The sequence below is a fragment of the Ruminococcus sp. NATIVEDY161 genome, from assembly GCF_045819895.1.
Lineage (GTDB): Bacteria > Bacillota > Clostridia > Oscillospirales > Acutalibacteraceae > Ruminococcoides.
The window spans coordinates 1,152,799-2,075,544 of record NZ_CP162392.1 but is presented as its reverse complement, the minus strand read 5'-3'; the positions used below and the strand labels follow the sequence as shown (position 1 = coordinate 2,075,544).

833 protein-coding genes, 18 tRNA genes, 3 rRNA genes, 2 other RNA genes, 7 pseudogenes, 2 riboswitches and 1 other annotated feature (2 of these 866 cut by a window edge) are annotated in these 922,746 nt (G+C 47.8%); of the genes and pseudogenes, 397 read left to right on the top strand and 466 right to left on the bottom strand.

Going from position 1 to position 922,746, the window contains the following annotated elements; all coding sequences use genetic code 11:
* On the bottom strand, window positions 1-673 hold the beginning of the coding sequence (locus AB1I50_RS09930; RefSeq protein ID WP_407723866.1) for a fructose-1,6-bisphosphatase. It extends 1,205 nt beyond the left edge of the window; only the first 673 of its 1,878 coding nucleotides appear in the window; the start codon lies at window positions 671-673; its stop codon lies beyond the left edge, outside the window.
* A gap of 147 nt (window positions 674-820) precedes the next feature.
* Here AB1I50_RS09930 and AB1I50_RS09925 point away from each other — a divergent pair, with 147 nt between their 5' ends.
* The gene (locus AB1I50_RS09925) at window positions 821-2,743 is read left to right on the top strand and encodes a sensor histidine kinase (protein ID WP_407723865.1); all 1,923 of its coding nucleotides are present in this window, start codon (window positions 821-823) and stop codon (window positions 2,741-2,743) included.
* Complete coding sequence (locus tag AB1I50_RS09920) at window positions 2,740-3,528, top strand: response regulator (protein WP_407723864.1); 789 nt, start codon at window positions 2,740-2,742, stop codon at window positions 3,526-3,528. The genes AB1I50_RS09925 and AB1I50_RS09920 overlap by 4 nt, the downstream gene beginning before the upstream one ends.
* Before the next feature lie 41 nt (window positions 3,529-3,569).
* Here the strand turns inward: AB1I50_RS09920 and AB1I50_RS09915 are convergent, their stop codons facing one another.
* The 8 genes from AB1I50_RS09915 to AB1I50_RS09880 all read right to left on the bottom strand — a co-directional run bounded on the left by AB1I50_RS09915 (window position 3,570) and on the right by AB1I50_RS09880 (window position 9,515).
* Window positions 3,570-3,845 carry an acylphosphatase gene (locus AB1I50_RS09915; RefSeq protein WP_407723863.1) on the bottom strand — a complete coding sequence of 92 codons (276 nt, stop codon included), beginning with the start codon at window positions 3,843-3,845 and terminating at the stop codon, window positions 3,570-3,572.
* Between the two features lie 136 nt (window positions 3,846-3,981).
* The gene (locus AB1I50_RS09910) at window positions 3,982-5,091 is read right to left on the bottom strand and encodes an ABC transporter ATP-binding protein (RefSeq protein WP_407723862.1); all 1,110 of its coding nucleotides are present in this window, start codon (window positions 5,089-5,091) and stop codon (window positions 3,982-3,984) included.
* Between the two features lie 142 nt (window positions 5,092-5,233).
* Window positions 5,234-5,956: a pseudouridine synthase gene (locus tag AB1I50_RS09905; RefSeq protein WP_407723861.1), complete on the bottom strand. Its 723-nt coding sequence runs from the start codon at window positions 5,954-5,956 to the stop codon at window positions 5,234-5,236.
* A 5-nt stretch (window positions 5,957-5,961) separates the two neighbouring features.
* Window positions 5,962-6,435: a DUF4830 domain-containing protein gene (locus AB1I50_RS09900; protein WP_407723860.1), complete on the bottom strand. Its 474-nt coding sequence runs from the start codon at window positions 6,433-6,435 to the stop codon at window positions 5,962-5,964.
* A gap of 58 nt (window positions 6,436-6,493) precedes the next feature.
* Window positions 6,494-7,156, bottom strand: a complete 663-nt coding sequence (locus AB1I50_RS09895; RefSeq protein WP_407723859.1) for an HAD hydrolase-like protein — start codon at window positions 7,154-7,156, stop codon at window positions 6,494-6,496.
* Window positions 7,146-7,529, bottom strand: coding sequence for a thioesterase family protein (locus tag AB1I50_RS09890; RefSeq protein WP_407723858.1), 384 nt, complete (start codon window positions 7,527-7,529; stop codon window positions 7,146-7,148). Before AB1I50_RS09890 ends, AB1I50_RS09895 begins: the two co-directional genes overlap by 11 nt.
* Window positions 7,530-7,540: 11 nt before the next feature.
* On the bottom strand, window positions 7,541-7,765 hold the full coding sequence (locus AB1I50_RS09885; RefSeq protein WP_407723857.1) for a hypothetical protein: 225 nt from the start codon (window positions 7,763-7,765) through the stop codon (window positions 7,541-7,543).
* 16 nt (window positions 7,766-7,781) lie between these two features.
* Entirely contained in the window at window positions 7,782-9,515 is a 1,734-nt protein-coding gene (locus AB1I50_RS09880) for a glycoside hydrolase family 13 protein (protein WP_407723856.1), read from the bottom strand.
* A gap of 311 nt (window positions 9,516-9,826) precedes the next feature.
* Between AB1I50_RS09880 and AB1I50_RS09875 the strand changes: the two genes are divergently transcribed.
* On the top strand, window positions 9,827-11,593 hold the full coding sequence (locus AB1I50_RS09875; protein WP_407723855.1) for a glycerophosphodiester phosphodiesterase family protein: 1,767 nt from the start codon (window positions 9,827-9,829) through the stop codon (window positions 11,591-11,593).
* A gap of 41 nt (window positions 11,594-11,634) precedes the next feature.
* Here AB1I50_RS09875 and AB1I50_RS09870 read toward each other — a convergent pair whose 3' ends face one another.
* Genes AB1I50_RS09870 through AB1I50_RS09855 form a run of 4 tightly spaced genes read right to left on the bottom strand, consistent with a single transcriptional unit; the run spans window position 11,635 to window position 15,336 of the window.
* Window positions 11,635-12,294 carry an MmcQ/YjbR family DNA-binding protein gene (locus AB1I50_RS09870; RefSeq protein ID WP_407723854.1) on the bottom strand — a complete coding sequence of 220 codons (660 nt, stop codon included), beginning with the start codon at window positions 12,292-12,294 and terminating at the stop codon, window positions 11,635-11,637.
* Window positions 12,295-12,349: 55 nt separating this feature from the next.
* A complete protein-coding gene (locus AB1I50_RS09865) occupies window positions 12,350-13,750 on the bottom strand; it encodes a cyclophilin-like fold protein (RefSeq protein ID WP_407723853.1) in 1,401 nt (466 codons plus the stop codon).
* A 12-nt stretch (window positions 13,751-13,762) separates the two neighbouring features.
* The gene (locus tag AB1I50_RS09860; RefSeq protein WP_407725336.1) at window positions 13,763-14,755 is read right to left on the bottom strand and encodes an alpha/beta hydrolase; all 993 of its coding nucleotides are present in this window, start codon (window positions 14,753-14,755) and stop codon (window positions 13,763-13,765) included.
* Between the two features lie 5 nt (window positions 14,756-14,760).
* A complete protein-coding gene (locus AB1I50_RS09855) occupies window positions 14,761-15,336 on the bottom strand; it encodes a sugar O-acetyltransferase (RefSeq protein WP_407723852.1) in 576 nt (191 codons plus the stop codon).
* Between the two features lie 124 nt (window positions 15,337-15,460).
* Between AB1I50_RS09855 and AB1I50_RS09850 the strand changes: the two genes are divergently transcribed.
* From AB1I50_RS09850 to ychF, 4 genes are all read left to right on the top strand, one after another.
* On the top strand, window positions 15,461-16,315 hold the full coding sequence (locus tag AB1I50_RS09850; RefSeq protein WP_407723851.1) for a LysR family transcriptional regulator: 855 nt from the start codon (window positions 15,461-15,463) through the stop codon (window positions 16,313-16,315).
* Window positions 16,316-16,456: 141 nt separating this feature from the next.
* Entirely contained in the window at window positions 16,457-17,158 is a 702-nt protein-coding gene (gene pnuC / locus AB1I50_RS09845) for a nicotinamide riboside transporter PnuC (protein WP_407723850.1), read from the top strand.
* Window positions 17,159-17,236: 78 nt separating this feature from the next.
* A complete protein-coding gene (locus tag AB1I50_RS09840) occupies window positions 17,237-17,707 on the top strand; it encodes a hypothetical protein (RefSeq protein WP_407723849.1) in 471 nt (156 codons plus the stop codon).
* Between the two features lie 111 nt (window positions 17,708-17,818).
* Window positions 17,819-18,913, top strand: coding sequence for a redox-regulated ATPase YchF (gene ychF, locus AB1I50_RS09835; RefSeq protein ID WP_407723848.1), 1,095 nt, complete (start codon window positions 17,819-17,821; stop codon window positions 18,911-18,913).
* A gap of 89 nt (window positions 18,914-19,002) precedes the next feature.
* Here ychF and AB1I50_RS09830 read toward each other — a convergent pair whose 3' ends face one another.
* The 5 genes and pseudogenes from AB1I50_RS09830 to AB1I50_RS09810 all read right to left on the bottom strand — a co-directional run bounded on the left by AB1I50_RS09830 (window position 19,003) and on the right by AB1I50_RS09810 (window position 23,777).
* Entirely contained in the window at window positions 19,003-19,137 is a 135-nt protein-coding gene (locus AB1I50_RS09830; RefSeq protein WP_407723847.1) for a hypothetical protein, read from the bottom strand.
* Window positions 19,138-19,425: 288 nt separating this feature from the next.
* Window positions 19,426-20,745, bottom strand: coding sequence for a murein hydrolase activator EnvC family protein (locus AB1I50_RS09825; protein ID WP_407723845.1), 1,320 nt, complete (start codon window positions 20,743-20,745; stop codon window positions 19,426-19,428).
* Window positions 20,746-20,763: 18 nt separating this feature from the next.
* Window positions 20,764-21,669: a permease-like cell division protein FtsX gene (gene ftsX / locus AB1I50_RS09820; RefSeq protein WP_407723844.1), complete on the bottom strand. Its 906-nt coding sequence runs from the start codon at window positions 21,667-21,669 to the stop codon at window positions 20,764-20,766.
* A gap of 213 nt (window positions 21,670-21,882) precedes the next feature.
* Window positions 21,883-22,548, bottom strand: a pseudogene (ftsE, locus tag AB1I50_RS09815) (cell division ATP-binding protein FtsE); the annotation flags it as partial.
* Window positions 22,549-22,691: 143 nt separating this feature from the next.
* The gene (locus tag AB1I50_RS09810; protein ID WP_407723843.1) at window positions 22,692-23,777 is read right to left on the bottom strand and encodes a PucR family transcriptional regulator; all 1,086 of its coding nucleotides are present in this window, start codon (window positions 23,775-23,777) and stop codon (window positions 22,692-22,694) included.
* A gap of 336 nt (window positions 23,778-24,113) precedes the next feature.
* Here AB1I50_RS09810 and AB1I50_RS09805 point away from each other — a divergent pair, with 336 nt between their 5' ends.
* The 3 genes from AB1I50_RS09805 to AB1I50_RS09795 are packed head-to-tail and all read left to right on the top strand — an operon-like array spanning window position 24,114 to window position 27,374.
* Window positions 24,114-25,532, top strand: a complete 1,419-nt coding sequence (locus tag AB1I50_RS09805; protein WP_407723842.1) for an alanine/glycine:cation symporter family protein — start codon at window positions 24,114-24,116, stop codon at window positions 25,530-25,532.
* Between the two features lie 50 nt (window positions 25,533-25,582).
* Window positions 25,583-26,392 (top strand): metallophosphoesterase, encoded by an 810-nt coding sequence (locus AB1I50_RS09800; RefSeq protein ID WP_407723841.1) that lies wholly within the window; start codon window positions 25,583-25,585, stop codon window positions 26,390-26,392.
* Window position 26,393: 1 nt separating this feature from the next.
* Complete coding sequence (locus tag AB1I50_RS09795) at window positions 26,394-27,374, top strand: radical SAM protein (RefSeq protein WP_407723840.1); 981 nt, start codon at window positions 26,394-26,396, stop codon at window positions 27,372-27,374.
* A 3-nt stretch (window positions 27,375-27,377) separates the two neighbouring features.
* Here AB1I50_RS09795 and AB1I50_RS09790 read toward each other — a convergent pair whose 3' ends face one another.
* The 8 genes from AB1I50_RS09790 to AB1I50_RS09755 all read right to left on the bottom strand — a co-directional run bounded on the left by AB1I50_RS09790 (window position 27,378) and on the right by AB1I50_RS09755 (window position 34,623).
* Entirely contained in the window at window positions 27,378-28,784 is a 1,407-nt protein-coding gene (locus tag AB1I50_RS09790; protein WP_407725308.1) for an IS5 family transposase, read from the bottom strand.
* A 331-nt stretch (window positions 28,785-29,115) separates the two neighbouring features.
* Entirely contained in the window at window positions 29,116-29,571 is a 456-nt protein-coding gene (locus AB1I50_RS09785) for a DUF7832 domain-containing protein (RefSeq protein ID WP_407723839.1), read from the bottom strand.
* A 13-nt stretch (window positions 29,572-29,584) separates the two neighbouring features.
* Window positions 29,585-30,094: a suppressor of fused domain protein gene (locus AB1I50_RS09780; RefSeq protein ID WP_407723838.1), complete on the bottom strand. Its 510-nt coding sequence runs from the start codon at window positions 30,092-30,094 to the stop codon at window positions 29,585-29,587.
* Window positions 30,091-30,807 (bottom strand): flavodoxin family protein, encoded by a 717-nt coding sequence (locus tag AB1I50_RS09775; protein WP_407723837.1) that lies wholly within the window; start codon window positions 30,805-30,807, stop codon window positions 30,091-30,093. Before AB1I50_RS09775 ends, AB1I50_RS09780 begins: the two co-directional genes overlap by 4 nt.
* Window positions 30,808-30,962: 155 nt before the next feature.
* Window positions 30,963-31,160: a hypothetical protein gene (locus AB1I50_RS09770; RefSeq protein ID WP_407723836.1), complete on the bottom strand. Its 198-nt coding sequence runs from the start codon at window positions 31,158-31,160 to the stop codon at window positions 30,963-30,965.
* 109 nt (window positions 31,161-31,269) lie between these two features.
* The gene (locus AB1I50_RS09765; protein ID WP_407723835.1) at window positions 31,270-32,070 is read right to left on the bottom strand and encodes a hypothetical protein; all 801 of its coding nucleotides are present in this window, start codon (window positions 32,068-32,070) and stop codon (window positions 31,270-31,272) included.
* Between the two features lie 323 nt (window positions 32,071-32,393).
* Window positions 32,394-32,861, bottom strand: a complete 468-nt coding sequence (locus AB1I50_RS09760) for an SMI1/KNR4 family protein (protein WP_407723834.1) — start codon at window positions 32,859-32,861, stop codon at window positions 32,394-32,396.
* Between the two features lie 1,198 nt (window positions 32,862-34,059).
* Window positions 34,060-34,623 carry a sigma factor-like helix-turn-helix DNA-binding protein gene (locus tag AB1I50_RS09755; RefSeq protein WP_407723833.1) on the bottom strand — a complete coding sequence of 188 codons (564 nt, stop codon included), beginning with the start codon at window positions 34,621-34,623 and terminating at the stop codon, window positions 34,060-34,062.
* Between the two features lie 92 nt (window positions 34,624-34,715).
* Between AB1I50_RS09755 and AB1I50_RS09750 the strand changes: the two genes are divergently transcribed.
* Window positions 34,716-35,024: a hypothetical protein gene (locus AB1I50_RS09750; RefSeq protein ID WP_407723832.1), complete on the top strand. Its 309-nt coding sequence runs from the start codon at window positions 34,716-34,718 to the stop codon at window positions 35,022-35,024.
* Window positions 35,025-35,362: 338 nt separating this feature from the next.
* On the opposite strand, the gene AB1I50_RS09745 is transcribed toward AB1I50_RS09750, so the two are convergent.
* The 3 genes from AB1I50_RS09745 to AB1I50_RS09735 form a co-directional block, all read right to left on the bottom strand.
* Window positions 35,363-35,770 (bottom strand): Pr6Pr family membrane protein, encoded by a 408-nt coding sequence (locus AB1I50_RS09745; RefSeq protein WP_407723831.1) that lies wholly within the window; start codon window positions 35,768-35,770, stop codon window positions 35,363-35,365.
* A 59-nt stretch (window positions 35,771-35,829) separates the two neighbouring features.
* The gene (locus AB1I50_RS09740) at window positions 35,830-38,523 is read right to left on the bottom strand and encodes a response regulator (protein WP_407723830.1); all 2,694 of its coding nucleotides are present in this window, start codon (window positions 38,521-38,523) and stop codon (window positions 35,830-35,832) included.
* A gap of 233 nt (window positions 38,524-38,756) precedes the next feature.
* On the bottom strand, window positions 38,757-40,898 hold the full coding sequence (locus tag AB1I50_RS09735) for a right-handed parallel beta-helix repeat-containing protein (RefSeq protein WP_407723829.1): 2,142 nt from the start codon (window positions 40,896-40,898) through the stop codon (window positions 38,757-38,759).
* 321 nt (window positions 40,899-41,219) lie between these two features.
* Between AB1I50_RS09735 and AB1I50_RS09730 the strand changes: the two genes are divergently transcribed.
* Entirely contained in the window at window positions 41,220-42,266 is a 1,047-nt protein-coding gene (locus AB1I50_RS09730; RefSeq protein ID WP_407723828.1) for an IS30 family transposase, read from the top strand.
* Between the two features lie 473 nt (window positions 42,267-42,739).
* Here the strand turns inward: AB1I50_RS09730 and AB1I50_RS09725 are convergent, their stop codons facing one another.
* Window positions 42,740-43,528, bottom strand: a complete 789-nt coding sequence (locus AB1I50_RS09725; protein WP_407723827.1) for a response regulator — start codon at window positions 43,526-43,528, stop codon at window positions 42,740-42,742.
* Window positions 43,525-45,378 carry a sensor histidine kinase gene (locus AB1I50_RS09720; RefSeq protein ID WP_407723826.1) on the bottom strand — a complete coding sequence of 618 codons (1,854 nt, stop codon included), beginning with the start codon at window positions 45,376-45,378 and terminating at the stop codon, window positions 43,525-43,527. Before AB1I50_RS09720 ends, AB1I50_RS09725 begins: the two co-directional genes overlap by 4 nt.
* A 386-nt stretch (window positions 45,379-45,764) precedes the next feature.
* On the opposite strand from AB1I50_RS09720, the gene AB1I50_RS09715 reads away from it, so the two are divergent.
* The 7 genes from AB1I50_RS09715 to AB1I50_RS09685 all read left to right on the top strand — a co-directional run bounded on the left by AB1I50_RS09715 (window position 45,765) and on the right by AB1I50_RS09685 (window position 59,908).
* The gene (locus AB1I50_RS09715; RefSeq protein ID WP_407723825.1) at window positions 45,765-47,408 is read left to right on the top strand and encodes a hypothetical protein; all 1,644 of its coding nucleotides are present in this window, start codon (window positions 45,765-45,767) and stop codon (window positions 47,406-47,408) included.
* A gap of 996 nt (window positions 47,409-48,404) precedes the next feature.
* Window positions 48,405-54,770, top strand: coding sequence for an InlB B-repeat-containing protein (locus AB1I50_RS09710; protein WP_407723824.1), 6,366 nt, complete (start codon window positions 48,405-48,407; stop codon window positions 54,768-54,770).
* A 25-nt stretch (window positions 54,771-54,795) separates the two neighbouring features.
* A complete protein-coding gene (locus AB1I50_RS09705) occupies window positions 54,796-54,951 on the top strand; it encodes a hypothetical protein (RefSeq protein ID WP_407723823.1) in 156 nt (51 codons plus the stop codon).
* 9 nt (window positions 54,952-54,960) lie between these two features.
* On the top strand, window positions 54,961-55,788 hold the full coding sequence (locus AB1I50_RS09700) for a leucine-rich repeat protein (RefSeq protein ID WP_407723822.1): 828 nt from the start codon (window positions 54,961-54,963) through the stop codon (window positions 55,786-55,788).
* A 380-nt stretch (window positions 55,789-56,168) separates the two neighbouring features.
* Window positions 56,169-56,960 carry a hypothetical protein gene (locus AB1I50_RS09695; protein ID WP_407723821.1) on the top strand — a complete coding sequence of 264 codons (792 nt, stop codon included), beginning with the start codon at window positions 56,169-56,171 and terminating at the stop codon, window positions 56,958-56,960.
* Window positions 56,890-57,954: a glycerate kinase family protein gene (locus AB1I50_RS09690; protein ID WP_407723820.1), complete on the top strand. Its 1,065-nt coding sequence runs from the start codon at window positions 56,890-56,892 to the stop codon at window positions 57,952-57,954. Before AB1I50_RS09695 ends, AB1I50_RS09690 begins: the two co-directional genes overlap by 71 nt.
* 316 nt (window positions 57,955-58,270) lie before the next feature.
* Window positions 58,271-59,908: a hypothetical protein gene (locus AB1I50_RS09685; protein ID WP_407723819.1), complete on the top strand. Its 1,638-nt coding sequence runs from the start codon at window positions 58,271-58,273 to the stop codon at window positions 59,906-59,908.
* A 133-nt stretch (window positions 59,909-60,041) separates the two neighbouring features.
* Here AB1I50_RS09685 and AB1I50_RS09680 read toward each other — a convergent pair whose 3' ends face one another.
* Window positions 60,042-60,167, bottom strand: coding sequence for a hypothetical protein (locus tag AB1I50_RS09680; protein WP_407723818.1), 126 nt, complete (start codon window positions 60,165-60,167; stop codon window positions 60,042-60,044).
* Between the two features lie 15 nt (window positions 60,168-60,182).
* Window positions 60,183-65,894, bottom strand: coding sequence for an InlB B-repeat-containing protein (locus AB1I50_RS09675; protein WP_407723817.1), 5,712 nt, complete (start codon window positions 65,892-65,894; stop codon window positions 60,183-60,185).
* 857 nt (window positions 65,895-66,751) lie between these two features.
* On the opposite strand from AB1I50_RS09675, the gene AB1I50_RS09670 reads away from it, so the two are divergent.
* Window positions 66,752-66,901, top strand: a complete 150-nt coding sequence (locus tag AB1I50_RS09670) for a hypothetical protein (protein ID WP_405317391.1) — start codon at window positions 66,752-66,754, stop codon at window positions 66,899-66,901.
* 34 nt (window positions 66,902-66,935) lie between these two features.
* On the opposite strand, the gene AB1I50_RS09665 is transcribed toward AB1I50_RS09670, so the two are convergent.
* From AB1I50_RS09665 to AB1I50_RS09415, 51 genes are all read right to left on the bottom strand, one after another.
* The gene (locus AB1I50_RS09665) at window positions 66,936-67,196 is read right to left on the bottom strand and encodes a helix-turn-helix domain-containing protein (RefSeq protein ID WP_405317389.1); all 261 of its coding nucleotides are present in this window, start codon (window positions 67,194-67,196) and stop codon (window positions 66,936-66,938) included.
* Complete coding sequence (locus AB1I50_RS09660; protein ID WP_407723816.1) at window positions 67,183-69,123, bottom strand: type IV secretory system conjugative DNA transfer family protein; 1,941 nt, start codon at window positions 69,121-69,123, stop codon at window positions 67,183-67,185. The genes AB1I50_RS09665 and AB1I50_RS09660 overlap by 14 nt, the downstream gene beginning before the upstream one ends.
* The gene (locus tag AB1I50_RS09655; protein ID WP_407723815.1) at window positions 69,102-69,692 is read right to left on the bottom strand and encodes a DUF3991 and toprim domain-containing protein; all 591 of its coding nucleotides are present in this window, start codon (window positions 69,690-69,692) and stop codon (window positions 69,102-69,104) included. Before AB1I50_RS09655 ends, AB1I50_RS09660 begins: the two co-directional genes overlap by 22 nt.
* 357 nt (window positions 69,693-70,049) lie before the next feature.
* On the bottom strand, window positions 70,050-72,053 hold the full coding sequence (gene mobP3, locus AB1I50_RS09650) for a MobP3 family relaxase (protein ID WP_407723814.1): 2,004 nt from the start codon (window positions 72,051-72,053) through the stop codon (window positions 70,050-70,052).
* The gene (locus tag AB1I50_RS09645; RefSeq protein WP_407723813.1) at window positions 72,053-72,430 is read right to left on the bottom strand and encodes a hypothetical protein; all 378 of its coding nucleotides are present in this window, start codon (window positions 72,428-72,430) and stop codon (window positions 72,053-72,055) included. Before AB1I50_RS09645 ends, mobP3 begins: the two co-directional genes overlap by 1 nt.
* Before the next feature lie 27 nt (window positions 72,431-72,457).
* The gene (locus AB1I50_RS09640) at window positions 72,458-73,945 is read right to left on the bottom strand and encodes an IS5 family transposase (RefSeq protein WP_407723075.1); all 1,488 of its coding nucleotides are present in this window, start codon (window positions 73,943-73,945) and stop codon (window positions 72,458-72,460) included.
* A 582-nt stretch (window positions 73,946-74,527) separates the two neighbouring features.
* On the bottom strand, window positions 74,528-75,202 hold the full coding sequence (locus AB1I50_RS09635; protein ID WP_316620999.1) for a DUF6103 family protein: 675 nt from the start codon (window positions 75,200-75,202) through the stop codon (window positions 74,528-74,530).
* A complete protein-coding gene (locus AB1I50_RS09630) occupies window positions 75,195-75,410 on the bottom strand; it encodes a DUF6103 family protein (RefSeq protein WP_316621000.1) in 216 nt (71 codons plus the stop codon). Before AB1I50_RS09630 ends, AB1I50_RS09635 begins: the two co-directional genes overlap by 8 nt.
* 12 nt (window positions 75,411-75,422) lie before the next feature.
* Complete coding sequence (locus AB1I50_RS09625; protein ID WP_407723812.1) at window positions 75,423-75,689, bottom strand: hypothetical protein; 267 nt, start codon at window positions 75,687-75,689, stop codon at window positions 75,423-75,425.
* Window positions 75,689-76,522 carry a pentapeptide repeat-containing protein gene (locus tag AB1I50_RS09620; protein ID WP_407723811.1) on the bottom strand — a complete coding sequence of 278 codons (834 nt, stop codon included), beginning with the start codon at window positions 76,520-76,522 and terminating at the stop codon, window positions 75,689-75,691. Before AB1I50_RS09620 ends, AB1I50_RS09625 begins: the two co-directional genes overlap by 1 nt.
* 16 nt (window positions 76,523-76,538) lie before the next feature.
* Entirely contained in the window at window positions 76,539-77,474 is a 936-nt protein-coding gene (locus AB1I50_RS09615; protein ID WP_407723810.1) for a pentapeptide repeat-containing protein, read from the bottom strand.
* 78 nt (window positions 77,475-77,552) lie between these two features.
* On the bottom strand, window positions 77,553-78,920 hold the full coding sequence (locus tag AB1I50_RS09610) for a phage tail tip lysozyme (protein WP_407723809.1): 1,368 nt from the start codon (window positions 78,918-78,920) through the stop codon (window positions 77,553-77,555).
* A 46-nt stretch (window positions 78,921-78,966) separates the two neighbouring features.
* Window positions 78,967-79,557 carry a DUF6329 domain-containing protein gene (locus AB1I50_RS09605; RefSeq protein WP_407723808.1) on the bottom strand — a complete coding sequence of 197 codons (591 nt, stop codon included), beginning with the start codon at window positions 79,555-79,557 and terminating at the stop codon, window positions 78,967-78,969.
* Window positions 79,554-81,386 carry a VirB4 family type IV secretion system protein gene (locus AB1I50_RS09600; protein WP_407723807.1) on the bottom strand — a complete coding sequence of 611 codons (1,833 nt, stop codon included), beginning with the start codon at window positions 81,384-81,386 and terminating at the stop codon, window positions 79,554-79,556. Before AB1I50_RS09600 ends, AB1I50_RS09605 begins: the two co-directional genes overlap by 4 nt.
* A gap of 104 nt (window positions 81,387-81,490) precedes the next feature.
* Window positions 81,491-82,318 carry a class B sortase gene (locus AB1I50_RS09595; RefSeq protein ID WP_407723806.1) on the bottom strand — a complete coding sequence of 276 codons (828 nt, stop codon included), beginning with the start codon at window positions 82,316-82,318 and terminating at the stop codon, window positions 81,491-81,493.
* Window positions 82,308-82,901 (bottom strand): hypothetical protein, encoded by a 594-nt coding sequence (locus tag AB1I50_RS09590; RefSeq protein WP_407723805.1) that lies wholly within the window; start codon window positions 82,899-82,901, stop codon window positions 82,308-82,310. Before AB1I50_RS09590 ends, AB1I50_RS09595 begins: the two co-directional genes overlap by 11 nt.
* A 5-nt stretch (window positions 82,902-82,906) precedes the next feature.
* On the bottom strand, window positions 82,907-83,167 hold the full coding sequence (locus AB1I50_RS09585; RefSeq protein WP_407723804.1) for a hypothetical protein: 261 nt from the start codon (window positions 83,165-83,167) through the stop codon (window positions 82,907-82,909).
* Between the two features lie 68 nt (window positions 83,168-83,235).
* The gene (locus AB1I50_RS09580) at window positions 83,236-84,345 is read right to left on the bottom strand and encodes a HipA domain-containing protein (protein WP_407723803.1); all 1,110 of its coding nucleotides are present in this window, start codon (window positions 84,343-84,345) and stop codon (window positions 83,236-83,238) included.
* A 105-nt stretch (window positions 84,346-84,450) separates the two neighbouring features.
* A complete protein-coding gene (locus AB1I50_RS09575; RefSeq protein WP_407723802.1) occupies window positions 84,451-84,837 on the bottom strand; it encodes a hypothetical protein in 387 nt (128 codons plus the stop codon).
* Window positions 84,838-84,847: 10 nt separating this feature from the next.
* Window positions 84,848-85,726 (bottom strand): conjugal transfer protein TrbL family protein, encoded by an 879-nt coding sequence (locus tag AB1I50_RS09570; RefSeq protein ID WP_407725335.1) that lies wholly within the window; start codon window positions 85,724-85,726, stop codon window positions 84,848-84,850.
* Window positions 85,727-85,862: 136 nt separating this feature from the next.
* Window positions 85,863-86,150, bottom strand: coding sequence for a DUF6809 family protein (locus AB1I50_RS09565; RefSeq protein ID WP_407723801.1), 288 nt, complete (start codon window positions 86,148-86,150; stop codon window positions 85,863-85,865).
* Window positions 86,151-86,282: 132 nt separating this feature from the next.
* Complete coding sequence (locus tag AB1I50_RS09560) at window positions 86,283-86,804, bottom strand: SLOG family protein (RefSeq protein WP_407723800.1); 522 nt, start codon at window positions 86,802-86,804, stop codon at window positions 86,283-86,285.
* A gap of 148 nt (window positions 86,805-86,952) precedes the next feature.
* Window positions 86,953-87,282 carry a helix-turn-helix domain-containing protein gene (locus AB1I50_RS09555; RefSeq protein ID WP_316619340.1) on the bottom strand — a complete coding sequence of 110 codons (330 nt, stop codon included), beginning with the start codon at window positions 87,280-87,282 and terminating at the stop codon, window positions 86,953-86,955.
* A 116-nt stretch (window positions 87,283-87,398) separates the two neighbouring features.
* A complete protein-coding gene (locus tag AB1I50_RS09550; protein ID WP_316619339.1) occupies window positions 87,399-87,731 on the bottom strand; it encodes a DUF3852 domain-containing protein in 333 nt (110 codons plus the stop codon).
* Complete coding sequence (locus AB1I50_RS09545) at window positions 87,712-88,068, bottom strand: DUF7768 domain-containing protein (RefSeq protein WP_407723799.1); 357 nt, start codon at window positions 88,066-88,068, stop codon at window positions 87,712-87,714. Before AB1I50_RS09545 ends, AB1I50_RS09550 begins: the two co-directional genes overlap by 20 nt.
* Window positions 88,068-91,163 carry a SpaA isopeptide-forming pilin-related protein gene (locus tag AB1I50_RS09540; RefSeq protein ID WP_407723798.1) on the bottom strand — a complete coding sequence of 1,032 codons (3,096 nt, stop codon included), beginning with the start codon at window positions 91,161-91,163 and terminating at the stop codon, window positions 88,068-88,070. Before AB1I50_RS09540 ends, AB1I50_RS09545 begins: the two co-directional genes overlap by 1 nt.
* 120 nt (window positions 91,164-91,283) lie before the next feature.
* The gene (locus tag AB1I50_RS09535; RefSeq protein WP_407723797.1) at window positions 91,284-92,141 is read right to left on the bottom strand and encodes a hypothetical protein; all 858 of its coding nucleotides are present in this window, start codon (window positions 92,139-92,141) and stop codon (window positions 91,284-91,286) included.
* A gap of 94 nt (window positions 92,142-92,235) precedes the next feature.
* Window positions 92,236-92,595, bottom strand: a complete 360-nt coding sequence (gene crcB, locus AB1I50_RS09530) for a fluoride efflux transporter CrcB (RefSeq protein ID WP_407723796.1) — start codon at window positions 92,593-92,595, stop codon at window positions 92,236-92,238.
* Between the two features lie 75 nt (window positions 92,596-92,670).
* A complete protein-coding gene (locus AB1I50_RS09525) occupies window positions 92,671-93,015 on the bottom strand; it encodes a hypothetical protein (protein ID WP_407723795.1) in 345 nt (114 codons plus the stop codon).
* A gap of 100 nt (window positions 93,016-93,115) precedes the next feature.
* Window positions 93,116-94,270, bottom strand: coding sequence for a hypothetical protein (locus AB1I50_RS09520; protein ID WP_407723794.1), 1,155 nt, complete (start codon window positions 94,268-94,270; stop codon window positions 93,116-93,118).
* A 57-nt stretch (window positions 94,271-94,327) separates the two neighbouring features.
* On the bottom strand, window positions 94,328-95,077 hold the full coding sequence (locus AB1I50_RS09515; protein WP_407723793.1) for a hypothetical protein: 750 nt from the start codon (window positions 95,075-95,077) through the stop codon (window positions 94,328-94,330).
* 70 nt (window positions 95,078-95,147) lie between these two features.
* Complete coding sequence (locus tag AB1I50_RS09510) at window positions 95,148-95,582, bottom strand: septation protein SpoVG family protein (protein ID WP_407723792.1); 435 nt, start codon at window positions 95,580-95,582, stop codon at window positions 95,148-95,150.
* A 15-nt stretch (window positions 95,583-95,597) separates the two neighbouring features.
* Window positions 95,598-96,278 carry a DUF3846 domain-containing protein gene (locus AB1I50_RS09505; protein ID WP_407723791.1) on the bottom strand — a complete coding sequence of 227 codons (681 nt, stop codon included), beginning with the start codon at window positions 96,276-96,278 and terminating at the stop codon, window positions 95,598-95,600.
* Window positions 96,275-96,985 carry a DUF3849 domain-containing protein gene (locus AB1I50_RS09500; protein WP_407723790.1) on the bottom strand — a complete coding sequence of 237 codons (711 nt, stop codon included), beginning with the start codon at window positions 96,983-96,985 and terminating at the stop codon, window positions 96,275-96,277. The genes AB1I50_RS09505 and AB1I50_RS09500 overlap by 4 nt, the downstream gene beginning before the upstream one ends.
* The gene (locus AB1I50_RS09495) at window positions 96,972-97,280 is read right to left on the bottom strand and encodes an AbrB/MazE/SpoVT family DNA-binding domain-containing protein (RefSeq protein ID WP_407723789.1); all 309 of its coding nucleotides are present in this window, start codon (window positions 97,278-97,280) and stop codon (window positions 96,972-96,974) included. The genes AB1I50_RS09500 and AB1I50_RS09495 overlap by 14 nt, the downstream gene beginning before the upstream one ends.
* A 10-nt stretch (window positions 97,281-97,290) precedes the next feature.
* A complete protein-coding gene (locus AB1I50_RS09490; RefSeq protein WP_407723788.1) occupies window positions 97,291-97,512 on the bottom strand; it encodes an AbrB/MazE/SpoVT family DNA-binding domain-containing protein in 222 nt (73 codons plus the stop codon).
* Window positions 97,494-98,468 carry a DNA adenine methylase gene (locus AB1I50_RS09485; protein ID WP_407725334.1) on the bottom strand — a complete coding sequence of 325 codons (975 nt, stop codon included), beginning with the start codon at window positions 98,466-98,468 and terminating at the stop codon, window positions 97,494-97,496. Before AB1I50_RS09485 ends, AB1I50_RS09490 begins: the two co-directional genes overlap by 19 nt.
* Before the next feature lie 95 nt (window positions 98,469-98,563).
* On the bottom strand, window positions 98,564-98,713 hold the full coding sequence (locus AB1I50_RS09480) for a hypothetical protein (protein ID WP_316618993.1): 150 nt from the start codon (window positions 98,711-98,713) through the stop codon (window positions 98,564-98,566).
* Window positions 98,713-99,081, bottom strand: a complete 369-nt coding sequence (locus AB1I50_RS09475) for a hypothetical protein (protein ID WP_407723787.1) — start codon at window positions 99,079-99,081, stop codon at window positions 98,713-98,715. Before AB1I50_RS09475 ends, AB1I50_RS09480 begins: the two co-directional genes overlap by 1 nt.
* Window positions 99,082-99,109: 28 nt before the next feature.
* Window positions 99,110-99,451: a hypothetical protein gene (locus AB1I50_RS09470; protein WP_407723786.1), complete on the bottom strand. Its 342-nt coding sequence runs from the start codon at window positions 99,449-99,451 to the stop codon at window positions 99,110-99,112.
* The gene (locus AB1I50_RS09465) at window positions 99,448-100,017 is read right to left on the bottom strand and encodes a hypothetical protein (RefSeq protein ID WP_316618990.1); all 570 of its coding nucleotides are present in this window, start codon (window positions 100,015-100,017) and stop codon (window positions 99,448-99,450) included. Before AB1I50_RS09465 ends, AB1I50_RS09470 begins: the two co-directional genes overlap by 4 nt.
* Window positions 100,014-101,546, bottom strand: coding sequence for an LPD28 domain-containing protein (locus AB1I50_RS09460; RefSeq protein WP_407723785.1), 1,533 nt, complete (start codon window positions 101,544-101,546; stop codon window positions 100,014-100,016). Before AB1I50_RS09460 ends, AB1I50_RS09465 begins: the two co-directional genes overlap by 4 nt.
* 11 nt (window positions 101,547-101,557) lie before the next feature.
* Window positions 101,558-102,577, bottom strand: a complete 1,020-nt coding sequence (locus tag AB1I50_RS09455) for a hypothetical protein (RefSeq protein WP_407723784.1) — start codon at window positions 102,575-102,577, stop codon at window positions 101,558-101,560.
* A gap of 19 nt (window positions 102,578-102,596) precedes the next feature.
* A complete protein-coding gene (locus AB1I50_RS09450) occupies window positions 102,597-103,238 on the bottom strand; it encodes a DNA cytosine methyltransferase (RefSeq protein WP_407723783.1) in 642 nt (213 codons plus the stop codon).
* 6 nt (window positions 103,239-103,244) lie between these two features.
* A complete protein-coding gene (gene dcm / locus AB1I50_RS09445; protein WP_407723782.1) occupies window positions 103,245-104,366 on the bottom strand; it encodes a DNA (cytosine-5-)-methyltransferase in 1,122 nt (373 codons plus the stop codon).
* Between the two features lie 33 nt (window positions 104,367-104,399).
* The gene (locus tag AB1I50_RS09440; RefSeq protein WP_407723781.1) at window positions 104,400-104,972 is read right to left on the bottom strand and encodes a hypothetical protein; all 573 of its coding nucleotides are present in this window, start codon (window positions 104,970-104,972) and stop codon (window positions 104,400-104,402) included.
* Window positions 104,965-105,102, bottom strand: a complete 138-nt coding sequence (locus tag AB1I50_RS09435) for a CopG family transcriptional regulator (protein ID WP_407723780.1) — start codon at window positions 105,100-105,102, stop codon at window positions 104,965-104,967. Before AB1I50_RS09435 ends, AB1I50_RS09440 begins: the two co-directional genes overlap by 8 nt.
* Window positions 105,103-105,109: 7 nt before the next feature.
* The gene (locus AB1I50_RS09430) at window positions 105,110-105,400 is read right to left on the bottom strand and encodes a DUF4314 domain-containing protein (RefSeq protein WP_407723779.1); all 291 of its coding nucleotides are present in this window, start codon (window positions 105,398-105,400) and stop codon (window positions 105,110-105,112) included.
* Window positions 105,397-106,260 (bottom strand): class C sortase, encoded by an 864-nt coding sequence (locus tag AB1I50_RS09425; RefSeq protein ID WP_407723778.1) that lies wholly within the window; start codon window positions 106,258-106,260, stop codon window positions 105,397-105,399. Before AB1I50_RS09425 ends, AB1I50_RS09430 begins: the two co-directional genes overlap by 4 nt.
* Before the next feature lie 49 nt (window positions 106,261-106,309).
* Window positions 106,310-107,812, bottom strand: coding sequence for a SpaH/EbpB family LPXTG-anchored major pilin (locus AB1I50_RS09420; RefSeq protein ID WP_407723777.1), 1,503 nt, complete (start codon window positions 107,810-107,812; stop codon window positions 106,310-106,312).
* 105 nt (window positions 107,813-107,917) lie between these two features.
* Window positions 107,918-108,856: an MSCRAMM family protein gene (locus AB1I50_RS09415; RefSeq protein WP_407725333.1), complete on the bottom strand. Its 939-nt coding sequence runs from the start codon at window positions 108,854-108,856 to the stop codon at window positions 107,918-107,920.
* A gap of 11 nt (window positions 108,857-108,867) precedes the next feature.
* Between AB1I50_RS09415 and AB1I50_RS09410 the strand changes: the two genes are divergently transcribed.
* The 3 genes from AB1I50_RS09410 to AB1I50_RS09400 are packed head-to-tail and all read left to right on the top strand — an operon-like array spanning window position 108,868 to window position 111,024.
* Window positions 108,868-109,086, top strand: a complete 219-nt coding sequence (locus tag AB1I50_RS09410; protein ID WP_407723776.1) for a hypothetical protein — start codon at window positions 108,868-108,870, stop codon at window positions 109,084-109,086.
* Complete coding sequence (locus tag AB1I50_RS09405) at window positions 109,086-109,343, top strand: hypothetical protein (RefSeq protein ID WP_407723775.1); 258 nt, start codon at window positions 109,086-109,088, stop codon at window positions 109,341-109,343. Before AB1I50_RS09410 ends, AB1I50_RS09405 begins: the two co-directional genes overlap by 1 nt.
* On the top strand, window positions 109,318-111,024 hold the full coding sequence (locus AB1I50_RS09400; RefSeq protein ID WP_407723774.1) for a recombinase family protein: 1,707 nt from the start codon (window positions 109,318-109,320) through the stop codon (window positions 111,022-111,024). The genes AB1I50_RS09405 and AB1I50_RS09400 overlap by 26 nt, the downstream gene beginning before the upstream one ends.
* A 105-nt stretch (window positions 111,025-111,129) precedes the next feature.
* Here AB1I50_RS09400 and AB1I50_RS09395 read toward each other — a convergent pair.
* The 10 genes from AB1I50_RS09395 to AB1I50_RS09350 all read right to left on the bottom strand — a co-directional run bounded on the left by AB1I50_RS09395 (window position 111,130) and on the right by AB1I50_RS09350 (window position 122,422).
* Window positions 111,130-111,214 (bottom strand) — tRNA-Leu (locus AB1I50_RS09395).
* A 475-nt stretch (window positions 111,215-111,689) separates the two neighbouring features.
* Window positions 111,690-111,926, bottom strand: a complete 237-nt coding sequence (locus AB1I50_RS09390; RefSeq protein WP_407723773.1) for a four helix bundle protein — start codon at window positions 111,924-111,926, stop codon at window positions 111,690-111,692.
* A 161-nt stretch (window positions 111,927-112,087) separates the two neighbouring features.
* Window positions 112,088-112,909, bottom strand: coding sequence for a mechanosensitive ion channel family protein (locus tag AB1I50_RS09385; protein ID WP_407723772.1), 822 nt, complete (start codon window positions 112,907-112,909; stop codon window positions 112,088-112,090).
* A gap of 3 nt (window positions 112,910-112,912) precedes the next feature.
* Window positions 112,913-114,040, bottom strand: a complete 1,128-nt coding sequence (locus AB1I50_RS09380) for a low temperature requirement protein A (RefSeq protein WP_407723771.1) — start codon at window positions 114,038-114,040, stop codon at window positions 112,913-112,915.
* 112 nt (window positions 114,041-114,152) lie between these two features.
* Complete coding sequence (locus AB1I50_RS09375; protein WP_407723770.1) at window positions 114,153-115,829, bottom strand: carboxylesterase/lipase family protein; 1,677 nt, start codon at window positions 115,827-115,829, stop codon at window positions 114,153-114,155.
* The gene (locus AB1I50_RS09370; protein ID WP_407723769.1) at window positions 115,826-118,816 is read right to left on the bottom strand and encodes an AMP-binding protein; all 2,991 of its coding nucleotides are present in this window, start codon (window positions 118,814-118,816) and stop codon (window positions 115,826-115,828) included. Before AB1I50_RS09370 ends, AB1I50_RS09375 begins: the two co-directional genes overlap by 4 nt.
* 11 nt (window positions 118,817-118,827) lie before the next feature.
* The gene (locus AB1I50_RS09365; protein WP_407723768.1) at window positions 118,828-119,127 is read right to left on the bottom strand and encodes an STAS domain-containing protein; all 300 of its coding nucleotides are present in this window, start codon (window positions 119,125-119,127) and stop codon (window positions 118,828-118,830) included.
* Between the two features lie 145 nt (window positions 119,128-119,272).
* On the bottom strand, window positions 119,273-120,316 hold the full coding sequence (locus tag AB1I50_RS09360) for an IS30 family transposase (protein ID WP_407723232.1): 1,044 nt from the start codon (window positions 120,314-120,316) through the stop codon (window positions 119,273-119,275).
* A gap of 134 nt (window positions 120,317-120,450) precedes the next feature.
* Window positions 120,451-120,861, bottom strand: a complete 411-nt coding sequence (locus AB1I50_RS09355) for an ATP-binding protein (protein ID WP_407723767.1) — start codon at window positions 120,859-120,861, stop codon at window positions 120,451-120,453.
* Window positions 120,842-122,422 carry a PP2C family protein-serine/threonine phosphatase gene (locus AB1I50_RS09350; protein WP_407723766.1) on the bottom strand — a complete coding sequence of 527 codons (1,581 nt, stop codon included), beginning with the start codon at window positions 122,420-122,422 and terminating at the stop codon, window positions 120,842-120,844. Before AB1I50_RS09350 ends, AB1I50_RS09355 begins: the two co-directional genes overlap by 20 nt.
* Window positions 122,423-122,588: 166 nt before the next feature.
* Between AB1I50_RS09350 and AB1I50_RS09345 the strand changes: the two genes are divergently transcribed.
* On the top strand, window positions 122,589-123,242 hold the full coding sequence (locus tag AB1I50_RS09345) for a hypothetical protein (protein ID WP_407723765.1): 654 nt from the start codon (window positions 122,589-122,591) through the stop codon (window positions 123,240-123,242).
* A 195-nt stretch (window positions 123,243-123,437) separates the two neighbouring features.
* Window positions 123,438-124,643 (top strand): hypothetical protein, encoded by a 1,206-nt coding sequence (locus AB1I50_RS09340; RefSeq protein ID WP_407723764.1) that lies wholly within the window; start codon window positions 123,438-123,440, stop codon window positions 124,641-124,643.
* A gap of 40 nt (window positions 124,644-124,683) precedes the next feature.
* Here the strand turns inward: AB1I50_RS09340 and AB1I50_RS09335 are convergent, their stop codons facing one another.
* A complete protein-coding gene (locus AB1I50_RS09335; RefSeq protein WP_407725308.1) occupies window positions 124,684-126,090 on the bottom strand; it encodes an IS5 family transposase in 1,407 nt (468 codons plus the stop codon).
* A gap of 968 nt (window positions 126,091-127,058) precedes the next feature.
* On the opposite strand from AB1I50_RS09335, the gene AB1I50_RS09330 reads away from it, so the two are divergent.
* Window positions 127,059-127,406, top strand: a complete 348-nt coding sequence (locus AB1I50_RS09330) for a helix-turn-helix domain-containing protein (protein ID WP_407723763.1) — start codon at window positions 127,059-127,061, stop codon at window positions 127,404-127,406.
* Window positions 127,407-127,409: 3 nt separating this feature from the next.
* A complete protein-coding gene (locus AB1I50_RS09325) occupies window positions 127,410-128,696 on the top strand; it encodes a type II toxin-antitoxin system HipA family toxin (protein WP_407723762.1) in 1,287 nt (428 codons plus the stop codon).
* A 91-nt stretch (window positions 128,697-128,787) separates the two neighbouring features.
* Here AB1I50_RS09325 and tnpC read toward each other — a convergent pair whose 3' ends face one another.
* The 7 genes from tnpC to AB1I50_RS09290 all read right to left on the bottom strand — a co-directional run bounded on the left by tnpC (window position 128,788) and on the right by AB1I50_RS09290 (window position 135,601).
* Entirely contained in the window at window positions 128,788-130,362 is a 1,575-nt protein-coding gene (tnpC, locus tag AB1I50_RS09320; protein ID WP_407723761.1) for an IS66 family transposase, read from the bottom strand.
* 59 nt (window positions 130,363-130,421) lie between these two features.
* Window positions 130,422-130,775, bottom strand: coding sequence for an IS66 family insertion sequence element accessory protein TnpB (gene tnpB, locus AB1I50_RS09315; RefSeq protein ID WP_407723760.1), 354 nt, complete (start codon window positions 130,773-130,775; stop codon window positions 130,422-130,424).
* Window positions 130,769-131,098 (bottom strand): IS66 family insertion sequence element accessory protein TnpA, encoded by a 330-nt coding sequence (gene tnpA, locus AB1I50_RS09310; RefSeq protein WP_407723759.1) that lies wholly within the window; start codon window positions 131,096-131,098, stop codon window positions 130,769-130,771. The genes tnpB and tnpA overlap by 7 nt, the downstream gene beginning before the upstream one ends.
* 146 nt (window positions 131,099-131,244) lie before the next feature.
* Window positions 131,245-132,756, bottom strand: coding sequence for an ATP-dependent DNA helicase (locus tag AB1I50_RS09305; protein WP_407723758.1), 1,512 nt, complete (start codon window positions 132,754-132,756; stop codon window positions 131,245-131,247).
* Window positions 132,753-133,862: a tyrosine-type recombinase/integrase gene (locus AB1I50_RS09300; protein WP_407723757.1), complete on the bottom strand. Its 1,110-nt coding sequence runs from the start codon at window positions 133,860-133,862 to the stop codon at window positions 132,753-132,755. The genes AB1I50_RS09305 and AB1I50_RS09300 overlap by 4 nt, the downstream gene beginning before the upstream one ends.
* A gap of 14 nt (window positions 133,863-133,876) precedes the next feature.
* A complete protein-coding gene (locus AB1I50_RS09295) occupies window positions 133,877-134,113 on the bottom strand; it encodes a helix-turn-helix domain-containing protein (RefSeq protein ID WP_407723756.1) in 237 nt (78 codons plus the stop codon).
* Between the two features lie 444 nt (window positions 134,114-134,557).
* Window positions 134,558-135,601: an IS30 family transposase gene (locus AB1I50_RS09290; RefSeq protein ID WP_407723232.1), complete on the bottom strand. Its 1,044-nt coding sequence runs from the start codon at window positions 135,599-135,601 to the stop codon at window positions 134,558-134,560.
* Between the two features lie 155 nt (window positions 135,602-135,756).
* Between AB1I50_RS09290 and AB1I50_RS09285 the strand changes: the two genes are divergently transcribed.
* The 3 genes from AB1I50_RS09285 (at window position 135,757) to AB1I50_RS09275 (ending at window position 138,265) form a co-directional block, all read left to right on the top strand.
* Window positions 135,757-135,948, top strand: a complete 192-nt coding sequence (locus AB1I50_RS09285; protein WP_407723755.1) for an Arc family DNA-binding protein — start codon at window positions 135,757-135,759, stop codon at window positions 135,946-135,948.
* Between the two features lie 321 nt (window positions 135,949-136,269).
* Window positions 136,270-137,313, top strand: a complete 1,044-nt coding sequence (locus AB1I50_RS09280; RefSeq protein ID WP_407723754.1) for a leucine-rich repeat domain-containing protein — start codon at window positions 136,270-136,272, stop codon at window positions 137,311-137,313.
* A 163-nt stretch (window positions 137,314-137,476) separates the two neighbouring features.
* Window positions 137,477-138,265 carry an SPOR domain-containing protein gene (locus AB1I50_RS09275; protein WP_407723753.1) on the top strand — a complete coding sequence of 263 codons (789 nt, stop codon included), beginning with the start codon at window positions 137,477-137,479 and terminating at the stop codon, window positions 138,263-138,265.
* Window positions 138,266-138,628: 363 nt separating this feature from the next.
* On the opposite strand, the gene AB1I50_RS09270 is transcribed toward AB1I50_RS09275, so the two are convergent.
* Window positions 138,629-138,704: transfer RNA gene (locus tag AB1I50_RS09270), tRNA-Ala, on the bottom strand.
* A gap of 225 nt (window positions 138,705-138,929) precedes the next feature.
* On the opposite strand from AB1I50_RS09270, the gene AB1I50_RS09265 reads away from it, so the two are divergent.
* Window positions 138,930-139,610 carry a hypothetical protein gene (locus AB1I50_RS09265; RefSeq protein WP_407723752.1) on the top strand — a complete coding sequence of 227 codons (681 nt, stop codon included), beginning with the start codon at window positions 138,930-138,932 and terminating at the stop codon, window positions 139,608-139,610.
* A 219-nt stretch (window positions 139,611-139,829) separates the two neighbouring features.
* Here AB1I50_RS09265 and AB1I50_RS09260 read toward each other — a convergent pair whose 3' ends face one another.
* The gene (locus AB1I50_RS09260) at window positions 139,830-141,530 is read right to left on the bottom strand and encodes a MutS-related protein (RefSeq protein ID WP_407723751.1); all 1,701 of its coding nucleotides are present in this window, start codon (window positions 141,528-141,530) and stop codon (window positions 139,830-139,832) included.
* Between the two features lie 182 nt (window positions 141,531-141,712).
* On the opposite strand from AB1I50_RS09260, the gene AB1I50_RS09255 reads away from it, so the two are divergent.
* Window positions 141,713-142,477, top strand: a complete 765-nt coding sequence (locus tag AB1I50_RS09255) for a PDC sensor domain-containing protein (protein WP_407723750.1) — start codon at window positions 141,713-141,715, stop codon at window positions 142,475-142,477.
* Window positions 142,478-142,583: 106 nt separating this feature from the next.
* Here the strand turns inward: AB1I50_RS09255 and AB1I50_RS09250 are convergent, their stop codons facing one another.
* Both AB1I50_RS09250 and AB1I50_RS09245 read right to left on the bottom strand, forming a co-directional pair.
* The gene (locus AB1I50_RS09250) at window positions 142,584-143,021 is read right to left on the bottom strand and encodes a hypothetical protein (protein WP_407723749.1); all 438 of its coding nucleotides are present in this window, start codon (window positions 143,019-143,021) and stop codon (window positions 142,584-142,586) included.
* A 259-nt stretch (window positions 143,022-143,280) separates the two neighbouring features.
* Window positions 143,281-144,327, bottom strand: coding sequence for an IS30 family transposase (locus tag AB1I50_RS09245; RefSeq protein ID WP_407723748.1), 1,047 nt, complete (start codon window positions 144,325-144,327; stop codon window positions 143,281-143,283).
* A gap of 230 nt (window positions 144,328-144,557) precedes the next feature.
* Between AB1I50_RS09245 and AB1I50_RS09240 the strand changes: the two genes are divergently transcribed.
* A complete protein-coding gene (locus AB1I50_RS09240; protein ID WP_407723747.1) occupies window positions 144,558-145,943 on the top strand; it encodes an NCS2 family permease in 1,386 nt (461 codons plus the stop codon).
* 322 nt (window positions 145,944-146,265) lie between these two features.
* On the opposite strand, the gene AB1I50_RS09235 is transcribed toward AB1I50_RS09240, so the two are convergent.
* Window positions 146,266-146,342 (bottom strand) — tRNA-Arg (locus tag AB1I50_RS09235).
* A 121-nt stretch (window positions 146,343-146,463) separates the two neighbouring features.
* On the opposite strand from AB1I50_RS09235, the gene AB1I50_RS09230 reads away from it, so the two are divergent.
* The 4 genes from AB1I50_RS09230 (at window position 146,464) to AB1I50_RS09215 (ending at window position 149,111) form a co-directional block, all read left to right on the top strand.
* Window positions 146,464-146,552, top strand: a tRNA-Ser gene (locus AB1I50_RS09230).
* Window positions 146,553-146,581: 29 nt separating this feature from the next.
* A tRNA-Ser gene (locus AB1I50_RS09225) sits at window positions 146,582-146,671 on the top strand.
* Between the two features lie 331 nt (window positions 146,672-147,002).
* Window positions 147,003-148,139 (top strand): Mbeg1-like protein, encoded by a 1,137-nt coding sequence (locus AB1I50_RS09220; RefSeq protein WP_407723746.1) that lies wholly within the window; start codon window positions 147,003-147,005, stop codon window positions 148,137-148,139.
* Between the two features lie 108 nt (window positions 148,140-148,247).
* Entirely contained in the window at window positions 148,248-149,111 is an 864-nt protein-coding gene (locus tag AB1I50_RS09215) for a Bax inhibitor-1/YccA family membrane protein (RefSeq protein ID WP_407723745.1), read from the top strand.
* Between the two features lie 86 nt (window positions 149,112-149,197).
* On the opposite strand, the gene rd is transcribed toward AB1I50_RS09215, so the two are convergent.
* Genes rd through AB1I50_RS09195 form a run of 4 tightly spaced genes read right to left on the bottom strand, consistent with a single transcriptional unit; the run spans window position 149,198 to window position 152,721 of the window.
* On the bottom strand, window positions 149,198-149,362 hold the full coding sequence (gene rd / locus AB1I50_RS09210) for a rubredoxin (protein WP_334299539.1): 165 nt from the start codon (window positions 149,360-149,362) through the stop codon (window positions 149,198-149,200).
* Between the two features lie 47 nt (window positions 149,363-149,409).
* On the bottom strand, window positions 149,410-150,387 hold the full coding sequence (locus tag AB1I50_RS09205) for a diaminopimelate dehydrogenase (protein WP_407723744.1): 978 nt from the start codon (window positions 150,385-150,387) through the stop codon (window positions 149,410-149,412).
* A 31-nt stretch (window positions 150,388-150,418) separates the two neighbouring features.
* A complete protein-coding gene (gene nadC, locus AB1I50_RS09200; protein WP_407723743.1) occupies window positions 150,419-151,258 on the bottom strand; it encodes a carboxylating nicotinate-nucleotide diphosphorylase in 840 nt (279 codons plus the stop codon).
* Window positions 151,255-152,721 (bottom strand): L-aspartate oxidase, encoded by a 1,467-nt coding sequence (locus AB1I50_RS09195; RefSeq protein WP_407723742.1) that lies wholly within the window; start codon window positions 152,719-152,721, stop codon window positions 151,255-151,257. The genes nadC and AB1I50_RS09195 overlap by 4 nt, the downstream gene beginning before the upstream one ends.
* A 117-nt stretch (window positions 152,722-152,838) precedes the next feature.
* On the opposite strand from AB1I50_RS09195, the gene hflX reads away from it, so the two are divergent.
* The 12 genes from hflX (at window position 152,839) to AB1I50_RS09135 (ending at window position 168,604) form a co-directional block, all read left to right on the top strand.
* Window positions 152,839-154,095: a GTPase HflX gene (gene hflX / locus AB1I50_RS09190; protein ID WP_407723741.1), complete on the top strand. Its 1,257-nt coding sequence runs from the start codon at window positions 152,839-152,841 to the stop codon at window positions 154,093-154,095.
* Window positions 154,096-154,097: 2 nt separating this feature from the next.
* Window positions 154,098-154,670: a phosphatase PAP2 family protein gene (locus AB1I50_RS09185; RefSeq protein WP_407723740.1), complete on the top strand. Its 573-nt coding sequence runs from the start codon at window positions 154,098-154,100 to the stop codon at window positions 154,668-154,670.
* A 251-nt stretch (window positions 154,671-154,921) separates the two neighbouring features.
* Window positions 154,922-155,020: signal recognition particle sRNA small type (gene ffs, locus AB1I50_RS09180), an RNA gene on the top strand.
* Window positions 155,021-155,097: 77 nt separating this feature from the next.
* Window positions 155,098-156,825, top strand: a complete 1,728-nt coding sequence (gene dnaX, locus AB1I50_RS09175) for a DNA polymerase III subunit gamma/tau (RefSeq protein ID WP_407723739.1) — start codon at window positions 155,098-155,100, stop codon at window positions 156,823-156,825.
* Between the two features lie 19 nt (window positions 156,826-156,844).
* Complete coding sequence (locus AB1I50_RS09170) at window positions 156,845-157,195, top strand: YbaB/EbfC family nucleoid-associated protein (protein ID WP_407723738.1); 351 nt, start codon at window positions 156,845-156,847, stop codon at window positions 157,193-157,195.
* Window positions 157,196-157,197: 2 nt separating this feature from the next.
* Entirely contained in the window at window positions 157,198-157,800 is a 603-nt protein-coding gene (gene recR, locus AB1I50_RS09165) for a recombination mediator RecR (protein ID WP_407723737.1), read from the top strand.
* A complete protein-coding gene (gene smpB / locus AB1I50_RS09160) occupies window positions 157,800-158,258 on the top strand; it encodes an SsrA-binding protein SmpB (protein ID WP_407723736.1) in 459 nt (152 codons plus the stop codon). Before recR ends, smpB begins: the two co-directional genes overlap by 1 nt.
* Window positions 158,259-158,452: 194 nt before the next feature.
* Window positions 158,453-158,797: a transfer-messenger RNA gene (ssrA, locus tag AB1I50_RS09155) on the top strand.
* A 198-nt stretch (window positions 158,798-158,995) separates the two neighbouring features.
* Entirely contained in the window at window positions 158,996-159,175 is a 180-nt protein-coding gene (locus AB1I50_RS09150) for a hypothetical protein (protein ID WP_407723735.1), read from the top strand.
* Between the two features lie 3 nt (window positions 159,176-159,178).
* Entirely contained in the window at window positions 159,179-159,535 is a 357-nt protein-coding gene (locus tag AB1I50_RS09145; protein WP_407723734.1) for a TnpV protein, read from the top strand.
* Between the two features lie 149 nt (window positions 159,536-159,684).
* Window positions 159,685-163,341: an ATP-dependent DNA helicase gene (locus AB1I50_RS09140; protein ID WP_407723733.1), complete on the top strand. Its 3,657-nt coding sequence runs from the start codon at window positions 159,685-159,687 to the stop codon at window positions 163,339-163,341.
* Window positions 163,342-163,375: 34 nt separating this feature from the next.
* Window positions 163,376-168,604, top strand: coding sequence for a DEAD/DEAH box helicase (locus tag AB1I50_RS09135; RefSeq protein ID WP_407723732.1), 5,229 nt, complete (start codon window positions 163,376-163,378; stop codon window positions 168,602-168,604).
* Window positions 168,605-168,848: 244 nt separating this feature from the next.
* On the opposite strand, the gene AB1I50_RS09130 is transcribed toward AB1I50_RS09135, so the two are convergent.
* Window positions 168,849-171,017 carry a hypothetical protein gene (locus AB1I50_RS09130; protein WP_407723731.1) on the bottom strand — a complete coding sequence of 723 codons (2,169 nt, stop codon included), beginning with the start codon at window positions 171,015-171,017 and terminating at the stop codon, window positions 168,849-168,851.
* Window positions 171,018-171,280: 263 nt separating this feature from the next.
* On the opposite strand from AB1I50_RS09130, the gene AB1I50_RS09125 reads away from it, so the two are divergent.
* On the top strand, window positions 171,281-172,768 hold the full coding sequence (locus AB1I50_RS09125) for an IS5 family transposase (RefSeq protein WP_407723075.1): 1,488 nt from the start codon (window positions 171,281-171,283) through the stop codon (window positions 172,766-172,768).
* Here the strand turns inward: AB1I50_RS09125 and AB1I50_RS09120 are convergent.
* Complete coding sequence (locus AB1I50_RS09120; RefSeq protein WP_407723730.1) at window positions 172,718-174,724, bottom strand: NACHT domain-containing protein; 2,007 nt, start codon at window positions 174,722-174,724, stop codon at window positions 172,718-172,720. The two genes, AB1I50_RS09125 and AB1I50_RS09120, sit on opposite strands and share 51 nt — an antisense overlap.
* A gap of 200 nt (window positions 174,725-174,924) precedes the next feature.
* Between AB1I50_RS09120 and AB1I50_RS09115 the strand changes: the two are divergent.
* Window positions 174,925-175,305 (top strand): annotated as a pseudogene (locus tag AB1I50_RS09115) (TnpV protein).
* Between the two features lie 41 nt (window positions 175,306-175,346).
* Here the strand turns inward: AB1I50_RS09115 and AB1I50_RS09110 are convergent.
* The 5 genes from AB1I50_RS09110 to AB1I50_RS09090 are packed head-to-tail and all read right to left on the bottom strand — an operon-like array spanning window position 175,347 to window position 180,534.
* Window positions 175,347-175,739: an SMI1/KNR4 family protein gene (locus AB1I50_RS09110; RefSeq protein ID WP_407723729.1), complete on the bottom strand. Its 393-nt coding sequence runs from the start codon at window positions 175,737-175,739 to the stop codon at window positions 175,347-175,349.
* A gap of 5 nt (window positions 175,740-175,744) precedes the next feature.
* A complete protein-coding gene (locus AB1I50_RS09105; RefSeq protein WP_407723728.1) occupies window positions 175,745-176,977 on the bottom strand; it encodes an HNH/ENDO VII family nuclease in 1,233 nt (410 codons plus the stop codon).
* 1 nt (window position 176,978) lies between these two features.
* Window positions 176,979-178,262 (bottom strand): hypothetical protein, encoded by a 1,284-nt coding sequence (locus tag AB1I50_RS09100; RefSeq protein ID WP_407723727.1) that lies wholly within the window; start codon window positions 178,260-178,262, stop codon window positions 176,979-176,981.
* A 44-nt stretch (window positions 178,263-178,306) separates the two neighbouring features.
* A complete protein-coding gene (locus AB1I50_RS09095) occupies window positions 178,307-179,854 on the bottom strand; it encodes a hypothetical protein (protein WP_407723726.1) in 1,548 nt (515 codons plus the stop codon).
* The gene (locus AB1I50_RS09090) at window positions 179,854-180,534 is read right to left on the bottom strand and encodes a hypothetical protein (RefSeq protein WP_407723725.1); all 681 of its coding nucleotides are present in this window, start codon (window positions 180,532-180,534) and stop codon (window positions 179,854-179,856) included. Before AB1I50_RS09090 ends, AB1I50_RS09095 begins: the two co-directional genes overlap by 1 nt.
* Window positions 180,535-180,809: 275 nt before the next feature.
* Here AB1I50_RS09090 and AB1I50_RS09085 point away from each other — a divergent pair, with 275 nt between their 5' ends.
* The 11 genes from AB1I50_RS09085 to AB1I50_RS09035 all read left to right on the top strand — a co-directional run bounded on the left by AB1I50_RS09085 (window position 180,810) and on the right by AB1I50_RS09035 (window position 191,314).
* A complete protein-coding gene (locus tag AB1I50_RS09085; protein WP_407723724.1) occupies window positions 180,810-182,117 on the top strand; it encodes an IS30 family transposase in 1,308 nt (435 codons plus the stop codon).
* A 370-nt stretch (window positions 182,118-182,487) separates the two neighbouring features.
* A complete protein-coding gene (locus tag AB1I50_RS09080; RefSeq protein ID WP_407723723.1) occupies window positions 182,488-183,375 on the top strand; it encodes a sigma factor-like helix-turn-helix DNA-binding protein in 888 nt (295 codons plus the stop codon).
* Between the two features lie 116 nt (window positions 183,376-183,491).
* Window positions 183,492-184,427, top strand: a complete 936-nt coding sequence (locus AB1I50_RS09075; protein ID WP_407723722.1) for a ParM/StbA family protein — start codon at window positions 183,492-183,494, stop codon at window positions 184,425-184,427.
* A 1-nt stretch (window position 184,428) separates the two neighbouring features.
* Window positions 184,429-184,743 (top strand): hypothetical protein, encoded by a 315-nt coding sequence (locus tag AB1I50_RS09070; RefSeq protein ID WP_407723721.1) that lies wholly within the window; start codon window positions 184,429-184,431, stop codon window positions 184,741-184,743.
* A gap of 164 nt (window positions 184,744-184,907) precedes the next feature.
* Window positions 184,908-185,348, top strand: coding sequence for a plasmid mobilization protein (locus AB1I50_RS09065; RefSeq protein WP_407723720.1), 441 nt, complete (start codon window positions 184,908-184,910; stop codon window positions 185,346-185,348).
* Window positions 185,309-186,709 (top strand): relaxase/mobilization nuclease domain-containing protein, encoded by a 1,401-nt coding sequence (locus tag AB1I50_RS09060; protein WP_407723719.1) that lies wholly within the window; start codon window positions 185,309-185,311, stop codon window positions 186,707-186,709. Before AB1I50_RS09065 ends, AB1I50_RS09060 begins: the two co-directional genes overlap by 40 nt.
* Complete coding sequence (locus tag AB1I50_RS09055) at window positions 186,706-187,551, top strand: ParB/RepB/Spo0J family partition protein (RefSeq protein WP_407723718.1); 846 nt, start codon at window positions 186,706-186,708, stop codon at window positions 187,549-187,551. Before AB1I50_RS09060 ends, AB1I50_RS09055 begins: the two co-directional genes overlap by 4 nt.
* Window positions 187,552-187,561: 10 nt before the next feature.
* Window positions 187,562-187,732, top strand: coding sequence for a hypothetical protein (locus AB1I50_RS09050; protein ID WP_407723717.1), 171 nt, complete (start codon window positions 187,562-187,564; stop codon window positions 187,730-187,732).
* A gap of 87 nt (window positions 187,733-187,819) precedes the next feature.
* Window positions 187,820-189,370 carry a recombinase family protein gene (locus tag AB1I50_RS09045; protein WP_407723716.1) on the top strand — a complete coding sequence of 517 codons (1,551 nt, stop codon included), beginning with the start codon at window positions 187,820-187,822 and terminating at the stop codon, window positions 189,368-189,370.
* Window positions 189,371-189,593: 223 nt separating this feature from the next.
* Complete coding sequence (locus AB1I50_RS09040; protein ID WP_407723715.1) at window positions 189,594-190,160, top strand: GNAT family N-acetyltransferase; 567 nt, start codon at window positions 189,594-189,596, stop codon at window positions 190,158-190,160.
* A 179-nt stretch (window positions 190,161-190,339) separates the two neighbouring features.
* Window positions 190,340-191,314: a purine-nucleoside phosphorylase gene (locus AB1I50_RS09035; RefSeq protein ID WP_407723714.1), complete on the top strand. Its 975-nt coding sequence runs from the start codon at window positions 190,340-190,342 to the stop codon at window positions 191,312-191,314.
* 95 nt (window positions 191,315-191,409) lie between these two features.
* Here AB1I50_RS09035 and AB1I50_RS09030 read toward each other — a convergent pair whose 3' ends face one another.
* The 7 genes from AB1I50_RS09030 to AB1I50_RS09000 are packed head-to-tail and all read right to left on the bottom strand — an operon-like array spanning window position 191,410 to window position 197,408.
* Window positions 191,410-191,682: an Hpt domain-containing protein gene (locus AB1I50_RS09030; RefSeq protein ID WP_407723713.1), complete on the bottom strand. Its 273-nt coding sequence runs from the start codon at window positions 191,680-191,682 to the stop codon at window positions 191,410-191,412.
* A gap of 46 nt (window positions 191,683-191,728) precedes the next feature.
* Window positions 191,729-192,082: a response regulator gene (locus AB1I50_RS09025; RefSeq protein WP_407723712.1), complete on the bottom strand. Its 354-nt coding sequence runs from the start codon at window positions 192,080-192,082 to the stop codon at window positions 191,729-191,731.
* Entirely contained in the window at window positions 192,079-192,783 is a 705-nt protein-coding gene (locus AB1I50_RS09020; protein WP_407725332.1) for an amino acid permease, read from the bottom strand. Before AB1I50_RS09020 ends, AB1I50_RS09025 begins: the two co-directional genes overlap by 4 nt.
* A gap of 16 nt (window positions 192,784-192,799) precedes the next feature.
* The gene (locus tag AB1I50_RS09015; protein WP_407723075.1) at window positions 192,800-194,287 is read right to left on the bottom strand and encodes an IS5 family transposase; all 1,488 of its coding nucleotides are present in this window, start codon (window positions 194,285-194,287) and stop codon (window positions 192,800-192,802) included.
* Window positions 194,288-194,300: 13 nt separating this feature from the next.
* The gene (locus tag AB1I50_RS09010) at window positions 194,301-195,173 is read right to left on the bottom strand and encodes an APC family permease (RefSeq protein WP_407723711.1); all 873 of its coding nucleotides are present in this window, start codon (window positions 195,171-195,173) and stop codon (window positions 194,301-194,303) included.
* A gap of 26 nt (window positions 195,174-195,199) precedes the next feature.
* Window positions 195,200-196,753, bottom strand: coding sequence for an ATP-binding protein (locus tag AB1I50_RS09005; protein WP_407723710.1), 1,554 nt, complete (start codon window positions 196,751-196,753; stop codon window positions 195,200-195,202).
* A 19-nt stretch (window positions 196,754-196,772) separates the two neighbouring features.
* On the bottom strand, window positions 196,773-197,408 hold the full coding sequence (locus AB1I50_RS09000; protein ID WP_407723709.1) for a PAS domain-containing protein: 636 nt from the start codon (window positions 197,406-197,408) through the stop codon (window positions 196,773-196,775).
* Between the two features lie 197 nt (window positions 197,409-197,605).
* Between AB1I50_RS09000 and AB1I50_RS08995 the strand changes: the two genes are divergently transcribed.
* Window positions 197,606-197,682 (top strand) — tRNA-Arg (locus AB1I50_RS08995).
* A 686-nt stretch (window positions 197,683-198,368) separates the two neighbouring features.
* Window positions 198,369-199,100 (top strand): carbohydrate-binding protein, encoded by a 732-nt coding sequence (locus tag AB1I50_RS08990; RefSeq protein ID WP_407723708.1) that lies wholly within the window; start codon window positions 198,369-198,371, stop codon window positions 199,098-199,100.
* 56 nt (window positions 199,101-199,156) lie between these two features.
* Here the strand turns inward: AB1I50_RS08990 and AB1I50_RS08985 are convergent, their stop codons facing one another.
* The 4 genes from AB1I50_RS08985 to AB1I50_RS08970 form a co-directional block, all read right to left on the bottom strand.
* Window positions 199,157-199,522, bottom strand: coding sequence for an ACT domain-containing protein (locus AB1I50_RS08985; protein WP_407723707.1), 366 nt, complete (start codon window positions 199,520-199,522; stop codon window positions 199,157-199,159).
* 55 nt (window positions 199,523-199,577) lie between these two features.
* Complete coding sequence (locus AB1I50_RS08980; RefSeq protein WP_407723706.1) at window positions 199,578-199,877, bottom strand: hypothetical protein; 300 nt, start codon at window positions 199,875-199,877, stop codon at window positions 199,578-199,580.
* A gap of 139 nt (window positions 199,878-200,016) precedes the next feature.
* A complete protein-coding gene (locus AB1I50_RS08975) occupies window positions 200,017-201,915 on the bottom strand; it encodes an ABC-F family ATP-binding cassette domain-containing protein (RefSeq protein WP_407723705.1) in 1,899 nt (632 codons plus the stop codon).
* A 39-nt stretch (window positions 201,916-201,954) separates the two neighbouring features.
* Window positions 201,955-202,347: a DUF5658 family protein gene (locus AB1I50_RS08970; RefSeq protein WP_407723704.1), complete on the bottom strand. Its 393-nt coding sequence runs from the start codon at window positions 202,345-202,347 to the stop codon at window positions 201,955-201,957.
* A 158-nt stretch (window positions 202,348-202,505) separates the two neighbouring features.
* Here AB1I50_RS08970 and AB1I50_RS08965 point away from each other — a divergent pair.
* Window positions 202,506-202,581, top strand: a tRNA-Thr gene (locus AB1I50_RS08965).
* 35 nt (window positions 202,582-202,616) lie between these two features.
* Window positions 202,617-202,701 (top strand) — tRNA-Tyr (locus AB1I50_RS08960).
* A gap of 262 nt (window positions 202,702-202,963) precedes the next feature.
* On the opposite strand, the gene AB1I50_RS08955 is transcribed toward AB1I50_RS08960, so the two are convergent.
* From AB1I50_RS08955 to AB1I50_RS08940, 4 genes and pseudogenes are all read right to left on the bottom strand, one after another.
* Complete coding sequence (locus AB1I50_RS08955) at window positions 202,964-203,620, bottom strand: dockerin type I repeat-containing protein (RefSeq protein ID WP_407723703.1); 657 nt, start codon at window positions 203,618-203,620, stop codon at window positions 202,964-202,966.
* A 26-nt stretch (window positions 203,621-203,646) separates the two neighbouring features.
* Window positions 203,647-204,555, bottom strand: a complete 909-nt coding sequence (locus AB1I50_RS08950; RefSeq protein ID WP_407725350.1) for a hypothetical protein — start codon at window positions 204,553-204,555, stop codon at window positions 203,647-203,649.
* 42 nt (window positions 204,556-204,597) lie between these two features.
* Window positions 204,598-204,729, bottom strand: a pseudogene (locus AB1I50_RS08945) (hypothetical protein); the annotation flags it as partial.
* 112 nt (window positions 204,730-204,841) lie between these two features.
* Window positions 204,842-205,120, bottom strand: a pseudogene (locus AB1I50_RS08940) (RNA polymerase sigma factor); the annotation flags it as partial.
* A 180-nt stretch (window positions 205,121-205,300) separates the two neighbouring features.
* On the opposite strand from AB1I50_RS08940, the gene AB1I50_RS08935 reads away from it, so the two are divergent.
* The 7 genes from AB1I50_RS08935 to AB1I50_RS08905 all read left to right on the top strand — a co-directional run bounded on the left by AB1I50_RS08935 (window position 205,301) and on the right by AB1I50_RS08905 (window position 211,540).
* Entirely contained in the window at window positions 205,301-206,347 is a 1,047-nt protein-coding gene (locus AB1I50_RS08935) for an IS30 family transposase (RefSeq protein ID WP_407723623.1), read from the top strand.
* Between the two features lie 263 nt (window positions 206,348-206,610).
* Window positions 206,611-206,790 (top strand): DUF951 domain-containing protein, encoded by a 180-nt coding sequence (locus tag AB1I50_RS08930; protein WP_407723702.1) that lies wholly within the window; start codon window positions 206,611-206,613, stop codon window positions 206,788-206,790.
* Window positions 206,791-206,793: 3 nt separating this feature from the next.
* Window positions 206,794-207,870 carry a peptide chain release factor 1 gene (gene prfA / locus AB1I50_RS08925; protein ID WP_407723700.1) on the top strand — a complete coding sequence of 359 codons (1,077 nt, stop codon included), beginning with the start codon at window positions 206,794-206,796 and terminating at the stop codon, window positions 207,868-207,870.
* A gap of 1 nt (window position 207,871) precedes the next feature.
* Window positions 207,872-208,906 (top strand): L-threonylcarbamoyladenylate synthase, encoded by a 1,035-nt coding sequence (locus AB1I50_RS08920; RefSeq protein WP_407723699.1) that lies wholly within the window; start codon window positions 207,872-207,874, stop codon window positions 208,904-208,906.
* Window positions 208,893-209,483: a dephospho-CoA kinase gene (gene coaE, locus AB1I50_RS08915; protein ID WP_407723698.1), complete on the top strand. Its 591-nt coding sequence runs from the start codon at window positions 208,893-208,895 to the stop codon at window positions 209,481-209,483. The genes AB1I50_RS08920 and coaE overlap by 14 nt, the downstream gene beginning before the upstream one ends.
* 4 nt (window positions 209,484-209,487) lie before the next feature.
* Window positions 209,488-210,111, top strand: coding sequence for a lytic transglycosylase domain-containing protein (locus tag AB1I50_RS08910; protein WP_407723696.1), 624 nt, complete (start codon window positions 209,488-209,490; stop codon window positions 210,109-210,111).
* Between the two features lie 25 nt (window positions 210,112-210,136).
* Window positions 210,137-211,540 carry an aminopeptidase gene (locus AB1I50_RS08905; RefSeq protein WP_407723695.1) on the top strand — a complete coding sequence of 468 codons (1,404 nt, stop codon included), beginning with the start codon at window positions 210,137-210,139 and terminating at the stop codon, window positions 211,538-211,540.
* A gap of 103 nt (window positions 211,541-211,643) precedes the next feature.
* On the opposite strand, the gene rpe is transcribed toward AB1I50_RS08905, so the two are convergent.
* From rpe to AB1I50_RS08875, 6 genes are all read right to left on the bottom strand, one after another.
* Window positions 211,644-212,288 (bottom strand): ribulose-phosphate 3-epimerase, encoded by a 645-nt coding sequence (gene rpe, locus AB1I50_RS08900; protein WP_407723694.1) that lies wholly within the window; start codon window positions 212,286-212,288, stop codon window positions 211,644-211,646.
* 64 nt (window positions 212,289-212,352) lie between these two features.
* The gene (locus AB1I50_RS08895) at window positions 212,353-215,004 is read right to left on the bottom strand and encodes an HAD family hydrolase (protein WP_407723693.1); all 2,652 of its coding nucleotides are present in this window, start codon (window positions 215,002-215,004) and stop codon (window positions 212,353-212,355) included.
* Between the two features lie 24 nt (window positions 215,005-215,028).
* Window positions 215,029-215,778, bottom strand: coding sequence for a 23S rRNA (guanosine(2251)-2'-O)-methyltransferase RlmB (gene rlmB / locus AB1I50_RS08890; protein ID WP_407723692.1), 750 nt, complete (start codon window positions 215,776-215,778; stop codon window positions 215,029-215,031).
* An 81-nt stretch (window positions 215,779-215,859) separates the two neighbouring features.
* The gene (locus AB1I50_RS08885; RefSeq protein WP_407723691.1) at window positions 215,860-216,444 is read right to left on the bottom strand and encodes a DUF6512 family protein; all 585 of its coding nucleotides are present in this window, start codon (window positions 216,442-216,444) and stop codon (window positions 215,860-215,862) included.
* Window positions 216,445-216,786: 342 nt separating this feature from the next.
* Window positions 216,787-217,296: a nucleoside recognition domain-containing protein gene (locus AB1I50_RS08880; protein ID WP_407723690.1), complete on the bottom strand. Its 510-nt coding sequence runs from the start codon at window positions 217,294-217,296 to the stop codon at window positions 216,787-216,789.
* Between the two features lie 4 nt (window positions 217,297-217,300).
* Window positions 217,301-217,888 (bottom strand): nucleoside recognition domain-containing protein, encoded by a 588-nt coding sequence (locus AB1I50_RS08875; protein WP_407723689.1) that lies wholly within the window; start codon window positions 217,886-217,888, stop codon window positions 217,301-217,303.
* A gap of 182 nt (window positions 217,889-218,070) precedes the next feature.
* On the opposite strand from AB1I50_RS08875, the gene AB1I50_RS08870 reads away from it, so the two are divergent.
* Both AB1I50_RS08870 and AB1I50_RS08865 read left to right on the top strand, forming a co-directional pair.
* Window positions 218,071-218,307 (top strand): AbrB/MazE/SpoVT family DNA-binding domain-containing protein, encoded by a 237-nt coding sequence (locus AB1I50_RS08870; RefSeq protein WP_407723688.1) that lies wholly within the window; start codon window positions 218,071-218,073, stop codon window positions 218,305-218,307.
* Window positions 218,308-218,335: 28 nt separating this feature from the next.
* Window positions 218,336-218,926: a 4'-phosphopantetheinyl transferase family protein gene (locus AB1I50_RS08865; protein WP_407723687.1), complete on the top strand. Its 591-nt coding sequence runs from the start codon at window positions 218,336-218,338 to the stop codon at window positions 218,924-218,926.
* Between the two features lie 30 nt (window positions 218,927-218,956).
* Here the strand turns inward: AB1I50_RS08865 and AB1I50_RS08860 are convergent, their stop codons facing one another.
* Window positions 218,957-219,343, bottom strand: a complete 387-nt coding sequence (locus AB1I50_RS08860) for a cupin domain-containing protein (RefSeq protein ID WP_407723686.1) — start codon at window positions 219,341-219,343, stop codon at window positions 218,957-218,959.
* 96 nt (window positions 219,344-219,439) lie between these two features.
* Window positions 219,440-219,537, top strand: a riboswitch (SAM riboswitch).
* 60 nt (window positions 219,538-219,597) lie between these two features.
* On the opposite strand from AB1I50_RS08860, the gene metK reads away from it, so the two are divergent.
* The gene (metK, locus tag AB1I50_RS08855; RefSeq protein ID WP_407723685.1) at window positions 219,598-220,779 is read left to right on the top strand and encodes a methionine adenosyltransferase; all 1,182 of its coding nucleotides are present in this window, start codon (window positions 219,598-219,600) and stop codon (window positions 220,777-220,779) included.
* A 60-nt stretch (window positions 220,780-220,839) separates the two neighbouring features.
* Here metK and AB1I50_RS08850 read toward each other — a convergent pair whose 3' ends face one another.
* The 10 genes from AB1I50_RS08850 to AB1I50_RS08805 form a co-directional block, all read right to left on the bottom strand.
* The gene (locus tag AB1I50_RS08850; RefSeq protein ID WP_407723684.1) at window positions 220,840-221,214 is read right to left on the bottom strand and encodes a type II toxin-antitoxin system PemK/MazF family toxin; all 375 of its coding nucleotides are present in this window, start codon (window positions 221,212-221,214) and stop codon (window positions 220,840-220,842) included.
* A gap of 100 nt (window positions 221,215-221,314) precedes the next feature.
* Window positions 221,315-221,824: a hypothetical protein gene (locus AB1I50_RS08845; protein ID WP_407723683.1), complete on the bottom strand. Its 510-nt coding sequence runs from the start codon at window positions 221,822-221,824 to the stop codon at window positions 221,315-221,317.
* Between the two features lie 46 nt (window positions 221,825-221,870).
* Complete coding sequence (locus AB1I50_RS08840) at window positions 221,871-222,743, bottom strand: NAD(P)H-hydrate dehydratase (RefSeq protein WP_407723682.1); 873 nt, start codon at window positions 222,741-222,743, stop codon at window positions 221,871-221,873.
* Between the two features lie 3 nt (window positions 222,744-222,746).
* A complete protein-coding gene (locus AB1I50_RS08835; RefSeq protein WP_407723681.1) occupies window positions 222,747-223,289 on the bottom strand; it encodes a DUF6106 family protein in 543 nt (180 codons plus the stop codon).
* Between the two features lie 81 nt (window positions 223,290-223,370).
* A complete protein-coding gene (locus AB1I50_RS08830; RefSeq protein ID WP_407723680.1) occupies window positions 223,371-224,177 on the bottom strand; it encodes a prolipoprotein diacylglyceryl transferase in 807 nt (268 codons plus the stop codon).
* A 68-nt stretch (window positions 224,178-224,245) separates the two neighbouring features.
* Window positions 224,246-224,593, bottom strand: coding sequence for a hypothetical protein (locus AB1I50_RS08825; RefSeq protein WP_407723679.1), 348 nt, complete (start codon window positions 224,591-224,593; stop codon window positions 224,246-224,248).
* Between the two features lie 493 nt (window positions 224,594-225,086).
* Entirely contained in the window at window positions 225,087-229,142 is a 4,056-nt protein-coding gene (gene carB, locus AB1I50_RS08820; protein WP_407723678.1) for a carbamoyl-phosphate synthase large subunit, read from the bottom strand.
* Window positions 229,143-229,185: 43 nt separating this feature from the next.
* On the bottom strand, window positions 229,186-230,268 hold the full coding sequence (locus AB1I50_RS08815) for a carbamoyl phosphate synthase small subunit (RefSeq protein ID WP_407723677.1): 1,083 nt from the start codon (window positions 230,266-230,268) through the stop codon (window positions 229,186-229,188).
* Window positions 230,269-230,320: 52 nt separating this feature from the next.
* Complete coding sequence (locus AB1I50_RS08810) at window positions 230,321-230,896, bottom strand: ANTAR domain-containing response regulator (RefSeq protein WP_407723676.1); 576 nt, start codon at window positions 230,894-230,896, stop codon at window positions 230,321-230,323.
* A gap of 189 nt (window positions 230,897-231,085) precedes the next feature.
* Entirely contained in the window at window positions 231,086-233,179 is a 2,094-nt protein-coding gene (locus AB1I50_RS08805; RefSeq protein WP_407723675.1) for a glutamine synthetase III family protein, read from the bottom strand.
* Window positions 233,180-233,371: 192 nt separating this feature from the next.
* Here AB1I50_RS08805 and rlmD point away from each other — a divergent pair, with 192 nt between their 5' ends.
* The 3 genes from rlmD to AB1I50_RS08790 all read left to right on the top strand — a co-directional run bounded on the left by rlmD (window position 233,372) and on the right by AB1I50_RS08790 (window position 236,383).
* Window positions 233,372-234,592: a 23S rRNA (uracil(1939)-C(5))-methyltransferase RlmD gene (rlmD, locus tag AB1I50_RS08800; protein WP_407723674.1), complete on the top strand. Its 1,221-nt coding sequence runs from the start codon at window positions 233,372-233,374 to the stop codon at window positions 234,590-234,592.
* Window positions 234,593-234,617: 25 nt separating this feature from the next.
* The gene (locus AB1I50_RS08795; RefSeq protein WP_407723673.1) at window positions 234,618-235,472 is read left to right on the top strand and encodes a hypothetical protein; all 855 of its coding nucleotides are present in this window, start codon (window positions 234,618-234,620) and stop codon (window positions 235,470-235,472) included.
* 98 nt (window positions 235,473-235,570) lie between these two features.
* Window positions 235,571-236,383 carry an amidohydrolase family protein gene (locus AB1I50_RS08790; RefSeq protein ID WP_407723672.1) on the top strand — a complete coding sequence of 271 codons (813 nt, stop codon included), beginning with the start codon at window positions 235,571-235,573 and terminating at the stop codon, window positions 236,381-236,383.
* A gap of 49 nt (window positions 236,384-236,432) precedes the next feature.
* Here the strand turns inward: AB1I50_RS08790 and AB1I50_RS08785 are convergent, their stop codons facing one another.
* From AB1I50_RS08785 to AB1I50_RS08760, 6 genes are all read right to left on the bottom strand, one after another.
* Entirely contained in the window at window positions 236,433-237,926 is a 1,494-nt protein-coding gene (locus tag AB1I50_RS08785; RefSeq protein WP_407723671.1) for a CotH kinase family protein, read from the bottom strand.
* A gap of 92 nt (window positions 237,927-238,018) precedes the next feature.
* Window positions 238,019-238,453 (bottom strand): nucleoside 2-deoxyribosyltransferase, encoded by a 435-nt coding sequence (locus AB1I50_RS08780; RefSeq protein WP_407723670.1) that lies wholly within the window; start codon window positions 238,451-238,453, stop codon window positions 238,019-238,021.
* Window positions 238,454-238,600: 147 nt separating this feature from the next.
* Entirely contained in the window at window positions 238,601-239,641 is a 1,041-nt protein-coding gene (locus tag AB1I50_RS08775; protein ID WP_407723669.1) for a G5 domain-containing protein, read from the bottom strand.
* Window positions 239,642-239,646: 5 nt separating this feature from the next.
* Window positions 239,647-241,047: an alginate O-acetyltransferase AlgX-related protein gene (locus tag AB1I50_RS08770; RefSeq protein ID WP_407723668.1), complete on the bottom strand. Its 1,401-nt coding sequence runs from the start codon at window positions 241,045-241,047 to the stop codon at window positions 239,647-239,649.
* 12 nt (window positions 241,048-241,059) lie between these two features.
* Window positions 241,060-242,484, bottom strand: coding sequence for an MBOAT family O-acyltransferase (locus AB1I50_RS08765; RefSeq protein ID WP_407723667.1), 1,425 nt, complete (start codon window positions 242,482-242,484; stop codon window positions 241,060-241,062).
* Between the two features lie 15 nt (window positions 242,485-242,499).
* Window positions 242,500-244,968, bottom strand: a complete 2,469-nt coding sequence (locus AB1I50_RS08760) for a transglutaminase domain-containing protein (RefSeq protein ID WP_407723666.1) — start codon at window positions 244,966-244,968, stop codon at window positions 242,500-242,502.
* A 428-nt stretch (window positions 244,969-245,396) separates the two neighbouring features.
* Here AB1I50_RS08760 and AB1I50_RS08755 point away from each other — a divergent pair, with 428 nt between their 5' ends.
* Entirely contained in the window at window positions 245,397-246,878 is a 1,482-nt protein-coding gene (locus AB1I50_RS08755; RefSeq protein WP_407723665.1) for an RNA polymerase sigma factor, read from the top strand.
* Between the two features lie 13 nt (window positions 246,879-246,891).
* A complete protein-coding gene (locus tag AB1I50_RS08750) occupies window positions 246,892-248,292 on the top strand; it encodes a hypothetical protein (RefSeq protein ID WP_407723664.1) in 1,401 nt (466 codons plus the stop codon).
* Window positions 248,293-248,548: 256 nt separating this feature from the next.
* Here AB1I50_RS08750 and AB1I50_RS08745 read toward each other — a convergent pair.
* A tRNA-Cys gene (locus AB1I50_RS08745) sits at window positions 248,549-248,623 on the bottom strand.
* Window positions 248,624-248,711: 88 nt separating this feature from the next.
* On the opposite strand from AB1I50_RS08745, the gene AB1I50_RS08740 reads away from it, so the two are divergent.
* The gene (locus tag AB1I50_RS08740) at window positions 248,712-249,194 is read left to right on the top strand and encodes a SprT-like domain-containing protein (protein WP_407723663.1); all 483 of its coding nucleotides are present in this window, start codon (window positions 248,712-248,714) and stop codon (window positions 249,192-249,194) included.
* 64 nt (window positions 249,195-249,258) lie between these two features.
* Here AB1I50_RS08740 and AB1I50_RS08735 read toward each other — a convergent pair whose 3' ends face one another.
* Window positions 249,259-250,896 (bottom strand): VanW family protein, encoded by a 1,638-nt coding sequence (locus AB1I50_RS08735; RefSeq protein WP_407723662.1) that lies wholly within the window; start codon window positions 250,894-250,896, stop codon window positions 249,259-249,261.
* 347 nt (window positions 250,897-251,243) lie between these two features.
* Between AB1I50_RS08735 and AB1I50_RS08730 the strand changes: the two genes are divergently transcribed.
* Both AB1I50_RS08730 and AB1I50_RS08725 read left to right on the top strand, forming a co-directional pair.
* The gene (locus AB1I50_RS08730; RefSeq protein ID WP_407723661.1) at window positions 251,244-252,368 is read left to right on the top strand and encodes an MGDG synthase family glycosyltransferase; all 1,125 of its coding nucleotides are present in this window, start codon (window positions 251,244-251,246) and stop codon (window positions 252,366-252,368) included.
* Window positions 252,369-252,371: 3 nt separating this feature from the next.
* Window positions 252,372-253,694: a serpin family protein gene (locus AB1I50_RS08725; protein WP_407723660.1), complete on the top strand. Its 1,323-nt coding sequence runs from the start codon at window positions 252,372-252,374 to the stop codon at window positions 253,692-253,694.
* Between the two features lie 70 nt (window positions 253,695-253,764).
* On the opposite strand, the gene AB1I50_RS08720 is transcribed toward AB1I50_RS08725, so the two are convergent.
* Complete coding sequence (locus AB1I50_RS08720) at window positions 253,765-256,077, bottom strand: SpoIIE family protein phosphatase (RefSeq protein WP_407723659.1); 2,313 nt, start codon at window positions 256,075-256,077, stop codon at window positions 253,765-253,767.
* A gap of 172 nt (window positions 256,078-256,249) precedes the next feature.
* Here AB1I50_RS08720 and ruvX point away from each other — a divergent pair, with 172 nt between their 5' ends.
* Entirely contained in the window at window positions 256,250-256,672 is a 423-nt protein-coding gene (gene ruvX, locus AB1I50_RS08715) for a Holliday junction resolvase RuvX (protein ID WP_407723658.1), read from the top strand.
* 106 nt (window positions 256,673-256,778) lie between these two features.
* On the top strand, window positions 256,779-257,651 hold the full coding sequence (locus AB1I50_RS08710; protein WP_407723657.1) for a helix-turn-helix domain-containing protein: 873 nt from the start codon (window positions 256,779-256,781) through the stop codon (window positions 257,649-257,651).
* Between the two features lie 310 nt (window positions 257,652-257,961).
* Here the strand turns inward: AB1I50_RS08710 and AB1I50_RS08705 are convergent, their stop codons facing one another.
* From AB1I50_RS08705 to AB1I50_RS08655, 11 genes are all read right to left on the bottom strand, one after another.
* Complete coding sequence (locus AB1I50_RS08705; RefSeq protein ID WP_407723656.1) at window positions 257,962-259,389, bottom strand: glycogen synthase; 1,428 nt, start codon at window positions 259,387-259,389, stop codon at window positions 257,962-257,964.
* Window positions 259,390-259,433: 44 nt separating this feature from the next.
* The gene (glgD, locus tag AB1I50_RS08700; RefSeq protein WP_407723655.1) at window positions 259,434-260,543 is read right to left on the bottom strand and encodes a glucose-1-phosphate adenylyltransferase subunit GlgD; all 1,110 of its coding nucleotides are present in this window, start codon (window positions 260,541-260,543) and stop codon (window positions 259,434-259,436) included.
* A complete protein-coding gene (locus tag AB1I50_RS08695; RefSeq protein ID WP_407723654.1) occupies window positions 260,533-261,741 on the bottom strand; it encodes a glucose-1-phosphate adenylyltransferase in 1,209 nt (402 codons plus the stop codon). The genes glgD and AB1I50_RS08695 overlap by 11 nt, the downstream gene beginning before the upstream one ends.
* Before the next feature lie 68 nt (window positions 261,742-261,809).
* Window positions 261,810-263,702, bottom strand: a complete 1,893-nt coding sequence (gene glgB / locus AB1I50_RS08690; protein WP_407723653.1) for a 1,4-alpha-glucan branching protein GlgB — start codon at window positions 263,700-263,702, stop codon at window positions 261,810-261,812.
* 516 nt (window positions 263,703-264,218) lie between these two features.
* On the bottom strand, window positions 264,219-265,100 hold the full coding sequence (locus tag AB1I50_RS08685) for a hypothetical protein (RefSeq protein WP_407723652.1): 882 nt from the start codon (window positions 265,098-265,100) through the stop codon (window positions 264,219-264,221).
* 67 nt (window positions 265,101-265,167) lie between these two features.
* Window positions 265,168-266,397 (bottom strand): hypothetical protein, encoded by a 1,230-nt coding sequence (locus AB1I50_RS08680; RefSeq protein WP_407723651.1) that lies wholly within the window; start codon window positions 266,395-266,397, stop codon window positions 265,168-265,170.
* Between the two features lie 119 nt (window positions 266,398-266,516).
* Window positions 266,517-269,975: a transcription-repair coupling factor gene (gene mfd, locus AB1I50_RS08675; RefSeq protein ID WP_407723650.1), complete on the bottom strand. Its 3,459-nt coding sequence runs from the start codon at window positions 269,973-269,975 to the stop codon at window positions 266,517-266,519.
* A 23-nt stretch (window positions 269,976-269,998) separates the two neighbouring features.
* Window positions 269,999-270,751, bottom strand: a complete 753-nt coding sequence (locus AB1I50_RS08670) for a heparan-alpha-glucosaminide N-acetyltransferase (RefSeq protein WP_407723649.1) — start codon at window positions 270,749-270,751, stop codon at window positions 269,999-270,001.
* Window position 270,752: 1 nt separating this feature from the next.
* Window positions 270,753-271,346 (bottom strand): aminoacyl-tRNA hydrolase, encoded by a 594-nt coding sequence (pth, locus tag AB1I50_RS08665; protein ID WP_407723648.1) that lies wholly within the window; start codon window positions 271,344-271,346, stop codon window positions 270,753-270,755.
* A gap of 81 nt (window positions 271,347-271,427) precedes the next feature.
* Window positions 271,428-272,387 (bottom strand): ribose-phosphate diphosphokinase, encoded by a 960-nt coding sequence (locus tag AB1I50_RS08660; protein WP_407723647.1) that lies wholly within the window; start codon window positions 272,385-272,387, stop codon window positions 271,428-271,430.
* A gap of 49 nt (window positions 272,388-272,436) precedes the next feature.
* Window positions 272,437-273,189 carry a sugar phosphate nucleotidyltransferase gene (locus AB1I50_RS08655; RefSeq protein WP_407723646.1) on the bottom strand — a complete coding sequence of 251 codons (753 nt, stop codon included), beginning with the start codon at window positions 273,187-273,189 and terminating at the stop codon, window positions 272,437-272,439.
* A 319-nt stretch (window positions 273,190-273,508) separates the two neighbouring features.
* Between AB1I50_RS08655 and ppdK the strand changes: the two genes are divergently transcribed.
* On the top strand, window positions 273,509-276,136 hold the full coding sequence (gene ppdK / locus AB1I50_RS08650) for a pyruvate, phosphate dikinase (protein ID WP_407723645.1): 2,628 nt from the start codon (window positions 273,509-273,511) through the stop codon (window positions 276,134-276,136).
* 439 nt (window positions 276,137-276,575) lie between these two features.
* Here ppdK and AB1I50_RS08645 read toward each other — a convergent pair whose 3' ends face one another.
* From AB1I50_RS08645 to AB1I50_RS08545, 21 genes are all read right to left on the bottom strand, one after another.
* Entirely contained in the window at window positions 276,576-279,371 is a 2,796-nt protein-coding gene (locus AB1I50_RS08645) for a dockerin type I domain-containing protein (protein WP_407723644.1), read from the bottom strand.
* A 127-nt stretch (window positions 279,372-279,498) separates the two neighbouring features.
* A complete protein-coding gene (locus AB1I50_RS08640; protein WP_407723643.1) occupies window positions 279,499-281,094 on the bottom strand; it encodes a dockerin type I domain-containing protein in 1,596 nt (531 codons plus the stop codon).
* A 301-nt stretch (window positions 281,095-281,395) separates the two neighbouring features.
* Window positions 281,396-282,835, bottom strand: a complete 1,440-nt coding sequence (locus AB1I50_RS08635; RefSeq protein WP_407723642.1) for a hypothetical protein — start codon at window positions 282,833-282,835, stop codon at window positions 281,396-281,398.
* 255 nt (window positions 282,836-283,090) lie between these two features.
* Window positions 283,091-283,567, bottom strand: a complete 477-nt coding sequence (locus tag AB1I50_RS08630) for a putative phage tail protein (RefSeq protein WP_407723641.1) — start codon at window positions 283,565-283,567, stop codon at window positions 283,091-283,093.
* A 1-nt stretch (window position 283,568) separates the two neighbouring features.
* Complete coding sequence (locus AB1I50_RS08625) at window positions 283,569-284,624, bottom strand: baseplate J/gp47 family protein (protein ID WP_407723640.1); 1,056 nt, start codon at window positions 284,622-284,624, stop codon at window positions 283,569-283,571.
* A complete protein-coding gene (locus AB1I50_RS08620) occupies window positions 284,611-284,949 on the bottom strand; it encodes a hypothetical protein (RefSeq protein ID WP_407723639.1) in 339 nt (112 codons plus the stop codon). Before AB1I50_RS08620 ends, AB1I50_RS08625 begins: the two co-directional genes overlap by 14 nt.
* A 1-nt stretch (window position 284,950) precedes the next feature.
* Window positions 284,951-285,256 carry a hypothetical protein gene (locus AB1I50_RS08615; protein WP_407723638.1) on the bottom strand — a complete coding sequence of 102 codons (306 nt, stop codon included), beginning with the start codon at window positions 285,254-285,256 and terminating at the stop codon, window positions 284,951-284,953.
* A gap of 20 nt (window positions 285,257-285,276) precedes the next feature.
* The gene (locus tag AB1I50_RS08610) at window positions 285,277-286,215 is read right to left on the bottom strand and encodes a hypothetical protein (protein WP_407723637.1); all 939 of its coding nucleotides are present in this window, start codon (window positions 286,213-286,215) and stop codon (window positions 285,277-285,279) included.
* Window positions 286,209-286,724 (bottom strand): LysM peptidoglycan-binding domain-containing protein, encoded by a 516-nt coding sequence (locus tag AB1I50_RS08605; protein ID WP_407723636.1) that lies wholly within the window; start codon window positions 286,722-286,724, stop codon window positions 286,209-286,211. The genes AB1I50_RS08610 and AB1I50_RS08605 overlap by 7 nt, the downstream gene beginning before the upstream one ends.
* Window positions 286,721-286,855 carry a hypothetical protein gene (locus tag AB1I50_RS08600; protein ID WP_407723634.1) on the bottom strand — a complete coding sequence of 45 codons (135 nt, stop codon included), beginning with the start codon at window positions 286,853-286,855 and terminating at the stop codon, window positions 286,721-286,723. Before AB1I50_RS08600 ends, AB1I50_RS08605 begins: the two co-directional genes overlap by 4 nt.
* The gene (locus tag AB1I50_RS08595; protein ID WP_407723633.1) at window positions 286,848-287,216 is read right to left on the bottom strand and encodes a hypothetical protein; all 369 of its coding nucleotides are present in this window, start codon (window positions 287,214-287,216) and stop codon (window positions 286,848-286,850) included. The genes AB1I50_RS08600 and AB1I50_RS08595 overlap by 8 nt, the downstream gene beginning before the upstream one ends.
* On the bottom strand, window positions 287,209-287,649 hold the full coding sequence (locus AB1I50_RS08590) for a hypothetical protein (RefSeq protein ID WP_407723632.1): 441 nt from the start codon (window positions 287,647-287,649) through the stop codon (window positions 287,209-287,211). Before AB1I50_RS08590 ends, AB1I50_RS08595 begins: the two co-directional genes overlap by 8 nt.
* Window positions 287,612-287,992: a hypothetical protein gene (locus AB1I50_RS08585; RefSeq protein ID WP_407723631.1), complete on the bottom strand. Its 381-nt coding sequence runs from the start codon at window positions 287,990-287,992 to the stop codon at window positions 287,612-287,614. Before AB1I50_RS08585 ends, AB1I50_RS08590 begins: the two co-directional genes overlap by 38 nt.
* A 4-nt stretch (window positions 287,993-287,996) precedes the next feature.
* The gene (locus AB1I50_RS08580; RefSeq protein WP_407723630.1) at window positions 287,997-288,347 is read right to left on the bottom strand and encodes a hypothetical protein; all 351 of its coding nucleotides are present in this window, start codon (window positions 288,345-288,347) and stop codon (window positions 287,997-287,999) included.
* 13 nt (window positions 288,348-288,360) lie between these two features.
* Window positions 288,361-289,365, bottom strand: a complete 1,005-nt coding sequence (locus tag AB1I50_RS08575; protein ID WP_407723629.1) for a phage major capsid protein — start codon at window positions 289,363-289,365, stop codon at window positions 288,361-288,363.
* Between the two features lie 13 nt (window positions 289,366-289,378).
* Window positions 289,379-289,714, bottom strand: a complete 336-nt coding sequence (locus AB1I50_RS08570) for a hypothetical protein (RefSeq protein WP_407723627.1) — start codon at window positions 289,712-289,714, stop codon at window positions 289,379-289,381.
* Between the two features lie 12 nt (window positions 289,715-289,726).
* Window positions 289,727-290,707, bottom strand: a complete 981-nt coding sequence (locus AB1I50_RS08565) for a hypothetical protein (RefSeq protein ID WP_407723626.1) — start codon at window positions 290,705-290,707, stop codon at window positions 289,727-289,729.
* Complete coding sequence (locus AB1I50_RS08560; RefSeq protein WP_407723625.1) at window positions 290,700-291,842, bottom strand: serine/threonine protein phosphatase; 1,143 nt, start codon at window positions 291,840-291,842, stop codon at window positions 290,700-290,702. The genes AB1I50_RS08565 and AB1I50_RS08560 overlap by 8 nt, the downstream gene beginning before the upstream one ends.
* A 10-nt stretch (window positions 291,843-291,852) precedes the next feature.
* Window positions 291,853-293,097 (bottom strand): PBSX family phage terminase large subunit, encoded by a 1,245-nt coding sequence (locus AB1I50_RS08555; RefSeq protein WP_407725331.1) that lies wholly within the window; start codon window positions 293,095-293,097, stop codon window positions 291,853-291,855.
* Window positions 293,090-293,563 carry a terminase small subunit gene (locus AB1I50_RS08550; protein WP_407723624.1) on the bottom strand — a complete coding sequence of 158 codons (474 nt, stop codon included), beginning with the start codon at window positions 293,561-293,563 and terminating at the stop codon, window positions 293,090-293,092. The genes AB1I50_RS08555 and AB1I50_RS08550 overlap by 8 nt, the downstream gene beginning before the upstream one ends.
* 268 nt (window positions 293,564-293,831) lie before the next feature.
* On the bottom strand, window positions 293,832-294,878 hold the full coding sequence (locus AB1I50_RS08545) for an IS30 family transposase (RefSeq protein ID WP_407723623.1): 1,047 nt from the start codon (window positions 294,876-294,878) through the stop codon (window positions 293,832-293,834).
* Between the two features lie 615 nt (window positions 294,879-295,493).
* On the opposite strand from AB1I50_RS08545, the gene AB1I50_RS08540 reads away from it, so the two are divergent.
* On the top strand, window positions 295,494-296,384 hold the full coding sequence (locus tag AB1I50_RS08540) for a DUF6291 domain-containing protein (protein WP_407723622.1): 891 nt from the start codon (window positions 295,494-295,496) through the stop codon (window positions 296,382-296,384).
* A gap of 345 nt (window positions 296,385-296,729) precedes the next feature.
* Here the strand turns inward: AB1I50_RS08540 and rplQ are convergent, their stop codons facing one another.
* From rplQ to rpsJ, 32 genes are all read right to left on the bottom strand, one after another.
* Window positions 296,730-297,071 carry a 50S ribosomal protein L17 gene (gene rplQ, locus AB1I50_RS08535; protein ID WP_407723621.1) on the bottom strand — a complete coding sequence of 114 codons (342 nt, stop codon included), beginning with the start codon at window positions 297,069-297,071 and terminating at the stop codon, window positions 296,730-296,732.
* Window positions 297,072-297,110: 39 nt separating this feature from the next.
* Complete coding sequence (locus AB1I50_RS08530) at window positions 297,111-298,064, bottom strand: DNA-directed RNA polymerase subunit alpha (protein ID WP_407723620.1); 954 nt, start codon at window positions 298,062-298,064, stop codon at window positions 297,111-297,113.
* Between the two features lie 164 nt (window positions 298,065-298,228).
* Window positions 298,229-298,831: a 30S ribosomal protein S4 gene (gene rpsD / locus AB1I50_RS08525; RefSeq protein ID WP_407723619.1), complete on the bottom strand. Its 603-nt coding sequence runs from the start codon at window positions 298,829-298,831 to the stop codon at window positions 298,229-298,231.
* Window positions 298,832-298,855: 24 nt separating this feature from the next.
* On the bottom strand, window positions 298,856-299,254 hold the full coding sequence (gene rpsK, locus AB1I50_RS08520; protein ID WP_407723618.1) for a 30S ribosomal protein S11: 399 nt from the start codon (window positions 299,252-299,254) through the stop codon (window positions 298,856-298,858).
* Between the two features lie 14 nt (window positions 299,255-299,268).
* Complete coding sequence (gene rpsM / locus AB1I50_RS08515) at window positions 299,269-299,637, bottom strand: 30S ribosomal protein S13 (RefSeq protein ID WP_407723617.1); 369 nt, start codon at window positions 299,635-299,637, stop codon at window positions 299,269-299,271.
* A 70-nt stretch (window positions 299,638-299,707) separates the two neighbouring features.
* On the bottom strand, window positions 299,708-299,821 hold the full coding sequence (gene rpmJ, locus AB1I50_RS08510; protein ID WP_015523208.1) for a 50S ribosomal protein L36: 114 nt from the start codon (window positions 299,819-299,821) through the stop codon (window positions 299,708-299,710).
* 148 nt (window positions 299,822-299,969) lie between these two features.
* Window positions 299,970-300,188: a translation initiation factor IF-1 gene (infA, locus tag AB1I50_RS08505; RefSeq protein WP_407723616.1), complete on the bottom strand. Its 219-nt coding sequence runs from the start codon at window positions 300,186-300,188 to the stop codon at window positions 299,970-299,972.
* 4 nt (window positions 300,189-300,192) lie between these two features.
* Entirely contained in the window at window positions 300,193-300,435 is a 243-nt protein-coding gene (locus AB1I50_RS08500; protein ID WP_407723615.1) for a hypothetical protein, read from the bottom strand.
* Window positions 300,436-300,444: 9 nt separating this feature from the next.
* Window positions 300,445-301,197, bottom strand: a complete 753-nt coding sequence (map, locus tag AB1I50_RS08495; RefSeq protein ID WP_407723614.1) for a type I methionyl aminopeptidase — start codon at window positions 301,195-301,197, stop codon at window positions 300,445-300,447.
* A 2-nt stretch (window positions 301,198-301,199) separates the two neighbouring features.
* Window positions 301,200-301,832: an adenylate kinase gene (locus AB1I50_RS08490; protein WP_407723613.1), complete on the bottom strand. Its 633-nt coding sequence runs from the start codon at window positions 301,830-301,832 to the stop codon at window positions 301,200-301,202.
* A gap of 24 nt (window positions 301,833-301,856) precedes the next feature.
* Window positions 301,857-303,209 carry a preprotein translocase subunit SecY gene (gene secY, locus AB1I50_RS08485; RefSeq protein ID WP_407723612.1) on the bottom strand — a complete coding sequence of 451 codons (1,353 nt, stop codon included), beginning with the start codon at window positions 303,207-303,209 and terminating at the stop codon, window positions 301,857-301,859.
* Complete coding sequence (gene rplO / locus AB1I50_RS08480; RefSeq protein ID WP_407723611.1) at window positions 303,210-303,653, bottom strand: 50S ribosomal protein L15; 444 nt, start codon at window positions 303,651-303,653, stop codon at window positions 303,210-303,212.
* A gap of 18 nt (window positions 303,654-303,671) precedes the next feature.
* A complete protein-coding gene (rpmD, locus tag AB1I50_RS08475) occupies window positions 303,672-303,842 on the bottom strand; it encodes a 50S ribosomal protein L30 (protein ID WP_176789765.1) in 171 nt (56 codons plus the stop codon).
* A gap of 17 nt (window positions 303,843-303,859) precedes the next feature.
* Window positions 303,860-304,357 carry a 30S ribosomal protein S5 gene (gene rpsE, locus AB1I50_RS08470; protein WP_407723610.1) on the bottom strand — a complete coding sequence of 166 codons (498 nt, stop codon included), beginning with the start codon at window positions 304,355-304,357 and terminating at the stop codon, window positions 303,860-303,862.
* Window positions 304,358-304,375: 18 nt separating this feature from the next.
* Window positions 304,376-304,735 carry a 50S ribosomal protein L18 gene (gene rplR / locus AB1I50_RS08465; RefSeq protein WP_407723609.1) on the bottom strand — a complete coding sequence of 120 codons (360 nt, stop codon included), beginning with the start codon at window positions 304,733-304,735 and terminating at the stop codon, window positions 304,376-304,378.
* A gap of 17 nt (window positions 304,736-304,752) precedes the next feature.
* Entirely contained in the window at window positions 304,753-305,295 is a 543-nt protein-coding gene (rplF, locus tag AB1I50_RS08460; RefSeq protein ID WP_407723608.1) for a 50S ribosomal protein L6, read from the bottom strand.
* A gap of 14 nt (window positions 305,296-305,309) precedes the next feature.
* Window positions 305,310-305,708: a 30S ribosomal protein S8 gene (gene rpsH, locus AB1I50_RS08455; RefSeq protein WP_407723607.1), complete on the bottom strand. Its 399-nt coding sequence runs from the start codon at window positions 305,706-305,708 to the stop codon at window positions 305,310-305,312.
* 19 nt (window positions 305,709-305,727) lie between these two features.
* Complete coding sequence (locus tag AB1I50_RS08450; protein WP_092965909.1) at window positions 305,728-305,913, bottom strand: type Z 30S ribosomal protein S14; 186 nt, start codon at window positions 305,911-305,913, stop codon at window positions 305,728-305,730.
* A gap of 12 nt (window positions 305,914-305,925) precedes the next feature.
* Window positions 305,926-306,465: a 50S ribosomal protein L5 gene (gene rplE / locus AB1I50_RS08445; protein WP_407723606.1), complete on the bottom strand. Its 540-nt coding sequence runs from the start codon at window positions 306,463-306,465 to the stop codon at window positions 305,926-305,928.
* Window positions 306,466-306,479: 14 nt separating this feature from the next.
* Window positions 306,480-306,797, bottom strand: a complete 318-nt coding sequence (rplX, locus tag AB1I50_RS08440) for a 50S ribosomal protein L24 (protein WP_407723605.1) — start codon at window positions 306,795-306,797, stop codon at window positions 306,480-306,482.
* Window positions 306,798-306,810: 13 nt separating this feature from the next.
* Entirely contained in the window at window positions 306,811-307,179 is a 369-nt protein-coding gene (rplN, locus tag AB1I50_RS08435) for a 50S ribosomal protein L14 (RefSeq protein ID WP_407723604.1), read from the bottom strand.
* A 36-nt stretch (window positions 307,180-307,215) separates the two neighbouring features.
* A complete protein-coding gene (gene rpsQ / locus AB1I50_RS08430; RefSeq protein WP_407723603.1) occupies window positions 307,216-307,473 on the bottom strand; it encodes a 30S ribosomal protein S17 in 258 nt (85 codons plus the stop codon).
* 17 nt (window positions 307,474-307,490) lie between these two features.
* A complete protein-coding gene (gene rpmC / locus AB1I50_RS08425; protein WP_407723602.1) occupies window positions 307,491-307,691 on the bottom strand; it encodes a 50S ribosomal protein L29 in 201 nt (66 codons plus the stop codon).
* Entirely contained in the window at window positions 307,691-308,110 is a 420-nt protein-coding gene (gene rplP / locus AB1I50_RS08420; protein ID WP_407723601.1) for a 50S ribosomal protein L16, read from the bottom strand. The genes rpmC and rplP overlap by 1 nt, the downstream gene beginning before the upstream one ends.
* Window positions 308,110-308,790 (bottom strand): 30S ribosomal protein S3, encoded by a 681-nt coding sequence (rpsC, locus tag AB1I50_RS08415; protein ID WP_407723600.1) that lies wholly within the window; start codon window positions 308,788-308,790, stop codon window positions 308,110-308,112. The genes rplP and rpsC overlap by 1 nt, the downstream gene beginning before the upstream one ends.
* Before the next feature lie 14 nt (window positions 308,791-308,804).
* Window positions 308,805-309,143, bottom strand: coding sequence for a 50S ribosomal protein L22 (gene rplV, locus AB1I50_RS08410; protein ID WP_407723599.1), 339 nt, complete (start codon window positions 309,141-309,143; stop codon window positions 308,805-308,807).
* Between the two features lie 19 nt (window positions 309,144-309,162).
* Complete coding sequence (gene rpsS, locus AB1I50_RS08405) at window positions 309,163-309,435, bottom strand: 30S ribosomal protein S19 (protein ID WP_216558683.1); 273 nt, start codon at window positions 309,433-309,435, stop codon at window positions 309,163-309,165.
* Between the two features lie 20 nt (window positions 309,436-309,455).
* Complete coding sequence (gene rplB / locus AB1I50_RS08400) at window positions 309,456-310,289, bottom strand: 50S ribosomal protein L2 (RefSeq protein ID WP_407723598.1); 834 nt, start codon at window positions 310,287-310,289, stop codon at window positions 309,456-309,458.
* 290 nt (window positions 310,290-310,579) lie between these two features.
* Window positions 310,580-310,873 (bottom strand): 50S ribosomal protein L23, encoded by a 294-nt coding sequence (gene rplW / locus AB1I50_RS08395; RefSeq protein ID WP_407723596.1) that lies wholly within the window; start codon window positions 310,871-310,873, stop codon window positions 310,580-310,582.
* A complete protein-coding gene (gene rplD / locus AB1I50_RS08390; RefSeq protein WP_407723595.1) occupies window positions 310,870-311,493 on the bottom strand; it encodes a 50S ribosomal protein L4 in 624 nt (207 codons plus the stop codon). The genes rplW and rplD overlap by 4 nt, the downstream gene beginning before the upstream one ends.
* Before the next feature lie 17 nt (window positions 311,494-311,510).
* Entirely contained in the window at window positions 311,511-312,143 is a 633-nt protein-coding gene (gene rplC / locus AB1I50_RS08385) for a 50S ribosomal protein L3 (RefSeq protein ID WP_407723594.1), read from the bottom strand.
* Between the two features lie 95 nt (window positions 312,144-312,238).
* The gene (gene rpsJ, locus AB1I50_RS08380) at window positions 312,239-312,550 is read right to left on the bottom strand and encodes a 30S ribosomal protein S10 (RefSeq protein WP_178849690.1); all 312 of its coding nucleotides are present in this window, start codon (window positions 312,548-312,550) and stop codon (window positions 312,239-312,241) included.
* A 662-nt stretch (window positions 312,551-313,212) separates the two neighbouring features.
* Here rpsJ and AB1I50_RS08375 point away from each other — a divergent pair.
* The gene (locus AB1I50_RS08375; protein ID WP_407723593.1) at window positions 313,213-313,728 is read left to right on the top strand and encodes a cob(I)yrinic acid a,c-diamide adenosyltransferase; all 516 of its coding nucleotides are present in this window, start codon (window positions 313,213-313,215) and stop codon (window positions 313,726-313,728) included.
* Between the two features lie 383 nt (window positions 313,729-314,111).
* Here the strand turns inward: AB1I50_RS08375 and AB1I50_RS08370 are convergent, their stop codons facing one another.
* Genes AB1I50_RS08370 through AB1I50_RS08350 form a run of 5 tightly spaced genes read right to left on the bottom strand, consistent with a single transcriptional unit; the run spans window position 314,112 to window position 320,111 of the window.
* On the bottom strand, window positions 314,112-315,365 hold the full coding sequence (locus AB1I50_RS08370) for an aspartate aminotransferase family protein (protein ID WP_407723592.1): 1,254 nt from the start codon (window positions 315,363-315,365) through the stop codon (window positions 314,112-314,114).
* Window positions 315,366-315,403: 38 nt separating this feature from the next.
* A complete protein-coding gene (locus AB1I50_RS08365; RefSeq protein ID WP_407723591.1) occupies window positions 315,404-315,823 on the bottom strand; it encodes a hypothetical protein in 420 nt (139 codons plus the stop codon).
* A 10-nt stretch (window positions 315,824-315,833) separates the two neighbouring features.
* The gene (srtB, locus tag AB1I50_RS08360) at window positions 315,834-317,783 is read right to left on the bottom strand and encodes a class B sortase (RefSeq protein WP_407723590.1); all 1,950 of its coding nucleotides are present in this window, start codon (window positions 317,781-317,783) and stop codon (window positions 315,834-315,836) included.
* A 19-nt stretch (window positions 317,784-317,802) separates the two neighbouring features.
* Window positions 317,803-318,975, bottom strand: a complete 1,173-nt coding sequence (thiI, locus tag AB1I50_RS08355; protein ID WP_407723589.1) for a tRNA uracil 4-sulfurtransferase ThiI — start codon at window positions 318,973-318,975, stop codon at window positions 317,803-317,805.
* Between the two features lie 8 nt (window positions 318,976-318,983).
* Complete coding sequence (locus AB1I50_RS08350) at window positions 318,984-320,111, bottom strand: cysteine desulfurase family protein (RefSeq protein ID WP_407723588.1); 1,128 nt, start codon at window positions 320,109-320,111, stop codon at window positions 318,984-318,986.
* Between the two features lie 140 nt (window positions 320,112-320,251).
* Between AB1I50_RS08350 and spoVAC the strand changes: the two genes are divergently transcribed.
* Window positions 320,252-320,707, top strand: a complete 456-nt coding sequence (spoVAC, locus tag AB1I50_RS08345; protein WP_407723587.1) for a stage V sporulation protein AC — start codon at window positions 320,252-320,254, stop codon at window positions 320,705-320,707.
* A 473-nt stretch (window positions 320,708-321,180) separates the two neighbouring features.
* Here spoVAC and AB1I50_RS08340 read toward each other — a convergent pair whose 3' ends face one another.
* The 13 genes from AB1I50_RS08340 to metF form a co-directional block, all read right to left on the bottom strand.
* Complete coding sequence (locus tag AB1I50_RS08340; RefSeq protein ID WP_407723586.1) at window positions 321,181-322,320, bottom strand: 3-phosphoglycerate dehydrogenase family protein; 1,140 nt, start codon at window positions 322,318-322,320, stop codon at window positions 321,181-321,183.
* Window positions 322,321-322,344: 24 nt separating this feature from the next.
* The gene (serC, locus tag AB1I50_RS08335) at window positions 322,345-323,430 is read right to left on the bottom strand and encodes a 3-phosphoserine/phosphohydroxythreonine transaminase (protein ID WP_407723585.1); all 1,086 of its coding nucleotides are present in this window, start codon (window positions 323,428-323,430) and stop codon (window positions 322,345-322,347) included.
* Window positions 323,431-323,562: 132 nt separating this feature from the next.
* The gene (gene pyrF / locus AB1I50_RS08330; RefSeq protein WP_407723584.1) at window positions 323,563-324,495 is read right to left on the bottom strand and encodes an orotidine-5'-phosphate decarboxylase; all 933 of its coding nucleotides are present in this window, start codon (window positions 324,493-324,495) and stop codon (window positions 323,563-323,565) included.
* Between the two features lie 13 nt (window positions 324,496-324,508).
* Window positions 324,509-325,498 carry an aldolase catalytic domain-containing protein gene (locus AB1I50_RS08325; protein ID WP_407723583.1) on the bottom strand — a complete coding sequence of 330 codons (990 nt, stop codon included), beginning with the start codon at window positions 325,496-325,498 and terminating at the stop codon, window positions 324,509-324,511.
* Between the two features lie 149 nt (window positions 325,499-325,647).
* Window positions 325,648-326,919, bottom strand: a complete 1,272-nt coding sequence (locus AB1I50_RS08320) for a dihydroorotase (RefSeq protein WP_407723582.1) — start codon at window positions 326,917-326,919, stop codon at window positions 325,648-325,650.
* Window positions 326,920-326,929: 10 nt separating this feature from the next.
* Complete coding sequence (locus tag AB1I50_RS08315) at window positions 326,930-329,113, bottom strand: hypothetical protein (protein ID WP_407723581.1); 2,184 nt, start codon at window positions 329,111-329,113, stop codon at window positions 326,930-326,932.
* A gap of 508 nt (window positions 329,114-329,621) precedes the next feature.
* A complete protein-coding gene (gene glmM, locus AB1I50_RS08310; RefSeq protein ID WP_407723580.1) occupies window positions 329,622-330,968 on the bottom strand; it encodes a phosphoglucosamine mutase in 1,347 nt (448 codons plus the stop codon).
* A complete protein-coding gene (locus AB1I50_RS08305) occupies window positions 330,968-331,630 on the bottom strand; it encodes an acyltransferase (RefSeq protein WP_407723579.1) in 663 nt (220 codons plus the stop codon). Before AB1I50_RS08305 ends, glmM begins: the two co-directional genes overlap by 1 nt.
* Window positions 331,630-332,421, bottom strand: a complete 792-nt coding sequence (gene nagB, locus AB1I50_RS08300; protein ID WP_407723578.1) for a glucosamine-6-phosphate deaminase — start codon at window positions 332,419-332,421, stop codon at window positions 331,630-331,632. The genes AB1I50_RS08305 and nagB overlap by 1 nt, the downstream gene beginning before the upstream one ends.
* Before the next feature lie 424 nt (window positions 332,422-332,845).
* Complete coding sequence (locus tag AB1I50_RS08295) at window positions 332,846-334,741, bottom strand: polysaccharide biosynthesis protein (protein WP_407723577.1); 1,896 nt, start codon at window positions 334,739-334,741, stop codon at window positions 332,846-332,848.
* Between the two features lie 145 nt (window positions 334,742-334,886).
* Window positions 334,887-337,277, bottom strand: coding sequence for a homocysteine S-methyltransferase family protein (locus AB1I50_RS08290; RefSeq protein ID WP_407723576.1), 2,391 nt, complete (start codon window positions 337,275-337,277; stop codon window positions 334,887-334,889).
* Window positions 337,267-337,911, bottom strand: a complete 645-nt coding sequence (locus tag AB1I50_RS08285) for a methionine synthase (RefSeq protein WP_407723575.1) — start codon at window positions 337,909-337,911, stop codon at window positions 337,267-337,269. Before AB1I50_RS08285 ends, AB1I50_RS08290 begins: the two co-directional genes overlap by 11 nt.
* Entirely contained in the window at window positions 337,908-338,771 is an 864-nt protein-coding gene (gene metF, locus AB1I50_RS08280; protein WP_407723574.1) for a methylenetetrahydrofolate reductase [NAD(P)H], read from the bottom strand. Before metF ends, AB1I50_RS08285 begins: the two co-directional genes overlap by 4 nt.
* Before the next feature lie 139 nt (window positions 338,772-338,910).
* Between metF and AB1I50_RS08275 the strand changes: the two genes are divergently transcribed.
* The 6 genes from AB1I50_RS08275 to AB1I50_RS08250 all read left to right on the top strand — a co-directional run bounded on the left by AB1I50_RS08275 (window position 338,911) and on the right by AB1I50_RS08250 (window position 344,240).
* Entirely contained in the window at window positions 338,911-339,174 is a 264-nt protein-coding gene (locus AB1I50_RS08275; RefSeq protein ID WP_407723573.1) for a sporulation transcriptional regulator SpoIIID, read from the top strand.
* A gap of 202 nt (window positions 339,175-339,376) precedes the next feature.
* Complete coding sequence (locus AB1I50_RS08270) at window positions 339,377-340,582, top strand: DegT/DnrJ/EryC1/StrS family aminotransferase (protein WP_407723572.1); 1,206 nt, start codon at window positions 339,377-339,379, stop codon at window positions 340,580-340,582.
* 235 nt (window positions 340,583-340,817) lie between these two features.
* Window positions 340,818-340,934 (top strand): 5S ribosomal RNA (rrf, locus tag AB1I50_RS08265).
* Between the two features lie 53 nt (window positions 340,935-340,987).
* Window positions 340,988-342,049 (top strand): FkbM family methyltransferase, encoded by a 1,062-nt coding sequence (locus AB1I50_RS08260; RefSeq protein WP_407723571.1) that lies wholly within the window; start codon window positions 340,988-340,990, stop codon window positions 342,047-342,049.
* Between the two features lie 58 nt (window positions 342,050-342,107).
* Window positions 342,108-342,356, top strand: coding sequence for a hypothetical protein (locus AB1I50_RS08255; RefSeq protein ID WP_407723570.1), 249 nt, complete (start codon window positions 342,108-342,110; stop codon window positions 342,354-342,356).
* Window positions 342,357-342,623: 267 nt separating this feature from the next.
* Window positions 342,624-344,240 carry a right-handed parallel beta-helix repeat-containing protein gene (locus tag AB1I50_RS08250; RefSeq protein ID WP_407723569.1) on the top strand — a complete coding sequence of 539 codons (1,617 nt, stop codon included), beginning with the start codon at window positions 342,624-342,626 and terminating at the stop codon, window positions 344,238-344,240.
* Window positions 344,241-344,326: 86 nt separating this feature from the next.
* On the opposite strand, the gene AB1I50_RS08245 is transcribed toward AB1I50_RS08250, so the two are convergent.
* Window positions 344,327-344,989: a hypothetical protein gene (locus tag AB1I50_RS08245; protein ID WP_407723568.1), complete on the bottom strand. Its 663-nt coding sequence runs from the start codon at window positions 344,987-344,989 to the stop codon at window positions 344,327-344,329.
* 371 nt (window positions 344,990-345,360) lie between these two features.
* Between AB1I50_RS08245 and mgtE the strand changes: the two genes are divergently transcribed.
* Window positions 345,361-346,731: a magnesium transporter gene (gene mgtE / locus AB1I50_RS08240; protein WP_407723567.1), complete on the top strand. Its 1,371-nt coding sequence runs from the start codon at window positions 345,361-345,363 to the stop codon at window positions 346,729-346,731.
* Window positions 346,732-347,455: 724 nt separating this feature from the next.
* Here mgtE and AB1I50_RS08235 read toward each other — a convergent pair.
* Window positions 347,456-348,871, bottom strand: coding sequence for an IS30 family transposase (locus AB1I50_RS08235; protein WP_407723566.1), 1,416 nt, complete (start codon window positions 348,869-348,871; stop codon window positions 347,456-347,458).
* 374 nt (window positions 348,872-349,245) lie between these two features.
* Between AB1I50_RS08235 and bcp the strand changes: the two genes are divergently transcribed.
* Window positions 349,246-349,701, top strand: coding sequence for a thioredoxin-dependent thiol peroxidase (gene bcp / locus AB1I50_RS08230; RefSeq protein ID WP_407723565.1), 456 nt, complete (start codon window positions 349,246-349,248; stop codon window positions 349,699-349,701).
* 136 nt (window positions 349,702-349,837) lie between these two features.
* Here bcp and AB1I50_RS08225 read toward each other — a convergent pair whose 3' ends face one another.
* The 3 genes from AB1I50_RS08225 to AB1I50_RS08215 form a co-directional block, all read right to left on the bottom strand.
* Window positions 349,838-350,530, bottom strand: a complete 693-nt coding sequence (locus tag AB1I50_RS08225) for an SHOCT domain-containing protein (RefSeq protein ID WP_407723564.1) — start codon at window positions 350,528-350,530, stop codon at window positions 349,838-349,840.
* A gap of 560 nt (window positions 350,531-351,090) precedes the next feature.
* Window positions 351,091-351,690, bottom strand: coding sequence for a hypothetical protein (locus AB1I50_RS08220; protein WP_407723563.1), 600 nt, complete (start codon window positions 351,688-351,690; stop codon window positions 351,091-351,093).
* 4 nt (window positions 351,691-351,694) lie between these two features.
* Window positions 351,695-352,225 carry a glycosyl-4,4'-diaponeurosporenoate acyltransferase CrtO family protein gene (locus AB1I50_RS08215; protein ID WP_407723562.1) on the bottom strand — a complete coding sequence of 177 codons (531 nt, stop codon included), beginning with the start codon at window positions 352,223-352,225 and terminating at the stop codon, window positions 351,695-351,697.
* Between the two features lie 145 nt (window positions 352,226-352,370).
* Between AB1I50_RS08215 and AB1I50_RS08210 the strand changes: the two genes are divergently transcribed.
* Window positions 352,371-352,655 (top strand): hypothetical protein, encoded by a 285-nt coding sequence (locus tag AB1I50_RS08210; protein ID WP_407723561.1) that lies wholly within the window; start codon window positions 352,371-352,373, stop codon window positions 352,653-352,655.
* 482 nt (window positions 352,656-353,137) lie between these two features.
* On the opposite strand, the gene AB1I50_RS08205 is transcribed toward AB1I50_RS08210, so the two are convergent.
* Complete coding sequence (locus AB1I50_RS08205; protein ID WP_407723560.1) at window positions 353,138-353,854, bottom strand: MerR family transcriptional regulator; 717 nt, start codon at window positions 353,852-353,854, stop codon at window positions 353,138-353,140.
* A 122-nt stretch (window positions 353,855-353,976) separates the two neighbouring features.
* Window positions 353,977-354,062: riboswitch (SAM riboswitch) on the top strand.
* 197 nt (window positions 354,063-354,259) lie between these two features.
* Between AB1I50_RS08205 and AB1I50_RS08200 the strand changes: the two genes are divergently transcribed.
* The 6 genes from AB1I50_RS08200 to AB1I50_RS08175 all read left to right on the top strand — a co-directional run bounded on the left by AB1I50_RS08200 (window position 354,260) and on the right by AB1I50_RS08175 (window position 358,499).
* Window positions 354,260-354,532, top strand: coding sequence for a hypothetical protein (locus AB1I50_RS08200; RefSeq protein ID WP_407723559.1), 273 nt, complete (start codon window positions 354,260-354,262; stop codon window positions 354,530-354,532).
* A 317-nt stretch (window positions 354,533-354,849) separates the two neighbouring features.
* Window positions 354,850-355,044, top strand: coding sequence for a helix-turn-helix transcriptional regulator (locus AB1I50_RS08195; RefSeq protein ID WP_407723558.1), 195 nt, complete (start codon window positions 354,850-354,852; stop codon window positions 355,042-355,044).
* Window positions 355,031-355,444, top strand: coding sequence for a helix-turn-helix domain-containing protein (locus tag AB1I50_RS08190; protein ID WP_407723556.1), 414 nt, complete (start codon window positions 355,031-355,033; stop codon window positions 355,442-355,444). The genes AB1I50_RS08195 and AB1I50_RS08190 overlap by 14 nt, the downstream gene beginning before the upstream one ends.
* Window positions 355,445-355,707: 263 nt before the next feature.
* Complete coding sequence (locus tag AB1I50_RS08185) at window positions 355,708-355,872, top strand: hypothetical protein (RefSeq protein WP_407723555.1); 165 nt, start codon at window positions 355,708-355,710, stop codon at window positions 355,870-355,872.
* On the top strand, window positions 355,872-357,029 hold the full coding sequence (locus AB1I50_RS08180) for a tyrosine-type recombinase/integrase (RefSeq protein WP_407723554.1): 1,158 nt from the start codon (window positions 355,872-355,874) through the stop codon (window positions 357,027-357,029). The genes AB1I50_RS08185 and AB1I50_RS08180 overlap by 1 nt, the downstream gene beginning before the upstream one ends.
* Complete coding sequence (locus AB1I50_RS08175) at window positions 357,030-358,499, top strand: tyrosine-type recombinase/integrase (RefSeq protein ID WP_407723553.1); 1,470 nt, start codon at window positions 357,030-357,032, stop codon at window positions 358,497-358,499.
* Between the two features lie 595 nt (window positions 358,500-359,094).
* Here the strand turns inward: AB1I50_RS08175 and AB1I50_RS08170 are convergent.
* From AB1I50_RS08170 to AB1I50_RS08160, 3 genes are all read right to left on the bottom strand, one after another.
* Window positions 359,095-359,607, bottom strand: a complete 513-nt coding sequence (locus AB1I50_RS08170) for an ATPase (protein WP_407723552.1) — start codon at window positions 359,605-359,607, stop codon at window positions 359,095-359,097.
* 136 nt (window positions 359,608-359,743) lie between these two features.
* Window positions 359,744-360,220 (bottom strand): NUDIX hydrolase, encoded by a 477-nt coding sequence (locus tag AB1I50_RS08165; RefSeq protein ID WP_407723551.1) that lies wholly within the window; start codon window positions 360,218-360,220, stop codon window positions 359,744-359,746.
* Window positions 360,221-360,307: 87 nt separating this feature from the next.
* On the bottom strand, window positions 360,308-361,531 hold the full coding sequence (locus tag AB1I50_RS08160; RefSeq protein WP_407723550.1) for an ATP-binding protein: 1,224 nt from the start codon (window positions 361,529-361,531) through the stop codon (window positions 360,308-360,310).
* Window positions 361,532-361,830: 299 nt separating this feature from the next.
* On the opposite strand from AB1I50_RS08160, the gene AB1I50_RS08155 reads away from it, so the two are divergent.
* Complete coding sequence (locus tag AB1I50_RS08155) at window positions 361,831-362,127, top strand: barstar family protein (protein ID WP_407723548.1); 297 nt, start codon at window positions 361,831-361,833, stop codon at window positions 362,125-362,127.
* Between the two features lie 138 nt (window positions 362,128-362,265).
* Here the strand turns inward: AB1I50_RS08155 and AB1I50_RS08150 are convergent, their stop codons facing one another.
* From AB1I50_RS08150 to AB1I50_RS08130, 5 genes are all read right to left on the bottom strand, one after another.
* Window positions 362,266-364,428: a YhgE/Pip domain-containing protein gene (locus AB1I50_RS08150; protein WP_407723547.1), complete on the bottom strand. Its 2,163-nt coding sequence runs from the start codon at window positions 364,426-364,428 to the stop codon at window positions 362,266-362,268.
* A complete protein-coding gene (locus AB1I50_RS08145; RefSeq protein WP_407723546.1) occupies window positions 364,425-365,009 on the bottom strand; it encodes a hypothetical protein in 585 nt (194 codons plus the stop codon). Before AB1I50_RS08145 ends, AB1I50_RS08150 begins: the two co-directional genes overlap by 4 nt.
* Before the next feature lie 102 nt (window positions 365,010-365,111).
* Window positions 365,112-365,438 (bottom strand): hypothetical protein, encoded by a 327-nt coding sequence (locus tag AB1I50_RS08140; protein ID WP_407723545.1) that lies wholly within the window; start codon window positions 365,436-365,438, stop codon window positions 365,112-365,114.
* A gap of 285 nt (window positions 365,439-365,723) precedes the next feature.
* A complete protein-coding gene (locus tag AB1I50_RS08135) occupies window positions 365,724-366,623 on the bottom strand; it encodes a hypothetical protein (RefSeq protein ID WP_407723544.1) in 900 nt (299 codons plus the stop codon).
* Between the two features lie 259 nt (window positions 366,624-366,882).
* Entirely contained in the window at window positions 366,883-367,017 is a 135-nt protein-coding gene (locus AB1I50_RS08130) for a hypothetical protein (RefSeq protein ID WP_407723543.1), read from the bottom strand.
* 136 nt (window positions 367,018-367,153) lie between these two features.
* On the opposite strand from AB1I50_RS08130, the gene AB1I50_RS08125 reads away from it, so the two are divergent.
* The 4 genes from AB1I50_RS08125 (at window position 367,154) to AB1I50_RS08110 (ending at window position 371,223) form a co-directional block, all read left to right on the top strand.
* Window positions 367,154-367,450, top strand: coding sequence for a hypothetical protein (locus AB1I50_RS08125; RefSeq protein WP_407723542.1), 297 nt, complete (start codon window positions 367,154-367,156; stop codon window positions 367,448-367,450).
* A 9-nt stretch (window positions 367,451-367,459) separates the two neighbouring features.
* Window positions 367,460-368,341, top strand: a complete 882-nt coding sequence (locus AB1I50_RS08120; protein ID WP_407723541.1) for a PI-PLC domain-containing protein — start codon at window positions 367,460-367,462, stop codon at window positions 368,339-368,341.
* Window positions 368,317-370,797 (top strand): InlB B-repeat-containing protein, encoded by a 2,481-nt coding sequence (locus AB1I50_RS08115; RefSeq protein WP_407725330.1) that lies wholly within the window; start codon window positions 368,317-368,319, stop codon window positions 370,795-370,797. Before AB1I50_RS08120 ends, AB1I50_RS08115 begins: the two co-directional genes overlap by 25 nt.
* A 156-nt stretch (window positions 370,798-370,953) precedes the next feature.
* Complete coding sequence (locus tag AB1I50_RS08110; protein WP_407723540.1) at window positions 370,954-371,223, top strand: hypothetical protein; 270 nt, start codon at window positions 370,954-370,956, stop codon at window positions 371,221-371,223.
* Window positions 371,224-371,226: 3 nt separating this feature from the next.
* On the opposite strand, the gene AB1I50_RS08105 is transcribed toward AB1I50_RS08110, so the two are convergent.
* Entirely contained in the window at window positions 371,227-372,633 is a 1,407-nt protein-coding gene (locus tag AB1I50_RS08105; protein ID WP_407725308.1) for an IS5 family transposase, read from the bottom strand.
* A gap of 222 nt (window positions 372,634-372,855) precedes the next feature.
* Here AB1I50_RS08105 and AB1I50_RS08100 point away from each other — a divergent pair, with 222 nt between their 5' ends.
* Window positions 372,856-374,019, top strand: coding sequence for a hypothetical protein (locus AB1I50_RS08100; protein ID WP_407723539.1), 1,164 nt, complete (start codon window positions 372,856-372,858; stop codon window positions 374,017-374,019).
* A 62-nt stretch (window positions 374,020-374,081) separates the two neighbouring features.
* On the opposite strand, the gene AB1I50_RS08095 is transcribed toward AB1I50_RS08100, so the two are convergent.
* Window positions 374,082-374,402 (bottom strand): DUF3592 domain-containing protein, encoded by a 321-nt coding sequence (locus AB1I50_RS08095; RefSeq protein WP_407723538.1) that lies wholly within the window; start codon window positions 374,400-374,402, stop codon window positions 374,082-374,084.
* Between the two features lie 196 nt (window positions 374,403-374,598).
* On the opposite strand from AB1I50_RS08095, the gene AB1I50_RS08090 reads away from it, so the two are divergent.
* Window positions 374,599-375,276 (top strand): DUF4368 domain-containing protein, encoded by a 678-nt coding sequence (locus tag AB1I50_RS08090; RefSeq protein ID WP_407723537.1) that lies wholly within the window; start codon window positions 374,599-374,601, stop codon window positions 375,274-375,276.
* 266 nt (window positions 375,277-375,542) lie between these two features.
* Here the strand turns inward: AB1I50_RS08090 and AB1I50_RS08085 are convergent.
* Window positions 375,543-375,618 (bottom strand) — tRNA-Pro (locus AB1I50_RS08085).
* A 113-nt stretch (window positions 375,619-375,731) separates the two neighbouring features.
* Window positions 375,732-376,388, bottom strand: coding sequence for an HAD family hydrolase (locus AB1I50_RS08080; protein ID WP_407723536.1), 657 nt, complete (start codon window positions 376,386-376,388; stop codon window positions 375,732-375,734).
* 114 nt (window positions 376,389-376,502) lie between these two features.
* On the opposite strand from AB1I50_RS08080, the gene AB1I50_RS08075 reads away from it, so the two are divergent.
* Window positions 376,503-378,173, top strand: coding sequence for an O-antigen ligase family protein (locus AB1I50_RS08075; protein ID WP_407723535.1), 1,671 nt, complete (start codon window positions 376,503-376,505; stop codon window positions 378,171-378,173).
* Between the two features lie 156 nt (window positions 378,174-378,329).
* Here the strand turns inward: AB1I50_RS08075 and nrdG are convergent, their stop codons facing one another.
* The 6 genes from nrdG to AB1I50_RS08045 all read right to left on the bottom strand — a co-directional run bounded on the left by nrdG (window position 378,330) and on the right by AB1I50_RS08045 (window position 386,566).
* On the bottom strand, window positions 378,330-378,866 hold the full coding sequence (nrdG, locus tag AB1I50_RS08070) for an anaerobic ribonucleoside-triphosphate reductase activating protein (protein ID WP_407723534.1): 537 nt from the start codon (window positions 378,864-378,866) through the stop codon (window positions 378,330-378,332).
* Window positions 378,866-381,061, bottom strand: a complete 2,196-nt coding sequence (nrdD, locus tag AB1I50_RS08065; RefSeq protein ID WP_407723533.1) for an anaerobic ribonucleoside-triphosphate reductase — start codon at window positions 381,059-381,061, stop codon at window positions 378,866-378,868. Before nrdD ends, nrdG begins: the two co-directional genes overlap by 1 nt.
* A gap of 708 nt (window positions 381,062-381,769) precedes the next feature.
* Window positions 381,770-382,390 (bottom strand): epoxyqueuosine reductase QueH, encoded by a 621-nt coding sequence (locus AB1I50_RS08060; protein ID WP_407723532.1) that lies wholly within the window; start codon window positions 382,388-382,390, stop codon window positions 381,770-381,772.
* Window positions 382,387-383,043 (bottom strand): HAD family hydrolase, encoded by a 657-nt coding sequence (locus AB1I50_RS08055; protein WP_407723531.1) that lies wholly within the window; start codon window positions 383,041-383,043, stop codon window positions 382,387-382,389. Before AB1I50_RS08055 ends, AB1I50_RS08060 begins: the two co-directional genes overlap by 4 nt.
* A complete protein-coding gene (locus AB1I50_RS08050; RefSeq protein ID WP_407723530.1) occupies window positions 383,043-383,636 on the bottom strand; it encodes a cyclase family protein in 594 nt (197 codons plus the stop codon). Before AB1I50_RS08050 ends, AB1I50_RS08055 begins: the two co-directional genes overlap by 1 nt.
* Window positions 383,637-384,151: 515 nt before the next feature.
* Window positions 384,152-386,566, bottom strand: a complete 2,415-nt coding sequence (locus tag AB1I50_RS08045; RefSeq protein WP_407723529.1) for a pullulanase X25 domain-containing protein — start codon at window positions 386,564-386,566, stop codon at window positions 384,152-384,154.
* A gap of 316 nt (window positions 386,567-386,882) precedes the next feature.
* On the opposite strand from AB1I50_RS08045, the gene AB1I50_RS08040 reads away from it, so the two are divergent.
* Entirely contained in the window at window positions 386,883-388,259 is a 1,377-nt protein-coding gene (locus AB1I50_RS08040) for a glycine--tRNA ligase (protein WP_407723528.1), read from the top strand.
* Window positions 388,260-388,481: 222 nt separating this feature from the next.
* On the opposite strand, the gene AB1I50_RS08035 is transcribed toward AB1I50_RS08040, so the two are convergent.
* From AB1I50_RS08035 to AB1I50_RS08020, 4 genes are all read right to left on the bottom strand, one after another.
* On the bottom strand, window positions 388,482-389,366 hold the full coding sequence (locus AB1I50_RS08035) for a patatin-like phospholipase family protein (protein ID WP_407723527.1): 885 nt from the start codon (window positions 389,364-389,366) through the stop codon (window positions 388,482-388,484).
* Window positions 389,367-389,376: 10 nt separating this feature from the next.
* Window positions 389,377-391,092, bottom strand: a complete 1,716-nt coding sequence (locus AB1I50_RS08030; RefSeq protein ID WP_407723526.1) for a hypothetical protein — start codon at window positions 391,090-391,092, stop codon at window positions 389,377-389,379.
* Window positions 391,093-391,531: 439 nt separating this feature from the next.
* Entirely contained in the window at window positions 391,532-393,583 is a 2,052-nt protein-coding gene (glgB, locus tag AB1I50_RS08025) for a 1,4-alpha-glucan branching protein GlgB (protein ID WP_407723525.1), read from the bottom strand.
* A gap of 165 nt (window positions 393,584-393,748) precedes the next feature.
* Complete coding sequence (locus AB1I50_RS08020; protein ID WP_407723524.1) at window positions 393,749-394,897, bottom strand: tRNA(Met) cytidine acetate ligase; 1,149 nt, start codon at window positions 394,895-394,897, stop codon at window positions 393,749-393,751.
* Between the two features lie 169 nt (window positions 394,898-395,066).
* Between AB1I50_RS08020 and AB1I50_RS08015 the strand changes: the two genes are divergently transcribed.
* Window positions 395,067-396,275, top strand: coding sequence for an acetate/propionate family kinase (locus AB1I50_RS08015; RefSeq protein WP_407723523.1), 1,209 nt, complete (start codon window positions 395,067-395,069; stop codon window positions 396,273-396,275).
* 255 nt (window positions 396,276-396,530) lie between these two features.
* Here AB1I50_RS08015 and AB1I50_RS08010 read toward each other — a convergent pair whose 3' ends face one another.
* The 6 genes from AB1I50_RS08010 to rsxC are packed head-to-tail and all read right to left on the bottom strand — an operon-like array spanning window position 396,531 to window position 401,442.
* A complete protein-coding gene (locus AB1I50_RS08010; RefSeq protein WP_407723522.1) occupies window positions 396,531-397,367 on the bottom strand; it encodes an RnfABCDGE type electron transport complex subunit B in 837 nt (278 codons plus the stop codon).
* 14 nt (window positions 397,368-397,381) lie between these two features.
* Complete coding sequence (locus AB1I50_RS08005; RefSeq protein WP_407723521.1) at window positions 397,382-397,999, bottom strand: electron transport complex protein RnfA; 618 nt, start codon at window positions 397,997-397,999, stop codon at window positions 397,382-397,384.
* A complete protein-coding gene (gene rsxE, locus AB1I50_RS08000) occupies window positions 397,992-398,681 on the bottom strand; it encodes an electron transport complex subunit RsxE (protein WP_407723520.1) in 690 nt (229 codons plus the stop codon). The genes AB1I50_RS08005 and rsxE overlap by 8 nt, the downstream gene beginning before the upstream one ends.
* Window positions 398,682-399,203: an RnfABCDGE type electron transport complex subunit G gene (locus tag AB1I50_RS07995; protein ID WP_407723519.1), complete on the bottom strand. Its 522-nt coding sequence runs from the start codon at window positions 399,201-399,203 to the stop codon at window positions 398,682-398,684.
* Window positions 399,200-400,135, bottom strand: coding sequence for an RnfABCDGE type electron transport complex subunit D (locus AB1I50_RS07990; RefSeq protein WP_407723518.1), 936 nt, complete (start codon window positions 400,133-400,135; stop codon window positions 399,200-399,202). The genes AB1I50_RS07995 and AB1I50_RS07990 overlap by 4 nt, the downstream gene beginning before the upstream one ends.
* Window positions 400,135-401,442, bottom strand: a complete 1,308-nt coding sequence (gene rsxC, locus AB1I50_RS07985; RefSeq protein ID WP_407723517.1) for an electron transport complex subunit RsxC — start codon at window positions 401,440-401,442, stop codon at window positions 400,135-400,137. The genes AB1I50_RS07990 and rsxC overlap by 1 nt, the downstream gene beginning before the upstream one ends.
* Window positions 401,443-401,622: 180 nt before the next feature.
* On the opposite strand from rsxC, the gene AB1I50_RS07980 reads away from it, so the two are divergent.
* Genes AB1I50_RS07980 through AB1I50_RS07960 form a run of 5 tightly spaced genes read left to right on the top strand, consistent with a single transcriptional unit; the run spans window position 401,623 to window position 404,939 of the window.
* The gene (locus AB1I50_RS07980; protein WP_407723516.1) at window positions 401,623-402,324 is read left to right on the top strand and encodes a Crp/Fnr family transcriptional regulator; all 702 of its coding nucleotides are present in this window, start codon (window positions 401,623-401,625) and stop codon (window positions 402,322-402,324) included.
* A gap of 46 nt (window positions 402,325-402,370) precedes the next feature.
* Window positions 402,371-403,090 carry an AzlC family ABC transporter permease gene (locus AB1I50_RS07975; RefSeq protein WP_407723515.1) on the top strand — a complete coding sequence of 240 codons (720 nt, stop codon included), beginning with the start codon at window positions 402,371-402,373 and terminating at the stop codon, window positions 403,088-403,090.
* A complete protein-coding gene (locus tag AB1I50_RS07970) occupies window positions 403,083-403,412 on the top strand; it encodes a branched-chain amino acid transporter permease (protein WP_407723514.1) in 330 nt (109 codons plus the stop codon). Before AB1I50_RS07975 ends, AB1I50_RS07970 begins: the two co-directional genes overlap by 8 nt.
* A gap of 15 nt (window positions 403,413-403,427) precedes the next feature.
* Entirely contained in the window at window positions 403,428-403,991 is a 564-nt protein-coding gene (locus tag AB1I50_RS07965) for a manganese efflux pump MntP (RefSeq protein WP_407723513.1), read from the top strand.
* A 12-nt stretch (window positions 403,992-404,003) separates the two neighbouring features.
* A complete protein-coding gene (locus AB1I50_RS07960) occupies window positions 404,004-404,939 on the top strand; it encodes a CobW family GTP-binding protein (RefSeq protein ID WP_407723512.1) in 936 nt (311 codons plus the stop codon).
* Between the two features lie 365 nt (window positions 404,940-405,304).
* On the opposite strand, the gene AB1I50_RS07955 is transcribed toward AB1I50_RS07960, so the two are convergent.
* Complete coding sequence (locus AB1I50_RS07955; protein ID WP_407723511.1) at window positions 405,305-406,123, bottom strand: YARHG domain-containing protein; 819 nt, start codon at window positions 406,121-406,123, stop codon at window positions 405,305-405,307.
* A gap of 222 nt (window positions 406,124-406,345) precedes the next feature.
* Between AB1I50_RS07955 and AB1I50_RS07950 the strand changes: the two genes are divergently transcribed.
* The 3 genes from AB1I50_RS07950 to AB1I50_RS07940 are packed head-to-tail and all read left to right on the top strand — an operon-like array spanning window position 406,346 to window position 409,524.
* Window positions 406,346-407,998 (top strand): DAK2 domain-containing protein, encoded by a 1,653-nt coding sequence (locus AB1I50_RS07950; RefSeq protein ID WP_407723510.1) that lies wholly within the window; start codon window positions 406,346-406,348, stop codon window positions 407,996-407,998.
* A 12-nt stretch (window positions 407,999-408,010) separates the two neighbouring features.
* A complete protein-coding gene (locus tag AB1I50_RS07945) occupies window positions 408,011-408,898 on the top strand; it encodes a DegV family protein (protein ID WP_407723509.1) in 888 nt (295 codons plus the stop codon).
* Complete coding sequence (locus AB1I50_RS07940; protein WP_407723508.1) at window positions 408,895-409,524, top strand: glycerol-3-phosphate acyltransferase; 630 nt, start codon at window positions 408,895-408,897, stop codon at window positions 409,522-409,524. Before AB1I50_RS07945 ends, AB1I50_RS07940 begins: the two co-directional genes overlap by 4 nt.
* Window positions 409,525-409,561: 37 nt before the next feature.
* Here AB1I50_RS07940 and AB1I50_RS07935 read toward each other — a convergent pair whose 3' ends face one another.
* The 3 genes from AB1I50_RS07935 to AB1I50_RS07925 form a co-directional block, all read right to left on the bottom strand.
* Complete coding sequence (locus AB1I50_RS07935) at window positions 409,562-410,434, bottom strand: class C sortase (RefSeq protein WP_407723507.1); 873 nt, start codon at window positions 410,432-410,434, stop codon at window positions 409,562-409,564.
* 155 nt (window positions 410,435-410,589) lie between these two features.
* Window positions 410,590-411,420: a hypothetical protein gene (locus tag AB1I50_RS07930; RefSeq protein WP_407723506.1), complete on the bottom strand. Its 831-nt coding sequence runs from the start codon at window positions 411,418-411,420 to the stop codon at window positions 410,590-410,592.
* A 187-nt stretch (window positions 411,421-411,607) separates the two neighbouring features.
* Window positions 411,608-412,006 carry a hypothetical protein gene (locus AB1I50_RS07925; protein WP_407723505.1) on the bottom strand — a complete coding sequence of 133 codons (399 nt, stop codon included), beginning with the start codon at window positions 412,004-412,006 and terminating at the stop codon, window positions 411,608-411,610.
* Between the two features lie 298 nt (window positions 412,007-412,304).
* Here AB1I50_RS07925 and AB1I50_RS07920 point away from each other — a divergent pair, with 298 nt between their 5' ends.
* The 4 genes from AB1I50_RS07920 (at window position 412,305) to AB1I50_RS07905 (ending at window position 417,652) form a co-directional block, all read left to right on the top strand.
* Entirely contained in the window at window positions 412,305-414,035 is a 1,731-nt protein-coding gene (locus AB1I50_RS07920; RefSeq protein WP_407723504.1) for a phosphoenolpyruvate carboxykinase (ATP), read from the top strand.
* Window positions 414,036-414,123: 88 nt separating this feature from the next.
* On the top strand, window positions 414,124-415,485 hold the full coding sequence (locus AB1I50_RS07915; protein WP_407723503.1) for a helix-turn-helix transcriptional regulator: 1,362 nt from the start codon (window positions 414,124-414,126) through the stop codon (window positions 415,483-415,485).
* Between the two features lie 144 nt (window positions 415,486-415,629).
* On the top strand, window positions 415,630-416,559 hold the full coding sequence (locus AB1I50_RS07910) for a hypothetical protein (protein ID WP_407723502.1): 930 nt from the start codon (window positions 415,630-415,632) through the stop codon (window positions 416,557-416,559).
* Window positions 416,560-416,572: 13 nt separating this feature from the next.
* Window positions 416,573-417,652: a hypothetical protein gene (locus AB1I50_RS07905; protein ID WP_407723501.1), complete on the top strand. Its 1,080-nt coding sequence runs from the start codon at window positions 416,573-416,575 to the stop codon at window positions 417,650-417,652.
* Between the two features lie 62 nt (window positions 417,653-417,714).
* Here the strand turns inward: AB1I50_RS07905 and trpS are convergent, their stop codons facing one another.
* Both trpS and AB1I50_RS07895 read right to left on the bottom strand, forming a co-directional pair.
* Entirely contained in the window at window positions 417,715-418,824 is a 1,110-nt protein-coding gene (gene trpS, locus AB1I50_RS07900) for a tryptophan--tRNA ligase (protein WP_407723500.1), read from the bottom strand.
* A 22-nt stretch (window positions 418,825-418,846) separates the two neighbouring features.
* The gene (locus AB1I50_RS07895; RefSeq protein WP_407723499.1) at window positions 418,847-420,028 is read right to left on the bottom strand and encodes an aminotransferase-like domain-containing protein; all 1,182 of its coding nucleotides are present in this window, start codon (window positions 420,026-420,028) and stop codon (window positions 418,847-418,849) included.
* Between the two features lie 276 nt (window positions 420,029-420,304).
* On the opposite strand from AB1I50_RS07895, the gene AB1I50_RS07890 reads away from it, so the two are divergent.
* Window positions 420,305-421,978 (top strand): Na+/H+ antiporter NhaC family protein, encoded by a 1,674-nt coding sequence (locus AB1I50_RS07890; protein WP_407723498.1) that lies wholly within the window; start codon window positions 420,305-420,307, stop codon window positions 421,976-421,978.
* Between the two features lie 436 nt (window positions 421,979-422,414).
* Here AB1I50_RS07890 and AB1I50_RS07885 read toward each other — a convergent pair whose 3' ends face one another.
* The 3 genes from AB1I50_RS07885 to AB1I50_RS07875 form a co-directional block, all read right to left on the bottom strand.
* Window positions 422,415-423,620 (bottom strand): aspartate kinase, encoded by a 1,206-nt coding sequence (locus tag AB1I50_RS07885; protein ID WP_407723497.1) that lies wholly within the window; start codon window positions 423,618-423,620, stop codon window positions 422,415-422,417.
* Between the two features lie 74 nt (window positions 423,621-423,694).
* Window positions 423,695-424,918 (bottom strand): homoserine dehydrogenase, encoded by a 1,224-nt coding sequence (locus AB1I50_RS07880; protein ID WP_407723496.1) that lies wholly within the window; start codon window positions 424,916-424,918, stop codon window positions 423,695-423,697.
* Window positions 424,919-424,984: 66 nt separating this feature from the next.
* Entirely contained in the window at window positions 424,985-427,429 is a 2,445-nt protein-coding gene (locus tag AB1I50_RS07875; protein WP_407723495.1) for a transglycosylase domain-containing protein, read from the bottom strand.
* A 230-nt stretch (window positions 427,430-427,659) separates the two neighbouring features.
* Here AB1I50_RS07875 and AB1I50_RS07870 point away from each other — a divergent pair, with 230 nt between their 5' ends.
* The 12 genes from AB1I50_RS07870 (at window position 427,660) to AB1I50_RS07815 (ending at window position 438,834) form a co-directional block, all read left to right on the top strand.
* A complete protein-coding gene (locus AB1I50_RS07870) occupies window positions 427,660-427,983 on the top strand; it encodes a hypothetical protein (RefSeq protein WP_407723494.1) in 324 nt (107 codons plus the stop codon).
* A 243-nt stretch (window positions 427,984-428,226) separates the two neighbouring features.
* Window positions 428,227-429,177 (top strand): enoyl-[acyl-carrier-protein] reductase FabK, encoded by a 951-nt coding sequence (gene fabK / locus AB1I50_RS07865; RefSeq protein WP_407723493.1) that lies wholly within the window; start codon window positions 428,227-428,229, stop codon window positions 429,175-429,177.
* Window positions 429,165-430,067 carry an ACP S-malonyltransferase gene (gene fabD / locus AB1I50_RS07860; protein ID WP_407723492.1) on the top strand — a complete coding sequence of 301 codons (903 nt, stop codon included), beginning with the start codon at window positions 429,165-429,167 and terminating at the stop codon, window positions 430,065-430,067. The genes fabK and fabD overlap by 13 nt, the downstream gene beginning before the upstream one ends.
* A gap of 17 nt (window positions 430,068-430,084) precedes the next feature.
* Window positions 430,085-430,828, top strand: a complete 744-nt coding sequence (fabG, locus tag AB1I50_RS07855) for a 3-oxoacyl-[acyl-carrier-protein] reductase (protein WP_407723491.1) — start codon at window positions 430,085-430,087, stop codon at window positions 430,826-430,828.
* Between the two features lie 12 nt (window positions 430,829-430,840).
* Complete coding sequence (fabF, locus tag AB1I50_RS07850) at window positions 430,841-432,070, top strand: beta-ketoacyl-ACP synthase II (RefSeq protein ID WP_407723490.1); 1,230 nt, start codon at window positions 430,841-430,843, stop codon at window positions 432,068-432,070.
* Window positions 432,071-432,136: 66 nt separating this feature from the next.
* Window positions 432,137-432,571 carry an acetyl-CoA carboxylase biotin carboxyl carrier protein gene (gene accB / locus AB1I50_RS07845; protein WP_407723489.1) on the top strand — a complete coding sequence of 145 codons (435 nt, stop codon included), beginning with the start codon at window positions 432,137-432,139 and terminating at the stop codon, window positions 432,569-432,571.
* A gap of 251 nt (window positions 432,572-432,822) precedes the next feature.
* A complete protein-coding gene (locus tag AB1I50_RS07840) occupies window positions 432,823-433,245 on the top strand; it encodes a 3-hydroxyacyl-ACP dehydratase FabZ family protein (protein ID WP_407723488.1) in 423 nt (140 codons plus the stop codon).
* Between the two features lie 20 nt (window positions 433,246-433,265).
* Entirely contained in the window at window positions 433,266-434,621 is a 1,356-nt protein-coding gene (gene accC / locus AB1I50_RS07835; RefSeq protein ID WP_407723487.1) for an acetyl-CoA carboxylase biotin carboxylase subunit, read from the top strand.
* A 23-nt stretch (window positions 434,622-434,644) separates the two neighbouring features.
* The gene (gene accD / locus AB1I50_RS07830; protein WP_407723486.1) at window positions 434,645-435,502 is read left to right on the top strand and encodes an acetyl-CoA carboxylase, carboxyltransferase subunit beta; all 858 of its coding nucleotides are present in this window, start codon (window positions 434,645-434,647) and stop codon (window positions 435,500-435,502) included.
* Window positions 435,502-436,311, top strand: a complete 810-nt coding sequence (locus AB1I50_RS07825) for an acetyl-CoA carboxylase carboxyltransferase subunit alpha (protein ID WP_407723485.1) — start codon at window positions 435,502-435,504, stop codon at window positions 436,309-436,311. Before accD ends, AB1I50_RS07825 begins: the two co-directional genes overlap by 1 nt.
* A gap of 149 nt (window positions 436,312-436,460) precedes the next feature.
* Complete coding sequence (locus AB1I50_RS07820) at window positions 436,461-436,766, top strand: ArsR/SmtB family transcription factor (RefSeq protein ID WP_407723484.1); 306 nt, start codon at window positions 436,461-436,463, stop codon at window positions 436,764-436,766.
* A 4-nt stretch (window positions 436,767-436,770) separates the two neighbouring features.
* Window positions 436,771-438,834: a heavy metal translocating P-type ATPase gene (locus AB1I50_RS07815; protein WP_407723483.1), complete on the top strand. Its 2,064-nt coding sequence runs from the start codon at window positions 436,771-436,773 to the stop codon at window positions 438,832-438,834.
* 32 nt (window positions 438,835-438,866) lie between these two features.
* Here the strand turns inward: AB1I50_RS07815 and AB1I50_RS07810 are convergent, their stop codons facing one another.
* From AB1I50_RS07810 to AB1I50_RS07765, 10 genes are all read right to left on the bottom strand, one after another.
* Window positions 438,867-439,082 (bottom strand): DUF896 domain-containing protein, encoded by a 216-nt coding sequence (locus AB1I50_RS07810; RefSeq protein WP_407723482.1) that lies wholly within the window; start codon window positions 439,080-439,082, stop codon window positions 438,867-438,869.
* Between the two features lie 108 nt (window positions 439,083-439,190).
* Window positions 439,191-440,231 (bottom strand): ketol-acid reductoisomerase, encoded by a 1,041-nt coding sequence (ilvC, locus tag AB1I50_RS07805; protein ID WP_407723481.1) that lies wholly within the window; start codon window positions 440,229-440,231, stop codon window positions 439,191-439,193.
* Window positions 440,232-440,267: 36 nt separating this feature from the next.
* Complete coding sequence (ilvN, locus tag AB1I50_RS07800) at window positions 440,268-440,759, bottom strand: acetolactate synthase small subunit (protein ID WP_407723480.1); 492 nt, start codon at window positions 440,757-440,759, stop codon at window positions 440,268-440,270.
* A gap of 22 nt (window positions 440,760-440,781) precedes the next feature.
* Window positions 440,782-442,404, bottom strand: a complete 1,623-nt coding sequence (ilvB, locus tag AB1I50_RS07795) for a biosynthetic-type acetolactate synthase large subunit (protein ID WP_407723479.1) — start codon at window positions 442,402-442,404, stop codon at window positions 440,782-440,784.
* Window positions 442,405-442,657: 253 nt separating this feature from the next.
* On the bottom strand, window positions 442,658-443,371 hold the full coding sequence (locus AB1I50_RS07790; RefSeq protein ID WP_407723478.1) for a DUF4230 domain-containing protein: 714 nt from the start codon (window positions 443,369-443,371) through the stop codon (window positions 442,658-442,660).
* Window positions 443,372-443,531: 160 nt separating this feature from the next.
* Window positions 443,532-445,274: an Rqc2 family fibronectin-binding protein gene (locus AB1I50_RS07785; RefSeq protein WP_407723477.1), complete on the bottom strand. Its 1,743-nt coding sequence runs from the start codon at window positions 445,272-445,274 to the stop codon at window positions 443,532-443,534.
* 213 nt (window positions 445,275-445,487) lie between these two features.
* Window positions 445,488-445,973 (bottom strand): 23S rRNA (pseudouridine(1915)-N(3))-methyltransferase RlmH, encoded by a 486-nt coding sequence (gene rlmH / locus AB1I50_RS07780; RefSeq protein WP_407723476.1) that lies wholly within the window; start codon window positions 445,971-445,973, stop codon window positions 445,488-445,490.
* A complete protein-coding gene (locus tag AB1I50_RS07775; protein WP_407723475.1) occupies window positions 445,973-446,761 on the bottom strand; it encodes an MBL fold metallo-hydrolase in 789 nt (262 codons plus the stop codon). The genes rlmH and AB1I50_RS07775 overlap by 1 nt, the downstream gene beginning before the upstream one ends.
* A 133-nt stretch (window positions 446,762-446,894) precedes the next feature.
* A complete protein-coding gene (locus AB1I50_RS07770; protein ID WP_407723474.1) occupies window positions 446,895-448,193 on the bottom strand; it encodes a UDP-N-acetylglucosamine 1-carboxyvinyltransferase in 1,299 nt (432 codons plus the stop codon).
* 500 nt (window positions 448,194-448,693) lie between these two features.
* Window positions 448,694-450,457, bottom strand: a complete 1,764-nt coding sequence (locus tag AB1I50_RS07765; RefSeq protein ID WP_407723473.1) for a S1C family serine protease — start codon at window positions 450,455-450,457, stop codon at window positions 448,694-448,696.
* Between the two features lie 244 nt (window positions 450,458-450,701).
* Between AB1I50_RS07765 and fba the strand changes: the two genes are divergently transcribed.
* The 3 genes from fba (at window position 450,702) to AB1I50_RS07750 (ending at window position 453,438) form a co-directional block, all read left to right on the top strand.
* A complete protein-coding gene (gene fba / locus AB1I50_RS07760) occupies window positions 450,702-451,568 on the top strand; it encodes a class II fructose-1,6-bisphosphate aldolase (protein ID WP_407723472.1) in 867 nt (288 codons plus the stop codon).
* Between the two features lie 237 nt (window positions 451,569-451,805).
* On the top strand, window positions 451,806-453,122 hold the full coding sequence (locus AB1I50_RS07755) for a permease prefix domain 1-containing protein (RefSeq protein ID WP_407723471.1): 1,317 nt from the start codon (window positions 451,806-451,808) through the stop codon (window positions 453,120-453,122).
* Complete coding sequence (locus AB1I50_RS07750) at window positions 453,109-453,438, top strand: PadR family transcriptional regulator (RefSeq protein ID WP_407723470.1); 330 nt, start codon at window positions 453,109-453,111, stop codon at window positions 453,436-453,438. Before AB1I50_RS07755 ends, AB1I50_RS07750 begins: the two co-directional genes overlap by 14 nt.
* 191 nt (window positions 453,439-453,629) lie before the next feature.
* Here AB1I50_RS07750 and AB1I50_RS07745 read toward each other — a convergent pair whose 3' ends face one another.
* Window positions 453,630-454,022, bottom strand: coding sequence for an endonuclease domain-containing protein (locus tag AB1I50_RS07745; protein ID WP_407723469.1), 393 nt, complete (start codon window positions 454,020-454,022; stop codon window positions 453,630-453,632).
* Window positions 454,023-454,156: 134 nt separating this feature from the next.
* On the opposite strand from AB1I50_RS07745, the gene gltX reads away from it, so the two are divergent.
* From gltX to ymfI, 3 genes are read left to right on the top strand one after another with little or no spacing between them, the layout of a single operon-like run.
* Entirely contained in the window at window positions 454,157-455,620 is a 1,464-nt protein-coding gene (gene gltX, locus AB1I50_RS07740; protein WP_407723468.1) for a glutamate--tRNA ligase, read from the top strand.
* Between the two features lies 1 nt (window position 455,621).
* Window positions 455,622-457,307: a glutamine--tRNA ligase/YqeY domain fusion protein gene (locus tag AB1I50_RS07735; RefSeq protein ID WP_407723467.1), complete on the top strand. Its 1,686-nt coding sequence runs from the start codon at window positions 455,622-455,624 to the stop codon at window positions 457,305-457,307.
* Between the two features lie 3 nt (window positions 457,308-457,310).
* Window positions 457,311-458,048, top strand: a complete 738-nt coding sequence (ymfI, locus tag AB1I50_RS07730) for an elongation factor P 5-aminopentanone reductase (RefSeq protein ID WP_407723466.1) — start codon at window positions 457,311-457,313, stop codon at window positions 458,046-458,048.
* Window positions 458,049-458,149: 101 nt separating this feature from the next.
* Here the strand turns inward: ymfI and rplL are convergent, their stop codons facing one another.
* From rplL to AB1I50_RS07690, 8 genes are all read right to left on the bottom strand, one after another.
* Complete coding sequence (gene rplL / locus AB1I50_RS07725) at window positions 458,150-458,527, bottom strand: 50S ribosomal protein L7/L12 (protein WP_407723465.1); 378 nt, start codon at window positions 458,525-458,527, stop codon at window positions 458,150-458,152.
* 50 nt (window positions 458,528-458,577) lie between these two features.
* Window positions 458,578-459,201: a 50S ribosomal protein L10 gene (gene rplJ, locus AB1I50_RS07720; RefSeq protein WP_407725329.1), complete on the bottom strand. Its 624-nt coding sequence runs from the start codon at window positions 459,199-459,201 to the stop codon at window positions 458,578-458,580.
* 58 nt (window positions 459,202-459,259) lie between these two features.
* Window positions 459,260-459,393, bottom strand: a sequence feature (ribosomal protein L10 leader region).
* 24 nt (window positions 459,394-459,417) lie between these two features.
* Window positions 459,418-460,113 (bottom strand): 50S ribosomal protein L1, encoded by a 696-nt coding sequence (gene rplA, locus AB1I50_RS07715; RefSeq protein ID WP_407723464.1) that lies wholly within the window; start codon window positions 460,111-460,113, stop codon window positions 459,418-459,420.
* 55 nt (window positions 460,114-460,168) lie between these two features.
* Window positions 460,169-460,594: a 50S ribosomal protein L11 gene (gene rplK / locus AB1I50_RS07710; RefSeq protein WP_407723463.1), complete on the bottom strand. Its 426-nt coding sequence runs from the start codon at window positions 460,592-460,594 to the stop codon at window positions 460,169-460,171.
* A gap of 120 nt (window positions 460,595-460,714) precedes the next feature.
* Window positions 460,715-461,242, bottom strand: a complete 528-nt coding sequence (gene nusG / locus AB1I50_RS07705) for a transcription termination/antitermination protein NusG (protein WP_407723462.1) — start codon at window positions 461,240-461,242, stop codon at window positions 460,715-460,717.
* A gap of 40 nt (window positions 461,243-461,282) precedes the next feature.
* Entirely contained in the window at window positions 461,283-461,567 is a 285-nt protein-coding gene (secE, locus tag AB1I50_RS07700) for a preprotein translocase subunit SecE (RefSeq protein WP_407723461.1), read from the bottom strand.
* A gap of 11 nt (window positions 461,568-461,578) precedes the next feature.
* On the bottom strand, window positions 461,579-461,728 hold the full coding sequence (gene rpmG / locus AB1I50_RS07695) for a 50S ribosomal protein L33 (protein WP_407723460.1): 150 nt from the start codon (window positions 461,726-461,728) through the stop codon (window positions 461,579-461,581).
* Window positions 461,729-461,984: 256 nt separating this feature from the next.
* Complete coding sequence (locus AB1I50_RS07690; protein WP_407723459.1) at window positions 461,985-462,782, bottom strand: DUF7674 family protein; 798 nt, start codon at window positions 462,780-462,782, stop codon at window positions 461,985-461,987.
* A gap of 436 nt (window positions 462,783-463,218) precedes the next feature.
* On the opposite strand from AB1I50_RS07690, the gene murI reads away from it, so the two are divergent.
* The 4 genes from murI (at window position 463,219) to AB1I50_RS07670 (ending at window position 466,488) form a co-directional block, all read left to right on the top strand.
* Window positions 463,219-464,037: a glutamate racemase gene (murI, locus tag AB1I50_RS07685; protein WP_407723457.1), complete on the top strand. Its 819-nt coding sequence runs from the start codon at window positions 463,219-463,221 to the stop codon at window positions 464,035-464,037.
* A 7-nt stretch (window positions 464,038-464,044) separates the two neighbouring features.
* Window positions 464,045-464,485: a YwiB family protein gene (locus AB1I50_RS07680; RefSeq protein WP_407723456.1), complete on the top strand. Its 441-nt coding sequence runs from the start codon at window positions 464,045-464,047 to the stop codon at window positions 464,483-464,485.
* A gap of 2 nt (window positions 464,486-464,487) precedes the next feature.
* A complete protein-coding gene (gene argS, locus AB1I50_RS07675) occupies window positions 464,488-466,224 on the top strand; it encodes an arginine--tRNA ligase (RefSeq protein ID WP_407723455.1) in 1,737 nt (578 codons plus the stop codon).
* Between the two features lie 69 nt (window positions 466,225-466,293).
* Window positions 466,294-466,488 carry a hypothetical protein gene (locus AB1I50_RS07670; protein ID WP_407723454.1) on the top strand — a complete coding sequence of 65 codons (195 nt, stop codon included), beginning with the start codon at window positions 466,294-466,296 and terminating at the stop codon, window positions 466,486-466,488.
* Between the two features lie 45 nt (window positions 466,489-466,533).
* Here AB1I50_RS07670 and AB1I50_RS07665 read toward each other — a convergent pair whose 3' ends face one another.
* Window positions 466,534-467,316: a YdcF family protein gene (locus AB1I50_RS07665; RefSeq protein ID WP_407723453.1), complete on the bottom strand. Its 783-nt coding sequence runs from the start codon at window positions 467,314-467,316 to the stop codon at window positions 466,534-466,536.
* A gap of 139 nt (window positions 467,317-467,455) precedes the next feature.
* Here AB1I50_RS07665 and AB1I50_RS07660 point away from each other — a divergent pair, with 139 nt between their 5' ends.
* Window positions 467,456-468,367 carry a hypothetical protein gene (locus tag AB1I50_RS07660; protein WP_407723452.1) on the top strand — a complete coding sequence of 304 codons (912 nt, stop codon included), beginning with the start codon at window positions 467,456-467,458 and terminating at the stop codon, window positions 468,365-468,367.
* 49 nt (window positions 468,368-468,416) lie between these two features.
* On the opposite strand, the gene AB1I50_RS07655 is transcribed toward AB1I50_RS07660, so the two are convergent.
* From AB1I50_RS07655 to AB1I50_RS07630, 6 genes are all read right to left on the bottom strand, one after another.
* Entirely contained in the window at window positions 468,417-470,099 is a 1,683-nt protein-coding gene (locus tag AB1I50_RS07655) for a hypothetical protein (protein ID WP_407723451.1), read from the bottom strand.
* Window positions 470,100-470,218: 119 nt separating this feature from the next.
* A complete protein-coding gene (locus tag AB1I50_RS07650) occupies window positions 470,219-472,915 on the bottom strand; it encodes a valine--tRNA ligase (RefSeq protein ID WP_407723450.1) in 2,697 nt (898 codons plus the stop codon).
* A 119-nt stretch (window positions 472,916-473,034) separates the two neighbouring features.
* Window positions 473,035-474,987, bottom strand: coding sequence for a hypothetical protein (locus tag AB1I50_RS07645; protein WP_407723449.1), 1,953 nt, complete (start codon window positions 474,985-474,987; stop codon window positions 473,035-473,037).
* Window positions 474,965-475,864, bottom strand: a complete 900-nt coding sequence (locus tag AB1I50_RS07640; protein ID WP_407723448.1) for an ABC transporter ATP-binding protein — start codon at window positions 475,862-475,864, stop codon at window positions 474,965-474,967. The genes AB1I50_RS07645 and AB1I50_RS07640 overlap by 23 nt, the downstream gene beginning before the upstream one ends.
* Window positions 475,865-475,868: 4 nt before the next feature.
* Entirely contained in the window at window positions 475,869-476,234 is a 366-nt protein-coding gene (locus AB1I50_RS07635) for a GntR family transcriptional regulator (RefSeq protein WP_407723447.1), read from the bottom strand.
* A gap of 165 nt (window positions 476,235-476,399) precedes the next feature.
* Complete coding sequence (locus tag AB1I50_RS07630; RefSeq protein WP_407723446.1) at window positions 476,400-476,966, bottom strand: biotin transporter BioY; 567 nt, start codon at window positions 476,964-476,966, stop codon at window positions 476,400-476,402.
* Between the two features lie 172 nt (window positions 476,967-477,138).
* Between AB1I50_RS07630 and AB1I50_RS07625 the strand changes: the two genes are divergently transcribed.
* Entirely contained in the window at window positions 477,139-477,519 is a 381-nt protein-coding gene (locus tag AB1I50_RS07625) for a DUF2116 family Zn-ribbon domain-containing protein (protein WP_407723445.1), read from the top strand.
* Between the two features lie 72 nt (window positions 477,520-477,591).
* On the top strand, window positions 477,592-477,819 hold the full coding sequence (locus AB1I50_RS07620; protein ID WP_407723444.1) for a DUF378 domain-containing protein: 228 nt from the start codon (window positions 477,592-477,594) through the stop codon (window positions 477,817-477,819).
* Window positions 477,820-477,887: 68 nt separating this feature from the next.
* Here AB1I50_RS07620 and AB1I50_RS07615 read toward each other — a convergent pair whose 3' ends face one another.
* The 8 genes from AB1I50_RS07615 to AB1I50_RS07580 all read right to left on the bottom strand — a co-directional run bounded on the left by AB1I50_RS07615 (window position 477,888) and on the right by AB1I50_RS07580 (window position 481,527).
* On the bottom strand, window positions 477,888-478,325 hold the full coding sequence (locus AB1I50_RS07615; protein WP_407723443.1) for a MarR family winged helix-turn-helix transcriptional regulator: 438 nt from the start codon (window positions 478,323-478,325) through the stop codon (window positions 477,888-477,890).
* 8 nt (window positions 478,326-478,333) lie between these two features.
* Window positions 478,334-478,594, bottom strand: coding sequence for a TIGR03905 family TSCPD domain-containing protein (locus AB1I50_RS07610; protein WP_407723442.1), 261 nt, complete (start codon window positions 478,592-478,594; stop codon window positions 478,334-478,336).
* 28 nt (window positions 478,595-478,622) lie between these two features.
* Window positions 478,623-479,096 carry a glutathione peroxidase gene (locus AB1I50_RS07605; protein WP_407723441.1) on the bottom strand — a complete coding sequence of 158 codons (474 nt, stop codon included), beginning with the start codon at window positions 479,094-479,096 and terminating at the stop codon, window positions 478,623-478,625.
* Window positions 479,097-479,267: 171 nt separating this feature from the next.
* Window positions 479,268-479,975 carry an MIP/aquaporin family protein gene (locus AB1I50_RS07600; RefSeq protein WP_407723440.1) on the bottom strand — a complete coding sequence of 236 codons (708 nt, stop codon included), beginning with the start codon at window positions 479,973-479,975 and terminating at the stop codon, window positions 479,268-479,270.
* Between the two features lie 145 nt (window positions 479,976-480,120).
* A complete protein-coding gene (locus tag AB1I50_RS07595) occupies window positions 480,121-480,405 on the bottom strand; it encodes a hypothetical protein (RefSeq protein WP_407723439.1) in 285 nt (94 codons plus the stop codon).
* A gap of 54 nt (window positions 480,406-480,459) precedes the next feature.
* Entirely contained in the window at window positions 480,460-480,609 is a 150-nt protein-coding gene (locus tag AB1I50_RS07590) for a hypothetical protein (RefSeq protein WP_407723438.1), read from the bottom strand.
* 209 nt (window positions 480,610-480,818) lie between these two features.
* Window positions 480,819-481,079, bottom strand: a complete 261-nt coding sequence (rpsT, locus tag AB1I50_RS07585) for a 30S ribosomal protein S20 (protein WP_407723437.1) — start codon at window positions 481,077-481,079, stop codon at window positions 480,819-480,821.
* A gap of 157 nt (window positions 481,080-481,236) precedes the next feature.
* Window positions 481,237-481,527, bottom strand: a complete 291-nt coding sequence (locus AB1I50_RS07580; protein ID WP_407723436.1) for a hypothetical protein — start codon at window positions 481,525-481,527, stop codon at window positions 481,237-481,239.
* A gap of 219 nt (window positions 481,528-481,746) precedes the next feature.
* On the opposite strand from AB1I50_RS07580, the gene hrcA reads away from it, so the two are divergent.
* The 5 genes from hrcA (at window position 481,747) to prmA (ending at window position 487,673) form a co-directional block, all read left to right on the top strand.
* Window positions 481,747-482,784 carry a heat-inducible transcriptional repressor HrcA gene (gene hrcA / locus AB1I50_RS07575; RefSeq protein ID WP_407723435.1) on the top strand — a complete coding sequence of 346 codons (1,038 nt, stop codon included), beginning with the start codon at window positions 481,747-481,749 and terminating at the stop codon, window positions 482,782-482,784.
* Window positions 482,785-482,804: 20 nt separating this feature from the next.
* The gene (gene grpE, locus AB1I50_RS07570) at window positions 482,805-483,350 is read left to right on the top strand and encodes a nucleotide exchange factor GrpE (RefSeq protein ID WP_407723434.1); all 546 of its coding nucleotides are present in this window, start codon (window positions 482,805-482,807) and stop codon (window positions 483,348-483,350) included.
* Between the two features lie 56 nt (window positions 483,351-483,406).
* Window positions 483,407-485,272 (top strand): molecular chaperone DnaK, encoded by a 1,866-nt coding sequence (dnaK, locus tag AB1I50_RS07565; RefSeq protein WP_407723433.1) that lies wholly within the window; start codon window positions 483,407-483,409, stop codon window positions 485,270-485,272.
* Between the two features lie 329 nt (window positions 485,273-485,601).
* On the top strand, window positions 485,602-486,747 hold the full coding sequence (gene dnaJ, locus AB1I50_RS07560) for a molecular chaperone DnaJ (protein ID WP_407723432.1): 1,146 nt from the start codon (window positions 485,602-485,604) through the stop codon (window positions 486,745-486,747).
* Between the two features lie 2 nt (window positions 486,748-486,749).
* Window positions 486,750-487,673 (top strand): 50S ribosomal protein L11 methyltransferase, encoded by a 924-nt coding sequence (gene prmA / locus AB1I50_RS07555; protein ID WP_407723431.1) that lies wholly within the window; start codon window positions 486,750-486,752, stop codon window positions 487,671-487,673.
* Window positions 487,674-487,728: 55 nt separating this feature from the next.
* Here the strand turns inward: prmA and AB1I50_RS07550 are convergent, their stop codons facing one another.
* The gene (locus tag AB1I50_RS07550) at window positions 487,729-490,056 is read right to left on the bottom strand and encodes an extracellular solute-binding protein (protein WP_407723430.1); all 2,328 of its coding nucleotides are present in this window, start codon (window positions 490,054-490,056) and stop codon (window positions 487,729-487,731) included.
* Between the two features lie 141 nt (window positions 490,057-490,197).
* Between AB1I50_RS07550 and AB1I50_RS07545 the strand changes: the two genes are divergently transcribed.
* The 3 genes from AB1I50_RS07545 (at window position 490,198) to AB1I50_RS07535 (ending at window position 493,186) form a co-directional block, all read left to right on the top strand.
* The gene (locus tag AB1I50_RS07545) at window positions 490,198-491,244 is read left to right on the top strand and encodes an IS30 family transposase (protein ID WP_407723429.1); all 1,047 of its coding nucleotides are present in this window, start codon (window positions 490,198-490,200) and stop codon (window positions 491,242-491,244) included.
* Window positions 491,245-491,667: 423 nt separating this feature from the next.
* Entirely contained in the window at window positions 491,668-492,930 is a 1,263-nt protein-coding gene (locus AB1I50_RS07540; protein ID WP_407723105.1) for a transposase, read from the top strand.
* Window positions 492,931-492,973: 43 nt separating this feature from the next.
* Complete coding sequence (locus tag AB1I50_RS07535) at window positions 492,974-493,186, top strand: helix-turn-helix domain-containing protein (protein WP_407723428.1); 213 nt, start codon at window positions 492,974-492,976, stop codon at window positions 493,184-493,186.
* Between the two features lie 52 nt (window positions 493,187-493,238).
* On the opposite strand, the gene AB1I50_RS07530 is transcribed toward AB1I50_RS07535, so the two are convergent.
* The 11 genes from AB1I50_RS07530 to rimP all read right to left on the bottom strand — a co-directional run bounded on the left by AB1I50_RS07530 (window position 493,239) and on the right by rimP (window position 503,596).
* Entirely contained in the window at window positions 493,239-494,060 is an 822-nt protein-coding gene (locus AB1I50_RS07530; protein WP_407723426.1) for a P-loop NTPase, read from the bottom strand.
* 88 nt (window positions 494,061-494,148) lie between these two features.
* Window positions 494,149-494,766 (bottom strand): hypothetical protein, encoded by a 618-nt coding sequence (locus AB1I50_RS07525; RefSeq protein ID WP_407723425.1) that lies wholly within the window; start codon window positions 494,764-494,766, stop codon window positions 494,149-494,151.
* A gap of 167 nt (window positions 494,767-494,933) precedes the next feature.
* On the bottom strand, window positions 494,934-496,319 hold the full coding sequence (locus AB1I50_RS07520) for a dockerin type I domain-containing protein (protein ID WP_407723424.1): 1,386 nt from the start codon (window positions 496,317-496,319) through the stop codon (window positions 494,934-494,936).
* Window positions 496,320-496,557: 238 nt separating this feature from the next.
* Window positions 496,558-497,460, bottom strand: coding sequence for a tRNA pseudouridine(55) synthase TruB (truB, locus tag AB1I50_RS07515; protein ID WP_407723423.1), 903 nt, complete (start codon window positions 497,458-497,460; stop codon window positions 496,558-496,560).
* Entirely contained in the window at window positions 497,457-498,392 is a 936-nt protein-coding gene (locus AB1I50_RS07510) for a DHH family phosphoesterase (protein WP_407723421.1), read from the bottom strand. Before AB1I50_RS07510 ends, truB begins: the two co-directional genes overlap by 4 nt.
* Window positions 498,382-498,756: a 30S ribosome-binding factor RbfA gene (rbfA, locus tag AB1I50_RS07505; RefSeq protein ID WP_407723420.1), complete on the bottom strand. Its 375-nt coding sequence runs from the start codon at window positions 498,754-498,756 to the stop codon at window positions 498,382-498,384. Before rbfA ends, AB1I50_RS07510 begins: the two co-directional genes overlap by 11 nt.
* A gap of 160 nt (window positions 498,757-498,916) precedes the next feature.
* Window positions 498,917-501,253, bottom strand: coding sequence for a translation initiation factor IF-2 (infB, locus tag AB1I50_RS07500; protein WP_407723419.1), 2,337 nt, complete (start codon window positions 501,251-501,253; stop codon window positions 498,917-498,919).
* A 1-nt stretch (window position 501,254) separates the two neighbouring features.
* Entirely contained in the window at window positions 501,255-501,572 is a 318-nt protein-coding gene (locus AB1I50_RS07495) for a L7Ae/L30e/S12e/Gadd45 family ribosomal protein (RefSeq protein WP_407723418.1), read from the bottom strand.
* A gap of 14 nt (window positions 501,573-501,586) precedes the next feature.
* The gene (gene rnpM, locus AB1I50_RS07490) at window positions 501,587-501,898 is read right to left on the bottom strand and encodes an RNase P modulator RnpM (protein ID WP_407723417.1); all 312 of its coding nucleotides are present in this window, start codon (window positions 501,896-501,898) and stop codon (window positions 501,587-501,589) included.
* A 17-nt stretch (window positions 501,899-501,915) separates the two neighbouring features.
* Window positions 501,916-503,064 (bottom strand): transcription termination factor NusA, encoded by a 1,149-nt coding sequence (gene nusA, locus AB1I50_RS07485; RefSeq protein WP_407723416.1) that lies wholly within the window; start codon window positions 503,062-503,064, stop codon window positions 501,916-501,918.
* Between the two features lie 49 nt (window positions 503,065-503,113).
* Window positions 503,114-503,596, bottom strand: coding sequence for a ribosome maturation factor RimP (gene rimP / locus AB1I50_RS07480; protein ID WP_407723415.1), 483 nt, complete (start codon window positions 503,594-503,596; stop codon window positions 503,114-503,116).
* A gap of 251 nt (window positions 503,597-503,847) precedes the next feature.
* Here rimP and AB1I50_RS07475 point away from each other — a divergent pair.
* Window positions 503,848-503,923 (top strand) — tRNA-Thr (locus AB1I50_RS07475).
* Here the strand turns inward: AB1I50_RS07475 and AB1I50_RS07470 are convergent.
* Window positions 503,902-504,093, bottom strand: coding sequence for a hypothetical protein (locus AB1I50_RS07470; protein WP_407723414.1), 192 nt, complete (start codon window positions 504,091-504,093; stop codon window positions 503,902-503,904). The two genes, AB1I50_RS07475 and AB1I50_RS07470, sit on opposite strands and share 22 nt — an antisense overlap.
* 354 nt (window positions 504,094-504,447) lie before the next feature.
* On the opposite strand from AB1I50_RS07470, the gene AB1I50_RS07465 reads away from it, so the two are divergent.
* Both AB1I50_RS07465 and AB1I50_RS07460 read left to right on the top strand, forming a co-directional pair.
* On the top strand, window positions 504,448-505,146 hold the full coding sequence (locus AB1I50_RS07465; protein ID WP_407723413.1) for a PASTA domain-containing protein: 699 nt from the start codon (window positions 504,448-504,450) through the stop codon (window positions 505,144-505,146).
* Between the two features lie 56 nt (window positions 505,147-505,202).
* Window positions 505,203-505,430, top strand: a complete 228-nt coding sequence (locus AB1I50_RS07460) for a hypothetical protein (protein WP_407723412.1) — start codon at window positions 505,203-505,205, stop codon at window positions 505,428-505,430.
* A gap of 195 nt (window positions 505,431-505,625) precedes the next feature.
* On the opposite strand, the gene AB1I50_RS07455 is transcribed toward AB1I50_RS07460, so the two are convergent.
* A complete protein-coding gene (locus AB1I50_RS07455; protein WP_407723411.1) occupies window positions 505,626-505,868 on the bottom strand; it encodes a hypothetical protein in 243 nt (80 codons plus the stop codon).
* A 142-nt stretch (window positions 505,869-506,010) separates the two neighbouring features.
* On the opposite strand from AB1I50_RS07455, the gene tsaA reads away from it, so the two are divergent.
* Complete coding sequence (gene tsaA, locus AB1I50_RS07450; RefSeq protein ID WP_407723410.1) at window positions 506,011-506,700, top strand: tRNA (N6-threonylcarbamoyladenosine(37)-N6)-methyltransferase TrmO; 690 nt, start codon at window positions 506,011-506,013, stop codon at window positions 506,698-506,700.
* A 64-nt stretch (window positions 506,701-506,764) separates the two neighbouring features.
* On the opposite strand, the gene AB1I50_RS07445 is transcribed toward tsaA, so the two are convergent.
* Window positions 506,765-507,583, bottom strand: a complete 819-nt coding sequence (locus AB1I50_RS07445; RefSeq protein ID WP_407723409.1) for a C39 family peptidase — start codon at window positions 507,581-507,583, stop codon at window positions 506,765-506,767.
* Between the two features lie 28 nt (window positions 507,584-507,611).
* Entirely contained in the window at window positions 507,612-508,862 is a 1,251-nt protein-coding gene (locus AB1I50_RS07440) for a hypothetical protein (protein ID WP_407723408.1), read from the bottom strand.
* A gap of 193 nt (window positions 508,863-509,055) precedes the next feature.
* Here AB1I50_RS07440 and AB1I50_RS07435 point away from each other — a divergent pair, with 193 nt between their 5' ends.
* Entirely contained in the window at window positions 509,056-510,207 is a 1,152-nt protein-coding gene (locus AB1I50_RS07435; protein ID WP_407723407.1) for a haloacid dehalogenase-like hydrolase, read from the top strand.
* A 56-nt stretch (window positions 510,208-510,263) separates the two neighbouring features.
* Here AB1I50_RS07435 and AB1I50_RS07430 read toward each other — a convergent pair whose 3' ends face one another.
* Complete coding sequence (locus tag AB1I50_RS07430) at window positions 510,264-510,806, bottom strand: TIGR01440 family protein (protein WP_407723406.1); 543 nt, start codon at window positions 510,804-510,806, stop codon at window positions 510,264-510,266.
* 209 nt (window positions 510,807-511,015) lie between these two features.
* On the opposite strand from AB1I50_RS07430, the gene AB1I50_RS07425 reads away from it, so the two are divergent.
* The 4 genes from AB1I50_RS07425 (at window position 511,016) to AB1I50_RS07410 (ending at window position 513,130) form a co-directional block, all read left to right on the top strand.
* A complete protein-coding gene (locus tag AB1I50_RS07425; RefSeq protein WP_407723405.1) occupies window positions 511,016-511,222 on the top strand; it encodes a holin in 207 nt (68 codons plus the stop codon).
* Window positions 511,223-511,236: 14 nt separating this feature from the next.
* Window positions 511,237-512,163 carry a glycoside hydrolase family 25 protein gene (locus tag AB1I50_RS07420; protein WP_407723404.1) on the top strand — a complete coding sequence of 309 codons (927 nt, stop codon included), beginning with the start codon at window positions 511,237-511,239 and terminating at the stop codon, window positions 512,161-512,163.
* Between the two features lie 63 nt (window positions 512,164-512,226).
* Complete coding sequence (locus AB1I50_RS07415; protein WP_407723403.1) at window positions 512,227-512,697, top strand: pyridoxamine 5'-phosphate oxidase family protein; 471 nt, start codon at window positions 512,227-512,229, stop codon at window positions 512,695-512,697.
* Between the two features lie 10 nt (window positions 512,698-512,707).
* Entirely contained in the window at window positions 512,708-513,130 is a 423-nt protein-coding gene (locus AB1I50_RS07410) for a potassium channel family protein (protein WP_407723402.1), read from the top strand.
* A 54-nt stretch (window positions 513,131-513,184) separates the two neighbouring features.
* On the opposite strand, the gene AB1I50_RS07405 is transcribed toward AB1I50_RS07410, so the two are convergent.
* The 4 genes from AB1I50_RS07405 to AB1I50_RS07390 form a co-directional block, all read right to left on the bottom strand.
* A complete protein-coding gene (locus tag AB1I50_RS07405) occupies window positions 513,185-514,063 on the bottom strand; it encodes a diacylglycerol/lipid kinase family protein (protein WP_407723401.1) in 879 nt (292 codons plus the stop codon).
* A complete protein-coding gene (locus AB1I50_RS07400; protein WP_407723400.1) occupies window positions 514,063-514,806 on the bottom strand; it encodes a lysophospholipid acyltransferase family protein in 744 nt (247 codons plus the stop codon). The genes AB1I50_RS07405 and AB1I50_RS07400 overlap by 1 nt, the downstream gene beginning before the upstream one ends.
* Window positions 514,807-514,951: 145 nt before the next feature.
* On the bottom strand, window positions 514,952-515,902 hold the full coding sequence (locus tag AB1I50_RS07395; RefSeq protein ID WP_407723399.1) for a transketolase family protein: 951 nt from the start codon (window positions 515,900-515,902) through the stop codon (window positions 514,952-514,954).
* Window positions 515,902-516,750 carry a transketolase gene (locus AB1I50_RS07390; RefSeq protein ID WP_407723398.1) on the bottom strand — a complete coding sequence of 283 codons (849 nt, stop codon included), beginning with the start codon at window positions 516,748-516,750 and terminating at the stop codon, window positions 515,902-515,904. Before AB1I50_RS07390 ends, AB1I50_RS07395 begins: the two co-directional genes overlap by 1 nt.
* A gap of 269 nt (window positions 516,751-517,019) precedes the next feature.
* On the opposite strand from AB1I50_RS07390, the gene AB1I50_RS07385 reads away from it, so the two are divergent.
* The 3 genes from AB1I50_RS07385 to AB1I50_RS07375 all read left to right on the top strand — a co-directional run bounded on the left by AB1I50_RS07385 (window position 517,020) and on the right by AB1I50_RS07375 (window position 519,486).
* On the top strand, window positions 517,020-517,799 hold the full coding sequence (locus tag AB1I50_RS07385) for a type III pantothenate kinase (protein WP_407723397.1): 780 nt from the start codon (window positions 517,020-517,022) through the stop codon (window positions 517,797-517,799).
* Window positions 517,800-517,874: 75 nt separating this feature from the next.
* Window positions 517,875-518,480 (top strand): ECF transporter S component, encoded by a 606-nt coding sequence (locus AB1I50_RS07380; RefSeq protein ID WP_407723396.1) that lies wholly within the window; start codon window positions 517,875-517,877, stop codon window positions 518,478-518,480.
* 37 nt (window positions 518,481-518,517) lie between these two features.
* Window positions 518,518-519,486, top strand: coding sequence for a biotin--[acetyl-CoA-carboxylase] ligase (locus AB1I50_RS07375; RefSeq protein ID WP_407723395.1), 969 nt, complete (start codon window positions 518,518-518,520; stop codon window positions 519,484-519,486).
* Window positions 519,487-519,544: 58 nt separating this feature from the next.
* Here the strand turns inward: AB1I50_RS07375 and AB1I50_RS07370 are convergent, their stop codons facing one another.
* The 4 genes from AB1I50_RS07370 to AB1I50_RS07355 all read right to left on the bottom strand — a co-directional run bounded on the left by AB1I50_RS07370 (window position 519,545) and on the right by AB1I50_RS07355 (window position 527,910).
* On the bottom strand, window positions 519,545-521,578 hold the full coding sequence (locus tag AB1I50_RS07370; RefSeq protein WP_407723394.1) for a hypothetical protein: 2,034 nt from the start codon (window positions 521,576-521,578) through the stop codon (window positions 519,545-519,547).
* Window positions 521,579-521,799: 221 nt separating this feature from the next.
* On the bottom strand, window positions 521,800-524,670 hold the full coding sequence (gene secA, locus AB1I50_RS07365) for a preprotein translocase subunit SecA (protein ID WP_407725328.1): 2,871 nt from the start codon (window positions 524,668-524,670) through the stop codon (window positions 521,800-521,802).
* A gap of 45 nt (window positions 524,671-524,715) precedes the next feature.
* A complete protein-coding gene (locus AB1I50_RS07360) occupies window positions 524,716-526,110 on the bottom strand; it encodes a penicillin-binding transpeptidase domain-containing protein (protein WP_407723393.1) in 1,395 nt (464 codons plus the stop codon).
* A gap of 87 nt (window positions 526,111-526,197) precedes the next feature.
* On the bottom strand, window positions 526,198-527,910 hold the full coding sequence (locus AB1I50_RS07355; protein ID WP_407723392.1) for an FtsW/RodA/SpoVE family cell cycle protein: 1,713 nt from the start codon (window positions 527,908-527,910) through the stop codon (window positions 526,198-526,200).
* 157 nt (window positions 527,911-528,067) lie between these two features.
* On the opposite strand from AB1I50_RS07355, the gene AB1I50_RS07350 reads away from it, so the two are divergent.
* The 6 genes from AB1I50_RS07350 (at window position 528,068) to AB1I50_RS07325 (ending at window position 533,741) form a co-directional block, all read left to right on the top strand.
* The gene (locus AB1I50_RS07350) at window positions 528,068-528,337 is read left to right on the top strand and encodes an ACT domain-containing protein (RefSeq protein WP_407723391.1); all 270 of its coding nucleotides are present in this window, start codon (window positions 528,068-528,070) and stop codon (window positions 528,335-528,337) included.
* Between the two features lie 24 nt (window positions 528,338-528,361).
* A complete protein-coding gene (locus tag AB1I50_RS07345; RefSeq protein ID WP_407723390.1) occupies window positions 528,362-529,723 on the top strand; it encodes a PFL family protein in 1,362 nt (453 codons plus the stop codon).
* Between the two features lie 281 nt (window positions 529,724-530,004).
* A complete protein-coding gene (locus AB1I50_RS07340) occupies window positions 530,005-530,484 on the top strand; it encodes a hypothetical protein (protein WP_407723389.1) in 480 nt (159 codons plus the stop codon).
* Window positions 530,474-531,628 carry a DUF6765 family protein gene (locus AB1I50_RS07335; protein WP_407723388.1) on the top strand — a complete coding sequence of 385 codons (1,155 nt, stop codon included), beginning with the start codon at window positions 530,474-530,476 and terminating at the stop codon, window positions 531,626-531,628. Before AB1I50_RS07340 ends, AB1I50_RS07335 begins: the two co-directional genes overlap by 11 nt.
* Window positions 531,621-532,163: a DUF308 domain-containing protein gene (locus AB1I50_RS07330; RefSeq protein ID WP_407723387.1), complete on the top strand. Its 543-nt coding sequence runs from the start codon at window positions 531,621-531,623 to the stop codon at window positions 532,161-532,163. Before AB1I50_RS07335 ends, AB1I50_RS07330 begins: the two co-directional genes overlap by 8 nt.
* A gap of 303 nt (window positions 532,164-532,466) precedes the next feature.
* The gene (locus tag AB1I50_RS07325; RefSeq protein WP_407723386.1) at window positions 532,467-533,741 is read left to right on the top strand and encodes a dockerin type I repeat-containing protein; all 1,275 of its coding nucleotides are present in this window, start codon (window positions 532,467-532,469) and stop codon (window positions 533,739-533,741) included.
* A gap of 103 nt (window positions 533,742-533,844) precedes the next feature.
* On the opposite strand, the gene AB1I50_RS07320 is transcribed toward AB1I50_RS07325, so the two are convergent.
* The 6 genes from AB1I50_RS07320 to guaB all read right to left on the bottom strand — a co-directional run bounded on the left by AB1I50_RS07320 (window position 533,845) and on the right by guaB (window position 539,824).
* A complete protein-coding gene (locus tag AB1I50_RS07320) occupies window positions 533,845-534,036 on the bottom strand; it encodes a hypothetical protein (RefSeq protein ID WP_407723385.1) in 192 nt (63 codons plus the stop codon).
* Window positions 534,037-534,168: 132 nt separating this feature from the next.
* On the bottom strand, window positions 534,169-534,939 hold the full coding sequence (locus AB1I50_RS07315; protein ID WP_407723384.1) for an ABC transporter permease: 771 nt from the start codon (window positions 534,937-534,939) through the stop codon (window positions 534,169-534,171).
* Window positions 534,936-535,823, bottom strand: a complete 888-nt coding sequence (locus tag AB1I50_RS07310; protein WP_407723383.1) for an ATP-binding cassette domain-containing protein — start codon at window positions 535,821-535,823, stop codon at window positions 534,936-534,938. Before AB1I50_RS07310 ends, AB1I50_RS07315 begins: the two co-directional genes overlap by 4 nt.
* Before the next feature lie 142 nt (window positions 535,824-535,965).
* A complete protein-coding gene (locus tag AB1I50_RS07305) occupies window positions 535,966-537,120 on the bottom strand; it encodes a fibronectin type III domain-containing protein (RefSeq protein ID WP_407723382.1) in 1,155 nt (384 codons plus the stop codon).
* Between the two features lie 132 nt (window positions 537,121-537,252).
* A complete protein-coding gene (locus AB1I50_RS07300; protein ID WP_407723381.1) occupies window positions 537,253-538,203 on the bottom strand; it encodes an ROK family protein in 951 nt (316 codons plus the stop codon).
* Between the two features lie 139 nt (window positions 538,204-538,342).
* Window positions 538,343-539,824, bottom strand: a complete 1,482-nt coding sequence (guaB, locus tag AB1I50_RS07295; RefSeq protein ID WP_407723380.1) for an IMP dehydrogenase — start codon at window positions 539,822-539,824, stop codon at window positions 538,343-538,345.
* Window positions 539,825-540,050: 226 nt separating this feature from the next.
* Between guaB and AB1I50_RS07290 the strand changes: the two genes are divergently transcribed.
* Together AB1I50_RS07290 and AB1I50_RS07285 are read left to right on the top strand one after the other, a co-directional pair.
* Complete coding sequence (locus AB1I50_RS07290) at window positions 540,051-540,833, top strand: hypothetical protein (protein ID WP_407723379.1); 783 nt, start codon at window positions 540,051-540,053, stop codon at window positions 540,831-540,833.
* Between the two features lie 2 nt (window positions 540,834-540,835).
* Window positions 540,836-541,627: an alpha/beta fold hydrolase gene (locus AB1I50_RS07285; RefSeq protein WP_407723378.1), complete on the top strand. Its 792-nt coding sequence runs from the start codon at window positions 540,836-540,838 to the stop codon at window positions 541,625-541,627.
* Window positions 541,628-541,672: 45 nt separating this feature from the next.
* Here the strand turns inward: AB1I50_RS07285 and AB1I50_RS07280 are convergent, their stop codons facing one another.
* The 12 genes from AB1I50_RS07280 to AB1I50_RS07225 all read right to left on the bottom strand — a co-directional run bounded on the left by AB1I50_RS07280 (window position 541,673) and on the right by AB1I50_RS07225 (window position 554,206).
* Entirely contained in the window at window positions 541,673-542,383 is a 711-nt protein-coding gene (locus tag AB1I50_RS07280; RefSeq protein WP_407723377.1) for a hypothetical protein, read from the bottom strand.
* A 68-nt stretch (window positions 542,384-542,451) separates the two neighbouring features.
* Window positions 542,452-544,959 carry a DNA gyrase subunit A gene (gene gyrA, locus AB1I50_RS07275; protein WP_407723376.1) on the bottom strand — a complete coding sequence of 836 codons (2,508 nt, stop codon included), beginning with the start codon at window positions 544,957-544,959 and terminating at the stop codon, window positions 542,452-542,454.
* A gap of 37 nt (window positions 544,960-544,996) precedes the next feature.
* On the bottom strand, window positions 544,997-545,428 hold the full coding sequence (locus tag AB1I50_RS07270; protein ID WP_407723375.1) for an acyl-CoA thioesterase: 432 nt from the start codon (window positions 545,426-545,428) through the stop codon (window positions 544,997-544,999).
* 15 nt (window positions 545,429-545,443) lie between these two features.
* Window positions 545,444-547,417: a DNA topoisomerase (ATP-hydrolyzing) subunit B gene (gene gyrB, locus AB1I50_RS07265; RefSeq protein ID WP_407723374.1), complete on the bottom strand. Its 1,974-nt coding sequence runs from the start codon at window positions 547,415-547,417 to the stop codon at window positions 545,444-545,446.
* Window positions 547,418-547,440: 23 nt separating this feature from the next.
* Entirely contained in the window at window positions 547,441-547,752 is a 312-nt protein-coding gene (locus tag AB1I50_RS07260; RefSeq protein ID WP_407723373.1) for a hypothetical protein, read from the bottom strand.
* Window positions 547,753-547,757: 5 nt separating this feature from the next.
* Window positions 547,758-548,516 carry a hypothetical protein gene (locus AB1I50_RS07255; protein ID WP_407723372.1) on the bottom strand — a complete coding sequence of 253 codons (759 nt, stop codon included), beginning with the start codon at window positions 548,514-548,516 and terminating at the stop codon, window positions 547,758-547,760.
* 37 nt (window positions 548,517-548,553) lie between these two features.
* Window positions 548,554-548,805: an extracellular matrix regulator RemB gene (gene remB / locus AB1I50_RS07250; RefSeq protein ID WP_407723371.1), complete on the bottom strand. Its 252-nt coding sequence runs from the start codon at window positions 548,803-548,805 to the stop codon at window positions 548,554-548,556.
* A 3-nt stretch (window positions 548,806-548,808) separates the two neighbouring features.
* Window positions 548,809-549,918: a DNA replication/repair protein RecF gene (gene recF, locus AB1I50_RS07245; RefSeq protein WP_407723370.1), complete on the bottom strand. Its 1,110-nt coding sequence runs from the start codon at window positions 549,916-549,918 to the stop codon at window positions 548,809-548,811.
* On the bottom strand, window positions 549,919-550,131 hold the full coding sequence (locus AB1I50_RS07240; RefSeq protein WP_407723369.1) for an RNA-binding S4 domain-containing protein: 213 nt from the start codon (window positions 550,129-550,131) through the stop codon (window positions 549,919-549,921). It abuts the gene before it with no gap.
* Window positions 550,121-551,227: a DNA polymerase III subunit beta gene (gene dnaN / locus AB1I50_RS07235; protein ID WP_407723368.1), complete on the bottom strand. Its 1,107-nt coding sequence runs from the start codon at window positions 551,225-551,227 to the stop codon at window positions 550,121-550,123. Before dnaN ends, AB1I50_RS07240 begins: the two co-directional genes overlap by 11 nt.
* A 248-nt stretch (window positions 551,228-551,475) precedes the next feature.
* The gene (gene dnaA, locus AB1I50_RS07230; RefSeq protein ID WP_407723367.1) at window positions 551,476-552,798 is read right to left on the bottom strand and encodes a chromosomal replication initiator protein DnaA; all 1,323 of its coding nucleotides are present in this window, start codon (window positions 552,796-552,798) and stop codon (window positions 551,476-551,478) included.
* Window positions 552,799-553,162: 364 nt separating this feature from the next.
* Complete coding sequence (locus tag AB1I50_RS07225; RefSeq protein WP_407723232.1) at window positions 553,163-554,206, bottom strand: IS30 family transposase; 1,044 nt, start codon at window positions 554,204-554,206, stop codon at window positions 553,163-553,165.
* 364 nt (window positions 554,207-554,570) lie between these two features.
* Here AB1I50_RS07225 and rpmH point away from each other — a divergent pair, with 364 nt between their 5' ends.
* The 13 genes from rpmH to AB1I50_RS07160 all read left to right on the top strand — a co-directional run bounded on the left by rpmH (window position 554,571) and on the right by AB1I50_RS07160 (window position 565,946).
* Window positions 554,571-554,705: a 50S ribosomal protein L34 gene (gene rpmH, locus AB1I50_RS07220; protein ID WP_407723366.1), complete on the top strand. Its 135-nt coding sequence runs from the start codon at window positions 554,571-554,573 to the stop codon at window positions 554,703-554,705.
* Window positions 554,706-554,886: 181 nt separating this feature from the next.
* A complete protein-coding gene (rnpA, locus tag AB1I50_RS07215) occupies window positions 554,887-555,228 on the top strand; it encodes a ribonuclease P protein component (RefSeq protein ID WP_407723365.1) in 342 nt (113 codons plus the stop codon).
* Between the two features lie 28 nt (window positions 555,229-555,256).
* Window positions 555,257-555,481 carry a membrane protein insertion efficiency factor YidD gene (gene yidD / locus AB1I50_RS07210; RefSeq protein WP_407723364.1) on the top strand — a complete coding sequence of 75 codons (225 nt, stop codon included), beginning with the start codon at window positions 555,257-555,259 and terminating at the stop codon, window positions 555,479-555,481.
* A 15-nt stretch (window positions 555,482-555,496) separates the two neighbouring features.
* On the top strand, window positions 555,497-556,489 hold the full coding sequence (locus AB1I50_RS07205; RefSeq protein ID WP_407723363.1) for a YidC/Oxa1 family membrane protein insertase: 993 nt from the start codon (window positions 555,497-555,499) through the stop codon (window positions 556,487-556,489).
* A 39-nt stretch (window positions 556,490-556,528) separates the two neighbouring features.
* Window positions 556,529-557,320 (top strand): RNA-binding cell elongation regulator Jag/EloR, encoded by a 792-nt coding sequence (gene jag, locus AB1I50_RS07200; protein ID WP_407723362.1) that lies wholly within the window; start codon window positions 556,529-556,531, stop codon window positions 557,318-557,320.
* Window positions 557,321-557,396: 76 nt separating this feature from the next.
* Window positions 557,397-558,767, top strand: coding sequence for a tRNA uridine-5-carboxymethylaminomethyl(34) synthesis GTPase MnmE (mnmE, locus tag AB1I50_RS07195; protein WP_407723361.1), 1,371 nt, complete (start codon window positions 557,397-557,399; stop codon window positions 558,765-558,767).
* Between the two features lie 12 nt (window positions 558,768-558,779).
* On the top strand, window positions 558,780-560,654 hold the full coding sequence (gene mnmG / locus AB1I50_RS07190; protein WP_407723360.1) for a tRNA uridine-5-carboxymethylaminomethyl(34) synthesis enzyme MnmG: 1,875 nt from the start codon (window positions 558,780-558,782) through the stop codon (window positions 560,652-560,654).
* 2 nt (window positions 560,655-560,656) lie between these two features.
* Window positions 560,657-561,370: a 16S rRNA (guanine(527)-N(7))-methyltransferase RsmG gene (gene rsmG / locus AB1I50_RS07185; RefSeq protein WP_407723359.1), complete on the top strand. Its 714-nt coding sequence runs from the start codon at window positions 560,657-560,659 to the stop codon at window positions 561,368-561,370.
* 140 nt (window positions 561,371-561,510) lie between these two features.
* A complete protein-coding gene (locus tag AB1I50_RS07180; protein ID WP_407725327.1) occupies window positions 561,511-562,344 on the top strand; it encodes a ParB/RepB/Spo0J family partition protein in 834 nt (277 codons plus the stop codon).
* 237 nt (window positions 562,345-562,581) lie between these two features.
* Window positions 562,582-563,349, top strand: coding sequence for a ParA family protein (locus tag AB1I50_RS07175; RefSeq protein WP_407723358.1), 768 nt, complete (start codon window positions 562,582-562,584; stop codon window positions 563,347-563,349).
* Window positions 563,349-564,197 (top strand): ParB/RepB/Spo0J family partition protein, encoded by an 849-nt coding sequence (locus AB1I50_RS07170; RefSeq protein ID WP_407723357.1) that lies wholly within the window; start codon window positions 563,349-563,351, stop codon window positions 564,195-564,197. Before AB1I50_RS07175 ends, AB1I50_RS07170 begins: the two co-directional genes overlap by 1 nt.
* A gap of 12 nt (window positions 564,198-564,209) precedes the next feature.
* Entirely contained in the window at window positions 564,210-565,490 is a 1,281-nt protein-coding gene (gene serS, locus AB1I50_RS07165) for a serine--tRNA ligase (RefSeq protein ID WP_407723356.1), read from the top strand.
* Between the two features lie 12 nt (window positions 565,491-565,502).
* Window positions 565,503-565,946: a hypothetical protein gene (locus AB1I50_RS07160; protein ID WP_407723355.1), complete on the top strand. Its 444-nt coding sequence runs from the start codon at window positions 565,503-565,505 to the stop codon at window positions 565,944-565,946.
* A gap of 61 nt (window positions 565,947-566,007) precedes the next feature.
* Here AB1I50_RS07160 and AB1I50_RS07155 read toward each other — a convergent pair whose 3' ends face one another.
* Together AB1I50_RS07155 and AB1I50_RS07150 are read right to left on the bottom strand one after the other, a co-directional pair.
* Window positions 566,008-566,529 carry a GtrA family protein gene (locus tag AB1I50_RS07155; RefSeq protein ID WP_407723354.1) on the bottom strand — a complete coding sequence of 174 codons (522 nt, stop codon included), beginning with the start codon at window positions 566,527-566,529 and terminating at the stop codon, window positions 566,008-566,010.
* Entirely contained in the window at window positions 566,498-567,466 is a 969-nt protein-coding gene (locus AB1I50_RS07150; RefSeq protein ID WP_407723353.1) for a glycosyltransferase family 2 protein, read from the bottom strand. Before AB1I50_RS07150 ends, AB1I50_RS07155 begins: the two co-directional genes overlap by 32 nt.
* 208 nt (window positions 567,467-567,674) lie before the next feature.
* On the opposite strand from AB1I50_RS07150, the gene AB1I50_RS07145 reads away from it, so the two are divergent.
* On the top strand, window positions 567,675-570,431 hold the full coding sequence (locus AB1I50_RS07145; RefSeq protein WP_407723352.1) for a YfhO family protein: 2,757 nt from the start codon (window positions 567,675-567,677) through the stop codon (window positions 570,429-570,431).
* Between the two features lie 229 nt (window positions 570,432-570,660).
* Here the strand turns inward: AB1I50_RS07145 and AB1I50_RS07140 are convergent, their stop codons facing one another.
* Together AB1I50_RS07140 and AB1I50_RS07135 are read right to left on the bottom strand one after the other, a co-directional pair.
* The gene (locus tag AB1I50_RS07140) at window positions 570,661-571,767 is read right to left on the bottom strand and encodes a cation diffusion facilitator family transporter (protein ID WP_407723351.1); all 1,107 of its coding nucleotides are present in this window, start codon (window positions 571,765-571,767) and stop codon (window positions 570,661-570,663) included.
* A gap of 134 nt (window positions 571,768-571,901) precedes the next feature.
* Window positions 571,902-572,450, bottom strand: a complete 549-nt coding sequence (locus AB1I50_RS07135; RefSeq protein WP_407723350.1) for a QueT transporter family protein — start codon at window positions 572,448-572,450, stop codon at window positions 571,902-571,904.
* 182 nt (window positions 572,451-572,632) lie between these two features.
* Between AB1I50_RS07135 and AB1I50_RS07130 the strand changes: the two genes are divergently transcribed.
* From AB1I50_RS07130 to AB1I50_RS07080, 11 genes are all read left to right on the top strand, one after another.
* The gene (locus AB1I50_RS07130) at window positions 572,633-573,883 is read left to right on the top strand and encodes a transglutaminase domain-containing protein (protein ID WP_407723349.1); all 1,251 of its coding nucleotides are present in this window, start codon (window positions 572,633-572,635) and stop codon (window positions 573,881-573,883) included.
* Window positions 573,884-573,894: 11 nt separating this feature from the next.
* Window positions 573,895-574,647 (top strand): dihydroorotate dehydrogenase electron transfer subunit, encoded by a 753-nt coding sequence (locus tag AB1I50_RS07125; RefSeq protein ID WP_407723348.1) that lies wholly within the window; start codon window positions 573,895-573,897, stop codon window positions 574,645-574,647.
* Window positions 574,647-575,558, top strand: coding sequence for a dihydroorotate dehydrogenase (locus AB1I50_RS07120; RefSeq protein WP_407723347.1), 912 nt, complete (start codon window positions 574,647-574,649; stop codon window positions 575,556-575,558). Before AB1I50_RS07125 ends, AB1I50_RS07120 begins: the two co-directional genes overlap by 1 nt.
* 57 nt (window positions 575,559-575,615) lie before the next feature.
* On the top strand, window positions 575,616-576,476 hold the full coding sequence (locus AB1I50_RS07115; protein WP_407723346.1) for a helix-turn-helix domain-containing protein: 861 nt from the start codon (window positions 575,616-575,618) through the stop codon (window positions 576,474-576,476).
* A gap of 456 nt (window positions 576,477-576,932) precedes the next feature.
* Entirely contained in the window at window positions 576,933-578,060 is a 1,128-nt protein-coding gene (locus AB1I50_RS07110; protein ID WP_407723345.1) for a resuscitation-promoting factor, read from the top strand.
* Between the two features lie 149 nt (window positions 578,061-578,209).
* Window positions 578,210-578,755, top strand: coding sequence for a hypothetical protein (locus tag AB1I50_RS07105; RefSeq protein ID WP_407723344.1), 546 nt, complete (start codon window positions 578,210-578,212; stop codon window positions 578,753-578,755).
* A gap of 513 nt (window positions 578,756-579,268) precedes the next feature.
* Window positions 579,269-580,796: ribosomal RNA gene (locus tag AB1I50_RS07100) — 16S ribosomal RNA — on the top strand.
* A 110-nt stretch (window positions 580,797-580,906) separates the two neighbouring features.
* Window positions 580,907-580,982, top strand: a tRNA-Ala gene (locus tag AB1I50_RS07095).
* Between the two features lie 105 nt (window positions 580,983-581,087).
* Window positions 581,088-581,164 (top strand) — tRNA-Ile (locus AB1I50_RS07090).
* A 377-nt stretch (window positions 581,165-581,541) separates the two neighbouring features.
* A 23S ribosomal RNA gene (locus AB1I50_RS07085) occupies window positions 581,542-584,373 on the top strand.
* Together the 16S and 23S rRNA genes with 2 tRNA genes alongside form the textbook arrangement of a ribosomal RNA operon.
* Window positions 584,374-584,522: 149 nt before the next feature.
* Window positions 584,523-585,344 (top strand): HAD family hydrolase, encoded by an 822-nt coding sequence (locus tag AB1I50_RS07080; protein WP_407723343.1) that lies wholly within the window; start codon window positions 584,523-584,525, stop codon window positions 585,342-585,344.
* Between the two features lie 45 nt (window positions 585,345-585,389).
* On the opposite strand, the gene AB1I50_RS07075 is transcribed toward AB1I50_RS07080, so the two are convergent.
* A complete protein-coding gene (locus AB1I50_RS07075; protein WP_407723342.1) occupies window positions 585,390-586,097 on the bottom strand; it encodes a DUF6062 family protein in 708 nt (235 codons plus the stop codon).
* 90 nt (window positions 586,098-586,187) lie between these two features.
* Here AB1I50_RS07075 and AB1I50_RS07070 point away from each other — a divergent pair, with 90 nt between their 5' ends.
* Window positions 586,188-587,021: a DNA-3-methyladenine glycosylase family protein gene (locus tag AB1I50_RS07070; RefSeq protein WP_407723341.1), complete on the top strand. Its 834-nt coding sequence runs from the start codon at window positions 586,188-586,190 to the stop codon at window positions 587,019-587,021.
* A gap of 37 nt (window positions 587,022-587,058) precedes the next feature.
* Here the strand turns inward: AB1I50_RS07070 and AB1I50_RS07065 are convergent, their stop codons facing one another.
* Together AB1I50_RS07065 and metG are read right to left on the bottom strand one after the other, a co-directional pair.
* Entirely contained in the window at window positions 587,059-587,823 is a 765-nt protein-coding gene (locus tag AB1I50_RS07065; RefSeq protein WP_407723340.1) for a TatD family hydrolase, read from the bottom strand.
* A 1-nt stretch (window position 587,824) separates the two neighbouring features.
* A complete protein-coding gene (gene metG / locus AB1I50_RS07060; protein WP_407723339.1) occupies window positions 587,825-589,789 on the bottom strand; it encodes a methionine--tRNA ligase in 1,965 nt (654 codons plus the stop codon).
* A gap of 219 nt (window positions 589,790-590,008) precedes the next feature.
* On the opposite strand from metG, the gene AB1I50_RS07055 reads away from it, so the two are divergent.
* From AB1I50_RS07055 to AB1I50_RS07035, 5 genes are all read left to right on the top strand, one after another.
* Window positions 590,009-590,085: transfer RNA gene (locus AB1I50_RS07055), tRNA-Met, on the top strand.
* Between the two features lie 227 nt (window positions 590,086-590,312).
* Entirely contained in the window at window positions 590,313-590,672 is a 360-nt protein-coding gene (locus AB1I50_RS07050; RefSeq protein ID WP_407723338.1) for a TnpV protein, read from the top strand.
* A gap of 25 nt (window positions 590,673-590,697) precedes the next feature.
* A complete protein-coding gene (locus tag AB1I50_RS07045) occupies window positions 590,698-590,826 on the top strand; it encodes a hypothetical protein (protein WP_407723337.1) in 129 nt (42 codons plus the stop codon).
* A gap of 323 nt (window positions 590,827-591,149) precedes the next feature.
* A complete protein-coding gene (locus tag AB1I50_RS07040) occupies window positions 591,150-591,716 on the top strand; it encodes a hypothetical protein (protein WP_407723336.1) in 567 nt (188 codons plus the stop codon).
* 58 nt (window positions 591,717-591,774) lie between these two features.
* A complete protein-coding gene (locus tag AB1I50_RS07035) occupies window positions 591,775-594,192 on the top strand; it encodes a leucine-rich repeat protein (RefSeq protein ID WP_407723335.1) in 2,418 nt (805 codons plus the stop codon).
* Window positions 594,193-594,274: 82 nt separating this feature from the next.
* Here AB1I50_RS07035 and AB1I50_RS07030 read toward each other — a convergent pair whose 3' ends face one another.
* Together AB1I50_RS07030 and AB1I50_RS07025 are read right to left on the bottom strand one after the other, a co-directional pair.
* A complete protein-coding gene (locus AB1I50_RS07030) occupies window positions 594,275-595,570 on the bottom strand; it encodes an ATP-binding protein (RefSeq protein ID WP_407723334.1) in 1,296 nt (431 codons plus the stop codon).
* 146 nt (window positions 595,571-595,716) lie between these two features.
* Window positions 595,717-597,213 (bottom strand): DUF6076 domain-containing protein, encoded by a 1,497-nt coding sequence (locus AB1I50_RS07025; protein ID WP_407723333.1) that lies wholly within the window; start codon window positions 597,211-597,213, stop codon window positions 595,717-595,719.
* A 315-nt stretch (window positions 597,214-597,528) separates the two neighbouring features.
* Here AB1I50_RS07025 and AB1I50_RS07020 point away from each other — a divergent pair, with 315 nt between their 5' ends.
* The 19 genes from AB1I50_RS07020 to AB1I50_RS06930 all read left to right on the top strand — a co-directional run bounded on the left by AB1I50_RS07020 (window position 597,529) and on the right by AB1I50_RS06930 (window position 621,646).
* Complete coding sequence (locus AB1I50_RS07020; RefSeq protein ID WP_407723332.1) at window positions 597,529-598,452, top strand: ParM/StbA family protein; 924 nt, start codon at window positions 597,529-597,531, stop codon at window positions 598,450-598,452.
* Window positions 598,449-598,793, top strand: a complete 345-nt coding sequence (locus AB1I50_RS07015) for a hypothetical protein (protein WP_407723331.1) — start codon at window positions 598,449-598,451, stop codon at window positions 598,791-598,793. Before AB1I50_RS07020 ends, AB1I50_RS07015 begins: the two co-directional genes overlap by 4 nt.
* Window positions 598,794-599,017: 224 nt before the next feature.
* On the top strand, window positions 599,018-599,365 hold the full coding sequence (locus AB1I50_RS07010; RefSeq protein WP_407723330.1) for a plasmid mobilization protein: 348 nt from the start codon (window positions 599,018-599,020) through the stop codon (window positions 599,363-599,365).
* A 2-nt stretch (window positions 599,366-599,367) separates the two neighbouring features.
* A complete protein-coding gene (locus AB1I50_RS07005) occupies window positions 599,368-600,663 on the top strand; it encodes a relaxase/mobilization nuclease domain-containing protein (protein WP_407723329.1) in 1,296 nt (431 codons plus the stop codon).
* Between the two features lie 27 nt (window positions 600,664-600,690).
* A complete protein-coding gene (locus AB1I50_RS07000; protein WP_407723328.1) occupies window positions 600,691-601,491 on the top strand; it encodes a replication initiator protein A in 801 nt (266 codons plus the stop codon).
* A gap of 16 nt (window positions 601,492-601,507) precedes the next feature.
* A complete protein-coding gene (locus tag AB1I50_RS06995; RefSeq protein WP_022263674.1) occupies window positions 601,508-601,681 on the top strand; it encodes a helix-turn-helix domain-containing protein in 174 nt (57 codons plus the stop codon).
* Window positions 601,682-601,781: 100 nt separating this feature from the next.
* Window positions 601,782-602,978 carry a tyrosine-type recombinase/integrase gene (locus tag AB1I50_RS06990; RefSeq protein ID WP_407723327.1) on the top strand — a complete coding sequence of 399 codons (1,197 nt, stop codon included), beginning with the start codon at window positions 601,782-601,784 and terminating at the stop codon, window positions 602,976-602,978.
* 737 nt (window positions 602,979-603,715) lie between these two features.
* On the top strand, window positions 603,716-604,144 hold the full coding sequence (locus AB1I50_RS06985) for a helix-turn-helix domain-containing protein (RefSeq protein ID WP_407723326.1): 429 nt from the start codon (window positions 603,716-603,718) through the stop codon (window positions 604,142-604,144).
* A gap of 19 nt (window positions 604,145-604,163) precedes the next feature.
* The gene (locus AB1I50_RS06980) at window positions 604,164-604,895 is read left to right on the top strand and encodes a hypothetical protein (RefSeq protein ID WP_407723325.1); all 732 of its coding nucleotides are present in this window, start codon (window positions 604,164-604,166) and stop codon (window positions 604,893-604,895) included.
* A gap of 410 nt (window positions 604,896-605,305) precedes the next feature.
* Window positions 605,306-611,020, top strand: coding sequence for an Ig-like domain-containing protein (locus AB1I50_RS06975; RefSeq protein WP_407723324.1), 5,715 nt, complete (start codon window positions 605,306-605,308; stop codon window positions 611,018-611,020).
* A 584-nt stretch (window positions 611,021-611,604) separates the two neighbouring features.
* Entirely contained in the window at window positions 611,605-612,225 is a 621-nt protein-coding gene (locus AB1I50_RS06970; protein ID WP_407723323.1) for a SprT-like domain-containing protein, read from the top strand.
* Window positions 612,226-612,398: 173 nt separating this feature from the next.
* On the top strand, window positions 612,399-612,746 hold the full coding sequence (locus AB1I50_RS06965) for a hypothetical protein (protein WP_407723322.1): 348 nt from the start codon (window positions 612,399-612,401) through the stop codon (window positions 612,744-612,746).
* The gene (locus tag AB1I50_RS06960) at window positions 612,746-614,152 is read left to right on the top strand and encodes an FtsK/SpoIIIE domain-containing protein (RefSeq protein WP_407723321.1); all 1,407 of its coding nucleotides are present in this window, start codon (window positions 612,746-612,748) and stop codon (window positions 614,150-614,152) included. The genes AB1I50_RS06965 and AB1I50_RS06960 overlap by 1 nt, the downstream gene beginning before the upstream one ends.
* Before the next feature lie 96 nt (window positions 614,153-614,248).
* Window positions 614,249-614,911 carry a replication initiation factor domain-containing protein gene (locus AB1I50_RS06955; RefSeq protein WP_407723320.1) on the top strand — a complete coding sequence of 221 codons (663 nt, stop codon included), beginning with the start codon at window positions 614,249-614,251 and terminating at the stop codon, window positions 614,909-614,911.
* A gap of 165 nt (window positions 614,912-615,076) precedes the next feature.
* Window positions 615,077-615,409, top strand: a complete 333-nt coding sequence (locus AB1I50_RS06950; protein ID WP_407723319.1) for a hypothetical protein — start codon at window positions 615,077-615,079, stop codon at window positions 615,407-615,409.
* Window positions 615,410-615,438: 29 nt separating this feature from the next.
* The gene (locus AB1I50_RS06945; RefSeq protein ID WP_407723318.1) at window positions 615,439-615,633 is read left to right on the top strand and encodes a helix-turn-helix domain-containing protein; all 195 of its coding nucleotides are present in this window, start codon (window positions 615,439-615,441) and stop codon (window positions 615,631-615,633) included.
* A gap of 129 nt (window positions 615,634-615,762) precedes the next feature.
* Complete coding sequence (locus AB1I50_RS06940) at window positions 615,763-616,932, top strand: tyrosine-type recombinase/integrase (protein ID WP_407723317.1); 1,170 nt, start codon at window positions 615,763-615,765, stop codon at window positions 616,930-616,932.
* 418 nt (window positions 616,933-617,350) lie between these two features.
* Window positions 617,351-619,666 (top strand): phage tail protein, encoded by a 2,316-nt coding sequence (locus tag AB1I50_RS06935; RefSeq protein WP_407723316.1) that lies wholly within the window; start codon window positions 617,351-617,353, stop codon window positions 619,664-619,666.
* A 201-nt stretch (window positions 619,667-619,867) separates the two neighbouring features.
* Complete coding sequence (locus tag AB1I50_RS06930; RefSeq protein WP_407723315.1) at window positions 619,868-621,646, top strand: fibronectin type III domain-containing protein; 1,779 nt, start codon at window positions 619,868-619,870, stop codon at window positions 621,644-621,646.
* Between the two features lie 59 nt (window positions 621,647-621,705).
* Here AB1I50_RS06930 and AB1I50_RS06925 read toward each other — a convergent pair whose 3' ends face one another.
* Complete coding sequence (locus tag AB1I50_RS06925) at window positions 621,706-621,897, bottom strand: hypothetical protein (RefSeq protein ID WP_407723314.1); 192 nt, start codon at window positions 621,895-621,897, stop codon at window positions 621,706-621,708.
* Window positions 621,842-623,365, bottom strand: coding sequence for a hypothetical protein (locus AB1I50_RS06920; RefSeq protein ID WP_407723313.1), 1,524 nt, complete (start codon window positions 623,363-623,365; stop codon window positions 621,842-621,844). Before AB1I50_RS06920 ends, AB1I50_RS06925 begins: the two co-directional genes overlap by 56 nt.
* 202 nt (window positions 623,366-623,567) lie before the next feature.
* Here AB1I50_RS06920 and AB1I50_RS06915 point away from each other — a divergent pair, with 202 nt between their 5' ends.
* Window positions 623,568-626,297 carry an SNF2-related protein gene (locus tag AB1I50_RS06915; protein WP_407723312.1) on the top strand — a complete coding sequence of 910 codons (2,730 nt, stop codon included), beginning with the start codon at window positions 623,568-623,570 and terminating at the stop codon, window positions 626,295-626,297.
* Between the two features lie 54 nt (window positions 626,298-626,351).
* Here the strand turns inward: AB1I50_RS06915 and AB1I50_RS06910 are convergent, their stop codons facing one another.
* From AB1I50_RS06910 to AB1I50_RS06885, 6 genes are all read right to left on the bottom strand, one after another.
* Window positions 626,352-627,002, bottom strand: a complete 651-nt coding sequence (locus tag AB1I50_RS06910; protein WP_407723311.1) for a hypothetical protein — start codon at window positions 627,000-627,002, stop codon at window positions 626,352-626,354.
* A 543-nt stretch (window positions 627,003-627,545) separates the two neighbouring features.
* Window positions 627,546-627,633, bottom strand: a tRNA-Leu gene (locus AB1I50_RS06905).
* Window positions 627,634-627,678: 45 nt separating this feature from the next.
* A tRNA-Glu gene (locus tag AB1I50_RS06900) sits at window positions 627,679-627,753 on the bottom strand.
* Window positions 627,754-627,756: 3 nt separating this feature from the next.
* Window positions 627,757-627,833: transfer RNA gene (locus AB1I50_RS06895), tRNA-Met, on the bottom strand.
* 81 nt (window positions 627,834-627,914) lie between these two features.
* The gene (locus AB1I50_RS06890) at window positions 627,915-628,550 is read right to left on the bottom strand and encodes a type I phosphoribosyltransferase (RefSeq protein WP_407723310.1); all 636 of its coding nucleotides are present in this window, start codon (window positions 628,548-628,550) and stop codon (window positions 627,915-627,917) included.
* Window positions 628,551-628,661: 111 nt separating this feature from the next.
* Entirely contained in the window at window positions 628,662-628,862 is a 201-nt protein-coding gene (locus tag AB1I50_RS06885) for a helix-turn-helix domain-containing protein (protein WP_407723309.1), read from the bottom strand.
* Between the two features lie 842 nt (window positions 628,863-629,704).
* Between AB1I50_RS06885 and AB1I50_RS06880 the strand changes: the two genes are divergently transcribed.
* Window positions 629,705-630,460 (top strand): hypothetical protein, encoded by a 756-nt coding sequence (locus AB1I50_RS06880; protein WP_407723308.1) that lies wholly within the window; start codon window positions 629,705-629,707, stop codon window positions 630,458-630,460.
* A 223-nt stretch (window positions 630,461-630,683) separates the two neighbouring features.
* Here the strand turns inward: AB1I50_RS06880 and AB1I50_RS06875 are convergent, their stop codons facing one another.
* From AB1I50_RS06875 to AB1I50_RS06860, 4 genes are all read right to left on the bottom strand, one after another.
* Window positions 630,684-631,382: a bis(5'-nucleosyl)-tetraphosphatase gene (locus AB1I50_RS06875; protein ID WP_407723307.1), complete on the bottom strand. Its 699-nt coding sequence runs from the start codon at window positions 631,380-631,382 to the stop codon at window positions 630,684-630,686.
* Window positions 631,383-631,405: 23 nt separating this feature from the next.
* Window positions 631,406-632,710, bottom strand: coding sequence for a DHHW family protein (locus AB1I50_RS06870; RefSeq protein ID WP_407723306.1), 1,305 nt, complete (start codon window positions 632,708-632,710; stop codon window positions 631,406-631,408).
* A 140-nt stretch (window positions 632,711-632,850) separates the two neighbouring features.
* On the bottom strand, window positions 632,851-634,395 hold the full coding sequence (locus AB1I50_RS06865) for a sensor histidine kinase (protein ID WP_407723305.1): 1,545 nt from the start codon (window positions 634,393-634,395) through the stop codon (window positions 632,851-632,853).
* Window positions 634,382-635,059, bottom strand: a complete 678-nt coding sequence (locus AB1I50_RS06860; protein WP_407723304.1) for a response regulator transcription factor — start codon at window positions 635,057-635,059, stop codon at window positions 634,382-634,384. The genes AB1I50_RS06865 and AB1I50_RS06860 overlap by 14 nt, the downstream gene beginning before the upstream one ends.
* A gap of 158 nt (window positions 635,060-635,217) precedes the next feature.
* Between AB1I50_RS06860 and AB1I50_RS06855 the strand changes: the two genes are divergently transcribed.
* The 8 genes from AB1I50_RS06855 to AB1I50_RS06820 all read left to right on the top strand — a co-directional run bounded on the left by AB1I50_RS06855 (window position 635,218) and on the right by AB1I50_RS06820 (window position 642,075).
* Window positions 635,218-636,069 (top strand): fumarate hydratase, encoded by an 852-nt coding sequence (locus AB1I50_RS06855; RefSeq protein ID WP_407723303.1) that lies wholly within the window; start codon window positions 635,218-635,220, stop codon window positions 636,067-636,069.
* A 12-nt stretch (window positions 636,070-636,081) separates the two neighbouring features.
* Window positions 636,082-636,630, top strand: coding sequence for a Fe-S-containing hydro-lyase (locus AB1I50_RS06850; protein ID WP_407723302.1), 549 nt, complete (start codon window positions 636,082-636,084; stop codon window positions 636,628-636,630).
* 67 nt (window positions 636,631-636,697) lie between these two features.
* Complete coding sequence (locus AB1I50_RS06845) at window positions 636,698-637,042, top strand: phenylpyruvate tautomerase MIF-related protein (protein ID WP_407723301.1); 345 nt, start codon at window positions 636,698-636,700, stop codon at window positions 637,040-637,042.
* A 9-nt stretch (window positions 637,043-637,051) separates the two neighbouring features.
* Complete coding sequence (locus AB1I50_RS06840) at window positions 637,052-637,468, top strand: secondary thiamine-phosphate synthase enzyme YjbQ (protein ID WP_407723300.1); 417 nt, start codon at window positions 637,052-637,054, stop codon at window positions 637,466-637,468.
* Window positions 637,469-637,481: 13 nt separating this feature from the next.
* A complete protein-coding gene (locus AB1I50_RS06835; protein WP_407723299.1) occupies window positions 637,482-638,549 on the top strand; it encodes a D-alanine--D-alanine ligase family protein in 1,068 nt (355 codons plus the stop codon).
* Between the two features lie 4 nt (window positions 638,550-638,553).
* Complete coding sequence (murF, locus tag AB1I50_RS06830) at window positions 638,554-639,897, top strand: UDP-N-acetylmuramoyl-tripeptide--D-alanyl-D-alanine ligase (RefSeq protein ID WP_407723298.1); 1,344 nt, start codon at window positions 638,554-638,556, stop codon at window positions 639,895-639,897.
* 25 nt (window positions 639,898-639,922) lie between these two features.
* Window positions 639,923-640,549, top strand: coding sequence for a uracil phosphoribosyltransferase (gene upp, locus AB1I50_RS06825; protein ID WP_407723297.1), 627 nt, complete (start codon window positions 639,923-639,925; stop codon window positions 640,547-640,549).
* A 119-nt stretch (window positions 640,550-640,668) separates the two neighbouring features.
* Window positions 640,669-642,075: an IS5 family transposase gene (locus AB1I50_RS06820; protein ID WP_407725308.1), complete on the top strand. Its 1,407-nt coding sequence runs from the start codon at window positions 640,669-640,671 to the stop codon at window positions 642,073-642,075.
* Between the two features lie 82 nt (window positions 642,076-642,157).
* Here AB1I50_RS06820 and AB1I50_RS06815 read toward each other — a convergent pair whose 3' ends face one another.
* The 6 genes and pseudogenes from AB1I50_RS06815 to AB1I50_RS06790 all read right to left on the bottom strand — a co-directional run bounded on the left by AB1I50_RS06815 (window position 642,158) and on the right by AB1I50_RS06790 (window position 649,139).
* Window positions 642,158-642,580, bottom strand: a complete 423-nt coding sequence (locus AB1I50_RS06815; RefSeq protein WP_407723296.1) for a DUF3021 family protein — start codon at window positions 642,578-642,580, stop codon at window positions 642,158-642,160.
* Window positions 642,577-643,017 carry a LytTR family DNA-binding domain-containing protein gene (locus AB1I50_RS06810; protein WP_407723295.1) on the bottom strand — a complete coding sequence of 147 codons (441 nt, stop codon included), beginning with the start codon at window positions 643,015-643,017 and terminating at the stop codon, window positions 642,577-642,579. Before AB1I50_RS06810 ends, AB1I50_RS06815 begins: the two co-directional genes overlap by 4 nt.
* A gap of 177 nt (window positions 643,018-643,194) precedes the next feature.
* Window positions 643,195-643,926 carry an NAD-dependent protein deacylase gene (locus tag AB1I50_RS06805; RefSeq protein ID WP_407723294.1) on the bottom strand — a complete coding sequence of 244 codons (732 nt, stop codon included), beginning with the start codon at window positions 643,924-643,926 and terminating at the stop codon, window positions 643,195-643,197.
* Between the two features lie 15 nt (window positions 643,927-643,941).
* Window positions 643,942-644,517: pseudogene (locus AB1I50_RS06800) on the bottom strand (tryptophan synthase subunit alpha).
* 231 nt (window positions 644,518-644,748) lie between these two features.
* A complete protein-coding gene (lepA, locus tag AB1I50_RS06795; protein WP_407723293.1) occupies window positions 644,749-646,560 on the bottom strand; it encodes a translation elongation factor 4 in 1,812 nt (603 codons plus the stop codon).
* A 137-nt stretch (window positions 646,561-646,697) separates the two neighbouring features.
* On the bottom strand, window positions 646,698-649,139 hold the full coding sequence (locus AB1I50_RS06790; protein ID WP_407723292.1) for a dockerin type I repeat-containing protein: 2,442 nt from the start codon (window positions 649,137-649,139) through the stop codon (window positions 646,698-646,700).
* A gap of 149 nt (window positions 649,140-649,288) precedes the next feature.
* Here AB1I50_RS06790 and AB1I50_RS06785 point away from each other — a divergent pair, with 149 nt between their 5' ends.
* The 3 genes from AB1I50_RS06785 to AB1I50_RS06775 all read left to right on the top strand — a co-directional run bounded on the left by AB1I50_RS06785 (window position 649,289) and on the right by AB1I50_RS06775 (window position 651,509).
* Window positions 649,289-649,687 (top strand): C-GCAxxG-C-C family protein, encoded by a 399-nt coding sequence (locus AB1I50_RS06785; protein WP_407723291.1) that lies wholly within the window; start codon window positions 649,289-649,291, stop codon window positions 649,685-649,687.
* Window positions 649,688-649,818: 131 nt separating this feature from the next.
* Window positions 649,819-650,001: a hypothetical protein gene (locus AB1I50_RS06780; RefSeq protein WP_407723290.1), complete on the top strand. Its 183-nt coding sequence runs from the start codon at window positions 649,819-649,821 to the stop codon at window positions 649,999-650,001.
* Window positions 649,998-651,509, top strand: coding sequence for a helix-turn-helix domain-containing protein (locus tag AB1I50_RS06775; protein WP_407723289.1), 1,512 nt, complete (start codon window positions 649,998-650,000; stop codon window positions 651,507-651,509). The genes AB1I50_RS06780 and AB1I50_RS06775 overlap by 4 nt, the downstream gene beginning before the upstream one ends.
* A 180-nt stretch (window positions 651,510-651,689) precedes the next feature.
* On the opposite strand, the gene ilvB (AB1I50_RS06770) is transcribed toward AB1I50_RS06775, so the two are convergent.
* Together ilvB (AB1I50_RS06770) and AB1I50_RS06765 are read right to left on the bottom strand one after the other, a co-directional pair.
* A complete protein-coding gene (ilvB, locus tag AB1I50_RS06770) occupies window positions 651,690-653,357 on the bottom strand; it encodes a biosynthetic-type acetolactate synthase large subunit (RefSeq protein WP_407723288.1) in 1,668 nt (555 codons plus the stop codon).
* Between the two features lie 66 nt (window positions 653,358-653,423).
* On the bottom strand, window positions 653,424-654,152 hold the full coding sequence (locus AB1I50_RS06765; RefSeq protein ID WP_407723287.1) for a 16S rRNA (uracil(1498)-N(3))-methyltransferase: 729 nt from the start codon (window positions 654,150-654,152) through the stop codon (window positions 653,424-653,426).
* 101 nt (window positions 654,153-654,253) lie between these two features.
* Here AB1I50_RS06765 and AB1I50_RS06760 point away from each other — a divergent pair, with 101 nt between their 5' ends.
* The 5 genes from AB1I50_RS06760 (at window position 654,254) to AB1I50_RS06740 (ending at window position 661,446) form a co-directional block, all read left to right on the top strand.
* Window positions 654,254-654,811, top strand: a complete 558-nt coding sequence (locus AB1I50_RS06760; protein ID WP_407723286.1) for a CinA family protein — start codon at window positions 654,254-654,256, stop codon at window positions 654,809-654,811.
* Between the two features lie 30 nt (window positions 654,812-654,841).
* Window positions 654,842-656,473, top strand: a complete 1,632-nt coding sequence (locus AB1I50_RS06755) for a TFIIB-type zinc ribbon-containing protein (RefSeq protein WP_407723285.1) — start codon at window positions 654,842-654,844, stop codon at window positions 656,471-656,473.
* Window positions 656,460-657,272 (top strand): TPM domain-containing protein, encoded by an 813-nt coding sequence (locus AB1I50_RS06750; RefSeq protein ID WP_407723284.1) that lies wholly within the window; start codon window positions 656,460-656,462, stop codon window positions 657,270-657,272. The genes AB1I50_RS06755 and AB1I50_RS06750 overlap by 14 nt, the downstream gene beginning before the upstream one ends.
* 320 nt (window positions 657,273-657,592) lie before the next feature.
* The gene (malQ, locus tag AB1I50_RS06745; RefSeq protein ID WP_407723283.1) at window positions 657,593-659,077 is read left to right on the top strand and encodes a 4-alpha-glucanotransferase; all 1,485 of its coding nucleotides are present in this window, start codon (window positions 657,593-657,595) and stop codon (window positions 659,075-659,077) included.
* Window positions 659,078-659,082: 5 nt separating this feature from the next.
* Entirely contained in the window at window positions 659,083-661,446 is a 2,364-nt protein-coding gene (locus AB1I50_RS06740) for a glycogen/starch/alpha-glucan phosphorylase (protein WP_407723282.1), read from the top strand.
* A gap of 52 nt (window positions 661,447-661,498) precedes the next feature.
* On the opposite strand, the gene AB1I50_RS06735 is transcribed toward AB1I50_RS06740, so the two are convergent.
* Together AB1I50_RS06735 and AB1I50_RS06730 are read right to left on the bottom strand one after the other, a co-directional pair.
* Window positions 661,499-661,684, bottom strand: a complete 186-nt coding sequence (locus AB1I50_RS06735; protein ID WP_407723281.1) for a hypothetical protein — start codon at window positions 661,682-661,684, stop codon at window positions 661,499-661,501.
* 46 nt (window positions 661,685-661,730) lie between these two features.
* Entirely contained in the window at window positions 661,731-662,459 is a 729-nt protein-coding gene (locus AB1I50_RS06730) for an HAD family hydrolase (RefSeq protein WP_407723280.1), read from the bottom strand.
* A 96-nt stretch (window positions 662,460-662,555) separates the two neighbouring features.
* Here AB1I50_RS06730 and nth point away from each other — a divergent pair, with 96 nt between their 5' ends.
* The gene (gene nth, locus AB1I50_RS06725; RefSeq protein WP_407723279.1) at window positions 662,556-663,188 is read left to right on the top strand and encodes an endonuclease III; all 633 of its coding nucleotides are present in this window, start codon (window positions 662,556-662,558) and stop codon (window positions 663,186-663,188) included.
* Between the two features lie 203 nt (window positions 663,189-663,391).
* Here the strand turns inward: nth and spoVAE are convergent, their stop codons facing one another.
* Window positions 663,392-663,748 carry a stage V sporulation protein AE gene (gene spoVAE, locus AB1I50_RS06720; protein ID WP_407723278.1) on the bottom strand — a complete coding sequence of 119 codons (357 nt, stop codon included), beginning with the start codon at window positions 663,746-663,748 and terminating at the stop codon, window positions 663,392-663,394.
* 158 nt (window positions 663,749-663,906) lie between these two features.
* Here spoVAE and AB1I50_RS06715 point away from each other — a divergent pair, with 158 nt between their 5' ends.
* From AB1I50_RS06715 to AB1I50_RS06680, 8 genes are all read left to right on the top strand, one after another.
* Window positions 663,907-664,857 carry an ABC transporter ATP-binding protein gene (locus tag AB1I50_RS06715; protein ID WP_407723277.1) on the top strand — a complete coding sequence of 317 codons (951 nt, stop codon included), beginning with the start codon at window positions 663,907-663,909 and terminating at the stop codon, window positions 664,855-664,857.
* Complete coding sequence (locus AB1I50_RS06710; RefSeq protein ID WP_407723276.1) at window positions 664,857-665,561, top strand: ABC transporter permease; 705 nt, start codon at window positions 664,857-664,859, stop codon at window positions 665,559-665,561. Before AB1I50_RS06715 ends, AB1I50_RS06710 begins: the two co-directional genes overlap by 1 nt.
* Before the next feature lie 12 nt (window positions 665,562-665,573).
* Complete coding sequence (locus tag AB1I50_RS06705) at window positions 665,574-667,067, top strand: DUF7088 domain-containing protein (RefSeq protein WP_407723275.1); 1,494 nt, start codon at window positions 665,574-665,576, stop codon at window positions 667,065-667,067.
* Window positions 667,067-668,575: a DUF4340 domain-containing protein gene (locus tag AB1I50_RS06700; protein WP_407723274.1), complete on the top strand. Its 1,509-nt coding sequence runs from the start codon at window positions 667,067-667,069 to the stop codon at window positions 668,573-668,575. Before AB1I50_RS06705 ends, AB1I50_RS06700 begins: the two co-directional genes overlap by 1 nt.
* A 68-nt stretch (window positions 668,576-668,643) precedes the next feature.
* Window positions 668,644-669,909 (top strand): 3-isopropylmalate dehydratase large subunit, encoded by a 1,266-nt coding sequence (gene leuC / locus AB1I50_RS06695; RefSeq protein WP_407723273.1) that lies wholly within the window; start codon window positions 668,644-668,646, stop codon window positions 669,907-669,909.
* A gap of 21 nt (window positions 669,910-669,930) precedes the next feature.
* Window positions 669,931-670,413 carry a 3-isopropylmalate dehydratase small subunit gene (gene leuD, locus AB1I50_RS06690; protein ID WP_407723272.1) on the top strand — a complete coding sequence of 161 codons (483 nt, stop codon included), beginning with the start codon at window positions 669,931-669,933 and terminating at the stop codon, window positions 670,411-670,413.
* Between the two features lie 523 nt (window positions 670,414-670,936).
* Window positions 670,937-674,488 carry a pyruvate:ferredoxin (flavodoxin) oxidoreductase gene (gene nifJ / locus AB1I50_RS06685; RefSeq protein ID WP_407723271.1) on the top strand — a complete coding sequence of 1,184 codons (3,552 nt, stop codon included), beginning with the start codon at window positions 670,937-670,939 and terminating at the stop codon, window positions 674,486-674,488.
* A gap of 384 nt (window positions 674,489-674,872) precedes the next feature.
* Complete coding sequence (locus AB1I50_RS06680) at window positions 674,873-675,529, top strand: HAD family hydrolase (RefSeq protein WP_407723270.1); 657 nt, start codon at window positions 674,873-674,875, stop codon at window positions 675,527-675,529.
* Window positions 675,530-675,854: 325 nt separating this feature from the next.
* On the opposite strand, the gene AB1I50_RS06675 is transcribed toward AB1I50_RS06680, so the two are convergent.
* Window positions 675,855-676,271 (bottom strand): adenine nucleotide alpha hydrolase family protein, encoded by a 417-nt coding sequence (locus AB1I50_RS06675; RefSeq protein ID WP_407723269.1) that lies wholly within the window; start codon window positions 676,269-676,271, stop codon window positions 675,855-675,857.
* Window positions 676,272-676,517: 246 nt separating this feature from the next.
* On the opposite strand from AB1I50_RS06675, the gene rplM reads away from it, so the two are divergent.
* The 4 genes from rplM (at window position 676,518) to AB1I50_RS06655 (ending at window position 679,442) form a co-directional block, all read left to right on the top strand.
* The gene (gene rplM / locus AB1I50_RS06670; RefSeq protein WP_407723268.1) at window positions 676,518-676,946 is read left to right on the top strand and encodes a 50S ribosomal protein L13; all 429 of its coding nucleotides are present in this window, start codon (window positions 676,518-676,520) and stop codon (window positions 676,944-676,946) included.
* Window positions 676,947-676,963: 17 nt separating this feature from the next.
* Window positions 676,964-677,365: a 30S ribosomal protein S9 gene (rpsI, locus tag AB1I50_RS06665; protein WP_407723267.1), complete on the top strand. Its 402-nt coding sequence runs from the start codon at window positions 676,964-676,966 to the stop codon at window positions 677,363-677,365.
* A gap of 615 nt (window positions 677,366-677,980) precedes the next feature.
* Window positions 677,981-678,307, top strand: coding sequence for a hypothetical protein (locus AB1I50_RS06660; RefSeq protein WP_407723266.1), 327 nt, complete (start codon window positions 677,981-677,983; stop codon window positions 678,305-678,307).
* Between the two features lie 208 nt (window positions 678,308-678,515).
* Window positions 678,516-679,442, top strand: coding sequence for an Ig-like domain-containing protein (locus AB1I50_RS06655; protein ID WP_407723264.1), 927 nt, complete (start codon window positions 678,516-678,518; stop codon window positions 679,440-679,442).
* A 59-nt stretch (window positions 679,443-679,501) separates the two neighbouring features.
* On the opposite strand, the gene AB1I50_RS06650 is transcribed toward AB1I50_RS06655, so the two are convergent.
* Window positions 679,502-681,373: a glycoside hydrolase family 13 protein gene (locus AB1I50_RS06650; RefSeq protein WP_407723263.1), complete on the bottom strand. Its 1,872-nt coding sequence runs from the start codon at window positions 681,371-681,373 to the stop codon at window positions 679,502-679,504.
* A gap of 185 nt (window positions 681,374-681,558) precedes the next feature.
* On the opposite strand from AB1I50_RS06650, the gene AB1I50_RS06645 reads away from it, so the two are divergent.
* From AB1I50_RS06645 to hydF, 19 genes are all read left to right on the top strand, one after another.
* Window positions 681,559-682,101, top strand: coding sequence for a cell division protein ZapA (locus AB1I50_RS06645; protein WP_407723262.1), 543 nt, complete (start codon window positions 681,559-681,561; stop codon window positions 682,099-682,101).
* A 1-nt stretch (window position 682,102) separates the two neighbouring features.
* Window positions 682,103-684,166, top strand: coding sequence for a U32 family peptidase (locus tag AB1I50_RS06640; protein WP_407723261.1), 2,064 nt, complete (start codon window positions 682,103-682,105; stop codon window positions 684,164-684,166).
* Window positions 684,167-684,335: 169 nt separating this feature from the next.
* Window positions 684,336-684,776 (top strand): dUTP diphosphatase, encoded by a 441-nt coding sequence (gene dut, locus AB1I50_RS06635; protein WP_407723260.1) that lies wholly within the window; start codon window positions 684,336-684,338, stop codon window positions 684,774-684,776.
* 91 nt (window positions 684,777-684,867) lie between these two features.
* Window positions 684,868-685,878, top strand: a complete 1,011-nt coding sequence (locus AB1I50_RS06630) for a rod shape-determining protein (RefSeq protein ID WP_407723259.1) — start codon at window positions 684,868-684,870, stop codon at window positions 685,876-685,878.
* Entirely contained in the window at window positions 685,875-686,690 is an 816-nt protein-coding gene (gene mreC / locus AB1I50_RS06625) for a rod shape-determining protein MreC (protein ID WP_407723258.1), read from the top strand. The genes AB1I50_RS06630 and mreC overlap by 4 nt, the downstream gene beginning before the upstream one ends.
* Window positions 686,683-687,189: a rod shape-determining protein MreD gene (mreD, locus tag AB1I50_RS06620; protein WP_407723257.1), complete on the top strand. Its 507-nt coding sequence runs from the start codon at window positions 686,683-686,685 to the stop codon at window positions 687,187-687,189. The genes mreC and mreD overlap by 8 nt, the downstream gene beginning before the upstream one ends.
* Entirely contained in the window at window positions 687,186-688,961 is a 1,776-nt protein-coding gene (locus AB1I50_RS06615; RefSeq protein WP_407723255.1) for a penicillin-binding transpeptidase domain-containing protein, read from the top strand. The genes mreD and AB1I50_RS06615 overlap by 4 nt, the downstream gene beginning before the upstream one ends.
* Before the next feature lie 163 nt (window positions 688,962-689,124).
* Entirely contained in the window at window positions 689,125-689,871 is a 747-nt protein-coding gene (locus tag AB1I50_RS06610) for a septum site-determining protein MinD (protein WP_407723254.1), read from the top strand.
* 33 nt (window positions 689,872-689,904) lie between these two features.
* Window positions 689,905-690,300 (top strand): methylglyoxal synthase, encoded by a 396-nt coding sequence (gene mgsA, locus AB1I50_RS06605; protein WP_407723253.1) that lies wholly within the window; start codon window positions 689,905-689,907, stop codon window positions 690,298-690,300.
* Window positions 690,301-690,428: 128 nt separating this feature from the next.
* On the top strand, window positions 690,429-691,724 hold the full coding sequence (hisS, locus tag AB1I50_RS06600) for a histidine--tRNA ligase (RefSeq protein WP_407723252.1): 1,296 nt from the start codon (window positions 690,429-690,431) through the stop codon (window positions 691,722-691,724).
* Between the two features lie 105 nt (window positions 691,725-691,829).
* Entirely contained in the window at window positions 691,830-693,614 is a 1,785-nt protein-coding gene (gene aspS / locus AB1I50_RS06595; protein ID WP_407723251.1) for an aspartate--tRNA ligase, read from the top strand.
* A 1-nt stretch (window position 693,615) separates the two neighbouring features.
* Window positions 693,616-694,401 (top strand): TIM44-like domain-containing protein, encoded by a 786-nt coding sequence (locus AB1I50_RS06590; protein ID WP_407723250.1) that lies wholly within the window; start codon window positions 693,616-693,618, stop codon window positions 694,399-694,401.
* A gap of 121 nt (window positions 694,402-694,522) precedes the next feature.
* Window positions 694,523-695,785 carry an SPFH domain-containing protein gene (locus tag AB1I50_RS06585; RefSeq protein WP_407723249.1) on the top strand — a complete coding sequence of 421 codons (1,263 nt, stop codon included), beginning with the start codon at window positions 694,523-694,525 and terminating at the stop codon, window positions 695,783-695,785.
* A 181-nt stretch (window positions 695,786-695,966) separates the two neighbouring features.
* A complete protein-coding gene (locus AB1I50_RS06580) occupies window positions 695,967-697,106 on the top strand; it encodes a TFIIB-type zinc ribbon-containing protein (protein WP_407723248.1) in 1,140 nt (379 codons plus the stop codon).
* Window positions 697,103-697,924, top strand: coding sequence for a TPM domain-containing protein (locus AB1I50_RS06575; protein WP_407723247.1), 822 nt, complete (start codon window positions 697,103-697,105; stop codon window positions 697,922-697,924). The genes AB1I50_RS06580 and AB1I50_RS06575 overlap by 4 nt, the downstream gene beginning before the upstream one ends.
* Window positions 697,925-698,064: 140 nt before the next feature.
* Entirely contained in the window at window positions 698,065-698,322 is a 258-nt protein-coding gene (locus tag AB1I50_RS06570; RefSeq protein ID WP_407723246.1) for a TM1266 family iron-only hydrogenase system putative regulator, read from the top strand.
* A gap of 1 nt (window position 698,323) precedes the next feature.
* Window positions 698,324-699,364, top strand: a complete 1,041-nt coding sequence (gene hydE, locus AB1I50_RS06565) for a [FeFe] hydrogenase H-cluster radical SAM maturase HydE (RefSeq protein WP_407723245.1) — start codon at window positions 698,324-698,326, stop codon at window positions 699,362-699,364.
* A gap of 23 nt (window positions 699,365-699,387) precedes the next feature.
* The gene (gene hydG / locus AB1I50_RS06560; protein WP_407723244.1) at window positions 699,388-700,815 is read left to right on the top strand and encodes a [FeFe] hydrogenase H-cluster radical SAM maturase HydG; all 1,428 of its coding nucleotides are present in this window, start codon (window positions 699,388-699,390) and stop codon (window positions 700,813-700,815) included.
* A gap of 27 nt (window positions 700,816-700,842) precedes the next feature.
* The gene (hydF, locus tag AB1I50_RS06555; RefSeq protein ID WP_407723243.1) at window positions 700,843-702,030 is read left to right on the top strand and encodes a [FeFe] hydrogenase H-cluster maturation GTPase HydF; all 1,188 of its coding nucleotides are present in this window, start codon (window positions 700,843-700,845) and stop codon (window positions 702,028-702,030) included.
* A gap of 57 nt (window positions 702,031-702,087) precedes the next feature.
* Here hydF and AB1I50_RS06550 read toward each other — a convergent pair whose 3' ends face one another.
* On the bottom strand, window positions 702,088-705,000 hold the full coding sequence (locus AB1I50_RS06550) for an alpha-amylase family glycosyl hydrolase (RefSeq protein ID WP_407725326.1): 2,913 nt from the start codon (window positions 704,998-705,000) through the stop codon (window positions 702,088-702,090).
* A 319-nt stretch (window positions 705,001-705,319) separates the two neighbouring features.
* On the opposite strand from AB1I50_RS06550, the gene AB1I50_RS06545 reads away from it, so the two are divergent.
* The 11 genes from AB1I50_RS06545 to AB1I50_RS06495 all read left to right on the top strand — a co-directional run bounded on the left by AB1I50_RS06545 (window position 705,320) and on the right by AB1I50_RS06495 (window position 714,638).
* Window positions 705,320-706,243 carry a DMT family transporter gene (locus tag AB1I50_RS06545; RefSeq protein WP_407723242.1) on the top strand — a complete coding sequence of 308 codons (924 nt, stop codon included), beginning with the start codon at window positions 705,320-705,322 and terminating at the stop codon, window positions 706,241-706,243.
* The gene (locus AB1I50_RS06540) at window positions 706,236-706,886 is read left to right on the top strand and encodes an HAD family hydrolase (protein WP_407723241.1); all 651 of its coding nucleotides are present in this window, start codon (window positions 706,236-706,238) and stop codon (window positions 706,884-706,886) included. Before AB1I50_RS06545 ends, AB1I50_RS06540 begins: the two co-directional genes overlap by 8 nt.
* Before the next feature lie 557 nt (window positions 706,887-707,443).
* On the top strand, window positions 707,444-708,031 hold the full coding sequence (gene lexA, locus AB1I50_RS06535) for a transcriptional repressor LexA (RefSeq protein WP_407723240.1): 588 nt from the start codon (window positions 707,444-707,446) through the stop codon (window positions 708,029-708,031).
* Window positions 708,032-708,061: 30 nt separating this feature from the next.
* Window positions 708,062-708,628: an LOG family protein gene (locus AB1I50_RS06530; protein ID WP_407723239.1), complete on the top strand. Its 567-nt coding sequence runs from the start codon at window positions 708,062-708,064 to the stop codon at window positions 708,626-708,628.
* Window positions 708,629-708,637: 9 nt separating this feature from the next.
* Entirely contained in the window at window positions 708,638-708,811 is a 174-nt protein-coding gene (locus AB1I50_RS06525; protein WP_407723238.1) for a DUF6472 family protein, read from the top strand.
* Entirely contained in the window at window positions 708,811-709,125 is a 315-nt protein-coding gene (locus tag AB1I50_RS06520; RefSeq protein WP_407723237.1) for an MGMT family protein, read from the top strand. Before AB1I50_RS06525 ends, AB1I50_RS06520 begins: the two co-directional genes overlap by 1 nt.
* Window positions 709,126-709,217: 92 nt before the next feature.
* On the top strand, window positions 709,218-710,024 hold the full coding sequence (locus AB1I50_RS06515; protein ID WP_407723236.1) for a Cof-type HAD-IIB family hydrolase: 807 nt from the start codon (window positions 709,218-709,220) through the stop codon (window positions 710,022-710,024).
* A gap of 177 nt (window positions 710,025-710,201) precedes the next feature.
* Window positions 710,202-710,912, top strand: a complete 711-nt coding sequence (locus tag AB1I50_RS06510; RefSeq protein ID WP_407723235.1) for an alpha-amylase family glycosyl hydrolase — start codon at window positions 710,202-710,204, stop codon at window positions 710,910-710,912.
* A gap of 23 nt (window positions 710,913-710,935) precedes the next feature.
* Window positions 710,936-712,435: an alpha-amylase family glycosyl hydrolase gene (locus tag AB1I50_RS06505; protein ID WP_407723233.1), complete on the top strand. Its 1,500-nt coding sequence runs from the start codon at window positions 710,936-710,938 to the stop codon at window positions 712,433-712,435.
* A gap of 177 nt (window positions 712,436-712,612) precedes the next feature.
* A complete protein-coding gene (locus tag AB1I50_RS06500; protein ID WP_407723232.1) occupies window positions 712,613-713,656 on the top strand; it encodes an IS30 family transposase in 1,044 nt (347 codons plus the stop codon).
* Window positions 713,657-713,897: 241 nt separating this feature from the next.
* The gene (locus AB1I50_RS06495; RefSeq protein ID WP_407723231.1) at window positions 713,898-714,638 is read left to right on the top strand and encodes a hypothetical protein; all 741 of its coding nucleotides are present in this window, start codon (window positions 713,898-713,900) and stop codon (window positions 714,636-714,638) included.
* Between the two features lie 83 nt (window positions 714,639-714,721).
* Here AB1I50_RS06495 and AB1I50_RS06490 read toward each other — a convergent pair whose 3' ends face one another.
* The 4 genes from AB1I50_RS06490 to AB1I50_RS06475 all read right to left on the bottom strand — a co-directional run bounded on the left by AB1I50_RS06490 (window position 714,722) and on the right by AB1I50_RS06475 (window position 718,570).
* A complete protein-coding gene (locus AB1I50_RS06490; protein ID WP_407723230.1) occupies window positions 714,722-715,498 on the bottom strand; it encodes a hypothetical protein in 777 nt (258 codons plus the stop codon).
* Between the two features lie 129 nt (window positions 715,499-715,627).
* Complete coding sequence (locus AB1I50_RS06485) at window positions 715,628-716,470, bottom strand: helix-turn-helix domain-containing protein (protein WP_407723229.1); 843 nt, start codon at window positions 716,468-716,470, stop codon at window positions 715,628-715,630.
* A gap of 156 nt (window positions 716,471-716,626) precedes the next feature.
* The gene (locus AB1I50_RS06480; RefSeq protein WP_407723228.1) at window positions 716,627-717,607 is read right to left on the bottom strand and encodes a helix-turn-helix transcriptional regulator; all 981 of its coding nucleotides are present in this window, start codon (window positions 717,605-717,607) and stop codon (window positions 716,627-716,629) included.
* Between the two features lie 30 nt (window positions 717,608-717,637).
* Window positions 717,638-718,570 (bottom strand): AEC family transporter, encoded by a 933-nt coding sequence (locus AB1I50_RS06475; RefSeq protein WP_407723227.1) that lies wholly within the window; start codon window positions 718,568-718,570, stop codon window positions 717,638-717,640.
* A gap of 401 nt (window positions 718,571-718,971) precedes the next feature.
* On the opposite strand from AB1I50_RS06475, the gene AB1I50_RS06470 reads away from it, so the two are divergent.
* Complete coding sequence (locus tag AB1I50_RS06470) at window positions 718,972-719,382, top strand: DUF6465 family protein (RefSeq protein ID WP_407723226.1); 411 nt, start codon at window positions 718,972-718,974, stop codon at window positions 719,380-719,382.
* A gap of 141 nt (window positions 719,383-719,523) precedes the next feature.
* Here the strand turns inward: AB1I50_RS06470 and AB1I50_RS06465 are convergent, their stop codons facing one another.
* Window positions 719,524-720,174 carry a hypothetical protein gene (locus AB1I50_RS06465; RefSeq protein WP_407723225.1) on the bottom strand — a complete coding sequence of 217 codons (651 nt, stop codon included), beginning with the start codon at window positions 720,172-720,174 and terminating at the stop codon, window positions 719,524-719,526.
* A gap of 274 nt (window positions 720,175-720,448) precedes the next feature.
* Between AB1I50_RS06465 and AB1I50_RS06460 the strand changes: the two genes are divergently transcribed.
* Window positions 720,449-721,147 (top strand): CpXC domain-containing protein, encoded by a 699-nt coding sequence (locus tag AB1I50_RS06460; protein ID WP_407723224.1) that lies wholly within the window; start codon window positions 720,449-720,451, stop codon window positions 721,145-721,147.
* A 333-nt stretch (window positions 721,148-721,480) separates the two neighbouring features.
* Here the strand turns inward: AB1I50_RS06460 and AB1I50_RS06455 are convergent, their stop codons facing one another.
* The 3 genes from AB1I50_RS06455 to AB1I50_RS06445 form a co-directional block, all read right to left on the bottom strand.
* Window positions 721,481-722,143 carry a YoaK family protein gene (locus tag AB1I50_RS06455; protein ID WP_407723223.1) on the bottom strand — a complete coding sequence of 221 codons (663 nt, stop codon included), beginning with the start codon at window positions 722,141-722,143 and terminating at the stop codon, window positions 721,481-721,483.
* 240 nt (window positions 722,144-722,383) lie between these two features.
* The gene (locus AB1I50_RS06450) at window positions 722,384-723,754 is read right to left on the bottom strand and encodes a citrate/2-methylcitrate synthase (protein ID WP_407723222.1); all 1,371 of its coding nucleotides are present in this window, start codon (window positions 723,752-723,754) and stop codon (window positions 722,384-722,386) included.
* Window positions 723,755-723,843: 89 nt separating this feature from the next.
* The gene (locus AB1I50_RS06445) at window positions 723,844-724,353 is read right to left on the bottom strand and encodes a flavin reductase family protein (protein ID WP_407723220.1); all 510 of its coding nucleotides are present in this window, start codon (window positions 724,351-724,353) and stop codon (window positions 723,844-723,846) included.
* A gap of 379 nt (window positions 724,354-724,732) precedes the next feature.
* Between AB1I50_RS06445 and AB1I50_RS06440 the strand changes: the two genes are divergently transcribed.
* The 10 genes from AB1I50_RS06440 (at window position 724,733) to argF (ending at window position 734,025) form a co-directional block, all read left to right on the top strand.
* A complete protein-coding gene (locus tag AB1I50_RS06440) occupies window positions 724,733-725,956 on the top strand; it encodes an argininosuccinate synthase (RefSeq protein ID WP_407723218.1) in 1,224 nt (407 codons plus the stop codon).
* A 75-nt stretch (window positions 725,957-726,031) separates the two neighbouring features.
* The gene (locus AB1I50_RS06435) at window positions 726,032-726,301 is read left to right on the top strand and encodes a hypothetical protein (protein WP_407723216.1); all 270 of its coding nucleotides are present in this window, start codon (window positions 726,032-726,034) and stop codon (window positions 726,299-726,301) included.
* A 14-nt stretch (window positions 726,302-726,315) separates the two neighbouring features.
* Window positions 726,316-727,692, top strand: a complete 1,377-nt coding sequence (gene argH / locus AB1I50_RS06430; protein ID WP_407723214.1) for an argininosuccinate lyase — start codon at window positions 726,316-726,318, stop codon at window positions 727,690-727,692.
* Window positions 727,693-727,721: 29 nt separating this feature from the next.
* Window positions 727,722-728,210: a transposase gene (locus tag AB1I50_RS06425; RefSeq protein WP_407723212.1), complete on the top strand. Its 489-nt coding sequence runs from the start codon at window positions 727,722-727,724 to the stop codon at window positions 728,208-728,210.
* Between the two features lie 4 nt (window positions 728,211-728,214).
* The gene (gene argC, locus AB1I50_RS06420; protein ID WP_407723210.1) at window positions 728,215-729,252 is read left to right on the top strand and encodes an N-acetyl-gamma-glutamyl-phosphate reductase; all 1,038 of its coding nucleotides are present in this window, start codon (window positions 728,215-728,217) and stop codon (window positions 729,250-729,252) included.
* A gap of 10 nt (window positions 729,253-729,262) precedes the next feature.
* Window positions 729,263-730,534 (top strand): bifunctional glutamate N-acetyltransferase/amino-acid acetyltransferase ArgJ, encoded by a 1,272-nt coding sequence (gene argJ / locus AB1I50_RS06415; protein ID WP_407723208.1) that lies wholly within the window; start codon window positions 729,263-729,265, stop codon window positions 730,532-730,534.
* Window positions 730,535-730,602: 68 nt separating this feature from the next.
* Entirely contained in the window at window positions 730,603-731,460 is an 858-nt protein-coding gene (argB, locus tag AB1I50_RS06410) for an acetylglutamate kinase (protein WP_407723206.1), read from the top strand.
* Between the two features lie 33 nt (window positions 731,461-731,493).
* Entirely contained in the window at window positions 731,494-731,916 is a 423-nt protein-coding gene (locus AB1I50_RS06405) for a GNAT family N-acetyltransferase (protein WP_407723204.1), read from the top strand.
* Window positions 731,917-731,921: 5 nt separating this feature from the next.
* Window positions 731,922-733,091: an aspartate aminotransferase family protein gene (locus AB1I50_RS06400; protein WP_407723202.1), complete on the top strand. Its 1,170-nt coding sequence runs from the start codon at window positions 731,922-731,924 to the stop codon at window positions 733,089-733,091.
* A gap of 1 nt (window position 733,092) precedes the next feature.
* Complete coding sequence (gene argF / locus AB1I50_RS06395; RefSeq protein WP_407723200.1) at window positions 733,093-734,025, top strand: ornithine carbamoyltransferase; 933 nt, start codon at window positions 733,093-733,095, stop codon at window positions 734,023-734,025.
* 58 nt (window positions 734,026-734,083) lie between these two features.
* Here the strand turns inward: argF and AB1I50_RS06390 are convergent, their stop codons facing one another.
* Window positions 734,084-734,899 (bottom strand): alpha/beta fold hydrolase, encoded by an 816-nt coding sequence (locus AB1I50_RS06390; RefSeq protein WP_407723198.1) that lies wholly within the window; start codon window positions 734,897-734,899, stop codon window positions 734,084-734,086.
* A gap of 113 nt (window positions 734,900-735,012) precedes the next feature.
* Between AB1I50_RS06390 and AB1I50_RS06385 the strand changes: the two genes are divergently transcribed.
* Both AB1I50_RS06385 and nadE read left to right on the top strand, forming a co-directional pair.
* Complete coding sequence (locus tag AB1I50_RS06385) at window positions 735,013-735,537, top strand: cysteine hydrolase family protein (protein WP_407723196.1); 525 nt, start codon at window positions 735,013-735,015, stop codon at window positions 735,535-735,537.
* A gap of 11 nt (window positions 735,538-735,548) precedes the next feature.
* A complete protein-coding gene (gene nadE / locus AB1I50_RS06380) occupies window positions 735,549-736,280 on the top strand; it encodes an NAD(+) synthase (protein ID WP_407723194.1) in 732 nt (243 codons plus the stop codon).
* Between the two features lie 47 nt (window positions 736,281-736,327).
* Here nadE and AB1I50_RS06375 read toward each other — a convergent pair whose 3' ends face one another.
* A complete protein-coding gene (locus tag AB1I50_RS06375; protein WP_407723192.1) occupies window positions 736,328-737,101 on the bottom strand; it encodes an alpha/beta hydrolase in 774 nt (257 codons plus the stop codon).
* Window positions 737,102-737,229: 128 nt separating this feature from the next.
* Here AB1I50_RS06375 and AB1I50_RS06370 point away from each other — a divergent pair, with 128 nt between their 5' ends.
* Genes AB1I50_RS06370 through AB1I50_RS06360 form a run of 3 tightly spaced genes read left to right on the top strand, consistent with a single transcriptional unit; the run spans window position 737,230 to window position 739,794 of the window.
* Entirely contained in the window at window positions 737,230-737,826 is a 597-nt protein-coding gene (locus tag AB1I50_RS06370) for a GTP pyrophosphokinase (RefSeq protein WP_407723190.1), read from the top strand.
* Entirely contained in the window at window positions 737,826-738,488 is a 663-nt protein-coding gene (locus tag AB1I50_RS06365; RefSeq protein WP_407723188.1) for a response regulator transcription factor, read from the top strand. The genes AB1I50_RS06370 and AB1I50_RS06365 overlap by 1 nt, the downstream gene beginning before the upstream one ends.
* Window positions 738,489-738,498: 10 nt before the next feature.
* Complete coding sequence (locus AB1I50_RS06360) at window positions 738,499-739,794, top strand: sensor histidine kinase (RefSeq protein WP_407723186.1); 1,296 nt, start codon at window positions 738,499-738,501, stop codon at window positions 739,792-739,794.
* 38 nt (window positions 739,795-739,832) lie between these two features.
* Here the strand turns inward: AB1I50_RS06360 and AB1I50_RS06355 are convergent, their stop codons facing one another.
* Window positions 739,833-740,948, bottom strand: a complete 1,116-nt coding sequence (locus AB1I50_RS06355; protein ID WP_407723184.1) for a geranylgeranyl reductase family protein — start codon at window positions 740,946-740,948, stop codon at window positions 739,833-739,835.
* Window positions 740,949-741,073: 125 nt separating this feature from the next.
* Here AB1I50_RS06355 and AB1I50_RS06350 point away from each other — a divergent pair, with 125 nt between their 5' ends.
* The 3 genes from AB1I50_RS06350 to AB1I50_RS06340 all read left to right on the top strand — a co-directional run bounded on the left by AB1I50_RS06350 (window position 741,074) and on the right by AB1I50_RS06340 (window position 747,490).
* Entirely contained in the window at window positions 741,074-743,539 is a 2,466-nt protein-coding gene (locus AB1I50_RS06350; RefSeq protein WP_407723182.1) for an adenosine deaminase, read from the top strand.
* An 85-nt stretch (window positions 743,540-743,624) separates the two neighbouring features.
* Window positions 743,625-744,953 (top strand): carbohydrate-binding domain-containing protein, encoded by a 1,329-nt coding sequence (locus AB1I50_RS06345; RefSeq protein ID WP_407723180.1) that lies wholly within the window; start codon window positions 743,625-743,627, stop codon window positions 744,951-744,953.
* A gap of 206 nt (window positions 744,954-745,159) precedes the next feature.
* Window positions 745,160-747,490, top strand: a complete 2,331-nt coding sequence (locus AB1I50_RS06340; RefSeq protein WP_407723179.1) for a CHAP domain-containing protein — start codon at window positions 745,160-745,162, stop codon at window positions 747,488-747,490.
* A 450-nt stretch (window positions 747,491-747,940) separates the two neighbouring features.
* Here the strand turns inward: AB1I50_RS06340 and fliB are convergent, their stop codons facing one another.
* Complete coding sequence (gene fliB, locus AB1I50_RS06335) at window positions 747,941-748,975, bottom strand: flagellin lysine-N-methylase (RefSeq protein ID WP_407723177.1); 1,035 nt, start codon at window positions 748,973-748,975, stop codon at window positions 747,941-747,943.
* A 167-nt stretch (window positions 748,976-749,142) separates the two neighbouring features.
* Here fliB and AB1I50_RS06330 point away from each other — a divergent pair, with 167 nt between their 5' ends.
* The 3 genes from AB1I50_RS06330 (at window position 749,143) to AB1I50_RS06320 (ending at window position 752,305) form a co-directional block, all read left to right on the top strand.
* Window positions 749,143-749,913, top strand: a complete 771-nt coding sequence (locus AB1I50_RS06330) for an Ltp family lipoprotein (RefSeq protein WP_407723175.1) — start codon at window positions 749,143-749,145, stop codon at window positions 749,911-749,913.
* A 69-nt stretch (window positions 749,914-749,982) separates the two neighbouring features.
* Window positions 749,983-751,272 (top strand): DUF1015 domain-containing protein, encoded by a 1,290-nt coding sequence (locus AB1I50_RS06325; RefSeq protein ID WP_407723173.1) that lies wholly within the window; start codon window positions 749,983-749,985, stop codon window positions 751,270-751,272.
* 115 nt (window positions 751,273-751,387) lie between these two features.
* A complete protein-coding gene (locus tag AB1I50_RS06320) occupies window positions 751,388-752,305 on the top strand; it encodes an asparaginase domain-containing protein (RefSeq protein ID WP_407723171.1) in 918 nt (305 codons plus the stop codon).
* A 295-nt stretch (window positions 752,306-752,600) separates the two neighbouring features.
* On the opposite strand, the gene AB1I50_RS06315 is transcribed toward AB1I50_RS06320, so the two are convergent.
* Window positions 752,601-754,148 carry a C40 family peptidase gene (locus AB1I50_RS06315; RefSeq protein ID WP_407723169.1) on the bottom strand — a complete coding sequence of 516 codons (1,548 nt, stop codon included), beginning with the start codon at window positions 754,146-754,148 and terminating at the stop codon, window positions 752,601-752,603.
* A 469-nt stretch (window positions 754,149-754,617) separates the two neighbouring features.
* Between AB1I50_RS06315 and AB1I50_RS06310 the strand changes: the two genes are divergently transcribed.
* The 3 genes from AB1I50_RS06310 to AB1I50_RS06300 all read left to right on the top strand — a co-directional run bounded on the left by AB1I50_RS06310 (window position 754,618) and on the right by AB1I50_RS06300 (window position 758,856).
* On the top strand, window positions 754,618-755,358 hold the full coding sequence (locus AB1I50_RS06310) for a leucine-rich repeat domain-containing protein (protein ID WP_407723167.1): 741 nt from the start codon (window positions 754,618-754,620) through the stop codon (window positions 755,356-755,358).
* 108 nt (window positions 755,359-755,466) lie between these two features.
* Window positions 755,467-758,088: a bifunctional acetaldehyde-CoA/alcohol dehydrogenase gene (gene adhE, locus AB1I50_RS06305; protein ID WP_407723165.1), complete on the top strand. Its 2,622-nt coding sequence runs from the start codon at window positions 755,467-755,469 to the stop codon at window positions 758,086-758,088.
* Between the two features lie 18 nt (window positions 758,089-758,106).
* Entirely contained in the window at window positions 758,107-758,856 is a 750-nt protein-coding gene (locus tag AB1I50_RS06300) for a phosphotransferase family protein (protein ID WP_407723164.1), read from the top strand.
* 256 nt (window positions 758,857-759,112) lie between these two features.
* Here AB1I50_RS06300 and AB1I50_RS06295 read toward each other — a convergent pair whose 3' ends face one another.
* Both AB1I50_RS06295 and AB1I50_RS06290 read right to left on the bottom strand, forming a co-directional pair.
* Window positions 759,113-759,721, bottom strand: coding sequence for an HD domain-containing protein (locus AB1I50_RS06295; protein ID WP_407723162.1), 609 nt, complete (start codon window positions 759,719-759,721; stop codon window positions 759,113-759,115).
* Entirely contained in the window at window positions 759,718-760,197 is a 480-nt protein-coding gene (locus AB1I50_RS06290; RefSeq protein ID WP_407723160.1) for a deoxycytidylate deaminase, read from the bottom strand. Before AB1I50_RS06290 ends, AB1I50_RS06295 begins: the two co-directional genes overlap by 4 nt.
* A gap of 359 nt (window positions 760,198-760,556) precedes the next feature.
* On the opposite strand from AB1I50_RS06290, the gene trkA reads away from it, so the two are divergent.
* From trkA to AB1I50_RS06275, 3 genes are all read left to right on the top strand, one after another.
* Window positions 760,557-761,915, top strand: a complete 1,359-nt coding sequence (gene trkA / locus AB1I50_RS06285; protein ID WP_407723158.1) for a Trk system potassium transporter TrkA — start codon at window positions 760,557-760,559, stop codon at window positions 761,913-761,915.
* 3 nt (window positions 761,916-761,918) lie between these two features.
* On the top strand, window positions 761,919-763,367 hold the full coding sequence (locus AB1I50_RS06280) for a TrkH family potassium uptake protein (protein ID WP_407723156.1): 1,449 nt from the start codon (window positions 761,919-761,921) through the stop codon (window positions 763,365-763,367).
* 191 nt (window positions 763,368-763,558) lie between these two features.
* On the top strand, window positions 763,559-764,557 hold the full coding sequence (locus AB1I50_RS06275) for an FAD:protein FMN transferase (RefSeq protein WP_407723155.1): 999 nt from the start codon (window positions 763,559-763,561) through the stop codon (window positions 764,555-764,557).
* Between the two features lie 106 nt (window positions 764,558-764,663).
* On the opposite strand, the gene AB1I50_RS06270 is transcribed toward AB1I50_RS06275, so the two are convergent.
* Together AB1I50_RS06270 and AB1I50_RS06265 are read right to left on the bottom strand one after the other, a co-directional pair.
* Window positions 764,664-765,542 (bottom strand): radical SAM protein, encoded by an 879-nt coding sequence (locus AB1I50_RS06270; protein WP_407723153.1) that lies wholly within the window; start codon window positions 765,540-765,542, stop codon window positions 764,664-764,666.
* Between the two features lie 38 nt (window positions 765,543-765,580).
* Entirely contained in the window at window positions 765,581-765,826 is a 246-nt protein-coding gene (locus tag AB1I50_RS06265; RefSeq protein ID WP_407723151.1) for a hypothetical protein, read from the bottom strand.
* A gap of 351 nt (window positions 765,827-766,177) precedes the next feature.
* Here AB1I50_RS06265 and pulA point away from each other — a divergent pair, with 351 nt between their 5' ends.
* The 3 genes from pulA to AB1I50_RS06250 all read left to right on the top strand — a co-directional run bounded on the left by pulA (window position 766,178) and on the right by AB1I50_RS06250 (window position 773,045).
* A complete protein-coding gene (gene pulA / locus AB1I50_RS06260) occupies window positions 766,178-769,894 on the top strand; it encodes a type I pullulanase (RefSeq protein WP_407723149.1) in 3,717 nt (1,238 codons plus the stop codon).
* Window positions 769,895-770,343: 449 nt separating this feature from the next.
* Window positions 770,344-771,738: an MBOAT family O-acyltransferase gene (locus AB1I50_RS06255; RefSeq protein WP_407723147.1), complete on the top strand. Its 1,395-nt coding sequence runs from the start codon at window positions 770,344-770,346 to the stop codon at window positions 771,736-771,738.
* An 80-nt stretch (window positions 771,739-771,818) separates the two neighbouring features.
* Complete coding sequence (locus AB1I50_RS06250; RefSeq protein WP_407723145.1) at window positions 771,819-773,045, top strand: DHHW family protein; 1,227 nt, start codon at window positions 771,819-771,821, stop codon at window positions 773,043-773,045.
* 407 nt (window positions 773,046-773,452) lie between these two features.
* Here the strand turns inward: AB1I50_RS06250 and AB1I50_RS06245 are convergent, their stop codons facing one another.
* On the bottom strand, window positions 773,453-773,992 hold the full coding sequence (locus AB1I50_RS06245) for a hypothetical protein (RefSeq protein ID WP_407723143.1): 540 nt from the start codon (window positions 773,990-773,992) through the stop codon (window positions 773,453-773,455).
* Window positions 773,993-774,288: 296 nt separating this feature from the next.
* Between AB1I50_RS06245 and AB1I50_RS06240 the strand changes: the two genes are divergently transcribed.
* The gene (locus tag AB1I50_RS06240) at window positions 774,289-775,821 is read left to right on the top strand and encodes an alpha-amylase family glycosyl hydrolase (RefSeq protein WP_407723141.1); all 1,533 of its coding nucleotides are present in this window, start codon (window positions 774,289-774,291) and stop codon (window positions 775,819-775,821) included.
* 150 nt (window positions 775,822-775,971) lie between these two features.
* On the opposite strand, the gene AB1I50_RS06235 is transcribed toward AB1I50_RS06240, so the two are convergent.
* Complete coding sequence (locus AB1I50_RS06235) at window positions 775,972-776,988, bottom strand: IS30 family transposase (RefSeq protein WP_407723139.1); 1,017 nt, start codon at window positions 776,986-776,988, stop codon at window positions 775,972-775,974.
* A gap of 151 nt (window positions 776,989-777,139) precedes the next feature.
* Here AB1I50_RS06235 and AB1I50_RS06230 point away from each other — a divergent pair, with 151 nt between their 5' ends.
* Window positions 777,140-778,402 (top strand): transposase, encoded by a 1,263-nt coding sequence (locus AB1I50_RS06230; protein WP_407723105.1) that lies wholly within the window; start codon window positions 777,140-777,142, stop codon window positions 778,400-778,402.
* 268 nt (window positions 778,403-778,670) lie between these two features.
* Here AB1I50_RS06230 and AB1I50_RS06225 read toward each other — a convergent pair whose 3' ends face one another.
* Together AB1I50_RS06225 and pduL are read right to left on the bottom strand one after the other, a co-directional pair.
* Window positions 778,671-779,102: a hypothetical protein gene (locus AB1I50_RS06225; RefSeq protein ID WP_407723137.1), complete on the bottom strand. Its 432-nt coding sequence runs from the start codon at window positions 779,100-779,102 to the stop codon at window positions 778,671-778,673.
* 163 nt (window positions 779,103-779,265) lie between these two features.
* Window positions 779,266-779,835: a PduL/EutD family phosphate acyltransferase gene (gene pduL, locus AB1I50_RS06220; protein ID WP_407723135.1), complete on the bottom strand. Its 570-nt coding sequence runs from the start codon at window positions 779,833-779,835 to the stop codon at window positions 779,266-779,268.
* Window positions 779,836-779,940: 105 nt separating this feature from the next.
* Here pduL and AB1I50_RS06215 point away from each other — a divergent pair, with 105 nt between their 5' ends.
* From AB1I50_RS06215 to gatB, 5 genes are all read left to right on the top strand, one after another.
* Window positions 779,941-780,516 carry a uracil-DNA glycosylase gene (locus tag AB1I50_RS06215; RefSeq protein WP_407723133.1) on the top strand — a complete coding sequence of 192 codons (576 nt, stop codon included), beginning with the start codon at window positions 779,941-779,943 and terminating at the stop codon, window positions 780,514-780,516.
* Between the two features lie 432 nt (window positions 780,517-780,948).
* Window positions 780,949-782,694, top strand: coding sequence for an aspartate--tRNA ligase (gene aspS / locus AB1I50_RS06210; protein WP_407723132.1), 1,746 nt, complete (start codon window positions 780,949-780,951; stop codon window positions 782,692-782,694).
* Window positions 782,695-782,794: 100 nt separating this feature from the next.
* Window positions 782,795-783,073, top strand: coding sequence for an Asp-tRNA(Asn)/Glu-tRNA(Gln) amidotransferase subunit GatC (gatC, locus tag AB1I50_RS06205; RefSeq protein WP_407723130.1), 279 nt, complete (start codon window positions 782,795-782,797; stop codon window positions 783,071-783,073).
* Window positions 783,074-783,085: 12 nt separating this feature from the next.
* Complete coding sequence (gene gatA / locus AB1I50_RS06200) at window positions 783,086-784,540, top strand: Asp-tRNA(Asn)/Glu-tRNA(Gln) amidotransferase subunit GatA (protein ID WP_407723128.1); 1,455 nt, start codon at window positions 783,086-783,088, stop codon at window positions 784,538-784,540.
* Window positions 784,537-785,955: an Asp-tRNA(Asn)/Glu-tRNA(Gln) amidotransferase subunit GatB gene (gene gatB, locus AB1I50_RS06195; RefSeq protein WP_407723126.1), complete on the top strand. Its 1,419-nt coding sequence runs from the start codon at window positions 784,537-784,539 to the stop codon at window positions 785,953-785,955. The genes gatA and gatB overlap by 4 nt, the downstream gene beginning before the upstream one ends.
* A gap of 57 nt (window positions 785,956-786,012) precedes the next feature.
* On the opposite strand, the gene AB1I50_RS06190 is transcribed toward gatB, so the two are convergent.
* The 7 genes from AB1I50_RS06190 to aroE form a co-directional block, all read right to left on the bottom strand.
* A complete protein-coding gene (locus AB1I50_RS06190; RefSeq protein ID WP_407723124.1) occupies window positions 786,013-786,285 on the bottom strand; it encodes a chorismate mutase in 273 nt (90 codons plus the stop codon).
* A 305-nt stretch (window positions 786,286-786,590) separates the two neighbouring features.
* On the bottom strand, window positions 786,591-787,667 hold the full coding sequence (gene aroC / locus AB1I50_RS06185; protein ID WP_407723122.1) for a chorismate synthase: 1,077 nt from the start codon (window positions 787,665-787,667) through the stop codon (window positions 786,591-786,593).
* Between the two features lie 17 nt (window positions 787,668-787,684).
* Entirely contained in the window at window positions 787,685-788,947 is a 1,263-nt protein-coding gene (gene aroA, locus AB1I50_RS06180; RefSeq protein ID WP_407723121.1) for a 3-phosphoshikimate 1-carboxyvinyltransferase, read from the bottom strand.
* Window positions 788,948-789,139: 192 nt separating this feature from the next.
* A complete protein-coding gene (gene aroB, locus AB1I50_RS06175) occupies window positions 789,140-790,189 on the bottom strand; it encodes a 3-dehydroquinate synthase (RefSeq protein WP_407723119.1) in 1,050 nt (349 codons plus the stop codon).
* A gap of 99 nt (window positions 790,190-790,288) precedes the next feature.
* Complete coding sequence (locus AB1I50_RS06170; protein WP_407723117.1) at window positions 790,289-791,119, bottom strand: prephenate dehydrogenase; 831 nt, start codon at window positions 791,117-791,119, stop codon at window positions 790,289-790,291.
* Between the two features lie 78 nt (window positions 791,120-791,197).
* Window positions 791,198-791,710 carry a shikimate kinase gene (locus tag AB1I50_RS06165; RefSeq protein WP_407723116.1) on the bottom strand — a complete coding sequence of 171 codons (513 nt, stop codon included), beginning with the start codon at window positions 791,708-791,710 and terminating at the stop codon, window positions 791,198-791,200.
* Window positions 791,711-792,010: 300 nt separating this feature from the next.
* The gene (aroE, locus tag AB1I50_RS06160; RefSeq protein ID WP_407723114.1) at window positions 792,011-792,856 is read right to left on the bottom strand and encodes a shikimate dehydrogenase; all 846 of its coding nucleotides are present in this window, start codon (window positions 792,854-792,856) and stop codon (window positions 792,011-792,013) included.
* A gap of 256 nt (window positions 792,857-793,112) precedes the next feature.
* Here aroE and acpP point away from each other — a divergent pair, with 256 nt between their 5' ends.
* The 4 genes from acpP (at window position 793,113) to AB1I50_RS06140 (ending at window position 798,691) form a co-directional block, all read left to right on the top strand.
* The gene (gene acpP, locus AB1I50_RS06155) at window positions 793,113-793,340 is read left to right on the top strand and encodes an acyl carrier protein (protein WP_407723113.1); all 228 of its coding nucleotides are present in this window, start codon (window positions 793,113-793,115) and stop codon (window positions 793,338-793,340) included.
* Between the two features lie 116 nt (window positions 793,341-793,456).
* Window positions 793,457-794,017 (top strand): TetR/AcrR family transcriptional regulator, encoded by a 561-nt coding sequence (locus tag AB1I50_RS06150; RefSeq protein ID WP_407723111.1) that lies wholly within the window; start codon window positions 793,457-793,459, stop codon window positions 794,015-794,017.
* A 241-nt stretch (window positions 794,018-794,258) separates the two neighbouring features.
* Window positions 794,259-796,340 carry an efflux RND transporter permease subunit gene (locus AB1I50_RS06145; RefSeq protein WP_407723109.1) on the top strand — a complete coding sequence of 694 codons (2,082 nt, stop codon included), beginning with the start codon at window positions 794,259-794,261 and terminating at the stop codon, window positions 796,338-796,340.
* A gap of 14 nt (window positions 796,341-796,354) precedes the next feature.
* Complete coding sequence (locus tag AB1I50_RS06140; protein WP_407723107.1) at window positions 796,355-798,691, top strand: hypothetical protein; 2,337 nt, start codon at window positions 796,355-796,357, stop codon at window positions 798,689-798,691.
* 146 nt (window positions 798,692-798,837) lie between these two features.
* On the opposite strand, the gene AB1I50_RS06135 is transcribed toward AB1I50_RS06140, so the two are convergent.
* Window positions 798,838-800,100, bottom strand: a complete 1,263-nt coding sequence (locus AB1I50_RS06135; protein WP_407723105.1) for a transposase — start codon at window positions 800,098-800,100, stop codon at window positions 798,838-798,840.
* Window positions 800,101-800,346: 246 nt separating this feature from the next.
* On the opposite strand from AB1I50_RS06135, the gene proS reads away from it, so the two are divergent.
* From proS to AB1I50_RS06110, 5 genes are all read left to right on the top strand, one after another.
* Window positions 800,347-801,786 carry a proline--tRNA ligase gene (gene proS / locus AB1I50_RS06130; protein WP_407723103.1) on the top strand — a complete coding sequence of 480 codons (1,440 nt, stop codon included), beginning with the start codon at window positions 800,347-800,349 and terminating at the stop codon, window positions 801,784-801,786.
* Window positions 801,787-801,894: 108 nt separating this feature from the next.
* The gene (gene metA / locus AB1I50_RS06125; RefSeq protein ID WP_407723102.1) at window positions 801,895-802,845 is read left to right on the top strand and encodes a homoserine O-acetyltransferase MetA; all 951 of its coding nucleotides are present in this window, start codon (window positions 801,895-801,897) and stop codon (window positions 802,843-802,845) included.
* A 129-nt stretch (window positions 802,846-802,974) separates the two neighbouring features.
* Window positions 802,975-803,298 carry a DUF6291 domain-containing protein gene (locus tag AB1I50_RS06120; protein WP_407723100.1) on the top strand — a complete coding sequence of 108 codons (324 nt, stop codon included), beginning with the start codon at window positions 802,975-802,977 and terminating at the stop codon, window positions 803,296-803,298.
* Window positions 803,252-803,443, top strand: a complete 192-nt coding sequence (locus AB1I50_RS06115) for a hypothetical protein (protein ID WP_407723099.1) — start codon at window positions 803,252-803,254, stop codon at window positions 803,441-803,443. Before AB1I50_RS06120 ends, AB1I50_RS06115 begins: the two co-directional genes overlap by 47 nt.
* Before the next feature lie 182 nt (window positions 803,444-803,625).
* Window positions 803,626-805,068, top strand: a complete 1,443-nt coding sequence (locus AB1I50_RS06110) for a nicotinate phosphoribosyltransferase (RefSeq protein ID WP_407723097.1) — start codon at window positions 803,626-803,628, stop codon at window positions 805,066-805,068.
* Between the two features lie 312 nt (window positions 805,069-805,380).
* Here the strand turns inward: AB1I50_RS06110 and AB1I50_RS06105 are convergent, their stop codons facing one another.
* Window positions 805,381-807,279, bottom strand: a complete 1,899-nt coding sequence (locus AB1I50_RS06105) for a glycoside hydrolase family 31 protein (RefSeq protein ID WP_407723095.1) — start codon at window positions 807,277-807,279, stop codon at window positions 805,381-805,383.
* A 514-nt stretch (window positions 807,280-807,793) separates the two neighbouring features.
* Between AB1I50_RS06105 and asnB the strand changes: the two are divergent.
* From asnB to htpG, 4 genes and pseudogenes are all read left to right on the top strand, one after another.
* Window positions 807,794-809,617: pseudogene (gene asnB, locus AB1I50_RS06100) on the top strand (asparagine synthase (glutamine-hydrolyzing)); the annotation flags it as partial.
* An 883-nt stretch (window positions 809,618-810,500) separates the two neighbouring features.
* Complete coding sequence (locus AB1I50_RS06095) at window positions 810,501-811,046, top strand: NUDIX domain-containing protein (protein WP_407723094.1); 546 nt, start codon at window positions 810,501-810,503, stop codon at window positions 811,044-811,046.
* A gap of 38 nt (window positions 811,047-811,084) precedes the next feature.
* A complete protein-coding gene (gene ribF, locus AB1I50_RS06090; RefSeq protein ID WP_407723092.1) occupies window positions 811,085-811,987 on the top strand; it encodes a riboflavin biosynthesis protein RibF in 903 nt (300 codons plus the stop codon).
* A gap of 63 nt (window positions 811,988-812,050) precedes the next feature.
* Window positions 812,051-813,937, top strand: coding sequence for a molecular chaperone HtpG (gene htpG / locus AB1I50_RS06085; protein ID WP_407723091.1), 1,887 nt, complete (start codon window positions 812,051-812,053; stop codon window positions 813,935-813,937).
* A gap of 58 nt (window positions 813,938-813,995) precedes the next feature.
* Here htpG and AB1I50_RS06080 read toward each other — a convergent pair whose 3' ends face one another.
* The 3 genes from AB1I50_RS06080 to AB1I50_RS06070 form a co-directional block, all read right to left on the bottom strand.
* Entirely contained in the window at window positions 813,996-814,949 is a 954-nt protein-coding gene (locus tag AB1I50_RS06080; RefSeq protein ID WP_407723088.1) for a bile acid:sodium symporter family protein, read from the bottom strand.
* Between the two features lie 247 nt (window positions 814,950-815,196).
* Window positions 815,197-815,273 (bottom strand) — tRNA-Ile (locus AB1I50_RS06075).
* A gap of 144 nt (window positions 815,274-815,417) precedes the next feature.
* Entirely contained in the window at window positions 815,418-816,884 is a 1,467-nt protein-coding gene (locus AB1I50_RS06070) for a UDP-N-acetylmuramoyl-L-alanyl-D-glutamate--2,6-diaminopimelate ligase (protein WP_407723086.1), read from the bottom strand.
* Window positions 816,885-817,352: 468 nt separating this feature from the next.
* Here AB1I50_RS06070 and AB1I50_RS06065 point away from each other — a divergent pair, with 468 nt between their 5' ends.
* The 12 genes from AB1I50_RS06065 to AB1I50_RS06010 all read left to right on the top strand — a co-directional run bounded on the left by AB1I50_RS06065 (window position 817,353) and on the right by AB1I50_RS06010 (window position 836,287).
* Window positions 817,353-818,672 carry an extracellular solute-binding protein gene (locus tag AB1I50_RS06065; protein ID WP_407723085.1) on the top strand — a complete coding sequence of 440 codons (1,320 nt, stop codon included), beginning with the start codon at window positions 817,353-817,355 and terminating at the stop codon, window positions 818,670-818,672.
* A gap of 204 nt (window positions 818,673-818,876) precedes the next feature.
* Window positions 818,877-820,385 carry a carbohydrate ABC transporter permease gene (locus tag AB1I50_RS06060; protein ID WP_407723083.1) on the top strand — a complete coding sequence of 503 codons (1,509 nt, stop codon included), beginning with the start codon at window positions 818,877-818,879 and terminating at the stop codon, window positions 820,383-820,385.
* A complete protein-coding gene (locus tag AB1I50_RS06055) occupies window positions 820,382-821,248 on the top strand; it encodes a sugar ABC transporter permease (RefSeq protein ID WP_407723081.1) in 867 nt (288 codons plus the stop codon). Before AB1I50_RS06060 ends, AB1I50_RS06055 begins: the two co-directional genes overlap by 4 nt.
* An 84-nt stretch (window positions 821,249-821,332) precedes the next feature.
* Window positions 821,333-822,940: an alpha-amylase family glycosyl hydrolase gene (locus tag AB1I50_RS06050; RefSeq protein WP_407723079.1), complete on the top strand. Its 1,608-nt coding sequence runs from the start codon at window positions 821,333-821,335 to the stop codon at window positions 822,938-822,940.
* A gap of 585 nt (window positions 822,941-823,525) precedes the next feature.
* Complete coding sequence (locus tag AB1I50_RS06045) at window positions 823,526-826,429, top strand: acyl-CoA dehydratase activase (protein ID WP_407723078.1); 2,904 nt, start codon at window positions 823,526-823,528, stop codon at window positions 826,427-826,429.
* Window positions 826,430-826,763: 334 nt separating this feature from the next.
* Window positions 826,764-828,080 (top strand): 2-hydroxyglutaryl-CoA dehydratase, encoded by a 1,317-nt coding sequence (locus AB1I50_RS06040; protein ID WP_407723076.1) that lies wholly within the window; start codon window positions 826,764-826,766, stop codon window positions 828,078-828,080.
* Between the two features lie 219 nt (window positions 828,081-828,299).
* On the top strand, window positions 828,300-829,787 hold the full coding sequence (locus tag AB1I50_RS06035) for an IS5 family transposase (protein ID WP_407723075.1): 1,488 nt from the start codon (window positions 828,300-828,302) through the stop codon (window positions 829,785-829,787).
* Window positions 829,788-830,197: 410 nt separating this feature from the next.
* The gene (rpsL, locus tag AB1I50_RS06030; RefSeq protein WP_407723073.1) at window positions 830,198-830,614 is read left to right on the top strand and encodes a 30S ribosomal protein S12; all 417 of its coding nucleotides are present in this window, start codon (window positions 830,198-830,200) and stop codon (window positions 830,612-830,614) included.
* Between the two features lie 153 nt (window positions 830,615-830,767).
* Entirely contained in the window at window positions 830,768-831,238 is a 471-nt protein-coding gene (gene rpsG, locus AB1I50_RS06025; protein WP_407723072.1) for a 30S ribosomal protein S7, read from the top strand.
* 36 nt (window positions 831,239-831,274) lie between these two features.
* Window positions 831,275-833,374, top strand: a complete 2,100-nt coding sequence (fusA, locus tag AB1I50_RS06020) for an elongation factor G (RefSeq protein ID WP_407723070.1) — start codon at window positions 831,275-831,277, stop codon at window positions 833,372-833,374.
* A 114-nt stretch (window positions 833,375-833,488) separates the two neighbouring features.
* Window positions 833,489-834,691, top strand: coding sequence for an elongation factor Tu (tuf, locus tag AB1I50_RS06015; RefSeq protein WP_407723069.1), 1,203 nt, complete (start codon window positions 833,489-833,491; stop codon window positions 834,689-834,691).
* 141 nt (window positions 834,692-834,832) lie between these two features.
* Window positions 834,833-836,287 carry a uracil-xanthine permease family protein gene (locus tag AB1I50_RS06010; protein WP_407723068.1) on the top strand — a complete coding sequence of 485 codons (1,455 nt, stop codon included), beginning with the start codon at window positions 834,833-834,835 and terminating at the stop codon, window positions 836,285-836,287.
* 235 nt (window positions 836,288-836,522) lie between these two features.
* On the opposite strand, the gene AB1I50_RS06005 is transcribed toward AB1I50_RS06010, so the two are convergent.
* The 8 genes from AB1I50_RS06005 to AB1I50_RS05970 all read right to left on the bottom strand — a co-directional run bounded on the left by AB1I50_RS06005 (window position 836,523) and on the right by AB1I50_RS05970 (window position 844,771).
* Window positions 836,523-837,476: an L-lactate dehydrogenase gene (locus AB1I50_RS06005; RefSeq protein ID WP_407723067.1), complete on the bottom strand. Its 954-nt coding sequence runs from the start codon at window positions 837,474-837,476 to the stop codon at window positions 836,523-836,525.
* Between the two features lie 189 nt (window positions 837,477-837,665).
* Window positions 837,666-839,873 carry an FAD-dependent oxidoreductase gene (locus AB1I50_RS06000; protein ID WP_407725301.1) on the bottom strand — a complete coding sequence of 736 codons (2,208 nt, stop codon included), beginning with the start codon at window positions 839,871-839,873 and terminating at the stop codon, window positions 837,666-837,668.
* Between the two features lie 12 nt (window positions 839,874-839,885).
* A complete protein-coding gene (locus AB1I50_RS05995; RefSeq protein ID WP_407725300.1) occupies window positions 839,886-841,631 on the bottom strand; it encodes an NADH-ubiquinone oxidoreductase-F iron-sulfur binding region domain-containing protein in 1,746 nt (581 codons plus the stop codon).
* Window positions 841,628-842,107 (bottom strand): NADH-quinone oxidoreductase subunit NuoE, encoded by a 480-nt coding sequence (nuoE, locus tag AB1I50_RS05990; RefSeq protein ID WP_407725299.1) that lies wholly within the window; start codon window positions 842,105-842,107, stop codon window positions 841,628-841,630. Before nuoE ends, AB1I50_RS05995 begins: the two co-directional genes overlap by 4 nt.
* Before the next feature lie 254 nt (window positions 842,108-842,361).
* Window positions 842,362-842,655: a DUF1292 domain-containing protein gene (locus tag AB1I50_RS05985; protein ID WP_407725298.1), complete on the bottom strand. Its 294-nt coding sequence runs from the start codon at window positions 842,653-842,655 to the stop codon at window positions 842,362-842,364.
* A gap of 117 nt (window positions 842,656-842,772) precedes the next feature.
* Window positions 842,773-843,192, bottom strand: coding sequence for an MJ0042-type zinc finger domain-containing protein (locus AB1I50_RS05980; RefSeq protein ID WP_407725297.1), 420 nt, complete (start codon window positions 843,190-843,192; stop codon window positions 842,773-842,775).
* An 11-nt stretch (window positions 843,193-843,203) separates the two neighbouring features.
* Window positions 843,204-844,061 (bottom strand): NAD(P)H-hydrate epimerase, encoded by an 858-nt coding sequence (locus AB1I50_RS05975; RefSeq protein WP_407725296.1) that lies wholly within the window; start codon window positions 844,059-844,061, stop codon window positions 843,204-843,206.
* Window positions 844,058-844,771 carry a hypothetical protein gene (locus tag AB1I50_RS05970; protein WP_407725295.1) on the bottom strand — a complete coding sequence of 238 codons (714 nt, stop codon included), beginning with the start codon at window positions 844,769-844,771 and terminating at the stop codon, window positions 844,058-844,060. The genes AB1I50_RS05975 and AB1I50_RS05970 overlap by 4 nt, the downstream gene beginning before the upstream one ends.
* Before the next feature lie 836 nt (window positions 844,772-845,607).
* On the opposite strand from AB1I50_RS05970, the gene rpoB reads away from it, so the two are divergent.
* The 4 genes from rpoB (at window position 845,608) to AB1I50_RS05950 (ending at window position 855,641) form a co-directional block, all read left to right on the top strand.
* Entirely contained in the window at window positions 845,608-849,330 is a 3,723-nt protein-coding gene (gene rpoB, locus AB1I50_RS05965) for a DNA-directed RNA polymerase subunit beta (RefSeq protein WP_407725294.1), read from the top strand.
* A 15-nt stretch (window positions 849,331-849,345) separates the two neighbouring features.
* A complete protein-coding gene (gene rpoC / locus AB1I50_RS05960) occupies window positions 849,346-852,921 on the top strand; it encodes a DNA-directed RNA polymerase subunit beta' (RefSeq protein WP_407725293.1) in 3,576 nt (1,191 codons plus the stop codon).
* A gap of 114 nt (window positions 852,922-853,035) precedes the next feature.
* Window positions 853,036-854,271, top strand: a complete 1,236-nt coding sequence (locus tag AB1I50_RS05955) for an ATP-binding protein (protein WP_407725292.1) — start codon at window positions 853,036-853,038, stop codon at window positions 854,269-854,271.
* Window positions 854,272-854,303: 32 nt separating this feature from the next.
* Window positions 854,304-855,641, top strand: a complete 1,338-nt coding sequence (locus AB1I50_RS05950) for a peptidoglycan-binding protein (protein ID WP_407725291.1) — start codon at window positions 854,304-854,306, stop codon at window positions 855,639-855,641.
* Between the two features lie 310 nt (window positions 855,642-855,951).
* On the opposite strand, the gene AB1I50_RS05945 is transcribed toward AB1I50_RS05950, so the two are convergent.
* Entirely contained in the window at window positions 855,952-856,899 is a 948-nt protein-coding gene (locus AB1I50_RS05945; RefSeq protein WP_407725290.1) for a D-2-hydroxyacid dehydrogenase, read from the bottom strand.
* A gap of 95 nt (window positions 856,900-856,994) precedes the next feature.
* Here AB1I50_RS05945 and AB1I50_RS05940 point away from each other — a divergent pair, with 95 nt between their 5' ends.
* Both AB1I50_RS05940 and AB1I50_RS05935 read left to right on the top strand, forming a co-directional pair.
* Window positions 856,995-857,702 carry an HAD family hydrolase gene (locus AB1I50_RS05940; protein WP_407725289.1) on the top strand — a complete coding sequence of 236 codons (708 nt, stop codon included), beginning with the start codon at window positions 856,995-856,997 and terminating at the stop codon, window positions 857,700-857,702.
* A gap of 136 nt (window positions 857,703-857,838) precedes the next feature.
* Window positions 857,839-861,606 carry a phosphoribosylformylglycinamidine synthase gene (locus AB1I50_RS05935; RefSeq protein ID WP_407725288.1) on the top strand — a complete coding sequence of 1,256 codons (3,768 nt, stop codon included), beginning with the start codon at window positions 857,839-857,841 and terminating at the stop codon, window positions 861,604-861,606.
* 265 nt (window positions 861,607-861,871) lie between these two features.
* On the opposite strand, the gene AB1I50_RS05930 is transcribed toward AB1I50_RS05935, so the two are convergent.
* Window positions 861,872-862,729 (bottom strand): patatin-like phospholipase family protein, encoded by an 858-nt coding sequence (locus AB1I50_RS05930; protein ID WP_407725287.1) that lies wholly within the window; start codon window positions 862,727-862,729, stop codon window positions 861,872-861,874.
* A gap of 302 nt (window positions 862,730-863,031) precedes the next feature.
* Between AB1I50_RS05930 and AB1I50_RS05925 the strand changes: the two genes are divergently transcribed.
* Window positions 863,032-863,649, top strand: a complete 618-nt coding sequence (locus AB1I50_RS05925) for a zinc ribbon domain-containing protein (RefSeq protein ID WP_407725286.1) — start codon at window positions 863,032-863,034, stop codon at window positions 863,647-863,649.
* 40 nt (window positions 863,650-863,689) lie between these two features.
* Here AB1I50_RS05925 and AB1I50_RS05920 read toward each other — a convergent pair whose 3' ends face one another.
* Together AB1I50_RS05920 and AB1I50_RS05915 are read right to left on the bottom strand one after the other, a co-directional pair.
* Complete coding sequence (locus tag AB1I50_RS05920; RefSeq protein ID WP_407725285.1) at window positions 863,690-864,178, bottom strand: DNA-deoxyinosine glycosylase; 489 nt, start codon at window positions 864,176-864,178, stop codon at window positions 863,690-863,692.
* Window positions 864,178-864,741 (bottom strand): DUF5662 family protein, encoded by a 564-nt coding sequence (locus AB1I50_RS05915; protein ID WP_407725284.1) that lies wholly within the window; start codon window positions 864,739-864,741, stop codon window positions 864,178-864,180. The genes AB1I50_RS05920 and AB1I50_RS05915 overlap by 1 nt, the downstream gene beginning before the upstream one ends.
* 200 nt (window positions 864,742-864,941) lie before the next feature.
* Here AB1I50_RS05915 and AB1I50_RS05910 point away from each other — a divergent pair, with 200 nt between their 5' ends.
* The gene (locus AB1I50_RS05910; RefSeq protein ID WP_407725283.1) at window positions 864,942-866,156 is read left to right on the top strand and encodes a L,D-transpeptidase family protein; all 1,215 of its coding nucleotides are present in this window, start codon (window positions 864,942-864,944) and stop codon (window positions 866,154-866,156) included.
* A gap of 210 nt (window positions 866,157-866,366) precedes the next feature.
* On the opposite strand, the gene AB1I50_RS05905 is transcribed toward AB1I50_RS05910, so the two are convergent.
* On the bottom strand, window positions 866,367-866,633 hold the full coding sequence (locus AB1I50_RS05905) for a hypothetical protein (protein ID WP_407725282.1): 267 nt from the start codon (window positions 866,631-866,633) through the stop codon (window positions 866,367-866,369).
* A 496-nt stretch (window positions 866,634-867,129) separates the two neighbouring features.
* On the opposite strand from AB1I50_RS05905, the gene AB1I50_RS05900 reads away from it, so the two are divergent.
* Complete coding sequence (locus tag AB1I50_RS05900) at window positions 867,130-868,632, top strand: phosphohexomutase domain-containing protein (protein WP_407725281.1); 1,503 nt, start codon at window positions 867,130-867,132, stop codon at window positions 868,630-868,632.
* Window positions 868,633-868,709: 77 nt separating this feature from the next.
* Entirely contained in the window at window positions 868,710-869,900 is a 1,191-nt protein-coding gene (locus AB1I50_RS05895) for a cation:proton antiporter (RefSeq protein WP_407725280.1), read from the top strand.
* 42 nt (window positions 869,901-869,942) lie between these two features.
* Here the strand turns inward: AB1I50_RS05895 and AB1I50_RS05890 are convergent, their stop codons facing one another.
* Together AB1I50_RS05890 and AB1I50_RS05885 are read right to left on the bottom strand one after the other, a co-directional pair.
* Window positions 869,943-870,323, bottom strand: a complete 381-nt coding sequence (locus AB1I50_RS05890) for a hypothetical protein (RefSeq protein ID WP_407725279.1) — start codon at window positions 870,321-870,323, stop codon at window positions 869,943-869,945.
* Window positions 870,324-870,325: 2 nt separating this feature from the next.
* Window positions 870,326-870,934: an EndoU domain-containing protein gene (locus AB1I50_RS05885; protein WP_407725278.1), complete on the bottom strand. Its 609-nt coding sequence runs from the start codon at window positions 870,932-870,934 to the stop codon at window positions 870,326-870,328.
* Between the two features lie 140 nt (window positions 870,935-871,074).
* Here AB1I50_RS05885 and AB1I50_RS05880 point away from each other — a divergent pair, with 140 nt between their 5' ends.
* Window positions 871,075-871,977 carry an NAD(P)/FAD-dependent oxidoreductase gene (locus AB1I50_RS05880; RefSeq protein WP_407725277.1) on the top strand — a complete coding sequence of 301 codons (903 nt, stop codon included), beginning with the start codon at window positions 871,075-871,077 and terminating at the stop codon, window positions 871,975-871,977.
* 472 nt (window positions 871,978-872,449) lie between these two features.
* Window positions 872,450-873,493 (top strand): IS30 family transposase, encoded by a 1,044-nt coding sequence (locus AB1I50_RS05875; protein ID WP_407723232.1) that lies wholly within the window; start codon window positions 872,450-872,452, stop codon window positions 873,491-873,493.
* A gap of 76 nt (window positions 873,494-873,569) precedes the next feature.
* Here AB1I50_RS05875 and AB1I50_RS05870 read toward each other — a convergent pair whose 3' ends face one another.
* Together AB1I50_RS05870 and glpK are read right to left on the bottom strand one after the other, a co-directional pair.
* On the bottom strand, window positions 873,570-874,514 hold the full coding sequence (locus AB1I50_RS05870; RefSeq protein WP_407725276.1) for an alpha/beta fold hydrolase: 945 nt from the start codon (window positions 874,512-874,514) through the stop codon (window positions 873,570-873,572).
* Between the two features lie 11 nt (window positions 874,515-874,525).
* On the bottom strand, window positions 874,526-876,010 hold the full coding sequence (gene glpK, locus AB1I50_RS05865) for a glycerol kinase GlpK (protein WP_407725275.1): 1,485 nt from the start codon (window positions 876,008-876,010) through the stop codon (window positions 874,526-874,528).
* Window positions 876,011-876,183: 173 nt separating this feature from the next.
* Between glpK and AB1I50_RS05860 the strand changes: the two genes are divergently transcribed.
* Window positions 876,184-877,134, top strand: a complete 951-nt coding sequence (locus AB1I50_RS05860; protein WP_407725274.1) for an Ig-like domain-containing protein — start codon at window positions 876,184-876,186, stop codon at window positions 877,132-877,134.
* A gap of 129 nt (window positions 877,135-877,263) precedes the next feature.
* On the opposite strand, the gene AB1I50_RS05855 is transcribed toward AB1I50_RS05860, so the two are convergent.
* Window positions 877,264-877,992 (bottom strand): DUF2812 domain-containing protein, encoded by a 729-nt coding sequence (locus AB1I50_RS05855; RefSeq protein WP_407725273.1) that lies wholly within the window; start codon window positions 877,990-877,992, stop codon window positions 877,264-877,266.
* 230 nt (window positions 877,993-878,222) lie between these two features.
* Here AB1I50_RS05855 and AB1I50_RS05850 point away from each other — a divergent pair, with 230 nt between their 5' ends.
* The 11 genes from AB1I50_RS05850 (at window position 878,223) to AB1I50_RS05800 (ending at window position 889,280) form a co-directional block, all read left to right on the top strand.
* Window positions 878,223-880,160, top strand: a complete 1,938-nt coding sequence (locus AB1I50_RS05850) for an AMP-binding protein (RefSeq protein WP_407725272.1) — start codon at window positions 878,223-878,225, stop codon at window positions 880,158-880,160.
* Complete coding sequence (locus AB1I50_RS05845; RefSeq protein WP_407725271.1) at window positions 880,150-880,791, top strand: lysophospholipid acyltransferase family protein; 642 nt, start codon at window positions 880,150-880,152, stop codon at window positions 880,789-880,791. Before AB1I50_RS05850 ends, AB1I50_RS05845 begins: the two co-directional genes overlap by 11 nt.
* Complete coding sequence (locus tag AB1I50_RS05840) at window positions 880,769-881,416, top strand: lysophospholipid acyltransferase family protein (protein WP_407725270.1); 648 nt, start codon at window positions 880,769-880,771, stop codon at window positions 881,414-881,416. The genes AB1I50_RS05845 and AB1I50_RS05840 overlap by 23 nt, the downstream gene beginning before the upstream one ends.
* 10 nt (window positions 881,417-881,426) lie before the next feature.
* Window positions 881,427-882,941 (top strand): class I adenylate-forming enzyme family protein, encoded by a 1,515-nt coding sequence (locus AB1I50_RS05835; RefSeq protein WP_407725269.1) that lies wholly within the window; start codon window positions 881,427-881,429, stop codon window positions 882,939-882,941.
* Window positions 882,935-883,192 (top strand): acyl carrier protein, encoded by a 258-nt coding sequence (locus tag AB1I50_RS05830; protein WP_407725268.1) that lies wholly within the window; start codon window positions 882,935-882,937, stop codon window positions 883,190-883,192. The genes AB1I50_RS05835 and AB1I50_RS05830 overlap by 7 nt, the downstream gene beginning before the upstream one ends.
* Window positions 883,189-883,623 carry a lecithin retinol acyltransferase family protein gene (locus AB1I50_RS05825; protein ID WP_407725267.1) on the top strand — a complete coding sequence of 145 codons (435 nt, stop codon included), beginning with the start codon at window positions 883,189-883,191 and terminating at the stop codon, window positions 883,621-883,623. Before AB1I50_RS05830 ends, AB1I50_RS05825 begins: the two co-directional genes overlap by 4 nt.
* Window positions 883,624-883,634: 11 nt before the next feature.
* Complete coding sequence (locus AB1I50_RS05820; RefSeq protein WP_407725266.1) at window positions 883,635-884,564, top strand: alpha/beta hydrolase; 930 nt, start codon at window positions 883,635-883,637, stop codon at window positions 884,562-884,564.
* Between the two features lie 11 nt (window positions 884,565-884,575).
* The gene (locus AB1I50_RS05815; protein WP_407725265.1) at window positions 884,576-885,508 is read left to right on the top strand and encodes a DegV family protein; all 933 of its coding nucleotides are present in this window, start codon (window positions 884,576-884,578) and stop codon (window positions 885,506-885,508) included.
* Between the two features lie 22 nt (window positions 885,509-885,530).
* Window positions 885,531-887,192 carry a DAK2 domain-containing protein gene (locus AB1I50_RS05810; protein ID WP_407725264.1) on the top strand — a complete coding sequence of 554 codons (1,662 nt, stop codon included), beginning with the start codon at window positions 885,531-885,533 and terminating at the stop codon, window positions 887,190-887,192.
* A gap of 9 nt (window positions 887,193-887,201) precedes the next feature.
* Entirely contained in the window at window positions 887,202-888,146 is a 945-nt protein-coding gene (locus AB1I50_RS05805) for an alpha/beta hydrolase (protein ID WP_407725263.1), read from the top strand.
* A gap of 84 nt (window positions 888,147-888,230) precedes the next feature.
* Complete coding sequence (locus AB1I50_RS05800) at window positions 888,231-889,280, top strand: alpha/beta hydrolase (protein WP_407725262.1); 1,050 nt, start codon at window positions 888,231-888,233, stop codon at window positions 889,278-889,280.
* On the opposite strand, the gene AB1I50_RS05795 is transcribed toward AB1I50_RS05800, so the two are convergent.
* The 10 genes from AB1I50_RS05795 to AB1I50_RS05750 all read right to left on the bottom strand — a co-directional run bounded on the left by AB1I50_RS05795 (window position 889,277) and on the right by AB1I50_RS05750 (window position 896,167).
* Window positions 889,277-889,927, bottom strand: a complete 651-nt coding sequence (locus AB1I50_RS05795) for a sigma-70 family RNA polymerase sigma factor (RefSeq protein ID WP_407725261.1) — start codon at window positions 889,925-889,927, stop codon at window positions 889,277-889,279. The genes AB1I50_RS05800 and AB1I50_RS05795 overlap by 4 nt on opposite strands.
* A complete protein-coding gene (spoIIAB, locus tag AB1I50_RS05790; RefSeq protein ID WP_407725260.1) occupies window positions 889,920-890,354 on the bottom strand; it encodes an anti-sigma F factor in 435 nt (144 codons plus the stop codon). Before spoIIAB ends, AB1I50_RS05795 begins: the two co-directional genes overlap by 8 nt.
* Window positions 890,351-890,653 (bottom strand): anti-sigma factor antagonist, encoded by a 303-nt coding sequence (locus AB1I50_RS05785; RefSeq protein ID WP_407725259.1) that lies wholly within the window; start codon window positions 890,651-890,653, stop codon window positions 890,351-890,353. Before AB1I50_RS05785 ends, spoIIAB begins: the two co-directional genes overlap by 4 nt.
* Before the next feature lie 79 nt (window positions 890,654-890,732).
* On the bottom strand, window positions 890,733-892,019 hold the full coding sequence (locus AB1I50_RS05780; protein WP_407725258.1) for a bifunctional folylpolyglutamate synthase/dihydrofolate synthase: 1,287 nt from the start codon (window positions 892,017-892,019) through the stop codon (window positions 890,733-890,735).
* Window positions 892,019-892,843, bottom strand: a complete 825-nt coding sequence (gene rsmI, locus AB1I50_RS05775) for a 16S rRNA (cytidine(1402)-2'-O)-methyltransferase (protein WP_407725257.1) — start codon at window positions 892,841-892,843, stop codon at window positions 892,019-892,021. The genes AB1I50_RS05780 and rsmI overlap by 1 nt, the downstream gene beginning before the upstream one ends.
* Window positions 892,843-893,583: a tRNA1(Val) (adenine(37)-N6)-methyltransferase gene (locus AB1I50_RS05770; RefSeq protein ID WP_407725256.1), complete on the bottom strand. Its 741-nt coding sequence runs from the start codon at window positions 893,581-893,583 to the stop codon at window positions 892,843-892,845. Before AB1I50_RS05770 ends, rsmI begins: the two co-directional genes overlap by 1 nt.
* A gap of 128 nt (window positions 893,584-893,711) precedes the next feature.
* Window positions 893,712-893,882: a 4Fe-4S ferredoxin gene (locus AB1I50_RS05765; protein ID WP_407725255.1), complete on the bottom strand. Its 171-nt coding sequence runs from the start codon at window positions 893,880-893,882 to the stop codon at window positions 893,712-893,714.
* A 94-nt stretch (window positions 893,883-893,976) separates the two neighbouring features.
* The gene (locus AB1I50_RS05760) at window positions 893,977-894,843 is read right to left on the bottom strand and encodes a PSP1 domain-containing protein (RefSeq protein ID WP_407725254.1); all 867 of its coding nucleotides are present in this window, start codon (window positions 894,841-894,843) and stop codon (window positions 893,977-893,979) included.
* Window positions 894,831-895,694, bottom strand: coding sequence for a DNA polymerase III delta subunit-related protein (locus AB1I50_RS05755; protein WP_407725253.1), 864 nt, complete (start codon window positions 895,692-895,694; stop codon window positions 894,831-894,833). Before AB1I50_RS05755 ends, AB1I50_RS05760 begins: the two co-directional genes overlap by 13 nt.
* A 2-nt stretch (window positions 895,695-895,696) precedes the next feature.
* Window positions 895,697-896,167 carry a metallophosphoesterase family protein gene (locus tag AB1I50_RS05750; RefSeq protein ID WP_407725252.1) on the bottom strand — a complete coding sequence of 157 codons (471 nt, stop codon included), beginning with the start codon at window positions 896,165-896,167 and terminating at the stop codon, window positions 895,697-895,699.
* A gap of 56 nt (window positions 896,168-896,223) precedes the next feature.
* Here AB1I50_RS05750 and AB1I50_RS05745 point away from each other — a divergent pair, with 56 nt between their 5' ends.
* Genes AB1I50_RS05745 through AB1I50_RS05735 form a run of 3 tightly spaced genes read left to right on the top strand, consistent with a single transcriptional unit; the run spans window position 896,224 to window position 897,175 of the window.
* Complete coding sequence (locus AB1I50_RS05745; protein WP_407725251.1) at window positions 896,224-896,454, top strand: hypothetical protein; 231 nt, start codon at window positions 896,224-896,226, stop codon at window positions 896,452-896,454.
* 11 nt (window positions 896,455-896,465) lie between these two features.
* A complete protein-coding gene (locus AB1I50_RS05740; RefSeq protein ID WP_407725250.1) occupies window positions 896,466-896,828 on the top strand; it encodes a hypothetical protein in 363 nt (120 codons plus the stop codon).
* Between the two features lie 23 nt (window positions 896,829-896,851).
* Entirely contained in the window at window positions 896,852-897,175 is a 324-nt protein-coding gene (locus AB1I50_RS05735) for a hypothetical protein (protein ID WP_407725249.1), read from the top strand.
* On the opposite strand, the gene AB1I50_RS05730 is transcribed toward AB1I50_RS05735, so the two are convergent.
* The 4 genes from AB1I50_RS05730 to AB1I50_RS05715 all read right to left on the bottom strand — a co-directional run bounded on the left by AB1I50_RS05730 (window position 897,168) and on the right by AB1I50_RS05715 (window position 901,143).
* On the bottom strand, window positions 897,168-898,412 hold the full coding sequence (locus AB1I50_RS05730; RefSeq protein WP_407725248.1) for a glutamate-5-semialdehyde dehydrogenase: 1,245 nt from the start codon (window positions 898,410-898,412) through the stop codon (window positions 897,168-897,170). The two genes, AB1I50_RS05735 and AB1I50_RS05730, sit on opposite strands and share 8 nt — an antisense overlap.
* A gap of 169 nt (window positions 898,413-898,581) precedes the next feature.
* Window positions 898,582-899,370, bottom strand: a complete 789-nt coding sequence (gene proB, locus AB1I50_RS05725) for a glutamate 5-kinase (protein WP_407725247.1) — start codon at window positions 899,368-899,370, stop codon at window positions 898,582-898,584.
* 121 nt (window positions 899,371-899,491) lie between these two features.
* Window positions 899,492-900,043 (bottom strand): ECF transporter S component, encoded by a 552-nt coding sequence (locus AB1I50_RS05720; protein WP_407725246.1) that lies wholly within the window; start codon window positions 900,041-900,043, stop codon window positions 899,492-899,494.
* A gap of 218 nt (window positions 900,044-900,261) precedes the next feature.
* Complete coding sequence (locus tag AB1I50_RS05715; RefSeq protein WP_407725245.1) at window positions 900,262-901,143, bottom strand: hypothetical protein; 882 nt, start codon at window positions 901,141-901,143, stop codon at window positions 900,262-900,264.
* Window positions 901,144-901,350: 207 nt separating this feature from the next.
* Between AB1I50_RS05715 and AB1I50_RS05710 the strand changes: the two genes are divergently transcribed.
* The 5 genes from AB1I50_RS05710 (at window position 901,351) to AB1I50_RS05690 (ending at window position 908,400) form a co-directional block, all read left to right on the top strand.
* The gene (locus tag AB1I50_RS05710) at window positions 901,351-903,696 is read left to right on the top strand and encodes a CotH kinase family protein (protein ID WP_407725244.1); all 2,346 of its coding nucleotides are present in this window, start codon (window positions 901,351-901,353) and stop codon (window positions 903,694-903,696) included.
* 144 nt (window positions 903,697-903,840) lie between these two features.
* Window positions 903,841-905,286: a pyruvate kinase gene (gene pyk / locus AB1I50_RS05705; RefSeq protein ID WP_407725243.1), complete on the top strand. Its 1,446-nt coding sequence runs from the start codon at window positions 903,841-903,843 to the stop codon at window positions 905,284-905,286.
* Window position 905,287: 1 nt separating this feature from the next.
* A complete protein-coding gene (locus AB1I50_RS05700) occupies window positions 905,288-905,791 on the top strand; it encodes a shikimate kinase (RefSeq protein ID WP_407725242.1) in 504 nt (167 codons plus the stop codon).
* 323 nt (window positions 905,792-906,114) lie between these two features.
* Window positions 906,115-906,669: a helix-turn-helix domain-containing protein gene (locus AB1I50_RS05695; RefSeq protein WP_407725241.1), complete on the top strand. Its 555-nt coding sequence runs from the start codon at window positions 906,115-906,117 to the stop codon at window positions 906,667-906,669.
* 324 nt (window positions 906,670-906,993) lie between these two features.
* Window positions 906,994-908,400, top strand: coding sequence for an IS5 family transposase (locus AB1I50_RS05690; RefSeq protein ID WP_407725308.1), 1,407 nt, complete (start codon window positions 906,994-906,996; stop codon window positions 908,398-908,400).
* A 141-nt stretch (window positions 908,401-908,541) separates the two neighbouring features.
* Here the strand turns inward: AB1I50_RS05690 and mnmA are convergent, their stop codons facing one another.
* Together mnmA and nadA are read right to left on the bottom strand one after the other, a co-directional pair.
* Entirely contained in the window at window positions 908,542-909,612 is a 1,071-nt protein-coding gene (gene mnmA, locus AB1I50_RS05685; RefSeq protein WP_407725240.1) for a tRNA 2-thiouridine(34) synthase MnmA, read from the bottom strand.
* Window positions 909,613-909,631: 19 nt separating this feature from the next.
* Window positions 909,632-910,549: a quinolinate synthase NadA gene (gene nadA / locus AB1I50_RS05680; RefSeq protein ID WP_407725239.1), complete on the bottom strand. Its 918-nt coding sequence runs from the start codon at window positions 910,547-910,549 to the stop codon at window positions 909,632-909,634.
* Between the two features lie 271 nt (window positions 910,550-910,820).
* Between nadA and AB1I50_RS05675 the strand changes: the two genes are divergently transcribed.
* From AB1I50_RS05675 to AB1I50_RS05665, 3 genes are all read left to right on the top strand, one after another.
* The gene (locus tag AB1I50_RS05675; RefSeq protein WP_407725238.1) at window positions 910,821-911,087 is read left to right on the top strand and encodes an LPXTG cell wall anchor domain-containing protein; all 267 of its coding nucleotides are present in this window, start codon (window positions 910,821-910,823) and stop codon (window positions 911,085-911,087) included.
* An 87-nt stretch (window positions 911,088-911,174) separates the two neighbouring features.
* Window positions 911,175-911,984, top strand: a complete 810-nt coding sequence (srtB, locus tag AB1I50_RS05670) for a class B sortase (protein ID WP_407725237.1) — start codon at window positions 911,175-911,177, stop codon at window positions 911,982-911,984.
* The gene (locus tag AB1I50_RS05665; RefSeq protein WP_407725236.1) at window positions 911,968-913,185 is read left to right on the top strand and encodes an LCP family protein; all 1,218 of its coding nucleotides are present in this window, start codon (window positions 911,968-911,970) and stop codon (window positions 913,183-913,185) included. The genes srtB (AB1I50_RS05670) and AB1I50_RS05665 overlap by 17 nt, the downstream gene beginning before the upstream one ends.
* 115 nt (window positions 913,186-913,300) lie before the next feature.
* Here AB1I50_RS05665 and AB1I50_RS05660 read toward each other — a convergent pair.
* Window positions 913,301-913,645, bottom strand: a pseudogene (locus AB1I50_RS05660) (RNase III inhibitor); the annotation flags it as partial.
* Between the two features lie 407 nt (window positions 913,646-914,052).
* On the opposite strand from AB1I50_RS05660, the gene AB1I50_RS05655 reads away from it, so the two are divergent.
* Window positions 914,053-914,703: a vWA domain-containing protein gene (locus AB1I50_RS05655; RefSeq protein WP_407725235.1), complete on the top strand. Its 651-nt coding sequence runs from the start codon at window positions 914,053-914,055 to the stop codon at window positions 914,701-914,703.
* 53 nt (window positions 914,704-914,756) lie between these two features.
* On the opposite strand, the gene AB1I50_RS05650 is transcribed toward AB1I50_RS05655, so the two are convergent.
* Window positions 914,757-915,923 carry an LCP family protein gene (locus tag AB1I50_RS05650; RefSeq protein ID WP_407725234.1) on the bottom strand — a complete coding sequence of 389 codons (1,167 nt, stop codon included), beginning with the start codon at window positions 915,921-915,923 and terminating at the stop codon, window positions 914,757-914,759.
* A 213-nt stretch (window positions 915,924-916,136) separates the two neighbouring features.
* Complete coding sequence (gene yfbR / locus AB1I50_RS05645; RefSeq protein ID WP_407725233.1) at window positions 916,137-916,724, bottom strand: 5'-deoxynucleotidase; 588 nt, start codon at window positions 916,722-916,724, stop codon at window positions 916,137-916,139.
* 133 nt (window positions 916,725-916,857) lie between these two features.
* Here yfbR and AB1I50_RS05640 point away from each other — a divergent pair, with 133 nt between their 5' ends.
* The 5 genes in view from AB1I50_RS05640 to AB1I50_RS05620 are tightly spaced (at most 10 nt apart) and all read left to right on the top strand, a layout consistent with a single transcriptional unit that may run on beyond the window.
* Window positions 916,858-919,350, top strand: coding sequence for a YfhO family protein (locus AB1I50_RS05640; RefSeq protein ID WP_407725232.1), 2,493 nt, complete (start codon window positions 916,858-916,860; stop codon window positions 919,348-919,350).
* The gene (locus AB1I50_RS05635; protein WP_407725231.1) at window positions 919,347-920,705 is read left to right on the top strand and encodes a Sapep family Mn(2+)-dependent dipeptidase; all 1,359 of its coding nucleotides are present in this window, start codon (window positions 919,347-919,349) and stop codon (window positions 920,703-920,705) included. The genes AB1I50_RS05640 and AB1I50_RS05635 overlap by 4 nt, the downstream gene beginning before the upstream one ends.
* A 10-nt stretch (window positions 920,706-920,715) precedes the next feature.
* Window positions 920,716-921,501: a hypothetical protein gene (locus AB1I50_RS05630; protein WP_407725230.1), complete on the top strand. Its 786-nt coding sequence runs from the start codon at window positions 920,716-920,718 to the stop codon at window positions 921,499-921,501.
* A 7-nt stretch (window positions 921,502-921,508) separates the two neighbouring features.
* Window positions 921,509-922,585: a glycosyltransferase family 2 protein gene (locus AB1I50_RS05625; protein ID WP_407725229.1), complete on the top strand. Its 1,077-nt coding sequence runs from the start codon at window positions 921,509-921,511 to the stop codon at window positions 922,583-922,585.
* On the top strand, window positions 922,578-922,746 hold the 5' end (the start) of the coding sequence (locus tag AB1I50_RS05620) for a LicD family protein (RefSeq protein ID WP_407725228.1). 707 nt of this gene lie beyond the right edge of the window; only the first 169 of its 876 coding nucleotides appear in the window; the start codon lies at window positions 922,578-922,580; the stop codon falls past the right edge of the window. The genes AB1I50_RS05625 and AB1I50_RS05620 overlap by 8 nt, the downstream gene beginning before the upstream one ends.

Genomic DNA, 922,746 nt, shown 5'->3' with positions numbered 1-922,746 from the left:
TTCCCCACTCTATATCGAGCGAATGGTGCTCTGCGAGCAAATCAATAATCTTTTCGGCGCTTTTTCCGCGGTCGAAAATATCACCGACAATATGAAGCCTGTCAACCGCCAGCCGCTTGATAAGCCCTGCGAGTGAAATTATAAAATCGTCGGCGTTTATGCTGATAATCGTATCAATAATATTGTTGTGGTAGCGAACCTGATTATCGTCCTCGTCGCGCTGGGCATGAAGTAGCTCGTCGATGATATAGGCGTAGTCGTCGGGCATAGCCTTGCGCACCTTTGAGCGCGTGTATTTTGAGCTTAGCACCCTTGCGATTTCAATCATCTGTTCAAGCGTGGTTTCGTACCACTCGCGGTCGGTACCGCGGCTCTTTTTAATCAGGCTGAGCTTTTCGGAGGGATAGTAAATAAGCGTGCAAATCTCCTTAATCTGCTCGCGGCTGAGGGTTTCGGAATAGAGCTTTTCGACCTTCTCCCTGATTACGCCCGAGCAGTTGTTGAGGATATGGCAGAACGCCTCATACTCGCCGTGAATATCGCTCATAAAGTGCTCTGTGCCCTTCGGAAGATTTAAAATCGCCGTGAGGTTGATAATCTCGCGCGTCAGCGAGCGTACCGATGGATATTTTTCAGACAGCAGCTTGTAGTATTTTGATTTGTCGCTTTTCATTTTTACCGCCTCCCGTCCTGTTTATGCTTTAATATTATCATAAAAATATTTACTTGTAAATCTAAAGGTAATACTTTTATTTATTTTAAAAAACGCTTTTATTTTTCAAATAAATACGCTATAATTAATTATACGACAAACAAAGGGGTGAGCGCTATTACAAAAATACTTAACAGCAAGCGCCTTTCCGCTGTGGTTATGGCGGTTATAGTGCTAATGCTCGCGGGGCTTACCGTGCTTTCGCTGAATTTTTTTCTCAGCATAGACCACAGCATTGATATGCCGATGTTTTTGGACGGAGAGTACTCGGTTGACGGCGGTGAATTCAAGCCGTATTCGCAGACAGGTGAAATCACCGACAGCTTTAACGACAAGGTGGTTTTCAAGGGCAAGCTCAGCACATATACCTCATACTACCCCACCGTTACCATATCGAGCAAAAACGTATGGTATAACCTAAAAAACAGCAAGGGAGAGGTCGTGTACGGCTACAATTATAAAAGCGAGGCAGATATTTACGAGGAAATCTTCAGCAAAAAGTATGACGAAAAAAGCTTAACCAAGGACGAGCGTGAATTACTTGACATTCACAAAAAGATGAGCGGCTTGGCTATGCAAATGCCGAACACGCCGGGATATCAGATTGAGGATCTTTACTTTTTCGACGTTGCAACCTACAATATTGATTATGACGAGGTGCTCACCTTTGAAGTAATCAATCCTTATGACTCGCCGCAGTCGGATTTTTCGGATTGCCTTGACGTTGTGCTCAGCGAGTCTAACGGAAAATACACGCAGTTTATATCGCATACGCTTCCGTATCTTGTGCTGTTTATGCTGGTGTGCTTTTTCGGGTTGTTCTTCTTCCCTGTTGCCGGCTTTATTTTGGGCAGGGTGGACTACAAGTATCTTTCGTTCGGAGCGCTCTGCTTTTTCTGGGGACTGTTTATGATAATGCGCAGCTCCAGCAGCTTTCTTAATCTGTGGATAACAGACCCGACGGTTTGCCTGCTGATAAACGCGCTGACAAACTACTTCTTTATTTCGTCCTTAATTTTTTACTTTAAGACAAATCTCGAAAAACCGGTTTCACACTCAATCGCAATGGCGCTGTGGATAGCTTTTGTGCTGGGAATTATCACGGTAACGGTGCTGCACTTTACCGGAGTTTCCGACGTACACGTGACATTTAAGTATATGATGGCGCTGACGGCGGTCTGCGGCTTGGCAATGCCTATTCTGCTGTTTTACGAAACAAGGTACGGCAACAAGGCTCTGTATGTGCTTATCTCATGGATTCCGCTCGCGGTCTGTGTACTGGTTGACGCGATAAACCACTACAGCCACTTTACCGATTTTGATTTTTACGTAATCGGTCTGGCGCTCACAATGGTTTACCAAATTGTACGGCTGGTGTTTGATTTGAGACGGCAGTATAAGGAAGCCATTAAGTATCAAAAAATGCAGAAGGAGCTGTACGAGGCAAAGGTTTCGGTTATGGTCAGCCAGATTCAGCCGCACTTTATGTACAACGCGCTGTCGTCAATCGCTATGCTCTGCAAGATCAATCCCGACACCGCGTACAACGCGACGATTACCTTCTCGGATTATCTGAGGGGCAATATGGATTCGCTGAAACAAAAGGCGCCCGTTCCGTTTGAAAAGGAACTTGAGCATCTCAAAAAATATCTGTACATTGAACAGCTCAGGTTCGGCAAAAAGCTGAACATTGAGTACGACATTCAGACTACCGATTTTGTACTGCCTCAGCTTTCGATTCAGCCGCTTGTCGAGAACGCTGTTAAGCACGGCGTTGGAATGAAGAAAAAGGGCGGCACGGTAAAAATTGCCACCGAGGAAAACGAAGATTTTTATATGGTTATTATTTCCGACGACGGCGTGGGCTTTGACACTGAGCAAAAGAAAAACGACGGCCGTTCGCACGTCGGAATGGAGAACACACGCAGACGGCTTAAAGAGCTGTGCAACGCCGAGGTTATCATCACGAGCGTTGTAGGAGAAGGCACGGTTGCCACGGTGCTGCTGCCAAAGGAGGATCAGAAAAAATGAGAATACTATGTGTAGACGACGAACCGCTGATGCTGCAAATGCTCGAAATGGCGGTTAAGGAAGCCAAGCCCGACGCTGACATTACAGCGTTTGACGACCAGGATGAGCTGCTTGAGGACGCAAAAAGCGGCGGCTGCGACATCGCGTTCCTCGACATTCATATGAGGGGAATGAACGGCGTTGAGCTTGCAAAGGAGCTTAAGGCGGTCAACCCAAAGATGAACATAATTTTTGTCACCGGCTTCAGCGAGTACGCAGGCGACGCGATGAGCCTGCACGCGAGCGGCTATATTATGAAGCCGGTCACAGCCGAAAAGATTAGAAAGGAGCTTGAGGATTTGCGCTTCCCGATTGAGCCCAAGTCAAACGCTCTGCTAAAGGTTCAGTGCTTCGGCAACTTTGACGTTTTCACTCCCGACGGCAAGCCCGTTCACTTTGAACGCAGCCGTTCCAAGGAGATTTTCGCCTACCTTATTCACCGTCACGGCAGCTCATGCACAATCAAGGAGATCGCCGCGGCGCTGTTTGAGGACGAGCCGTACGACAAAAAGCAACAGAATTACATTCAGATTTTGATTTCGGCTATGATGAAAAGCCTTAAAAAAATCGGCGCCGAGGAAGTTATCAACAAAACCTACAACAGCCTGTCGGTTGACGTAAACCTAGTCGACTGCGACTACTACCGCTTTGCCGAGCTTGACGCCGGAGCGGTAAACGCTTATCAAAACGAGTATATGAGCCAGTACTACTGGGCTGACTTTATGTTTAACGACTTTGATTATTAACATTTAAACTCAAAAACGGACGTGGTTTTCACGTCCGTTTTTTAATATCTTACTCTAAAGCTTTTTTCGTCGGGGATGACCGCGGTGTTGCGGCTAAGCGTGCGGTCAATTTTAATATACCGCGCGTTACCGATTGCCTGAATTACCTTGTCGATTTCCTCTTCCCTGCCCTGGATTTCCATAGTCACAGAGCCGTCGTATTCATTTTTTACCCAGCCTGTAACTTTGCAGGCGTTTGCGGCGTACTGCGCCGTATAGCGGAAGCCCACGCCCTGAACCCAGCCGAAAAAATTGTAGTGTCTGCGAATAATATCCATTTTGACCGCCGTTTGTAAGTTATAATACTAAGTGCCATTAAAACACTTATTACAGATATTAGCGTTTTAATGGTGCTTAGTATAAAAGATACGGCGGCAGAGTTTTGCCCTGCCGCCTAAACAAGATTTTAATTTATCAGTTTGTAATAATCTGCTCTGTGTCCTTATCAAAGATGTGGAGCTTATCAAGGCTGAAGCAAATCTTGATTGTGTCGCCAACCTTAGCCTTTGAGGAGGGATCAACTCTTGCGGTGATAGACTGACCTGCAATGTTAACATAGAGGTAAATCTCTGCGCCCATAAGCTCGGTTACGTCAACGTTAGCTTCGAATGTCATATCAGCCTTTGCGATTTCCTCTGCCTCGTCGTGAACGTGCTCGGGACGGATACCGAAGATAACTTCCTTACCTACATAAGCGTCGAGCTTGCCGCCTGCGCTCTTGTCAGCGGGAACGGGAACCTTGTACTTGTCAAAGTTGAGTGTGTACTTGTCGCCTTCCTTGCCTACTGTAGCGTTGATGAAGTTCATCTGGGGTGAACCGATGAAGCCTGCAACGAACATATTGTCAGGAGAATCATAAAGGTGCTGAGGTGTATCAACCTGCTGAATAACGCCGTCCTTCATAACTACGATTCTTGTACCGAGAGTCATAGCCTCTGTCTGGTCGTGAGTTACGTAAATAAATGTTGTGCCGAGTCTCTGATAGAGCTTTGAAATCTCGGTACGCATCTGAGCACGGAGCTTTGCGTCGAGGTTTGAAAGAGGCTCGTCAAGAAGGAATACCTTAGGATCACGAACGATAGCACGACCCATAGCAACACGCTGTCTCTGACCACCGGAGAGAGCCTTCGGCTTTCTGTCGAGGTACTGCTCGATACCGAGGATACGGGCTGCTTCTTCTACTCTTCTCTTAATCTCCTCCTTGGGAGTTTTTCTGAGCTTAAGACCGAACGCCATGTTATCATATACTGTCATATGGGGATACAGAGCGTAGTTCTGGAATACCATCGCGATATCTCTGTCCTTAGGTGCTACGTCGTTAGCGAGCATGTCGCCAATGTAGAGCTCGCCCTTTGAGATATCCTCAAGACCAGCAATCATTCTCAGGGTTGTTGACTTACCGCAACCTGAAGGACCTACGAAAATGATAAATTCCTTATCAGCGATCTCAAGGTTGAAGTCCTTAACAGCGGTAACGCCGCCGTCGTAAATTTTGTATACGCCTCTCAGTGATACATTTGCCATAAAATAACCTCCGTTATATAATTTCTTAATTTAACATATATAATATACCACTTTGGACAAATTTTTACTATACCGATTTTGACTAAAGATTTGCCTCAGTTTTTATATAAAATAATTACCCTGTAAAAAAACAGGGCAATTTTTAGTGTATTTTGCCAACAAAAATAGAGCTTACATCCAATTTTGTCAATTTTTTAGCACTTCCTATGGGCAATTTGCTATCAAGATACAAATTTCCCACCGATATTCGTTGAAGGTGCACAACTTTTAAGCCGCATACGGCAAACATCTTTTTCACCTGGTGGAACTTGCCCTCGCAAATGGTGACAATTCCTGTAGAACTGCCGTATTTTTCATCGGTCTCAAGCTTTGCAGGCAGGCACTTTGTGCCGTCGGCAAAGACAATCCCCTGCTCGAACCTTTCAATGGTTTCGGCGGTGATTTCTCCGCCAAGCTTTGCGATGTATTTTTTATCGACATGCTTTTTCGGGGAGAGCATTTTATGCGCAAGTTCGCCGTCGTCGGTGATAATCAGCAGACCTTCCGTGTCCTTGTCGAGCCTTCCTGCAGGAAAAAGCCCCGGACGTTTCAAGTCGGGCGGAAGAATGTCAATTACGGTTTTATCGCGGTTGTCGCGCGTTGCCGACACAACACCTGCAGGCTTGTTGAGCATAATGTAAATATGCTCGTCCAAATCGACAGCCTGTCCGTTAAGCTCGACCGTGTCCGTCGCCGCGTCAACTTTCTGCTCGGGATTGCGGCAAATCCTGCCGTTTACCGCGACCTCGCCGTTTTTTATTTTATTTTTAGCGTCCTTGCGGCTCAAATCCGCGCGCGAGGACAACAGCTTGTCAAGTCGTTCCATTTTATTCACCCCGAGAGCGGTCTTACGCCCTCGCCGTATACCCTGTTTGTCAGATGACCTCCGATTAATCTGCCGCCGCTTACCAGTAAAACGGCGCAGGAGGCGTTTTCGGCTTCAACCGAATATGTAAACCTCTGAGCCTTTTGCCCCTTGTACGGAGTTAAATCGAGCCCTGTCTGCATTTGAATTTCATTGTATTTTTCTGTTACAGAATTAAAATCCTCGGGAATAGTAATTTCATCGCACTCTGTCAGCTTGGCATTTTCTATTCCGAACGAGTGCAAAATATCAATTCTCTGCTCCTCGGTCTCTGCCTTTAGCGAGTATTCACCGATTTCGTCGCAGGTCGCGGTGTCGGATTTTGAGCCCGAACAGCCTTTTAGACAGGCAAAAACAATCAAAATTACAATCAAAAAAATAATGAAGATATGCCGCAGCGCCTTTCCGCGGTTTTTCACTTTGAAATTCAGTACAAACATATTAACCTCCGCGCGTATCACTTACTAAAATGTACGCGCGAAGGTGCGATTATATTCTTTATCCGTTAACGATATATTTCAGAAGCTCCCCGGGAGAATCCGCGATTGCTACCGCGCCCTGCTCGTTCATCTCGTCAACCGAGCCGTAGCCGTAGCTTACACCGATAAAATCGACCTTGCACAGTCTTGCGCCTATGGCGTCAAAACGGCTGTCGCCCAGCATTAGGGTTTGCTCGCGGTCGCTTTCGATATTTCCGCCGAGCTTTGTAAGCGCGTACGGAATTAAATCCTTTTTATCCTTGATTGTGTTGTCGAGCGTTGAGCCGACAATTTCATCGAACCAGTCTGTTATTCCGAGAAGCTTTGCAACGCCGTCTGCGACAGGCTTTTGCTTTGAGGTGCAGATGGCGGTTTTAATGCCCATTTCACGCAGTGCGTCGACAACCTCTTTAATCCCCGGATAAACCTTGTTGCGGTACTTTCCCTCTTTGTCGTAGTAGGCGCGGTAAATTGCCGCTCCCTTCTCGGAGGTTTCCTCATCAAGTCCACAGAGGTTTCTAAAGGTGTCAATCAGCGGAGGTCCGATGTAGAGCGTGTAATCGTCAAGGTTCGGCTTGGGCACATCCAGGGTATCGAGCGCGTATTCAAGCGACATACGGATTCCCTCCGCGCTGGCGCTTACAGTACCGTCGAGGTCGAATAAAACATACTTATATTTCATCAAACTTACCGTCCGCCTTTTTCTGGAATTTTTCAGCCTTTACGCTGACTCTCGTATGAGTTCCCTTAGCGATTTCTCCTGCGTTGTCGCGCGCAGTCAGCTCAAAGAAGAACAGCCTGCCCTCAGTTTTTACAAGGCGTGCTTCCGCCTCTACCTCAGCGCCCAAGGGAGTTGGACTTGTGTGCTCAATGCTTATTGCCGTGCCGACCGTGGTCAGCTCGTCGTTGTCAAGCACGTTTTGAGCAAGCTCAGCCGCCGCGCCCTCCATAAGAGCCGCTACGGCAGGAGTTGCCAGCACGTCAAGACTTCCGCTGCCGACAACGCTCGCGAGATTTTCTTTTTTTACGGTTAATTTTTTTGTCAGTGTTTCCATAATTAATTTCCTTATGAATTGTGCTCTGTAATCATCTTTTTGAGCTGGTTAATTACGTCGTTTTCGGGGAAGTTGACCTTCTTGCTCACGTCTGCGATGTTCATATTTTTTATCATCATCTTGCCGACCGGGGTTTTGAGCACGCCGAGTCTTCCGTCGAGCTTAACAAGCTCATCGGGCAGCCACGGATATTCCTTTAAGATGTCTGTAAGCTTTGTATTGCTGTTGATTTCCATAATATTACCTTCCTTTTTACCGCTCGGCAATCAGTATTCCGTACGGTTTCAATTCGCCGTTTTCATATCCGTTTTGGAACAGGATTTTTCCTGACGGAGCGGTCTTGTACGAACGTTCCTGAGCGTTAATCAGTATATCCGCCTTGCCCGATTTAACATAGTGAATCAGGCGCGGATAGTCCTCTGTATAAATAAACTCAAATTCGTTGCTCTTAAAGTCCTTACGCGCGTTTCTAAGGTGAATAAGCGCGGAGATTTTGGACTTAATATCGTCATATTTTCCGCTGTCAACCTCGTTCCACGGCATTGTGGCGCGGTTGTAGGGAGAGTCAAAGCCCTTCATGGCAATCTCTGTTCCGTAGTAAATGCACGCCGAGCCGGGCAAGGTCATAATAACCGCGATTTTCTGCAAAAGCTCGTCGTTGTTCTTGCTAACCTCGGCAACACGCGGAGTGTCATGGGTATCGAGGAAGTTAAACAGTGCTCCTGTGACCTGCTCGGGGTAGAGCGTTCTGCAGTAGTTTAGCGCGTATTCAAAGTCCTTAAAGGTTTGGTTCGGATTTTTAAAGAAATCGGTCACGCATTCGGGAAGCGGATAGTTCATAACCGAGTCGTACTCTTTTCCGCCGAGCCACGGCAATGAATCCGTCCAAATTTCGCCGAGGAAATACACGTCGGGATTTACCTTTTTAACCGCCGAATTCAGGCTGTTTATAAAGGTGTGCGACACCTCGTCGCCCACGTCAAAGCGGATTCCGTCGATGTGCCAGTCCTTTGCCCAGTGAACGCACAATTTTGTAAAGTACTCGACAACCTCGGGGTTGTTGGTATTTAATTTCGGCATACCTGCCCAGAAGGAGAACGAGAAAAATCTGCCGTCCTCGGTGGAAAAGTTCCTGTCGGCAAAGTTTTCGGCGTTAATAAAGAACCAATCGTAATACCGCGAGCCCCTGCCCTTTTCGCAGACGTCCTTCCACGCGAAAAACTCTTGACCGCAGTGGTTAAACACAGCGTCGAGCATAACGCGGATACCCATTGTATGGGCGGTATCTACTAATTCTGTTAAATCTTCCTCGGTGCCGAAGTCGGGATCAATCTGCCAATAATCAAAGGTGTTGTATTTGTGGTTTGAGCCTGACTTAAAAATCGGCGTAAGGTAAATTCCGCTGATTCCCAAATCCTTAAGATAGCCGAGACGTTCGGTTATTCCGCGGATATTTCCGCCGTAAATGTCGTTCCACTGCGGATTTGAAAAATCTCCCCATTTTCTGAATTTTTTATCCTCGGGAGAATTAGATGAACGGCAAAAGCGGTCGGGCATAATCTGATACCAAACGGTGTGCTTTACCCAGTTAGGCGGAGTTATAATGTCGGAAACATTCAGCCATGCGTACTTGAAGTACTGCATTGAAGCCAGGCTGTTCTCCTCGACGGGGCAGATTTTATTTTCGCACACAACAAAGGTATTTCCCTCGCTTTCAAGCTCAAAGTAATACCTCAGACGCTTATACCTCGGCTGCAGCTTAACCGTCCATATAATATGGTATTTAAGCTCTGCAAGCTTATGCATTTCGGTTTTAACACCGCTCCAATGCGGCTGTCTGCGAAGCTCGTGTATAAACGGATCCTCGCTGATAATAAATGCGCGGTCAACGTCCTTTGCGGTTTTTATATTTACCGTAACGGTGTTTTCGTCAGACGCATAGCAAAACTCAATAGTCGATCTGTGAGAAACTGCAGAAATATTCATAATAGTCCTCCTTGATTGCACCGGTTATCTATATTTTAACATACAGATAAAAAATCGGCAAGTAATTTGTCAAATTATACTAATTCCTGATAGAAAGTAGACTTATATTTTGCGAGGATATTTTTCGCAAGACAAGGCGGAGGACGCGTCAAGGCTGTCGCCTTGCAAGGACGACAACGCAGTATTGTGGAAAATAGACCGCAAAGATTGGCTACTTTTTATTAGGTATTAGTATTAAACCTAATTTGTTATTGAAGCATAAACATTTTAGTGATATAATCAAATTATCAAAAAAATAAGGGGACATCAATATGAAACTAAAAGAACGAATAACGCCATACGTTCAGGCAGTGCCGAAGATTTTAGGCTTCAAGCTGTTAACCACAATTGTCTTGGCGATTATATCAAGCTTGCTTATGCTTTTGTCGAGGGCTTTGATGCGAAGCACGGGACGTGTGAGCGTAAGCAGCGGCGACTTTACGTTTTTGTTTACAACCTGGCAAGGCTATTTAATGATTGCGATAATGCTGGTTATCGTACTGCTTTATGTCGCGGTTGAGGTAAACGCGCTGATAATCTACATATCCAAAATTCTCCACGGCGAGAATCCGTCGGTGTTCAAGTGCATCGGCAAGGGTATTGCAGGGCTTAAAAAATACCTTAACTACCGCGGAATAATCATCATCCTTTACTGCACGCTTATTTCTCCGATGCTCGGACTCAGATTTTCAATCTCGCTTACGAGCACCTTCTACATTCCGAACTTTATCACCTCGGTAATCTTCAAAAACCCGTTTTACACCGCAGGCGTTATCGCGCTGGTAACGTTCCTTATCGTAGTAGGTATCATCTACTGCTTCATCCTGCACGGCGCTTTGATTGACGATATGAGCATTAAAGAGGCGAGTATTCAGTCAAGACAGTTCCTCAAAAAGAACTGGAAGAACTACATCTTTGAAATGCTCAGATTCCTGCTTATTTCTGCAATCGTAATAGCTGCAATGTACGCGCTGTTTATTCTCGTACCCAGCCTTATTATCGACGCGATTGCGACCGACGACAAGGCGGGAATGTTCGCAACAACACTGATTTCCACCTTTGCTCTTGCGCTGTTCTGCCTTTTCGAGGTGCTCTGGTCGGCTTACTTAATTATGAAGCTTACCGTGCTTTACCACAATTATAAGAGTGAGGGTGAGTGGAAATACACAAGACCTGCGAAAAAAGCTCATCCTGTGCTTATCATCTTCGCTGTTCTCGGCGTTTTGTTGATAGTAGGTATTTCAGCCGTATACACGTACTACTTTGATGATATTATACCGGCGTTCACACACGCTCAGTACGTAGGCCACCGCGCAGGCGGCGTTGAAGCTCCCGAGAACACCGTTAAGGGAATTGAAGTCGCGGCTGAGCTCAACGCTTTCGGCTGTGAAATTGACATTCAGCGCACCTCGGACGGCTACTATGTAGTTAACCACGACAACGACTTTAAGCGCGTTGCCGGAGTTGCCAAAAAGCCGTCGGAAATGACGCTTGCAGAGGTTAAACAGCTTAAGGTTGACGGCGAGCCCGTACCGACCTATGAGGAAATGCTCGACGCCAGCAAGGACAAGGTAACGCTCTTTGTTGAGCTAAAGGGCGAGACCGCCGACGAAAAGATGGCGGACGACGCCGTTAAGGCAATCAAGGAAAAGGGTATGGAGAAGCAGGCGGTATTAATCTCGCTCAAATACGATATTCTTGAATATATCGAGCAGAAATATCCCGAGATGGAAACAGGCTACCTTGCGTTCTTCTCATTCGGCGACATCGAGGAAATGCCGTTTGATTACCTCGCTTTAGAGGAAGAAATCTCCACCGACGACGCGATTGAGAATATCCACGCCAAAAACAAAAAGGTTATGGTTTGGACGGTTAACGATCCCGAAAACATCAAGACCTTCCTCAACAGCGAGGCAGACGCTATTATCACCGACGAGGTTAAGAAGTCAAAGGAAATTTCCGACGACCTCAAAAAGCGCACTCCGAGAGAGATTATCTACGACCTTTTCGGCACATGGACTGTTGATTTAGCAAAATAAATCACAAAACTCCGAGCCATGCGGTTCGGAGTTTTTTCTGCCTATTTTTTGTTTCCCTCAACAATCGCGTAGCTGTCGTCGAGCAGTTTTTCGATATGCGGAATATCCGCTTCCCTGTCGAGGAGAATTGAAATCCAGTATTTTTTATTCATATGGTACGACGGAAAGTAGTGGATGTTGTCGATAAGCTTCGGGATGTCGTCGGGCAAAACCTTTAGGTTAAGCACGTTGATTTTACCTTCCCTTTCAACGCCGAGATACCTGTACGGAATCAGCATAAAAAGCCCGTACCATTTGTGCTTTTTCGCGGTGTTCAGCGTGTGGTATTCCTTTAAATATCCCCACGGCGCTTCGGGAACAGTGCCGTGCTTTTCCTTGACATATTCAAGCAAAACTGCCTTTACGTCGGCAAGCTCAAAGGAAGTGCTTAAAATATCATCAAGTATATCCTCAACATTCGCGCGGATTTGACCGACAAATCCGCCGTCCGCGCTTGTGTTGAACGGAAGGTACAGCTCACCTTCAGGCTCTTCATAAACATTTACTTCAATATTTTCTCCGCTGATTTCAAACACGGCGTAAAAGCCGTTTTCGCTCAGCGGTTTTTTAATTGTATAGCCGTTTGCGGTTTTGTTAAAGCCGTTTTGCTCCGCCTTTGAGGGGCTGAAAATATATTTGTCAAAAACGCTGTTGTAATTCACTGCACCACTTTCTTTCCGCTATTATTATATGATATAGCATGTAGAAATGCAAGCGTTAATCGGCGGAGATTGTAAGCGTTGTGTCGCCCTTTCCGAGAAGGTCTTTAAGCTCGGTTTCGGACTTATCCTTAATCTTCCCGAGCCTTGTGTAATCCCATGTGTTCGAGCCGTAAAACACGGAAATTTGATTGCCCGAATACAGCACGATATCTCCTGCTTCTGTGGTGATTTTCTCGTCACTATTCGGCAGGGTTTTGCCGAGATTACCCACCTGCTCAAATCCGCCGTACATTGACATCTTAATTTCAAGCGGAGAAGTCTTTACAAGCTCCTTTAGCGCGTTTACCGCTTCATTATCCTGCCACTCTACCTCAACCGCGGTATCACCGATTTTTACGGTGAGATCATCGGATTTGCTCTCTGCCGTCGCCGTCTGTGTAGTAACCGCGGTTGCCGCTTGTTCGGCGGTTTTAGAGGGCGACGACCTGAAAATCTTATTTAGGTAGTTATAAAAGCACTGCTGCCAAAAGTCGCTGTCGTGCTCGTAGCCTTCGACCAAATCGGTCTGGTTTTTAACGCCCATTTTGTTCAGCACATCGCGGTAATACAGGGTGCAGTCGATGTTCCACGGATCCTTACTGCCGACGGACATATAAAGGTAATACGGAGTGTTAGCCTCGGTCGGCTTCGGGAACTCCTGCATATACGGCGTGTTCCAGAAAGTGCCCTTGTAGTACTCGGTCGGGATAACCCCCGTGTCGGGCGCAAAAGCCCCGATATAGCCGAACTTGTCGAGCCACTTAAAGCCTGTGCACAGCGACTTTGCGCCGCCCTCGGACATTCCTGCAACTGCGGTGTTCTCTCTGCCGGTAAGGACATTGTAGTTCTTCTCAATAAACGGCATAAGATCAACGGCAACGTCGTCAATCGCCTTGTCGTAGATATACCTCAACTGTTCGTCAGACTTGCTGTCCTTATCAGCCTGCTTGTCGGTGTACATATCCACGTTTACGGTGATTTGCGGAACAACAAGACCGTCGTGAAGCATATTTCCGTAGAGCAAAGTCAGGTATGAATCGTCGTCAATCTGATTGTCGTGACTTCCGCCGAATCCGTGGAAAACGTACATAACAGGAAATTTTTTGCTCTCATCATAACCTGCCGGAAGCAAAATATTGCACTGCTTGTCATCTCCTGCGGTGGACGAATAATAGGTCACATCCTTAAGCACCTTGCCGTAGTCTACATCCGAGCGCTTTTTGAACATATCCTCAGAAATATCATAGCGGTTTTCGGTCGCGTAGGGGTCAAAATTTTCGCTGCTTGCAGTCGTTGAAGCGGCTTCCGTTTTAGCTTCGGAAGAATCCGCTGACGAATTCTGCGAGGTCGAGCAAGCGCCGAAAATGAGCATACACGACAAAACCACTGCTGTCCCAACAATACCCTTTTTAATCATAAATTTTTCCTCTTAATTAATGTTATCGCGGATGAAGTCCTCGATTTTATCAAACGGAATAACGTCCAAATTATCGTACAAATCGGTGTGAACCGCGCCGGGGATAATCATAAGCTCCTTGTTATCGGTGTACTTGCTGTCCTCGGTCATCGCCTTGTAGGCGTCCTTTGAAAAGTAGCAGGAATGAGCCTTGTCGCCGTGAATCATCAGCACCGCCGAGCGGATTTCGTTTGAATATTTTAAAATCGGCTGGTTCATAAACGACAGACAGCCCAAGGTGTTCCAGCCCTCGTTTGAATTGAGCGACCTTTCGTGATATGCCCTGCCCTTGTAGTACTCGCTGTAGTCCTTTACAAAGAACGGCACGTCCTCGGGGACAGGCAACGGCAGACATCCGCCTGCACGCGAGTACTCGCCGTTTTTATATTCCTCAGTTCTGAGGTTATTGAGCGCGGTTTTTCTTTCAAAGCGCTTTTCCTCGCTGTCCTCACTGTCAAAATATCCGTTGGCGTTAACGCGAGTCATATCGTACATTGTGGAAACTATCGTCGCCTTAATTCTCGTGTCAAGCGCGGCGGTGTTAAGCGCCATTCCGCCCCAGCCGCAAATGCCGATAATGCTGATTTTATCCGCGTCTACATTGTCCTGAACCGACAGAAAATCAACCGCCGCCTGAAAGTCCTCGGTGTTGATGTCGGGAGAAGCCATATATCTCGGAATTCCTCCGCTCTCGCCTGTAAAGGACGGGTCGAACGCCATTGTGATAAATCCGCGCTCAGCCATAATCTGCGCGTACAAGCCCGAGCACTGCTCCTTAACCGCGCCGAACGGACCGCTTACCGCGATTGCCGGAAGCTTTCCTTCCGCGTTCTTAGGAACGTACATATCCGCCGCGAGGGTTATGCCGTAGCGGTTGACGAAGGTCACCTTGCAGTGGTCAACCTTATCGCTTTTTTCAAAGGTCTTATCCCAATTTTGAGTGAGCTTAAGCTCTGCTGTTTTCATCATAACTATTCCTCCAAATCTATATTCTTTATGAACCTCGCAGGAACTCCGCCTGCAATTGTATTTGCCTGTACATCCTTGCTAACTACCGCGCCTGCCGCGATAATCGCGCCGTCACCGATTGTCACGCCCGGCAGGATTGTGACGTTCGCGCCTATCCAAACGTTCTTTCCGATAGTTACGGGCTTAGGTATAAGGTTAGCGCGTTTCTTGGGATTTTGGTGGTGGTTGAGCGTGGTGATTACGGTCTTGGGGCCGATTAAGCTGCCGTCGCCTATAGTAATTCCGCCCTGATCCTGGAACTGACAGCCTGCGTTTATAAATACATTTTTGCCGAGCTTAATGTTCTTTCCGCAGTCGGTGTAAAACGGCGGAAACATATACGCGCCTTCGGGAAACTTCCTGCCCGTAAGCCTTGTCATCAGCTCTCCGATTTCCTCGGGAGTATGGTAGCTGTTGTTGAGCTCCGAGGTAATCTTCATCGCCTCGTTGCTCAGGTGCGTCATATGCAGATGAACCTCGCTTTTCGCGATTACCTCTGCGCCGCTGTCCATTATCCTGATAAATTCCTCTGTAGTCATACTTTTCCCTCATTTCTGATTTAATTATATACCTACGCGGCACAAATAGCAAATACTTATATTAAATAGATAATTATGCTTTACAAGCATAGCAAATTAATATATAATAAATTCGGGTGATAATATGGAATTTCGAGTTTTGCAGTACTTTTTGGCGGTTACGCGCGAGGGAAATATCTCTGCCGCGGCGCAGTCGCTGAACCTTTCTCAGCCGTCGCTGTCGCGCCAGCTTAAGGACTTGGAGGAAGAGCTCGGCGCAAAGCTGTTCATCAGGGGCAACAGGCGCATTGAGCTCACCGAGGAAGGCTTGATTTTGCGCAAACGCGCAGGCGAGATTATGCAGCTTGTGGAGCTGACGGAAAGCGAAATTTCCGAGGTAAAGAACAATATCTCGGGCACTCTGAGCATCGGCGCAGGTGAGTCGCTCTCTATGCACCGCATAACCGAGGTTTTCCGCCGTCTTAAGGAGAATTATCCCGACATCCGCCTTAACGTTGTCAGCGGCGACACCGAGGATTTGCAGGACAGGCTCGACCGCGGACTGCTCGACTTTGCGCTGATTTTTACCGACTTTGACCGCAACACCTACCACCACCTCACGCTTGAGGAAAAGGAGATTTTCGGCGTTATTATGCGCAGGGACGACGCACTTGCCGAGAAGGAATACATCACCGTGAAGGACTTGTACGACAAGCCGTTGATTGTATCGCGCGCGAACGGCTTGGATAATTTCAGCGGCTCGCAGGCTCGCAGACTTCAGGTTGCGGCAACTTATAACCTGCTCTACAACGCCTCGCTGATGGTCGAGGACGGCATCGGCGTCGCGATTTCATTTGACGGACTTGTTGACACCTCGGGAAATTCAAGCCTCTGTTTCCGTCCGCTGTACCCCGAAATTTCCGTCAGTCCGTCGTTGATTTGGAAGCGACACCAAAAGCTGTCGATTATCTCTCAGCTTTTTATAAAGCAGTTGAGTTAACCGTATTGCCAAACCAAAAAATTCGTGCTATAATACATTCATAATAAATCTGCCACCGGGTAGGAATTGCCATGAGCATTCGCTGCGCATCGTTAGGTCTTTGAAGATGTGCATCGGATGTTTATTTTTTTGGAGGACATTATGAAGCGGTTTTTAAATTACTTTACCACGTTTGAAAAGCTGTTGTGGTGCGCGTCGGTTTTGATGATAACGGTTTCGTTTATAATATTTGACAGGAGCAATTTTCTTACGCTCGCCGCCTCGATTATCGGCGTAACCTCGCTGATTTTTATCGCCAAGGGCAACCCAATCGGGCAGATAATGATGATTATTTTCAGCCTGTTTTACGGCTGGATTTCATTTTCCTACGCCTACTACGGAGAGATTTTTACCTACCTCGGTATGTCCTTGCCGATGGCGGCTATGACGCTTGTATCGTGGCTTAAGCATCCATATGAGGGTAAAAAGAGCGAGGTCGAGGTCAGCTCACTGAGCAAAGGCAAAAAGATAATTATGGTAATACTGACAGTCGTTGTCACGGCGGCGTTTTACTTCATCCTAAAATACTTCAACACCGCAAATTTAATTCCGAGTACAATCTCGGTGACGACGAGCTTTGTCGCGGCATACCTGACCTTTTGCCGAAGCCCATACTACGCCCTCGCCTACGCCTGCAACGACATTGTGCTGATTGTGCTCTGGGTAATGGCGAGCATAAACGAGCCAAAATACATCTCGGTTGTAGTCTGCTTTATCGCGTTTTTGTTCAACGACTTGTACGGCTTTTTCAACTGGAACAAGATGAAAAGACGGCAGACGGTGAATACAGAGATAAAAAAATAATTTTCCTTGAATTTGTCACTGTGTTGTCAGTGTCGGTGTGATAAAATAATCTCAAACAAAGTAAAGGGAGAGATTTTAATGAAAAAAATCACCATTAACCGCGAATTAACGCTGACATACACAGACGAATTCCATAGGATGTCCGCCGACGAGCTCATCAAGTTTTGCGGAACGAGCGAAAACCACAGCGGAATTTACGACGAAGAAAACCATATGCTCATCATAGTGTCCTGGACAAATCCGGGCTTTTTCAACTATATGACCGACGCAAAGTCGATTATCGGCGGAGCGGAAAGATGTATGAAGAAGAACCTTCTCAATTACCGCAGAGAGGACAGCTTCAAGTGCGAAATCGCCTCAAAAAAGGCGAACGGAATACGCTTTGCCTACACACCTACCGGAACGGATATAGTTCAGGTCGGAGAGATGTCGGTTTTCCGCGCTAAGCATAAGTTTTACGTAATTCAGTACATTTCCCGAAGTGAGTACAATGCGCAAAACCGTGTTGCATACGCTGACGCGCTGCACTCCCTAAAGCTCTCGGCATAATTATAACGCTTAACCGCCGCATAACCGCGGCGGTTTTTTATAATAGATATTGAGATTTGCATTGATTTGTGTTATAATAGATTGAAAAAATTGCAAATCAGGTGATTAGAAATGAAATTAGGTATAGTAGGACTGCCGAACGTCGGCAAGAGTACGCTTTTTAACGCAATTACTAACGCAGGAGCGCAGAGCGCTAACTATCCGTTCTGCACGATTGAGCCGAACGTCGGCGTTGTTTCGGTTCCCGACAAAAGGCTCGACAAGCTTGCCGAGATGTACGATCCCGACAAGTACACCCCTGCGACTATCGAGTTTGTCGATATTGCAGGCCTTGTAAAGGGCGCTTCAAAGGGCGAGGGCTTGGGCAACAAGTTCTTGTCGAACATCCGCGAATGCGACGCGGTTGTGCACGTTGTGCGCTGCTTTGAGAACGACGACATCATCCACGTTGAGGGCAGTATCGATCCTAAGAGGGATATCGAAACGATTAACCTTGAGCTGATTTTGTCGGATATGGAAATGCTCGAAAGGCGCATTGACAAGACAAAAAAGATGCTTAAGGGCGATAAAAAATATCAGCGCGACATCGACTTTTACCAGCGCGTGCTCGAAGCTCTCGAACAGGGCAAGCCTGCGAGAAGTGTTGAGTGCGACGACGAGGAAAAGGCACTGCTCAGCGAGGTTGCACTGCTGACCTCAAAGCCAGTTATTTACGCCGCGAATATGAGCGACGAGGATTTTTCAAACGGTATCGAGAGCAACCAGGGCTATCAGGAGGTCAAGAAAATCGCCGCTGCCGAGAACTCGGGAGTTCTGCCGATTTGCGCGCAGATTGAGGAAGAAATTGTCGAGATGGACGACGACGAAAAGGCTATGTTCCTTAACGACCTCGGTCTTGAGGAAAGCGGTCTTGACCGTCTTATCAAGGAGTGCTACGCTCTGCTCGGACTTATCTCATACCTCACCGCAGGCAAGCAGGAGGTAAGAGCGTGGACGATCAAAAACGGCACTAAAGCTCCCCAGGCGGCTGGTAAAATCCACTCCGACTTTGAGCGCGGATTTATCAGAGCCGAGGTTATCGCCTTCGACGATTTGATTGCAAACGGCAGTATGGCTGCCGCAAAAGAAAAAGGCCTTGTCCGCAGCGAGGGCAAGGAGTATGTTATGAAGGACGGCGACGTTGTGCTGTTCAGATTTAACGTGTAAAACCATATTAATGCAGAACGCGCCTTGGCACAATGCCAAGGCGCTTTTATACTTTATATTACAATGCAACGTCTATAGTTTAAGCTTCATTAGCAGCCGCAACCGCAGCCGTCGTTTCCGCAACCGTTGCCGCAGCCGTTATTGCCGCCGCAAGCGCTGCAGATGATGAGGATAAGAAGAATAATCCAGCAGCAACCGCCGTTGTTGTTTCCAAACAAGTTCATACCTCAACCTCCTTTCGTTTACATTACATACTATTGCGAAAAGAGAATTGTGTGACCGTTAGAAAAACAAAAATTGCAGGATTAACAGCGCCGCCCCCTCCGCCGCTTTAAAGCAGTACCTTTTTCTGGCGAAAACAGCAACCTTAGCACGTCGGCAACCCTTTTGGGCTTCGCCCATTTCCCCTAAAAGGGGAATCACCTTTTGTCGCTTCGCGACATTTCCCCTAACAGGGGAATCCCCCGTAACAAGTGACGGGGGAGACTGAAATAATGTTTTATATAATTTAATTAAAATTCGGTCATCGGGTTGTACTTGACTCCGTTGTAGCGGCACTCAAAGTGGAGGTGCGGACCGGTTGAGTAACCGGTTGTACCTACGTAGCCGACTACCTGACCGGCAGATACCGACTGTCCGGGAGATACCGCAACGCTGCTGAGGTGAGCGTAGATTGTCTCCTTGCCGTTGCCGTGGTCAATCCATACGTACTTGCCGTAACCGCCGCCGCAGCCGCAGCTGTAACTCTTACCATAGTCATGAGGACAATAGGTGTTGGTGTAGGCTACCGTACCGCTTGCCGCCGCAACAACCGTTGCTCCGTAAATACCGCCGCCGGCGATATCAATAGCACCGTGGTTGTAGGTGGTTCTGTCCTCGTTCCACTCCGATGACAGATAGTAGAAGCCCGGAGTAGGCCATACATATCCGCCCGAGGATGACGGTGTAACAGACGGAGTAGGTGTAGGCGTAGGAGTGTAATCGTCCTCATCATCCGAAGTGCTCGAAGAACTTGAGCTGCTCTGTGAAGAACTGCTTTGAAACTGCTGCTGTTGCTGTTGCTGCTGTTGCTGCTTAGCCTGAGCCGCAGCCTGCTCCGCAAAATACTTAGCGATTTCAGACTCAATCTGAGCTTTTTCGTCGCCTGAATTTTTAAGGAAGTCTTTAGCCTCGTCGGTCTTGGTGTACAAATCCTTAAGGACTTCCTTGTTGGCTTCAAGAGTAGTGTTGAGCTCGTTAAGGTCGGTTTTGAGCGAAGCCTCGTTCTGCAACAGCTCCGCCTTGTTCTTTTCAAGGGTTTCCTTTTCCTTGCCGATTACATCGAGCTTGCTGTTGACGTTATCAATAAGCTCCTGGTCGTACTTTGAAAGATTTTTAACCAAGGACATCTTGTCGATAAGGTCGGTAAAGTCCTTCGCTCCGAGGATAATCTCGAGGTCGCTGGCAGATCCTGCCATATAAATCGCCCTCAGTCTTTCGCACAGAGCGTCAAGCTGAGACTCAATCTCGCCGTTGCCCTGATTAATCTTCTTTTGAGACTCGCTGATTTCGGCGTTGAGCTTTTCGATTGACTCGCGCGTTACGCTTATTTTTTCATCGAGATTATCAATTTTATTTAAGAGAGCCTCGTTGTATTTTTCTTTTTCAGAAATATCATTTTGAGCGCTGTCGAGCACCTTCTGATATTCCTTGTTCTTTGAGTCGAGGTCCTGAAGTCTTTGCTGAAGCGACTCGACGCTCTCCGCGCTTGCAGAAGTAATACCCGCGGTGACGGGCACTGCGATTACGCAGACGCTGAGCAAAGCGCATAATATCTTTTTTGCCTTTGTCATAATTTCTCCTTTCCGCTGTTACCAGCCGAGAATTTCATTACCTTCCATTTTCAAATACTTGCGGATTGAGATAAATCCACCGCAGAAGCCTACAAACAGGCCGAATAATACGAACGCGGCGGCAACGTACGGCAGAACCTCGATAAACGGAATAAAGCGGAATACCGACTGTGCGTTCTCAATTACCATACCTATGCCCTGATATACCAGCGCGAGAACTCCGGTGGAGATTGCCGCCGAGATTAGTCCGAGCACCATACCCTCAACAAGGAACGGCATTCGCACAAACGCGTTGGTTGCGCCGACAGATTTCATAATACTGATTTCGAAACGGCGCGAGTACATTGTCGCGCGGATTGTGTTCGCGATAATAAACAGCGAGATTATAAGCAGTGCGGCTACAACCGCGATTGAAATAATATTTACAAGGTTGCTGATTCGTGTCATCTTATCCGCAAAGTCCTTGCGGTTGAGGATTGTATCCTTGTCAACACCCTTAATTTGCTGAATTTTAGCTACGGTTTCCTCATACTTTGAGAGGTCGTCCATAACTACGATAAACGAATCGGGCAGGGGGTTTCTGTCCTCGATTCTCGCGAAAAGGCTGTCGCCCAAAGTACTTCTGTACTGCTCAAACGCCTTTTCCTTTGAGTAAAACTCTGCTGACTGAACGTTGTCAACCTTTTCAATCTCTTTTCCGACATAAACGGCTTCAAGCTGGGAATAACCCTGCTGAATATAAACGATGGTTTCATTGCTCTCTCCAACCTCGTCGACAAGCTTGGAGACGTTTAGCGAAAAGAGCGCAGCCGCGCCTGTGAGCACAAGGCAGCTAACGAGCACGCATACAGACGCGATACTCATAATACGGTTACTCCATACGTTCTTGAAGCCCTCTTTTACAAGATAGCCAAAGCCTTTCATATACTAAATATCCTTTCGTCAGTCGGGCACGATTACAACGTTGTCGGGGTACTGCGGCAAATCGCCGTAGTCGTCCTCGTCGTCGTAAGTCACGCCGTCATTGTTATCGGTGATTTCGTCGTCGGTGAGATCAGTATCCTCCTCATACTCGCTGTACTCGAGGGTATAGTCGTCATCGTCGTCATCGTCGTCATCATCCGACGCGGAAACGCTTCCGCCCTTGGTATCGCCCACAACCCTTCCGCGGTCGATGGTGATTACCCTTTGGTGGAACTCGCGGACAAGCTCGTGCTCGTGAGTTACGACAAGCACGGTTGTGCCCATTCCGTTAATCTCGTTAAGAAGCTCGATAATCTCGTGCGAAAGCTCGGGGTCAACGTTACCCGTGGGCTCGTCCGCAACGATAATTTCGGGATTGTTAACGAGCGCTCTGGCAAGGCTTACACGCTGCTGCTCTCCGCCTGATAATTCGCTGGGCTTGTTTTTCATCTTGTCCTTAAGACCTACAAGGCTGAGGACGTAGGGAACTCTCTTTTTGATTGTTGCGGTGTTCTCTCCCACCGCGCGCATAGCGAACGCAACGTTGTCAAACACGTTCATTTTCTCAATCAGTCTGAAGTCCTGAAAAACGATACCCATATGGCGGCGCAGATACGGCACGTCGCGTCTTTTCATTTTAGACAGCTTGTTGCCGTTGATAATGATTTCGCCCGAGGTTGGTGTTTCCTCGTGCATAATCAGCTTCAAAAACGTACTTTTACCGGCGCCCGACGCACCTACGATAAACACGAACTCGCCCTTGTCAATGCTCAGGCTTACGTCGTGCAGGGCGTGAGTGCCGTTTGGATAAGTTTTTGATACATTTAAAAAATCAATCATAAATACACCTTGGTTTTCGAGCGGCCGTATAAACCGCCGTGATTAATACCCGCAAAAACGGGCGCAGATGTGCCCTTAACGCGGACTTCAGAAAATGCCAACGCCCTGAACACGCTTTTTTGGCGTGTTCAGGAGCGGTATTTTTAATACTTCGCGGGGCTCGCGTTCAGATACTTTTTAACCATGAGGGCTACCTTGAATACGATAGCGTCCTCAAACTCGCGCAAATCAAGTCCCGTCAGCTTTTTGATTTTTTCAAGTCTGTAAACAAGGGTGTTGCGGTGAACAAAAAGCTTTCTTGATGTTTCCGAAACGTTGAGGTTATTTTCGAAGAAGCGCTGGATTGTGAACAGAGTCTCCTGGTCGAGAGTCTCGATTGAACCGCGCTTGAAAACCTCCTTGAGGAACATCTTGCACAGGGTTGTGGGAAGCTGATAGATAAGACGGGCGATGCCGAGGTTATCATAGCTTACGATTGTGCGCTCGGTGTCAAATACCTTTGCTACCTCAAGAGCCGACTGGGCTTCCTTAAAGGAACGCGCCAAATCCTTAATGCCTGTAACGGTTGTGCCGATACCTACAACACAGTGGGTGTAGAACTCGCTTGACAGTGTGTCCGCGATTGAGCTTGCGAGCTTTTCAAGGTCGCGGCTCTCGGTGTCGGGCTTAACCTCTTTTACAAGAGCGATTTCCTCCTCGTTAATGTTGATAACAAAATCCTTTGACTTGTCGGGGAAAAGATTTTGAACAATATCATAAGCAGAAACATCGGTTTTGGAAATAATCTTGATGAGCAGGCATACTCGGGAAACCTCGCTGTTGAAGTGGAGCTCCCTTGCCTTGAGGTAAATATCGCCGGGAAGAATGTTGTCCAGGATTACGTTCTTGATGAAGTTTGAACGGTCGTACTTTTCGTCGTAGTACTGCTTAATGCTCGCAAACGATACCGCAAGCAGGTGAGCGTACTTTTGAGCGTATTCGTCCGTGCCCTGAACAAACACGGCGTAATCGTACTTTGCGCTGTTTCCGAATGATTTATAAGTATAGCCGCTGATAACAAACGGAGCTGTTGAACTGAGGGTTTCGGAATTGATACTCTCGTTAACCTCTCCGATTTTTCCAAGCTCCGAGCAGGCAATTACAACCGAAGTCTCGTCTATAACGCCGATTGTTCTGTCTACCGCATCCTTCATCTGATGCACTATACCCTGAAATAATCTGTTAGACATATCTCTTACCTCTTTTTCTGCAATATTTTTGAAATTGGGCGCAAACCGCGTTTTGGGCGCAAAAGTTTACAATACCCTTATATACATATTACACAAAATCAGAGAAAAAATCAACCTCTATCAACAAATTTTTCGGAAAAATTTTGGGGATTTTGCATTAACGCTCCTTAATTTACGGTTATCATACCATATCAATGTGATAGATATGTGACAATTTTGTAACAAATATAATTCCCACAAAACAATATACCCATATATATGTTAGGTTATAATTAGTTAAATACTTTAAAAAGCATATAGCAGATACCAAAAAACTATATTCACGGAGGGCAGAATATGTTTCAGGTAATCACTGATTTTTTCGGCAAAGTTGATGAAGTATTGTATTATCCTATTCTCATCATCGTTCTTGCCGCCGCGGGACTTTTCTTTACGTTCCGCACCAAGTTTGTACAGATAAGGCTGTTCGGCACGGCGTGTAAGCTGATTGTCGAAAAGCCGGCTTCCTCACAAAAGGTTTCATCGTTCCAGGCGCTGATGGTCTCAACCGCTTCGCGCGTGGGAACCGGCAACATCGTCGGCGTTTCAACCGCGATTTGCCTCGGCGGACCGGGCGCGTGCTTTTGGATGTGGCTGATGTGCATTATCGGCGCGGCTTCGGCGTTTATCGAGAGTACGCTCGCGCAGATTTTTAAGCAGAAGGACAAGGACGGCAACAGCTTCGGCGGACCTGCTTATTATATAGAAAAGGCGCTTCACCTGCCGGTTGTCGCGGCAATTTTCTGCGTTTTTCTCATCGCGACCTACGCCTTCGGCTTTAACCTGCTCTGCTCGTACAATTTGCAGTCATCGTTTGCGGCGTATGACTTCTACGACGAGCTCTGGACTCCTATCATTGTCGGCGGACTTTTGGCGGCAGGCGTGGCTTTCTGCGTAATCGGCGGCGGAAAGCGCATTATCAAGCTTACCGAGAAAATCGTTCCGTTTATGGGCATTGCTTACGTTTTGATCTCACTTATTATTATTTTCGCTCACATCCCCAATATTCCCGGCGCGTTCGCCTCAATTTTCCGCGACGCGTTTGACTTCAGGGCAATCCTCGGCGGACTGAGCGGCTCATGTATGGTTTACGGCATTAAAAGAGGTCTTTACTCGAATGAAGCCGGCGTAGGCTCAGCGCCTAACGCCTCAGCCTCGGCTGACGTTACCCACCCGGCTAAGCAGGGCTTGGTTCAGACCATTTCGGTTTATATCGACACAATGCTCCTCTGCACGGCAACAGCTCTTATGTGCCTGTGCTCGGGAGTTGAAAACTCCGCGGAAGCCGCAGGCGCTCCGTACGTTCAAAACGCGGTATCAACCGTATTCGGCGGCTTTGGACCTGTATTTATCACGGTGGCGATGGTGCTGTTCGCGTTCACAACGCTTATCGGCAACCTCTACTACGTTGACAACGCTCTCGCTTACCTCAACAAAAAGCGTCCGCCGTCAAAGAAGTTTATGAGATTTTTCTACATCGCCTGCGTTATCGTAATCTTTGTAGGCGCGCTTGCTCCTATGGATTTGGCTTGGAATATGGCGGATATAACGATGGGCGGAATGACGCTGATTAACATACCGTGCTGTGTTATTTTGTCGGGAGTTGCGATTAAGGCTCTGCGCGACTTTGAAAAGCAGAAAAAGAAACGCCTTAACCCGACGTTCAAGGCAAAGGATATCGGACTTGACGATTCCCGGCTGAGCTTCTGGAAATAGCATAAACAAAATTTTTCGGCATATCATATACCGAACGGAGCGATACCAGTATGAAACAAACCGCTGTGCTGACGGAATATGAAATAAAATCGAAAAAAATCAACAAGCCTCTCAAAATCGGGCTTATCAGCGATTTGCACGAGCGTAAGGCTGACGATATTTTTGAGCTTCTCAAAATCGCCGCGCCCGATATGATTGCAATTGCAGGCGATACGCTCGAACGGTTCGGTGAGGAGCATTACGAAAGAGTTAACGAACTTAATCCGATTAAGTCGGTTTTCTTTATTATCGCGATGTACGTTGACCACGCCGTAAGGGTTATTACCCGTAACAAAAACACCGCCGAGCCCGAAAACGCCTACCGGTTTTTGAAGGCTTCGGGCAAGCTTGCGCCGTCGTTTATGAGCCTCGGCAATCACGAGGACGAATTGACGGAAAACGACCGCTCTCTTTTATCGGAATGCGGCGTTACCCTGCTCGACAACAGCTCGGTTAAAGCGGAGATTAACGGTCAGGAGCTGTTAATCGGCGGATTGTCCTCGTTCTATGACGAGGAGTGGTTCAAGGGCTTTTCAGAAGAAAAAGGCTTTAAGATTTTGCTCTGCCACCACCCTGAGTACTACGACAGGTTTGTCAAGGAAACGGACATCGACCTCGTACTGTCGGGGCACAACCACGGCGGTCAGTTCAGACTGTTCGGCAAGGGTTTAATATCCTCGTCATCAGGGCTGTTCCCGAAATATGACAGGGGAATTTTTGAAAACCGCCTTGTGATTTCCGCAGGCTGCTCAAACACCGCGGCAGTTCCGAGACTTTGCAACCCCAGAGAGGTTGTAATTATAAAACTATCACCCGAATAAAATGGAAAACATAACATACAACGGATTTTTTACCCTACAATGGCACATCACTCACCGTTGCAATCTCAGGTGCAGTCACTGCTATCAGGACGACTACAGCGCGTTTTCTTCGAGAAAATCGCTTGAAGCTGTATTAAATCAGTATTCTCGCCTTTTGGAAGAATATGGCTTTAAGGGATATTTGAATATTACGGGCGGAGAGCCCCTCGCCCATCCCGATTTGTTTTGGCTGCTTGAAGAAGCCGGAAACCGCGGAATTACCACCGCCGTTCTGACGAACGGAACGTTAATAGGCAGGCGCGAGGCGGCAGAGCTGAAACGGCTCGACGTCGACTATGTTCAGGTAAGCCTTGACGGTCTGCGCGAAACTCACGATAAAATCCGCGGCGAGGGAAGCTTTGACCTCGCGATCCGCGGAATAAGGGAGCTTAAGGCTCAGGGGATTTACGTCACTGTCGCCTTTACCGCCCAGCGTGAGAATTACAAGGAGCTGAGCAGGCTCGCAGACTTCTGCAACAACCTCGGCGCGGACAAGCTCTGGTTTGACCGCGTTGTAATTCCGAAGGATGAGGACAAGAACAACCTGTCGCTCAGCTCAAAGGAATACTCGGCACTGTGCCGAAAGGCTTCAAGGCTGAACAGGCAGGGCAAAATCTCATGCGCGAGAGCTTTGCAGTTTATTCCCTGCAAAGAAAAAAACATCTACTCATGCAACGCAGGCAGCCGCCTGCTGGCGATTTTGGCAGACGGCACGGTTATGCCGTGCAGGAGGTTGCCGATAGAAGTCGGCAACGTCACGCTAAGCGAGCTTTTGACCATATACCGCAAAAGTCCTGAGTTAATCAAGCTCCGAAAATCGGAGATACCCGAAAAATGCAAACCGTGCAAGTACGCACAAAGCTGTCGCGGCGGTGCAAAGTGCATAGCCTGCGCAAAATCAGGCAGGTACGACATCCCCGACCCCGACTGCCCCTTAATTTAATATCTACTGAACAAACCCCAATTTCAAACTGCGGAAAAGCAACGCTAATATCTCCGCCCTCAACTTCTCGATCCTCCTCAGATTGAGAAGCAGAACGGACATAGCAATGCTGTGGCAAGTTGTCTCTTTCAGCCTTGTCACTATCATGTCCATGCCGCATTTGCGCTTGGCGAGGCTGAATTTGCGCTCAACCTCGACGCGCTCACACTCATCGATGTAATTCTGTTTTTTGTCGATTTCAGCGTCCTTTTTCGGTCTGCCGAGAGCCGGTCCCGAAAGCCTGATTTTGTGTTGCTTGCAGTATTTCAGGTTCTCGCGCGTGCGATAGATTTTATCGACAAGCACACGCTCGGGATAATGTCCCGTTCGTTCTTTGTACCGCTCAATCATATCTTTCAAGCCCGTGGATTCATTGTAAGCGTCAAAGCTGTGCCTTTCAAGACGCGTCCAGCCATTGCAAACGCTGATGTCGAGCTTCACACCGAACTCCGTCTTTGCCTTGACTTTTCCGCGCACAATAGGGCGGATCCACGGCTGGCTCAGACTGACAATCCTGTCCTTGACGCTTTGGGTGCGGTTGACGTACATTTCTTTCTGCTGCGCGTAGATTGTTTGGATTGTGGAAAACTTTTGCTCAAATTTAGCAGGTAATGCTTTCCCGCCGACAAGCATTTTCTCAATATGACCGATGTTCCTGTTGAGATAGCCAAGCTGCTTTTTGATTGCCTTACGACGTTGCTTTGCCTTTGGCTTACGGATGCGGGCGTAAGAAGTGTAGTCTTTATGCGCTTTCTTACGGTATGTACGGGGCTTTTGCTCGCCTTTGACATGCAGCTCATCAATGATTTTCTCGCTGCACTCGCGGGCTTTGTTGAGTAAGGATACATCCTGCGGATATGAGATCTGCGACGGAGCACAGGTCGCGTCAACGATCATGGTTCCGCTGTTCTTATCATCGTCATCGGATTCGTCTTTGCTCGATTTCTCCTTCTCCTTTTCAAGCTTTGCCTGCTCTGCGGAGATTATCATTTCGTTGATTTCTCCGATGATCTCAGGCGTCAGGCGTTTGCGGAAGTAGACCATCATCGACGGATCAAACGGGGGCTTGCTGTCATCAAAGGCTTTATAGCCGCAAAAGTATTGGAGATACGGATTCTCTTGGATTTGAAGCGGGGTCTCGGCGTCGGAGTAGCCGTACTCGGCTTGGATGATCCTCGCGCCGAGACCAAGGCGCAGTGACTTTGCCACATTGCCCTTCTTGTTAGAGAAAAGCTTCGCGTATTTTTTCTCGATCTCAAGCCACGGAATCGTCTGCGCACGCTTAACCCAACGGTTGCTGTTTTTCAGATTCATGCCTATCGGCTGTCCGAAATCTTCTAAACTTATCTGTCCGTTGTCGAATTTATACATCCCATCATCTCCAAATGCAAGCTTTTTGCGGCTTTTCAGCCGTTTTCCTTGCATTTATTATACCATATTTCGATGATTTTTGCACTGTTTATCGGATGATCGGGATTGTTCAGTTTACATTAAATAATAAATACAAAACACGCCGTACCAAAGCGTGAGGCTCTTAACGGAAAAATTAAAAATCGAATAGGAAAAAAACTAAACGCTACGATTGAAAATAAAATCGTAGCGTTTGTTTATGTTTTATGTTCTTTACTCTTTTTATCCTAAAGGTAACGTCACCTTGGTGAATTAATTCCTGTCGATAGAACTCAATCGCTTTACTGAATAGTTATTTTAATAAAAATGTACGATAGGCAGTATCTATCTTTTCACGCAGTTTTTCATAATCCGCTTTATCGCTTATGACTTCATAAAGCGGCTTTTCAGTTTCGTCAATACAGCAGTTGCAGTAATCGTTAAGATATGCGCCGTTAAAATATTCATTGACAAAGGGCAAAACATCCTCTCGGATATCATCGTCCCACAGCTTACCGTCACAATAGCGCATGAAGAATTCTGTTCCTGTCATCTGTCCGTTTCTGACCATGTCGCATTCTCCGGCATCCAGATTCTCACCCTCGAAGCCTCTGTCGATTATCCACCACAAAAACAAACCGATGTGATTTGCCGCTTTCAACCAAATTTCCCATTGCTGTTCGTCGGTCAGCGCACCGGAACAGTTGTTTTTCTCACGGTACTGCTTCTCCGCGCTGTCCCAATGCCAATCTGCTCTTTCAAGCGTCATTTGCATTCTCTCCCTATAAATACGATTTTGTTCGGTTCATATCCGTCGCTAAGTCCGGATTATCCTGCTTCATCAGCTCAATCAGATTATGTATGTTTTCCGAATCCTGCTGAATCGCCTGATATTCTTCCTCGGTGATACCTACAAGCTGAATAAAATCCACCTTGCCGTTGAGGGTATCCAGCGATTGCGCCGAGGTATCGGCAACGGTTATCAATGAGGTGATTTTGGAATCTGTTCCTTCGTGCAGAGGCGTACCGCCGTGAATACATTCAAACGGTTCAAACCAACGCTCCGAGGTGTAGGTGTAACGCGCAAGGTTAGACAGCATATCCAATGCCCACATACATTCTTCCGCCGAATCAGCCTTGAGCTTCAAGGTCATCTCATATCCCCAACGGCTGTATTCTCCGCCGAAGGCTTTTTCGTCGGCGTACAACTCTGTCATGCCATAGGTCACGATATGGTGGCTCCTAACCGACAGAGGTGTATAGTTGCAGGAATAGTTCGGCAGATAATTCATTTGTTTTTACTGTCATTTTTTCTCCTTTTCCACGGACGCGCCTTGTCTGTCCAGTCCTTCTCCTTCCAGTAGTGCGCATCTGCTTCGTTCCAACCTTTTTTCTGCAAAAGGCGCATTATATTAAAGAAGCCTTTGGTTTTCACTCCGGGCTTTACGCAGCCTTGACGGCGGCGTATTCTTTTAGCAATATTTTCTGTTTCTCTTTCGATTCTTTGCTTTTTCTTTTCGGACACTCTGTTCCAATCAATAGCGGCAACTCCGAGTCCGAATTTGTATATCTTAGCCACGCCCCAGAAAAACAAGCTGTCTGACATATCCTTATTGGTGGATTTCATACCGCCGCCGGCGGCTGTAGAAATACACACGCCCTGCTTTTCAAACATTCTTTCCTCAGGGCGGTGAACCATCCATCTGTAACCGTAATGATCTAAAAACGCCTTCATCGCTCCCGTCGCGTGATAGACGTAGACGGGACTCGCGAGGATTATAACGTCAGCCTCATCAATTGCCTGTGTGATTGCCGCGAGCTTGTCATAATGCGGACATTTCGTTTCACTTTCTTTAAAGCAGCGCGTACATCCGCAGCAGAATTCGCCAAAATCCTTTGGCAAAAAGTATTCAGTTGTTTCTGCGCCGATTTTGTTCGCGAGTATACGCGCAATATGGCAGGTAGAGCCCTTGTGACTCTGACCGTGAATGATAACTGTTTTCATCTTGATTTCTCCCTAATCCATTTATCTAAAAATATGAGTTGCTCTTTCGTATGAAACCAGCGCTCAACATTTTACATATCATTTTAACTTTTCATATATGTATCGCAAAAGTGGCGAAGGTGCTGTTCTATACTGAATACTACTGACCAATTTATTTACCTTTTCTTGTAGAGTATCAATTCGGGATTCTTGCCGTCCGATTCATAAGTGCTAATCAAAATAAAATCCATATTTGCCAAAACGCCGAAACAGCGATCTCCACCGAATACAGGCTCGAGCTGATTTCCGAGATAGGTGGTGTTGTCGTCAAGGAATTTTGCGCTGACACCGCCCGGCAAATGATTCAAATCCAAATAATTTCAGGCGTGTATATGTAATCCGTTTTCATTTAAAATTATTATAGTAATTCGTTACGCTAATGTCAAGATTTCAATAATTACTTTGTTTCGGTAACTTTTTCAGCTAAACCGATTCGGCAGCCGCTTTCTGCTCCAGCAAAGCGCGAAGCCAACCTTCATAGATGGTCATGCGGCTGTAATAGCATATCGCTGTATATTTGTTTATATCAACATCCTCGCTTGAAACGCACCAAAACCCTTCGTCACCGTTTTGAAACAGTGTGCCGTAGCGGCGGTTCATCATTCCGCAGGTCACATGCACCAAGCGGAGACTCTGTTCTTGCCGCAGCGAGCCGCATTTACGGTAAAAATTGTAGATGAACCGCAAGGTTTTGTCATCGGGAATAATACCGAAGTACACAAATGCCGGTGCTTGCTCAAAGAGCTCCAGTCCCTCGGGCCGTGTGAGTTCAAAAGTCTGACAGTACTTTTCCGCGTCGGGAATTTGATAGAATTTCTTTTTGACAATGTACCGGTGAAGTAAATACGGTACTGCCGCCAGATAAAACCCAAGCGGAAACAAAAAGAAAAGCCCTAACCGCGCAATCGCTATGGTCGCCGCGAAAAAAATGAAAATAACGAACAATACCGAGATAACTTCCTGCACCGGGTGCAGTTTGGAGTGGAGCTCTATGATACAGCGGTTGCGTTCCTGCTCCGCTTTGTCGCGCTTCCGCAGCCAAATTACAAGAGGAGATACAAAAATCGCGAAGGTGCCGAACATCGTTAAAAAGACAACCGACCCTAAAATATAATCATGGTTATAATCATTAAGATTGACAAGCAGCACGATAAATGCCGCTAGCACCAACCCCCAGCCAATCAGCTGCCAGATAAGATAGGTGTGTTTTTGATAAAAATTCATATTTGCACGCTTTCTTTAGTGTAATTTGAACTATTATGGATTTCTTCAATTACTGCTGTAGCAGCAAACTCTATATTACTCATTGTGTTTTTGATATCACCTGTCTTGCTTTTCAATAAAAACCGGTTTGCTTTATTAATCCTCGCGCGACATATACGCGTTGCCTGCGCACTGGTGCGCATCGGCATTTTTGCGGTCAATGTCAAGTGCCTGCTTGGCAAGCCGCAATGATCCCTAATACCTGCCCTGTAAGAAAGCAAGTCTGGAATCGGAAATGATAAGTTTTGCCGCTTGGCTCGCGTTTTCCATCATACAACTCCTAACTATCCTTCAAACGGACGCAACGAATCAACAAAGGCATCAAAACTATCAGCAATATTTGTTGTTACAAAAAAATCTGTCACTGGATTAAATAATTCATGATTTGCAAAATAGACTTTCCCATAATTTTCATCTTCAAATAAGCATAATAAAAATACATTACCGCTTGAATCATATGCAATTGGCAAGTAACAGTCCTCCCATGCAGGCTCTTCTTTGTTTGCCTCATATTCTTCAATTATTTCATCTATAGAATAAAATTTTTCTATATTTGACGACTGATAATATTTCTCATGTGATTCAGGATCGGTTTCTATAAACGTCGGAGTAACAAAAAAACCATCAACGTATCCACCATTATTTAAAAATAAAAAGTGCACATATTTTTCCGGTAATTTTGCGGATATTTTTTCTTCTAAATCAGTTATCTGTTTATTACTAACTGGATTTCCACTATCACTTAATTTCATGGTTAACCTCCAATATCTATCAATTGATTATTTCTCTATTTTCTACATCAAAAGTTAGAAAAGTTTAAAAAGTGCTTATGTTTCAGACTATAGACTTATTTTATCACACAACTGACAAATTGACAAGAACGGAGAATTGATGATAGTATAGGACTATCTCACAGCTTGCCACGTAACGATAATTCGAATGAAAGAATTTTTATAGCATAAAAAATCGCCCCAAAAGCCAGTGTTTATCAGGCTTTTGGGGATTTGTCAAGGATGAGCAAAAAAGATGTGTTTTGCAAAAAAATCTGTATAGAACTGAACTTGCACATTCTGATTGTTCCTTGGAAAAACTTCAGTATTGACCGCGATTCGATTTTACTATTTCTATTGTATATGAACCTCAATACAATGTCAAGTGAAACGTCGAAACATGTTTCGTTGTTTTCCGTATTTTACGGATTGCAATCTTCGATTTTTTTAAGATTGCAGACGTTTCAATTATTGCAAACTTGACGATTTTAAACGTGAGATGTAGTATGGAATAAAGAAAAAGAAGTAATTATAAAACAAAAATGCATACCCTTCCTATGAGGTATTCTTGCAACCTTAAATAATAGGCGTGGTTACTAAAACTACGCCTATCATTTAGGGTTATTTATTCATAAACTCTGTCACCATTTCAATCACTGTACCGGTTGATCAATCTCGGTTCCGTCGTTGAAAATTACCTTGATTCGATCCTTACTCTCGACCACTACGCATTGTACTAAGACGGCAGCTTATTGTATCAATCGTTTTTGATTTTGCTTGTATTTATCCTCGATATCCCCAAGCAAAGGAACATATCCTCCGGCTATGCATTTAGCCTCATTGGAATCTCACCACCGCCGGGATCTCCCGCGGGCGCCCTCCTTGGTTGTGACGGTTTTATCTCGCTCGACTTAGGACGGGGCGCAAGTATCATTATTTCTTCTGCCGGTTATCGCTCACCACGGATGCGCCGTGACTTCAAAGACTAACAGGCTGCGGCGAACTGACGTCCGCCGTAGCCCTGCTTTTGTAGCTCGTCGGTTACCCGACAACAGAAGGAAGGTAAAGGATATGCTGATATTCAATTTTCAAGGTTCTGGGTATTGTGTGTTTGATAGAGGCGCTTTTTACCCCTCTAATCCTCTATTCCACACTTTTTTGAAATTTTATGCGTATTTTTTTAATTTTTTTCAAAAAATTTTCTAATTTTTCTATAGGCGGCATTTTTCCGTCTACTAATCGTTGATTGATGAACGCCTAAACGATCAGCAAGCTGTGCTTCAGTCAATGGAGGTGAAGCGTAATGCAGGCTTGAAATAACCTCATACTCCTTCTCGTTGAGAGTTTTAAGGGATTTTCTCAAAGTGGAAACATCTAGATTCCTGATTGCAAGAGTGTCTACACTTTCATCAAGACTGGCAATCAGTTCTTCGCCCGTAATGCCATCGTCAGAGTCCATATCACCCAAATGGAGAATAGTGAATTCCTTGTTTTTCATGCAGTCGCTGACATACTGCTTTCTTCTTTCTTCTTTCCGAACTGCTCTGACTTTTTCGGGTGGAACTTCAATCAAAACCATATCCCCACCTGTTTCCTCAGTTTGTGTCCGGTAAAAGCGCTTTTCCTTGTTCTTTTCACTTCTCAAAAAGGCATAAACATCATCGCCGAAAACTACAGAAAAACACCTTTGTTTATCAGCAGAATAAATTGTGCCGTTTTTATCATTGAAATAAATGTAAATCAAATAAAGTCCTCCGTTCAATTTGAAATTCAAAATTTTCAAATTGAATCGGAGGAGCACGAATCCTGTCGATTCTGTAATCTTCCCCATAAACAATGGAAAAAAACGGACGAAAAAGGGAAAGAATTGTTGAAAAGAAAAGTGCTGCACGGTCGTTAGACCATACAGCACTTAAAAATGTACTATTTTGTTTTTTACTCTTGTTTTTCCTCTCAAAAACAAGTTTTTTCTTATCGGTATTTGCAGGATATTTCACTAATACCGATAATAACAGATTTTATCCCAATATTATGTCATTATCTGTCGATAAAAAATTAAATACTCAAAGCGTGTCGAAACTTCATAAACGCCAAAAGGCAGAAGAAAAATCGCATTTTCTTCCGCCTAAGCAAACTCAAATATGAAAACGTCACGTTAGAGGATATGACGTTATTTTGAATGAAACCGCTTTACGGTTTCGGTTAGTCTTATGTTATATATTTTTTTAATCTAATTTAATTCGGTACAAACGGTAGTTCTAATCGTCATACTCAAACGCAAGAGCGAATTCGGTTAATCTGCTTTGCGCCTATGAGGATGAATTGCCTTTTGTATTTTGCGTATGTGCGCCGGAATGAATAACGATATCTCCGGCGTTGATTTAAGAATCTCCGCCGATACTGCAGCCGTTGCCGTTGTTTTCGGAGGAAGCGTTTAAAGAGCCCTTGCCTCCACTTTGCAGCATATTTTAAATTGTTTTATTTCAATCGATTTTTCTTTTACACAGCAATTTATCGATACCGAAAAACAAGTATCCGATCACGATAAAGGCCGCTAAGAGGACACCAACCCACATCGCAATCCCACTGTAGCCGACCTTTTCGGGATTAAAGAAGAAATACGGATAAATCAGCGGTCCAATGCCGATGCTGTTGACAATAGACGTATCAAACCCGAGGATTGCCGCGTGAATCAAGACAAAACCGCTGTAGGCAAGCGGAAAGCTCGTCGAGATCAGCGGATATGTCCACTTTACTTTTGCCAATAAGTTTAAGAATAGCAATACCCTCTGTTTTACGCTGTTCGTATAATTAAAAATCAATACATTTTCGTCTTGACTGGGGTACCGGCTCGTTTTTACTTTTGAGCCGGCACCTTTTTGTTTTGGCACATAAAAAACGCCTGCTCACACAGTGTGAACAGGCGGATACTTAAATACTATGCTGATAATCAGAAATCATTGAACATAAAATCAGCCCAATAATACTGACTCATATATTCATTGGCGTAAGCGTTGACAGCGCCGGCGTCAAGCTCGGCAAAGCGGTAATAATCGCAGTCAAGCACGACGGGATTGACCGACAGCGCGTTGTAGCTTTTGTTGACAGCCTTTTGCGCGCCGACCTTTTTAAGGCTTTTCATCATAGCAGAGATCAGCGTTTGCACATAGCTCTGCTGATTATTATCATACGGTTCGTCCTCAAACAGCGCCGCAGCGATCTCTCTGGTGCTGCAAGAGCTGCCGTGGCGGTGTACCAGATACGCAAAGATCTCCTTCGATCTGCTGCGTTCAAAATGGACAGGCGTGCCGTCGGGCAAAAACACGTCAAAGTTGCCGAAGCACTGTACCTTTAGCAGCGCGTCGTTCTTCGGTATTATCGGGAACCGAAGTTCCTCAAGCTCACGCGCGACCTCTTCCTTGGTGACGGGCTTCATAATATATCCGCTCGCGCGCATATCCATCGCGTCCGCCTTGTACTCCGAAAATCCCGTGACAAAAATTATATTCATCTTGGGATTGCTTTGCTTGAGCCTTTTTGCCACCTCAACGCCGTTCATACCGCGCATATGGATATCCAAAAACGCAACGTCGCAGCCGTTCTTTTCTGCCTCCTCCAACAGATCATCCTGATCGTCAAAGGCTAAGACCTCAGCGTCGGGCTTAACTTTTTTTACGCACATTTCCAGCATCTGTAACGCCAGCTGCTCATCATCAAGACACAGTATCTTCATTTTTTGACCCTCCTTTGGGAGTATCACTGTCGCGACAGTTCCCTCTCCTGGTGTACTTTCTATTTTCATTTCGCCGCCGCACATATCTTTTAGACGGCGCTGTGTATTTTCCATACCGACGTGCGAACGTCCGTCATCCTTCTTCTGCGCGGTCGTATCAAAGCCGACTCCGTCATCCGATACGATGACTTCATAGGCGTTATCGGTCTCACGCGTCGCGATAGTGACCGTGCCGCCCTTTTTCTTCATTCCTACGCCGTGCTTAACGGCGTTTTCTACGATCGGCTGGATGCTCAGCTGCGGCAGCACAAAGTCCGTCGCCTGAATATCATACTCTATATTCAGCTTATTGCCGAACCTGAGCTTTTCGATGTACAGATACTTCTTCAAATGCTCAAGCTCCTGAGTAAACGGTACGGGATTTGTCTGCTTCAGCGAATCCATATTCCCACGCAGGTACTTGGCGAACGTCACCGTTGCCTCCTGCGCGGTTTCGGGATCTATACTGCACATCATCGCGATAGACGTCAAGGCGTTGTACATAAAGTGCGGTTGGATCTGAGATACCATAACGCCGACCTTTGCCTCGTACAGTTCCTTTTGCATCTGCTGGTAGCGGATGGATTCAAGGTACTGCTTTCTAAGGTCGTACACCAAGCGCACGATCTGATAGATCATAGTGATCGTAAGTCCGAAATAGTAAAAATGGATGTTTGTGAAAACCAAATAACGGTTCAACGCGTCTAATAAAATCGAAAGCGTAAGCGGCGTCCACGATATCAGGATCATAATAGCCTGCGAGTTGTGCCTTGTCTCAACAAACAGCAATGCCGTAATAACAAGCGTTCCGGCAGCCGCTAATAAATACATTATCGGCGAGGTCGCGTATAGATCACTGACATTAGTGAATTGCAGCACTATCACCGCTATCACTGCCAGAATATACACGGTTGCGACAACGTTTGCCACAGCGCGCGCCACATTGCCCGTGAGGTTGGATTTAAAATAGAACATTATCGATATGAACAGACAGTAACCGAGCAAAATCACTATCGTCATACAGGCTCCGGGGTCGATTATCCACATATTCATATAGACGCTAGCCCGCTGTCCGATCATAAACATTCCCCAGAAAAAGCAAAGCGCGCCAAAGGCAAAATATTGATAATTGATCTTGCCCAGAATAAATCCCGCTATCGGGAATAAAAATATTCCGAAAAAGCAAACCAGCAAAAATGCCAGCACCGGCGGCAAAACATCAAAGAAGAATTTAAGATAAACTCCGTTTGCTTCGCTGAACATAACCTTAAAGCAATCGTTAAAGCTCTGCTCCGCAAAGGGATATGGGTTGACGACCTCCAAAATAAATCCCTTCTCTCCGAGCTTGCCGTCAGCGTTCAGCGTTGCGCTGTAAGAAGTTATTGTTTTGTATCCGGGCGAATCCGGTAAGCTGACCTTTGACGCGTAGCCTTCGGAATACATCATATCAAAATTCTCGGGCTCGAACATCGGATCGTTCGGATTATCCGAGGATGATATATACAGCTGACGCAGATCCTCCTTGCCGAGGTAAGTTAGCTCAAACACAGGTTTGCCATCGGAAGTTTTCGTGGTGTACCACACATTCTGCGAGGAAATCGTGATATTTTCGGAAAACATCGTGGTAAAATCGGACATTTTTCCCTTAAAAGTGATTTTGTGAAATCGCTCGTTGATCGGATCGTAGCCGTCGGTCGGCTTCCATTCGCCGCCGTCTACGGAGTATTCTCCCTCGAGAAATACCGCCCTTGAAATAGTCGTATCAAGCTTTAAGTAATTTTGAGCGCCGTAAACGATCAACCCGATAAACAGCAAAATCACTATGCTGACGCCGACAAAAGTCCACTGCCTGCTTCTCAGCACCTTTATCATTCTTTCACCTCGCAAATATTTATATTTGACCGGATCTCTTTTTGCGGATCCGTCTGTAAAACTACTATTATTATAAAAAACAAATCGAATAAAGTCAATGCGGTTACGCGTAATATTCCTGTCTTTTTGCCGGACGCGCACCTGCCGTATAACAATCCCCCTGTCCGAAGAACAGGGGGATTTTTCTTTATATTGTGTATAAGCTTATTTATCAACTGTGCAATCAAATTTTTTTACTTGATTACGATGTACATACCGTCGCCGGTGTTGCCCCACTCCTTGGCGAGCTTGTCGCCGAGACCGTGACCGTACTGAACGAATACGTTTTTGCCTCTGCCGCTGTTGTTTGTGAACTTGCAGTTCTTGATAACGTTGTTTTTATCGATGTGGAACAAACGGATCGCGCCGCCTACGTGGTCAGCCTTGTTGCCTTCGAAGGTGCAGTTGGTGATGCTGTTGGTGAAGTAAGATTTGTCATAAGACATACCCGGTACGATGAAGATCGCGCCTGCCTGGTCGTTAGAGGAATTGTTCCTGAATGTTACGCCGTCTGCATTAAGGTTTGCGCATGCGATCGCTCCGCCGGCGCCCTTCTTCAGATCGTCCATCGTCGTATAGTATTTGTCATTGCTCATTTTGTAGCTGACGTTGCCTTCAAAGAGACCGCCTACAACCTTCAGCTTGCTGCCGGCAGCGGTGTGAGTTTCTGCAAAGATCGCTCCGCCATAGCCGTTGTTAGCCTTGTTGTTCTTAAAGGTGCAATCCTTGATGAACGGCTCGTTTTCGGATTCGGTATAGATCGCGCCGCCGTCTTTGGTGCTCTGGCAGTTTTCAAAGGTGCAGTTAGTCAAAATGATCTGTGAATCCTGCGGCAATACGCGCAGACCGGATTCATTCTTTGCGTTTCTGATCGTGCAGTTGTTCAGCTCGACCTTCATATCCTTGGTGTAATAGTTGCTGTTCCTGTTTAAGCCGATATAGATGCCTGCCCATGAGGTGTCGGTTATGGTAAGGTTATCTGCCTTGATATGTACATTTGTTCTGCCGTCGGTTCTGAGACCGTTATCGCCGCCCTTGATAGTGCCGTTTTTGATGTCGAAGAAGGTGTTGCTCATGAATCCGAAGGTCGGAAGAAGGGAGTATGCGGTGTTGTCGATCGTGTGTCCGCCGAGGTCAACAGTAACCTTGCGGCCGTCCTGTACATGGAAGTTTCCGCCGTCTGTAAAGCCGTACTTGTTCTTATCGAGATTGTCATAGTTAAAGCACTTGCCCTTTTCGGACTTGATGTTGTCGCGAAGAGTGATTGTGAAATCCTTCTTGACTGAGCAAGCCTGAGCCCACGCCTCTGTGAATGTACGGAAGCCCTTTACCTTGATGCCGTCAACGGGCTCTGCGAGTGTAACGATAGCCTGTACCATCTTGCCGTCTTTGTTGTTGGAGTCGATAGCTTTTTTGTAAGCCTCGTTGAACTTGCCCATTGCGTCTGAGAGGTCGGTTTCAAAGTTCTGGAAATAAGCGTAGGGCTTTTCTCCTTCGGCGGGCTTATATGTACCCTTCTGAACCTCGTACTCCTTGACCTTGTAAGCCATATTGTTGAGGAGGAGCATTGTGAGGTAGTCTATCTCGGCTTCGAAGTGGATGCTGCTGATCTCGCCGTTGATATCTTCCTTAACGATCTTAAGGAAGTCTGTGGAGTCCTTCCAGTTGTGAGTCTCTTTGTAATTTGCCATTACCTTTTTGTAGAGGTAATCGGTTGTGGTCTCATAAGCGTTCTTCTTGTCAGTGCTGTGACGCTCGCCGAGTACATATTCCTTCATCTTGTTAAAGTTCTTCTCTAAGCTCGAAATGTTGCAGGAGCTCGATGCGAGGATATCCTTGTACGCGCCGTAGGTTTTGTCGTCGATCGTGCCATCGCTTTTATAGCTGATGTTGTCGCTGTGCTGACGGATCTTTTTGAGAGCGTTTTTGTAGTCGTCGCGAATGCTGTCTGCTTCCATGCGGAAGTCCTTGGTGTCGATGTTGCTGTTGATGACCTTTAAGTTCTTCATTTCTTCTTCGTGGTTCGTATTGACAGCTTTTCTGAGATCTTCGATCTTATCGATTGCATCCTTGACTGTCGGCTCTTTTTCCTCATTGCCGTCGAACACCCAGTTGAGCAAGTAGCCTGTTCCCATCTTTAGGAGCGAACCGGCAATGCTGTTGGTTACGAACTTGTCGATCGTCTGGGTGAGTGCAAATGAGCTGACATCTTTTGCAACGCTCTTTACTGAGAGTGCGGAAGCGCTTGTCATTGCTACTGTGCCTACTGAAATTACTGTGATTGCGGAAAGTACGCCTGCGATGATTCTTGTTTTAATTTTCTTTGTGTTTTTCATTTTTCTTTCTCCTTTTTCTGAATTTTTGTTTGTGTTGTTATTATTGAGGGTTGAGAGTTTGTTCATCATTGTCATGGTGATTTCTCCTTTTCTTAAGATTTGATCGAGGGATTTTTGTTTTTGTTTTTGTTTGTTCCCTTGACTGTGACTATAGTATATCAGGTGCTCTACAACAGAATTACAACAAAAAACAACAGTTTTTAAAGTTTTTAAATTTTGGCGCATTGTAAAATGAGGTTGCAACAATAAAAAAATAGTCCATAGGGACGATTCTGTAGTAGAATTGAGTTTGCGCTCACCAATTCGAAAGGAATCATCACTATGGACAACCCTAATTGTAGCACGGAACACAAGAAATATCAACACCTGTCTTCTGAAGAACGACACATAATTGAAGTGCGCTTCAATGAGGACAAGTGGACGATCTACGCAATCGCCAAAAGTCTTGGCAGACCATACAACACAATCAAAAACGAGATCAACCGTGGTACGGTATATCTTTACAACGGAAAGATAGCCAGATATAAGGCTGACAAAGGCGAGGAAGCATATCGTGAACATCGCAAGAACAGCTGCCGCAATTACCGTTGCCTTGAAACAGCGAAATTTCTCAGATATGTTGAAAATCAGTTTTTCGATGAAGGATGGTCGTTGGACGCCGCAGTAGGTCACGCAAAAGCCAACGGACTGTTTTCCTCTAAAGAAATGGTGTGTACCAAAACGCTGTATAACTATGTTGATTCAGGTCTGCTTAGAATCAAGAACATCGATTTGCCTGAGAAACTGTCAAGAAAGACTAAAACCAAGAAAGATCGAGAAAACAAGCGAAAACTCGGCAATAGTATTGAGCAGCGTCCTGACATAGTGGATACCAGAGAAGAATTCGGACACTGGGAAATCGACAGCGTGATCGGCAGGAAAGCCGAAGGCGAATCTCAGGTGATGACAATAGTCGAGCGCAAACTCAGAGAGTCCATATGGATCAAGGTGAGAGATCACTCTGCCGAAGCGATAGATGAGGCTTTATCCGCTCTGATTGATCAGTTCGGAGATAAATACAATGAAGTATTCAAAAGCATTACCGGTGATAACGGATCCGAATTCGCTAATCTATCTCAGATTGAATCAAAAGGCATAGCCGTATATTTCACTCATCCGTATTCGTCCTACGAAAAAGGAACTAACGAGTGCCACAACAAAATGCTGCGCAGATTTATACCGAAGGGCAAAAGCATTGACGACTACAGCGCTGACGACATCCTCTACTTTGCGGATAAGATCAACAACCTGCCCAGAAAGATTCTGGGCTACAGAACCCCGGAAGAGCTGTTCGAGCAGGAACTCGACCGCATATATGCTGCCGCGTGAGTCGCGTCGCCGCGAGTTTTCCTCGCTCGTCGCTACGCTCCTCCCTCGAAAAACTCGCGGCGATCTACTACAGACTCAAAAACTGTTGCAACTTGCTATTGCAATTTGCGGTTTTTAAATTTTTTTCAAATTTTTTTAAAATCTTTATTACGATAAATGACAGGTAAAGTAGCATAATCTTTGTTGTTTTTCAATAGCATTTTTTCAGACTGGACTTCCTCCGGTCTTTTTGGCGTGCCTTCTTCATAAAAACACAGCCGAGATTTTTATCTCGACTGCATTTCTATCTGTTATTACTTTTTTATCTTAATGATATTGGGCCTGAGCTGGACTTTTTCGACAATCTGAGCCTCCGATTCAAGCGGATTTATAGGCTTTTCTATGTCTTAAGCAAGGTACTTGATAAATGAAGAATATAGTAAAGGCGCCACAGCGAATTGTGCGGTGGCGCCTTAAGATTATGGTTGAGATGTTTAATCCATGTAATCGTCATACAAAAAATCAGCCCAATAATACTGGCTCATATACTCGTTCTGGTACGCGTTGACTGCTCCCGCGTCCAGCTCCTTGAAACGGTAGTAGTCGCAGTCGAGTACATCGGGATTGACCGCGAGGGCGTTATAGCTGCGTACTACCGCGTCCTCTGCGCCGACAGCCTTCAGGCTCTTTATCATAGCATAGATATAGGTTTGAAGGAGATTTTGCAGCTTTTTTTCATATGGCTCGTCCTCAAAGATCGCGGCGAATATCTCCCGCGTAGTGCAGGAGCTGCCCTGCTTGTGGACAAGGTAGGCAAATACCTCCTTAGCCTTGCTGCGCTCAAAGCGGACGTGAGCGCCGTCGGGCGTGAACACGTCAAAGTTGCCGAAGCACTGTACACGCAAAAGCGCGTTGCTTTTCGGCGTGATCGGAAAGCGCAGATCTGCAAGCTCCCGTTCGACCTTTTCCTTGTTGACGGGCTTCATAATATACCCAGAAGCGTGCAGGCTCATGGCGTCGCCCGTGTAATCCGAAAAACCGGTCACAAAAATGATATTCATTTTCGGGTTGACCGCCTTTAGCTCCTTGGCGAGCTCCACGCCGTTCATCCCGCGCATATGGATATCGAGAAACGCTATGTCACAGCCGCTTTGCTTTGCCGCGTCCAGCAGCTCGCGCGGCTTACGGAAAGCGGAGACCTCCGCGTCGGGCTTGGCTTTTTTGACGGATGATTCAAGCATTTGCAGAGCCAGAGGCTCGTCGTCAACACACATTATTCTCATGGCTGTCCCTCCTTGGGCAAGATCACCCTTGCGGTTGTTCCTTCACCGACCGCGCTTGTGATCTCGACATGCGCTCCGCACATATCGCGCAGGCGTTTTTTAGTGTTTTCCATTCCGATATGAGTCTTTCCGTCGTCCGGCTTCGGCGCGTCGGGGTCAAAGCCTACGCCGTCGTCCGAAACGATGACTTCATAGGCGGTATCGGTTTCTTTGGTCGCTATGGTAACGGTCCCGCCGTCCTCTTTCATCCCGACGCCGTGTTTTACGGCGTTTTCCACCAAGGGCTGGATGCTCAGCAGCGGCAGCTGAAAGTCTACGGTTTGAATATCATATTCAATGTTCAGCAAATCGGCGAACCGCATTTTTTCAATATATAAATACTTTTTTAAATGATCGAGCTCCGTTGAAAACGGAACGGGATTTGTCTGACGGAGCGAGTCCATATTCCCTCGCAGATAATCCGCAAAGGTGACGGTCGCCTCCTGTGCCGTTCCCGGGTCGATCTCGCACATCATCGCTATCGACGTCAGCGCGTTGTAGATAAAGTGCGGACGTATCTGACTGACCATTACGCTGACCTTTGCCTCATAAAGCTCCTTCTGCATCTGTTGATGCCGTATCGCTTCTTTATACTGGAGCCGCAGATCGCCGATAAGCCGCACGATCTGCACGATCATAGTGATTGCCAAGCCGTAGTTAAAGTAGTGTGAACCCGGCAGGTGGATGAATTGATCGACGGCGTCTATTGCGACCGTCAGCAGCAACGGCACCCATGACAACAGGAAGAACAGCGCGTTGCGATTGATCCTCATTTCTACGCAGAGCAATACTATCATAATCACTATGCTGCCCGCAGTGGCGAAATTCATCGTCATTGATGAAGCGTTGAGATCCCTGATGTGGCAAAGGTGCAGAATAAATACGGTGAAAACGCAGCTTAGATAGACAGCCGACGCGATGTTGGCGGCAATGCGCGTTCCTCTGCTGCTCATATTGGCTTTGAAATAGAACAGCACCGCGGCTACAAAGCAGTACCCGGTGATTTTGTCCATCATCATACAGACAGTCGGGTCTACGATCCAAAGGTTCAGATAGCCGCTTATCTGTTGCATTATCATATACAATCCCCATAAAAAGCTGAGCAATCCGAAGGTTAGGTACTTATAATCGATCTTTCCGAGTATAAAGCTTGCCACCGGGAAAAAGAACAGTCCGAAGAAGCATATTAATACGAACAGCAATACGGGCGGTAACGCGTCATAGAAGAAACGCAGATACATTCCCTCGTTGTAATACGCTGTAACGTCAACACAGTCGTTATAACTGACAAGCGCGTAACCGTAGGGATATTCTACCTCAAAAATAAGCTCCGAGTCCTCCGTTATATTCTCGGTCTGCGTGAGATAGTCTGGATAAATAGATTTTACGCAGTAGCCGGGTGTATTCGGCATATCGAGCGCTAACGGTTTGTCGGTTTGAGTGTGCTCATAAGAGAGCTTTTCGTCTTCAAAGTTATAGCTCTGTATCACGGTACCGTCGGTCGTTTTCAAAGTATACCAAACATTTTTGGAAGAAATCGTCAGGCTTCCAAAATACATCAAGAGCTTTTTCGACATCTTACCTTTAAATACGATTTTGTTAAAGTGGTCGGTGATATAGCGGCCTTTTTCGATCGGATGCCATTCGCCGCCGTCTACTGAGTATTCGCCCTCCAAAAACATCGACGGCGTTTCATAGATATCCATACTGACATAATAGCGCATACCGATCCAAATCGCGCTCACGATCATCAGAAGCGTCAGCGCAACGCAGACCGCTGTCCATATCTTGCCTTCGATGATTTTCTTCATAACACCGCCTCCTTTTCGACTTCTCTTAATTACTTAATTATAACATAGGGATCGGGGAATGAAAAGTTAAAAAATCGTAAAAGTTTTAAAAAAACCGATATTTGCAAAGAAGTTGCAAAGGTCGGGCTGATATACTTTAGTCACAGTCAAGGGAACACAAAGCTTCCCGGGACGAATGAAAGAAAAAGTTAAGAAAAATTAAAACTTTTTCAAAAATCACAGATATTTGCAAAGAAGTTGCAAAGATCAACCTGATATACTAAAGTCACAATAAAAAAACAAAACCGAAAGGAGATACCAAAATGAAAACCACAAAAACCACAACCACCAACACACTAAACACAAACACAACAAATAATAAAACAAATTCAAAAGGAGTGAAAACAATGAAAAAAACAAGAAGATTCAAGACAAGATTGATCGCAGGCATTCTTTCCGCAATTACAGTATTTTCAGTAGGCACCATGGCTATCGGCTCCGCTTCCGCTTTTGCTATCCCCGGAATCGCTGAAACCGTACTCAGCACCACCTTCGGCTACGCGAAGGACGAAGTGATGAAGTTAGCCGGTCCCGAGCTCTCAAAGATGGGACTTTCTCCTATTTTGAACAAGGTTCTCGGACTCGAAGATGACGGACCCTCCAATCAGGACGTGCTCGACAAGATCGACAAGAGCACAGAAGAGATAAAAGCTGAAATAAACAAGGTTCTCGACGAAGTAAAAGAACTTTCAACCCAGACAGCTAACTACCACACCCTCCAGATGAACCAGCTCAAAGCTATCAACAGCAATATCGACACCAAGGATTTCAGAGTTCAGGCTGACACCGTAGCGGCAGATTTCGCACACGCTCTCAAGCGAATCGACGAAAACAAAGCGAACATCACCTGCGACGGCAACGACAAAATCAACAACACCACTTACAAGGCTTACAAAGAAATTTTGGCAGACCCCAAGTGCAACGTCAGCGCTATGCAGGCAAACTTTGACGAAATGCTCCGCTTCCTCAAGGGTCAGCGCACATCTAACAACAACGAAAACGGCTACCGCCAGCTCACCAACTACTTGATGGACAGAGTTGTCGCAGCTGACACCGGCAAGCACAGCTACAAAGAGACTCCCGACTACTACGGCGCAGTTGACTCCATCAACGCAGAGATCCGCGTTATGGAAGAGCAAGCTCTTATGGATTACGCTATCATCAATGCACTCAACGCTATGCAATTCCGCGTAAAGGAATACGAAATTGACAACGGCATCATCACTGTTAATGAAGATGAATCTCCCTATGCAAGATTTGAGAACACCGCTACAAACCTGCACAACAGCATGGTCGACATCGACAAGATCTTTAAGAACGTACTGAAAGAAAACGGCTCTATCCCGAGCAAGTATGTTGTCGCCGACCTGTATGTCTTAGACGGTAACAAGACCATCAAGAAGGGCTGCACATCCTTCATCGACGCTTGGTCGCAGGGCATTGACAGCGGCAAGAACTTCAACATCGTCGTTCTCAAGATGGGTCAGTATGTAAAGGCAGACGCAAAGAAGGGCTTCAAGCTCGATAACAACGTAAAGGGCTTAAACGCCAAGGGCGGCTTTGAGGTTCCCGCAGGCAGAGACGTATACATCGACATGGGCACAAGACACCTTGATAATGGCTTTGACTGCTCCGCAAAGAGTGACATGGATCTGTTCACCGTCCGTGACGGCGCCACCCTCGAACTCGTTCGTGTGAGGATTTACGGCGACAACCGCAAGATCGTAATCCCGGACAACGCGAACAACACCACTGTAACGACAAAATATGTAGATTTCGACGGTATCTCTGTTTACTACAACAAAGCTAATCCCTGCATCTCCATCTCCAAGAAAGCCAATAACACCAAGCTCAATATGTACTGGACTAACTTCAACGGCGAATGCACCAGCCGTATCCAGAACGACGGCAAAAACACCAAAATCTTCGAATGGTACGTAAAGCGCAGCTGGGAAAAAGAGGTTCGCGGCGACGAGTACTGGGGAACCTGATAGACACAAGATAATTAAAACCAAATGATGATCCTAATAAAAAAGCCAACATTGCAAAAACACACTGCCGAGTTTGGCAAAAAAATCAGACCATATCCTGTTGGATATGGTCTGCTTTATGCTTTATACGGAAACAACTTAAAAATACTGTAGGATACTTTATTTACACGTTATGGAATACGCAAGCGTTACCGCCTATCATATAGTTCCACCACTCCCGCTTCCAGCCGTTGATACCGCAGTCAAGGATCTGGATCTTCTGCTCGCCCGCGCCCTTGACTGTGACTATAGTATATCAGGGGCTCTACAACAGAATTACAACAAAAAACAACAGTTTTTAAATTTTTTAAAATTTTTTTCAAATTTTTACCTTATTTTTAAGGGCTCTCATTGCCCGCCCGCCGATAGAAAAAAGCGATCCGCGGTTTCCGTCGTTTCATTATATAATGCAGCTTTGCTGACAATCGGGAGCAGTGTCAGGCTGTTGTTTACATTGTACTTTTTCAAAGTCGTGAAATCCTACTCAAAAAAGCGCAAAATAAGTCAAGTTTGAGCAGAATGAAACGCGCGCGGACCGTAAAATATCATTGGCGATCTCAAAAAAGGCGCACCTTTTATGAAAAAGTAAAATTGATATCAAAGCCGTTTAATAAAGAAAACGCAACTCAATATTGTGTGTAAATTTTGCTTTCAGCACATATACCAGTGCACTTTGTACACAATACAATAAAACACAGTGCATATTTCGTCAATTTTGTTGATGGCATTTTTGGCAATAATATGGTATAATCATATTAAGCATAATGGGTTCTTGTTCTAAAAATAGCACAAGTGCACAAAAAACGAACATTTGGAAGCGTTTTGGAGATTTACGTTAGCAAAAACAGAAATCAACAATCAAAACGATCCTTGAAAAGCAGAATATTACAAAATAATATTACACAAATTACCATACCAACTTGCGCCGGTGATTTGAAACCGAAAGGAGAGGTGAAGATGAACGAGCGCAAAATATCAAAAGAAAACCGTGACAAGAGATTTAAAAAAATCGCACTTGTCACCATGATCGTACTCTTGATGGCAGCGATCGGTACGATCATAGGAAACGCCAACAGCTTCTACAATATCCGTATTGATTATGTTTTCAAGGACGGCACGCCTGCGCACGACGCGTACATCGCAACATACAGCGAGGGTGCCGAGGTCGACCTCACCGTAACTAACCCGAATATCAGCGGATTCACACCGATGACAGAGGCCGAAGGCGGAGTGTCTGCCGCTACGTCGACGTTTCAGATCGACAGCATCGACCACGACGTTAGCATAACGGTCTACTATGTCCCCGGTCTGACAAACTACAGCGTCGTTTACTACAAACAAAACATCTATGACGATTTGTACAAGCGTGACAATAACGTTCCCGAACAATACACCAACCGCTACGGTTACACAGGCACGAACCCCACTGAACTTGAAGAAGAGAATCTTTTTGAAGGCTTTACAAATCTTTTCCACGAGCCGGACGCTATCGCGGCGGACGGTTCAACGGAGTTCAGGATATACTACGACCGTAACTACTACACCATTCTCTTTAATCTTGGCGACGGCGGATACGGCGTTGACCCGATCTATGCAAAGTATCAGACGGTCTATCGTATTCCCGAACCGACCCGAATGGGCTATGTTTTCAAGGGATGGGCGCGGACGAGCGCAGATTCGACCAAGGGCGAGCTCGGCACAGACTGGAACTATATCGACGAGAACGGGAATACTATAACCGAAGAAGCCGCAATTGCAGGCGCGTTCAAGTTCACTCAGGGCGAGATACCCGCAAAAGACCAGTACTTTAAAGCGATCTGGGACGCCGGTACAACAAGCTACAGTATTGTTTACTGGATCGAGAATCCGGACGGCAGAGATCTTTCTTCTGAGGAACTGAACCAGTTAGGCTCTATAGAAAAAGCGAGGTCGATGATAAGCTCCAACTATTCAGTTGCTGCCGCATATGACGTCAAAAATGTTCTCTCAGGTACACAGATCAATCTGGATACAGAGATACAAAACAATGCCGGAGAATTGATGAAAATCAAATACTTCTTCGGTAAAAATGCCGGAGAAGGCGAACCTGAAGATGAAGATTATAACCTTGCTTATGCAGGATATAACCTGAACCCGCAGGACGTCAAAAACGGTGTTCCGCAGGTCGCCGCCGACGGCAGTCCGATCGATAAGGATGGTAATAAGATCGACTTTCCCACAATGAGCGACGCAGAGCGAGCAGAGTTGTCGGGCAAATCCAAATATTATGAGCTTAACTACGATATCTCTTCTCTCCAGTTTGGCGGCGCGTATGAAGATGATCAGCACAAGCCCCACCTCACCGTGGCCGGTGACGGCACAACGCGTATCAATGTTTACTTGAACCGAAAGAACTTTGTATTAAAGTTCTATTACGCGCGTGAAGAGAAAACAACAGGAAAGATCGCTTTGACTAATTCTACCAAAGATTTTTCCAAATACAATTATATCGGTAATAATAAGTCGCATTTAGAAGCTATTTCTAAGGGTCCGTGGTCTAACGGTATCACGGAAACCCGCCCGAAAATCGCACCGCAGTACAGGGGATTTTTGACCTCATCGCCGTCGGATGAGGACGCACAGTTTGATGAGTATGGAAATTATAAGTATTGGTATTATGAGATACATGCGCAGTACGGCGAACCGTTGGAGGGCAAGTGGCTGATCGACGCCATTACTCCTGTAAAGAAGGGTTTGGGCGCAGGCGATCTCGAATACTGTATTCCCGGCAGCTGGGGAGTAGAGTACGGAACAAAGTATTATAACGACCATACGACGATCAATAACTACTCCATTAAGGGCATTTACGAAACGCTCGGCGATGACTTGATGTTCGAAAATAACTACAATCCAAAATACGACGAGCTGCATTATCTGCTTTCATGGACAAATACAGGCAGTACCGCTAATGGATCTAACCACGGTTGGAATGATAACCACACAATGGTGCTTCACTTTACATATGAGAATTATGTTGAGCTGCTACTCAAAGATATCGAATACATGAACACGCACCAAACGACCGATGATCCTGACGGTGTTCAGGCGCTAAAGGATACAGACGCGTATGATGAGATCGTACAGCACAGCTATACGATGCAGGACGGCACGGTTGTTACCAAGTGGTATGGCTTGCCGCTTCAATATGTTGCGCTTAATTCGGTGGAGCTGGAGCAACTGCAAGCTGAAGGTCAACAGTCGTTGATCGAAGACGGTATCTGTAAGAAGATACGCTATGATGAAAGCACCGGTATCTATTACGGGCTAAAGTCTGTCAATAGAATCCATACGATCGACTCCGGAAGCCAATACAATAGTTCAAAAGAAAGCAATACCCGCAACGTTCGAACTAATCAAACTGCTGCGGAAATGACCGGCTTTGAAATCGAATATCCCCGTACAGTTCCCAGAGACAAGAATGTGTATTTCTGGGTTGATGGCGAATCCTCCGGGGAAGAGATCACCAAATATAAGCGTGATTATAAGGTCGGGCAGACCGTGCTGGACGACTGTAACACGAACGTTATTTGGGATTATGATGCTCCGGATAACCGCAAAGCGATCGTGCAGTTCTTTTACAGCCGAAAAGAATATAAGCTTAAGTACCGAAACGGCAACCGTTTGGACGAAAAGCATACTCGAACCGTCAAATACGGCGCACCGCTCAACGCAAAATACGCTGCCGGCGAGCACGCAGGCGAGTACCGTTATTACTATGAGCATCCCGAATACTTTGAGGAAAATCTCAAGGATCACTACAGCTTTGAGGGCTGGTACTACACACCGTATTATTACAGAGAGGTAGATATTAATACCGCGACGATGCCGGCCAAGGACACCACGTTCTACGCCAAGTGGATCCCTAAGGTCATCAACGTAAGCTTCTACGCTAACTACAATGATTTTTATCAGGGGTTGAACAGGATCGGAGACGAGATCCCGGTCAACTACGGCGACTTTGTTCCGATAGACAATATCCCTGCAGATACAGACGATCCCGATGCTTGGAGGCCAAAGCTTACTCCGCCTACCGAGGGCGCGATGTTTGCGGGCTGGTATTATTTGAGAGACAATGTTCCCGTGCGCTTTGAGCCCGAGGAGATCCCCGTTACCGCACTCAACAAACAGGCGGCAAACGAGGAAAACGCAAAGCTTGAACTGTTTGCGGAATGGGCTACGAACGACATCGCCAAATATTATATAACCTACGTTGAAAAGGATCATCCCGAGAACGAGGTGGCTCAGCCGTATCTGGGCAGATCGTTCCTGTGGAAAACCAGAACAGTTAACGCCAAAACCGGCGACGAGCTCAACGAAGCTCACAAATGGACGGCGGACGGTCAAAACTGGTGGCCGACGACCAACTCGCACTCGCTGATAGTCAAGGCGAACATCATCGGCGGAGAAAGTCCATACTCGCCTAACGTATACAGCTTTGAGTATATCCAAAAACGCGGTGTTTATTACAGGGTCGAGTATCGTGACAGTTCTAACAACGCAGAGTTAGCGCCTCCGAAGGACGAGGTTTACTCAACCCACGGTTCGGTCAAGGAGGACGCTAAGTTTATTCCCGGTTATGTGGTCGACCAAATGTCAAAGACACTGACGCTCACCGCGTCTACAGCCGGAACCGAGGCTGAACAAAAGGCAGAAGAACTGCAAAACAACGTCATCACTTTCTATTACAGTAAAAACGAAACCGAGTATGTTTATGAGGTAGAGTACTATAAGCAGAATTTAGATAACGATGACTATTTCTTGTATAGTACGGAAAACCGTGAGGTACTTATCGCCGAAGAAGGCGACACCATTGTAAATATGCAGGAGCTCTACCAAACGGATCACGCACGTATAATCAAGGAAGACGGCTTTGAAAGAGTTGCGGGAGTTTCCAAGGTCACGACTACCGATCAACAAGGAACAATTACGACCGCAGACATATCTGACAACGGCTCCGTTGTGATCACCGGAGATAAAAAAACCACGGTCAAAATTTACTTTGACCGCAAATCTTACCCGTATAAGTATCTATACATCGACGCTCAAGCCGAACGGAAATATCTTGATACTCCCGAAGATCAGCGCGACGGCAAGTGGAACGGCGTGATCGAAGCTCACAACAGCGACAGCGACGAAAAGGTTGATACCGTCGTAAATATCCCGGCTCCCCTGGATCTTGAATATAATGATATCCCTTATACCAGAATAGAAAATAAGGAGATCACTCTTACCATCGTGCCCGCGACCGAGGCGAACCCGGATATCAACACGGTCAAGATCTACTACAAAAAATTCATTGACCGCGAGCTGACGTATAAGCTTTCCTGCGAAAACGAGGGCGAAAGCGGCGTAAGAGTCGATTATGATCCGGTTACAAAACAACCGCTGTACGGCGGATTGTCAACAACCTTGCAGACGGTTGATTCTTACAACGGCATAAGCCCTGTAACGTTTTATAATTTCAATGAAGCGACTGTCGACAACAGCGGCAATGTTGAAAAATATTTGCATTACCACAAATACACGTTCCTTGGATGGTTCGATAATCCGGAAGGAACAGGCACACCATACACCACAAACGAAACGCTGACAAAAGAAGATCTGCAGTTGAATGAAACTCTCCCGGCGAGAGATACGACCTATTACGCAGTTGTTCACGAGGAAATGGTAACGACAAACTTCGAGCTGCGCTGTGTTGACGAGGAGCTTCCGGTCGGCAGCGATGACTCTGCGGACACTCCCGAGGATGGGCTGGCTGCGAATATAGTAAGTAACGGAATCACTGATCCCGACGGCAGTTTGACAGGCTGTTACATACATCTCACCTATCCGCTTGATTACGCCGTAGGCGCGCCTATCCCATGGAACAAGGTTGAGGGCTACAGCCTGAGTATCGAGCCGAAGGACAACAAGGTATATAAGTATGAATTCGCAGAATGGTGGGAAGAGGATCTCGAAACCCATAATCTGATTCGAAAGAAAGAGTGGAACAGCAGCGGCGATTGGAGCCCGACAGTGCTAACCTCTCAGCTTGACAGACAAAAGGACAGGCACGTTATCGCGGTATTCAAAAAACGCGCTCTCTCTGAGCTGGCTTACACAATCAACTATCATTATATTGACCGTCTCGGCGAGGAGCGAACCTACGTTAAAAAAGGACAGCTCTCGGGCAACGAGCTTAAAGAAGACTCAGCGGATTGCAAAATCACAGCAGACGGCGACTATCGCCTTACCGATGACGCGGTATTCATTAAAGCTCCGTTTGAGAGCAACCACGGTGAAACGCTGGTTTGGAGCAATTCCAAATTTGAAAAAACCTCTGTCAAGGGTGACAAGTCCGCCGGAACAGTCGACGAGATGATAACTGACGTTACCGCAGTTCAGAACAAAAAGAAAGTCACGGCATATTACCGCCTTGCTCCCGATGACGCCTTCACCCCGATCACAACGGATATCGGCTCAAACCGCATGACTGATCCTCAGCTTGCGGCTTTGGACGTTAGAGGAAAGACTTACAACGGCAAACGCTTCAGCTACTGGGAGATACGCAAATCAGATGAAGCTAACGCTCCGATCATCGCAAAGTGCTACGAACCTTATTTCACCTATGTTATCTGGGAGGATTACTTTATTACTCCGGTGTTTGACAGCGAAACCGAAAACAACGGTAACTTGGACGAGGACGCCAAGATAATCCTGACGGCGATTGACAACACTCGCAACCAGTGGACTGACGAAAACGGCAATATGCTTGATAACGCCTATTCAGATTATCTCTACTGTGATTTTGAGGTCGCGTTTGCTGACGGCAGCACAGAGATCTATAATAACTCCGACTATAAAGCAGGTCTTGTGTTTGAGATATGCAATCAGCTGACGGGCGATCAGACCTTTGATCCGGCAGGATGCAATTATGATACACACACCGATAACCTTAAAGAAGCAATAAAGAATATCCTGAACAACAATCCCGCAGGCGGTAACGGAAAATTTGTAAACACAAACGGTAAGAACCGGAGTATACAAGTCAACCCCATTTCTACTGAGGATCTAACAAACCGCAGCCGTATCGAATACGCAAAACCCTACCGTAATGTTTACAAGACCAATGACGGCGAAAAAATCTATACTAACGGAGCCTATATTTACAAGGTCAGCGCATATTTGATCGACAAAGACGGCAAAGTAACACTCAGCGATCCCGTTTACGCTTGCCTTTACGACGTCGCGAGACAAGATCTGGCAACATCGTTTAATTTAGAAACAGCAACGGAGCAAGACTAATTGACAAAATGAAGGAGGACGGGATATGACCCGCAAAAAGAAAAATGAATATTTCCCGCCCGAACTGGATTTGATCAGATTTGAGTTCAAGGATAATTTGCTTCTTACCGGAAGCGTTGAGAATCAATCGAGCATTATCGGCGGGAATGACGATAACGGTGAAGTTATTGAGTTCGGATAAGGTGATAAAATGAGATATTTTAAATCTGTTTTTATATGCGTTATTTCCGCTGCGGTATTCTGTCTATCCCTATTATCTGCCTATGCAGCCGATAATTATATGGAGATCGACGGCTTTGTGTTTGATATACAGCAGGGAAACGCGGTGATACACGGCTATAACGGCAACGCAGAGGATATCGTGATCCCGGATACGCTGCTTTATGCTCCGGTAACCGAAATCGACAACAGCGCGTTTTTCGGCTGCAAAAACATCAAGACAGTAAGCTTTTCAAAAGCTTCTCATCTTGTTAAGCTCGGCAACAGCGCCTTTTACGGGTGCAGCGGATTGCAGTCTGTTGATCTGCCCGGCAATATTACGCAGATCGGTTTTGGCGCATTTCAAAACTGCAGCGGACTTAAAAGGCTCGTTGTCGAGGACGGGATAATGGTGATCCCTTCGCAATGTTTCTATCAATGCACGTTGCTTTCGGAGGTTTATCTGCCCGCCACGGTGACTGAGATCCGTATCCGTGCCTTTGACGGCTGCGACAATCTCGTAATCTACACTACGTCAGACGGCTACGCGTTTCAATATGCGTTAGATAACAACATTCCGGTCATCCCGACAGACCTTGAATGTGTGCTCGGCGATTCAAACGGCGACGGTTACGTTACCATAGGCGATGTGACCGCAGTTCAGCGGCATATCGCGGGTATAGAATCCCTCAACGGCATTTTGTTCAAGGCGGCAGATGTTGACCGGAACAGGATCATCGACATCTATGACGCATCAGCGATCCAACACCATATAGCGAAGTTTTATACCGGATACGAGATCGGAGAAAAAATCATATAATGTACACCAACAGGCTGCCGCAAATACGGCAGCCTGAATTATTGTTAAAAGCAAAAATGTGAAAGTACCCCTTAAGCGCACTTCCCATTTTGGGCTAAGACTTTAACAATTAAAATAATTCTCCCCATTACACCGTTTATGGTGAAATAGACAGTATGCGATTTTTGTTTTTAAGTTAAGCATTTATCGGTATAAAAGCGCCTAAAACAAGCGGTTTTTGATGATTATTTTTATAAATCTGTTGCAAAAACAATATGGATATAATTTAATAGTATTAGGATAACGTGAGTCGAACCCCGATCGGTTCTCAGCGGCAAATTTTGCAAATATCAATGGCAAAATTCGATGAACGATTCCGAGAAAAAACAGGAGTATGAACTATGACATATTCAATCATCGGGCTATTGGCAGCTATTATTCTGATCATCACTAACCGCGATGTTTTTTGGACGCCGAAAGGGATATCCCTTTCAAAGACACAGCGCCTGTACCGGCTATTTCTGCTTTCTGTTTTGGTTTTCTATATTACAGACGGCTTGTGGGGCGTTTTGGATAACCTGCGCCCTATTGACGCTCTGTATGTTGAAACTATATTGTATTTTATCGCAAGGGCGGTCTCGCTGCTTTTTTGGACGATGTATGTTACCGCCTATCTTGAAACCCATAACGCATTCGGAACCATACTGCGCCTTAGCGGACGGATACTTTTTGCGTATGAGATCGTCGCGCTTACCATCAATATCTTTTATCCCGTAGTATTCTGGTTTGATGAAAACGGCAGTTATCAAACAGGAAGCCTGCGGTATGTTACGCTTTATCTCCAGATATTGATATTCTTTATGACGTCGGTTTATACGCTTTACATCACGGCAAAGTCAGAGGGAAAAGTCAGACGCAGGAATCTGACCATCGGTCTGTTCGGTATAGCTATGCTCGCGCTGATAATTTTACAGATAGAATTCCCGCTGTGGCCGTGTTATACGATAGGGTATATGTTCGGAACAAGTCTGCTGCACAGCTTTGTCGTTGAGGATGAAAAGTCAGAATACCGCAAAGAATTAGAAAGAACTCTGCAGCGAGAGAAGGCGCAAAAGCAGGAGCTTGCCGAAAGCCGCACGGGAAGTGTTCGGCACGTGCGAATGTATCGGCGTGCCGATAGCGGACGGCGGTGAAGGTACTGTTGACGCGGTGATCGATGCGCTGAAAGGCGAGAAAACCGATATACTTGTCCACGATCCCTTGATGGACCGCATACGGGCGAGTTATGGCATTGTCGGTGATAAGGCTGTCATCGAGATGGCAGAGGCGTCGGGGCTGACGCTTGTCCCTGAACCTCTGCGTGATCCGTTGGTCACTACCACCTACGGCACGGGCGAATTGATCCGTGACGCTCTCAGCCGCGGCTGTCGTGAGCTGTATATCGCGATCGGCGGTTCGGCGACAAACGACGGCGGTATGGGCTGTCTGCGCGCACTGGGCGCAAGATTTCTCGATCAGGACGGCAATGAACTAAGCGGCTGCGGAAAGGATCTGTCTGCGGTAACAAAAATCAATCTCGACCGATTGGACAGCCGATTATCGGACGCGTCCGTTACCGTGCTCTGCGATGTGAAAAATCCGTTATGCGGAAAGAACGGCGCAACCTACACCTTTGCCAAACAAAAAGGAGCAACTGCCGAAACGATGAAGTTGCTCGAAAACGGTATGCAAAACTACCGCAATGTGATAAAGCGCCGGTTCGGCATTGACTGCGACCTGATCGAAGGGACAGGAGCGGCAGGAGGACTCGGCGCGGCGCTGAGGGTCTTTCTGCACGCAGCCATGCAGTCGGGGATCGAGACGGTACTCGAGTTGATCGGCTTTGATGCTCTGCTCGACGGCGCTGACTTTATTGTGACAGGTGAAGGCAGAGCCGACGCGCAGTCTGTGTGCGGAAAGGTGATGCAGGGCGTCGCACTCCACGCAAAGGCGCGAGGAATCCCCGTATATGGCTTGTGCGGATCTCTCGGCGACGGCGCGGCACTGCTCTATGACTGCGGCATTGTCTCGCTGTATTCGCTTGTCGATGAAAATACGAGCGTTGAAGAAGCGATGACAAACGCCGAGGAAGTATACTATCGCGCGGCTGTTCAGATGTTCAGCCGAATCAAGATGGAACAACGATGAAATAATTTGAGAAAAAAATTTCAAGCTTTTTAAAAAAGACCGATCTTTGCAAAGAACTTGCAAAGGTCGGTTTGTTATACTCTAATCACAGTCAAGGCAAACACAAAATCTCTTGAAAAAATTTCAAAACTATTTTCAAAACCTTGAAAATCTGCAAAGAACTTGCAAAGATCACCCTGATATAATAAAACCAAAGAAAAACAAAACATTCCAGAAAGGAGTAACCACCATGAAAAAAACCAATCAAATCACAACAACCAATATAACCAATAACACTAACAACACCAATACAACTACCAACAAAGGAGTGAACAACATGAAAAAAACAAAAAGATTCAAGACCAGATTGATCGCAGGCATTCTTTCCGCAATTACAGTATTTTCAGTAGGCACCATGGCTATCGGCTCCGCTTCCGCTTTTGCTATCCCCGGAATCGCTGAAACCGTACTCAGCACCACCTTCGGCTACGCGAAGGACGAAGTGATGAAGTTAGCCGGTCCCGAGCTCTCAAAGATGGGACTTTCTCCTATTTTGAACAAGGTTCTCGGACTCGAAGATGACGGACCCTCCAATCAGGACATTCTCGACAAGATCGACAAGAGCACAGAAGAGATAAAAGCTGAAATAAACAAGGTTCTCGACGAAGTAAAAGAACTTTCAACCCAGACAGCTAACTACCACACCCTCCAGATGAACCAGCTCAAAGCTATCAACAGCAATATCGACACCAAGGATTTCAGAGTTCAGGCTGACACCGTAGCGGCAGATTTCGCACACGCTCTCAAGCGAATCGACGAAAACAAAGCGAACATCACCTGCGACGGCAATGACAAGATCAACAACACCACCTACAAGGCTTACAAAGAAATCCTCGCAGACCCCAAGTGCAACGTCAGCTCCATGCAGGCAAACTTCGACGAAATGCTCCGCTTCCTCAAAGGACAGCGCACCTCCAACAACAATGAAAACGGCTATCGTCAGCTCACCAATTATCTGATGGACAGAGTGGTTGCAGCAGACCTCGGCGAGCACAGCTACATCAAGACTCCTGACTACTACGGCGCAGTTGACAGCATCAACGCAGAAATTCGTATCATGGAAGAACAAGTCCTGATGGATTACGCCATCATCAACGCACTCAACTCCATGCAGTTCAGAGTGAAAGAATACGAGATCGACAACGGCATCATCACCGTCAACGAGGACGAATCCCCCTACGCAAAGTTTGAAAACACAGCCACCAACCTGCACCAGAGCATGGTTGACATCGACAAGATTTTTAAGGCAGTGCTCAAAGAAAACGCTTCCATCCCGAGCAAATACGTCACCACCGAGCTCTATGTCATCGACGGCAATACCTCCGTGAAGAAGGGCTGCACTTCCTTTATCGACGCTTGGTCACAGGGCATCGACAGCGGTAAGGACTTCAACATCAGAGTTCTCAAAAAAGGTCAGTACCTGGTCGCCGACGCCAAGAAGGGCTTCAAATTCGACGACAATGTAAAGGGCTTGAACGACAAGGGCGGCTTTGAGATCCCCGAAGGCAGAAAAGTATACATCAATATGTACTGCAAGAGCAACGGCTTCGACTGCTCCGCAAAGAAGGATCTGGATCTGTTCACCCTCCGCAACGGCGCAAGTCTTGAACTTCAGAGCGCGAAGCTTTGCGGCGACAACCGCAAGTTCGTGATACCGGACAACGCGAACAACACCACCCTGAAGACAAAATATGTGGAATTCAACGGCGCTTCCTACTACGGCACCGACGCCAATCCCTGTATCGAAATCTCCAAGAAAGCCAATAACACCAACATCAACCTTAACTGGACTGAATTCAACAGCGAATACTCCAGCCGTATCAAGAACGACGGCAAAAACACCAAAATCAGCGAATGGTACGTTACCCGCTCTTGGGAAAAAGAGGTTCGCGGCGACGAGTACTGGGGAACCTGATAGACACGATTTGATCAAAGCAAACGAAACACCACATCAAACCAAATGATGATTCTCCACAAAAACCGCCCTGCCAAACGGCAGGGCGGTCATCTGTTTTGAACCACTGCTGAAAGAACCTATTCAAATTGATTCAGGGTTTGTTAGGAGAAATCGGCAACTCGTCTTCTTCGTAGTTGATATTGCTTGTGCAGATAACGTCCTCTGTCCGGAACTTGATGACCTCAAGCTCGGTGGGGAGGTATTGTTCTTTTTCCATATCGTCCGACCTCCTTTAATCAGGGAAATAACTGTCAGCCGCTTTCGCGTACAGATACAGCGCCTTGCAGACGTTCTGCAATGCTTCGGACTGCGTGCCGTCGCTCAGAACATTACTGCAATAGGTCATCGGACTGTAAGTGATCGTGCCAATTATCTCTTCGCCATCCTTGACGGTCAGGGTGAAGGTCTTTTTCAGCTCCTTCGCCTTGATACCTCTGATACGCGCGATCTGATATTTGCCGCTTGTAACGGTTTCGACGTTTTTTCCTTCACACTCAAAGGTCAGCGTCTTTGCGCTTTCAAAATACAGCGAGAGCGTCGTCTCGGATTTGAGCGAGAGCGTTGCGCCCTCGAAACTCACGCCGTCAGGCAGGTCAATCGCGGATTCCGGCGCTGTGACCGTGACCTCGCCAAGCGCCTTTTCTTCCTCGGACAAGCTCGCATTGGCGAAATCGGCAGGATTTTTATCAAAATAGATTTGTGCGCGCGCGCCGTAGTTGAGCATTGCCTTGACGAGCGGAACGGCTTTTGCCAAGTCTTCCCTCTCGTCGGCGTGTTCCAACAGATAATCGGCATAATCCTTGACGGAGTAGGTGTACTCTGTACCGTGCATGCCTGCGTCGATGATCTGTGCCTTGATCTGTGAGGTCATTTCCTTTGCAGCGACTCTGCACTTGAATACATAGTAGTTTTTGCCGTTCCATTCCTTAATCAGCGCGTCCTTGACAAGCATCGTCTGTTCGGTAGCACCGTTGCCGTCAGGGACGGTAAAGTGCATATAGGCGGTATCCTTGTGGGCGATCACACTGTCGGAAAGCTCCATGTAGAAGTTGACCGCGATATCGCCGTCAAGCGAGATCGAATGGCCGGCAAGGCGAACGCCTATACCTCCGGACGGTCTCAGAGTCGTGCCCGCGAGAACGCTGTTGTCGTCGACGACGCCCGCCTCAAAAACATTTGTGCCATCGGTAAAGGGCTGTTCAAGCGTGACCGTGCCGTCGTAGCCGGTGGAGGTGATGCTAACGTCGTCGGTATAGGTCAGGGTGACGGTCGAACCGCTGCCGCCGATACCCACCGATGCAAAGTTGCCTTCCACCGCTTTCACGGTTCCTCCGCTGATGATGACGTCGGCGTAGCTTTGACGCCCTGAGCCGATACCCGCACCGCGTGAGTTACCTGTCGCGGTAACATTGCCGCCGTTGATGATGACCCTGCCCGCGTAACTGTTATCGGCGTTTCCACCGCCGATTCCCGCGCCGCTGTGACCGCCTTTCGCGTTGACGGTGCCGCCGTTGATCGTGATAACACCTTGGCTGTCCGGAGCGAATCCTCCTGCCCCGATACCCGCGGCGTTTTGAGCGCCGGTCACGTTGATAACGCCGCCGTTGATCGTGATGTTGCCGGAAGCGTTGATATATCCGCCGATGCCTGCGCAGGATGTGGGAGGTTCGGTGATGTTCCAGGTACCGGTACCTGCGCTCTGCCCCCATACGGTCAGCGAACGTGCTCCGTTGACCGACATACCCTCCGGATTCGTAAAGGTCGCGCCGTCGCAGAGGATGAGGTTGACGCCGCCATGGACCTTGCCGTTGTTGCTGATGCGGTTGTTGTTGGTCACGCTGTCGACAACGGCATACCATCCGCTTTCCAGATCGGTCTCGTCGCCGACGATCCGTGTGGCGGTGACGGTCTTCTCTATCCCTTTCAGGTCGATATAAGTCACCTCGACCTTGCGAGAGGTTTTCTCGAGCGTTTCTGTTATATCAGAGGTATATGTGACGCCGTTCATAGTGACCGAAGCGGTATAGACGCGCTCGCCTTCGGTAGTGTATGTCGGCTCTGTCGTTGTTTCATAGGTGATCGCGTCTCCCTGAGCCGTTAAGGAGCACTCAAAGTCGCAGAAGGAGCAACGAAAGTCTGCCGTCGCGGAGTCGTGGCCGTCCCATGTCCATGTGGGATCTTCAAAAGAGTGCGCTTCATACGCCGCGCTGATCGTCACATCTGACAGAGGCATCGTAAAAGAATGACTGTCACTGTAGTAGCTGACGTTGTGAGCCTCCGAATCCTTGACCGTGACGCCGACGAGATGCTTACCGTCAATGTCGTTGACGGTAACGGAGACCTTCTCTCCCGCGCGTGCTGACGCCGGAGCCTCTACCGCTCCTGCGGGTACGCCTTCATCTATGCTTATCTGATATTCGCCGCCTCGGAACACCGCGTTGATCGTCACGTTGTCGTCGGGCATAACAAAGCTGAAAGAATAATCGACTCCGATGATCTCGGTTTCCTCGCCGCCGTCGGTCGTAAAGCTGATGTATTCAAGGTCATAGCCAGATTCCTCATGGGGATATATCTTGACCGTTTGTCCCGCATATGCTTCAAAAGGCGCGTAGACATAGCCGCCGGCCATATCGGACATAGAGATTGTATGAAGCGGCTTTTGCGTCCACTTGGCGTACAGCGTAATATCTCCGGTCACGGGATCGTCAAAGTCGAACAAGGAGCCGTATTGATCGTCCGTATACCAGCCGTCGAAGGAATACCCGTCACGGACAGGTACCGGTTCGTCGACCGTCGTATTTTTTTCGACGACCGCCTTGACCTCGTCTGACTGACCGTCCATCGTACCGCCGTCCAGACGGTAGGTAATGACCGCGCCGCGTTCTATGACGATGTGCTTGGTGTAATCGTAGTAAAAGGTGCCGTCGGGGCGCAGCGCAATCTCGGGGCTGTATGCGGTCACGAGCAGCGAGGGATCGACAAAGATATCGCTATAATGAAACGTCTTCTGCTGCTCTGCGTCGGCAGTAATGCGCGTGATACCGTCGTAAAGATAAAGCCGTCTGCCGGCGTGGATGCCGTAGCTTTTCGCCTGCGCGGTGATCGCGCCTCCTTTTATAAGTATATCCTTCGTGGCGGTAAACGCGTTGTTCTGCGAACCGATGACGCTGAAATCTCCGTTGAGCGTCAGCGAGCCGAGATCGACATAAATGCCGTTCGAGAACATCTGTCCGGATGTCAGATCGCCGCTGCCGGTGACCGTCAGGTTCATCCTTCTGGCATAGATCATCGACCGCTGGTTGCTGTTGATACCGGGAAGCATCGTCACTCCGTCAAGGTTCAGAACACAGTTTTCGGGGTCGAAGCTGACCTTGCCGTCGCCGAGGACATTATTCATATTTTCGTCGGTCACCTGCCTGCCGCCTACCCACAGCTGATATGTTTCTCCGTATTCGGCGGTGAGCGTCACGCTTTCATTCAGCTTGAAGGTGACGCCGGGAACGAAAACATCTGTTGTCGAGCCGATCGTCCCTCTCCAACCGGAGAAATAATGGTTATCGGGAGGGGTAAAGGCGCTTGCGGGAAGGGTATAGGTCTCTCCCTTTGTCAGATATACATCGTCCATCGTACCGCTGCCATTGCCTGGGTCAAAGCTGACCTTGATCCGCTGATACCCGCACAGCGTACAGGTAAGACCTGACGCGTCATATTCGTGGGGGTTCAAGTCTTGATCCACAGCACAGTATTCACAGGTGTTTCTGTGATGATATTCGTCAACCATTTGGTAGTTCGGAAGCGAATAGATACACGGTCTGACCTCAACGACCTCGCTGTTGCGGCAGGCGCTGACACGGTTATCTTTTGTTTGAAGAACGAGGTTGACGTCATCGCTGCCGGAGCTGACCATCATATCATTTCCGAGATCAAGCGTTCCGCTGTTTGAGCCGCTCTTCCCCTTGCCGATCGCGTTGGCGGAGGAGAGGCCTCTCTTTGCGACGACGTCGCCGCCGAAGATATTCACCTCGCCGCCGGAGCCGCCGTGACCGCCGCCGATGCCCGCGCCGGACACTTCATTGCTTCCGCTGAGCAGATCGATCACACTGGCTACCCCTATCATCATCGCGTTAGCTGTGCGCTGATACTGGCTGCTCATTGGCGCATTTTCGAGACATCTTGTGACCGTTTCCAGCATTTCTCCGGAGCTTTCAAAGCTTGATGATGAAGCGACCACATAGCCGCCGGTAATGTTGACGATATGATTGCTGCCGTCCTTGCCGCCGCCGATACCCGCGCCGCCCGCGGCGGAAGTCGCGACCACAAGACCGCCGGAAATATCGATATAGCCTCCGCCTTTTCCCATTCCGCCGCCGATGCCGGCGCCTTTGTCGCTCTGTGAAATAATCGTACCGCCGCTGATATAAATGGGACCGCCCTGTTCCGCGTCCTGACCGGCGCCGATGCCTGCGCCTGTTTTCGTGCCGTATGCGACCACGTTGATCTCGCCGTCGTAAATATAGATCGGACCGTTTTCGCTGGCTCTGCCGCCGCCGATTGCCGCGCTGCTGTTATGGCAGCTCGCTGTGATGCTTCCGCCGTAGATCGCGATAGCGCCGGTCGATCGGTATGCTTCCGCGCCGCTGCCGATCGCGGCTCCCGATTGGAAGGTTTGGATATCAAAGGTGCCGCCGTAGATTGTGATACCTTCGCCGCTGCAGCGGCTCGCTTCGCCTTTGTAGCCGCCGCCGATACCGGTGCTGGAACCAAATCTCGCCTTGACAGTATAATTGCCGGCATAAAAAATCATGCGTCCGCCGGCGCGGAAGCCGCTGCCGCCGATGGCAGCTCCTCTGGTTTCTCTTTTTGTAGTCGCTTCAATATTACCGCCGTAGAAGTTCATGCTGCCGCCGTCGAGGCCTTTATCGCCTCCGATGGCGGCTTCATCCTGATCGTCGCGCTGGGCAAAGCGCTCACAGAAGGCGATCAGCTTGCCGGTACCTTGCTTCTGGTCATATACATTCAGGGTGTCCCCTTCACTGACCTCGAGACCTCTCCTGAAGTCCACCGTCGCGCCGTCGCCGAGGATGATATGCACCTCGCCGTCGGTGTGGACGCGCTTTTTGAAGGCAACATCGCTATTGACATAATACCAGCTGCCGCCCTGCAGGGTGCTGCCGTCGGCGACCGAGGACATGCTGATATACCCCTCGTCCGGCGTGCGGATGCGCTCTTTTGCGACGACCTTCTCACCGTCCCATGAGCGCTCTATATACGCCGCGACGGAATCGAAGAATTCTGCATATACCCTCACGTCGGAACCTGCCGGCATGACAAAGGAACTGTTGTTGATGATCTCAAGCTGCCTTGTGTCAGCGTCCCATTCGTATGTGGCGTACAGCTTATAACACGGCTTTGCGGAATTGGTCGGCGTTACCGTAACATTGACCGCGTCGCCCTTATACGCGCGAATGCGGTCGGCGGTAACGGTGCCGTCGGCGCTGCCGGAGACCTGAACGGAATGAAGCTCATCCACTTTGAAAGAAATACGCGCGTCCGACGGGGGCATGGTGAACACAGCCCTGACATTGCGGTAGGCGTCGAGTATTTCGAGTTCCGCTTCCGTGGTTTTCGTCTCGCCGTCCTGCAGATAGGTCATGGTCATGCCCGTCACATGATACGGATAGTCGTTGGATCCCAGGCGAGCCGTCACGCTGATCTGCGTACCCGACTGAACGGAATGACTTGTTCCCTCTGTGACGCTGCCGCCGATCTTGGTTTCGAGCGCAATATTTTCATCATAATCATTGGTCGGGCTCGGCTCAAAATTCTCGACCGTCAGCGTATACACGGCGCTCTCTGCGCCGACAGGAAACGGAACGATCGTGAACAGACTGACGATCATCAGCAATGACAGCAGTATGCTCATCGGTTTTTTCAACATTCGCATAATGTATACCTCCTAATACTTATTAATTCGTTATCGTTATTATAGCATATTTTAGGAAATAATTTAGCATTTTGCAAAAAACAAAATAATATTTGCCATTTTTTGTATGCTTATATAAAAAGCCAGCGCCGGATTCGTGCGTTTTGACCACACGAGGCGTTCGTTCATACTATTCTCTGTTAGAAAGCAGAAGGCTGCTTTTCATGAAGAAAGGTAAAAAACGTTGCACGACTGCCCATAACCGTTAAAAGTGGACAATAGAAAAACCGCCCTGCCGACAGGGCGATTGAATTTTTATCACGCAAAGACTCACTCCGACAATCTGCCGTAAAGGCGTATGTGAAGCGTGTTATCAGCAGATTTTTGTACTGCATAGGCTTTGTCAGTATCGCGGTCAACTTTATGCTGCCGCTTCAGAAGCTTGAAGATACTGATGATTTGATGAATCAGCCGCCGGAGGATGACTATTTGCTGTTTTCAACTTTCGAAAGCAACAAAAAAACCAAATTAAAACAAATAAGAACAAGCAAAAACGTCTGCCAAGTGACTATGACAATGATTTTGTATTATAGAGTATCAGCAAAAATACTCCCATATATTTGATTCATATACTCTACATTAATTTTAGATAGAATAATTTCTTGTCTTTCTTCTGCTGTAATATCTTTTAAGATGGGTATATTCCCTTTCTCCCTCCGTGATGACAGGTGGCACCTGCCACGATTTAGATGCAGTAACTCCTTGGCGGAAAAGTCGTTATTCAGACAATTAAATTTTTGTAATTTTTCAAAAAGAATATCAAAAAGATTTCTTCCGTGGTACAATAGCCCTTGTTTGATTGTACGGAGGTTTTGGAAATGGAAAACAAAAAGACCTGCGCTGACTGTATCAACCTCGGCAGAGAGGTGTACTGCATGAAGTGCAAGCGAATCAAAAACGGATATAAGGACTTATTTGTTGACGCGACGCCTGTTCAGGTAAAGCCGCCGATCACAAGAAAAAAGTAATCAGAAGCGGATGGCATGGTCATCCGCTTCTTTTCTATTTCCCTTTGAGCTTGTAGAGCAGACTGCTTTTGCCGCCCTTTTTACGGTAACGCTGCTCTGTTTCGATTAGCTTTGCCTTGCGTAAATCACGCAAAGCTCTGCGGACAGTTGACTGTGAGAGCTTCAGCTCCTTGGCAATAGTTGTGATGGACGGCCAGCATTCGCCGTCCTTGTTGGCTCTGTCATCAAGGTAGATATAGACGGAAACTGCCCTGTGCGGCAGGTCGGAACAGTACAGAAATTTAAGACGACTCACTTGGATTCACCTCTGCTTTTGGCGGATTCATTGTTTGTTCCTGAGTATGCGTTGCACCTCCACGCCTTCTTTTTCGTTCTTTGTCTTTAAGAGGTGGAGCATCATCAAAAATATTTTCCTGTTCAGTGCCATGAGGTTTAGAATCGCGATTTGCCTTTTCAGATATAGGTGGCGCATCAAATACAGATTCCGGATGGTACTTCTGCATAATACCGTTCTGAATTTCCTGTTTCTCTGCGTACTCAACCTTGCGGTTACCATTCTCGGGGACGGTGTACGGGTTGTCTTCATCGAATTCAATTCCCCACTTGAAGAACAATTTTAGATGAACCTTCATTGGATGAACACCTGTTTTCATGACGATAAAATCGCCTTTTTCCATTGACTTCAATTCATCAGGCGTCATTAAAGGTCGCTCAACCATCTGCAAAGACTGTGACGGATTATCTTTTCCCCGACTGATGGAACCGGACATAACTGTCCTCGAGCCGAGCGCTTTGGAGAGCGTTTCGGCTGATGAACTGTTAGGAGCGAAACCGCTAAACAGTGTAATCTGCGTGTTGTCAACAATGATTTCCGCACCCACTTTGCCGTAATTCTTATCGAGCTGCGAGAAAGATTGAATGATAGGAACTATCTGCAACCTCCGGGAACGAGCTGCGGAGAACATCATTTCGGCGGATTCTATCTTGGGAATCGTGCCGAACTCATCGGCGAAGAAAACACAGCGGTTTTTCAACTTACCGCCATGTTCATCGGCAACAGCAAGGATTTCTCGGTATAGCTGTTGGATAATCAGTGAAACCATGAAGAAGGTATTTGGGTTTTCCTCCGGCATAACGACAAAGAAAGCAGACTTTTCATTGCAGAACCGCTCTGCGTCAAGCTCCGTGTCGAAGCAAAGAATCTGCTCTAACTCTGAATCAAGAAAGCCGTTCAACCTTGAAAGTGCCGTGGACATGACCGATGCCATGCTTTGTTCTGCCGTGTTCAGAGCGGCACCGGCGAACCACTTTGCCTTGTGGTCATTTGGCAACAGCTCCATGAGCTGCTGAAACTGATTCTTGCCTTTTCTTCCCGGTGACGGTGCTAATAACTCCTGAATAATTTTAAAAACGGAGACGATATGCCGCTTTGACGGCTCACAAAACTCCGCAACAAGAAGAATCGTCGCCGTCAGCAATCCCTCTGCTGCGTCGTAAAAGTAAGCGTTCTGACCGAAGGATGAAGCGTCCATCCCAGCGAGAATAATCGTTTTGGAAATAATTTTGGCGTATTTTTCACATTTGGCTTTGTACACTAATTGGTCTGGATTCTCCAAGTATAAATCCATATATTTGTTGACAAGGTGAAGCAGATTGTTGCCGTTGGAGCGTGTCGGATTACGCAAATCAACAACGGACACATGATAACCGTACTCTTTAGCGATGTTTCCGTAGTTCCTCATAACATCACCTTTTGTGTCGACTGACAAGAATGACATCCCTGAAGCGCAGGCATATTCAATACAAGGATATAGCCAGAATGCCGTTTTGCCGACACCTGCCGCACCAATCATCAGCACATGGACGTCACCGGTATCTACCAATGCAGTGGTGTTTCCTTCACATCCAACGACAATTCCCTGTGGCAAGGCTTGTTCTTCAACAACTTTGCTTTTCTTTTTTCTGCGCTTCACAGCATGTGCAATAGTCGGCTGTAATCCGTTCTTTGCCTGTTCACGCCAGCGCTTTGGCGTGAATGGAATGTGTTTGTAGGTCTGCCTTATCTCTTTGCGTGTCGCCCAACGAGCTGTTCCGTGCTGACCGTCACCAACAGTTTTGCTCTTGATATTGTTGAGGTTATAGATGTGAGTGAGCAGCGTTACGCCGCCGAGAAATGCGAACATGGCAGCTCCGACCAAGATTAAGAGAGCGAGATTTGGCATGACTCTGTCACCTCACTTTCTTTTTCTTCCAATCTCATGGCTAATAAATCCTCGTTCCAATCCTTTCTGTTTGGGACGAGAATCGTACTTTTTATTCCTTTGAGGAATAATTTGTCGGAGATTCTTTTTGCAGCTTTCTCTCCGGCTTCGTCGTTATCAAGGCAGAGAAACACTTCTTTGAGGTTGGGGTTATCCTCCAACATCTGAAATAATACTCTATCGGAAACCGAACAGGCTGCGGCATAGCTGTGTTCTTTCCAGTGCTTCTTGTGCATGGAAATAAACGAAAGCATATCAATCGGTGCTTCAAATAAACAGACATAGGGACTTCTGCCATGCCAGTGAAAGCTGTATTCGGGGACACCACTCGGCGCGTTCCCTTTGTATGTACTCTCGCTGCCGGTGCCGCGCTTGTGAGCGTGACGGGGGATTCCGTTGGTATCATAGCCGACAAACACGGCGTTGTGATGTTTTTTCGACTCGTAAATCATCTTGTTGTGGGCAAAGGAGTAGAGCACATCACGGTCAATTCCTCGCTGAAATAGCAGATACGCGAAGACTCTCCGCATATTTCCGTTGGGCTTTGGGAGCACAAACGGCTGCTTTGGTTTCTTTTCCGCAGGCGGTGACTTGATTAATATACCTTGACATCCTCCAAGAAGATAGTCAACCGCTTCGGCATAGTCCTTGTTATAATACCGTCGGACGAAGTCAATGGCGTCGCCACCCTGCTGTTCGTATTGGTTGAACCACAGGTTTCCGCGTATGGTTATCTTTTGACCGCCGTCGTTCCATTCATATTCAGAGCCGGAGCGCTTCAGCGTTTCGCCCTGACTTCGGAGCAGTTCGACAAGGTCAATCTGACGAGCGGTGTCCTTCTGATCGTCAGTAAAATATTTGTATTTTGCTATAAATTGTCACTCTCCTTAACCATGCTTGAGACCATGCGCCTCACGCTTGGCGTCAATTATTCGTCGTAATTTTTTATCTGTCATGTTTTCTCTGCTCTTGCGTTCATCTTCAATACGGTTCTGAATAATACGGGCAAGGTGCTGCAGTAACCGAAACGCCGCCATCGCAACCGTCGGATTTTTACTGTGGCTGAGATTGTACAGAAGCTGCGGGGCATAGGGATTGCCGTGTTCGGCAGATAGATTCAGATACGAAAGAGCCAGGTCTGTGTCCTTTTCCACGCCGTTTCCGTAGAGATACATTTTGCCGAGCATGTACTCAGCGTAGCTGTTTCCATTTTCAGCAGCAGTTGTGAAGTGCTCAACAGCTCTGTGAGTATCGCGGTTTTCCGCATCTGTCAGCCGCAGTTTACCTGCGAGATACGCTGCATAAGGGTTGTTTTCCAAGGCGGCTCTTTCCAGATAAAGCAGAGCCATAAACACATCCTTCTCCACAACTGTTCCTTCCGCGTACAACTTTCCGAGAAGATATTGAGCGTACTCATAGCCGTCATCAGAGGCGGAATTGAGCCAACGGAGAGCTTCACCGGTATCTTGCGGAACATCTTCTCCAAGCAAAAACAGCTTGCCAAGACGGTATTTGGCAACGGAATTTCCGCGCTCGGATGATTTTTTTAGCCAGTCAACAGCAGATTCCGGGTCATAATTTTCACTGTCATTGTTGAGAAGCAGCTTGGCAAGGGCGTATTGAGAATACATATTTCCGGCTTTGGCTTTCCTTTTCAGGCGTTCAAATTCAGAGAAGCGAGGCTGTGAAGGTTCTTCTTCATCACTGTCATCGAGCGGTATATGGATTGATTCCGTTTCGCTCGCGACAACTTCATTCTCGTCCTCAACCGTGAATCTATCCTCGAAAATGTTGAGTGCCTCACGGATAACGGCGTTGCGAATGGGCTTAAACTCGTTGTTCTGCGAGAGTGGGACTCGCTCGGCAGGCTCGTCCGTGTAGGTGCTGCGGATAAAAACCTTGTCCTGATACCACAATTCATAGAGCTGACTGAGCCGTTCATCACCGGCAAGCTCGTCCACAATCTCGTCGACAAGCGCCTTGGTATCGGCGTTAAGGTAGCCGTAAACCTTCTTGCCGCCGGTCTCGGAAAGTTTTTTTGACAGCTCCAACAGCTTGGTTTCGAGCACTGGATTGTCATAATTTCCTTGGTTGATTTGAGCAATAATATTGGCAACAAGCTCTTTGCTTTCTGTTCTGAGTGAGTCACGGTGGGCGGTTTGTTCTTTATATTTGCATACCAAATCCTGTGCGAATATTTCTTTTCCGAGAGAGGAGCGAAGATTATTGACGTTGTTTTTTGATAGATAGCCTGCTGATGTATCTGTAGAATAGATTATCATATGGACGTGAGGATGGTAGCTTTCGTTATGAAACGCGGCAAACCAACGGAGATTCTCCATCGGAATGTGGAACTGTTCGGAGAATTCTTGGGTATGAGCACGAAGCATATCGCGCCAGCGCTCGCCCGAATCATACCCTAAACGTTCTGCGTCCTCGCGCCGAAGAGAAATAATTGCTGTCCAAACATTTCCTTCATGGAGGTTTAATTCGTGAGAAACTTTTCGAAGATTCACGGGCTTACCGTCATCACTGAAGAGTCCGTGAGCACCAAACCTCTGTGCTCTTGGTCGGGTTGCGATGTAGTCCGCATAGGTTTTTGAGTCGAGAATATCGTCGGCAACCTGTTCCATTGCTCTCGAAATTAGTTCGGAAGCGTTTTCAACCGTTGGCTTTAATGTGTAATCTTCGTACTCCAACAACTCTTTTACCTCTGGATAATCAACGGTAATTTTCGTAATAAACTGCTGTTGTTTCTCTGTTGCCGGTTCATTTTTTTGAGAATCATCTATCTTTTCTACACCTTCACGGGTAGCAATGTAGCGAGCGTAGCCACCCTTTTTCTTTTTGCCGGGTTTAAGATATTTGAATTTAGTGACAAGCTTTGCCATTATTTACGCCACGACTCCTGCCAGTCAACCGCATCCTCAAATTGCATCATACCGTTGATTCCTTTGACTTCCTCTATGCACTGACCGCGAAGTCGTTCCACTGAAAGCGGATCATATTTACTGAGGTTGGCAAGAATATTTTCAACCATAGCGATCTCAACCGCCAGCTTAAATAGCATTCTGTTGTTTCGATTGTCGCTCTCACGAACGATGCTTCTCATATTGGAAAGGAACATATTCGGCAGGAAATTAGCCTTGTTCTCCGCGGTCATATAACCCACATAGAACCGTACTGCCTGTTCAATAAAGTCGGATTTTCTTGGGCAGCCTGCCTCTTTATACAGTTCCTTCACCTTTTCCCATGTTTCCGGATACATCCAAATTGTATACTTAGTCTCTGCTCATTAACCGCACGAAACGGATATGAGGTTATTTTTCAGCTTCAGCAGCATTGATATTACGTCGTACAGGAATCCCAAAAATCGGCGCAAAGAACCTCTTGCTAATTTTTCGAGGTTCAATACCAGTAGGGAAAGCGCAATGGAACAACGGGTCGTTGTATCGAGCTTCGTTCTGATGAGTCCCAAGCCGCAGCATCTCTTTGCGAGGCTGAAGCCTCGCTCGACTTCGATACGATCCGTGTTATCACTGTATGCAGTTTTGCGTTCCTCCGGCGTCGGTTCTTTTTTTGGACGCCCCAAAGCCGGACCGGATATACGGATACCCTTGCTCTTGCAGAAAGCTCTGTTGTTCCGATTGCGGTATATCTGATCGACCAGCACCCTTTCGGGATAGCGTCCGGTTCGCTTGCGGTATCTCTCTATTGCCGAGATGAGCACATCCGCTTCATTGTAAGCGTCAAAGGATAATCTCTCTAACCGTGCGAATCCGTTTTCATCAATGCTCATATCCAGCTTTGCACCGAATTCTACCGGAGCTTTTGCTTTGCCGCGCACGATGGGTCGGATATACGGCTGAGAAATACTGACGATGCGGTCTTTGACGCTGTGAACATTGTTGTCATACATGTACTTTTGCTGTTCATACAGCTCTTTGATGACCGTTAACCGCTTGGCTTGCTTTTCGGTAAGAACTACTCCGTTGGCTAATACAAACATATCGATATAGCCGAGGTCTCGACGAATATACTGAAGCTGCTGCTTGATCGCCTTGCGGATCTTTTTCTTGGTACGCTTTTTGCATTTCGCCAAATTCAGATAATCTTTTCTCGCGTTTTTGCGATACATCCTTGGCTTGTAAAAATTGTAGGTATAGCAGATATCGTCTATGATGGATTCAAGATTTTCTCTTGCCTCGTTCAGCAGATTGATGTCCTGCGGGTAAGAGATGTTCTGAGGAGCACAGGTAGCGTCAAGAATCAATGTGCCTTTGTTGTCTGCTTCGGATTTCTCATTCTCTTTGCTTTCAGCATCCTCGCCGCCATCGGAGTGACTGTTGTTATCCGAATCATCGTCTTCATTGTTTTCAGGCAGATTGAATTGGATCATCATTTCGTTGATGTCTTCAAGGATGTCATCTGTCAGACGTTTGCGAAACTCTACCAAAAGTGACGGCGCAAAAGGCGCTTCATAAGAATATCCCGGAAGTCCGATAAAGTATTGGTAGTAGGCATTCTCCTTGATTTGCTCGACAAGCTCACGGTCGGAATAATCATATTTCTTCTGGATCATCAGCGACCCGAGAGCTGTTTGTAAAGGTTTTGCCGGCATACCGGTCTCGCTCGGAAACAGCGCGGCATATTTTATCTCGATGTCGTACCACGGTATACTCGCAGCCTTCTTTACCCAGCGGTTCTCAGGATCCATCTGCATCCCTGCGGGCTGATTGAAATCTGTAAAACTCATTTGTTGATTTCTATGGAACTTATACATACTGTCCTCTAACTTAAGTGCAAGCTTTTTTATTGCTCTTGATTATTTTCTTGCACTTATTATAGCACATTTCGATGAAAAATGCACTGTTTATCGAGAATTTTACTGATTGCTTGTTTTGAAGGCAGTGACTACTTATTTTTTTCTGTCGCCATTGTTCCTCCTTTCCGACAGCGTCGCAAATAACTGCGAATTCAAGCCGAAATACTCCATAAAAAGCTATAAGGTTCAACCTTTTTTCAAGTCTTTCAAAAAACGTTGAACGTAAGATTATTGCACAAAGATGCCCGAAAAATGGCTTGCGGTCGGCGTTGCCGTCCGCTGTGAACCGGTGCGGCGCAGTCAAACAGCGTCGCACCTTTCTCCTGCTTTGACGCCCGATTTATTCGGGCAAAGACTCTTTGTGCATAATACCCGGGTTAAACTCCGCCAAAAGCGGCTCGCTTACGACACGTGGTTTTCCGACTTGTTTGTGTGTTCGTGCGACACGCGCCCAAATCCGGCGTAGACGTCCTGTGCGGCTACTTTCCCGACCACTCGCAGAAAAGCCGTCACAGGGCGAAACACGGGCGAACAGGGCTGCTACATTTGTATTTGTGAGCCTGCGTCCTCAGACACGGCGTCTGTAGAGATTTCCAATTCTTTGCCCTCGAGCTGCTCCTCAAAGAGTGCTTTTCTCTCATAGTCGAACAAATCAGCCTGCGCTTCTGAAGCTCTAACGGCTGAGAGTACGTCGCTGAGACGATAGGTGTGCCAATCATCTGCACCCTTTTCAAGAACAGAAACATTTCCGCTCTCGAAATCAATATCCGCTATAACGCTAATGTTGTCTGAACTTCGAAAGGTATCGCACACCATGGAAAACAATTCATGGTCAAGGATTCTATGCTCTCCAAAATATCCAACGACAGAATCCACGGTGTATTGGTTGATGTCGAACTGCATATACTCACTGTAGAGCTTTGCGAATTTAAACAGTCCTCTGACATACCGCGACGAGAAATTGATATCGCCGTCCGTGTTGTGAAGATGGAAGACACCGACAGTATTCTGAGGACTCACACGAGCTACAGCTTCCTCTTGCTGAATGCGAGATTCAATTTTCGCCCGTTCCAAATGCGGTACGAATTTCCGGTAGAGAGAATCAAGCGTATTCTTTAAAGCTGTTTCGACCGAGCTGCCGTTTTCCTCCAACGCACTTTCCAAGGCGCGGAGCCGGTATTCGTTATACAGCAGAGTTACTTCCTTGTTAGCCATTGCTATTCACCTCCTGTCGCTTGGGTTTTAACGGCTCTTTTTTCATATCCAAAAACTCTTTGACTGCTGACGGTACATTTCGCGCGTAGAGCGTATCAATGGATTTTACCAATTCATCCTCAACGTCAATGCCCTTCCGCTCCGAATATCTTTTCAGCGCATCAAGTTTGTCTTCATCGTATGAAACGGTGACGGTTGCTTTTTTCAATTTCTCAGCCTCCTACATACCAAACGACTGCCCTGCGTCCACAAACGCAAGGCAGTCATCGTTCAGAATTGTATTGCCGTTGTTGTAGTCCTCCACCATCTTTTCGGCTTCGGTCATGGTGTGCGAGCGGTCATACCAGCGGGACTCCATCTCATCGATGGTTTTTTCAATGCTGTTCGGGTTGACATGACAGGAGTAGTACTCAGCCGCGTCGAGAAACGCTTCGCGTCCATGCTTTTTGTAGATACCGTAAACGGATTTCATTTTACCCTTTGCCATCATAACACCTGCGTTTCAAGATAGTTGCTGTCGCGCTCGGCTTCCCACTCGGTTTCACTTTCACGGCAGTCATCCAAATCAACTGCTTCGTCGTCCTCACCGAAATCTGCGTCCTCAATACAGCAGAACTGCAGGCGCGGCCAACCGTGTACTTCATTCAGTTTTGCGCCCTTGAAATTGCAGGTGTCAAACCGAGCATCGCGCAATGTAGATTCACAAAAATCGGAACCCGTAAAATCCGCACCTTCGGCTTTGACGTATGAAAGGTCACAGTCGACGAAATCGCAGTTTTCAAAAGTACAGTAGCTAAAATCCGCTTCGCTGAAATCAACATTGTTGAAACGGCAATTGTAAAATGAGAGGTTTGGAAAATCCCGGGCGATAAAACTTTGATTCGAGATTTCGCACCTTGAGAAGCATTGCTGTTCGCCTTCTCCGGCATACAGCCAGAGAATTTGACGGGCGAGCTTTGTTTCAACCTCATCATACGGCAACGGCTTGTACTTGGGTTCCTCATGTTCATCTGTTATGTTGCAGCCGAGCACAGACGAGAGCGCAAGAGCGCCCGCGATACCACCCTGACGGCACAGAGGGCAGTGCTCCATATGATAGGTCATCTCGATACAGTCCTCTGTCATCATTAAATCGTTGATTTCCTCTTGCTGATTCAGCATATCTGTAAGAAGCTGTACGTTGCCGTTGATGTCAGTTTTGTCAACGCCGAAGTGATGACTCAGTTCATCATAGCTGACGCTCCATTTTCCGTCGGTTGTATTCTGTGTTCCGCTCGTCACGCAATAACGGGCGATACGTTTCAAGTCTTCGTTTTTCATTGTTAATCACTCCCTTTCACAGTATCGGTGAAAGCCCTTCGGCTTCGTCATCCGAAAACACTTCAGGCTCTCCCTTGCAATCCAAGGAATACACCGCATCCAGATTACAGTCCTTGACCACTTCATTCGTCAGCATACATTCAACTGCTGTTGTGCCGGACAGATTGCAACCAGTAAGAGAAGCGTTTGTAAGATTGGCGCCTTTGGCATAGATATTATGCATATCACAATTCTCAAAACCAGTCCCAACCAACACGGCGTTACTGAAATCGGCTGACTGCAAATTGCAATCATCAAAAACAGTACGGTTACAGATACTATGCGACAAATCCCTTCCACAGAGGAAAAGTCCGCGCAGTACACAGTTTGACAAATCAGCCTGTTCGCCGCCCGCGTCATTGAGCCACAGGGAATGGTTTGCGCAAATAACATCTAACTCTCCTTGGCTTAAATGCCTGACTGCTGCGGCTTTGCGGAATTCTGGATTGATTTCAAGTATCAAATCGCCATTGTTTTCCTCTACATCGAAGAACTCACTGCACTCGGCAATCATCTCGGTGAACAATGTGCGGTCAAATAATTCGCAGTCACACGCACTGTCAACCTCATCCAAGTAAAGCGTATAGGTACCGTTTTCCTGCTTTTGAAGTGCCTGTGCCGTGAATCTCTCAACCATACGGCACATTCTGCCTGCGAATTCTTCAAGGCTGGGAGATTGCAGCTGCAGTATCTGTCTTGCGTTTGGAACGAAAGCAGAATACCTTGCATAGTCCGCACCATGCGGATTGACAAGAAAGCCGTCGTTGCCGTCCGCGTCCAACAGCAGAATACAGTGACGTTCATTCTTGGTGTCCTCCGGGAGCCTGTGGAGACTGTTGGTAATCGCGCCATAACGGGCTGTCGGATAATTTTGAAAAGTTTCAAACGATTCGTGCGGTATTTCTTCAACCACATCTATCACGCAATTGTCCAATCTGTAATCTTCAGGTTTCCTTTGAAGTTCAATATTAATGTTCATGTCTTTCACCTTCTATTTATGAAATTTGTTATAGGCAGCTTCGGCGTTGTCGGCTCTGCGGGAATCCTCAAATGCGTAATCGCCGCAGCGCTCATACACACGCTCAAACACTATCGCTGCCGTGCGCGTATCGGATTTCAAAAATTCGGTATAGGTTATACCGTTATAATTTCCTCCGTAAGTAGCAAACGCAGATTGAATGGTACTGTGCAGATAATCGCATTGTTGTTTGATGGAAGAACCCTTGAAGCCGGACGGCGTATATTCCAGACACCATTGACACAAGCCGTAGAATTCATCGCCGTTAAAATGTCCGACGATATCCCAATCCAAATCGAGCGTGTCTCCGCCGCACTCGCGCATCATATTGCCAATGATACCGGCGGCGACACTGTCTGAATATCCATAGCCCTTCAGGTAAGTCCATACCTGTGTTGCGGTGTCTCCCGAAACAGGTTTTTCGGGCTGTTTGAATTGACCGTAGCCTAAAATCTCCCTGTGGCCGACAGCGTATTGTTTTTGGCGAACCGCGTCTCCGCTGTTACCTTCAATGGTATAAACAATGCCGTTCTCCACCTTCTCAACAATACCGGTGTGGTCACCGTTACCATCCAAGCCGTCGTATTCCCAATCAAAGAAAATAATATTTCCCGGCTTCGGCGTCGCCGAACCGGGCAGCCATTGATTCTTTGATCTGAACCAATCTGCGCCGTCATCGACAACGGAATATTGAGGCACTAAACCCGAATCAAGATATCCGCATTGATTAGCGCACCAAGATACGAAAACGCAGCACCACTCTACTCTGGACGGGAAGCCGTACCACCGCCAATATTTTTCACCGCCGGCATTGCCTAATTCCTTTTTGGCAACCTTTACGATATCCGTGTCGCCGCCGGACAAACCAATGGAATAGTTGAAAGCGTCGTTTGTAAGGTTTGTTCCAAACTTTTTATTTATCGCCTTTATCAATTCCGCGTCAGATTGCTTTGCCTTGAAGCATGAAACAATATTATCCACGAACTTGGCGTCACCTGCCTTTTCGTATAAAGCACCCATGTACAGCATGTGCGCCTTTTGGATTTGTTCATCGGTAAATTTTTTTGCCTGCATCTTCGATGTGATTTGTCCGAGAATCTTGTCCATCTGTTCAATTTTTGCCCAATCCGCTTCGTTCATCTCAGCCTTAACCGCAGCCTTTAAGCCCTCGGTGTCAATCTTAATTTGTCCTGTGCCGAGAGAAATAATAACGGCAAACGGTATCATGATGATGATTAACGCACCCAGCACGATACCGCCTGCCCATTTTAAAACCTTTTTATCTGTTAATAATGAGACGGCAACCTTTTTCAAGGCCGCGCCTACAGAAAAACTCATCATATCACCTCCGGTTTAAAAAGAGGGTTTCTGTTGTATCGCCCGTCAATCACATTTCCATTCCCGACATTTCTTCTCCGCTGTCATTTGCAAGATACTCCCCGGAAATCACAGCATTTAACTCTCCATCCGTGTATTCCACACTCTCAAACTCGGGACGGGTGTTGAGCATATCTGCAAGCAAAAACTTATCCAATACATTCGGCTGAAAGTCAATTTCGATATCAGATAAATCGGAATGAAATTCGCCGTTCTCCTGACTGTTCACTGCAAGCTGCGTTACTTCCTCAACTACGTCCATCATATCTTGGACATACGCCTGCAAGCTCGGATGCTGTTCCATCGCGAGCATTTGCTTGGCGTTTGGAACGTAGGCAGAATATCGAGGATAGCTGTAGCCCTGCGGATCGATCAGGATGCCGTCGTCGCCTGCTTCGTCAAGTGCCAAAATGCAGTGGCGGGTATTGTCGTTGGTGACCGGTAGCTTATCGCGCAATTCTGCAATGAAATCAAAATCATCCGATGTACAGTTTTTCAAATATTCAAACTGCCAGTGTCCGAGGGTTACTACCTCATCTACCTGACACCTTTCTGTTTGCAAGTCTGTCGCCTTATACTGTAAGGGTGTTTCAATAATCATCTGCCGCCTGCCTTTCCGAACATAGCGGATTTATAATCGGGTGCGATTACCTGAAGGAGATACCGCTCGTTGCCGCAGCGGTAAAGACAGGAGCCGCGGTCGGGATACTTAATCAGTTCGAACTCGCTCGGCTCAACCATGAGCGCATCCATGTACTCCTTCGGGTTAATCTGACCGGCGTTGAACAGGAACTGATGCGTCGGGATAGAAAACAGCGGCTTTGTGAATTCACGGATGCTCGGAATCAGGAAATCCTCAATGTTCTGACTGGCGAGAATGATTGAGCTGTCCTTTTTGCGGACACGCTTCATCGCATTTCGAATATACTCAATCGCCGTCATATTCGTCAAAAACAGATACAGCTCGTCGATGGACGCCGCCGTACTGCCTTTTCCGAGAAGCTGATTGCTCATGTACGACAGAATGTTGAACAAGAGCGCATCCTTCAGCTTTTTGTTCGTGTCCATCAAGCCCTTAACGCCGAACACAAGGAACTCAGAGTCGTTGATGTTGGTGTAGCCATTGAAGTATTTTGATTCGGCGCCAATACACATAGAATTGAGTCCAAGGCAAACCTCGCGCAGAATGTCCTCTGAATAAAGAGGCTTGATGCTGCCGTCAAAGGTTTTGTATTCCTTTTCGCAAAGGTCGTAAAAATCGCTCATGGTGGGGTAATCGGTTGATTTCAGCAGGCTGTAGTCGGTCGTATCGGTGATACCGAAACGGTTGTAGAGCTTAATCAGCATCAGCTCAATCGTGTCGATGTGCGCGTCGCTGAAATCCTTGTAGCTGCGGAAGAAATCCTTGAGGAAAGCGATATGCTGACTCAGCCTTGTCACCTTCTTAAAGGCTTCGGGCGTATCAATATCAATTTCTCCCGAACCGTCTGTCCATGCTTTGGGTTCCAGTGGATTGATAATGCTGTCGCCGGACATGAAATCAATGTAGGTGCCGCCGAGCGCAGAACAGATTTCCTCATACTCCGCTTCGGGATCAAGGCAGATTATGGATTTGCCGGACTCGCGGATATTTGTCAGAATCAACTTGAGCAGATAGCTCTTTCCCTGACCGGAGTTACCGAGAATCAGGATATTGGACGTTGTCTTGTCCTCGGCTCGTCTGTCGAAGTCAACTAAGATATTCGTTCCAAACTTATCTCTGCCGATGTACAAACCCTTCGGGTCGGTCTTGCCCGAAAAGTTGAAGGGATAGAGATTGGCAACTGAGCTTGACGGCAAAACGCGCTCAAACTGCGCGCCGAACTGATTCGCGCCCACGGGCAGAACAGAGAGAAAACCTTCCTTTTGCCGCAGCGTCAGCTTATCCACGGAGAGCTTTGAACGTGTCAGTTCCATTGTGATGTCGCTCTGCAAATCGCGCAGTTTTTTCAACGTCTTTGCCTTCAACTCTATAAAAACACAGCAGTGAAGCAGTATTTCCTTGTTTTTGCGAAGGTTTGCCATAAGCTGAATAACATCCTGCAGGTTACCTTCCGCCTCGATGGTATCGTTCACGTCGGTACCGCCTGTTTTCAGTTTGTTTGCTCTGGTGGCGTTCTGCATAATCTTGCGCTGCTCAAAGGATTCGACCAGTCTGTGATAGATACGCAGCGTAACACCGTTCCGGTCGCCGAGCTGCGACAAAATCGCCTGTTCTTCCGTTGTCGGCGGATACTCCTTTAACGCCCATACAGAACGGAAACTGTCACCGATAATGTAATAGTCGGTATGAAATTTGATAGTACCCGGCAGAATACAGTCAAAGAAGTCCTTGGTTCGGATTTCCTCTTGCTGCTCCGGCGTGAGTACCTTCTCTTTTTTCTTTGCCATAATTCCTCCTTGCGCCGTTTTGCGAAGCAGAATGCGCAAGAAGTCATACAACAGAAATCAGCCGTTAAGCATTCGCAAAACGACTGATATAATGGTTTAGTTATTTATTTTTGCACGGCAACCACAATCAGACGGTTATCCTGGCCGTCGTTTGTACAGGTTGAAAGCGTAATGAGTTTTTGTCCGTACTTGAGCTGGTTACCGATGGTGTACAAGGCTCTCTGAGATATGTCCTTTATCTTTTGTTCAAAAAATGCTTTGTTAGGTGCATTTTTGAGATTATAGAACATATCATTGCTCTTGACTTTAGCAACAGCGTATACGCTGAACTTTTTTACACCCTGTTCTGTTTCAAGCTGAATCACCGAATGTTGCTGTGCAAAGCTTTTGCTTGTATAATTCAGCAACGGAGCAAACATGGTTCCGGCGTTCATATCATGGCCGTAAATAATCATGTTATCGCCGTTTAATTTACAGCCTGCGTCAAGAAACGGAACGCCTGAAACGCTGTAGTCGCCGTAAAAATTCAAATTGAGATATTTCTCGGGATTACTCGGCGTATGCATAACAGGGTAATCAATGGTGGTTCCGTATATGGAAAGCCATCCGATGCACTCGCTGTTGATTTCACGCAGTGATTTGAAATCATGGGCGTGGTTCCGGTAAGTTTCACCGGCAAGGTGTACAAAATCCTGTTCGTCAACCTTTGCCGCCGTATCTGCGTCAAACGTAGCGCTTTCAGTGGTATTGGGCAAAGCTGTTTCATCGGGAACAGCTTCATCATTTGTAGCTCTGGTCACTTCATCCAGCTGTTCAAAAGCGTTCTGATCGTTTTGTCGTTGCGCGTAATCGTTGTAAAGCATAAAACCCGAAACGCCAAGTGCTGTCAGACAGACAGCAAGACAGACACAGAGGATAATTTTAATCTTCACTGCCGCCATTCACCTCCAAGAATTGTTCGCCGTCGACATCGGGCATCTGCTCACCGTATAAGCTTGCGTCGAAGTAAATGGCGAGCATACGCTTGATGTCCGGCTTTTTCAGATGACGGAAGTCGAATCCTTCCTCGCGGAGCTTACGCTCAATGTCAGCCGAAGACTTCTGCTTATCAGACTTGCCGCCCTTGATTCGTGCTACAAGCATAAACTGACGCGCAGTGGAGATATCGGTCTGAATACTGTCGAGAAAATCCATGTCCTTCTTAATCAGCTTGCGGATATTGGGATTCGGCTCATCTTCAAGTCGTTCCTTCAGATAGAGCTTGTTGTCATCGAAGCATTCCGATGAATCGGTACAGCTAACCTCAATGTCCGGCATTGCCGAAAGCAGCACCATCATGTTTCGGATTTTCGCCTCAATATTCGTTGCGGAAAGTACCGAAATATTGGTCGGTGTGATTGCATAAAAAAGCAGCTCATCTTTGCCAACCCTGATTCCGTGTTTAGTGAAGGTCTTAATGCCGATGAGCTGCTGAACCGAGCGTCCTTTTTTCTTTTTCTGTTGTTTTTTTGCCAAGCAATTCACCTCCATTCAAAGTATTGCTGTGTGCTGATAAAAAACTTGACAGCATATCTCAGATAGTCGATGATGGTAGTATCATCTAAACGAATGCTGAGAAAGGCATAGAGCAAGGTCGCCGCCGCGGGAAGGAAAATGTGTGTCTGCACCAAAATCACAACCGATAGCAGTGCGGCAATGCCCATAATCAAAAAATCCCGCAGATTCCAAAGCCAAAGGTTTGCCTTTGCACGGAGATTCTGCGGATAAATATATTGTGTCATTGTATTCCTCCAAATAAAAAGACGCCGCATTTCAGCAGCGTCTTGATAAAAAATATTTTTTACTCTTTTTACAGCGTCAAATCAAAGGAATCCTGTTCCGTTTCATCCTCGGAAGGTTCTTCCGAAATAATTTCCCGAACAACGCATTGTCCGTTTAGAATAAATGCCTTTACGAAGTTGCGGTTTATCTCAATAGGGATTCCGGCAAAGCATTCATCTATCATTTCATCCGTAATTTCCGGCAGTAGCAAATCTTGCAGCATAGACTTTGCTGTGGGATTGCTTTGGACAAAATCGCGGAAAAAGCCGATGATTCCGTCGTGCTCACGGTTGGTGCTGTTTGGGTATCCGCGAGATATGAGCGCGATGTTATTGTCGTAGTTCGGCGCCATGGAGATAATCTCTCCTGTATGTGCGTCACGCAGGAATCCGAAATTTTCTGTGTGCCGATCCATGTTATAGCATATGCTGTCCAACCAGATGATTTTGAGATACTGTTCGGCAAGCTGCGGCGAAATTGCGTAGATTTCGTCAAAGCAAACGCTGTAATCATCGTTATCACCGACAAGCGCAGACATCGGTTCGAAGTTATATGACGTTCCGTCCGTGAAGTTTTTTGAACGGATATATCCGTCGTGAAGCTCATAATGAACCATGTCAAAGCCCAGCTTTTCACCGAGCCTGCAGATAAACAGCTCCGAAAAATATTCGTTTTGATTACCGCTCTTATACATCCACCAAGCTCCGTCAATCAGCCGCCAGCACTTTTCGTAGCTTCCGGTGTTGGTCAGCTCCGGCGTTCTGGACGGCTTGTGAGAAAAGCCGTTTGGATCTCCTCGCAGTGCAAGACTGTCAAAGTAATTCTCCTTGAAGCGAATATCCTCATAGGTTGCATTTGAACCCTCGGGTCGGAACCAATATCGATCCGTTATGGTTGCGGCATTCACGGCGAGCGCAATCTGCGCGTCATCAGCTGTATGCAAGCGAAGCGCTTTTTTCAGCAGTCTTGAGTTTGTTCTGTGAGTATCAATGGCGCGTGATGCAAGCCATCCCTCAAAATCCTTTGTCCTTTTTAAGTACAAAGGCAGGAGCGTATCATCACAATCGGTGATTTCGCCTTTTTTTACGGTGGCAATCACCTTATCCTCTGATAATAGTTCTCCCGTAATACTGATCATTTTCTCGCCGCCTTTCGTATGAGATAAGCATCCTTTCCGCAGTTTTTCCGTTGTTCACAGTATACCCTATATTTTTGAAACAGTCAATAGAGTATATAATCATCATTACTGCATTTCTCCGATTCCTATGCCATTGTCAAAGGCATCCTCACAGAACTCCTTGGGTGTCTGATGATAAGCCTCATGGATTTTTGCTGTGATAAGGTCTTTCATGAGCTGTGATTCCGCATTGGTTGGAATGTAATCGAAGTACGATGAGCCGTCATCGCGGTCTATCTCACATTCGACTGAAAGCGTATCCTCATACGGATTATACCTTCCATACATATTCAGCCATGTGTCCTCATCGTGAGATATGTTAATGTTGAATTTACTGTTTACATCAAACCAGCATTCAAAACTTACAAGGATTTCCTCCCCTATATAACAATCGACATCCATATCATGCTCAACATCGAGGTCTCCCTTAGTAAATTCTCCGTTTGTGTTCATGTGCCTCGCCTCACTTTACAGCCCGGGCAACCGAACGCGTCAGATTAACCGCTGTAGTTGTTGCGTGAACAACGCTCATCATATTAACCTTAACCGAACTATCCAAACCGAACTGCTGTGCAATACGCGGCACTTCATTTGCCGACAGCAGAATGCCCATGCCGAGCAGCATGTTGTCCGGGAATGTCAGTAAGCCGAGATATAGGATGCTTGTCTGTAAAAAAGCGGTCAAACAAATGGCCGCAACCTGCTTCATCCACTGCACAAATCCGTCTGTGTATCCTCTCGGTACGGAAAACATATACAATGAGCCAACCGCCATTTGTATCAGCAAGATACCACCGCGCTTGATATTCTGGAAGAATATTTTGACCACACAGTATGCAAATGCAATAAGGCACAGTAAATTAAACAAATTAAAGTTGGTTTGTGCCGACACCTTAAATGTTCCTTCTAAAACAGAGGTGCTTTCTCCGGCCAAATCTACCGATTTTCCCGCTACCATAAGCCCTGTTATTCCATGGGCGAAGGTGTTCTGTAGGGATATACAGAATTTGTATAATTCAACCGGGACTATACCAATAAGCGAACAGGCAAAGAAACCCTTCAGCACGTTGATTGAGGCAGTTTTAATATTGGCTCTGCCGTTTTGATACTCTATGGCAACATCAAAAATTGCCACTACGGTTCCGGCCGCAAACAATGCCCAGCCAAAGTAGGTAAACAAGGTAACGGTTGCCTGCACCCAACTCAGGTCAAACATTTCCGCACCCATTTTGCCCATTTCCGTAAAGAAATTGGCTACCGCGTTATAAATCATCTCATAAACCCATTTCAGAATGGCGTCAAAGATGGCGTTTGCGATTTGTGTGCCTAAAAAGCTCACCATTCCACCAATTGCATTGGAGATGGCTTCAACGATTTGTCCGATCCAATCGAACATCTATTTATCACTTCCTTTAAACAGATACAACCGCCGTGTGACGGTTGCCTGATTTGTTGATAAAAATACCGCCTATGTACAGCTACACAGACGGTTCGTTATTTGTTTTTGAGATTGCTCGTTTTAATTCAGCACCGCGAATGAATCCAATTTTAAAAGCGTGAAGCTCATGCAGCCCGATTAGTTTATCAAAACCATCTCGGTACTGCTTAACAAGCTGCTGAATATTTTCATCCTGATTTGTAAGTTGTGCCGCAACCTGAGAAAGATTCGACGATAACTCCTTGTACTTTGGGTCAGTTGCAATGTGAACAGCTATTTCTTCTTCAGGATAGATGTCTCCGTGATAAAGCTCACTGAAAAAATCCATTATTTCGCCTCCTTTCAGCCAACAAGAATACCACGTTTTTTACGCAAGTCCAGCTAAAAAGCCAAATTTTTGGAAAACCTTTTATACAGTCAAACAGCCGTCAAGACCTTTTTATCCTGACGGCTGTTTCCGTTATAAGATTTGTATTGATAAGGTTTCGGGATTAATTACAAAAATTGTTTTTCCCTTCTCCTGCGCGTAACGAACTGTATTCCCGGTGCCGCTGGGATTTCCGTTCCAGACAGCTATTACGATTTCAGACGAATCCACCATATACCGGTTTCTCTTTTGCATACAATCCTTATCGTAATGATGCTGAACCAAGGTTTCCTTATCGCACTGCTCCGCAATCCAAAAATAGCGGTCACGCTGTGATTCTGTCCATTTTACTGCCTGTTCCTCACAAGGGATGGCACATTCCAAAGTGACTTCGGGATGTTTGTCACGAAGAGCAATTACCATTTCGGCGCACATTTGGTCTATTCCAAGCGCCATGCCTGAAATAAAATGTGTTACGAGATTTTCTTTTATCAGTTTGTTCATCAGATTCCATATCACCATGCGAAGCTTAATACACTGCGGATCTTGCTCGTTATAGCCATACGAAAGCGACTGCGGTCTATGACCGGTGAAACAACACGTTAAATTCTCCATACTTTAACCACCTATCTGTATATTAGCGTTATATTATATATCGCTAATACATAGTATATCATAAAGCAGTGTAAAAGTCTGTCGAATTTTGAAATTTAATAATATAATAATATAAAAAAGCTGCATGAAAAATTCACACAGCCTTCGTTTATTTGCTTTTCGCCTGTTTCACCATAAGCTCTACCATGTCAAGGATTCTTTGTTGTTCCTCGTTTGGCAGACTGCTGATTTGCTCCGACAAGATACTCGCCTTAGCCTTCGTGGAGTGTGTCAGCACATCACAGAAAATGGCGTCAGCGGAGGTTTCCAAGCCATTGAGCAGAAGGATAAGTTTTTCGCACCTTGGAAAAGACGCGCCTCGCTCAATTGTAGAGATATAGTTTGTGGTTAAACCAAGCTTTTCGGAAAGAGCTTCTTGTGTTAAGCCGAGTTCTTCACGGCGCTGTTTGAATCGCCTGCCGATTCTTTTATCAATCATATATCACACCTAATTTCAATCTAATTTGCTTATACATAGTATAAATTGAAACGGCAGATTATAAAAGAAACGATAATACACAGTATCGTTATTAGCGTTGTAGTTTATATAGGTTTTTAAATAACCGACCAAATGTAAAGCGGCGCCGTGATGGTAAAAATCAGGCACGCGAACAAAATCGCCGGAGCCGTGAACTCAAACTGGCCGTGCTTTCGGTAGTCAAAATACGCTGAACCAATCTTGACAAAGAACAGGATTGCCAAAATCATATCCAACACGGGAAAGACAACATTGTTTACCACGTTTTGAATCTGTGATTTGGCGTCATTCCATGTGCTTTCAATCGCTGATGACACATCGCCTGCGGCGAATACGGTTGCACAAGAACAGGCAATCATAATGATAACAAGCAAAGCACTCAAAATCAAGTTAAGTCTTTTCATTTTCATAAAGCTTTCCTCCTAACTTTTTCCGAATCATATCTTCCGTGATATAGCGGATTCGGATATTCATAATCTTACAGAAGTCAATCTCCTTCTGCATTCCCTGAGAGATAACATCGCCGAACACCCACATTTCGTCGCAAAACCAAAGCAGGCTCTGACCTGCTTTCATACCGATGCTTCGTTCAACGGGATTATCGTCGTTGAGACAAAGCGCGTAAAAATGCGGCACAACCGGAGCTGTGCCGCACCTGAGCGCGTATTCGGTATATTTCTTGACGTTTTGCAGGTTTTCTCCGATGTTACCTGCGATCGGTGCGCAAATATAAACCTTTTTCAGCATTACTCATCGTCACCGTCATCCTTCTTCTTTTTCAAGAAAAGAATTGCACAGGCGACGATGCCGCCGAGAGCCAGCGCGCCAAGACCGATAAAGAATCCGGTCATATTGGAATCACCGGTCTGCGGTGTAGAAGGAGGTGTTTCTTTTTCGTTGGTCATCTCCGCCTTGACGATCTGACCGTTCTCGGTAATTTCAAATTCGTGAGGAGTGGTGTCGATAATGTATCCCTCGGGAGCGTCGAATTCCTCATAGGTGTACTTACCTGCGCGAAGCTTAAACTTGGCAACACCGTTTTCGTCGGTATAGCCCTCTGCGACTACCTTGCCGTCAGCGTCCTTGATGCGGAAGCCTGCTTTGGGAAGCGGCTTGCCGGTTGCAACATCCTTCTTGGTGATTTCAAGCTCACCGGTGGACGGCTTGTTGATAAAGCCGACACCTGCTTTATTTTCGACGGTCACAATATCATCATCCTCGACAATCTCAAAGTAATAGTAGTTATCATCCTTCTCAAAGCCCTTGGGTGCCTCCTTCTCGTAAAGGAAGTATCCGCCTGCAGGAAGATTGTTGAGGTAATAATCGCCTGCCTTAACAGGAGACTCGTTCATTTCACCGATAAGGGTATCCACTTCTGCGTTATACGTTTTGTCGCCGTCAACATCAGCGTAGATTTCAAACTTTGCACCCTGCAGCTTGTTGTCGGGATATTCCTCGTCAACCTTTGTGGTATAAACCGTACCGCGCTTCAATTCATTGACAAATTCCTTGTCGCCGGAGATATCGAAGTGCTGTACTTCCATATCACCGGTATAGGCAAATTCAAAGGGATATTTTTTGTTGTCAATGATGTAGTGCTTATCGGTGGCATACTCCTGTACATAGTATTTGCCGAACGGAATCTCTGTGTTGAACTGCACCTTGCCGTTTTCATCGCAGTTGATAATCTCAATAAGACCATTCTTCGGGATTACCTTGCCGTCGGCAGCTTTGATGTCCTCATCTGCGAACAGCGCAAATGCGACGTTTTTAATCTCTCCGTTGTCGCCGATACCGAGAAGGTCATATTTTTCAAGAGCCTTCTGTAATGTAATTTCAGCCTTCTGGCGAATGTTATTTACCTTGATATCGGTGTTGGTAATCTCTACATTCTGACCGCCGTAGGTGATTTCGACAGTAATGGATTTGCCGTTGGAAAGATAGCCATACGGACTCTTGCTTTCGGTTACGGTATACTTACCTGCATACAATTCCTTGGAAGTTGCCTTGCCGTTCTTTCCGGTGGTGACGGTATCAACAACTTCGCCCTTCTTATACTGCACCGTGCCGTCGGCTGTTTTAATATCCTCCGCGGCTGTAATGGTAAACTCAGCACCTTCAAGCGCGCTGCTCTTGTAGACAGGCTGATACTTGATAACCGGCTTCATTTCTTCTGCCGGAGCTGTCGGCTCGGTTGACTCAATGGGTTCGGTTGGAGCAGTCACGTCAACAGGTACTGTTGCTTCATCAACATTGACGGTGGTATTTTCAATCGGAACCGTCGTTTCTTCCACAGGTGCGGTGGTTTCTTCCACTGCTGCGGTCACAGGCTCGGTCACTTCTTCCTCGGTCACAGAGGAGAAAATATCGCCGGTCTTAAATATGGTGATAGTACCTTTCTTCAGCGTGTTGTGGAATGTAACTGTCGCGGTTTTGTTATTCTCTACGGTAACCATTTTAGGCTCCTGCGTAACATATCTGTCGGAAGGAGTTTCCGTTACCGTATAAGTACCGGGGCGGAGACCTGAAAGATGGATTTTACCACTTGCGTCGGTTTTTACAGTTTTCGTGTAGTTATCTCCGCTGATGGTAAACTCAATATCACTTACAACACCGTCTTCGGAGGTTTTGATAATGTCGCAGTCACCGGTATTAAGCGTGTTGTGGAACTTCACCTCTGCAGTCTTACCGTTTTCTACGGTAACTGTTTTTGCAGGCTGTTTCACATACTTATCCGAAGGAGCTTCGGTTACGGTGTATGTGCCGGGGACAAGGCCTGCGAGAATCAGCTCGCCCTTTTCATTGGTTTTCGCTGTCTGATTATAATTGTCACCTGTTACGGTAAATTCAACACCGCTGATATTACCGTCCTCGGCAGTCTTGACAATTTTCAGATGTCCTGCACTGGTTTTCAGCTTGAATACAGACGGAACCGGGTCGGGAGCTGCCAGACCGACGATGACATCCTGCTTATTCGCATCACCAAACGCGACAAGAACGGAATTGCCTGAAACAGTCGGCACATTCTTATTGATAGCCAATGTTTTTCCCTCGGTAATAGGCGAATTAGTCGCCAGCGTCATGGAATTACCCGAGATGCTGACAGCGATATTTCCGCTTGTCTTGTAGTTAAACTTGTTGAGTACACCGTTGTTATCGGTTAAGGTGACGGTATATTTTCCATTCTTATACTGCATGGTGTGAGTAGGCGCTTTCGACGCAAGGTTTGCCGCAAAGGAAGGAACGGTATGGTGGTTCGCCATTGCCCTCGCAATGGTATTGTACACAGCTTTCACACCGGGGTTATGGTCACCTGCTGTAAGCGCGTCAATGAACTTAGTGTTGGTACATTTGAAGCCTGCGCCTGTTTCACGACAGCCGCAAAGGAGCTCCCAAACAATCACCTGTGTAGCAATCCACTGTTGCCCTTCGGTATAGCCGAGATTTTTGGCGTTGCCGGGCTTACCATAGAGAAGCGCGATATTAACCGCCTTTTGCTTATCTTTACTCACGCCATCCCATACAGATGACTTGCCCTCAATCAGCGTATTGCCCGAGTAAAGGCTGTAGCCGGGCTGAATGCAGTATGCATCCTTGCCGTCGGCATAAATGCGGCAAAGCTCCTCGCCGGGTGTACCAACCGTAATGCCGTTGTGGGTAACGGTGCCGTAGTAGGTAATGATGTTGCCGCCGGTATCATAGGCGTAATCAAAGGTAATCGTTGCCGGATCGCCTGTCGCCGCATTTGCCGGAATGATAAAAATAGTTGATAAAAGCGTAATGACCGCGAGGATAATCGCGCCTGCGCGAGTCATCTTTGATTTTGAAATATTAGTTTTCATGAAAATCCTTTCCTTTCATTATTAGATAAAATAATAGCAGAGGTCGTCCTCTGCCGATTGTTCTTCTATTCTGTTTTCTGAATCATGTTTATCATCACATCCTTATTTTGATGTAGTATTTTACTGTGAAATGCCGCCGCCCTGCTGCTGTGCAAGGTAGTCGTTCATTTCATCCTCGTCGTACACGAAATAGTCAGCGCCGCCGTTCCACATAGAGACATAGAGGTCGCCGTCCTCGGTTTCTATCGGGCGCTGTTCAAGACTTTCTCCAAGTCCGTCTGCATTTTGACCGATGATCCACTCCCGCAATACTTCTTTTTCTTCTGCTGTAATCGGTTCTTTGAGCCGGATGTCCACCTTACCATAGAGGGTATCATTTCGGTCAACAATATCCCATTTACATGACACCATTTTCTTCTGCAAGTTGTCATCATCAAAAAAGAAGTCTTTCATGTCCGTTCCGTCTAAATCCTGCTCCTTTTGAAGCAGATCGCGGATATCCCATTCGTAGCACTGGAGCAGGCTGTTGTCAACCTCATACTGACCGTAGCCGTCATCTTCGTCCATGTTGCCGATAAGCGGAAAGTAAAAGTTTTCGGTAAACCTGCCCACTTCATCCGTCATGCGCTCAATATCGGCGATAAGCTCCGCGGGCGTGTCGTATTGGTCGTGAACAATGTTCATTTCCAAATCGTCGCGGATTTCTTCAATAGAGTTTTCTAAAATCTGCAGCGTCTTGTTAACATCAAAAATGGTGTCGTTTTCCGTAAAAATCAGGGACAAATGCTTTCCGATGTCGTTCTCGCCGAACAGCTTGACACTGAATTCGTTATCTTCATCGTCGGCAATCCGAAGCTTATCCCAAAACTTTTTTGTAATGCCGATGGAGTCGAGCTTTAAAGCCAAGTCGTAACGGTCGCGCGGCAGGTTAAGGATAAGGGTGCCCCTCGAATACTGTACTAAAGCGGTTAGTAACATTTGATTTCACCTCCAAAAAAGAAAAGCCACAAGGCTTTTGAAACCTCATGGCTTTGATTGTTTATTACTTTGTACTGATGAAATAAATCAGAATTTATAATTGAAGCAGAGACGAAAGTTTCTTGCCAAATAAAACTCCTACTAAACATAACCCTACACTGAGTACTACATACAAACCTCCAAGCACAAACATCTTCCTTTCAAATAAAGAAAAAGCTTCAAGTGAGAATGTGGAAAAAGTAGTAAAGCCTCCGCAAACTCCTGTTTTCCAAAACAAAAGTGTGTTGGGAGATTTATCATGTGCTATTCCGATAACAAAGCCTATAGCTAATGCGCCGATGAAATTTGTTATCAATGTCAGAAACGGGAAATCCGTTTTACAAGGTATCAAACTGATTGTATATCTTAATGCCGACCCCAGCGCACCGCCAAGCGCTACAAATAAAAAACTCATATCGTTCTCCTGATTCTTTTATAAGAATTATTCCATCGTTAAATTCCGATTTATCTTAGTAACATCATATCATATTTAACTCAACCTGTCCATCACATTTTGTAAGGACACAAAGGGCGGATAGATGGTAAATGACGACATACTCTGCAAGTGGACGTCGGGATGATGGAGAAACTTTTCGCCTCTGCCGGTGAAGGCTGCGACCTCATATTCATTGGCAGTAAAGACCTCACCATCGCCGTAGATGAATGTTTCAACCTCAGCTTTGACGGATTCACAACCGAGGTTATCCGACATAAATTTCTGATAGATAGTCCAATCTTCCAAATCGTAATTATCGTGCGGACAGCCGGAGCAGAGCAGCGAGGCAGTGTTGCCGTTATCAGCGGTCAGCGTCACCTTTGAAAACATCACGCTCATGCCATTTCCTCCATTGAGAGTTCTTCATCGTTTGACACATGCTCACACACCCAGCCCACAAGTTCGTTAAACAGTTCGTGTTGTCGGGAATTTGTCATCTTTACATTCCTCCCAAATGCATACCGCTGCTCTCATCTTCAAGCGCGTTTTCAATCTCACTCATGTAATTGGCACCGTCATAGTAGAGGAAGCCGCACGAGGTGAAATGTCCAGAATGTTCTTCGGCAATGTACTCACCGAATTTTTCAAAGTCGAAGAAGTCCAATAAATCCGGGGAAATTTCAAGGTCGGTGGATTGGTCAAGATAATAGCGTCCAACGCCGGCAAAATCGTATTTGTCGATATCTGTTATCAGTTCCAAATCGTCAAGATAGTTGATTAGTGTGATGATGTTCTTGGAGGAAGTCACGCCCGTCATTTCAATAGCCGCGTCGAGTTTCTCTGTATCCACACCGTAAGTGTAAAACTGATATGCAAGCGCGTTCAACCCACCAATGCCCTCGTTATCCAAGATATCCTCAAACTTTACAGCAAATCTTCCGTAGTTGGGATTCTCAAATTCGTATGTGCATTCACAATCCTCGATGGATGCTGCGCCGAGCCTGCGAACGGCTTTATCAATGGCGAGCATTGATTCGGGAAGGAACAGGCTCTCACACCTTCCTTTGTAGGTAAGGTCAACATTAACGATAAAATCCTTGTATGCGAAGCCGGGCAGCACCCGTCCGTCATAGACTGCATCCATCGGCTTGTTTTCGACAAACAGCAAGCCGTGTTCCGTGAATATTCCGCGCCCTGAGCCGAGAAGCTTTCTGCCGATTTCTGCATATTTTGCGTCATATCTTGAATCTGCAGGAACACTGCCTTCGGTGTTGAGCGTGTAAGCCCTGCCTACCTTTGCCATGTCGCTTACATCCTTGATAACGGTGAACTTGTCAAGGTTATAGGTTAGGTTTATCAACTCTTTCAGTGTTTTGAAATTCTCGTGTTCTGCCGCAACATAGAACTGCTCCAGCTCGTCATCCGTAAAGGAATTAAGCCGTTTGGCAAGGAAGTTCAGCTCATCCAGATTAATGTCTTTCGCGCTGAGCGTAGACAGCTCCGAAGGATAGTGGATATCCTCAACGAAGAATGGTAATGTTGTGTCCGTCGGCATTTTTGACTCTGTCAGAATGTCGTTGAGTAAATCATCACTGACAGGGAAATCAATTTCAGCGGATTTCCCGTCATAGCTTATATGTGCTGAAATATACATGTTATCATCTCCAATCTGAAATCCCCGAACCATTGCTGATTCGGGGATTGTGATTTATTATCCGTATACTACATAGATTTGTCCGCCGCTTGCAATTACATTGAACATAATATCGGACGGCGCTGTGCCCAAGCCTGCATAGTAGTACGGGACGTAATCAACGTCGCCGTAGCAGGCAGCGGTGGCAGCGGCGGTATCGGTGTAACTGCTGATATCTGTCGGCGGAAACCATCCGGCATTGCCGATACCGAGTGAACCGTTGTAAACCATGCCAAGCTGCTGACCGTATGCAATCAGGTTGCTGACAATCTGACTGTAATCGACTTCTTCCTTTTCTGTGGGAGGTTCTGTCGGCTTTGGAGTGGGCTTGGATTGTTCTTTCTCCGCCGGTGCTGTTGTTACTCTCTGCATTTGCTCACGGCTTTGCTTAGCGGTATTGCCTTGCGAGGGTGGTTTGCTTTGTTTAGAGGCAACCGATGAATAGGAATTGTTTCCTGATCTCACGCTTGTGGTATCAGGTTTACTGTTCTCTGAAACGCGGCTCTGTTGCGGCGACGTTGGGCTAACGTCTGCTTTTTTCGGCGTAGTCGGGTACGTTCCCGACTGTTCCTGAAAAGCCGACACAGCCGATTTCTCGGCGTTCTCCGTTTCAGTGTGGCTGTCGGATTCGGTGCGCCGTTCCGGTATTTCGGATGGCGTAGCTACGGATGGAATGGAAGTTGTTTCCGTGCTGTTTTCTGCCTGTGAACAGGCACTGAAGCTGCTTGCTGCCATTAAGATGGCTAAGATGACTGCTAACTTTTTCATACGTCATCCCCCTTTCAACGAGCAGTATACTGTCACTGTTTCGGAAAGTCCAGCGAGAATCGGAAAAATTTTACATTGAAGGCGCAAAACCCATACTGCCGTCCTCATCCTCGTCGAACGGTAAATCCTCATCGTCGTCCAAATCGGTGAAGCCATCGTTTTGACTTTCTTCCAACGCCTGATTGTAAGCGTCAAGCACCTGCTTATTGATGGCTTCGCGCACTTCTTTGGTGACCGCGTGGGCAATGTCGCTGTACTGTGTGTTGCCGTTGCTGTCCTTGTAGGAACGGTTCGGCATGGATACGAACAAACCCTTGCGCGAGTCCATCACGCGGATGCCATGAATGGCTACCGCACCTGCGACATTGATGCCGGCGTAAGCTCTGGTATTGCCGTCGCCGTCAACGAGACGGTCAATTTTCGCGCGGATAGCCGGAGCGTTCTGTTTCCGTGTCTGCTGATTCTGATTGTTTCTCTGATTGTTATTTCTGTATGTTTGTGCCATAATAATCTCTCCTTCTTAAAATCCATAAAAAATGAACCCGACGTCCGACTGGGTTTCGTCATCGGAAATGTTCTCGGGTTCAGCGTATTTTTCCATATACTTGTTGACTTCCTCGTCCGTTAATGAGCGAAAGTCTTCTCCTGTGTCACCGCAGATAAAAAACGGCCCGGCAATGATACCGCCGCCGTCAAGGTGACGGTTGCCCTGCATTCCTCTGAGCTTGCTTTCTTCGTTACCGACCAGCACACAGCCATCATCCATAAAAATCGGTTCAATGAGTCCGTTCCCGACGGCGCGCTGCATACTGCGAAGGTCATTGCCAATCTCCGCTTCATACGGTGCTTTGCTGGGTTCAACATAAAGCACACGCATGAGATTTTCGGGTTTTTGTGTCTGCGATTCATCAAATTCGATTTGTTTGAATCCAACTGAATCACAGAAGAACGCGCCTTTATCGGTCACGACCACGTCGGAAACCGACAAAGCATGCCCCCTGTGGAGCGGATGTTTTTCCGTGTTAAAACGAGTATAGATTTCCTCGAGATTGTCGGTATCAAGCTCCGCATTGAATACCTCATCATAAAGCGAATAGTCAACGGAATTAACACCCATAAATTTCTTCATGCTTTCTAATCCGAGAAACTTAATCAAGTGACGGTCGCGGTCAGTGTTCATCTGATAAATTTTTACTCTCATGACTGAGTCACCTCCGTTTCATCAATCGTCAGCTTTTCTCTGATGTCATTGAGCTTATCAAGCGCCCAATCGGGTAAAGCATCGTCATTTGCCACGCCGTAAAAATCATGGCGGCGGAAGGACGTGAATTCATCATCCTTCAAAAAGAATCCAAACACCCTTGCACCAACCTTTTTCGGATTGCAGCCGAAGCCGTCTGTGGCGTAGAAAAGCTGAAAATCGGATTTTCTGTATTCGTCAGCGAGAACCGTCGGCTTGAGAATCAGCAACTGGCCTTCGTAATCTGTTTCATCTGTTACGGCAGCTCTGTCAAACAGTCCCAGCTCGTTCCAAGCTGCTCTGAGCTGATTGGCGAAAATATCTACTAAACCCGGGTGAGCTGTCACACAGAAATGCCAGTTTTGGTCGCTGCTCAACACATCAAAACCTGCTGCCCACTTCTTGTTTTCATCGGAATACCTTCCATCCTGAATGCCCTCGCGGATGGTGTTGGCAATTACCCAATTGACGCGGTCAAAACCGTATTTTTCAATCATCGGCTGAACGCAATTGTCAAGGATGTTGTCGTGATAATGACTGTTAATGGCGTCGGTAATTTCGTTGGCGCATTTGCAGTTTTCGCGGTGACTCTCACGCCACTTCTCAACTTCATCAAACTCGATAGCATTCTGAAGCGTATAGCGGTATAGCGGTTTAAATATTGACATTCTCGTTGCTCCCCTGTTGATTGGCAACCTGCATGGAAAGATGAACGAGAGCGGCCGCCTTCTGTTCGGGAGACAGGCTGTTAAGGAAATCAAGTAGGGTTTCCTTTTTTTCCTTAATCGGCGTTCTCGGAATGCAGTTGCAGATGCTTTCACGTCTGATAATGATGCTGTCATCATCCAATTCCTCGAAGGACAGAATGTCACCGCGCTGAAGTTCAAGGCTGTCGCGGATTTTCTTGGGGATGGTCGTTTTGCCGTATTTACCCAAAAATCTGAAAATAATGTCGCCGGTCATAATTTTCTCCTTAACAATTCGTTTCGTCGCAGTCAATTTCGCGGAAAGGGCAAGTGTTGCAATCACCGTCGCAAAGGCATTTATCGTCGGGCTGTGCTTTCTGAATGATGATTTTCTCATCCTCAACACCGATTTCAAATGCGTCGCCGGGTTCAATGCCCGCATCAATAAGTGCCTCTACAGGCATAGAAATAAATACATTTGGGCTTGTGCTCAAGTTGATAATTTGCATGTAATAATACACTCCTTTAATATTTTCATATAGTCGAACTTCTCGGCGTCATCAAAAAGATTCATCTGCAACGGAAGATTCTTGACACGCTCGTAAAAGTCATAATTTGCGATAAGTAATTCTTTAAACTCTTTTCCCGCTTCATATCGTTGTGCCATTGAATGAGTACGGGTAAAATCAAAGATTTCAAAATCCTTGTACAATTCCCGAATCTCCGGACAATCGTTATATGACAATAGGAATTTGCCTTTGATGTTACCTAATAAATCTCGCAATCTCTTGTGGTCGTCCGTTCCGAATCCGCCGGGGTACATTCCCTCGGTGGCAAAATACGGTGGATCAAGATAAAAAAACGCATCTCCGCGGTCATAGTGCTGCACCAGCGTTTCAAAATCCTGATTTTCAACAACCACATTCGCCATACGGTTTTCAAGCTGCTGTATCAAATGAAACAGCTTACGAATATCAAATGGCTGAGATGCAAATGATTTACCGCTGCTTGAATAACTGTAACGCTGTAATTTCAAATACATCGCCGCTTTGCGAACATCGTAATCTTGCTCGATGCGAAGGCGTAACTCTTTGAGTTCTTTTGCCTGTGCGGGCGGCAACATGATTTCGGTCAGTTCCAATTCCTCAGCAAGATAATCATCGGTAAAGATTTCATGCTCAAAGAATTTTCTTAAAACATCAAAATCATCTCTGGAATTGAGATTGCAAAAACCAAGCTCGCGGATGACTGCCATTGGTCTGACTTTCATACATCGAAAGAGATTCACCAAATTGCGGTCAAAATCGTTATATACCTCAAAGGCGTCAATTGTCGGCTTGCCGAGCAACACACTGCCCGAACCGCCGAAAACATCTATAAATCTGCCGTAATGAAGCGGAAACAGATTATAGATTATATGTAGGATAGAAGTTTTATTTCCTACTCGTGATACCGGTGTTCTGATTTAGATCCCTCGTTTCCGAGAGTATCAATCCCCGCAACGACTAGGACGGTATCATTCGCCGCGGGGCTGCGATTGATACCCTGTATTATTTGCAGTTAGATTTTATTCAGTCTTTCGACCATGTTGCGGAGCCTGCGAATCTCCGCTTCATATTTGTTGATTCGATGAATGGACAGACAGCACATCAAAAATGTAGAGACGCAGCCGCCGACCATCATTCCGATAACAAACCAAAGGATTTCCATTATAATCTCATCCCTTCCGTTGCCGATTCGCTGTGGAGACCGGCGAACTTGATTTCCAAGTCCATCAAAGTATCTTCTGTTGACTTGTCCTGATAGCCGCACAACGCATTGGCGACAAGTTCTTCCAGTGTAAGCGTCTCGGCACGGGTAAGCGGAAGAACAATCATTTTTCCGGGTTCAGCGATGCTGAACGTATAGGGGTTCTGACGGTATTCTTCATACTTTTCACGGGAGAGCTTCTTGTAGAAATTCCCAAAGCCGACACCGTCCAATAGGCTGTTATTGTCCTTCGACAAAGCACACCACTGACGGCAGGCTTCATCGAGGAGACCGTATTTTTCCTGAAACTTTTTCAAACTGACAATCATATAGTCGTCATCCTCTCTGTTGATTTATTTACATTGTATAGGTGTAATTCTCTCCATCCTCCGGCAGAGAAGCGGTTAACCGTGCATCATCGCCAAGCGAGGAAAGGATCTGGTTGAATCTCTCAATATCAGGGCAATCCCTGATAACGTAATCGGCGCAGAGCTGTTCATATTTTGCAGCGACATCGCCGTCTGTGTTGACATTGTCGTTCAGCTGCAGCCAAGCCTTGCCCTTATCCCAATTCACACAAAGCGATGTTGGGAAACCGCCTGTTTGGTCACACTGAAAGTCGGGCGAGGTATAGATATCAATAGCATCGGTGTCCTCGTTAAGATTTTCAAGCTGATGCAGAAATTCGTCATAGGTCATAACGACATGCCCTGCCCTTCATCAAAATCTTCACTTTCCGAGCCGTCGGTGATATTGACATAATCGCCGATAACGCCAAGCGCTTCTTCATAACTGCCCGAACGCATGACCTTTTTAATCATCTCGTCCGCTTCGGTAGACATACCATTCTGCTTGAGGGTATGGGCTGCTTTTCCTGTCAAATGGAAGATGTTCCCATTCTCGCTGATTAATGCACAGTCAGGCTTGACTCTTTCGTTCTCAAAGCCACCGAGATTATTTTCGACAAAATCCGTGAGCCATGTGCCGCCAAACTGACTGTAAGTTCCCAAACGCCACATAGCGAGCTTGCCGGTGTCGAGCTGCACATCGCCTGAGAACGGAAACAGCAGGCAGGTCAACTCATCATGCTGAAACTGATACACATCGGAAAATCTCGTACCGTTCAGCAGAATTTTACTTTCCGTCAGCAGCTCGTTGATGCCGTCAACCCACTCCTGCGGATCGCCGCCGCAGCCCTGAAAAATGATACCCTCAGAGTCGTTCATTCTCCGAAGGTCATCGGTTGTGATATTCTTGATGCTCATAAACGCATCCCTCCTGTCTGATTAAAGTCCTCGCTATCGTACTCTGTGAAATCGGTTGACGCGAATTTTTCAGCGGTCATTTCCTCGCCTGTAAAATTCGGCGAAGAATCTTCATCCAACTGAATGTATCCGTCTGCACCGAGGTCAAGCGGCTGCTGAAGAAGAATGCTGCCGCCGTAATTGACATACACGTTTTTCTCGATAGCGCCGTCACAAAAGTCATCATCACCGACACGTAGGTCGTAACGGTGCAATCCATTCGGAACCTCTGTATCGGAGATACGACTGTCAGAAAACAAAGCGGGCTGACCGACAACCTCAATCAGCTCGAATTTTTCGGCTTCAAAATAGTCTGTCAAGGCAAACAAACTGCCGAATTGTTTGGATACGATGCCATACGGCGTCTGTGTTGCTCCCAAACGCTGAAGCAGCCTGTCCGCGTCAACCTCGGAGCGAATGCCGTCCAGCCAACGGTTATCAAAGTTCGTCGGAGCATGATAGGCAAGATATTTCTTGAAGAAGTCATCGGAATTCTCTGCTTCAAAGTCAAATTCATAGTTATCCATGCACTTGAAAGCAGCAATGGCACCGTCAAGCGTGGAGGTATATCCTCTTTCCATAACAGCTTTGAACATTGTCCGCTTTTCCGCCGTTAGCGACGAATAATCCTCCGCAAGTTTGTTGAGCTTTTCAATATCGCTCATACTGTGAATCATATACTTTTCAATCTGCGGAATACCGCTTTTGAAGTCATAAAAAACACAATCCTGAATCTTATCCGCACCGAGCTGCTCTGCTAATGCATCCATTTGTTCCACGCTTGCAGGTAAATGAAGCCACTGTGCCAAATCTAACACCTCATCGGGGTCGCTTTCGGGAGCGGGTGCGACTAACAGGCTGAACACGGCGCTTTGTTCGGGTGAAGGCGGCGGAAGATGTTCGCCGTCGTACACGTTCTGTGTTTCATAGTACCTTGTCGGAACATAGCACCTGCCGATAAACTCGCCGCCGTCCTGCTCACGGAATGATTTTCCGATTGCTCTGTAATCAAGGTATTCTAAGACCGAATCGGGGATGTTTTCAAAACGCTCGTCAAAGTCATTTTCTACTATGAACTTTCCGAGCTCATAATTATTGCTGACATTGGACGCAACCGGAACCGCATCCAGACCATAGGTCATGTTGATTGCAGAGCGTACCTGCATATATGCGTCACGCGGGAATTCTTCTGTTCTTGCCGCATAAACAGCCGCAAACTTAACGGCGTCCTCATCAGACAAACCGTCAAGACGACGGGCTAAGTAATTCAGCTCATGAAGACTGTCAGTACCGACTGCCAAATAGGATGCGTCAAACAGCTCTGATTCCTCAATTGCCAAGTATCTTCGCGCCGATTTGTTATGAAATCGTGCGCGCCGGACAGCGTCCTCAATCTCCATATCTGTCGCGGGCAAATCCAGCTGGGCGGTATAAAAACCGTTGTGCCTTGGTTTTTCGGTTGATAATTCAATTGTCATTTGAATACTCATAATCACTCACCTCACATACTCATAGTAAATCCTTCGTCATCGTCCTCGCATTCGACATCTTCGTAATTATCATCTTCGGGCGTTTCAGGCATAAAGGTACTGCTGTCATAAAGTGTTTTTCCGCGGTATGATATTTCAGAGATATCCTCTGGAACAAAGCTACTTCCTCTGCCATACGTTTCTTCAAAAACCTGTCTGTCCTTCGGCGACATTTCCCATGTACCGTAATCACTGCTGTTAAAGCGACAAAGCCGGTCAGCGCTGTACTTAAAGCTTAACTCCTCGCCGCCTTTTATGATGGTAACATTCACAGTTTTGGCGCCGCTTTCCCTGACGGCTTCGATGATGGCTCGTTGTTTATGCAGAGGATTATTTTTCTCTGCATAAATCCTGTTGAGCTTTTCTCTGAGGACTTCATTCTTCCGAAGTTCCAACAAAATATCGTCTTGATGATTCATCCAGTAATCTGTAGCTGTTTGTTCAACTGATGCCGTCGGATGACGAAGATACTTCAACATCAACGTGCTGTCCGTTGTATCTGTTGTGAAATCACATTCATAGTGCAAATCCTCCGAAGACTCCTTATCGAGGAACATAACCCGTGCCATGCCATCAGCGAAACACTTTTTGAAATCTTCCAAGTGAACAGTGAAGTGTTCATCCCCGAAAAATGGGCTGCGGAGATTGCCGATATCATCGCCAACAATTTCCTCAATAAATCTACGAACATCTTTATCGAAATCATCGAACAAATTCATCATAGATTTACCGGAGTCAATTTCCGGCAGCTTGCCTCTCAATGAGAACTGTGCGTCATAGATTTGACCGTCCAGTTTGTTGTAAATACCACAGTATTCCAAACGTGTAGGTGTAAGTGCCTGTCCGTTATAATTGTCCTGATGATAGATGTAATCGAAGTCGTCGTCATAAGGAAGACGAACAAACATATCGACCTTGTCACCGTTTTTAATGACGGCAGGCTTGATGATGTCTTTCAGAAACCAATCATATAATTCGCTGTAATCTTTCATTGCTTTTTACCTCCTTCCTTTACATGGATTCTTCGCAAATATCCACGATATGTTCACATAATTGTTCGGGAATTATTGACCGTTCAATGCTGCCCTTCAAGCCTTGTGTGCCGGTCTTTGAACCTCTCGGTGCAGGCGTATGGCACTTGTCGCCGTTGTGACAGCAAGGCTTAAACCTCGGATTGGGATGGTTTGTCCAAATGTCTGTCGGCTTCATCCGTGTGTCGCCGTACTGACAGTAGGTTACCGTGTACCGCGGCAAGCCCTGCATCCACTCCATTTTCCGCATGCCGCCTCTCGGATTTTCAATAAACCAGAAGCGCGGATGGAGCTGCTGAATCAGCTCTAAACAATGCTTGTCCACCTTGTCGCAGAATTTGGCGTAATCACTCACAGGTTCAAGGCTGCCTGTTTCGGGATTTTTTCTTCTGTGATGGCTGATGGCGGCTATGGAAAAGGTCGTGCAGTCGGGACTCATCCAGATAACATCGGGATAGCCGAAGCGGTCAATAATCTCCTGTGCGGTAAGCTCGCCGATATCCTTGTACAAATCAATGTGGTCAAAGCTTTTATTCCATTCCACACTGAACACCTGGTGTCCGCGCTTTTCAAAAGCCTTGCCGATTGAACGGGTACCGGCGAACAACTCCAATACCTTCATAAACACCTAACCACGCGAATCGGTGGTTGGGATTATGGCGTATTTTTCATTGACCGCCCTGATTTTCTCGCCAATAGCAGAAATGACAGGTACAGTCACACTGTTACCTGCCATTTTGTAAAGCCGGGCATCGGACAAGCCCATGTTCTGTGCCTTGTAGAACTGCTCATCGGTAAAGCCCTGCAACCGCCAGCATTCAATCGGCATCAAGGTGCGGACTCTGCCCTCATGCACCACGCCATGCCTGTCGGTGGCTGTGATAGTGAACATCGGCTCGTCCGGCTCTTTCACACGCCTGCCGTTCTGACGGACGGTTTCCTTCTGCGGTGAGATAATCGCTCTCGGCTTGTCCTCAATCAAAACGCCGGAATTAACGCCCTTGTGATTGGTAACGCCGGCGTTGTGTCTGGCAATAATCGTCCGCGAAATGTCTGTGATTTTCGGATCGGGATTCATATCAATGAAATACAGACCTGTTTTAGCTCCATTACCGCCTGCACCGGCACATTGTGTACAAGCTATGCCGTCGGGGTCATAGACGCGCTGTCCTTGGCTGCCGCCGATAATCTGCCTGAGATTTTTCGCATCGCGGCTTGCGAGAGGAAATATTTCTCCGGCACATCGTCCATCAAGATATCCGACAATGTACAGCCGTTTTCGCTGTTGTGGAACGTAATATCGGCTGTCAAGCACGCACCATTCAAAATGATACCCCACTTCAACAAGCGCGGAGAAGATGGTTTCAAGTGTCCTGCCCCCGTCATGCGATAACAGTCCGACGACGTTTTCCAAAAGAAAGAATGCAGGCCGTTTCGCTTTAAGCAATCGGGCAACCTCAAAGAAGAGAGTGCCTCGGGTATCCTCGAAGCCGAGCCGTTTTCCCGCAACGCTGAAGCTTTGACAAGGAAATCCCGCGCAGACAAGGTCGAAGTCGGGCATTTCGACGGGATTAATTTTTCTTGCATCATCACAGTAATATTCACCTCTCGTATCAAAAATTGCATTGTATGCCTTATTCGGGTAAGGGTCGATTTCGCAGTGACCGATGCACTCAAAACCTCCGACTGCTTCCAAGCCGCTGCGAAAACCGCCGATGCCCGCAAACATATCAAAGAATCGGATTGCCATAGGGCATCCGACCTGATTAAGAATAGTCCTCCTTTACATACTCATTTCGTATTCTTCGTCCTCGGATTCGTCGTCGATGTAGTCATCGTCCTCCGATTCTTCATCTTCGAATTCATCCTCGTCGCCGGAATCCTCATTAATTTCTTCCTCATCAGATTCTTCATCGTCGTATTCATCCTCGTCGGCTTCATCGTCGAAACCGTCCTCAAAATCGTCCTCTGTGCCGTTTTCTTCGAGGTCGGGTTCCTCGTCGTCCGGCTCGTTTTCGTCGTCAAAAACGGCGTTCTCGCCCTCACGAGTGCTCTGTTCGCGGTCAAGCTCGCGCTCGATGAGTCCGAGCAGGAACTGTTTCTGCGTCATATGGTTGCGGTTCAGATAGTCCTTGATGCGCTGAAACAGCTCCTCGGGCACCTGAAAAGCAACGGTTCTTGTGTTTGCCATGTTATCTCCTTCTTTCTCTGTAATTTTGGGGTGAAGCTCGTTGTCCAAGGCAGAAGCAACAAACTCTGACATTGTCATTCCGTGTTCACGGATAAAGGCACTCACTTCGGCGTGAAGCGCCGCATCTACCTTTACGGTAATGCCTTTCTTTGCGCCGTCAGGCATTTTTAATCATCCTTTCCAAATAGTTTTTAATAGCCGAATCTACAACTTCCTCAATCGAAAGCCCTGTTTCAGCTGCACTGCGAAGAAGCGGCTCAACATACTCCTGTGGGATTTCAATGTAATGCTCCATAAAAACCTCACATCTGCATTGTCGGAGCTTCGCTCTCGTCAGAACTCTGTTCTTCCGCCAATTCCTCTGCTGTCAGTGTGCGGAAGGTATCCTCGCCGGGTACTACGCCAAGGCTTCTGCCATTGTCGAAATCGCAATGCAGTGTGCCGATGTCATCAACAAATGCAACCGTACCCTTGGTGTTCGGCGCAACCGGGTTCGGATCGGCGCCCATGTGCAAAAGCATGATTCTCGTTCCGGCAGGATAGTTTTCTTTCATTCTCTGTGCCTGTCTGCTCAGGCGATCCCATTTTGTCATTCTGTTACCTCCATTGTGTTTTGAATCCTCTTTCTTTTTCTGCGCCAAAAGTGAATTTTCAAGACAATAACGACGATAACTGCAAGTCCGGAGATGACTATCTGTGCCTGATAATTTCGATTATCCACCTGCGGAATCTGTGAAACAATCGCTGGCGAGTCTGCCGTAGCCGGTTCAAACGGAATGCGTTCCGCGTGAACCAACAGGCGTTGGCTGTTGATGCCGTAAGGCGTGCAGGTAACAAGCGTCAGCATGTCCTTTCCTTTGATAATCTCCAACTTGCTCGAATCGTCCGGCTCAACTACGTCAGTGCCGGTTACGGCATATTTCAGCGTTCTGTTCAGAACATTGATTGTAATTTCATCGCCGTTTTTTAACTCGTCGATGTCATCAAAGAATTTTTGTGTCGGATAGCCGCAGTGTGCCGATATACAGGCGTGTGTATTCTCACCGCCGATTGGAAATGATGTATGCTCCAAATGCGCCGCGCCCTTTTCCAAGATGTCCTCGCTCTCACCGTGATAAATCGGGAGACGGACAGCAATAGAAGGGATTTCTACATATCCCATAACGCCGTCATCGAGATTTAAGATGTTTTCGTAATCAGAAAGCACCGAAACGTCGCTGTTTCCGTCGCTGACATCCTCGGCTAATGCTGTGTTGTACTTTTCTGCAACAGAAAAATAACGATTGATTTCATTCTGTGAGATGGCGTCCACATTATCGGTATACTCGTCAATCCTGCTCTCATTAAACTGTTCATTGACAATGTTGCTGACAGCCGGATAGAGAAAGCAAACCGCTCCGAACAGAATCAGCACAACGGTCAGAATCATAAAAAGAGATTTTCGTTTTTTCATGTTTCGTCACCCTTGGGGCGACCGCAGCCGCCCCTTCATTCATAAGTGATTATTTATTCTTCTTGCTTCTCTTGACGAGAACAAGCATCACGCTGCCGAGAAGAACAGAACCAGCACCGGCAATGTAGAGATACATGACGTAGCCGCCGGTCTGGGGAACGATGAGCTTGGTATCGGTAACGGTTACCGAAGCGGTGCCGTTCGCAGGTGCGCTCTGTACCCATGTGCCGTTGCTGATAGCAGTGCGGTAGGTAGCGTTGATGGTAACAGGGATTACTTTGCCGTAGACGTTGTAACCGGAGGGCGCCTCAGTTTCTGCGATATAGTAGGTGCCGCTTGCGAGCTTCAGCTCCTTGCCCTGCGCATTGAGGAAAAGAACTGCGCCGTTTGTATCGGATGTACCAGAACCAATCGCATTCTGCTTACTCTCCGCATTGGCACTGGTGGCATAAATACTGAACTTTGCACCGCTCAGTGCAGTGCCGTTCTCATTCTTCTTCATAACATTTACGCCATAGGTGTAGGCATATACGGTGTTGCCGGGGACACTTTCAACGGAAGAGTTGTTGCCGTAGGTCAGCTCAACGTCCTCGTTGGGGTTGCCTGCTGTGCCTTTGACGGCATAATCATTGAGTACAGCTGAGTAGGTGACAATGACATAGCTGACGTTGGAAGCATAGAAGTCGTTCTTAGCGAGATAGGTCTTGTTCAGCGCTACATTGAATTCGGTGTCTTTGCCTGTGCCTTCGCTTGTGACGTTCAGCTTGTAATCGGTGTCTTTGGTGAGGTCTGCAATCTTCGCCTTGCTGCTGTCGGCGAGGTATACCTTAACAGAATCCTTGTTGAAGGTGAGACCTTTGCTCATCTTATCCTTAACGGTGTACTGCTCGAGCTTGTTGGATGTGGAACCGGCAACGGTATTGTACAGGGCGTATTCAACGGTATCGCCGACAGAAACGTCAGTGTAGTTGACATTGTTCTTGGTTGAGTTGGTGATTTCCTTTTTGGTAGTGGCTGTGCCGTCAACGACCTTGTTGGCAAGGTTGATGGCGGAAAGCGTGTAAACCCATGAATTATTCTGGAAGTAAGGCAGTGAAAACACAGAGTTTGTCACAGACTTAACACCGGCGGGATACTTGGTACATTTCACATAATAAATGCCCTGTGCCAGATTGGAATAAGTCTTGGTGGTGCTTGTCGCGGATGTCGTGAAAGTGCCGCAGGAAACCGCACCGGTCGGCATGGCAGTATTGACAGGCGACAGTGTGTCGAGCTTTGACAAGAGATTTTTGTTGTTGCCCGCCTTGACTTCGCTTGCGATGCTGTCAAAAAGCGGCGTATACGCTGTTTCGTTGGCAGTGCCGGATGTAGTGGTGAGGTCGGCAACCCTGAACAGCTCAAAGCTGTAGCCGGGCTTGGTGCAGTTCATTGTGACGGAGACCTTCTTGGATTCATCGAGCAAGGTCGCTGCCGACGCGAAGGGAACCGCGGTGATAATGATGGTGAGAATGATAAAAAGAATAGATGTTGATTTGATAAAATACTTTTTCATTTGAAAAATCCTCCTTGTGCCGGTGGGCACTCTCTCCCGCCTTTGGAAAATATTGTTTTAAGGAAAACTTCTTCAACGGCGGGTATATTTGTTTATTTTTTGTGATTAGATAGGGAAAGCACCCTTATCGGGTGCGTGATTGATAGTTTTTCTTTTTTTGTAGTATGTGAACGCTGCTAACGCGGCGGTAAATGAAAAAAGCCCCACAGCATAGTATAAAACTCTGCCGTTGGAGCCGGTGTTGGGAATGATGATGTTGTTGTCCTTGACGGTAATGGTACGGTTCAGTGTTTCTGTACTGTCGGGCTTTATGCTGAACGGTATCTTTTTGCCGTTTGCCATTTTGCCGTTCGGCGCGGTTTCTTCAATGAGGTAATACTCACCCAAAGGCAAGTTCATAGCGGTTAGTGACGGTATACTTGAAGACAGCGTCAGATTGGAACCGCTCGAGGTGTAGGTGTACAGCCCCTCTGAAATTCGATAAAATCTGACAGCATTGCCGTTGGAATCATAAATAATCCACTGCGCTCCGACAAGAGTTTTGCCGTCGCCGTCGAGCTTTTGTATTACAACCTGTCCGGTTTTCTTGCGGTTAATCATCCTGACCGTCTGAACATCTGTTGTATCCTTGACGGTGAAGGACACATCTTTGCTGAGAGTATATTCCGTCAAGGTCTTTACTTCGTGCAGTTTATATGTCTTTCCGACTTCGAGCTTACCGGTTATTTCGTATGGTTTGCCGTCAGTTGTCCATGTCGGTATGATGATATTTCCCGAACTGTCGAGCACTTGAAGCTGAACACCTGCGAGGGGATTGCTCTTTTCGTCTACCTTGATAACCTGAATCCTCGTGGGCAGCTTTTTGTCGGTGACGGCTAACACATAAGCAATCTCGCCATCTTCTTTTGCCTCAATCGTAACGGGATAAACCGTATCGGACAGCTCATAAGACGCGGGCGTTTCAATCTCCTTATCTAACCGAAAATGAGCAACAAGATTTGTTTGAAGCTGTCGAGTTGGAGGACAAAACGCCTTCGCTCTCACAAGCAATCCAAATGAAGAAGCTCTCTCAGGCAGGTAAACTTGACAGCGAAACCATATCAAAAATCATATCCGAGGAAAAACCGAATCAGCGTGAGAAAATCAGCTTTCAGCTCGATGAACTGAGCAAGTATTTCCCGAAGAAATTCACGCCACAGGATATTTACAAGCGCTTACTCAAATTAGCGCAGGACGATCATAGGCGCAGGCAGCGCAACAGGGAGGAACGATAATGAGCATTATACAATCACTTTACGGCGAAGAACACGAATACAAAGTCAACGGCGCTACCTACATTGTGTCGGCGGCGTTCAAGCATACAGGACGGAAAGAGGACAACACCTCTTTTCCAACCTGTGTAAAAAGAATCTTCACAAGTAATTTCGCACATTTGATAGTCACCGAGGAAAATGATACTATGGCAGAAGAAAATGTGTGTTCGGCTGTCGGAAAGGAGGACAACATTGCAGTCGAAAAAGAAACAGGATAAGGCTGGCATCACCGCCTTGTACTGCCGCCTGTCCCGTGATGACGGCGTAGAAGGTGACAGTAACTCGGTCGCCAATCAAAAGAAGTTACTAAAACGCTTTGCAAAGGAAAACGGGCTTTCCAATACTCGATTCTACGTTGACGACGGCTATACAGGTACAAATTTTGAGCGTCCTGGCTTTCAAAAGATGATTGAGGACATTGATCTCGGATATATCTCTACGGTTATAGTTAAAGACCTTTCCCGTCTTGGCAGGCGGTATGATATGGTCGGATACTATATGGATACCTATTTCCCTGACAGAGATGTCAGGTTCATCGCCGTTAATGACAATATAGACAGCGATGAAGGCGAAAGTGAGATTGCACCGTTCAAGAATGTGTTGAACGAGTTTTACGCAAGGGACATCAGTAAGAAGTGCCGATCGTCCTATCGTATTCGTGGCAGCACAGGCGAGCCGTTAGCTCCGCCGCCATATGGATATATCAAATCTCCCGATAATCCTAAGAAGTGGGTTATTGATCCCGAAGCGACACAGGTCGTTCGTGACATCTTCAAAATGGCGCTTGAAGGCAAGAGCAATGAAACGATTGCCCGTATCTTGCAGGAGCGCAAGGTGCTGATTCCTATGGCGTATTGGCAAGAAAAGGGTATCCGAAAAGGCGGTAAGGTTACACAGCCTAACAAATACAAGTGGTGCAAAACAACTATCACCAAAATCCTTACCCAGCAAGAGTATTGCGGCGATATCATCAACTTCAAGACTTATTCCAAATCATACAAGAATAAGAAACGCTACGATAATCCTAAAGAAAACTGGGTGATTTTCAAGGACGTTCACGAGCCGATTATCAATCGTGATGATTTTGAGTTGGTGCAGGCACTTGTCGTAAAGACAAAGCGCCGTGCTCCGAAAAAGGAAAACGGCGAAAAGAATATGTTTTGTGATTTTCTCTACTGTGCCGATTGCGGCAGCAAGCTATGGTATCACACGAATACTACTAACAAGGAAATCCATTTCTTTAGCTGTTCAAACTACAAAAAGGATACCCGCGGCAATTGTGAAACACGGCACTATATCCGAGCTGATGCCATTGAGCAGGTAGTGATGTTAGAACTCCGTCGTTTAGCAAAGTATCTGGAATTTCACGAGGAAGAATTTGCAAAGCTCCTCGCTGAGAAAACCAACGCCGATATGTTGGCGGAGCAGAAAACCTTAGAAACCGAGCTGAACCGGGCAACTGCCCGAAACGAAATGCTCACTTCACTTTTCGCCAAAACCTACGAGGACAATGTTTCCGGCAAGCTAAGCGATGAGATGTATATGGAGCTTTCGCACAAATATGAGGTTGAACGCCTTGAACTGAAAACAAAGATTTTTGAGCACAAGGAACGCCTTGCCAAAATCAGCGAAATGGAGCAAAACAAGGACGATTTCCTTAAAGCTGTCAGAAAGTTTATGGAGATGGATTCTCTGACAGCACCAATGCTCCGTGAGCTTATCGACCACATTGATGTGTACGAAAAAGAAGGCGGCAAAAAGAACTACACTCAACGCATTGTGATCTATTATCGTTTTGTCGGCTACTTGGAGCTGCCGACAACAGAGGACGAAAACTACAAAGCCAACACCCGAAAAGGCGTAGACGTGGAGTATATCCCCACAGCTAAATCCGCATAAGAGAAAAGGTGAGCAGGCACAAAAACCTGCTCACCGCATACAAACCGGATGAAATTGAATAAAAAATGAGTGTCCATAACATAAATCCGTTATGAACACTCATACTGGTGCGGGTAACAGGACTTGAACCTGCACGGAGTATTCCGCAAGAACCTAAATCTTGTGCGTCTGCCAGTTCCGCCATACCCGCGAATCTATAAAAATCAGGTCGCAAAACCCGATATTTATCACATATTCAATTTTTCCACCGAGGTATCGTTACCTAAATCTGGCGTGTCTGCCAATTCCACCACAGGCGCGTTTTATAAAAATCAGGTCGCAAAACCCGATATTTATCTGTTATTTAATTGTTACACCGAGGTGACGTTACCTAAATCTAGCGTGTCTGCCAGTTCCACCACAGGCGCGTTTTATAAAAATCAGGTCGCAAAACCCGATATTTATCAGTTATTTAATTGTTACACCGAGGTGACGTTACCTAAATCTAGCGTGGTGTGTCCCGCTTGAAATATAGTCGTACCGCGTCGCGCTAAAGCGCTTCCTTGTACTCCTTATTTCAAACCTCGCTCTTGCTCGCTTTATCCGCCGCAGGCGGCGCTCGCAACGCGACCAGTTCCACCACAGGCGCTTATGTAAATTGAAAGTTGAAAATGGAAAATGGAAAATTATGTTTTACTTGACTTTAATATTGTGGTTAAGATTTTCTCAATTTCAACACAATCTGCTAAAATAATTTTTGTTTCAATGTCGGATAAATAATCAGTTGCGTTAAGTAATCTCAGCCAATACTTGGTTTCAGTTGTTTCCTTTAATGCGATAGAAATTTTAGAAATGAAATCAGCTTTACTTTGTGCCTGTTGCGTTTCGGCAACATTTGCACCAATACTTGTACCGGAACGCAAGAGTTGCTTTTAAAGCACAAATTCTTTTTGCTTATCACAAAGATACTTATTTCCATTATTTTTCCACCGAGGTGACGTTACCTAAATCCGGGGCGGTGCGCTCACCGCTCTGCAATTATTCAGCAAAGCTATTATATTCTAAAAACGTGAAAAAGTCAATATTATTTCTTATTATACGTGTGGACGTCGAGCTGGTTGTAGGGGATTTTTATTCCTGCCTCGTCAAGTCCCTTCTGGATTTCTCTCATAACCGCGCGCTTGGTGTCGGGGCGGTTAATCGGCTTGCAGAAAAACCTCACCCTGTACCTGATTGCCGAGTCGTCAAAGCCCTGAGTTCCCTTGAACACACTGTCCTCGACGGTGTCGATTTTCTTAATTCTCTCGCAAACCTCGGTAAGCGTTTCATAAATTTTCTTAACGTCCTCGTCGTAGGAGAGCGGAACATCGACGTCGTTCATATTCGAGAGCTTCGCGATTTGGGAAATGTTCCTGTTCGAAACCGATAAGATTGAGTTATCGTCGATAAGCTGGATTTTGGTTGTGCGCAGATTAAAATGTACAACAATACCGTCCTTATTTTCGTAGCAAACCGCGTCGCCTACCTTGAAGTAGTTGTCGAGCAGGATAATCATACCCATAAAAACGTCCTTGAGCGAATCCTGAAACGCAAAGCCGAGCACCGCGATAAGCAGTCCGAACAGCGTTGCGAAGGTTCCGACGTTCACGCCCAAAATCTGCAAAATGACAATCGCCGCGGCAAGCACAACGGCTATGCGGATGACGTTCACCACAAAATTGAGCAGTGAAAGCTTGTCGCCGTCGTTTTCGAGCGTGAGGTTCTTTCTGATTTTCCGTGTTGCGATTTTAATGCCGATAAACACCAGCACCGTCACGGCAATCACCACGCCGCAGACAATAAGCTTAGGCACGGTCATATATTTTATAATATCGTTGAGTACGTTTGTTCCTTTTGTCAAATCCATAAGTTAAGCCTCCATACGCTTTCCTCTGTAATACAACATAGCGAATACCCCGAAAACATACGTCGCGGAAATCGCTATATTCACGTACATATTCTCCCTGAATATCAGCATAAGCGCGGCAAAGCTAATCATCATTCCCGTCAGCACAAGGGCAAATTTGCGGTTAAAGCCGCAGCGCTTTTTCGCGTAAAATCCAAGCAGGAACATAAACGTGAAGCACAGCACAAACGAGCCTGTCAAAAACAGAGTTTTCGGGAAATTAGCGACCTCCTCATCGCGCATAAATTCAAGCGCTACCGAGATATTGTTCAGCGCAAAAATCAAGAATACGTGAATAAGCATATACAGCGTGCCGTTGGTGGTTTTATCGCGGTCGATAATTCTGTTGTACAGAACGCCGTAGCTGAGCAGCAGCCCTACCACTATGAGGAACGCCATCAGCGAAAAATACAGGCTGTTCGGGGTGATTTTTCCGTCGAAGTACGACGAAATAACAATTATCATCTCGCCAAAGGTAAACACGATATACAGCATAGCGCGTTCGCTGAGGTGTCCGAAATCCACCGGAACGAGCATATTTGTCCTGCCCGAAAGCGCCGTGGCGGCAATACCGAAAATTACCGGAATGTACGTAAGCGAAATGCCCGTAAAGGCGTAAAACACCGTAATCGCGACAACGAGGAGCGCTTCGATAAGGATTATTCCGCCGCGCCTGTAGATTTGCTTTAACTCCCACGGAGCGGCTTTATGATGCCGCGCCTCGATAAAATGCTGCACGGCGATGTTAATCAAAATCAGCGCCCAAGCTATACAAAACCGGTAGCTGTTCTCCGTCCAGTTCGTCGAAATACCCGTGGACATATGGTACAGCAGGTACATATTCGTGAACAAAAAGACGTAATCTCTTACGCTGTTTCTGCCGTAGAGGTTGATGTAAAACGTGCTGAACATCCAAATTTGGATAATCGCGAGCGTGCAGAAAACATACGCCGAAAACGAGCCCAAGGTTGTAAAGCCGTTTTCAAAATTGTGCATAAGCGCGTTGTTTCTGCCGACTATGTAAACAAAAATCAGGTCGTATACCAGCTCGAGGTACTCAACCTTTTTCTCCTCTTTTCCGAAAAGCGTCATTCTATCACCCAATCAACATATCGTTACAATTATAATACCAAAATTTGAGACTTTTGTCCATACGGCAAATTAAAGGATGACTATCCGCACAAACGGAAAGTCATCCTTATTTTTAATCTTTAAACAGCTTTGCGGTAAGAACCGCCGCGGCAGCTACTCCCGAAACAGCGAGCAGTCCGCCTGCAAGCAGCTTGCGCACATACGGAACGTTGTAATCAAGCCCCGCGTAGGAAGGATTTATCATCCGCTTAAGCAGCGGAGAAAGCATCTTGCGCTGCTTGTGCAAAACGTCATTTGACATATGCGGTTTATCGGAAATAACCAGCGAGGCGCGGTCATTTACGTCGTACGGCTTCCACTCGATTTCATCTGTGGAGGGATTGCCGATACGCGCAAAGTTCGTCCACATCTGCATAACCGCGTCGGAAATGTCCTCATCGGCGCGTTCGCCTGTGTAAATGGTTTCCTCGAGGTTGCCGAAAACATAGGCAAGCTCAACGGCGTGGCACGCCTTTCGGTCAGGGATAGCGGACGGCACTGTCCAGTAATACATATACGCCTTGCCGCCGTTTTTGGAGTGCTCCTGCGCCTGATAAATCGCAGGCAGGCGGAACATCATCTCGTTGTAAAACTCTGAAACACGCCAAATATTCGGGCCTTCCAGGCTGTCGATAAACTTCTTTACGCGCCTTTTTCCCACGTAGCTCAGCGATTTCAAGTCGTTTTCGAATTTTACGGAGCTCGTAAAGCGGTAAAGCATCATTCCGCCGATTTCACCGATCCAGTAATTCATTTCGTCCGAATTTGTGCCTATCATAATATCCACGCCGGCGGACTCGCCGTTTTCGTACGGAAGATATGGATCGAGCGGAATAAGCTTGCCGTCGCGCTGCGGAAAGTTGTTGATATCGTTAACCGACTCGTTGACAAGCTTAAGCTCGGCCTCGGTCAGCGCCATCAAATCCTGCATAGATTCGGCACCTGCCGTCTTAAGCAGTTTTTCGGTGACAGTTTGGCACTGTTCCTTTGAGAAGGTCAGGGCAACCGAGCCGCTCTCGGCAATTACGCGCTTGAACAAGCCCTTTGCCTGCGGAATAATTGGGAGCAGCGAAACGCTTCCGCCGCCTGCCGACTCACCGAAAACCGTCACGTTTTCGGTATTGCCGCCGAACGCCCCTATATTCTTTTGAACCCAGCGCAGCGCCTCAATCTGGTCGAGCAGACCGAGGTTGGGCGAATCGGGAAAGTCCTCCCCTCCCTTTACGATGCTGAAATCCACAAAGCCCATCATACCTACGCGGTAGCCGACAGTCACCAGAATAATATCGCTCTGCTTGCCGACAAAGTTCGCGCCGTCGTAAATCGGATCCGCCGTTCCTCCCCAGCCGTAGGAGCCGCCGTGGAAAAACACCATTACGGGCTTATCCGCGGTTTTATCGGTTTCGTTCAGCCAGATATTGAGGTAAAGGCAGTCCTCGCCCTGCGGATAATAGGAAGCCTGCTCACTCGGCCATTCGGTTTGAATAGGAGATTTTCCGTTGTAGTACGCCTCAAAAACTCCGTCGCAGTCATCGACCGGCTGCGGAGCCTTCCAGCGCAAATTGCCTACGGGCGGCTTGGCAAAAGGTATGCCCTTGTACACAAGAGCCTTGCCTGCTCTGCCGCCGATAAAAGTTCCGTTTTTACAGTGAACGGCGAGTGATTCGTCGTACTCTCCTTCTACGGGGCTGTTAACCCCGTAGCGGTGACGAATCACAAGCCTGTCCTCGTTTTTAATTCCTAAATTCATCTTTTCTTTCTGAATATAGCAAAAATAGTTTCAAAGAATCCCTTGTTGCTCTTGTACTTTTCGCGCAGCTCGCCGATTGTAACATCGTTCTGCGAGTTGTGGGTAACAAGTCCCTGTGACACTCTGATGAAGAGGTCTTTGAACTCGTTCATACTCTCCTCCTCGTACAGGCTTGAGGTATAGTCCATCATCATTTCAAGACCGTCGCCGCCGTCGAGGATTTCCATATCGAGGATTGTCTGAGAGGCTGCCTGGTTCTGGCGGATGTCGATTGTCTCGACATTCATACCGTCCATACCGCCCATATCGCGGATATCCTGCTGATAGAGCAGATATGCGGCTTCGCTGCCCGTACCTGCCTGGTTGTTAAGGTCAACATACGGATAGCAGCTGTGCTCAATGCCCCTCTGAACCTGCTCGTGAACGTCAGCGAACAAGTCGCGCAGGGTCATATCCTCCTTAAAGCGGATACCCACCGGAAGCTCGCGGAACAGCAGTCCTACGGAGTTCATCGCGGTCAAATCCTCTCTGCCGTTGTAAATCCAGCAGAGCTTGATGTCGTCTTTTTCGTTATAAATTGAAATCGCCAAAGCGAGAGCGGAGACAAAGAACTCGTTGCGGCTGATGCGGTAACGGCGCTCCATCGCCTTCATCTGAGGCTGCTCGATTCCGAGCGGAGCGAGCACCTCGCCCATCTCGTTCTCGCGCGACTCGTGGTCGGTTTCGGGATAGCTTGACCATTCAACGCCCTCAAAGCGGTTCTCAAAGTACTTCTTGCTCTCCTGATAGAACTCAGTCTCCTGCTCGTCCTCGCGGTTCTGGAGAATCAGGTAATACAGGTCGGGATCGGGCTGCATACCCATAAACGCCTTGCCGACGTTCTGCATAAACAGCTTAAGCGATGTGCCGTCAAACAATGTGTGGTGAACATCAAAGAAGATGTAGCCGTATTTTTCGGTCTCGAACACACGGCAGCGGTGCATACATCCGCCGATAATCTTAAACGGCTGAACAAGGTTATCCTTGATGTTATTAAACTCAAACTCGCTGAGCTTTTCTACGTGGATATCCTGCAGAACATCAGGCGTGTAGCGCTGAACAATGTCGCCGTCCTCGTTGAAATGGAAGGTTGTGAGCAGCGCGGGATGGTTGCGGATAGCGGTGTGCATAGCGTCAGCCATCTTCTGCATATCAAACGTATCCTTGTCCATTCTCATCATTGTAAAGAGGTTGTACATTGTGGACCTCGGAGTGTAGAGCTGATAGTCAACCATATAAAGCTGCTCAACGGTCAGCGGATGGTCGCGCTTCATTGAACGCGCGTTCTTTACCTCGGGAGCCTCGCCGTCGTCATTGGCGTGATTTGCCTCGTACAGCTCAGCGATTTTCTTAGGAGTTCTTCCGCGGAAGATTTCGCTTGAATTAAGTCCGGGCAGCTCGCTCTCGGTAATAAGGTTGATTGAGCCGAGCGAGTCGCCGCCGAGCTCATAGAAATCGTCGTTAATTCCGACCTGATCGAGCTTAAGAACCTTTGCCATAGCGTCGCATAGCTTCTGCTGCGTCTCGTTTTCAGGCGCTACGTAGTCGGTCTTAAAGTCGGAAGCGTCGGGCTTGGGCAGAGCCTTTCTGTCCATTTTTCCGTTCGGCTTGAGCGGAACCTTGTCTATCTTCATATAATAGGCAGGAATCATATAGTACGGCAGGCGCTTTGAAAGCTCCTCGCGCATTTTGTCGCCGTCAACCTCGATGTCGGCGGTGTAGTAGGCGCAAAGATAGCTCTTGCCGTTTTCCTCAAAGCCGCGCGCTGCAGCCCAGTCGATGCCGAGCACCTGCTTAACCGAAGCTTCAATCTCGGCAGGCTCAATGCGGTTGCCGTTAATTTTAATCATATCGCCCGAACGTCCGAGCAGAACATAGTTGCCGTTTTCGTCCATGCGCGCGAGGTCGCCTGTATGGTAAATTCCGTTTTGGAACGCCTTTTCGGTTTCCTCTGGAAGGTGCATATAGCCGCGAACATAGGGGTTTTCAAAGCAGAGCTCACCGATTTCGCCCTCAGCGGCTTCGTTGCCTTCCTCGTTAATCAGGGTAATCGGACATTCGATTTCGGGCTTACCGATAGGACAGGTCTCGTAGGACTTATCAATTTGGAATACGCCAACGGCGAAACCGCTCTCGGAAGCCGCGTAAATATTAATCAAATCAAGGTTCTTGTTGTAAACGTTGTTTGCAGGCTCACTGCCCACAAAGAGCATACGCAAAAACGGTCCTGTTGTGTTGCCGAGCATACGTACATATGACGGGGTAAGGAACGTAATGCTGATGCGCTTTTCAACAAAGAACAGCTTAAGCGCCATTGGGTTTTTGATTGTTGCGTAGCTTACAATAAAGGTCTTGCCGCCGCAAATGCTGAGCGCCTTAAGGATAACGATTACCGACGCTACAAAGTTCATAGGAGCGAGCAGCGCGATTCTGTCGTTGCCGTCGAAGGGATTTTTGCCGTCAACCGCGATTGAGTCAATAGCTCTCTGCAAATTGCCGTACTCGTGCAAAACGCCCTTGGGGTTGCCTGTGGTACCGGAGGTGTAAATTGCGTAAGCCGCGTCGTGCATATCAGGAGAAGCGTAGCCCTTCTTGGGCTCGACATTCATAATCTCCTCCCAGGTTTCGGCGTTAATCTCGAGCTTGCAGCCGCAGTCCTCGCGGATATAGGCGATACGGTCGGGAGCGTATGTGTCCTCAACCAACGCCCAAGCCGCGCCTGTTTTCCAAACGCCGATCATCGCGATAACCGGCATAATTCCGCGCGGCAGGTTGATAAGGACAAAGTCCTCCTTGCCGATGCCCTTGTCGGTCAAAAACGCATATACTCTGCCGCTGAAATCGTCGAGCTGAGCGTATGTGATACCCTTGGGCTGAGCCTCATCAAAGAGAATCGCGGTATTCGGATTTTCTTTGGTGTACTGTTCAAGTAATTCAATAATAGTCATGCGCTCACCTTTTATTCGTTATAATTCAAAATCTCGTCAAAGCCTGTTACTTCAAATACGTCGCATACCTCTTCGTTAACGTTAACAAGCTTCATTGAGCCCTTCTTCATCATAATTTTGTGAAGTGAAAGCAGTACGCGCAGACCTGCGGAAGAAACATAGTTTACCTCGGCAAAGTCGAGAACGAGGTCGTTAACGCCGTCGAGATACGGCTTTACGCCCTGCTCAAACTCAGGTGCTGTTGAGGTGTCAATTCTGCCGCTAACGGCAACTGTCATTGTTGTGCTGTCTGTTGTTCTTTTTAAATCCATTTTAAAAACTCCTTTAATATATTGTTTTTTATTTTCGCAAATTGCAATAGCAAGTTGAAACAAATTTAACGTTTGTAGTAGAATGTCGTGAGTTTCTTGAGAGAGGAGCGTAGCGACGAGTGAGAGAAACTCACGACGGCGCGGCTCAAGCTGCCCTGTATATCCTGTCGAGTTCCTGCTCAAAGAGTTCCTCCGGAGTATGATACCCGAGTATCTTTCTGGGCAGATTGTTGATTTTGTCAGCAAAAAAGAGGATATCATCAGCACTGTAGTCATCTATGCTCTTCCCTTTTGGAATAAATCTGCGAAGCATTTTGTTGTGACATTCATTTGTTCCTTTCTCATAGGAAGAATACGGATGAGTAAAGTACACTGAAATCCCTTTTGATTCAACCTGAGAAAGATTGGCAAACTCAGATCCGTTATCTCCGGTTATGCTCTTGAACACTTCGTTATATTTATCTCCGAATTGCTCAATTAACCCGGATAGAGCTTCGTCTATAGCTTCAGCAGAATGATCTCTTATTTTCAGCCATATTGATTCACGATGCTTACGCTCAACTATTGTCATTACCTGAGATTCACCCTCTGTTTTTCTGCCGATAACGCTGTCAATCTCCCAATGACCGAATTCTTCACGAGTATCAACATCATCAGGTCGCATTTCAATACTGTTGCCGAGATTTCGCTTGTTTTCTCGGATTCGGTTTCCTTTGGTGTTACGCTTTAGCTTTTCAGGTAAATCTATATTTTTGATATTTAGCAAACCTAAATCAACGTAGTTGTACAGCGTTTTCGTGCAAACCATTTGTTTATCAGTATACAGATGATTTGCTTTGGCGTAACCTACGCAAGCATCAAGCGACCAGCCTTCTTCACGGAATTTCTTTTCAACATACTGAAGAAAACCGACCACTTCAAGACAATTGATATTTCTGCGGCTGTTTTTGCGACGTTCAAGGTAAACTTCCTTACCCTTATCTGCTTTATATCTCGCAACCTTACCGTTATACAAATATACAGTACCTCGTTCAACTTCATTTCTGATGGTATTGTATGGTCTGCCAAGGTGTTTGGCGATAGCATAAATTGACCAACCGTCTTTAAGTCGAACCTCTATTTCGTGTCGTTCTTCTGATGTTATGTGTTGAAATTTCTTGTGCTCCGTGTTACAATTGGAATTGTCCATAGTGATGATTCCTTTCGAATTGGTGTGTGGTAACTCAATTCTACTACAGAATCGTCGCTGTGGACTCTTTTATTTTATTGTTTCAACTTCATTTTACAACGCGCGTGTTTTTTATTTTTGCTTATTTAAAAATATCATCCGATTTTTTTTTTGATTTTTAAGATGTTCTGTCCGTTTTTGTACTCGTATTCAACCAGATCCATTGATTTTTTTACAAGGAAGATTCCAAGACCGCCGATTGGTCTTTCCTCAGCGGAAAGGTGGGTATCGGGATTGGATTTTTCAAGCGGATTAAACGGAATTCCGTTGTCGATAAAGGTAATGGTGACCTCGAGCGGATCTTCCTCAACCGAAAAGCGCACCGTCGCCTTGCCGACATCGGGTGAGTAGGCGTAACGCGCGATATTACCGAACAGCTCGTCAATGGCGACGTCAATCTGCCGCCGTGCCTTAACGGGACAGTCGAGCTTTTCGAGCTCCTCGTTGACAAAATCGGTCACAACCTCGATGTTTTCAACAGCCGCGTCAACTGTCAGCTCCTTCATCGGTTTCCTCCTTTCTCTCTCCTGTATAATGCACGCAGAGCATTGTCAAATCGTCAAACTGAACGTGATCCTGAACAAACGCCTTTACGCTGTTCCTTGTGGCTTCAAGCAGTTCTTCGGGAGTACCGTCCTTTTTGCTGTTCAGCGCCTTGAGAAAACGCTCGTAGCCATACTGCTCCTCGTTCTGATTTTCAGCCTCGGGAACGCCGTCGGTGTACAAAAACAGCTTTGAGCCGGGTTCAAGCACCATCTCGCTCTCGCGGAACTTCATTCCCTCCATTCCGCCGATAACAAAGCTGTGCTTGCCCTTGATAAGCTCGAAATCTCCGTCGGGCGTTTTGAGCACCGGGTACTCGTGACCTGCGTTGGCGCTTACAAGCTTTCCGTCGCGCAAGTCCAAAATTCCAAGCCAGACCGTGACGAACATTTCCTCGCGGTTGTTCTCGCAAATCTGATTATTCACCGTGCGCAGAACAGCTCCGGGCGAGCCGCCTGACATAGTGTGGTTTTTGATTAAAATTTTTGACGACATCATAAACAGCGCCGCGGGAATTCCCTTGCCCGCAACGTCCGCCATAACAAGCGCAAGGTGGTCGTTGTCCACCATAAAGAAGTCGTAGAAATCGCCGCCGACCTCCTTGGCAGGGTTCATTGAAGCGTAGAGGTCAAACTCCCCTCTCTCAGGCAAAAACGGGAATTCATTGGGAAGCATATCCGCCTGTATCCGCTTGGCTACTCCAAGCTCGGTTTCGGTGGTGGAAATTTTCTTCTCTCTGTCTGCGAAAAGCACGCCGTATATAAGTACAATCGCCACAAGCATTGCGGCGTATTGTGTGGTAATTGAGGTTGTAAAGCTCGTTAAAAGCTGGTTGACAAGCGGAATAGCGATAAACGAAATCGCCACCATTCTGTCGCGCTTTGAAGCCTGCGACATCAAAAGCTCCAAAATTACAATCAGCAGCGCAAAGCACAGGTAAACCTGGCTTATGTACCATTTGTCGGTGCGCGAGCAAAAGCCGTTTTCGTCAATCGTAAAGTAAAGCGGATAGAAAAAGTTGACCGCGCATAAGAGCAGCGACGGAATAAGCAGCAAATTCAAAATACCGTCGGCGGTTTCCATCAGGCTGTTTTCCATTTTCAGAACGCGGCGGATGTACTGCCAGAAAAGGTACACAAGCACTACGCCGATTACATAGTGCAGGACATACACGACATGGTTTATACCTCTAAGCGGCGCTATTCCCTGAAAAAGCCACGTGGTTTCGTCAAGAAACAGCGAGAACGCGCTGACAGTCAGCAAAATAACGAAAACGCGCGTATGCTCGTTTCGGCTTTTGTAGTTGAGCACACAGCTAAACGACAGCATAACGCTTATTGCCAAGCAAAACAGGTCGGCGCCGATGCTGAAAATCCAGCCGTTTTCCATATTGCCGAAGCCCCTGAGCATAAGCATTACAATGCCTGCAGTCAACAGTGCGCAGGATATCCCGAAGCCTGTGGGAATCATCCAGCTGAAATCAAATGATTTTATTTTTTGTTGTACGCGGCTAACTATATTCACAAGCTCCTCCGTCACAATTCGTAGATATTCAATTTATATTATACCAAAATACACTATAAAATCAAGTACACAACAGAAATTTATGTAATAATTGCATTGACAAATGCCCTGTTATCCTTTAAACTTATAGTTGAATTAATTTAAAATCACGTTAAGGAGCAGTTATATGACCTATCCGAACACATATTACAGTATAAAAAAGTTGATGGCGGCGCAAATATTTATGCTTACAGGCGAGATTTTTACGATTTTGGTAACAATCCTAACCGCGTCAGTTTTCAATATGGACATCACCATAGACAAAGCAATTTCCCCTGCCGGATTAGCCTTGTACGGTATTACGCTGTTGTTTTTGGCGGTGAGAATCCTCGGTTATATTTTCTATATAATCGGTCTGCGCAAGGCAAACAAGGACGACGCGAACTTCAAAATAGCCTTCTACTCAATCATTATCACTTTGATTTTGGCAGTGGTCAGCGTGGTGTTTGTGTTTAACAAAGAGGTTTACAGTATTGGCGAGCTGCTGGTTATTCTGACGATTATGCTGTCCCGGATTTACATTCTCGAGGGAATACGAAGCCTGAGCAAACAGCTCGGTCATCCCGAAATGGATAAAACCGGCGCTGCAATTTACGCGATTATCGTCACGATTTTTGTTATAAGAACCTGCGTGAGCATTTTGATTTTGATACTCATCGACAACTCGTCAAGCGTTGAGACGTCGATATTTGAAGTAATCGACAGCGCTTTGAGTATCGGCGAAAGCGTACTGTTCCTTTTCTACTTCTCAAAGGCATTGAAGATTTTTTCAAAAGAATAGCGTTTAATGAATTTTAAGGGAGGATAAACAAATGGCAAGAAAAAAATAAAACAGAGAAAACCGATTGTCACATTTTTAGTCGCGCTCGGCGTAACACTGCTGGGCATCGGACTTCTCTTTGTTCCGGATGAAACCCTTGAATATTTACTGGTACTGATTATTTCCGTCAGCCTAATTTTGGGCGGAATATCGTTTATGATTCAGCGTTTCCAGATAAAAAAGTATTTGCAGGGAATTATAGGACTGGTGGTATTTTTGCTTGTCGCCGCCGTATTGCTTGTACTTCAGTACTATTTTTGGGTTCTGACAATCGCGCCTTGCGTGTTGATAGGCATAGTCGCGATACTGGTAGGTATTGTGCGTGCAGCAATTTGCGTAAACTGCTTCGTGAACGGCTACAGAGGCGGTATAATGAACGGCATATTTGCGCTCGTATTAATTGTGACAGGTCTGCTGCTCACCTTCTCTCCGCTCGAGCACATTTTTGCACTGCGCTATTTTATCTCTCTGTACCTGATAATCTACGCGATAACGATTTTCGGTGATTTTTACGCTGAGGTCACCCTCACCGAGCTCGAAGAGGACCGTATGCGCCGCCGTACCCATATCTCATTACCCAACCTTATTACGGCGTTTAAGATTAAGAATATGGTCACTGATATTTACAAAAAGATTGACGACAAAGAATTTGAAAAGAAAATCTATGTTGAGGACAAAGAAACAAGCAACTTCGACACCGTTAATCTCGAAATCAATCTCCACTTAACCGATCCCAAGGGCAACCAGTTCGGTCATATGGACATCGCCATAGGCGACACCGTGTATTCCTACGGCACCTACGACAAGAGCAAAAACAAGCTTGGAGGCTTTATCTCGCAGGGTACATACGCCGAAATTCCGAAGCTGCCCTACTATAAATACTGCGTCGAAAACTGCGGAGATAACGTAATCAGCTACGGCGCGTGCTTCTCCGAAAAACAGCTTGATTCGGTTAAGGAAAAACTCAAAATGTTTAAGCAGTACTGCGTACCGCTGGAGCTTAAAATCAGACATCCCGAGGTCACCGTACCCAAGCCCGGCAGACGTTACGGCGACGCAGGTGAATTTTTGGTGCAGTTCCTCAACGCGAAAATATACACGGTGGTCGACGGCTCGTTCAAGAGCTATTTCGGCGTTAACACCAACTGCGTAATGTTCGCGGACTGGCTGCTCTCAGATACGGGAATCGACGCGGTTTCCATGGGCGGACTCCGCACCCCCGGCGCGTTTTACTACATGCTTGAAAATATGTTCTACCGCCCGAACAACCGAATTATCCGCAAAATTTCCTATTTTTCAACCGACGGTATTGAAGAAAAAATCAAGCTCGGAAGTAACGTTGAGTTTGATATTACAAAATAAAAAACTTTTTTCGGGAATCAGAATACAGTTTAAATAATATCTACTGAACAAACCCCAATTTCAAACTGCGGAAAAGCAACGCTAATATCTCCGCCCTCAACTTCTCGATCCTCCTCAGATTGAGAAGCAGAACGGACATAGCAATGCTGTGGCAAGTTGTCTCTTTCAGCCTTGTCACTATCATGTCCATGCCGCATTTGCGCTTGGCGAGGCTGAATTTGCGCTCAACCTCGACGCGCTCACACTCATCGATGTAATTCTGTTTTTTGTCGATCTCAGCGTCCTTTTTCGGTCTGCCGAGAGCCGGTCCCGAAAGCCTGATTTTGTGTTGCTTGCAGTATTTCAGGTTCTCGCGCGTGCGATAGATTTTATCGACAAGCACACGCTCGGGATAATGTCCCGTTCGTTCTTTGTACCGCTCAATCATATCTTTCAAGCCCGTGGATTCATTGTAAGCGTCAAAGCTGTGCCTTTCAAGACGCGTCCAGCCATTGCAAACGCTGATGTCGAGCTTCACACCGAACTCCGTCTTTGCCTTGACTTTTCCGCGCACAATAGGGCGGATCCACGGCTGGCTCAGACTGACAATCCTGTCCTTGACGCTTTGGGTGCGGTTGACGTACATTTCTTTCTGCTGCGCGTAGATTGTTTGGATTGTGGAAAACTTTTGCTCAAATTTAGCAGGTAATGCTTTCCCGCCGACAAGCATTTTCTCAATATGACCGATGTTCCTGTTGAGATAGCCAAGCTGCTTTTTGATTGCCTTACGACGTTGCTTTGCCTTTGGCTTACGGATGCGGGCGTAAGAAGTGTAGTCTTTATGCGCTTTCTTACGGTATGTACGGGGCTTTTGCTCGCCTTTGACATGCAGCTCATCAATGATTTTCTCGCTGCACTCGCGGGCTTTGTTGAGTAAGGATACATCCTGCGGATATGAGATCTGCGACGGAGCACAGGTCGCGTCAACGATCATGGTTCCGCTGTTCTTATCATCGTCATCGGATTCGTCTTTGCTCGATTTCTCCTTCTCCTTTTCAAGCTTTGCCTGCTCTGCGGAGATTATCATTTCGTTGATTTCTCCGATGATCTCAGGCGTCAGGCGTTTGCGGAAGTAGACCATCATCGACGGATCAAACGGGGGCTTGCTGTCATCAAAGGCTTTATAGCCGCAAAAGTATTGGAGATACGGATTCTCTTGGATTTGAAGCGGGGTCTCGGCGTCGGAGTAGCCGTACTCGGCTTGGATGATCCTCGCGCCGAGACCAAGGCGCAGTGACTTTGCCACATTGCCCTTCTTGTTAGAGAAAAGCTTCGCGTATTTTTTCTCGATCTCAAGCCACGGAATCGTCTGCGCACGCTTAACCCAACGGTTGCTGTTTTTCAGATTCATGCCTATCGGCTGTCCGAAATCTTCTAAACTTATCTGTCCGTTGTCGAATTTATACATCCCATCATCTCCAAATGCAAGCTTTTTGCGGCTTTTCAGCCGTTTTCCTTGCATTTATTATACCATATTTCGATGATTTTTGCACTGTTTATCGGATGATCGGGATTGTTCAGTTTACATTAAATAATAAATACAAAACACGCCGTACCAAAGCGTGAGGCGTGTTTTTCTTCTCCTTATGGTCAATTTCGACGATTATATAATATCTGTGTCAGTTTATCCAATATCTTCCTGTTACAATAAGCTGCGGAGCACAGAAAAACACCGTTTCCTTTATATTCGCATTAAAAGGTGAGTTATTCGGAAACGGCATAAAAGGAAAAAGTCCCGATTGTATATACAAACGAGACTTTTGTGGTGGAGATAACGGGGCTCGAACCCGTGACCTCTTGACTGCCAGACTACCGCAGTTTTGGAAACAGAAAATATCGTGGATTTTTTGGATTATGTGTACAATAACTCGACTCCTGATTTGTGCAATAATTACATAAAAAGCAGATTATTTCGTCTCGGTTCGAATTTTTTTCTTTTTTATTCTACGCCAATTCCATCTGAAATTCTTCTCGAGGTATATGATTCTTGCGCAAAAAAATGAACGATTTTACTACTAAAATTTTTAAAATTTGCGCAAAACAGGCGTTTTTCTTTTGCGCGACACTATGTATTAAAAACTAATATGAATACTTATTGCTTACCTATTAAGAATATGCTCTAGCTGATAATAAGTATGGCTTATTCACCTTGCTTTGTGTACATAGCTATCCGACATCCTTGCTTTGATAATTAATGGATTACACAACTATTATACAACGAGTCGTGCGCTAAAAACAACCCATAATTTTGGATGAATTATCATTTATCGCGGTTATCAATCAAATTAACAGCGCCTAATATTTTATATTTGACATATTATTGCTTTTATGCTACTATAATATTGTATTTGTGATATATTACTATAAGGTGATAATATGAAAATAACCGGAAACGAAAATGAAAAGACTATTCTCAAGGAATTAGGGTCGCGAATCAAGCAGCAGCGTTTGTCGCTTGATCTGACTCAGGCTGAACTTGCCGATCGTTGCGGCATTTCACTCAGCACGGAAATCAGGATCGAAAACGGCGATGACTCAAAGATGACTAACTACATCAAAATACTCAGCGCGTTTAGTATGTCCGGTAACTTCGATATACTCATTCCCGAGGCTCAGCCTTACTATAAATCCCTTTTTGAAGAAAACCCAAAGCGCAAAAGGGCAAAATCAAAAAAAGCCAAGACAAGCTCAACTTGGACTTGGGGTGAGGATAAGGAGGAATAAAAGATGGCAGTACAAACTGTAAAAGTAACTCTTTGGGGATCCCCGATCGGTTATCTTCATAAGCAGGAAAACGGTTTAATTGGCTTTCAATATGATACAGATTTTATTGGCAGCGGAATCGAGGTATCTCCTATCAGGATGCCGCTTTCAAAAATGACATATACCTTCCCGGCTTTACCGGAAGAAACTTACAGCGGCTTGCCGGGAATGGTTGCTGATTCTCTGCCTGATAAGTTCGGTAACATCGTTATCAAGCGTTATCTGGATAGTATCGGCAGAAGCGACGATACTCTTACGCCGCTGGAAAAGCTGTGCTATACCGGTAAGCGAGGAATGGGCGCACTGGAATATGAGCCCGCTCGCGAACTTATCGATATAAATGAAAAGGTCGACATTGACGCGCTGACTAAGCTCGCCGCTGAAATCTTATCAAACAAAGAAAACCTGCATGTTTCTGATAACGATCATATGATCGCGCAGTTAATGCAATGCAGCTCCTCAGTCGGCGGCGCGAGAGCGAAAACTCTTATCGCTTGGAACAAAGAAAAAAACGATATCCGCTCGGGACAGATCAACGCTGGCGATGGTTATGAATACTGGCTGCTGAAGTTCGACGATATCGGCAACAACAAGGATAAGGACAACGAGCCCGACAGCGGCGAATACACCAAAATCGAGTACGCTTATTATCTTATGGCGCAGGCGTGCGGGATCGAAATGAGTGAATGCCGACTTTATCACGAGAAGGGCAGATCTCACTTCATCACAAAACGCTTTGACCGAATCGGAAACAAGGGTGAAAAGCAGCATATGCAAAGCCTGTGCGCTATGGCGCATATGGACTTCAACTCGCCGAGGATATACTCATACGAGGACGCTTTTCAGGTAATGCGACAATTAAAGCTGCCTCACGGAGATTTTGTCCAGCTATACAAGCGAATGCTGTTCAATGAATTTGCAAAGAACTACGATGACCACACAAAAAATATCGCCTTCCTAATGAACAAGAAAGGCGAATGGTCGCTGGCTCCGGCGTATGATATGACGTTTTCTTACCGCAAAGACAGCCCGTGGGTAAGCGCGCATCAAATGCTGATAAACGGCAAGGCGGAAGATATAACAATTGACGATCTGCTCTCTGTTGCAGAAAAAGCAGGGATCAAGCAAAGCAACGCCAAAAGCTGTATAGATCAGGTCAAGTCCGCTGTATCGGATTGGACTCGATTTGCCGAAGAAGCAGAAATCTCTGACAGCCAAATGCAGTTTGTAAAGAAGAATTTGATAGTATAACATAAGCCGACGTAAGCGTCAAATGAGGTAAAGAAACATCCGCCACAGATACCGGTTGGTACTGTGGCGGATGAGATTATTTTAGGGTATTTTATTCAGTTGAACATGCCGATTTAGAGCGGCAGTCATCCGGCGCGTTCCACGGCAGGAGGGTATCTATGGATTCATTTTTCTTCAGGTTGGGCGCTTTTGTGAATATGAACTTGAGATACTCGTAAGGATCCAATCTGTTTTCCTTCGCTGTTTCGATGATGCTGAAAACGGTAGCGCTTGCTTTGGCACCCGACGGTGTATTGGCGAACAGCCAGTTTTTTCTGCCGATAACAAACGGCTTGATGCTGCGCTCGGCGCGGTTGTTGTCGATTTCCAGCCTGCCGTCCTCGATGTAACGGCGCAGGTATGGCTCTTCCTCGATCAGATAATTAATCGCCTTGCCGAGCTTACTCTTCGGAGCAATGTTCCGAAGAGATTTTGCCCACGCAAAGAACGCGTCCAGAAGCGGTTTCGATTGCTCCTGTCGCTCTTTCAGCCTATCTTCCGGACTCTCGTCCTTCAATTTCTTTTCAATCGCATACAGCTTACCGCAGTAATCCAGACCGATAGCTGCCGTCGAACCCTTGCGTTGTGCTTCCGGCAGAACCTCCAGCGCCTCGCAGAATCTCCTTCTTGCATGTGCCCAACAGCCGACGATTGTAACATTTTCGATTCCGCGGTATGCTTTGTAGCCGTCTGTATGCAGATAACCTTTAAACTCTTTTAAGAAGCTCTCGGCATTCTCCGCCTTGCGGTTCGGTCGATAGTCATAGAGAACAATCGGCGTCTCACAACATCCGCTCGTCCGGTACAACCACATGTAGCTCTTTGTCGCTGTCGGCTTATCCTTTGTTTTGAGCACTTGTAAGGTAGTCTCGTCCGCATGGAGAACACTTTCTTTGAGGAGCAGCTCTTTCATTCTCTCATACAGCGGCTCCAGCCAGAGCTTTGAAGCGGTGATGAACCAGTTCGACATCGTCTGTCTCGACAGTTCAATGCCCTTCTGCTTTAATTCCTGTTCCTGGCGATATAGCGGAGAGTGCATCACAAACTTCTGTGTCATCAGATGAGCTATTGCTTCCGCAGAGGCAAAACTGCCTTTGATGACCGGATTTGGCTGAGGTGTTTCTACAACCGGTGTATCTGCTTCGTTCTCATGACACTTCCTGCACGCGTAGGTGAAGTATACATCCTCACGGATGACGGCTTTTGCCGGGATTATCTCAAGGTGCTTGGTGACCTTCTTACCGATGACTTCCATCTCTTCACCACATTCAGGACACTTGCGTTCTTCTTCGCTGAGCTCGTGTTCAACAGTGTAGGTTTCTATGTTCTCGGGAAGCTTGTCGAAGCAGCCGGTCTTTTTCTTTCGGGTATGCTCCTTGACTGTTGTCTCAGCAGTTTTATTCCCGATGTCCTCTATTAGCTCCGCTTCGTTAAAAAGCAGAGAGATACCTGCATAGAGATCTTCCATACGCTCTGAGCTTGAACCAAAGGTTTTCTTTTTATTGATCAAAAGCTGTTCTTTCAGCCAGTTCAATTCGGATTCGAGCTGAGCGCAGTGAGATTTCAGCGACTCATATTCAGCTTTAGAAATCGTTACAGTTTCACTGCTTTTTACTTCGTTTTTCATGATATTATTATACCACAAAAACGCTGAAAAGTCCAGTGCTTATGCGGATTTATGAGCGATTATCCGAACTTTATTTTCTCCATTTTCCGGTGTGCCTTCGGCTGCCGGATACTCAGTCCTTCCATCAGCCAGCGGTACTGCTGAGGAGTAATACCGAGCGCCTCATTCTCACTACGAGGCCATTGGAACTTACCCTTTTCAAGCCGCTTGTAGAGCAAAAGAAAGCCGTCTCCCTCCCAGTAGAGCGCTTTGATTCTGTCAGTCCGTCTGCCGCAAAACAGGAACAGTGCGTCGGAACACGGATCAAGTTTAAACTGCTGTTCAATGATAGTCGCCAGACCGTCGATACCACGGCGAAGATCCGTGTAGCCGCAGGCAAGGTAGACCTTTGCTCCGCTGAAATCGCTTAACATGATTTGAGTATGCGAAACAGTGCGGCGAGTGTAGCTTCATCTGCGCCGTTATGCACTTCAGCACAGATGCTTCCGATTTTTACCGACGCCGCGATGTTGTTATTATGGCTCTCATCGAAGGATAGCGGGACTTCGACAAACTGAGAACTATTTTGCAACGCTTTCCAAACCTTCTGCCGGCGATAGTGGAAGGTGCTGACAGCGATCTGATGCCGCTCGCACCATGAGCGCACACTCAGTCCGCTGTTGCGACACTCTTCAACCTGCCGTGACCATTCTGCAAGATTATTGTTTTCCTTGATAATTTGTATGCCTTTTGACATGATCCACCCCGTACAATTGTGTGCGATTGCATACGATTGTTTCCGTTCGAATACAGTTGACTACAACCGCACACTTCGTTTTTGCTTATATTTTCGCACATTCACCGGGCAGAGTTCAATACGGTGTTTTATTTGACGGTTACTGTTTATGCAACAGATGAACGTTTTTTCATAATTTGCATCGTTTTCTGTACCAGAGCTGAATTGCGTTTTCTGGGATAATTGCGAACAGCAAAGTCAAGCATCTCCGGACTTCCTACGAGGATAATCTGCTTCTTCGCTCTGGATATTGCTGTATACAGCAAGTTCCTTGTCAGCATATTTCTATTGTATTCACATAGAGGCAGAATAACAGAGTCATATTCTCCGCCTTGACTTTTATGAACCGTTATTGCATATCCCAATCTTAGATCGTTCAATTGGTCTATGGTGGGAATATAACAAGTCCTGCCGTCTTCAAAATCAATGGCAGCCAAGTTTATCGTGCTTTCTTCAGGATTCATGCGAATCTGACCTATATCTCCGTTACAATAACCGAGAGGATGATTGTTTTGTACTACAAGTATTCGATCCCCATTCCAAATCAAATCATTACCGTTATCAATAATATCTGATTTATCAGCACACGGATTAACTAAGGAATGCAGAGCGTTGTTTAGACTGCTTACAGATAGATTTCCGCTGCGATTAACCGGCGAAAGCAGCTGAAAACTTTCGTTATTCATATAACGCTTGGCTGCTTCTTCACAAATATACTTTTGCATACTGTATTCTGGTATATCGACAAGCATAAAGCTGTCGTCAAATTGAAAATCATCTATGCTGTTAAACCACGAATAGTTTTGAACATTTTTGGACAAGGCCGAAAAAATATCTTCCTGACGATGATTATTGAATAACTGTATGACCGGAAAGCCAAGCTCTATTAAGTCAAAAATAACATTTCCTGCACCTACAGATTGGAGCTGGTTTTCATCGCCTACCATTATTATTCTGCAATCATTACGGCAATGTTCAAGTATCCCGGATAGCATTTCAATCGTTAACATACTTGCTTCGTCGATAATAATCAGTCCGATAGAGCCCCAATCCACCCTGTCGTCAGTTGTTTCTATCCCGAGCCCAAGTAAGCTGTGTACCGTCATGCTTTGCGCACCGCTTTTAATGCGAAGATTTACTGCTGCTTTGCCCGTGGGAGCAACGGCAATATAACTGCCTTTTGATTGATCATATGCTTGGATTATGCCGCGTATCAGCGTTGATTTCCCTGTTCCGGCTCCACCGAGTATCAGCGATAAACGATGGGATAATGAGATTGAAATTGCTCGTCTCTGTTCGGCGCATAGCTCAATTTCGTTTACTTTGACAGATGTTAACAGAGCCGGTTTTTCGATTATATTGTTTTGCAAAATATCCGACAGGTGCTTTGCAGCTGTTAACTCACACGAAGCAATATGCGCAGAGCTAACCTTTCCACCATCTAAGGAAAGAATGCCAGTTGAACACAAATACATTAAATCCTCTTGTAAACTTGAGTTGTCGGAATATCTAACGCAATTGTTAAAAAGGATTTGTATATCTGTATAACTGTCTCCGGATAGGTGAATTTTCTTTATGGCATTGAGCATATAGTTTCCTTTGGTTGTATTATCACTCATGCCACATCACCTTCTTCCGCATCATTGAGTTTCTCAACGGCTTTTGCGAGAGTGTCGAGAGAAGTATGAAGGTATACGTCTGTTGTTTCGATTTTTCCATGACCGGCAAGTCTGGCAATCGTTTCCATAGGCACGCCCTTTGCCTGCAAACGAGTGATATATGTATGTCTGCAGCAGTGTGGGTTGAGTAAACGTACACCTTCTATTTTTGCGAGCACTCGCTTGTATTTGCGTCTGAAGGTCCCAACACCACACAAAGCACGTTTATATGACAACGTCCATAGGAACGGTTGAGAGCCGTGCTCGCGAACATACAGAGCATATGGGATATACTTGTCAGGCACAGGGATAATACGGTTGCTTCGCTTGTTTTTTGGAGGACCGAGCTTGGATATTCCGTTAACCGTCTTTACAGCTTTATTTATTCTTATTGTGGATCCGTCAGGTGCAATGTCATCCTTTGTAAGAGCCAACAGCTCTTGCGTTCTCATTCCTGTACCAAGCATAAGACGAATACTGTTCCCAAGCATATCCTCGGGCAACTCCTTCATCAGAATACTGAGTTCATTATCGTTGAAGGCGTCTTTTGTATTTTGGTTAAACTTAGAACCCTTTATTGACATTGAATGCCTCGCGGGATTTCTGCTTATCAGTCCGTTGTCATCAGCAAAGTCAAAAATCTGTATAAGCATTGTCCTAAACTTACGAATATATGATTCGGAGTAATCATCCATCATTTTGCGATAAAACTTGTTGATATCCAAAGGAATAATATCAACAAGTTTCATCTTGCCAAAGTATTCTTCAAGGATATTCAAAGTGTATCGATAACCGGAGTAAGTTGATTCTTCAACTTGACCTTTCATATCATCGTACCATTCTTCCGCCCAATCCTTGAAAAGAATTTTGCGGTCAATGTGGATATGATTTTCTTTTTCTATCCAGTATTGGCGAATTTGCTGCATGACCTCTGCTTTTGTAGGTGCAGAAAAACTAACCATATTTCGCTTGCCTTCATCGGTGTATCCGTCCATTAACAGGCCGCGCCACTGACCGGATTTTATCCTCTTAATAGATCCTTCGCCTTTTCCTCGCTTGTTAGCCATAAATCTGCACCTCCTTACGCACTTATATTCTCGGCGAGTGTAGCCGGAACATAAGTCTGCTTTTTGAGCCATACAAGGAAGAGAGATTCGGGAACTCGAATCGAGCCACCAATGAAACATACCGGAAAGTCCTTGCGACGTGTGAGTGCATAGGCGCCGGAGCGGCTGATTTTGAGGTAATGCATTACCTCGGAAACGGTAAGATAGTTTTCTTCCATTTCAAGTCTTTTTACGTTTGTGTTTTTTGTCATCAGAATGACCTCCTAAAATAGTATTAGGAAAAAGAATAACCGTGTAGGTGTCTCCTACACGGTGTCATATTTCCGATGACTAACGAATATATCGCTCCTTGAAAATTTAAACAATTTACCTATTGCTTTTTTGCTCGACAATATGTATACTATTATCAACGGTGCGGATTTATCCGTTGTGTAGGTGCTCGTTCCACCTGCGCAGGCATATGAGAGCGCCAACTCTTATATGCTGCCGTTATTTCTTTTTCTGATTCTATTATACTATATATGGGGGCATATGTCAAGAGTCTTTTTGAAATTTTTTGAATTTCTTGAAAAAATTTTTAAAAAGCGCAAATTGCAATAGCAAGTTGAAACAAATTTAACGTTTGTAGTAGAATGTCGTGAGTTTATTGAGGGAGGAGCGTAGCGACGAGTGAGAGAAACTCACGACGGCGCGGCTCAAGCTGCCCTGTATATCCTGTCGAGTTCCTGCTCAAAGAGTTCCTCCGGAGTATGATACCCGAGTATCTTTCTGGGCAGATTGTTGATTTTGTCAGCAAAAAAGAGGATATCATCAGCACTGTAGTCATCTATGCTCTTCCCTTTTGGAATAAATCTGCGAAGCATTTTGTTGTGACATTCATTTGTTCCTTTCTCATAGGAAGAATACGGATGAGTAAAGTACACTGAAATCCCTTTTGATTCAACCTGAGAAAGATTGGCAAACTCAGATCCGTTATCTCCGGTTATGCTCTTGAACACTTCGTTATATTTATCTCCGAATTGCTCAATTAACCCGGATAGAGCTTCGTCTATAGCTTCAGCAGAATGATCTCTTATTTTCAGCCATATTGATTCACGATGCTTACGCTCAACTATTGTCATTACCTGAGATTCACCCTCTGTTTTTCTGCCGATAACGCTGTCAATCTCCCAATGACCGAATTCTTCACGAGTATCAACATCATCAGGTCGCATTTCAATACTGTTGCCGAGATTTCGCTTGTTTTCTCGGATTCGGTTTCCTTTGGTGTTACGCTTTAGCTTTTCAGGTAAATCTATATTTTTGATATTTAGCAAACCTAAATCAACGTAGTTGTACAGCGTTTTCGTGCAAACCATTTGTTTATCAGTATACAGATGATTTGCTTTGGCGTAACCTACGCAAGCATCAAGCGACCAGCCTTCTTCACGGAATTTCTTTTCAACATACTGAAGAAAACCGACCACTTCAAGACAATTGATATTTCTGCGGCTGTTTTTGCGACGTTCAAGGTAAACTTCCTTACCCTTATCTGCTTTATATCTCGCAACCTTACCGTTATACAAATATACAGTACCTCGTTCAACTTCATTTCTGATGGTATTGTATGGTCTGCCAAGGTGTTTGGCGATAGCATAAATTGACCAACCGTCTTTAAGTCGAACCTCTATTTCGTGTCGTTCTTCTGATGTTATGTGTTGAAATTTCTTGTGCTCCGTGTTACAATTGGAATTGTCCATAGTGATGATTCCTTTCGAATTGGTGTGTGGTAACTCAATTCTACTACAGAATCGTCGCTGTGGACTCTTTTATTTTATTGTTTCAACTTCATTTTACAACGCGCGAATTTTTAAAAAGTAGTATTATATAGAAAATGAGATAAGGGGATGAAGAAGTGACCACAAAAGAATCTCAACGTAAAGCCAGCAAAAAATACATCGCCGAGAAATTAGATGAGGTTAAATTACGTGTCCCAAAAGGTGAACGTGAAATACTAAAAAAACACGCAGAAAAAATGGGTGAATCTGTAAATGCTTTCGTTTACAGAGCAATAAAAGAGACAATGGAAAGGGATAATAAAGAATAGATTTTTACACCGGAAACGCCACAAAGGTTTATTTCCGTTATTATTTATTCTTTATTCTATATTCTTTCTTCTTTGAGCCTCACGTCAGTGAGGCGTTTCTGGTAAATGTTATGAGAAACGATACTATTCAGAAGATCAGTCGGGGAGAAGTCAAAAATCATACTTGCGTTGCATTTAGATTTCTCAAAACGCAACCTTTTGTTTGCGTTCATTTACACAAAAAACGCTCATTCCTGCTCAGTATATATTGCAAATTCTGTAATAATATGTTATAATATTAAATAAATTGTTTAAATAATATATTCAACATGGAGTATAGTTATGAAAAAAATATTTTTGTTTTCTTTGTCTTGCTTTCTTCTTCTTAATGTCCTTTGCGGCTGCAACAAATCAACAGAAAAATCCAGCTCCGATGCAACACCCGATGAGTGCGCAACCGCTACCCCAAATGCAACATCCGATGAGTATGCATCTGCTACTTCAAATTTAAAATCCGATGAGTACGCACCTGCCACTACGACAAGCCACTGTACATGGTCGCTCGATGGCACGGTACTGACGTTCTCCGGTAACGGAGAGATGGACAGCATCGATGTTAGATATAACGAAGAGCCTAAATGGGGAAAGGATATCACCAAAGTTGTCATACAAAACGGCGTAACAAGTATTGGTAGTTATGCGTTTTCCGGGTGCAGCAGACTTACTAGTATTACGATCCCAAACAGCGTGACAAGTATCGGAAGCAATGCGTTTTCCGGGTGTAGCAGCCTTACGAATATCCCAATCCCCGACAGCGTGACAAGTATTGGCGAACAAGCGTTTACCGAGTGTAGCAGCCTTACAAGTATTGAGATTCCAGCCAACGCGAAAATTGTATGTGGTTTTTTATTTTCCGGATGCAGCAATCTTGCAAGCATCAAGGTTGATGAGAGGAACTCTTTTTATGATAGTAGAGATAATTGTAACGCGATTATTCATACAGAAAGAAACGCCCTGATCGCAGGGTGTAAGAATACAGAAATACCGGACAACGTGTCTACAATCGATGGGTATGCTTTTTCTGAATGCAATGGATTGACAAATATCACAATCCCAGGTAGCGTGACATCAATCGGAGTAAGTGCGTTTGATAATTGCAACGACTTGACGAGCGTTACAATTTCAGAAGGCGTGACATGCATCAGCATGTCGGCATTTGCTGATTGCAACAACTTAACGAGTGTTACGATTCCGGACAGCGTGACAAGCATCGAACCAAATGCGTTTGGTAAAAGTTCTAAAACCTTCACGATTCACGGCTCAAAGGGTAGTGAGGCACAGCGTTACGCTAATAAATTCGGCTTTACTTTTGTTGCTACAGATTAAACAGACGCGCTTACCATTATTGACTCCAACAATTAATCTAGCATTGTTCAAGTTACCAAATTATTATAAGAAATTTTTTGATTGTGTAAAAATCATTGATCTTGTTTTATAAGACAATATATAAATTGTTTTTATCATTTCTTAAAATCAAGGAGGAAAGAAAATGAAAAGGATTTTGGCATTGATTATAGCTGTTTTATCAGCTATTGTTTTTAGTTCATGCACTACTGTAAACAATTATTATAATAACGGGTCTGAGGCGAGCAGTGAAACTGCAGTGAACAGCGAGCCAACAGTTAATAGCGAATCTGCGACAGAAACTCAAACCATTAAGGAAGATACTGCAACTACGTCAGCGCCGGCAGCTGATGCTCCTCAGTCAACTCCAAAAACAAATGCTCCTGTTTTTAACTATAATACTCCGTTTTACGGAATTTGGGTATATGCCTCCAAAAGCAATGATGATGCATCAAGCTTTGCCAATGAGGTTTCTTCAAACGGATTTAACAGCTATATTGAGAACACGACAAATTGGAGCAACTTGAACAACGAGGAATGGTATGTCGTTACCGCCGGTAAGTATTCATCTGAGAATGAAGCGAAAAATCAGCTCAGCGCAGTCAAGGAAAAATACCCTGACGCATATGTAAAATATTCCGGAGAGTATAAAACATCATCCGACGCGGATTATTCATCGTTTTACGGAATTTGGGTACATGCCTCAAAAAGCTATGATGAAGCCTCAAAATTTGCAGGGGATGTTTCTTCAAATGGCTTTAAAGGCATGGTTATTACAACCACAGATTGGAGCAATCTGAACAGCGAGAAATGGTATGTAGTTACTGCCGGTCAGTATGGTACCGAGAAAGAAGCAAATAACAAATTGAATGAAGTTAAAAAGTATTATCCTGACGCTTATGTAAAATATTCAGGAGATCATATAAACAATTGATGTGTAAAATCATCCTGATGACCAACCTATTCTTCTCATCGACCGAAACGGCAAAAATCGAATAAAAAAATAAACGCTCTGCCCATCGGACAGTATAATAGTCCGGTAGACAGAGCTTTTTTTAAGTATTTATCTCCAACTGTTAATCAGCAGCGAGAAACAAGTTTGTATCGCAATCTTATCCTGAGTTTTTAGTGAATAAAGAAAAAAGAATAAAGAATAGTCGAAGTATTTGTCCAATAAAAAAACGTTTAAAATCCTATTCAACATTTATTCAACTATTATTCTATTATAGAAAAATAAACACAAAAGAAAAAGCGCATCAGATTGCCTGAAAATGGCTTTCTGATGCGCTTTTTGATGTGGTGGAGATAACGGGGCTCGAACCCGTGACCTCTTGACTGCCAGTCAAGCACTCTCCCAGCTGAGCTATACCCCCAAGTGTGTTTTTCATTTATACTGCGTTTTGAACATTTATATATTACCCTATGTTTTTTGATATGTCAAGCCTGTGCCGGAAGATTATTTTTCGAAAATTTCCGATATTTTTAAATTTTTTTGAAAAATAAAGATATTTGTAATTGTTTTGTCATAGTCAATGTGGTATACTTTAGTCACAGTCAACAACAACGTTGGCAAAGAACTAATATAAGGAGAAAGAAAAATGGCAGATTCAAGAGACAACAAAAACAACCCCAATTCATATAATGACAACTACGACGGAAGCAGAAAGGAAACCTCCGCTCCGCTTTCGAGAGAAGCAAGGCAGAAGAAAGTCGCTCAAATTCAGAAGGAGCGCAAGCAGAAGGCTAAAAAGCAGAGAGCTATCGCAATTGCGGTAGTCGCAGGAATTGCGGCGATAGCCGTGGCGAGCTTTATAATCTTCGGAATTGCTTCGAACAACAAGTCAAACTCTTCGGCTCAGACGGCGACAACTTCATCTGTTTCAAGCACAACGGCGACAACCGCCACAAAGAAGGCTGAGACCAAGGCGACAAGCAGCGTAAACTCAGGTCAGAGCACTCAGAACGAGGAGAGCAGCTACGTTCAGTCGAGCAATGTTGACAACAACGTATCGAGCTATGGCAACAACACAAACAACAACACAAACAACAACGCAAGCAGCAACTCAAGCTACGACAACAGCTCGAGCAGCAGCGAGGACGCAAACTACGTTCAGCCCTACCAGGATTCGAAGATTAAAAACGGCGACGGCAGACCTGCGGCAGGAGCCGACGGCGCCGGCAACGGAATTAACAACATCGACAACAACAAGCCTGCAAACAACCAGTCGCAGGCAGGCGACGGCGACGTAAACTACGTTCAGCCCTACAACGGAAACTAATTTTAGGCAATACCGCATAATTCAGGTGTGCGGATTGCGCAGCAAGATTTTTCGTCAGGTTGTACAAATAAATCAAGGTAAGGCTGACGCCTTGCCGAGATTTTTTGGGCAAGCTGACGGAATAATATTCAAGCAAGCCGCGCGCCTTGAATTGTGCGGTGTTGCCTTTAGACAACAGCAGAACCCGAGGCGCAACGCTTCGGGTTCTTTTTTCTCTGATTATGATGTTTTACTGTCAATATTCTCCTTAATTTGCTTAAACGAAACGCCGTATTTCAGCGCGATATCCTTTGCGTAGCTGATACCCTGCGGAGGAAGCAGGCTCACCTTAAAGCTTCGCTCACCGTCGTGAACGCCGGTGACAAGGCTCGCCGCCTTGCTCGTACCCTCAACCTCGCTGTTCATTTCATCACAGCTTCGCGCGAGGTCGTGCATATGGGTATTAAAAATCGCTCTCGCGCCGAGGTAGCGCATCGCCTTTACTACATCCTTTGCGATGAACAAGCCCTCGGTTACGCTGGTAGTCGCAAGGCTTTCGTTGAGCAGCATTATGCTGCGCGAGGTCGCGACGTCAAAAATCTCGGAAAGGCGCTTACTCTCCTCTCCGAGCCTGCCGAGGTCAACGGTGTCGTTCTCGTCGGCAGGAAAGTGGGTATAGATGTTATCGCACGGACTTATCGCGGCGTATGAGGCAGGAACGTAAATTCCGAGCTGACCGAGCAGCATAGCCAGTCCCCACGCCTGGGTAAAGATTGTCTTTCCACCCCTGTTCGGGCCTGTCAAAATGAAAATCCGCTGCTCGTCGTTGAACTCAATCTCGTTAGTGATGATATTAATATCCTCGCCGTTAACCTTATTGATGACGAGCTTTAGGTTGTATAATTCCCTAAAAGAACAATTCCTTTCGTCGGGTTCGAGGATAACAGGCTTGCACATAGGCATACCCGTCTCCTTAATTTTATCGACAAGCTCCGCCCACCTTACATAAAATAGAATCTCGGGCAACAGCTTTGTAAGCGTGTAGCCGCTTGTGTTTACATAGCGGCGCAGGGTTGATTTTATCTCATTCGTCGTGTGCTTCAAAATATCGGTCACAGGTTTTTTGATAGCCTCGGAGAGCGGATCGTCGCCTGTAGCCGGAGCCGCCTCCATATCCATTCCGAAGTACGCCGCCGGAGTTCTCTTGATATCGGCAAGAGTTTTTGTGCTTTTTCTTTCGTTTGCGGGGTGGAACTGCTTGATAGAGCTCACGTCGTTGCCGTGCGTAAGTCCGTCCTTTTGGTTGGCAAAGTTCATAAAGCGCTTCATCAGTCCCGAATCGGTAAACTTTGTGTCGTTCAGCGATATAACGCCTGCCACCCTCGGGCGCAGAAAAGCGTCGAGGTTAACGCCGATTGTAATTGACTTGAGCGCTCTTGCCTTCTCGAGCGTTTCGTCAATATCCTTTTTCAGCTCGTCAAAGCCGCTGTCGCGCTCAATGTCCGTCACCATCTTCTTCAAGGAAAGCAAGCCCTCGGAGTGAATATCCAAGCCTGAGAGCGTGTCCTTGATCATTCTGATACAGCTTACATAGTCGTCAATCTCTCGGATTCGATTAATGAGCGACCAGAGGTGCGACGCCTCCTGGTCTTTTTGAAAGCGCTCCAAATCGCGCAAATCGGCAAGCTTAAGCGTTAGCTCAATCATGGCGTCGCGGAGCTTTGGGAACCGCAAAAAGTCGTCAAAAACGTCGCAACGGTAGCGGATTACCTCAGGATCATCGGTAATCTTAATCATAGCGCTTTTGATAAGCTCCTGCTCGGTTTTTTGGTCGGTCAGCGCCCCGGTGATGAAGTCGATAGAAAGGTCGTTTACCGCTTCATCGGTTAAAAGCTTATAATTTCGGTCTGCCCCTTGGGGAAACATCAGGCTGTAGTCCATAGCGTTACCTCGCAAAACTAAAATACAGTTTAATTATATAGGATTGGGTATATTTTTACAAGAGTTTTTCGTTCTTTTTCATAAAAAAATCATCATAAATATAGTTATTATTAACGGTGATTTACAAATGAAAATATGCTAAAATATAGATGTATAATTATATTTAGGAAAGGAACGTGACTATGAAACACAAAAAACTTTTATCCGTAATATCCGCGTCGGCGGCGGCTTTGATGATTGCGGCTACAATGAGCGCTTGCTCAGCCTCAGGCTCGGGCAATTCTACGCTCAACGCAAACAAAGACTACGCGACAAAGGTTATTTCCGACTTCAACTCAAACTCAAAGGCGGCTGAATTTGAATTTTCGGATCAGGCATACGCCAAGGGCGGCACAGCGGCTATGCTGTTCAAGCCGGACATCTCCGCCGAGGATTTGCAGCAGGTTGCGAGAAACCTGTTCCTCACAAGCATTACCGTCACCAATGAAAAGGGCGACATCGTAGCTTGCTATCCCGAGGGAGCAGAGAGCGGAAAGATTAAGGACTCCAAGGACAAGGCTGTATTTAACAAGGTTGTTAAGGGAGTATCCGAAAAGTATATGACCGATCCGGTTTACAACGCAGAGGACGGCACATACGCGGTTCTCGCAGGCGTTAGACGCAAGGACGCCGACGGCGCTGTTGTAATCGGCTATAACACCAAGGACTACGCCGCAGTTACCGGCACAGACCTCGCTAAGCTCTGCGGAGCAAACGCTGTTGTAATTAAGGACGGCGCAGTGCTCAGCTCAACGCTCGAAGGCGTTAAGGCAGAGGGCAAGCTCGAGGATCTCGGAATTTCAGCCGACGACCTCAAAAAGGACAGCTTCACCGTTAAGGTAGGCGACAAGTCCTACAGCGCGGTAGCTTCTACCAAAGGCGATTTAACTGTTATTTGCGCAGGTTAAAAATTAACTTTTAAAACGAAAAGCGAGCAGGCCGGATATCCGGTCTGCTCTGCTTTTTGGGAAAGAAATATTTGAGAACATTCTTTTGAATGAGGGATTGGTTAAATTATCCGGAGTAACGATTGTTTGTGATGTACTCCTTACCGGTCTGAACGCCTGTAACGTTGAGGTTCTTGTCGGTTGTGTAACGGATGGGAACATTGTGCCACTTGCCGTCGATTGTCGCGTACTTAAGAACAGCGTTTGTTACTCCTGCGTACTGACCTACTGCCTTGAATGTATATTTATTTGTCTTAAAATCATATGTGCAGCTGATTTTTGCCGATGTGCCGCTTGCTCTGTAGTCCCAGTCGTAGCCGTAGCTTGTCTTGCCGAATGCTGTGTACAGGCAAACCTTCTTGCTTGCAGCCTGTGCCGAGATTGGTGCGCTGTTTACTACTGCCGCCGACGCGCCTACTGCCGAAAGTGCTCCGAGTGCCGATACCGAACAAATTGCTGCCATAATTCCTGCTATTACCTTTGTCTTTACGTTTGTCTTTTTCATTTTTCATTTCTCCTTAATATTAGTATTTGGTCAAGGCTTACTGTTTGCGACATCATGTTGCCTTGACTGTGGCTATATAATAACACACAGACTATGACAAAACCCTGACAAATTTAAGGAGATTTTTAAAAATTTTAAAAAAAATTTAACGCAAATTGCAATAGCAAGTTGCAACATTTTTTGAGTCTGTAGTAGATCGCCGCGAGTTTTTCGAGGGAGGAGCGTAGCGACGAGCGAGGAAAACTCGCGGCGACGCGGCTCACGCGGCAGCATATATGCGGTCGAGTTCCTGCTCGAACAGCTCTTCCGGGGTTCTGTAGCCCAGAATCTTTCTGGGCAGGTTGTTGATTTTATCCGCAAAGTAGATGATGTCATCAGCGCTGTAGTCGTCAATGCTTTTGCCCTTCGGTATAAATCTGCGCAGCATTTTGTTGTGGCACTCGTTAGTTCCCTTTTCGTAAGACGAATACGGATGAGTGAAATATACGGCTATGCCTTTTGATTCAATCTGAGAGAGGTTAGCGAATTCGGATCCGTTATCACCGGTAATGCTTTTGAATACTTCATTGTATTTATCTCCGAACTGATCAATCAGAGCGGATAGCGCCTCATCTATCGCTTCGGCAGAGTGATTTCTCACCTTGATCCATATGGACTTTCTAAGCTTGCGCTCGACTATTGTCATCACCTGAGATTCGCCTTCGACCTTCCTGCCGATTACACTATCGATTTCCCAGTGTCCGAACTCTTCTCTGGTATCTACAATATCGGGACGCTGCTCAATACTATTGCCGAGTTTTCGCTTGTTTTCTCGATCTTTCTTGGTTTTAGTCTTTCTCGACAGTTTCTCAGGCAAATCGATGTTCTTGATTTTAAGCAGACCTGAATCAACATAGTTATACAGCGTTTTGGTACACACCATTTCTTTAGAGGAAAACAGTCCGTTGGCTTTTGCATGACCTACTGCGGCGTCCAAAGACCATCCTTCATCGAAAAACTGATCTTCAACATATCTGAGAAACTTTGCAGTTTCAAGGCAACGGTAATTGCGGCAGCTGTTCTTGCGATGTTCACGATATGCTTCCTCGCCTTTGTCAGCCTTATATCTGGCTATCTTTCCGTTGTAGAGATATACCGTACCACGGTTGATCTCGTTTTTGATTGTGTTGTATGGTCTGCCAAGACTTTTGGCGATTGCGTAGATCGTCCACTTGTCCTCATTGAAGCGCACTTCAATTATGTGTCGTTCTTCAGAAGACAGGTGTTGATATTTCTTGTGTTCCGTGCTACAATTAGGGTTGTCCATAGTGATGATTCCTTTCGAATTGGTGAGCGCAAACTCAATTCTACTACAGAATCGTCACTGTGGACTATTTATTATATTGTTGCAACCTCATTTTACAATGCGCCAATTCTATTCTTTGAAAATTTCAACAAAAAGAATAATAATTCTAATAAATAAGAAAAAATTTTACATTTTCTAATATAATATACGATGAAAAGAAATTTTCAAATTTTATTGAGGAGGAACATCCATTGGAAAAACTTTTTCATCTGAAAGAGCACGGTACTAACATCAGAACCGAGATTATCGCCGGTCTTACCACATTTTTGACCATGGCGTACATCATCTTTCTGAACCCTACCGTAATCGGTCAGAGCAACCCTGCGTTTGCGGCAGCAGGCTATGAGGGTGCAATGGCTGACAGCGCTGTATTTACAGCAACCTGTATCGGCGCGGCAATCGGCACATGGCTAATCGGCTGGCTTTCTAACTACCCGATGGCGCAGGCTCCGGGACTCGGACTTAACGCGGTATTCGCGTACACCCTCTGCATTGGCTTCGGTCTTTCACCGAGCGCGGCTTTGGCGGCGGTATTTATCGGCGGCGTATTCTTTATTCTGCTCACCGTTACCGGCGCGAGAAAAGCTATTGTTGAAGCAATCCCCGTAAGCCTCAAAAAGGCAATTTCGGCAGGTATCGGCCTGTTTATCGCGCTTATCGGCTTCTCTAACGCAGGCATTGTTATCGGTCAGAACGACGGCGCGGCAACTGCGGTTGACCTTGCGGCGTTCACAAAACCCTCGACAATTTTGGCGCTTGCAGGCTTGATTATCATCACCATTCTGGTTATTCAGAAGGTTAGAGGCGCTATCTTTATCGGTATGATTTTGACAGCGGTTATCGGCAACGTTTGCCAGTTTGCTTTCGGCATTGAAATGGGAATTACACCTCCCACAAACTGGGTACCCCACGTTGATTTCTCAATGTTCGGTCAGTGCTTTGTAGGCTTTGGCGAGCTGTTCTCGGCTCCTATCGCTTCAATCACCGCCGTACTCATTACACTGTTGATGGTTGATATGTTCGACACAATCGGCACACTTATCGGCGCGGCTGACAAGGCAGGTTACCTTGACGAAAACGGCAACCTTCCCAAGATTGAGAGAGCAATGCTCGCAGACGCTCTTGCTACTTCCGCAGGCGCTGTTTTCGGTACATCAACCGTTACCACATACGTAGAGTCAACTTCAGGTATCGCGGCAGGCGGCAGAACAGGCCTTACATCAACCGTAACAGGTCTTTGCTTCGCGTTTGCGCTGGTACTTTCTCCGTTGCTCGGCTTTGTTCCCACAGCGGCGACCGCACCGGTACTTATCATTGTAGGTATTATGATGTGCTCATCGCTTAAGGACATCGACTGGCCTGACCTCGAGGTTGCTTTCCCCTGCTTCTTCACAGTAGTAGGTATGCCCTTCTTCTACTCGATTACAGACGGTATCGCATTCGGCTTTATCTCTTACGTTATCGTTAAGATTGCAAGAGCTAAGTTCAAGGAAGTTCACCCCTTGATGTATGTAATTTGCGGACTGTTCGTAATTATGTATGTTATCACGGGCTTGCAGAGCCTCGGAATTCTCTAAGGAAAAGTTCATCAATAAAAATATCCGCCGGCGTTTTTGCACCGGCGGAATTTTTATGCCAATTTAAATTTCATTATAACGGGGTTGTGGTCGCTGTACTTCTGAGACAAAAAGCAGGCACCTTACGGCACCTGCTTTTTTTTGCGTCCCAGAAGTATGTTTTTCAAATAGGATAGTTCTTGCTCGTTTGTTGCGGCGTGTGTGAAGTGATAAGTTGGTGTAGCTCTCTCGCGGAAAACAGTCCACCGGACTGTTTTCTTTTCGCTCGCCTTCGCCTCCCTTCTGAGACAAAAAGCAGGCACCTTACGGCACCTGCTTTTTTTGGCGTCCCAGAAGGGAGTCGAACCCCCGACCTTTCGCTTAGGAGGCGAACGCTCTATCCAACTGAGCTACTGAGACGTGTTTAGTCAGTATTATTAATTTTAGCGTAAAGAGTTTTGTTTGTCAAGTAAAATGGAAATAAAGTATTGACAAAATCAAGTCGATATGATAGAATAATTCTTGCTGATATGGCAAATGCGGAGAGATGTCCGAGTGGTTTAAGGAGCTAGTCTTGAAAACTAGTGATCCCGCAAGGGACCAAGGGTTCGAATCCCTTTCTCTCCGCCAATTTAATAAATTATTCAACTTAACTATATGGAGGATTACTCAAGTGGTTAAGAGGCTCCCCTGCTAAGGGAGTAGGTCGCTAACGCGGCGCGAGGGTTCAAATCCCTTGTCCTCCGCCAAAAATGCTATATAGGCTAAAGCCTATATAGCATTTTTCTTTTAATGCGGAGGACAAGGGATTTGAAGGCGAGCGTGCCGCCGTCAGGCGGCAAAAACAGTGCTGTGCACTGTTTTTAGCGAGAGAGCTATACCAACCTATAACATCACGCACTCCGCATAAAACGAGCAGGAACAATACCGACCGCCAAAAATGCGGAGAACAAGGGATTTGAAGGCGCCCAAAAACATTACCGCTCAATTTAAATCAAAATTCCTCGACAGACTTTCTATAGACAACCCAAAATTTGTCTGCTATAATATCCATATAAACTCTCATTAAGGAGAAGCATTATGAATATGCTTGACTATATAGACTGGCGCGGAGACCTCACGTTTGAGCAAGACGGCTTTAACGAGGTTGACAACCTGGTTTTTTCGGAGCTTGCTTATACTGATATGCGTGATATAGTGCCGGAGGACGGCAGCAGAGCGCTGACAGTAGCGCAGGTTTATGGTGAGTATAAGGCTGCCGGCATTGACCAGAGCCTTATGATGAACGACCCTTTGCCGGTTTTGGAAAAAGCCGCGCAATCACCGCGTTTTAAGGACATAACGGTAAAATGGTATGTTGACAAAATCGACACCGAGCAGCACCTTCAGTTTGCCGCAGTGACGTTCATTATCTCAGACAAGCTTGCATATGTAGCTTTTCGCGGAACCGATAACACGATTGTCGGCTGGCGCGAGGATTTTAACATCAGCTTTCTTTCCGAAACACCCGGTCAGACCGAGGCGGTTGCCTATGTAAACCGTATCGCAAAACTGACGGACTGCAAGTTGATTGTCGGCGGTCATTCCAAGGGCGGCAACTTCGCCGTGTACGCCTGCGCGTTCTGCGATAAAGATATAAGTGAGAAAAGGGTAATTAAAATATATACCAACGACGGCCCGGGATTTATGAACGAAGTTGCGGAGTCCGAAAACTACCTTTCTATTCTTTCAAAGACCATAAAAATCTCTCCCGACTCATCGCCTGTAGGGTTGTTTTTTCTCAGCAAGGCTGAACGCAAGGTTATCAAAAGCGACTCCAAGGGCTTTATGCAGCACAATCCTTATAAATGGCACGTGCTCGGAGCGGAATTTGAAAGTGCCGACGCGCGGACAGATCCTTTTATAAACATGACTATCAGCAGTTGGTTAAATACGATGACCGACAGCAACAAAAAGATTTTAGTCGACTATATTTTTGATTCGCTGGAGGCTTCCGGCGTGACATCCTTTAACGAGCTTGCGGATAACAAATGGAATTCGTTCAACTCGATTTTTAAGGCGCTGACAAAAATCGACCCGAATGACAAAACCGATATTGCGAGCTCGATAAAAAAGCTAATTGCGTCGGGCAAGGATGTTGTAATTTCCGAAAAACAGAAAAATGCCGAAATCAAAAAGGCAGAAAAAAACAAAGTCGATAACGAAAAGCAGGAATAAAAACCTCAAATTTGTAATTGTTTTGTCAGTGTCGGTGTGTTATAATTACATTACAAGCTTCAGAGAAGCAAAATTAAAGGCAATTTGCCGGGTATATAGGAGGACAATATGAGTGATTTAAGAAACAACTACTCAACAACTCAAACAAAACAAAAAAAGCCGTTCTTCCGGGCAAACCCCGTAATGAACCGCTTAAGCAAGGTTAACGACGTTGCAGGCACAAACGAAAAAGCTGCAGGCTATGGACGGATTGTTGCAAAAACAGCTTACTTTTTGCTTTTTGCAGTTGCAGGACTGCTGGTTTACCTCGTGATGAACAACACGGTTTTTGCAAATCAGCTGCAGACGATTCAGCTTAACTTCAAGGGCTTTTCGGTAAGCACCTCGGTTATGCAGCTCGGGTTCTTTGCAGGCGCAGGAATTTTGGCAATCATCACGCAGATTACCGCGGCTTTCGCGAGAAAAGCGATACCCGTTGTAGGCGCGATATTCGCGTTATGCGAGGGCTTTATAATCTCGTTTCTCGTTTTTACGGTGCTTAAGGGCTTTGAGTACCTCGGACTTTTGGCGCTGGCGATTACGATTGTAATTGTTATGACAATGGCAATTCTTTACGCGACGAGAATTATCAGGGTTAGCAAAAAGTTCCATATGGTAATGCTCACTCTCGTTGCAGGAATGATCGGCATTTCGATTTTCAGCTTTATCGGCTACCTCATTCCGCTTACAAGACCGTTTGTTGCTTTGATTATGGGCAACTTCTGGATTTCAATCGGCTTTACGGTTGTTTCAATCATCATCGCGACGCTGTTCTTAATCTCGGACTTCGCCATGATTGAGCACGTTGTTGAGAGTAAGATGCCTGCAAAGTATGAATGGATGGCGGCTTTCGGACTGGCGTTTACGGTACTTTGGATTTATATTAAGGTACTCGACCTTCTTATCCAGATTTTGGGCAACAGAAGAAGTTAACGTTACGGCAAGGTAAAAACACAAATTTTCCTATACAAAATAAGCCTGTTCCTTTTTCGGGAACAGGCTTATTTTTTTGCTGTTGATTAGTCCTCGTAGGGAACGAAGTCCTCTTTGCCTACGCCGCAAACAGGGCAGCACCAATCGTCCGGGATATCCTCGAACGCTGTGCCGGGAGCGATACCGCCGTCGGGATCGCCCTCTGCGGGATCATAGATGTAGCCGCAGGGCTCGCACATATATTTCATAATGCTTCTCCTTTCTTAATATTTATACAAATAAAATGCAGCCTAAGTTATTAAAGAGAATGTGCTCTGAGCTCCTCGCCCGACTTTGCGCTGAGATACGCGGGAGCGATGTCGAGCACCGTCTTTGCGCCGCTGATACCCTCGTTAAAAAGTCTGAACGCTGCGCGTGCGTACGCGATAAGCACCGAGCCTGTGAACTCGGGGTTAGAGTCGAGCTTTAAGCTGTACTCGATAACGTGGTTATTGCCGTCGCTCGATGTACCCGAATAGATAACCGAGCCGCCGTGAGGCAAGCCGCTGTGATCGCGCTTCATCTCCTCCTCGGAGATAAAGTTCACGGTGGTATCGTAATCTGAGAAGTAGTTGGGCATTGTCTTGATTTCGTTTTCAATTCTCGCGAGGTCTGCGCCTTCCTCGGCTACTACAAAACATTCTCTTGTGTGCTTTTCACGGGTGGTAAGCTCGGGATTTTCGCCGTTTCTTACCTTGTCGAGAGCCTCGGGAACGGGAACGGTATACTGGCGGCAGTCCTTAACGCCGTCAATTCTTCTAACCGCGTCGGAGTGTCCCTGGCTTACGCCCTTACCCCAGAATGTATATGCCTGGCCGTCGGGCATAACCGACTCGGCGTATACTCTGTTGAGCGAGAACATTCCGGGATCCCAGCCGCAGCTGATAATTCCGATTTTGCCTGCCTGCTTTGAAGCCTTGTCAACATTTTCAAAGTGCTCGGGAATTTTTGCGTGGGTGTCAAACGAATCAATTACATTGTACATAGCCGCGTACTTGGGAGTCATCTCCGGCAAATCCGTTGCGCTGCCGCCGCAGATTACGAGAACGTCGATATCCTCCTTGCCTGTGTCAAGGTCGGCTGTGCTTTTAACCGCAGCAGTGTCTGTATTGATTGTCAGCGACTTGGGATCGCGCCTTGTGTAAACTGCTACAAGCTCCATATCGCTGTTCTTTTTGATTGCGGCTTCAACGCCTCTGCCGAGGTTGCCGTAACCCAAAATTCCGATTTTAACCATTATTTATACCTCCATAAATTAATCACATATATTAATCACTTATTTTAAGCGAAATATCAAACGCCGTTACCGAGTGCGTAAGCGCGCCCATTGAGATTATATCAACGCCTGTCTCGGCAATTTCGCGAATTCTGTCGTCGGTGATTCCGCCGCTCGCTTCAAGCAACGCCCTGCCGTTTGTAATTGCGACGGCGTCGCGCATCATCTCGGTGCTCATATTGTCGAGCATAATTACGTCTACGCCTGCTTCAAGCGCCTGGCCGAGCTCGTCGAGGTTTCTGACCTCGAGCTCGATTTTTGTCATATGACCGAGCCTTGCTTTAAGCTTCGCGACCGCCGCGGCGATTCCTCCGCCTGCGTCAACGTGGTTGTCCTTAAGCATAGCTGCGTCCGACAGATTATAGCGGTGGTTTTTGCCGCCGCCGACCGTAACCGCGTACTTTTGAAGCGGACGAAGTCCGGGCAAGGTCTTGCGCGTGTCGGCAATTGAAGCGTTTGTGCCCTTGACGAGCTCCACCGCCTTTGCCGTCGCTGTTGCAACGCCGCTCATATGCTGAATAAGGTTTAGCGCAGTGCGCTCGCCCTTTAGAATCGCCTTTGTCTTGCCGTGAATTTCGGCTATGATGTCGCCCTTTTGCAAAACGTCGCCGTCGTTTTTATAAACCTCAGCGGTAAAGCCTTGGGGCTGTAAAATTTCAAACACCCTGAGAGCGATATTTATTCCGCAGAGCACTCCGTCGCTCTTTGCCAAGAACCGAGCGGTGTTTTCCTGCTCGTCGTCAATCAGGTAATCGGTGGCGCAGTCGAGGTAATTGATGTCCTCGAGCAGCGCGGTTTTAATAATATTGTCAACATAAATGCTGTTAATCATTGTCTGCCCTCCCTAACTTCGTCAAGAATAATTGCGGCGCAAACGGCAATGCTCTTTGCCTCTATCAAATCGGAGCTTATCTCGTAGCTCTCGCTGAAAAGCAGCTTGATAATTTCGGTGATCTCTCTGTAGCTCTCGGCGTATTTTTCGGGCTTTGGCAGCACAAAGTACGCATCCTGCATAATCTCGCGAATTCGCGAGCGGCAGCCCTTCGGCATGGGATTGCCGGTAATCGGGCGGTGTGCAGGCTCGAGACCGAGCGGCTTTCTGCCGTACTTTTTGAGCTTGCGCGTGATGTGCTCGGCAGCGCTGCGCGAAAATACCAGCGCCTCCAAAAGCGAGTTACTCGCAAGGCGGTTCATACCGTGAACGCCGGTGTGCGAGCATTCTCCTGCAGCGTAAAGTCCGGCGATTGAGGTCTGCGAGTTCAAATCGACGTCGATACCGCCCATCAGGTAGTGCTGACAGGGGAAAACCGGAATTCTGTCCTTGGTGATGTCGATTCCTTCCTCAAGACAGCGCGAGGAAATAAGCGGAAAACGGTCGCGCAAAAAGTCTGCCGGCTTGTGGGTAATGTCGAGATAAAATTTCTCGCTGCCGGTTCTGATAGCCTCTCTCGCGATTGCGTTTGATACAACGTCTCTCGGCGCTAACTCTCCGCGCTTGTCGTAGTTGTGAGCGAACCGCTCGCCGTCGCAGTTGAGCAGAACAGCACCCTCGCCGCGGACAGCCTCGCTGATTAAAAACCGTTCCCTGTCCTTCTCCGCGGCAAACGCCGTGGGATGGAACTGTACGCGCGACAAATGCCGAACCTTAGCTCCGAGCATATACGCAAAGGCGATACCGTCGCCCGTCGCGATAGCCGAGTTGGTGGTGTATTTATAAACTCTGCCGATACCGCCTGTGGCAAGTATGCAGAAGCTGCAGCCGAAGTAACGGCTCTTGCCGTCCTTAAGCACGCTCAGGTAAAATCCGCCGAGGGTTTTGTGCATTGAGTAGAGCAGGGCGTTGTCGAGAATATCGACGTTCTCCTTCTGCTTTACCGCCAAAATCAAAGCATCTACAATCGCCTTGCCGGTGGAGTCCTTGTGATGGACAATCCTGTGGCGGCTGTGTCCTGCCTCGAGCGTTTTGCACATTGTGCCGTCGGGGTTTAGGTCAAAGTCAACGCCGAGCTCCTTGATTTTGAGCACGTCGCCGGGACCTTCCTTTACGAGCTTTTCGACTGCTTTTAAATTATTTTTGTACTTGCCGGCGATTAGGGTATCGGTGATGTGCAGCTTGTAGTTATCGTGTGCCAAATCAAGCACACAGGCTACTCCGCCCTGCGCCAGCGAGCTGTTCGAAAGCTCGAGCTCGCGCTTTGAGATAAGCAGAACGCTCACGTCATCGGGAAAGTTCAGCGCGGCATACAGTCCTGCCGCTCCTGTGCCGACAATTATAACGTCATATTGTTTTTCCATAAACAACTCCAAAACAATTCTTTACATTCCTTCAATCATATATTATACTACTAATTAGGAAAATAGTAAACAGTTTTTTACAGTAAAAGTTTCAGCAATCCTTTTTCGGAGGTGTATATGGAACTGATTAGTAATGAAGAAATAATTCCGAGAGCGCTGCTTGTAAGCGTAGATACGGGCAATTTTGACACCGAGGCGTCAATGGACGAGCTCTTTGAGCTTGTAAAAAGCGCAGGGGCAGAGCCTGCGTTTTCGGTAATTCAAAAGCTGCAAAAGCCCGAATCCGCGACCTTTGTAGGCTCGGGCAAGCTCGAGGAGATAAAAAATGTCTGCGACAGCGAGGAGCTCGATTTGATTATCGCGGACAGTGAGCTCTCCCCCACGCAGATTAAAAACATCGAAAATTACACAGGCGTGCGCGTAATTGACCGCACAACGCTGATTCTTGACATTTTCGCGCTAAGGGCGCGTTCAAAGGAAGGCAAGCTGCAGGTTGAGCTCGCGCAGCTAAAGTATATGCTTCCGCGCCTTACGGGTAAGGGAATTGAGATGTCGCGTCTCGGCGGCGGTATCGGCACGAGAGGTCCGGGTGAAACAAAGCTCGAAACCGACAGGCGGCACATCCGCAGGCGGATTGAAACGCTTAAGGATGAGCTTGATGAGGTTGAAAAGCACAGACAAATGCTCAGGAACAGGCGCGAAAAGGACGGCATTATCACCTGCGCGATTGTCGGCTACACAAACGCCGGAAAGTCAACTCTGATGAACGCGCTGACCGACGCCGGAGTTCTGGCGCAGGACAAGCTTTTCGCAACGCTCGACCCAACGTCACGCGCGCTTAAACTGCCGAGCGGCGTGAGCATTATGCTGATTGACACGGTAGGACTTGTCCGCAGACTTCCCCATCACCTGGTTGAAGCGTTCCGCTCAACGCTGGAGGAAGCGGCACAGTCGGACATTATCATCAACCTTTGCGACGCTTCAAGCGACGAGGCGAGGGTTCACCTCAGCGTTACAAACGATTTGCTCGAATCCCTCGGCTGCGGCGACACGCCGATTATCACCGTGCTGAACAAGTGCGATTTACTCGACGATATCACGCTCGCGCAGGACTTTAACTCGTACATAAAAATTTCCGCCAAAAACGGCGACGGTATTGACAAGCTGCTCGAGGCTATCGACAGCAACCTGCCTGTCAGGATGAAGCGCGTAAGCCTGCTTGTGCCCTTCAAAAGCGCGGGAGTTATCAGCGATATCCGCGAAAAGGGCACGCTGATTTCAGAGGAATATATCTCCGAAGGCATCGCGGTGGAAGCGATTGTCGATAAAATTATATATGCAAGGGTAAAAGAATTTGAGATAAAGGAGAACTGATTATGGATTTTATTGTAAACATTGATTTTTCAATACTTAACTTTATTCAGGAGCATATCCGCAACTCGTTTTTAGATCCTGTAATGATGGTTTTGAGCTATATGGGCGAATACGGCGTGTTTTGGATTTTGCTTGCGATTATACTGCTGTTTTTCCGCAAAACAAGAGCCGCAGGCGTTTGCGTTTTGGCGGCTATGGCGCTGGGATTTTTGTGCGGAGATATTATCATCAAGCACATCGTCGCGCGTCCGAGACCGTTTTTGCTCAACCCGTCCGTTAATATGAACATCCCCGGCCCGACAAGCTACAGCTTTCCGTCAGGCCACAGCACCTCGGCGTTTGCCGCCGTTACAGCGCTGTTCGGTATGCTTAAGGAAAAAAGATGGATTGCCTACTCGGGCTTAGTCCTCGCGCTTTTGATTGTTTTCTCGAGAATGTACAACTACGTTCACTATCCGTCCGACATCTTAGGCGGAATTACACTCGGCATAATCACAGGTCTTTTCATGGTGTTCATCTTCAAAAAGACAAAGCTCGACAAAAGATTGTCGGGAGAATTGAAGAAGAACAACTGATTATATTTTCAGTCAAATTTAAAGGGGCATCCGGAAGGTTGCCCCTAAAAATATCAATATAAATCGGCACCATATTAATTCATTCGGGAACTAAACGCTTCGAACAAGCAAACCTGTCCGCCCGACCGAAATTTCCATTTTCCATTATCAATTATCAATTAAAAACTATGTGATAAATAACTATTGATTTATAAATATATTTGTGTTATAATAACAAAGATGCAAGCTGTCATTGCGTGCAAATAAGCGAGCGGCAGGCCCTGTGCGATTGGGGTCTGCGAACCATGTCAGGCGGGGAACCGAGCAGCATTAAGCAGTTCTTCCGATGCGATACAGTCAGTCTGTCGTTCACTTATTTGTACGGTTAGCCGAATGTCGGCGTGACCGCTTGCTTTTTTTCTAAGATTTTCAGGCGGAGGTGAGAGCTTTGTATCAGGCTTTGTACAGAAAATACCGTCCCCGTACCTTTGACGACGTCGCAGGTCAGGAACACATTACCACAACACTCAAAAACGAACTGAAAAACGGCAGAATCAGCCACGCCTATCTTTTTACGGGCTCTCGCGGAACAGGCAAAACCTCCTGCGCCAAAATCCTCGCCAAGGCGGTAAACTGCCTTAACCCTCAGGACGGCTCGCCGTGCGGAGAGTGCGAGATTTGCCGCGATATCGACAGCGGACGTTCGATTGACGTCTTTGAAATCGACGCCGCCTCTAACCGCAAAATCGACAGCATACGCGAGATCATCGACGAGGTTCAGACCGCGCCGCACCGGTGCAAATACCGTGTATATATAATCGACGAGGTTCATATGCTTACGGCGGAGGCGTTTAACGCCCTGCTGAAAATCCTTGAGGAGCCGCCCAAGCACGTTGTGTTTATTCTTGCGACAACCGAGGTTCACAAGATTTTGCTCACAATCCAGTCGCGCTGCCAGCGGTTTGACTTTCACCGTATCGCGCCGCGCGATATTGCCGACAGACTGCTCTACGTTGCCGATAAAGAGGACGCAGAACTTACAGACAGCGCTGCAATGCTTATCGCCTCGGTTTCCGACGGCGCAATGCGCGACGCGCTGTCGCTTATGGACAGGTGCCTCGCAATCAGCAGGAGCATTGACGACAATGTTGTGCGTTCCGCCGCAGGACTTGCGAACAAGGACTATCTGTTCGACCTCGCCGCCTGCGTTATCAACAAAAACACCGCCAAGGCGCTCGAGATTATCGACCGTCTGTACCGCGACGCCAAGGATATGCCAAAGCTCTGCGACGAGCTGACGGCGCATTTCAGGGCGCTTATGCTCATAAAGTCGGTCAGAAATCCGCGCGATATTGTCGTGTTCACCGACAGAGAATTTGAGATGTCACAAACCCAGGCGGACTATCTGTCGCTTGCGGATATTGTTTACTATATGGACGTTCTGTCGCGCTCATATCAGCGAATGGGCAAGGGCACGGGCGACCGCACCGAGCTCGAAATGGCGCTGGTCAAGCTCTGCTCACCCGAGCTCGACGTCACAAACGAGGCTTTTGCAGCGAGGATTACTGCGCTTGAACGCGCGGTTAAAAAGGGAATTTCGGTTCAGACGGCGGCTGTTGAAGCTCCTATGAGCGAGCCCAAAAAAGAGGAAGCTACTCCCGAAACAGCGGAAGAACCTGCCGAAGTAGTTCCCGAGGAAACGGAAGCTCCCGAAAAGGCAGAGGAAATACCTGTCGAACCCGAAAATAAGCCCGAAGAAAAGCCCAAAGAACAGCCCGAACCCCCAAAGCCTGCGCAAAGCAAGTCTCAAAACACTCAAAAGAACGTGGATATAATCAAGCTCAGCCGCGAGGCTGTGCCCTTCCCCCAGTGGATTGAGGTAGTTGAAGCGATTAAGTCCACCTCGCGTTCATTGGCGGCGGCTTTTTCAGGCTCAACCGCGTACGAAAACGGCGGATTTTTGCTTATCGACTGCGAAAATGTAATGGCGTTTGAGCTGTTGCGGCAGGGCGATATGCGCAGAAATATCCGCGATATTTTACAGCAGATTACGGGCAAGGCGTACAGGCTCGGCCCTTACAAAACAAAAACCGAACAGGAAGTTAAACAGGAAGATCCGCTGAGCGGCTTTAAGGAAAAGCTTGATAAGAGCGGCATTAAATACACAGAAGAATAAATCTGAAAGGAAGATAAATATGAAAGCAAGATTACCCAAGGGTTACGGCGGCGGAGGCTCAAACAACATTCAGCAGCTCGCGCGTCAGGCTCAAAAGCTTCAGGACGATATGGCAGCGGCTAACGAGGAGCTCGAAGCTAAGGAATACGAGGCAGCCGCAGGCGGCGGTGCTGTTAAGGTTAAGGTAACAGGCAAAATGGAGCTTGTTTCCGTTGAAATTCAGCCCGAGGTTGTTGATCCCGACGACGTTGAAATGCTCGGAGATTTGCTGATGGCAGCCGCAAACGAGGCGCTCAGAACCGCCGCAAAGGAAAAGGAAGAAAAGATGGAAGCCCTCTCGGGCGGACTTAACATTCCGGGAATGTTTTAATTATGGCTCAGTATAACGTTGCTCCGCTTGAAAGACTTGTGGAGCAGTTTGAGAGAATGCCCGGTATCGGACACAAAACCGCTCAGCGGCTTGCATATTATGTGCTCAATCTGTCAAAAACACAGGCAGACGAGCTTGCAAACGCCGTTGTTGAGGCTCACACAAAAATACATTACTGCTCAAGGTGCTGTAATTTGACCGACAGAGAGCTCTGCCCGGTCTGCGCGAATGAAGCGAGGGATCACAGCCAAATCTGCGTTGTCGAAACCCCCAGAGATGCCACGGCGGTCGAGAACACTCACGAGTACAAGGGCGTTTATCACGTTCTGCACGGCTCAATTTCTCCGCTTAACGGCGTAGGCCCCGATGATTTGACGATTAAACAGCTTATCGCAAGGCTCGGCGAGAATGAAGTTGCCGAGGTTATTATGGCGACTAACCCAACCGTTGAGGGTGACGCCACGGCGCTGTATATATCTAAGCTCCTAAAGCCTATGGGCGTTAAGGTTACGCGCCTTGCCTACGGAATTCCCGTCGGAGGCGACCTTGAGTATGCCGACGAGTACACGCTCGCAAGGGCGCTGGAAGGCAGGAACGAAATCTGATGAGTGAAACAAAAACCATTGCCCAAAACAAAAAAGCCAGACACGACTATTTTGTCGAGGAAAGCTTTGAAGCCGGAATTGAGCTTTGCGGAACCGAGGTAAAGTCTATCCGTCAGGGCAGGGTTAATCTAAAGGACAGCTGGTGCTCCGTTGACAAGGGCGAGCTTTTTGTTAACGGAATGCACATTTCGCCCTTTGAGCAGGGCAATATATTTAACCGCGACCCGATGCGCGTAAGAAAGCTGCTTATGCACAAAAAAGAGATTAACCGCCTGTTTGGAATAGTTAAGCAAACCGGCTACTCGCTGATACCGCTCAGCCTGTATTTTAAGGGCAGCCGCGTAAAGGTTCAGGTGGGCTTGTGCAAGGGCAAAAAGCTATACGACAAGCGCGAGGACATGGCAAAACGCGCCGCAAAGCGCGACATGGAACGCGCGATTAAGGAACAAAGCAGGTAGAGCTAAATTGTTTCCTGTGAAAACAGCTAAATTATTTCGCTGCGCTCAATAGCTAAATTTTTCGGTAAACCGAAAAGCTGAATTTACAGAAAAGCTTGCGGAGCAAATTTAGCTCGCGAAGCGAATTTAGCTTGCCGAAGGCAAATTTCACTCGCGTAAGCGAATTTAACTGCGAAGCAAAGCTTCGCACATATGGGGATGTAAAGGCTTCGACGGGGAGAACGACCCCGGATAAGCGAGCGGCGGTGCGGAACCGCCATAAAATCCGCAAACTTAAAATAACTGACAAAAATACAGTTGCTTTAGCTGCTTAATGCAGCTCGTTCCTGCGCGGAGTACCTCGGCCGCGTAAGGGGCGTCGATTAGAGGTAAATGTGAACAGAGAATTGCTCCGCTCCCTGTCACACATCAGGAGCTGCCAAACCGTTTAGCCTGTCGTTAGGCGACTCGGCAAGGGAGATTTAATATAGCGACTGCGCTCGGAGAAAGTCCCGGCGAATTCTTTTCGGACACGGGTTCGATTCCCGTCATCTCCACCAAACAAGTATTGGATGAACACCTACTTTTTCAGCGGCGGTTTTGCCGTTAAGGTAATGCTCTGATACGCATTACAAAAGCACCGTTTCGAGAAATCGAAACGGTGCTTTTGTTTTATGTTGGTTTTTAAATCGACACATTCGATTTATCGGTGTTCTCCGTATATAATGGAATCATCAAATTGAACGGAGGTAAACACGATGAAAAACCTGAAATATCACATTTATCTGACTGCTGATGAAAGGCGCACAGTCTTCAACAGCCTGATTGATTTGAGGAACGACCTTTTATCACAGGACAGGTACACCGACATTATTGACGAGCTGTTAATCAAGCTCACAAAAGCAAAAGTCAAGAAAATCAAGATTAAGGAGGTCTAAGGTATGGATACAAAGATTACATACACGCAGCAGGGTGATTATTTGCTCCCGAATCTGACACTTCCCGAACAGGATAACCGACCAATCGGATTGTGGGGACAACAACATCTTCGATATATCAAACAAAGCCGTCCGATTCTCTATACCAACCTACTCACGAAATGTAAGCTAAACGAATATCTTGCCGACATAAATGAGCAGGCAGAAAAGATGTATGAGCAGCTTGTAGTTGCCTTTGCAAAAGAAGAAGGCTGCACGGAGCAGCTGAAAGCGTCCAATCAAATGCTTTGGGTACGCAAGAGAAATAACGCCACTCAACGAGCGAGAGAAGTTGTTTCAAAAGAGATAATTCTCAAATAGCGAGCAAAAGATAATAGTGGAATTTTCGAACAAAAAGTGCTTCTCTGAAAGCACTTTTTTGGTTATAGATATTGAAAGACTACCTGAACTATAGTATGATAGTATATATTGCAACGAAAATGTAAAACAAAAGAATTTGGGAGGTTTTTATGGCAATTCATATGAGTATAAGATTAGCGTGGCATAGTGATGGATGGAACGGTCATATTTGTAAAAAGCCTTGTGAGAATACATTTTGTATTGGTCAACACTCATATCCGGGAAATTTAATTGCCGGGACTCGCAATTTAGAATATGAAACTGAACGCGCCGGTGAACCTTGTTCTAAAACTCAGTGTGGAGCAGCTTGCGGATTGAGTATCAATGCATTCGGCAAGGATACAATTTCCGTGAAGGTAGATCCTCCATCGTTCTGGAAAGCCGGAGATGCTGATCCTATTTATATTTCGCTACCTCCATCAACTGCTTGCACTTGGTGCTATGAAGCAATGTATAACGATGAGGTTGAAACAAAAGGCGAAAGTTCACAAAAATATAATTATGATAAAAGGAAAGCTGCTGCAGAGAAATATTTTGCACAGTTTGAACCGGGTAAATCTCTAATCATATACTACGCAGGATACAGCAACCCATTTAGTGAAAATGAAGAAAACAATTATGTCATTGTTGGTATTTCTCGATTAAAAAAGATTGACAATACCTATTACTATGACAATACAAGCGAAGAAATAAAAAGAAAGTATTCCGGTGGTTTTGTTTGGCAAAAACCGATTACTTCAAACTATCCAAATGAGGGATTCTGTATTCCTTATTGGAAATACATAGATGATGAAAGGATTATTGAGAAACTCGTTTTAAAACCGGCAAACAGGTCTCCGTTCAAATATGGAAGCAGAGAAGTAGGCAATGATGATGTTATCGAAGTAATCAATCAACTTGTTGCAGTTGTGGATACATTAATTGAAATTGGGGATGACACAGAAGATTGGCTAAAGAGAAAAAAGTGGTTAAACAGTGTTCTTAATGAGCTTTGGACCGCAAGAGGACCGTTCCCTGGTTTTCCTTCGGTTATGGAAAGCCTTGGATTAAATGACTTTGTATCAAAGTATATCGGTATTGCTGATGATTCTGAAATGAAGAAATTCCGAGATGAAGTAAAGGATTTTCTTGAAGGGGATTTAGATAATATAGCTGGTTTTGCGCCAACAAAAGAGTTTAGCAAGAGAATAAGACGTGAATATCAGTTGCTCGGAAAAGAAACCGCTGATTTTTTGTTTGATGTTTTAGCGAGATTTGATATAAATGCCAATCAAGTTAGGTCTATCATTTCCGATGATAGAGAAAACGTATCTATAACTGCTTCAATTGCTGAGATGATGCAAAACCCATATATAATATTTGAGCAGTATAGAGGTTACGACTCAGATGATACAATTCCGTTTTATAAGATCGACAACGGCGTTATTCCATCACCTGAGTATGGAATTATTGATTTATTGGATAATGGCTCCACAGAAAGGTTCCGAGCATTTTGCGTTGACGAACTCAATAGGATTCCCGCACACTCATTTGGTGAGGCTGAATCCATACTTCGTGTTGTAAATTCAAGGATATCTCGTTTACCTGAGTGGAAACAGTATTCATTCAAAATGCAGAATTATTCTGTTGAACAGGAAATACTTAACTGTGCACTTGTTCAGAAAAAGAATGAAAACGGAGTTTTATATTTATATCTTAAATCTACATATGATGATGAAAGAACAGTCGAGAATGCATTAAGGAATCTTGCTGAAAGATCAGATATTAAGCTCAAAATTGCTATTACTCCGGAAAAATTCAAACGGGGATTGAAGGTTGATAATTCGCCGCTTGTAACACGAGCGCCTGATGAATACGAGAAAATACTTGATCATCAGGCAGAAATCTGTATGCAGATTTTTACTAAACCTTTATGTGTCCTTTCCGGAGCTGCAGGAACGGGAAAAACAACGGTTATCAAAACCCTGCTTGAAAACATAGATAGAGTACACGGAGCAGGAACAAGCTATTTGCTGATGGCTCCTACAGGAAAAGCCGCAGAAAGAATAAAAACTCAGACCGGGAAAAGATCATCAACTATTCATTCTCATCTTGCTAAAAGCGGATGGATTAATGCAAATTTTTCATTTAAAAGAATAGGCGGCTCATTGAGCGAGGATATTAATACTATCATAATTGACGAATGTTCAATGATTGACCTTAACCTATTTGCAACTTTAATGAGATCAATTAATTGGAACAGCGTTCAAAGATTGATACTTATCGGAGACCCAAACCAACTTCCCCCTATCGGAAGAGGAAAAGCTTTTGCTGATACAATTGAATGGCTAAGTGAAGAGCATCCTAATAATGTAGGTGTTCTAACCGATAATATTCGTCAACTTGTAAATACTGTTGAGAATAAAGGACACGGCATTTTAGGCTTGGCTAATGTTTTTATTCAGGAGCACCAACAAGTTGAAGATGGATACTCGGCAGCAAAACATAAAGCTGAAAGAGAAGAATTGTTTGAACAGATTGTTGAAAATGGTAACGGTGATGTAGATAAAGACCTTGGAGTGTATTTTTGGAATGAACAGGAAGAACTAGAAAACCTTCTTTCTAATGTTATGATTCGTGATATGCAGGAATATACGGGCATAAATCCGGATTCTGACAGTATAGACAAGTTATGGTTTGAAATGATAAGAGATAAAAATGGAAACAGTAATCCGGAAGTAACCCAAGTCATTTCACCATATCGAGGAGAGTTTTACGGAACTGACTCTCTCAACGCACTTCTGCAGAAAACTCTTAATCCAAAATGGAGTAAAAAACAGTTGGATGGAATAGGATATTTTGATAAAGTTATTCAGTTCAGAAACCGTCCACAGTCCGATCTGGCATATGCTCAAACTTCATCAAATAAGAATATTAAAGCAGAGATTTATAACGGTGAAATAGGGCTTTCTGGTATTCACCGGTTAGATTTTTCGGCTCCAAAAGGTAAGCAGCCTAAGTATAAGAAGCAAGGGCGTGTTGATCGCCTACAGGTTACATTTTCCGGAAAAGCAAGACAAGGATTAAGATATAATTACGGAAAGAACCTTGGTCGAGATTCAGAAGGAAAATGGATTCCGGAGCAAAAAGTGTTAGATAATTTGGAGCTCGCTTATGCGATAAGCGTTCATAAATCACAGGGCTCTGAATTTGATTATGTGTACATTGTAATTCCGAATAAAGATAGCCATTTGATGTCAATGGAATTATTGTACACAGCTATAACTCGTGCACAGAAAAAAGTTACAATCTTTGTTCAACAGGATATCAGTACACTGACAAGGCTAAGCCATACCGAAAAATCAGCTGTAAGAAAAATAAATTCTTCCATTTTTAAGTTCGAGCCTTTACCTGAATTTGTTATATACTCAAATTCAAAATGGTATGAATCCGGCAAGAAGATAGCAACATTGTCCCAATTCTTTGTGCGCTCCAAATCAGAAGCAATAATTACAAACCTACTTGTTGATAGAGAAATCCCGTTTAAATACGAGGAACCTTTATATGCTCCGGACGGAACTATGTACTTGCCTGATTTTACTGTTATTTTTAGAGGAGAAAAGTATTATTGGGAGCACGTGGGACGGACAAACGATCCTAACTATATGGCACATTGGGCAAAAAAAGAAGCTTGGTACAATAAGCACTTTCCGGGGAAGCTATTAACTACATATGAAGGAAATACGCTTACAACGGATGCGGTTGCGTTGATTGATCAAAATAAGTAGATGGATATCTCACTGTTGAAAAGAGGTATGAAAAATGAACGAGCAGGAAAAACAATTCTTTAACGCATTACACAAGGATAGATCGGATAATGCCGATACTCTTGAAAAACCGTCTATGCGCGGAATAAAAAACAGTGTAGTCGAGAAGTATTCCGACCAAGCGCATTTTATTTATGAATTGCTTCAAAACGCTGACGATGCTTTTGCGACTAGTGCAAGGTTTGTTCTGGAAAAAGATCGGCTGATTTTTGCTCATAATGGTTCAAGACATTTTTCCGTAACTGATCCCGCAAATGAAGAGTCTGATTCTGAGAACAATACCCTGGGCGATATTAATGCGATCACCTCTATTGCTAACTCAAATAAAACTGAGGCGTCAATAGGAAAGTTCGGCGTAGGGTTTAAAGCCGTATTTCAGTATACACAAACACCCCATATCTATGATCCGAATTTTAAATTCAAGATTGAAAGATTTATTGTTCCTACTCTTCTGGACGAAGACTTTCCAATGAGAAGACCCGATGAAACGCTGTTTGTTTTTCCTTTTGATCATCAGGAAAGAGACGCAGATGAGGCATACAATGATATTTCGGATAAGTTGAAAAACCTATCATATCCGCTTTTGTTTTTAACAAATCTTAAGGATATCGAATTTGAATTCGGTGATGTTATTGGGTTATATGAAAAATGCATAAAAGAAACAATCAGGTTTGATGATACTGTTGCTGAACACTTGGTATTAACACAAAATGCGGGGGAAGAACTATATGATGAAAAACTATGGTTATTCTCTCGCTTGGATGAGCACAACCATAAATATTCGGCGGGCTTTTTTACAAACGAAGAAGGTTATCTGAGATCGATAGATGAACCGGCGTTTTGCTTTTTTCCGACTAAGGAAGTTACCAACCTGAACTTTATTATTCACGCACCGTTCTTGTTAACTGACAGCCGTGAAGGAATTCGTGCCGGTATTGCTCATAACGATAATATGATTAAGCTATTGTCGAAGTTATCTGCGGACTCTCTGGAATATTTGAGAGATATCGGCGTTAAGAATTCCAAGCGGTTGATAGATGACAGCATTATAGACATTATTCCTGTTGATGAAAATGCTTTTAGCGATCCTTCAAATAAACGAAAAGTTTCATTTCTTCCATTTTATGAATCGATTAAGGAGAAGTTCGAAAACACAAAGCTAATTCCAACAGAAAACGATTATGTAATTCCGAATAATGCATACTGGGCTGCTGTTCCGCAACTAACTCAGCTGTTTTCAAACAAGCAACTCAGTAAGATTGTAGAAAACGAAGAAGCACAATGGGCTTTTGTGTCTTTGGGACGTGATGAAGTTCAGAGAAATAACAAAGCTTTGTTTAGATATGTTGAAGAACTAACAAGAACCAATTTAAATGAGGATGCAATAATCACAGGAAGATCAAGAGGGTATTTTTATAATCGATATTTAGGTGATTATCAGTCGCTCGAAAGTGTAAAAGGAATTGATTCCGGTTTTATTGAAAACCAGAATATAGAATGGCTTCACAAATTCTATAAATGGCTTTCGGAAACTAAACACCGGACTGAGATCATAAAAGAATTACCAATCTTTTTAGATCAGAATCAAAAAGCCGCTGCTGCGTTCGATGATGAAGAACAATTGATTCTATTCCTTCCCGTAAAAGATGTGGAGGGATACAGAGTTGTTAATGAGGATTTGCTGGAAAACAAGGATACAAGGGAATTTATTACTTCGATTGGTGTTAAACAACCTTCTCTAAAAAATCAGATATATAATATTATTTTACCTCAGTACGAAAAAGGCGACGCTGAGATAGACACAGATCCTCATTTCAGTATGTTTTTTAATTATTATTGCAAATGCTCAACTGATGAAATTGAAGAATTTATTGATTTGATAAAGTCCTGCGAGTTTTTGATTTACTATCAAGATGAAATTGCGTATAGAGGTAAAGCATCTGATATGTACTTGCCAACGGATGATTTGGTTCGCTATTTTAAGTACAAGCCTACAATCAGATTCATTGACATTAATCATTATAAGTCAATGGTAGGAAATGAACGCGAAAAATATTTGTTTTCATTTCTCAGAGAGTTAGGTATAAAAACCTCACCGAATGAATATTCAAAAAACGAGCCGGGATATTTGCATCAAACAACAGAGAGATTTATTGATGGTTTGCAGGAAATCTTAGAAGAGGTCGAAAAAACAAAAGATGCAGAACTGTCGGTTTTCTTGTGGAGTCAGCTTTGCAAATTGGCTGAAGATAACAAACTTGGCTTTTATTTGCTCAATAAGACAGTAAAAACAAGACCTGACGGTCGTTACAATTTCAGAATACAGTATGAGGATTCATCTACCAAAGTTTGTTTGTTTAGCAAAAAATGGTTGGTGAATAATGAAGGGGATTTTGTATCGGTAAAGGAAATAACAAAAGGTGAATTATCGTCAATATATGACATAGAAAATGAACGCGCTGAAACCCTGCTGACGATTCTTGAAATAACAGACGTGCAGGAAACTGAGGACGAGAATGAAAGTAATCTTACCGAAGCACAACGTGAAAAAATTGAATTTGCAAATAAAATGAAGGCATTGGGAATCAACGAAGAAGATCTGGAAGAATTTAAAGAATTCAAGAAACAAAAAGAAGCCCGAAAGAGAGCCGCCGAGACGGATCGGAATTCTGCCGACCATTCTTCCCATCGCATTGAAACACATTATACCACAGAGGAAATTGATGATTATTTCCAGGAAGATGCCGAAAACGATTCAATTTCCGCTAAAGATAAAAAGAGAATCGATAAATCGACTGCTAAGGTAATTAAAGATATTGCAGTAAGGATTAAAGGCAAAGAAGCAGCAACATTTTCATCGGAAACCGAGGATAAACTTGATTATGATGAAGATGAATACACTCCTTCCCCTGTTGATTACAGCAAGAAAATCGAACGTGCAAAACAGAAAAGCGCGGCTGAAATTGATAGAATTACATACTTTGAAGAATTGCAAAACAAGGCGCTTTCGGCTCCAAAATATTCATATGGCTGGTTTAAAACATTGCTTGAGATGGAAAGCATTAACAGCGGCGAAGCTAATTCCCGCAGCAGAGAAGTATCAATAAGCTTTGCTAAAGCCGAAAGAGAACCTGGAACAAAACGAACATTGGTACTTAAACACCCGGATAAGTATATCCCGCAGTTTATGGAGGAATTAGCTGATATACCCCTAGTTCTGCATATGGGAGATCAGACTAAAAAAGTTGCCGTCGAAGTTGCAAATATTAAATCATATTCTCTCCGAGTAAAATTGAAAAGTGCCGAAGTTATCAATGATATTGATTTTAGCGCTGTAACATCTGCTACAATTGACGCAAAGAGTCCCGCATTTCTTTTGGAAGAGCTTCGAAAACAATTCGCTGAATTTGAATTCGAGGATGAATTCAACATGCAGGAAAACCTGTGTGAAAACATCGAGTTTGTATTCGGACCTCCGGGAACAGGAAAAACTACTCATCTGGCAAAAAACATCTTGCTTCCGATTATGAAAAACGTCAAAGAATGCAAAGTGCTTGTTCTTACTCCTACGAACAAGTCGGCAGATGTTCTTGTGAAAAGATTAATGGAAGTATCCGAAAGCGATGCTTCATATAATGACTGGTTGGTTAGATTCGGAGCAACCGGGGATGAGGAAATTGAACAAAGTCCGGTATTCAAAGATAAAACATTTGATATCAGGACGTTGTCAAAAAGCGTAACAGTAACAACTATTGCAAGATTTCCGTATGATTTCTTTATGCCGGAGGGCGCAAGAGTATTCTTGAACGGTATTAACTGGGATTACATTATTATTGATGAGGCATCTATGATTCCTCTTGCAAATATAGTTTACCCGTTATATAAGAAAACTCCTAAGAAGTTTATTATTGCAGGTGATCCGTTTCAGATTGAGCCTATTACGTCAATTGACCTTTGGAAAAATGAAAACATTTACACTATGGTGAATTTGGATTCGTTTGAAAAACCGGACACTACTCCCTATCAGTACAAGGTTGATCTATTAACAACACAATATCGTAGTATTCCCGATATAGGTAGGACTTTTAGTGAGTTTGCGTATGGAGGTATTTTAAATCACTATCGTAATTCCGATAGCCAAAGGGCGTTAAATCTCGGACAGGATTTGGAAATCAAAACCCTGAATATTATAAAGTTCCCTGTAAGTAAATATGAAAGTATTTATCGGTGTAAAAGGTTGCAGCACAGCAGTTCTTATCAGGTGTATTCCGCAATTTTCACATTTGAATATGTGAGTTATTTGTCTCGTGCAATAGCTGAAAACAACAAGGGCTCATTGTTCAAAATAGGTATCATTGCTCCTTATAGAGCACAAGCGGATATGATAGACAAGCTGTTATCGTCAGAACAGTTACCGGATGAAGTGGACGTGCAAGTCGGAACGATTCATGGTTTTCAGGGCGATGAATGCGATATTATATTTGCTGTGTTTAATACACCTCCTTCAATAACCGCTTCAAAAGAAATGTTCTTAAACAAAAAGAACATAATTAATGTTTCGATTAGCAGAGCAAGAGATTATCTGTTTGTAGTTATGCCGGATGATGAGACAGATAACATAAATAATCTTAATTTGGTAAAAAGAGTAGAAGGATTAATCAAAAGGTCCGATTCATGGAATGAGTTTGCTTCGCCGAATTTAGAAGAACTAATCTTTGGCGACTCAAAGTATCTTGAAAACAATACGTTTTCAACAGGACATCAAAGCGTTAACGTTTATGGCTTACCGGAAAAGAAATACGAGGTAAGAACCGAAGAAACTGCTGTTGATGTACAGATTCATTGGATGGCGGGACAATCTGTTTCTGAAGTTAAACCTTCGAACGTAATAAGAAAAGCGTTTCCAAGCAACAAATCAGACATACCAGATAAAACTCTAGTTCCTGAAGAATTAAGAAAAAATGCTATTACTATAATGGTTTCCGGTGCTATTAACGGTCTATGTTATTTAGTTCCATATTCCGGAAAGCTTAAGCGTTATACAGCAAAAAAAATAGTTGGTATGTTTGTTCCGCAAATAAGGAACAACAAAGAGAAGATGGTAAGTGTATCTGTTGTTGAAGAAGACAGGATTATATATGTATCTTTTGATACGCTTAAAGTATACGGACAAGGTTTTAAGAATTCTGAGGGAATAACACTTCGAAAAACTTTATTTATTTGAATAATCGATTGTCGTGGATTACCAATCCAAGTAACGAGCAAAGACCGGGTATTCTTTTAGGATTACCCGGTCTTTGTTGTTATGCGAAAAAGCATACTTTTCCTATGTTACACCAAACAAATATTGGACGAACACTTGTTTTTTCAGCGTCGGTTTTGTTGTCAGGTGTGATCTTTGTTGCTAATATGAAAGGAATCAATATAGTTTTATCTGTAGTGATTCCTTTTAAGTTTTTTACCGATTTTTAATCAGTTTGTATTCTAGAAGAACCTTCGATTGAACCTTTATCGCAATCAAAATAGTAAAAGCCACCCCAAGTGCTCCATTTTTGATTGTTACCACCTAGGAAAAACTGTTTTTCTCCGAACAATGTCCAAAAAAGCACAAGATGATTTTCTGACAGATATTTTTCAATGTAGTCTTTCCGAATTAATAAATATTCGTTTTTATCATCGATTTTATGTTCAAATGCTACCAACTCATTATTATCAGAATAATAACTACCATCAATGTCTTTCTGCTTTAAGTGTAACTTATAGACAATATCCATACAAGGATGATCAATTCTGGTGGATTCACTTTGAGAAGCATCATAAGTAGATTCCCAAGCGGTAGATGAATACGATACCATATATTTTGCGATTACTTTCTCAATGTGTTCGGTTCTCTCGGTAGGTATTTCTATATACTCAAGTATCCCTTCTTCCAGTTTTTCTTTATCAAGTTCTATTCCGATATCTTTTACAATTCTAGTCTCACCAGTATCAACAAGTAAATCAATTAAAGGATTGCCTTCCACTTCAACAAAAGACTTTGCCCAAGGATATTCTCTGTTGAAGATTTCAGTATGACAATTTGCATCTTGCAAACGGTAATCGTACAGATTACTAGACTCCAATTTCTTCTTTACATCCCAAAAATCATCTTTTTCGACCAAATATCCGGTGGCTATTGCCCAAATCCATTGATTACCCATGTCAGTTACAGAACCAAAGGTTTCGTAATGGTTTTGTTTTGATTCAAGCTTTTTATAAATATGTAGTGAAATCCACTCTATGTTATTATTATCTCGTATAAGGATATTGTTTGGAAAAGATTTAAATAGCTCGGAATCGTTATTGACCCATTCTTCAATATCTTCTTCTTTATTGCTAACAATAAATTGATTAGCATACTCTGGAACTATTATTTCAGATTTGTCAAAAGACAATAAAAAGTTTTGATTCAAAGTCGGATCAAAATCACGTACATATATATTCCAAGGCCCTGTATATGGTGAAGGAACCTCATCATAGTTTTTTAATAGGTGTGTATCGGAAACTCTCGCAAGAATATTCCAAAAAGTAATCCATTGATACTTTTTCCCAATTCTTTCCGTCTTTTTGTCATCATGCCTTGAATATAATCGACCATAAGGAAAAGGCACATCATTTTTAAAATAATCGTTCTTGTACTCTAAAGTGTCTCGTATATATTGCATAGCATAATGATAGAGATTCTCAATATCAACATTATCAAATTTTTCTAGACCCGATTGGAAAACATATCTGCCAAAATCGCCGTATGCTGCGGGAGCATTAGGAAGATTTGGGCGCATTGACAAATAGATTCTATTAAAGCCTGAATACGAGCTTCCTTCTTTATAATATTCTTCATGTTCAACCGTAGGAATAGTATCAGAGTTGTATGGTGGATTAATAATTGAAATATCAAAATTTAATTCATTAGGAAATTCGTATAGAAATCGTTCAATGATTAACCGAGCATAATCTCTCAACAGAATATCAGGAAATACTTTTTTCTGTTTGAATATTCGAGTATACACATAGTTAACAAGCTGTGTGTATTCACGTTTATGCTCCGATTCTCTTTTCACGCATGCGCCAAATACTACACCGAATAATCTTTGACTTACATATGGATCATTTACGGATTCAAATTTCCTTAGAATATATTCACAAAGTTCAAAATTGTTCTTCAGCAATTCAACCATAGCCTTTGAGGTTGTATCTCTCAAATATCTATTAGACGAAGTTAGAATCCAAGACAACAATATAAGCAACAGTTTCACACTTTCAGAATCCAATGGACCAAGCGAATGTCCGTTATCAAAATATTCGACAATTTGAACAAGTCGATCTTCATCACTCATATCGTTAACATATATTGTCCAAAGATAATCTCTATAGTTCAAAGGGTATTTTATCAAAAGTGAATGAAGAAATTCAGCATTAAGTTTATGATTTGGCTTGGTGCTGTTTTCAATCAGTAACCTCCATACTTTGTTAGGATCAAAATTATGATTATTTATAAAATCCTTAAATGATTTTTGATTTATAGTTATATTTTTACGCCAACTGAAAGACTCTAGATACTTCTCACATAGATAATCAACTTCATAGGGTTCATCCAATGTGCTAGTAATATCTTCAAAGAAGTCGTGTGAAAACTTTTCAGCACATAAAGAACAAACTGCAATAAAACTATCCTCATTAATGCGTTTGGTTATTTTACCATTTTCTATTTTTAGTAGATTGGTAATTAGTCACTGCCTTCAAAACAAGCAATCAGTAAAATTCTCGATAAACAGTGCATTTTTCATCGAAATGTGCTATAATAAGTGCAAGAAAATAATCAAGAGCAATAAAAAAGCTTGCACTTAAGTTAGAGGACAGTATGTATAAGTTCCATAGAAATCAACAAATGAGTTTTACAGATTTCAATCAGCCCGCAGGGATGCAGATGGATCCTGAGAACCGCTGGGTAAAGAAGGCTGCGAGTATACCGTGGTACGACATCGAGATAAAATATGCCGCGCTGTTTCCGAGCGAGACCGGTATGCCGGCAAAACCTTTACAAACAGCTCTCGGGTCGCTGATGATCCAGAAGAAATATGATTATTCCGACCGTGAGCTTGTCGAGCAAATCAAGGAGAATGCCTACTACCAATACTTTATCGGACTTCCGGGATATTCTTATGAAGCGCCTTTTGCGCCGTCACTTTTGGTAGAGTTTCGCAAACGTCTGACAGATGACATCCTTGAAGACATCAACGAAATGATGATCCAATTCAATCTGCCTGAAAACAATGAAGACGATGATTCGGATAACAACAGTCACTCCGATGGCGGCGAGGATGCTGAAAGCAAAGAGAATGAGAAATCCGAAGCAGACAACAAAGGCACATTGATTCTTGACGCTACCTGTGCTCCTCAGAACATCTCTTACCCGCAGGACATCAATCTGCTGAACGAGGCAAGAGAAAATCTTGAATCCATCATAGACGATATCTGCTATACCTACAATTTTTACAAGCCAAGGATGTATCGCAAAAACGCGAGAAAAGATTATCTGAATTTGGCGAAATGCAAAAAGCGTACCAAGAAAAAGATCCGCAAGGCGATCAAGCAGCAGCTTCAGTATATTCGTCGAGACCTCGGCTATATCGATATGTTTGTATTAGCCAACGGAGTAGTTCTTACCGAAAAGCAAGCCAAGCGGTTAACGGTCATCAAAGAGCTGTATGAACAGCAAAAGTACATGTATGACAACAATGTTCACAGCGTCAAAGACCGCATCGTCAGTATTTCTCAGCCGTATATCCGACCCATCGTGCGCGGCAAAGCAAAAGCTCCGGTAGAATTCGGTGCAAAGCTGGATATGAGCATTGATGAAAACGGATTCGCACGGTTAGAGAGATTATCCTTTGACGCTTACAATGAAGCGGATGTGCTCATCTCGGCAATAGAGAGATACCGCAAGCGAACCGGACGCTATCCCGAAAGGGTGCTGGTCGATCAGATATACCGCAATCGGAACAACAGAGCTTTCTGCAAGAGCAAGGGTATCCGTATATCCGGTCCGGCTTTGGGGCGTCCAAAAAAAGAACCGACGCCGGAGGAACGCAAAACTGCATACAGTGATAACACGGATCGTATCGAAGTCGAGCGAGGCTTCAGCCTCGCAAAGAGATGCTGCGGCTTGGGACTCATCAGAACGAAGCTCGATACAACGACCCGTTGTTCCATTGCGCTTTCCCTACTGGTATTGAACCTCGAAAAATTAGCAAGAGGTTCTTTGCGCCGATTTTTGGGATTCCTGTACGACGTAATATCAATGCTGCTGAAGCTGAAAAATAACCTCATATCCGTTTCGTGCGGTTAATGAGCAGAGACTAATTATATAGTTTACTAAATCATTACTATCAGAGAATTTCTGAATAATAAATCGAGCGTGTAGATAGTCTGTTAACAAATGATAACTTAACTGATAGTATTCTACATTATCATTTACGAAACTAACAAGAATACTTGCTCTTTCTAAAATCGTTAAACAAAGTAGTTTTAGAGATGTTATACCGTATGTTTGCCAGAATTCTAATCTAAGCAAATCGGTCCGTGTAATACTGGTTATATTATTATCGACTTGAAATTGTATAATTTCATAAATTAATTCATTCAGTATTATTATGGATGGATCAGCATTTAATGCTTTTGTTAATTCTGTATTTGCGTTAACTATTAATTTATCAAACAAATCAAAAACATTGAAATCCAGTCCAATATCTGCTGTTCTATATACCTTACAAAAAATATTTAAAAACAGGGGTTTTGTCATTTGATAATTTAGACATAAAGAAGGAAGAAATGGTATATTATAGAAATTTAGAAATTGCTTAATCGCATCAATAGAGTTTTCAGAAAAGCCTCCATGAACAAGCTGAACAATTGTTTTATTGTTCAGCATTTCTTTTATACTATCGTCAAGAACAAATGACTCGTATCCGGAACGTATAGATAAAGCCAACTTAACAAATGATTGCTTTTCAATCTTATTGATTATTTTATATAATCCGGCTTTCCAAATATCCCTATAACTACTTTCGTTAATGGCGTCAATAAAAATTACTATAGTTTTTTGTTGTATTTCACCTATACATTCAATTATGCTTAATAACTCATCAAAACTAAAATCTAAATCAAGATTGTTTATAATCTGATTATCCAGATACTCATCATTAATAAAGGTGTTTCCTAACATCAAAATTGAATAGTTGCCATTATCAATTGCCTGTGACGCTTTCCTTGCAAAAAGATGTGATTTTCCTACACCAGCATCTCCTTTAAGAATAACTGTTTTTTTACTAATTAACGATTTTTCTAAATTATTAAATAATAAGCAATTACTTATTTCAAGTAACAAACTAGATATAATATGTGTTTGTTTTTTTAAACGTCCTATTTCTTCTTTATCATTTGAGTCATCTAGTGATGTGATGATTTTTTGATTGTTTTCTTTTTGAGCTTGTAGCGTAAATATGTCAGATGAAAGGTTTTTGTTAATTATATTATTCCATTCTAAACAGCAAGAAAAGTCCGAGGTGTTTACATCCGGTAACGATTGAATCAATTCGTATAAACTATTTATAGTTTGACTATAATCACTATATCTCCACCGTGAATCTTTAATTTGTTTTATTGCTTCAGCTTTCCTATTATTAATTGTTTTTACTGCGTTATCACTAAGTGAAAACAATTCAATTTGGTTACTTATCGGTGTATTGACATCTAAGTCTTTATTATACTTTGCGCCTAACGATGATAGATTCTCGTTAACTTGTTCTTTGAACCATTCGTCACTAATACCATGGCTAAAAAAGAAATATGTGGCTACAACTTCGTTTTTCATTGCTTCATCCAAAATTGAATTATTCGAAATCAGTTCAAGTTCAATATTTGCAGTCTGAAGTAAAGAAACAATATCCTTATAAGGCTTACTTGTTGTCGTAAGATCTATATTACAATAAAGATATATTCGATCTAATTTGTTTCTGTAATATTTTATAGCATTTTCAGCAGAGTGGCGAATTTGAGTATAACAATCAGAATTTAAGCAATCAAAATACTTTGATTGAAAGCTAATCAGTTTTCTGCTGTTCTTATCCTTCACTGGTTCGATTTCAACACCCGGGTTGTTTGGATTAGAATGCGGAATTGTCTTACTATCTAAGAATTTATAACAAAACAGCAATCTACACATATTCTCAAATGCAGTCCTTTTATCTGCATTTGCTGCTTCAAAATTTGCCCAAGAAATTCTTTTTTTGTTAAAATACATCATATCTATACCGCCATTCTTTTTATTACATTAATTATATAACATAATGGTTATAATTTCCATAGTTAAGTGATTTAATAATAATAGAAACCATACTTGAAGAATTTATTGTTTAAAATTTGAGTCTATTAATAATCCACACATTCGATTTGTTTGATAATCTTGTGTATAATGAAACAACTAAATCAAAGGAGGATTCTCAAATGGAAAAGTACAAGTATGATAAAATGAATGGTCTGTGGTATGAACTTCAAGGAGATTACTATCTCCCTTGTCTTACCTTACCTCCTGGAACAAACGATAGACCGATCGGAGTATGGACGCAGGCTCACAAACGATATCTTCTCAACTAGCACAAAATCCGCTACACAAATTTGCTCACAAGCTGTAAGCTTACTGCTTATCTTGCCGATATTGATGAAGAAGCAAATGAAATGTTCAACAGGAGTGTGAATCAAATCGCCCAGCAGGAGGGTGTAACCGAACAGCTCAAAGCAGATAATCAAATGCTATGGGTACGGAAAATGAATAGCATAAGCAATCAGGCATCGGAGATTGTCAGCAACGAATTAATATATACATAAAAGTTATGGCGAAGATGATTTGTTTCATCTTCGCCCATTTTTTATATTGACTGTATATACTCCGATAGAGAATTAGCTATTTTTTCTGGATTTGAATTCGGGTATGTCTGATACACTTCACCATCGGAAGATTGCCAAATTACAATGCCATCGATATTTGTTTGTTCTATAACATACATATCAGTTGGAACATGCGGATTGTAATTTTTTTCTTCTTTAGTCACGTAAACAACATTTAGCCTTTGTGAGTTGCACAATCCCGTTAATTCATGATTATCATAGCTTATTAACCCATAGTGTAGTAAATACATCTTGTATTCTTTGTTAAAACACAAATTTAAATCTCTTTCTGCTGATTCTATCTCAACCTCTTTGACTCCTTTGCCAAAATACAGATTGGGTTTATTATTTATGATATCTGAAAATTTATTCATTTCCATTATCCTCCCACCAAATTCGCAAAGGCTTGCCAGAATAATTTTCTTTGCTCATCCCAATTGTTTCCAGCAGCATGAACATCTGAGCCAGTTCCAAATTCATGCCAAATTTTGCTATTCCCTGCTAAACGATGTTCTTCTCTTGTCAATATCGCAAGCGTTGAATCGACTTCTTGCCCGATATGATGTAGCTCATATGGAACACCTGTAGAATCAAGAGGAGCTAATCCTTGCTGCATTCTCACTAGATTAGTTCTTCCCATTTCATCAATGAAATTCAAATCAATATCACGCACTAAAGCAGTTTTGTAGTTGACTAAACGAGGAGTAATTCCTGCTTTTTTTAAAATATTGTACTGCTCCATCGTTTTTAATTCTTTTATAACATCAAGAGGAATTTTCGATTCCTTCTGAATTTGAGCAACCTGATTCATTGTTAATCCGCCTGATGTTGCTCCTTTAAGCGCCATGGCTTCACTTGCTCCACCGGTAAGTGCGCCTGTTATAGCTCCCCACTTTAAACCTTCACTTCCCGAAAGCATAGCTGCTTTCATAGATTCATCAAAATCTTCCGTTTCTATTCCGGTTATTACGCCTGCAGCAGTTCCCCCGATAAGTGCAGAAGAAGCAGCGGCAATCGCTCCTGATTTTGCTGACGCTGCAAAAATTGCAGCGGCTGCTGGAGCGCCTGCTCCTTCCGTAGCGACTGTTAAGACAACACAAACAAGTATAACTCCTGTTCCTATTGCAACATTCAATAGAATCTTATCATAAGTATCATCGTAAGGTTCAAACTTTTCTACCGTCGTTTTTCCATCGTCGCCGAGTGTGAATACATATTTTGTACCTGAAAACTGTTTATCAAGTTCATCCTTGGTATAACCAAAGTAAATATTGGACTTGCTGTTGTACGCAGCTTCTTCTAAATATTCTTTAGATATATATACTGCTTCAACGTTTTCCACAACATATTTTTTTGTATCTATATGGTCAATAACTTCAGCATATACAGCATCTTCCATATATTTTGCTAATCGCGGATCGCTTAAACCTTCAAACTCAGGGACGCTATCAGTATGGTTATTCTTCAAATCGGCTATAGTTGTTTCTGCTGTTGTTTCGCTTTCTTTTGATTCAACCTGCTCATTCTTTTGCGCAGAACAACCTTGCAATATCGAAAGCATAATAAGCAGAGATAGAATCAGCGCAATAGATTTTTTCATATAACGCATCATATTATTCTACCTCCTGATCCTCTGTGAATGCTTCAATATTAACATACTTAGGCTTTTTCCTCTTTTTCACCGCAACAACAATAATGATAACAACGATAATAACAATCAGCGCTGCGCCGCCAACAATAAACCACAAAAGATTGTCTGTAAAGAAATCGCCCTTTGCGGAATCTTGAGTAGCCATATTGGGCTGGATGTTTGCTTCATCAACCGGAATGGTCTCGTGGCTTGTAAGCATAATGCTTCCGTCGTTTTTGACTTTTGCTCCATTTGCAATGTAATCATTTACATCTTTGACCGATAATCCCGTTGCAGCAACCGCTTTTAGAACATCGTTTTTTCCGACATATATTCTTTTTGTAGTAAGCTGCCCTGTATAGCGATTGCTTGAAGTAATCGTATATATTCCTTCTTCGGTGTATTCTTCACCATCTTTAGCCGGACGATTAAAGCGTACATCTTCCGCAAGTCCGTTTGCGCCTTCATTCAGAACTTCTTTTTTTATATTTATATCCAAATAGCGGGAGTTAGCGAAATCGAGATAAAAACCATTTTCTGTTACCGATGTGTTGCTTAATTCTCCTTTTGTTTTTACATCAAACGGATAAACCATACTATTTCCGTTTCGGACAGAGAATTTGAAGAATATTTTATAGTTTGAATATGTAGGGATAATTGATACATCAAAAATCTTGCGTGGATCGTTCTTGATTTCATAGTCAAGTGCTACTTCATAATCGCCTTCCTCACATAATTCTACTTCTGTATCTGCGTTGGGAGACGCTTTTGCGGCAAGATAATCTTTGTATTCTATCGGATCGCTCTTTGCGTTGGTATAGTCTGTTTTTCGAATAATCAAAGCTCCACGCCCGAAATTTGTTTTTGGAACGCTGAAATATTCATCAAAGCCATTGCTATCCTCTGATATTGATAAGTTTTCATCATTATTCAGTTTATCAATATTTTGCTTCAAACTAAACCACAGCTGAACCTTATCGCCAACGTTTTTTAAGAATATAGGAGTGTTATCCTCCCCCTTAACGGTAGAGGTAAAACCATCAACATAGAATTCACCGATTTTCCAGTTGAAATGGACATCGCCTTCTGTGATTTTTTCATCGCCTTTATAACCGTTATCCCATCCGGTTTTTACTGACTCGCCTAAATAATATCGATTGCCTGATTGCTTTTCTGATTCTTCTGCCATTGCGCTAATTGTTGCAAGAAACAAAGCTATTGTTATTACAACAACCGATACTATCTTTGTTACCTTTCCCTTGTTCATAAAACATTCCCCAGTAAATAATTCAGTATTCATATAGACTAAACTCAATATTGATACCCGATTTTGCCAACGCCGATTACTCCACGACGAATAATAGTAATTCCGAATTTGTCATATTCAAACGCATCCGGAGTAAAGGCATCAAACTGAAAGCTATCATACTGAAAAGTTTCATAATCGAATTTTTCGTAATCGAAAACATCGATTCCGATTTCATCTAATATTTCTTGCGGCAACTCGTAATTTTGATCCACCAAGCCAAAGAAAGTACAGCCGGAATCAACGCAAAACGACATAAACAGACTGTGCCCTATATTGTAGGCGAATCCGCCAATTACACCGCCGATAAAGCTGCCGAGCATATATGCCGCCATTGCAAGTGGAGGTATTTCGACAAACCACACACTTGCTGCGATTCCTCCGCCCACAGAAAAGGCTGTTGTTATGTACAATCGAGACATTTCCTCGGCCATTTGTGCTTTATTGATTCTGCCTGTAGCAAGTCTTATTCCGCTTTCCAACGTTCCAATCATCAAAACAACAGCCGTAGAAATCATTGACGCATTTGCTCCCATCAACGTAGTTCCCAGCTTGCCGCTTTGACAACAAGCTACAAGTGCAGCTGTAATTGAACCGTTAATAAATCCCCTTGCAGCAGAGCTCAAGCCCTTATATCCCATCTCCGCAAACAGCTTAGGATCTATTTCACCTTCGGAAACGAGCATTGATATTCCGTCAATAATTGTGGGAGCTATTCCTATAACGAAAGAAATAACTGCTGCACTTAACCCGGCTGAAAAGGCTTCGCTCATTATGTCTTTTGCCGTCACTAACTGATTAATATCTAAACCGCATTCTTTTAATAATTCTTGATCGAGGTTTCCTTCTTTTGCTGCTCTTGTTAATCTTTGAGCGTCTTCTCTGCTGAGCGGAATTGATTTATTTCCTTTTTTATCAGACAGAATATCTGTTAATGTTGCTTGTACCTCTCTGTATCGAGCTACTTGATCCAGCTTTCCGTTTGCTTGCGCTACCGCTATTTTTTTATCTAACAGTTTTTGAGCATCTAACAATTGATTGGTGGGAATAAGCTTTGCTTGACCTTGATACATAGACTTATGCATATCTTCTTTCTTGATTTTCCTTTTTCCAAGGAATTCTTCAAGCGATTCATAGCTTTTTCCGGCTTTCTCTGCTTTAGCTTTAAGATGCATATATCGTTCATATGGTGTTTCTGATTGAGCAGCATATGAGCTTTTAGCATCTTTATAATACTTCAAACTGGCTCTGCTTCCACCAAATTCCACGTCTGCGGAAGCAAAAGTGTTTACATCGGGCGCTTTGGCTGTTGCGACAGAATGATGAACGGCGGAATCAGCGTTAAAAGTTCCCGAATGCCATATCTCAGCTACAAATCCTTGAAGCTTATCAGCCGGCAAATCAGTAGATTGAACTTTTGCCATAATATCATTTGAAATAGATTCAATCTGACTGTTTATTGTATCAATCCAAAGCTGTGACATTTGTCCGCCCAAAGCCGCACCCATATTATCGGAAACAAACTTTAGCCCTTGTTCAAAAGCAATACTCATTACTTAATCTCCATAAATCCAGCAAGTCCGTCTAAATAAAAGCTTAAGACGGCATATCTTAACATCTGGTCGGAAATCAATTTGCTTGATTCGATTTTAGTGCTGATTTTAAAGAAATCTGTTCCTTCATTTTTTGCTTTTTCTACAGGCGCACCTTTGATTTTTCCAAACAATCCTTTTACAGCTTTAGTACCCTTTCCAAACGCTTCTCCAATACCATCGGTGTGAGTAGCTTTTTTGATAGACTCAGTATCTGCTACGCTATCATCAAAGCATTTTGTTAAATCGATGTATTTCTCATAAAAATCATCATACAAATCTTTATTGCTAAAAAGTGTATTTGATTCAATATATAATACAGCCTTATTTCCTATTGAGCCGACATATACACCGTATTTAGTCATATCCTTGTCAAACCTAATACTCGGAATAACGGCTTCGGAAGATTTGTTCTTCCCTATGAAGATAAGCTTTGTATTTGAGCCAAGTTGAGCCTTATTATCATTATATATATCTTCGTTCCAGACAACTGCTTCTACACTTCCGTCTTTAATTCCTACAACGGTATTGTTTTCGACTTCATCATCCTTAAGTGTAATAAGCGACGATAACAATTCAGCATATACAGATTCCTTATCACCTGTAACGATTATCAGTTTTTTTACCATTCCGCCAATCATAATGATCCCTCCTGTGTGTTAAATGCTGAAAATATCTATTTCCTATATTATAACATACCCGGAAAAAATATCAATTATAAAGTCATAAAAAACGAGTATTCTAGAAGCAAAGTCCCATATATAGGACAGATGATTTGTTAAAATTATAATAAGAGACCTAAATTGAAAAAGTAAATGCAAGTTTTTGGAGTATTTTTGAGAAATAGTGTTGCAATTAGTTTTGCAACAAGGTAGTGTGATATTGAGTGATTACTGTCTGCGGAAAAGAGGTAATCATGAAACAAATAACACTAAGCGACAGGATAGTTATTGAAGCAGGAATCTGCACAGGAAAATCAATCAAAAAGATATCCGAGGATATCGGCAAAAATCCGTCAACTGTTTCCAGAGAAATCAGAACAAACAGAAGCTACATCCGTGGTTCATTTTATCTTAACAACGATTGTAAATATGCGCGGCATTGTGCACGAAAACACATTTGTACTGACGAATACTGCGAACGCCTTTGTGTGAAATGCAGGGATTACGAATGCAGAGATATGTGCGTCAGATACATTCCTCTTAAATGTTCCCGGATTGAAAAGCCACCGTATGTATGCAACAGATGTCCAACAAAGGATAAATGCAACAAGAATCGTTACATTTATTCAGCCAAGCTTGCGGACGCTGCCTCAAGCCGTCGACGTTCCGAAACACGCAGAGGAGTTAGATTAACTGAAGAACAACTAAAGTTTATCGATGAACTTGTAACAAAACAAATCAAAAAGGGTCAGCCGCTCACTCATATTTATTCCGAACACGAAGCGGAGTTGCCGATATCTTTGAGAAGCCTTTACAACTACATAGACAACGGCTGGCTCCATGTGCGTAACATTGACCTTAGACGAATGGTGACTTACAAGCCAAGGAAAAAGAGGAAGAAAAGCGAGAAAGCAGCTGACGGAGATCAGTTTTATTATCGTTATGAGCATACCTATGAGGATTACAAAAGGTATGTCGAGAATCACCCGAATTGCTCTGTGGTGCAGATGGATACTGTTGTAGGAACAAAATCAAGAGGTCAGAGAATACTAACAATGCTTTTTATGAAAACAGGAATCATGCTTATGATTTTGATACCTGACGGGAAAGCAAAGACAGTAGTTGACGTATTTGATTTTCTTTTAAATATTCTCGGAATGGAAGATTTCAGAAGTTTATTTGACGTTATCTTGACAGATAACGGTCCGGAGTTCAGATGGACTGATTATCTGGAATGGGCGCCGTATACAGGAGAACGCCGATGCAGGGTTTTCTATTGCGATCCAATGGCTTCGTGGCAAAAAGCTGAACTCAAAAAAAATCACGAATTTATTCGCTATGTTATTCCGAAAGGGAAAAGTTTCGATGGCTACAACCATAATGATATGACAGTATTGATGAATCATATCAACAGCACCAAAAGGCTGAGCCTGAACGGCAGATGTCCTTATGAAATGGTAGCCGAAGGTGATGAGAGTATGAAACTATTAATGGAATTAATGGGAATGGACACCATCCCTGCGGATGATGTCCACCTAAAACCGGATTTGTTAATTCGGTAACCATGAAACCATAATTTAATAAAACGCAGACAGTAAAACAGACTCGCTAATCATTAAAAATGATATCTCGGCGTATTGCGTTTACTTCTGCAACGGGTAACGCGGTATGTCTGCTTTGCTGTGCTATGATTTATTAAGAAATGGCTGTTTGCAGGTATATTATACCACAAACATACCTTTTTTCATACTTATTTTTTAATTATTTGAAACTTTTTTGCTTGTTAATGATTTACTATTAACACTTAGTTTTTCATTCAAGCTTATAATAGGAGAATTTTTTTGAAAAATTTTTAAGACTTTGGAACAATTCAGGGGTAGAAGCGTCTATATAATATAGAGGCACCTAACCTCGGAAAGGAGATGAATACAAATGCCAATCAAAATCAAGCGCAAAAACGGTAAGGTCACACGGTACAAGAACTCCGAATATATCCCGCTGTTTTACTTTCTGCCGAAGTCATTGCTCTACAAATGCGGCGAGCTTCCTTTTCAAATTTCACGCTATCCCTATGAGCTGTTCACGGATTGGAAGCAGATAGAACTGATAGAGAGCGACCAATTTGCTCTTTTGATGTATGACGCATTTCACTATCTTGTGTGGGAATATATGGGATTGAATGTAGGTCGGGAGATATATTCAGGTGATCATCCGGCTTGGAAGTTTTCTCACGCACCGTCATTCTGGATAAAGACTATGCAGGACGAGGGCGTGCTACCGCCAGTCGAGAACCTTGTAAATGATATCGAGCCGACTACGTTTTTGGGCTTTGTCAGCGACGAATATGTTGACGCTGTTTTGATGGATATCGTTCCGAAAACAATGGAGCGTTTCGGAATGAATGAGATCCTCGCAGTTGTCAAGGAATATCAGTGCTTTGAAGATTTCGATTATAGAAATAGTCAACAGAAGAATGACTTTAAGAACAGCTATTATCATAAGAAAACTAAGCACCCGATGATCTCGCTCGAGGCGTTTCAGGAAGATTGCAAGAAAAATCACGACGGAGCTGAGTGGGATAAGGCGGACGATAGTATCGACTTGGAAGGCGACACAGCCGCTAAGGTTGATGTTGAGCGGTTTATGGCAGCGCTGCCCGAAAAGGACAGACAGATATTGGAACTTCGTGTTGAAGGCTATACCTATCAGGAAATAGCGGATAAGGTCGGCTATAAAACGCATAGCGCCGTTAAGAAACGCATTGACAAAATCGGAAGAAAATTTCAAGAACACACAAACACAGACATCGGCTTTGAATAGCACCTACCGATTGTTTTCGGTAGGTGTTATTTTTATGCCAAAAACACACAATTCATTATTTGAAAACTGCCCCCACTTTTCAGGGCAGTTTTACTATTTCAGGAGGTTTTTTTATTATGAAAAGTTACAAAGACAAAATCATTATCGGTATCGACCACGGTTACGGCAATATCAAAACCGCAAACCATTGTTTCAAGACTGGTATAACCACCCACGACAGCGAACCGCTATTTACAAAGGATATGCTTATCTACAACGGCAAGTATTTCCTGATTGGCGAAGGTCACAAGGAGTTTCTGCCCGAAAAGCAGAATGATGAGGATTACTATATTCTCACTCTCGCCGCTATCGCAATCGAACTTGCAGACGAAGGACTGACCGATGCAGACGTGATTATCGCCGCCGGACTTCCGCTCACTTGGACAAGCGGACAGAAAGCGGATTTTGCCGCATATCTGTCAAAGAACAAGGAGGTAGGGTTCACTTTTCGGAATGTAGATTATCATATCCGAATCTGTGATGTGAAAATCTATCCGCAGGGTTATTCTGCTGTTGTACCAATCAAGTCAACGCTCAAAGGCCTGAGTATGGTAGCGGATATTGGCAACGGTACGATGAACACGCTCTACCTTGTCAACGGCAAACCGCAGAGCGGTAAGATGTTCACCGAGAAGTTCGGCACTTATCAATGCACTCTCGCTATTCGTGAGGGCTTTATGCGTAAGACACGCAGAGAGCTGAATGATTATATTATCGACGAGGTGTTGCAGACAGGCACGACAGATGTTCCAAAATCCGACTTGGAGATCATCATCGCTATTGCGGAGAAATATGTCGCGGAAATCTTCCGCCGTCTGCGTGAACACGGATATGACGAAAGTACGATGAATCTCTACGTCTGCGGTGGCGGCGGTTGCCTGATCAAGAATTTCTATCACGCTAATCTCGACCGTGTAAAGTTCATTGACGACATCTGCGCTGCCGCAAAAGGCTATGAATATCTTGCAGACGTTTACCTGAGAGCCGAGGCGAAGAATGAAGGACGTGTATAAAATGACGGTACGTTTTGATTTAACCGACGCCCGAGAGCGTGCTCTCGCAGAATATATGCAGACTCTTGACGTTAAGAAATACCATTCACGCAACAATTTTATCATTGAAGCACTTGCCGAATATGTGGAGTTACAGTCGATCACTCGTGAACAGCACGAGGAAGATATCCGAAATATCATTCGTGAGGAAATGCGGGCTTGCTTTGCAGAGGCAAACTTCGCTCCGCAACCTTTATCAACCACTCCGGCACTAACCGCAGAACAGCAAGAGGAAGCCGAACAGGATATTCTGGACGATCTGAAAATGTTCGATTGACGGCACGATGACGGCATTTTTTAAGAACGAATTTGAGTTTGACGGCAAAACGCCGTCACTCCAATTAACCATAATAGATGAATCTAAATCAACAGCACAAGGCACAGCAGAACGGTAAAAATCACACTCCGTGGCTGTGTCTTATACTGTAGCAAGCAGGGGATTTGTACGGCAAATTCCAAATACAACAGCCCAAAGCTGCTGTAAATCTAAGGGACACCCTTACACCCGAAGAAAGAAGGTATATTATTGAACGAAAAAATGCAAGAATCGAGCTGCGTGTTACGCAGTCCGAGAAAAACAAGATAGCCCGTCTTGCCGAGAGCTGTGGCTTATCACAATCCGAATATGTCAGACAAAGGACATTGGGGTACGCACCGAGAACGGTGCTGCCTGATGTCTTTTTTCATTTCTATCAAACACTCTGCCGCTTGTGTGACGAGGTTGCCGATAAGGTTTCGCCTGATATCGAGCGTAGATTGCTTGAAACAGTAGACGAAATTCAACAGCGCCTACTTTTGCCGGAGAAATCCACAACGGCACAGATTCACGAGGAGATGATGACGTGGCGACAACAGGCTTCTGGCCCGTCAAGGGACGGTTAAAGGATGTCATCAATTACGCTCAGAATCCCGATAAAACTATCGAGCGCAAATATCTTGATGATGACTTAGCCGCCACCCTCAATTACGTTGAGAACAGCGACAAGACAGATCAGACAATGTATGTCAGCGGAATCAACTGCCCGAAGAAACGAGCCTACGAACAGATGATAGCTACCAAGCGACGTTTCGGAAAACTCGGCGGTAATGTAGCGTATCACGGCTATCAGAGTTTTCAGGCAGGAGAAGTTACGCCCGAAGAAGCGCACCGTATCGGCATTGAAACCGCCAAGCGTATGTGGGGCGATGACTATGAGATAGTTGTTACGACACATCTGAATACGGCAAACCTACACAATCATATCGTCGTAAATAGTGTATCGTTCCGCACCGGACGGAACTTTGAAAATCATATTTCCGACCATTATAAGCTGCGTGAAATTTCCGACGCGGTCTGCCGTGAGCACGGAAAATCCGTGATCGAAAACTCTCCGTTCTACGGCGGCGACAAGGCATATTGGGTACGCAAAAGCGGACGAATACCACACAAAGATATGCTGCGTCACGATGTTGATGAAGCTTTAGCCTGTACGATCAAGCCGTTTGATTTTGAATTATATCTTCGCTCGCTCGGCTATCAGTTTGTGCGGAATTTCAAATATCAGCATCCGTCGGTGATTGCTCCCGACTGGCAAAAGCCTGTCAGGTTAAGCAGTCTCGGCAAGGATTATTCCAGAGAAGCGATACTCAGGCGGCTGCAATCTCAGCGTGAGGATAAATACTTTGTAGATTTCTATACCTATACGCCGAAATCGTATTATCAGCGCCAACCGCTGATTGTGAGAATCAGAGATTTTGAGAAAAGAACAGAGCCCGATGTTATCACGGCGCTGTTCGACCTGATTATCACGATCGCCAAACTCATCACAGGCAACAACGTCCAAAAGCGTGATTACCGTCCGGTTTCACCCGAACTGCGGGCAGAAATCAGAAATCTCGACCGAACGCTGGCGGAATACCATTTCCTCCGTGACCATAATGTGGAATGCGCAGAGGATTTTGTATCTTGCCGAAAGGAAATCACTGAGCAAATCAAGGCTTATGAAAGCGAGCGGCAGCATATTCGAAATCAAATACGAAGGGCGAAAACACCCGAAGAAGATAATTCTCTAAAAGAACAATGTAGAGAAATCACAAAGAAGCTAACACCCTTGCGCAAGCAGCTTATTATCTGCGGGCGCATTGAAAACAAAGTGCCTCGACTCCGTACTTTGATCGAACAGGAAAAGCAGTTGGAGCAAGGCAGATACAAGTACAAATATTATCACCAAAATAAATCAAAACAAAGGAGTTATGAACGATGACCAATATATCAATCAACAAACTACACGAATTCAGAGACCACCCGTATCAGGTGCTCGACAATGAAGAAATGAATAGCTTAATCGAGAGCGTTCAGCAGCAGGGCATTATGACGCCGCTGATCGTTCGACCGTTGGAAAATACGGCCGACGAATATGAAATCATATCCGGACATCGCCGTTTTCGTGCGGCGCAGAAGGCAGGGCTTACAGAAGTACCTGCCTTTATTCGTCCCGTCAGCCGTGACGAAGCTGCGATTATGGTAGTGGACAGCAACCTCCACCGAGAGCATTTGCTGCCATCGGAGAAAGCTTTTGCGTACAAACTGAAGTATGACGCGTTAAAAAGGCAGGGAAAGCGTACCGATTTAACTTCGTCCCAAGTTGGGACAAAGTTAAGGACGGATAGGATTATCGCCATTGAATGCGGTGAGAGCCGTAATCAAATACAGCGCTATATCCGCTTGACCAATCTCATCCCTGAATTGCTTGAATTGATGGACGAGGGAAAAATCGCCTTCTCCGTCGGTGTTGAACTCTCGTATCTAAGCGTCAATATGCAGTATTATCTGCTGGATATTATCGAGCGTGACGACTGCACGCCGTCCTATTCTCAGGCGTTTCGTATGCACAAGGCTGTCCGTGACGGACTGATTTCACCACGATTAATCGAAAGTATTATGTCAGAGGATAAAGCGAACCAGCGTGAAACGCTGAAAATCCCGATGGATAAGGTGAGAAAGTTTGCACCTAATGCAACTGACAATCAGCTTGAAGGTTTTATCCTCAAAGCCTGCGATTATTACCAACGCTATCTCAAGCGACAGCGAGACCGTGAAAGATGAGGTGAACCTATTGAGTATAGAATTACAAACTGCGGAATATTCGGAAGAAGCGTTAACGCTCCTCGCAAAAGCACTTGTTCCGGAAATTATTGATTTTTACAATAGCGAGTTTGGTAAAAAGTATTATGAAAAGTGGCTAAAGGCTCACCCCGAATATCAGGACGAGAAAATGATTGCATAAATTTGACACATTCGATTGTTTTCTGCAAATCCTGTAATATATAAATACAGCTCTCCGTCGTTTCGGCGGAGAGCAAAGGAGGTAAAAATGAATGTAGTAATCTACGCCCGCTTTTCGAGCCACAGCCAAACGGAGCAATCTATTGAAGGTCAGTTAAAGGTGTGCTACGAATATGCGGAGCAAAATCATTATACAATTATCGGAGAATACATAGATAGAGCTGTTAGCGGTAAATATGATAATCGAGCTGAATTTCAGCGTATGATTTCAGACAGTGAAAAGCACGCTTTTGAGGGAATTTTGGTTTATCAGCTTGACCGATTTGCCCGTAACCGCTACGACAGTGCAATCTACAAATCAAAGCTGAAAAAGAACGGCGTCAGGGTGTTGTCGGCAAGAGAAAACATCACTGACGACGCATCCGGTATTCTCGTCGAAGGCGTGTTAGAGAGTATGGCGGAGTATTTTTCCGCCGAGCTTTCTCAGAAGATTCACAGAGGGATGGAGATCAACGCACAAAAATGTTTGTCCAACGGCAGCAATCCCGGTCTTGGCTTCAAGGTTGATAAAGACAGACGATTCTATGTTGACGAGGAAGAAGCCAAAATCGTGCGTGAAATATTTGAGCGATACGCCAGCGGAGAAACAAAAGCTGAAATCGTCAAGGATTTGAAACGCCGAAAAATCAAAACCTCTTTAGGCAACGATTTTACCTACAACAGTCTCAGCCGAATGTTGAGCAATAAACGGTATATAGGAGTTTATATGTATAAGGGACAGGAAACGCAGGGCGGAATGCCGAGGATTTTAGACGACGATTTATTCTACAAGGTTCAGGATATACTGGATAAAAACAAGAAGGCTCCTGCCAGAACGCACGGTGAGGGTGAGTATCTGTTGACAACAAAGCTGTTTTGCGGTCACTGTAAAAATATGATGGTAGGTTACGGCGGTACAAGCAAAACCGGCAAGCAATATCACTATTATATCTGCAAGGAAGCCCGAAAGAAACGCTGTGATAAAACAATCGTCGGCAAAAAGAAAATTGAGGACAGAGTAATTGCAGAATGCTTGAAATTGCTTACCGATGAGAATATCAGATTTATCGCTCAAAAGGTAGCCGAGGAATGTAACAAAAGTCCCGATAACTTGACGGTCAAGCAGTTAAAGAAAGCTATCCGAGAAGCGGATATCGCCATAGAAAACCTGTGGAGAGGTATTGAGCAAGGACAATCTGTTCCAATGCTGACGGAACGCCTTAACAAACGTCAGGCTGAAAAAGATGCGCTTGAAGAACAGCTCGCCATTGAAGAGAACAAGCGGATATTCCTTTCGGAAGCACAGATACTCGCATTCCTCAATTTTGTCTGCGAAATGCCGCTTGATGATGTCAACAAACGCAGAGCTATCATCAATATCCTCGTACACTCCGTCTATCTTTACGACGACCACTTCACATTGATTATCAACGCCAGCAAGAAACCGATGAGTGTCGAGGACGTACCGTTAGAGGAAATCGAAGAAGCCTTTAACTCCAATAAAACCTGCACGGAGCAGTGTTCGACTATGACGTCGCCTGCTCCACCAAAAGAAAATGCACCCAAAAGGGTGCATTTTTCTTTTGGTGAATTGAGATGACGGGAATCGAAGGCGAGCGTGCCGACCACAGGGCGGCAAAAACAGTGCAGTGCACTGTTTTTAGCGAGAGCGCTCTACAAACTTATCCGACTTAACACGCCGCATAAAACGAGCTGGAACTTATCGAATGCTGAATCACACGTTATCTCCACAAAATCCTATTGCTTGCATTACGGTTTAGTGGTAGAATATAACACAAACTAAGATGTGAAGGACTGATAATATGAACCACCTCGGCACAATCACCCTTGAAACACAAAGGTTAATACTTAGAAAAACGCTTGAAGCCGATTATGAACCGATGTTCAAAAACTGGGCTAACGACGAGCGCGTTACGAGATATTTGACCTGGACGCCGTATGAAAGCGCAGAGCAGTTAAAGAATACATATCATAATTATCTGCTTGAAAGCCAGCAAAAGCCGGATTTTTACGATTGGAAGATTGTCCTTAAGGATATTAACGAGCCAATCGGCTCCATTGGAGCTGTCGGCATTAAAGAGGACATTAAGGAAGTTGAAATCGGATACTGCCTCGGCTATAATTGGTGGCACAAGGGCATTATGACCGAAGCGTTTAAGCGCGTCATTCAATTTTTATTTGAGGAAGTCGGCGTAAACCGCATTTCCGCTGAACACGACCCGAGGAACCCACACTCGGGCGATGTGATGAAAAAATGCGGACTTCAATATGAGGGGAAATCGCGTCAGGCAGGCAAAAACATGCAGGGAATTTGCGACTTATCACGTTACGCGATTTTGAAAGAGGACTACTTTAATAATACAAAATAACTGTTCATCGGATAAACTCAAAAACAGCACATCTTGTTGTTGACATTTCCGCAAAAACACTTATAATAAAATCAGGGCAACACCTCACAATTTATTTTGCAAATTGTACGGCGTTGCCTTTAATTTTTCTTGACAATAAATCGACGGAGGCGGCTATAAAAAAAGTTTTATCAATTTTAATGATTATCTCGCTCGTGTTTATTTTCGGCGGTTGCGCGGCAAATGGCGAGCAACCCTCGAACAGTGAACAATCCTCAAACATCGAGCAATCCTCGAGCAGCGAGCAATCCACGACCGATGGCGACCAATGGAAGAATGTTCAGGTTGAGTTTGACGCGGACGACTACTACTCGCGCTTGGAAAACTGCGTTAAGCAAATTCGCGAAAAGACAGATTTTGTGCCCGACATCGCGCTGGTATTGGGCAGCGGCTTGGGCGATTACGCCGACAAGCTCAAAGTCATTACCGAAATTCCATACAGCGAGATTAAGGGCTTTCCCGTATCGACCGTTGCTGGTCACGACGGCACGCTGATTTTCTGTGAGATTGAGGGCAAAAAGGTCGTAATAATGAACGGCAGGGTTCACTACTATGAGGGCTATGATATTCACGAGGTTGTTCTTCCCCTTCGCGTAATTCACCTGCTCGGCGCAAAGACGGCTGTTCTGACAAACGCAGTCGGCGCGATTAACGCCGATTACAGCGTGGGCGACTTTGTGCTGAACGAGGATTATATTTCGAGCTTTGTTCCTTCTCCGCTGGTCGGTGAGAATATCGACAAGCTTGGCGACCGTTTTGTTGATATGACAGACGCATTTGACAAGGATTTAAATACCATCGTCGAGAACATCGCAAATCAAAACAAAATCCCGATTCACAAGGGCGTAATGATTCAGGTTACAGGCCCTCAGTACGAATCCCCTACAGAAATTAAGATGTACCGCAGCCTCGGCGCTGACACGGTAGGAATGAGCACGGTGGTCGAGACAATCGCCGCAAGACATATGGGAATGCGCGTGTGCTCGATAAGCTGCATTACGAATATGGCGGCAGGTATGCAGGATAAAATCTCTCACGAGGAAGTGCAGAATTCCTCTAACAATTCCTCTAAAAACTTTGCGGTTCTGGTAAGCGGACTGCTCTCAAAAATGTAAATATCTATAACAAAAATGCACCCTGACACGGGTGCATTTCTTTTTGCTGTTTAATTGTCCCTGAGCGCCTTTAGCTCGTCGCGCATTGATAGCAGCTAGTCAACTAACGGAGCGTAGTCCGTCTCGGTTTTTGCTCTTAAAAGCTCGGTAAGCTCGGAGCATTTGTCAAACATTTTTGTGAGCGACAAATTGCCGAGCACACCCTTAAGAGCGTGGGCAGCCTCAAAGCCTGCCTGCAAATCGCCTGCCTCAGTCGCGGCTTTGAGCTTGTCAAAGCCCTGCTCGTCGGGAATCATATTTACAAGCTTGATATAGAACTGCTCGCTGCCCATACAGCGCGACAGTCCTTCGTCCGTGTTAACTCCCATTTTTTTAATCCGTCTATGGTAATCATACTATACCTCCGTACTTAATTTAATCAGCTTTGGTTAAACATTTAGCAATCACGGCGTACAAATCCTCGGGGTCGAACGGCTTTGCAACGTGCGCGTTCATTCCGGCGTTTTTAGCGTCAGCCTTGTCGGATTCAAAGGTGTTCGCCGTAAGCGCGATAATCGGGATTTGCGAACGCCTGCCGTCCATTGCGCGGATGTGCTGTGCCGCCTCGTAGCCGTTCATTACGGGCATTTGAATATCCATAAGAATTATGTCGTATTTATCCGGCTCGGCGGAAGAAATTATATCTACCGCGACCTGTCCGTCCTCGGCACAGTCAGCTTCAAGTCCGCCGCGCTTTAGAATTTCAAGCGCGATTTCGCGGTTAATCATAATATCAGCGGAACAATCTGGCTTTTGCCGTAGCTTCTGGTTTTGTCGCGCTTGATTACCGAGCGGAAAAGCAGAATTCCGAGTATGCTCCGGATAATCAGAATGAAGAACGAAGCCGCCGACAGCCTTCCCCTTGTGTTGATTTCGGGAAGCAGAAAGTAGCCGACAAATAATACCGAGATAACCGCGCCGATCAGTCCGAAAATCATTTCTACGGCTTTTTTATGCCTTTTTCCGAGCACGAAAGCGCAGATTGAAATATACGCGTAAACTATAACCGCTCCGACTGTGGTTACGTCGACAATCCAGCCGATTGCGGTTCTGCCCAAAAACGGAATAATAAGCGAAACAGCCGCAACCATCAAAATTGCAAACCACGGCACACCTTTTTTGTTGCGCTTTTTAAACGCCTTCGGCGGAATTTCATCGTCCGCCATCGAGCAAATCAGACGGCTGAGCGCTACGAAATTGCCGATTACGCCCGTGGCAATTCCGCAGAACGCGGCTATGCCGAGCATTGCAACGCCCGTATCGCCCATGGCTTCGCGCGCGGCGAAGAAGGTCGGGATTTGCTTAATTCCGTCAAGGCTTGCGAGAGCCTTGATGTAATCTCCCCAGCCGTTAAAGCCGTCGGGCACTGCCATAGACGCGCAGAGCGTCAGCATAATATATGTGAGTGAAATTGTAATTGTTGAAACTATAATTAGTCTCTGCTCATTAACCGCACGAAACGGATATGAGGTTATTTTTCAGCTTCAGCAGCATTGATATTACGTCGTACAGGAATCCCAAAAATCGGCGCAAAGAACCTCTTGCTAATTTTTCGAGGTTCAATACCAGTAGGGAAAGCGCAATGGAACAACGGGTCGTTGTATCGAGCTTCGTTCTGATGAGTCCCAAGCCGCAGCATCTCTTTGCGAGGCTGAAGCCTCGCTCGACTTCGATACGATCCGTGTTATCACTGTATGCAGTTTTGCGTTCCTCCGGCGTCGGTTCTTTTTTTGGACGCCCCAAAGCCGGACCGGATATACGGATACCCTTGCTCTTGCAGAAAGCTCTGTTGTTCCGATTGCGGTATATCTGATCGACCAGCACCCTTTCGGGATAGCGTCCGGTTCGCTTGCGGTATCTCTCTATTGCCGAGATGAGCACATCCGCTTCATTGTAAGCGTCAAAGGATAATCTCTCTAACCGTGCGAATCCGTTTTCATCAATGCTCATATCCAGCTTTGCACCGAATTCTACCGGAGCTTTTGCTTTGCCGCGCACGATGGGTCGGATATACGGCTGAGAAATACTGACGATGCGGTCTTTGACGCTGTGAACATTGTTGTCATACATGTACTTTTGCTGTTCATACAGCTCTTTGATGACCGTTAACCGCTTGGCTTGCTTTTCGGTAAGAACTACTCCGTTGGCTAATACAAACATATCGATATAGCCGAGGTCTCGACGAATATACTGAAGCTGCTGCTTGATCGCCTTGCGGATCTTTTTCTTGGTACGCTTTTTGCATTTCGCCAAATTCAGATAATCTTTTCTCGCGTTTTTGCGATACATCCTTGGCTTGTAAAAATTGTAGGTATAGCAGATATCGTCTATGATGGATTCAAGATTTTCTCTTGCCTCGTTCAGCAGATTGATGTCCTGCGGGTAAGAGATGTTCTGAGGAGCACAGGTAGCGTCAAGAATCAATGTGCCTTTGTTGTCTGCTTCGGATTTCTCATTCTCTTTGCTTTCAGCATCCTCGCCGCCATCGGAGTGACTGTTGTTATCCGAATCATCGTCTTCATTGTTTTCAGGCAGATTGAATTGGATCATCATTTCGTTGATGTCTTCAAGGATGTCATCTGTCAGACGTTTGCGAAACTCTACCAAAAGTGACGGCGCAAAAGGCGCTTCATAAGAATATCCCGGAAGTCCGATAAAGTATTGGTAGTAGGCATTCTCCTTGATTTGCTCGACAAGCTCACGGTCGGAATAATCATATTTCTTCTGGATCATCAGCGACCCGAGAGCTGTTTGTAAAGGTTTTGCCGGCATACCGGTCTCGCTCGGAAACAGCGCGGCATATTTTATCTCGATGTCGTACCACGGTATACTCGCAGCCTTCTTTACCCAGCGGTTCTCAGGATCCATCTGCATCCCTGCGGGCTGATTGAAATCTGTAAAACTCATTTGTTGATTTCTATGGAACTTATACATACTGTCCTCTAACTTAAGTGCAAGCTTTTTTATTGCTCTTGATTATTTTCTTGCACTTATTATAGCACATTTCGATGAAAAATGCACTGTTTATCGAGAATTTTACTGATTGCTTGTTTTGAAGGCAGTGACTAATTACAGGCAGAATTTTTTTGTTCGAAAGCCTGAATTCTCCCGACGAATGTGAGATTGATTCAAAGCCGATAAACGCCCACGGCCCTAAAATTGCAATTCCAAGCACCTGCATAACAGGCGATCTGTTCTGTGCAAACGCAGGCTCGATTCCCGAAATACCTCCGCGATGGAGCACAACAGCAGTGAAGCAGGCGCATACGAGCAAAAACAGCCCGAGCGCAAATATGAGCTGGAACCATTTTGCCACGCGCTTGCTGAAAATGCAGATAAGCGTCGCCGCGGATATCAGCCCGAACGAAAGCAAAACCTCACCCATATAGACGGTGTAGCCTGCAATCTCGTACGAAAAGCCGAAGCAGAAAACATCTCCGAACAGACACCGCACAATAAGCGACAGCGCCGTGGCGTTTGCCCAGGCGACAGCGATGTATGCGAGCAAAAGCATCCACGCGCAGATAAAGCCGTGGTCGTGGCCGAGAATCTTGTTGGCGTAGATGTACGAGCCTCCCGGACCTGGATATCTTCTCATCAGGCAGTAGTAGTTAACGCCGATGGCTGACATTATCAAAGTGCCGATTGCCAGTCCGATAACCGTTCCCCACGGTCCGGCGGCAGGCAAAAAGGTCGTTCCCGGCATTACAAAGGCTCCCCAGCCCACTGCACAGCCGAACGACAGTGCCCATACCGCAGGCATTGAAAGGTATTTTGTCATTCCGGGCTTTTCCCTGAATTTTCCGAAAATTTTAATCATTGGTTTCTCCCGACAGTAAGTTGCTGTTAATCAATCAGTTCTTCAAGTGTTGAATAAAGCCGGCTCGGCTCGACAGGCTTTGACAGATGAGCGTTCATTCCCACCTGGAGCGAACGCTTAACATCCTCGTCAAAGGCGTTTGCCGTAAGCGCGATAATCGGTATTTTACGCGCGTCAACGCGGTCAAGTCCGCGGATTGCCACGGTCGATTCGAGCCCGTTGCGGTCGGGCATTTTCCAGTCGACAAACACAAGGTTGTACGGCTCGTGCTTTGCGTGATTAATCTCCATAGCCTTTAGCGCTTCCGCTCCCGATGCAACTGTGTCGCAGGAAATTCCGATATTCTCCAAAACAAGGCTTGTGTTCTTAAGCGCGATTTCGTCATCGTCGATAACAAGCGCCTTTACAAGGTTGGGATCAAACTCCTTTTTGTTGCCCGGTCTGTCGCAATCCTTTAGCGTAACGGTTACCTTGAAGGTTGAGCCCACGCCCTTTTTGGAATCAACGGTAATACTGCCGTTCATCATCTCGACGATATTTTTGGTAATCGCCATTCCGAGGCCTGTGCTGCCGTAGCGGTTACTGCGGCTCGAATCCTCCTGAGTGAATGCGTCAAAAATGTTCGGCAGGAAGCTCTCGTCCATACCGATTCCCGTGTCCTTGATTGTAAACCTGATGGTTGATTGGCTGTCAAAGTACGCGACCTTTTCAACCATAAACGTCACCTTTCCGGGCGGATTGGTAAACTTTATCGCATTCGATAGGATGTTTATTATAATCTGTTTTAGCTTTGTGTCGTCGCCAAAGTACCATTCCTCGGTATCGCAGCTGTATATAAACTCAAACTCAAGCCCCTTGTCGCGGCACTGCGACTGCGTCATAATTTTAATCTGTTCGATTACCGAGCCGAAGAGGAACTCCTCCTTGCGCAGAGTCATTCTTCCCGACTCTATGCGGCTCATATCGAGAATATCATTGATAAGGTTGAGCAGGTGTCCGGCGCTTTCACCGATTTTTATGAGGTAATCTCTGGTCTGCTGCGACAAATCCTTGTCCCTGAGCGCAATGCTGTTAAGTCCGATGATGGCGTTCATCGGGGTTCTGATTTCGTGGCTCATATTCGAGAGGAACGAGGTCTTTGCGGCGTTCGCCTGCTCTGCGGATTTCAGCGCGTCGGCAAGGATTTCGTTTTGCTCGTGCTCATGGCGCAGAACGTCCGTGACGTCGGATTTGAGCAGAAGATAAAACTTTGTGTCCTTGTCAACGGCGTAGTATGTAAACCGCTTGTAGTAGATATCGCCGTCGATACGGCAGACTACGTTTACGGTGTAGGATTCGTTATTTTCGAGGTTCTTTTCAATCTCATCAACCGACAGCGCGGATTTCAGTTCGTCGATATCGTGAGCCTCGGTGTAGGCGGATTCAAGCACATAGTCGCGGATATAGTCGGTGTAAACGCCGTTGCGGCTCTTGGGGAAAATACTGCCCTTTCCGATTTTTTCGGCGTCGCCTATAACAACGCTGTAGTTGTTGTCGACGATATAGGCAACCATATCGTACTGCTGAACAAGCACCTGCACCTCAGACGCCTTTTCGTTGTTATACTCGTTTTCGAAAGCTGTTCAACCGCGAATTGTAAAAGCCGTCCTTGTCAGCGCCTACACGGTCTGAGCTGTAAAGGTCGATTCCCTTTACCTCCTCAATCACTCCCGAGGAGAGGTTGATTATGCAGGCGGAAAGGCTGTTATCCGCGGCGGAGGCGTAACGCTCCATTGTTGCGGTGTATACGTTTGAGCGGCGGTAATCCTCCTGCTGAGCGAGGTAATTTTCCGTAATATCTCCGATAAAAACGTAGAACACCTCGCCGTAACCCGGAAAGCCTGCAAAGTGGCCGTAATCCTCCACCCTTCTTATGCTTCCGTCGCGGCGGATAATTCGGTAGGTAACGTAATCGCGGTTTTCGCTGCTCTCGGATGAAATCTGATTGGTAATGGAGCGGTCGACCTCTTCATAATCGTCCGGGTGCACCATTCCCCTGAAGGTAAAGCCTGTAAGCCCCTTGAACTCATCGAGGTCGGCACAGCCGAAAATCTTGAATACAGCGCCGTTGGCGTACAAAATCTCGGTGCTCTCATCAGCGCGGTAGATAAAAAATCCGCCCGGGATCTGCTCGCCTATCCATTCTATTGAGGAAGAGAAATCTTTCCCTGTAAAAAATTGATTGTCATTTTTCATTTATATCACCGTATAAAACCCAAAAATTATACATTATTTATTATAATACATATTGACAAAAAGAGACAACACAAATCAGCAATTTAATATGAGGTAATCACAAAATGTCCGCGTAACCGAAATGAGTTTGTTAATTCGGAGTATTTGATATTGATATTTTTCCGGATTTATAGTAAAATAGAATTTAAGAGAAATATCCGCCCATGGCGCAGCTGGATAACGCAACGGATTCCGATTCCGGAGATCGGGGGTTCAAATCCCTTTGGGCGGGCCAAAAACAAATCAGAGTACCATTCGGTACTCTGATTTGTTTTGCCCAAAGGGATTTGAACGGGCGTTAAAAAAACAGTGCAGTGCACTGTTTTTAGCCCGACGAGCTACACCAACCTCTACTCCCCACACGCCGCAACAAACGAGCTGAAACGCTTCGCAAGCAGGAACGTACTTTGGGCGGGTTGCGTAAGCAACCAAAGGGATTTGAACGGGCGTTAAAAAAACAGTGCAGTGCACTGTTTTTAGCCCGACGAGCTACACCAACCTCTACTCCCCACACGCCGCAACAAACGAGCTGAAACGCTTCGCAAGCAGGAACGTACTTTGGGCGGGTTGCGTAAGCAACCAAAGGGATTTGAACGGGCGTTCCAACACGTGTCATATGCAGTCATAACAGCAGATTTATTTATGATTTCTTGTTTAAATACCACCTTTTTACTAACAGCACATTAAACAAATACTATTTTGACTTTTTGTGCACACTCTCTAAAATATGCGCATTTTAAACAAAAGCACAGCCTTTTATTAGTTAAACGTGAATAAATTTTAGAACATTATGATTTTGCTTGATTTTTAAATTCATTTCTGCTAATATATTTTTGCTCTAAGGCGGCAGCAAGAAAATACATATGATGTTTTCGGCATGCTGCCGCGGAACATGTTTATATTTTTGGGGAGGAATATTTTATGACAAAGACAAGTAAAGCTTCTAAAATTACAGCAATCGTTTTATCGCTCGTTATGTTTCTCGGAGCATTCGCTATTGCAGGTACGGCTACAGCAAGCGCTGCAACCGACAGAGTAAGCCTGTATTCTTCAAGCGTATCGTTCTCAAAGTACGGCGGCGCAACCTACGAGGTTTATGTTAAGACAAACGATAATGCAAATAACCAGACGGTAACTATCCACTACAACTACCTCGACACTATGGGTTGGCAGGATACAACTGCAGCTTATGTTACCTCGCTCAACGACGGTTCAAAGATTTGGAAGGCGAGCTTCTCGAGCTTCAACTGCAAGTATGCAATCAAGTACGAGGCTGACGGCCGGATTATCTGGGACAACAACAACGGCAAGGATTACACAGGCAGCGATGTTGTCGGCACAGCTCCCGTAGCTGTTGAAAGACTCGGTTACCAGTACAACACCGAGAATTATCAGATTAACGCGGTTCTCCAGAATTACGCTTACCACAAAAATGTATTCGTAAGATACACAACCGACGGTTGGAAGTCTTATCAGGACAAGGCGCTTAACTATGTTCAGACAAACGCTAACGGTTCTGAGACATGGAGCACAAAGGTAAACGCTAACGGTTCTGATTTCCAGTATGCAATTTGCTATCAGGTAAACGGCACTGAGTACTGGGCTAACAACTTCGGCGCAAACTACGACTTTTCTTACTGCATCCACCACTAATTTTAATCCATAATAAAACAGCCTTTTCGGTTAATTCCGAAAGGGCTGTTCTTGTTTTAAATGATTTCATATCCGCTGTCAGAGAGCGCCTTTTTCGCCTTGTTTACATTTTCACTCTTTACCAAAATGTAGTCGGTATTGTAGGTCGATACAGCGAAAATTCCGATTTTGTTTTCCGCCAAAACCGCCGACACCTTCGACAAAATTCCTGTCAGTGAAAAGTCGAGCACGCCCTCGATCCTAAAGGCGCGCCAGCCATCCTCACGCTCGAGCGTGTTTTCGGGAACGTTCTCTGTCTCGCATACAAGCGAGAACTCCTCATCGGTTTTGCCGATAAAATAAATTTCACCACCGGGCTTTAACTCGGCTCCATCGGTGAGCTTGCACAAGGTAAAATCATAATCAAAAAATTTAAGCTTCATAATAAATTCTCCGTTCGTTTTATACTATTATACAAAAACAACGGCGAAATGTAAACTACAGAGTTTTGACGGTCTTTTTGTATGCAGGCTTCATTAGCAAAACCGCAACCGCAGCGGTGATAAGCTCCGCAACCGGGAAGGTCAGCCAGATTAGCCATGCGTTGCTTAAATCGCCGTTTACAAAGCCCGAGAACAGCCACGCGACAGGCAGAACAAGCACAAGCTGGCGCAAGAGCGATATAATCAGCGAAGATAAGCCCTTGTCGAGCGCCTGGAGCATCATTGAAATTATAATCGGCAAGCCCATTTTGAGCATAAGCTTGCCGACGAGCATTACCGCCATTTTGTTATCCATAAAATACCTCCGTTTTAATCAAACGCAAAAAAGGCGTAAGCCCGGAAAATGCCGGACTTACGCCTTAGTGCTGCTCACATTGATTGGGATTATATCATATTTTTAAGTAAAAATCAAGCGGTCAGTGGCTTGGCACCGTTTAATCCGACAGCTCCTCCCAGATTTCGTACTGCTTTTCCTGCTCGGAATTCAGCTGTTCAAGCTCATTTGTCAGCTCAATCAGCCTTTCGTAATCGCTCGCGACCTCCTCGGTAGCGAGCAGAGCGGATACCCTCTCAATCTCGCCGTCAAGGCGTTCAATCTCTGCCTCGGTCTTTTTCAGCTTTGTCTGACGCTTGCGTTCCTCGCTCGCCCTTTGCTTGTTCAAAAAGTACTCGTTTTGAGGTTTTTGCTTAGGCTTTTGCTCGGTGGAAGTCTCTGCCTGATTTTCCGTCTTAACATGCTCAAAATAATAATCGTAGTTGCCGAGGTACTCCTTAACGCCGTTTTTGTCGAGCGCGAGTACACGGTCGGCAAGCTTGTTGATAAAGTAACGGTCGTGGCTGATAATCAGCAGGGTTCCGCCGTATTCGAGCAGGGTATTTTCGAGCTCCTCACGTGAGGCAGCGTCAAGGTGGTTTGTCGGCTCGTCAAGGAGCAGGAAGTTACTGCCCTGCAACATCAGCTTTAAGAGCGACACCCTCGCACGTTCGCCGCCGCTCATCTTTGAAAGCGGCTTGAACACATCGTCGCCCTTGAACAAGAACGCCGCCAACGCCGAGCGCACCTCGGTTTGCGTAAGGTTCGGGAACCTGTCCCACACCTCGTCAATCGCGGTTTTGCTGAGGTCGAGGTTCTGCTGCATTTGGTCGAAGTAGCCGGGCATTACGTTTGCGCCGTACTCAAACTCTCCCCTATCCTGCGGAATTTTTCCGGTCAGGATTTTAAAAAGAGTGGTTTTTCCGCAGCCGTTTTCTCCGAGGATGAACACGCGCTCACCCTTGCGGATATGTATGTTTACGTCGGTGAAAAGCTGTTTTTCGCCAAAGGCTTTTTCGATATTGCGGCAGATTAAAACGTCATTTCCGCTCTCGAACTTCGGCTCAAAGCGGATTCGCATTGTCTCAACCTCGCTGTCGGGAGCGACAAGCTGAGCCTTGATACGGTCGGCTTCCTTTTGACGGCTTGCGGCGGTGATGAAGTTTCGCTCTCTGCCCCAGCGCTTTTGCTGCTCGACAATCCCCTCGATTCGCTTAATCTCCTTGATGTCGTTTTCATATTTATTTTTCAGCGACTCGTTGTACGCCTGCTTTTTCTTAACAAATTCGGAGTATGCGCCCTTGTAGCACATCGCCTTTTGGTGCTCGAGCTCAACGGTTTTGTTGGTTACGTTGTCGAGGAAGTAACGGTCGTGGCTGATGATAATCATAGCGCCCTTGAAATCGCGCAGAAAGTCCTCGAGCCAGCCTACGGACTTGATGTCGAGGTGGTTTGTCGGCTCGTCAAGGAGCAGGAAATTGCTCTCGGAAAGCAACAGCTTTGCAAGGCAGAGCTTTGAGCGCTGTCCTCCGCTGAGACTGCCGACCTGCATATCAAAGTCCTTTTCCGAAAATCCAAGGCCGAGCAGCGCCGATCGCGTGCGGCTTTTGTAGGTAAGTCCGCCGCGGTTTTCGTACTCCTCAATCAGCGCGGTCTGCCGCTCAACGAGCGAGCTTAAATCGCCGCTTTTGTTCTCTATCGCGGCGGTGACCTCAGCGGTTTCGCGCTCGACGTCCATTAAGTAACCGAACACCGACACGAGCTCGTCAAAAACGCTGACCTCGGGATTTTTGCAGGAATGTTGTTCCATATATCCCACGCGCGTGTTTTTCTCAAACGCGACGGTTCCCGATGTGGGCGAAAGCTCTCCGCTCAGCACCCTGAACAGCGTGGTTTTTCCTACGCCGTTCGCACCGATAAAGCCCATTTTATCGCGCGCTTCAACGTCAAAGCTGACGCCCTTAAACAGCGTTCTGTCAACAAAGGTAACCTCTAAATTCCTGACAGATAACGACGGCATACACTCGCTCCTTTCAAAAGTTTACCCTGTTATTGTACCTTAAAAAACGAAAAAGAGCAATACAAAATTAAAAATATGCCAAAGGTTTACGAGCGCGTAGAGGGCAATTCCGATGTAAATAATGATGTCGGCGGCAAGGCTTTCTACTCCGCCTGACAGCCTGTAAATCACGCTGCAAATAAAAATCATACCGAGCGGCAGGACAGCCTTGATTATAAAAGCCGACCAAAAGCCCGTGATTAAGCCGCTCATAAGCGGATTCGCCTCATAAAATCTTCCGCTCAGCAGCAGAGCCTCGGTGCACAGCCAGTCGATTAAATTGAGAAGATACAAAAAAGCGAGCTTTTCGTAAAAGCTAAAGCCCCTTTTTGCGCTCGACGGTGAAATCTTGCCCGATAAATCCACAGGCAACACATTTTGTTTGATACCCACGGCATAACCTCCAAACTTTTTTATTAGTTTAGCCGCTAAAGCGCGATTAATTCATAGGCAAAACGCGAAAAGGATAAAAACGCGAATGAGGTTTTTTGAAAAAAGTGTTGACAACTCACGCAGTTTGTGATATATTAATTAGGCACTAAAATTTATTTGCTGGTGTAGCTCAGTTGGTAGAGCAGCTGATTTGTAATCAGCAGGTCGGGGGTTCAAGTCCGTCCACCAGCTCCAAGAAGCCTACTTGGTAAGAGGTAGGCTTTACATATGGGAGAATTCCCGAGTGGCCAAAGGGGGCAGACTGTAAATCTGTTGCGCTTCGCTTCGGTGGTTCGAATCCACCTTCTCCCACCAAAAAACAGAGTACGTATTACGTACTCTGTTTTTTCGTGAAAAAAAGAAGGTGGATTCGAAGGCGACTGTGCCGAGCACAGCGAGGCAAAAACGTCACAGTGTGACGTTTTTAAGGAGAGCGGTAAGCGCGCGGTTTCCCACTTAACACACCGCAAGTGGCGCGTAGGAAGTTTTGTAAAGCAGAAGCGCAACCTTCTCCCACCTATATTCATATAAAAAGGCGGACTAATCAAAGTCCGCCTAAATTAATATATTTTCAACTTTACTCCGCGGCGTACTTTTGAATTTCAGCCGCGTCGAGGATATCAACCGTGCCGTCGGCGTTTACGTCGGACACCGCAAGCTGCTCATCGTTGAGCTCAGTCCTGCCGGAAGTGTATTTTTGGATAACTGCCGCGTCGATAACGTCAACCTTGCCGTCGCTGTTTATGTCGCTGTATGCGGCGCGGTTCAGGGGTTCGCCTGCCCAGATATACTTAAATTCCGGAATATAGCTAAAGCTTTTCCACGTCAGAATGTTCGAGAAAACCGCGGTGTAGTCCTTTGCGCTGTCGTAGGAAGAAATTGTCAGCACCTCGGTTTGCGCCTTCCAGTCGGATGAAAATACAACGGTGTACTTGTGCTCGGGATTAAGCTCAATTTCGTGTTCGTCAAGGTCAAAGCGCCAAATATCCGAATCAATATCCTTTGTCATCGCACCATTTTTTGAACCCCATTTGGCGACTTCCGTCTCATCGGTCAAGTCGTAAATATAACAGAACATCTTATCAAAATCCCTGAATGTTTCGCTGTCGATTTCAATGCTTATATACTTATGTGCAGTCTCGGCAAAAGCTGTTGTAAAGCCTGCGCATATAATTGTGATTGCTACGGTGGCTGCAAGTGCCGCGCAGATATATTTTTTTATTGTCGATTTCATAAATAACATCCTTTCGTAAAATTTCATTATGTCCACTTGTAAACCGAATTTGTTGTTCCCGTAACCTCGTCGTAGGCTTTCTTACCCGTATAAACAGCGGTGTACGCCTTTGCGGTATCGAACGATTCTATCGTGAGCGGTTCTGTCGCCGTGCCGCAGTCGTCAATAAAGGTAATGCTGTACTTGCGTCCGGAATACATAACAACCTTCTGGATTTGTTCGTCAAAGCTAAATCTCCATGTATCCGAGCTGCCCGATTGTTTCAAAATACCGCGATTTATGACAACATATCCTCCTGTTTCGTCATAGATTTCGCAGAAGAATTTTTCGGCATTCTCATAAAAAGTCTGTTTATCTACCTTTATGTTGAATGTTGCCGTGATTTTCTCATCGGATTCTGTAGTCTCAGTCACGGCGGTTGCCGCCGGTTCCGTGTTTTGCACGGCAGAGCTTTGAGGTGTTGACTGCACCCTTGTGTATTCCTGATTTTGCGCAGGCTCTGTACCTTTGCTCCCGCTTTTGTTATCGGAGCCTCCGCGATTTTCCGCGGACGGCGCTGTATTGTAAGCGTTTGTCGGAGCTTCGGTTTTTGGCTGAGCGGTAGTTTGCTGGACGCTGTAAACTTTTTCCTTAGGCTTCGGCATTTGATTGGGATTATTGCCGCCGAAAGAACCTGACGCCGCAGCCGCTCCTGCCGCGCCGATTACAACAGCGCACGCCGCTCCGATTGCCGCCGCCTTAAGCGGAAAAGAGCCTGCCGCCTTGACCGGGTTAATCGAGGCAAGCTTTACCGCGCCTGACTGAGTAGCGTAGGGAATGAGAATATTTTTCTGCGTTTCCGCGCCCTCGATAAGGCTGAAAGATACCAGCGACATCGGCGGTACCGCGCACGAAGCGAGAGCCGCTCCGCCGTACTGCTCGAGGTGCTTTTTCATCGTCTTGCGCGCCGAGTGAAGTCGGCTTTTGACGGTGTTTTCGTTTAACTCCATGGTTTCGGCGATTTCCTTTACGCTCATTTGATTGAAGTAAAACATCATTACGCTCTCGCGTAAAAGCTGAGGCGCTCTCGCGTAAAAGCTGAGGCAAAGCCTTGACAGCTTTGCGGACATATCCGCAAACCTCGGAGGTTTCCGCAGACTTTGACGGACAGATTTGCTCGTTTTCGTCGGCAAAATCCCACGTGCCCTCGTCAAGACTTAAATTGTCCTTTGAGCGAGTCAGCTTTGTTTTGCAATAATTTGATGTGATTGTTTTTATCCAGCCCAAAAACGCCTTTGGATCGGCAAGCGAATCGAGCTTTTTCAGCATTGTTAGTAAAATATCCTGTACTGCGTCCTTCGATTTCTCCTCATCTCCCAACAGGGTAAGGCAGTAATAGTAAATATATCCGCTCACCATATTGACAACTTTGTCAAGTGCCTTTTGGTTTCCGCCCTGCGCCTTGGCAACAAGCCGGGTGAGCTTTGCGTTATCTATTTTGAATTTCGGCTGTTTGTTCATTTTATCCTCACTTCCCTCTTTTTTGCCCTGTTCATTAAAAAGGACTCGGGAGTTTAAAAAAGGTTTGCAGTTTTTTTGGCGCATTGTAAAATGAGGTTGCAACAATAAAAAAATAGTCCATAGGGACAATTCTGTAGTAGAATTGAGTTTACGCTCACCAATTCGAAAGGAATCATCACTATGGACAACCCTAATTGTAGCACGGAACACAAGAAATATCAACACCTGTCTTCTGAAGAACGACACATAATTGAAGTGCGCTTCAATGAGGACAAGTGGACGATCTACGCAATAGCCAAAAGTCTTGGCAGACCATACAACACGATCAAAAACGAGATCAACCGTGGTACGGTATATCTCTACAACGGAAAGATAGCCAGATATAAGGCTGACAAAGGCGAGGAAGCATATCGTGAACATCGCAAGAACAGCTGCCGCAATTACCGTTGCCTTGAAACTGCAAAGTTTCTCAGATATGTTGAAGATCAGTTTTTCGATGAAGGATGGTCGTTGGACGCCGCAGTAGGTCACGCAAAAGCCAACGGACTGTTTTCCTCTAAAGAAATGGTGTGTACCAAAACGCTGTATAACTATGTTGATTCAGGTCTGCTTAGAATCAAGAACATCGATTTGCCTGAGAAACTGTCGAGAAAGACTAAAACCAAGAAAGATCGAGAAAGCAAGCGAAAACTCGGCAATAGTATTGAGCAGCGTCCTGACATAGTGGATACCAGAGAAGAATTCGGACACTGGGAAATCGATAGTGTGATCGGCAGGAAGGTCGAAGGCGAATCTCAGGTGATGACAATAGTCGAGCGCAAGCTTAGAAAGTCCATATGGATCAAGGTGAGAAATCACTCTGCCGAAGCGATAGATGAGGCGCTATCCGCTCTGATTGATCAGTTCGGAGATAAATACAATGAAGTATTCAAAAGCATTACCGGTGATAACGGATCCGAATTCGCTAACCTCTCTCAGATTGAATCAAAAGGCATAGCCGTATATTTCACTCATCCGTATTCGTCCTACGAAAAAGGAACTAACGAGTGCCACAACAAAATGCTGCGCAGATTTATACCGAAGGGCAAAAGCATTGACGACTACAGCGCTGACGACATCCTCTACTTTGCGGATAAGATCAACAACCTGCCCAGAAAGATTCTGGGCTACAGAACCCCGGAAGAGCTGTTCGAGCAGGAACTCGACCGCATATATGCTGCCGCGTGAGCCGCGTCGCCGCGAGTTTTTCGAGGGAGGAGCGTAGCGACGAGCGAGGAAAACTCGCGGCGATCTACTACAGACTCAAAAAATGTTGCAACTTGCTATTGCAATTTGCGAAAAAATTTGCAATAATATTCTTTCGATTTTACGTTAGCACTTATAAAAATTTTATAAGAGTTATTACACCTGCCGTTATAAGAATTATTACACCTGCCGTCTGCTTGAAAAGTAGATTGATATGGTGTATAATAAAGGGTGAGGTGTTTTTCTTGAATATAAACGTCGGAGATAAACTTGAAATGAAAAAGCAACATCCGTGCGGCGGCAGGACCTTTACCGTTTTGCGCGTGGGGATGGATTTTAAAATCCGCTGTGACAACTGCGGACGCGAGGTTATGGTTCCGCGCAAAAAAGCAGAGAAGAACATCATGAATGTAATTACGGAGTAAGTTATGTTTGAAAGAATAGAGATTTTTGACAAGCGGTATTCCGAGCTTAACTCGCGGCTTTATGAGCCGTCGGTGGCGTCCGACCCCGAGGAATACCAGAAGATAATGAAGGAAATCAAGTCGATTGAGGAGCTTGTGCAGACCTACCGCGAGTATAAAAGCGCAGTGCAGTCCGAAAAGGAGAGCCTTGAAATTTTAGAGGATTCGTCGGATTCCGAGCTTAAAGAATTGGCGCAGGCTGAGCTTGACGAGGCTAAGGAGAATATTGAAAGGCTGTCCGAACAGCTCAAAATTTTGCTCCTGCCCAAGGACCCCAACGACGAGCGAAACGTAATTATCGAAATCCGCGGAGGCGCAGGCGGCGAGGAAAGCGCGCTGTTCTCGGCGGTATTGTTCAGAATGTACTCGATGTACGCCGAAAAGCGCGGCTACAGGGTTGAGGTTATCAATGCCAACGAGACCGAGCTGGGCGGCTACAAGGAAATTTCGTTTATGATAGAGGGCGAGGGCGCGTATTCGCGCTTTAAGTTTGAGAGCGGCGTTCACCGCGTTCAGCGAGTGCCGGAGACCGAGAGCCAAGGCAGAGTTCATACCTCGACAACCACCGTTGCGGTGCTCCCCGAGGCCGAGGATGTTGAGCTTGAAATCGACCCGAAGGATTTGAAGATTGACACCTTCCGTTCGAGCGGCGCAGGCGGTCAGCACATCAACAAAACAAGCTCCGCCATCCGCATTACCCACCTGCCGACCGGCACGGTTGTGGAATGTCAGGACGAACGAAGCCAGTATAAGAACAAGGACAAGGCGCTTAAGGTGCTCAAAAGCCGTCTGCTTAAGGAAAAGCAGGACAAACAGGCGAGCGAAATTGCCGAAAACCGCAAATTGCAGGTCGGCACAGGCGACAGAAGCGAGCGAATCCGCACCTACAACTATCCTCAGGGCAGGCTGACCGACCACAGAATCGGTCTCACGCTTTACAAGCTCGAGGACATCCTCAACGGCAACCTCGACGAGGTAATCGACGCGCTGATTACCGCCGACAGAGCCGAAAAGCTGAAAGAGAGTATGGAACAGAATTAAAATGAAAACGCAACTGTTTACCAATACACCCGAAAATATAATTAAAACCGCCGAAATTCTGAAAAAAGGCGGACTTGCCGCTATCCCTACCGAGACGGTCTACGGACTTGCCGCGGACGCGCTGAACGGCGAGGCGGTAGCGAAGATTTTTGCGGCAAAGGGCAGACCGATGGATAATCCGCTGATTGTCCACGTCGCGGAGTTTGAGGACATCGAGCGCTTCGCTCTTGTCCGCGAAATTCCCGAAGCCGCGAAAAAGCTCGCAAAGGTTTTTTGGCCCGGCCCGCTGACGATTATTATGAAAAAGGGCGGCGTTATTCCCGATGAAGTTTCCGCAGGGCTTGACACCGTGGCAATCCGCCTGCCGAGCCACCCCTCGGCAAGAGCGATAATCAAAGCCGCGGACACTCCGCTTGCCGCACCGTCGGCTAACCTTTCGGGCTCGCCCAGCCCGACCACGGCACAGCACGTGATGAACGATATGGACGGCAAAATTGACGCGGTGTTTGACGGCGGAGCGTGCGGCGTTGGCGTTGAGAGCACGGTAATCACGCTTGCAGAGGATACTCCGAGGCTTTTGCGCCCGGGCAAGGTAACACTTGAAGAACTCCGCGAGGTTTTAGGCGAGGTCGAGCTTGACAGCGCCGTGCTGAACAAGCTTAAAGACGGTCAAAAAGCCGCCAGCCCGGGAATGAAATACAAGCATTACGCGCCGAAGGCGAACGTTATCCTGCTCAAATGCACGGACGATGAATTTACTGACTACGTAAACCGCTGCGGCGGAAGCGGCGTTGCCGCCCTCTGCTGCGACGAGGACGTTGAAAAGCTGTGCGTAAAGTACATTTCGCTCGGCAAGCGTAACGACTATGAAGCTCACGCGCAAAGGCTGTTTGACAGCCTGCGGAGAATTGACGGCTACGGCAATATCGTGACGGTTTACACCCGTCTGCCGTCCACCGACGGCGTGGGACTCGCCGTTTACAACCGCCTTATCCGCGCGGCAGGCTTTGAGGTGATTGACCTTGAAAAGAGTTAAAATAATCGGCTTAACCGGTCAGAGCGGCGCAGGTAAAAGCACCGCGGCTCAGGTTTTTGAGCAAAACGGCTTTGCCGTGATAAACGCCGACAGCCTTGTAAAAAGGGTGTACGAGCAAAACGAATACTGCCTTGACGCGGTAGCCGCGCGCTTCGGCAGCGACATTATAAATCCTGACGGAACGCTGAACAGAAAGCTCCTTGCAAAAAGGGCGTTTAGCTCTGAGGAAAACACAAGGGCTCTCGGCGGAATTGTCCATCCCTTTGTGCTCAGCGAATTTCTTAATGAGCTTAAAGCCGTTAACGGCTATGCGGTTTTTGACGCGCCGCAGCTTTTTGAAAGCGGAATTGACGTTATTTGCGATACTATCGTGAGCGTTGTCGCTGAAGAAAGCACAAGGCTTGCGCGCATTATGAACCGTGACAGCATTACAGAGTGTGAAGCACGGCAGAGAATTAACGCGCAGTTCAGCGAGGAATTTTTCAGAGCAAATTCCGATTATATTATAGAGAACAACACTGACGGCGGCTTGGAGCAAAAAACGCTTGAGCTTATCGCCGTGATAAAATCGAGGTGATGTAATGGCGCAGAGAGCACGCCGTACAAGAAAACGCAACACGAAAAAAGGCGGAAAGGTTAAGGTCGTTATAATCTCCATTGTCGCGATAGCGCTTGCCGTGACAGCGGTGTTTGCGGCGACGCACTTTTATAAAACAACCGAGAACAACCTTGAAAAATCCGCTTATCCGCTTGAATACACCGACCTTGTAAACAAGGCGGCAAAGGAATATAACCTTCAACCCGCGCTCATTTACGGAGTTATACATACAGAGAGCCGCTTTAATCCCGATGCGGGTTCGTCAGTCGGCGCGGTAGGACTTATGCAGATTATGCCCGAGACCTTCGACTGGCTCCAGGAAAAGCGCGGCGAAGCAGGTAAATACACCACCGAGGATTTATACACGCCTTCGGTGAACATCGACTACGGAAGTTATCTGCTCAGATACTTTTTGGACTACTACGGCAACGAAAAATGCGCCGTTGCGGCGTACAACGCCGGTTTTGAGGTTTCAAACTGGCTGGAGGATCCCAACTGCAGTCCCGACGGAATGACGCTTGACGTTATTCCCTACCCCGAGACGAGCGAGTATGTGGTCAAGGTTGAAAACGCCAAGCAAAAGTATATTGAGCTGTATTTTTCATAAAATAAGAACGGAAAGGAAGATATAAATGGCAGAGGAAAAGACAAAAACGCAACTCCTGCGCGAGAGCGTTTTGATGGAGGAAAACAAGCAGAAAAAGCTGACAGCCGAGGTTATCGAAAAGGCTGACGGCTTTTGCGAGGGCTACAAAAAGTTTTTGAACAAGTCGCCCGTTGAGCGCGAGGCGGTGGAGTATTCGCTGGAGCTTGCAAAGGCTAACGGCTTTACCGAGTACAATCCCGAGGAAAGCTACAAGCCCGGCGACAAGGTATATTATGTGAACCGCGGCAAGGCAATTGCACTTGCGGTTATCGGCAAAAACGGCGTTAAAAACGGCGCTCGTTTGGCGATTGCCCACATCGACTCACCGAGGATTGACCTTAAGCCCAATCCGCTTTACGAGAGCAACAAGCTTGCGCTTTTCAAAACCCACTACTACGGCGGACTTAAAAAGTACCAGTGGACGGCAATTCCGCTGACGCTTCACGGCAGAGTTGTGAAGCTCGACGGCAGCACCGTTGACATCATCTGGGGCGATAACGAGGACGAGAGCTGCTTCTGCGTCACCGATCTTCTCCCCCACCTTGCTCAGGAGCAGGTAACTAAGCCGATGGCAAAGGCGTTTACCGGCGAGGATTTGAACGTTCTTGTTGGCTCACGCGCGCTTGACGAGGCTGAGGACGAAAAGGAGCTTGTAAAGCTCAATGTTATGAAGATTTTGAACGACAAGTACGGCATTACCGAGAACGACTTTTTGTCGGCTGAGCTGTGCCTTGTGCCGAGCTTTAAGGCGAAGGACATCGGCTTTGACAGAAGTATGATTGGCGGCTACGGCCACGACGACAAGGTCTGCGCTTATCCTGCGCTGATGGCGGCGCTCGACGCGGAGACTCCCGAGAGCACCTGCATTACCTACCTGACCGACAAAGAGGAAATCGGCAGCGACGGCAACACCGGTATGCAAAGCGACTTTTTGCGTTACTTTATCTACGATCTCGCGGCTCAGGACGGAATTCCCGGCTACCGCGCAATTTCAAAGAGCACCTGCCTTTCCGCCGACGTTAACGCGGCATTCGACCCGACCTACGCTTCGGCATTTGAGGCGAAGAACAGCTGCTACATCAACGACGGCGTGGTAATTTCAAAGTACACGGGCCACGGCGGAAAGTACGATACCTCGGACGCATCGGCGGAGTATATGGGACAAATCAGGTCGCTGCTCGAAAGCAATGACATCGTTTGGCAAATCGGTGAGCTCGGCAGAGTTGACCTCGGCGGCGGCGGTACAATCGCGAAGTACGTTGCCAATATGAACGTGGATGTAATCGACCTCGGCGTTCCGGTGCTTTCAATGCACGCGCCGTTCGAGATTGTATCAAAAACCGACGTGTATATGGCGTACAGAGCATTTTACGAGTTTTTTATGCAATAAAAATTTGATATAATAACATTAGGGGCGGTCAATGACCGCCCCATCATTTTTTATTTAGCTCGGCAACGCCGAATTTAGCTGCGGCGCAAGCCGCAATTTAGCTTTAATACGCTTGTAATTCCGAAATCGCCTTCGCCGCGTCGTCAGCCTTGAATACGGCTGTTCCTGCCACGCAAACGTCAACGCCTGCCTCGGCGCACTGCGCGATTGTGGCTGAGCCGATTCCGCCGTCTGCCTCGATAAGCATATCAATGTTTCTGCGCTTACATTCGTCCTTAATCGCCCTTACCTTCGGCATCATATCAGCCATAAAGCTCTGACCGCCGAAGCCCGGTTCAACCGTCATAACAAGCACCAAATCGAGCCTGTCGAGGTACTCAAAAACCGACTCCGCAGGGGTGTTGGGCTTGATTACAAGGCCTGCCTTTATTCCGCGCGATTTAATTTTTTCAATCGTCTTGCTTATATCGGAATCGCACTCTACGTGGAAGGTGATTATGTCCGCGCCGGCGTCGGCAAAATCGTCGATGTACTTTAGCGGATCGCTGATCATCAGATGAACGTCGAACGGCTTGTCCGTGAACTTTCTGACGCACTTTATTACCGGAGCGCCGAAGGTGATGTTCGGCACAAAATGGCCGTCCATAACGTCAAGGTGCATCCAGTCGGCGCCTGCCTTGTCCATTCTTTCGAGCTCGTATCCCATTTTTGAAAAATCGCATGATAAAAGCGACGGAGCTATCTTCATTTTATCCTCCAAATAATCTTACGGCGCATTCCGCACGACATAATTGTGCGGTGTTGCCTTTATACTAAGGTTTTTGAATTGCAGGGGCAAGTATTGCCGCGGCTGCCCAAAACAGCGAATAAATCAGCACCTCGAGCGTGCCCATAACCTCAACTCCGGCGTAGAGCGACAGCGTTGCGGCTATCAAAATTCCGATAATTATCGCGGCAAGCTGAATGATAATCGCAATCGAGATGTTGCCCTTAATGCGCACGCTTCCCGATACCGCCCTTGCGAGCGACGAAGCCTTGCCGTGGGTGATGAGGTACGAACGCGAGGTTTCCTCGGTCACGCCCTGAGCCTCTTTGAGCACGTTGCCGAGGCCTGTGGGCAGAACCTTAATGCTGCGGTAGAAAAGGTTGTAGAGCTTTGCGATAAGCTCGTCGGTGATGTTGTAATCGGTGGTTCTGATAAGGAAGCTTATGCCGTTTGCCTCTGCTCTCTGCATCTCGGTTTTAAGCTCGGGATCGGCGTGGTACTTGGTGACAATCATCGCGACAAGTCTGCCTGCGCGTGAAAGATAAGTTACCTGACTGCCTGCCGAGGTGTATTTTTCCTCGTACTCTTGAGTCGGAGCGTCAACCCTGTACTTCTCCATCAGGTTGCGCGAGCCCACCAAAATACGCTCGCCGTTTATCCAGCCGACAAGTCCGAGGTCGTCCTCGTAGAGCACGCTTTCAACCTCGGGAAGCTTTTCCTTAGTCTCGTTAATAACCGAATCAAAGGCGTTTGCAAGCGGATTTTGCGCCTCTTTCAAAATGGCGATTCCGCAGAGGAGCGACTCGTCAACATTGTAGTCCTCAAAGCTTTTGATTCCCTCGAGGTCGATTGACTCGGCAGGGAAAAGCTCGTTGGCGTCCATCATAATCGCGGTGCTGTCGCAGAACTGCTTAATTGACGGATAACCCGCAAGCATTGCGCCGTAGCCGTTGAGGTTCTTGCACAAAAGCTTAATCGGCAGATTGACCGCGATAAGCGTTGAAACGGGAATCGCGAGCGATGTAATCAGCGACAGGGTATTAACCGCGTCGGAGAATGAGAACTTTACAACGCCGTAGAGCAGGGCGATGATAATCGCGGCTAAAGAGGTAATCGGCGCGAGCTTTGACGCCAAGTCCTCGCTGGGGTCGGGCGCGTAAGAAATTTTTAGGAAGTTGGACGGAAAATCCGTCTTGTGCTGGTAAGCGATAAGGGTTTTGTCGGAAGGCGTGCCGCTGAGCATTTTGTTGGCGACAGCCTCGTTGTTGTAGATTTTCGCCGCGTACTTTTGTCCCTTGGCTGAGACAAAGCGGAAGTTTTCCTTAACCCTGAGCACCATAATCAGCTTGCCAAGGTTGTTTGCGAACAGCGCCAAAAGCACGACTACAATGTAGTAGTTGACCTTGAAGCCCGACATATCACCGAGGCAGAAGAATGAAACAAGCGTCTGCACAACGGCGCTTATACACGCGACGGAAACCGCCGTGTCGGAATTGCCCTTGAAGCGCACAAGCGGCGTTAAGCCGTTCATCAGCGCCACGCGGTTTGCGAAAATCGAAACTCCGATTAAAATTAAATTAAACACCGCGTACGCCGCAGGCGCAAAGGGAATTGCGCCGATAATGCCCTCGGGAAACACCCTTGTCAGCACTGTCAAGATTATTGAGATAAACGCGATTATGCCTGTGGTCAGGCTGCGCATAAAGAGCTTTTTGATATTGTGGTTGAGCTCGTATTTAATACTTTTTTCGTCGTCCTCGCCGGTGTAGTCCTCAATCGGCTCGGTCTTTTCCTGCGGAACGTCAACGTCGTCGGACTCGTCCTTTGAGAAAAATCCCACAACCGCCGACAGCACCTTTTCCTGCGCTGTGCGGTCATCCTCGGGCTTGTCGTCATCTTCCGGGGTACGCTTGGGCTCAGGTCTGATAACGTGGGCGATTACCGAGGGATTTTTTGAGCGGATGTACTCGCCGTACTCGCGCTCGACAACCTCGGAGAACCTGCCTGCCTTTACGTTGAGCGTATTTTTCGGCTCCTCGGGGCGGTAAACCGGAACCTTCGAGACCACCTTTTTAGGCGGCTTGCCGTCGGAGGTGTTCTTAATCTTGAACAATTCCTCGTACTTGCTTTTTTCCTCGGCTTCCTTTTGCTCCTGAGCCTTTTTATAATCCTCGCCGTCGACGTCAATGTCGATTGAGTCGAAGCTTTCAATCTCGTTATTTTCGCGGAAGGTGTCCACCTCACCGAGCACCTCACCCGAAAACTGCGTGTCCTCGTCGTACTCGGGCTTAAGGGTGACGATTTTTTCTTCCTCAGCCTTACGTGCCGCTTCCTCTGCCGCCTTTTTAGCCGCTTCCTCAGCCTCTTTTTCAAGCTGCTCGGGGGTTTTGATGTCCTCCTTGCTGCCGTCCATAATAAGCTCGGTCTGCATTGTCGCGGCGGTTTTGTCACCGACAATCGCGTTGCTGTCGTCGGGCTTTTCCTTGTCCATGTCGAGCGGATTGTCGTTTTTGAGCCTCGGCTTTTTGTCGGCGTTACTGTAGATGTCAGCCATCTTCGGCTTTGCGCGGTACTTGTCCGCGATTTTTTTCATCTTCTCGTCGTCGGCAAGCCTGTGCGTCTCGTCAAGTATGCTCTGAATTTCAAGCTCCTTTAGCAGGTCGTTTTTCTTTTCCTGCTCAATGTTTTGATCAGACAAGCTTTTCACATCCTTTCCTGTGTTTTACCTTCCCTTTGCCGCGTGGTACATCAAAATTCCAGCGGCTACTGAGGCGTTCAGCGAGTTGATTTTGCCCTTCATCGGAAGCGACACAATCACGTCGCATTTTTGGCGGACAAGCCGGGAAATCCCCTTGCCCTCGTTGCCTATAACAATGGCGCATGCGCCTGATAAATCGCATTTTGTGTAGTCCTCGCCGTTCATATCGGCGCCGTAAATCCAAACTCCGCGGTCTTTGAGCTCATCAAGCAAGCTCGCGATGTTCGTAACCCTCGCGACTCTCATATACTCAACCGCGCCTGCGGAAGCCTTGCCCACAACGTAGCTGAGTCCTGCGCTGCGACGCTTGGGGATAATTACGCCGTGAACTCCGGCACATTCGGCGGTTCTGATAATTGCGCCGAGGTTGTGTGGATCCTCAATCTCGTCGAGCACGACGATAAACGGAGATTCGTCCCTGCTCTCGGCATATTCAAATATTTCGTCAACGCTGCTGTAATCCTTGACGGCGGCAAACGCCGCAATTCCCTGGTGAACCGACGAGCCCGTGATATAATCGAGCTTGGCGCGGTCAACCTCTTTGACAGGAATCTGTCTGTCCCTCGCCTTTGCGAGAATTCCGACCACCGCTCCGCTTTTTTCGCCGCGTGCGACAAGAATTTTGTCAATCGGTCTGCCCGAGCGGATAGCCTCGCTGACAGGGTTCCTGCCGGATATAACGTCGGATTTTGCTTCGCTGTTGCTGTCTTTCATATTGTTTCACCTTATTAAACTATATTCCAATATATTATAGCACATATTTTATGATTTTAACAGACCTTTGCGCAAATAAAGTCAAGAAAAATAATACATCGCGTCCAGCGCCGCCGCGCCGAGGTCGATATGTGTCGGAATTATGCCGTAAAGCCCCGATTCAGAGTCTAAAAATACAGCGTTTTGCGGCGGAAACGGAGTGAAGCTGAAATACACCGCCCAAAATAAAAAGAGTAAAAATACCGAAGGAGCAAAAAGGTTTTGAACATTAAATTTTGAGCGGTAAAGAGCAAAAGAGAGTACAAATGCAAGCGCCGTGCATAACGCGGCGATAAAAATGCTCTGATTTTCCGCGCCGAAAATCAGGCTCAGTCCTATGTAGGACAATCCCAGAAAGTACAGAGAGATTGTCTTGCACGAGGTGAAGCGGCGCATATGCGGCGATACGCTCATCAGCTCGATAAGCGACCAGAACAGGTACGGCAAAAGCAGGATTTTGCAGTTTTCCCATATGCTTTTGTTGACGCTTCCGAACATTACACCGACGAGGTTTCCGCCGCACAGCGTGTACAATTTCGACATAAACAGGCGGCAAATCAAGACAAAAATTATGCCTGCCGCCTCGAGCAAAACGAATAGTATTTCTGCTTTTTTTATTGCCCTCACTCCCCGTAACCATTGTTACAAAAATGTATTATTTTTCAGCGGAATTAAAACCGCCAATTAAAATTCTTTGTCTGAAAATATACTTCTTGTATATTTCTTTTTATACAATAAAATGTTGAAAACTATGTTGAAAGTGTTAATCAGGCGCGTGATTTGCCCTCAGAATATCCTGATATTTACACATCAAAAACTATATGTGGGTTTTTTAATGTTTTCCACATAGATTTCCACATAAATTCAACTGTGTTTTCAAATACAAATAGTAATATTTGCTTGTCAACGGCAATTTTTCGACTTAATTATTACAAAAACAAAATAACAAACAATATTTCACCACTCTGCTCAGAAAAAGAACAGGTTTACGGTGACTACGCTCATTGCCGCAGCGGTCAAATCCGCCGCGATTGCGGCGAGCAGAGTGTGCCGGATATTCTTGATTTTTACACAGCCGTAGTACATAGCCGTGGCGTAAAAGGTTGTCTCGCTCGAGCCTGCCAACACGCTTGCAACCCTGCCCGGAAAGCTGTCGGGACCGTAGTCGCTGAACACCTGAACGAGCAGCGCTGTTGAGCCGCTGCCCGACACCGGACGGAGCAAAGCCATAGGCGCGAGCTCGGCAGGAAAGCCGAAGAAATCCGTGACGGGCTTGATGAAATTGCAAATCACCTCGACCGCTCCGCTCGATTTGAGAAGTCCTACGGCAAACACAAGCCCCAAAACCGACGGCGCGATTGCGTAAAGCGTTGCGAAGCCCTCCTTTGCGCCTGCGATGAATTCGTCGAAAACCGCCACCCTTTTAATCAGTCCGAACACGATTATCGCCGCGGCGAAAACCGGCATTACGAGTTCCAAAACATCACCTTATTCTCTTTGAAAATTTATTGCCCGACAGCGCAATTATCAGCGCGACGGCAAGCGCGCAGCCCGAGCTCAGCCACACGGGTACGATAATTTCAAACGGTGCATTACTTCCGTAGCTTTGGCGCAGAGAGCCGAGCATTGTCGGCAAAAGCTGCATTGAGGCGGTGTTCATCACCACAAAAATCACCATCTCGTCGCCGGCGGTATCGCTGCCGCCGTTCTGCTTTTGGAGCTCCGCCATCGCCTTTAGCCCAAGCGGGGTAGCGGTGTTGCCCAGCCCCAACAGATTTGCCGTGAGGTTCATCGTTATGTACTTAAACGCCTCGCCGTTCCTGTCAAGGCGGGGAAAGAGCGGTCTTAAAATCGGTGAAAAAATTTTGGCGAAAAGCTCGGTAAGTCCGCTTTTTGAAGCGATGCGCATTATCCCCGACCAAAGGCAGATTACGCCTGCGAGAGTGATAATCAACTCCACCGCCGAGGCGGCGCTGTCGATAAACGCGGATGACAATCCTGTGCTATTTCCCAGACAAATTGAGCAAATAATGCTCAATACGACAATAAAACTCCATACTATGTTTAACATAAGCACCTCATTTGTCGAAAAAAGTAAAATGTAGTCAAAAATAATAAAAAAATAAAATCTTTTCGTATATAATTGACAAATATGCAGAAATATGTTATTATAAAAAAAATAATAACTTGCGATATTTCCATTCTGTCAATCGCAAATATTTAAAATTATTATTTAACGGAAAGGGTGATTGTATGAGTTTTACTTATTACAGAGAAATCGACAGACTTGGACGCGTTGTAGTTCCGATGGACATCAGAAAAAGTCTATCCATCAACGCGGGAGACGTGCTGAAAATCAGCGCTGACGACAGCAAAATCATCCTTCAAAAGGCAGAGGACAAGTGCGTTTTCTGCAACGGCACGGACGATTTGCGCGAATTTGAGGGCAAGTTTGTATGCTCCGAATGTAGGGCAAAGCTGAGCCGTTAATTAATTATATAGAAAAACGGGTAAAAATATGAGGCTTTACATCGCTGATATTAACTGCGTTAAACCCGGTGACATCAATAAGATTTCGCCCGAACGCCGCAAAAAGGCGGAACGCTACCGCTTTGAGGACGACAAAAAGCGCTGTATTCTCGGCGGACTTTTGACGCGCCGTTTTTTGGGCGATACCGGGATTTACCTGAACAAAAGCGGCAAGCCGCTGGCTGAAAACGGCGTGTGCTTTAATATTTCGCATAGTGGCGGCTATGTTCTGTTTGCCGTGGATGACAAACCAATCGGCTGTGACATCGAAAAGCCGAAGGTTGTTCCGTACGAGAGAATGGGCAAGGTCGTCTTTTGCGAAAACGAGATGGACAAAATAAAAAACTCCCCCGACAAACAAGGAGAGTTTTTTGCGCTCTGGACAAAAAAAGAAGCCCTGCTAAAGTGCATGGGCGAGGGCTTTCACCGCCCGGCAAAGAGCGTTGACGTGAGCGGTGAGGAATTTTCCGAAAACGGTGTGACCTACAGGCTGAAAACCTATATTTTTTCGGACTATGTAATCTCGGTCTGCACCGAAGGAGAGGACTTTGCCGAGGAAATTGAATTTATTGAACCGTAAATTAATGCCCCGAGTTTTCGGGGCATTGTTTTATTGATTTGCAACCACGGCGAAAAACACCAAGTCACCGTCGCAGTCGTTTATCATACTGTGAGTATGCCCCTTTGGGCAGTAGTGGCACATTCCGGCTTCGACAGGCTGCTTTTCGCCGTCGTAGAGCATATATCCCCTGCCGCTTAGGAAGTAGATTATCTCGCTGTTAACATCGTGCGTATGCTCACCGATTGTCGCACCGGGCACAAGCGTGCCGTGAAGAATACGGTTAACGCCGTCAAAGTGCATTTTCGCGATAAGGTACTTCTCCCCTCCCTTAAAGTTCGGGAGAATTTCGGGCTTTTCGTTTTTCAAATCAAAAATCATCTTCGTCACCTCGCTGTACTTCACGTTTATTTTACCATATTCGACATCATCTTTCAAACAAAAATTGTAATTGCCTCTAAATCGAAAAAAACTCGGATTATCCACTTGTTTTTTCAGTATTTATCTATTATAATAAGGAACAGAGTTTAATATAACTTATCAAGAGCGGCTGAGGGACAGGCCCTTTGAAGCCCGGCAACCTGCATTATGCAAGGTGCTAAATCCTGCGGTAATTTACCGGAAGATGAGTATTTTGACGCGCCTTTCGGTTGAGGGCGCTTTTTATTTTGCAAATTTATGGAGTGATTTTTATGGCAAGAAGATTATTTACATCGGAGTCCGTAACCGAGGGACATCCCGACAAGGTTTGCGACTGCGTTTCAGACGCGGTGCTCGACAGCATTTTGGCACAGGACAAGAACGCTCACGTTGCGTGCGAGACCGCCGCTACAACAGGACTTGTTCATATTATGGGTGAAATTTCCGCCAACGCCGACGTTGACATTGAGGCGGTTGCGAGAAAGGTTATCAAAGATATTGGCTACGACAATCCCGAGGTGGGCTTTGACGGCAACACCTGCAAGGTTATTGTGTCGCTCGACAAGCAGTCGCCCGACATCGCGATGGGCGTTAACGAGAGCTTTGAGCACAAGGACGGCGAGACCGACGAGGACAACCTTATCGGCGCAGGCGACCAGGGTATGATGTTCGGCTTTGCAACCGACGAAACTCCCGAGCTTATGCCGCTTCCGATTTCGCTTGCCCACAAGCTTTCAAAAAGACTTACCGAGGTCAGAAAAAACGGCACTCTCACCTACCTCCGTCCCGACGGAAAAACCCAGGTTACCGTTGAGTACGACGGCGACAAGGCGGTTAGGATTGACACGGTTGTTGTTTCCACTCAGCACGACGAGGACGTTACACTTGAGCAAATCAGGGCTGACATTATCGAAAACGTTATCAAGCCCGTTATCCCCGAAAGTCTGCTTGACGATAATACAAAGATTTTTGTTAACCCCACAGGCAGGTTCGTTATCGGCGGCCCTGTCGGTGACGCAGGACTTACCGGCAGAAAGATTATCGTAGACACCTACGGCGGCTACGCGCGTCACGGCGGCGGAGCGTTCAGCGGCAAGGATCCGACAAAGGTTGACCGCAGCGCGGCTTACTATGCGAGATATATCGCGAAAAACATCGTTGCCGCAGGGCTTGCGAAAAAGGCTGAGGTTCAGCTTGCCTACGCCATCGGCGTTGCAAAGCCCGTGTCGATTATGGTTGACAGCTTCGGCACTTCAAAATACACCGACGAACAGCTCGAAAAGGCGGTTGAAAAGGTGTTTGACTGCCGCCCGAATTCAATCATCAGACAGCTTAAGCTGACCGAGACAAAGTACCTGCCCGTCGCGGCTTACGGTCATATCGGCCGAGAGGACTTAAACGTCCGCTGGGAGGACACCGATAAGACCGAGGAGCTGCTCAGAGCAATCAAATAAATTAATTTTTAAAACTATACAGGGTTTGGAAATCACAAAATTCCAAACCCTGTTCTTCATTTAGGAAGCCGAAATATTACTCGTCTGCTCCGCGCCGAGCCCGAATGAGATTGAAATCGCGTTGTCCACGGCGTTCATCGCGCTTTGGTCAATCGCGCCCATCTTCTCCTTTAATCTTCGCTTGTCGATTGTCCGCACCTGCTCGAGCAGCACCACGCTGTCCCTCGCAAGTCCGGAAGTTCCGCTGTTAATCGGTATATGAGTGGGCAGATTTGCCTTTGACTGGCGGCTGGTAATCGCCGCCGCAATCACGGTTGGGCTGAAGCGGTTGCCGACGTTGTTTTGCACGATAAGTACAGGACGGATTCCTCCCTGCTCCGAGCCCACCACCGGACTTAAATCTGCGTAGTAAATGTCACCACGGCGTATATTCAATGCTTTTCACGCTCCAAAAATTATTCTACTTATATTTTTGACCTTCCGCCAAAATATATTCAGCTTTATACATAATATTTTCGGGCGCGAAATTTGTTACTTAGCCGTTCTTTGTAATCTCTGTGAATTCTATTTCAAGCTCGTTTTCCGCGGTGATTTTGGTGATTAAGCCGTTTTCGTCGAGGAAAACCTCATAATTAACGCCGTCCTTTTCGAGCGCGTATTTGCCGTTTTGCGGAGCATATTCGCCTTCGCCGTTCACCTCGCTGTTGAGCGCCGAAAGCGCGTTTTTAATCATGCGCGGAAAGCTTTTTTCGGGAAGATATCCCTCGTCCGCGGTGCAGATTAAGTCCTCGCGCCTAAGCTCGGTTTCGCCGTTTTTATAAGAGATATTCACGCCGCCGAGGGTTTCGGGAGAATCAAGCGCAACGCTGAGCAGTCCGTGCCTGTCGGCTATTATTGTTCCGCTGAGGTTCATCTCGCGATACACCGCCGTAAAATCCGCGGAAAAATCCGTCACGGCGGTCTTGCCCGAGCCGCTGCCGCAGCCGCACAAAACCGCTGTAAAAATAAAAAAGACACATAACGCGCAAATAACCTTCCTTGCCATACGGCACCTCCGTTTTTGTACATTATATGTCTGAATTATTAAAATATTATAGTCCTGAGCTCTTAAACGCCTGCGCAATACAGTCAATAATATCGCTTGGCAGCATAGAGATTTTGCCGAGCTTTTCCGCTGCGAAATCGCCTGCCAAGCCGTGAAGATACACCGCAGCCGCGGCGCAGTCAAAGGCGCTTTTGCCCTGAGCGAGCAAGCCTGCCGTCATTCCTGCGAGGACATCTCCGCTGCCGCCTGTCGCCATTCCGCTGTTGCCGGTTGTGTTGAGCAGCGCCTGTCCGTTCGGAGAAGCGATAATCGTTCCCGAGCCCTTTAGCACGGTGATAACGCCGTATTTTTTCGCAAAACTCAAAGCAACGTCTACACGGTCGGCGTTTACCTCTTTTGCGGTAATTCCGCACAGTCTGCCCATCTCGCCGGGGTGGGGAGTTATGATAATATCCGATTTGCGCTTTTTGAGAATTCCGGGGTTATCCGCGATACAGTTAAGCGCGTCGGCGTCGAGTACCATCGGCGCTGTGCAGTTTTCGACAAAGCTTTTTACCAAAGCCTTAGTGTCGTCGCAGACAGACAGTCCGCAGCCGAGCAAAACGGCTGTGGATTTTTTCGCCTCAAGGAGCAAACTCGGAATATTAGTACGGCTGATTTTGCCGTCCGAGGTTTCGCTGAGCGGCAAAAATACGCTCTCCAAAATACTCCCTGCGGCTATTGGGTAAATGCTCTTTGGTATTGCGAGCTTTTCAAGCCCCACGCCGCAGCGCAGCGCGGATTTTCCTGCGAGGATTGCTGCGCCTGCCATACCAAAGCTTCCGCAAATGCTAAGCAAAGTGCCCATTGTGCCCTTGTTGGCGTTGTCGGGGCGGTTCGGCACAGCGCGTTTTACGATGTTTTTATCCGTTCTCTCCATAGCTTAAACCGTTTTGTTGTAGAAAACCTTGAGCATAAGGCTCTTTTCAAGCTTGGGCTTCATACCCTCCAAAATCTGCTCGTTGGGGTTGAAAACCAGCAGGCACTTTCCGTACGCAGGGTCATTGAACACCGCGTAGTAGTTTTCGCCGTGGGAGTTTTCGTCACGAGCCGCCATATAGGTCTTAAAAACCTTTACTTTGTTGATTTTTTCCTCGTCCTTTGTCAGCTCGGTAATCTCGTTGATCGGCACGCGGCACATCTTTTTCCTTTTGCGAAGCGCGATAACCTTTGAGATATCGAGGTCGTTGCCTGCGACCGAGTACTCAAACTCGACCTTTTGACAGCTGAATACGTACCAGACAACGTAAATTCCGCCGAGAAATACAAATCCGCCGACAATCATAATGTACTGGATTTTGGTGGCAATCGCCAGCGCGGCGGCGATAAACGGAACTGAAATTAAAATCAGCACGGCAATGATTTTGATTACCAGCTGCTTTGTTCCGTTCTTTCTTTTAACAACCTGTTCGTTAAAGCCTTCCATATGCAAGCTCCTTTGTTTACTTTAATCTCTTTACCATAATATCATAAGATTGCGCTTTTTTCAAGAGAAAACGCCGCCGTGTTAAGCGGCAGCGTTTGATTTAGACTTGTTTCGTTTTACAATGAGCATAATAACCGCGAAAACAAACAGAATTATGCTTATCCACTGCGATGTGGACAGTCCGAACAAAAATCCGCGGTAGGTGTCGCCCCTGAAAAATTCGTCGATGAAGCGCACAACGGGATAGATGAGCATATACACGTAAATCAGCTTATCGCGCATAATGTCCTTTTTGAAAAGGTAGAGAATGAACAGGAAAATCAGCAGATTTATTCCTGCCTCGACAAGCTGAATCGGAAAGCGGTTGACGTCGTTAATCGAGGGGTTCAGCGTGTTGCCGTGGACGGTAAAGCCAATTTCGGACTCAACTCCGAAGCAGCAGCCGCCGAGGAAACAGCCGATTCTGCCGAACACGTGGAAAAGCGGAGTGATAACCGCGTAGATATCAAGAAAATTGTCCTTGTTGAGCTTTTTATTGATAAAACGGCAGTATATTAAAATTCCTATCACGCCGCCGATAAAGCCGCCGTAAAAGACCATTCCGCCCAAGCTCTCGCCCAGCAGGGCAATGAGCTGTTCAAAGCTCAGCTTACCCAAATTCGTGAATATTATCGCGAGCTTGTCCAAATTTGTAATGCCGTAGACAATGTGCGCAAAAATGAACAGCGATATCGCGAGGACAATCATGACAAGAGCAAAGTCTTCCCACATAATTTTGAATTTTTTTATCAGATTAAGCCCGACAGCAACGCACAACGCCGCGCCGAGTACCGTCATTACGCCGTACATTCCGACTGTAAATCCGAAAATCTCAAATGAAGGGAACATAAAAATCCTCTCCTAAAACAATACAGCCAGCCATAGGGCTGACTGTAGATTGTTTGTTTTAAGTTCTCTTATTTAGCTGCTGAAGCAGCGCTGTTGAGAGCACTGCTGAGCTGGCTTGCAAGCTTAGGATCCTTAGCAACTTCGCTTGCCATGCAAGCGCCGCAAACTGTGCAGGTGAAGAAACCGATTGCAGCAAGTGCAAGACCGATGATTGAAAGTACCAGACCAACTGTGGGAACAGGTGATGTCTGACCTGCCTCTTTGAAGCTCTTCTTAGAAAGAATTGCAAGAACAAGACCTACGATACCGCAAATAAGTGAGAAAATGTTAAATACGGGAATGTAGAATGTTACGATAGCAATAGCACCGAGAACAATAGCAACAATGCCGAGAGCCTTATTACCCTGTTTTTCCATAATGAAAATCCTCCTGATAAATAATATTGTGATTGTATCCCATCACACGAATATTATAGAATAAAAAAATTTGCGTGTCAATAATTATTGAGCTTTTTGTGTAAATCATACATATATTAGTGATTTAGCACGCTAAAATGTACACTATTTTATCATTCCGCTTAAATAAAAAGTCGAAAAAAGCTGAGACCCTTAAAATTGTTACATAATTTTAACCATATTGTATCAGTTAATTAAATCTGTTTTTCCGCCGATAATTTCATCAGAAGCGGTACGGTCAAGACCGTACCCTACAACCTCAATGGATAGGTTGGCGACACGTTATATTTATATCGGAAAGCTCGTATTAATTCACACGCAGCCCCCTCAGTCAGCTAAAGCTGACAGCTCCCCCATTTTTGAACGGGGGAGGCTTTAAAGTTGATTTAAAATAAATCGGGCGGACACATGGGTCCGCCCCTACAATTAAACTCTAAACTCTAAACTCTAATGATTAAACCTCAACTTCGCCCTCAAATACCTTCTCGGCGTTACCGGTCATATAGACGGTTTCGTCGGTGTAGTTGATGATGAGGTCGCCGCCGATGAGCTTAACCTTGATGTCGTCGCCCTTCTTGCAGAAGCCGTTTTCGCAAGCCGCTACGGCAACCGCGCAGGCGCCTGTTCCACAAGCCCAGGTTTCGCCCGAGCCGCGTTCCCAAACTCTCATTTTGAGTGTTTTGTCGTTGAGCACGCCTACAAACTCGGTGTTAACCCTCTCGGGGAAGAGCTTGTTGTTCTCAAACTCAGGGCCGATTTTTTCAAGGTCGAGGTGGTCAATATCGCCGTCCATAAATACAACGCAGTGCGGATTACCCATTGAAACGCAGGTGATGTTGTACTCCTTACCGCCGATTGTTACGGCTCTGTTTACAACCTTGTCGCCGTCGAGAGCAACGGGGATGTCCTTGGGATTGAGCACAGCCTTGCCCATATCAACTCTGAGGCGTGTAACCTCGCCGTCCTGGGTGTAAGCCTTGAGCGACTTGATACCGCTGAGGGTTTCGATTGTGATTTCGTCCTTTTCCTTGATGTCAATCATACCGTGGTCGTAGAGGAACTTACCTACGCAGCGGATACCGTTGCCGCACATCTTTCCCTCGGAACCGTCGCGGTTGTACATCTTCATCTTTGCGTCGGCAACCTTTGAGGGAGCTACAAGAATAACTCCGTCAGCGCCGATGCTGAAATGACGGTCTGAAAGTCTAACCGCCAGAGCCTCGGGGTTGTTAATCCACTGCTCAAAGGTCGAGAAGTAGATGTAGTCGTTGCCGATGCCCTGCATTTTTGTAAATTTAAGCTTCTGCTTTGTCTCTCTCATATTGTTGATATCAACAAGCTCTGTGCTGTGCTGTGAAAAACGGCTCTTTAAGCAGTCCGCAAGCGCGTTTGCGGTGTCGAGCGAGGTAAGGCACGGAATGTTGCGCTCAACGGTTTTACGGCGGATTTTAACGGAATCTCTTGAGGGGATTCTGCCCTTTGCCGAGGTTGAGATTACGTAATTTACCTTGCCCGATTCAATCAGGGTGAGGGTGTTGTTAGCCTCGGACTCGTGAATCTTCTTAACGGCGATTGCGTCGATACCGTACTTTGTAAGCACCTTGGTTGTGCCCTCTGTGGCGTAAATCTTAAAGCCGAGGTCGGCGTACTTCTTGGCGATTTCACCGATTTCCGCCTTGTCGGAATCGCGGACGGTGATGAACACGCCGCCGTCCTTCTTCATCTTGTAGCCTGCGGCGATAAGTCCCTTGTAAAGCGCTTCCTCGAGCGAGCCTGCGATACCGAGAACCTCACCGGTCGACTTCATCTCAGGGCCGAGGTGGTTATCAACGTTGATAAGCTTTTCAAAGCTGAATACCGGAACCTTAACGGCGATGTACGGGCTCTTGCGGTAAAGACCTGTGCCGTAGCCCATATCGGCAAGCTTTTCACCGAACATTGCGCGCGTTGCCAGGTCAACCATCGGCACGCCCGTTACCTTGCTGATGTACGGAATTGTACGCGATGAACGCGGATTTACCTCGATTACGTACAGCTCGTCCTCATAAATGAGGTACTGGATATTTACAAGACCTTTTGTCTTAAGCTCAATAGCGAGGTTGCGCGAGCTTTCAACAATGATGTCTGTCATTTTGTCGGAAATATTCCAAGCCGGATAAACGGCGATTGAGTCGCCCGAGTGAACGCCTGCGCGCTCAACGTGCTCCATAATTCCCGGGATGAGGATGTCCTCGCCGTCGCAGATTGCGTCAACCTCAATCTCGGTACCCTGCAAATATTTGTCAATAAGAATCGGGTTTTCGATATTCTGCGCGAGGATAATCGCCATATACTCCTTAACGTCGGCGTCGTTGAAGGCGATAATCATATTCTGACCGCCGAGCACGTAGGACGGACGGAGAAGAACCGGATAGCCGATTTTGTCCGCAACGTCGAGCGCTTCCTCGGTTGTCATAACAGTAACACCTCTGGGACGCTTGATGTGGTACTTTTCAAGCAGCTCGTCAAAGCGCTCTCTGTCCTCTGCCATGTCGATAGCGTCATAGGATGTGCCGAGGATGTTAACGCCGTTGTCGCTCATAAACTTTGTCAGCTTAATCGCGGTCTGTCCGCCGAACGCTACAACTACGCCGTAGGGATTTTCGGTCTTGATAATTCCCATTACGTCCTCGTTGGTGAGGGGCTCAAAGTAAAGCCTGTCGGCGGTGTCAAAGTCGGTTGAAACCGTCTCGGGGTTGTTGTTGACGATAACAACATCGTAGCCTGCCTTTTTCAGCGCCCATACGCAGTGAACGGAAGCGTAGTCAAACTCGATACCCTGGCCGATTCTGATAGGACCTGAGCCGAATACGATAACGGTCTTTTTGCCGCTCTTGCGCTCCTCGATAAACTCCTCTGCCTCGTTCTCCTTGTCAAAGGTCGAGTAGAAGTATGGCGTTTCAGCCTCGAACTCAGCCGCGCAGGTGTCAACCATTTTATATACGGGAGTGAGCGGATTTTTGACAGTCTGTCCGCTGAACTCCTCAATTGTCTTGTCGAGGTAGCCGATTTTCTTTGCCTTGGCGTAGAGCTCGTCGGTGAGCTCCTTGGTCTTTAGCTCCTCGCCCATGTCGATGATGTTCTGGAGCTTGTATAAGAACCACTCGTCAATCATGGTGATTTCGTGGATTTTATCAACGCTTACGCCGCGCTTAAGCGCCTCATAAACGCAGAAGATACGTCTGTCGTCGCAAACGCTGAGCTGGTCAATAAGCGAAGCGTTTGAAAGCTTTGCGTACTCCTTGTCGTCGAGAGTGTTGTGCGAGATTTCTGCGCCTCTGACAGCCTTCATAATCGCCTGCTCAAAGGTCGGCGCGATAGCCATAACCTCGCCGGTAGCCTTCATCTGTGTTCCGAGTGTGCGCTTAGCGTAAACGAACTTGTCGAACGGCCACTTGGGGAACTTAACAACAACGTAGTCGATTGCAGGCTCGAAGCATGCGTAGGTTGTGCCTGTTACGGCGTTCTTAATCTCGTTGAGGGTGTAGCCGATTGCGATTTTCGCCGCAACCTTGGCGATGGGATAGCCTGTCGCCTTTGAAGCGAGCGCTGATGAACGCGATACACGCGGGTTAACCTCGATCACGGCGTACTCGAAGGTCTCGGGGTCAAGCGCGAACTGACAGTTACAGCCGCCCTCTACCTTCAGCTTAGAGATAATGCTCAGAGCCGCCGAGCGGAGCATTTGATACTCCTTGTCGGAGAGCGTAACGGTAGGCGCGATTACGATTGAGTCGCCGGTATGTACGCCGACGGGGTCGAAGTTTTCCATCGAGCAGATTGTGATTACGTTGCCCTCGCTGTCGCGCATAACCTCGAACTCGATTTCCTTCCAGCCCGAGATACACTTTTCTACAAGCACCTGGGTGATAGGTGAAAGCTCAAGTCCGTTTGAGGTGATTTCGCGGAGCTCCTCCTCGTTGTTAACGATACCGCCGCCTGTGCCGCCGAGGGTAAACGCCGGGCGGATGATAACGGGGTAGCCGATTTCGTCGGCAAACTTAACCGCGGCTTCAACGTCGTTTACGACCGTTGAGGGGATAACCGGCTGGTTGATTTCGAGCATAGCGTCCTTAAAGAGCTGTCTGTCCTCTGCCCGGTCGATAGTCTCGGGCTTTGCGCCGAGAAGCTTAACGCCGTATTTGTCGAGAAAGCCCTCCTTTGCAAGCTGCATTGAAAGGGTAAGACCGGTCTGTCCGCCGAGGGTTGACAGCAGGCTGTCGGGACGCTCCTTGCGGATAATTCTCTTGATAGTTGTAAGCGTGAGCGGCTCAATATAAACCTTGTCCGCCATCGCGTTGTCTGTCATAATTGTCGCGGGGTTGGAGTTGACGAGGATTACCTCTAAGCCCTCCTCCTTAAGCGCGCGGCACGCCTGAGTTCCGGCGTAGTCAAATTCGGCAGCCTGACCGATAACAATCGGGCCCGAGCCGATTACCATAACTCTTTTTATGTCTTTTTTAAGTGGCATATTATCAATCCTTACCTTTAAGATTTCGGTTATTTTCGGTTAATCAGTTTTTGTTTTCCTTCATCATATCAATGAAGCGGTCGAACAAAAACGCCGTGTCAAGCGGTCCGCCGCAAGCCTCGGGGTGGAACTGCACCGAGAAAGCAGGCATATCCAAGTAGTCAACGCCCTCGCAGGTGTTGTCGTTGCCGTTTGTAAAGCTTAGGACGGCGTTTTCGGGAAGGCTGTCGGAAACTACCGCGTAGCCGTGGTTCTGCGAGGTGATGTAAACTCTGCCGCTCTTGAGCTCCTTAACGGGCTGGTTAGCGCCGCGGTGGCCGTATTTGAGCTTTTCGGTCTCGCCGCCTTGTGAAAGCGCAAGGAGCTGATGACCGAGGCAAATACCGAACATCGGAATTTTGCTGTCGCAGAGCTTTTTAATCTCTGCGATAATCGCGGTGTTTTCGGCGGGGTCTCCCGGACCGTTTGAAAGCATTACGCCGTCGGGGTTCATCGCCAAAATTTCCTCGGCTGAGGTATGAGCCGGAACAACGGTCAAATCGCAGCCGCGCTTTAGCAGCTCGCGGTCGATGTTGTGCTTTGCGCCGAAGTCCATAAGCACTACCTTAAGCTCGGGATTTTCCGCGTCATAGTGCTCGGGCTTTTCAAGGGTTGTGCTCTCGACAGCCTTAACCACCTTGTAGTTTTTAAGCTCCTCGAGCTCCTCGGCTGTAACGCCCTGCGTGTATTTAATTTTGCAGTTCATAACGCCGTACTCGCGCACAATACGTGTGAGCGCTCTGGTGTCGATTCCGCAAACTCCGGGGATACCGGATTTTTTTAAAAAGGTGTCAAGATCGCCCTCACTGCGGAAGTTGGACGGAGCCTGACACCATTCTCTTACGATATAACCTTTCAAAGCGGGAGAATCGCTCTCAAAATCAGAGGGAATTACCCCGTAGTTGCCGATAAGCGGAAATGTCTGAATAATCACCTGACCGTAGTAGCTGGGGTCGGTGATTGTTTCAAGATAGCCTGTCATAGCTGTTGTAAAAACAAGCTCTCCTACCGTTTCCTTTTCAGCGCCAAATGACTCGCCCTCAAAAACAGTTCCGTTTTCAAGAACCAAGTACGCAGCTCGACTCATATTATCATCCTTTCGTTTTTATATAATGGAGAATTGAAATTGGATTAAAAATTTAATTTTCGTACGTTGATATTACCTGCTTTGCGACAGCGAGCTTGCTTGTGCGCATATCCATAGCCTGTTTTTCGAGGTACTTATGCGCCTGGCTCTCGCTCATATTAAGGCAGGTGACGAGCAGCAGCTTTGCGCGGTCGATTATTTTGATATCCTCAACCATGCTTTTTAACCGCTCGTTTTCGCGTTCTACGCTGAGAATTCGCGTGCGGAAGCAGTCCGTAAACTGCAAATAATGGTGAAACAAATGCTTGTTTATCGGCTTTGCGATTACGAGCACGCCGTGCTTTGTGAGCAAATCGTTTACCTCGTCGGCACTTTTTTGCGGAACGATTATCACGACGCTCGAACGCGACGACGCGGCAAGCTGACTTGACAGCTCAATTCCGTTTTCGTCGGGAAGCGGAGCGTTGATACAGATTAAATCAAACTCCTTTTCGCACTGCGAGGCCTCTTCCCTCGCGCCGTAAGCCGAAAACGACGTGGTGATTTTTACATAGCCTTCGTTCCTGAGAAGCTGGGCAAGCGGCTGTGCGCTTTGGTTTGAACCGGTTATCAGTAACGCACTTTTCACTCTCTCACCACCGCACATCTGTCTTCAACATATTATTTTACAAGATTTGAAGGTTTTATAATTTACTTTATGGAATTAAAGCAATATTTTTAGAGCTTTACTAAATCCGTTCGTTTGAGTTGAGGTTTTTGTTTAAATTATCCCTCGCAAAAAGAGCCGCCATTAGGCAGCTCTTTAAAATTATACATCTTATACGCCGAACAAGAGGTCGTAGTATGAGGGATAGGGCCAGTAATCCGCGGCGGTCTCGGTCTCCATGCTGTCGCCCACAGCTCTGAGCTCCTGCATTTTTGAGAATACGCTCTCGCGGAAATAGGTGGCGTAAGCCAAGCCGTCGTCCTTGTACTCGCCTGCGCCCATAACAGCTTCCTCAAGCTCTGCGGTCTTTTTAACAAAGCAAACGAGCTTGTTGGAAAGGCTTGTGATAAGCTCCTCCTCAACGCTTGTTGGGATAGCTTCGGACAGCGCTTTTTTGGCAAGGGCGGTCTCGGTGAGCTCGCGTACAAATTCGCTAACCGCAGGTGTGATGTTCTTTCTCGCCATATCAATCATGGTAAGAGCTTCAATGTTAATCTGCTTTGAGTAGCTTTCGAGCTCAATTTCATATCTTGCCCTGAACTCGGCCTCGGTGCAGATGTTGTTCTTGACAAAGAGGTCGATGTTCTTTTTGTCCATAAAGTGAGCGAACGCCTCGGGGAGCGATTTGAGGTTGAGAAGTCCTCTTCTCTCTGCCTCGCCTACCCATTCGTCGGCATAGTTGTCGCCGTTGAAGATAATTCTTCTGTGCTCGGTAAATACCCTCTTTACGAGCTTCCTTACGCCTGCCTCAACGTCAGCGGCTGTGCAGAGCTCCTTGTAAAACTGCGAGAGCTCCTCGGCAACCATTGTGTTGAGCATATAGTTGGGACAGCCGATATTGAGCGCCGAGCCGAGGGCACGGAACTCAAATTTATTGCCTGTGAACGCAAACGGCGAGGTGCGGTTGCGGTCTGAGGTATCCTTTTTGAAGTCAGCGAGAACGTCAACGCCGGTCTGCACCCTCTCCTTGCCCTGACTTACGTACTCTCCGCCCTCAATCATAGCGTCAACCATTGCGCCGAGGTCGTCACCGAGGTACATTGAAATAATCGCAGGCGGTGCTTCGTTAGCGCCGAGACGGTGGTCGTTGCCTGCGGAAGCTACGGTAATTCTGAGCAAATCCTGATACTCATCGACAGCCTTAACTACAGCCGCGAGGAAAAGCTGGAACTGAATATTATCCTCGGGATGCTTGCCGGGAGAAAGCAGGTTTTCGCCTGTATTTGTCGAGATTGACCAGTTGTTGTGCTTGCCCGAGCCGTTAACTCCGGCAAAGGGCTTTTCGTGGAGAAGGCAGACAAGGCCGTGCTTTTCGGCGGTCTTTTTCATAATCTCCATTGTCAGCTCGTTGTGGTCGTTCGCGATATTTGAGGTGGTGTAAATAGGAGCGAGCTCGTGCTGTGAGGGGGCAACCTCGTTGTGCTTTGTCTTTGCGAGCACGCCGAGGCTCCAGAGCTCCTCGTCGAGGTCCTTCATAAACGCCGCTACCCTTGTTTTGATAGCGCCGAAGTAGTGGTCGTCAAGCTCCTGTCCCTTGGGGGCTTTCGCGCCGAAAAGGGTTCTGCCTGTGAGCTTTAAGTCCTCGCGCTGATTGTACAGCTCGCGGTCGATAAGAAAATACTCCTGCTCGGGACCTACGGTAGTGATTACCCTTGTAACGTCGGTCTTGCCGAGAAGGTGAAGAAGCTTAACCGCCTCTGTGCTGAGCCTTTCCATTGAGCGGAGAAGCGGAGTTTTCTTGTCGAGAACCTCGCCTGTGTATGAGCAGAACGCTGTGGGAATGTACAGCGAGCCGTCCTTTACAAAAGCAGGAGACGTCGGGTCCCAGGTTGTGTAGCCCCTTGCCTCAAAGGTCGCGCGGATTCCGCCGCTGGGGAACGACGAAGCGTCGGGTTCGCCCTTGATGAGCTCCTTGCCCGAAAATTCCATAATTACCTGACCGTCGCCGTTGGGGGTGATAAAGCTGTCGTGCTTTTCGGCGGTAACGCCGGTCATCGGCTGGAACCAGTGGGTGTAGTGGGTACAGCCAAGCTCGATAGCCCAGTCCTTCATCGCGGCGGCAACAACGTTAGCCACGCTCAAATCGAGCGGCTCGCCGTCCTGAATTGTCTTTTTAAGCGCCTTGTAAGTTGATTTGGGAAGTCTTTCCTGCATTTTCTGGTCGTTAAAAACCTTGCAGCCGAACATCTCGGGAACCTTAGACATAACAACTCTCCTGTCTGCTAATTTAAAATAGAGGCACTGTAAGCCTATGCTTACAGCGCCTTTGCTGTTATTGTCAGTATATTCTCTTTTTATGATTTTGTCAAGATTTTTTTGAACGGTCTTTAGGTGTTTTGCCGCGTGATTTTTAGGTAATTTGCGGAAAAACATTTTTATTGATTTATTCTCCGCGTAATGATAGAATATATTTGTACAATCTCAGGAGGAAAGATTATGAGCAAGGCGGTTATCACAAACAAAAATATCTGCCCCGTTTACAAAAAGTGCGGCGGATGTCAGCTTCAAAATATGAGCTACCCCGAGCAGCTTAAATATAAGCAGAACAAGGCTGAGCGTTACCTGAAGCGCTTCGGCAAAATCCTGCCGATTATCGGTATGGACAACCCCTACCACTACCGCAACAAGGTTCAGGCGGCGTTTTACACAAGCCGCAACGGAAAGATAATCTCGGGCGTTTACCAGTCGGGCAGTCACAACGTCGTCGGAATTGACAGCTGCCAGATTGAGGACGAGCTTGCCGACAAAATTATCGTCGGCGTGCGAAAGCTGATGCCGTCCTTCAAAATGACGACCTACAACGAGGACACAAGGCGCGGATTTTTGCGGCATATTCTCGTAAAGCGCGGCTTTGCGACCAATCAGGTTATGCTCGTGCTCGTCACCGGCAAGCCGATGTTCCCCTCGAAGAACAACTTTGTTAAGGCTATCCGCGAGAAATTCCCCGAGATTACCACAATCGTGCAGAACATCAATCCCTATCAGACAAACCTTGTGCTCGGAGACCGTGAAAACGTGCTCTACGGCAAGGGATATATCGAGGATATTCTCTGCGGCTGCCGTTTCAGGATTTCGCCGAAAAGCTTTTACCAAATCAACCCTGTCCAGACCGAGGTTTTGTACTCCACCGCCATTAAATACGCGGATTTGAAGGGCGACGAAACCGTGCTCGATACCTACTGCGGAATCGGCACAATCGGAATTATCGCCGCCAAAAACGGCGCAGGCAAGGTTATCGGCGTTGAATTAAACGGCGACGCCGTCCGCGACGCGATTGTCAACGCCAAGGCGAACGGACTTAAAAATATCAGGTTCTATAAGGGCGACGCCGGCGATTTTATGCGCGCCGCCGCACAGGAAGACGAAAAGCCCGACGTTGTGTTTATGGATCCGCCGAGGGCAGGCAGCAGCGAGGTTTTCCTCGATTCGCTGATAAAGATGTCTCCGAAAACCGTGGTTTACGTCTCCTGCAACCCCGAGACATTGGCGCGTGATTTGCGTTATCTCGAGCAAAAGAGCAGGTACAGAGCGAGAAAAATCCAGCCGGTGGATATGTTCCCCCACACAAATCATGTGGAATCAGTAGTCTTGATGTCTCGAGTCGGGTCGAGGCAATAGAATTATTATTAATATGGAGGATTATATGGAACTTAATATTATGGAGTGGAATATTCATCAAAAGGGGCGACAGTATTCGAACGGAAGAAGTGCAGATAATCCAATTCCTGATTGGATTATTGACGAAGTTCCAAATGATATGAATATTGTAGTTTTTACAGAGTTTAACTCACATGCACGAAATATCTCGGATATTTATAGTAAATTGAAAGCCAAAGGGTTTAGCTATTATTCAACGAAATATGAATGTCCTTGGTCAAATGATATTCTTATTGCAATACGCGGCGAACAAATTGAAGTTAAATCTACTTCAGCAGTCGATGCGTACCCGAATTCTAGTATAACTGATCGTTTTGATGATATCCCAGAGAATATGAGAGTAGATATTTGTGTAAATGAAAAGGACATACACATATGGGGAATTAGAATTAAAGATTTAAAAAGCGACTATAAAAAGCGAAAACTTGAAATGGACAAGGTTATGGAATGGCTAAAAGCGACTGGTGGTATTAGCATTATAGTTGGTGATTTTAATAACTTGAGGGAGAATACATATGAAAATGAATGGAACTTAAAGGTTTTAGATAATCTGTTAGGTGATTCATTTAAACGAGAGACACCGTCAAATTGCTCTTGGGGAGTATCTTTGTCTAATGGGAAGTTTGATGGATATATTAAAAATGATCATCTGATTTGTTCGAAAGAGCTTGATGCAACAGTAAAACTATATGAATGGAGTTTTATCAAACAATGTAATTATAAACTTAATGAGCCTTATTATGGGCAGCAGAGTTTGATAATTCCTGATTGTGAACCGGATCATGGGATATTGATTGGTTCCGTAAAATTTAGGGATAGACTTGTTTTGTCAGAGCCCTGAAAACACGACAAGTTTAGTCGGAGCATTGACATTCAAGCCATTGTCTCAAGCCACATTGAGTGTGTTGCGCTGATTACAAAACAGAACGGAGAAAAATTATGATTATAGATTCTCACGCGCATATCGGGAAAATTTTGAAATTCAATATGAAAACCGAGGAGCTGCTTTACTCGATGGAGAAGTACGACGTTGATTTTTCGCTGTTCAGCAACATCGAGGGCGCGGAGTTCAGCCACAGCGGAATTAAGGTTCCGTTCTTTTTGACGAAGAAGCAGAACAAGCTGCTGAAAAATTCGATTGCCGAGGCGCGCAAGGCCCCCGACAAGCTCGGCGTTTTGGTTTGGTGCAAGCTCCACAGCGAAAGTCCCGACAATGAATTCAGGCAGCTTATAAAGGACAACCGCGATATTATTTACGGCTTAAAGTTTCATCCCTTCCACTCTCTGACAAGCCCCGACAGCGACAACGCGGAGCCGTTTTACGAGCTTGCCGAGGAGTTTAATCTTCCGGTTGTGTCGCACACCGGCGGATGTGAGCTTGCGATGTCCGAGCACCTTTACCGCGCCGCCGAAAAACATCCCGATATAAACTTTGTGATGGTTCATATGGACTTGGGCACGGACAACCGCGACGCGCTTGAATACCTCGGAATGTTGCCGAACCTCTACGGCGACACAACGTGGGTACCCATCAAGACCACGGTTGAGGCGATACGCCGCTACGGCAGTAAAAAAATGCTCTTCGGCACAGACAACCCGATTGACGGCAAGGACACTTTGCTTACGAACAAGACGGGCGACCGCTCGATTTATCAGGAGTATTTTAACGAGCTCAGGGATATGATAACGCCCGATGAATACGACGATTTGATGTACCGCAACGCCCAAAAATTATTCGGAATAAAAATGTAAAAAGCATAAAAGCTCTCCCAAATCAAAGCAGTTTGGGAGAGCTTATTGTTTATATAACCCTTTTGAATTTGCTAAGCATATCAGACGAGTATTTTTGGATTTCCGTCGCGTCGAGCGCGTCAACCGTGTTGTCGTTGTTAACGTCAGCGATTATCTTCTGCTCGCCTGTGAGCTCGGCATTTTCCACGATATATTTTTGAACCAGCGTCGCGTCAAAAACATCAATCGACTTGTCGCCGTTGACGTCTCCGATTTTATAATCCTCACCGAAGGGATTAAAATGAACCGTCATCCAGTCGTTGCGAACGTCAAGCCAGTCTTTGAGGTAGTCGTAATTTGCGACGTAGGTCGGCAGGGGCTTTTTGTAGTTGTTGAGCCACCACTTGGAGATATTCCAGCCTGCTTCCTTGTAGTTGCGCTCAAAAACATCTTTGTACTGAGCGTAGGTGGTGTCGAGGAAGCCGCCGTCGGCGGAGATGTTTTCGATAAACTCATAGTGGTCGCGGTAAACCTCGGACACCATCTCGTTGAACCAACCGTACTTCGCGAGGTAAATGTAGAGGTTTTTGTCCGCAAAAATTCCGTTATAGTCCGCGGCGTTCTTCGCACGGGCTGAAAAATCGGGATAGGCGTTGCCTGCGCATAGGTCATAGTCCCACGCAGGACCTGCGTAGAGCTTGCCGTCCTTGTAGTAAAAATAAACCGAGGTTCGCTCAAAATCAAAGGTCTTTAAATACTCGTTGAGCAGGTAATACTTTGCGAACGACGGCAAGTCGATTTTCTGCTCAATCTGCGCCTTATCGCCGGTTTTGATTGCGGCAACGATGTCGTCCATAATCTCCTGAACATAAGCCTGCTGTTCCTCGGTCGGCTCTTCCGGATCCTTGAAGGCGAACCTGAAACGCTTATCGGCAACAAGATAAGTCTTGTCGTCCTCCTCGGTCACAGCCTCGAACTCGAGCAAAAAGTCCTTTTTGCCGTCGTTCGACTCGATGTCGATATTAACCCTGTCCTTGCCCTCCTGAACAGGCTCGTACAGGGTGTAGCAGCCGCGGAAGCTGCCGTCAACCCATAGCTCGCAAATCTTCTGATTTGAGGTGTATTCAAGTCCGAGCTCGCGCGCGAGCTCAAAGGCGGTGTAGTTGCGCAAAAGCGTGGGGTCAAAGGCGTTTGCAAGCAAAAACCACTTTTTGCCGCTGCCCATTCCGAGCACGTTCTTTTTCTTGGCAAACTTAAATGTAAATGCTTTTTTCGTCACCCAGCTCAGGGCGGTTGTGTTGCCCCTCACCTTAAACTGAACGGCGTCGCTGAGCTCAGTACCGTCGGTGTCCTTAATCGTAATCTGAGCGTTAACGTAGTCGTCATCTTTTTGAAGCGTTGTGCCGTTGCCGTTTTCGGTGACAACCCTGATTTGCGGAACGTCAAGGTGCTCGCCGTCATAAACCTGAGCGGCAGATACCGACGGTGCAAAGCAAAGCGCGCTTACCGCGAGCGTTAGGCAGAGCATTACCGCCGAGGCTCTTTTTAATATTTTTATTTTCAAAGCGTTTCCTCCTATGCCGTTTTACAGCAATATTATAAAACTTTTCGCCCTTATATTATAAGTGATAAAGAAAAAAAGTCAATAAAAAAATGTTAAAACAATTTTCCTTTATATGCCGTTTTCGGCAAGGCTTCAAAATCATAGCTTTTAAGCTCATCAAGGCTGATGTTCGCATTACAGCTTTCGCTTATCATAATGTTTGAATCGGCGGCTTCGTCTATATGCACCACGATAACGGGAATACCCTTTCCGCAGGCGTAGCCGCATTCCCAAGCCGTTCCGCTGTCGCTGTATCCGCCGTGGTAGAGCATTACCATATAGTCGGCGCGGTCGATGTTGTCCCTGTCCATTTCAAAGGTCTTTTGAGCCCAGAGAGAAAGGTTTTCGTCCTTATTCTCGCGCACCTCGTGGAGTCTGGGGCTGAAAAGCTCAAACCCTCTGTCTGATAAAATTTTCTCGGCACGCTTTACACATTCAAGCTCGAATTCATTAAAAAACGGCGAGGCAAGGTAAATCAACTTTGGCATAACAATTCTCCTGAATAAATAATACAAATTATTATAGCTTAATATCAAAGCGCAGTCAACTTTATACTGCAAAACGCCCCTGACAGCGCAAGCTGTCAAGGGCATTTTTCATAAAACACACATCAATGTTTGAGGACTGTATTAAGCTTAAAAATCCTGACGTTCAACGCTGCCGTCGGAATATTTAATCTCGTAATAGCCGTGGCCTGAGCCGTCGCAGTCGTAAATTGGAGTTTTAGAAACAACGGTTTTTCCGCCCTGCTCCGCCTTGCTCTCGCTTTCGGCAGGCTTATTATCGGCGGAGTTGTTGTTTGACTGAGCGGCTTCGTTTGAGCCGTTATCTTGTGGAGCGTCGCTCTTTGTGCCGTAGGTTGTGATTTCATCTACGGGATTTTTGGTAGTCTTTTCAGACTTTTTCTCGCGCGATTCTTCCTTGCCGTCAACATACTTTACGGTGTAAACGACCTCTTTTTCGCCCTTTTCGCCCTGTTGAGTAACCTTGCTCTCGCCTTCGCTCAATGAGTCGCTGTACTCCTTTTTGCTCTCAAAGTCTATCGCTTCGGTCTTTTTTTCTTCCTTAAACTCAACGCGCTTAACGACAATTTTCATTCCGTTTTTAAGCGGAGTTTCCAATTTTTCGCTTACGGTGTCGTTCTTGCCGAGCTTAACCTTTTGCTCGGCAAGGAAGCTCTTAACGTCCTTTGCCGAGGTGCTTACCTCGGTGGTCTTACCGTCAACGGTCAAAGTGACCTTAAGCGCGGCTGTGATTTTGATTGTCATACCGTCCTTTAGGTATGCGCTTTTGTCCGCGTCAACCGCGTCGTTTTTGTCGAGGGTAAAGCCTGCCTTTTTAATTGCCTCCTCAACGGTTCCGCCGACGAGCTCAACTTCCTTTTTCTCAGTTCCCTTAACAACCGTAACCTTCGCGTAGCGCTTGATTGTGATTTCGGTTGTGTCCTCGGTGATTTTTTCGTCCTTTTCGGGAGTGGTCTCGTCCTTTTCGCCAAGCGAAAGTCCGCCCTTTTCAACGGCTTCGCTGACTGTCATTCCCGTTGTCGCCTCGACCTCGGTTTTTGTGCCGCTGTCGTTAATCGTGACGGTTACAGCCTTTGCCGAGCACGCCGCAAAAGAGAGCGCAAAGCAGCAAATCAGCACAAGGCAGGTTGCGATTTTTGCAATTTTTTTCATACTCATTATCCTCCTATTTCATAAAATCCATCGCCGTTTTTCGCGATGATTTTAACATCCGCATTTGTGCCGGCAGGTAATATCTCCGACGGCAAATAAAGCTTAAAGCCGTTTTCGTTTTCGTAAGTGCAAATACCGAAAGCTTCATACACTGCGGTTTTGCCGTTACCGTCCGTCAAAGAAACATAGAACACGGCGTCGTCATGCAGGCTTTCACAATCTACCTCTCCCGAGATTTCCGTGTATAAAGGTGAAAACTCACATTCGGCAATTTCGGTTTTAACGCTGCCGCCGAGCTTTCCGTCTGTCTTAAATAATGTGACCTCGGGAGCTGTGAAAATCGGCGGTCTTGTCACGAGCCAATCGAGGTTTCTCTCTACAAGCTCCATAACGAAGGTGTCGGGCTTCGCCTCATTAAAATCCTGCTCGAGCAGCATTGGGAAGCTCTTGGTAAACGCCGCCGTTTTGTACGCGGAAGCGAAGTAAGGCAACAGCGAATTTCCGAACGAATCGCGGTACATATAAAGCGAGCCCGTGCCGTCCGTACTCTCGGTTTTTATTGAAGCTTCCTCGACGGATTTTGTCTCGGTGACGTAACTATACCTGTCCTCAGCGCCGTAGTAGGTATTGAATTCAGGCTCAAAGCCCGAGGGAAAAATCATCTTGCCGAGGTCGCCGCTGAAGTCCTTTTTCCTTGTGCTCTGCGCGGTGCTGTAGTCGTCGTGCGCCTTGCCGAGCTGCGTGAGTATCGCGTTATAAGCCGTCAAAGCGCCCTTGTTGTTCCAGTGGGAGTCGCGCGCGAGGTAGAGCTCCTCACTGTTATCTTCAAACAGCGGATACAAATTGCAGTAATTTACGCCGCTGTCCTTAAGCGCGTTGCCCACCATTTCACGGTTTGATTTATCGCTGACCTTTTGACCGTAATAATACGGCATATGCTCAGGGTAAAGCGAGTTTTTGTTCGGCGCGACAGTGAATATAAAATCTGCTCCGTTCGACCTTGAAAAATCCTGAATCAGCTCAAGATTATGTACAAGCGCCTTGGCTTTTCTGTCCGAAAATACATTTTCGCCGAGGTAATTGTCGAGCGTTGAGCTGTAGAAAAGCCAGCCGTCCGTGCCTGTGACAACGCTCTCATTATTCGAGGTCATAAACAGCGAAGCCTGAATTTTCGCGTCGGCGGTAATCGCCAGCGGTCTGAACGCAAAATGCGTGCCGAAATAATCACCGAGCTGAGCAGGGTACGAGGTGTTGAGCTTGCCGTCGCTGTCGGTAAGCTTTGGAAGTTGTGTCTCCCTCTCGTTGCCTATCGGCTCGGTCGAAGGCGCAAAAATCATTCCGAGAGAAGGCAGCAGACACAGCGCGAAACACGCGGTGATGAAAACTGCCGCAAGTATCTTTTTCATTTTCCGCCTCCTCTAAAATCTAAAGTAAATAAACGGATTGTAGCCGCTCGGAGAGAGCCTGAGTATGCAGAAGAACAGCCCTGCAAAAGCCAGGCAGTACAGCGCAACGCTGACAATCCGCCAAGCGGTCGAAGCGCTGCCGTCAGCGTAAAGCTTTTGACGGATTTTGTCCGAGAGCGGTCTGATAGGCGCGCAGCCGATAACGGCGATGACAAAGATAAAGATAAACCACGGCGTGAGCTGCCTGAGCGCAAGGCTCATATCATAGCTGCCGGGACTGCCGAAGCTGAACATTCTGCCGATGTAGCCGAAGCCGTAACCGATCGTGTCGGCTCTGAACACGACAAAGCCGAGGAGCACTACAAGCATTGTGTAAATGTGCCCGAGCACCTTCGGGAGCTTTTTGAGGAAGGGCAGGTATTCTTCAAGCAGTAAGAACAGTCCGTGCCACAGTCCCCACAGCACAAACGTCCAGTTTGCGCCGTGCCAAAGTCCCGTGAAGAAAAATACTATTATGCGGTTGAGCGCGGTTCGCGCCTTGCCCTTGCGGTTTCCGCCGAGGGGAATGTAGAGATACTCCTTGAACCATGTTGAAAGCGAGATGTGCCATCTCCGCCAAAAGTCCTGAACGCTGCGCGCGCCGTATGGGTAGCGGAAGTTCTCCTTAAACGTAAACCCGAACATCTTGCCCAAGCCGATTGCCATATCGGAGTAGCCGCAAAAGTCGTAGTAAATTTGGAACAGGTATGCCGCCGCGCCAAGCCATGCCGACAAAAAGCCGAGCTCGGAGGTGCTCTGCGCAAAGATAATATCCGCCACCTGTCCCATGGTGTTCGCAATCAGCACCTTTTTGGCAAGTCCGCAGACAAACCGCCTTAAGCCCTGAGCGATTTGCTCCAAGCTCTGCGAGCGGTTGTCAATCTGCTCAGCGATATCGCGGTACTTTACAATCGGGCCGGCGATAAGCTGAGGGAAGAATGAAATATAAAGGAGAACCTTAAAATAATTCTTCTGAACGCCGACCTCTCCGCGGTACACGTCGATAACGTACGACAGCGCCTGAAAAGTGTAAAATGAAATGCCGATTGGCAGTACAATCTCGGGAACAGGGACGGAAAGATGCGTCACCGAGTTAAAAGCGGTGACGAACATTCCCGTGTACTTAAACAGCACGAGCGTTCCGAGGTTGAACACAATCGCGATAATTAGCGGCAGCTTTTTTTGCTTTTCAGACTTCCCTATCCAAAGCGCGCAGAGGTAATTTACAAGCGAGCTTAAAATCATCAAGAGGACGTAAACAGGCTCGCCGTAGGCGTAAAACACCAAGCTGAACGCGATTAAAAGTCCGTTTCTGACCTTGTGAACCGGGATAACCGTGTAGAGCAAAAATACCGCCGGAAGGAATATACATAAAAATTCTAATGAACTAAAAACCATAGTGCTTTTCTAAAATCAGTTCCAAACTGCCCTGCCGTTGCTGATTGTTACCTCTGATCTGAACGAGGTTTTGACGTTCCATGGATGATTCGCCATTTTGTACGCGTAATAATCAGGGAAACCGTAGTTCGGCAGCTGCATATCGGGATCGAAATAATACCATCTTCCGTCCATATACACCTCTGCCCAGCCGTGCGGACTGCCGTTGCCCGTGTTTCCGACCGCTATTCTTGAACGGTATCCGCACACCTTGGCTATACATGTGAAGCAGGCGGCGTAACGGAAGCAGTTTCCTTTTTTATTCCTGAACATATCAATGGCAAGAGCCGGAATATCTGCCTTTGATTTCGGATGATCGTATGTACGCTTGTAAGGGTAATTTCTCGCAAGGTACATAAATCCGGTTTTCATTTTTTCATTTAATGTATTGCCGGTTCCGCAATTCATAACAAACTCCGCGGCAAGGTGCATCTCTTCGCTGACGCAGCATACGCCGTTAGCGTCCGCAAGATAATAACCCTCGCTCTTTGAGCCTACGATTTGGTTTTTGAGCACTACGCCTTTCTTATAGTAATAACGGTAGCCGCCTATAATCTGATAGCCGTTCGGAACCTTGCCGTTAATCAGGTTGTGTACCGACGACCATTCTCCGTAATAAGCCTCGCCGTCTGCTTCCCTGATCGCTCTGAACTGGTAAGCGTAGGTGTTCTTTGTGCCGGCAACGTCTTTATCGAGGTAAGAATTGGTTGTGGATATAAAGTATTCGTAAGGATGATTTCCGCTCTGCTTTCTGGCAATTTGGTACTTTGTTGCACCCGGTACAGCGCTCCAGCTTATATTCAAGCCGCTGTTTGACATCGTCATAGCCTGAACATTCGGCATACCGATGAAGGTAATACCCTTCGGGCTTGAATAAGGACCGTAAACTCCGCCGCCTGCAGGACGAACCTGAACATAGTAATGAGTGCCCGAATGTGTGTTAAGAATGGGATAGTAGGTGTTGTTTGTAACCACTGACGACCATGATGAAGCGGCGGCGGTTTTGAAGTATACAACGTATCTTGCCGCGCCTGCTACTGCCTTCCACTCCGCGCGAATTCCGTTAGACTTGTTCGAGAGCGTTACGGCGGGCTGTGTCATTCTGAGAATCAGCTTTGACGGCGACCATGCTCCGTAGGCTGTGCCGTTAGTCTCGGTTTTGAACATCGCCCTTACCTGATAGTAGTAAACCGAACCGCCTGCGACGTCCTTGTCGGAATACGAGGTATCCTCGGTTTCGATGTAGCTGTAGGCGGAATTGCCCTTTTTAAGCTTTGCGATTTGGTAACCGTTAGCGCCCTCAACCTTTTTCCAGCTTACGACAGCGCTGTCAACGGTGTTTGAAAGCGTAACATCGGGAACGCCGATAAACGTCATACCCTTAACCTTTGAGTATGTTCCGCTGACGTTGCCGGCAACGGGGCGAACCTGAACAAAGTAAAGAGTGCCTGATTTTACGCCCAGAATGGGGTAATAGGTATTGTAGGTTGAGGTGACAGTCCACTTGCTGTCCTCAGCCGCCTTGTAGTAAACGGCGTATCTCTGAGCGCCCTTTACCGCTCCCCACGCTGCGCGGATTCCGTTTGACTTGTTGGCAAGCGAAACCGTTGCCTGTGCGAGGGTGACTACGGATTTTGTAGACGACCAAGCACCGTAAGCAGTGCCGTTTTTCTCGGTAGCGTACATCGCGCGAACCTGATAGTAATAGGCGTTGGCGGTTGTTACGTTCTTGTCGGTAAAGCTTGTCGACGTAGTTGTATAATAGGTATACGCCTTGTCGCCCTTTCTTATCTTGGCGATTTGATATTTATTAGCTCCGTCCACGCTGTTCCATGTGAGCGTGTTCGCGCTGCCGTTAAAGCTAAGCGAGGTAACATCCGCGCGCGGAATATATGTAAGGGATTTTACCGCTGAAAACTCGCCCCCTGTATTGTCCGCGTCCATCGCCTGAACCTTGGCGTAGTATAGCTTGCCGGGCTCGGGGTCTCCCCAAGTCGCGTGTGTTTCGGGTGTGCCGTACATGCCCCAAGTATCTTCATCTGCCGCTCTGGTGTAAACCACATAAACCATAGCGCCTTTAACCTGGCTCCACGCAAAATCCAAGCCGTTAACGCCGTTAGCCATGCTGAAAGCAGGAGCGGCAAGCTTTTCCTTAGGCTCGGAATTTTGCTTTTCGGTATTGTCCGCCGCAACTTCTGACTTTTCTTCGCTCACGGCGGCGAGCGGTACATCAGCCGAATCGGTTTTTGCCGCGGTAAACTCCGTTGCCGCCTGGGTTGACGGCGCCTGAGTAGTTGCCGGCTCGGTCGAAATGCTCTCGACCGCAGGCGAATCAATAACGTTTTCTTCCGTTCCTGTCTCAGCCGCCATAGCCGAACAAGGGACGGCAATCATACCGGCAATCAGCGTGATTACCAGCGTTTTTAAAATTAGTTTGTGTTTCATAAAAAAACCTCCTGTGATTGTGCAAAAAATTATATATTCGAGAATACAATAAACAGCAAGCCTATTATATTCATAATATATCACAAAATTGACAAAAAGTCAATAGATAATCCCTGTTTTTTTGGATGTAAGGATTCTGTGCTTAGCATAAAATGACCCTTTGTTTTGTCCGTTCAATAGCTAAAACGCAGACGAATTTGAAAAATATTTAAATTCCGAAAAATTTTTCAAAATTTTTACATTTTTCTCGCTTAAACCTATTAATATATGAAAAATTTTGAAAATTTTGAAAAAAATAAAATAATTTAAATATTTTTGCCGTTTTTTCACGTTTGGCTTAGTGAAAGAGAGAAAAGAGTAATATTGCCATTTAGTCAAATTTGTGATAAAATGGTAAAAGAGGAACTTTATAGATTTGGAGGGGCTCAATGGAAAAGGCAGAGTTACAGCAGCTCGCGGGACGCGCTTCAAAAGGAGAGAGCGCGGCATGGGAAGCGCTGTATGGCGAAATCGGTAAAATTTCCGCTTCTGTTTGCCGCAAAAACAATCTGTCCCCCGAGGACGCCGAGGATGTAACCCAGGAAGCCTCGCTTGCGTTATCGGGCAGGTTAAGAGAGCTTGCGGCTATGGACAACCCCGAGGGATATATTCGCCGCGTGATAAACAGCAAAAGTATAGATTTAATCCGCGCCGCGACAAAAACTCCGATGGAGAGTATGCACGAGGACGAGGACTATGTGCTTAGCTTGCCCGACGCCGCCGACACTCCCGAAAACGAGGTTGCCGGAACAAGCGCCGACCGGCTGATAAAGGATTTTATTGACGAGCTGCTCGACGACCAGCGCGAAGCGCTGATTATGCGCTACTACGACGGCTACACAAACGCGCAAATCGCGAAAAAACTAAACGTACCCCCGGGCACGGTTGCCTCAAGGGTACGCTACGGCAAGCAGGCGCTTGAAAAGCGGATTACAAAGTATGAAAAGGATAATAAAATCCGCCTTCACGCAAAAATCGCCATTCCGTTTTTGCCGTGGCGGATGTTTAAGGAGCAATCGCTTAAAACGGCTGAGATTATCGCGACCGACGGCGGTTCGTCAACCTCCGGCGGAACAAGGGCGTTAACAGGCTTTTTGGCAACTGTCGTGTTCGGCGGAGCTGTTATCGGCACCGGCATTGTGATGAAGAACAACAATAACCCGACGGATGAAATTGTACCAACCCAAGCGGTGACCGAACAGGTCGAACAAATCGACCCTACCGCCGCTACCGTATATAAGGATGTGTACGAAACTCAGGTTGCGACGGTTTACCAAAACGTAAACTCCGCGCAAAGCGACGGAGAACAGGCGGAGCAAACACAGCAGGGCTTGCCGGATGAATTCCGCTTTGCGGGCAACCGTTATGAGCCGTCCAAAAAAACACTGACGTCAAAAACTTATCACTCCGACACCATAGGAGGAACTTTAACATTTCCCGACAGTTGGGTTAATAATGTTAAAATCGAAGATGACGGATACCGTGTTCGTGTATTCGACAGCGGCGGTAGTGCCGGTGATAATAGTATAATGGATATTGATTCTGATTCTAACTTAAGCAAAGAGGAACTTCACGAAATATTGGAGCAACCTAATGGTGATATAATCCTTTTTAACATTTATAACTTTTATTTTGGATATTCACAGCTTCCCGGCAAAGACGCGTATATATTATACAATAGTTCTTTATCATGGAATAAATCCTTGCTATACAGGACAAATCTGGATTACAGCAAAATCAACAGCGAGATACTCTCTGCGCTCGAGAGTTTCCACCCGGACAATTCAAATTTTACAAGCCTTTTAACTCAAAAGCAAAAGGACAATGTGATGGAGTTCACAGGAAGCGATTACGTACAACAGGGTTGCTAAACGAGGTGTTATTATGATAAAAAAATATAACTTTGATAATTCAGCAAACAAAAAACTTATGGCGGAAATACTGAGCAAGCGCGACCGTCAGCCGCGCGCGGCATTTCTTTCATCGCTGGCGGCGGTAATGGTTGCGGCAATATCATTGACAATGGTATTCGGCAGCCTGTCAACAAGCGCAGTGCCGCTTGAAGAACCGGAACAGCAAACAGGTGTAAGCTACGCCGCTGACGGAGAAACGCTGCCGCCTGAGGAAGTGACACGCGTACATACCGAAACAAAGACAGAAACCGTAACCGTGTATAATGATACGCCTCAGCTTTCCGAAACCTTATTAGTATCAGATAATGTCAGCGAGGAACCCATCGCCGAGGGAAAATCACTGTTTAATCAAAAGAAACAAATCTTTCAGTGGCAGTATAAAGGTGAAGTTTTCACCTTTTTTGTAAAGGACAATACGGTATACCGCCGCAATGAAACAACAGGCAAAACTGTTGTTGTATTTAAAGGAGAAAAAAATGTCACTCTCTTCTGTCTGAACAACAGATATCTATTCTTTGGCGAGGAAACTATATTTAATGTCCTATATGATTATACCGCATATTCTGAAAATTTTTGTTACTGCTATAGGGTGGATTTACTAACCGGCGATATATTGCGCCTGTTTTCCTATTATTCGGAAGATGATATAGATTGTTACCCACTCAAATTCATCCGCTTTGACGGCAGTGATGTTGTTTTTTCTCAACAATGGGAACGTATTAAACGCTTTGTAGTGCATGAAGACGGCAGCTACGAGGTTTTTTACGATGATATTGTTTATCCTTATAATGATGATAATGAATACCCCCTCTATAATATGGGGTATGTTGATTTAGATCTGTATTTTGATTATGATAATACAATTACCGGAGAAAGTATTTACGGTATTATCTTTGATGTATTCAACATCAATGATATCGAGAGCTTTGGCTATGAATTTAATGATACTCCGGACGCTAAAGGTTTCATTTACAATAGTTATGATGATAGTCAGCATAATTCCGATTTTATTTTTATTTCCTTTGAAAAACGCCAAAGCGATACTGACAATTCTTTACTGATGTATTACGGAAAAAAGGCAAATAACGGTTACGACGCTTTAGATGGAGGTTTTATTCAAGTTACACTTCCGGATTCGTCGGAAATGATCTTAAAAAATCAGTTATTCCACGACTCATTATCAATATCTTATGGTTACAATGATGATCCGCTTGAGCTTTCAAAAATATCCATTCCGGTTAATTTTGATAAGCTGACCGCCGATACAATGAGCGAACCGGAGTATTACACGCTCGAAAACGGCGAAACCTTAACACTCACCTACTACCCCTGCAATTACCTGCACGCTGCTACGCCCGACAGCGCGGAATAATAAATATTATTTGCTTACCGTCCCCGTTCGACGGCTTATCCGCCGCGGGGATTATCCCTTCGGGGAATATAAAAATAAATGCTAACCCCTCTTGCAAAAGATGAAGAAACGCATTACTCTTCAGCGGTCTGACCGCAAAAGGATCCACCGGCACTGCCGATGGATTCTTTTTCTTTCTCATATATAATTTGCAATTTTTACTTTTGTGTGATAAAATGAAAAAAGCGCTCCCATCAAAAGATGAAAGCGCTTTACTTGGAGGCGACAGGCGGATTTGAACCGCCGCATCAGAGTTTTGCAGACTCGTGCCTTACCACTTGGCTATGTCGCCGTGTCAACGAGGAATATTATATCATTTATAGAGCCCGTTGTCAAGAAGATATTTGCACATTTTGATTTCAGAATTTTCGGTAACGACTATGAGAGACTTAATATCATATGCGCGTCAGTGCGAAAATTTGCTTGACCGCCTGAAAATTAAATACGCGCAAAACATCACCTACGCCGTAAACACCCGCGCTCAGTCGAGGCTTGGGCTTTGCAAAAAGCAAAACGACCGCTATACGGTGGAGATTTCCGCCATGCTGTTGGACGAGCGAACCGCCGAGCAGACGTTGATTGAGACCGTTTTGCACGAACAGCTCCACACCTGCTACGGCTGTATGAAGCACACAGGGCGGTGGAAAATGCTTGCCGAAAAGGTAAACGCCGCCTATGGTCTTAACGTAAAGCGCGCCGCCGATGACGAGAGTATTCCCGAAGATTTGCTCCCGAAACCGAAATACATTATAAAGTGCCGCGGCTGCGGCGCTGAGCTTCACCGTCAACGGCTCTCTCCCCTTGTAAAAAGACCGAACCGCTACCGCTGCGGAAAATGCGGCGGCAGGCTCTATTTAATTTAACCCAAACAAAAACTGTCACCCTAAACCAAAATTAAGGTGACAGTTATTTTTATACTATTATCGTCTATTCTCCCGAACCCTCAGAGCCGCCTGAGCTCTGCGACTGGCTCGACTGCTCGGATTGTCCGCCCGAATCAGCGGACTGCTGACTTTGCTCAGGCTGAGCAGACTCGGCGCTTTGTCCGGTATCCGATGAGCTTTCGTACGACTGCTCGTTTGAATCGTTGTCGTCGTTATTATTGTTGTTGCCAGAGTTGTCCGAGGACTCGGTCTTTTCGCCGTAGGTTGCGCCGCTGTCGTAATCTGCGGACCTGAACACTACGCCGTAATCCATATCGTAGGTCGACTTGTTGAGCTCCTCGCGGTCAATCTCCTTACCGTCCTTAAGGTAAACTCTCCAGGCTCTTACGCTGTAGCTGTCGCTACCTGTGTCGGAAACCTCGTTGTGGGTTTTAATCTCGTCATAGCTGCCGTACTTAACGCCCCAGAACGAAGCGTGAAGCGTGCTTCCGTCAACCTCACACTCGAGGAAAACCTGGGTTTTCTCAGGGTTTGAAATTTTCAAATCGAGGTTGGGATAGTCGATTGTCGCGTCAAGTCCCGTGGGAACGTAATCGGAAGCCCACTGGTGGCAGTAACGCTCCTCAAAGTTGAGGTTTGCGCGGATAGCCGCGTTATAAATCGTCGAGCTCGCCTGGCAGATACCGCCGCCTACGCCGTCGATAATCTTACCCTCGGAGATAACGTGGGCAGGCTTGTAGCCGTTGGACTCTTTGTTGGAGTCGCCTGTGCACTCGTTGAACGACCAAACATAGTCGCCCGGCTCAATAATACTGCCGTTGCAGGCGTCAAGCGCAACCGACATATTATTTGTGCCGTTCGCGGTGTTGTAAGAGGTAGTCTCGTAGGACGAGAGCTTAACGATGTTGTTCTTCAAAAAGTCCTTCGTAACTTCGGCAGGCAAAGCGGTGATTACCGCGTCGATTTTGCAGAAGTTTCCGCCGTTTGTAAACGCGCTTTTCAGCTTGGTTTTCAAATCCTTGCTGTCGATCTCGCGTCCGTCAACCGCGTCGGCGTACTCAAAGCGGTTCTCCGAGAACGGATGGAACTTTGTAACGTATGCGTCCTTGGGAGCTACGTCAATTTCCTTTTCGATTGCGGCAACGTTGGTGTCAATCGACTTTTCCTGAACGGTCGAGGTTACGGTGTACTTCCTGACCTCGTCCTTGCTTACCTTTTTTTCGGGATTCATCGCGTCGTTATACGCCTGCTGAACCACCTGCGGAATGTTGTAGGTGTAGGTAAAATTATCCTGAGTCAGCTTTTTGGTCTGACCGTCAAGGTTAATTGAAATTTCAAGAGGCTTGTTGAGCTTCTTAACATCCTTTTGAAGCGCCTGCTTCGCCTGGTCAAGCGTCATTCCCGTGACGTCAACGCCCGAAATAACGGTTTGGTCGGTAAAGGTAAAGGGCTTGTCCTCCTCAACTTCAGCCGGTTTGTTAAGGCTGTTGAACAGACAAAAGCCTGCCACGCCGAGAGCCGCTGTAACAGCTACGGCAATGCTGACAATGATTATAACTTTTTTCTTTTTTCCTGCGCCGTCTTTTTTGTAGCGCTTTGATGAACCTCCCCCCGGAACACCCGAGGAGATATCCACAAGTCCGTCAGAACCTGTCGGGTATTTTTCCTTATTGCTTTTCATGATACACCCCAAATAAGTGAAAAAATATATATAAAATTAAACGTATATATAAATTTAAATCTTCTAATCCTTATATCCTATTATTTATTATTCTACTATAAAAAATTCCAAAAATAAAGTGGTAAAACACAAAGATAATCGCGGTTTTTTAAGAATTTTTTGTATAACTTTTGTCAATCTTTTGTAACATTAACATTCCGAACGTGAACACAGAGTGAAAGTTACCGTAATTTTGGCAAATAAACTATAATAACTGTTGAAATTAATCCAAAACCAAAGTATAATATATAATTAGAACAAAGCCATCATTTTTGGGTATGAAAACTGCGTGGAAAGGCGTTGATTATATGAAAGTGCTGATTTTAACAGCATCTACCGGAGGCGGTCACAAGCGTGCCGCAGCCGCTATTAAGTCAAAAATTAATACCGTCAGCCCCGAAACCGAGGTCACTGTTATCGACGGTATGGAAGCCCTCGGAAGCTTTTACAACACCACGGTAACCAAGGGCTACCACATTATGGCGACAAAGGTTCCCGAATTTTACGGAACACTGTACAGGCTCACCGACGAGTACAAGCCTGTCGCAAAGGCGGTTATGAAGTCGAACGAGATGTACGCCGAAAAGCTTCTCGAGACCATAGAAGAGCAAAAGCCCGACATCATCATCATCTGCCATCCGTTCATCACAAATATGGTGTCTAAGCTAAAGGAAAAGGGTATGATTGACGTAAAGGCAATCAGCCTGATTACCGACTACGACTCGCACCGCACATATATGTCCGAGTACATCGACGCATTTGTTGTGGCTGAGCCGCAGATGGCGGATAAGCTTAAAACCGTCTATGAAATTCCCGAGGAAAAGATTTATCCGCTCGGAATTCCCACCTTTGACAGCTTTATTAAGCAACAGTCAAAGGAGGAGCTCCGCAAGCGCGAAAGGCTCAGTCCCGACGTTCCGACGGTTTTGCTTATGGCAGGCTCGTTCGGCGTTACCGGAGTGCTGAACTTTTATGAGCAGCTCGCAAAGAGGAGAGAAAAAATCCAGCTTATCGTCATAACCGGAAGAAACATCAAGCTTTTCGACAGCTTTGACAAGAAAATTCAAAAGCTGAGGTCGGGCAAAAGGACTAAGCTTTTGTACTTTGTCGACAACGTTGAGGACTATATGCACATGGCAGATTTGATTGTCACCAAGCCCGGCGGACTGACCGTCACCGAGAGTATCGCCTGCCACCTGCCGATGGCGATTTACAGCGCTTTCCCCGGTCAGGAGCAGGACAACGTTGATTTTCTGCTTGCGCAGAACGCCGCGATTTTGATTGATGAGGAACGCGGCGCGGAACAGATTATGGAGCTTTTGAAGTCTCCCGGAAGGCTGCAGGAGATGAAGGAAAACTGCAAGAGGCTCGCTTTCCCGAACGCGGCAGAGGATATTTTCAAGCTTGCTAAAAAGCTCAGCGGCAAAGAATAAGATATGAAAAAACAAATAATATCCGCGCTGATGTGCGCCGCCTTGCTTTCGACCGGACTGTGCGCCTGCTCAAGCTCCGACGGCTTTAACAAGGGCGAGGTTTTGTCGTCAAAATACACTCGCAGTAAGGACGCGGAAAAAACCTACAATTACCGCGACGGAGCGGCTGAGCCGCCCACCGCGTACAACTCTTACGCAAACTTAATAATGGGCTATGAGCTTAAGCTGTTCAGGAACTACGCCGCGCAAAGCGACGGCTCGTTCGTGTTATCGCCTGCTTCAAACGCCCTGTCGCTGTCGCTGATTGCGAACGGCGCAAAGGGCGATACACTGTCGGAAATCACCCTCGCGCTCGGCAACGATTTGTCGCTCGAAAACCTCAACACCTGCTCATCGTACTTCAAGAGCAGATTGGAAACCGTAGCCGAAGCCGAGAATAAAAAGACCGACGAATTAAGCGGCAAAAAAGCCGATACTTCGGCGTTTATGAGGTTTGACGACGCGCTGTTCATCAACAACAATACCGACGTCAAAACCGCGTTTTTGCAGGCAAACGCTGACTTCTACGCAGCTCAGGCGGTGAGGTTTGACTTTGCAGGCGACGCGAAATCGGAGCTTGACAAGCTGTTTAACTCGAACAAAGCCGCCGATGAAATTCCGCTCGACAAGGACGGCTCGCTCGTCTCGGCAGACAGCGTAAGCTTTTGCGACGGTTGGCTCGCTCAATACGGCGCGGACGATTTGTCGCAGGGCAAATTCGGCGGTAAGGACGCGGTGTTTATGAAGTCTACCGAAAGCTTCATTCACTCCGACGCGGCGCAGGGAATTATCAAATACACCGCCAAAAATCCGCTTAAGCTTGTCCTGATTATGCCGAACGAAAACGTCAAAATCGACGACTACATCAAGACCTTCGATACCGTTGAGTATATGAAGCTGCTCGAGAGCTTCAACGTGACCGCAAACGCGAACGCGAGCGTTCCGCAGTTTGATATTTCCGCGAAGGACAAGCCCGAAGCGATGGCTGAGGTTATGCAGAAAACAGGACTTTACACGCTGTTTTCCGATAAATCCGATTTCGGCAACCTCGCGCACACTAAGGGCGTAACGCTTGACGGAATGTACAGCCTGAACAACGGTTTCAGCCTGAGCAAAAACGGCGTTTCTACCGCCTCGGACAAGCCTGCAGACAGCGCCTTGGCGCAGGGCTCGGCGGTTAAGAACGGTGAAAAGAACGCCGAGCTTGTTTTCAACCGTCCGTTCATCTTTATGCTGATTGACAACGAGAGCAACATCCCGGTATACTCGGGCGTTTATATGAATTAAAAATCAAAACAATACAAAACATTGTAGGGGTCGCGTCTCGACCGACCCCTACTTTTTTATGCGAAAAAATTCAGTTTTCCGTAAGGCGGATTGCCACGGCTGTTATATCGTCGTCGCGGCTCTCTGCCCTGCGCTTGATTGCCTCCTCAACAACCGCCTGAGCAAGCTCCTGAGTGCTGCCCTTGTTCCACGTTTTTATCAGCTTTTCAAGCCACTTGTCATCGCCCGTAAGCGCTCCGTCCGAAACCATAACCACCATATCTCCGACCGTCAAATTTACCGCGTCCTCCGCGAATTTAATGTTGTTGAGTATTCCTGCCGGCAGCGAGGACATCTCCTTTTTGATTACCCTGCCGTTCTTTTTTATAAACGTCGCCGCTGCGCCTGCCTTTTTGAGCGTTACCGCGCCCGTGTAGAGGTCAATTCCTGCCAAATCTACCGTTGACAGGCTCTCGTCGTCGCTCTTAATCATCAGCGCCGAGTTGACGATTTGAAGCGAGCTGTCGGCGCTCAGTCCCGAGCGCAGCAGCCTGCCCATCACCGACGACGCCATATTTCCGTCTACCGCAGCTCTGCCGCCCGTGCCCATTCCGTCGCAGACAAGGGCGTAGGTGTTGCCGCGGCCGTCGTTGAAGTAGTCAATGCAGTCGCCGCAGAGCTTGCCGTTTCCGGCGATGTGCTGGTCTGTGCCGATTTCCACATCGTACTGCGGAAGCTCGCAGAGTGCGGCTAAAATCCTGCCGTTTTCCTCCGTGACCGAGGGCAAGTCGAACCTGCGCTGACAGCAGTGCGATACAATCCGCGAAAGCTGACCGCGCTTGAGGTTTTTGCCCTTCGCGCTCAAAATCAGCTCAACCCTCATTCTGCCGTTCTCGCCCTCAAGGCAGGAACATTCCAAAGGACAAGCGCCGAGGGTTGTGAGCTCGGCGATAATCCTCTCGGCGGCTTCGCTGTCGCTGTTCTTCACCGCCGAAAATTCCTTTGACAAATCGCTTAAAATATCGCTCACGCCTGCAAACTGCCCTGCCACAACTCCGCGGAGCTCTCCCACACGGCGCTCGGCTTCCTGCATTGACAGGAGCTTTTTGTAGTTCTCTGTCATACTATGCGCAATTTCGCTTTTCTTGCAGCAGTTTTTTATAAACGCTGTCTCGACCTCGTCCGCGGTCAGGCTGCCCTTGGAGCCGAGCAGCTCCTCAAGGCGGAAAAAGTCGTCCTTTGTAACTCCGCCGCGGTGCTCGTAGCAGTACATCCGCAGTCCGCAGCCCGAGCAGACCTCGGCGGCGGTATTCTCGCAAACCCACTCAAAGGTCGGTGAGTACATCTCCCCCATCTTTTTCGACACATTCTCAACGTCGTTTTTGACGTTGCGGATCGCGCTCGAGGTAAAGCCCAGCCGCGCGATTATATTTTTACGCAAGGCTTCACCGAGTGAAACGTCGCGTTCCTTGTTGAATATAGGGGCGATAAACCTGTCTACGCTCTTGGGCAAAAGAAGAAACACCGCCGCTCCGACAGCGCCCTCAATCAGCGTTGCGGAGCTCATTTTTTCTCCGCCGAAGGCAAGGCTCATCAGAAAATCCGCCGTGATAAATGACAGCGCCGTCGCGATTTTTCCGAGCGGCGAGAACAGTCCGGCAATCAGTCCGCCGAACGAATATCCGCCGCAGATAAAGCCCTGCTCAAACTGCGCGAGGCTGAACACCGCTCCCGTTGAAGCGCCGCTGACCGCTCCGCCGTTAACTCCGCCGTTTTTCGCGCAGAACATAACGGCGATGACCGCGATTATCCTGCCGAGCGATACGTTATCTATCGCGACCTGACCGAGCGACAAAATCAGCACGCAGGCGGTCATTACAACGCAGGCGGTCTCCTGCGCCGTGAACGCCGTCAGTCCGCGCCTGCCGTACGAAAGCCGGAAGGTGTACGAGATAAAGTACGCCGCAACCGCCGCCAACGCAGCTTCAATCAGGCTGCCCGTCAGTGTAGCCATAGTCCCTGCTCCGCCGAACGACAGGGCTATGCCCGTAGCCGCCGTTGGGATAAACGCGCAGAGCGGAGCGAAGAGCTTTGACGAGCTGATTTTTCCGATGTCGCTTAACAGCCACCTCGCGCAGCCGATTGCGATAATCACCGCGATGTAGCGAAAGCTGTCCGAGGGCTTTAGCAGAATGTACCCCAGCGCCGTGCCGAGCAGCGAGGGTATCAGCCTGCGCTTGGGCACCGAAGCGGCGTATGAGCTGCCGAACGGCGCCATATCGCCGAGCACCGCGCCGCGAGTAATGAGCGTTCCGCAGGCGAAGAACAGCACATTAAGCCCTGCGGTCTTGATAAAATCTGTCTGAGCGGCACGCGCGCGCCGCATTGTTTTTACATCCGTCATTTTGATACTTCCTTATGGGCAGCATTATGTGCCCTTGATTACTGTACCTCAATTATATTGCCTTTGCTGCGACGGATTTGTCGGTGTAAGGATGAAAATTTTTAGATTGTTTTATTGTAATATTGCGGCTTTTGGATTATAATGTACATAAAAAACCGAAAGGAATTTTATTATGATAATAATGTCGGTTGACTTGGGAAAAGCGAGAACAGGCGTGGCTGTGTGCGACAAAAGCGAGTTTTTGGCTTCTCCGCACACCGTTATTTTTGAAAAATCACCGAATAAGCTGTTGGAAAAAACCGCCCAAACCGCAAAGGAAGTGAATGCGGAGCTGATTGTCGTAGGACTTCCGAAGAATATGGACGGCAGCGAGGGTGAAAGCGCCCAAAACGCGAGAGCGTTCGCGGAAAAGCTCAGCGAGCTGACGGGAACCACAATCGTAATGCAGGACGAGCGCGGCACGACCGTGACCGCCCACAATTACCTCAACGCCACAAATACGCGCGGCAAAAAGCGCAAAAACGTGGTAGACGCCGTCGCTGCGGTAATTATTTTGCAGGATTTTTTGGACGGAAGGAAACGCGATAAAGCCTGATAAAACGCCTCGTCGCAACCAAAGGTTGCGCACATTGTAAAGCAAAATGTATGGCGCAATCGGAGCAGTTGCGTGTATAATGTGGTTAGAAAAAGGAGGTACAATTATGAATATTGAGACAGCAAACAGGCTTTTAAAATACAGAAAAGATAGCGGACTCAGTCAAGAGGAGCTTGCGGAGAAAATCGGCGTAAGCCGTCAGGCGGTATCTAAATGGGAGCGCTCCGAGGCGTCGCCCGATACCGATAACCTAATCCGCCTGGCTGAGCTTTACGGCATAAGCCTTGATGAACTTTTGACCGGCAAAAAGCCCGAAGCGGCGCAGGAAGAAAAACCTGAATCCGAGTCAGACGAGTCTGAACAGAAAGAAAGCCCCGATGACAGCAAAACGGAATTTGAACCCGATGAAAACACCACCTACTATAAATATGACAGGGTCTCATTTAAAAACGGAATCCACGTTGACGGCAAGGACGGCGACCGCGTTCACATCTCATTTAAGGACGGAGTTAACGTTTATGAAAAGCACGGCGATGAAGTACACGTCGGCTGGAACGGCGTGAACGTAAAGGAAAACGGAAAGCAGCGCGTTTATACCAACGAGAATGGCAACGTAATGGTTGACGAGGAGCTTAAAAACGCGCATCACTCAAACCCAACTCACAAAGCTCTTAATCTCTTTCCGTTCTGGGCAATCGCCCTAGCGGCGTTCCTTGCGTGGGGCTTCAGCGGACTTTACTTTGGCTGGGCACTTAGCTGGATTTGCTTCTTATCAATTCCGCTGTACTACTCGCTGGTTGACGCGATATTCAAGCGCAATCCCTCTCACTTCGCCTACCCAGTACTTGTCACTGCGGCATATGTTATTTTCGGTTATTTTAATATATGTGGCGGCTGGTCGGCAGGCTGGATTGTTTTCCTGACAATCCCTTTTTACTACATCATTTGCTCATTCATCAAAAAATTGAATACAGACTAAAGAAAACCACCCCAATTCACAGTTATGAATCGGGGTGAAATTATAAATCCTCATAGTGTCCCTTACAGGAAATAATCAGCACATTATGGTCGATGTCTATTCTGTATGATAACAGCGTTATAATCATCGCCTGTCGCGGACATTATGAATAGACAAGAAACACCCCGGCTCATTACGAACCGGGGTGTAATTTTGTGCAATTGATTATCAACAGACAGCGTTTGATTCAGCACAAGCTGTCCCGCGAAACGGCGGGTTCAGGCTGCGCGCAGAGCCAAAGTACGCGAACTGCCTGCCGGGGCAACCCGGCTCAGTTCCAGTTGAGGGTATCGCTGTAAACGTTGATATAATCCTGAGCCGAACGCTCCCAGCTGTTGTCGCTCATCATTGCGCGCCACATAAGCTGGTGCCAGCCTTGTTCGTCCTGAATTCCCCACAGAGCGCGGCGAACAGCGTGCTGCATATCCGCGGTGTAGTAATTCTTGAACGTAAAGCCGTTGCCGTAGTTGTCGGCAGAATCGAATACAGAGTCCTTAAGACCGCCAACCTCGCGAACTACGGGGATAGTGCCGTAGCGCAGAGCGATCATCTGAGCAAGACCGCAGGGCTCCTGAGCCGAAGGCATAAGGAAGATGTCGGCGCCTGAGTAAATCTTACGCGCAAGCTCGGGTACGAAGCCGTGACAGAAGATAAGTCTGCCGGGGTACTTAGCCTGCATATAGTTGAAGTAGTCCTCATACTCCTTGTCGCCCGAGCCGAGAATTACGAACTGCATATTCTCGGTGTTCATGAGCTCCTCAAGTCCCATGCGAACGAGGTCGAGACCCTTGTGAGATACAAGGCGTGTAACCATAGCAACAAGCGGAATACTCCAGTTAACCTCGAGGGTGAGTCTCTCCTGCAGAGCGCGTTTGCACTCGCCCTTGCCGCTCATATCCTCCTTGGTGTAGTTGCGGTAAATCTGGTAATCGGTCGCGGGATCGTAGCTTGCAAGGTCAATGCCGTTCTTGATACCGCAGAGCTTGTAGTGACGGAGATTGAGCTCGTCGTGAAGTCCCCAGCTGTACCACGGGTCTTTAATTTCAGCCGCGTAGCTCGGAGATACGGTCGAAACTCTTGTTGAGGTCTCGATAGCGCCCTTCATCATATTGAGCTTGCCGTTCATCTCGAGAATTTTAGTCTCGCTTGCAGGAATACCTACGCACTCGGTATTAACCTCCCAGCCGTACTCGCCCTGATACTGGATATTGTGGATTGTAAACAGGCTCTTGATGTTGTAGTACCACGGTCTGTGCGAATAGAACAGATAGTAGTATGTGGGAACAAGGGCAGTCTGCCAGTCGTTGGCGTGGATAATGTCGGGATGGAAGTCAATATAAGGCAGCATCTCAAGGATCGCGCGAGAGAAGAACGCAAATCTCTCGGCGTCGTCATAGTGACCGTAGAGCGTGCCGCGCTTAAAGTAATACTCGTTGTCGATAAAGTAGTAGGTGCAGTCGTTCCAGCGTGCCCAGAAAAGACCGCAGTACTGGTGACGCCAAGCAACGGGAACGGTAAAGTTTGTGATGAAGTTCATCTGGTTTTTGAGGTCCTGATTGATTGTGCCGTAAAGCGGAACAACAATTCTGCAATCCTGACCTTTTCTGCATAAGGTGTGCGGAAGGCTGCCCGCAACATCGGCAAGTCCGCCGCTGCCGCAGAATGGATTTGCCTCTGAAGCGCAGTATAATATTCTCATTTTATTTTCCTCCTAATCTCACTCTTGCAACGCTTGATTAAGCATTAAACAACAGATTTTTTGGCTATATAAATCGGGTACGAATCAAAGCCCATCAGCGAACGCTCGTCCTTAACGGTAACGTCCTTGTCGATGATAACATAGTTGAGCTTGGTGTCGTTGCCGATTTTTGTATCCTGCATAATAATGCAGTTTGAAAGCTTAGCACCCTTGCCTACATAAACGCCCTTGGAGATTACGCAGTTTTCAACCTCACCGTCGATAACGCAGCCCTGGGCGATAATTGAATTTTTAACCCTGCTGTCAAGACCGTAGCGCGACGGAGCGTCGTCCCTAACCTTAGTATAGATAGGACGCTTGGGGTTAAAGAGCGAATCGCGGACTTCCTTCTTCATCAAATCCATATTGAATTCGAAGTAAGAATTGATTGAGGAAATAACCGCGGTGTAGCCGGTGTTTTCAAAGGCGTAAACCTTGTATTTGTCAAGCACGCTCTGGATATGGCGCTTAGCGTCGAGCTGGTTAAGGCTCAGAGCGTTGCGAACCTCCTCCATAAGAACCGACTTTTTGATAAGCATTGAGCCGTAAACCTGGTTAACCTCCTGGTCACCGATTTCGGGAGTAATGCGAACCTGGGTAACCTTGCCGTCAGCGTCGGTCTCGACGGTGAGCGGACGAACGTACTCCTTGGGAACAACTCCGCGTCTGTAAACAAAGGTTACGTCGGCGTCGTGCTTTGAGTGGAAATCGAACAGAGCGTTGTAGTCGAAGTTCGAAACAACGTTGCCGGGTGAGAGCAGAACATACTCCTCGCGGCAGTGGTCGATATATCCGTGCATATTATATACTGTCTCAATTTCGTTGGAAAAATTCTTTCCGTCGTAGGGAGTGAGCAGGGTAAGATTGCTTCTTCTCTTAGAGAGGTCGTAAGCGCTGCCCGAGCCTACGTGGTCGGTGAGCGATAAAAAGTTGCTCTTTGCGATAATTCCGACGTTGTTGATACCGGAGTTTGACATATTCGATAGCACAAAGTCAATCAGTCTGTACTTTCCGCCGATGGGGATGCTGGCAACCGTACGGGAAGCCGAAAGCTCCGGAATTTTGTCGCTCATAGTGTCGGCAAAAACCAAACCAAGTACATCATTACTTCTCATTACCTGCAACCTCCTCGCTGTCAATCATTTCTTTTGCTTTAACAACCGCGCCTTCCGCGATTACGGTGTTCTCACCGATTACCGCGATGCCCCAGTTGTCACGGTCCTCGACCTCCTCAGGTCTCTGACCGATTTTTGCGTTTTTGCCGATAACGGTGTTCTCGGCAACAATCGCGAACTGAACGCTTGCTCCGTCCTCAATAACCGCGCCGGGCATAATGATTGAGGAATTAATGGTAGCGCCCTTGCCTACCGTAACGCCCGAGAAAAGAATAGAAAACTCGAGGTTACCCTCTACGTTACAGCCGTCAGCGATAAGTGAGTTCTGAATGTTCGCGTCGGGAGAAACATAGTGCGGCGGCATCATCGGATTGCGCGAATAAATGTCCTTAAGGTCAAGAGTTACCTTGGGATCGAGCAGGTCCATGTTAGCCTCCCAAAGGCTGTCGATGGTTCCTACGTCCTTCCAGTAGCCCTCAAACGGATAGGCGAACATCCTCTCGCCTGCGTTCAGCATAGCCGGAAGCACATCCTTGCCGAAGTCGTGGCTTGAAGTTTCAAGCTCTGCGTCCTCGGTAAGGTACTTTCTGAGCTCCTTCCAGCTGAAAATGTAAATACCCATAGAAGCGTTAGTGCTCTTGGGATGCTCGGGTTTTTCATCAAACTCATAGATTTCGCCGTCCTCATAGGTGTTGAGGATGCCGAAGCGCGAAGCCTCCTCCATCGGCACGTCGATAACCGCGATGGTGCAGGCAGCGTTCTTTTCCTTATGATACTCAAGCATTTTGTTGTAGTCCATCTTGTAGATGTGATCACCCGAGAGGATTACAACATAGTCGGGATCATAGCGCTCAATGTAGTTGATGTTCTGATAGATAGCGTTAGCAGTACCCGAATACCAGTCTGCGCCCTGAATTGCCTGATAAGGGCTGAGGCAGTTAACGCCCGAGTGCATTCCGTCCAGATCCCAAGGCTGGCCGTTACCAATGTACTCGTTAAGGATAAGCGGCTGGTACTGGGTAAGGATACCAACAGCTTCAATGCCCGAATTTACGCAGTTTGAAAGCGGAAAGTCGATAATACGGTACTTTCCTCCAAACGGAACAGCGGGCTTGGCAAGCTTCTTGGTCAGCACGCCCAGGCGCGAGCCTTGACCGCCGGCAAGCAGCATTGCGACTACTTCCTGTTTTGGGAACATTTGCATGCAAATACCTCCAATATTATAAATTTTTATTCTTTCTGTATTTATTCAGTGCCTTGTTGACCTTAAACCTGCCTGCATTTGAGGTAGATTACGCCCATTGGCGGCAAGGTCAGCGAAAGCCCCTGATTGCAGCCGTGAATTTTCATAAGAACAGGCTCAATACCCGTTCCGTTGCCAACTCCCGAACCGCCGAAATCGACGTCGTCGGAGTTGAAAACCTCGTCGTAAATGCCGAACCTCGGCACGCCGATAAAGTACTTTTCGTGCTTGACCGGTCTGAAATTGCACACCGCGATAATCTCGTTTCCGCTTTCGTCGGTGCGCTTAAACGCGATTACGCTGTTGGTGTAGTCGTCGTGGTGAATCCAGTCGAAGCCCTTCCAGATTGCGTCGCGCTCATAGAACGGCTTGTTGTCGACGTAAAACTTGTTGAGCGTTTTGAAGAACACCTGTAACTGGGCGTGGTTTTTGCTGTCGAGGAACTCCCAGTCGACAATTCCGTCAACATCCCACTCGTCGAGCTGACCGATTTCGGTGCCCATAAAGGTGAGCTTCTTGCCCGGGTGGGCGTACATATAGGTGATAAACGCCCTCAGCCCTGCAAGGCGGTCGCCGTCGTTGCCGGGCATTTTGCTTAAAATCGAGCCCTTGCCGGGAGAAACCTCGTCGTGAGATACCGGCAATACAAAGTGCTCGGAAAAAGCGTAGAAAAAGCTGAACGTGAGATTATCGTGATTGAACGGTCTCCACTGCGGATCGAGCGTCATATAGTTGAGCATATCGTTCATCCAGCCGCGGTTCCACTTGTAGTCAAAGCCGAGACCGCCGTCGACGATTTTATGCGTCAGCTTAGGCCACGAGGTGGTCTCCTCCGCGAACATCAAAGCGCCCTCACAGAACATATGAACCGCGGTGTTTAATCGCTTCACAAAGTCGATTGCCTCTAAGTTTTCCTTGCCGCCGAACTTGTTTGGCGACCACTCGCCCTTTTCCTTGCCGTAGTCGAGGTAGAGCATTGAGGACAACGCGCCGACGCGCAGACCGTCAATGTGGTAGGTCTTAATCCAAAATACCGCGCATGATACCAAAAAGCTGAGCACCTCGGGCTTGTTAAAGTCGAAAAGGCAGGTGTCCCACGACGGGCGTTCACCGAGCTTGGGATCCTCGCTCTCAAAGAGCGGAGTGCCGTCAAAGCGCTCCAGCGCGAAGCTGTCCTTGGGGAAGTTTGAGGGAACCCAGTCCATAATTACGCCGATATTCTCCTGATGGAGCCTGTCAATCAGGTACATCAAGTCCTCGGGAGTGCCGTAGCGCGAGGTCGCGGCGTAGTAGCCGGTCGTCTGAAAGCCCCAGCTCAAATCGTAGGGGTGCTCCATTAGCGGCATAAACTGAACGTGGGTGTAGTGCATTTCTTTCAGGTAGGCTGTGAGCTCATCCGCGAGCTGGCGGTAGGTGTAAAAGCTGCCGTCCTCGTTGCGCTTCCACGAGCCTGCGTGAACCTCATAAATGTTCATCGGGGCTTTGAGCGAGTCGGTAGTCCGCCTGTGCTCAAGCCACGCGCCGTCCTGCCATTCGTAGCCCGAAATGTCGTGAACGACAGACGCATTGTCGGGAAGCTTTTCCGCGTAAAAAGCGAAGGGATCGGACTTCATAATCTTTTCAAACCAAGGCGTTTCGATGCAGAACTTGTAGGACTCGCCCAAAAGCTCGCCCTCGATAAAGAGCTCCCAAACACCGTCGCCGGTTTTGCTCATATAGTCAGTGCCCTTGTTCCAGTTGTTAAAGCTGCCGACCACCGCAACACTCTGCGCGTTGGGCGCCCAAACCCTGAAAACAACGCCGTTTTTGCCGTCGCGGCTCTCAGTATGCGCTCCGAAATATTCATAAGCCGTAGCCGCGTCGCCGTCAAAGAAGCGTGCGGTCAGGCTGCGTTCATCATTGAAGCTGTAATTCATAAATCCAACTCCTATAGTAAAAATTGAATTTTACAAACAAATACATATATCTAATATATATCATACCAAAAAATTATGGTAATTTCAAGCAAATTCAAAAATTTTCAAACTAATTTTTAGTGTATTTTTTATAAAAAATAACCAAAAAAACAGTGCTATTATTTCATTTAGGAATAATAGTCCTGTGAACTCGCGTTATTTCGGTGAAAAAACCGTTTTTTCGACAGGAAAAAGCGGATTTAAATTGATAATAATTGTAGGGGCGAGCATCGCTCGCCCGCGGGCGGACACACGGGTGATTCCCCTATCAGGGGAAATGTCACGAAGTGACAAAAGGTAATTCCCTTTTTAAGGGAAATGTCGCGTAGCGACAAAAGGATTGCCGACGTGCTAAGGTTGCCGTTGTGCTAAGAACGCCCCTACGGTGTTAATAAAACGTTTCCGATAAGTTAATTAAGCTCTAAACTCTTAACTCTAAACTCTAAAAAAGGCGGTCACTGACCGCCTTTTTTGTTCTTATCTGTATCTTCTTCCGCCGCTGTGACGTGACGATGAGCTTCTCTTTTCTGCCTGCTTGGGCGCGGACTTTTTGTAGCCTGAGCCGCCTGAGCCGTAGCCGTCGTTGTAGTCGTCGTTTGAGCGGTACTGATTTGCGGATTTGCCGGGTGTTGAGCGGCTGATGTTGCCTGCCTTAATCTTTCTGCGCTTGATAATATTTGAAATTATCAGGTAGCCGAAGCCGACTACGCTGAGCGTAATGCAGGCGATACCCGCGATGATAATCCAGTGGCCGTTATCGGTCTTGCTGGTGTTTTTCTGAATGAACGCGAAGTCGTCCGCTCCGCCGCTGCTGTCGGTTTGGCCGCTGTTTTTGAGCAGCTTTGCGATATCTCCCCAGTCGTTTTTGGAGAGCTCCTTAACTTCGATTTTTTTATCGGTATCGTAAAGAGCCGCCGGAGGGGCTGTGCTCACGGGAGGCTGGTAGCTCTGACCGCCGCCGACATAAACATCGCTCTGGTTAGAGTAGCTGTTGCCGTCGCTGTCGTAGTAAACGCTGCTTCCGCTGTTTCCGTCGTTGTAGCTGCTCTCATACGAGGTCTGGCTGTCATATCCGCCGCCCTGACCGCCGTCGTCGTATGACGAAGCAGGGTCTTGCTCGGGAATATACGGAACGTCGGATGACTGCGACTCGCCGCCGCCCTGACCGGGATCCGGCTCAGGAACATAGGGAACATCGCTCTGGTCGCCGCCGCCCTGTGAACCCTGACTTTCGCTGCCCTGACCGGGATCGGCAGGCTGTGCGCCCGACTCGTTGTCAGCGTAAACGCTGAACATACAAACGCTTAGGCACATGAGCACTGAGCAAATTACCGCGATAATCTTTGAATATTTTTTCATACAAAATCACCTCTTAGCAAATGGCTTTGTTTTGAGTTTTGTATTGTTCTTCCCTGAAAATTTACTATTATTCCGCCTTGCTCTCGGCCGAGCTTTCCGAATTACTGCTCTCAGCCGCTGAGCTGTCGGAATCGCTGCTGCCGGCGTCAGCCGCTGTGGTGGGCTGTACCGCTACAAAGAACATCTTGGGATCGTACTTGTCAACCGCGGGGCTCTTCTCGTATTCGAGCTTTTCAACAAGCTGCTTGATATAAGCGTCAAAGTCGTCGGTCTTCATCTTGCTGAGAACGCTCGCGCGGTTGTCCGCAACCTGCTTTGCCGAGTCAGCCTTGATGTCCTTCTTATATACAACGTAAAGTGTAGCTGTTGTGTCCTGTCCGACGGTCACGAGCGAAGCCTTGCCTACTGCGAGCTTATCGTAAGCAGCCTTTACCTCGTCGCCTGCGGAGAAATCGTCCTTAAACTCAACGTTGTCCTTTGAGGGATTTTCGGTAACGTTGTTAGCCTTCATATACTCCTCAACAACATCAGCGTAACCCTTGCCGTCGTTGATCGAGTTAACGTAGCCTGTGAGCTCGTCGGTGATCTTCTTCTTTTCATCATCGGAGAGGGCTGTGCTTGAAGCCTGTCCGGTGGTGGTGTCGGTCGAGTCCGACTTATAGAGGGGTACGGAGAAGTATGAATAGTCAACGTAGTTGTCCTCAACAAACTTTGTGAGCTCGCTGTCGGAAACAGCCTGTGTGCCGCCCTCGGCATAGAGAGCCGCGAAGAGAGTGCTGTAATTTACCGAATAGTCGGCGGTAGCGTAAGCAAAGCTGTCGTATGATACGCCGTACTTTTCAAGCTCGTTCTTCATCGGAGAAATCTGACCGTACTGAGCGTAGGGACCTACCTCCCAGTAATTCTTTGACTTCTCTCTTGAAGAATCAAGCTGAGCCGAGTCGGGAGTAGCGCTTAAGTTTTTGAGCTCGTTTTCAACAGCGAGGTACTTAAGGCAGTTTTCCTCAGCCTCTTTCTTGATAAGGTCGCGCGCAACGCCCTTTTCGCCGTCATGAATTTCAATTTCCATATCAAGCCAGCTGTCCTTGGTGCTGTCGTAATCCTCAAGCTCCTTGGCTTTAGTCTCAGCCTCGCCGTAAGCAGCTCTGAGAGCGTAGATGTAAACGCCGATAGGAAGCTGTTTTTCACTTGTTTTGTAAGACCACTCGGGGCTGAAGCTGCAGCCTGCGGCAAAAATCGCGCTGAAGAGCATTACAACAGCCAAAAGCAGTGAACCTGTTTTGATTGCGGATCTCATATTTTTATACCATCCTTTAAGCCTAAATTCCCATTATCATATGGGTGCATACAATATGATTATACACAATTTTTTCGGCGATGTCTACATTTTATTAAAAATTTATCGAAAATCACCAATCATATTTTAAAAATCTTCTTCAAAACTCCGACCGGATCCGCTTCTTTGCCGCATTTTACCGACAAATACGGCTTTGTTCCGGCGCTGAGCATGGCTTTTCCGTTGAGCGCTATGAGCAAATCCGCTACGGCAGGCGACTTGATTTCCTTGACGTAGAGCAAAATTGCCGAGTCGTTTTGGCGGATTTCGTAAACGCCCATGGAGTACGCCTTGTTGCGGATAAGCGCGATGTCGATTAAGCCCTCGACCGACTCGGGCAGCTCTCCGAAGCGGTCTTTGAGCTCGGCGCGGACGTCAGATGCGTCGTCGGGATTGCGGATGTCCGCGATACGGCGGTAAACGTCGAGCCTGAGCGTAAGGCTCTCGACGTAATATTCGGGAATGTGCGCGTCAACCGAGATGTCGATAAGGCAATCGAGGTCCTTGGTCTTTTGCTCGTCGCCGCGCTCCTCGCCTACGGCTTCACCGAGGAGTTTTAAATACATATCGTAGCCGACGCTCTCCATATGACCGTGCTGCTGAGCGCCCATAATGTTGCCTGCGCCGCGCAGCTCGAGGTCGCGCATGGCGATTTTGAAGCCGCTGCCGAACTCGGTGAACTCCCTGATTGCGGCAAGGCGCTTTTGCTGAATGTCGGTGAGCACCTTGCTGCGCCTGAACGTAAAGTACGCATAGGCTCTGCGTGCGCTCCTGCCCACTCTGCCGCGCAGCTGATGGAGCTGTGAAAGTCCCATACAGTCAGCGTTTTCTATGATAAGCGTGTTCGCGTTGGGCAAGTCCACGCCTGTTTCGATGATTGTTGTGCAAACGAGAATGTCAATCTCCTGCTCAAGCATTTGCCGCCAGACCTCGGACAACTGCTGCTCGCTCATTTTTCCGTGGCCGATGGCGATTTTCGCCTCGGGAATTGCCTCGCGAATTCTCCGCGCGCAGCTCTCGATTGTCTCGACGTTGTTGTGAAGGTAGAACACCTGTCCTCCCCTTCTGAGCTCGCGCCTTACAGCTTCGTAAATAATCGCGTTGTCGTGCTCTAAAACGTAGGTCTGAACAGGCTGACGGTTGAGCGGCGCTTCCTCGATTACGCTCATATCGCGCAGTCCGCTCATAGCCATATTGAGCGTCCTCGGTATCGGGGTTGCCGAGAGCGTGAGCACATCGACGTTCTTTACAAGCTCCTTAAAGCGCTCCTTTTGTGCCACGCCGAACCGCTGTTCCTCGTCGATAATCGCGAGTCCCAAATCGCGGAAAACCACGTCCTTTTGCACAAGGCGGTGAGTGCCGATTACCATATCGACCTCGCCGCGCTTAAGCCGCTGTAAAATCTCCTTTTGCTGTTTGGGAGTGCGGAAGCGCGAGAGCAGCTCAACCCTTATAGGGTAGCCCTCAAAGCGCTTGGTGACTGTCTGGTAATGCTGCCACGCGAGAATTGTCGTCGGGCATAGCAGGGCGCACTGCTTGGAGTCGGAAACGCACTTGAACGCCGCACGCAGAGCGACCTCTGTCTTGCCGAAGCCCACGTCGCCGCAAAGGAGTCTGTCCATCGGCACACTGCGCTCCATATCGCGCTTGATCTCGTCAATGCAGATAATCTGATCGGGGGTTTCCTCGTACTCAAAGCCTGCCTCAAAGTCGCGCTGCCACTCGTTGTCGGAAGAAAAGGCATAACCCTTCGCCTTCATTCTCGCGGCATAAAGCGCGATTAGCTCCTTGGCGATGTCCTTGACCGAGGACTTTACCCTCGCCTTTGCCTTTTGCCACTCGGGAGAGCCGAGGCGGTTTAGCTTTACCCTCGAATTTTCGCGCGGTCCGATGTACTTTGCCACCATATCGAGCTGGGTTACGGGCACGTAAAGCACGTCGCCCTTGGCGTAGTCGATTTTGATGTAGTCCTTGGTAATTCCGTGGGTGTCGATTTTGCGGATTCCGCTGAAAATGCCTATTCCGTGGACGTTGTGAACGACGTAATCGCCCGGCGAAAGCTCTGAAAGGCTGTAAATTTCGTTGCCCTCTTTTTTGCGTTTTCTTCGCAGCTTTTCAGGGCGGTAGGCAGTTTGTCCGTAGCTTATGAGGAAGAATTTTTCGTTTGGAAGCTCAAAACCTGCACTTAAAGCTCCGCTCATAAGGTGAATTCTTTTGTCCGTTACGGTGCTGAGATTTTCCGAAAATTCAGCGTTATAGCCGTCGGTAATCAAGGTTTCGCACAGCTTTTTAGCCGCCTTTTCGGTGCCTGCCAAAACAACGCCCGAATAGCCCGAGGCGCAGAAGCCGTCGATGTCCTCACGGAGCTGTTTGTACGAGCCGTTCCACGCGCTGAGCTGCTTTGAGTTAAAGCTGACGACCTCGCCAAGCTTCAAATCTATACTGCCGTGGATGAAGTTTTCGAGCAAAATTACGCCGTGAGCCTCAAAAAGCTCCATACACTCGTTTAAGGTCAGCGTAAAGCGGTCAAAGCCGCGGCAGAGCACGCCGTCCTCAAAGCCCTGTTTTAGCGCTTCGGCGCTCTGAAAGTCCATCATCTTTCCGCGGTCGCGGACGTTTGAATACTCCGAAATAAAAATCAGCGAGTCGCGCTCGAAGTAATCGAACAGGCACTCGGGCTTGTCGTAGATTTGACCGATGAATTTGTCGGCGTTCGGAATAGCCGCGCCCGAGCGGATAAGCTCCGCCTCGGCGTACAGCTTTTCTCGCGCCTTTACTATATTTTTACCGCGCAAAAGGGACGCCTGATGTACAATCTTGTCCGCAAGCGCGTTTTTGTCCTCAATGATAATTTCCGCCGAGGGGGTAAGGCGGATTGTGCCTGCCTTTTCAAAACGGCGCTGGCTCTCGATGTCAAAGTAGCTTAAATCGGTGATTTCGTCGCCCCAAAATTCGGCGCGGACGGGGTACTTTGAGTCGGGCATAAAGAAGTCCAAAATTCCGCCCCTGAGCGAGAACTGGCCTTCGCCGTCAACCGCGTCAAAGCGCTCGTAGCCGAGCAGGGTTAAAGCCCTGACCGCCTTTTCGACAGAGATTTCCCTGCCCTGCTCAAACACCACCGAGGTGTCGAGCAAAACGCGCTTGGGCACGGTGAGCTGGGATGCTGCGTCAAGGCAGGCGATTACAACGTCGCACTCGCCCTCGCTGAGCCGCAAAAGCGCCTTTAAGCGCTGATGCTCGTACTCGCGCGAGCGGCTTTGCAGGTCGATGAAGTTGTAGTCGCGCACCGGATAGACAAGCGCCTTTAGCCCCATGCAGCAGAGGTCGTTGCACAGGGTTTGGGCTTCCTTTTCGTCGGAAGCTATGCACAGCGCCGGCGCTTGTTTTTGGCGGCACAGCGCGAATATTATGTTAGCCTTGTTGACGGCGGAAAGCCCTGCCGCACAGAGCGACCTGCCGTTTTTTATGCTCTTTTTCAGCGTGTCAAAAGGCGCGCTGCCCTTTAGCACGGAAGTCAAAAAATCCATTTTGTATGTCATAAATTACCTGATTATAAATATGATTAAAAATGTCCGAAAATGAGGAAGCAAATTCCCATCAGCAGCGGCTGGTGGAGCAGATAAATCAGCAGCGAATGTCTGCCCAAAAAGTCGAGGAAATACACCCTTTGCCTGAAAATATTTTCCTTGCCGTACTGCTTTATAATTCTCCAAAGGAAATATCCGAGGATGTAGACGAAAATCCACGTGATTACCGGAAAGTAGTCGGACGAGCGGAAACCGCTGTCGGGAAAGCCGATGAAGGCTACATATTTGAACTGATAGAAAAAGTCCGGCAAGTCGAACAGCTTGATATTAAAAAAGCCGATATACCTCTCCGGAACGCCGTAGAACACCGCAAAGCAGAGCAGTGAAAGCACTGAGCCGAGGAAGGGATTGATTTTATCGAACAAGCCCCTGAGCGCGGCGGTAATCAGCATTGACGTACCGATTAAATTGAGCACGCCGAACCAAACCGCCTGTTCGGGCATGGCGAAAAACGTGACTACGGTTATCAAAAATCCGCATAAATTTATAATAATTCCCCGCCTGTACGGGTGGTTTGAGAAATGCAGACAAACGCCCGAAATCAGGATGAAGGAGATGCAGATGAACCTCTCCCACGCGATTACGAGCGGAGCAGACGCCCATTTGGTATTTAAGCCGTAAATCATAAATATGTCGTAGCAAAAGTGGAACACAATCATATTTACGAGCGCAAATCCCCTGAGCGCGTCTATTAAGTTGTAGCGTTTTTCAAAATCAACCTTTTTCATATCAGTTGTACATATTCATAGCGCGGTCGATTTTACCGCTCACAATCAGCTCTACAGCGCTGTTCGCGTTTTCAAACATCTTGTCGAGCTGTTTTCGCTCGTCGGACGAAAACTTCGACAATACCCAGTCAGCCAAGTCCCAGTTGGGATTTGGCTTTGCGCCGATTCCGATTTTAATTCTCGGAAAAGTATCGCTGCCGCTGAGGTAGATAATGCTGCGCATACCCTTTTGACCGCCGTCGCTGCCCTTTGCACGAATTCGCATTTTGCCGACGTCGAGCGAGATATCGTCGAAAATCACGATTACATTTTCGGGCGGAATTTTGTAGAAATTCATCGCCTCAACAACCGCCTGACCGCTGTTGTTCATATAGGTGGTCGGCTTCATCAGCATAACCTTTTTTCCGCCGATCACGCACTCGCCCGTGTAGCTTTTATATTTTATGCGGTTGATGCGGCAGGAATTCTTCTCCGCGATGTAATCAAGCGCCAGCCAGCCGCAGTTGTGGCGTGTATTTTCGTACTTTCTGTCGGGGTTGCCCAAGCCGACAATCAAATACTCGACCGCGCCGCCTGTTTTTTTGAAACCAAACATAATTTTTGCCTGCCTTGCAAAACACACAAGGGCGGACTTGTATAAAGTCCGCCTGTATGTAAAGATTTTATTGTTTTTAATTTAGCTGAAAGCCGCTGTAAAGGGCTTGTCGTTGTAAATTCTCGCGATAGCCTCGGCAAAGATGGGCGCTGTGGGGAGCACGGTGAACTTGTCAATCATCTTTTCCTCGGGAAGCGGAATAGTGTCGAGCAGGATAACCTCTTTGATTGCGCTGTTCTGAATTCTCTCGATAGCCGGGCCTGAGAGTACGGCGTGAGTTGCGCAAGCGTAAACCTCGGTAGCGCCGCCCTTTTCAACAATCGCGTTAGCCGCGTTGCAGAGTGTGCCTGCGGTGTCAATCATATCGTCAACGAGGATAACCTTTTTGCCTCTTGCGTCACCGATGATGTTCATAACCTCGCAAACGTTAGCCTTAGGTCTGCGCTTGTCGATGATAGCGAGGCTTGTGCCGATTTTTGAAGCGAAGTTTCTTGAACGTGTAACCGAGCCGAGGTCGGGAGAAACTACGATATAGTCGTCGGAATTTCCGCCGATTTTCTCCTTCATATGGTTGGCGAGGATTCCCGCGCCGTGAAGGTGGTCAACAGGGATGTTGAAGAAGCCCTGAATTTGGTTTGCGTGAAGGTCCATGGTCAGCACGCGGTCAGCGCCTGCCGTGGTGATGATGTCGGCGCAGAGCTTTGCCGAAATCGGATCTCTCGCCTTGGCTTTTCTGTCCTGTCTGGCATAGCCGAAGTAGGGCATTACCGCTGTGATTCTCGCCGCCGAAGCGCGCTTCATGGCGTCAATCATAATCAGCATTTCCATGAGGTTGTCGTTAACGGGAGTGCAGGTTGACTGCACAATAAAGCAGTCGCTTCCTCTTACCGACTCGTGAAGCGAAACGGCGATTTCTCCGTCGGAGAAATGTGTGCAGTCGCTTTTGCCGAGCGGAAGTCCGAGACAACCGGCGATACCCTGGGCAACGTCTACGTTTGAATTACCCGCGAAAATTTTGATGTCCTTACCGTGAAAATTCATTGTAAAACTCCTTTGTTCCCTTTTTAAGTAGTTTTATATTTTTATTAAATTATTTGCACTCATAGCCCTTTTTAATGGCGATTTGGTTAAGCTCCTCAAGCTGAGCAGGGTCGTTCGCGCCGAGCACGGCGTCGCTGCATTCGGCGGTATAAGCTCCGACCTTTTGTCCATCCTTAAGCAAAAGCTCAATCGCGTCGGGCAGGTAATACTCGCCTGCGGCGTTGTCGGACTTGATTCTGTCGAGCACGCTTAAAAGCTTTTGGCAGTCAAACCAGTAGCCGCCCGAGTTAACCTCGTCGATTTTGAGAGTTTCCTCATCCGCGTCCTTGTGCTCTACAATCGCCTTAAGGCTTCCGTCTGTATCGCGGACAATTCTGCCGTAGCCGTGTGGGTCGTCCACCCTTGCGGAAATTACCGTAGCCGCGCAGCCCGATTTTGTATGCTGCTCGAGCGAATTTTTGATTGTTTCAGCCGTCATAAACGGAGCGTCTCCGTTGAGGATAACGACGTTGCCGTCGTGAGCTTTCAAAAAGTCCTTCGCCATCATTACGGCGTGACCTGTGCCGAGGCGTTCCGCCTGAAAAACGCTCTCAACGTTAAAATCGAGAGTGCTGAGGAATTCCTCTACATCCTCTTTCTTAAAGCCCTTTACAACGCAAAGGTCGTCGATACCTGCATTACGCACCGCCGAAATCACCCACAAAAGCATGGGCTTGCCGAGTACGGGCGACAGTGTTTTGGGCTTGTTTGACTTCATTCGTTTACCCTCGCCGCCTGCGAGGATAACAGCGCAGTTGCTCATAAGCCACCTACCTATTTATTTTCTGCGTGACATTTCGGCAATTTTCGAACGCACGCTTTATTACACGATACTATTATTACATAAAACATCCGCGTTTTAAGTCCAAATAAGAAAAAAAGCGCTAAAGACGGCAATTTTCACGTTTTATACAATATTAATAAAATTTAGAGGTGTTTTTTAGAAGAAAAAATTTCAAAAAAATGTAGCTATTTTCGGCAAAATTTGTTATAATATGGTTTAGGCTTATACATGCAGGCAAATATGGGTAAAAACACCCGTTTTGCGTGCAGCCGAAATAAAAAATAGGAGGACTGTCAAAATGGCAAAAAAATGGGTTTACCTTTTTTCAGAGGGTAACGCAAACATGCGTGAACTCCTCGGCGGTAAGGGCGCTAACCTTGCGGAAATGACAAGCATGGGTCTCCCCGTACCCCAGGGCTTCACCATCACAACAGAAGCTTGTACTCAGTATTATGAGGACGGCAGAAAGATCAATGACGAGATTCAGGGTCAGATCAACGAGTACATCGTAAAGATGGAAGAAATCACCGGCAAGAAGTTCGGTGACAAGGAGAATCCCCTTCTCGTATCGGTTCGTTCAGGCGCAAGAGCTTCTATGCCCGGTATGATGGATACTATCCTTAACCTCGGTCTTAACGAGACTGTTGTTAACACTATTGCAGAGATGTCCGGCAACCCCCGTTGGGCTTGGGACTGCTACAGAAGATTCATCCAAATGTATTCAGACGTAGTTATGGAAGTCGGCAAAAAGTACTTTGAGGAGCTCATCGACAAGATGAAGGCTAAGAAGGGCGTTACACAGGACGTTGAGCTTGACGCTGACGACCTTAAGGAGCTTGCTTCTCAGTTTAAGGCAGAATACAAGGCTAAAATCGGAGAGGACTTCCCCGACGATCCCAAGGAGCAGCTGATGGGCGCCGTTATGGCGGTATTCCGTTCTTGGGACAACCCGCGTGCGAACGTTTATCGCCGCGATAACGATATCCCCTATTCATGGGGTACAGCCGTTAACGTTCAGTCAATGGCGTTCGGTAACATGGGCGACGACTGCGGTACAGGCGTTGCATTTACTCGTGATCCCGCTACAGGCGAGAAGAAGCTCATGGGCGAGTTCCTTACAAACGCACAGGGTGAGGACGTTGTTGCAGGCGTTCGTACTCCTATGCCTATCGCTCAGATGGCAGAGAAATTCCCCGAGGCTTTCGAGCAGTTCACACAGGTTTGCGCTACTCTCGAAAACCACTACAGAGATATGCAGGATATGGAGTTCACCGTTGAGCACGGCAAGCTCTATATGCTCCAGACCAGAAACGGTAAGAGAACAGCTCAGGCTGCTCTTAAGATTGCATGCGACCTCGTTGACGAGGGTATGAGAACAGAGGAAGAGGCGGTTGCTATGATCGATCCCCGTAACCTCGACACACTTCTCCATCCCCAGTTCGACACTGCTGCTCTTAAGGCTGCTACTCCCATCGGTAAGGGCTTAGGCGCTTCTCCCGGTGCTGCTTGCGGTAAGATCGTATTCACAGCTGAGGACGCTGAGGAATGGAACGCAAGAGGCGAAAAGGTTGTTCTTGTACGTCTTGAGACTTCACCTGAGGACATCACAGGTATGAAGGCTTCACAGGGTATCCTCACAGTTCGCGGCGGTATGACATCACACGCTGCCGTTGTTGCTCGTGGTATGGGTACATGCTGCGTATCAGGCTGCGGCGACATCGCTATGGACGAGGAGAACAAGAAGTTTACTCTCGCAGGCAAAGAGTTCCACGAGGGTGACTACCTCTCAATCGACGGCTCAACAGGTAACATCTACGACGGTGCTATCGCTACTAAGGACGCTGAAATCGCTGGCGAGTTCGGCAGAATTATGGCTTGGGCTGACAAGTTCAGAACACTTAAGGTTAGAACAAACGCAGACACACCTGCTGACGCTAAGAAGGCAAGAGAGCTCGGCGCTGAGGGTATCGGTCTTTGCCGTACAGAGCATATGTTCTTTGAAGAGGACAGAATCGCTGCTTTCCGTGAGATGATCTGCGCAGATACAGTTGAGGAGAGAGAAGCTGCTCTCGATAAGATTCTTCCTTATCAGCAGAGCGACTTTAAGGCTCTTTACGAGGCTCTCGAGGGATGCCCCGTTACAATCCGTTTCCTCGATCCGCCGCTTCACGAGTTCGTTCCCACCGAGGAAGAGGACATCAAGAAGCTCGCTGACGCTCAGGGCAAGAGCGTAGAGGACATCAAGGCTCTTATCCAGTCGCTCCACGAGTTCAACCCGATGATGGGTCACCGCGGCTGCCGTCTGGCTGTAACATACCCCGAAATCGCAAAGATGCAGACAAAGGCTGTTATCCGCGCTGCTATCGAGGTTCAGAAGGAGCACGCAGACTGGAACGTTAAGCCCGAGATTATGATTCCTCTCGTATGCGAGGTTAAGGAGCTTAAGTTCGTTAAGAAGGTTGTTGTTGAGACCGCCGACGCTGAGATCGCCGCTGCCGGCGTAAATCTCGAGTATGAGGTTGGTACAATGATCGAGATCCCGAGAGCTGCTCTTACAGCTGACGAGATTGCTACTGAGGCTGACTTCTTCTGCTTCGGTACTAACGACCTTACACAGATGACCTTCGGCTTCTCAAGAGACGACGCAGGTAAGTTCCTCACAGCTTACTACGATACAAAGATCTTTGAGAACGATCCCTTCGCTAAGCTTGATCAGACAGGCGTTGGCAAGCTGATGGAAACAGCCATTAAGCTCGGCAAGCCCGTTAATCCCAAGCTCCACGTTGGTATCTGCGGCGAGCACGGCGGAGATCCTTCTTCCGTAGAGTTCTGCCACAAGATCGGTCTTGACTATGTATCATGCTCACCCTTCCGTGTGCCGATCGCAAGACTTGCTGCCGCTCAGGCTGCTGTAAACAGCAAGTAAGCAGCGTGAGCTATGCATGGGTGTTGTTTCCCAAAATAAATTTTGGACTACACCTCAACGCTGCACCCAATTCCGCCTTTGGAAACCATTGAATTTTATCTAAGGTTCTGCAACGGCGGTTCATAACGGTGCAATCAGTAAAGCTTTATAAATAAATACTCTCCGCTTATCCGTTTGGATAGGCGGAGTTTTTTTATTGATAATTGATAATGGATAATTGTAGGGGCGGACCCATGTGTCCGCCCGCAGGACAGGAAAACAACATATAATTTCAAAATGATTTTTGTGTGGTGAATATAATGTCCGTTTATCGCGATACAATCGGATTGTACGGTAAACACGGTTCACGTTCCCCGGGCGGACACATGGGTCCGCCCCTACGGTGTTAATCAAAAGTTTCCGATAAATATATTAAACTCTAAACTCTAAACTCTTAACTCTATATCTCAATGATTTCCGCGATATACTGCTGAATCATTGTAACGTCGCCTACCGTCAGGCTGCCGTCGCGGTTTACGTCGGCTATGGTCATTGTCTCCTCGTCGCTCTCGTCAAGGAGAGGATTTTCGCCGTCGGTGAACCTTGCGATGTGCTTTTGGAGCAGGAGCGCGTCGTCGGCGTCAACTATGCCGTTTCGGTCTACGTCGCCGGTTTTCGGCTCTGCGCTGTCCTCTACCTCAACTGCGCCGTTTGTGAAGGTGCACGATACAAAGTACAAACCGCTATTGTAAACCTCTGCCGTATTCGGGTTGACGGTTATATCGTACACGCCGGGTTCGGCGTTTTCTTTTACCTTAAACCTAAGAGTTACGAGCTTGCCTGTGGCGGAATAATTGCTGTTCGCGACGTCGTTTTGCCACGACAGGCGGTATGGAGATTGCATTTTGTCCGAATGTGCGGCAACCGCGCCTTCAAAAAGCTGATTGTCAACCACTTCGGTCAATTCGAGAACATTTGAGTTATATTCAACATCAAAGTCAGCGGTGGCTATGCCGGGATTTTTAGTCAGGTTAATTCCGATTTCGACCTCACCGAATTCATCCGTCTTGGCGGTATCGACCGAAATATCCGCACCGTTTGCCGTTGTACCTGCCGCGCCGTGCGGAAGGGCTGTGTAGCCGCTCATTCTGTCAACGTACCTTGTCAGGACAATTCTGTCGAGCGCGGTGATTTTTCCGTCGCCTGTCACGTCGGAATTCGCGGCGGTAATCTTATCGCTGTAAATACCCGAGGTGTAGTTGCCGAGCACAGCGCTGTCAGCTGAGGTAATTATGCCGTCGCCGTCAACGTCGCCTGCAAGCGCAGCCGGTTTTGCCGCGACCTTGACCGTGATAATCAGCGCCTTGCCGTTTGCGCTTTTGACGGTAATATTCGTCGTACCCGGGGCTTTCGCGGTGATACGTCCTGTGCTGTCTACAATCGCGGCGGAAGGATTTGAATTTGCGTAGCTAAAGGTTGTAATCGCGTTTACGGGGGTTACGGTCTTGCCGATTCGCCAGCACTCGCCCACGCTGAGGTTAACCGACTTTGAGTCGACCGCAAAGGTAGTGAGCGCGGCGTTGGCGGTGTAGTTTGTGCCGACGGTTACGAGGTGCATGCTCGACGCGTAGTCGATATTCGACTTGCAGTTGTAGGTCAGGTTCTTTTCAATCAGCTTAACCGAGGACTTCGATTCGATGTGAATTCCGGAGCCTGTGCCCGACACCCTGTTCTCTGAAATTTTGGTATTGACCTTTGAGGAATTCAGAATACTGATGCCCTCGGTCTTGGTGTTGCGGACGTCGTTGTTTGAAATCAAGCCAAGGGTTGAGGCGTAAGTGCCGATTCCGTACTTGCCTGTGCCGATAATCTCGTTGCCTGTGATGTAATTCACTAGGCAGGAGTCGATTTGAATTCCGTTTACCGCAGCGTTTTGAATGTAATTTTTTGTGATATTTGCCGGGTTAACGCCGTCCCTGAACACAACTCCGTAGTAGTTCGGCGGAGCTGTGGTCTGGGTGAGGAACATAACGTTGGAGTCAACGCTGATGTTCTTTGAATGTTCAACGCGCACGCCGCTGCCGCTCTTGGAATAGATTAGGTTATTTTTGACCGTAACGGTGTCGCAGGGGTACTCGCCGACAGGGAGTCCGCCGCTGCCGCCCGAATAGGTCGCGGAGCTTACAACCTTTGAGCCCATAACGGTGATTGCGGCTTTTTCGTAGGAAGCGTATCTGTCGTCGATTATTCCGCTGTTGGTAATCAGATTGTTCGCGACCAAAATATTGGACTTTACCGCCTTATATTCGTCGCTGAAATGCTGCTCGGTGTTGCCCTCCGCGGCGAACACACTCGGCAAAATTGTACCGTAGCCCTCGTTTACGATTGAGTAAACCGCAATTGCCCTGGGAGCGCTGTCGATGGTGTTGTTTGTAATCGAGCAGTTAGTCCAGCCGAGGGTCTGAACCGCAACGCTGCCGATGTTTTTAAAGGTGTTGTTCCTGATAATCAGGGTGTCGTGCGGATTGTTGTGAACGGCGGTGTGAGAGCCCACTCCGCGCGGAACATTGTCGAAAACGCAGTTTTCAACAAGGACGTTCTTCATACACAAGTCCTCGGAGCGGCAGCCGCTTATGTTGCCGTATTTTAGCACGTCAAGCTGGATAGCCTCGTAGCTGCCGTTGCTCGAGGTCATAACCTGATTATAAAAGCCGCAGCCCTCCGCGGTAAAGCCGTCAACCGCCGCAACCTCCATCATATGGGCGTTTTTGTTGTTTTTAACGGTGACGTTCTTCATCACGAAGTTTTTGGCGTGGACGATTTTGAGCATGGTGTTCTGAATGTCGAGCTTGCCGTCGAACGTGCCGCCCTCAATGGTGATGTTCTTGTAGTAATAGCCCGTAACGCCGTAGTTTGTGCCGTCATTTGCTCCGGTTCTCAGCATATTTTCGCACCAAGAACCGCGCGAAAGCGTTACGCCGTTAAGCTTAAGCCAAGTGTTGCCGTAGATAAACAGGGTGTAGTCGAGCGTGTATTCGCCCGGCTCAACGGTGACGCGGATGATGTTCGACTCGCTTCCCTGCTGTGCGGCGGTGGAAAGCGCGTCCTGAATTGCCGAAGCCGCGCCGTATTCGTTAATTTCATCGGCGCTGACGTAAATATCGGTTGTCCGCGCGGAAGCCGCGAACGGCACTGCCGAAAGAAGCACGGCGGCGCAGATGATAATTCCTAAAGCCTTAAATAATCTCTTTTTCACAAAATCCCCTCGATTTTATAATATATACACATTTTACCACAAATAATCATTAAATTCAACCACAAAAACGGCCGGCAAAAAAGCCGACCGTTTGTTGCTACAGCAATAGCTGATTATTTAGCTTTAATTACGCTTTTTTCTTGAACTCGAAAATTCTCTCTCCGGCGAACTTCTGAATTTGAACAGCGTCAAGAACATTTACTTCGCCGTCATCGTTTACATCGCCGATATAGAGCTGCTCGTCGTCAAGAGTTGCCTTGAAAGCAGAGTACTTTTGAACAAGTACCGCGTCAAGAACGTCAACGTTGCCGTCGCGGTTAACATCACCGATGAGGTGAGCAGGCTTGAGCTTCGGAATAACAACCTGAGGAACTACCCACTCGTTGCAGCGGTCGCAGAATATACCGTCTGTAAGACCTGCGGAAGTGTAGGTTGCAGCATATCCGGGAACCATTCTCTCCAGATGTCCGAGAGCCTTAACAACCTGCTGAGCAACGATTACCTCGTTACATACCGAGCATTGGCTGCCTGCGGTAAGTCCTGTCTCTGTGCAGGTTGCAGGAGCAGCAGGGTCGATAACAGTGGCGTGACCCTTTGCCGGGATAACCGACTGGGGAATGATAACCTCGTTACATACCGAGCAATGGCTGCCCTGGGTAAGTCCCGATTGCGTGCAGCTTGCGGCTACGGCATTATCAATAACCTCGGTGTGTCCCTTTGCCTTGATTGTAACGGTCTCGCGGCTTACTTCCGCGTTACAGGTTGTGCAGTAAACAACGCTGTCATATGAGCCGGGGTGTGTGCAGTCGGCGTCGTGGAAGTTCTCCTGAACCGCCTCGCCCGGGGTGTGCTCGTGAACAGAAGCAGGCGGAGTAACTGTGATTGTAAATACAGCGCCCTGCTTTGTTGTATAGTCAAAGTTTCTGAGGTCGAGCACAACTCTTACAATAGACTCGTCGTCCTCAACTTCGAAAATGCAGTTTTTGCCGTTATAGGAAGCGTCTATCCACTCGCCTACGGGATAAAGAGCCTCTTCCTCGGTACCCCAGTTGATACCCCACGGGTTGGAAACGGGGTTGCCGTCCTCGTCAATCGAGTTAGCGGCAAATTTAATCTGGTAGTTATCGAAGGCGTAAATGTCCTCCATGGTCATAACCCAAACGCCGGGCTCCATCTCGAACATCTCGTTTGAAGGATCACAGGGATCCCAGCCTGCGCCGTTGAGGTAGGTGTCCTCGCCGTTGCCGGCAGCGATAACGTGGTCAACCTGAAGTCCCTGGGGGACGGTTACGTAATCTCCGACTACGTTTACGAGCTCCTTAACGGGAACGAAGGTAACTGTAACGTCGCATTTCTGGTCGACATTAATCGTGTAGTTCCGGTCTGTACCGGGAGCGCCCCAAGAGAAGTCTTCATCGTGGTTTTTGAGAACCTTGAGCTGAAGCATCTTGGTGGGTTCAACGTCCTTAAATGTAATTTTGTAAAGTCCGTCGGATTCGTCTAAGGTCATCTCGGTCAAGGGATTTTCCTTAAACCAAACGCCGCCGAAAACCTCAGCGGATGAGCCAAATACGCTGTAGACGTCCTCTACTTCATCTTCCGCGCTCGCCGTAAACGCCGCAACGCCTGTAAAGCAGGAGAAAACAAGCATTACCGCGAGCAGTAAACTAATGAATTTTTTGTCTTTCTCACAAAAGAACCTCCTTTTTATAATTTTTTTCATTATTATTGCAACATATTTTGTTACCAAATATTTTATGATTATTTTGTATATATTGCATATAGATTTTAATTGATAGTTGATAATGGATAATTGAAAATTAAGGGTCGCTTCGCTCCGATTTAAAAATTTTAAATCCTCCCCCGAAAACAAAGTATCGGGGGAGGATTTTCGGGCGGACATTTCAGTCCGCCCCTACAGTTATAATTATAAATTCAATCTAAATTACGCACCATATTAATTCAATCGGGAACTAAACGTTTCGGAAATGCAAACCTATCTCCCCGACCAAAATTATCAATTATCAATTCTCTCCGGGTTTCGCCGGGGGATTGCCGCCGGGCTTTCCGTCGGGCTTTCCGTCGGGAGCGCCGTTACCACTGCCGCTTGATGATGAAGCCACGGTGGTCTCAATCGCCTGTCCGGTTGAAGCCGAGCCTGTGTACTTAACGCCGTTTACGTAAAGGCTGTGACCGTTGAGGTTAATTGCTCCTTCGGCGCAGGTCAGCGATGTGATGTAGGAATCCCCGGTGAGCGTCCAGGTAGAGCCGCTCTCTATTTCAACATATACTCCGCCCTGCTGACCGCTTGAATTAATCGCGCCGGTGTAAGAGGAATTTCCCTTAAGATAAAGGTTGAGGTTTGACACGCTGTCGACAATCATATCGCCGTTAATGGTCTGACCGTCGGCGTTTAATGTAACCTGACCACCGTTTGAGCCGTCCTTGCCCCAGCCTGCCGCGGCGGCTCTGAGGAACACGCCGTTTGAGTCGTTATTCGTAATCTGAGCGCCCTTTAGGTTGATCTCGGTCGCTGTGTTGGTGATGAAGAAAATATCGCCGTTTTTGTTCGTGAGCGTACCGCCGTTCATCGTGAAGCTTGACAGTCCGGTTGCGGCGTCGCCCGACATCGACTGGTAAATCATAACCGCCTGGTAGTAGTCGGAATGGCTGCCGTTCTTTTTGTTGTTGTCGGCGGTGAGGTTGGAATTGTTGAGCGTAACTGAGTTTTTACCCTCGACAACAACGCCCTGCGAGGTATTCGAAACAAGCTCCGCGTCGTTTACGGTGACGTCCGCGGTCGAGTAGATTACGGGAGAACCCACTCCGCTTGTGGTGTAGCTTCCGCCTGTGACGTTCATCGTTCCGCCGCCGCGGTCGGAGCGGATAGCCGCCGAGGAGTTGCCCGATGTGGTAATTGTAAGGTTACTTGCGTTTGTAGTTCCTCCGCCGGTGGTCATCAGTCCGCCCGAGCAGTTTCCGCTCGTTTCGATATAGCTGTCCGAGATGTTGACGGTCGTGCCCTCGCCGTAGGTGAACACCGCGTTTGCGTGGGTACCGTTCGTCTTGACTACCATATTCGACAAATCGAGCGTTCCGCCGTTTGTCGCGAATACCGCGGAGTTTTCGCCGTAGAAGTCCGCCTCGTCGCCGTCGGCTTCACCGGTTTTATTTACGAGAGTGTTTGAGTAGCTCTCGGTCTTGCCGTCAACGGTGATTGCGTGCTCGCCGTCGGCGGTATTTTCAATAGTGTTTTTAATTTCGATATCGCTCTCGCTTAGCTTTGCGGATTTTTGCGCGGCGGTTTCGGATTGTACGGTGGTTTCAACAGCAGAAGAATCCGCCGAATCAGCCGTTGCCGTACTGCTCTGTGATTGTCCGCAGCCCGCAAAGGACGCGACCATCGAAAGCACAACCAAAACCGATATTAAAAACATACATCTTTTACTTACTCTTGCTTTCATTATTAACGCCTCCTAAGCTATAATACTAAACCTCAATAAAACTCTTTATTATCTGTTGCGTAAAACTTCACATAACTACGTTGTCGTCCTCGGAAGGCGACAGCCTTCCTTCGTCCTCCGCCTTGTTCTGCGAATTTTTCCGTTAACATCTAATTAAAGTTTTTATTAAGGATTATTATTTATTGTAACCGTATTATAAATCACAATTATTAAAAAAAGCTTAAAGAGGCGTTGATTTATATAATTAATTTAAAATTATTCGGGATAGTGAAATTTGCAGGTCATATGCGCCGGTATTTCGGCTCGGATACGCTGTTCCAAAAGCGCCTTTTCGCCGTCGGTTTTTTCGTCGGCAATGGTGATGTTGAACTCGCCCTGCCTGAGGCGGACATCCAATGTGTAATCGGTTACGCCGATGTTCTCCAAAAACTCGGCAAAGTCATCGTCGTTGAGGGTGGTTTTGACGGTTTTTTCAAAGTAAATCAGCGCCTCTCTGCGCTGTGAAGCCGTCTGCTCAGGGTGTTCCCTGCTGATAATCTCCTCACGCCTGCTCAGTCCGTAGCTCTCGGCGGTGGCAATGTAATTTTCGCGAAACAGCTCGTCGATATACTCAAAGAGCAAATCGAGCCCCTCGGCGTAAGCCTTTAACTCGCAGAGCACCTCAGACTGACCTTCGAGGTCGTAAAGTCCGAGGGGCATAAGCTTTTGTTTCATAGAAGTTAAGCTGTCCATATTATATCACCGTAATCGAAATGTCGCCCGGGCGGAAGAACTGCGAACCGCTCGCGCCTTCGTTCTGCATACTCTGGTCAAAAATGTAGTACCTGACACAGCCCGTTGAGTAGATATAGTTGCCGAGGGTAGACAAGAGCATTGAACCGCCCACGGGGATTGTGCCGATGTAGTCGGTAAATGCGTCGGTCACCATGCGCTTTACCTCGCTCTCCTCGTAGCCTTCCTTCGCCTTTACCCTGATTTCCAAATCGACATCGAGGTGGCTCGCCCTTTGAACCGAAGCGACTGCGCCGAGGGGTTTGTTCTTATCGATAAGCTCCGTGACCTCGGCAAGAGCCTCGTCGGTTACGTCCCAGTCCTTTCTCGCGACGAACACTCCGACCGTGCCTGCGCCGCTGAACCTTTCAAGCGTGCCTGCCTTGTCGATACCGTCAACGCTTTCGGCAAGCTGTTTGTAAAACGCCGCGTTTGCAGGGTTGGGGCGGTTGAGGTAGGAGCCTATAACCCTCGACCTCAGGGTTTCGTCGCTCTCCTCGTTGTCTCCGCCGATAAACGTCGTGTTAGTCACGGCGTCGATACCTGCCGGCACGTTGACGGGAACCTCGGCAGTGCCCGAGGCGATGTTGCCGTTGTAGCCGGGGAGCTCCGCCTTTGCCGCAACCCTGACCGAATAAGTAGCCTGCGGAAGCACCGCCGACTGAGCGGTGTACACCCTGACCGGCGTTTCGCCATAGGTCGCGGCAACGGTTCCCTCAGGAATTTCTATGGGGTAATCGAGCGGCTCGTTCACGCTGAAAATCAGCTCGCCCTCAGCCTTTTTTGCAGGCTTGCGGACAATTCCGCGCTGCGCGGCGAGCTTGTCGAGGTTTTCGCCTGTCGCGGTGTCTGCGAACATCTGCCGCTTTAGCCAGTCAAGACTGCATCCGGCGTTGTAAATCTCGCCTGCGAGCACCCTTAGACGGATTGCGATATCGCTCGACGGGTCAATTTCAAAGCCGCTTTCCGCGGTGTATTTTTCGCTCATTCTTCTGTAAATTTCATCATACGTCTCCAATTAAACGCACCTCCTGTGTTCTGCTTTCGGAATTCACCGTGATTTTGAGGGTAACGCTCTGCCCGATGTCCTGCACCTCGGCCGAGGTTTTGTAAAACCTCGCGAACGCCTCGTTAATGCCGAGCGCGACCTTGCGGTTTGCAAATTCGTCATCGGGGTTAAAGGTGTAGTCACAGCCGAGAGTACGGTCGTAAATAAAGCTTCCCCTGCCGACCGAGGCGCTGATTACCGCCCTTTGAAACAGCGCGTCCGCGCCGTCGAGATAAACCATTCGCCCTGCGCTGTCGAGAGCAACGTCGTGATTTTCGATTTTAACGTCCGTCATCTCAGACCTCCCTGCCGTTTATCAGCACTCTGCCGTCGTTTTTCAGCACAATGCTCGCGCCGCCTGCGGAGCTTAGCTTTACCTCGCCCTCCTGCAGACCTTCGGTATCCGCCAAAACGCCGAGCGACACCTCGCCGTCGTCGAGCGGAAGCACCACCGCACATTCGTTTTTCGGCGGAATGCTCGCTACACCGTAGGGCAGGCAGGCGCGCAGGCTTCTGTGCTCGCCCGACGCGGCTACGGAAGTGCCGTTATCGTACACATTTCCCTTTGCCGCTTCGGGAGCTTCAAGTGAATTTTTTGTCATATAGCTTAACAGCCACATTGTCAACTCTCCTCTCTGTCGCCTAAGACGACCGTTGTGTATTCGCCGCTGCCGCTCAGCGAGTAGGTGATTTTGCTGACGGTAAGTCCGCTGATTTTGCCGAAAACGCCGTCGTCAAGCTCAGCCCTTGCGCCGAGGATATCCGTCACGCAGCCGCGGATGGTCAGGGTGATTTTGTGCCCTTCAATGTTACTGCGGCGGATGATGTTGTCGGCGGTTGTAAGGCTGTTGTTCTCGGCGGTGGTGTTGACGTACCGCGCGCGCTTGATGTGACTGCACTCGGGATTGGCGTTAATCATTTTTGAAAGGTAGCCGGCGGTGGTCTTGACCTTTAGGCGAACCTCTGAAATCAGCTTGTACCGGCTTTTATTTTCTTTTATAGAATAATATTTTACGCCGTCCGCGCCGAATTTAACGGTCTTGCCGTTACTATACCCCCTGAGGTACACCCTGCCTGCGCCCGAAACCCTGAGCTTTGAGCCGTAGCGCGTCTTGCAGAAAAGCTCGAGCGCCCGGTAGCAGGTCATACCCTTGTCAATCCTCATAAATCCGACAATCGGCGTTTCGTCAAGCTCAACGTCGTCAAGCCCGAACGGCTGAAGATACCTGCGGTACATCAGCACGGCGGTGGGATTGCGGTAGCTGAGCGGCTCGGCTTCGTTGTCGAGCAGAACCGCCGCGGCGCTCCTTGCACAAAGGCTGAGCAGTACTCCGCTGCCGCTGTGAATTCGCGAGAGCTCGTCGAGCTGTCCGTCAAAAATCAGCGTATCGCCGTCGTAGGCGGACAGCCTGTCGCCCTGATTAAAAATCTCGCCGTCGTAGGCGCAGTTAAGGCTGAGGCTGTCGGCAGGAACGTCGAGCTCGCTTTTCCACACGGCGGAGAAAACCTTGAAATCGTCCCTCACTTCGCCGTTTTTCAGTTTAATTTCATACCTCAACACAGGCGGATCACCTCGCCTTCTGCGACAATGTCGGGACGTTTAATCTGCGGATTTAGCCGCACGAGCTCGTCGATGACGATGTTATACTTGTAGGATATATCCCACAGATTTTCGCCGTCGCGTGCGGTGTGGAAGGTATTTTTGCCGCTCTCCTTTTCCTCCATAACCTCCCTGAAAACAAAGCCGTAGGTCAGCACGTTTTCCTTTGGAGCGCCGAGGATTTTCACGCTTTTAAACACGGCGAAAACAGGCTCGGTGTTCTCAATCGCGAGCACTCCTGCGCCGCCGCGCCTGAAAAGCTCAAAGAGCCTTTCGAACTGCTCCATACAATCCTCTCCGTAGAGCTCTCCCGTGCCCTTAATCACCATATTTTTCCGCCCTGTCTGCTGAATTTGCGAGACATCGTAAGGCACAAGGCGCTCGGTAACGGATTTTTCACATTCAAAGGTAATCTCGCGCGGATTATGGTGCCACTCATACCCCATAAACCTCATCGGTATCAGCTTCATCTCTGCCTCGCCTCATCTTCCTCGCTGAGGCGGCGGCTGTAGCGCAGGCTTTCGAGCTCGAGCTGTTCGCTGAGCTCCTCGGTATCCTGAACCGCGCCGCCGCGCGTTAAATCAAAATATTCCTCATACATATTCAACACTCCTGTCCGAAGCGCTTAAAACCGCGCTGTATTCCGTAAGTTTTCCCGGCAGCATACGCGCCGAGGTGCTCCCGACCGCACAGCCCGAGTAGGTGATTTTCCGTCCGCCGTATTCAAACGAAACGCTGCTTAGCCGCTCGCCGTCCGGCAAGTCGGACAAATCGTACCGCGACTTTATGACGAGCGTGTATTCGGGCGATTTTTCGGAATAAACAGGCTTGACGGTCAAAAACTCCTGAATTTTCATCAAATTATTTTTAACGCCGCATTCCGCCGAGAGTATTCCGCCGACTGCTCTGCCGTTGATTTTCACGCTCACGCCGTCGCCGTGAACAAACTTAAGCTTACTCATCCCCTGCCTCCTGCAAAACCGGCAGCTCAAGCTCAAAGCCTATCCTGCGGAAAACCGCGTTCAGATTTGCGTCAAACTCAATCTGCCCTGCGCTAAAGCCGCTAAGAGCGCAATTTGCCTTAACGTCCTTTAGCCTGTCAAGCAGTACCGCCGCGAGGTGCGACAGTCCGCTGCCGTTTTCGTTCCTCGGAGCGTAGAGCCTGATTTCAGCCTCGGCGCAATATATTCCGCCCTTGATATCCGCGTCGATATCGCCGCCGAGGTAGCTCTCCCTGAGCTTGGTTTCAAGCAAAATCACCGCCGCGGTAAAGCCGCTTACGGGGCTTTCAATCCGCTGATTTGTATAGCCCCTGACAAAGCAGATGCTTTCGAGCTCCGCGCAGCCTTTAAGGCTGTTAATAATCATATCCAAATGTCGATTTATCCGAATCATACTCATCCTCCATCCGCCCGTTGCTGCGAGCCAAAATTGCCCAGGCATATACAGGGGTATCGCTGACGCGGTAGAGCTCGGCTCTTTTGACGACGTAGCTCTCCCCTGCGCACTCCACAACGGTAGCTTCCTCGCCCAGCGCGACGGACGGCTTGCCGATGTAGAGGTACTTTTCGTTGTCGTATCCGCCTAGGGGGTGATACCTGCCGCCGATGTAAATTTTATTTTTGTACCTGAGCGGCTCGACAAACGCGCGCGTTTTAACATTTATTCCGCCGTTTTTTACGGTAACGCTGTTGCCGTAGCGGTCAATCATCGCGGTAACGCTGTTTAACATTCCCATCTGCTCACATCCTGCCAAATAAAAAGTTTTCAGCGCGTAAAATATCGGAGCACAGCTTTTTTTGCTCCTGCCAAAGCGCCTCTGCGCCGCCCTTACCGCCGGCGGACGACGTAATTTTTACGTCGCCCGCGGTAAAGGAAGTAACGTCTGAGCCGCGCATTTCGTACAGTCTGTAGGCGTAAACCGCGCTGAGGTTTTCAAGCCTTTTGATTTGCCGCTCATCGGGATTTTCCACGGCTGTAATCGAGTCAATATAATCGACTGCGCTCTCGATAAGCGCGCTTTGACTTAACAGCTCGTCGCCGGAAAGCCCCGTGTAAGCCGCAAACCCTGCCGTAACATTTGCGATGTTCAAACCTTTCCCTCCGTTAAGAAAGCGTCTTTGCCGCTTCCGTAAAGATTTTTGAGAAGCCTGCGGTGCAGGTTACGGCGGCACGCTCGAGCTGACGGTCAATCAGCTTGTCGTAGTCGGTGATAACTCCGCCTGCCTGCACCATCTCGAGAGCGCAGTTTTTGTCAAGACCGATAATCCTGCCGGACTGCATCTCGGGAGCGTGAAGAAGGTTAGCGCCGAGGGGAGTAATCATCTTACCTGTCGCCTGAAAATCGAGCCCTGCGTGAGAATCCTGCATCTGCGAAAGCGAGAGGATTTTCTCCATCTCGGCAGTGGGCGCGAGGATAGTGTTGAGCTCGTAGGGCGCGAGGTTCGACCAGAGCTTTACCAAGTCGCCGTAGGAGATTTCGCCCTGAGTTGCCGCGTTTACGTTGGCAGCCGCGTTGTTGTTGCCGTCGCCGTTAATGAGCACGCCGATTGCGTCCTTAAGCTGTGCTCTCGCGATGTAAGCGCCGATTTGGTTGAGGGTGACGGTGAACAAATCAAGGCGCTGGAACCTGAGCGCCTCATACGAAGCGACCAACATTCTGCCGCGCTTGTGGAGCTTGACGAGGTTCTCGCGTGTTCTGATGTTTGTCTGCGGAATGTACGCGCCCTCGTTTACGACCTTAAGCTCCTTGTCGTCATCGCCGGGTACGGACGCGATACTTCTGTAGTCCATACCCTCAATGTCGGTCACGGTTGCCACGATGTTCGGCAGAATGTCTGCGCGCTCCATACCCTGAGCAACCGCGCGGCTCACATACTCGGGAAAGAGCGCGGCGGAGTTTGAGGTCTGGAAGAACTTTTCAACGCAGTCGCTGCCGCTGCCGCTCACCCTGATGTCAAAGCGCTTGAGCTGTCTTGAAAAAGCGTCGAGCCCCTCAAGCGCAGTGCCGATGTAGTTTTCGGACGGGTCGAGCTTTTCGAGAGCGGCGGTCAAACCGCCCTTGGTCTGGTACATACCCTTTTCGATTGTGATATTTTCAAAATTTGCCATTAACTTTTCCTCCTTAAAGAATGATACCGGCTTCGGTTGCGCTCGAAATTACAACGAGCACCTCTCTGCCGTTTTCGTTTGCGGCAAGCTTGCCTGCGGAGTTCACCGCTACCTTCTGATAACCCACATTGAGCTTTGCGGCGGCAGGCACTACAACATAGCCCGAAAGCTGAACAGCCGCGTAGCCGTCGCGCAGATTAACGCAAATTCCGCAGAACTTATCGTTTGCGGAGCACTTGCCGACGGTGCTGTCCGCGGTCATCTTTACAGGCACGCCTGCCTCGGTAAGCGTGCTGTCGGCGTTGAATGTAACGACGTTTTCGCCGTATCCTTTAAAACTGATTCCCATAATTTTCCTCCCTTAAATGCTGAACTCGCGGTTGCTCTGCGAGTCCTTTTTTGATTTTGACGTGTAAAGCTGCGGCTTGGGCATTACGCTGTTGCCGAGCTTTTTTTCAAAGGCGCGTTTGAGCTCGTCAAGCTGCGCCACTGACAGTGACTTTGCGATACAGTCCATTGTCTCGCGTGAGACTTCGGGCTGAACCGCCGCGGAAAGTCTGAGCACCTCGGCGCTCAGGCTGTCGCGGTAATAAACGCCGTCCTTCGCGCTTGACTTAAGGTTTTTGATATAGGCGCAGAGCTTTTCGCGCTCGCCGTCGCTGAGGTTAAGACCTCCCTGTTTTTCAAGTCTTTTCATAATTTCTTCCATTGTGACTTCCTTTCTTTTTAAGGACTTTGTAACGCCTGCCTGCCTTTGCGACGGCACGGCAACAAAGCTCCATTCGTAGGCGTCGTACGGCTTTACGAGCTCGCCGCAGCAGAGCTTGCCGCCGTACTGTTCGCCCTTTTTGTGGGGGCACATTCCGATATCCTCGCCGCAGATACTGCAAACGGTTCTCTCGACCGCGCAGCCCACGCTGACTTCGCGGATAATTCCGCTGTCAATCGCGGAAATCACCGCGGCGGTGTCGGGATTTACGGGGATATACGCCCTCGCCATCAGGCAAAAATAATCGTCGCCGGTGACGGTCTTTTTTCCGCCGCCGCTCTCGACCGCGCAGGCAAAAATCCTCGCGGTCTGGTTCTTGGCGGACGGGTTGTGGTCAAAAATCCCCGTCTTGCCGACAAAGAGCTTTTCAAGCTCAAAGAGCGACTCCACGGTGAAGCGCTCGCCGTCGCGGTCAACGTCGTTGTCGCAGAGCACAACCGAGAATACATAAACCTCATCGGCGCTAAGCTCACGGCGCGTGTAGGCATTGATAAGCCCGAGCTCCTCGTCCGTCGGGCGGCTTGTGCTGCCGCCGATAACCGCGTCCTTGGTGACGGTCCCTCTGTTATTCATCCATTACCTCCAAACCAACTTCTCTCTCTGTTTTCAGGGCGTTTGCGTTGTTGAGCCTTGCCTGGGAAAGCTCCACCTCGTCCTGCAAATTGATGTTGTCCCATTCAACATCAAAGCCGCAGTTAAAGCCGCACAGACGCAGGTGCATTCCGGCGATTTTCCTGATCGCAGGCTCTACCGCCGAGCGGTAAAACTCGAGCTCGCTCGTCAGAATATCCGCCTGCTGAGCGCTCATACGCTCGGTGCTCGACCAGCTCAGACCGAGCAAAAACGGCGGTATACCGAGCTTTGCGACAATCTGCTCCAAAATCACCCTGACAGGCACTTCGCAGTCGGGAAGCTGATTGTCAGCCCCGATTGCCTTAATGCTCACATCTCCCAGCGCCACAAAATCGCATACGGTGTCGCTTCGCATAGCCTTTTTCCACTCGTCGGCAATCAGCCTTGCGTTTTCCTCGGTGAAAACTCCGTCAGCGCCGGGACTGCACGTCACGGCAAAGCGGACGTCACCGATTCGCTCCCAGTTTGTTTTGAGCGACTCCAAAATTCTGAGCATAATAGAGCTTACAAACGGAAGCCCTGCCAAAATCGAGGTGCCCCTCGGCTTGCCGGACTTCTGGTTAAGAATTCCGGCGACGACGAGTTGCGGATATTTAACGGGAGAGTTCTCGCCGCAGCCCTTCACGCTCACTCGTAGGTCGAGCGGATTTTCCCCGAAGCTCAGTTCAACGTCGTCAAGGCTTGCGTTGTACAGTGCGGATATTCCCCTGCCGTCAGGCGAGGGTATCATCTCCCCCACCGCTTCGCCAAAGGTCAGCAGACTGTCGAGGTAGGCGCTGACAAAGCCGCCGAGCCCCATTCCTGCGCTGTTGACCGCGACGTTCTTAACAAAGTCGTCGGCAAGCTTCTGAGCACGCTTGTCCTCGGTGACAACCCTGAAGCCGCCCGAAAGCCTTACAATCTTACCGATTGCCGCGTCGATAACCGGCACGGCTTCCCTGAGAGCGGAGTACAGACCGCGCTCCGCAGCAGTCAGCGCGTCGCTGTTCCAAAACTGCGGAAAGGCGCTTGAAGCAGGCTTTTTGGCGACCGTCTGCACACTCGCTTTACCGCTGTGCTTTTTTCTTCCAAACACAGGTTTCCTCCTATCTTTCGGCGGCAAACGCAACCGCGCCTGTTCCGCCGTCCATAATCGTTGTAACAAAATAACGGATATCGTCCATCGCGTGGTCGTTTTTCTTCACGGGGACGTCGTCGCGCTTGGCGGTGTCCCACTTGTAAAGCATAAACTCGCGACGTGACGCCGCGCACGTGTTACAAATCCTGATACTTCCGTCCTTCAGCGCCTGGGTAACACGCCGTATTCCGTTAACAACACTGTTCTGCGCGGGTTTTACGCTGAATTTTCCATGCCGCCTGACGACCTCAATAAAGCTCGCCGCCGACGGGTCAACCGCCACGGCTGAAATTTTGCGGTCGCCGCACAAGCGGCACAGAGCGTCGTAATGCTCCTCGTCGGTTCTCTGACAGCCCTCCTTGCGCGAGTCAAAATAGTACTCGTCAATTCTGTACCAAACGCCGTTCTGCCTGCCCCATAGCCCCATCGAGGCAGGGTTCACGGTACCGTAGTCAACCGACGCGGCATAGCGGTCAAAGCCGCCTGTAGGCACATCGCAGTACATTTTTTCATCGCTCATAAACGGGTAGACAGCGCCGTACACGGCAACCCACCTGCCCTTTACAAACCGCTCGTAGAACACGCCCGAGTACAAATTTTCATACCTGCGCTTAACGCGGTCTGAAAGCGACGGATTGTCGTCCATCGTAAAGTGCAGATAAAGCGCGTTTTTGCGCTCCGCCTTTTTAATCCATTCAAGGTAGAACCAGTGCTCGGGGTGTTCGGGGTTGCAGTTGAACCAAAACCGCGAGCCGTTAACCGAGCACCTCGCAAGCGCCTGCTCGACAAACGAGCGCGGCATAAGCGCCGCCTCGTCAAACAAAACGCCGCTGAGCGTCATACCCTGAATCAGCGAGGCGGACGATTCGTCCTTGCCGCCGAACAGGTAAAAGCGGTTGGTAACGCCGCCGTAGCTGACCGTTAGGATATTGCGGCTGAGCTTGTCCTCGCAGACAAAGCCGAGCGAGTTCAGCAGGGGTATAATCGGAGTAACCATATTTCTCCGAAGCGAACTGATCGTCTTGCCGCAAAGCGCAAAGTCCGAGCCGCCGTTCTCGTAAAAGCTCCAGATTATAAAGGAAAGCGACATACAAAACGTCTTTCCGCTCCGCACAGCGCCGTCGCAGATAATCGCGTCGCGGCTGTAGTGCGGCGAATTTTTGTGCCACCACCGTAAAACCTTAAGCTGTTTTTTTGAGAAGCGCTTAATCATCTTCCTCACCGCCCTGTCCGCCGATAGCGTCGAACAGGCTCTTGGCGCTCGTATCTGCACAGGCGTTTTCGAGCTTTTCAAGCGCCTTGATGCGGTCGAAGAACTTGACCTCCAGCGCGCCGTCCTTCGGCTTTTTAATCTCGGAAATCATATAGAAATCCATTCCGCTCAAATCCTGCTCCATCGCATTCTCGGAACAGATGAGCGACACGGCGTCGTTCACACCGCCGAACGCAAGCCTTCGATAGCCCAGCACCGCCAGCCGCTTGGCAAGCTTTTCCTTTGAAATCAGGAGATTTTCAATCTCCTCGCGGATATCGTCCCTCGATAAAAGCTTAATGCCCTTCGCGCGGCTGTTCAGGCGGTAGCCTGCAAGCCTTGCCGACAGCCTGACGTCGCCTGTCTCGGCGTAACACGCGCAAAACTGTTTTTCCCTGTCCTTTAATTTGCTGTCAATAAATTTCACCTCCGATTTTTGAAGGGAATATTTTGCTTGTGACTTTTGATTGAAATAATGATTGTCATTTAGTCGTTTGTAAAACCTCCCTCCACTTATAGGCCCAAAACTCAAAAAATTGCATACTTTTATGCAATTTTTAAAAAAATTCTTTAAAAAAATTTTTTCGCAAATTGCAATAGCAAGTTGCAACATTTTTTGAGTCTGTAGTAGATCGCCGCGAGTTTTCCTCGCTCGTCGCTACGCTCCTCCCTCGAAAAACTCGCGGCGACGCGGCTCACGCGGCAGCATATATGCGGTCGAGTTCCTGCTCGAACAGCTCTTCCGGGGTTCTGTAGCCCAGAATCTTTCTGGGCAGGTTGTTGATCTTATCCGCAAAGTAGAGGATGTCGTCAGCGCTGTAGTCGTCAATGCTTTTGCCCTTCGGTATAAATCTGCGCAGCATTTTGTTGTGGCACTCGTTAGTTCCTTTTTCGTAGGACGAATACGGATGAGTGAAATATACGGCTATGCCTTTTGATTCAATCTGAGAGAGGTTAGCGAATTCGGATCCGTTATCACCGGTAATGCTTTTGAATACTTCATTGTATTTATCTCCGAACTGATCAATCAGAGCGGATAGCGCCTCATCTATCGCTTCGGCAGAGTGATTTCTCACCTTGATCCATATGGACTTTCTAAGCTTGCGCTCGACTATTGTCATCACCTGAGATTCGCCTTCGACCTTCCTGCCGATCACACTATCGATTTCCCAGTGTCCGAATTCTTCTCTGGTATCCACTATGTCAGGACGCTGCTCAATACTATTGCCGAGTTTTCGCTTGCTTTCTCGATCTTTCTTGGTTTTAGTCTTTCTCGACAGTTTCTCAGGCAAATCGATGTTCTTGATTCTAAGCAGACCTGAATCAACATAGTTATACAGCGTTTTGGTACACACCATTTCTTTAGAGGAAAACAGTCCGTTGGCTTTTGCGTGACCTACTGCGGCGTCCAACGACCATCCTTCATCGAAAAACTGATCTTCAACATATCTGAGAAACTTTGCAGTTTCAAGGCAACGGTAATTGCGGCAGCTGTTCTTGCGATGTTCACGATATGCTTCCTCGCCTTTGTCAGCCTTATATCTGGCTATCTTTCCGTTGTAGAGATATACCGTACCACGGTTGATCTCGTTTTTGATCGTGTTGTATGGTCTGCCAAGACTTTTGGCTATTGCGTAGATCGTCCACTTGTCCTCATTGAAGCGCACTTCAATTATGTGTCGTTCTTCAGAAGACAGGTGTTGATATTTCTTGTGTTCCGTGCTACAATTAGGGTTGTCCATAGTGATGATTCCTTTCGAATTGGTGAGCGTAAACTCAATTCTACTACAGAATTGTCCCTATGGACTATTTTTTTATTGTTGCAACCTCATTTTACAATGCGCCAAAAAAATTTTTTAGTTGAAAGATGTAGGGGCGTTCTTAGCACAACGGCAACCCTTTTGTCACTTCGTGACATTTCCCCTGATAGGGGAATCACCCGTGTGTCCGCCCGGGAAACGTGAACCGCGTTTACCGAACGGTACGTTTTAATCGCGATAAACAGACGTGTTGATTACAATTCAAAACGGGGCGTTATTGGAAAAGCCGCCCCCTCCGTCACGCCGCATTGGCGGCGTGCCACCTCCCCCGTAACAAGTGACGGGGGAGGCTTTAAATTTTTAAACAAACATTTCCGCTAAATTATTAAACTCTAAACTCTCAACTCTCAACTCATAACTCTCAACTCTCAACTCTCAACTCATAACTCATAACTCTTAACTCTAAAATCTAAACTTTTTTTAACGTAAATTGCATAAAACACTGCAATTTTTCCGGATTTGGGCTTATAGGTGGAGGGGTATTTTAAAAATAAAAAATCCCCCAAACCGTAAAAACAATCCGGAGGTATATATAATATGAAAAAACCAAAGTTATTTTATCTGCACAACGACAACCGCAGCCTTGTCAACCGTTTGTCAGACGAACAGGCGGGAAAGGTACTTAAAGCAATCTATAATTTTGCCGACGGCGGCGAAATTGAGGAAACGGGCGACATAGCCGTTGACACCGTTGTTGACGTGTTTACAAACGTAATCGCGCGGCAGTACGAAGCATACAATGAAAAGTGCGAAAAAATGAGAGCAAACGCCCTTAAACGCTATAATAAAAAGGACGGCTCTGCAACCGCATGCAAAAGCAGGGAAGATAAAGATAAAGATGAAGATGAAAATAAAGAGAAATATGAAGATAAAGATAAAGAGAAAGATAAAGAGAAAGATGAAGATAAAAAAGAAAATGAGAATAAAGAGAAAGAGAAAAGAGAAATAGAGAATAAAAAAGAGAAAGAAGATAATTCTTCTCTCTCTGATTTCTCTTATCTCTCTAATTCTCCTTGTAATCAAGTTGATTATTCTTCTGTTTATAATTCATACAACAGCATATGCAGTGATATGGTGACTGCAACTGACAGTCTAAGCAGGCGGTGTGCTGTAGACAATGCTATGGAGCTGTTGGATGGAGTTACATTTGACGAGCTGTTTGAGCGCGTACAGCAATCTGACTTTCTGACAGGCAGGAACGGCAAGTGGTACGGCTGTAATTTTGACTGGATTATGCAGCCCGAACACCTGCAAAAGATAATGTCGGGCGCGTATGACAACCCCTTGCCGAAAAAGCCCTCACCTCCGCCTTACACTCCGCCGAGGAGGCAGACAAGCTATGATTTACGCGAGGTAATGAAGCTTGACACGCTGGACTTTGTTGACGAGGAAGGCTGGGAGAAGAAGAAGTTTGGGATTAATGGATAATTGAAAATGGAAAATTGATAATTTCGGTCGGGTATATAAGTTGATATTTCCGAAACGTTTTGCTCCCGAATGAATTAATATGGTGCGTAATTTTAATTTAACTCATAATTTTAACTGTAGGGGCGGACCTGTGTGTCCGCCCGGGAAACGTGAACCGTGTTTACCGGACAATCCGATTTTATAGCGATAAACGAACGTATAATTCAGCACACAAAACGTTTATATATCAAATGATATGTTCCTGTCCTGCGGGCGGACACATGGGTCCGCCCCTACAATCATTTAAAATAAAAAAATCGAGAGCTGAGAAAAACTCAGCTCCCGAATAAAGCTTTTTATCTTATTTTAGATAAGCTCGATAACAGCCATCTCGGCGCCGTCGCCGCGGCGGGGACCGATTTTGGTAACTCTTGTGTAGCCGCCCTTACGCTCGGCGTACTTGGGAGCAATCTCTGAAAAGAGCTTTGTAACAACGTCTTCCTTAGTAACAAAAGCCAAAACAAGGCGTCTGTTGTGAAGTGTGTTAGTCTTTGCGGTTGTTATCATTTTCTCCGCCATAGCCTGAACCTCTTTGGCGCGAGTGTTTGTTGTTTCAATTTTGCCGTTTTCGAGAAGGAAAGTAACCATAGCGCGGAGCATTGCTGTTCTCTGTGCTGTTGTCCTTCCCAGTTTTCTTGTACCTGGCATTGTATTCACTCCTTTACCGTTTTATAAAAGGACTTAGAATTATTCCTCTTCCTTTTGGAGACCGAAACCGAGAGAATTGAGCTTCTGTACAACCTCTTCGAGCGACTTTCTGCCCAGGTTGCGAACCTTCATCATATCCTCTTCGGACTTATTAATTAAATCTTCAACAGTGTTGATGCCTGCGCGCTTGAGGCAGTTGAACGAACGCACTGACAAATCGAGGTCTTCGATTGTCATTTCGAGGATTTTCTCCTTGCCCTTGTCGTCCTTCTCAACCATAACTTCCGCCGAGGAAGCCTTGTCTGAGAGGTTAACAAAGAGGTTGAGGTGCTCGGTGAGTACCTTTGCGGCAAGAGAAACCGCTTCCTCTGCGCTGATAACGCCGTTTGTCCAAACGTCAAGCGTTAGTTTATCATAGTCGGTAATCTGACCTACACGGGTGTTGTCAACTGTGTAGTTTACCTTTAATACGGGCGTATAGATTGAGTCGATGGGCAGAACGCCGATAACGTTGTTGCCTGCGAGCTGCTTGTTGCGCTCACCGGGAACATAGCCTCTGCCTCTGTCGAGGGTAATCTCCATATTGAGCTTTGCGCCCTCGCCGAGAGTGGCGATATGGAGCTCGGGATTGAGGATTTCAACCTCGTCGTCGCACTTTATGTTGGCGGCTGTTACCTCGCCTGCGCCCTCGGCGTCGATCTCGACAACCTTGGGGCAAACCTCGTGGAGCTTGGGAACAAGGCTCTTGAGGTTGAGTACGATCTCGGTTACGTCCTCTTTAACGCCCGGGATAGTTGAAAATTCGTGAAGAACGCCGTCAATCTTAACTGATGTGACAGCACAGCCCTCAAGTGAGGAAAGCAGCACTCTGCGAAGGCTGTTGCCGAGAGTGTTGCCGAAGCCGCGCTCAAGCGGTTCAACAATAAATCTGCCGTACTTTCCGTCCTCGGTTAATTCAGCTGTTTCAATTCTTGGCTTTTCTATTTCAATCATTCGCGAATCCTCCTTAATATGCCGTCAATGACGGCTTGTAATCTGTCGTATAAAATCATTCTTGAAAATCCGGCACGCGCCGGAGCAAACGCGGAGTACGCGCCTAAAGCCCTGCCGCCGCCGCAAAACGGCAGCATGCAGAGTATGTGCCAAAGGGCACCAGATTACTTGGAGTACAACTCAACGATGAGGTGTTCTTCAACAGGATAGTCGATATCGTCTCTCTGCGGAAGAGCTACAACCTTGCCGCCGAGGAGATTCTCGTCCTTTTCAAGCCACTTGGGAGTGAGGGATGATGCGTTCTCGCCCTCAGCGATAGCCTTAAATCTTGCAGTTGAACGGCTCTTTTCCTTTACTGTGATAACATCGCCAACCTTAACGATGTAAGAGGGGATGTTAACCTTTTTGCCGTTAACGGTAAAGTGAGCATGGTTAACAAGCTGTCTTGCCTCGCGTCTTGTAGCTGCAAGTCCGAGACGGAAAACAACGTTGTCAAGTCTGCGCTCTACGAGTGAAAGCAGAGCCTCACCGGTCTTGCCCTCAGCTTTTTCAGCCTTCTCATAGTAAGCGCGGAACTGCTTTTCGAGAATGCCGTAGATAAACTTAACCTTCTGCTTCTCGGTAAGCTGCATGCTGTACTCGCTCTTTTTTCTTCTCATTTTTCCGCCGGGATTTCTGTTAGAGGTCTTTTTGCTGTAACCCATAACGGCGGGCGAAATGCCAAGCGCTCTGCAACGCTTTGCGATTGGCTGCATATTCTTAGCCATTAATAATTTCCTCCTTTAATAATACTACACACGTCTTCTCTTGGGAGGACGGCATCCGTTGTGAGGAATTGGTGTAACGTCTTTGATCATTGTTACCTCAAGACCTGCTGTCTGAAGCGCTCTGATAGCTGCCTCTCTGCCCTGTCCGGGTCCCTTTACATAAACCTCGACGTATTTCATACCGTGCTCCATTGCAGCTTTAGCGGCTGTCTCGGCTGCTGACTGAGCCGCAAACGGAGTAGACTTCTTTGAACCTCTGAATCCGAGCTCGCCTGCGCTTGCCCAAGAAACAGCGTTACCCTGTGTATCGGAAATAGTAACAATAGTATTGTTAAATGTAGACTGGATATGAGCCGCGCCTTTCTCGATGTGCTTGCGCTCACGGCGGCGGCGGATAACCTTCTTGCCTTTTGGTGCTGCCATAGTCGTGAACCTCCTTACTTCTTCTTGTTCGCCATAGTCTTACGGGGACCTTTACGTGTACGGGCGTTTGTCTTTGAACGCTGGCCTCTTACGGGGAGTCCCTTTCTGTGACGAACACCGCGGTAACATCCGATATCAATAAGTCTTTTAATATCATAAGCGATGTCACGGCGAAGGTCACCTTCTACGCGGCAGTGGTGCTCAATATATTCTCTGAGCTTTGAAACATCTTCTTCTGTTAAATCCCTAACGCGAGTGTCGGGATTAACGCCTGTTGCAGCAATAATGTCTGTTGCAGTTTTACGACCGATACCGAAAATATAGGTTAAGCCGATCTCAACTCTTTTATCTCTCGGCAAGTCAACGCCTGCTATACGAGCCATTCAGTTGCACCTCCATATAGAATTTAAGTAAATTTTAATTTGATTTTGTGCGATTGTTTCTGTCGATTAATTAGCCCTGTCTTTGCTTATGCTTGGGGTTTTCGCAGATAACGAGAATTTTACCTTTTCTCTTAATTACCTTGCACTTATCGCACATTTTCTTTACTGAAGGTCTGACTTTCACTAATAATCATTCCTTTCTTTGTTTTTTAAGTCGTTACATAGGTTTTACTTTTGTTAAGCCTTCTGTTCTCGACTGAAAACTTCGGGCTTATTCTTACGTTTGGCAAGCTGTCTTTTAAGACTATTGCTTAAACAAACGTTTTTTTGAATTACTTGGATCTCCAGGTAATTCTGCCTCTGGTCAGGTCGTATGGAGACATCTCCACGGTAACCTTGTCGCCCGGCAAGATGCGGATGAAGTTCATCCTGAGCTTGCCTGAAATAACAGCTAATATCACGTGACCGTTTTGGAGCTCTACCTTAAACTGAGCGTTGGGCAGGGCTTCTTTTACGATACCTTCTACTTCAATAACGTCCTGTTTTGACATATCGTTAACCTCCGTTTTTGAAATTTCTTAAAATTGTTCTGATTTTCGGATTGGAGTCTGTCGAACCCTCATAAACCGTGTTTGTCGGGGCAAGGTGAATCAGCTTTTTGTTCTTGGGCTTTTGCACCTTACGCCGTTTGCCGTCCGCAATTTGCGCGTAAACGCCGTCGGTAGACAGCACAACAAAGAATTTGTCCTTATCGCGCCCTGCCGTTGCCCTTACAACGCTTCCCTTAACAATGTCCATATAATCACCTTATTCGCACAAGGTCAGAATTTTCGGACCGTCGGGGGTAATTGCAATTGTGTGTTCAAAATGAGCGGACAGCTTGCCGTCGAGCGTTTTAACTGTCCATTTGTCGCCCATAACGCGGACATAATGCGTGCCCTCGTTTATCATAGGTTCGATGGCGATAGTCATTCCCGGAATGAGCCTTGCGCCCCTGCCGGGTGTACCGAAGTTTGGTACGCTTGGGTCTTCGTGCAGTTTCGCACCTACGCCGTGGCCGACGTAATCTCGTACCACCGAGTAACTGCGAGTTTCAACATACCTTTGAACCGCGTTGCCGATATCGCCTATGCGGTTAAACGCGGCAGCCTGTTTAATTCCCTCATACAGGCTCTCCCTTGTGGCGTCGAGCAAAGCCTGCGCGTTCGCGCTGATTTTGCCGCACGGAAAGGTATAGGCGTTGTCGCCGTGATACCCCTTATAGTAAGCTCCAACATCAACGCTCACTATGTCGCCTTCCTCAAGGATTTTGTCCTTTGACGGTATGCCATGGATGACCACGTTGTTTACGGAAATACACGTGCTTGCAGGAAAGCCGCCGTAACCGAGAAACGAGGGAGAGGCTCCCTGTTTCTCGATAAAACTGCGGACAATAGTATCAATTTCAAGTGTCGATACGCCGGGCTTTACAGCCTCGCCTGCAACGCGCAACGCCTGCGCCGAGATACGGCAGGCGTCTCTCATTAATGAGAGCTCCCGCGCTGTTTTGACTGACACCATTCTTAAGCCTCGATTGCCTTAAGAACCGCCGCGGTTGTGTCCGCTACGGTGTTCTGACCCTCTACGTTAACAAGCTTGCCCTGCTTACGGTAGTAGTCTGCAAGAGGCTCGGTCTCTTTGTGGTAAACATCGAGACGTGCGAGCACGGTGTCGGGGTGGTCGTCCTTACGCTGAACAAGGGTGCCGCCGCAATCGTCGCAAACCCCGTCCTTTTGAGGCTTTAAGCTCTCAATGTGATAGGGTCTGCCGCAATTTTCGCAGACACGGCGTCCGGACATACGCTTGATAATGCTTTCATCAGCAACGTCGATGTTGATGACGTACTGAATATCAACGCCCATATTGTCCAGAGCCTCAGCCTGGGGAATGGTTCTCGGGAAGCCGTCAAGGATGAAGCCCTTCTTGCAGTCGTCCTCGGAAAGTCTTTCTTTGACGATACCGATTACAACCTCGTCGGGAACAAGCTTGCCGTCGTCCATGTAGGACTTAGCCTTGAGACCCATCTCAGTGCCGTTTTTCAGCGCTTCACGGATCATGTTTCCGGTTGAAATAGTGGGAATACCAAAGTGCTCGCAGAGTACAGCGGCCTGTGTGCCTTTACCTGCACCCGGAGCGCCTAACATGATAATGTTCATAATATTATACCTCATAAAATGTGATTAGTCAAGGAATCCTCTGTAATGACGCATCATCATCTGGCTTTCGAGCTGCTTAACAGTCTCAAGTGCAACGCCTACAACGATGATGATTGATGTACCGCCCATTGACAGTCTGCCAAGTCCTGTTGCCGCACCGAAAATCAGCGGAACAAGGGCGATGATTGAGAGGAACAGCGCGCCGATAAGAGTAACTCTTGAGAGAATGTTCTTAATGTATGCGGCTGTCGGAGCGCCCGGGCGGATACCCGGAACGGTACCGTTGTTTGATTTGAGGTTGTTGGCCATCTCAACGGGATTGTACTGGATGGTCGTGTAGAAGTACGCGAACATCAAAATAAGGATGAAGTACAATACGATGTACAGCCAGTTTGTTGAGTTAAACGCTGCGAAGAACGCGCCCCAGAAACCGTCTTTGATGTTGAGGAAGAGGTTGATTGTACTGGGGATTGAAAGAATTGAGCTTGCGAAGATGATCGGGAGTACGCCGCCGAGCGCAACCTTGATGGGAAGGTGGCTTGACTGACCGCCGTACATCTTTCTGCCTACAACGCGCTTTGCGTACTGGATGGGAATTCTTCTCTCACTATCCTGCATAAAGGTGATGAGCCAGATAATAGCGAGGAACATTACTACCCAGATGATTACGAAAGCGAAGTACCTTGGCTGAGCGCTGCCGGTTGTGCCGTCGCCCGAACCGAGCTTCCAGATTGAGATAAGGTCGTTGATGGTTGCGGGGAAGCGTGCCACGATGCCGGCAAACAAGAGGATTGAGATACCGTTTCCGATACCGTTCTTGTTGATCTGCTCACCGAGCCACATCATAAGCGCCGTACCGGCTGTGAATACCAGCACGATAACGATGCCCGCGAATACCATTGAGAAGCCCTCGTTGTAGATGGTGATATGCGCGCCGTCGGAGCTTGTGGTGTTCTTCAGATAGAAGAAGTACGCGGTACCCTGAATAAGTCCCAGGGCAACGGTGGTGTAACGGGTGATTGTACCGATTTTACGTCTGCCTGCCTCGCCCTCTTTTGAAAGTCTTTCAAGAGCAGGGATAGCAACGCAGAGAAGCTGGATAATAATCGAGCTGTTGATGTACGGTGTAATACCCATCGCAAACAGTGTGGCGTTTGAGAACGCGCCGCCCGAAAGTGTGTTCAGGTACGCGATCATATTTGAGCCTGCGTCGGTTACGTCGGTAGCCGGCGCCATTACCTGTGCGAGTACGTTTGAGTCCAGAAACGGAACGGGGATAACCGAACCGATTCTGAAAACGATGATGATTAAAAGTGTGAATAAGAGTTTTCTGCGCAGGTCGGGGATTGACCACGCATTTTTCATAATCTTAAACAATTAAACCACCTCTGCCTTTCCGCCTGCAGCCTCGATTGCCGCCTTGGCTGATTCGGAAAAAGCAGAAACCTTAACGGTGAGTTTTTTGTCGAGCTTGCCGTTGCCGAGCACCTTAACTGCGTCAAAGCTGCCCTTTACAACGCCTGCCTTAACAAGTGCATTGGCATCTACAGTATCGCCGTCGTTAAACTTTCTGTTCAACGCGCTGAGGTTAATAGCAACCACGTTCTTAGCAAAGATGTTGTTGAAACCTCTCTTGGGGACGCGGCGCTGAAGCGGCATCTGACCGCCTTCAAAGCCCGGACGGATGCTTCCGCCTGAACGGGATTTCTGACCCTTCTGTCCCTTGCCGGATGTCTTTCCCCATCCTGAGCCGTGACCTCTGCCGATTCTCTTTGCGCCCTTCTTAGAGCCGGGAGCCGGTGAAAGTTCATTTAACTTCATAAGTTCGCACCTCCTTGCTTACGCTTCACTAACCTCTACGAGGTGGATAATTTTTGCTACCTTGCCTTTTGTCTGGGGATTGTCGGGCTGAGTTGTTACGTCACCGATTTTCTTCAGACCAAGTGCGTGGGCGGTTGCAATCTGATCTTTTTTAGAGCCGATAAGGCTTTTTACTAACTTAATTGTCACTTTTGCAGCCTCCCTTATTAAAGAATTTCCTTAACGGATTTACCGCGGACAGCGGCAACTTCCTCTGCTGTTCTGAGAGCGCCGAGTCCCTGAAGGGTAGCTCTTACAACGTTGCAGGGGTTATTTGAGCGGAGAGCCTTTGTTCTGATGTCCTTGATGCCTACAGCCTCAACAACCGCACGAACGGGGCCGCCCGCGATTACGCCGGTACCGGGTGCGGCGGGCTTCATAAGAACTCTGCCTGCACCGAACTCACCGATAATCTCGTGAGGAATTGTAGTACCTCTGAGCGAAACCTTCATAAGGTTCTTCTTGGCGTCCTCAATACCCTTGCGGATAGCGTCGGGTACCTCGCCCGCCTTACCGATACCGAAACCAACGGTTCCGTTACCGTCGCCTACGACTACCAAAGCCGCAAACTTAAAGATACGGCCGCCCTTAACCGTCTTTGATACACGGTTAATGGTAACAACTCTTTCCTTTAATTCGCCTTGTGCTTCTACTTTATTAGCCAAAGTTATTCCTCCTGTTCCTTAGAAATTGAGGCCGCCCTCGCGAGCGCCTTCGGCCAATTCCTTAACACGGCCGTGATAAATGTTACCGCCTCTGTCGAATACAACGTCGACGATGTTCTTTTCCTTGGCACGCTCTGCGATGAGCTTGCCGACAGCCTTAGCTGCCTCTTTGTTTCCGCCGTTACCTGTGATGGACTTGTCAAGGCTTGAAGCCTGCGCAAGTGTAACACCGGCTACGTCATCAATAATCTGAGCGTAGATGTTATTGGTGGAGCGGAATACGCACAAACGCGGACATTCTGCGGTGCCGCTGATTTTTGAGCGGACTCTCTTATGGCGCTTTGCGCGTGCCTTTTTTGTATCAGGTCTGCTTACCATTATTTTTCACTCCTTAATTATTTACCCTTACCGGCCTTGCCTTCCTTGCGGCGGATATACTCGTCAACGTATCTGATACCCTTGCCCTTATACGGCTCGGGCGGACGTTTCTCTCTGACTTCGGCAGCAAACTGACCAACCTTTTGCTTATCAATGCCGATAATCTTGATTGTGTTGGGATCGGGAACCTCAATCTTGATGTCCTGTGTATCCTCAACGATAACCTGGTGTGAATAACCAAGGTTCATAACGCACTTGTTACCCTGCTTCTGAACACGGTAACCAACGCCGTTAACCTTAAGCTCCTTAACGTAGCCCTCTGTAACGCCTACAACCATATTGTTGATGAGCGTTCTTGTCAGGCCGTGGAGCGAGCGGTTTTCCTTTTTGTCATCAGGACGTGTAACCTCAACGGTGCCGTCCTTGATTTCTACTGTCATATTCTGGTTGTAAGCGAAATCGAGTGTTCCCTTAGGTCCCTTGACAGTGATTACGCCGTTCTCGACCTTAACGTCAACTCCGGCGGGAATATTTATAGGTTTTCTTCCAATTCGAGACATTATCGCACCTCCTCTTACCAAATGTAAGCGAGAACCTCGCCGCCGATGTGCTGCTTACGAGCCTCGCGGTCGGTCATAACACCCTTAGATGTTGAAATAACCGCAACGCCGAGACCCTTCATTACCTTCGGCATATCCTCTGCATTACTGTATATACGCAAACCGGGCTTTGACACTCTTCTGAGACCGGTGATAACAGGTCTTTTGCCCTCAAGGTACTTAAGAGTAACCTTGATGATACCCTGCTTGCCGTCCTCGATAACGGTGAAATTCTTGATGTAGCCCTCGTCAAGAAGAATCTGACAGATTGACTTCTTGAGATTTGAGGCGGGAATTTCAACAGAATCGTGCTTAGCTGCGTTCGCGTTACGAATTCTTGTAAGTAAATCAGCTATTGTATCTGTAATCTGCATTACCTTTTTTCCTCCTTGCTTACCAGCTTGCTTTCTTTACGCCCGGGATTTCGCCCTTGTAAGCGAGCTCACGGAAGCAAATACGACAAATACCATACTTGCGGAGGTAGGCGTGTGGTCTACCGCAGATGTTACATCTTGAGTATTCTCTTGTAGAGAACTTCTGCTTTCTCTGCTGCTTAACTTTCATTGCTGTCTTAGCCACAACAATCCCTCCTTACTTTGAAAACGGTGCGCCCATAAGCGTTAAGAGCTCACGAGCCTCTTCGTCTGTGTTCGCTGTAGTAACAAAGCAAATGTCCATACCGCGAACCTTGTCAATCTTGTCATAATCAATCTCAGGGAAAATGAGCTGCTCTCTGAGACCCATATTGTAGTTACCTCTGCCGTCGAAAGAGTTGGGGTTGATACCTCTGAAGTCTCTTACACGGGGGAGAGCTACGTTAAAGAATCTGTCGAGGAACTCGTACATTCTCTCGCCTCTGAGCGTAACCTTTACGCCGATGGGCATACCTTCTCTGAGCTTGAAGTTAGCAACTGATTTTCTTGCGTGGCAAACCATGGGCTTCTGACCTGTGATTTGCGCAAGGTCCTTACAGATTGCGTCGATAGCCTTTGAGTTTTCTCTTGCTTCACCTGCGCCGACGTTGACAACGATCTTGTCAAGCTTCGGGATCTGCATAGTGCTCTTGTAGGAGAACTTATTCATAAGAGCAGGTGCAACTTCTTTTACATAGTAATCCTTAAGTCTTGCCATTTCTTAAATCCTCCTTAAAGCGCTTCGCCGCACTTGGCGCATACTCTGCCCTTAGAGCCGTCGTCATAAATCTTATGAGCAACTCTTGTGGGTTTCTTGCAGCGGGGGCAAACAACCTGAACCTTGGAAGCGTACATAGCGCCCTCGGCCTTGATAATTCCGCCCTGCTCGCCCATTCTTCTGGGCTTAACGTGCTTGGATACCATATTAACTTTCTCTACGATAACCTTGCCTTCCTTGGGGCTTACGGCCATAACCTTGCCCTTTTTGCCCTTGTCTTTACCGCTGATAACGATAACGGTGTCGCCTGTTTTTACGTGAACTTTACTCATTGTGACACCTCCATTAAAGTACTTCCGGAGCAAGCGAGAGAATCTTCATATAATCCTTGTCACGAAGCTCTCTTGCAACCGGTCCGAAGATACGAGTACCACGGGGGTTCTTATCTTCCTTAATAATTACAGCTGCGTTTTCGTCGAAGCGGATGTATGTTCCGTCCTCGCGTCTAACGCCCTTAGCGGAACGAACAACTACAGCTCTTACAACGTCGCCCTTCTTAACAACGCCGCCGGGCGCTGCTTTTTTAACCGAAGCAACAATAACATCGCCAATGTTGGCGTATCTCCTGCGGGTACCGCCGAGAACACGAATGCACATAAGTTCCTTTGCGCCGGTGTTGTCGGCAACCTTGAGGATAGTTTGCTGTTGAATCATAACTGATTCCTCCTTTTCTCTCTCAAGTCGCTAAACTTATTTAGCTTTCTCTATAATCTCGACGAGTCTCCATCTCTTGTCCTTGGAAAGGGGACGGGTCTCCATAATTTTTACACGGTCGCCCACGCCGCACTCGTTGTTTTCGTCGTGCGCCTTAAAGCGAACTGTGCGCTTAACAATTTTGTTATAAAGCTTGTGCTTTACGCTGTCCTCAACAGCAACGACGATGGTCTTGTCCATCTTATCGCTTACTACTCTGCCGACAACAGTCTTTCTCATATTTCTGTCACTCACTGTTAAGTCCTCCTCTCTTAAGCTTCAATACCGAGCTCGCGCTGACGAAGGATTGTAGACACTCTTGCGATGTCCTTCTTAACGGCTCCGATTCTTGATGTGTTTTCGAGCTGGTTAACAGCAAGCTGGAAACGAAGATTGAAGAGCTCTTCCTTGAGTTCTGTGAGCTTTGTCTGAAGCTCTTCAACTGTGAGATCTCTGAGTTCTGATGCTTTCATTACTGCTCACCCTCCTCTTTCTTAACAAACTTGCACTTGATGGGGAGCTTGTTGGCTGCAAGGCGCATAGCCTCTCTAGCAATTGCCTCGTCAACGCCGCCGAGCTCAAACATAACTCTGCCGGGCTTAACTACAGCTACCCAATACTCTACGTTACCTTTACCTTTACCCATACGGGTTTCAGCCGGTCTTGCGGTTACAGGCTTGTCGGGGAAGATTTTGATCCAAACCTTACCGAAACGCTTGCAGTAACGTGTCATAGCAACACGGGCAGCCTCGATCTGGTTTGAAGTAATCCACGCCGGCTCAGTTGCCTGAAGGCCGTAATCACCGTAGGTTACCTTGTTACCGCGCATAGCCTTACCGGTCATACGTCCGCGGTGAACTCTTCTGTATTTTACTCTTTTAGGCATTAACATTATTTTCTGCCTCCTTCTCTGCGGGGTCTTCTGGCAGGCTTGGACTCGGCTACATTGAGAACCTCGCCCTTGTACAGCCAAACCTTAACGCCGACCTTACCGTAGGTTGTGTTAGCCTCGGCAAAACCGTAGTCGATATCCGCGCGAAGGGTCTGAAGCGGAATAGTACCCTCGTGGTACTGCTCAGAACGCGCGATTTCTGCGCCGCCGAGACGGCCTGAACACATAATCTTGATACCCTTTGCACCGCGGCGCATAGCGTTGCCGATTGACTGCTTCATTGCGCGGCGGAAGGAAATTCTCTTTTCGAGCTGAGCTGCGATGTTCTCAGCAACGAGCTGAGCGTCAAGCTCGGGAGCTTTAACCTCAACAATATTGATTGAAACGGGCTTATTAAGCTTCTTCTCGCACTGAGCCTTGAGCTTCTCGATCTCTGAGCCGCCCTTACCGATAACAAGACCGGGCTTTGCAGTGTGGATAGAAATTCTAACCTTTTTGCCGTCTCTCTCGATTTCGATTTTGGAAATTCCGAAGTTGTAAAGCTGAGCCTTCAGCTCGCGGCGGAGGTTATAGTCCTCAACAAGAGTTGTGCCGAAGTCCTTCTTGTTTGCAAACCAACGTGAATCCCAATCTTTGATTACACCAACACGAAGACCGTGCGGATTTACTTTCTGACCCATAATTTAACCTCCCCTTAGTCTTCTTTTTCCTTGAGTACGAGGGTGATGTGAGAAGTTCTCTTGTTGATTCTGAACGCTCTGCCCTGTGCTCTGGGACGAATTCTTTTAAGGATGGGGCCTGCTGTTGCATTGCACTGTGCAATGTAAAGCTTGGATACATCCATATCATGGTTGTTCTCAGCATTTGCCATAGCTGACTTGAGCAGCTTGATGAGCGGCTCGCAAGCGGCCTTGGGAGTGTGCTTAAGAACAGCTTCCGCATACTTGACGTCCTTGCCTCTGATAAGGTCGAGAACAACGCCAACCTTGCGGGGTGAAATACGAACAAACTTCGCTACTGCTTTAGCTTCCATTTAAGTACTCTCCTTCCGCTTATTTGCTGGTCTTTGAACCGGCATGTCCCTTAAAGGTTCTTGTGGGCGCAAACTCACCGAGCTTGTGGCCTACCATATCTTCAGTTACATATACCGGAACGTGCTTACGGCCGTCGTGAACGGCGAATGTATGTCCTACGAACTCAGGGAAGATTGTTGAGCTTCTTGACCAGGTCTTAAGAATTCTCTTTTCTCCCTTTTCGTTCATTTCTTGAACCCTTTTGAAAAGTACAGGCTGAACAAAAGGACCCTTTTTAGTACTTCTACTCATTATTAAGCTCCTTTCTGCCCTTACTTACCGTTTCTTCTGCGAACGATAAGCTTATCGCTCTGCTTGTTGTGCTTACGTGTCTTGTAACCGAGAGCGGGCTTACCCCACGGGGTTACAGGGCCGGGACGGCCTACAGGTGATTTACCCTCACCACCGCCGTGCGGGTGGTCATTCGGGTTCATAACAGAACCGCGGACTGTGGGACGCCATCCCATATTTCTCTTACGGCCGGCTTTACCGATTTTTACGTTGAAGTGGTCGGGGTTAGAAACCTGACCTACGGTAGCCATGCAGTTTTCGGGAACGTTTCTGAGCTCGTTTGAAGGAAGTCTCAGAAGCGCGTAGCCGTTTTCACGAGCCATAAGCTGAGCCATGTTGCCTGCCGAACGTGCGAGCTGACCGCCGCGTCCGGGATAGAGCTCGATGTTGTGTACGAAGGTACCTACGGGGATTGCGTACAGCGGAAGGGCGTTGCCCGGCCAGATGTCTGCGTTCTCGCCTGCGATTACCTTGTAGCCAACCTTAAGTCCCTCGGGGCAGAGGATGTATGACTTGTCGCCGTCCTCGTACTCTACCAGAGCGATGAACGCCGAGCGGTTGGGATCGTACTCGATTGTTTTAACAGTACCCTCTACGTCAAACTTGTTGCGCTTGAAGTCGATGATACGATATTTTCTTCTGTTGCCGCCGCCTCTGTGACGAACTGTAATTCTTCCGTAGCTGTTACGTCCTGCCTTCTTATTTAAAGGAGCGAGCAAGCTTTTTTCGGGGGCAACCTTTGAAAGACCTGAATAGTCAACAACCGACATATTTCTTCTTGAGTTGATAGTCGGCTTATAAACCTTAATTGCCATTGTGATTTCACTCTCCTCATGATGGTTTTGCGGGAAATGGCTTTTCCCATAACTACTTTGTATTTTGTACGTTCGTGACTTATCTGCACTCTTTCCGAACTTTGCGCGTTATCCGCTCTCTATCCGAACGTCGTGATATCACGTTTCGTTGTCCTCCGCTGTTCCTCAATTAACTTCCACTCGTCAAATCAATTAATAAATTCTATTATAGTTTTTATAAGGTTTGAATTTCTTAATTGCTTTGTCCTCGCCGGGCGTTAATTGAGGGCTCCGGACCTCAACGCACAAAATTACATCATGCCTTCAAAAAATTCGATAGGCTTGCTGTTAGCTGCAAGGGTGATGATTGCTTTCTTCCAGCTTCTGGTGTAGCCGCCGTTGTTTCTGCCCTGACGGCGGAACTGACCGCGAACGTTGAGGGTGTTAACCTTTGCAACCTTTACCTTGAAAACTTCCTCGCAAGCTTTTGCGATTTCAATCTTGTTAGCTGTTTTTGCTACCTCAAAGGTATACACTTTGTTTACCGCGCCTGCCATGCTCTTTTCTGTGATGATGGGGCGGATGATAATATCGTGAGCTATCATGCATATACCTCCTCAATCTTGCTTACCGCGTCCTTGACGATAACGAGCTTCTCAGCGTTGAGAATGTCGTAAACATTCAGGGTGTTAACCTGAGTTGTCTTTGCGCCGGGGATGTTGGCAGCTGATTTAATAACCTTCTGATCCGCTGTGTCAAGAACGATGAGGGGCTTCTTTTCAGCCTCTACAGCCTTGAGCATTGCGGCAATCTTCTTAGTCTTGAACTCGTCAAGAGCGATCTTGTCAACAACGATGATGTTGTTTTCCTGAGCCTTTACAGAGAAGGCTGACTTCATAGCGAGTCTTCTTACCTTCTTATTAACAGTGAATTTGTAGCTGCGGGGCTTGGGAGCGAACACTACGCCGCCGTGAGTCCACTGGGGAGCTCTTGTCGAACCCTGACGGGCGCGGCCTGTGCCCTTTTGTCTCCAGGGCTTTTTACCGCCGCCGGAAACCTCTGCTCTTGTAAGAGCGGACTGTGTGCCCTGACGCTGTGCGGCGAGGTAGTTAACTACCATCATGTGCATTACGTGAGCGTTGGGCTCAATACCGAATACGGACTCGGCAAGCTCTACTGTACCTACGTTCTTGCCTTCCATATCTACTACTGATAAACTTGGCATTTATAATCCCCCTTCCTTTAAGCCTTTACGGAATCTTTAAGAACTACGATTCCTTTGTTTGGACCGGGAACAGCGCCCTTTACAGCGATGAGGTTGTTTTCTGCGTCAACCTTAACAACTGTGAGGTTCTGAACTGTTACCTGCTCTGCGCCGAGGTGACCTGCCATTCTCTTGCCCTTCCAAACTCTTGAGGGCGAGGAGCAGGCGCCGATTGAACCGCCGTGGCGTACGCAGGGGCCTGTACCGTGGGTTTCCTTAAGACGGTGGAAGTTCCATCTCTTAATAACGCCCGCTGTACCCTTACCTTTGCTCTTGCCGGTAACGTCAATCTTGTCTCCGGGGGTGAATACGTCTGCCTTTACGAGATCGCCTACGCTGTAAGCGTCTGTGTCGGCAAAGCGGAACTCTTTGAGAGTTTTCTTGGGAGCTACGCCGGACTTATCGAAGAAACCCTTCATAGGCTTGTTAACCTTGTGGGGCTTTAAGTCGCCGTATCCGAGCTGAACGGATGCGTAGCCGTCGTTTTCAACTGTTTTCTTGGCGGTTACCACGCAGGGACCTGCCTCAACAACAGTTACGGGAACTACTCTTCCCTTTTCATCGAAAATCTGTGTCATGCCGATTTTCTTGCCGATGATTGCTTTTTGCATTGAATGTATCCTCCTTTTAGGTTATTGGTTGGCTGTGCCAACATGACCCTGTCTGCTTGTAGGTTGGTATCTTACTTTTAAGCCTTAAATGACAATTACAGCTTAATTTCGATGTCAACGCCGGCAGGGAGCTCTAAGCTCATAAGAGCCTCGACTGTCTTGTTTGACGGTCTTAAAATGTCGATAAGACGCTTGTGAGTCCTGATCTCGAACTGCTCACGGCTGTCCTTGTACTTATGAACAGCACGGAGAATTGTAACGATCTGCTTCTCTGTGGGGAGAGGTACGGGGCCCGAAACCCTTGCGCCTGTGCGCTTAGCTGTTGCCACGATTCTCTCTGCGCTCTGATCAACCAGCTGGTGATCATAGCCCTTTAATCTTATCCTGATTTTTTCCTTGACTGCCATTATCGTCGCCTCCTTAAAAATTTTCCGCGTTAAACGCGCTCTGTAGGCGGGCGTTTCGCTCTCAGTTCGCTCTGAAAGTTTTTGAAACTCTGCCGGGTGTTTCGTCACCCCGCATTAAAAAACCCGTTTAACCATTCAGTTAACCGGGAACGTCCTGAAAGCTTTTGAGCATACTTATGGCATAGCAACCCTTAAATGCCGCAGTTATACTCAGTGTTTCAATTTAATACCGAAAAATCGGTATTTTCGCCCGGTTTAAAATCGGACATACTCCACGGAAAAACCGGCTTAAAAGCCGCAACCTCCCGCTTCATCGCATATCTTGTGCAGTCACACAGATGTATTATAACTTATTAGGGGCTTTTTTTCAAGTTTTTAGGGGATTTTTAAAAATTTTTATATAGAGAAGTTTTACGAACATTTAATATGTTTTTTGTTTAAATTGCTATTTGCCAAATAGGACAGATTAAGTTATAATCATATTTGTAGGGGCGTTCTTAGCACAACGGCAACCCTTTTGTCACTTCGTGACATTTCCCCTGATAGGGGAATCACCCATGTGTCCGCCCGCTGACAACCGCAACGTTTGCCTTGAATCACGGGCGGACACACGGCTCCGCCCCTACAGTTATTATTAAATGTGTGTTTATGAGGGTGGTATTATGATTCATATCTATTACGGCGACGGAAAAGGCAAAACCACCGCGGCGGCAGGGCTTGCTGCACGTGCCGCAGGCAACAATATGCACGTGATGTTCGTGCAGTTTTTAAAGACCGAGGATTCGGGCGAAAGGCTGTCGCTCGAAAGGCTTGAAACCGTAACGCTAACGCCCTGTCCGCGCGAATTGAAGTTTACATTTGATATGGACGAGCACGAAAAGCAGCAGGCGGTCACGATGTTCCGCGGAATTTTTGAGCGGAGCGTGTCGGCGGCGCTGTCACAGCGGTACGATATGATAGTGCTCGACGAGATTTTTGACGCGGTGAACGAGGGTATGCTCAGCGAGAGCGAGGTGTTTGAGTTCATCACGAACGCCCCCGACGGAATTGAGATTGTAATGACAGGTCACAATCCGCCCGAACGGTTCATTGAAGCCGCGGATTACGTGACCGAGTTCAAAAAAGTAAAACACCCCTTCGACCGCGGTATCGGCGGAAGAAAGGGAGTTGAGTTTTAGAGTTTAATGTTTAGAGTTTAGAGTTTAATTATTTATAGGAAAAGTTTATTTGTTGACGTTTGTATGTTTTATTAGGAAACGTTTGTTGATAACTGTAGGGGCGGACCCGTGTGTCCGCCCCTACGATTGTAAAGGACAGGTTGGCGCTATAGGAAATGTCTGCCCCCTCCGTCATTTTGCAAGCAAAATGACACCTCCCCCGTAACAAGTGACGGGGGAGGCTTTAAACTGTAATTTAATGTTTTATTCAACACACAAAAAGTTTTTTCTTTATCAAATGTTGTGTGCCTGTTCCGCGGGCGTGCAATGCACGCCCCTACAATTTTCCATTTTCAATTATCAACTTTCAATTATAAAAAATGGCGGTCACTGACCGCCGTTTTTTATTTCAGCGCTTCCTTTGCAGCGTCTGCTAGTATATTCAAGCCCTTCATGAGCAGGGTGTCCTCGATTACGAGGGGCGGCATAATTTTGAGCACTGAGCCGTCTCTGCCTGCGCACTCGCAAATGAGCTTGTTCTCAAAGCACTTTTCGATTACAACCTCGGAGAGCTCGGGGTTGATTTTACCGAAGTCGATACCCCAGATAAGTCCCATTCCGCGGAGCTCAAGGCGGCTGTCAATCGGGAGGATTTCCCTTTCAATAAAGCTCTTTACGAGCTCGCCCTTACGGCGTGTTTCCTCCTCGACGTTGTTTTCGAGCAGCCAGTCGAACGAAGCCTTGCCTGCGATGAACGAGAGCTGGTTGCCTCTGAATGTGCCGTTGTGCTCGCCGGGCTTCCAAAGGTCGAGCTCGCCCTTTAGGAGAAGGATCGCGAGCGGCATTCCGAGACCGCCGATTGACTTTGACATTACGACCATATCGGGCTCGATACCTGCGCGCTCGAACGAGAAGAAGCTTCCGCAGCGGCAGCAGCCAACCTGGATATCGTCAACAATCATAAGGATGTCGTTTTTGTCGCAGAAATCGCGAACCTGACGGAGAAATTCGTCGCTGAACGGACGGATACCGCCCTCTGCCTGCAAGGTTTCCATAATAACCGCGGCAGGCTTTTCAACGCCTGAGTGGTCGTCGTCGATAAGCGTCTGCATATACTGAATAACGTCAAGTCCCTCGAACATATACGGAGCAGGGATGTGGGTAACGTCGTTAAGGCTTGCGCCTGCGCCGCCCCTCGCGTACATTTCGGAAGTGAGCGAAAGTGCGCCCAAGGTCATACCGTGGAAGCAGCCCATAAACGCAAACACGTTGCGTCTGCCCTTGTTCTTTCTGGCAAGCTTGATTGCGGCTTCAACGGCGTTTGTGCCGGTAGGACCGCAGAACTGGATTTTGTAGTTAAAGCCGCGCGGCTCGATAATCTTATGCTCCAAGGTCTCGATGAACTCGCGCTTGGGCACAGTGTACATATCGAGAGCGTGGATAATGCCGTCGGTGGAGAGGTACTCAACCATTTTCTGCTTGATGTACTCGTTGTTGTGGCCGTAGTTAACCGCGCCTGCGCCGCAGAAAAAGTCGATATAGTCTACGCCGTCCTCGTCAGTGATAACAGCGCCCTTGGCGTTGGTGAACACCTTGGGAAAGTGTCTGCAGTATGAACGAACCTCTGACTCGTAATTTTCAAATGTGCTTGTATTCATAAATTTCCCTTCCTGTACTTACAGGCTCATTTTGCCTTTTACCTGTTGTTCTTGTTAGCGAAGTATTTTAAATATCCCGATAAGCCGTTTTTGACAATTTCCTCGATTTGCACGGGGCTGTCGGGGAGCATTACGATCAGCTTATCGCCTGATTGTAACATATATCCGCCGCGTCCGTCAATACCCTTTAGCCTTTTTATCAGCTCAGGCTCGCTGTCGGCGGCGGCGTTTGAGATAATCTTGACCGCGCTGCGGCTGTCGTCAAAGTCGAGACCGCCGATTAAAAACGCGATATCGCTGTCCTTTACCGCTTCAATCAGCCACGCTCCGAGGTCGGCGCTGTTTGTCGCGAAAACCGAGCCCGAATGGTTGAGCTGATTTGCCGAAAGGCATTTTTTGAGCGTGCGCTCGCAGACGGAGGTTTTCTGCGCCGAGTAAAAAACAATTTTATAATCCATAGCGCCCCTCCTAATTCTGACTGTATTCGGGCTTTAACTGCGGCTCAAACTTAGGCGCGATTGTCATATCCGCGACAACGCAGCTAAAGTCGAGCCCCCAGCCCTTAAAGACGTAGTTGTAATAGGTGTTGCTCGGCTTTACGGGATTTGCAGGAGCGGTTGCCGGCTGACCGTCAAGCACCTGCTGGGTGGAGATTTCCGAGCCGTCGTAGTTGATAAACTTGACGGTGTGGTATACCACCAAATCCGTCGTGGGCGGCTCGTCCTTATCGTCACCGTCGTCATCGTCCGACTTTTCGGTGGTCGGCGCGGCGGTGGTCGCACCGCTTGCGGAAACCTTTTGCTCCTTAAAGTCGTAGGTTCCGTCGTACCAGTTTATCTTTTTGCCCTCGTAGGCGGTGCAGAAGTCCGTAACCTCGGGACGTTCTCCGCCTCGTGAGTTGTAGTAAACCTCAGGCCATACGGCGTTGTCGTTCTCGCTCGCCTTGCTCACGTCAACCTTGTCGCTCTCGCCTATTCTCACGCGCCTTGCAACGATAACGGTACGGAAGTTTGTGTACTCGTAGGAGCAGGTGGACAGCGTAATAAGCTCGTCGTCCTCGTTGACGTTGACGGGACAGTTGATAAGCGAACGGACGCGGACGTTGTAGACGTAGTTCATAAAGTCCTTCTCGTTTTGGAAGTTGCCTATCATATAGTTGAAGAACTTGCCCTGGCTGGACAGGGTGTTTGTCTTGAAAATCGAGATAATCTTGTACGTTCCGTTAGCCTGGGGAGTGTCAAAGCGGATTGTGGGCTGTTCCTTGTAGAAGTCGAGGTTGCCCGAGGTTCCGCCGTAGTTCATCAGCTCTCCGAACATTGAACCGTCGTTCATATGGTGGCCGTGCATAATGACGTTCTTGCTCTGTGTTCCCTGGGTACAGCGGTAGTCGAGGAAGATTGAGCCGTAGGAGTCGTAATCGCCTTTGTAGTTGTGGTTGAGGTAGTACTGACCGGACATATCGTCGTCCTTGTGCCAAAGCACGGGATAGTCGATTTGCGTATCGTTGATCTGTATCCAGCCGACGATCTCGTCGTTAATATCCTTGAGCTCGTCCCAGTCGATACCCTTTTCGGTATCGGGAGCGTGGGGATCGTCCTTTCGGTCGCCGTGGGCGATTGTCTGAATTTCGCCGTTGAGCTGGGCGTTGCGCATACTGAGGAAAACCATATTGTAGAACAGCAGTCCCAGTGCGGCTATGAACACCAAAAACGCGGCGATTACAAGGAGCTTTCTGCCGATTTCCTTTTTGGAGTCGCCCTTTTTGGGGATGTACTTGCTTACAAAGTCGGTTCTCGGCGGAACATACTTTTCTACCGAAAAGCCGTCGGGGTAATCGTTGGCGGAATTTTCAAAAACCTCGGTCGTTCTGACCGCCGCCAGCGCCGCGATTTGCGCGAAGTCCTCGCCTGCAAGCTCCGCCTGCGGAACCGCCGCAACGCGGATTCCCTTGTAGATAAAGCAATAGCCCTTGAAGCCGTTGCCGAAATCTCCGAGCGAGAAAACCTTTGCCTTTTTGCGCGTGAGCAGGTATTCCTCCTCCATCGCCTTAAGCTCTTCCTCGGTTTTGCCCTCAGCCTTAGCCTGCTTGAACGCCTTGTCGCGCTCCTTCCAGTAATTTTTCGGAACGGAGTCGGAAGCCGAGCGCTCGGCGGCGACGACCGTCTCTACAAAATACTTTTTGAAGGAATCGCTGTTCTTTGTGCGCAGTGCGTTGGCGATAATCACAACGTCGGGCTTGTCGTCGGCACGTGCCAGACTGTTGAGCGCCGAGTTGATGACAACCGGGTTCATCAGGGCTTTGGTGACGGACTTGAGCGAATAGCCGTATTTGTCAAGCTTTTCTCTCAGCTCGTTTTCGCGTTCGGTCAGAACGTCGGTTTCTTTCTTTTTATTTACGGAAATAATTTCTACAAACACGACGGTCACTCCTTTCGCGCTATGAAATGTAGGTAATTTTTAAGTTCTGCAGGGCTTCCTCGATAAGCGGTTCGAAGCCTGCGTTTTCCTGAGCCTGTTTAACGAATTTGAGCACCGGCTTTGTTCGCGGATGCTTGGGGGTGAACACCGTACAGCAGTCCTCGTAAGGCTCAATCGAGGTCTCAAAGGTGTCGATTTTATAAGAGATGTCGATAATTTCCTGCTTATCCATACCGATTAACGGTCTGAACACGACCATATCGGCGGCTTCGTCGGTACAGCCGAGAGCGCCGATTGTCTGGCTTGCAACCTGACCGAGGCTTTCGCCCGTGATGAGCGCCTGGCACTCGTTTTGCTCGGCTATTCTCTGCGAAATCTGCATCATCAGCCTGCGCATAATAATCGTGAACAGCTCCTCGGGACAGTCGTCGCGGAGCTTTTCCTGAAGCTTTGTAAACGGCACGGTGTACATCTTCATCGCGCCCGAATAGCGCGCTACCTTTTGAAGAAGTCTTACCACCTTGTCCTCGGCACGCCGGCTGGTGTACGGCGGACTTGCAAAGTGAACGGCGGTCAGCTTAATGCCGCGCTTCGCCATCATATACGCCGCAACGGGCGAGTCAATTCCTCCGCTTATGAGGATTACCGCCCTGCCGCCTGTGCCGACGGGGATTCCGCCTGCTCCGCGGATTGGATTTGCGTGGATATACGCGCCGTGGTCGCGGATTTCAACATACACCGTGACCTCGGGATTTTTTACGTCAACCTTAAGGTGGGGGAATTTTGCGAGTATCGCTCCGCCTGTCTCGCGGCAAATCTCGGGGGATTTGTACGGAAACTTTTTGTCGCTGCGCTTTGCCTCAACCTTAAAGGTCTTTGCCGTTCTGAGCTGCTTTGCGAGGTATTCGGGAGCGGTTTTGAGCACCGATTCAAGCGTTTTTTCGTCGCATAACGCGGCTCTCGAATAGCTGACAATTCCGAAAATCCTTCCGACTCTCTCGCACGCCTCGTCGAGGTCGATGTCGTCGCTCAGCGGCTTAACGCTGACGGTGGACTGCGCCGAGGTAATCTCGAACCTGCCCAGCGGCGAAAGTGTGTTTTTTATATTCTTTTTAAGTACGTCCTCAAACTGGCGGCGGTTAAGTCCCTTAAGGACAATCTCGCCGTCCTTGAGCAATAAAATCTCTTTCATATTCTTCCTTATCTGTGCGCGAGGACTTCAAGACCTTCGCGGATACCCTCGCACAGCGCGTCAATATCTTCCTTTGTGTTGTGCTTTGAAAAGCTGATTCTCAGCGCGGAATCGGCTCTTTTTTTATCAATGCCCATCGCGCTCAAAACGTGGCTGGGCTTGCCCTTTGCGCAGGCGCTGCCCGAGCTTACGTAAACCTCCCTTTCCTCGAGGAAGTGGAGCATTGTCTCGCTGCGAACCCTGCCCGCGGTGATGTTGAGCACGTAGGGCAGGGCGTTTTCGGGAGAATTGAACAGCACTCCGTCAATCTCCGAAAGCCTTTGTACAGCGTAATTTTTCAGCTCCTTGACGAGCCTGTAGTTTTCTTTAATATCGAACTCCGCGCAGGCCTCGCCGAACGCCGCGATAAGCGGAAGCGGCTCTGTGCCCGGACGAACCTTTTTCTCCTGCTCGCCGCCGAACTGCCGCGAAACAAGCCTTACTCCGCGTTTGATGTAGATTGCTCCCACGCCCTTGGGCGCGAAAACCTTGTGACCGCTGACGCTGATTAAATCCGCGCCGAGCTTTTTTGCCTTTATCTCGAGCTTGCCGAACGCCTGAACCGCGTCGGTGTGGCAGATGATATCGGGATTTTTGAGCCGCGCGAGCTCGAAAATTTCATCGACGGGGTTAATCGCTCCCGTCTCGTTGTTGACATACATTACCGAGACGAGCGTTGTGTTTTTGTCAACCTGCTCGGCAACGTCGTCGGGACTGATTGTGCCGTCGGCGCAGGGCGTGATGTACACGACGTCCCAGCCGTTTTGCTCCAAATGCTTTGCGGCTTCGAGCACGCTGCTGTGCTCCTCCGAGGAAACAACAATCCTCTTGCCCGAGCGCTTTTTTGCCTCAGCCGCGCCGAAAATTGCGAGGTTGTTCGCCTCGGTTCCGCCGCTCGTGAAAAAAATCTCCTCATGCTGAGCGCCGAGCCTTTCGGCAAGTGCCTTTCGCGCCTGCTCGAGCTCCTTTTCGGCTTCAATTCCCTTTGTGTGGAGCGACGAGGGATTGCCGTAGATTTCGGTCATTACCTTAAACGCCTTTTCTGCCGCGGACGGACTGACCACCGTGGTAGCGCTGTTGTCAAGATAGTGCTCCAAACCCTTCTCCCCCATTGTAATAGTAATATTTATTTTATTATACTACATACCGATAAAAAAATAAAGTGATAAATTTAACATAAATCAAAAATTTTCGCGAATAATAATGGCAAATTGTTGATGTAAAAGGCGGAGATATTATGGTTAGCCGAAAAGAGTATAATAAAATTGTTGAGCGCAACTCGCCCAAATCCAAGACCCTGCAAAACTGCGCGAGGGCGTTTGTGTTCGGCGGAGCATTTTGCGTGCTCGGTCAGGGGATAATGGAGATTATTTCGCTTTGGGGCGTTAAAGAGCAGGACGCGAGGACGCTTACCTCCGTCGCGCTGATATTTTTGGGAGTACTGCTCACACTGCTCGGCGTGTACGACAAAATCGCCAAGCACGCCGGCGCAGGCACACTCGTGCCGATTACGGGCTTTGCGAACGCCGTCAGCGCGCCGGCGATTGAGTTCAAGACCGAGGGCTTCATCACGGGAGTGGGCGCAAAAATGTTCATCATCGCAGGACCGGTGATAGTGTACGGCACGTCCGCCGCGATAATCTACGGCGCGGTGCTGTGGGTACTGCATATGTTCGGGATAACGCTGTTTTGAGTTAAATTGCCGCGTTGCGGCAGCTAAATTTGCCTTCGGCAAGCTAAATTGTTTCCTGCGGAAACAGCTAAATTACAGCTTGCGCTGTAGCTAAATTGCGCTTCGCGCAGCAGATTTAATCTAAACGTTTGTTGATATTCGTAGGGGCGGACCCGTGTGTCCGCCCGTGAGCTAACGCTTTTGTTACGTCCAAATATGTGGGTAAATTGGCAAGCTTAAATTGACCGTCCTCGGGCGCACACGCAGGTAATTCCCCTGTTAGGGGAAATGTCGCAAAGCGACAAAAGGGTTGCCGTTGTGCTAAGAACGCCCCTACAGTGTCAAGGAAAAATTGTGATATAGGAAACGTCTGCCCCCTCCGTCACGGCATAAATGCCGTGCCACCTCCCCCGTCGCGACGGTGGAGGCTTTAAAATTTTAAAACAAAAAGAGCTGAGAGCTATTAAACTCTCAACTCTTAACTCTAAACTCTATTAAAGGCTTCTTACTCTAACAACGCCGTCGAGCGCCTTAATGCCGTCAGCGTCAGCGCCGTTTGCGTCGATGATTGTATAAGCGTAGTCGCCGCGAGCCTTTGTTACCATAGCCGCAACGCTGCCTGCCTTGCCGAGGATCGCCTTTGAAAGCTCCCCGTCGTTCTTGTGGATAACGCAAATTCTCTGAGCGCCTGCTGTGCGCGGAAGCGATACCGCAGGAAGGTTGACCGAGTTGATGATGTTGCCGTTCTCGATGTACTCCTTAACCTGGTCGCACGCCATTACTGCGCAGTTGTCCTCGCTCTCGGGAGTTGAAGCGCCGAGGTGCGGAAGAACAATTACGTTTTCCTCGCAGAGAACCTTGTCGTTGCCGAAGTCGGTTACGTACTTTGCAACCTTGCCGCTCTTAAGCGCGTCGAGCACCGCGTCGGTGTTTACAAGGCCGTCACGGCTGTAGTTGAGAATACGAACGCCGTCCTTCATCTTTGCAATCATATCAGCGTCAACCAAATCCTTGGTGTCGGGAGTGAGCGGAACGTGGATTGTGAGGTAGTCGCAGGAAGTCATAACCTCCTCGTTGCTCTTAAGGAGCTTAACGTGGGGATTGAGCTTGAGCGCGTTGGGAACGGACATAAAGGGATCGAAGCCTACAACCTTCATACCCAGAGCGACAGCGGCGTTCGCAACGAGAATACCGATTGCGCCGAGGCCGATTACGCCGAGGGTTTTGCCTGTGATTTCGGGACCTACAAACTGGCTCTTGCCCTTTTCTACCATCTTGCCGACAGCGTCGCCGTTGCCCTTGAGCGTCTTAGCCCACTCGATACCCTCGACAACCTTTCTTGACGAGAGCAAAAGACCTGTGAGCACGAGCTCCTTAACGGCGTTAGCATTCGCGCCGGGAGTGTTGAAAACAACAATTCCCTGCTCGGTGCACTTGTCCTTGGGGATATTGTTTGTGCCGGCGCCTGCTCTTGCGATTGCAAGGAGGTTGTCGCCGAACTCCATGTCGTGCATAGCGGCGGATCTTACCAAAATCGCGTCGGGGTTCTGAACGTCGTCGCCGTAGCTGTAGCCTTCACCGAGACGGCTTGTGCCGACTGCGGCAATCTTATTAAGTGTAAGTACGTTGTACATAAAATCAGTCCTTTATCGAATTAATTACTTATTCTTAGCTTCAAAGTCCTTCATAAACTCAACGAGCTTTTCAACGCCCTCATAAGGCATAGCGTTGTAGATAGAAGCTCTCATACCGCCGACTGTGCGGTGACCTTTAAGGTTAACAAAGCCTGCCTCGGTTGACTCCTTAACAAACTTAGCGTCCAAATCAGCGTCGCCTGTTACAAAGGGAACGTTCATCAGCGAACGGTCCTCGGGTACAACCGTACCCTTGAACAGCTCTGAGCTGTCGAGGAAATCGTAAAGAAGCTTAGCCTTCTTTTCGTTGCGCTCCTTCATCTTGTCAAGTCCGCCAACCTCGTTCTTGATCCACTCGAGCACGAGCTTAGCAACGTAGATTGCGTAGCAGGGCGGTGTGTTGTAGAGCGAATCAGCGTCAGCGTGAGTCTTGTAGTTGAGCATTGTAGGAGTGATATCCATAGCGTTACCGATGAGGTCCTCGCGAACGATTACGATTGTAACGCCTGCGCCCGACATATTCTTCTGAGCGCCTGCAAAGAGAAGTCCGAACTTTGAAACGTCGAGGGGCTCGCTTACGATGCAGGAAGAAATATCAGCTACGAGCGGAATATCGCCTGTGTCGGGAAGCTCGTGGTAAACTGTGCCGTAGATAGTGTTGTTAAGGCAGATGTAAACATAGTCTGCGTCCTCGCGGAACATAGAACGGTCTGTCTTGGGGATGTAGGTGAAGGTCTTGTCAGCCGATGAAGCGACAGCTACGGCGTCGCCGTAACGCTGAGCCTCAGCGAGAGCCTTCTTTGCCCACTGACCTGTTACGATGTAGTCAGCCTTGTTGTTCTTATTCATAAGGTTGAGCGCTACCATAGCGAACTGGGTTGAACCGCCGCCCTGGAGGAACAGAACCTTGTAGTTGTCGGGGATGTTCATTACTTCTCTGAGAAGCGCCTCGGCGTCCTTGATGATTTTGTCATACGCCTTGCTGCGGTGGGACATCTCCATTACGCTCTGACCTGTACCCTGGTAGTCGAGCATTTCCTCCGCGGCTTTCTTAAGAACAGACTCCGGAAGCATTGACGGGCCTGCCGAAAAATTGTAAACTCTTGCCATTGTTATTACTCCCTTTTCTATAAATTATTTCAAATAATTTTAAAAATTACCGTTTTTGATTATACGCCTTTAAAAATGCTATGTCAATATTTTATAGGATATTTGTTAATTTTTTAACGCTTTTCAGCTTTATTACAATGAAATCTTGCCGATTGTTGAGAGAATATCGTCCTTCATCCTGAGCGCTTCATTACGCGCGGCTTTTGCAAAGTCATCCTCGGTAAGTCCCTGCTTTTTCCATGCGCACATTATGCCGCGGCTTGAATTGATAATCGCGCCGAGACCGTTTTTATCAAAGGCGTTCTTTGCGTCCTGCGCGCCGCCGCCCTGAGCGCCGTAGCCCGGAACGAGGAAGAAGGTGTGAGGCGCTTTCTGCCTCATTTCCAAAAGCTGGTCGGGGTATGTTGCGCCTACAACAGCGCCCACGCCCGAGTAGCCGTACTTGCCGGGAAGCTCCTCTCCCCAGCTCTCGCACATTCTGCCCATCTGCTCGTAAACCGTAGCGCCGTTTTCAAGCTTCATATCCTGGAGCTCGCCGGAGCTGGGATTTGAGGTCTTTACAAGGACAAAAATGCCCTTGTCACCCTTTTTGCAAATCTCGCAAAGCGGCTTGATACCGTCGGTGCCGAGGTAGCCGTTGACCGTCAGCGCGTCCGCGCCGAAGGCTGAGATTTCCTCGCCGTCAACCACGGTAGTGCCGAGGTGAGCCGCGGCGTAAGCTTCCATGGTAGTGCCGATGTCGTTGCGCTTGCCGTCGGTCATAACGAACATTCCCTTTGACTGCGCGTAGGCGATTGTGTCGGCAAGAGCCTTAACGCCCTGCCAGCCGTACATCTCGTAATAAGCCGCCTGGGGCTTGATTGCCGGCACGATGTCGTAAATTTCGTCGATAATAGCCTTGTTGAATTCGAGCAGGGCAGCCGCCGCGCCCTCAAGGGTTTTGCCGTACTTTTCAAAGCAGGCGGACTTGATGGACTGCGGAACGTAGTCGAGCTTGGGATCAAGACCTGCTACGGTGGGGTTTTGCTTTTCAACAATTTTTTCAATTAATCTGTCGAATGACATAGAACTCTCCTTATTATGAATTGATGATGTCGTACAGGTCGTTTGCGAACTTGTAATAATCGGTTCTGTCCTCGCTGACAAACTGAATTGCCGGACGCGGATGGGTATTGTACTGACCTGTGAGCATATAGGGAATGTCATATCCCCATTTTACGCCCTGCTCGCGCAGAGTGTTCATATGCTGCTGAATGAATTTGATAATCGGGTTGACCTTGTACTTCGGGTTTTTGAGGAAGCCGAGCAAAAGCTCCAGCGCGCAGTTGCCTGCGCCTCTGCCCATTCCGTCAACCGTGGCGTCAAGGTAGCTTGCGCCGTAAGCCATCGCGTCGATTGTGTTCGCGAAGGCGAGTTGCTGATTGTTGTGCGCGTGAATACCCGTGAGCTTGCCGTATTTCTCGGCAATTTCACCGTACATCTCGGCAAAGCGCCTTGCCTCCTCGGGGTAAAGCGAGCCGTAGCTGTCCACGATGTAGAAGCACGAAACCGGGGTTTGACCGAGAATTTCAAGCGCGGTTTTTAAATCTTCGGTACGTGCCTTTGAAATTGCCATAATATTTATGGTAGTCTCATAGCCCTGCTTTGCGCAATACTCAATCATCTCGACCGCGGCAGGAATTGTGTTGATGTAAGTAGCAATTCGAATGAGGTCGATAGGGCTTTCCGCCTTGGGGATAATGTCCTCCTCAAAGTCGGTTCTGCCGACGTCCGCCATAACCGCGATTTTCATTTTGGTGTTGTTCTCGCCGACGATTTTGCGGATGTCCTCGTCGTTGCAGAACTTCCATTTTCCGAAATCGTCCTCGTCAAAAATCTCCTTAGATGCCTTGTAGCCGAACTCCATATAGTCGACTCCTGCCTTGAGATTTGCCTTGTAGAGCGACTGTACAAATTCGTCGCTGAAGCGGAAGTCGTTGCAAAGTCCGCCGTCGCGGATTGTAGCGTCGACCACCCGTATGTCCTGTCTGACCGACAGGAGGTTACCTTTCTGTGCCAATATTACCACTCCTATATAGCTGAATTCGCCGCGTTGCAGCAATTCAAAATTAACAACTGTAGGGGCGGACCCATGTGTCCGCCCGCTGACAACCGCAACGTTTTCCTTGATTTCCGGGCGGACACATGGATCCGCCCCTACGGTTATCGTCCGGCGTTTTATTTATCGATAAACACTGTTTTTCCGCCCAAGATTGTCCTCTTGACCTTGCCGGTTAACGTCATTCCCTTGAACGGTGTGTTTTTGCTTTTGCCGTGGAGCTTGTCAACGTCCACCGTCCACTGCTCGTCAAGGTCGACAAGCGCGATATCGGCAGGCGCTCCCACGCTCAGCGTTCCTGCGTTAATTCCGAGGATTTTTGCCGGGTTAACGCTCATTTTTTCTATCAATTCCTCAAAGGTCAGCAAGCCTGTTTTAACAAGGTACGTAATGCCGACCGCCAGCGAGGTTTCCATGCCGATTGAGCCGTTCGGCGCTTTTTCGAAGTCCGATTTTTCCTCGGGCGTATGGGGCGCGTGGTCGGTCGCGATTGCGTCGAGCGTGCCGTCGCGCAAGCCCTCGATAATCGCCTTTACGTCCTCGGCGGTTCTCAGCGGTGGGTTCATTCTGTAATCCGCGTCGCGCTTCAAAAGCTCGTTTTCCGTGAGCGAAAAGTAATGCGGCGCGGTCTCGGCGGTCACCTGAACTCCGCGGTTTTTTGCGTCGCGGACAAGCGCAACGCTCGTCTTGGTGCTGACGTGGCAGATGTGAATCGGAACATTCTCCGCCGCGGCAAGGGCGATTTCACGCGCTGTTCCGCAGTCCTCTGCCGCCGCCGGAATTCCCTTTATTCCGAGCTTTTCTGAGATTTCTCCGTCGTTGAGCTTGCCGCCGCTTGCGATAAACAAGTCCTCGCAGTGGGCGACAACCCTCATGCCGAGCTCCGGCGCTTTTTTCATCGCCTCGCGCAGAAATTCGGTGTTTTCAACCGGTCTGCCGTCGTCGCTGAGCGCAACCGCGCCTGCGGCTCTGAGGGCTTCAATGTCGGTTTTTTCCTCGCTTTTGAGCCCCTTTGTAACGCTCGCGGCAACGTAAACGTGCGAATCAGCCGAGCTTGCTTTATCAATAATATACTTTACCGTTTCGGGGGAATCGGTTGTGGGACTGGTGTTCGGCATCGCGAGCAGGCTTGTAACTCCGCCTGCCGCCGCCGCGCGGCAGCCTGTGATTATATCTTCCTTTGCGGTCTGTCCCGGGTCGCGGAGATGCACGTGCATATCCACAAGTCCCGGTACGGCGCAAAGCCCTTCGGCGTTAATAACCTCGCCGTTTGACGTGAGGTTTTCGCCTGTTTCAGCGATTACGCCGTCGATTATTTTTATGTCGCAAACGCCGCAGAGGTTATCCGCAGGGGACACGACCTTGGCGTTTTTAATTAAAATTTCTGACATTTACTTCTCCCTATCTTCTGCGCGGAGGATTTCCTCTGCGGTTTTGAGAGCTTGACGGTCTGCGCCGACTGCTTGGACGCCGCTGTCCGCTGCTCGGTCTGCGCTGCGGAGGCTTGCGGTCGGTGCGCTTGTGAACCTGTACAAGTCCGCCGTTTTCTGCCTGCCGGCGCTGTCTTTCGGCGCGTTCACGCGCGCGGCGCTTGCGGTCCTCCTCGTACTGCTGACGTTTTTTGAGAGCCTTTTTGCGCTTAATCTCGCGCCTTACGTTGGTTATAAAGTATCCGCAGTGTACAAAGAAGCTCTTAATTCCGCCTGCGATTGACTTAACAACGCCCTTGAACTTTTCGCCCTTCTTGGGGGGTTCCTTTTCAAACTCGTCGGCGCGGCGCTCCATCTCTCCGATTACGTCGTACTCCTCGGCGTTTTGGATATCCTTGCTGCTGATTACGCCCATAACCCTCTTGGGCGCTTCGTCGAAGAAGTCGTTGCTGTCGGCAAACTTTGTGCGCTTTGCCTCAGCCCTCACGAGAACCTCGTCGTTGTTGTACTGCTCGTCCTCGTCCTCCTCGTCGGACTCAAACACCTTGATTGCGTTTTTAATCTCTTCCCTGAGAGAGTTTTTACGCTCATCCCTGCCGGGCTTTTCTCCGTAGATTTTCACGGTCTGCTCGGGAGCTCCGGTTTCTCCGGCTTCGTCAACAAACTCAGCCTCGGGGATTTCGCCGGTTTCGGGAGCTTCCTCTTTTTCGGGGATTTCCGCAGTTTCGGCTTCGGGTTCTTCGGAAGGTTCTTCCTGAATTTCCTCAGCGGCTTCCTCCTGAACCTCTTCTGCTTTTTCTTCCGTCACTTCCGCGGTTTCTTCCGCTTCGGGCTCAGCCAAAACGGGCTTAGCCTCGGTATTTTCGATTACCTCGGGAGAACTCTCGGTTTCTTCCTGAGCTTCTTCTCCGACGGTTTCCTCTGTATTTTGAGCCTCGTCAGCCGCGATAACCGCGCCTGCCGCTGCCGCCGCAAATCCGATTTTGCCCGGCTTATCGGGGAAGTCGAATTTTTTGGTCGAGGAAGTGTTTTCCTCTGGCTGTGCCGGCTCGTCCTCAAAGAACTCTGACACTTGGTCGGTTTTACTTAAAGTGTCGTCCTTTGCCCTTTCCTGCTCCTCCTCGGCTTCGGGAAGAGCCTGAGTAAAATTTGCCTTTTCACCGTTATCCTTCCTGTCGTCACCGAGCAGAGCGTCGATTTCGTCGTCGGAATAACGTCTGCCCTGCTTTTCGGGCTCGGGCTTTTTGCGCTCGGTGCGGTCGAAATTGTCGAGGTCGTAGGAATTGTCCGCGGTATCAGTCTGAACGGTAGTGTTGGCTGAGGTTTCATCAGCGGAATACCTTCCGCCGCGCTTGGGCTCGGGACGGTTAGAGGTGTACTTGCCTGCAAGCTCCTCTAAGATTTTATCATTCTTTGACTTTTTCTTACGGCGCTTTGATGTCCTGACGATGATTATGATAAACACGATAATCAGGATTAAAAGCACGCCTGCACCGATTAATATGTACGGCATCATCGGGTTGGAAAGGTTGAAAATCGCGAGCTTGCCGAACTCGGCGCTCTTAACGATTCCGCTGAAAATTTCGTAGTCCTGAGCGGTAACGTTACCGCCGTTGCGCTGGAGAGTGATGTTAACGCTCTTGCCCTCGTAGACGGTGTTCGCCTGGTACGCCTGAATCAGCGAGCCCGACTCGTTAACGCGGATATTGAACTCGAGCCAAACGACGTTTGAAACAGCCTGGTCTACGGTGCAGGCGGTGTACTCGGTCTGGCTGAGGAAGTTCCTCGCAACCTCGCTGAGCTTGTCGGATTCGAGCTGGTTGTAGTTTACGAGCTGAGTGCTCTGGTCGGTGGTCTGAACCGACACGGTGACGGTCAAATCCGCGCTGCTGTTCATACCCTGAAGGTAGATGTTCGACGCCTCAAAGCGCTGCATTGTGGAGTTGTAGTCAATGCCGAACAGCGAAAAATACTTGTCGTTAGCGTCTGCCGAGCGCGTTACCGCGGTCATATCCTCGGGCAGGGTAATCTGCATATTCGACGCCTCGGGAATTGAGTAGGTCTGCCCTGCGGCGAAAACATTGAGCACGCCTGCAAGGGTGATTAAAGCGCACAGCAGGACTGCCGAGGCTTTTTTCAGCGATTTAAATTTCATTTCCTTTTCCCCCCGGAAAATAAATTTTATAGTTTTATTTTACAGTTTTCACAATAAAACATACACTAAATTATTATACTAAATTTTCGCGCGAAAAACAAGCGTTTTTTATCAGGAAATATGCCGTTATTGCGGTGGATTGGGGCTTGTTTTTTGTGTTTTTTGATTTAAAACGTTTGAATCCAATTTAAACGAATAATTCATACCGTAGGGGCGGACCCGTGTGTCCGCCCGCAGGACAGGAACACAACATTTGTTTTATTATGATTATTTGTGTGATGAATTAAACGTATGTTAATCGCGATAAAAAACGGATTGTTTGGTAAACACGGTTCACGTTTCCCGGGCGGACACACGGGTCCGCCCCTACGGTGTTAATCAAAAGTTTCCGATAAATATATTTAACTCTAAACATTAAACTCTAAACTCATAACTCTAACAAAAAAAAGCTGCCGGCGTTTCCGTCAGCAGCTCTGTGTGATTTTGGGTATTAGTTATGTTTTTGCGCTTAAATAATATGACCTTTAGCGCGGATTACGTCGATTACCCGGTCAACGTACTTTTCGCAGGTTTCGTCACTGTCAGCCTCAACCATAACGCGGATAACAGGCTCTGTGCCTGATTCTCTGAGGAGAATACGTCCGCTGTCACCGAGAGCCTCGGTTACCTTCGCAACCTCAGCCTGTACGTCGGGATCGTTCTTTGCGTCGGGCTTTGACTTAACCTTAACGTTCTTGAGCACCTGGGGATACATAACCATCGGTGCAGCGAGCTCGCTCATGGGCTTCTCCTTGGCAAGCATAACCTCCATCAGCTTAAGCGATGTGAGGATACCGTCGCCTGTGGTAGCGTACTTTGAGAAGATGATATGTCCGGACTCCTCGCCGCCGATGCGGTTGCCGGTTTTAACCATATTCTCATAAACGTACTTGTCGCCTACAGCGGTTTTGTCGCACTCAATGCCGACCTTTTCAAGAGCCTTGAAAAGACCGTAGTTGCTCATAATTGTAGCAACGACCTTGTTGTTGAGGAGCTTGCCCCTCTCCTTCATATAAACGCCGTACATATAGATGATGTGGTCGCCTGTGATGACGTTGCCCTTTTCGTCAACCGCAAGGCAGCGGTCGGCGTCGCCGTCGTAAGCAAAGCCTACGTCGAGGCCGTTGTCAACAACAAACTTCTGCAAATGCTCGATGTGGGTTGAGCCGCAGTCGGTGTTGATGTTGTAGCCGTCGGGAGCGTCGTTGATAACGTAAGTTTTTGCACCTAAAGCGTTGAAAACGCCCTTTGCGATATTCCAAGCCGCGCCGTTTGCAACGTCAAGACCTACCTTTACGCCCTTGAAGCTGTACTTGCTCATTGAGATGAGGTAGCCGATGTAGCGGTTACGTCCCTCAACGTAGTCAACGGTACGTCCGATGTCCTCGCGGTGAGCGATCGGAATTTCAATCTTGTCGTCGATGTATTCCTCGACCTTTAAGAGGGTTTCCTCCTCCATCTTCTCGCCCTTGGAGTTGAGAAGCTTAATGCCGTTGTCATAGAACGGGTTGTGTGAAGCGGAAATCATAATACCGCAGTCAAAGTCGTCGGTACGGGTGATGTAAGCAACCGAGGGGGTTGTTGTTACGTGCATGATGTAAGCGTCAGCGCCGCTTGCCATAAGACCTGTGCAGAGCGCGTACTCAAACATATAGGAAGAACGTCTGGTGTCCTTACCGATTACGATTTTTGCCTTTTTGCCCATGTTCTCACCGAAATACCAGCCGAGGAAACGGCCGATTTTTACAGCGTGCTCAAAGGTCAGGTTTTTGTTGGCTTCGCCTCTGAAGCCGTCTGTGCCGAAATACTTGCCCATCAGTCAGTCTTCCTTTCTACAACAACGCCGGGGGTCTTGCAAATGCTGTTCTCGGGGATAACTCCGCGAACGCATGAGGTGGGATATACGTTTGAATGTCTGCCGATAACCGTGCCGGGGTTGAGAACCGCGTTACAGCCGACCTCAACATAGTCGCCTACCATAGCGCCGAACTTTTTAACGCCGGTCTCGAGGTGCTCGTCGCCGTTGTGAACTACAACGAGCTTTTTGTCGGACTTAACGTTTGATGTGATTGAACCCGCGCCCATGTGCGAGAAGTAACCCATGATTGAGTCGCCCACGTAGTTATAGTGCGGAGTCTGAACGTGGTCAAAGAGGATAACGTTCTTGAGCTCTACCGAGTTGCCTACCACGCAGTCTGCACCTACAAGCGCCGAGCCGCGGATAAACGCGCAGTGTCTTACCTCGGTATTCGGGCCGATAATACAGGGAGCTCCGAGATACGCCGAGGGGAATACGGTTGCGGTCTTGTGAACCCAAACGTTTTCGGAAACCTCCTCGTAGTCGTCACCGAGGGTTTTGCCAAGCTCAATAATAAAATCCTTAATGCCCTTTAAGGCTTCCCAAGGGTATGTGAACCGGGAAAGATAGTCCTTAGCGAGCGTGTGGTCGAGATCGTAAAGATCCTTGATTGTATACATTAAAGTCTCTCCTTACTTTCGATATCCAGGAAGTACTTGTAAGCGCCTACTGTGAGCTCGTCGCAGGCAGCCTCGTCGCAGGCGATGATAGCGCCGTTGTGCATCTGAAGCGCGGAGCAGGTCCACTTGTGGCTTACAGAGCCCTCAACAGTCTCGGCAAGAGCCTTAGCCTTGTTGTGGCCGTTGATGAGGATAAGAACCTCTTTTGAATCGGTAACTGTGCCTACGCCTACCGAAAGAGCCTGAGCCGGAACAGCCTCGGGATCGTTGCCGAAGAAACGTGAGTTTACGATTCTTGTGTCGGTGGTGAGGTTACGAACGCCTGTGCGTGAAGCAAGGCTTGTGAAGGGCTCGTTAAAGGCGATGTGGCCGTCAACGCCGATGCCGCCCATGAAGAGGTCGATTCCGCCGTAGGAAGCGATTTTCTCCTCGTATCTTGCGCACTCACCCTCGGGATCGTCAGTCATACCGTTGAGGATGTTGATGTTTTCTGGCTTCATATCAACGAGGTGATCGAAGAAATTGTCGTGCATAAAGTACCAGTAGCTCTGGTCGTGCTCGTGAGGAAGGCCGAGATATTCGTCCATGTTGAAGGTAACAACGTTAGCGAATGAAAGCTCGCCGTTCTGGTTCATTGTGTAGAGCTCCTTGTAAACGCCGATGGGCGATGAGCCTGTGGGAAGTCCGAGCACAAAGGGACGGTCCTCCTTGTGAGCCTTGATTTTCTGAGCGATGTAGTTTGCCGCCCACTTGCACATTTTATCGTAATTGTCCTGAATAACAACTCTCATGATTTTTATCTCCTTTTAAGCTAACATAATAATAAATTTCAAAGCGGCGGAAGAACCTCTGTTACAGTTTTAATTCTGCTTTTTACTTTCTTCCTGACGACACGCTGTTTGCCGTGGCGGCACCCGCCGAATCTTTCGATAACCGCCATTCCTCGTCAACCTTTTACGGTCCGGGCGCTAACAGTCCTTTACTCTCCTTTCACAAGTGGCTGTTTTACTAATATGCAGGACTAAGAAAAATCAGCCCGCATAATCATTAAAATTTTACCATATAAGGTGCTGAAAGTCAAGAAGAACGTCCGCCGTCAAGCACCATACAAGTACAATTTTGCAGGTTTGTACAGCTAATCCTGCAAAAGCAATCTGATAAACTGTAATATTACATAAAAAACGCAGGCAGCGTTATGCTGCCTGCATTAAAATTTTACTCTTTATGATTAAACGTCGGCACTAAATCGCTGAGGAGCTCAACGGTTTTTTCGCTGTCGTTCGAGTCGGCCGCAACGCGGATCCCCTCTAGCTTGTGCCTGAGAACCTCTGAATCGACATTGATTTGATTGCCGATAAAGATTTTCTTGTTCTCCGTGGATTTAAGACCTTCCTCGTCCATCAAAAGCTCCTCAAAAAGCTTTTCGCCCGGGCGAAGTCCGGTAAACACAATCGGAACATCCTTGTAGGGAACCTTGCCGTACATTCTGATAAGGTTCTCCGCGAGGGTTGTAATCTTGACCGGAGCGCCCATATCGAGGACGAAAATTTCGCCTCCCTTTGCCATCGCTCCTGCCTCGAGCACGAGCGACACCGCCTCGGGAATCGTCATAAAGTAGCGGATGATGTCGGGGTGGGTTACGGTGACCGCCGAGCCGCTCTCAATCTGGCGGCGGAACAGCGGAATTACCGAGCCGTTCGAGCCGAGCACGTTGCCGAAGCGCGTTGTCACGAACTCGGTATGCTTTGACTTTTGGGCTCTCGCCTGAATAATCATCTCGCAGGCGCGCTTTGTCGCTCCCATAACGTTTGTGGGGTTAACCGCCTTGTCGGTCGAAATCATAACGAACTTGTCAACGTTGTAAAGCTCGGACAAAGTTGCGACGTTGAACGTGCCGAAAATGTTGTTTTTAACGGCTTCCTCGGGCACGGTCTCCATAAGCGGAACGTGCTTGTGAGCCGCGGCGTGGAACACAATCTGGGGACGGTATTTTTTGAAAATGGTCTCCATTTTGTTGTAGTCGCGCACGGATGAAATTATGGTTTCGAGGTTAACCGCCGTGCCGTATTTGAGCAGAAGCTCCTGCTGGATATCGTAGGCGTTGTTCTCGTAAATATCGACAATTATAATCTGCTTGGGGCTGTAGGAAGCAATCTGACGGACGAGCTCCGAGCCGATAGAACCGCCGCCGCCCGTAACCATGCAGACCTTGTTTGCGATGAACGCGCTGATTTTTTCGCGGTCAAACTCAATCGGCTTTCTGCCGAGCAAATCCTCAATTTTAATCTCCTGAGCCTGGGTGATAAGCGGCTTGTCCTCGGTAAAGAGCAGCTCGCTGAGGTACGGAATAACCTTGATAGTGCACTCGGTGTTTGAGCAGTAGTCGAGAATTCTGCGCTTTTCGTCCTCCTCGCAGGATGGAACGGCTACGATGATATTTGTCACCCTTTGCTCAGCGCAAATCTTCGGAATTTCGCGGCAGGTGCCGAGCACCTCGACGCCCTTAAACGTCGTGTGCAGCTTGGTGATATCGTCGTCAACAAAGCCGACGGGTTCAAGGTTGTGCGAGGGATTGTTCTCGTCCTTTTGCGCGTTGAGAATCTCGGTGACAATCATTCTGCCTGCCATACCCGCGCCGACAACCAGCGTGCGATCGGTGTTTTCGGCGGCTTCGGATTCCGAAATCGTAAGAAACGCCCTCTTAAAAATAAACCTGAACAGCAGCACTCCCGCGGTCGCTGCAATAAAGTACAGCACATACAAAATCTTTCGCGCAGGAACATTGAGCAGTAGTAAAATTACGTAGCCTACCACAAAGCCCAAGGTCATCGCGAGTGCCGTCATCAGATAATCCTTTGAGTTGAAGTACCGCCACGCCCGTGAATACGAGCCGAACAGCATCATCATAAATACGCAGGTAATCTCGGTTATCAGAATATAAAACAAAAGTCCGCGGCTCGCCTCCGCGCCGTAGTAAAAATACGGCTTGAGCTCTCCGAAATTAATGGTGTTGAACAGCTCGAGCGCGTAGTTCAATACAATTCCGCTGACCGCGATTATAAATACATCCGCAAGCAGCAAAATCATCTTGCGGTAGTTGAACTTCCTCATTTCACTAATCCCCTCAGGTATAATTATAACACAACACAATCATAATAGTCCAAATTTTATTATATTATAAAAGCACGCGAATGTCAATCTGAAAAAACTGGACATTCGCGCGTTATTTTGTGCCGTTTCGGTGTTGAAATTTTGCTCAGCCAAAGACGATTTTCGCGGTATCCACACTCTCCTTTGCGTCGCGGCAATAGTAGTCCGCGCCGATTTTCATAGCGTAGTCCTTTGTGAGCACCGCTCCGCCGACAAAGACCGTAACCTTGCTTGTGCCGTCGGGATTTTGAAGCTCCTTTGTGCTCCTGATAAGCTTTATCGTGTCCTCCATGCTCTTGAGCGTGGTGGTCATCAGCGCCGAAAGTCCGACCATTGTGATGTTCTGCTTAACGGCGGTGTCTACAATCAGCTGAGGGTCAACGTCCTTGCCCAAATCGACCACGGTGTAGCCGTAGTTGTCGAGCAGAACCTTGACGATATTCTTGCCGATGTCGTGGATATCGCCCTTGACCGTCGCCATAATGATTTTGCCCTTGCTTACACTTTCCTCTCCGCTCTTGCTCAGGTGCTTTTTGATTACGTCAAAGCAAACCTGCGCGGTGTTCGCGCTCTGGATAAGCTGGGGCAGGAAGATTTTATTCTTCTCAAAATCCGCGCCGACTTTGTCGAGGGCAGGGATTAGCATTTCGTTTACAATTTTCATCGGGTCGTTATTTTCGAGGAGCTTTTCCGTCGCCGAAGCGCCCTCGTTTTTAAGTCCGCTGTAAACAGCCGAAAAGATGTCGGGCTCGGCCTTGCCGTCGTCACTCTGCTTGGACTTGGGAGCGGCGGCGTCGTTGTACTCCGCGATAAACTCTACGGAATTTTTATCAGCGCCCGAAAGCACCCTATACGCCCTGACAGCGCCGGTCATAGCCTCGGCGTTGGGGTTGATAATCGGCAAATCGAGCCCTTCCTCGAGAGCCATAGTCAGGAAGGTGCTGTTGACAAGCTCGCGGTTCGGCAGTCCGAAGGAGATGTTTGAAACTCCCAAACAGGTCTTGCAGCCGAGCTCGGTTTTTACCCTGTGAAGCGCCTTCAAGGTCTCGGCGCAGGCGTCCTGCTCGGCGGAAACCGTCAGTGTAAGGCAGTCGATGTAAACGTCCTTTTTGTCGATTCCGATTTGCTGTGCGCGGTCAACGATCCGCTTTGCAATTTCAAAACGTCCCTCGGCGGTCTTGGGGATTCCGCCCTCGTCGAGCGTTAGTCCGATGACCGAAGCGCCGTACTTTTTGACGAGCGGAAGCACGGAATTAAGGCTCTTTTCCTCGCCGTTTACGGAGTTTACAATCGGCTTGCCGTTGTAGCAGCGCAGACCTGCCTCGAGCACGTCGGGCTTGGTTGAATCTATCTGAAGCGGCGCGTCGCACACCGCCTGAATAGCCTTGATAACGCGCGTCATCATCTGCTTTTCGTCAATTTCAGGGTGGCCGACGTTGACGTCGAGAATTTGCGCGCCTGCGTTAACCTGACTTAAAGCCTGCGACAGAATATAGTCGATGTCGTTGTTGACAAGCGCCTGCTTAAAGAGCTTTTTGCCTGTCGGGTTAATGCGCTCTCCGATAATGCGCGGCATATTAATCTCAACCGCGGTGCTGGGGCTGCAAACCGAGGTGTCGCGCTTAACAGCACCCTTGGTGAAGGTCTTGCCGTCGAGCGAATTTTTAATTTCCTTTATATATTCGGGGGTAGTGCCGCAGCAGCCGCCCGCCACTTTTACGCCGTATTTGAGTAGTCCGCAGACGCACTCCGCAAACCTGTCGGGTAAAATATCATATTCGTTGCTGTTAGGGTCGGGAAGTCCTGCGTTAGCCTTGACAATAAGCGGCAAATTTGTGTACTCGCTCATCTCCGACACCACGCCCTCGAGCTCGTCGGGACCGAGAGAACAGTTGACGCCGAGCGCCGAAACGCCCAGTCCTGTCAGCGTAAGCGCCGCCGAGGCAGGCGAAACGCCTGTAAAGGTTCTTCCGCTGCGCTCAAAGGTCATCGTGGCGATTACGGGCTTGTCGGAATTTTCCTTAGCCGCGAGCACCGCCGCCTTTAATTCATAGAGGTCGGTCATCGTCTCAAAGACAATCAAATCCGCGTCCTTGCCTGCGACAATCTGCTCCTTAAAATATTCATAAGCCTGCTCAAAGCTCAGAGAACCCGCAGGCTCAAGCAGCATACCGATTGGCCCGATATCGAGCGCGACAAGGGCGTTTGTACCCTGAGCCGCCGCCTTGGCGTTATTTACACCTGCCTTTATAATCTCGTCAACGGAGTATCCGCTGCCCTCGAGCTTATAGGCGTTCGCGCCAAAGGTGTTGGCGTAGACAACGTCCGCGCCTGCCGCGATATACTCCTTGTGAAACGAGGTGATAAGCTCAGCTCTTGTTATATTCAAGGTCTCGGGAGAATGGTCGTACTGCGCGCCGCTCTTTTGTATAAGCGTGCCCATTGCTCCGTCGAGGATGATAAATTCTTTTGTATTCAGTAATGTGTTAAAATCCACAGTGTTCTCCGTTCCTTCTGTATTTACATCTGTCGCGCATATCGCACACGGCACAGCCGCGCTTTTTGCGCTCGATGGGGTTGTGTGACATCCCTGCAATCGCCGTGACCGACTTTGAGGGGATTAAAAGAAAATTTTCATTCGCGCTCAGCCCGATTTTCCTCGGCGCGTCGAGCAGGCTCAAAAACTCCTTTTGAAGCTCAATCGGGTAGTCGCCGTAGCCGGGACTGTAGCGAAAGGTAAAGTAGTATTCGGGGTATTTTTCAGCCAAAAGCGCGTCTACACTTTGGCAGAGCTGCTCCACCGCGACGCTCGAAAAGCTGTCGAGCACCACCGCGCGCGGCATATCCGAAATCTGGCTCACCCTTATCATACGGTCAACCTCCGCGCCTAAGGTGGCGCAGATTAATACCGCCTTGGTACAACCGTTTAAATGGCTTTTTATGTCCTCTCCTGCCGTTAATTTCTCGTTCGGCAGGTCTATAATTTTATATAAAAACTTCAGCTTGGCGGTAGACAAAACCTGCTTTTCACAGCTGTCGAAAAGCTCACTCATCCGCTCGTCAAGCTCAATTTTCGCTCCGCCGAGGTAGCGCTTGGCTTCGTTCCTGTTAAGGCTTGTCAGCTCAATCATAGCAGGCTCGACACCGCCTCGGTGATTTTCCGCGCGATGTAGGGGTTGTTCATCGTGTACAGATGAATTCCGTCAACGCCGTTCGCGATTAAATCGACAATCTGCTCGACCGCGTAGGCAATTCCGGCGTCGCGCAGGGCTTCGGGCTTGCTCTCGTACTTCTGCATAATCTTTGTAAATTTTACGGGCAGGCTCGCTCCGCACATCGACACCATGCGCTCAATTTGGCTCTTATTGGTGACGGGCATAATTCCTGCCTCAACAGGCACGTCTATTCCTGCGATTTTCGTGCGCTCCAAAAAGCGGTAGAACGCGCCGTTGTCAAAAAAGAGCTGGCTAATCAGGTGGTCGGCGCCCGAATCGACCTTCTTTTTGAGGTTGAGCACGTCCTCTACCTCGTCCTTTGCGTCGAGGTGAACCTCGGGATAGCACGCGCCTGCAACGTCAAAGTCGCCCTTCGACTTGATGTACGCGCACAAATCGCTCGCGTGGGCAAAGTCCTTTTGCGGTTCAACGCCGTCGACGTAATCTCCGCGCAGAGCGAGGATATTTTCAATATTATGCTCCTTAAAATCCTGCAAGGTTTCGTCAATCATCGCCCTTGTGCTGTTAACGCAGGTCAGGTGCGCCATCGACTCAACGCCGAGCCCATTTTTAATCTTCGAGGCAATTTCGCAGGTTCTGCTGTGACCGCCCGTACCGCCTGCGCCGTAGGTAACGCTGATAAAGTCGGGCTTTAACGCGCAAATTTCCTCGAGCTTGCCGTATACCGACTCAATCGGTGAGATTTTCTTGGGCGGAAAGACCTCAAAGGAAAGTATGGTTCTGTCTGAATTTTCAAAAAGCTCTCTGATTTTCATAGTTCATACCGCTTTCTTTATAAATTATATAAAGCATTATATCACAGATTTTCCGCAATTTCAATAAACCATATGCATTAAAGTATATCCGCGGACAGATACGCATATATTTTACCAGCTTATAATTTGGAGGAATTGTGTGGAAATTTCACTTGACGACCGCGCGGTAATGCTCGGTGAATACATAATCGAGAGCGGCTCAACCGTTAGGGAAGCCGCCAAAAAGTACGGAATAAGCAAGAGCACCGTGCACAAGGACGTTACCTTTCGCCTGCGCTCGGCAAATCCTGCCGTTTACCGCAGTGTGCGCGAAATACTCGACAAAAACAAGAGCGAACGGCACATCCGCGGAGGGCTGGCGACCAAGCATAAATACGAGATTATCGGTGAAAATCTTAAATAATAACCTAATAAGGGCGTTATAAAAATAAATAAGTTGTTTTATCCGCCAAACTTTTTTCAAATTCTTTACAATCGCGGTTTGTTGGTGTATAATTAGGCTGTTTTAGTGCGTTTTACGCAATTTTTAAATTTGATTATTTATGGAACGGTTAAAAGGCAGCGCCGAAAATCGCGGTGCACGCCTTGATTAAGGAGTTTTTAAGATGAGGAAGATTCCGTTTTCGCCGCCCGACATCTCTCAGGCGGAAATTGATGAGGTTGTAAAGGTAGTCAAATCTGGCTGGATTACAACCGGTCCCGAGACTAAGCTTTTTGAGAGCCAAATTGCAAAGTACTGCCACGTTGAACGCGCGGTTTGCCTTTCTTCGCAGACCTCCTGCGCGGAGCTTACGCTGAGAATTTTGGGCGTAGGACCGGGCGACGAGGTTATTGTTCCGGCGTACACCTACACCGCCTCTGCCTCAATAATTTACCATGTAGGCGCAAAGCCCGTTATGATTGACTGCAAAAGCGGCAGCTTCGAGATGGATTACGACAAAATGGAAGCCGCCATCAACCACAACACCAAGGCGGTTATGGCAGTCGATTTGGCAGGCATTATCTGCGATTACGACAGAATTTACGAGGCTGTTGAGCGCAAAAAGAGCATATTTGAGCCGAAGAATGAAATTCAGGAAAAGTTCGGCAGAGTTTTTGTTATGGCAGACGGCGCTCACTCTTTCGGCGCAATGCGCGGCGGAAAGATGTGCGGTGAGATTGCCGACTTTACGAATGTAAGCTTCCACGCCGTTAAAAATATGACCACTGCCGAGGGCGGCGCCGCTATGCACAGAAGCCATGACGGTATTGACGAGGATGAGATGTACAAAAAGTATATGCTCCTCTCGCTCCACGGCCAGACAAAGGACGCCTACGCAAAGAACAAGGTCGCCTCGTGGGAATACGACGTTGTTGACACGCAGTACAAATGTAATATGCCCGACGTGCTCGCGGCACTGGGCGTTGCGCAGCTTTCAAGATACGACAAAATCCTCGACAGACGTCACGAGCTTATCAGGATGTACAACGAGGAGCTAAAGGATTTGCCCATTCAGCTGCTCAACCACTGCGACGAAAATCACCGCAGCAGCGGCCACCTGTACTTTGTACGCTTTATCGGCAGGGACGACGAGTACCGCAACAAGTTCTACAATATGATGGCGGAAAACGGCGTTATGTGTAACGTTCACTACAAGCCCCTTCCCCTGCTTTCGGCATACAGCAAGCGCGGCTTTAAGATGACCGACTACCCAAACGCATATAATATGTATAAAAACGAGCTCACCCTGCCGCTCAACTCCACAATGAGCGACGACGACGCAAGGTATGTGCTCGACACCTTTAAGCAGTGCATTAAAAGCCTTGACTGATAAAAAATCCACGGCGGTTTGCGGAAAAACGCAGACCGCCTGATTTATTTTTTTAATGCTTTTTATATCGGAGAAGCGAACGGCTGATCCTCATACAACCGCGCAAATTTTCACGCCTTTTTGCGGTATAAAAGCACCAAAATACAGCTTTTTCGGTTAAAAAAATAAATTGAAAAAAAGTGTTGACAAAAGTGTTTTCGTGTAGTATAATAGCAAATGTTCTCAGAGAGAACGAGTTGGTGTTGATGACGCTGAGGGTCCACCTGTTCCCATACCGAACACAGAAGTTAAGCTCAGTGGTGCCGAAAATAGTGCTCTGGCGACGGAGTGTGAAAATAGGGAGATGCCAACACTTAAAAGTGTCCACCCAATAGGGTGGGCGTTTTTCTTTTTACGGAGTTTTTTATGATTACAGATTACTTAAAATCCCTGCCGGACGTTTGGCAGTCGCTCAAAAGCAGCGGCAAGCCCGTCGTGCTCTACGGAATGGGCGACGGCGCTGACAAGGTACTGTCCGCCTTTGAAAAGTTTAGTATAAACGCCTCGGCGGTTATGGCAAGCGATGAATTTGTCCGCGGTCAGAGCTTTCACGGCTTTAGGGTAAAAAAGCTTTCCGAGCTCGAATCGGAACACAGCGATTTTACCGTGGCACTCTGCTTTGCAAGCCAATTGCCCGACGTTATGCAGACAATTAAAAACGTCGCGGACAGGCACAAAACCCTTGTGCCGAGCGTGCCTGTATTCGGAGATATTTTATTTGACGGTGAATTTATTGACAGCTTTTCGGACGAAATCGAGCAGGCTTACAATCTGCTCGCGGACGAGCAGTCAAGGCGCGTTTACAAAAATGTTCTTGCCTTTTACCGCACGGGCGAGCTCAATTTGCTCGACGAAATCACCACGGACAAAAGCGAGGCTTTTAATAACATATTAAAGCTCGGCAAAAACGAGGTTTACGTTGACCTCGGCGCGTACAACGGCGACACAATCGACGAGTTTTTGAGCTTCACGGACGGCAGCTACCGCAAGATTGTCGCCTTTGAGCCGAACGGCAAGAATTTTGAAAAGCTTAAGGCGCACTGCGCTGATATGGAGAACGTCGAGCTCTGGCAGCTCGGCGCGTACAGCCGCAACACTGTGCTGACCTTCAACAACAAGGCAGGGCGCAACAGCGCGATTGCCGAAAGCGGAGTGCAAACTCAGGTCGCCGCGGTCGATACAATCCTCTGCGGAACGGCGGCAGGCTATATTAAAGCCGACGTCGAGGGCGCGGACTATCACACCCTGCTCGGTATGAAAAACACGCTGAAAAGCTTTAAGCCGAAGCTTAATTTTTCAGCGTACCACCGCTTTGAAGATATCTTCAAGCTTCCGCTGTTAATCAACGAGCTCAACCCGGAATACAAAATCTATCTCCGCCACCACCCCTACATTCCCGCGTGGGATACTAATATATATTGTATATAACAAAAGCATTGAATTAAATCGCCTTATGTGATAAACTAATATAAAGGTGGTGCTTAATATGATGTATCCATATATAACGCTTGACGACGAAACCGAGATTGTCCATTCAGAGCTGCTAAAGGATAACACCGTTAAGGTATATATAGAAAAGCCCGACGAAAACGACGGCTTTCACTGTGCGAGCTGTTATCTGCCGGGTTATGAGTGGAAGGATATTTCGGGTTTTTCTGAGGAAGAAATCAAAAAATACCAAACAATTATAGAAAACAACGCCCATTTGATTATAGAATTATCGCAAAATGGTTAGACTTTTTCGGTGAACTGACATACTATTGCTGATACAACTAAATAAACCGCTTTCTATATATATAGGAAAACTCAGCCGTATTTACCCCGAGGGATTAACAGTCCTTCGGGGTGTTTTTTTGCTTTAAAAAGCATTTTTAAAAAAAATCTAAAAAACTTTAAAAACCGTAAAATTCTGTCAGGGTTTTGTCACAGTCGGTCTGGTATACTTTAGTCACAGTCAAGGAGAGATACGCTCCCTGAGATAAATAAAAAGGAGAATCAAGCAATGAAAAACACAAACACAACTACAAACAAAAACAACGCATTTAATTCAATTAACAAAGGAGAGATTACAATGACAACCAAAAAGACAACCAAGACAAAAACAAGAATCATCGCTGCGGTCCTCGCAGTTATTTCAACAGTTTCGCTGACAGCTTTCGCGGCAACCTCAGTTTCCGCGGCTGAAACAGGAAAAACCGCAGCAACCGTGCAGCTCAGCGATGAAGAGCAGAAAAAAAAGGATTTTGAGGAGCTTAAAAAAGCCAAGGACGGCAAAGAGGCTATGGCGATTTACCAGAAAATCTACGACAGAATGGAACGCAAGATGAACGAGCCCAAGCCGGATCCCATCGACCACAAGGGCAAGACCACCGTTAAGACCGATGGCGGAGAAAAGGATTATGACACCTTCGACGAGGCGTTTGAACAGGCGGTCAAGGCAAAAAACGCTTTCATCAAGCTTCACTCGGAACAAAACAAACTGACAGGTAAGACAGTTCCCGCAGGCTGCGACATCGACATCGACATCAACGGCTTTTCAATGTATTCAAAAGGCGACACCTTCACCGTAGACAACGGCGGCGTACTCCACGTAAGCAACGGCTTTTTCTCAGGCGACTGCTCGGCAGTAAAAGCAAACGGTACCGTCTACCTCAACAAGCTTACAATAAGAGACGCAACCGACTCGGCTGTTAAAGTAGCTCAGGGAGTAAAGGCTATCATCACCAACTGCTTATTTGAAGAAAACAAAGGAGAACGCGGCGGCGCAATCTATATGCCCGGCCAGGTTTACGGCTCAGATATCAGGAACAATAAATTCATCGACAACCGCTCAACCAAGGAGGGCGGCGCTGTATACACAAGCACACCCATCACAGGCTGCCTGTTTAAGTACAACATGTCCGACAGCAACGGCGGAGCGGTTTACTACGGACACAGCGTTCAGGCTATCAAAAACTGCACCTTCCAGGGCAACTCTGCCGTGGGTCGCGGCGGCGCTCTGTATCTGTCCGCGTCAAACGAAATCATCGGCAACATCTTTAACGACAACCATTCCGACATTAGCGGCGGCGCGATTTATGTACCCGAGGATACCGACCAGAAAATCACTTATTCAACCTTCTATCGTAATACCGCAAACGGCAGCGGCGGCGGAATCTATGTAGGCGAGCACAGCAAGCTTGAAGCGATTGCACTTACCCTTACCGCCAACGAGGCAAACTACAGAGGCGGCGCAATCTACCTCGGCGCACTGACAAAATCAGACCACTATTTTGACGCTATGAAAATCACCGACAACAAAGCGTCTATAGGCGGCGGCGTTTACTGCGACGCGGGCTTTGCCAGAGCAGCGGACGTATATCTCAACCGTGATATCATTGTTAAGGACAACGCAAACGGCAACTTCTACCTTGTAAAGAATTACGAAAAAAAGGCTGTTCTCTATACAACAAGGAATTTCTTTACCGACCAGTCCTGCGTTTACGTAAACTCCTCCGAGAGCGGCGAGCGCGCGGTTGTAAGCCTTGAAGAAAAGTTCCACGAGAACGCTTTCCACGGCGACAACGGCAGACGCCTTGAGAGAGGAACACTCCACAACTACACCCTCTACATTCAGTAATTAAAGAAAGCTTTACCAAAACAAAGCAATACAAAACCGGACAGCTCACAGGTTGTCCGGTTTGTTTTTTATATATTTTAATCTTATCAGTCTAAATCCGTGTTGCCTCTGTCGGTTTCGTCGAGCATTCTGTCGATGTCCGACATATACTTGTCGTAATCAAAATCATCGTCAATATCCCTCGGCGACGAAGCGCGCTTTTCGGAAGCGCGGGGAGCTCTGTCGGCAGTGCGCGCCGCGTGAGCGCTGCGCGAGCCGTGTGATGAACGCTGCGCACGGGAGGCTTGCTCTCTGCGGCGCGGACGCTCGCTTTCCTCAGCCATTCTCTGCTTTTCGCGCTCGTCACGGCGCTTTGCCTGGAGCAAAAGCTCCTCGGCAGCCTGCTTTTCCTTTTTCTCCTGCTTTCTTCTGGCGTCACCAAAGGCGAGGTCGCCCAAAAACAGTCCGAAAATTCCTGCAATCAGGTAAACCACAAGCAAAATAATATTTGTCGGGTTCGAAAAGCCGCCTGCGTAAATCATCATTGTGAACAAAAACGCAATCGGCGCGATCAGCGTAAACAAAAAGTCAAGTCCGTGCTTTGCGCAGTAGACAGCCGAGCATACCACCTGTGTCATCAGCAGGATGAAGTAGTAGCCTACAGCCGAAAACTTCTGCATCGGTTCGCTTATAAAAATCAGCGGTACAAGCAAAAATACCGCGAAAATTATGATAGCGTACGGAAGATATTTTTTTATCATAGCGGTCATAATAACAGCTCCTTTTATCCGTTTTAATACGGTGTTATATTAAATTATACTATATATTTAAAAAAAATCAAGAACATAAAATCATTGTTGACATTATAGCGCAAAAGGGATAAAATATAAGGGTAGCCGTTAAATTTTTCGGCAATTTTTTATTGAGGGGTGAAACATTAATGGACGCAGACGGAAGTTTAGGCGTTGTTCCCGGGCGAAGTTGCAGCGGACGGCAGTTCTGCGTTCGTTGTGTCGCTTAAATTTAAAACCCTGCAATTATAAACCGCAAAACGCTTGAAAATTGCGTGGTTTTGAGTTTACGGACTGCGCCTTTTGAACACGTCTCTTTCCACGATGCAAAAAATGCAAAAGGAGGAGAGATGATGATTCAGGTTAACGTAACCATTACGGAGACCATCAAGAAGCTGCTCGAGGAGAAAAAATTCAACACTCTTCGGGACATTCTTGTAACAATGAAGCCGTACGATATTGCGGCTGTTTTTGAGGAGCTTCAGGACGAAAAAACCCCGATTCTCTTCAGAATTTTACCAAAGGAGCTTGCGGCGGAAACCTTTGTAGAGATGGACGAGGACACTCAGGAGTTCCTTATCCACGGCTTCAGCGACAGCGAGCTTAAAGAGATTGTAAACGAGCTGTTTGTCGACGACGCGGTTGATATTATCGAGGAAATGCCGGCAAACGTCGTAAAGCGAATTTTGCGGCAGGCTGACAAGGATATGAGACGCGAGATTAACGAGCTTCTCAAATATCCCGAGGACAGCGCAGGCTCGATTATGACGACCGAGTTTATTGTGCTCCGCCCTGATATGACCGCCGAAATGGCGATTAAGCGAATCAGGCGAACCGGTGTTGACAAGGAGACAATTTACACCTGCTACGTGACCGATGAAAACAACAGGCTTATCGGTATCACCACGGTCAAGGATTTGCTGTTGGCCGAGGACGACGACACCGTTAAGGATATGATGGAGGAAAACGTAATTTCCGTTCATACCCTCGACGACCAGGAGCAGGTTGCCCAGCTTTTCTCAAACTACGACTTTTTGGCGCTGCCCGTTGTCGATAACGAGCAAAGGCTCGTCGGAATCGTTACCATTGACGACGCTATCGACGTTATCCGCGAGGAGGCTACCGAGGACTTTGAAAAAATGGCTGCGGTACTTCCCTCCGACAAGCCGTATATGAAAACCAGCGTTTGGGGAATTTACAAAAAGCGTGTGCCGTGGCTGCTTATCCTTATGCTCTCGGCAACCTTTACAAGTACGATTATTTCGAGCTTTGACGGAATGCTTGCGAGCGTGATTATTCTGTCGAGCTTTATCCCGATGATTACGGGCTCGGGCGGTAACGCAGGCTCGCAGGCTTCGGTTTCGGTTATCCGCGCGCTGTCGCTCGGAGAGATTGAATTTAAAAGTATGTTCGTCGTGCTCTGGAAGGAGCTAAGGGTGGCGTTTTTCTGCGGACTGACGCTTGCGGTCGCGAACTTTGTAAAGCTGATGATTTTTGATTTGCGAGGTCACGACAACGCTCTGTTCATCGCGCTTGTGGTGTCGCTAACGCTCGTCGGCACGATTATTATGGCAAAGCTTGTCGGCGCCAGCCTTCCGCTTTTGTCGAGCAAAATCGGACTTGACCCTGCGGTTATGGCAAATCCGCTGATTACCACGGTCTGCGACTCGCTCTCGCTGCTGATTTACTTCGGCGTAGCAAGTATGGTTTTGCAGCTGTAAAAATTTAAAGCATTGTTATTTAAAGGCTCCCCTGACGTGCGAAAGCACTTTAGGGGAGCTGTCGCGTAAGCGACTGAGGGGTTGGCGTTGGTGATTATATTATTTTTACATAACAAACACAACTCGCGCTATCGGAAACGAAACCCCCTCCGTCAGCATAGCTGACACCTCCCCTAAAGCTAAAGCGTTAGGGGAGGCTTTAAAACGATTTAAAACAAGTAACCGCTGAGGTTTTTTCCTCAGCGGTCTTTTTGTTGTGCGGGCGTTCAGCTTAATAACCTTCGCCTTTCTGCGACGGACGGCTCTGCCGTGCGAATACGCGCGCTTTTTGCGCTTTGAGCCTAACAAAATCACCCTCGCGGAATTGCCCACGGCGTAAAAGATAAACACGAATACACAAAAATTGAAAATCAGATTAAACATAATACCTTCCTCACTTTTACCTTCCGAATTTGGGGTTCACTTTGTCAATTTAGGCCCTCATACTTTGCTTGAATGAAAAAGTGAAGCTAAGGTAAAAACACGTTAGCGGTCAATTTCGTCCAAGCTGATTGAAATTTGAGCCTGTTTCGACGTTCAAAACGCGGAAACGAAGCTGGTTTTACTTAATGTGGCAATCATCAGTGCATAGCAAAGCTGACAGACCGCCTCTCGATTTTGTCAAAGTGAAACCGACCTGCCTTTTCAAGCAATATAGCCGGTCACTGCCCGCAAAATCGTTAATTTACTTTGTTAATAATGTGGGATTGAGATTGACCTCATCGGAGGGAATCGCGTGTAACCCCAGCATTTTCAGAAGAAGCTTTACTTCCTTTCGATCTTCCGCTTCAAATGGAGATTTGCCCCCGAGCTTTTCCCGTCTGGTGCTGTTAATATGGTTCATCAAAAGCACCATATCGTCCTGTGTGTAAGGGTTGAAGCTTTTGCCTTTACGCAGAACATAGCGTATATATTCGTGGTTCTTTTCAAGCTGAGCCTTTTGCCAAGACGCCTGCGGATCACAGTAAAACAAACGTGTCCTCTGAACGCCCTGATCCGTCTTTTCAAGCTCCTGTGTGTACTTGAACTCACTGCCGTTGTCAGTCAGGATAACCGGGAAAATTTTGCGAAAATTTTCCACCCCGACAAGGCTTGTCAGGTAGTCAAACTGTTCCACAACCGTTGCCGCCTTGCCGTCCCTCATCAGCATAATCAGCATCAGATTCGTCTTGCGAAACAGCAGCGTCAGCATCCGTTTTCCCTGTTCCCGGCATCCTTTGACCGTGTCCATCTCAACAACGTTGATATCAGGGTGCTTCTCCATATATTTCACAAAATCAAGGTAGGTTCGCGTCTGTCTGAACTTCTGGTTTTGAAACGCCTCAGATTCTTCACGCTTCTTTTTTCTCTGCTTGTAAGAAACCTTCCTGCGCAAATCAAAGTTGTTGACCTTCAAACAACCCATGTCAATGTAACGGTACAAGGTGCGCGGTGAAACGCCGATTTCATCGCCGTGTTCCGCATAGATATGCGAAATCGGCTGTCCTTTGCGAATCAGTGGGGAAACAATTGAGTCAATGCGTTTCAGCTCATCCTCGTCTGCGTGGGTTTTCTTTCGCGCCTTGGAATAACGCTTTTTGGACATCGCGTCGGCTTGGTTCGCCATGTAGTAAAACCGGTCGCATTTGCAATTCCTGCGGCGGGAACAAACATTGCAAACATACGGCGGCTTTTGGAGAACAGAGCAGGGGGAGTTGTCGTACTTGTTGCAAAGCTCTCTGCAATTAAAGTCAAAGCACCAAACACATTTGCGTTTGCAGTCAAAGTTGCAGCAAAGATTCTTTTCCTCGCATTCGTTGGCAAACCGGCAGTCATTTCCGTGCGGCTTAGATCCTTTGGCAGGAGTTCGGTTCATCCGAATTTCTTTAGAAACCGATGCTCTCGATACGCCTATTCTACGGGCAATTTCGGTTAATGAAAGTCGTTGATAAATTCCACTTTCAATAATGATTCTTTGTGATAAATTGATTCTGCTCATAATTACCTGCTTTCCGCAGGCAGTAACCGAAATCATTCTACCACACCGACCGTCAACCTTGACTGAACGCTGAGAAAAATGCTGAAAAGTTTTTGAAGGCGACGGAAACTCGGAAATATCCAAACGTTTTCGCCTTCAAAATGACGAGTGTAGCATTTTTCTCACCAACCCGTCAAGGTCAAGCCGCCTTAGGGCGGTGACTGCGTTAAAAGGCTCCGAAAATCTGGAAATATCCAAATATATACCCTGCACTTTTGTCAAGGTGAGCTTTCGCTAACTCTCCAAATTTTCCCTTAAAACGTTAACTTCACTTTGTCAATTTAGGGCCCTCATACTTTAATTATAAACGATTGACTGTCCAATAAAACTCCCTATGCTCCGCAAATCCAAAACATTTGTTTGATGAAATTTTCGAATTTTCTGCCGAAAAAACGGTTGACAGCCGCAAAAATATCAATACAATTAAGATATACAATAAAAATTCGGAGGTATTTAATATGCTCGAAAACGGAACAAAAGCTCCCGACTTTACCCTGCCCGACCAAAACGGAGAGGAAAAATCACTCTCGGACTACAGAGGACAGAAGGTAATTTTATACTTTTACCCGAAGGATATGACCTCAGGCTGTACAAAGCAGGCTTGCGCGTTCGGAGAGCTGTATCCGCAGTTCCGCGAAAAGGGCGCGGTGGTGCTGGGCGTGAGCAAGGACAGCGTGGCTTCGCACAAAAAATTTGAGGAAAAGTACGGACTGCCGTTCACACTGCTTTCGGACGTCGAAAAGACCGTTATTCAGGCGTACGACGTGTGGAAGGAAAAGAAGCTCTACGGCAAGGTTAGCATGGGCGTTGTGCGCACAACCTACCTGATTGACGAGGACGGCGTAATCGTCAAGGCGTTCGGTAAGGTCAAGGCAGCGGACAACCCTGCGCAGATGCTCGGTGAGCTGAGTTGAGGATAATAATCGCCCCTGCAAAGCAAATGAAGGTCGAGACGGACGTGCCCGGCTGAAAACAAATATGTGCTTTTAAAATAATAAACTCTTACCCAAATAAAATCTTGGGTAAGAGTTTTGTTTTAGTTAAAAGGCTTTATAAGCCCATAATTTCTTTCTTTTTTGTATCAAATTCTTCTTGTGTCAATATTCCTTGGTCGAGCAATTCTTTTAATTTGGTTACTGCTTGAATTTGCTCATCAAAAGTTAATAAGGACTTGTCCTGTTCTGGCATATCATTTTCTGTCTGGTTATTTGCAATTATACCAATGACATCTTCTGCCATTTGAACCTTCTTTGATTTTGAACGTTTTTGACCTATTCCACCAAGAACCGTCCCTACAACTCCGTTTTGCAAAACACCTTTTACCGTATCAACGGTATTTAAACCAAGCGTTTCATCTACCAAACCTATTCCGCTTTTTACTTTATCAGCTCCGCGCCTGACAGAAGTTTTCCCACTGACAAGTTCGTTAATTTGTTTAACAAACTTTTTTGCTGCAAAAAAAGATTCAAAAGTTATTTTATGTACGCTGTCAACAAAGTACAATTCAACTTCATCAATATGTTGCTTAACTTGTGGTTTTTCATTGTAAATTTTCAGTGAATCTATGGGGGTTTTTTCAATATTTGTTTCATATTTTCTAAAACCAATTTTTGTTTTATAAATATAAACCAAGTAATAATTGGTAAGAATAACCGCCGTTTTCCCTTTTGGTATTAATGTGCAAGTAACATTTTCTTCTTTGAATAAAATAACTTCATTCTCCTGTAATACATAATTCTCCATCTCTTTCCTCCTTTTATTTTTGTAAACTAACAGCAAATTCGTTTTTATTATTATATCTTAAACTTTGAAAAATTACAACAATAAACTTATAAGTTTAGTTGTAGGGGCGTGCATTGCACGCCCGCATAAACTGCGCTGTCCTATCATACCAATTTGTTTTAAGAAAAGATTTACTTCCTATCAGCGGGCGCACACGCAGGTGCGCCCCTACAGTGTTAATTATATATATGCGTTTGGTTTATAACGTGGCGATAAAGGAAACGCCGCCCCCTCCGCCGCCTTAGGGCGGCACCTTTTTCTGGCGAAAACGGCAACCTTAGCACGTCGGCAACCCTTTTGGGCTTCGCCCATTTCCCCTACGAGGGGAATCACCTTTTGGGCTTCGCCCATTTCCCCTAACAGGGGAATTTCCCATAGCTTACGCGATGGGGGAGGCTTTAAACGTTTACTCACAATATATTAAACTCTAAACATTAAACTATAAACATTAAATCCTAAACAAAAACAGGCTCAGCGCGAAGCCGAACCTGAATAAATACCTGCATATATATTAGTATACATTAATCAATATTAAAAAGCACAAAGCCGCCGCGGCGCGGATAGCCTGTGTTCCAGAGGTCTTTAAGGCTGAGCCACTCATAGCCGCTGTAGGTGACCGCCTTGACGTAAAAGCCGTTTGTATCGTTGTAGCCGTTGATTAAAAACCAGTGCCATACGTAGTCCTCATACCGCTTGTCGCGGTGGTTAAGTATCAGCGTGGGGATTGGATATTCGCCGTCAATCTGCCTGATTACGGCGCTTTTTGCGCTGTCATACGGCTCGTCACCCGAAAACTCGGTCATACTCAGACTGTCCTCTCCCCTGTCGCGCAGATACTGTGAATAGCCGTCAACGAAAATATCGAGCCTGTCAATGCCCGTCATCCGCGGAGAGAGGTAGGGCTTCATCACATACGCGAAGTCAACATATTCATCCCTGCCGAGAGCTCTGTAATTTTCCGGCGCGATTTTTGAAAGTCCGCGGTGAAGCGCAAAATACATACTGCTGTCGCAGGCGGTCTCAGCGCCGCAGCCGCCGATTCGCATCATAAAGGTCGGAAACCAATCCTGATTTCCGCCGTAGGACGCGCCGATATTAAAATGCGGAAGTTCCTTTTTCATAAGCTCACCTATGCTTTATCAGCCTGATTATCCTCGGGCGGTTGTACCGCTGAATGATGACGAACATCAAATCAAACGCCGCGGCGCAGAGTGACGTGATTAAAAACACCCAAAACGCGCCGAATACCGCCGAAAACGCCACGGGCACAAAGCTCAAAATTACAATCGTCTCGTGCACAAGCTCCGCTTGGCACATAGCCTGAGCGATTTCGTCCCAGGTGTGAAGCTTTGGATTAAAAACATTCGGCTCAAAGGTCGGAAGCCTGTGCTTCCGGTTCTTAACACCGAGAAATTTGTACAGCTTTTTCTCCCACGGACGGCATTTGAACCAAGCGCTGTTGTAATCCGCGCGGTTTTTCATTGTAATGTCAAAGGCAAAGCCCACGCCGAGCCTCATCAAAAAGTGGTACGCGACAGTGCCGAAGGTAACCGCGAGCGAGTAAAACGCGTCTGTACGCGTATTTGCGAAAAGTACGGCAAATACAACAGTCAAGGCGACCGAGCCTGCGGTAATAATGTACATAGTTCTTTTCATATTGCAGTGAATTCCTTAAAATTGCTGACTCCATCATACTACATCAGCGCCGAAAAGTCCAGACAAAAACCGTGCGTATTGCAGAATTGTATTTTCATTATATATGGTAAAATAAATTTATTAAAACCTGAACGGGGGATTTTTTATGGCATTATTTCAAAAGGAAAACGCATACACCGAAACTGTTAATTATAAAAGTATGAGCAAGGAGCAGTTGATTATGCTGCTCAGCGCCCAAAAAAGCGATATTGACGTGCTCACGCGCAAGCTTGCCGACGCAGGCACTGCCGTTGACGAGAAGAACCGCCTTGCTCAGCAGGTGCAGGCTCTCATCGCCGAAAACGAGGCTCTTAAGGCAAAGAACGCCGAGCTTGAGCAAAAGACTTCCGTCGCAGAAACGGAGATTACCGAAATCGGCTCCAATCCCTAATTACAGGCTTGGTCGATCCTATGAGGATTTTAAGAAATATATGGAATCCCACCCTAATATGCCTGTCGTTCAGATGGATACGGTTGTGGGTTCAAGGAAAAAAGGTCAGCGTATTTTGACAATGTTGTTCCTCAAAACTTCAGTTATGCTAATGTTTCTTATCCCCGACGGTAAGGCGCAACTGCTCGTGTATTTCCATATACTCACGATTTCGACGTATTGCGTTTACTTTTGCATAAGCGTTCGTGATACGTCTGCTTTGCTATGCCTTGTTTCACTTGTTTTTGCTGAATTTAGGTGTATTTTACCATACTTTGCTACTGTTTTCTACCCCTATTTTCCTTTCTGATGTTGTTTTTCCGTTCTTAAGTGTATTTACCCTACTTTCTCTTTTTCATTCAAGCAATGAATTAAATTTATTAACAAGATATAATTAGAAAACGTGCAAACGAAACCGAAACTCCGTTTGCACGCTGTTTGAATTATTCACAGTAAGATTTGATACACGCCGAAACAAATTCTGCCGTACCCTCGCCGTGTTTGTCGATGTTGGTTTTAAAACGCTCGTCAACTACGTACATCTGACCGAGGCCTGCGAGGATCTCGTTTGTGCAGGTGTAGAAGTTGTCGGTAATGCACTGCTGTAATTTTTCAACCTGAACTTTCGCGGGTTCATCGTTTGGCAAAATACCGCTGCGGTTGAGTTCGGCAAATTCCTCAAATACCGCGTCGAGTAAAGCCGCCGACTTGCTGAAATCCGTGTTTCGCTTTTGGCTTTCTTTGTACGCGTCGGTATTGCCCCAACGTTGTTTTACTTCCTCGGCATATTGATTTTTCAGGGCTTCGTAGTCGTTATTCGTTTTCATAAAATCTTCTCCTTTCTCCACGCTGTCGATTGCCGCAATCAACTGCTCCAGCCGTTCTTTTTTCGATAGCAGCAGCTTCCTTTGACGTGACAGCGCCTGCTGTTTGTCGTATTCGGGTGAGGATAAAATCTCCGCAATCGTTTTCAGCGAGAAATCCAGCTCGCGGTAAAATAAAATTACCCGCATTCGCTCCAAGGATTTTTCGTCATAAAAACGGTATCCGTTTTGCGCGTCGACCTCGGATGGATTCAGCAAACCGATTTCGTCGTAATAGTGTAGCGTACGCACGCTCACGCCTGTCAGCTCCGCGAATTCTTTAATCTGCATTTTCATTTTCCTCACCTCGGGTTCTATGATAACCTATGACGCAACGTCAGAGTCAAGCGTTTTCTGAAAATATTTTATAACAATTCTTCGGTGTTGACAAGTGCCTCCGATTGCGTTATACTGAAACCAACCTATAAAGAGTGCGCGAGAGACAAGCTCGTTGACCGCACACCAACCTGCAATGTGTAAGGTGGTAATGCTTGAACGATGGGTAGCGTTGCGACCGCCGCCGGTGGCGGATGAAGGGAGCAAAAGCGCTGCGCAAAATAAGGAGTTGAAGGAGCAGTTTTAACTGCGACGCGCAACGACTATATTTTGCGAGGGTAATCCTTTGATTTACTACGCCTGTCAGTAACGATGGGCGTTTTTCTTATGTCCTCTTTATGGTAATAATTTTTTGGAGGATCAAAAATGAAAACAATCAAAAGTCTTATTAACCCCGACAAAAAAGTCTATGTAAAAATGAACAGTGCTGATGACTGCAAACGGTTTTTCTACCTTGCAGAAAAAGGAGGATTCTTATTCGGCGGCGGCGCGAAGCCAACCGAAAAACATCCATCGGATTTGATTGCAGTGCTCCCGGACAAGATGCTTTGCTATGTCGGTACCTACGGCAGAATCGCGGCACAATCAGGCGCGGAAAATATTATTGCATATGACTGCGAAAAACTATTAGCTGATTAAAAACTGCTACGACACCGCGCTGATTTATATCGGCGCGGTGGCTGTATTTATACCTCAACAAAAAACAATTTAAATATCCGAACAAATATTCTAATTTGCTATTGACACGGGTTTCCAAATGTGTTAAAATATAAAATAGAGAATTGAATATTATCTTTTTACATATCACATAGCTTGATAATTTATCTTCAAGCAATAATTTTTGAGTTTGACTCGCTTACTTTTTACATATCACAATCGCACCAAGGGAGAGGTGTGTGCGTTGTGACTTGACAAGTAACGGGTCTTTTTTGTTGCCCGAAAGAAGGACAGAAAAATTGGTTTACAAAACCTATGATGAACTTCCCTTGTTCATCGACGTGAAAACCGTCTCGAGCGTGCTCGGCATCTCGCGCTCGGGAGCGTATGAACTGATGCACGAAAAATTTTTTCCGACCTTGAAAATCGGCGCGCGAATGGTAGTGCCGAAGGAAAAATTTATTAAGTGGGTGAATGACAATGCCGGCAAGTGATATTGTCAAAACTCTCTGCAAATTCTTTATATACAAATCTCCGCCGCGAGTCGGAAATTACTTCCCTCTCCCCAACGAAATCTTCAATATGGATCTGTGCGCGGGAGAGATCGCGCTGTACTGTTATCTGATGCGGATGGAAGACCGCAAAACTTATTCTTGTTATCCCTCGTTCAAAACGATCGGCAAGGCGCTTCGTATGAGCCGAAACACTGTGATGAAATATGTTCACAGCCTTGAAGAAAAAGGTTTGATAACCACCGAGCATACGAGTGTGATAACAAGCGCGGGACTCAAACGCAACGGTAACTTGAAGTATCAAATTCTTCCGATCAAATACGCGGTGGATGAGTTCCACCAAAAGCAAATCCTTAACGGCGGTATTAAACACTCGGCTTAGGTAAAACAGGCGAAAAACACAAGGTCGAAAAGTAAGGAGAAAGCCCGACGCCTATTTGAGGCGCCGGACGGACCACTTCAGCCGGCAATGCCGACTGTTTAAGCCGTTTTTGCACATTAAAAATAGGCGTCAATGTGTGTGTCGGGTTTTACCCGTTGGTGCTGAATTAGGCGCATATTTCGAGGTGAAATCACGAGTTTCGGCAATTTTAAGCCGTTTTGAAGTGGGTTGATTTTGATTAACACGATTTTTTGGAGGTATTAATGGATTCTGAAAATATGAAGCGCGCCGGTCTTTACTTGGACAAAGATTTGGTAAAACGCGCGGCAAAGTTAGATTCGAAGAAATACTTGACGGTTATTATGATGATTAGGTCTGGATATGTTTCAAAACTTGTGGTATCCTGTGTTGCTGAGGAGGTGGTATAATGCCCGGAAAAAGACCTGACGGCGACGGACTTGTCCGCAAAAGATCTGACGGTCGCTGGGAAGGAAGAATCGTTATCGGTCACAAGGATGACAACTCTCCCATATACAAAAGTGTGTTTGCCAAAACACAAAAGGAGCTTATGCCAAAGCTCCGCCAAGCGATCGAAGATTATCAAGGAGCGGACTTTTCCGAGGAAAGCAACATCACGCTCAACGAATGGATGAAGAAATGGCTCGCGGAATACGCTGAGCCCGCTCTGCGCCAAAACACTGTGACGGGTTATAAACGCAATATAAAAAATCATATTGCCCCCGCGCTCGGCAGCAAACAGCTCCGGTTTATAACGTCGAGGGACGTGCAAAAATTTTATAACTCTCTGAGCCGAAAAGAGGTCAACAAGGTCGGCAATCACAAAACTCTCGCGGACTCAACCGTCAGAGCAATCCACATGCTCCTGCATGAAATTCTTGATTCTGCGGTCAAGGCAAATCTGATTTTCAAAAACCCGTCCGAGGGCGCAAGGATTCCGAAAAACAATTACGCGCCGAAAAAAATTCTCAACGAGGAACAGCTTGAAATATTTATAAAAGCGATTCTCGACGAACCGATGTGGCACGACTTCTTCTACACGGAAATCACAACAGGTCTGCGGTTGGGAGAAATCTGCGGACTGAAGTGGAGCGACCTCGACGAGAGCGCCGGAAAACTTAAAATCCAGCGTTCGGTTTCTCAGGCGGAAGGCGGAGAAGTTAATATCGGCGAGACAAAAACCGAAAAAGGAACACGGACGATCCTTCTGCCGAAAGGCACTCTCAAAATCCTGACAGAGCGGAAAAAGAACTCCGTAAGCGAGTGGATATTCCCGAGCCTGCTCGCTCCGGAAAAGCCGACCGCGCCGAGTTCGGCATACCACCGACTCAAAGTGATTCTGAAAGGTGCGGGACTTCCCGATATCCGCTTCCACGACCTGCGCCACACCTTCGCTACCCACGCGCTGACAAGCGGAGTAGACGCGAAAACACTGTCGGGGATCCTCGGTCACACAAACGCGAGCTTCACGCTCGACACCTACACTCACGTCACCACCGATATGCAGAAAAACGCTTCCGCTGTCGTCGGCGATTTCATAGATGAAATATTCGGAGGTGAATTGTAAATGGCAAAGCGAAGAAAAGCCGGACAAGGCACTCTGCGCCTCAGAAAAGACGGCCGCTGGGAAGGCAGGATCGTAGTTGATTATAAAGAAAACGGCACGCCTAAAACCAAAAGCGTGACCGCGAAAACCAAAGCCGAGTGTCAGAAAAAGCTCGAGGAGCTGAAGCAGAAATGCGGTATCGTCACCGGCAAGGCGAAACCCGATATGCCCTTTGGTGATTGGCTTGACCTCTGGTATAAAACCTATTCAAAGCCGACAATCCGCGTTACTACCCAGCTCTGTTATGAGGACAGAATTTATCTGCATATCATTCCCGCAATCGGCGATATACCGCTGAACAAGCTCCAACAGAGCGACCTGCAAAAGTTCTATGCCGACTTAAAAAAGAACGGGCGCAAAACGAAGGTTGAAATTTACGGAACGGGACTTTCGGACAGAATGGTTCGCTCCTGTCACGCAACGTGCCGTTCCGCTCTGCAAAAGGCGGTAGAAGAAAACCTGATAAAAATAAATCCCGCCGCCGGCTGTAAACTCCCGCCGAAAAAATCACAGGAGATGCAGGTGCTCACTCACGATGAGATGCGCAGGTTCCTGATTCAGGCAAAGCAGGACGACTTCTACGAGCTCGCCCTGCTCGAGCTCGCAACAGGTATGCGACGAGGCGAGATTTGCGCTTTGAAGTGGTCAGACCTCAATTTTGAAACCGGAGCGCTTCACATTCAACGCCAGGCTTACCACGTTAACCACGGCGTGATTATTTCAACGCCTAAAACCAAGCAGTCAAACCGATCGATAATCCTTCCGCAGTCCGTGCTGAACGTGCTGAGATCCCACCGTGAAAAGGTCGATTCGGAATGGATTTTCCCATCTCCGGTCAAGGAAGGAGAACCGATCGACCCTCAAAGCGTGTACCGCAAAATGGTAAAAACCTTGGACAGAGCGCAGTGCAAGCGCGTCCGCTTTCATGACCTGCGCCACACCTTCGCCACTACCGCGCTCGAGCACGGAATGGATATTAAAACGCTCTCGGCGATCATCGGTCACGTGTCGTCTGCGACCACGCTCGACATCTACAGCCACATTACAGATGAAATGCAGAAAAGCGCGGCTAACAAAATTGAAAAGCACTTCGCCAAAAACGAGCCGTTTGAGCACGGTGAGTACGACAACGGAGAAGTACCCGAAAAAGCCGTAAACGCGCCGTGTTCGGCGAATTTCGAGCCGTATAAAGGCAAAATCCGCAAGGCAGGCACCGGCGGGATTTATCAAATAAGCGACAACCTGTTTGAAGGACGGTATTCCCCGACCAACGCTCACGGCAAACGAGAGGTCCATACCGTCTACGCCAAAACGCGCGGGGAATGCGAAAAGCTCCTCGAAGAAATGATCCCCAAAGTCCGCGATGAGATCAAAGCGGAGAAAGACAGGCTGAAAGAAGAACAAAATCAGTTGACATGTCAAAATTTGTGACGCTGTAATCAAAAAAAAGCCCAAAAAATCAGGACTGTTGTTAAGTCGATTCAAGAATCATATTAGAATTATCTTAAATTTTCATTTATTTCAAGATATATTATAAAATTTGCTTTTTACATTCTGTTCTACTCCCTTCTCTCCTCCGTTCTCGATTAAAATAGTTCAGGGGAATATCCTAATAGTTGGTCGGAGTGAAGTTTGTTTTGCTTTTGCATACCATTCCGCTCGTTTTTTTCGGCGTGTGCAATTGGATAACTTAGCTGAGCTCGGCGGCTTAAAAACAGTCCACCGGACTGTTTTTACCTTCGCCATTCGCTTACGCTTATGGCTTGGCACAGCCTGTTCAAGTCCCTTCACTCCTCTACTTTGGCTAAATTAATAATCGGCTACCCTTTATGGGTAACCGATTATTAATATGGTCGGAGTGAAGGGACTTGAACCCCCGACATCCTGCTCCCAAAGAGATAAAATAGACTGGGAATAAATCCATACCACAACATATAGTGGTTTTCATTCCGGAAAAGTTGCTCTTTGGCGCTCTTTGCCGCACTGTTTCCGGGTGCCCCAAAGCGCGTTATGGTCGGGTATGTGGTCAGCAGACAATCTGCTCAACCTCCATAATCCAATCCGGTCGGTAACCGTTTGTATAATTGAAGGTATTGTTTTTGATTTCTGCCACTTTGACAAAACCGTTTTCGTTATCATAAAAAACAATCTCGTCACACAACGGCAAGACTTTTTTGAGCGATTCTATGCGGTTTTGGTATCTCAGCCTTACATACTCTTCGGGAATATCGTGACCGCCCTTGCGCACACGGTTGGCAATACGCAAAACGCTTTCTTCCGCGGAATTCAACCCGACATAGAACATCACAACATCATATCCCTGCTGACGAGCCTGACGGATTGTTTTCTCCACCCGGTGACCGGCAAGCGTAGTTTCCTGCGTAAAGGTCAGGTTGTTTTCGAGGCAGTAGGAGATTTTAGTTGAATTTTCATTTCTATCATCATATACATCATCAGAAATAAATTCAAATCCCTTTAGAACGCCAATCAAGCTTGTCTTTCCTACACCGTCTATTCCGGCGATTAAAATATATTTCATAATAAACCTGATTTCTTTGTCTTGCTTTTCAATTTCAATATAACATACCAAAACGCAAATAACAACCGTTTTGCAGGTCAAAATCTGAGCCGCATGAACAAAGAAAGCCGCTCTTTTATCACGCCGTATTCTCTTTTCACTCCCTCGAAAGGAAATGCTTCACTTCCCTATCGTTTTCAAAATCCATGGTGCGGTAAAAATCGGGATAAAGAGTAATGTTTTCCGAATGCTCCAAATCAATCCACTCTAAATATTCTCCACCGGGGCCGCCGTCGGTTCGGGTGCCGTCCTTGATTTGCAGAAGCTGTTCGTTCGGTTTGACGGTGAAGAAGCAGGAAATCTCATGGAAAAACACGCCGTCGTCATCGATAAAAAAGTTCTCGTGAATCGCCGCAAGGCGGTCAAGCTCGCAATCGATGCCTGTTTCCTCTTTCAGCTCGCGCGAGGCGGCTTCTTCCATACTCTCTCCGAAGCGGACGCGTCCGCCGACGGAGTAATAAAACGCGCGTTCTTCATTCGGATTGCGCGCCATCAAAACCTTTCTTCCGCTGTGGATGATCACGCCCACGCGGTAGTTGAATTTTCCTAGCTCTGTTTGAAATGTGCAGTCCATGCTATCCCTCCTCGTCCTGCTATTGTACCGCTGCCGGCAGATTTTTGCAGGTCAAAATCTGCGCCGCATGAAACAAAGAATACAGCGTTAAACTCGCTCCAAAAGCCAATCTATCACATTCTCAACAGTAATGCCATCATAATTGCCGGCAGTAAATCTGTCAAGAGTCAGAATTTTTTTCGGATGGTTATCCCTGATTGCTTTTAACGGAGCTATTTCCCGCTCAAAGGTTTTTTCATCTGTCATTGACGCGGTTACCTGTACATAAGTGACATTTCCGTTTTTTTCTGTCACAAAATCCACTTCCGTACTTCCTACCTTGCCGATATTGATTCTGTATCCCCTTCTTTTCAGTTCAAGATACACGACATTTTTCAAGGAGAATCCAAGGTCATAGTTTTTCTTTGTTACCATATACCGGCGTAATCCCAAATCGGAAATGTAATACTTTTGATTTTGCTTGAGCAGTTGTTTGCCTTCCACGTCATACCGCTCCACAGGATAAAAAATATACGGCTCTACAAGCGCAGATACATACTCACTGACCGTGTTTTGCGATACCTTTCGCCCCGACGAGGTTATATAATCCGCTATACTTTTTATAGAAACAGGATTTCCGACAGAAGACGCAAGAAAACGCGCTATGTTTTTCAGCAAAGCAATATCGTTAATGTTGCGTTTGCCGTCTCTGTCTTTTCTTTTCTGCCGTTCTTCAATATCCTTGATGATAATAGTATTGTATATTCCTTCAAGATAAGTGTCCGCCTTTTCATTTGCGTCATCAAGCATAACGATATACGGTAGTCCGCCCAAGCGAAGATAGTCCGCAAAGGCGGCGTCGTCAGAACCGTCTGTTTTGGCGCTGCGGTATTCGGAAAAGGACAAAGGAAGCATATTGATCTCAACATATCTGCCGGATAACAGTGTTGCAAGTTCTCCGGAAAGGAGATATGCGTTGGAGCCTGTAATATAAATGTCGATATTATCCCTGATAAAAAGACTGTCAACCGCTTTTTGATAATCATTAACCATTTGGATTTCATCAAGAAATACATAATTCTTTTTATCCGGCACTATCTTATCTACGATGTATGCATACAGCTTTTTATAATCCAAAAGCTCCTCAAATTCAAGAGCTTCAAAATTCACCGCAATAATCTGCTCACGGGATATACCGTTACTGACAAGCTCCGTTTGGAACTGCTCTAACAGCGTTGATTTACCACAGCGGCGTATTCCGGTAACGACCTTAATTACCTGTTCGTCTTTCCACTTATTCAGTTCGTTAAGATAATCCGTTCTTTTAATCACTCAGGGCACCTCCGTTCATCTGATTCCATTATAGAATAGCATTCCGAAAAAGTCAACAAATATTCCGAAACGGGAATATTTTTCTTGATTTCGTATAAGTTTTCCCATTTTGGAATATTTCATTCTTGCTTCGCGCGTAAGTTTATCGCCGATTTTTTCAGTCGTCGATAAATCCGCTCCGATCAACAGGTAACGTTTTTCAGCTCGTTATTGTCACCGAGGATCAGATTTCTGAAAAACTTTTTAAGAAAACTCCTGTCAGCGTACCATAAGCTGTTTTATTAGAAAATAGTATTAATATGAAAGAAATAAAGATAACATTAGACTTTACCAATATGGAATATCCTGCACAACTCCATAGGGAACTGAAAATAAAGTTTGAGCTTCCGGATTATTACGGTGAGAATTGGGATGCTCTATGGGACTGTTTAGATGGCTGGTATGAAGATGATGAGAATGTAACCGTTGAAATCAAAGGGTTAGAAACAGTGTCGGATGATATGCGACAATACGCGCAGACTATGCTCAAGGTGTTTGATGATGTACACAGCAATTTGCCCAATGTTATTTTTAAAATAATAATCACGGAAGAATAGCCGCTTGCTCGTTATGAACAAGCGGCTATTCTCGGGGCATATAGCTCTAAAACAAACCACCCGTAAAAACGGGTGGTCACGCTTCGAGTATCTACAGTTGATTAATACTCTGCTATGTTATGTTTTTTATCTTGCCGATTATATCACCAGATCGCTTTCCTCGATCTTTTCATTGAAGAAGGCGATGATCTTGATACACGGCTTTCTCAGCAGCAGACCGAGGATCAGTGCAGGAACGATGAAGATCAGCAGCATACCGAGGTTATGCCAGTAGCTGCCCCAATCCAAGCCCGCGACAGTCTCGCGCAGGGCGTTGATCCCGTATTTGAACGGTAAAAACGGCGCGATCGCCTTGAACGGCGCGGGAAGAACCTCGATCGGGAACGTACCGCCGGAGCCGGCTACCTGCAGGATCAGTATGATGACCGCGAGCGCTTTGCCGACTACGCTGAAGGTGATCGTCAGCGAATAGATGATCAGCGAATAGACGATGCTGGATATCATGCAGGTGGCAATAAACAGCAGAGGATTCTCGCATTGGATCTTGAGGAAATACAAGTCGCCCAGCGCGATGATCAGCCCCTGGATCAGGCTGATTGCGAGGAACATCATATATCTGCCGAAGAAGAGCTGTACAGAATTTGCCTTTCCGAGCTTTTTGCGGTCTTTTTGGGTAAGGTCGGTATTGAGTACCGCAACCAGCACAACGCCGCCTACCCAAAGAGCAAGCGAAGAATAGAAGGGCGTCATCGCAGAGCCGTAGTTTTCGATCGGATAGACTCTTGTGGTATCATAAGCGACGGGAGAGGATACAAAGCTGCCCAGCGCCTCGGGATTCTCGATGATCGGCGTGATGATGTTTTCGATCAGGTTGGAGCTTTCGACGTCCTTGACCTTTTCGATCAGCGTGTCGATCTTACCATCGACGTTTGTCAGAAAGCTTTTCAGGCTTTTAAGGGCTTTCTTGAGATTGGCGGTGGTATCCAGCGCGCTGTCAAACACCGTATCAAGCTGACCCGTACCGGAACTCACGGTCTGGAGGAAGCCGGTAATATCGTTAAGCGAAGAGAAAGAATCGGAAACGACCGCGTCGATATTCTGGCGGATCGCGCTGAATTCCGTCGCCGCGGAGGAAAGCTCCGTTTTGGCGTCGCCGATCAGCGTTTCAATTTCAGACTTTGCGTTTGCTGGCAGATTGCCTGTTTTTGTGATATTGTCGCGGATGCTGTCTATTTTATTGATGATAGCGTCCTGCTTCTCGTTCGCGCGGTTGAGAGCGCTCAGCGCCTTTGAAGAATCAACGCCTAAATTAGACTTGATTTTTTCCAGAATACCGATAACAACATTGTTGACAGATTTGATCTTCTGATTGATCGTCTCGATCTTTGCCAGCTTATTGGACACAGCCTCCGCGTCGTCGCTCAACGCGCCGAACACATCATCCATTTGATCCGATACGCTGTCCATGTAGGTGGAACCGGAGCCGATCAAGCCGTCAAGGGAGGTCGTGATCTGAGACGCGATGCCCTGCGTCGATGAAAGAGTCTCCGCTACGTCGGCAGTGAACACGCCCGCGCCCGCAAGGGTCGACTGGATCGTAGGCACTAATTCCTTGTTCGATTTAATCAGACCGTCAATGGAATCCAGCGTCGTGATCAGCACATCAACAGAGGAATCAAAGGTACTGATATCTGTTTTTGCGTCATTTAAGGCAGTGATTACTTTGTCTGCAAGATCGTTCTTGCTTTCGCTGTATTCGCTTTCGGAAAGATTCAGCACCTTAGCGATCGTCTCTGTCAGCGAGCTGACATAGGTCGAGCCGACGCTTGTTTCGATTGCTTCGATTCCCTTATCCGTGATCTTGGGAGAGATCGCGTTCCTTTTTTCATTGACGTAGTATTCGAGCTTTGCCTGCGTAAAATCACCGGTCGTGATCGAGAGCAGATTCTCGCTGAAATCCTCGGGAATGATCACGGCGGCGTAGTATTCGCCGTTTTTGACGCCATCCTTCGCTTGATCTGCGTCAACAAACTCCCACCCCATCTTGTCGTTCTGCTTGAGGCTGTCTATGATCTTATCGCCCGCGTTGATCGACAGGGTCTTGTAGCTGTAGCCCTTATCCTCGGAGCATACCGCGAACGCCAGATTTCCCGTATTGGAATACGGATCCCAGTTGGCGGCGATATTGAACCACGCGTAAAGCGCCGGTAAGATGGTGATACCGATCACGACGACAAATACAATCAGGTTCTTGGTCAGGCTTTTCAGATCTAATCGGAAAACAGAAAATATCTTTTTCATTCTTTCTCCTCCTGTTGGTTCTTTGATGACGCGGTCTTTGGCGCTTGCACCTCGGTCGATCCATTCGGCTGTGATTCTTCCGTTTCAGTCTCCGCGCTTACTTCTTCCGCGGTTTCTTCCTCTTTCAGACCGAGATATTTCCGGAACAGGTGATACTTGTATTCTGTACGGATCATCAAAGCGACGGTGTATAGAATCGTAATGACCCAAAAGATCAGAAACGTGATCTTGTTCTCGAGTGTGAACATCAAAGCAAGAAAGATGATACCCGAGACCAACACAAAGATCGGACCGATTTTCTTGTATTTCTCACGCTTGCGCTTGGCTTCCTCGTAAGCTCTCGCGACATTTTGGAATACCAGCTCCTTGTCGGGCTCTCCGATCTCTTCGATCGTATCGGGAGAAAGAGTGATCTCTTCCTCCATAGGCGCCGGATCCTCCGGTGCCTGTTCAACGGGTTCCATATCCGCCGCATCGACTTCCGCTTCTTTATTCTCAGGATCTACTTTTGTTTCATCTAACGGAGCGGATTTCTGAGCCTCCGGAACGGAAGGCTTTGCGCTTTTCCTTTTCTTCGCCATGTTCTCATCTCCTCAACAGAGCTATTGTACGATAATTATGCATGAAAATCAAGTGCGGAACAGCAAAAAACACCCTGTGCCGCGCGGCGCAGGGTATTCTCGTCAATGCCTTTTGTGTCCCATAGCCCTTTTTAACGATAGGTTGGTATTGATATATTGCTTTGTCGAAAGCCTCTGGCGCTCACGCTCAGCGGCGCGCGCACTTGCGGATCTGGCGCGGTATTCGTCGACCTCCTCCGCCTTGACGGCGGTGTCCGCGAACAGGCGCACATAGGTCGGCTTGACCTCGGCGAGACCTACGGCAGAATCCGGCTGACCGAAGTTCAGCGCGATTACAACGACTGGTGCCGCGACGTCAATGTTCGTCCGCTGGGCAAAAAAGCCTTTACCGAAGAACTGATAAAACACCGCGTCACCATACTGACGCATAACAAACAGTTTGTTATCTCAGCACGGTTCAGCAAAGAATAAAATCGGGAAAATAGGGAATTTCGAGGGGGGAAATGTAAAGTTTTCTATATTTTTCTAACGCGCGAGGGAGCCGGAAAATATTTTTATAGAATACTTTACAAACCACCCCCCGATTTTCCCTTTTTTCCCGTGAAGGAAACGGCGGCATGGGCGTGCTGACGACACAAAAAAACAGGGCGTGGGGGTCAAGTACCCGCACGCCCTGAATCTTATGATCGCCGGTCTTTTTATGAGAAGATCGTATTATACCGTGGTTTCAAAGGTGAATGCTTCACGCGTCAGCGAAGGCTTCGCGCTGACCAGCGACAGTTCAAGCGAAGCTTTGCCGCTGAAACGGACTTCTTCGCCGGAATCGGCAGCGAATGCCGCTACAAATAATACGCCCTTTGTCTTGGGAGCGTATCCGTCGTTTTGCTGCGTGTCTGACCGGTACGCTTTTCCGTCAACGCTTATCTTATTCGCAAACAGGGAAATGTCCCGGTCACTGTTATTCTCAACGCTGAACAGCATACAATCCACGGTACCGTTCTGTTCATATGCGTCTTTTCCGATATAGGTTATGCGAACGCCGTCTTTTTCATAGACGACCTTCTCGCCGGTTTTGAATTCCTGAGTGAAATCATCGCCAAGCGTCTTTGATGCCAGCTTCATATCGTGCAGGCTCTCAAACGGCGGATCTGAGAAAGAAGCCCCTTCCGTGTCCGCGCGCCAGTTCATCACCACGTTTTGAACTTTTTCAATTCCGGAAAACCGGAGAAAATGCTCCAACATCTGTATCTCCATATTCGCTTCGGCATGAGGTTCTATCCGGCAGGGCGAAGCATTGCTTTCTACCACCAAGCCGTTGACGATAAAACCGTTGTTTTCCGGGGCGACAGAAAGCGTTTGGTCGGACAGGTTTTCGATTTTGAATTGTATTCCCGGATTGATCGAAAGGACAGACAGCGCCGTAACACGGATGTTTTTCGATTCGTAAATCACCTGTTCGTCAAAATCAAAATCAAGCGTTTTATTCAAATCTTCCGTCTCATAGACGACCTCTGACGAGGAATTGCCTTCCGTGTGAGGCGCCTCCTGTTTTCCGCACGCGGCAAAACAGAACAGCATCGTTGTCATCAGCACAGCACAAATAATCTTTTTCATCAAATCACGCGGCTTGGTCAGATAGAAAAGCCGCACTCCTTTCGGTTAAAATAGTTTCAGCTTTTTGCAGCGGAGCAGCGCGCAGGGCTTGCGCCGTCAGGCGTTCCTGCCGCCGATGGTTATATGATAAACATTTTTTCGGACCGCACATATTATATATCCGTTTTCTTCGATTGTCAAGGAAACAGCATGTTTTTCGACAGTCGGAAAGGACAGCCGCACGGAAAATGCGGCTGTCCTTTTCGTTAAAATTGATCAATCAGCTCGGCGGCGCAGCCATCTGCAGAATACCCGTCAAGGTTTTTTCAGTCGTTCCTCGCAGCAAACGGCGTTGAAATTTTCCGCAAATATCTTCTTTAAGCGTTTTAATTGAAATTAGTATCAGATAATCCATCAGCATTTTCCTCGTCTCGATTTGTGCAAATATATACGGTATTTCGCCATTTTAGTAGTGACAAAAGCCGGATTTTAGATTATAATACATTATGTAAAAATATACTCGGTAGTTTTTGCCGGGAATGGAGGACAAAATGAGGATATTACGAAAATCGGTCAGTATACTCCTGTCAGTCGTGATGATCGTCAGTATATTTACCGTTATTCCGATTGTTGAGAAGGTCCAAGCGGCTCAAACACCGAGCAAACTGACAGCCTATCCCGGATATGATAATCTCAACTCGCATTGGGATAAGGAATGGATGAGTTATATTCCCGACGACGCAAAGCTCAACGAGCTGAGCATACCGGGTATCCATGACGCCTGCGCGGTCGATATGGATTATTCCACATGGCTGGATCATTTTGTCCGGACGCAGGATTATTATTAAATGGAGCAAATGGCTAACGGGGTTCGCTACTTTGATTTGCGAATCGGTAAGGATGACGGAAAGCTCACCCTGTGTCACGGCTCTATCTACCTCAACGGAGTGGGCGGCGAAAGGTTGAGACTGGACGAAGTGATTAGGGGTATGCTACGGTTTCTTTCGTTCCATGAAAGCGAAACGATGATAATCCAGATCAAATGCGATAAGGATAAATGTGATCAAGATATTTACAAGTATTTCCAAGATCTGCTTGCCGAGCAGCCCGACAAAATATACTGCGGCGATCATGCACCGACGCTCGGCGAGGCGCGCGGAAAGCTGGTTATCCTCAGTCGTCTGAAATTGACAGAATCCGAAGATGAGCTATATCAAAATGCAGTTTATCAGCCGAATTATCTGCTTGACGACGGCACATACTGGGCGCTCGACGTCAGCAGCTTTGAAGGCGGAGATGAATACAACAGAACAATGGCAAAAACAACTGACTTCGATACGGTTGAGGTTTGGACTGAGGACGTTTACAATATAAAACCAAGCGGAAAATGGAAATATATTGAAAGCTCGCTGATGAGCGATTATAATGCCGCTTTCAGAAAGAATGACGCAAGAAGCAAGGGCAAGGACGCTTGGTCTATTATATATACCAGTCTGAGCTACCAAGATTCAGACGTTCTTCTCGCAGGATTTCTCGCTGGTATCATCGGAGGAGCAGCGCTCGGGGGCTCGCCGGCGCGGATATCGTTTATCTTATCGAAGATAATCATGATATGGTCTGGCCTGACGACGGCGCTGCTAAGATCAATCCGTCGCTATGTAGACTTTTGCGCGAATATCCTGACTTGTATACCGGCTGTCTTGAAACCGATTTCATGGATTATGAACTCGCACGGCTGATATACAGTACGATTTTCAACCGCAGAAATCAGGATCCGTGGAACCGGACGTATCGTGTGACCTTCGACAGTACCGGCGGCTCCTCTGTCAAATCTCAGGACATCCTTCCCGGAGGCTATGTGTCAGCACCCGAGCCTCCCTTGCGCGAAGGATATAGCTTCTCGGGCTGGTACACAAAGCCGGAGGCTACCCGTTATGACTATTGGTATTTTGACTACGATCCCGTCTACAGCAATATGACGTTATATGCTAAATGGGATGAAAGCAGTATCCCTTATGTCGATGCAAACGGAAGCAGTATGCCTCCTGAGGAGGCTGAGGGAATCTTTGACGACAGCCTTGAGGGACTCTTTACGCTCAGCGAAAGCGGCGCTTCCGGCGGCTGGTATGCCGCTCAAAAGGATTTCGGCGGAGATCGAACCGGATTAGTAATAGACGGAGACGTCAACCTCATCCTCTGCGACGGAGTGACTCTAAGGCTACACGAGGGAATCAAGGTGCCGCAGGGCTCCTCGCTGACTATCTGGGCGCAGTCTACGGACGTCATGACAAGAGGCTCGCTCGAAGTCTTCAGAAACTATTCAGACGCCGCGATCGGCACATCGCTTTCCGAACCGGGCGGCTCTGTCATTATCAACGGCGGAACGGTCATGGTAACAGGAAACGCGGGCGCCGCGACGATCGGCGGCTTGGATACAAACATCACCATCAACGGCGGCTCCGTAAGGGCAAATAGCAGTAGTATGAGCAATCTTCACCTGCCCGTGATCGGCGGCTCGGGCGGATCTGTCACGATCACCGGCGGCGTTGTAACGGCGTACTCCGAAGAATATGCGCCCGCAATCGGCAGCGTAGGCGAGAACAGCACTAAGGTCGTCATCAGCGGCGGCAGAGTCAACGCTTACGGAGGCTTAAGAGAATCCCCGGCGATCGGCGCGGGCAGCACCGCCGCGGGTCAGCCGACAGTCGATGCTGACGTGACGATCACCGGTGGCAGAGTGAACGCAACGGCAAGAAGCTATTCCGATGAAAAAAGCGGATGGGCGATAGGCGGACAGAGCGGTACCGTTACCATAACGGGCGGCAATGTGATTGCCTCAGCCGACTACAGCGCTACTCCCTATGCAGGCATCGGCGGCGAGAATTGTACCGTTGACCTCTCATGGACGAACGCGGACGATTCCATCACCTCCTGCTCCTATGACGGAAACCTTGTTCTCCATGAGGATAAGCCGTTCCGCTATAAGGATGAAGCAGGCGCTGTTTCGGCGCAGGATATTATATCTTCTCAAAACAAAACCATCGTCCCGAAAACCGCCGTGGGCACGCTGACCAAAACAGACGAGCTTGCTCCGACCTGTATGTCTTACGGATACAAGGCATACTGGACAGACGAGGAAGGAAACCTGTTTGCGGATGAAAAAGGAACGCAAAAAATCGAAGAGCCGGAGATCATACCCGCGCTCGGACATGACTGGGGCGAGCCGGTATATACATGGGAGAACGACTGCGATATTCCGGACATAGAGACACATCATTATATGTGTTCGGCAATCAGAACCTGCAAAAGAGACGACGCGCATACAGAGTCCGAGTACGTTATCGCTGCCGAGACGATCGTGACGGAGGCAGGCTGTACAACGCCCGGAGTAAAGGAGCTGAAAGCTGACTTTGATAAAGACTGGGCTGAGGATCAAACGATACAGATCGAGCTTCCCGCCCTCGGTCACAACTGGGGCAAGTGGACGGTCACAAAGGAAGCGACCTTGACAGAAGAGGGCGAGGAAACCCGTGTATGCCGGAACGACGCCTCCCATATTGAGACGCGCTCGATCCCCAAGATAGATGAAAACGCGACCTTTACGATCACCTTTGCCGACGAGGACGGCACGATCCTGCAATCCTCTGAGCTAAGATACGACGACACGCCCGTCTTTTCGGGCGAGCTTCCTCTCAAGGACGGCTTTACCTTTGTCGGCTGGACAGACGGCGAGAATACCTATGCCGCCGATAAACTGCCCGCTGCCAAAAAGGCGGCGGCATATACCGCGGTGTTCCTACGGTATTCTGCGCTTGTTGAGCCGAGAATTGACGAAAACGGCGACTATATTCTCGGACAAGTCGCATACTATGAGGTGAACGACAAGAAATACGCCGTCAATGAGGACGGAGGCGTCGGCGAGGAGCTTGAGTCGGTCGAGCTGAGCTACTTTGATTTCAAGCTCATCAACAACGGCGCGGCGTATCAAATCAACTATTACACCGGTCCGACACAGGACCTCGAAGAGCTTGTGATCCCCAAGACGTTCAACGGCAAGCCGATCACCGTGCTCGGCAACGATGATATTACCGAAACGAACAACAGCAAGCTGTTCAGGAACGGAAACCGTGATCTGCACCCGTTTGTACTCCGGCTCAATGAGAACATCACCGAGATCAAGCCCTATACCTTCTGAGCAATATTTGTCACAAAGGTAACGGGCGATACCGATAATCTCGGTACGATCGGCAAATATGCTTTCTCATGGGCGAACAGCACCGGCGGCTATGCGCTCGATATTCAGCTCGATTATGAGGGAAAAATCAAATGCGGCGCGGGAATCTTCAACAATATGAACGTCACCGCCCGCATAAAGCACGCGACCGGCTTTGACAGATCGAGCTTTAGTCAGAAGAGTATGACATACTCCTTTACCGACGCTCATACCTACGGCGAGCCGAAATGGACATGGGCGGACGATCACAGATCGGCAACGGCGAAATTCACCTGCGCCGATTCCCGCTGCAAGCATGAGGAAATCATTAACGCGGCTGTCACAAGCAATACAAAGGACGGGATTATCAACTATACGGCGACCGCAGAGCTCGACGGTACTACTTAATATCTACTGAACAAACCCCAATTTCAAACTGCGGAAAAGCAACGCTAATATCTCCGCCCTCAACTTCTCGATCCTCCTCAGATTGAGAAGCAGAACGGACATAGCAATGCTGTGGCAAGTTGTCTCTTTCAGCCTTGTCACTATCATGTCCATGCCGCATTTGCGCTTGGCGAGGCTGAATTTGCGCTCAACCTCGACGCGCTCACACTCATCGATGTAATTCTGTTTTTTGTCGATCTCAGCGTCCTTTTTCGGTCTGCCGAGAGCCGGTCCCGAAAGCCTGATTTTGTGTTGCTTGCAGTATTTCAGGTTCTCGCGCGTGCGATAGATTTTATCGACAAGCACACGCTCGGGATAATGTCCCGTTCGTTCTTTGTACCGCTCAATCATATCTTTCAAGCCCGTGGATTCATTGTAAGCGTCAAAGCTGTGCCTTTCAAGACGCGTCCAGCCATTGCAAACGCTGATGTCGAGCTTCACACCGAACTCCGTCTTTGCCTTGACTTTTCCGCGCACAATAGGGCGGATCCACGGCTGGCTCAGACTGACAATCCTGTCCTTGACGCTTTGGGTGCGGTTGACGTACATTTCTTTCTGCTGCGCGTAGATTGTTTGGATTGTGGAAAACTTTTGCTCAAATTTAGCAGGTAATGCTTTCCCGCCGACAAGCATTTTCTCAATATGACCGATGTTCCTGTTGAGATAGCCAAGCTGCTTTTTGATTGCCTTACGACGTTGCTTTGCCTTTGGCTTACGGATGCGGGCGTAAGAAGTGTAGTCTTTATGCGCTTTCTTACGGTATGTACGGGGCTTTTGCTCGCCTTTGACATGCAGCTCATCAATGATTTTCTCGCTGCACTCGCGGGCTTTGTTGAGTAAGGATACATCCTGCGGATATGAGATCTGCGACGGAGCACAGGTCGCGTCAACGATCATGGTTCCGCTGTTCTTATCATCGTCATCGGATTCGTCTTTGCTCGATTTCTCCTTCTCCTTTTCAAGCTTTGCCTGCTCTGCGGAGATTATCATTTCGTTGATTTCTCCGATGATCTCAGGCGTCAGGCGTTTGCGGAAGTAGACCATCATCGACGGATCAAACGGGGGCTTGCTGTCATCAAAGGCTTTATAGCCGCAAAAGTATTGGAGATACGGATTCTCTTGGATTTGAAGCGGGGTCTCGGCGTCGGAGTAGCCGTACTCGGCTTGGATGATCCTCGCGCCGAGACCAAGGCGCAGTGACTTTGCCACATTGCCCTTCTTGTTAGAGAAAAGCTTCGCGTATTTTTTCTCGATCTCAAGCCACGGAATCGTCTGCGCACGCTTAACCCAACGGTTGCTGTTTTTCAGATTCATGCCTATCGGCTGTCCGAAATCTTCTAAACTTATCTGTCCGTTGTCGAATTTATACATCCCATCATCTCCAAATGCAAGCTTTTTGCGGCTTTTCAGCCGTTTTCCTTGCATTTATTATACCATATTTCGATGATTTTTGCACTGTTTATCGGATGATCGGGATTGTTCAGTTTACATTATTTAGTGCTTATGATAGAATTGATTATACAGAAAACAGTATCGGAGTCTTAAGCTATGTATCTGAAAAACGGTCTTATCAAATTTTTAAAAGTGAAAAATGTGATTTTATTAATTCTTGGTGTATTTCTTGTATCGAGCTCCGTGGCGATCATAACGCAGTTGATCGTCGGTTACTTTGGTGACTGGTTCACGATTCTTCACGCCCGGGCTTTCCCCGAATCGGTTTTCCTTATCATCATCGGGATCGTATTGATCGTTTGCTCCAGAATATCACGAAGACTGATCAACGACGCTGTCTTTTTCTCCGGATATTTTGAAGGCGACCTGAACGGATATGTCGATTTTGCGGAGCTTGCCGAGGTGACGGGAAAAACGACCGAGCAGATCAGAAGCCGCGTCGGACTCGTGCGTCCGCTATATATGAAAAATTTCAGGATAATCAAAACCGTCAACTATCGCTATCCCGAGATTATCGAGCTTTACAGCAAAACAATTACCTGCTCCTGCCGGAGCTGCGGCGGTTGGATGGAAAAGCGCGTGTATTTTGAAGGCAGGTGCCCGTATTGCGGAAGCTCTGACCTGACTGCGCAGGTCGTATCGGGACAGAGGCTTTACTTCATCAACGACAACACCAACCGCAAGCCGAACAACCCTGCCTATTATGAAGGCTCGCCCTTGCAGGAAAAGCGTATCGGTTACGCTGTCGGCTTTGGTATTGAGCTGTTCTTTTTCCTGATTTTTCTGATCGTGTTTTTGACGATGGTGAACAATTACAATAACGAGCCGTATTTCAGAGATATGTTGGGACGCGGCATCACTTCATACAGTTTGTTCCAGTCAGAGCTTCTCAACGCAATCATCCTTTTCGCGTTTGCGCTCGCCGCGATAGTTGTGACAGCTCCTATAACCGTTGTGCGAATGATAACTATCGAATCCTCACAGCGTTACGCAAGGGATTTTGCGCGCTTTCCAAGACCGTTTTTGACCTTGCAGGACCTTGACCGGATACAAAAGGCAAAGAATCCTGACAGCGGCGTTACTCCCGAAGCGCAGTACAAGCATATCGTCGGCGCCGTCAAGGAAGGCTATCTGCGCGGGTGTTCTCCCGAAAAGCACGGCGGCGTGCTGCGGATCGCCCTTGCAAAACAAATCGTAAAAGATCGCTGCCCCGGCTGCGGCGCGCCGATCGTCGGAGCAGTCACCGAAAGCTACTGCTGCCGTTACTGCGGAAGATGGATAACGGGCGTTATACGAAAAAAATGATAAATATGCAAAATGCAAAAGGTCGGCTCAAAATAATAGAACCGGCCTTTTATCATTAGATTTTATTTTGCTTTTAAATCGCCCGGGTCGGCTGAATTATACAGCACCTTGCAGGGCTTGTCCTTCATTTTTGCAACGTGACCGCTGTTGTATGAAACGCCTGTTTTAGCTCTGCGGTATGTCGTACCGTTTACCGTGTATTCATAGACGGGATAGCGCATATTTCCACCTGCGTGCGCCGTGTTAAAGCCGATATACGCCTCAACCTGAATGCCGTCAGTCGGAGCAGTACCGCCCGATTCATTAAAACGTCTGCCGTCGATCACACCCTCGCCGGTATATCTTCCCTGACATTCACTGTCATACTTTTTCCTGCCAAACATTTTTTACCTCCGTTGGGTTTTTCTAATTATATACTTTTGCGAGCGCTGTAAGCGTCTTTAATGAATTGCTCCACACGCTCGTTTTCATCATTGCCGAAGTGTTCGGCAATGAATCTTTTATTGTATTTTTTACTGTTTTTATCAAAGGTATAATGTAGACAGCGACGAAGAAGTAGTCAAGCAGGAATTGCGGCGGTTGGCGAAGTATCTGGAATACCACGAGGATGAGTTTGCCGAGCTATTGGCTGAGAAAACCAACGCTGACATGATCAGCGAGCAAAAGCATCTCGAGAGTGAGCTGAACAGGATGACTGTCAGAAGTCAGACGGTAGCCGATCTCTTCGTCAAAATCTATGAGGACAACGCTACCGGTAAGCTGACGGATGAGATGTTCATGCAGCTATCGCAGAAGTACGAGCTGGAGCGTATGGAGCTGAAGGACAAGATCTTTGAGTACAAGGAACGCATCGCCAAGCTGCACGAGATGGAGCAGAACAAAGATGATTTCATCAAGGCAATCCGCAAGTTCATGGAAATGCAGACCTTGACTGCGCCGATGCTCAGAGAACTGATCGACCACATCGACGTCTTTGAGAAAGAGGGCAGCAGCAAGCTTTACACCCAGCGGATCGCGATCTATTACCGTTTTGTCGGCTATATTGAGATCCCCACAGAGCCGGATTACAAAAACTATACCGCCGATACACGGCAAGGGGTAAAGGTCGAGTATATTCCAACAGAGATGTTCCCCACACAGCACGGAAAATCCGCCTGGTGGTGGAAAGCAAAAGAAATAGCACAAAGAGAGAAAAAGCAGGAGCAGACCGAAATCTGCTCCTGCATAGGAGATAAACACAAAGAAAATGAGTGTTGATAATTTAAGTCCGTTATCAACACTCATACTGGTCGGAGTGAAGTTGGTTTTTATTTTTACATACCTTTCTGCTCGCTTGCTGCGGCGTGTGCAATTGGATAATGCAGCGTGGCTCTCTCGCTAAAAACGTCACTCTGTGACGTTTTTGTCTGCGCCGTGCGCGCGGCTTACGGCTTGACACGCTCGCCTTCAAGTCCCTTCACTCCTCCGTTGCTTGATTAAAATAGTACAGGGAGATACCTTTTTGGTATCTCCCTGTACTATTATGGTCGGAGTGAAGGGACTTGAACCCCCGACATCCTGCTCCCAAAGCAGGCGCGCTACCAGCTGCGCTACACCCCGATTTTTATTATCCCGGCAGCACATTAAGAACTGCTGGGAATTATTATATATTATTCGCTGTTTTTTGTCAATAGAAACGCCCGAACAGGCGCGTTTTATACCTGAAATTCCGCTTACAGCTTCGAGAGCTTGGTGTAGATTTCCCCTGCGTTTTTCAGGCAGGCGCGGCAGTTTTGGTACTGCTTGGTCTCGTCCTCGCTCCTAAAGCCCAATCCGTAGAGCGCGGCGGCAAAGTCCATTCCGACCTCCTGAGCCGCGAGGGCGTCAACATAGCTGTCACCGACAAAAATACTGTCCTGCTCCATAATGCCGAGCTCGGCGCAAACCTTACGGAGCATATCGCTCTTTTCGAGCTCAATATCGACATCGGACGCACAGACTGTGTCAAAATGCTCACCGATATTCTTGTAAACGCCGAGAATATTGTGAATGAATTTTTGGTTTTTCTGGGTGACAATCGCGAGCGAGTAACCGTCGTCCTTGAGATTTTTGAGCGCCTCGTCAATTCCGTCGTAGAGCAAAATCATCTCCTCGCCCTTCATCGAGTAGAGCTTGCTGTAGTTGTTCATCGCGTACTCAATTTCATCGGGCTTCATTCCGTACAAATCCATAAAGCCCTGCTCGAGCGACACTCCGATTATATTGTGAAGCGCCTCGTTCGGAACGGGCGTGTAGCCCATCGCGATTGCGGTAGTGTTCATGCAGTAGAGAATTCCCGGAGAGGTGTCGGCAATCGTGCCGTCAAATCCGATAACAATTAACTTTTTCACAGTATCACCGCCTTTAATAACATTTTATCACAAATCATCCGCCTGCGCAATATATCAGAAAATTTTCCTTGATAATTTTGATTGACAACGGTGCGCGATAGGTATAAAATTTAGTTGTATTATTTACGAAAGGCATATGATATGGTTCACGAAAACTCAAATATATCCGCAAAAAACCGCCTGCCGCTCAGCGCGGTTTTCATTAATATCTACCTGTTCGTGATGTTCACGGTGTTTCCGCTGTACGTCGCGATGTACTTCGACGGCAAGCTTCCGTTTTTGCACATGGACAACGGCTTTGTCGGAATAAGGCACCAAAAATACTACTTCTTTTTGGTGATGACCGCGATTGCGGCGATTGCCGAGGTTTTGCTGCTTTTAACCCAGGCGAATTCCGCGGAAAAAAGCAAACCGAAAAATTCATTTTTCGACAACATAACCTTTACCGACTGGGCGGCGCTTGCACTTGTTTTATGCTGCGCGGTGTCAACGGTTCTGTCGCCGTACAGAGAGCTCGCGTTTTTCGGAGAAGCCACCATCGGCGGCTACTCTCAGGGGCGAAACAACGGCTTGATTTTGATTTTATTCTACGTGCTCGTGTACTTTTTAATCACGCGGCTGTACCGCTACGCCGAATTCGTTTTCATCGGACTTGCCTGCTCCGGCGGAATTGTGTATCTGCTGACGGTGCTCAACGGATTTTACATTGACCCTCTCAATATGTTCGCGAATTTCCAAACTCAGCAAAACGTGTTTATGGAATTTTTCGCGACAATTGGCAACAAAAATATGCTATCGGGCTTTATCTGCGTAACGCTTCCGGTTATTTTTACGATGTCGGTTGTGACCAAAAGACCGTTGTTCAGGGTGATTTACCTCGTATCGACAGCGCTCGGCACAATGGCGCTGATTATCGGTGACAGCGACTCGGGGCTGCTGGGAACAGCCGTATTTTTGGCGGTGTTCCTCGTGGTGTTCATCAGAAAGCCCGACAGACTGAAATTCTACTTTCTCGCGCTCACGGTTATGCTCGGCTCGGTCAAGCTGCTCAGGCTTTTCTCGCTGATTTTAGAGGACAGCTACAAAAAGCTCGGCAACCTGCCGTCGGCAATTTTGTTCTCAAAAGCGCTGTATTTTGCGATTGCCGCCTCGGCGGTGATAACCGTAATCTTGTTCATCGTCAGCTCAAAAAAGCCCGGCGTTACACTGCCGAAGGCTGTGCCTGTCGCGGCAGGCTGTCTGTTCGGACTGGCGTTTTTGGGCGCGGTCGGAGTGTTTGTTTACTTTAGCTTTATCGACACGACAACGCCGCTGGGCGATTACGAAAAGCTCCTGCGCTTCAGCCCGAAATGGGGCACGCACAGGGGAATTATGTGGATTCGCGCGTTTGATATTTTCGGCGGCGCAGACTTTGTTCACAAGCTGTTCGGCTTCGGTCCCGACACCTTCTACTGCGTGTACGAGCCGTATTTTAAGGAGCTGCAGCAGTACGGCAATTCCTCGACCGACGCGGCTCACAACGAGTACATCAACTACCTTGTGACAATCGGAATCGCCGGACTTTCGGCGTACCTCGCGTTTGCCGGTGGCGCGCTTGTCAGGGGCTTTAAGTCGGCAAAGAAAAATCCGATAGTCCTCGCTTTCGCGGCGGCGGTTGTAGCGTATATGGCTCAGGCTGTGGTAAATATCGCCGTACCGATTACCACGCCGCTGTTCATTATTTTCGTATCGCTGTGCGAGGCGATGGCGAGGAAAAGCAGGGAAAATAATAAAAAATTCCCTTAACAACTAACGATATCGGGCGCACATGTTAGTGCGCCCCTACGGTTAAATTTGTATGTTTCCGTTGTGATGACCCTTAATTTTCCATTTTCAATTTTCAATTATCCATTAGAAAAAAACATTATCAATTAAAAAAAGCTGACTTTTCGTCAGCTTTTTTTACATCCTTCCGCTCTTGGGCTTGTATTCAATTACCTTGCCCTCGGCGAGGGATTTTTTTACGTCTATGATTCTCTGGTTTGACGAGCCGCGGAACTGCAAAGTTATGCTGTACAGCTCCTGCACGAACTCGCCGTCTACCAAAACGTCGATATAGCTCAGCATTTCGTCGGTGTATTCGCACCTTGCCCTTGACGGGCTGAGCAGCTCCTTATCAAAAAGGTAGCCCGTATAGCACCAGATGTTTTTATCCGGGAGCTCGGCTTTTACGCGCCTTAACAACTCGATAAGCCCTTCCTGATTCGAGGGCTCAAACGGTTCTCCGCCGAGCAGGCTCAGTCCGCTGATGTAGTCCGGCGTGAGCTCCTTAATGATTTTATCCTCGGTTTCCTTTGTAAAGGGCTCGCCGTAGTCGAACGCCCACGTGTCCTTATTAAAGCAGTTTTTGCAGTGGTGGGTACATCCCGAAACAAACAGCGAGACGCGCACGCCCTCGCCGTTTGCAATATCGAAATTTTTAATTTCTCCGTAATTCATTACAGGTGGAGCACCCTCTCCTGAATCTCCTGGGTACGTCCCTGGTTCCAGAACTGCGTGCCGATGTAGCCGCAGGTTCTTCTTGCAACGTTCATCTTATCCTGGTCGCGGTTGCCGCAGTTGGGGCACTGCCAAATGAGCTTGCCCTCTTCCTCGACGATTGAAATTTCGCCGTCGTAGCCGCAAACCTGGCAGTAGTCGCTCTTGGTGTTGAGCTCGGCGTACATAATGTTGTCGTAGATAAAGCGCATAACCTGGAGTACAGCCGGGATGTTGTCCTGCATATTGGGAACCTCAACGTAGCTGATTGCGCCGCCGGGAGACAGAGCCTGGAACTCGCTTTCGAGCTTTAGCTTATCGAAGGCGTCGATGTCCTCGGTTACGTGAACGTGGTAGCTGTTTGTGATGTAGTTGCGGTCGGTAACGCCCTTGATGATGCCGAAGCGCTTTTGCAGGCACTTTGCGAACTTATATGTTGTGCTCTCGAGCGGTGTGCCGTAGATGCTGTAGTCGATGTTCTCCTCAGCCTTCCACTTTGCGCAGGCTTCGTTGAGCTTTTTCATAATTTCAAGACCGAGCTTTTTGCCTTCGGGCTCGGTGAGCTTTTTGCCGATAAGGCTGTAAACGCACTCCCAAAGTCCGGCGTAGCCGAGGGAGATTGTGGAGTAGCCGCCGTAAAGGAGCTTGTCGATTGTCTCGCCCTTTTCAAGACGTGCGAGAGCGCCGTACTGCCAAAGAATAGGAGCGGCGTCGGACAATGTGCCCTTAAGTCTTTCGTGGCGCGCCTGAAGTGCGCGGTGGCAAAGCTCCATTCTCTCGTCAAAAATGCTCCAGAACTTTGTCATATCGCGGTTGGCGGAAAGTCCGATGTCAACAAGGTTTACTGTTACAACGCCCTGGTTAAATCTTCCGTAGTACTTGTGCTGACCTTCAACATAGTTTTTGGCGTTGGCGATGTTGCCCACGCCGGCGTCGGTAAAGCGGTCGGGTGTGAGGAACGAACGACAGCCCATACAGGTGTAAACGTCGCCCTTGAGCTCGAGCATAACCTTCTCAGAGATATAGTCGGGAACCATACGCTTTGCGGTGCACTTGGCGGCGAGCTCTGTGAGATACCAGTACTTGCCGTCCTCGGTAACGTTGTCCTCTTCAAGCACATAAATCAGCTTGGGGAACGCCGGGGTAATCCACACGCCCTTTTCGTTCTTAACGCCCTGATAGCGCTGCTTTAAGGTCTCCTCAATAATCATGGCGAGGTCGGCTTTTTCCTGCTCGTCCTTAGCCTCATTGAGGTACATATATACGGTGACAAACGGAGCCTGGCCGTTTGTTGTCAGCAGTGTAACAACCTGATACTGAATTGTCTGAACGCCCTTGTTAACCTCGCTGCGGAGTCTTTGCTCGACAATTTCATTGAACTTTTCCTCAGAAACCTCTACGCCCATTTCCTCGATTTCTGCGCGGGTTTCGCGGCGGATTTTCTCCCTTGAAATCTGAACAAACGGAGCGAGGTGGGTAAGGCTGATGCTCTGGCCGCCGTACTGGTTGCTGGCAACCTGCGCAATAATCTGAGTTGCGATGTTGCAGGCAGTTGAAAAGCTGTGGGGCTTTTCAATCAGGGTATCGCTGATAACCGTGCCGTTTTGGAGCATATCCTCGAGGTTTACGAGGTCGCAGTTGTGCATATGCTGAGCAAAATAGTCGGAGTCGTGGAAGTGGATAATTCCCTGCTTGTCAGCCTCTACGATGTCGGGAGAAAGCAACATTCTCCTTGTGAGGTCGCGGCTTACCTCGCCTGCCATATAGTCGCGCTGAACGCTGTTAACGGTGGGGTTTTTGTTGGAGTTTTCCTGCTTAACCTCCTCGTTGTTGCACTCGATAAGCGAGAGAATACGGTTGTCGGTGGTGTTAGCCTTGCGGACGAGCGAGCGGTTGTAGCGGTATCTTACGTACCTTCTTGCAAGCTCAAACGCGCCCTTTGCCATAAGCTGATCCTCTACCATATCCTGAATTTCCTCTACGGATACGGCGCGCTTTATTTTGTTGCACTTGTACTCAACGTAGTCAGAGATGTCGAGGATCTGCTCCTCGGTCAAAAACGGGCTGTTGGATGAGTTGTTCGCCTTTCTGACGGCGTTAATAATTTTTTCAATGTTAAAATCTTCTTCTGAGCCGTTACGCTTAATGATTTTCATATTGTCCTTCCCTTTCGTTTATGTTAATTTCAATTTATCTCAGTAAATTCCGTGCGAGATATATTATACATCAACATATGGGAAAATGCAATAGTTATTTTGCACGAAAACACAATATATAGTATTCTCTAAAAGAATTAAACACATTATATTGTTATGTTGTAACTATTAGTTAAACTTTTAACACAACGCCGAAATATAGGAAAAATCAGGCTTTTCGCGGATTTATGCCGTCTATTTTGCTTTTTTGCAATATTATTTGTTACAAAAAGTTAATAGTCAAGTGACAATATTGGAATAAGAAAGACCAATTTATTGTATCTGACAATTTGGCAAGACACTATATGTTGTGGTTTTTTGCAGAGTTTAATTATTTATCCATATTTAAAGCCTCCCCCGTCACTTGTTATGGGGGAGGTGTCGCCGTTAGGCGACGGAGGGGGCGGCGTTTCCGTTAACTCCACGTTTTGAATTACAAAGAAAATCTCGCGCTAATTCACACCCGGCCCCCTCAGTCAGCTAACGCTGACAGCTCCCCCAAAGCTAAGCGTTGGGGGAGCCTTTAATAAATTTTTAGGTTTTATTGTAGTGACAGCTCTTGCAGCTGTCACCAAAGTTCGCACCATATTAAATCATTCGGGAACAAAGCGTTTCGGGAAAACTAACTTTTGTTCACGACCGAAATTATCCATTTTCCATTATCAATTATCAATTAACGAAAGTTTTTTTCGAGAATACACAGCCGCAGTAGTTTTGGCGGTAGAAGTCGTATTCGCGCGACAGTTCAATTGAGCGCTTGTAACCCTCGCGCTTTTTGAAGTCGCTGTAAAGCCAGCTTACGCCGTGCTTTTGCGCTTGTTCTGCGCCGATTGTGTTGAGTAAATCCGCATTTTTCAGCGGACTTATTGTCAGCGTGGTGGTGAAGTAGTCAAAGCCCAGCTTTGCGGCAAGCTCTGCCGATGAGCTCAGGCGGAGCTCAAAGCACTTTTCACAGCGCTTTCCGCCCTCGGGCTCGTGTTCAAGCCCTTTTACCGCTTCAAAAAACTCGGAAGGCTCGTACCTGCCCTCAATCACGTTGACCGGATTTTTGAACGGCATTTGCGACACAAGGCGTTTTTCCTCGTTCAGGCGGTGTTCGTATTCTTCTTTTATAGAAATATTCGGGTTGTAGTAGTAGACGGTAATTTCAAAATACTTCGACAAATATTCAAGGCAGTAGCTCGAGCACGGTGCGCAGCATACGTGTAACAGAAGTTTAGGCGTTTTGCCGTCACGCTGATTTTGCTCGATTACGCGGTCGAGTTCCTTTTGATAATTTCTCTTGTTCATAGGCTTAGAATGTACTTTGTGAGCTGTTCTGCAGTGTCCGCGACAAACGGCGCTCCTGCCGAGATAAGCTCGTCCTTTCCGCGGAAGCCCCATGACACGCCTGCCATTTTCACGTTCGAATTCTTCGCGGTGAAAACGTCAACGTCGCTGTCACCGATGTATACACATTCACCGGGCTTAATGCCGTGCAGAGCGAGCATTGCGTGGAGCGACTCTTTGTCGGGCTTGCACTTGTACTGCGGCTTTTGCCCCCAAGCCTCGGTAAAGCGGTGCTCAGGGTAGAGCTTTTGCAGAATTCTATCCACAAACTCGTCGGGCTTGTTAGAGAGCACGGCGGTTTTTATACCGTTATCATTCAGAGCGGCAAGCATTTGCGCACAACCGTCGTAGACGGAGGTGTTGTCGTTGCAGTGGATTTTGTACTCGCTGTCAAAGGTGTCGCGCACAAGCTCAAATTTATTTTCATCGTCCGCATGGTCGCCCATCGCGCGTTTAATCATACGCTCGCGGCCGTTGCCGACGAATTTTTTGTAATTTTCAATAGGCTGTTCGGGCAAGCCTGCCTTTTTCAGCCCCTTGTTGACGTTCAAAGCGAGGTCGGTAAGCGAATTTACCAGCGTGCCGTCGAGGTCAAAAACAGCAATTTTTATCATCAGTTCAGTCCTTTTTCCATTTCAAACAAAATCGCGCGGCATGGCGCTGCCTCAAGTCCGCCGAGCTTTATCGGGAAAGCGCAGAGCTCATATTCGCCGTCGCTGATTGCGGAGAGGTTGAGGTTTTCGATAACCGTTATGCCTGCGCGTGCAAGCTCGCGGTGAGGTCGCGCCTCGTCAAAGGGCGTCGCGATTGAGTCGGCGTCGGTACCGACGAGGATTACGCGGCTTTCGGCAAGGACAATCGCCGCGGAGTGCGAAAGGTAGGTCTTTCCGTTGCCCCTGAACAGAATTCTGCGCTTGCAGTAGGGCAGCAGGCGTTCCATATCCTCGCCCGTGAGAATTCCCTCGACGGAGATGACAGTGCATTTGCCGTAGAAGGTGTTGAGGCGGAGCTGGTCGACAGAGCTTCCGTCCTCGCAAAAATGGAGCGGCGCGTCGATGTGTGTTCCGCAGTGAGTTGTCATTTTGATGTAGCTTAGGTTGTACTGGTCGAGGTTGTCCATGCTTTTGAGGAACTCAACCTCGGTCTCGGGATCGTCCTTGTACACAGGTGTTGTAAGCGAATCGCGCGAGATATCGTGAATAATCATAACGCCCCTCCTTATTTTTCTTAAATTATATTTTAACATAAAGGCGGTTGTTTGGCAAGATTAGGGGGATAATTAACGGAAGTTTACGATTATGTTATTCTGTAGGGGCGTGCATTGCACGCCCGCGGAAGCGTAATCAATGTTTACCAGTTGTCTCGTTTTTATCGCGATAAACGGACGTGTAATTCAGCACACAAAAAACGTAAGAATCAAATGAATTGTTCCTGTTCTGCGGGCGTGCAATGCACGCCCCTACGGTGTAAAGGATAGGTTGGCGGTAATGGAAACGTCTGATTACGGGCGGACACACGGGTCCGCCCCTACGGTGTAAAGGATAGGTTTGTGGTAATGGAAATGTCCGCTGTCGTTAACCTTCGGGAATTCGCGTTATCCAATCCAACCGACTTATCCGTCCCGACTTGCGCCGTCGTCGCAACGACCGCAACGACCGCCACGGAAAAAGCCTCCCCGGGGTGGGGAGGCTTAGTGTTTAGGTTATGCAATACGGTTAGGAATTACTCCATAATCTGAGGATCGTCAGAAACGGGAGTGATGTCCTCGTAAGCAACGCCTGCGTTACCTGTCTTCTTTGTCATGCCTGCGGCATATCTCTGAACACAAGAAGCGTCAAGAACGTTGATTACGCCGTCGTTGTTAACGTCAGCGAGCTTGTTGCTGAAAATGCTGTTGGGAGTCTTGCCGATAGCAACCTGCTGAATGAGCATAGCGTCGATAGCGTCAACCTGTCCGTCCTTGTTAACATCACCGATGGTTCCCTCTGCCTGCGGCTCGGGAGCTGTAACTGTGATGGTCATCTTAGCGCCTGTCATGGTCGCGAAGTCGAAGTTTCTGAGGTCGAGCTGGAGCTTAACAGTTGATGCGTCTTCCTCTACCTCGAAGAGGCAGTTCTTGCCGTTATAGAAAGCGTCGAGCTCTGTGTTAACGGGATACTGTGTCTCTTCCTCTGTACCAAAGTTGTGCGCCCAGGGGTTAGAAGTGGGGTTACCCTCTTCGTCTACTGAGTTAACAGCAAACTTAACCTGGTAGTTTCCGAAGGCATAGATGTTTTCCATTGTCATTTCCCAAACGCCGTCTGCAACTTCTTTCATTGCGTTTGCGGGGTCGCAGGGATCCCAGTTTGCGCCGTTGAGGTATGTATCCTCACCGTTACCAACTGCGATTACGCTCTTAACAATAAGGTCTTCGTCAAATACTACGCCGTCGCCCTCAACCTTAACTTCGTTGGTTACAGGGTTGTAGGTAACTTTAACATCGCAAGCTGTGTCTACGTTGAACGAAACGTTCTGCTCGGGATAAGACTCATCCCAGCCGTGATCCTTAACAACCTTGAGCTGAACTGCCTTTGCGGGTTGTACATTAGGATATGTGATCTCGTAAAGACCTGTTGCCTCGTTAAAGGTCATGTCGTTAGCTTCGTTTGAAGCATCCCAAGCTGTGCCGTTGAAGATTGTAGCGTCTGAACCTGCTACTGTGTAGGTTGATGCAGCTACGGGCTCAGTTGTGGGCTCTTCTGTAGCAACGGGCTCTGTTGTAGGCTCTTCTGTTACTACGGGCTCTGTTGTGGGTTCTTCTGTTACTACGGGCTCAGTTGTGGGCTCTTCTGTTACTACGGGCTCTGTTGTGGGCTCTTCTGTTGTGGGAGCCTCGGGCATCTTGAAGAAGAAGTGAGCTGTGATAGTGCCGTCCTGATTAAATTCCTTATCCATGGAGTAAGGAGCAATTGAATCGTCACCGACTGCGAGGTTAACCTCTGTATCCTCTGTAAGTACATAGCCTTCGTTTGCCTCAACCATAAAGGTGAGCTTATACTCAGCGCCGTACTCAAAGTCTGTGCCGTAGTCTGAGAATGAAAGGTTGCTGATACCGTAGCCGGCGTCGGGATAGCTGAACTTCTGTGAACCGGGAACTTCGCTGCCAACGTTGATAGTAGCGTTAGCTGTAACAGTTACGGTAGAAACAGGCTCGTCGGGCTTAACTGTTGTGGGCTCCTCGGTAGTTGTGGGCTCCTCGTCTGTAATGCCGAGAACCTCTCTAACGTACTCGGGAGCAGCGAGCTTGCCCTCTACCAATTTCTCCTTATCGTTGATGTACATATAACGATAGAAGGGGCAGGGAACGGTTTTGTCGGTCTCGGGCTCGCCTGTGATGTTGTCCTTGTTATCTGCAAGATACTGGTCGTAAACTTCCTGGGGAGTAACCTTAAGAGCCTCGCAAAGCTTCATGTTATTCTCGTACTGGAAGTACGGGTTGTTTGTGGGGTTGGTAAGGAACTTCTTAAGAGCGTTTGAAATCTGCTGAGCCTTGGGCTGGTTCTTCGGGAAATAACCGGGCATAAGAGCGCCGCGTGAAGAAATAGTAGCCTTCGGTCCGTAAGGATCTGACATACCTTCCCAAGTAGCGTAGTGGTCTCTCTTCTTAGAGTCCTCAGCGTTCTCACGGTCAACCACGCCGTTGAACGGAGTAACAATTACCTTGTGACCGATGCATTCGGTTGTGAGGTTGAGGTCGCAGGTCTGGTTCTGTCCTGCGGCATCGGTTGAGAAGATGATACCGTAGTCAGCGCCGTCCTCGATGGGTCCCTTGTCTTCGATACTGTTAAGATCGAAGTAGTACAGGGTTGGGTCATCTTCGACAAAATAGCACTGTGTAGTTCTTGTCTTCCATCCTAACGCATAGGGCTTAGAGTTACCGTAGATAGCGTAAGCATAGCAATAAACGCCGCCTTTGCCGTTTCTGGCGTTATTCTTTAATCCCTTGTGCGTCCAGACACTTTCGTCAGGAAAACGGAAATAAACGCGTTGTTCGCCGCCTTCGCCGGCGCTAACGGGGAACACAGCGATTCCTGCAAATGTGGAAACTGTGAGCATTACCGCAAGCAACAAGCTTACGAACTTTGTTGACTTTTTCATTTCGAATAGTCCTCCTTTTCTTAAATAACTCATATTTTGAGTAATTACATTATATATCAAAAATTACAGCATTACAAGTCTTTTTTAGAAATATTGTAATGATTTTTTAGGAAAATAACGTTATTATTAACAAAAGTATTTCTTTCCGTTTTGTCATTTTGCCTCGGAGATATTGCCGGTAAATTATTAAAGCGACGGCAAACAGGGCGTTTACCGCATAAACACGGCGCTTTGGGCAAATAAGGCTTGACAACGGCGCGTTTTGAATGTAAAATTTCTATTGTATACTATTTAAATATAGAAACGAGGTACGTTTATGGAGAACTCCAAAAAGACAATGGAAAAAATCGTTGCGCTCTGCAAGGGCAGAGGCTTTGTATATCCCGGCTCTGAGATTTACGGCGGACTCGCCAATACCTGGGATTACGGTCCGCTCGGTATGGCGCTTAAAAACAACATCAAGCAGGCTTGGCTTAAAAAGTTTGTGCAGGAGAACAAGTACAACGTTGGTCTTGACTCCGCAATTCTTATGAACCCCCAGACCTGGATCGCCTCGGGACATCTGGGCGGATTTTCCGATCCGCTGATGGACTGCAAGGAGTGCAAAACCCGTCACCGCGCCGACAATCTTATCGAGGACTTTGACGGCACAAGCGTTGCAGGCTGGACAAATCAGCAGATGACCGACTATATTAATGAAAAGCAGATTCCCTGCCCCAACTGCGGAAAGCACAACTTTACCGATATCCGCCAGTTTAACCTGATGTTTAAGACCTTCCAGGGCGTTACCGAGGACACCAAAAACGAGCTGTACCTCCGCCCCGAGACCGCGCAGGGTATTTTTGTAAACTTCCAGAATATTCAGAGAACCACACGTAAAAAAGTTCCGTTCGGCGTTGCGCAGATCGGTAAATCGTTCAGAAACGAGATTACTCCCGGCAACTTCATCTTCCGTGTGCGCGAATTTGAGCAGATGGAGCTTGAGTTCTTCTGCAAGCCCGACACCGATTTGGAGTGGTTCGATTACTGGAGAAGCTTCTGCCGCGACTTCCTCTATTCGCTCGGAATTAAAGAGGAGAACCTCAGACTCCGCGACCACGAGAAGGAGGAGCTCAGCTTCTACTCCAAGGCGACTACCGACTTTGAGTACCTCTTCCCCTTCGGCTGGGGCGAGCTTTGGGGTATTGCCGACAGAACCGACTACGACCTCACCCAGCACAGCAAGACCTGCGGTAAGGACCTCGATTACTTTGACCCGACCACAAACGAGAGATATATCCCCTACGTTATCGAGCCTTCGCTCGGCGTAGAAAGACTTTTCCTCTCGATCGTTGTTGAGGCTTATGACGAGGAGCAGATTGACGAGAAGGATTCGCGCGTTGTTATGCGCTTCCACCCGGCTCTTGCTCCGTTTAAGGCAGCGGTGCTTCCGCTCTCTAAGAAGCTCAGCGACAAGGCTGCCGAGGTTCAGGAAATGCTCGCCAAGGACTTTATGGTTGACTTTGACGAGACAGGCTCAATCGGCAAGCGTTACCGCCGTCAGGATGAAATCGGCACGCCGTTCTGCGTTACCTACGACTTTGAGTCGGTTGACGACGGCTGCGTAACCGTCCGCGACCGAGACACAATGCAGCAGGAGCGCGTTAAGATTGAAGAACTCAGCGCGTATATTGCGGAGAAGGTAAAATATTAATTGAAAATTGATAATTGATAATGGAAAATTTCGGTCGGGAACATAAGCCGGTTTTATTTGATAAACCGATTCCCGAATGAATCAATATTGTGCGGAATTTTAATTTGCACGCCATTTTTAAGCCTCCCCCGAAACTCAATATTTGAGTGTCGGGGGAGGCTTTAAATGTACTTTAATAGTAATGCCTGCTTCATTCAAGCAGGCATTTTTCCTTATTACTTATTACTTAAACAACCTTACCAGCTCGTCCTTATGCTCCATAACGCAGTCGTAGCCTTCTTGGATTGTGAGGGAGAAGTTTTCCATTGAGAAAATCGCAGTGTTGCTGTTTTTTATCTGCACGCAGTAGTCCGCCAGCTTCATCGACTCGCGCGTTTTGTCGATTGAATAGAGGTCAAGCGCTCTCCACACGACCTTCATCAGTCCGTCAAGTCCGGTTTCGGGCGTATACGCCGATACATCAAAGCCGATGGCAAGCACCTTGCCCACGCCCATATCCTTTAGCACCTGAACCGGCAGGTTGTCCTTTGAGCCGCCGTCGATAAAGTTGTAGCCCTTATAATTGCAGGTGGTGTAAATTCCCGGGAAGGTCATACTCGCCCTGACCGCGAGCTCGAGCGGAGCGCCGTGGATATAGTGGATATGCTCACGATGGATGTCCTCTTTTTCGGTCGTGAAAATGCACTCGTCCATGGTGTAGGTGTCGTTTGTGCAAATTGAGAGGTTAACCGGCAGATTTTCAAAGCCGATTATGCCCTTTGAATCCATCGCCTCGCGGATTACGTTCGAGATTACCTCGCCGTCCTTAAGTCCGTCCTTGTCGGTCTTTTTGTTAAATTTAAGCGTGGCAAGCTGGGTGACAATCGGAATCGGGCTGAAGTCCGACAGAACCTCCCAGTAACGCTCGGCAAAGTCGGTCATCTCCCTCGCGTTACAGCCCATGGCAACAAGCGCCGCCATAGCAGAGCCCGAGCTTGTGCCAGAGACATACTGCGGAAACAGTCCGAGCTCGTGCAAAGCCCTGACCGCTCCGATATGGGCGATTCCTTGCAGGCCGCCTCCCGAAAAGGCAACGCCGAAGGCATTTTTTCTGTCAGATTTATCCATAACTTCCCCCTTATTTGTAGAACCTGTAAACGTTACAATAGGATTCTGTCTCTACAAAATAGTCGTACCAGTTATAAAATTCGTCAAAGCTGTAGTCAGCCTGAATCAGCTCAGCGTTTTTGAGCTGAGTGTTCTGCTTGATGTAGTCAATCACCTTTTGCTTGTCCGCAAGGCGCGAGATATATACCGTAACCTCGTCGAGCGATTTAAGCTCGGAATCCTTTGAAATCCGCGTAATGCTGTCGGCCTTTGTCTGGTCAAAGTTGCCGGTGTTCATATAAGCGTCGGCAAAGGCGGTGATTTTTCCGTTGGTAATTACTCCGCGCTTAGTTGCGAAGTCCTCAAGCTCCGCACCGAGAGTCGGAGACATATCCGAGGTCTGAACAATCATGGTGTCTTCATAGAGCATAAACTTGTCAATGCACTTGTTCCATTCGAGCATATCCGTGCCGACAAACAGGCAGTTTTTCGTCTGCGGATTGTAGAGGCTTGTCTTGCCGTAGAGGTAGTACGGAGTTACAAACACAAAGCCGAGAGCGCTTGCAAGCATCACGCTGACGGGGAGAATCGCCCTGACCTTGCTGTTGTTGAAAAGGCTGAAAATCCTGATGAACGCGAAGATGTACATCATCGAAATCAGCGGAAGCGCCGCCATAACGTAGCGGTCGCTGTTGAACGGCGAGAGCATTGCGATTATGAAGAAGTACGCCAGCCCCGGAACAACGACAAAGAGCGATTTGGGCGGAAGCTTGCGTTTCTTTACAAAGCGGAAGAAAATTCCGAAACCGATTGCCAAAAGCGTGCAAAGTCCGAGCAGCCAAGCCTGACCGAGGAACAAATCCTTTGCCAAAATCTGAATGTACGTGCCGAGCTTGTACGCAAAATACGTCACAATCGTGATAGCGTCAATCGAGATATTCAGCGAACCGAGTCCGCGGTTGCCGCCGAGCACGTTTTCTATTATAAACGGGTAGACAATCAGCGCGATTGCCGCGCCGATAAAGGCGGTTATTATATATAATATAAGCGACTTTGCGTTTTTGCGCTTGATTTGCAAAATCAGGAACACAAGTCCGGTTAGTCCGGCGCACATTATGAAGTAGTACTGCGTTAAAATTCCGAGGATTACGATCGGCAAAAGCGGTATGAATTCGAAGAATTTGACATACCTGCCGCGGTCGAAAAGCTTGATTGTCAGGTAGATAAACGCCAGCACAAACATTGTGAGGGTGGCGTACATTCTCAGGTAAATCGTCGTGGTAATGCACGCTATGCTGAACGCATACCCCCCTATCGCGATGAGCGCGTAGAGGTTGTTGTCCGTGACGCGCTTGCCGATATTGAACAGCAAAATCAGCGAAATCGTCATCATCACCAGGTTGACGGCGTAGGCGAGCCACTTGTTGAACATATTTGGGAACAACGAGCAGACCGTGTGCACCAGCGCGTAATAAAACGGCGGATGCGATGCATCGATAATCTGGTTTTGATAAACCTGCGCGTAATCAAAGAGGTGCGGCTCGGTCGCGGCGAGGTATTCGTTAAAGTCCTCGGGCGAGTTCCAGCCCTCGGTATTGAGCTGTTTTGAGGAGTTAGCGAGGTTGTAGGTCAACAGCTCGTCCTCGTGATAGCCCTGCTTTGTGAACATAAAAGCCGTGCTGATACCCAGGCTGATTATTATAATCAGCGCTAAAATAATGTTGGCAGTTTTGTTGCTTAGCTTCATAATATCTTCCTCTACCGCAGTGTATTGTACTGTTTTAAATATAGCAGTGCGCCGTCGCGATGTCAAGATTAATCGGTAAAAAAATGACTTCATTTGCTTTTTTTGCAGGGGCAAGTTTCCGTTAGGGCAATGTTGTCAACTTAGTTTTTTGTAGGGGCGGACTGAAATGTCCGCCCGCGAGAACCTTACGTTTGTTCACGCTGAAAAACTTGATAGGACATAAAACTTAAATTGAACGCTCTCGGGAGCACACATAGGTGCTCCCCTACAATGTCAAGGATAAGTATGCAATAATCTCTTAAGTTGACAATATTTCCCTAACAGGGGAATTCCCCGAAAACAAGCGTTGGGGGGAGGCTTTAAATCTGTGTTCTGCAAAAAAAGCAGCGGCAGCCGAAAGACTGCCACTACTGTTAATTGTTAATTATTAATCGTTAAATCAAGCCTCTGCTTTTGCTTCCTCGGCAGGTGCTTCCTCTACCTTGGCTTCTTCGGTCTTAACTTCCTCAGCCTTGGTTTCCTCAGCCTTTACTTCCTCTGCCTTGGGAGCGGTTTCGGCTTTCTTTTTTCTGCCGCGCTTTTTGGGAACGGGCATTTCCTTTACGAGCTTATAGTAGCAAACGCCGAGCGGCGGAAGTGTAAGCACAATGTGATAATCGAGCTCGTGATCCTTCTCGTTCTTAGCCTTGATGTCGCCGGGGTTGCCGATTCCTGTGCCGCCGAACTCCTCAGCCTCGGAGTTGAATACCTCCTGATATACGCCGTAAACCGGAACGCCTACGCGGTAGTTCTCACGGGTAACGGGCTGGAAGTTACATACGCAGAGGATTTCGCTGCCGTCCTCGGCAATACGTCTGAACGAGATAACGCTGTTCTGATAGTCGTCGAGAGCTACCCACTGGAAACCGTTCCAGTCATAGTCGTTCTCGTGCATAGCCGGTGTGTCGCGGTAGAACTTATTGGCAGCCTTGAAGAAGTCGTTAAGCTGACGGTGCTTGTCGTAGCTTAACAGATTCCACTGGAGCTGCTCGTTGGCGTTCCATTCGTCAAACTGGCCGATTTCGCTGCCCATAAACATCAGCTTCTTGCCGGGGTGAGCCATCATGTATGACACAAAGCCCCTTACACCCTGGAACTTCTGGTCGTAGTCGCCGGGCATTTTATTGATAAGAGAGCCCTTGCCGTAAACTACCTCGTCGTGCGAGATAGGCAGCATAAAGTTCTCGGAGAACGCATAAACCATGCTGAAGGTCAGCGTGTCGTGGTGGTAATTTCTCCACAGCGGATCAAGGCTGATGTAGCTGAGCATATCGTTCATCCAGCCCATGTTCCACTTATAGTCAAAGCCGAGTCCGAGGCCCTCGATCGGGTAGCGTGTAACGCTCGGCCAAGCTGTGCTTTCCTCAGCAATCATCATTACGTCGGGATGGAACATATGAACAACGTTGTTGAGCTTCTGGATAAAGTCAACGGCAACGAGGTTCTCACGTCCGCCGTAAGCGTTGGCAATCCACTCGCCGTCCTTACGGTTGTAGTCGAGGTAAAGCATTGAGGCAACGGCGTCAACGCGGATGCCGTCGATATGGTACTTCTCAATCCAGAACATAGCGGAAGAAACGAGGAAGCTTGTTACCTCGTAACGGCCGTAGTTGAAGATGTATGTGCCCCACTCCTTGTGCTCACCGATTCTCCAGTCCTCATACTCATAGCAGCCTGTGCCGTCAAAGCGGCCGAGACCGTGAGCGTCCTTGGGGAAGTGAGCAGGAACCCAGTCGAGGATAACGCCGATGCCCTCCTGGTGGCAGCGGTCGATAAGGTACATCAAGTCCTTGGGCTCGCCGTAACGCGAGGTAGCGGCAAAGTAGCCTGTAACCTGATAGCCCCAGCTTCCGTCAAACGGATACTCGGTAAGCGGCATAAACTCAATGTGGGTGTAGCCCATCTCTTTAACGTAGGGCACGAGCTCGTCAGCCAGCTTGCGGTAGCTGAACTGGTTGCCGTCCTCAAACTTGCGCCATGAGCCTGCGTTCATCTCATAAACGTTGATAGGCTGCTTATGGTGCGGATGCTCCTTTTTATAGTCATACCATTCGCTGTCGTTCCACTCGTAGCCGTCGATGTAGTAAACGCGCGAGGCGTTGTCGGGACGGGTCTCGCAGTGGAAGGCGTAGGGATCGGTCTTCATAAGGCGGTCGTTCCACGGTGTTTCTACACAGTATTTATAGCACGCAAACTCCCAAACTCCCTCAATAAACAGCTCCCATACTCCCGAGTCGGAAATACGGTACATATAGTTTGCGTCGGGGTTCCAGTCGTTAAAATCACCTACTACGGAAACCGACTTTGCGTTAGGCGCCCAAACTCTGAAAACAACGCCGCCGCGGTTGTCCCAGGTTACAAAGTGCGAACCTAAAAATTCATAAGCTCTTGTTGACTCTCCCTGCAGGAATTGTTCAAGGGGAGGTCTGGTGTCATTAAGTGAATATGCCATACTATACCTCTTTTCTTGTGTTATAGGTAAATCTCTCTATTTATTAAATAGTTTTCCAATTTACTATTAATATTATTATAATACATTTTAACAAATATACAAGAGGATTTTTGGAATTTCTGTAAATAATTTTGGGCAAAACAGGAAATTTAACTGATTTTTTCGTTATTTTGCACTATTTGACTTGATAATTTTTGTGAGGTAGTCAGCTCCGCAGGGCTTTACCTTTTCATAAGCAAGCGCGGCGGTGTCGGTTGCGCGAATGTCAGCCGCCAAAAGCTCTGCGGTATCCGAACCTAAATCCTCAGCCTTAGCCGCCGAGGTGATGACCTTTCCGATACAGGCTTTAAGCATTTTCCCGCCTTCGTCCGTAAAACCGAGCACGCGCGCATAGTCCGCGGTTTTTGTTTGAAGCTCCTCTGTAATGCCGAGCAGAGCGCAGGTCAGAATTCTGCAAATCCTTGAGCGCGTATAGCGCTTTGTCTTGACCTCGCCAATGACTTCCTCAGCCGTGCCGAACTTCCTCGCCGCTGACAAAATGCGGTTTTCAAGCCCCTCGCCCACCTCGGGAAGTGCCCTGAGCTGTTCGGCGTTCATATTCCTCAGCTTGTAAAGCAGCGCTCTGTCGAGCTTTTCGGGGTAGGTAATCTCACTCGGAACATAAGGCAAAAGCCCGTCCGCGCCTTCGCCGCTCCTGAGCAGCTTTCTGATATATGAAGCGCTGGCGTAGATACCGTCGGCGCCGTCGCTGTCGTGCTCCGCGCCTGCTCTTTTAATCGGCAAGGGCTTAATGTCAGTGCCCCTAAGCGCCCTGATGTACTCAACCGCGAGGATGTTGTTAGGCTTTGTCAGCACATCTGCAACCTCGCCGCCGCAAACCTGCCTGACTGCATATTCATACGCTTTAGGGTAGTAGCTGCCGCTGTTCATCTGCTCAGCGATTATCGCGTTTACCTCGGGATTTTCCCCTGCGAATGCGGCGGTTTTAAGCAAATCTATATCGTCGTCCTCACAGCCGAAGGCGAGGTAATTTACACAGCCGAACATTTTTGAAATATTCACTCCGCCGCGCGCGAACCTCTCCGCGCAGGAAACTGCGTATACGGCAGGCAGCTCGGCAACTAAATCAACGCCGCTTTTAAGCGCCGCCTCCGCACGCTCGAACTTTGAGCAGAGCGCAACCTCGCCGCGCTGGGTAAAGCTTCCGCTCATCACGGCGAGCACCGGTTCTCCCGTCAGCTCCTTTGCTTTGCCGAGCAAAAAACGGTGTCCGTTGTGAAAAGGATTGAATTCGCAAATGACCGCAACCGCCATAAAACAGCCCCTCCGACCTTAATTCTATGATAAAAAAGTGATAAAATTTGCATTTTCTTGCAAAAAACTCTTGAAAACACCGATATAATAATGTATCATAGTATAGTGTATTTGTAATAATTATACAATATGATTGTTCGTAAATCAACAAAATGAAGGGATGAATTAAATGAAAGTTTTAGTTATCAACGCCGGAAGCTCGTCGCTTAAGTATCAGCTTATTGATATGACAGACGAGAGCGTACTGGCTAAGGGCAACTGCGAAAGAATCGGCACGGACGGTGCGTTTATCGGCTTTAAGACCGACGACGGTCAGAAGATTGAACGCAAAACCGAGATGAAGAACCACACTCAGGCATTTGAGGCTGTTAAGAACGCTCTTATCGACCCCGAGTACGGCGCAATCAAGGATTTGAGCGAGGTTGCCGCAATCGGCCACCGCATAGTACAGGGCGGCGCTTACTTTGATCATTCCGTTCTTATCGACGCCGACGTTCTCGGCAAAATCGAGGAGCTCTCTCCCCTTGCACCCCTGCACAACCCTGCCCACATCCAGGGTATCAACGCCTGCACCGAGGTTTTCGGCAAGGACGTTCCGCAGGTAGCTGTTTTTGATACCGCGTTCCACCAGACAATGCCCGAAAAGGCATATATGTACGCCGTTCCCTATGAGTATTACGAGAAGCTCGGCGTTAGAAAATACGGCTTCCACGGCACATCGCACCGCTATGTAAGCGCAAAGATGGCTGAGATTATGGGCAAGCCGATTGAGGATTTAAAAATTATTACCTGCCACATCGGCAACGGTTCGTCAATCACCGCTATCGACGGCGGCAAGGTTATTGACACCACAATGGGACTTACTCCGCTGGGCGGCTTTATGATGGGCACACGCTCAGGCTCGCTCGACCCCTCGGTTGTTACCTTTATCGCTGAGAAAGAGGGCTTTACCGCGGCTGAGATGTCCGACCTGCTCAACAAAAAGTCAGGTCTTTTGGGTGTTTCGGGCATTTCGTCCGACGACCGCGACGTTACCGCGGCTGAAAAAGAGGGCAACCACAGAGCGGCTCTTGCTCACCAGATGCTCTACTACCAGATCGCGCAGTACATCGGCAGCTTTTACGTAGCTCTCGGCGGCTGCGACGCTATTGTATTCACCGCAGGCTTGGGCGAAAACCAGCCTTGCCTTAGAGAAGGCGTTTGCAACTACCTCGAGTGCCTCGGCGTTAAGCTTGACAAGGACGTTAACAACGCCACGATCCACGGCAGACAGGGCAAGCTGACCACCGACGATTCCAAAATCCGCGTTGAGCTTATCGCTACCGACGAGGAAATGGTTATCGCGAGAGATACAAAGGCTATTGTTGAGAGCCTGTAATTTAACATAATAAATCACCGCCTTGCTTTTTATCGGCAAGGCGGTCTTTTTTGCGCAAAAATCCCCGAAGCAGATGATTATTCCGCTTCGGGGATATTTTATTATTGCTTAAACTAATTCCTGATAGAAAGTAGACTTATATTTTGCGAAGATATTTTTCGCAAGACAAGGCGGAGGACGCCGCAAGGCTGGCGCCTTGCAAGGACAACAACGCAGTATTGCGGAAAATAGTCCGCAAAGATTGTCTACTTTTTATTAGGTATTAGTATTAAACCTGTGCATACCGTTCAAATCCGTCTGAACGATACAGCCTGTTGTGCAGACCCTTGCGCAGATACCGAAATCGGGGCAGTCGTTGCACTTTTCGTAGTCGATAACGGCAACATTGTGCTGAACAGTAATTGCGCCTAACGGACAGGCGCGCTCGCACTTTTTGCAGCCGATACAGCCACGCGAGCAGACCTTGCGCGTCTCGACGCCCTTGTCCTTATTGGAACATTCCACAACGACGCGCTCTACGTCGGCGACGAGCGAAATCAAATGGTTCGGGCAAGCCTTGGCGCAAACTCCGCAGCCGATACACTGGCGCGTATTGATCCGCGCGATTCCGTTTTCAATGCAAATCGCGCCGTGCGGACAAGCCCTTTGGCAGTCGCCCAAGCCCAGACAGCCGTAGGTGCAGCTGCCCTTTCCGCCGTACAAAAGCTTTGCGGCGGCGCAGGTTTCGATTCCCTGATACTCAACCTTATCCTGAGTATGTTCGCAGTCGCCCGAGCAGTGAACAACCGCCACCTGCTCAACAACGTCCTCAAACTCCACGCCCAAAACCTCGCTGAGCTGTTTTGCAACACCGTCGGCGCCGGGAATACAGAGGTTTGTCGGCACGCTGCCGTCCTCGCAGAGCGCCTTTGCGTAGCCGTCGCAGCCTGCATAGCCGCAGGCTCCGCAGTTGGCTCCGGGCAAACATTCCCTAACCTTCGGGAACCGCTCGTCCTCCTTGACCGCCATAATTTTTGAGGCGACAACGAGCACCGCGGCGCAGATTACGCCGATAATCACGACGGGGATTACCGCCGTTAAAATTTCAGTCATTTACCGCACCTCCCTTACGCAAACAGGTTCTCGATAACTCCGCCGAAGCCGAGAAACGAGAGAGAGGTGATTGCCGCCGCTACCAAAGTAACCGGCAGGCCTTTAAAGCTCTTGGGAACGTCGCTGCCCTCGATTACCGAGCGCACTCCCGAGAACATTACCATAGCGAGGAAAAATCCCAAGCCGCTGCCGAGCGAGTTAACCATCGACTGTGCAAAGCCCCACCAGAAGGTTGTCGTCTCGGTAACGGGGTAATCCTGAACGTTGAGGATTGTAACGCCGAGAACCGCGCAGTTTGTGGTGATAAGCGGCAAATACACGCCGAGGCTCTTGTGCAGCGACGGAATATAGCGCTTTAATATGATTTCCACAAGCTGAACCAGCGCGGCGATTACGAGGATAAATACGATTGTCTGCAAAAAGCCGAGGTTGTTGGGCTCGAGCAGATAGAACTGAATCGGGTAGGTAACAGCCGTCGAGAGCAGCATTACGAAGATCACCGCAAGGCTCATACCCGTTGCGGAGTCGAGCTTTTTTGAAACGCCCAAAAACGGACAAATCCCCAAAAACCGCGACAGCACATAGTTGTTGATGAATACCGCTGAGAGCAGTATGATGATAAGCTTAGTCATTAGCGGCAGCCTCCTTTGCAGGCGGGTTGCAGCTTACTTTTCCGCAGATTTCCGCCGAGGGACAGCCTGCGCAGCCGAATTCCTTTTTCTTGGGCTTATTTGCGGAGAACTTATTGACCGCCGCAATCAGCAGACCGAATACAAAGAAGCCTCCGGGCGCCATTGTAAGAATTGAAATGTGGTTGTCGCTGAGCACCGGAATTGACATTCCCATAAACGTGCCGTTGCCGAAAACCTCGCGGACTGTCGCCATCAGCACAAGCGCCAGCGTAAAGCCTGCGCCCATTCCGAGACCGTCAACGGCGGAATCGAACACCTTGTTTTTGTTCGCGAACATCTCGGCTCTGCCGAGGATAATGCAGTTTACAACGATGAGCGGCAGGTAAATTCCGAGCGATTTGTCGAGCGCCGGAGCAAACGCCTTTACGAGCATTTGAACCGCGGTTACGAAGCCTGCAATCAGCACGATGTAGCACGGAATACGAACCTTGTCGGGGATAATCTTGCGCAGAGCGGAGATTACGATGTTTGAGCAGAGCAGAACCACCGTTGCCGCCGCGCCCATTCCGAGTGCGTTAGTAACGCTCGTCGAGGTGGCGAGCGTAGGGCAGGTTCCCAGAACAAGCACCAGAACAGGGTTTTCCTTAATCAAACCCTTTGAAAAATTTTGCAGTGTGTTCAATTACTTCGCCTCCTTTGCAAGCTCATACGCCTCAAATGCGCCGTCAAGCGCCTTTTTGTATGCCTTTGATGAGATTGTCGCGCCCGTCACGGCGTCAACCTCCGAATAATTGTCAGCGGTTTTTCCGTAGAAGTTTTCGCGGTAGCCCGAGTTGTCCTCAACAACCTTCGAGCCGATTCCGCTCGTCTCCTTGTGCGAAAGCGTCGAAATTCCGGCAACGCTTCCGTCGGCGTTAACGCCGCAGATAAGCTTGATTTCTCCGCCGTAGCCCTTTGTGCTGAGCATAAACACATATCCGCCGTTGTCAGCGATATACGCCTCGGTCACGCCCTCGGGGAGCTCAATGCTTACGGCTTCAAAGCTTTTCGCCCCGGGCATAACCTCCATTTTTGCCTGCTCGGCAGCCGCTTCCTCAGCCGCGGAGATAATTGGCGAGGTTACGAGGTTGATGTAAGCGAGCACTGCGGTTACTACCAAACAGATTCCGGCGAGCACCGCAATCGGCTTGATTATATCCTTCACTGCTTACCACCCCCAATCAAGGGCTTTGAGCGCGTCAGCTTGGAGATATACGGCGTTAAAATATTCATAATCAAAATTGAGTAGCTTACGCCCTCGGGGTAGTTGCCCCAGAAGCGGATTAAAATTGTGATAAGTCCGCAGCCGATGCCGAAGATGATTTTGCCCCACTTTGTGGACGGCGTTGTCGCGTAGTCGGTCGCCATAAAGAACGCCGCGAGCATTAGTCCGCCCGAGAGAAGCTGACCGAGCACATCCTTGCCGCAGATAAGCGACATTACCGCGACGGTTCCGAGGAACGCCACGGGCGTGTGCCAGCTTATAACACGCTTAATCAGCAAATAAATTCCGCCGATGATAAGCGCCAAGGCGCAGGTTTCTCCGAGAGAGCCGCCGTGGTTGCCGAGGAACAAATCTAAGTACGACGGCATTGCCGCACCCTTTGCCTCAGCCGCCAAGGGCGTTGCCGAAGCAATCGCGTCAACGTCGGTGAAAAATCCCGACGGTGAAACCCATTTTGTCATTGTTCCGGAGAACGCCACAAGCATAATAATTCTCGCGGTGATGGCAGGGTTGGCGAAGTTCTGGCCGATTCCGCCGAAGAGCTGTTTTACGACGATAATCGCGGCAACGCTGCCGATTACCGCCTGCCAAACCGGTATGGTCACAGGCAGGTTGAACGCAAGTAAAATTCCCGTTACAACCGCCGAAAAGTCTGAAATTGTGTTTTCACGCTTGCAGAGCTTTTCAAAGAGATACTCCGAGAGCACGCAGGTGAGAACGCAAACGCCGATTACGAGCATTGAGCGCCAGCCGAAAATAATTACCGAGGCTATCGCCGCAGGGCAGAGCGCGATGATTACGTCGAGCATAATCCCTTGAGAGGTGCGCGGCGTGTGAAAATGCGGCGACACCGATGAAATCAACTTATTCATCACTTGCCCTCCTTTTTAGCCTGATTAACCCTTAACAGCGCCTTTGCAAGCTTGTTTGTCTGCACAAGCGGACGGTGAGCCGGACAGATGTACGAGCAGCAGCCGCACTCCATACACAGGTCAACGTGCAAGGTCTGCAAATCCTCGACAGAGCCGAGCTTGTAGGCGCGAGCAATCTCCCTCGGGTCAAGCCTTAACGGACAGTGGTTAAGGCACGCTCCGCAGCGTATGCAGGGCGTGGTCTTTGGGGGAGTTGCTTCCTTTATATCCATCGCGGTAATTGCGTTGGTGTTTTTTAAAATAGGTGAATCGAGCGACGGCACGGCAAGTCCCATCATCGGTCCGCCGTAGAGCGCCTTTGCTACCTCGCTTTTTGTTCCGCCCGATTGCTCGAGCACATCTGCAATCGACATACCGATCGGCGCGATAACATTCTTAGGCTCTTTTACCGCCGAGCCGTCAACGGTTACGCACTTGTTTACAAGCGGCATACCCGTTTTAAGGTAATTGCCGATAAACGCGAGCGTGGTTACGTTGATAACGATAACGCCTACGTCAAGCGGCAGTCCGCCCTTGGGGATGATTTTTCCGACGGTGTTGAAAACAAGCACCTTTTCGCCGCCCTGAGGGTAGGACGACGGCAGAACCTTCACCTCTACGCCTTCGCTCTGCGAGGCAAGCTCCTGCATTTTCTTAATCGCCCCGGGCTTGTTCTTCTCTATTCCGATAATAAAGCGGTTGGGATGTAAATATTTTTTTACCGCTTCGATTCCGCTCATAATGTCGCCGCTCTTATCGAGCATTGTGCGCGTGTCCGAGGTTATGTACGGCTCGCACTCCGCGGCGTTGATAACAACCGCGTCGAGCTTGCTCAAATCCTTTACGCTGAGCTTTACAAAGGTAGGAAAGCCCGCTCCGCCGAGTCCGACCGCGCCGCTCTGCCTTACCGCCTCGGTAAAGCTGTCCAAGTCATGAACCTCCGGCGGCTTTACGCCCTCAAAAACAGCCTGCTCGCCGTCGGTATCAATTACAACGCACTGACCTTTGGCGCCGTTTGAAAGCGTCATTTCCTCGATTTTCGCGACGGTTCCCGAAACGCTCGAGTGAACAGGGGCGGATATAAAACCGTCAGCCTCGCCTATGAGCTGGCCGACCTTTACCGTATCTCCGCGCTTAACCGCAACCTTTGCCGGCTTGCCGATGTGCATTGACATCGGAATTCGCACCGTTTCGGGCACGCTGAGCCTGACAGGAACGCAGTTTGCCGTATTCTTTTTATGAGGCACTTTAATTCCGTGTAGCTTCATTAATATTCCTCCATTTATAGATGACAGATAAAATGCCATATATAAAATATCATATCACATTTTTTGAGTTTTTCCAATAGGATTTATTAAATTCGTTTTGGTATTATATGTTGCAAATGCAAAGTTTTAGTGGTAGAATAGTATGGTATCTCTGATTATTGGATTTTAGGTAGATTTGATATGAAACGTTATCTTGAAAATATTAAGGCAAAGCATTTTTCCCAGCTCCACGACAAAATTTTGTTTTCGGGGCTTTCGGACAGCGAAATTTACACCTTTATACAGTGCGCAAAGCCGTACTATATCTCGCTCGAGGCAGGGCAGATTGTCACGCTCGACAAAAGCTACTCGTATATGATAAGCGTTGTGGTGTCGGGCGACGTGCTGATAAGCAGTACCGACATTGAGGGCAACAAAACGCTGATTAAGAGCATTACCGAGGGCGAGAGCAGCGGCTCGCTGTACTCTATCCTCGACTATCGCAACGCGCTTGTCGAGATTGAAGCGAGGGACGACAGCGAGGTTATACTGATTGACCCCGACTCGCTGTTTGTCACTGACGAAAAAATCGCCGTAATTCAGCAAAAAATGCTCGTAAACCTGATACACTCACAGCGCGGACTGTTTGACCATCTGTCAAAGCGGATGTACTGCCTTACCCAGCGCAGTATCAGGGACAAGATTATAAAGTACCTCGGCTTTTGCAGCGAGCAGGCACACAGCAATAGGTTTGATATTCCGCTGTCGCGCGAGGATTTGGCAGGCTACCTCGCGGTTGACCGCGCGTCGCTTTCACGCTCGCTCGGAGAGCTTAAAAGGGAAAAAGTCATTGACTTTAACAAAAATCACTTTATAATATTAGACGAAAATTATTTTAAGTAATCCGCCGTCACGGCAGGTTATATTGCAAAAATTCAGGCAGGTATTTATGATAAAGAGAACTTTTAAAAGAGCTTTCAAGGACAGCCTTCCGGTGCTGGCAGGCTATCTTGCGCTCGGAGTGGGCTTCGGCGTACTCTTGCAGAGCAAGGGCTACAGCTTTTGGTGGGCAATCCTTATGAGCTGTACAATGTTTGCAGGCTCGGGACAGTACGCAGGCGTTGACTTTTTGGCAAGCGGCGCTTCTATCGTCACGACCGCGGTAATGACGTTCATTATAAACGCAAGGCACTTTTTCTACGGCTTTTCGCTGCTCGACAAGTACAAGGGCACGGGATGGTTTAAGCCGTACTTAATCTTCGGGCTTACCGACGAAACATACTCTATCGTATGCTCGGCGGAGCTTGACGACAGCATTGACCGCAAAAAATACTATTTGTTTTTAACCGCGCTCGACCACTGCTACTGGATAACCGGCTGTACGCTCGGCGCAGTGCTCGGTGAGATTTTGCCGTTTTCAAACGAGGGCATCGGCTACTCGATGACCGCGCTGTTCATCGTAATTATGGTTGAGCAGTGGCTCAGCACAAAGGAGCATTTGCCGGTAATTCTCGGCGTTGTAACGACAATTGTATGCCTTGTGATTTTCGGCGCGGATTTGTTTATTATTCCGGCTATGGTGCTGATTGCGTTTGAGCTTGTAATATTCAGGAAGAAGCTCGACAAAACCGGCGCTTCCGGCGGAGAGGAGGCGCAGAGCGGTGATTGATACCAAATATTCGCTTATTTTGGTCGCGGTAATGGCGGCGGTCACGATGTTCGTGAGGTTTTTGCCGTTTTTGTGCTTTCCCGAGGGAAGAAAAAGACCTAAGGTTGTTACATATTTAGGCACTGTTCTGCCATATGCTGTTATCGGAATGCTTGTGGTTTACTGCTTTAAGGATGTGTCGTTCTTCAAGTACCCCTACTGTATTCCCGAGCTGCTCGCAGGCGCGCTTGTGGCAGGTCTGCACATCTGGCGCAGGAACACTTTGCTCAGCGTTTTTGCAGGCGTTGCGTTTTATATGGTGCTGGTGCAGCTTGTATTCTGATAAAAAGGTGATTTTGTGTCGGTTATTGAGTTAATTATACTTGCGGCAGGACTTGCGATGGATGCGTTTGCCGTGTCAATATGCAAGGGACTTTCGGTGAGGAAATACCGCAAAGGTCAGAGCGTTACCGCAGGGCTGTACTTCGGCGGATTTCAGGCGCTTATGCCGGTTATCGGCTGGCTGCTCGGCAGGCAGTTTGAGAGCCTTATAAAGAGCGTAGACCACTGGATTGCGTTTGCACTGCTTGCGCTTATCGGCGTGAATATGATTCGCGAGTCCTTCAAAAAGGACGATAACGACATAAACGATTCGTTCTCGCTTAAGGTTATGCTTCCGCTCGCTATTGCGACGAGCATTGACGCTCTCGCGGTGGGCGTGACGTTCGCGTTTTTGAACGTGAACATCGTTATCGCGGCGCTGACAATCGGCGTTATCACCTTCGGCTTTTCCGCCGCCGGGGTAAAAATCGGCAACGTTTTCGGCGCAAAGTACAAGTCAAAGGCAGAGCTTGCCGGCGGAATTGCGCTGATAGTGATTGGAACAAAAATTTTGATAGAACATCTTTTCTTTGGCGGTTGATTAAGGTGAAATATGATAAAAATAGATTTGATTACCGGCTTTTTGGGAAGCGGTAAAACGACCTTTATAAAAAAATACGCCCGTTACCTTATCGGCAAGGGGCAGAAAATCGGAATTTTGGTGAACGACTACGGCGCGGTAAACGTTGACACAATGCTGCTCTCTGAGCTTGAGGGAGATAACTGCGGAATTGAGTCCGTCGCAGGCGCGTGCGACAGGGACTGCCACCAAAGGCGGTTCAAAACAAAGCTGATTGCGCTTGCCATGAGCGGCTGCGACCGCGTGCTGATTGAGCCGTCGGGGGTTTTTGACGTGGACGAATTTTTCGATTCGCTGTACGAAGAACCGCTCGACAGGTGGTATCAAATCGGCAGCGTTATCGCCGTTGCGGACGTGAATTTAAGCACGGAGCTCTCAAAGAGCGCGGAGTATCTCTTGGCTTCTCAGGCGTGCGTTGCCGGCAGGCTGGTGCTGAGCAAAACCCAGCTTACAAATGAAGCTGCCGCACAAAAAACAACCGCGCTGATTAACGCGGTTTTGCAGAACTTTGGCAGCCGCCGCAGGTTTGACGAAAAAAGCGTCACGGCAAAGGACTGGGACAAGCTGGCTGACAGCGACTATGAGGAAATCGAAAACTGCGGTTACTCCTCCCCCGACTTTACAAAGCTCGAAACGACCGACGACTCAGGCTTTAAATCGCTGTATTTTATGGAGCTGTCTCTTTCTCCCGAACAGCTTGAACAGAGGGTTAAAGCGCTGTTTGAAACTGACGGGGCAGGCGGAATTTTCCGCGCGAAGGGCTTTGTAAGTGACAGCGGAAAATGGCTTGAGCTAAACGCCGTGCGCGGCAGCATAACCCTCAGTCCGATTGACAACGGACAGAACATCGTAATCGTCATCGGTGAGAATTTGAATAAGGATAAGATTACGGAGATTTTGTGTGGATAATGCGGATAATCCGTAATTATATATTTTTGTTATCAGCCGTTTGTATTTTGTGTGCTGAATTACACGTTTGTTTATCGCGATTAAAACGGATTGTGTGATTAACACGGTTCACGTTCCCCGGGCGGACACATGGGTCCGCCCCTACGGTGTTAAGGAAATGTTGACGCTATCGGAAACGTCTGCCCCCTCCGTCATTTTTGCAAGCAAAAATGCCACCTTTTTCTAGCGAAAACGGCAACCCTTTTGTCACTTCGTGACATTTCCCCTGACAGGGGAATTTCCCGTTTTTGAACGGGGGAGGCTTTAAATTGGGTGTGGGCGAAGCCCACCATTAACTTTCAACTTTCAATTTTCAACTTTCAACTCTACCTATATCCCTTCTCCTCCATAACCGAGAGGATTGTGTTTACGTTGGTGCGTTCTACCGCGCTGAGCACGTCCTCGTCAAAATCAGCCGCGGAGATTGTGCCCTTGTACCAGCTTTGCTTGTCAAAATACGCCTGAATACTCGGCGTATTGAACTTTCTGCCGTGCCTTGCGAAAATTTCATTTAGCGCGAGCGTCATTTCGTTGTTGTCAAGTCCCGTGACCTCGCTCCTTGAAATTATGCGTTTATCCGAGCCGTCGAGAATGTAAGTTCCGCCGGTTTTCTTTTTGTCCTCTTTTTCGCCGTCAGCCTTTGTCGGCTCGGTCGAGAGCGGCTCGGCAGGCGCTACCGTTGCGGCAGGCTGGTTGTCGTAGCCCTTTGAAACGTGCAGAATAACGCGCTCGTCCTGACGGATTGTCTCCCCTGCCTCGGGCTCCTGGCTGATTACGTAATCGAGATGAACCTCGTCGCTGTACTCGCGAACGATTGTGTAGCGCAGTCCGGCGTCGTTGAGCTTATAATATGCGTCCTTGACGTAGTAGCCGTGAACGTAGGGCACTTCGACAAACGCCACGGTCTCGGGCTCGGTAGTGACCTCGGCTGTTGTGGGCACGGCGGTGGTGACTTCCTCAACCGTAGTCGGCCGGGTTTCCTCCTGCGGAAGAAAGTCTTTTATTAAATCGCGGTTAAAAAACCATACCCACGCCGCAGCGGCTGCCGCGAGCACGAGCACGATTATAATGATAACCGCGGCTATCTTGCCCTTTTTTCCCTTTTTCTTTGATGAATATATGTCAACGCTGTTTTGCTTGCTCACAACACCACATCCTAACAGTTAAATTTTATACGTTAGCGCAAAAAAAGTCAATAGTTATCGAAAAACGAGGCTTTTGTGCTGACTGAGCGGAAAACGGCTCGCGGTTGAACATACGGAATTAATTGCATAGAAAAATTTTATCAAAAAATGTAGATTATTTCACTATGTTATGTTATAATGTCATTTGGTTGCGAATATAACTCTAAAGAACAGGAAGGTACTATGAGCACTAAATTAATGGACGGCGCGCTGTACGCAAATATGATTAAGAGCGGAGCGGCGGAATTAAGCGATAATATAAAGCTTGTCAACGACCTTAACGTCTTTCCGATTCCGGACGGCGACACGGGCGACAATATGTTTATGACAATCGACTCGGGCGCGGCTCATTTGACCGACGAGAGCGAAACTTCTATTTTTAAGATTGCCGACAGAGCCGCAGGCGGTATGCTGCTCGGCGCAAGGGGCAACTCCGGCGTTATTCTTTCGAGAATTTTCGCAGGTATCGCCAAGGGACTTAAGGACAAGGACAGCGTTAACGTTCCGATGTTTTCAAAGGCGATGGAAAGCGGAGTCAAAGAGGCTTACGGAGCGGTTTCCGTACCCGTTGAGGGCACAATCCTCACGGTTTACAAGGACGGCGTGCGCTACGCCAACAGCCGCGTTACAAACGGCAGCAGCTTTGACGACTACTTTAACGACCTGCTCTGGGAGCTCAAGCGCTCGCTCGACAGAACTCCCGACTTGCTTGCGGTGCTTAAAGAGGCAGGCGTTGTCGACAGCGGTGGCGCAGGCTTTATCTACATTGCAGAGGGTATGAAAAAGGCTATCGGCGGCGAAATTCTCAATGAGGGAGCACAGCCGCTTTCCGCGAGAAAGAACATCGACCTCAACGCCTTTACCGAGGACAGTGTGCTCGAATTCGGCTACTGCACCGAGTTTTTGCTCAGACTGCAAAAGGCGAAAATCGATATCGACTCCTTTGACATCGACGCGCTCATAAGCTGGCTCAACAGCGTGGGCGATTCGGTTGTCGCTTTCCGCGAGGGCACTATCGTGAAGGTTCACGTTCACACCAAAAAGCCCGGCGACGTGTTTAACTACGTTCAGCAGTTCGGTGAGTTCCTCACGATGAAGATTGAGAATATGACGCTTCAGCACAACGAAACTCACGCTCAAAAGCAGTTTGAGCCCAAGCCGAAAAAGCCGCATAAAAAGTACGGCATTGTCAGCGTTGCGACAGGCGACGGAATTAAGGACACCTTCCTCTCCCTCGGCTGCGACTGTGTTGTTGACGGCGGACAGAGTATGAACCCCTCGACAGAGGATTTGATTGAGGCGTTCGAGGAGGTTAACGCAGATATCATTTTTGTTTTCCCGAACAACGGCAACATTATTATGGCGGCAAATCAGGCTGCGGCGCTGTATAAGGACGCGGATGTTCACATTATTCCGAGCAAGACAATCGGTGAAGGTTACGCGGCGATTTCAATGCTCGACACAACCTCGAACGATATTGATACTATCATTGCCGAGCAAAAGGAGATTATCGCAGGCGTTGTCACCGGAATGGTGTCAAAGGCGGTTCGCGATACCGAGATGGACGGCGTGGAGATTAAAAAGGACGACTACGTAGGCTTTGTCGAGGATAAAATTTACATCGACGACCAAAACCGCAAGGCGGCAGCGTTCGGGCTGACCGAAAAGCTTGGCGCCAAGCGCTACGACATTATGCTCGTCATCGTAGGCGAGGACGTTCCCAAGGCTGAAGCCGACGAGATTTACAAGGAGCTCAGAAAAGCCTACCGCAGAACCGAAATTGTTATGATTGACGGCGGACAGCCGATTTACGATTATATAATTATTCTTGAATAAAGGAGATTTACGATGAGACCGATTAAAGTTGTAACAGACTCATGCTCAGACCTTACAAAAGAATTGCGCGAAAAGTACAATATTGATTATTTGCAGATGAACACCGTTAGGGACGGCGTTGAAACCCCTGCAAGCCTTGACTGGGAGTACTTTTCTCCGCAGGATTTATACGATACGATCCGCGACGGCAACCGCGTGACAACCACTCAGGTGCCCGCGCCTACCTTTGAAACCTTCTTCAAGCAGTGGCTTGACGAGGGCTTTGACATTGTGTACATCGCCTGCTCGGGCAAATGCTCCGGCTCGGTAAACACCGGAAAGGTTGTTGCCGAGGAGCTGTTGAAGGATTATCCCGACGCTAAAATCGCGAGCGTTGACTCGCTCAACGCCAGCATGGGCGAAGGCCAAGTCGCTATTAAGGCGGCTAAGCTCAGAGATGAAGGGCTCAGCTTTGAAGAGGTTGTCGCTCAGACCGAGGCCGCGCGAAACAAAGTTAACCAGTTTGTTACCGTTCACAACCTTAACGCGCTTAAGGCAGCAGGCAGAGTTACCGGCTCGTCGGCGTTTTTCGGCAATCTGCTTGGTGTAAAGCCGATTATTATTTCCGACAGCGTTGGCAACAACGTGCCTATTAAGAAGGTTAAGGGAAGATTTAACTCGCTCGAGGAGATTGTAAACCTCACCGCCGACGCGATTGAGGACGAGAATCAGGATATTCTCGTAGCTCACGCGGACTGCCTTGACGAGGCTGAGGAAGTTGTGCAGATGCTCAAGGAAAAGCTCCCCGAGGCAAACATTATTCTCGGCTACATCGGACCTATTATCGGCGCTTCAATCGGCGCTGACGCAATCGCAATCTTCTCATGGGGCAAGGACGTAAGCAGGTTTGATCAGGCATGATGGTATTAATTCTCTGTATTTCGGCAGTTGTTTCCTACCTTTTGGGCGGTCTCAACGGCGCGATAATACTTTCAAAGCTCGTTTACAAGCAGGACATCAGGGAATTCGGCAGTAACAACCCGGGCTTTACGAACTTTAAGCGCACCTACGGCAACGGTATTGTGACGTGGATGGTGTTGGTAATCGACATTCTTAAGACTGTTCTTCCTGTCTTTTTGACCGCGCTGATTATGCAGCAGATGTTCGGAATGTGGCAGTTCGGAGCTCAGTTTTCGGGCTTGTTCTGTATGATAGGCCACTGCTTCCCCGTATGGTATAAGTTCAAGGGCGGCAAGGCGTTCATCACGGGATTTGCGACGATTTGGTTTGTTGACTGGCGTATAACCTTGATGGCAATGGCGCTGTTCTTCATCATTTTGTTCACGACAAAATATATGTCGGTAGCCTCGTGCTCGGCGGCGGCATTCTGCCCGGTTGCGCTGGCGTTTTTAGGGCCTTCAAACATTTGGGTTGAGCTTATGGCGATTGCCGCGGCTCTGCTCATAATACTCAGGCACTACCCGAACTTTAAGAAGCTTGCGAAAGGCACGGAAAGTAAATTCAGTTTAAAAAGCAAAAAGAGCTGAGAAATCAGCTCTTTTTTTACGGGCGGATTACCGCCCTTTATTTTTTCTCACAAATTACTAAATATCTGTCAAATCCCTCGCCCTTGCTTTTAATGCAGGTTATGAGGGTTAGCATTTGTCTGCCGTCCTTGATAAAAATATCGTTGGGGTTGTCGGGAGCGACAACCTTGTAGTCGATTACCTTGTAGTTGATGGTCTCCCAGTAATTGTGAATCGTCACGGTGTCACCGATGTCGAGCTCACGGATATGGTCGAAGAAAATTCTGCCGATGTAGCCGGTGTGACCTGCAAGGGCAACGTTTGTGTCGTTCATATCAACCGGCAGCGAGGTTCCGGCGAGGTGAGCCGCGCCGCAGCTCATCATATCGTCGTTCGCGCCGAGGTAAACCGGAAGGTACATATCTATGCTCGGAATACTAAGGTAGCAGTAAAAATTTGACAGTCCGTAATCACTCATTTTGAGCGCTGCCTTGGTGTAGTCGCTGGTATCAACCGTGCCTTGGTGGTTAATCAGCCCCTTGTTATAAGCGACGCTGTCGCGGTGGAGGGCGTTCAAATCATACTCAAAAATCACCGGGGAATCCGAGGTGCGGTTGCCGTCGCCGTCAATAACATAGCCCTCGCTGTCAACCTCTCCGGAATCGGGCTGCTTGTTGGTAATGGTTTGTGTAGCACCCGTAGCGGTAAAGGACTTGCTGTCCGAAACATCTATACTGTTTGAATCAATAACGTTTTTCTTGATAACAGCGTTTGCTTTGTCGGGGGTATTTGTATAAGTGAGCTTTAACTTGGTCGGGTCGAATGTGCCCGTCTTGTTTGTCTTGAAAACAAACGATGAGTTAAGCGACTGAGTTGCCGTAGCAGCACTCTGTGCAACTACCGAGTTGTTGTCGTTAGTATCGACAACCACCCACGAGGTTTTGCCGTAGGTAAAGACGTTATCGCTCGGGAAGCTCTCGGCAACGTTTACTGTTGTACTGACAGTGAGCGTAAGTATAGCTCTTGCCGTTGAGCGCGTTGCTTGTAAAGTTGAACTGATCCGCGTTTTTAAGTGCGTAAACGTTCTTAATACCGTCGTTGAGCTGTCTTTGAGTTGAAGCTCGCGTTATTTGTAGGAGCAAACGATACCCAAGATGCATTATTGGCATTACCGGACCATGTATTATTGTCATAGTTATAGCCTTCGCCCCAGTCGGTAATCTTAATGCAGTTGGACTTGCTGCCTGCGGTCTTACTTCTCTGGTTATCCCACATATATTTGGATACGTTCCAAACCTTTGAAGCGCCCGGGTTTGTTCTGGCAATGCGAACATGGCTGATCTTATCGCTCGGGATACGGAACCTGTAAATATGATCCGCAAACTTGTCCGCTAAAATACCTTTTTGCAGAACATTAGAACCCGTAAACCAACCGTTGTTTGCAAAGTTTTCTTCAAACTCGTGACAGTAGTTTGCATCGTCGGAGTCGTTGTAGTATGTAAATACTCTTAACTCGGCGCTTGCATCATCCCAATGACCGCCGCCGCTTAAAGCCTGCGAAACGTCAATGTAGATACACTCATTGTCAACAAAGGCGGATTCATCCTTTGCCGAAGCTGTCGGAATACCCACAATTGAGATAGACAACATCATCAGCAGAGCCAGCAGCATCGACAAGGTTCTCAAAAACGAGCTTTTCCTTTTAGCCGTATGACGCTTGGTGAGTGAATGTTTGTTTATAATTACCATCTTCCTTTCATTAGATTTTTCCGCCCAAGCGCACGGTGTAAGCACACTGCACCGCTTTTTTACGCGCTTTGCGAAAATTGCGTTTCGAAGAATAGTCAATTTGGCAAAGTCAGCCATTTCGGCAAATAATGCCCAAGTGGCAGGGACTGCCGCAGGGGCAGAATTCACCAGAATGATTATTTTTCCTTATATCTCATAAATCTATGTTGCTTTTTTGTCAAGGAGAAACAAAGAAGAATTATATGAAAATTTTGTAATTTGTACATAATATTATGGCAAGTGCCTAAATTAGTGATAATTTTAGTTAAAAAAAGAGACAGGCAAAAAATCCTGTCCCTTGAAATATTGCTATAATTCAATTCGTCTCCGTCGCCTTGGTGAAAACAAAAGATGTGGTTTCGTTGTTGTAGTTGAAGTTCAGCGTTAACATTCCGTCGGAATATCTGAGCTTTTCGCTCTTTCCGCCGTACTCAACATCAACCGAGGTCTCGTTAAAGGTGTATGTGCCGCTGTTTTTTGTTCCGGCTATAGTGATTTCGCAGCTTCCGTTGGATTCAAACACAAATCCGAATTTGTCGCTGTCGGTGTTGAGCTCTCCAAACTGCACCGTCTCGCCGTTAATCGTCGCGGTAGCAGGTACCCACTTGCCGACAATTTCATTGTTTTGCGCGTTATCGCCGCAGCCCGAGAAAAGCATTAGTCCGAAAACAAGGCACAGCGTAAGTAATGCCGCCGAACAAGCTGTTTTTACCATAAACTTCACCTGATATCTAAAATTTGTTAATATTACACTATTTTACCATTTTCGCCAATATAAGTCAATAGAGTTAATGTCTTATACAAAAATGACGGAACGGCGGCGTTGTAATTCAAAATCTACGTTATATTTCCGTAAAAGAACAATAATTCAGCCATTCTGCAATTATTGTCTGAGAATACTGCAATATCACTTGCAAAAAGGTTTTTATAATGCTATAATAGGCTGTGCATAGGCAAAGCACATATAATAGTATAATAACAGGCGGTTTCCGCCTTAGCAAAGGAGTAATGATATGTCAACAAAAGCTAATTATCCGATTAGCGAAATCGGAAAGGGAAAGGTCGGTTTTTCTAAGACCAGATCAATCATCGAGGCTGCCTTTTACGGCAACAACGTTGTAAAGGTTAACACACTTAAAGAGGCTTATAACCTCGCTAAGAATTCACCCGGTACTATCGTTACCGATATGCCCGTTTACCGCGGCGAGGAGTTCGGTCTTGAGCCGGACGCCAAGGTTCTGCTTTTTAACGACGGCGCAATCACCGGCCGTTACGCTACCGCAAGACGTATTGCAGGCGAGCCCGGCGTTGACTGCGAGGCCCTTGACAAGGTTGTTATGGACGCGGTTTACAGCGCTCGCTGGAAAAAGCTCTACCACGCTACCTGCTACGCAGGACTTGACAAGGAGTTTATGGTTAAGGTTCACCTTCTTATTCCTGAGGGTGAGGAAAATATTATGTACAACTGGATGCTCAACTTCCAGTATATGTCCGACGAGTACGTTAAGATGTACAAGGAGTCTAAGCCCGTAGGCGATGGCAACGAGCCCGACATCTACATCTTCTCGGATCCCCAGTGGACTCCCGTTGAGAACCCCGGCGTAAGCTTTGACTGCCTGTCAGACCCGGCTAAGAAAACCCTCTGCTACTTCAACACAGAGACAAACTGCGCCTGCATCCTCGGTATGAGATACTTCGGCGAGCACAAGAAGGGCACTTTGACAATGGTTTGGGCTATCGCCAACCGCAACGGCTACGCTTCATGCCACGGCGGTCAGAAGGAGTACACTCTCGCTGACGGCAGCAAGTACGTTGCTTCGGTTTACGGTCTTTCGGGCTCGGGAAAATCAACTCTTACCCACGCTAAGCACGGCGGCAAGTATGAGATTAAGGTTCTCCACGACGACGCGTTCATCATCAACACCGACACCTGCGCTTCTATCGCGATTGAGCCGACATACTTTGACAAGACAGCCGACTATCCCACAGGCTGCCCCGACAACAAGTATCTGCTCACTCTCCAGAACTGCTCAGCTACTCTTGACGACGAGGGTAAAATTCAGGTTGTTACCGAGGATATCCGCAACGGCAACGGCAGAGCTATTAAGTCAAAGCTCTGGTCACCCAACCGCGTTGACAAAATCGACGCTCCCGTTAACGCTATCTTCTGGATTATGAAGGATCCTACACTTCCGCCTGTTGTTAAGCTCAAGGGCGCTTCGCTCGCTTCTGTAATGGGCGCAACACTCGCAACAAAGAGATCTTCGGCAGAGCGTCTTGCTCCCGGCGTTGACCCCAACAAGCTCGTTGTTGTTCCTTACGCTAACCCGTTCAGAACATATCCCCTCGCAAACGACTACGCTAAGTTTAAGAAGCTCGTTGAGGAGAAGAACGTTGACTGCTACATCGTAAACACCGGCGACTTTATGGGCAAGAAGGTTCAGCCCAAGGATACACTCGGAATTCTCGAAGCCATCGTTGAGGGCAAGGCAGAATTCAAGAAGTGGGGTCCCTTCTCCGACATCGAGATTATGGAGTGGGAAGGCTTTGTTCCCGATATGAAGGACGAGGATTATGTTGCTCAGCTTAAGGCACGTATGATCGACAGAGTAAACGAGATTAAGGCGTTCGGTTACGAAAAGGACGGCTACGACAAGCTTCCCGACGACGCTCTCAAAGCAATTGAAAAGGTTGTTGAGGAGCTCGGCACAAACTGGTTCGACCAGCTCAAGATGAGCCTGTAATTTCCAAAATTTAACAGCTTTATAACTGTACAAAACACCTTGGTTATGATAAAATGTAACCAAGGTGTTTTTTTTACAGGTTTATGCTATGGATAGAATTATTACGTTTTCTCAGAGAAAAAGAGCGGTTTCGCTCATACTGATATTCGCCGCATTTATGCTCATTCAGCTTGTAATTTTGCGGCTCGGCAATAAGGCAGGGCGCGGATTTATTATGCCCGAGCATCAGGAGCTTGTGTATTACGGTATGCAGCTGCCGGTAATACTCGGCTTTGTTCTGCGTTCCTTTGTTAATCACAGGGCTGTTAAGCTGACCGCTCTCGGCGTTTGCTTTGCAGGCTTTTGGTTAATGCTGATTTCAAATGAAGCTTCGCTTTTTTATCTGATTGTGACAGGCACGACGGTGCTTTGTCTCGGTTACACCGGCGGCTGCGTATACTATTATATGTCATGTTTTGCGGACGTTAAGCATTTCGGACTTTGCTTTGGACTGGGCTACGCCTTCGCAGTTGCGGTTCAGTATGTTTTTCAGCTAAGCTTTGATTTAAGACCCCTTATTGGAGTTTTTGTATTCTGCGCGTTTGCGCTCTTACTGATGTTTTTGTATACGGAAAAACGCGTTATAACATCAACTGAGGATAAGGGTTTTTCCTCTGTGCCGAAATTCAAGCTGATTTGCGCGGTGGTTATCACCGTCGCCATGCTGATGTTCACAAGCTACTACAACAACTACATTCACCACCTGCAGATAGCCTCAAACTACACGGAGTACAATGTTTACAGCTTTCCGAGGCTGCTGATGATACCCGGTGTAATTCTGTTCGGCTTTATCGGCGATATAAAGAAGGGAAAGCTGCTCCCTGTTTGCACGCTTTGTGTGACGGTAATCGCCCTGCTCAACGCGGTGCTTATCGGGCGCGAAACCTACACGCTCAATATGTGCCTGTTTTACCTTTCAATGTCGGCGGTTATCTCGTACTACAACCTGACCTTTACACGCCTTGCTCGGAAAACAAAAAAGCCCGCGTTTTGGGCTTCGGCAGGGCGGATTATCGACAGTGCCGCGGTTCTGCTGTCCTTTGCGCTGAAATTTTCAACACTCTCAGCCGTGAGCGTTTTGGTAATCGACATCGCCATGCTGTCCGTCGCGATTGTCTTTATGGCTCTCAACGGAGATTTGAATTTGAGCTCGATTGCAAATAAAGAAACGAAAAAATCAGAACCTAACGCGAAAATTACACCCGGGCAAATCCGTGAAAAATTCGGGCTCACCCCAAAGGAAGCTCAGGTTTTTAAGGAGCTGACCGAGACCGACGACAAGCAGGAGGCGATCGCGCTGAGGATGAATATGTCGGTCAACACCCTGCGCCACCACATCACCTCAATCTACAAAAAGACCGGCGCTCAAACCAGAGCGGCGCTCTGCAAGCTGAACATTACAGATGAATAACCACAATCCTCACCACGACGGTGAGGATTTTTGTTTTGCCAAAAACCGCATAGATAAGCCAAATAGCAGGAATATGCCATAGCGGGCAAAACGCATATATGCTATGATTAACATGAAAAATTATATACTCAGGAGGGTAAATAAATGAAAAAAATCTTAGCCGCATATATGTCCGCTTTGGCAATCCTTTCACTAACCGCCTGCTCGTCGGCAGGACAGAGCAGTGCCGATAGTCAGCAGTCCGCACAAGCTCAGCCGACCACCGCCGCGGTTGTCTCTCAGGACAAAGGCGTAAACCAAATGAGCTTCACCGCTCCCGAAGCCTACAAAACCGTCGAGCGTTATATTGAAAAATACTCCGACGGCAAGTTTGCGGAAAAGGACATCACCTACAATTTTGAGGACGAATCAAGCATATGCTACGCCTGTATGTTCGGCATTACGCTGGCTGATGAAATTCCGCTCGAAAAAACCACTGCCGCGGAATACAACGGCGTTTCATATCAAATGTACGAAACAGGCAAAAACGAATGCGCGTTTCTTCAAAAGGACGCCGACGCCTATGCGATTCGCTATAAATTCGCCGACAGCATTGACAAAGAAAAGTTTGACAAGGTAATGGCAAACGTTAAATTCACCGAAAACGCCGATTTGACGGATAACAATATTGAGTTCGACGGCATTCAGTACACCCTTGACAGCACGCTCAACGTTTACTGCACAACTTCAACGCTGAAAGAAACTCCCGACGGCACCGCCGTTGAAAAAAGGCTGAGCTGGAAGTTCGGCAAGGATAAGGACAACGAGGATTTTGCCTTTGTAATTGCGGAATATAAAAATACAACCGTGGAGCAGCAGCTTAAAAAGGATAAGAAATACGAGCAAAAGCAGGTCGGAAACATCACTTACACCGTACGCGCCGACAGCGACGGCAAACCCTATGAGTACTACACTCAGCACGGCAGCGACGTTTACCTGATCAGGAACAACGGCAAAAGCGGATTTGTAACCACCCGTTCGGATAAATCCGTCGAGGCTTTTGAAAAACTATTGAGCACAATCAGCTTTAAGTGATAAGAGGGATGTTATGAAAAAACTAATTTCAACCGCGCTGTGCCTGATTTTGGCGGCAATTCTTTCAGGCTGTTCGCTGTTTCCCTTTGCAAAGGTGCTGAACCCCGACCAAGCGCCCGAGGATATTCCCGGCACAACGGACGCAACATATGAGCTGCCCGACGACTACACCACCGCTCCGGTTACACAAGCTCCGGCTCCCACCGCCGCCGAGGTAAATATAAGGCCTGCCGAGTGGACAAGCGTTCAGTGGCAGCCGTACCAAAACCAATATTTCACCCTGCAAATCCCGGCAGGCTGGCAGGTGGAATTTAACGGCGACGCCAATCAGATGCAGTGGCAGGCGTATTCTCCCGATAAAACCGTGGGATTTGCGAACATCGACCACGCCTACGCCGCAAAGGACGCTTCAATGAAGGACGCGCTCGGCTTTGGCTTGTCAATGCAGGACGGAACGGTCAGGGAATTTTTTGAAGCGATGTTCAGCAGCTCGACCGAGTATTTCACCGTGCAAAATTCCTGCGTTCCCGACAACAAGGCTCAACTGCAGTCGATTCGCCCGAACACGCCGATTCACGATTATCAGTCGCTGTACGCTACATTTAAAGATGAAAATGTTGACGGCGAGGGCATATATTCGGCGGTTGTTATGGATTCAAGGGACGTTGTCTTTAACGGCAAAAACTACGGCGCTTGGGAGGTCAACTGCATTTTTACTCAGTGGGCGCCCAAGGATGAGCTTGTTAACTGGGCTCCGGTGCTGGCGCAGATAGCAAAATCGTTCAGCTACACCGACTACTACCTGCAGCAGTGGAAACAAATCGCGCAGGACGCAACCAATGTACCCTCAACCCTCAACGACCCCGATCCGGTTATGGAGGCGTTTGAGGAGAGGAGCAAGTCAGACACTATTATTCAGGAGAAGCGCTCGGATATGCTCGGGGAATACGAGCGCGTTTACGACAACAACACCGGCGAGATTTACCGCGCTTACAACGGCTTTTTGGACGATATGGGCGACCAAAACCGCTACACGCCGATAACCGATAACCAGTACACCGAGGGATATAAGGGCTGGATTGATAAGCCTTAGAGCATATAACGCAAAAAACCTGTTCACCGTATGATGAACAGGTTTTCTATATTTATAAGCTTTTATTTGTTTGCTTCCTTAAGGAGCTTTTCCCATTCCTTAATAATGGAACGGTCACCGAAGTAGTCAATTCTCATTGCCTTTTGAACGCGCGCGAGGGTTTCGTTTGTCGTCTCTCTCGCCTTCTTTGTTCCGGCTTCGAGGATATCGTAAACCGAGGCGATGTCCTTTTCCCATTTCGCGCGGCTTTCGCGGATTGGGCTCAGGGTTTCCTCGAGCACGTTGATGAGGAACTTCTTGCAGGTTCCGTCACCGAGACCTCCGCGGCGGTAATGCTCCTTCATCTCGTCGAGGTTCTTGTAGTCGGGCAGATACTCAGCAAAGTGGTCGTCGGTGCAGAAGGCGTCGAGGTAGGTGAACACCACGTTGCCCTCGGTGTGACCGGGATCCTCAATTCTCAGGTGAGTCGGATCGGTGAACATCTTGCCGTTGACCTGCTTTTTAACAGTCTTGGCGGTGTCGGAAAGATAAATGCAGTTGCCGAGCGACTTGCTCATCTTCGCCTTGCCGTCAACGCCGGGCAGACGGCGCTGGGTTTCGTTTTCGGGGATAATCGCCTTGGGCAGAACAAGGGTTTTGCCGTAGAGACGGTTGAACTTCTCGACAATCTCGCGCGTCTGCTCAATCATCGGGAGCTGATCCTCGCCTACGGGAACAACGTTCGCGTTGAACGCGGTGATGTCCGCCGCCTGCGATACGGGATAAGCGAAGAAGCCCACGGGAAGTCCCTCGTCGGCAAAGCCGCGCATCTGAATCTCGGACTTTACGGTTGGGTTACGCGCGAGACGGGCGGTTGTAACGAGGTTCATATAGTAGAAGGTGAGCGCGTGCAGTGCCGGAAGCGCTGACTGTACGCAGATTGTGGTCTTTTCGGGGTCAAGGCCTACCGAGAGGTAGTCGAGCACAACGTTGATAATGTTGTCGCGGATTTTCGCAGGGTTGTCGGCGTTGTCGGTCAACGCCTGGTCGTCGGCAATAAGGATGTTGATTTCGTCAAACTCGCCGGAGTTCTGGAGCTCAACACGCCTTTTGAGCGAGCCGACATAGTGACCGAGGTGAAGCCTGCCGGTGGGGCGGTCGCCGGTTAAAATAATCTGTTTCTGCTGTTCCATAAATATATCCTCCGTATTCGGTTTATGAGTTAGCTAATTTTCCGAGAATTTTAATTCCCTTTTCAAGCTGTTCGTCGGTCGGGGTCGAGAAGTTGATTCTAAAGCTGTGGCACTCGTCGTTTTCATCGGTCAAAAAGGCGTTGCCGGGAACTACGCAAACCTTGTTGAGTACCGCGGTCTTGCAGAACTGCGGCATATCAACGTCCTTCGGCAAGTCGCACCAGATGAAAAGTCCGCCGTCAATCTTGTTGTAGGTAATCGCCGGAGCGCAGTATTTGTCGAGCAAATCCATACAGAACTGCGCCTTTTTGGTGTAAATCTGTCTGAGCTTTTCGAGGTGCGCGTCAAAGTCGTACTTGGTGATGAACTCATCGCAAACGTACTGCGACCAGATATTTGTGTGAACGTCGTTGCCCTGCTTGCAGACAACGAGCTTTTGGAAAATCGGCTTGGGCGCGATTGTGTAGGCAACGCGGATACCGGGAGAAATTACCTTTGAGAACGAGCCGGCGTAGATTACGATTCCGTCGGTGTCGAAGGTCTTGATGTTCGGCAGGTACTCTCCGCTGTAGCGCAAATCGCCGTAGGGGTTGTCCTCGATAATCAGCACGCCGTACTGCTTTGCAAGCTCGTAAACTCTCTTGCGCTTTTCAAGGCTCATTGTTACGCCCGAGGGATTTTGGAAATTCGGAATTGTGTAAATCAGCTTTGCGTTGGGATTTTCCTTAAGCTTTTGCTCGAGCTCAACAGTGCTCATACCGTCGGGCTCAACGGTTACGCCGACAAGCTTTGCATTGTAGCTGCGGAATGTGTTGAGCGAGCCGATAAACGACGGAGCCTCGCAGATTACAACATCGCCCTCATTAACAAGCGCCTTTGAGCTCAAGTCCATAATCTGCTGAGCGCCGGTGGTGATGAGGATGTCGTCGTTGTCGGTGCCGGTGTTGTGCTTTTCCTTCATGTACTCCAGCATGTGCTGTCTTAGCGGAGCGTAGCCCTCGGTAACGCTGTACTGCAAAACCGAAATCGGATTTTCCGCCAAAACCTTTGCGGAAATCTCGGCAATCTCCTTTGCCGGAAAAGCGTCGGGCGACGGATTGCCGGCTGAAAGCGATACTACCGACGGGTCGGCGGCATATTTAAAAATCTCCCTTATCGCGCTGGGCTTTAGGGTTTGAACTCTGTCTGAAAACTTGTACTCCATATAATCATCTCCAAAAGATAAATTCTTAAATTTCAAATTTTATTATATCACGGTTTCGGTCTTTGTTCAAGTGTTGATTATCAGCGTAATTTTAGGGTTTACAAGCCGTTTCACCGTTGCTTTGAATAAAACTTTGTATGCTTATTTGTCTTAAGTGTACAAAAAATGCCGTTAAAACTAAAAATCGTTGCATTCAGCACTTTAATATGGTAAAATGATTGTGTTCTTTTGCCGAATTTTGTCAATTCGGAAAATATTAAATGAGGGAGATAGAAAATGAACAAAAAGACTTTGGTCAAAAACCTGATCTTTATCGGCTTGATTATTGCGTACATTGTTTTCTGCTTTGCGCAAACGCCGATTACTCAGGCTGTTGTCGTAACCGGAGAGGGCGAGGACGCCGTTGCAACCGGCTCGCTGTGGTCGCTCTTGCCTCCGATTATCGCTATCGGTCTGGCGCTTATCACCAAAGAGGTTTACTCCTCGCTTTTCATCGGTATTTTATCGGGCGCGATTATTCATGCAATCGCGTTGAACACCGGCTTTGTCGGTGTAATGAACACCATCGTCGGTGACGGCATTATCGCCAATATCGCTGACAGCTACAATGTCGGAATTTTAACATTCTTAGTTGTGCTCGGCGCAATCGTAGTGCTTATGAACCGCGCAGGCGGAAGCCGCGCTTACGGCGAATGGGCGGCTAAGCACATAAAATCAAGAGCAGGCGCGAGCTTTGCGACCTTCCTGCTCGGCGTACTTATCTTTGTTGACGACTACTTTAACTGTCTGACAGTAGGCTCGGTTATGCGCCCCGTTACGGACAAGCATAAAATCTCGCGTTCAAAGCTTGCCTACATTATCGACGCAACCGCCGCTCCGGTCTGCATTATCGCCCCGATTTCATCATGGGCGGCTGCGGTAAGCGGCACGGTTGAGGGCGTTAACGGAATTCAGCTTTTCATCAGCACAATTCCCTACAACCTCTACGCTATTCTTACGCTGATTATGGTAATCTTTATCTCGTTCTCGAACTCCGATTACGGCCCGATGAGAACTCACGAGATTAACGCTATAAACGGCGATTTGTTCACCACACGCAACAGCGTTTATGAGGAGGACGACGAACCCACACATTCAAGGGGCAAGGTTATTGACTTAATTCTTCCCGTTATTCTGCTCATCGGCTTCTGCGTTATCGGAATGCTCTACACCGGCGGACTTTTCGAGGGCGAAAGCATTATCAACGCATTCGCAAACTGCGACGCGTCCGTCGGACTTTCGCTCGGCTCAATCGGCGCTTTGATTGTAATTATGTTCTACTACATGGCGCGCAGAGTGCTCAAATTTACAGAGTGTATGAGCTCACTTGTCGCCGGCTTTAAGCAGATGGTTCCGGCTATTTTAATCCTTGTATTCGCTTGGACATTAAAGACAGTTACCACCGAGCTCGGCGCGGCTGAGTACGTAAGAGGCATTGTTGAGAACGCTCACGCTGTTCAGCTTCTGCTTCCGCTGCTGCTGTTCGTTGTCGCTCTGGGACTTTCATTCGCGACAGGTACATCTTGGGGAACCTTCGGTATTCTTATCCCGATTGTTACCGGCGTGTTCAGCTCACAGCTCGCAGGCGTTACCGACGGCAACATTCCGTCAATGGTTATCATCTGCATCTCGGCTTGCCTTGCAGGCGCGGTATGCGGTGACCACTGCTCGCCTATCTCGGATACGACGATTATGGCGTCGACCGGCGCACAGTGTGACCACGTTAACCACGTTTCAACCCAGCTGCCCTACGCGCTGACGGTTGCCGGCGTAGCCGCCGTGGGATACTTAATCTCCGGCTTTGTTCAAAACGTATTTGTAGTTCTCGGAATTTCAGTAGCGCTTATGTTCGCAGTACTCTTTGCGATCAGACTTATTGCCGGAAAAGACAGCGTGAAGAAAGCAAAATAAATCAATTCTAAAAGGCAGGGTTTTTCGCCCTGCCTTAGTTTTAATATATTGACTTTTTTTATGGTATAGTTTATAATAAAACTACAAGGAAAACCGTTCAAAGCGGTTAGCCTAACAAATTGAAACGAAAATAATCGTCCGTTGTCTGCTAAACTGTCGGGCGATTATTTTTTTATGTTTTTAATGACCTCTGCAAGTGCTATTAAAACAACGATTAATAAAACTGTTTCAGTCATACATATCACCCCCATTCATTTGGGAGTGCTAACCGCCTTAACTTCCTTGTAGCCCCAAACCATAAGTTTGGTAACACAGCGATTGCTATGCTGAAACAATCATATCATAAACACAATACAAAATCAATTCGTTTTTCAAAATATAAAACACCTCGGCAAATAAAAGCTGAGGTGTTTTGTAGTTATTAACTCACCGAGGATCAATCAAAAAATTTCTCATGAATAGCGGCAACTGCCTTGTCTGCATACTTTGCGTCGATAAGTACAGAAACCTTGATTTCGCTGGTGCTGATCATCTGAATGTTAATCTGTGCGTCGTAGAGCGCCTCGAACATCTTTGTAGCAACGCCTGCGTGGCTCTCCATGCCTGCGCCTACGATTGAAATTTTTGCTACGTTGTCATCGTAGAGAATTTCCTTTGCGCCGAGGTCGAGCATATAATCCTTAAGCGCGTCAACAGCCTCCTGGCCTCTTTCCTTGGCAACGGTAAAGCTGATATCCTTTTTGCCGTCGTGACCGATTGACTGGAGGATGATGTCGATGTTAATGCCCTTCTTTGAGAGCTTAGAGAACATTTTGAAAGCGAGACCGGGGTTGTTGGGAACGCCCATAACCGAAATTCTCGCAACTTCCGTATCCTTGGCAACGCCGCTGATTAACATTTTTTCCATTCTTGTCTTCTCCTTTACTATTGTACCCGGAGCTCTGGTAAGGCTTGAGAGAACCTCGAGCTCGATGTTGTATTTCTTAGCCATTTCAACCGAGCGGTTGTTGAGCACCTGCGCGCCCAGAGTAGCGAGCTCGAGCATCTCGTCGTATGAGATTTCCTTGAGCTTTGTGGCGTTCGGAACCTTTCGGGGGTCCGCTGTGAAAACGCCCTCTACGTCGGTGTAAATCTGGCACAAGTCCGCGTGCATTGCCGCGGCGATTGCTACAGCGCTGGTGTCTGAGCCGCCTCTGCCCAGGGTTGTGATGTCGCCAAAGCGTGAAAGTCCCTGGAAGCCGGCTACAATAACGATGTTTCTCTTGTCAAGAGCAGCCTTGATTCTGGAGGGGTCAACCCTTTTAATTCTCGCGCTGGTGTGAGCGGACGAGGTCTCGAAGCCTGCCTGCCAGCCGAGCAGAGATACCGCGTGGTAGCCGAGCTTTTCAATCGCCATCGCGAGCAGCGCGATAGAGATTTGCTCGCCTGCCGCGAGAAGCATATCCTTCTCTCTGCGCGAGGCGTTGGGGTTAATTTCCTCCTGCTTTGCAACGAGAACATCGGTAAAATCACCCTGAGCCGAAACAACAACTACAACGTCGTTGCCCTTGGCGTAGGTGTCTGTGACAATTTTCGCGACGTTCATTACGCGCTCGGCGTCACGGACAGATGTTCCGCCGAATTTTTGAACTATTAAACTCATTTGTTCTTACTCCCTTGCTTAGTTTGCTTGATTACCCAATATATAAATCACCTTTTGGTGTTTATTACATTAAATTAAAGGTCTCCCATACGGATTGTTGAGAGGATGTTTACTCCGCCGGCTGTCAGCTCGTCACACTTCTTATTAAACTCGGACATCGGCATAGCCTCGGTGATTACCGCGCCGCGCTTGCCGTCCTCGATAGCCTGAATCTTGCCGAACACCTTCTCAGCCTTAGCCGCAGCGTCCTCGCCGTTTAAGCGCAGGTACATTCCGAATACGCTGTCGTCCACGCTGATGATGTTGCTGCCGTCGCCGTCAGCCCAGAACAGGAAGCGACGCTTTTTGAGGTGCATACAGCAGTCCACAATATCCGCGCAAACCGCGCTGGCTGTGGGCAGCTTGCCTGCGCCCTTGCCGTAGAATACAACGTCGCCTGTGCAGTCGCCCCTTACCATAATGCCGTTGAACTCGTAGTCGATGTTCGCAAGCTGGCTCTTTTTGGGTACGAGCATAGGAGCTGTTACGATGTCAATCTTGCCGTTTTCGAGCTTTTTAACCCTGCCGATAAGCTTGATTACGCAGCCGAACTTTTCAGCGAACTTAACGTCCTCAAGGGTGATGTTTGTAATACCCTCGGTATGTACGGCTTCGGGATAAACATGCTTTCCGAACGCGAGAGAAGCGAGAATACAAATCTTGCGGCACGCATCGTGTCCCTCGATATCAGCCGCGGGATTACGCTCCGCAAAGCCGAGGTCCTGAGCGAGCTTGAGCGCATCCTCAAACTGCATACCGTCCTCTATCATTTTAGTCAGAATAAAGTTGGTTGTGCCGTTGAGAATACCTGCAATCTCGTCGACGTTATTTGCAACAAGGCACTGGTTCATCGGGCGGATAATGGGAATACCGCCGCCTACCGACGCCTCGAACAGGAAGTTTACGTTCTCCTGCCTTGCAAGCTCCAAAAGCTCTGCGCCGTGAGCCGCAACGAGCTCCTTGTTTGAGGTAACAACGCTCTTGCCTGCCTTGATACAGCGCTTAACGTAGTCGTAAGCCGGGTTAAGACCGCCCATAACCTCAACAACAACGCGGATTTCGAGGTCGTTGATAATATCGTCAAAGTTCTTTGTAAACCTGTCCGCGATGGGGCTGTCGGGGAACTCGCGCAAATCGAGCACCTTTTTTACATAAATCTCCTCACCGAGACGGGAAAAGAGCTTCTGCTTGTGGGTGAGCAAAATCTCAACGACGCCGGAGCCGACAACTCCGTGTCCCATTACTGCTACTGATACCATATTTTTACCTTACCTTTCGTTTATTGCTCATTTATCTTAAAATCAAGTTATCCTGCGAAAAGCGGATTAGTTCGGCTGAGCGCCGTCGCCGCCTGCGCCGCTTTCTCCGCCGCCTGAGCTCTGGGCTCCGCCGCCGCCCGAGGCCTCACCTCCGCCGGAAGCTTCGCCGCCTCCGCCTGAGGCTTCACCGCCTCCGCCTGAGCTTTCGCCGCCGGAAGCTTCACTGCCGCCGCCTGAGCTTTCGCCGCCGCCGGAAGCAGCGCTTTCGCTGCCCTGACCGCCGCCGCCTTCAACAGCCGAGCTGTCGCCGGAATAATCGCCGTAGCTGCTATTGTCGCCGTAGGAAGCGTCTCCCCAGTATGCCGCGCCGAACGCAGGCATATTGTCCTCGGTGTAGTAACCTATATATTTACCCGAAACGTCCTCGGTCGATACAACAAGTCCCGAAAGCGGATTGTAGGTCGCCGCGATAACGTTGGGGGACATCTGATATTTCTTCTGTTCCTTGTTCTTCAGATACTCGCCCATTACCGTAGCAAAGAACTTCGCTGAATGTGAGGTATCCGAGATTGTTGCCGGGTTATCAAAGCCCGTCCATGTAGCCATTACGCAGTAGGGTGAAAGTCCGCAGAACCAAGCGTCCTTGTCGTCGTTGGTAGTACCGGTTTTGCCGACGATATCCCAGCCCTGAACTCTTGCGTACATAGCGCGTGTATGCTGGCTGTTTTCCACGTTGTAGTGGAGAAGTCTGTTCATAATTGTAGCCGTCTCGCCTGAGTAAGCCTGCTTGGGAACAGCGTCGCGGTTATCAATGATAACGTTGTCCTCGGAGTCGGTTACATAGTAGTAGGTGTAGGGCTTGTAGTAAAGTCCGCCGTTGCCCATATATGCGTAAGCCGCAGCCATCTCTCTGACGGTTACGCCTCCGCGCATACCGCCGATTGACAGCGCACCGGTGAGGTTTGCGTCGGCTTCGTCGAGGTTGTCAAAGCCCATCTTCGTAATCGCCTGCTCATACGCTACGCTCGGGCCGCCGATAAGCTCCATAACCTGAACCGCCGTTGCGTTTGAGGAGTACTCAATCGCGTCGGGCAAAATCATATTGCCGAAGTACGAGCCATAGGCGTTTCTAGGACCTGAAACGTAGTTGCCGTTGGAGTCAACCTCGTACTTTTCGAGCGGTTCGTCGAGTACGGTTGACGAATAGTAAAGCTGCTTGGTGTCAATCGCTATGGGGTACACAAACAGCGGTTTAATTGCCGAACCGGGCTGCAATACAGAGCGGCTTGCTCTGTTCCACTCAAGGTCGCCGGTCTTTCTCTTTGAGCTGCCGACCATGGAGATTATCCTGCCGTCAAAGCCCATCATAACCGAGCCTATCTGAATATCGGGATCGGCGCTTTTGTCCATATTGAGAGCCGCCTGCTCGATATAGTTCTGCATGCCCTCGTCCATGGCGCTGTAAATTTTAAGACCTTCGGTGTAAATCTTCTCGGAAGCCGCGCCTTCGCTGATGTTATAGTATGCGGCGAGGTCGCGTCTGAGGTCGAAAACAATCTGGTCCTCATACCAGTTCTGGATGTTCTCGTCATCCTCATCCTCGTCCTCATCCTCGGGGCTCTTAAAGCCGACAAAGGTCATATTCTCGCTGTCCTGAATCGCCTTGTCGTACTCCGCCTTGGTAATAACATTCTGGTCGTACATCTCGTTGATGATGATGTTGCGGCGTTTTTTGTTATTATCGGGGTAAATGAGCGGATTGAACCGCGATGGGTTCTGGGTAATTCCGGCGATTGCCGCGCACTCAGCGAGCGAGCACTGCTTAATGCTCTTGCCGAAGTACAGCTGAGCCGCCGCCTCAACGCCCTGGCAGTTGTTGCCGAAGTTTACTACGTTTAAGTACGCCTCAAGGATTTGATCCTTGGTGTATTCCTTTTCAAGCTTAAGCGCCTTGCAAATTTCGCGGAGCTTACGGTTGATGGAAACCTCGTTGTCGTCGGTTATGTTCTTGATTAACTGCTGGGTGATCGTCGAGCCGCCGTAGGTGTCTGAGCCCGTTGCGAGGGTAGCGACAGCCGAGAGCGTACGAGTCCAGTCAACGCCGTTGTGCTCGTAAAATCTCTTGTCCTCAATGGCAACCTGAGCTTCCTTCATATAAGCCGGAATGTCCTGATTGCTCACCCAGATACGGTTCTCCGTGCTGAAGAGCTTGCGCTTCTCGACAAACTCGCCGGATTTTTCGTCCTTGACGAGAATTCGGCTTGTCTGGTTCATCGACTTAGCCTTAAGGTCGATACCCGTCGGCTCATTGGCGAGGGTAAAGATGTAAATCGAGAGCGAAATGCCCGTGATAATTCCCGCGATTAATAAAATTACGAAAACGGTCAAAAAGAACTTGCCTATCGCCTTAAAAAACCGCGCGGCTCCGCTTTCGCTCTTTTTCTTTTCGGGAACGAGCTCGGGGATTTTACCCGTGTAGTTGCTGATATCTGTTTCACGTTTGTTACGCATATTTTTTCCTCTGTTCGTAAAAAATACTTTATTGATTATGCCCCTGCACTGCCTGCAAGAGCGTATTTATAATTTATTATAGCACTTTTGCGCGAAAAAATAAATATATATTTTTAATTTTTCTTTAGAAAATATACGTTTGACCGTGTTTAATTTTATGAAAAAGGGTGAATAATCTGTTTGTTTTGTGAAAAAATAACCCTGAAAAGAACGCCGGGGAGGAAAAATTGATGAAAAAACTGACCTTAATTGTGATTACGGGAGCGATTTTGATAAGCTGTGTGCTGATAAGCGCGCTTTTTGGCGGTTCAGCCGCCGAAAATTCAGTGCCTGAGCCGAATATTCAGAGCGAAACCGAGGATGAAAACAAATATATTTTAGGCTCTCAAAACGGCAGGCTCGTTGTGTTTAAAGACGGTGAGGACGAGCCGTTTTTGGTGACTGACACCTTTGTAAGCTATCTGCCCAAAGCAGACAGAATTAACCTTGAAAACGGCGTAAGAGTTACCGGAGAAAGGGAGCTTAAAAAGGCGATTGAGGACTACTGCAGCTAATCCGCGGTACGCTCAGCAAAAATATTGCTCATAAACATAATAATAAAACAACTATATAAAGAACGTACCACTTGGCTCAAAATCATTGACTTTTAGTCCGTTTTGCGGTATGATAGATTTAATAATGCACTGATAGTTTTTTGAGCAGTAAAACCCGATTTTTACTTGCTTGACAGTGACAATATTTTGCGCGAAAAGTCTGAGCTTTTTCGACTTTTTTTGCGGGAAAAGGAGATTTTACATATGATATCCACGGTAATCGACCAAAGTCTCGGAATTGAGTATCCGATTTTTCAGGGCGGTATGGCTTGGGTAGCCGACGCTTCACTCGCCGCGGGAGTTTCAAACGCCGGCGGTCTCGGCTTAATCGCCGCTATGAACTCCAACGGAGAACAGCTCCGCGCGGAGATTAAAAAGTGCAGAGAGCTCACGGACAAGCCCTTCGGAGTTAACATTATGCTTATGAGCCCGTTTGCCGACGAGGTCGCGGACGTGGTTATTGAGGAGGGTGTTAAGGTTGTCACCACAGGCGCCGGAAACCCCGGAAAATACATGGAAAAATGGCTCGCGGCAGGAATTAAGGTAATCCCCGTTGTTCCCTCAACCGCACTCGCCAAGAGAATGGAAAAGTTAGGCGCCTTCGCGGTTATTGCCGAGGGCGGCGAGAGCGGCGGCCACGTGGGCGAGCTCACAACAATGGCGCTTGTTCCGCAGGTGGTTGACGCGGTGTCAATCCCCGTTATCGCGGCAGGCGGCATTGCAGACGGCAGACAGCTTGCGGCGGCGTTTATGCTCGGCGCGGTAGGCGTTCAGGTAGGCACAAGATTTTTGGTTGCCAAGGAGTGCACAATCGCTCAGGAGTACAAGGACAAGGTGCTCAAGGCTAAGGACATCGACTCGGTTGTTACCGGCAAGCGCCTCGGTCATCCCGTGCGCTCAATCAAAAACGCCTTTACAAGAGAGTATCAGAAGGCTGAGTACGACAGGTCGTCCGTCTCCGACGAGGAGCTCGAGAAGAAGGCTGTCGGCGTTCTGAGAATTGCCGCGAGAGAGGGCGACGTTAAGAACGGCTGCGTACTTGCAGGTCAGGTTGCAGGAATGATTGATAAAGAACAGACCTCGCGCGAGATTATCACAGAGATGTTCTCGCAGGCTGAGGAAGTATTAAACGGAGCGACAAAATGGGTAAAATAGCATTTGTTTTTTCGGGCCAGGGCGCTCAGTACAGCGGAATGGGCAAGGCGCTCTGCTCGTCATCAGCCGCGGCAAAAGCGGTGTACGATATGGCGGACGGCGTTCGCGAGGGCACTTCAAAGATGTGCTTTGAGGGCAGCGCCGAGGATTTGAACCGCACGGTAAACACTCAGCCCTGCGTTTTTACCGCCGATTTGGCGGCGGCAAGGGCGCTTGAGGAAAAGGAAATTAAACCCGACTGCGTTGCAGGCTTCTCGCTCGGTGAGATTGCGGCGCTGGCATTTTCGGGAATTCTGACCGACGAGGAAGCTTTCAAGCTCGTCTGCAAGCGCGGAGAGCTCATGGACAAGGCTGCGACGGAAAATCCCGGAGCGATGGCTGCGGTAATGAAGATCACTCCCGAACAGGTTGAGGAAATCTGCAAGGGCTTTGATAAGACCTACCCGGTAAACTACAACTCACCTGCGCAGACGGTTGTCGCTACGACAAGCGAAAACGCCGAGGCGTTCTGCGAGGCGGTTAAAGCCGCAGGCGGCAGAGCAAAGCTACTCGCGGTAAGCGGAGCGTTCCACTCGCCGTTTATGGCGCAGGCGGCTGACGGACTTGCGGAGTATATAAAGGATATCGACTTCAAAAAGCCTCAGCTTGAAATTTACTCCGACGTAACCGCTCTCCCCTACGAGGGAGATTACAAGGCTCTTGTAAAGGCGCAGGTCGAAAGCCCGGTGCGCTGGCAGAGCATTGTTGAAAATATGATAGATAACGGCGTCGACACCTTTATCGAGGTCGGCGTAGGCAAAACCCTGACAGGATTAATCAAGAGAATCAACGGCGACGTCAAGGCGTTCAAGGTTGAAACTCCCGAGGATATAGAGGCTTTAGAGCTGTAAAGAAACGAGGATTGACTATGAACTTTGAAAATAAAACCGCGGTAATCACAGGCGGTTCAAGAGGAATCGGACTTGCAATTGCAAAGAAGCTTGCCGAGGGCGGCGCAAATATCGCAGTGCTCTATGTGGGCGACGAGACCGAGGGCAAAGCCGCTAAGGCTGAGCTTGAGCAGTACGGCACAAAGGTTGAGCAGTATTTCTGCGACGTATCCGACTTTGAAAAGTCAAAGGCGGTCTGCGAGCAGGTAATCGAGGAATTCGGCAAGGTTGACATCCTTATCAACAACGCCGGAATCACACGCGACAAGCTTGTGCTCAATATGGACGAAAATGACTTTGACGCGGTAATTAACGTTAACCTTAAGGGCACGTTCAATATGATTAAGCACTTTTACAAGCACTTTATGAAGAACCGCGGCGGCAGAATTGTCAGCACATCTTCAATCGTAGGTCTTATCGGCAACGCAGGACAGGCTAACTATTCCGCCTCAAAGGCAGGCATTATCGGGCTTACAAAGTCAGTCGCTCGTGAGCTTGCCGGCAGAAACGTAACCGTTAACGCCGTTGCTCCGGGCTACATAGGAACCGATATGACAAACGTGCTCCCCGACAAGGTTAAGGAGACTATGAAGGCTCAAATTCCTGCAAAGAGAATCGGAACTCCCGAGGATGTTGCAAACGTAGTTGCCTTCCTCTGCTCCGACGAGGCGGCTTACGTAACAGGCGAGGTTATCCGCGTTGACGGCGGACTCGCGATTTAACAGGGGGTCAGTATGAGCAGACGAGTTGTTGTAACAGGAATCGGCGCGGTCAGCCCCGTGGGTAACGACGCGCAGACAATGTGGAAAAATATGCTTGACGGCGTGTGCGGAATCGAGGAAATCACAGCGTTTGACACCTCGGATTTAAAAGTACATATCGCAGGCACTGTAAAGGGCTTTGAGCCTGAAAAATATTTTGAAAAGAGAGAAGCCAAAAAGCTCGACATCTACTGCCAGTACGCCCTTGCGGCGGCTCAGCAGGCGGTTGACGACAGCGGTATTCTCGGAAAAATCGACGAAAACCGCTTCGGCGTTTACATCGGCGCGGGTATCGGCGGTCTTAACACCTTTGTAAACAACACACTGGGATTTGACCACGGCGGACCGCGCAAGGTTTCTCCGTTCTTTATCCCGATGATGATTGGCAACATCGCCACAGGCAACGCGGCTATCCGCTTTAACGCAAAGGGCGTAACGCTGTCGGTTGTGAGCGCTTGCGCAACAGGTACAAACTCAATCGGTGAGGCGTTCCATGCGATTAAGGACGGCTACGCCGACGCTATTATCGCAGGCGGCGCAGAGGCGGTTGTCGCTCCGCTGACAATCGCAGGCTTCCAGAATATGAAGGCGCTCTCCACCAACCCAGATCCCAAAAAGGCATCGCGTCCGTTTGACAAGGACCGCGACGGCTTTGTTATGGGCGAGGGCGCAGGAATCCTCATTCTCGAGGAATACGAGCACGCCAAGGCGAGAGGCGCTAAGATTTACGCAGAATTCGCAGGCTACGGCAACACCTGCGACGCTCACCACGTAACCGCTCCCGATCCCGAGGGCGCGGGACTTGCAAGAGCAATCAGAATCGCGTTTGACGAGGCAAATGTGCCCGACGACGCTCAGATTTACATAAACGCTCACGGAACGAGCACTCACCTCAACGATTTGACAGAAACTATGGCGTTCAAGTCAGCTCTTGGCTACAAGGCGTATGACGCGAGCATAAGCTCAACAAAGTCGATGACCGGACATATGCTCGGCGCTACAGGCGCGATTGAGGCTATCGCGGCGGTTAAGGCGATTGACGACGGTATGATTCCCCCGACAATCAACCTCGACGAGCCCGACGAGGGACTTGACCTCGACTACACTCCCAAAAAGGCTAAAAAACGCGACGTCAACGTTGCCGTCTCGACTAACCTCGGCTTCGGCGGTCACGACGCGTGCGTAGTTTTCAAAAAGATTTGACGAATTATTTTGCAGCGCAATCCGCGCCCGAGTTGTGCGGTATTGCCTTAACGGAGGACTTTTGTAATGATAGATATTTCCACACTTAAAGAATATATAAAGGTTTTGGAGGAGTGCTCGCTCGAAAAGCTCGAGATTTCCGACGGCACGGACACCATCAGCCTTGAAAAGGCTCATGCCGCCGCGGCTGCTCCGGCTGCCGTTACCGTCAACGCCGCTCCTGCTCCTGCCGCAGCTCCTGCGGTAAGCACTGCCGAGCCCGACAACGGCAAGACCATCAGCGCTCCGATTGTAGGCGTGTTCTACGCCGCTCCCTCGCCCGAGAGCGATCCTTACGTTCACGTGGGCAAAAGGGTTAAGAAGGGCGACGTTGTATGCATTATCGAGGCGATGAAGTGTATGAACGAAATCCAGGCTGAGGAGGACGGCGAAATCACCGCGGTTCTCGCGACAAACGGCGAGCTTGTTGAGTACAACCAGCCGCTCTTTGCAATAAAATAGATTTTATTAATGGATAATTAATGGCGGGCTCTCCGTAGCCGGACGGCAACCCTTTTGTCGCTTTGCGACATTTCCCCTGTCAGGGGAATTTCCCGCACCCGATTTAAAATAATACAGAGCGTTTGGTAAAGTTAATTTCGCTCCATATTAATTCAATCGGGAATCAAACGTATCGGAACAGCAAACTGATATTCCCGACCGAAATTATCCATTATCAATTTTCAACTTTCAATTTCTAAAACGAGGTCGTTATGAATCAGGAAGAGATTAAAAAGATTTTACCCCACCGCGACAATATGCTCCTTGTCGAGGAGTCCGAGGTCGTTGACGAAGTAACCGCCAAGGGCCGTTACACAATCAAGGGCGACGAGTTCTTTTTGCAGGGACATTTTCCGGGCAACCCCGTTGTGCCGGGCGTTATCCTGTGCGAAATGATGGGACAGGCAAGCTGCTGTCTGCTCGCAGACAAGGTCAGCAACTGCACGCCTTACTTTACCAAGATGAACAACGTTAAGTTCAAAAATCCCGTTAAACCCGGCGACACGCTTGAGAGCGTCTGCACACTGACCAAAAACAGAGGTCCGTTCTACTTTATCGACGCCAAGGGTTATGTTGACGGCAAGCTCTGCGTAAGCGCCGAGCTGTCGTTCGCGCTTATTGAAAACAAAGATTAACAGAGAACAGAGGTAAAAAAATGTTTTCTAAAATACTTATAGCAAACCGCGGCGAAATCGCGGTTCGCATTATCCGCGCCTGCCGCGAAATGGGCATCGCCACCGTTGCGATTTATTCCGAGGCAGACAAAAACGCCATGCACGTTCAGCTCGCTGACGAGAGCTACTGCGTTGGCGGCAACCGCGTTGCGGACAGTTACCTGAATATTCCGGCGATTTTGACCGTCGCGATTGAGAGCGGCGCTCAGGCGATTCACCCCGGCTACGGCCTGCTCAGCGAAAACGCAAAGTTTGTATCGCTGTGCGAGCAGTGCAACATCAACTTTATCGGCCCTACCTCGGGTATGATCGCCATGCTCGGTGACAAGGACAACGCGCGTAAAACAATGCGTTCCGCAGGCGTTCCCGTAACGCCGGGCTGCGACATTGTTGAAGATATCGAAACAGCTAAAAAAGAAGCTGAAAAAATCGGCTTCCCCCTGCTTATCAAGGCTCGCTCGGGCGGCGGCGGAAAGGGTATTCGCCGCGTGGACTTCCCCGAGCAGTTCGAGGACGCATTTCTCTCGGCTTCCGCCGAGGCTGAGGCGGCGTTCGGTGACGGCGCATGCTATCTTGAAAAATTCATCTTCCCTGTTAAGCACATCGAAATGCAGCTTCTCTGCGACAAGTACAACAACATTATTTGTCTCGGTGAACGCGAGTGCTCGGTTCAGCGAAAGAACCAGAAGATGATTGAGGAAAGCCCCAGCCCTGCGCTTGACGACAAAACCAGAAAACAGATGATGATTGCCGCCGTTAAAGCGGCTAAGGCTGTCAACTACATAAACGCAGGCACTGTGGAGTTTTTGCTCGACAAAAACAATAACTTCTACTTTATGGAGATGAACACACGTCTGCAGGTTGAGCACGGCGTTACCGAGATGGTAACAGGTCTCGACATCGTTCAGTGGCAAATCAGAATTGCCGCAGGCGCAAGGCTCACCAGAACTCAGGACAGCATTTTCACCCACGGCAACGTTATTGAGTGCCGTATCAACGCTGAAAATCCCGACAAAAACTACCGACCGAGCTGCGGCGTTATCAAGCGTCTGCACACTCCCGGTGGCTCGTTTGTACGCTTTGACACCGCGATTTATCAGGACTATATGGTGCCGCCGTACTACGACTCGATGATAGGCAAGTTGATTGTTCAGGCTCGTACCCGCGCCGAGGCAATCAGAAAGATGAAAATGGCTCTTTCGGAGCTGACAATCGACGGAATTGAAATCAACCGCGACGTACTCGCTGAAATCCTCTCGGATGAGCAGTTTGTGAGCGGAGAATACACCACCGACTTTATGGCAGGCTTTGAGGAAAGACGTAACAACAACAAGTAATTCACATATTGAAAGGACAAATTATGGATTTGTTTGCCTTTGTAAAACCAAAAAACGAGCTTGAAGCCTCGGCAGAAAAGCAGCAGAATGTGCCGTTTGTGCCCGAGGAAATGTGGATAAAGTGCCCCAACTGCAACACCATGCTCCTCACTACCGATATGGAGGAGAACCTGCACGTTTGCACGCACTGCGACCACCACTTCCGCGTAAGCGCAAGACAGAGAATTGCCCTGCTCGCTGACAAGCACACCTTTAAGGAGCAGGACGGAGAGCTCACAAGTAAAAATATTCTCGAATTCCCGGGCTACGATAAAAAGCTCGAGAAAGCAAAGAAAAAGTCAAATGAATCCGTGATTTGCGGCGAATGTAAAATAGGCGGAATCAAAACCGAGCTCTGCGTTATGGACGCCGAGTTTATGATGGGCAGTATGGGCACGGTCACGGGTGAAAAAATCACACGCGCGTTTGAGTACGCCACCGACAACAGACTGCCGATTGTAGTCTGCACCGTTTCGGGCGGAGCGCGTATGCAGGAGGGTATTTTGTCGCTTATGCAGATGGCAAAGACTTCAGGCGCGGTTAAACGCCACAGCGACGCAGGACTTTTGTACATCACCGTACTCACCGACCCCACCACGGGCGGCGTAACGGCGTCGTTTGCGATGGAAGGCGATATCATTATCGCTGAGCCGAACGCCCTTGTAGCGTTCGCGGGACCTCGCGTAATTGAGCAGACAATGCGCCAAAAGCTGCCCAGGGACTTCCAGACGTCCGAATTTGTAATGCAAAAGGGCTTTATCGACGCGGTTGTAACGCGCGGAAAGCTCAAAAAGACGATATCAAAGCTGCTTAAAATGCACGGCTATAAGGAGGCGGAATAATGGCTGAGAAAACCGCACAGACAAACACCGCCTACGAAAAGGTCATGGCCGCACGCGACGCCAACAAGCTGACGGCGGTTGACTATATTGCGAATATGTTTGGCGACAGCTTTATTGAGCTGCACGGCGACAGAAGATACTCCGACGACAAGGCGATTGTCGCAGGTCTCGGAATGCTCTACGACACTCCGGTGACCGTAATCGGAATTGAAAAGGGAAGAAACACCAAGGAGAGAATGGAGCGCAACTTCGGTCAGGCTCATCCCGAGGGCTACCGCAAGGCGCTCAGGCTGATGAAGCAGGCGGAAAAGTTCCGCCGTCCGGTGCTCTGCTTGGTTGACACAAGCGGCGCTTACCCGGGAATCGGCGCTGAGGAACGCGGTCAGGGACAGGCTATTGCCGAAAACCTGATGGAAATGATGGCGCTCAAAACCCCGATACTCACCATCTTGATCGGTGAGGGCGGCAGCGGCGGCGCGCTTGCGCTGGCGGTTGCCGACGAGGTTTGGATGCTCGAAAACTCGGTTTACTCGGTTATCTCGCCCGAGGGCTGCGCGTCAATCCTCTGGAAGGACAGCGCAAAGGCTCCCGAGGCGGCAGAGGCGCTCAAAATGACCGCGCAGGATTTGTTCGGCTTCGGAGTAATCGAGCGTATTATCCGTCAGCCCAAGGCTGAGGACAAGGCGATGTTCGAGAGCTTAAAGCTCCTTGTCAGCCGTACCTTTGAGAAAAATCTCGCGCTCAGCGACGAAGAGCTGACCGAGAAAAGATATCAGCGTTTCAGAAAAATCGGAAATCAGCAAAATTAATATATCACCTGTCACGGCACTGCCGCGGCAGGTTTTTGTTTTTAAATATTCTATTTATATTGACAAGCGAATATATATGTGGTATACTCAAATTAACATATGAGCATTTATTCATATGAACAGGTATAAAATTGATTAGGGTGATATAAATGGATAACAAAAATGCAAGCCTGCCTGACAATGAGGTTTTGTTTGACCTCGCTGATTTGTTCAAGGTTTTCGGAGACTCAACAAGGCTTAGGATAATGTACACGCTGTCCGAGGGTGAGGCGAATGTTCAAACAATTGCCGAAACGCTCGGAATGGAGCAGAGCACAATCTCGCACCAGCTGAGAATTCTCCGCGACAACAAGCTCGCGCGCGCAAGGCGCGACGGCAAGCAGATTTACTACTCGCTCGATGACGACCACGTTAAAAAGATAATCGAGATGGGACTCGACCACGTTTTGGAGTGATATTATGAAGTACAGCTACACTCTTGAAAATCTCAACTGCGCCCACTGCGCGCAAAAAATAGAAACTAAAATTGCCGAAACCGACGGCTTTGAAGGCGTAAGCTTTAACTTCGCGACCAAAAAGCTTAACTTTGAAAGCGAGAAGAAAAATCCGCTGCCCGAAATTCAGCAAATTTGCGACGATATCGAGGACGGCGTGACCGTTAAGGACAACAACGAAAAATCCGATGACGACACCCCGTCAAAAGTCGAAAAAATCCTGCTGATTATCGGCATTATCCTCGGAATCGCGGCGCTGATAACCGATTTGTTTTTCAAAACTCCGCTCACGAAATACATCATTCTCGGACTGAGCGCGGCGGCAACGCTGCTCGCAGGCTGGAAGGTCTTTGTAAAGGGCATTAAAAACCTGCTCAAATTCAGAATTGAGGAAACCGTTTTGATGATGGTTGCGGTTATCGCGGCGTTTATTCTCGGCGAGTACGTCGAAGGCGCGATGGTAACGCTGCTGTTCACCATCGGTGAGCTGATTGAGGACTACGCCGTTGACAAATCGCGCAAGAGCATTGAGCAGCTAAGCCAAATCCGTCCCGACACCGCAACGCTCTACCTCGACGGCGAGGAAAAAACCGTCCCTGCCGAGAGCGTAAAGGTCGGCTCTATCATAACCGTTAAGCCGCACGAAAGGATCCCGCTCGACGGCATAATCGTTGACGGAATTTCCACCGTTGACAACTCCGCTCTCACAGGCGAAAGCCTGCCCGAAAACGTCGCGGAATACTCCGAGGTGCTCAGCGGCGGCATAAACGGCGACGGACTTATTAAAATTGAAACCACCAAGGAGTTTTCGCAGAGCACCGCCGCGCGAATTCTCAGCCTTGTTGAGGACGCGGCGGCTAACAAGGGCAAGCAGGAAAAGTTTATTTCGCGCTTTGCCGCTGTATACACCCCCGTTGTAATCGGGCTTGCGCTGTTAATCGCGGTACTTCCGCCGCTGTTCGGAATGGGCAGCTTCAGTCAGTGGATATACAACGCCCTCGTTGTTCTCGTGGCGTCCTGCCCCTGCGCGATTGTAATTTCCGTTCCCCTCTCCTACTACTCGGGAATCGGCGCGGCTTCGGCAAATGGCGTGCTGATTAAGGGCGGCAACTACCTTGAAGCTCTCGCTAAGGCGGATGTTTTCGCCTTTGACAAAACGGGAACTCTCACCAAGGGCGAGCTAACCGTCAGCCGGGTTTACACCTACGGAAGCTACGGCGAGGACGAGGTTTTATCCCTCGCGGCAGCGTGCGAAAAATACTCTGTTCACCCGATTGCCGAGGCTATAAAGCAAAGCGCTCAAACCTCTGTACAGGGCTTGAGCGACTATAAGGAAATTGCAGGCCGCGGAACATTCGCAAAGTACAACGGCAAGGAGCTTGCCTGCGGCAACAAGCGGCTGTTGAGCGAATCCGTACCCGACGAGCTAAAGGACAGACCTGCGGTATATTTGGTATATGACGGCGAGCTTATCGGCGCGATTGAGCTCAGCGACACCGTCAGAGAGGAGTCAAAGAGCGTAATTTCCAAGCTCAAAAAGCTCGGTATTGCCAAGACGGTTATGCTGACGGGAGATAAAAAATCCGCCGCGCACAGCGTGGCTAAAAAGCTCGGAATCGACACCTACCACTCCGAGCTGCTACCCGACAAAAAGCTTGAAATTATAAACGATTTGAAGCGCGAAGGCCACACGGTCTGCTTTGTCGGCGACGGCATAAACGACGCGCCTGTGCTAAGCGCGAGCAACTGCGGAGCTGCGATGGGGCTCGGCAGCGAGGCGGCGATTGAATCGAGCGATATGGTTCTGTCCTCCGGCAACCTCACTCAGCTGCCTAAGGCGGTAAAAATCGCGCGTTCGGTAATGCGCACAATCAAGGGCAACATCCTCTTTGCACTCGCGGTAAAGGCGCTTGTAATAATCCTCGCCTGCCTTGGACTTGCGGCAATTTGGATGTCGGTAATCGCAGACACCGGCGTATGCGTAATCTGCGTTTTAATCTCGGCACGGCTGTTAAAAAAGAAATACTAATCTAACTAAAAAGAAGTGAGCAAAATAACTGCTCACTTCTTCTTTTTATACATTTCCTTAAACGGAACAACGGTGCCGTCCTTGTCCTTAACGCTTACATTGTCGAGCGTTTTGTCGAACTGGGTGCGGATTTCACCGAGGTAAATTTTATACAGCTTTTTCTGCTCTGCCAGCTCGTCGGCGGTCAGTCCGACGGTCTTTTTCTTTTTGGCGAGCTCGTTAATGCGCTGTAAAAGTTTATTTTCCATATTTTCACCATCAATTTGTAGGGGCGTGCATTGCACGCCCGCGAGATTTACACAACATTTGCTGTTACCCGGCGGGCGAGCACTGCTCGCCCCTACTAATAATTATAATTAGTTATTGATGAGCTTATCCTCGTCAGACCAGCTGTAGAGCTTTCTAACTTCCTCACCGATTTTCTCAGCAGGAGCCTCGGCAGCGTTCTTTCTCATAGCGCGGAAGTGAGCCTGACCGCCTGCGGGTGACATATCGAGCAGGAAGTCCTTAGCAAACGAACCGTCCTGAATGTCGTCGAGAATCTTTCTCATAGCCTTCTTGGTGTCCTCTGTGATGATCTTGGGGCCTGTGATGTAGTCGCCGTACTCAGCGGTGTTTGAAATTGAATATCTCATACCTGCAAAGCCCGACTGATAGATAAGGTCAACGATGAGCTTCATCTCGTGGATGCACTCAAAGTAAGCGTTTCTGGGATCGTAACCAGCCTCGCAGAGAGTCTCAAAGCCTGCCTGCATAAGTGCGCAAACGCCGCCGCAAAGAACAGCCTGCTCACCGAAAAGGTCGGTCTCAGTCTCGGTCTTGAATGTGGTCTCGAGAACGCCTGCTCTTGCGCCGCCGATACCGAGAGCGTAAGCCAAAGCCTTATCCTTAGCCTGACCTGTAGCGTCCTGATAAACAGCAACAAGACAGGGAACGCCCTTGCCAACCTGATACTCTGAACGAACAGTGTGTCCGGGTCCCTTAGGCGCAATCATTGTAACGTCAACGTCCGCGGGAGGAACGATCTGACCGAAGTGGATTGCGAAGCCGTGAGCGAACATAAGCATATTGCCTGCCTCGAGGTTGGGCTCGATGTCCTTCTTGTACATAGCAGCCTGCTTCTCGTCGTTAATGAGAATCATAATGATGTCAGCCTTCTTGGCTGCCTCGGCAGCTGTGTAAACCTCAAAACCCTGCTCCTCGGCTCTTGCCCAAGACTTACTGCCCTTGTACAGACCGATGATTACGTGACAGCCTGATTCCTTAAGGTTGAGCGCGTGAGCGTGACCCTGGCTGCCGTAGCCGATAATCGCGATTGTCTTGCCCTCTAAAAGCGCGAGGTTACAATCGGACTGATAATAAATTGGTGCCTTCATGTTTTCTCTGTAGTCTTTCATTTTTATTCCTCCAATAAAATGATTTATAAAAATATGTTAAACAGATACCGCCGTGTTGCCTTTGTCTATTGCGACTGTGCCTGTTCTTACAATCTCACGAATTCCGTAGGGCCTGAGCAAATCAATAAGCGTCTCTACCCTGCCCGCGGTCTCGCAGTACTCAACGGTAACGCAGCTCGGCGCAACGTCAACGATTTTCGCCTGCATAATCTCGGCGGTTTTGATAATTTCCGCACGCTTTGAAGCCGCGCAGTGAACCTTGATCAGGATAAGCTCGCGGCTGATAAAGTCGCCGTCGTTAAGCCTTTTTACCTTGATAACGGGAATCACCTTGTTAAGCTGTTTTTCAAGCTGTTCAATCACATACTCGTCGCCGTTTGCGACGATGGTTATTCTCGACACCCTCGGGTCGTTGGTCACGCCTACCGCCAAGGAGTCGATGTTGAAGCCTCTGCGCGAGAAAAGTCCCGAAATTTTCGAGAGCACGCCGGCTTGGTTTTCTACAAGAATTGACAAAGTATACTGCATTTTATCGCTCCTTTACATCAACTCATATCGACGGTGTGTCGGGATAAACGTTGCACACCAGAATAAACGGCTTGTCCGACTTTACAACGTCCTTCAAAATCTCCTCAGCCTCGGCGTTGGAGCTTACCTCGGCGTGGTCGATTCCGTAAGCCTCCGCGATTTTAAGAAAATCGGGATCGCCCTGGAGCACCGTTGCCGAATGACGGCAGTCGTAGTAGTTATCCTGAAGCTCGCGCACCATGCCGAGCCTGTGATTGCGCATAATGATAATCTTAATACCAAGGTCGTTGCCCCTGATTGTCGCGAGCTCGTTCATGCTCATCTGGAAGCTTCCGTCGCCGCACACAACAACAACGTCGCGGTTAGGTCTGGCAAATTTCGCGCCGACAGCCGCCGGGATTGAATAACCCATCGTGCCCATACCGCCTGTGGTTAAGAACCTGCCGTCGCGAATTCTGAAGTTATTTGCGCACCAAATCTGGTTTTGTCCGACGTCGGCAACAAGAATCGCTTTTGAGCGGAGCATTGAGCTCAGGTGGGCGATAAGCGTTCTCGGCTCAACAAAGCCGTCGAACACGGGCGGAACCCTGAGGAAGTCCTTTTTCCAGGTCTTGACAGTCTCCTGCCACTGGTTGGGAACAACGTAATCACCGATATTTTCAATCAGCATATTCATAACGTTCTTCATATCGCCTACAATCGGGATTTCGGTCTTAACGTTTTTGCCGATTTCAGCCGGGTCGATGTCGATATGAATCACAAGCGTGTTTTCGCTCATCTGGTGCGGAGAGGCAACCGCTCTGTCGCCGAGCCTTGCGCCGCAAACAATAACCAAGTCCGCGTCGTGAAGTGCGCGGTTTGCGACGGTCTTGCCGTGAGTTCCGAGCATACCGAGGTAAAGCTCGTGCTCGCTGGGCATTACGCCGATTCCCATCATCGTTGAAATTACGGGAATTGAGGTTTTCTCCGCGAATTTTCTGAATTTGGGCTTAACGCCCGAGAGCAGCACTCCTCCGCCCGAAACAATAACCGGGCGTTTGCTGTTCTTTATCGCCTCAACCGCGCGCCTTACCTGAATTGTATGACCTTTTGTGTTGGGCTTGTAGCCGATTATGTTTACGCTTTCGGGGTACTCAAAGGACTCGAGCTCGTTTATCTGAATATCCATCGGAATATCAATCAAAACAGGGCCCTTACGTCCGGTAGATGCGATGTAAAACGCCTCTTTAAATACCCTCGGCAAATCCTCGGTCTTTTTGACAATGTAACTGTGCTTTACAAACGGCTCGCACGCGCCGGTGATGTCCGCCTCCTGAAAAACGTCTCTGCCGAGCAAATCGCTGCGAACCTGTCCGGTAATCGCGATAAGCGGAATTGAGTCGGTATACGCCGTGGCGATACCCGTAATCAGGTTTGTAGCGCCCGGGCCCGAGGTTGCGACGCATACGCCGGGCTTGTTGCTGCACCTTGCGTAGCCGCTCGCCATATGAGCGGCGTTCTGCTCCTGACGAACCAAAATGTGCTTAATCTTCGAATCGTATATTTTATCGTAAAAGGGGCAAATAGTAGCGCCGGGATAGCCAAAGACGACCTCAACGCCCTCTGCTTCCAGACATTTTACCATTATTTCGGCACCGCTAATCATGCTGTTTGTCCCTCCTTGTGTTTTTTCTTCGTAAAAATGCTAATAACCCATATTCACGATTAAATTATATTATACAACAAACGGCATTAAATGTAAAGAGTTTTATTAGAGTTTTGAGTTTAGAGTTGAGAGTTAAGAGTTTAGAGTTTAATAAATTATGGAAAAACGTAGATGTAATGTGTTATTAATGATTTATCCCTGTCCAACCATTTAAAAACAAAAGGCAGACTTGAATCAAGCCTGCCTGATTTGTTTACTTTGTAGTTGTTTGCGTTGCTTCTGTTACTTCTGTAGTGCTTGTGCTTTCTGTTGTTAATTCGGCTTTTTTCTTATCATACTCTTCTTTAGAAGTATAACATTCTAACTTATAGTCTTTTACTACATTTTCAAGAATACCTTTTACCAATGTTTCTGACTGTTTATTAGCTAAATCCAGTATTCCTGTTTCAAGCGCATCGGCTTTTGATTGCTCTTCTGCCATTTGCATAGCCTTTGTTGTGTCCTCTTTTTCATCGGTATTAAATAGAGCAAATGAGCCGTTATAAAACTTCAAAGAATTGCTGTCTATTTTTACATCCAAAATTTGAGCCTTTGGTATGTAGATAATAACTCTCTTGTTGGTATTATCAACTTCGCATTTTACGTCACTCAAATTAATTCCTGCTCTTGCTGTAGCTGTATATAAAAAAGCAAAATTGCCCTGATTTAGTACAGGTACTCCCTCGTCTTTATATTCAGCAATATCCTTAAATTTAATTTTAGCTGTGGTTAATTCGCTCGAAGCTTTTAATTCTGAGTATATAATTGAATTAGTTAATTTAGCTTCCTCTTGTTTATTTACCGAACATTTATTGACAAAAACAATTATTGCACCTGCAACTACTGCTAAAATCAGTACATTAATTATTAGTCTAAGCCAAATCTTGCCCTTACCGCTTTTTGTTTTAACTTCTTTATTTTCTTCCACTTTTTCCACTCCTCAAATTAAAACATCCAGATAACCAATCCGCGAATTACGAAAAATAGAATTACCGCAATTAAGACTATAATTCCAAATTTGATTAAACCTTTCACATTCCCATCTCCTTTTTTTATTATTATACAGCGCTCCTTTACTTAAATCAATGTTATTTTTGCGAAAGGTTTTCCTTCGGCGTGACGTACACCGTGCGGTTGTTTACGTAGATTACCATGCCGGGCTTTGCGCCGTTTGGCTTGCTGACGTGCTTTACGAGCGTGAAGTCGACGGGGACTTTGCTGCTGTTTTGCGCCTTGCTGTGGTACGCTGCGAGCGACGCCGCCTGCATAATCGCCTCGTCGCTTATCTCCCTGCCGTCGGCGCGGATGATTACGTGCGAGCCGTGGATGTCCTTGGTGTGGAGCCACATATCGTTTTTAGCGGCGGTTTTAAGCGTGAGCTTATCATTTTGCAGGTTGTTCCTGCCCACAAGGATTTTAAAACCATCGGTTGATTCAAACTCCAAAAACGGAAGCGCCGACTGCTTCGGGCGTTTTCCGCTTGGCTTGCGCAGATATCCCTGCTGTTCGAGCTCCTCGCGGATTTGCGAAAGCTCGCGTTCGGTCTGCGCCCTGCTGACCTCGTCGATGACGGACTCGAAGTATTCAAGCTCCGCCGTGCCCTTTTCTATCTGCTCCGCCAAGTAAATTTCTGCGTTCTTTTCCTTTTGATATTCCTTGTAGTACTTCTGCGCGTTCGCGGCAGGCGACATTGCCGGATTCAGCGTAATGCGCAGGGTTTTGCCCTCGGGGTCGTAGTAATTTTCCACGTCGGCAAACTGTGCTCCGCGCTCAATGCGGTAAAGGTTTGCCTGTAGCAAATCGCCGCGTATTCTGAGCTGTTCGCGGTCGGCGCAGCGCGCAAGCTCGGTCTGCTGCTTTTGAAGCTTCCTTGCGGTGCGGTCGCGCAGGTTTACAAGGAGCTTGTTAAGGCTCTGGGTTTTTACCCTCATTCTGTCGCGCGTGTCGCGTTCGTCGTAAAAATAATCGACCGCGGCGTTGAAGCCTTCCTGCTGTTCAACGCGCAGGAAATTGCCGTACTGCTTTATTTCTAAAAAAGAAATATCCATCGGCTTTTTGTCCTCACGGTAGACGATGTTCGGCTTGCCGAGGCAGTTTTCCGTGATATTTTTAAGCTCCGCAAGCTCGTCAATCAGCTTGGCGTACAGCTCGCCGTCAAGGCGGTTTGTCGCGCCCTCGCATACGCGGTACTCAATTTCGCGGCTGATAACAGGAGAAATACCCTGAACCGAACTCAAAACCGCCCTGTTAAGCGGCATTTCCGCAGGCAGGTTTTTTATTCTCTGAGCGATTTCCTCGGGAGTATGCTCCAAAATATTGAGCTTATCCTGCGAATCGGGCAGCTCGTACTTGATATTCGGCAGTACAAAGCGCTTGCTGCTTACGGTCAAATCAACCCTTTTCAGCGCGTCGACAATCACGCCCGTGTCGCGGTTTACGAGGATGATGTTGCTGTACATTCCCATAATTTCGCAGACGATTGTGAGCCCTACGACGTCACCGAGCTCGTTTACGCACTCAAAGTCGAGGAACAAAATTCTGTCGCAGTCGAGCTGGCGCACCGCAGTGAGCTTTCCGCCGCCGAGGCGCTTGCGCATAAGCATACAGAACATAGGCGGCTGCGCAGGATTTTCGGGAGTTTTTTCGCAAAAATTCACCCTCGGAGAATTTGCCCTTGCCGAAAGCAGGAGCTTTTTTGCTCCGCCGTAGGTGCGCAGAACCAAAACAAGCTCGTCGCGGTTGGGCTGGTAAATTTGGTTAACCCTCGCGCCGAGCGATTCTTTCTCTATTTCATTTTTAATATGACGTAAATATATTCCATCTAAAGCCATTTATTTCACTTCGATTCATAAAGAGTTTAATGTTTAGAGTTTAGTTAAGGGTCGCTTCGCTCCGAATTTAAATAGTGCAGAGTGTTTGGATAAGTTTAGCTCTCTTTAATATAATAGCTGCTACCACAAACGTTATAGGCAAGGGCAAGCCTTGCCACTACAATATAACGAATAGATTTAAAAAATTAAACTCTAAACTCTCAACTCTTAACTCTACTTGTGGTATTTTCCGTTCGTCGAGATTTCGAACGCGCGGTAGATTTGCTCGCTTAAAATAACCCTCGCGAGTTGGTGGGGAAAGGTCATCTTACTCATTGACAGGCGCAAATCCGCACGTCTTTTTACCTCATCGCTCAGGCCGTAGCTGCCGCCGATTATAAAGTCAACAGTGCTTTTTCCGCTGAGAGCCGCCTTGTCGAGCGTTTCGGAGAGCTCCTCGCTCGAGAGCAGCTTGCCCTCAATGCACATTGCGGCTACGTAATCCGAGGCGCCGATTTTTTGCAGAATTCTCCTGCCCTCGGCTTCAATAACCTCGGCGATTTGCGCCTCATTCGGCGTGTTGCTCCTGATACGCTCCTCGTTAAGCTCGACAACCGAAAATTTACAGAACGCAGTCAGCCGTTTTGCGTACTCGCCTACAGCGTCGGTAAAGTATTTTTCCTTGATTTTTCCGATACAAATTATGTTGATTTTAAGCATTAAAAAATCACGCTCTTTAATGTTGCTTCCGCAGGCGCTACGTCAAGCGTGTAGTCGCTGTTGTACTTCAACCCTGCGCGTTCAAGCTCCGCCGCCGAGGTGCGGATTGCAATTCCCGGGGTATTGTTTTGCTCGCTGAGGTGTCCGAGCATAAGCCTGAGCGTTCCGCCCTTTACCAGCTCCGCAAGCTCCACGGCGCAGGCTTCGTTAGAGAGATGTCCCCTGTCGGACAAAATCCTGCGCTTTAAGGGATATGGATACGGCCCTGTCTTTAGCATTTCGATGTCGTGGTTTGACTCAATCACCGCAAAGTCGCTCATAGCCGCCGCGGCACGGACGCCGTCGGTCATATAGCCCATATCGGTTGCGATTAGCGCCGACTTTCCGTCGGGAGAAATCACTCTGTAACAGCAGCTTTCAGCCGCGTCGTGCGGTGTGTCAATACGGTTGACGAGAATATCTCCGACAACCGCTTCGCGCTCGATGATGTGAAGCTTTGTTTCGCTCTCGACCTTATGGCTGTTAATCAGCGCGTCCATCGTACCCTTGCTGGCATATACGTCGAGCTTGTACTTCTTTGCGAGAACCCTGAGCGCCGAGCAGTGATCGATATGCTCGTGGGTTACAAAAACGGCGTGGATACCGGCAATATCGACCGAATTGAGCGCAAGCGCCTGTTCAATCTGTTTGCACGACCTGCCGGCGTCGACCAAAACGCCCTCGTTACCCGAGCCTATGTAATAACAATTTCCCTTGCTTCCGCTGAAAAGCGGAACTACCTTTGCCATAAAATTACCCCTAAAGTATGTTCTAAATTTAATAATAGCATAAAAATGAAAAGTTGACAACAACTTTGCGGCGGAGGCTTTAATAAAACAAAAAGAGTTGAAAGTAATTAAACTCTCAACTCTTAACTCTTAATTATGCTCTTAATTCCTGTTCGTTGTCTCCGGTGTAGTAGACCTTTTTGATGTCCGCGCCGAGAGCCTTGAACTTTTCTACAACATCCTCGTAACCGCGCTCGATAAACTGAATGCTCGAAATTTCGGTTGTGCCGCTTACCTCAAGCGCCGCGATAATCATAGCCGCGCCTGCTCTGAGGTCGGTAGCCTTAACGGGAGCCGCTGTAAGCGGTGTGCCGCCCTCGATGATGGCAAGTCTGCCCTCTACCGAGATATGAGCGCCCATTCTGATAAGCTCGCTGATGTACTGATAGCGGTTATCCCAAACGTTCTCGTTAACAATGCTTGTGCCGGGCACGCTCATAAGCAAAGCGGTAAACTGCGGCTGACAGTCTGTCGGAAAGCCGGGGTGAGGCATTGTCTTGATGTTACAGCGCTTAAGCGGTTTAACGGTGGCGTCAATTGTGAGCGCCTCGTCGTACTCCGTAATCTTAACGCCCATCTCGCGGAATTTAGCCGAGATTGACTCAAGGTGCTTGGGAGTGATGTTTTTGATTGTAATGCGGCCGCGTGTTGCTGCGGCTGCGCACATATATGTTCCCGCCTCAATCTGGTCGGGAATGATTGAGTAAGAGATACCGTGCATATAGTTCACGCCTCTTACCTTGATAACGTCTGTACCTGCGCCTCTTACGTCAGCTCCCATGGAGTTGAGGAAGTTTGCGAGGTCAACAATATGCGGCTCCTTAGCGGCATTTTCAATAACCGTAAGTCCCTTTGCGCGGCTTGCCGCGAGCATAATGTTCATTGTTGCGCCTACAGACACAACGTCGAGGTAGATGTGCGTGCCCACAAGACCTTCCTCGTCGCATTTTGCCTCGATAATCGCGCCGTCAACAAGTCTTGTCTCTGCGCCGAGAGCCTCAAAGCCCTTTAAATGCTGGTCAATGGGGCGAACGCCGAAGTTACAGCCGCCGGGAAGGGCAACCTTTGCCTTGCCGTACTTGCCGAGCAAAGCGCCGAGAAGATAGTAAGAAGCTCTCATACCTCTTACATAATCGGTAACCGCCACGCTTGTCTGGATGTGGGTGGGGTCGATGTAGAGCGTACTCTTGTTGATTCTTCTGACCTTTGCGCCCATCTGCTGAAGAATTCTGCTGATAAGCGTAACGTCGCTGATGTTCGGTATATTTTCAATTTGACAAGGTTCGTCACATAAAATAACGGCGGGGATAATAGCAACGGCAGCGTTCTTTGCGCCGCTGATATTTACCTCACCAAAAAGCGGTTTACCGCCTGTAACAACAAATTTTTCCAATTGTTGACACTCCTAACACTGGTGATGGGTTTTCGCAACAACATACTATAGGTAAAGTAACATACTACCTGTTGTGGTTATAAGTCTATTATTCCGCAAAAACCACAAAATATGTTACATTTTTATTAAAGTACACTACAAATTGTGGTTACACATACGTAACGCCACAATTCTCCTGTAGAAAATCATACTACAAAATTGTAGTAAAGTCAACGCAATATTAAAATTGTAACCGTTTTTTGGCAAACTTGTACTCAAATTATTAAGGAATTGTCACTTTCTTTTTTAATATTAACAACGGCTGTAACGCATTGGGTGAATTTCTGCAAAAGAAATAAAAATCGCTTTATTTTTCCGTTCGAGAAATATTCGAGTTGTGACAAAATATTAATAAAATAAGCGGAACGCGCATACGCTCCGCCTTATTTTACGATAGAAATATCAAATATATTCCTTGTGTTGATGAATTTTTTGATTGTTTTACCAAAATTTATAGTTCTTTATTGTCCTTTGTCGGCAACGAGCTCAATCTCAGCTTCCTTTTCGGTCAGCTTTCCGGTTGAATTTGACTCTGCGCGGTAGTATTTAATCTTGATTTTATCGCCGTCACCGTGATTTTCGAGCACGTTGTAGATTTCCGAGAAGGATGAAATGCTCTTTCCGTCAGCCTCGTAGATGATATCGCCGGTTTCGAGAACCTTTCCGCACGGGCCGTTGGGATCGACGGTCTGAACCAAAATACCGCCCTTAACGCCGAGAGCAGAGGCTTCCTCTGTTGACAGCGCCGCTCCGCTGATACCGATTTTAACGCGGTTTTCAACGTAGCCGTTCTTCATAAGGCTGTCGACAATCGTCTTTACCGTCGCGGACGGAATACAGAAGCCCATTCCCTCGTAGCTTTCGTCTACGATTTTTGCGGTAGCCATACCGATAACCTGGCCGTAGAGGTTAACCGCAGGACCGCCGGAGTTGCCGGGGTTGATTGCGGCGTCGGTCTGGATATACTTAACAATGCTCTTTTTCGAGGCGTCGCGCTCCAAGGCGGAGACAATGCCCTTTGTCATCGAATTCTGGAACTCCATACCGCCGGGATTGCCGACTACCACGATATCGTCGCCCTGACCGAGCTTATCCGAATCGCCAAACACTGCCGGGGTAAGTCCCTTTGCGTCGTCGAGCTTGAGCAGAGCGATGTCGGTTCTGGAGTCAAAGCCCACAACGCCTGCGTTGTATTCCTTGCCGTCGTAGGTATACACCGAGAGAGTCATTGAGGTTTTGCTGTTTGCGATAACGTGGGCGTTTGTGATAACATAGCCGTCCTCGGAAATTACAATTCCGCTTCCCTCAGAATTTTTGATTGTCTTGTTGGAATCGGAAAAGCCTTTAATTCCCACAACCGAGGGAGAAGCCTTTTGGAAGGCGTACTCGGCGTTGTAGCTCTTGTTTGTCGCCGCGTCGGCAGGCTTTTGCTCTACCGTGAGGCCTTTGTAATCCTTATGGATTTTATCGCTGTAATCGCTGTCCTTAAAAACAGGCGCTTCGGTGGCAGGCTGAACCATTCCCGGATTTTCAAAATTCGGAATTTGGAAGTTATTGCTGTTGCCGTTCTGAGAAATCTCGCCTGAGGTATTTCCCTTTTGGTTTCTCATTACATATATAAATATGCCTGCAAAAGCCGCAACAAGCATTACCGCGAGAATGATAATCACCGCGATAAGTCCCTTGTTACCCTTGGGCTTTTGTTGATTGGGAACGTTGTAATAACCCTGTCCTGCAGGCATTTGCTGCTTTATGTATGGATTTTGGTTGTTCGGCTGAGGCGCTTCACCCTGCAGGGGAGAAACATACTGCGGCTGAGCAGGCGTATAAGGCTGCTGAACAGGCGGCTGCGGCGGTTGCTGCTGAGGTGGTCTGCCGTAGAACTGCTGATTGCCCTGATTATACGCATTATTATAGTATACGGGATTTGAATAGTCCGTTTTCTGAGCGTTAAACGGCGGCTGAACGCCGAAATTTTGCTGAGGATTATCCTGAACCTCAGGTTGAGTAGTCTGATTTATGGGATTAAACGCGCCGTCCTGATACACCGCGGTCTGGTTTATCGGGTTATATCCCTGCTCCGCGTTCTGCCCGGGCTGTTCCGGCTGCTGCATAAGCGGCTTTTCAGGGTTAAAATCAAACTGCTGAGGCGGCTGTTCGCCGGGTTTTTCGGTAAACGGGCGCTGAGGCTGTCCGCCGAAATTGTTATCAAAATTATTATCCATAGTTATCACCTTGGTTTTTATTTTTACAAACACATTATACAACGTAAAATTATCAAATGCAACCGAGGAATGTGACGGGAAACTGAAAATTTTCCGAATATTTCAAGATTTCTCCGTTTTTCTCAAAAAAAAGCAGGTTTTTTTCGCAAAGTGCTTTATATTTGGAGGAATATATGTTATAATTTGTATAACTCGGTAAGAGGAGACGTTCTCTCTCCGAAATTCAGTAAAAAGGAAGATGATTATGCCATTAGTAAACGCAAAAGAAATGCTTACAAAAGCAAAGGCAGGCCACTATGCAGTAGGCCAGTTCAACATCAACAACCTTGAGTGGACAAAAGCAATCCTTCTCACAGCTCAGGAGCTCAACTCTCCCGTTATTCTCGGCGTTTCCGAGGGTGCAGGCAAGTATATGTGCGGCTACAAGACCGTAGTCGGCATGGTTAACGGTATGCTCGAGGAGCTCAAAATCACAGTTCCCGTTGCTCTCCACCTTGACCACGGTTCATACGAAGGCGCTAAGGCTTGCATCGAGGCAGGCTTCAGCTCAATTATGTTCGACGGCTCGCATTATCCGATCGAGGAGAACGTTGCCAAGACAAAGGAACTCGTAGCTACTTGTAACGAGCTCGGTCTTTCAATCGAGGCTGAGGTTGGTTCAATCGGCGGCGAGGAAGACGGCGTTATCGGCGCAGGCGAATGTGCAGATCCCAAGGAGTGCAAGATGGTTGCAGACCTCGGCGTAACAATGCTCGCTGCAGGTATCGGCAACATCCACGGCAAATATCCCGAGAACTGGGCAGGTTTGAGCTTTGAGACTCTCGACGCTATCCAGCAGCTCACAGGCGAAATGCCCCTCGTACTCCACGGCGGTACAGGTATTCCGGCTGATATGATTAAGAAGGCTATCACCCTCGGCGTTTCTAAGATTAACGTTAACACCGAGTGCCAGCTCGCTTTTGCTGCTGCTACAAGAGAGTACATCGAGGCAGGCAAGGATCTCCAGGGCAAGGGCTTCGATCCCAGAAAGCTTCTCGCTCCCGGCTTTGAGGCTATCAAGGCTACAGTAAAAGAGAAGATGGAGCTCTTCGGCTCGGTAGGCAAGGCATGATTTGAGCTAAATTCGCCTTTCGGCGAGCTAAATTGTTTCCTTCGGAAACAGCTAAATTGCGCTTTGCGCAGCTAAATTTGCCTTCGGCAAGCTAACTTAAACTTTAACCGCGGATGGGTTTTTACCGTCCGCGGTTTTTATTTTAAAATATTTTAAAAATATATTGACTTTTTCTTTTCTGCGCTATATAATTCATACATAGATTGGCTATGTATATATTTTTGCGAGGTGTTAGATATGAAAAACGATTATCTTTCCGTCATAAGCAAGCGTATCAAGGACAAAAATACGCAAAAACAAATTTACAGCGAGCTTGAAGGGCATATCCAAGACAAGATTATGTACTACAAAGAGCTGGGGTATTCTGATGACGAAGCGGAAAAGCGCGCGGTCGAGGATATGGGCGAGCCGGACGATGCCGCGCTTCCGCTGAGAACGCTTCACAACGGAGCAGGCAGAAATCTTTTGATTATAATTAGCTTAATCTTCTTTGCGGCTGTCGCCGTTGTGCCGTTCTTTTTCCACAAGTTCAATTACGCCGACAGCTACTACCGCGCTGTATATCACCTTATCACGGTAGATTTTCTGTCCGTTGCGGTCGTCGCGGGTTATATCTTCTTTTTAATCAAGGCTTTCAAAATGAAAAGCAAGCTCATACCGCTTTTCGCGGCAGCGGCACTGCTCATTTCCAATTTCACGGGAATGGCAATCTTCCGTCCGGCGGCGTATTCCGCTGTAAAAATCGCGACCTCGGGCATAGGCGGATATTTCGACAGTATTTTCGGCTACGGTATTTTTCCCGAGAATATGAAAATACCGCTGGCGGTCGGCTCATATGTTATTTTCGCGATACTCCTGATTTGGTCTGTTGTTCAGTTTGTTACTGTTTTTATGCAGGAACGCCTGTACAACACTAAAAAGCTGAACGGCTTTATACGGATATTTAGGCGCGCGGTGAGCGTTTTGCTGTGCTTAAATCTGATTGTCGGGACGGCAGGCACGGTAATCGCGGCTGTTTATCTGCCCCAAAAGCGCGAGAGCCTGCACAAAGAACGGCTTGAAATGATAAACGAAGTTATCAACGCGCCGATAGAGGAATTATACGGCTCCGATACGATCCCGAACGGCAGTACCGCGTCAAACCCCTTCAAAGAAACTGTATCTTACGGTTCGGGCGGCAACAATACGCTGACAACGGTGAACGGCATAGGCGTCTACTATGCCCGAACGGATTTCGATTTGCCGTTTGACGCGCTGGAAAACTATAAAGTCGACAGCAACCTCCTTAAAAACAGAAAGTACGAAAATCTGCAAGAGTTCCTCAACGAGGGATGGTACAGCAAGGCGTTTAACGTCGCCGAAATCCCGATGAGGGCAAAGCACAGAATAGTGTTCAACGTTCATACAGATGAGAACAAGGTCGGATTAATAACCTTTGAATGTCCCGAGGAAACGGGAAGCAAAGATTTAAGCAAATATATTTTCGTCAGCAACAATGACGGTTATTTTGAAACAAACTATGAACAAGGGAGTGAATTAAATGAAAATCAGTAAGGAATTATTAAAGGGAAGCACTCCGATAATGGTAATGAGCGTTCTAAAGGGCAAGGATATGTACGGCTACATCATCATCAAGGAGCTGCAAAACAGGAGCGAGGACGTCTTTGTGCTCAAGGAAGGCACACTCTACCCCATCCTGCACGCGCTTGAAAAAGAGGGTTATCTTGAAAGCTACTGGGATGAATTTGACAACCGAAAGCGCAAATACTACCACCTCACGCGCAAGGGCGAAAAACAGCTTGACGCGAAAAAGGAAGAGTGGCAGGTGTACTCAAAATCTGTCGGCAAGGTTCTTAGCTTTGCAAATTAATTTAAAGCCTCCCCTGACGTGCGCAAGCACTTTAGGGGAGGTGTCAGCTTTGCTGACGGAGGGGTCCTCGCCGGAATAATTGATATTTTTCCGCGAAAGCAGAGGAAAACGCAACCCCTCAGTCGCTTACGCGACAGCTCCCCTAAAACGCTTCGCGTGTCAGGGGAGCCTTAATTGCAATTTAAAATATGTTAAAATCTGTTAAGAACGGAATCGTTAACAACGGTTCCGCTTTTTCTTTTAATAAACTCATTTATATACTCGCAAACCGCTTCGAACTTATCATTTATCTCTCTGTTTGTAAACCTTAAAACAGAGATACCGTATTTGTTAAGTGCAGCCGTCCTTTCCGTATCCTTTATTAAGCCTTCCTCATCATAATGCTGAGAGCCGTCGATTTCTATTGCAAGCTTTATCTTGGCGCAATAAAAATCAAGAATATAATTATCAATTATTCTCTGCCTTGTGAATTTATACTCATGGTTACGCAAAAAGTCATACCAAAGATGGTTTTCCTCCTTGGTCGCTTCTCTGCGGAGGGTTCTTGATTTATTTGTCAGTTTTTTGTTGTAAGTCTTTTTCACTGTTAACACCCCAAAATTATTATACATCAACACTATTCGCCAATCAACATTTAAGAGCGTCAAAATCATTGAAATATCCCGGCAACTATGCTATAATTATTTGGTATAGTATTTTTTATTAAAAGGGTGATTTTATGGCAGAAAAAACCGTCAGAACACGATACGCTCCGAGCCCTACGGGCTTTATGCACGTGGGAAACCTGAGAACCGCTTTGTACGAGTACCTCGTGGCAAAATCTCAGGGCGGAAAATTTGTTTTGAGAATTGAGGACACCGACCGCGAACGCCTTGTCGAGGGCGCGGTGGACTTTATATACAACACGCTCGAGCTCGCGGGGCTTAAGCACGACGAAGGTCCCGACATCGGCGGCGACTACGGCCCGTACGTTCAGAGCGAGCGCAAGGATATGTATCTTCCCTACGCCGAGCAATTGATTAAGGAAGGCAAGGCGTACCGCTGCTTCTGTTCAAAGGAAAGGCTCGAAAAAATCCAGAACGAGACCGTCGGCGGCGGATATGACCGCCACTGCCGCGATTTGCCGCAGGAGGAAATCGACAGGCTTCTCGCCGAGGGCGTGCCGTACGTAATCCGCCAGAAAATGCCGGTAGAGGGCAGCACGACCTTCACCGACGCTGTTTTCGGCGAGATTACCGTTGAGAATTCCGAGCTGCAAGACCAAATCTTAATCAAGACCGACGACTACCCCACCTACAACTTCGCGAACGTAATCGACGACCACACAATGGGCATTACCCACGTTGTAAGGGGCAGCGAGTACCTCAGCTCAACGCCGAAGTACAACCTGCTCTACGAGGCATTCGGCTGGGAGATTCCCACCTACATTCACCTGCCGCTGATTATGGGCAAGGACAAGGACGGCAACGTTTCCAAGCTCGCAAAGCGCCACGGCGCGACAGGCTTTTACGATTTGATTGAGGACGGATATCTTCCGCAGGCGATCATCAACTACATCGCCCTGCTCGGCTGGTGCCCGAAGGACAATCAGGAGATTTTCTCCCTTTCGGAGCTTGAGCAGGCGTTTGACATCGGCGGAATAAGCAAATCCCCTGCCGTTTTCGACTACGACAAGCTGAGCTGGTTTAACGGCGAATACATCAAGGCTATGAGCGCAGAGGAATTTACCGAGGTCGCTATGCCGTACTACAAAAAGGTTTTTGGCGACAAGGAAATGCCCTATAAAAAATTTGCCGAGATTTTGCAAAAGCGCGTAACACAGCTTACACAAATTCCCGAAATGCTCGACTTTTTCGCGGAGCTTCCCGAATACAGCAAGGATTTGTTCGTAAATAAAAAGAGCAAGACAAACCTCGAGAACGCGCCCGTTGTGCTCAGAGAGGCTTACGAGAGGTTAAAGGCTCTGCCCGAGTGGACAGCCGAGCCGATTCACGACTGCCTGATTAATATGGCAAAGGAAAAAGAGCTCAAAAACGGCACGGTAATGTGGCCGGTAAGAATCGCCGCGGCAGGCAAAACCGTAACCCCCGGCGGCGCGATTGAAATTCTCGACATTTTGGGCAGAGAAGAAACAATGAGAAGATTGGAAATCGGATTAGAAAAATTAGAAGAAGGTATATAATATGTCAGAAAACACAACCCCCGAGGTTATGACCGGTAACTTCATTCACGATTTTATTGACGAGGATATTGCCGAGGGCGGCAAATACGAGGGTAAAAAGGTTCACACCCGTTTTCCGCCCGAGCCGAACGGCTATCTTCACATCGGCCACGCAAAGGCGATTTGCGTTGACTTCGGCACGGCTGAAAAATATAACGGTCTGTGCAATCTGCGTATGGACGACACCAACCCGACCAAGGAGGACGTTGAGTACGTAGACGCGATCAAAGAGGACATAAAGTGGCTTGGCTTTGACTGGGACGACCGCTTTTACTACGCTTCCGACTACTTTGAGCAGATGTACGGTTACGCGGTTGAGCTAATCAAAAAAGGCCTTGCCTATGTATGCGAGCTCAACGCCGAGCAGATGCGCGAGTACCGCGGCGACACCCAGACTCCGGCAAAAAGCCCCTACCGCGACAGACCGGTTGAGGAAAGCCTTGATTTGTTTGAGCGTATGCGCAAAGGCGAGTTTGAGGACGGAAGCATGACGCTCCGCGCAAAAATCGACCTCGCCTCGGGCAACTTTAATATGCGCGATCCGGTAATTTACCGCATTAACCGCCTTAAGCACCACCGCACAGGCGACAACTGGTGCATTTACCCGATGTACGACTTTGCTCACCCGATCGAGGACGCGATTGAGGGAATTACCCACAGCCTTTGCACGCTGGAGTTTGAATCGCACCGTCCGCTCTACGACTGGGTAATCGAGAACATCTCCGCTCCGAGCAAGCCCAGACAGATTGAGTTTGCAAGGCTCGGAATCAACAACACCGTAATGTCAAAGCGTAAGCTCAGAGAGCTTGTTGAAAATAACCACGTAAACGGCTGGGATGATCCGAGAATGCCAACCCTCTGCGGACTTCGCAGACGCGGCTACACTCCCAAGTCCATCCGCTCGTTCATCGACCAAATCGGCGTGTCAAAGGTCAACTCCATTGTCGAGTACAGCTTTTTGGAGCACTGCCTGCGCGACGACCTCAACGAGAGCGCCGAGCGTACAATGTGCGTAATTCATCCCATCAAGCTCATCCTCACCAACTATCCCGAGGGCAAGACCGAGGAATTTGAGGTTGAAAACAACCCCAACCGTCCCGAGGACGGCACAAGAACCGTAACCTTCTCGCGCGAGTGCTGGATTGAAGCCGAGGACTTTATGGAGGAGCCAATCAAGAAATATCAGCGCCTTTACCCCGGCAACGAGGTAAGGCTCAAATCCACCTATATCGTAAAGTGCACAGGCTGTAAGAAGGACGAAAACGGCAACGTTGTTGAGGTTTACGCCGAGTACGATCCCGAAACTCGCGGCGGCAACACCCCCGACGGCAGAAAGGTGCGCGGCACAATCCACTGGGTTGACGCGAACAACTGCGCCGACGCCGAGGTAAGGCTTTACGACAACCTCTTTACCGTACCCGATCCCGACGCAGGCGAGGGCAGCTTCCTCGATTATCTCAACCCGAACTCCCTTGAAATTCTCAAAAACTGCAAGGCGGAGAAGAACCTCGAAACCGCTACAGCTCCTAAGAGCTTCCAGTTTATGCGCCTGGGATATTTCTGCGTTGACAACAAGGACAGCAAGCCCGGTCATTTGGTATTCAACCGCAGCGTGAGTCTTAAGGACGGATTTAAACCTAAGAAATAAAATATGGAAAATGTATTAGTAACAGGAGCGAGCGGCGGAATAGGCACAGCGCTTTGCGTTGCCTTTGCTCAGACGGGCAGGAACGTCGCCGTTCACTACCACAACAACAGACAACAGGCGGAAAACCTCGCGAGAGTTCTTTCCGACACCTACAGGGTTAAAACCGCCGCGGTTCAGGCGGATGTCGCCGACAGGCAGTCGGTTAACGCTATGCTCGACGCGGTTTCGGCTCAGCTCGGGGATACCGACATTCTCGTAAACAACGCAGGAATTGCACAGCAAAAGCTTTTTACCGACCTCAGCGTTGAGGACTGGCGCAATATGCTCGGCACAAACCTCGACGGAGTTTTTAACTGCACTCAGGAAGTGCTCAGGCGTTCTATGATTAAAAACCACCGCGGAGTTATCCTCAACATCAGCTCGATGTGGGGGCAGGTCGGCGCGTCGTGCGAGGCGCATTACAGCGCGGCAAAGGCAGGCGTAATCGGGCTTACAAAGGCTCTTGCAAAGGAGCTCGGGCTGTCGGGAATCCGCGTAAACTGCATCGCGCCCGGCGTTGTGATGACGGATATGATGAAGGGCTTTGACGAGCAGACAATCGCTGAGCTAAAGGAAGAAACTCCCCTAAACACCCTCGGAACACCGAAGGACATTGCCGATGCGGCAATTTTTCTCTGCTCCGACCGCGCGAAGTTCATAACCGGTCAGGTGCTCGGCGTAAACGGCGGATTTGTAATTTAATTAAATGCAAAACGGGCGGACAAATTGTCCGCCCTGAATGTTTTAAAAATCAAAAAGGACTGTTCACGAGGAACAGTCCTTTGATGTTTATTAAGCTATAATTACTTAAGCTCAACCTCTGCGCCTGCAGCTTCGAGCTTCTCCTTGATAGCGTCAGCGTCTTCCTTAGAAGCCTGCTCCTTAACGGTCTTGGGTGCGCCGTCAACGAGAGCCTTAGCTTCCTTAAGGCCGAGACCTGTGATCTCACGAACAGCCTTGATAACGTTGATCTTGCTTGAGCCTGCGCTCTTAAGGATTACGTCAAACTCTGTCTGCTCTGCAGCAGCAGCGCCTGCGTCTGCAGCAGGACCTGCAACAGCTACAGCAGCGGCAGCTGATACGCCAAACTCATCCTCTACAGCGTGAACAAGCTCTGAAAGCTCGAGAACTGTGAGGCCTTTTAATTCTTCAATAATAGCAGTAATTTTCTCTGATGCCATTGTAATTTACCTCCAATATAAATAAGTTGATTTTGAAATTAATTTGCAGATTACTCTGCGGCAGGAGCTTCCTCAGCGGGAGCCTCTGCAGGTGCTTCTGCGGGAGCTTCAGCAGCTTCCTCAGCAGGAGCAGCCTCCTCAGCGGGAGCCTTTTTTGCGAGACATTCCTCAAAGCCGCCCTCGTCAACTACAGCCTGCATAACGCGGGCAAATGCAGCGATAGGAGCCTGGAATGCACCGAGTACGTTTGCGAGAAGAACCTCTCTGGTGGGCAGCTTTGACAGGGATGTGATAGTATCCATATCAATTACAGCGCCGTCAAGATAACCTGACTTAACCTTGAAGTTGTCGTGATCCTTAGCGTAACCGCAGAGGATTCTCGCTGCGGCAGCGTATTCGCTGTCGCTTGTGGCAAGTGCCGTTGTGCCCTCCAAAACGGGCTTAAGATCTTCAAGACCTGCTTCATCACACGCACGTGAGAGAAGTGTGTTCTTAACTACGGTGTACTTAACGTCGTTTTCACGGAGCTCTTTTCTGAGCTTTGTGTCGTCCTCGGTGTTGATACCCTCGTAGCTTACAACAAGACCTGTAACAGAGTTCTTAAGTCTTTCGGTGAGCTCGGCAACAATAGCCTTTTTTTGCTCTAAAACACTTTGACTTGGCAAAAATTTCACCTCCGATAGTTTTATATCGCAGTTCGCGCCAAACGGCGCAGCCAAAAGTTACAGCTTACAATATAAAGTAAAACTGTCCGAGACATACCTCGGACAGTGACAATTACATAAATGTAAATGCAACTTCCTCGGCAGGCGGATAAATCCTTACGCTTTCGCACCTACTGTCTTTAGAACTGCAAGTATTTATCTGACTTAAAGCCAGGATAAATTAGATTATGCGCCGAACTTAGTCGGGTTCATTCTTACGCTCGGGCCCATTGTTGAAGTAACGGCAACTGAGCGAATGTACTGGCCCTTTGCAGCAGCAGGCTTAGCCTTAACGATAGCGTCCATAAGAGTACCGAGGTTCTCAGCGAGCTTCTCTGTACCGAACGATACCTTGCCGATGGGGCAGTGAATGATGTTTGTTTTGTCAAGACGGTACTCAATCTTACCTGCCTTAGCCTCTTTGATAGCTCTGGCAATGTCGGGAGTTACTGTACCTGCCTTGGGGTTAGGCATAAGACCACGGGGACCGAGGATTCTACCGAGACGGCCTACAAGGCCCATGCAGTCGGGTGTTGTAACGAGCACGTCGAAGTCCATCCAGTTTTCCTGCTGAATCTTCTGTGTCATATCCTCAGCGCCTACATAGTCAGCGCCTGCTTCCTTGGCAAGCTCCTCGTTAGCGCCCTTGCAGATTGCAAGAACTCTTACGTTTTTACCTGTACCGTTGGGAAGAACAACCGCGCCTCTAACCTGCTGGTCAGCGTGACGGCTGTCTACGCCGAGCTTTACGTGAAGCTCAACGGTTTCGTCAAACTTAGCGGTAGCTGTCTTAATAACAGTGTCAAGCGCCTCGTCTGTCTCATATAATTTGGTTTTGTCAACGAGCTTAGCAGCGTCAACATATTTCTTACCGTGTTTCATCAATTTTCCTCCATTGTTAGGTGGTCAAGCGGAAAAATCCTCCCACCCGGATTAATTAGTCAACTACTGTAATACCCATGCTTCTTGCAGTACCTGCAATCATGCTGATTGCGGCGTCAAGAGAGCCTGCGTTAAGGTCGGGCATTTTCTGCTCGGCAATCTTTGTGAGCTGCTCTTTGGTAATCTTGGCAACCTTAGTCTTGTTAGGTACGCCCGAACCGCTGTTGATGCCGCATGCCTTCTTAAGAAGAACCGCAGCAGGCGGAGTCTTTGTGATAAATGTGAACGAACGGTCTGCATATACTGTAATTACAACAGGAATGATAAGACCTCTGTCGTTCTTTGTACGCTCATTAAAATCCTTTGTGAACGCAACAATGTTTACGCCGTGCTGACCAAGTGCCGGTCCAACAGGCGGAGCCGGAGTAGCCTGTCCGGCAGGAATCTGCAGCTTAATTAAGCCTACAACCTTTTGAGCCATTGTGTTTGCACCTCCAAAATTCGTGGTAAATTGCGGAACGCCACTGTGTAGGGTCCCTCCCACAGGGAACGTAACGTTCCCAATAAAAAAGCCGAAATGGCGATTTTACCGTAAAATTAATTAGTCTTCCAAAGCTTCTGCCTGGCTTAGCTCAAGCTCGACAGGAGTTTCGCGTCCGAACATAGAAACAACTACGCGGACATAGTTTTTGTCGGTATCAAGCTCTTCTACAACACCGACGAAGTCCTCAAGCGGACCGTCAATAATTCTTACCGAATCACCAACGGCATAAGAAACCTTGACAACTTTTTGCTCAACGCCCATTCTGTAAACCTCGGCGTCTGTGAGCGGAACGGGTTTTGATCCCGGGCCGACAAATCCGGTGCAGCCGCGAATATTGCGCACGACATACCAGGTCTCGTCGGTATAGACCATCTTTACAAAAACATAGCCGGGATAGATTTTATGCTCGACCTCTTTGGTTTTTTCCCCAACGGTCTCGGTGACGATTTCGGTGGGAACCTTGACGTCGATAATCATATCCTTAAGATTGCGGTTCTCCGCCGTAGTCAGCAAATCGGTCGCAACCTTGTTTTCGTAACCCGAATAAGTATGAATTACATACCATTTTGCTTCATAATCAGCCATTATAACTCTCTTCCTTTCGTAAGATTAGCGATAAAAGCGATTACGTAGCAGAACCTGTACCCATAATCAAGCCGAGTATAGCATACAGACCTGAATCAAGGCCGAAAATGAACAAGCCCATAACAACAAGAACGGCGATAACGATACCGAAGTTCTTTGTAGTCTGTGCAGGCGTAGGCCATGTAATCTTCTTGATTTCACCCTTACAGGAAGAAAGGTACTTAAGCAGCCTTCTGAAAACATTAGGCTTTTTGTTCTTAGCGGCTTTTTTAGAATCTACCTTTTTAGAGGCAGTCTTCTTAATTTCAGCCTTTTTGTCAGCCATAATGTACCTCCTTATTTAGTTTCCTTGTGAAGAGTGTGTTTTCTACAGAAGCGGCAGTACTTGTTCATCTGGAGTCTGTCGGGACTGTTCTTCTTGTTCTTCATTGTGTTGTAGTTACGCTGTTTGCACTCTGTGCAGGCCAATGTGATTTTAACTCTCATAACGGCACCTCCCGGTTATTCGGAATATTTTTAGCCTCCCTCAACAGGGCACAAAAATAAAGCCCCTTTTAGAGGTGATAACATTTTAACACAGGATTTGCATTTAGTCAAGGGATTTTTAGTAAAAAATTTGCTTTTACTTTACTGTTTATCTATGTTGTGGCACATCCGCAACCCTGCCCACAACATATTGATTTTCCTCCAAATTATAAAAGCCTCCTGCCGCATGTAAACGCGGCAGAAAGCCTTGATGTTTTTATTTGCTCTGGTTGAGCAGAGTGCTGCCGATTGATTTTCTCGGCTTTTTGGGAACTTCGGGCTTAACCTCTTTTCCCTTGTACTTTCTGGCAGCCTTGGCAGCCTTTTCGAGGTCGTCGTTAAAGAACTCCGAAACCTTATAAAACTCCTCGTCCTCGAGCGAGTTGAGAATTACAATCGTGATAACCGCGCGTGTGTCGCGGTCGCCGTTGCCGTACTGAACGTTAAACACGTTCGCGAACTTCTCGGTCTCCTTATTATTTGCACGCTTGATGTAATCAGCTACCCTCGGGGCGATGTGCTCCTTTGCAAACGTTGCTCCGCGGAAGGGATAGTAGCAGTCCTCCTCGTTTTTAATCTCGTCCTTGAGCTCGGGGAAGTACGTTACAAAACGCTTTGCCAAAAACTTCGGGTCTGCCGAGCCGTCGTCCGACTTCTTCTTTTTCTTCTGAACCTGCTTTGCGCGCTTAATCGCAACCGTGCCCGAAACGCCCTCGATAAAATCATTCGCGATACTCTCGGCGTCCTTCTGGTCAGCCGTCTGCTCGTCATAAAGCCAGGTGGCGAGAGTTTTCCAGTCGTTATCGGGACCGTCGTCGGTCATAGCAGCCGAACGGAGAACCATCTGCTGCTTATCCAAAATATAAACAACCGAGTAGGCTACGTTTTCGCTCGTAAAGAGAGAAACCAAATCTCCGCCGTCCTCATTAGAAACCTTCTGTTTTGTGTAATTCTGCTTGGCGAGTTCTTCCTCGACCTTTTTTGAGATATATTCAAAAGCCTTTGTATATTCCAATTTAATCTTCCTTTCGGATAAAAAATTCGTCTTTGCCATATCATTATACTATTAATAAAAAAATAATGCAAGTATTTTAAATCGTTTCATAAGTTTATCTTAATTCATAACTTCTGTTCTCGACTTTAAACTTCGATTTATACTTACCTTGGTAATTGTAGGGGCGGACCCGTGTGTCCGCCCGCAGGACAGGAACACAACAATTGATTTATAATGTATTTTTGTGTGCTGTAATAAACGTTCGTTTATCGCGGTTAAAACGTATTGCACGATTAGCGCTGTTCACGTTTCCCGGGCGGACACATGGGTCCGCCCCTACGGTGTTAATCATTCCTTATTACTTAGTATTCATTCCTTATTCCTTAATTAAGGCTTGCAACCAACCCGATATTGTGGTATTATTTATTCTGTATAATAATGTAAAAGAGGTTTTTCTATGTCATCGCGCAACGCTATCGGCGTTTTTGACTCGGGACTCGGCGGACTGAGCGCCGTCAAGGAATTTATGCACGTCCTCCCGAACGAAAACATCATATATTTCGGCGATACCGGCAGAGTGCCCTACGGCACCCGAAGCCGCGACACCATCAACAAATACGCTTTTCAGGACGCTCATTTTCTGCTTGAGCACGACGTAAAGATGGTCGTAGCCGCGTGCGGAACCGTCAGCTCGGTATCCGGAGCAAGGCTCGAGGCTGAGCTTCCCGTGCCCTACACCGGAGTTGTAAACCCCACCGCCTACACCGCCGTGCGCAAGACCAAAAACGGCAAAATCGGCGTTATCGGAACTTCCGCGACGGTCAACAGCCACAGCTACAAAACTCGTCTGCAAAAGCTCAATCCCAATGTCGAGGTTTTTGAGCAGGCTTGTCCGCTGTTTGTGCCGCTGGTTGAAAACGGTATTATCCACCGCGACGACCAAATTACGCGCCTTGTTGTAAGGCGCTACCTAAGCGAGCTTAAGGAGCAGGGCGTTGACGCGCTTATTCTCGGCTGCACGCATTTTCCGCTGCTGCGCGAGGCTATCTCGGACTTTATGGGCGAGGGCGTTGAGCTGATTGACTCGGGGTATGAAACCGCGCTGTACGCGGCGAAGGTGCTCAAGGAGCAAAACCTTCTCAACGATGACCAAACCCCGAAAACTCCCGAATTTTACGTAAGCGACACCCCCGAGGGCTTCAAAAACGTCGCAGGGCTGTTTTTGGGCAGGGATATGGAGCACACCGTAACCCAGATTGACATTGAACAGTATTGAGGATTTTATGGATAATCAGGACAAATATATGATTTCAATTGTCGGTGAACAGTGCCTTGACGGCGAGACCGACAAAATCGAGGTAATGACCTCGGGCAAGTTTATGCGAAAGCGCGACCACTACTACATCGGCTACAAGGAGTACAGCGAGGATAACCCTGCCGAATATTACGACAACCTGATTAAGGTTGAGGAAAACACGGTGACCATCAGCCGCAAGGGGCAAATGCAAACGCGCCTTATCCTTGAAAAGGGCAGGCGCCACCAGTGCATTTACCAGACAATCGCGGGCGACTTCACCATCGGAGTATTCACCAAAACGCTGACCAACAACCTCACCGAAAAGGGCGGCACGCTCGAGGTGAGCTACACGCTCGACTTTGACACAAATTTAGTAAGCGAAAACAGATTTTACATAAAGGTAGAAGAAAAAACAAACGAGGAGTAATTATGGACACATATTCAATCGCAGTTTTACAGCTCAAAAACGCGGTTACCGCCGCGCTCAAAAAGGCTATTGAAAAAGAGGAGCTTCCGAACGCGGAAATTCCCGATTTTATTATAGAAACCCCTGCCGATTCTTCGCACGGAGATTTCGCGACCAACGCCGCCATGGCTGGCGCAAAGTCATTCAGAATGCCGCCGTTCAAAATCGCGCAGGCTATCACCGCCAACCTCGACCTTGACGGCACTATGTTCGACCGTTTTGAAACCGCAGGTCCTGGATTTATCAACTTCTTCTTAGGCGCTGATTTTTACACAGGCGTAATCGAGGAAATTACCTCAAATCCCGAGGGCTACGGTCAGTCCGATTACGGCAAGGGAGAGAAGGTAATGGTTGAGTTCGTTTCAGCCAACCCCACGGGTCCTATGCACATGGGCAACGCGCGCGGCGGAGCGCTCGGTGACTGCCTTGCGGCAGTGCTGAACAAGGCAGGCTATTCCGCCTACCGCGAATTCTACGTTAACGATGCCGGCAACCAGATTGAAAAGTTCGGCTGTTCGCTCGAGGCGCGTTACCTGCAAATTTTCAAGGGCGACGAAATCGAATTCCCCGAGGACGGCTATCAGGGCGCGGACATCACCGAGCTTGCAAAGGAGTACGCCGACATCAACGGCGACAGCCTTGTTGAAGCCGACAGTGATGAGCGCAAAAAAGCGCTTGTTGACTACGCCCTGCCCAAGAACATCAATAAAATGCAGGAGGATATGGCGGCTTACAAAATCGTCTACGACAAGTGGTTCTTCGAGAGCGAGCTCCACAACAGCGGCGAGGTCAAGGGCGTTGTTGATTTGCTGACCGAAAAAGGCCTTACCTACGAGCAGGACGGCGCGGTTTGGTACAAGAACAAAGAGGTTCTTACAAACAAGCTTCTCGCTGAGGGCAAGACGCAGCAGTACATCGACAACCTCGAATTAAAGGACGACGTGCTTATCCGCCAGAACGGCAACCCCACCTACTTTGCCGCTGACATCGCGTATCACAAAAATAAATTCGACCGCGGCTTTACCACCCTGATTGACGTTTGGGGAGCAGACCATCACGGCCACGTTATGAGAATGAAGGGCGCTATGGACGCCATCGGTTACGACGGCGACAAACTCAACGTCGTGCTTATGCAACTTGTTAAGCTCGTCAGGGGCGGCGAGCTCGTTAAGATGAGCAAGCGAACCGGCAAGGCTATTCAGCTCCGCGACTTGCTCGAGGAAGTTCCCGTTGACAGCGCGCGTTTCCTTTTCAACACCCGTGAAGCCAACACCCAGATGGACTTTGACCTCGACCTCGCGGTTACTCAGGACAACCAAAACCCCGTTTACTACGTTCAGTACGCCCACGCGAGAATTTGCAGTATTTTCAAGGCTCTCGCAAAGGACGGAATTACTCCGCGCGACTGCTCAAAGGACGAGCTCGCGCTGCTTACAGCTCCCGAGGAAAAGGAGCTTATCAGCCACCTCGCGCTGTACACTAACGAGATCATCAGCGCGGCGAAGGACTACGATCCGACAAAGATTACGCGCTATGTGACAAAGCTTGCGACGCTGTTCCACAAGTTCTACAACGCCTGCCGCGTTAAGGGCGAGGAGGAGTCGCTTATGCAGGCAAGGCTTGCGCTGTGCGGCTGCGTCCGCTCGGTAATCAAAAACGTGCTGACGATGTTCAACATCACCTGCCCCGAAAGTATGTAATCGCGGCGGCGTATGAATAATTAAAAAACAATTGCCCATACTATTACCAAAACGAAAGGCGGTAACAGTATGGGCAAAAATTCTAAGTCAAACAAAAACTATCCGCTGGAGTTTCCGCCGCGCGACAACCGCGCCGAGAATACTCCTGCGACCGACGAGGTGATTGAATACGAGGCGATGGGCGTAAATTCGCGCCATCACAGCGGAGTTCACATCGACAACATCACCGAGGTAATCACCACCGAAGCGGATATAAACAAGTAACGCAAAAACCGTCAACCCTTGCACATAAAGGGTTGACGGTAAACTTTATCTCTTAAAAATTTCATACGGAAGCGCGAACCATTCGCGGACAACATAGGTCGGCACATACTTAAACGGTGCGTCGGAGTTCACCGCACCGACGTTGCCCTTTATACCGAGCTGCATTGTGATTATCCTCGCCCTGAGCTGGTGAAAACGGTCGGTGGCAATCGCGATGTCGGAATTAAGCTTATTTTCCGCGATTATCTTTTCCGAAAATTCAAAGTTCTCGCGCGTAGTGGTGGACTTGTCCTCGACAAACAGCCTGTCCGGGCTGATACCCTCGGCGGTCATATTCTCGTACATACAGCCTGCCTCGCTCTTGACCTCGTCGCTGCCCTTGCCGCCCGAGAGCACCGCGCAGGATTTTTCATTTTGCACGAGGTAATCCTCAGCCGCGCTTATTCTTCCGCGCAAAATTGTTGACGGCTCTCCCGACGGACGAACCTGCGCTCCGAGCACAACAACGGTTGAGTTCTCCTTGGGCGCAATCAATGACGCGCCGACAATCACCGCCGTGGCAATCAAGCCGTAAACGAGCAGTACCGTGAACGATATGGTGACTATCCTGTGCAGAAGCCTTGTCAAAAAGAAAAACCTCAGGCTCCTTTTTATCGCCAGATGTATGGGCTTTATGCAGACCAAAATTACCCAAACACAAAGCGCTGCACCGACGATATTGCCGACATTTTTAATGCCGATTGCAAACGTCGAGATAAACGTTGTGAGCAAAACAAGCGCGCCTGCGATAAACAGCGCGCGGAAAAATACCGAAAAAAATTTTTTCATAATAACCTCCGTCAATGCTATTATACCGCAAAGTACGACATTATTCAACAAACAATATACTCAACAAATATTATTAATTGTATTGACTTTTTGTACTAAATGGATTAGTATATTAGTATAAATTCCGCGAGGTGATTTTATGAAATGTACAAACTGCGGCTTTGACGCCGAAAACAACACGGTTTGCCCTATTTGCGGACATCAGATATCTCCTGTCCAAAATCAGGAACCGCCCGTAAATCCTCAAAATATACCACCGCAGCCTCAGCCTGCTCAGCAAAATCCCTACACCGCACCCACCGCTCCGCAAAACCCCTACACCGCGCCGCCGCAGCAGTACCAAGCACCTGCAGGCGGTTACAATAATCAAAATCAACCGGCTCCTCAGTACAATCCTGCGCCGAACATTCCGCCGCTCCCTGCCGCAACGCCTAAAAAGGGCGTAAAGCCGGGTATCATCGTGTTAATCTGCATTGTGGCAACGGTGATTGCCGCCGGAATTGTTATCGCAATAATCTCTCAGTTCACCCCGAAAAGCGTTTTTGACGTTTTCAATTCTCAAACGCCGTATTACAACGACGTGTACGATTATCAATACGAAACCGCCGACCCGGCAACAATTGATATCTCCGGCATAAACGCTCATAAAATCGGGGATAGCTTCGAAGTTGACGGCTGCGGAACAGCAACGGTTACAAAGCTTGAAAAGCAAACCTCAAACAAGCCCGTAAATCCCGATTTTAACCGCTATGCAATGACGATAGAGTTTAAGAACTCACGGCCGACCGAGGGCTCCTTCCCCGACCTTTGCCCGTGTTTTTACGACGGACTGGGCAGAGAGCTGACCTACCTTCCCGAGCCCGAGCTCGAGTACCTTTACACCGACTACGGCGGAGAGCAGTACCAGCCGATTGAGAGCGGAAAAACCGCCACTCAGGTAGTTTACTTTGACGTTAAAAATACCGTCAACAAGCTTTATGTAAGGTTCGAAAACTACACCGTTGAATATCCCGAAAACAGCTCGGTATACTACGAGCTTGAATTAAAATAAGACAGACAAAAGGCACACAGCGTTGATTTGCTGTGTGCCGTATTTTTTATCAGTGCAGGTCGGGTAACTTTAGTTCATAAACAAACGAAACTACCGGGGAATAAGCGCCGGGATTTCCGTCGAAAATCGGCTGAACCTGAGCATAGTACTTTCCGTTTTCCAAGCCGGCGATTTGATAGTATGTCTGATAGGCAGTCATCGAGGACCATTTGCTGTCATTCTCGGATTTGAGATATAATCTGTACGCCGTCGCGTCCCTAAAAGCATTCCATTCAAAGAGGACGCCGCTGCCTTTTGGGGTAATTTTCAGCGTAGGCTTTATCGTTGTGATATGGATAATGTTCTTAGGCGCTGAGAACGGGCCGTTGACCGTGCTGCCGATTGGACGAACCTGAACATAATAATTTGTGCCCGATTTTACTCCGGTAATCGGGAGCGAGGTGTTTGTGGTAGTAGCGGTTTTCCAAGCGGACTCTTCGACAGACTTAAAGTAAACGATGTACTTTGTTGTGCCCCTGATTGCGTTCCACTTTACCATAACCGCGTTCGCCTGGTTTGAAAGCGTGACCGTAGGCGCTACGAGAGTGGCAACCGACTTTGCGGACGACCATGCGCCGTAGGCTGTTCCGCTGTTAGCGGTAGCGTACATAGCCCTGACCTGATAGGTATAAGCAACACCGCCTGTCGCGTATTCGCTGAATGAGGTGTTTGTTGTTGTAAAGTAGGTATACGCCTTGTCGCCGGATTTAAGCCTTGCAATTTGGTACTTGTTAGCTCCGCCGACAGCGTTCCACTTCAAGGTGTTGTTTCCGTTGTAGGTAAGGCTTGTGATATTAGCCTGCGGAATGTAAGTTAGCGATTTAACTTTTGAAAAACCGCCCTTGTCGCCGTTCGCCGCAACGGGCTGAACCTGAACATAGTAGAGCTTGCCGGGTGTAAGCCATGACAGCTGAGCGTAGTTGTTATATGAAGTAAAGGAATTCCAGCCGGATTCGCTTGCGCTCTTATAAAAAACAGTGTACTTTTCGGCGTTCGCAATCTTGTTCCAGCCTGCATAAACGCCCTGTGAATTGTTAGAAAGACTAACCGTGGGAACAGCCATCTGAACCCTGTAGTTATTTATAGCCGAAATAATCTGCGAGGTGGTGTGGTAGCAGTTGTTGTAGTTGAGCACGCCCGCCTTGCTTTGGTTAAACACTGAGTTTAACGCGCTTGTGTACTGAGAATACGTAGCCTGTTTTTTAGCGGAACCGTTAAGACTGTACTTATAGGTAAAATCATTCGGATTACTATAATTAAAATTATTTGACCTTGCAGTCCTGCTGCCGCTAAAGACAACGTTGGAAGTACCGCTTTGTCTGTAAACCGTATCGCCGTAATGCCCCTGTCTGCCGAACGAGAGTAAAAACATATTGTTTTGGACTAAAATTGTACCATATACAGCCGCAGTGATTGTATCCAAATTGCCATTATTGTATGTAATTACCTGTGCCGCGCCCATTGCCGCTGAATATGACAAAAATAGCTCAGGAATACCGTTGCCGTCAAGGTCTTTAATCCAGCCCCAGCCGTCGCCGTTATTAATACTTGTGCTCATCTTATTTACATAGTTTATATACTCTGTTTTCCACGCGGAAGTTGCCGCGCCTGCCGAAAACGGCGCAATCATAATTACTCCAAAGAGCATTACAACCGCGAGAACAACCGCTGTTATCCGTGAAAATTTCTTCATAAATAGCCCTCCTGTTTTTTTATTTAGTTTAATTAAATTATACGCTTCCCGAAAAGTAAAGTCAATTCAAAAAACGAAAAAAGGCACACAACATCACTGCTGTGTGCCTGTATTTTTTATCAATTGAGCGCATCGATTGCGGCTTTAATAAGCGCGATTTTCTCGCGTTCCTTTGCAGCCTGTCCCTTAACCTTTTCGATTACCGCGGCAGGCGCCTTTGATACAAAGCCCTGGTTGTTCAGCTTGCCCTCGCTCTGAGCAAGGCGCTTTTCAACTTGGGCAAGCTCCTTGCCGAGTCTTTCAAGCTCAGCCTTTTTATCAACAAGCTCGTCCATAGGGATGTAAATCTTGGCGTCGGCGGTGACTACGGTAACCGCACCGTCGATGTCAAAGTTATCGGCAACCTCTACTCCGCTTGCCGAGGCGAGCTTTTCGATAAACGCGCTGCCGTTTTTGAAGGTGTCGGCGAACTTGGTCGCGATGTAAACCTTCGCCTTTCTCGACGGCGGAACATTCATCTCGCTGCGGCGGTTACGGATTGCGCGGATTGCCTCCATAACGCGGCGCATCTCAGCCTCCTCCTCGGGGAAGTCAAGCTCGGGCTTGTAGGTGGGATATTCGCTGAGCATAACCGTCTCGCCCTCGTGGGGGATGGTCTGCCAGATTTCCTCGGTAACGTAGGGCATAAACGGATGAAGCAGTCTCAAAATCTGGTCGAGAACATAGAGCAGTACCTGCTCGGCGGCGATATAGGAATCGTCGGCGTCGTTGAACAGGCGAGCCTTTACAAGCTCAATGTACCAGTCGCAGTAGCAGTCCCAAATAAACTCGTAGACCTTCTGAACCGCGATTCCGAGCTCGAATTTTTCGAGGTTTTCGTTGACCTCTTTCGCCACGTTGTTGAGGGTTGAAAGAATCCACTTGTCCTCGGTGTGAAGCTCCTTGGGAAGCTCGTTTTTAACCTCGTGGTCGTCGATGTTCATATGAACAAAGCGCGCGGCGTTCCAGAGCTTGTTCGCAAAGTTCGAGCAAGCCTCAATTCGCTTTTCGGAGTAGCGGATGTCGTTTCCGGGTGAGTTGCCCGTCACGAGCAAAAACCTGAGCGCGTCGGCGCCGTACTTCTCGATAACCTCGAGCGGATCTACGCCGTTGCCGAGCGACTTGGACATCTTTCTGCCCTGCTCGTCGCGGACAATGCCGTGGATAAATACGGTGTCAAACGGAACCTTGTCTGTATATTCAAGTGCAGAGAAAATCATTCTCGAAACCCAGAAGAAGATGATGTCGTAGCCCGTAACGAGGGTGTTTGTCGGGTAGAAATACTCGAAATCCTCGGTTTTTTCGGGCCAACCGAGAGTTGAAAACGGCCAGAGCGCCGAGCTGAACCAGGTGTCGAGGGTGTCCTCGTCCCTGTGCATATGGGTACAGCCGCACTTCGGGCAAACCGTTACCTCGTCCTTGCTTACGGTAACCTCTCCGCATTCGTCGCAGTAGTAGGCAGGGATACGGTGTCCCCACCAGAGCTGACGTGAAATACACCAGTCCCTGATGTTTTCCATCCAGTTAAAATATACCTTTTCAAAACGCTCGGGAACAAACTTGGTTTTCTTTTCCCTAACCGCCTTGATAGCAGGCTTTGCGAGCGGCTCCATCCTTACGAACCACTGCTTTGAAACCATCGGCTCGATGGTTGTGTGACAGCGGTAGCAGGTTCCTACGTCGTGGGTATGGTCTTTAACCTCTTTGAGCTGACCGAGAGCCGTTAGGTCGTCGACAATCGCCTTTCTCGCCTCGGCGGTCGTCATACCTGCGTACTTGCCGCAGTCGAGAACCTCGGGCTCGTTTTCAGCAAGATTGCCCTTTGCCTTAAGCTCCTCGTAAGCCTCAACGTCCTCTGCGCCTGTCATATGGCCGTCGTAGGTGAACACGCGGACGATCGGCAGACTGCAGCGCCGGCCAACCTCGTAATCGTTCGGGTCGTGGGCAGGAGTGATTTTTACAACGCCCGTTCCCTTTTCCATATCGGCGTGCTCGTCGCAGACAATCGGAATTACCTTGTCGAGCAGCGGCAAAATTACGTGGCAGCCGTGCAGGTGCTTATATCTTTCGTCGTCCTTGTTGATTGCAACGGCGGTATCGCCGAGCATCGTCTCGGGACGGGTTGTCGCGATTTCAAGGAACTCGCCTGTCTCCTGAACCTTGTAGAGAATGTGCCAGAAGTGGCCGTGCTGTTCCTCATACTCAACCTCCGCGTCGGAAATTGAGGTATTGCAGTGCGGACACCAGTTAACCATACGGTTTCCGCGGTAGATTTTTCCCTCGTTGTAGAGCTTTACAAATACCTCGTTAACGGCTTCCGAGCAGCCCTCGTCCATTGTAAAGCGCTCGCGGCTCCAGTCGCAGCTAACGCCCAGTTTGCGGAGCTGTTTGGTAATTCTTCCGCCGTACTCGCGCTTCCATTCCCAAGCGCGCTCAAGGAATTTTTCGCGTCCCAAATCCTCCTTGGTAACGCCCTCCTTACGCATAGCCTCAACAATTTTTGCCTCGGTGGCGATTGAAGCGTGGTCTGTGCCGGGAACCCAAAGCGCGGAATAGCCCGACATTCTTTTCCAGCGAATCAGAATATCCTGCAAGGTTTCATCAAGCGCGTGTCCGATATGCAGCTGACCTGTGATGTTCGGCGGCGGCATAACGATTGTATAGGGCTTTTTGTCCTTGTCAACTTCAGCGTGAAAGTAGTTTCCTTTTATCCAGAAGTCGTAAATCTTGTCCTCAAAATCCGAGGGCTTGTAAGACTTTGCGAGCTCCTTTGCCATAAAATCACTCCTTAATAACTTGCTTTTGCGTATACCTTAATATTATCGCACCGAAAGCGGATTTTGTCAATATTTTTGCGCAAAAAGTAAGGGCAGCCGAAGCTGCCCTTGAAATTCATTTAATAATATATGTACGGATTGGTGTTCTTGCCGTAACCGCTTTTGTGGTTCATTGTGCCGTCGGCGTTAAGCACGCCGATTTCCTTAAGCGCGGCGACGGTGTTTTTATAGCTCTTATAAACCGGCGCGTAGTCGGCTTTTCCGTAGTCTGCGCTGAGCTGACCAATAAGCTTTTCGGTCAAAGAAGCGTTGGCGTAGCTGTCCGACGTATCGAAACGGATGACCATAGTCATATCAATATCCTTATCCTCAAACTCCGTGCCGTTTTCCTCAACGTCCTTGCGGTAGGCTTCAATAACCTTTTTCATATCCGCCTTTGCTTGCTTTGCGCTGACGTCCTCTCCCTCGGCAATGTAAATATTGTTGCCGGCGTAATTATTCGGATTACTTGCCTGCACTTCAATCGACTTAGCTTTATCTGCACGGTAGTTCATAACCGAGCTGTAGTTCATAAAATACTCGTCGGTGTCTGTGATTCTGCCTGCCGCGGCGGTGTCGTACTCCCTATACTCTCCGCCGAAAATACCGCTTGTGAGCATAGAGTCGTAATAGCGGAACACCAGCCTGCCGTCATTCAGCCTATAAGCAACGCAATAGCTGTCGTACATATACTCGGAGGGAATGTTGCTAACCAGCATGTTCGCCCAGATTGAAGCAAACTTTTCGTTTGACTGTCTGTCTCCGACCTTTACCGCAGAGCTGTGGAACCTCCTGACGTCCTTTATATATGTGCTGTCGTCGAAGTCGTCCGACGCCATTTGAGCAAGTCCGAAGGCGCCTTTTGTTTGGGCGCAGTAGCAATTGCCGAGGTCGACCAAGCCTGCGGTTTTGATTTCATCCTCGGCAGGAACGTAGTTGTTGTAGCCGAAAACATCGTAGTTGCAAACGCCCATAAGCGCGATTACCGTAAGCACCATAGCCCCGATGGGAATTGCCGATTTCCAGAGCTTTGCAAAGCCCTTGTACAAAATCAGGTGGGTGATGATAAACGCCGGAGCGCTTCCGACAAGAAAACCGAAGATAAATCCGAGGTAGCCGTATAGCATAACGTTGAGCGAGCCGAACAGCACGCCGACGAACATTCCGATGATAAACGCGACAAGCACCTCTACGATATAGCAGGGCAGGTGGTACGCGAACGAGGTCTGGGCACATTCGGCTCTCCTCTTTTTGACGAGCCAAATTCCGAGGAACAGGCAAACCGCCGTGAACACCAGCCAGTAGATAACATTTGTGCCGTCGTAAGCTGCCATCGGATTGAGCGCCTTCATAACAAAGCTTGTGCTGTACTGGTTTGTGGGCATTCCGTAAAAGAACGCCTTGATTGCGCCCTTGATAAACAAGGTAGAAACCGGATAAGCTGCATTTATCGCGATAAAGCTAAGCACTGCGTTGAGCGTTGTGCCCGAGCAAACCGCCAAAAGTCCGTAGAACGAAATGCAGGCGATTGCGCCGATGAGCAGCCTTACGTAGAGCATAGCGAAGTCAGTAACGACAGGCTGCCCCATTATCACGGTGATAATCGAGATTATTCCGAGGAAAAACAGCGCCGGAACTACCGACAGCAGATACGCCGAAACGGTTTTAGAAACAAAAAACGTGCGGCGGCTGACGGGCATTGAGCCGTACAAATCCGCCTTGCGCTTGTTGTGCAGGTACGAGTAAATGCGGATTGTGTAGACAATTGTAAACACGGCGGTCAAAACGAAAACCATATATCCGCTTATGTACTGGAACACGCTCAGAGCGTTTTGAATTTGACTGTAGTCAATTTCGCCGTCCTGAATCGCGTTTGTGTAGCCTACAACGAGCGAGAGCGTGAAAACAATCGTGATAAACGTGGCGGCGAGGATTGAAAAGACAATCAGCGTGCTTCTGCAGCTTTTGAGCTCCCACTTAAACAGGGCGAAGCCGTTTTTGAATTTTCCCTTAGACGATGTTGTTTGTGTCATATCCGGCAGCCCCCATTTCACTGATAAATATTTCCTCCAGCGTAAGCGGCATAGCCGAGATATACGCAGGGTTAAGCGCGTTTAGCTGAGGCATAAATTCCGCCTCTGTTCCGCGGATCGTAACGTTGAACACGTTGCCGTTGCGCCATACGTTCACCACATTGATTCCGGCGAACAAATCCGGCACATTCGGAACTTGGTTGAACGCGACCTGAACCTTTCTGAATTCAAGCCTGAGCGAGTCGATATCGCGCTCCATAAGCACCTTTCCGCGGTGCATAAGGCAAACTCTGTCGCACAAATCCTCGAGCTCGCGGAGGTTGTGCGAGGCGATAATTACCGTCATTCCGTGCTCGAGCACATGCTCAATCAAAATCTTTTTGAGCAGGTGGCGCACAACAGGATCAAGTCCGTCGAAAATCTCGTCCAAAAACAGATAGTCCGGACAGGTCGAAAGCGCCAAAATCAGCGCAGCCTGGCGCTGCATACCCTTTGACATATTGATAATTCTGCCGTTTCGGTCAATCGGGAACATCGAGCAGTATTTTTCATACTGAAATTCGCTCCAGTTCGGGTAAATATCGCGCAGCAGAGCCGCGGTGTTTTCTATAGTAGAGCTGTTGTAAAAGTACGGAAAATCCGGGATGAAGTAGCACTTTCCCTTTGCCGCGGGATTGTCAAAAAGACTTTCGCCGTCGAGCAAAATCTCGCCTTCGTCGGGCGCGAAAACTCCCGAGAGCATACGCAAAAGCGTTGATTTTCCGCTTCCGTTGCTGCCGACAAGCCCTAGCACCGTGCCCTGCTTGATGTCAAGGCAGAGGTTGTCTACCGCGACGACCTTGTCAAAGCGTTTGGTAAGGTTTTTAAATTCAATCAAAGCATTAACCTCCTTTGAACATTTTCTCCACAATCTCAATCAGCTTTTCCTTGTCCGCGCCGAAGTTCACCGCGTTTTTCGCCGCGGTCTTAAACTCGTTTATCACCATCGCCTTTTGCGCCGAATGCTTGTCAAGCTTGTCGGTGAGGTAGCTTCCCCTGCCGACGGACGAAAAGATATAGCCGTCCTGCTCGAGCTCACGGTACGCCTTTGCGGCGGTGTTTGGGTTGATACCGAGCTGAGCGGCAATCACCCTTACCGGCGGCAGCTTGTCGCCGGGCTTGATAACCCCGGCGGAAGCAAGCTTGATGACGTTGTAGTAAAGCTGCTCGTAGATTGGCATTCTCGATGAAAAATCAATCTGAAACATAATTTCCCCCTGCAATTCACCGCCGAGCGTCCCCTCAAACAGCACCGCGGTATTGTATTAATAAATATAGTACGATTAAATATTATCATATATATACGGCTCTGTCAAGAAAATAGTTAATTTAAGGCAGAAAAAATCGGGGCGGTTTGCACCGTCCCGAACAAATTATTTTATTTTATCGAGCGCCTTGTTAACAGGCACGGCAATCAGCGAAGCGATTACACACTTTGCAAGGTCAATCAGGATAAATACCGAGGTGAGCGTTACTATCGCGGTGAGTAAATCGGTCTTGACAAAAATCATATACATCGCTATTCCCGGGATATAAATGCAGGGAATTCCGACGATTACCGACGAGAGGATGTACCTTAAAACCGAATTTTTGATTTTGAGCTTTTCCTTTACAAGGCTTACAAAGAACGAAGCGATGATAAAGCCGATGATAAAGCCGCCCGTTGGCGAAAGGATTGTTCCGAAGCCGCTTTTTCCGCCCGAAAAAACCGGAAGTCCCACAATGCCGAGCACGGTGTAAATGAGCTGGGCGATAATCGCGTATGAGGGTTTTAAAATCAGCGCGATCATAATCACCACAAGCACCTGAAGCGTAAACGGCACGGGAATGGGCAGCGGAATTGCCAGCGGCGAAAGCACGCACAGCAGAGCCGCGCTGACGGCGATTTGCGCCATTGCGAGTGTGGTAAGCTTTAGCTTTGAATTGTTTTTCTTTTCCATAATGTCAACCTCTCTTAAATTTTCTGTTGACATTATAGCACAGCGCAATCCATTTGTCAACCAATTTGTTTTAGTGCGGTTGACAGTCTATTTTGAAATACTTATTGAAATAAGGCCTGCACTATGATAAAATATTACCGTAATAACGATTTTTATTTTGGAGATGCTATATATGAAAAAGTGCGAATACTGCGCCAAGGAAATTTCCTATCACGAGCAATACTGCAGTGACGAGTGCCACATCAACGCGAATAAATACTACGAAAAGGCGGAAAAATTCGCCAGACCGTTTTACATCATCAGCACAATCTGCGTTATCGCAATTCCCGTAGGACTGTTTTTATTCTCATTCATAAAGGGCCCGGGAGCGATTATAACAGCCGTAAGCTGCGCTCTGCTCGGAATTATGATTATCGCCGTGCCTATGCCCACCGAGGGTATGATTAAAAAGCGCAAAATCAAAAAAGCCGTATTTATGACGCGAATTTTCGGTATTTGCGTAATCGCGCTCGGATTTTTGGCGCTCGGCCTGATAACGGCATTCGGTCTTTAAAAATCAAAAAATACGAATAAAAGCAAAAATTCCGTCAACAATAATTACACTACCGTAAAAGGAGGTAATAAAATGATTGACAGAATAGCTTTAACACTGCTTATCATCGGAGGCTTGAACTGGGGCAGCATAGGCATTTTCCAGTTTGACCTTGTGGGCTTTATCGGCGGCGGACAGACGGGTGTAGTCAGCAGAATTATCTACATTCTCGTAGCTCTTGCCGCAATCTGGTGCGTAACTCTGCTTTTCAGGGATTCGCGCGACACCTTTATGGACGAGCCCGAGATGAGCACAACTTAAACTTTAAATTTAAAACAACAGCTGTCAACCTGCGCACAAACGCGGTTGACAGCCATTTTGTTTATTTATCAGGTTACGTTTCCTAAAACCTTATATAGCAAGGTGTAGAGTTGAATCGCTTCTTCGGGCGACAAGCCGATACACGCGCCTACCGACTGCGGTATGCCCTCAGCGCTCTTTTTGAGCTTTTCGCCGTCCTTTGTCAGCTCCACAAGCAAAACTCTCTCGTCGCTTTCGCTGCGGAAACGGCGGATAAAGCCCTTCTGCTCCAAGCTTTTGAGCACGGGAGTCAAGGTTCCCGAGTCGAGATACAGCTTTTGTCCAAGCTCCTTGACGCTGCACTGCTCTTGCTCCCACAGCACCATCAACGCGATGTACTGGGTGTAGGTCAGGTTGATTTTGTCGAGGTGCGGACGGTACAGCTTTACAACCTCGCGCGCCGCGGCATAAAGCGGAAAGCACATTTGATTTTCGAGCTTAAGCGGCTCAAAGTTATTTTCGCTCATAGTCCACCTCAGTTTGCGTGCTCTCTGTTGTAGGCTTCCCTAACCGCGAGTGCGAACTGATCCGCGCAGGAGGTAGCTCTCGGTCCGCAGGTGTTGCCCTTTAGCTTTTTTTCAATCTGCTCAACGGTCATTCCGTCGCAGAGCTTTGAAATAGCCTTCAGGTTGCCGTTGCAGCCGCCCAAAAAGCTGATGTCGCTTACAACGTCGCCGTCAAGGTTAAAGTCGATTTCTCTTGCGCAAACGCCTCTGGTTTTGTAACTGTATCTCATGATATTTGCCTCGCTTTAAATTTAGATTTTATAGAAGTGCCGCGATTTTTCCGTCGATTTTTTCGGGAGTAACCGTCGGCGCGAAGCGGTCAACAACGTTGCCGTCGCGGTCGATTAAGAACTTTGTGAAGTTCCACTTGATTTTGCTGCCCATAACGCCGCCCTTTTGGCTTTTGAGGTAGGTGTAAAGAGGAATTTCATTCTCGCCGTTTACCTCAATCTTTGAGAAGGTCTTAAAGCTTGTGTTGTACTTAAGCTGGCAGAACGAAACAATCTCCTCATCCGAACCCGGCGCCTGGTTGCCGAACTGGTTGCACGGGAAGTCGAGAATTTCAAAGCCCTGTTCTTTGTACTTTTTATACAGGTTCTCGAGTCCCTCGTACTGCGGAGTGAAGCCGCAGCCCGTAGCGGTATTGACAATCAGCAAAACCTTGCCCTTGTAGTCTGAAAGGTCTACCATATTGCCCTTTGCATCTTTAACTTTGTAATCATATACTGACATAATACTTCCCCCTAAAACAATTTGGTTGAGCTAAATTGATTGAGTTCAATTAAGTTATACTCAATGCTTAAACATTTGTCAAGGGTTATTTTAAATTTTTTTACATTAAATATTCATTCGCAAGCAAAAAGGGCGGACACGCCGTCCGCCCCGAATATTTTGCAATTAAAATTAAGCCTCTTTCTTTCCCTCGAGGAACTTGTAAACGAGAGCCGCAACAATCGCACCTGCAAACGGGCCAACGATGAATACCCAAAGTACGCCCATAGGAGCGGCGTTGCCCTGCATTAAAGCAACCAGAGCCGGACCGAAGCTGCGAGCCGGGTTAACCGATGTGCCGGTAAGACCGATGCCGAGGATGTGTACGAGTGTGAGTGTAAGGCCGATTACAAGACCGCCGAACGAACCGTGGCCGGCTTTCTTTGATGTAACGCCGAGGATTGTGAGTACGAATACGAATGTGAGGAAGCACTCAACAATAAGACCTGCTACAGCGCTCTCATTAACGCCTGCAAGGCCGTTTGTGCCGAGACCGCCTGTCTGGTCGGTAACTCCGCCGAGACCGAAAACAGCAGCGAGGATACCTGCGCCTGCGAATGCGCCGAGGCACTGGGAGATGATGTAACCAACAAAATCAGCTACGCTCATACCGCCCGAAATCAAAACGCCGAGAGAAACGGCAGGGTTGATGTGGCAGCCCGAGATATTGCCTACGCAGTAAGCCATTCCAACGATAACCAAACCGAACGCGAGCGCGGTAAGGATGTAGCCGCAGCCGTTTTTAGCGTCGCAGCCAACGAGCATTGCGGTTCCGCAGCCCAAAACTACAAGAACCATTGTGCCGATAAATTCGGCAATGTACTTTTTTACAGAACTCATTTTGTTCCTCCTTTTAAATTATAGGCATAGCCGCCTATGTTTTTCAACTTAAATATACCACAAACCGCAACTTATTGCAAGTAAATTTGCACAAATAAATTGTAATATCCAGTTACAATTAATTCATAAATACCATAAATTTTGACTATTTTCCGCACCAAATGAGTTCGGTAAAAAATTGCTCGTAGGTGTCGTCCCAGCCGTCAATCGGGTTTACACCTCCGCCGTTGACGCTTCGCAGCTTTGCGTCGCTGTTATTCTGTCCCGAGGCAAACAGCTCACCTGCCGTAATATTGTACCCCTTTTGCCTGCACAAAGCGCAAAAATCCTCGACGGGATTATCGCTTTCGCGCGTTTTAATCAGCTCAGCCTTTAAGCTTTCGTCAAGCCGCGCCGCCTTAAGCAGTTTTTCAAGCTCCTGTTCAACCATAATACCCTCCAAAATTCAAAAGACCGTTCAAAACGAACGGTCCTTAATATGCTGTTATTCAATAGAGTTGTCAAGATACTCCATAAGCTCTTCGTCATCCTTCTTCTGCTTCTCTTTCAGAACAAAGAAAGCGGTAAACGCAGCCGAGATAGCCGCAACTAAGGAAATAACGCCGATAATAAGCATAAATTTTCTTTTCTTCATATTGACGACCTCCAAAAAGATTTATTTCAAAAAATATCTATATATATTCTAAACAATTTTTTGTAAAAAGTCAACAGTAAAATTAAAAACAAGCGCTGATTTTGCGCTTGTTTTTTTTAGCCATCACTCGTGCGCACCTTGTGCGCAACTGAGCGGGCAACAAAAAAAGCAGAGAAAAGCTCTGCTTTAAATTTGTTCAGTTATTAAACTTATGCAGAAGCGTTCAGACGCTTTGCGAGCGAAGACTTGCTTCTTGCAGCGGTATTCTTATGAAGAATACCCTTGGCAACAGCCTGGTCAATTTTCTTGATAGCAAGACGAACTGCCTCCTGCTTGTTGTCAGCATTTGTGTCAACAGCATAGTAAGCCTTTTTAATTGATGTTCTGAGAGCTGACCTTGTCGCCTTGTTGCGGGCTGTTTTTGTAGCAATAACCTTAACGCGCTTTTTTGCAGATTTAATGTTGGGCATTGTCCCACCTCCTTGGAATTATCGTCATACAGGTGATATTTTATCATATACAGCGCCAAAAATCAAGTATTTTTTTTGAAAAATTTGAGTTTTTAAGAATTTTAAAAATCCGCGTCTATATATTGTGTCAAATTATAAATACTAATCAATATGCAGACTATTGCTCCCTGTTATCGTCGTTGTTCTCCGCCGCTGCCTTGCGCGATTTCCACCAGATAAAGACGATGACCGCCAAAAATACAACGAGCAGTCCTCTGAAAATATACCCCCACACGCCGTCAAACACCGGCAGGTTTCCGAACGCGCGGAGTCCGTACCACACCGTCATAAACACAAAGAAAACCGAAAGCAGGTAACCTACCAGCCCCTGTTTTCTGCCTATAAAAAACGTGAGCACCGCAAGTATCGCCCACAAAAAGACATATCCGTACTGCAAAAACTGAGTCATCTTTACTCTCCCCGACAATATACTATTTAAAATATATCCCTATTTTATCCTGCTCGGGCTCAAAAAGCAAGGGTAATGTGATAATAAAGTGAAACTTTTTAAAATCAGGAAATTATTTTGGCAAAAGTATTGACTTTTTCTGACTTTGGTATTATAGTAAGAATACAGTGATTAGCACTCCACCACTAAGAGTGCTAAAACGAAACAGAGGTGAACAAAATGGAGCCCGCCGCAAGAAGACAAAACATACTCGCGGCTATTGTAGAAAGCTATATCGCCACCGGAGAGCCCGTCGGCTCGAAGTCGCTTATATCCGAAACCGGTATGAACGTTTCGTCCGCGACCGTCCGCAACGATATGGTCGAGCTTACAAACCGGGGCTACATTGTTCAGCCGCACACCTCCGCCGGAAGGATCCCGACCGCGCAGGGCTACCGCTACTACGTTGACAACGTAATGCAGGTCAAGCCGATTTCGGGACAGGGCAGGCAGTACATCCTCGAGGAGCTCCAAAAAGACGGAGACTCCCCCGAGAGCATACTCAAAGGCGCAGCCGACTTGCTGAGCAAGCTCAGCGGTTACGCGGCAGTCGCCACAACCCCGGGCGGAGAGAACAGCAGAATCCGCCACCTGCGCTTCATTCAAACCGGAGCACATTCGGCAATGGCGGTTCTGATTGCCTCAAACGGCACAATCAAAACCAAGCTGTTCCGCTGTGAGTTTTTAATCAACCCCGAGCTAATGGGGATTTTTGACAAGGCGTTCAACGAGATTTTTACCGGAGTTAAGCTCAGCTCGGTAAACCGCCCGTTCATCCAGACCGCCGCCGTAAGGTTCGGTGAAATGTCGCTTTTAATGCCCTCGGCGCTGATGGCAGTGCAGGACGCGGCAGAGCAGGCGACGACGGTCAGCGTTTACCAGAGCGGCAGAGGAAAGCTCGCCTTTTCGGAGGATGCGGATTTCCGCTCGGCACGCAGGATAATCGAGTTTTTGAACAGTCCGCACGACCTCGCGGCAACGCTTGAAAAATCTCCGCAGCACACAGCCGCGTTAATCGGCAGGGAAAACAGCCGCGTTGAGCTTGCGAATTATTCGCTGTTATCGGCACGGTACAAAATCGACGGCAGTCCGTCGGGCGTAACGGCGCTGATAACGCCGCTTAGAACCGACTACGCGAGGAACTTTGCTCTCCTCGAATGTGTCGCGGACTGCGCCGGAGAGCTGATTGACGAGCTGACGGACATAAAACGTGAATAACCCCAAGAGGAGGATATACAATGGCTAAAAAAGATAAGACCAAAGACACCAAGGCAGCCGAGGTAAAGGCTGACGAGGCCGAGGAGGAAGAAACCGAAGCCGCCGAGGTTGTCGACGAAAAAGAAGCTAAAATCAAGGAGCTTGAGGAACAGCTCGCCGCGGAAAAGGATAAATATATGCGCCTTGCCGCCGAGTATGACAACTACCGCAAGCGCACCGCCAACGAAAAGCTCGGCATTTACGACGACGCTACCTCAAAGGCGGTAACCGAAATTCTGCCTGTCGCGGACAGCGTAAGAATGGCGATTGACAATTTGAAAGAGGCAGATCCCGAAATATTAAAGGGTATCGAGCTTATTTCAAACCAGCTCGGCAAGAGCTTTGAAAAGCTGAAAATCGAGCAGTACGGCAAGGTCGGTGACGAGTTCGATCCGAACCTTCACAACGCGGTTTCGATGGTCGACAGCGACGAGCTTAAGTCAAACCAGATAGCGCAGGTTTTCCAGACCGGCTACAAAATCGGTGACAAAATCGTTCGCCACGCCATGGTTCAGGTGGTTAACTAACAAAGTCAAGCACATAACTTAAAATATAAATCAAAACAAAATTGGAGGAATTAATTATGGCAAAGACAATAGGTATAGATTTAGGTACAACTAACTCATGCGTAGCAGTTATCGAGGGCGGCGAGCCCGTAGTTATCGCCAACGCCGAGGGTTCAAGAACAACCCCGTCGGTAGTAGCCTTCTCAAAGGACGGCGAGAGAATGGTAGGCCAGGTTGCTAAGCGCCAGGCTATCACAAACCCCGACAGAACCGTTGCATCGATCAAGAGAGAAATGGGCTCTAACTACAAGGTAACAATCGACAACAAGAGCTACACTCCCCAGGAGATTTCCGCAATGATTCTCCAGAAGCTTAAGGCTGACGCCGAGGCTTACCTCGGAGAAACCGTAACACAGGCTGTTATCACCGTTCCTGCATACTTCACCGACGCTCAGCGCCAGGCTACAAAGGACGCAGGTAAGATTGCAGGCCTCGACGTTAAAAGAATTATCAACGAGCCTACAGCCGCTGCACTTTCATACGGCGTAGACAAAGAAAACGACCAGAAGGTTATGGTATACGACCTCGGCGGCGGTACCTTCGACGTAAGTATCATCGAGATGGGCGACGGCGTTCAGGAGGTTCTCGCTACAGCAGGTAACAACCGTCTCGGCGGCGACGACTTCGACAAGAGAATTATCGACTGGATGGTTGCTTCATTCAAGACAGAAACAGGCATTGACCTTTCATCCGATAAAATGGCTATGCAGAGACTTAAGGAAGCCGCTGAAAAGGCTAAGATTGAGCTTTCGGGCGTAACAACCTCTTCAATCAACCTTCCCTTTATCACAGCAGACCAGACAGGTCCTAAACACCTTGACCTCACCCTCACAAGAGCTAAGTTCAACGAGCTCACCTCAGACCTCGTAGAGGCTACAATGGGCCCGGTTCGTTCGGCGCTTTCAGACTCAGGCCTGCAAATCGGTCAGATTGACAAGGTTCTCATGGTAGGCGGTTCTTCAAGAATTCCCGCTGTTCAGGAAGCTGTTCAGAAGCTTATCGGCAAGGAGCCGTTCAAGGGCATTAACCCCGACGAATGCGTTGCAATCGGCGCTTCAATCCAGGCAGGCGTTCTCGGCGGCGAGGTTGACGGACTTCTGCTTCTCGACGTAACTCCCCTTTCTCTCGGCGTTGAGACAATGGGCGGCGTTATGACAAAGATTATCGACAGAAACACAACCATCCCGACCAAAAAGAGCCAGATTTTCTCTACCGCTGCCGACAACCAAACTCAGGTAGAAATCAACGTTCTCCAGGGTGAACGTGAGTTCGCCCGCGACAACAAGTCGCTCGGTCTGTTCGCTCTCACAGGTATTGCTCCTGCAATGAGAGGTATTCCGCAGATTGAAGTAACCTTCGACATTGACGCAAACGGTATTGTTAACGTATCGGCTAAGGACCTCGGCACAGGCAAGGAGCAGAAGATTACAATCACTGCTTCGGGCAATATGAGCAAGGACGACATCGACAAGGCTGTTAAGGAAGCCGAGCAGTATGCGGCTGAGGATAAAAAGCGCCGCGAGGAGGTTGACGCCAAGAACGAGGCTGAGAACCTCGCTTATCAGGCAGAAAAGCTTGTAAACGAGAACGGCGACAAGCTCGCTGACGCTGACAAGACAACAATCAACACCAAGGTTTCGGCTGTAAGAGAGGCAATCTCAAAGAACGACGCAGCTCTTATCAACACAGCTAAGGACGACTTGCAGAAGGCTCTTTATGAGGTTTCTTCAAAGCTCTATCAGCAGGCTGCTCCCCAGGGCAACCCCGGTCAGGCAGGTCCTGATATGGGCGGTGCACAGCCCGGCGCTGACAACGGCAACGGCGGCAACAACGGCGGAGACCCCAACGTTTACGACGCTGACTTTACAGACGTTAACGAATAATTTATCAGTATAAAAGTAATCAAGCACAGCAAAGGGCGCACATTTTCCGTGCGCCCAAAAGCTGTACATAAGCTAAATTTCGTCTTGCGACGAAGTTAAATTGTTTCCTGCGGAAACAGCTAAATTATTTCGCTTCGCTCAATAGCTAAATTTTTCGGTAAACCGAAAAGCTATATTTACAGAAAAGCTTGCGGAGCAAATTTAGCTCGCGTAAGCGAATTTAGCTACAGCGATAGCTGTAATTTAGCTTGCCGAAGGCAAATTTAGCTGCCGCAACGCGGCAATTTAGCTGCGCCACGGGCGCAATCCAGCTGAAAGGTGTTTATCCAATGGCAGATAAAAGAGATTATTACGAGGTGCTCGGCCTTAACAAAGGCGCGAGCGACGATGAAATAAAAAAGGCGTACAGACAGAACGCCAAAAAATATCACCCCGACCTTCACCCCGGCGACAAGGCTGCAGAGGAAAAGTTTAAGGAGGTCAACGAGGCGTACGAGGTTCTGTCCGACAAGGAGAAAAAGGCGCGCTACGACCAGTTCGGCCACGCAGGAGTTGATCCCAACTACGGAGCAGGCGCAGGCGGCTACGGTGGCAATCCGTTCAACGGCGGAATTGATATCGACGATATTTTCTCGAGCTTTTTCGGCGGCTTCGGCGGAAACCGCGGACGTTCGGCTAACCGTCCTCAGCGCGGCAGCGACGTAAACGCCGCTGTGACTATCACATTTGAGGAAGCGGCAAAGGGCTGCAAAAAGACAATAAACTTCAACAGCGTAGACAACTGCGACTCCTGTCACGGCACAGGCGCAGAGCCCGGCACTCAGGCAAAGACCTGTTCTGCGTGCGGCGGCTCGGGCAGAGTTACCGTAAACCAGCGCACTCCGTTCGGCACGGTGCAGACTCAGCGCTCCTGCGACGCCTGTCACGGCACGGGCAAGGTGATTGAGCACCCCTGCCACAAGTGCAACGGCTCCGGCAGACACAGAAAGAACCACACGGTTGACGTTTCTATCCCGGCAGGCATTAAAGACCAGATGATGCTCAACGTCAGCGGTCACGGCAACGCCGGCTACAATGGCGGCCCCAAGGGTGACTTGCACGTTACCGTCAACGTTAAGAACCACAATCTTTTCGAGCGCCGCGGCGACGACGTCTGGTGCGATTTGACCATAACTCTCACCCAAGCGGTTTTGGGCTCTGAGGTTGTAGTGCCCACGCTCGACGGCAAGGTCAACTACTCAATCCACGAGGGAACCCAGCCTAACGATGTGTTCAGGCTTAAGGGAAGGGGAATTCCCCACCTCGGCGGACGCGGCAAGGGCGACCAGTACTGCAGGGTGGTTGTAGAAATTCCGAAGAACCTCAACAACAAGCAGAAGGAGCTTATACGCCAGTTTGAATCGACAACTACCGAGAAAAACTACGCAAAGCGCAAAAACTTCTTTGACAAGCTTAAAGACTTTTTTAACGAATAATTATGAATAACTGGACTGAAATAAAAATCGAAGTAAACTCCGCCGACATCGACAAGGCAGGAGATATCGCGAACGTCGTAGTGCCCTACGGAATTTACATAGAGGATTACACCAACCTCGAGCAGACCGTTGAGGACATCGCGCATATTGATTTGATTGACGAGGACTTGCTCAAAAAGGACAGGAACAAGGCGTATGTTCACATCTACCTTGAGCCGGACGTTTCGCCTGCCGAGGCGGTTGCGTTTTTGAGCGAGCGCTACGACAGCGAGGGCATTAAGCATAAAATCGAGCTGCTTAACTGCGCCGAGGAGGATTGGCGCAACAACTGGAAAAAGTACTTTTCTCCGCTCAACGTCGGCACAAAGCTGACAATCGTTCCGAGCTGGTACGAAAATTACGACACCCACGGCAGAACCGCGCTGAACATCGACCCCGGACTGGCGTTCGGCACGGGCGGCCACGAAACCACGCGCCTCTGCCTTGAAATGTGCGAGAAGTATATGAAATCCGGCGACACCGTACTCGACGTAGGCTGTGGAAGCGGAATTCTCGGAATTGCCGCTCTGCTGACAGGCGCTTCAAGGGCTGTCGGCGTTGACATCGACGAGGTTGCAGTGAGAACCGCAAAGGAAAACGCCGAGCTTAACGGCGTTGCGGACAAGTTCACCGCAATTCACGGCAGCTTTACCGACAAGGTCGAGGGCAAGTTTGACATAGTTTTGGCGAACATCGTAGCCGACGCGATTATCTTCCTCTCAAAGGGCGTTAGGGACTTTATGAAGGAAGGCTCCGTCTACATTATGAGCGGAATTATCGACACCCGAGCGGACGAGGTAAAGGCGGAAGTAAGCAAATACTTTGATATAATCGAAGAACACCTTGACGGCGGCTGGGTATGCCTGGCAGCCAAAGCAAAAGCATAAAATAATCCCCGAAGGACGAAATAATCCTTCGGGGAATTTGTTTTTTTAAAACGAATTATTCATCTCTGATGTTAGCAATCGTCTGATTAATCAAATTTATGAAATAGGTCTTGTTGCTCGGATTTGTATTTGACGCAATCAGCTTGCTTCCAAGGTTGCCCATAGGCGACCAGAACATGGGCGCTATGTTAGCCTGGGGAACACATACCATTGAATTCTCTTTCATAGCTATGAGCACGGGATTGTTTGTAACAACCGGATCTGTCTGAACTATTTTGTTTGTCGGACCCCATCCAAACTGCTGCGCTCTCTGTTTTTGGCATTTCTCGCCTGACAGGTAAAGCGCGAGGATCTGAGCGGAAGCCGGGAATTTCGATGCAGAGTTAACGCCGATATACTTGTATCCAACCATCGGAACCATCTGCTTATCCTTGCCGTTTACATTAATTGTCGGAAGCTTGGCAGCGCCAAAGTCGCTTCCAAGCGCACTCTTATCTGCTGATACATTCCATGTACCGTCAACGCCGGCGCCGATAGTGCCGGTGGAGAAGCCAGAAGAAATCTGAGCAACATCCGTAGATGTAAATGTACCGCTGTAATCGTGCATCAGCTTTGAGAACGCCTGCAGTGTAGCAACTGCTTCGTCCTCGTCAAACTGAGTGAACTTTTGAGTATAGCCGTCTCTTTCAAAGCCATTAATCTTGATACCGGCAGTAAACGCAAATGCACAAGTATAGAAACCGTTGCTGCAGTCAAAAACAAATTTTTTACGATAGTTTTTACAAGCCGCAAGAACCCCCTCAAGAGTCTTAGCCTGTTCAGTCGAAACTACCTGCTTATCATAAACGAGTAAATATCCATTGTCATTTGTCTCTGGATAAGCGTAAAGCTTGTTGTTTATTGTCGCGGCTTTTACTGTAGCTTCTTCATTCTCCTCCGATACAGTATCGGTAAAGCTGACAGGAGCGATATAATCGCCTTTTTGGAGTCTGCCGAGCATATCCGAAGAAAGACTCATTACATCGGCTGCTCTTCCGGGATCGTTCATCAGCATTATTCCTGCGTCTCCCTCGCCCTGACCGACTACTTCAATTTTCTTAAATGTCTTGCCCGGATAAGCGCGTTTAAAATCTTCAACCTGCTGCTTTGTAAGACTTACCGCTTTGTCGGGAACCCATACCTTCAGGGTGATGTTATTCTCGTTTCCGAATAGTGATTCGTCTACAATTTCATTGTTCACAGTCACAGAGCAAGTAGCTTGTTTTCCGGAACCGTCTGTTGCTTTCGCGTAAATCGTTGCTGTACCGTCACTTACCGCTGTAACTGTACCGCTCTGGTTAACAGTTGCTACCTTTGTATTTGAGCTTGTCCACTGCAAAGTTTTATTTTCAGCGTTCGAAGGAGAAACAGTTGCGGTAATGCTCTTTGTTTTACCAGGTTTTAAACTAACAGCTGTCGGGCTGACTGTAATCAAAGAAACCTTTATACCGTTAACAGTCACAGAGCAAGCAGCTTGTTTTCCCGAACCGTCTGATGCTTTTGCGTATATTGTTGCCGTTCCTGTACTTACAGAAGTAACTTTACCGCTCTGGTTAACAGTTGCTACCTTAGTATTTGAGCTTGACCACTGCAAAACCTTATTGTCTGCGTTTGAGGGCGTTACAGTTGCGCTGAGCGTTTTCGAGTTGCCCAAAGTCAAGCTAAGGGATGTTTGCGAAAGCTTAATTGAACTAACTTTGACCGGGACATATTCAATCGTAATAGATTTTACCAGCGACCACTGACCTGCAAGCGTGCCGTTCATCGGGCAAACTTGAATTGTGTATGTCGTACCCTTTGTCGGGTTGGAAATGTTAAAGTATGTGTTCTTTACATTGCGGTAGTTCCACGCCTTGTCTATTGTGCGCTTAAACGCGAGCTTGTAGTGCGAAACGCCGAGGATTTTGTTCCAGTTGATATTCAACAGATTGTTGTTGAGATAATTCAAGCTGGTAACAGTAGGTCTGTACAGAGTGGTAATCGACTTACTGTTGCTCCACGCGCCGTAAGTGATATTTTTACCGCTCTTGTAGAAAGCCCTTACCTGATAGTAGTAGATTGTGCCTGTGATAACTTTTTTGTCGTTGTAGGATGTGCCTGTCGAGGTTAAGTAAGTATAGCCCTTGTCGGTGATCCTTTTCTTGGCAATTTGGTAACCGTTCGCTCCGGAAGCCGCTGTCCAGCCGAGCGTTACCGTGGCGTTTGTGTTGTACGCTGTGCTCACAAGCGTTACCTTAGACGGCGTCGCGGCGTTTACGGTAATTGCCGAAGTGCCGACTATCAGTGTGCTCAGAGCAATAATCAGCGCAAGTGTGACTGATAGGAATTTTTTTGATTTTCTCATAAATTAACCTCCTTAATAATATAAGTTTTTATTTTATGGCGCATTGTAAAATGAGGTTGCAACAATAAAATAAATAGTCCACAGTGACGATTCTGTAGTAGAATTGAGTTTGCGCTCACCAATTCGAAAGGAATCATCACTATGGACAACCCTAATTGTAGCACGGAACACAAGAAATATCAACACCTGTCTTCTGAAGAACGACACATAATTGAAGTGCGCTTCAATGAGGACAAGTGGACGATCTACGCAATCGCCAAAAGTCTTGGCAGACCATACAACACAATCAAAAACGAGATCAACCGTGGTACGGTATATCTTTACAACGGAAAGATAGCCAGATATAAGGCTGACAAAGGCGAGGAAGCATATCGTGAACATCGCAAGAACAGCTGCCGCAATTACCGTTGCCTTGAAACAGCGAAATTTCTCAGATATGTTGAAGATCAGTTTTTCGATGAAGGATGGTCGTTGGACGCCGCAGTAGGTCACGCAAAAGCCAACGGACTGTTTTCCTCTAAAGAAATGGTGTGTACCAAAACGCTGTATAACTATGTTGATTCAGGTCTGCTTAGAATCAAGAACATCGATTTGCCTGAGAAACTGTCAAGAAAGACTAAAACCAAGAAAGATCGAGAAAACAAGCGAAAACTCGGCAATAGTATTGAGCAGCGTCCTGACATAGTGGATACCAGAGAAGAATTCGGACACTGGGAAATCGACAGCGTGATCGGCAGGAAAGCCGAAGGCGAATCTCAGGTGATGACAATAGTCGAGCGCAAACTCAGAGAGTCCATATGGATCAAGGTGAGAGATCACTCTGCCGAAGCGATAGATGAGGCTTTATCCGCTCTGATTGATCAGTTCGGAGATAAATACAATGAAGTATTCAAAAGCATTACCGGTGATAACGGATCCGAATTCGCTAATCTATCTCAGATTGAATCAAAAGGCATAGCCGTATATTTCACTCATCCGTATTCGTCCTACGAAAAAGGAACTAACGAGTGCCACAACAAAATGCTGCGCAGATTTATACCGAAGGGCAAAAGCATTGACGACTACAGCGCTGACGACATCCTCTACTTTGCGGATAAGATCAACAACCTGCCCAGAAAGATTCTGGGCTACAGAACCCCGGAAGAGCTGTTCGAGCAGGAACTCGACCGCATATATGCTGCCGCGTGAGCCGCGTCGCCGCGAGTTTTCCTCGCTCGTCGCTACGCTCCTCCCTCGAAAAACTCGCGGCGATCTACTACAGACTCAAAAAATGTTGCAACTTGCTATTGCAATTTGCGGTTTTTATTTTATCACAAAAACCGCAAATAACGGAGCGTTTTTGTGAAATAATACAATTGTATCTATCTTTTGATATTTTCGTTAAATTGTACATATTATTTACTATAGTATAACCTGTTTCAGGTTAAAAGTCAATAACCTGAAATTTTAAGTTTCCCCAAAACGCAATCGTGAATGTTGAAAAAATGGCGTGGTTAAGGGAAAACTCGGCAATAAAAAAATGAAAATCTGGTAAAAAAAGAAGTGCAATAGCGCTCGAAAAATGGTATAATTAAATTGGAACAAAACCATACCAAAGGAGCGTATTGCACTATGTTGAATTATAACACACTCAACGGTAATTTGAAAAGGGGTATTTTGAATTATTCTCAAAAAATTTCAAAAGGCTTGAACCGTCCTGATAAGAAATTCGTAACAGATATGTTGTACGGAACGCTTGCCTCGGGAAGCTGTATGCTGTCTGAAATCAGCCGCAGCCTGCATGAAAACATCAAGCTGATCAAAACAGTCAACAGATTGTCGAGAAATCTTGCGGATTTTGAAGCAGCAGACGCCGAAACCGTGCGTGAAAACTATCTCAAAGCAATCAAACGCCGGTATAATGATGACAGCTTGATAATTGTCGATGGTTCCGACATCACCAAGCCCGCCAGCAAACACCTTGAAAAGCTCTGCGAGGTACGCGACGGCAGCACAGGTGAGATCGGGATCGGTTACCATACTATCGGCGCAGCGGTTCTCTCAAGCGAAAACAAGCTGCCCTTCGGTATATACAGCCGTATCTACTCAACCAAGGATGAAGACTTTGTCAGCGAAATCGAGGAATATCTTGATTGCTTTGAATATATCAGCAGACACTTTTCCAAAGACAATGTCAGGACGATGGACAGAGGCTTTGACAACAACAAATACTACCGTTACTTTATCAGAAACAACGAAAAGTTCATTATCAGAGCCAAAAAGAACCGTAATGTTATCTATAATGGAAAAACCGAAAACATCATGTCTGTCGCCAATCGCTTCAAGGGTAAATACAGCCTGAGATTCAAGAACAAAAGCGGCAAACAAGTAGACGTCAAAATCAGTATTATTTCGATTCAACTGCCTAAATACAAAAATGTTGAATTACAATTAGTGGTTGTATACGGTTTCGGCGAGGGACCAATGCTGTTGATCACCAATCTGTCATCGGACGATAAACGAATCGGGATTTCGGTTTGCAAGGCGTATTTGATGCGCTGGAGAATCGAGGAATACTTCAAATTCAAAAAGCAAAAATTCGATTACGAGAATCTGAGGGTGCGTTCTCTGCAATCTATCCGTACTCTCGATTTGCTTCTGACGCTTGCCATCGGTTATATTTCCATGCTGTCCGACAAGCCGTTCTTTACCCGTATGCGCTTTGAGATCATCGAGGTTTCAAAGCGTCTGTTCGGAGCGCCTGATTTCGTCTATTACGCCATCGCAGACGGTATCTATGAAACCTTGAAGTACGTCAAGTCGGGGCTGAAGCGCCTGCTCGCTATTCCCACGCCTTCACCTCAGCTTTTGCTCGCAGGTTTTGGGGAAACTTAAACCTGAAATGGAATATTTTATACTTTTTCTCGTAGGCGATTTTATGTATAGAAGAATTCGCAACTTGAGAGAAGATAAAGATATGACTCAAACCGAGGTTGCCAAAATGCTGACGATGTCTCAAACAGGTTATTCAAAGTATGAGACAGGCGAAAATGATATTCCCACAAATATATTAATAAAGCTCGCGGATTTTTACGACGTGAGCGTTGATTATCTGCTCAACCGCACCGATAACCCAAAAACAAACAGATAAAACAATCCCCGAAGGACGAAATAATCCTTCGGGGATTTTAGTTTTGTGATACTTATTTATTTAGCATTTCCTCAAGCTGAGCGGCGGCTTCGTCGAAGTAATTGCCCTCGAACATCTCCGCCTTGCCCTCGTCTACCTTCTTTGCAAGCTCGGGATCGATCGGCAGCTTTGCAAGCACCGTTGTGCCGTGCTTTTCGGCAACCTCGTCAATGTGGCTGTCGCCAAACACCGAATGCTTTTTGCCGCAGTCGGGGCATACAAAGTAGCTCATATTTTCAACCAGACCGAGCAGAGGCACGTTCATCATCTCTGCCATTTTTACAGCCTTTTCGACAATCATCGAAACAAGCTCCTGCGGAGAAGCAACTACGATAATGCCGTCGAGCGGAAGGCTCTGGAACACCGTGAGCGGAATGTCACCGGTTCCGGGAGGCATATCGACAAACATATAGTCAACATCGCCCCAAACAACGTCCGTCCAGAACTGCTTAACGGTTCCGGTAATCATCGGCGCGCGCCAAACAACCGGGTCGGTGTCGTTCTTCAAAAGCAGATTGATTGACATAATCTCAATGCCTGTTTCGGTCTCCGCCGGAAGAATTCCGAACTCGCTGCCCATTGCCTTTTCGGTAATTCCGAACGCCTTGGGGATTGACGGGCCCGTGATATCGGCGTCGAGAATTGCAACGCTCTTGCCCATACGGTTAAAGGTGACCGCCATATTCGAGGTCACCATACTTTTTCCTACGCCGCCCTTGCCCGACACAACGCCGATAACGTGCTTAACGCTGCTGTGCGGATTGAGCTCCTCGTGCAAATCCTGCTTGCTGCCGCAGTTGCTGCTGCAGCTTGAACAATCGTGATTACATCCCATAATTTTCACCAATTTCCTTAATATTTTTCTTCTCAAAAGAATAGGGCAGCCTGAGCTGCCCTACTTTTTATTCAGGGTAATAATAATATTATTCCGCTGTATCCTCGGTTTTATCCTCGGCTTTTACGTCCTCGGCAGGAGCTTCCGCTGCTTCCTGAACTTCATCGGCAGCTTCCTGAACTGCTTCTTCGGTCTCAGCGGTTTCTTCCTTAGCGGCTTCGATAACGTCAGCCTCAATTCCGCCCTCAAGAACGGTAGTCTCCTCTGCCTCGGGCTCATCGTCGGGCTTGAGCTCAAATCCGCTGAAGAAGGTGTACGGGATTCCGTAACCGAGCGCAACGCTTGCCAAAGCCACGATAACGCTTACTGTGCCGTTGTTTGAAGCAAAAACGCTGTTGAGCGGCATAAACTTAGCCATTGAAGCGATGATGATGTACAGCGAGGGGAGTACAAGAATAACGAGTGTAAGCGGCGAAAAACGCTTAACCGCCTTGCCGTCACCAACTCTTGTAGCGTAGAACACCAAAAGTCCGAATACAACGTAGATAAGCGAGGTTACAAGCTGTCCTGCAACGCTGAGCTTTCCGTCAGCGCCTGTGAGGTTAGCCGCGAACTGCGAAAAGAACTGTGCGCATACGATAAATGCCAAAATCAAAAATGCCGAGAAAAACAGGTTTACGGTTTCTCTCTTATTCGGTTTCTTCAAAATTCATTACCTCCAATATAGTATGGGTTTTGCCCTTATATCACTTTATCACAAATGATAAAAAATTGCAAGTGCACAACGAAAAATACTCAGTTTTGCAAACAAAAGCGGAGCCCTTCGGCTCCGCTCCGTTTTTATTTATTCGGTTTTGTCTGAAAAGTCAGCGGTTAGGCTGTCCAGTAATCCCACGAATTTGATGGAACTGTATAAAGCTTTCCGTCGGTAATATCAAGGTTAGCCGACTGGTTCCACTTGTTATTCCAGTTGTTGGCTGTTGCCGAAGGATTCATACGGACAAAGATAACCTTATCCCATGTGCCTTCGGGAATTGTTACTGTATAAGTGCCGTCGCCAACTGCTGTCATATCAGCCCAAGCGTTTGTACCGGTGCTGTCGTTAAATACATAGATAGCAAAACGTGCGCCGTCGTTTGCCCAATTATTAGGCTGGAGCTTTACAGTTGTGCCTGTCGGCTCAGGATCGGGAGTAGGATCCTCAGTGGGCTGAGTTTCCTCGCCTACGAGAGTTACCTGGTAGTTGTTGCCTTCTTTTTCATCTACCGTGTACCACTGTGCACCGTCTGCGATATCTGTCTTGATATCTACAGTCTGGTTGCCGTTGCCGTTGAAGATGATTCCTTCTACGTCCGCGGGAATTTCTGCGATGTATACCTGCTGACCGAAGTCGTTAACCTCAGCTTTTTCCATAGCTGTTCCGGGCCATTCTGCGCCGTTGTTCCAGTAGTATACGTGTACGTCGCCCCAGCCGAGAGCGTCTGTAAACTTAACTGTGATTGTTCCGGCAGGTGCTGCTGTGCCGGGCTCTGTGGGCTCGGGAGCTACTGTTGTATCAGGCTCGGCTGTAGGAGCTTCCTTAGCCTCTAAATAGATTACGCCCTTGAACCAATCTTCGCCGCCCTGTCCGTCGGGACGGAAGTAAAGGTCATAAGTGCCGTCTGCCGTGATTTCGCCGTGCTGACCGTAGTTGTCGTTATATCCGTTGGGGAACCACATTCTGGGTTCTGCTCCTGCTACGGAATAAGCAACCTTGAATTTGTCTGTAGTTTTGAGTTTAAGTCCTGTGAACACAAACTCGCCGTCGGCTGCCTCGTTAGCAGTAAGCTTATAGTCATCGCTTACTGACCAGCCGTTCATTGTTCCCAAGATGTAATAATCGCCCTCGGGAGCTTCTGTGGGCTCTTCGATCGTTGTCGGCTCGGTAGGAACCTTATCCTCAACCGGGAATTTGCTGATTCTGTCAACAACAAACTTCTGAACAAGTGTTGCGTCGAGAATATCAACTTCTCCGTCGCCGTTAACGTCACCCAAAATCTTTTGTTCATTGTCAAGAGTAGCTTTGTCGACCGAATACTTCTGAACTAAAGTGGCGTCAATGATATCGATAACGCCGTCGCGGTTGACATCACCGAACTCATAAGATGAACCGGGTGCCTTGGATGAATGGTCAAATGCTGAAATCGGTAAAATCGAGAAGCTCGATAACGCGATAAGAACCGCTAACAACACGCTGACCAGCTTTGTTGTTCGTTTCATAATTGTTCATCCTTTATAAATTTGAACATACAAATGAACAGTATAATTATAACAAAATCGGCTAAAAAAGCAATAAATTTTATTATAAGCTTAATAAATACTGTCATAAAAATGTAATCTTGTTTAAACCGCTTAAACTTTAATATGCTAAATTGTGCAAAATGCCGCCGTATGAAAAAAAAAAAAAAAAAACAGCTTATTTCCAAGCTGTCATCTAAAGACAGGGGAAAAAGCTGTTTTATTTGAATAATTTATAAATTTTCAGAAGGTTTTTATCTTTGTCAACAATCCCGAGACCTATGAAATCTCCGCCGCTTTCGCCAACGCGGAACAGCTGTTTGTCAGATGGCTCTTTGGCTCTGAGGGCGGTTCGCGAGATGTCGAGCGCTCCGCCGTTTGAAAAGCGCTTTGCCTGCGCCGGAGAGATATTAAGCTTTGGGTATGTCACGAACAAATCCTCAACCGAGGTCAGCGCGTCGGTGATGTTGCCGTTTTCCTTCATCGCCTTTAGCTGTTCGAGCGTCAGGCAGTTGTCGAGCGTAAAGCCGCACGCCTCTGTACGGCGCAAATCCGTCATCACCGCGCCGACGCCGAGCTGCTTGCCGATATCGTCAATAATCGTGCGGACGTACGTGCCCTTTGAGCAGAAAATTTCGAGCCTTCCGCACTGAGCCGCGCGGTCAAAGCCGAGCAATTCGAGCGAATATACGGTCACCCTTCGCCTTTCGCGTTCAACCTCAATCCCTTTACGGGCGAGGTCGTAGAGCCTTTGACCGTTTTTCTGCACCGCCGAGAACATCGGCGGAAGCTGCCAAATCTCGCCGCGGAAGCTTTCAAGAGCGGATAAAACCTGTTCTTTGGAAACATCGGTCACTGTCTGCGAGAGCACCTTGCCCCAGATGTCGAGGGTGTCGGTGGTAGTGCCGAGCTTAAAATCGGCGGTATATTTTTTGTCGTGATTTGGGATCAAGTCCTGAGCCTTGGTGGCGTTGCCGAGCAGAACAGGCAAAACCCCCGTCGCGTTTGGATCAAGAGTGCCCGTATGACCTGCCTTGCGCTGACCGGTCACTCCGCGAACCACGGCGATTACGTCAAAGGAAGTGAACTCCTTGGGCTTGTCGATCAGCAATACTCCGTTCACAGCACACCTTCCGCAGCCTTTTTGAGCTGAGCCTTAGCCTCGTCGAGCGTACCCTTGACGGTGCAGCCTGCCGCCTCTGCGTGACCGCCGCCGCCGAACATCGCGCAATACTCCGCGGCGTTAACGCTCCTGTCGGTTCTGACGGAAACCTTGAAAACTCCGTCCTCTTTTTCGCGCATTGTAATGCCGATGAGCACGCCTTCGATCTGCCTCGGGATCGAGGCGAGGCCTTCGAGCTCGTCGTCGCCTACGCCGAGCCGCTTTTGCATTTCGCGCGTTACGGCGATAATCGCTCCGCGGTCATTTGCGAAGTAGTCGATCGTGCCGTAAATCTCCTGCTCGAGCCTGATTTTCAGCTTGGTTTTGGTGTCGAACATCACCTTGTTGATGAGCGCCGCGTCAATGCCCGTGTCGAGCAAATCCGCCGCAATCCGCATGGTGGTCGAGGTGGTGTTGCCGTACTTAAAACAGCCCGTGTCGGTTGAAACTCCGGTGTACAGGCAGTTTGCGATCTGCCTGGTGATCTCTACATTCATAACGCCGAACAAGCGGTAGAGAATTTCGCAGTTTGCCGCGGCTTCGGGCTCGACAAGCTTAATATCCGCCTCAACGCGGTTAATTCTGTGGTGGTCAACGCAGAGCTCAATTTTGCCGTGGTATTTTTCAAAATTTGAGCCGAGGAGCTTTTCGTCCGCAACGTCAACGGAGACGATCGTCTGAGCCTCAAAGCTCTGCTCCTTAACTCCCTCTGTTAAAAAAACAAAGTCCTTCGGGAGATTTGTGGTGATAACCCTCGCGTTTTTGCCGAGCTGCTGCAGCGCAAGGCAAAGACCGTAGCCGCTGCCGAGGGTGTCGCCGTCGGGATAGGCGTGGGTTAAAATTTCAAAATTATCGCGCGAGAGCAGAAAATCCGCAACCTGATTAATACTCATCGGTATCCTCCCCGTCGCGAGGGATGTCAAGGCTGCCCAGAATCCTGCTGATGTTTGCGCTGTATTCAATGCTGTCAGTCGCGTTAAAAATCAGCTCGGGAACGTGGCGGAGCTTAAGGCGGTGACCGAGCTCGCGGCGGATGTAACCGCTTGCCGATTTAAGACCTTTGACCGACTCCTTGGCGCGGTCGAGCCCCTCCATAGCGCTGACATAAACCGTGCAGTAGGACAGGTCGTTTGTGACCTCTACGCGCACAATTGACAAAAACGCCTGATTAACCCGCGGATCCTTGAGCTCGCGGAAAATCGCGGTGAGCTCGCGCCTGATGTCCTCGGATGCGCGTTCTATTTTATGACTTGCCATTTTGTCCTCCAATAAGAAATTGTTTCCTATCAGCGGGCGAGCAATGCTCGCCCCTACAATTAAAATTAACGTTAAATCTATTGCAATTCAACCTTCGGGAGTCGATTTATAAACAACAAACCGACTTTTCCGTCCCGAATTGCGCCGTCGCCGCCGCGACTCAGTCCCTGTATTCCTCGATGGTGTAAACCTCGAACATATCGCCTTCCTTGAGGTCGTTGAACTTTTCGAGTCCGATACCGCACTCATAGCCCTCGTTAACCTCTTTTACAGCGTCCTTAAAGCGCTGGAGAGAGCCGATAGCGTCGTCAGCGATAACAATACCGTCGCGGATAACGCGAACGCTCGCGCCGCGCTGGATTTTGCCGCTCTTAACGTAAGAGCCTGCGATTGTACCGACAGACTTGATCTTGATAACGTTGCGGCACTCTGCCATACCGAGTACAACCTCGCGTGTTTTGGGAGCGAGCATACCCTTCATAGCGGACTCAATCTCATTAATGCAGTCGTAAATTACGCTGTAGAGTCTCATATCCACTCCCGAACGCTCCGCGTGGTCTGCGGCAACTGAGTCGGGACGAACGTTAAAGCCGACGATAATTGCCGATGAAGCCTCAGCGAGCATAACGTCGCTCTCGTTGATAGCGCCTACCGCGCCGTGGATAACGTTTACTCTTACTTCCTCGTTCGAGAGCTTTTCAAGCGACTGCTTTACAGCCTCTACCGAGCCCTGAACGTCCGCCTTAACGATGATCTGAAGCTCCTTGACCTCGCCGAGCTTCATCTGGTCAAAGAGGTTGTCGAGCGTAACCTTGGTCTGGGCGTTGAAGATTTCTTCCTTCTTCTGCGACTTTCTCTGCTCAACAAGTGTGCGCGCAAGTCTTTCGTCCGAAACCGCGTCGAATACGTCGCCGCCGGTGGGAACCTCGTCAAGACCGGTAATCTCAACCGGAACAGAAGGACCTGCCTCCTGAACGCGCTCGCCCTTGTCGTTTGTCATAACTCTTACTCTGCCGACAGATGTGCCTGCGATGATGGTGTCGCCCTTGTGGAGAGTACCGTTCTGAACAAGAACCGTAGCAATGGGACCTCTGCCCTTATCAAGGCGGGCCTCGATAACCGTACCCTTAGCCGCACGGTCGGGGTTAGCCTTAAGCTCCTTCATCTCGGCAACAAGCGCTACCATCTCGAGCAAGTCGTCAAGACCTTCCTTTGTCTTTGCCGAAACGGGAATACAAGGTGTGTCGCCGCCCCATTCCTCGGGAACAAGCTCATACTCTGTAAGCTGCTGCTTAACCTGCTCGGGGTTAGCGCCGACCTTATCCATCTTATTAATAGCCACGATCACCGAAACTCCGGCAGCCTTGGCGTGGTTGATAGCCTCAACGGTCTGCGGCATAATACCGTCGTCCGCCGCAACTACGAGAATTGCGATATCCGTTACCTGAGCGCCTCTTGCGCGCATTGTGGTGAACGCCTCGTGTCCGGGGGTGTCGAGGAAGGTGATCGGTCTGCCGTTTACCGACACTCTGTACGCGCCGATGTGCTGGGTAATACCGCCTGCCTCGCCTGCGGTAACGTTTGCGTGGCGGATAGCGTCGAGGATTGAAGTTTTACCGTGGTCAACGTGTCCCATAACGACTACAACCGGCGCTCTGCCAACGAGATTAGCCTCGTCGTCCTCGCTGTCGTCGATAATCTGCTCCTCGATGGTAACGACCACCTCTTTTTCAACCTTTGCGTGGAACTCCATAGCGATAAGCGACGCGGTGTCAAAGTCGATGGTATCGGTCGCTGTAACCATTGTGCCCATCATAAACGCTTTCTTTACAACCTCGGCAACCGTCGCCTTAAGGCGCAGTGCAAGCTCCTGAACCGTGATTTCGTCGGGAATTTCAATAGTAATGGGCTTTTGCTTGCGCTCGAGGGCAATTCTCTTAAGTCTTTCAGCCTCGGTCTCGCGCTTGCCGTGACGTCTGTTCTTCTGCTTCTGCACACGGTTTGAGAACTTCTGCTTTTTAGTGGTGTGGTCTCTGTCGGTGCTGCGCGACTTTGATGTGCCCGAAGCGAGGTCGTCATACTTTGAGTTGTAGCGCTCAACGTCAACGTTTGTAGCGCGTGTGTCGATTACCCTGCGCTGACGCTTCTTTGTCTGCGGAGCAGGCTTATCCTCTTTATTCTCAGGCTTGTTATCCTCAGCCTTCGCGGGCTTGCCGTCCTGCTTTTTATCGTCGGTTTTCTCAGCCTTATCCTGCTTTTTCTCGGGCTCGGGTGCAGGGCCGTTCTCAATCTTCTCATTTCGCGAGGCAAAGTAAGCGTCAAGGCTCTCGACCTTGTTCTCCTGAGTGATGACGTCAAAAATTACGTCGAGCTCGCTGTCCTCAAGCGAGGTACCCGCCTTTTTATTTACGTTGCAGTACTTATCCAAAATTTCGGTAATCTTTTTATTTGCCACTCCCAAATCGGCGGCAACATCCTTAACCTTGTATTTTATCATATTATTCTCCTCCCTGTTCGTCTTTGATCATCTGCGAGAGCTTTGCTGCAAAGCCGCTGTCCTCAACCGAGATCACTCCGCACAGCCTGCCGAGCGATACGCTCAGCTCATCCTTGGAGCGGTTTATCATAAGCGCCTCAACGCCGTTTTTCTCCGCCGTTTCAAGCACCGGCTTTAGGCTGTTTGACGAAAAATCAAGCGCGTAGATAATCAGCTTTGATTTTTTGCTCTCTATCGACTCCGCCGCGGTCTGAGCGCCGATTTTAATTTTTCCGGCGCGGCGGCAAAGTCCCAAAAAAGACAGAAGTCTGTCGCTCATAAATTAAATATCCTTTACTCCATAGTCAGGCTGTCGAGCTCCTCTTTGAGCTGTTCAAAAACCCCGTCGGGGATTTTGCAGCTAAGCGAGCGTTCAAAGCGCCTTGCCTTTCTCGCGAGCTCAAAGCACTCGGGATTTTTGCAGACATACGCTCCGCGGCCGGGCTTTTTTCCGGTTAAGTCGAGCGAGATTTCTCCCGGAACGGTAATGCTTCCTCCGTCGTCCGAAACGTCCTTCGACTTTACAACCCTGATAAGCTCGCGCTTCGGCTTCATCTCGCCGCAGCCTGTGCACTTTCTTAACGGTATCTTTTTCTGCTGTTTCATACGATACCTGCCTTTTATTATTCAGCCGCTTCTTCGGTAACTTCCCCGGCGGTTTCCGGCTCTGTATTCTCGGTTACTGTTTCCTCTGCCTTGTCCTCGTCGTCCTCGTCCTCGCCGTAGAAGCCGCTCTCGGGACGAATGTCGATCTTCCAGCCCGTGAGCCTTGCGGCAAGGCGAGCGTTCTGTCCCTTGTTGCCGATCGCAAGCGAGAGCTGACCGTCGGGAACGGTAGCCTTGCAGCTCTTTTTGTCAGCGTCAACGATCTCTACCTTAACAACATCCGCCGGCGACAGCGCGGAGGAGATGTACTTCTCGGGTTCTTCGCTGTACTCGATGATGTCGATTTTCTCGCCGCCGAGCTCGTTTACAATACTGTTGACCCTTGCGCCCTTGGGACCGATACATGCGCCGATTGCGTCAACGTCGGGATTTGAGCTTACAACAGCCATCTTGGTACGTGAGCCTGCCTCGCGAGCTACGGACTTGATCTCAACAATTCCGTCGAAAATCTCGGGAACCTCCTGCTCAAACATACGCTTTACAAGTCCGGGGTGAGTTCTCGAAATAAATGCGTGAGGGCCTTTCTCGTTGTCCTTTACGTCAGAGATAAACACCTTAACGCGGTCGCCCTCGCGGAGATTTTCAAGACCGATTTGCTCGTTCTTGGGGAGCATAGCCTCGCTCTTGCCGATTTTGATCGTCGCGATACCGCTCTTGGGATCAATTCTCTCAACCGTGGCGGTTACGATCTCACCGAGCTTGCTCTGGAACTCGAGCAGCGCTCTGCCCTTTTCTCCTGTGGTAATGCCCTGACGGATCACGTTGCGCGCGGAGGATACCGCAATTCTGCCGAGCTTTTTGGGATCGAGCGGAACCTCAACCTCGTCACCGACAGCGAATTTCTTTCTCTTGTTAATCTGCTGAGCCTGTTCAAGAGTTACCTCGTAGTTGGGGTTTTCAACCTCGTCAACGATAGTCTTTACAAGCTTTACGTCAAAGGTGTTTTTCTCGGGATCAACCTTGAAAACAACGTTCTCGTTGCCCTCATAGTAGTTCTTGCAAGCGATTACAATCGCCTTTTCAATCTGCTGAAGCATATAGTCCATCGGAATGTCTTTTTCTTTTTCAAACATTCTCAGCGCTTCAAATAATTCCTTGTTAGTCATTTTCCTATCATCCTTTTCATTTTTAATAAGATTTCGGCGTTCTGCCTTTCTATACATTAAAATCATCCAGCTTAACCCAGACCATATCCTTCTTGGTAAAGCTCAGCTCATTTTCTCCCTCGTGATCCTCAACGGTAATCTCGCCGTCTGAGTACGATTTCAGCCTGCCGTCGAACTCCTTGCCAACGCCCTCGACCGGACGGCGCAGCTTTACGAGAACATCCGCTCCGATATACTGCTCAAAGTGCTCATCCCTGACAAGCTCGCGCTCAAGCCCCGGTGAACAAACCTCCAGGCAGTACGAACCGTCAATCGGGTCGAGCTCGTCGAGCGGCTCGTTGATCGCGCGCGACACCGCCTCGCAGTCGTTGATGTCAACGCCGCCGGGCTTGTCGATGTAAACTCTGAGGTACCACTCGGCACCCTCCTTGACGTAGCGCACATCCCAAAGTGACAGCCCGAGCTCGCCAACAATCGGCTCGCAAAGCTGCCAGACCTTAGAAACGGTAACTCCGCCTTTGCTCTTTGCCATATATCTCCCTCCGAATTCTGTTTTACCATAAAGTAAGGAGCGGGCCGTTTGCCCACTCCTTAGTTTCAGCATATTCAACATTATGAATTATAGCACTCTGATTTGTAAAATGCAAGTATTTTTCCTGAATTTAAGCCATTTTTTCGAAAATTTGTAAGATAAATCAAATATTTTTAAAAAACTTTTAAAAAACATTTGAAATTACCGCACAGTTGTGTTATAATAACGCTGTTGTCTAAAAGATAACACACGCTGATATAGCTCAGTAGGTAGAGTGCATCCTTGGTAAGGATGAGGTCACCGGTTCAAATCCGGTTATCAGCTCCAAAGAAAGAAGAGTAGTCACCAGACTGCTCTTCTTTCTTTTTACCGTAGCACAAGAGATGATAACCGGATTTGAAGGCAAGCGTGCCAAGGCGCAGGCGAAACGCCGAGCCGCAGGCAAAAACAGTCCTGAGGACTGTTTTTAGCGAGAGAGCTACGCGAACCTTTCCCATTCACCACGCCGCATAAAACGAGCTGAAACGCTTAGCGACAGCAAACGCAGGTTATCAGCTCCATAAACCTTACTAAAATTCAGAAAAAAGACAGGATTTTTTGTATAAGGGATTGAAAAATAAGCATTGTTATGATAAGATGAAGATACCACACAAAACCAAATAATTTTTACCATATCGTAGTGTGCGTTTTTTGTTTCTCGGCAAAAGCGCAGGCTTACTTTTCGTGCATTATGATATGGCGTAAAGGTTTTGTGTGGTAGCAAATGGAGCTATGCGTTTTTCGGTGTGTAGTTCCGTTTGGGGCTACACATTTTTTATTTTATATTAAAATTATTAAAGGAGGAGAACAAAATGAAAAAAGTATTAGCATTAGTTTTAGCACTTGTATTAGTGGTGTCCCTCGCTGCTTGCGGAGGTAATGACGGCGAAACGGTAGAAACTACAGATGATAATAGAGTAGCAATCCCTGATGTTTTGGATTCAGATGAAACAACCGCAAAAAACATTCTGTCATCTAATGGACTTATTCCAAAAATTGAATATGAATATAATGATTATGTTGAACAAGGAAATGTTATGGATGTTTCTCCTGGAATAGGTTCTAAGGTTGAAAAGAATAGTAAAGTAACAGTTTATGTTTCAAAAGGTAGTTCAATCATTTATTCTAAAGATTCAAGAATTAGTTGGAATAATATTTCTACAGGAGATGATAATTGGGAATTCATTTCACCGTATATAAAAAAGGAGACCCTATGTATAGAGTGTAAAAATGTTAGTTTCTCAGTTCCTATTAAATGGCTGGATAAATACAATGATGGTGATTTAATTGGTGAAGCTTCAATTAATGATACCTTTTCAAAAGTTGTTCCTGTTAAAGCAAAATATGAAAAACAATCTTGGAAAGCAAATGAAAAACAAAAATTTACGTTAAAAATCCCCTTAGGAGATTTGGATGTAAGTAAGCCAACAAATATGTATCTGCGCTTATTTACAGAAATGATGGACGGTAAAAGCTATACTGTCTTTGTTAGCTTTAGTATGACATGGTAAGGTAGATGTTTTATCTTACATATTATTATTTTATAAGAGAAAGGATGAAATAAACAATGGAGAATAACAATAATAACAACAAAGGTAATATTATTATCGCAGCAGTAATTATCCTCATTATATGTTGTGGTCTTTTTGGATGTTTAGGAAGCTGTGGAAGTTGCGGCTCATCTTCATCTGGTTCAAGCAAGAAGTGGTCTGAGCTTACAGAAAAAGAAAAGGACAATGCACGCTGGGCATATGACGCCAAGCAGGCAGCAGAAGACTATAAAAAGAATAAATAAAACTTCACATTCAATTATGAGCGCGGCGTAAGTCGCGCTCCTTTTCTACCCTTCCAACAGCCCAATATACTTATAAGCCGTCGTCCTGCTCAAATCGCATTGCCTTGCGAGCTGACTAATTCATTAAGAACAGGTTATCAACTCAAAAAGCCCTGCCGACAATTCGACAGGACTTTTTCGGTTAATTATCTCCCCCTACTCCTTTTCGCCTTCGAGGTCGCCAATTCGATGATTGGCGACCTTGATTTTTTCGTCGAGCAGGCTGATAGATTCCTCCGCCTTGAACATTCGCTCGATCAGGTTGTTGTGCTTATCGACCTTTTTTTCGAGCTGTTCAATGCGGTAGTTGCTGAGCTTGCTCGTCGCCAAAATTCCTCCCAGCGTTCCGCCGAGAGTTCCGATCAGGCTGAGCAAGGCTACGATTACGGTTTCTGACACATCACGCCTCCTTTGCGCGGAATTTCCCCCTATATTAATTGTAGAACATTTATTCGATTTTGGCAAGCACCTGCCGTATTTTTCTTGATTTATACTGCTCTTGATGATATACTTAACTCAGCAAACTTACGGAGTGAAAATTATGGAATTCAAGCCGATAGCGTTTTTGCACAACGATTTTCCGACGAAGTTCGGTCTGCCGAGGCAGAGCGGAATGGCGGACAGCCTTGTGTCGCGCGTGGTGATGGAAAAGGAATATCAAAATCCCGAGGCGTTCCGCGGAATTGAGGAATTTGAATATTTATGGCTGTTGGCGGTTTTTGAGCCTTTAGGGAACAGGAGCTGGTCACCGACGGTACGTCCGCCGAAGCTCGGCGGCAACAAGCGTATGGGCGTTTTTGCCACGCGCTCACCGAACCGCCCGAACCCGATTGCGCTGACGAAGGTCAGGCTTTTGTCGGTTGAGTGCGGCTGCGCCGAGGGAACTGTACTGACGGTTTCGGGAGCGGATTTGATGGACGGCACGGCGATACTCGACATCAAGCCGTACCTGCCGTTTGCCGACAGCGTTCCAAACGCCGCGACGGGCGCTTACGGAATTGACAAGCAGGCTCTGCTCGAGGTTGAAATCCCCGGCGATATCCAAGCTCTCTTTAACGACGGACAAATCGCCGCGCTTAAGGAAGCGCTTGCGTTTGACCCGCGCCCGGGCTACAAGGGAGATGACGAGCGGATTTTCGGCTTTTGCTACGGCGGATACGACATTAAATTTAAGGTAAATAACGGCTTGCTGACGGTGGTCGGCGCAGAGCCGCTGAAGGGCATTGAATAAATCACAATATATTTGTAGGGTTCGGTCACGACCGAACCCTACGTTTTTGCTTAATTAAATTGTGTTACTTTACAACTATCGCCTGCTTGAACATCTGCTCGTAGCGCTTCTTGACCAAATCCTTTTTGAAGCAGGAAATCGTGCCGGCGGTGGAGTCGCCAAAGTAATAATTTTCTTTGTCGTAGCCTGCGAGCACAAGGCAGTGCTCGTGCATATACCACGAGAATTTGTCACCGATTTTCGTCTTTGCGTTTTCGTCTACGTAGTTGACCGTCCAGGTGTGGTAGATGTAGGGCTCCTGCATATAGGTCGTCGCCCAAATCATAACGGGTACGCCCTTTGAAACGTACTGCTCAACCAAATCATCGAGCTCGACATTCTCCAGCGCGTACGCCTTTAGGTTTGATTTTTGGTCTTTCAAATACTCGTTCATACTCTTTGCCATTGACGGAGCGTACACGCCCCAACCGGCGTAAGCCGTGCCTGCGAACGCGCTGTACATATCGGGACCTTCGCCGTCCAAGCCGTCCTCGGTCAGGTAAACGTACTGACAGTTGAGGTAGCTGTCGGCAATTGTATGCTCGTCCAAATCAAAGCCGAGGGAGTTTAGCAGCATTGTGCAGGCGTAGGTTTCGCAGCCTGCCTTAAGGTCGTCCATCGCGATCGCCTTTACGGAGTTTATCATATAGCTTTCGGGGATAGTGTTCTCCTGCACGGCAGGCTCGGTCGGCTCGGGCTCGGCAGGTCGTGAATTTGCCGGAGAAATACAGGCGGCAATAATGCTGAGCACGATTATTAAGCCCGCGAGCACGGAGAGTACCGCAAGCTTTCTCTTTTTTATGCGCGTAAGCCTAAAATGTTTTAAGGACTTAATGTAATACATTATTTCCTGCAATTTCCGTTTAATCATTTTATCCCACTTTTGTCACGGTGTAATTTTCGTTTTCTGTATCCAAGCAAATCACGGCTTTAACAGCGTCTTCGGCGGTTTTTGATTTGCCGTTAAGCTCGCTGTAGCCGTAGAACACAAGTCTGCTGCCCGAGAAAAAGGCGTCGCGGCTGAGCTCGACGGTTCTGAAATATTTTTTGGTGTTGTTTGAGTAAACAACAACGAGCTTGTTGAAGGTTTCGTCTTTTTTATTGACCGAGAAATACACCGATGAAATCTCGGTTTTGTCGCCCTTGGCGACGTCGGGATCTATTGAAGAAGCGTTGCTCTCAAAGTAGCTCTTTACCGCGTCGAGGTTGTTCTTCGCGCTGTCGGCAGAGAGCGCCTCGGGCTGAACCACGGTATATTCAACGGGCTCGCCTGTCAGCAAAATCCCCTTTTGCTCGGCAGAGCGGTTGTCGGCGGCATAGCTGAGCTCTACGGTATCGCCCTCTTTGAGGTCGCCTGTCTTTGAAAACTCAAAGAAAATCGAGGTGAGGTAGCTGCCCTTTGAATCGTAAACGCGAACCGACGACTCGTAAAAGCTTCCGTTTTCAAGCGTATAATCACCGATTTTTGTCTTGAAGCTGTCCACTCCGGCGGTGATTTTTCCGTCGACCGGCACGCTGACGATCAGGTTGTTCTCCTTGATATAGTCGAGGGCGTTGACCTCGGCAGGCTTTTTGAGCTCGAGCTTTTGCTTTTCGACGTAATCGGCAAGCTTAAGCTCATAGGTCTTTTCGCTTTTGTCGATTATCATTCCGACGGTTTTTTCCTCACGCGCAATGGCGTTTTTAGCCTCGGGATCGTCAGGCCAGCTCAGCTTGACGTTCAGCACGTCGTCCTTTCCGAGACCGTCAAAGCGCACAAAGTTTGTGCCTGTGCCGCTGCCTGAGCCTTCCTTGACGGAATATTCAAGGTTTGCAAAGCTCAAGAGCCTGTCAACTGCTCCCGAGAGCACAACCTCGTCGGTATCTTCCTTTTCAAAATCCTTCATAAAGGCGGTGCGGTCGAGCGTTATCGAGCCCGTAAGGTTGCCGTTGTACTGGGTTTCGCCGTCGAAGGTTACGGTTAAGTATTTAACGACGTCGGTCTTGGGCGCTGCCGCAGGAACAATCACCGCAAACACCAGCACCAAAATCAGCGCAATAAGCAAAACTGCCGCCGCTGACGCGGTGATAATCACCTTTGTCTTTTTGGGAAGGTTTTTTATTCTTTCAATTATACCTCTCATATTATCTCCTCATTACCTATCTATCCACTGTATATTTTAATGATTTTAAAGAAAAAGTCAAGTGCTCCGCGCCTGCGGCAAGGCGCGTTGGATGTAATCGACAGTTTAAAAATATGCATATATTTCAATTTATATATTGTATTTTACCACCATAATAGTATATAATTGTATCATCAAACGAAGGAGACAACCAATGGAAGAAAAGAAAAAGAACCCAACCCTCCGCTGGAAGATCATTTCAGGCGTACTGGCGGTCGCGTTGATTACGGTATCATGTTTTTACGCCTTCGGTGTGGGCAAGCCTGCCTGCACAAACGCAACAAACGCTCAGTCGTCGGTGACTGAGACCGTTGCCGCGACAGACGCTGCCAAGACAAACGACGCGCTTTCGCTCTGGACGGACAGCGCTCCGCTCAAAAAGCAGCTTACCGACTTTATGAAGTCAATCACCGCCGAGGGCTCGAACGACTTTATCCCTGTTAAAGACCGTATCGCGGTGTTTGATATGGACGGAACGCTCTGCTGCGAGACCGACCCCGGCTACTTCGACCACAAGCTCCTCTACTACCGCGTCACCGAGGACCCCGATTACAAGGACAAGGCAAGCGCTGAGGAAAAGGCGGTTTGCGAGAAAATCAAGACCTACTTTGAAACGGGCGAGTACCCCAAGGGACTTGACGTTGAGCACGGCAAGGCTGTTGCTACGGCGTTTAAGGGAATGACTCCCGAGGAGTTTGACGCTTACGTTAAGAAGTACAAGGAGCAGCCGACAATCGGCTACAACAATATGAAGTACGGCGAGGCGTTCTACAAGCCCATGCTTCAGGTTGTTGACTATTTGCAGGCTAACGACTTTAAGGTTTATGTAGTCAGCGGAACCGACAGACTTATCACACGCGGACTCTGCGACGGTGTTCTCGACATTCCGCCGAGCCAGATGATAGGCTCAGACGAAAGCTTTGTCGCTACAAATCAGGGCGACAAGGACGGCCTCGACTACACCTTTAGCAAGGACGACAAGGTTATTACAGGCGGCGAGTTCATAATTAAGAACCTCAAGATGAACAAGGTTAGCGTTATCGAGCGCGAAATCGGCCAGCAGCCGGTGCTCTGCTTCGGCAACAGCTCAGGCGACGGCGCTATGGCAAACTTCACCATCACAAACAACAAGTATCAGAGCGGCGCTTATCTGCTCTGCTGCGACGACCTCGAGCGCGAGAACGGCAATCAGAAGAAGGCCGACTCTATGCGCGAGAGCTGTGAGAAAAACGGCTGGACGGCTGTTTCGATGAAGGACGACTGGAAAACGATCTACGGCGACAACGTTACAAGAAAAGCCGCGTAAAGCTTCATAAAAAAATTCAGGCTGACTCATAACGAGTCAGCCTTTTTCTTTGCCTTTTACAGTTTATCGTCGTAATGCGCGCGTTCGCCGCCGATGTATTTCGGTCTGGTTCTGGCGGCGAGCAAAATCGCGTTGCCGATATGGTCAATGCTCAGCCTTACCGGAACCGCCACCCTTTTGAGGTGCATACCGATAAGCGTTCCGCCGATGTCCATTCCGGCGTCGGCTTTAATCTCCTCAAGAGCGACGGGGTTTTTGAAGGTCTTGTACGCGGTCGTCGCGAACGAGCCGCCTGCCTTGGGCTGCGGCACAACGTTTACGATCTCGGCGTTCGGCACGGCGTCACGCTCAACAATAATCGCGCGGTTGAGGTGCTCGCAGCACTGGGCGGCGAGGTACACTCCGCAGTCGGTCAGCGCCTCGTAAATTCCCTTGAACACCGCCTCGGCGGTTTCTAAGCTTGAATTGTGTCCGATAACTCCGCCGGCAACCTCGCTCGACGAGCAGCCTATTACCATTATGTCTCCGGGCTTAAGATTTGCCTTTACGCAAAGCTCCGTCGCGGCGAGCCTTGCCTGGTCAAACAGTTCTCTGTTCATAAAATCATCTCCGATTTTTGTTATGTAAATAGTATAACACAAAAAGTTTTAAAAATAAATACCGGTTTATTGCATAAAACACTGCAATTTTTCCGTTTTTGGGCTTATAAGTGGAGGGAGGTGAATGTCATTATTCGGGTTTCGGCATAAAATGTATTAGCGCTGACAAGCGCAGATTTTAAAATTACGGCAAACCCGAATACGGTTTTATGAAAGAAAAGGCTATTAGATGGTTAAAGGCTGCGGGAATTCGTGCCCTTAAAACAGCCGCTCAGACCGCGGCGGCGATTATCGGCACGGCGGTGCTGTTTGACGAGGTCAACTGGGCGGCGGTAGGCTCTGCTTCACTTTTGGCTGCGGCGATGTCGCTTTTGACCTCGCTCGGCGGACTTCCCGAGCTTGAAAAGAAAGATTAAATCAAGGAGGTACTATGGGTTTATCAGGAAAAAAGGGCGTTGACATTTCCTCGCTGAACGGAAATGTCAGCATTGAAAAAATCAAAAACGCCGGTTATGACTTTGTTATGATTAGGTGCGGCTACGGCTCGGACTTGACTGTTCAGGACGACAACCAGTTTGAAAATAACGTCAAAAAATGCGAGGCGGCAGGCGTTCCGTGGGGAGCATACCTGTACTCCTACGCGCTGAATATTGAGGACGCCGTGAGCGAGGCAAGGCACGTTATCAGGCTGTTAAAGGGCAAAAAGCCCACAATGCCCGTCGCGTTTGATATAGAGGACGCCGACGGCTACAAGCGCCGCAACGGTATGCCGTCCGACAAAATGCTCGTTGACATCTGCAAGCGGTTTTTGGCGGAGCTTAAGCGCGTGGGATATTACCCGATGCTCTACGCATCGCTGAGCTGGCTCAACAATCAGCTAAACGACCCGGGCCTGCTTAACGCCTACGACGTATGGGTGGCGCAGTGGAACTCCACCTGCGACTACCGCGGCAATTACGGACTGTGGCAGTACGGCGGCGAGACGAACTTTTTGGAGAGCAACAGCATATCGGGCGTCGGCGTAATCGACAAGGACAAGTGCTACAAGGACTATCCGACGATTATCAAAAACGGCGGATACAACGGCTGGAAAAAGCAAAGCGGAAAGGTGCTTGACGAAACGGGCTATAAAATGCTCGACCGCGGCACGGGAGTTTTGGCGCTAAAGGAAATGCTCCTGCTTGCGCGTCAGCTCAAAATCACCAACCAGGGTATGGACGAGAACGGTGTGTTTGGCGACGGCACGCAGATCGCCGTTAATCAGGTGCTCAAAAAGGGCAGTTATGTTCAAAACGGTATCGCCGGCGACAACTTTATAAAATATCTCGCGAAGCTTATCAGAGAAAAAGCAAAGTAAATTCTTGCTAAGCCGCCCTGCGTATGGTAAAATGATACCATACACAGGGCGGAGGTTTTTATTATGTTTAGAAAAATGCGGAAATTTAAACAGCAAATCAGCGACGAAAAATGCGTTGAGATTTTAACAAACGAGCCGCGCGGAGTTCTTGCGCTTTACGGAGAGAACGGCTACCCCTATGCTCTGCCGCTCGACCATCTTTACGACGACGGCAAGCTGTACTTTCACTGCGCCGCCGAGGGGCATAAGATTGACGCGATCAAGGCAAATCCGCACGCCTCGTACTGCGTTATGGACGAGGGTTTCAAAAAAGAAAATGAATGGGCGCTGAACATTAACAGCGTGATTGTTTTCGGCAAAATTTCCTTTGTCACGGACACGGATGAAAAAGTGAGAATTCTCCGCCTGCTCGGGAACAAATACAATCCCGATCCGCAGGATGTTGAGCGCGAAATTGAAAAATTTCTGCAAAGGGTTTGCATACTCGAGCTGAGCATTGACCATATGACCGGCAAGCTCGTTAACGAATCGTGAGGGAATAATTATGTTAAATATCAGGCGCTTTTTTAACATTCTCAAACGCACAGGTCTGCTGCATATGTTCACCGGGTTTATAATTTGTTACTTCGCCGCGGCGCTGGTGCTACTTTTGGTTGAGCCGCAGGTGACAAGCTATGCGGACGGACTTTGGTTTTGCTTTGTAGCGTTTTCGACAATCGGCTTCGGCGACATCACCGCCGTCACGCTAGCAGGCAGGATTACCGTAATTTTAATCACAATTTACGCAATGGTGGTGCTCGCGATGATACCCGGCGTTGTGGTAAGCTACTATACGGAATATCTAAAGGCGAAGGAGAACGAGACAATCTCAACCTTCCTCGAAAAGCTCGAGCGGCTGCCGGAGCTTTCCAAAGAGGAGCTTGCGGAAATATCGGAAAAAGTTAAAAGGTTCAATAACAAAAGATAAAACAAACCGCTGTAATTAAGCGACAGGCTTAAATTACAGCGGTATTTTTGTATTTTACTTTTGCGCCTCGGCGGTTTCTACCGAGTATTCACTCACGTTCAAAACCGTCTCGCCGTCAATTTGCAGGGCAACCGGACGGTCGAATTTTACGGTCACGTTCTTGCCCTTGAAGATTTTTACGATCTTCTCCTTTTTAACGTGCTCGCCCTTGAAGATTGTCGGGAAGGCGATGAGCGTTCCGAGCTTGCCCTTGCCGAACATCACCATTGTGGTAACGGTGCGCTCGGGGTTCAGTCTGTCCTGACCGGGAGTCGCCATCATTCCGCCGCCGTAAAACCTGCCGTTCATCGTCGGCGCGAGCCAGACCTTTTCGAATTTATGGGTAACGCCGTCCACGGTAATTTCGGCGTTTGTGGGCTTGTAGTGGAACAGAAGTCCCTGAATAGCGATTGAGGTGTAGTTGATTTCCTTGGTTATGTCGCTCGAACGCTGACGGTCGCCTTCCTCGCAGCAGTAGCCGTCAATTCCGTAGCCTATGCCGTTGACAAAAAGTCTTTTCATACCGTTAACCTTAACCGTCGGAAGGTTGACAATATATTTATTAATCTCAACAGGGCCGTCCTCGGCGGTTTTTCCGAGGTCGTTAAAGAAGTCGTTGCCAGTGCCGGTGGGGTAAAAATAAACCTTTTTGCTGTTGTCAAAGCCTGCGTCATTTGCGTCGTTCACAAAGTGGTTGAGCGTGCCGTCGCCGCCGCAAATGCAGATTTCATCGTCGGGCTGCAGCTTGCTGAAAAGCTCCTTGTAGTCGTCAATCGAGAATACATCCACAAAAACAAGGTCTTTGTCCTTCCAGATATCCCCGACCTTTCGGGCTGTTCCGCCGCCCTTGCCGTTGTTCGATTTGTTGTTATAAAGCACGTAGGTTTTCATCATTACACCCCTTCTAACTCCTTAAGTCTTTTAGTCATCATCTCCGCCGCCACATCACCGAGCTCGTTTGTTTTGAACGACTTTACGGTTTCAACCGAAATAACTCCGGCCACGTCCATATTAACTACGCTTTTGTGAAGCGGAAAATTCTTTTGAATTTCAAACGTTCCCTTGACGGTCATAACCACCACGGGGACATTCGCCTTCTGCGCGATTTTGAACATCGCGTTGTGGAACGGCAAAAGCCCCTTGCCGTAGTTGCGCGTACCCTCGGGATAAACCGCAACGCTCGCGACGTCGTCGGTAATCAGCTTTGACGCGCGCTTAACGGTTTTAATCGCGTTGCGCGGATTTTCGCGGTCAATCGGCATAAAGCAGCAGCGGTGGATAATCCTGCCGTAGATGGGAACCTTGAAGTTCTCGGGCTTTGAGATAAACGACAGATTTTCCTTTGCGAAGATATGCCACGAAAGTATCGGATCGAACTTTGAGCGGTGGTTGCAGACGAGCAAAAACCTGCCCTTGGGCAAATTTTCTTTACCCGTGACCTTGATGTGAATTCTTATCAGCTTAACCGCAACCGCCGTTGAGCTGTTGAGCAGCCAGCGGAAATATTTGCTGTCGCGGTCATACTCCCTGTTCATATCTACAAAGAGCGAGCTGACGGCGATCAACAAAAAGTACGCCGCAAAAAGCGCGACAATACCCAGCAACACCCAGAGTATTATAATTAAAACTATCATCATATACACTCACTTTACAATTATACAGGCGACAAAACAAAAATATCACGCCTAAATTTTATTATAATCACATTTCGACAAAAAAGCAATATTTTTGCGAAAGAAAAACCCGGACGATTGTCCGGGCTGCTTTCGCGATTATTATATTTTACTTTTTCTCAGCGACAACATCGCGGATAACCTTTGCGATGTGGGGCTGGGTGAGTCCGAATTTATCGAGAAGCTCCCAAGCCGGGCCGCTGAATCCGAAGGTATCCTGAACGCCGATTTTTGTAACCTTAACGGGGCACTCCTCGGCAACGACCTGACATACCGCGTCGGCGAGGCCGCCTACAACGTTATGCTCCTCAACGGTGATAATTCTGCCGGTCTCCTTGGCCGCCTTGGTGATAATCTCGCGGTCAATCGGCTTGATGGTGTGGATATTGATAAGCCTTGCGTTAATGCCCTCTGCCTCGAGCTCCTTAACCGCCTTGAGCGCCTCGTTAACAACAAGGCCTGTCGCGATTACGGTAACGTCGCTGCCCTCGTGAAGGGTAATACCCTTGCCGAGCTCAAAGCTGTATGTCTCGGGATCGTTGAAGCTGTCGATTGCAAGTCTGCCGAGTCTGATGTAAACAGGGCCGTTGTACTCGATAGCCGCCTTTGTAGCCGCCTTCATCTCCCAGTGGTCGGCAGGGTTGAGAACTACCATACCCGGGATCGCGCGCATAATGCCCATATCCTCAACGCACTGGTGAGTCGCGCCGTCCTCGCCGGTAGAGATACCTGCGTGGCTGCCTGCAATTTTAACGTTGAGCTCGGGATAAGCAACCGAGTTGCGGATTTGCTCAAAGGCTCTGCCTGTTGCGAACATAGCGAACGAAGCCGCTACGGGGATCTTACCTGCCGCAGCCATACCTGCCGCAACGCCGATCATATTGCCCTCGGCGATACCGCAGTCAAAAAATCTGTCGGCGTATTCCTTTTGGAAAATGCTTGTCTTTGTGGCAGCCGCCAAGTCGGCGTCGAACACCACGATATCTTTATTATCCTTAGCGAGCTCGCAGAGCGCTTCACCGAAGCTCTCCCTTGTCGCCTTCTTAATTATCTCAGCCATCAGCACTCGCCCTCCAGTTCCTTAATCTGAGCCTCAAGCTCGGCGGTAGCCGCCTCATACTGCTCCTTGTTGGGAGCAACGCCGTGCCAGCCGACCTGATTTTCCATAAACGACACACCCTTGCCCTTTACGGTCTTTGCAAGGATTGCCGTGGGCTTGCCCTTGACGGTTCTCGCCTTGTCGAGAGCTGACTTAATCTGCTCAAAGTCGTGGCCGTCAATCTTGATTACCTCAAAGCCGAATGCTTCAAACTTTTTGTCGAGCGGTTCAATACCCGCTACATCCTCAACAGCGCCGTCAATCTGCAGGCCGTTCTGGTCTACAAAGAGCACAAGGTTGTCGAGCTTGTTGTGAGCGGCGAACATTGCCGCCTCCCAAACCTGGCCTTCCTCAACCTCGCCGTCGCCGAGGACTGTATATACGCGATAGTCTTTGTTGTCAAGCTTTCCTGCGAGCGCCATTCCGCAAGCCGCGGAAACGCCCTGTCCGAGCGAGCCGGAGCTCATATCAATGCCCGGAGTTCTCTTCATATCGGGGTGTCCCTGGAGCATTGCGCCAACGTGACGAAGCCTTGTGAGCTCGTCCCAGTCAAAGTAGCCCTTGAGCGCCAATACAGCGTAAAGGCTGGGGCAGCAGTGTCCCTTTGACAGAACAAAACGGTCTCTGTCCTCCCACTTCGGATTTTTCGGATCGACCTTCATCTCCTTATAATAGAGGTAGGTGAAGATGTCCGCCGCGGAGAGCGAGCCGCCCGGGTGACCTGATTTTGCGTGAAAAGTGCCGAGGATTGCTCCCTGTCTTGCTTTTGCGGCAAGAATTTTCAGCTGCTTGATTTCTGAACTATCCATAAAAAACCATCCTTTCCGCGCGCTTTTGAGCTCAGCGTTTATTCTCCCCTCAAACGCCGGCTGTTATTGCGACAAATTTCGCAACACAAAACGCACGTAGCTAAATATATTATACACCATATTGTTAAAAATTCAACAAATGTTTTGCGATTATTTGATGATAATCGAAAATTGTTGTAAAATACCTAATAACATCCTTGAAACATTTGAGATTTGTGGTATAATTTTTATATGATAACATTCAAAAAGCTAACTGCGGAGGTTGTTTTATGCTTCTTACAGCCGATGTCGGCAATACAAATATAAAGCTCGGTTTATTTGACGGCGAGGAACTCAGGCACAAGATGAGATTTTCGACCGATACACGAAAAACCAGCGACGAATTTGCCGTTGTTTTGCACTCGTTTTTTCAGGTTTACGGAATTGACGTAAACCTTATTAACGCATCCATAATCAGCTCGGTTGTACCCAAGGTAACCCAGCCTTTAAAAGACGCGATAAAAATTGTCACCGCAGTTAAAAGCTACGTTGTAGGCCCCGGACTTAAAACCGGAATGGATTTGAAAATCGACCGTCCCGAAACCCTCGGCGGCGACATCGTATGCGGCTGCGTAGGCGCTTTCAAAAAGTACGGCGGCCCGTTGATTATGATTTTTATGGGCACTGCGACGGTTATTGCGTATGTTGACGAAAGCTTTGCCTATCACGGCGGCGTTATTGCCCCGGGCGTTGGAATTTCGCTCGACGCCTTAACCCAAAACGGAGCACTGCTGCCGTCGGTTGATTTGCTCGCGCCGAAAAACGTGATTTGCACCAACACCGTAGACTGTATCCGCTCAGCGGTGACCTACGGCAACGCTTGTATGCTCGACGGACTGATTGACAAGTTCTGCGAAGAAAAGGGTAAGGAGTGCAAAATCATCGCTACAGGCGGACTTGCGGAAAAGATTATATGCAGCTGCCGCCACGACATTGTGTACGACGAGAACATCATCCTCGACGGAATGTACAACATATATCAAAAAAATAATAAAAACAGATACAAATAAGGCTTTGCCTTTTTGTAAATAAATTTGCGTTTCACCTGCGGAAAATGAGCAGGGAAACAGCAGGAGGTTTTTTTAATGACAAAAGCAAAAAACACACAGCAGAGCAAGACGTTTAAGCTTGTGGGACTGGCGATTCTGACAGCAATTATCGTTGTGCTGCAGGTAATTACGACCTACTTCCCCACAAAACCCTTCGCCATTACGCTGGCGTTAATTCCCATTGTAATCGGCGCGGCACTGTTCGGCAAAGGCGCAGGTGCTTACCTCGGCGCGGTATTCAGCGTGGTTGTAATCATTATGTGCGTTATCGGCGCTGACGCAGGCGGTGCGATGGTATGGAACGCAAATCCGTTTATGTGCGTTGTGCTCTGTATGTTAAAGGGCTCGCTTGCGGGCTTTGTGGCAGGTTTGGTTTACAATGCGCTGAGCAAAAAGAACCAGATCCTCGGAGCGGTCGCGGCTGCGTTCTGCGCTCCTATCGTTAACACAGGCATTTTCATCATCGGTCTGCTCCTCTTCTTCAGAGAGACCTTGCAGGCTTGGGCAGGCGATACCGATATTCTTTTCTTCGCGGTTATCGGACTTACCGGAATCAACTTCCTCGTTGAGCTCGGCGTTAATATGGTTTTGGCTCCCGTAATCGTAAGAATTATCAACGCAATCAGAAAATCTTCAAAGTAATTTATATAAACCATTTGGCTTCAAAGGCGGGTTGTTTATGAAAAACAAAATTCTCTCAATCCTGTTAAGTTCAAAGGACTATGTTTCGGGGCAGGCGCTTGCCGAGGAACTCGGAGTGTCGCGTCAGGCTGTCTGGAAGGGCGTTAACGCCCTAAAGGAGAGCGGCTATGAGATTGCCTCAACCCCGAACAAGGGCTACAAGCTTGTTTCTCCGCCGGAGTTTTTGAACGCCGAGGCGATTAAAAACGAGCTTAAAACCGAGCTTATCGGCAGAGAAATTATTGTGCTTGACTCGGTTGACTCAACAAACGACTACCTTAAGGAGCTTGGCAACAACGGCTGCCGCGAGGGCGTTGTTGTTACCACGAGAGAACAGAAAAAAGGCAAGGGCAGAATGGGCAGAGTTTGGCAGAGCAAGCGCGACGAAAACCTCGCGTTCTCCTTCCTGCTCCGTCCCAAGATGGCGCCCGGCGGCGTTGCGGCGGTAACGCCCTTGGCAGGGCTTGCGGTGTGCAGGGCTCTGCGCGAGACAACCGGACTTGACTGCCGCATTAAGTGGCCGAACGACATTATTGTCGGCAAGAAAAAGATTGTCGGAATACTCACCGAGATGGCGGCAGAGTTTGACGCGGTTGAGTACATAATCACCGGTATAGGCGTGAATATCGACCAGGCAGTTTTCCCCGAGGAAATTGAGTACAAGGCGACGTCGATTTTGCTCGAAACCGGCAGACATTACGACAAAAACCGCCTTCTCGCCAAGATTTTGACCTGTCTTGAAAAGGAGCTTTTGAGCAACAACCTGCGCCTGTCGCAGACCGCCTTAGAGGAGTACAGCGACCTTTGCGCGACCATCGGCAAGGGGATAACCTTTACCAGAGGTTCGCGGAAAATCAACGGTATGGCTGTAGGCGTTGCCGAAAACGGCGAGCTTAAGGTTATGCTGTCCGACGGCAGCATTTGCTCGGTTTATTCGGGCGAGGTCACCGTTCAGGGAATTTATTAAATTACTATTAAACTTAAAGGCTGTCACGCGTTAACGCGTGACAGCCTTGTTTTTATAATTAATCAAAGCTTGTAATTTTATCTGCGGCGAGCATTTGAATGAGAGTCGCGTCGATAATATCGACAACTCCGTCGCCGTTGGTGTCGCCCTTAACAACATCCATATAAAGGCTGTCGGCTCTGTGCAAAGCCTCAACCGCAGGCTTGAATTTGCTGAAATCTCCGTCGCAGCGGTAGAACAGAGCCTCCTCAACAGAGTAAAAATCCACGTCCAAAGCGCGTATTAACTCTTTGACCTTTTTAGGAGCGGTCATCTTATCATTTCCGCTGTAGCGCAGAAGGTAATCGGCGGCGTCCTTTACGTTTTGTTCAAACTGCTCGTCGTCTCCCGGCACTGTGGGCTGCGGTGTAGAGCCGTTCGGATTTTGCCAATCTACGAATTTGCCGGATTCGGCAATTGCCCTTTCAATATCATCGGCGCTTAACCCCAAAGCCTTTGCTAAGTCGTCCAAGGTTTCCTGAGCGGTTTTTCCGTTGTATTTCAACGCATTGTTCAGTCCATCCATGCCGTCGGACTTAATAAAGTTTACAAGCATATCGTACTTTGTGGTATCAGCCCAAACCGAATAGCCAACAACGTTTCCGAGAGAGGTAATACACAGAGCAGGCCCGTATTTTTCGGGATCGGCATTGTTCCACCACGCTATATAGGCTTTCCTGCTGTAATCAATACTATTTTCCGCTATCTTTCCATCGCAGAACGCAACGTCGCCGAGGCAGGACGCGTCCATTATAAGATCACAGGTCTGTACTCCCCAATCTGCTGTAAAAATAACGCCATACTGTTTGCCGCTGTCAATGGTAATACCCTTAGCGTTAAAATCAAACGACCATGTGTTGCCGTCCTCCTTAGTCATATTACCCTTTTTGCTGCCCCACGCTATTACTTCTTCGCCATTGTGATTGTAAAGATACATTGTAATATTTTTATAATTCTTCCAGAAATCGGGAGCCTCAAAATACACCTTGTTAGTTGTATATTCTACATTCGGGTTTGGTGTGATATGAGAGGGTTCAAATGTGGTCGAATCATCTGTAGGAATTGTCGGGCTGACCGGCTTGTTAATTTCTTTATTGTTCCAATATTCTCCGGTGATGTTGCCGAACACAACAAAATCTCTCTTTGTTGTTGTATCATAAGCGTCGGTATGCTCTCTCAGGATAAAGCCTGTTTTTTCATCAACGGTTTCGCCGTCTGTAATAACCTTTCCGCTTTCGTCAACGCTGAGACCTTCCTGCTTAACGCAGAGCTCCTTTGTCGGCCAGATACCGAACTCGCCGTTGCCGTAGTAGAAGTAGAACGCGCCGTCGTAGCCGCCCTTGCCGCTGACAATCGAAATCTGCATATTCATCTGGTTATAATCGACAACAAAAATCATATCGTCAATGTATTGATAAATGGCATCGTCATACTCATCAAAGAAGAAATTACCGGCGTAATCTCCGAAGTCTTTGATGCTATATTCGGAGTTTTCAAGGAAAGCGTCATAGTAATTATCATATAGATAGTCCCAGAATTCCTTTGGATAATAGTCTGAATCTCCCTGTCCGAAATACTCAATTTGAAGGTCTTTTGTATGCTGTGAAGCGTTATACTCAGGATAAGATGTATCCATTCCGCCGTCTACAAAATTAGAAAAGATAGCATTGGGCGCACTCTTTGACATAGCTGTTGAGTAAAGGTTTGGAATGTACGGATTCTTTTTCATTTTCCAGCCCGGCCAGCCGTGACCGTTCGCCGCGGGAGCTTCGTCGGGGTTGTCGTCTCCACCCCACCAGTATAATCCTGCAGTGCTGCCGTACTTTTCCCAAGTTTCTCTGTCAGCAGAGCCCTCTGAACCTGTCCAAAAACCGGGCATGGCGAACATTACGTTGCGGGTTTCCACACCTGCCGACGGCGTATACTCGGGCAAACGGTTAGGGTTCGGCGGAGCGTCCGCCGCGAACGAGCTTGATATTCCGGTAATCGCAACGGATATGATAATTACAACCACCAGTAAAATTGATATTAATTTTTTGGCTTTAAATTTCATAAATAAACCTCCTTGACACTGTTAACGAAAACAGCTTTCTATACATTGATTATATCATATTAACACCTGATTTTTTATTGTGATTTATATAGAAATAAATAGCGACGTTTTGTGCAATTTGATGACCTGCTGTCATTATAAACAAAAAAATAAGGGGTCGGCTCAAAACTCAATTTGTGAGTAGAGCCAATCCCTTGTTTTATATATTATAATTTGTTTAATTAAGCGTCGCGTCCGCAGCACTTTTTATATTTCTTTCCGCTTCCGCAGGGGCAAGGATCGTTACGTCCTACCTTTTTTCCCTTGCGGACGGTTTTGTTCGCGGTGTCTGTTCCGTCGCCCGAGGTCCGGGTGGGCTTTGCGACCTGCTCGCGCTTAAGAGCCGCCTGAACAGGGTTCTCCTTGGGCTTTTCCTCGCCGTTGCTGAGCATTACCTGATGAGCGGCGGCAGCCTGCTTTTCGGCAGCCTTGCGCGCGGCCTCGATTGCCTCCTGGCGCTTCTGAATTTCATATACGCGCTTGGGCATAATGAGCATCATCTTCATTGTGTCCTCGCGGATGTTCTCGATCATCTCGTCGAACATATCGAAGCCCTCAAGACGGTACTCTACAACAGGATCGTGCTGGCCGTATGAGCGCAGGCGGATACCTGATTTGAGCTGATCCATAGCGTCGATGTGATCCATCCAGTGAGTGTCAACCGCTTTGAGCAGGTATACGCGCTCCATCTCGCGGATCGTCTCGGCAGGAAGGAGCTCCTCGTTCGCCTTGAAGATGGCGAGCGCGTCGTCTACGATATGCTGACCGATTTCCTCAGCCTCCATACCCTCGAGCTCGTCGGTTGTGAGCTTGTACTTTTCCTCGTCGGTAATTACCCAGCCCCTGTAGTACTCGATAAGGCTCTGGTAGTTCCAGTTTTCGCGGGGACCTTCGGGCAGGTAGTGCTTGATTGAGGTGTCGATAGAATCGGTTACCATCTTGATAACGGTTTCGTGGAGATCCTCGCCGCTTAATACCTGGTCGCGCTGACCGTAGATAATCTCACGCTGGCGGTTGAGAACGTCGTCGTACTGGAGTACGTCTTTACGAATTCCGAAGTTGCGCAGCTCGACCTTCTCCTGCGAGCTTTCGATAATGCTCGAGAGCATTTTGTTCTCGATAGGCGCGTCCTCCTCGACGTTCATACGGTCCATCATAGCCTTCATTCTGTCGCCGCCGAACAAACGCATAAGGTCGTCCTCGGTCGACAGGAAGAAGCGGCTGACACCGGGATCGCCCTGACGTCCCGAACGTCCGCGGAGCTGGTTGTCAATACGGCGCGACTCGTGTCGCTCTGTGCCGATAATCATAAGTCCGCCGGCTTCGCGCACGCGGTCTGCCTCGTCCTTGATTTCATCCTTATATTTTTCGTTGAGCTCACGGAAGGTTTTACGCGCTTCCAAAATCTCCTCGTTATCTGTCTCGGCGTAGCCTGTTGCTTCCTCGATAAGCTCCTCGGGATATCCCTGCTTGCGCATTGACGCCTTCGCCATGTACTCGGCGTTACCGCCGAGGATAATATCCGTACCACGGCCTGCCATGTTGGTCGCAATCGTTACCGCGCCGAACTTACCTGCCTGGGCGATGATTTCTGCCTCTTTCTCGTGGTGCTTAGCGTTGAGCACGTTGTGAGCGATACCTCTGCGCTTGAGCATTTTTGAGAGAAGCTCTGATTTTTCGATTGAGATTGTGCCGACAAGCACCGGCTGTCCTTTCTCGTGAGCCTCGGCGATCTGGTCGATTACGGCGTTGAACTTTCCGCGTTCGGTCTTGAACACTGCGTCGGGCAAATCCTTACGGATTACGGGCTTGTTGGTGGGGATTTCTACAACGTCGAGCTTGTAGATTTCCTGGAATTCCTCGGATTCGGTCTCACCTGTACCGGTCATACCCGAGAGCTTTTTGTAAAGACGGAAGTAGTTCTGGAAGGTGATTGTCGCGAGGGTTTTGCTCTCGCTCTGAACCTTAACGCCCTCCTTTGCCTCAATCGCCTGGTGCAGACCTTCATTAAAGCGTCTGCCGTACATAAGACGGCCGGTAAATTCATCTACGATGATAACCTCGTCGTCCTTAACAACGTAGTCAACGTCGAGCTTCATAACGCCGTTCGCCTTAATCGCCTGATTGATGTGGTGCTGAAGCGTGAGGTTGTCGGGATCGGTGAGGTTTTCGATACCGAAGTATTCCTCTGCCTTTTTAACACCGTTCTGGGTGAGGGTAGCGGTCTTTTGCTTTTCGTCTACAACGTAATCAATTCCGTTCTCGGCGTAGTATTCCTCCATATCCTCCTTGGAGTCGAGCTCGGTAAAGCGCTGGAGCTTCAAGGTCTTTGCGAAGCCGTCAGCCTTTTCGTACAAGTCGGTAGATTTGTCGCCCTTACCGGAGATAATAAGCGGAGTTCTCGCCTCGTCTATGAGGATTGAGTCAACCTCGTCGACGATACCGAAGGCGTGTCCGCGCTGAACCTTTTGCTCCTTGTAAACAACCATGTTGTCACGCAGGTAGTCAAAGCCGAGCTCATTGTTTGTGCCGTAGGTGATGTCTGCGGCGTAGGCTTCTTTTCTGAGTGAATTTTCGAGGTCGTGGGTAATCAGACCGACGGAAAGTCCCATATATTTGTAGAGCTTGCCCATCCACTCGGAGTCACGGCGTGCAAGGTAGTCGTTGACGGTTACGATGTGTACGCCTTCGCCTGTGAGGGCGTTGAGGTACGCCGGAAGGGTAGCAACCAAGGTTTTACCTTCACCGGTTTTCATCTCGGCAATACGTCCCTGGTGCAGAACGATTCCGCCGATTACCTGTACAGGGAAGTGCTTCATTCCGAGCACACGCCAGCTCGCCTCGCGGCATGCGGCAAATGCGTCGGGAAGAATATCGTCGAGAGTCTCGCCGTTTGCAAGTCTTTCCTTGAGAAGAACGGTCTGGTTTTTAAGCTCGCTCTCGCTCATTTGAGCATACTTGTCCTCGAGCGCGAGCACCTTGTCGCAAATCGGCTGAACGCGCTTAACCTCGCGCTTGCTGTAGTTGCCGAACATTGCTTTTAAGAAATTCATCGCCATAGTAAAATATATCCTTTCTGTGCTGTGTTCTATATAAAGTTATTTTTTACCTCTTAACGCTTCCGCGGAAGCTTTCATAGCCGCCTGAGCGACAGGCCCTGCGTACTCAAAGCCGAAGCCTGCGTCCTCTACTACGCACGCAAATGCCAGCGGACAGTCCTGATCCTGAGAATAGCCGACCATCCAGGCGTTAGGCTTTTTGTCGTTGCCCACCTCGCCGGTACCGGTCTTTGCGCAAACCGAAAGGTTGCCGAACAGGTTGTCGCCGTAGTAATCGGTGATTGTGTAGCGCATAACCTCTCCGAGCTTTTGGGCGGTCGAGGCGTTGAAAAGCTCCTTACTCTCGCCTTTGTTAAGACCGATAAGCTTCATCAAGTCGCCCGTTCCGCTCTTGATGTAGGTCGGGTTTACGGACTTTCCGCCGTTCGCGATCGCTCCGCAGATAACCGCCATCTGCATGGGGTTTACGGCGTCGTTATACTGGCCTACGCCCGACCACGCGAGCTGGTTTTTATCCGCCTTTGACACGTCGTAGTGTCCCTTGGCGGTCTTGATATCGTCGAATTCAAAGCTTGCGTTGATCCCGATTTTCTCGGCAGCCGCGGTCATTTTTTCCGCGCCGAGCTCAACCGCGAGCTCAGCAAAAACTATGTTGCAGGAATGAGCCATAGCCTCCTGAAAATTAATTGTTCCGTGGTTTTCAACGCAGGTGATGTCGCTTCCGCCGATTTCCTCGCTGCCGTAGCACTCCCATGTGCGCTGGTACAAATCGGGAATATTCTCGATCGCCGCTGCGGCGGTTACAAGCTTAAAGATTGAACCGGGAATGTACGATGACGACACGACGTTGTCGAGATAAACGCCGTCGTACTCGCTCTCGTTCTCGGGAGTGATGTCGGGCGGATTTTGAGAATCATAGCCCGGTGTGCTGACCGAGCAGATAACCTCGCCGGTCTTGTAGTTATAAACCACGCACGCGCCCTTTTTGTCGTACGAAGCCAAAGCGTCATACGCCGCTGCGCAGGCGTTTGCGTCCACCGTCAGCGTAATGTCGTGCGAAGCCCTGAGCGACTGGGGCATATTCAGTCCCCAAATCAGGTTGTAGCCGGTAAGCTGAGAGCGGTATTTGCTCTGCACGGCTGTTGAAATATTCAGGCTGTTATCTCCAACGGTGTGGAGCAAAGCCTTTCTTATGCTTAAATTTTCATTGTAGTTTCTGTTGTTGTCTGCCGTTTGAGCAAGTGCAACGCCGTTACGGTCAAAGACCGCGCCTGCCTGTTCAAGGCCGCCGTTGCCCGAGATATGAGCGTTATACGGCTGGTTTGCCCAGTCGTCGGCGTTCATAACAAGCTCTACGGTAAAAAATCCGATTCCGCCGATAAAAGCAAGCGCGAGAATTAATATCAGCGTGCTCCGGCGAAGTATTCGCTTCAAAAACATTCACCCTTTCTGTTAGGGGATTTTGGGCGGCTGTTCCGCCCGAGAAAATTATCAATTTTCAATTATCAATTTCTAAAATGCTCAGCGTTTTAATGAGTAAGTGCGCTCGTCAGCCGCCTTGATGTAGGCGAGCAGTCCCCAGCATGACATTATGCTCGAGCCGCCGCAGCTGATAAACGGGAAGGTTACGCCGGTGAGGGGCAGGATGTCCGTCGCGCCGAAGATATTGAGCGAGAGCTGGACAACAAGAAGTCCTGCGGCGCAGCCTGCGGAGATTGAGTAGAAGGTGCTGCGGCTTCGCGTGGTGATTGCCCTTGCGTAAATTACCAAAAGCGCAACGGCAAGCGCGAGGGTGATGGCGACGATTACGCCCATCTCCTCGGCTACAACACCGAACACGAGGTCGCTTTCCGACGCGGCAACCTGTTTCAAAAATCCGTTGCCTATGCCTACGCCGAACAGTCCGCCGCTGGCGATAAAGGTCAGCACGTGAACCTGCTGATAGCCCTCAGCCTGAGCATACTGCCAAGCGTGACGCCAAGCCTTGAAGCGGTCGGCTACGTACGGCTTAAATCGCAGTACAATCGTTACGCCGAACACCGCCGCGGCAAGCGCCAGAATAATTGTTTTGAAATCGCCCGAACGCATAAACGCGATGAGCAGGAAGGTTACAAAGAATATGAGCGCCGTTCCGAAGTCGCCCATGAGCGCCAAAAGTCCTACACAGATTACCGAGAAGATGATGAACTCAATCAAGTTCCGCTTGGTCTGCAAGACATCGAGTGCGCTTGCGCCGATTGCTATGTAAATTACCTTTACAAGCTCGGACGGCTGCAGTGAGATAAAGCCGATGTAAATCCAGTTTGCCGCGCCCTTTGTCACCTTACCGAAAACTATGCTCGTCAAAAGCAGCAGCACGGCGATTATCATAAGCGGAAGTCTGAATTTGTTGATTTTATCGGGGTTTTCTATCAGCTTGATAATTATGCAGAATATTACCATTCCGACCACGGCGGCAATCAGCTGGACATACGCCGAGCGTTCGACCTGCCGCACAAGCAGTATGACGCCGATTCCCGTTAAGAACAGCGCGAGCGCTTCGAGCTCAAAGCTTGTTCGCCTTAAAATAAAGTACGAAACGGAGAAGAATCCCCATTCTACCGCGGCGAGAGCGCCGAACATTACGAGCGGAGAATACAGATTTGTACCGTCGTTCCAGAACATCGCCTCGATGCTCATAAACAGATGGAACAGCGTTACCATAAGCATTAGCTTCCACGCCTTGATGGCGGGCTTGCTGCTTACCTTCTTAAAAAACCAGCTTGAGCGCACCTCTTCCTCATATTCGTCGCCCCTGAGGAGCTGAAAGCGCGTGTTGCCCACGCTGATTACGTCGTCTACGAGTACCCTTGTTCTCTCGTCGGCAGGCTCGCCGTTTACGTAAGTGCCTGCGGTGGAGCCGACGTCGGTTACAAACCAGCCCTCGCTTCGCCTGAGCAAAACACAGTGGTTACGCGAGACGGTCGGATCGTTAACCGTAATGTCGTTCGCTTTACCGCGTCCGATTGAGTTTTCCCAGAGCACTACGGGAGTTTTTTCTCCCGTCACGGTGTTGAACAGGGTTACAAGCGGTTTTTCGGAACGTCTGCGGCGACGCATAGCGGCGTAGCACTGATACACAATAAATATCGCGTAAATCGGCATAAGTATTCTCAGTCCGACAACGCCTATATCAAATATAACGTCGAAATTGAACAAATCGCAGACCTCCTTTTCTTTATTATAGTTATACATATTAGATTGTACTCCAATTCGCCTGAAAAGTCAATAAATACCCGCCGACTTTGCCGCCGCGCAAAATTACTTCTTTACTTTAACGCGCAAAGATAGTATAATAATATGGATAAAGAATGGTTACTACGCGGTGTTCCGCGATTATACGGAGGTCGTAATGAAAGCTGTTATTACCGTAATAGGCAAGGATACTGTTGGTATTTTGGCAAAGGTTTCGGACGCTTGCGCTCAGGCGAGCGTTAACATTGTTGAGGTAACTCAGAGCGTTTTGCAGGATATGTTCGCGATGATTATGCTTGTTGAAATTGACAAGTCAACCGTCGGACTTGACGAGCTGCGCGACAATCTCGACAAGGTAGGCGAAGCTACCAACACCAAAATTCACGTGATGCACGAGGACATCTTTAACAGTATGCATAAGATTTAAATGGGATTTTAAGGGGATATATTTATGCTTGAAACCAAGGATATACTTGAAACCATAAATATGATCGACAACGAAAACCTTGACGTGAGGACAATCACGATGGGTATTTCGCTGCTCGACTGCCTTGACGAGGACATCGACAAGGCTTGTACAAAGGTTTATGACAAAATCTGCCGCAGTGCAGGCGATTTGGTAAAGACAGGCGAGGATATCGAGCACGAGTACGGTATTCCGATTATTCACAAGAGAATTTCGGTTACGCCGATAGGTATGGTTGCCGCTCCGTGCCAGAGCAAGAATGTTGTTAAGTTTGCCTACGCGCTCGACAAGGCGGCAAAGGAATTGGGCGTTAACTTTATCGGCGGATATTCCGCGCTTGTTCAAAAGGGCTTTGCAAGCGGCGACTACGCGCTTATCGAGAGTATTCCGCAGGCGCTCAGCGAAACCGACTTTGTCTGCTCGTCCGTAAATATCGGCTCAACCAAGGCAGGCATTAATATGGACGCCGTAAGAATGATGGGCAAGACCGTTAAGCGCGCCGCTGAGCTGACCGCAGACAGGAACTGCATAGGCGCGGCGAAGCTCGTTGTGTTCTGCAACGCTCCCGAGGACAATCCGTTTATGGCAGGCGCTTTTCACGGGGTTGGTGAAGCCGACACGGTAATCAACGTCGGCGTATCGGGCCCGGGCGTTGTAAGGGCGGCTCTCGCGAAAAACGGCGGCGGAAAAGACATCACCGAAATCGCGGATTTGGTAAAGCGCACCGCGTTTAAGATTACAAGAATGGGACAGCTCGTCGCAAAGGAAGCGAGCAAGAGGCTCTGCGTACCGTTTGGCATTGTCGATTTATCTCTCGCTCCTACTCCTGCCGTGGGCGACAGCGTAGCTTATATTCTCGAGGAAATGGGACTTGAAACCTGCGGCTGTCACGGCACAACCGCTGCTCTCGCGCTGCTCAACGACGCCGTTAAAAAGGGCGGCGTAATGGCGTCAAGCCACGTGGGCGGACTGAGCGGAGCGTTTATCCCCGTATCCGAGGACGCAGGAATGATTGCCGCGGCAAAGAGCGGCAGGCTCGACATTACAAAGCTTGAGTCGATGACCGCGGTATGCTCGGTAGGACTTGATATGATTGTTGTTCCCGGCGACATTTCCGCCGAGAAAATCTCAGCGATTATCGCTGACGAGGCGGCAATCGGTATGGTCAACACCAAGACAACCGCAGTTCGCCTTATTCCTGCAATCGGCAAAAAAGCAGGAGATATGCTCGAATTCGGCGGACTGCTCGGCGCAGGTCCGGTTATGCCGGTGAGGGAAGGCTCTCCCGACGTGTTCATCAACCGCGGCGGCAGAATTCCCGCACCCTTGCAGGCGCTAAAAAACTAAATTTCAAGGCTCTGTATTCAGCAACGGATGCAGAGCCTTTACATATTTAATATTGCGGATATTTCCGGCTTGTGATATACTTAATTATGGGCACCTCTAAAAATATAGGGTTGTTCAGAGGTGCGGATATTTTATAGCAAATTATTGTCAAAACGACGAAGTCATACTGACGTATAACGAGGAGTTTTGGCAAGAAGTTGCTGTGAAAGATGGGTGCATATGGGCAGCTTTATATTTTTAGAGGTGCCCTTATATGATTATCTCTGAAACAGGGGGTTGTTATGAGCGCGATAAAAAACAAAATTGAGATTAATTTAATAACCACCGGAACAGGACTGATGTTCTTCGGCTTGTGGACGTTTATAAAATTTTTTCTCACCACTGTATTTTTAGGTATTGAATACGACGACAACATAAACGAAGGAGTAAGGCTGCCGGTTACAATTATAGCGATTATAGCTGTCGCAATTATATCGGCATTGTTCTGTTATGTCGGTTTATCGGCGCGCGCCGAGGGCAAGGGAAAGAAAAAGTCCGTTGTGTACCTTATCGTCAACGGATTTCTTCTGTTTTTTCATATCCTGATAATAATTTTAGAGACGGTTTCGCTGCTTTTCGGCGAAAATATACTTACGATTATTATCACCATGATTATCGACGCGACATCGGCATTCTTTATGCTTGAGGTAATGATAAACTCGATAAAGCTGCGTAAAATCCGCAGGCATAAAAGGATTATGGAGGTGGGTTATGAACTCTGATTTTCACTACTACGCCACCTACTGCGCGGCAATACTCGCAGGCTATAATCACCGCGACAGCCTTGACATAGCCTACAGCAACTGCTTTGTGGATATGTGCACCAAAACAATGCTGTCGAGGATAAAGGCGCCGCTTGCCGCCGCGACAACCCAGCTCAACCTTGAGCTTATGGACGCTAACACCGACATTGTAGGATTGCAGGACATCACGAGGATTTGGGCGTCGTTCCATTTTCTGCCAAAGGATTTGTACGCCGAGCCTGCCGCAAAGCACTGCTCAAAGCGTTACAAAAACAAGTACCGCCTGATTTGCGGTACAAACAGCGAGCTGCTCGGACACACCGTAAGGCTTGCAAAAAACAAAAGCCTGCAGGCGATGGGAATAGCTATGCATGTGCTCTGCGACACCTGGGCGCACACATATTTTGCAGGCACGCCGTCGCTTGTAATCAACAGCCCGTACAACCGTTTTTATGAGATTATGCCCGACGGCACCGAACGTAAAATCACGTTCAGGCACAGCGCTTCACAGCCCGACAACCTCGACAATAGCATCTACACGAGCAGTCTGGGCACGTCGAGCGAAAACTCGATTATGAACCTCGGTCACGGCAGAGCAGGCCACCTGCCGGACTACAGCTTTATAAAGTACCGCTACCTGACCGCGTGGGGAAATTACGAGGAAACCGTAAAGGACAATCCGCACGATTACCGCTATGCGTTTTGTCAAATGCTCTACGCGCTTAAATACCTGCGCGGAGTGTATGATGAATTCGAGCTTAACCGCTACGAATTTGAGGCAATAGCGGATATCGAGGACGAGATTGACGCGATTATAAACAAGCGTCAGCTCAGCTCGGCAGAGGACTGGAGAGCTCTCGGAGAAAAGCTTTCGGGAGAAAAGGTCGAGGAATTTGACCGCGAAAAATATATCGCGGAATATTCAAACGCCGACGAAAAGCAGAAGGACGGCACCTTCCTCGGCAAATTTATTATCGGCGCTCTCGCCCAAAAGAGTATGGTCACCAATAAAATTTACAGCTCGGGCAACAAGCTTGCCGGATACTCCATTGACTACAAAAAGAAGGGCTTTCACGGCATAAGAGCATACAGAAAGCTTGTAAAGGAGGGTGAACATGAGTAAATTTAAGCGGATAAGGGATGTAATTCTCGGCGTGTTTATGATTTTACTCGCCCTGTTGATGATACTTCTTCCCGAGAACAGCCTCGGTATTGTAGTACTGATTTTGACCGTTTCGATGTTCGCCTACGGCTTCAGGCTTTTGTGGTTTTACTTTACTATGTCACGGCATATGGTCGGAGGAAAAGCCACGCTGTACCGGGCGATTATCGTGCTGGACTTAGCGCTGTTCTTGGTTTCAGCTGCTGCTTTATCGCGAATTATCGTTCTCATTTACCTTATATTTATCTTTATTTTTACGGGAATAATTGATATTCTCCGCTCGTTCGAGGCGAAAAGCAACGGCGCTGCAAACTGGCGCTTCAAGATGACAACCGGAGTTATTACGGTTTTGCTTGCAATCGGTTTGATTGTCGCAGGTCTGTTCTTCCAAAGAGAGGACATCTTGGTTTACGGCTACTGCATAAGCCTGATTTACTCGGCGGTTACGAGGATTGCAAATGCGTTCAGAAAAACCGCGATAGTTTACATACAGTAAAAATCACTCAGCTATTCCATTTGGTTTAGCTGAGTTTTTTATTATAATACTAATACCTAATAAAAAGTAGACAATCTTTGCGGTCTATTTTCCGCAATACTGCGTTGTTGTCCTTGCAAGGCGACAGCCTTGCCGCGTCCTCCGCCTTGTCTTGCGAAAAATATCCTCGCAAAATATAAGTCTACTTTCTATCAGGAATTAGTATAAAATATTGATATTTTTCTGAATGAAAATAATAATATTTGCGTTTATGATATAATCAAAATTAACCAAAAATCATCAAATTTCGACAGTGGAGATAATATGACTAAACGGTTTATTTGCATTATACTCATTCTTTTATGTCCGGCTTCATTTTTTATCGGCGCTGCATGGGCGGACAGCACCGCTTTGTTCAGCGAGCTCGGCAACTGTAAATATATTTACACTTACAGCGGCAGGAATAACGCCTATTTTTACGGATACACAAACACCACGCTATACTCTGCAAGGGCTGTTCCGACAGCAAATCTTCGTTATGTCAACACAGACGGTTGTATAAGGGCGGTCTGCCACGACGAGAGTAACGCTTATGCGCTTTTTGACGGCAACAACTGTTATAAAATTGTACGTATGAATATGGACAGCGGCGCGTGCGATTACGTTACAATTACCGGCTCGGAAAGTATCTCCAACCGTTCGTTTGCGGTATCGGGAAGCGAGATTTTTATTCTGCAAAAGAGCAATTCATATCCGTACGTGAAAAGCTATAATTTCAGCGGCAAGGCGCTTTATTCATATACTTTTTCCAAAGGAGTTGACCGCCTGTTCTTCAACGGCTCAAACGCCTATGCGCGTTCCGTTTCGGGCGAAATTTTCAGGCTTTCGGGCGGCAGCAAAACAAAATGCGCCGACCTTGAAGCGTACACGGATTTTTCCGACGCAGGCTGCGGTTATATTCTCACAAGCGGCGGCAGACTTGTTTCGCTCGGCAGCGGCGATGTCGAATATCCGCGCTGCGATTACGCTGTGAGGACCAGCCAAAATTCCTTTAAGCTGTGCGGAAACACCCTGAGCTTTACGGGCGGAGATGTAAGCGTAAGCTCGGCAAAGCTGATGTGCGCCGCAGGACAGACCGCGGCTGTGCTAGGAACCGACAACCGCTGCACAACGTTCAATGCAAGTCAAAATAAAAGCAATCCGCAAGCTTCCCAAAGCGGTTCAAAAAGCTCGAACCTCAAAATTTCCGACGGAGTTGCAGTGGGAATTGACGCGGAAATTACCGTTACTCAGGCAAAGGAGAAGTTTCCCGAAATCGCAGAGCTTTACGATTTTGACGGAAACAAAATCACCTCGGGCAAGCTGAAAACAGGATATTACGCGCTTATCGGCGGCACAAAATATCCGGTTGCGATACGGGGCGACGTCAACGGTACGGGTACGCTCAACCGCTCCGATTTGGTTGATTTGATGGACGCGATTATCGAAAAAATCACGCTTTCCCCTTGCCGGAGCAAGGCGGCGGATTTTAACCTTGACGGAAAGATTAACACGCAAGACCTTGTGCTCCTCGGGCTGAGGATAAAGGGCGAGATTTAATCAAACAACAAAACCGCGGCGGTAATCGTCGCGGCATTTGTTGTTCATTTTTCTCTATTATAATCCGGAAATCCCTCTGTCAAGGATAAAAAACTCAGTTTGATTATATAAACATATAATCAGCGTCATACTCCTTTGCAACCGGTTCGTCAAAAATCTGAACCTGCGAGGAAGTGTTCTGTTCGGGCAGCCCTGAGCTGTCCTTTTTCGGTTTAATGCTTTTTTCTGTAACTGCCTTTGCGGCTGAGGCGGCAACTGCCGCTGCTCCAATCGAGAGTATTAAAAGCTTAATCATTTTTATTCCTCCTTTGATTGAACTGTGTATATTTTAGCACACGCACTATGACAAAACCTTAACAAATTCCGTAACTTTTAAAAATAATTTTAAAAAATTATTGCGGCGTCGTCTGACGCCGCGTTTTGTTATTTATTTTACGTCACGCTTTTTGAAGGTGATATATGTCAAAATTACAAATACCGCGATGAACGCCGCGCCCACAACAATAGCGTTTACTACGAGCTCGTTGTTTACAACGCTTACGCTGTTCATAAGCGCGTCGGGCATAAAGCTGCCGAAATCAAAATCGTTTATCTTAAACACGTTTGCTACAAGTGTGTTGACGCCCAAATACGCAAGCGAAAGCGCGTTTAGTGAAAGCACAACGCCGATGATTGTCGCGAGGGTTTTGTTTCTGATGCCCACCGCGAAGAAAAGCAAAATCGAGCAGAGCGCCATTGACAAAAACCACTTAAGCAAAAGCGTGAGAATTCCGCTCATAACCGCCGCGTCAGCGGTAATCTGACCTGCGATTAAAGTGCCGAGAAGGCTTGAAATTACGCCTACGATAAAGAAAATCAGGTTGTGAATTCCTACGGCGATAAACTTTGCGATTACGATTTTTCCTCTGTCGCCAACCTGTCCGGCGATGTTCTTGATAAATCCGCCCGAGTAATCAAGCGACATAAAAGAAACCGCCGAAACAAAAACGATTATCATTAAAAGCGAAAGCCCGAACGGCTGAGCGAGCACAGACGACAGCGGTGTTGCCTCAACCGGCATATTTGGCACGAACAGCTTGGGAAGCATTTGCGCGCCAAGCGAAAAGAGTAAATTAGCCGCAAAAGCTACCGCGAGCAATATCATAAACAGCTTTGAAGTTCTGAGCTTGTAGCACTCCATTTTTATCAAATTCATCATTTTCTCTTTCCCCCTGTAAGGCTGAGGTAATAGTCCTCAAGCGAAATGTTTGTTTTATGAATTTCATTCACCTCAAATCCGCCGTTAACGAGCATTTTGTTAATCTCGGCGGTTTGGTCAAGACATTCGTTAATTCTGATTGTGTCGCCCTTGATATCGACGTCGCTGATACCCATCGACTTTATCATCTCAACCGCCTTGACGTTGTCGTTGGTGTGAACCGTAACGTACCTGCCGCAGCGCTGTTCAAGCTCCTCATTAGTAAACTCGTCAATAAGCTCGCCGTTGTTGATAATTCCGTAGGAATCCGCGAGCTTTCCGAGCTCGTCGAGAATATGGCTTGAAATCATAATTGTGATTTTCTTTTCGTCCCTGAGCTTTTCGAGGGTTTCCCTGACCTCGGCAATACCCTGTGGATCGAGGCCGTTAATCGGCTCGTCAAGTACGATGAACTTCGGGTTGCCCGTAAGCGCCAAGGCGATACCCAAGCGCTGGCGCATACCGAGCGAGAAAGAGCCTGCCGGCTTTTTGCCTGTATAGGAAAGTCCGACGATATCCAAAAGCTCGTTTACATATTCCTTTTTATAACAGCCCATCGCTATGCACTTGATTTTGATGTTGTCAAACGCCGAGCGGTTCGGGTAAATTCCGGGGCTTTCAATCAACACGCCGATTCCGTTATCGCTATTTCCGTTGTATTTGAAGCTGCCCTCTGTCGGGCTTGACAGACCGCTGAGCATTCTCATAATTGTTGTTTTGCCTGCTCCGTTTCTTCCGATAAGTCCGTAAATCTCTCCTTCGGGAATGTGAATATTGATGTTTCCCGCGGCAACCTTGTCGCCGTATTTCTTTGTGAGATTGTCGGTTGTTAAAATGTATCTCATAAATTTCTCTCCTTTTTCGTTTGATTGCAAGCACATTATAACATACAAACCCTAACAAAACACTTACAAATTTTGTAATTATCCAAATTTTTTCACAAATACAAAAAGCCAAGCGGTTTTTACTCGCTTGGCTTTTTGTATTTTAATCAATATAATGGCTTGCGGCGTCAGACCACGGCCCTGCTACACATCCGTTTACCGGACACACCTGCGTAATATACGTCGCTCCCTTTGTGGGGTTGACTACATTATAATAACGTGAGGTGGTTGTGCGGTAGTTCCACGCGCTGTCGGTTGTCCGCTTAAACGCCACCTTGTACGCCGTCGCGCCCTTAATGAAATTCCAGTTTATATTCAGGCGGCTTGCGTTGCTGTTCATATTTGTAACCGTCGGCTTGAACAGTGTGGTGACCTTTTTGGTATCGCTCCACTGACCGTACGCCGTGCTCTTTCCGACCGTATAATACGGACTGACCTGATAATAATAAACCGCTCCTGCCGCGACGTTTTTATCGTTGAAGCTTGTGGCTTTTGTGTAGTAGTAGGTGTAGTTTTTGTCGCCTGCTTTTTTCTTGGCTATTGCGTAGCCTTGAACATTTTCGGCTTCGAGCCAATTCAGCGTAACCGTACCGTTGGCGTTGTACTTGCAGGTGTGGTATGTCCTCGGGACAAAGGTATACGAGCTTACCCGTGAAAATCCTCCGGTAAAGTCGTTTAGCCCGAGCGATTGAACCTGAACATAATACATCTCGCCAGGTTCAAGATCCTCGATGTTCATATAATTATGATATGTCAAATCGTAAAGCCACTCGCTTGATTTTGTCTTGATGTATACTACATATCTCTGTGCGTTTGGGGCTTTATCCCAGTTTATATTAAAGCCCGTTTCGTAGTTGCGGATTCTGACGTTTGCAGGCGCCGAAGGCGCAGGAACAACCGTGATGAAGCAATCGGCTGTTCGTACATACGGAGCGGCGGAGGTATACGCCTTTACGGTAATGGTTACCTTTGTTGTGCCCTGCTTTTTGGCGTAGATATTCATACCGCCCTTTCCGTCGCCCTTCACATCGACAATATCGGGATTGGATGTGGTAATGTTCTCATAAAAAACGTTGGTGTATTTTAGCTCCATATACATGTACATCGACTGTCCGGTGTGCATTGTGTAGCTGTTTGACGCGCCGATTAAGCAATTATCCTCTCCGGTTTCTGCCGCCGAAGCAGGAAAAATCATAACGCTTGACAATATCAAAATCAGCGCCATTATAGCGGATGTAATTTTTATGCCTTTTTTCATAACAAAGCCTCCTTGTCTATAATTGATAGACTAATCTGCCACCTATAGTCTATCATCAATAGACAACAATGTCAAGGGGGTATTTAAAAAGAAAAGTCCGACACAAATATGCCGGACTTTAAGTTTAATTTATCAGTCGAGGAAAGCCGCGCCGATAATTCCTGCGTCGTTTGCGAGGGTGCAGGTGCAAAGCTTTGTCTGCTTGTCGTTGTGCTTGGTGTAGCGCTCCTCCTCGATAATCTTTCTGAGCGGACTGAGCAGGTTTTCGCCCTGATTTGAAATTCCGCCGCCGATGCACAGCACGTCGGGCTGGAAGATATTGATGATATTTACAAGGCCTGTCGCGAGGTAGCCGAAGTACTCGTCGAGAACCTCCTGAGCGTCGGGATCGCCTGCCGCCGCAGCGTCAAAGGCGGTTTTGCCGTTAACCTTGTTGATGTCGCCGTCGCACTGCTTTAGCATATAGCTGTAGTCGAGCTTACCGGAGAGAATTTTCTGCTTTGTCAGGTTGATAAGACCTGTCGCGGAAGCGTAAGCCTCCCAGCAGCCCTTTCTTCCGCAGCCGCACTCCTTGCCGTCCTTTACGATTACCATATGGCCGAGCTCCGCGCCTGCGTAGTTTGAGCCGCTGTAGATTTTGCCGTCAATGATAATTCCACCGCCTACGCCAGTGCCGAGGGTGATGGCAACGGCATTTTTAGCGCCCTTTGCGCTGCCTGCGAGGTATTCACCGAGAGCCGCGGCGTTAGCGTCGTTCTCTATAATAACCTTTGTGCCCAGCCTTTCCTCCATCATCTTAACAACTTCCCAGTTGTGGAAGAAAAGGTTTGCCGAATACTCGATTACGCCGGTTTTGGGGTTAACAGCGCCCGGTACGCCGATACCGATGCTCTCAACATCCTCCATTGTAATGCCTGCCTTTGCGACTGCCTTTTTGGCAACCTCAGCCATGCTGTCACAAATCTCGCTTTCGGGACGCGGAACGTTAGTCTTGCAGCTTGCTCTCGCCACAATCTTATAATCCTTGTTTACCAAGCCCGCAACGATGTTTGTACCGCCGAGGTCAATACCTAATCTATACATAACAACACTCCTTATGATTTTTTATTTATAATCATAATAACATAAAAATATGAGTAAATCAATAAAATATAAGTATATTTTGACAGTTTTTAAAATATAAAAGCAGGGGCAGTCTGCGACCGTCCCTGCAAAAGCTTTATTATGAGAAATTATATGAATAGTTGGGAGCTTCCTTGGTGATTTGAATGTCGTGCGGATGGCTCTCTCTGAGGCCAGCACCCGAGATGTGAACAAAGTGAGCCTTCTCGTGAAGCTCTGCGATTGTTGCGCATCCGGTGTAGCCCATACCTGCCTTTAAACCGCCCATAAGCTGATAAACCGTGTCTGAGAGAAGTCCCTTGTAAGGTACTCTGCCCTCAACGCCCTCGGGAACAAACTTACGGTTGCTCGCCTGGAAGTAACGGTCTGCGCTGCCCTTGCCCATAGCGCCGAGGCTGCCCATTCCGCGGTAAACCTTGAACTGTCTGCCCTGATAAATCTCTTTATCTCCGGGGCTTTCCTCACAGCCTGCAACGAGCGAGCCTACCATAACAACGCTTCCGCCTGCCGCGAGAGCCTTTACGATGTCGCCGCTGTACTTGATACCGCCATCGGCGATTACGGGAATTCCGTACTTTAAAGCCTCGCAAGCCGCGTCGTAAATTGCTGTAATCTGCGGTACGCCGATACCTGCTACAATTCTGGTTGTGCAGATTGAACCCGGGCCGATACCTACCTTAACAGCGTCCGCGCCGGCGTCGATAAGCGCCTTTGCGGCTTCGGCTGTCGCGATATTTCCGGCAACAAGAGGAAGATTCGGGTATGCCTGCTTAACTCTGGCAACCGAGTTAACAACGTTTGAGTTATGGCCGTGAGCCGAGTCGAGAACTACAACATCAACACCTGCCTCAATCAGAGCCGCTACTCTGTCGAGCACGTCGGCGGTTGCGCCGATAGCCGCGCCGCAGAGGAGTCTGCCCTTGTCATCACGCGCGGAGTTGGGGTACTGAACGCTCTTTTCGATATCCTTGATTGTGATTAAGCCCTTGAGCGAGCCGCTGTTGTCAACAATCGGGAGCTTTTCGATTTTGTGCTCGCGAAGAATTGACTGAGCCTGCAAAAGAGTTGTGCCGACGGGTGCGGTAACGAGGTTTTCCTTTGTCATAACCTTTGAAATCGGCTGAGAGAAATCCTCGGCTGTCATAAAGCGCATATCGCGGTTTGTAATAATGCCGATCAGCTTGCCGTCGGTGCAAATCGGAACGCCCGAAATTTTGTACTTGCCCATGAGCGCGTCGGCGTCACGGACGGTGTTTTCGGGAGATAGGAAAAACGGATTTACGATAACGCCGTTTTCGCTTCTCTTAACGCGGTCTACCATATCCGCCTGTCTTTCGATGGGCATATTCTTGTGGATAATGCCCACGCCGCCCTCACGCGCGATGGCAATTGCCATTTCGGTTTCGGTTACGGTGTCCATAGCCGCGGTCATAAGTGGAGTATTGAGCTTGATTGTCTTTGTCAGGTTTGTTGAAACAGATACGTTTTTCGGCTCGACGTTTGATTCGCCGGGGATAAGAAGGACGTCGTCAAAGGTAAGTCCCTCTTTGCCGAATTTGTCGTTGAAATTTGTGTTCAGCATACTTTCTTCCTCCATCCATTACATATATTTAAACTTAATTATATCAAAAAAATACTCTATTGGCAACACTATTTTTGCGTTATTTAAGTCTTTTTGAGTATTTGCGGCGAATTTTGTCAGAACTAATGCGGCAAAAGCGCTTTCCGACTTTTTTCATATTGACATTTTTTTCATATAATTATAAAATTAATATGACTTATTTTTAGATTAGAAAGGCTATGTTAATATGAAAACTCTGATTAAAATATTATGTGCTGTTTTGGTTTTGTCATCCGCCGCGGTTTTTGCAGGCTGCGGAGAAAACAACGACCTTGTGGCGTCTACCGTGGCTGTTGAGGAGACCACCGACGACAGCAAGATGAATATTTCTGAGCAGGCGGACATCAGCAAGCTTCACGCAATTAATTACGAAGGCGACGAATTTGCAGGCTACTGGCAGATTACCGATGGTGAAGGCTCGCAGTTCAAGAGCTTTGTTTACGCCTTTGACGGAAAAGGCAAGGCTTACCTTATTATCGGCACAACAGGATATATTGAAAACTACAAGGCTGAGACCAAGACCGACGACAGCGGAAGTTCGTATAAGGCGGTTACTGTTCAGCTTATGTTCGGAATAAACGGCGTTTATAAATACGAATTTTCCGAGGACAAATCCACCCTTACTCTCACAAACACTTCGGGCGGAAAAACCACTACGCTCAAAAAGATGGCTACGTTTTCATTTGTTCCTATCCCCGACCCCGAGCCTGTTATTGACGAAAAGCTGCTCGGCGCGTGGAAGGATGACAACGGCGAGTATTACTACTTTGACAAGAGCGGAATTATGTACAACACAATGAACGGCATAAACTTTACCTTTGCAAAGTACTCCGCGAAGGACGGCAAGGTCACCTCGGTTTTCACAACCAACAAAGAGGAAACCAACACCGTTGACTATTCGGTTGACGGCGATACGCTCACATACAACAAATTTAAGTTCAAGAAAATTGCGGTTGACGAGCTGGTATAATTATGGCTGTTAAAATTGAAACGGTAAACACCGCTGAATTTAAAATGAAATATTTTAAGTTCGGCTGCGGAGAGCAGACTGTGGTTGTCATTCCGGGGCTGAGCCTGAAAAGCGTAATCGAATCCGCAAACGGTATTGCAAATGTATTCAAGTTGATGGGTGATAAATACACCGTGTACTTTTTCGACCGCAGAACCGACTGCGGAGAAGATTACAATGTAGAGGATATGGCTGACGATACCGCCGAGGCTCTTGATATTCTCGGGATAAGCGGCGCTTATGTTTATGGTGTTTCGCAGGGCGGAATGATAGCCCAGCTTATCGCGCTCAAACGGCCCGACCTCGTAAAAAAACTCGCGCTCGCCTCGACCACCTCGAGATTTACCGGAGATAACAGCGCTGTTATTGAAAAATGGGCTGACCTTGCGGCGAAAAAGAAAATTTTAGAGCTGATCAACTGCTTTATCGAGGCGGTTTACTCAAAGGAATTTGCCGAAAAATTCGGAGAGTTAATCAGGCAGATGTTAATCGGCGTCAGCGCCGACGAGCTGCACCGCTTTGAAATTTACGCGAGAGCCTGTAACGGCTTTGACGTATACGATAAGCTCGATAAAATCGCCTGTCCTGTTTATGCGGCAGGAGCGACAGGCGACAAGGTTTTCGGCTGTGAGCCGATAGCAGAGCTTGCGGAAAAAACAAACGCAAGACTTTATATTTATGAAAATTACAGTCACGCGGTCTATGATGAAGCGCCTGACTTTATAGAAAGACTTGTTAAATTTTTCGATGAATAATGACATAATAAAACAGCGTTGTATCAAAAGATACAGCGCTGTTTTCTACTTTTTATACTCCGTAAGCTTCCATTCTTTTTTCAATTCCGTGCTGATTGGGAAAACCCTGAACAGCATAATTCCGTTTTTGCTGTCCTCTTTATTGTCCTTGGTGCTGAGCGTAAAGACAAAGCCCTCGTACCACAGTGAATCCTCAGAACCTGTTGCAAGCTGATAAAAAACATTCTGCAGGGTGTCGATTTTGTCTGTGCCGAAGCTGCCTGCCGCCTCTGCCGCAATTGCAGCCCTGCGAAGAATATTGTCGCTGTTATTCTCTCCGCTCTCCTGCGCCATAAAGTGGCTCATCGTTGTGCCAATGCCGATATTCATCAGCTTATTGCTCTCGGTCTCGACTGTGGCGGTGATGTTTACGTTTTCATCGTCGTAGTAGTAATACTGAATTTCAACGCCGTGGTTGTCGGTTTCGGGCGTTCCCATCTTGCTCCACTTGTTCATAGTAATCAGGTCTTTGTCGCCGATTAGTTTTTTTGTGGAGTTGTAGCGTTCGGTAAATTCGGCGAGGGTAAAGGCAAAACGTTTGCCGTTTACGTTCTCGCTCGGCTCAATCGCCGTTGTCACGGGCTCGGCGTCGTCATCGACAGCGGAAATGCTCTTTGGCTGCTCAATTTTGAGCTTTGCGCCGCCCGAACAAGCCGTCAGCCCGAAAATTATTACAGCCGACAGCAGCAATGCCGTTATTCTTTTTCCTATCTTCATATACCTTACCTAAAACTTTTAATTCTCCCCCAACGCCTTGCGCATTGGGGGAGATTGCAGTTTATTAATTATTCCTCTGCAGGGGCTTCTTCTGTAGCTTCGGAATTTTCAGGAGCTTCTTCCTGCTTTTCCTCAGCTTCCTCGTCCTCGTGAGGAGCTCTTGCGACGGTTACAACCCTGTCTCCCTCGCCTGTTTTCATCAGGGTTACGCCCTTTGACGGACGCGAGCAGACTCTGATTGACTCCGCGGCAATTCTGATGATAATGCCGTCCTGCGAAATCATAATAATATCGTCATCGAGGTCAACCACCTTGATTGCGGCAACGTCGCCGTACTTTTCAACATGGTAGTTTGTTAGTCCCTTACCGCCTCGTGACTGAATACGGTAATCCTCGGGCTTTGAAAGTCTGCCGTAGCCGGTCTCGCTGACGGTCAGCACAAGTCCGCCGTCGCGTACAACGCTCATTCCGACAACCTCGTCGCCTTCCTTAAGTGAGATTGCCTTTACGCCGCGCGCGAGTCTGCCCATCGGGCGGACGTCAGTTTCCTTAAAGCGGATTGAAACGCCCTTCTTTGTGGCAACAATCACATTTGCGTTGCCGTCGGTCATTCTTACCCATGCGAGCTCGTCGCCCTCGTTGAGCTCAAGCGCGATAAGACCGCCCTTGCGCGCTGTGTTGTAGGCGTTGAGTGCAATTCGTTTGATGATACCCCTGCGGGTTACCATAATCAGGTATTTTTCCTCGTCAAACTCGGGTACTCTAATCATCGAGGTTACCTTTTCATCGTTTGAAATCGGGAGCAGGTTGGCTATATTAATGCCCTTTGACTGTCTGCTGCCCTCGGGAACCTCGTAGCATTTCAGGCGGTATACTCTGCCCTTGTCGGTAAAGAACAGAACGTAGTCGTGGGAGTTGATGATGAACATCTCGGTTGCGACGTCCTCTTCACGGCGCGACATACCTGATACTCCCCTGCCGCCTCTGCGCTGAATTTTATATGTATCTACCGCAAGGCGCTTTACATAGCCGAAGTGAGTGAGGGTAAGCACGCACTCCTCCTGCGGAATAAGATCCTCAATATCAACCTCGCCGCTGATTGCGCAAATCTCTGTGCGGCGCGGGTCGGCATACTTGTTGCGGATAGCGATAAGCTCTTCCTTGACGATTTCGAGCTTTCTGGTCTCGCTGCCGAGAATTTCGAGATAATTTTTGATTTTTTCCTGCAGAGCTGCAATTTCGTCCTCAATCTTGTGACGCTCCATATTTGTGAGCTGTCCGAGTCTCATCTGCACAATTGCCTGTGCCTGAACCTCGTCAAGACCGAAGCGCTCCATCAGCGCTGCTCTTGCTGTGGGCAAATCCTTGCTCTTTCTGATAATCGCGATAACCTCGTCGATAAAGTCAATCGCAATCTTCAAGCCTTCCAAAATATGCTCTCTGTCCTGAGCTTTTTTGAGGTCATACTCGGTACGGCGGCGGATTACATCCTCCTGGAACTCCACATAGCAGCGGAGCATATCCTTAAGGGTTAAAATCTTAGGCTGGCCGTCGACAATTGCGAGCATAATCGCGCCGAAGGTAACCTGCAGCTGGGTGAATGAGAAAAGCTGGTTGAGCACAATCTGAGGCGAAGCGTCACGCTTGATGTCAATCTCGATGTGCATACCCTTACGGTCGGAGTGATCCTCAATATTCGAGATACCCTCAATCCTCTTGTCCTTAACAAGGTTCGCGATATTTTCAATAAGCCTTGCCTTGTTAACCTTGTAAGGCAGCTCGCTTACTATAATTTTAAATCTGCCGTTCTTTGCTTCGATAATCTCGGTCTTTGCGCGGACGGTGATTTTGCCCTTACCTGTGGCGTAGGCGGCTCTGATTCCGCTTCTGCCCATGATAATTCCGCCTGTCGGAAAGTCCGGACCGGGAATACAGTCCATAAGCTCGGGCAACTCAATGTCGGGATTGTCGATATACGCACAGGCGGCGTCGATAGTCTCACCGAGATTATGCGGCGGAATTTCGGTCGCCATACCAACGGCGATACCGCTTGAACCGTTTACAAGCAGGTTTGGAAAACGGCTCGGGAGCACAACCGGCTCTTTAAGTCTGTCGTCGTAGTTTGGTACAAAGTCAACGGTGTCCTTGTCGATATCGGTGAGCATTTCCATAGAAATTTTGCTCATCTTTGCCTCGGTATATCTGTAAGCCGCCGGCGGGTCGCCGTCGACAGAACCGAAGTTTCCGTGGCCGTCTACCAGCATATATCTCATTGAGAAGTCCTGAGCGAGACGAACCATTGCGTCATAAACCGAAGCGTCACCGTGGGGGTGGTACGCACCGAGCACCGAACCTACGGTATCGGCGCATTTATGGTAAGGCTTTGAGGGCTCAAGTCCTCTCTCGTACATTGTGTAGAGAATTCTTCTGTGAACGGGCTTTAGTCCGTCGCGCACGTCGGGCAGTGCTCTGGCTACGATTACGCTCATTGAGTAATCGAGGAAGCTCTGCCTCATCTCGTTTTGCAGGTCAACGTCAATTATTCTTTTGTCATTCACTTGCTGCTCGTTGTCCATCTTATTACCTCTTTATTTCAAATCATTCAATTATAATCTAAATCTCTTTAATATTCCCGTTCAGCTTTGCGTACAGCTCGGGCAAACGCTTTTTTGCGTTGCACGGTCTAAAGGTTTTTGAGTCGATAAAGCCGTGCTCGGTTGTGCCGTAGCAGAGCTCAACCTCCTTGCCGTCGCTCTCTTTTCTCCTTACGGAATAGGAAAATTCAATCCTCGCGGCTGTCATATGAATACACCAGGTGCGGACGATAAGCTCGTCCTCATAAAGCGCAGGCTGAATAAAGTGACAGGTCAGATTAACCAGCGGAAGCATAACTCCGGCGTTTTCCAAATCAGAATAGGTTGTCCCGAACATCTTGATAAAATCGGTTCTGCCTACCTCAAACCACACGGGGTAATTTGAATGGTGGGCAATTCCCATTCTATCGGTTTCGGCGTAACGCACTGTAATGTAACTTCTTGAATGCATAATATCCTCCGAAATTTATACGTCGAGGTTTTGTACGTACTTGGCGTTTTTCTCGATGAACTCACGTCTCGGCTCAACCTTGTCGCCCATCAGGATCGTAAAGGTTTCGTCCGCCGCCTCGGCGTCGCTGAGTTCTACCCTGAGCATAAGTCTTGAATCGGGGTTCATTGTGGTCTCCCAAAGCTGTTCGGAGTCCATCTCACCGAGACCTTTGTAACGCTGAATCTCGGTTTTACCCTCAATCTGAGCCAAAATCTGGTCGCGTTCAATGTCGGAATAAGCGTATTTATGCTCCTTGCCCTTTGTAATTCTGTAAAGCGGCGGCTGAGCGATATAAACGTGTCCGGCTTCGATAAGGGGCTTCATATATCTGAAGAAGAAGGTCAGCAAAAGTGTGCGGATATGCGAGCCGTCGACATCGGCATCCGCCATGATGATAACCTTATCGTATCTGAGTTTTTCAAGGTCAAATTCGTCGCCTATACCCGTGCCGAGCGCGGTGATTACCGGCATTAATTTGTCGTTGCCGTAAACGCGGTCGATTCTCGCCTTTTCAACATTGAGCATTTTACCCCAGAGAGGAAGAATTGCCTGAATTCTTCTGTCTCTGCCGCCCTTTGCAGAGCCGCCCGCCGAGTCTCCCTCGACGATGAAAATTTCGGTTTCGCTGCTGTCGCGCGACTGGCAGTCCGCAAGCTTACCGGGAAGCTGGGCGGATTCGAGAGCGGATTTTCTCCTGACGTTCTCTCTCGCCTTTCTCGCAGCTTCACGCGCCCTTGCCGAGGCGAGAGCCTTTTCAAAGATTGCCTTTGAAACCGCGGGATTTTCCTCGAGGTAGGTCATCAGCTTGTCGCGGACAAGCTTGTCTACCATTGTTCTTACCTCTGTATTACCGAGCTTTGCCTTGGTCTGTCCCTCAAACTGGGCTTCCTTTAGCTTAACGCTGATAATCGCCGTAATACCCTCGCGGACGTCCTCGCCGCTTAGGTTTTTATCGTTATCCTTTAACTTGCCGAACTTGCGCGCGTAGTCGTTCATCACGTAGGTCAGGGCACGCTTAAAGCCTTCCTCGTGAGTACCGCCGTCGGTTGTGTGGATATTATTGGCGAAGGTCAGCAGATTTTCGTTGTAGCTTTCGTTGTACTGCATAGCGATTTCTACCGCTACGGTGTCCTCCTCGTTCTTTGAGGAAAAGTAAATTACGTCGGGATGAATAACAGCCAGCGAGCGTTTTTTGTGGATGTACTCTACAAAGCTCTTTATTCCGCCCTCATAGTGGAAGTTGTTTTTGATGATTTCTTCGGGATTGCGCTCGTCCCTGAGTTCAATGTGAACGCCTGCGTTGAGGAACGCCTGCTCTCTTAAACGTCTTTCGAGCACCGAATAATCATAGATTGTGGTTTCCTTGAATATCTCGGGGTCAGCCTTGAAGCGAACCTCTGTGCCCTTGATGTCGGACTTGCCGATTTTTTCGAGCTCGTTGATAATTTTTCCGCGCTCATAACGCTGGAAATAAATATCCTCGCCGTCGCAAACCTTAACCTCGAGCCATTCGGAAAGCGCGTTAACAACCGACGCGCCTACGCCGTGGAGACCTCCGGATACCTTGTATCCGCCGCCGCCAAACTTACCGCCTGCGTGGAGCACGGTAAATACAACGGTAACCGCAGGAAGACCTGTCTTGCTGTTTACGCCGACGGGAATTCCTCTGCCGTTATCGGTAACTCTGATGATATCGCCGGGCTCGATTACAACGTCAATTTTTGAGCAGTAGCCTGCGAGCGCTTCGTCGATTGAGTTATCAACAATTTCATAAACCAGATGATGAAGTCCTCGGGGACCGGTTGAGCCGATATACATGCCCGGACGTTTTCTTACCGCTTCAAGTCCTTCGAGAACCTGAATTTCATCCGCGCCGTATTCCTGTTCAACCTTGGTTATCTCAATGTTTTCTTCGGTTTGTTCAATATTCTTTTCTACACTATCCATAAAATCCTCCGAATATTCATTATCTACTTCTTTTCAACAAACAAAATATAGTAAGGCACGAGCGTTAACGCCAATGCCGTTAATACAACGTTAATTATAAATAGAGTTATAAGATTTACTCCTGCAAAGCCGATTAGCAGTAAATTTACCGCGATTAAAATAATCAGGTATTCGATAAACATTACAATCAGCTTTTTCTTTGAAATTTTAAATCTCTTTTTGCAGTGGTAACATTCTTGTTCTTTCTTAAAGATTAATTTTCTGACGTCGCCGTACCTGTAAATTGTCTTGCAGTGCGGACAGACAGGCAGGGACGGTAAAAACAGATTAGCCATAATTATTAAAACCTTCTGTTGGCGGAATATCTGTTATTGTCGTTTTTTTCAGTCTTTTTAGGCTCGGGAGCTTCCTCATTGCCGAAAATCTCTTCCTCGGCAGAAACGGGCTCAGCCTCGGGAGTTTCAATATAATGACGGCTCCTGTTTATCCTTGTACCCTCGGAATGAAGCTTTTTTAGAGGAGAATCCTCAGTTCCTGCGTGGTTTTCCCTAACGTCGCTTATAACCTCAACATAGGGCTTTTCCTGAGAATTAAGCTCAGTTGAATTTGAAACCAAATCCTCATTTTCCGTCTGAGTTTTAGCCGCGTTGCGCTCTGCCTTTATTTTATTAAACACGTCGTTGTTAATCTGGAACTGGTTTGAACCCTCGGCGTAGCCGATTTCGTCGTCGAGCTCGGAGATTGAGAGATTGTCGGAGTACTCAATTCCTGCACGCTTTGCTTCCATAGACTTTTGATACTTTTTAAGCGGATCGAATTTTACGAAATTCGGAGAAACAAGTCCGAAGATGATCAGCGGAATTGCCACTGCCAAAATTCCGAGCGGATTGCTCACCATATTCAGCGCAATCCATGCGGTCAAAATCACCGCAGAGATAATTGCGCAGATGATAAACACCAAAATTACCTTTTTGTTAATAAATACATGGCTTTCCTTTCCGCATCGGGAACAGACGTATTCCGCCTTTCTCCTGTAAGAAAATCTTTCCCAGTATGTAATTCTTTTTCCGCAGTACGGACATCTGTTTTTCCTGTTCATAGCTCTCTCCGTAAAATTAATTTATATACCTTCAAATTTATAAGCTCAGTTTTCTTCTCGACAAGGTTTTGGTTGAAAGCTGAGAAATATAAACGCTTGTTTTGCCTTTATCATTACAAACTACAAACGACCTCGGCAGCTCGTAGGACACGTTTATAACCTCGCCGTTTTTTTGAGCCGCCGCCAAAAAATCACGTGTCTTTTTAGAAACCGTGCAGGCGTCGATGTCAAACATCGCGACGATTTTTTCGGTATTTATTACAACGTCGTTTCCCAAATGCAAATACATATATCAGTTTTCTTCCTCTGAAATTTTGCCGTTATTCACAAGGAAAACCTTTCCCTGTTTAAGCTGTTCTTTGTTTGATTTTTCACAGCAGGTTATAAAAACCTGACAGCCTTCAAGCTCGTTTAGCAGATAGTCCTGACGGCTGTTGTCAAGCTCGGACAGTACGTCGTCGAGCAAAATTACGGGCTCCTCGCCCATTTTTTCTCTGAGTACGGCGGCTTCCGCTAGCTTTAGCGACAATACAGCGCTCCGCTGCTGTCCCTGAGAGGCAAACGACTTTGCGTTTTTGCCGTTTATGATAACCTCAACGTCGTCGCGGTGAGGTCCTGCAAGCGTTACTCCGCAGGCAATTTCGTTTTGACGGTTTGTGCTGTACTTTGAGCGCATTTTTTCTTCAATTTCTTTCACGCTGTTGCTATACTCGGCGCCTACGCTTGAAATATATTTGAGCTCGAGTTCCTCTTTATTTTTTGAAATTCCGCTGTGATACACCGCCGCCTTTTGAGTTATCATATTTACAAACTCAAGTCGCTGTTTTAAGAGCCTTGCGCCCGACATAATAATCTGGTCGTCCCAGATATCGAGCGTTGATTCGAGCGCGGGATTTCTCAGCACGTCCTTAAGCAGGGCGTTTCTCTGAGCGATAAGGCGGTTGTATTTTGAAAGCATTACCGCGTTTTTCAGCTTTTCGCGGCAGATTGCGCTGTCTATAAAATTTCTTCTCTCCCCCGGACCTCTTTTGATAAGGCTGAGATTTTCGGGAGAAAAAACAACCGCGCAGAATTTTTCTATAAGCGCGGACGAGGAGCGCTTTTCAACACCGTTGATTTTTACGTTTTTTTTCGTCGCTGAAAAACCGAGAGAAGCGTTTTGCTCCCTCTCCTGACCGTAAAACTCACATTCGAGCCGGGAAAAGTCCGTTCCCCACTTTATCATTTCACGCGCGTTAGCAGTTCTGAACGAATGGCCTCCGCAGAACAGCCAAAGCGCTTCGATGATATTTGTTTTTCCCTGTGCGTTGTCGCCGTAAATTATATTTACACCGTCGCAGGGAAAAATTTCCGCGTCGTCTAAATTTCTGAAATTTTGAAATTTTAAGCTGTTAACCTTCATTTATTCAACATTAATCAGAGTTCCGTTATACTCGGCGGTATCGCCGGGTCTCAGCTTTTTTCCGCGCATGGTGCAGACCTCGCCGTTGACCTTGACCTCGCCGTTTTGAATAACGACCTTCGCCATTCCGCCGGTATACGCCTCTCCGCTGAGCTTCAGCAAGTCCTGAAGCTTAATGTATTCTGTGTTAATTTTGATATTCTCAGTTTTCATTAGCAAGCCTCATCGGCACAACGATGCTCAAAAAGCTGTCGCCCGAAACGGGTTTTACAATAATCGGAGAAACCGGACCGTTGAGCACGAGCTTAACCTCGTCGGTGTCGGTATTCTTGAGCGCGTCGAGCATATATTTGTTGTTAAAGCCGATTTCTACGCTCTCTCCTGCGATGTCAACGTCGATAACATCCTTTGCGCTTCCGACAGCCGAGGCGCAGGAAAGTCTGATTTCGTTTTCAAGGAACTTACACCTTACGGGGCTGGGAGTTCTCTCGTTATTGAGAAGCGACATTCTCTCGACCGACTCAATCAGCTTGCGTGTAGAGATTACGAGGACGGTTTTTTCTTCCGTTGAAACCGTAGCCTTGTAGTCGATGAAAGTACCCTCGATAAGTCTTGAAATTACCCTGTAGCTCTTAACCTTAAAGGTGATGTGCCTTTGACCGATAATAATATCAACCGGCTCGTCGTCCTCGGTAAGGAGCTTCAAAATTTCGAGCTGGGTCTTGCCGGGTACAACAAAAGAATTACTGCTCTCGGTATCGACGTTCTCTTTTCTGATAGCCATTCTGTAGCCGTCGATTGCAACTATAGTAAGGGTTGAATTGTCAATTTCAAATAATGAGCCTGTGTAAATCGGCTTCGCCATATTTTCGCTTACCGCGTAAACTGTTTGGCGAATCATATCTCTTAAAACCTTTGAGCTGAGAGTGATTGAATCTGTCTGTTCAAAGTTTGGCAGGTCGGGATATTCAACGGACGACATACCCATAATTTTATAATCCGCCTGTCCGCAGGTGATATAGGTTACCATTCTGTCGTCGGTCTCGATTGTAACGACCTCCTCAGGAAGTCTTCTTACGATATCGAGGAACAGCCTTGCGCCGATTACGATTTCTCCCTCTTTAATAATTGAGGCTTCGATATCGGTGGTAATTCCGATTTCGAGGTTGTAGCCCGAGATATTGAGCTTATCTCCGTATGCCTTTACAAGTACGCCCTCAAGAGCAGGAATTGAAGATTTTGAAGAAACTGCCCTTGATACGTTTGAAACGGCAGAAACCAAATCTGTTTTAGAACAGGTAATTTTCATTTCGTATATCTCCTCTGATGATATATTCTTTTAAATTTCAGTAGTAGTAGTAGGCAGTGTTAAAATATGGAAAAGTGCCTTAAGACGGCTTGTCTGTTCGGTTTTTTTATCAACACCGTGTTATTAAAAATTTAATGAATGATGTTTATAAAATTTTAACACACGTTAACATTGACTGACAAAGTTAAACATTATCAACGTTCTGACATAATTTTCTATATTGAAAGATGTTAGTTTATAGAATAAATTTATCTGTCCTGAATGTTCTTGATTGTGTCGTCAATAAGCTCTTTTACTTTTCTGTCCTTATTAATAAGGTTCTCTACCTTTTGAATTGAGTAAATTACCGTTGAGTAGTGACGGTGACCGAACTCCTCACCGATATTTACCATAGAGAGCGTTGTAATTTGCCTTGTGATGTAGATTGCTATATGACGCGCGTTGCTGATGTTAGCGCTCTTGTTTTTCTGAGAGCGGATTTCCTCGGGAGTTACGCCGTAGGTGCGCGCAACCTCGTCAATAATTCTCTCAACCGTTACCTCGGGCGGAACGTCGTTGTTGAGAACGTCCGCGATAACCTCCTGAACGGATGTGAGAGAGGGCTTTTCATTATTAAGAAGTGATTTTGCCTTTAGCTTTTTAACAGTGCCCTCAAGCTGGCGGATATTTGCCTTTAGCTTTTTGGCTATGTACTCGCAGATTTCGTTCGACAGCTCAATGTCGACAAGCTCAGCCTTGCGCTTAATGATTGCAATTCTCGTCTCCAAATCAGGCGGCTGAATGTCGGCAATTAAGTCCTGCTCAAAGCGCGAGCGCAGACGGTCGTCAAGGGTTCTGATTTCCTTCGGCGGACGGTCTGAGGTGAGTACAATCTGCTTTCTCGCCTCGTGAAGCGCGTTAAAGGTGTGGAAGAATTCCTCCTGGGTACTCTCCTTGCCGCCGATAAACTGAACGTCGTCCACCAACAGGACGTCGGCGTGTCTGTACTTATGTCTGAACTCGCTCATCTTTGCCTGACGCAGACTTTCGATAAGCTCGTTTGTAAAGTCGTCGCCCTTGATATAGCAGATAACCATATCGGGGTTGTTCTTTTTAATCTCGTTTCCGATAGCGTAAAGCAGGTGGGTTTTTCCAAGTCCCGAGTTGCCGTACAGGAAAAGAGGATTGTATGCCTTTGACGGATTTGTTGCAACCGCAAGGCAAGCCGCGTGAGCAAATTTATTTGACGAGCCTACGATAAAGGTATCGAAGGTGTACTCATAGTTTGCGTTTGTTTCCTCGCTGATAACCTCCGGAGCAGGCGTGCTGATATTAGCTTCATCCGGAGTTTTAAGCGCGATGTTGAATTTATTGTCAAAGATAGCCTCAAACGCTTCGTTTAACAGCGGAATGTAGCATCTTTTAATAGTCTGTCTGTGAAAATCGTTCGGAACGATAAGATAAGCCGTGTTGCTTTCAAAGTCAAGGTTGAGCGGTTTAATCCTGCTGATCCATGTATTGTAAGCCACGTCCGTAATTTTTGTTTTGCAGTAGGAGCATATCAGCTCCCAAGCGTCGTTAAATGAATCCATTTTCTCCTCCACATCCTCATAGGGCATTGTTTTGCGGGTTAAGGTGATTGTGCCCGTTTTACATATTTAAATAATCAAAAATTCCTGTAGTCGCAAATTAACCCACAATAATTCCATTCTAAATAATTATACTCCAACCGCGAATAAAATGCAAGCATTTTGACTTTATTAAGAATTACATTTTAAATGTATATATAGAGAATTTTAGTTTAAAATGTCAAAACTTTTTTGAAGTATTTTGATTTTGATTTTTCCGCAAATTGCAATAGCAAGTTGAAACAAATTTAACGTTTGTAGTAGAATGTCGTGAGTTTCTTGAGAGAGGAGCGTAGCGACGAGTGAGAGAAACTCACGACGGCGCGGCTCAAGCTGCCCTGTATATCCTGTCGAGTTCCTGCTCAAAGAGTTCCTCCGGAGTATGATACCCGAGTATCTTTCTGGGCAGATTGTTGATTTTGTCAGCAAAAAAGAGGATATCATCAGCACTGTAGTCATCTATGCTCTTCCCTTTTGGAATAAATCTGCGAAGCATTTTGTTGTGACATTCATTTGTTCCTTTCTCATAGGAAGAATACGGATGAGTAAAGTACACTGAAATCCCTTTTGATTCAACCTGAGAAAGATTGGCAAACTCAGATCCGTTATCTCCGGTTATGCTCTTGAACACTTCGTTATATTTATCTCCGAATTGCTCAATTAACCCGGATAGAGCTTCGTCTATAGCTTCAGCAGAATGATCTCTTATTTTCAGCCATATTGATTCACGATGCTTACGCTCAACTATTGTCATTACCTGAGATTCACCCTCTGTTTTTCTGCCGATAACGCTGTCAATCTCCCAATGACCGAATTCTTCACGAGTATCAACATCATCAGGTCGCATTTCAATACTGTTGCCGAGATTTCGCTTGTTTTCTCGGATTCGGTTTCCTTTGGTGTTACGCTTTAGCTTTTCAGGTAAATCTATATTTTTGATATTTAGCAAACCTAAATCAACGTAGTTGTACAGCGTTTTCGTGCAAACCATTTGTTTATCAGTATACAGATGATTTGCTTTGGCGTAACCTACGCAAGCATCAAGCGACCAGCCTTCTTCACGGAATTTCTTTTCAACATACTGAAGAAAACCGACCACTTCAAGACAATTGATATTTCTGCGGCTGTTTTTGCGACGTTCAAGGTAAACTTCCTTACCCTTATCTGCTTTATATCTCGCAACCTTACCGTTATACAAATATACAGTACCTCGTTCAACTTCATTTCTGATGGTATTGTATGGTCTGCCAAGGTGTTTGGCGATAGCATAAATTGACCAACCGTCTTTAAGTCGAACCTCTATTTCGTGTCGTTCTTCTGATGTTATGTGTTGAAATTTCTTGTGCTCCGTGTTACAATTGGAATTGTCCATAGTGATGATTCCTTTCGAATTGGTGTGTGGTAACTCAATTCTACTACAGAATCGTCGCTGTGGACTCTTTTATTTTATTGTTTCAACTTCATTTTACAACGCGCGATTTTGATTTTTCAAAAATTTCAACACACTATAAGTTGTTATCAAAGTTTCAAAAATAACTATATTTAGTGGTGAATTTTTAACGGCAAAAAAAACTTGACGGATTTGATAAAATAAGCTATAATGCTATATTGCAAGGATAGGGCAGTAGGTTTATTCCTCTGCTCCGAAACCTAAAAAAGGAAGTAAAAAGCATTACATTCCACTATATTCCGATATGCTTTTTAACCTTATAATTTCGAAGGGAGGGTTTTTGAGTATGTTGAGAACATATCAGCCTAAAAAGCTTCACAGAAAAAAAGAGCACGGCTTCAGAAAGAGAATGGCTACATCTAACGGCAGAAAAGTTTTGGCGAGAAGAAGAGCTAAGGGCAGAAAAAGGTTGTCTTACTAAGGCGTTTAGTGAATAACAAACTGTAAAAGCGGATGTTTTTCATAAGCCTTGCTTTTGAACTTTTCAAAACGCAACGACTTAAAACAGCCGCATTTTATTTATATGTTGTTTATTAAATAGTCTAAAGAACGACCACTTTTAATTGTGGTCTTTCTTTAATTATATCCGCCGAGGTATTGTTATGGGTAAGTATGTTACGGTCAAGGAAAACAGAGATTTTTCGAGAATTTATAAAAGAGGAAAATCCTTTGTAAGTCCCGTGCTTGTTACCTATGTAATAAAAAACCGGTCGGATAACGTAAGATACGGCATTACTACAGGTAAAAAAATTGGCAACGCAGTAAAACGCTCAAGAGCAAGAAGAGTTATAAGAGCCTCATATTATCAACTTTATTCCAAACTCAATTCCGGCTACGATATTATTTTTGTAGCGAGAGGAAAAACGCCGTTCGTAAAATCTCAGGTTGTGTTAAGCGCAATGCAAAAGCAGCTTGAACAGGCAGGCGTTATAAGTAAAAGCTAATCCTCACGGTTATTAACGGTAGATTATTATGAAAAAAGTTTTAATGGCTTTAATCAGATTTTATCAGTCCGCAATATCTCCTTATACTAAAGCCCGCTGCATATACACCCCTACGTGTTCGCAGTACGGACTGGAGGCTATAGAGCGTTTCGGAGCGTTAAAGGGCAGCGCTCTGACAATATGGCGTTTTTTACGCTGCAATCCGTTTGCCAAGGGCGGGTACGATCCCGTCCCGGAAAAAAAGAAAAAATAACGATGAGGTAAATTTATGCAAATTTTCGGTTTTCTCGGATACTTCCTCGGATATCTGCTTTGGGCATTATTCTACGTATTTCAGAATTTCGGTATTGCGATTATTGTATTTACAATCGTAATTAAACTTGTGCTGTTCCCGTTCTCTGTAAAGCAGCAAAAGTCAATGGCAGGCACTGCAAGACTGTCAAAAAAGCAGAAGGAGCTTCAGGAAAAGTACGGCAATAACCGCCAGCTCCTTCAGGAAGAGATGAACAAGCTCTATGAAAAAGAAGGCGTAAAGCCCATGGGCGGCTGCCTTACAATGATTGTTCCGATGCTTGTTCTATTCGGCGTGTTCTACGCCGTTGCGTATCCCCTTACAAATACTCTGCACATCAACGCCGACAGCGTTAACAAGGCTGTAGCTTATATTCAGCAGATTCCCGGATACGCTTCAAGCGCAAACCCTGCTTATCAGCAGATTGCGCTCTTAAGGGTATTCCCGAACATTGCGAATACCGAAGCTATTCAGGGACTTTTCAGCGCGGCTGACATCGACAAAATCCACTTATTTTCTAACGGATTTACAATTTTCGGCGGCGTTGATCTGCTTATGGTTCCCTCGGACTTCGGCTTCTGGTCATGGTATCTTCTGTTCCCAATCCTCTGCTTTGTTTCAAACGTAGGTTCACAGTTTGTAATGCAGAGAGTGAACAAAAATCAGATGAACCAGCAGCAGGGCTGTATGAAGGTTCTTATGTACGCGCTTCCGCTTTTCTCGGCTTATATCGCCTACAGCGTACCCGCGGCTATGTCCTTCTACTGGATTATTTCGGCATTACTCAGCTTGGTACAGTCGATTATTCTTGCAAAGGTTCTCGGACCCGTTCAGCTTAACGCGAAAAGTGAAGCAAGGCACGCAGCGCTCATGTTTGAAAACGAGGCTAAGGTGCCGTATGTTTACGCGCCGCAGGAAAAGGCGGTTGCTTCGGTAAACAATAAAAATAAGAATAAGAAGAAAAAGTAAATTGTTTTTTAACCGTAAAAAACAGGAGAAGAAAATATTATGTTAAAAGAAGTTATCGGCGTCGGAGATACCGAGCTTGAGGCTCTTAACGACGCAAAAAAACAGTTGGGACTTGACGAGACCGACGATGTTGAATTTGAGCTTATTCAGAGGGCTGAGAAAAAAATGTTCGGTCTTTTCGGCGGAGCTCCCGCTAAGGTTAGAATTATCATCAAGGACACTCCCGAGGAAAAGGCTGAGAAGTTCTTGAGGGAAGTACTTGATAAAATGCAGCTCTCCTCTGTTGAGGTTGAGAAGAAGAGCGAAGAAGGCGCTGTAGAGTTTAATCTCTCGGGCGAGGACGTTGGCTTTGTAATCGGCAGAAGGGGAGAGACTCTCGACGCTCTCCAATACCTTACAAGCCTTGTTGCAAATCACAGCGAGGATCCTTATATTAAGGTTACCGTAAACACAGGTAATTACCGCGAGAAAAGAGAGAAAACTCTTGAAAGTCTCGGCAGAAAGCTTGCTTTCAAGGCTATCAAGACAGGTAAAAAGACCTCGCTTGAGCCTATGAACCCCTACGAGAGAAGAATTATCCACACCTCTGTTCAGAAGGTTAACGGTGCAATCTCTTGGAGCGAGGGAGAGGGAGCGGCAAGACACGTTGTTATCGGTCCCGACCCAAAGGTTAAGGGTAACCGCAAGGGCGGATATAACAACAACCGCAGAGGCGGTTCAAGACGTTCCTACAATTCAAACAACCGCTCAAAAAGCGCGTCTGTAAATCCCGACAGAGTTCCGCTCAATGAAGGCGGCGAAACAGGACTTTACGGAAGACTTGATAAATAAGCTTTTCAAATTATAGGAAAGCAAAATAAAACTAAAGTTAGGGCGGAGATTTTTCCGCCCTTTTAATTTAACTGCTATGAATGATAACAAAACTATTGCCGCAATAAGTACAGCCCAGGGCGAGGGCGGAGTCGGAGTAATCAGAATTTCAGGCGAGGACTCCGCTGTTATCGCTGACAGAGTTTTTAAGAATATAAATTCAAAAAAGCTTGCCGAAATGAAGGGCTATACCGCGGCTTTCGGAAAAATTATATATAATAATGAGGAGCTTGACGAGGCGGTTGCGCTTGTTTTCAAAGCTCCGCACAGCTATACCGGCGAAAATGTTGTTGAGCTTTCCTGCCACGGCGGAGTTTACATAACAAAGCAGGTTTTACGCGCCGTGCTCGACGCAGGAGCTGTTCCTGCCGAGCCGGGAGAATTTACCAAGCGCGCGTTCTTAAACGGTAAAATTGATTTGACCGAGGCGGAAGCGGTAATTGATATTATTACCGCGAAGAGCAGAGGAGCCGCGCGCTCGGCTATGTGTGTAAAGAAAGGCGTGCTAAGACGGAAAATCAGCGCGGTTAAGGATGACTTGCTGTCGCTTACCGCCCATCTTTCCGCTTGGGCGGATTATCCCGAGGAGGATATTGCCGAGGTCGATGACGATATGATTTACTCGACCTGCGACAGCGCCGTTAATGAGCTTGAAAAAATGCTCTCGACCTACGACGCCGGACAGGCGGTAAAGCAGGGAATTGACACCGTTATCGCAGGACGTCCGAATGTCGGCAAAAGCACGCTTATGAACTTGCTTTCGGGCAGTGAAAAGAGCATTGTCACCGATATTCCAGGCACGACGAGGGATATTGTCGAGGACACCGTTGTTGTAGGCGACGTCATTTTAAGGCTTAGCGATACAGCAGGATTGAGAAACACCGACGACGCGGTTGAAAAAATCGGCGTTGACCGCGCAAAGAAGCGCCTTGAACAGTGCGGACTTCTGCTCGCGGTTTTTGACAACAGTCAAACACTCAGCGAGGATGATTATAACTTGATTGAAGCCTCACAGGGCGTGCCGACTATAGCGATAATTAATAAAACTGATTTGGAAAATAAGCTTGAAATAGACAAGATAAAATCTAAGATAAGCAATATAATATATATTTCTGCCGCAAACGGAGAGGGCAAAGAGGATATTATCACCGCGGTTGAGAAGATTGCAGGCACTGCAAGGCTCAACCCCAGCGAGGGAATTCTCTCGAATGAGCGCCAGCGTGCGAATGTAAGCAACGCGCTCAAATCCGTTAAAGAGGCAAAGCAGGCGCTTGAATTGGGACTTACCTATGACGCGGTTACGGTGTCCTTAGAGGACGCAATTTCCGAGTTGCTCGAAATGACCGGAGAAAAAACAAGCGACGAAGTGCTCGACAGAGTTTTTCACAACTTCTGTGTGGGAAAATAAAGGAAGATTTTTATGAATTATTTTGCAGGTGAATATGACGTTGCCGTAATCGGCGCGGGTCATGCCGGAATTGAGGCGGCGCTTGCCGCGGCAAGGCTCGGATGCAACACCGTTATCTTTACAATTAATATGGACGCTGTGGGCAACTGCCCGTGCAATCCGTCAATCGGCGGCACAGCGAAGGGACACCTTGTCCGTGAGCTCGACGCCCTCGGCGGAGAGATGGGTAAAACCGCCGACGAGTGTTTTTTGCAGTCGCGTATGCTCAACCGCGGCAAAGGTCCTGCGGTTCATTCACTACGCGCGCAGATTGACAGAAGAAAATACTCCGACACCATGAAGCATAAGCTCGAGCTTCAAGAAAATCTTGAGCTCAGGCAGGCGGAGATTACCAATATAAAAAAGACAGACGACGGCTACGAGCTAAAAACTCAAATGCTTGCGATTTTTAAATGCAAGACGGTTGTTATCGCAACCGGCACATACCTCGGTGGCAGGATTTATGTCGGGGAGGTTAGCTATGAGAGCGGCCCCGACGGAATTTTTCCTGCGACTAAGCTCGGAAAGAGCCTTAAGGAGCTCGGACTTCCGCTTAGAAGGTTCAAGACAGGAACTCCTGCCCGTGTGCTCAGACGTTCGATTGATTTTTCAGAGCTAGAGGTGCAAAAGGGCGATGAACCGCCGCAGCCGTTTTCTTATGAGACGGAAAGCCTCGGGGAAAACAAGGTAGATTGCCACATCAGCTGGACTAACGATAAAACCAAGCAGGTTATCCTTGAAAATATCCACCGCTCACCTTTATATGCAGGCATGATTGAGGGAGTAGGACCGCGTTATTGTCCGAGCTTTGAGGACAAAATTATGCGGTTCAAGGATAAGCCCAGACATCAACTGTTTATTGAGCCGTGCGGCGAGAGTACAGAGGAAATGTATCTGCAGGGTATGAGCAGTTCACTGCCCGAGGAGGTTCAGCTAAAGTTTTACCGCACTATCAAAGGACTTGAAAATTGCGTTATTATGCGACCTGCTTATGCAATTGAATACGACTGCGTTGACCCGACCGCGATGAACCCGACTCTTGAATTCAAGAGTTTCGAGGGATTGTTCGGTGCAGGTCAGTTTAACGGCAGTTCCGGTTATGAGGAAGCCGCCGCTCAGGGCTTTGTAGCAGGAGTAAACGCCGCTCACAAGGTTTTGGGCAGAGAGCAGTTTGTTCTGACAAGGGCGAATTCCTATATCGGCACATTAATTGACGACCTCGTAACAAAAGGCGCAAACGAGCCTTACAGAATGATGACCTCGCGAAGCGAGTACCGACTTGTGCTCCGTCAGGATAACGCCGACGAGAGATTAACTCCCACAGGCTATGAGCTCGGATTAATCAGCGAGGAACGCTATCAAAAGTTTCTTAAAAAGCAGCAGATAAAAAAGGACGAGATTAAAAGGCTCGAAAAAACCACGCTTTCTCCGAGCGATGAGTTAAATAAATTGCTTGTTTCACGTGAAACATCGCCTGTCACAACAGGAGTAAGGGAGATTAATTTGCTCCGTCGTCCGCAAATCGGTTATGACGTTATTAAGCAAATCGACCCCGGCTGTCCTGACTTGGACGCGAATATAATAGAGCAGATTGAAATTGAAATTAAATACGAAGGCTACATCCAAAAACAGCTAAAGCAGGTTGAGCAGGTAAAAAAACTCGAGAAAAAACAACTGCCGTCTGACTTTGACTACACAACGCTTGCAGGTCTGCGCCTTGAAGCTCAGGAAAAGCTCAACAAGATAAAGCCGCTCAATATCGGGCAGGCTTCCAGAATTTCGGGAGTATCTCCTGCGGACATTAGCGTGTTGCTAATTTGGATGGCAGCAAATAAAAATCAGGATTAATTATGAATATTAAAAACTTTGTTTTATTAGCCGTTAAGGATTATAAAATTGAATTGTCCGAAGAACAGCTTGATCAGCTTCAAAAATATTTTGAGCTTTTGGTGTCGTGGAATGAGAAGATAAACCTCACCGCAATTACCGAGCCGAACGAGGTTGCAGTAAAGCACTTTGCAGACAGCCTGTCTGTATTCAATTACGTTGACTTTCAGAAAGGTGCAAGCGTAATTGACGTCGGAACGGGAGCAGGCTTTCCGGGCTTGGTGCTCAAAATCGCTCGACCTGACATTAAGCTAACCTTGCTCGATAGCCTTAATAAAAGGCTTAAGTTTCTCGACGAGGTGTTAAACACCCTCGGACTTGAAGCGGAGCTTGTTCATGCAAGGGCAGAGGAAGGCGGTCAGATTATTGATTTAAGAGAATGTTATGACTTCGCCGTATCAAGAGCAGTAGCAAGGCTAAACGTGCTATGCGAATACTGTCTGCCGTACGTCCGCCTTTCAGGTAAGTTTATCGCATTCAAGGGCGGAGAGGCTGACGAGGAAATTAAGTCCGCTTCAAAGGCAATCCAAGCTCTCGGCGGAAAGAAAACAGATGTATTATACTTTGAACTTCCCGAAAACAGCGGCAGCAGAACGCTTGTTGTCATAGAAAAGGTTCAGCCTACACCCGATAAATACCCCAGACAAAACGGTAAAATCAAAGCAAAGCCTTTATAATTTCTTAAAATAATTACTCGACAAAATACAGCTTAATAAGCTAAAACAATCTAAAAATTTAACACAGAATTTGACATAAACCGCACACCCGTTGTGGTATTATAATAGCACAGGGACAACCCCTGATGCTGACAAGGGTGATGCGGTTGAATTTTTTGGTAAAAGGCGAAAATAAAATTTCAGAAATACCAATAATAAAGATTCGGCCAAACAAAGCCCAACCCCGTAAGGTTTTTAATGAGGACGAGCTTTCGGCGCTGTCGCGGTCAATCGCGGAAAACGGAATTCTGCAGCCGCTTACAGTCAGAAAAGCAAGCCAGTCCGAATTTGAACTGATTGCAGGAGAACGCCGCTTACGCGCGGCAATCCTCGCGGGGATGAAGCGTGTTCCGTGCATTATAGTAAAATGCACAGACAAGGAATCTGCCGTATATGCTCTTCTTGAAAATCTCCAGCGGGCTGACCTCGGAATTTTCGAGGAAGCCCGAGGGATTTCAAGGCTGATTAGGCGGTACGGGCTTACACAGGAACAGGCGGCGGACAAGCTCGGAAAAACCCAGTCCACAATTGCAAACAAGCTCAGGTTGTTAAAGCTGAGCGGCGAGGAGCAGGAGTGGATAGAAAACGCAGGGCTTACCGAACGACACGCGAGGGCGCTTTTGAGAATTGACGATGAAGACATAAGGCGTGAGGTTCTCTCAAAGATAATCTCGGACAACCTCAACGTAAGCCAGACCGAAGCGCTTGTCGGCATATACAAACACAATAACCCGAAAACCGAAAAAAATCGGGGCAGAAGCAAAGCGGTGATAAAAGACATAAGGATTTTTCTGAATTCCATCAACAGAGCAATAGATACAATGCGGCTGTCGGGAATAGACGCGCAATCTGTAAAAACAGACTCAGAAAATTTTATCGAATACACAATCCGTATTCCCAAGTCGCAGCTTAATAAAACAGAAAAATCCGCGTAGACACTTAACTAACTTTCCACTTTGGGCGCAAGCCCAATCCACTCATACCCATTTCCTTATCTAACCCCTTGCGAAAAGACGTGCAGAAATGTGCGTCTTTTTGCATTTTAAAATATTAATTGTTTCACGTGAAACACCAACAACATAAAAAATTAAAAAATTCTTTAAATCCTCTTCAAAATCTAACACGTATATGGTATAATCTTAAAAGAATTTATTAGTAAGGATTTGAAATCAGTGGCAAAAATTATCGCTATATCAAACCAAAAGGGCGGAGTGGGCAAGACCACGACCGCCGTTAACCTTGCTGCTTGTCTCGGTGCACTCGGCAAAAAGGTTCTTCTTGTCGACGCCGACCCTCAGGGTAACGCCACAAGCGGCGTTGCTATCGACAAAAGCAAGGTTAAGCTTTCCACCTACAACATCCTTGTAGACGGAACAAAGGCAGAGGAGTGCGTGCTGACAACTCCGTATCAGAATCTTCATATTCTGCCGTCGTCAATTGACCTTGCCGCGGCGGAGCTTGAAATCGCGGAAAAATCACACCGCGAGGCACTTCTTAAAAATTCAATTCTGCCGATAAAGCAGTACTACGACTACATCATTATCGACTGTCCGCCGTCACTTGGACTAATCACGGCGAACGCGCTTACGCTTGCGGACTCGTTTATCGTTCCGATTCAGTGCGAATATTACGCGCTCGAAGGACTGTCACAGCTTATGAGCACGGTTAGGCGCATAAAAAGGCAGTATAATTACTCAATTGAGCTTGAGGGAGTTCTGCTTACAATGTACGACGGCAGGCTCAACCTGACTCAGCAGGTTGTTGAGGAGGTCAAAAAATTCTTCCCGGGCAAGGTGTTCGGCACGGTTATCACCAGGGGAGTAAGGCTTTCCGAGGCGCCGAGCTTCGGTATGCCTGTAATTTACTACGACAAAAACTGCAAGGGCAGCTTGGCGTACACCGAGCTTGCCAAAGAGTTGATTGCAAAGGAGAAACGCTGATGGCAAAAAAACTCGGCGGACTCGGCAAGGGTCTTAACGCCATATTCATAGAAAATGACAACGAGGACAAAAGCGGAGGCGTTACTCTGAATATATCGGAGATTGAACCGAACCGCTCTCAGCCGCGTAAGGAGTTTGACGAAAACGCGCTCAGCGAGCTTGCGCAGAGCATCTCCGAGCACGGACTTTTACAGCCGCTTTTGGTACGTCCTCTGCCGCTCGGCGGATATGAAATTGTAGCAGGCGAGAGAAGATACCGCGCTTGTCGTATGGCAGGGCTGACGGAAATCCCCGTAATTATCCGCGAGCTCGACGAAACCCAGACAATGGAGCTTGCGCTTATCGAAAACCTCCAGCGAGAGGATTTAACGCCGCTCGAAGAAGCCGAGGGTTACAGCGTGCTTGTCGACGAGCATAATATGACTCAGGAGGAGGTCGCGCGTTCGGTCGGTAAATCCCGTCCGGCAATCGCAAACGCGCTCAGACTTCTAAAGCTCCCCGACAGCGTTAAGGAGTATCTAAAGGAAGGCAAAATCTCGGCAGGTCACGCAAGGGCTCTGTTGACGCTCGACAGCGAGGACGATATGCAGGAGCTTGCGGATTTGATAGTAAGCAAGGATTTGTCGGTAAGACAGACCGAAAAGCTCTGCAAAAAAGCTCCGAAAACAAAGAAAGAGCAAAAAGCGGAGAAAAAACCGTCGTTTTACAGCATGGTTGAGCTCGCGCTTAACGAGAGCTTGGGCAGAAAAATAAGCATTACAAAAAACAAGGGCAAGCAGGGAGGTGTACTCCAAATTGAGTTCTATACCGACGAGGAGCTCACCGAGCTTTCCAACAAGTTAAAATAAAGGAGCAGAAAAATGATTGACATTAAATTTTTGAGAGAAAACCCCGACGCGGTAAAGGAAAATATAAAGAAAAAGTTTCAGGACCACAAGCTTGAGCTTGTTGACAAGGTAATTGAGCTCGATAAGCTCAGCCGAGAGGCAAAGCAGAAGGCTGACGACTTGCGTTCAAACCGCAACAAAATTTCTAAGCAAATCGGCGCTTTAATGGCTCAGGGCAAGCGCGAAGAGGGTATGGCGCTTAAAGAGGAGGTAACAAAGAAGGCTCAGCAGCTTCAGGAGCTTGAAGCTCAGGAGAGCGAGCTCAGCGCTCAGGTTACTGACATTATGATGCAGATTCCCCAGATTATCGATCCGTCGGTACCCATCGGCAAGGACGATACCCAGAATGTTGAGATTGAGCGCTTCGGAGAGCCCGTTGTGCCCGACTTTGAAGTTCCTTATCATACAGATATCATGGAAAAGCTCAACGGCATTGACCTTGACTCGGCGCGTAAGGTAGCAGGCAACGGCTTCTATTACCTTATGGGCGACATCGCGAGACTCCACAGCGCGGTTATCGCTTATGCGCGTGACTTTATGATTGACCGCGGCTTTACCTACTGCGTACCGCCGTTTATGATCAGAAGTAACGTCGTTACCGGCGTTATGAGCTTTGCCGAGATGGACTCTATGATGTACAAAATTGAGGGCGAGGATCTTTACCTCATTGGCACAAGTGAGCACTCGATGATTGGTAAGTTTATCGACACAATCAACAAGGAAGAAAACCTGCCATACACACTGACGAGCTATTCGCCTTGCTTTAGAAAAGAAAAGGGCGCTCACGGAATTGAGGAGCGCGGCGTTTACCGTATTCACCAGTTTGAAAAGCAGGAGATGATTGTTGTCTGCAAGCCCGAGGACAGCAAAATGTGGTTCGACAAGCTCTGGCAGAACACCGTAGATTTATTCCGTTCACTTGATATCCCTGTTCGTACACTCGAATGTTGCTCAGGCGACCTTGCGGACTTAAAGGTTCGTTCGCTCGACGTAGAGGCTTGGTCGCCCAGACAGAAAAAATATTTTGAGGTCGGCTCATGCTCCAACCTCGGCGACGCTCAGGCTCGCAGACTTAAAATCAGAGTTTCGGGAGAAGGCGGCAAAAAGTACTTTGCCCACACCCTTAACAACACCGTTGTAGCTCCCCCGAGAATGTTAATCGCGTTTTTGGAGAACAACCTCAACGAGGATGGCACGGTTAATATTCCTGTTGCGCTCAGACCTTATATGGGCGGCAAGGAAATTATCGGATAAGGAGATAATAATATGATTTGCAGAAATTGCGGAGGCGAATACCCCGACTACAAGGACAATTGTCCAAACTGCGGAACAAGAAATCCGAACGTAAGCTACAACTCTCAGTATTCAGCACCCCAAAACAGCGGAAACCGTAACGGCGGACAGTATGGCTATCAGCAGCCTGTCAACACCGTTTATGTAAACGAGCCCGACGTTCACTACGACGAGCACGTGTCAATCGGCGGATGGATTGGAAGATGGCTTGTAATGTGCATCCCGATTGTAAACATCATTATGCTTTTTGTCTGGGCGTTCGGCGGTTCAAGAAAGTACTCGCTGAAAACCTGGGCACGTGCAAGACTTCTGCTGGCGTTGATTGTGATTATAGCTTTGCTTATTACGGTTATCGTATTGGCGGTGTCCGGAGTTAACGTTCAGGAAGTTTTTAAAAACGCAAAATATTATCGCTAATAAACAAAAAATAACACTGTCATTTCAGGCGCATAACCGAAATGACAGTGTTTATTTTTTATTATTTGTTTTCTTCTTTTTTCTCTTTGAAGGCGAAAAATCTTTGTCCGATGTAGTTTACCATTACGAACACAGCCGCGCCGACTGCCCAGCTAAGGTTTCCTGCAAAGGTGTCGACATCCATACCGAACAGCGTCCAGCCTGCGCCCTTGGAGATTGCGCTGACCGCCGTGGCGACCGCAACTCTAATCAGCATACAAAGCAGGATGTTGACGGTAAATCTAACCACGGGTTTCCAGCCCTTTTCCTTGTTTTTGAAGGTAAAGGATTTGTTGAGGAAGAAGCTCACGATGCTTCCCACAACAACGCCGATAAACGCCGCGGCACCGGGTCCCCATGAATACTGCTTCCAGCCGACAGGATTTGTCAATAGAAGTACAACGCCTTCGCCCACGACCGTGTTGATAATTCCGACCAAAATAAACTTCCAGAATTTTATGTCAAAGAATTTTTTAAGAAAGCCGGACACCTTGCCGTTTTTATTTTCCTGATTACTCATAGCTGCCGCTGTCAGCCTCCTCATTATTCTCATCCTCAAAGTTCGAGAACTTTGTTATATAAATCGGTCTTTCTTTTGTTTCCATATAAATTCTGCCGATGTACTCGCCCAAAATTCCAATTGACATTTCGGTAAGTCCGCCGAGGAACAAAATCGCGCACATTGTGGTGACGTAACCGGGTGTGATAACGCCGAGAAACAGCGTTTGAACCAGAGTAATAATGATGTAAATAAGCGAGATAAAGAAGATTATCGCGCCCATCACCGCGATAAAACGCAGGGGAGTGACCGAGAAGCAGGTAATTCCGTCAATCGCGTACCTAAGCAGCGAGGAAAATTTCCACGAGGTTGTGCCGAGCTGTCTGTCGACGGTCTTAAACGAAATCCATTTTGTATTGAAGCCAACCCACGAGAAAATTCCCTTTGAAAATCTCTGAACCTCGCTGAGCTCCAAAATCGAGTTCACCATCTGGCGCGTCATCATACGGTAGTCCATAGCTCCGTAGGGGTTTTTTACGCTTGTCATTTTGTTTGACAGCGTGAAAAAGAGCTTGGAGAAAAATCCTCTGAAAAAGCTTTCGCCTTCACGCTCGTCACGCTTTGTCGCGCAGCAGTCGTAGCCCTGCTCCATAGCCTCAATCATCTGAGGAAATACCGCAGGCGGATGCTGCAAATCGGCGTCCATAACAACCACATAGTCAGCGTCGCAGTGCTGCAAGCCTGCATACATAGCCGCTTCCTTGCCGAAATTACGCGAAAACGAGATATATTTAATGTTTGAAAAACGCGCGGCGAGCTTTTTCATAACAAGATAAGTCTTGTCCTTACTGCCGTCGTTGATAAGTATGTACCTAAAGCTGTAGTCGGGGATAGTGTCGATAACCTTGTTGGTCTCCAAAACAAAATGTTCGAGGCCTTCTTCCTCGTTATAGCAGGGTACAACCAAATCTATGGTTTTCATATTTTTAACTCCTTAAAGGGATAGAATATTGCTATACCAACTTTTATTATAACAAAGATAAGGGTAAAAGTCTATTTCTTTTAAAATTTTTTATAAAGTTTTCACATTTATATTTACCAAAGCAAAAAAACGTGTTAAAATAAAATGGTATAGGCGAATTTGCACATGGCAAATGACCAACAATTTTGCATTTCGGAGGTATATTTTAATGACCGACGCGACAACAATAAAGCAAAAAAGGAGCTTCGGCGAGTGGTTCAAGGATTTTGCAACGCGCAATATCTTCCTGTGGCTCGCATTCCTAATTCCTTTTTTGCTGATGGTTATAGCATACGGAGTGATGGACGTTTCTCCGTTCGGCGACAAACAAATTCTCGTTACCGACAACTGGCACCAGTATTTTCCGTTTCTTGCGGATTTACAACACAAGCTTCAAAACGGCGAGTCGCTGTTCTGGACATGGTCGGTCGGCGGAGGCGTAAACTATTTTTCGCTGATGTCGTACTACCTTGCAAGCCCGGTAAACTTCCTGACGATGTTTATCCCTGCCGGCGTGCTCAGAGAATTCTTGATGTTCTCGGTATGCTTAAAAATTGGTCTTGCAGGCTCATTCACGGCGCTGTTTTTGAGGAGCGTGTATAAGCGCAACGACCTGTCGCTTGTTATGTTCGGAACGAGCTTTTCGTTCTGCGCGTTTTTAATCGGCTACTACTGGAACACAATCTGGCTCGACACGGTTTGTATTTTTCCGCTCTGCGCGCTCGGAATTGTAAAGCTTCTGACCGAAAACAAATTCAGGCTTTTCACAATCACGCTTGCGCTCTGTATGCTGACAAACTACTACATCGGATTTTTCGTATGTATTTTTGTCCTTTTAATTTTCATCGCGTACAGCATTGTTCACTGGCACAGCTTTAAGAATTTCGCGGTTAACCTGATTAAAACAGGCGCGTTTTCGCTCCTCGCAATCGGAATAACGCTGTTCTTCCTTTTGCCTGCCTTCCTTGCTCTGCAAAACACCCACGCTTCGGGTAGCAACTTCCCCTCGACCTTTGCGATTAATATGGGCGGCAGCAACGACCTTTTCGGCGTGCTCAAGGCGCTCAAGAGCATTACGGGCAATATCGCGAATTTCACCAGCCCTGCGATTAAGGCTGCCGACGCTATTCCGAATATCTCCTGCGGAGCAGTTACAGTGTTCTTCGGTTTCCTGTACCTGACCTGCTCAAAGGTAAAGACAAAAGAAAAAATCGTGGCGATGTGCCTGATTCTCTTTATGTTCTTAAGCTGCATTATCCGTCAGCTCGACTACATCTGGCACGGCTTCCACTTTACAAATATGATTCCTTACCGCTTCACCTTCCTTATCAGCTTTGTGATGATAGCTATGGCGTTTAAGGCGTATAAATACCTCAGTTTGACCAACGTAATCTCCGCGATTATCGCAACGCTACTCAGCGTGTTTGTCCTCGTGATGGAGATTGACGATCCCGGAATTGAAAAGATGTTCACAACCGAACGTCTTAACTGGGTAACCCCGACGCTCATCGCGTTCGGAAGCATAATCGCGTTCACCGCGCTTGTGGTAATTCTGTACTCAAAGAGAATTATCCCAAAGAACGTAGTGACTATCGCTCTCACAATCGTTGTAATCGCTCAGAGCGCGGCGACGGGTATTTGCGGCGTTATCGTAACGACCGTTACGGGAACATATGACTATCCGCGCGGCGGAGAAAAAACCGCGTATCTCCTTGACTATATGAACAATCAGGAGGCGAACACTCCCGAGCTTTGGCGTTCCGAGATGACCTCAACCCAGACGCTCAACGACGGAGCGCTGAACCATTACAACGGACTTTCGATGTTCAACTCAATGGCGAACGAGAAGATTACCATTTTCTATGAGAATATGGGTATGATGGGCTGGAAGAGCGGCAACCGCTACACCTATGCCGAAGCTTCTCCGTTTGTAAATATGTTTATGAACCTCAAATACCTTGTCGCGCGTGACGGAAAAATCCATAACACCTACGATATGGCGGAGGTTTGCACCAAGGATAATGAAAAGCTTTTCCAGAATACTCACTATATCCCGATGGGCTTTGTGACAGACAAAAACCTGCTCAACTGGAAGGCTGACGAAAACGAAGGCAATTATAACCCGATTGAAAAGCAAAACGAGTTCTTCCGCAACGCTACCGGAATAGAGGATGAGCTCAACACCAGACTCGAGGTTGTTTCTCAGGGACATTCTGATTCAAGCAAGTTCACGGTAAACAAAACCGACTACGGCGTTTACTCGTTTAACTGCTCGGATTCGAGCCTTAAACCGCACGTTAAGTGGAACTACACCGCGCCCAAGGACGGTCTGTATGTTATGTACGCCGACATCAAGGACGGCGAGGATGTAACGGTTCTCCAAAATGATAAGGAGCAGCCCGGAAAATACGGTATGGCACGTCCGTATGTTTCGCCAATCGGTTACTTTAAGAAGGGCGACAAAATTTCCGTTTATGCCGAGTTAAAGGCTGGCAGCAGCGGAAAGGCGAGAGTTTATGTCGACTTGTTCAACGAGGATGTTTTCGAGCAGGGCTTTACAAAGCTTACTCAAAACGTTATGAATACAACCAAGCTGACCGCAAGCTCAATGGAGGGAACAATCGACGTTAAGCAGGACGGTTTATTCTACACCTCAATTCCGTACGAAAAGGGCTGGACAGCCGTTGTCGACGGACAAAAGGTTGATGTTAGCGCGGTGGGCGACGCAATGCTCGCGTTCCCAATTTCGCAGGGCGAACACACGATTAAGCTGTACTACTATCCCAACGGCTTCTGGCCGGGATTTGCGGTTACAATGGCTTGTATACTGATATTCGCGGCGCTGTGCTTCCTGATATATGTTAAGAAAAAGAAGCCGATTCCCGAACCCGCAAAGCTCGATATCCCCGAGCCCGACGAAGAATAAAAAATTAAGCCTGTTCCGTTTTTGCGGAACAGGCTTTTTTTGTGGATTGGATGCAACGTTATGTTGCCTTATACCAATCTTCATTAAAAAGTAGACTTTCTGCTTTTTAATAGCGCCGTAGGCGCGTCAAGATTGTATAAGACGGCAATTGCGCTTTTGCGCAATTGGAAAACGCGCCAAGCGTATTCTCTCTGATAGAAAGTTGTCTACTTTCTATCAGAGAATAGTATTAGTCGCTGAAATCTGTGTCGAGCGTAGCGCGTAATTTATAATCGGGATATTTGTTTTGAACCTCGCTGACAATCTGCTGATAAAGCGCGTTTCTGTCGGGAGCGGCAAAGTCTATAACAAGGTCAAAGCGAATTTCCTTTTCGTCCTCGTTAAACGAAAAGCCGTGAAGCTGTAAAACGTACTGATACTTCATTACCGTCTTGCGGATATCCGTTAAAATCTCCTCAGCCTTGCCGCCGTCGGTGCACGCCGAGTAAATTCCGATTCCTGCCAAAATAACCTTGTGGTCGCAGTAAACCGCGTCGGCAATATCTCTTTCAAGCCGGTCGAGCTGATTCATTGTGTAGGTGTCGGGCAATTCAATGTGAACCGAGCCGATGTACGAATCCGGACCGTAGTTGTGCAAAATCAAATCGTAAACGCCGCGAACATCCTCAAACTTAAGGATAGTCTCCTTGATTCCGTTTGTAAGCTCGCTGTCAACGCGTTCACCGACGATTGACGAAACGCCCTCACGGAGCATATCAATACCCGATTTAATGATGATTAGCGAGATAACCGCACCGAGCCACGCTTCAAGGCTGATTCCCCAAATCAGGTAAATTCCTGCGGCAACAAGGGTAGAGGCCGAGATTACCGAGTCGAGCAGCGCATCCTTTCCCGAGGCAACCAGCGAGTCGCTTTTTACCTTAACTCCGGTACGGCGCACGTAGGTACCGAGCACGATTTTTACAAGTACGGCGACCGCGACGATTATCAGCGCTACGGGGGTGTAGTCGGGAGCTTCGGGAGTGATGATTTTTTTGATTGACTCAACCAGCGCCGAAATACCTGCGTAAAGAACGATAACCGAAATCGTCACCGCGCTGAGGTATTCAATCCTTCCGTGACCGAACGGATGCTTTTTGTCGGGACGTCTGCCGGCAAGCTTAGTGCCGATAATCGTGATTACCGACGACAGCGCGTCGCTCAGGTTGTTAACCGCGTCGAGCGAGATTGCTATGGAGTTTGTGAAAAATCCCACAACCGCCTTGAACGCCGCCAAAAACACGTTTGCGAGTATTCCGATAATACTTGTTCTGATAATAATTTTGTTTCTGTTCATACAATCACCCGATTAAATTTACTGATAACATTATATCACCGCAAGCCGTAATTGTCTATGTATAAAAAGTGTTATATATAAAAACGGAACCTCCGTATTAACAGGAGATTCCGTTTAGATTTAACTATTGATTATCACTTGCCCTTTGGCGCGAACAGCTTTTTATCAAGGCCGTTAAGCTCGATAACCCTTGACAGCGGAAGTCCGAGTACAAAGAGTACTGCGAGCTCACCGAGAGCGACCAAACCGCCCTGAACAAGAAAGTCGGCAAAGTTAAAGCCCTGACCGTTGTTCATAACCACAATGTCAATTTCCGCGCCGATAATAATTCCGTTGAACAGCGCGGGCATAAGCGCTGCCAAAACCGGAAGCTTGAAAAGGCGGACGTTCCTGAGCAAATACATCGAGATTGCCGCAAGCAGCGTAGCGATTGATCCGAGAATCATATCGAGCGGACCGAGCTGAGCAACCGAGCTGATGTTTGCAATGACGCAGCCGATTGTAAGTCCGGGAATAGCCGCCGGGGTGTACAGCGCCAGAATTGTGAGAACCTCGGAAATTCTGAACTGAACCGCCATAGACGCCGAGCCGGGCAGCAGCACGTTTTGCAGAATTGTCATCGTCGCGTAAAGCGCGGCAATTACTGCGCCCTGAACAATGTAGAGCGTGGTTTTGTTTTTCATATTTAGTTCCTCCGTAGTATTTTTTTATGGTCTGGATTTTGCGAACAGACCGCTTGCCGTTTAGACAGCCTATATACTATAACATAAAAAAATTTAAAATGCAATTGACGTAAAGAGAAAAATAAAGTACAATTATATTGAATATGTATAGATATTGGATAGTTTTTTAACAAGGTGATTGTGTGAGACCTTTTAAATATATAAAAATCGCGGCGATAATCACTGCCGCGGCGGTTTTTGCTTCTGCGTTTTCGGGCTGTTCGCTGATGAAATTCTTCAACAGATACAACCCATCAAACGCCCCCACTGTCGCCCCTAAAAGCAGCAGCGGTTCGGCGGTTGCTCTCGGCGACAGAAAGCAGACAAACAGCGGCTACGGCTACAGCAGCCTCGGCACTGACGAGCTGCGCTCACTGTACGACACGATAGGGGAGTATATGAACAAATCCTACGAGGAGGAGTTCAACACAAACGCGAGCCTTTCGGATTTCGATTTTGCGCTCGGCGCGTACGAGGCGGATCATCCCGAGGAGTTTTGGCTCGATTTGAATTCGCGTTACAGCTACATAGATTACGGCTTCAGCTTTAGCTTCAAGCTCAACTTTGAGTTTGAGGGCGACAAGCTCAGCGCGGCTAAGGAGTCTTTTGAACAAAAACTCAGCGAGATTACCGGCTCTGCTCCGCAGGAAGCCTCCGACTATCAAATTGAAATTTTCGCAAACAATTATTTAATAGATAACTGCTCTTACGACAACGACAATTCAATGCGCCACAATGCCTACGGAGCGCTTATAGACGGCAAGGCTGTCTGCGACGGCTATTCAAAGGCTTTTCAGGTAATCTGCAACAGCCTCGGCGTGGAGTGTGTGGGTATTAACGGCTACTGCCCGGAGTTTAACCGTGAAAACGGCGAGAGCTCCGACACCGGACATATGTGGAACTGCGTTAAAATCGACGGCGACTGGTATCATATCGACGTAACCTGGAACGACGGCGACGCGCATATTCAGCGCTATCTTTACTTTAATATGACCACAGAAAAAATTAAGGAAAACCATGTAATCAGTCCGCTTTTTGCCGACAAAAAGGAGTCCGACGAGTTGTTCAACGTTTTTGTGCCCGAGTGCACGAGCGATAAATACAACTATATGAAGCGCGAGTTCGTCACGCTGTATAACCTTGACGAGGACAGCGAGCTGTTGGCGGAGTTTTTGGCGGCGGTTCAGAGCGGAGACCGTTATTTTGATTTTCTGGTCTCGGAGGATTTGGATTATCAGCAAACCACTCAGTCAATTTCCGATTATTACGGTTATAAATGGATAGAGGCGGTTAACGGATACAACAGCGGCGGAGCGCAGATTGACAGCGAAACGCAGTTTTATACCTATCAAAACATCAACGCAGTCACTTTTGACATACAATATATTAATTAAGGAATGGTAGAATGAAGTACGATGTAAGACAGCTTACGCTTATTTCAAATGACAAAATTGCCGACGGAATTTACGATATGCGCCTTGAGTACGCTCAGGACGATTTACCCGTATCCTGCGGCCAGTTCGCGCACGTTTATGTGCCCGGAAAATCCCTGCGCAGACCTATTTCGGTATGCGATTGCTCAGACGGCGTGCTCAGGCTTGTCTATCAGGTCAAGGGCGAAGGCACAAAAATTATGTCGGCTATGAAGCCCGGCGAGAAGGTTGATGTGCTCGTACCGCTCGGCAACGGCTTTGATATTCAAAAAGGCAAAAAGTATTGCCTTATCGGCGGAGGAATCGGTGTTCCGCCGATGCTCTACACTGCCAAGCAGTGCGACAGCCCCGTTGCGATAACAGGCTTCCGCGACGAATCGCTTGTGATTTTGCAGGACGATTTTAAGTCCGCGGGAGCCGAGACGGTGCTCGTTACCGACAACGGAAGCGCCGGAGCAAAGGGCTTTGTCACCGATATATTAAAGGAAAGAATAAACGAAATTGACGAGGTCTGCGCCTGCGGCCCTACGCCTATGCTAAAGGCGGTTGCCGAGGTGTGCAGAGAATACGGCAAGCCGTGCCAAATCTCGCTCGAAGAGAGAATGGCGTGCGGAATAGGCGCGTGCCTTGTCTGCGCTGTTAAGGTCAGAAAAAACGGCGAGGAAATCATGCAGCACGTCTGCAAAAACGGCCCTGTATTTAACGCTGAGGAGGTTGTATTTTAATGGCAGATTTATCCGTAAATGTAGCCGGTGTAAAGTTTAACAACCCTCTGATTGCAGCTTCCGGAACCTTCGGCTTCGGCAGAGAATACGGCGAGTTTTATCCACTCGAAAAATTAGGCGGAATTTCCTGCAAGGGCATTACCCTAAAGCGCCGCGACGGCAATCCGCCTCCGCGCATAGCCGAAACTCCCTCGGGAATTCTCAACGCCGTAGGACTTCAAAACCCCGGAGTTGACGCATTTATAAACGACGACCTTCCGTGGCTCAAACAACAGAACACGGTTGTTATAGCGAACATCGCAGGCAACACGGTCGAGGAATACTGCCAAATGGCGGAGAAGCTCTCGGATACCGACGTTGATATGATTGAGCTGAATATCTCCTGCCCCAACGTAAAGTCCGGCGGAGTTCAGTTCGGCACAAGCTGCGAATCTGTAGAAAACATTACAAGCGAAGTCAGAAAGCACTGCACAAAGCCGCTTGTTGTAAAGCTCAGCCCCAATGTTACGGACATCGCCTCAATCGCTCAGTCGGCAGAGGCAGGCGGAGCAGACGCGGTTTCGATGATTAACACCCTCACGGGTATGAAAATCGACATTAACTCGCGCCGTCCGATTATCCGAAACAACACAGGCGGACTGAGCGGAGCGGCGGTTTTCCCCGTGGCTGTCAGAATGGTATGGCAGGTTTCAAACGCAATTAAAATTCCGATTATCGGAATGGGCGGAATCACAACATGGGAGGACGCTGTTGAAATGCTGATTGCAGGCGCTTCCGCTCTGCAAATCGGAACAGTGCTGTTTTCGGATCCATATGCACCGATAAAAATTAACGAGGGAATTAACAAATTCCTCGACGACAACGGAATCAAGAGCGTTACGGAGCTCACAGGAACCGTAAAACCCTGGTAAATCCGTAATACCCGCAACGCAAATACCCTGTTTCCACGCAAAGAAAGGCAAATACCCATGGACTATAAATATGACATCATCAGCTTTGACAACAAAATACCCGCAACCTTAAAAGTTGAAAATATCGACTCAAAAACACGCAAAACCGAGCTTTTATGGCACAGAGAACCTGAGCTTGTGTACGTAATGTCAGGCAAGGCGGAGTGCGTTATTAACGGAGAGGAGCAAACGCTCGACAAGGGAGAGTTTGTTCTGCTCAACAGCGAGGATGTCCACCTAGCCCGACCGCTCGAAGATTCAAGCTGTTCTCTGCTTTTTGTGATATTCTCGCTCGAGTATATCAAGCAGTTCAAAAACGCCGTCGACGGATTGCTGTTCGACATTGACTCAGTCAGCGGAATAAGAGAGAGCGTCGGAAACCTTCTCGGCAAAATTTCCGACTCCTACGGCAACAACAGCGCGTACGTCTCGATGCTCCAAATCGCGTATGTAAACCAAATTTACTACCTTCTGCTCGAGCACTGCGTCTGCTATAGACGTCTGCCGAATTCCTCGGAAATTCCCAAAAGGGATTTTTCATACGCCAAAACCGCGATTTCCTATATTAATGAAAACTACAGCCGCGAAATTACGCTTGATGAGATTTCTTCAATTGTGAACCTTTCGCCGTCGTATTTTTCAAAATACTTTAAGAAGGTTACTCAAACCAGCTTTTCGGAATATCTCGCAAATCTTCGTCTTGAAAAAGCCATCAGGGATATGCTCGACAACAACACCTCGGTATCTGCCGCGGCGCTCAAAAACGGCTTTGCCAACGTAAAGTCATTCATAACCCAGTGCAAAAAGGTCTACAACTGCACTCCGGCGCAGTACAAAAAGAGAATTACCGAGAAAAACGTAAAGGTAAAAACCCACTAACCGTGATTTATATACATATATAACGCTTTCTCAGCGGCAGCTTTCGGGCTGCCGCTTTTCCTTTGTTATGCCGATTGTGTAATAATTGCCGTAAATACCACGTATAAATATTACAAGCTTGTAACCAAACGGTTACAAACGGTGGTTTTTTAAATTCTTGCAAATTGACCATAAAAATGCAGGATAATTTTAAAATGAAGCTTCAAAAATAATTCTAAAAAGAAAATATAGTTAATTTTGTTGTAAGAGTTGCACAAAAACCAAACTTGTTTTTAGGTTGACATTACCAAAGACCGAGGCTATAATGTCGAACAACGCGAACAGGTTTTGCGGAACAATCCTTCAAAACCGTCTGCGAAAAGGTATTTATGAAAAGATTTTTGTTACAACAAGGCATAAGGCGAAGCTGCTCACCTAAGCGGTGCGGTATTGCCTTAACAAAAAGGAGTAGTAATTATGACTGACAATGGTTTGAATTTCAATCATATAAAGTCAGCGGGCGCACTCTTGCTCGCGGCATTGATTGTACTCGGCTCGGTTCTCACAGTTGCGGCTGCGGCTGCAGTTCCTGCCGAAAAGGCAGAGATCGAGAACAACGTCGCAAACAGCATGGTTTATAACAACCTCACCGACGACGGCACATTCCACGTGCTCTCAGCGCACGAGGTAAGCGTAAAAAACAACGGAGTTATCAAAAAGATTGTCGTTTCGGGCGGCACGGTTGCCGACGCGTTAAATCAGGCAGGCGTTAAACTCGGAGAAAACCAGATTTCCGTTCCCTCGGCTTCAACCGAGATTAAATCCGATACAGACATCGTTATCTTAAACGCCAAGAAGGTTTCGCTCACAGCCGACGGCAAAACTCAAAATGTTCTGCTTCCTTACGGCAAGGTGGGCGAGAGTATCATCCTTGCCGGTATCAGACTTTCGCAGGACGATATTCTCAGCGTTGACTGCAACACCAAGGTTGACGACATCAGCGAGCTTTCAATCAAGCGCGTTATCTATAAGAACGTAAGCGTTACCGAGGCAGTTCCCTTTGAAAGTAAAAAGGAGAACTCGGACGAAATCGACCTCGGTGACTCAAAGCTCAAGACCAAGGGCGTTGACGGCGAAAAGCTTGTAACCAAAAGAGTTAAATATATCGACGGCGAAAAGGACGATGAAAAGGTTATCTCCGAAAAGATTACCAAAAAGCCCGTTGACGAGGTAACTCTCGTCGGAACAAAGGGCGCGGCTTCGGCAGGCGGCGCAGGAACCTTCACCGATGAAAACGGCGTTAAGGTTTCTTACAGCTATAAGCTGACCGGCTCGGGAACAGCATATACAGCTCCTGCAGGCGCACTTACCGCTTCGGGACACGAGGTTTACGAGGGCGGCGTTGCGGTTAACCCCGCGCTGATTCCCTACGGTTCAAAGCTCTACATCGAGACAACCGACGGCATCTTTTCCTACGGCTATGCTACAGCGATTGACACAGGCGGAGCGCTTATGGACGGTTCGGCAATCGTTGACCTGTTCTATTTCTCGCTCGACGACTGCTACAGCTTCGGCAGACGCGACGTAAATGTATATGTATTGTAATTGCCGCAAACACGGCGCTTACATAAATAAGTAATTTTGAATTGTGTGTTTTTTAGAAAATGATTGATTTATTCAAAATTATGATGTATAATGGGTGATGTCAATTTGGCGTCACCCATTATATTTCTTCGGAAAGGAACGTATATATTATGAAAAGGATTTTTGCCGCGCTTCTCTGCGCAGGTTTAATTATGGTATTCGCGTCAGGCTGTTTCGGCGGTCAGCAGACCAATCAGGCGGACGTTGCCACAGGCGACGAGGCGAGAAGCCTTGAAGCAGCAGATTATAATAACGACTTCGAGGGACTTTGCAATTACTTTGCAGCTCACGGATACATCAATCCCAAGGACGAGACAAAAGCTACCGAGATGGACTTGTCACTTGTCGGCGCAAAGGCAGGCAAGAAGTTCACGGCGGTTAGAATTGATGATAAGGATGTCAAGAACATCACAATCGAGCTCTATGAGTTTAATACCGGAGAGAACAAATCAACGGCGGATGAGATTATCGCTTCTGTAAAGAGCAACGGCACATTCTCAATTTTGAATTTGCCCGAGGTAAAAGCGTATCTGTCAGACAACGGAAAGTTTATGATGATTTATACCGATAAAGGACTTGACGAGAAGAAAACCGATTCCGATAACTACAAGTGGCGCGAAGAGGTGCTCGAAAAGTTCAAGGCTTTTCATAAATAATTCGACAGCTGTCACGCCCTCCGTTTGGAGGGCTTTTTTTGTTTAATCAAAAAGCCGCAAACTGTTAAAATCATTGATTTGTACATTATTGCGGTGAACGGTGAAATTTTTCATACTATATATTGTGGTGAAAAATGAGCTTTTCCTAAATCGACCACAAATTAAAAGAAATTCCAAATTTATTTAAAATATTTCAAAAAAACACTTGACTTTTCGGACTTAACGTACTATAATAGCATATGTTCGGTCAACGAAATCGGCTGATTTGAATGTTAAATATAAACAATCAAGAGTCGCTTTAGTTGTGTAAAGTGAACAAAGAACCTTGAAAATTGAACAATAAGGAAAACAAGAAACCCGTAATGACTTTGAGTGATTATACTCAAGAAATTACAGTGAGATGTACACTAAAATACATCGGTAAATTCACGAACGTGTCAGTATGATAAGTTCTGGATAAAGAGATTAAAACTCTGAAAAATGATTTGAACGCCGAAAGGCGTTGAAATACAAATTTTAGAGAGTTTGATCCTGGCTCAGGACGAACGCTGGCGGCGTGCCTAACACATGCAAGTCGAACGGAACTATTTTGACAGATTTCTTCGGAATGATGGATTTTTAGTTTAGTGGCGGACGGGTGAGTAACGCGTGAGTAACCTGCCTCTAAGAGGGGAATAACGTTCTGAAAAGATCGCTAATACCGCATAACATATTGAAGTCGCATGACTTTGATATCAAAGATTTATCGCTTAGAGATGGACTCGCGTCCGATTAGCTTGTTGGCGGGGTAACGGCCCACCAAGGCGACGATCGGTAGCCGGACTGAGAGGTTGAACGGCCACATTGGGACTGAGACACGGCCCAGACTCCTACGGGAGGCAGCAGTGGGGGATATTGCGCAATGGGGGCAACCCTGACGCAGCAACGCCGCGTGAAGGATGAAGGTTTTCGGATTGTAAACTTCTTTTGTTAGGGACGAAATTTGACGGTACCTAACGAATAAGCTCCGGCTAACTACGTGCCAGCAGCCGCGGTAATACGTAGGGAGCAAGCGTTGTCCGGATTTACTGGGTGTAAAGGGTGCGTAGGCGGCCGAGTAAGTCAGATGTGAAATCTATGGGCTCAACCCATAAACTGCATTTGAAACTACTTGGCTTGAGTGAAGTAGAGGCAGGCGGAATTCCCTGTGTAGCGGTGAAATGCGTAGAGATAGGGAGGAACACCAGTGGCGAAGGCGGCCTGCTGGGCTTTAACTGACGCTGAGGCACGAAAGCGTGGGTAGCAAACAGGATTAGATACCCTGGTAGTCCACGCTGTAAACGATGATTACTAGGTGTGGGGGGACTGACCCCTTCCGTGCCGGAGTTAACACAATAAGTAATCCACCTGGGGAGTACGGCCGCAAGGTTGAAACTCAAAGGAATTGACGGGGGCCCGCACAAGCAGTGGAGTATGTGGTTTAATTCGAAGCAACGCGAAGAACCTTACCAGGTCTTGACATCCAACTAACGAAGTAGAGATACATTAGGTGCCCTTCGGGGAAAGTTGAGACAGGTGGTGCATGGTTGTCGTCAGCTCGTGTCGTGAGATGTTGGGTTAAGTCCCGCAACGAGCGCAACCCTTGCTATTAGTTGCTACGCAAGAGCACTCTAATAGGACTGCCGTTGACAAAACGGAGGAAGGTGGGGACGACGTCAAATCATCATGCCCCTTATGACCTGGGCTACACACGTACTACAATGGCCGTCAACAGAGGGAAGCAAAACAGCGATGTGGAGCAAACCCCTAAAAACGGTCCCAGTTCAGATTGCAGGCTGCAACCCGCCTGCATGAAGTCGGAATTGCTAGTAATCGCGGATCAGCATGCCGCGGTGAATACGTTCCCGGGCCTTGTACACACCGCCCGTCACACCATGGGAGCCGGTAATACCCGAAGTCAGTAGCCTAACGCAAGAGGGCGCTGCCGAAGGTAGGATTGGCGACTGGGGTGAAGTCGTAACAAGGTAGCCGTATCGGAAGGTGCGGCTGGATCACCTCCTTTCTATGGAGACCTGACTGAATGAAATAAATCAGTCTAACATCCAAGGTCAGCATTATGGATTTTGGTAACCTTATTGTTCAATTTTGAAGGTTCTGCCTTCAAAAAGATATGGGGGTATAGCTCAGCTGGGAGAGCACCTGCTTTGCAAGCAGGGGGTCTGCGGTTCGATCCCGCATATCTCCACCAGAAGAAAAGAATAATGAATAAAGAATAAAGAATAGTTAAAAATCTTTATTTATTTAGGAGTTATCTTTTCAAATAAAGGCTTATGGAATTGAGCCAAACCAATATGGGCTTATAGCTCAGCCGGTTAGAGCGTCCGCCTGATAAGCGGGAGGTCGGTGGTTCGAGTCCACTTAAGCCCACCAGAAGGAAATAATAAAGAATAATGAATAGTGAATAATGAAAAATTCGCTGACATTAGACTTTATGGTTTCCAATCAGCAAAACCTGTGATAAGGAAAGTGCGCAGCGCAAAAACGTAAGACAAAGCAGTCAACGTAAAGACGCTGAATAAACGCTTGAATTAAATAAAAGGTATCTACGCTGATATTTAAAAGTACCTTGAAAACTGAATAAAGATAGCAGATAAAGCGAGAAAGTATGTTTATCAAGTAAGGTTTAGTCAAACAAACTCAAATTACGAAGGTAAAAATACTGCAATTTCTGTAAGGGTGAAAAAGATTGTTGTAAAACAGCCTATTTTCAAACTAAAACGAAGAACCAAAGATATCTCATAAGAAATGGTCAAGCTACAAAGAGCACAAGGGGAATGCCTTGGCACCGAGAGCCGATGAAGGACGTGACTAACTGCGAAAAGCCACGGGGAGCTGTAAGTGAGCGATATATCCGTGGATGTCCGAATGGAGCAATCCGGCAAGAGGAAAGTCTTGTCATCATATGCTGAATACATAGGCATATGAGGGGAACCGCCTGAACTGAAACATCTAAGTAGGGCGAGGAAGAGAAATCAACAGAGATTCCGCCAGTAGTGGCGAGCGAACGCGGAAGAGGCCAAACCGAGGGTAGAAATACCTTCGGGGTTCGGACAGTATAATGCATTGAAGCGACTTAGCTGAATGGTATGGGAAGGCCAATCGAAGAAGGTGAAAATCCTGTAAGCGAAAAGTCAATTCAGCAGACTGTATCCAGAGTACCGCCGGACACGTGAAACCCGGTGGGAATACGGGGGGACCATCCTCCAAGCCTAAATACTACTCGGTGACCGATAGAGAAGAAGTACTGTGAAGGAAAGGTGAAAAGTACCCCTGACGGGGAGTGAAACAGAACCTGAAACCTTGTGTTTACAAGCACTGAAAGTCATTCAACGGACGATCAGGTACCTTTTGTAGAATGGTCCGGCGAGTGAATGTATTTGGCAAGGTTAAGCACTTAAGGTGCGGAGCCGCAGCGAAAGCGAGTCTTAATAGGGCGTAAGAAGTCAAATGTATTCGACCCGAAACCGTGTGACCTACCCATGGCCAGGTTGAAGTAAAGGTAAAACTTTATGGAGGACCGAACCGACTGTCGTTGAAATGCCAGCGGATGAGCTGTGGGTAGCGGAGAAATTCCAATCGAACTCGGAGATAGCTGGTTCTCTCCGAAATAGCTTTAGGGCTAGCCTTGATATAGATTACCGGAGGTAAAGCACTGAATTGGCTAGGGGCCGAGAGGTTACTGAACCATATCAAACTAAGAATGCCGGATAATTGTTTATCAGGAGTCAGACAGTGGGAGATAAGTTTCATTGTCAAGAGGGAAAGAGCCCAGACCCACAGCTAAGGTCCCCAATCATAGTTAAGTGGAAAACGATGTGGAATTGCTTAGACAACCAGGATGTTGGCTTAGAAGCAGCCACTCATTAAAAGAGTGCGTAATAGCTCACTGGTCGAGTGATTCTGCGCGGAAAATTTAACGGGGCTAAACTATGAACCGAAGCTTGGGATACCTATTAGGTATGGTAGGAGAGCGTCGTATACGGGGTGAAGTCAGAGCGAAAGCGCTGGTGGACTGTATACGAGTGAGAATGCCGGAATAAGTAGCGAGAATTAAGTGAGAATCTTAATGGCCGAAAGTCTAAGGTTTTTGGAGGAAGGTTCGTCCGCTCCAAGTAAGTCGGGAGCTAAGGTCAGGCCGAAAGGCGTAGCCGATGCACATACGGTTGAAATTCCGTAACCATCTGCAATTTAAGCAAAGGGACACTTAAGAAGGGTGTGACCCGGGCGTTGGTAGACCCGGGCGTAAGGGACCGAAATTAGAGTAGGGAAGCACACTTGGATTAAGGCGAGAAAAGCTTTGTGAATAGAAGCAGATGCCCGTACCGCAAACCGACACAGGTGGACAGGAAGAGAATTCTAAGGCCAGCGGGAGAAGGGTAGTTAAGGAACTCGGCAAATTGACTCCGTAACTTCGGAATAAGGAGTGCTCGAAAGAGCCGCAGAGAATAGGCCCAGGCGACTGTTTAGCAAAAACACAGGTCTCTGCCAAATCGAAAGATGAAGTATAGGGGCTGACACCTGCCCGGTGCCGGAAGGTTAAGAGGAGATGTGAGAGCATTGAATTGAAGCCCCGGTAAACGGCGGCCGTAACTATAACGGTCCTAAGGTAGCGAAATTCCTTGTCGGGTAAGTTCCGACCCGCACGAATGGTGTAACGATCTGGGCACTGTCTCAACTACCCACCCGGCGAAATTGTAGTACCGGTGAAGATGCCGGTTACCTGCGGCAAGACGGAAAGACCCCATGGAGCTTTACTGTAACCTGATATTGGGTTTCGGTAATCTATGTACAGGATAGGCGGGAGACTGGGAAGCTTGGGCGTCAGCTCAGGTGGAGTCAATGTTGGGATACCGCCCTTAGGTTTCTGGAATTCTAACCTGCGGCCGTGAATCCGGTCGGGGGACATTGTCAGGCGGGCAGTTTGACTGGGGCGGTCGCCTCCGAAAGAGTAACGGAGGCGCTCAAAGGTTGGCTCAGCACGGACGGAAACCGTGCCTCTGAGTGTAAACGCAAAAGCCAGCCTAACTGCGAGCGTGACGGCGCGAGCAGTAACGAAAGTTGGAGTTAGTGATCCGGCGGTATGTGAATGGAAATGCCGTCGCTCAACGGATAAAAGCTACCCTGGGGATAACAGGCTGATCTCCCCCAAGAGTCCACATCGACGGGGAGGTTTGGCACCTCGATGTCGGCTCATCACATCCTGGGGCTGAATTCGGTCCCAAGGGTTCGGCTGTTCGCCGATTAAAGTGGTACGCGAGCTGGGTTCAGAACGTCGCGAGACAGTTCGGTCCCTATCTGTCGTGGGCGCAGGATATTTGAGGAGCTCTGTCCTTAGTACGAGAGGACCGGGATGGACGTACCTCTGGTGCACCAGTTGTCACGCCAGTGGCACAGCTGGGCAGCTATGTACGGAACGGATAAACGCTGAAAGCATCTAAGCGTGAAGCCGACTCCAAGATTAGATATCCCATCGCGTAAGCGAGTAAGACCCCTTGAAGACTACGAGGTTGATAGGCTGCGTGTGTAAGCATGGTGACATGTTCAGCTTGGCAGTACTAATAGGTCGAGGGCTTGACCACAATCAAGCAGCAAAAGAATACTTTGGTCTAATGTCAGTATTTACTTCTTTCCCTTTTATCTCTTCTTTGTTCAGTTTTCAGGGTATTTGCCCTTTAACAGAAGCACTATCGAAAGGTAGTGCTTTTATTATTTTTGGTGATGATATGATATGAATGATATTAAATTACTCGCGCTTGACCTTGACGGAACGGCATTAAAATCAAATAATTCACTTTCGACTGTTGTAAAAAAGGCAATTAAACGCGCTTCGGAAAATGGGATAACTGTGGTCGCGGCGAGCGGCAGACCTTACGGTTCTATGCCCGATTATATATTGAATATGAATGCGTTTAAGTATTTCATTACATCCAACGGCGCAGGAATTTATGATAACAAAAGAAATCGAATTAAATCGGTTCAGCTCAAAGAGAAATCTGTTTTGGAAATTCTTGAATTGACAAAAGATTATGATTTGATTTGGGAAGCTTTTCTCGAAGGAGAAACCTGTACCGACAAGCGTTATTATGACAACCCTCAAAAATATGGCTGTTCGGCGGCTTATGTCGATTATGTCCGCAACTCTCGCGGATATTCGGACGATATGCGCGGATATATTTATAAGAATAGGAACAGGCTTGACAGCATAGAGTTTGTCAGTACTGACGCTGAGCTCAGAAAGACCATTTGGAATATGATTGAAAAATCTGTTCCCGATGTTTATGTTACCTCGTCGTCAACTCACTTTGTCGAGATTATGGACGGACAAGCTACTAAAGCAAACGCTTTGAGGTTCATTTGCGATATGCTTAATGTTTCGCTTGAAAATACCGCCGCTGCCGGTAACGCGGATAATGATGTTGATATGATAGTCGAGGCAGGCTTGGGAGTTGCGGTAAAAAACGCCTGCGGCAACTGTAAAAATAATGCTGATTTAATTGTAAGCTCGAATGACGACGATGGAATTGCAGAATTAATTGATATAATTTTATAATTTTATAATAAACAGAGGCTGACATCAAAGTCAGCCTCTTTGTAGTTATTCATCATTGTTTTCCGTAAAATCCGCGCCTGTAAGGAAGTCAATGCTCCTTTCGACAGCGTCAACCGAAGTTCCCCAGTCGCCGCCGCGGTTTCGGTAGTCGTACATCGAGATGATGTGCGAAATATCGTTCTTTAGCGAAGCAAGATAATTCTTGGTCAGCTCCGCGGTGTCGGCGTGAAATTCCGCAAGATGCTTTGACGGAATACTGCCCTTTGCCATAGCCGCTTCCATTATGAATTTGTAGTGCTTAAGGCAGATGAACGGCTGATCCTTGTACAGCTTGCGGAACTCGCCGCCCTTAACCCACTCGATAAAAACCGTCGCCATCAGGTGGTACATATCGCTTTCAATCCTATCGCAAACGTAGCAGGAATTCAGCACATTTCCGATTGAAGCAAGCGCCTTTTTGTCGGGCTTTGAGTTTGGTTTTTTCGGCATATATTTGTCGGTAATCTCCTGAAGGTGGGTTTCCAAAATCAGCGCGTTCGGAAGCTTTTGTCCGGTCTGCGACATTTGTAGAAAATGACGGCGGCAAAAGCCTTTTTTGTTCGTTTCAATTCTGATATTCGGCTCCATCATAGCGTCGCCGGTTACAAATCCGACGTACTGCTTTTCGAGCATGTTCTCCATTCTGCACGCAGGACAGCCGCACTTAGGAGCAAAAAGGTCGTTAACCGGTATGGTAACAATGGTTTCCTTCATCGCGAAAACCTCCTAAAAATATACTTTAAAATTATTGTATCATATTTTGTCGAAATATGGTATACTGTTTTTTAGAAACGAGTGATTTTTATGAAAAACATTTCTTCGGAAAATTTTATTTTAATTCCAGATGTCCGTGACCTCGATTTGGAGCAAACGCTCGACTGCGGACAGAGCTTTAGATGGACTAAGCAGGATGACGGCTCGTTTTCGGGAGTGGCTTTCGGAAAATATGTAAACATTAGCCTTGACGGCACGGATATGGTAATCAAAAATGCCGCGCCTGAGGATGAAAAAATTTGGCGCGAATACTTTGATTTGGAACTCGATTACGGAAAAATCCGCGGTGATATCAGCAAGCTTCACCCGGTTTTAGAGGAAGCCGCGCGGTACGCTCCGGGTATAAGAATTCTCCGCCAAGAGCCTTATGAGGCGCTGTGCACGTTCATAATCTCGCAGAACAACAACATCAAGCGTATCAAAGGGATTGTCGCGAGATTGTGTGAGAGCTTCGGTGATGAGATTGATGAAGGTGTTTATACCTTCCCGAACGCCGAAAGGCTCGCAGAGCTTACGCCTGACGATTTAGCTCCGCTCAGGGCCGGATTTAGAAACAGATATATAATTGATTCGGCAAAAAAGGTCGCTTCGGGCGAGGTCGATTTGGAGCTCTGCAAAACCGCGGATTATGAAGCCGCGCGCGCCGAGTTGATGAAGATAACCGGCGTGGGCGTAAAGGTGGCCGACTGCACTTTGTTGTTCGGTATGCACAGGGTAGAGGCGTTTCCGGTTGACGTATGGATGAAGCGCGCGATGGAAAAGCTGTTCCCCGGAATGAGCGCGAACGACTTCGGTGAGTACGCCGGAATCGCCCAGCAGTACATTTTCCACTACAGCCGCATGCACCCGGAGTTGTTTGAATAAAAATAAGCTGTACATTTTTCGGTGTACAGCTTTTTGCTTATATATTATAAAATCTCTTTGCGTTTTCCGCGGTGATGTCGAGCAGCTCCTGAACGCCCATATTTCTGAGCGAAGCGATTTTTTTCGCGGCGAAAATTATCATTGAGCTGTCGCAGCGCTTGCCCCTGAACGGAACAGGCGCCATATACGGCGCATCGGTTTCGAGCAGAAGTCTGTCAATCGGAATTTCCGCCGCGACGTCAACGCTGTGCCGCGCGTTTTTGAAGGTAACAACTCCGCCGAGGCTAATATAACAGCCCAGCTTTACCGCCTCGCGCATTAGCTCGACGCTTCCCGAAAAGCAGTGTACAAGCGCGTTCGGCTTGTACTTTCTGAGAAAGTCAAATGTATCTCCGTGCGCTTCGCGGTCGTGAACAACGAGAGGCATTTTCAAATCGAGCGACAGCTTAATCTGCTCCTCGAAAACCTGCTTTTGTAAGTCCTTCGGAATATCCCAGTGATAGTCCAGTCCGGTTTCCCCGATTGCGACAACTTTTTCAAGCTTTGTCAGCTCGGCAATTTGGTCGAGGTAATCGTCGGGCATATCATCGAGGTTCTCGGGATGAAAACCCACCGCGGCGTAAAAGTAATCGTACTTATCGCAGAGCTTTAGAATTTCTTTTGCCGACTTTAAGTCCACCGCGTTGTTGACAACTCCGCAAACGCCCTTTTGCGGAAGCGATTTAAGAAGCTCGTCGCGGTCGTCGTCGAACCAACCGTCATCATAGTGGGCGTGAGCGTCAAAAATATTTCTGTAATTCATATCAGCAAATCTGCGAGCCGGCAGGCATACCCTCGATTGTCACAACCTGCAGCTTTTCGCCGTCGGCTGTCTCCTGCACGGCGGAGAGAATCATACCGTGGCTCTCAACTCCGCAGAGCTTAACGGGCTTGAGGTTTGAGACGAAGAGAATCTTTTTGCCGACAAGCTCATCGGGCTGATAGTGCATGGCGATTCCGCTTACGATTGTGCGCTCGCCTGTGCCGTCGAAGATTGTAAATTTGAGGAGCTTTTTGGACTTCTTGACCTTCTCGCACGCGATGACGTCGCCTACGCGGATATCGCACTTGTCGAAGTCGTCAATGCCGATTTTCGGAATACTTTCCAAATCGAGCTTCTCCTCAACTTCCTCGATGCTCTGCTCCTTTGCGGCGTTAGCCTGCTGCATTTTGGTCAGCTCTTCCTCAAACTGCTTTGCGTCAATTCTCGCGAACAGCGGAACTGCCTTGTCAAGCTGAGTTCCTGCTTTGTACGCGCCGAATTCCTTAAGGCTTTCGTAATCAGCGCAGTCGCAGTTGATTTGCTTGAGAATTGCCTTATTAGTGTCGGGCATAAATGGCTCAATAAGCACCGCGATATAGCGGATGCTCTCGAGCAGATTATACAGAACCGTGCCGAGGCGCGGCTTGTTTGCTTCATCCTTAGCAAGTGCCCACGGAGCGGTCTCGTCGATATATTTGTTGCAGCGCTTCGCGAGGTTGATAACCGCCTCTACCGCGTCGCTCATATGAAAAATATTGATCGCGTCGTCAACCTTTTTGACGGTGTCAAGGCAGAACTGCTTAAGCTCGTCGTCGAGCGGCTCTGCCGCTACAGGCTCTTGAACCGTTCCGCCGAAATACTTGTTGTTCATCGCAACCGTGCGGTTTACAAGGTTGCCGAGGGTGTTTGCAAGGTCAGAGTTAAAGCGCTCAATAATCGTATCGTAAGTGATGGAACCGTCGTTTGCGAACGGCATTTCGCTTAGCAGGTAGTAACGCACAGCGTCAACGCCGATAAGCTTAACGAGCTCGTCCGCGTAGATAACATTGCCGCGGCTCTTGCTCATCTTATCCTCACCGAACAGCAGCCACGGATGGCCGTAAACCTGCTTCGGAAGCGGCTCACCGAGCGCCATGAGCATAATCGGCCAGTAAATGGTGTGGAAGCGCACAATGTCCTTGCCGATAATGTGCGCGTCTGCAGGCCAGTACTTTTTGTACTGCTCCGAGCTTCCGTCGGGGTCGTAGCCGATACCGGTGATATAGTTCGAGAGCGCGTCAATCCAAACATACACAACGTGTTCGGGATCGAAGTCAACGGGAATTCCCCACTTAAAGCTCGTGCGCGATACGCAGAGATCCTGAAGTCCGGGCTTGATAAAGTTGTTGAGCATTTCCTTTTTGCGGCTCTCAGGGTAAATAAAGTCGGGATTTTCCTCGATGTATTCCTCGAGCTGTTTTTGATACTTTGAAAGCTTGAGGAAGTACGCTTCCTCCTTCATCGGCTTAACCTCTCTGCCGCAGTCGGGGCACTTGCCGTCTACAAGCTGGCTCTCTGTCCAAAAGCTCTCGCACGGAGTGCAGTATAAGCCCTCGTAGCTTCCCTTGTAAATATCGCCCTGCTCGTAGAGCTTTTTGAAAATCTTTTGAATTACACGCTCGTGATCCGGGTCGGTGGTGCGGATAAATTTGTCGTAGGAAGTGTTGAGGATGTCGCAAATCTCGCGGATTTCGCCGGCAACCTTGTCAACATATTCCTTCGGAGTACAGCCCTCAGCTTGGGCGTACATCTCTATCTTCTGACCGTGCTCGTCGGTTCCCGTCTGGAAGAACACGTCGTAGCCGAGCATTCGCTTGTAACGCGCGATAGCGTCGGTCAGAACAATCTCATAGCTGTTGCCTATGTGCGGCTTGCGCGAGGTATAGGCAATCGCTGTGGTGATGTAATACGGTTTTTTGTTACACATGAGTAAATCCTCCTTTTTTCAGCAAATGAGCTTACCTATTATTATATCAACTATGCAGACAAATTGCAACTGTCATAAATTTTGCGTGACGGTAATATTTTGCGGTAAATTCCGCATATAATACATTGAAAGCGTAAAGGGAGTGCAAAAAGCCAAAAACCCCTTGACAAAACGCCTGCGGCGTGGTATTATATATAAGCTGTAGACAACAGAATATATCGCGGGATAGAGCAGTTCGGTAGCTCGTCGGGCTCATAACCCGAAGGTCGTTGGTTCAAATCCGGCTCCCGCAACCAAACAAGACGGTTTTTCGAAACCGTCTTTTCTTTTTCCAATTTTTCCGAAAATGCCTGAAAACGGCTTATCTATGCGGTTTTCAAACGGCAACAGAATCAATTTGGGAAAAGTTGAGTCAGAATAAATACAGTTAAATCGCAGTCAAAATCGCAGTCAAATCGCAGTCACAAATAAAACCTGAGCCGCCGAGATCGTTTCCGACAAATATTTTTCGGAGGTTAAAGTTATGACAAACACAAAAATCACTTACACGCAGCAGGGCGACTATCTTCTTCCCAATTTGAAACTGCCTGAACAGCCGAAGGTGGAAATCGGAATTTTCGGAAAGCGGCGTCTCCGTTACTTGGAGCGTAACCGTAAGATACTCTACACAAATTTGTTGACCAAAGGCAAGCTGACCGCTTATCTCGCCGATATCGACGAGCAGGCGGAGAATATGTTTGATCGGTTGGTAAGGCAGCTTGCGGAACGTGAGGGTGTGACAGAACAGCTTAAAGCAGAAAACCAAATGCTGTGGGTAAAGAAAATGAATTCTATCCGCAACCGAGCGGAAGAAATCGTTAATCACGATCTAATTTACAGCTAAAATATGTTCAGGTGAGGTAAAAGGCGTGTCGGTAAAGACAGTTGAAGCGTGGGAAGCCGGCACCAACAAACCAATCGGAGCAGCAAGGTGTTTTCTCAGCGTGCTGAAAGCCGACCCGAAGCTGCTCGTCAAAAACAATATTATCAGCGCATAAGATGAATACGGCGCCCCTTGATAGGCAAATCGCTTATCAAGGGGCGTTTTGTGTGTTGTTGCATAATTATTTGCGAATTATTAAATTTATAGGTTGCTTTTGCCGAATTTAATATGGTATAATAATAGTGCCAAATAAAATTTAATAGTTTTGCTATTCTTGATAAAATATTTTTATTTCGGTAAATGTAGGCTCTATTTTGCATTCTAAAAATAACTAAGAATTTGCTTGGCAATAGATGAGTTGCGTTTTTCCGCGTGGTTCGTTTGGGTAAAGTTTTTTCCTGCACAATTCATTTTTGGGGTTTATTTCGAGACAAGTGGGTGATTAAAATTAAAAGCACAGAAAGCCTTAAAGTAAGAGAACAAATGGTAGATATGCATCAGTTTTTTATTGATAAGATTGATGAAGCTGTAGAGTCGCAACGATATATAGAAGCTTCTTGGCTAATCTATTCTTGCATTGAAAATCGTTTTTTCAGAATTTTGCAGAAATATAAAAAGCAGTGTAAATACTGTAAAGGAAAGAGTAAATGTAAGAAAAATCGCAACGAACTTGCAATAAGCACAAAAATTGCTTGTGTGGAAAGACTATGCGAAAACAACGTTGAGTGTTTATCAAAATCCTTTAAGAGTGAACAAATAAACGAGATTAAGCTGTGGGTTAAAGACCGAAACAAAATGATGCATGATCTTCTTAGTTTATCCACATATGAAAATATGGACGACAGATTTAAAGAATCTGCTATAAAGGGTCAATCTCTATTATCTGACTTGTATAAGTCCTGCACGAAATTCAGAAAAATATTTTATTCAGATAATTATGAATTTGTTTTTCCAGAAATCGCAATGGAAGGATGTCGTTGCAACAACAGAAATAACGAAAAATAACAACGGTATAGAAAGGATTTCTAAATCTGTATTTTCTAAAAGGTGAGGAGAATCATTTATGGGAAAACCTATTTCAGAGGATGGAAGGATTATTCAAGGAAAATATGAAGGGTATTTTGTGTATCTTTGGAAAACCAATGAGAGTCTTTCAATTCATAAAGAAAGAATATATGAGTCGGGATTGCTTACAGCCAGTAATAAACAGAGTAGCCAAGTATTTATAATAAATAAAGATTCAATTACCGATACTCAGGATATGGGAAGTGCAGTTCACAAGGCAAACACAGAAGCCGTATTGAAGGTCGGATTTTGGTTTGGTGCTGTTGCTGCGATAGCGGCTAATCAGATAGGAACAAGAGAAAGTTATACTGTGGCTATCGAGTATCCTGACGGAGAAAGAAGTCTTTTGCAGTTAAACTCATATGCTTATCAAACGTTTAAATCAATTGAATTTGCTTTAAATGAAGATAACCGCAAAAAGCAATTTGAATCCGAAAACACTACAGCTAGAACAACAAATTTATCAAATAATACAAATGAATCAAATGATCAGGTTGTTTCTAACCAAACGCAAGTGGTCAAAAGGCAAATACTCATTAATACAGAAAACATTCAAGCATCAGTAAAACGTGCTTTTCTGTTTTTAGAGGATGAGGAGTGGGAGACTGCTGAGGAATATTTTGATTCCATCCTTGATATTGATCCTGAAAATGCTGAAGCATATCTCGGAAAACTAATGGCACAAAAAAGAGTTTCTCAAAAAGATGAGATAGTCAATCAGGATAATTCTTTTTTTGAAGATAAGCTTTTCAAACGTGCGCTGAGATTCGCAGATGATACGATTAAGGACGAATTAGAATCATATCAATCAAAAAAAGCAGAAAATGAAAACAATGTGTTTTTTGAAAGAGCTTACAAAAGTATTGTTGAAGAAAAGAATTGTGCACAAACGCCTTATCAATATAATCTACTACAAAAGAAATTTATAGCTTTTAAGGGCTATAAAGATACGGCACTCCTAGCTGATCAATGTAGTACTAAAGCGAAAAAATTAACTGAAGCAAATTACAGTCGTGCACATGAATTAATGAACGAGAAAAAGTACTTGGAAGCAATACGATTTTTTATCTCTGTAATTGATTATAGAGATAGCAGAGCACAGAGCGAAAAATGTGCCAGAGAAATTGAGGGTGAAAGAAAAATATATAATAACGAGCTAAGCGATATTCAAGAAATAGACAAGAATCTTCAAATAGAGAAAGATCAACTAGAACATAGAATTGATGCAATAAAACAAAACATCCGTGATTATAATATTAGACAAAAAGAGATTGAACAGATGAATGAGGAATATGCACGGATTAAAAAAAGAATAGAAGGATTTGAAACAGAGTTATCCGAATTGGGACGATTCTCAATATCAAAGAAAAAGAAAATACAAAATGAAATCGATTTCTATAACGGTGAATTAGAGAGAACATTCATTAAAATTTCCGAAAAAGAGAATACTACTTACACAAATCAGAATTTACAGACAGATAGTCGAGAAATTGAAGAATCAGAAAAAAGAATAAATGAAATAAATCAAATTCATCAAAACAATGAAGCTCGTTTAGGAGAACTAAATAAACTGCAGAATTCTATGATCTGTTTTAGCCCGGAAACATTTCAGAACAAGAATGTTGATGTTTTTGGAGTTATATCTGAGTCGATGTTATACTTGTTTTGGACAAATAGTATGAAGACAAAAATTACAAATGATTATTTAAGTCAAAATAAGATTAATGAAGTTATTGTTATGCCGGGGATTACGACTATTCCTAGTTATGCTTTCAAAGACTGTAATTCTTTGAAAAGAGTTGCTATTTCTGATAGTGTAACTAGAATTGAAAATGGGGCATTTTTTGGCTGTAATGGTTTGGTTGAGATAACCATACCTTCGGGCGTGATATTTATTGGTGAATATGCTTTTTCTATGTGCAACAATCTTTCTGCTATAACATTTAGTAATAACAAATTAAAAACCATTGGAGAAGCTGCCTTTGGCTCCTGTAAGAACCTTACGAGTATTGATATTCCAGATAGTGTAACTTCTATCGATAGGGAGGCGTTTTATGGTTGCAAAAAACTAGAAATAATTAAGTTACCATCCAGACTCCATACTCTGGGCGCTGGTGCATTTGAAGACTGCGATAATTTAGCTAGTATATCTTTCAATACAAAGATTAAAAAAATAGAAGAACGCACCTTTGCAAGCTGCAAAAATCTTACGAAAGTTGCCATTCCGAATAGTGTAACTTTTATCGATAAAGAGGCATTTTGGGGGTGTAAGAATTTAACAACTGTTCATATGTCCGGTAGAGTGCAACACATTGGCGAGTCTGCATTTGCCTTTTGTTCAAAACTGCAAAGTATAACTTTGCCTCCAAATGTGGTTTTAGGGAAAGATGCGTTTTTATTTACTAAAATCGAATGATTGACAATGGGAAAAACACTAAAAAAGCATTTTGGGCGTGTGAGTTCTTGGCTCACACGCCCTAAACTTTTCCATTCACTTTTTAAATACAAAATGCGGCGTAAAGTGGAACCGTCTTTTTGTTATCCTCAAAGCCAAAGTTTTTAGCAGAGAGTTTGATGGCATAGGCAGGCTTGTAGGCATCCATATAGACCTTTAAGCTCTTGGCTTTGGTGTTGTCGGCGGATTTAACCTCGATTGGGATGATTTGTCCGTCGCGCTGAATGACAAAATCAATTTCAGCCGCACGGTCAGACTCCCAATAGTAGGTGTGATAGCCGTTGCAGGTGAGCTGCACATTGACATAGTTTTCCGCCATACCGCCTTTGAAATCGTTTAGTTCCTCAACCATATACAGAATATCGTTGGGAGCTAAATCCTTTTTAGCGCAAAGCAGTCCCAAATCCGATACATAAATCTTGAATGCGTCGATGTCCCGGTAGTTCTCAAGCGGCTTTTTGATTTGCTCAACCTTATAAACCTGCGATACGATACCGGACAGGCAAAGCCATTCGATCGCATTTTCAAATTCGGACGCACGTCCGCCTTTCTTGATCAGCTTATACTGAAAACGTGTATTCTTTTTCGAGAGCTGAACGGTGATATTATCATAAGCAAGCCGTGTTTTCTTAATCTCGTTCAGGTTGTTATACTTGCTCATATCATTGAGATAACTTGTGAGTATCGTGTCCTGCGTATGGCGGACAAGGATATAGTCCTTTGTTTGAGCGAATTGCATTACGCACTCCGGCATACCGCCGACAACAAGATACTGACGGTAGAGCTGCATTGCGGCGTCGTGTAAGGCTGACGGGAGCGGCGTATCGGTGTTGAAGCATTTTTGGATCCGCTCCACCAAATCGTCCTCGCCGAGAGCCAGCATAAATTCTTCCATATCCATCGGATAAAGCGTTTTCATATCGACCTTTCCGACGGGAAAAGAGAATTTTGCTCTGTTGACCGCAACGCCGAGCAAGCTGCCTGCGACAATGATATGATAATCCGGCGCGTCCTCACAAAAATATTTGAGAGAAGTCAGCGCTCTTTCGCATAGTTGCACCTCGTCGAAAACGATCAGCGTTTTTTCTCTTACGATCGTTTGACCGGCAATATGAGACAAAATCGGGATCAGATAATCGGGACTGATATTTTCTTCAAAGGTTTCATTCAACTTGGGATTTGTTTCAAAGTTAAAGTATGCGACATTCTCATAATGGGTGCGCCCAAACTCCAGAACAGAATAAGTCTTGCCCACCTGTCTTGCGCCCTGTAGAATAAGAGGCTTGCGGTGCTCGTTTTCCTTCCACGCCTGCAAGAAACTCGTTATCTTTCTATACATATTCACACCCCCAAAAAAGGTTCTGAATATAGTATAGCAGATATTCGTGCAGAAATCAATATGTAATGCTCAGAACATTGCATTAAAATACACGAATAATTCTGAAATTTTTTCAAAAAACAACATCAAACTACAAATGTATTTCTTTATATATTTTTCCTTTTCCGATTCGGGAAATACGCTTCCATCCAATCTATATATTCCTCCGGTGTGATTTTGCCGTCGTTGCATTCGTCACGCTTGGTGATTGCCTGATAGCGCCACTTGTTGAATTCGTCCTCTTTCAGTTGATGAACTCTTACTCTGGCAGCGTAGCGCTTGTAGTATTTGTTGTAGATAGGAACCGCCTTGTTATCGGCGATTTTTGCTTTGTAGTTCTCCAAAGCGGCAAACTGCTGGCAGGTTCGGGTTTCTCCCTCGGCTATGCGGTCGCAGTAGTGCGTGTCATAATTACCTTTCATAATAAAGTATTTGCCGCAGCGCTTGCATTTTCGGAAGCGGACGTTTTGCTCCAGCATTTTTGTCAGCTCCAGCTCCAGCATATCTTTAATAGAACAGCAAACATATCTTGCGCTGATAAACATATGGTGCTGTAAAGTGAATAAGAGCGTGTTGACTTTAATGCCGTACTTTTCCGCAAACTCCTTTTGCTCGTCGGTAGGTGAGGAATTCAAATTCTTTAAGGCATTAATGATTTTATCGCCGGTCGTACCGTAAGGCATTTTGTCGCCGTCCATAATGTTATGAGAAGTTCTGAATTCTTCTTTTCTTTCAAAGGATGTGGGCATATCGTGAGCGTGTCGGTATAGATGAAGCCGCTCACTTGGATATAAACCTCCAAGGACTTCAGGATAAAAATCCTCGTCATAGCAAAACTCGATCAGCTTTAAAAACTCCTTTTGAAGCGCAAGCAGATAATTTCCGTAGCGTGCAATGCTGTTAGTTAGATCTCCTTTTATAAACGGCGGAAAAATTGTTGAGTAGAGAGAAGAATAGGCTATACTTTCGATTAAAGGGAATGTGCCGGAAAATCTTTCATACGTTTGTAACACCCACTCATCTTCGGTTAACTTGGTTTTGCCTTCATCCTCTTTTTTATCGTATTTCTCAGAATCAATATTCTCCTCGCCCCATTGCTCCAATAAGTGAAATAAAGCATATGATTTTTTTACGGGAGTCAGAAAATCAGCATAAATAAAATCAAGGATACCCTCACCGTAATTGAGCGTTACATTTGAGCCGCTCATAATATTGATCATAGCGTTTTTTAGTTTACCTGTATCATCAGCGAAAGGTCCTGCTAAACCTGATGCTCGAAAGTTGTATTTGCCCTTAAATTTTTCAAAATATTCCTGACATTCTTCTAAATTATCTTTTTCATATTCTATTTCTTCCTCGGCAGACTCATACGATTTGTATGAACTGCCGAGATTTTTTGCGTGTTCTCTTTCGTCAGCTTCAATAAGCTCGTCTATATAATCGTCACGCTCCCAAGAGTCAACGACAATATTGATGGTCTTCTTTTCGGGATAAAACTTTACTCTGTTATGGTAAAAGTCAAGACGTACATTCTTTGAGTTGGAGCGCAATAGACGGTATTTATCGTATTCGGAGAGCTCCTTGTTCGGTTTGTTTTCTGCCATTTTATCACCTGCTTTTTAGAAAATATAAATCGCTCGAAAATTAGATAATAAACATCACTCTAATATATATCATACAAAACCATTGAACTTTTGTCAAGCTGTCGCTATAATGTGTTTAGATAATTCAAATATCTGTTTCGTAATTATCTAACAACAACTGAATGACCTTCTCATAGATACCTTTCCCGGTGAAGTAGGCGACGATATGAGCGTACCAAGGGTGAGAAAAAACGACACAGCGCCGAAAAGGGTTGCCTGTCAGAGTCTGCTGAGGCAGAAAGGCAAAACACAAAACTAAAAACAGGAGGAACCTAAATGAAGAAATTTAACAACACCATCATTATCGGCATAGATCACGGCTACGGAAATATGAAAACGGCAAACTGCTGTTTTTCAACAGGCTTGATCGCCTATGATAGCGAGCCATTATTCACTAAGGAGCTGCTTGTGTATAACGGCAGATATTACCTGATCGGTGAAGAACACAAGGAATATATCTCCGACAAGTCCTTGGACGAGGACTTTTATGTGCTTACGCTCGCCGCCATCGCAAAAGAACTGAGCACGGAAAGTATTACCGAAGCTAACATCTATATTGCCGCAGGCTTGCCTTTGACTTGGACAAGCGGTCAAAAGGCTGATTTTTCTGCATATCTTATGCGAAACAAGGAAGTAAGCTTTACATTCCATAAGCAGGATTATCACCTTCACATTGAAGGCGTGAGCATTTATCCGCAGGGTTATGCCGCTATCGCTCCCTACGCTTCCAAGCTGACGGGAGTAAACGTCATCGCAGACATCGGCAACGGTACAATGAACGTATTGTATATGGTCAACGGCAAGCCGCAGTCCGGCAAGATGTTTACCGAAAAATTCGGGACTTATCAATGCACACTCGCCGTCCGTGAAGCATTTATGCAACAAACCCAGCGTGAGCTGAACGACCATATCATCGAAGAAGTGCTGCGAACAGGCAAGGATGATATACCAAAATCTGACCTCGCTATTGTAAAAGCCGTCGCTGCGGAGTATGTCAACGGGATATTCCGCAGACTCAGAGAACACGGCTATGATGAAAACACAATGCGGCTTTGGGTAACCGGTGGCGGCGGTTGCCTGATCAAGAATTTCGGCAAGGTCAATTCAAAGAGGATCACCTTTGAAGAAGATATTTGCGCCGCTGCAAAAGGCTATGAATACCTTGCCAATGTTCAGCTTTCGGCAGGGATCGGATTATGAAGCCGTACACGCTGACGATTCGATTCAGGGAAACAGATGAATACGAAGCCGAGGTTGGCGCTTTTATGAGGGATTTGAGTAAGCACACAGATAAATCAAAAAACAAATTTGTGATAGACCTAATCGCCGAATATATGAAGCGTTCCGAGCAGGAACGTAGAGAGAACAACTTTATTGAAAGGCTGCGCAAGATGATTCGTGAAGAATTAGAAGCCTCTGCTATTAATATTCCCGATTCCGTTCAACAAGCTGAAATAACTTCTTTCATTTCGGAGATGTCCGAGGACGAAGAAGCCGCTAATGCTGCAAGCGTGCTCAACGATTTAGAATTGTTTTGCTGACAGCAAATCGCCCAAATTATGCTGTCACCGCTGTTTTCAATCAAAATGTGACAGCATTTTTGACAGCACGTCATTTGTTGATGATTCAAGGTGCTTTGGTGGTTGCAATACCCTAATGCACTATCTTATCGAGCAGACCGTCTGTACCCCCACAAAGGGCGGACGGTAGGCTCGTCAGGGGATTTGTTCCCCTGAAACCCTATTTTGAGAAGGAAGGTATATATATGACAGATACAAAAAAGCCAAACCGCAAACGCAAAATAGCGAAAAGGATTTGGCTGAATGAGATGGAAGAACGTGAGCTGAAAAGAAAAGCGAAAAAGGCCGGCGTTTCTCAATCGGGACTTATTCGCTCGCTCATACGGGGATACGAGCCGAAGGAAAAGCCCGGCAAGGAATTTTTTGAAGCGCTCCGTCAACTTTCCGCTATCGGTAACAACATTCATCAGCTTGCTACAAAAGCAAATGCGCTTGGCTTTATCGACGCGCCTATGCTGCATAAAGAGGTCAAGGAATGGAGAGTGTTTCGAGCGGATATCGTTCGCCGTTTCATTTCGCCGGACGGAGGGTGAATATGGCAGTCAGTAAATTGTGGTCGATAAACGAGGGCGGTATGAGCAGGGTGCTTCAATACGCAGCCAATCCGAAAAAGACTAATAATAAGCTCTACGTCAGCGGTATCAACTGCGAACCGGAAACAGCCTATGAGGAGTTTACCGCAGTCAAGCGCTCCTACGCCAAGACAGGCGGCATTGAAGCCTATCACGGATATCTCAGTTTTAAGGAACAGGACATTACGCCGGAGCTGTCGCTGAAAATCGGCACCGAATTTGCACAGGAGGTTTGGGGCAAACGGTTTCAAGTCTTGGTTACCGTTCACACCGACACCGAACATCCACATTGCCATTTTGTGATCAACTCTGTTTCCTTTGTTGACGGAAAAAGGCTTTGGGGAGAAGAAAAGGCGTGGTTCAAATTCAAAAAGGCAGCGGACAGATTATGCGAGAAATATGGCTTGTATTATAACCCGAAGCCGGTCAGAGGAAGAAGCTCGTCCTATCACTATGATCGTGAAAAGAAGGGCGAACTGACAAGATACTTACTCGCCCGTGAAGCGATGGAAAAAGCGCTGTCGCAATGCACCAACACGGCAGATTTAAGATATACGCTCGCTAAACTCGGTTATGAGCTTACTGTGAACGACAGGCGGAAATATTGGACGATCACGCCGAAGGGCTGCAAAAAGCCGATACGTCTTGTAAAGCTCAGTGTGGATTACACACCCGAAGGAATCCGCCGCAGATTGGTGAACAACCGCTACGATCGACCGCCACGCATTGATTATAGGCAGTACCGACCGAAGCAATACAAGCTGCCTACTTGCGGCGATAGGATATTGCAAAGGACAAGCGGAATTTATCGGGTGTATCTGTATTATGCGTTCAGGCTTGGTGTGATACACAGCTACCGCCGCCCGGATCCTGCAAAGCTGCATTGGATATTCAAAGAAGAGCTTGCCTACCTTGACCGGTTAAGCGAGGAAGTCAGGATGATGGGCAGGGAGAAGATTTCAACCGACGTTGAGTTGTTGGCGTACAAGCACACGCTTGAAGATAAAATTCAGACGCTTACCGATGAAAGAGCAGATTTACGAAAACACTCACGCCGAAAAATCAGCGCCGATGAGATAAATGAAACCAAAGATAAAATATCGCATATTACAATTAATTTGAGAAAGCTCCGTCACGAGCTGAAGCTGTGCGAGCATATCGCAGAGCGCTCTAAGGCGATGGAGCAAGGCTTGGAGACCGTCCTTAATGATGAGCGAAAGTCAAGGGCAAAAAACAAGAGCAGAGGATATGAAAGGTAAATCTAACAGGAAGGGAGATGGATTTTGATGGACGAAAAAGCGTTCCTAAAGCTGCCGAGAGTATTGATCTCAGAGCCCTTGCGTAGCAAGCTGTCTGATTCGGCAATCGTGCTGTATTCGTATTTGCTCAGCCTGTATGAATTGTCGGTCAAAAACGGAGAGAGATTTCGGGACAAAAACGGAAGGTATTATGTAGTGTGTCCCATCAGCACCGTTATGCGGCTGCTCAACTGCTGCAACAATAAAGCGGAAAGCGTGTATATGCAGCTTGAAAATCAAAATCTCATCTCCCGCAAACGGCAAGGACTCGGCAAGGCGAATTTGATATATGTGAATCCTATTGTGGAAAGTACAGTAACCTATGCGAAAAACGCACTCGACCAATGCGATAATATAGATTCTGAAAATGCGAAAATCACATCTGCTGAAATGGAGAAAACGCACACTATCAAGAATGATTATTATCAAAAAGATTTGAATAATATCTATCCATCTATCCGCTACGAGGATGTGATCGAGGATATCCGCAATCAAATCGAATATGACGTTTTATCTGAGCGTGATTACGGCGGCGTATTGGATGAAATCGTCAATCTGATTGCAGACACGGTAACATCGGACGCCCAAGCTGTAAGGATAAATCAGATCTACATTCCGATAGACAAGGTGCGGTGGCGGTTTGGTCAGTTGACTGCCGAACATATTGAATATGTTATCAGTTCACTTGAAAAGAACACAACCGAAATAAGAAATATGAGAGCCTATCTGCTGACGGCTCTCTACAACTCTATTGATACTTTGGATACTGCCGCATTGTACGGCGCTTGAAGGGAGGGTATACGCAATGGAAGAAATCAAATTTATGAATACAAAGCAAGTAGCACAGGCGCTGGGTTGCAGTATGCCTACGGCTCGTCAGATTATGATGCGTGCGGATTTTCCGCTTATCCGTGTAGGCAAAAACTACAAGGTCAGTGAGCAGGCTTTCGTTGAATGGAGTAAAAAAAGAAGAGTTTAACGATTTAAAGTAAAAAACTATTGATTCTGAATCGTTTCTGATGTATGATGTTTATATCGGAAACGATTCGGCGTCTTTAGGTTCTGAAAGGACGGATATTATGAACACTAAAGGCAAGAAGCCGAAAAGAAAAGTAAAAATGGATTACGGCGACGGCTCTATTTACTTTGTAAAAAGCCGAAACTGTTACGCCGGACAGGTTTATCTTGAAATCGACGGCGAAAAAATACGCAAGAGCGTTTACGGTAAGACCGAACGAATTGTAAAGGACAAAATTCGTGAGCTTCAAATTCAGGCTAAAGCCGGTGCGTTTAAGAAAGTTGATAAAACGACCTTTTATGAACTGGCTGAAAAAATGATCGAGGAGCAAATTGATCTGAACGAGATCAGACAATCCACCTACAAGCGCAAGCTGGAAACATTGAAAATGCTCGATCCTTTGTCCGATAAACAGCTTCGCAAAATCACAGAGGATGACATTGTCGCATACTTCAAGGATAACCTCGATTATGCGCAGTCAACGCTCAACAAGCTGTATCAGTTGCTTGGAGCTGTTTTCAAAAAGGCGATCAAAAAAGGGATCATCGACAAAAGTCCGCTTGAGGATTTGCGTGTCCCTAAATCCCGCAAGAAAACGGACAAGGTCAGAGCGCTAACGGTAGAGGAGCAGGCACGGCTGCTTGATGTGCTGAATAACAATGACATCAATTACTCCGAGATAATGCTGGTTTCTATGTTCACCGGAATGCGCGGCGGAGAAATCTGTGCGTTAACTATCGAGGACATTGATTTTCAAAACAGCTGTATCATCGTGAACAAGACCACGTCACGCGGCGGCGACAATGCAGTCATCGTCAACGAAACGAAAACAGAAGCCGGTATGCGAAGGGTTTTGATCAACAACGAGCTGGCAGCTTTTTTGAAGGAATGTATCGGCGAGAGAACCGGCGGCACATTGTTTGTTTCAAGCAACAACAAGCCGGTCACTACACAGCAGGTCAACTATTATTTTTGGAACACCTTGAAGCAATACGATATTCAAGACAAATCGCTGCAAGGAAAGCTGACCTTCCACTCGCTCCGTCATACCTTTGCCACGCGCTGCATCGAAAGCGGTGTACCGCCGAAGGTCTTGCAGAAAATACTCGGTCACAAGGACATCTCTGTTACGATGAACGTATATTGTGATGTTTTTGAAAAATTTGAAGCCGCGCATCTGAACGCTGTTGACGAGTATATGAAACTGAACAATATCGGATTGGGAAAACCCGAAGCAAAAACCGTAAAGGTTGCATAAACAGGGCAAATCGCATTCAAAATCGCAGTCAAGCCGCTGCAAGCCACTGTTTAAGCCATTTAAAATGACTCCCGCAACCAAACAAGGTGGTTTATCTAAACCACCTTTTCTTTTTGCTAACTTAACTTAAAATGCTCAAAAGTGGCTTAAACACAGGGCTTTCAAAGGGCAGCAGAGTTAAGTTGAGATAATTTAGCGAAAGGAAACTAAAGTGCGATAACCCAGCATATAACCCATTGCTGGGTTATAAACCCAACAGATAACCCAGCAGAATTACCAGCAAATTTTCCATATTACAGATAGAACAACAAAAATATATAATACCGCTGACACATTGGATTTTCTTATCAGCTCTCTGTTTAATTGCAGAGGGCTGTTTTTTATGTTCAAGGGTGGGGGGGGAGGTAGAGATACAGATTAAAGTGAGCAAACAACGGTTAAAATATTAGACATAAAATAACGCTACCGTATATAAAAGTAGCATTAAAGTAATAGTTAATGCTTTATAGATTAGAATCTAAATATCAAAAATAAAAGAATTGATGTACTATTCAACAAATCAATTTTGGATATTAGAAATCGTCGATTTATGAGTTCGAACAAAGATTTGGAAATGTGCTAAAAAAGGCTTGAAATTGGCAAAAATATAAGATATAATCGGACCATAGGAACTATGAACAATATAGAAAATTTTGTTATGAAAACTGCATTAACAATTTAAGAAAGAAGTTATTTTGATGCGTAAAATAAATGAAGAAACAAGAGAAACAATCGAAAAAAAACATACGTTTTTGAATAGTATTTCGGCGTACAGCTTTTCTGATGCATTTAAAAAGTATTTAGAGTATGAGAATTTGAGTGCTTTTACCGTTGCTTCGGAGGCTGAAATTTCTATAAAGACCGTCGAACGTTACTGCGATGGAGAGAGTAGACCGTCAATCAATACGCTGATGCGTATTTTTTTGGCGTTAGAGACCTCATATGAAATTTGCGAAGTGTTGTTTGCGAAAGCTAACATTTCAGTCAGCGACAATGTATTACAAAGTATTGTATATCGCACGCTACTTGAAAAAACCGAAAAGATCGAGATAGAGGACGCAAATAAAATAATCGATGAGTTTAACAAAAGAATAATTAAAAAAGCGGATAAAATTAAATATTTATAATTAGGAAGGAAAAACGATTATGAGCGAGGAATATTATAACCAGAGTCAACTTTTGAAAAAGGGTTTTTCAAAAGCTATGATAAGAAAGCTTCTTCCGAAGCCAAAACTTCAAAAGCACACGTATTATCAAAGTAGTCCGCCTATTAAAAAATGGGAAAAAACAGTTGTTGATAGTGTGATGGAAACCGTCGAGTACAAAGAAGAGTTAGAAAAATCTAAACAACGTAAGGAAGTTTCAAAAAAAGGAGCGGCTACCAGAAGGAACAGAGACGAGAAGGAGCTGCAAGATTTTCTTAAAACTTTCAGACTAAAAAGGGTACTGTCCATTGAAGAATTGAACAGCATACTTGACGAATCGGTTTTTGATGATAGCTTGGACTATACGTATGGAATCCCGTATGGTAGTTATGATTTTTTTAATGAATATAGTAACAATTATTATGATTCTGAAAAATATTTTTATTCGATGAAAGATGTTACTAAATATACTTTCCCGCATCCGAATAAGAACTCGGAAATTAACGAATGTGTTATTAACTATATTTATAACTATCTTATTGAATATGATGATAGTCTATTTGATATAGAATATAGGACTAACAGACTGGATTGGCAAATTAAAAAAGAGGAAACCACCTATAATTTAATTGCCAGTACATATCCCTCACTTGCAAACGAGTGTAACCAATTGTTGTCTTTTCTCATAGATAAAATAACTGAGGAACATGATAATCGGTACGTTTGGAAATAAAAAGAACTCGGCGAGACAACTCGAATTTTTCGGGTTGTTTTGTCGTTTTAAATGACAAGTGAAAAGTGGTTTTGTGCATTTTTTATTCTGTCATTTTATCAGTCAGCTGATATTAAAAGAGCGTATGTGCAAAATTGACAAAAACGGCAATGTAATTTTGGATTGCGTTAGGTAACAATATGTGGTATGATAATAAAAGAAGTACGGAATGGAGTTGGCAGTAATGGCAAAACGGACGATAATGCAGGCTGGTAATCAAATCAGGATAAGTCTGCCCTGTTGTCTGTCGATATTATTTTGATGTAAGCGCAGTGCGTTCGTTTGAATGTGCTGCGTTTTTTTATCTGTATGAGCCATAAATATCAGCTGTTCATCCGTAATCGGCAGAATTTTTCAGAGGAGGAAATACTATGCTAAAGAAAACTACATCGATTCTGTTATCACTGATAATGGCGTTAAGTGTGTTTGCTGTTGTACCTTTCTCGGCATCGGCAGCAGAAGATACAAACGCACAGACAGGCGACGGTGATATTACAGAAATCAAGACGGTCGAAGATCTATATATGGTAAATCTTGATCTCGCAGGCAGTTACAAGCTGATGAATGATATCGACCTGAGCGAGGCAACAGCACAAGGCGGCGATTGGGACTTTGACGGCAGAGGCTGGGAGCCAATTGGCAGCAACGGTATCTATAGCGGCAGCACACCGTTTACCGGTACATTTGACGGTAACGGATATGAGATTAAAGGTTTGCGGATAAATGTTAATAGTTTACCCAGCGGAACCGGCACTGCCTATGTAGGTTTGTTTGCGAATAACGCAGGCACTATCAAAAACCTGACTGTATCGGGCAGTGTATCTGCGAGCGCGAAAACTTATAATGTCGGTGCAGTTGCCGGATATAACAGCGGAGTGATAGAAAACTGTGCTAATGCAACGTCGGTTTCAGTTTCTAATGCAAGATACGCCGGAGGTATCACCGGATATACCGCAACAGAATCACAAATCACAAGATGTAAAAACACTTCTGATATTTATTGTGGTTACGGAAGTTATTATGAAAACATATATTCAGGTGGTATATCCGGTTGTTCCGAAGGTGCTGTATCGGAATGTTATAACAGTGGAATGATTTCATCTAAAGCATGTGGGGAATACTATTCTTCTGGATATAAGTATGCTTATGCGTACTCTTCGGGTATTACATTTGGCGGTTCAATTATCAATTGCTATAACACAGGAAATATCAGTGCAACTAATAACTCCGGATCGTACAGATATGTAGGCGGTATCAGTGCCCGCTCAGGAACGATAAGCAATTGCTATAATACAGGCACAGCAACAAAAGCCATATCCTACGGTGCAGTAACCAACTGCTACTTCCTTAGTGGTAGTGGAGCGGATTCAACAGGCGCAAAATTGCTGACTGCCAGTCAGATGAAACAGTTGGACGCATTCAAAGGCTTTGATTTTGAGAACACTTGGTTTATTGATTTGAACGCAGAATATAATTATCCGCAGTTGAGAAATAATAAACAAATCGCAGATTCTACGCCGAGCGAGGGATATCATCCCACAATTGTTGACGGTATAGTGGAGATAAGAACTGTCAAGGATTTGAATTACGTCAGCAACGATCTCGCCGGCAACTACAAGCTGATGAACGACATTGACCTGAGCGAAGCAACAGCAGAAGGCGGCGACTGGGATTTTGGCGGCAGAGGTTGGGAGCCAATCGGCAGCAATGGCATTTACAGTGGCAGCACACCGTTTACCGGTACATTTGACGGTAATGGTTATGAGATTAAAGGCTTGCAGATCAGAGTAAATAGCTTGCCCAGCGGAACCGGCACTGCCTATGTAGGTTTGTTTGCGAATAACGCAGGCACTATCAAAAACCTGACTGTATCGGGCAGTGTATCTGCGAGCGCGAAAACTTATAATGTCGGTGCAGTTGCCGGATATAACAGCGGAGTGATAGAAAACTGTGCTAATGCAACGTCGGTTTCAGTTTCTAATGCAAGATACGCCGGAGGTATCACCGGATATACCGCAACAGAATCACAAATCACAAGATGTAAAAACACTTCTGATATTTATTGTGGTTACGGAAGTTATTATGAAAACATATATTCAGGTGGTATATCCGGTTGTTCCGAAGGTGCTGTATCGGAATGTTATAACAGTGGAATGATTTCATCTAAAGCATGTGGGGAATACTATTCTTCTGGATATAAGTATGCTTATGCGTACTCTTCGGGTATTACATTTGGCGGTTCAATTATCAATTGCTATAACACAGGAAATATCAGTGCAACTAATAACTCCGGATCGTACAGATATGTAGGCGGTATCAGTGCCGGCACAGGAACGATAAGCAATTGCTATAATACCGGTACGGCAACAAAAGCCATATCCTACGGTGCAGTAACCAACTGCTACTTCCTTAGTGGTAGTGGAGCGGATTCAACAGGCGCAAAATTGCTGACTGCCAGTCAGATGAAACAGTTGGACGCATTCAAAGGCTTTGATTTTGAGAACACTTGGTTTATTGATTTGAACGCAGAATATAATTATCCGCAGTTGAGAAATAATAAACAAATCGCAGATTCTACGCCGAGCGAGGGATATCATCCCACAATTGTTGACGGTATAGTGGAGATAAGAACTGTCAAGGATTTGAATTACGTCAGCAACGATCTCGCCGGCAACTACAAGCTGATGAACGACATTGACCTGAGCGAAGCAACAGCAGAAGGCGGCGACTGGGATTTTGGCGGCAGAGGTTGGGAGCCAATCGGCAGCAATGGCATTTACAGTGGCAGCACACCGTTTACCGGTACATTTGACGGTAATGGTTATGAGATTAAAGGCTTGCAGATCAGAGTAAATAGCTTGCCCAGCGGAACCGGCACTGCCTATGTAGGTTTGTTTGCGAATAACGCAGGCACTATCAAAAACCTGACTGTATCGGGCAGTGTATCTGCGAGCGCGAAAACTTATAATGTCGGTGCAGTTGCCGGATATAACAGCGGAGTGATAGAAAACTGTGCTAATGCAACGTCGGTTTCAGTTTCTAATGCAAGATACGCCGGAGGTATCACCGGATATACCGCAACAGAATCACAAATCACAAGATGTAAAAACACTTCTGATATTTATTGTGGTTACGGAAGTTATTATGAAAACATATATTCAGGTGGTATATCCGGTTGTTCCGAAGGTGCTGTATCGGAATGTTATAACAGTGGAATGATTTCATCTAAAGCATGTGGGGAATACTATTCTTCTGGATATAAGTATGCTTATGCGTACTCTTCGGGTATTACATTTGGCGGTTCAATTATCAATTGCTATAACACAGGAAATATCAGTGCAACTAATAACTCCGGATCGTACAGATATGTAGGCGGTATCAGTGCCCGCTCAGGAACGATAAGCAATTGCTATAATACAGGCACAGCAACAAAAGCCATATCCTACGGTGCAGTAACCAACTGCTACTTCCTTAGTGGTAGTGGAGCGGATTCAACAGGCGCAAAATTGCTGACTGCCAGTCAGATGAAACAGTTGGACGCATTCAAAGGCTTTGATTTTGAGAACACTTGGTTTATTGATTTGAACGCAGAATATAATTATCCGCAGTTGAGAAATAATAAACAAATCGCAGATTCTACGCCGAGCGAGGGATATCATCCCACAATTGTTGACGGTATAGTGGAGATAAGAACTGTCAAGGATTTGAATTACGTCAGCAACGATCTCGCCGGCAACTACAAGCTGATGAACGACATTGACCTGAGCGAAGCAACAGCAGAAGGCGGCGACTGGGATTTTGGCGGCAGAGGTTGGGAGCCAATCGGCAGCAATGGCATTTACAGTGGCAGCACACCGTTTACCGGTACATTTGACGGTAATGGTTATGAGATTAAAGGCTTGCAGATCAGAGTAAATAGCTTGCCCAGCGGAACCGGCACTGCCTATGTAGGTTTGTTTGCGAATAACGCAGGCACTATCAAAAACCTGACTGTATCGGGCAGTGTATCTGCGAGCGCGAAAACTTATAATGTCGGTGCAGTTGCCGGATATAACAGCGGAGTGATAGAAAACTGTGCTAATGCAACGTCGGTTTCAGTTTCTAATGCAAGATACGCCGGAGGTATCACCGGATATACCGCAACAGAATCACAAATCACAAGATGTAAAAACACTTCTGATATTTATTGTGGTTACGGAAGTTATTATGAAAACATATATTCAGGTGGTATATCCGGTTGTTCCGAAGGTGCTGTATCGGAATGTTATAACAGTGGAATGATTTCATCTAAAGCATGTGGGGAATACTATTCTTCTGGATATAAGTATGCTTATGCGTACTCTTCGGGTATTACATTTGGCGGTTCAATTATCAATTGCTATAACACAGGAAATATCAGTGCAACTAATAACTCCGGATCGTACAGATATGTAGGCGGTATCAGTGCCGGCACAGGAACGATAAGCAATTGCTATAATACCGGTACGGCAACAAAAGCTATATCCTACGGTACAGTAACCAACTGCTATTTCCTTAGCGGAAGCGGTGCGGATACTACGGGAGCAAAGTCGCTGACTGCAGGTCAGATGAAACTGAAAGCATTGTATGGCGGGTTTGATTTTGAAAACATCTGGTTTATCGAACCGCAAGCGTCGTATCCCTATCCTCAGTTGATAAACAACAACGATGCCAAACATATAGAGCATATCACTATTGAAGATATGGAGATCAACAATGGCGCTACCGAAGCGATTGAAGTGACTTTTGATCCCGAAGACACGACCGACAGCAAAAAAATCACTTGGGTATCTTCCGACGAAACGATCGCGTCAATTGACAGTGACGGAAACATTACAGGTCATAAATGCGGTACTGTTACTGTTACTGCAACTACCGTCAACGGAATTCAGACGACATTTACCGTCAACGTAGTTGCTCCTATTACGGAGATCAGCTTTGTTCCTGACTCTGAAACAATCGCACGCGGTACAAAGAAAAAGCTGAATCTTGTTATCGTCCCGGAGGATACCTCTGATACTTATGAATGGTCGAGTTCTGATACTGAAGTGGCGACTGTTGATAAATACGGCACAGTAACCGCGAGAAAGATCGGCACTGCGGTAATTTCGGTAACAACTTCCAGAGGAATGACAGCTGAATGTAATGTAACGGTAAATTCTCCCGCGACTGCAATATCACTTTCTAAAAAGAATCTGTCACTGTTTGTTGACAAGGAGTATACATTGACAGCTGCTCTTGCTCCGTTTGACGTAACAGATAGCGTAACTTGGACAACGTCTGATCCTGCAGTTGCGACTGTTGATAACGGCAAGGTGGTTGCTGTCGGAGCCGGAAACGCTACCATTACCGCAACGGCAGACAGCGGAGTGTTTGATACTTGCGAGGTTACGGTTGAAAGTGACATAAGCAAGACGAATATCCAACTTGAATACGATGAAACTGAGTTCGATTATGAAATGAAAGAACCGTCTGTTGAGGTTTATTTCAATAACGAGTTGTTGATTCAAGATACGGATTATAGAATCGAATATGATAAGAACACTGACGCAGGCGAAGCGACAGTAACAGTTTATTCGCTTAAGAATGATACGGTTGCCGAGAAGCATTTCACCATTACTCCGGTCGATATCAATAAATGCGATATTCAGACTCTCGAAAGTGTAACCGCTGTTGGTAATGATTTTGAATACATTGACAAGATCACATATAAATCCGTACAGCTGTTTAGCGGAATAGATTATACTGTATCAAACGAGTATAATACAGCTACGGGAATAGTAACATTCACTGTAACAGGTATTAATAACTTTGCAGGAACAGCAACTTTAACTGCAAAATCTCCGTTTGATGATACAAGTTTAATTGGTGATGTAAATGATGACGGCGTGGTTGATGTTCTTGATGCGGCAGCTATTCAAAAATACGCTGTTGGCAAGTCCACTATGACACCGGAGCAACTTTATAATGCTGACGTAAACAACGACGGAAATGTTGATGTTCTTGACGCGGCTGAAATACAAAAATACTCCGTTGGTAAGATAACGGAATTTAAGAAAAAAGCATAAATATATTAAATTGTTCTAATTACTATAGAAGCTCGGGCGATTCGCCCGAGCTTTTTTATAGGGGTTAATATGTCTAATGCTTTTGGAAATAATCTGCAAGAGTTACGATTTTTAAAAGGATATTCCCAAATGTAATTAGCAAAGTCACACAATACAAATCGTTCAACAATTACCAAATATGAAACAGGAATAACAGAGTCTGACTTTGAAAGACTGAAATTGATTTGTGAAATTTTTATGATTGATTATAATATAATACTTCAAGAGTGAAGCTCGAGCGTTTAATACACGCTTGAGCTTTTTTAATATAAGACATCGGATGTCTCTTTTAGACACTTATTGTCTTTTTATTTATAGCAAATAAACAGCTAAAAACTACAAAATTCAAGGAACAAACACCAATAATAATTATATCGTGTAGAATTCGAATAAATAATTGTGGACACAAGGTGTCTGTACAGACACAGCTTGGACGCAAGAAATCTTTATAGGTGTTACAATGTTTACAGTTGACAAGGGCAATAAGAAATAAAAAAAGGAAACAAGATTTTTAACAAATATTTGTTAAAAAACGAGGTGTAAAAATGAAAGCAACTAACAGCATTAACAGTATTTCTGAACTGAGCATATTTTTTGAAAAAGTATTCGATTTACTTAACGAAGAAATCTTTGGCGGGGAGTTGCCAAAACCAATTATTACGCTTGCACCAACTAAACAGGCATATGGGCACTATACACCGTATGAGGCTTGGGATGTGCACGACGAACCTAAAAGGGAAATTAATATATCAACATACGATATTAATAGACCTATCGAGAAAGTAATAACAACAGAAGTACATGAGATGTGCCATTTATATAATGATTTAATCCTTGAAGTAAAAGATTGTTCAAACGACGGACGTTACCATAACGCAAAGTTTAAAAGAACAGCAGAAGAACATTGGCTAATTGTAGAAAAATCAGAAAACTATGGATGGTGCATAACTAAGCCAAGCGAAAAACTACTTAATTGGATAAATGCTCACCCTGAATTGAAAGATATAGAAATGTATAAGAAGAATTACGAAAAGCCAGAGAAAAAAGTGAAGAAAAAGCCAAACCGGTTTCAATTCAAATATAAGTGCCCCAACTGTGGCAGTGAATGCAAAGCCACAGCAAAGATTACAGTTTTCTGCACAAGGTGCAATCATCAAATGTATTGATGGTTGCAAATATAAAGATTTTCATACTACTGACTTCATCATCAGTGGTATGACAAAAGGATTACTATGGAAAGGTGTTGATGTTTATGGACTGAGATAATTCTTTGTTGGTCTTCCTTGTTGAGGGAAGTTAAAAACTACAAAATGTTATATTCTGAAAGAAGGGTTTTCAAATGAAAAATTTAGGTCAATTTATCTTTTTCAAGTTTAACGAGTTTGCGAAAGACAAAAAATTCATGGTGACAGAGGTGTCGCCGTGGCAGGACTATAACACCAAACAGGTTTTAGGCAGCGCGATTACCGTGGTAATTATCGAAGATAATACCGACTACGGTAAACAGGGGAATAATCTGTACGAGAAATATAAAATCAAGGTGCGCAAGCAGGTAAATCCTCCAGTAAACAGCTTGGTTATGCCTACCGGTGAGGTTGAAGCTACGGTTTACGGCGACTACCGTAACATGTTGTCTGTTACTTGTGACGATATACGCATTGTTGACAACAAGGAGAAAAAGAATTAATGCGTAGGTACAACAGCAAGTCGTGGCAAATTGAATTTGCCGCATTGCATGTCAAGCTTTTCTTGTTGGCAGCAGGATTATTAATTATAAATATTCTTGTTGTAAACTCATTGAATAGTGGTAATGACATACTGCCAAACTTTTATATGTTCAAATTGACTTTGTGCCTTGTTTTGACGGTTGTTATTCTAATTGCGTCTGTAATTGGCGTATTGATTCTGCTTTTTGACTATAAAAGGTGTCAATTGGAACATAAAATTAAAGTTGGGTTATTTTATCACGGCTACGGAAACCCATTGCATTTAAAAGACGGTGAATATCTACCGAAAATCAAGGTCAAACAACTTGAAAATGATGTGTACTTATTATCCGTTGATTGTTCATCTGTCTCAGCAGAAAATCTACAAAAAATGCCGTCAATTATTAGCTCAACTCTGAATGGTAAACAAGCGCAATATGCCGTTACAATAGTAAATACTGACATAGCATACAACTGTGTTCAATTCTATATTGAGAACGTGACAGTGGACAAATCGTTTACCTTCAAAAACGTTAACGAAATGAAACCGCCACACCCAACGAAAATTAAAATTCAGCGTGGAACGAATATCGACTTAACGACGAGTGGGTCAATGCTTGTCTGTGGCAAAACACGATCTGGTAAAACTACAGCTACTATCGCGATTCTGATTCAAGCTTTGATGTGGGGGCGTGACGACTACGGTTCTAACATTACTATCATTGATCCCAAGCGAGCGGAGTTGTCAATGTTACCTTACGTTGTTTCAGTTGACGTGGATGGCGAAGCAAGGTCAATTTTACAAGCCCTCAAAGATTTTGAGACGACGTTAAGAATGAGACAGGCGTATCTTAACCAAAAATCACTTGAGGTTGGCGACGCGGTTCATTGGTGGGAATTAGGAATGCACCCCTCGTTTTTATTTATAGACGAGTATGTTGCTTGCCGTTCATTGTTTCCGAAGAAAGCTGACAAGGGTTCAGACTACTACCTGACAAATTTTGATAACATTTTAAAAAGAGTTGTGACAATGGGTGCTTCAGCAGGCTGTTTTGTAATTATATCAATAGCTGAGGCTTCAGTCGAGGAAGGCGGTCTGCCATCAATGTTGCGTAACGCTATGACTACAAAAATCCTGTTCAAGCCAACACTTACTGAAGGGCGTTTGATGTGGGATTCTTCTAAGCTCGAGAACTTTCCTGAGCGTGTCTACTCAGCCGGGGATTGTTGGTTTTCATCAACAGACGGAGAACATGACGATGTTTCATACGCACATTTTCCGATTATGGATTTTCCGGTATATAAGGAACTGGGTAATCTGTTAAAAAATTACTATGGCGAAAGCGCCGACGGCGGGTCACCGCAAGACGGCGCTCGCCCTAAATAAAAGTAGTCTTTTTTATACGAATATAATCAAGAGCGTCTTAAGCATACCCCGGTTGGTGAATACGGGGTATACTTAATGATTTGGAGGTGAAAATATGTGATAGAAGCAGGAATTGACCAAGTAACGATCGTTTTGTTGGCTCACGACGATGTTTTGAATAACAAAAATCATCGTTGGAGAGACATTGCGAGTGAAATCATACTCGAGGTGGAAGAAAGCCTAAATCTAATCGACATTTTAGGTGAAAAAAGCCTGATGAAAAAAGCAATTTCCGGATATTCAATAGGATATACCTACGGTAATCATGATTTTTCTTTTGCGATTTATTATCATCATCAATATGCAAGAATGGGCGTTCTTGTTAAATTTTCTGCTCAAGCGCTTGCGTACTATCAAGGGCAGACCAATCTTTATGTTTATGAAGTATTGCAGAAAATGCAATCGCAAATATATGAAGTTCGTTGTTCTCGCATTGATATTGCTTTGGATTTTATAAACGAAGGTATAAATATAACCGAAATTCAAAATCAATATAACAATAAAGAATTGAAAATTATGGTTATGAGAGAGCGCAATAGAAAAATTGAACAGATTGCGAAGAGCCATTCGATTCACGGAATAACTGAAGGCTCTGAATTTCAAACAATTTATCTCGGTAAACGCGACAGTCCTTTGTATATGCGAATTTATGACAAGAAGCACGAGCAAATAAGCAATCAAAGGTCAAGACGTTCAGAAGTCAATGAATATAATGATTGAATCAGATTTGAATTAGAAATAAAAAAAGATTATGCACACGATTTAACAGAAGCACTATTGAATACTAATTGTCAAACAGAATTTAAAGAAATTATTTTAGGATTTTTCATTCAGAAGTTTTATTTTGTTACAGTTGAAAACGATAAGTATGTACCTACTCCTTTTATGCAGAAAATTATTGAAATGAAAAACGACAATTCTATTGTATTGTTTAAGAGCGTTAATACGAAAAATACAGAATTATCAAAGAGTTTTTTATATTTATTAAAATCATCAGGTGTTATTACTGCATTATACAAGATATTAACTATTTGGGGTAAAACCGGACTTAACGAAAGCATTAAAACGATAATAAATTATATGAAAAATGAATATAACCCTAATAGGGATTGCATAGAGTTTTTAAAAAATAATGGTAAAGAATATAGAGATAATTATACAAATTTCAACGACTTCTTTAAAGATGAAGTTAAGCCTGAATTAGAAGAAACAAAATAGTTTTCTTGTATTTCAGAGAAAGGAGCATTATGAGCGTGAATCATAATAAAGAAGATAGCTTGGAGTTTTTATCATCAAGTGATGTAGCTAATCTTCTTCATTGTTCAACAGTGACAGCTCGCAACACTATGAAGCGTGCTGATTTTCCACTTGTAAGGGTAGGCAAGAATATGCGTGTCTTAAAATCTGCATTTCTTGACTGGGCAAAAAAGCGCAGAGTTTAAGGAAAAGCTAAGACAAAAACATATTCAAAAATAAGTTTGAAAACACGTTGACACAGAGGATTTAGCCATGCTAAAATATTAGTAATAAGGAAATCCTCTGTGTTTGCAGTTAGAAAGGATTTAACATATATGGCAACTGCAAAATCACAGAAAAACAAAAAACGTCGTCCTAAAGGCAAAGGCACTTTATACTACGACAAAAATCGCAAGCGATATGTAGGCGAATTTATTGTTGATTTGGGGAACGGAAAAACCCAGCGCAAGACAGTTTCCGGAAGGACGAAAACTGAAGTATCCGATAAGCTCCGTGAGATTGAATACAAATCAATCCTTGGCGAGTACATAGAAAAAGAATGTGTTATTTTTCATGACTACGCCGTAGCGATGATTGATGAGCAGCTGGAGCTTAACGAGATTTCGGAATCTACCTATGACCGTAAGCTGGAAACTTTGAAAATGCTGTCCGAGATATCAGAAATGGAGATAAAGGACATCACGGAAAAGGTAATCAAGGATTTTTTCAAAAAGAAACTTCATTACGCACAATCCTGCATTGATAAGATTTATCAGCTTTTGAATTGGGTGTTGAAAAGAGCGGTTAAACAGAACGTTATTAGTGAAAATCCGCTTGCCGACTTCAAAATACCTAAGTCAAAACAGAAACGAGTTAAGGTGCGCGGATTGACGATTGATGAACAATCAAGATTGCTCGAAGTTCTCAAAAGCGGTAACATTCGTTATTCAGAAGTTATGATGATTTCAATGTTCACAGGAATGCGTGGCGGAGAAGTGTGTGCTCTTGATGTTGAGGATATCAATTTCAAGAGAAAGACAATCACTGTGTATAAGACCGTTTCAAGAAACAAGTTCAAAGAAGCTGTTATCAACGATAATACAAAAACAGAAGCAGGAACAAGAATTCTTCACATCAATGATGATCTATTGGCTTTCTTTAAGAAGATCATTGGGGACAGAACAAGCGGACGTTTGTTTAGTTCCGCTGTCGGAAAAATCTTGACTACACAACAAGTTAATTATCAGTTTTGGTCTTTGATGAAAAAGGGCGAAATTCTTGATAACTCTGTTTCGGGCAAGGTTAATCTTCACTCACTTCGTCATACATATGCAAGTAGGTGCATTGAGGGCGGAATGCCTGCTAAAGTGCTTCAAAAAATCCTCGGACATAGGGATATCACAACAACATTAAATGTTTATTGTGATTGCTTCGATAAGTACGAACAGGAACATTTAGACGTTGCTAATGAGTATATGAAAAAGAACAATTTGGCTATCGCGTAGGTAGTACCAGCAGATAAACCAGCAAATAGGCGGGAAGTCAGTGTTTAAGCCAAAAAACACCACTCCCGCAACCAAACAAAGTGGCTTAAACAGTACGTTTAAGCCACTTTTTTCTGTGTGTTTTATAACCCGCAATGATTATTTTTAAGATGAACGATTTTGCCCTCAGCATGAACGGTCAATTTTTAGAATTAACGATTTTGCCCTCAGTTTGAACGGTCAATTTTTAGGATTAACGATTTTACCCTCAACTTGAACGATAAAAACATAAAACTAATCGTGATATAATGCAGAAAAAGATATATTTGTGCAGGGCTGACAAAACCGTCAATAGATTTTTAGGCAGTATTATTTGTAAAATTATGGTATTATATAATAAACAAGTTTTATTTGCTTGCTATGGAGGTTAGAAGAAGAAATGAAAAGATTGTTTTGGATAGCGCCATTTGTTGTGTTGAGCGTGTTTTATATATTTCCGTTTTCGGCAGGCGCGTTGGAGGTTGCTTCGACAACCGAAGCGGAAAGCAAATTTACTATTGAAATTGAAACTACCGCGGCAAACGTTGCCGATAATGAAGCTCCGCTCGGAACAGATTCTTTTGAAAACACTGAGCCTCCCGAGGAACCCGGCGAAGCAGTTGAAAAGCCTGCCGCTCCGGCTCTCAGTCTTTTAAATTCCGCGAACGGATTAACGGCTTTATGGACAGATATAAATGAAGCGTCATATTATGTTGTCTATTATAAAAGCGCTTTCAATAACGGTTACTCAACCCTTGAAACCGGTGATACAACTTGTGTTATTCCCGAAACGGAATCGGGAACGCTTTATTTTGTAAAGGTTCAGGCTGTCAGTCGTTACGAAGTGAGCGGATATGAATCAGTGGAAAAAAGCTTGACGTATATTGCGCGCGCCGGGAACACGGAGATTAACTTTAACGGCAGCTCAAATGTTTGTGTGTGGAACAGCGTCGGGGGAGCCAATAAGTACCAGATAGCAAAAAAGAAAAGCGGAGATAAAGCTTTTACTTACTTCACAACGACCTCGAATACATTTACGGACAAAAACGTTGTAAAGGCAAATACATATTATTATCAGGTAAGGGCTGTGTACGCCACGGCGGACAACGGAACGGCTTACGGAGCCTGGTCGCCGGTTAGTTCGGTAGTCACATTGGCGCAGACAAACGCGTCGCTTGTGAACAAGTCAAACGGAATCCGCGCGCAGTGGAACGCTGTAAACGGAGCCGCAAGGTACGCTGTATACTACAGGTCGTCAGACGATACAAAATGGACAACGGCTTCAACAACGAATACGTTTTACCCGATACTCAACGCTAAATCGGGCAAGCTGTATTATGTTCAGGTTCGCCCGGTTAACGGAAAGGTCAGCGGCAAATATTCAAAGGTAAAGGCAATAACATTTTTAGGACGTCCTGCCGTAACGCTGTCAAATGCTTCTGACGGAGTTAACCTGAGCTGGAAAAGCGTTGACGGCGCAAATAAATATCAGATAGCAAAAAAGAAAAACGGCGCGTCCTCATACATCTATTACTATTCAACCGGCACAGCTTTTTTTGACCGCGATGTTTACGGAAACACGGCGTATTACTATCAGGTAAGAGCGGTATACGAAACGGAAAACAGCGGAACGGCATACGGCGAATGGTCGGCGGTTGGTACTATTCTCAGGCTTGTTCAGCCGTCGGTGTCGCTTTCTAACAAATCAAACGGAATGCGTGTTGAGTGGAGCAGGGTTGCAGGAGCTGTAAAATACGCGGTATATATAAAGGCGGCTTCCGCGTCAAAGTGGCAGTCGGCAACTACTGCAAATAACTATTACCCGATGTTTACCGTAAAATCCGGCGTTTTGTATTACGTTCAGGTTCGCGCGATTGGCAGCGGAGCCTACGGGCCGTTTTCAAAGCCGAAAAGTCTGACGTTTATCGGCCCTGCCAACTTAAATTTATCAATGCCGAACAGCAATCCGGTGCTGAGCTGGAACAAGGTCCCTGGCGCGAATAAATACCAAATTGTAAAAACGAAAAAAGGCGTTTCGGGTTATGAGTATATTTATACCACGGGAACATCTTACGTTGACAAAGCCGCTGCGGTTTCAAACGGATTTTATTCCTATCAGATAAGAGCGATGTACGCGACAGAGGACAAGGGCACCGCTTACGGCGCGTGGTCTGTCGCGGCAACCACTTTTCGCGGCACCATGATAAAGCAATTACAATCGCAAACAGGTAATTCGAACACCTCGTATGTAAAATATATTAACTCCAAATCAGGCATCGGCGTAACAGCAAGCTTTGAATGGTGCGCTGAATTCGCGTGGTGTATGATCGATCAATTCGCGGCTAAGGTAAAAATAAAAGATCCTATTAAGCCCTGTATTCACGTGAGTGAAATAGCAATGCAGGCGAAAGCAAAAGGCGCGTTAAAAAGCGCGTACAGCAGCGGATATATTCCAAAGCCCGGAGATTTGTTCACCACGTCATTCTATAAATATCCCGGCAGCGACGGACGGCTGCACATCGGTTTTGTAGAATCGGTAGAGACCAACGCAAACGGACAGGTTACAAAGGTTCATACAATCGAAGGCAATTTTAACTGGGAAAATCAAAGCAGTATCAACACACGCGTGTCGAGAAACACATGGGTGCCGGGGAAAGAAAACGCTTACTCCGCTATTTTGTGTGAATATATTGATTTGGAAAAATTGTTTTCTTAACCGTTCGATGAAAAACTCTAAGCATTAACGGTATTTCCTTTAAAATGTATTTATACAAATTTGACAAAATCGGTAAGAAAAGTTTGGATAACTGTATCGGCTGATTTGTGGTATTATATGTATTGGGAATTTTTAACTGACCGAGGGGGAATTAAAATAAATAAGCGCATTTCATTATTGCTTGTGACGGTCTCAGCCGTTTTGTGCCTGTTAGTTGTAGGGATGTTCAGCCCGTCAGCGGCTTCAAAGCTGCCGTCACCTGCTAATTTTACACTAAATACAGTTGACAACACTGTGGAGATATCTTGGGGTGAGGTCGATAACGCAAGCAGTTACGAGCTGTTCTTTCAAAAGGAAGGAACAACGTGGCAGAGTGTTGTTGTAGAGGGTGCTAAGCACACGTTTACAGATGTCAGTCCTTACGACACTTACTTTTTCCAAATCAGGGCGATTGACGCCGAAAAAAATTACGGCTATTTTTCGTCCGTAAAAACAAGGCAGGCAAAGGCTCTGCTCACTTCTCCGCGTAATTTCAAGGCAAACACAGTTGATGATACCGTCGAGATAACTTGGGATGAAGTTGACGACGCGGATAAATACGAGCTGTTCTATCAGCAAGCAGGAACAGGCTGGCACAGCGTAATTGTCGAGAGCACGGCGCATACCTTCACGGATGTAAGCCCGTACTACACATACTTTTTTCAGATAAGAGCGCTCGACAAAAACGGTTACCCGGGATATTATTCATCGGTTAACAAAAGAGCGGCAACACAAAAACTGCCGTCACCGAAGAACTTGTCTGCAAAGACTAATGACAGCACAGTTTCGCTGACTTGGGATGAAGTGAGCGAAGCGCGGAATTACGAGCTGTTTTATTTGCAGGCAGGCACAGGCTGGCACAGCGTTATTGTAAACGGAACGTCGCACACCTTAAAAAATATCAATCCGCAATCCACATACTATTTCCAAATCAGGGCGGTTGCCGACAAAGAAAACCCGGGATATTATTCTCCCGTAACCAAAAGACTGCCTACTCCGTCGGTCGGAGCGTTAAGGAATTTCAGTAACTTCATCAACATCAACTGGACAAGCGCTCCCGGGGCGAGAATGTATTACCTCTGGTATAAAACGTCTTTATCGGACAAGTGGGTATGCGCTCCTAAGCCGACCGCGAACACATACTGGAATATATCAAACCCGAAATCAGGCGTTGTATTTGACGTTGAGATACACGCGGTTTTCCCGAATAACGATTACACGGTGTCGAGCGTAAAAAGCGTTACAAGGCTTGAAGCTCCGACCTACGGCGTTAATTACAGCCAAAACGACAGGTTCAACATCCACTGGAACAAGGTTTCCGGAGCGGATAAATACGAACTGGTAAGGTTTTATAACAATAAAAGCCAGCGTATTTACACCGGCTCAAATACATATTTTGAGGATAACGGAATCTCTGCGATAGGACCGTATTATTATCAGGTCAGGGCGTTGAACGGCAATTCTCAGGGCGTATGGTCATCGTATGTTCCGGTGCATTACGTTCCCAAAAAACTGGCACAGCAAAAGATTGTCGAGCTGGCGCATATGCAGTACGGAAACAAAGGCGACAAATACTGGAAAGCCATGTGGAAGCCCGACCAGTGGTGCGCAATGTACGCAGGCTGGCTGTTGCGCGAGGCAAGGGTTGACCTCGGCAAGTACGGCTGGCACGTCAATGTCGGCGTTTGGGCTGATAACCTCAAGGCAAAAAAGCAGTGGCACGACAGAGGAAAATACACGCCGAAAGCCGGAGATATTATTATTTTCGGCAGACCTGATTTCAGAACGCACGTCGGAATTGTAACCGGCGTTAAGAACGGCATAGTCTACACCAGCGAAGGCAACGCGACAGGTGAGGAATACTTTAACTCGCGCGTGACGGAAAAATCATACAGCCTTAACAGCTCGTACATCGTAGGCTACGGCTCGGTAGCATATTAAAAAATAAAGCCCGGACAAAACGAATGTCCGGGCTTTTCGCGTATCGGTATTAAATTTTATTAAATCACCGTGTGCAAACGTTTTTCTCCGATGGGCGAGTCAACGTCAAAATTCGCGATATATTTTTGCAGGAGAGTAGCGTCGTTAACATCAAGCTCGCCGTCGATGATGTTTCCGCGTTCGGCGGCTTTATCATCAGCGTCCTTTGTTGCAATCGCCCAAGGTGTAGCTGTCGCGCATCTTAAAATCAAGGGTGTAGGTGTTGTTGTAGTAATACGCTTCCGTAACAGGATGATTTTCGTTGACCTTATAGGTGATTTTATAATCGCCGGCAGGCAGCTTTGCAAGCTCGCCGTAGTTTTTCTCCGTTATAGAAGCCATACTCAGCCAGAGTCTGGAGATCCTTACGCTGTCGCTTAGGAACTCCTGACCTTTTTCGTTGACAACGTTGAGTCTGACATTGACATCCGAGAAGTAGGTTTTATCGGAAGCGTTTTCAACTTCATAGCTAAAATAAACCTTCTTTCCGCTTTCGTACAAGGTCACCTGCTCTGAGTCGTATTTTTTTTCGGACAAAGTCATCTGACCAAAAGTAAGGTCGGGGTATTTTACCTTGTTGCGCTTGGTTGCCATATCCCACTCGCGCGGAATATCGCTCTTGTAGGGCAGCAGATATGTATAGTCCTCAAAAACCGCCGTGAGCGGTTCTTCGTACTCGTCATAGTCAAAGCAGAGCCTTCCTGTGCCGTCATCGTAAGCGGGTTTCATATGGATTTTATTATCAGCGAGCGTGCGGTCGGCTTTTTCAACCATATCGGAATCTGAATCGGAAATAAACACATGGCGGAAACGGTCGATATTATTTTTGTCGAGCGAGGTGTCGGTCACAAATCCCCAAAGCGTAATGGCGTGACTGCCTCTCAGTGTGCCGTTGAGATAGATCCCGATTCCCGGCGATACGCCGCAGCCGCTTTTTATCCGTTCCTCCATATTATTTAGCTGCTTGACCGAACGGATAAGCTCCCAGTTGCAGACCGTATCATAGGCGTATTGGCTGAAATATCCGCCTGAGTTGGGATAATTGTTAATTTTCGGAGCGGTAATACCGATGTTGTTGCCCAATGCTACCCCGTTAAAGAACCACGCCAGACCGTAGTACTGAAAGCCGCCGTTGTTGCTGAATGATTTGTTGTAAAGGTCAAAAACCTCATCCTCGTTCTTAAAGCCTGCCTTTTGCGCCCAGCCGGTGTAGGTGAGCATATTGGCGCAGGACGCCGCCCAGCAAAGGTAGGTGTCGCTTTGTTCGGGCTTGAGCTTTTCTGCGTCAATAAAATTTAAATCCTCAAAGTCGAACGGTTGATTGTCAATGTAGTTGGCAAGTATTGCCTGCTGAATATCATCAACATTCTCGGCGCAAAGTCCCGTAAGGTACACTTGTTTAGTAGTGCCGGGGAGCATAAACTCCACGTGAAAGCGTTTGTCTGAGCTGCCCGAGGCGCCTACGCTCAAAGCCTCCTTGCTGCCGACGTAAAGATTATATTCCTGCGATTCCTCAACGCGGTCAACGTCGGGAGCTCCGGCAATCTGTTCGCTGCCGTCCTTGTCAGTGATTACGGAATAAACTCCCAGCGCCTCGTCGGGGATTTCCGCCGCCGTAACAGGTGGTACAGCCAATACGGCTGCAATAATAAACGCCACTGCGGCAAAAAGCTTTTTCATTATAAACCCTCTTGAAAAGTTGTATATAAAAATATGGTAACACAAACGGCGACATAAAAGCAACTGCCGAAATGAATAAATATTTTTTCAATAACTGTGCAGTTTAACAACTTCGGGCAATATATGCAATTACCGTAACAAAACACTTGCCTTTTTAGCTCAAAATGAGGTATAGTATTAGTATAAAACCTGGAGGGATATTATGGCGAGAGATTTTACTTCCAACGACGCTAAACAACTGATTGTTCAGCTTAACGCTTTGCAGAATATGCAAAGGGAGATTGTTAATCTTCCCGAGCAGTACCGTCAGGACGCGCAGTCGCAGACGCGGCAGATGATAGGCTACCGCGCATTTGATAACTTTGTGCGCGACGAACTTAATCGCGGCACGGACGCTCCCGAAAGCCTGCGCGGAGCTGAGCGGATAATTAACGATATAAGTATGTGGATGAAGCTCAGTCCCATAGCACAGCAGATTAGCACCACGGCGCAGAAAAATGACAATATGATTAATTCCATGCGGCAGAGCCTTTCGGCAGGCAGCAGCGGACTGCGCTGGATGTTTTCTTCCTCAAAGACAAAGGAGGAGACGGTGCAAGCATACCGCGCGGCTGAGGGATTTCTGAGGAGCATAGAGGCGAAAAATATCTCGGCTCTGTACGCTCAGACTACTCAAATAAAAAACCTCCCTGCAAACGCGGCTTGGCAGGAGTTCCAAAACAACCGCACGGCGTTCGGAGAAGCGTTCGCGCACATGGCGCCCGAGCTTATGCAGGGCAATTTGGTTCACAAGTTATCGACGGCAATTGAAGGTCACCGCAGCCTGCTGCAGCCGTTCCTTTCGGCAGAACAGGCTATTGAGCAGAGCAAAGAAAATATCAGAAACGCCGCGAACCGCGTCGCCGCGCGAGACATTATGAGTATATTAAAGGGCGTTCCCGTTGAGGAGCTTAACCGCGGCAAGGGCGGAATCCGAGTAAAAACCCTTCGCGATTGCGGCTATGAGACCTTGGCGGATATCTACGCCGCCGCGCCCTCGAAGCTTGAGGCGGTTAAGGGTATCAGCGCCGAGGGCGCGCGTGAGATTAAAACCAAGCTCAACGAGTATCTATACGAGTCGGCAAACACGGTAAAAATAAAGCTGAGCGCTGACGATAAAAACCCCGACTCAACAGCGCTGGTGCAGGAGATTTCCGCGTATATTCTGCGCAAAGACAGCCTGCGCGATTACTATAAGCTGCAGGAAACCTTCAAGCCCAAAACCGACGCAGCAGAAAATTCGCTTATAAACGTCGGCAACGGAGTGCGCTGGCTGTTTTACAACTCTAACCAAAAAGCCGAGGTAACGCAGGCGTATCAGTATCTTGTGCGTTTGCAAAAGAGCGACTACGCCGCAAACCTAAAGCAGTTGTCGAATAATATCCGCGGCAATTTTCAGGTATCGACAAACGAGGCGTGGGCACGGTTTGAAAGCGACACAGTCCGCTTTTGGAACGTGCTTGAGGAAGTCTGCCCTGAGCGCGTCGGCAGCAGCGGCAGCGTTTACGGTCTGCCCGAGGATTTGGCGCACGAAATTCAGCAGCAGCCGCTCAACCTCGAAGGTCTGCGCTGCGAGTTGAGAAGATATCAGGAGTGGGGCGTTAAGTACGCAATTCACCAACAGCGGGTTTTGCTCGGTGACGAGATGGGCTTGGGAAAAACCGTTCAGGCCATCGCCGCGATGGTTTCGCTTCGCAACGAAGGTGCGACGCATTTTGTTGTTGTATGCCCTGCGAGCGTGCTCTCAAACTGGTGCAGAGAGATTAACAAGCACAGCGATTTGAGTGTGATTATGGTACACGGCAGCTCACGCAGTGCTTCTGTTTCAAAGTGGATTGAGGAAGGCGGAGTTGCGGTCACCACCTACGAAACCACGGGCGCGATTGAGCTTGACGATAATTTTAAATACAACTATATGGTCGTTGACGAGGCGCATTACATCAAAAACCGCGACGCGCAGCGCACGGTCAACGTCAGAAAGCTCTGCCAAAAGGCTGAGAAAATTCTGTTTATGACAGGTACGGCAATCGAGAACAAGGTTGACGAGATGATTTCGCTTATCGAGGTGTTAAACCCCGACGTCGCAACGCAGATAAAGCGCATGGCGTTTATGTCGTCCGCTCCGCAGTTCCGCGAGGCGGTAGCGCCCGTGTATTACCGCAGAAAGCGCGAGGACGTGCTTACCGAGCTTCCCGACAAAACCGAGACCGAGGAGTGGTGCACGCTCTCGGGCGAGGAGGTTCAGTGTTACGAGGATGCCGTGCTGTCCAAAAACTTTGCAGGCGCAAGGCGCGTAAGCTGGAATGTGGACGATGTGTCGCTGTCAAGCAAGGCAAACCGTATGAAGGAGCTTTTGGCGGAAGCCGAGGCAGAGGGAAGAAAGGTAATTGTCTTTTCGTTCTTCCTCGACACAATCGAAAAGGTGCGCGGAATGTTGGGCGACAAGTGCGTCGGCCCGATTAACGGCTCGGTACCACCGCAGCGCCGTCAGGAGATGGTCGACGAGTTCGACAAAGCACAGCCGGGCGCAGTGCTCGCCGCGCAAATTCAGTCGGGCGGCACAGGACTTAACATTCAGTCTGCAAGCGTGATTATCCTCTGCGAGCCGCAATTCAAGCCCTCGATTGAAAATCAGGCGATCTCGCGCGCTTATCGTATGGGACAGGCGCGCAATGTGCTTGTTTACCGCCTTTTGTGCGAGGACACTGTAGACGAAAAGATTATGGAAATGCTCGCCGAAAAGCAGGCGGTTTTCGACGCCTTCGCGGATAAATCTACCGTTGCCGAGGAAACTCTCGAGCTCGACGAAAAGAGCTTCGGTGATATTATGGAAAGCGAAATCAAGCGGATTCAGGAGTCACGCGCGGCAAATCAAAACGAAGAAAACAAGTAAAAATCAACCCCTAACACAGCGGCAAACGCTTGTCAGGGGTATTGTAATATAAATTTATTTGCCTGCCTTTTTGATCATCACAATCATCCAGACGTACATACAGGTTTTCGGGAGCATTAACATTCCGATCATTGGCATTGTCTGCGCGAAAAGCACAACCGGAATGTAGAACAAAAAGCTCAGCGTTACCGCAAGCCACATTAGCTTCAGCGGCTTGTCGTTTTTTGCGCTTCTAAGCCACAGCACTACCGTCAAAATTCCGAGCAGGGCAAAGGGGATATTGCGGAGAATTCCCCACAACAGCGACGGCTCAGCGCTTGTCCATCCGTTTTGCGGAAAACAGCAAAGCACTATTCGAATTATACCGAGTATCCAAACGCTTGCCAACACGCCTTTTTCGCCGGCGATTTTGTACCTGTCGCGGCGAGCGTATTCAATCAGAATATAAAACAGTGTCATTGTGATTGACGTGACCAGCTTGCCGATACCGAGCGCGGCGGTATAGTCGCCGTCAGTCCAGTAATTCAGCACTCTCGGCACTAAATGAAGCGCGTCGCCGCAGCCGAGCAGCAAGGTCATTATTCCGAAAATTCGGACGTACTTTCTGCCTTTTGAATTTTTAAGCAGCAGAACACCGCTGACAATCGCGAAAACAAGATAACAAATGTCAAAAATACTCTCGGGCAGAGCAGGCATAAGCTTCATATCAATTTCTCCTAAAAGTTAGATTAACCTAATCATAGCAGAAAAGTTTGTGTTTGTCTATAAATGATTTTTGCTGTTTTAAATCTTAACTGCCAAACAGTTTTGCGGATTGGAAGCCTTACATCTCGTTTTATGCGGCGTGTGTTTAGCTATAAGTTTGCGTAGCTCTCTCGCGGAAAACAGTCCACCGGACTGTTTTCTTTTCGCTCTCCGTTTGAAACATGGTCGTTCAGCGTTGCGGCTAAAGCCACTTCCTTGAACTCCCTGTTTCTGCGCTTCCTCGAACTCCCTTCATCCGCCCCCGGCGGCGGTCGTTCTCGTCACCTTCAAGTCCGGTCGCTGTGATGGGTGCCGGTGACCTATGTTTTGCGGCGGGGAAGTGTTACAGCTCGTTTTGTGCGGCGTGTGTTTAGCTATAAGTATGCGTGGCTCTCTCGCGGAAAACAGTCCACCGGACTGTTTTCTTTTCGCTCGTCTTCAAGTCCGGTCGCCTAATTGCTGGAAAAATAAAAACCAGATACCCTTTAGGGCATCTGGTTTTTATGGTGCCGGCGACCGGACTTGAACCGGTACGGAGTATTAGTCCGAGGGATTTTAAGTCCCTTGTGTCTGCCTATTCCACCACGCCGGCGGTTTTGAGTATTAACTAAGCCCCTCACAAAATGTAAGGGGCTGGTGGTGACCCGGACGAGAATCGAACTCGTGTTACCGCCGTGAAAGGGCGGTGTCTTAACCGCTTGACCACCGGGCCGAATGGTAGCGGAAATAGGACTTGAACCTACGACACTTCGGGTATGAACCGAATGCTCTAGCCAGCTGAGCTATTCCGCCATATTCGCTGAAATCAGCATTTGTTATTATATATTAAAAAATGGGGTTTGTCAATAGCAAACCCCAAATTTATTAATATTATCACAGTGCGGAGTATCCGTAGCTGTTAACAAGCGCCTCAATTTTCTCGCCTCTTTGGCAAATCGGGCACTGGTGGGGCTTAAAGCTCTGGTAATCTCCCAAATCGTGCGGATTAAAGATAGAGTGAACCGGGTGGCCGTCGCACTCGTTAACGGTTGCGAAAATCGACGAAATTCCAACGATATGTCCGCCGTAGTAGTTAATCGCGTCAATTGCCGCAAGCGCGCTTTTGCCGGTTGTCACCGAAGCCGCCAAAATCAGCACGTGCTTGTTTGCGAGCATCGGAACAAGATTGTCGCGGAAAATCATCTGACCTCCGCCGATAAACTCGGGCGAGATAACGTAAATCGTCTGGTGGGCGTTGAGGTTAATAAAGTCGTCCCTCGTAAGCTCCTCGGCAACGCAAGCGCCGATAACCTCGGTGCCGTCAAGGCAGAGGATTGTGTCAACAATCGTCCTCGCGCGGTAGGCGGATACCATCTCTTTGGCAACGGCGCTCGCCTCCGAAAGTCTTGTTTTTTGGGTTGTAACGTCGATGTAGTAGTTGATGTGGCTGTGCATTGTTGCAAAGTGTCCTTTTCTGACGCGCAGGAACACGTTTTTGTTTTTGGTTCTGATTTTATATTCCTTGGACATAGTATCCTCCTTAAAGCAAAAATTATTATATTCTAATTTTACAACATAAAGCAATTTATTGCAAGATAAATTTATAAAAGCAGAGCTATTCGCGGTTGAATATCTCTGCTTTCAGTCTTTTCTGTATTCAATTATGTCAAATAAATCGCAGTCCAAAATCTCGCAAAGCTGATTGAGCGTATATGTGCTTACGTTGCCGTTTTTTCGCAGACGGTCAAGCTGACCCGTGCTGATGTGATAGGTTTTAATAAGCTTATATTGAGATATGTTTTTTTCTTTGAGCGTTTGCCAAAGCTTGTCATATAAAATCATAAGAAAGTCCTTGAAAAGTTTACAATTATTATTTACTTTTCTTGTGATTTTAGTATAAATTATTGTTCGATTGTTGACAGTAGCCCGTATTCTGGCTATAATAGTTGTAATAAAATATATGTTCAAAAAAGGAGGAACATTTTATGAAAAAACAAGTCAAAAGAACACTATCAATTTTATTATCGGCAATTATTATTGCATCGTTGTTTGCAATTGTGCCGATTCAGGCAGGCGCGGCTGTACCGGCATGGAAAACGGCTTATATTAATTATATTAAAAACGATGAGATGATAAAAAAATATGGAGATGGTATTGATTTTAAGCTATATGACTTTGATCAAAATGGAATCCCTGAATTAATTGTTGATTCGCATTGGGGGTTTTATGGCGGTACATTACTGACGTTTGGATACGATGGATTTAATACCGGCAGGTTAGATTCATTGACAACATTTGGGGGTGATGGATGCAGAATGATATATGGAAATAAAATACTGGACAGCTCTGGCAGAATGGGAGCATATACAGACGTAGTTTATCAATTTAATGGAAATAATCTTCAACCTGGTAAAATTACTACATTGTTTTTTGGCTTACGTTACGTAGACACCTATAAAAAAACTTATAAGTATAAAACTTCCATGACTAACAACTGGCAAAAGAATTTGACAGCAGTTCAACAACAAGGATATGTTAGTCAACAACAGTATGAAAGTAAACTATCTTCTATATTTGACAAAAGCAAAGCGTTAATGCTAACAAGTAAAAATTGCAGTAATAAATCAAAAATCATTAGTGAAATAAATAACTATAATTCAGCTCCCGCCGCGCCAACAATCAGCGTGGCTAACGGAGTAAGCGGTCTTGATGTCGCTTGGGGCAAGGTTGCAAACGCTCAGTCATACGTTGTGTATTACAAAACCGCGTCAACAGGATGGTCGAGTTTTTCAACAACCTCAACCAGAGCCACCATCACAAATGTAGGCTCGGGTAAATACTATTACGTTCAGGTTCAGTCAATAGGTGCGAACGGCGTTAAGGGTAATTACTCAAAAGTAAAAACGATGACATATCTGTCAAGAGTTAATATAACTTCACTTGTATATAACGGCAACAATACCTTAAAATGGAATGCCGTTCCGGGGGCGAACAAGTATCAAATCGCGCGTCTTAAATCGGGCGACAAAGCGTACACTTATCTTTATACAACAACACCGTCGTTAATTGAGAAGAACGCGGTAGGCGGAATCGCCTATACTTATCAGGTTCGCGCTATGTATCAGACGACAAACAGCGGAACCGCTTACGGCGCGTGGTCGTCAACAAAATCCGTTCCCACTTTGGTTGCTCCTACAGTAACGCTGTCAAACAAATCAAACGGAATCCGCGTTACATGGAACTCAATCCGCGGCGCAATCAGATATATTGTATATTATAAAAAGTCAACAGATAAAGGCTGGTCGTCAGCTGTCACAACCAACCTGTATTATCCGATTTTGAATGCTCAGCGCGGAGCACTGTACTATGTTCAGGTTCGTCCTGTCGGGGCTACAGTCAGCCAGCCGTATTCAAGCGTAAAAAGCATAGTATTCAAATAATCAAAAACAAAAGGAAAAGCTATTTTAAAACTCAAATACATACACGCATATTCCTTAAATAAAAATGTAGGGTTTGGTCTTGACCAAACCGCAGATTGAACACTAAATGTTCAGTGCTTGACCGCGGTTCAGTCTCGACTGAACCCTACAATAAAATAATAAAAACGGAGTCGTCTCACACTCACATAAAGAGTATGCAGACGGCTCCTAAACTATTATAATTTTACGGCTTCATCAGGTGGATCGTAAGCTCTGCCTTTTCGATAATTCTCAAATCGTTGTCGTAGGTGCACATCTTACGCGCCTGCTGAAGGTCAACCCAGATGTAGCTGTCGATTTCCTCCTCCTGAATAACAACGTTGTCTGTGAACGCTCTGGCGAGGAAGAACACCACCCTCTTGCGGATTTTGCCGAACGGGCAGTACTCGCTGATTTCGCGGAAGCCCGGGGTGATTGTAACGTCGAGACCGGTCTCCTCCTTAATCTCGCGGATGGCGGTTTCCTGTTCGGTTTCGCCTTCCTCGATATGTCCCTTCGGAAAGCTCCAGTACCTGCCGTTGTTGTTCTTAACAAGCAGGATTTTTGTGTTCTGCTTGGTCTTGTAGAAAATAATCGCTCCGCAGGATTTTTCGTAAAGACAGCGGATTGATTTCAGCTTTATATTTTTTAATTTTGAAAGTATCCGTCTGAGCTCAGGCTCGTAGTAAATATCGCCGTAACGCGCGACAATCATACGCTCCCCGGTAAGCCCTTCAAATTCAGCGACAGCCACAACGATTCCGTCAAAATATTCGTCAGCGCCCTTGCGCGTAACAAAGTATGCGCTTTTTGTCGAAGCCGAACCGTCCGTGCTCACGCGAGCCGAATACAGGTTGTCGCTGATATTTCCGAAAATAGAAATCTTAACATTTTCCGCAATCATTTCTGCCGCCTCCTTTCTGAAAATTAAATGGCTGATAACGAGCCGATTTGCGTTTGTGAACCGGCGCTCTTGACGTCGTTGATAACAAGTACGTCCGTAATTCCGTTTTGCGAGCAGTAGTCAGAGAATTTCATTCCCATACTGTCAAAATAACGGTAGTCGATAACATGAACCTCGCCGTAGTTGTAGCTGAGGTAGGGTGCAATAGCGTCGCCGTAGTCCTCCTTGACAACCAAAAGCTTTTTGTCCTTTTGAGCCGCCGGAGAGCTTGAACGGATTACGCACAGCGGATTGTCGCCCACGAGGAATACACCGTAGGTGAATGAGCCCGAGGTTGCCGCCTCGTAATATGGGCTCGGGTTTGTATACGACACGCCGTTTTGGTCTGTTACGTCCATCGGAGCCTCATACGGAAGAACTCGGTAATGAACCGTATCCTCGCCGGGAACGGCGGTGTAGAGTGAGTAGCTTCCGTAGAAGCCCTCAATCGTCTTGTCCTCGCAGTTTGCAAGGTCAAGCGGAGTTTGTCCGGTTGCCTTGGCAAACGCGTCGTAGCCGTAGTATGCGCCGAGGTCTGTCCAGTTGTCGTCCGATTTATAGTATATGTAATCGTTGTTGTGGTCAACCAAAGAATCGTAAGCGTTGACAGATTTTACTTTATCGCTAAGCGCATTGTTAACCGAGGTGATAAACTCAGCCTGAGATGATGTTGTGAAGTCGCCTGTTTTAAGCCTGTCGGGCAGACACAGCTCGGTGCTGCTCGGAACAACCATATTGTAGAAGTTAACCGACGGAGCTTGCTCGGCAAGGCTGTTGACAGCCGAGGCGTAAGCCTCTGCGCTTCCCTGGTCGGGCACAAATCTCAAAAATCCGGTGCTGTTCCAAACGCAGCACTCGCCGTAAACCTCGGCAGGACTGTTGTCGTCGGTGATATTCGGGGTTTTAAATGAGGACGCGCTCTTTTTGCTCTCGCCGCCTGAGCTTGAACCGCCGTTCGGCGTTGCCTCCGACGGGGTGGCTTTCCGCGCTTCCTGCTTGAACTTTGTCTCGGTTGAAACGTTCACGACTTTGCTCGGCGAGTTTCCGCAGCCCTTGAACATCACGGTGAACAAAACCACGAGCAGAGCGAGAATTACCACGCCTGCGATAATCAGAACCGCACGGTTTCTGAGCAGGCGCATCCGTTTTTCACGGGCTTTTGTGCGTGTGCTTTTCGGCACGCGTTTTTTGCTTTTGCCCTTAGCTTTTTCGGCACGGTTTTGACTGCTGTATATGTCGTCACCGAACATATCGACGTCTTGTAAACCGTTCTTTCCGCGACCGCGCATAAGCCTGCTCCTCCATTTTAGTACATATATATACTAATTATACATCATATGAGAAGTAAAAACAACACTATTCGACAAGAAATTTTAAAAATATAAAACAAAAACTGCCATTCCGCGGTTTCACGAAACGGCAGTTAATTTTATTCGTCCTTTTTGATTTTCTTAACGGATTCAACCTCGGTTTCAAACCAGAACGTACTTCCCTTACCGGGGGTACTGCGCACGCCGTAGTGTGCGTTGTGAGCGTCCAAAATGCTCTTGACGATCGAAAGTCCGAGTCCCGAGCCGATAACTCCGCGTTTGTGCTCCTTGTCGACCTTGTAATATCTGTCCCAGATATACTCGAGCTTGTCAGCAGGAATACCCTCGCCGTGGTCGGTAACTTCAACCCGAACCTTGCCCGATTTAACGGTTTGGCTGACAATAACGGTCTTGTCCTCGCCTACATGGTTAACGGCGTTGTTGACAAGGTTGTAAATTACCTGTGAAATCCTCAGCTCGTCGGCGTTGATGTAAACGTTTTCCTTCGGCTCAAAGATAATGTTGTAGCCGTCCTGCTCGACAAGCTTTGAATATCTCGCGAAAATCGCGCTAATGCTGTCGGTCAGGCAGAAGGTCTTTTTCTCAGCCTGTAACGCTCCCGACTGGAGCTTTGACAGGTCGAGCAAATCGTTTACAAGGGTGGAGAGCCTCGTCGCCTCGTCGATGATAATCTGTATATTTTCAGGCGTATTTTCGCCCGGCAAGTCGCGCATAACCTCGCCGTAGCCGGTAATCATCGTCAGCGGAGTTCTCAGGTCGTGAGAGATATTCGCGATAAGCTCGCGCTGGAGCTTTTCGGTAGCGGCGAGCTCGGTCTTGGCGTAGTTAAGCGTCTCGTTAAGCTCCTCAACCTCAAGATAACCGCGTGCGTTAAAGTCAACCTCGTAGTTCTTTTTCGCGAGCTCCTTAGCCGCGCTGTTTGTCTTTGAAATCGGCTTTGCAATTCTATGGCTCGCGTAGAGCGAGAAGATAATCGACAGAACAACAAACACAAATGTAACCCATGTGAGCTGACCGCGCATAATGTCGATCGTATTACTCAGCGGAGTAATCGACGACGTAATCAGCAAAAACCGCTCGCTGCCGTCGTCGCGCGTTATTACGTTAGCGCATACAAGGCTTTCGGACGAAGCCTCGGTTTGCGCGCGGTAGTGAACGTCCGCGTTTGCGCTGTCCCCTGTTGCACCTGAGAACGCCTGCCTGAGCATATCGAGCTTGCGCCTGGCGATATCCGACACGCTGTTTGTATCGACCGAAATATATGAACCGCCGTTGTTTTTGGCGTTGCGGTAATAGGAGTAAATCTCGTGCTCCTCAATGAGCAGCTCGTTTGCAGGTACATCATAGGTGCACTGGTACAGACTTTTTAACAGCCCTGCGCCCGAGTCGTAAACATAAACCGAGAGCGAATTGCTGCTCGCTACGTTGTCAATTGTCGTCCAGACGTTTTTGTTCTGTTCAATGGACTGCGAAATCCGCGTTGCGCTCTGCTCAACGTTTCGCGTTTTTGAGGCGGTGTAGTAGGGCTTGAGCAAAAACGTCTGGAAAACCCACAGTACAACCAAAATGATTGCGCCGAACAGTAAAAAGTAACCAAGCAGCTTTATGTGCAGCGGCCAATACTTTCTGTTATATTTCCTCAAACCTGTAACCCACCCCTCGCAAGGTAACTATACATTTGCTGTAATCACCGAGGCTTTTCCTCAGCAGCTTGATGTGAGTGTCAAGGGTTCTTTCATCTCCGAAAAAGTCGTAGCCCCAAACCTCACTGATAAGGCTTTCTCTTGTCAGGGCAAGGCCTTTGTTGCGAACCATATAGAACAGCAGTTCATATTCCTTCGGCGTCATCTCTACGCGCTGACCGTCAACGGTGACAATTCTCGCGGAGAAGTCAATTACAAGTCCCTTGTAGGTGTAAACGTCGCGTTCCTTTTCGGCAGTGCCTGCGCTCGAGCGCTTAATAACCGCCGCAACGCGCATCATAAGCTCCTTTGGCGAAAACGGCTTTACAACGTAGTCGTCCGAGCCAAGCTCAAAGCCGTGGATTTTGTCGTACTCCTCGCCGCGTGCCGAGAGCATAATAATCGGAGTTTTGCAGAACTTTCTGATTTCTCTGCAGGCGGAAAAACCGTCGAGCTCGGGCATCATAACATCCATGATAATCAGGTCGTAGGTGTTCTTGCGGCACACCTCAATCGCCTGCATACCGTCGACAGCCTCGTCAACCTCGTAGCCCTCAAACTCGGCGTATTTGCGTATAATCTGTCTTATTCTGAATTCGTCGTCAACAACTAAAATTTTAGGCATACATATCCCTCCTATTGTAACCATACACCCCAAATGTGACGAATATATGTGCTTTCGGTGTTTTTTATAGTATATCATAAATTATTTGATATTGAAATACCATTAAAAAAGTTTTATAATAGAACGGTATGATAATTTAAATTAAAAGGGAGTATAATATGGAAGCGAGAAAAGTAACCTGTAGCGAGATTATCTCGGCGGTTAAAAAGCTGTTTATGGACTGCAATTATTTCATCGGTGACGATATTTTATCAGCGCTTAAAACCGCAAAGGAAAATGAGCAGTCGCCTGTCGGCAAAAGCGTGCTCGACCAGATTATAGAGAATGATATTTTGGCGGCAAAGGAGGAAATTCCGCTTTGTCAGGATACCGGAATGGCGGTGCTTTTTGTCGAGTACGGCGACAAGGTTTTTGTCGAGGACGGAAGCTTTGACGAGGCGGTTAACGAGGGCGTCCGTCAGGCGTACCGCGACGGCTACCTGCGCAAAAGCGTGGTAAGCGATCCGGTCTTTGACCGCGTTAATACAAAGGACAATACCCCTGCGATTATCCACACAAAAATCGTCAGCGGAGATAAAATAAAAATCACCGCAGGCGGTAAGGGCTTCGGTAGTGAAAATATGTCCGCGATAAAAATGCTCACTCCGTCGTACGGCGTAGAGGGCGTAAAGCAGTTTATCCTCGACACCGTGAGAGCGGCAGGCCCTAACCCCTGTCCTCCGATTGTTGTCGGCGTGGGAATCGGCGGAACTTTTGAACGCGCGGCTCAGCTTGCGAAAAAGGCGACCTTCCGCCCGATAAATACCGAAAATACAGATGAGCGCTACGCCGAAATGGAGCGCGAGCTTCTCGCTGAGATTAACAAAATGGGCTTCGGTCCTGCAGGCTTGGGCGGAAATACAACCGCAATCGGCGTAAATATCGAGACCTCGCCCACGCACATCGCAGGAATGCCCGTAGCGGTTAACATTTGCTGTCACGCGGCGCGTCACGCGAGCGCTGAAATTTAAGGGGGTAAAGCTGTGACTAAAAAAATTAATCTTCCTATTACGGACGAGGATATAAAGAACCTTAACGCAGGCGACAGCGTTCTGCTGACAGGCACAATTATTACAGGCAGAGATGCCGCCCACAAAAGGCTTTTTGAGCTGATTGAAAAGGGCGAGGAGCTGCCCGTTGACATCAAGGGAGAGCTAATCTATTACGTAGGTCCTGCGCCTGCAAAGCCCGGCTTTGCCGTAGGTCCCGCAGGCCCGACATCGAGCTACCGTATGGACAAATACGCTCCTGCCCTTCTCGACTTGGGGCTTAAAGGAATGATAGGCAAGGGAGCGCGTAATCAGGCGGTAATCGACTCAATTGTCAAGAACAACTGCGTTTACTTCGCGGCTATCGGCGGAGCGGCGGCGCTTATTGCCAAGAGCATAAAAAGCGAGGAGCTTTTGTGCTACGAGGATTTGGGGACCGAGGCAATCAGGCGCTACACGGTAGAGGATTTTCCATGCATTGTGGCGATTGACAGCAGAGGCAACAATGTTTATGAGACCGAGCCTAAAAAATACGCCAAATAGCTTGCAAACACACCGCAAAAATATTATAATAAAAGTTAAATGTTAATATAGATTAAGAGGTGTACATATGCCGTTTATCAACGTAAAGACAAACAAGAGCGTTTCTGCTCAGAAAAAGCAGGAAATTGAAAATAAGCTCAGCGACGCAATCAGCCTTATCCCGGGCAAAAGCGACCGTTACCTTATGCTCGCACTTGAGGATGAAATCTCAATGATGTTCCACCGCGATACCGACTGCGGAATTGCTATGGTAGAGGTCAAAATCTTCGGAAAATCCGATAAGGACAGTTACACAAAGCTGACTCAGCGGATTTGCGAAATCCTTGATGAAGAAGCAGGCGTTTCGCCCGACTGTTGTTACGTAAAGTTTGAGGAAGTCGCTCTCTGGGGCTACAACGGATTTGTGTTTTAGAGGTAAATTATGAAAAGCTATCGCAAGGAATTGTGGTTTAATATTCCGGCAAGGCGCAAAATCGTGCGCATTACCGAGGATGTTCAAAAGGCGATTGACGAAAGCGGAATCAAGGAAGGTCTTGTGCTGGTTAACGCAATGAACATCACCGCGTCGGTTTTTATCAACGACGACGAGAGCGGACTTCACAGCGACTACGAGCGCTGGCTTGAAAAGCTCGCTCCCGAAAAGCCCTACAGCCAGTACGCTCACAACGGCTTTGAGGACAACGCCGACGCTCACCTCAAGCGCACCGTAATGGGCAGAGAGGTTGTGTGCGCCGTGACAAACGGCAAGCTTGACTTCGGCACTTGGGAACAGATTTTTTATTATGAGCTTGACGGCAAACGCAGCAAGCACGTGCTGATTAAAATTATCGGTGAATAAGGAGAGGATATTTATGAGAATAGTTGTTCTTGCAGGAGGACTGAGCACCGAACGCGACGTTTCAATTTCGTCGGGACTTTTGGTTGCCTCCGCACTCAGAGAAAAAGGCCATCAGGTCGTTTTGCTCGACGTATTCACAGGCTATGAAAAGGACATTTTGGATGTTGACGAGCTGTTTGAGCAAAACTACAGCTTTACCGACGGAATTAAGGTTGGCGAGACAATCTCCGATATTGACGAGATTAAGGAGAATCGCCGCGATAAATCCGACCGCTATTTGGGCGAAAATGTTGTTGACATTTGCAGCTTTGCCGACATCACCTTCCTCGCGCTCCACGGCGGCGAGGGAGAAAACGGACAAATTCAGGCGGCGTTTGATTTGCTCGGTATCAGGTACACGGGCTCGGGCTATCTCGGTTCGGCACTTGCCATGAACAAGGGACTTACCAAAAGCGTACTTATTCAAAACAAGGTTCTTACCCCCAGAGGAGAGATTTTCAATTCTCCCGAGGAAGCCATGAAATGGAATATTTTTCCCTGCGTTGTAAAGCCCTGCTCGGGCGGTTCAAGCGTGGGAATTACCATTGTACATACTCCGTCCGATTACGCTCAGTCGGTTAAGGACGCTTTCTGCTACGGCGAAACAGAGATTGTCGTTGAGCAGTACGTTGTCGGCAGAGAATTCTCCGTCGGACTTTTGGGCGGCAGAGCCCTTCCGCCGATTGAGATTATCCCCGAGGGCGGCTTTTACGACTACAGAACAAAGTATCAGGCAGGCGCGGCAAAAGAGGTTTGCCCTGCCGACATCACAGAGGCTGAGGACAAGGCGATGCGCGACGCGGCGGTTGCAACCTACGACGCACTACACCTGAGCAGCTACGCGCGCGTGGACTTTATCCTCGATAAATTCGGCAATCCCTACTGCCTTGAAGCGAATACCCTGCCAGGTATGACTCCGACAAGCCTGCTGCCGCAGGAGGCTCTTGCCGAGGGTATGAGCTACGCCGATTTGTGCGAGAAGATTATCGAAATCTCGCTTGAAAGATACGCAAAAAAGACTGATAACTCCATTGGAGAGTAACACTATGAAAAAATTTACACTTGCGGAAATCGCCGCTTCCTGCGGCGGAAAATACGTGGGCGAAGAAGCCCTGAAAAACACCTCGATAACCTCCGTTGAGCGTGACAGCCGCGCGGTTAAGGACGGCTCGCTGTTCCTCGCGATTAAGGGTGAACGCGTTGACGGACACGATTTTATCGAAAAATGCTACGACAGCGGAGCGGTCTGCGCAATCTGCGAAAAAGCTCCCGAAAACCCGAAAAAGCCGTACATCCTGGTTGACTCAACCCTGAACGCGGTCAAGGACATCGCCAAGGCTTACCGCGAAAAGTTCGATATTCCGGTTGTCGGAGTTTCGGGCAGTGTGGGCAAGACCTCTACAAAGGAAATGCTCTACGCGGTTTTATCGCAGAGGTTCAAAACCCACAAAACACAGGGTAACCTCAACAATGAGCTCGGCGTACCGCTCACAATCCTCTCAATGCCCGAGGATACCGAGGCGGCGGTTATTGAGATGGGAATTTCGGACTTCGGCGAGATGACAAGGCTCGCGCGCGTGGCTCAGCCCACAATCTGCGTTCTGACGATTATCGGCTGCTGCCACCTTGAAAATCTCGGTGACCGCGACGGCGTTATGAAGGCAAAAACCGAAATGTTCAAATACGCTCGCGACGGCGCTGAATTTATCCTAAACGGCGACGATGATAAGCTGTCGACAATTACGGACGTCAGTGGCAAAAAGCCGGTTTTCTTCGGAATTGACAGCAAAAACGATTACTACGCCGAGAATATCGAGAACAACGGCGAGGGCGGCGTAAGCTGTAAGCTTTGCTTCGGAGATACAAAGCTTGACGTTATAATTCCGGCAATCGGTACATATATGGTGTCAAACGCTCTTGCGGCGGCTGCCGCAGGCAAGCTGCTCGGCTTAAGCGATAAGCAGATTAAAAACGGCGTTGAGGCTTACAAAACCGTTGGCAGCAGAGCAAATGTGATTAACAACGGCAAAATCAGAATTATCGACGACTGCTACAACGCCAACCCAACTTCGGTTAAGGCGTCGCTTGAAACGCTCAAAAACTTTAGGGGCAGAACCGTCGCGGTTCTGGGCGATATGAAGGAGCTCGGCACAGACGAGCTGCAACTCCATTTTGACACAGGCGCTTACGCAAAGCAAATCGGTATCGACGTTGTGCTCGCAGCAGGACCGCTCGCAAAGTCGCTTGCGGACGGCGCTGACGGCAAATGGTACGAAACAAAGGAAGAGCTCATAAAAGCCCTTCCCGAAATTATAAAAGAAGGCGACACCGTGCTTGTAAAGGCGTCGCACTCAATGCAGTTTGAAAAAATAGTAGAATTTTTAAAATAACAAGGAAACAGAAAGGAAATTCAAAATGTCAGTATCATATATGACTCATCCGCTTATTAAGCATAAAATTTCAATTCTCCGCAAAAAAAGCACCGGAACAAACGAGTTTCGCCGTGTTGTTGAGGAAATTGCAATCCTTATGGGCTACGAGGCTCTGTCAGATCTCCAGACTACCGAAATCAGCATTTCAACACCGATCGAGGACACAATGTCGCCTGTAATCAACGGTAAGAACTTGGCTGTTGTGCCTGTTCTCAGAGCAGGTCTCGGAATGGTTAACGGAATTTTGGCGCTTGTACCCCCTGCGAAAATCGGCCACATCGGTCTTTACCGCGATCCCGAAACCCACAAGCCCGTTGAGTATTACTGCAAGCTTCCCGAGAACATCGACCAGCGTACAATCGTCGTTGTAGATCCTATGCTCGCGACAGGCGGCTCGGCTATCGACGCGGTAAGCCTTATTAAGGAGCGCGGCGGCAGAAAGATTAAGTTTATGTCAATCATCGCCGCTCCCGAGGGTGTTGAAGCGCTGATGAAGGCTCACCCCGACATTCAGCTTTACGTCGGCAACCTCGACCGCGAGCTCAACGAAAACGCCTACATCTGCCCGGGTCTGGGCGACGCCGGCGACAGAATTTTCGGCACTATTTAATGTAAACTGAACAATCCCGATCATCCGATAAACAGTGCAAAAATCATCGAAATATGGTATAATAAATGCAAGGAAAACGGCTGAAAAGCCGCAAAAAGCTTGCATTTGGAGATGATGGGATGTATAAATTCGACAACGGACAGATAAGTTTAGAAGATTTCGGACAGCCGATAGGCATGAATCTGAAAAACAGCAACCGTTGGGTTAAGCGTGCGCAGACGATTCCGTGGCTTGAGATCGAGAAAAAATACGCGAAGCTTTTCTCTAACAAGAAGGGCAATGTGGCAAAGTCACTGCGCCTTGGTCTCGGCGCGAGGATCATCCAAGCCGAGTACGGCTACTCCGACGCCGAGACCCCGCTTCAAATCCAAGAGAATCCGTATCTCCAATACTTTTGCGGCTATAAAGCCTTTGATGACAGCAAGCCCCCGTTTGATCCGTCGATGATGGTCTACTTCCGCAAACGCCTGACGCCTGAGATCATCGGAGAAATCAACGAAATGATAATCTCCGCAGAGCAGGCAAAGCTTGAAAAGGAGAAGGAGAAATCGAGCAAAGACGAATCCGATGACGATGATAAGAACAGCGGAACCATGATCGTTGACGCGACCTGTGCTCCGTCGCAGATCTCATATCCGCAGGATGTATCCTTACTCAACAAAGCCCGCGAGTGCAGCGAGAAAATCATTGATGAGCTGCATGTCAAAGGCGAGCAAAAGCCCCGTACATACCGTAAGAAAGCGCATAAAGACTACACTTCTTACGCCCGCATCCGTAAGCCAAAGGCAAAGCAACGTCGTAAGGCAATCAAAAAGCAGCTTGGCTATCTCAACAGGAACATCGGTCATATTGAGAAAATGCTTGTCGGCGGGAAAGCATTACCTGCTAAATTTGAGCAAAAGTTTTCCACAATCCAAACAATCTACGCGCAGCAGAAAGAAATGTACGTCAACCGCACCCAAAGCGTCAAGGACAGGATTGTCAGTCTGAGCCAGCCGTGGATCCGCCCTATTGTGCGCGGAAAAGTCAAGGCAAAGACGGAGTTCGGTGTGAAGCTCGACATCAGCGTTTGCAATGGCTGGACGCGTCTTGAAAGGCACAGCTTTGACGCTTACAATGAATCCACGGGCTTGAAAGATATGATTGAGCGGTACAAAGAACGAACGGGACATTATCCCGAGCGTGTGCTTGTCGATAAAATCTATCGCACGCGCGAGAACCTGAAATACTGCAAGCAACACAAAATCAGGCTTTCGGGACCGGCTCTCGGCAGACCGAAAAAGGACGCTGAGATCGACAAAAAACAGAATTACATCGATGAGTGTGAGCGCGTCGAGGTTGAGCGCAAATTCAGCCTCGCCAAGCGCAAATGCGGCATGGACATGATAGTGACAAGGCTGAAAGAGACAACTTGCCACAGCATTGCTATGTCCGTTCTGCTTCTCAATCTGAGGAGGATCGAGAAGTTGAGGGCGGAGATATTAGCGTTGCTTTTCCGCAGTTTGAAATTGGGGTTTGTTCAGTAGATATTATTTAATTTGAAAAATCAACTTAATAAAATAAATGCAGGGTTCGGTCTTGACCGAACCCTCATTTTTACGCTGATTTTTAATTATTAATTATCTCTTTATTTAACCGTGAAATCTGCCTTTGGGTAACCTTGTAAATGATAAACCAAATCGCCGCGAACACCGCTATGAAAATAACGATAAAAAGTACGATTATTTGCGGTTCGGGTTTAAGCCAGCCGTTGAGCAGGTAAATCAGTAGATAATCGAGCAGCAGTACCGAGCCTTGAATAAGCCCTGCAACCGGAAGCGCGAGTCTGTCAACGGTATAAACCGCGGAAATTCCGGCGGCGATAAACGCCATCAGTGTTGATGTGAAAATCTCGCGGATTAATGTGCTGACGGCGACGGTTTCTACCACGCCGGACGCGGACAAAAAGATGTAAACAATAGCCATAATCACCGGACCGAGTCCGCAGAACAGCGCGCCTCTGTTTAAAAATACTTTTATAAATTGTTTCATTTTCTCAACTCCTTTTTTATTTCGGCAAAGCAACGCCGTGAAACATAGTCGGTATAGCCGCTCTTAAAAATCACGTTTACCGAGCCGTTGAACGCCGCCGAAAAACGTTCAATTCTTTTCTTGTTGGCGATGGTCGATTTGTTGATTTTTATAAACGACGAGGGTAAAAGCTCAGCCGCCTCATACAGCCTGTACCGGATTTTATATTGCTTGCCGTGGAGGTCTATAGCGTATGTTTTGCCGTCAATCACGGTAACACACTCGAGCTCGCTAGAGCTTAATACTTTTATTTCGCCGTCGGCGTAGGCGGTAATGCTGTCGTCACCGTTATACTCCATAACAAGCTGTTCAAGCCTTTCGGTAAAATCCGAACGCCTGTGAACATCGGCGCGTACCGCTTCGTCTATATCAGGATTTACATTAAGTTCAAATTTCAAGTAAATCACCTCCGATGGTTACAGTATATCACCGCTAAAAATAAAGTCCAGCGATTTGCGCCGAACGGTAATTTTTTTAACGCAAGCGGTATTTTAAAACTATAAAAGCTGCCATTCATTCAGATGACAGCTTTTCCTTTAGTGCTGCGAAAGCAGCATTTAGCTCGCGAAGCGAATTTAGCGTGCCGAAGGCACATTTATCTTATCCAGTAACTCGCCAACCTTGTCGTGGAAAACCAAGTCCGCCTGAGAGTCGAACGGAGTTGAGTCGCGGTTTATCAGCACGATTTTGTCTCCGCGGAAGTAGCGGATAAACCCAGCCGCAGGGTAAACCGTCAGGCTTGTTCCTGCGATAATCAGCAAATCAGCCTGCATAATCGCGTTGAGCGCGCCTGATACCACGCTGTCGTCGAGACCTTCCTCGTACAGCACAACGTCGGGCTTAATCACGCCGCCGCATTCGCACTTGGGTACGCCTTCGGATTTTTTAATATATTCTGCGGTGTAAAATTTGCGGCACTTACGGCAGTAGTTGCGCAGCACGCTTCCGTGCAGCTCGTAAACTCTTTTACTGCCTGCCGCCTGGTGCAGACCGTCGATGTTCTGGGTGACAACCGCGCTGAGCTTGCCTGCTTTTTCAAGCTCTGCAAGCTTAAGGTGAGCCTTGTTCGGCTTTTTGTCAAGGCAGAGCATTTTGTCGCGGTAAAAGCGGTAAAATTCCTCGGTGTTCCTCTCAAAAAACGTGTGGCTCAAAATCTCCTCGGGCGGATAATCATACTTTTGGTTGTACAGCCCGTCAACGCTTCGAAAGTCGGGGATACCGCTCTCGGTGCTCACGCCTGCTCCGCCGAAGAAAACTATTTTGTTGCTGTTGTCAATCAACCTTTGAAGCTCTGCAATTTCGCTCATAGTAACTTCCTCAAATTATTTAACCGCGTCTTTAATGTTTTTGATGTAGTCTATAACAGGCTCAATGCTGTCCTTGCCGTATTTTGCAACAATGCTTACGACCTGCGCGCCGATAATTACGCCGTCGGAAGCCTTAGCCGCCTCGGCGGCTTCCTCTACGCTCGGATTGCCGATTCCGATTGCACACGGGGTGTCGCAGACCTCCCTAACAACGCGCATGGTTTCTTCCAAGCCTGCGATAATCTCGCCCTTAATTCCGGTAACGCCGGTCTCGGCGATTACCCTTGTCTTGCCCATCTTTTTTGCAAGCAGGCACTGACCGAGGCAGTTGTTGAGCTTGTGCGAGCCCGTGTGGTTTAAATCCTCGCGCTTGAGGTAAATCTTCGCACCGCCGAGGTCCTTGGTCATTTTCTCGGCATAGTAAAGGCGCGACGGTCTGCCGGCGTACTAGCGCATAAGAAAGTCAAGCTCCGCGACAAACTCAGGGTCGTCCTTGTACTTGAAGTAAGCCTCTTCAAATTCGTTTACGGCATTCATCAGCGCTTCGGGAACAAACTGTCCGCCGTGAATACCGAATCTACCTTTTGACATTTTTATCATTCCTTATTGTATATTCGCTTTAATGATTGTATTAAAGAAACGTTTGATTTAAACGTTAATTATTTATACTCCGTTCAGACCCGCCGTTAATAAAACTTATGAATAAATTTACGTTTTAAGAAGGCGGAATTGCCTGCGAGGCAACTCGCACCGCCGTTAATAAAACCTTTATATTAAATCACGTTTTAAAAAGGCGGAATTGACCGCAGGGGCACCCTGCCGCTAATCGGTGTCTAATTTAAGCACAGCCATAAACGCTTCCTGCGGAACCTCTACGGTGCCGAGCTGGCGCATACGCTTTTTGCCTTCCTTCTGCTTTTCAAGCAGCTTTTTCTTTCGGCTGATGTCGCCGCCGTAGCACTTGGCAAGTACGTCCTTGCGCATAGCCTTTACGGTCTCACGGGCGATGATTTTGCCGCCGATACAAGCTTGAATCGGCACTTCAAAGAGCTGTCTGGGGATTTTCTCCTTTAGCTTTTCCGCCATTTTCCTCGCGCGCGGATAAGCCTTGTCCTTGTGGATGATAAACGACAGCGCGTCAACAACCTCGCCGTTGAGCATGATGTCGAGCTTGACAAGCTCGCTGGGAACATACTCCTTAAGCTCGTAGTCAAACGAAGCGTAGCCGCGTGTGCGCGACTTGAGCGTGTCAAAGAAGTCGTAAATAATCTCCGCGAGGGGGAGAATGTAATGCAAATCAACGCGGTCGGCGTCGATGTACTGCATATCAATAAACGTTCCGCGCCTGTCCTGACAGAGCTCCATGATGTTGCCGACATACTCCTTCGGAGTGTAAATGTGCGCGTCGGTAACGGGCTCCTCAGCCATCTGAATAAGCGACGGATCGGGGTAGTTGGTCGGGTTGTCAATCTGCTCAACCGTGCCGTCGGTCTTGGTAATTCGGTAGATTACGCTCGGCGCGGTGGTGATGAGGTCGAGCATATATTCGCGTTCAAGGCGCTCCTGAATAATCTCCATGTGCAGAAGTCCGAGGAAGCCGCAGCGGAAGCCGAAGCCTAACGCAACCGAGGTCTCGGGGTCAAATGAGAGCGCCGCGTCGTTGAGCTGGAGCTTTTCGAGCGCGTCTTTAAGGTCGCCGTACTTTGCGCCGTCAACAGGGTAAATTCCGCAGAATACCATCGGCTGAGCCTCGCGGTAGCCGGGCAGCGGTTCTGCCGCAGGGTTATTGGCAAGCGTTACCGTATCGCCCACCTTTGCGTCGGCAAGGGTTTTGATTGAACCGCAGATGTAGCCAACCTCGCCTGCATAAAGACCGTCGGTCTTTTCAAATTGGGTAGCGTGCATAAGTCCGCACTCAACAACGTTGAACACACTGCCTGTCGCCATCAGCTTAAATTCGTCGCCCGGGTGAATTTGACCTTCCTTGAGCCTTACGTAGATGATAACGCCCTTGTAGCTGTCGTAGTAGCTGTCAAAAATCAGCGCGCGCAGCGGAGCGTTAATATCGCCCGTGGGCGCCGGAATATCGGTGACGATTTTTTCGAGCACGGCGTGGATGTTGATACCTGCCTTTGCCGAAATTTGCGGAGCGTCCTCGGCAGGGATTCCGATAATGTCCTCAATCTCGGTGATAACCCTCTCGGGGTCGGCGCTGGGCAAATCAATTTTGTTGATTACCGGTACGATTTCAAGTCCGCTGTCAACCGCGAGATATGTGTTGGCAAGCGTCTGCGCCTCAATACCCTGAGAAGCGTCAACAACGAGTATCGCGCCCTCGCATGCCGCGAGCGAACGCGAGACCTCATAGTTAAAGTCGACGTGACCTGGGGTGTCGATTAGGTTAAAAAGATATTTTTCGCCGTCGTCGGCGTTGTAAACAACGCTTACGGCGCGTGCCTTTATTGTAATGCCGCGTTCGCGCTCAAGCTCCATATCGTCGAGCAGCTGAGCTTCCATATCGCGAGCGGATACGGAATTTGTCTGCTCCAACATTCTGTCGGCAAGTGTGCTCTTGCCGTGGTCGATGTGGGCTATAATGCTGAAATTGCGGATTTTATCCTGCGGAAAAGACAATTTTCATCACCTTTTTCTTATTAATTATTACTAACATATAATTTTACCATAAAAATGTGTATTGTACAAGCATAAAATTACGTTGATATTCAAAAAGGCTCTCCCAAAAACGGGAGAGCCTGAACGGTTAATTTGTGTTATTCCTTTTCAATCGGGAATTTGTCGATTTTTCCTGCGGCGTATTTCTGAATAAGAGCCGAGTCGAGAATATCAACAACGCCGTCGCCGTTTACGTCAGCGGCAAGCGCCTGATCCTCGGTGAGGGTAATTCTTTCGTTAGCAGCCTGCTGAATAGCAGCCGCGTCGAGAATGTCAACATTGCCGTCGCCGTTTGCGTCGCCGTAAAGAACGTCGCCGCTCTTATCCTCGTGAACCGAAAGGGTGTACTGAACCTCGGTGGGGATAGTATATCCTACGTCGGGCTTGGGCAGCGAAAGGGTAACGGTAGCGTTTTCAACGTTCTCTGCAGCGCCGTTGAATACATCATTGGCAACAGCTGTGTAAACGTCATATTCCTTTACGCCTGCCGAAATCGAACCGCTGTAGTTTTTGAATACAACCGAGTAATCCATATCCATCGGAATACGCAGGAAGCCACCGTCATCGGTGGTGGTAAAGCCTACCCACTTGTCGGTGGTCTCAACAAGAGCACCGTCATCGATAACGCCTACGGTCTGACCTTTGCTGTTGAGGATTGTACCGTCGAGAGCTTCGGGGTTCTGAGCGTCAAAGTAAACTCTGCGGTAGCCATTAGTCTGGTCGGGGGTTAGAGCATTATAATCGGCAAAAATGCTGTCGTCAAGTCTGAGCCATGACATATACACCTCATTGGTGTGGTCGTACATTAGCTTTGTAATGTTGCTGACAAGAGTAGCCGCGTTTTTCATCTGCTCGTTGTTGATAAGCAGAGGTCTTACCTCGCTGCTCTGCCAGATGTTGCCGAATACAAGGTGAGACAGGGTGAAGGTAAGCGAGTAAGCCGCCTTGGGGTTGGCGATTTTGTCAACAAGATACTGAGAAGCGTTTGCGGCGGTCATACCGTCGTAGACCGCGTCGCAGAGGTAGTTCGCGGCAATAGGTCTGATGTCGTCAGCGTCCATAAGCAGGTACTTGCCAAGCTTTATCGCGAGACCGGCAATCTGTCCGGCGTCAATTCCGACTTCCTCACTGCCGTCTTTGCTTTCGGTTTCCGCAAGGGCGCTTTTTGTGACCACAGCAAGCTCCTGAGCTTTTGCTGTGAGCGCCTCGTTGGTGGCGTTAATCTCGGTTTTATACTTTTGTTTCATAAAGTAAGCGTACATCGCGACTACCGCGTCAATCGCGCTGTCGCTGCCCATAAGTCCCGAGCCGAACGCGGAAGTCTCGTCGCCGTCAAGCGAACGGACGTAGCCGATAAAGTCAGAGAACGCCTCCTCGTATTTTTCGGCATAGCTTGCTCTGCCGCCCGTAATTTTGGTAAGATAAGCGCCGAGGCCTGAAAGGTAAGTTGACGCGTCCGAGGGAATATAAGAGTCGGGGTCGTCAACCATGCCGATTGAACCGTCAGTGAAGCCGAGCTTTTTGGGCATAAAGTGCTCTGATGATGTTGTTGTGATAAATTCCTCGTAAATTCCGGGGTTGCAGGTGCTGAGGTTGGCAAGCATATCATCGTACTTGTCCATATCCTTAATCATGGTGCTTGTGCCGTAGCGGTCAAAGCCCATCCTGGCAGGAGCCATCATAGAAGCGAGCTCGCTTGTCTGGTAAATGTTAAAGATTCCGGCGTACTTCTCGTTGTGGGGATCCTGAGCCGTGTCGGCTGCATAAGGAGTACCGAAGGTGTAGGCGTAAAGGTTTTCGGGAGCAAGCTCAATGCTTTCTCCCAAATGTTCCTTGGGATTGTCAATAAGCTTTTTGGCGTTCAGGTTTGTAATAGCTGCGCCTCGGCTGTAGCCGGCTGCCCAAACCTTGATGTCGCCTGAAATGTTGTTTTCCTCAACGTAGTTTTTGGCAAATTCAAGGCACTTGTCCGACGAACGGTCAAAGCCCTTTGCGTCGCCCTCTGCGCCGAGAACAAAGTTGTCGCCCCATTCCATTTCGTAGCCTGCGCTGCGCGGAACGATTGTGAGCATGGTGTATTCCTTGCCGTCCTGAACAATCTTTTTGTGGGCGCATGCAACGCCGATTGTGTCCTTGGTGGGCTTGATTGTGTAGTCGTGGTTTATAGCGATGTCAGAGAAGCCGATGTCCTCCAAAAACGCGATAACGTCGCGGTTTTTCTTTGCATAGCCCTCGGGGGTGAACGGCTCGCGCGTACTGCTTACCGAAGCCTCGGCAAGCGACATGCTCAGCGTTGCAAGGTGAGAGTCATACTCCTTGCTGCTCTTTGTGAAATAGTCGTCTGAATATGCATAGTAGTCAACGCTGTCTGACAAACCATAAATTTCACCCTCGCCCGGACGGTAGTAGAACGAACCGAGGTAATAGTTAGGTTCACCGGATTTGTCTGTGGTTTCTGCAAAAGCGGCTGCGGTTCCTGCCGGCAGAACAATAGCAGCAGCTAAAAATGCGGCAACTGCTTTTGTAAACAGCTTTTTCATAGATATCCTCCTTTTTTGTTTGTTCCGTATTGTCAAATACTTGGTGCCATTATACAATTAAATTGCTGTTTTTGTCAACAAAAAACAACAAAATTGTATAGGAAAATTTTGTTGACCGCCGCTTTTGCAAATGGTATAATTTTAGAAAAATGAAAAGGACTGATAACGTGACAAAGGGAGATATAGCGAAAAACAATTTTCAGAACGGCTGCAACTGTGCTCAGGCGGTGCTTTTGGCGTTTTGCGAGGACTACGGAATGGACAGAGAAACCGCGATGATGATTGCCGCGTCTTTCGGCGCCGGAATGGGCGGACTCAGGGAGACCTGCGGAACCGTGACAGGCGCGAATATGGTAATAGGGCTCGCCAAGGGCAAAAACAAAGCTGCGGCCAACGGTGCGTTCAGGCAGTTTGCCGAGAGGTTCAGGGAGAAAAACGGCTCGCTCGTATGCCGCGAGTTGCTCGGAATAAGGATAAAAACAAGGCTTACCTGCGCCGATTTGTGCAAGGATGCAGGCGATATGCTCGAGGAAATTTTGGCACAGTGATAAAAAATCCATATGGAAAAACAATTTTATAATGCCGTTTTGTCCGATAAATACTGATGTAAAGCGATACTTTCTTTACTTTTTCGGTAAGGTATTATATACTTGGCTCAACAAACACGGGAGGTGAGTTTATGGGCTGGCTTTTAATTCCGCTCATCATCATTGTAATCATTTTGGGCATAGGGATTGTACGCTCAATGAACACAAGCTACCGCTTTGGCGAGGGTATGTTCAAGAGCAGCGAGTACAATTTGGAAGAAAAGGACGACCTTTCCGATAAGGAGTATTACGACGAAGAGGGGCTGTTTAAATGACGTTCGGCAAAAAGCTGCAGAGCTTAAGAAAAGAAAAAGGCTTGTCGCAGGACGCGCTCGCAAATCAGCTTTATGTAACGCGCCAGAGCGTTAGCCAGTGGGAAAACGACAGAACAATGCCGTCGGTTGACCTGCTTATAAAAATCAGCGAGATATTCGACACAACCGTGGACGCGCTTTTGGGCAAGCCCGAGACCGAGAGTATTCCCCAGCCGATGGCTCAGGCGAAAACGCTGACGGATAAAAAGTCGATAAAAACCGCTATGCGTTATGAGTATTCAACGGCGGTAATCGTGCTTGTCTCAATGGCGTTGCTGTTTTTGGGAATGTACGCGGTAATGATGTTTTTTGAGAACAATATGTTCTCGTTCACGCCCGAGGTCCTCGCAAGATTTTCGGACAGCATATTTAATGTGTGGGAGATTATATTGCCGGCTGTTTTGTGCGCCGCGGCAGGCGGAGTGCTGACAATTATCAGCTTTGTCCACACGCGCAAGGCGGTGGAGTTCGGCAAAAAACACGCCTGTACGCTTAACTTTTTCTACGATCACCTTGTAATCGCTGAGGAGGGCGCGGAACCGCTCAGTCTGTTTTATACCAATATAAAGGAGCTTGTGGAAACCGACGGATATTTTATCTTTAAAATGCAGAACAAGGCGAGGTTCTGCGTTGATAAAAGTGAGCTTGAAAATCCGGAGGAGCTCTCAAAGCTGTTGAAATCCGCAAAGAATTACCTTGACAGAAGGCTGTCAAAAACACCGACCGGAATGGGTAAAGTAAAGCGCTGTGCGGTTAGGGTTTCCAGAGATTTTTTCTTTACCGCATCGTTTTTTACGCCGTTCTATATAACGCTTATATTCGGGCTTGTCACAACGATATTGACCGAAAATCAGTTTGTAAGATTTACCGTGTTTATAATTCCGTTTTTGGTAGTGCTCGCAGCGACCGTATTGGGTGTTGTGTTTACGGTTCGCAAAATCAAGGCGAAGCGAATGATAATCGCCGGAGGAGCAGCCATAGTTATTTTTGTGGTTATGAATTTTGCGATTTATAACGCCTCGGTTATCTATAATTTCCAGCACGACAGGGTAACGCCCGAGCAGTTTGTGACCTATATGGAGGAGCACGGACTGACGGTTGAGGATACAATCAAGGGCAGGGAAGAGCTGTACATCTCCAAATGCTATACAGCTAAGCCGAAGGATAATTCGTTTGAGATTACTTACCTTGAATTTGACGAGTATTCACAAAACTACGGCTTGTTCTCCGCAAGAGAGACCGCCGGAAGATTCTTAAACGAGATCCGTTCTCAGCCAAGGCTGACAACGCGCTACACGTCGCAGGATTTAGCTTTTAATATGTTCTATACCGAGACTACAAATAACCACTACGCCTATGTTTCGCTCAACGAGTACAGCGTAATCTACATCAACGCGTCACCGGAAGCCGAGCCCGAAATTAAGAATGTTTTAAAGGATTTTGAGCTCAGTAAGCCGTATGTGTTTTAATTAACAAAATAAAAACTGTCATTTTGAGAACAAACTCAGAATGACAGTTTTGTTTTATTGGTTGTTTTAGCTGTTGATTTAAAAAGTTAAGTATATCGCGTACTTTTGAACCCGCCGTTAATCAAACCTAAAGAAAAATCAAACCTTTAAAAAGGCGGAATTGGATGCAACGTCACGTTGCTACATTGAGGTTACTATGTCGTCAACGGTTTTTCCGGGCGGAATCATCGGGAGTACGTTTTCATCGGGGCTGATTTGCACATCAATTACAACCGGAGCGTTCAGCGCGATTGCTTTTTCAAGCGTGGGCATAATCTCCTCGTCGCGTGTAATGCGCATACCCTCAACACCAAATGCGTTCGCAAGCTTAACAAAATCCGTAGCTCTGTGCGGATCGGTCTGCGAAAAACGGCTGCCGTAGAACAGCTTTTGCCACTGCCTTACCATGCCGAGCACGCGGTTGTTCATAACAAGAACAATCACCGGCAGGTTGTACGACTTCATCGTGACAAGCTCGTTAAGGTTCATATGGAAGCTGCCGTCGCCCGTGAACAGGAACACGCGCCTTTCGGGGTGAGCAACCTGCGCGCCGATAGCCGCGCCCATACCGAAGCCCATTGTGCCCATACCGCCTGATGTCAGCAGGGTTCTTTCGCGCTCGATTTTAGCGTACTGCGCAACCCACATCTGATGCTGGCCAACGTCGGTAGCGATGATGTCCTCGGGCTTTTTAAGGTCGTTAACCGCGTAAATAACATCGTGCGCCTGGGGGAACTCGTCCTCGTAGGGCTTTACGTCGTCAAATTTATGCTTCCAAACCTCAATCTGGCTGAGCCAGTCGGGATGGCTTTGCTGTTCAAGTCCGATAACAAGCGCAGAAAGGCTCGCCTTTACGTCACCGAGAATATACTCGTCAACCTTGACGTTCTTGTTAATCTCCTTGTCGTCAATTTCAAGCTGAACAATCTTTGCCTGATTGCCGAACTTCTCTCTGTCGCCGGCAACTCTGTCCGAAAAACGCGCCGCGCAGGAAATCATCAAATCGCACTCGGCGGTGATCATACCCGTTTCGTATCCGCCGTGCATACCGATGTTGCCGATACAGAGCGGATCGCTTGCGGGGATTGTGCCGAGTCCCATCAGCGAGCAGCAAACGGGTGCGTCAATCAGCCTTGCAAATTCCTGAAGCTCCTTGCAGGCGTTCGCGCTGATAATTCCGCCGCCGGCGTAAATCATCGGGCGCTTGGCATTTCTGATAAGCTCCTGAACTCTGCGGATACTGCCGGGGTTTTGAATTTCAATCAGCTCCCTGTGAGCCTTGGGCTCGGGAGTGTATTCTGTTACCTGAGCGGTGATGTCCTTGGGGACGTCAATCAGCACCGGACCTTTTCTGCCGCTTTTTGCGAGAGCGAAAGCCCTGCGGATTGATGGAGCTAAATCCTCGATTGTCTCGACAAGCCAGCTGTCCTTTGTGATTGGCTTAACAATGTCTACAATGTCAACCTCCTGAAAGCTGTCTCTGCCCAGCTGGTCGGTGGTAACGTTAGCGGTAATCGCCACGATAGGGATTGAGTCGATGTTCGCGGTCGCGATTCCGGTTACAATGTTTGTCGCGCCGGGGCCTGAGGTGGTAAGCACCACGCCGGTTTTTCCGGTTGAACGCGCGTAACCGTCAGCCGCGTGGGACGCGCCCTGCTCGTGAGCGGTAAGAATGTGTGTGATTTTGTCGCTGTACTTATACAGAGCGTCGTATGTATTAAGAGCCGCACCGCCCGGATAACCGAAAACGGTGTCTACCCCCTGCTCCAAAAGACATTCGCAAATAATTTCTGCACCTGTAAGCTTCATTTTTATTCCCCTTAAAAATAGTCTAACTATCATTTTAGCGCATTAAAGCGATGTTGTCAATAGCTGTCAGCTAAAGTTGCCGGTCTGATACATAATAATAGATAACGCCGCCAGCGGCGCGGTCTCGGCGCGGAGTATTCTTTTGCCGAGCGTCGCGGCTGTCGCGCCGTGGGATAATACAAGCTCCGCCTCAGCTTCCTCAAAGCCGCCCTCGCTGCCGATAAACATACCGATTGTCTTTGGTTTTTCTGTCAGGATATTCTTTACGGACTCTCCGCCGAGCTCGTAGAAAAATATATTTTTGTTGTTTTCAGCGGACTGCTCTGCCGCCTGCTTTAGGCTAATACACCGGCAAACCTCGGGGATAATTCCGCGCCTGCTCTGCTGAGCCGCCTGCAAGGCGATTTTCTGCCAGCGCGCGATTTTCTTTTTCAAGGATTTTTCGTCGGGACGTGACACGCACCGCGCGGTCATAACGGGAACGATACGGCTTACCCCAAGCTCAACGCACTTTTGTACGATAAAATCCATCTTGTCACCCTTCGGCAGCGCCTGATACAGAGTTACAAAAACGTCAGGCTCGTTTTGGCAAGGCATACTCTCTTTAATGTCAACCTCTACAAGGTTTTGGTTAACGCTTTCGATAACACAATTACGCTGAACTCCGCACGGCGTTACAAGCGTGAGCTCCTCACCGCTTTTCATCCGCAAAACTCGGATATGCTTTGCGTTCTCGCCGGTGATAATGTATTTTGAAGTTTCAATTTCTTCTTCCGTAAAAAACCAAGCCGCCATAACAGCACCTCATCAAAAAGTATTATAAAATAGTATAATACAAATTAAAAAGAATTGCAATAAACGGCGGTTAGTGGTAAAATAAAAATGAGGTGATAATTTTGGTAACATTGACAGATGTAGATATAATTCAGCTTTTGCGCAAAAACAACCTTAATCAGGACACGTTCCATATCGATGTCGTTCAAAAGCTGAGAGAAAAAAACATAAAGGTAGCCACAGCGGAAAGCTGTACAGGCGGACTTGTCAGCGAACGCATAACGCGCGTGAGCGGCTCAAGCGAGGTGTTTGAGTGCGGAATTTGCAGTTACTCAAACGGCATTAAGGAAAAAGTCCTCGGCGTAAGCGCGGAGACCTTGGCGGTACTCGGCGCGGTGTCTGCCGAAACCGCGATCCAAATGGCAGAGGGTGTTAAAAAGCTCTCGGGCGCGGATATCGCCGTAAGCCTTACGGGAATTGCCGGACCTACCGGCGGCACTGCCGAAAAGCCCGTAGGACTTGTGTTTATGGGCGTTTGCACAGCGGAAAACGCCTACGCAGTAAAGCTTATGCTCGGCGGCACAAATAATATTGTAAATTCACGCGACTACATCAGAAAGCTCGCGAGCGACGCGGCGCTGTTTCAGGTGTTGTCGGAGTGTTATTCTGTAAAAAAGTAAATCTGTAGAAAATAAATAGGAGGTTAGGCTATGATACCCTGTCCAACCTGCGGAGCAGGCTTAAGGTTTGAAATCGAAAGCCAGCAAATGGCATGCGATTACTGCCATAACCGCTTTGATCCCAAGCAAATCACGGACAACAGCACGCGCGACGACGCAAAAACCCAGCCGTACTTTGACAGCTTTGTTTACAGCTGTCCGTCGTGCGGAGCGGAGCTTGTCACCACCGACAAAAACGACGCGATAGGTTTTTGCCAGTACTGCGGAGGAGCGTCGATGATTTTTGACAAAATCCGCAAGGAGTGGAAGCCCGACACGGTTGTGCCCTTTAAAATTACCAAGGAGCAGTGCCGTGAGCTGTACAAAAAGCAGGTGCGTAAAAATCCGTTTATCGGCGGAAAGTACCGCAATCCCGACGCGGAGGGCTTCAGGGGAATTTATATGCCCTACTGGAACTACCGCGCAAAGGTTAACGGTCCGTTCAGCATAAGGGGCGTTTCCCCAAGAGAGCACTACAAGGGCAATACATATCACATTTATCACTACGATATCCGCAGCAATACCGACTATGCGCTCGACGGCTTTTCGCACGACGCGTCAGCGACCTTTGACGACGATTTGAGCGAGAGCCTCGCGCCGTTCAAGCCAGAAGGTGCGGTTGAATTCGCTCCGGCGTACCTCAGCGGATTTTACGCCGAGACCGGCAACGTCGATCCCCACGAGTACGACAACGAGATTAAAAAGGAGATTATGACTGACGCTGAGACCGTGTACACAAAATCTCCGGCGATTGATATGACGTTGAGGAAAAACAAGCTCACAATGTCATCTGCGAAGAACAAAATCCCTGCCGAAATCAGCTCGGTTTCAAGGACAATGAACCCCGTGTGGTTTATGAGCAACCGCAACGGCGACAGCATAACCTACGCCGCCGTTAACGGACAGACCGGCAAAGTGTCGGCGGATTTGCCGCTCAGTCCGCTCAGAATTTTAATCGCGGCGCTGGGAATTTCGGCAATCGTTTTCGGACTGATATTCGCGGCTATGACGGTTCTGCCGTCGATTAAAGCGAATATGACTTTAGCACTCTGCGCGCTCCTCGCGTTAACCGGAATGTACTTTATGCAGAGGTCGTTTAACTTTACCGTAGACAAAAACCTGACCGTAATCGGTGAGGCAAAGGGCTCGGCAATCCAGAGGTCGCTTCATAAAATCGCAACGATAGTCGCGTTTATTTCTATTATTATGATAGCCTCCGACGGCTCGTACGACGGAGATATGCGGTTCTTCGGAATAGCGGGCTTAGTCGGCTCACTTTTTTTCATATTGCTTGCCAATTTTTCACAATACGCGACCTCGAGCAAGATAAAGAAGATGAAGGTTGATAACGTTTCTCAGCTCAGGCAGAGGGTTACGCAGGAGGCAAAGTGGTTTTTGAACCGCGTAATCTGGCTTAAGGTCGTAATGCTCGTGAGCATAGCTTTGTCGGCGCTTATCGTGTATATTGACCCTGCCTATAATATTATCTCATACGCCGCGTGCGTTGTACTGGCACTCGAGCTTTTCGGACTTGCGCTGTACCACATCGCCTTTCAAACCAAGGTGGCAAAAAGACCGCTGCCGCAGTTTAAAAAGAAAGGAGCGCGCTATGACTCTAACTAAGTTTAAAAAAGCTTTTGCTTTCCTTCTTACCGCGGCGGTACTGCTCGGCGCTTCGGTTCTTTGCGCAAACGCGGCAAGCGCTCAAAAAAGCGTAGCGTCCGCGCAGTACACCAATCCCGACACGGGCTATCAGGTGCTTATTATGGACGACGTAAATCTGCTTACAGCTGAGGAAAAACTTGAGCTTGTCGAAGAAATGGCTCCGATTACCGAGTATGGACATATAATTTTCTGGTCAACAGACGTTTACACAGGCGACGGACTTGACCAGGCGAGAAAAAAGCGCCTTGAATGTTACGGCTACGACAGCGCGAGCATTCTCGCGATAAATATGAGAATCAGAAAGATTAATATACAGTCCTACGGCGATATGTATAAGATGATAACCGACTCAAAGGCGCGCTCGATTACCGATAACGCAAGCAAATACGCTACCGCGAAGGATTACGATAAATTCGCTGAGGAAGCGTATTCGCAGATGTACGCGACCGCAAGGGGAGAGGCAATCTCAGAGCCGATGAAGTACGTAAGCTTTGCCGTAATTTCGCTTATGGTAGGCGTGATTTTGGCGCTCAGCATTGCGTTCTCAAAGCGCTTTAATCCGCTCAGAAAGTCGGTTGAAGCTCCCGAGACCGTCGGTCACGGCACGCTTATGACAACCCCTGCTCAGCTTGTTTTGGTGAGAACCGAAACCGTTGTTGTAGAAACCCACGTCAGCAGCGGCGGAGGCGGCTGCGGCGGCGGAGGTTGCGGAGGCGGCGGAGGCGGCTGCGGCGGAGGCGGCGGCTCATCCTTCTGATATAAACCTGTGCACAATAAAATATAAGCCAAAACCGGCGTTTTCTGATTGTCAGGGAACGCCGGAGTTTTTTGCCGAAAAGGAAACACCTGCGTTTTAATCGTGTCGTTACAGAAATATTGCTTTACGTTCTCGCCTTTCAAAGTCGAGCGAGAGTGCCCGCAGGCACTTTTTGTAAAATATTGACCATAGAAATGAAGAAAAATACTTGAAAAATCAGCAGATTTGTGGTAAGATTAATTTGATACTATGGGTAATTGGTGCTATTTTGCACAATGCTTATGGAAAAACTAAATATCCGTCAGATTGGAGTTGATTTTATGGCAAGGAGCGCAGGAATACTTTTATCTATAACTTCGCTTCCGTCACCCTACGGCATCGGCACCATCGGCAAAGAAGCTCGCCGGTTCGCGGACTTTTTGAAAGCGTCCGGACAGAAGGTTTGGCAGATTCTTCCCGTTGGCCCGACAAGCTACGGCGATTCGCCGTATCAGTCATTTTCAACTTACGCCGGAAACCCCTACTTAATCGACCTTGATACCCTCGCTGACGAGGGCTTGGTTACCAAAAAGCAGATTGAGAGCTTTGATTGGGGCGACAACGACGCTGAAGTTGATTATGAGAAGATTTACAACAGCAGATTTGAGGTTTTGAAAATCGCTTTTGACAATTTCAAAACCCGCGATCAAAGGGCGTTCCGTTCCTTTAAGCGCAAAAACAGCAAGTGGCTTAAAAACTACGCACTTTACATGGCTGTTAAAAAGAGCTTTGATATGGTATCCTGGACCGAGTGGCCCGAGGACATCAAAATGCGCGACGAAAGGGCAATCCGCCGTTACGAGCGCAAGCTCAGAGAAGACATTAACTTCTGGAAATTTGTTCAGTTTAAGTTCTACGAGCAGTGGGACAGCTTCCGCGCTTATGTAAACGGCTTGGGTATCAAGATTTTGGGCGATATGCCGATTTACGTTGCAATGGACAGCGCCGACACCTGGGCAAATCCCGAAATTTTCCAGCTCTATGACGACGGCGATCCCATCGCGGTAGCAGGCTGTCCGCCCGATTATTTCTCAGCGACAGGCCAGCTTTGGGGCAATCCGCTCTACGACTGGGATTATCTTGAGCAGACCGACTACGAGTGGTGGTTCGAGCGCATAAAGGCGGCTTCAAAGCTTTACGACATCACAAGAATCGACCACTTCCGCGCGTTTGCAAGCTACTACTCAATCCCCTACCCCGCAGAGAACGCCATCAACGGCGAGTGGGTTGTAGGACCGAGGATTAAGTTCTTTAAAATGATGGAAGAGGCGTGCGGCGAATTTGAAATCGTCGCAGAGGATTTGGGAACTCTTACACCCGACGTTACCGAGCTCATGGAGCAGACAGGCTACCCGGGCATGAAGGTTCTTGAATTTGCCTTTGACAGCGGCGAGGAAAATGACTACCTGCCGCATAAATACACAAACAACTGTGTTGTTTACACAGGCACCCACGACAACGACACCGTTATGGGCTGGCTCGAAACCGCTAAACCGAGCGACATAGCCTACGCAAGAGAATACTGCAAAATGCCCGACGACGAGCCGTTTAACTGGGGACTTATCCGCACCGCTTACGAGAGCAAGGCCGACATGGCTGTTGTTCCGATGCAGGATATCTTAGGTCTCGGCAAGGAAGCCAGAATGAACACACCGTCAACCCTCGGCGGCAACTGGACATGGAGACTCGATAAGACCGTATTAACAGACGAGCTTGCGGAAAAATTAAAAACACTGTCTGAAAGAACAGGACGAATGGAGGACTAAAAACAATGGGTAACATTATGGAAAAGCTTGAAATTACCGCTCAGGAAGCCTACTGTAAAAAGGTAGAGGAGCTTACTCCTTCCGAGCTTCATCTGGCTCTCGGTAAGGTTGTAATGGGAGAAATCGCTCCCAACTGGGCAAAGAGCAAGGCTAAGCACAACAGCGAGAGAAGAGCTTACTACTTCTCCGCAGAGTTCCTCATGGGCAGAATGATGTACAACAACCTCTACTGCCTCGGTATTCTTGACGAGGTTACAAAGCTTCTCAAGAAAAAGGGAATCGACATCAATGTGTTCGAGGAAATCGACGACGCCGCATTGGGTAACGGCGGACTCGGACGTCTCGCTGCCTGCTATCTTGATTCTGCGGCTACTCAGGAGGTTCCCCTTGACGGCTACGGAATCCGCTATAAGTACGGCCTCTTTAAGCAGCTTATCAAGGACGGCTATCAGGTAGAGATTGCCGACAATTGGCAGCGCTTTAAAGACCCTTGGTGCGTTCGCAGAGAGGACGAGGCTGTAACCGTTTCGTTTAAAGACCAGACAGTTAAGGCTGTTCCCTACGATATGGCTGTAATCGGCTGCAAGACCGACAACATCAACACTCTCCGCCTTTGGCAGGCAGAGGCTGTTAACGAGTTTGACTTTACAGCGTTCAACAACACAGAGTATGACAGAGCTGTTAAGGAGAAGAACGATGCCGAGAATATCTCTAAGGTTCTTTATCCTAACGATAACAAGTATGAGGGCAAGGTATTAAGACTTAAGCAGCAGTATTTCTTCTGCTCGGCTTCTCTTCAGGACATCATGCGCCGCTACAAGGCAAAGCACGGCACAGACTTCAGCCACTTTGCCGAGGAGAACGCTATTCAGCTTAACGATACCCATCCCGTATCATGCGTACCCGAGCTCGTAAGACTTCTTCAGCTCGAGGGTATGGGCTTTGATGAGGCGTTTGAGATTGCCCGCAAGACCTGCTCATACACAAACCACACCGTACTTTCAGAGGCTCTCGAGAAGTGGAGCGCAGACTTGATGACTCAGGTTATCCCCGAGATTTATGACATCATCTGCCTTATCGCCAACAAGTGCCAGGAAGAGCTTATCGCAAAGGGAATTAACAACGAGATGCGCGCAAAGATGCGCATTATCGACGGTAACGCAGTTCATATGGCAAGACTTGCAACATATGCAGGCACATATGTAAACGGCGTTGCTCAGCTTCACACCGAGATTCTTAAGGCTGACCTGCTCAAGGAGTGGTATCAGGTATATCCCGAGAGATTCCTCAACAAGACAAACGGTATTACACAGCGTCGTTGGCTCGGCCTTTGCAACCCCGAGCTTTCAGAGCTTATTACCGACAAGGTAGGCTCCGACGATTGGCTTATCGACCTTTCAAAGCTTTCTGTTCTTAACGATTGCCTCGACGCGAGAACAATCAACAAGTTCAATAAGATTAAGGCTAAGAAGAAGGTTCAGCTCGCAGAGTACATCAAGAAGATGGACGGCTTCGACGTTAACCCCGACACTATCTTTGACGTTCAGGTTAAGAGACTCCACGAGTACAAGAGACAGCTTATCAACGCTTTCTCAATTATGGCTATTTACTTCCGCATTAAGGAAGGCAAGCTTCCCAACTGGACTCCCACAACCTTTATCTTCGGCGCAAAGGCTGCTCCCGGTTACGCAAGAGCTAAGGCTATCATCAAATACATCACCGAGATTGCAAATCTCGTTAACAACGATCCCGATACAAAGGATAAGCTCCAGGTTTACTTCATCTCGAACTACAACGTATCTTACGCTGAGAAGATTGTTGTTGCAGCTGATATCTCTGAGCAGACATCAACAGCAGGTTTAGAAGCTTCCGGTACAGGTAACATGAAGTTTATGCTCAACGGTGCGGTTACCCTCGGTACATGGGACGGCGCTAACATCGAGATTGCAGAGTGCGCAGGCGTAGAGAACGAGTACATCTTCGGCGCAAGAGTTGAGGATATCGACAGACTTAAGAAGGAAGGCTACAACCCCGCAGGTCTGCTCGAGCAGAATCCCGAGCTTAAGAGAGTTATCAACACCCTTATCGACGGCACATTTGACGACGACGGCGCTCAGGGTGAGGGCAGCTTCCGTGAGCTTCACCACGCTCTTACAAAGGGTACTCACTGGCACGATCCCGACCACTACTTCCTTATTCAGGATCTTCCCGATTACATCGAGACCAAGATTCGCGCGAATGCAGATTATGCTGACCGCAAGGAATTCGGCAAGAAGTGCCTCCTCAACGTTGCAAACGCAGGAAAGTTCTCCTCAGACAGAGCTATCCTCGAGTACGCAAACGAAATCTGGCACGTTAGCCATAAGTAATTTTACGCAAAGCTTCGGCGCTCCCGTTTTGGGAGCGCCTTTTGCTTTTAAATTATTCCACGTTGTTTTGCGGGAACCCCTGCGGCATAATTTCCTCGTAGTTTTCTTCGCTGTAAAAGTCCGGATTTGCCGGAATCAACCCTGTAAAATCCATGGCGGAAACCGCGTTTAGTTCTTCTACAATATCCGAAGAATCGGTTGCTCTATGGCGTTTTGAATTTTTAGTCTGCTTTTTCATTTTCAAAAAAATCACCCCGGAAATATTATTCCCGGGGTGAAGCTTATTATTTAACCGTCAATTTTTTAATCTTAAAAACATCGCCGTCCATAACGGTGTAGGTGCTCCGCAGCTTGCCCTCGATCACAGGCGAAATGCTCTGGTGAATGTACAGGCTGTCAATGCCGAAGTCCGCCGCGCCGCCGATGTCCGACTGCCAGTCGTTGCCAATCATAATCGACTCGTGTTTTTTAAGTCCGTAGCGGTCAAACAGAATTTGATAGTAATTTCTGTCGGGCTTTGAACATTCCTCGTCCGAGCTTATGCAAATTCCGTCAAAATACTCTGTCAGCCCGAGCATATTAAGCTCGTTTTCGGTGAAACAACGCTGGGCGTTTGATAGCAGATAAATCTTTTTGCCGTTAGCTTTCAGCGTGTCGAGCAAATCAATAACGCCGTCGTACAGCTTGATATATTTTGTCGAGAAACAGCGGAAAGCCGAAGCGATAAATTGAATATCGTTCTTACTCGGCTTTACTCCTTTTTGAGTGTAAAGCGCGCGGAAAACCTTGTCGAGCTTAATGTCGATAACCTTGTATTCGGGATGACGGCGGTGCACCGCCTTTTTCTCCTTGTCAATCAGCCTGCCATACTCCCTTTGGAGCTCGCGGTAGGTGTAGTGCGCTCCCTTGTAGCCGTAAAGGATAGTAGTTTTTTTCCAAAGCTGAGCGCTCCACTCGTCGGTGTTTATATCAATTAAAGTTCCGTATAAATCGAAAATGTAATTCTTGTACATACAATCTCCCACTTCCTTTTACTTATTCTAACAATTTTTTTAAGTAATTGCAATAGCCTTCGGAATATGTTAAACTATTTGCAAAGGGGCGATATTATGACGAAAAAAGAGATTGCGCTGAACGCGGTTGAGGCTCTCAAGGCGGAGTACCCCTACGCGATATGCTCGCTTACATATAAAAAACCGCACGAATTGTTAATTGCAACGCGTCTGTCGGCTCAGTGTACCGACGCGAGGGTCAATATGGTAACTCCGGCGCTGTTTGAGCGTTACCAAACCATCGATGAACTCGCTGAAGCCGAGGTTTCGGACGTTGCGGAATACATCAAAAGCTGCGGACTTTACAAGACAAAGTCAAAGGATATTGTGAATATGTGCATAATGCTCCGTGATAATTTCGGCGGAGAAGTGCCCGATAATATCGACGACCTCACAAAGCTCCCGGGCGTGGGCAGAAAAACCGCGAACCTAATCTGCGGCGACGTCTACGGCAAGCCTGCCGTGGTGGTTGACACCCACTGTATCCGCATTACGACAAGGCTCGGGCTTCACAAGCTGACCGACCAGAAAAAGATAGAGATGGAATTAAAAAAGCTTCTTCCCCCGGAGGAGAGCAACGATTTTTGCCACCGCCTTGTGCTCCACGGGAGAGCCGTCTGCCAAGCGCGAACGCCTAAGTGCGAAGGCTGTTGTATGAACGGCTTTTGCAGAAAAACAGGAGTAAAATAAAAGCGAAAAATTACGCCGTAACAGGATTTTGTTACGGCGTGTTTTTATACTAATTCCTGATAGAAAGAAGACTTATATTTGCGAGGATATTTTTCGCAAGACAAGGCGAAGGACGCGGCAAGGCTGACGCCTTGCAAGGACGACAACGCAGTATTGCGGAAAATAGACCGCAAAGATTGTCTGCTTTTTATTGGGTATTAGTATTAGTTTTTATCCTTAGATTTTCCCACAAACGCCGCAATCAGGCTGAAAAATATCGCCGCGCCGATACCTGCCGCGGAGCTTTTCAAAGCACCTGTCAAAATTCCGAGAGCGCCGTCATCTTTAATCGCGTCCCTCATTCCGCCTGCCATCAGGTTGCCGAAGCCGCTTATCGGCACAGCCGCGCCTTCTCCGGCAAAGTCGATTAGCGGCTGGTACAGCCCAAGCGCTCCGAGAACAACTCCGGCGACCACAAACGCGGTCAGAATCCTCGCAGGAGTAAGGTTTGTTTTGTCAATCAAAATCTGACCTATTACGCAAATCAGACCGCCGATTAAAAACGCCCAAACAAATTGCATTTAATCACCCCGTTTTTTTATTTTAATCTGCCCGACAAGGGAATAATTATCCGCTTTTGTGATAAAAAAATGAAAAATTACAAAATTCACTATCCAAAAATATAATTTTGTGATAATATTAATATGGTTTAAAATTGGATTTTTAAGGAGTGAAGCACATGATTGAGGTCAAAAACCTTACAAAGCGGTACGGCGACCTAAAGGCGGTCGACGATATCAGCTTCAGCGTTGATTCCGGAGAGGTCTTGGGCTTTCTCGGCCCGAACGGCGCCGGAAAATCGACAACCATGAATATAATCACCGGCTATATTTCCTCAACCTCGGGAACCGTCACGGTCGACGGAAGCGAGATTTTGGAGGAGCCGAAAAAGACAAAGGCAAAAATCGGCTACCTGCCCGAAATTCCGCCGCTCTACCCCGATATGACGGTGAGAAAATACCTTGAGTTTATGTTTGACTTAAAAAAGGTAAAGCTCCCCAAAAAGGAGCACGTCGACGAGGTTATGCGCCTTGTAGGTCTGTCGGACATGGGCGGAAGAATTATCAAAAATCTGTCAAAGGGCTACCGCCAGCGCGTAGGCTTTGCGCAGGCGCTTATCGGCAATCCGCCGGTGCTTATTCTGGACGAGCCCACCGTAGGTCTCGATCCCAAGCAGATTATTGAGTTCAGAAAGTTAATCAGAAGTCTCGGCAAAAAGCACACAGTTATTTTTTCATCCCACGTGCTTTCCGAGGTTTCGGCTACCTGCGACAGGGTAATTGTAATTTCTAACGGCAAAATTGTCGCTGACGGCAAGACCGACGAGCTTTCGCAGTCGCTCTCAGGCAAGAAAAAGCTTATGATTACCGTTGCGAGCGAATCGTCGGCAGTTGTGGACGAGCTTAAGAAAATCCCCGGCGTTACCAAGATTGAAAAGGTACGGAGCTTTGCCGGCGGACTTGTAAAGTACAGCGTGTCCTACTCCAAGGACGAGGACATCCGCAAGGATGTTTTCAGCGCGATGGTACGCCTCGACGCTCCGATTATGGAGATGCAGTCGGGCGACGAAACGCTCGAGGATATGTTCCTTAAGCTTACACAGGATTCTGACAGAGGAGGTAACGCGTAATGGGTGCAATATTAAAGCGCGAGCTCGGCGCGTATTTCAGCTCGGCAACCGCGTATGTTGTAATGGCGGTTTACTTCTTCTTCTCAGGCTTGTTCTTCAACTTTTACTGCATTTCGGCAAACTCGTCAAGTCTGTCGTATGTATACGGAAATATGTTCTACATAATTCTGTTCTTAATCCCGATTATCACAATGAAAACCTTTGCGGAGGAGAAAAAGCAAAAGTCCGACCAGGCTCTGCTGACCGCTCCTACAAGCCTGACAGAGATTGTGCTCGGCAAGTTTTTAGGCGCGTTTTGCCTTTACGCAATCTGCTGCTGCATTTTCCTTGTGTACGCGGTTGTAATCTCATTCTTCGCGTCACCCGAATGGTCGGTAATTCTCTGCACCTTTATCGGAATTCTGCTTTTGGGCGGCTCGCTGATTGCGATAAACGTGTTTATCTCAGTTATGACCGAGAGTATGGTAGTTGCCGCGGTAATCGGCATGGGCGTAGGCCTTGTTATCAGTATGACAAACTACCTTATCAGCCTTATTCAGGTTGACTGGATTAAAAGTATTCTTAACAAAATCAACTTCCTGAGCTACTACGAAAACTTTACCTACGGCATACTCAGCATAGTTGACGTTGTGTTCTTTTTGAGCGTTACCGCGCTGTTCTTGTTCTTTACGGTGCGCGTGCTTGAAAAAAGACGCTGGAGCTAAGGAGGTCGCGAAATGGATAAAAATACTAAATCAACCGAAAAACGCGGCCTTAAGGCATTCCTTAAATCGCGCAAGGCGCGCTACGGCGCGGTTGCGACGGGCATTGTGCTCGGTACGGTCGCGATTGTAATTGTAATTAACATCATCGTAGGCTTGCTCGTCGAGCGCTTCCCTGAGCTAAAGCTCGACTTAACCGCAAACAACGCCTACGCGCTTAACGAGGATACCGTCGACTATATGTCGCACCTCGACAAGGATGTTACCGTTTACATCCTCTCAACCGAGGATTTGTTCGTTCAAAAGGGCGAGTACTTTGTTCAGGCGAAAAACCTGCTCGAAAAAATCGAGAGCAGTTCAAACGGCAAGTTGAAGGTGGAGTATGTCGACACCGCCTCTAACCCGTCGTTCACTCAAAAATATACAAATGTTGACTGGACGTCAAGCAAGAATATCGCGCTCGTTGTGTGCGGCGAACAGTACAAGGCGCTTACGCTTGAAGACTGTTTTGAGTATGACGAGCAATCATACTCAACCTACGGCTACTACAACTTTACCGGAACAAAGGTAGAGCAGGCGGTTATTACCGCGGTGCTCAACGTAACGACCGAAAACAAAACTGTCGTTGACATTCTAAAGGGCAACCAGGAGGCGGACTACTCCGCAATCACAACCCTGCTCAACAACAACGCTTATCAGGTTAACGAGATTACTCTTTTGACTGCGGACATCGACAAGGACGCGCAGTTTGTTGTACTTTACGCTCCGTCGGTCGACCTCGACGACACGGCGATTAAAAAGCTATCCGACTGGCTTGAAAACGGCGGAAAGTACGGCAAAAACCTGCTCTACGTTCCGAGCTCGCAGAACACAAACACCCCGAACCTCAACGCTTTCTTAGAGGAGTGGAAGCTCCAGCTCAGCGACGGCTATGTGTTTGAAACCAGCCAGGATCATCTGCTCAACGGCGTGTCGGAGTTCGCGTTTATCACCGACTACACCGAATATTACAAGGATAAGCTCAAAAACCCCGACGTTCCGGTTGTTACCCTGCAGTCGCGCGGAATTACCGTGACAGACGAAGCCACGGCTCATTCGCTGCTCAATACCACCGACAAGGCAGGCATTATGCCGTACAATCCGCCCGAGGACTGGAAGTATAACGACGCTGTCACAGGCAAGACGATTTCGGTAGCCGCGGAGAGCGTTAAGAGCGGCAACGACGCCGAGTCAAGGGTAATAGTTTTCGGCTCGGATAAAATATTCAGCCAGCAGTTCCTTTCAATCAACAGCTTCAACAACTCCGCGTTCCTCGTAAATATCTTCAACACCGTCGGCAAGAAGAGCGACGACAGCGTAACAATCGAGAGCAAGTCGCTTAACAACACCGAGCTCGGCGTTACCGACGCCGGAACAGCGGCGGTTATGTTCGTGGTGTTCGTTATTGTAATTCCCGTTGTAATCCTCGTAATCGGTCTTGTAACCTGGCTGCGCAGGAGGAATAAATAATGAAAAACAAAAAGGTTCTTTTCGCTGTAATTGCCGCGGCGGTTGTGCTTGTCGGAATAATGCTTCTGCTGATTTTTCTGCCAAAGGGCGAAAAAAAGGACGAGGAAGCCGCAAGCGTTGACGAGGCTCAAATTTCGGTATCGACCGACTCAAAGGGTTATCACCAGGCAGCCGTTCAAAGAAACAGCAGCGGCGAGGTCGAGCAAAACGGCAGTGGAAAGCTCATTGAATACTACCCTGCCCAGATAAGCCAAATCCACCTCGAAAATAAAAAGGGCACGGTTGACGTTTTGTCAAATACCCCCGAAGGTCAGGCGACGGTCTACACCGTTAAGGGTTACGAAAAGTTTAATCTTCAGGGCGGAATTCCCGACCAAATCGCCTCTGCAGCGGCTGCGGTATCGTTCTCGCAGGTTGCAGGCAAGGACGACGGCAAAAACTCAGCCGACTACGGCTTTGATGCTCCCAGAGCGGTTGCGACCGTAACCTATATCGACAATACCAAGGCGGTAATCACCGTCGGCAACAACGCTCCGCAGGAGGCAGGAACTTACGTGAAATTCGGTGACGGCGAGGACATTTACCTTGCGGACGAGGAAACAATGGCGGCGTTTGATTTCGGACTGACCGACCTTATCAGCCTTACCATCAACGACGCGGCTTCCGACACCGAAACCAGCCAGCCCAAGTCGGTTGAAATTAACGGAGCAAACTTCTCCGAGACAATCGAGCTTGTTCCGAACAATTCCGAAAAGGTCAGCGCTTCATATAAGATGACCGCTCCAATCGAGTGCTATGCAAACGAAAAGGAATCGAGCCTTATCACCGGTGGAATCCGCGGACTTTTCGCAGACAGCGTTGTGTATGTTAACCCCTCGGAATCCCAGCTTTCATCCGCGGGACTTTCCGAGCCCTACGCGCACGTAAAGGCGGCGTATTCCGACGCGACGGTTGAGCTGCTCGCTTCAAAGCCCAACGGTGAAGGAACGGTTAATCTTATGGTCAGTGGCGGAAACGTTGTGTACACAATCAAGGCGGAAAAGGTCGCTTGGGTTAATACCTCGTACGAAAAGCTTATCAGCGAGTATGCGCTCAACCCGAAAATGACCGCGCTTTCGAATATGACAGTAACCTACGGCGGCAAGGAATACAGCTTTGATTTGAGCTCAAAAACCGTCCTTACAACCGACGACCAGGGCTCTGAAACCGAGTCCACAACCACCGTCGTTTACTACAACGGAAACGAAATTCAGACCGAGAAATTCTCACCCCTCTATGACGACGCAGGACTAATCGAGCTTGCCGACGCAAAGACCGAGACTCCCTCGGGAAGCCCCGAAATGAAAATCACCTACACCTATTCCGACGACAACTCCACCGATACTTTGGAGTTCTATCCCTCGGCGGACAGCAGGTATCTCGCGGTGCTCAACGGCAGGGCAGAGGGACACTCGCGCAAGTCTGACATTACCAGGGTTGTAGGCGCGTTAAACGACATTCTCAATTAGACTTGAATATATAAAAATTATATAGTATACTGAAAGACGTACAATTTATAAAACAGGAGTGATAGACTATGGGTATGACTATGTCTCAGAAAATCCTCGCGGCTCACGCAGGACTTGACGAGGTAAAGGCAGGTCAGCTTATCAACGCCAAGCTGGATATGGTGCTCGGTAACGACGTAACCTCTCCGGTGGCAATCAATGTGTTTGAGGAAAACGGCGCAACAGCGGTTTTTGACAACACAAAAATCGCGATGATTATGGACCACTTTACGCCGAACAAGGATATAAAGGCGGCTACGCTTGTTAAGCAGACAAGGAACTTTGCGAACAAGTACGATATTAAAAACTTTATGGATGTGGGAATGATGGGCATTGAGCACGCGCTCCTTCCCGAAAAAGGCCTTGTAGGTCCCGGATGCCTGTGCATCGGCGCGGATTCCCATACCTGCACCTACGGCGCATTGGGCGCGTTCTCAACCGGCGTTGGCTCAACCGATATGGCTGCAGGAATGATCAGCGGCAAGGCGTGGTTCAAGGTTCCCTCGGCAATCAAGTTTAACCTCGTAGGCAAGCCTCAGGGCTGCGTAAGCGGCAAGGATGTTATCCTGCACATCATCGGAATGATCGGCGTTGACGGCGCGCTTTACAAGTCGATGGAATTTTGCGGCGAGGGCGTTAAGCACCTCAACATCGACGACCGTCTCTGCATCGCGAATATGGCGATTGAAGCCGGCGCTAAAAACGGAATTTTCCCGGTTGACGAAATCACACGCGAGTACTGCGACGGCAGATACCAGGGCACTCCCGTTGAGTATACAGCCGACGAGGACGCGGAGTACGACGAGGAATACACCATTGATTTGAGCGAAATCAGACCGACGGTAGCCTTCCCCCACCTTCCCGAAAACACTAAGACCGTTGACGAAATCGGTGAGACCGAGGTTAAAATCGACCAGTGCGTAATCGGCTCCTGCACAAACGGCAGAATTTCCGACCTCAGAGCTGCCGCGGAAATCTTCAAGGGCAAAAAGGTAGCCAAGGGCGTTCGCTGCATAATTATCCCCGGAACTCAGAAAATCTGGCTCCAGGCTATGCACGAGGGCTTGTTCGATATATTTGTAGAGGCAGGCGCGGTTGTTTCAACCCCCACCTGCGGTCCGTGCCTCGGCGGTCATATGGGAATTCTCGCGGCAGGCGAAAAGGCAATCTCTACCACAAACCGCAACTTTGTAGGCAGAATGGGACACGTTGACAGCGAGGTTTACCTCGCAAGCCCTGCAACCGCGGCGGCAAGCGCCGTAAAGGGCTACATCACCGATCCCGAAAAGGTTTAAGGTTAAGGAGGGCTATTAATTATGAACGCAAAAGGCACAGTACATAAATTCGGCGACAACGTAGACACCGACGTTATCATCCCGGCAAGATACCTCAACACCGCTTCGCACAAGGAGCTGGCTTCACACTGCATGGAGGATATCGACGCCCAGTTTGTCAATAAAGTAAAAGAGGGCGACATCATGGTAGCCGAAAAGAACTTCGGCTGCGGTTCGTCCCGTGAGCACGCTCCCATCGCTATCAAGGCGAGCGGAATATCCTGCGTAATCGCGTCTACCTTCGCGCGTATCTTCTACCGCAACTCAATCAACATCGGACTTCCGATTCTCGAGTGCGACGAGGCGGCGCGTGAGATTAAGGAAGGCGACACCGTTTCGGTGGACTTCAACACCGGCGTTATCACCGACGAAACCACAGGCAAGACCTACCAGGCTGAGCCCTTCCCCGAGTTCATCCAGAACATCATTCAAAAGGGCGGACTCATCAACTCTATTATCGGATAAAATTTTATAAATTACATCGGGCTGCTGACGGAAACGTTGCAGCCCTTTTTTAGAGTTTAGAGTTGAGAGTTTAGAGTTTAATTGTAGGGGCGACCCTTGCGGTCGCCCGATTTAAAGTAGGGTACGGTCTTGACCGTACCGCGAGTGATACGCCAAACTCAAAATATTCAACCTGCGGGTCGGTCAGCTGTGCATGGGTGAAATGAACCAAATTAAAATTTGAATTCCACCTCAAAGACCGACCCCTACATTAGCAAGGAATTTATTTATTAAACATCAGCGAAAAAACATAAAAACTTGCTTTTTATGCTATTCGCTTGTCATTGTTAATCATATTTAGGCATAGGAGCGAAAATTTATTCCCTAAAAACAGAAAATAGTTACAGAAATGTTTAAAAACGCGCTTAAAGCCCTTTACAAATTCGGTAAAAAGTGATAATATTTAAGATAACAAAGTGTGTATATCCATACACATTGCGGTGTGTTTCCTATGCCGCGTGATTTTAAAGGAGGATGTATTCCAATGGCAAGAAAAATGAAAACCATGGATGGTAACAGCGCTGTCGCTCACGTTTCCTACGCGTTTACAGATGTTGCTGCTATCTATCCGATCACCCCTTCTTCCGTAATGGCTGACCTCACCGACAAGTTCTCGGCAGCAGGCCAAAAAAACCTTTTCGGAAGAGAAGTTCAGGTAACTGAAATGCAGTCAGAGGGCGGCGCGGCAGGCGCTGTTCACGGCTCACTTGCAGCAGGCGCGCTCACAACTACTTACACAGCGTCACAGGGCCTGCTCCTTATGATTCCTAACATGTACAAAATGGCAGGCGAGCTGCTCCCGAGCGTAATTCACGTTTCGGCTCGTGCACTCACCAGCCACGCGCTTTCTATTTTCGGCGATCACTCAGACATTTATGCCTGCCGTCAGACAGGTTACGCAATGCTCTGCTCAAACAACCCTCAGGAGTGTATGGACCTCGGTGCTGTTGCTCACCTTACAGCTATCAAGGGCAGAGTTCCCTTCCTTCACTTCTTTGACGGCTTCCGTACCTCTCACGAGGTTCAGAAGATCGAGGAGTGGGATTACGCAGACCTCGCAGATATGCTCGATTGGGACGCTGTTGAGGAGTTCCGCCGCCGTTCACTTAACCCTGAGCACCCCGTAACAAGAGGTACAGCTCAGAACGACGATATCTTCTTCCAGGCAAGAGAAGCTTGTAACTGCTACTACGACGCTGTTCCCGAGGTTGTTGTAGAGTATATGAACAAGGTTAACGAGAAGATCGGCACAGACTACAAGCCCTTCAACTACTACGGCGCAGCTGACGCTGAACACGTAATCGTTGCTATGGGTTCTGTATGCGACTGCGCAGAGGAAGTTGTAGATTACCTCAACGCCGCAGGCGAGAAGGTAGGTCTCTTAAAGGTTAGACTTTACCGTCCGTTCGTTGGCTCATACATGACTTCAGAGCTTCCCAAGACCGTTAAGACTGTTTCTGTTCTCGACAGAACAAAAGAGCCCGGTTCAATCGGTGAGCCTTTGTTCCTCGACGTTCTCGCTGCTCTTAACGATTCAGAGTTTGCAGGCGTAAAGGTATTCGCAGGCAGATACGGCCTCGGTTCTAAGGATACAACACCTGGCGACATCATCGCTGTTTACAGAAACGCTGAGAGCGACGCTCCCAAGAAGCGCTTCACAATCGGCATTGTTGACGACCTCACAAACCTCTCGCTCCCCGTAGTTGAGAATCCCGACACCACTCCCGCAGGCACACACAGCTGTAAGTTCTGGGGACTCGGTGCTGACGGTACTGTAGGCGCTAACAAGAACTCAATCAAAATCATCGGTGACCACACCGATATGTACGCTCAGGGCTACTTCGCTTACGACTCAAAGAAGTCAGGCGGTCTTACAGTTTCCCACCTGCGTTTCGGTAACACACCGATTAAGTCAACCTACTACATCTCAAAGGCTGACTTCGTTGCATGCCACAACCCCTCATACGTTGACAAGTACGAAATCGTTGAGGACCTCAAAGAGGGCGGTTCGTTCCTGCTCAACTGCGCTTGGGACGTTGACGAGCTTACAAAGCGTCTCCCCGGCCAGATGAAGAGAATCCTCGCTGAGAGAAAGATTAACTTCTACACAATCGACGCTATCAAGATCGGTAAGGAAATCGGTCTCGGCGGCCGTGTTAACACAGTATTGCAGTCAGCATTCTTCAAGATTGCCGACATTATCCCTGCTGAGGAAGCTAAGCAGTATATGAAGGACGCCGCTAAGAAGTCCTATATGAAGAAGGGCCAGGCTATCGTAGATATGAACTACGCAGCTATCGACCGCGGTATGGAGGACGTTAAGAAGGTAGAGATTCCTGCTGACTGGGCTAACGCTGCTGACGAAAACCTCCTCGACACAGTAGACGGCACAGGCGCTCTCGTAGAGTACGTAAACGGCATTCTTAAGCCCGTTAACGCTTACAAGGGTAACAAGCTTCCCGTTTCCGCATTTAAGGATCACATTGACGGTACATGCCCGAACGGTTCTTCCGCATTCGAGAAGAGAGGTATCGCGGTAGACGTTCCCGAGTGGCAGCCTCAGAACTGTATTCAGTGTAACCGCTGCGCTATCGTATGTCCGCACGCTGTAATCCGTCCCGTTCCCATGACAGACGCAGAAGTTGCTGCTGCTCCCGAGGGAACAGACGCTATCCCGATGATCGGTCTTAAGGAACTCAAGTTCGCTATGACCGTTTCTACCCTCGACTGCACAGGCTGCGGCGCTTGCGCTCAGGTATGCCCGGGCAAGAAGGGCGAGAAGGCTCTCGTTATGAAGCCCATCGATTCTCAGAGACCTAAGCAGGCTATCTTCGATTACGCTCTCACAATTGATGAGAAGCCCGAAGTTGCAGATAAGTTTAAGTTCACAACCGTTAAGGGCAGCCAGTTCAAGCAGCCCCTCCTCGAGTTCTCAGGCGCATGCGCAGGCTGCGGCGAGACTCCTTACGCTAAGCTTGTAACCCAGCTCTTCGGTGACAGAATGTTCATCGCTAACGCAACAGGTTGTTCTTCAATCTGGGGTGCGTCAGCTCCTGCCACACCTTACACCACCAACAAGAAGGGCTACGGTCCTGCTTGGCAGAACTCACTGTTCGAGGACAACGCTGAGTTCGGTCTCGGTATGGCACTCGGTCAGAACGCAATCCGCGAAAGACTCGCAGGTTACGTAACAGAGATTAAGGATACAACAGACAACGAGGCTCTTAAGGCTGCGGCTCAGGAGTATCTCGATACAATCACAGATTCCACAGCTTCCCGCGCTGCTACCGACGCTCTTATCGCTGAGCTCGAGAAGAACGTTGACGACGCTAAGGTTGGCGAGCTTGCTAAGAAGACACTCGTTGACAAGGACGAGCTTGCTAAGAAGTCAATGTGGATCTTCGGCGGCGACGGCTGGGCTTATGATATCGGCTTCGGCGGTCTCGACCACGTAATCGCTTCCGGCGAGAACGTAAACATCCTCGTATTCGATACAGAGGTTTACTCAAACACAGGCGGTCAGTCCTCTAAGGCTACACCTATCGGCTCAGTTGCTCAGTTCGCAGCTGCAGGTAAGGCTGTTAAGAAGAAGGACCTCGCCGCTATCGCAATGAGCTACGGTTATGTATACACAGCTCAGGTTGCTATGGGCGCTGACAACAACCAGGTTCTCAAGGCTATGGTTGAGGCTGAAAGCTACAACGGTCCGTCAATCGTAATCTGCTACGCTCCCTGCATCAACCACGGTATCAAGGGCGGCATGGGCATCGCACAGCTCGAGGAAAAGAAGGCTGTTGAGGCAGGCTACTGGAACCTTTTCCGTTACGATCCCAGACTCGCTGACGAGGGCAAGAATCCCTTCCAGCTCGACAGCAAGGCTCCTACAGCTTCTTACCGCGACTTCATCATGGGCGAGGTTCGTTACAACGCACTTACACGTTCCTTCCCCGAAAGAGCAGAGAAGCTCTTTGCCGAGGCTGAGGCAGGCGCTGAGAAGAAGTACGCTCACCTCAAGCAGCTCTCAGAGCTTGACTAATCGCAAGATAAGTTAATAAACTGAATTTAAAAGCTCCTCCAACGCGAAAGCTTTGGGGGAGCTGTCATTTTGCTTGCAAAAAACAGACAACGGGTGTATAATAATTCCCGAAAACAGGCAATGTCGTCAACTTAATAGATTATTGCATACTTATCCTTGACATTGTAGGGGCGACCTTAGCACGTCGGCAACCCTTTTGTCGCTTTGCGACATTTCCCCTAACAGGGGAATCGCCTATGTGTGCTCCCGAGAGCGTTCAATTTAAGTTTTATGTCCTATCAAGTTTTTTCAGCGTGAACAAACGTACGGTTCTCGCGGGCGGACATTTCAGTCCGCCCCTACAAAAAACAAAGTTAACAACATTACGATAAACAGGGTGATATTATGATAACCGCAGCGGTATTTGATATGGACGGGCTGATGTTCGACACCGAGCGTCTGGTCTACGAAAACTGGCAAAAGCTAATGGACGAGCGCGGCTATAACTACAATCTTGACTTTTTCAAGCAGACCGTCGGCAAGCGCAAGCTGGAGGTTCAGCGGATTTACTTTGACCGCTTCGGCGACGACTTTCCGTACTGGGAGTACGCCGATAAGTGCCGCAATATGTACATTGAGCGCGTAAAGGCAGAGGGAATCCCCGTGAAAAAAGGCTTAACCCAGCTGCTTGAATTTTTGAAGGAGAGGGATATAAAAATCGCTCTGGCGACCTCGACCTCGCACGAAACCGCCCGGTTCAATCTCGAAATTTCAAACACCTTAAAATATTTCGATACCCTCGTCTGCGGCAACGACGTTAAAAACGGCAAGCCTCATCCCGAGGTTTTCCTCACGGCGGCAAAGCGTCTCGGCGCAAAGCCCGAAAATTGCCTTGCGTATGAGGACAGCATAAACGGAATAAAGTCAGCCTATGCCGCAGGAATGGTCACGGTCATGGTGCCCGACTACATCCCCCCGACAGAGGAGATTAAGCCGATGATAACCTTCCTCTGCGGCGACTTGGCTCAGAGCATAGAGAAAATCAAACCATTAATCAAATAAATATACCCCGGTTTAAGTCACAGCGTGATTTAAGCCGGGGTTGTTTTGTCTAATATAGCCAAATATCGGCAGTGATTTTTGGATTGCGTAATTATTAAACAGAAATGTTTGATTTGTAATCGAAGGGGAGAAATTCAAGAAGAAAGTTTAAAGGTGAAGAAAGTTCATATTTAAAATCACATTACAATTATATCAACACAAAACAAACCCCGAAGCTCATCGCTTCGGGGTTGTTTTTAGAGAGATTATTTATAAAAAAGAGAAAATGAACAACTAAAAGTAATTGGTTATTTAAGTTAAAATCTATGTAAATATACCTTCCGGTTTAACGTACCGCTGCTTTGCATACGTCCATGCTGTACGCCGTATTATCTTTAGCTACCATGGTGATTGATACCATCGGAGTGAATCTGTTAAACATCACAAGAAAACTCTCATTTCCGCCGTCGTGCATACCTGTTACAATTCTCTGTACGTTGTTTTTGTTTACAAAATCAGCGCAGGCGTACGGTGCGTTGTCGTGGAACAGAACGGTCATATCCGCTCCGGATTCTCTTGCGACCTTGTAAAGATATTCAATTTCACCGCCGATTTCACTGTAATCGGATGTCGGCTGCAGCACGCTCAATACCCTGAGCTCGCATTCTTCCTCATTTGCGATATGCTCTGCCGTCTTAATTATTCTGTCGCATTCAAACTGGCTTGTAACACACGCCAATACACACGGCTTTTTTCTTACCATCGGAGCACCTCCTTCCTTTGTTGTGGTTTTATAATACAACCCTAATATGTCAGTTTTATATCGCTTGTGTGAATTTATCGTGAAAATTCTTAAAAATCGCTTGTGAGTATATGTGAGTAAAAACGAGTAAATCAAAGAATACAAGAGATTGCACGGAGCTAAATTAAAAATTTTCGAAAAAGTGTTGACTTTGCCGCCGGTTTATACTATAATCATAAAGCACGAAAAATGTTAGGAGGAAAAATTATGTCAACATATTTAGCTAAGAAAAGCGAAGTTGAGCGCAGCTGGTATGTAATTGACGCGGCTGGCAAGCCCCTCGGTAGAGTAGCAACTCAGGCTGCAACTCTCCTCAGAGGTAAGCATAAGCCCACATTTACACCCAACGTAGACTGCGGCGATCATGTAATCATCATCAACTGCAAGGACGCTGTTCTCACAGGCAATAAGCTCACTCAGAAGAAGTGGCAGCGCCACACAGGCTATATCGGCCATCTTAAAGAAACACGTTACGATACTCTTATGGCAACCAGACCTACAAAGGCTATGGAGCTTGCCGTTAAGGGTATGCTTCCCAAAAACACTCTCGGCAGAAACGCTCTCCTCAGACTCAGACTCTTTGAGGGTGCGGAACACAACCATCAGGCTCAGAAGCCCGAGATGTTAGATGCTTAAGAAGGAGGCGGAAATTAATGTACGATAAGGCACCTTATTTTTACGGTACAGGCAGAAGAAAAAGCTCTGTTGCCCGTGTAAGACTGTACCAGGGCACAGGTAAAATCACAATCAACGACCGCGATATCGACGATTATTTCGGTCTTGAAACCCTCAAACTCATCGTTAGACAGCCTCTCGCGCTTACAGAGACTGACGAGAAGTTTGACGTAGTATGCCGTGTTTCAGGCGGCGGCGTAACAGGTCAGGCTGGCGCAATCCGTCACGGTATCTCAAGAGCACTCCTTCAGTATGACAGCGACGCACTCCGTCCTGCTCTTAAGAAGGCTGGCTTCCTCACTCGTGACCCGAGAATGAAAGAGCGTAAGAAATACGGTCTCAAGGGAGCACGTAGAGCGCCTCAGTTCTCAAAAAGATAATAGCTTTTCAGTTTATCTTACAATCATCAACCCCAAGGCTTGTATTAGTCTCGGGGTTGTTTTTTGTCTTTTTGAGAACTTCGGGTCCTCGTCGGCACAGCCGACTGCGGCGGAGCTGAAAACAGTGCACTGCACTGTTTTCTTAACGCTCCTACAGTTCAGTAAGAGATAATTATTACGTATGTATCTTTTCCAAGGCTTTCCGTTATGGGAAGCCTTGTTTCTTTTTGCCCACTGAGGCTTCCTCGGCAGCATAGCTGCCTGCGGCGGAGCTAAAAACAGTGCACAGCACTGTTTTCTTAACGCTCCTACAGTTCTCAAAAAGATAATCATATACTTTGGTTATTTATCAGACCTTTCGAGAAATTGGGAGGTCTGTTTCTTTTTGACCACTGCGGCTGTCATTGGAGCGTTCTCAAAAAGATAATTTTATGTTATCGACTTTATCAAGGATTTTCGTATGGAGAGACTTGTTTTTTCCCGGCTTCAAACGCGGGAATTGTTTTTGCGGTTCAAAACAAAGATCAGTTGCGCGAATTGGATACAACGTCACGTTGCTTTATATTGAAATATCTTTTTGTTTGTGGTAGAATGTTTTTATAAGGAGGCTTTAAAATGGCATTTAAACGAGCGCTTTGGCACAGCGGATTAACTTATCAGCAAACTTGTTACCATTGCAGAGCATTGGTAAGATACACCGACTATCAGCTTGATTTCAGACCTTGGTACCCCGATGGATTTGTATATTGTCCGAGATGCAAGGGTCCTCTGCGTCACAACGAGCTTTACGCTATCAATCCCGACGGCTCGCCCGTTTATGAGCAGCCTGTTGCTCAGCCCGCGCCGAAACCGGCTCCGAAACTGAGTCCGTGTCCGAACTGCGGAAAGCCCGTTGCTTTGGGAGTTGACAACTTCTGCTCCGGCTGCGGTCAAAAACTTTAATGAAATTCTCCGAAATAAAATTGCTTCTCAAACCTTCCGATCATTCGGAGGGTTTGTTTCTTTTTCCGGTATTACGTTCTGTTGTAGGCAAATTCGACTAAAAACAACAAAGAACTATTGAAAAGTTTGTTGTTTTATGTTATAATTATGGAACTATAAGCGCGTTTTGCCGCGCTTTGTTGTAATTTATAACAAACGAGGGGATTTTATGAAAAAAACACTTTCTTTAATAATCATCGCTTCAATGCTTATAGCTGTTTTTTCGGGTTGTGGATTTTTCCAGCAGCAGGGCTTTGAGATGAACAGCAAGGAGCTCACTCTTACCGTTGGCGATTCAAAGGTGATCTCCGTTGTGCCCGAGAGCGCGAACAAAAAGCTCACATGGTCGAGCAGCGACGAAAACATTGTTACAGTTGAAGCAGGCACGGTCAAGGCAAAGGCGGCTGGCTCGGCGGTTGTAACAGCCGCAAGCGAATCCGGAAATTCTGCGACCTGCAACGTGACCGTAAACGCCAAAGAGGTCAAGGACATCACCCTCAACAACCAGGCGGTTTCGGTTGAAGCCGGCAAAACCGTACAGCTAAAGGCAACGGTTACCCCTGCCGACGCCACCAACACAAAGCTCAGTTGGTCAGCGGAAAACGGCGCGATAGCCGTTGTTAACGACAACGGTCTTGTTACCGGTGCGAGCGAGGGCGTTACAAATATTATCTGCAAGGCGGATAACGGTGTTGAGGCAAAGTGCACTGTTACCGTAACCGGCGGCAAGAAAAAGACTGAGAGCAGTAACGAATCGTCAGGCGGTCAGGCCTACACATACGTTTACGGCCACCTCAATCCGAATTATGTTTACAGGTCGTCGGATTTCGTATTCCCCGAATCCTCGTCAAGACAGCTTAGCCGCGCCGAGATTCAGAACACACTCAGCGGAATGGTGGGCAGCCCGGTTTCAAGCAGCTTTGCGCAGGACGCTATCAATGAAATATACGCGAGAAACGGATATGTATTTAAAGACTCGTCACTTAAGAGCTACTATATGTCAAAGGCGTGGTACTATCCCGATTCCTCATTTACCACAAGCGATTTTAGCTCGATAGAATCCTACAATATCAAGCTTCTTGAAGATTACAGTTAATACATACTAATACCCAAAACAAAACACGGAGTTGTCAGCCGACAGCTCCGTGTTATTTTTTATTTCAGGTCAACAAGTAAGAATTCGCAGCTCAAAGGCTTAACGTAAAGCTTCTGATTTTCGTATCTCGAACCGAACAGTACACGGGCGTTTGTGTAGCCCGGCGGCGGATCGATTACAACCTCTTCGTCATACATATTAAACGCGCAGTAAAGCGCGGTTTCCTTGTCGTGGCGAATGTACGCGAGCCTTTTGCCGTACGCGTAGGCGTCAATAAATTCGCCGTCCCAAAGCGCCGAACAGCTCTCTCTGAGCTTGCCGAGCTTTGAGTGCCACTCAACAAGCTCCTTATCCTCTCTGCCCCAAGGGTAGCAGGCGCGGTTAAACGGATCGCGGTAGCCTTCAAGTCCTGCCTCGTCGCCGTAATAAACGCAGGGGAAGCCGGGCAGGGTGTACTGCATAGCGGCGGCAATCTTCAAGAGCTTAACGCCGCGTTCTCTCTGCTCACGGCTGAGGTGGGTGTTAGCCTGCCAGCATCTGTCTCTGCCGTTGAGCGGCTCGCCTGCAATAACCGTCAGTGCGCGTTCGGTGTCGTGGGTAGAAAGCGAGTTCATCAGAACTCTGAGCACCGGACGCGGATAGTTTTCGATTACGCTCATAATCGCCGCCATGGTGTAACGCGCTTCCTGACCGCGGCAGAAGTCGAGGATTGCTCCTCTGAACACGTAGTTCATTACCGAGTCAAGCTGTTCGCCGAGCAAAAATTTCCTTCTTGCTCCGTAGCTTTCCTTATTGCTCGCATCCTCCCAAACCTCACCGATGATAATCGCCTCGGGATTTTCCGCCTTGACGGATTTTCTGAGGTTCTCCATAAATTCATCGGGAAGCTCGTCGGCAACGTCAAGCCTCCAGCCCGAGTTGCCAAGGCGCATATATTTGCGGATAATGCCGTTTTCGCCGTTTATGTATTCGTTGAACGCCGGCGAGGTTTCGATAACCTCGGGCAGGGTGTAAAAGCCCCACCAGCTGTTGTAGTTGTCCGGCCATTCGTTAAACTTGTACCAGCTGTAGTAAGGCGAGTTTTTATCGCGGTAAGCGCCGCCGTCGCCGTATCTGCCGGAGCGGTTAAAGTAAACGCTGTCCGAGCCGGTGTGCGAGAAAACGCCGTCGTTGATAACGTGGATTCCGCGTTTTTTAGCCTCAGCGCACAGCTCCTTAAAGTCGTCCTCAGTGCCGAGTATCGGGTCGATTTTTGAGTAATCGCCCGTGTCGTAACGGTGGTTTGAGTAAGCCTCACCGATTGGGTTGAGGTAAATACAGCTTACGCCCAAATGCTCAAGGTAGTCGAGCTTTTGGGTGATACCCTTTAGGTCGCCCATAAAGAAGTCCGAGTTTGTAATCTCGCCGTGCTCGTTGGGCTGCCAAACAGGAGTAGCATACCAGTCGTTGTTGCGCGTAAAGTCGGTGCGTTCAAGTTTCTTTTCCTCGCCGCTGAAATTGAAGCGGTCGGGGAAAATCTGATACATTACGCCGCCGACAGGCCACTTGGGCGTATCAAAGCCCTTTTTGTAGCAGGTGAGCTGCCAGCTGCGCTCGGGGTGATCCTGAATTTTGCTCTTTTCAAACGGATCGCTCGGAACGAGGTAGCGGTTTCCGTTGGGAGTAGAAAGCCTGAAGCAATACCAATACAATCCCATTCTGTCGGGGGCAAAGTCGCCCTCCCAAATCTCGGTGGCGTCGTCAAATTTGCCGCACCAAATCAGCTTGATATATTCCCAGTTGTAGTCAAAATCATACTTAACGCAGAGCTCAATAATTTTTGAATGCTCCTGCTTGGGTACAAGGATTCTGAAATGAACCGAAGTACCCTGTTCAACCGCGCCGAACGGCGTGCGGTAGAAAACTTTTTGAGAATCAAAGGAAATAGGCATAATTTCACTCCGTAAATCATCAATAGTTATCTCATTTTACCACAAATCGTCACTTTTTTCAACCGTTTGCAAAATGGTTATATAATTGTAATAATATACGCGCCGAATATTAAAAAGGTGTTATTGAGGTTTAACTAAAAATATGATAAAATAAAGATGAATTTTGAAATAACAGAGGTGCGGTTATGGAAAAAAAGAGAATCAGCGTACTGCTTGAGGGCAGAAGCTATGTGGTTATCACCACCGAAAGCGAGGAATATGTCAAAAAGGTTGCAAACGACGTGTCAGCCGCGATATTGAACGCCTCGCGTTCGGCACAGCAGCTTGACGTCCGCGACTGCGCGATTTTGGCGGCGATGGACTTTTGCGACGACAAAAACAAGGCGGTTAAGCGCAACAAGGATTTGGTTCAAAAGGCGGATCAGTTCATCAAGAAGAATAACGATTTGAACCGTCAGGTTGTGGAGTACCGCGAAAAGCTGACCGACGCTATCAACGAGAACACCGCCCTGGTTAAGCGCGTAAAGGCGCTCGAGGATCAGCTTGCATCTCTCACCAAGGAGAACGACAGGCTCAAAAGGAGCGGCGAATCCAAAAAGTCCGACAAAAAATATGAGAATGAAAAGAAGTTTGAAAAAGCAGTCAACGAGAAAAAGAACGAGAAAATAATGGGCTATGTTCCCATGCGCCAGGGCTCGCTTTTTGACGACGACAAAAACAAAAAATAAAATGGAAAAAATAGAAATCTTAGCTCCGGCGGGCGGTTACGATAGCGTAATTGCAGCCGTTCGTTCGGGTGCAGACGCCGTTTATGCGGGCGGAAAAAGCTTTTCGGCGCGTGCCTCAGCTCAAAATTTTGATTTTGAACAGCTCTGCAGCGCCGTGGAATACTGCCACATTCACGGCGTTAAATTTTATCTTACAATAAATACTATAGTTTTCGACGACGAGTTCAAGCAGCTTAAACAGGCAATTACCGAAGCCGCAAAGGCGGACGTCGACGCACTTATCGTGCAAAATATGGGCGTTGCAAGGCTTGCCCAAAGGATAGCGCCGGACTTGGCGCTTCACGCTTCAACCCAGATGAGTGTTCACACCGCGTCGGGTGTAAAGGCGCTGTATGAGCAGGGCTTCAAGCGCGTTGTATTGGCGCGCGAGATGAGCCGTGACGAGATAAAAAAGGCGGCGGAAATCCCCGTTGAGCTCGAGGTTTTTGTCCACGGAGCATTGTGTATGTGCGTGAGCGGTCAATGCTATTTTTCCGCGATGCTCGGTTCGCGGAGCGGAAACCGCGGAGCCTGCGCCCAGACCTGCCGTCTGCCGTTTACGGTGTCGGGCGGCAAGGGCAAATACGCGCTCAGCCTTAAGGACAACAGCATTATTCCGTACCTAAACGAGCTTGAGGAAATCGGCGTTGCCTCGGCAAAAATCGAGGGCAGAATGAAGCGCCCCGAGTATGTAAGCGCCGCCGTTACGGCATGCAGGGAACAGCGCGATTTGGGCTTTGTCACCGATGAAACCGCCGAGCTTTTGCGTGCGGTATTTTCGCGCACAGGCTTTACCGACGGCTATTATACAGGCAAAATCGGCAGGGGAATGTTCGGCACGCGCACCAAGGATGACGTTGTTTCCGCCGACGAAAAGCTGCTTTCAAAAATCCGCGCCAAGTACAAAAACGAGGCGCAGAATATCGCCGTCACCGCGGAGTTTACCGCGCATTTGGGAGAACGTCCCGTTTTGAAAATGACTGAAGGAATTCATACCGCTGAGAGCGCCGCGGACGTAATCTGCGAGCAGGCTAAAAACGTCGCTTTGAGTGCCGAAAAATGTTTTACCCAGCTTAAAAAGACAGGCTCGACAGCGTACTCGGTCGGGGATATTAAGCTAACGCTTGACGATAACATTTCGCTCCCGGTATCTGCCTTGAACGCTATGCGCAGGGAGTGCACCGACGAGCTCGACAGGCTCAGAAAAACCGTCCATAATTATAAAATTAATGATGTGGATATAAACGGCGACTTTGCGCCGTACAATAAGAGCGAAAATTTTACAAGGGCGTCCGTTCGGGGTACGAAAATCAGCCCTGCATTTAAGGATTGCGAGCTTGTTTTTGTTCCGCTTTTCTCCGATATCAGGGAAACCCAACGCCTCAAAAACGAGGGGTATAATGTCGCGGTCGAAGTCCCGAGGGGAATGTTCGACAGGGAAAAGCAGATTGAAGCCCAGCTCCAAAGGGTTAAGGAAATCGGCGTGACCGACGCGCTTTGCCACAATATCGGCGCGCTCCACACCGCGAAAAACCTCGGCTTTACTCTACACGGCGGCTATGGACTTAACCTTGTGAATACCTACGACCTGCTTTGGGCTGAGGAGTACGGAATAAAGGATGTCGAGCTTAGCTTTGAGCTGACCTTTATCAGAATAAACCGCCTCGGCGGCAATATCAAAAGGGGAATTATCACCTACGGCCACCTGCCGCTTATGCTCTGCCGCAGCTGTCCTGTCAAGGGCGACGGCATAAGCTGTAAATCCTGCAAAAATCAGTCAAAAATGACGGACAGAAAAGGCAAAAGTTTTTATCTGAAATGTGACGGAAACTGCACCGAGGTGCTTAACTGCGTGCCGCTTTATATTGCTCCGCAGGAATTTAGAACGCTGTCCACAAATTTTAACATTCTCCGTTTTACTGTGGAAAACTATGTGGAAAACGTGGAAAGAATACCAGATTTTAACCGCATTTCGATGTTAAACGATAAATTCACCCGCGGTTTGTACAAACGCGGTGTGGAATGATATGTGCAACATGTCAATAATACTTTTAATTTTTTAGAAGAAAATTCCAATTTTCTTATTTTGAAATTTGACGGAGTTTTATTTTCTAAAAGATAATTTCAGTTTGGAATAATAAAAATCAAAATGAAGCGATTATGCAAAAAATTGCAAGAAATGAAGGAAGATGAATATGGAACTCAAAATTAAAAAGCTCAAAGAAAACGCCAAAATCCCCCAAAGAGCGACAAACGGCTCGGCGGGAATGGACCTTTACGCCTGTATTGCCGAGAGCGTAACCCTCGCTCCCGGTCAGCTCACCGTAATTCCGACAGGAATCGCGATTGAACTGCCCGACAACACCTGCGCGGCGTTTCTGTACGCCAGAAGCGGACTCGGCGTTAAGCACGGAATTTGCCTGTCAAACGGCGTCGGCGTAATCGACAGCGACTACCGCGGCGAGGTTTGTGTAGGTCTTTGCAATGTTTCCGACAAGCCGTATGTAATCGAGCCGTTCGAGCGCGTAGCGCAGATGGTAATCGCACCTGTGCTCACTCCCGACATCACGGAGGTTGACGAGCTTTCCGACACCGCTCGCGGCGAAGGCGGCTTTGGTTCAAGCGGAAGAAAATAATATACAGGTTTCGACAAATTTAATAATTTCGATGTAGTATGATATATTCACACAAATATGATATACACATAACAATGAAAGGAAGTTAAAAATGCTTTCGTTTTCAAAGGACATCGGAATTGACCTCGGAACAGCCAACACCCTTGTCTGCTTAAAAGGCAAGGGTATTATTTTGCGCGAACCGTCCGTTGTGGCGGTCGATACCCGCACCGACGAGGTGCTTGCGGTCGGCAGTCGAGCAAAGGAAATGATAGGCAGAACGCCCGGCTCAATAGTCGCGGTCAGACCGCTCAAGGACGGCGTAATCGCAGACTATATGATAACCGCCAAAATGATACGCCACTTTATAAAAAGCTCCGTGAGACCGGGATTTTTCAGCCGCCAAAGGGTGGTGATTTGCCTGCCGACCGGAGTGACGGAGGTTGAGCGCAAGGCGGTTGAGGACGCAGCGTATCAGGCAGGCGCAAAGCCGCCCGTCAGCCTGATTGAAGAACCAATGGCGGCGGCAATCGGCGCTGATTTGCCTGTGGACGAGCCCTCGGGAAGTCTGGTTGCGGACATCGGCGGCGGTACAAGCGAGGTCGCGGTAATCTCCCTCGGTGACATCGTTACAGCCTGCTCGGTCAGGGTAGCAGGCGACAAGCTTGACGAAGCGATACAGAGCCACATAAAGAATAAATATAACCTGCTAATAGGCGAGCGAACCGCCGAAGAAATTAAAATAAAAATCGGCTCGGCTTTCCCCTGCGAGGTGGAGGAATCAATGGCGGTTAAGGGGCGCAACCTCGTCGACGGTCTGCCCAAGGACATCACCGTAACCGCCGAGGAAATCCGCACGGCTTTGAGCGAGCCGCTTTCGGTAATCGTCGGCGCGGTCAGAACAACGCTCGAAAAAACTCCGCCCGAGCTCTCGGCGGACATCATCGACCGCGGAATAATGCTCACAGGCGGCGGAGCGCTGCTGCGCGGAATCGACCTGCTGATAATGCAGCAGACGGGAATGCCTGTGAATATCGCGCAAAATCCGCTAGACTGCGTTGTAAACGGCGCAGGAAAACGCCTTTTAAAATCCTCAAGGCGCAAGAGGTTACGCGCCGTATGAGGGGCAAAGGCAACAGCTTAAAATTTTTGATTATCACACTCATCACCGTGACGGTGACGGGTGTTTTTGCGCAGGGAAAAACCGGCTTTATTTCGGGAGCGTTTAACCTTGTGCCGCTCGGAATTTCAAGCCTTACGGCTTCTGCGAAATCCACGCCTGATTCAGCGGAAAACGACGAGCTTACGCGGCTTAAAAAGGAGAATGAGGAGCTCAGAGCCGAGCTTATTGATTATCTCGATTTACAGCGCGAAAACGAAAGACTCTTGAAGTATTTTAATATATCAAAGCAAAAGCCCGATTTAACATTAAAGCCTGCCGAGGTAATCGCGCGCGACGCGGATGATGATTTTTATTCCTTCACAATCGGCGCAGGAACTGCCGACGGCGTGAGTGAGGGCAATCCTGTGATAACCGAAAATGGATTAATCGGTCAGGTTTCAAGGGCGGAGCAGTACAGCGCCGTTGTCACAACGATACTTTCGCCTAAGCTTAAAATCGGCGCTTATGACAGCCGCACTGCCGACGGCGGAGTTGTCAGCGGAACGGCAGAGCTCAGCCTTAAAAACCGCACGGCGCTGACAATGCTGACCGAGGACAACAGCATTAATGAGGGCGATATAATCACCACTCAGGGCTCAGGTGGAATTTATCCGAAGGGCTTAGCCGTCGGCAAGGTCAAAAGCGTGGAGTACAGCGGCTTTGACGCGACGCCGTATGCGGTGGTCGAGCCGTATGAGGATATTTCAAAGGTTACAAGCGCCATGGTGGTAACTGACTTTTCGGGCAGGGGAGAGGTGACTTTGCGTGACTAAAACCAAGGGTGCGGTGCCGCGGAGGATCCTGCTTGCGATTGAGCTTTTATTAATCGCGGCATTATATAATTACGCCGGACTGATGCCCGAAACTTTCGGAGGCAGACCGCTTTTGCTCGCAGCGGCGGCGTTGTCGGTTTCCGCCTGCGCGGACACCCCGACCTCGGTGATTTGCGGCGCGTTGTGCGGGGTGTTGGCTGATATTTTTTCATGCGGCGGAATCGGTTTTTACGCAATCGCACTTTCGCTTTGCGGATACGCGATTCCCGAGCTTTTGAGCAAAAAACTTAACCCGAATTTTTACTCCGCACTGATACTGATTTTCAGCGCGTCCGTTATCACGATAACCGCGAGGTATGCGGTAAACGCCTTTACATACGGCTTTGCGGACAGCGCGGTTTTGTATTTGTACCACGGACTTTCAAAAATTGTGCTCACCTTTACCGCCGCCGTACCGCTTTACTTTTTGAACCGTTTGATACTCGGAGGCGGACGATGAAAAAGCACATAAATGTATATACATTCTGCGTGATAATCACCCTGATAATCTTCGCGGCGTTTACGGCAAGGCTCGTTGACTGGCAGCTTATTAATTCGGAAAACTACCGCGGACAGGCATATGCTGACGGCGCTGAGGAGATTAAGTCCGAGCCTGTCCGAGGAAAGATTTTTGATAAGGACGGAAAAGGCTTGATTGTCAACCAAACTCGCTACAGGGTTGCCGTTCGAGGAACGGAACTTGACGGAGAGGAAAAGTCGGTTTTTCCAACCCTAATCAGCATTTTTGACAAGCTGAAATTAGCGTATCACAGCGACATTCCCGACGCTGTTCCCGACGGAGAAACATACATTTTCGCTGACAATATCAAGAGCGAATCGGCAGGCGCGGTTGCCGAGAATTTGCAGAAAATAAACGGCGCAAGCGTTGAGCCGTACCTTGTAAGAACCGCCGAAAGCCCGAACCTTGCACCGCATATTTTAGGTGCGCTTGGCGCGGTCACGGCGGACGAGTACGAAAGCGGAGATTACGCGCTGAACGATAAGACAGGCAAGTTCGGAATTGAAGCGAAATTCGAAACCGAGCTCCGCGGAAAAAGCGGAGAAAAGCTCGTGCTTTTTGACGGCGGAAGCGCGGTCTCCGAGGAGCTTATACAGTCTGCGGAAAGGGGAAGTAATATTTGGCTCACGCTCGACAGCAAGCTTCAAAAAATCGCGGCGGAAAGCCTTGCGGAAAACGTTCTGGCGGCAAAGGCTGAGGGGAAAGCGGAGTCGGAGATTTACTCCGAAAAAGGCCACGGAGAGGAATGCTCCGCAGGCGCTGCCGTTATGCTGTCGGTCAAGGATTTTTCCGTGCTCGCGGCGGCGAGTTACCCGACCTACGATTTGAACAAATACAGCCTGTACGGTGATTATTATTCGAGCCTTGCAAACGATGAAAATTCGCCCATGTTCAACCGCACGTTTGACGGAGAATTTGCCTGCGGTTCGGTGTTCAAGCCCTGCGTTGCCCTCGCGGCTTTGGAGAGCGGAGCAATTGACGAAAGCACTCAGCTTTACTGCGACAAATTCTACGACTATTACCCCTCTAACATTGTCGAGTGTATGCACTACCACGGCATGCAGGACATCTATTCCGCGACGGCACATTCCTGCAACTGGTTCTACGCGGAGGCAGGCCGCAGAGTAGGGATTAAGAACATCTGCGCCTGCGCTGAAAAGCTCGGTCTCGGCGTAAAAACCGGGCTCGAAACCGGCGAATCAGGCGGAGTTTTGGCCGGCCGGAATGACGACGACTGGCAGCCGGGCAACACTCCGCGAGCCGCAATCGGGCAGTCCGACAACGCCTTTACTCCGCTCCAGCTTGCTACCTATACCGCAACGCTTGCAAATAACGGCACGCGGCTAAAAACACACTTAGTCGGCAAAATTACAAGCGCCGACAACTCAAAAATAAATAAGGATTATACAAAGCCCGAAACCGCCCTAAATTCATCCTTTTCAAAGAAAAATCTTAAAATCGTGCAAAAAGCTATGCGCGAGGTAGCAAGCACCCCCGAGGGCACGGCTTACTCGGTTTTCGGTGACTATAAAACCGCCGTCGCCGCAAAAACCGGCACTGCGGAAAATTCAGGCTCCGACCACGCGGTGTTTATCTGCTACGCGCCGTTTGAAAAGCCCGAGGTCGCCGTTGCTGTTGTAATCGAAAACGGCGTTAAGGGAAAGTATGCCATGCAGGTTGCAAAAGACCTGCTCGACGGCTATTTTAAGTAAAATTTTTAAAAGATTTTGTAAAAAAAGTCGAAAACATACAATTTTAACTCAAAAATTATACACTATGCCTAAAATAATAACGTAAATTTTGTTTGATAAAATCAAACAGATTTGTTGCCCTTTCAAGTAATTTGTGATAAAATAGACAAGAGGTATTGTAATTATGAATAATGTAATCGTTGTTGCTTCGGGCAAAGGCGGTACCGGAAAGTCTACGGTGTGCATATGCTTATCCGTCGCTTTGGTAAAACAGGGCAAAAAGGTTCTGCTTATCGACTGCGACTGCGGAATGCGCGGACTTGACATTATGCTCGATATCGAGCAGGAAATTTTGTTTGACGCTTCCGACGCGGTCTGCGGTAACTGCTCATTTGGCGAGGCTGTATATAAAAGCAAACACAACGAAAATCTGTATCTTATGGCGGCGCCGTTCGACGCTGAAAACGAGCTGAGCCCGTCGGTATTTACCCAGCTTGTCGACGCCGTAAAGGATAATTTTGATTATGTAATAATAGATTCGCCCGCCGGAATCGGCTCGGGCTTTGTAACCGCCGCCGCTCCTGCGGACAGAGCGCTGGTTGTCGCCAACGCCGAGCCCACTAGCGTAAGGGGTGCGGTCAAGGTTAGGAACAAGCTCGACGCTCTCGGGGTAACGCAAAGCCGTCTGGTTATCAACCGCTTTGACAAAAAGCTGTTCAAAAAGCTCGGCTTTTATCCCGACCTTGACGCGGTAATCGACGCGGCGCAAACCCAGCTTATCGCTGTTGTTCCGTTCGATCTCAACATTTCGGTTGTAATGCAGCGCGGCGCGGCAGGTATAGATTTCGGCTATCATTTTTCGGCGTTTGACCGTCTTTCAAGCAGGCTTCAGGGAAGCTTGGTTCCGCTTGAACTAAAGGGTATGATTTAGAAGTTAATTTTAACGATTTGGAGGAATTTGGATATGAATATAGCGCTAATAGCACATGATGAGAAAAAGGAACTTATGGTGCAGTTCTGCATCGCTTACTGCGGCGTGCTCAGCCGCAACAACCTGTGCGCTACCGGCACTACCGGCAAGATGGTGTCTGAGGCAACAGGCCTGACAATCCAAAAATTCCTTGCAGGCTCGCAGGGCGGCAGCCAGCAGATTGCGGCTCGCATCTCCTGCAACGAGATTGATATGCTCCTGTTTTTCAGAGATCCGCTCAGCCCCAAGCCCAACGAGCCGAACGATATGAATATGCTCAGGCTCTGCGATATGCACAACATCCCCGTTGCTACCAATATCGCGACTGCCGAGGTTCTTATCCACGGTCTTGAGCGCGGCGATCTCGACTGGAGAAATATTCTTAAATAATCCCTTTTGGCAGGGTTTATTTGCTATGCTTAATTTTGTTTAATATCGGGTGGCGTAACGCTGCCCGATTATTGTGTATATAAGCTGTTTTTATGGAGTAAATTGAGTAAAACAACACGGAGGAATATATGGCACTGATAACGAAAAAAATCAAGGGCACAGAGGATGTTTTGCCGAAGCAAAGCTACCGCTGGCAGTTTATAGAAAAAATAATGCGCGAGGAATCCAAGGCGTATGGCTTTAAGGAAATACGCACACCGGTGTTTGAGCACACCGAGCTTTTCGCGCGCGGAGTGGGACAGACAACCGACGTTGTTCAAAAGGAGATGTACACCTTCACCACCAAGGGCGGCGAGAGCGTAACGCTCCGTCCTGAGGGTACGGCAGGCGCGGCAAGGGCGGTGCTTGAGCACGCGCTTGACAACGAAGGCCTGCCCATTAAGGCGAGCTATTTTGTCTCCTGCTACCGCTACGAAAAACCGCAGGCAGGCAGACTTAGGGAGTTCCACCAGTTCGGACTTGAGGAGTACGGCACTCAGTCACCTGCGGCAGACGCCGAATTGATCTGCGCGGCACAGTCGGTGCTCGACAGGCTCGGGCTCGACCAAATTCATTTGGAGCTCAATTCAATCGGCTGCCCCGAGTGCAGGGCAAAGTACAATCAGGCTTTAAGGGAGTATTTCGGTCAGTTTAAGGACAGGCTGTGCGACACCTGCCTTTCGCGCCTTGAAAAGAACCCCATGCGCCTGCTCGACTGCAAAAGCCCTCAGGATCAGGAGCTTGCAAAGGACGCGCCGAAGATTACCGACTACCTCTGCGAGGAGTGCGAAAACCACTTTTCCGAGGTTAAAAGATACCTCGACAGCGCAGGCGTCGAGTACACCGTAAATCCCAAAATCGTCCGCGGACTCGACTACTACACCAAGACCGTTTTTGAGTTTGTCACCGACTGCATCGGCGCTCAGGGCACTGTCTGCGGCGGCGGACGTTACGACGGACTGATCGAGGAGCTCGGCGGAAAGCATATGCCGTCCTTGGGCTTCGCGATGGGACTCGAACGACTTTTGATGGTTATGGACGCTCAGGGAATTGCCATTCCCGACGACGATAAATGCGCGCTGTACATTGCCACAATGGGCGACGACGCCAAGGTCAAGGCGTTCGAGCTGTTAAGGCGCGTGCGCGAGTGCGGACTGATTGCCGAGACTGACGTTGTTGGCAGAGGTCTGCGCGCTCAGATGAAGTACGCCGACAAAATCGGCGCGAAGTATTCGCTCGTTTTGGGCGACAACGAGCTCAGTGACAACAAGGCTAAGGTAAAGAATATGGAGACAGGTGAGCAGACCGAGCTTGCGCTTGACGAAAGCTTTGCCGAGAAGTTCTCGGTGCTCAACCTCACCGACAACAGCTCGTTCAGTATTTAAGTTTTTTGTGTTTTATGTATTTGTCTGTAGGGTTTGGTTTTGACCGAACCCTGCGGTAAATATGCTTTTGCATATTACAGAAGTGTTTTTTGGAGGAATCAGGAAATGGCAGAATATATGACAGGCTTAAAGCGTACAAATTATTGCGGAGACCTCAGAATTTCCGACGTCGGAAAAGAGGTTACCGTATGCGGCTGGGTTCAGCGCTGCCGCGATTTGGGACAGCTTATTTTTATTGATTTGCGCGACCGCACAGGCATTGTACAGCTCGCGTTCAACGACGAAACTGACAAGGAGGTTTTCGACAAGGCTTTTGCCTGCCGCAGCGAGTTCGTGCTCGCCGCAAAGGGCAAGGTTTGTGAGAGAAGCTCTAAAAATATGGAAATCCCCACTGGAGAGATTGAGATTGCGGTAGACGACCTCCGCGTACTCTCAAAGGCGCAGACCCCTCCGTTTGAGATTGTCGACAACACAAACACCAACGAGGAACTCAGGCTCAAGTACCGTTACCTCGACTTGCGCCGCAGACCGCTGCTCAACAACCTTATTACACGCAGTAAAATCTCAAAAACCGCGCGCGATTACTTTGCCGAGAACGGCTTTGTCGAGATTGAAACCCCGATGATGATTAAGTCAACCCCCGAAGGAGCCCGCGACTACCTTGTGCCGTCGCGTATTCATAACGGCAAGTTCTACGCGCTTCCGCAGTCGCCGCAAATTTACAAGCAGCTGCTTATGGTTTCGGGCTTTGACCGCTACATTCAGCTTGCGCGCTGCTTCCGCGACGAGGACTTGCGCGCCGACCGTCAGCCCGAATTTACACAGATAGATATGGAGCTTTCGTTTGTTGATGTAGAGGATATCCTCGAAATCAACGAAGGCCTGTTCAAAAGACTTTTTAAGGAAGTTTTAGGTCAGGAGCTCAAAATTCCCTTTGAGCGTATGACATACAAAGAAGCCGTTGAAAACTACGGCTCAGACAAGCCGGATATCCGCTTTGATATGAAAATTCAGGATATCTCGGATTTGGTTAAGGACTGCGGCTTCGGCGTGTTCACCTCAGCGATTGAAAACGGCGGTTCGGTACGCGCGATTGTCGCCAAAAACGCCGCCTCGGTCTACACCAGAAAAGAGATTGACAAGCTCACCGAGTACGTCAGAGGAATCGGTGCGAAGGGACTTGCGTATGTGCGCTGGGTAGACGAGCCGAACGCTTCGTTTAAGAAGTTTATGACCGAGGACGAGCTCGGCGCGATTTATGAGCGCCTCGGCGCTGAAAAAGGCGACGTAATTTTGATTGTCGCCGATAAAAACAGCACGGTGCTCTCAACCCTCGGCGCGCTCAGACTTAAAATCGCCAAAAGGCTCGAAATTATTCCCGATGAGTTTAAATTCCTCTGGATTGTTGACTTCCCGTTCTTTGAAAAGGACGAGGAAACAGGCGAGTGGATTGCGATGCACCACCCCTTTACAATGCCCAAGGAGGAGTGTATTCAGTACCTCGACACCGATCCGTCGAAGGTTATCGCCAAGGCGTTCGACCTCACGCTCAACGGCGTAGAGCTCTCGAGCGGTTCAATGCGTATCACAGACTACGAGCTTCAGCAAAAGATGTTCCGTGCGCTCACGCTCACCGACGAGGAGATTGAAGCAAAGTTCGGCTTCCTCGTAGAAGCCTACAAATACGGCGCTCCGCCGCACGGCGGAATGGGAATCGGCCTTGACCGAATTACAATGCTCATGTGTGGGGCTGATAACCTCCGCGATGTAACCGCCTTCCCCAAGGTTCAAAACGCAAGCGAGCTCATGTCGGCTTGTCCGTCGCCTGTAGACCAGGAGAGCCTCGATGTTCTCGGAATCTCAGTGAACGAGACCGAACAAGGAGAATAATATGTCATCCGCACTTTATTCGTTCATAGTACCGCTCGCGATTATCGCGATTTTGGCGGTCGTTATACTCGTCATATTTTTGTATATCCGCGGCAAGGTGCGCCGCTTTTCACGGGAAGCCTTCGGCACGAGCGACATCGTAAAGGCGGCAAAGGAGATTGAAAAATCTTCCGAGTCCGCGCGCGCAATCCACGGAATGACGGATATTTACCTGCCGCAAATTCAAAAGGATTTTCCCGAATTTGACTACGAGGTTTTCGTCGGCAGGGTAGAGGGCGTGCTCAAAAGCTACTTCGCGGCGATTACCGCGAGGGATGTTTCAAAGCTTACCTCCGACTGCTCCGATTCGATGAAGAACACAACGCTCGGCATTATCAGAAATCTTGAAGCAAATCAACTGACGCGCAAAATCAGCGACGTCACAATCCACCAGACCGAAATCGCAAGATACGAAAAGGACGGCAAGACCGTCACTATCCTCTTTAATACCTCGGTAGGTCATTATGATGTTACGCGGAACGAGCAGGGCAAGATTGTCTCGGGCTCTGAGGAGAAAAAACGCCAGACGGTTTATGACGTTGCGCTTGTTTACGCTCAGGATGTTGCGAAGATGTCAAGCTACAACGCCACCGCTCTCGGCATAAACTGCCCCAACTGCGGCGCTCCCATAACAAACCTCGGTAACAAGTTCTGCGAGTACTGCGGAACGGGTATCCGCGAAATCAACGTCCGTTCGTGGAGCTTTGAGTACGTCAAAGAGGAAAAGGTAACAAGCAAACCGTATTGATTTTAACGGTATACAAAATTTGTAAAAATCATTGCAATTTTACTTGCAATATATTATTATAATATTGTAAATAATAGAGGGGAAGCATAACCCTCAAATAACCAATAAAGGAGTTTTTATTATGGGTATTATTAAGGCTGCGATAAACGCGGTAACAGGCGCTCTTGCCGATACATGGCTTGAAGTCATCGAATCCGCCCCGATGGGCAATAACGACGTTATTGTTCCCGGCCAGGCGGTTGACCAAAAGGGCAGAAGCCAGAACAAAAAGGGCGGCGAAAACCTCGTTTCAAACGGTTCAATCATTCATGTTCTCGACAACCAGTTTATGATTTTGGTTGACGGCGGCAAAATTGTTGACTACACCGCAACAGCCGGTTACTACAAGGTTGACAACAGCGCGCTTCCCTCACTCTTTAACGGCCAGTTTGGCGACTCCATCAAGGAGAGCTTCAGCCGTATCAAGTACGGCGGAATTTCCTCAACCTCGCAGAGAGTTTTCTTCCTCAACCTGCAGGAAATCAGAGGAATTAAGTTTGGCACACAGAACCCCGTTCAGTATTTCGACAACTTCTACGAGTCAGAGCTGTTTATGCGTCTGCACGGTACATACTCAATCAAAATCACCGACCCGTTCAAGTTCTATATGGAGGTAATCCCGAGAGAGGTTATCACCAACAACCAAAAATTTACCTTCGCAATGCCTGCTATCCAGCAGTTTAATGACGAGTTCGTGTCAGAGCTCGGCACTGCGTTTAACCAGTATTCGGCAGACGGCTTCCGCGTAAGTCACATCGCTTCAAAGACAAAGGAAATGGGCAAGTACATGGCTGACGCCCTTGACGAGGACTGGAACCAGCTCAGAGGCTTCCAGGTTACCTCTGTAGGTATGCAGCCCCCGGCTTACGACGAAGAAAGCCAGAAGATTGTTACCGAGCGCAGCAAGATGGCTTCTCAGGTCAGCTACCTCAAGGACGCCGCAAACCAGCAGGCATACATGGCAAAGAGCGTCGGAGAAGGTATCAGCGGCGCTGGCAACAACCCCGGCGGCGCGGCTATCGGCTTTATGGGTATGAACATGGCTCAGAACATGGGCGCAGGCGTAATGGGCAACTATATGCAAAATCCCCAGTACGGCAACCAGCAGCAGTACGCTCAGCCTCAGCAGCAACAGCCCCAACCTCAGCAGCAGGCTCCTCAGCAGGCGGCTCCTGCACAGGGCGGCTGGACATGCGAATGTGGTGCTGTTAATCAGGGCAAGTTCTGCTCAGAGTGCGGCAAGGCTAAGCCCGAAGCTCCCAAAAAGCGCTTCTGCACAAACTGCGGCGCGGAGCTTTCACCCACAACAAAATTCTGCCCTGAGTGCGGAACAAAAGCAGAGTAATTGAGCTAATGAGCTAAATTGCCGCGTTGCGGCAGCTAAATTGTTTCCTTGCGGAAACAGCTAAATTATTTCACTTCGCTCAATAGCTGGTTTATATAATAGCTTGCGGAGCAAATTTAGCTACGGCGAGAGCTGTAATTTAGCTCGCGACAGCGAATTTAGCTCTCCAACGGAGAATATTATGGCTACATTAAATTATAAATGTCCAAAATGCGGCGGACCGCTGCAGTTTAATCCCGAAAAACAGATGTTCAGCTGCGAGTACTGCTTCTCTGACTTTACCGAGCAGGAGGTTCAGCAGCGTTACTCCGAGCGTGAACAGCAGACTACCAAGGACGAGCGCGACGTAGAGTACGCCGCCAAGCAAAAGGCAGAGGCCGAGAAGCAGGGCTTTGAGGGCGACGATTATCCGGTGTCCTACTCCTGCCCCAGCTGCGGTGCCGAGATTATCACCACAGCCTCAACAGCGGCTACCCACTGCGTATACTGTCAAAACCCGGTTGTTTTGGGCGGCAGACTTTCGGGTGAGTTCAAGCCCGACACCGTTATCCCCTTTGCAATCGACAAAAAGAAGGCAACCGACGTCTTTTTGAATATGTGCAAAAAGAAGTGGTTTTTGCCGAAGGGCTTTACGTCGTCCAAACAGTTTGAAAAAATGCAGGGCGTTTACTTCCCCTATTGGTACGTTGACGAGCAAATGCGCTCAAGCGTAACCGCCACCGGCCAGACCGAGAGAACATGGACGTCCGGCAACCGCAGATATACCGAGACCAGCACCTACCGCCTTTACAGAACCGGCGATATTTTAATTCAGAATGTTGCCGAAAACGCCCTCAAAATTACCGAGGAAAACAGCGTTAAGGCGGACATCAAGGTGTCGCAAAAGACAAAGCAGGAAATGCTCTCCTGCGTTCACCCCTTTGATTTAAGCAAGCAAAGACCGTTTGCAATGAGCTACCTTTCGGGCTTTCAGGCTGAGAAAAGGGATATTGAAAAGCAGGATTTGACCGCCGTTATCGCTCAGCGAATGGACGAGTACGCGACAACTTTGCTAAAAAACACAATGAACGGCTACTCGGGCATTTCGATAGAAGATTATAACGACGAGACCTTTAAGCAGGATTGGCGCTACACCCTTTTGCCCGTATGGATTGTCACCTACAAGTTTAACGGACAGCTTTTGCCCTTCGCCATCAACGGCCAGACAGGCAAAACCTACGGCAAGCTTCCTATCGCTCTTGGCAAGGTAATCGGTATCGCGGCGGTTATCGCTGTGATAATATTTGCATTAGCTACGTTGGGAGGTATGTTGTTCTTATGATTAAACAGCTTTCCAAACGGTTTTCGGCGGTTATCTGCGTTGTGATGATTCTGACAATATCGGTTATGCCGGTATTCGCTCAGAACAGCTATTCAATTAATTACGCCGTTACCGACGACTCAAACATTTTTACATCCGAACAGTTTGCAGACCTCTGCACCTCGGCCGAAGCCGCAGGCAAGCAGGCAGGCTTTCAGGTGGCCGTCCACACCGACGACAAGAACATTGATTCGTCGGAGATGGATACCTATTATAATAAGTATCACGATTCCGACTCTAAATATCAGCCTGACGGCGTAATGCTCGTGTTTGACACCAAGTCAAATAACAGGGTGATTCTCACCTACGGCAAGGCGGAAAAGTACTTTGACGACGCGCGTATGGACGCGCTTAAGTCTACGCTTAAGCCCGCCCTTAACTCAGGCGATAACTACCAGGCGGCAAAGCTTTATGTCGCCAAGGTTCAGGAGTATGTAACCGCAGGCGTTTCGGGCAACGGCACATATAACAACGTCGTTCAAACTCCAACCGAAAAGAGCAACGAGCCGAAAATCCTTCAGTCGCTCAAAAAGTTCGGCTGGATCGGCGGAATCGCGGGCGTTATTATCGCGATTATCTTTGTCGCTGTCAATGTCGGAAGATATAAGTACAACGGCAAGAGCGGCACATACGACCTCAACAAAAACAGTCAGATAACTTTGCTTGACAGTCAGGACGTGTTTGTGAGCAAGCACACTACCTACACTACCATCCAATCTTCATCTAACAATTCATCCTCGGGCGGAAGCTCCTCTCACGGCAGTAGCGGCTCGTTCTAAATTAAATAATCTGTTCCTGACGAGGAAACTCATTTGACTTGACTCCGAAGATAACATCAAAAAGGGCTAATGCCCTTACTGTGTTTATTTTGCGGCGTCATTTTGGCGCCGCTTTTACTTTTAAAATAGGAAAGATAACTATGGAAAACACAACCGAAAACCGCGTTGCGGTAATCAGCATAATCGTTGAACAACCTCAGTGCGTAAACGAAATAAACGAAATTCTCCACTCCGCGTCCGAATACATCATCGGCAGAATGGGCATACCCTACAGAGAGAAGAATATCAACATCATCAGCGTTGTAATCGACGCTCCCGTAAACATTATAAACAACGTCTCAGGCAAGCTTGGCAGGCTTGAAGGCGCAACCGCCAAAACGGCGTATTCAAAAGTGTAATATGGAAGTAACAGGCATAATAGAAAAAATCGAAAAGCAAAAAACCGCCTCAAAAGAGGAGCTCACGTTTTTGCTCGAAAATATAACCGACGACGAGCTTGAAGTTCTGCGCAAAAAGGCGCAGAAAACCGCGCTTCAAAGCTTTGGCAAGAGCATATATATCCGCGGACTTATCGAGCTGTCAAGTTACTGCAAAAACGACTGCTATTACTGCGGAATCCGCCGCTCAAACAAAAACGCCGTGCGTTACCGCCTGAGCGAGGAACAAATTTTGGACTGCTGCAAGACAGGCTATGCCCTCGGGTTCAGAACCTTTGTTTTGCAGGGCGGCGACGACCCGTACTACACCGACGAGCGGATGTGCAAAATCGTCAGAGAGATAAAGAAAAATTACCCCGACTGCGCGGTAACACTCTCCCTCGGTGAACGCGGAAAAGAGAGCTTTAAAAAACTTTTTGAAGCAGGCGCGGACAGATACCTTCTGCGGCACGAAACCGCAAATCCCGGACACTATAAAAAGCTTCATCCGCCCGAAATGAGCTACGAAAACCGCATTAAATCGCTCTATGAGTTAAAGGAAATAGGCTTTCAGACCGGCGCCGGCTTTATGGTCGGCTCACCGTTCCAGACGTATGAGGATTTGGCAAACGACCTGCTGTTTATAGGCGAGCTTAAACCGCAAATGTGTGGAATAGGGCCGTTTGTTCCGCACCACGACACACAGTTTGCCGACAAGCCTCAGGGCAGCTTGCGATTAACGCTGACCTTGCTCTCACTCATTCGGCTTATGAACCCAAAAATTTTGCTGCCGGCGACAACCGCCCTCGGCACAATCGCCCACAACGGCAGAGAGCTCGGAATTTTGCACGGCGCAAACGTCGTAATGCCGAACCTCTCGCCCTCGGAGCACAGGGCGGACTACTCGCTCTACGACAACAAAATCTGCACCGGAGACGAGGCGGCGGAGTGTATTCGCTGTCTGTCACTGAGAATGAAATCAATCGGCTATAACATCGTCACCGACCGCGGCGACTATAAATAATCAAGCATATAAGGAGAATAAAAATGGCAATCTACAATCCAAAATCACTAAAGGCAGAGGAATTTATTAACGACGGCGAAATCCTCGACTCATTAAAATACGCCGACGAAAACAAGGATAACCTCGCCCTTATTGATGAAATTATCGAAAAGGCAAAGCTCAGAAAGGGCATTACCCACCGCGAGGCAAGCGTGCTGCTCGCCTGCGAAAACGAGGAAAAAATCAAGGAAATTTACGCCCTTGCCGAGCAGATTAAAAAGGACTTTTACGGCGACCGTATTGTAATGTTCGCGCCTCTCTACCTCTCAAACTACTGCGTAAACGGCTGCGTTTACTGCCCCTACCACCTTAAGAACAAGCACATCTGCCGCAAAAAGCTGACTCAGGAGGAGGTTAAGGCTGAGGTTATCGCGCTTCAGGATATGGGACATAAGCGCCTTGCGATTGAGGCAGGCGAGGATCCGGTCAACAATCCGATTGAGTACATCCTCGAGTGCATTGACACCATCTACTCAATCAAGCATAAAAACGGCGCAATCCGCCGCGTTAACGTAAACATCGCCGCCACCACCGTCGAGAACTACAAAAAGCTCCACGACGCAGGAATCGGCACATACATCCTCTTCCAGGAGACCTACAACAAAAAGAGCTACGAGGAGCTTCACCCCACAGGCCCGAAGCACAACTACGATTACCACACCGAGGCGATGGATCGCGCTATGGAGGGCGGCATTGACGACGTAGGCTTGGGCGTACTCTTCGGACTTGAGCTTTACCGCTACGAGCTCGCAGGACTTCTCATGCACGCAGAGCACCTCGAGGCGGTTCACGGCGTAGGCCCTCACACAATCAGCGTGCCGAGAATCAAGGCGGCTGACGACATTGACCCCGACGAGTTTGACAACGGAATTGACGATGAAACCTTCGCTAAAATCATCGCGATTATCCGCATCGCCGTGCCGTACACGGGTATGATTATCTCCACCAGAGAGTCCAAGAGCGTCCGCGAAAAGGCTCTCCGCCTCGGAATTTCGCAAATCAGCGGCGGCTCGCGCACCAGCGTGGGCGGCTATGTTGAGGAGGAGGACGAGGAAGAAAACTCCGCCCAGTTCGACGTCTCCGACCGCCGTACCCTCGACGAGGTAGTAAGGTGGCTTATGGAGCTCGGCTATATTCCGTCGTTCTGCACCGCCTGCTACCGTGAGGGCAGAACAGGCGACCGCTTCATGGCGCTGTGCAAGAGCGGACAAATCCAAAACTGCTGCCACCCCAACGCGCTTATGACTCTCGAGGAGTACCTCATGGACTACGCAAGCCCCGAAACGCGCGAAATCGGCGAGAAGATTATAGAAAAAGAACTCCTCAACATTCCCAAGGAGAAGGTTCGAAACATCGCAAAGAACTACATTGAGGAGATTAAAAAGGACGGCAAGCGAGACTTCCGTTTCTGATATATATGTATATTTGTGGAGTTTAATATGAGCCTTAACTCAACGCCGGTATCCGAGCGGATACACATCGGCTTTTTCGGCAGGCGCAACGCCGGCAAATCGAGCGTTGTAAACGCCGTGACAAACCAGCAAATCTCGGTTGTGTCCGACGTAAAGGGCACAACCACCGACCCCGTGACAAAGACAATGGAGCTCCTTCCCATGGGCCCTGTCGTGATAATCGACACGCCCGGCTTTGACGACGAAGGAGCACTCGGTGAACAGCGCGTTAAGCGCACAAAGCAGGTGCTAAACCGCGTTGACGTCGCGGTTTTGATAGTTGACGGCACAGTCGGCAAAACCGCCGCAGACGATGAGCTTATCAACCTGTTTAAGTCAAAGCAAATCCCCTTTGTCATCGCCTACAACAAGTGCGATTTGACGGACAAAACCTATGCCGACGGAATTTCTGTCAGCGCGGTCGAAAATATTAATATAAACCTTTTAAAAGAGACAATCGCGCGCCTCGGAAAAACCGAGAACACGCGCGTGATTTGCTCAGACTTGGTAAACGAAGGCGACCTTACGGTTTTGGTAATTCCAATCGACACCGCCGCTCCAAAGGGCAGGCTTATCTTGCCGCAGCAGCAGACGATCCGCGACCTGCTCGACACAGGCGCAACAGCCTTAATGGTGCGCGATACCGAGCTCGAAGCAACTCTCAAAAGTCTCGGAACAAAGCCGTCGCTTGTGATAACCGACAGCCAGGTGTTCCATAAGGTAAAGGATATCGTTCCCGACGACATCCGCCTGACCTCGTTTTCAATTTTAATGGCGCGGTACAAGGGCTTTCTCGAAACCGCGGTAAAAGGCGCGGCGGCGATTGACCGCCTGCAGGACGGCGACAAGGTATTAATCGCCGAGGGCTGCACCCACCACCGCCAGTGCGACGACATCGGCACGGTAAAAATTCCTCGCTGGCTCAAGCAGCGCACGCAAAAGGACATTATAATAGAAACCGCGTCGGGCAAGGGCTTCCCCGAGGATTTGTCGCCCTACAAGCTGATAATCCACTGCGGCGGCTGTATGCTAAACGAAAAAGAGGTTCAGTACCGCCGCAAATTCGCAGAGGACAGCGCCGTGCCGTTCACAAACTACGGCATAACCATCGCCCATATGCAGGGGATTTTAAAACGCACACTAAGCGTTTTCCCTGACCTCGAAAAGTTAATTTAAATAAGACAAAGGCTAACCTCTGATTAAAAGGTTAGCCTTAAGCTTATGCTATTAAGTTTAAGCGTTTACGTATGTGCCTGTGAGCTTTAAGTCCTCGTTGAACTCAGCGGCGTATTTCTGAATCAGCGTAGCGTCGGCTACGGAGATAATTTTGTCGCCGTTGCAGTCGCCTGCAAGTTTTTCCTTTGCGTTAAAGGTAGTCAGCTCGGCTGCGCATCTCTGAACTACGGTAGCGTCAGCTACGGAAACAATGCCGTCAAAGTTAACGTCGCCTACAAGAACCTTGTCCTTATCGTCGCTTGTTGAGGGCTGAGTCGGAGTAACCTCAGCGTCGGAGTATTTTTCCCAAGCGCCGTTGCGGTAGATGTAATCCGCGCCGGGAATGGTTTGGTTAAATGTCTGGTTGCCGCCGTTATCGCTGAAGATACACATATCGTGATCGGTGGGGATGGTGGCCATGTAAACATTGTCCTTGTATTTCTTCATCGGAATACCCGGCCATGTGTCCTCACCGTTATCGGTCTTTGAACGCCAATAATAGATGTAGGGATTGGAGAAGTTGTTACTGCTGTTGTCAAAGTAAACGTTGTAGGTGTCAGCCGGCGGATCTGTCTGGTCGGGATCGGCTGTTTCTCCGTTGTAATCCGTCCATTTTTCTCCGTAAGAGAAGAGCTTGTTTGTCTCCTGAATCTCAAGACCTTTTTGCTGTGCGCCGGGGTATTGATTGTTGCCGTTGCTGCTGAAGATTACCAGTCCGTTTTCGAGATTGTCGGGCAGTTCATATACATAAAAGCCTGTGCTCTTGTCGTAATCCATATTTACGCCCGGCCAGTCAGCGTTGCTGACAACATTGCCGGATGAATCCTCGGTGTAAACATACGCCGTAACGGGGCTCCATTTGTACTTTGTGTTGTCAAAGTAAATTTTTACTACCGCATTGGGGTCTTTTCTCTTGAAGTTAAACGGTTTTGTGATTGTTTCGGTTGAGTTTGTCGCGGTCATAGTTACCGTAAATACCTCGCCGAGGTCAATTCCGTCGCCGATAGAGAATTTCTGTCCGTCAACAACCCTGAACGCCGTTCCGCCGTTTACGGAAACCATAGCGTAGTCAGCGCCGCGGAGAGAAACGGTAACTTCCTCTGAATCGTAGAAGGAGTAGTCGCCCTTAAGGCTCATGCTGATTGTGAGCATAGGACCTTCAATAAGGATTGTGCCGTTAGCTCCTGAATTAAAGGTAGCCTTGCCGTTAGTTACAACAGCCGTTGTGCCGTCGTAAGCGTTTGTAACGGTCTTGCCGTTCTGCCAGATTGATGAAACGTCAACGGCAATAGACTTGTTAGCCGGAGCGCCGATTGTGCAGATAACGCCGTCCGAGGTCATACCGTCGTCGTAGCTTCTCGAGAATGTATATCCGGTTGAGGAGTTGTAGGCGGTAATCTGCTGATGGTCGCCTGCGCCTACCGCAACGTGGTTGCTTCTGAACTTGCCGACCTTTTGCCAGTGGGCAAGTGTTTTTGAGTCGAGCGATCTCCAGTTCATATCACTTCTCAGCGAATGACCGCTGCCGCCGTTGCCGTCAAAGTTCATACCAGGAACAAGCGGACGGTTGCTCTCATCGCCGTAGAAAATCTGAATCGCGCCGGGCATAAGCTGGAACGCCGAGCCCTGATAAATCAGGTTGCTTCTCGCGAGGTTAGAGTCGTGCGAGGAGATGTATGTAAGAGCGTTAAAGCCCTTCTGATTGTTGATTGTTGACGCGTAGTTCTGGTAAATTCCGTTTATGCCCTCAACTCCGTTAACACCCGAGCCTGAGAACGAGAAGTTAATCATAGAGTCAAAGCCGCCGTCGCTGTAGTAGTGGCTGTAGCCTAGGCCGTGTCCCCATGCCTCTCCGGTCATCCAGAAGTCCTCGTCCCAGTTAGCTCCCGGGCTGTTGGGATTGTTCTGACGCCAGGTCTTAAGAGCCGATACGCAGCTTGTCTTAAGCTTCTTCCAAGAAGCGTCTTCAACGTGCTTTGCAGTGTCGCAGCGGAAGCCGTCAACGCCGTAGGTTGAAACCCACTCGGAAAGCCACTTTACAAGGTAGTTAGATACGGTGTCGGAGCTGCCGTATTTGCTGAGCTTTGTTTTGTAAGTGCCCTCGCCCTGCCACTTGGTTTTGAGGAAGGTGGGAATCGAAACAGGGCTTGTGGACTCCGTCTTAAAGTCGGGAAGTCCGGCAAGGCACATCTCGATGTCTCCGCCGCCGCCCGTTGAATATCCGGGAAGGCCGCTTCTAACCCAGCCTGAGCCCCACCATCTGCCCCAGTCGGAGGCGGATTCATCGTAGTTGATATAGTCGTGCAGGCCGTTAACACCGGTAATCTTGTAAAGATATGACTGAGCCGCGGATTTGTCCTTAAAGGTACCGAAGTTGTACTGGAGCATATCCTTGATTGTGTTGTAGCCGGCGTGGTTCATAACGATATCCATAACAACGCGGATGCCGTGCTGATGCGCGGTGTCTACCATTGTCTTGAACTCAGCCTTTGTACCGAAGTTGGCGTCGGTCTCGGTGTAGTCAAGAACATAGTAGCCGTGGTATGAATAGTGGGCAAAATCCTGTCCTTCGCCTGGGGTAACGTAGCCGTGAATCTGCTCGTAAGGAGCGGAAATCCAGATGGCGCTTACGCCGAGGTTGTCAAAGTAACCCTCGTTAATCTTCTTTGTAATTCCGGCAAAGTCGCCGCCGTGGAACGTACCGGGGTTGGTGTTCCAGCCGGAAATTGCCTTACCGCTCGAGTCGGTAGCTCTGCCGTAGGAATGGTCGTTTGAAGTGTTTCCGTTGTAGAAACGGTCGGTGAGTAGGAAATACACGGAAGCGTTGTCCCATGTAAAGTCGTCAGCGCCGTCAAGCGGCGAGGTTCTGTTGTACCCTGCGGCTTCGCCCTCATCGGCAGCGGCGTTTGCGGGAATTGTAAACGCTGTCATCGTAGCCAAAAGAGCAATGCACAGGAGTACAGAGATAAATCTCTTTTTTATTTCAAAACTTCCTTTCTAAATTATTTGCGTAAAAATGCCGCAAATTCATTCATTATAATTATAACATTTTGGTAAATTATTTCAAGTATGTAACCGGATTTTTGTGTGCGTGGCCGTGACGATTTATTTATATAAAAATTCGGTTTTCTTCGTGCATTATGTAGATTTGACAATTTTATAACAAAGTTTTCGGAGAATAAAATTATATTGAAATGTGTTTGCGGTTTGTGTTATTATATGTATAAGTTGTAATTAGAGAAGGATTTTTATGATAGAAAAGCTGCTGAAAAACAGAATATTTGCCTATGTTGCCGCGGTGTTCTGTACATTGCTGTGGGGCACGGCTTTTCCGTTTATAAAGCTCGGCTACGCCGAGTTTGAGGTGGCGGACGGCGACATCGGAACAAAGCTCGTCTTTGCCGGAGCACGGTTTTTGATAGCCGGAATAATGGTGTATATTTTCTGCTGCTTCAAAGAACGCAGGATGACGCTTATCAAAAAGGACGAGCTGTTGCCGGTCATAAAACTGGGGCTTGTCCAGACAGCGGCGCAGTATCTATTTACATATATAGGTATCGGTTTCACCAGCGGCACGTCGACCTCGATAATCACCGCCTGCGCGTCGTTTATAACTGTAGGCTTAGCGGCGCTGTTCTTTAAGGAGAAGATTACGGTTGTAAAAATTTTGGGCTGTGCGCTCGGCTTTGCAGGAGTTTTGGCAATCAATAACTTCGGCTTCGGCGGGGGAGGAACGCTTTTCGGTGACGTGATGATTTTCTGCTCGACCGTCTGCGCGGCGTTTGGAAATATCATTGCGAAAAAATCCGCAGGAAAAGTTGACCCCGTAAGGCTCACGGCGTTTCAGCTTATCGCAGGGTCGCTCGTTTTGCTCGCCGCAGGACTGATAATGGGCGGCGGACTGAACCTTGCGAAAGGAAACGGAGTTCTGATTTTGCTCTGGCTCGCGTTTGTCTCGGCGGCGGCGTTCACGATTTGGACAGCGCTGTTGAAGTATCATCCGGCAGGCAAAATCTCGGTTTTCAATTTGCTCGTTCCGGTGTTCGGTACGGTTTTGTCGGGAGTAGTTCTCCGCGAGGACATTTTGAGGATAGAAACATTTTTGGCTTTAGCGCTGATTTCACTTGGAATTTTTCTCGTTAATTATAATAAAAGGAGCAGGGAAGATGATTAAAGGTGTAATTTCAGATATGGACGGCGTAATTCTCGACAGCGAAAAGCTGTATGTGCGCTTTTGGTGCGAGGCAGGCAATTTTTACGGCTATCCCATGCAAAAGTTTCACGCGCTGAGTATCCGCTCAATGGCAAGACCGTATGCGATTAAACGCTTGCAGGGATTTTTCGGAGAAGATTTCGACTATGACAAGGTTCGTAATAAGCGCGTCGAGCTGATGGACAGCTTTGTCGAGAAAAACGGAATTGAAGCTAAGTCCGGAGCGGAAACGCTTTTGCGCTATTTAAAGGAAAAAGGCATAAAAACAGCCCTGGCAACCGCTACTCCGGTCGACAGAGCAAAGAAATACCTTGATATGGTGGGATTGTTAGAGTGTTTTGACGAGGTTTGCAGTGCGAGGATGGTAGAGCACGGCAAGCCTGCGCCCGATATATATTTGTATGCCGCGGAAAAGCTGAAGCTTGCGCCGAAGGACTGCATAGCGCTCGAGGATTCGCCAAACGGAATTCGCTCGGCAAACGCGGCAGGTTGTAAAACGGTGATGGTTCCCGACCTCGACCAACCGACAGAGGAGATTAAGCCCCTGCTGTTCGACATAGCGAACGGTTTGGAGGATGTTATTAGGATAGCGGAGACTTGCTGAAAATTATAAGTCGAGAACAGTTTGAATAACATCAAACGTATAAAGAAGAATTTGCCAACGTAAGATTTCACCGAAACTATAAGTCGAGACAAGATTGAATAACAGCAAACATTTAAATAGGAATTTGCCAACGTAAGTTATAACTGAAACTTATAAGTCGAGAACAAAAGTTAAGTCACCAACAAACCTATGAAACGATTTAAAATAAAGGAAAACGCCCGATGAGGTTCGGGCGTTTTCTATCTGTAAAAAATGAGGGGTACAATCACGGGTTTTGAACTCACCCGTGTTGAGGAGGGTAGAACAATACTCTACGGTTGCGGTTCCGTCTTTTGAGTACAGTTATATTAAACAACATAAATATGAAAACTGTGTGAAATTAAACTGAACATATACTGAAATAAATTTTCCTAAATTTTTTTGAAAAAAGTTGTAAAAACCGTGAACAAATGTTTGATTTTTTCGAAGCTATGTGGTACAATACTATTGAAAAGGTTTAAACTAAGGCGTGCACCGTAAACTGCGCGGTGTTGCCTTGATATGAGGGGTGTGCCGATATGAAACAGCTCAGCAAAAGCCAGATTAAGATTTTTGAATACCTAAAGGAGTGCTCCGAAAACGGAAGAGTTCCCTCGGTTCGCGAGATTTGCGAAAACACGGGACTAAGCTCCACGTCAACCGTCCACTACCACCTAAAGCACCTTGAGGACAAGGGCTATATCGTGCGTGAGCACGGCGTTAACAGGTGCATACAGATTACAGGCGAGGAAAAAAGCGTCAGCGTTCCGGTTCTCGGAAAGGTTGCCGCAGGCAATCCTATTGTGGCGATTGAGGACATAGAATGTTATGTGCCCGTTCCCGAAAAGCTAAAGCGCGGAAAAGAGCTTTTCGCGCTCAGAATTCAGGGCGAAAGTATGATAAATGCCGGAATTCTGAACGACGATATCGTAATTGTCCACCGTACTCCCGTCGCGGAGAACGGCGAGATTGTCGTTGCCCTCGTGGAGGACAGCGCGACGGTCAAGCGCTTTTATAAAGAGGACGGTCATTACAGATTACAGCCTGAAAACGACGATTACGAACCGATTATCGTTGACGAGGTGATTTTGCTCGGCAAGGTAATCTCGCTTATCAGAAATTACTGATAATTACGGCAGACAGTTTGGAGGATATTTATGCAGACAATTTGTGTGTTCGGCTCTTCAAGCGAGAGCATAGACAGGGAATTCCTTGATTCGGCTGAACACCTCGGACAGACGCTTGCCGAAAAAGGCAAGACGGTTTTGTTCGGAGCAGGCCGCTACGGAGTAATGGGCGCGGTTTCGCGCGGAGCAAAGGCGGCAGGCGGCAGGATTATCGGCATCAGTCCGTTGTTTTTTAAGGAAATGGACGTTTTGGCTGACTACGCCGACGAAATAATTTTTACAGAAACTATGCGCGAGCGCAAGGGCATTATGGAGGACGAATCCGACGCGTTCATAATCTGTGCCGGCGGAATCGGCACATTTGAGGAATTCTTCGAGGTGCTTACCCTCAAACAGCTCGGCAGGCATTCAAAGCCGATTATAATTTATAATTACAAGGGATATTACGACGAGCTTTTGGCGATGATGAAAGCCTCGGTCGAAAAGAATTTTATGTCGGATGAGGTCAACAAAATCTACACCGTCGCCAATACCGAGGAGGAGGTTATCGAACAGCTCGATAACTACAAGGCGTTTATGTATAATAAGTATAACTGAGGTGGACATATGGCGGATATGTGCGAGATGTGCGCTCACTTTGTCGCGGACGAGGAGCTCGGCGATTACTGCTCCGTTAGCCTCGACGAGGACGAGATGGCAAGGTTTCTTACGCAAAGCGTCAAGGGCTGCAGCTATTTTCAGCTCTACGACGAGTATAAAATAGTACAAAAACAAAATTGATGGATACTGTAAGCTTTACCCAAAGGGTGTATGCCGCGGTCAAGCGGATTCCGCGCGGAAAGGTCGCAACCTACGGGCAGGTCGCCGCGGCGGCAGGCAACGGCGGCGCGGCGAGGGCTGTCGGCAACGCGCTGCATAAAAATCCTGCGTTCGGTGAAATCCCCTGCCACAGGGTTGTAAATTCCAAGGGCAGGCTCGCTGATGCCTTCGTTTTTGGCGGTGTTAACGTTCAAAAGGACTTGCTCGAACAGGAAGGGATAGAGGTGCTCGAAAACCACGTTGACCTCAAAAAATATCAGGCAAGGCAACTATAATACAAAATTTGCATTTTTCACAAGGTTGTGTTATACTATATATAGCGTGAAATGCGCTGTTGATTGTGTGAATAACGATAATTGGTGATTTTATGGATTACAAATTAATCGCGGTTGACCTTGACGGTACACTCACAAACTCTAAAAAGGAAGTTTCTCCGCGCAACCGTTACGCCCTGCTTGAGGCTCAAAAAAAGGGAAAAAAGGTAATTATTACCTCGGGACGGCACCCCATCGGAGTTTATCCGATTGCGGAGGATTTAATGCTCGCTCATTACGGCGGCTACATAATGTCCTTTAACGGCGGCAAGATTATCGAATGTGCCACCGGCAGGACGATAGTCAGCAGGAACTTTCCGCTTGAATATTTAAGCGATATCGTGAACGTTCTTTCCGACTACAACGTAACCGTAATGTCCTGGGACGACAAAAAAATCTTCGCCAACAATAAGGTGAACGACTACACCTATATCGAGCGCGATGTGCTCAAGACCGATATGGTTGTGGTTGACGATTTTGTGTCGGCAATAAAGTTTGACATCAACAAAATTCTCGTCGCAGGCGAGCCCGACGTGCTCGACGCCTGCCAGGTTCTTCTTAAAAAGCGCTACGACGGCCTGCTCGATATCTACAAGAGCGCTCCGTATTTTCTGGAGATTATGCCGTTCGGAGTTTCCAAGGGCGCAATGCTCGCTCAGCTTTTGCCGCAAATCGGTATTCAGCGCGAGGAGCTAATCGCCTTCGGAGACCACTACAACGATATGACGATGATCGGTTACGCCGGAATGGGCGTGGCTATGGAAAACGGCGAGGACGAGGTCAAAAAAATCGCCGCGTATATCTGCGAGTCGAATGATGACGACGGCGTTGCCAAAACAATAGAAAAATATGTTTTATAATTTTAACGCGGACTGCTTTGTCCGCGTTTTTCTTTTTTGCGCTTCCTTTAGTTAAATTGCCTAATTTAAAGGGTAAATCTTTGGCAGGGGAGAAAAAATATAATTCTCAAAAAAATAAACAAAGATTGCGCTTCATTTATAATATTATTGTATAGTCTTTTATAAGGAGGAGTATCTATGTCGAAATTCAAAAAAATACTTGCTCTTGTTTTGACTTTGTGCGTAATTTGTACAATAGGCGTAATCTCGGTAAATTCTGCCGAAGTTGCCCCCGACGCTGACAGTGAGGTTTCCGCAGGCGGAATCACCCTTCACTACTACTGCGAAAGCGGCACGCCTACAATCTACTACTGGAACGCGCTGCCTCAGAACAAAGTGACTAATTACCCCGGTCCCGCGATGACCTCCGAGGGCAATAAGTACTACAAGTACACTTTTTCTGACGTTACAAAGATTAACTTTTTGTTTGTAACTAACGGAGTTCAGTCCGACGAGCTCACAAGAACCACCGGCGAATGGTGGTACAAGGACAAACGCTGGTATAACCACGACCCCTCTCAGGTTGATCCGATTAACAGAACCGACCTGCGCGGCGATTCGATTTACTTTGTAATTACAACCCGTTTTTATGACGGCGACACCGGCAACAACGTGCATTGCTGGGAGGATAAAAAGGCAAATAACCCCGACTCCGACCCTGCTTGGAGAGGCGACTTTAAAGGCCTTATCGACAAGCTTGATTACATCAAGGCGCTCGGATTTTCGGCAATTTGGGTTACTCCCGTTGTAGAGAACGCCTCCGGCTATGACTATCACGGCTACCACGCCTTTGACTTCTCAAAGGTTGACCCCGTTACGAGAGCAGCGGAGCGGATTTTCAGGCGCTGATTGACGCCGTTCACGCAAAGGGTATGAAGATTATCCAGGACGTTGTATGGAACCACACCGGCAACTTCGGCGAGAACACTCTCAGCCATATGTTTGACAAGCAGTACGATTCTATTCAGGACCTCGGCAGCCTTGACTGTATGAAGGTCAATCCCGACGGACCGCTTGCAAAGAGCACTCCGAATTACAGCACACTTAACAATCCCGACGCTGAGTACGCTGCAAGGCTCAACTGCATGAAGACCGATAAACTGGACACCGCGTTTAACTATCACCACTCTGCCGGAATGGATTGGGAGCAGCCCAGTGAGCAGACCGGTCAGATTGCCGGTGACTGCGTTGACGTTAACACCGAAAACCAGAAGGTTGTGGATTATCTGAACTCGTGCTATATGCAGTATGTCGATATGGGCGTTGACGCGTTCCGTCTCGATACAGAAAAGCACATCAACCGCTGGACGCTCAATAACGCCTATTTCCCTGTGTACAAGGGCATTGATAACTTCTTTATCTTCGGCGAGGTTTGCGCGCGCGTCCGCGACACATGGAACCACGGTATTCAGTCCGACTCCCCTGCATTCTACGGCTGGGCGGAGACCGAAAGCGCGTGGAAAAACAACTGGTCAACCACCAACTGGCAGGCTAACCTCACCAATTCCGTAAAGCACTTTGAGGCTCACAATAACGAACAGGGCGCTCCGACTTCCTCAAACGCTTTCCTCGGCAGCGGAAACACATATCATACTCCCGATTATTCCAAGTCAAACGGCACAGGCGTTATCGACTTTAAGATGCACTGGAGCTTTGAGAACGCGTCTACGGCATATGCCGCGGCACTTGACGAGGACAGATTCGTTAACGATTCAACCTACAACGTAATGTATGTCGATTCCCACGACTACGGCCCTGACGGTCAGGAAAAATACCGCTATAAGGGCGGCGAGCAGGCTTGGGCGGAGAATATGAACCTTATGTTTACCTTCCGCGGAATCCCCTGCATCTTCTACGGCTCAGAGATTCAGTTCAAGAACGATGTTGAAATCGACGTTGGCCCCGGCAAGCCCCTCGAGCAGACCGGACGCGCTTACTTCGGCGATAACATCACCGGTAACGTAACAGCTACCGATTTCGGAAAATACACAGGCGCGAGCGGCAACGTGGCGACTACGCTTAACAAGCCCCTTGCAAAGCACCTGCAGCAGCTCAACCAGATCAGACGCGCCGTGCCGGCTCTCCAGATGGGTCAGTACGCGTCGGTAGGCAATATGGCGTATGTTCGCCGCTACACCAAGGGCGGTGTTGACAGCCTTGCCTGCGTCGCAATTTCGGGCGGAGCTACATTCAAGAATATCCCGAACGGCAAGTACATCGACGCTGTAACAGGCGACGTTAAGACCGTAACAAACGGCACGCTCACCTCACCGTCAGTCGGCAAGGGCAATATGAGGGTTTACGTCTGCTGCGCTTCAGGCTTTAAGGGCATTAGCGGAAAAATCGGCACAAACGGTACTTACCTCAAATAATCATAAACTAATAAAGACGGCTTCTTCGGACGCCGTCTTTTTTGTTTTAAATTTTTTTAAAAAGTTTAAAATCGCGCGTTGTAAAATGAAGTTGAAACAATAAAATAAAAGAGTCCACAGCGACGATTCTGTAGTAGAATTGAGTTACCACACACCAATTCGAAAGGAATCATCACTATGGACAATTCCAATTGTAACACGGAGCACAAGAAATTTCAACACATAACATCAGAAGAACGACACGAAATAGAGGTTCGACTTAAAGACGGTTGGTCAATTTATGCTATCGCCAAACACCTTGGCAGACCATACAATACCATCAGAAATGAAGTTGAACGAGGTACTGTATATTTGTATAACGGTAAGGTTGCGAGATATAAAGCAGATAAGGGTAAGGAAGTTTACCTTGAACGTCGCAAAAACAGCCGCAGAAATATCAATTGTCTTGAAGTGGTCGGTTTTCTTCAGTATGTTGAAAAGAAATTCCGTGAAGAAGGCTGGTCGCTTGATGCTTGCGTAGGTTACGCCAAAGCAAATCATCTGTATACTGATAAACAAATGGTTTGCACGAAAACGCTGTACAACTACGTTGATTTAGGTTTGCTAAATATCAAAAATATAGATTTACCTGAAAAGCTAAAGCGTAACACCAAAGGAAACCGAATCCGAGAAAACAAGCGAAATCTCGGCAACAGTATTGAAATGCGACCTGATGATGTTGATACTCGTGAAGAATTCGGTCATTGGGAGATTGACAGCGTTATCGGCAGAAAAACAGAGGGTGAATCTCAGGTAATGACAATAGTTGAGCGTAAGCATCGTGAATCAATATGGCTGAAAATAAGAGATCATTCTGCTGAAGCTATAGACGAAGCTCTATCCGGGTTAATTGAGCAATTCGGAGATAAATATAACGAAGTGTTCAAGAGCATAACCGGAGATAACGGATCTGAGTTTGCCAATCTTTCTCAGGTTGAATCAAAAGGGATTTCAGTGTACTTTACTCATCCGTATTCTTCCTATGAGAAAGGAACAAATGAATGTCACAACAAAATGCTTCGCAGATTTATTCCAAAAGGGAAGAGCATAGATGACTACAGTGCTGATGATATCCTCTTTTTTGCTGACAAAATCAACAATCTGCCCAGAAAGATACTCGGGTATCATACTCCGGAGGAACTCTTTGAGCAGGAACTCGACAGGATATACAGGGCAGCTTGAGCCGCGCCGTCGTGAGTTTCTCTCACTCGTCGCTACGCTCCTCTCTCAAGAAACTCACGACATTCTAATACAAACGTTAAATTTGTTTCAACTTGCTATTGCAATTTGCGAAAAGTTTAAAATACCCTGTTTTTTGTCAGAGTTTTGTCATAGTCGGTATGTTATTATATAGCCACAGTCAAGGGAAACAAAAAAATAAAAACAAGCCTTGACATATTTCTAAAAAAAGGAGAAAATGACAATGACAAATCACAACTACAACAACAACGACGGCAGACACTTTGCAAATACCGGCAACACACCAAATTACGACGACCTCGGCAAGACAAGAACATTTGTTAACCTAAGCAGCACCACAGGCTACGAGAGAAACGCAGGCATTATCAAGGCTCGGGATGAAAACGCCTACAATGATAACTACACCGAGTTCCACACTCAGCCTCAGCCCATTAAGCCCCCTGTAAAAAAGAAGAGCGCAAAGGCTAAGGTAGTCGCAATTGTAATGGCGAGTATCGCGGCGGCTTCGGCAATCACGGCTGGCTTCGTTGTATTCAACTCAATCGGCAACGTAAACAAGGCAAAGACAGCGGCTTCCGACACATTAAAGACAGCCGCGGCTGCAAAGCTCCAGGCTGACAAGGCTATCGAGTCAGCCAAGCAGTTAAAGCTTGAAAAGGAAACGGCAGAGAAAAAGCTTGCCGAGCAGAAAAAAGCCGAGGAGGCTAAGAAGGCTGAGGAGCTGAAGAAGGCGGAAGAGGCTAAAAAGGCAGAGGCTGCAAAGAAAGCCGAAGAAGCAAAGAAGGCAGATGAAGCCGAGAAGAAGGCATTTGAAGCAAAAAAAGCTGAGCTTGCAAAGCAGCAAAAGCAGCTCGAAGAGCAGAAGAAAAAGCTTGAGCAGGAGAAGAAGGACGCTGAAAAGAAGGCTGATGAAGCAGCAACAGACCCTGCACAGACACTCCTCAACACAAGTGCAGAGCAGTAATCAGTACAAACTGTTGACATAATTAAAACCTCAAAGGTAATCGCCTTTGAGGTTTTCTTGATTTTAGTGAATATTAGTATTGGTTATCTGTCAAAAAATCTTACGCCCTGATAGCTGAGAATAAACCGCTGGCTCTCGTGGAAAGAGCTTGTACACAAATATGGATTGTACATATACAGCAGCCTGTGTTGAACCGCGTCGTGATTGTCGTCAAAAATATACCTGACAGCCTGCCTGCACGCTTCGTTAGTGCCGACGTCGGTTCTGCCGTCGTAGTGATAATACTTGATAACGTCGGCGACGCTCGTGTAGCCGTCAAAGCACATCGCGTCCTTAACCGACTGGGCAATCAGCGCCGCGCCGATAAAGCCGCCGCTTCCGAACTCGCCCATGCAGAGCCTTTCGAGCAAATCTCTGTCCGCGTCGGTCAGGGTAACGGTAGTGGTCACGTAAGATGTGTCGGGGTTGTCAATCGCCAACAGATACCCTGCGTCCCATTGTGCCTGATAATCCGCAGGCTCAGCTGGAACTGCCGCCGTCGCAAACGGAACGGGCGGTTCCATCGTCGTCGCCTGAGTATTCGGTTTTTTAGTCGCAGGAGCGGTAGTCGCCGCCTGAGTAGCAGCCGCCGTAGTAGCCGCGGCTGTCGTGCTTACAGGGGTAGTGCCCGTAGCCTGCTCTATGCTCTCGGCACTGGGGTTGATGTTCGATTCTGTAATCTCGCCGTCGTTTGACGGAGCGCCGAACCGGAAAACCGACAGCACCGATATCGCAATGACAACCAGCACAACTCCGCCAATCATAAAGGCTTTTTTGTGCTTGGTTACAAAACCTAACGCTTTGATTAGTATATCCTTCAAATTTAATTCACCTTTATAGTAATAATTTGCGTAAAAATAATTATATCACAAAATAAATAATCAATCAAGTGCAACGACAAATTATACACAAAAAAGAGCCGCTCATCGAGCGGCTCTGCGTTTGAAAAGTTACGCCTTTCTGTAGGCGGACGGCGTTTTGCCGAAGTGCATTTTGAATGCGCGGTTAAAGTTTGAAAGGTTGTTAAAGCCCGAAATTGACGCAATCTCAATGATAGGTCTGTCGGTTGTAACAAGGAGCATAGCCGCGCGGTTAAGTCTGAGCTCGTTAACATAACCGACAAAGGTTGTGTTCATAAGCTCCTTAAACAGGTGCGATACATAGTAACGGCTGATACCTGTCTGTCCTGCAACCTCGTCAAGGGAAATACCCTCGGCGTAATGCTCGTCAATGTAGTTGGTAACTCTTACCAAAGCACGGTACTTTTTGCTTTTGTTCTCTACGTCGATAATCTTCACATACTTTTGTGAGAAAAGCATAAAGAACACATCGTACATATCCGAGTAAACCTTAAGCTGGAAATACTCGAACTTTTCGTTTTCGGCATACTTTATATCGCGGATACGCTCGACCATCTTGGGATAAATCTCAGATTCAGGCTGAACAATCGCGAAAGGAGTGCAGTTGCCGTTAATCAGCGCACGGATGATGCTTTGAGGCATATAATCCTGTGTAACAGCCGCGGGATTGGCAAAGTTAAGTGTAACAACCTCGATAGATGCGTTGCCGTAATCGCTGAAACTGTACTTTACATTTGGTGCCACAAAATAAACATCGCCCTTGCGCAGGGTGTAGGTGCTGTCTGCAACTTGAACAACGGCAGTACCCGACTTCAGGGTACCGAACAGAGCCTCGTGATGAGAAACAATGCTGCTGTCGAGCATCATTTCTCCGCACACCACTCTGAACGCTGAATTGGAGACAGAGGTTGCGTGTGAAATCTTAATACTCATAGAAATCCCCCGATATTATATTGTTATTCTGAGTTAGAAAATGCGCACACTCAGCTTTATTTGTACATATATATTTTATCATAAACGTGCTATTTTGTCAATGATTTATTGTCTATAGCGTGATATTTTGTCGGAAAGATTGAAGTAGACAATAATTTATAAATTTAATTGCAATATTTTATCCTTAAACTCTAAAATTGCCCTCTCCGGAGCCAAAATACGCACTCCGCCGCCCAGTCCGAACACCCATGCGTAAAACTGCGGACTAAGCATAACATTCACGCTTACGGTGAAACTGTGTTCGTCGTGCTTGACAATAAACAAGTCTGAACCGAACCTGTCCACAATAACACCGATGAAATTGTTGTCGACAAGTAACTTAACCTCGCACTCCTCGCCGCCGAACATTGAGAACACGCTTTTGGCGTAACGCGCAGGATTAAAGTCATTGTAAAGCTCGCTTCCGTCGCGCTCGTCCTTAAGCAGGCGGATGCGCTCCATCTTGTCAACGCGGTAGTGCTTGATAATTTCCGCCTCGCTGTCATAGGCGATAAGGTAGTAGTTCTCGTCGTCCCAGCACAGCGCCCACGGCGATACGCGGTATGCTTCGCCGTTTTTACGCGCGGTCTTTACAATCTTATTGCCGTTTGTCGTGTCGAGCTCCCACTTGAAATACTGAAAGCTGATTTTCTTATTTTCGGAAATCGCGTTGTGAATTTTGTCGACGTTGTAGTAGATGTGCTCGTTGACGGTCTTAACGCGGTTGGTAACGTAAACCTCGCGCCTGAGCTGGCTTCCGTCGTTCTCACTTACAAGGTGGCCGAGCTTTTCAATCAGCTCAAGGCTCTTTTTGCGTGTGATGAACTTTGAGCTCTGAATTGCGTCAACCAAAAGCTTAAGCTCGGGAATTTGAAAGTCGCGGTTGCCGATGTAGTATTTAACTGTATTTGTGCGGACAGTGCAGATGTCCAGCCCGAAGCTCTGCAAAATCTCGATATCGTCGTACAGGCTTTTTCGCTCAGCCTTAATGCCGTAGCTCTCGAGCTCGTCCTTAATCTCATTGATAGTCAGTCCGTGGTTTTCATCGGTTTTTTCAAGCATTATTTTTTGGAGATAAAGCAGTTTTTGCTTTTGCATAGAGCTTCGCGCCATACTTTTAACCCCCTGTTAAAAAATAACCGTCCACGCCAGCGACACAATCAGCGGCATGGTGATAATTGACAGAATTGTTGACGACGCCACAACCCCGACCGAAAGCTCAACATCACGGTTAAACTTTGCGGCGAACATAGTGGTAGTCGCGGCAGTCGGCGCGGAGCAGGCGATTACAAAGGCGATAATCATCGTCTTGTCAAGTCCGAGCGCCGCCATAGCAAAGGTAACGGCAAGAGGAATTGCAATCAGCCTTAGCGCAAGCGCAAGGTAAGAGCCCTTGTCGGTAAAAGCGTCCTTGAACTTTGCGTTGGAAAGGTAATAGCCGATAATCAGCATCGGCACGGGAGTGTTGAGGTTTGCGAGGTGCGTGACCGGCTGCGAGATAATGTCGGGCAGTGTAATCCTGCACACAAACAAAATTATCGCGACAACCGCGCCCATAATACCCGGGTTAAAAACAAGCTTTTTTATCGAAAGCTGTTTTTTGTCGCCGCTCATATCGAACAGACCGTACGTCCATACGAAGATGTTGAACACGGCAACGAAAATCGAGCCGTAAAACCAGCCTTGCTCTCCCAAAAGCTCCTTTTGAAGCGGAAGCGACATAAAGCCGCAGTTTGAAAATATAACCGAAAACTGCAAAACCTTTTTACGGCTTATGTCCTTGTCGCGGATAATCAGCCTTGCGATTACGGTTGAAAGCACAAGGATAATCAGCGCCGCAGCCGCGGCAATCAGCACGCTTATCAGCGTGTCGGCGGAGAATTCCTTCTGAAACGCCGAAATCATTACGCACGGCGTAACGACGTAGAGCACGATGTCCGTCATCTTTTTGGCGGCGTTGTCGTTGATGATTCCTTTTTTGCCGCACAAAAAGCCGATTGATATTAAAATAAAAAGAACGAGCACCTGTTGTCCGATTGATAAAAAATTTGTTAAAAACAAAGCTTCAACCCCGTACTATTCCATCGTAAAATGTCGAATTATGACCATTGTTATAATTTTAACATACATTCGTTTTATAATCAACACCGTAATGACAAAAAGTGTAATTAATTATGAATTTTATCTTGTCCTAAGGGCAAATTAATATTATAATTAATTTTGGGAAACCGAGGTAAAATCAACGGTTTTGCGATGTCAAGGCGGTATTATCTACAAAATAAGCAAAAATATATTGTGAAAATTAACCAACTGAAATTTTAATTTTGTGAAAATATGTACTAACCGACAAAAATAATTTGTGTTTATTGACAATTATTTTAGGTGTATGTATAATAATACCAATGGCAAAAATACAACCAAATCAAAAATAACATAACAAACATATGAAAGAAGGATTTTTGATGGCAACTACAAAAAAGGCAGCTGCTAAAACAGCTGAAAAAGAAACAACAAAGAAGACAGCGGCTGCTGAGAAGGAAACTAAGACAGCTGCAAAGACAACAAAGAAGACAGCTGCTAAGACAACTAAGGCTGCTGAGGCTAAGGAAGAGAAGAAAGCTACTGCTAAGAAGGCTCCCGCTAAGAAGGCTGCTCCCAAAAAGACAGCTCCCAAGAAGCCCGTTGAAGCTAAGGTTGAATTCTTTGTAGAGTATGCTGGCGCACAGGTTGCTGTTGCTGACGTTATCAACAACGTTAAGGCTACTTACGGCAAGGACGCTAAGAAAATCGCTGTTTACCTCAAGCCCGAAGAGGGCAAGGCTTACTTCGTAGCTGACGACGAACCAATGGAAATGGACGTATTCTTCTGCTGATTTCCGAGCACACAAATTTTGCCTACAAGGCTGCCGCATTGCGGCGGCCTTATTTTTTTTTTGCCGAATAAACGGCGAACAAAAAAGGGCGGTCATTGACCGCCCTAAAATAATTTGTATTGTCCGCTCAGTTGTGCGTTTTTAGAACAACTCGTCCTCGGGGAACTCCTCGTCAACAGCGTCCTTAACCGCCTTGCGGGCACGCTTTTTGGTTGACTTTGCCTTCTTTACAACCTCATCCTTTTTCTCGGCAGCGGCTTCCTTGATGTCCTCGACCTTTTCGGAAACGCCCTCTTTAACCTCGTCGAGCTTATCCTCAGCCTGCTCCTTAACCTCGGCAACGGTTTCCTTTACCTCTTCCTTTGCCTGTGAGAAGGGGCTCGAGTTGTAGTCGCTCTCGTTTGAGCACGCTACGGTGATGTCGATAACATCCTCGCTCTTAACCTCTTTTTTGTCCGCAGGAGAAGCAAAAATAAATTCGTTCTCGCTCTCGAGGATTTCTCTGTAGCAGTTTCTCGCCTTGGCAATCTTTGCCTTGCTTCTGTCGATGACCTCAAGCAGATTTGCCTGCTTTTCGGTAGGAGCGGCGTCGCCCTTTTTGAGGATTTCGTAGTACTCCTTGCCCAAAGCGATGTACGCGCGGTTCATAAGCTCGCTCTCGTTTTTCATAACCATTCTGAGACGGTTAAGCTTCGCCTTTGTTCTGTTTCTCTCAACAAAGGTCTGAGCAACTGTTGATAAAGAATCTACCGCGGTGTCAAGCGTGGTTTTTAATGTATCTAATACTGTCATAGTTATCTCTCCTTAAATACAGTAAAATTTATGAGTTCCATTTCAACACCGCCGTTGCGCAACTTAAAAAATTTATGCAAACGCTATGATAGGCGGATTGGATGCAACGTTGAGGTGTTGTCCAAAATTTATTTTGGGAAACAAAACCCATGCATAGCTCACGTTGCCGTTGCTATTATTATGACAGAAATTCCGAATAAAATCAATATTTTTTTGAAATTTACTTGTTAAAATCCTGACTAATTGATATAATTGATATGAAAGAGGTGTTAATATGCCCGAAGGAAAGGTAAATAAAGCCGTTGTCTGCCCGATGTGCGGCGAGATGAGCAAGGCTGAAATATACACAAGCGTTAACGTGACGGTTAACAAGGACTTCCGTTCAAAGGTGCTCGACGGCGAGCTCTTCGCGTGGAGCTGTCCGTCATGCGGCTACAGCGCAAGACTTACGTACCCAATCCTTTACAATGATATGAAAAACCGCTTTATGGTATATCTCATTCCGAAAATTGAGCGCTTCCAGCTCTGCGACAAGGAGCTCGAGGCAAAGTACAATAACCTGAGAAATATCAGCAAGCGCGTGACCTCGGACTTCAATTCCTTCAAGGAGAAGATTTTTATTTTTGAGTCGCGCCTTGACGATATGGCGGTTGAGCTTACAAAGGTGGCAATCAGCCAAACCGTGTCAAAAAAGCTCGGCGGTGTTACCGTTGACGAAGGATATCTCTCAATGTACGACCGCGAGAGCAACACGATGGGCTTTACGTATTTTACAGGCGAGGACAGAACGCCGTATGTTCAGACCGCAAGGCTCGAAATCTACGGCAAGTCAAAGGAGATTGTAGACCGCTTTGCGATTAAGGATAAAAAGCTGAAGGGCTTTATCAAAATCGACCGCGAGTGGGCGGATAATATCCTCTACCGCTACAAACGCGCAAAGCAGATTGAAAAGTTAAATAAGCTCAAGGAGTAGAGTTAAGAGTTTAGAGTTAAGAGTTTAATTAATTTACCGGAAACGTTTGTTTAACAGTTTAAAGCCTCCCCCGACACTTGTTTTCGGGGGAGGTGCCGCCTTAAGGCGGCGGAGGGGGCGGACGTTTCTGATACCGCCAACATTTCCTTTGCAGTTGTAGGGGCGGACCCGTGTGTCCGCCCGGGAGACGTGTACTGTGTTTACCGTACGATGCGGTTAATTCGCGATAAACGAACGTTTGATACAGCACACAAAAATACATTTGATATTATATGTCGTGTTCCTGTACCGCGGGCGTGCAATGCACGCCCCTACATTATTGAAAATCAAACTCTATTTAAACGCATTAATTTTCGCTTCCTCATAGCGGTAGTAGAACACCACCGCAATTCCCAGCGGCACAAAGCAGAACCATATGCTCTGCGCTCCTAAGGCAAGGCTCAGCAGACAGCTCGCCGCAACGCCGATATGGAAAAACATCAGGGTAGCCCAGTAAAAACGCGCGTTTCTCAGCGACTTTTTATCCTTGTTCATAAAGTGCTGAGTAAGCTGAATAACCGCCTGACGGACGTTGTTTGACGAGAATATTGTCGAGCTCGAGTTCCCGCCTGCCGTTTTAAAGGCGTTCCACTGAACCGGCGCGGCGAAGAAAATCGGCATAACCGCGAGAAAGCTGTTATTCGTAAAGTTCAAAACTCCTACCATTACAATAGCCAAGGCGGATACAATAAAGCTGACAATCTTCATACTCACGCCCAGCTTCTGCCGAGCGACGGCGTAAAACGCATTGCCCAAAATGTACAGCCCAAAGTACGACAGCATATACAAAACCGCGTCAAGCTGAAAACTGCATACGCTCAGCACAAGCTTAATCAGGTTGCCCGTCTGCGCGTTCGCAAAAATATCCAGATGGTTAAAAATCGTGTATCCGCCCCAAAATCCGCCGATAACGCTGACGGCGTGGTGGAGCTGAATTTGCCGTTTAACAATAATCATTTTAATTTCCTTATCAATTTTAAAGCCTCCTCCGCAAGCGGTGGAGGCTTTGATGTAGGGGCGACCATTGGTCGCCCGCATAAGCCGAACTGTCCTTTCATACCGATTTGTTATAGGAAATAAATGCTTCCTATCAGCGGGCGTGCAATGCACGCCCCTACAGTTGTAAAGGAATAATTTGCTAAATTTGACAGCTCCCCCATAACAAGTGATGGGGGAGCCTTGAATGTTTTATGTGTTTTATCTTTCCGAAATGCTCTTGTATTTCTTCTCGTGAGAAATGCTCATATACGCAGGTCGGATAATTTTGCCTGAGTTTACAAGCTCCTCAAGCCTGTGAGCGCTCCAGCCGGCAATACGCGCGGTGGCGAAAAGCGGAGTGTACAGCTCGCACGGAATATCGAGCATGCTGTAGAGCAAGCCGCTGTAGAAGTCTACGTTTGAGGCAACGCCCTTGTAAATCTTTCTCTTTCTGCCGATAACCTCGGGAGCGAGCTTTTCAACGCGCTCATAAAGCTTGAATTCCTCGGTAAAGCCCTCAACATCGGCAAGCTTCTGAACCGCGCCCTTCAAAATCTTCTGTCTGGGGTCGGAGATTGTGTAAACCGCGTGTCCCATACCGTAGATAAGTCCCTTGCGGTCAAACGCCTGCTTGTCGAGCAGCTTTTCAAGGTATCTTTCAATCTGTTCGTTATCGCTCCAGTCGGTGAGGTTCTCTTTCATATCCTCAAACATCTCGTAAACCTTAACGTTAGCGCCGCCGTGCTTGGGACCTTTCAGCGACGAAAGCGCTGCCGCGATAGCGGAGTAGGTGTCCGTACCCGACGAAGTAACAACGTGGGTTGTAAAGGTCGAGTTGTTACCGCCGCCGTGCTCCATATGAAGAATAAGCGCCATATCAAGCACCTTTGCCTCTAAATCGGTGTACTTTCTGTCAGGTCTAAGAAGCGACAGAATGACCTCAGCGGTCGACATCGAGGGCTCGGGCAGGTGGATGTAAAGGCTCTTGTCGCGCAGATAGTGGTTAAACGCGTGATAGCCGTAAACCGTCAACATCGGGAATACCGAAATAAGCTGAATTGACTGCCTCAGAACATTGTTAAGCGAGGTGTCGTTCGGGTTTTTATCGTAGCAAAACAGGGTGAGAACGCTTCGCGCTATGGAGTTCATCATATCTTCGCTCGGAGCTTTCAAAATTACGTCGCGTACAAAGTGTTGGGGAAGGGTTCTGTACTGAACAAGCAACGACCTAAAGTTCTTAAGCTCGTCGACAGTCGGCATCTCACCGAACAAAAGCAGGTACACAACCTCCTCAAAGCCGAAACGGTTGTCAACTGTAATTCCGTGAACAATGTCCTTTACATTGTAGCCTCTGTAATAAAGCTCTCCGTCACACGGTACAAGCTTGCCGTCAACCAGCTTGTTCTGCTTGATTGTAGAAATGTCGGTAAGTCCGGTCAAAACGCCCTTTCCGTCAATGTCGCGCAGACCGCGCTTTACGTTGTACTTGCTGTATAAGTCGGTGTCAATAACGGAATGTTCCTCCATTTTGTGGGTAAGACCGTCAATAACAGGTGTGTTATCGGAGTAGTTCCAAGTGTTGTTATCCATAACTTCACTTCCTTTCGCGATGCTTTGATTTACTCTGAAATTATATTATATCATAAAGTTGAAAATAAATCAACTTTTATGATATCGCGTTATTTTTGCAAAACGCCGATAATCTCGCTGACGTACATTCTGTGCCAGTCGTCGGTTCCGTAAAAGCCCTTTACCGCGCCGCGCTCAGTGACAAATTCATCGCCCAAATCCTGAGCGTAAAGCTTTTTGCACACAAGCACAAGCCTTGCCTGCTCAAAGTAGGGAGCGCCTTCCTCGGTAAACGCCGGGGTAAGTCCGGTTTCGGCAGGCTTGTTGATGTCGCGGCCGCTCTTGCTTCCGCAAAGGCTCAGCGCCTTGCGGTAGCTTTCGTCGTAAAAGCTGATTGTAAAAATATCGTCCTTTTCCAAAAACTCGTAGGTGTATCTCTGTGGACGGATAAACGTAAACGCAACGGGCTTGTTCCACATAACGCCTATGCCGCCCCAACTGATTGTCATTGTGTTAAAGCCGTCCTTTGTGCCGCCTGTGACAAGTCCCCAGTCCTTGCCGATAAGCTTAAACGGATTGTCATTAATTTCCTCGGGTGAAATTCTCTTAAATTCAGACATAAACAAAACTCCTTTAAACATTTATGTGTTGTAAATTATATCAGAAATTCGAAAAATATTCAATATCAGCCGCCGAATATTCAAAATAATGTATATTTAAACGCATAAATGAATAATTGTTTTCGCGCCTCAAAATAAAATCAACTTGAAAAAGCAGCGAAATCGCCTGTAATCACGCCTTTAATTATGCGTAATAAGCTAATTTAAGGCGAATATCGGGCAAAATTTGTGCAACTGCTCAAATTTGCATAAATATTCAAAAAGGACTTGATTTTTTCAAAACAAGTAGTATAATGTAATAGAACCAAAGAAACCCCCAAGGCTCGGAGCCGTCGAGGGCAGACAATAAAACAGATTACATTTTACGGAGGAAATCAAAATGGCTGACAATAAAATCAAAAAGGTAGTTTTAGCATATTCGGGCGGTCTTGACACGTCCATCATCATCCCCTGGCTTAAGGAAAATTACGACAACTGCGAGGTTATCGCGGTGTCCGGCAACGTAGGTCAGGGCACAGAGCTTGACGGCCTCGAGGAAAAGGCTATCAAAACAGGCGCTTCAAAGCTCTACATCGAGGATTTGAACAAAGAATTTGTTGAGGAATACATTTTCCCGACAGTTAAGGCTGGCGCGGTTTACGAGGGCAAGTACCTTCTCGGTACATCCTTCGCGCGTCCGATTATCGCAAAAAGGCTTGTGGAAATCGCCAAGGCTGAGGGCGCTGACGCTATCTGCCACGGTTGCACAGGTAAGGGTAACGACCAGGTTCGTTTTGAGCTCGCAATCAAGGCTTACGCTCCCGATATGAAGATCATCGCTCCTTGGAGGACATGGGAATTCAAGTCGCGTGAGGAAGAAATCGCTTACGCCGAGGCTAAGAACATTCCGCTCAAAATCAACCGCGAGACAAACTACTCAAAGGATAAAAACCTCTGGCACCTCAGCCACGAGGGACTTGACCTTGAAGATCCGGCAAACGAGCCGATGTATAACAAAGAGGGCTTCCTCGAGATGGGCGTATCCCCCGAGCAGGCTCCCGATAAGCCCGAGTATGTAACACTGAGCTTTGAAAAGGGTATTCCCGTAAAGCTCAACGGCGAGGCAGTAGGCTCGGTAGAGCTGATTGAAAAGCTCAACGAAATCGGCGGACGTAACGGCGTTGGTATCACCGACATCGTAGAAAACCGCCTTGTAGGTATGAAGGCGCGCGGTGTTTACGAGACCCCCGGCGGAACAATCCTCTACGCCGCTCACGATAAGCTCGAGGAAATCTGCCTTGACAAGGACACCCTTCACTACAAAAAGAACCTTGCCAACACCTTTGCCGATTTGGTATACGACGGCAAGTGGTATACACCTCTGCGCGAGGCTATGTCGGCATTTGTTGACAGCACTCAGGAGTATGTAACCGGCGAGGTTAAGCTAAAGCTCTACAAGGGCAACATCATCGACGCAGGCGTTACAAGCCCCTATTCGCTCTATGATGAAGAAATTGCGACCTTCGACGAGGACGAGGTTTACGATCAGAACGACAGCGCAGGCTTCATCAACCTCTTCGGACTTCCCATCAAGGTCCGCGCGAAAAAAGGACTTATTAAATAAGAGTTTGATAATCATTTTCGGGCAGGGTGAAATACCCCTGCCCATAAAGTGTTTTTATAAGGATGTGTGTTTATTGTGGCAACTGAGAAAAATAGCTGCAATTTATTAAAAAAATTCATAATTGCTCTTATTGTTATTTTTTGTCTAACGTTAACTGTAACAATAATACTAATGTGGATGTTTTTCAATGGAAATCTCATGACACGCTTGACTTCCTTAAATATAGAAAATCAAATTTTAACTTTATTAATATTTATACTTGTTACTGTTGCTGAATTTATTGCGTTGATTGTATTGCTGGGGATTTTGGGCATAAAACAAGACAAAAATAATGAAAATAAATAATTTGAGGTAGAAAAATGCAGCTTTGGAAAGGCAGATTTAAAAAGGAATTATCAAAAACAACAAACGACTTCAACAGTTCAATTCCGTTTGACAGCCGTATGTACCGCGAGGATATTGAGGGCAGCATCGCCCACGCGACAATGCTCGGCAAGTGCGGAATCATCAGCGAGGAAAGCGCCGAGGATATCATAAAAGGCCTTAACGGAATCCTTGCCGATATCGACAGCGGAAAGCTGAAAATTGATATGGAAGCCGAGGACATCCACACCTTTATCGAGGGCGAGCTGACTAAGCGTATCGGCGACAACGGCAAGAGACTCCACACTTCAAGAAGCCGTAACGACCAGGTTGCTGTGGACGTAAAGCTCTACCTCAAAAAAGAGGTTGTCAACGTTAAGAACCTCGTGGTTGACCTCATCAAGGTTATCGCGGATAAGGCTGAAAAATACAGCGACACCGTAATGCCCGGCTACACCCATTTGCAGAGGGCGCAGCCCATCACCTTCGGCCATCATCTTCTCGCTTACGGCGAAATGCTGTTAAGGGACGTTTCTCGACTTGAGGACTGCCTTAAAAGAATGGACGAAATGCCGCTCGGCTCGTGCGCTCTCGCAGGCACAACCTACCCCATTGACAGAACAATCACAGCCGGTCTCCTCGGCTTTGACAGAATAACAAACAACTCGCTCGACGGAGTTTCCGACCGCGACTACTGCATTGAGTTTGCTTCCGTGCTCTCGATAATTATGGTGCACCTCAGCCGTTTTTCAGAGGAAATTATTATGTGGTGCAGCTGGGAGTTTAAGTTTGTCGAGCTCGACGACGCATTCTCAACCGGCTCGTCGATTATGCCGCAGAAAAAGAACCCCGATATCGCTGAGCTCGTCCGCGGAAAAAGCGGCCGCGTGTTCGGAGATACAATGACGCTCTTGACAGTGATGAAGGGCATAGCGTTGGCGTACAACAAGGATATGCAGGAGGACAAAGAGGCGATTTTTGACGCGGTCGATACCGTAAAAATGTGCCTGACAGCCTTCACCCCGATGCTCGATACAATGCGCGTAATTCCGCAGAATATGCGCAGGGCGGCGGCAGGCGGCTTTATCAACGCCACCGACTGCGCCGACTGGCTGACCAAAAACGGCGTGCCGTTCCGCGACGCCTACAAGGCGACCGGTGAGCTCGTCGCAAGGTGCATTGAGCTCGGCACGGATTTAGAGAGTCTCCCAATTGAGGAGTACAAGGCGGTCTGCAACGTCTTTACCGAGGACGTATACAAGGCAATCTCGCTTGAATACTGCGTTTCACAGCGCACCGCCTTCGGCGGCCCCGCCCCCGAATTGGTAAAAGCCCAGGCACAGCGCATAAAGGAAATCGCGGAAAAGCTGTGACAAGTTCGCGGCAATCTAAACGCAAATTAATGCGTTTGCAAAATTACGATTATTCTCAAAACGGAATGTACTTTGTGACGGTTTGCACCCAAAATAGAGCAAACCTGCTCGCTGACGTTGAAACCGTAGGGGCGGACCCGTGTGTCCGCCCGAATACAGCAGGACTTATGGTAGAGCGCGTGCTTAACAAACTATGCAGCAAATATCAGAACATAAAAATAGACTGTTACTGCATAATGCCGAATCATATTCAATTTATTCTGTTTATTCACACGGACGCTTCAACGGGCGGACACATGGGTCCGCCCCTACCGGAAATGGTGCAGTGGCTGAAAACACAAACAACCAATGAATATATAAAGCTGGTAAAAAGCGGAGTGTTAAAACCGTTTGACAAGCACGTATGGCAAAGGTCGTTTTACGAGCACGTTATCAGGAATGAGAATGATTTGTACGAAACAAGAAGATACATAGAAGGTAATCCTGTTAACTGGATTAAAGATAAATATTACGGGTGATATTATGACAATAAAAGCAGGAATCGTAGGTGCTACGGGTTATGCAGGCGCGGAGCTTGTAAGGCTTCTTTACGCTCACCCCAAGGCTGAAATCGCGGCTATCAGTTCGGTTTCGTTCGAGGGACAAAAATTAAGCGACGTTTACCCGTCCTACAAATTCTTAAACGATATGGTGTGCGAAAATCAGGACGCTGTGGTTGAAAAGAGCGACGTAATCTTTGCCGCTCTGCCGCACGGACTTTCCCAGGAGCTCGCTGAAAAATGTATGAAGGCAGGCAAGGCGTTTATCGACCTCGGAGCGGACTTCCGTCTCGAGAGCGAGGACGAGTACACCGAATGGTACGGCGGAACCTTTCTTGATAAAGAGCTCCACAAGCAGAGCGTTTACGGTCTGCCTGAGTTTTTCAGAAAGCAGATTAAGGGCAAAAAGCTAATCGCCAACCCCGGCTGTTACACAACCTGCTCGCCCCTGGCAATCGCTCCTGCAATCGTGAACGGCTTAATCAGCACAAAGGGAATTATCTGCGACTGCAAGAGCGGCGTAACAGGTGCCGGAAGAAAGCCTACTCAGGGCAATCATTTTCCCGAGCTTAACGAGGGCTTCCACGCCTACAAGGTTGCTTCTCACCGCCACACTCCCGAGATTGAGCAGACCTTATCGCGTCTCAGCGGCGAGGACGTTACAATCACCTTTGTACCGCACCTTCTGCCCGTCAACAGGGGAATTTTGGCGACGGTTTACGCCGACATTAAGGAAGGCGTGACCTTTGAGCAAATCAGAAAAGCCTACGAGGACTACTACAAGGATGAGTTCTTTGTAAGACTTCTCGACGACGGCAAGTGCGCCGATATTCACAACGTGCGCTATTCAAACTTCTGTGATATTTCAATTCACCACGACGAGCGCGCGAACAAGCTTGTAGCCTGCGCGGCGATTGACAATATGGTCAAGGGCGCGGCAGGCCAGGCGATTCAGAATATGAACATCATTTTCGGAATTGATGAAAAAACAGGGCTGGTAATTATGCCGCCTGCCTTCTAGGGATAAAGCTATGGAAAACTATTTTTTTATTGACGGCAATGTAACCTCACCGCTCGGCTTCACCGCCAACGGAGTTTCAGCAGGAGTTAAGGCGTACACCAACGCCGCGGCAGGTATTGCCGACGAGCCCATTGAGGGCGTTAAAAGCGGCAAGCGCGACCTTGCGATGATTTACTGCGAAAAGCAGTGCAGCGCCGCCGCAATCTTCACAAAAAATCTGGTTAAATCAGACACAATATACGTTACCCAAAAGCACCTGCAAAACGGCAGGGCGCAGGCGGTGATTGTCAATTCGGGCAACGCCAACGCCTGCAATCCCGACGGCTATGATAAGGCAGAGGCTATGTGCAAGCTTGCTGCCGTTGCTCTCGGAGTTGCCGAGGACGACGTTATCGTCGCTTCAACGGGAGTTATCGGTCAGGCTCTGCCGATAGAACCGATACAAAAGGGCGTTGACGAGCTGAAAAATATTCTCAGCCGCGACGGCGGAACAAACGCCGCCGAGGCGATTATGACCACCGACACCGTCAAAAAGCAGTGGGCGGTTCAGCTCACCCTCGACGGCAAAACCGTTACAATCGGCGGAATCGCCAAGGGCAGCGGAATGATTCACATCAATATGGGCACAACCCTGTCGTTTGTCACCACCGACGCGGCAATTTCGGCGGAAATGTTAAAATCCGCACTTGTCGAAGCTGCCGATGTGAGCTATAATATGGTAAGCGTGGACGGAGACACCTCGACCAACGACACCCTCGCGGTAATGGCGTCCGGTCTTGCCGGAAACACCGAAATCACCGAAAAAAACGACGATTATTATAAATTCACCGAGGCTCTCACCGCAGGCTTTAAGAAGGTAGCGAAAATGCTTGCCGCCGACGGCGAGGGAGCGACAAAGCTCGTAATCTGCAAGGTTGACGGCGCGAAGGATGAAGCTGCCGCAAAAACAATCGCCAAAAGCGTAATCTGTTCAAGCCTTGTAAAGGCTGCTATGTTCGGCGCGGACGCAAACTGCGGAAGAATTCTCTGCGCCATAGGCTACAGCGGAGCCGAGGTTAACCCCAAGAAAATCGACGTATCATACAAATCCGCCAAGGGCGAGATTTTAGTCTGCAAGGACGGCTTTGGATTGTCATTTGACGAGGACAAGGCAAAGGAAATCCTCCTCGAAAGCGAAATCGACATCATAATCAACCTCGCCGACGGAGCAGGAACAGCCGAAGCCTATGGCTGCGATTTAACTTACGATTATGTAAAAATAAATGGGGACTACAGGACGTAATAGTTGAAAATTGAAAGTGGAAAGTTGAAAATTGTATGACACAAAACTTATGAATAGAGGACTAACAAATGGATAATGCCAATCGTGCAAAAGTTTTAATACAGGCAATGCCTTACATAAAAAAATTCGTCGGTGAGACAATCGTCGTTAAGTACGGCGGCAACGCCATGCTCAACGAGGAGCTAAAGTCTGCCGTAATGAGCGACCTTGTGCTTATGCAGCTTGTCGGAATCAGCGTTGTGCTGGTTCACGGCGGCGGACCGGAGATTAACTCAATGCTCGACGCTGTCGGCAAGGAGAGCGTTTTCAAGGACGGAATGAGAGTTACCGACGACGAGACAATCGACATCGTGCAGATGGTTCTGGCAGGCAAGGTCAACAAAAGCCTTGTTCAGCACCTTGAGCACCACGGCGGAAAGGCGCTGGGAATGTGCGGACTTGACGGCAGACTTTTAATGGCTGACAAGCTCGCCTCGGCTCACGACTTGGGATATGTAGGCGAAATTCGCGAGGTCAACCCCGAGCCGCTCAGAATGGCGATGAAGGACGGCTATATCCCGATTGTCGCGACTGTTGCAGGCGGCTATGACGGCAAGGTTTACAACATCAACGCCGACCTCGCCGCGGCTCAGATTGCCGCAAAGCTCCGTGCGAAAAAGCTGATTTTAATGACCGACATCCGCGGACTTCTCAGGGATGTTGACGACGAAAATTCGCTCATCCCCGTGGTAAACGTAAGCGAGGTTTCCATGCTCAAGCGCGACGGCATTATTAAGGGCGGTATGATTCCCAAAATCGACTGCTGTGTAGAGGCTGTCCGCAACGGCGTTAACCGCGCCCATATCATCGACGGCAGAATCGAGCACTCAATCCTGCTCGAGCTGTTCAGCGACGAGGGTATCGGCACAATGTTCTATCAACTCTAAAATCAAAGGGATAAGGTATAAGGGAAAAGGTATATGGAAATTCGTCCAATGACAATTGCCGATTACGACGAGGTTTTCGCGATGTGGCAGATAACCTCAAAACGCGCGTTGTCGCAGGCAGATGAAAAAAGTCAAATCGAGCGCTATTTAAGCCGCAACAGCGGTATGAGCCAAGTCGCGGTAATTGACGGAAAAATCGTCGGCACAGTCCTCGCAGGGCACGACGGCAGACGCGGATTTATCCACCATATGGCGGTTCTGCCCGAGTACCGCAGAAGGCATATCGGGCATAAGCTTGCCGAAAAGGCGGTAGAAAAAATCGCCGCCGACGGTATCGACAAAACCCATATTTTCTGCTATCAAACAAACGAGGCAGGGCAAAAGTTTTGGAGCGATTTCGGCTTTGAAAAGCGTGACGATGTTTTTGTATTTTCATTTAACAATAAGGAAAAGTGACCACTATGAACACCAAGGAAAAAGACTTAAAATATATAATGCACACCTACGGCAGGTACGACGTCGCGCTGAAAAGCGGCAAGGGCGCTGTTGCGTTTGACGAAAACGGCAAGCGTTATATCGACGTAAGCTCGGGTATCGGCGTAAACAGCCTCGGCTATTGCGACGAAGGCTGGGTAAAGGCGGTGTCCGCCCAGGCAGGAACAATCCAGCATATGTCAAACTACTTTTACAGCGAGCAGGCTTCAAACCTCGCTGAAAAGCTCTGCAAATTCACAGGGATGTCAAAGGTCTGCTTCGGAAACAGCGGAGCGGAGGCTAATGAAATCGCTATCAAAATCGCGAGAAAGTACAGCTTTGACAAGTATGGCGCAGACCGCAACGAGATTATCACCCTGCGCGATTCCTTCCACGGCAGAACCGTGACAACCCTCTCTGCCACAGGACAGGACGTGTTCCACAACTTTTTCTTTCCGTTTACGGACGGCTTTAAGTTTGTGACAGCGAACGATATTGACGCGCTCAAGGACGCCGTATCAGACAAAACCTGCGCGGTTATGTTTGAGGTTATTCAGGGCGAGGGCGGAGTAAATATCCTCGATAAAGACTACGTAAAACAGCTTGCTGAATTCTGCGCCGAGCGCGATATTCTTATGATTTGCGACGAGGTTCAGACGGGAATCGGCAGAACAGGCAAGTTCTACGCCTTCCAAAATTTCGAAATTTTACCCGACTTGGTTACTTCCGCAAAAGGGCTCGGCGGCGGACTTCCGATAGGCGTTTGCCTTTGCGCGGATAAGCTAGGGGACGTTATGGGAATTTCAAGCCACGGCAGTACCTTCGGCGCGAATCCAGTAGTCTGCGCAGGCGCAAATTACGTTGTCGACACCGTAGCCGACGAAAAGTTTTTGAGCTCGGTAGAGGAAAAGGGCGAGTACCTTGAAGCCAAGCTCAGACAGATTAAAGAAGTAAAAAATGTCCGCAGAATGGGACTTATGGTCGGCATTGAAATTGAAGCCGACGCCCATGACGCAGCCGCAAAATGCGTTGAAAACGGACTTTTGATAATAACCGCCAAAAAACTGCTCAGAATGTTGCCTCCGCTCACAATCACGCAGGCAGAGCTTGACGAGGCGGTACAGATACTTAAAAAAACATTGAAGGAGATAGACTGATATGAAGCATTTACTAAAGCTCGAGGACTGGACGACCGAGGAGATTATGCACTGCCTTAACCTCGCCGACCAGCTCAAATACGAGCAAAAGCACGGCATTGAGCACAAGCACTTAAAGGGTAAAACCCTCGGAATGATTTTTGAAAAATCGAGCACACGTACACGCGTTTCCTTTGAGGTGGGTATGACTCAGCTCGGCGGTTATCCGCTGTTCCTGTCGTCAAACGATCTGCAAATCGGCAGGGGAGAGCCTGTTCAGGACACCGCGCGCGTTCTGTCGCGCTTTATCGACGCGATTATGATCCGCACCTTTGAGCAGAGCGAGGTTGAAGCTCTCGCCGAGTACGGTTCAATCCCGATTATCAACGGCCTTACCGACTACTGCCATCCCTGCCAGGTTCTCGCAGACCTTATGACAATCCGCGAGTTCAAGGGCAAGCTCGAGGGCTTAAAGATGTGCTTTATTGGCGACGGAAACAATATGATGAATTCGCTCATCGTCGGTGCACTGCGCACAGGTATGAGCTTTTCAGCGGCTTGTCCCGAGGGCTATATGCCGCCCGAGCATATCCTCGAGTTCGGCAAGAGCTTTGGCGATAAGTTCGAAATCGTAACTGACCCCAAGGAAGCGGCAAAGAACGCCGACGTTGTTCTCACCGACGTTTGGGCGTCCATGGGACAGGAAGAAGAAAAGAAAATCCGCGAGGCTGCCTTTGAGGGCTATCAGGTAAACGAGGAGCTTATGACCGTAACAAACGAGGGTTGTATGGTGCTCCACTGCCTGCCTGCGCACCGCGGAGAGGAAATCACAGCGGATGTATTCGAGGCTCACGCAGATGAAATCTTCGAGGAAGCCGAGAACCGTCTCCACGCTCAAAAGGCAGTTCTTGTTGAGTGTCTGCTCGACAAAAAGGAAGAGGAAATCACTCCCTGATATTTTTAAATTAAAACGCGCTGTACGGTCAAACGACTGTACAGCGCATTTTTACAAGTTATTTGATTGTTTCCGCGAATTTTATTACAGCGTCCGCGGCCTGCTTTTGCTGTTCCTCGCTCGAAGTCGCTGCCTTTCCGTCGCCCGACTGTTCGCCGTAGTTGCCGTACTGGGCGTGGTTTCCTCCCTCGATAACGACCTCGGTAAAGTCCTTGGGGAAAAGCTCAGCGGCTTTTTTGTATGCCTCACTGTCGAGCACCTTGTCACAAGTTCCGTAGACTGACAAAACCGTTTTGCCGTCGGGGATTTTCTTAATCGGGTACGCCGCAAGGAGCGCCGCGCCGTCAACATTTTCATGTTCAGCGCAGTAGCTTGCCGCAATCATACCGCCCATCGAGTGTCCCGACAAAATCCACTTGTCGTAGTTGTAATTTTCAATGATTTTGTCCGCGGCTTTTGAGTTCAAAATCGCAATCCGCATAGGCATTTTCAGAAGAAAGCAGTCAACTCCGCCGTCCGCGATTTTTTCCATCAGCGGCATATACGCTTCGCTGTCAACCTTCGCTCCGGGGTAAAAAATCAGCGCGGTTTTATCTCCCTTTCCGTCGATAAAATATCCGCCGTCAATCTCCGTAACCTTCGTGCTGCCCTGAGTTGAAAAGGCTTCAACCGCCCTTTCCTCGGCAGAATAGTGGATGTTTAGGAACATAAATCCGCCTGCAAGCATAACCGCAAATGAGATTAAAACGCAGATAATTACGTGCACCGCCATGCGCGGTTTTTTCTTTAATTTCCGCCTTATTAAGCCTGCAATTAAAAAGCTAAGCCCGAAAACCACGGCAAGCGCGGCTATGGACAAAAACATATATTTCATACATATCACCTCACCAAGTATATCACCCATCTGCGCAAAAATCAACCGCCGAAAACTCTTGACTTGTCGCCCACAATATATTATTATCAAATAAAAAAGAAAGCGTGATTAATATGAAACGGTTTTTAGTTGCGGTCGATTTGCAAAAGGACTTTGTCGACGGAGCTCTCGGCACAAATGAAGCGCAGGCGATTGTCCCGAATGCTGTAAAAAAGATAAAAAGCTTTGACGGAAAAATCTTCGTCACCTTCGACACCCACTCTGAAAATTATCTGAGCACAGCCGAGGGCAAAAAGCTGCCCGTAACGCACTGTGTAAAGGGCACAGACGGCTGGCAGTTGAACGCGAATATTCAAAAGGCGCTCGACGGCAAGGATTATATATCGGTAGAAAAGCCCACCTTCGGCTTGGTCGATTTGCCGGGGCTCATTGAAAAGGAAGCAAACGGCGAGGAATTCGAAATTGAGCTAATCGGACTATGCACAGACATTTGCGTTGTCAGCAACGCCCTGCTCTTAAAGGCGAACTTCCCCGAAGCGCCGATTGCGGTTGATTCAAGCTGCTGCGCAGGCGTAACGCCGCAGGCTCACAAATCAGCGCTCGACACGATGAAAAGCTGTCAGATAGACATTTTGTAAAGGAGAAAACTATGTACAATTTTAACGCGGAAAAGGTAAAAAACGATTGCGTGCAGTGGATTCGCGACTTTTTTGAAAAGAGCGGAAAGGGCTGCAACGCGGTTGTCGGAATTTCAGGTGGAAAGGACAGCTCGATTGTCGCGGCGCTGTGCGTTGAAGCGCTCGGCAAAGACCGCGTAATCGGCGTGCTTATGCCGTGCGGCGAGCAGAGCGATATCGACATGGCAAAGCTGCTTGTAGACACGCTTCAAATCAAGCATTACATCATCAACATCAAGGACGCGGTTGACGGCTTAACCGCGGCAATCCCTTTTGAGCTCTCGGAGCAGAGCCGTGTTAATCTCCAGCCGAGAATCAGGATGTCAACGCTCTACGCAGTGTCGCAGAGCAACAACGGCAGAGTTGCCAACACCTGCAATCTCTCCGAGGATTGGGTAGGTTACTCAACGCGCTACGGCGATTCCGTAGGCGATTTCAGTCCCTGCTCGGGCATTACCGTTGCCGAGATGAAGCAAATCGGCAGACTGCTCGGACTTCCCGACGCGCTTATTGACAAGGCGCCGTCCGACGGACTTTGCGGAAAGACCGACGAGGACAACCTCGGCTTTACCTACGCTGAGCTCGACCGTTACATCCGCGAGGGCGTAATCGAAAATCAGGAGCACAAGGCGCTGATTGACCGCAAGCACGAGCTGAATTTGTTTAAGCTCGAGGTTATGCCGTCGTTCAAGCCCGAAATTTAACACAAAAACACCGTCAACCCGAGCAAGTCTAAGGTTGACGGTTTCTTTTATCTATTCAAAAATGTATGCAAAAAATCTCTGAAAATCGGCTCCCACGCGCTTTCGTGGTGCTTTTCTTCGGGCAGAACAATCTCGGTCATCATATCGGGCGGATAGCACTCGCTCAAAATATCGTAGGTCTGCTCCACGCTCTCAAAAATATCCTGCTCCAGTTCGTCTCCGGCGCCCGTATAAATATAAAGGTACGGCATTTCGGGCTTTAGGCTCTCGTAAATCCAGCGGCGCATATCGTCTGCGGAATACAGCAAAAACGCAGGGGAGAATACGCCTGCATAGCTAAACTTATTGCAGTGGCTGACCGCAGTAAAAAACGATTGCAAGCCTCCCGAGGAGCTTCCGCAAAACGCGGTGTTTTTTCTGCCTTTCTTAACCGGGAACTGCGCTTCAACGGCAGGCATAACGGTGTTAATTACAAAGCCGTCGAAAATCTCGCCCTCCGGCGCGGTAAAGTCCGGCATCTCTTCGGGAGAAGCCTCGCCGATAGATTTCGGCGTAAGCTCATTATCGCGCCATTTATTGTCGTTGTGAATTCCCACGATAATCGCGGCTTTTCCGCTCAGCTCACGCTCTGCTCTTACCGCCTCTCGCGTATGCCAGCAGCCCCATGTCGCGGTCTTTTCATCAAACAAATTCTGACCGTCGGTCATATATATCACAGGCAGCTTTTCGCTGTCCTTATGCGCCGGAACATACACGCGAACGCGCCTGTCATCCTTATCGGGGTAGGGCAAATAAAGCTCAAAAATTTTTTCCTCAATCATTTTCCAACACTCCTTATACTTAATAATACACTACGTCTGCGCTTATTTCAATAATAATAAAAATTTTACTTGTCTAATTGTGCGTTTTTTGGTAAGATATCATTAGATTATTTTATGACGGTGATAATATGGAAAACAATGTTAGTATTTACGGCGAACACAAGCCTGAGCTTGAAAAGCTACTCAACAGTATTTTGCTGCAGGTGTCGGAAATCCGCGAGGAGATGAAGTCTCAGCTCGGTATTGACCCCGTGGAGCACTGTCTCGGCAGAATCAAGTCAGAGGACAGTATGCGCGAAAAGTGCGTGAGAAAGAATCTGCCCGTAACCACCGAATCCGCGCTTGAAAAAATATATGACGCGGTGGGTGTAAGAATTGTCTGCGCCTTTGTCGACGACGTGTTCACCATCCGCGACTACATTGTAAATTCAGGCAGGTACGAGGTCATCAACGAAAAGGACTACATCAATACCGCCAAGCCGAACGGCTACCGCAGCTATCATATGATTTTGCGCGTCGGCGGCAAGTATCACGCTGAAATTCAGCTCCGTACAATTTCAATGGACACTTGGGCGGCGCTGGAGCACCATTTGAAATATAAAAAGAAAATAGGCGCAAGGCAAAAGCTGATTGAAGAGGAGCTTAAGCGCTGCGCGGACGAGCTCGCCTCAACCGACCTTTCAATGCAGACCATCCGCGATATGATTTTAGAAGGAGATAACTGATGAAAATACTTCTCGCAGAGGACACCAAGGATTTAAATAAAGTTCTGTGCGCCGTTTTGGAGCACGAGGGCTATGACGTTGACGCCGCGTTTGACGGCGAAGAAGCGCTGGAGTTTGTAAATAACGACAGCTACGACTGCCTTATATTCGACATAATGATGCCCAAAAAGGACGGTATCGAGGCGCTTAAAGAGGTCAGAGAAAAAAAGATTGTAACGCCTGTGCTCATGCTCACCGCAAAGGCTGAGGTTGACGACCGCGTAGCCGGACTTGACGCAGGGGCTGACGACTACCTGACAAAGCCGTTCGCAATGAAGGAGCTGCTCGCAAGAGTACGCGCCCTTACGCGCCGCAAAAACGAGTATGAGGAAGGCGACGTCACCTATAACGACGTAACATTAAAGGCGCAGACCTTTGAGCTCTCCGCAAAAAACAGCGTGAGGCTCTCGGTCAAGGAGTTCGAGCTTATGCAGCTTTTAATGCGCAACACAGGCAGGAGCTTGACGGCTGAATTTATTCTCAGTAACGTTTGGAGCCGCGAGCCCGACGCCGACCCCGACACCGCGTGGCTTTATGTTTCGTACCTAAAGCGCAAGCTAAAGGCGGTTGCCGCGAATGTTGAGATTACCGGTGATTTGGAAACTGGATTTACTCTAAAGTAGGAGTGCTTTTATGAATGAGAGAGCGATAAAAAAACTCAGGCACAAATTCGTCTGGACGGCAACGGTGTCGTTTGTCGGCGTAATGGTGGTTATGTTCCTGATTATCTATTCGGTGAACGTTGTGACAACAATGCGCCAGGTTTCATACACCTTCGAGTACCTCTATGAGCACGACGGCGAAATAACCGTTGACGACAACATAAACGAAGAGGAATTGATGAAGGAAATCCGTCCCGAGGACAGGAGCTTTTTTTATCAGACGGTTCAGGATTTGTTCAACACAGGCTTCAGCTCGACCGAGTTTATCTACTCAATCCGATACTTTTCCGTGACATACAATTCCGACAACCAGCCTGTTAAGGTTGTATCAAAGCATATGGCGATGGTCGACGATATCCAGGCGGTCAAGATTGCCGACAAGGCGCTTAAAAGCAGTGATGACAGCGGCTATTACGACGGAATGATGTATCAGAAAAAGAAGGTCGGCAACAACACGCTGGTAATTTTTGTCGACGTCAGCGGACAGATAGCCAACGTCCGCAGAATCGGCAGCATTCTCGTGGCGATTACGCTGCTCGGTTCAATCCTCGCGCTGATTGTGTTCAGGCTTATTTCGGGAAGGGTTATCAGACCTGAAATCGAAGCCGCCGAACAGCAAAAGCGGTTTATTACAAACGCAGGTCACGAGCTGAAAACACCGCTCGCGGTAATCCGCGCCAACACCGAGCTGGAGATGATGATGCACGGCGAGGACGAGTGGAACCGGTCGACAATGAACCAGGTTGACCGTATGACCGGGCTTATCAGAGATCTTGTGCTCGTCGCAAAAGCCGAGGAGCAGGAGGACAAAAAGGAGCTCTCTGTAATCGACGCTTCCGAAACCGTCAAAAAGGCGGTTGATGATTTTTCGTCGGTCGCCGAGAAAAACGGCATTAAGCTTGCGCAGGAAATCGCTGACGGCGTGTCGCTTAAGATGAACCCCGACCTGCTCACCCAGCTCGCCGTAATACTCACAGACAACGCGGTTAAATACTGCGACGAAAACGGCACAGTGACCGTTAAGCTCGTTCAAAAGGGCAAGGGAATCCGCCTTGCTGTGTCGAACAACTACGCCGAGGGCGGCGGAGTTGACTACAGCAAATTTTTCGACCGTTTCTACCGTAAGGACGAAAGCCATAACATCGACAAGGGCGGCTACGGAATCGGACTGTCCATCGCTGAGGGTATTGTTTCAAAGTACAACGGAAGCATAAACGCCTCGTGGAAGGACGGCGTAATTACCTTCGAATGTAAAATTAAAGGATAATAAAATGACCGTTTGCAAATTATGCAGACGGTCATTGTTTACTTATTGCTCTTGTAATCTTTATACAGCCTGAAAAGCTGACGGTATTCGTAGTTGTATTCCTCAACGGCGTTGTCAAAGTAAAAGCTGACAAATTTCTGCTTACCCTTTGCTTTGTTCAGCATTTTACTGAATATCGGCTTGGAGTAAAACAGCTTTTGCGCCTTCTTGCCGTCGGTCACGGCGCGTTTTAATGACTTAACGCTGTCAAGATAAACGCATTTCGGGCTCTTACTTTGCATAGCCTGCGCCGCGGGAATTCCCGACTGCAACGCCATATACAGCCCTTCGCTCGAGATTGGGTCGGCAAAGCCTGCCGAATCACCTGCAAGCATAACGTTTTCGGGCAGCTTGTTTTGATTTACAACCTCGCCGTAAGGCAAGAACGCTCCTACGTACTTTACTTCATCGGGATTAACGTCCATATCGAGCAGAAAATCCGCGAGAATTTCTTTATAGTCAACCTCTTTTTTATACTGGTTGACCGCTCCTGCGCAGACGGTATCGCCGTGCGGAAATACCCAGATATATCCGCCGTCAATGTACTCAAAGTAAATGTCAATGCTTTCGGTATTTAGCTTTTCCTTTGGGATGTACGCCTCAATTCCAAACGCGAGCTTATCCTTTTTAACCCCAAGCTTTTTGCGGCTCATACTCAGCGCGCCGTCGGCAAAAACAAGGTATTTGTATTCAACCGTCTTTCCGCTTTTTAGGTGAATTTTATTTGCGATGCAGTCAATTCTCCTGACCGTTTCGCCCTCAAAAATCGCACCGCCGAGGCTTTTGTACCGCTGAACCAAAGCGTTGTCAAAGTCAAACCGCTTGACAAGGCGCACGGTATTTTTAAGCGGAGCGCTTACAAGCTCGTCATTACCTCTTAAAAGCCTGATTTGCGAAGCGCTGTCGCAGAACAGACTGTCGGTATCTTCCTCACCGAACAGCTTGTTAATCAGGCGGAAGGTCTTGCCGGTGACAAGCCCTGCGCAGGTTTTTCTGCGCGGAAAAACCGCCTTGTCTATTATGCAGTTGCTTATGCCGCGCCGCTGCAGGGTTATTCCGCAAGCCGAGCCGCACGGTCCTGCACCGATAATCACGGTGTTGTATTTAACATACATCTCTATCCTCTTTCATAACAATATAATTTAATTATAGCATCAGCGGACTTTTTGTCAACAAAGCGTATTGCAAAAACCGCGCCGATGTTGTATCATAAATTAAATAATAAAAACAGGGTGAGAAAATGGCGTATTTCGGAAAATTTTATCTCGATAAGGAAAAGGACATAATAGTTGAGCTGAGTATGGAACAAAGCGGACTTTTTTACGTTCTGCGCACTCCAAACCATGCTAAGGGAAACTTAATAACAAACCTTGCGAACCTCTGCAATTTAAAGCTCAGCACAGGCGACGACGGTTTAAAGATAATCAGGGGAGAAGTGCCCTGCTATATTGATGAGCGCAACCGCGAGGTATATGTTTTCCGCCTTGCCGATACCAAGGTTGCAAACATCTATCCCGACGGCGAAATTGAGCGAAAGGCGTATATCCCTGCGATTTCCAAAACCCTGATGAGCCAGACAAAGGACTACCGCCTTGACCACAAAAAAACGCTCGTAAAAACCTACATCCGCCGCGAGTGCAAATTCCGAACCGACCTTCACACCCATATGAACGCAAACCTCGACGCCGATTTGCTGATTGCCCTCGGAATTTACCACCAGATAAAATATCCGCTCTACTATATAAAAAAGCTAAAGCTCAGGTGCACCGACATCCAGAACAAGAAGCTTCGGGAGCAGAGGAAGGCTGTCGCGGAAAAGTACGCGGACAGTCCGCTTAAGGGCAAGTACCACACGCGCAAAATCGACGACAACACCTTTATAAACTTCGCGGATTTAATCTTAAATAACCTCGAAAACGCCGCGTATAATATCCCGAAAATCCGCGCGTCGCTCACCATTCTAAAGGACGGACAGGCTGTGTTTACAAACCTCGAAAAGGTCTATCTGTACCGCTATGTGTTCACAAAGGGCACGCCGTCCGAAAATCAAATTCCGCTTAAAATGTTCAGGAACATCCCCGATTCCGACATAGCCTCGGCGGTCGGCAGAATGATTGCCGACGGAAAAAGCCCCGACTACCGCGGTTTTGGGCTGTTTGAAAATAAACTGTTATGGATTGCGCGCAGCAGTAAAAGCCGCGGCGTAAAGTATCTCGAAATCTCTGACACTACCCTCGTCAAGCATGAAGCCGCCGCAAAAATGCTTTCAAGCGTTCACCGCGTAATGCCCTTAATCACGCGCGAAACAGGCGTTGTTATCCGCTTCCTCGCTTCAATCCGCCGTATTCCGCTCACAATTGTCAGGGACAGTGCAAAGCTTTTTGAGGACGTTCAGCGCCAGCTTCGGGTTATCAGGGCAATCGCCCCTGACCCGTACGTTGCAGGCAGCGACATCATCGGAGAGGAGATTAACGACATCCGCGAGCTGCAGCCCGTACTGCGTGAGCTTGTCTCGGTCGCGGCTGAAAACGACGGCTTTGTAATCAGAATTCACGCAGGAGAAAACGACAGCCTGCGCGACAACGTCGCAAACAGCCTTGCCTGCGTTAAGGAGTCGCTTTCAGAAGGACAAAAAATGCCGTATCTGCGAATCGGTCACGGACTTTACACCGCGAACCTCAACTCGCCCAAGGGCAAGCAGCTTATTGAGGATTTGCGCGAGAGCCGCGCCGTGCTCGAATTCCAGCTAACCTCAAACGTCCGCCTTAACAACCTAACCGCCCTTGCAAACCACCCGTTAAAGCAGTACCTCAGGGGTGGAGTAAGCTGCGTTCAGGGCACTGACGGCGGCGCAATCTATGGCACGGACTCAATCGACGAACAGCTCGCGCTCGAAAGGCTACTCGATTTAAGCTATGACGATATGCTTAAAATGCGCGAGAGCGAAAACCGCGTGTTAACCAAAAGCCTTGACGTGTTTAATAAAAAAGCTGAGAGCTTCAACGCGCTGTTAAACGGAGAAGATATAGAAGAATTCCTAAATAAAAGGATTGAGCAGACTGCGCAGGACGAGAGCGAAATCATAATTTCACCCCAAAAGCTCGACAGCGAAGCCGCCCTTAAGGAGCAGATTCGCGAAATTCCGACGGACAAGGTTCCGGTCATCCTGCTCGGCGGAAGCTTCAACAGCCGCAGCCGCTCAACGCGGACTAAGCCCAAGCTTAAGGAGCTTGTAAGGCTGCTGACCGAAAGGCTTGACCCCGACAAGGTTTGCTTTGTAATCGGCAACCGCCTTACGGTCTATGAGCGTGAGCTTGCGGAGCTTGCAGGCGAAAGGTTTGAAATTTACGCCATTGTTCCCACGCGAATCACCCCTGCCGAGGCTTCAAGGCTTAAACGCGCAAACGTGGGTATTCGCGTTTCGATAGAGCCAACGGGAATGGGACTTTACAAAAGCTTTGCATACGAAATTTTCAAGCGCAGACCATCGGTGGTAGTCGCCCTCGACGGCAACTCCGCAGGCGCGAATACAATTCAGGAAGCCAAAAACGGCAAGCGCGAGGCGCGTATTTTCGTCTACCGCGGCGCAAAGGTGCTCTACTCAAAGGCTCAGGCAATTCAGGGCTACGTCAGCACCTTTGACGGTGCGGAGGTAATCGACAGCATTATCGCCTCGGTAGATAAGGTCTACAAAAAGATGAAATAAAAAAATTAAAATATTTAAGATTTTTAAGGTTCGTTTAAGTTTGCCTCCTTATAATCGGCACATAAACTTAAAGGAGGTTACTGTTATGTTAAAAAAATCTTTGGTAATTATTATTTCGGCACTCATCATTTCTTCCTTCGCGGCATGTACCGGCAACGCAGGTCAGAGCTCGTCAAGCTCATCAAGCGCGTCAAGCGTAACTTCCGGTTCTGCTGTATCGGCAGATTCATCAAGCTCAGGCAACTCGTCAAGCTCAGACAGCGGGGAAGTCACCTTCTCGGGATATGAAAAGGGAATAATCGACACAACAAATATATTCACAAAACGCGACCTTACCCAGACCGCCGACACTTCCTCGGCAAAAACCCTCGAGGTTTCCGACGGTCAGACCTTGAAAATAACTGAGGAAGGCGTTTATGTAATCAAAGGCATAGCCAAAAACTGCACAATCAGGGTTGAGGCTGACGACACAGCAAAGGTTCAGCTCGTGCTCGACGGCGTTAGCATTACTAACGACAGCACTCCGGCAATTTACGTTGTATCTGCCGACAAGTGCTTTGTCACCACCGGCGCCGACAGCACACTTTCCGTAACAGGCGCGTTCACAGCGGACAGCGACACCAATACCGACGCGGTTATCTTCTCAAAGGACGACCTCGTACTCAACGGCACAGCCGCCCTCACAATCAACTCAGCGCAGGGCAACGGCGTAACCGGCAAGGACGACGTTAAGGTTACAGGCGGAACATATAACATCACTTCCGCACTCGACAGCATTGAGGCTAACGACTCAATCGCCATTTACGACGGCACTCTCACAATCAACTCCTCAAAGGACGGCCTTCACAGCGAGAACAGCGACGACGACACCAAGGGATATGTTTATATCCACGGCGGCACTTTCACAATCAACGCCAAGAGCGACGCGGTTCAGGCGACTACCTATCTGCAAATTGACGGCGGCACATTCAAGCTCACCGCGGCAGAGGGCTTTGAGGGAACCTCGATTCAGATTAACGACGGCACAATTGATATTTCCGCTTCCGACGACGGCATCAACGGCGCTCAAAAGAGCAAGTCAATCGGCACTCCGAGCATTGAGATTAACGGCGGCAAGCTCACAATCGTTATGGGTCAGGGTGACACCGACGCGATTGACTGCAACGGAAACATCACCGTAAACGGCGGCACAATCGACATCACAGCCCAGATGTCATCGTTTGACTACGACGGCACAGCAACCTATAACGGCGGCACAATCATCATCAACGGTCAGGAGGTCAACTCAATTCCGCAGTCCATGATGGGCGGCGGCGGAATGGGCGGCAGAGGCGGCATGGGCGGTCAGATGGGCGGTCAGGCTCCCGACGCACAGAACGGCAACGGTTTCGGCGGCAACGGATTCGCAAGATAATTTGTAATAAAAAGCATAACTCGAAAGCGGCAGTCAAAACGGCTGCCGCTTTTTTGGTTGTCCAATGAAAAATACCACAAAACGCCCTTGATTTTACCCCATAATAACCCAAAATATGACAAAAAGGTTTCAAAACACTTGACTAAACACCCCTTTTTGAGGTATTATATTACAAAAAGGTAACAAATTCCCAAAGGAGTAATATAATGCAACATAAAAAGCGTAAAGGAATATTCGGCGCGGCAACAGCCGTTTTGTGCTCGCTGCTGATTCTTTCGTCATCTGCACTGCCCGTTTTCGCGGCTCAGGCGGACGAAGCTGCCGAGGTACAGCCTTCCGCGGTGACAACGGCGGTTCAGGCTGAAACTGAGGAAACAACAGCGGAAGCAACCGCTCCCGTTACAGAGGAAACACAGCCTGTTACAGAAACGGCGGAAGAAACAGAGCCTTCCGAAGCTCTGCCCGAAAAGGACGGCGAAGCTCTCGGCGCGGTAAGCGCCCCCGACGTAAGGCTTTCAAACACCGCCGACGGAATCAAGCTCGAATGGGCTGAGCCCGACAACGCCAAGGAGTATTTGGTCTGCGGAACTGAGGCAGGCAAGAATAATTGGCAAAGATACACCACCGATAAAAACGAGTATGTTTTCGGCGGAATTGACTCCGGCAAGCAGTATTATTTTCAGGTTCAGATAACGTTTAAGGACGGCACAAAATCGGCTTTTTCAAGCCCCAGGGGAATGACATTTATCTCTGTTCCCAAGCTTAACGGCGTTTCAAACACATTTGAAACCGACAAAACCTTAAAGCTCAATTGGAGCGCGGTAAAGGGCGCTAACCGCTACCGTATCGCGAAGATGAAAACCGGCGCTTCCGACTACGAATACATCGACATTCAGACAAACTCGTTTGTTGATAAGGACGTACAGGACGGCAACACCTACCGCTATCAAATCCGCGCGATGTACGCAACCCAAAGCAGCGGAACAGCCTACGGCTGGTGGTCAACAAGCAGCTCGGCAAAAATTTCCGTCTGGCCGGCAATCACGCTCTCAAACGCTTCAAACGGAATCAAGGTAAGCTGGGACGCGGTCAAGAACACCGCAAGGTACTTTGTTTACTGCAAAAAGCCCTCGGACAGCACATGGACAAGGGTTGTGACAAACAATCTCAGCTACACCTTCACAGGGCTCGAAGCAGGACAGCTTTACTACTTCCAGCTCTACAGCGACAGCATCAGCGGCAAGGACGGCAAGTTCTCCAAGGCGAAAAGCCTTGTCTATATCGAGCCGCCCAAGATGAACGCCGCGGTTTATAACTCCGCTTCAAACTCCGTAACGGTCAGCTGGAACAGCGTTAACGGTGCGGCGAAGTACCAAATCGCGCGCAGACCTTCAAACGCTTCGAGCTATGAATATATCTTTGTAAACGGCACAAGCTACACCGATAAAAGCATCCCTCAGGGCAAGTTCTGCTCCTATCAGGTAAGGGCGATTTCCGCCGCCGACGTTTACGGCTTTTGGTCGAATACCGCGGTGGGCGAAACCTTCACAAAGCCCGAGCCCACAATGAGCAACACACCCTCGGGAATTTTGGCGCAGTGGGATAAAATCGACAATGCAGCATCATACACGCTCTATTACAAGGAAGCCTCCGACAGCAGATGGTCGTCGGCAAACACAAGCGCAAATACTTACCTTGTGAACAGCCCCAACCCCGGCAAGCTGTACTTTTTACAGCTCCGCTACACCGGCAGAAGCGGCGGACAAAGTCCGTTCTCGGATGTAAAGAGCATAACCTTTACGCCGCAAACCGCGCTCGTTTCGGTAAGAACCTCCGGCAAGGCGGTTTACCTCAGGTGGACAGCCGCGGCAGGCGCCGACTATTACGTAATTGAAAAAATCAACGAGACCACCGGCAAAAAGGGCTATATCGCCCTTGGCAATCAGACCGAGTACACCGACACCGGAGCGGTTTATGAGCACACCTCGTGCTACCGCGTGTGCGGAGTTCACAGGGAAACCGAGTGGCACAAGGTTTACGATAACGCCGCAGGTGCGTATTCAAACCAAATCATAATCAACCCCAGAGCCTTCAACTGCGTAAACATCGGTCTCGGTGAGCAGGGACAAAAGGGATATAAGTACTGCAACGAGATCAACAAAGGCAAGCTCGACGAATGGTGCGCGATCTTCTCGGGCTGGGTTCTAAAGCAGGGCGGATATATCCTCAGCGAAATCGGCTATTCCGCGAATGTCGGCGTATGGTGTGATAACCTCACCGGTATGGGCAAATTCTCGGTCAAGGAAAATTACACCCCCGTCATGGGCGATTTGATAATCTTCGGCAGGGCGAACTTCCGCTCACACATCGGAATTGTCGTCGGCGTTGAGGACGGCTACGTCACCACAATCGAGGGCAACGCCGCCGTGCCGAGCAGTTATTCGGGCGAATGGATGGCAAATTCCTACGTCACAAAATACGAGTACGCGCTCGACAATTCATACATCTACGGCTACGGAAAGCTGACAAGTAAATAAAAAAAGGCTGACTTGATGAAAAAAGTCAGCCTTTTTTATAGCCTCCCCCGACACTTTGTTTCGGGAAATTCCCCTGTCAGGGGAAATGGGCGAAGCCCAAAAGGGTTGCCGTTTTCGCCAGAAAAAGGTGGCATTTCGCTCTGCGAAATGACGGAGGGGGCAGACGTTTCCTATAGCGCCAACCTTTCAAATATAATTGTAGGGGCGGACCTATGTGTCCGCCCGTGAGAACATTACGTTTTGTTCACGTAGAGAGACTTGATAGGATACAAATTTTGAATGAACGCCCTCGGGCGCACACGCAGGTGATTCCCCTGTTAGGGGAAATGTCGCAAAGCGACAAAAGGGTTGCCGTTGTGCTAAGAACGCCCCTACAACGTCAAGGAAAAGTATGCAGTCATTTCTTAAGTTTACGATATTGCTTGTCTGGAGAAGAGGGCAATCCCTGTATTACCTAACCTCATTTTCCAGCAGAGCAATCAAATTCTCCGCCTCAAAGCGCCTGTCCTTGTCAAATTCCGCGCCCAATGCCTCGGTGTTGTCGTAGGAGTGCTCAACCTCCTTTGAGTACCTCTGCAAAACCCTCATACGGCTGAGCGGATAGCCCTGTTCGGCAAACAGCGCGTCCATTTTACCTGTTACAAAGTACGCGCAGACAATCCGCTTTACCGAATACATAACGTCGTTCGAGTTTACGGCTTCAAGGTAGTAGCGGTAAATGTAGTACAGCGCGAACTTCTCAAAATCACGCTCAAAATCTCCGCTGATTTTCAGCTCATCCGCACGCTCTGCGGTGTCGTCAAGCGCCTGCTTCCAAGTATCGCTCATAATCTCAAAGCGTTTGTGCATATCGAAGATAAACGCCGTTGTGCCGTCGGCATTTCCGTCGGCAAGGGGAGAGGGCTCTTTTTCGTCGAGCAGGCTCTGCACCTGAGCGTTAAATTCAAGGCAGTCCGCCAAGCGGTAGGCAAACGGCTCGTCAGCGTTCGTCAAAAGCCCTACCGAGCGGTTTCTCGCCTTTAGCAAAAAGCTCATATTGTCCTCGTCGTATTCGCTGCTTTCAAGCTCGTAATCTCCGCCGAAATCAGCGTATGAAGTCCTATCGCTTTTCAGCATAAACCTCGCCGCCTCGGGGCAGGCAAAGGACAAAATATTCTCCCTGAAATCACCGAAATCAATCTTAACGCGCGGAAAATTCGCACAGGTGCGGCTGAGGTGCTCCTCGCCCAAGCCAATGTAAATATCGCAGAGCATATCGTCGTTCCAAAACGGACACCTGCCGTTATTTGACTTAAAAACCCTCTCGCCGTATTCATCGGTGTAGGTAAGGCTGCGGATTTTATCGCCCAGCGGATTGTTCACCGTGTTGTAAAACTTCTCGGTCTCGCTGTCAACGTCAATGTCCCAGTCCTTGCAGCAGCTGTCCTCGCAGCGGTTTGCAATGCACTTAAATTCCCTGTAAAAATCGGGGTAAATATCTCTCATATTCTCACTCTTTCAAAAATTTCATTGTAATTATAGCACAATAAAAAAATATTTGCCACCTGAACGCATAAATATTCGGAAAAATATTGATTTTTACTGCCGAAATTTAGTATAATAAAGGTCAAGGCGGCGTATCGTCTTAAATAAGAAGTAAAGGAGTTTTTGATATGAAAAAGCTTGTACTTATATCTCTATGCGCAATGCTCTGCGTTGTTTTCTGCGCCTGCAAGGGTGAAGAAAGCAGCTCGACCGAGAGCACAACAGCTCAGGTAACAACAGCAGCGGCAACTCAGCCGACGACTAAAAATCAGACCGAAACCGCAGCCGCGACAACGGCTGACAGCAATTCGTCCTACGCTTCCGCAAAGGAGGCGGCGGTAGCCGACGCCAAGAAGTTCCTCGAAAAGGCAAACTATTCTTACCAGGGACTTTACAATGATTTGGTGTATATGGGCTATGCCGACGAGGACGCCAAGTACGGCGCCGATAACTGCGGAGCGGATTGGAGCGAGCAGGCGGTAAAGCGTGCAAAGGCTCTCGCCGCAAACGGCATTACAAATTACGACAACCTCGTTGAAAAGCTCGAGTCCGAGGGCTTTACAGGCGAGCAGGCGGCGGTCGGCGCACAGGCGGCAGCTCAGTCGCAGGAGTCCGGACAGAATGATGACGTAATAGCCGCGGCAAAAAGATATGTTGACACAGGCAACTACACCTACACCTCGCTTATCGACAAGCTTCAGCAGGACGGCTTCTCCACAGGCGACGCCAAATATGCCGCAAATAACTGCGGAGCTGACTGGAACGGTATGGCGGCAAATGAAGCCAAAAAGCTGATTGACGGCGGAGTCACGACCAAGGAAGAAATTGTCGACCAGCTCATCTTCAAGGGCTACACCTACCAGCAGGCTGTTCACGGAGCAGAGGCAAACGGACTATAATATAATAAACGGACGGCGGAAAAGCCTTAGGAAAGCTTAAAAACCGCCTGAACAAAAAGGGGTAATCTTATGGCAGAAATCAAACCGTTTAAGGGTATGAGATACAACACCTTTCTCGCGGGTAAAATCGGAGAGCTTTGCTGTCCTCCGTACGACATCATCAGCGAGGAGGAGCGCCTCGGCTATATCGCTGAGAACGAGTACAACGTAATAAGGCTAGAGCTTCCCAAGGAGGGCGGGGACGTCTACAAAACCGCAGGCGAGGTGCTCGATATGTGGAGGAACACCGGCGTGCTCGTTCACGAGATTAAGCCGGCTGTGTATATCTACGAGGAGGAGTTCAACGCCTATAACAAGCGTTCAAGCGTAAAGGGAATAATCGTCCGCGTAAAGGTCGAGGAGTTTTCAAAGGGCGTTATTTTGCCGCACGAGTTCACGCTCTCAAAGGCAAAGGCAGACCGCTTCAATCTTATGAAGGCAACAAACTGCAATTTCAGCCAGATTTACGCGCTTTATATGGACGAGGAGCACACCACTCTCAAGACAATCGACCGCCTGTCCGACCGCAAGCCCGACCAAAAATTTACCGATAGCGACCACGTAACCCACAAGCTGTGGATAATCACCGACGAAAAGGTAATCGAAAAGCTCGTTAACGACTTTGCCGACCGCAAGCTCTACATTGCCGACGGTCATCACCGCTACGAAACCGCGCTAAATTACCGCAACTACTGCCGCGAAAACGGCATTTCAAAAGAGGGCGATCCGCAGGATTACCAGATGATGTACCTTGTGGATATGCAGCACCCGGGACTGGTTGTTTTCCCGACTCACCGCATGGTGCGCGACCTTGAAAGCTTCGACAAGGACGAGGTTCTTAAGGGCTGCGAGGAGTATTTTGACATCAAAAAATTCACCAGCGTCGGCAATATCAATTCCGAGCTTTCAAAGCAGTATAAGCAGGGCAAAAAGGTGTTCGGCTTTTACTGCGGCAAGGGCGAGTGGTATCTGCTCGTGCTCAAGGATATCGAGGTTATGGCAAAGGTTCTGCCGGATTTGAGCGAGGCTTCGCAGCAGCTCGACGTAAGCGTGCTCCACTCGCTAATCCTCGAAAAAACAATGGGTATCGACAAGGAGAACATGGCGAATCAGATAAACCTGACCTACACCAAGTTCTTTGAAGAGGCGATTATGAAGGTCGATAAGGGCGAGTTTCAGTGCTCGTTTATCCTCAACCCGACCAGGGTTACGGAAATCCGCGACGTTGCCGCCGCAGGCGAAAAAATGCCGCAGAAATCGACCTATTTCTATCCCAAAATGATTACCGGAATGGTTATGAATGACCTTAACGAGAGTTAAGAGTTTGATTTTAGAGTTTAGAGTTGAGAGTTTAGAGTTTAATGTAACCTGACTCTCAACTTTTGTTTATTTTTCAAAACCCGGGCTATAATATTTTTATGTTAAAGGTGTTTATATGAAAAATTTAACGCTGTTCACAGGCGGCACAATCGCGTGTTCAAGCAAAGGCGGCGTGCTTTCACCCGATAAAGACAACGGCTTTTTGCTGCTCGATATGTACAGGGAAACCGACGGCACGGTGGATTTTACCGCCGAAATGCCGTACAGTATTCTGAGTGAAAACCTCTGCGCCGAAAATCTTAATACTCTATGGAGCTGCGTTTCAGCGCACGACCTTTCAAAATATGACGGCGTAATCGTCTGCCACGGCACTGACACTTTGCAGTATACAGGCGCGTTTTTGTCGCTCAAACTCGGTCTTTGCGAAACGCCCGTCGTGCTCGTCTCGGCAAATTATCCGCTTAATCACCGCCGCTCAAACGGTTTTGAAAACTTCTGCGCCGCCGTAAGCTTCATCAAGTCGGGGCAGGGCAGGGGAGTGTTCATTTCCTACAAAAACGACGGCGAAATATTCGCGAATATCCACCGCGCAAGCCGCGCACTGCCGCACCTGCCGTACTCGGATGATTTGTTCAGCCTGAAAAATCAGCCCTATGGCTATGTAAAAAACGGCGTGTTCGTCAAAAATCCTGCTTACTCCGAGACCGCGGACGAGTTCGCGGTAATGCCCGATAAGCCGCTCAATAAAACCGTGCTGTATATCCGCCCCTACCCGGGAATGAAATATCCGCCGCTGACGGACGATTGCAAGGCTGTCCTGCTCGACAGCTACCACTCCGGCACAATCCGCACCGACGGCGGCGGTATTGAGGTTTTTTGCAGGGAAGCCGCAAGCAAAAAAATCCCCGTCTGCCTGACGGGTTCAGAGGACGGCTTTAACTACGAGAGCAAGCAGAGGTACAGCGAGCTCGGCATAAAGGTTCTGCCCGTATCCTCGCCAATCCTCGCGTATGTTAAGCTCTGGCTTATTTAGAGTTTAATGTTTAGAGTTTAGAGTTTAATTGTAGGGGCGACCCTCGCGGTCGCCCGGGGTCGTTCAATATAAGTTTGCAAATCAAATCAAACCGTTAGACGAGAACAAACGTCTGCTTTGATGACAGCCGCAAGGGGCTGTCACTACAATGAACCCTATAAGTTAGCTATTTAAATCCTCCCCCTACAATTCACAAGGAAAGAAGGTGCGGACAATTTGTCCGCCTGAAAAAAACAGGGCTCGGAAAAAATCCGAACCCTGTAATAGTTTATCCATATTTAATTGGCAATCCGGCTTACCACTTTGTGTTAAGCTGAGCCCTCATGGAAGTCTTTTTCTTCTTGGCTACGTACTTCTGATAGCGAGTCTGCTTTTTGTCGCGCTTGAGCATGAAGAATGCTACCGCGCCGAGAATAACCGCTACGAGCACGAACCAAATCCAGATGTTGGCTGTTCTCTTAACCTGAGCCGCAAAAGAGGGGATAACAGATGCCGAGCTTGCAAGAGCCTGCTCAGTTACCTTGTTAGTCTTTTCGGCAACGTTAGAAGCTGTGTTAGCGTAGGTCTGGTTTGTCTCGTTAGAAACAATAAGGCTTGTGGGTGTGAGCGAACCTGATGTAATCTGGTTCGGGCCTGAGCCTGCGCTTACCGCAACCTCCTGCTGCTCGTCAACATTAACAACGGGTGTGGGGTTAGCCGCAGCCTTGTCGCTGAAGAGCAGAGCGTATGTAGCGTCGTCGAGAATACCTGTAGCCTCAAGACCGTTCTGTGTCTGGAATGCCTTGATTGCTTCCTCTGTGATATCTCCGTAGAAGCCTGTGGGCTGCATTCCGAAGTATCCGAGGTCGAGCAGCTTCTGCTGAATGTTGATAACTTCCTCGCTGAAATCACCGTTCTGGGCGATGATTACGGGAGCTTTTTCCTCAGGCTCAGTGGGCTGAGTTGCTTCCTCTGTGGGCTGAGTTGCTTCCTCAGCCTTCTTGGCGTGGGGAGCGTCGTCCGAATAAAGAACGTCTCTGTCTGAGCCTGCGATACCGTCAACGGTTACGCCTGCCGCCTCCTGAAAGGCACGGTAAGCCTGCTCGGTAGCGTTACCGAACTCGCCGTCGATAGGACCGTCGTAGAAGCCGAGCTCCTTAAGACGTGACTGAATCTTCTCTACCTCTTCACCGGAAGATCCGTTGCTCCAGGTTGAGGGAGTCTCGGACTTTGATGATGAAGAATCAGATGACGGAGTATCCGAAGCTGTGGAGTCCATATTTGCAGGAGTTGTGCTCGAATGTCCGTTAGAATCGAAGTAGTATGTAGTACCGTCGATTGTTCTTGATGTGTTTACAATATACTGGCCGTCCTCATAGTAGTAGTAGTTACCGTTGAACTTCTCCCAACCGTATGTAGGATAGCTAACCGCCGCAAGCTTGAACCAATATGTCCAAGAGTTCCAGCCGCCGATTTCGTCGTAGCATACGCCCCACTCATCGCCTCTGGCGTCAACTTCCATATTGTTCTCAATGTAAACGCCTACGTGACCGGGTCTCCAAAGACCGAGACCGTGGATTCTGGGGATACCTGCGTCAACCGAACCCTGCTCTGTGCAGGTTTCAATCATGGCGATACGCTCGCCGCCGCAATATGAGTAGATAAGTCCCGAGCAGTCAACCGCTCCGGGGGAAGTACCGCCCCATGAATATGCCCAGCCTTCGTTGTACGCGTTTAGCGCATACTCGGCAAGACCTGCGCCTGTGCCGCTCGCTCCCGCGGTTACGCTGCTGCCGAATACGCATACGCTCGTAATTACAAGAATACATAAGGTGACAGCAACCAGTTTCTTTAACCTGTGCATTTTTATTACCTCCAAAAGTAACAAGCATATTGTACGGAACGCGGCTAAAAGTTACAGCCGGCGAACCACTTGTTAACAAATTTGTAATAATTATATCACCATTGTTTCAAAAAATCAACCCTTTGAACCCTTGTTTTTTCATTTTGAGGGAAATTCAGGCACGTTGACCAACATTTATTTCTGTAATCGAACTATTTTGAATGAATTGGTTACAGAATTCGGCGAATTGTAATATTTTTCCTGTAAAATTGTAATTTTCAGGAAACGAAAAATAAATTTTTCTGCAAAAATCCACCGAAGTTCACGGAAAAATCCTATATATAATGTATACGCGCACGCGCGTACATAAATAATAATACAGAAAATTATAAAAACTCATTGCAATTATTCCGTTAAAATGTTAGAATAGGAGTAATCAACATGTATAATCGATTTGATTTAGTAAAAAGGAAAAGGAAGGATGCTTAAAATGAAGAAAATTATATGTGCGCTTCTCGCGTGCTTAATGTGCGTTACAGCGGCAATCACATTTGGTGGATGCGGCTGCAATAAGGACAAGTCAAGCAACCAGACCAGCAAGAGCAGCGGCCCCGGCTACGTTGTTCCCACAACCGAACCCGACCTCAAGGACGACACCTTCGGTTATTATATCATCAACTCCAAGGAGCTTATGCTCACAAGATATTACGGCAAGGGCGGCAAGGTTGAAATTCCTGCCGAGTTCCAGGGCTATAAGATTTCAATCATCGGCCACAGCGTATTCAACGCAAGAGACGTTGAAGAGGTTGTAATTCCCGACTCAGTAACCGAAATTCAGGACTATGCTTTCTCGGGCAACAAAAAGTTAAAGAGCGCAACGCTCTCCAAGAACCTCAAGGTTCTCGGCATCAACGCTTTCTTTAACTGCCAGGCTCTGCAGAGCATTGAGCTTCCCGCGACTCTTAAAGAGATCGGCTCATACGCATTCTGTGCAACAGGCCTTACAAAAGTTACAATCCCCGAGAGCAACACACTCTCAGAGCTTCCCCAGTTCTGCTTCTTCCAGTGCGCTTCTCTTAAAGAGGTAACAATCCCCGTAACCATCACCAAAATCCCCAAGGACTGCTTCAAGGAGTGCCCCCAGGATATGGTAATCAAGGCTTACAGCGGTTCATATGCTCTCAGCTACGCTCAGAAGTACAGCATCAAGGCTGAGGAACTCAAAAGATAAGTAAATTTAACACAGCTTAGTAAATAATCACCGGACAGCCTTTATTACCGAGCTGTCCGGCGATTTTGCTTTATTATTGTCAGCACAAATCAAGAAAGGGAGATTTTTATGAGCGACAAAAAGTACCCTGTCGTACAGAGCGCAAGGAGCTTTGAAAAGGCGCTTAGCCGCGTTAGAGAGGCTCAAAAGAGGTTCGCGCTGTATACTCAGGAGCAGGTAGACAAAATTTTCCTCGCCGCGGCAACAGCAGCCAATCAGGCAAGAATTCCGCTTGCCAAGATGGCGGTTGAGGAAACCGGCATGGGCGTTGTCGAGGACAAGGTAATCAAAAACCACTTCGCCTCGGAGTATATCTACAATACCTACAGAAACACCAAAACCTGCGGAGTAATTGAGGAGGACAGGGTTTACGGCACAATGAAGATTGCCGAGCCTATCGGCGTTATCGCCGCGGTTATCCCCACAACCAACCCAACCTCAACCGCGATTTTTAAAACCTTAATCAGCTTAAAGACCAGAAACGGTATCATCATCAGCCCCCATCCCCGTGCTAAAAAGAGCACAATCGAGGCGGCTAAAATCGTTCTTGATGCGGCTGTAGCGGCAGGCGCTCCCGAGGACATCATCAGCTGGATTGACGTTCCGTCGCTCGAGCTCACAAATATGCTCATGCAGGAGGCTGACATTATCCTCGCGACAGGCGGCCCGGGCATGGTAAAGGCGGCTTATTCAAGCGGCAAGCCTGCTCTCGGCGTAGGCGCCGGAAATACCCCGGCAATTATCGACGACTCTGCGGACATCCTGCTCGCGGTTAACTCGATTATCCACTCCAAGACCTTCGACAACGGTATGATCTGCGCTTCCGAGCAGAGCGTTATCGCGACAAGAAAGGTCTACGCCAAGGTTAAAAAGGAGTTCAAGGCGAGAGGCTGTTACTTCCTCAACCCCGAGGAGACCGAAAAGGTCAGAAAGACCATCATCATCAACGGCGCTCTCAACGCGAGAATAGTAGGTCAGAAGCCTGTTAGAATCGCGGCTCTCGCAGGCGTTGAGGTTCCCGAAAACACAAAAATCCTCATCGGTGAGGTTGAATCTGTCGATATCAGCGAGGAATTCGCTCACGAAAAGCTCTCGCCCGTACTCGCTATGTACATGGCAAAGGATTTTGACGAGGCTATTGAGAAGGCTGAACAGCTTATCGCGGACGGCGGCTACGGCCACACCTCGTCGCTCTATATAGACGCGGTTAACGAGAGAGAAAAGATTGACAAATTCGCGGCGCGTATGAAAACCTGCCGTATTCTCGTAAACACTCCGTCATCACAGGGCGGAATCGGCGACCTTTACAACTTCAGACTTCTTCCGTCGCTCACACTGGGCTGCGGCTCTTGGGGCGGCAACTCGGTAAGCGAGAACGTGGGAGTTAAGCACCTGTTGAACATCAAGACCGTTGCCGAGAGGAGAGAGAATATGCTTTGGTTCAGAGCGCCCGAAAAGGTATATATCAAAAAGGGCTGTATGCCGGTTGCCCTTCAGGAGCTCGGTGACGTTATGGGCAAAAAACGCGCCTTCGTCGTAACCGACAGCTTCCTTTATAAAAACGGCTACACCAAGCCCATCACCGACAAGCTCGACGAAATGGGCATTACTTACACGGTATTTTCCGACGTTGAGCCCGATCCGTCGCTCAAATCAGCACAGAGCGGCGCCGAGGCTATGACAAAGTTTGAGCCCGACGTTATCATCGCGCTCGGCGGCGGTTCGGCAATGGACGCCGCAAAGATTATGTGGGTACTCTACGAGCATCCCGAGGCGGACTTCATAGATATGGCAATGCGCTTTGTGGATATCCGCAAGAGAATTTACACCTTCCCCAAGATGGGCGAAAAGGCTTATTTCGTAGCTATCCCGACATCCTCGGGCACAGGCTCCGAGGTTACTCCCTTTGCGGTTATCACCGACCAGGATACAGGCATCAAGTATCCGCTCGCGGATTACGAGCTTATGCCGAATATGGCTATCGTTGACGCTGACAATATGATGAGCGGCCCCAAGGGACTTACAGCCGCTTCGGGTATCGACGCGGTATCACATGCGCTCGAGGCTTACGCTTCGGTAATGGCTACCGACTTCACCGACGGTCTTGCTCTCAAGGCGTTAAAGGTTATCTTTGAGTACCTGCCTGCATGCTACGACAACGGTCAAAACGAGTCCTTCGCGCGTGAAAAGGTTGCTCACGCCGCAACAATGGCAGGTATGGCGTTTGCCAACGCCTTCCTCGGCGTATGCCACTCAATGGCTCACAAGCTCGGCGCGTTCCACCACATCGCCCACGGCATTGCGAACGCCCTTATGCTCGAGCAGGTTATCCGCTTCAACTCGTCCGAGGTTCCCACCAAGATGGGCACATTCTCGCAGTACGACCATCCCCACACCCTCGCGCGTTACGCTGAGGTCGCTCAGTTCCTCGGCTTTGCCGGCAAGAACGACAAGGAGAGCGTAGAGAACCTTATCAAGGGTATCAACGAGCTCAAGGCAAGGGTCGGAATTAAGGAGACAATCGCAGACTACGGCGTTGACGAGGAATACTTCCTCAAAACTCTCGACGATATGACCGAGCAGGCGTTTGACGACCAGTGCACAGGCGCTAACCCGAGATATCCGCTTATGAGCGAAATCAAGCAGATGTACCTCAACGCTTACTACGGCAACAACAAAGACGCCGTTTGATAATAAGGGGGTTTTAAAATGAAATTTGACAATATTCTCGCGGAGAGAAAAAATAAAGTAATTTACAGGGACGGCAACCTCGCGGTTAAGGTTTTCGACGAGTCCTTCCCCAAGTCTGACATCCTCAACGAGGCGCTCAACCAGGCGAGAGTTGAAGAAACCGGCCTTAACATCCCCAAGATTGAGGAGGTTAAGAAAATCGACGGCAAGTGGGCTATCGTTTCAGACTACATCGAGGGCAAAACCCTTGAACAGCTTATGAATGAAAACCCCGATAAGATTGACGAGTACCTCAATCAGTTCGTTGACATTCAGGTTGAAATCCTCGGCAAAAAATGTCCGCTCCTTAAGAGAATCAAGGACAAAATGCAGGATAAAATCAGCCAGACCGATCTTGATGCGACCACGCGTTACGAGCTTCACACAAGGCTCGCCTCGATGAAGGATCACAACAAGGTCTGCCACGGCGACTTTACTCCGTCCAACATCATCATCGCGGAGGACGGCACACCGTATATCCTCGACTGGGCTCACGCTACCCAGGGCAACGGCGCTGCCGACGCCGCGAGAACCTACCTCACCTTTGTTCTGAAGGACAAAAGGGAGCTCGGCGAAAAGTACCTAAAGCTCTTCTGCGAAAAGACCGACACAGCGCGCCAGTACGTAGACCGCTGGATGCCGATTGTAGCGGCTTCACAGTCCGTAAAGGGCAAGCCCGAGGAAAGAGAGCTCCTGCTCTCATGGGCAAGCGTTTGCGAGTACGAATAATGCCGGGTTGCCCCGGCAGGCAGTTCGCGTACTTCGGCTCGGCGCGCAGCCGTAACCCGCTGTTTCGCGGGATAGCTTGCGCTGAACAAACGCTGTCTGTTGATAATTAATTACACAAAAAACACCCCGATTCGCAATGAGTCGGGGTGTTATTGTTTTTTAAAGCCTCCACCGCTTGCGGGGGAGGTGGCACGGCATTTATGCCGTGACGGAGGGGGCAGCGTTTCCAATTACGCCACGTTTTGAATTGCAAACATTAATCTTTATCATCAATTATTTTTTTGCCCTCAACATTGGGCATAATAAAATTATTCAGCGAATAATCCCACAGTTTTTCCGAGCCCTCGGGGGTGATTTCGTTTCGCTTCAGAATTTGGCTGAGCCTGATTTCATTCTCAGCCCAGACCTTGCCGCCTGTCGAATTATTGAGCATTGCAGGCTGAATATTGTCCATTGTATGGGCAAACTTAGATTCGGGAGTTTCTCCGGCTTCAAACTCGTCCCACAGCGCCCTGAACTTTTTTGCTTGGTCATCGGGCAGAATATTAAAAATCCTGTTCGCAGCCTTCAACTCACGCTCACGCTGGCTGAGCTTTGCGTTGTCGTCGTAGGCGTAGGTGTCGCCTGCGTCAATCTCGACGATATCGTGAATCAAAAGCATGGTGACGGTTTTCAGAACGTCGATTTTTTCGTTCGCGTATTCGCTCAAAAGCACGCACATGAGCGCGGCGTGCCATGCGTGCTCCGCGTCATTTTCCGCGGTTTTGCCGTCGCTGAGCAGTGTGCGGCGCTTAATCCGCTTTTCCTTGTCCGCTTCAAGGCAGAACTCAAACTGCCGTTTTAATCTATTGTCCGTTTCGCTCATCTTTCAAAGTCCAGCGTAATTTCTTTTTTATCGGTCTTGAAAACCGTCAGCTTAACGCCTGCCGATTGCAGCATTTTCTTTGAGGCGACAGTTGCAGGAGTGTCTGCGTACTTGTCGTAAAGGTACACAATCTCCGCAATACCCGACTGGATAATCGCCTTGGCGCACTCGTTGCAGGGGAACAAATCAACATACAGCTTTGCGCCTTTAAGGTTTTTCCCTCTCGCGTTCAAAATCGCGTTGAGCTCGGCGTGAACAACGTAGTTGTACTTTGTGTCGTCGCCCTCGCGCTCCCACGAAAAAACATCGTCGGAACAGCCGTACGGAAAGCCGTTGTAGCCTGTCGAGAGAATAATATTGTTGCCGTCGACAATGCAAGCGCCGACCTGAGTGTTGGGATCCTTACTGCGCTTTGCGGCGAGCAGCGCCACGCCCATAAAATATTCATCCCAGTTTATGTAGTCCATGCGTTTCATAAAAACAACTCCTTTTGTTTTAGAGTTTAGTGTTTAGAGTTTAGAGTTTAGTGAATGGTCGCTTCGCTCCGATTTATAATATTGCAGAGCTTTAGGAAAAGTTAATTTCACACCATATTAATTCATTCGGGCACAAAACGTTTCGGGAAAGCCGACCTGTCCACTCGACCGAAATTTTCCATTCTCAATTTTCCTTTTTCAATTTTATTCTACCATATTATTTTGCTTTATGAAAGTACAAAAGGTGGTTTTTATCAAAAAAATTTCGTTATTTATTGATTTTTAGTGACAAAAGGTGTATTATGACGTTACGTTAAAATGGAAACTATGTTTAATCCGTAAATATAAGAGGGTTTAGTATGAAGATAATTATTGTCGGTTGCGGAAAAGTCGGCACATCCATCGCTACCGAGCTTAATTCCGAGGGACACCAAATCAGAGTGGTCGATACTAACAAATTTGCCGTAAGAAGGCTTGCGGATTCCATTGACGCAATGGGAATCGAGGGCAACGGCGCAATTTACGAGACCTTGGCAGAGGCCGAGGTATCTTCGGCGGATTTGGTAATCGCCGCTACGGCGCGCGACGAGGTTAACCTGTACACCTGCCTTTTGGCGAAAAACTCAGGCGCTAAAAACACAATCGCCAGAGTAAGAAACCCCGAGTACACCAACGACCTTTTCAGGGTTAAGGAAGCTTTGGGACTTTCAATGTCGATTAACCCCGAACTCACCGCGGCTATCGAAATCAGCAGACTGCTCAGGTATTCGGGAGCTCTCGAAATCGACAGCTTTTCAAAGGGCGCGGCTGACTTAATCAAGGTTTACGTTCCCGAGACCTCGCCGATTGCAGGCAAGGCTGTCAGCAAAATCGACATTCAAAAGGGCAAGGTTCGAATTTGCACCGTCGAGCGCGGCAAGGAAGTATTTATCCCGAACGGCGATTTTATCATTCAGGCAGGCGACAAGGTTAGCGTGGTCGCAAAGCCCGACATCGCGACTAAATTCTTTAAAAAAGCCAACATCTCAATCGGCAAATGCCGCGACGTAGTAATCTTGGGTGGCGGCAGAATTTCTTACTACCTCGCTCAAAAGCTGCTAAAGGGCGGCGCGAGCGTCAAGATTATTGAGAAAAAACCCGAACGCTGCGAGGAGCTCGCCTATTCGCTCCACGACGCCACAATCATCAACGGCGACTGTATGGATCAGGATTTGCTTATGAGCGAAGGCATTGAGCACGCTGACGGCGTAGTAGCCCTGATGGACTACGACGAGGAAAATATCCTCGCCTCAATGTACATCAACAGCGTTTCAAAGGCAAAGGTAATCACCAAGGTGAACAACACCTCGTTCAACAGCATTGTTGAGCGAATGGATCTTCAGTATGTTATCAACCCCAAGAGAATAGCCGGCGAATATATCGCGCGGTACATCAGGGCAATGCAAAACTCAATGGGCAGCAACGTAGAAACCCTCTACAGGCTCAGCGAGGACAGGGTAGAGGCGCTTGAGTTCAAGGCGAAATCGTCTACAAAGGTGGCGGCTATTCCGCTTGCCCAGCTCAACCTAAAGGACGATTTGCAGATTATCTGCATCGGCAGAAGGGGCAAGATTATCCTGCCTGCCGGCACGGACTGCATTATGCCCGACGACAGGGTGGTTGTTGTAACAAAGCACAAGGGTTTAAGCGACCTTGACGATATTTTGAGCAGGCGTTAATTTATGAATAAACGAATTATTGTATATATCCTCGGCTGGGTTTTGATTGTCGAGGGCGTAGCGATGCAGGTCTGCACGCTCACGTCCTTTATCTACCGCGAGCACGAGGGACTGTACTTTTTGATTACCGGAGCGGTAAGCGCCGCGGTCGGCGTTTTTTGCGTAAAATTCAAAAAGCAAAAGAATATGGTTTTGTACCAAAAGGCAGGCTTTTCCGCCACGGCTCTGAGCTGGATTTTGCTCTCGCTCGTAGGCTGTCTGCCGTTTTGGCTCAGCGGAGAAATCCCTGTTTTTACCGACGCTCTCTTTGAGACCGTATCGGGCTTTACCACCACCGGTGCGACAATTTTGACCGAGGTTGAAAAGCTCAGCCATGGTATGCTGATGTGGCGAAGCCTTATGAACTGGCTGGGAGGCATGGGCGTAATCGTCTTTTTGCTCGCGCTTATCCCCAAGCTCGGCGGTCAGCAGAACATCTTTTTGATGAAGGCTGAAAGCCCCGGCCCGATTATTGGCAAGGCTGTGCCGCATATGCGCACCTACGCCGCGCTGCTCTACGGAATTTACTTCGGACTTACCGCGCTCGAGTGCACACTTCTGCTCTGCGGCGGAATGGAGTTTTTCGACGCTATCAACACCAGCTTTGCCACCGCCGGCACAGGCGGCTTCGGCGTAAGAAATACAAATATGGCGGCGTATCACGGCTATTATCTGCAGACGGTTATCGCCGTGTTTATGATGCTTTTCGGCGTTAACTTTTCATTCTACATCCTGCTTATCGCGCGCAAGTTCAAGCAGGCGTTCAAAATCACCGAGTTGTGGTTTTACCTCGGAATTATCGTTCTTTCGACGATAATTATCGGAATTAATATCATTCCGCGTTATCACGACGTTCGCGAGGCGTTCCACCAAAGCTTTTTCTACGTCTCGTCAATCATCACCACCACCGGCTTCGGTATCGGTGACGTAAACGACTGGCCGATGCTCTCAAAGGCGATTATTCTGATTATCACCTTCATCGGAGCGATGGCAGGCAGTACGGGCGGCGGCTTCAAGGTTTCGCGAATCGTTCTGCTCGCAAAGGAAGTAAAAAAGGAGGTCAAGCTCCTTATTCATCCGCGCAACGTCCGGGCTGTAAAGATGGACGGCAAGGCGGTAGACCACAACATTATGCGCACCACCTCGGTGTTCCTCGTGCTCTACCTGATGATTTTTATCGGAAGCTTTCTGCTTGTGTCGATTGAGGGCAAGGACTTTGTCACAAGCTTCACCTCAATCGCCGCGACTCTCAACAACACAGGCCCGGGTATGTCGCTGGTAGGTCCCGTGGGCAACTACGCGACGTTTACTCACTTCTCAAAGTTTGTTATGATGTTCGATATGCTCGCCGGAAGGCTCGAGATTTTCCCGATTATCATCCTCTTTGCACCGTCAATTTGGAAAAAAGTATAAGAATTTACGTTTGATTTAAAACCGAACATTGAATAATGCGGTAAACGCTGTTTTATCACAAAAGTAGGGTTCGGTCTTGACCGAACCGCGGCTTGGGTACATTAGTTGTTTTCCGGGATTGCGGGTCGGTCAAGACCGACCCCTACAGCTTTTTAGCGGATTTTTATCATTCTTATATAATTAAGGAATTTATGAAAAAACTCACCCTGATTTTTACGGCTATAATAATTTTAATATTGTCCGCCTGCGCTCCGTCTCAGAATAAGGAAGGCGAGAGCTTTTTTGCCATGGACACCTATATGCAGGCGGAGGTTTACGGAGACCGCCAAACCGTTAACGATATCAAGGCTGAGATTGAAAGACTCGACAAAAAACTGTCGTCCGTAAACCCCGAAAGCGAAATTTATAAATTAAATAAAAGCGGCAGTCTCGAGCTTGACGGTGAATCGGCAGAGCTTATCAAAAGGTCGGTCGAGCTGTGCGGTTTTACCGACGGCAACCTCGACATCACCGTTTATCCTGTCGTGGAAAAGTGGGGCTTTATCGACAAAAATTATAAAATCCCGACTCAAAGCGAGCTCGACAGCCTGCTTAAAAACGTCGATTACAAAAAAATTACCGTAAACGGCGATACTGCCGTAGTTCCAAACGGTATGAAGCTCGATTTGGGAGCTGTCGCCAAGGGCTACGCCGCCGATAAGTCAAGGGGAATTCTGAGCAAATCTGGCGTGAAATCGGCTATTTTGAACCTCGGCGGAACCGTCCTTGCCTACGGAAAAAAGCCGAACGGCGAAAACTGGAAGGTCGGCATTACCGATCCCGAAAACAATGAAAATTATATGGGAGTTTTGGAGTGCGCCGACAAAACCGTGGTGACCTCGGGCAATTATGAGCGGTACTTTGAGAGTGGCGGCAAGCGTTACTGTCATATTATAAACCCGAAAACAGGCTGTCCTGCCGACAACGGCGTGACCTCGGTGACGGTAATCTCGCCCGACGGCACAAAAAACGACGCGCTCTCAACCGCCCTGTTCGTAATGGGCGCTCAAAACGCGTCGGAGTTTATTAAAAATAAGTGCGGCGATATGGACTTCATAATCCTCACCGCCGACAAAAAGGCGTACATAACAAAGGGGATAGAGGACAGCTTTAGTTTGAAGAATAGTGAGTATGAAATAACGGTTGTTTAGAGTTTAATGTTTAGAGTTTAGAGTTTAATTCTAAAGCCTCCCCCATAGCTTGCGCGATGGGGGAGCCTTTAAATTGGGTGCAAGCTTCATTAAACTCTAAACTCTACTATCCAAGCTCCCAATCCGGAATATATTCCTCTGTCGCGGAGGACAAATCTTGGGTAAAGCCGTCGAGTTCAAGGTCGAACAGCACGCGCTTTACCTTTTCATATTCCCTCTTTGTAATCTTCCGCCCGAGCTTCGGATCGTTTTTGACCTCGCCCCACGGAACGTATTGGCACATCAGGCTGACAAGGATTTGGCTGTCAAACTCGCGCTTTAGTATGTTCAGCACCTCAATGCTGTTCCTCGTGTGGGCAGGGAGGATTAGCTGCCTCACGATAACTCCGCTTTTCATAATCCCGTCGTCGTCAAATTCCGGTTCACCGACCTGGAAAATCATTTCCTTAATCGCGGCGAGGGCGGTGTTGACATAATTCGGAGCGGACGACAGCTTTACCGCGAGCCTGTCGTCGCTGTATTTAAAATCGGGCAGGTAAATGTCCACCAGTCCCGACAGCATATCGAGAATTTTAGGCGAGGTGTAGCCGCTGCAGTTATAAACCACGGGTACGCTCGGCTTGTATATTTTCAGACTTTCCGCAACGGCAGGTGCAAAGTGGTCGGCTGTCACCAGATTTATGTTGTGAACACCGAGCTTTTCAAGCTCCTCGTAGCACTTCGCAAGCTGATTTACGGTGAGGGTAACGCCCTTTTGCGTCGAGGAAATCTCATAGTTCTGGCAAAATTTGCACCGCATTGTACAGCCCGAAAAAAACACCGTACCGCTGCCCTTTGTACCGCTAATGCACGGCTCCTCGCCGTAGTGGGGGGCAACCCTTGCCACAACCGGAAGTGTTCCGAGCTTGCAAAAGCCTTCGCCGTTATTCTCGGTACGCACCGCGCCGCATTTTCGCGGACATAAATTACAAATCAATTTTATCACCGCGTATATTTTATCACAATTTAATGCGGTAATAAAGCCTAAACGTCAAAAAATGTCAGATAATCCTCGATTATGTAGTCAAGCTGTGACGGCTCGGGCTGCAGCTCGTTGAGTAAATCAACCAGCTTGCCGAGATTTTCGCCGTCGCCGCCCATATCAGGGATTTTTCTGACGATTTTTTTATTGTCTGAAATTTCGATGTCATAGAAATTTTGATATTTGCCTTGGCTTTTACTTAGCCTGTATTCCAAATCAATCACGCTCTTTGTGAAAAAACTGCACATACAATAATATCACCATATTTCTTTTATGTCAATATAAAATTTAAAAAACGTTATTTTACGCAAAACAAAAAAAGTATCAGCCTTTGCAAATCCAAGCCCCAAACATTAAACAATTATTAACAATAATCCGCGCCTGAAAATTCAAAAATCCAAAACTATACACATTAACCAAAAACAAGGTGCAAAGTTTGTATTATAGGCATTCAACATAATTCTAAATTAGAAATATAATCTTGTGATAGTTTGATAAAATATAATTATCATACTGGGCAATTTATATGAAATTTTTGCTAATTTTATTAGGAACGCTTTATTTAATGAAATTGGTAAGATATAGGAGTTGATGAAAAAGTGAAATTCAAAAAGACACTTTCGTTGGTACTCTCAGCCCTTATGGTTATGAGCTCGGCTGTAGTTGCCGCCTCGGCAGCTTCGGACGGTTCAGAGGAGGTCGGTGCGTACAGCAACCAGAACTACCTCGAAACCCAGGCTAATAACGCGTACAACGAAGCAAACCTCGGAGCTACCTATACCTCGGAGGCAACCACGTTCAAAACATGGTCTCCCGACGCTACCTCGGTAAAGGTTAAGCTCTACAAAACCGGCTCTGACAACGAGTCCGGAGCAGGCGTAATCGGCGAGTACGCCATGACCAAAAACAACACCACCGGCGTTTGGTCTGCAACCCTCACCGGCGACCACAAAAACCAGTACTACACCTACATTGTTACTGTAAAAGGTGAAACAAACGAAACACAGGACGTATATTCAAAGGCAACCGGCGTTAACGGTAAGCGTTCAATGGTAGTTGACCTTGATTCTACAGATCCCGACGACTGGAACAACGATAACCACGTGTTCTTCAACGCCGCTCAGGAGGCAGTTGTTTGGGAGGTACACGTTCGTGACTTCTCAATCGCGCAGAACGCAGGCGTAAGCGAGGACAATATGGGTAAATACCTCGCGTTTGCCGAGGGCGGAACAAAGCTTAACGGCGACCCGAACGGCATCTCAACCTGCGTTGACTACCTTGTTGAGCAGGGTATCAACTGCGTTCAGCTGCAGCCTGTTTACGACTTTGAGTCGGTAGACGAGGACGCAGGCGCTTCCTCAACAAACCGCAACTGGGGCTACGATCCTCAGAACTACAACGTTCCCGAGGGTTCGTATTCTTCCAACCCATACGACGGTAACGTAAGAATTAAAGAGTTCAAGCAGATGATTCAGGCTCTGCACGACAGAGGCATCTCGGTTGTAATGGACGTTGTTTACAACCATACCTATTCAACTGCTTCCAGCTTTAACAAGACCGCTCCCGGATACTACTACAGAATGAGCTCCTCAACCGCTTATTCAAACGGTTCGGGCTGCGGCAACGAGACAGCTTCCGATAAGCTGATGTACAGAAAGTTTATGGTTGAATCCTGCCGTTACTGGGTAGACGAGTATCATATCGACGGTTTCCGTTTTGACCTTATGGGTCTTCACGACGTAACAACAATGAACGCTATCCGTACAAACCTCGACCAGGTAAGCCAGAAGATTCTTATGTACGGTGAGCCTTGGACAGGCGGCACATCACCCTGCCCGACTCCCGCAACTCAGGCAAGGGCTTCGTCTCTCAATGCGAGAGTAGGTATGTTTAACGACACCTACCGCGACGCTATCAAGGGCGATACCGACGGTACAGGCAAGGGCTTTGTACAGGGTACTACCGAAGCAAACGCTTCTAAAATCGTAAACGGCGTTAAGGGCAAGAGCTTCTCTGCTCAGGCTCCGTCACAGACAATCGCATACGCCGACGCTCACGATAACCTGATTCTCTGGGATAAGATTCTCAGGAGTAACGGTTCTTCAAGCTACACCGTGACAAGCGAAAGCTCAACAGAAAAATACCGTACTCAGGTGCGTGAGGTTATGGCTCTGCTTATGACCTCGCAGGGTATTCCGTTTATGACGGCGGGCTCTGAGTTCGGACGTACAAAGAAGGGCGACAAGAACAGCTACAAATCCGCCGACTCGGTTAACCAGATTGACTGGAGCCGTGTAAGCACCTTCAGCAACCTCGCCCGGTACTATAAGGGACTTCTCCAAATCCGTAAGAACTACGCTCCGTTAAAGGGCGCAAACTTCTCAACCCCGACCTTCCCGTCATCATCGGGTAACGTTGTGGCATATACATACTCCAACAATACCTCAGGTCAGTGGGGCAAGATGTGCGTTCTCGTAAACGGCGGCACAGCAGCTTACACAATCTCTAACCTCGGCGCAAGCAGCTGGGTAATCGTTGCCAAGGATAAGCAGGCAGGTCTTACCAGCCTCGGCACTGTTAACTCCAGCAGCTATTCAATCCCTGCAAAGTCAGCGGCTATCCTTGTTGAGTCTTCAACCTTCAACAACCTCAAGGTTACCGAGCAGTTCGGTACGCTCACAATCAACCACGTTGACGATAAGGGCAACACCCTCAAGACAAGCACAGCTAAGTACAGAGCAGGTAGCAAGTACCACACTCTGCCCGACTCAACACTTCTGTTCGACTATAACCTCATCGGTTCAGAGGGCAACACCTCAGGCACAATCGCTGCCAACACCAACACAACCGTAACCTATAAGTACAGCAACGCCGGTATCATCTCAGGCTACCTCAATGTTAACTTTGTTGACGAGAACGGCACTTCTATCAAGGATTCTACCAAGAAGAAGCTCCGCGGCGGAAATACCTACGACGTAGCTATTCCCACGATCCAGGGTTACGAGCTCGACACAACCAAGTTCCCCGCAAACATCAAGGGAACCTTCACAGGCGATGACATCAACATCACCTTTACATTTAAGAAGTTCGGTTCAACCACAAAGGTTCACTACTACAATTCAAACAACTGGTCAGACGTAAGGCTTTACGCTTACTGCGACGACGGCACTGCTCCCAACGGCGAGTGGAACGTAGCTCCCAAGATGACATCTGAGGGCAGTGGCTGGTTCGTAGGAACAGTTAACGCTCCGGCGGCTTACGTAATGTTCCACCCGACCAGCACCACAGGCGCGGTTACTCAGGAGCCCGGAAAGGGCGAGCCCGGCTACTACGCTGCAGGCGAGGTTTGGATTCAGAACAAGGCGTCAACCTTTAACTCAAAGATGATTGTCAGCCACATCGACCTCAAAACAGGTCAGAAGCTTGCTGACGACGTTGTTACCGAAAAGACAAAGACAACAAGCACAACCTCTTACACAACAACTCCGATTTCGGGCAGAACAGACGTTATCGCTCCGATGAACGCAAGCGGCAACTATCAGCCCGGAACCTTCAACGTAGTATATCTCTACGGCAAAATCGGCGGCGACGATCCCGATCCTCAGCCGACAACCGAGCCTATCCCGACCGATCCTCAGCCCACAACCGAGCCCAAGCCCACAGATCCCCAGCCCACAACAGAGCCGAATCCCACAGGCAAGATCTTGGTTGGCGACGTTAACTTTGACGGCATCATATCTGTAGCGGACGCTACTCTGGTACAGCAGAACGCTGCCGAGATGATCGACTTCAACGCCAAGGAGAAGATTGCGGCAGACTGCAACGGCGACGGTAGTGTAACTGTATTCGACGCAACTCTGATTCAGAAATATGCTGCTGAGTTTGACGAGGAGTTCTACCGCACAGGCACATATGTAGGCGAGGACGATCCTACTCCCGTTCCTACAGTTAAGCCCACCACTCCTGCTCCTACCGATCCTGAGCCTACAGATCCCGAACCCACCGATCCCGACGAGGAGCAGACCTTCCTCCTCACCGATAACTTCGGTTGGGGCAAGGCGTATGTTTACGCTTGGGACGATGACGGAAATGAGCTTAACGGCGCATGGCCCGGAGCTGCCCAGGCAGAGACACAGACAAACGATTACGGCGAGACTCAGTTCATCTGCCACGTACCCGCAGGCGCAACAGGCGTTATCCTCAGTAACGGCAGCGGCGCTCAGACAGAGGACATCACAGACTTCTCTGTAGCAGGCTACTGGATGGACGGCACAAAGAATGACCTCGGTCATTATGTTGTAACCGCTTGGCAATAATTTCAGACAGTAAAAATCAATAATTAACACAGAGTCTGTTTCAGGCAACCGCTTGAAACAGGCTCTTTTTTAGAGTTAAGAGTTAAGAGTTAAGAGTTTAGAGTTTAAATAGTTTTGCGGAAGCGTTTGATTGTATTTTAAAGCCTCCCCCATCACTTGTTATGGGGGAGGTGGCATTTCGCTATGCGAAATGACGGAGGGGGCAGACGCTTCCGTTAGCGCGAGTTTTCCGTTGCAACCGTAGGGGCGTTCTTAGCACAACGGCAACCCTTTTGTCGCTTTGCGACATTTCCCCTAACAGGGGAATCACCCATGTGTCCACCCATATAATTAAACTCTAAACTCTAAACTCTCAACTCTTATATCTACCCCCTTGACTTAACCTGTTTATTAAGTTAAAATAATTCTGTATGCAACTTTGATGTAAAAAATATTCGGGAGGGTATGACTTGGTTTTTTCGAGCCTCGTATTTTTATTTGCCTATCTGGTAATAACGCTTTTAATATACTACATAACTCCGCGCAAATTCCGCAACCTGTTTTTGTTCGCAATCAACCTTGTCTTTTACGGCTGGGGAGAGCCAACGCTCGTTCTGCTGATGGTGTTCAACATCTTCTTCAACTACCTCGGCGGATTTTTGGTCGACAAATTCAGGCAGGATAAGCGAAAAAAGAAGCTGTTTTTAATCCTCACAATCGTGCTCGACATCGGCATTTTGGCGGTGTTTAAGTACACGGGAATGATTTCGGAAACGCTCAATATGCTGCCGTTCCTCAATATTCCCGACCTGCAAATCAGCCTGCCGATCGGCATCAGCTTCTACACCTTCCAGACAATGAGCTACGTAATCGACATCTACCGCGACGACGCTCCGGTGTCAAAGAGCTTTATCAACTTCGGAACCTACGTTGCGCTGTTCCCTCAGCTAATCGCAGGCCCGATTGTCCGCTACCGCGACGTCGCCTATCAGCTTGAGCACCGCCGTGAAACGCTCGACCGCTTCACAAAGGGCGTTAAGCTGTTCGCAATCGGCTTGGGTAAAAAGGTGCTTATCGCAAATCAGATGGGCGCACTCACTACGGAAATGTTCGCGCATACCGACAAAAACGGCGTGCTCGGCACGTGGGTGGGAATTTTAGGCTATGCGTTCCAGATTTACTTTGACTTCTCGGGATACTCCGATATGGCGTGCGGCTTGGGCAATATGTTCGGCTTTGAGTTTCTCAAAAACTTCAATTACCCCTACATTTCAACCTCAATCACCGACTTTTGGCGCAGATGGCATATATCATTGTCAACTTGGTTCAAAGAATACGTTTACATTCCGCTCGGCGGTAACCGCAAGGGCGTGCCGAGACAAATTGTCAACCTCCTGATTGTCTGGGGACTGACAGGTCTGTGGCACGGCGCTTCGTACAACTTCATATTCTGGGGCTTGTACTACGGCATTTTGCTGATAATCGAAAAATTCCTGCTAAAGCGCTTTTTGGACAAGCTTCCGTCCTTTGTACAGCACCTCTACACCATAATAATCGTGCTTATCGGCTGGGGATTGTTCTACTTCACCGACGTTAACCAGCTCTTTTCCTTTATGGGCGATTTGTTCAACGTCTCGAACGGCGCGTTCAGCGAGAGCTCATTAAACCTCACGCTCAGTTACCTTCCGCTCCTCGTCGCGGCAGGAATTGCCAGCACTCCGCTCGCAGCGAGGCTCTACGCCAAGGTTGCGAATAAAAAGTATATCTGGATTGCGGAGACGCTCTTTGTAGCGGTAGTCCTCGTAATCAGCACGGCAAGCCTTGTAGACCAGAGCTACAATCCCTTCCTTTATTTTAGATTTTAATCTGTAGGGGCGACTATTGGTCGCCCGCGGGCGTGCAATGCACGCCCCTACAATAAATACATAATCACTAAGGTGAGAGCATGGATACATCAACTAAAATATATAAAAATCCGATGGATTCGTCGGAAAAGCTTTACCTCGATTCCGAGCCTAAGCCGAACCTTAAAAGCGGAAAGCTCCGCTTTGCTCCGGCGGTGCTCTTTATCGCATTCATTTTCGGACTTGCGATTTGGTTTGTGGTGAACCCCAAGGCGGACTACAGCTCATCGGAAAAACGATACCTTCAGCAGTTCCCCGAAACAAGCGTCGATACCGTCCTCAGCGGAGAGTTCAGTGAAAAATTCGAGACCTACTTTGCCGACCATTTTCCGCAGAGAAATATGTGGGTAGGTCTGAATTCTTACTACAACCTCGGAATTGGACTCAACGGCAGGAACGGCGTATACAACAGCGCCGACGGCTACCTGATTAACGTCCCTGTCGATAAGGAAAACTATGTCAGAAAGAACATCCGCGTCCTTGCAGAGTTCAAGGAGAAAATCGGAGATGTGCCGATGACGGTTATGCTCGCTCCGTCAACCGGCTACATCGCGGCCGACAAGCTTCCGCTCATTCACGATAGCTACAACGACGATATCTATTTTGCCGAAACCGCGAAAACTCTCGGTGAAAGCGGCGTAAACTTCGTCGATTTGCGCGAGACGTTTAAGCAGAAGTATGCCGAGGGCGTACAGCTCTACTACCGCACCGACCACCACTGGACGACCGACGGCGCTTATGAGGGCTATGTAAAGCTCTGCGAAAAGCTCGGCGTTCAGCCTGCGGACAAGGACAGCTTCGCAAAGACTGCCTACGGCGGATTTTACGGCACAACCTACTCCACAAGCGGTTACTGGCTGACAAAGCCCGACAGCATTACAGTGTACGACAATCAGGAAAACACGGACAAAAACATAACCGTGAAAATTTCCGAGGACGGCAAGGACAACCACTACGGCTCGATGTTTTTCTACAACCACATCGGCGAGGACGACAAGTATCCTGTTTTCCTCGACGGCAACCACGCCCTAACGGAAATTCAGAACAAAAACGCGAAGAACGGCACAATCGTCGTAATCAAGGACAGCTTCAGCCACAGCTTGGCGCCGTTTTTGGCGGAGAATTACAGCAAGGTAGTGCTGGTCGATTTGCGTTACTACAAGCAGAGCGTGTCGGATTTGATTAAAAAAGAAAATCCCGAACAGGTCGTTGCCCTGTACGGAATTGACAATCTCGCAACCGATACGGATATTGTTTGGCTGCAATAATGAGAGTTTAGAGTTAAGAGTTTAGAGTTTAGAGTTTAATAAAATAAGCGGATACGTTTGTTTAAAAATTTAAAGCCTCCCCCGTCGCGTAAGCTACGGGAAATTCCCCTGTTAGGGGAAATGGGCGAAGCCCAAAAGGTGATTCCCCTCGTAGGGGAAATGGGCGAAGCCCAAAAGGGTTGCCGACGTGCTAAGGTTGCCGTTTTCGCCAGAAAAAGGTGCCGCCTTAAGGCGGCGGAGGGGGCAGACACTTCCATTACCACAAACCTATCCTTTACACCGTAGGGGCGGACCCGTGTGTCCGCCCGTGATCAGACGCTTCCATTACCGCCAACCTATCCGTTACAGTCGCAGGGACGGATAAATTTAAAGTGATGGGGGAGGCTTTAAATCACAAAACCCTATACCTATACAAGTCTTCTCCCTATAATCTCCACCGCGTTGCGCTCGCAGATTGGCTCGGCAAATTCCTTAACCCTCGCGGCGGAAAATTTTCCGCTCTGCCACTGCCCGAACTCCGACAAAAGCAGCTTGAGCTTTTTCGGAACGGACGGATAATCGAATATCAAAAAGTAAGCTCCGTCTTTTTTGTAGGCGGAGTTTTTTCCGCACCTGATGTTTAACCTGTAAAGGTGCTCCACGGCGCTCAAAAACGCAGAGCTGTCCTCGATTTTACAGCACAGCCCCGAGCCTGCCCTTTTAACCCTGTAGCGCTTTCGCGAATCGACGGTCACGAGCAGATAACAGCTCTTTTCAAGCGGCAGAGCCTCAATGTTCACACGCTTTCCTCCTGTCTCAATCCCCGAGCTTCTGCACGCCCTTCGCGTAAGCCCGATTACACGCGAGCGCGACGCTCCGTCGTCAAAATCAATCCCGTTAATATCCTCAATATCCTGCTCGCACAGCACAATCAGCACGCGGTTATTACTAAGCTTGTTAACAGTCAAAGCGTTCCCCTCCGAAAATAATATATCCAATTCCATAGTATGCCGAAAAATACAATTTCGCAAGTGATTTTTATTGGGAATTATATTGCCAAAAACAGTTAAAAATGATATAGTAAGTTTAGAGTTGAGAGTTAAGAGTTTAGAGTTTAATGAATTAATATAAAGCTTTAATTTTCATAATCAAAACTATATTAATTCAGTCGGGAATAAAACATTTCGGAAAATAAAACTTCTATACCCGACCGAAATTAAACTCTAAACACTAAACTCTAAAATCTATTTGAAAGGGTGATTTTATGCCGAACTGGCTTAACGACGCAGTATTTTATGAGATTTATCCCCAGAGCTTTTACGACAGCAACGGCGACGGTATCGGAGATTTGCAGGGTATTATTCAAAAGCTCGACTATGTAAAGAACCTCGGTTGTAACGCGATTTGGCTCAATCCTGTCTACGATTCTCCGTTTATGGACGCCGGCTACGACGTCCGCGATTACAAGCGCGTAGCTCCGCGCTACGGCACAAACGAGGATTTGGTTGAGCTCTTCGAGCAGGCTCACGCGCGCGGAATCAAAATTTTGCTCGACCTCGTGCCCGGTCATACGTCCGACACCAACGAGTGGTTTTTGCAGGCGAAAAAGGCTGAGAAAAACGAGTATTCAAACCGCTATATTTTCACAAACAACGTCTGGGACGCTCCGCCCGAATACCGTATGATGTGCGGAATCTGCGAGCGCAACGGCAACTATATGGTAAATTATTTCAGCTCACAGCCTGCGCTCAACTACGGCTTTAACCACATCACCCATCCCGAATGGCAGCTGCCCTGCGACCATCCCGACTGCCTTAAAACCGCCGAGGCGATTAAGGACATTATGCGCTTTTGGCTCGACAAGGGAGCCGACGGTTTCCGCGTAGATATGGCGGATTCACTGGTAAAAAATGACGACGAAAAAACCGCCACAGCCAAAATCTGGCGCGGCGTAAGAGCAATGCTTGATAAAGAGTACCCCGAGGCGGCTATGGTGGCCGAGTGGTGCTGGCCGCAGCGCGCGATAAACGACGGCGGCTTTCATATGGACTTCTACCTCGACCACGTCGGCAACGGCTACTGCAGGCTGTTCCGCGCAGGCAACTGGGGCGATGAAGCGGTGTTCAACAAAAACGGCAGGGGCAACCTCAAGGCGTTTTTGGACGAGTACCTTCCGCGCTATAACCAGACGAAGGACAACGGCTACATCAGCTTTATGACGAACAACCACGATATGCCGCGCGTCACCGCTTACCTTGACAAGCAGGCAATCAAGCTGGTTAATGCCTTTATATTCACAATGCCCGGCGTGCCGTTTTTGTACTACGGCGACGAGCTGGGAATGAGGTATCAGGCGGACTTAGTCAGCAAGGAGGGCGGATTCTCGCGCACGGGCTCGCGTACCCCGATGCAGTGGAACAGCGGCAAAAACCTCGGTTTTTCCATTAGCGACGAAACGTACCTGCCCGTCGATAAAAGCGCCGACGCGCCGACGGTTGAAAACCAAAAGGACGACCCCGACAGCATTTACAAGGTCGTCACGGATATGATAGCACTTCGCCATAAGTACGAGGATTTGCGCGGCAACGGTGAGCTCGAGTTTATGTACGAGGAGGGCAAAATCCCCTTTGCCTACCGCCGCGGCAAACTGGTTATGTACTTCAATCCGCTCGACGTAGACTTTGAAATCGACACGCGCTACGACGGCGACGTAATCTATAAGCTCGGCAACGCCGAAATCAAGGACGGCAGAATCAAAATGCAGCCGCAGAGCTTTTTGATGATAGAAACAGCGTAGATTAGAGTTAAGAGATTAGAGTTAAGAGTTAAATTATTTTCGCAAATTGCAATAGCAAGTTGCAACAATTTTTGAGTCTGTAGTAGATCGCCGCGAGTTTTTCGAGGGAGGAGCGTAGCGACGAGCGAGGAAAACTCGCGGCGACGCGGCTCACGCGGCAACATATATGCGGTCGAGTTCCTGCTCGAACAGCTCTTCCGGGGTTCTGTAGCCCAGAATCTTTCTGGGCAGGTTGTTGATTTTATCCGCAAAGTAGATGATGTCATCAGCGCTGTAGTCGTCAATGCTTTTGCCCTTCGGTATAAATCTGCGCAGCATTTTGTTGTGGCACTCGTTAGTTCCCTTTTCGTAAGACGAATACGGATGAGTGAAATATACGGCTATGCCTTTTGATTCAATCTGAGAGAGGTTAGCGAATTCGGATCCGTTATCACCGGTAATGCTTTTGAATACTTCATTGTATTTATCTCCGAACTGATCAATCAGAGCGGATAGCGCCTCATCTATCGCTTCGGCAGAGTGATTTCTCACCTTGATCCATATGGACTTTCTAAGCTTGCGCTCGACTATTGTCATCACCTGAGATTCGCCTTCGACCTTCCTGCCGATTACACTATCGATTTCCCAGTGTCCGAACTCTTCTCTGGTATCTACAATATCGGGACGCTGCTCAATACTATTGCCGAGTTTTCGCTTGTTTTCTCGATCTTTCTTGGTTTTAGTCTTTCTCGACAGTTTCTCAGGCAAATCGATGTTCTTGATTTTAAGCAGACCTGAATCAACATAGTTATACAGCGTTTTGGTACACACCATTTCTTTAGAGGAAAACAGTCCGTTGGCTTTTGCATGACCTACTGCGGCGTCCAAAGACCATCCTTCATCGAAAAACTGATCTTCAACATATCTGAGAAACTTTGCAGTTTCAAGGCAACGGTAATTGCGGCAGCTGTTCTTGCGATGTTCACGATATGCTTCCTCGCCTTTGTCAGCCTTATATCTGGCTATCTTTCCGTTGTAGAGATATACCGTACCACGGTTGATCTCGTTTTTGATCGTGTTGTATGGTCTGCCAAGACTTTTGGCGATTGCGTAGATCGTCCACTTGTCCTCATTGAAGCGCACTTCAATTATGTGTCGTTCTTCAGAAGACAGTTTAAGTTTCCCCAAAACGCAATCGTGAATGTTGAAAAAATGGCGTGGTTAAGGGAAAACTCGGCAATAAAAAAATGAAAATCTGGTAAAAAAAGAAGTGCAATAGCGCTCGAAAAATGGTATAATTAAATTGGAACAAAACCATACCAAAGGAGCGTATTGCACTATGTTGAATTATAACACACTCAACGGTAATTTGAAAAGGGGTATTTTGAATTATTCTCAAAAAATTTCAAAAGGCTTGAACCGTCCTGATAAGAAATTCGTAACAGATATGTTGTACGGAACGCTTGCCTCGGGAAGCTGTATGCTGTCTGAAATCAGCCGCAGCCTGCATGAAAACATCAAGCTGATCAAAACAGTCAACAGATTGTCGAGAAATCTTGCGGATTTTGAAGCAGCAGACGCCGAAACCGTGCGTGAAAACTATCTCAAAGCAATCAAACGCCGGTATAATGATGACAGCTTGATAATTGTCGATGGTTCCGACATCACCAAGCCCGCCAGCAAACACCTTGAAAAGCTCTGCGAGGTACGCGACGGCAGCACAGGTGAGATCGGGATCGGTTACCATACTATCGGCGCAGCGGTTCTCTCAAGCGAAAACAAGCTGCCCTTCGGTATATACAGCCGTATCTACTCAACCAAGGATGAAGACTTTGTCAGCGAAATCGAGGAATATCTTGATTGCTTTGAATATATCAGCAGACACTTTTCCAAAGACAATGTCAGGACGATGGACAGAGGCTTTGACAACAACAAATACTACCGTTACTTTATCAGAAACAACGAAAAGTTCATTATCAGAGCCAAAAAGAACCGTAATGTTATCTATAATGGAAAAACCGAAAACATCATGTCTGTCGCCAATCGCTTCAAGGGTAAATACAGCCTGAGATTCAAGAACAAAAGCGGCAAACAAGTAGACGTCAAAATCAGTATTATTTCGATTCAACTGCCTAAATACAAAAATGTTGAATTACAATTAGTGGTTGTATACGGTTTCGGCGAGGGACCAATGCTGTTGATCACCAATCTGTCATCGGACGATAAACGAATCGGGATTTCGGTTTGCAAGGCGTATTTGATGCGCTGGAGAATCGAGGAATACTTCAAATTCAAAAAGCAAAAATTCGATTACGAGAATCTGAGGGTGCGTTCTCTGCAATCTATCCGTACTCTCGATTTGCTTCTGACGCTTGCCATCGGTTATATTTCCATGCTGTCCGACAAGCCGTTCTTTACCCGTATGCGCTTTGAGATCATCGAGGTTTCAAAGCGTCTGTTCGGAGCGCCTGATTTCGTCTATTACGCCATCGCAGACGGTATCTATGAAACCTTGAAGTACGTCAAGTCGGGGCTGAAGCGCCTGCTCGCTATTCCCACGCCTTCACCTCAGCTTTTGCTCGCAGGTTTTGGGGAAACTTAAATCAGAAGACAGGTGTTGATATTTCTTGTGTTCCGTGCTACAATTAGGGTTGTCCATAGTGATGATTCCTTTCGAATTGGTGAGCGTAAACTCAATTCTACTACAGAATCGTCCCTATGGACTATTTTTTTATTGTTGCAACCTCATTTTACAATGCGCCGTTAAATTATTTTAACGGATAAGTTTGTATAAAAATTAAAGCCTTCCCTAAAGCTAAAGCACCGGGGAAGGCTTTAAAAATTAAACTCTAAACATTAAACTCTAAACTCTACAAAAAAGCCCTCATTTCCTTAATATGCTCCTCCTCGGTGTCGAGCATTTTTTTGGCGAGAAGCGTAACGTTTCGGTCGCCCCTGTCGTAATCGCGCAGGTGCTGAACCATCTTGTTAACGCCCATTGTGTTGCCTTTAATCATCATTTCGGCGGCGTGCGAGGGGGACGAGTCGCGCTTCAAATCCCTCTGAGCCGCAATTTTCGTCATAGTTTTAGCCATCGGGCTGATGTGCTTTGCCTCAGCACCGCGGCTTTTAAGCATGGTATTCGCGACATGATATATTTTTCCGTACCGCACAAGCTGGTCGCAGAGTACGCTGTCAACCGCAAGGCTGTTTTTAACGCCCTTGCGGACATTTTTTATGCCCTGACAGCCCATCTCCGCGTTTTGAAGAATGTAATTGAGCATTTCTACATCATTAATCATAAAATCACCTCTGAATATAGCTTTGGCAAAATTTCCGCCGTTATTCAGTTGAAATCGAATGATTAAGTGTGATATAATCTTTTTAAATAAATCCAAACATTAAAAGTCTCCCCCGCAGCATAACGCAACGGGGGAGGCTGAAAAGATTTAATTAAATTGAAAATTAAACAATAATCTCGCCGTCAACAGTGCCTGCAAGACCGGCGGCGTTGCTCTCGTCGGTATCAACGTGCATAGCCGGAGCGTATTTGGGGCTGACTCTCACAACAACGTCTCCGAAAACAGTCTCTCTGCCTGTGCCTACGCCGACCTTTGTCGAAACAATCTGCTTGTCCTTAAGACCGAATTCCTCGGCAGTCGCAGGATCAAGGTGAATGTGTCTTTTAGCGGCGATAACGCCCTGTGTAATCTCAACCTCGCCCTTAGGGCCAACGAGCTTACAGCCGGGAGTACCGTCGAGCACACCTGACTCCCTAACAGGAGCGGTAATGCCGAGCTTTCTCGCGTCGGTGAGAGAAATTTCAACCTGATCGTCAGGTCTTTCGGGACCGAGGATTGACATTGTCATCTCGCCTCTCGGGCCGACAACGGTAACCTTCTCAAAGCAGGCAAACTGTCCGGGCTGAGAAAGATCCTTTTTGTTAGTGAGCTGATAACCCTCGCCAAAGAGAGTGTCGAGTGTTGCTCTGCAAACGTGAACGTGATGCGCAGAGGTTTCTACCATAACTTTCATAAAAAATACCACCATTCATTATTTTTGCCGTAACGGCTTATCATATCTATTTTACTACTATTTAAGACAGATTTCAACTGTTATTTTTGTTAAGGAGCGTTAATTATGTATAAAACTTGGGAAGAACTTAAATCAGTCTGCCTCGGCTGTGAAAAATGCGAGCTCTGCAGGACGAGAACAAACGTTGTTGTCGGCGTGGGTAACCCCGAGGCGGAGGTAATGTTCATCGGAGAAGGCCCCGGAGAGAACGAGGATTTGCAGGGTGAGCCGTTTGTCGGCAGGGGAGGAAAGCTCCTCGACAAAATGCTGACAGCCGTTGACCTCGACCGCAAAAAGAACATCTACATCGCGAATATCGTAAAATGCCGTCCGCCCAAAAACCGCGACCCAAAGCCCGAGGAACAGGAGCAGTGCATTGAATGGCTGCGCGATCAGGTGCGCCTTATCAGACCGAAGATTATCGTCTGTCTCGGCAGAATCGCCGCCGGAAGGATAATTAAGTCCGACATCAAAATCACAAAGGAGCACGGCGTGTGGTTTGAAAAGAACGGAATTTTGATGATGGCTATGCTCCACCCCGCGGCAATCCTGCGCGATCCGCGCCGCAAGCCCGACGCGTTCGACGATTTCCTAAAGCTCCGCGACAAAATCAACGAGGTCTGCGAGCACACGTATGATTAGAGTTTAGAGTTAAGAGTTGAGAGTTTAATTAGCGGAAACTTTTGTCGATAATCGTAGGGGCGGACCTATGTGTCCGCCCAAAAAGCCTCCCCCAACGCGAAAGCTTTGGGGGAGGTGTCATTTTGATTGCAAAATGACGGAGGGGGCAGATGCTTCCAAAACGCCCCATTATGAATTGCAACGCAAAACTCGCGCTGAAACACACGCAGCCCCCTCAGTCACCGTCAACAAGTTGCCGGTGCCAGCTCCCCCGAAAACAAGTGTCGGGGGAGCCTTTAAACTACATACAAACGTTTTCCGCTTAATATATTAAACTCTCAACTCTCAACTCTAAACTCTGCTTCAAACTCTCAACTTAACTCTTGTATTCTTCCCTCATTTGTGCTATAATACTTTAGAATGGGTAAAATATCTTTGAAAGGATAGTTTTTGATGATAAAAGCTAACATTTACCGCACCGTAAGCTGCGGAGAATTAAGAGAAGAAAACATCGGCCAGCAGGTTAAGGTAGCCGGCTGGGTAGAGAATATTCGTGACCACGGCGGCGTTATGTTCCTCGACATCCGCGACGAGTACGGAGTTCTGCAGGTTGTCGTTCACGACGACGAGCTTCTTAAAAATATCAACAAGGAGTGCACCGTTACGCTCAGCGGCGAGGTCGTAAAGCGTGACGAGGACACCATCAATAAAAAAATCGCCACCGGATTTGTAGAGGTTCACACCGACGACATCAAGGTGCTCGGCAGGTGCAAAAACGCGCTTCCGTTCGAGGTCGCAACCTCAACAAACACCTCTGAGGACGTTAGGCTTAAGTACCGCTACCTCGATTTGCGTAACCCCAAGGTTCACAATAACATTTTGCTGCGCTCAAAGGTAATCTCCTTTTTGCGCTCAAAGATGGAGAGCCTCGGCTTTACCGAGATTAACACCCCGATTCTCTCGACCTCATCACCCGAGGGAGCTCGCGACTACCTGATTCCGAGCCGTAAGCACAAGGGCAAGTTCTACGCTCTGCCGCAGGCTCCGCAGATTTTCAAGCAGCTCTTGATGGTATCAGGCTTTGACAAATACTTCCAGATTGCGCCCTGTTTCCGTGACGAGGACGCGCGTGCCGACCGTTCGCCCGGCGAGTTCTACCAGCTCGACTTCGAAATGGCTTTCGCCACTCAGGAGGACGTGTTCGACGTTGCCGAGGAGGTTTTGTATGAGACCTTCTCGAAGTTTACAGATAAAGAGGTCAGCAAGCCGCCGTTTGCGCGTATTCCCTTTGCCGAGGCAATGGTAAAGTACGGCACGGATAAGCCCGACCTCAGAAATCCGCTCATCATCAAGGAAATCAGCGATATATTCGTCGAGACCGACTTTGCTCCCTTCCGCAAAAAGTGCGTTCGCTCAATCAACGTTCCCGGCGCGGCGGCTCAGAGCAAAAAGTGGTTTAAGAGAATGGAAGAATTCGCCCTTTCAATCGGTATGAAGGGACTCGGCTATGTTAAGGTTAACGAGGATTTGACCTTTGACGGACCGATTGACAAGTTCTTAAAGCCAGGCGACCGCGAGGAGCTTATCGAGCGCAACGGCTCAAAGGCAGGCGACGTAATCTACTTCATCGCTGACACCGCCCAGGAAGCGCCCAAGCTTGCCGGACAAATCCGCACTGAGGTCGCCAACCGCCTTAACCTGATTGACACAAGCAAGTTTGAGATGTGCTTCATCGTGGACTTCCCGATGTACGAGCGCGACGACGACGGCAAGGTAATCTTCACCCACAATCCGTTCTCAATGCCGCAGGGCGGACTTGACAGCCTGCTGAGCAAGGATCCCGAGGAAATTTTGGCGTATCAGTACGACATCGTGTGCAACGGCGTAGAGCTTTCCTCAGGCGCGGTAAGAAACCACGACATTGAAATAATGAAAAAGGCGTTTGAAATCGCCGGATATTCCGAGGACGACCTCAAGGCGAAGTTCTCGGCACTGTACAATGCGTTCCAGTACGGCGCACCGCCCCACGCGGGAATGGCGCCCGGCGTTGACCGTATGATTATGCTCCTCACCGACGAGGAAAATATCCGCGAGGTAATCGCCTTCCCGATGAACTCCAACGCTCAGGACGTGCTCCTCGGCTCACCCGGAGAGGTAAGCGAGCAGCAGCTCCGCGAGGTTCATGTAAAGTTAAGATAATAAGTTGATAGTTGAATGTTTTGAATTAAAGACTTCTTTTGGTAAAAGAGTAATTAAACTCTTAACTCTTAACTCTCAACTCTAAAAAAGGATGATAACTATGGTAACAAGAGAAGACGTAGAAAATATCGCTCTGCTCTCTAAGCTTTTTGTTCCCGAGGAGGAGCTTGACGGGCTCACAAAGTCAATGCAGGAGATCGTGGACTTTGCCGATACAATCAACAACGCTCCGGCAAGCGATGAGGGCTTTGACAACATCAACAACCTCTCAAACGTGTTCCGCGAGGACGAGGTTGTGCCGTCGTTCCCCAGTACGGAAATCCTCAAAAACGCTCCCGAGCAGGCAGAGGATCACTTCCTCGTGCGCAACAGAGAGTAAGGCGGTGTAATTATGGGTTCTATTGCTAAAATTCACGAAATGCTCGTAGGCAAGCAGCTTTCCTGCGCCGAGCTTACAAAGAGCTATCTTGATGAAATTGATAAATCAAATTCCGAGCTTAACGCTTACGTTAACGTAACTCCCGATGAAGCGATGAAAACCGCTGAGGCTGTCGATAAAAAAATCGCGGCAGGGGAGGAAATCGGTATGCTCGAGGGCGTTCCGATGACCTTGAAGGACAATATCTCGACCAAGGGAATTGAGACCACCTGCTGTTCAAAGATTTTGACAGGCTACAAGCCGATTTATGACGCTACCGTTTGGGAGCTTCTGCAAAATCAAAACGCCGTTATGCTCGGCAAGGCAAATATGGACGAGTTCGCGATGGGTTCATCGTGCGAGACCTCATACTTCGGCGGAGCGGCTAACCCCTTCAACACCAACCACGTCGCCGGAGGCAGCTCGGGCGGAGTTGCCGGCGCTGTCGGCGGAAATATCGCGGCTTACGGCTTGGGCTCTGACACCGGCGGATCTATCCGCCAGCCTGCGTCGTTCTGCGGAGTTGTCGGCTTAAAGCCCACCTACGGCGCGGTTTCGCGTTACGGACTTATCGCATATGCAAGCTCGCTCGACCAAATCGGACCGATTACCAAGAGCGTAGAGGACGCCGCTGCTGTATTTGACGCGATTTCAAAGCAGGACAAGCGCGATTCGACCTCAAAGGGCAGCGCAAAAGCTACCTTTGACACGCTTAATAACGATATTAAGGGAATGAAAATCGGCATCGCGCGCGAGTACCTCGACGGTGTTCGCGACGACGTAAAAGAGGCTGTGCTCGAGGCGGCAAAGGTTTATGAGTCGCTCGGAGCCGAGATTGTCTACTTCGATTTGCCGATACTCAAATTCGCCCTTCCCGTATACTACATCATCGCCTGCGCCGAGGCTTCATCAAACCTCGGACGTTACGACGGTATCCGCTACGGCTACAAAACCGAGCACTACAACGGCACTCACGATATGATTTGCCGCACGCGTTCGGAGGGCTTTGGCGAGGAAGTCAAGCGCAGAATTCTGCTCGGAACATACGTGCTCTCGGCAGGCTACTACGACGCCTACTACAAAAAGGCTCAGAACCTCAGGGGTACAATCATCAGCGCGTTCAACAAGGCGTTTGAAAGCTGCGACGTTATTCTTGCTCCTACAGTGCCGATGACCGCGTTCGAAAAGGGCAACGCCATCAGCGACCCGATTGAGACCTACCTTACAGACATCTGTACCGTTCCGGTGAATATCGCCGGACTTCCGGGCGTATCAATCCCCTGCGGATTTAACAAAAACGGAATGCCCATCGGTATGCAGCTTATCGGCAAGAGCTTCGGTGAGGCTGAAATCCTCAACGCCGCTTATAAATACCAGCAGGCTCAGCCTGACAAATTTATGGATACAAAGTGGGGTGTTAAGCTGTGAAATATGAGTTAGTTTCGGGTTTTGAAACCCACATTGAGCTTTCTACCAAGACCAAAATTTTCTGCGGCTGCACCACTCAGTTCGGCGGCGAGCCGAATACCCACTGCTGCCCGGTGTGCATCGGACTTCCCGGTACGCTTCCCGTGCTCAACCGCGAGGTTGTGCGCTTTGCGATTAAGGCAGGCCTTGCCGTTCACGGCGAAATCGCCGAGGTCGCGAAAATGGACAGAAAAAATTACTGCTATCCCGACCTTTCAAAGGCGTACCAGATCAGCCAGCTTTACGCTCCGCTGATTATCGGCGGCTACGTTGAGCTAAGTAACGGCAGAAAAATCAGGCTTCACCACATTCACATCGAGGAGGATGCAGGCAAGCTGATTCACCAGCACGGCGACACCTACGTTGACTACAACCGCGGCGGCGTTCCGCTGATTGAGATTGTCTCCGAGCCCGATATCCGCTCGATTGACGAGGCGAAGGAGTATGTAGAAAAACTCCAGCAGGTTATGCGCGCAATCGGCGTTTCCGACTGCAAAATGCAGGAGGGCTCAATGCGCTGCGACGTTAATATCTCTGTCCGTCCCGAGGGCACCGAGGAATTCGGCACACGTACCGAGATTAAAAATATGAACTCAATCAACAACATAGCCAAGGCTATGGAGTACGAGTACGACAGACAGGTTGACCTTATCGAAAGCGGCGGCAAGGTGGTTCAGGAAACCCTGCGCTACGACGACGCCACAGGCACAACCTCGTCGATGAGAAGCAAGGAGGACGCTCACGATTACCGCTACTTCCGCGATCCCGATTTGGTTACAATCAATATCTCCCGCGAGGAGGTAGAGCAGCTCAGAGCCGAGCTTCCGGAGCTTCCTGCCGACAGATATAAAAGGTACGTCGAGGAAATCGGGCTTCCCGAAAAGGACGCCGCTCTGCTCACCAAGTACAGACGTATCAGCGAGTATTTTGACGAGGCTTCAAAGGGCGTTAAGAACCCCAAAACCGTGTCAAACTTCATTATCGGTCAGATTTTCCGCAGAACCGAGACCGAGGCGGACAAGGAAATTTTCGACGTTCCCGTAACGCCTGCAAGGCTCAACGAGCTTGTTAAGCTGCTCGACGGCGGAAAAATCCGCAACAACCTCGCAAAATCCACGCTTGAAAAAATGCTCGACACCGGCAAAGGCGCGCTCGACTTTATCAGCGAAAGCGATATGGCAGGCCTTGACGAAAACGCACTGCTCGAGCTCTGCAAGAACGCGGTTCAGGGCAACCCGAAGGCGGTTGAGGACTTCAAAAACGGCAAGGAAAAGGCAATTAAAGCCCTTGTCGGCAACGTTATGAAGAACAGCCGCGGCAAGGCGGACGCCGTTGCGGCAGAGGCGAAGATTAAAGAAATTATCAATAACGGATAAAAAAAGACTGTCACCCTCGGCAAAAGCCGGGAGTGACAGTTTTAATATACTTATTACCTATTGCTTATTACTTATTACTTCCCCTTGCAGATCTCTCGAAAGCTCCATAATCTTTTTGTAGAGCTCACGCGCGTATTCGCCGTATTTTCCGCCCTTTTGCTCGACGGAATTTAAAATTTCATCCTCGCGGTCTGTGTTGAGAATAGGAATATTATTCGCCTTTTTATACTCGGCTACCGCCCTTGAACAGTCCATCCTGCGCATAAAAAGCGCAATCAACTCTTTGTCAATGCTGTCAATCTCAGCCCTGATTTCATCTAAACTTTTCATAAAACCATTCCTTTTGGAGTATATCTTTTTAAAGCCTCCCCCGACACTTGTTTCGGGAAATTCCCCTGTCAGGGGAAATGTCGCGTAGCGACAAAAGGGTTGCCGTTTTCGCCAGAAAAAGGTGGCATTTTGCTTTGCAAAATGACGGAGGGGGCAGACGTTTCCGATTAATGCCATGCTATGAATTGCAACGGAAAACCCCTGCTGACTCACACGAAGCCCCCTCAGTCACCGTCAATTTGTTGACGGTGACAGCTCCCCCATGACAAGTAATGGGGGAGCCTTTAAATGGGCGAGCAACGTAATCAATTATCAATTAAATTAACCACCGCAATCGCCGCCGCGGCTTCGATTACCGGCACGGCGCGCGGAACAATGCACGGATCGTGCCTGCCCTTAATTTCGAGCTCGGCGTTCTCGCCCTTTTGCAAATCGACCGTGTTCTGTTTTTGCGCGATGGACGGAGTAGGCTTAATCGCCGCCCTGAAAATAATCGGCATACCGTCGGTGATACCGCCCAAAATTCCGCCGCAGTTGTTCGTCTCGGTCACTACCTCGCCGTCAACATAGCGGAACGGATCGTTGTTCTGAGAGCCTCGCATTTTAGCGGCTTCAAAGCCTGCGCCGAACTCAACGCCCTTGACCGCCGGAATTCCGAAAACCGCCTTGGCGATAACGCCTTCAACGCCGTCGAACATCGGCTCTCCAAAGCCGGCCTTAACCCCGGTCACGGCGCACTCAATCACTCCGCCTACGCTGTCAAGCGCAAGCCTTGCGCTCTCAACCTCATCGCGCATAGCCTGCTCGACGTCAGGATTAATCAGCGAAAACGAAGAATTACTGAGTCTGTCAACCAAATCGTCATCCACGTTGACAGAACCAAATTTATCATCACAAACGCCGCCTATGCTCTGAATATGGGCGGCAATTTTTATGCCCTTTTTCTCCAAAATCTGCCTGCAAACCGCGCCTGCAAAAACAATCGGAGCGGTCAGCCTGCCCGAAAAATGTCCTCCGCCGCGGATGTCGTTATTTCCGCCGTACTTCACAAACGCCGCGTAGTCGCTGTGACCGGGGCGCGGAGTTGTCAGCAGGTTGCCGTAGTCGGATGAGCGCGTGTTGGTGTTCTCAATCACCGCACAGAGCGGCGCGCCTGTCAGCGTATCACCGAGCATACCCGAAATAATCTTCGGCAGGTCGCTCTCCTTTCGCGGAGTGGCGGTCTTGTCCCTGCCGGGAGCACGCCTCGCCATTTGAGCGTTCACGCGCTGTAAATCTATCTTTTCGCCTGCCGGCAAGCCGTCAATCACAACGCCGATACCGCCGCCGTGACTCTCTCCGAACACGGAAATTTTTATTTTATCGCCAAAGGTTGAACTCATAATTTTGTCCTTTTCTTCTATATAATTTCTGCCTTGCCGCCCACTGAATTGTAGTCCTCAAAAAACTGCGGATAGCTCTTGTTAACGCTGAGCGCGTCGGTGCAGATAATTGGGTTCTGCGAGCCTGCCGCGCAAACCGCCGCCGACATCACAATCCTGTGGTCGTTAAAGCCCTTCGCCGTGCCGCCGATAAGACTTTTTGTGCCTGTAATTTCAAGTCCGTCGGGCAGCTCGACCGCCTCGCCGCCGAGCGAATTAATCAGCGCCGCGGTGGATTTGAGCCTGTCGCTCTCCTTAATTCTGAGCCGTTCGGCGTTCGTAATTTTAGTTGTGCCCTCGGCAAACGCCGCGCATACCGCGAGCGCCGGAACGAGGTCGGGAATTTGCGAGGCGTTAATCTCAATCGCCTTCATACTGCTCTTTTTGACGGTTACGCTGTCGGCTTCCTGAATGACCTCAGCGCCGAATTCGCGCAAAAGCTCGGCAATTTTGCGGTCGCCCTGCTTTGAGTCGGTGTTAAGATTTTTTACGGTGATCTCGCCGTTAACCGCGCCCGAAACAAGGTAAAAAGCCGCCTGCGACCAGTCGCCGTCGGTGCGGTAATCTGACGGAATATAGTGCTGGCTTCCGCGGACGTGCCAGCCGGTGTCGGTCACGTCAACCTCAATTCCGAACTTCTCCATCGTGCGGATCGTCATATTGATGTACCCCGCGCTTTGAATGGGCGAGGTCAGCACGATGTCGCTGTCGCCGCGGAGCAGGGGAAGGGCGAACAGCAGTCCCGAGATAAACTGAGAGCTGATGTCGCCGGGAACTCTGTAAATTCCGCTTTTGAGCTGTCCGCTGATTTTAAGCGGCAAGCCGCCGCCGCTTTCGAGCGTAACGCCCTTTTGCGGCAAAATCTCGGAATATAAGCCGATTGGGCGTGTGACAAGGCTGCCGCTGCCGCGAAATTCCGCTTCAACGCCGCCTGCCGCCGCAATCGGGATTAAAAATCTTAATGTGCTGCCGCTCTCGGTGCAGTCGAGCACGGCGGATTTGTTCTTAAAAATATCAGTGCCGTCAACGGAAAGAACATCATTTACAATTTCTGTTTTCGCGCCGAGCGCTTCGACGCAGCCGATAGTCGCCTTGATGTCGTTCGACAGTGCGACGGGGGAAATTGTGCACCTTCCGCCTGACAGCGCCGCGCAGATTATCGCGCGGTGAACGTCGCTTTTTGACGGCGGAGCGGTAACGCTTCCGCACGGTGTATAAGGTAAAAATTTAACATTTGGCATAATGTACCCCTTTGGGAGAGTTTAGAGTTGAGAGTTGAGAGTTTAGTGATAGGTCGCTACGCTCCGAATTTATAATATTGCAGAGCGTTTGTTAAAGATATGTCAGCACCATATTAATTCAGTCGGGAACAAAACGTTTCGGTAAAATAAACCTGTCCACACGACCAAAATTAAACTCTAAACTCTTAACTCTTAACTCTGAATAAATTCTTCAAGCTTATCGAACTCTATCTTTCTTGTAAAGCTTTCACCGATTTTTTTGAGCAGGACGAGGTTCACCGAACCGCCTGCGGATTTTTTGTCGCTCCTTGCGGCTTCGACAATTTCGTGAACGCCAAGCGAGGTCTCGACAGGCAGGTTGTATTTTTTGCAAAGGCGGACAATCCGCTCATAAGCGCCTGCTTCGGTAATTCCGTTTTTCTCGCCTGCCTTTGCAATCATCGCCATACCGATTGCCACCGCCATACCGTGGGTAATCTCGCCGTAGCCTGTCAGCTTTTCAATCGCGTGGCCGAGGGTATGGCCGAAGTTTAAGAGCATACGCTCGCCCTTCTCGCGTTCATCGCGGCTCACGACGTCGCGCTTTATTTTAACACAGGTTTCAATCACGCTCTCAATGTTTTCGAGCGCGTTTTCGTTCTCCAAAAATTCAAAAAATTCCGCGTCCTTAATGCAGCCGTACTTAATCACCTCGCCCATGCCGTCGGTGATGAATTCTTCCGGCAGGGTTTTAAGCATATCGGGGTCGATAAGTACCGCTATCGGCTGGTGAAAAGCGCCTACAAGGTTCTTGCCCTGGGGCAAATCAACGCCTGTTTTGCCGCCGACGGACGAATCAACCTGGCTCAAAAGCGAGGTCGGAATTTGAATAAAGTCAATTCCTCTCAGGTAGCTTGCCGCCGCAAAGCCTGCCATATCTCCGCAAACTCCGCCGCCCAGCGCGATGATGATGTCCTTGCGCGTCATCTTAAAATCGGCAAGCGAGTTGTAAATCTCGGCAATCGTACCGAGGTGCTTGCTCTTTTCGCCTGCCTCGTATACAAATGAATTAACCTCAAAGCCTGCGTTTTCAAGCGGATTTTTGAGCGCTTCAAGGTAGAGCGGAGCAACGTTAGTATCGCTTACAATCGTAATTTTTTCAGCGGATGAAAGGCTCTTTGCGTATTGCGCGGCAGAGCCTAAAATCCCTCTCTCAATAAAAATATCATACGGTTTTCCCGTGCTTACGTGTACGGTTTTCATAATGCTCTCCTGTTGAATTAATGCCGGGTTTTCGGTCGGGATACCCGGTTAACTAATACACCTGACATAAGTTCTCGAATTGACAGCGGAGGCACTCCGCTATTCTCCAAGTGCCTGCTTGATTTTATGCCCCTGCTCGAGCAAGTCCGCAAGCGTTTCTCTGTCGTTATCCTTAATCGCGTCCTTAATGCGCGTTATGTTGTCAATCAAAATATCGAGCTCGGTAATCAGCGGCTCGCGGTTCTCCAAAAACAGCTCGCTCCACAGCTTTGAATTGATGTTCGCAACGCGCGAGACGTCGCGGTAGCTGCCGGCTGAAAAGCCGTTGTGGTTCGGACAGCACGGACTGAGCACGTACGAACACGCCAAAACGTGCGGCAGCTGAGATGTAAACGCAATCATCCTGTCGTGTTCCTCGGGCGTGGTGATTTTAACCTGCCCGAAGCCGATTGAAAGCGCCAAATCCGCGAGTGTATTAACATATTTTTCATCAGCACCGCAGGGCGTAATAATAAAGCTTGCGCCGTTGTAGAGCTCCGCCTCGGACACGCCGTAGCCGTTTTTCTCCTTGCCTGCCATCGGGTGGCTTCCGACAAAGACAAAGCCGAATTCCTGCGACAGCTCATAAAGCTGAGGGCAAATCGCGCTTTTAATTCCCGAGGAATCGGTGACGAGCGCGCCTTTTTTGATGAATTTTCCGTTTTCCTTTATAAAGTCAACGCACGCCTGCGGATACATACAAAGAAAAATTATGTCGGCTTCACCAAGACTTTCGACCGTGCCGATAACGTCAATCGAGCCGTCGTTTTTTGCCTGCTCTGCGACAGAATGCGTGCGGTTAATTCCGATAACCGTGTGGGCGGTGTGCTTTTTAATCGCCTTGCAAAAGCTTCCGCCGATAATTCCCAAACCAATAACAGCAATTTTCATATATACGCCCCTAAAACTTGATAAGTATATTTTAGCACTTTAAATTGCTATAATCAATAGTTAAAAACGTGCAATCGTTCACTTGCTGTAAAGTCGCACCGCGTCCATTACCGCAAAAGCGGTTCCGAGGGGCGTTTCCTCGCCCTTAACGGTGACGTCAGCCGCCGCTTGGTACAGCGGCAGGCGCTTTTCGTAGAGCTCAGCCATCGCCTCGTCCTTGTCGGGACGCTGCAAAAGCGGTCGCTTTGTGTCGTTTCTCAGGCGGTATTTGATTGTGTCGAGCGGTACGTCGAGCAAAACGATGACGTCATTTTGCTTAAAGACCTCGACATTCCTTGCAAAGGTCAGCGCGCCGCCGCCCGAGGCTATAATCAGATTTTTCTCAAGGCTTAACTCCCTGCACGCCTCGTGCTCCATATCGCGAAAGCCGCTCTCGCCGTATTTTTCGAAGATTTCGGACACGCGCATACCTGCCTTTTCCTCAATATAGCTGTCCATATCGACAAATTTCTTGCCCGATTTGCGTGCGATATTCTTGCCGACGGTAGATTTTCCGCAGCCCATAAAGCCGCATAATACAATGTTGTTCAATTTATTTCCTCCGGAATAAATTAATTGAAAATTTGAGGTGTTGTCCAAATCTTTGATTTGGGTAACAACACCCATGCGTTAGCTGATAGTTGATAATTGATAATTTCGGTCGGGGAGATAGGTTTGCGTTCTCGAAACGTTTAATTCTCGATTGAATTAATATGGAGCGAATTTAACTTTTCCAACTGCTCTGCAATATTACCAATCGGGTGCGGGAAATTCCCCTGACAGGGGAAATGTCGCAAAGCGACAAAAGGGTTGCCGTCCGGCTACGGAGAGCCCGCCATTAATTATCCATTATCAATTTTCCATTTTCAATTTATTCGCCGCACTAACGCACAGCTTGTCAATATCTTTCTTATCAAAGCTCTTGCCGTGCCAAATTTCCTGAGCGACCGCCGCCTGCCAAACGAGCATTGACATTCCGCCGACTGCCTTTGAGCCGTTCGCCTTTGCGCGCTTAACGAGCACGGTTTCGAGCGGATTGTAAACCGCGTCAAAAACCGCGCCGCATCTGCCGATTGCGCAGTTATGTATCGGCTGTTCATCGGCGTTGGGGTACATTCCGACGGGAGTGGCGTTAATCAGCACGTCAACAGTGCCGATAATCTGCGTCATAAGCCCGAAGCTGACCTTAGCGTCGGGGATTTTGCGCGTGATGTCAAGGCACAAAAGCCCTGCCTTTCCCACGTCCTGCGGACGAACCGCAAACTCAAATTCAAGTCCTTTTTTGGCAATCTCATACGCCATTGTGCGCGCAACTCCGCCGCAGCCGAGTATCATAATTCTGCCGTCAAGCTCAATTCCTGCGGCTTCAAGCGCCTTTAAAAAGCCGTCCGGATCTGTTGTGTAGCCCTTTGACTTTCCGTCCTTAACCGAAACAGTGTTCACGCTGCCATACATCTCAGCCTTTTTGTCAATTTCGTCGAGGTACTGAATGATGTTCTGCTTGTGCGGAATTGTCACGTTAAAGCCGTCGAGCTTTGACAGGGTGTTCTTAAATTCCTCGCCAAGGCTCTCGGGAGCGACGTCGATTTTTGTATAGTCCGCGTCAACTCCTGCAATTTCGAATAATCTTTTGTGAATAAACGGCGACATCGTGTGACCGATAGGGTGGCCGATGACCGCATAATGTTGTGTGCTCATAGCAATCCCTCCATATATACTGATACTTTTTTGAAAGCATATTACACAAAAACAGCTATTCATTTTTGGTAATAACGACATTAATTTATGCAATTTCAAAAAACTTTAAATTAATTTCCGAATATGTATTGACAAAGGGCGGAAATATAAATAATATTTAAGTAGCAAATAAATTTTGCCAACACCATTGTAGCATAAAAAGCGTGCTCTTGTCTATAATTTATTGAGGGCGCAATCAATTTAGGGAGGAATTATAATGGTATTAGAAAAAGTTAAGGCTATCCTTGCGGAGCAGTTTGACGTAGAACAGGATAAGATTACAGTTGACACAGATCTTCAGGAAGATCTCGGCGCAGATTCACTCGACGTAGTTGACCTTCTTATGTCAATCGAGGACGAGTTCGAGGTTGAGGTTCCCGACGAGGAAATCGAGAACATCAAGACCGTAGGCGCACTTGTTTCTTACATCGAGGCTCACTCATAATTAACGCTTGACAAAGCATGGGACGGGTAACCGTCCCTTTTTTAATTGTTTGTATCGCTTGAAAACGCAGTAAAAATATGATACAATATTAAGAGATTGAAATTGTGAGGTGGGGTATGACAACGCTTACAAAGGACGCGATTAAACAGTCGTTTATGAAGCTCCTCAATCAAAAATCGCTCAGCAAAATTACCGTTAAGGAAATTGTCGAGGACTGCGGAATTAACCGCAACTCTTTTTACTATCATTACGACGACATCCCGTCGCTTGTTGAGGAAATCCTAAACGAGCAGGTCGATGAGATTGTCTCGCTCGGCACCGATGCGTCGATTTTCGACCAAATCATTATCGGAATTGACTTTGCTCTCAAAAACAAAAAGGCGGCTATGCACATCTACAACTCCGTCAACAAGGAGATGTTCGAGCTGTATATCAACCGCGTGTCTCAGCGCACAATCGACGGCTATATGGAGCTTGCCGCCAAGAAGTACAACATTTGCGACCGCGACCGCGAGGTTATTACGATGTACTACAAATCGCTGATTATCGGCTTTATGTTCAACTGGCTCAACAACGGGATGAACAACAACCTGACAGACGATTTGAAGCGCATTTGCGAGCTGTTCGAGGGCAACACCGAGCTTGTGCTCGGCAGGTGCGATAAAAAAGAAGAATAGGGCAACACCGCACACCTGAAATGTGCGGTAACCATAACCGAGCCGGCTTTGCTTCGGCTCTTTACTTGACAGTTGAGTTAGCTTGTGCTAACCTATAAGTATAACCGCAATTTCCGTTTAGACAAATCTTGAAATCTGCCTAAAAAACGGTCACGTTTCCGCATTTGTCCGTTTAATTAATTTCGTTAAAGGAATAAAATATACTATTGGAAATTAATAATTTGGAAGGAGTGCGCTTATAGTGAAATTCGGAAAAGCGGTTGTAAAATCGCGAATCGCTATTCTAATTATTTCAGCGGTACTGCTTGTTCCCTCACTTTTGGGAATGATAAACACAAGGGTAAATTACGATATGCTCAACTACCTGCCCGACAGCCTCGACACGGTAAAGGGACAGGAGTATATGCTCGAGGACTTCGGAAAAGGAGCTTTTTCGTTTTTGATTTTTGAGAACGTAAACGAGAAGGACATCGTAAAAACCGAGGAAAAAATAAAGAAAATCGACCACGTAGCCACGGTTTTGTGGTTTGATGACGTGGCTGACAGCAAAATCCCCATGCAGGCATTGCCCGACGAGGTATACGACGCTTTCAACAAGGGCGACAGCACGCTGATGGCTGTGTTCTTTGACAGCTCGAGCTCATCGGACGAGACGATGAACGCAATCAGCGAGATCCGCAAGGTGGCAGGCGAACAGTGCCTTGTGTCGGGTATCTCGGCAATGGTAACCGACCTTAGGGAGCTTTGCGAAAGGGAGGAGACGCTCTACGTCGCAATCGCCGTAGTTTTGGCGGTAATCGCGATGATAGTGTTCCTCGACAACTGGATAATTCCGTTCGTGTTCCTCGCGAGTATCGGCGTGGCAATTTTGTTCAACCTCGGCTCAAACATCTTTTTGGGCGAGATATCGTACATAACAAAGGCGCTTTCGGCGGTATTACAGCTCGCGGTAACGATGGACTACTCAATTTTCCTTTGGCACAGCTACGGCGAGCAAAAGCAGAAATGCTCCGACAATAAAGAGGCTATGGCAGTCGCGATTAAAGAGACGGTCTCCTCGGTGCTCGGAAGCTCAATCACAACGGTTGCAGGTTTTATCGCGCTCTGCTTTATGACCTTCACCCTCGGCAGGGATTTGGGAATTGTCATGGCAAAGGGCGTTTTGCTCGGAGTTCTGAGCTGTGTAACGGTTCTGCCTTCGATGATTTTGGCGCTCGACAAACCGCTTAACAAAACAATGCACCGCTCGCTCATTCCCTCAACAAAAAAGCTTGCAAAGGGAATTGTAAAGATTTTCCCCGTATTTTTAATAATATTCGCGCTTATCGCGGTTCCGTCGTACTATGGCTATTCGCAGACAAACAAAGAGGTTTACTATGATTTGTCGCGCAGTCTGCCCGAGGATATGTCGAACGTAATCGCCAACACAAAGCTTAAAGAGGAGTTCGGAATGGGCAACACCCATATGGTGCTTGTAAATTCCAAGCTCGACTCCAAGGACATCCGCAAGATGAACGACGAGTTCAAGAAGGTCGATGGAATAAAAATGGCGCTCGGACTTGAGAGCGTGGTCGGCCCGATGATACCCGAGGAAATGCTCCCCGAATCCGTCAGCACGGTATTTAAAAGCGACCGCTGGGAGATGATAATTCTCAGCTCAGAGTACAAAACCGCGACCGACGAGATGGGCACGCAGATTACAAAGCTCAACGAGATTATCAAAAAGTACGATCCCGACGGCCTGCTTGTAGGCGAGGCGGCTTGTACAAACGATTTGATTAATATTACCTCAGTCGATTTCGCGACGGTTAACGCAATTTCAATCATCGCGATATTTATTATCATAATGATTGTCGAAAAGAGCATTTCGCTCCCTGTTATTTTGGTGGCGGTAATCGAGCTTGCAATCTTCATCAACCTCGGACTTCCGCACTATCTTGGCGAAAGCCTGCCGTTTATCGCGCCGATTTGCATAAGTACAATCCAGCTCGGCGCAACCGTCGACTACGCGATACTTATGACGACGCGCTACAAAAAGGAACGCTCGCTCGGTAACGACAAGCGCACGGCGGTCTGCACCGCGCTCGAAACGTCAATTCCGTCAATCATTGTCAGCGCGATGGGACTATTCGCCGCGACGGTCGGCGTAGCGATATATTCCGACGTCGATATGATTGCCTCGCTCTGCGCGTTAATGGCGAGAGGAGCGCTAATCAGTATGCTCTGCGTAATCCTGATTTTACCTGCGATGTTTATGTTGTTCGACAAGGTAATCGGCGTTACGACAATCGGCTTCAGACCTAAAAAAGATAAAAAAGCATAACGGGAGGTTCAGTTATGAAAAATACAAATAAGATTATTTCAAGAACGCTCGCCGCGGTAATGAGCCTTACGGTTCTGTGCAGCGGTATCGCAGTTGCTTCGTATTCGGCAGGCGCCGAGAGCACAGGCGCTGTTGCCGCCGCTCAAAAAACCGAGCAAAAGGCTGACAGCAAAACCGCTCAAAAGGCGAACGGACTGAGCAAGACCGAGACCGTTTACGTAATTGCAAAGGCAAACGGCGAGCCCAAAAAGGTAATCGTCAGCAACTGGATTAAAAATCCCGGCAAGGCTCAGAAGATTACCGACCAGACAAACCTCAAAAATATCGAGAATGTCAAGGGCGACGAAACCTACACCATCAACGAGAAAAAGGCTTATGAGTGGAACGCTCAGGGCAACGACATCTACTATCAGGGCGAGGGCACAACCGAGCTGCCCGTCGGCGTAAGCGTAAGCTACAAGCTCGACGGCAAGGCGGTAACTCCCGACCGGCTCGCAGGCAAAAGCGGCAAGGTGACCTTGCGCTTTGACTACACAAACCGCAAGTTTGAGAACGTAAAAATCAACGGCAAGGACGAAAAAATCTACGTTCCGTTCGTTATGCTCACGGGTATGATGCTCGACAACGAGAAGTTCACAAACGTTGAGGTGACAAACGGAAAGGTTATAAACGATGGCACACGCACCTACGTCGCAGGCTTTGCAATGCCCGGAATGCAGGACAGCCTCGGCATTGACAAAAAGGACTTTGAGCTGCCCTCATTTGTTGAGGTGACTGCCGACACGACCGACTTTGAGCTTATGACAACCCTCACCGTCGCGACAAACGACATCTTCGGTGACGTCGACTCAAAGAAGGCTGAGGATAAGGTTAATGAGCTTGAAAAGTCAATTAATCAGCTTACCGACGCTGCCGAAAAGCTCAGCGACGGCACATCACAGCTCTACACGGGAATCGGCACTCTGCTCGAAAAATCAGGAGATTTAGTCTCAGGCGTTAACCGCCTTTACGACGGCGCAGAGCAGCTTGCAAACGGCACAAACGACCTCAAAAACGGCGCAGCACAGCTCACAGGCGGCGCGGTTCAGCTCGACAGCGGACTCGGCAAGGTTGACGGCGGCGCAGGCGACCTCAAAAACGGCGCAGGTCAGCTCTCCGACGGCGCCTATACGCTTGATAACGGCGTAGAACAGCTCCAGGGCTATATCGCACAGCTCACAGGCGGATTGGGCACAATCTCCGCGAACAGCGCACAGCTCAACGCAGGCGCAAAGCAGGTGTTCGACACACTCCTTAACGCCGCCAATACCCAGATTGCGGCGGCAGGAATTTCCGCTCCTGCGCTCACAATCGACAACTTTGACGCGGTGCTTCAAAACCTGATTGATTCCCTCAACTCCGAAAACGCTGAAAAGCTTGCTTACGACACCGCATACAAGACAGTTTCGGCAACCGTTAACAGCCAGCGCGAGGTAATCGCACAGGCGGTTGAGGCGGCTGTCAGAAAGCAGGTAACCGAGGGCGTGCTCGCAGGCGCAGGACTTTCAATATCTGCCGAGGAGTACGACGCGGCAGTTGCCGCAGGCTCAATTCCCGACGAGACCGCGGCGCAAATCAGCGCGGCAATCGGCGCTCAGATGAGCGGAATGCAGGGCGTAATAGAGAGCAATACCGAGGCGAAAATCACGGAGCTTATCGAGCAGAATATGAACAGCGACGAGGTTCAGGCGCAAATCGCTGAGGGCGTTAAAAAGGCTCAGGCAGGCAGAGAGTCGCTCATCGCCCTTAAACAGCAGCTCGACAGCTACAATCAGTTCTATCAGGGTATTCTCAGCTATACCGCAGGCGTTGACCAGGCAAACTCAGGCGCTCAGCAGATTTTGGGCGGAACATACGACCTCAAGAGCGGCACAAGTGACCTCGCTAACGGCGCGTATGCACTCAAAAACGGCACGTCAGAGCTTAAGGACGGCACAGCGCAGTTAAAGAACGGTTCATCACAGCTCAAAAACGGCGCTTCCGAGCTCACAAACGGCGCAGGTGCTCTCAACTCGGGCGCGGCTCAGCTCTTCGACGGTATCGGTCAGCTTAAAAACGCAACTCCGGCTTTGATAGACGGTATTAAACAGCTTAACGACGGCTCAATGCAGCTCGACGAGGGTATGAAGAAATTCAAGGCGGAAGGCGTTGACAAAATCAAGAAAGCAGTCAACGACGACCTAAAGCCCGTAGCGCAAAGACTTAAGGAAATCAAGCGCGTTTCAGACAATTACAAAACCTACAGCGGCGCGGCAGAGGGAATGGACAGCAAGGTAAGCTTCATCTTCAAAACCGACGGCGTTGAGAAATAGAGTTTAATAAATTAATCGGAAACGTTTGATTAAGGTTTAAAGCCTCCCCCGACACTTTGTTTCGGGGGAGGTGTCATTTTGCCCTGCAAAATGACGGAGGGGGCAGACGTTTCCGATACCGCTAACCTATCCCCTACATTCAAACTTTAAGTTTCCCCAAAACCTGCGAGCAAAAGCTGAGGTGAAGGCGTGGGAATAGCGAGCAGGCGCTTCAGCCCCGACTTGACGTACTTCAAGGTTTCATAGATACCGTCTGCGATGGCGTAATAGACGAAATCAGGCGCTCCGAACAGACGCTTTGAAACCTCGATGATCTCAAAGCGCATACGGGTAAAGAACGGCTTGTCGGACAGCATGGAAATATAACCGATGGCAAGCGTCAGAAGCAAATCGAGAGTACGGATAGATTGCAGAGAACGCACCCTCAGATTCTCGTAATCGAATTTTTGCTTTTTGAATTTGAAGTATTCCTCGATTCTCCAGCGCATCAAATACGCCTTGCAAACCGAAATCCCGATTCGTTTATCGTCCGATGACAGATTGGTGATCAACAGCATTGGTCCCTCGCCGAAACCGTATACAACCACTAATTGTAATTCAACATTTTTGTATTTAGGCAGTTGAATCGAAATAATACTGATTTTGACGTCTACTTGTTTGCCGCTTTTGTTCTTGAATCTCAGGCTGTATTTACCCTTGAAGCGATTGGCGACAGACATGATGTTTTCGGTTTTTCCATTATAGATAACATTACGGTTCTTTTTGGCTCTGATAATGAACTTTTCGTTGTTTCTGATAAAGTAACGGTAGTATTTGTTGTTGTCAAAGCCTCTGTCCATCGTCCTGACATTGTCTTTGGAAAAGTGTCTGCTGATATATTCAAAGCAATCAAGATATTCCTCGATTTCGCTGACAAAGTCTTCATCCTTGGTTGAGTAGATACGGCTGTATATACCGAAGGGCAGCTTGTTTTCGCTTGAGAGAACCGCTGCGCCGATAGTATGGTAACCGATCCCGATCTCACCTGTGCTGCCGTCGCGTACCTCGCAGAGCTTTTCAAGGTGTTTGCTGGCGGGCTTGGTGATGTCGGAACCATCGACAATTATCAAGCTGTCATCATTATACCGGCGTTTGATTGCTTTGAGATAGTTTTCACGCACGGTTTCGGCGTCTGCTGCTTCAAAATCCGCAAGATTTCTCGACAATCTGTTGACTGTTTTGATCAGCTTGATGTTTTCATGCAGGCTGCGGCTGATTTCAGACAGCATACAGCTTCCCGAGGCAAGCGTTCCGTACAACATATCTGTTACGAATTTCTTATCAGGACGGTTCAAGCCTTTTGAAATTTTTTGAGAATAATTCAAAATACCCCTTTTCAAATTACCGTTGAGTGTGTTATAATTCAACATAGTGCAATACGCTCCTTTGGTATGGTTTTGTTCCAATTTAATTATACCATTTTTCGAGCGCTATTGCACTTCTTTTTTTACCAGATTTTCATTTTTTTATTGCCGAGTTTTCCCTTAACCACGCCATTTTTTCAACATTCACGATTGCGTTTTGGGGAAACTTAAAACATTCAAACTCATTGACAAAATCTTTATTTATAGTATAATAGAAATGTTACGATAAAAAACCTTTTTGGAGGAGTATATATGGCTGACAACAAAAAAATGGTCGAGGCTATCACCAGCCGCGACGAGGACTTTGCAAAATGGTACACCGATATAGTAAAAAAGGCTGAGCTCGTTGATTATTCGGGCGTAAAGGGCTGCATGGTAATCCGCCCTTACGGCTATGCAATCTGGGAGCTTATGCAGGCGGATATGGACAGGCGCTTTAAGGAGACAGGCCACGAGAATGTCTATATGCCTATGTTTATCCCCGAAAGCCTTCTCCAAAAGGAAAAGGATCACGTCGAGGGTTTCGCTCCCGAATGTGCGTGGGTAACAATCGGCGGTCAGGAAAAGCTCACCGAGCGCCTCGCCGTCCGTCCCACCTCGGAGACGCTTTTCTGCGAGCATTATAAAAAGGTAATAGGCACCTACCGCGACCTGCCCAAGCTCTACAACCAGTGGTGTTCGGTGGTTAGATGGGAAAAGACAACCCGTCCGTTCCTTCGCACCTCGGAATTCCTCTGGCAGGAAGGCCACACAATGCACGCCACCGCTGAGGAAGCCAAGGAAGAAACCCTCAAAATGCTCAAGGTTTACAGCGATTTCTACACCGAGACAATGGCTATCCCTGCGGTAATCGGTCAAAAAACCGAGAAGGAAAAGTTCGCAGGCGCAGAGGCTACCTATACAATCGAGCCGATGATGCACAACGGCGTTGCATTACAGGGCGGTACATCCCACTACTTCGGTGACGGCTTTGCCAAGAGCTTCGGCATCACCTACGCCGGCAAGGACAACAAGCTGCATTATCCGCACCAGACCTCATGGGGCACTTCAACCCGTATGATAGGCGCGCTGATTATGGTTCACAGCGACGACGACGGACTTGTTCTGCCGCCTAAAATCGCGCCCATTCAGGTTGCGATTATCCCAATCGCCCAGCACAAGGAAGGCGTGCTCGACAAGGCTTACGCCCTTAAGGATGAGCTTAAAAAGAGCTTTAGAGTAAAGCTTGACGACAGTGATCACGCTCCCGGCTGGAAGTTCTCGGAGTACGAGATGAAGGGCGTGCCCGTAAGAGTAGAAATCGGCCCGAAGGATATCGAAAAGAACCAGTGCGTAGTTGTCCGCCGCGATACTCGCGAAAAGGCGTTTGTACCCCTCGACGGACTTAGTGAATACATTGAAAAGCTGCTCGTTACTATCCATAAGGATATGTACGACCGCGCCCTTAAGAATACTCAGGAAAAGACCTTCACAGCCACAAGCTATGAGGAGTTTATCGACACCGCCAAGAACAAGCCCGGCTTTATCAAGGCTATGTGGTGCGGTGACAGCGAGTGCGAGGACAAGCTTAAGGACGTAACCGGCGGCGTAAAGAGCCGTTGTATCCCCTTTGAGGAGGAGCACCTCGCCGACACCTGCGTATGCTGCGGCAAGCCTGCCAAGCATATGGTTTACTGGGGAAAGCAGTATTAATGAATAATGAATAGTGAATAATGAATAGTGAATAATGTAGGGGCGAGCAATGCTCGCCCGCGGGCGGTCAATGACCGCCCCTACAATTAACAGAAAGGAGAGAAAAGTATGCCGATTAAGGTTCAGAGCCATTTGCCGGCAATTAAGGTTCTTGAAAGCGAGAATATCTTTGTCATGCCCGACGAAGTAGCGCTTAAGCAGGACATCCGTCCGCTCAAAATTTTGATACTCAACCTTATGCCCACAAAAATCACAACCGAAACCCAGCTTTTGCGCCTGCTCGGCAACAGCCCTCTGCAGGTTGACATCGAGCTTTTGCAGATGGCTACGCACACCTCAAAAAACACCTCTCCGCACCATCTGACAACCTTCTACAAGACCTTTGACGAGATTAAGGACGAAACCTTTGACGGTATGATTATCACCGGCGCTCCCGTCGAACAGCTTGACTTTGAGCAGGTCGACTATTGGGACGAGCTCTGCGAGATTATGGAGTGGTCAAAGCACAACGTCTACTCAACCTTCCACATCTGCTGGGGGGCTCAGGCGGCGCTTTACTACCACTACGGAATCCCGAAGGTTCCGCTTGAAGAAAAGCTCAGCGGAATTTACGCCCATAAGGTGTTAAATCCGCTCCATCCGCTTATGCGCGGCTTTGACGACGAGTTTTTAATTCCCCATTCGCGCTACACAACCGTAAGGCTCGAGGACATCAAAAAACAGCCCGGGCTGGAGCTTTTGGCGGTCAGCGAAATGGCAGGCCCCTCGGTCATCAGCAACAAAACCGGCAGGCAGGTGTTTGTCACAGGTCACGCCGAGTACGACCGCGAAACCCTCGCTAACGAATACTACCGCGACCAAAACAAGGGTATTAACCCGGCAGTTCCCTACAACTATTTTCCGAACGACGACGCGTCGCTCACGCCGCCCATGGTGTGGCGAAGCAACGCAACGCTTCTGTATACAAACTGGCTCAACTACTTTGTATATCAGGCAACGCCGTACGACCTTAAGGAGCTGTTCGTAAAATATCCGCGCAGAAACAAACCGAATAATTAAAAAATTGCCGTGAAGTCAAAAGATTTCACGGCTTTTTATTTTAAATTGCATAAAACACTGCAATTTTTCCCGATTTGGAAGTATAAGTGAAAGGACTTCTTTCAAAATTTCAAAAAGGGAGAGTTTATTATGAAAAAACCAACAAAACCAAAGGCATTTAACATCTATTTCGACACCTTTCAGCACGTTGAAATGCTTACTATGGAACAGCGCGGAGAGCTGTTTACAGCGCTATATGAGTACGCCGTAAACGAAAGGATAACCGAGTTTAACAACGGTATGGTAAAAATGGCGTTCTCGTTTTTCAAGGCTCAAATCAAAAGGGATTTTGAAAAATATTATGAAAAGTGTGAAAAGCTTAGACAAAATGCTTTAAAGCGTTATGAAAAGGATAATGATACCGCAAATGCGTGCAATTGCAGTCAAGAAGAAAAAGAAGAAGAGAAAGAATAAGAGAAATAAAAAGATAAAAAAGAAGAGAAAGATAAAGAGAAATAAGAAAAAGAAGATAAAGAGAAAAAAGAGAGAGAAGATAAAGAGAAAAGAGAGAGAAGATAAAAAAGAGAGAGAAGATAAAGAGAAAAGAGAGAGAAGATAAAAAAGAAAAAGAGAAAATAAAAGAGAAAGAAAAGTAATTTTTATCTTTTTTTCTCTCTTTCTCTCTGTTATTATCTTCATATTTCTTTCTTATTTTTTACTCACAATATCCCTTCTTATTGACAAAAACTCCGCGGATTGATACAATAAAACAAAACTGATTATAATTCACGGAGGCGTGTTATGAGAAAAGAAAATATGGCTATGCTGTGCGACTTTTACGAGTTTACAATGTCGAACGGCTATTTTAAGAACGGCTTTTACAGGCGCACGGTTTACTTTGACGTTTTCTTCCGCAAGGTTCCCGACAACGGCGGTTTTGCAATAGCCGCAGGGCTTGAGCAGGTTATCGAATATATCAAGGAGCTCCACTTTGACGAGGAAGATATCGCGTATCTTCGCTCAAAGGGAATTTTTGACGAGGGCTTTTTGGCATATCTGCGCGATTTTAAGTTCAGCGGAGACATCTACGCCGTGCCCGAGGGTACTCCCGTGTTCCCCAACGAGCCTGTAATGACCGTCAAGGCGCCTGCCATTGAGGCGCAGATTATCGAGACCTTTGTACTGCTCACCCTAAACCACCAAACCCTGATTGCCACCAAGGCAAACCGCATTGTGCGTGCGGCTCAGGGCAGGGCAGTGCTGGAGTTCGGCTCACGCCGCGCACAGGGAGCGAGCGGCGCGATTATGGGCGCGAGGGCGGCTTATATCGGCGGCTGCAAGGGCACAGCCTGCACCATTACCGACGAGCTTTACGGCGTGCCTGCAGGCGGTACAATGGCTCATTCGTGGGTTCAGATGTTCGACAGCGAGTACGACGCATTTAAGACCTACTGCGAGCTCTACCCCGACAATCCCACGCTTTTGGTAGATACCTACAACACGCTCAAAAGCGGTATTCCAAACGCGATTAAGGTGTTCAAAGAGGTTCTTTTGCCGATGGGCAAGACAAAGTGCGCCATCCGCCTTGACTCCGGCGACATCTCGTACCTCTCAAAAAAGGCTCGCAAAATGCTCGACGACGCAGGGCTCACCGAGTGCAAAATCACCGCGTCGAATGCGCTTGACGAAAAGCTCATCCGCGATTTGATGATGCAGGGAGCGCAGGTTGACACCTTCGGCGTGGGCGAGAGGCTGATAACATCCTCGAGCTCGCCTGTGTTCGGCGGAGTTTACAAGCTCGTTGCCGTTGAGAACGCCTCGGGCGATATCGAGCCGAAAATCAAGGTCAGCGAGAACACCGCCAAGATTACAAATCCGCACTTTAAGAAGCTCTACCGCTACTACGACCGCGAGAGCGGAAAGGCGCTTGCCGACGAGCTCTGCGTGTATGACGAGGTTGTAGACGACAGCGGTGAGCACACGATTTTTGACCCGAACGCCACATGGAAAACAAAAACCCTGACTGATTTTACAGCCAAGGAGTTGCTTGTTAAGGTATTTGAAAACGGCGAGTGCGTGTACGACTGCCCGACGATTGAAGAAATCGCGCAGTACTGCCGCGACCAGCTCGACTTGCTCTGGGACGAGGTAAAGCGCTTCGAAAATCCGCACGATTACTACGTCGATTTGTCCGCAAAGCTCTACGAGATCAAGAACATTCTTTTGAACGTGCACGGAATTTGAGTTAGAGTTAAGAGTTTAGAGTTAAGAGTTTAATAGTAGGGGCGACCTTAGCACGTCGGCAACCCTTTTGTCACTTCGTGACATTTCCCTTAAAAAGGGAATCACCCATGTGTCCGCCCGGGCAACGTGAACCGTGTTTACCGGACAATCCGATTTTATCGCGATAAACGAACGTATAATTCAGCACACAAAACGTTTATATATATCAAATGATATGTTCCTGTCCTGCGGGCGGACACACGGGTCCGCCCCTACAGTTATTAACAAACTTTTCCTGTAAATAATTAAACTCTAAACTCTAAACATTTAACTCTAAATATATTCGCGCTCCTCTGTATCAAGCAGGCTTGTCCTTATTGCCGGCTTGCACAGGGGGATTTTTTTGCCTTTTTTGATAAAGAGCGGAACCTCGTTCAGCGCGACTTCCACATAATGCAGTCCTGCCCTCAGCTCCTGCTTTGTCACGCGTTCGCCGCTCAGCTTTACGAAGGTCATATCCTCGGGCAGATAGACCGTTCTGCCGTTTGCGTTCTGCTCATAAACAGGCGCAATCATACACTCATCGCTGAGCATAAGCTGGGTTTCGCACTCGCGCGCGATTTTGTCCTCGGGGTAGTCGAACGACAGCGGACGGAATATCATATCGCCGTTGTCGCGAGCCTTCTTAAATGTATCGTATAGGTACGGAATAAGGCGGTAGCGCACCTGAATAACATCCCTGAAATCCTCGGTATTATCAAACGCGAAGCACTCCTGGTCGCGCGTGCCGAGCGCGGAATGGTTGCGCATAAGGGGCGTGAAAACTCCGAGAGCCGTAAAACGGAGCACCAAGTCGCGCGTGGCGTTTTCGTTAAAACCGCCTATGTCGGTGCCGCTGTATAAAAATCCGCACATATTCGCGCCCGGGAGCATTTTAAGGCAGAGCAGAATGTGCGACCACCACGAGTGATTGTCGCCAAACCAAATTCCACCGTAGCGGTGAGCACCGATGTATGAAGCGCGTGAGAACATCAAAATTTTCTGCTCGCCGTACTCCTTCTCAAAATATTCGCCTGCCGCCCTTGTCATATTCGCGCCGTAGAGGTTGTGAACCTTCTGATGGTTGACCTGTTCGCCGTCCACCGTGTGGTAGATTGAGGCGTAGTCGTTGCCGTTGTTCGAAAGCCCCGCAAAGGTGTCCTTTAGGTTAAAAAACTTGCCGAGGTCGAGGTTCTGCCCCTTAAGCGACGAGGCTTTTTCAAGCGCGTTCTTAATGCCGTCGGCGGAGTAGAACAGCGCGGGCTCGTTCATATCGTTCCAAAAGCCCTCAATTCCCATATCAATCAGCTTTTTGTACTTCGAGCCGAACCATTCGCGCACGTCATCGCGCAAAAAGTCGGGGAAACGGCAAATTCCGGGCCATACGCCTGCCTCAAAGTCAGAGCCGTCAGCCTTCTTGCAGAAGTAGCCGTTTTTAACGCCCTCGTCAAAAATTTCGTAGCCTTCCTCAGCCTTAATTCCTGCGTCGATAATCGGGATAAGGCGGATACCTTTCTCTTTTTTTTCAGCGACAAACCGCTCAAAATCGGGGAACTTTGAACCGTCAACCGTGAAGTCCTTAAAGCTGTCCATGTAGTCGATGTCGAGGTACACGCAGTCGAGCGGAATTCCTGCCCTGTCGTAGCCGTCGATTATGCGGTCAACCGCCTCGCTGTTGTGGTAGCTCCAGCGGCTCTGCTGAAAGCCGAACGCCCAAAACGGCGGAAGGTAGCTCTTGCCGATTAATGCGCGGAATTCGCGGACAACTTCTCGCGGACTGCCGCCCTCGATGATGTAGATGTCAAAGTCATTTCCTTCAAGCTCAATCCTCGCGGTATCAGCCTTTGTGTAGCCGATGTCCCAGCGAATTCTTGACGGAAAGTCAATGAAAATTCCCGTATTCTGCGCGCCCGATATAATAATAAAGTTGTGCGCGGCGTAAAGCGAGCGCTTGCCCTCGGTGTGGAACGGATCGTCGCTGCACCAGCTCTCGTAAATCCAGCCGCGCTTGTTAATGCCGCGTGTTGTCTCGCCGAGACCGTAAACGATGTCGTCACTGCCGAGCGGAATTTCAAAGGAAAATCCCTCATCCTGAGTGTATTTATACGGAAAACCGTCCCAGCCCGAAGCGGCTGTTTCGCGGACAACCGCGCCTGTGTCATACGGCTTGCCGAGCGTGAATTTTTTAATCATATCAAATCCCCCTTTGCTATGGTTTTATTATATCTTAGTGCTGAGTTTGTTGCAAGAGGTTTTTTTAGAGTTGAGAGTTTAGAGTTAAGAGTTAACCCCATAGGGGCGACCTTAGCACGTCGGCAATCCTTTTGTCAGCTTTGCTGACATTTCCCTTAAAAAGGGAATCACCCGTGTGTCCGCCCGATAAAAAGCCTCCCCCGACACTTGTTTTCGGGGGAGGTGGCATTTTGCTTTGCAAAATGACGGAGGGGGCAGACGTTTCCTTTATTGCGACGTTTTGAATTGTAACGGATAACTCGCGCTAATTCATACGCCGCCCCCTCAGTCAGCTAAAGCTGACAGCTCCCCCATAGCTTACGCGATGGGGGAGCCTTTAAAGGCAGTACATTAACAGACTCACCTGAAAAAAATTTAATTCTTTATTGAATTTATCGGCGTATTGTGGTAAAATAAAATTGTATATTGGAAAAATGTTATCTTTTGAAGATTCCTTTGGAAAGGGGTTATTAATATGTGTGGTATTTGCGGCTTTACAGGCACGCTCGAAAACCGCGAGGAAGTCTTAAAGAAAATGACCGGGGTAATCACCCACCGCGGTCCCGATTCCGACGGCTTCTATTCCGACGAAAATATCAATATGGGTTTCAGAAGGCTCTCAATTATCGACCTCGGCACCGGCAATCAGCCGATTTATAACGAGGACAAAACCTTGATTCTCACCTTTAACGGCGAGATTTACAACTACAAAAATCTAAAGGCGAAGCTGATTGAAAAAGGTCACACCTTCCGCACCGAGTCCGACAGCGAGGTGCTTGTTCACGGCTTTGAGGAGTGGCAGGAGGACTTGCTCCCCAAGCTCCGCGGAATGTTCGCCTTCGCAATCTACAACACCAAAGACAAGAGCCTGTTCATCGCGCGCGACTTCTTCGGAATTAAGCCGATGCACTACACCACCGTAGAGGGCGAGTTCGTCTACGCAAGCGAGATTAAGTCTATTCTCGAATATCCTAAGTTTGAAAAGCGCTTCAACAAACGCGCGCTTGACACCTATCTTTCATTCCAGTACGCCGTACCGCCCGAGACGTTCTTTGAGGACGTTTTCTGCCTGCTTCCGGGTAACTATCTGTGGTACAAAAACGGCGAGATTGAGACTACACGTTACTTTGAACCGCGCTTTAATCCCGATGAAAATATGAGCGAGGACGAGGCGGTTTACAGGATCGAAAAGGCGTTTGAAAACTCCGTTAACGCTCATAAAATCGCCGATGTTGAGGTCGGCTGTTTCCTGTCCTCGGGCGTTGATTCAAGCTACGTTTCGACCTACTTTGCCGACCAAAAGACCTTTACCGTGGGCTTTGACTTCGGCGACAGATATAATGAAATCAGTTGGGCAAAGGGCTTGTCCGAGAAAATCGGAGTTGAGCACCACACCCATCTTATCTCGAGCGAGGAATTCTGGGACGCCGTTCCGACGGTTCAGTATCATATGGATCAGCCGCTTGCCGATCCTTCATGCGTTGCGCTGTACTTTGTATCGCGCCTTGCAAGCCAATACGTAAAGGTTGTGCTCTCGGGCGAGGGCGCTGACGAGCTGTTCGGCGGCTACACCTGCTACAACGATCCGCGCGTTTTCAGAATGTACCAAAAGTGCGTTCCGCATTTCCTGCGCAAGTTTATCCGCTTTATCTGCACCAAGCTGCCCGATATTAAGGGCAGGGATTACCTTATCCGCGCCTGCGATCCGCTCGAGGAGCGCTATATCGGCAATGCGTTTATGTACGACTTGAAGCAGAAGCAGAGCATTTTGAAGGATCCCTCAATCGCCACAGCTCCGCAGAGCTACGCGAGAAAGCACTACTACCGCTGCCGCAAGTACGACGACGTAACCAAAATGCAGTACCTCGACATCAATATGTGGATGGTCGGTGATATCCTGCTAAAGGCGGACAGAATGAGTATGGCAAATTCCCTCGAGCTCAGAGTTCCCTTCCTCGACAAAGAGGTGTTCAAGGTGGCTTCAACGCTGCCGACGCGCCTGCGCGTTAACAAGAGCAACACCAAGTACGCTATGCGCAAGGCTGCCGCAAAGCATTTGCCCGAGGAGACTGCCGAAAAGGAAAAGCTCGGCTTCCCCGTACCCACCAGAGAGTGGCTTAAGGACGAGAAATACTACGGCATTGTTAAGAGAAAATTCACCGGTAAAACCGCCGAGAAATTCTTTAATACAGACGCGCTTGTCGGCTGGCTCGACGAGCACTTCACCGGCAAAGAGGACAACAGCCGCCGCGTTTGGACGGTGTATGTGTTCCTCATTTGGTACGATATTTACTTTGACGAGAACGATCCCAAGGTAGAAAAGCCCGTTAACCACCTCGACGAGCTAAAGGCGATTGCCGAGGCAAGGCGCGAAAAGCAGATTGACGCGCCCGGCGAGGTAATTATGGCTGCTGCCGAGCAGATTGACGACGAGTACGACGCTCCTAATTTCGGCATTGACAAGAGCGCAAAGAACGCGCCTGCCGAAGAAGCAGAGGAACAGCCCGAACCTCAGCACGAGGAACAGCCTGAGCCCGACGACGGCAGCGAGCCTGCGATTGTCGAGGACGACAGCGAGCCTGCCGCGCCCGAGCAGCCCAAGGAGCAGTACGTAAATATTCAAAATCCCGAGGACGATGAAATTTACGAAGCTCCGCGCAAGCCGTCAAATCATCAGGAGCAAATGCAGTGGGCAATCGACAGTATCGAAAAGCGCTCAAAGTACCTTGACGAGCCGAACGTAATATCTGACGAGGCGGTTGACAACATCGTAAGCCAGATTAAGTTCTTCGACGACGAGGACGAGAATAAATAATATAATCATAACGCAAATGGGACAGTCTTTCGGCTGTCCTATACGTTAGTTGAGAGTTTAGAGTTAAGAGTTGAGAGTTGAGAGTTTAATTATTTAGTGGATACGTTTGTTGAAAATCGTAGGGGCGAGCATTGCTCGCCCGCGGAAACGTGAACCGCATATTAGGAAAAACCGTTTTTATCGCGATAAACAAACGTTTTGTTCAACACACAAAAATTATAAAAAAATTAAACGTAGTGCTCCTGTCCTTCGGGCGTGCAATGCACGCCCCTACAATTAAACTCTAGCTAACGCATGGGTGTTGTTACCCAAATCAAAGATTTGGACAACACCTCAAAACATTAAACTCTAAAATAGAGGGTACGCTATGAAACTAACCGAAAAAACGCTTAAATCAACTGAAATTTTCAGCGGCAGGATTTTGCACGTCTACCACGACGATGCTGAGCTGCCCGACGGCTCTTTTTCTAAACGCGAGGTCGTCCGCCACCCCGGCGGTGTTTGCGTTGCGGCGCTCGACGAGGATAATAACCTATTTTTCGTAAGGCAGTTCCGCTATCCCTACGCCGAGGTTGTGCTCGAGCTGCCTGCCGGCAAGCTCGAAAAGGGCTCAACTCCGCTCGAAAACGGCAAGCGCGAGCTGCTCGAGGAAACCGGCGCTCAGGGCTATTCGTACATCTCGCTCGGTCAGGTTTACCCGACGCCGGGCTACACCGACGAGATTATCCACCTCTACGCCTGCCGCGTTGAAAAGCTGGGCGAGAGCCGTCCCGACGAGGGCGAGTTCCTGAACGTCGAAAAAATCCACCTCGACAAAGCCGTCGAGATGGTTCTAAACAACCAAATTCCCGACGCGAAAACGCAGATTGCGGTGCTCAAAACCGCGATGTTATTAAAAAGCGGAAAAATCTGAGGAAGCCTATGCAGTGTTACTTTGAACTAAAGCAACAAGTGAATAATACCGCCGTCGCGCTCGGCTTTTTTGACGGTCTCCACCGCGGTCATCTAAGCGTTATCGAACCTGCCGCGCAGCAGAGCAAAAACGGTCTGACGAGCGTTTGCTTGACCTTCGGCAAAAGCCCCAAGGCGGTAATCAGCGGTATGGATACGCCTATGCTTATGACCCACGGCGACAAGATTAAGGCGCTCGAAGGCCTCGGCATTGACAAGACCTTTTTCATCGACTTTCAGTCGGTGAAGGAGCTCGGCGCGCAGGAGTTTTTTGACAGGGTTATCTGCGAAACGCTCAGCGCGAAAAAGCTCTACTGCGGCTTTAATTACCGTTTTGGCAAGAACGCCTCGGGCGACGTCGAACTGCTCGAAAAGCTGTGCAAAGAAAAGGGGATAGAGCTTTTTGTCGCTCCGCCGTTCAAAATCGGCAGCGAGGTTGTCTGCTCGTCGCTGATTAAGCAGAAAATTGCCGACGGCAGAGTGAGCGAGGCAAACCTTATGCTCGGCAGTCTGTTCGGCTTTTCCGCGCCTGTTTTGCACGGCAAGCGCTTAGGCAGAGAGCTCGGCACGCCGACAATCAACCAAGCCGTTCAGAAAGGGATGATTTTGCCGAAATTCGGCGTGTACGCTTCCGTCGTAACGCTCGAAAGCGGAGAGCGCTTTTGCGGAGTTACAAACGTCGGTATCAAGCCCACCGTCGGCGGAGAAAAACCGCTCTACGAAACCTGGATGCCAAAGTACCGCGGAAGCGAAATCTACGGTCAGACAGCCGATATCCGCCTGCTCGACTTTATCAGAGCCGAAAAGCGCTTTGACAGCCTTAACGACCTGAAAAGGGAGATTTTCCTCAACAGCAAGGTTGCGCTGTCAATCTACGAAAACCACGAAAAGCACAACGCTTGACATAAGTGTTAAAATATATATGAAGGCATTAATTTTGAAATCATTAAAAAGGAAGTAATCAAGATGGCAAAAAAACAGTTTAAATCCGAATCAAAGCGCCTGCTCGATTTGATGATTAACTCAATCTACACGCACAAGGAAATTTTCCTGCGCGAGATTATCTCAAATGCCAGCGACGCGATTGACAAGCTCTGCTTTATCGCCCTCACCGACGACAAGCTCGGTATGACAAGGAGCGATTTTAACATTTTTATCGAGGCTGACAAGGACAGCCGTACCCTGAAAATCACCGATAACGGTATCGGTATGGACAAGGACGACCTCGAAAACAACCTCGGCACAATCGCAAACTCAGGCTCGTTCAAGTTCAAAAATGAGCTCGAGGAAAAGCCCGACGATATCGACATTATCGGTCAGTTCGGCGTAGGCTTTTACTCCGCGTTTATGGTTGCCAAGGAGATTGTAGTCAATACCAAAAAGTACGGCTGTGATACCGCATATTGCTGGCAGTCGAGCGGTGCGGACGGCTACACAATCACCGAAATCGAGAAGGACGGCATCGGCACCGAGATTATCCTCACCCTTAAGGACAACACCGACGACGAAAATTACGACGAGTTTTTGGAGCAGTACAGACTTCAAAGCCTCGTAAAGAAATATTCCGACTACATCCGCTACCCGATTCTTATGGACGTAAAAAAGAGCAGGGTCAAGGAGGAGACCAAGGACAGCGACAAGCCCGAGTATGAGGATTACACCGAGCGCGAAACGCTCAACAGCATGATTCCCATCTGGCAGCGCCCGAAAAAGGACGTTAAGCAGGAGGAGTACGACCGCTTTTACAACGAAAAGTTTATGGCTGCCGACAAGCCGATTAAGACAATCGTTACCTCGGTAGAGGGCGTTGTTACATACAAGGCTCTGCTGTTCATCCCCTCGACCGCTCCCTACGACTTCTACTCAAAGGACTACAAAAAGGGACTGCAGCTCTATTCCAGCGGCGTTTTGATTACCGAAAACTGCGAGGAGCTCGTTCCCGAATACTTCCGCTTTGTAAGGGGTATTGTGGACACCGCCGATTTGTCGCTGAATATCTCGCGTGAGATGCTCCAGCACGACCGTCACCTGCTCACAATCGCTCAGAATATTGAGAAGAAGATTAAAAACGAGCTAACCTCAATGCTCAAAAACGACCGCGAGAACTACGAAAAGTTCTTCGCCGCCTTCGGCAGACAGCTCAAATACGGCGTTGTTGCCGACTACGGTATGCACAAGGACGAGCTTCAGGATCTCTTGATGTTCTACTCCTCAACCGAGAAAAAGCTAGTTACCCTGTCCGAATATGTTGACAGAATGAAGGAAGGCCAGGAGAGAATTTACTTTGCCACAGGCGAAACCGCCGCGGCTATCGACGCGCTTCCGCAGACCGAGATGCTGCGCTCAAAGGGCTATGAAATCCTTTACTGCACAGAGGACGCCGACGAATTCACACTCCAGACCTTGATGATGTACAAGGAAAAACGCTTCTGCTCCGCGACAAACGACGACCTCGGAATTGAGAGCGACGACGAAAAGACAGAGGACGAGAAGAAGGACAGCACCGCTCTGCTCACCTTTGTAAAGGAAACTCTCGGTGACAAGGTTGCCGAGGTTGTGGAGTCCAAAAAGCTCGTATCCCACCCCGTTTGCCTCACCGCAAAGGGCGGTATCTCGTTCGAGATGGAAAAATACTTCAACGCTGTTCAGCCCGGCAGCGGAATGAAGGCTCAGCGCGTGCTTGAGCTCAATATGAACCACACCGCGGTCAAGAATATGGAAGCCCTCATTCAGACCGACGTTGACAAGGCGAAAAAGTACGCCGAGGTGCTCTACTCACAGGCACTGCTTATCGCGGGACTTCCCCTCGAAAACCCCTCGGAGTACACCGACCTCGTCTGCTCGCTGATGTAAAACAAAATAATTTGCAAAAAAGAGGAAGTACCTTAACCGGGTACTTCCTTTTTTGTCATCATTTTTCGTTTTCGCCGCTGTTTTTCCATCTTCTGTAAAAGCCTGCCAAAATCGCGCCGGATATGTTGTGCCAAACGGAAAAAACCGCTCCCGGTACTGTCGCCATCGCAAGACCTGAAAACGCCGTTCCGGCAAGGCTTGTGGCAAGTCCCGAGTTTTGCATTCCGACCTCGATCGACAGAGCCTTTACTTTTTCGGGAGGCATTTTAAGCAGCTTGCCGAGCCCGAAACCGCCGGCGTAGCCGAGCAGGTTGTGAAGAATTACAACGGCAAAAACCAATACTCCGCTTGTGTAGATTTTCTCCGCGTTATGAGATACAACCGCGGCGATAATCAGGCAAATCGCGACGGTGGAAACCGACGGCAAAACCGCGACAGCCTTCTCCGTGAATTTTCCGAAGAAACGGTTTATTACAAAGCCGAGGGCAACAGGAATAATAATCACCTGGATAATGCTCCAGAACATCGCCCAAACATCTACCCTGACGGTCGTTTGCAGCAGCAGCCACGTTATCGCCGGAGTCAGCAGCGGAGCGAGCAGGGTGTTAACGCTCGTCATTCCCACAGACAGCGCGACGTCGCCCTTTGACAGGTAGGTGATCACGTTGCTCGACGTGCCGCCCGGGCAGGTGCCGACAAGCACCACCCCTGCCGTGAGCGCCGGGTCAAGCTGAAAAAGTTTGCTCAAGCCGAACGCCAGCGCAGGCATAATAATAAACTGCGCCGCCGTGCCGACTAAAATGTCCTTTGGTCTTTTGAAAACCAGGGCAAAATCCCTCGGCTTCATAGTCAGCCCCATGCCGAACATTACAACCATCAAAAGGTAGTTTATCCACGACGTGTCTATCCACAGCGACGACTGCGGTACAAACAGCGCGAGCGCCGCTGCCGCCAGTACAATCAGCGCCATATACTTTCCGAAGAATTCACTGATTTTTTCAATTACTTTCATACTTTCACCTGAGTTCTGTATTTAGTTTTTCGATTTGATTATATCATATTCAGTCAGGCTTGTCCAACGCAATAAAGGCAAGGTTTCTGCTCGTTACTTGCGGCGTGATAAATTGGATATTGTGGGCTTACCTCTCTCGCTAAAAACAGTGCACCGCACTGTTTTTGCCTTCGGCACGCTCGCCTTCGAGTCCCTGTTGGCGCTTTATACCAAAAACAAAAACCACCCTTGTGGGTGGTTTTGTTTTTGGTGCGCCAACAGGGACTCGAACCCCGGACCGACCGGTTATGAGCCGGTGGCTCTAACCAACTGAGCTATTGGCGCGTATTTCAGTTGCAAATGATATTATAGCAGAATTGCTTAAAACTGTCAATATCTTTGAAAAACAGGGCGGACAATACATTTGAAAAACAGGGCGGACAATTAATCCGCCCCGAATCATTATACCTATTATATAGCTTGATGATATCAGCCTATGCCCTCGGCGATGATTTCGGCAATCAGCTCGCGCTCGTCCATATGGTATTTAACGCCCTTGATCTCCTGATAATCCTCGTGACCTTTGCCGGCGAGGACTATAATATCTCCGTCCTCGGCATTCTGCATACAGTACCTTATCGCGTCCTTGCGGTTCGGCACGACAACATACTTTCCGTCGGTCTTGTGAATTCCGGTCTTGATATCCTCGATGATGTCCATAACGTTCTCAAAGCGCGAGTTGTCCTCGGTGATAACGCTCAGGTCGCTGAGTCTGCCCGAGGTTTCGCCCATCTCAAAGCGCCTTACCTTCGGGCGGTTTCCGCCTGCGCCGAACATCGTGATTAATCTGTGCGGATTGTACTGCCTGAGGGTTGTCAGCACGTTTTCCATCGACAGCGCGTTGTGGGCGTAGTCGATTAGCAGGGAGTAGTTGCCGGGAACCTTCACCGGCTCAACCCTGCCCTTGACGTGGGCGACGCGCAGGCCTTCGATAATTGCTTTGTCGGGGATATCGAAGAACGACGCCGCGCTGATAGCCGCGAGAGCGTTGTAGGCGTTGAACTTGCCGGGTACGCCGACGTCGAGCGACAGCTCCTTAAGTCCCTCGGTCTCAAAGTGAACGCCGATAAATCCGCCGTCGCTTAGCAGGCGGTCGTTTTTGGCGCGGAGCATAGCGCTTTCGGAAAAGCCGTAGGTGAGGATTTCGCCCTCAAAGTCCTTTGTAATCTCCTTATAGCTTCCGTCGTCGATATTCGCGGCGGCGTTTTTGCACTGGCGGAACAGCAGGCTCTTGCAGTAGAGGTACTCCGCCATATCCTTATGCTCGACTCCGCCGATGTGGTCGTCGGAGAAGTTCGTAAATACCGCGGCGTCAAAGCACATTCCGGCAAGGCGGCTGTGCTTTAGTCCGATTGACGACGCCTCGATTACCATAGCCTTACAGCCGGCGTTAATCATACCGCGCAGCGCCTTTTGAATTTCGTAGGATTCGGGAGTGGTGTTGTCGGTTTTGTAGGTGTTTCCGCCGTATACAATGCCGAGCGTGCCGATTGTGCCGGTCTTGATTCCGGCGTGCTCGAAGATTTCGGCAATCATCGCGGCGGTGGTTGTCTTGCCCTTTGTGCCGGTAATCGCGACGGTCATCAGCTCTTTTTCGGGAATTCCGAAGAATTCGCGGCTTGCAAGCGCGAGCGCAAGGCGGGTGTCGTCCGTCCTGATAACGGCGACGTTTTCGGGAACTTCAAAGTCGAGCTCGTCGCTGATAATCAGCGCCGCCGCGCCCTTTTCAACCGCCGACTGCGCGTAATCGTGGCCGTCGGAGGTGTAACCCTTTAGGCAGAAAAACGCCGTGCCTTCCTTAACCTTTCGCGAATCGTAAATCAAATCCGAAATTTCGGGATTGATACTATTTTCAGCCGTATATGAAACGTCCTTAAGTATGTCCGTAAGCCTCATAATAACATCTCCTGTTTTCATATTATATATTGATTATATCAGCATTGAAAAAACAATACAACAGAAAAGTGAAAAATTCACCGGGTTTTGCAAAAAATGAGTTTATTAGTGAAATTTCACTAAAAAATTTTCGGGGCTTATGTTTTGCCCCCTGATTTTGGGTTTTCAGAATTAAACGATAGGAGCATTTCCTCAATATTATTGTCGGCGGTTGAGCATTTTGCACAACAATTCGCTGTGCAAAACATACAATTGGAAAACGTATATTTTGTAAGAAAAAACAAAAAATAAAATTTGGCAGGTAAAATTGCACAAAATTTCGGGCAAATTTTAACAAGTTAGATAAAAAGGACAAAACCGGTTGAAATTTGCTTGGCTTTTTGATATTATTTAATTAGTGGAACAGAGGGCAATTTGTGCATTTTGCTCCATTGGACAAAAAATTTTTTTGAAAGAGGGAATTTTCCAATGAAAAAAATTCTTGCAGTTCTTTTGGCAGGAATGATGGCTGTTACAGCTTTTGCAGGCTGTGGCGGCGGCCAGAAGACAGAATCATCCGGCTCGGGCTCTGAAAGCGGCGATTCTACAAAAGTAGAAGTTAAAGAAGGCGCTATCGTTGACGAGTCAGTTTTCGGTGACGAAAACAACATCACACTTAAGGTATGGGCTCCTGATAAGGCTGTAAAACTCGTACAGCAGCAGGTTGAGGAATTCAAAAAGGCCTATCCCAACAAGACATTCACAAAGATTGAAGTAGTAGCTCAGGGCGAAGGCGACGCAGGTACACAGCTTCTTAATGACGCTTCCGTTGCTGCCGACGTTTTCAGCTTCGCTTCAGACCAGCTTAACAAGCTCGTAGACGCAAAGGTTATTGCTGAGGTTGCTTTCACAGACTACGCTAAGGAGACTAACGTAGAGGAGACAATCACTGCAGGTACAATCAAAGATAAGCTCTATGCTTATCCCGAGACAAACGATAACGGTTACTATCTCGTATACGACAAGACCGTTGTATCAGAAGAGCAGGCTAAGACACTCGAGGGCGTTCTTGAGGCTTGTAAGGCTAAGGGCAAGAAGTTCATCTTCAACTGCGGCGACGGCTTCTATGCTTGCACATTCGCTTTCACAGGCGGCGTAAAGATTGACGGCTTCGAAGAGGACGGCACAACTCAGAAGTTCACACAGTATGATGAGGCTACTGCTGTTGCTACTCTCCAGGCTTTCTCAAAGCTTATGCACGACTACAAGGGCACATTCACATCTCTTGACGTTGCTCAGATTTCTTCAGGTTTCTCAACCGGTACTCTCGGTGCCGGCGTTGACGGTTCTTGGAACACAAAGGCTGACCAGGACGCTCTTAAGGACAACTTCGGCGCAGCTAAGCTTCCTACAATCAAGGTTAACGGCACTGACACTCAGATGATCTCAATGTTCGGTTACAAGTATATCGGCGTTAACGCTGCTTCTAAGTTCCCCGCAGCTTCTCAGATTCTCGCTCTCTACCTCTCAGGCGAAAAGTGCCAGAAGGAAAGAGCTGAGCAGCTCGGTTGGGGTCCCTCAAACAAGAAGGTTCAGGAAGATCCCGTTGTTACAGGCAGCCCCGTTCTCCAGGCTATCATGCAGCAGTCCAAGAACGCTTGCGTACAGGTTAACATCGCTCCCACACTCTGGAGCCCGATGGGTAACCTCGGTAACAAGATGATCGCTGACCAGACCAAACCTGACGACGCTGAGTACTTCAAGAAGCTCCTCAAAGAGACAATCGAGAACATTCAGGATAAGGGCTAATCCTTAATCATCAATTAAGTTATCATTTTTCAGGCTTCGGGGTACTCTTTAAGGGTACCCCAAGCCGACCTTAAAAAGTTTACGTTTTCTTTAGCACCAAACGAATAATGTTTTTTATTATAGAGGAAACGTAAAAAGCATTATTAGTTTGGTGTACTATAATAAATCAGAGAGATTCAAACTTTTATTTTAAGGAGAGCTTATATGACATTCGTTGAATATAAAATGCTCAATCCGTTTCAAAGGTTTGGTTACAACTTTATGAAGTTCTTTAAGGGTATTCCCGGTGCCATCGGCCGTTTCTTCAAGGCTCTCGGCAGAGGAATTGTCAACTTCTTCAAGGCTATCGTTAACGGCTTCAAAAACTACGGTGTAACCTTTGTTAAAGGTGACTGGGCAACTAAGTTATCATATTTGATCTTTGGTGTGGGCGACCTCTCCAAGGGTAAAATTTATAAGGGTGTTTTATTTTTCCTCTCCGAAGTGCTCTACATACTGTACATCACGTTCTTCGGCTGGCAGTACATTTCAAAGTTCGGCACACTCGGTACGGTAGAAACACACACTATTCAAAAGGGTATCGTTAAGCAGCAGGTATTCGGTGATAACTCAATGCTTATCCTGCTTTACTCGGTACTTACCATTGTTATCACAGCTGTTGTTTTCGTAATTTACATCGCGAACATCAAGGACGCTTATAAGCATCAGCTTATGAGAGAAAGAGGCGAAAAGCCCACTACTCTCAGAGAAGACGTAAGAGACTTCCTCGACGGAAAGTATCACATCACTCTTCTTTCTTTCCCTGTGCTCATGATCAGTATCTTCAACATTCTTCCTCTTATCTTTATGATCCTGATCGCGTTTACAAACTACGACAAGGCTCATATGCCCCCGGGCACATTGTTCACATGGGTAGGCCTTGACAACTTTACATCACTGTTCGATATTGTAAACACACCTAAAAAGGCTAAAACCTTCTTAGAGCTGACTGAGTGGACCTTAATCTGGGCGGTAGTTGCTACATTTACCAACTACATCCTCGGTATGATCGTTGCTCTTATGATCAACAAAAAGGGCATCAAGCTTAAGGCTCTTTGGAGAACACTTTTCGTTATCACAATCGCTGTTCCGCAGTTCGTATCTCTGCTTCTCATGAACCAGATGCTTCAGACAAACGGCGCGATTAACGTACTTTTAACAGACATAAGCCAGCTATTCGGCGGAGGCAAGGTCGAGATTCAGTTCCTGAACAGCTCGACGCTGATGGCGAGAATGACGGTAATTATCGTAAATATCTGGGTAGGTATTCCGTACACGATCCTTTCAATGTCAGGTATTCTTATGAATATTCCGGAGGACTTGTACGAATCCGCGCGTATCGACGGCGCAAGCCCGTTCAAGACATTTACGGCGATTACTCTTCCGTATATGATTTTCGTAACAACCCCGCAGCTGATTACACAGTTTGTTGGTAACATCAACAACTTCAACGTAATCTACCTGCTGACGGGCGGCGGACCTTCAACCGAGGCGTATTACCAGGCAGGACGAACGGATATCCTCGTCACGTGGCTGTTTACCCTGACGATGTCGTCTCAGGACTACGGCTTAGCCGCCTCGATTGGTATTCTTGTATTTATTGTTTGCGCAACCCTGTCGCTCATTATCTACAACAATTCCAAGTCGATGAAGGATGAGGAGGCGTTCTCATGATTAAAAGTTATAAATTCAGAAGAGGGCTTGCTAACACCTTAATTTACATTCTTCTCGCCTTGCTGGGCATTATCTGGGTATCTCCGTTTGCGTACCTCCTTATGCACTCATTCCGCCTGGAGAGTACAATCACAGTACCCTACCTTATTCCTCACGAGTGGACCTTCCAGAACTACATTGATTTGTTCAACGTAGGCTCGGGCGGCTCGTCAGCCATCAACTTCCCCAGATGGTTCCTTAACACACTCGTTGTAGCTATCTTCAGCTGCATTATTTCAACAATTTCGGTTCTTATGGTATCATACGCTTTCAGCCGTCTGCGTTTCGGCGCTCGTAAAAAGCTCATGAACGTTGCCATGATCCTCGGTATGTTCCCCGGATTTATGACCATGATTGCTATTTACTACCTGCTCAAAGCTATGGGCCTTGCTCAGAACCTTGTTGCTTTGGTTATCTGCTACAGCTGCGGCGCAGGTCTCGGCTTCCAGATTTCAAAGGGCTTCTTCGATACAATCCCCCGCGCTCTCGACGAGGCGGCTACAATCGACGGAGCTACCAAAAACCAGATTTTCTGGAGAATTATTCTTCCTATGTCAAAGCCGATTGTAGTTTACACGGTATTGACATCCTTCATCGGCCCGTGGTGCGACTTCATCCTTGCTAAGATTATCATGGGTGATAAGCGCGACTTCTACACCGTTGCTATCGGACTTCAGTCCATGGTTAGCCCGGAATTTATCAACGAGTACTACAAGCAGTTCCTTGCAGGTTCGGTACTTGTTGCAGTTCCGATTACACTGCTCTTCCTCAAGATGCAGAAGTACTACGTAGAAGGCGTAACCGCCGGCGGCGTAAAGGGTTAATCTGTAAAATAACAAATAAGCTCTTTAGGGCGGCAGTCATCGGCTGCCGCCCTTTAAACTTAATCGCTTTAGAAGGAATAAACTATGAAAAAAAGAATTTTATCAGTTCTGCTCTGCGCCTTAATCGCGGCAGGCTGCGTTCTCGGCGGCTGCTCGCCCAAGGACCCTGTTGCCGACAGGGAGGCAAAGCAGTCAACAGACAAATACCGCAATTTTTATGAGATTTTTGTTCAGTCGTTCTCGGACTCCGACGGCGACGGAACGGGCGATTTGCAGGGCATTATCAACAGGCTCGATTATCTCAATGACGGCAACCCCAACACCGGCGACGATTTGGGAATTGACGGCCTTTGGCTCACTCCGATAATGCCGAGTAAATCCTACCACAAGTACGACGTAGAAAATTACTACGACATTGACCCCGCGTTCGGCACGCTCGACACCTTCGACAACCTAATCGAGGGCTGCCACGACAGGGGAATAAAGGTTATTATGGATTTGGTTCTCAACCACATTTCCTCGCGCAATCCGCTCTTTACCAAGGCGGCGTTTGAGGTTTCCGACGGCAAGCTCGACGGCAACGCGCAGTATTTTGAAATCCACAAAAACGACTACTTTGGCGACGACGTTCAAACCCTCGCTCTCGGCGGCGACTACGCCTGCGAGGCTAACTTCTCGCTCGAAATGCCCGAGTGGAATTTAAATTCTCAGAAAACCCGCGAGGAGTTCACCAAAATCGCAAAGTTCTGGCTCGACCGCGGCGTTGATGGCTTCAGGCTCGACGCCTGCAAGTACTACACCAACAAGGAGACCGACGGCAAGGAGTTCCTCGGCTGGTTTGTAAAGACCTGCCGCGGCATCAATCCCGACGTTTACATCGTCGGTGAGACTTGGTCGGACGACTCGGATATCGTTGAGCTCTACGGCAGCGGTATCGACAGCCAGTTCGCGTTTAAGTATGCGACAAATTCCGGCACAATCAACGAGTGCATCAACACGATGAAGGGCAACAACCTCGTCACCAAGGTTTCAAATTACGACAGCAAAATGCGCAAGGAGAACAAGGACGAGATTAACGCGATGTTCCTCTCGAACCACGACCAAATCCGTATCGCGAACGCCCTTGAGCCAAACGGTCTGGACTTTGAAAAGTTCGCCGCCTCGGTTTATATGCTCTTCCCGGGCAACTCCTTCACTTACTACGGCGAGGAAATCGGTATGACCTCGCCCGGCACAACAGGCGACGCGAACTTCCGCACGCCGATGGTTTTTGACAGCGAGAATTTGCAGAAAATCAGCGTCGATAACCTCGGAGACACCTTTGAAGCTCCCAAGTACGGCGGCGTTGTTCAGCAGCAGAAGGATAAAAACTCTCTGCTAAATTTCTACAGAAGAATTATAACTGTTAAGCTCCAAAATCCCGAAATCGCGAGAGGTCAAATTACGGGCATTCAGAGCTTTGACGACGATACCGTCGGCGCGTTCTACACCGAGTACGACGGCAAAAAGATTATGATTATCCATAACTTTAACAAGACGGAAACCAAGTCCCTCACCATCACCGATGATATGATTGCCAAGGCAACGCTTGCGGCAGATCTCGTCGGAGTTGAAAAGGAAAAGGTCACCTTCAACGGCGGCAAGTTGAGCCTTCCGCCCCATTCCTCGGTAGTAATCAGATCCGCGGAGTAAAAGTAAAATAAGACGTTTTAAGCCTCCCCCCAATGCGAAAGCTTTGGGGGAGAAGTAATTTTGCTCGCAAAATGACGGAGGGGGCAGACGTTTCCGATTTTACCAACCTATCCTTAACACCGTAGGGGCGGACCCGTGTGTCCGCCCGCAGGACAGGAACACAACATTTGTTTTATTATGATTATTTTGTGTGGTGAATTTAACGTCCGTTTATCGCGATAATGACGGATTGTGTGATTAATACGGTTCACGTTTCCCGGGCGGACACTTGGGTCCGCCCCTACAAATTAATTGTAAAGCTTTAGTTGAAACAGAGTAGTAGGGGAGAGATTGAAAATATATTTTATCTCCGAATTACAGCGTAAAATAGTCAAACGAATAGAACTAACCATTGAAAATTTTATTAAACGGTGATAAAATAGTAAATTAGATAAGTATAATTCTATTAAGGAACTAAAAAACAACTGTTTAGACTTATAATTAATTGATTATAGTTAAAATGGGTAGTTTGCGCAAGGGGAAAAGGCGCAACTTCGGCGGAGCTTTTCTGCCGTGAAAAATACGCCATTAATCGGAGGAATTAGTTTGAGATTGGGACTTGATATCGGCTCAACCACAATCAAGTGCGTTGTGCTCGATGACGACAACAAGCTGATTTACAGCACATATGAAAGACATTTTTCTCAGATTACCGATAAAATCGCGGAAATTCTTGACCGCGTAAGGGGAGAAATCGACGGTGTCGAAAACGCGCTTGTTGCGCTTTCGGGCTCTGCCGGAATGGGCGTTGCCACCGACTGCGGAATTCAGTTTGTGCAGGAGGTTTTTGCCACCAGAGTTGCCGCAAATACCTTTATTCCCGGCACAGATGTTGTAATCGAGCTGGGCGGCGAGGACGCTAAGATTTTGTTCCTCACAAACGGTCTTGAGGTAAGAATGAACGGCACCTGCGCCGGCGGTACGGGAGCGTTTATCGACCAGATGGCAACGCTGCTCAACGTTCCGCTCGAGGAGCTTGACGAGCTGGCAAAGGGATATGAAAAGACATACACAATCGCCTCGCGCTGCGGCGTGTTCGCGAAAACCGATATTCAGCCCCTGCTCAATCAGGGCGCGAGAAAAAGCGATATTGCCGAGAGTATCTTCCGCGCGGTTGTCAGCCAAACGGTTGCAGGACTTGCGCAGGGCAGAGAAATTGAGGGCAAAATCGTATACCTCGGCGGACCGCTCACCTTTATGAGCGAGCTTCGTAACTGCTTTGATAAAACCCTAAATACCAAGGGCATCTGCCCCGAAAATTCGCTTTATTACGTTGCCTGCGGCGCGGCTCTCTGCGCTGAGGAAACGATTGATTTTAACAAGGTTATCTCCGACGTCAAGGATTACCGCGGCTCGGGTAACTTTGCGTTTAATCCGCCGCTTTTCGAGACCAAGGCGGATTATAAAGAATTCTGCGCCCGTCACGACAAGGCGACGGTTCAGCAGAAGGATTTGAGCAGCTACAAGGGCAAGGCTTTCATCGGTCTTGACGCAGGCTCCACCACCGTAAAGGGCGTTGTTCTTAACGACGGCGGCGAGCTGCTCTACTCAAAATACCTGCCCTCAAAGGGCAATCCCGTTGAGATTATCAAGGCTTTCCTCGAGGAAATCTACGCGATAAATCCCGATATCAATGTTGTTTCGTCCGCGGTCACCGGATACGGCGAGGACATCATCAAAAACGCCTTTAACGTGGACTACGGCATTGTTGAGACCATCGCTCACTTCACCGCCGCAAAGTATTTTATGCCCGACGTTGAGTTTATCATCGACATCGGCGGACAGGACATCAAGTGCTTCAAAATCCACAACGGCGCAATCGACAATATCTTCCTCAACGAGGCTTGTTCCTCGGGCTGCGGAAGCTTTTTGCAGACCTTCGCGAACGCGTTGGGATATAATATAGAAGAATTTTCAAAGCTCGGTCTGTTCGCAAAGCGCCCTGTTGACCTTGGCTCTCGCTGCACGGTGTTTATGAACTCCAGCGTTAAGCAGGCTCAAAAGGACGGCGCGACGATTGAGGACATCTCGGCAGGACTGTCGCTGAGCGTTGTAAAGAACGCGCTCTATAAGGTTATCCGCGCTTCAAGCCCCGACGAGCTCGGCAAGAGGATTGTTGTTCAGGGCGGAACGTTTTTGAACGACGCGGTTCTGCGCGCGTTTGAGCTTGAAATGGGTGTTGAGGTTGTCCGCCCGAATATCGCAGGACTGATGGGAGCATACGGCGCGGCGCTGTACTCGATGAAAAAGTCAAAGAGTGAGGGCAAGAGCGGTATTCTCGGCAGCGACGAATTAAAGAGCTTTGTCCACGAGATTAAGGTAACAAACTGCGGCTTGTGCAACAACAACTGCCGCCTTACAATCAACTCTTTCGGCAAGGGCAGAAAGTTCATTGCAGGCAACCGCTGCGAACGCCCTGTCACCAAAAAAGCTCCGTCGAACGACTTGAATATGTATGACTACAAGCTTAAGCTGCTCGACGAGTATCAGCCCGTTGAGGGGCTCAGAGGCAAGCTCGGAATTCCGATGGGACTTAATATGTTTGAGCTTTATCCGTTCTGGTACAGATTTTTCACCGAGCTTAAGTTCGAGGTTTTCCATTCGCCGTACTCAAACCGCAAGCTTTACCAGCGCGGTCAGCAGACAATCCCCAGCGACACCGTCTGCTTCCCGGCTAAGCTTATGCACGGCCATGTGCAGACCTTGATTGACGAGGGCGCGGAGACAATCTTCTACCCCTGTCTTTCCTACAATTTCGACGAAAATCTCGGTGATAACCACTATAACTGCCCGGTTGTCGCGTATTATCCCGAGGTTATTAAGAATAATATGAAGGATATCAAAAAGGTCAACTTCATCAAGGAGTATTTCGGTATCCACCGTCCCAAGGACTTCCCGACAAAGGCGTTTGAGCGGCTTTCGTTCTACTTCCCCGACCTCACGCTCAACGAGGTTAGGGTAGCCGCCAAGAAGGCATACGCCGAGCAGGATTTGTTCAGGGACAAAATCCAGAAAAAGGGCGACGAGATTATTGCCGAGGCTGAAAAGCAGGGCAAGAAAATCTTTGTCCTCGCAGGCAGACCTTACCATATCGACCCTGAGATCAACCACGGCATCGACAAGCTGATTGCCGGCTTTGATGTCGCGATTATCAGCGAGGACGTTGTGTCGTCAAAGGTTCAGCGCTTCGCGACCCACGTGCTCAACCAGTGGACGTACCATTCGCGCCTTTATGCGGCGGCGAAGTACGTTTCAACTCGCAGCGATATGGAGCTGGTACAGCTCGTGTCGTTCGGCTGCGGCGTTGACGCGATTACAACCGACGAGGTCAGGGAAATTCTCGAGTCGAAAAACAAGATTTACACTCAGATTAAAATAGACGAAATCACAAATCTCGGCGCGGTGAAGATCAGAATAAGAAGCCTTCTCGCGGCGTTAGAGGACGTGTAATTTTAGAGTTTAGAGTTAAGATTCGGTAAATCGAATTTAAGTCCGATTTAAAGCCTCCCCCGTCACTTGTTACGGGGGAGGTGGCACGGCATTTATGCCGTGACGGAGGGGGCGGAGCTTCCGTAAGCACCTTTTATGAAGGAAAATATGGAGCGAGTTCACGCGTTTGCCTCCTCAGTCATAACGGTAAACCGTTATGAAAGCTCCCCTGCAAGCGGTGGAGCCTTGTTTAAGTGAAACGAGGTAAATAACGCGGAGTTAAGACTATGAAATAAACCAATAAGTCGAGAACTAATCTTATGACTTAAACAAACTTATGAAACGACGTGAAAAAATGGCTCAGTTAAAGTATGATAAAAAAACAGGCAGGCTGCTGTTTACCAAGCAGATGAAACGCGAGGGATATAAAATTCTTATCCCGAATATGGCGCCGATACATTTTAAAATGCTCAAAAATGTGTTTATTCACTACGGCTACAACGCCGAGGTGCTCACGACAACCGGTCCGGAGATTGCCCAGACCGGACTTAAATATGTCCACAACGACACCTGCTATCCCGCGCTTTTGGTAATCGGCCAATTTATTCACGCGCTGCAGAGCGGCAAGTACGACGTTCACAAAACCGCGCTGATGATTACCCAGACAGGCGGCGGCTGCCGTGCCTCTAACTACATATTTTTGCTCAGAAAGGCGCTCAAAAAAGCCGGCTTTGAGTTTGTACCGGTAATATCGCTCTCATTCGGAATGGAGAAAAACTCGGGATTTTCGCTCACGCTTCCGCTTATCAGGCGTTTTGTCGGCGGCGTTGTTTACGGCGACCAGCTTATGCTGCTCTCAAACCAGATTAAGCCCTACGAGGTCAATAAGGGCGAGACGATGGCGCTTGTTGACGAGTGGGTGGAGAGGATTTCGAACCTGCTCATTGAGGGCAAGGGCTATACCCTCGAGGAAATTGACGAGAACCTGCACAAGCTCACAAAGGACTTCTCGAAAATCCCCGTCAACCGCGTGCCGAAGGTAAAGGTCGGCATTGTCGGAGAGATTTACGTTAAATATTCCGAGATGGCGAACAACGGACTTGAAAACTTCCTCGCCGAGCAGGATTGCGAGGTCTGTGTTCCCGGACTGATGGGCTTTGCCGCGTTCAAGGTCGATAACCGTATCGAGGACTACAAAATGTTCGGCGGCAAGAGGATTAAGTACGAGTTCTGCAAAATGCTGCTCGATTACGTTACCAAGCTCGAAACTCTGATGATTGAGAGCGCGGAGCGGTTCAACTTTGTTCCGCCCCATAAATACGCCCACACCAAGGAGCTTGTAAAGGGCGTTATCGGATACGGCAGCAAAATGGGCGAGGGCTGGCTTTTGACAGCGGAAATGCTCGAGCTTGCCGAGACAGGCTATGAAAACATAGTCTGCACTCAGCCGTTCGGTTGTCTCCCTAACCACATCAACGGCAAGGGTGCAATCCGCAAAATCAAAGAGGTCAAGCCCAACGCCAATATCGTAACAATCGACTACGACCCCGGCGCTCCGAAGGTTAACCAGGAAAACCGTATCAAGCTTATGCTCGCCGTGGGCAAGGAAAATTTGAATAAGCAGCTTGAAGAAGAAAAAAACAAAGCAGAAAATAAAGAAGATAATAAATAATGTAAAGGCGGACGTTTTGTTCGCCTTGTATTTTTTCAAATTTAAAGCCTCCACCGCAAGCGGTGGAGACTTTAAACAGCTAACTTAGTCACTGCCTTCAAAACAAGCAATCAGTAAAATTCTCGATAAACAGTGCATTTTTCATCGAAATGTGCTATAATAAGTGCAAGAAAATAATCAAGAGCAATAAAAAAGCTTGCACTTAAGTTAGAGGACAGTATGTATAAGTTCCATAGAAATCAACAAATGAGTTTTACAGATTTCAATCAGCCCGCAGGGATGCAGATGGATCCTGAGAACCGCTGGGTAAAGAAGGCTGCGAGTATACCGTGGTACGACATCGAGATAAAATATGCCGCGCTGTTTCCGAGCGAGACCGGTATGCCGGCAAAACCTTTACAAACAGCTCTCGGGTCGCTGATGATCCAGAAGAAATATGATTATTCCGACCGTGAGCTTGTCGAGCAAATCAAGGAGAATGCCTACTACCAATACTTTATCGGACTTCCGGGATATTCTTATGAAGCGCCTTTTGCGCCGTCACTTTTGGTAGAGTTTCGCAAACGTCTGACAGATGACATCCTTGAAGACATCAACGAAATGATGATCCAATTCAATCTGCCTGAAAACAATGAAGACGATGATTCGGATAACAACAGTCACTCCGATGGCGGCGAGGATGCTGAAAGCAAAGAGAATGAGAAATCCGAAGCAGACAACAAAGGCACATTGATTCTTGACGCTACCTGTGCTCCTCAGAACATCTCTTACCCGCAGGACATCAATCTGCTGAACGAGGCAAGAGAAAATCTTGAATCCATCATAGACGATATCTGCTATACCTACAATTTTTACAAGCCAAGGATGTATCGCAAAAACGCGAGAAAAGATTATCTGAATTTGGCGAAATGCAAAAAGCGTACCAAGAAAAAGATCCGCAAGGCGATCAAGCAGCAGCTTCAGTATATTCGTCGAGACCTCGGCTATATCGATATGTTTGTATTAGCCAACGGAGTAGTTCTTACCGAAAAGCAAGCCAAGCGGTTAACGGTCATCAAAGAGCTGTATGAACAGCAAAAGTACATGTATGACAACAATGTTCACAGCGTCAAAGACCGCATCGTCAGTATTTCTCAGCCGTATATCCGACCCATCGTGCGCGGCAAAGCAAAAGCTCCGGTAGAATTCGGTGCAAAGCTGGATATGAGCATTGATGAAAACGGATTCGCACGGTTAGAGAGATTATCCTTTGACGCTTACAATGAAGCGGATGTGCTCATCTCGGCAATAGAGAGATACCGCAAGCGAACCGGACGCTATCCCGAAAGGGTGCTGGTCGATCAGATATACCGCAATCGGAACAACAGAGCTTTCTGCAAGAGCAAGGGTATCCGTATATCCGGTCCGGCTTTGGGGCGTCCAAAAAAAGAACCGACGCCGGAGGAACGCAAAACTGCATACAGTGATAACACGGATCGTATCGAAGTCGAGCGAGGCTTCAGCCTCGCAAAGAGATGCTGCGGCTTGGGACTCATCAGAACGAAGCTCGATACAACGACCCGTTGTTCCATTGCGCTTTCCCTACTGGTATTGAACCTCGAAAAATTAGCAAGAGGTTCTTTGCGCCGATTTTTGGGATTCCTGTACGACGTAATATCAATGCTGCTGAAGCTGAAAAATAACCTCATATCCGTTTCGTGCGGTTAATGAGCAGAGACTAACTTATAGGTTTTATTGTAGTGACAGGGCTTGCCCCTGTCATTAAAGCAGACGTTTGTTTTCGTCTAACGGTTTGATTTAATTTGCAAACTTATATTGAACGACCTCGGGCGACCGCGAGGGGCGCCCCTACAATTTTCAACTTTCCACTTTCAACTTTCAATATAAAAAACCTTGCATAAGCCATTTTAAACAAAACCGCCTTTTTATATCCGAGATAATTAAACTCTAATCACTAAACTCTAAACTCTTTTAAAAATCCCTTGACAAAAGGGCTTTTACTGGTTTATAATGAGTAATCGTGGAGCACTCTATAAGTGCGCCCTTTTATAGGTAGGGGCAGCTTTTGAGTAACCATAGTTTTATTGATTCCTATATTTGAGGAAAGGAGGAAAAGCATGCCTACATTTAACCAGTTGGTACGTAAGGGCAGAGAGGTTTCTGAAAAGAAGGCTAAGGCACCTGCGCTTTTGAAGGGCTGGAACTCTAAAAAGAGAGTTGCTATCGACCAGAACTCACCTCAGAAGAGAGGCGTTTGCACAGCCGTAAAGACCGCTACACCTAAAAAGCCTAACTCGGCGCTCAGAAAGATTGCCAGAGTAAGACTTTCTAACGGTATTGAAGTCAGTTCCTATATCCCCGGCGTCGGCCATAACCTGCAGGAGCACAGCGTTGTTCTTATCCGCGGCGGCCGTGTTAAGGATCTCCCCGGTGTTCGTTACCACATTGTACGCGGTACACTCGACGCACAGGGTGTAAACGGACGTATGCAGAGCCGTTCTAAGTACGGCGCAAAGCGTCCCAAGAAAAAATAAGGAATTGACAAAGCTCTCTTGACTAATGATAATTAGTTCTGCTATGCGGCAGGAACTTTACTATATATACGGTAGAAGTTCTTGTTGGCATACGGGAGTTTGTCGCTTTCGAGTACCTATGATATCTCAATTATTGTGAAGGAGGGAAGCAAAGTGCCAAGAAGAGGTTCTATTGCGAAGCGTGACGTATTACCCGATCCGCTTTATAATTCTAAACTTGTAACACGTCTTATCAACAACATTATGTATGACGGTAAGAAGGGCGTAGCTCAGAAGATTGTTTACGGCGCGTTCGACATTATCGCTGATAAGACAGGCAACAACCCCCTCGAGGTTTTTGAGCAGGCTATGGAAAACGTAATGCCTGTTCTCGAGGTTAAGGCCCGCCGTGTGGGCGGTGCAACTTACCAGGTTCCTATGGAGGTTAGACCCGCAAGACGTCAGACACTCGGTCTGCGTTGGATCTCAACCTACTCAAGAGCCCGCAGTGAGAGAACCATGAAGGAAAGACTTGCAGGAGAAATTCTTGACGCTGTAAACGGTGCCGGCGGCGCGTTTAAGAAGCGTGAGGATACTCACAAGATGGCTGAGGCCAACAAGGCTTTCGCTCACTACAGATGGTAATTTTTATTACCGACGTAATTTTATTAGGAGGATCTTATGCCAAGACAGGTATCACTTGAACAGACCAGAAATATCGGCATCATGGCTCACATCGACGCCGGTAAGACTACAACCACAGAGCGAATCCTGTATTATACCGGCGTAAACCATAAAATCGGCGAAACACATGACGGTGCTTCCACAATGGACTGGATGGCTCAGGAAAAAGAGCGTGGTATCACCATCACCTCTGCCGCTACAACAGCCTTCTGGCAGGGCAGCAAGCACCAGTATGACAAGCACAGAATCAACATCATCGACACCCCCGGACACGTTGACTTCACCGTTGAGGTTGAGCGTTCGCTGCGTGTACTGGACGGTTCTGTTACCGTATTGTGCGCTAAGGGCGGCGTTGAGCCCCAGTCAGAGACCGTATGGCGTCAGGCTGACAACTACGGCGTACCCAGAATGGTTTACGTTAACAAAATGGACATCATGGGAGCGGATTTCTTCCACGTTGTTCAGATGATGAAGGACAGGCTCAAGTGTAACGCTGTGCCCATTCAGCTGCCTATCGGCGCTGAGAGTGATTTTACCGGTATCATTGACCTTGTTACAATGAAGGCCGAGATTTATCACAACGAGGACGGCACAGATTACTCGGAGGAGGAAATCCCCGAGAATATGAAGGATATTGCCGAGGAGTACCACGAAAAGCTCATCGAATCCGTTGCGGAGCTCGACGAGGAGCTTATGGAAAAGTACTTCGGCGGCGAGGAGATTTCGATTCCCGAAATCAAAAAGGTTATCAGAAAGGCTACAATCGAAAACACAATGGTTCCCGTAACCTGCGGTTCTTCTTACCGCAACAAGGGCGTTCAGATGATGCTCGACGCCGTTATCGATTATATGCCTGCTCCTACAGATATCCCCGCTATTAAGGGTACAAACCCCGACACAGGCGAGGAGACAGAAAGACCTGCGTCCGACACAGAGCCCTTCTCGGCTCTCGCGTTTAAGATTGCTACCGACCCGTTTGTCGGCAAGCTCTGCTTCTTCCGCGTATATTCGGGCGTTGTAAATGCCGGATCGACAGTATTTAACTCGGTTAAGGGCAACAGAGAGCGTATGGGCAGAATTCTGCAGATGCACGCAAACGACAGAAAGGATATCGAGTGCTGCTACGCAGGCGATATCGCTGCTGCCGTAGGTCTCAAGAACACAACTACAGGCGATACCCTCTGCGACGAGAAACACCCTGTAATTCTTGAGTCCATGGAGTTCCCCGAGCCTGTTATCCGCGTTGCTATCGAGCCCAAGACCAAGGCAGGTCAGGAGAAGATGGGTATCGCTTTGGCAAAGCTTGCCGAAGAAGATCCTACCTTCAAGGCTTATACAGACGAAGAAACCGGACAGACTATTATCGCAGGTATGGGTGAGCTTCACCTCGAGATCATCGTTGACCGTCTCCTCCGTGAGTTCAAGGTAGAGGCTAACATCGGTGCTCCCCAGGTTGCTTACAAGGAGACTATCCGCAAGGAAGCTTCCGTTGACGAGAAGTACGCCCGTCAGTCAGGCGGTAAGGGCCAGTACGGTCACGTTAAGATTAACGTGTTCCCCAACAAGGATCACGGCTACGAGTTTGTTAACAACATTGTCGGCGGTGCAATTCCGAAGGAGTATATCCCGGCGGTTGACCAGGGTATTCAGGGCGCAATGCTCAGCGGTGTTGTTGCAGGCTACAACGTAGTAGACGTAAAGGTTGAGCTTTACGATGGTTCATACCACGAGGTCGACTCATCAGAAATGGCGTTTAAGATTGCCGGTTCAATGGCGTTCAAGAGCGCTATGAAGAAGGCAGATCCCGTTCTGCTCGAGCCGATTATGAAGGTTTCCGTAATCACTCCCGAGGAGTACCTCGGCGACGTTATCGGCGACCTCAACTCTCGCCGCGGTATGATTCAGAGCATGGAGGCCGACAACGGCGTTCAGCGCGTTATCGCTCACGTTCCGCTTTCAGAGATGTTCGGTTACGCTACCGATATGCGTTCCAAGACACAGGGCCGCGGTCAGTACGTAATGGAGCCCGACACCTACGCCGAGGTTCCCAAGAATATCGCTGAGAAAATTATGAGCGACAAGGCTAAGAAGGACTGATCAATCCGTACAGCCAATATTAAAAAAACTATTGATTTTTTCGAAAAAAATTGATACAATAACATTAAATCTATTGTAAATATTATATTTACAAAACTAAGGAGGAAATTTCCAATGGCAAGAGAAAAGTTTGAAAGAAATAAGCCGCACGTTAACATTGGTACTATCGGCCACGTTGACCACGGTAAGACAACACTCACAGCTGCTATCACAAAGGTTCTTAACCTCGAGGGTGACGCCGATTTCGTTGATTACGCTAACATCGATAAGGCTCCCGAGGAGAGAGAGCGTGGTATCACAATCAACACAGCTCACGTAGAGTATGAGACTGAGAAGCGTCACTATGCTCACGTTGACTGCCCCGGCCACGCCGACTACGTTAAGAACATGATCACCGGTGCTGCTCAGATGGACGGCGCTATCCTCGTAGTATCAGCTGCTGACGGTCCTATGCCCCAGACAAGAGAGCACATCCTTCTCTCACGTCAGGTTGGCGTTCCCTACATTGTTGTATTTATGAACAAGACTGACCAGGTTGACGACGAAGAGCTCCTCGAGCTCGTAGAGATGGAGATCCGTGACCTCCTCAACGAGTATGAGTTCCCCGGCGACGACACACCCATCATCAAGGGTTCAGCTTATGTAGCTCTTATGAGCGACTCTAAGGATCCCAATGCTCCCGAGTACGCTTGCATCCACGAGCTCATGGCTGCTGTTGACGAGTTTATCCCCACACCTGACCGTAAGGCTGACCTTCCCTTCCTTATGCCTGTTGAGGACGTATTCACAATCACAGGCCGTGGTACAGTTGCTACAGGTAGAGTAGAGAGAGGCCAGATTAAGACTTCTGAGGAAGTTGAAATCGTTGGTCTTACAGACGAGAAGAGAAAAGTTGTTGTTACAGGTCTTGAGATGTTCAGAAAGACTCTTGACTATGCTGAGGCAGGCGACAACGTAGGTGTTCTTCTCCGTGGTGTTCAGAGAACTGAGATCCAGAGAGGTCAGGTTCTTGCAAAGCCCGGCACAATTCACCCCCACACAAAGTTCCGTGGTCAGGTTTACGTACTGACTAAGGACGAGGGTGGCCGTCATACACCTTTCTTTAACAACTATCGTCCCCAGTTCTATTTCAGAACAACTGACGTTACAGGCACAATCTCTCTTCCCGACGGTGTAGAGATGTGCATGCCCGGCGATAACGTAGAGATGGATGTTGAGCTTATCACTCCTATCGCTATCGAGGTTGGTCTCCGTTTTGCTATCCGTGAGGGCGGCAGAACTGTAGGTTCAGGCGCAGTTATCGCTATCAACGAGTAATTTTAATTATTCAAAAATTCAAGGCTGTCTCGCGAAAGCAGACAGCCTTATTTTTGGGATTAAATATTGTAGGGTATGGTCAAGACCGTACCCTACAAGTGTAGAACAATGAGGAAAATTTATAAAAAGGAGAAGGGCAAATTGAGTAAGAAAAACGAGGGCATTTACGACGCCCGTTCGCTCGGCAAATTCAGAATGATTGTGCTCGGAATTCAGCATATGTTCGCAATGTTTGGAGCAACAATCCTCGTGCCGATTATCACCGGACTTGACGTTTCGGTAACCCTGCTCATGGCAGGCCTGGGAACAATTCTGTTCCACATTCTCACAAAGTTTAAAGTTCCTGCGTTTTTGGGTTCATCATTCGCGTTCCTCGGCGGTTATGCCGCGGTCAAGTCAATGGCTCCCGAAGGCGCTGATCCGAACACAATGCTGCCCTACGCCTGCTTGGGCGTAGCCGCCGCAGGTCTTGTTTACCTTCTTTTGGCAGGTATCATCAAGGCTATCGGCGTTGAGAGGGTAATGCGTTTCTTCCCGCCTGTTGTTACAGGCCCGATTATCATCGCAATCGGTCTCGGACTCGCTCCCTCGGCGGTTAACAACTGCCAGACCAACTGGTTTTTGGCAATTGTCGCCCTTGCTGTAATCATCATCTTCAACATCTGGGGCAAGGGTATGGCAAAGATTATTCCGATTATCCTCGGACTTATAATCTCCTACGCCGTCGCGCTCGGACTTCACTACATCGGTCAGGCAAATCCCGACCTCATTCAGAACGTTCCGTGGATGTTCTCAGGCGGCGCTGAGCTTAACGAGGCAGGCGAGGTAGTTAAGTATCTCCCGATTTTCGACTTCAGCGGACTTAACCAAGTTCTCGATAACATCGGCTCAGGCAAAATCTTTGGCGACGGCGCGCTTATCGACTTCCCGGTTAACTGGAAAAACACCGTGTTCGGCGGAATTGACTGGTCGAACGGCACAACAATTCTTTCCGCGATTATCGCTATCGTTCCGATTTCGCTCGCAACAATGATGGAGCACATCGGTGACATCAGCGCGATCGGTTCAACCGTCGGCAGGAACTACATTGCCGATCCCGGCCTGCACAGAACGCTCCTTGGCGACGGCTTGGCTACAACCCTCGCTTCGCTGTTCGGCGGCCCTGCAAACACTACATACGGCGAGAACACCGGCGTGCTCGCGCTTACAAAGGTTTACGATCCCAAGGTTATCCGTATCGCGGCTTACTTTGCGGTTGGTATTTCGTTCTTCCCGATTGTCGCAGCGTGTATCGGCACAATCCCGAGCTGCATTATCGGCGGTATCTCGCTCGTGCTCTACGGTATGATTTCCGCTATCGGCGTGCGCAATCTCGTTGAAAACCACGTTGACTTTATAAAGAGCCGCAACCTCATCGTGGCGGCGGTTATCCTTGTTTGCGCGCTCGGTCTGCAGGCTGACACCGTTAGCTTCAACATCGGCAGCGCGAACATCACGCTTTCACCGCTCGCAGTTGCTTCTATCGCAGGTATCGTGCTCAACGCGATCTTCCCCGATAAGGACTACAAGTACAAGAAAAGCAATAAAAGCAGCTAAGACATAAGATATAATCTAAGCCTGTCCGTTTTGGACAGGCTTATTTATTTGATAGGAAATCACAACAAATTGTATAATATAAATATAAAAGTAACTTATTTCTACAAGTAGTAATATAAATAAAACTTTATCAAATAAAAATATGTATTGCCCGCTCAGTTGCGCACTGCGTGCGCACGAGCGATGGCTAAAAAAGCGCACGCAGTGCGCACGCTTTTTTATGTCGCAAATGCAATTAAATTTGAATCGAATGGAAGCTTTCATTGAGGATTGTGTAGGAGTTCTTGAATTTTTCGAGCTCCTCGTCGGTCAGCGACAGCTCAAGAATTCTGTTAGCTCCACCGCTGTTGATAATGCACGGGTTGCCGATAAATACCTCGTTGCGCAGACCATACTCTCCGCGGAGCCTTACGGACGCGGTGAATACCGAATTTTCGTTGTTGAAAATCGCGCGGACAATTCTACAAACCGCCATACCGATGCCGTAGTAGGTCGAGCCCTTCGCCTTGATAATCTCATAAGCCGCGGTGCGGACGTCGTTGCTGATGCGGTCGAGGTCGTCCATCTTGTATCTGTCGGGATATTTTTCGAGCATATCGAGCACCGGATTAACCGCCATCATCGCCTGGCTCCACGGCACGAACTCGCTGTCGCCGTGCTCACCGATAACATAGGCGTGCATATGGCGCGGATCAATCTCGAAATACTGTCCGAGCAGGTAACGCAGTCTTGCGGTGTCGAGCGTTGTGCCCGTACCGATAACCTTGGCGGCGTTAAAGCCCGAAAGCTCGTAGGTTACTCTTGTCATTATGTCAACGGGGTTGGTGGCTACGAGGAAAATTCCGTCAAAGCCGCTCGATACCACGCGCGGAACGATTGAGCTGAATACCTTGGTATTGCGCTGTAAAAGCTCCAGACGGTTCTCGCCCGGCTTTTGCGCAACGCCTGCGCAGATAACGGCGATGTTCGCATTTGAGCAGTCGCTGTAGTCTCCAAAGTAAATCTTCATACTTGAATTTGAGAACGCAAGACCGTGGTTGAGGTCCATCGCCTCACCCTTCGCCCTTACATCGTTAAGGTCAATCAGCACAAGCTCGTCGCAAACGCTCTGGTTAAGCGCGGCATAGGCAAAGCTCATACCTACCATACCTGTTCCGATAAGCACAACCTTTCTGTTGTTGTTAGCCATAAAAATACCCTCTTTCTGTATTATTGTTCCGCTTTTATTGTAACAAATTCACGCGGAGAAGTAAAGAGATTTATTTAGTTGAAAATTAAAAAATGTAGGGGCGGTCATTGACCGCCCGCAGGATTTACACAACGTTTGATGTTGTCCGCGGGCGTGCAATGCACGCCCCTACAATTATGCTTTATATTTTTATTTATTCTCAACCAGCTTAATGAGCTCGTCGCGTGAAAGCTTCATACTTCTCGACAGCTCGTCGTTGGGGATTACCCTGAGAACCTTGCCGTCGTAGCGCGATACAAGCACGCTTGCCGGCTTGCCGTCGATTTCAACGGTTTCCTCGGTGTAGTCCTCGTTGAGCGGAACCTGCTTTTTGAGAGTTGATCTCTCGGTGAGCGCGCCGGTGGGGCAGAGCTCAACGCAAAGTCCACAGTTGGTGCAGTTTGTCTGATCGAGCGGAAGCGCGAACGCCGGAGAAACGTCGGTCTTAAAGCCTCTGCCGAGCAGTCCGATTGAGTGCAGGTCCATAACCTCGCGGCAGGATCTTACGCACAGACCGCAGAGAATACACTTGGCGTTGTTTCTCTCGATAAACGCGTTGGCGTCGCGGTTGTATTTCTGGGGCATTTCGCCCTTGAAGCGCTCTGGGTTGATGTCGTAGAGCTGAGCGACGGACAGGAGCTTACACTTGTAATACTCGCGGCAGCCGCACTCAAGACATCTCTGAGCCTCAGCCTGAGCCTCTTCCTCGGTAAAGCCGAGCGATACCTCGTCAAAGTTTTTATTTCTAACGTCCGCAGGCAGAACCTTGGGAGTAATTCTGCTCTCCTTCTGTCTGTCGGAGTAGTCGATTGTGCTCTCGTCGCGCTTGCTGATGTAGGGCACTCTGGTGTCGAGCGGCATACCGTTAAGATAAGCGTCAACAGCCTTTGCGCAGCGGTCAGCCTCGCCGATTGCCTCAATCGCGATTGAAGCGCCTCTGTTTGTGGCGTCACCGATTGCGAATACGCCCTCGAGGTCGGTTGTGAAGAAGTCGGGATCGGCTTCAATGTTTCCTCTGTCGTTGAGCTTAAGCTCTGCAACGTCGCCCTGAACGAGCTTCTGACCGATAGCGAGGATTACGCTGTCAACCTCGATTTCCTCGGTCTTGCCCTCAACGGGAACAGGTCTGCGTCTGCCGGAAGCGTCGGGCTCACCGAGCTCCATAATCTGGAGGGTAATCGACTTAACCTTGCCGTTCTCGCCGTTGAACGAAAGCGGATTTGTGAGGAACTTGTAGATTACGCCCTCTTCCTCAGCCTCGTCGATTTCGAGCTTGTCGGCAGGCATTTCGTTACGCGTACGTCTGTAAACTACATAAACTTCCTTAGCGCCGAGCCTTACCGCGGTTCTGCAGGCGTCCATAGCGGTGTTACCGCCGCCGCAGATTACAACCTTCTCACCGATTTCGGGAGCGTTGCCCTTGATTACGCCGCGAAGGAAGTCGATACCGCCGTAAACACCCTCGAGATCCTCGCCGGGAGTGCGCATTGAGCTTGATTTCCAAGCGCCTACCGCAACGATAACCGCGTCGTTTTCAGCCTTAAGAGATTTGATTGTAAAGTCCTTGCCGAGCTTTACATTGTTGACAAGCTTAACGCCTGTCTTTTCGATGATGGCGATTTCCCGGTCGAGCACATCCTTGGGAAGTCTGTACTGGGGAATACCGTAGCGCAGCATACCGCCCATTTTTCCCATCATATCGTAAACAGTTACACTGTGTCCCATAATTGCGAGGTAGTAAGCGGCTGTAAGGCCGGCAGGGCCGCCGCCGATGATTGCTACCTTTTTGCCGGTTGAAGCCGCAACGTCGGGAGTGTAGCTGTCTGCTTTAAGATCCATATCAGCCGCAAAAGCCTTGAGCTGAGCGATGTTGATAGGCTCCTCAACGTTCTTTCTGCGGCAAGCCTTCTCACAGGGGTGGGGGCAAACACGTCCGATTGAAGCCGGAAGCGGAATTTTGTTTTTGATGAGCTTAAGCGCGGACTCGTACTCGCCGTTCGCGATAAGTCCCACATAGCCCTGGCAGTCGGTATGAGCCGGGCAGTTGAGCTGGCAGGGAGCAACGCAGTCGCCGTCGTGGGCGGACATCAAAAGCTCCATTGCGATTTTTCTCGACTGAACAACTCTGTCGCTCTCGGTATTGATAACCATACCCTCGCTTGCCTTTGCCGAGCATGAGCGGAGAAGCTTGGGAATACCCTCAGCCTCTACAACGCAAAGTCCACATGCGCCGTAAACCTCAACAGCCTTGTCGTAGCAAAGTGTGGGGATGTAGATGTCATTAAGGCGTGCCGCCTCTAAAATTGTAGAGCCTTCGGGGGCTGTAATTTGCTTTCCGTTAATTGTAAGATTAATCATTTTCAGCCCTCCTTATTCCTTAACAATAGCGCCGAACTTACATGAAGTGTAGCACTTGCCGCACTTAATGCACTTGTCGGTGTTGATAACGTGTGGTTTTTTAACAGTGCCGGAAATAGCGTTAACCGGGCAGTTTCTCGCGCAGAGCGTACAGCCCTTACACTTGTCGGCGATAATCCTGTATTCGATGAGGTCGCTGCATTCGCCTGCAGGACACTTCTTGTCATTTATATGAGCCTCGTACTCGTCGCGGAAGTACTTGATTGTGGTGAGCACGGGGTTGGGAGCAGTCTGACCGAGACCGCAGAGCGCGCCGTCCTTGATTGAGTAGCACAGCTCCTCGAGCAGCTCGATATCGCCTTCCTTGCCCTCGCCCTTGGTGATACGCTCGAGCATTTCTAACATTCTCTTTGTACCGATACGGCAGTGGATACACTTTCCGCAGCTCTCCTTGGCGGTGAAGTCGAGGAAGAACTTAGCCATACCTACCATACAGGTGCTCTCGTCCATAACAACCATACCGCCCGAGCCCATGATAGCGCCGGTAGCGCCGAGAGCCTTGTAGTCGATAACGGTGTCGATAAGGTCGGCAGGAATACATCCGCCTGACGGACCGCCCATCTGTACAGCCTTGAACTCCTTGTCGGTTTTCATACCGCCGCCGATGTCAAAGATAACGTCGCGCAGGGTTTTACCCATCGGGATTTCAACAAGTCCCGAGCGCTTAACCTTACCTGTAACGGCGAATACCTTGGTACCCTTTGAGTTCTCTGTACCCATAGCCGCGAACGCCTCGCCGCCGTTGTTGATAATCCAGCCGACGTTTGCGAAGGTCTCAACGTTGTTGATATTTGAAGGCTTTCTCCAGAAGCCCGACTGCGCCGGGAACGGAGGCTTAAGCCTGGGCATACCTCTGTGACCCTCGAGCGACTCGATAAGCGCGGTTTCTTCACCGCATACAAACGCGCCTGCGCCTGCCTTGATTGTGAAGTCGCAGGAGAAATCTGAGCCGAAGATGTTCTCACCGATAATGCCCTTATCCTTTGCCTGGGCGATAGCGTTTTTAAGGCGCTTGATCGCAAGGGGATACTCTGCGCGGACATATACAACAGCATGCTTTGCGCCGATTGCGTACGCGCCGATGAGCATACCTTCAATCAGGTTGTGCGGATCGGACTCGATTACCGCTCTGTCCATAAACGCGCCGGGGTCGCCCTCGTCGGCGTTACAGATGAGGTACTTTTCCTCGCCCTCGCTCTGACGAGCCGCGTTCCACTTGAACCATGTCGGGAAGCCTGCGCCGCCGCGTCCTGCAAGGCCTGAGGTCTTGATGATGTCGATTACACCCTCGGGCGTAAGCTCGCAAATTGCCTTTTTAAGCGCTGTGTAGCCGCCTGCGTTTATGTAAGCCTCAATCTCGTCGGGGTTGATGATACCGCAGTTGCGCAGCGCAATTCTTGTCTGCTTTGATAAAAACTCGCTGTCCTCATCGCTTACGATGAGCTTTTCAACAGCAGACTTGTCGCCGCTCTCGATAAACTTCGCGATGCTTTCAGCGTCGTTCTCGCTGACCTTTACAAGCCTTGTCAGCTTGTTGTCGTCGTCGTAAATATCGACGATAGGCTCAAGGTAGCACATACCGATACATCCTGTGATTGAGATGCTCTCGGCGTTGATGCTTGTATTAAGAAGAGCCTTTCTAACCTTCTCGGCTCCGGCGGCGATACCGCACGAGCCTTGTCCGATAACTATTCTCACAGTGCCGCCTCCCTTAATTCCTTAAGAATTTTCTTGGTTTTGTCGGGCGTTAAGCTGCCGTAGGTGTCCTCGTTAATCATCATAACGGGGGAGAGTGAGCAGCAGCCGAGACAGGCAACGCATTTTAGCGAGAACAAGCCGTCCTCGGTTGTCTGTCCGTCGTCAATACCAAGCTCATCCTTGATAGTCTGTAAAATCAGCTCTGAGGAGTTAACGTGGCAGGCTGTACCCTGACAAAGCATAATCAGGTACTTGCCGACCGGTTCAAACCTGAACTGTGTGTAAAAGGTACCCACGCCCATAATCTCCGAGGTAGCAATTCCGGTTCTCTCGGAAATAAGCTCAATAGCCTCTTTGGGAAGATAGCCGTAGATATCCTGTGTGTTTTGCAAAATGGTAATCAGACTTCCCTTGACGTCGGCGTATTCGTTAAGAACGCCGTCGAGCAGGGTTAAGTCAACAGTCTTTTTCTCCATATGCCAATCCCCAATCTCATTAATCTATAGTACAACCTTGCTTTTGATTATACTATCAAATGCCATTATAACATATTTTAAGCCTGTTTTCAAGATTTGATTAAAGCCAAGTGTTTACATTTTATCGCACTAAAACGCCGTATATTTGTAAAAATTGCCGTTATTTGTCAATTTTCCGTCGATAAAGGCGAGGTGTGGCTTTTTGGCGCTTTGTCTGTATAAAACAAAAAGCACGGCATAAGCCGTGCTGCTGATTACGCAAAGTTAATGTCGCCCTCGTACTTTTTCTTGAACTTCTCAAAGACAGTATCGAGCAGCGCGTCGTCGTCAATGCTCACATACTCCTCGGTTTCTTCGTCGATGGGGTTGATTTTGAGGATAACAACCTCGTCGGCGTCCTCGTCGTTCTCGATAAGAACGATGTACTCCTCACCCTCGTGCTCAACAATGTCCAGGAACTCAAATTCAACCTCGTTGCCTTCCTCGTCCTCAAGCGTAATAAGCGTGCCCTCGGTTTCCATTTCTTCTTTGATTTCTTCGTTGGCCATAAGTATTAGCTCCTTTCCGAAGGCGTAGCCTTCTAAGTGCGACAAATATGATAGTAATTTGTCACTTAAAGTATAGCATAAAAGGTTGAAAAGTCAAGAAAAAATAATTGACAATTATTATCGTATGGTCTTTTTGAATTCGTTTGAGCATTTCGGACAGCGGACGGTGTGTCTGCCCTTTTTGTTCTTAACCCTGAGCTGAGCCTTGCAGGCAGGACACTTGATGTAGCGGTAGTCCTTTCTGTCGCGGATTTTCTTAAAGCTCAGAACAAAGAAGCTTTTGACAGGGTTGAACGCCTTTTCGAATATTCTGTTCTCCCTCATTCTGCCGGGAATGTTGCGCGACAGACACCTGAAAATGAACCAGCCGAGCAAGGCAAGCTCAACCGCTACAAAAATCAGCTTTACGGGAAGGTAGAAGATGAATACCGAAATTAGCGAGAGCACCAGAACCGTAACAAGCAAAAATTTGTTGAGCGTGTCCATAAAGTATCTGCCCTGCATAAACCTTTGAAACTTTTGAAATAGATTAAACATATAATCAGTCCTTATTTTACATATTCCGCGCAGAAGTAGGTGTATTTGATGTCGCTGATAACCGCGGAGCGTTCGCCCTTAACGACGATTGTTTTGTGTTCGTTTTCGCTCAGCTCTGCGATAACGTCAGCGATGTTGCACTCGCCCGGGGCGTAGCCGGTTTTTTCGTAGAACTCCTTGAAGCTCATAACCTCGGAGTTGTAGCCCTCAAACATATGCAGGTGTTCGTAGTCCATCAGGTGGTACTGCTCCTCGATAATCTCAATGCCGATGTCGGCGTTTGTCAGTTGGTCGATGTACTCAGGCGCGTCGTTGATGAACATTCCGGTTTTGTACGAGCCGATTGACACCGTGAGGTCGGATTTTACGGCAAGCTCCGCAACGCCGGTGTCGCCGTTCAGTCCGCTGTTGATGTCGGCGCTGATGATGAACGCGGACGATGAGTTGATTTCCTCAACCGCTCTGCGCACCTCGCCTCTGAGCTCTCCCGAAAAGCCTGTGCCCAAAATGCAGTCGACCACAATATCGTAGCCGAGCAGGGGAGAGGGCACGTTGAGATTGCCTTCCTCGCAGCCCATGCTCTTAGCCGTCTGATAAAAATACAGACCGTCCTTCGAGAATTTTTCGCTCACCCTGAAAATCGTCGGGGTAATTCCGTGCTCGCACAAAATGCACGCAAGCGCGTAGCCGTCGCCGCCGTTGTTGCCCGAGCCGCAGACTATCGCAACCCTGCCGACAAATCCAACGGCGTCGAAAATTCCCTTTGCGGCGCGGTGCATAAGCGTAGCGGACGCCACGCTGTTTTCTATTGTTCTCTGGTCGCTTTTCCGCATATTTTCAACGGATAAGACCGGTGGTAAGTAACTCATATTTTCTCCTCATTTACCGCGTTGTAAGCGGTCTTTGCCGCTTCGATTTCGGGCTTGCAGTAAAGCTCAACTAACTTCGCCTGGCTGAACAGTCCGTCGTACAGCTCCAAAAGCTTTGCGGTGTTCTCGCGCTTGTCGGGCAGAAGCGTAGCCTCGAGCAATTCTCTGAACACCTTTGCAGGACTGACCTGCTCAGCGCGGTTTTCGTCTCCGCGCTTCAGCACATAGACCGCTTTTACCGGCGCGTTCAGGTTTGTTCCGATGTTCGACTTGCCCATCCACGGAGTGGAGCAGACGTAAAATTTGCCGTCGATTTTGCGGATAATCGGCTTGTCGTCGTTAATCATTGTGACCTTGCCGCCGAACAGCTCGCGCCAGTACGAGGTGTGGGTGGATTTTCCCGTTCCGCTCAGCGCGGTGAACAGATACCCCTCGCCGTTGAGGCAGAGCGATGACGAGTGGAAGAAAAATCCGTCGTAGTCCTCGAGCATACGCCTGCAAATTTTGGTAAGGATAATCGGCCCTTCGTGCAGGGCAGGCGGTACGGGGGTTTCATCCCTCGACACCGAGCGCTCGATTTCTTCCCTTGTTGCGGAAGCGTCGAATTCGTAGTCCGTTTCGCCGCAAATAAACGGCTCCATCTGCTTTTTGGTGTAGCCGTAAATCGGATTTATTAAAATGTTAATTTCCGCTATCTTGTAAATCGCCATTCTTTTTTTTAGAGTTTAGTGTTTAGAGTTTAGAGTTTAATTAATTGAATCTAAACCCGTGTGTTATTATCCGACGGTGTTCATTATACCATACAATTATAATGTTTGCAATTATAAATAGATTGTGGGGACGGACAGGTTGTTTTAAAGCCTCCCCCGTCACTTGTTACGGGAAATTCCCCTGATAGGGGAAATGTCACGAAGTGACAAAAGGTGATTCCCCTTGTAGGGGAAATGGGCGAAGCCCAAAAGGGTTGCCGACGTGCTAAGGTTGCTGTTTTCGCCAGAAAAAGGTGCCGCCTTAAGGCGGCGGAGGGGGCTACGTGTGAATTAATACGAGTTTTCCGTTGCAATTTCAAACGGGGCGATAGAGGAAGTGCCGCCCCCTCAGTCACCGTCAACGAGTTGACGGCGCCAGCTCCCCCGTAGCTTACGCGACGGGGGAGCCTTTAAAAGTAATTTCGACGTTGATTTTCAATTCAAAACTCTACACGCTGTCGGGCGTTCCTTTTGGGGCAAAATTTTAAGCTCCACGGATTTTAATTCCTTTGGAGCATTAACTGTTAAAAAAGTATTAAATTATATTAAAAACCTTTAAAAACCCTCTTGACAACTTGCCGAAACAGGCGTAGAATAGTAAAATGTACCATAATGGGGATATGTACGAAAAGGCTTGAATTTTTTCGAAAAAAAACCTTTTGACAAGGGGATATTATCACAAAAAGTTCTCTGTGTCAAGATGTTTTTTATTGATATTTTTTTGAGCGGCTTTTTGCGGCTTGCACCGCGCATTACATATCCTTATGAAGTCGAAAAAATAAAAGGAGTGAACGCCAATGGTAAATGTCAAACCCGTAAAACTGGGCAACACCGAGAGAATGAGCTTTGGCAAGATTGATGAAGTTATCGACATGCCGAACCTTATCGAGGTGCAGAAGGAATCCTACAATTGGTTCCTTAACGAAGGCCTTGAGGAAGTGTTTAAGGACGTTTCCGGCATTACCGACTATCAGGACAACCTTGTCCTCGATTTTATTGATTATACTCTCGACATCGAGCACCCCAATTACAGCGTAATTGAGTGTAAGGTAAGAGACGCCACATATTCGGCAGCTTTGAGGGTTACCGCCCGTCTGCTCAATAAATCCACCGGCGAAATTAAAGAAAGCAACGTCTTTATGGGCGACTTCCCGCTGATGACTCCCAGCGGAACCTTTGTAATCAACGGCGCGGAGCGTGTTATTGTATCACAGCTCGTTCGTTCTCCGGGCGTTTATTACAAGATGGATCACGACAAAACCGGTAAAAAGCTCTACTCCACCACCGTTATCCCCAACCGAGGCGCGTGGCTCGAGTACGAGACCGACATAAACGACGTTTTCTATGTTCGTATTGATAAGAACAGAAAGCTTCCCGTAACATCCTTCATCAGAGCTCTCGGACTTGGTTCCGACGCCGAAATCCTCGACTTCTTCGGTGACGACGAGCGAATGAAGGCGACTATCGAAAAGGATCAGGCTCACAACATTGAGGAAGGTCTTATCGAGGTTTACAAAAAGCTCCGTCCGTCGGAGCCCCCGACAGTTGACAGCGCGCAGATTCATATCAACAACCTGTTCTTCGACGAGAACCGTTACGATATGTCAAGAGTCGGCAGATATAAATACAACAAAAAGCTCGGTATCGCAAACCGCCTTGCAGGCAACACCCTTGCCGAGCCGCTCGCAAATCCGCGCACAGGCGAGGTTATGGCGCTCAGAGATGAGAAAATCTCCAAGGAGAAGGCTCTCGAGATTGAGAACGCCGGCGTAAACGTAGCTTATGTAAAGAACTCCGAGGGCGAGACCGTTAAGATTATCTCTAACGGCATGGTAGATATCGGCTGCTACGTTGACTTTGACGCCGAGGCAGAGTGCGATATCAAGGAGAATGTACGCTTTGACGTTCTCTGCGAAATTCTCGATTCTGCCGAGAACGAGGAGCAGCTCAAGGAAATGCTCACCGACCGCGCCGCAGAGCTTGTTCCCAACCACATCACCGTTGAGGACATCTTTGCTACAATCAACTACCTCAACTGCGTTGCAAATGGTATCGGCAACACCGACGACATTGATAACCTCGGCAACAGACGTATCCGCTGCGTAGGCGAGCTTCTCCAGAACCAGTTTAGAATTGGTTTTTCAAGACTTGAAAGAGTAGTAAGGGAGAGAATGACAACCCAGTCTCAGGATATGGATTCGCTCTCGCCTAACTCGCTTATCAATATCCGTCCCGTAACCGCGGCAATCAAGGAGTTCTTCGGTTCTTCCCCTCTGTCGCAGTTTATGGATCAGACAAACCCCCTCGCGGAGCTTACACACAAGCGCCGTCTGTCAGCGTTAGGCCCCGGCGGTCTGTCGCGTGACCGCGCAGGATTTGAGGTTCGTGACGTACACTACACCCACTACGGACGTATGTGTCCTATCGAGACTCCTGAAGGACCTAACATCGGTCTTATCTCGTACCTCGCTTCCTTCGCGAAGATCAACAAGTACGGTTTTGTAGAGGCTCCCTTCCGCAAAATCGACAAGGAGACCGGCGTTGTTACCGACGAGGTTGTTTATATGACCGCGGACGTTGAGGATAACTACTACGTTGCTCAGGCTAACGAACCCCTCGACGAAAACGGCAGATTTGTTCACAAAAGAGTTGTAGGACGTTACCGCGACGAGTTCGTGGAGCTTCCTGCAAACCGCTTTGATTATATGGACGTATCGCCTAAGATGGTTGTTTCCGTCGCTACGGCGATGATTCCGTTCCTTGAAAACGACGACGCAAACCGTGCCCTCATGGGCGCGAACATGCAGCGCCAGGCTGTTCCGCTTCTCCGTTCCGAGGCTCCTGTTGTAGGTACCGGTATGGAGTACAAGGCAGGTACCGACTCCGGCGTATGTATCCTCGCTGAGGAGGACGGCGTTGTTATGAGCGTTGACGCGCGCAACATCCGCGTTCAGTACGACAGCGGCAGGGTTCAGGACTTTGAGGTTATCAAGTTCCTGCGCTCAAACCAGGGCACCTGCTTCAACCAGCGCCCGATTGTTGAGAGAGGCCAGCGCTTTAAGAAGGGCGAGGTTCTCGCGGACGGCCCGGCTACCGATAACGGCGAAATCGCCCTCGGTAAAAACGCCCTCATCGGCTTTATGACCTGGGAAGGCTATAACTACGAGGACGCCGTACTGCTCAACGAAAAAATCGTTCGTGACGATGTATACACATCTATCCATATTGAAGAATACGACACCGAGGCACGCGACACCAAGCTCGGACCTGAGGAAATCACACGCGATATCCCCAACGTCGGCGAGGACGTGCTCAAATACCTCGACGAGGACGGTATCATCCAGATTGGCTCCGAGGTTAAGGCAGGCGATATTCTTGTAGGTAAGGTAACTCCCAAGGGAGAAACCGAGCTTACCGCCGAGGAAAGACTGCTCCGCGCAATCTTCGGTGAAAAGGCAAGAGAGGTTCGTGACACCTCCCTGCGCGTTCCCCACGGCGAGTGCGGAACCGTAGTTGACGTTAAGGTATTTACACGCGCCGACAGCCGCAACGAGCTGCAGCCCGGCGTTAACAAGGTAGTAAGAGTTTACCTCGCCTTAAAGCGCAAAATCAGCGTAGGCGACAAGATGGCGGGCCGCCACGGTAACAAGGGTGTTGTTTCGCGTATTCTCCCCGTTGAGGATATGCCCTTCCTGCCCGACGGTACTCCGCTCGACATCGTGCTCAACCCCTTGGGCGTACCTTCACGTATGAACATCGGTCAGGTGCTCGAGGTTCACCTCGGCTACGCGGCAAAGGCGCTTGGCTGGAAGATTATGACGCCGGTATTCGACGGCGCTCATGAGCAGGATATTTTTGCCGCTCTTAAGGACGCAGGCTACAGCGAGGACGGTAAGACATGGCTTATCGACGGAAGAACCGGCGAACGCTTTGACAACCCCGTAACCGTCGGCTATATGTACTACCTCAAGCTGCATCACCTCGTTGACGAGAAAATTCACGCGAGAAGCACAGGCCCGTACTCACTTGTTACACAGCAGCCTCTGGGCGGTAAGGCTCAGTTCGGCGGACAGCGTTTCGGTGAGATGGAAGTTTGGGCTCTCGAGGCTTACGGCGCGGCTTATACACTTCAGGAAATCCTGACGGTTAAGTCGGACGACGTTGTGGGCCGTGTTAAGACATACGAAGCAATCGTCAAAGGTCAGAACATCCCGGCTCCGGGAATTCCCGAGTCGTTCAGAGTTCTTATCAAGGAGCTCCAGTCGCTCTCGCTCGACGTTCGCGTACTCGACCAGCAGGGCGAGGAAATCGACATCAAGCAGAAGTTTGAGGAGGACGAGGACATTGCCGACGCGGCTTCGACCGAGTTTGACGAGGACAGCGTAATGACCTCGATGGACGGCTACACCCTTGATGAAGGCGGAGAAGAAGGCAATATGTTCGACGATTCTCTCGCTGACGAAGAGGAAGATGACGACAACGTATTTGATTTTGACGACTTTGGTTCGGACGAACTTTAATAAGGAGGAAGTAAAATGATAGACAACAATGTTTTTGATTCAATTAAAATCGGTCTTGCTTCCCCCGAGCAGATCAGAGAATGGTCGTACGGCGAGGTAACCAAGCCCGAAACCATTAACTACCGCACACTTAAGCCCGAGCGCGAGGGACTTTTCTGCGAGCGTATTTTCGGACCTACAAAGGACTGGGAGTGCCACTGCGGAAAGTACAAGAGAATCCGCTTTAAGGGCAAAATCTGCGACCGCTGCGGCGTTGAAGTTACAAGAGCCAAGGTAAGACGCGAGCGCATGGGCCACATCGAGCTCGCCGCTCCCGTATCGCACATCTGGTATTTCAAGGGTATTCCGTCAAGAATCGCCCTTATGCTGGACATTTCTCCCAAGGCTTTGGAGAACGTGCTCTATTTCTCACAGTATATAGTAACCGATCCCGGCGACTGCCGCGATCTCTCAAAATATCAGTGCCTTAACGAGGCCGAGTACAACGATATGCGCGAAAAGTACGAGGACGACTTTAAGGCAGGCATGGGCGCCGAGTCAATCAAGGAGCTCCTTGCCGAAATCGACCTCGAAGCGCTCTCCGCAGAGCTTAAAGAGGAGCTCGAGGCGGCTTCGGGACAGAAGAGAATCCGCCTGTTAAAGCGCCTTGACGTTGTAGAGAGCTTCCGCCTTTCGGGCAACCGTCCCGAGTGGATGATTCTCGACGTTGTTCCGGTAATTCCGCCGGATATCCGTCCTATGGTTCAGCTCGACGGCGGACGTTTCGCAACCTCCGACCTCAACGATTTGTACCGCAGGGTTATCAACAGAAACAACCGTCTTAAAAAGCTTCTCGAGCTCAATGCGCCTGAAATCATCATCCGCAACGAGAAGCGTATGCTTCAGGAGTCCGTAGACGCCCTCATCGACAACGGCAGACGTGGACGCCCCGTTACAGGCCCCAACAACCGCGCTCTCAAGTCGCTTTCCGATATGCTTAAGGGTAAGCAGGGACGCTTCCGTCAGAACCTGCTCGGTAAGCGTGTTGACTACTCCGGACGTTCGGTTATCGTTGTAGGCCCTGAGCTTAAAATGTACCAGTGCGGTCTCCCCAAGGAGATGGCTCTTGAGCTGTTCAAGCCCTTCGTTATGAAGCGTCTTGTCGAGACTAAGGCTGAACAGAATATTAAATCGGCGCGTAAGGCTGTTGAGCGTGCAAAGGAAAACGTTTGGGACGCTCTTGAGGTTGTAATCAAGGGACACCCCGTAATGCTCAACCGTGCGCCAACCCTTCACCGTCTCGGTATTCAGGCGTTTGAGCCCGTACTTGTAGAGGGCAGAGCGATTAAGCTCCATCCGCTTGTATGTACCGCGTTTAACGCCGACTTCGACGGCGACCAGATGGCGGTTCACGTACCGCTTTCCGCAGAGGCGCAGGCAGAGGCACGCTTCCTCATGCTTGCGGCAGGCAACCTGCTTAAGCCGTCAGACGGCCAGCCTGTTGCCGTTCCTACCCAGGATATGATCCTCGGCTCTTACTACCTTACTCTTGATAAGGACGGCGAAAAGGGCGAGGGCAAGGTGTTCCGCAACATCGACGAGGTTATGATGGCGTACCAGACCGGCGTTATCGAGCTTCACTCAAAGATTAAGGTTCGCCGCGAAATGGAAATCAACGGCGAGATGTGCAGTGCGCTTGTGGACACCACAATCGGTAAAATCATCTTCAACAACCCCATTCCCCAGGATTTGGGCTTTGTAGACAGAAGTATTCCCGAAAATATGTTTAAGTTCGAGGTAGACTTCCTTGTTAAGAAGGGCGGACTTAAAAAGATTATCGACAAGTGCATCAAGAAGCACGGCACAGCAAGAACCAGCCGTCTGCTTGACGATATCAAGGCTCAGGGCTATAAGTACTCCACCAAGGGCGCAATCACCGTTGCGGTTTGCGACGCGGTTATCCCGCCCGAGAAGAAGGAGATTATCGCCGAGGCTGAGACTAAGATTGACGAAATCCGCAACCAGTTTATGATGGGTCTGCGTTCCGACGAGGAGCGTTACGAGGCTATCCTCAACATCTGGAACCAGGCTACAAACGACGTTACCGCGGCTCTGCAGGGCAACCTCGACCGCTACAACCCCATCTTTATGATGGCGGATTCCGGTGCGCGTGGTAGTATCAGCCAGATTCGTCAGCTCGCGGGTATGCGCGGACTTATCGCCAACACCTCGGGTAAGACAATCGAAATTCCTATCCGTGCTAACTACCGTGAAGGTCTTAACATTCTCGAATACTTTATTTCATCGCGTGGTGCGCGTAAAGGTCTTGCCGATACCGCGCTGCGTACAGCCGACTCGGGTTATCTTACCCGCCGTCTGGTTGACGTATCGCAGGAGGTTATTATCCGCGACGAGGACTGCGGCACTACCGAAGGTCTTGAAATCTTCGACATCAGAGCGATTGAGTCCGATCCCAAGTCGGTTATCGAGCCGCTCAGCGAGCGTCTTGTCGGACGTTATCTGCTCGACGACTTCTGCGACGAAAACGGCAACGTGCTCGTTTCAAAGGACGTTATGATGGGCGAGGCCGAGGCTGAAACTATCGTAAATTCAGGCGTACAGAGCGTAAAAATCCGTTCGGTACTCTCCTGCCGCGCAAAGCACGGCGCTTGCCGCAAGTGCTACGGCGCTAACCTTGCCAACCGCCAGCCCGTTACAGTCGGTGAGGCAGTCGGCATTATCGCGGCTCAGTCAATCGGTGAGCCCGGTACACAGCTTACAATGAGAACCTTCCACACCGGCGGTGTTGCAAACGCTGAGGATATCACCCAGGGTCTTCCGCGTGTTGAGGAGCTGTTTGAGGCGAGAAAGCCCAAGAGCCTCGCAATCATCAGTGAAATCGACGGTGAGGTTAGGTTTGAGGAAATCAAAAACGCCCGTCACGCGGTTATCTTCAACAAGGATACAGGCGAGGAAAAGACATATCTTATCCCCTTCGGCTTCCGCGTAAAGGTTATGGAGGGCGACCAAATCCGCAAGGGTGACACAATCACCGACGGTTCGGTCAACCCCCACGATATTCTCGATATTCTCGGTCCCGACGCGGTTATGAACTACCTTATCTCGGAAGTTCAAAAGACCTACCGTCTCCAGGGTGTTGAAATCAACGACAAGCACATCGAGGTAATTGTACGCCAGATGATGCGTAAGGTTAAGGTTGACGACGCCGGAGATACAGGCTTTATGTCAGGCCAGACCTACGACAAGAACGACGTGCTCTACGAGAACGAGCAGATTAAAAAGCGTATTGCGGCAGGCGAGGAGGGCCTCAGAGAAGCCACCTTCACCCAGCAGCTCCTCGGTATTACCAAGGCTGCGCTCGCGACCGACAGCTTTATGTCAGCCGCTTCGTTCCAGGAGACCACAAGGGTTCTCACCGACGCCGCTATCAAGGGCAAGGTGGACTCGCTTGTCGGCCTTAAGGAGAACGTTATCATCGGTAAGCTTATCCCTGCCGGCACAGGTATGCAGAGATACGCAAGCGTCAAGCTCGAAAGCAACAAGCCCGTGCTTGTTTCGGACGACACAAATCTTGACGAGATTGATTTTTAACCAATAATTATAAAAAGGCAAGCTGTAACGGCTTGCCTTTTGTTTGTGTAAAACCTTGACTATCCCGATAAAAAAGGGTAAAATATAGGGTGAATTAGTTTAAGGACAGATTTTATGAATAATCTTATTAAGACAAAGCTCGGCTTATCGGCTCTGTCAATTTTCAGGGGGATAATGAACCGCTCCGTGCCGAGGGCTTTTTTCAGGCTTTTGTGCTCGGCGGATAAAAAGCCGGAGGAGTTTTTGGACGCCTACGGCGGATTTATCTCGCTTATCTCAGAGCGCGGCTGTCTCGACAGCCTTGCCTACGCCTTAACCGAGGCTGCGCTTTTTGACGATAACTGCTTTACCAGAGCCGCGGCAGGCGGAACTCAAAACGACCTTCCAGAAGGCGTACTCTCGGCGGTTAAGCACGACTGCGAGGCGATTTTGTCCGCGGCAAACCTCAGCGCCGACGAGGTGCTGAGCTCATACGCTTATTTTGACGAAATCGCGGAGATTGCCGGTACCCTGCCAAAGTGGAAGTGCGGCGACTGCGCCGAGAGCTTCAAAATGTTCGACGGCTCGCTCGATAAAATCGCGAAGTGGTACCGCGAAAACGGCTGCGGAATGTTCGCGCGTTACAAGGCGTTTGTATGGCGCGGCGGCGATATTCAGCCGGTCGCTCATCACGACACAATCTCTATCGACGATTTTACCGGCTATGAACGCCAGCGCCAAAAGGTTATCGACAACACCGTCGCGTTTATCGAGGGAAGAAGCTGCAACAACTGCCTGCTCTACGGCGATATGGGCACAGGCAAAAGCTCGACCGTCAAGGCGGTTGCGAACCGCTTTAGGAAGGACGGCCTGAGGATTGTCGAAATCCCCAAGGAACGGCTGATTGACTTTCCGCTTTTGGTTGACAAAATCGCCGCTCTGCCGATGAAGTTTATAATCTTTATCGACGACTTGTCGTTCCAACATCAGGATCAGAGCTATACCGCGCTTAAGGCGGTGCTCGAGGGCGGACTTTCCGCTCGTCCCGATAACGCCCTGATTTACGCCACCTCAAACCGCAGGCACATTGTCAAGGAAAGGCTTTCCGACCGCAGCTTTGAGGTTGACGACGTAAACACGAGGGATAATATGCAGGAAACCCTGTCGCTTTCCGACAGGTTTGGTTTGGCGGTGTGCTACACCGTTCCGGAAAAAAAAGAATTTATCGGCATTGTCTGCGCGCTTGCCAAGGAACGCGGACTTGATATGTCAGAGGACGAGCTCGCCATGGGAGCGGAACGCTTTGCCCTGTCAAGGGGCGGAAGGTCTCCGCGCTGCGCAAAGCAGTATGTAGAGTCCCTGCTGTGCTGATATAAATTCACTTGTTACTACGGAGGATTATTATGAAAAAACTGATTGCAGGTATTCTTTGCGCTGTTTTAGTGCTCGGCACTGCGCTTTCGCTTTCGGGCTGCGGCGACAAAAATTACCCGGTAAAGATTGCCAATTTGACCATTGATAAAGAGCCCAAGAGCATTGTTGTGCTCGATCCGAATTCGGCTGATATTATCTCGTATATGGGCTACGACGTTAAGATTGTCGGCAGAAGCCGCGAGGTTGACCAAAAGTACCTAGGCGTCGCTCCCGTTATGGGTTCTGCGGTAAGCCCGAGCGTTCAGGATATCATCGACTCCGGCGCGACGGTTGTTTTCGCCAACGAGGGCTTGAACGACGATTTTGAGCAGAGCCTTGAAAAGGAAGGAATTGCTGTTATCAAGATGTCGGTTGCCGAAACTCCCAAGCAGCTCGAGACAAACTACCACACAATCGGTAAAATCCTCGGCGGTAACGACGACGGCGACGCAAAAGCGGCTTCGTCCTACGACAAGCTAATCTCAGCGATGGAGCAGAGAAAGAGCGAGGCTTCCGCAAAAAATGCTACTGCTCTCGATACGGTTTGCTACCTCTACTACGAGCAGGGCGGACTTAGACTGATGACAAGTGGCACCTACGGCGATATGCTCCTCGGCTATACAGGTTCGGTTAACGTAGCTGTCAACATTGATGAAAACAAGGTTGACGTTAACACATTAAAGGTTGCAAATCCCAAGTACATTTTCTATGCCGACGACAACACGCTCAAGGCTGTTCAGGCAGATCCCGTGCTCTCAAAGCTCGCGGCTGTTACAGGCGGCAAGACAATGCAGATTACAAAGGACGAAATGAGCCGTCAGGGACTTACCGCTCTCGAAACTCTCGAGAAGATGATTGGCTTTATCCATCCGGAGCTTGCAAAGGCTCAAAAGGCTTCAGAGCCTACTCAGCAGACCGAGACCAAACCTGCCGAAACCCAGGCTGCTACTCAGGCGGCTACCGAAGCCGCTACCCAAGCGGCGGCTCAGACTGCCGCAACTCAGGCGGCAACACAGCCTGCGGCGGCAACATCGGTTGCGGATAAATACAAGATTGACCTCAAGGATTTGAGCCTTAAGGAAGAGGACGACAACGACGACGTTAAGGCTATGCAGCAGAGACTCTTCGACCTCGGCTACGTGAGTGACAAGGAGAACATCACAGGCTACTTCGGTGAAATCTCAAAGAAGGCTGTCAGCGCGTTCCAGAAGGCAAGCGGAATCAAGGAGACAGGCGAGGCGGACAACGCCACCCTCGTTAAGCTCTTTGCAAGCGACGCGAAAAAGTCCGACACCGCCGTTGACGAAAGCTCGGCAAGCGAGGAATAATTAATAAGCAATAAGTAAGGTTGTCAACCAATTTGCAAATTTGGTTGACAGCCTGATTTTTATGTTTCTTAAAGCCTCCACCGCTTGCGGGGAAGGTGGCAGACGCAGGATTTACCGCTAAGTAAATCTTCGGGCATTAAACTTATTGACAAAACAAAACCTACGTTCCCGACTTGCGCACCGCCGCCGCGGTCGGAGGGGGCAGACGCAGGATTTACCGCTAAGTAAATCTTCGGGAATAAAAGGTTTCGGGAAATCATACCTATATTCCCGACCGAAATTATCCACTATCCATTGTCAATTTTCAATTTTAAACAACGCGGTTCAATCTCTCTCCTCGGTAAAAGCTCTTTATGTTCTCCACCACAATGTCAATCAGCCTTTGCCTTGTCTCAACAGGCGCCCAGGCGATGTGCGGAGTTATAATGCAGTTCGGCGCGTCCATCAGTATGCAGTCCTCGACCATCGGCTCAACCGCGAGCGTATCAATGCACGCTCCGCCGATTTTGCCGTCTTTAAGCGCGCGGTACAAATCCTGCTCGACCATAACTCCGCCCCTCGCGGTGTTGACGAACAGCGCGGAGCGTTTCATCTTTTCAAACGCGGCTTTGTCAAACATATTTTGGCTGTCATCATTCAGCGGACAGTGCACCGTCACAATGTCGCTCTCCCTCAGCAGGGTATCGAGGTCTGTCTGAGTAACGCCCTCAACATTTTTCTGACTGCGGTTGTACGCGATAACCTTCATCTCAAATGCGTTCGCGATTTTCGCAACCGCCGTGCCGATACTTCCGAGCCCGACAATGCCGATTGTCTTGCCTGCAAGCTCATTGAGCGGATAAACAAACGGCGAGAAGGTCTTGCTGCGCTTCCATTTGCCGTCGCTTACGTATTTTCCGTACTTCGCGGTGTTGTTAAAGTGCTCCAAAATCAGCGCAAAGGTGTGCTGAGCCACGGCGTTTGTGGAGTAAGAGCCTGCGTTGCACACGGCAATTCCGTTTTCACGGCAGTATTCGATGTCGATGTTGTTGTAGCCTGTCGCGAACAGCCCGATATATTTTAAGTTTTTCGCAAGGCGCAGGCTGTTTTTATCGAGCACGGTTTTGTTGCAGAGGATAACCTCAGCGTCCTTAATGCTCTCGGCAACGTCGTCATATTTCAGCAGACCGAATTCCTTTGTCTCGCCCAGCTCGTAAATGGGAGCGGCAGTGACAATTTCGTCAAAAACAGTCTGCGCGTCGGTTATAACAATTTTCATAATATCACCGTTCTAATTATATCGCAGTGATGAAATAATTTCAACTTGCAATTTCATTATATATAAGATATAATTATAAATTAGAGGGTGTGGAAATGTACAAAAATTATTTGTTCGATTTAGACGGCACTTTGCTGCCGATGGATATGCGCAAGTTCACAGAGCTTTATTTGCAGGCTTTGTGCAGGCGCTTTGTGCCCGAAACCGGCGTTGACGCAAAAACGCTCGTAAAGGCTGTTTGGAACGGCGCGGGCGCTATGGCGAGAAACGACGGTATGAGGCTTAATTCCGAGATTTTCTGGAAGACAATGAACACGGTTTGTAACCGCGATATGCGAGTGTTTTCCGATGATTTTGACGACTTCTACCGCAACGAATTTATCGAGGCGAAAAAGGGCACGGGCTTTACCCCCTACGCTAAGAAAACCATTGATTTGTTGAAGAGCAGGGGAGTAAGGCTGATTGTCGCGACAAACCCGATTTTCCCCAAGGCGGCAACCTACCGCCGCATTGAGTGGGCAGGGCTTAATCCGAACGACTTTGAGTACATCACCGTGTACGACAACTGTTCAACTTGCAAGCCGAACCTAAACTACTACGCCGATATCTGCTCATTTTGCGGTATCAAGCCCGAGGAAAGCCTTATGACAGGCAACGACGTAGATGAGGATATGTGCGCCTCGCGCCTCGGCTTCAACACCTTCCTTATCACCGATTGCCTTATCAACCGCAAAAACAAGGATATTTCGGTGTACCGCAACGGCTCTTTCAAGGACTACTACGAATTTTTATTAAATCAATAAAACTGCTGACGTTCCGATTAGGGACGTCAGTTTTTTGCTGCGCAGATAATTCATATATTTTGCCGTAAGCGAAAAATAAAGCTATTAAAATATGATAAAATAACCTTGACTATGATTATTTTGGGAGGCTGATTTAATGTCAGACGTAATCAGAATTTTTGTTGAAAAACGCGAGGGCTTCAATGTCGTTGCAAAGCAGACCTTGTGGGATATCCGCCACAACCTCGGCATGAGGAACGTAACGGATTTGCGCTTTATCGTCCGCTACGATATTGAGGGACTTACCAAGAACGAGTACGACAAGGCAAAGTCAATCGTGCTCTCCGAGCCCAACGCGGATGTTATTTATGAGGAAACCCTGCCGGTAGAAGACGGCTGGAGAGTTTTCGCGATGGAGTACCTGCCCGGTCAGTACGACCAGCGCGGCGACTCCGCAGAGCAGTGTGTTCAGCTCCTCACTCAGGGCGAGAGGTGCAAGGTTCTGACCGCGAGGGTAGTTGCGCTTAAGGGCGAGCTTACCGACGACGACCAGAAAAAGATTGAGGACTACCTCATCAACCCCGTAGAGAGCCGTCTGGCTTCTCTCGACAAGCCCGAAACCTTGGATATGGAAACTCCTGTTCCCGAGGACGTAAAGCGCGTTGAGGGCTTTATTACTTGGAACAACGACGAAATGGCAGAGTATTACGGCTCAATGGGCTTTGCGATGACGCTTGCCGACCTCAAATTCTGTCGTGATTATTTCAGAGATACCGAGCACCGCGACCCGAGCGTTACCGAGCTGCGCGTTATCGACACCTACTGGTCTGACCACTGCCGTCACACCACCTTCCTTACACGCCTCAGCGAGATTGAGATTGAGCAGAAGGCTCTCGGCTCGGTTATCGAGGACGCTCTTAAGGAGTACTACGCTACACGCGACGAGGTTTACGGCAAGGATACAACACGAATAGTCTCCCTTATGGATATGGCGCTTATGGGTATGAAGTCCCTTAAGAAAAAGGGCTTGATTCCCGACCTCGACGAGAGCGACGAGATTAACGCTTGCTCAATCGAAGTGCCCGTTACAATCGACGGTAAAACCGAAAAATGGCTCGTTCAGTTTAAGAACGAAACTCATAACCACCCGACCGAAATCGAACCGTTCGGCGGAGCGGCTACCTGCCTTGGCGGCGCAATCCGCGATCCGCTCTCGGGCAGAGCTTATGTATATCAGGCGATGCGCGTGACCGGCTCGGGCGACCCGACAACTCCGTTTAAGGACACAATGCACGGCAAGCTGCCCTCACGTAAAATCACCACGGGCGCGGCTAACGGCTACAGCTCCTATGGTAACCAAATCGGACTTGCTACCGGACAGGTTGTCGAGCTGTACGACAAGGGCTACGTTGCAAAGCGTATGGAAATCGGCGCGGTAATCGGCGCTTCTCCCAAGGAGAACGTTATCCGCGAGGTTCCCATGCCCGACGACGTAATCGTGCTCCTCGGCGGACGTACCGGACGCGACGGCTGCGGCGGCGCGACAGGTTCATCAAAGGCTCACACCGAAAGCTCAATCGAGACCTGCGGCGCTGAGGTTCAAAAGGGTAATCCGCCCACAGAGAGAAAAATCCAGAGACTTTTCCGCAACGCGAATGTAGCAAAGCTCATCAAGCGCTGTAACGACTTCGGCGCAGGCGGCGTGTGCGTAGCTATCGGTGAGCTTGCCGACGGTCTTGCGGTTGATTTGGACAAGGTAACAAAGAAGTACGACGGACTTGACGGCACAGAGCTCGCAATCTCCGAAAGCCAGGAGAGAATGGCGGTTGTGCTCGACAAAAACGACGTCGATAAATTCATAAAGTACGCCGAGACCGAGAACCTCGAGGCTACCGCGGTTGCGGTTGTTACCGAGAGCCCGAGGCTCACAATGAACTGGCGCGGCGATAAGATTGTAGATTTAAGCCGTGAGTTCCTTAACACAAACGGCGTTACTCAGGAGGCAAAGGCGTACATCACCGCTCCCTCGGCTGAGGACTGCTACCGCAACAGCTGCCCCGAAAGCCTGAAGGATATGCCGTTTGAGCAGGCTGTTGCCGAGAATATGGCAAGGCTTGAGGTTTGCTCGCAAATCGGTCTGAGCGAGCGCTTTGACGCTTCAATCGGCGCGGCTACGGTTATTATGCCCTTCGGCGGCAAAACCCAGCTCACGCCACAGGAGGCTATGGCGGCTAAGATTCCGCTTGAAAAGGGTGAGACCGACGACGCCACCGCGATGAGCTACGGCTTTATCCCGGGCGTTTCACGCTGGAGCCCCTTCCACGGCTCGGCTTACGCGGTTGTTGAATCAACCTCAAAGCTTCTCGCGATCGGCGCTGATCCGCTGACTGCAAGGCTTACCTTCCAGGAGTATTTTGAGCGCCTTAAGGACGTTCCTTCACGCTGGGGCAAGCCCGCGGCGGCACTGCTCGGCGCTATGCAGGCTCAGCTTAAGCTGGGACTTCCCTCAATCGGCGGCAAGGACAGTATGTCCGGCTCGTTCGAGGACATCGACGTTCCGCCGACTCTTGTAAGCTTCGCCGTAGCTATGACAAAGGCGAGCAAGACAATTTCTTCCGAATTCAAAAAGGCGGGTTCAAAGGTAATCTACGTTCCCGTTCCTGAAAATAAAGCGACACTTATGCCCGAATGGGACAAGCTTGCCGAGATGTACAAGGCGGTTTACGCGCTGATGCAGAGCGGCAAGGTGCTCTCCGCTTCGGTAGTCAAGGAGGGCGGCGCGGCTGCCTGCGTATGCAAGGCGGCGTTCGGCAACTGCTTCGGCTTTAAGTTTACCAAGGAGCTCACAAATCAGGAGCTTTTCGCTCCGCTTTCCGGCTCGCTCGTGCTCGAGCTTGAGGACGGCGAAGAGCTTGACAGCAATGTTTTGAGCTACGACCTCGGTACCGTTACCGATGACGCAAAAATCACCATGGGCGGCAAGAGCGTAGAGCTTAAGGACGTGCTCGACAAGTGGACTGCTCCGCTCGAAAAGGTATTCCCGACTCAGGCGGAATGTCCCGAAATCGAGGTTGACGCTGAGCTTTACCACGCGCGCAACGTTGCAACTCCTGCAATTAAGGTCGCAAAGCCTAAGGTATTTATCCCCGTATTCCCGGGCACAAACTGCGAGGTAGACACCGCCCGTGCGTTCGAAAAGGCAGGCGCTCAGACAGAGCTTTTGATTGTTAAGAACCTCACCCAGAGCGGCATTGAGGAAACTATAGAGAGAATGGAAAAAATCATCAGAGAATCTCAGATGATTATGATTCCCGGCGGCTTCTCCGGCGGTGACGAGCCCGACGGCTCAGGCAAGTTTATCGCCACAACCTTCCGCAATCCGAGAATCGCGGACGCGGTGAACGACCTGCTCAAAAACCGCGACGGTCTTATGCTCGGTATTTGTAACGGCTTCCAGGCGCTTATCAAACTCGGACTTGTTCCCTACGGAGAAATCCGCGAGCTTAAGCCCACCGACCCGACGCTGACCTTCAACACTGTCGGCAGACATATCTCGCATATGGCGTATACGCGCGTGACCTCGGTTAAGTCACCGTGGTTCTCGCAGGTTAACGCGGGCGACGTTTTCGCCGTTCCCGTATCGCACGGCGAGGGCAGATTTATGGCGGATACCGAAACTGTTAAGCAGCTTGCGGATAACGGACAGATCGCTACTCAGTATGTGAATTTGAACGGCAATCCGAGCAGCGACATCGCCTACAACGTAAACGGCTCAATCTGCGCGATTGAGGGTATTACCTCGCCCGACGGCAGAGTCCTCGGAAAGATGGGACACAGTGAGCGTAAGGGTGAAAACCTCTACAAAAACGTTCCGTTTGAAAAAGACCAGAAAATCTTTGAAAGCGGCGTGGCGTATTTCAAATAAGCGGAAATTAACGAAATAAAAGCAAAAGGATTGGTTCAAACGAGCCAATCCTTTTTTATACTATTCTCAGATAAAAGACTTTAAAACATATGTCGATGGAAAATTTTGCAGAACAAGGCGGAGGACGCCGCAAGGCTGACGCCTTGCAAGGACGACAACGCAGTTATGCGGAATTTTACACGGCAGATGTTAAAGGATTTTATTAGAGAATAGTATTAGTAATATGGAATAATAGTGGGAGACCGCGATTGTCTCCCTTACAAATTTAACGCTTAGCTTCATTAAAGAAAGCTCTTAATTCATCGACCTTTTCCTCTGCCGCCTGTCTGCCGAGCTGATAGACCTTTTCCATAACCTCGGGGTCGTGCTCAACACGGTCGATGGGCAGTTTTTCCTTGGGGCAGATAACCACCGCGTTGCCGAGCTTTTCCTCCTGAAAAACCCTTGCGCGGCTGTCGTTGTAAATGATGTGCCTGTGCAAAATCGCGTCGTAGGTGTAGGGGTATTTTCTCAGGCTGAGCTTCATCAGCGGCAGCATTGAAGCCTTTTCCTTTACATAATCCCTCGGCTGGGTAAGTACGACGACGTTTTTTTCGCAGCCGCCGACTATCATAAACTCAATCGGGATGGAATCGCTCATTCCGCCGTCGAGGTAATATTTTCCGTCAATCTTAACGGGCTTTGACACCAGCGGCATTGAAGCCGAAGCGCGAATCCACTCAAATCCCCAATCGTTAGCCCTGTCAAGCAGGTGATAAACCGGCTCGCCTGTTTCGACGTCGGTGCAAACAACGTAAAACGGCGTTTTGTCGGCGTTATAACGCTCCCTGTCAAACTTATCGAGCTCGTTGGGCACGGTGTGGTAGCAGAACATCGCGTTGAACAGATTACCTGTGTTTAGCAGCGACTGCACGCTGCAGTAGCGCTTGTCGTTTGCGAAGCGCTTGTTGTAGCGGATAACCCTGCCGATTTGCTTTGACTTGTAGTTAACGCCGAACGCCGCGCCTGCCGAAACGCCGACAATCGCGTCAAACTCCGCGCCGTACTCCATCAGCACGTCCATTACCCCCGCGGTGAAAAGTCCGCGCATTGCTCCGCCTTCAAGTACCAATCCTATATTCATAATTATTCATCCTTATCTGTATTTTCTGTCAAAATAATAGCATATTTATTCCGCTTTGTAAATATATAAATAATATACAAATTACCGCTCTGACATTTTACAAAACGGCAAAAGCATTATTGGAAATCTACAAAAAAGTTAACATTTAGTTGTAAGAATATACTAACAGCCTTTAACTCCTATTTTGCTTTTTGGTGGTTGCTACAAAGATATACGGATTTTATTGACACCTGAATTTTTATAATCTATAATCAAAGTGGTAGAAATACTAATTTAAATTACTTTAATAAGGGGTAACAATTATGGCATTTTGTAAACATTGCGGAAATCAGCTGCCTGATGACGCTGCTTTTTGCTCAAACTGCGGTACTTCCGTAGATAACGCTCAGCAGACCGGACAGCAGAATGATCAGCAAAACGCGCAGCAGGCAGATCAGCAGCCTGTTCAGCAAAATACGCAGCAGGCACCTCAGCAGCCTGTTCAGCCCGAGGTTATGAATTCCGACGGCACAGTGCTCCCTTCTGATAAGGGACTTGCATGGCTCGCGTATATTCCGTGGGCGCCTGTATTTTTGGTTCCGCTTTTCGTAAGAAAAACATCGGAATACTGCAAGTTCCACGTAAAGCAGGGCGCTACCCTTTGGGCGGTAGGCGTTGCTTATGAGATTGTGAAGTCTATCCTCCTCGCGATTATCAACGCGATTTTCCCGGGACGTTACGGCTTTTATGTTTATCACCACAGCGTGGTTTACAACATTTTCAACTTCATTTTCTGGGCAGGCTCTGTATTCCTTCTCGTTCTCGCTATTATCGGCATTGTTTACGCCGCTACCGGCAAGAAAAAGGAGCTGCCGCTCATCAGCAAAATTCCGTGGATCGGAATGTTGCTTGATAAAATCTACGCTGCAATCAATAAATAATTCCGCAAAAGAATTAAGGAGAGCTTAGGCTCTCCTTTTTTTATTCCGCAATTATTTTCCACTGCTCATATAATCTGTCCATCGAAAACGCCGCGTTTGCAGGGCTGGTGGACGGCAGCTTTACTGCCTCGATTTTCGTCTGCGGATAAATGTACCTCATATACATTTTGTGCGACAGCGCGCCGTTGCAGAAGATTTGCGTTACCTTGCTGTTATTTATTATTACGCTCAAATCGTTCGGCACGACGTCCTTTACCGAGCTGTCGGACGAGCCCGTGATTACGCAGGACTGTATTGAATCCCACAGCGCGAGGTTGTGCCGTAAAATCAGCGCGGATTTTTCCTCGACGGTAGTTGGGATTTCATCGTCAAAAATCAGCGGCAAAAGCTTCCAAAAGCGATTTTGCGGATGACCGTAAAAGAACATCGCTTCCCTTGATTTTACCGACGGAAAGCTGCCCAAAATCAACTTTTCGGAGTTTTCGTCAAACAGCGGCGGAATCGGGTGGATAATTCTGCTTGTCTCCATTATTTCTTATCCTTTTTATCGAGCTTTTTGATATAGGCAAAGGTCTTTTCCTCGCCTTCGTCGCGCAGCATTTCAAGCCATTTGCACAGCAGCGCCTCGGTGTTGGGGTGCATACGGTTTTTGCCCTTAATCCTCAGGTAGTAGGTGTAGGGGTGTTCGTCGGTGTAGCTTTCCTTGTTGTAAATTTTACTCGCAGCAACCCTGTCGCAGAACATCTCAACCACGTAGCGTATCGGCATTTCGACATTTTCAATGCTCCTTGTCTTTGGGTTGTAGTCGTTCCAGTACTCGTAGTGGTGGCGGTTTCTGCCCTTGTGGTGAAGCCAAGCTGCAGAGTAGCCGTAAAGCTCGCGCTCCTTTTCGTTAGGACTGCGCGTGCCCTGATAGTACTTCGCCCCGGGAATAAACTCGATAGGGCTGTATTTCGACAAATCGTGCCTTAAGCCCTGCCATAAAATTCCTGCCTTTGCGCAGTGGGCGATAACCTTGTGCCTGTGATTTGTAATTGTAATAAAGTGCTTAATCGGATGTATCATAAAAATCACCTTATTAAATTCTAACATACTTTTTTATATTTTTAAATATCCCTTGCCATTTTCCGAAAAAAATGATAGAATAAACTGAAAAGGTTAAAAACTTGTAATCTTTTAAACGTTCTATAAGTTCGTTTTATCGGAGCTGTTTGATTCTCGAATGGAAACGGCTGCGGAAGATAAAGTTCCAAAACTATTTATCAAGCAAAATTATACACCAGAGGTAAGTTATGAAAAAACCATTTGCGTTGGCGGTATGCCTGCTCGGAATTATCGTCACGGCGGCAATGGCGGTTTGCTCGGCGGCTGTAAAAAGCCCTGCCGATAGTACAATCGCGGCGTCCGCCGAAGTGACCGGCGCTCCGGCAACCGTTGACGAGGCTTTGCTTACAACTGAATATATAACAATTCCGCAGGGCAATTCGCAGATTATTCCATCCCCGAAGGGCTGCGACGACCTTGTGACAGAGTGGAAAAGCTCGAATAACAGTATTGTCAGCGTTGACTGCGGCGGCAGGGCAGACGCTCTTGCCGAGGGCACGGCAAAGCTTACCGCTAAGCTCTCAACAGGACAGTCAGCGGAATATGAAATTACTGTTTCCAAAGCGGCGCAGCAGGCAGAGCCGTATAAATTCTCAACCGCGATTATCGCGAACGAGGATATCAGGAAGAAAAACTACGACGAAATCGCCGTAGAGGACGAGTTCAAGCTGTACGAAATCCACGTCAACCGCACTCAGAGCGTTGTTACGGTTTACACCTACGACGATAAAGGCAATTTCACCGTTCCCGTCAGGGCGATGTTGTGCTCCTGCGGTATGAACAAATCGACGATTACCGGCGAGTTTGAAATTTACTTTAAGTCCGAATGGCACGCGCTGTACAACAACGTTTACGGTCAGTACATCAGCGGAATTACCGGCGACTTCCTGTTCCACAGCGTTCCCTACGCCGAGATGGAAAACAAGGCTTCGCTCGAGATTGAGGAGTTTAACAAGCTCGGCGGAGAGGCTTCCCTCGGATGCGTTCGAATGGCTGTTGACGATACCGAGTGGATTTACGACAACTGCCCAATCGGCACAAAGGTCAAGATTTACGACAGCAACACTCCCGAGCCGCTCGGCAGACCTGCCGCAATCCGCATTAACGGCAAGGGCTTGGGCTGGGATCCCACCGACATCACGGACGGAAACCCATACAACAGCAGGCTTCCGAAGATTACCGGCGCTCAGGATATCACTATAGATACTGATACCGAATATTCGCCCAAAACCGGCATTAAGGCTTACGACACCTGCGGTATGGATATAACCGAAAAACTCGAAATTACAGGCAATGTGGTATCTTCAAGACCGGGCAAGTACAAGGTGACCTACTCAGTCACCGACGCGCTTAACCGCAGCAATAAAATTGATATATGGGTAACGGTGAAGAACAATGACTGAAAAAGAAAAAATCTTTAATAAATAAAAGTAAAACCAAAAAAGACCGCTTGTCAGCGGTCTTTTTTGGATTTAGAAGTTTTGAAATTAACGTGAAAACGTGGGATTAGTGTGATTGATTGAAATTGTGAAATTTAGTGTGTTTGGTAGTGTGTTGTTATCATTATTAATTTAATCAAAACTTTTCAATATACTTTCCCAATAAGCTGTGTTTTAGCCAACCTCAGCGCATGCTGTGTCACCGAAGCAGTTAAATCTGAACAGCTTGCTCTCGTCACGAACGTTTTCGCAGTAAACGCTTGCCTCTGCAATTTTGCCGCCTTCAATCAGTTTTGTAAGACCGACCAGCTGGCAAAGCTTACTTTTGAGGTTGAGCCTGTCGCCCTCGTTTGTTACGAGAAATACGTTGCCCTCGCAGGTATCAAGCACGGCGAGGAACTCAGCAACATCAATGTTGTGAAGATTAAGAATTGGTGTCATAAATATTCCTCCTTATCTTTCTGATTAACTCGTAAGGAGCTAACCGATATGTGCGCCATTTACCATTTGGCAATAATGATCATCATATCGACATTTAATATTCAGTTGTTACCCGAGTAAGTACGGTGAATAGCCGACAGTCAAGCGGACTATTGACTTGACAATTATTATTATACTCCAAAAATCGAAAAAGTCAACAAAAAACAGCCCTGCGCTTTGGCTGAATTGCCAAAATGATGTCAATAATATACAAACTATGGCTAAAGAAATTGTGCAAACCTCACGACGAAATATTTCCAAACAATTACAATGCGACAGGTTTGTTACCTTTGTATGAGCATTTTTCACAACTAATTTTTGCAAAATTCAAAAACAAAGTGTGATTTGCCAAAGTTTATTTTAAATCGCGTTTTTGGCGGTACAAAAGCGTTTTATTGTTGAGATTTACAAACAAATGTGGTAAAATAAGTATAAATTAAGGATAGGGGAGAACATTATGCTGAATGATTTTTATAAACAGTTCAAAAGCGGAACGGATATCCGAGGCGTTGCTGTTGAAGGCGTCGAGGGGCAGAGCGTTAATCTGACCAATGAAGTTGTCGCTGATATGGCGGACGGCTTTGTGCTTTGGCTCTCAAAAAAGGTGGGCAAGCCTGCGGATGAACTTAAAATTTCCGTCGGCAGAGACAGCCGTATTTCAGGCCCCCATATTATGGAAGTTGTGACAGACCGCTTTGTACGCGCAGGCGCTGATGTGCTCTGCTGCGGACTCGCGTCAACTCCGTCTATGTTTATGACGACGGTTGATTTAGCCTGCGACGGTGCATTGCAAATCACCGCGAGCCATCATCCCTTTAACCGCAACGGCTTAAAGTTTTTTACGCGCGGCGGCGGACTTGAGGGCAGCGATATCGAGGCAATTTTGCAGTACGCTCAGGACGGCGCTCATCCCGACGAGAGCGAAAAAGGCTCAAAAACCAATTATGATTATATGACTGACTACGCAAACGGACTTTGCGAGAAGATTAAAAAGGAAGTTAACGCGGACGACTACGACCATCCGCTTAAGGGCTTTAAGATTGTGGTTGACGCAGGCAACGGCGCAGGCGGTTTTTACGCCGACAAGGTGCTCGCTGTTTTGGGAGCGGACACCACCGGCAGCCGTTACCTTGAACCCGACGGAATGTTCCCCAACCACGTCCCCAACCCCGAGGACAGCGTTGCGATGGCTTCAATCTGCGAGGCTGTGCGCGAGAACAACGCCGATTTGGGCGTAATCTTCGACACCGACGTTGACCGCGGCGGCGCTGTTGACAGCAAGGGTAACGAGATTAACCGCAACCGCCTTGTGGCTGTGGCGGCGGCAATCGCGCTGGAGGGCAACGACGGCGGAACCGTTGTGACCGACTCGATTACATCGAGCGGACTTAAAGAGTTTATCGAGAATGACTTGGGCGGCAGGCATTATCGCTACCGCAGGGGCTACAAGAACGTTATTGACAAGGCGCTCGAGCTCAACGCGCAGGGAATTAACTGTCCGCTCGCAATCGAGACCTCGGGACACGCCGCAATGAGGGAGAATTATTTTCTCGACGACGGCGCGTACCTCTGCACCAAAATTATCATCAAGGCGGCTCAGCTCAGGCAGCAGGGCAGAGAGCTTGACGAGCTTACCGCAAGCCTTAAAGAACCGCTCGAAAGCCGCGAAATCCGCTACAAAATCACCGAAAAGGACTTCAGAGCCTGCGGCGAAAGGATAATCAACGACCTCACAGCCTATGCAGAGGCTAAGGACGGCTGGAACGTTGCCGATGACAACCGCGAGGGAATCCGCGTTTCGTTCGACAAAGACCACGGCGACGGCTGGTTCTTGCTCAGACTTTCGGTACACGACCCGATTATGCCGCTCAATATCGAGAGCGACAGCGAGGGCGGCGTTGATATAATTCTTAATTCGTTAAAAGAATTTTTACAGACCGTTAACGGCTTGGAAATTTAAGATAAAATCAAATGGGGCATCGCATTCTTAATGCGAAAGCCCCACTTTCACGTAATTTGTTTGGAGATGTAGTTTAATTGGACGTACTGTCAATATTTAAGGATATCGCGATTATCGTAATTTTCGCGAAAGCGTTTGGACTTTTGGCGCGCAAGCTGAAAGCTCCGCAGGTTGTCGGCGAGATTATAGCAGGACTTTTAATCGGCCCGAGCGTGCTCGGAATTGTAAAGCTCAACGACTTTTTAAGCATATGCGCCGAAATCGGCGTGGTTCTGCTGATGTTCTCGGCAGGCTTGGGAACAGACCTAAAGGCGCTGATGAAAACCGGCCCAAAGGCTCTCGCGATCGCCTGCGCAGGCGTAGCCGTACCGCTTGCAGGCGGAACACTGCTTTATATGGCGATTTACGGCTTTGCGCCGTGGGGCTCCGAAAAGTTCTTCACAGCCGTGTTCATCGGCGTAATTATGACCGCTACGAGCGTCAGCATCACCGTTGAGGCTCTAAAGGAGATGGGTAAGCTCAAAACCGAGCTCGGCACAACAATCCTCAGCGCCGCAATCATCGACGACGTAATCGGAATTTTGGTGCTGACCTTTGTAATCGGATTTAAAAACCCCGAGTCAAAGCCGCTTTGGGTACTGCTCAGCACGCTGGCGTTCTTCGCTTTGGCGATTATCGTCGGCTTTATCATCTACAAGGTGTTCAAAATTATCGACAAGCGCTATCCCCACACAAGGCGAATCCCGATTTTGGCGCTGGCGCTGTGCTTTAGCTTTGCCTTTATCGCGGAGCGCTGGTTTGGAATTGCCGACATCACCGGTGCTTACGTCGCCGGAATTGTGCTGTCGCGTTTGCACGACTCGAACTATATCGAGGAGAAAATGGACATCAATTCATATATGATTTTCGGCCCGATTTTCTTTGCGAGTATCGGCTTAAAGACGAGTATTCAGGGCTTTTCGCTCGACTTGCTTTGGTTTTCAATCGGATTTGTGCTCGTCGCGCTGGTGTCGAAGATAATCGGCTGCGGAGCCGCGTCGCGGCTGTGCGGCTTTAGGGGCAGCGACCCGCTTAAAATCGGCGTGGGTATGATGACCCGCGGCGAGGTCGCGCTGATTGTCGCGCAGAAGGGACTGTCGAGCGGAATGATAAGCTCGGTCTACTTTACCGCGGTAATTCTGCTGATTATTGTGTCGAGCATTATCACCCCGATTATACTTAAACTCTTATTCGCGCGTGACGAAAAACGCGGAATTGCAAAAACATAAAAATAACGCTGTCATTGGCTTGGCCTTTGACAGCGTTTTTGTTTAATGATGGTGATGATGGTCGTGGTCGTGGTGATGACCGAGCGACGCCATTTTTTCCTTTACCTTAATTTCGCGGATGGCGTAGATGTAGTCGAGCAAAACCTGCTTAAAATCCGCGGTTGCGACTTCAAGCTCTCTGTCGTCGGTATCGTTCGTGATTTTGCAGGTATCTTTGCCGATTTCAAGCGAGAAGGCGTTGCCCGAAAAGCTCTCGCTCTGCGACATATTCAAATCGACCTCATTTACGAGCGATAAAAGCTCGCGGCGGAAGCTCCTCTCCGCAAGTAAAAATTCGTTCAAAAGCGAGTAGCTTTCGTCCTCAAAGACAACCACAGGCACAATGCGCTTGCCCTGCATGGCTTTAATCTCATATTTTAACATAATCAGTCTCCTTCAAAAACAGGGTAGGCGGTGGTGATTTGCTTGTTCTTGTTCATATACATATCAATTTCAAGGTTTCCGCTGTAGCCTATCCACAGCTCTCCCTGAGGATTGTCGGGATTTTTCAGCGCGTCGTCGTAGGCGGCGTTAATCGCGTCTACAACCTGCTGGGGAGTCCAGCTCTCGGGGTAAAACGAGCTAAAGCCGTTCTTTTTAACTCCGCTGACCTCGACCTTTCCCGTGAAAACGCCGTTTCCGTCGGTCTTTGAGCGCGTGCCGTCAATGATTTTTCCCTTGCTGTCGGTCACCATCGAGTAGTGATAGCCCGTCGCCTTGCCCTTGCTGTTAATCGTGCCGTCAAAGATGTGCTCAAGCGTGTTTTTAGCGAAGTGTTCGGTGTTTTTAAGCTTCTTGATGTCCGCCATTGTGTAGGTTTGCTTGTCGCTCTTTGAGCTTTGCGCACTGCTCTGCGAGCTCTGAACGGACGAGGTAATATCGTAGCTGCTGCCGCTTACGTCGGTGACTTTTAGCTTTGCTCCCGAACAGCCTGCCGCAAGCGCGATAAGTCCTACGGCTAATGCGGCTGACAGTATTCTTTTGAAAAAATTCAAATATATCAACTCCCAACGGGTATAATAAACTATATTAAGTATATCATAAGAAAATTACGCTGTAAAGTATTGACAATTCAAATTCGATTTGGTACAATTAAATTGTAATCAATATAAATTAACAGCAAAGGAGAATCCCTATGTATGATATTATTATAATCGGCGCAGGCCCTGCAGGAATGACTGCGGCTATCTATTCCAGACGCGCTTCAAAAAGCGTGCTCTTGCTCGAGGCTTCGGCTTACGGCGGACAGATTATCAACACTCCCGATATTGAAAATTACCCCGTTGCGGCTCATATCTCGGGCTTTGACTTCGCGACAAACGTGTACAATCAGGCAACAGCCTTGGGTGCGGAGTTTAAGTTTGAAAAGGCGACGGAGATTGTCGATAACGGCGGTACAAAAACCGTAAAAACCCCTCGCGGAGAGTACGAGGCGAGGGCTGTGATTATCGCGACAGGCTCTGAGAACCGCAAGCTCGGCGCTGAGGATGAGGACAAGCTAATCGGCAGGGGAATTTCCTACTGTGCGACCTGCGACGGCGCGTTTTTCAGGAACAAGGACGTTGCGGTTGTCGGCGGCGGCAACACCGCACTCGAGGACGCGCTCTACCTTGCCGACATCGCAAAAACCGTCTACCTAATCCACCGCCGCGATACCTTCAGGGGCGAGAACGCCACGGTTGATAAGCTGAGTGAAAGAGAGAACGTAAAGTTCGTGTACAACAGCGTTGTCAAAAAGCTGATTGCCGACAAGCGCCTGACCGCCATTGAGGTTGAAAACAAGCAGGGTGAAACCCAAACGATAGAAGTCAGCGGACTGTTCGTCGCGGTCGGCAGAATTCCCGAGACGGAAAACTTCAAAGCTCTCGCGGAGACCGACGGCTCGGGCTATTTTGCCTCGGGCGAGGACTGCAAAACAAAAACCGAGGGTATATTCGTTGCAGGCGACGCGCGTTCAAAAGGAGTGCGCCAGCTTGTAACCGCGACAGCCGACGGCGCTGTAGCCGCAACCGAGGCGGTTAAGTATCTTAATAAATAAAATATTTTCTAATAGTAAAGGCTCCCCCAACGTCGGGGGAGGCTTTTAATTGGATTGAAACGTTTGTTTTTAATTGTAGGGGCGTGCATTGCACGCCCGCGGAAACGTAATCCGCGTTTACCGGTTTTGCGATTTTATCGCGATAAACGTACGTATAATTCAGCACACAAAAAGCGTTTGGAATTAAATGCTGTGTTCCTGTCCGGTGGGCGGACACGCGGGTCCGCCCCTACGGTTGTTAAGAAAAAACAGCGGTGTCGGAAACGTCTGCCCCCTCCGTCATTTCGCAAAGCGAAATGCCACCTCCCCCGAAACAATGTGTCGGGGGAGGCTTTAAAATATATTATTTTGTTTTATTTTATAAAATCGCGCGTTGTAAAATGAAGTTGAAACAATAAAATAAAAGAGTCCACAGCGACGATTCTGTAGTAGAATTGAGTTACCACACACCAATTCGAAAGGAATCATCACTATGGACAATTCCAATTGTAACACGGAGCACAAGAAATTTCAACACATAACATCAGAAGAACGACACGAAATAGAGGTTCGACTTAAAGACGGTTGGTCAATTTATGCTATCGCCAAACACCTTGGCAGACCATACAATACCATCAGAAATGAAGTTGAACGAGGTACTGTATATTTGTATAACGGTAAGGTTGCGAGATATAAAGCAGATAAGGGTAAGGAAGTTTACCTTGAACGTCGCAAAAACAGCCGCAGAAATATCAATTGTCTTGAAGTGGTCGGTTTTCTTCAGTATGTTGAAAAGAAATTCCGTGAAGAAGGCTGGTCGCTTGATGCTTGCGTAGGTTACGCCAAAGCAAATCATCTGTATACTGATAAACAAATGGTTTGCACGAAAACGCTGTACAACTACGTTGATTTAGGTTTGCTAAATATCAAAAATATAGATTTACCTGAAAAGCTAAAGCGTAACACCAAAGGAAACCGAATCCGAGAAAACAAGCGAAATCTCGGCAACAGTATTGAAATGCGACCTGATGATGTTGATACTCGTGAAGAATTCGGTCATTGGGAGATTGACAGCGTTATCGGCAGAAAAACAGAGGGTGAATCTCAGGTAATGACAATAGTTGAGCGTAAGCATCGTGAATCAATATGGCTGAAAATAAGAGATCATTCTGCTGAAGCTATAGACGAAGCTCTATCCGGGTTAATTGAGCAATTCGGAGATAAATATAACGAAGTGTTCAAGAGCATAACCGGAGATAACGGATCTGAGTTTGCCAATCTTTCTCAGGTTGAATCAAAAGGGATTTCAGTGTACTTTACTCATCCGTATTCTTCCTATGAGAAAGGAACAAATGAATGTCACAACAAAATGCTTCGCAGATTTATTCCAAAAGGGAAGAGCATAGATGACTACAGTGCTGATGATATCCTCTTTTTTGCTGACAAAATCAACAATCTGCCCAGAAAGATACTCGGGTATCATACTCCGGAGGAACTCTTTGAGCAGGAACTCGACAGGATATACAGGGCAGCTTGAGCCGCGCCGTCGTGAGTTTCTCTCACTCGTCGCTACGCTCCTCTCTCAAGAAACTCACGACATTCTAATACAAACGTTAAATTTGTTTCAACTTGCTATTGCAATTTGCGTATTTTATAAAATTCAAAATCTCAGCGATAACGTTGTTACGGCACTTGTCGTTGAGGATTTCGTGCCTGCAGCCGCGGTACAGCACAAACTTAATATCCGCGCCGTTGGCTTTCAGCTTGTCGTGAACCGCCTTTGGACCTTTGCCGTAATCTCCGACAGGGTCGTCCGCTCCCGAAACGAGCAAAATCGGCTTTTGGGTAACGCAGGACTTAAACCACCTGCTTGTGTTACTCTCCTTGTTGAGCGTTACCAAATCGCCCATAGCCGACACGGTAAAGCGGAAGTTGCAGAACTTGTCGGCGGCAAAGCTGTTGCGTACATCCTCGTAGTTGCTCAGCCAGCCGTACGTGCCGTCGCCCTCAAAGCGCTTGTTGTATGTGCCGAACGCGAGGTTTTGCAGGAAGTTCGAAATATACCTGCCGCCCTTTACTTTTTTGATTACGGCAATTGCCGCAAGTCCGGGGGTTGCGGCAGGGTTCGGGCCGCCTGTGCCCATGATAATCAGCTTGTCGTGCATATTGTACTTTTCGGCGGAAAGCCTAACAATAAACGAGCCCATGCTGTGTCCCATCAGGATATACGGCAAATCGCTGCCGTACTCGTTTTTAACCGCTTTTCCGAACACGGCGACGTCATCTACAAGGAGCTTCCAGCCGTCCTTGTCCGCAATATATCCAAGCTCTGAATCATCTGTCGCGGTTTTGCCGTGGCCGAGGTGGTCGTAGCCGAAAACTATGTAGCCCTGATTTGCGATTTCAAGCATAAACTCGTGGTAACGCTCGGTGTACTCGCACATTCCGTGAACGAGCTGGAAAAGTCCCTTGACCTCGCCCTCGGGAATGTAAACGTAGCCGTTGAGCATATGAACATTGTCCGAGGACAAAACGCTTTTTTTAATAATCTGTACCATAATTATTCTCCTTATATGCTAACCTGAGCCGCTTTTACAGCCCTGTGCCAGCCGTTTAAAAGCTCGTCGCGCTTTGCGCTGTCCATCGACGGCTTAAAGTTTATTCCGCCCTTGCAAAGCGACAAAAGCTCTGCCTTGTCCTTGAAAAATCCTACCGCAAGCCCTGCCAAAAACGCAGCGCCTGCCGCGGTAGCCTCGCCGTTTGACGGACGGAAAACAACTGTGTTTGAGATGTCCGCCTGAAACTGCATTAAAAAGTTGTTCGAAGCCGCACCGCCGTCAACCCTTAAGGTTTCAATTTTGCTTTCGCTGTCGGCAACCATTGCCTCGAGCAAATCCTGAGTTTGGTAGGCGATTGATTCGAGCGAAGCCCTGATGATGTGCTCGATTCCGGCGCCGCGCGTAAGTCCTGTGATAGTGCCGCGCGCGTTCATATCCCAGTACGGAGCGCCCAAGCCTGCAAACGCCGGAACAACGTAAACTCCGCCGCTGTCCGCGACCTTGCTCGCAAAGTACTCGCTGTCGCGCGATTCGCGGATAATTCCAAGCTCGTCGCGAAGCCACTGAATAACCGCTCCGCCGACAAACACGCTGCCTTCAAGCGCGTATTCGCGCGGTTCACCCTTAGCCGTTGCAGCAACGGTCGTAATCAATCCGTGACGGCTGTGAACCGGAGTTTGCCCCGTGTGCTCGAGCAAAAAGCAGCCCGTGCCGTAGGTTGTTTTTGCATCTCCCGGGTTAAAGCAGCCCTGACCGAACAGCGCCGCCTGCTGGTCGCCTGCGATTCCGCAAATCGGAATTTGCGCGCCCATAACGTTAGCGTTGCCGTAAATTTCGCTGCTACTCTTAATCTCGGGCAGCATTTGGCGCGGAATATTCAAAAGCTCCAAAAGCGAATTGTCCCAGTCGCCTGTTTTGAGCGAGCAGAGCATTGTGCGCGAGGCGTTTGTGCCGTCGGTAACGTGCGCCTTGCCGTCGGTCAGCTTCCACAGCAGCCACGTGTCGATTGTGCCGAAAAGCAGCTCGCCGTTTTTTGCGCGTTTGCGGTCGGGATCGTATTTATCTAAAATCCATTTCAGCTTTGTACCGCTGAAGTATGCGTCCGGGCGAAGTCCCGTAACTACCTTAATAAAGTCCTCTTTGCCGTCCTTGATAAGCTGTTCGCACATATCCGCGGTGCGGCGGCACTGCCAGACAATCGCGTTGCAGACCGGTCTGCCCGAGCTTTTCTCCCAAACCACAGTGGTCTCGCGCTGATTGGTAATGCCTATTCCGGCGATTTCCCCGGGATTAATTCCGCTTTTTGCCACACATTCAGTCATAGCGGCGTATTGGTTTGCATATATCTCCATTGGATCGTGCTCTACCCAGCCGGGCTGAGGATAAATCTGGGTAAATTCGTGCTGTGCCGTACAGACAATATTTGCGTTCTTGTCAAACAAAATCGCTCTTACGCTTGTCGTTCCCTCGTCAAGAGCGATGATATAATTTTTCATAATCCACCTCGCGTCAGGTTTATACACTAATTATATAACTATATCGGGTTGTTGTAAACGGAATTAAAAATTTTTCGTCAAAATTTTCAAATTCCAAAATACTTGCAAAAAACCGCAATATGTGATAGAATATGTCCTACTAAGATTATATGATACGGATAGGTTATGATTAAATGAAAATTAAGATATTGGCGCTTATCACGGCAATGCTTATGTTTTCCATGGTTTTCTCCGGCTGCGGAGAGGAAGAAAACACCGCAACGCCTGACGAAGCCGTAAGCGATACCGCCACTGCCGACGAGGCTGTTACATCGGTTTCAGCTTCAACAGCGCCGAGCGCCTCGGCAACTCAGCCGACAGGCAATCAAACTCAAAAGACAACAACTGCCCCGGGCACAACCCAGCCGACTACCCAAAAGCCGGTTCAGGAGAATATCCCTGCCGATACAATCGGCTCAGGCAATATCAACCCAAATCTTTACGGTATTATAGATTTGGTTGTTCAGGAGATGAACGAGCTTGCAATCCGCACAATCAGCCTCGACTACTCAAAGCTAAGTATTAAAGTTGGCGAGAGCGCTCAGCTGAAAATCAGCTACAATCCCGAAAACGCCGTTCCGAAAACCTGCAAGGTCAGCTCCGGCAACAAGTGCGTTCAAGCGAGCATTGACGACGACACCGTAACCGTTACCGGCAAAAGCGCCGGAACAGCGCTGATTACCGTTACGTCCTACAACGGCGCGACGGCGTACTGCAACGTCACCGTCACCAAGTCCGAGGAGGAAAAGCCTGCGGTAATTACCGACGACACGGTTCTTCCTCATGCAAAGGTCTGCACCCGTGCGAATGCCGACAGATGGCGCGCGGCTGTTGACGAATACTGCTCGGGCGAGGGTATGGAAAAGAACGGCTCGCTCAGCGGCGAAACCGTCACCGTAAGCACATCAAGCTACACTGCGGACGGCTCGTTTAACAGCTACAAGGAGCAGATTTTAAGCGACGCAGCGGCGCAGATTGACGCGTACACCGACAAAAAATACACCGAGTACAGCTACAACTGCGCTTTGGAGCAGAACGGCTCGGAGTTCACAATTTCGGTTACGCTCTACAAAACAGAGGCGTAAATTTTAGGTTGGTTCAAAAGACCAACTTATATCTTAAATTGTAGGGTACGGTACCCTGCAGATTATAAAATATAAAACAGGGGCTTGGCTCTACTCATAAATTGAGTTTTGAGCCGGCCCCTTTAGTTTTTATTCTGATTTTTCTTCGGCTTCGGGTAAATAATCCTGCTGTGTCAGGTCGACAGCCGCCATGCGCCTGTGAATAACTTCATCCTCTTGCTTGGGATTATCCTTTTTAGCTCGCCTGCGCTTTTGCTTTTCATCCTCTTTTTTCTTAAGCGTTTCAATTTTTTTCTTCGCGCCCAATGCCGAGCGGATAAAGATTACCGTCAGCACGGCGAATATCAGTGTGAGTACCGAAAACAGTACCGTTAAGCCAAAAAACAGCGGAAATTCCGACGGGTTCTTGCCCGAGCTCACCGACGGAATGATGAAAAACGCCGTCAGCTCGCAGAACATAACCGCCAAAATTAAAACGCAAATCACGCTGAGTACAGAAAAACGCCTGTGAGTAAGCCTGTAAGCGCGCATAAGCGACTTGCTGTCGTTGTGGAATACGGGCGATACCTCGTCGCGCCTTCCGCATAGGTACAGAACGTCCCTTAGTCCGTCAAAGCAGTGGGGGATGAGCTCAAAGCCGCAGCGCTTTGCAAAAGCCGTTGTCTCACTGACCTTTGAGCTTTCCTCAGCGAAAATTACGGTGGTGTACTCCTCGCGATTTGTCCTTGAAAATTCGTAAGTCCAACCGAAATTTACGCGCTCGAGCTTCCAGCCGAGGCGGTTCATCTCGCTTACATATTCGTTTTCTTTTTCAATATCAAAAAACAGCTTGTGCTGTTTAAGCCTGCTTTCGCTCAACACGTCTCACCTCGATTACAAATACCTTTATCAAAAAATAGCATAAATAACTTTTTTTGTCAAGAAATCAATTCGGCGCATTTTCGCAATAAATAATACCACGAAAAAAATGTGCCGATTTTTGCGTATTTTAAACAAATAAAGTCAAATGATATTGCTTTTAATCTAATAAAATGCTATACTATTTAAGATTTGATATTATAGGAATAATAGGGGCTAATTAAAGAGATATGGATATTCATAACCTTGGCGGATACAACTCAATAGACGCCTTTGTCGAGGCAAAGCTCAGCCGTTACAGCGCTTCAAAGCGCGATTTTTCGGCGCTGTTTGAGCTGATGTTTTCCGAGGGTGAAAATATTTTATTCGAGGAGAGCCGCGGCTACAGAATTGCAAAGACCACCTACGCTCAGGCAAAGCAGGATATTTTGCGCAAAGCCGCAACGCTGAGGGCTTTGCTTGGCGGAGCTGAGCATAACTCAGCCGTTGGTATTTATATGGAAAACAGCCTTGATTGGATTGAAAATTTCTGGGCGGTACTGCGCGCAGGGTTCAAGCCTCTGCTTATGAATATGCGCCTTGACGACGGCACGCTCGAATACGCCCTTAAAACCTGCGGTGCCGCCGCGGTAATTTCGGACGGAAAGGAGTTTTCCGTCAGGACGGTTAAGGCTTCCGATATCGCTTCAGCCGATACTGAAATTGACGGCGGAGAGTTCGGCACGGAGATTTTTGTTATGTCCTCGGGCACGTCCGAGAATGTAAAAATCTGCGCCTACACCGCCGAGGAATTTTATTGGCAAATTAAGGGCAGCTACAGCATAATCAAAAAGTGCGCGAAGGTTAAGGAGCACTACGAGGGCGAGCTAAAGCTGCTTACCTTCCTGCCGTTTTACCATATTTTCGGCTTGGTTGCGGTGTATATTTGGTTCGCGTTTTTCTCGCGCACCTTTGTTCGCCTGAACGATATGCAGCCGAGCACGATTACAAATACGATTAAGCGCCACAAGGTAACTCATGTTTTTGCCGTTCCGCTGTTTTGGGAGAAGGTCTACGAGCAGGCAATCAGAACCATTAAGGAGCGCGGAGAGGACACATATAAAAAGTTTGAAAAGGGTATAAAGCTGAGCCGTAAAATCTGCGATACTCCGCTTCTCAGGGAAAAATTCTCAAAGCTTGCGTTTAAGGAAGTCCGCGAGAATATGTTTGGCGAGAGCATTAAGTTTATGATTACCGGCGGAAGCTACATCAGCCCTGAGATTCTTGAATTTTTCAACGCCATCGGCTACCGCCTTGCGGACGGCTACGGAATGACCGAAATCGGCATTACCTCGGTCGAGCTCAGCGGCAGTAAAAAGCTGCTGAATTCCTGCTCGGTCGGACTTCCGATGGACGGAATTGAGTATAAAATTAACGACGGCGGCGAGCTGCTCGTAAAGGGCAGGGCGATGGCGCGTTACATAATAGAAAACGGTGAGAAAAAGCCGAATGACGGCTGGTTTAACACCCACGATTTGGCTGAGTTCGACGGCAAATGCTACCGTATTTTAGGCAGGCGCGACGATTTGATTATCGCGCCGAACGGCGAAAACCTCAACCCGAATTTGATTGAGCAAAAGCTCATCTGCCCGGGCGTGAGGGGAGTCTGCCTAATCGGCACGGCGGAGGACAGCAAGGCAATTCCCGTGCTGATTGTTTCGGTAAACAAATATATCTCCGCCGAAAAGCTCGGTCAGGTCAAGATTGCGGTTCGCCGAAGGCTTGCGGATTTGCGCCTTGCAGGACAGATTCAAAGGCTGTTTTTCACCGATGAAAGCCTGCTTAAAGGCGACGAGTTTAAGCTCAACCGAGTAAGGCTTTCAAAGGAGTACGCGGCGAAAACTCTGCACGAGGTCAAGCCAAATGATAACGCTGAGCAGAAAGAGGACGACGAAATTTCGCGGAATATCACGCGGATGTTTGCCGTTGCGCTCGGAAAGCCCGAAAGCGAAATCGGCTATACCGCCGACTTCTTCCTCGACGAGGGCGGCACAAGCCTTGATTATCTCGCGATAATCTCACAGCTCCGCGACGAGTATAAGATCCCCTTCCCGGACAGCGACAGCGGACTTAACAGCGTAAAGGGACTTCATTTGTATATAAAGGAAAAGCTTGGTAATGCTGATTGATTTTTTTAACTGGTTTGTAAAAATTACCGCCTACCCGGTGCAAAAGCTCATTTTCAGAACAAAGGTCTATTATCAGGACAAAAATGTTCAGAGCAGGCATATCAAGGGCGCGGCGATTGTTATATCAAACCACACCTCGGTTTTCGACTACGCGGTGTACCTGTTTGTGTTTTTCACGCGAACGCTCAGGGTGCAGATGGCAGAGGTGCTTTTTGATAAAAAACCGCTCGGGTTGTTTTTGAAAATGCTCGGCGGAATCTATGTAAACCGCGACGTTCACAACTTTGATTTTATAAATAAATCGGAAGAAATTTTAAGAAAAGGCGGGGTGGTCGGCGCATTTCCCGAGAGCAGAATTCCGCGAGGGGGAGAGCAAACTCCGCTTGAATTCAAGCCGAGTACGGCATATTTGGCGCTGTCGGCGGACGTTCCCGTAATCCCTGCATTTACAAACGGAAAGTATTTTTGCAGGGAACGCGCGAGGGTGATTATCGGTACGCCGATGAAGCCTTCGGATTATTTCGACGACAAGCTGAGCGATAAGGAGAATATCGACCGCTTCAACAACGCGCTCAGGAAAAAAATTATAGAGCTGAGGAATGAGCTTGATGAACAGACAAAAAAAGAATAAGGCTCCGCTTTTCAGCTTCAAAAATATTGTTATTGATTTTGTCAGGATAACCGGCGGACTTCCCGTGCTTTTGATACTAAGGCCGAAAAAGCGTTTCGCTTCCGAAAAGGCTAAGCAAAAGCTGCGCGGCGGCGCGCTGATTATTGCAAATCACACCGATTTTGTCGACCCGGTATATTTGATGTCCGCGTTTTGGTACAGGCGGCATCATTTTATCGCAAGCGAGGAGGTTATGGACAGCAAGGCAGGCGGATTTTTACGCGCGTGCGGCTGTATCAGAATTGACCGAAACAACGTGACGATGAACACCCTTCGCAAGATTACGGATAAGCTAAAGCAGGGCGAGATTGTGTCGATGTTTCCGCAGGGCAGAATCAGCTCAGGCGGCGACGAGGGCGCGTCGTTTAAGTCGGGCATGGTGCTTATGGCAATCCGAAGCGGAGCGCCGATTGTGCCTGTTTACATCAAGCCGAAAAAGAGCTTTTTCAGCAGGCTTCACGTGGTTGTGGGCGAGAGGGTAAGCGTAACCGAGCTCTACGGCGAACGCCCCACCTTCGCGCAGATTGACGCGGCTGCAAAGCTGCTTTACGAAAGAGAAGAACAGCTTAAGAATTTGGTTGATTAAGGAGATAATTATGATTACCGATACAAGAGAAAAATTCAGACCTTACACAAAACCCGTGGATTTTGCGCGGATTATCGAGCGCGAAAGCGTAAGCGAAATGTGGGAAAGCTGCGTTAAGGAATTCGCGGATTTGGTCGCAATTCAGGACAATGAAACTTCCCATACATATTCAGAACTTGAAGATGACGCGGCAAAGTTCAGAACTCTGCTGCTCGAAAAAACAGATGATGAACACAAAAGGGTAGCAATCCTCGCTCAGAACTCCTACGACTTTGTAAAGGCGTTTATCGCGGTTACAACCCTCGGACTGACGGCGGTAATTATGCCTGCCCACCTCGACAAAACCGCGGTTTTCGGCTGCTGTATGAAGTTCGGAATTTCCGCAGTTGTATATCAGGGTTCGCTTGAGGAGAGCGTTTCGCTTGCAAAGGATAAGCTCGGTCACATCGGCTTTATCGAGATTACCGAGACTTCGGATGTGCCGTCGCCAATGGTAAAGTGCGAGGCGAAAACGCCCTGCGTTATGATGTTCACAGGCGGCACTACGGGCAAGAGCAAGTGCGCCGTGCTCTCAAACGGCGCGGTTATGCAGGGCACAATTAACGGCTGTTACGGCGTTCACGATGTATTCAACCAGAGGTATCTGCTCGTGCTTCCCCTGTCGCACGTGTTCGGACTTATCCGCAACCTGATGACCTCGCTCTACACCGGCAGCACGCTGTTTATCTGCAAAAACAACAAGGATATGTTCCGCGATACCGCGGTGTTTAAGCCGACGATTATGGTTATGGTTCCGGCACTTGCCGAAATGGCGCTTACGCTGTCAAAGCAGTTCGGCAAAAATATGCTCGGAGACGATATGAAAACCATCATAGCAGGAGCGGCGGCTGTTCCGCCGTACCTCGTTCAGGAGTACGACAAGCTCGGAATCAAGCTTTTGCCGGGCTACGGACTTACCGAGTCGGCAAATTTGGTGTCGGGCAATCCCGAAAGCCTTAAATTCCCCGAATCGGTCGGCTACCCCTTCCCGAATCAGGAGCTTAAAATCGTAGACGGCGAGCTGTGGCTTAAGGGCAAAAATATGATGGACGGCTACATAGGCGAGGCTGAAGAGGACGTATATGAGGACGGCTGGTTTAAGACCGGCGACCTCGTAAAAATCGACGAGAACGGCTTGCTTTATATCACCGGCAGAATCAAGGAGATTATCGTTTTGCCCAGCGGCGAGAACATATCTCCTGCGGAGCTTGAGAAAAAGTTTAACGCCCTGCCGTTTATTCAGGATTCGCAGGTGTTTGAGGACATTGACGACGGCGGAAAGCACATATTGGCTCTCGAGGTTGTGCCGAGAAAAACCGTAACCGCCAAAATGAATTTGGAAAATGAAAAAGAATTTATCATTTCGGAGCTTCAAAAGGTAAACGAAGCTCTGCCTGCCTTTGAGCGCGTAAACCGCATTGAGGTGCGCGACAGCGACTTTGACAGAACTCCGAGTATGAAGATTGCGAGATATAAAAAATGCTGAGTAAAGAAGAAATAATTGTTAAGCTAAAGGACATCCTGCTTGTCGCAGACGGCGGAAACGCGGATAAAATAGGGGCGGCTGACGAAAACACAAGGCTCTCCGAGGACTTGGGACTGAACTCGGTCAACGTGCTCTACCTTGTTATCGCGATTGAAGAGGTGTTTAACATCCGCTTTGACGACGACACGGGCGTCGATACGTTCAAAACCGTAGGCGACGCCGCGGATTACATCGGAGGAAAGCTCAAATGAAGTGGCAGCCTGTCGACTGCAAAAGCGGAGATATGATACGCATTGCCATAGGCTCGTTTTACCACTACGGCATTTTTGTCAGCGAGGACGAGGTTATCCAGTTTGGATATCCGCCTTTGCCCGAATTTAAGGAGAAAAATCAAAACATCACCGTCGGAGCGGTCGATATTGACGAGTTTTCAAGCGGAAAAATCGTCGAGACGGCAGTGCTTGACCGCAAGGAGAAAAAGCGCCGTATTCCTCCCGAAAAAACCGTTGAAACCGCGCGTTCAAAAATCGGACAGGGCGGCTACAATATCCTTCACAACAACTGCGAGCACTTCGCGTATGAATGTGTGTTCGGTGAAAAACGCAGCACTCAGGAGGAGTATATCCGCTCGATGTGGCACAGTATGCTAAAGGGCGGCAACGGCGGACAGATTGATAAATAAGAGATGATAAAATGATATTTCTTTATATTGCGCTCGGGCTTATTGCGTTGTACATTATCTTTGCGGCGGCGCCTGCCGCGCTGCTTTACCGTATGATTTTTTCGCGCAAGGAGAACAGCAGGGTTCTTACCAGAAGCGAACTTATCGGCTCGCGTTATGAGCCTTATATGGACGAGCTTATCGCGGCGGACGGCTTTATCAGGAGCAGAATTACCGAAAAGGTCAGCGTTACCGCGCGCGACGGCGAGATTATGTACGGCGATTACCTCGACAACCAATCGGACAAAACCGTAATTTTTGTCCACGGCTACCGCGGAAACCCCATAAGCAATTTTTGCCTGCAGGCGAGGCATTTGTACGACTTGGGCTACAATATGCTTTTTATCTGCCAGCGCGCCCACGGCGAGAGCGGCGGAAAGCGAAACGGCTTGGGAATTATCGAGCAGTACGATATATTAAAGTGGATAGAGTACGAGGAATCAAAGCCCGGCATAGAAAAAATTATGCTATACGGCTCGTCAATGGGCAGCTCGGCAATTGCCTATTCCTCCGACAAAATCAAGTCGGAAAAGGTAAAGGGAATGGTGATTGACTGCGCGTTTTCGTCGGTCGGAGACCAGCTTTACTACGACAGCCGCAAGCGGATGATTCCGCCCATACTTGTCATCCCGATAATCAGGCTGCTTGCCCGAATTGAGCTTAAAGAGGATATTTACAAACAATGCGGAGATTCGCTTAAGAAAACCAAAGTCCCTGCGCTGTTTATTCACGCTACGGGCGACACCACAGTGCCGTATGAATACGGACTTAAAAACTACAACGCCTGCGCCCTTCCGAAGGAGCTTATCACCGTTGAGGGCTCGCAGCACATTGTAGAGTACGCCGCAGGCGGAGAACAGACAAAACAGGGATTGATCAACTTTTCAACAAAATATTTTTAAGGAGAGATACGATGAATAAATTTGCTATAATCGCCGACGCTTCGTGCGACCTCGGTGAAAAACTCAAAAAGGAATACGACGTTATCACGGTAAACGGCCACGTTACCCTGCCCGATAAAACCGAGCAAAGCGAGTTTTTGAACTGGAACAAAACAAACCGCGAGCAGTTCTATAAGGATTTGAGCAAAAATCCTGACGGCTACACCACAGCTCCGCCGAACGTTGACGAGTTCGCAAGGGTTTTTGAGGAGTGCGTAAAAAACGGTCAGGACGTTCTGGCTATTACAATCTCGGGCGCAATTTCGGGTGCATTTGACTTTGCAACTCAGGCAAAAAAGCAGGTGCTTCAAAGCTACCCCGGCGCAAAGATTATTCTTATCGACTCTCTGAGATTCAGTATTGCCCACGGACTTCTCGTAATTCTCGCCGCAAAGCTCAGAGAAAACGGACATTCCGCAGAGGAAGCCGCGGCGTATATTGAGGAAAACAAAAACCGCGTTCACCAGTGCGGCTGGCTCGACGACCTCAGCTTCGTCGCCAAAAAGGGCAGACTTACCCACTCAAAGGCGTTCTTCGGCAAGCTTGCCGGAATTAAGCCTATCGGTGAGTTTGACTACAACGGACTTACAACCGTAATCGGCAAGGTAAAGGGCGCTAAAAAGGCGTATGCCGTACTGCTCGATTACATCGAAAAGACAATCGAAAATCCGTCCGAGCAGACAATTTTTATCGCTCAGACAAACCGCCTTGTCCCTGCCGAAAAGTACAGGGATATGATTATCGAGCGCTTCAAGCCCAAGAACGTTATTATCGTTGACGTATATCCCTTCTGCGGCGTTAACGTAGGCCCCGGACTTATGGCGGCTTACTATGTAGGCAAGCCGATTTCAAAGGGGCTCGAAACCGAAAAAGCCCTCGTTCAAAAATTGATTGACGCACAGTGATAACCTTTAAGGAAATGATTATATGAGGAACAGAAAAATAAACGGAGTCCAGTTTGAGAATATGCTCAAAAACGGACTTCAAAACCTCAGCAAATATGAAACCGAGGTCAATGAGCTCAATGTCTTTCCCGTGCCGGACGGCGACACGGGTACAAATATGTGCCTCACCCTTGGCAACGGAATTAAATACGCAAAGACAAACGCCGCAATTGGGCTGTATGCAAAAACCCTCAGCGAGGGTATGCTGCTCGGTGCAAGGGGAAACTCAGGCGTAATTTTGTCGCAGTTTTTCAAGGGAGTTTCAACCGAGCTCGCGCGCTGTGCCTTTGCAGGCCCGGGAGAGCTTCGAAATGCGCTTATCAGAGGCTACCGCACCGCTTATGACGCGGTTGTTAAGCCCGTTGAGGGCACAATGCTGACGGTCGCGAGAGAGGGAATTGAGCACATCAGAGGGCAGATTACGAGGAACTCATCCATCGAGGAAATCCTCGCTATGTATATTGCCGAGATGAAAAAGACGCTTTCCTACACTCCCGAAATGCTCGAAGTGCTGAAGGAAGCCGGCGTTATTGACAGCGGCGGACAGGGCTTTATTTATATCTTTGAGGGAATGTTAAAGTACCTCTACGGCGACGTGTACCGTACGAACGAAAAGAAAATTACAAATGAGCATACCGCGCCTTCCCCTGCAAAGGAAATTGACTTTTCGCTGTTTAACGAACATTCAAGCTTTGAGGACGGCTACTGCATGGAATTCATTTTGCAGCTTCTTAAAAGCGAAAAATACACCCAATGCTTTAAGCTCAGCACCTTTATCGAGGACATAAGAGTTTACGGCAACTCACTTGTCGCGGTCCAGGACGGCAGGCGCGTAAAGGTTCATATCCACACGCTTAAGCCCGCCAAGGTCATTGCGCTCAGCCAGGAATACGGCGAGTTTTTGACCTTTAAGATGGAGAATATGCAGCTTCAGCACAACGAGGTGCTCAAGAAAAAAATCGAGCCTAAAAAGCTTCCGCACAAACAGCTTGCGATGGTGTCGGTCGTAAACGGCGAGGGGCTCAAAACGCTGTTTGAGCAGCTCGGAACGGATGTTGTTATAAACTGCGAGGACACGATGAACGCTTCATCTCAGGAGTTTATAGAGGCGTTCGAGCTGATAGACGCGGACTATATTGTGGTTATGCCGAACAATAAAAACGTGATTTTGGCGGCCGGACAGGCGCTTGAAATCAGCGGCAAAAAGAACGTCACAATTCTGCCTACAAAGAGCGTTGCCGAGGGCTACTTCGCGATTGCGATGGACGTGCCCGACGACAAGCCCGAATACCGCATAAGCTCGATGAAAAGCGGCTTGCAGGACGTTTCTACCTTGGTTGAAACCACCGCGACGCGCGACTACACATACCACGAGCTGACCTGCCGTAAGGGAGAGGATATTGTACTGCTTAACGGCGAGCTTGTCTGCGTGTCAAAGGATTGGTGCAGCGGCATAATCGACGGAATGAAGCTTGTACCCGATATTGACGATAAGGAAACCTGCGTTGTCTTTTACGGCGACGGTGTTACAGAGGAACAGACCGACGAACTGCGCGACAGGCTTGAGGAAGAATTCCCCCTGCTCGACGTTGAGTTTATCGACGGCGGACAAAAGCATTACCGCCTGATAATCGGACTTTGTTAAAGAGGTACTATGAACACTTGGATTTGGATAATTTTGCTTGTGGTTTTGTTCGGGTTTGTAATTCCCGAAATTGTGATCGCAGGCGTAATTTACACGATTTTGCTTGTCAGAACCTCAAAAAAGAAATGGGGAAGGGACGTTTTGCTCCCCGAAAATGACGACGAGTACGCAGGAATGTACCACGAAGGTCTTGAGTGGGGAGAGCTCTACTCGGATTATATGCGCGAGGTCGAGATAAAAAGCGGAAGATACCGCCTTGTGGGCGAGTATTTTGACTTCGGCGGCGAGAAAGCGGCTATTGTAATCGCAGGCAGAATGGAGTCGCTCAAATACTCCTACTACTTTGCCGAGCCGTACCGCAGGGCAGGCTATAACGTGCTTGTGGTTGACAACCGCGCGCACGGATATTCCGACGGAGTTTTCTGCTGCCTGGGCTACCGCGAGTATGCCGATATGCAGTGTTGGAGCCGTCTGCTCGTAGAGGAGCTTCACAACAAGGCGGTCTTTCTGCACGGAATTTGCATAGGCTCGTCTGTCGCTTTGTTCGCGCTTTGCGACGAAAACTGCCCCGATTACATCGAGGGAATGTGCGCCGACGGAATGTACGTAAACTTTGCCGAGTCGTTCAAGAACCATATGATTGAGGACCACCGCCCGAAGGTTATTTTTTCGTGGCTGGTGTTTATGTATATGCGGATTTTTTCTCACGCGAACGTCACCTCGGACGGCCCGATTAACCGCATTGACAGGCTTAAAAAGCCGATACTTTTCATCCATAGCAGGCAGGACACCTATTCCACCCCCGACCAGGCGGAAAAGCTGTATGAAAAGTGCAAGTCCCCAAAAAAGCGCATTGTCTGGTTTGAAAAGGGCAGACATTCGCGCGTCAGGGTTAACGCGCCCGAAAAATACGACAATACCATAATTGAGTTTTTAAAAGATTTGAACAAATAAAAAGAAAAGAGAGCGAACCGTTCTCTTTCTTTTTCTTTTCCGTGAATATTCTTAAAATTTTGAGGAATAATAGAGGTGAAAGCCGTGAAAAATAAAAAGCTACATATTACGCCAAAGAGGGTGGTCGGCTTTTTCCTTCTGATTATCTTTGTATTCACCGCGCTGTCGATGATAGCCTCCGTGGTCATTTTCGGCGTGCTTTTTCACCGCGTAGATTCGCTCGACAACTATGTTGAAATATCCTATTCTCTTTCGGGCGTGAGCCTGAGTCGAAAGGAAGTCAGCTTTAAATCCGGCGAAAACAAGCTCAGCGGTTATCTCTATTCCGCCAAAAACCCCAAAGGAATTGTAATTATCGCGCCGGGGATGAACAGCAGCAGCGACCGTCACCTTGCGGAGATTAAATTTTTCACCGAAAACGGCTATATGGCGCTTGCCTACGACGCGACCGGAGTCTGCAAAAGCGAGGGCGGCAGCACCGTCGGTCTGCAGCAGTCAAAGCGCGATTTGCTTTCTGCGATTAATTACGCCAAGGAGACGGACGAGACCAAAAGCCTGCCTGTTTATCTTTACGGCCACAGTCTCGGCGGTTACGCCGTCGCTTCCGTGCTTGACGAGGCGGACGTTAAAGGAGCTGTAAGCCTGTCGGGGTTTGATTCACCGGTGCAGACGATGCACGGCAAGGCAAAGGATTATGTCGGCATTTTGGCGGATATTCAGTATCCGTTTTTGTACCTGCAAAACCGCTTTACCTTCGGTGACGACGCGGACGACACGGCGGCACAGTCGATAAATTCAACCGACACGCCGATTTTGATTTGCTACGGCGGTAACGACAGCACAATTCCGTATAATCTGAGCATTTACTCGCACGAGGATGATATTACAAACTCAAACGCGAGCTTTTTCAAGGTCAGCGAGAGCTGCCGCGACGGTCACGCGAATATGTGGCTGAGCGCGGAATCCGCAAAGTATATGGCGGATTTGCAAAGCGAGCTGAACGATATGAACAAGGTCTATGACGGCGATATTCCGCAAAAGGCGCTCGACGATTTTTACGGCGGAATTGATACCGAAAAGGCGATGAAGCTCGACAAAGCTTTTATGAACAAGGTGCTTGAATTTATGAACTAACCGCTCATTTTCTGCCTGATGAGTGACAGGATTTTCTTTTCCCGCCGGCTGATTTGCACCTGAGTCATATTCAATATTTTTGCGGTTTCAACCTGCGTTTTACTCCTGTAGTAGCGCAGGTTGATTATTTTTTTGTCGTTTTCTTCAAGGCTTTCAATCGCCGCGGCAAGGCTTAGCCGTTCGGTGATTTCGTACTGAATGTCGGGCGAAGGTATTTCCGGCGCGGCTGCGTTTTCATCCTCGGAATTTATCGACACCGTAGGCTGCGCGCTGCACACCGCCTCTGCGATTTTTTCGGGAGCAACGCCGAGCTTTTCCGCAAGCTCCGAAACGCTTAGCTCCCTGCCGTTTTTTAGCTCGCTTTCGTTGTTGAGCTTGTTGATTTTCAGCGACAGCTCCTTTAACGAGCGGCTGACCTTTACCGTTCCGCCGTCGCGGAACAGCCGTTTTAGCTCGCCCATAATGACGGGGAAGGCGTAGGTTGAAAACTGCAAGCCGCGGCTGTCGTCAAAGTTGTTAATCGCCTTTGCAAGCCCCAGGCAGCCTGCCGAGTACAGCTCGTCGTACTCAATGCCCTTGCCTGTAAAACGGCTGCAAAGCGAGTGCACAAGCCCAAGGTGGCTTTTGGCAAATTCGTCCTTATTCATCCGCGCCGATTTTTTTAATCAGGGTGACGGTCGTGCCCTTGCCGGGCGCGGAATTTACTCTCACCTTGTCGCAAAAGCTCTGCATTACCGCAAAGCCCAGCCCTGCGCGTTCTTCCTCGGGCGAGGTCGTAAACAGCGGCTGCATAGCCTGCTTAATGTCCTCAATTCCCACGCCCTTGTCGCGGATTTTCACCGTTACGGTGTTGTCATCTTTGACGGACGCGAATATGTAAACCGTGCCGCTTTGCCGCCTGTAGCCGTGGACAATGCAGTTTGTCACAGCCTCGGACACGGCGGTTTTAAGGTCGTTAAGCTCGCTCAAGGTGGGGTCGAGCGCGGTTATGAACGCCGACACCGCGCTGCGTGCGAAAGCTTCGTTGCGGCTCTTTGACGGAAAGCTGAGCCTCATTTGGTTGACTGTTTTCATCTCAACACCCCCAGTTCTTCAAGTCCCGACATCGCAAAAATTCGGTAAATTCTGTCGGGCACGTTTGTTACTCTCAGGCTGCCGCCGAGCAGCTTCATCTGCCTGTACCGCCCCATCACAAGCCCTACTCCCGACGAGTCCATAAAGCTGACCTTCTCAAAATTCATACATAGCAGCCTCGGGCACAGCGAGCGTGCCGAGCAGTCAATTCTCCGGCGGATTTTGCAGGCGGAATCGTGGTCAATTTCGCCGTCGAGGTACACCGTCAGGGTGTTGTTGTTAAACTCCGTTTTCAGCATTTTAACATTCCTTTTCAAAAAAATAACGCTATACTAATAATAGTTAGTATAGCGTGAAAAGTTTGTTTTATTCTGTCGGCTATTTAATTTTTTCAATTATGTACGGCCTTATTTCTCCTGCAAGGTATAGTGAGCCGCATATCAGCACTGCACCGCCGTTCTCCTTTGCCTCACGAAACGCCGTATCAAACGCGGCTTGTGGAGAATTAAAGCTCTTTGTATCGGCACAGGCAGAGCTGAATTTTTCCGCGAGTTCCTCAGCGGAAATTGCCCTCGGGTTGTTGACGGGCACGGTGCAAACCTTTGCGAAAACTCCGCTCAACAGCTCAATCGAGCTGTCAATGTCCTTGTCCGCGAGCATTCCCGTAACGCAGATTATCTTTTTATTTGGGAGGAAGGTTTTTATAGCGTTTTTCAGTGCTTCAATTCCGTTAGGATTGTGCGCTCCGTCAAGAAGTACAATGGGATTTTCGCTCAAAAGCTCAAACCTTGCAGGGTTTACCGCCTTGCCGAAGCCTGCGGCAATTTCGCTGTCATTAAGCTTTATAAGTCCCTTTTGGTTGAGCGCTTCAATCGCCGCCAAGGCGGTTTTTGCGTTCTCAATTTGGTGACTGCCGGGCAGTCTTAGCAGGAATTTTTCGCCCTTATAATTTACCAAGCTGCCCTTTAACGACTGCGAGATAACTTCAAGCCTTACGCCCCCGCTTTTTATCAGCGGAACATCAAGGCTGTTTGCCGTGTGCTCAATCACAGCCATCGCGCGGCTGTCCTGTTTTGACGTTACCGCAAGCGAGCCGCGCTTTATAATTCCGCATTTTTGCTCCGCGATTTTTTCGATTGTATCGCCCAAAACTGCGGTGTGGTCAAGTCCGATTGTGGTGATTACCGAGCACAGCGGTGGCTTAATAACATTTGTGCAGTCGAGCAGACCGCCCATACCTGTTTCGAGCACAACGAGGTCGCACCCCTCTTTTGCGTGAATATAAAACTGCAAAGCGTTTACGTACTCAAACTCGGTGATTATCGTGCCGTTTTCGCGCAATCGCTCGACGATGGGGAAGGTTTTTTCTACCGCTTTTGTGAGCGTTTCTTTGCTGACAGGCACGTTGTCAATCTGGATTCTCTCCCTGAAATCCGTGATGTAGGGTGAGATAAACAGTCCGGTTTTGTACCCTGCCTCGACCAATGCCGTCGACAGCATTGCGCAGACAGAGCCTTTGCCGTTTGTGCCTGCGACGTGGATGTATTTAAGCTTGTCCTGCGGATTGTTAAGCTCCGACAAAAGAGTTCTCATTCTGTCAAGCCCCGGGCGCGAGCCAAAGGTCAGCAGTGAATGTATTTTTTCAAGCGCCGAATCGTAGGTCATCACAACAGCTCCCTGTAAATTTCGTTTTTCTTAAAGCCCGTCATCTCGGCAGCGCTTTTGGCGGCGGCGGTGGGTTTTTCACCGTTTTCAATCAGCTTTTTCGCAAGCTCTACGGCGTATTCGAGGTTGTATTTTTCCTCTGTTTCGCTCTCCTTCGCGCCTTCGAGCACGAGCACAAGCTCACCCTTAACGCTTCCGTCGGCATAGTTTTCGGCGGCGTACTTGGTTGTGGTGCGGATAACTTCCTCGTGAATTTTCGTAAGCTCGCGCACAATGCTCAGCTTTCGGTTGCCGAACGCAGAGTATAAATCGCGCAGGGTAGCAGGCAGCTTGTGCGGAGCTTCGTAAAAAATCATCGTCCTGCGCTCGTTTTTAAGGCTCTGCAAATGTTCGTTGCGGCTCTTTTTGTTAACGCTCAAAAAGCCCTCAAAGCAAAACCTGCCTGTCTCCAAGCCCGACACCGCAAGCGCCGACACAACCGCGCTCGGCCCGGGGATAACCACGGTTTTAATTCCGCGCTCCTCGCACAGCTTAATCAAATCCTCGCCGGGGTCTGAGATGCACGGCATACCTGCGTCGGTTACAATCGCGCAGTTTTCGCCTGCTTCAATTTTGGCGCAGATAATCTCTCCGCGCTCGCGTTTGTTGTGCTCGTAGTAGCTTATCATCGGCTTTTTTATCCCGAGGTGGTTGAGCAGCTTTAGCGTTACGCGCGTGTCCTCGGCGGCGATAAAATCGACCTGTTCAAGCGTCTGCGCCGCTCTGGGTGAGAGGTCGGACAAATTGCCTATCGGCGTGCCGGTTACGTATAAAATTCCGCTCATTATGAGCTCACCTCCGATTTGTAGTCGCCGTAAATTTTCATCATTTCATCTGAAAAGTTGCCGCTTTCGTCCTCGATAAACAGCGTGGGCATAACGTCGAGATAACCGCGTTTTCCGCTTCTCCTGCCCTCAAGCAAAAAAAGCTTCGGCGCTTTGACTGCCCTCTGCTGAACAAGCCTGAGCCGCTTGGGCTCAATGTCAAATCTGCGCATACCTTCCATAACGTCCGCAAGCCTTTCGGGGCGCTGGCAAACGCAGAACCTTCCGCCGAACTGCAAAAGCTTTGAGGCGGTCTTGCAGATGTCGTCAAGCGTAGATTCGCTTTCATGACGTGCAATCAGCTTTGCACTTTCGGGGTTTTTTATTCCCGAGCCGCCGAGCTTGTACGGCGGATTGCACACAACAAGGTCGTAGCAGCCGAGCGGAAGTATGCCGTTTAACTCGCGCAAATCGGCGTTAATTATTTTCATATTATCGGCAAAGCCGTTAAGCTCCACGCTTTTTTCGGCAAGCTTGCAGGCGTTTTGCTGAAGCTCAACCGCATCGATTTTCAGGCTTTTGTCGCCTTTCAGCCAGAGCAGGGGGATAGTGCCGCAGCCTGTGCCCAAGTCGGCGCATTTTTTGTATGCCTTCGGCTTTGAAAAATCCGCCAAAAGTATTGTGTCCGTAGAAAAATGATAGCTTTCGGAAACGTAGATTTTCACTCCGTTCCCCAAAGGTTCAAGGTGAATATTGTTCATAGCAAGTCCTTTATCGGTTATATAGCTTATTATACTACTTTAGGAGCTCTCAGGCAAGCAAAAATAAAAACGGCAAGGAATAAAACCTTGCCGCTTCTTTGACGTTTATGTACAATCTGTTTGGCAGATTAGCCCTGCTGGGGAGCACCAACGGGACAAGCCTCTGCACAAGCGCCGCAATCAGCGCAGGTGTCAGCGTCGATTACATACTTACCGTCGCCCTCAGAGATAGCATTACAGGGACACTCGTCAGCACAAGCACCGCACATAATGCACTCATCGTTAATTACATATGCCATAGATCGTAACCTCCTTCATTATTATATTTTTATTTTAACATATAATTTTTTAAATGCAAGTGTTTTGTGAAATTTTATGTTGGAAATCCGTCTGTCATTCCAAGCCGGAAAGCTTTTCCATCTCTTTTTTGTCAATCTTAATGTAGCCGTCCTTGATGATTCTGCACTGCTTAACCGGGAATTGCTTCGGCGCAACGTCGTCGGGAGTGTTGTCGAGCTTTACCTTAAGCGTGCGCGCGATAAGGTTGTTTTCAACCACCAAGCCCTTGCCGTCGGGGGTTTTTACAATCGCTCCGACCTTCGGAGTGCGCCTGATTAAGTCGGTGTAGGCTTCCTGCTCGTATTTAAGGCAACACATAAGCCTTCCGCAGGTTCCCGAGATTTTGGTCGGGGAGAGCGAAAGCCCCTGCTCCTTTGCCATCTTGATTGATACCGGCTGGAACTCGCCCATAAAGCCGCAGCAGCAGAACGGTCTGCCGCAAATTCCCAAGCCGCCGAGCATTTTTGCTTCGTCCCTTACGCCGATTTGCCTTAGCTCAATTCTTGTTCTGAAAACCGAAGCCAAATCCTTTACCAATGCGCGGAAGTCAACCCTGCCGTCGGCGGTAAAGTAAAAGATAATTTTGTTGTTATCAAAGGTGTACTCTACATTTACAAGCTTCATTTCGAGCTTGTGATTTGCAATTTTCTGCTCGCAAATTCTGAAAGCTTCCTTTTCCTTAAGCTTGTTTTCGGCAACCTTGTTAAGGTCGGCTTCAGTCGCGATGCGGATAAGCGGCTTAAGCGGATGGTTAAGCTCGCCGTCGTCTATTGTCTTATTAGGGGTGGCAACCTCGCCGCATTCAAGTCCGCGCGCAGTCTCTACAATAACCTTGTCGCCGGCGCTCAGCTTGTTGCCGATGGGGTCAAAGTAGTAAACCTTGCCAACCTCTTTAAATCTTACTCCGATTACCTCTGCCATGAGATCCTCCTGTATTCTCCGCACAACTGTGTTGTCAGGAGATTTATGTTGATGTTTTGTTTAAGTTTGTATTTTGAGCTGTCCGTAAGCTCTATCATATCGAGCAGCTTTTTTCGCGTAAAGCGCGATGACAGCTTTTTTGCAAGCTCGGGTTTATATGAAGCCTTCGCGCCCGACAGCACTGTTACCGCGTCAAATAAAATCAGCTTTACCGCGCGCAGAATATCGTCGGCAAGCGATTTGTCGGCAAGCGAACGCAGCGCCAAAAGCAAATCGTATTCGCTGAGCGAAATTATACCGTTTGCAATTTCCTCCGCGGCTTTTTGCGCTTCTTCGTTAATCTCTGCCTCTCCGCCTAAGTTAATCATCGAGCAGCGCGAGATTATCGTCGGCAGCAGCCCCTTTGCGCTTTGGCAAAGCAGAATAAAGTACACGCCCTTGGGAGGTTCTTCAAGGAGCTTTAAAAAGGCGTTTTGCGTTATCTCGGAGAAAACGCTGTCGGCGTTTTCGAAGATATAAACCTTCGAGTCCGAGTCGTTCGGCAAAATGTACGCGTCCTTAATCAGCTCGCGTATTCTGTCAATTGTAAGCGTCTTGCTCTTGCTCGAGCTATCGGGGGTGACGTAGGTAATATCCGCGTGGGTTTTGGCAAAAGCGTTAACGCAGTTTTTGCAGTGTGTGCAGGGCTTGTCCTGCTCTGAGCATACCGCAAAAGCCGAAAGATACTTTGCAAGCTCAGCGGCTTCATCACCGCCGCCCTCGATGATAAAAGCGTGGGGAAGCCTGCCCGAGCCGGTTATATTCTTTATTATGTCCGCGGCTTTTCCGCCGGGCTTATAATCTGTACTCATAGTTATTTAATCGTTACAATGTTGGTGACAATATCGCCCTTTTCGGTGATGTCGATGTATCCGTAGGTTGCGCCGTAGCCGTGGCACGAGCCGGGGTTCATAATATACAGCCCGTCGTCGTACTCATTCATAGCGCAGTGGGTGTGGCCGTAGAGGAGAATGTCTGCCTTCTCCTCCCTTGCGGCGCAAACCATATTATGGATGGTGAATTTTGCCTGATAAAGGTGTCCGTGGGTGACGAAAAGCCTTTTTCCGCCGACCTGTGCAACCTCGGTAGGCGGCAGCATACTCGACCAGTCGCAGTTTCCGCGAACGGCGATAAGCTGCTTTTCGGGGAAGTCGATTTTGAGCGATTCAACCTCATTCGAGCCGTCGCCGCAGTGAACGATAACTTCGGCGGTCGGCTGGGCGGCAATCGCCTTTTTTAAGCTGCGGTAATCTCCATGGGAGTCCGATACAACCAAAATACGCATAAAATTCTCCGTTCTATTTTGCACTGTGCTGCATAGTATATCGTGAGGTGGTTTTTGTGTCTGAAAATATAAATAATCTTTTATCTCAGCTTTCAAAAAAGCTCGGGGTTTCTTCAAATGAGATAACCTCTGCCGCGCAAAACGGAGATGTACAAAGCCTGCTGAAAAACGCCGACAGCGAGGAAGCAAAGCAGTTCAATGCCGTGCTGTCGAATCCGGAAAAGACAAAGCAGGTTTTGAATTCTCCCCAGGCAAAGGCGATTATGAAGCTGTTGAGCGATAAATAGGAGATGCCTAAATGTCGGATATTCAGGATAAAATAAATAAAATTTTAAGCGATCCCGAGGCACTTAAGCAGCTGCAGGGCTTAGGCGCTCAGCTTGGGCTGTCGGGGGATAACCCCGTAAGTCAGCCAAGCTCTCCGCCGCCTGCGCCTGCTCCAATTGTGAGTGGTGCAAACGGTGAGCTGATGAGCGCTTTAACAAAGTTTGCGCCGATGATTAGCGGCTTTTCCGAGGATGACGACGTGAGCCGTCTGTTACACGCGCTCAGACCGTTTCTGAGCGAGGAAAAGCAGCAAAAGCTCGACCGTGCCCGACGCCTTATGAAGCTTGTAAGGATAATTCCGCTGATTAAGGACAGCGGTATTTTTAATCTGTAAATGTTCAGGAAAGCAGGTGTGTTATGCCCGGATTTGAGGAAGAAGCGTTCCGCCGCGCCCAGCAGATAAGCCGTCCGCGCGTCGTGAAGGAACGTGCCGAGACTGTCCGCGAGCCCGAAAAACCCAAGCCGAAGCCCGAGGTTAAAGAGGAACAAAAGGCGGAGCTTCCGAATATAAATAATTCTGAAAAAGAAACAAAATCAAATCCAAAGCCCGAAAAAACCGGGCTGATAGAAACGCTGTTCAAGGACAAGGAAAAGAGCGTAATACTCGCGCTTATCCTTTTGCTCAGCGACGAAAACAGCGATCCGTCGCTGCTGCTTGCGCTGATGTACCTGCTTATCTGATTTGACCGTCGCCGTGGATAACGTACTTGTTGCTGGTCAGCTCGTTTAAGCCCATAGGACCTCTCGCGTGGAGCTTCTGAGTTGAAATGCCGATTTCCGCGCCGAGACCGAACTCGCCGCCGTCGGTAAAGCGTGTTGAAGCGTTAACGTAAACCGCCGCCGAGTCAACGCATGAGGTGAATTTATCCGCGTTGCGGTAGTCGCTTGTCACAATGCTCTCGCTGTGGCCTGAGCTGTACTTTGCGATATGCGCAATCGCGTCGTCAATGCTGTCCACAACCTTAATCGCGAGGATGTAGTCGAGGAATTCCCTTGCGTAGTCGTCCTCAGTTGCAGGGATAATGCTGTCACCGAGGATTTGCTTTGTCCTCTCGCAGCCGCGGATTTCAACATTCATCTTGTCGAGCTCGGCTTTAATCGCAGGCAGTGCCTTGTCAGCGATGTCAGCGTGAACAAGCACGGTTTCAATCGCGTTGCAAACCGAGGGACGCGAAGTTTTTGCGTTAAATACAATGTCAGCCGCCATCTTGATGTCGGCGCTGTCGTCAACATAAACGTGGCAGTTGCCCACGCCTGTCTCGATTACGGGAACCTTTGAGTTGTTGACAACGCTCTGGATAAGTCCTGCTCCGCCGCGCGGAATGAGAACATCAAGGTACTCGGAAAGCTGCATAAGCTCGGTAGCACTCTGGCGTGTTGTGTCGGTCACGAGAGCTACGCAGTCCTCGGGAAAGCCGACATTTTTAACAGCCTCGCGCATAACCGCCATAATCGCGGTGTTAGAGTTAATCGCTTCCTTGCCGCCGCGGAGAATAACGGCGTTGCCTGCCTTAAGGCAGAGTGCCGCCGCGTCTGAGGTAACGTTGGGACGAGCCTCGTAGATAATTCCGATAACGCCCATCGGTACGCTAACCTTCTGAATTTTAAGCCCGTTTTTAAGGGTTCTGCCGTCGAGAACTCTTCCGACGGGGTCGGGGAGAGCTGCAACCTGCTCAACGCCGACAGCCATGCCCTCAATACGCGCTTCGTCAAGTCTTAAGCGGTCGAGGAGCGATACGGTAAGTCCTGCTTCCTCGCCGTTTTTTATGTCAATGGAATTCGCCTTGATAATTTCTTCGCTGTGCTCTCTGAGCGCCTTCGCAATCGCGAGCAGCGCGTCGTCCTTTTTAGAGCCTGCCGTCATCAGAAAGCGCGAGGCTTCCTTAGCCTTTGCGCCCATAATTTCAAGAGTTGTCATAGGTTGTCTCCTTTTTAATAGTTTAGAGTTTAGAGTTTAGAGTTTAGAGTTTAATTTCGGTCGGGAGGATAAGTTTGCGTTCCCCAAACGTTTTATTCCCGAATGAATTAATATCGTGCTGACTTTTGGCGACCGCAAGGTGATTCCCTTAATTATCCATTATCCATTTTCAATTTTCAATTCTCTTAAACACCGTTCCCGGTGCCTCGCCCTCAAAAACCTTGTATAGGTTCTCGGGGTTTGAGCCGTTTATTACGTGAACCTCAATGCCGCGCTTTGTGGCGTAATTTGCCGCCTGCAGCTTTGTTACCATTCCGCCTGTGCCGCGGTTTGAGCCTGAGCCTGCCGCCATATCCATAATGCTCTTGTCAATTTTCTCGACCACGTTAATCTTCTTCGCGTCGGGATTTTCGCGCGGATTAGCGTCGTAAAGTCCGTCAATGTCTGTCAGGATTACAAGCCTGTCGGCCTCGACAATCCTCGAAACAATCGCTGAAAGCATATCGTTGTCGCCGAAATTGTTTCCCTCGAGCTCGTCAACCGCAACAGTGTCGTTCTCGTTGATAACAGGGATGATATCCATATTCAGCAGCTCGTCGATTGTGTTGTTGATATTTTGGCGTTTGCTCTCGGTTTCAACCGCGTCGTAGGTCAAAAGAATTTGCGCTACGTTGTGGTTGTACTCACCGAAGAGCTTGTCGTACATAAACATAAGCTCGCACTGACCTAAAGCGGCAAGCGCCTGCTTCTTTTTGATGTCGGTCGGGCGGCGCGAAAGGCACATCTTGCCCATTCCAACACCCAGCGCGCCCGAGGATACAAGCAAAATATCCTCGCCGCTGTTGTGCAAATCGCAAATCGTCTTGCAAAGCGCCTCAATGCGACGGTAGTTGATTTTTCCGTTCTCATAAGTAAGGCTCGAAGTGCCCACCTTTACAACGGTTTTTGTTCTGTTCATATCTACACCTTATTTCTATTACTTACTCCACATAAAATACCATCATCCATTATACCACAACATTCAAAAAACATCAACATAAAAATAATGCCGCCCAAATCAGGACGGCATTTGTATTTTGTTATCTCGGAAAAAGCTTTTGCTTGAACTGAACCGCGTCGAGCGACAGACCGAGCGCGATGTACAGCACTGCGGCAACCGCAACCTGCAAAAGGTTAGGAATTACAGCGGCAAACGCTGCGGCAAAGCCGTGGAAAAACGCATTTGCGAGCAGATAACCGCCGAGTGTGACGAACGTTGACGGAATTACCATCAGCAGGTTCGGCAGGTTGATAATTCTGTCATAACGGCTGTTGTTTTTCAGTGCGATTCTGCACAGTACAAACGGCAGAACGTTGAGCGCCTTGATTATCGCCGTGGGAATTGCCCAGTGCGGATAACCCGAGATTAAGTCTGCAAGCGCTCCGCCGACAGCCGAAGCGATTATTCCGAACGGTCCGGGAAGAACCGACGCCGCGAGATAAATGATAGAGTCTCCTGCGTGAACATAGCCCAGTGGAGTAGGAATTTTGATAAAAGCAGTTGTCACCGTAACCAACGCGGCAAACATCGCGCTGAGCGCAACGGTCTTTGCGGTCGCGGACGGCTTTGAGATTGCTCTTGTGCTTTGCATAATATATGCCTCCTTCTTTGTGTTGAAAAAATAACCCAATATTACCTAAAATTTTAAGTACATTTCGAAAGTACACTCGGATTATATCACATTACTGTATATTAAAAAATATACAGATATAAATAAAAAATAAGGTACAGTTTACGCGCGTAATCATTTAAAAAGCTTGAAGCCGGCAATTTTCTGCCGGCTTCATAAATAGATTATTTAATGTTTGATTAAGAAAAGCTTGCGGAAAGCGAGATTGAGGAATCAGCCTTGTGGTTGGTGATAAGCGCGTTGTCCTTTGTATCGCTCGCGATTTCCCAGATAAATTCGGGAGTTGTGCTTCCGCCGTCAACAACCTCGTACTCAACAACAAGGAAGTTTGCTCCCTTTGTGTAGTTGTAGCCGTTGAGGTTAATTCCGTTGAACTTGATAAGTCCCTTTTCGTAGAGCTCGTAATTGATTACGCTGCCTGCCTTTGCAGGTCCGTCAAGGTAGGCGTTTGTGGGTTTAAGATACTTGTTGTCGTACTTAACCATAGCCTGGAAGTTGCTGAGGAGCTTTTTGCAGGTAAGTGTGTAGGTGCAGGTTACCTTGTCTCCTACATTGTAGGTCTTGCCGCCTACGCTGAGAGTACCGCTGCCCTTTTTCTCGCTGTCGCCGCTCTTGTCGTCAGCCTTTGAGCTGCTGCTCTTGTCGTCAGCCTGTGAAGCGCTGCTGCCGCTTCCGCCGTTATTGTTAGCAGAGTTTCCGCCTGCGCTGCTTGAAGCCGAGCCTGAATTTGCAGCCGCGCCGCCGTTGCCGTTTGCGTTATTGGCAGTGCCGTTGCCGTTGTTTGCCGAACCGCCGCTTACTTCGGTATCGGGAGTTCCCGAGGGAGCGGTCATGGGCTGACCGTTTTCATCCTTAATGGGATTGCCGTTTTCGTCGGTGTAAACGCCGTCTACAACCCTTGTGACAACCTGAGTTTCGGTGACAACGCGCGTTTCGTTCTCGCTCGAGCCTTCAGATTCGCTGTTGCCGCCGCAGCCTGCGAGCAGTGCGGTCGCGCCGATAAGCGCCGCAAGTATCGCCGCCAAGGGAGCTCTGAAGGAATGTTTCTTATTATCAGTCATATTAATCACGTCCTTAAAAAATTACCGCGATAATACCGCAGTATCAAAGTAGTTTTTATTATAACAAATAAAAACTGAAAAATAAAGGTTATTTTAAAAAAAGAAAAGAATTTGAGAAATTTCGCTTGATAATGTGAAAGTCACGTGATAGAATAAAAATAAACAATAATTATACGCAAGAATTAATACAATTAGGGGGTATTGTTCATGAAAAAGACAATATGTGTCATTTTAGCGGTAATTATGGCGCTGTCCGTTTTGTCACTTGTTCCCGTAGGAGCAGAGGAGACAGAGCAGGGCAAGCCGACCGCCTTTACGGCTGAGCCTGCGCTCTACGCGCACGCCGTTCTAAACTCAGCCGACGCAAATGCGTGGGTTGCGTGGCAGTGCGAGCACGACGAGGACTTCGTTGAAATCAACGAAAATGTCAAGTATTTCTTCCTTCCGTCGTCTGCAAGCGGAGAAAAGGTTGACATCTACAACGCTTACGATTCGTCCGTTACCGTAAACGGCGTGTCTATAGCGCCCGACGAGACAAAGACTGTTGCTTACAGCGCAGACAGCAGCTATACCGTAAGCGTAGGCAGAGCTTCGTATACTCTTAAGTTTATGAAGTCGAGCGCCGAGGCGGCGGTTTATGTAAACAACTCTAACGCCGACGGCAACGGCACCGACCTTATGACCTACCTCAACGCCGACAAGAGCCTCAGCGCAAAGGCAACAGGCGCGATTGTCGACCAAAAGGGCAAGGTAGACAACACGACAATTAAGAAGATTAAGGGCAGAGGCAACACCACCTGGGACAAGCCTAAGAAGGGCTACAACATCACCTACGATTCGAAGGTGTCAATCGGCGGAATGGCAAAGTCCAAAAAGTATTCTCTGCTCGCGAATTACCAGGACGATTCGCTCTCCAGAAACCGCTTCCTGTACGACCTTTCCGACGCGGTGGGAATGCCCTACGCCTCGGATTCGCGCTATGTTGATTTTTACGTTAACGGCTATTACTGGGGCTCATACCAGATGTGCGAGAAGGTCGACACCGGCGCTGTGCTCGACGATATCTCGGGCGACGAGTACCTCAACGAGGACGGAACGCTCAAGAGCGACTTCCCCTTTGTTGCCGAGGTTGACGCCAGCGCAGGCCCCGACGATTACTACTTTGTAGCTTCAAACGGCACAAAAATCACACTAAAAGCTCCCGAGCTTGACGCGGGAGATCCCAACTACCAGGGAGTTTTGGATTACGCGAAGTCAAAATTTGATACCTTTGCCAGAACAACGAGGAACAAGAGCGGCAAGGTTTCCAATGTCGGAGACGTCGAATCGCTCGCAAAGCTTTACCTGATTAACGAGCTCGGAAAGAACTGGGATTCGGGCGTATCGAGTACATTCTTTACCTACAAAGCCGATGAGGACGGCAAGTATAAATTTTACGGCTCGCCTGTTTGGGATTACGACAACTCGCTCGGCAACGCCGTAGGCGTGGCGCGCGATTTGCGCACTATGGGCGTAAACGACTACGAGCAGTACACCGGCTGGTGGTGTAAGTTCAAGGGTAAAAATTCGGGCGATGTTTCGTCGTCAAACAACATCATCAACCAGCTTTCGGTTAACGCCGAGGTTATGGCGGCAATGCCGGAAATTTGGTTCAACGAGTTTGTTCCTGCTATCAACCACTTTGCAGGGGCTTACGGCAATCCCCTTGAAGCAGACGAAATTTATTCCGTAAAAGAATATTACGACTATGCAAAGGGCTCTGCCGAGATGAACTACGCAAGCGGTTGGCTGTTAAATACCGGCTCTTGGATTGCAAGCCATTCATCGCTTAACAAGGCAAGCTACGATTACGACAAAAAGCAGTACACCGTATCAACTATCGCGACGCGCTACCAGAACAATTTTGACGGTATGTACAACTACGCCGCGGATTGGATGACAAGCCGCGCGGCTTGGCTCTCAAATGAATTCGCCGCAAATTACGCACCGGGTTATATCTACGGCGACGTTACCCGCGACGGTGAGGTTACCGTTGCCGATGCGTATCAGGTTCAGCTCAACTGCGCACAGCTCACGGAATTTAACGCGGCGGAGTTTGAGCTCGGTGACGTAAGCTTTGACAATCACGTTACCGTAAGCGACGCAACCCTAATTCAGCAGTACGCGGCGGAGCTTATTGACGATTTCAAAAAAACGGATAAGCCCGTGCAGCCTGCCAATCCCGTAACTCCTACCGAGCCCGAACAGCCCACAGCTTCACAGGATAAATACACGGTTGTATTTTCCGATACGCTCGGATGGGGCAGCCCGATGTACTGTTACTACTATTACAGCGACGGCTCTTACACCGCGGCATGGCCCGGAACTGCCATGACCTCGATTGGAAACAACGCCTACAGCATTGACGTTCCCGAAAACGCGGCGTACATTATCTTTACAAACGGCACGGTTCAGACCGAAAAAATTCCGTTTGACAAAACCGTTCTGCATTACTACGCAGTTGACAGCGTAAACGAAAAGGGCAGGTACGATTACGCCTCTTATACAAACTAAAGCCATAGCGGAAGCCGGCGGCATAAACGCTGCCGGTTTCTTTTCATTTTAAATATAATTTTCTTTGTTTTTATTGCATATAACAGCGATGTGTGATAGAATATTATTGTATATTATCCTAAAAAAGTGAAGGGAGATTTAAATATGAGAAAAACCAAAATTGTCTGCACAATCGGTCCGTCGTGCAACACTAAAGAAAAGCTGCTTCAAATGATTGACGCGGGTATGAACGTTGCGCGAATCAATATGTCTCACGGCGATTACAGCGTGCTTGAGGGCGTTTTTGCTACCCTTAAAGAGGCGATTGCCGAGAGCGGAAAAAATATAGCGATTTTGCTCGACACCAAGGGCCCCGAGGTGCGCGTCACCACCTTTAAGGACGGCGCCGCCGAGCTGGTTGAAGGTCAGGAATTTACCTTCTATAAGGAGCTCGAGGAGGGCGACTCAAACGGCGTCGCAATCTCATATCCCAGACTGATTGATATGTGCAACAAGCCCGGAAACATCCCCATTGAAGGCAGAGAGGTTCTGCTTGACGACGGTATGATTTCGCTGACCGTAACAAAGGTTTATCCCGAAAAAATCACCTGCAAGGTCAACAAGGGCGGCAGGCTGACCAACCGCAAGAGTATAAACATCCCCGGCTACCACATCAGTATGCCGTACGTAAGCGCTCAGGACAGGCGCGATATTGAGTTCGGTCTGCAGCACGGCGCAAACGTTGTCGCGGCTTCGTTTGTCCGCAATCACGAGGACGTCCGCACTCTGCGCGATTATATCGACAGCATCGGCTACGAGCACGTTGAGATTATCGCGAAAATCGAGAACCAGAGCGGTGTTGACGATATGGATATGATTATCGACTACGCTGACGGTATTATGGTTGCAAGGGGCGATATGGGCGTTGAAATCCCGTTCATCAAGCTGCCTGAAATTCAGAAAATGTTAATCCGCAAGTGCGTTGCCAAGGGCAAGTACGTTATCACCGCAACCCAAATGCTCGAGAGTATGACGACTTCTCCGCGTCCGACGCGTGCCGAAATCAGCGACGTTGCAAACGCCGTGTACGACGGCACAAGCGCGGTTATGCTGTCGGGCGAATCCGCAGCCGGTAAGTACCCTGTAGAGAGCGTTAAGGCGCTCAGCGACATCTGCACCGAGGCTGAGAGCAACGGCGAGTTTGCGGCGCTGCATAAATTTATCGAAGAAAATTCCTTTGAAGATCCCAACGTTCTGCGCGGAAGCATCTGCAAGGCGGCAAAGGAGATCGCCAAGGAAGTAGGCGCAAAGGCGATTTTGGTTGAAAGCGCCACCGGCAGAGTCGCAAGGGCTATGGTTCATTTCAGACCTGAGGTTCCCGTAATCGCGGTTGTTACCAGCGAGCTCGTCTGCAAAAAGCTCTGCCTCAACTGGGGCATTACCGCTTTGCTCGGTGAGGAAATGGTAAATTCCGACGACATTACCGTTCAGGCGATGGAAAAGGCGTGGAGCACAGGTATGTTCCAAAAGGGCGATATCGTGGTTGTACTCTCATCAAACAAGACCGTGCCCACCTCAAGCACAGATTCGCTCAACATAAGAGTTATGTAATATGAGCAATATAGTTTTAATCGGAATGCCCGGCTCGGGCAAGAGCACGGTCGGAGTTTTACTCGCAAAGGCACTGGGATATTCGTTTGTCGATACCGATTTGATTATCAGCCGTAAAGCCGGAAAACCGCTTCAAAAAATCCTCGACGAGGACGGTCTCGACCGTTTTTTGGAGCTTGAGGAAGAGGTTGGCTGTACACTCGACTGCGATTACACGGTCGTCGCGACAGGCGGTTCGATGGTACTGTCAAAAAACGCGATGGAGCACCTGAAATCTATCGGCACAGTGGTGTATATTAACGTCGCGTTTGACGAGATTAAGCGCAGGGTGACAAACATCACGACGAGGGGCATTGTCTTTCACAAGGACGAAACGCTCAAAAACGTCTTTGACCAAAGAACTCCGCTTTACCGCGGCTACAGCGACATAACCGTCGATATCCCTTCGGAAAATTTCACGGTTGAACAAAGCGTTGATACCCTGGTGGAAAAGCTCCAAAAATAAAAATACCATAAAATAGCAAATATTTATAAATATTCACCGTTTGTGATGCTTTATTAGGTTAAAGGCGGTGATTGTTTTTTGACATAAAATGGTGATTTTTGGCAAAAGTGATTATATGTCAACCAAACTGTCATTGACAAATTGGAAATATGCAAACATTTTAAAAAATTATGTGCTATAATTAGTTCACAAAATCGGCATGGTTATTTTGGCAGTTTGCGCTCTGAATTATGCAAATATCTATCCGAAAAACGAACAAGCCGTTTGCCGAAAATACCCGGTTTTGACAGAATGTTATCATATTACAGAATGGGGAGATTTGCATGACTTTCCACGATAGGTTAAATGACTACATTCTGCAGGCTAAATGTTCAAGCAAAGAGCTTGCGCAGGCTTCAAAGCTATCGGAAGGTACAATCAGCAGGTACAGAAAGGGCTACAGAGTTCCCAACGTCCGCGGAGACCACTTCGCCGGACTTACCAAGGGTCTGTACGGGCTTTTGTCAAAACAGGATCCGGACATTACCGAGGAGGAAATTTCCGAGTCGCTCAAAAAGCTGATCGACAAAAGCTACGGCATTGACTACGACACCTTCATTGATAAGCTAAAGCTGCTGTTAAGGGGTTTTGAAATCAGTAATAACGAACTGGGAAGAAGGCTCAATTACGATCCTTCTTATATTTCAAGAATTCTCTCCGGACAGCGCCGTCCGGCGGACATACGCAAGTTTAACGCGAACGTGGCATATTATATAGCCCATCAGAAGGCAGATGAATTAGAGCCTTCGACAATTTGTGAGGTTTTGGGCTGTGACGGCAAGGTCGTTGAAGACCGTGACCGCCTGCAGGAAGAAGTTGAAAATTGGCTGTCATCTTAATAATGATGCAGCAAGGCGATACTTAAATTCACGCGCATTTTTTTCGGCACGCCGTAAAAGGGCGTTTCAGCACATATTTTATCTCAAAGATTCACAGAAACAGCAAATGTCAAACCTCTGTGGAATCCCCCGCAGTTTTTTGAATTAACAGGCACCTCCCTTTTTTTGGCCGGCGCCTGTTTCTTTTTAAACCTTTCTATAATAATGTAAACTGAACAATCCCGATCATCCGATAAACAGTGCAAAAATCATCGAAATATGGTATAATAAATGCAAGGAAAACGGCTGAAAAGCCGCAAAAAGCTTGCATTTGGAGATGATGGGATGTATAAATTCGACAACGGACAGATAAGTTTAGAAGATTTCGGACAGCCGATAGGCATGAATCTGAAAAACAGCAACCGTTGGGTTAAGCGTGCGCAGACGATTCCGTGGCTTGAGATCGAGAAAAAATACGCGAAGCTTTTCTCTAACAAGAAGGGCAATGTGGCAAAGTCACTGCGCCTTGGTCTCGGCGCGAGGATCATCCAAGCCGAGTACGGCTACTCCGACGCCGAGACCCCGCTTCAAATCCAAGAGAATCCGTATCTCCAATACTTTTGCGGCTATAAAGCCTTTGATGACAGCAAGCCCCCGTTTGATCCGTCGATGATGGTCTACTTCCGCAAACGCCTGACGCCTGAGATCATCGGAGAAATCAACGAAATGATAATCTCCGCAGAGCAGGCAAAGCTTGAAAAGGAGAAGGAGAAATCGAGCAAAGACGAATCCGATGACGATGATAAGAACAGCGGAACCATGATCGTTGACGCGACCTGTGCTCCGTCGCAGATCTCATATCCGCAGGATGTATCCTTACTCAACAAAGCCCGCGAGTGCAGCGAGAAAATCATTGATGAGCTGCATGTCAAAGGCGAGCAAAAGCCCCGTACATACCGTAAGAAAGCGCATAAAGACTACACTTCTTACGCCCGCATCCGTAAGCCAAAGGCAAAGCAACGTCGTAAGGCAATCAAAAAGCAGCTTGGCTATCTCAACAGGAACATCGGTCATATTGAGAAAATGCTTGTCGGCGGGAAAGCATTACCTGCTAAATTTGAGCAAAAGTTTTCCACAATCCAAACAATCTACGCGCAGCAGAAAGAAATGTACGTCAACCGCACCCAAAGCGTCAAGGACAGGATTGTCAGTCTGAGCCAGCCGTGGATCCGCCCTATTGTGCGCGGAAAAGTCAAGGCAAAGACGGAGTTCGGTGTGAAGCTCGACATCAGCGTTTGCAATGGCTGGACGCGTCTTGAAAGGCACAGCTTTGACGCTTACAATGAATCCACGGGCTTGAAAGATATGATTGAGCGGTACAAAGAACGAACGGGACATTATCCCGAGCGTGTGCTTGTCGATAAAATCTATCGCACGCGCGAGAACCTGAAATACTGCAAGCAACACAAAATCAGGCTTTCGGGACCGGCTCTCGGCAGACCGAAAAAGGACGCTGAAATCGACAAAAAACAGAATTACATCGATGAGTGTGAGCGCGTCGAGGTTGAGCGCAAATTCAGCCTCGCCAAGCGCAAATGCGGCATGGACATGATAGTGACAAGGCTGAAAGAGACAACTTGCCACAGCATTGCTATGTCCGTTCTGCTTCTCAATCTGAGGAGGATCGAGAAGTTGAGGGCGGAGATATTAGCGTTGCTTTTCCGCAGTTTGAAATTGGGGTTTGTTCAGTAGATATTATAATAATAACCCGGCTCAAATTAAACGAGCCGGGTTTTTAATGTAAATAAAACTCCTGCGTTTTGATTCCGCCGTTACAGAAGCGTTGCCTTACGTTCACGCTTTCCAAAGGCGGACGATAGTGCCCACCGGCACTTATATTATCGTTCCGCCGCCGACAACCACATCGCCGTCGTACAGCACAACCGCCTGTCCCTTTGATATCGCCCTTTGCGGCTCGTCAAACACAACCCTGATTGTGTCTTTGTCAAGCTGCGTAACCGTCGCAGGCTGTTCCTTCTGATTATATCGAACCCTCGCGCAAACGCGCAGGGGGCTTGTAATCTCGTCAACCGTAATCAGGTTGATATCGTTTGCCAAAAGCTCCTTTGAAAGAAGCGAGGCGTTATCGCAAAGCACAACGCGGTTGTTTTCGAGGTCTTTTTCCTTGACGTACATCGGTGCAGGCAGGGCAAGTCCAAGCCCTTTTCGCTGACCGACGGTGTAGCCGATTATACCCTTGTGAGTACCCAAAACATTTCCCTCGGTGTCGACAAAATCGCCCTCGGGGTAGTCCTTGCCGGTGTACTTCCTGATAAACGCGGTGTAGTCGCCGTCGGGCACAAAGCAAATGTCCTGGCTGTCGTGCTTTTCGGCGTTAATCAGCCCGAGACTCCGCGCAACCTCACGCGCCTCGTCCTTTGTCATTTCTCCGAGCGGAAACAGGATTTTCGAAAGCTGTTCCTGCGTCAGAGAATACAGCACGTAGCTCTGGTCTTTTGACGCATCCACTGCCTTTTTCAGCAGATATCTGCCGGACTTTTCGTCGTACTCTACGCGCGCGTAGTGGCCTGTCACCACGCAGTCAAAGTTCAAAACCTCAGCACGGTTTACAAGCTCTTTAAATTTGATAAAACGGTTGCAGTCAATGCACGGGTTCGGCGTTGCGCCGTTTTCGTAGGCGCTAATAAACCGCGATATCACGTTTTCCTTAAAGCTGTCCTTGAAGTTGTACACGGTGTGCGGAATTCCGATGTTCCGGCAAGCGCTGCGCGCGTCGTCAATATCGTCGAGCGAGCAGCAGCTTTTCTCGCTGCACACAATGTCGCCGTTATCGTACAGCTTCATTGTGATACCCTCGCACTCGTAGCCGAGCTTTTGCGTAAGGTACGCCGCGACCGAGCTGTCTACTCCGCCGCTCATCGCAATCAGTGCTCTTTTACTCATATAATTTACTCCGAAAAAATTATTGACCGAGCCTTATCATCTCGTCAATACAGCGCTTTGCGCTGCTGATAGTTTCGTCATCAAGCTCAATTTCCTCGCCGCCGTCGCCGTTAAGGCAGTTGTAAACGTCGTAAAGCGTGGTCGCCTTCATATTCGGGCAAATCAGCTTGAGCGAGAGAAGATAGAACTTCTTGTCGGGGCACATATACTGCAAATGCTCTGCAATGCTTATCTCAGTGCCGATGATGAATTCCTTTTTGTCCGAGTTTACGGCGTAGTTCATAATTCCCGATGTCGAGCCGATATAGTCGGCATACGCGCAGACCTCAGGTGTGCACTCGGGATGAACAAGGAGCTCCGCCTCGGGATGAGCCTTCCTTGCAGCCTCAACGTCGTCCGTGCTCACGCAGGCGTGAATAGGACATCCGCCGTTTAACAGCTTAATATTTTTGTCGGGGCACTGCTGCTTAACATAGCTTCCCAGGTTGCAGTCGGGAATAAACAGAATGTCCTTGTTTTCAATGTTATTTACAATCTGCACAGCCGACGAGCTTGTAACGCAGACGTCGCAAATCGTCTTTAGCTCGGCGGTGGTGTTTATGTAGGCGACAACCGTGTGGTCGGGATAGCTCTTTTTAACCTCGGAGATAAGCGCCTTGTCCATCTGGTCCGCCATTGCGCAGCCTGCAATCGGCTGAGCGAGCATTACGGTCTTTTCGGGGGAGAGAATTTTGCAGGTCTCCGCCATAAAGCGCACTCCGCACATCAAAATATTTTTATTGCTCACCTTTGACGCGTCAACGCTCAATTTGTAGCTGTCGCCGGTGTAGTCGGCAATCTCGCAAATTTCACGCGCCTGATAGCTGTGCGCCAAAATACAAACGTCCTTTTGCTTTTTTAATTCCAGTATTTTTTGCTGGAGCTCTGAAACATTCATCGCTGATACTCCTTTTTGTTTGTTGACTTTATGCGGTTGCCTATATTATACCTTTTTATTTTGAACTATGCAATAAAAATATTATAAGCAAAAACGCAAATTGGCAAAATAACGGTAAAATACCGTATTTTTTACTCATTTTACTTAATAATTATCATAAAATAATACTTTACTTTTTTGTTATCTTGTGTTATAATATCAATAATTAAAAATATGATTTAAACAATTTTCTATATTTGTTTATATTATTCAGGATTTGGAGGAGTTTAAAATGAAGAAATTATTTGCAGCTGTTGCGGCGGTAATGATTATGGCAGTCAGCGCAGTTCCTGCGTTTGCAGTTTCTGTGGATAGCCCCGTGGCGACAACTCAGGCTGAAACTCAGCCCACTACATCCACTGTTAAAAAGGACAACACTCCTGTTTCTCCTAAAACAGGTTCCGACAGCGTAGCTGCTTTCTCCGCAATCGCGCTTACTTCGGTTGCATGCGGTGCGGCAACACTCTTTGCCGTAAAAAAAGCTAAGGCTGAGAAGTAATTTAACAAGGTTTTAAAAAGCCTCTTTGACAAAAAGGGGCTTTTTTTCTTGATTGTTTAATTTTGAATTACGTAAAGAGGTGAGAGCGTGAAAAGAGGAAAAAACAAGGCGATTATCGCCATTATAGTCATTCTCGCGCTCATTTTTGCCGGTGCGGCAGGGTTTATTATTTTTAAGCTTGTGAACGGCGCGGCGGCAAATGACCGTTACGATAAAATCGCGAGCTCTTACGCTTCAAATCTTTCCGAAACAGAGGGAAGTCAGCAAAGCCCGGGCTCACAAAGCACCGAGGCTTCCTCAAAGCTTGCGGAAAATCCCGTGAATGTGGCTGAGCTTCACGCGCAAAATCCCGACATTTACTCGTGGATTTACATTCCGGAGACCAATGTAAATTATCCCGTTGCTCAAAGCGACGCCGACGATAACTTTTATCTCGACCACGATATTTACAAAGGCTACAGCTTTCCGGGAACGATTTACTCGCAGTCGTGCAACAAAAAGGACTACTCCGACCGCGTAACCGTGCTTTACGGTCACAATATGCTCGACGGATCAATGTTCGCTACACTGCACAGATTTTCGGATCAGCAGTTTTTTAACGAAAACAGATATATGTATGTATACACAGAAAACCGCAAGCTGACCTACGAGATTGTATCCGCCTTTGTGTATGACGACAGGCACATTATGAACTCGTTTAACTTTTTGGACGACGCAGTTTATGCCGAGTGGCAGCAGGAGGCGCTCAACCCAAGGTCGGTTTCGAGCAACGTAAGAAAAAATATTCAACTTACCAAAAACGATAAAATGCTTGTTCTTAGCACCTGCCTTAACGGCGGCGGCGAAGGACGTTATTTGGTACAGGGGGTACTGAGAAAAGATGAGCAAACCGGATAACAACGGTTTTGAGTGGGATGATATAAGCAGCGACTCGCAGTTTGTCGTGGGCGACGTGGAGAGGACGGAAGTCAAAAAGGACAAAAAAACCGTCAGAGACGACGTCAGCGACTATATATATATGAACCCTGTCAAAACAAAGAAAAAAAAGTCAGGGAAAAAACAGCACAAATCCCAACGCAAAAAACGAAAAAAGACATGGAAAAAGGTTCTGCTGGCAATCGTTTGCACGCTTATGGCGCTTGTATTGCTCACAGTCGGAACAACCTTATTCCTGATTTTCAAGGGTAAAAACGAACTGTTAATAAGCGATATACAAATTTCCTCGCCCGACGGCATAAACGCCACCGTGCAGGAAGGCGGACAGTATATCGTCTATAACGGCGTGACATATAAATATAATGAAAACGTCACAACCCTGTTGTTTATGGGCACGGATAAGCGTGACCTCAACGACCAAAACGAGCAGGGAACAGGCGGTCAGGCGGACGTTATCGTAATGATGGCGCTCGACTTGAAAAACCGCAAGCTGACAATGGTTAACGTTCCGCGTGACACCATGACCGACGTTGCAATTTACTCCGCAAGCGGGTATTATACCGGTATGAAAAAACAGCAAATCTGTCTTTCGTACGCATACGGCGACGGCAAAAAGACAAGCTGTAACAACACCTTGGCGTCGGTAAGACGAATTTTCTACAATATTCCGGTCAGCACCTACTATGCGCTCGACCTCGACGGTATAGCCGCGATGAACGACGCGGTGGGCGGAGTTGACGTAGTATCTCCCGAGACTATCAATAAGTTTAAGGAAGGTCAGCAGTATCATCTGCAGGGCGGCGACGCGGAGTCGTTTGTTCGAGATAGAGTTCACGACAGAGCAGACGCCAATATGCTCAGAATGCAGCGCCAGCAGGTTTACGCAAGGAGCTTTATGAACACGGTTATGAGCAGCGTAAAAAGGGATCCGTCCACAGCGGTTGACCTGTTCAACGACAGCGCTCCGTATTCGTGCACAAACCTGAACGCGGCAAAGGTTATGTATCTTGCGCAGGATGTTGCGCTGCACGGCTCACTGAGCGCAGAGATTGTCACTGTCCCCGGTAAAACAACGCTCAACGCAAACGAGCAGGCTGAATTTAATATCAGCGAAAAGGAATTCTACGAGCAGTTCCTCAGCGTATATTACGAAAAAATGTAAAAATTGGTTGCTCAATAGACAGCAACCAAAACCATATAATAAAAAATAATTGTAGGGTTCGGTCTTGACCGAACCCTCGTTTTGTATGTGCGGATTTTTTGTTTTCGGTATTTAGTTATATCAAAACCTGATCAAATTCGTACAGAGCCTCGTTAATTTCAAAACGGTTATAATTCTGTTTTAGAATAAAGAACTCTATAATTATATCAAATTTACTGCTGTGCGACAGCGCGTAGCCTGCCTTCATAAGCAGCTCCTTTGTCTCGTCAATGTCGAGCTCAAGAGCGACGGCAAAAGCCGCGGCGGTCTGTTTTGAGGGCTTGTACTGCGGATTTGTGCGGATTTTCGAGAAAAGCTTGCGGTCTATTCCGGCTTTTTTGTAGCACTGCGCGTCGGTGATGCCCTTTTCATCAATCTTTCGCAGGAGCATTTCGGAAAAGCTCTCGTCAAGAGAGTTGAGCATATCGCTAAGATTTGCGCCGAAGTTTGGCGCAAATGACTTTTCCTGTGCCATACCGATTGAAGGGGCAGGGGAGGACGGAGCCTTTCGGTTTGCATTTGAGCGGAATAATTGTGCTGCCGAAGCCTTCGGCGCCGAAGTAGCCAGGGGAATATCGGACAGCGCCGCACTTCCTTCAAACGCGGAGATATCCTCGTAATTGCTGTCTATATATTTTGTCAGCTCGATTAAAAGCTCTGAATTCAGGTTTTTGCGCTTTGGTTTAAAGAACATATTATCACCCTCGCGGTCATTATAGCATTTAAAAATATTTTTGTAAATGTCGCTTTTGAAGCGACCAAATCAGCCTTCGAAAAGTCTATTATATAATTGTCAAAGGACAAATAAACTTTTCGGAGGTAATTATTATGACAAAAAAGCTTAACAACAACATCACTGAAATCGTTTTCATTCTCGACCGCAGCGGTTCGATGAGCGGACTTGAAAAGGACACAATCGGCGGCTTTAACGCTATGATTGAAAAGCAGAAAAAGCAGGACGGCAAGGCGTATGTTTCCACGGTACTGTTCGATCATGAGAGCGTTGTGCTCCACGACAGGCTGCCGCTTGAGCAGATTAAGCCGATGACCGAGGATGACTACACGGTGCGCGGCTGTACGGCGCTGCTCGACGCAATCGGCGGAGCGGTAAAGCACATCGGCAATATCCACAGATACGCAAGGCCTGAGGACGTGCCCGAGCACACGATGTTCGTAATCACCACCGACGGACTTGAAAACGCCAGCAGAAAATACAACAGCCGCGACATCAAAAGGCTTATCGAGAGCAAAAAGGAAGAGGGCTGGGAGTTCCTGTTTATCGGAGCGAACATCGACGCGATTGAAACCGCAAATGACTACGGAATAAGCGCAGATAGAGCCGTAAACTACAACGCCGACTCGCAGGGCACCGGAGTTGTGTTTGAGGCGGTCAGTGAAACGGTGGCGAAGTTCCGCGGAGGTCAAAAGGTTGCGCCGTGCTGGAGCAAGAAAATCAACGACGACTACAACAACAGATAGTGCAAACAAAAATACCGGTTCATCGCTTAGCGGTGAACCGGTTAGTCATTTATTTAGTTTGCTGAGCTTGAAGATGAAGAACCCGATGAACCGGAGTCTCCGCCCGTGAGCCTGTCCTCATAAATGAACTTGGCAAACTCCAAACGCTGCTTGTTCATATCGGCAATCGCGATAACCGAACCTGCAGGAGTGTTGTTTTCGTAGTACCAAAGTCCCTCTGTAGGAACATAACTCTGCTCAACGGTGTAGGTCAGGTAAGTCGGAGCGTGAGAAACCAGAGCGGTAATCTCGTCCTTCTTGAGGTTGGTTGTAACCATAGGACCGACCGAGCTTACGATTGAAACAATCTTGGTGAGGTCAGCGCCCTTGAGGTCGTTGAACATCTTTTCAAGAAGCTTTCTCTGTCGTGAGGTTCTATCCCAGTCGTCGCCGTCAATACCGATTTCGTTGCCGTCCTCGTTGGTGGAAAGACCGCGGTTACGCGCGTACCAAAGCGCCTCCTGACCGTTCAGGTGAACTATGCCCGGAGCATTGGTGATGGTCTTGGGGTTGTCAACCTGCTCGTTTTTGTACATCTGATAGTTGATGTAGTCAATTTCGTCCTGAGTAACTTCCATATCAATACCGCCGAGGGTGTCGATAATCTCAATAAAGCTGTCAAAGTCAACAACCGCGTAACGGTCGATTTTGATACCGAAGTTTGTCTCGATAGTCTCTATAGTCAGCTTAGGTCCGCCGTAGGTGTAAGCGGCGTTGATTTTGTTCTGACCGTAGCCGGGAATATAAACGTAGGTGTCGCGCTGGAACGAGGTGAGCTTAAGCTTTTTGTGCCAGTTGTCAATCGACATCATAATCATTGTGTCGGTTCTGCCGTGCTCGTCGCCGTCGCTGTTATCCTCACCGAAGAGCATAACGTTGAGCACCTTGCTGTCCTGAAGCAGCTGTCCGTCACCGATTGTAAGCTGAGTTCCGTCGCCGGTCATCTCTGCCGATACGGTAGCGGATACCGAGTCGGATTTGTCGCTTGACGGAGCCGTAAAGTCCTCAAAGTTCATAGAGTTAAGCAGTGCGTAGTAATAAACCATTGCGCCGCCGCCCAGCAAAAACAGTATTGAAAATATAAGACATAAAATTCTTAATGCTCTGCCTTTTTTGTTGTAAAGCTTAAACACCTGGGTGTTTGAGCTTATATCAACATAGTGGCCGTTAGAATTCGCCATATTAATCCTCCTGTGTTGATAGGAAAGCTGTATTACAAAATTTTATAAATAGACATATAATATTATACCACATAATTCCAATCGATAATTCTTTTATAGAACTATATGCTTTACGTGTGACGAAATTTGCTGCCGAAAATAGCGCTTTTTTGATGCAGATAATCAAATTTGTGATATTTTTGTGAATATCGGGTGCTGGTTTTAACGCGCGTATTAATTCAGCTCGTCGAGGGCAAGGTAGAACGACGGCAAAAATTCGCGCTCAAAAACCTCTGCCTCGGGCAGCTTCATATCGTCGATTGACTTTTGGATTGTCTCCTTAGCCATTCTGAATTCATCGTTGCCCATGCGCATTTCCTCAATGCACTTTATAAGCGCCGAGTACCTGTCGGCTGCCTTTACAAACACATGCAGCTTGTCGTCGTCTTTGCCGTTTTGCTTTAGGATTGTGCTGTAGTCGTCCCTGAAATCCTCGGGCAAAAGCGAGATAAGCCTGTCCGCGGCTCTGTCCTCAATCTGCTTGTAGGCGTCGATAATTTCGGGATTTTGATACTTTATCGGCGTTGGCATATCGCCTGTGATAATCTCTGTGCTGTCGTGAAAAACCGCGAGCAGCGCCGCGCGCTGGGCGTCGAGCTCTCCGCCGAAGCGCTTGTTGTGAATAAGCACCAAGCAGTGGGTTAAAATCGCCACCTGCTGGCTGTGCTCGCTGATATTTTCGAGCCTTGTGTTGTTCATCAGTCCCCAGCGGTTGATGTACTTCATCCGCGAGAGCATTGCGTAAAAATGAGATGACGTCATAGCAAAATCTCCAAACAAAAATTTTTATTAAAAATAGTGCAAAAATATTCAGTATGTGTTATAATATATTGATACTATACTTATTATACTGTTTTTAAGACAAATGTCAAAGATGTTACGGGGAGAATTTTAGATGGGCGACAGAATACAACGCTTTAAGCCGAGAAACGGCCACTTTTTTCTGTTCACATTCCTTGTGGGCTTGATTACAGCGGCAGCGTTGTTCATACCTTTTATTGTTTATCAGGGAGGGGTATTTTATTACTACGGAGATTTTAATGTTCAGGAAATTCCGTTTTATCAAATGCTCCACTCATCGGTCAAAAGCGGCGAGCTCGGCTGGAACCACCTGACCGACTTGGGCTCGGACACAATTTCGAGCTACAGCTTTTACCTTTTGGGCAGTCCGTTTTTCTGGCTGACCATTCCGTTTGACAACGATTTTGTCCCGAACTTAATCGGGCCTTTGCTGATATTAAAATTTGCCTGTGCCTCGGGCGCGGCGTATCTGTTTTTGCAGAGGTACGTTAAGTACAAGCCGTTCGCGGTTTTGGGCGGACTGCTGTACGCTTTTTCGGGCTTTTCAATTTACAACGTATTTTTCTTCCACTTTCACGAGCCGATGATAATGTTTCCGCTGCTCTTGGCGGCGCTCGACTGCTTTTTGTACGACAAACGCAGGGGACTTTTCGCGGTCGCGGTGTTTGCGGCGTGCGTTGTAAACTACTACTTCTTTGTGGGACAGGTGCTGTTCGTGGTGATGTACTACCTGATGGTCACCCTCACAAAGACCTATAAATTCAAAATTACCGAGTTTTTGCTCTTGGCGCTCGAGGTAGCAATCGGCTTTGCAGCCACGGCGTTTATACTTTTGCCGTCGGTTTTGGGACTAATGGGCAATCCGAGGCTCGACACCTTCCCCAAGGACTGGAACGCCCTTGTGCACGACAAGCCCCAGCGCTACTGGTTGTCGGTGCTCGCGTTTTTCTTTCCTGCGGATATGCCGGCTATGCCGACCTTTACCCCCGAGTCGAACTGCAAGTGGGCTTCCGTCGCGGGATGGCTTCCGCTGTTCGGTATGACCGGAGTTATCGCGTATTTACAGCTCAAAAAGCGCGACTGGATAAAAAAGCTAATCTGCCTTTTGATACTGTTCGCGATGGTTCCCGTCCTCAACAGTATGTTCCAAATGCTCAACACCTCGATTTACTACGCGAGATGGTACTATATGCTTGTGCTGCTGTTCGTGCTGGCGACTATCAGGGCGGTAGAGAACAGGCGTACAAACTGGAAACGCGCTTTAATCTGGTCGTCGTGTATCACGCTCGGCGCTACTCTGCTTATCGGCTTAATGCCAAAGACCGTCGAGAGCGAGACCGGCGGCGAGGATTCGTACACCATAGGCGTTCAGGCGGACAATGCCCGTTTTTGGGCGTATGCTCTGGCGGCTATGATTTGCCTGCTCGGCTTTGCGCTTATTATTAAAAAGTTCGGCAAAAACCGTTTTGAGTTGGTCACAGCGTCAACAATCGCTGTGCTTGTCGCGGCGCTTTTGACCTCGTACTTTATTATCGGCACAGGTGTGCTGAGCAGCTCGACAACCTCGACAATCAGAAAAGATATAATCAACTCGCGCTCCGATATTGAAATTGACGATTTGGAGACCGAGCGAAGCGACTTTTACAAGTGCGTTGACAACACCGCAATGTACTGGAAGGTTCAGAGTATCAATTGCTTCCAAAGCTCGGTTTCGCCGTCGATAATGCAGTTCTACGAGAAAATCGGAATTAAACGCGACGTTGCCTCAAGACCTGATTTTTCAGCCTACGGGCTCAGACCGTTTTTGAGTACAAAGTATTATTTTGACTACAGCCTTGACAACGGCGACTACACCATCGACAAAAGCTTTGTCGATAACAAGGGCGTTACCAAAATGCCGGGTTGGAAATTTATTAAGTCAAACAATAACTTTGATATTTATTTGGATGAAAACTACATCCCCATGGGATATTGCTTTGACAGCTATATCACCGAGGAGGAGTTTGAGCGGATCAGGGAGAAGGACCGTCCGCAGGCTCTTGTAAACGCGATGGTTTTAAGCCATGAGCAGATGAAAAAGTATTCGTCCATCACCGGCTACACCGACGAAAAGTACGCCGCGCTGTACAGCCAAAATCCCGGCAGGTTCAAAAGCGTTGTGGATAATTACAGCTTCGGTACTCCCCAGCTTGAGCAGGCTTGCAATAAGCTTAAGGCGGATTGCTGTTCGTCGTTTGAGTACACCAAGGAAGGTTTTACGGCGAAGTACGAGAACAAGGGCGGCGAAAAGCTGATGTTCTTTACCGTGCCCTACAGCGAAGGCTTCACCGCCGAGGTAAACGGCGAGGCGGTCGAGGTCGAAAAGGCGGATTACGGCTTTATGGCGGTTAAGGTTCCGGCAAAATCAAGCTGTGACATCGTGTTTAAGTACCGCACGCCCGGGCTTGACCTCGGAATAAAAATTACACTCTGCGCCGCGGCGGCATTTGCGCTTTATATGCTTGTTGTGCTGATTACGGCGGTTGTAAAAAGGGTGCTCAGAAAAAGAAAAAACAATATTCGGGAAAATTGGAGAGATATAAAATGACTTTCGGTGAGAATATTTTAAAATACCGCGACGAGTTTTTTGACGACCTCGGCAAGCTGCTGAGCCTTGAATCCGTCGACGGCGCAAAACCGGAGGAATGTAAAAAGGCGCTTGACTTTATCCTGTCACGCGCAAAGGACTTCGGACTTGACGGCGAGCTCGTCTCGGAGCACAGCGGTCACGTTCAGCTCGGAGAGGGCGGAAAGCTCTGCGGAGTGCTCGCGCACCTCGACGTTGTTCCGGCAGGTAATAACTGGAGCTTAAATCCGTTCGCTCTGACAGAGCAAAACGGCAGGCTCTACGGCAGAGGAATTGCTGACGACAAGGGAGCGGCGCTTGTGAATCTGTACTGCCTGCGTGCGATTAAGGAGAGCGGCGTTCAGGGCAAAAACACCCTGCGCGCGATTTACGGCACGAGCGAGGAAACAGGTATGAAGGATATGGACGAGTACTTTAAGGCTCAGCCCCTGCCCGACCTCGCCTTTACCCCCGACAGCGAGTACGGAATTTGCTATGCCGAAAAGGGCATTTTGCAGGTAGAGATAAGCACTCCTTCAAACGAAGCTAAGGTGCTTTCGCAGTTCCATTCGGGCAAGGCGGTCAACGCCGTGCCTGATTTGGCTTACGTTATGCTCGACTCCTCAAGCTACGACGAGCAGAGGCTGATGCGCTTTGCCGACGCGAGCGACGGAAGCTTTGAGTTCAACTACACAATCGACGGACTTATGATTATCAGCCGCGGAAAGGCGGCTCATGCCTGCGAACCCGAAAAGGGCTTCAACGCCGCGGCGGCGCTTATTGATTTAATTGCCAACGCCTACGATGTCGAGGATATCGGAGCGCTTTGCTCGTTTATCGACTACGCCCTCAACTGCGAGACAAACGGCAGGTCGTTCGGAATCAAGATGAAGGACTCCGTCTCGGGAGCGCTCACCGTAAACCTCGGCGTTGTCCATATTGAGGACGGTACCTCTAAGGCAAAGCTCGACATCCGCTATCCCGTGACCGTCAACGGCAACTACATTTTCAGGCAGTTAAAGAGCGTTGCGGAGCACAGCGGAATAAAAGCCGAGGTTATCCACCACGAAAAGCCGCTCTATGTTGAAAAGGACAGCGAGCTGATTGAGCTTCTCTCCGGCGCATACGAGAGCGTTACCGGAGAAAAAGCTGAGCTCTACTCAACAGGCGGCGGAACCTACGCGCGCAAGCTCGGCGGCAGGGGAGTGGCGTTCGGACCGAACTTTAAGGGCGACGACATCCATATGCACAACGCCGACGAGAGCGTTGACAAAGAAAATTTCCTAAAGCATATGCAGATTTGTTTGCAGGCAATGTACCGCTTGTACACGGAATAAGGGATTGATTATGAGTAAGGAAAAAATTGTAAAAAAGCAGGCGAGAGAGGCCCTTAAGGGCAATACCCTGCCGATTATCGCGGGAATGTTGTTGTCGGCGCTTGTGTTCGTAATGCTTCAAAACATTATGTACGTTCTGATGATCGCCTTCGACGCGATTGACCTTGAATCAGAGCGAATGAACGCAGGCTCGGACTTGCCGTACTTTTTGGTGCTGACAGGAACGATAATCGCAGGAGTCTTGCTCTCGCCGTTCATTAACGGAATGTACAAGGCGGCGGCAAACGCCGTGATTAAGAAGGAAAACGACATTACCGATTTGTTCTGCTTCTTCCGCGGATTTAGAAGATACCTCAAAACACTTCTTGTAAATATGACGGTGTTTTTGCTGTACGCGGTGACAGTCAGCTCTGTGAACGCGCTGTTAAAGACATTTGCCGACCCGGGCGATATTATCCGCGGCTTGGCTTCAGGCGTTGCAGGCTTTTTGGCTTACGCGCTGTTTATGCACTATCCGCTCTGCCTTTACGCTGTCGATGACAGCCGCAGCGCAGGCAGATATATGTTCGGTTATATCGGCTTTTCATTCAGGCATTTTTGGGCGCTGATTAAGCTGATTTTCAGTATGCTCGGCTGGATTTTACTCTGTTTCTTCGTAGTACCGGTTCTGTATGTAGGACCTTACGCGCTATGCGCCGCAATCAATTCCGCATACTGGCTGAAAGAGGCTGACGACGAAAAGTCACGCGGCAATATTCAGCAGAATTACACAGGATACACACAGCAATATAGGTGATTGTCAAATGGTAGTTTCACTTTGTATGATAGCCTACAACGAGGCTGAGGCTATTCAGGGACTGTTCAGCGATATCTCGCTGCAGGACTATCCCCATGAAAAAATCGAGATTGTTTTTGTGGACAGTATGTCCACCGACTCGACATATGAGAGAATGGAGAAGTTCAAAAACACCGACTACGGCTTTATGGACGTGCGGATTGTCCAGTGCGCCAAGCGCAACCAGGCGTTTTCATGGAACGCCGCGCTGATGACCGCCACAGGCGACGTCATCATCCGCGTTGACGCTCACGCGCGTATTCCACGCAACTTTGTTTCGCGCAACGTCTATAACCTTAAGCAGGGAGAGAACGTTGTGGGCGGCGGACGTCCGAACATCAGCTCAAACGTGAGCTCTTGGAAGATGACCTTGCTCGCCGCCGAGGACTCGCTTTTCGGAAGCTCCGTCGCGGCGTACAGACGTCCCTCAACGCAGAAGGAGTATATGGACAGCCTTTTCCACGCGGCTTACCGCAGAAAGGTAATCGCCACGGTCGGCGGCTTTAACGAGAACCTCGGACGTACCGAGGATAACGAGTTCCACTACCGTATCCGCCAGGCAGGCTTCAAAATGTGCTGCTGCCCCGACATAATTTCATACCAACATTCGCGAAATACGCTTAAAAATATGGTAAGGCAAAAGTACTCCAACGGCAGGTGGATAGGCCTGACGGTTTCGGAGTGCCCGGGATGTCTTTCGTACTTCCACTTTGCGCCGTTTATATTTGTTGTGGCGCTTATCGCGCTGATAATTCTCGCGATTTTCGGGCATCCCTTCCTGCTTTATATCCTCTTGATAATTTACGGAATGTTCGATTTCGTAAACACGGTCGGCTGCTGTACGGTCAAAAATATGCAGCCTCAGTTTGCGCTTTTGCCGTTTATTTTCCCGTTGCTTCACGTGGCATACGGTGTGGGTACAATCGTCGGACTGCTTCAAATTCCGTTTTGGCGCAGAAAAATCCGTAACAGCCACGCAAAGGAGCATATCGAAAAGGTTAAGCGCAAGGTAATCAAACACACGGTGGTCAGAGACTATGAATAAAGTTGAGTTAACCCCTGAGCTTTTGCGCGAGCTGCAGCTTAAGCAGCTTCCGATGCTCGAGTATTTCAGGGACTTTTGCGAAAAAAACAACCTGACCTTCTACCTCATCGGCGGAGGTCTTATCGGCGCGCTCCGTAACGGCGGATTTGTGCCGTGGGACG

Coding starts and splice junctions, on each gene's coding strand:
- AB1I50_RS09920 (WP_407723864.1), top strand. CDS start 2,740: ATGAGAATACTATGTGTAGACGACGAACCGCTGATGCTGCAAATGCTC.
- AB1I50_RS09915 (WP_407723863.1), bottom strand. CDS start 3,845: ATGGATATTATTCGCAGACACTACAATTTTTTCGGCTGGGTTCAGGGC.
- AB1I50_RS09910 (WP_407723862.1), bottom strand. CDS start 5,091: ATGGCAAATGTATCACTGAGAGGCGTATACAAAATTTACGACGGCGGC.
- AB1I50_RS09905 (WP_407723861.1), bottom strand. CDS start 5,956: ATGGAACGACTTGACAAGCTGTTGTCCTCGCGCGCGGATTTGAGCCGC.
- AB1I50_RS09900 (WP_407723860.1), bottom strand. CDS start 6,435: ATGTTTGTACTGAATTTCAAAGTGAAAAACCGCGGAAAGGCGCTGCGG.
- AB1I50_RS09895 (WP_407723859.1), bottom strand. CDS start 7,156: ATGAAATATAAGTATGTTTTATTCGACCTCGACGGTACTGTAAGCGCC.
- AB1I50_RS09890 (WP_407723858.1), bottom strand. CDS start 7,529: ATGGAAACACTGACAAAAAAATTAACCGTAAAAAAAGAAAATCTCGCG.
- AB1I50_RS09885 (WP_407723857.1), bottom strand. CDS start 7,765: ATGGAAATCAACAGCAATACAAAGCTTACAGACATCTTAAAGGAATAT.
- AB1I50_RS09880 (WP_407723856.1), bottom strand. CDS start 9,515: ATGAATATTTCTGCAGTTTCTCACAGATCGACTATTGAGTTTTGCTAT.
- AB1I50_RS09875 (WP_407723855.1), top strand. CDS start 9,827: ATGAAACTAAAAGAACGAATAACGCCATACGTTCAGGCAGTGCCGAAG.
- AB1I50_RS09865 (WP_407723853.1), bottom strand. CDS start 13,750: ATGATTAAAAAGGGTATTGTTGGGACAGCAGTGGTTTTGTCGTGTATG.
- AB1I50_RS09860 (WP_407725336.1), bottom strand. CDS start 14,755: ATGAAAACAGCAGAGCTTAAGCTCACTCAAAATTGGGATAAGACCTTT.
- AB1I50_RS09855 (WP_407723852.1), bottom strand. CDS start 15,336: ATGACTACAGAGGAATTTATCAGGATAATGGACAGCGGCGCAGAGGTA.
- AB1I50_RS09850 (WP_407723851.1), top strand. CDS start 15,461: ATGGAATTTCGAGTTTTGCAGTACTTTTTGGCGGTTACGCGCGAGGGA.
- pnuC (WP_407723850.1), top strand. CDS start 16,457: ATGAAGCGGTTTTTAAATTACTTTACCACGTTTGAAAAGCTGTTGTGG.
- AB1I50_RS09840 (WP_407723849.1), top strand. CDS start 17,237: ATGAAAAAAATCACCATTAACCGCGAATTAACGCTGACATACACAGAC.
- ychF (WP_407723848.1), top strand. CDS start 17,819: ATGAAATTAGGTATAGTAGGACTGCCGAACGTCGGCAAGAGTACGCTT.
- AB1I50_RS09830 (WP_407723847.1), bottom strand. CDS start 19,137: ATGAACTTGTTTGGAAACAACAACGGCGGTTGCTGCTGGATTATTCTT.
- AB1I50_RS09825 (WP_407723845.1), bottom strand. CDS start 20,745: ATGACAAAGGCAAAAAAGATATTATGCGCTTTGCTCAGCGTCTGCGTA.
- ftsX (WP_407723844.1), bottom strand. CDS start 21,669: ATGAAAGGCTTTGGCTATCTTGTAAAAGAGGGCTTCAAGAACGTATGG.
- AB1I50_RS09810 (WP_407723843.1), bottom strand. CDS start 23,777: ATGTCTAACAGATTATTTCAGGGTATAGTGCATCAGATGAAGGATGCG.
- AB1I50_RS09805 (WP_407723842.1), top strand. CDS start 24,114: ATGTTTCAGGTAATCACTGATTTTTTCGGCAAAGTTGATGAAGTATTG.
- AB1I50_RS09800 (WP_407723841.1), top strand. CDS start 25,583: ATGAAACAAACCGCTGTGCTGACGGAATATGAAATAAAATCGAAAAAA.
- AB1I50_RS09795 (WP_407723840.1), top strand. CDS start 26,394: ATGGAAAACATAACATACAACGGATTTTTTACCCTACAATGGCACATC.
- AB1I50_RS09790 (WP_407725308.1), bottom strand. CDS start 28,784: ATGTATAAATTCGACAACGGACAGATAAGTTTAGAAGATTTCGGACAG.
- AB1I50_RS09785 (WP_407723839.1), bottom strand. CDS start 29,571: ATGACGCTTGAAAGAGCAGATTGGCATTGGGACAGCGCGGAGAAGCAG.
- AB1I50_RS09780 (WP_407723838.1), bottom strand. CDS start 30,094: ATGAATTATCTGCCGAACTATTCCTGCAACTATACACCTCTGTCGGTT.
- AB1I50_RS09775 (WP_407723837.1), bottom strand. CDS start 30,807: ATGAAAACAGTTATCATTCACGGTCAGAGTCACAAGGGCTCTACCTGC.
- AB1I50_RS09765 (WP_407723835.1), bottom strand. CDS start 32,070: ATGAATTTTTATCAAAAACACACCTATCTTATCTGGCAGCTGATTGGC.
- AB1I50_RS09760 (WP_407723834.1), bottom strand. CDS start 32,861: ATGAAATTAAGTGATAGTGGAAATCCAGTTAGTAATAAACAGATAACT.
- AB1I50_RS09750 (WP_407723832.1), top strand. CDS start 34,716: ATGGAAAAAAACGGACGAAAAAGGGAAAGAATTGTTGAAAAGAAAAGT.
- AB1I50_RS09740 (WP_407723830.1), bottom strand. CDS start 38,523: ATGATAAAGGTGCTGAGAAGCAGGCAGTGGACTTTTGTCGGCGTCAGC.
- AB1I50_RS09735 (WP_407723829.1), bottom strand. CDS start 40,898: ATGAAAAACACAAAGAAAATTAAAACAAGAATCATCGCAGGCGTACTT.
- AB1I50_RS09730 (WP_407723828.1), top strand. CDS start 41,220: ATGGACAACCCTAATTGTAGCACGGAACACAAGAAATATCAACACCTG.
- AB1I50_RS09725 (WP_407723827.1), bottom strand. CDS start 43,528: ATGAGAATAATGTGTGTTGACGACGAGCCTCTGGCTCTGCAAATGCTT.
- AB1I50_RS09720 (WP_407723826.1), bottom strand. CDS start 45,378: ATGAAGAAAATCATCGAAGGCAAGATATGGACAGCGGTCTGCGTTGCG.
- AB1I50_RS09715 (WP_407723825.1), top strand. CDS start 45,765: ATGAAAAAAACAAGAAGATTCAAGACAAGATTGATCGCAGGCATTCTT.
- AB1I50_RS09710 (WP_407723824.1), top strand. CDS start 48,405: ATGAACGAGCGCAAAATATCAAAAGAAAACCGTGACAAGAGATTTAAA.
- AB1I50_RS09705 (WP_407723823.1), top strand. CDS start 54,796: ATGACCCGCAAAAAGAAAAATGAATATTTCCCGCCCGAACTGGATTTG.
- AB1I50_RS09700 (WP_407723822.1), top strand. CDS start 54,961: ATGAGATATTTTAAATCTGTTTTTATATGCGTTATTTCCGCTGCGGTA.
- AB1I50_RS09695 (WP_407723821.1), top strand. CDS start 56,169: ATGACATATTCAATCATCGGGCTATTGGCAGCTATTATTCTGATCATC.
- AB1I50_RS09685 (WP_407723819.1), top strand. CDS start 58,271: ATGAAAAAAACAAAAAGATTCAAGACCAGATTGATCGCAGGCATTCTT.
- AB1I50_RS09680 (WP_407723818.1), bottom strand. CDS start 60,167: ATGGAAAAAGAACAATACCTCCCCACCGAGCTTGAGGTCATCAAGTTC.
- AB1I50_RS09675 (WP_407723817.1), bottom strand. CDS start 65,894: ATGCGAATGTTGAAAAAACCGATGAGCATACTGCTGTCATTGCTGATG.
- AB1I50_RS09670 (WP_405317391.1), top strand. CDS start 66,752: ATGGAAAACAAAAAGACCTGCGCTGACTGTATCAACCTCGGCAGAGAG.
- AB1I50_RS09660 (WP_407723816.1), bottom strand. CDS start 69,123: ATGCCAAATCTCGCTCTCTTAATCTTGGTCGGAGCTGCCATGTTCGCA.
- AB1I50_RS09655 (WP_407723815.1), bottom strand. CDS start 69,692: ATGCGGAGAGTCTTCGCGTATCTGCTATTTCAGCGAGGAATTGACCGT.
- mobP3 (WP_407723814.1), bottom strand. CDS start 72,053: ATGGCAAAGCTTGTCACTAAATTCAAATATCTTAAACCCGGCAAAAAG.
- AB1I50_RS09645 (WP_407723813.1), bottom strand. CDS start 72,430: ATGTATCCGGAAACATGGGAAAAGGTGAAGGAACTGTATAAAGAGGCA.
- AB1I50_RS09640 (WP_407723075.1), bottom strand. CDS start 73,945: ATGTATAAGTTCCATAGAAATCAACAAATGAGTTTTACAGATTTCAAT.
- AB1I50_RS09635 (WP_316620999.1), bottom strand. CDS start 75,202: ATGGCTAACAAGGAAGTAACTCTGCTGTATAACGAATACCGGCTCCGC.
- AB1I50_RS09625 (WP_407723812.1), bottom strand. CDS start 75,689: ATGGCAAAGGGTAAAATGAAATCCGTTTACGGTATCTACAAAAAGCAT.
- AB1I50_RS09620 (WP_407723811.1), bottom strand. CDS start 76,522: ATGAAAAACGAAGACTTGAAACGTATCGCCCGTTATTGCGTGACGAGC.
- AB1I50_RS09610 (WP_407723809.1), bottom strand. CDS start 78,920: ATGATGAGTTTTTCTGTAGGCGCGGCCTTGAAAAAGGTTGCCGTCTCA.
- AB1I50_RS09605 (WP_407723808.1), bottom strand. CDS start 79,557: ATGATTATTGAAACACCCTTACAGTATAAGGCGACAGACTTGCAAACA.
- AB1I50_RS09600 (WP_407723807.1), bottom strand. CDS start 81,386: ATGGCAAAGAAAAAAGAGAAGGTACTCACGCCGGAGCAGCAAGAGGAA.
- AB1I50_RS09585 (WP_407723804.1), bottom strand. CDS start 83,167: ATGACACAATATATTTATCCGCAGAATCTCCGTGCAAAGGCAAACCTT.
- AB1I50_RS09580 (WP_407723803.1), bottom strand. CDS start 84,345: ATGATCAGTATTACGGGAGAACTATTATCAGAGGATAAGGTGATTGCC.
- AB1I50_RS09575 (WP_407723802.1), bottom strand. CDS start 84,837: ATGAACACAAACGGAGAATTTACTAAGGGAGACCTCGATGTTGAGCAT.
- AB1I50_RS09570 (WP_407725335.1), bottom strand. CDS start 85,726: ATGGTGAGCTTTTTAGGCACACAAATCGCAAACGCCATCTTTGACGCC.
- AB1I50_RS09565 (WP_407723801.1), bottom strand. CDS start 86,150: ATGGATTTTTTCAGTGAGCTTTATCACGGAGACATCTATCCTGAAGAA.
- AB1I50_RS09560 (WP_407723800.1), bottom strand. CDS start 86,804: ATGGAGAATTTAACGTGTTGTTTCACCGGTCATAGACCGCAGTCGCTT.
- AB1I50_RS09555 (WP_316619340.1), bottom strand. CDS start 87,282: ATGATTGATAAAAGAATCGGCAGGCGATTCAAACAGCGCCGTGAAGAA.
- AB1I50_RS09550 (WP_316619339.1), bottom strand. CDS start 87,731: ATGAAAATGAAAAGACTTAACTTGATTTTGAGTGCTTTGCTTGTTATC.
- AB1I50_RS09545 (WP_407723799.1), bottom strand. CDS start 88,068: ATGCTGAAAAAGGTTTATATTTGCGCACCGATCGCAGGTAACATCGGA.
- AB1I50_RS09540 (WP_407723798.1), bottom strand. CDS start 91,163: ATGAAAACTAATATTTCAAAATCAAAGATGACTCGCGCAGGCGCGATT.
- AB1I50_RS09535 (WP_407723797.1), bottom strand. CDS start 92,141: ATGTTACTAACCGCTTTAGTACAGTATTCGAGGGGCACCCTTATCCTT.
- crcB (WP_407723796.1), bottom strand. CDS start 92,595: ATGAGTTTTTTATTTGTAGCGCTTGGCGGTGCGCTGGGGTCGGCATTA.
- AB1I50_RS09525 (WP_407723795.1), bottom strand. CDS start 93,015: ATGAGCGTGATGTTTTCAAAGGTGACGCTGACCGCTGATAACGGCAAC.
- AB1I50_RS09520 (WP_407723794.1), bottom strand. CDS start 94,270: ATGTATATTTCAGCACATATAAGCTATGACGGGAAATCCGCTGAAATT.
- AB1I50_RS09515 (WP_407723793.1), bottom strand. CDS start 95,077: ATGAAAAAGTTAGCAGTCATCTTAGCCATCTTAATGGCAGCAAGCAGC.
- AB1I50_RS09510 (WP_407723792.1), bottom strand. CDS start 95,582: ATGGCACAAACATACAGAAATAACAATCAGAGAAACAATCAGAATCAG.
- AB1I50_RS09505 (WP_407723791.1), bottom strand. CDS start 96,278: ATGAGAGTAAAAATTTATCAGATGAACACTGACCGCGACCGTCACTTG.
- AB1I50_RS09500 (WP_407723790.1), bottom strand. CDS start 96,985: ATGTCAATATTTAAACCGCTATACCGCTATACGCTTCAGAATGCTATC.
- AB1I50_RS09495 (WP_407723789.1), bottom strand. CDS start 97,280: ATGACCGGCGACATTATTTTCAGATTTTTGGGTAAATACGGCAAAACG.
- AB1I50_RS09490 (WP_407723788.1), bottom strand. CDS start 97,512: ATGCAAATTATCAACTTGAGCACAAGCCCAAATGTATTTATTTCTATG.
- AB1I50_RS09480 (WP_316618993.1), bottom strand. CDS start 98,713: ATGGAAATCCTTTGGTTTGTTATCGGAATGATGGTCGGCGGCTGCGTC.
- AB1I50_RS09475 (WP_407723787.1), bottom strand. CDS start 99,081: ATGATTGTCAGTTTGAAAAAGTTTCAGGAAAAATACGGTCTCCTCGAT.
- AB1I50_RS09470 (WP_407723786.1), bottom strand. CDS start 99,451: ATGACCTATGACGAATTTCTGCATCAGCTTGAAAATCTTAACGAGGAC.
- AB1I50_RS09465 (WP_316618990.1), bottom strand. CDS start 100,017: ATGAGCATCAAGAATATCACAACCGATGACCTTCGGAGAATGAACGAC.
- AB1I50_RS09460 (WP_407723785.1), bottom strand. CDS start 101,546: ATGAGTATTCAAATGACAATTGAATTATCAACCGAAAAACCAAGGCAC.
- AB1I50_RS09455 (WP_407723784.1), bottom strand. CDS start 102,577: ATGAAAGATTACAGCGAATTATATGATTGGTTTCTGAAAGACATCATC.
- AB1I50_RS09450 (WP_407723783.1), bottom strand. CDS start 103,238: ATGAAGGTATTGGAGTTGTTCGCCGGTACCCGTTCAATCGGCAAGGCT.
- dcm (WP_407723782.1), bottom strand. CDS start 104,366: ATGGCAATCCGATTCTTTGATATGTTTGCGGGCATCGGCGGTTTTCGC.
- AB1I50_RS09440 (WP_407723781.1), bottom strand. CDS start 104,972: ATGCCTGACGGCGCAAAGAAAGGCATTACCGTAAAGGTAGATGCGGCG.
- AB1I50_RS09435 (WP_407723780.1), bottom strand. CDS start 105,102: ATGGAGCATTACATTGAAATCCCACAGGAGTATGTTGAGCCGCTTCTT.
- AB1I50_RS09430 (WP_407723779.1), bottom strand. CDS start 105,400: ATGACAAAATGGGATCGCCTGAGCAGACAGGCACAGAGAATGAAAGAA.
- AB1I50_RS09425 (WP_407723778.1), bottom strand. CDS start 106,260: ATGAAAAAACGAAAATCTCTTTTTATGATTCTGACCGTTGTGCTGATT.
- AB1I50_RS09420 (WP_407723777.1), bottom strand. CDS start 107,812: ATGAAAAAGTATTTTATCAAATCAACATCTATTCTTTTTATCATTCTC.
- AB1I50_RS09410 (WP_407723776.1), top strand. CDS start 108,868: ATGAAGAAGCTCTCTCAGGCAGGTAAACTTGACAGCGAAACCATATCA.
- AB1I50_RS09405 (WP_407723775.1), top strand. CDS start 109,086: ATGAGCATTATACAATCACTTTACGGCGAAGAACACGAATACAAAGTC.
- AB1I50_RS09385 (WP_407723772.1), bottom strand. CDS start 112,909: ATGGATTTGACAAAAGGAACAAACGTACTCAACGATATTATAAAATAT.
- AB1I50_RS09380 (WP_407723771.1), bottom strand. CDS start 114,040: ATGACGCTTTTCGGAAAAGAGGAGAAAAAGGTTGAGTACCTCGAGCTG.
- AB1I50_RS09375 (WP_407723770.1), bottom strand. CDS start 115,829: ATGAATTTAGGAATTAAAAACGAGGACAGGCTTGTGATTCGTCACCGC.
- AB1I50_RS09370 (WP_407723769.1), bottom strand. CDS start 118,816: ATGACTATTATTGAATTACTTGAACAGTACACCAAAGAAAATCCGAAT.
- AB1I50_RS09365 (WP_407723768.1), bottom strand. CDS start 119,127: ATGGATTTAAAAAGAACAACAGACAGCACAACAATGACAGTTGCCGTT.
- AB1I50_RS09360 (WP_407723232.1), bottom strand. CDS start 120,316: ATGGACAATTCCAATTGTAACACGGAGCACAAGAAATTTCAACACATA.
- AB1I50_RS09355 (WP_407723767.1), bottom strand. CDS start 120,861: ATGAAGGAGCTGACAGTTGACGCGGCTGTTGAAAACATCGAGGTTGTG.
- AB1I50_RS09345 (WP_407723765.1), top strand. CDS start 122,589: ATGACCTATCCGAACACATATTACAGTATAAAAAAGTTGATGGCGGCG.
- AB1I50_RS09340 (WP_407723764.1), top strand. CDS start 123,438: ATGATTCAGCGTTTCCAGATAAAAAAGTATTTGCAGGGAATTATAGGA.
- AB1I50_RS09335 (WP_407725308.1), bottom strand. CDS start 126,090: ATGTATAAATTCGACAACGGACAGATAAGTTTAGAAGATTTCGGACAG.
- AB1I50_RS09330 (WP_407723763.1), top strand. CDS start 127,059: ATGAAAATAACCGGAAACGAAAATGAAAAGACTATTCTCAAGGAATTA.
- AB1I50_RS09325 (WP_407723762.1), top strand. CDS start 127,410: ATGGCAGTACAAACTGTAAAAGTAACTCTTTGGGGATCCCCGATCGGT.
- tnpC (WP_407723761.1), bottom strand. CDS start 130,362: ATGAAAAACGAAGTAAAAAGCAGTGAAACTGTAACGATTTCTAAAGCT.
- tnpB (WP_407723760.1), bottom strand. CDS start 130,775: ATGTTAAGCGATTTCAGCGGAGCAAAGGTCTACCTTGCCTGCGGCTAC.
- tnpA (WP_407723759.1), bottom strand. CDS start 131,098: ATGTCAAAAGGCATACAAATTATCAAGGAAAACAATAATCTTGCAGAA.
- AB1I50_RS09305 (WP_407723758.1), bottom strand. CDS start 132,756: ATGAGTGATAATACAACCAAAGGAAACTATATGCTCAATGCCATAAAG.
- AB1I50_RS09300 (WP_407723757.1), bottom strand. CDS start 133,862: ATGGCTAACAAGCGAGGAAAAGGCGAAGGATCTATTAAGAGGATAAAA.
- AB1I50_RS09295 (WP_407723756.1), bottom strand. CDS start 134,113: ATGACAAAAAACACAAACGTAAAAAGACTTGAAATGGAAGAAAACTAT.
- AB1I50_RS09290 (WP_407723232.1), bottom strand. CDS start 135,601: ATGGACAATTCCAATTGTAACACGGAGCACAAGAAATTTCAACACATA.
- AB1I50_RS09280 (WP_407723754.1), top strand. CDS start 136,270: ATGAAAAAAATATTTTTGTTTTCTTTGTCTTGCTTTCTTCTTCTTAAT.
- AB1I50_RS09275 (WP_407723753.1), top strand. CDS start 137,477: ATGAAAAGGATTTTGGCATTGATTATAGCTGTTTTATCAGCTATTGTT.
- AB1I50_RS09265 (WP_407723752.1), top strand. CDS start 138,930: ATGGCAGATTCAAGAGACAACAAAAACAACCCCAATTCATATAATGAC.
- AB1I50_RS09260 (WP_407723751.1), bottom strand. CDS start 141,530: ATGGACTACAGCCTGATGTTTCCCCAAGGGGCAGACCGAAATTATAAG.
- AB1I50_RS09255 (WP_407723750.1), top strand. CDS start 141,713: ATGAAACACAAAAAACTTTTATCCGTAATATCCGCGTCGGCGGCGGCT.
- AB1I50_RS09250 (WP_407723749.1), bottom strand. CDS start 143,021: ATGAAAAAGACAAACGTAAAGACAAAGGTAATAGCAGGAATTATGGCA.
- AB1I50_RS09245 (WP_407723748.1), bottom strand. CDS start 144,327: ATGGACAACCCTAATTGTAGCACGGAACACAAGAAATATCAACACCTG.
- AB1I50_RS09220 (WP_407723746.1), top strand. CDS start 147,003: ATGAATATGCTTGACTATATAGACTGGCGCGGAGACCTCACGTTTGAG.
- AB1I50_RS09215 (WP_407723745.1), top strand. CDS start 148,248: ATGAGTGATTTAAGAAACAACTACTCAACAACTCAAACAAAACAAAAA.
- AB1I50_RS09205 (WP_407723744.1), bottom strand. CDS start 150,387: ATGGTTAAAATCGGAATTTTGGGTTACGGCAACCTCGGCAGAGGCGTT.
- nadC (WP_407723743.1), bottom strand. CDS start 151,258: ATGATTAACAGCATTTATGTTGACAATATTATTAAAACCGCGCTGCTC.
- AB1I50_RS09195 (WP_407723742.1), bottom strand. CDS start 152,721: ATGGAAAAACAATATGACGTTATAATTGTCGGCACAGGAGCGGCAGGA.
- hflX (WP_407723741.1), top strand. CDS start 152,839: ATGGAACTGATTAGTAATGAAGAAATAATTCCGAGAGCGCTGCTTGTA.
- AB1I50_RS09185 (WP_407723740.1), top strand. CDS start 154,098: ATGGATTTTATTGTAAACATTGATTTTTCAATACTTAACTTTATTCAG.
- AB1I50_RS09170 (WP_407723738.1), top strand. CDS start 156,845: ATGAAAGCAAGATTACCCAAGGGTTACGGCGGCGGAGGCTCAAACAAC.
- recR (WP_407723737.1), top strand. CDS start 157,198: ATGGCTCAGTATAACGTTGCTCCGCTTGAAAGACTTGTGGAGCAGTTT.
- smpB (WP_407723736.1), top strand. CDS start 157,800: ATGAGTGAAACAAAAACCATTGCCCAAAACAAAAAAGCCAGACACGAC.
- AB1I50_RS09150 (WP_407723735.1), top strand. CDS start 158,996: ATGAAAAACCTGAAATATCACATTTATCTGACTGCTGATGAAAGGCGC.
- AB1I50_RS09145 (WP_407723734.1), top strand. CDS start 159,179: ATGGATACAAAGATTACATACACGCAGCAGGGTGATTATTTGCTCCCG.
- AB1I50_RS09140 (WP_407723733.1), top strand. CDS start 159,685: ATGGCAATTCATATGAGTATAAGATTAGCGTGGCATAGTGATGGATGG.
- AB1I50_RS09135 (WP_407723732.1), top strand. CDS start 163,376: ATGAACGAGCAGGAAAAACAATTCTTTAACGCATTACACAAGGATAGA.
- AB1I50_RS09125 (WP_407723075.1), top strand. CDS start 171,281: ATGTATAAGTTCCATAGAAATCAACAAATGAGTTTTACAGATTTCAAT.
- AB1I50_RS09120 (WP_407723730.1), bottom strand. CDS start 174,724: ATGATGTATTTTAACAAAAAAAGAATTTCTTGGGCAAATTTTGAAGCA.
- AB1I50_RS09110 (WP_407723729.1), bottom strand. CDS start 175,739: ATGAATAAATTTTCAGATATCATAAATAATAAACCCAATCTGTATTTT.
- AB1I50_RS09105 (WP_407723728.1), bottom strand. CDS start 176,977: ATGATGCGTTATATGAAAAAATCTATTGCGCTGATTCTATCTCTGCTT.
- AB1I50_RS09100 (WP_407723727.1), bottom strand. CDS start 178,262: ATGAACAAGGGAAAGGTAACAAAGATAGTATCGGTTGTTGTAATAACA.
- AB1I50_RS09095 (WP_407723726.1), bottom strand. CDS start 179,854: ATGAGTATTGCTTTTGAACAAGGGCTAAAGTTTGTTTCCGATAATATG.
- AB1I50_RS09090 (WP_407723725.1), bottom strand. CDS start 180,534: ATGATTGGCGGAATGGTAAAAAAACTGATAATCGTTACAGGTGATAAG.
- AB1I50_RS09085 (WP_407723724.1), top strand. CDS start 180,810: ATGAAACAAATAACACTAAGCGACAGGATAGTTATTGAAGCAGGAATC.
- AB1I50_RS09080 (WP_407723723.1), top strand. CDS start 182,488: ATGCCAATCAAAATCAAGCGCAAAAACGGTAAGGTCACACGGTACAAG.
- AB1I50_RS09075 (WP_407723722.1), top strand. CDS start 183,492: ATGAAAAGTTACAAAGACAAAATCATTATCGGTATCGACCACGGTTAC.
- AB1I50_RS09070 (WP_407723721.1), top strand. CDS start 184,429: ATGACGGTACGTTTTGATTTAACCGACGCCCGAGAGCGTGCTCTCGCA.
- AB1I50_RS09055 (WP_407723718.1), top strand. CDS start 186,706: ATGACCAATATATCAATCAACAAACTACACGAATTCAGAGACCACCCG.
- AB1I50_RS09045 (WP_407723716.1), top strand. CDS start 187,820: ATGAATGTAGTAATCTACGCCCGCTTTTCGAGCCACAGCCAAACGGAG.
- AB1I50_RS09040 (WP_407723715.1), top strand. CDS start 189,594: ATGAACCACCTCGGCACAATCACCCTTGAAACACAAAGGTTAATACTT.
- AB1I50_RS09035 (WP_407723714.1), top strand. CDS start 190,340: ATGATTATCTCGCTCGTGTTTATTTTCGGCGGTTGCGCGGCAAATGGC.
- AB1I50_RS09030 (WP_407723713.1), bottom strand. CDS start 191,682: ATGGGAGTTAACACGGACGAAGGACTGTCGCGCTGTATGGGCAGCGAG.
- AB1I50_RS09025 (WP_407723712.1), bottom strand. CDS start 192,082: ATGATTAACCGCGAAATCGCGCTTGAAATTCTAAAGCGCGGCGGACTT.
- AB1I50_RS09015 (WP_407723075.1), bottom strand. CDS start 194,287: ATGTATAAGTTCCATAGAAATCAACAAATGAGTTTTACAGATTTCAAT.
- AB1I50_RS09010 (WP_407723711.1), bottom strand. CDS start 195,173: ATGATTAAAATTTTCGGAAAATTCAGGGAAAAGCCCGGAATGACAAAA.
- AB1I50_RS09000 (WP_407723709.1), bottom strand. CDS start 197,408: ATGAAAAATGACAATCAATTTTTTACAGGGAAAGATTTCTCTTCCTCA.
- AB1I50_RS08990 (WP_407723708.1), top strand. CDS start 198,369: ATGACAAAGACAAGTAAAGCTTCTAAAATTACAGCAATCGTTTTATCG.
- AB1I50_RS08985 (WP_407723707.1), bottom strand. CDS start 199,522: ATGAAGCTTAAATTTTTTGATTATGATTTTACCTTGTGCAAGCTCACC.
- AB1I50_RS08980 (WP_407723706.1), bottom strand. CDS start 199,877: ATGGATAACAAAATGGCGGTAATGCTCGTCGGCAAGCTTATGCTCAAA.
- AB1I50_RS08975 (WP_407723705.1), bottom strand. CDS start 201,915: ATGCCGTCGTTATCTGTCAGGAATTTAGAGGTTACCTTTGTTGACAGA.
- AB1I50_RS08955 (WP_407723703.1), bottom strand. CDS start 203,620: ATGAAATCGACAATAAAAAAATATATCTGCGCGGCACTTGCAGCCACC.
- AB1I50_RS08950 (WP_407725350.1), bottom strand. CDS start 204,555: ATGAAAAAGCACCTCGAGCAGTACGGCGGAGCGGCTCTCGCTTCGTGC.
- AB1I50_RS08935 (WP_407723623.1), top strand. CDS start 205,301: ATGGACAACCCTAATTGTAGCACGGAACACAAGAAATATCAACACCTG.
- prfA (WP_407723700.1), top strand. CDS start 206,794: ATGTTTGAAAGAATAGAGATTTTTGACAAGCGGTATTCCGAGCTTAAC.
- AB1I50_RS08920 (WP_407723699.1), top strand. CDS start 207,872: ATGAAAACGCAACTGTTTACCAATACACCCGAAAATATAATTAAAACC.
- AB1I50_RS08910 (WP_407723696.1), top strand. CDS start 209,488: ATGGCGCAGAGAGCACGCCGTACAAGAAAACGCAACACGAAAAAAGGC.
- AB1I50_RS08905 (WP_407723695.1), top strand. CDS start 210,137: ATGGCAGAGGAAAAGACAAAAACGCAACTCCTGCGCGAGAGCGTTTTG.
- rpe (WP_407723694.1), bottom strand. CDS start 212,288: ATGAAGATAGCTCCGTCGCTTTTATCATGCGATTTTTCAAAAATGGGA.
- rlmB (WP_407723692.1), bottom strand. CDS start 215,778: ATGAAAGACAGCAACAGCGAAGCAAAATCCGACGTTATATCCGGCAGG.
- AB1I50_RS08875 (WP_407723689.1), bottom strand. CDS start 217,888: ATGTTAAACATAGTATGGAGTTTTATTGTCGTATTGAGCATTATTTGC.
- AB1I50_RS08870 (WP_407723688.1), top strand. CDS start 218,071: ATGAGTTTTACTTATTACAGAGAAATCGACAGACTTGGACGCGTTGTA.
- AB1I50_RS08865 (WP_407723687.1), top strand. CDS start 218,336: ATGAGGCTTTACATCGCTGATATTAACTGCGTTAAACCCGGTGACATC.
- metK (WP_407723685.1), top strand. CDS start 219,598: ATGGCAAGAAGATTATTTACATCGGAGTCCGTAACCGAGGGACATCCC.
- AB1I50_RS08845 (WP_407723683.1), bottom strand. CDS start 221,824: ATGGCAAGGAAGGTTATTTGCGCGTTATGTGTCTTTTTTATTTTTACA.
- AB1I50_RS08840 (WP_407723682.1), bottom strand. CDS start 222,743: ATGGAGAGAACGGATAAAAACATCGTAAAACGCGCTGTGCCGAACCGC.
- AB1I50_RS08835 (WP_407723681.1), bottom strand. CDS start 223,289: ATGGAAGGCTTTAACGAACAGGTTGTTAAAAGAAAGAACGGAACAAAG.
- AB1I50_RS08830 (WP_407723680.1), bottom strand. CDS start 224,177: ATGTTCCCTTCATTTGAGATTTTCGGATTTACAGTCGGAATGTACGGC.
- AB1I50_RS08825 (WP_407723679.1), bottom strand. CDS start 224,593: ATGGAAAAACAGGGTAATAAGGCTCTCGGCATTGTTGCTATTGTTCTC.
- carB (WP_407723678.1), bottom strand. CDS start 229,142: ATGCCACTTAAAAAAGACATAAAAAGAGTTATGGTAATCGGCTCGGGC.
- AB1I50_RS08815 (WP_407723677.1), bottom strand. CDS start 230,268: ATGAGTCGAGCTGCGTACTTGGTTCTTGAAAACGGAACTGTTTTTGAG.
- AB1I50_RS08805 (WP_407723675.1), bottom strand. CDS start 233,179: ATGTCTAAGGTTCCCGAGATGTTCGGCTGCAAGGTTTTTAACGACCAG.
- rlmD (WP_407723674.1), top strand. CDS start 233,372: ATGATAGAATATATTTGTACAATCTCAGGAGGAAAGATTATGAGCAAG.
- AB1I50_RS08795 (WP_407723673.1), top strand. CDS start 234,618: ATGGAACTTAATATTATGGAGTGGAATATTCATCAAAAGGGGCGACAG.
- AB1I50_RS08790 (WP_407723672.1), top strand. CDS start 235,571: ATGATTATAGATTCTCACGCGCATATCGGGAAAATTTTGAAATTCAAT.
- AB1I50_RS08780 (WP_407723670.1), bottom strand. CDS start 238,453: ATGCCAAAGTTGATTTACCTTGCCTCGCCGTTTTTTAATGAATTCGAG.
- AB1I50_RS08775 (WP_407723669.1), bottom strand. CDS start 239,641: ATGAAAAAAATTGCAAAAATCGCAACCTGCCTTGTGCTGATTTGCTGC.
- AB1I50_RS08770 (WP_407723668.1), bottom strand. CDS start 241,047: ATGAAAAAGATACTTGCGGCAGTTTTCATCACCGCGTGTTTCGCGCTG.
- AB1I50_RS08765 (WP_407723667.1), bottom strand. CDS start 242,484: ATGGTTTTTAGTTCATTAGAATTTTTATGTATATTCCTTCCGGCGGTA.
- AB1I50_RS08760 (WP_407723666.1), bottom strand. CDS start 244,968: ATGAAACACAAACTAATTTTAAAAACGCTGGTAATCACGCTGATTGCC.
- AB1I50_RS08755 (WP_407723665.1), top strand. CDS start 245,397: ATGGAAAAGGCAGAGTTACAGCAGCTCGCGGGACGCGCTTCAAAAGGA.
- AB1I50_RS08750 (WP_407723664.1), top strand. CDS start 246,892: ATGATAAAAAAATATAACTTTGATAATTCAGCAAACAAAAAACTTATG.
- AB1I50_RS08740 (WP_407723663.1), top strand. CDS start 248,712: ATGAGAGACTTAATATCATATGCGCGTCAGTGCGAAAATTTGCTTGAC.
- AB1I50_RS08735 (WP_407723662.1), bottom strand. CDS start 250,896: ATGAAAAGCAATAAGGAAAAATACCCGACAGGTTCTGACGGACTTGTG.
- AB1I50_RS08730 (WP_407723661.1), top strand. CDS start 251,244: ATGAAAGTGCTGATTTTAACAGCATCTACCGGAGGCGGTCACAAGCGT.
- AB1I50_RS08725 (WP_407723660.1), top strand. CDS start 252,372: ATGAAAAAACAAATAATATCCGCGCTGATGTGCGCCGCCTTGCTTTCG.
- AB1I50_RS08720 (WP_407723659.1), bottom strand. CDS start 256,077: ATGACGGATGTAAAAACAATGCGGCGCGCGCGTGCCGCTCAGACAGAT.
- ruvX (WP_407723658.1), top strand. CDS start 256,250: ATGATAATAATGTCGGTTGACTTGGGAAAAGCGAGAACAGGCGTGGCT.
- AB1I50_RS08710 (WP_407723657.1), top strand. CDS start 256,779: ATGAATATTGAGACAGCAAACAGGCTTTTAAAATACAGAAAAGATAGC.
- AB1I50_RS08705 (WP_407723656.1), bottom strand. CDS start 259,389: ATGAGAATATTATACTGCGCTTCAGAGGCAAATCCATTCTGCGGCAGC.
- glgD (WP_407723655.1), bottom strand. CDS start 260,543: ATGAGAAGTAATGATGTACTTGGTTTGGTTTTTGCCGACACTATGAGC.
- AB1I50_RS08695 (WP_407723654.1), bottom strand. CDS start 261,741: ATGTTCCCAAAACAGGAAGTAGTCGCAATGCTGCTTGCCGGCGGTCAA.
- glgB (WP_407723653.1), bottom strand. CDS start 263,702: ATGAATTACAGCTTCAATGATGAACGCAGCCTGACCGCACGCTTCTTT.
- AB1I50_RS08685 (WP_407723652.1), bottom strand. CDS start 265,100: ATGAAAAAATATTCAAAGATTATCGCGGTAATTTGCTCAGTGCTCATG.
- AB1I50_RS08680 (WP_407723651.1), bottom strand. CDS start 266,397: ATGAGATCCGCAATCAAAACAGGTTCACTGCTTTTGGCTGTTGTAATG.
- mfd (WP_407723650.1), bottom strand. CDS start 269,975: ATGACATACAAAATGGATTTTTTGACTTCCGTGCTAAAGGGCAGCGCG.
- AB1I50_RS08670 (WP_407723649.1), bottom strand. CDS start 270,751: ATGAAAAAGGTTGATTTTGAAAAACGCTACAACTTAATAGACGCGCTC.
- pth (WP_407723648.1), bottom strand. CDS start 271,346: ATGTTTGGTTTCAAAAAAACAGGCGGCGCGGTCGAGTATTTGATTGTC.
- AB1I50_RS08660 (WP_407723647.1), bottom strand. CDS start 272,387: ATGAATTTTCACGGTAAGGACATCAAAATTTTCGCGGGTAATTCAAAC.
- AB1I50_RS08655 (WP_407723646.1), bottom strand. CDS start 273,189: ATGAGCAACTGCGCTGTTATCCTCGCAGGCGGCGAGGGTAAACGAATG.
- ppdK (WP_407723645.1), top strand. CDS start 273,509: ATGGCAAAAAAATGGGTTTACCTTTTTTCAGAGGGTAACGCAAACATG.
- AB1I50_RS08640 (WP_407723643.1), bottom strand. CDS start 281,094: ATGAAAAAAATTATAAAAAGGAGGTTCTTTTGTGAGAAAGACAAAAAA.
- AB1I50_RS08635 (WP_407723642.1), bottom strand. CDS start 282,835: ATGAAAGCAAGAGTAAGTAAAAGATGTATGTTTTTAATATCGGTTTTG.
- AB1I50_RS08630 (WP_407723641.1), bottom strand. CDS start 283,567: ATGGACAGCTTAACTTCTATGAAACAAAAGCTTATGCCCCTCGGACTT.
- AB1I50_RS08620 (WP_407723639.1), bottom strand. CDS start 284,949: ATGACGGACGTTAAAATCGAAAATCACGACGTTGCTCTCGACAGCGCA.
- AB1I50_RS08615 (WP_407723638.1), bottom strand. CDS start 285,256: ATGACAAAAAATTCACTTGAAGCTCCCGAAGCGGCAAAGGGAAATGTG.
- AB1I50_RS08605 (WP_407723636.1), bottom strand. CDS start 286,724: ATGAAGCTGATACCGATGAGGTTTATGGGGTATGAGTGGCACCATAAT.
- AB1I50_RS08600 (WP_407723634.1), bottom strand. CDS start 286,855: ATGTATGAGGAATATTTTGATTTAACGCGCGGCGGCGCGGTTCAGGAT.
- AB1I50_RS08595 (WP_407723633.1), bottom strand. CDS start 287,216: ATGAGTAAGCTTAAGTTTGTTCACGGCGACGGCGTGAGCGTGAAAATC.
- AB1I50_RS08590 (WP_407723632.1), bottom strand. CDS start 287,649: ATGATTCGGATAAATCGACATTTGGATATGATTATTAACAGCCTTAAA.
- AB1I50_RS08585 (WP_407723631.1), bottom strand. CDS start 287,992: ATGGGAATGTTAAACAGCGTTACCGCGATGATTGACCGCTACGGCAAC.
- AB1I50_RS08575 (WP_407723629.1), bottom strand. CDS start 289,365: ATGGCAAATTTTGAAAATATCACAATCGAAAAGGGTATGTACCAGACC.
- AB1I50_RS08570 (WP_407723627.1), bottom strand. CDS start 289,714: ATGGGAATCAGTTTTAAAGGATACGGCGAAAACGTCGTTACATTCAAC.
- AB1I50_RS08565 (WP_407723626.1), bottom strand. CDS start 290,707: ATGAATAACAGAGGGACCGTCACCAAGGACGCGGTTATCGGCGGCAGC.
- AB1I50_RS08555 (WP_407725331.1), bottom strand. CDS start 293,097: ATGATTAAGCGCTTCTCAAAAAAACAGCTTAAGGTTTTACGGTGGTGG.
- AB1I50_RS08545 (WP_407723623.1), bottom strand. CDS start 294,878: ATGGACAACCCTAATTGTAGCACGGAACACAAGAAATATCAACACCTG.
- AB1I50_RS08540 (WP_407723622.1), top strand. CDS start 295,494: ATGAAAAAACCAAAGTTATTTTATCTGCACAACGACAACCGCAGCCTT.
- rplQ (WP_407723621.1), bottom strand. CDS start 297,071: ATGCCAGGTACAAGAAAACTGGGAAGGACAACAGCACAGAGAACAGCA.
- AB1I50_RS08530 (WP_407723620.1), bottom strand. CDS start 298,064: ATGATTGAAATAGAAAAGCCAAGAATTGAAACAGCTGAATTAACCGAG.
- rpsD (WP_407723619.1), bottom strand. CDS start 298,831: ATGGCTAAGAATATGCAGCCAATCGCAAAGCGTTGCAGAGCGCTTGGC.
- rpsK (WP_407723618.1), bottom strand. CDS start 299,254: ATGGCAGCACCAAAAGGCAAGAAGGTTATCCGCCGCCGCCGTGAGCGC.
- rpsM (WP_407723617.1), bottom strand. CDS start 299,637: ATGGCTCGTATAGCAGGCGTTGACTTGCCGAGAGATAAAAGAGTTGAG.
- infA (WP_407723616.1), bottom strand. CDS start 300,188: ATGTCAAAACAGGACGTTATTGAAGTAGAAGGTATCGTAAAAGAAGCC.
- AB1I50_RS08500 (WP_407723615.1), bottom strand. CDS start 300,435: ATGGACATTGTTAAGGGAAGCGTTGTAAGGGCAACGGCAGGGCGCGAT.
- map (WP_407723614.1), bottom strand. CDS start 301,197: ATGGTGTCAGTCAAAACAGCGCGGGAGCTCTCATTAATGAGAGACGCC.
- AB1I50_RS08490 (WP_407723613.1), bottom strand. CDS start 301,832: ATGAACATTATCATGTTAGGCGCTCCGGGTGCAGGTAAAGGCACACAG.
- rplO (WP_407723611.1), bottom strand. CDS start 303,653: ATGAAGTTAAATGAACTTTCACCGGCTCCCGGCTCTAAGAAGGGCGCA.
- rplR (WP_407723609.1), bottom strand. CDS start 304,735: ATGGTAAGCAGACCTGATACAAAAAAGGCACGCGCAAAGCGCCATAAG.
- rplF (WP_407723608.1), bottom strand. CDS start 305,295: ATGTCTCGAATTGGAAGAAAACCTATAAATATTCCCGCCGGAGTTGAC.
- rpsH (WP_407723607.1), bottom strand. CDS start 305,708: ATGCAGATTACAGATACAATAGCTGATTTACTTACAAGAATTCGTAAC.
- rplE (WP_407723606.1), bottom strand. CDS start 306,465: ATGGCAAGACTTAAGGATTACTATGTAAAAGAAGTTGCACCTGCTCTT.
- rplX (WP_407723605.1), bottom strand. CDS start 306,797: ATGAGTAAAGTTCACGTAAAAACAGGCGACACCGTTATCGTTATCAGC.
- rplN (WP_407723604.1), bottom strand. CDS start 307,179: ATGATTCAACAGCAAACTATCCTCAAGGTTGCCGACAACACCGGCGCA.
- rpmC (WP_407723602.1), bottom strand. CDS start 307,691: ATGAAAGCATCAGAACTCAGAGATCTCACAGTTGAAGAGCTTCAGACA.
- rplP (WP_407723601.1), bottom strand. CDS start 308,110: ATGTTAATGCCTAAAAGAGTAAAATACAGAAGAGTTCACCGCGGACGT.
- rpsC (WP_407723600.1), bottom strand. CDS start 308,790: ATGGGTCAGAAAGTAAATCCGCACGGTCTTCGTGTTGGTGTAATCAAA.
- rplV (WP_407723599.1), bottom strand. CDS start 309,143: ATGGAAGCTAAAGCAGTAGCGAAGTTTGTTCGTATTTCACCCCGCAAG.
- rpsS (WP_216558683.1), bottom strand. CDS start 309,435: ATGAGTAGAAGTACTAAAAAGGGTCCTTTTGTTCAGCCTGTACTTTTC.
- rplB (WP_407723598.1), bottom strand. CDS start 310,289: ATGGCAATTAAGGTTTATAAGCCGACTATCAACTCAAGAAGAAATATG.
- rplW (WP_407723596.1), bottom strand. CDS start 310,873: ATGATAGCTCACGATATTATCATCCGCCCCATCATCACAGAAAAGAGC.
- rplD (WP_407723595.1), bottom strand. CDS start 311,493: ATGCCAAGTTTATCAGTAGTAGATATGGAAGGCAAGAACGTAGGTACA.
- rplC (WP_407723594.1), bottom strand. CDS start 312,143: ATGCAAAAAGCAATCATCGGCAAGAAAATCGGCATGACACAGATTTTC.
- rpsJ (WP_178849690.1), bottom strand. CDS start 312,550: ATGGCAGTCAAGGAAAAAATCAGGATAAGATTAAAGGGCTATGATCAC.
- AB1I50_RS08375 (WP_407723593.1), top strand. CDS start 313,213: ATGATTCATATCTATTACGGCGACGGAAAAGGCAAAACCACCGCGGCG.
- AB1I50_RS08370 (WP_407723592.1), bottom strand. CDS start 315,365: ATGAATACAAGCACATTTGAAAATTACGAGTCAGAGGTTCGTTCATAC.
- AB1I50_RS08365 (WP_407723591.1), bottom strand. CDS start 315,823: ATGGATTATAAAATTGTTTTTTACTCGGCGCAGAAAACCTCCGTCTGC.
- thiI (WP_407723589.1), bottom strand. CDS start 318,975: ATGAAAGAGATTTTATTGCTCAAGGACGGCGAGATTGTCCTTAAGGGA.
- spoVAC (WP_407723587.1), top strand. CDS start 320,252: ATGGTTAGCCGAAAAGAGTATAATAAAATTGTTGAGCGCAACTCGCCC.
- AB1I50_RS08340 (WP_407723586.1), bottom strand. CDS start 322,320: ATGTACAACGTACTTACACTTAATAAGATTGCCGCAGTCGGCACAAGC.
- serC (WP_407723585.1), bottom strand. CDS start 323,430: ATGGCAAGAGTTTACAATTTTTCGGCAGGCCCGTCAATGCTTCCGGAG.
- pyrF (WP_407723584.1), bottom strand. CDS start 324,495: ATGTCATTCGACAGATTAATTGAAAAAATTGTTGAAAAGCAAAACCCC.
- AB1I50_RS08320 (WP_407723582.1), bottom strand. CDS start 326,919: ATGTCAGAAATTTTAATTAAAAACGCCAAGGTCGTGTCCCCTGCGGAT.
- AB1I50_RS08315 (WP_407723581.1), bottom strand. CDS start 329,113: ATGAAATTTAAATCGCTGAAAAAAGCCTCGGCAGTCCTGCTGTGCGCT.
- glmM (WP_407723580.1), bottom strand. CDS start 330,968: ATGGGCAAGTATTTCGGCACAGACGGCTTCAGAGGCGAAGCCAACAAA.
- AB1I50_RS08305 (WP_407723579.1), bottom strand. CDS start 331,630: ATGTATACAATCAAGGATCTTTACGATCTCGACCACACGCTCGCTAAG.
- nagB (WP_407723578.1), bottom strand. CDS start 332,421: ATGAGAGTTGTTATTCAGGACAATTACGATAAAATGTGCAAGTGGGCG.
- AB1I50_RS08295 (WP_407723577.1), bottom strand. CDS start 334,741: ATGAGGAAGTTCAACTACCGCAAGATGATTTTGCTGCTTGCGGATGTA.
- AB1I50_RS08285 (WP_407723575.1), bottom strand. CDS start 337,911: ATGATTGAGCTGACAAGCCTTAACAGGAACGAAGCCAAGCGCTACCTC.
- metF (WP_407723574.1), bottom strand. CDS start 338,771: ATGAAAATCAGAGAGCTTTTTGAAAATTCAGACAGAACCATACTTTCC.
- AB1I50_RS08270 (WP_407723572.1), top strand. CDS start 339,377: ATGAGGAAGATTCCGTTTTCGCCGCCCGACATCTCTCAGGCGGAAATT.
- AB1I50_RS08260 (WP_407723571.1), top strand. CDS start 340,988: ATGATTACAGATTACTTAAAATCCCTGCCGGACGTTTGGCAGTCGCTC.
- AB1I50_RS08255 (WP_407723570.1), top strand. CDS start 342,108: ATGATGTATCCATATATAACGCTTGACGACGAAACCGAGATTGTCCAT.
- AB1I50_RS08250 (WP_407723569.1), top strand. CDS start 342,624: ATGAAAAACACAAACACAACTACAAACAAAAACAACGCATTTAATTCA.
- AB1I50_RS08245 (WP_407723568.1), bottom strand. CDS start 344,989: ATGACCGCTATGATAAAAAAATATCTTCCGTACGCTATCATAATTTTC.
- mgtE (WP_407723567.1), top strand. CDS start 345,361: ATGATGATTCAGGTTAACGTAACCATTACGGAGACCATCAAGAAGCTG.
- bcp (WP_407723565.1), top strand. CDS start 349,246: ATGCTCGAAAACGGAACAAAAGCTCCCGACTTTACCCTGCCCGACCAA.
- AB1I50_RS08225 (WP_407723564.1), bottom strand. CDS start 350,530: ATGGAGAATTATGTATTACAGGAGAATGAAGTTATTTTATTCAAAGAA.
- AB1I50_RS08220 (WP_407723563.1), bottom strand. CDS start 351,690: ATGAAAAAGGAACTTCCGCATTTTAATATCGGCGCGTCCTACGGCGGA.
- AB1I50_RS08215 (WP_407723562.1), bottom strand. CDS start 352,225: ATGAAAAGAACTATGTACATTATTACCGCAGGCTCGGTCGCCTTGACT.
- AB1I50_RS08210 (WP_407723561.1), top strand. CDS start 352,371: ATGGCATTATTTCAAAAGGAAAACGCATACACCGAAACTGTTAATTAT.
- AB1I50_RS08205 (WP_407723560.1), bottom strand. CDS start 353,854: ATGAAAATGCAGATTAAAGAATTCGCGGAGCTGACAGGCGTGAGCGTG.
- AB1I50_RS08200 (WP_407723559.1), top strand. CDS start 354,260: ATGAAAACAATCAAAAGTCTTATTAACCCCGACAAAAAAGTCTATGTA.
- AB1I50_RS08190 (WP_407723556.1), top strand. CDS start 355,031: ATGCCGGCAAGTGATATTGTCAAAACTCTCTGCAAATTCTTTATATAC.
- AB1I50_RS08185 (WP_407723555.1), top strand. CDS start 355,708: ATGGATTCTGAAAATATGAAGCGCGCCGGTCTTTACTTGGACAAAGAT.
- AB1I50_RS08180 (WP_407723554.1), top strand. CDS start 355,872: ATGCCCGGAAAAAGACCTGACGGCGACGGACTTGTCCGCAAAAGATCT.
- AB1I50_RS08175 (WP_407723553.1), top strand. CDS start 357,030: ATGGCAAAGCGAAGAAAAGCCGGACAAGGCACTCTGCGCCTCAGAAAA.
- AB1I50_RS08170 (WP_407723552.1), bottom strand. CDS start 359,607: ATGAAATATATTTTAATCGCCGGAATAGACGGTGTAGGAAAGACAAGC.
- AB1I50_RS08165 (WP_407723551.1), bottom strand. CDS start 360,220: ATGGACTGCACATTTCAAACAGAGCTAGGAAAATTCAACTACCGCGTG.
- AB1I50_RS08155 (WP_407723548.1), top strand. CDS start 361,831: ATGAAAGAAATAAAGATAACATTAGACTTTACCAATATGGAATATCCT.
- AB1I50_RS08150 (WP_407723547.1), bottom strand. CDS start 364,428: ATGAAAAAGATATTTTCTGTTTTCCGATTAGATCTGAAAAGCCTGACC.
- AB1I50_RS08145 (WP_407723546.1), bottom strand. CDS start 365,009: ATGGCGAAGAAAAGGAAAAGCGCAAAGCCTTCCGTTCCGGAGGCTCAG.
- AB1I50_RS08140 (WP_407723545.1), bottom strand. CDS start 365,438: ATGCGTCAGTATGGTGACGCGGTGTTTTATCAGTTCTTCGGTAAAGGC.
- AB1I50_RS08135 (WP_407723544.1), bottom strand. CDS start 366,623: ATGAAAAAGATTATTTGTGCTGTGCTGATGACAACGATGCTGTTCTGT.
- AB1I50_RS08130 (WP_407723543.1), bottom strand. CDS start 367,017: ATGGATTATCTGATACTAATTTCAATTAAAACGCTTAAAGAAGATATT.
- AB1I50_RS08125 (WP_407723542.1), top strand. CDS start 367,154: ATGAGGATATTACGAAAATCGGTCAGTATACTCCTGTCAGTCGTGATG.
- AB1I50_RS08120 (WP_407723541.1), top strand. CDS start 367,460: ATGGCTAACGGGGTTCGCTACTTTGATTTGCGAATCGGTAAGGATGAC.
- AB1I50_RS08115 (WP_407725330.1), top strand. CDS start 368,317: ATGGATTATGAACTCGCACGGCTGATATACAGTACGATTTTCAACCGC.
- AB1I50_RS08110 (WP_407723540.1), top strand. CDS start 370,954: ATGAACGTCACCGCCCGCATAAAGCACGCGACCGGCTTTGACAGATCG.
- AB1I50_RS08105 (WP_407725308.1), bottom strand. CDS start 372,633: ATGTATAAATTCGACAACGGACAGATAAGTTTAGAAGATTTCGGACAG.
- AB1I50_RS08095 (WP_407723538.1), bottom strand. CDS start 374,402: ATGTTTGGCAGGAAAAAGTATGACAGTGAATGTCAGGGAAGATATACC.
- nrdG (WP_407723534.1), bottom strand. CDS start 378,866: ATGAATTACGGAGAAATTAAAAATTTCGATATTGCAAACGGCGAGGGC.
- nrdD (WP_407723533.1), bottom strand. CDS start 381,061: ATGAAAATCATTAAGCGTAACGGCTCAGAAGAAGATTTTAACATTGAA.
- AB1I50_RS08060 (WP_407723532.1), bottom strand. CDS start 382,390: ATGAACAAGAGAAATTATCAAAAGGAACTCGACCGCGTAATCGAGCAA.
- AB1I50_RS08055 (WP_407723531.1), bottom strand. CDS start 383,043: ATGATAAAAATTGCTGTTTTTGACCTCGACGGCACGCTGGTAAATTCG.
- AB1I50_RS08050 (WP_407723530.1), bottom strand. CDS start 383,636: ATGATTATTCACGATATCTCGCGCGATTCGCTTACAACACCTGTGTAC.
- AB1I50_RS08045 (WP_407723529.1), bottom strand. CDS start 386,566: ATGAAAAAGTCAACAAAGTTCGTAAGCTTGTTGCTTGCGGTAATGCTC.
- AB1I50_RS08040 (WP_407723528.1), top strand. CDS start 386,883: ATGGAGAACTCCAAAAAGACAATGGAAAAAATCGTTGCGCTCTGCAAG.
- AB1I50_RS08035 (WP_407723527.1), bottom strand. CDS start 389,366: ATGGATAAATCTGACAGAAAAAATGCCTTCGGCGTTGCCTTTTCGGGA.
- AB1I50_RS08030 (WP_407723526.1), bottom strand. CDS start 391,092: ATGAAGCTAAGCAACAAAACTGCCAACATTATTTTAGCGCTGATTATA.
- glgB (WP_407723525.1), bottom strand. CDS start 393,583: ATGGCATATTCACTTAATGACACCAGACCTCCCCTTGAACAATTCCTG.
- AB1I50_RS08020 (WP_407723524.1), bottom strand. CDS start 394,897: ATGGCGGTTGCGGTCATTTGCGAATTCAATCCTTTTCACAACGGACAC.
- AB1I50_RS08015 (WP_407723523.1), top strand. CDS start 395,067: ATGAAAGTTTTAGTTATCAACGCCGGAAGCTCGTCGCTTAAGTATCAG.
- AB1I50_RS08010 (WP_407723522.1), bottom strand. CDS start 397,367: ATGACTGAAATTTTAACGGCGGTAATCCCCGTCGTGATTATCGGCGTA.
- AB1I50_RS08005 (WP_407723521.1), bottom strand. CDS start 397,999: ATGACTAAGCTTATCATCATACTGCTCTCAGCGGTATTCATCAACAAC.
- AB1I50_RS07990 (WP_407723518.1), bottom strand. CDS start 400,135: ATGAATAAGTTGATTTCATCGGTGTCGCCGCATTTTCACACGCCGCGC.
- rsxC (WP_407723517.1), bottom strand. CDS start 401,442: ATGAAGCTACACGGAATTAAAGTGCCTCATAAAAAGAATACGGCAAAC.
- AB1I50_RS07980 (WP_407723516.1), top strand. CDS start 401,623: ATGAAACGTTATCTTGAAAATATTAAGGCAAAGCATTTTTCCCAGCTC.
- AB1I50_RS07975 (WP_407723515.1), top strand. CDS start 402,371: ATGATAAAGAGAACTTTTAAAAGAGCTTTCAAGGACAGCCTTCCGGTG.
- AB1I50_RS07960 (WP_407723512.1), top strand. CDS start 404,004: ATGATAAAAATAGATTTGATTACCGGCTTTTTGGGAAGCGGTAAAACG.
- AB1I50_RS07950 (WP_407723510.1), top strand. CDS start 406,346: ATGAGCACTAAATTAATGGACGGCGCGCTGTACGCAAATATGATTAAG.
- AB1I50_RS07945 (WP_407723509.1), top strand. CDS start 408,011: ATGAGACCGATTAAAGTTGTAACAGACTCATGCTCAGACCTTACAAAA.
- AB1I50_RS07940 (WP_407723508.1), top strand. CDS start 408,895: ATGATGGTATTAATTCTCTGTATTTCGGCAGTTGTTTCCTACCTTTTG.
- AB1I50_RS07925 (WP_407723505.1), bottom strand. CDS start 412,006: ATGGTAAAAACAGCTTGTTCGGCGGCATTACTTACGCTGTGCCTTGTT.
- AB1I50_RS07920 (WP_407723504.1), top strand. CDS start 412,305: ATGTCAACAAAAGCTAATTATCCGATTAGCGAAATCGGAAAGGGAAAG.
- AB1I50_RS07915 (WP_407723503.1), top strand. CDS start 414,124: ATGGATAGAATTATTACGTTTTCTCAGAGAAAAAGAGCGGTTTCGCTC.
- AB1I50_RS07910 (WP_407723502.1), top strand. CDS start 415,630: ATGAAAAAAATCTTAGCCGCATATATGTCCGCTTTGGCAATCCTTTCA.
- AB1I50_RS07905 (WP_407723501.1), top strand. CDS start 416,573: ATGAAAAAACTAATTTCAACCGCGCTGTGCCTGATTTTGGCGGCAATT.
- trpS (WP_407723500.1), bottom strand. CDS start 418,824: ATGGAACAGCAGAAACAGATTATTTTAACCGGCGACCGCCCCACCGGC.
- AB1I50_RS07895 (WP_407723499.1), bottom strand. CDS start 420,028: ATGGAGTACAAGTTTTCAGACAGAGTTCAAACCCTAAAGCCCAGCGCG.
- AB1I50_RS07890 (WP_407723498.1), top strand. CDS start 420,305: ATGAACAAAAAGACTTTGGTCAAAAACCTGATCTTTATCGGCTTGATT.
- AB1I50_RS07885 (WP_407723497.1), bottom strand. CDS start 423,620: ATGAGTTTAATAGTTCAAAAATTCGGCGGAACATCTGTCCGTGACGCC.
- AB1I50_RS07880 (WP_407723496.1), bottom strand. CDS start 424,918: ATGGTATCAGTAGCAGTAATGGGACACGGAGTTGTCGGCTCCGGCGTC.
- AB1I50_RS07875 (WP_407723495.1), bottom strand. CDS start 427,429: ATGCGTAACAAACGTGAAACAGATATCAGCAACTACACGGGTAAAATC.
- AB1I50_RS07870 (WP_407723494.1), top strand. CDS start 427,660: ATGAAAAAACTGACCTTAATTGTGATTACGGGAGCGATTTTGATAAGC.
- fabK (WP_407723493.1), top strand. CDS start 428,227: ATGATATCCACGGTAATCGACCAAAGTCTCGGAATTGAGTATCCGATT.
- fabD (WP_407723492.1), top strand. CDS start 429,165: ATGGGTAAAATAGCATTTGTTTTTTCGGGCCAGGGCGCTCAGTACAGC.
- fabG (WP_407723491.1), top strand. CDS start 430,085: ATGAACTTTGAAAATAAAACCGCGGTAATCACAGGCGGTTCAAGAGGA.
- fabF (WP_407723490.1), top strand. CDS start 430,841: ATGAGCAGACGAGTTGTTGTAACAGGAATCGGCGCGGTCAGCCCCGTG.
- accB (WP_407723489.1), top strand. CDS start 432,137: ATGATAGATATTTCCACACTTAAAGAATATATAAAGGTTTTGGAGGAG.
- AB1I50_RS07840 (WP_407723488.1), top strand. CDS start 432,823: ATGAATCAGGAAGAGATTAAAAAGATTTTACCCCACCGCGACAATATG.
- accC (WP_407723487.1), top strand. CDS start 433,266: ATGTTTTCTAAAATACTTATAGCAAACCGCGGCGAAATCGCGGTTCGC.
- accD (WP_407723486.1), top strand. CDS start 434,645: ATGGATTTGTTTGCCTTTGTAAAACCAAAAAACGAGCTTGAAGCCTCG.
- AB1I50_RS07825 (WP_407723485.1), top strand. CDS start 435,502: ATGGCTGAGAAAACCGCACAGACAAACACCGCCTACGAAAAGGTCATG.
- AB1I50_RS07820 (WP_407723484.1), top strand. CDS start 436,461: ATGGATAACAAAAATGCAAGCCTGCCTGACAATGAGGTTTTGTTTGAC.
- AB1I50_RS07815 (WP_407723483.1), top strand. CDS start 436,771: ATGAAGTACAGCTACACTCTTGAAAATCTCAACTGCGCCCACTGCGCG.
- AB1I50_RS07810 (WP_407723482.1), bottom strand. CDS start 439,082: ATGGAAAATAAACTTTTACAGCGCATTAACGAGCTCGCCAAAAAGAAA.
- ilvC (WP_407723481.1), bottom strand. CDS start 440,231: ATGAAAGACTACAGAGAAAACATGAAGGCACCAATTTATTATCAGTCC.
- ilvN (WP_407723480.1), bottom strand. CDS start 440,759: ATGCAGTATACTTTGTCAATTCTTGTAGAAAACCAAGCCGGCGTGCTC.
- ilvB (WP_407723479.1), bottom strand. CDS start 442,404: ATGATTAGCGGTGCCGAAATAATGGTAAAATGTCTGGAAGCAGAGGGC.
- AB1I50_RS07785 (WP_407723477.1), bottom strand. CDS start 445,274: ATGGCTTTAGATGGAATATATTTACGTCATATTAAAAATGAAATAGAG.
- rlmH (WP_407723476.1), bottom strand. CDS start 445,973: ATGCTTAAAATCAACATAATTTGTATCGGAAAAATCAAGGAAAAATAC.
- AB1I50_RS07775 (WP_407723475.1), bottom strand. CDS start 446,761: ATGGCAAAGGTAGTTCCGCTTTTCAGCGGAAGCAAGGGAAATTGTTAT.
- AB1I50_RS07765 (WP_407723473.1), bottom strand. CDS start 450,457: ATGGATAATAATTTTGATAACAATTTCGGCGGACAGCCTCAGCGCCCG.
- fba (WP_407723472.1), top strand. CDS start 450,702: ATGCCATTAGTAAACGCAAAAGAAATGCTTACAAAAGCAAAGGCAGGC.
- AB1I50_RS07755 (WP_407723471.1), top strand. CDS start 451,806: ATGAAAAACGATTATCTTTCCGTCATAAGCAAGCGTATCAAGGACAAA.
- AB1I50_RS07750 (WP_407723470.1), top strand. CDS start 453,109: ATGAAAATCAGTAAGGAATTATTAAAGGGAAGCACTCCGATAATGGTA.
- gltX (WP_407723468.1), top strand. CDS start 454,157: ATGGCAGAAAAAACCGTCAGAACACGATACGCTCCGAGCCCTACGGGC.
- AB1I50_RS07735 (WP_407723467.1), top strand. CDS start 455,622: ATGTCAGAAAACACAACCCCCGAGGTTATGACCGGTAACTTCATTCAC.
- ymfI (WP_407723466.1), top strand. CDS start 457,311: ATGGAAAATGTATTAGTAACAGGAGCGAGCGGCGGAATAGGCACAGCG.
- rplL (WP_407723465.1), bottom strand. CDS start 458,527: ATGGCATCAGAGAAAATTACTGCTATTATTGAAGAATTAAAAGGCCTC.
- rplA (WP_407723464.1), bottom strand. CDS start 460,113: ATGAAACACGGTAAGAAATATGTTGACGCTGCTAAGCTCGTTGACAAA.
- rplK (WP_407723463.1), bottom strand. CDS start 460,594: ATGGCTCAAAAGGTTGTAGGCTTAATTAAGCTGCAGATTCCTGCCGGA.
- nusG (WP_407723462.1), bottom strand. CDS start 461,242: ATGGCTGATTATGAAGCAAAATGGTATGTAATTCATACTTATTCGGGT.
- secE (WP_407723461.1), bottom strand. CDS start 461,567: ATGGCTGACAAAAAGGCTGAAATTAAGAAGACTGCCTCTAAAAAGGTA.
- rpmG (WP_407723460.1), bottom strand. CDS start 461,728: ATGAGAGTTAAAATCACATTGGCCTGCACAGAGTGCAAACAGCGTAAC.
- murI (WP_407723457.1), top strand. CDS start 463,219: ATGTCATCGCGCAACGCTATCGGCGTTTTTGACTCGGGACTCGGCGGA.
- AB1I50_RS07680 (WP_407723456.1), top strand. CDS start 464,045: ATGGATAATCAGGACAAATATATGATTTCAATTGTCGGTGAACAGTGC.
- argS (WP_407723455.1), top strand. CDS start 464,488: ATGGACACATATTCAATCGCAGTTTTACAGCTCAAAAACGCGGTTACC.
- AB1I50_RS07670 (WP_407723454.1), top strand. CDS start 466,294: ATGGGCAAAAATTCTAAGTCAAACAAAAACTATCCGCTGGAGTTTCCG.
- AB1I50_RS07665 (WP_407723453.1), bottom strand. CDS start 467,316: ATGAAAAAATTTTTTTCGGTATTTTTCCGCGCGCTGTTTATCGCAGGC.
- AB1I50_RS07660 (WP_407723452.1), top strand. CDS start 467,456: ATGAAATGTACAAACTGCGGCTTTGACGCCGAAAACAACACGGTTTGC.
- AB1I50_RS07655 (WP_407723451.1), bottom strand. CDS start 470,099: ATGAAGAAATTTTCACGGATAACAGCGGTTGTTCTCGCGGTTGTAATG.
- AB1I50_RS07650 (WP_407723450.1), bottom strand. CDS start 472,915: ATGGCAAAGGAGCTCGCAAAGTCTTACAAGCCCTCGGATTTTGAGGAC.
- AB1I50_RS07645 (WP_407723449.1), bottom strand. CDS start 474,987: ATGACACAAACAACATCGTCTAAGGGAAAATTCAAAAACGGCTTCGCC.
- AB1I50_RS07635 (WP_407723447.1), bottom strand. CDS start 476,234: ATGTTTCAGATTGATTTTTCATCGAGAATGCCAATCTACGAGCAGCTT.
- AB1I50_RS07630 (WP_407723446.1), bottom strand. CDS start 476,966: ATGGAAAAGAAAAACAATTCAAAGCTAAAGCTTACCACACTCGCAATG.
- AB1I50_RS07625 (WP_407723445.1), top strand. CDS start 477,139: ATGAAAAAGTGCGAATACTGCGCCAAGGAAATTTCCTATCACGAGCAA.
- AB1I50_RS07620 (WP_407723444.1), top strand. CDS start 477,592: ATGATTGACAGAATAGCTTTAACACTGCTTATCATCGGAGGCTTGAAC.
- AB1I50_RS07615 (WP_407723443.1), bottom strand. CDS start 478,325: ATGAGCGAAAATAACTTTGAGCCGCTTAAGCTCGAAAATCAAATGTGC.
- AB1I50_RS07610 (WP_407723442.1), bottom strand. CDS start 478,594: ATGAGATACAGTTACAAAACCAGAGGCGTTTGCGCAAGAGAAATCGAC.
- AB1I50_RS07605 (WP_407723441.1), bottom strand. CDS start 479,096: ATGTCAGTATATGATTACAAAGTTAAAGATGCAAAGGGCAATATGGTA.
- AB1I50_RS07600 (WP_407723440.1), bottom strand. CDS start 479,975: ATGAGTTCTGTAAAAAAGTACATTGCCGAATTTATCGGCACAATGGTT.
- AB1I50_RS07595 (WP_407723439.1), bottom strand. CDS start 480,405: ATGGTTGAACAGGAGCTTGAAAAACTGCTTAAGGCGGCGCGGCTTGAC.
- AB1I50_RS07590 (WP_407723438.1), bottom strand. CDS start 480,609: ATGAAGAAAAGAAAATTTATGCTTATTATCGGCGTTATTTCCTTAGTT.
- rpsT (WP_407723437.1), bottom strand. CDS start 481,079: ATGCCCAACATTAAATCTGCAAAAAAGCGCGTTAAGGTTATTGCTACA.
- AB1I50_RS07580 (WP_407723436.1), bottom strand. CDS start 481,527: ATGACTCAGTTTTTGCAGTACGGATATGTCTTTTTGTGGGCGATACTT.
- hrcA (WP_407723435.1), top strand. CDS start 481,747: ATGGAGCCCGCCGCAAGAAGACAAAACATACTCGCGGCTATTGTAGAA.
- grpE (WP_407723434.1), top strand. CDS start 482,805: ATGGCTAAAAAAGATAAGACCAAAGACACCAAGGCAGCCGAGGTAAAG.
- dnaK (WP_407723433.1), top strand. CDS start 483,407: ATGGCAAAGACAATAGGTATAGATTTAGGTACAACTAACTCATGCGTA.
- dnaJ (WP_407723432.1), top strand. CDS start 485,602: ATGGCAGATAAAAGAGATTATTACGAGGTGCTCGGCCTTAACAAAGGC.
- prmA (WP_407723431.1), top strand. CDS start 486,750: ATGAATAACTGGACTGAAATAAAAATCGAAGTAAACTCCGCCGACATC.
- AB1I50_RS07550 (WP_407723430.1), bottom strand. CDS start 490,056: ATGAGAAAATCAAAAAAATTCCTATCAGTCACACTTGCGCTGATTATT.
- AB1I50_RS07545 (WP_407723429.1), top strand. CDS start 490,198: ATGGACAACCCTAATTGTAGCACGGAACACAAGAAATATCAACACCTG.
- AB1I50_RS07540 (WP_407723105.1), top strand. CDS start 491,668: ATGTTGAATTATAACACACTCAACGGTAATTTGAAAAGGGGTATTTTG.
- AB1I50_RS07535 (WP_407723428.1), top strand. CDS start 492,974: ATGTATAGAAGAATTCGCAACTTGAGAGAAGATAAAGATATGACTCAA.
- AB1I50_RS07530 (WP_407723426.1), bottom strand. CDS start 494,060: ATGGGATGTAATCACGATTGTTCAAGCTGCAGCAGCAACTGCGGCAGC.
- AB1I50_RS07520 (WP_407723424.1), bottom strand. CDS start 496,319: ATGAAACGAACAACAAAGCTGGTCAGCGTGTTGTTAGCGGTTCTTATC.
- AB1I50_RS07510 (WP_407723421.1), bottom strand. CDS start 498,392: ATGAGTATTAATCAGGTTGCGGATTTTCTGCTCTCGCGCGATAATTTT.
- rbfA (WP_407723420.1), bottom strand. CDS start 498,756: ATGGCAAGTCATAAAATAGAACGCGCATCCGAGGACATCAGGCGCGAG.
- infB (WP_407723419.1), bottom strand. CDS start 501,253: ATGATAAAATACAAGGTTAAGGATGTTGCCGCCGATTTGGGAGTGGCA.
- AB1I50_RS07495 (WP_407723418.1), bottom strand. CDS start 501,572: ATGAGCGACAGACTTCTGTCTTTTTTGGGACTTTGCCGCCGCGCCGGA.
- rnpM (WP_407723417.1), bottom strand. CDS start 501,898: ATGAAACAGCAGAAAAAGATACCGTTAAGAAAGTGCACAGGCTGCGGC.
- nusA (WP_407723416.1), bottom strand. CDS start 503,064: ATGACTAACAAGGAATTATTTGAAGCGCTGAGAATGTTTGAAAAAGAA.
- rimP (WP_407723415.1), bottom strand. CDS start 503,596: ATGGCAAAGAGCAAAGGCGGAGTTACCGTTTCTAAGGTCTGGCAGCTT.
- AB1I50_RS07470 (WP_407723414.1), bottom strand. CDS start 504,093: ATGGGAAAGGTTCGCGTAGCTCTCTCGCTAAAAACAGTCCTCAGGACT.
- AB1I50_RS07465 (WP_407723413.1), top strand. CDS start 504,448: ATGAAAAAAGTATTAGCATTAGTTTTAGCACTTGTATTAGTGGTGTCC.
- AB1I50_RS07460 (WP_407723412.1), top strand. CDS start 505,203: ATGGAGAATAACAATAATAACAACAAAGGTAATATTATTATCGCAGCA.
- tsaA (WP_407723410.1), top strand. CDS start 506,011: ATGGAATTCAAGCCGATAGCGTTTTTGCACAACGATTTTCCGACGAAG.
- AB1I50_RS07445 (WP_407723409.1), bottom strand. CDS start 507,583: ATGTATTACATTAAGTCCTTAAAACATTTTAGGCTTACGCGCATAAAA.
- AB1I50_RS07440 (WP_407723408.1), bottom strand. CDS start 508,862: ATGAGAGGTATAATTGAAAGAATAAAAAACCTTCCCAAAAAGACAAAG.
- AB1I50_RS07435 (WP_407723407.1), top strand. CDS start 509,056: ATGGAAGAAAAGAAAAAGAACCCAACCCTCCGCTGGAAGATCATTTCA.
- AB1I50_RS07430 (WP_407723406.1), bottom strand. CDS start 510,806: ATGAACAGAGAACTGTTTGACCAGGCAAGGCTCGCCGCGACGGAGCTT.
- AB1I50_RS07425 (WP_407723405.1), top strand. CDS start 511,016: ATGAAAGAAAAGGCTATTAGATGGTTAAAGGCTGCGGGAATTCGTGCC.
- AB1I50_RS07420 (WP_407723404.1), top strand. CDS start 511,237: ATGGGTTTATCAGGAAAAAAGGGCGTTGACATTTCCTCGCTGAACGGA.
- AB1I50_RS07415 (WP_407723403.1), top strand. CDS start 512,227: ATGTTTAGAAAAATGCGGAAATTTAAACAGCAAATCAGCGACGAAAAA.
- AB1I50_RS07410 (WP_407723402.1), top strand. CDS start 512,708: ATGTTAAATATCAGGCGCTTTTTTAACATTCTCAAACGCACAGGTCTG.
- AB1I50_RS07405 (WP_407723401.1), bottom strand. CDS start 514,063: ATGATGAAAACCTACGTGCTTTATAACAACAAATCGAACAACGGCAAG.
- AB1I50_RS07400 (WP_407723400.1), bottom strand. CDS start 514,806: ATGATGATAGTTTTAATTATAATACTCTGGGTGTTGCTGGGTATTGTC.
- AB1I50_RS07395 (WP_407723399.1), bottom strand. CDS start 515,902: ATGGCTGAGATAATTAAGAAGGCGACAAGGGAGAGCTTCGGTGAAGCG.
- AB1I50_RS07390 (WP_407723398.1), bottom strand. CDS start 516,750: ATGGATAGTTCAGAAATCAAGCAGCTGAAAATTCTTGCCGCAAAAGCA.
- AB1I50_RS07385 (WP_407723397.1), top strand. CDS start 517,020: ATGCTTCTTACAGCCGATGTCGGCAATACAAATATAAAGCTCGGTTTA.
- AB1I50_RS07380 (WP_407723396.1), top strand. CDS start 517,875: ATGACAAAAGCAAAAAACACACAGCAGAGCAAGACGTTTAAGCTTGTG.
- AB1I50_RS07375 (WP_407723395.1), top strand. CDS start 518,518: ATGAAAAACAAAATTCTCTCAATCCTGTTAAGTTCAAAGGACTATGTT.
- AB1I50_RS07370 (WP_407723394.1), bottom strand. CDS start 521,578: ATGAAATTTAAAGCCAAAAAATTAATATCAATTTTACTGGTGGTTGTA.
- secA (WP_407725328.1), bottom strand. CDS start 524,670: ATGAATTTCTTAAAAGCAATGTTCGGCAACTACAGCAAGCGCGAGGTT.
- AB1I50_RS07355 (WP_407723392.1), bottom strand. CDS start 527,910: ATGTATAACTATAATAAAGAAAAGGAGGTCTGCGATTTGTTCAATTTC.
- AB1I50_RS07350 (WP_407723391.1), top strand. CDS start 528,068: ATGAAAGCTGTTATTACCGTAATAGGCAAGGATACTGTTGGTATTTTG.
- AB1I50_RS07345 (WP_407723390.1), top strand. CDS start 528,362: ATGCTTGAAACCAAGGATATACTTGAAACCATAAATATGATCGACAAC.
- AB1I50_RS07340 (WP_407723389.1), top strand. CDS start 530,005: ATGAGCGCGATAAAAAACAAAATTGAGATTAATTTAATAACCACCGGA.
- AB1I50_RS07335 (WP_407723388.1), top strand. CDS start 530,474: ATGAACTCTGATTTTCACTACTACGCCACCTACTGCGCGGCAATACTC.
- AB1I50_RS07330 (WP_407723387.1), top strand. CDS start 531,621: ATGAGTAAATTTAAGCGGATAAGGGATGTAATTCTCGGCGTGTTTATG.
- AB1I50_RS07325 (WP_407723386.1), top strand. CDS start 532,467: ATGACTAAACGGTTTATTTGCATTATACTCATTCTTTTATGTCCGGCT.
- AB1I50_RS07320 (WP_407723385.1), bottom strand. CDS start 534,036: ATGATTAAGCTTTTAATACTCTCGATTGGAGCAGCGGCAGTTGCCGCC.
- AB1I50_RS07315 (WP_407723384.1), bottom strand. CDS start 534,939: ATGATGAATTTGATAAAAATGGAGTGCTACAAGCTCAGAACTTCAAAG.
- AB1I50_RS07310 (WP_407723383.1), bottom strand. CDS start 535,823: ATGAGATACATTTTAACAACCGACAATCTCACAAAGAAATACGGCGAC.
- AB1I50_RS07305 (WP_407723382.1), bottom strand. CDS start 537,120: ATGAAAAAAGGCATAAAAATTACATCCGCTATAATGGCGCTGATTTTG.
- AB1I50_RS07300 (WP_407723381.1), bottom strand. CDS start 538,203: ATGTATAGATTAGGTATTGACCTCGGCGGTACAAACATCGTTGCGGGC.
- guaB (WP_407723380.1), bottom strand. CDS start 539,824: ATGCTGAACACAAATTTCAACGACAAATTCGGCAAAGAGGGACTTACC.
- AB1I50_RS07290 (WP_407723379.1), top strand. CDS start 540,051: ATGAAAACTCTGATTAAAATATTATGTGCTGTTTTGGTTTTGTCATCC.
- AB1I50_RS07285 (WP_407723378.1), top strand. CDS start 540,836: ATGGCTGTTAAAATTGAAACGGTAAACACCGCTGAATTTAAAATGAAA.
- AB1I50_RS07280 (WP_407723377.1), bottom strand. CDS start 542,383: ATGAAGATAGGAAAAAGAATAACGGCATTGCTGCTGTCGGCTGTAATA.
- gyrA (WP_407723376.1), bottom strand. CDS start 544,959: ATGGACAACGAGCAGCAAGTGAATGACAAAAGAATAATTGACGTTGAC.
- AB1I50_RS07270 (WP_407723375.1), bottom strand. CDS start 545,428: ATGCATTCAAGAAGTTACATTACAGTGCGTTACGCCGAAACCGATAGA.
- gyrB (WP_407723374.1), bottom strand. CDS start 547,417: ATGGATAGTGTAGAAAAGAATATTGAACAAACCGAAGAAAACATTGAG.
- AB1I50_RS07260 (WP_407723373.1), bottom strand. CDS start 547,752: ATGGCTAATCTGTTTTTACCGTCCCTGCCTGTCTGTCCGCACTGCAAG.
- AB1I50_RS07255 (WP_407723372.1), bottom strand. CDS start 548,516: ATGAACAGGAAAAACAGATGTCCGTACTGCGGAAAAAGAATTACATAC.
- remB (WP_407723371.1), bottom strand. CDS start 548,805: ATGTATTTGCATTTGGGAAACGACGTTGTAATAAATACCGAAAAAATC.
- recF (WP_407723370.1), bottom strand. CDS start 549,918: ATGAAGGTTAACAGCTTAAAATTTCAAAATTTCAGAAATTTAGACGAC.
- AB1I50_RS07240 (WP_407723369.1), bottom strand. CDS start 550,131: ATGAAAACTGAGAATATCAAAATTAACACAGAATACATTAAGCTTCAG.
- dnaN (WP_407723368.1), bottom strand. CDS start 551,227: ATGAAAATTACCTGTTCTAAAACAGATTTGGTTTCTGCCGTTTCAAAC.
- dnaA (WP_407723367.1), bottom strand. CDS start 552,798: ATGGATTCATTTAACGACGCTTGGGAGCTGATATGCTCCTACTGCAAA.
- AB1I50_RS07225 (WP_407723232.1), bottom strand. CDS start 554,206: ATGGACAATTCCAATTGTAACACGGAGCACAAGAAATTTCAACACATA.
- rpmH (WP_407723366.1), top strand. CDS start 554,571: ATGTTGAGAACATATCAGCCTAAAAAGCTTCACAGAAAAAAAGAGCAC.
- rnpA (WP_407723365.1), top strand. CDS start 554,887: ATGGGTAAGTATGTTACGGTCAAGGAAAACAGAGATTTTTCGAGAATT.
- yidD (WP_407723364.1), top strand. CDS start 555,257: ATGAAAAAAGTTTTAATGGCTTTAATCAGATTTTATCAGTCCGCAATA.
- AB1I50_RS07205 (WP_407723363.1), top strand. CDS start 555,497: ATGCAAATTTTCGGTTTTCTCGGATACTTCCTCGGATATCTGCTTTGG.
- jag (WP_407723362.1), top strand. CDS start 556,529: ATGTTAAAAGAAGTTATCGGCGTCGGAGATACCGAGCTTGAGGCTCTT.
- mnmE (WP_407723361.1), top strand. CDS start 557,397: ATGAATGATAACAAAACTATTGCCGCAATAAGTACAGCCCAGGGCGAG.
- mnmG (WP_407723360.1), top strand. CDS start 558,780: ATGAATTATTTTGCAGGTGAATATGACGTTGCCGTAATCGGCGCGGGT.
- rsmG (WP_407723359.1), top strand. CDS start 560,657: ATGAATATTAAAAACTTTGTTTTATTAGCCGTTAAGGATTATAAAATT.
- AB1I50_RS07180 (WP_407725327.1), top strand. CDS start 561,511: ATGCGGTTGAATTTTTTGGTAAAAGGCGAAAATAAAATTTCAGAAATA.
- AB1I50_RS07170 (WP_407723357.1), top strand. CDS start 563,349: ATGGCAAAAAAACTCGGCGGACTCGGCAAGGGTCTTAACGCCATATTC.
- serS (WP_407723356.1), top strand. CDS start 564,210: ATGATTGACATTAAATTTTTGAGAGAAAACCCCGACGCGGTAAAGGAA.
- AB1I50_RS07160 (WP_407723355.1), top strand. CDS start 565,503: ATGATTTGCAGAAATTGCGGAGGCGAATACCCCGACTACAAGGACAAT.
- AB1I50_RS07155 (WP_407723354.1), bottom strand. CDS start 566,529: ATGAGGAGGCTGACAGCGGCAGCTATGAGTAATCAGGAAAATAAAAAC.
- AB1I50_RS07150 (WP_407723353.1), bottom strand. CDS start 567,466: ATGAAAACCATAGATTTGGTTGTACCCTGCTATAACGAGGAAGAAGGC.
- AB1I50_RS07145 (WP_407723352.1), top strand. CDS start 567,675: ATGACCGACGCGACAACAATAAAGCAAAAAAGGAGCTTCGGCGAGTGG.
- AB1I50_RS07140 (WP_407723351.1), bottom strand. CDS start 571,767: ATGAACAGAAACAAAATTATTATCAGAACAAGTATTATCGGAATACTC.
- AB1I50_RS07135 (WP_407723350.1), bottom strand. CDS start 572,450: ATGAAAAACAAAACCACGCTCTACATTGTTCAGGGCGCAGTAATTGCC.
- AB1I50_RS07125 (WP_407723348.1), top strand. CDS start 573,895: ATGAAGTACGATGTAAGACAGCTTACGCTTATTTCAAATGACAAAATT.
- AB1I50_RS07120 (WP_407723347.1), top strand. CDS start 574,647: ATGGCAGATTTATCCGTAAATGTAGCCGGTGTAAAGTTTAACAACCCT.
- AB1I50_RS07115 (WP_407723346.1), top strand. CDS start 575,616: ATGGACTATAAATATGACATCATCAGCTTTGACAACAAAATACCCGCA.
- AB1I50_RS07110 (WP_407723345.1), top strand. CDS start 576,933: ATGACTGACAATGGTTTGAATTTCAATCATATAAAGTCAGCGGGCGCA.
- AB1I50_RS07105 (WP_407723344.1), top strand. CDS start 578,210: ATGAAAAGGATTTTTGCCGCGCTTCTCTGCGCAGGTTTAATTATGGTA.
- AB1I50_RS07080 (WP_407723343.1), top strand. CDS start 584,523: ATGAATGATATTAAATTACTCGCGCTTGACCTTGACGGAACGGCATTA.
- AB1I50_RS07075 (WP_407723342.1), bottom strand. CDS start 586,097: ATGAAGGAAACCATTGTTACCATACCGGTTAACGACCTTTTTGCTCCT.
- AB1I50_RS07070 (WP_407723341.1), top strand. CDS start 586,188: ATGAAAAACATTTCTTCGGAAAATTTTATTTTAATTCCAGATGTCCGT.
- AB1I50_RS07065 (WP_407723340.1), bottom strand. CDS start 587,823: ATGAATTACAGAAATATTTTTGACGCTCACGCCCACTATGATGACGGT.
- metG (WP_407723339.1), bottom strand. CDS start 589,789: ATGTGTAACAAAAAACCGTATTACATCACCACAGCGATTGCCTATACC.
- AB1I50_RS07050 (WP_407723338.1), top strand. CDS start 590,313: ATGACAAACACAAAAATCACTTACACGCAGCAGGGCGACTATCTTCTT.
- AB1I50_RS07035 (WP_407723335.1), top strand. CDS start 591,775: ATGGGAAAACCTATTTCAGAGGATGGAAGGATTATTCAAGGAAAATAT.
- AB1I50_RS07030 (WP_407723334.1), bottom strand. CDS start 595,570: ATGTATAGAAAGATAACGAGTTTCTTGCAGGCGTGGAAGGAAAACGAG.
- AB1I50_RS07025 (WP_407723333.1), bottom strand. CDS start 597,213: ATGGCAGAAAACAAACCGAACAAGGAGCTCTCCGAATACGATAAATAC.
- AB1I50_RS07020 (WP_407723332.1), top strand. CDS start 597,529: ATGAAGAAATTTAACAACACCATCATTATCGGCATAGATCACGGCTAC.
- AB1I50_RS07015 (WP_407723331.1), top strand. CDS start 598,449: ATGAAGCCGTACACGCTGACGATTCGATTCAGGGAAACAGATGAATAC.
- AB1I50_RS07010 (WP_407723330.1), top strand. CDS start 599,018: ATGACAGATACAAAAAAGCCAAACCGCAAACGCAAAATAGCGAAAAGG.
- AB1I50_RS07005 (WP_407723329.1), top strand. CDS start 599,368: ATGGCAGTCAGTAAATTGTGGTCGATAAACGAGGGCGGTATGAGCAGG.
- AB1I50_RS07000 (WP_407723328.1), top strand. CDS start 600,691: ATGGACGAAAAAGCGTTCCTAAAGCTGCCGAGAGTATTGATCTCAGAG.
- AB1I50_RS06995 (WP_022263674.1), top strand. CDS start 601,508: ATGGAAGAAATCAAATTTATGAATACAAAGCAAGTAGCACAGGCGCTG.
- AB1I50_RS06990 (WP_407723327.1), top strand. CDS start 601,782: ATGAACACTAAAGGCAAGAAGCCGAAAAGAAAAGTAAAAATGGATTAC.
- AB1I50_RS06985 (WP_407723326.1), top strand. CDS start 603,716: ATGCGTAAAATAAATGAAGAAACAAGAGAAACAATCGAAAAAAAACAT.
- AB1I50_RS06980 (WP_407723325.1), top strand. CDS start 604,164: ATGAGCGAGGAATATTATAACCAGAGTCAACTTTTGAAAAAGGGTTTT.
- AB1I50_RS06975 (WP_407723324.1), top strand. CDS start 605,306: ATGCTAAAGAAAACTACATCGATTCTGTTATCACTGATAATGGCGTTA.
- AB1I50_RS06970 (WP_407723323.1), top strand. CDS start 611,605: ATGAAAGCAACTAACAGCATTAACAGTATTTCTGAACTGAGCATATTT.
- AB1I50_RS06965 (WP_407723322.1), top strand. CDS start 612,399: ATGAAAAATTTAGGTCAATTTATCTTTTTCAAGTTTAACGAGTTTGCG.
- AB1I50_RS06960 (WP_407723321.1), top strand. CDS start 612,746: ATGCGTAGGTACAACAGCAAGTCGTGGCAAATTGAATTTGCCGCATTG.
- AB1I50_RS06950 (WP_407723319.1), top strand. CDS start 615,077: ATGCAGAAAATTATTGAAATGAAAAACGACAATTCTATTGTATTGTTT.
- AB1I50_RS06945 (WP_407723318.1), top strand. CDS start 615,439: ATGAGCGTGAATCATAATAAAGAAGATAGCTTGGAGTTTTTATCATCA.
- AB1I50_RS06940 (WP_407723317.1), top strand. CDS start 615,763: ATGGCAACTGCAAAATCACAGAAAAACAAAAAACGTCGTCCTAAAGGC.
- AB1I50_RS06935 (WP_407723316.1), top strand. CDS start 617,351: ATGAAAAGATTGTTTTGGATAGCGCCATTTGTTGTGTTGAGCGTGTTT.
- AB1I50_RS06920 (WP_407723313.1), bottom strand. CDS start 623,365: ATGAAAAAGCTTTTTGCCGCAGTGGCGTTTATTATTGCAGCCGTATTG.
- AB1I50_RS06915 (WP_407723312.1), top strand. CDS start 623,568: ATGGCGAGAGATTTTACTTCCAACGACGCTAAACAACTGATTGTTCAG.
- AB1I50_RS06910 (WP_407723311.1), bottom strand. CDS start 627,002: ATGAAGCTTATGCCTGCTCTGCCCGAGAGTATTTTTGACATTTGTTAT.
- AB1I50_RS06890 (WP_407723310.1), bottom strand. CDS start 628,550: ATGTCCAAGGAATATAAAATCAGAACCAAAAACAAAAACGTGTTCCTG.
- AB1I50_RS06885 (WP_407723309.1), bottom strand. CDS start 628,862: ATGATTTTATATGACAAGCTTTGGCAAACGCTCAAAGAAAAAAACATA.
- AB1I50_RS06875 (WP_407723307.1), bottom strand. CDS start 631,382: ATGATTGCGGAAAATGTTAAGATTTCTATTTTCGGAAATATCAGCGAC.
- AB1I50_RS06870 (WP_407723306.1), bottom strand. CDS start 632,710: ATGCGCGGTCGCGGAAAGAACGGTTTACAAGACGTCGATATGTTCGGT.
- AB1I50_RS06860 (WP_407723304.1), bottom strand. CDS start 635,059: ATGCCTAAAATTTTAGTTGTTGACGACGAATTCAGAATAAGACAGATT.
- AB1I50_RS06855 (WP_407723303.1), top strand. CDS start 635,218: ATGGAAGCGAGAAAAGTAACCTGTAGCGAGATTATCTCGGCGGTTAAA.
- AB1I50_RS06845 (WP_407723301.1), top strand. CDS start 636,698: ATGCCGTTTATCAACGTAAAGACAAACAAGAGCGTTTCTGCTCAGAAA.
- AB1I50_RS06840 (WP_407723300.1), top strand. CDS start 637,052: ATGAAAAGCTATCGCAAGGAATTGTGGTTTAATATTCCGGCAAGGCGC.
- AB1I50_RS06835 (WP_407723299.1), top strand. CDS start 637,482: ATGAGAATAGTTGTTCTTGCAGGAGGACTGAGCACCGAACGCGACGTT.
- murF (WP_407723298.1), top strand. CDS start 638,554: ATGAAAAAATTTACACTTGCGGAAATCGCCGCTTCCTGCGGCGGAAAA.
- upp (WP_407723297.1), top strand. CDS start 639,923: ATGTCAGTATCATATATGACTCATCCGCTTATTAAGCATAAAATTTCA.
- AB1I50_RS06820 (WP_407725308.1), top strand. CDS start 640,669: ATGTATAAATTCGACAACGGACAGATAAGTTTAGAAGATTTCGGACAG.
- AB1I50_RS06815 (WP_407723296.1), bottom strand. CDS start 642,580: ATGAAACAATTTATAAAAGTATTTTTAAACAGAGGCGCGCTGTTCTGC.
- AB1I50_RS06805 (WP_407723294.1), bottom strand. CDS start 643,926: ATGAGCGAAATTGCAGAGCTTCAAAGGTTGATTGACAACAGCAACAAA.
- AB1I50_RS06790 (WP_407723292.1), bottom strand. CDS start 649,139: ATGAAAAAGCTGTTTACAAAAGCAGTTGCCGCATTTTTAGCTGCTGCT.
- AB1I50_RS06785 (WP_407723291.1), top strand. CDS start 649,289: ATGAAAAGGACTGATAACGTGACAAAGGGAGATATAGCGAAAAACAAT.
- AB1I50_RS06780 (WP_407723290.1), top strand. CDS start 649,819: ATGGGCTGGCTTTTAATTCCGCTCATCATCATTGTAATCATTTTGGGC.
- AB1I50_RS06775 (WP_407723289.1), top strand. CDS start 649,998: ATGACGTTCGGCAAAAAGCTGCAGAGCTTAAGAAAAGAAAAAGGCTTG.
- ilvB (WP_407723288.1), bottom strand. CDS start 653,357: ATGAAGCTTACAGGTGCAGAAATTATTTGCGAATGTCTTTTGGAGCAG.
- AB1I50_RS06765 (WP_407723287.1), bottom strand. CDS start 654,152: ATGGCGGCTTGGTTTTTTACGGAAGAAGAAATTGAAACTTCAAAATAC.
- AB1I50_RS06755 (WP_407723285.1), top strand. CDS start 654,842: ATGATACCCTGTCCAACCTGCGGAGCAGGCTTAAGGTTTGAAATCGAA.
- AB1I50_RS06750 (WP_407723284.1), top strand. CDS start 656,460: ATGACTCTAACTAAGTTTAAAAAAGCTTTTGCTTTCCTTCTTACCGCG.
- malQ (WP_407723283.1), top strand. CDS start 657,593: ATGGCAAGGAGCGCAGGAATACTTTTATCTATAACTTCGCTTCCGTCA.
- AB1I50_RS06740 (WP_407723282.1), top strand. CDS start 659,083: ATGGGTAACATTATGGAAAAGCTTGAAATTACCGCTCAGGAAGCCTAC.
- AB1I50_RS06735 (WP_407723281.1), bottom strand. CDS start 661,684: ATGAAAAAGCAGACTAAAAATTCAAAACGCCATAGAGCAACCGATTCT.
- AB1I50_RS06730 (WP_407723280.1), bottom strand. CDS start 662,459: ATGTACAAGAATTACATTTTCGATTTATACGGAACTTTAATTGATATA.
- nth (WP_407723279.1), top strand. CDS start 662,556: ATGACGAAAAAAGAGATTGCGCTGAACGCGGTTGAGGCTCTCAAGGCG.
- spoVAE (WP_407723278.1), bottom strand. CDS start 663,748: ATGCAATTTGTTTGGGCGTTTTTAATCGGCGGTCTGATTTGCGTAATA.
- AB1I50_RS06715 (WP_407723277.1), top strand. CDS start 663,907: ATGATTGAGGTCAAAAACCTTACAAAGCGGTACGGCGACCTAAAGGCG.
- AB1I50_RS06710 (WP_407723276.1), top strand. CDS start 664,857: ATGGGTGCAATATTAAAGCGCGAGCTCGGCGCGTATTTCAGCTCGGCA.
- AB1I50_RS06705 (WP_407723275.1), top strand. CDS start 665,574: ATGGATAAAAATACTAAATCAACCGAAAAACGCGGCCTTAAGGCATTC.
- AB1I50_RS06700 (WP_407723274.1), top strand. CDS start 667,067: ATGAAAAACAAAAAGGTTCTTTTCGCTGTAATTGCCGCGGCGGTTGTG.
- leuC (WP_407723273.1), top strand. CDS start 668,644: ATGGGTATGACTATGTCTCAGAAAATCCTCGCGGCTCACGCAGGACTT.
- leuD (WP_407723272.1), top strand. CDS start 669,931: ATGAACGCAAAAGGCACAGTACATAAATTCGGCGACAACGTAGACACC.
- nifJ (WP_407723271.1), top strand. CDS start 670,937: ATGGCAAGAAAAATGAAAACCATGGATGGTAACAGCGCTGTCGCTCAC.
- AB1I50_RS06680 (WP_407723270.1), top strand. CDS start 674,873: ATGATAACCGCAGCGGTATTTGATATGGACGGGCTGATGTTCGACACC.
- AB1I50_RS06675 (WP_407723269.1), bottom strand. CDS start 676,271: ATGGTAAGAAAAAAGCCGTGTGTATTGGCGTGTGTTACAAGCCAGTTT.
- rplM (WP_407723268.1), top strand. CDS start 676,518: ATGTCAACATATTTAGCTAAGAAAAGCGAAGTTGAGCGCAGCTGGTAT.
- rpsI (WP_407723267.1), top strand. CDS start 676,964: ATGTACGATAAGGCACCTTATTTTTACGGTACAGGCAGAAGAAAAAGC.
- AB1I50_RS06660 (WP_407723266.1), top strand. CDS start 677,981: ATGGCATTTAAACGAGCGCTTTGGCACAGCGGATTAACTTATCAGCAA.
- AB1I50_RS06655 (WP_407723264.1), top strand. CDS start 678,516: ATGAAAAAAACACTTTCTTTAATAATCATCGCTTCAATGCTTATAGCT.
- AB1I50_RS06650 (WP_407723263.1), bottom strand. CDS start 681,373: ATGCCTATTTCCTTTGATTCTCAAAAAGTTTTCTACCGCACGCCGTTC.
- AB1I50_RS06645 (WP_407723262.1), top strand. CDS start 681,559: ATGGAAAAAAAGAGAATCAGCGTACTGCTTGAGGGCAGAAGCTATGTG.
- AB1I50_RS06640 (WP_407723261.1), top strand. CDS start 682,103: ATGGAAAAAATAGAAATCTTAGCTCCGGCGGGCGGTTACGATAGCGTA.
- dut (WP_407723260.1), top strand. CDS start 684,336: ATGGAACTCAAAATTAAAAAGCTCAAAGAAAACGCCAAAATCCCCCAA.
- AB1I50_RS06630 (WP_407723259.1), top strand. CDS start 684,868: ATGCTTTCGTTTTCAAAGGACATCGGAATTGACCTCGGAACAGCCAAC.
- mreC (WP_407723258.1), top strand. CDS start 685,875: ATGAGGGGCAAAGGCAACAGCTTAAAATTTTTGATTATCACACTCATC.
- AB1I50_RS06615 (WP_407723255.1), top strand. CDS start 687,186: ATGAAAAAGCACATAAATGTATATACATTCTGCGTGATAATCACCCTG.
- AB1I50_RS06610 (WP_407723254.1), top strand. CDS start 689,125: ATGAATAATGTAATCGTTGTTGCTTCGGGCAAAGGCGGTACCGGAAAG.
- mgsA (WP_407723253.1), top strand. CDS start 689,905: ATGAATATAGCGCTAATAGCACATGATGAGAAAAAGGAACTTATGGTG.
- hisS (WP_407723252.1), top strand. CDS start 690,429: ATGGCACTGATAACGAAAAAAATCAAGGGCACAGAGGATGTTTTGCCG.
- aspS (WP_407723251.1), top strand. CDS start 691,830: ATGGCAGAATATATGACAGGCTTAAAGCGTACAAATTATTGCGGAGAC.
- AB1I50_RS06590 (WP_407723250.1), top strand. CDS start 693,616: ATGTCATCCGCACTTTATTCGTTCATAGTACCGCTCGCGATTATCGCG.
- AB1I50_RS06585 (WP_407723249.1), top strand. CDS start 694,523: ATGGGTATTATTAAGGCTGCGATAAACGCGGTAACAGGCGCTCTTGCC.
- AB1I50_RS06580 (WP_407723248.1), top strand. CDS start 695,967: ATGGCTACATTAAATTATAAATGTCCAAAATGCGGCGGACCGCTGCAG.
- AB1I50_RS06575 (WP_407723247.1), top strand. CDS start 697,103: ATGATTAAACAGCTTTCCAAACGGTTTTCGGCGGTTATCTGCGTTGTG.
- AB1I50_RS06570 (WP_407723246.1), top strand. CDS start 698,065: ATGGAAAACACAACCGAAAACCGCGTTGCGGTAATCAGCATAATCGTT.
- hydE (WP_407723245.1), top strand. CDS start 698,324: ATGGAAGTAACAGGCATAATAGAAAAAATCGAAAAGCAAAAAACCGCC.
- hydG (WP_407723244.1), top strand. CDS start 699,388: ATGGCAATCTACAATCCAAAATCACTAAAGGCAGAGGAATTTATTAAC.
- hydF (WP_407723243.1), top strand. CDS start 700,843: ATGAGCCTTAACTCAACGCCGGTATCCGAGCGGATACACATCGGCTTT.
- AB1I50_RS06550 (WP_407725326.1), bottom strand. CDS start 705,000: ATGACAGCGTTTACAATTCCCGCAAACGCCGCTGCCGATGAGGGCGAA.
- AB1I50_RS06545 (WP_407723242.1), top strand. CDS start 705,320: ATGATAGAAAAGCTGCTGAAAAACAGAATATTTGCCTATGTTGCCGCG.
- AB1I50_RS06540 (WP_407723241.1), top strand. CDS start 706,236: ATGATTAAAGGTGTAATTTCAGATATGGACGGCGTAATTCTCGACAGC.
- lexA (WP_407723240.1), top strand. CDS start 707,444: ATGAAACAGCTCAGCAAAAGCCAGATTAAGATTTTTGAATACCTAAAG.
- AB1I50_RS06530 (WP_407723239.1), top strand. CDS start 708,062: ATGCAGACAATTTGTGTGTTCGGCTCTTCAAGCGAGAGCATAGACAGG.
- AB1I50_RS06525 (WP_407723238.1), top strand. CDS start 708,638: ATGGCGGATATGTGCGAGATGTGCGCTCACTTTGTCGCGGACGAGGAG.
- AB1I50_RS06520 (WP_407723237.1), top strand. CDS start 708,811: ATGGATACTGTAAGCTTTACCCAAAGGGTGTATGCCGCGGTCAAGCGG.
- AB1I50_RS06515 (WP_407723236.1), top strand. CDS start 709,218: ATGGATTACAAATTAATCGCGGTTGACCTTGACGGTACACTCACAAAC.
- AB1I50_RS06510 (WP_407723235.1), top strand. CDS start 710,202: ATGTCGAAATTCAAAAAAATACTTGCTCTTGTTTTGACTTTGTGCGTA.
- AB1I50_RS06505 (WP_407723233.1), top strand. CDS start 710,936: ATGAAGATTATCCAGGACGTTGTATGGAACCACACCGGCAACTTCGGC.
- AB1I50_RS06500 (WP_407723232.1), top strand. CDS start 712,613: ATGGACAATTCCAATTGTAACACGGAGCACAAGAAATTTCAACACATA.
- AB1I50_RS06495 (WP_407723231.1), top strand. CDS start 713,898: ATGACAAATCACAACTACAACAACAACGACGGCAGACACTTTGCAAAT.
- AB1I50_RS06485 (WP_407723229.1), bottom strand. CDS start 716,470: ATGAGTATTAAGATTTCACACGCAACCTCTGTCTCCAATTCAGCGTTC.
- AB1I50_RS06480 (WP_407723228.1), bottom strand. CDS start 717,607: ATGCAAAAGCAAAAACTGCTTTATCTCCAAAAAATAATGCTTGAAAAA.
- AB1I50_RS06470 (WP_407723226.1), top strand. CDS start 718,972: ATGGCAACTACAAAAAAGGCAGCTGCTAAAACAGCTGAAAAAGAAACA.
- AB1I50_RS06465 (WP_407723225.1), bottom strand. CDS start 720,174: ATGACAGTATTAGATACATTAAAAACCACGCTTGACACCGCGGTAGAT.
- AB1I50_RS06460 (WP_407723224.1), top strand. CDS start 720,449: ATGCCCGAAGGAAAGGTAAATAAAGCCGTTGTCTGCCCGATGTGCGGC.
- AB1I50_RS06455 (WP_407723223.1), bottom strand. CDS start 722,143: ATGATTATTGTTAAACGGCAAATTCAGCTCCACCACGCCGTCAGCGTT.
- AB1I50_RS06450 (WP_407723222.1), bottom strand. CDS start 723,754: ATGGATAACAACACTTGGAACTACTCCGATAACACACCTGTTATTGAC.
- AB1I50_RS06445 (WP_407723220.1), bottom strand. CDS start 724,353: ATGTCTGAATTTAAGAGAATTTCACCCGAGGAAATTAATGACAATCCG.
- AB1I50_RS06440 (WP_407723218.1), top strand. CDS start 724,733: ATGGCTGACAATAAAATCAAAAAGGTAGTTTTAGCATATTCGGGCGGT.
- argH (WP_407723214.1), top strand. CDS start 726,316: ATGCAGCTTTGGAAAGGCAGATTTAAAAAGGAATTATCAAAAACAACA.
- AB1I50_RS06425 (WP_407723212.1), top strand. CDS start 727,722: ATGCGTTTGCAAAATTACGATTATTCTCAAAACGGAATGTACTTTGTG.
- argC (WP_407723210.1), top strand. CDS start 728,215: ATGACAATAAAAGCAGGAATCGTAGGTGCTACGGGTTATGCAGGCGCG.
- argJ (WP_407723208.1), top strand. CDS start 729,263: ATGGAAAACTATTTTTTTATTGACGGCAATGTAACCTCACCGCTCGGC.
- argB (WP_407723206.1), top strand. CDS start 730,603: ATGGATAATGCCAATCGTGCAAAAGTTTTAATACAGGCAATGCCTTAC.
- AB1I50_RS06405 (WP_407723204.1), top strand. CDS start 731,494: ATGGAAATTCGTCCAATGACAATTGCCGATTACGACGAGGTTTTCGCG.
- AB1I50_RS06400 (WP_407723202.1), top strand. CDS start 731,922: ATGAACACCAAGGAAAAAGACTTAAAATATATAATGCACACCTACGGC.
- argF (WP_407723200.1), top strand. CDS start 733,093: ATGAAGCATTTACTAAAGCTCGAGGACTGGACGACCGAGGAGATTATG.
- AB1I50_RS06390 (WP_407723198.1), bottom strand. CDS start 734,899: ATGAAATATATGTTTTTGTCCATAGCCGCGCTTGCCGTGGTTTTCGGG.
- AB1I50_RS06385 (WP_407723196.1), top strand. CDS start 735,013: ATGAAACGGTTTTTAGTTGCGGTCGATTTGCAAAAGGACTTTGTCGAC.
- nadE (WP_407723194.1), top strand. CDS start 735,549: ATGTACAATTTTAACGCGGAAAAGGTAAAAAACGATTGCGTGCAGTGG.
- AB1I50_RS06375 (WP_407723192.1), bottom strand. CDS start 737,101: ATGATTGAGGAAAAAATTTTTGAGCTTTATTTGCCCTACCCCGATAAG.
- AB1I50_RS06370 (WP_407723190.1), top strand. CDS start 737,230: ATGGAAAACAATGTTAGTATTTACGGCGAACACAAGCCTGAGCTTGAA.
- AB1I50_RS06365 (WP_407723188.1), top strand. CDS start 737,826: ATGAAAATACTTCTCGCAGAGGACACCAAGGATTTAAATAAAGTTCTG.
- AB1I50_RS06360 (WP_407723186.1), top strand. CDS start 738,499: ATGAATGAGAGAGCGATAAAAAAACTCAGGCACAAATTCGTCTGGACG.
- AB1I50_RS06355 (WP_407723184.1), bottom strand. CDS start 740,948: ATGTATGTTAAATACAACACCGTGATTATCGGTGCAGGACCGTGCGGC.
- AB1I50_RS06350 (WP_407723182.1), top strand. CDS start 741,074: ATGGCGTATTTCGGAAAATTTTATCTCGATAAGGAAAAGGACATAATA.
- AB1I50_RS06345 (WP_407723180.1), top strand. CDS start 743,625: ATGTTAAAAAAATCTTTGGTAATTATTATTTCGGCACTCATCATTTCT.
- AB1I50_RS06340 (WP_407723179.1), top strand. CDS start 745,160: ATGCAACATAAAAAGCGTAAAGGAATATTCGGCGCGGCAACAGCCGTT.
- fliB (WP_407723177.1), bottom strand. CDS start 748,975: ATGAGAGATATTTACCCCGATTTTTACAGGGAATTTAAGTGCATTGCA.
- AB1I50_RS06330 (WP_407723175.1), top strand. CDS start 749,143: ATGAAAAAGCTTGTACTTATATCTCTATGCGCAATGCTCTGCGTTGTT.
- AB1I50_RS06325 (WP_407723173.1), top strand. CDS start 749,983: ATGGCAGAAATCAAACCGTTTAAGGGTATGAGATACAACACCTTTCTC.
- AB1I50_RS06320 (WP_407723171.1), top strand. CDS start 751,388: ATGAAAAATTTAACGCTGTTCACAGGCGGCACAATCGCGTGTTCAAGC.
- AB1I50_RS06315 (WP_407723169.1), bottom strand. CDS start 754,148: ATGCACAGGTTAAAGAAACTGGTTGCTGTCACCTTATGTATTCTTGTA.
- AB1I50_RS06310 (WP_407723167.1), top strand. CDS start 754,618: ATGAAGAAAATTATATGTGCGCTTCTCGCGTGCTTAATGTGCGTTACA.
- adhE (WP_407723165.1), top strand. CDS start 755,467: ATGAGCGACAAAAAGTACCCTGTCGTACAGAGCGCAAGGAGCTTTGAA.
- AB1I50_RS06300 (WP_407723164.1), top strand. CDS start 758,107: ATGAAATTTGACAATATTCTCGCGGAGAGAAAAAATAAAGTAATTTAC.
- AB1I50_RS06295 (WP_407723162.1), bottom strand. CDS start 759,721: ATGAGCGAAACGGACAATAGATTAAAACGGCAGTTTGAGTTCTGCCTT.
- AB1I50_RS06290 (WP_407723160.1), bottom strand. CDS start 760,197: ATGAAACGCATGGACTACATAAACTGGGATGAATATTTTATGGGCGTG.
- trkA (WP_407723158.1), top strand. CDS start 760,557: ATGAAGATAATTATTGTCGGTTGCGGAAAAGTCGGCACATCCATCGCT.
- AB1I50_RS06280 (WP_407723156.1), top strand. CDS start 761,919: ATGAATAAACGAATTATTGTATATATCCTCGGCTGGGTTTTGATTGTC.
- AB1I50_RS06275 (WP_407723155.1), top strand. CDS start 763,559: ATGAAAAAACTCACCCTGATTTTTACGGCTATAATAATTTTAATATTG.
- AB1I50_RS06265 (WP_407723151.1), bottom strand. CDS start 765,826: ATGTGCAGTTTTTTCACAAAGAGCGTGATTGATTTGGAATACAGGCTA.
- AB1I50_RS06250 (WP_407723145.1), top strand. CDS start 771,819: ATGGATACATCAACTAAAATATATAAAAATCCGATGGATTCGTCGGAA.
- AB1I50_RS06240 (WP_407723141.1), top strand. CDS start 774,289: ATGCCGAACTGGCTTAACGACGCAGTATTTTATGAGATTTATCCCCAG.
- AB1I50_RS06230 (WP_407723105.1), top strand. CDS start 777,140: ATGTTGAATTATAACACACTCAACGGTAATTTGAAAAGGGGTATTTTG.
- AB1I50_RS06225 (WP_407723137.1), bottom strand. CDS start 779,102: ATGATTAATGATGTAGAAATGCTCAATTACATTCTTCAAAACGCGGAG.
- pduL (WP_407723135.1), bottom strand. CDS start 779,835: ATGAAAGTTATGGTAGAAACCTCTGCGCATCACGTTCACGTTTGCAGA.
- AB1I50_RS06215 (WP_407723133.1), top strand. CDS start 779,941: ATGTATAAAACTTGGGAAGAACTTAAATCAGTCTGCCTCGGCTGTGAA.
- aspS (WP_407723132.1), top strand. CDS start 780,949: ATGATAAAAGCTAACATTTACCGCACCGTAAGCTGCGGAGAATTAAGA.
- gatC (WP_407723130.1), top strand. CDS start 782,795: ATGGTAACAAGAGAAGACGTAGAAAATATCGCTCTGCTCTCTAAGCTT.
- gatA (WP_407723128.1), top strand. CDS start 783,086: ATGGGTTCTATTGCTAAAATTCACGAAATGCTCGTAGGCAAGCAGCTT.
- AB1I50_RS06190 (WP_407723124.1), bottom strand. CDS start 786,285: ATGAAAAGTTTAGATGAAATCAGGGCTGAGATTGACAGCATTGACAAA.
- aroC (WP_407723122.1), bottom strand. CDS start 787,667: ATGAGTTCAACCTTTGGCGATAAAATAAAAATTTCCGTGTTCGGAGAG.
- aroA (WP_407723121.1), bottom strand. CDS start 788,947: ATGCCAAATGTTAAATTTTTACCTTATACACCGTGCGGAAGCGTTACC.
- aroB (WP_407723119.1), bottom strand. CDS start 790,189: ATGAAAACCGTACACGTAAGCACGGGAAAACCGTATGATATTTTTATT.
- AB1I50_RS06170 (WP_407723117.1), bottom strand. CDS start 791,119: ATGAAAATTGCTGTTATTGGTTTGGGAATTATCGGCGGAAGCTTTTGC.
- aroE (WP_407723114.1), bottom strand. CDS start 792,856: ATGAGCACACAACATTATGCGGTCATCGGCCACCCTATCGGTCACACG.
- acpP (WP_407723113.1), top strand. CDS start 793,113: ATGGTATTAGAAAAAGTTAAGGCTATCCTTGCGGAGCAGTTTGACGTA.
- AB1I50_RS06150 (WP_407723111.1), top strand. CDS start 793,457: ATGACAACGCTTACAAAGGACGCGATTAAACAGTCGTTTATGAAGCTC.
- AB1I50_RS06140 (WP_407723107.1), top strand. CDS start 796,355: ATGAAAAATACAAATAAGATTATTTCAAGAACGCTCGCCGCGGTAATG.
- AB1I50_RS06135 (WP_407723105.1), bottom strand. CDS start 800,100: ATGTTGAATTATAACACACTCAACGGTAATTTGAAAAGGGGTATTTTG.
- proS (WP_407723103.1), top strand. CDS start 800,347: ATGGCTGACAACAAAAAAATGGTCGAGGCTATCACCAGCCGCGACGAG.
- metA (WP_407723102.1), top strand. CDS start 801,895: ATGCCGATTAAGGTTCAGAGCCATTTGCCGGCAATTAAGGTTCTTGAA.
- AB1I50_RS06120 (WP_407723100.1), top strand. CDS start 802,975: ATGAAAAAACCAACAAAACCAAAGGCATTTAACATCTATTTCGACACC.
- AB1I50_RS06115 (WP_407723099.1), top strand. CDS start 803,252: ATGCGTGCAATTGCAGTCAAGAAGAAAAAGAAGAAGAGAAAGAATAAG.
- AB1I50_RS06110 (WP_407723097.1), top strand. CDS start 803,626: ATGAGAAAAGAAAATATGGCTATGCTGTGCGACTTTTACGAGTTTACA.
- AB1I50_RS06105 (WP_407723095.1), bottom strand. CDS start 807,279: ATGATTAAAAAATTCACGCTCGGCAAGCCGTATGACACAGGCGCGGTT.
- AB1I50_RS06095 (WP_407723094.1), top strand. CDS start 810,501: ATGAAACTAACCGAAAAAACGCTTAAATCAACTGAAATTTTCAGCGGC.
- htpG (WP_407723091.1), top strand. CDS start 812,051: ATGGCAAAAAAACAGTTTAAATCCGAATCAAAGCGCCTGCTCGATTTG.
- AB1I50_RS06080 (WP_407723088.1), bottom strand. CDS start 814,949: ATGAAAGTAATTGAAAAAATCAGTGAATTCTTCGGAAAGTATATGGCG.
- AB1I50_RS06070 (WP_407723086.1), bottom strand. CDS start 816,884: ATGAGGCTTACGGACATACTTAAGGACGTTTCATATACGGCTGAAAAT.
- AB1I50_RS06065 (WP_407723085.1), top strand. CDS start 817,353: ATGAAAAAAATTCTTGCAGTTCTTTTGGCAGGAATGATGGCTGTTACA.
- AB1I50_RS06060 (WP_407723083.1), top strand. CDS start 818,877: ATGACATTCGTTGAATATAAAATGCTCAATCCGTTTCAAAGGTTTGGT.
- AB1I50_RS06055 (WP_407723081.1), top strand. CDS start 820,382: ATGATTAAAAGTTATAAATTCAGAAGAGGGCTTGCTAACACCTTAATT.
- AB1I50_RS06050 (WP_407723079.1), top strand. CDS start 821,333: ATGAAAAAAAGAATTTTATCAGTTCTGCTCTGCGCCTTAATCGCGGCA.
- AB1I50_RS06040 (WP_407723076.1), top strand. CDS start 826,764: ATGGCTCAGTTAAAGTATGATAAAAAAACAGGCAGGCTGCTGTTTACC.
- AB1I50_RS06035 (WP_407723075.1), top strand. CDS start 828,300: ATGTATAAGTTCCATAGAAATCAACAAATGAGTTTTACAGATTTCAAT.
- rpsL (WP_407723073.1), top strand. CDS start 830,198: ATGCCTACATTTAACCAGTTGGTACGTAAGGGCAGAGAGGTTTCTGAA.
- fusA (WP_407723070.1), top strand. CDS start 831,275: ATGCCAAGACAGGTATCACTTGAACAGACCAGAAATATCGGCATCATG.
- tuf (WP_407723069.1), top strand. CDS start 833,489: ATGGCAAGAGAAAAGTTTGAAAGAAATAAGCCGCACGTTAACATTGGT.
- AB1I50_RS06005 (WP_407723067.1), bottom strand. CDS start 837,476: ATGGCTAACAACAACAGAAAGGTTGTGCTTATCGGAACAGGTATGGTA.
- AB1I50_RS06000 (WP_407725301.1), bottom strand. CDS start 839,873: ATGATTAATCTTACAATTAACGGAAAGCAAATTACAGCCCCCGAAGGC.
- nuoE (WP_407725299.1), bottom strand. CDS start 842,107: ATGGAGAAAAAGACTGTTGACTTAACCCTGCTCGACGGCGTTCTTAAC.
- AB1I50_RS05985 (WP_407725298.1), bottom strand. CDS start 842,655: ATGGCCAACGAAGAAATCAAAGAAGAAATGGAAACCGAGGGCACGCTT.
- AB1I50_RS05980 (WP_407725297.1), bottom strand. CDS start 843,192: ATGTTTAATCTATTTCAAAAGTTTCAAAGGTTTATGCAGGGCAGATAC.
- AB1I50_RS05975 (WP_407725296.1), bottom strand. CDS start 844,061: ATGAGTTACTTACCACCGGTCTTATCCGTTGAAAATATGCGGAAAAGC.
- AB1I50_RS05970 (WP_407725295.1), bottom strand. CDS start 844,771: ATGGCGATTTACAAGATAGCGGAAATTAACATTTTAATAAATCCGATT.
- rpoB (WP_407725294.1), top strand. CDS start 845,608: ATGGTAAATGTCAAACCCGTAAAACTGGGCAACACCGAGAGAATGAGC.
- rpoC (WP_407725293.1), top strand. CDS start 849,346: ATGATAGACAACAATGTTTTTGATTCAATTAAAATCGGTCTTGCTTCC.
- AB1I50_RS05955 (WP_407725292.1), top strand. CDS start 853,036: ATGAATAATCTTATTAAGACAAAGCTCGGCTTATCGGCTCTGTCAATT.
- AB1I50_RS05950 (WP_407725291.1), top strand. CDS start 854,304: ATGAAAAAACTGATTGCAGGTATTCTTTGCGCTGTTTTAGTGCTCGGC.
- AB1I50_RS05945 (WP_407725290.1), bottom strand. CDS start 856,899: ATGAAAATTGTTATAACCGACGCGCAGACTGTTTTTGACGAAATTGTC.
- AB1I50_RS05940 (WP_407725289.1), top strand. CDS start 856,995: ATGTACAAAAATTATTTGTTCGATTTAGACGGCACTTTGCTGCCGATG.
- AB1I50_RS05935 (WP_407725288.1), top strand. CDS start 857,839: ATGTCAGACGTAATCAGAATTTTTGTTGAAAAACGCGAGGGCTTCAAT.
- AB1I50_RS05930 (WP_407725287.1), bottom strand. CDS start 862,729: ATGAATATAGGATTGGTACTTGAAGGCGGAGCAATGCGCGGACTTTTC.
- AB1I50_RS05925 (WP_407725286.1), top strand. CDS start 863,032: ATGGCATTTTGTAAACATTGCGGAAATCAGCTGCCTGATGACGCTGCT.
- AB1I50_RS05920 (WP_407725285.1), bottom strand. CDS start 864,178: ATGGAGACAAGCAGAATTATCCACCCGATTCCGCCGCTGTTTGACGAA.
- AB1I50_RS05915 (WP_407725284.1), bottom strand. CDS start 864,741: ATGTTAGAATTTAATAAGGTGATTTTTATGATACATCCGATTAAGCAC.
- AB1I50_RS05910 (WP_407725283.1), top strand. CDS start 864,942: ATGAAAAAACCATTTGCGTTGGCGGTATGCCTGCTCGGAATTATCGTC.
- AB1I50_RS05905 (WP_407725282.1), bottom strand. CDS start 866,633: ATGACACCAATTCTTAATCTTCACAACATTGATGTTGCTGAGTTCCTC.
- AB1I50_RS05900 (WP_407725281.1), top strand. CDS start 867,130: ATGCTGAATGATTTTTATAAACAGTTCAAAAGCGGAACGGATATCCGA.
- AB1I50_RS05890 (WP_407725279.1), bottom strand. CDS start 870,323: ATGTTAAAATATGAGATTAAAGCCATGCAGGGCAAGCGCATTGTGCCT.
- AB1I50_RS05880 (WP_407725277.1), top strand. CDS start 871,075: ATGTATGATATTATTATAATCGGCGCAGGCCCTGCAGGAATGACTGCG.
- AB1I50_RS05875 (WP_407723232.1), top strand. CDS start 872,450: ATGGACAATTCCAATTGTAACACGGAGCACAAGAAATTTCAACACATA.
- AB1I50_RS05870 (WP_407725276.1), bottom strand. CDS start 874,514: ATGGTACAGATTATTAAAAAAAGCGTTTTGTCCTCGGACAATGTTCAT.
- glpK (WP_407725275.1), bottom strand. CDS start 876,010: ATGAAAAATTATATCATCGCTCTTGACGAGGGAACGACAAGCGTAAGA.
- AB1I50_RS05860 (WP_407725274.1), top strand. CDS start 876,184: ATGAAAATTAAGATATTGGCGCTTATCACGGCAATGCTTATGTTTTCC.
- AB1I50_RS05850 (WP_407725272.1), top strand. CDS start 878,223: ATGGATATTCATAACCTTGGCGGATACAACTCAATAGACGCCTTTGTC.
- AB1I50_RS05845 (WP_407725271.1), top strand. CDS start 880,150: ATGCTGATTGATTTTTTTAACTGGTTTGTAAAAATTACCGCCTACCCG.
- AB1I50_RS05840 (WP_407725270.1), top strand. CDS start 880,769: ATGAACAGACAAAAAAAGAATAAGGCTCCGCTTTTCAGCTTCAAAAAT.
- AB1I50_RS05835 (WP_407725269.1), top strand. CDS start 881,427: ATGATTACCGATACAAGAGAAAAATTCAGACCTTACACAAAACCCGTG.
- AB1I50_RS05830 (WP_407725268.1), top strand. CDS start 882,935: ATGCTGAGTAAAGAAGAAATAATTGTTAAGCTAAAGGACATCCTGCTT.
- AB1I50_RS05825 (WP_407725267.1), top strand. CDS start 883,189: ATGAAGTGGCAGCCTGTCGACTGCAAAAGCGGAGATATGATACGCATT.
- AB1I50_RS05820 (WP_407725266.1), top strand. CDS start 883,635: ATGATATTTCTTTATATTGCGCTCGGGCTTATTGCGTTGTACATTATC.
- AB1I50_RS05815 (WP_407725265.1), top strand. CDS start 884,576: ATGAATAAATTTGCTATAATCGCCGACGCTTCGTGCGACCTCGGTGAA.
- AB1I50_RS05810 (WP_407725264.1), top strand. CDS start 885,531: ATGAGGAACAGAAAAATAAACGGAGTCCAGTTTGAGAATATGCTCAAA.
- AB1I50_RS05805 (WP_407725263.1), top strand. CDS start 887,202: ATGAACACTTGGATTTGGATAATTTTGCTTGTGGTTTTGTTCGGGTTT.
- AB1I50_RS05795 (WP_407725261.1), bottom strand. CDS start 889,927: ATGAATAAGGACGAATTTGCCAAAAGCCACCTTGGGCTTGTGCACTCG.
- spoIIAB (WP_407725260.1), bottom strand. CDS start 890,354: ATGAAAACAGTCAACCAAATGAGGCTCAGCTTTCCGTCAAAGAGCCGC.
- AB1I50_RS05785 (WP_407725259.1), bottom strand. CDS start 890,653: ATGCTGAAAACGGAGTTTAACAACAACACCCTGACGGTGTACCTCGAC.
- AB1I50_RS05780 (WP_407725258.1), bottom strand. CDS start 892,019: ATGACCTACGATTCGGCGCTTGAAAAAATACATTCACTGCTGACCTTT.
- rsmI (WP_407725257.1), bottom strand. CDS start 892,843: ATGAGCGGAATTTTATACGTAACCGGCACGCCGATAGGCAATTTGTCC.
- AB1I50_RS05770 (WP_407725256.1), bottom strand. CDS start 893,583: ATGAACAATATTCACCTTGAACCTTTGGGGAACGGAGTGAAAATCTAC.
- AB1I50_RS05765 (WP_407725255.1), bottom strand. CDS start 893,882: ATGGCATATGTAATTAACGATGAGTGCATTATGTGCGGTGCTTGTGCT.
- AB1I50_RS05760 (WP_407725254.1), bottom strand. CDS start 894,843: ATGGCAGAGGTAATCGGAGTAAGATTTAAAGAGGTTGGCAAGGTTTAC.
- AB1I50_RS05755 (WP_407725253.1), bottom strand. CDS start 895,694: ATGAGTACAGATTATAAGCCCGGCGGAAAAGCCGCGGACATAATAAAG.
- AB1I50_RS05750 (WP_407725252.1), bottom strand. CDS start 896,167: ATGCGTATTTTGGTTGTATCGGACTCCCATGGAGATTACCGCAGCTTA.
- AB1I50_RS05740 (WP_407725250.1), top strand. CDS start 896,466: ATGTCGGATATTCAGGATAAAATAAATAAAATTTTAAGCGATCCCGAG.
- AB1I50_RS05735 (WP_407725249.1), top strand. CDS start 896,852: ATGCCCGGATTTGAGGAAGAAGCGTTCCGCCGCGCCCAGCAGATAAGC.
- AB1I50_RS05730 (WP_407725248.1), bottom strand. CDS start 898,412: ATGACAACTCTTGAAATTATGGGCGCAAAGGCTAAGGAAGCCTCGCGC.
- proB (WP_407725247.1), bottom strand. CDS start 899,370: ATGAACAGAACAAAAACCGTTGTAAAGGTGGGCACTTCGAGCCTTACT.
- AB1I50_RS05720 (WP_407725246.1), bottom strand. CDS start 900,043: ATGCAAAGCACAAGAGCAATCTCAAAGCCGTCCGCGACCGCAAAGACC.
- AB1I50_RS05715 (WP_407725245.1), bottom strand. CDS start 901,143: ATGACTGATAATAAGAAACATTCCTTCAGAGCTCCCTTGGCGGCGATA.
- AB1I50_RS05710 (WP_407725244.1), top strand. CDS start 901,351: ATGAAAAAGACAATATGTGTCATTTTAGCGGTAATTATGGCGCTGTCC.
- pyk (WP_407725243.1), top strand. CDS start 903,841: ATGAGAAAAACCAAAATTGTCTGCACAATCGGTCCGTCGTGCAACACT.
- AB1I50_RS05700 (WP_407725242.1), top strand. CDS start 905,288: ATGAGCAATATAGTTTTAATCGGAATGCCCGGCTCGGGCAAGAGCACG.
- AB1I50_RS05695 (WP_407725241.1), top strand. CDS start 906,115: ATGACTTTCCACGATAGGTTAAATGACTACATTCTGCAGGCTAAATGT.
- AB1I50_RS05690 (WP_407725308.1), top strand. CDS start 906,994: ATGTATAAATTCGACAACGGACAGATAAGTTTAGAAGATTTCGGACAG.
- mnmA (WP_407725240.1), bottom strand. CDS start 909,612: ATGAGTAAAAGAGCACTGATTGCGATGAGCGGCGGAGTAGACAGCTCG.
- nadA (WP_407725239.1), bottom strand. CDS start 910,549: ATGAATGTTTCAGAGCTCCAGCAAAAAATACTGGAATTAAAAAAGCAA.
- AB1I50_RS05675 (WP_407725238.1), top strand. CDS start 910,821: ATGAAGAAATTATTTGCAGCTGTTGCGGCGGTAATGATTATGGCAGTC.
- AB1I50_RS05665 (WP_407725236.1), top strand. CDS start 911,968: ATGAGCAAACCGGATAACAACGGTTTTGAGTGGGATGATATAAGCAGC.
- AB1I50_RS05655 (WP_407725235.1), top strand. CDS start 914,053: ATGACAAAAAAGCTTAACAACAACATCACTGAAATCGTTTTCATTCTC.
- AB1I50_RS05650 (WP_407725234.1), bottom strand. CDS start 915,923: ATGGCGAATTCTAACGGCCACTATGTTGATATAAGCTCAAACACCCAG.
- yfbR (WP_407725233.1), bottom strand. CDS start 916,724: ATGACGTCATCTCATTTTTACGCAATGCTCTCGCGGATGAAGTACATC.
- AB1I50_RS05640 (WP_407725232.1), top strand. CDS start 916,858: ATGGGCGACAGAATACAACGCTTTAAGCCGAGAAACGGCCACTTTTTT.
- AB1I50_RS05635 (WP_407725231.1), top strand. CDS start 919,347: ATGACTTTCGGTGAGAATATTTTAAAATACCGCGACGAGTTTTTTGAC.
- AB1I50_RS05630 (WP_407725230.1), top strand. CDS start 920,716: ATGAGTAAGGAAAAAATTGTAAAAAAGCAGGCGAGAGAGGCCCTTAAG.
- AB1I50_RS05625 (WP_407725229.1), top strand. CDS start 921,509: ATGGTAGTTTCACTTTGTATGATAGCCTACAACGAGGCTGAGGCTATT.